The sequence below is a fragment of the bacterium SCSIO 12643 genome (assembly GCA_024398135.1).
Classification (GTDB): domain Bacteria; phylum Bacteroidota; class Bacteroidia; order Flavobacteriales_G; family Salibacteraceae; genus CAJXZP01.
In genome coordinates, this window is sequence record CP073750.1 from 2249184 (window position 1) to 3171929 (window position 922746).

Annotated in this window: 867 protein-coding genes, 22 tRNA genes, 2 other RNA genes, 3 pseudogenes and 1 riboswitch (2 of these 895 running past the window's edge); of the genes and pseudogenes, 415 read left to right on the forward strand and 479 right to left on the reverse strand. The window is 36.4% G+C overall.

The genetic code is table 11. From position 1 onward, the window contains the following. The 11 genes from KFE94_09525 to KFE94_09575 all read left to right on the forward strand — a co-directional run. Nucleotides 1-368 carry the 3' portion of a type III pantothenate kinase gene (locus KFE94_09525; protein UTW64921.1) on the forward strand. Its footprint begins 364 nt before the window's first position, so the window shows 368 of its 732 coding nt (coding positions 365-732); its start codon lies off the left edge, out of view; it ends in the stop codon at nucleotides 366-368. Nucleotides 369-399: 31 nt separating this feature from the next. Next, entirely contained in the window at nucleotides 400-1704 is a 1305-nt protein-coding gene (locus KFE94_09530) for a hypothetical protein (GenBank protein ID UTW64922.1), read from the forward strand. 35 nt (nucleotides 1705-1739) lie between these two features. Next, nucleotides 1740-3047: a hypothetical protein gene (locus KFE94_09535; protein UTW64923.1), complete on the forward strand. Its 1308-nt coding sequence runs from the start codon at nucleotides 1740-1742 to the stop codon at nucleotides 3045-3047. Continuing rightward, nucleotides 3025-3642 (forward strand): LPS export ABC transporter periplasmic protein LptC, encoded by a 618-nt coding sequence (lptC, locus tag KFE94_09540; protein UTW64924.1) that lies wholly within the window; start codon nucleotides 3025-3027, stop codon nucleotides 3640-3642. The genes KFE94_09535 and lptC overlap by 23 nt, the downstream gene beginning before the upstream one ends. Nucleotides 3643-3868: 226 nt before the next feature. Continuing rightward, on the forward strand, nucleotides 3869-5134 hold the full coding sequence (locus KFE94_09545; GenBank protein UTW64925.1) for an HlyC/CorC family transporter: 1266 nt from the start codon (nucleotides 3869-3871) through the stop codon (nucleotides 5132-5134). Between the two features lie 71 nt (nucleotides 5135-5205). After that, the gene (locus KFE94_09550; GenBank protein UTW64926.1) at nucleotides 5206-7323 is read left to right on the forward strand and encodes a SurA N-terminal domain-containing protein; all 2118 of its coding nucleotides are present in this window, start codon (nucleotides 5206-5208) and stop codon (nucleotides 7321-7323) included. Nucleotides 7324-7431: 108 nt separating this feature from the next. Further along, entirely contained in the window at nucleotides 7432-8163 is a 732-nt protein-coding gene (gene pepE / locus KFE94_09555; protein ID UTW64927.1) for a dipeptidase PepE, read from the forward strand. Between the two features lie 6 nt (nucleotides 8164-8169). After that, nucleotides 8170-8856: an isoprenoid biosynthesis glyoxalase ElbB gene (gene elbB, locus KFE94_09560; GenBank protein ID UTW64928.1), complete on the forward strand. Its 687-nt coding sequence runs from the start codon at nucleotides 8170-8172 to the stop codon at nucleotides 8854-8856. Nucleotides 8857-8951: 95 nt separating this feature from the next. After that, a complete protein-coding gene (locus KFE94_09565; protein UTW64929.1) occupies nucleotides 8952-9788 on the forward strand; it encodes a hypothetical protein in 837 nt (278 codons plus the stop codon). A 102-nt stretch (nucleotides 9789-9890) separates the two neighbouring features. Continuing rightward, on the forward strand, nucleotides 9891-11126 hold the full coding sequence (locus KFE94_09570) for a U32 family peptidase (GenBank protein UTW64930.1): 1236 nt from the start codon (nucleotides 9891-9893) through the stop codon (nucleotides 11124-11126). Beyond that, entirely contained in the window at nucleotides 11123-11350 is a 228-nt protein-coding gene (locus tag KFE94_09575; protein UTW64931.1) for a ferredoxin, read from the forward strand. The genes KFE94_09570 and KFE94_09575 overlap by 4 nt, the downstream gene beginning before the upstream one ends. A gap of 5 nt (nucleotides 11351-11355) precedes the next feature. Here KFE94_09575 and rsgA read toward each other — a convergent pair whose 3' ends face one another. Beyond that, entirely contained in the window at nucleotides 11356-12279 is a 924-nt protein-coding gene (rsgA, locus tag KFE94_09580; protein ID UTW64932.1) for a ribosome small subunit-dependent GTPase A, read from the reverse strand. Nucleotides 12280-12443: 164 nt separating this feature from the next. Here rsgA and gldA point away from each other — a divergent pair, with 164 nt between their 5' ends. Then, complete coding sequence (gldA, locus tag KFE94_09585; GenBank protein ID UTW64933.1) at nucleotides 12444-13361, forward strand: gliding motility-associated ABC transporter ATP-binding subunit GldA; 918 nt, start codon at nucleotides 12444-12446, stop codon at nucleotides 13359-13361. A gap of 132 nt (nucleotides 13362-13493) precedes the next feature. After that, nucleotides 13494-14021 carry a class I SAM-dependent methyltransferase gene (locus KFE94_09590; GenBank protein ID UTW64934.1) on the forward strand — a complete coding sequence of 176 codons (528 nt, stop codon included), beginning with the start codon at nucleotides 13494-13496 and terminating at the stop codon, nucleotides 14019-14021. Here KFE94_09590 and KFE94_09595 read toward each other — a convergent pair. Both KFE94_09595 and KFE94_09600 read right to left on the reverse strand, forming a co-directional pair. Beyond that, entirely contained in the window at nucleotides 14011-14928 is a 918-nt protein-coding gene (locus KFE94_09595; protein UTW64935.1) for a hypothetical protein, read from the reverse strand. The two genes, KFE94_09590 and KFE94_09595, sit on opposite strands and share 11 nt — an antisense overlap. A gap of 17 nt (nucleotides 14929-14945) precedes the next feature. Further along, the gene (locus tag KFE94_09600) at nucleotides 14946-15560 is read right to left on the reverse strand and encodes a hypothetical protein (GenBank protein UTW64936.1); all 615 of its coding nucleotides are present in this window, start codon (nucleotides 15558-15560) and stop codon (nucleotides 14946-14948) included. Between the two features lie 172 nt (nucleotides 15561-15732). On the opposite strand from KFE94_09600, the gene gcvP reads away from it, so the two are divergent. The 3 genes from gcvP (at nucleotide 15733) to KFE94_09615 (ending at nucleotide 22944) form a co-directional block, all read left to right on the forward strand. Then, nucleotides 15733-18576: an aminomethyl-transferring glycine dehydrogenase gene (gcvP, locus tag KFE94_09605; GenBank protein UTW64937.1), complete on the forward strand. Its 2844-nt coding sequence runs from the start codon at nucleotides 15733-15735 to the stop codon at nucleotides 18574-18576. Nucleotides 18577-18644: 68 nt separating this feature from the next. Beyond that, the gene (locus tag KFE94_09610; GenBank protein UTW64938.1) at nucleotides 18645-20687 is read left to right on the forward strand and encodes a T9SS type A sorting domain-containing protein; all 2043 of its coding nucleotides are present in this window, start codon (nucleotides 18645-18647) and stop codon (nucleotides 20685-20687) included. Between the two features lie 187 nt (nucleotides 20688-20874). Further along, entirely contained in the window at nucleotides 20875-22944 is a 2070-nt protein-coding gene (locus KFE94_09615) for a T9SS type A sorting domain-containing protein (protein UTW64939.1), read from the forward strand. Nucleotides 22945-23042: 98 nt separating this feature from the next. Here the strand turns inward: KFE94_09615 and KFE94_09620 are convergent, their stop codons facing one another. Both KFE94_09620 and KFE94_09625 read right to left on the reverse strand, forming a co-directional pair. After that, a complete protein-coding gene (locus tag KFE94_09620; protein UTW64940.1) occupies nucleotides 23043-23804 on the reverse strand; it encodes an ATP-binding cassette domain-containing protein in 762 nt (253 codons plus the stop codon). Beyond that, nucleotides 23801-24541 carry an ABC transporter permease gene (locus KFE94_09625; GenBank protein UTW64941.1) on the reverse strand — a complete coding sequence of 247 codons (741 nt, stop codon included), beginning with the start codon at nucleotides 24539-24541 and terminating at the stop codon, nucleotides 23801-23803. The genes KFE94_09620 and KFE94_09625 overlap by 4 nt, the downstream gene beginning before the upstream one ends. A 280-nt stretch (nucleotides 24542-24821) precedes the next feature. On the opposite strand from KFE94_09625, the gene KFE94_09630 reads away from it, so the two are divergent. Continuing rightward, nucleotides 24822-25442, forward strand: a complete 621-nt coding sequence (locus KFE94_09630; GenBank protein UTW64942.1) for a SprT-like domain-containing protein — start codon at nucleotides 24822-24824, stop codon at nucleotides 25440-25442. Further along, nucleotides 25439-26533: a mannose-1-phosphate guanylyltransferase gene (locus KFE94_09635; protein ID UTW64943.1), complete on the forward strand. Its 1095-nt coding sequence runs from the start codon at nucleotides 25439-25441 to the stop codon at nucleotides 26531-26533. Before KFE94_09630 ends, KFE94_09635 begins: the two co-directional genes overlap by 4 nt. Nucleotides 26534-26584: 51 nt before the next feature. On the opposite strand, the gene fumC is transcribed toward KFE94_09635, so the two are convergent. Both fumC and arsC read right to left on the reverse strand, forming a co-directional pair. Further along, on the reverse strand, nucleotides 26585-27982 hold the full coding sequence (gene fumC, locus KFE94_09640; protein ID UTW64944.1) for a class II fumarate hydratase: 1398 nt from the start codon (nucleotides 27980-27982) through the stop codon (nucleotides 26585-26587). A 290-nt stretch (nucleotides 27983-28272) separates the two neighbouring features. After that, a complete protein-coding gene (gene arsC, locus KFE94_09645; protein UTW64945.1) occupies nucleotides 28273-28617 on the reverse strand; it encodes an arsenate reductase (glutaredoxin) in 345 nt (114 codons plus the stop codon). 94 nt (nucleotides 28618-28711) lie between these two features. Here arsC and KFE94_09650 point away from each other — a divergent pair, with 94 nt between their 5' ends. Continuing rightward, nucleotides 28712-31753, forward strand: coding sequence for a gliding motility-associated C-terminal domain-containing protein (locus KFE94_09650; GenBank protein UTW64946.1), 3042 nt, complete (start codon nucleotides 28712-28714; stop codon nucleotides 31751-31753). Between the two features lie 37 nt (nucleotides 31754-31790). Here the strand turns inward: KFE94_09650 and prfB are convergent. The 4 genes from prfB to KFE94_09670 all read right to left on the reverse strand — a co-directional run bounded on the left by prfB (nucleotide 31791) and on the right by KFE94_09670 (nucleotide 35562). Next, nucleotides 31791-32898 (reverse strand): peptide chain release factor 2 gene (gene prfB, locus KFE94_09655; GenBank protein UTW64947.1). Its coding sequence is split into 2 segments (ribosomal slippage): nucleotides 31791-32834 and nucleotides 32836-32898, totalling 1107 coding nucleotides; the frame shifts between segments, so codons are not numbered across the junction. Then, nucleotides 32891-33364, reverse strand: a complete 474-nt coding sequence (locus tag KFE94_09660; GenBank protein UTW64948.1) for a RecX family transcriptional regulator — start codon at nucleotides 33362-33364, stop codon at nucleotides 32891-32893. The genes prfB and KFE94_09660 overlap by 8 nt, the downstream gene beginning before the upstream one ends. A gap of 23 nt (nucleotides 33365-33387) precedes the next feature. Further along, nucleotides 33388-34950, reverse strand: a complete 1563-nt coding sequence (locus tag KFE94_09665) for an Rne/Rng family ribonuclease (protein UTW64949.1) — start codon at nucleotides 34948-34950, stop codon at nucleotides 33388-33390. A gap of 324 nt (nucleotides 34951-35274) precedes the next feature. After that, nucleotides 35275-35562, reverse strand: coding sequence for an integration host factor subunit beta (locus KFE94_09670; GenBank protein UTW64950.1), 288 nt, complete (start codon nucleotides 35560-35562; stop codon nucleotides 35275-35277). 99 nt (nucleotides 35563-35661) lie between these two features. Between KFE94_09670 and mutY the strand changes: the two genes are divergently transcribed. From mutY to gldD, 4 genes are all read left to right on the forward strand, one after another. Continuing rightward, the gene (gene mutY / locus KFE94_09675; GenBank protein ID UTW64951.1) at nucleotides 35662-36702 is read left to right on the forward strand and encodes an A/G-specific adenine glycosylase; all 1041 of its coding nucleotides are present in this window, start codon (nucleotides 35662-35664) and stop codon (nucleotides 36700-36702) included. 30 nt (nucleotides 36703-36732) lie between these two features. Continuing rightward, the gene (ssb, locus tag KFE94_09680; protein UTW64952.1) at nucleotides 36733-37188 is read left to right on the forward strand and encodes a single-stranded DNA-binding protein; all 456 of its coding nucleotides are present in this window, start codon (nucleotides 36733-36735) and stop codon (nucleotides 37186-37188) included. Between the two features lie 92 nt (nucleotides 37189-37280). Then, entirely contained in the window at nucleotides 37281-38567 is a 1287-nt protein-coding gene (gldE, locus tag KFE94_09685; protein UTW68252.1) for a gliding motility-associated protein GldE, read from the forward strand. Further along, nucleotides 38557-39141 (forward strand): gliding motility lipoprotein GldD, encoded by a 585-nt coding sequence (gldD, locus tag KFE94_09690; GenBank protein UTW64953.1) that lies wholly within the window; start codon nucleotides 38557-38559, stop codon nucleotides 39139-39141. Before gldE ends, gldD begins: the two co-directional genes overlap by 11 nt. Here gldD and KFE94_09695 read toward each other — a convergent pair. After that, entirely contained in the window at nucleotides 39122-40147 is a 1026-nt protein-coding gene (locus tag KFE94_09695) for a COX15/CtaA family protein (protein UTW64954.1), read from the reverse strand. The two genes, gldD and KFE94_09695, sit on opposite strands and share 20 nt — an antisense overlap. A gap of 78 nt (nucleotides 40148-40225) precedes the next feature. Then, nucleotides 40226-40447, reverse strand: coding sequence for a hypothetical protein (locus KFE94_09700; protein UTW64955.1), 222 nt, complete (start codon nucleotides 40445-40447; stop codon nucleotides 40226-40228). A gap of 213 nt (nucleotides 40448-40660) precedes the next feature. On the opposite strand from KFE94_09700, the gene tatC reads away from it, so the two are divergent. The 4 genes from tatC (at nucleotide 40661) to KFE94_09720 (ending at nucleotide 45554) form a co-directional block, all read left to right on the forward strand. Continuing rightward, complete coding sequence (gene tatC / locus KFE94_09705) at nucleotides 40661-41491, forward strand: twin-arginine translocase subunit TatC (GenBank protein ID UTW64956.1); 831 nt, start codon at nucleotides 40661-40663, stop codon at nucleotides 41489-41491. A 102-nt stretch (nucleotides 41492-41593) separates the two neighbouring features. Further along, on the forward strand, nucleotides 41594-44125 hold the full coding sequence (locus KFE94_09710; protein UTW64957.1) for a carboxypeptidase-like regulatory domain-containing protein: 2532 nt from the start codon (nucleotides 41594-41596) through the stop codon (nucleotides 44123-44125). 1 nt (nucleotide 44126) lies between these two features. After that, nucleotides 44127-44882 carry an LPS export ABC transporter ATP-binding protein gene (lptB, locus tag KFE94_09715; protein ID UTW64958.1) on the forward strand — a complete coding sequence of 252 codons (756 nt, stop codon included), beginning with the start codon at nucleotides 44127-44129 and terminating at the stop codon, nucleotides 44880-44882. 6 nt (nucleotides 44883-44888) lie between these two features. Next, on the forward strand, nucleotides 44889-45554 hold the full coding sequence (locus KFE94_09720) for a ribulose-phosphate 3-epimerase (GenBank protein UTW64959.1): 666 nt from the start codon (nucleotides 44889-44891) through the stop codon (nucleotides 45552-45554). Here the strand turns inward: KFE94_09720 and KFE94_09725 are convergent, their stop codons facing one another. After that, on the reverse strand, nucleotides 45555-46274 hold the full coding sequence (locus tag KFE94_09725) for an RDD family protein (protein ID UTW64960.1): 720 nt from the start codon (nucleotides 46272-46274) through the stop codon (nucleotides 45555-45557). A 73-nt stretch (nucleotides 46275-46347) separates the two neighbouring features. On the opposite strand from KFE94_09725, the gene KFE94_09730 reads away from it, so the two are divergent. From KFE94_09730 to KFE94_09750, 5 genes are all read left to right on the forward strand, one after another. Continuing rightward, complete coding sequence (locus tag KFE94_09730) at nucleotides 46348-48261, forward strand: stage II sporulation protein M (GenBank protein ID UTW64961.1); 1914 nt, start codon at nucleotides 46348-46350, stop codon at nucleotides 48259-48261. Further along, complete coding sequence (locus KFE94_09735) at nucleotides 48236-48922, forward strand: DUF4129 domain-containing protein (protein ID UTW64962.1); 687 nt, start codon at nucleotides 48236-48238, stop codon at nucleotides 48920-48922. Before KFE94_09730 ends, KFE94_09735 begins: the two co-directional genes overlap by 26 nt. Beyond that, entirely contained in the window at nucleotides 48915-50237 is a 1323-nt protein-coding gene (locus KFE94_09740) for a hypothetical protein (GenBank protein UTW64963.1), read from the forward strand. Before KFE94_09735 ends, KFE94_09740 begins: the two co-directional genes overlap by 8 nt. 140 nt (nucleotides 50238-50377) lie before the next feature. Next, complete coding sequence (locus tag KFE94_09745) at nucleotides 50378-51346, forward strand: MoxR family ATPase (protein UTW68253.1); 969 nt, start codon at nucleotides 50378-50380, stop codon at nucleotides 51344-51346. Continuing rightward, nucleotides 51346-52668 carry a DUF58 domain-containing protein gene (locus KFE94_09750; GenBank protein UTW64964.1) on the forward strand — a complete coding sequence of 441 codons (1323 nt, stop codon included), beginning with the start codon at nucleotides 51346-51348 and terminating at the stop codon, nucleotides 52666-52668. Before KFE94_09745 ends, KFE94_09750 begins: the two co-directional genes overlap by 1 nt. A 57-nt stretch (nucleotides 52669-52725) precedes the next feature. Here the strand turns inward: KFE94_09750 and efp are convergent, their stop codons facing one another. From efp to KFE94_09780, 6 genes are all read right to left on the reverse strand, one after another. Beyond that, on the reverse strand, nucleotides 52726-53298 hold the full coding sequence (gene efp, locus KFE94_09755; GenBank protein ID UTW64965.1) for an elongation factor P: 573 nt from the start codon (nucleotides 53296-53298) through the stop codon (nucleotides 52726-52728). A 7-nt stretch (nucleotides 53299-53305) separates the two neighbouring features. Beyond that, nucleotides 53306-54085 (reverse strand): acyl-ACP--UDP-N-acetylglucosamine O-acyltransferase, encoded by a 780-nt coding sequence (lpxA, locus tag KFE94_09760; protein UTW64966.1) that lies wholly within the window; start codon nucleotides 54083-54085, stop codon nucleotides 53306-53308. Nucleotides 54086-54087: 2 nt separating this feature from the next. Beyond that, nucleotides 54088-55482 (reverse strand): bifunctional UDP-3-O-[3-hydroxymyristoyl] N-acetylglucosamine deacetylase/3-hydroxyacyl-ACP dehydratase, encoded by a 1395-nt coding sequence (locus KFE94_09765; GenBank protein ID UTW64967.1) that lies wholly within the window; start codon nucleotides 55480-55482, stop codon nucleotides 54088-54090. Nucleotides 55483-55496: 14 nt separating this feature from the next. Beyond that, entirely contained in the window at nucleotides 55497-56537 is a 1041-nt protein-coding gene (gene lpxD, locus KFE94_09770) for a UDP-3-O-(3-hydroxymyristoyl)glucosamine N-acyltransferase (protein ID UTW64968.1), read from the reverse strand. A gap of 161 nt (nucleotides 56538-56698) precedes the next feature. Next, nucleotides 56699-57154: a hypothetical protein gene (locus tag KFE94_09775; GenBank protein UTW64969.1), complete on the reverse strand. Its 456-nt coding sequence runs from the start codon at nucleotides 57152-57154 to the stop codon at nucleotides 56699-56701. A 104-nt stretch (nucleotides 57155-57258) separates the two neighbouring features. Further along, nucleotides 57259-58491 carry an HD domain-containing protein gene (locus KFE94_09780; GenBank protein UTW64970.1) on the reverse strand — a complete coding sequence of 411 codons (1233 nt, stop codon included), beginning with the start codon at nucleotides 58489-58491 and terminating at the stop codon, nucleotides 57259-57261. A gap of 72 nt (nucleotides 58492-58563) precedes the next feature. Between KFE94_09780 and KFE94_09785 the strand changes: the two genes are divergently transcribed. The 7 genes from KFE94_09785 to KFE94_09815 all read left to right on the forward strand — a co-directional run bounded on the left by KFE94_09785 (nucleotide 58564) and on the right by KFE94_09815 (nucleotide 67272). Beyond that, a complete protein-coding gene (locus KFE94_09785; GenBank protein ID UTW64971.1) occupies nucleotides 58564-60117 on the forward strand; it encodes a PglZ domain-containing protein in 1554 nt (517 codons plus the stop codon). Nucleotides 60118-60345: 228 nt separating this feature from the next. Then, nucleotides 60346-62670, forward strand: a complete 2325-nt coding sequence (locus KFE94_09790) for a hypothetical protein (GenBank protein UTW64972.1) — start codon at nucleotides 60346-60348, stop codon at nucleotides 62668-62670. Nucleotides 62671-62839: 169 nt separating this feature from the next. Next, entirely contained in the window at nucleotides 62840-64009 is a 1170-nt protein-coding gene (locus KFE94_09795; protein ID UTW64973.1) for an acyloxyacyl hydrolase, read from the forward strand. Nucleotides 64010-64021: 12 nt separating this feature from the next. Then, complete coding sequence (locus KFE94_09800; GenBank protein ID UTW64974.1) at nucleotides 64022-64933, forward strand: cation transporter; 912 nt, start codon at nucleotides 64022-64024, stop codon at nucleotides 64931-64933. Further along, a complete protein-coding gene (locus tag KFE94_09805; GenBank protein UTW64975.1) occupies nucleotides 64926-65588 on the forward strand; it encodes a DUF1211 domain-containing protein in 663 nt (220 codons plus the stop codon). The genes KFE94_09800 and KFE94_09805 overlap by 8 nt, the downstream gene beginning before the upstream one ends. Nucleotides 65589-65629: 41 nt before the next feature. Next, nucleotides 65630-66049, forward strand: coding sequence for a tRNA (adenosine(37)-N6)-threonylcarbamoyltransferase complex ATPase subunit type 1 TsaE (gene tsaE, locus KFE94_09810; GenBank protein ID UTW64976.1), 420 nt, complete (start codon nucleotides 65630-65632; stop codon nucleotides 66047-66049). Beyond that, the gene (locus KFE94_09815; GenBank protein UTW64977.1) at nucleotides 66049-67272 is read left to right on the forward strand and encodes an alanine dehydrogenase; all 1224 of its coding nucleotides are present in this window, start codon (nucleotides 66049-66051) and stop codon (nucleotides 67270-67272) included. The genes tsaE and KFE94_09815 overlap by 1 nt, the downstream gene beginning before the upstream one ends. Here KFE94_09815 and chrA read toward each other — a convergent pair. From chrA to KFE94_09875, 12 genes are all read right to left on the reverse strand, one after another. After that, complete coding sequence (chrA, locus tag KFE94_09820) at nucleotides 67269-68381, reverse strand: chromate efflux transporter (GenBank protein ID UTW64978.1); 1113 nt, start codon at nucleotides 68379-68381, stop codon at nucleotides 67269-67271. The genes KFE94_09815 and chrA overlap by 4 nt on opposite strands. A gap of 6 nt (nucleotides 68382-68387) precedes the next feature. Then, complete coding sequence (locus KFE94_09825; GenBank protein UTW64979.1) at nucleotides 68388-68864, reverse strand: hypothetical protein; 477 nt, start codon at nucleotides 68862-68864, stop codon at nucleotides 68388-68390. Between the two features lie 78 nt (nucleotides 68865-68942). After that, complete coding sequence (locus KFE94_09830; GenBank protein UTW64980.1) at nucleotides 68943-69764, reverse strand: helix-turn-helix domain-containing protein; 822 nt, start codon at nucleotides 69762-69764, stop codon at nucleotides 68943-68945. 29 nt (nucleotides 69765-69793) lie between these two features. Beyond that, on the reverse strand, nucleotides 69794-70381 hold the full coding sequence (locus tag KFE94_09835; GenBank protein UTW64981.1) for a hypothetical protein: 588 nt from the start codon (nucleotides 70379-70381) through the stop codon (nucleotides 69794-69796). 142 nt (nucleotides 70382-70523) lie between these two features. Next, nucleotides 70524-71084: a hypothetical protein gene (locus KFE94_09840; GenBank protein UTW64982.1), complete on the reverse strand. Its 561-nt coding sequence runs from the start codon at nucleotides 71082-71084 to the stop codon at nucleotides 70524-70526. Nucleotides 71085-71214: 130 nt separating this feature from the next. Beyond that, nucleotides 71215-73629, reverse strand: coding sequence for a bifunctional aspartate kinase/homoserine dehydrogenase I (gene thrA, locus KFE94_09845; GenBank protein UTW64983.1), 2415 nt, complete (start codon nucleotides 73627-73629; stop codon nucleotides 71215-71217). Then, the gene (locus KFE94_09850) at nucleotides 73626-74597 is read right to left on the reverse strand and encodes an alpha/beta fold hydrolase (GenBank protein UTW64984.1); all 972 of its coding nucleotides are present in this window, start codon (nucleotides 74595-74597) and stop codon (nucleotides 73626-73628) included. Before KFE94_09850 ends, thrA begins: the two co-directional genes overlap by 4 nt. Beyond that, on the reverse strand, nucleotides 74590-75765 hold the full coding sequence (locus KFE94_09855; protein ID UTW64985.1) for an aminotransferase class I/II-fold pyridoxal phosphate-dependent enzyme: 1176 nt from the start codon (nucleotides 75763-75765) through the stop codon (nucleotides 74590-74592). The genes KFE94_09850 and KFE94_09855 overlap by 8 nt, the downstream gene beginning before the upstream one ends. Then, on the reverse strand, nucleotides 75755-76174 hold the full coding sequence (locus tag KFE94_09860) for an OsmC family protein (protein ID UTW64986.1): 420 nt from the start codon (nucleotides 76172-76174) through the stop codon (nucleotides 75755-75757). The genes KFE94_09855 and KFE94_09860 overlap by 11 nt, the downstream gene beginning before the upstream one ends. Nucleotides 76175-76352: 178 nt before the next feature. Then, entirely contained in the window at nucleotides 76353-77306 is a 954-nt protein-coding gene (gene metF, locus KFE94_09865) for a methylenetetrahydrofolate reductase [NAD(P)H] (protein UTW64987.1), read from the reverse strand. A 1-nt stretch (nucleotide 77307) separates the two neighbouring features. Then, nucleotides 77308-79974, reverse strand: a complete 2667-nt coding sequence (metH, locus tag KFE94_09870; GenBank protein UTW64988.1) for a methionine synthase — start codon at nucleotides 79972-79974, stop codon at nucleotides 77308-77310. Continuing rightward, the gene (locus tag KFE94_09875; protein UTW64989.1) at nucleotides 79967-80971 is read right to left on the reverse strand and encodes a homocysteine S-methyltransferase family protein; all 1005 of its coding nucleotides are present in this window, start codon (nucleotides 80969-80971) and stop codon (nucleotides 79967-79969) included. Before KFE94_09875 ends, metH begins: the two co-directional genes overlap by 8 nt. A gap of 57 nt (nucleotides 80972-81028) precedes the next feature. Beyond that, nucleotides 81029-81136: riboswitch (SAM riboswitch) on the reverse strand. 421 nt (nucleotides 81137-81557) lie between these two features. Between KFE94_09875 and KFE94_09880 the strand changes: the two genes are divergently transcribed. After that, nucleotides 81558-81875 carry a rhodanese-like domain-containing protein gene (locus tag KFE94_09880; protein ID UTW68254.1) on the forward strand — a complete coding sequence of 106 codons (318 nt, stop codon included), beginning with the start codon at nucleotides 81558-81560 and terminating at the stop codon, nucleotides 81873-81875. Nucleotides 81876-81920: 45 nt separating this feature from the next. Here the strand turns inward: KFE94_09880 and KFE94_09885 are convergent, their stop codons facing one another. Further along, the gene (locus KFE94_09885) at nucleotides 81921-82844 is read right to left on the reverse strand and encodes a LysR family transcriptional regulator (GenBank protein ID UTW64990.1); all 924 of its coding nucleotides are present in this window, start codon (nucleotides 82842-82844) and stop codon (nucleotides 81921-81923) included. A gap of 90 nt (nucleotides 82845-82934) precedes the next feature. Here KFE94_09885 and KFE94_09890 point away from each other — a divergent pair, with 90 nt between their 5' ends. Both KFE94_09890 and KFE94_09895 read left to right on the forward strand, forming a co-directional pair. Next, complete coding sequence (locus KFE94_09890) at nucleotides 82935-83300, forward strand: hypothetical protein (protein UTW64991.1); 366 nt, start codon at nucleotides 82935-82937, stop codon at nucleotides 83298-83300. A gap of 2 nt (nucleotides 83301-83302) precedes the next feature. After that, nucleotides 83303-84274, forward strand: coding sequence for a sodium-dependent bicarbonate transport family permease (locus KFE94_09895; GenBank protein UTW64992.1), 972 nt, complete (start codon nucleotides 83303-83305; stop codon nucleotides 84272-84274). 78 nt (nucleotides 84275-84352) lie between these two features. Here the strand turns inward: KFE94_09895 and KFE94_09900 are convergent, their stop codons facing one another. Continuing rightward, nucleotides 84353-85696 (reverse strand): NAD(P)/FAD-dependent oxidoreductase, encoded by a 1344-nt coding sequence (locus tag KFE94_09900; GenBank protein ID UTW64993.1) that lies wholly within the window; start codon nucleotides 85694-85696, stop codon nucleotides 84353-84355. A gap of 99 nt (nucleotides 85697-85795) precedes the next feature. Between KFE94_09900 and KFE94_09905 the strand changes: the two genes are divergently transcribed. Then, the gene (locus KFE94_09905; protein ID UTW64994.1) at nucleotides 85796-87820 is read left to right on the forward strand and encodes a M3 family metallopeptidase; all 2025 of its coding nucleotides are present in this window, start codon (nucleotides 85796-85798) and stop codon (nucleotides 87818-87820) included. Nucleotides 87821-87892: 72 nt separating this feature from the next. Here KFE94_09905 and KFE94_09910 read toward each other — a convergent pair whose 3' ends face one another. The 6 genes from KFE94_09910 to KFE94_09935 all read right to left on the reverse strand — a co-directional run bounded on the left by KFE94_09910 (nucleotide 87893) and on the right by KFE94_09935 (nucleotide 91723). Beyond that, entirely contained in the window at nucleotides 87893-88201 is a 309-nt protein-coding gene (locus KFE94_09910; GenBank protein UTW64995.1) for a rhodanese-like domain-containing protein, read from the reverse strand. A 17-nt stretch (nucleotides 88202-88218) separates the two neighbouring features. Then, nucleotides 88219-89019: a sulfite exporter TauE/SafE family protein gene (locus KFE94_09915; protein ID UTW64996.1), complete on the reverse strand. Its 801-nt coding sequence runs from the start codon at nucleotides 89017-89019 to the stop codon at nucleotides 88219-88221. A 112-nt stretch (nucleotides 89020-89131) separates the two neighbouring features. Next, nucleotides 89132-89593 (reverse strand): DUF4268 domain-containing protein, encoded by a 462-nt coding sequence (locus KFE94_09920; protein UTW64997.1) that lies wholly within the window; start codon nucleotides 89591-89593, stop codon nucleotides 89132-89134. Between the two features lies 1 nt (nucleotide 89594). Beyond that, nucleotides 89595-90212 carry a methyltransferase domain-containing protein gene (locus tag KFE94_09925; GenBank protein UTW64998.1) on the reverse strand — a complete coding sequence of 206 codons (618 nt, stop codon included), beginning with the start codon at nucleotides 90210-90212 and terminating at the stop codon, nucleotides 89595-89597. Between the two features lie 44 nt (nucleotides 90213-90256). Further along, nucleotides 90257-90997, reverse strand: a complete 741-nt coding sequence (locus tag KFE94_09930) for a geranylgeranylglyceryl/heptaprenylglyceryl phosphate synthase (GenBank protein UTW64999.1) — start codon at nucleotides 90995-90997, stop codon at nucleotides 90257-90259. An 84-nt stretch (nucleotides 90998-91081) separates the two neighbouring features. Continuing rightward, nucleotides 91082-91723 (reverse strand): 4'-phosphopantetheinyl transferase superfamily protein, encoded by a 642-nt coding sequence (locus KFE94_09935; GenBank protein ID UTW65000.1) that lies wholly within the window; start codon nucleotides 91721-91723, stop codon nucleotides 91082-91084. 45 nt (nucleotides 91724-91768) lie between these two features. Between KFE94_09935 and KFE94_09940 the strand changes: the two genes are divergently transcribed. Continuing rightward, the gene (locus KFE94_09940; protein ID UTW65001.1) at nucleotides 91769-93073 is read left to right on the forward strand and encodes an adenosylhomocysteinase; all 1305 of its coding nucleotides are present in this window, start codon (nucleotides 91769-91771) and stop codon (nucleotides 93071-93073) included. Between the two features lie 52 nt (nucleotides 93074-93125). Here KFE94_09940 and KFE94_09945 read toward each other — a convergent pair whose 3' ends face one another. Beyond that, the gene (locus KFE94_09945; GenBank protein ID UTW65002.1) at nucleotides 93126-93545 is read right to left on the reverse strand and encodes a hypothetical protein; all 420 of its coding nucleotides are present in this window, start codon (nucleotides 93543-93545) and stop codon (nucleotides 93126-93128) included. Between the two features lie 54 nt (nucleotides 93546-93599). On the opposite strand from KFE94_09945, the gene KFE94_09950 reads away from it, so the two are divergent. From KFE94_09950 to KFE94_09980, 7 genes are all read left to right on the forward strand, one after another. Then, the gene (locus KFE94_09950; GenBank protein ID UTW65003.1) at nucleotides 93600-93959 is read left to right on the forward strand and encodes a hypothetical protein; all 360 of its coding nucleotides are present in this window, start codon (nucleotides 93600-93602) and stop codon (nucleotides 93957-93959) included. A 4-nt stretch (nucleotides 93960-93963) separates the two neighbouring features. Continuing rightward, on the forward strand, nucleotides 93964-94365 hold the full coding sequence (locus KFE94_09955; GenBank protein UTW65004.1) for a hypothetical protein: 402 nt from the start codon (nucleotides 93964-93966) through the stop codon (nucleotides 94363-94365). Between the two features lie 517 nt (nucleotides 94366-94882). Then, complete coding sequence (locus KFE94_09960; protein ID UTW65005.1) at nucleotides 94883-98764, forward strand: carboxypeptidase-like regulatory domain-containing protein; 3882 nt, start codon at nucleotides 94883-94885, stop codon at nucleotides 98762-98764. Between the two features lie 33 nt (nucleotides 98765-98797). Beyond that, nucleotides 98798-103150 (forward strand): T9SS type A sorting domain-containing protein, encoded by a 4353-nt coding sequence (locus KFE94_09965; protein UTW65006.1) that lies wholly within the window; start codon nucleotides 98798-98800, stop codon nucleotides 103148-103150. A 41-nt stretch (nucleotides 103151-103191) separates the two neighbouring features. Then, on the forward strand, nucleotides 103192-104271 hold the full coding sequence (locus KFE94_09970) for a PorV/PorQ family protein (protein UTW65007.1): 1080 nt from the start codon (nucleotides 103192-103194) through the stop codon (nucleotides 104269-104271). Between the two features lie 93 nt (nucleotides 104272-104364). Beyond that, complete coding sequence (gene greA / locus KFE94_09975; GenBank protein ID UTW65008.1) at nucleotides 104365-104838, forward strand: transcription elongation factor GreA; 474 nt, start codon at nucleotides 104365-104367, stop codon at nucleotides 104836-104838. A gap of 4 nt (nucleotides 104839-104842) precedes the next feature. Continuing rightward, nucleotides 104843-105235 (forward strand): HIT family protein, encoded by a 393-nt coding sequence (locus KFE94_09980; protein ID UTW65009.1) that lies wholly within the window; start codon nucleotides 104843-104845, stop codon nucleotides 105233-105235. On the opposite strand, the gene ruvC is transcribed toward KFE94_09980, so the two are convergent. Then, entirely contained in the window at nucleotides 105232-105798 is a 567-nt protein-coding gene (ruvC, locus tag KFE94_09985; GenBank protein ID UTW65010.1) for a crossover junction endodeoxyribonuclease RuvC, read from the reverse strand. The two genes, KFE94_09980 and ruvC, sit on opposite strands and share 4 nt — an antisense overlap. A 28-nt stretch (nucleotides 105799-105826) precedes the next feature. On the opposite strand from ruvC, the gene KFE94_09990 reads away from it, so the two are divergent. Together KFE94_09990 and KFE94_09995 are read left to right on the forward strand one after the other, a co-directional pair. Further along, nucleotides 105827-106816 (forward strand): flippase-like domain-containing protein, encoded by a 990-nt coding sequence (locus KFE94_09990; protein ID UTW65011.1) that lies wholly within the window; start codon nucleotides 105827-105829, stop codon nucleotides 106814-106816. Next, entirely contained in the window at nucleotides 106817-107899 is a 1083-nt protein-coding gene (locus KFE94_09995; protein ID UTW65012.1) for a glycosyltransferase, read from the forward strand. Here the strand turns inward: KFE94_09995 and KFE94_10000 are convergent. From KFE94_10000 to KFE94_10010, 3 genes are read right to left on the reverse strand one after another with little or no spacing between them, the layout of a single operon-like run. Then, the gene (locus KFE94_10000; GenBank protein ID UTW65013.1) at nucleotides 107896-109263 is read right to left on the reverse strand and encodes a short-chain fatty acid transporter; all 1368 of its coding nucleotides are present in this window, start codon (nucleotides 109261-109263) and stop codon (nucleotides 107896-107898) included. The two genes, KFE94_09995 and KFE94_10000, sit on opposite strands and share 4 nt — an antisense overlap. A 9-nt stretch (nucleotides 109264-109272) precedes the next feature. Then, the gene (locus KFE94_10005; GenBank protein UTW65014.1) at nucleotides 109273-109620 is read right to left on the reverse strand and encodes a DUF3127 domain-containing protein; all 348 of its coding nucleotides are present in this window, start codon (nucleotides 109618-109620) and stop codon (nucleotides 109273-109275) included. A 3-nt stretch (nucleotides 109621-109623) separates the two neighbouring features. Continuing rightward, a complete protein-coding gene (locus tag KFE94_10010) occupies nucleotides 109624-110529 on the reverse strand; it encodes a flavin reductase family protein (protein UTW65015.1) in 906 nt (301 codons plus the stop codon). 152 nt (nucleotides 110530-110681) lie between these two features. Between KFE94_10010 and KFE94_10015 the strand changes: the two genes are divergently transcribed. The 4 genes from KFE94_10015 to KFE94_10030 all read left to right on the forward strand — a co-directional run bounded on the left by KFE94_10015 (nucleotide 110682) and on the right by KFE94_10030 (nucleotide 113542). Continuing rightward, a tRNA-Leu gene (locus KFE94_10015) sits at nucleotides 110682-110763 on the forward strand. An 82-nt stretch (nucleotides 110764-110845) separates the two neighbouring features. Beyond that, nucleotides 110846-111247, forward strand: a complete 402-nt coding sequence (locus KFE94_10020; protein UTW65016.1) for a hypothetical protein — start codon at nucleotides 110846-110848, stop codon at nucleotides 111245-111247. After that, a complete protein-coding gene (gene aroB, locus KFE94_10025; protein ID UTW65017.1) occupies nucleotides 111247-112332 on the forward strand; it encodes a 3-dehydroquinate synthase in 1086 nt (361 codons plus the stop codon). The genes KFE94_10020 and aroB overlap by 1 nt, the downstream gene beginning before the upstream one ends. A gap of 7 nt (nucleotides 112333-112339) precedes the next feature. Then, the gene (locus KFE94_10030; GenBank protein ID UTW65018.1) at nucleotides 112340-113542 is read left to right on the forward strand and encodes a 3-phosphoshikimate 1-carboxyvinyltransferase; all 1203 of its coding nucleotides are present in this window, start codon (nucleotides 112340-112342) and stop codon (nucleotides 113540-113542) included. A 5-nt stretch (nucleotides 113543-113547) separates the two neighbouring features. Here the strand turns inward: KFE94_10030 and KFE94_10035 are convergent, their stop codons facing one another. Next, entirely contained in the window at nucleotides 113548-115632 is a 2085-nt protein-coding gene (locus KFE94_10035; protein UTW65019.1) for a helix-hairpin-helix domain-containing protein, read from the reverse strand. After that, nucleotides 115632-116465, reverse strand: coding sequence for a hypothetical protein (locus tag KFE94_10040; protein ID UTW65020.1), 834 nt, complete (start codon nucleotides 116463-116465; stop codon nucleotides 115632-115634). The genes KFE94_10035 and KFE94_10040 overlap by 1 nt, the downstream gene beginning before the upstream one ends. 306 nt (nucleotides 116466-116771) lie before the next feature. On the opposite strand from KFE94_10040, the gene KFE94_10045 reads away from it, so the two are divergent. From KFE94_10045 to KFE94_10090, 10 genes are all read left to right on the forward strand, one after another. Continuing rightward, nucleotides 116772-117254 (forward strand): cytochrome c, encoded by a 483-nt coding sequence (locus tag KFE94_10045; protein ID UTW65021.1) that lies wholly within the window; start codon nucleotides 116772-116774, stop codon nucleotides 117252-117254. 207 nt (nucleotides 117255-117461) lie between these two features. Then, nucleotides 117462-119441 carry a Sec-dependent nitrous-oxide reductase gene (gene nosZ / locus KFE94_10050; protein UTW65022.1) on the forward strand — a complete coding sequence of 660 codons (1980 nt, stop codon included), beginning with the start codon at nucleotides 117462-117464 and terminating at the stop codon, nucleotides 119439-119441. Between the two features lie 187 nt (nucleotides 119442-119628). After that, a complete protein-coding gene (locus tag KFE94_10055; protein ID UTW65023.1) occupies nucleotides 119629-120219 on the forward strand; it encodes a hypothetical protein in 591 nt (196 codons plus the stop codon). A 102-nt stretch (nucleotides 120220-120321) separates the two neighbouring features. After that, complete coding sequence (locus KFE94_10060; GenBank protein UTW65024.1) at nucleotides 120322-120765, forward strand: nitrous oxide reductase accessory protein NosL; 444 nt, start codon at nucleotides 120322-120324, stop codon at nucleotides 120763-120765. 3 nt (nucleotides 120766-120768) lie between these two features. Beyond that, nucleotides 120769-122013 (forward strand): nitrous oxide reductase family maturation protein NosD, encoded by a 1245-nt coding sequence (gene nosD, locus KFE94_10065; protein UTW65025.1) that lies wholly within the window; start codon nucleotides 120769-120771, stop codon nucleotides 122011-122013. A 19-nt stretch (nucleotides 122014-122032) separates the two neighbouring features. Further along, nucleotides 122033-122740, forward strand: a complete 708-nt coding sequence (locus KFE94_10070) for an ABC transporter ATP-binding protein (protein UTW65026.1) — start codon at nucleotides 122033-122035, stop codon at nucleotides 122738-122740. Continuing rightward, nucleotides 122733-123515 (forward strand): ABC transporter permease, encoded by a 783-nt coding sequence (locus tag KFE94_10075; protein UTW65027.1) that lies wholly within the window; start codon nucleotides 122733-122735, stop codon nucleotides 123513-123515. The genes KFE94_10070 and KFE94_10075 overlap by 8 nt, the downstream gene beginning before the upstream one ends. 1 nt (nucleotide 123516) lies before the next feature. After that, nucleotides 123517-124032 (forward strand): hypothetical protein, encoded by a 516-nt coding sequence (locus tag KFE94_10080; protein UTW65028.1) that lies wholly within the window; start codon nucleotides 123517-123519, stop codon nucleotides 124030-124032. 82 nt (nucleotides 124033-124114) lie between these two features. Beyond that, the gene (locus tag KFE94_10085; protein UTW65029.1) at nucleotides 124115-125179 is read left to right on the forward strand and encodes a VOC family protein; all 1065 of its coding nucleotides are present in this window, start codon (nucleotides 124115-124117) and stop codon (nucleotides 125177-125179) included. A 170-nt stretch (nucleotides 125180-125349) separates the two neighbouring features. Then, nucleotides 125350-125934, forward strand: a complete 585-nt coding sequence (locus tag KFE94_10090; GenBank protein ID UTW65030.1) for a fasciclin domain-containing protein — start codon at nucleotides 125350-125352, stop codon at nucleotides 125932-125934. A gap of 158 nt (nucleotides 125935-126092) precedes the next feature. Here KFE94_10090 and KFE94_10095 read toward each other — a convergent pair whose 3' ends face one another. Together KFE94_10095 and paaK are read right to left on the reverse strand one after the other, a co-directional pair. Beyond that, nucleotides 126093-126911: a hypothetical protein gene (locus KFE94_10095; protein UTW65031.1), complete on the reverse strand. Its 819-nt coding sequence runs from the start codon at nucleotides 126909-126911 to the stop codon at nucleotides 126093-126095. 59 nt (nucleotides 126912-126970) lie between these two features. Next, nucleotides 126971-128038 carry a phenylacetate-CoA oxygenase/reductase subunit PaaK gene (gene paaK / locus KFE94_10100; protein UTW65032.1) on the reverse strand — a complete coding sequence of 356 codons (1068 nt, stop codon included), beginning with the start codon at nucleotides 128036-128038 and terminating at the stop codon, nucleotides 126971-126973. Nucleotides 128039-128261: 223 nt separating this feature from the next. Here paaK and paaA point away from each other — a divergent pair, with 223 nt between their 5' ends. Genes paaA through paaJ form a run of 4 tightly spaced genes read left to right on the forward strand, consistent with a single transcriptional unit; the run spans nucleotide 128262 to nucleotide 130773 of the window. Continuing rightward, complete coding sequence (gene paaA / locus KFE94_10105) at nucleotides 128262-129197, forward strand: 1,2-phenylacetyl-CoA epoxidase subunit A (GenBank protein UTW65033.1); 936 nt, start codon at nucleotides 128262-128264, stop codon at nucleotides 129195-129197. Nucleotides 129198-129208: 11 nt separating this feature from the next. Beyond that, nucleotides 129209-129502, forward strand: coding sequence for a 1,2-phenylacetyl-CoA epoxidase subunit B (paaB, locus tag KFE94_10110; protein UTW65034.1), 294 nt, complete (start codon nucleotides 129209-129211; stop codon nucleotides 129500-129502). A gap of 3 nt (nucleotides 129503-129505) precedes the next feature. Then, entirely contained in the window at nucleotides 129506-130264 is a 759-nt protein-coding gene (paaC, locus tag KFE94_10115; GenBank protein UTW65035.1) for a phenylacetate-CoA oxygenase subunit PaaC, read from the forward strand. An 11-nt stretch (nucleotides 130265-130275) separates the two neighbouring features. Further along, nucleotides 130276-130773 (forward strand): phenylacetate-CoA oxygenase subunit PaaJ, encoded by a 498-nt coding sequence (gene paaJ, locus KFE94_10120; protein UTW65036.1) that lies wholly within the window; start codon nucleotides 130276-130278, stop codon nucleotides 130771-130773. A gap of 21 nt (nucleotides 130774-130794) precedes the next feature. Here paaJ and KFE94_10125 read toward each other — a convergent pair whose 3' ends face one another. Genes KFE94_10125 through KFE94_10135 form a run of 3 tightly spaced genes read right to left on the reverse strand, consistent with a single transcriptional unit; the run spans nucleotide 130795 to nucleotide 133266 of the window. Next, nucleotides 130795-131577, reverse strand: coding sequence for an AMP nucleosidase (locus KFE94_10125; GenBank protein ID UTW65037.1), 783 nt, complete (start codon nucleotides 131575-131577; stop codon nucleotides 130795-130797). Nucleotides 131578-131607: 30 nt separating this feature from the next. Beyond that, a complete protein-coding gene (purE, locus tag KFE94_10130) occupies nucleotides 131608-132090 on the reverse strand; it encodes a 5-(carboxyamino)imidazole ribonucleotide mutase (protein UTW65038.1) in 483 nt (160 codons plus the stop codon). A gap of 30 nt (nucleotides 132091-132120) precedes the next feature. Next, the gene (locus KFE94_10135) at nucleotides 132121-133266 is read right to left on the reverse strand and encodes a 5-(carboxyamino)imidazole ribonucleotide synthase (GenBank protein ID UTW65039.1); all 1146 of its coding nucleotides are present in this window, start codon (nucleotides 133264-133266) and stop codon (nucleotides 132121-132123) included. A 98-nt stretch (nucleotides 133267-133364) separates the two neighbouring features. Between KFE94_10135 and hpt the strand changes: the two genes are divergently transcribed. From hpt to KFE94_10160, 5 genes are all read left to right on the forward strand, one after another. Beyond that, complete coding sequence (gene hpt / locus KFE94_10140; GenBank protein UTW65040.1) at nucleotides 133365-133901, forward strand: hypoxanthine phosphoribosyltransferase; 537 nt, start codon at nucleotides 133365-133367, stop codon at nucleotides 133899-133901. Between the two features lie 9 nt (nucleotides 133902-133910). After that, nucleotides 133911-134477: an adenylate kinase gene (locus KFE94_10145; protein UTW65041.1), complete on the forward strand. Its 567-nt coding sequence runs from the start codon at nucleotides 133911-133913 to the stop codon at nucleotides 134475-134477. Nucleotides 134478-134513: 36 nt separating this feature from the next. Further along, nucleotides 134514-135527, forward strand: a complete 1014-nt coding sequence (gene obgE / locus KFE94_10150; GenBank protein UTW65042.1) for a GTPase ObgE — start codon at nucleotides 134514-134516, stop codon at nucleotides 135525-135527. Nucleotides 135528-135609: 82 nt separating this feature from the next. Then, the gene (gene mgtE / locus KFE94_10155) at nucleotides 135610-136974 is read left to right on the forward strand and encodes a magnesium transporter (protein UTW65043.1); all 1365 of its coding nucleotides are present in this window, start codon (nucleotides 135610-135612) and stop codon (nucleotides 136972-136974) included. Next, nucleotides 136974-137927 (forward strand): hypothetical protein, encoded by a 954-nt coding sequence (locus KFE94_10160; protein UTW65044.1) that lies wholly within the window; start codon nucleotides 136974-136976, stop codon nucleotides 137925-137927. Before mgtE ends, KFE94_10160 begins: the two co-directional genes overlap by 1 nt. Here the strand turns inward: KFE94_10160 and KFE94_10165 are convergent. Beyond that, nucleotides 137916-138746: a hypothetical protein gene (locus KFE94_10165; protein UTW65045.1), complete on the reverse strand. Its 831-nt coding sequence runs from the start codon at nucleotides 138744-138746 to the stop codon at nucleotides 137916-137918. The genes KFE94_10160 and KFE94_10165 overlap by 12 nt on opposite strands. Before the next feature lie 6 nt (nucleotides 138747-138752). Beyond that, nucleotides 138753-140984 (reverse strand): M48 family metalloprotease, encoded by a 2232-nt coding sequence (locus KFE94_10170; GenBank protein UTW65046.1) that lies wholly within the window; start codon nucleotides 140982-140984, stop codon nucleotides 138753-138755. A 132-nt stretch (nucleotides 140985-141116) separates the two neighbouring features. On the opposite strand from KFE94_10170, the gene KFE94_10175 reads away from it, so the two are divergent. The 8 genes from KFE94_10175 (at nucleotide 141117) to KFE94_10210 (ending at nucleotide 150586) form a co-directional block, all read left to right on the forward strand. After that, nucleotides 141117-141872: a glycosyltransferase family 2 protein gene (locus tag KFE94_10175; GenBank protein ID UTW65047.1), complete on the forward strand. Its 756-nt coding sequence runs from the start codon at nucleotides 141117-141119 to the stop codon at nucleotides 141870-141872. 41 nt (nucleotides 141873-141913) lie between these two features. Further along, a complete protein-coding gene (locus tag KFE94_10180; GenBank protein UTW65048.1) occupies nucleotides 141914-142915 on the forward strand; it encodes a nucleotidyltransferase in 1002 nt (333 codons plus the stop codon). Then, on the forward strand, nucleotides 142908-144653 hold the full coding sequence (locus KFE94_10185; GenBank protein UTW65049.1) for a tetratricopeptide repeat protein: 1746 nt from the start codon (nucleotides 142908-142910) through the stop codon (nucleotides 144651-144653). Before KFE94_10180 ends, KFE94_10185 begins: the two co-directional genes overlap by 8 nt. A gap of 1 nt (nucleotide 144654) precedes the next feature. Beyond that, nucleotides 144655-145476, forward strand: a complete 822-nt coding sequence (locus KFE94_10190) for a DUF4292 domain-containing protein (GenBank protein UTW65050.1) — start codon at nucleotides 144655-144657, stop codon at nucleotides 145474-145476. Beyond that, nucleotides 145460-146683, forward strand: coding sequence for a peptidoglycan DD-metalloendopeptidase family protein (locus tag KFE94_10195; protein ID UTW65051.1), 1224 nt, complete (start codon nucleotides 145460-145462; stop codon nucleotides 146681-146683). Before KFE94_10190 ends, KFE94_10195 begins: the two co-directional genes overlap by 17 nt. A 123-nt stretch (nucleotides 146684-146806) precedes the next feature. Continuing rightward, complete coding sequence (locus tag KFE94_10200; protein ID UTW65052.1) at nucleotides 146807-146998, forward strand: twin-arginine translocase TatA/TatE family subunit; 192 nt, start codon at nucleotides 146807-146809, stop codon at nucleotides 146996-146998. 18 nt (nucleotides 146999-147016) lie between these two features. Beyond that, a complete protein-coding gene (gene gatA, locus KFE94_10205; protein ID UTW68255.1) occupies nucleotides 147017-148435 on the forward strand; it encodes an Asp-tRNA(Asn)/Glu-tRNA(Gln) amidotransferase subunit GatA in 1419 nt (472 codons plus the stop codon). A 96-nt stretch (nucleotides 148436-148531) separates the two neighbouring features. Then, on the forward strand, nucleotides 148532-150586 hold the full coding sequence (locus tag KFE94_10210; GenBank protein UTW65053.1) for an acetate--CoA ligase family protein: 2055 nt from the start codon (nucleotides 148532-148534) through the stop codon (nucleotides 150584-150586). A gap of 1 nt (nucleotide 150587) precedes the next feature. Here the strand turns inward: KFE94_10210 and KFE94_10215 are convergent, their stop codons facing one another. Continuing rightward, on the reverse strand, nucleotides 150588-151349 hold the full coding sequence (locus tag KFE94_10215; protein ID UTW65054.1) for an alpha/beta fold hydrolase: 762 nt from the start codon (nucleotides 151347-151349) through the stop codon (nucleotides 150588-150590). Between the two features lie 10 nt (nucleotides 151350-151359). Then, nucleotides 151360-152076, reverse strand: coding sequence for a pyridoxine 5'-phosphate synthase (locus KFE94_10220; protein UTW65055.1), 717 nt, complete (start codon nucleotides 152074-152076; stop codon nucleotides 151360-151362). Nucleotides 152077-152209: 133 nt separating this feature from the next. Here KFE94_10220 and KFE94_10225 point away from each other — a divergent pair, with 133 nt between their 5' ends. The 10 genes from KFE94_10225 to murI all read left to right on the forward strand — a co-directional run bounded on the left by KFE94_10225 (nucleotide 152210) and on the right by murI (nucleotide 162538). Further along, nucleotides 152210-152872, forward strand: a complete 663-nt coding sequence (locus KFE94_10225; GenBank protein UTW65056.1) for a CBS domain-containing protein — start codon at nucleotides 152210-152212, stop codon at nucleotides 152870-152872. Nucleotides 152873-152935: 63 nt separating this feature from the next. Further along, nucleotides 152936-154279: a hypothetical protein gene (locus KFE94_10230; GenBank protein ID UTW65057.1), complete on the forward strand. Its 1344-nt coding sequence runs from the start codon at nucleotides 152936-152938 to the stop codon at nucleotides 154277-154279. A gap of 37 nt (nucleotides 154280-154316) precedes the next feature. Next, nucleotides 154317-155201, forward strand: a complete 885-nt coding sequence (locus KFE94_10235; protein ID UTW65058.1) for an NAD kinase — start codon at nucleotides 154317-154319, stop codon at nucleotides 155199-155201. A gap of 234 nt (nucleotides 155202-155435) precedes the next feature. After that, the gene (locus KFE94_10240; protein UTW65059.1) at nucleotides 155436-156338 is read left to right on the forward strand and encodes an outer membrane beta-barrel protein; all 903 of its coding nucleotides are present in this window, start codon (nucleotides 155436-155438) and stop codon (nucleotides 156336-156338) included. 34 nt (nucleotides 156339-156372) lie between these two features. Continuing rightward, the gene (locus KFE94_10245; GenBank protein UTW65060.1) at nucleotides 156373-157188 is read left to right on the forward strand and encodes a hypothetical protein; all 816 of its coding nucleotides are present in this window, start codon (nucleotides 156373-156375) and stop codon (nucleotides 157186-157188) included. Between the two features lie 48 nt (nucleotides 157189-157236). Next, nucleotides 157237-157974, forward strand: coding sequence for an isoprenyl transferase (locus KFE94_10250; protein UTW65061.1), 738 nt, complete (start codon nucleotides 157237-157239; stop codon nucleotides 157972-157974). Beyond that, a complete protein-coding gene (locus KFE94_10255; protein UTW65062.1) occupies nucleotides 157919-160609 on the forward strand; it encodes an outer membrane protein assembly factor BamA in 2691 nt (896 codons plus the stop codon). The genes KFE94_10250 and KFE94_10255 overlap by 56 nt, the downstream gene beginning before the upstream one ends. Nucleotides 160610-160620: 11 nt before the next feature. After that, entirely contained in the window at nucleotides 160621-161142 is a 522-nt protein-coding gene (locus KFE94_10260; protein ID UTW65063.1) for an OmpH family outer membrane protein, read from the forward strand. A gap of 45 nt (nucleotides 161143-161187) precedes the next feature. After that, nucleotides 161188-161697, forward strand: coding sequence for an OmpH family outer membrane protein (locus tag KFE94_10265; GenBank protein ID UTW65064.1), 510 nt, complete (start codon nucleotides 161188-161190; stop codon nucleotides 161695-161697). Between the two features lie 31 nt (nucleotides 161698-161728). Further along, nucleotides 161729-162538: a glutamate racemase gene (gene murI, locus KFE94_10270; protein UTW65065.1), complete on the forward strand. Its 810-nt coding sequence runs from the start codon at nucleotides 161729-161731 to the stop codon at nucleotides 162536-162538. Here the strand turns inward: murI and KFE94_10275 are convergent. Continuing rightward, on the reverse strand, nucleotides 162487-163029 hold the full coding sequence (locus tag KFE94_10275; protein ID UTW65066.1) for a gamma carbonic anhydrase family protein: 543 nt from the start codon (nucleotides 163027-163029) through the stop codon (nucleotides 162487-162489). The two genes, murI and KFE94_10275, sit on opposite strands and share 52 nt — an antisense overlap. 126 nt (nucleotides 163030-163155) lie before the next feature. On the opposite strand from KFE94_10275, the gene KFE94_10280 reads away from it, so the two are divergent. The 6 genes from KFE94_10280 to KFE94_10305 all read left to right on the forward strand — a co-directional run bounded on the left by KFE94_10280 (nucleotide 163156) and on the right by KFE94_10305 (nucleotide 169803). Further along, nucleotides 163156-163758, forward strand: a complete 603-nt coding sequence (locus KFE94_10280; GenBank protein ID UTW65067.1) for a NifU family protein — start codon at nucleotides 163156-163158, stop codon at nucleotides 163756-163758. 34 nt (nucleotides 163759-163792) lie between these two features. Further along, entirely contained in the window at nucleotides 163793-164209 is a 417-nt protein-coding gene (locus tag KFE94_10285) for a hypothetical protein (GenBank protein UTW65068.1), read from the forward strand. 410 nt (nucleotides 164210-164619) lie between these two features. Next, nucleotides 164620-166584 carry a DNA primase gene (dnaG, locus tag KFE94_10290; GenBank protein ID UTW65069.1) on the forward strand — a complete coding sequence of 655 codons (1965 nt, stop codon included), beginning with the start codon at nucleotides 164620-164622 and terminating at the stop codon, nucleotides 166582-166584. 146 nt (nucleotides 166585-166730) lie between these two features. Further along, the gene (locus KFE94_10295; GenBank protein ID UTW65070.1) at nucleotides 166731-167300 is read left to right on the forward strand and encodes an RNA polymerase sigma factor; all 570 of its coding nucleotides are present in this window, start codon (nucleotides 166731-166733) and stop codon (nucleotides 167298-167300) included. Further along, a complete protein-coding gene (locus KFE94_10300) occupies nucleotides 167297-168619 on the forward strand; it encodes a PorT family protein (GenBank protein ID UTW65071.1) in 1323 nt (440 codons plus the stop codon). Before KFE94_10295 ends, KFE94_10300 begins: the two co-directional genes overlap by 4 nt. 59 nt (nucleotides 168620-168678) lie before the next feature. Continuing rightward, nucleotides 168679-169803 carry a PKD domain-containing protein gene (locus KFE94_10305; protein UTW65072.1) on the forward strand — a complete coding sequence of 375 codons (1125 nt, stop codon included), beginning with the start codon at nucleotides 168679-168681 and terminating at the stop codon, nucleotides 169801-169803. Here KFE94_10305 and recJ read toward each other — a convergent pair. Further along, the gene (gene recJ, locus KFE94_10310; GenBank protein UTW65073.1) at nucleotides 169793-171532 is read right to left on the reverse strand and encodes a single-stranded-DNA-specific exonuclease RecJ; all 1740 of its coding nucleotides are present in this window, start codon (nucleotides 171530-171532) and stop codon (nucleotides 169793-169795) included. The genes KFE94_10305 and recJ overlap by 11 nt on opposite strands. Nucleotides 171533-171613: 81 nt before the next feature. Between recJ and KFE94_10315 the strand changes: the two genes are divergently transcribed. Next, nucleotides 171614-172726 carry a DUF819 family protein gene (locus tag KFE94_10315; protein ID UTW65074.1) on the forward strand — a complete coding sequence of 371 codons (1113 nt, stop codon included), beginning with the start codon at nucleotides 171614-171616 and terminating at the stop codon, nucleotides 172724-172726. A gap of 195 nt (nucleotides 172727-172921) precedes the next feature. On the opposite strand, the gene KFE94_10320 is transcribed toward KFE94_10315, so the two are convergent. Both KFE94_10320 and KFE94_10325 read right to left on the reverse strand, forming a co-directional pair. After that, the gene (locus KFE94_10320; protein ID UTW65075.1) at nucleotides 172922-174007 is read right to left on the reverse strand and encodes a bifunctional 3-deoxy-7-phosphoheptulonate synthase/chorismate mutase type II; all 1086 of its coding nucleotides are present in this window, start codon (nucleotides 174005-174007) and stop codon (nucleotides 172922-172924) included. Between the two features lie 51 nt (nucleotides 174008-174058). Next, on the reverse strand, nucleotides 174059-175084 hold the full coding sequence (locus KFE94_10325) for a zinc-binding dehydrogenase (GenBank protein ID UTW65076.1): 1026 nt from the start codon (nucleotides 175082-175084) through the stop codon (nucleotides 174059-174061). 194 nt (nucleotides 175085-175278) lie between these two features. Between KFE94_10325 and KFE94_10330 the strand changes: the two genes are divergently transcribed. The 4 genes from KFE94_10330 to secA all read left to right on the forward strand — a co-directional run bounded on the left by KFE94_10330 (nucleotide 175279) and on the right by secA (nucleotide 180622). Next, a complete protein-coding gene (locus KFE94_10330; GenBank protein ID UTW65077.1) occupies nucleotides 175279-176106 on the forward strand; it encodes a glycerophosphodiester phosphodiesterase in 828 nt (275 codons plus the stop codon). 8 nt (nucleotides 176107-176114) lie between these two features. Then, nucleotides 176115-176666, forward strand: coding sequence for a cob(I)yrinic acid a,c-diamide adenosyltransferase (locus KFE94_10335; GenBank protein ID UTW65078.1), 552 nt, complete (start codon nucleotides 176115-176117; stop codon nucleotides 176664-176666). A 107-nt stretch (nucleotides 176667-176773) separates the two neighbouring features. Next, the gene (locus KFE94_10340; protein UTW65079.1) at nucleotides 176774-176995 is read left to right on the forward strand and encodes a DUF2795 domain-containing protein; all 222 of its coding nucleotides are present in this window, start codon (nucleotides 176774-176776) and stop codon (nucleotides 176993-176995) included. A 228-nt stretch (nucleotides 176996-177223) separates the two neighbouring features. After that, a complete protein-coding gene (secA, locus tag KFE94_10345) occupies nucleotides 177224-180622 on the forward strand; it encodes a preprotein translocase subunit SecA (protein UTW65080.1) in 3399 nt (1132 codons plus the stop codon). 354 nt (nucleotides 180623-180976) lie between these two features. Here the strand turns inward: secA and KFE94_10350 are convergent, their stop codons facing one another. The 6 genes from KFE94_10350 to KFE94_10375 all read right to left on the reverse strand — a co-directional run bounded on the left by KFE94_10350 (nucleotide 180977) and on the right by KFE94_10375 (nucleotide 190322). Next, on the reverse strand, nucleotides 180977-184597 hold the full coding sequence (locus KFE94_10350) for a T9SS type A sorting domain-containing protein (protein ID UTW65081.1): 3621 nt from the start codon (nucleotides 184595-184597) through the stop codon (nucleotides 180977-180979). A gap of 123 nt (nucleotides 184598-184720) precedes the next feature. Further along, nucleotides 184721-186184 carry an alanine:cation symporter family protein gene (locus KFE94_10355; GenBank protein ID UTW68256.1) on the reverse strand — a complete coding sequence of 488 codons (1464 nt, stop codon included), beginning with the start codon at nucleotides 186182-186184 and terminating at the stop codon, nucleotides 184721-184723. A 188-nt stretch (nucleotides 186185-186372) separates the two neighbouring features. Then, the gene (locus KFE94_10360; protein ID UTW65082.1) at nucleotides 186373-187164 is read right to left on the reverse strand and encodes a hypothetical protein; all 792 of its coding nucleotides are present in this window, start codon (nucleotides 187162-187164) and stop codon (nucleotides 186373-186375) included. 195 nt (nucleotides 187165-187359) lie between these two features. After that, a complete protein-coding gene (locus KFE94_10365; GenBank protein ID UTW65083.1) occupies nucleotides 187360-187836 on the reverse strand; it encodes a GNAT family N-acetyltransferase in 477 nt (158 codons plus the stop codon). A 6-nt stretch (nucleotides 187837-187842) separates the two neighbouring features. Then, nucleotides 187843-189495 carry a glycosyltransferase family 39 protein gene (locus KFE94_10370; GenBank protein UTW65084.1) on the reverse strand — a complete coding sequence of 551 codons (1653 nt, stop codon included), beginning with the start codon at nucleotides 189493-189495 and terminating at the stop codon, nucleotides 187843-187845. Between the two features lie 8 nt (nucleotides 189496-189503). Further along, nucleotides 189504-190322, reverse strand: a complete 819-nt coding sequence (locus KFE94_10375; GenBank protein ID UTW65085.1) for a 2OG-Fe(II) oxygenase — start codon at nucleotides 190320-190322, stop codon at nucleotides 189504-189506. Between the two features lie 124 nt (nucleotides 190323-190446). Between KFE94_10375 and KFE94_10380 the strand changes: the two genes are divergently transcribed. From KFE94_10380 to KFE94_10400, 5 genes are all read left to right on the forward strand, one after another. Beyond that, on the forward strand, nucleotides 190447-191559 hold the full coding sequence (locus tag KFE94_10380) for a hypothetical protein (GenBank protein UTW65086.1): 1113 nt from the start codon (nucleotides 190447-190449) through the stop codon (nucleotides 191557-191559). Between the two features lie 16 nt (nucleotides 191560-191575). Further along, nucleotides 191576-192397, forward strand: coding sequence for a 5'-nucleotidase, lipoprotein e(P4) family (locus KFE94_10385; GenBank protein ID UTW65087.1), 822 nt, complete (start codon nucleotides 191576-191578; stop codon nucleotides 192395-192397). A 40-nt stretch (nucleotides 192398-192437) separates the two neighbouring features. After that, nucleotides 192438-194447, forward strand: coding sequence for a tetratricopeptide repeat protein (locus tag KFE94_10390; protein UTW65088.1), 2010 nt, complete (start codon nucleotides 192438-192440; stop codon nucleotides 194445-194447). Between the two features lie 4 nt (nucleotides 194448-194451). Continuing rightward, a complete protein-coding gene (locus KFE94_10395) occupies nucleotides 194452-195078 on the forward strand; it encodes a response regulator transcription factor (GenBank protein UTW65089.1) in 627 nt (208 codons plus the stop codon). 236 nt (nucleotides 195079-195314) lie between these two features. Beyond that, nucleotides 195315-195845: a hypothetical protein gene (locus KFE94_10400; protein UTW65090.1), complete on the forward strand. Its 531-nt coding sequence runs from the start codon at nucleotides 195315-195317 to the stop codon at nucleotides 195843-195845. Here the strand turns inward: KFE94_10400 and KFE94_10405 are convergent, their stop codons facing one another. From KFE94_10405 to KFE94_10425, 5 genes are all read right to left on the reverse strand, one after another. Beyond that, entirely contained in the window at nucleotides 195846-196847 is a 1002-nt protein-coding gene (locus tag KFE94_10405; GenBank protein ID UTW65091.1) for an NAD-dependent epimerase/dehydratase family protein, read from the reverse strand. It abuts the gene before it with no gap. Nucleotides 196848-196997: 150 nt separating this feature from the next. Then, on the reverse strand, nucleotides 196998-198992 hold the full coding sequence (locus KFE94_10410; protein ID UTW65092.1) for a urocanate hydratase: 1995 nt from the start codon (nucleotides 198990-198992) through the stop codon (nucleotides 196998-197000). 2 nt (nucleotides 198993-198994) lie between these two features. Continuing rightward, complete coding sequence (locus KFE94_10415; protein ID UTW65093.1) at nucleotides 198995-199165, reverse strand: hypothetical protein; 171 nt, start codon at nucleotides 199163-199165, stop codon at nucleotides 198995-198997. A 56-nt stretch (nucleotides 199166-199221) separates the two neighbouring features. Then, a complete protein-coding gene (locus tag KFE94_10420) occupies nucleotides 199222-199452 on the reverse strand; it encodes a hypothetical protein (GenBank protein UTW65094.1) in 231 nt (76 codons plus the stop codon). A 119-nt stretch (nucleotides 199453-199571) separates the two neighbouring features. After that, complete coding sequence (locus KFE94_10425; protein UTW65095.1) at nucleotides 199572-200834, reverse strand: tyrosine--tRNA ligase; 1263 nt, start codon at nucleotides 200832-200834, stop codon at nucleotides 199572-199574. Nucleotides 200835-200987: 153 nt separating this feature from the next. Here KFE94_10425 and KFE94_10430 point away from each other — a divergent pair, with 153 nt between their 5' ends. Continuing rightward, nucleotides 200988-201827, forward strand: a complete 840-nt coding sequence (locus KFE94_10430) for a peptidylprolyl isomerase (GenBank protein UTW65096.1) — start codon at nucleotides 200988-200990, stop codon at nucleotides 201825-201827. Here KFE94_10430 and KFE94_10435 read toward each other — a convergent pair. The 3 genes from KFE94_10435 to KFE94_10445 form a co-directional block, all read right to left on the reverse strand. Then, nucleotides 201817-202794 carry a GSCFA domain-containing protein gene (locus KFE94_10435; protein UTW65097.1) on the reverse strand — a complete coding sequence of 326 codons (978 nt, stop codon included), beginning with the start codon at nucleotides 202792-202794 and terminating at the stop codon, nucleotides 201817-201819. The two genes, KFE94_10430 and KFE94_10435, sit on opposite strands and share 11 nt — an antisense overlap. A gap of 1 nt (nucleotide 202795) precedes the next feature. Next, nucleotides 202796-204409 (reverse strand): apolipoprotein N-acyltransferase, encoded by a 1614-nt coding sequence (gene lnt, locus KFE94_10440; protein UTW65098.1) that lies wholly within the window; start codon nucleotides 204407-204409, stop codon nucleotides 202796-202798. A 113-nt stretch (nucleotides 204410-204522) separates the two neighbouring features. Beyond that, the gene (locus KFE94_10445; protein UTW65099.1) at nucleotides 204523-205614 is read right to left on the reverse strand and encodes a PorV/PorQ family protein; all 1092 of its coding nucleotides are present in this window, start codon (nucleotides 205612-205614) and stop codon (nucleotides 204523-204525) included. A gap of 87 nt (nucleotides 205615-205701) precedes the next feature. Here KFE94_10445 and KFE94_10450 point away from each other — a divergent pair, with 87 nt between their 5' ends. The 5 genes from KFE94_10450 (at nucleotide 205702) to KFE94_10470 (ending at nucleotide 209130) form a co-directional block, all read left to right on the forward strand. Beyond that, entirely contained in the window at nucleotides 205702-206742 is a 1041-nt protein-coding gene (locus tag KFE94_10450; protein ID UTW65100.1) for a cation transporter, read from the forward strand. A 149-nt stretch (nucleotides 206743-206891) separates the two neighbouring features. Then, complete coding sequence (locus KFE94_10455; protein ID UTW65101.1) at nucleotides 206892-207239, forward strand: hypothetical protein; 348 nt, start codon at nucleotides 206892-206894, stop codon at nucleotides 207237-207239. A gap of 18 nt (nucleotides 207240-207257) precedes the next feature. Beyond that, complete coding sequence (locus KFE94_10460) at nucleotides 207258-207671, forward strand: hypothetical protein (GenBank protein UTW65102.1); 414 nt, start codon at nucleotides 207258-207260, stop codon at nucleotides 207669-207671. A gap of 11 nt (nucleotides 207672-207682) precedes the next feature. Beyond that, the gene (locus tag KFE94_10465; GenBank protein ID UTW65103.1) at nucleotides 207683-208231 is read left to right on the forward strand and encodes a YceI family protein; all 549 of its coding nucleotides are present in this window, start codon (nucleotides 207683-207685) and stop codon (nucleotides 208229-208231) included. Between the two features lie 11 nt (nucleotides 208232-208242). Further along, nucleotides 208243-209130 (forward strand): hypothetical protein, encoded by an 888-nt coding sequence (locus tag KFE94_10470; GenBank protein ID UTW65104.1) that lies wholly within the window; start codon nucleotides 208243-208245, stop codon nucleotides 209128-209130. 56 nt (nucleotides 209131-209186) lie between these two features. Here KFE94_10470 and KFE94_10475 read toward each other — a convergent pair whose 3' ends face one another. From KFE94_10475 to miaB, 8 genes are all read right to left on the reverse strand, one after another. Continuing rightward, nucleotides 209187-211442, reverse strand: coding sequence for a T9SS type A sorting domain-containing protein (locus KFE94_10475; GenBank protein UTW65105.1), 2256 nt, complete (start codon nucleotides 211440-211442; stop codon nucleotides 209187-209189). Between the two features lie 111 nt (nucleotides 211443-211553). Continuing rightward, a complete protein-coding gene (gene groL / locus KFE94_10480; GenBank protein UTW65106.1) occupies nucleotides 211554-213188 on the reverse strand; it encodes a chaperonin GroEL in 1635 nt (544 codons plus the stop codon). Between the two features lie 36 nt (nucleotides 213189-213224). Then, on the reverse strand, nucleotides 213225-213509 hold the full coding sequence (locus KFE94_10485) for a co-chaperone GroES (protein ID UTW65107.1): 285 nt from the start codon (nucleotides 213507-213509) through the stop codon (nucleotides 213225-213227). A 158-nt stretch (nucleotides 213510-213667) separates the two neighbouring features. Beyond that, entirely contained in the window at nucleotides 213668-213991 is a 324-nt protein-coding gene (gene secG, locus KFE94_10490) for a preprotein translocase subunit SecG (protein UTW68257.1), read from the reverse strand. 3 nt (nucleotides 213992-213994) lie between these two features. Further along, nucleotides 213995-214924 (reverse strand): hypothetical protein, encoded by a 930-nt coding sequence (locus tag KFE94_10495; GenBank protein ID UTW65108.1) that lies wholly within the window; start codon nucleotides 214922-214924, stop codon nucleotides 213995-213997. A 1-nt stretch (nucleotide 214925) separates the two neighbouring features. Continuing rightward, nucleotides 214926-215423 carry an LptE family protein gene (locus KFE94_10500; GenBank protein UTW65109.1) on the reverse strand — a complete coding sequence of 166 codons (498 nt, stop codon included), beginning with the start codon at nucleotides 215421-215423 and terminating at the stop codon, nucleotides 214926-214928. Next, nucleotides 215423-216664 (reverse strand): sigma-54-dependent Fis family transcriptional regulator, encoded by a 1242-nt coding sequence (locus tag KFE94_10505; protein UTW65110.1) that lies wholly within the window; start codon nucleotides 216662-216664, stop codon nucleotides 215423-215425. The genes KFE94_10500 and KFE94_10505 overlap by 1 nt, the downstream gene beginning before the upstream one ends. A 6-nt stretch (nucleotides 216665-216670) precedes the next feature. After that, complete coding sequence (gene miaB, locus KFE94_10510; protein ID UTW65111.1) at nucleotides 216671-218110, reverse strand: tRNA (N6-isopentenyl adenosine(37)-C2)-methylthiotransferase MiaB; 1440 nt, start codon at nucleotides 218108-218110, stop codon at nucleotides 216671-216673. A 211-nt stretch (nucleotides 218111-218321) separates the two neighbouring features. Here miaB and topA point away from each other — a divergent pair, with 211 nt between their 5' ends. The 7 genes from topA to gldN all read left to right on the forward strand — a co-directional run bounded on the left by topA (nucleotide 218322) and on the right by gldN (nucleotide 227826). Then, nucleotides 218322-220691: a type I DNA topoisomerase gene (gene topA, locus KFE94_10515; protein ID UTW65112.1), complete on the forward strand. Its 2370-nt coding sequence runs from the start codon at nucleotides 218322-218324 to the stop codon at nucleotides 220689-220691. A 12-nt stretch (nucleotides 220692-220703) separates the two neighbouring features. Further along, the gene (locus tag KFE94_10520; GenBank protein UTW65113.1) at nucleotides 220704-221867 is read left to right on the forward strand and encodes a formimidoylglutamase; all 1164 of its coding nucleotides are present in this window, start codon (nucleotides 220704-220706) and stop codon (nucleotides 221865-221867) included. Nucleotides 221868-222003: 136 nt separating this feature from the next. Then, complete coding sequence (locus tag KFE94_10525) at nucleotides 222004-222996, forward strand: PorP/SprF family type IX secretion system membrane protein (GenBank protein UTW65114.1); 993 nt, start codon at nucleotides 222004-222006, stop codon at nucleotides 222994-222996. Between the two features lie 71 nt (nucleotides 222997-223067). Beyond that, a complete protein-coding gene (locus KFE94_10530; protein UTW65115.1) occupies nucleotides 223068-224381 on the forward strand; it encodes an SUMF1/EgtB/PvdO family nonheme iron enzyme in 1314 nt (437 codons plus the stop codon). Between the two features lie 46 nt (nucleotides 224382-224427). Then, a complete protein-coding gene (gene gldL, locus KFE94_10535) occupies nucleotides 224428-225246 on the forward strand; it encodes a gliding motility protein GldL (protein ID UTW65116.1) in 819 nt (272 codons plus the stop codon). Between the two features lie 44 nt (nucleotides 225247-225290). Continuing rightward, entirely contained in the window at nucleotides 225291-226952 is a 1662-nt protein-coding gene (locus tag KFE94_10540) for a hypothetical protein (protein UTW65117.1), read from the forward strand. Nucleotides 226953-226959: 7 nt separating this feature from the next. Beyond that, nucleotides 226960-227826 (forward strand): gliding motility protein GldN, encoded by an 867-nt coding sequence (gldN, locus tag KFE94_10545; GenBank protein ID UTW65118.1) that lies wholly within the window; start codon nucleotides 226960-226962, stop codon nucleotides 227824-227826. 145 nt (nucleotides 227827-227971) lie between these two features. Here the strand turns inward: gldN and KFE94_10550 are convergent, their stop codons facing one another. Next, nucleotides 227972-228958 (reverse strand): SDR family oxidoreductase, encoded by a 987-nt coding sequence (locus KFE94_10550; GenBank protein ID UTW65119.1) that lies wholly within the window; start codon nucleotides 228956-228958, stop codon nucleotides 227972-227974. 4 nt (nucleotides 228959-228962) lie between these two features. Then, a complete protein-coding gene (locus tag KFE94_10555; protein ID UTW65120.1) occupies nucleotides 228963-230306 on the reverse strand; it encodes a UDP-glucose/GDP-mannose dehydrogenase family protein in 1344 nt (447 codons plus the stop codon). Nucleotides 230307-230529: 223 nt separating this feature from the next. Here KFE94_10555 and KFE94_10560 point away from each other — a divergent pair, with 223 nt between their 5' ends. Together KFE94_10560 and KFE94_10565 are read left to right on the forward strand one after the other, a co-directional pair. Further along, complete coding sequence (locus KFE94_10560) at nucleotides 230530-231297, forward strand: hypothetical protein (protein ID UTW65121.1); 768 nt, start codon at nucleotides 230530-230532, stop codon at nucleotides 231295-231297. 3 nt (nucleotides 231298-231300) lie between these two features. Beyond that, complete coding sequence (locus KFE94_10565) at nucleotides 231301-232533, forward strand: 3-deoxy-D-manno-octulosonic acid transferase (GenBank protein ID UTW65122.1); 1233 nt, start codon at nucleotides 231301-231303, stop codon at nucleotides 232531-232533. Nucleotides 232534-233287: 754 nt separating this feature from the next. Here the strand turns inward: KFE94_10565 and KFE94_10570 are convergent. From KFE94_10570 to mutS, 5 genes are all read right to left on the reverse strand, one after another. Then, on the reverse strand, nucleotides 233288-233605 hold the full coding sequence (locus KFE94_10570) for a hypothetical protein (GenBank protein UTW65123.1): 318 nt from the start codon (nucleotides 233603-233605) through the stop codon (nucleotides 233288-233290). A 319-nt stretch (nucleotides 233606-233924) separates the two neighbouring features. Beyond that, a complete protein-coding gene (locus tag KFE94_10575) occupies nucleotides 233925-234377 on the reverse strand; it encodes a hypothetical protein (GenBank protein ID UTW65124.1) in 453 nt (150 codons plus the stop codon). 425 nt (nucleotides 234378-234802) lie between these two features. After that, nucleotides 234803-234886 (reverse strand) — tRNA-Leu (locus tag KFE94_10580). Nucleotides 234887-234913: 27 nt separating this feature from the next. After that, nucleotides 234914-234986 (reverse strand) — tRNA-Gly (locus tag KFE94_10585). 114 nt (nucleotides 234987-235100) lie between these two features. Beyond that, a complete protein-coding gene (gene mutS, locus KFE94_10590; GenBank protein ID UTW65125.1) occupies nucleotides 235101-237731 on the reverse strand; it encodes a DNA mismatch repair protein MutS in 2631 nt (876 codons plus the stop codon). A 93-nt stretch (nucleotides 237732-237824) separates the two neighbouring features. Between mutS and KFE94_10595 the strand changes: the two genes are divergently transcribed. Then, nucleotides 237825-238358 (forward strand): RNA methyltransferase, encoded by a 534-nt coding sequence (locus KFE94_10595; GenBank protein ID UTW65126.1) that lies wholly within the window; start codon nucleotides 237825-237827, stop codon nucleotides 238356-238358. Here the strand turns inward: KFE94_10595 and KFE94_10600 are convergent. From KFE94_10600 to folK, 4 genes are all read right to left on the reverse strand, one after another. After that, entirely contained in the window at nucleotides 238351-238545 is a 195-nt protein-coding gene (locus KFE94_10600; protein UTW65127.1) for a hypothetical protein, read from the reverse strand. The two genes, KFE94_10595 and KFE94_10600, sit on opposite strands and share 8 nt — an antisense overlap. A 126-nt stretch (nucleotides 238546-238671) precedes the next feature. Next, nucleotides 238672-240381, reverse strand: coding sequence for a hypothetical protein (locus tag KFE94_10605; GenBank protein ID UTW65128.1), 1710 nt, complete (start codon nucleotides 240379-240381; stop codon nucleotides 238672-238674). 80 nt (nucleotides 240382-240461) lie between these two features. Continuing rightward, nucleotides 240462-241094 carry a deoxynucleoside kinase gene (locus KFE94_10610; GenBank protein UTW65129.1) on the reverse strand — a complete coding sequence of 211 codons (633 nt, stop codon included), beginning with the start codon at nucleotides 241092-241094 and terminating at the stop codon, nucleotides 240462-240464. Further along, entirely contained in the window at nucleotides 241091-241591 is a 501-nt protein-coding gene (folK, locus tag KFE94_10615) for a 2-amino-4-hydroxy-6-hydroxymethyldihydropteridine diphosphokinase (protein ID UTW65130.1), read from the reverse strand. The genes KFE94_10610 and folK overlap by 4 nt, the downstream gene beginning before the upstream one ends. Nucleotides 241592-241775: 184 nt before the next feature. On the opposite strand from folK, the gene sppA reads away from it, so the two are divergent. Next, a complete protein-coding gene (gene sppA, locus KFE94_10620; GenBank protein ID UTW65131.1) occupies nucleotides 241776-243581 on the forward strand; it encodes a signal peptide peptidase SppA in 1806 nt (601 codons plus the stop codon). A gap of 36 nt (nucleotides 243582-243617) precedes the next feature. Here sppA and KFE94_10625 read toward each other — a convergent pair whose 3' ends face one another. From KFE94_10625 to porU, 6 genes are all read right to left on the reverse strand, one after another. Then, a complete protein-coding gene (locus KFE94_10625; protein UTW65132.1) occupies nucleotides 243618-244943 on the reverse strand; it encodes a T9SS type A sorting domain-containing protein in 1326 nt (441 codons plus the stop codon). A gap of 76 nt (nucleotides 244944-245019) precedes the next feature. Next, entirely contained in the window at nucleotides 245020-246273 is a 1254-nt protein-coding gene (locus KFE94_10630; protein UTW65133.1) for a pyruvate dehydrogenase complex dihydrolipoamide acetyltransferase, read from the reverse strand. Between the two features lie 11 nt (nucleotides 246274-246284). Further along, complete coding sequence (gene pdhA, locus KFE94_10635; GenBank protein UTW65134.1) at nucleotides 246285-247304, reverse strand: pyruvate dehydrogenase (acetyl-transferring) E1 component subunit alpha; 1020 nt, start codon at nucleotides 247302-247304, stop codon at nucleotides 246285-246287. Between the two features lie 101 nt (nucleotides 247305-247405). Then, entirely contained in the window at nucleotides 247406-247903 is a 498-nt protein-coding gene (locus KFE94_10640; protein ID UTW65135.1) for a cytidine deaminase, read from the reverse strand. A 44-nt stretch (nucleotides 247904-247947) separates the two neighbouring features. Then, nucleotides 247948-249243: a type IX secretion system outer membrane channel protein PorV gene (gene porV, locus KFE94_10645; GenBank protein UTW65136.1), complete on the reverse strand. Its 1296-nt coding sequence runs from the start codon at nucleotides 249241-249243 to the stop codon at nucleotides 247948-247950. Between the two features lie 63 nt (nucleotides 249244-249306). After that, on the reverse strand, nucleotides 249307-253080 hold the full coding sequence (porU, locus tag KFE94_10650; protein ID UTW65137.1) for a type IX secretion system sortase PorU: 3774 nt from the start codon (nucleotides 253078-253080) through the stop codon (nucleotides 249307-249309). 161 nt (nucleotides 253081-253241) lie between these two features. Here porU and KFE94_10655 point away from each other — a divergent pair, with 161 nt between their 5' ends. From KFE94_10655 to KFE94_10665, 3 genes are all read left to right on the forward strand, one after another. Further along, nucleotides 253242-254225 (forward strand): type IX secretion system membrane protein PorP/SprF, encoded by a 984-nt coding sequence (locus KFE94_10655; protein UTW65138.1) that lies wholly within the window; start codon nucleotides 253242-253244, stop codon nucleotides 254223-254225. Between the two features lie 55 nt (nucleotides 254226-254280). Continuing rightward, nucleotides 254281-255753 carry an SUMF1/EgtB/PvdO family nonheme iron enzyme gene (locus KFE94_10660; GenBank protein ID UTW65139.1) on the forward strand — a complete coding sequence of 491 codons (1473 nt, stop codon included), beginning with the start codon at nucleotides 254281-254283 and terminating at the stop codon, nucleotides 255751-255753. A gap of 82 nt (nucleotides 255754-255835) precedes the next feature. Beyond that, a complete protein-coding gene (locus tag KFE94_10665; GenBank protein UTW65140.1) occupies nucleotides 255836-257116 on the forward strand; it encodes a UDP-N-acetylmuramoyl-tripeptide--D-alanyl-D-alanine ligase in 1281 nt (426 codons plus the stop codon). A gap of 2 nt (nucleotides 257117-257118) precedes the next feature. Here the strand turns inward: KFE94_10665 and KFE94_10670 are convergent, their stop codons facing one another. Then, a complete protein-coding gene (locus tag KFE94_10670) occupies nucleotides 257119-258261 on the reverse strand; it encodes an acyl-CoA dehydrogenase (GenBank protein ID UTW65141.1) in 1143 nt (380 codons plus the stop codon). 92 nt (nucleotides 258262-258353) lie between these two features. Here KFE94_10670 and KFE94_10675 point away from each other — a divergent pair, with 92 nt between their 5' ends. The 7 genes from KFE94_10675 (at nucleotide 258354) to KFE94_10705 (ending at nucleotide 264328) form a co-directional block, all read left to right on the forward strand. Then, nucleotides 258354-259406, forward strand: a complete 1053-nt coding sequence (locus KFE94_10675; protein UTW65142.1) for an anhydro-N-acetylmuramic acid kinase — start codon at nucleotides 258354-258356, stop codon at nucleotides 259404-259406. 176 nt (nucleotides 259407-259582) lie between these two features. Then, nucleotides 259583-261019: a sodium:proton antiporter NhaD gene (gene nhaD, locus KFE94_10680; protein UTW65143.1), complete on the forward strand. Its 1437-nt coding sequence runs from the start codon at nucleotides 259583-259585 to the stop codon at nucleotides 261017-261019. Nucleotides 261020-261059: 40 nt separating this feature from the next. Continuing rightward, the gene (locus KFE94_10685) at nucleotides 261060-261752 is read left to right on the forward strand and encodes a MotA/TolQ/ExbB proton channel family protein (protein UTW65144.1); all 693 of its coding nucleotides are present in this window, start codon (nucleotides 261060-261062) and stop codon (nucleotides 261750-261752) included. Between the two features lie 3 nt (nucleotides 261753-261755). Continuing rightward, complete coding sequence (locus tag KFE94_10690) at nucleotides 261756-262148, forward strand: biopolymer transporter ExbD (protein UTW65145.1); 393 nt, start codon at nucleotides 261756-261758, stop codon at nucleotides 262146-262148. Further along, nucleotides 262148-262951: a TonB family protein gene (locus KFE94_10695; protein ID UTW65146.1), complete on the forward strand. Its 804-nt coding sequence runs from the start codon at nucleotides 262148-262150 to the stop codon at nucleotides 262949-262951. The genes KFE94_10690 and KFE94_10695 overlap by 1 nt, the downstream gene beginning before the upstream one ends. Next, a complete protein-coding gene (locus tag KFE94_10700; GenBank protein UTW65147.1) occupies nucleotides 262951-264174 on the forward strand; it encodes a bifunctional folylpolyglutamate synthase/dihydrofolate synthase in 1224 nt (407 codons plus the stop codon). The genes KFE94_10695 and KFE94_10700 overlap by 1 nt, the downstream gene beginning before the upstream one ends. Before the next feature lie 79 nt (nucleotides 264175-264253). After that, nucleotides 264254-264328: transfer RNA gene (locus KFE94_10705), tRNA-Val, on the forward strand. Nucleotides 264329-264724: 396 nt separating this feature from the next. Here KFE94_10705 and mdh read toward each other — a convergent pair. Continuing rightward, nucleotides 264725-265657: a malate dehydrogenase gene (mdh, locus tag KFE94_10710; GenBank protein UTW65148.1), complete on the reverse strand. Its 933-nt coding sequence runs from the start codon at nucleotides 265655-265657 to the stop codon at nucleotides 264725-264727. A gap of 149 nt (nucleotides 265658-265806) precedes the next feature. Continuing rightward, the gene (locus KFE94_10715) at nucleotides 265807-267108 is read right to left on the reverse strand and encodes a hypothetical protein (protein ID UTW65149.1); all 1302 of its coding nucleotides are present in this window, start codon (nucleotides 267106-267108) and stop codon (nucleotides 265807-265809) included. An 88-nt stretch (nucleotides 267109-267196) separates the two neighbouring features. Here KFE94_10715 and KFE94_10720 point away from each other — a divergent pair, with 88 nt between their 5' ends. Both KFE94_10720 and KFE94_10725 read left to right on the forward strand, forming a co-directional pair. Then, nucleotides 267197-267706 (forward strand): hypothetical protein, encoded by a 510-nt coding sequence (locus KFE94_10720; protein UTW65150.1) that lies wholly within the window; start codon nucleotides 267197-267199, stop codon nucleotides 267704-267706. A 1-nt stretch (nucleotide 267707) separates the two neighbouring features. Continuing rightward, a complete protein-coding gene (locus KFE94_10725) occupies nucleotides 267708-271334 on the forward strand; it encodes a gliding motility-associated C-terminal domain-containing protein (protein UTW65151.1) in 3627 nt (1208 codons plus the stop codon). A gap of 58 nt (nucleotides 271335-271392) precedes the next feature. Here the strand turns inward: KFE94_10725 and KFE94_10730 are convergent, their stop codons facing one another. The 5 genes from KFE94_10730 to holA all read right to left on the reverse strand — a co-directional run bounded on the left by KFE94_10730 (nucleotide 271393) and on the right by holA (nucleotide 278949). Then, the gene (locus KFE94_10730; protein ID UTW65152.1) at nucleotides 271393-271878 is read right to left on the reverse strand and encodes a hypothetical protein; all 486 of its coding nucleotides are present in this window, start codon (nucleotides 271876-271878) and stop codon (nucleotides 271393-271395) included. A 1-nt stretch (nucleotide 271879) separates the two neighbouring features. Next, entirely contained in the window at nucleotides 271880-273766 is a 1887-nt protein-coding gene (gene yidC / locus KFE94_10735) for a membrane protein insertase YidC (GenBank protein ID UTW65153.1), read from the reverse strand. 1 nt (nucleotide 273767) lies between these two features. Beyond that, nucleotides 273768-275384 carry a CTP synthase gene (locus KFE94_10740; protein UTW65154.1) on the reverse strand — a complete coding sequence of 539 codons (1617 nt, stop codon included), beginning with the start codon at nucleotides 275382-275384 and terminating at the stop codon, nucleotides 273768-273770. A 121-nt stretch (nucleotides 275385-275505) separates the two neighbouring features. Next, on the reverse strand, nucleotides 275506-277821 hold the full coding sequence (locus KFE94_10745; protein ID UTW65155.1) for a TonB-dependent receptor: 2316 nt from the start codon (nucleotides 277819-277821) through the stop codon (nucleotides 275506-275508). A 123-nt stretch (nucleotides 277822-277944) separates the two neighbouring features. Further along, on the reverse strand, nucleotides 277945-278949 hold the full coding sequence (gene holA / locus KFE94_10750) for a DNA polymerase III subunit delta (GenBank protein UTW65156.1): 1005 nt from the start codon (nucleotides 278947-278949) through the stop codon (nucleotides 277945-277947). 170 nt (nucleotides 278950-279119) lie between these two features. Here holA and KFE94_10755 point away from each other — a divergent pair, with 170 nt between their 5' ends. From KFE94_10755 to KFE94_10765, 3 genes are read left to right on the forward strand one after another with little or no spacing between them, the layout of a single operon-like run. Further along, nucleotides 279120-279575: a type I restriction enzyme HsdR N-terminal domain-containing protein gene (locus KFE94_10755; GenBank protein ID UTW65157.1), complete on the forward strand. Its 456-nt coding sequence runs from the start codon at nucleotides 279120-279122 to the stop codon at nucleotides 279573-279575. After that, nucleotides 279565-282336 carry a S8 family peptidase gene (locus KFE94_10760; protein UTW65158.1) on the forward strand — a complete coding sequence of 924 codons (2772 nt, stop codon included), beginning with the start codon at nucleotides 279565-279567 and terminating at the stop codon, nucleotides 282334-282336. Before KFE94_10755 ends, KFE94_10760 begins: the two co-directional genes overlap by 11 nt. Before the next feature lie 55 nt (nucleotides 282337-282391). After that, nucleotides 282392-282835 carry a DUF5606 domain-containing protein gene (locus tag KFE94_10765; protein ID UTW65159.1) on the forward strand — a complete coding sequence of 148 codons (444 nt, stop codon included), beginning with the start codon at nucleotides 282392-282394 and terminating at the stop codon, nucleotides 282833-282835. Nucleotides 282836-282838: 3 nt separating this feature from the next. Here KFE94_10765 and KFE94_10770 read toward each other — a convergent pair whose 3' ends face one another. Continuing rightward, entirely contained in the window at nucleotides 282839-283246 is a 408-nt protein-coding gene (locus KFE94_10770; GenBank protein UTW65160.1) for a DUF393 domain-containing protein, read from the reverse strand. Nucleotides 283247-283412: 166 nt separating this feature from the next. Here KFE94_10770 and secDF point away from each other — a divergent pair, with 166 nt between their 5' ends. The 33 genes from secDF (at nucleotide 283413) to KFE94_10935 (ending at nucleotide 318248) form a co-directional block, all read left to right on the forward strand. Then, the gene (gene secDF / locus KFE94_10775) at nucleotides 283413-286529 is read left to right on the forward strand and encodes a protein translocase subunit SecDF (protein UTW65161.1); all 3117 of its coding nucleotides are present in this window, start codon (nucleotides 283413-283415) and stop codon (nucleotides 286527-286529) included. Between the two features lie 86 nt (nucleotides 286530-286615). Next, a complete protein-coding gene (locus tag KFE94_10780) occupies nucleotides 286616-286978 on the forward strand; it encodes a twin-arginine translocase TatA/TatE family subunit (GenBank protein UTW65162.1) in 363 nt (120 codons plus the stop codon). A gap of 6 nt (nucleotides 286979-286984) precedes the next feature. Further along, on the forward strand, nucleotides 286985-287962 hold the full coding sequence (locus tag KFE94_10785; GenBank protein UTW65163.1) for a calcium/sodium antiporter: 978 nt from the start codon (nucleotides 286985-286987) through the stop codon (nucleotides 287960-287962). A 119-nt stretch (nucleotides 287963-288081) separates the two neighbouring features. After that, nucleotides 288082-290274: a glutamine synthetase III gene (locus tag KFE94_10790; GenBank protein UTW65164.1), complete on the forward strand. Its 2193-nt coding sequence runs from the start codon at nucleotides 288082-288084 to the stop codon at nucleotides 290272-290274. Between the two features lie 133 nt (nucleotides 290275-290407). Then, complete coding sequence (locus KFE94_10795; protein ID UTW65165.1) at nucleotides 290408-292462, forward strand: OmpA family protein; 2055 nt, start codon at nucleotides 290408-290410, stop codon at nucleotides 292460-292462. A gap of 164 nt (nucleotides 292463-292626) precedes the next feature. Then, the gene (locus tag KFE94_10800) at nucleotides 292627-293790 is read left to right on the forward strand and encodes a phosphoribosylformylglycinamidine cyclo-ligase (protein UTW65166.1); all 1164 of its coding nucleotides are present in this window, start codon (nucleotides 292627-292629) and stop codon (nucleotides 293788-293790) included. Nucleotides 293791-293802: 12 nt separating this feature from the next. Then, complete coding sequence (gene prfA / locus KFE94_10805) at nucleotides 293803-294870, forward strand: peptide chain release factor 1 (GenBank protein UTW65167.1); 1068 nt, start codon at nucleotides 293803-293805, stop codon at nucleotides 294868-294870. A 23-nt stretch (nucleotides 294871-294893) separates the two neighbouring features. Continuing rightward, entirely contained in the window at nucleotides 294894-295715 is an 822-nt protein-coding gene (pyrF, locus tag KFE94_10810) for an orotidine-5'-phosphate decarboxylase (GenBank protein UTW65168.1), read from the forward strand. Between the two features lie 61 nt (nucleotides 295716-295776). Continuing rightward, the gene (locus KFE94_10815) at nucleotides 295777-297054 is read left to right on the forward strand and encodes a DUF2851 family protein (protein UTW65169.1); all 1278 of its coding nucleotides are present in this window, start codon (nucleotides 295777-295779) and stop codon (nucleotides 297052-297054) included. A gap of 72 nt (nucleotides 297055-297126) precedes the next feature. Beyond that, entirely contained in the window at nucleotides 297127-297348 is a 222-nt protein-coding gene (locus tag KFE94_10820) for a PspC domain-containing protein (GenBank protein UTW65170.1), read from the forward strand. A gap of 81 nt (nucleotides 297349-297429) precedes the next feature. Next, nucleotides 297430-298365, forward strand: coding sequence for a potassium channel protein (locus tag KFE94_10825; GenBank protein UTW65171.1), 936 nt, complete (start codon nucleotides 297430-297432; stop codon nucleotides 298363-298365). A gap of 3 nt (nucleotides 298366-298368) precedes the next feature. Next, nucleotides 298369-299280, forward strand: coding sequence for an SDR family oxidoreductase (locus KFE94_10830; protein UTW65172.1), 912 nt, complete (start codon nucleotides 298369-298371; stop codon nucleotides 299278-299280). Nucleotides 299281-299354: 74 nt separating this feature from the next. After that, entirely contained in the window at nucleotides 299355-300878 is a 1524-nt protein-coding gene (locus KFE94_10835) for an alanine:cation symporter family protein (protein UTW65173.1), read from the forward strand. A 121-nt stretch (nucleotides 300879-300999) separates the two neighbouring features. Beyond that, nucleotides 301000-301932, forward strand: a complete 933-nt coding sequence (locus tag KFE94_10840; GenBank protein ID UTW65174.1) for a helix-hairpin-helix domain-containing protein — start codon at nucleotides 301000-301002, stop codon at nucleotides 301930-301932. A gap of 27 nt (nucleotides 301933-301959) precedes the next feature. Then, nucleotides 301960-303099 carry an acyl-CoA dehydrogenase family protein gene (locus KFE94_10845; GenBank protein UTW65175.1) on the forward strand — a complete coding sequence of 380 codons (1140 nt, stop codon included), beginning with the start codon at nucleotides 301960-301962 and terminating at the stop codon, nucleotides 303097-303099. Nucleotides 303100-303154: 55 nt separating this feature from the next. Beyond that, the gene (rpsU, locus tag KFE94_10850; protein ID UTW65176.1) at nucleotides 303155-303346 is read left to right on the forward strand and encodes a 30S ribosomal protein S21; all 192 of its coding nucleotides are present in this window, start codon (nucleotides 303155-303157) and stop codon (nucleotides 303344-303346) included. An 88-nt stretch (nucleotides 303347-303434) separates the two neighbouring features. Then, the gene (locus KFE94_10855; GenBank protein UTW65177.1) at nucleotides 303435-304313 is read left to right on the forward strand and encodes a tyrosine-type recombinase/integrase; all 879 of its coding nucleotides are present in this window, start codon (nucleotides 303435-303437) and stop codon (nucleotides 304311-304313) included. Nucleotides 304314-304332: 19 nt separating this feature from the next. Then, entirely contained in the window at nucleotides 304333-304632 is a 300-nt protein-coding gene (gene raiA, locus KFE94_10860; GenBank protein ID UTW65178.1) for a ribosome-associated translation inhibitor RaiA, read from the forward strand. A 144-nt stretch (nucleotides 304633-304776) separates the two neighbouring features. Beyond that, nucleotides 304777-304850, forward strand: a tRNA-Thr gene (locus tag KFE94_10865). 84 nt (nucleotides 304851-304934) lie between these two features. Next, nucleotides 304935-305017 (forward strand) — tRNA-Tyr (locus KFE94_10870). A gap of 18 nt (nucleotides 305018-305035) precedes the next feature. Then, a tRNA-Gly gene (locus tag KFE94_10875) sits at nucleotides 305036-305108 on the forward strand. A gap of 61 nt (nucleotides 305109-305169) precedes the next feature. Then, nucleotides 305170-305241, forward strand: a tRNA-Thr gene (locus KFE94_10880). A gap of 57 nt (nucleotides 305242-305298) precedes the next feature. Beyond that, nucleotides 305299-306486: an elongation factor Tu gene (gene tuf, locus KFE94_10885; GenBank protein ID UTW65179.1), complete on the forward strand. Its 1188-nt coding sequence runs from the start codon at nucleotides 305299-305301 to the stop codon at nucleotides 306484-306486. A 73-nt stretch (nucleotides 306487-306559) separates the two neighbouring features. Beyond that, a tRNA-Trp gene (locus tag KFE94_10890) sits at nucleotides 306560-306632 on the forward strand. A gap of 13 nt (nucleotides 306633-306645) precedes the next feature. Further along, nucleotides 306646-306840 carry a preprotein translocase subunit SecE gene (gene secE, locus KFE94_10895; protein ID UTW65180.1) on the forward strand — a complete coding sequence of 65 codons (195 nt, stop codon included), beginning with the start codon at nucleotides 306646-306648 and terminating at the stop codon, nucleotides 306838-306840. Between the two features lie 22 nt (nucleotides 306841-306862). Then, a complete protein-coding gene (gene nusG, locus KFE94_10900; GenBank protein UTW65181.1) occupies nucleotides 306863-307420 on the forward strand; it encodes a transcription termination/antitermination factor NusG in 558 nt (185 codons plus the stop codon). A gap of 77 nt (nucleotides 307421-307497) precedes the next feature. Next, nucleotides 307498-307920: a 50S ribosomal protein L11 gene (gene rplK, locus KFE94_10905; GenBank protein ID UTW65182.1), complete on the forward strand. Its 423-nt coding sequence runs from the start codon at nucleotides 307498-307500 to the stop codon at nucleotides 307918-307920. A 28-nt stretch (nucleotides 307921-307948) separates the two neighbouring features. Continuing rightward, nucleotides 307949-308644, forward strand: a complete 696-nt coding sequence (gene rplA / locus KFE94_10910) for a 50S ribosomal protein L1 (GenBank protein ID UTW65183.1) — start codon at nucleotides 307949-307951, stop codon at nucleotides 308642-308644. A gap of 25 nt (nucleotides 308645-308669) precedes the next feature. After that, nucleotides 308670-309194 carry a 50S ribosomal protein L10 gene (locus tag KFE94_10915; protein ID UTW65184.1) on the forward strand — a complete coding sequence of 175 codons (525 nt, stop codon included), beginning with the start codon at nucleotides 308670-308672 and terminating at the stop codon, nucleotides 309192-309194. A 28-nt stretch (nucleotides 309195-309222) separates the two neighbouring features. Further along, nucleotides 309223-309600: a 50S ribosomal protein L7/L12 gene (gene rplL / locus KFE94_10920; GenBank protein UTW65185.1), complete on the forward strand. Its 378-nt coding sequence runs from the start codon at nucleotides 309223-309225 to the stop codon at nucleotides 309598-309600. 111 nt (nucleotides 309601-309711) lie between these two features. Then, nucleotides 309712-313524: a DNA-directed RNA polymerase subunit beta gene (gene rpoB, locus KFE94_10925; protein UTW65186.1), complete on the forward strand. Its 3813-nt coding sequence runs from the start codon at nucleotides 309712-309714 to the stop codon at nucleotides 313522-313524. 34 nt (nucleotides 313525-313558) lie between these two features. Continuing rightward, nucleotides 313559-317860, forward strand: coding sequence for a DNA-directed RNA polymerase subunit beta' (gene rpoC, locus KFE94_10930; protein ID UTW65187.1), 4302 nt, complete (start codon nucleotides 313559-313561; stop codon nucleotides 317858-317860). A gap of 64 nt (nucleotides 317861-317924) precedes the next feature. Then, nucleotides 317925-318248 carry a DUF3467 domain-containing protein gene (locus KFE94_10935; protein ID UTW65188.1) on the forward strand — a complete coding sequence of 108 codons (324 nt, stop codon included), beginning with the start codon at nucleotides 317925-317927 and terminating at the stop codon, nucleotides 318246-318248. A gap of 3 nt (nucleotides 318249-318251) precedes the next feature. On the opposite strand, the gene KFE94_10940 is transcribed toward KFE94_10935, so the two are convergent. Both KFE94_10940 and KFE94_10945 read right to left on the reverse strand, forming a co-directional pair. Then, nucleotides 318252-320573: a patatin-like phospholipase family protein gene (locus KFE94_10940; protein ID UTW65189.1), complete on the reverse strand. Its 2322-nt coding sequence runs from the start codon at nucleotides 320571-320573 to the stop codon at nucleotides 318252-318254. A gap of 35 nt (nucleotides 320574-320608) precedes the next feature. After that, complete coding sequence (locus KFE94_10945) at nucleotides 320609-321358, reverse strand: ABC transporter substrate-binding protein (GenBank protein UTW65190.1); 750 nt, start codon at nucleotides 321356-321358, stop codon at nucleotides 320609-320611. Between the two features lie 88 nt (nucleotides 321359-321446). Here KFE94_10945 and KFE94_10950 point away from each other — a divergent pair, with 88 nt between their 5' ends. Beyond that, on the forward strand, nucleotides 321447-322157 hold the full coding sequence (locus tag KFE94_10950; protein ID UTW65191.1) for a PorT family protein: 711 nt from the start codon (nucleotides 321447-321449) through the stop codon (nucleotides 322155-322157). A 5-nt stretch (nucleotides 322158-322162) separates the two neighbouring features. Next, the gene (locus KFE94_10955) at nucleotides 322163-323074 is read left to right on the forward strand and encodes an exopolyphosphatase (GenBank protein ID UTW65192.1); all 912 of its coding nucleotides are present in this window, start codon (nucleotides 322163-322165) and stop codon (nucleotides 323072-323074) included. Here the strand turns inward: KFE94_10955 and KFE94_10960 are convergent. Beyond that, nucleotides 323071-323478, reverse strand: a complete 408-nt coding sequence (locus KFE94_10960; protein ID UTW65193.1) for a hypothetical protein — start codon at nucleotides 323476-323478, stop codon at nucleotides 323071-323073. The two genes, KFE94_10955 and KFE94_10960, sit on opposite strands and share 4 nt — an antisense overlap. Next, entirely contained in the window at nucleotides 323478-324821 is a 1344-nt protein-coding gene (gene purB / locus KFE94_10965; protein ID UTW65194.1) for an adenylosuccinate lyase, read from the reverse strand. The genes KFE94_10960 and purB overlap by 1 nt, the downstream gene beginning before the upstream one ends. A 214-nt stretch (nucleotides 324822-325035) precedes the next feature. On the opposite strand from purB, the gene KFE94_10970 reads away from it, so the two are divergent. The 6 genes from KFE94_10970 (at nucleotide 325036) to KFE94_10995 (ending at nucleotide 329797) form a co-directional block, all read left to right on the forward strand. Continuing rightward, complete coding sequence (locus KFE94_10970) at nucleotides 325036-325599, forward strand: RNA polymerase sigma factor (protein UTW65195.1); 564 nt, start codon at nucleotides 325036-325038, stop codon at nucleotides 325597-325599. A gap of 1 nt (nucleotide 325600) precedes the next feature. Beyond that, nucleotides 325601-326875 (forward strand): gliding motility-associated C-terminal domain-containing protein, encoded by a 1275-nt coding sequence (locus KFE94_10975; GenBank protein ID UTW65196.1) that lies wholly within the window; start codon nucleotides 325601-325603, stop codon nucleotides 326873-326875. 165 nt (nucleotides 326876-327040) lie between these two features. Next, nucleotides 327041-327610, forward strand: a complete 570-nt coding sequence (locus tag KFE94_10980) for a hypothetical protein (protein UTW65197.1) — start codon at nucleotides 327041-327043, stop codon at nucleotides 327608-327610. A gap of 128 nt (nucleotides 327611-327738) precedes the next feature. Then, entirely contained in the window at nucleotides 327739-328371 is a 633-nt protein-coding gene (locus KFE94_10985) for an OmpH family outer membrane protein (GenBank protein UTW65198.1), read from the forward strand. Between the two features lie 2 nt (nucleotides 328372-328373). Next, nucleotides 328374-328919: a DUF4924 family protein gene (locus tag KFE94_10990; GenBank protein ID UTW65199.1), complete on the forward strand. Its 546-nt coding sequence runs from the start codon at nucleotides 328374-328376 to the stop codon at nucleotides 328917-328919. A gap of 11 nt (nucleotides 328920-328930) precedes the next feature. After that, nucleotides 328931-329797, forward strand: a complete 867-nt coding sequence (locus KFE94_10995) for an MBL fold metallo-hydrolase (protein UTW65200.1) — start codon at nucleotides 328931-328933, stop codon at nucleotides 329795-329797. Here KFE94_10995 and KFE94_11000 read toward each other — a convergent pair. The 5 genes from KFE94_11000 to surE are packed head-to-tail and all read right to left on the reverse strand — an operon-like array spanning nucleotide 329768 to nucleotide 335342. After that, nucleotides 329768-331888 (reverse strand): ComEC/Rec2 family competence protein, encoded by a 2121-nt coding sequence (locus KFE94_11000; protein UTW65201.1) that lies wholly within the window; start codon nucleotides 331886-331888, stop codon nucleotides 329768-329770. The genes KFE94_10995 and KFE94_11000 overlap by 30 nt on opposite strands. 43 nt (nucleotides 331889-331931) lie before the next feature. Next, nucleotides 331932-333098: a SpoIID/LytB domain-containing protein gene (locus tag KFE94_11005; protein UTW65202.1), complete on the reverse strand. Its 1167-nt coding sequence runs from the start codon at nucleotides 333096-333098 to the stop codon at nucleotides 331932-331934. Nucleotides 333099-333152: 54 nt separating this feature from the next. Then, on the reverse strand, nucleotides 333153-334274 hold the full coding sequence (gene lpxB / locus KFE94_11010; GenBank protein UTW65203.1) for a lipid-A-disaccharide synthase: 1122 nt from the start codon (nucleotides 334272-334274) through the stop codon (nucleotides 333153-333155). Nucleotides 334275-334288: 14 nt separating this feature from the next. Then, the gene (locus tag KFE94_11015) at nucleotides 334289-334576 is read right to left on the reverse strand and encodes a hypothetical protein (protein ID UTW65204.1); all 288 of its coding nucleotides are present in this window, start codon (nucleotides 334574-334576) and stop codon (nucleotides 334289-334291) included. Continuing rightward, complete coding sequence (gene surE, locus KFE94_11020; GenBank protein ID UTW65205.1) at nucleotides 334560-335342, reverse strand: 5'/3'-nucleotidase SurE; 783 nt, start codon at nucleotides 335340-335342, stop codon at nucleotides 334560-334562. The genes KFE94_11015 and surE overlap by 17 nt, the downstream gene beginning before the upstream one ends. Before the next feature lie 211 nt (nucleotides 335343-335553). Between surE and KFE94_11025 the strand changes: the two genes are divergently transcribed. Beyond that, the gene (locus KFE94_11025; GenBank protein UTW65206.1) at nucleotides 335554-337194 is read left to right on the forward strand and encodes a DUF4139 domain-containing protein; all 1641 of its coding nucleotides are present in this window, start codon (nucleotides 335554-335556) and stop codon (nucleotides 337192-337194) included. A 177-nt stretch (nucleotides 337195-337371) separates the two neighbouring features. Then, nucleotides 337372-339105 (forward strand): DUF4139 domain-containing protein, encoded by a 1734-nt coding sequence (locus KFE94_11030; GenBank protein ID UTW65207.1) that lies wholly within the window; start codon nucleotides 337372-337374, stop codon nucleotides 339103-339105. 47 nt (nucleotides 339106-339152) lie between these two features. Here the strand turns inward: KFE94_11030 and KFE94_11035 are convergent, their stop codons facing one another. After that, nucleotides 339153-339860, reverse strand: a complete 708-nt coding sequence (locus KFE94_11035; GenBank protein ID UTW68258.1) for an RNA methyltransferase — start codon at nucleotides 339858-339860, stop codon at nucleotides 339153-339155. 134 nt (nucleotides 339861-339994) lie between these two features. On the opposite strand from KFE94_11035, the gene KFE94_11040 reads away from it, so the two are divergent. After that, nucleotides 339995-340477 (forward strand): PaaI family thioesterase, encoded by a 483-nt coding sequence (locus KFE94_11040; protein UTW65208.1) that lies wholly within the window; start codon nucleotides 339995-339997, stop codon nucleotides 340475-340477. Nucleotides 340478-340663: 186 nt separating this feature from the next. Here KFE94_11040 and KFE94_11045 read toward each other — a convergent pair whose 3' ends face one another. Beyond that, complete coding sequence (locus tag KFE94_11045; GenBank protein UTW65209.1) at nucleotides 340664-341461, reverse strand: 1-acyl-sn-glycerol-3-phosphate acyltransferase; 798 nt, start codon at nucleotides 341459-341461, stop codon at nucleotides 340664-340666. Between the two features lie 95 nt (nucleotides 341462-341556). Here KFE94_11045 and KFE94_11050 point away from each other — a divergent pair, with 95 nt between their 5' ends. The 4 genes from KFE94_11050 to KFE94_11065 all read left to right on the forward strand — a co-directional run bounded on the left by KFE94_11050 (nucleotide 341557) and on the right by KFE94_11065 (nucleotide 348243). After that, the gene (locus KFE94_11050; GenBank protein ID UTW65210.1) at nucleotides 341557-342687 is read left to right on the forward strand and encodes a beta-lactamase family protein; all 1131 of its coding nucleotides are present in this window, start codon (nucleotides 341557-341559) and stop codon (nucleotides 342685-342687) included. Between the two features lie 100 nt (nucleotides 342688-342787). Further along, a complete protein-coding gene (locus KFE94_11055; protein ID UTW65211.1) occupies nucleotides 342788-346018 on the forward strand; it encodes a glycosyl hydrolase in 3231 nt (1076 codons plus the stop codon). A gap of 358 nt (nucleotides 346019-346376) precedes the next feature. Further along, a complete protein-coding gene (locus KFE94_11060; protein UTW65212.1) occupies nucleotides 346377-347144 on the forward strand; it encodes an SDR family oxidoreductase in 768 nt (255 codons plus the stop codon). A 178-nt stretch (nucleotides 347145-347322) separates the two neighbouring features. Continuing rightward, complete coding sequence (locus tag KFE94_11065) at nucleotides 347323-348243, forward strand: AraC family transcriptional regulator (protein UTW65213.1); 921 nt, start codon at nucleotides 347323-347325, stop codon at nucleotides 348241-348243. Between the two features lie 99 nt (nucleotides 348244-348342). Here the strand turns inward: KFE94_11065 and KFE94_11070 are convergent, their stop codons facing one another. The 6 genes from KFE94_11070 to KFE94_11095 all read right to left on the reverse strand — a co-directional run bounded on the left by KFE94_11070 (nucleotide 348343) and on the right by KFE94_11095 (nucleotide 351957). Next, nucleotides 348343-349011: a DUF4386 domain-containing protein gene (locus tag KFE94_11070; GenBank protein ID UTW65214.1), complete on the reverse strand. Its 669-nt coding sequence runs from the start codon at nucleotides 349009-349011 to the stop codon at nucleotides 348343-348345. A gap of 70 nt (nucleotides 349012-349081) precedes the next feature. Further along, a complete protein-coding gene (locus tag KFE94_11075) occupies nucleotides 349082-349846 on the reverse strand; it encodes an AraC family transcriptional regulator (GenBank protein ID UTW65215.1) in 765 nt (254 codons plus the stop codon). A gap of 98 nt (nucleotides 349847-349944) precedes the next feature. Continuing rightward, the gene (locus KFE94_11080; protein ID UTW65216.1) at nucleotides 349945-350238 is read right to left on the reverse strand and encodes a DUF1330 domain-containing protein; all 294 of its coding nucleotides are present in this window, start codon (nucleotides 350236-350238) and stop codon (nucleotides 349945-349947) included. A 77-nt stretch (nucleotides 350239-350315) separates the two neighbouring features. Continuing rightward, nucleotides 350316-350789 carry a Crp/Fnr family transcriptional regulator gene (locus KFE94_11085; GenBank protein ID UTW65217.1) on the reverse strand — a complete coding sequence of 158 codons (474 nt, stop codon included), beginning with the start codon at nucleotides 350787-350789 and terminating at the stop codon, nucleotides 350316-350318. 24 nt (nucleotides 350790-350813) lie between these two features. Beyond that, the gene (locus KFE94_11090) at nucleotides 350814-351254 is read right to left on the reverse strand and encodes an SRPBCC domain-containing protein (protein ID UTW68259.1); all 441 of its coding nucleotides are present in this window, start codon (nucleotides 351252-351254) and stop codon (nucleotides 350814-350816) included. A 118-nt stretch (nucleotides 351255-351372) separates the two neighbouring features. Next, nucleotides 351373-351957, reverse strand: a complete 585-nt coding sequence (locus tag KFE94_11095; GenBank protein ID UTW65218.1) for a Crp/Fnr family transcriptional regulator — start codon at nucleotides 351955-351957, stop codon at nucleotides 351373-351375. A gap of 799 nt (nucleotides 351958-352756) precedes the next feature. Here KFE94_11095 and KFE94_11100 point away from each other — a divergent pair. Further along, nucleotides 352757-353272, forward strand: a pseudogene (locus tag KFE94_11100) (hypothetical protein). A 177-nt stretch (nucleotides 353273-353449) separates the two neighbouring features. On the opposite strand, the gene KFE94_11105 reads toward KFE94_11100, so the two are convergent. The 5 genes from KFE94_11105 to KFE94_11125 all read right to left on the reverse strand — a co-directional run bounded on the left by KFE94_11105 (nucleotide 353450) and on the right by KFE94_11125 (nucleotide 361112). Continuing rightward, nucleotides 353450-353854: a hypothetical protein gene (locus tag KFE94_11105; GenBank protein ID UTW65219.1), complete on the reverse strand. Its 405-nt coding sequence runs from the start codon at nucleotides 353852-353854 to the stop codon at nucleotides 353450-353452. Nucleotides 353855-353908: 54 nt separating this feature from the next. Then, a complete protein-coding gene (locus tag KFE94_11110; protein ID UTW65220.1) occupies nucleotides 353909-354391 on the reverse strand; it encodes a hypothetical protein in 483 nt (160 codons plus the stop codon). 90 nt (nucleotides 354392-354481) lie between these two features. Further along, complete coding sequence (locus tag KFE94_11115) at nucleotides 354482-356704, reverse strand: NADP-dependent isocitrate dehydrogenase (protein UTW65221.1); 2223 nt, start codon at nucleotides 356702-356704, stop codon at nucleotides 354482-354484. 175 nt (nucleotides 356705-356879) lie between these two features. Continuing rightward, a complete protein-coding gene (locus KFE94_11120; protein ID UTW65222.1) occupies nucleotides 356880-359039 on the reverse strand; it encodes a hypothetical protein in 2160 nt (719 codons plus the stop codon). Nucleotides 359040-359090: 51 nt separating this feature from the next. Continuing rightward, nucleotides 359091-361112 carry a DNA topoisomerase 3 gene (locus tag KFE94_11125; protein UTW65223.1) on the reverse strand — a complete coding sequence of 674 codons (2022 nt, stop codon included), beginning with the start codon at nucleotides 361110-361112 and terminating at the stop codon, nucleotides 359091-359093. 153 nt (nucleotides 361113-361265) lie between these two features. Here KFE94_11125 and KFE94_11130 point away from each other — a divergent pair, with 153 nt between their 5' ends. Beyond that, a complete protein-coding gene (locus tag KFE94_11130; protein ID UTW65224.1) occupies nucleotides 361266-362525 on the forward strand; it encodes a T9SS type A sorting domain-containing protein in 1260 nt (419 codons plus the stop codon). 59 nt (nucleotides 362526-362584) lie between these two features. Here the strand turns inward: KFE94_11130 and KFE94_11135 are convergent, their stop codons facing one another. Beyond that, complete coding sequence (locus KFE94_11135; GenBank protein UTW65225.1) at nucleotides 362585-363091, reverse strand: acetyl-CoA carboxylase biotin carboxyl carrier protein subunit; 507 nt, start codon at nucleotides 363089-363091, stop codon at nucleotides 362585-362587. 128 nt (nucleotides 363092-363219) lie between these two features. Between KFE94_11135 and KFE94_11140 the strand changes: the two genes are divergently transcribed. The 3 genes from KFE94_11140 (at nucleotide 363220) to KFE94_11150 (ending at nucleotide 366971) form a co-directional block, all read left to right on the forward strand. Further along, a complete protein-coding gene (locus KFE94_11140) occupies nucleotides 363220-365838 on the forward strand; it encodes a hypothetical protein (GenBank protein ID UTW65226.1) in 2619 nt (872 codons plus the stop codon). A 104-nt stretch (nucleotides 365839-365942) separates the two neighbouring features. Beyond that, nucleotides 365943-366320: a DUF805 domain-containing protein gene (locus tag KFE94_11145; GenBank protein UTW65227.1), complete on the forward strand. Its 378-nt coding sequence runs from the start codon at nucleotides 365943-365945 to the stop codon at nucleotides 366318-366320. A gap of 15 nt (nucleotides 366321-366335) precedes the next feature. Further along, nucleotides 366336-366971 (forward strand): phosphatase, encoded by a 636-nt coding sequence (locus KFE94_11150; protein ID UTW65228.1) that lies wholly within the window; start codon nucleotides 366336-366338, stop codon nucleotides 366969-366971. A gap of 62 nt (nucleotides 366972-367033) precedes the next feature. On the opposite strand, the gene KFE94_11155 is transcribed toward KFE94_11150, so the two are convergent. Continuing rightward, nucleotides 367034-367330: a hypothetical protein gene (locus tag KFE94_11155; GenBank protein ID UTW65229.1), complete on the reverse strand. Its 297-nt coding sequence runs from the start codon at nucleotides 367328-367330 to the stop codon at nucleotides 367034-367036. Nucleotides 367331-367421: 91 nt separating this feature from the next. Between KFE94_11155 and KFE94_11160 the strand changes: the two genes are divergently transcribed. Further along, on the forward strand, nucleotides 367422-367661 hold the full coding sequence (locus KFE94_11160) for a helix-turn-helix transcriptional regulator (GenBank protein UTW65230.1): 240 nt from the start codon (nucleotides 367422-367424) through the stop codon (nucleotides 367659-367661). On the opposite strand, the gene KFE94_11165 is transcribed toward KFE94_11160, so the two are convergent. The 9 genes from KFE94_11165 to KFE94_11205 all read right to left on the reverse strand — a co-directional run bounded on the left by KFE94_11165 (nucleotide 367658) and on the right by KFE94_11205 (nucleotide 381115). Next, nucleotides 367658-368941, reverse strand: coding sequence for a glycosyltransferase family 2 protein (locus KFE94_11165; GenBank protein ID UTW68260.1), 1284 nt, complete (start codon nucleotides 368939-368941; stop codon nucleotides 367658-367660). The genes KFE94_11160 and KFE94_11165 overlap by 4 nt on opposite strands. Before the next feature lie 41 nt (nucleotides 368942-368982). Beyond that, on the reverse strand, nucleotides 368983-370416 hold the full coding sequence (locus tag KFE94_11170) for a hypothetical protein (GenBank protein ID UTW65231.1): 1434 nt from the start codon (nucleotides 370414-370416) through the stop codon (nucleotides 368983-368985). After that, entirely contained in the window at nucleotides 370410-371495 is a 1086-nt protein-coding gene (locus KFE94_11175) for an HlyD family efflux transporter periplasmic adaptor subunit (protein UTW65232.1), read from the reverse strand. Before KFE94_11175 ends, KFE94_11170 begins: the two co-directional genes overlap by 7 nt. A gap of 20 nt (nucleotides 371496-371515) precedes the next feature. Beyond that, complete coding sequence (locus tag KFE94_11180) at nucleotides 371516-373585, reverse strand: hypothetical protein (protein UTW65233.1); 2070 nt, start codon at nucleotides 373583-373585, stop codon at nucleotides 371516-371518. Nucleotides 373586-373592: 7 nt separating this feature from the next. Beyond that, nucleotides 373593-374372 (reverse strand): response regulator, encoded by a 780-nt coding sequence (locus KFE94_11185; GenBank protein ID UTW65234.1) that lies wholly within the window; start codon nucleotides 374370-374372, stop codon nucleotides 373593-373595. Continuing rightward, on the reverse strand, nucleotides 374369-376366 hold the full coding sequence (locus tag KFE94_11190) for a sensor histidine kinase (GenBank protein UTW65235.1): 1998 nt from the start codon (nucleotides 376364-376366) through the stop codon (nucleotides 374369-374371). The genes KFE94_11185 and KFE94_11190 overlap by 4 nt, the downstream gene beginning before the upstream one ends. Before the next feature lie 344 nt (nucleotides 376367-376710). After that, nucleotides 376711-377703 carry a hypothetical protein gene (locus KFE94_11195; protein ID UTW65236.1) on the reverse strand — a complete coding sequence of 331 codons (993 nt, stop codon included), beginning with the start codon at nucleotides 377701-377703 and terminating at the stop codon, nucleotides 376711-376713. 83 nt (nucleotides 377704-377786) lie between these two features. Continuing rightward, nucleotides 377787-378431 (reverse strand): response regulator transcription factor, encoded by a 645-nt coding sequence (locus KFE94_11200; protein UTW68261.1) that lies wholly within the window; start codon nucleotides 378429-378431, stop codon nucleotides 377787-377789. Between the two features lie 41 nt (nucleotides 378432-378472). Then, nucleotides 378473-381115 (reverse strand): sensor histidine kinase, encoded by a 2643-nt coding sequence (locus KFE94_11205; GenBank protein ID UTW65237.1) that lies wholly within the window; start codon nucleotides 381113-381115, stop codon nucleotides 378473-378475. 75 nt (nucleotides 381116-381190) lie between these two features. On the opposite strand from KFE94_11205, the gene KFE94_11210 reads away from it, so the two are divergent. Further along, nucleotides 381191-382090, forward strand: a complete 900-nt coding sequence (locus tag KFE94_11210) for an RluA family pseudouridine synthase (GenBank protein UTW65238.1) — start codon at nucleotides 381191-381193, stop codon at nucleotides 382088-382090. Between the two features lie 29 nt (nucleotides 382091-382119). Next, a complete protein-coding gene (locus KFE94_11215) occupies nucleotides 382120-382353 on the forward strand; it encodes a DUF1456 family protein (GenBank protein UTW65239.1) in 234 nt (77 codons plus the stop codon). Nucleotides 382354-382355: 2 nt separating this feature from the next. On the opposite strand, the gene KFE94_11220 is transcribed toward KFE94_11215, so the two are convergent. The 16 genes from KFE94_11220 to KFE94_11295 all read right to left on the reverse strand — a co-directional run bounded on the left by KFE94_11220 (nucleotide 382356) and on the right by KFE94_11295 (nucleotide 395354). Continuing rightward, nucleotides 382356-382811 (reverse strand): hypothetical protein, encoded by a 456-nt coding sequence (locus KFE94_11220; protein ID UTW65240.1) that lies wholly within the window; start codon nucleotides 382809-382811, stop codon nucleotides 382356-382358. A gap of 50 nt (nucleotides 382812-382861) precedes the next feature. Then, entirely contained in the window at nucleotides 382862-384181 is a 1320-nt protein-coding gene (locus KFE94_11225; protein UTW65241.1) for a DEAD/DEAH box helicase, read from the reverse strand. A gap of 40 nt (nucleotides 384182-384221) precedes the next feature. Next, nucleotides 384222-385019, reverse strand: coding sequence for a tetratricopeptide repeat protein (locus tag KFE94_11230; GenBank protein UTW65242.1), 798 nt, complete (start codon nucleotides 385017-385019; stop codon nucleotides 384222-384224). A gap of 124 nt (nucleotides 385020-385143) precedes the next feature. Next, on the reverse strand, nucleotides 385144-385944 hold the full coding sequence (locus KFE94_11235; protein ID UTW65243.1) for a tetratricopeptide repeat protein: 801 nt from the start codon (nucleotides 385942-385944) through the stop codon (nucleotides 385144-385146). 135 nt (nucleotides 385945-386079) lie between these two features. Continuing rightward, complete coding sequence (locus tag KFE94_11240) at nucleotides 386080-387213, reverse strand: AAA family ATPase (protein UTW65244.1); 1134 nt, start codon at nucleotides 387211-387213, stop codon at nucleotides 386080-386082. Next, nucleotides 387210-387935 carry an RNA ligase family protein gene (locus KFE94_11245; protein UTW68262.1) on the reverse strand — a complete coding sequence of 242 codons (726 nt, stop codon included), beginning with the start codon at nucleotides 387933-387935 and terminating at the stop codon, nucleotides 387210-387212. Before KFE94_11245 ends, KFE94_11240 begins: the two co-directional genes overlap by 4 nt. A gap of 144 nt (nucleotides 387936-388079) precedes the next feature. Further along, entirely contained in the window at nucleotides 388080-388640 is a 561-nt protein-coding gene (locus KFE94_11250; GenBank protein ID UTW65245.1) for a hypothetical protein, read from the reverse strand. A 2-nt stretch (nucleotides 388641-388642) separates the two neighbouring features. Continuing rightward, on the reverse strand, nucleotides 388643-389011 hold the full coding sequence (locus KFE94_11255) for a hypothetical protein (GenBank protein UTW65246.1): 369 nt from the start codon (nucleotides 389009-389011) through the stop codon (nucleotides 388643-388645). 507 nt (nucleotides 389012-389518) lie between these two features. Beyond that, nucleotides 389519-390262 (reverse strand): isochorismatase family protein, encoded by a 744-nt coding sequence (locus KFE94_11260; protein ID UTW65247.1) that lies wholly within the window; start codon nucleotides 390260-390262, stop codon nucleotides 389519-389521. A 17-nt stretch (nucleotides 390263-390279) separates the two neighbouring features. Then, nucleotides 390280-390777 (reverse strand): damage-inducible protein DinB, encoded by a 498-nt coding sequence (locus tag KFE94_11265; GenBank protein ID UTW65248.1) that lies wholly within the window; start codon nucleotides 390775-390777, stop codon nucleotides 390280-390282. Between the two features lie 86 nt (nucleotides 390778-390863). Then, nucleotides 390864-391493: a Crp/Fnr family transcriptional regulator gene (locus KFE94_11270; GenBank protein ID UTW65249.1), complete on the reverse strand. Its 630-nt coding sequence runs from the start codon at nucleotides 391491-391493 to the stop codon at nucleotides 390864-390866. Nucleotides 391494-391565: 72 nt separating this feature from the next. Continuing rightward, entirely contained in the window at nucleotides 391566-392069 is a 504-nt protein-coding gene (locus KFE94_11275; GenBank protein UTW65250.1) for a hypothetical protein, read from the reverse strand. Nucleotides 392070-392104: 35 nt separating this feature from the next. Next, nucleotides 392105-393307: an aspartyl protease family protein gene (locus KFE94_11280; protein UTW65251.1), complete on the reverse strand. Its 1203-nt coding sequence runs from the start codon at nucleotides 393305-393307 to the stop codon at nucleotides 392105-392107. 77 nt (nucleotides 393308-393384) lie between these two features. Then, complete coding sequence (locus KFE94_11285; protein UTW65252.1) at nucleotides 393385-393882, reverse strand: ClbS/DfsB family four-helix bundle protein; 498 nt, start codon at nucleotides 393880-393882, stop codon at nucleotides 393385-393387. A 69-nt stretch (nucleotides 393883-393951) separates the two neighbouring features. Next, nucleotides 393952-394323, reverse strand: a complete 372-nt coding sequence (locus KFE94_11290) for a hypothetical protein (GenBank protein ID UTW65253.1) — start codon at nucleotides 394321-394323, stop codon at nucleotides 393952-393954. Between the two features lie 20 nt (nucleotides 394324-394343). Further along, nucleotides 394344-395354 (reverse strand): WYL domain-containing protein, encoded by a 1011-nt coding sequence (locus KFE94_11295; protein UTW65254.1) that lies wholly within the window; start codon nucleotides 395352-395354, stop codon nucleotides 394344-394346. 87 nt (nucleotides 395355-395441) lie between these two features. On the opposite strand from KFE94_11295, the gene KFE94_11300 reads away from it, so the two are divergent. From KFE94_11300 to KFE94_11355, 12 genes are all read left to right on the forward strand, one after another. After that, nucleotides 395442-396188 carry a nucleotidyltransferase domain-containing protein gene (locus KFE94_11300; GenBank protein ID UTW65255.1) on the forward strand — a complete coding sequence of 249 codons (747 nt, stop codon included), beginning with the start codon at nucleotides 395442-395444 and terminating at the stop codon, nucleotides 396186-396188. Next, on the forward strand, nucleotides 396185-397246 hold the full coding sequence (locus KFE94_11305; protein UTW65256.1) for a nucleotidyltransferase domain-containing protein: 1062 nt from the start codon (nucleotides 396185-396187) through the stop codon (nucleotides 397244-397246). The genes KFE94_11300 and KFE94_11305 overlap by 4 nt, the downstream gene beginning before the upstream one ends. Before the next feature lie 638 nt (nucleotides 397247-397884). Then, nucleotides 397885-397971 (forward strand) — tRNA-Ser (locus KFE94_11310). Nucleotides 397972-397976: 5 nt separating this feature from the next. Further along, nucleotides 397977-398063 (forward strand) — tRNA-Ser (locus tag KFE94_11315). Nucleotides 398064-398084: 21 nt separating this feature from the next. Continuing rightward, nucleotides 398085-398188 (forward strand) — tRNA-Pro (locus KFE94_11320). A 6-nt stretch (nucleotides 398189-398194) separates the two neighbouring features. Further along, nucleotides 398195-398277: transfer RNA gene (locus tag KFE94_11325), tRNA-Tyr, on the forward strand. A gap of 71 nt (nucleotides 398278-398348) precedes the next feature. Next, nucleotides 398349-398420, forward strand: a tRNA-Pro gene (locus KFE94_11330). A gap of 86 nt (nucleotides 398421-398506) precedes the next feature. Further along, a tRNA-Gln gene (locus KFE94_11335) sits at nucleotides 398507-398577 on the forward strand. 7 nt (nucleotides 398578-398584) lie between these two features. After that, nucleotides 398585-398658 (forward strand) — tRNA-Leu (locus KFE94_11340). Nucleotides 398659-398664: 6 nt separating this feature from the next. Then, nucleotides 398665-398735: transfer RNA gene (locus KFE94_11345), tRNA-His, on the forward strand. 5 nt (nucleotides 398736-398740) lie between these two features. After that, a tRNA-Phe gene (locus tag KFE94_11350) sits at nucleotides 398741-398813 on the forward strand. A gap of 10 nt (nucleotides 398814-398823) precedes the next feature. Beyond that, nucleotides 398824-398895, forward strand: a tRNA-Arg gene (locus KFE94_11355). Nucleotides 398896-399293: 398 nt separating this feature from the next. On the opposite strand, the gene KFE94_11360 is transcribed toward KFE94_11355, so the two are convergent. From KFE94_11360 to KFE94_11460, 21 genes are all read right to left on the reverse strand, one after another. Continuing rightward, nucleotides 399294-399839 (reverse strand): hypothetical protein, encoded by a 546-nt coding sequence (locus KFE94_11360; protein ID UTW65257.1) that lies wholly within the window; start codon nucleotides 399837-399839, stop codon nucleotides 399294-399296. A gap of 247 nt (nucleotides 399840-400086) precedes the next feature. Continuing rightward, complete coding sequence (locus KFE94_11365; protein ID UTW65258.1) at nucleotides 400087-400758, reverse strand: response regulator transcription factor; 672 nt, start codon at nucleotides 400756-400758, stop codon at nucleotides 400087-400089. A 20-nt stretch (nucleotides 400759-400778) separates the two neighbouring features. Beyond that, nucleotides 400779-401585 carry a hypothetical protein gene (locus tag KFE94_11370; protein ID UTW65259.1) on the reverse strand — a complete coding sequence of 269 codons (807 nt, stop codon included), beginning with the start codon at nucleotides 401583-401585 and terminating at the stop codon, nucleotides 400779-400781. After that, nucleotides 401564-402211 (reverse strand): hypothetical protein, encoded by a 648-nt coding sequence (locus KFE94_11375; protein UTW65260.1) that lies wholly within the window; start codon nucleotides 402209-402211, stop codon nucleotides 401564-401566. Before KFE94_11375 ends, KFE94_11370 begins: the two co-directional genes overlap by 22 nt. Nucleotides 402212-402225: 14 nt before the next feature. Beyond that, nucleotides 402226-402894: a hypothetical protein gene (locus KFE94_11380; GenBank protein UTW65261.1), complete on the reverse strand. Its 669-nt coding sequence runs from the start codon at nucleotides 402892-402894 to the stop codon at nucleotides 402226-402228. Nucleotides 402895-403059: 165 nt separating this feature from the next. Beyond that, nucleotides 403060-403509, reverse strand: coding sequence for a GNAT family N-acetyltransferase (locus tag KFE94_11385; GenBank protein UTW65262.1), 450 nt, complete (start codon nucleotides 403507-403509; stop codon nucleotides 403060-403062). 9 nt (nucleotides 403510-403518) lie between these two features. Continuing rightward, the gene (locus tag KFE94_11390) at nucleotides 403519-404019 is read right to left on the reverse strand and encodes a hypothetical protein (protein UTW65263.1); all 501 of its coding nucleotides are present in this window, start codon (nucleotides 404017-404019) and stop codon (nucleotides 403519-403521) included. Further along, complete coding sequence (locus KFE94_11395) at nucleotides 404019-404546, reverse strand: HEAT repeat domain-containing protein (GenBank protein ID UTW65264.1); 528 nt, start codon at nucleotides 404544-404546, stop codon at nucleotides 404019-404021. Before KFE94_11395 ends, KFE94_11390 begins: the two co-directional genes overlap by 1 nt. Nucleotides 404547-404551: 5 nt before the next feature. Beyond that, nucleotides 404552-405994: a beta-lactamase family protein gene (locus KFE94_11400; protein UTW65265.1), complete on the reverse strand. Its 1443-nt coding sequence runs from the start codon at nucleotides 405992-405994 to the stop codon at nucleotides 404552-404554. Between the two features lie 34 nt (nucleotides 405995-406028). After that, entirely contained in the window at nucleotides 406029-406733 is a 705-nt protein-coding gene (locus tag KFE94_11405; GenBank protein ID UTW65266.1) for a DUF2490 domain-containing protein, read from the reverse strand. Nucleotides 406734-406815: 82 nt separating this feature from the next. Further along, a complete protein-coding gene (locus KFE94_11410; protein UTW65267.1) occupies nucleotides 406816-408219 on the reverse strand; it encodes an aldehyde dehydrogenase family protein in 1404 nt (467 codons plus the stop codon). Between the two features lie 28 nt (nucleotides 408220-408247). Beyond that, nucleotides 408248-408724, reverse strand: a complete 477-nt coding sequence (locus KFE94_11415) for a hypothetical protein (GenBank protein UTW65268.1) — start codon at nucleotides 408722-408724, stop codon at nucleotides 408248-408250. A 5-nt stretch (nucleotides 408725-408729) separates the two neighbouring features. Further along, nucleotides 408730-409179 (reverse strand): hypothetical protein, encoded by a 450-nt coding sequence (locus tag KFE94_11420; protein ID UTW65269.1) that lies wholly within the window; start codon nucleotides 409177-409179, stop codon nucleotides 408730-408732. Nucleotides 409180-409270: 91 nt separating this feature from the next. Then, on the reverse strand, nucleotides 409271-409678 hold the full coding sequence (locus KFE94_11425; protein UTW65270.1) for a VOC family protein: 408 nt from the start codon (nucleotides 409676-409678) through the stop codon (nucleotides 409271-409273). Nucleotides 409679-409689: 11 nt separating this feature from the next. Continuing rightward, a complete protein-coding gene (locus KFE94_11430; protein UTW65271.1) occupies nucleotides 409690-410475 on the reverse strand; it encodes a hypothetical protein in 786 nt (261 codons plus the stop codon). Between the two features lie 144 nt (nucleotides 410476-410619). Then, on the reverse strand, nucleotides 410620-410958 hold the full coding sequence (locus tag KFE94_11435) for a hypothetical protein (protein ID UTW68263.1): 339 nt from the start codon (nucleotides 410956-410958) through the stop codon (nucleotides 410620-410622). Between the two features lie 164 nt (nucleotides 410959-411122). Further along, the gene (locus tag KFE94_11440) at nucleotides 411123-411647 is read right to left on the reverse strand and encodes a DinB family protein (GenBank protein UTW68264.1); all 525 of its coding nucleotides are present in this window, start codon (nucleotides 411645-411647) and stop codon (nucleotides 411123-411125) included. Between the two features lie 74 nt (nucleotides 411648-411721). Then, a complete protein-coding gene (locus tag KFE94_11445) occupies nucleotides 411722-412195 on the reverse strand; it encodes a hypothetical protein (protein ID UTW65272.1) in 474 nt (157 codons plus the stop codon). Between the two features lie 379 nt (nucleotides 412196-412574). Next, nucleotides 412575-412648 (reverse strand) — tRNA-Arg (locus KFE94_11450). A 53-nt stretch (nucleotides 412649-412701) separates the two neighbouring features. After that, nucleotides 412702-412776, reverse strand: a tRNA-Pro gene (locus KFE94_11455). A 193-nt stretch (nucleotides 412777-412969) separates the two neighbouring features. Further along, nucleotides 412970-413470: a hypothetical protein gene (locus tag KFE94_11460; protein UTW65273.1), complete on the reverse strand. Its 501-nt coding sequence runs from the start codon at nucleotides 413468-413470 to the stop codon at nucleotides 412970-412972. A gap of 126 nt (nucleotides 413471-413596) precedes the next feature. On the opposite strand from KFE94_11460, the gene KFE94_11465 reads away from it, so the two are divergent. Then, nucleotides 413597-414520: a DUF58 domain-containing protein gene (locus KFE94_11465; GenBank protein UTW65274.1), complete on the forward strand. Its 924-nt coding sequence runs from the start codon at nucleotides 413597-413599 to the stop codon at nucleotides 414518-414520. Here the strand turns inward: KFE94_11465 and KFE94_11470 are convergent, their stop codons facing one another. Genes KFE94_11470 through KFE94_11480 form a run of 3 tightly spaced genes read right to left on the reverse strand, consistent with a single transcriptional unit; the run spans nucleotide 414521 to nucleotide 417061 of the window. Next, nucleotides 414521-415225 (reverse strand): response regulator transcription factor, encoded by a 705-nt coding sequence (locus tag KFE94_11470; GenBank protein ID UTW65275.1) that lies wholly within the window; start codon nucleotides 415223-415225, stop codon nucleotides 414521-414523. Beyond that, a complete protein-coding gene (locus KFE94_11475) occupies nucleotides 415225-416493 on the reverse strand; it encodes a HAMP domain-containing histidine kinase (protein ID UTW65276.1) in 1269 nt (422 codons plus the stop codon). The genes KFE94_11470 and KFE94_11475 overlap by 1 nt, the downstream gene beginning before the upstream one ends. Before the next feature lie 46 nt (nucleotides 416494-416539). Next, complete coding sequence (locus KFE94_11480; GenBank protein UTW65277.1) at nucleotides 416540-417061, reverse strand: DUF4199 family protein; 522 nt, start codon at nucleotides 417059-417061, stop codon at nucleotides 416540-416542. A 166-nt stretch (nucleotides 417062-417227) separates the two neighbouring features. Here KFE94_11480 and KFE94_11485 point away from each other — a divergent pair, with 166 nt between their 5' ends. After that, complete coding sequence (locus tag KFE94_11485; GenBank protein UTW65278.1) at nucleotides 417228-417419, forward strand: hypothetical protein; 192 nt, start codon at nucleotides 417228-417230, stop codon at nucleotides 417417-417419. Here KFE94_11485 and KFE94_11490 read toward each other — a convergent pair. The 10 genes from KFE94_11490 to KFE94_11535 form a co-directional block, all read right to left on the reverse strand. Further along, nucleotides 417416-417916, reverse strand: a complete 501-nt coding sequence (locus KFE94_11490; protein ID UTW65279.1) for a hypothetical protein — start codon at nucleotides 417914-417916, stop codon at nucleotides 417416-417418. The genes KFE94_11485 and KFE94_11490 overlap by 4 nt on opposite strands. Nucleotides 417917-417927: 11 nt before the next feature. After that, nucleotides 417928-419955: an excinuclease ABC subunit UvrB gene (gene uvrB, locus KFE94_11495; GenBank protein ID UTW65280.1), complete on the reverse strand. Its 2028-nt coding sequence runs from the start codon at nucleotides 419953-419955 to the stop codon at nucleotides 417928-417930. A gap of 60 nt (nucleotides 419956-420015) precedes the next feature. After that, nucleotides 420016-420633, reverse strand: a complete 618-nt coding sequence (locus KFE94_11500) for a hypothetical protein (protein UTW65281.1) — start codon at nucleotides 420631-420633, stop codon at nucleotides 420016-420018. A 139-nt stretch (nucleotides 420634-420772) separates the two neighbouring features. Beyond that, the gene (locus KFE94_11505) at nucleotides 420773-421498 is read right to left on the reverse strand and encodes a YebC/PmpR family DNA-binding transcriptional regulator (protein UTW65282.1); all 726 of its coding nucleotides are present in this window, start codon (nucleotides 421496-421498) and stop codon (nucleotides 420773-420775) included. A 72-nt stretch (nucleotides 421499-421570) separates the two neighbouring features. Next, the gene (locus KFE94_11510; GenBank protein ID UTW68265.1) at nucleotides 421571-423193 is read right to left on the reverse strand and encodes an MBOAT family protein; all 1623 of its coding nucleotides are present in this window, start codon (nucleotides 423191-423193) and stop codon (nucleotides 421571-421573) included. A 50-nt stretch (nucleotides 423194-423243) separates the two neighbouring features. Beyond that, a complete protein-coding gene (locus tag KFE94_11515; protein UTW65283.1) occupies nucleotides 423244-424581 on the reverse strand; it encodes a hypothetical protein in 1338 nt (445 codons plus the stop codon). Beyond that, nucleotides 424571-426076 (reverse strand): hypothetical protein, encoded by a 1506-nt coding sequence (locus KFE94_11520; GenBank protein UTW65284.1) that lies wholly within the window; start codon nucleotides 426074-426076, stop codon nucleotides 424571-424573. The genes KFE94_11515 and KFE94_11520 overlap by 11 nt, the downstream gene beginning before the upstream one ends. Nucleotides 426077-426187: 111 nt before the next feature. After that, complete coding sequence (locus tag KFE94_11525) at nucleotides 426188-427618, reverse strand: LysM peptidoglycan-binding domain-containing protein (GenBank protein ID UTW65285.1); 1431 nt, start codon at nucleotides 427616-427618, stop codon at nucleotides 426188-426190. Nucleotides 427619-427725: 107 nt separating this feature from the next. After that, complete coding sequence (locus tag KFE94_11530) at nucleotides 427726-428607, reverse strand: DUF4249 domain-containing protein (GenBank protein ID UTW65286.1); 882 nt, start codon at nucleotides 428605-428607, stop codon at nucleotides 427726-427728. 11 nt (nucleotides 428608-428618) lie between these two features. After that, the gene (locus KFE94_11535; GenBank protein ID UTW68266.1) at nucleotides 428619-431000 is read right to left on the reverse strand and encodes a TonB-dependent receptor; all 2382 of its coding nucleotides are present in this window, start codon (nucleotides 430998-431000) and stop codon (nucleotides 428619-428621) included. Nucleotides 431001-431189: 189 nt separating this feature from the next. On the opposite strand from KFE94_11535, the gene KFE94_11540 reads away from it, so the two are divergent. Further along, a complete protein-coding gene (locus tag KFE94_11540) occupies nucleotides 431190-432650 on the forward strand; it encodes an SLC13/DASS family transporter (GenBank protein UTW65287.1) in 1461 nt (486 codons plus the stop codon). 2 nt (nucleotides 432651-432652) lie between these two features. Here the strand turns inward: KFE94_11540 and KFE94_11545 are convergent, their stop codons facing one another. From KFE94_11545 to recR, 6 genes are all read right to left on the reverse strand, one after another. After that, nucleotides 432653-433264, reverse strand: a complete 612-nt coding sequence (locus KFE94_11545) for a fumarylacetoacetate hydrolase family protein (protein ID UTW65288.1) — start codon at nucleotides 433262-433264, stop codon at nucleotides 432653-432655. A gap of 1 nt (nucleotide 433265) precedes the next feature. Further along, nucleotides 433266-434030, reverse strand: coding sequence for a 3'-5' exonuclease (locus KFE94_11550; protein UTW65289.1), 765 nt, complete (start codon nucleotides 434028-434030; stop codon nucleotides 433266-433268). A 125-nt stretch (nucleotides 434031-434155) separates the two neighbouring features. Beyond that, a complete protein-coding gene (locus KFE94_11555; protein ID UTW65290.1) occupies nucleotides 434156-436291 on the reverse strand; it encodes an OmpA family protein in 2136 nt (711 codons plus the stop codon). A 131-nt stretch (nucleotides 436292-436422) separates the two neighbouring features. Further along, entirely contained in the window at nucleotides 436423-437763 is a 1341-nt protein-coding gene (locus KFE94_11560; GenBank protein UTW65291.1) for a 2-oxo acid dehydrogenase subunit E2, read from the reverse strand. A gap of 98 nt (nucleotides 437764-437861) precedes the next feature. Beyond that, nucleotides 437862-439829, reverse strand: a complete 1968-nt coding sequence (locus tag KFE94_11565; GenBank protein UTW65292.1) for a glycosyltransferase — start codon at nucleotides 439827-439829, stop codon at nucleotides 437862-437864. A gap of 16 nt (nucleotides 439830-439845) precedes the next feature. After that, nucleotides 439846-440463 (reverse strand): recombination mediator RecR, encoded by a 618-nt coding sequence (gene recR / locus KFE94_11570; protein ID UTW65293.1) that lies wholly within the window; start codon nucleotides 440461-440463, stop codon nucleotides 439846-439848. A gap of 151 nt (nucleotides 440464-440614) precedes the next feature. On the opposite strand from recR, the gene KFE94_11575 reads away from it, so the two are divergent. Further along, on the forward strand, nucleotides 440615-442063 hold the full coding sequence (locus KFE94_11575; protein UTW65294.1) for a sodium:solute symporter: 1449 nt from the start codon (nucleotides 440615-440617) through the stop codon (nucleotides 442061-442063). Here the strand turns inward: KFE94_11575 and KFE94_11580 are convergent. After that, on the reverse strand, nucleotides 442060-442887 hold the full coding sequence (locus KFE94_11580) for a glutaminyl-peptide cyclotransferase (GenBank protein UTW65295.1): 828 nt from the start codon (nucleotides 442885-442887) through the stop codon (nucleotides 442060-442062). The genes KFE94_11575 and KFE94_11580 overlap by 4 nt on opposite strands. A gap of 169 nt (nucleotides 442888-443056) precedes the next feature. Between KFE94_11580 and KFE94_11585 the strand changes: the two genes are divergently transcribed. Both KFE94_11585 and KFE94_11590 read left to right on the forward strand, forming a co-directional pair. Then, nucleotides 443057-444358 carry a voltage-gated chloride channel family protein gene (locus KFE94_11585; protein ID UTW65296.1) on the forward strand — a complete coding sequence of 434 codons (1302 nt, stop codon included), beginning with the start codon at nucleotides 443057-443059 and terminating at the stop codon, nucleotides 444356-444358. A 9-nt stretch (nucleotides 444359-444367) separates the two neighbouring features. After that, the gene (locus KFE94_11590) at nucleotides 444368-444724 is read left to right on the forward strand and encodes an STAS/SEC14 domain-containing protein (protein ID UTW65297.1); all 357 of its coding nucleotides are present in this window, start codon (nucleotides 444368-444370) and stop codon (nucleotides 444722-444724) included. A gap of 24 nt (nucleotides 444725-444748) precedes the next feature. Here the strand turns inward: KFE94_11590 and KFE94_11595 are convergent, their stop codons facing one another. Beyond that, nucleotides 444749-445204, reverse strand: a complete 456-nt coding sequence (locus KFE94_11595) for an Lrp/AsnC ligand binding domain-containing protein (protein UTW65298.1) — start codon at nucleotides 445202-445204, stop codon at nucleotides 444749-444751. A gap of 192 nt (nucleotides 445205-445396) precedes the next feature. On the opposite strand from KFE94_11595, the gene KFE94_11600 reads away from it, so the two are divergent. Beyond that, complete coding sequence (locus KFE94_11600) at nucleotides 445397-446515, forward strand: pyridoxal phosphate-dependent aminotransferase (GenBank protein ID UTW65299.1); 1119 nt, start codon at nucleotides 445397-445399, stop codon at nucleotides 446513-446515. 120 nt (nucleotides 446516-446635) lie between these two features. Here the strand turns inward: KFE94_11600 and KFE94_11605 are convergent, their stop codons facing one another. Then, the gene (locus tag KFE94_11605; GenBank protein UTW65300.1) at nucleotides 446636-447028 is read right to left on the reverse strand and encodes a lipoyl domain-containing protein; all 393 of its coding nucleotides are present in this window, start codon (nucleotides 447026-447028) and stop codon (nucleotides 446636-446638) included. A 126-nt stretch (nucleotides 447029-447154) separates the two neighbouring features. Here KFE94_11605 and KFE94_11610 point away from each other — a divergent pair, with 126 nt between their 5' ends. From KFE94_11610 to KFE94_11620, 3 genes are all read left to right on the forward strand, one after another. Then, nucleotides 447155-448507 carry a peptide MFS transporter gene (locus tag KFE94_11610; GenBank protein ID UTW65301.1) on the forward strand — a complete coding sequence of 451 codons (1353 nt, stop codon included), beginning with the start codon at nucleotides 447155-447157 and terminating at the stop codon, nucleotides 448505-448507. A gap of 85 nt (nucleotides 448508-448592) precedes the next feature. Further along, the gene (locus tag KFE94_11615; protein ID UTW65302.1) at nucleotides 448593-448814 is read left to right on the forward strand and encodes a hypothetical protein; all 222 of its coding nucleotides are present in this window, start codon (nucleotides 448593-448595) and stop codon (nucleotides 448812-448814) included. A gap of 46 nt (nucleotides 448815-448860) precedes the next feature. Then, a complete protein-coding gene (locus tag KFE94_11620) occupies nucleotides 448861-449346 on the forward strand; it encodes a hypothetical protein (GenBank protein ID UTW65303.1) in 486 nt (161 codons plus the stop codon). A gap of 102 nt (nucleotides 449347-449448) precedes the next feature. Here the strand turns inward: KFE94_11620 and KFE94_11625 are convergent, their stop codons facing one another. The 19 genes from KFE94_11625 to KFE94_11715 form a co-directional block, all read right to left on the reverse strand. Further along, the gene (locus KFE94_11625; GenBank protein ID UTW65304.1) at nucleotides 449449-452388 is read right to left on the reverse strand and encodes a T9SS type A sorting domain-containing protein; all 2940 of its coding nucleotides are present in this window, start codon (nucleotides 452386-452388) and stop codon (nucleotides 449449-449451) included. Nucleotides 452389-452704: 316 nt separating this feature from the next. Further along, nucleotides 452705-454750, reverse strand: coding sequence for a hypothetical protein (locus KFE94_11630; protein UTW65305.1), 2046 nt, complete (start codon nucleotides 454748-454750; stop codon nucleotides 452705-452707). Between the two features lie 135 nt (nucleotides 454751-454885). Further along, nucleotides 454886-455059, reverse strand: coding sequence for a hypothetical protein (locus KFE94_11635; GenBank protein UTW65306.1), 174 nt, complete (start codon nucleotides 455057-455059; stop codon nucleotides 454886-454888). Nucleotides 455060-455133: 74 nt separating this feature from the next. Next, a complete protein-coding gene (locus KFE94_11640) occupies nucleotides 455134-455955 on the reverse strand; it encodes an AraC family transcriptional regulator (GenBank protein ID UTW65307.1) in 822 nt (273 codons plus the stop codon). Between the two features lie 59 nt (nucleotides 455956-456014). Further along, complete coding sequence (locus KFE94_11645; GenBank protein UTW65308.1) at nucleotides 456015-456395, reverse strand: hypothetical protein; 381 nt, start codon at nucleotides 456393-456395, stop codon at nucleotides 456015-456017. A gap of 6 nt (nucleotides 456396-456401) precedes the next feature. After that, nucleotides 456402-457373, reverse strand: a complete 972-nt coding sequence (locus tag KFE94_11650; GenBank protein ID UTW65309.1) for a hypothetical protein — start codon at nucleotides 457371-457373, stop codon at nucleotides 456402-456404. A 73-nt stretch (nucleotides 457374-457446) separates the two neighbouring features. Beyond that, nucleotides 457447-458088 carry an outer membrane beta-barrel protein gene (locus KFE94_11655; GenBank protein UTW65310.1) on the reverse strand — a complete coding sequence of 214 codons (642 nt, stop codon included), beginning with the start codon at nucleotides 458086-458088 and terminating at the stop codon, nucleotides 457447-457449. A gap of 103 nt (nucleotides 458089-458191) precedes the next feature. Then, the gene (locus tag KFE94_11660) at nucleotides 458192-458737 is read right to left on the reverse strand and encodes a hypothetical protein (protein ID UTW65311.1); all 546 of its coding nucleotides are present in this window, start codon (nucleotides 458735-458737) and stop codon (nucleotides 458192-458194) included. 47 nt (nucleotides 458738-458784) lie between these two features. Then, nucleotides 458785-459165, reverse strand: coding sequence for a hypothetical protein (locus KFE94_11665; GenBank protein ID UTW65312.1), 381 nt, complete (start codon nucleotides 459163-459165; stop codon nucleotides 458785-458787). Then, on the reverse strand, nucleotides 459152-459565 hold the full coding sequence (locus KFE94_11670; protein UTW65313.1) for a hypothetical protein: 414 nt from the start codon (nucleotides 459563-459565) through the stop codon (nucleotides 459152-459154). Before KFE94_11670 ends, KFE94_11665 begins: the two co-directional genes overlap by 14 nt. Next, the gene (locus KFE94_11675) at nucleotides 459562-460113 is read right to left on the reverse strand and encodes a TetR/AcrR family transcriptional regulator (protein UTW65314.1); all 552 of its coding nucleotides are present in this window, start codon (nucleotides 460111-460113) and stop codon (nucleotides 459562-459564) included. The genes KFE94_11670 and KFE94_11675 overlap by 4 nt, the downstream gene beginning before the upstream one ends. An 84-nt stretch (nucleotides 460114-460197) precedes the next feature. Further along, entirely contained in the window at nucleotides 460198-460848 is a 651-nt protein-coding gene (locus KFE94_11680; GenBank protein ID UTW68267.1) for a hypothetical protein, read from the reverse strand. A gap of 179 nt (nucleotides 460849-461027) precedes the next feature. Continuing rightward, entirely contained in the window at nucleotides 461028-461612 is a 585-nt protein-coding gene (locus KFE94_11685) for a Crp/Fnr family transcriptional regulator (protein UTW65315.1), read from the reverse strand. A gap of 27 nt (nucleotides 461613-461639) precedes the next feature. Beyond that, nucleotides 461640-462506 (reverse strand): SDR family oxidoreductase, encoded by an 867-nt coding sequence (locus tag KFE94_11690; GenBank protein UTW65316.1) that lies wholly within the window; start codon nucleotides 462504-462506, stop codon nucleotides 461640-461642. A 53-nt stretch (nucleotides 462507-462559) separates the two neighbouring features. Beyond that, nucleotides 462560-463141, reverse strand: a complete 582-nt coding sequence (locus KFE94_11695; protein ID UTW65317.1) for a Crp/Fnr family transcriptional regulator — start codon at nucleotides 463139-463141, stop codon at nucleotides 462560-462562. A 100-nt stretch (nucleotides 463142-463241) separates the two neighbouring features. Beyond that, on the reverse strand, nucleotides 463242-464036 hold the full coding sequence (locus tag KFE94_11700; GenBank protein UTW65318.1) for a hypothetical protein: 795 nt from the start codon (nucleotides 464034-464036) through the stop codon (nucleotides 463242-463244). Next, nucleotides 464033-464551 (reverse strand): hypothetical protein, encoded by a 519-nt coding sequence (locus KFE94_11705; GenBank protein UTW65319.1) that lies wholly within the window; start codon nucleotides 464549-464551, stop codon nucleotides 464033-464035. Before KFE94_11705 ends, KFE94_11700 begins: the two co-directional genes overlap by 4 nt. Before the next feature lie 160 nt (nucleotides 464552-464711). Beyond that, the gene (locus KFE94_11710; protein ID UTW65320.1) at nucleotides 464712-465722 is read right to left on the reverse strand and encodes a hypothetical protein; all 1011 of its coding nucleotides are present in this window, start codon (nucleotides 465720-465722) and stop codon (nucleotides 464712-464714) included. A 158-nt stretch (nucleotides 465723-465880) separates the two neighbouring features. Beyond that, nucleotides 465881-467449: a hypothetical protein gene (locus KFE94_11715; GenBank protein UTW65321.1), complete on the reverse strand. Its 1569-nt coding sequence runs from the start codon at nucleotides 467447-467449 to the stop codon at nucleotides 465881-465883. A 432-nt stretch (nucleotides 467450-467881) separates the two neighbouring features. Here KFE94_11715 and ung point away from each other — a divergent pair, with 432 nt between their 5' ends. After that, the gene (gene ung / locus KFE94_11720) at nucleotides 467882-468547 is read left to right on the forward strand and encodes a uracil-DNA glycosylase (GenBank protein UTW65322.1); all 666 of its coding nucleotides are present in this window, start codon (nucleotides 467882-467884) and stop codon (nucleotides 468545-468547) included. Here the strand turns inward: ung and KFE94_11725 are convergent, their stop codons facing one another. The 25 genes from KFE94_11725 to KFE94_11845 form a co-directional block, all read right to left on the reverse strand. Beyond that, on the reverse strand, nucleotides 468548-469153 hold the full coding sequence (locus KFE94_11725) for a winged helix-turn-helix transcriptional regulator (protein ID UTW65323.1): 606 nt from the start codon (nucleotides 469151-469153) through the stop codon (nucleotides 468548-468550). 90 nt (nucleotides 469154-469243) lie between these two features. Next, the gene (locus tag KFE94_11730) at nucleotides 469244-469477 is read right to left on the reverse strand and encodes a thioredoxin family protein (GenBank protein UTW65324.1); all 234 of its coding nucleotides are present in this window, start codon (nucleotides 469475-469477) and stop codon (nucleotides 469244-469246) included. 130 nt (nucleotides 469478-469607) lie between these two features. Continuing rightward, the gene (locus KFE94_11735; protein UTW65325.1) at nucleotides 469608-470012 is read right to left on the reverse strand and encodes a hypothetical protein; all 405 of its coding nucleotides are present in this window, start codon (nucleotides 470010-470012) and stop codon (nucleotides 469608-469610) included. A gap of 4 nt (nucleotides 470013-470016) precedes the next feature. Beyond that, a complete protein-coding gene (locus tag KFE94_11740; GenBank protein UTW68268.1) occupies nucleotides 470017-470661 on the reverse strand; it encodes a class I SAM-dependent methyltransferase in 645 nt (214 codons plus the stop codon). 77 nt (nucleotides 470662-470738) lie between these two features. Beyond that, nucleotides 470739-471623, reverse strand: a complete 885-nt coding sequence (locus tag KFE94_11745) for an AraC family transcriptional regulator (GenBank protein UTW65326.1) — start codon at nucleotides 471621-471623, stop codon at nucleotides 470739-470741. A 15-nt stretch (nucleotides 471624-471638) separates the two neighbouring features. Continuing rightward, nucleotides 471639-472169: a carboxymuconolactone decarboxylase family protein gene (locus KFE94_11750; protein UTW65327.1), complete on the reverse strand. Its 531-nt coding sequence runs from the start codon at nucleotides 472167-472169 to the stop codon at nucleotides 471639-471641. 101 nt (nucleotides 472170-472270) lie between these two features. Then, nucleotides 472271-472477, reverse strand: a complete 207-nt coding sequence (locus KFE94_11755; GenBank protein UTW65328.1) for a hypothetical protein — start codon at nucleotides 472475-472477, stop codon at nucleotides 472271-472273. A 4-nt stretch (nucleotides 472478-472481) separates the two neighbouring features. Then, complete coding sequence (locus KFE94_11760) at nucleotides 472482-473306, reverse strand: class I SAM-dependent methyltransferase (GenBank protein ID UTW65329.1); 825 nt, start codon at nucleotides 473304-473306, stop codon at nucleotides 472482-472484. A 282-nt stretch (nucleotides 473307-473588) separates the two neighbouring features. Beyond that, a complete protein-coding gene (locus KFE94_11765; GenBank protein UTW65330.1) occupies nucleotides 473589-474200 on the reverse strand; it encodes a hypothetical protein in 612 nt (203 codons plus the stop codon). Nucleotides 474201-474249: 49 nt separating this feature from the next. Next, entirely contained in the window at nucleotides 474250-474831 is a 582-nt protein-coding gene (locus tag KFE94_11770; GenBank protein ID UTW65331.1) for a Crp/Fnr family transcriptional regulator, read from the reverse strand. A gap of 51 nt (nucleotides 474832-474882) precedes the next feature. Then, complete coding sequence (locus KFE94_11775) at nucleotides 474883-475317, reverse strand: cupin domain-containing protein (protein ID UTW65332.1); 435 nt, start codon at nucleotides 475315-475317, stop codon at nucleotides 474883-474885. Between the two features lie 116 nt (nucleotides 475318-475433). Continuing rightward, nucleotides 475434-476306: a nuclear transport factor 2 family protein gene (locus tag KFE94_11780; protein ID UTW65333.1), complete on the reverse strand. Its 873-nt coding sequence runs from the start codon at nucleotides 476304-476306 to the stop codon at nucleotides 475434-475436. 90 nt (nucleotides 476307-476396) lie between these two features. Then, on the reverse strand, nucleotides 476397-477278 hold the full coding sequence (locus KFE94_11785) for a helix-turn-helix domain-containing protein (GenBank protein ID UTW65334.1): 882 nt from the start codon (nucleotides 477276-477278) through the stop codon (nucleotides 476397-476399). A 62-nt stretch (nucleotides 477279-477340) separates the two neighbouring features. Next, complete coding sequence (locus tag KFE94_11790) at nucleotides 477341-477640, reverse strand: hypothetical protein (protein UTW65335.1); 300 nt, start codon at nucleotides 477638-477640, stop codon at nucleotides 477341-477343. After that, a complete protein-coding gene (locus tag KFE94_11795; GenBank protein ID UTW65336.1) occupies nucleotides 477637-478257 on the reverse strand; it encodes a hypothetical protein in 621 nt (206 codons plus the stop codon). Before KFE94_11795 ends, KFE94_11790 begins: the two co-directional genes overlap by 4 nt. Next, entirely contained in the window at nucleotides 478241-479233 is a 993-nt protein-coding gene (locus tag KFE94_11800; protein ID UTW65337.1) for a c-type cytochrome, read from the reverse strand. The genes KFE94_11795 and KFE94_11800 overlap by 17 nt, the downstream gene beginning before the upstream one ends. Before the next feature lie 55 nt (nucleotides 479234-479288). Then, nucleotides 479289-479900, reverse strand: coding sequence for a hypothetical protein (locus KFE94_11805; protein UTW65338.1), 612 nt, complete (start codon nucleotides 479898-479900; stop codon nucleotides 479289-479291). 54 nt (nucleotides 479901-479954) lie between these two features. Next, complete coding sequence (locus KFE94_11810; protein UTW65339.1) at nucleotides 479955-480572, reverse strand: hypothetical protein; 618 nt, start codon at nucleotides 480570-480572, stop codon at nucleotides 479955-479957. Nucleotides 480573-480678: 106 nt separating this feature from the next. After that, on the reverse strand, nucleotides 480679-481464 hold the full coding sequence (locus tag KFE94_11815; protein ID UTW65340.1) for an alpha/beta hydrolase: 786 nt from the start codon (nucleotides 481462-481464) through the stop codon (nucleotides 480679-480681). A gap of 75 nt (nucleotides 481465-481539) precedes the next feature. Continuing rightward, the gene (locus KFE94_11820; GenBank protein UTW65341.1) at nucleotides 481540-482385 is read right to left on the reverse strand and encodes a hypothetical protein; all 846 of its coding nucleotides are present in this window, start codon (nucleotides 482383-482385) and stop codon (nucleotides 481540-481542) included. Nucleotides 482386-482449: 64 nt separating this feature from the next. Beyond that, on the reverse strand, nucleotides 482450-483133 hold the full coding sequence (locus KFE94_11825; GenBank protein ID UTW65342.1) for a redoxin domain-containing protein: 684 nt from the start codon (nucleotides 483131-483133) through the stop codon (nucleotides 482450-482452). Next, nucleotides 483123-483590 (reverse strand): hypothetical protein, encoded by a 468-nt coding sequence (locus tag KFE94_11830; GenBank protein ID UTW65343.1) that lies wholly within the window; start codon nucleotides 483588-483590, stop codon nucleotides 483123-483125. The genes KFE94_11825 and KFE94_11830 overlap by 11 nt, the downstream gene beginning before the upstream one ends. Before the next feature lies 1 nt (nucleotide 483591). After that, nucleotides 483592-484359, reverse strand: coding sequence for an alpha/beta hydrolase (locus KFE94_11835; GenBank protein ID UTW65344.1), 768 nt, complete (start codon nucleotides 484357-484359; stop codon nucleotides 483592-483594). A 49-nt stretch (nucleotides 484360-484408) separates the two neighbouring features. Next, nucleotides 484409-484882: an OsmC family protein gene (locus KFE94_11840; protein UTW65345.1), complete on the reverse strand. Its 474-nt coding sequence runs from the start codon at nucleotides 484880-484882 to the stop codon at nucleotides 484409-484411. Nucleotides 484883-484915: 33 nt separating this feature from the next. Continuing rightward, nucleotides 484916-485311 carry a hypothetical protein gene (locus tag KFE94_11845; GenBank protein UTW65346.1) on the reverse strand — a complete coding sequence of 132 codons (396 nt, stop codon included), beginning with the start codon at nucleotides 485309-485311 and terminating at the stop codon, nucleotides 484916-484918. A 253-nt stretch (nucleotides 485312-485564) separates the two neighbouring features. On the opposite strand from KFE94_11845, the gene KFE94_11850 reads away from it, so the two are divergent. Continuing rightward, complete coding sequence (locus KFE94_11850; protein ID UTW65347.1) at nucleotides 485565-486827, forward strand: phosphatidylserine decarboxylase; 1263 nt, start codon at nucleotides 485565-485567, stop codon at nucleotides 486825-486827. A 52-nt stretch (nucleotides 486828-486879) separates the two neighbouring features. Here the strand turns inward: KFE94_11850 and KFE94_11855 are convergent, their stop codons facing one another. From KFE94_11855 to KFE94_11970, 24 genes are all read right to left on the reverse strand, one after another. Then, nucleotides 486880-487848 carry a hypothetical protein gene (locus tag KFE94_11855; GenBank protein UTW65348.1) on the reverse strand — a complete coding sequence of 323 codons (969 nt, stop codon included), beginning with the start codon at nucleotides 487846-487848 and terminating at the stop codon, nucleotides 486880-486882. 12 nt (nucleotides 487849-487860) lie between these two features. Beyond that, nucleotides 487861-488610: a glycosyltransferase family 2 protein gene (locus tag KFE94_11860; protein ID UTW65349.1), complete on the reverse strand. Its 750-nt coding sequence runs from the start codon at nucleotides 488608-488610 to the stop codon at nucleotides 487861-487863. Nucleotides 488611-488614: 4 nt separating this feature from the next. Next, complete coding sequence (locus KFE94_11865) at nucleotides 488615-489790, reverse strand: hypothetical protein (protein ID UTW65350.1); 1176 nt, start codon at nucleotides 489788-489790, stop codon at nucleotides 488615-488617. A gap of 1 nt (nucleotide 489791) precedes the next feature. After that, entirely contained in the window at nucleotides 489792-490727 is a 936-nt protein-coding gene (locus tag KFE94_11870; protein ID UTW65351.1) for a glycosyltransferase family 2 protein, read from the reverse strand. Continuing rightward, a complete protein-coding gene (locus tag KFE94_11875; GenBank protein UTW65352.1) occupies nucleotides 490724-491989 on the reverse strand; it encodes a hypothetical protein in 1266 nt (421 codons plus the stop codon). Before KFE94_11875 ends, KFE94_11870 begins: the two co-directional genes overlap by 4 nt. An 18-nt stretch (nucleotides 491990-492007) precedes the next feature. Next, nucleotides 492008-492826, reverse strand: a complete 819-nt coding sequence (locus tag KFE94_11880) for a hypothetical protein (protein UTW65353.1) — start codon at nucleotides 492824-492826, stop codon at nucleotides 492008-492010. A 270-nt stretch (nucleotides 492827-493096) separates the two neighbouring features. Then, complete coding sequence (locus KFE94_11885) at nucleotides 493097-494182, reverse strand: hypothetical protein (GenBank protein UTW65354.1); 1086 nt, start codon at nucleotides 494180-494182, stop codon at nucleotides 493097-493099. A 128-nt stretch (nucleotides 494183-494310) separates the two neighbouring features. Then, nucleotides 494311-495225 carry a helix-turn-helix transcriptional regulator gene (locus tag KFE94_11890; GenBank protein ID UTW65355.1) on the reverse strand — a complete coding sequence of 305 codons (915 nt, stop codon included), beginning with the start codon at nucleotides 495223-495225 and terminating at the stop codon, nucleotides 494311-494313. A 9-nt stretch (nucleotides 495226-495234) separates the two neighbouring features. Continuing rightward, nucleotides 495235-495720 carry an SRPBCC family protein gene (locus KFE94_11895; protein UTW65356.1) on the reverse strand — a complete coding sequence of 162 codons (486 nt, stop codon included), beginning with the start codon at nucleotides 495718-495720 and terminating at the stop codon, nucleotides 495235-495237. A gap of 142 nt (nucleotides 495721-495862) precedes the next feature. Beyond that, complete coding sequence (locus KFE94_11900; GenBank protein ID UTW68269.1) at nucleotides 495863-496294, reverse strand: hypothetical protein; 432 nt, start codon at nucleotides 496292-496294, stop codon at nucleotides 495863-495865. A 125-nt stretch (nucleotides 496295-496419) separates the two neighbouring features. Continuing rightward, complete coding sequence (locus KFE94_11905) at nucleotides 496420-496911, reverse strand: hypothetical protein (GenBank protein ID UTW65357.1); 492 nt, start codon at nucleotides 496909-496911, stop codon at nucleotides 496420-496422. 12 nt (nucleotides 496912-496923) lie between these two features. After that, nucleotides 496924-497841, reverse strand: coding sequence for a M28 family peptidase (locus KFE94_11910; protein ID UTW65358.1), 918 nt, complete (start codon nucleotides 497839-497841; stop codon nucleotides 496924-496926). 77 nt (nucleotides 497842-497918) lie between these two features. Further along, nucleotides 497919-499175, reverse strand: a complete 1257-nt coding sequence (locus KFE94_11915) for an erythromycin esterase family protein (protein ID UTW65359.1) — start codon at nucleotides 499173-499175, stop codon at nucleotides 497919-497921. A gap of 149 nt (nucleotides 499176-499324) precedes the next feature. Next, the gene (locus tag KFE94_11920) at nucleotides 499325-500197 is read right to left on the reverse strand and encodes a hypothetical protein (GenBank protein UTW65360.1); all 873 of its coding nucleotides are present in this window, start codon (nucleotides 500195-500197) and stop codon (nucleotides 499325-499327) included. 628 nt (nucleotides 500198-500825) lie between these two features. Further along, complete coding sequence (locus tag KFE94_11925; GenBank protein UTW65361.1) at nucleotides 500826-501281, reverse strand: DinB family protein; 456 nt, start codon at nucleotides 501279-501281, stop codon at nucleotides 500826-500828. After that, a complete protein-coding gene (locus KFE94_11930; protein ID UTW65362.1) occupies nucleotides 501275-502000 on the reverse strand; it encodes an SDR family NAD(P)-dependent oxidoreductase in 726 nt (241 codons plus the stop codon). The genes KFE94_11925 and KFE94_11930 overlap by 7 nt, the downstream gene beginning before the upstream one ends. Then, nucleotides 501966-502289 carry an antibiotic biosynthesis monooxygenase gene (locus KFE94_11935; protein UTW65363.1) on the reverse strand — a complete coding sequence of 108 codons (324 nt, stop codon included), beginning with the start codon at nucleotides 502287-502289 and terminating at the stop codon, nucleotides 501966-501968. The genes KFE94_11930 and KFE94_11935 overlap by 35 nt, the downstream gene beginning before the upstream one ends. 17 nt (nucleotides 502290-502306) lie before the next feature. Continuing rightward, nucleotides 502307-502945, reverse strand: a complete 639-nt coding sequence (locus KFE94_11940) for a hypothetical protein (GenBank protein UTW65364.1) — start codon at nucleotides 502943-502945, stop codon at nucleotides 502307-502309. Between the two features lie 321 nt (nucleotides 502946-503266). Then, the gene (locus KFE94_11945; GenBank protein UTW65365.1) at nucleotides 503267-503704 is read right to left on the reverse strand and encodes a hypothetical protein; all 438 of its coding nucleotides are present in this window, start codon (nucleotides 503702-503704) and stop codon (nucleotides 503267-503269) included. Nucleotides 503705-503838: 134 nt separating this feature from the next. Then, a complete protein-coding gene (locus KFE94_11950; protein UTW65366.1) occupies nucleotides 503839-504480 on the reverse strand; it encodes a hypothetical protein in 642 nt (213 codons plus the stop codon). A gap of 206 nt (nucleotides 504481-504686) precedes the next feature. Next, nucleotides 504687-505079, reverse strand: a complete 393-nt coding sequence (locus KFE94_11955; GenBank protein UTW65367.1) for a hypothetical protein — start codon at nucleotides 505077-505079, stop codon at nucleotides 504687-504689. Nucleotides 505080-505176: 97 nt separating this feature from the next. Continuing rightward, the gene (locus KFE94_11960; protein ID UTW65368.1) at nucleotides 505177-505506 is read right to left on the reverse strand and encodes a hypothetical protein; all 330 of its coding nucleotides are present in this window, start codon (nucleotides 505504-505506) and stop codon (nucleotides 505177-505179) included. Nucleotides 505507-505772: 266 nt separating this feature from the next. Further along, nucleotides 505773-506169: a transfer-messenger RNA gene (gene ssrA, locus KFE94_11965) on the reverse strand. A gap of 113 nt (nucleotides 506170-506282) precedes the next feature. Then, nucleotides 506283-507437 carry a hypothetical protein gene (locus tag KFE94_11970; protein UTW65369.1) on the reverse strand — a complete coding sequence of 385 codons (1155 nt, stop codon included), beginning with the start codon at nucleotides 507435-507437 and terminating at the stop codon, nucleotides 506283-506285. A gap of 184 nt (nucleotides 507438-507621) precedes the next feature. Here KFE94_11970 and KFE94_11975 point away from each other — a divergent pair, with 184 nt between their 5' ends. Beyond that, nucleotides 507622-508836 carry an alanine dehydrogenase gene (locus tag KFE94_11975; GenBank protein UTW65370.1) on the forward strand — a complete coding sequence of 405 codons (1215 nt, stop codon included), beginning with the start codon at nucleotides 507622-507624 and terminating at the stop codon, nucleotides 508834-508836. A gap of 2 nt (nucleotides 508837-508838) precedes the next feature. On the opposite strand, the gene KFE94_11980 is transcribed toward KFE94_11975, so the two are convergent. The 7 genes from KFE94_11980 to KFE94_12010 all read right to left on the reverse strand — a co-directional run bounded on the left by KFE94_11980 (nucleotide 508839) and on the right by KFE94_12010 (nucleotide 517657). Then, the gene (locus KFE94_11980; GenBank protein UTW65371.1) at nucleotides 508839-509402 is read right to left on the reverse strand and encodes a DNA-3-methyladenine glycosylase I; all 564 of its coding nucleotides are present in this window, start codon (nucleotides 509400-509402) and stop codon (nucleotides 508839-508841) included. A 117-nt stretch (nucleotides 509403-509519) separates the two neighbouring features. Further along, on the reverse strand, nucleotides 509520-510389 hold the full coding sequence (locus KFE94_11985) for an RNA polymerase sigma factor RpoD/SigA (GenBank protein UTW65372.1): 870 nt from the start codon (nucleotides 510387-510389) through the stop codon (nucleotides 509520-509522). Between the two features lie 165 nt (nucleotides 510390-510554). After that, nucleotides 510555-512669 (reverse strand): polyribonucleotide nucleotidyltransferase, encoded by a 2115-nt coding sequence (locus KFE94_11990; GenBank protein UTW65373.1) that lies wholly within the window; start codon nucleotides 512667-512669, stop codon nucleotides 510555-510557. Nucleotides 512670-512831: 162 nt separating this feature from the next. After that, entirely contained in the window at nucleotides 512832-513101 is a 270-nt protein-coding gene (gene rpsO, locus KFE94_11995; protein UTW65374.1) for a 30S ribosomal protein S15, read from the reverse strand. An 84-nt stretch (nucleotides 513102-513185) separates the two neighbouring features. Beyond that, complete coding sequence (locus KFE94_12000; GenBank protein ID UTW65375.1) at nucleotides 513186-514028, reverse strand: acetyl-CoA carboxylase carboxyltransferase subunit beta; 843 nt, start codon at nucleotides 514026-514028, stop codon at nucleotides 513186-513188. Nucleotides 514029-514059: 31 nt separating this feature from the next. Continuing rightward, nucleotides 514060-515121: a class I fructose-bisphosphate aldolase gene (locus KFE94_12005; protein UTW65376.1), complete on the reverse strand. Its 1062-nt coding sequence runs from the start codon at nucleotides 515119-515121 to the stop codon at nucleotides 514060-514062. Nucleotides 515122-515203: 82 nt separating this feature from the next. After that, nucleotides 515204-517657, reverse strand: coding sequence for a BamA/TamA family outer membrane protein (locus tag KFE94_12010; GenBank protein ID UTW65377.1), 2454 nt, complete (start codon nucleotides 517655-517657; stop codon nucleotides 515204-515206). 60 nt (nucleotides 517658-517717) lie between these two features. On the opposite strand from KFE94_12010, the gene KFE94_12015 reads away from it, so the two are divergent. Further along, on the forward strand, nucleotides 517718-518452 hold the full coding sequence (locus tag KFE94_12015) for an RNA methyltransferase (GenBank protein UTW65378.1): 735 nt from the start codon (nucleotides 517718-517720) through the stop codon (nucleotides 518450-518452). Nucleotide 518453: 1 nt separating this feature from the next. On the opposite strand, the gene KFE94_12020 is transcribed toward KFE94_12015, so the two are convergent. Then, nucleotides 518454-519173 carry a PorT family protein gene (locus tag KFE94_12020; protein UTW65379.1) on the reverse strand — a complete coding sequence of 240 codons (720 nt, stop codon included), beginning with the start codon at nucleotides 519171-519173 and terminating at the stop codon, nucleotides 518454-518456. A 29-nt stretch (nucleotides 519174-519202) separates the two neighbouring features. Then, a complete protein-coding gene (gene ubiE / locus KFE94_12025; GenBank protein ID UTW68270.1) occupies nucleotides 519203-519868 on the reverse strand; it encodes a bifunctional demethylmenaquinone methyltransferase/2-methoxy-6-polyprenyl-1,4-benzoquinol methylase UbiE in 666 nt (221 codons plus the stop codon). Nucleotides 519869-520078: 210 nt separating this feature from the next. On the opposite strand from ubiE, the gene KFE94_12030 reads away from it, so the two are divergent. Both KFE94_12030 and KFE94_12035 read left to right on the forward strand, forming a co-directional pair. Then, complete coding sequence (locus KFE94_12030) at nucleotides 520079-520294, forward strand: hypothetical protein (GenBank protein UTW65380.1); 216 nt, start codon at nucleotides 520079-520081, stop codon at nucleotides 520292-520294. A gap of 61 nt (nucleotides 520295-520355) precedes the next feature. Next, entirely contained in the window at nucleotides 520356-520712 is a 357-nt protein-coding gene (locus KFE94_12035) for a hypothetical protein (GenBank protein ID UTW65381.1), read from the forward strand. Nucleotides 520713-520717: 5 nt separating this feature from the next. Here the strand turns inward: KFE94_12035 and yidD are convergent, their stop codons facing one another. Genes yidD through KFE94_12050 form a run of 3 tightly spaced genes read right to left on the reverse strand, consistent with a single transcriptional unit; the run spans nucleotide 520718 to nucleotide 522568 of the window. Next, entirely contained in the window at nucleotides 520718-520984 is a 267-nt protein-coding gene (gene yidD / locus KFE94_12040) for a membrane protein insertion efficiency factor YidD (GenBank protein UTW65382.1), read from the reverse strand. After that, a complete protein-coding gene (locus KFE94_12045) occupies nucleotides 520981-521499 on the reverse strand; it encodes a dCTP deaminase (protein UTW65383.1) in 519 nt (172 codons plus the stop codon). The genes yidD and KFE94_12045 overlap by 4 nt, the downstream gene beginning before the upstream one ends. A 13-nt stretch (nucleotides 521500-521512) precedes the next feature. Then, nucleotides 521513-522568 carry an endonuclease gene (locus tag KFE94_12050; GenBank protein ID UTW65384.1) on the reverse strand — a complete coding sequence of 352 codons (1056 nt, stop codon included), beginning with the start codon at nucleotides 522566-522568 and terminating at the stop codon, nucleotides 521513-521515. A gap of 107 nt (nucleotides 522569-522675) precedes the next feature. On the opposite strand from KFE94_12050, the gene KFE94_12055 reads away from it, so the two are divergent. From KFE94_12055 to KFE94_12145, 19 genes are all read left to right on the forward strand, one after another. Beyond that, nucleotides 522676-523092, forward strand: coding sequence for a hypothetical protein (locus tag KFE94_12055; GenBank protein ID UTW65385.1), 417 nt, complete (start codon nucleotides 522676-522678; stop codon nucleotides 523090-523092). A gap of 95 nt (nucleotides 523093-523187) precedes the next feature. Beyond that, entirely contained in the window at nucleotides 523188-524141 is a 954-nt protein-coding gene (locus tag KFE94_12060) for a T9SS type A sorting domain-containing protein (GenBank protein UTW65386.1), read from the forward strand. Nucleotides 524142-524148: 7 nt separating this feature from the next. Then, nucleotides 524149-525240: a cytochrome-c peroxidase gene (locus tag KFE94_12065; GenBank protein ID UTW65387.1), complete on the forward strand. Its 1092-nt coding sequence runs from the start codon at nucleotides 524149-524151 to the stop codon at nucleotides 525238-525240. 38 nt (nucleotides 525241-525278) lie between these two features. Next, entirely contained in the window at nucleotides 525279-526262 is a 984-nt protein-coding gene (locus KFE94_12070) for a cytochrome-c peroxidase (GenBank protein UTW68271.1), read from the forward strand. A 109-nt stretch (nucleotides 526263-526371) separates the two neighbouring features. Next, nucleotides 526372-527754 carry a tRNA uridine-5-carboxymethylaminomethyl(34) synthesis GTPase MnmE gene (gene mnmE / locus KFE94_12075; protein UTW65388.1) on the forward strand — a complete coding sequence of 461 codons (1383 nt, stop codon included), beginning with the start codon at nucleotides 526372-526374 and terminating at the stop codon, nucleotides 527752-527754. Between the two features lie 267 nt (nucleotides 527755-528021). After that, nucleotides 528022-528483: an RNA methyltransferase gene (locus KFE94_12080; GenBank protein ID UTW65389.1), complete on the forward strand. Its 462-nt coding sequence runs from the start codon at nucleotides 528022-528024 to the stop codon at nucleotides 528481-528483. 208 nt (nucleotides 528484-528691) lie between these two features. Then, the gene (locus KFE94_12085; protein ID UTW65390.1) at nucleotides 528692-529312 is read left to right on the forward strand and encodes a hypothetical protein; all 621 of its coding nucleotides are present in this window, start codon (nucleotides 528692-528694) and stop codon (nucleotides 529310-529312) included. A gap of 10 nt (nucleotides 529313-529322) precedes the next feature. Next, nucleotides 529323-529988 (forward strand): hypothetical protein, encoded by a 666-nt coding sequence (locus KFE94_12090; protein UTW65391.1) that lies wholly within the window; start codon nucleotides 529323-529325, stop codon nucleotides 529986-529988. After that, entirely contained in the window at nucleotides 529985-533230 is a 3246-nt protein-coding gene (hsdR, locus tag KFE94_12095; GenBank protein ID UTW65392.1) for a type I restriction-modification system endonuclease, read from the forward strand. The genes KFE94_12090 and hsdR overlap by 4 nt, the downstream gene beginning before the upstream one ends. Before the next feature lie 56 nt (nucleotides 533231-533286). Then, on the forward strand, nucleotides 533287-534747 hold the full coding sequence (locus KFE94_12100; protein UTW65393.1) for an N-6 DNA methylase: 1461 nt from the start codon (nucleotides 533287-533289) through the stop codon (nucleotides 534745-534747). After that, on the forward strand, nucleotides 534747-536210 hold the full coding sequence (locus tag KFE94_12105) for a restriction endonuclease subunit S (GenBank protein UTW65394.1): 1464 nt from the start codon (nucleotides 534747-534749) through the stop codon (nucleotides 536208-536210). The genes KFE94_12100 and KFE94_12105 overlap by 1 nt, the downstream gene beginning before the upstream one ends. Before the next feature lie 117 nt (nucleotides 536211-536327). After that, a complete protein-coding gene (locus tag KFE94_12110; protein ID UTW65395.1) occupies nucleotides 536328-536855 on the forward strand; it encodes a hypothetical protein in 528 nt (175 codons plus the stop codon). 167 nt (nucleotides 536856-537022) lie between these two features. Then, nucleotides 537023-538312 (forward strand): hypothetical protein, encoded by a 1290-nt coding sequence (locus tag KFE94_12115; GenBank protein UTW65396.1) that lies wholly within the window; start codon nucleotides 537023-537025, stop codon nucleotides 538310-538312. Between the two features lie 335 nt (nucleotides 538313-538647). Further along, on the forward strand, nucleotides 538648-540807 hold the full coding sequence (locus tag KFE94_12120) for an AAA family ATPase (protein ID UTW65397.1): 2160 nt from the start codon (nucleotides 538648-538650) through the stop codon (nucleotides 540805-540807). Then, the gene (locus tag KFE94_12125) at nucleotides 540800-542038 is read left to right on the forward strand and encodes a restriction endonuclease (GenBank protein UTW65398.1); all 1239 of its coding nucleotides are present in this window, start codon (nucleotides 540800-540802) and stop codon (nucleotides 542036-542038) included. Before KFE94_12120 ends, KFE94_12125 begins: the two co-directional genes overlap by 8 nt. 146 nt (nucleotides 542039-542184) lie before the next feature. Further along, the gene (locus KFE94_12130) at nucleotides 542185-543939 is read left to right on the forward strand and encodes an agmatine deiminase family protein (protein ID UTW65399.1); all 1755 of its coding nucleotides are present in this window, start codon (nucleotides 542185-542187) and stop codon (nucleotides 543937-543939) included. Between the two features lie 152 nt (nucleotides 543940-544091). After that, a complete protein-coding gene (locus tag KFE94_12135) occupies nucleotides 544092-544730 on the forward strand; it encodes a hypothetical protein (GenBank protein ID UTW65400.1) in 639 nt (212 codons plus the stop codon). A 335-nt stretch (nucleotides 544731-545065) separates the two neighbouring features. Continuing rightward, nucleotides 545066-546487, forward strand: coding sequence for a T9SS type A sorting domain-containing protein (locus tag KFE94_12140; protein ID UTW65401.1), 1422 nt, complete (start codon nucleotides 545066-545068; stop codon nucleotides 546485-546487). Between the two features lie 197 nt (nucleotides 546488-546684). Beyond that, a complete protein-coding gene (locus KFE94_12145; protein ID UTW65402.1) occupies nucleotides 546685-546972 on the forward strand; it encodes a GIY-YIG nuclease family protein in 288 nt (95 codons plus the stop codon). A gap of 202 nt (nucleotides 546973-547174) precedes the next feature. Here KFE94_12145 and KFE94_12150 read toward each other — a convergent pair whose 3' ends face one another. The 6 genes from KFE94_12150 to KFE94_12175 form a co-directional block, all read right to left on the reverse strand. Beyond that, nucleotides 547175-549388 carry a DUF748 domain-containing protein gene (locus tag KFE94_12150; protein ID UTW65403.1) on the reverse strand — a complete coding sequence of 738 codons (2214 nt, stop codon included), beginning with the start codon at nucleotides 549386-549388 and terminating at the stop codon, nucleotides 547175-547177. Nucleotides 549389-549460: 72 nt separating this feature from the next. After that, nucleotides 549461-550534: a cytochrome d ubiquinol oxidase subunit II gene (cydB, locus tag KFE94_12155; GenBank protein UTW65404.1), complete on the reverse strand. Its 1074-nt coding sequence runs from the start codon at nucleotides 550532-550534 to the stop codon at nucleotides 549461-549463. Nucleotides 550535-550536: 2 nt separating this feature from the next. Then, entirely contained in the window at nucleotides 550537-551868 is a 1332-nt protein-coding gene (locus tag KFE94_12160; protein ID UTW65405.1) for a cytochrome ubiquinol oxidase subunit I, read from the reverse strand. A gap of 143 nt (nucleotides 551869-552011) precedes the next feature. Continuing rightward, complete coding sequence (locus KFE94_12165) at nucleotides 552012-552314, reverse strand: type II toxin-antitoxin system RelE/ParE family toxin (protein ID UTW65406.1); 303 nt, start codon at nucleotides 552312-552314, stop codon at nucleotides 552012-552014. Continuing rightward, nucleotides 552307-552522, reverse strand: coding sequence for a hypothetical protein (locus KFE94_12170; GenBank protein ID UTW65407.1), 216 nt, complete (start codon nucleotides 552520-552522; stop codon nucleotides 552307-552309). The genes KFE94_12165 and KFE94_12170 overlap by 8 nt, the downstream gene beginning before the upstream one ends. A 31-nt stretch (nucleotides 552523-552553) precedes the next feature. Continuing rightward, the gene (locus tag KFE94_12175) at nucleotides 552554-553429 is read right to left on the reverse strand and encodes a helix-turn-helix domain-containing protein (GenBank protein ID UTW65408.1); all 876 of its coding nucleotides are present in this window, start codon (nucleotides 553427-553429) and stop codon (nucleotides 552554-552556) included. A 92-nt stretch (nucleotides 553430-553521) separates the two neighbouring features. On the opposite strand from KFE94_12175, the gene KFE94_12180 reads away from it, so the two are divergent. From KFE94_12180 to KFE94_12230, 11 genes are all read left to right on the forward strand, one after another. Further along, nucleotides 553522-553875: a DUF983 domain-containing protein gene (locus KFE94_12180; protein UTW65409.1), complete on the forward strand. Its 354-nt coding sequence runs from the start codon at nucleotides 553522-553524 to the stop codon at nucleotides 553873-553875. A 13-nt stretch (nucleotides 553876-553888) separates the two neighbouring features. Further along, complete coding sequence (locus tag KFE94_12185; GenBank protein UTW65410.1) at nucleotides 553889-556849, forward strand: T9SS type A sorting domain-containing protein; 2961 nt, start codon at nucleotides 553889-553891, stop codon at nucleotides 556847-556849. A gap of 22 nt (nucleotides 556850-556871) precedes the next feature. Next, the gene (locus tag KFE94_12190) at nucleotides 556872-558602 is read left to right on the forward strand and encodes an arylsulfatase (GenBank protein UTW65411.1); all 1731 of its coding nucleotides are present in this window, start codon (nucleotides 556872-556874) and stop codon (nucleotides 558600-558602) included. A gap of 28 nt (nucleotides 558603-558630) precedes the next feature. Next, nucleotides 558631-559602, forward strand: coding sequence for a transporter (locus KFE94_12195; GenBank protein UTW65412.1), 972 nt, complete (start codon nucleotides 558631-558633; stop codon nucleotides 559600-559602). Nucleotides 559603-559640: 38 nt separating this feature from the next. Next, a complete protein-coding gene (locus KFE94_12200; GenBank protein ID UTW65413.1) occupies nucleotides 559641-560591 on the forward strand; it encodes an energy transducer TonB in 951 nt (316 codons plus the stop codon). Between the two features lie 37 nt (nucleotides 560592-560628). Next, complete coding sequence (locus KFE94_12205) at nucleotides 560629-561357, forward strand: carboxypeptidase-like regulatory domain-containing protein (GenBank protein UTW65414.1); 729 nt, start codon at nucleotides 560629-560631, stop codon at nucleotides 561355-561357. 96 nt (nucleotides 561358-561453) lie between these two features. Further along, nucleotides 561454-562527, forward strand: a complete 1074-nt coding sequence (locus KFE94_12210) for a ketoacyl-ACP synthase III (GenBank protein ID UTW65415.1) — start codon at nucleotides 561454-561456, stop codon at nucleotides 562525-562527. Between the two features lie 63 nt (nucleotides 562528-562590). Further along, the gene (locus KFE94_12215) at nucleotides 562591-563250 is read left to right on the forward strand and encodes a hypothetical protein (protein UTW65416.1); all 660 of its coding nucleotides are present in this window, start codon (nucleotides 562591-562593) and stop codon (nucleotides 563248-563250) included. 126 nt (nucleotides 563251-563376) lie between these two features. Then, on the forward strand, nucleotides 563377-565782 hold the full coding sequence (locus tag KFE94_12220; GenBank protein UTW65417.1) for a S9 family peptidase: 2406 nt from the start codon (nucleotides 563377-563379) through the stop codon (nucleotides 565780-565782). A gap of 147 nt (nucleotides 565783-565929) precedes the next feature. Further along, a complete protein-coding gene (locus KFE94_12225) occupies nucleotides 565930-566337 on the forward strand; it encodes a hypothetical protein (GenBank protein ID UTW65418.1) in 408 nt (135 codons plus the stop codon). Between the two features lie 87 nt (nucleotides 566338-566424). Then, the gene (locus tag KFE94_12230) at nucleotides 566425-566805 is read left to right on the forward strand and encodes a hypothetical protein (GenBank protein ID UTW65419.1); all 381 of its coding nucleotides are present in this window, start codon (nucleotides 566425-566427) and stop codon (nucleotides 566803-566805) included. 77 nt (nucleotides 566806-566882) lie between these two features. On the opposite strand, the gene KFE94_12235 is transcribed toward KFE94_12230, so the two are convergent. Further along, nucleotides 566883-567431 carry a hypothetical protein gene (locus KFE94_12235; GenBank protein UTW65420.1) on the reverse strand — a complete coding sequence of 183 codons (549 nt, stop codon included), beginning with the start codon at nucleotides 567429-567431 and terminating at the stop codon, nucleotides 566883-566885. Between the two features lie 201 nt (nucleotides 567432-567632). Between KFE94_12235 and KFE94_12240 the strand changes: the two genes are divergently transcribed. Continuing rightward, on the forward strand, nucleotides 567633-568493 hold the full coding sequence (locus KFE94_12240; GenBank protein UTW65421.1) for a helix-turn-helix domain-containing protein: 861 nt from the start codon (nucleotides 567633-567635) through the stop codon (nucleotides 568491-568493). A gap of 61 nt (nucleotides 568494-568554) precedes the next feature. Next, nucleotides 568555-569790 carry a T9SS type A sorting domain-containing protein gene (locus tag KFE94_12245; GenBank protein ID UTW65422.1) on the forward strand — a complete coding sequence of 412 codons (1236 nt, stop codon included), beginning with the start codon at nucleotides 568555-568557 and terminating at the stop codon, nucleotides 569788-569790. Nucleotides 569791-569798: 8 nt separating this feature from the next. Here the strand turns inward: KFE94_12245 and ttcA are convergent, their stop codons facing one another. After that, entirely contained in the window at nucleotides 569799-570599 is an 801-nt protein-coding gene (gene ttcA, locus KFE94_12250) for a tRNA 2-thiocytidine(32) synthetase TtcA (GenBank protein UTW65423.1), read from the reverse strand. A gap of 138 nt (nucleotides 570600-570737) precedes the next feature. Here ttcA and KFE94_12255 point away from each other — a divergent pair, with 138 nt between their 5' ends. From KFE94_12255 to KFE94_12275, 5 genes are all read left to right on the forward strand, one after another. Continuing rightward, nucleotides 570738-571472, forward strand: coding sequence for a DUF2807 domain-containing protein (locus KFE94_12255; protein ID UTW65424.1), 735 nt, complete (start codon nucleotides 570738-570740; stop codon nucleotides 571470-571472). 102 nt (nucleotides 571473-571574) lie between these two features. Further along, entirely contained in the window at nucleotides 571575-573686 is a 2112-nt protein-coding gene (gene recQ, locus KFE94_12260) for a DNA helicase RecQ (GenBank protein UTW65425.1), read from the forward strand. 96 nt (nucleotides 573687-573782) lie between these two features. Beyond that, complete coding sequence (locus KFE94_12265; GenBank protein ID UTW65426.1) at nucleotides 573783-575306, forward strand: hypothetical protein; 1524 nt, start codon at nucleotides 573783-573785, stop codon at nucleotides 575304-575306. 52 nt (nucleotides 575307-575358) lie between these two features. After that, complete coding sequence (locus KFE94_12270; protein UTW65427.1) at nucleotides 575359-575934, forward strand: GNAT family N-acetyltransferase; 576 nt, start codon at nucleotides 575359-575361, stop codon at nucleotides 575932-575934. Beyond that, on the forward strand, nucleotides 575934-576350 hold the full coding sequence (locus tag KFE94_12275) for a hypothetical protein (GenBank protein ID UTW65428.1): 417 nt from the start codon (nucleotides 575934-575936) through the stop codon (nucleotides 576348-576350). The genes KFE94_12270 and KFE94_12275 overlap by 1 nt, the downstream gene beginning before the upstream one ends. Here the strand turns inward: KFE94_12275 and KFE94_12280 are convergent. Next, complete coding sequence (locus KFE94_12280; GenBank protein UTW65429.1) at nucleotides 576347-576820, reverse strand: YHS domain protein; 474 nt, start codon at nucleotides 576818-576820, stop codon at nucleotides 576347-576349. The genes KFE94_12275 and KFE94_12280 overlap by 4 nt on opposite strands. A 116-nt stretch (nucleotides 576821-576936) precedes the next feature. Between KFE94_12280 and KFE94_12285 the strand changes: the two genes are divergently transcribed. The 10 genes from KFE94_12285 (at nucleotide 576937) to KFE94_12330 (ending at nucleotide 587097) form a co-directional block, all read left to right on the forward strand. Beyond that, nucleotides 576937-577521: a Crp/Fnr family transcriptional regulator gene (locus KFE94_12285; protein ID UTW68272.1), complete on the forward strand. Its 585-nt coding sequence runs from the start codon at nucleotides 576937-576939 to the stop codon at nucleotides 577519-577521. 73 nt (nucleotides 577522-577594) lie between these two features. Beyond that, complete coding sequence (locus KFE94_12290) at nucleotides 577595-578173, forward strand: NAD(P)H-dependent oxidoreductase (protein ID UTW65430.1); 579 nt, start codon at nucleotides 577595-577597, stop codon at nucleotides 578171-578173. A 428-nt stretch (nucleotides 578174-578601) separates the two neighbouring features. Next, the gene (locus tag KFE94_12295) at nucleotides 578602-579456 is read left to right on the forward strand and encodes a YitT family protein (protein ID UTW65431.1); all 855 of its coding nucleotides are present in this window, start codon (nucleotides 578602-578604) and stop codon (nucleotides 579454-579456) included. 132 nt (nucleotides 579457-579588) lie between these two features. Next, complete coding sequence (locus KFE94_12300; GenBank protein ID UTW65432.1) at nucleotides 579589-580443, forward strand: pirin family protein; 855 nt, start codon at nucleotides 579589-579591, stop codon at nucleotides 580441-580443. A 9-nt stretch (nucleotides 580444-580452) separates the two neighbouring features. Next, complete coding sequence (locus tag KFE94_12305; protein ID UTW65433.1) at nucleotides 580453-581781, forward strand: MATE family efflux transporter; 1329 nt, start codon at nucleotides 580453-580455, stop codon at nucleotides 581779-581781. A 10-nt stretch (nucleotides 581782-581791) separates the two neighbouring features. Further along, nucleotides 581792-582619: a pirin family protein gene (locus tag KFE94_12310; GenBank protein ID UTW65434.1), complete on the forward strand. Its 828-nt coding sequence runs from the start codon at nucleotides 581792-581794 to the stop codon at nucleotides 582617-582619. A gap of 113 nt (nucleotides 582620-582732) precedes the next feature. Beyond that, nucleotides 582733-583389, forward strand: coding sequence for a YceI family protein (locus KFE94_12315; protein ID UTW65435.1), 657 nt, complete (start codon nucleotides 582733-582735; stop codon nucleotides 583387-583389). A 145-nt stretch (nucleotides 583390-583534) separates the two neighbouring features. After that, complete coding sequence (locus KFE94_12320) at nucleotides 583535-584410, forward strand: helix-turn-helix domain-containing protein (GenBank protein ID UTW65436.1); 876 nt, start codon at nucleotides 583535-583537, stop codon at nucleotides 584408-584410. 86 nt (nucleotides 584411-584496) lie between these two features. Then, nucleotides 584497-585027, forward strand: coding sequence for an NAD(P)H-dependent oxidoreductase (locus tag KFE94_12325; protein UTW65437.1), 531 nt, complete (start codon nucleotides 584497-584499; stop codon nucleotides 585025-585027). Between the two features lie 108 nt (nucleotides 585028-585135). After that, nucleotides 585136-587097, forward strand: a complete 1962-nt coding sequence (locus tag KFE94_12330) for a T9SS type A sorting domain-containing protein (GenBank protein ID UTW65438.1) — start codon at nucleotides 585136-585138, stop codon at nucleotides 587095-587097. Between the two features lie 8 nt (nucleotides 587098-587105). Here the strand turns inward: KFE94_12330 and KFE94_12335 are convergent, their stop codons facing one another. From KFE94_12335 to KFE94_12495, 33 genes and pseudogenes are all read right to left on the reverse strand, one after another. Beyond that, nucleotides 587106-587876 carry a hypothetical protein gene (locus tag KFE94_12335; protein ID UTW65439.1) on the reverse strand — a complete coding sequence of 257 codons (771 nt, stop codon included), beginning with the start codon at nucleotides 587874-587876 and terminating at the stop codon, nucleotides 587106-587108. Between the two features lie 294 nt (nucleotides 587877-588170). After that, a complete protein-coding gene (locus tag KFE94_12340; GenBank protein ID UTW65440.1) occupies nucleotides 588171-588629 on the reverse strand; it encodes a hypothetical protein in 459 nt (152 codons plus the stop codon). Nucleotides 588630-588684: 55 nt separating this feature from the next. After that, on the reverse strand, nucleotides 588685-589815 hold the full coding sequence (locus KFE94_12345; protein ID UTW65441.1) for a hypothetical protein: 1131 nt from the start codon (nucleotides 589813-589815) through the stop codon (nucleotides 588685-588687). A gap of 128 nt (nucleotides 589816-589943) precedes the next feature. Further along, nucleotides 589944-590573 (reverse strand): annotated as a pseudogene (locus tag KFE94_12350) (GyrI-like domain-containing protein). Nucleotides 590574-590648: 75 nt separating this feature from the next. Beyond that, nucleotides 590649-591098: a hypothetical protein gene (locus KFE94_12355; GenBank protein UTW65442.1), complete on the reverse strand. Its 450-nt coding sequence runs from the start codon at nucleotides 591096-591098 to the stop codon at nucleotides 590649-590651. 53 nt (nucleotides 591099-591151) lie between these two features. Further along, a complete protein-coding gene (gene ygiD, locus KFE94_12360) occupies nucleotides 591152-591982 on the reverse strand; it encodes a 4,5-DOPA dioxygenase extradiol (protein UTW65443.1) in 831 nt (276 codons plus the stop codon). A 196-nt stretch (nucleotides 591983-592178) separates the two neighbouring features. After that, nucleotides 592179-592793, reverse strand: coding sequence for a hypothetical protein (locus tag KFE94_12365; protein ID UTW65444.1), 615 nt, complete (start codon nucleotides 592791-592793; stop codon nucleotides 592179-592181). A gap of 145 nt (nucleotides 592794-592938) precedes the next feature. Further along, on the reverse strand, nucleotides 592939-593814 hold the full coding sequence (locus KFE94_12370) for an alpha/beta fold hydrolase (protein ID UTW65445.1): 876 nt from the start codon (nucleotides 593812-593814) through the stop codon (nucleotides 592939-592941). A gap of 99 nt (nucleotides 593815-593913) precedes the next feature. After that, on the reverse strand, nucleotides 593914-594477 hold the full coding sequence (locus tag KFE94_12375) for a Crp/Fnr family transcriptional regulator (GenBank protein UTW65446.1): 564 nt from the start codon (nucleotides 594475-594477) through the stop codon (nucleotides 593914-593916). A gap of 1 nt (nucleotide 594478) precedes the next feature. Further along, nucleotides 594479-595198 carry a hypothetical protein gene (locus KFE94_12380; GenBank protein ID UTW65447.1) on the reverse strand — a complete coding sequence of 240 codons (720 nt, stop codon included), beginning with the start codon at nucleotides 595196-595198 and terminating at the stop codon, nucleotides 594479-594481. Nucleotides 595199-595201: 3 nt separating this feature from the next. Then, entirely contained in the window at nucleotides 595202-595966 is a 765-nt protein-coding gene (locus tag KFE94_12385; protein UTW65448.1) for a DUF3667 domain-containing protein, read from the reverse strand. A gap of 17 nt (nucleotides 595967-595983) precedes the next feature. Continuing rightward, entirely contained in the window at nucleotides 595984-596523 is a 540-nt protein-coding gene (locus KFE94_12390; GenBank protein ID UTW65449.1) for a dihydrofolate reductase, read from the reverse strand. 39 nt (nucleotides 596524-596562) lie between these two features. Then, complete coding sequence (locus KFE94_12395; protein ID UTW68273.1) at nucleotides 596563-596898, reverse strand: n-acetylglutamate synthase; 336 nt, start codon at nucleotides 596896-596898, stop codon at nucleotides 596563-596565. A gap of 27 nt (nucleotides 596899-596925) precedes the next feature. Then, nucleotides 596926-597255: pseudogene (locus tag KFE94_12400) on the reverse strand (cupin domain-containing protein). Between the two features lie 98 nt (nucleotides 597256-597353). Then, a complete protein-coding gene (locus KFE94_12405) occupies nucleotides 597354-598283 on the reverse strand; it encodes an SDR family NAD(P)-dependent oxidoreductase (protein ID UTW65450.1) in 930 nt (309 codons plus the stop codon). Between the two features lie 11 nt (nucleotides 598284-598294). After that, a complete protein-coding gene (locus tag KFE94_12410; GenBank protein UTW65451.1) occupies nucleotides 598295-598699 on the reverse strand; it encodes a DUF4345 domain-containing protein in 405 nt (134 codons plus the stop codon). An 80-nt stretch (nucleotides 598700-598779) separates the two neighbouring features. Continuing rightward, nucleotides 598780-599577: a helix-turn-helix transcriptional regulator gene (locus KFE94_12415; GenBank protein UTW68274.1), complete on the reverse strand. Its 798-nt coding sequence runs from the start codon at nucleotides 599575-599577 to the stop codon at nucleotides 598780-598782. A gap of 89 nt (nucleotides 599578-599666) precedes the next feature. Beyond that, on the reverse strand, nucleotides 599667-600074 hold the full coding sequence (locus KFE94_12420; GenBank protein UTW65452.1) for a VOC family protein: 408 nt from the start codon (nucleotides 600072-600074) through the stop codon (nucleotides 599667-599669). Continuing rightward, nucleotides 600074-600616, reverse strand: a complete 543-nt coding sequence (locus tag KFE94_12425; protein UTW65453.1) for a YbhB/YbcL family Raf kinase inhibitor-like protein — start codon at nucleotides 600614-600616, stop codon at nucleotides 600074-600076. Before KFE94_12425 ends, KFE94_12420 begins: the two co-directional genes overlap by 1 nt. A gap of 89 nt (nucleotides 600617-600705) precedes the next feature. Continuing rightward, nucleotides 600706-601533: a helix-turn-helix transcriptional regulator gene (locus KFE94_12430; GenBank protein ID UTW65454.1), complete on the reverse strand. Its 828-nt coding sequence runs from the start codon at nucleotides 601531-601533 to the stop codon at nucleotides 600706-600708. A gap of 38 nt (nucleotides 601534-601571) precedes the next feature. Further along, entirely contained in the window at nucleotides 601572-601895 is a 324-nt protein-coding gene (locus KFE94_12435; GenBank protein UTW65455.1) for a hypothetical protein, read from the reverse strand. Between the two features lie 2 nt (nucleotides 601896-601897). Continuing rightward, nucleotides 601898-602338: an SRPBCC family protein gene (locus KFE94_12440; protein ID UTW65456.1), complete on the reverse strand. Its 441-nt coding sequence runs from the start codon at nucleotides 602336-602338 to the stop codon at nucleotides 601898-601900. Nucleotides 602339-602504: 166 nt separating this feature from the next. Then, nucleotides 602505-602882, reverse strand: a complete 378-nt coding sequence (locus KFE94_12445; protein UTW65457.1) for a nuclear transport factor 2 family protein — start codon at nucleotides 602880-602882, stop codon at nucleotides 602505-602507. A 20-nt stretch (nucleotides 602883-602902) separates the two neighbouring features. Continuing rightward, nucleotides 602903-603262, reverse strand: coding sequence for a nuclear transport factor 2 family protein (locus KFE94_12450; GenBank protein UTW65458.1), 360 nt, complete (start codon nucleotides 603260-603262; stop codon nucleotides 602903-602905). A gap of 36 nt (nucleotides 603263-603298) precedes the next feature. Continuing rightward, on the reverse strand, nucleotides 603299-603763 hold the full coding sequence (locus KFE94_12455) for a hypothetical protein (GenBank protein UTW65459.1): 465 nt from the start codon (nucleotides 603761-603763) through the stop codon (nucleotides 603299-603301). A 139-nt stretch (nucleotides 603764-603902) separates the two neighbouring features. Beyond that, nucleotides 603903-604295, reverse strand: coding sequence for a DoxX family protein (locus tag KFE94_12460; protein ID UTW65460.1), 393 nt, complete (start codon nucleotides 604293-604295; stop codon nucleotides 603903-603905). A gap of 5 nt (nucleotides 604296-604300) precedes the next feature. Continuing rightward, nucleotides 604301-604738 carry a carboxymuconolactone decarboxylase family protein gene (locus KFE94_12465; protein ID UTW65461.1) on the reverse strand — a complete coding sequence of 146 codons (438 nt, stop codon included), beginning with the start codon at nucleotides 604736-604738 and terminating at the stop codon, nucleotides 604301-604303. A 62-nt stretch (nucleotides 604739-604800) separates the two neighbouring features. Next, on the reverse strand, nucleotides 604801-605376 hold the full coding sequence (locus tag KFE94_12470; GenBank protein UTW65462.1) for a Crp/Fnr family transcriptional regulator: 576 nt from the start codon (nucleotides 605374-605376) through the stop codon (nucleotides 604801-604803). A 138-nt stretch (nucleotides 605377-605514) separates the two neighbouring features. Then, nucleotides 605515-606264, reverse strand: a complete 750-nt coding sequence (locus KFE94_12475) for a hypothetical protein (GenBank protein UTW65463.1) — start codon at nucleotides 606262-606264, stop codon at nucleotides 605515-605517. Between the two features lie 6 nt (nucleotides 606265-606270). Beyond that, the gene (locus tag KFE94_12480; protein UTW65464.1) at nucleotides 606271-607020 is read right to left on the reverse strand and encodes a class I SAM-dependent methyltransferase; all 750 of its coding nucleotides are present in this window, start codon (nucleotides 607018-607020) and stop codon (nucleotides 606271-606273) included. Beyond that, on the reverse strand, nucleotides 607017-607520 hold the full coding sequence (locus tag KFE94_12485; GenBank protein ID UTW65465.1) for a carboxypeptidase-like regulatory domain-containing protein: 504 nt from the start codon (nucleotides 607518-607520) through the stop codon (nucleotides 607017-607019). The genes KFE94_12480 and KFE94_12485 overlap by 4 nt, the downstream gene beginning before the upstream one ends. Beyond that, nucleotides 607520-608455 carry a hypothetical protein gene (locus tag KFE94_12490; protein ID UTW65466.1) on the reverse strand — a complete coding sequence of 312 codons (936 nt, stop codon included), beginning with the start codon at nucleotides 608453-608455 and terminating at the stop codon, nucleotides 607520-607522. The genes KFE94_12485 and KFE94_12490 overlap by 1 nt, the downstream gene beginning before the upstream one ends. A 114-nt stretch (nucleotides 608456-608569) precedes the next feature. Next, entirely contained in the window at nucleotides 608570-609178 is a 609-nt protein-coding gene (locus KFE94_12495; protein ID UTW65467.1) for a TetR/AcrR family transcriptional regulator, read from the reverse strand. A 48-nt stretch (nucleotides 609179-609226) separates the two neighbouring features. Between KFE94_12495 and KFE94_12500 the strand changes: the two genes are divergently transcribed. Next, nucleotides 609227-610609, forward strand: a complete 1383-nt coding sequence (locus tag KFE94_12500; protein UTW65468.1) for an amidohydrolase family protein — start codon at nucleotides 609227-609229, stop codon at nucleotides 610607-610609. Between the two features lie 32 nt (nucleotides 610610-610641). On the opposite strand, the gene KFE94_12505 is transcribed toward KFE94_12500, so the two are convergent. The 14 genes from KFE94_12505 to KFE94_12570 all read right to left on the reverse strand — a co-directional run bounded on the left by KFE94_12505 (nucleotide 610642) and on the right by KFE94_12570 (nucleotide 620973). Then, the gene (locus tag KFE94_12505) at nucleotides 610642-611439 is read right to left on the reverse strand and encodes an AraC family transcriptional regulator (protein ID UTW65469.1); all 798 of its coding nucleotides are present in this window, start codon (nucleotides 611437-611439) and stop codon (nucleotides 610642-610644) included. Nucleotides 611440-611527: 88 nt separating this feature from the next. Further along, nucleotides 611528-612040, reverse strand: a complete 513-nt coding sequence (locus tag KFE94_12510) for a hypothetical protein (GenBank protein UTW65470.1) — start codon at nucleotides 612038-612040, stop codon at nucleotides 611528-611530. Nucleotides 612041-612045: 5 nt separating this feature from the next. After that, nucleotides 612046-612906 (reverse strand): SDR family NAD(P)-dependent oxidoreductase, encoded by an 861-nt coding sequence (locus KFE94_12515; GenBank protein ID UTW65471.1) that lies wholly within the window; start codon nucleotides 612904-612906, stop codon nucleotides 612046-612048. Nucleotides 612907-613003: 97 nt separating this feature from the next. Continuing rightward, nucleotides 613004-613918, reverse strand: a complete 915-nt coding sequence (locus tag KFE94_12520) for a hypothetical protein (GenBank protein ID UTW65472.1) — start codon at nucleotides 613916-613918, stop codon at nucleotides 613004-613006. A 140-nt stretch (nucleotides 613919-614058) separates the two neighbouring features. Then, nucleotides 614059-614724, reverse strand: coding sequence for a serine/threonine protein phosphatase (locus KFE94_12525; GenBank protein UTW65473.1), 666 nt, complete (start codon nucleotides 614722-614724; stop codon nucleotides 614059-614061). A 12-nt stretch (nucleotides 614725-614736) separates the two neighbouring features. Next, nucleotides 614737-615078 (reverse strand): hypothetical protein, encoded by a 342-nt coding sequence (locus KFE94_12530; protein UTW65474.1) that lies wholly within the window; start codon nucleotides 615076-615078, stop codon nucleotides 614737-614739. A gap of 484 nt (nucleotides 615079-615562) precedes the next feature. Further along, a complete protein-coding gene (gene map / locus KFE94_12535; protein UTW65475.1) occupies nucleotides 615563-616327 on the reverse strand; it encodes a type I methionyl aminopeptidase in 765 nt (254 codons plus the stop codon). A gap of 72 nt (nucleotides 616328-616399) precedes the next feature. Beyond that, nucleotides 616400-617143, reverse strand: a complete 744-nt coding sequence (locus KFE94_12540) for a hypothetical protein (protein UTW65476.1) — start codon at nucleotides 617141-617143, stop codon at nucleotides 616400-616402. A gap of 15 nt (nucleotides 617144-617158) precedes the next feature. Next, the gene (locus tag KFE94_12545; protein UTW65477.1) at nucleotides 617159-617692 is read right to left on the reverse strand and encodes a GNAT family N-acetyltransferase; all 534 of its coding nucleotides are present in this window, start codon (nucleotides 617690-617692) and stop codon (nucleotides 617159-617161) included. Further along, the gene (locus tag KFE94_12550) at nucleotides 617670-618434 is read right to left on the reverse strand and encodes a hypothetical protein (protein ID UTW65478.1); all 765 of its coding nucleotides are present in this window, start codon (nucleotides 618432-618434) and stop codon (nucleotides 617670-617672) included. The genes KFE94_12545 and KFE94_12550 overlap by 23 nt, the downstream gene beginning before the upstream one ends. Nucleotides 618435-618453: 19 nt before the next feature. Then, nucleotides 618454-619323: an SH3 domain-containing protein gene (locus KFE94_12555; GenBank protein UTW65479.1), complete on the reverse strand. Its 870-nt coding sequence runs from the start codon at nucleotides 619321-619323 to the stop codon at nucleotides 618454-618456. Nucleotides 619324-619392: 69 nt separating this feature from the next. Then, nucleotides 619393-619770 (reverse strand): TerB family tellurite resistance protein, encoded by a 378-nt coding sequence (locus KFE94_12560; GenBank protein ID UTW65480.1) that lies wholly within the window; start codon nucleotides 619768-619770, stop codon nucleotides 619393-619395. Nucleotides 619771-619868: 98 nt separating this feature from the next. Beyond that, complete coding sequence (locus KFE94_12565; protein UTW65481.1) at nucleotides 619869-620405, reverse strand: GNAT family N-acetyltransferase; 537 nt, start codon at nucleotides 620403-620405, stop codon at nucleotides 619869-619871. A gap of 88 nt (nucleotides 620406-620493) precedes the next feature. Then, complete coding sequence (locus tag KFE94_12570) at nucleotides 620494-620973, reverse strand: nuclear transport factor 2 family protein (GenBank protein ID UTW65482.1); 480 nt, start codon at nucleotides 620971-620973, stop codon at nucleotides 620494-620496. Nucleotides 620974-621059: 86 nt separating this feature from the next. On the opposite strand from KFE94_12570, the gene KFE94_12575 reads away from it, so the two are divergent. Next, a complete protein-coding gene (locus tag KFE94_12575) occupies nucleotides 621060-621446 on the forward strand; it encodes a helix-turn-helix transcriptional regulator (GenBank protein ID UTW65483.1) in 387 nt (128 codons plus the stop codon). A gap of 2 nt (nucleotides 621447-621448) precedes the next feature. Here the strand turns inward: KFE94_12575 and KFE94_12580 are convergent, their stop codons facing one another. The 19 genes from KFE94_12580 to KFE94_12670 all read right to left on the reverse strand — a co-directional run bounded on the left by KFE94_12580 (nucleotide 621449) and on the right by KFE94_12670 (nucleotide 634037). Continuing rightward, the gene (locus KFE94_12580; GenBank protein UTW65484.1) at nucleotides 621449-621835 is read right to left on the reverse strand and encodes a hypothetical protein; all 387 of its coding nucleotides are present in this window, start codon (nucleotides 621833-621835) and stop codon (nucleotides 621449-621451) included. Nucleotides 621836-621863: 28 nt separating this feature from the next. Then, a complete protein-coding gene (locus KFE94_12585; GenBank protein UTW65485.1) occupies nucleotides 621864-622691 on the reverse strand; it encodes a DUF4349 domain-containing protein in 828 nt (275 codons plus the stop codon). Between the two features lie 91 nt (nucleotides 622692-622782). Then, nucleotides 622783-623325 carry a DUF4287 domain-containing protein gene (locus tag KFE94_12590; protein UTW65486.1) on the reverse strand — a complete coding sequence of 181 codons (543 nt, stop codon included), beginning with the start codon at nucleotides 623323-623325 and terminating at the stop codon, nucleotides 622783-622785. Between the two features lie 113 nt (nucleotides 623326-623438). Then, the gene (locus tag KFE94_12595; protein UTW65487.1) at nucleotides 623439-624071 is read right to left on the reverse strand and encodes a class I SAM-dependent methyltransferase; all 633 of its coding nucleotides are present in this window, start codon (nucleotides 624069-624071) and stop codon (nucleotides 623439-623441) included. Between the two features lie 2 nt (nucleotides 624072-624073). Next, on the reverse strand, nucleotides 624074-624322 hold the full coding sequence (locus tag KFE94_12600; GenBank protein UTW65488.1) for an FUSC family protein: 249 nt from the start codon (nucleotides 624320-624322) through the stop codon (nucleotides 624074-624076). Nucleotides 624323-624444: 122 nt separating this feature from the next. Continuing rightward, nucleotides 624445-625404 carry a polyprenyl synthetase family protein gene (locus KFE94_12605; GenBank protein UTW65489.1) on the reverse strand — a complete coding sequence of 320 codons (960 nt, stop codon included), beginning with the start codon at nucleotides 625402-625404 and terminating at the stop codon, nucleotides 624445-624447. Nucleotides 625405-625409: 5 nt separating this feature from the next. After that, nucleotides 625410-625940: a GNAT family N-acetyltransferase gene (locus KFE94_12610; protein UTW65490.1), complete on the reverse strand. Its 531-nt coding sequence runs from the start codon at nucleotides 625938-625940 to the stop codon at nucleotides 625410-625412. Between the two features lie 2 nt (nucleotides 625941-625942). Next, a complete protein-coding gene (locus tag KFE94_12615) occupies nucleotides 625943-626935 on the reverse strand; it encodes a GNAT family N-acetyltransferase (protein UTW65491.1) in 993 nt (330 codons plus the stop codon). An 82-nt stretch (nucleotides 626936-627017) separates the two neighbouring features. Beyond that, nucleotides 627018-627458 carry a hypothetical protein gene (locus KFE94_12620; GenBank protein ID UTW65492.1) on the reverse strand — a complete coding sequence of 147 codons (441 nt, stop codon included), beginning with the start codon at nucleotides 627456-627458 and terminating at the stop codon, nucleotides 627018-627020. A gap of 7 nt (nucleotides 627459-627465) precedes the next feature. Further along, entirely contained in the window at nucleotides 627466-627906 is a 441-nt protein-coding gene (locus KFE94_12625; GenBank protein UTW65493.1) for a hypothetical protein, read from the reverse strand. Nucleotides 627907-627910: 4 nt separating this feature from the next. Beyond that, on the reverse strand, nucleotides 627911-628201 hold the full coding sequence (locus KFE94_12630; GenBank protein ID UTW65494.1) for a GTP cyclohydrolase: 291 nt from the start codon (nucleotides 628199-628201) through the stop codon (nucleotides 627911-627913). A 33-nt stretch (nucleotides 628202-628234) separates the two neighbouring features. Continuing rightward, nucleotides 628235-628927 carry a hypothetical protein gene (locus tag KFE94_12635; GenBank protein ID UTW65495.1) on the reverse strand — a complete coding sequence of 231 codons (693 nt, stop codon included), beginning with the start codon at nucleotides 628925-628927 and terminating at the stop codon, nucleotides 628235-628237. 39 nt (nucleotides 628928-628966) lie between these two features. Continuing rightward, nucleotides 628967-630079, reverse strand: a complete 1113-nt coding sequence (locus KFE94_12640) for a serine hydrolase (protein UTW65496.1) — start codon at nucleotides 630077-630079, stop codon at nucleotides 628967-628969. 108 nt (nucleotides 630080-630187) lie between these two features. Further along, nucleotides 630188-630517 (reverse strand): hypothetical protein, encoded by a 330-nt coding sequence (locus tag KFE94_12645; protein UTW65497.1) that lies wholly within the window; start codon nucleotides 630515-630517, stop codon nucleotides 630188-630190. A gap of 144 nt (nucleotides 630518-630661) precedes the next feature. Then, on the reverse strand, nucleotides 630662-631189 hold the full coding sequence (locus tag KFE94_12650) for a hypothetical protein (GenBank protein ID UTW65498.1): 528 nt from the start codon (nucleotides 631187-631189) through the stop codon (nucleotides 630662-630664). 42 nt (nucleotides 631190-631231) lie between these two features. After that, a complete protein-coding gene (locus tag KFE94_12655) occupies nucleotides 631232-631759 on the reverse strand; it encodes a dihydrofolate reductase (GenBank protein ID UTW65499.1) in 528 nt (175 codons plus the stop codon). Between the two features lie 20 nt (nucleotides 631760-631779). Beyond that, entirely contained in the window at nucleotides 631780-632298 is a 519-nt protein-coding gene (locus tag KFE94_12660) for a hypothetical protein (protein ID UTW65500.1), read from the reverse strand. Between the two features lie 48 nt (nucleotides 632299-632346). Next, nucleotides 632347-633225, reverse strand: coding sequence for an ABC transporter ATP-binding protein (locus KFE94_12665; GenBank protein UTW65501.1), 879 nt, complete (start codon nucleotides 633223-633225; stop codon nucleotides 632347-632349). Between the two features lie 152 nt (nucleotides 633226-633377). Continuing rightward, entirely contained in the window at nucleotides 633378-634037 is a 660-nt protein-coding gene (locus KFE94_12670; protein ID UTW65502.1) for a hypothetical protein, read from the reverse strand. 137 nt (nucleotides 634038-634174) lie between these two features. On the opposite strand from KFE94_12670, the gene KFE94_12675 reads away from it, so the two are divergent. The 8 genes from KFE94_12675 (at nucleotide 634175) to arsB (ending at nucleotide 643626) form a co-directional block, all read left to right on the forward strand. Further along, entirely contained in the window at nucleotides 634175-634579 is a 405-nt protein-coding gene (locus KFE94_12675; GenBank protein ID UTW65503.1) for a hypothetical protein, read from the forward strand. A 96-nt stretch (nucleotides 634580-634675) separates the two neighbouring features. Continuing rightward, entirely contained in the window at nucleotides 634676-638482 is a 3807-nt protein-coding gene (locus tag KFE94_12680) for an efflux RND transporter permease subunit (GenBank protein ID UTW65504.1), read from the forward strand. A 10-nt stretch (nucleotides 638483-638492) separates the two neighbouring features. Beyond that, nucleotides 638493-639737, forward strand: coding sequence for a TolC family protein (locus tag KFE94_12685; protein ID UTW65505.1), 1245 nt, complete (start codon nucleotides 638493-638495; stop codon nucleotides 639735-639737). Nucleotides 639738-639749: 12 nt separating this feature from the next. Next, nucleotides 639750-641030 (forward strand): efflux RND transporter periplasmic adaptor subunit, encoded by a 1281-nt coding sequence (locus KFE94_12690; GenBank protein UTW65506.1) that lies wholly within the window; start codon nucleotides 639750-639752, stop codon nucleotides 641028-641030. Nucleotides 641031-641108: 78 nt separating this feature from the next. Then, complete coding sequence (locus tag KFE94_12695) at nucleotides 641109-641438, forward strand: winged helix-turn-helix transcriptional regulator (protein ID UTW65507.1); 330 nt, start codon at nucleotides 641109-641111, stop codon at nucleotides 641436-641438. A gap of 19 nt (nucleotides 641439-641457) precedes the next feature. Further along, nucleotides 641458-641928: a hypothetical protein gene (locus tag KFE94_12700; GenBank protein UTW65508.1), complete on the forward strand. Its 471-nt coding sequence runs from the start codon at nucleotides 641458-641460 to the stop codon at nucleotides 641926-641928. A 68-nt stretch (nucleotides 641929-641996) separates the two neighbouring features. Continuing rightward, nucleotides 641997-642605, forward strand: coding sequence for a protein-tyrosine-phosphatase (locus tag KFE94_12705; GenBank protein ID UTW65509.1), 609 nt, complete (start codon nucleotides 641997-641999; stop codon nucleotides 642603-642605). After that, nucleotides 642595-643626, forward strand: coding sequence for an ACR3 family arsenite efflux transporter (arsB, locus tag KFE94_12710; GenBank protein UTW65510.1), 1032 nt, complete (start codon nucleotides 642595-642597; stop codon nucleotides 643624-643626). Before KFE94_12705 ends, arsB begins: the two co-directional genes overlap by 11 nt. Here arsB and KFE94_12715 read toward each other — a convergent pair. Next, complete coding sequence (locus tag KFE94_12715) at nucleotides 643623-644534, reverse strand: hypothetical protein (protein ID UTW65511.1); 912 nt, start codon at nucleotides 644532-644534, stop codon at nucleotides 643623-643625. The genes arsB and KFE94_12715 overlap by 4 nt on opposite strands. A gap of 138 nt (nucleotides 644535-644672) precedes the next feature. On the opposite strand from KFE94_12715, the gene KFE94_12720 reads away from it, so the two are divergent. Further along, nucleotides 644673-645548: an aldose 1-epimerase family protein gene (locus tag KFE94_12720; GenBank protein UTW65512.1), complete on the forward strand. Its 876-nt coding sequence runs from the start codon at nucleotides 644673-644675 to the stop codon at nucleotides 645546-645548. Between the two features lie 9 nt (nucleotides 645549-645557). Here the strand turns inward: KFE94_12720 and KFE94_12725 are convergent, their stop codons facing one another. Together KFE94_12725 and KFE94_12730 are read right to left on the reverse strand one after the other, a co-directional pair. Continuing rightward, nucleotides 645558-646031 carry a hypothetical protein gene (locus tag KFE94_12725; GenBank protein UTW65513.1) on the reverse strand — a complete coding sequence of 158 codons (474 nt, stop codon included), beginning with the start codon at nucleotides 646029-646031 and terminating at the stop codon, nucleotides 645558-645560. Beyond that, nucleotides 646024-646206: a hypothetical protein gene (locus KFE94_12730; protein ID UTW65514.1), complete on the reverse strand. Its 183-nt coding sequence runs from the start codon at nucleotides 646204-646206 to the stop codon at nucleotides 646024-646026. The genes KFE94_12725 and KFE94_12730 overlap by 8 nt, the downstream gene beginning before the upstream one ends. A gap of 73 nt (nucleotides 646207-646279) precedes the next feature. Here KFE94_12730 and KFE94_12735 point away from each other — a divergent pair, with 73 nt between their 5' ends. Beyond that, nucleotides 646280-646489, forward strand: coding sequence for an RNA-binding S4 domain-containing protein (locus KFE94_12735; protein UTW65515.1), 210 nt, complete (start codon nucleotides 646280-646282; stop codon nucleotides 646487-646489). 2 nt (nucleotides 646490-646491) lie between these two features. Next, entirely contained in the window at nucleotides 646492-646743 is a 252-nt protein-coding gene (locus tag KFE94_12740) for a DUF3820 family protein (GenBank protein UTW65516.1), read from the forward strand. Nucleotides 646744-646747: 4 nt separating this feature from the next. Here the strand turns inward: KFE94_12740 and KFE94_12745 are convergent, their stop codons facing one another. From KFE94_12745 to KFE94_12770, 6 genes are all read right to left on the reverse strand, one after another. Continuing rightward, the gene (locus tag KFE94_12745) at nucleotides 646748-647620 is read right to left on the reverse strand and encodes a glycosyltransferase family 2 protein (protein ID UTW65517.1); all 873 of its coding nucleotides are present in this window, start codon (nucleotides 647618-647620) and stop codon (nucleotides 646748-646750) included. Nucleotides 647621-647624: 4 nt separating this feature from the next. Then, entirely contained in the window at nucleotides 647625-649319 is a 1695-nt protein-coding gene (locus KFE94_12750) for a S26 family signal peptidase (GenBank protein ID UTW65518.1), read from the reverse strand. Nucleotides 649320-649456: 137 nt separating this feature from the next. Beyond that, on the reverse strand, nucleotides 649457-650173 hold the full coding sequence (gene dapB, locus KFE94_12755; GenBank protein UTW65519.1) for a 4-hydroxy-tetrahydrodipicolinate reductase: 717 nt from the start codon (nucleotides 650171-650173) through the stop codon (nucleotides 649457-649459). Continuing rightward, a complete protein-coding gene (locus tag KFE94_12760) occupies nucleotides 650170-650778 on the reverse strand; it encodes a hypothetical protein (GenBank protein ID UTW65520.1) in 609 nt (202 codons plus the stop codon). Before KFE94_12760 ends, dapB begins: the two co-directional genes overlap by 4 nt. A 67-nt stretch (nucleotides 650779-650845) precedes the next feature. Further along, nucleotides 650846-651727: a ParB/RepB/Spo0J family partition protein gene (locus KFE94_12765; GenBank protein UTW65521.1), complete on the reverse strand. Its 882-nt coding sequence runs from the start codon at nucleotides 651725-651727 to the stop codon at nucleotides 650846-650848. Beyond that, a complete protein-coding gene (locus KFE94_12770; protein ID UTW65522.1) occupies nucleotides 651720-652529 on the reverse strand; it encodes a ParA family protein in 810 nt (269 codons plus the stop codon). The genes KFE94_12765 and KFE94_12770 overlap by 8 nt, the downstream gene beginning before the upstream one ends. A 315-nt stretch (nucleotides 652530-652844) precedes the next feature. Here KFE94_12770 and KFE94_12775 point away from each other — a divergent pair, with 315 nt between their 5' ends. Further along, a complete protein-coding gene (locus KFE94_12775) occupies nucleotides 652845-653864 on the forward strand; it encodes a T9SS type A sorting domain-containing protein (protein UTW65523.1) in 1020 nt (339 codons plus the stop codon). Between the two features lie 40 nt (nucleotides 653865-653904). Here KFE94_12775 and nth read toward each other — a convergent pair whose 3' ends face one another. Beyond that, entirely contained in the window at nucleotides 653905-654546 is a 642-nt protein-coding gene (gene nth / locus KFE94_12780; GenBank protein UTW65524.1) for an endonuclease III, read from the reverse strand. Between the two features lie 2 nt (nucleotides 654547-654548). Next, on the reverse strand, nucleotides 654549-654959 hold the full coding sequence (locus tag KFE94_12785; protein ID UTW65525.1) for a secondary thiamine-phosphate synthase enzyme YjbQ: 411 nt from the start codon (nucleotides 654957-654959) through the stop codon (nucleotides 654549-654551). Between the two features lie 104 nt (nucleotides 654960-655063). On the opposite strand from KFE94_12785, the gene KFE94_12790 reads away from it, so the two are divergent. Together KFE94_12790 and KFE94_12795 are read left to right on the forward strand one after the other, a co-directional pair. Further along, nucleotides 655064-655396: a TraR/DksA C4-type zinc finger protein gene (locus tag KFE94_12790; protein ID UTW65526.1), complete on the forward strand. Its 333-nt coding sequence runs from the start codon at nucleotides 655064-655066 to the stop codon at nucleotides 655394-655396. A 125-nt stretch (nucleotides 655397-655521) separates the two neighbouring features. Further along, nucleotides 655522-656457 (forward strand): hypothetical protein, encoded by a 936-nt coding sequence (locus tag KFE94_12795; protein UTW65527.1) that lies wholly within the window; start codon nucleotides 655522-655524, stop codon nucleotides 656455-656457. 74 nt (nucleotides 656458-656531) lie between these two features. On the opposite strand, the gene KFE94_12800 is transcribed toward KFE94_12795, so the two are convergent. Further along, on the reverse strand, nucleotides 656532-657518 hold the full coding sequence (locus KFE94_12800) for a hypothetical protein (GenBank protein ID UTW65528.1): 987 nt from the start codon (nucleotides 657516-657518) through the stop codon (nucleotides 656532-656534). A gap of 114 nt (nucleotides 657519-657632) precedes the next feature. Here KFE94_12800 and KFE94_12805 point away from each other — a divergent pair, with 114 nt between their 5' ends. Next, entirely contained in the window at nucleotides 657633-658277 is a 645-nt protein-coding gene (locus KFE94_12805) for a response regulator transcription factor (protein ID UTW65529.1), read from the forward strand. Beyond that, complete coding sequence (locus KFE94_12810) at nucleotides 658277-660106, forward strand: sensor histidine kinase (GenBank protein ID UTW65530.1); 1830 nt, start codon at nucleotides 658277-658279, stop codon at nucleotides 660104-660106. The genes KFE94_12805 and KFE94_12810 overlap by 1 nt, the downstream gene beginning before the upstream one ends. Here KFE94_12810 and KFE94_12815 read toward each other — a convergent pair whose 3' ends face one another. Then, nucleotides 660107-660826 carry an RluA family pseudouridine synthase gene (locus KFE94_12815; GenBank protein ID UTW65531.1) on the reverse strand — a complete coding sequence of 240 codons (720 nt, stop codon included), beginning with the start codon at nucleotides 660824-660826 and terminating at the stop codon, nucleotides 660107-660109. After that, nucleotides 660826-661659, reverse strand: a complete 834-nt coding sequence (panB, locus tag KFE94_12820) for a 3-methyl-2-oxobutanoate hydroxymethyltransferase (GenBank protein ID UTW65532.1) — start codon at nucleotides 661657-661659, stop codon at nucleotides 660826-660828. Before panB ends, KFE94_12815 begins: the two co-directional genes overlap by 1 nt. Before the next feature lie 153 nt (nucleotides 661660-661812). On the opposite strand from panB, the gene KFE94_12825 reads away from it, so the two are divergent. The 3 genes from KFE94_12825 to KFE94_12835 all read left to right on the forward strand — a co-directional run bounded on the left by KFE94_12825 (nucleotide 661813) and on the right by KFE94_12835 (nucleotide 667342). Then, a complete protein-coding gene (locus KFE94_12825; protein UTW65533.1) occupies nucleotides 661813-662907 on the forward strand; it encodes a hypothetical protein in 1095 nt (364 codons plus the stop codon). A 160-nt stretch (nucleotides 662908-663067) separates the two neighbouring features. Beyond that, nucleotides 663068-664969: a molecular chaperone DnaK gene (gene dnaK, locus KFE94_12830; protein UTW65534.1), complete on the forward strand. Its 1902-nt coding sequence runs from the start codon at nucleotides 663068-663070 to the stop codon at nucleotides 664967-664969. A gap of 123 nt (nucleotides 664970-665092) precedes the next feature. Beyond that, complete coding sequence (locus KFE94_12835; protein UTW65535.1) at nucleotides 665093-667342, forward strand: MMPL family transporter; 2250 nt, start codon at nucleotides 665093-665095, stop codon at nucleotides 667340-667342. Between the two features lie 9 nt (nucleotides 667343-667351). Here KFE94_12835 and KFE94_12840 read toward each other — a convergent pair whose 3' ends face one another. The 6 genes from KFE94_12840 to KFE94_12865 are packed head-to-tail and all read right to left on the reverse strand — an operon-like array spanning nucleotide 667352 to nucleotide 671577. Further along, nucleotides 667352-667798 carry a hypothetical protein gene (locus KFE94_12840; GenBank protein UTW65536.1) on the reverse strand — a complete coding sequence of 149 codons (447 nt, stop codon included), beginning with the start codon at nucleotides 667796-667798 and terminating at the stop codon, nucleotides 667352-667354. Nucleotide 667799: 1 nt separating this feature from the next. Then, a complete protein-coding gene (locus tag KFE94_12845) occupies nucleotides 667800-668468 on the reverse strand; it encodes a DUF4159 domain-containing protein (protein ID UTW65537.1) in 669 nt (222 codons plus the stop codon). A 46-nt stretch (nucleotides 668469-668514) separates the two neighbouring features. Next, nucleotides 668515-669222: a 16S rRNA (uracil(1498)-N(3))-methyltransferase gene (locus KFE94_12850; GenBank protein ID UTW65538.1), complete on the reverse strand. Its 708-nt coding sequence runs from the start codon at nucleotides 669220-669222 to the stop codon at nucleotides 668515-668517. 10 nt (nucleotides 669223-669232) lie between these two features. Continuing rightward, the gene (mltG, locus tag KFE94_12855; GenBank protein ID UTW65539.1) at nucleotides 669233-670288 is read right to left on the reverse strand and encodes an endolytic transglycosylase MltG; all 1056 of its coding nucleotides are present in this window, start codon (nucleotides 670286-670288) and stop codon (nucleotides 669233-669235) included. After that, nucleotides 670288-670788: a GNAT family N-acetyltransferase gene (locus KFE94_12860; protein UTW65540.1), complete on the reverse strand. Its 501-nt coding sequence runs from the start codon at nucleotides 670786-670788 to the stop codon at nucleotides 670288-670290. The genes mltG and KFE94_12860 overlap by 1 nt, the downstream gene beginning before the upstream one ends. 12 nt (nucleotides 670789-670800) lie before the next feature. Next, the gene (locus KFE94_12865; protein UTW65541.1) at nucleotides 670801-671577 is read right to left on the reverse strand and encodes a diaminopimelate epimerase; all 777 of its coding nucleotides are present in this window, start codon (nucleotides 671575-671577) and stop codon (nucleotides 670801-670803) included. A gap of 245 nt (nucleotides 671578-671822) precedes the next feature. Here KFE94_12865 and KFE94_12870 point away from each other — a divergent pair, with 245 nt between their 5' ends. From KFE94_12870 to KFE94_12880, 3 genes are all read left to right on the forward strand, one after another. Beyond that, nucleotides 671823-673295, forward strand: coding sequence for a Do family serine endopeptidase (locus KFE94_12870; GenBank protein ID UTW65542.1), 1473 nt, complete (start codon nucleotides 671823-671825; stop codon nucleotides 673293-673295). Between the two features lie 133 nt (nucleotides 673296-673428). Beyond that, nucleotides 673429-674892, forward strand: a complete 1464-nt coding sequence (locus KFE94_12875; GenBank protein ID UTW65543.1) for a glyceraldehyde-3-phosphate dehydrogenase — start codon at nucleotides 673429-673431, stop codon at nucleotides 674890-674892. Between the two features lie 74 nt (nucleotides 674893-674966). Continuing rightward, nucleotides 674967-675410 (forward strand): GNAT family N-acetyltransferase, encoded by a 444-nt coding sequence (locus tag KFE94_12880; protein ID UTW65544.1) that lies wholly within the window; start codon nucleotides 674967-674969, stop codon nucleotides 675408-675410. A 2-nt stretch (nucleotides 675411-675412) separates the two neighbouring features. Here the strand turns inward: KFE94_12880 and KFE94_12885 are convergent, their stop codons facing one another. From KFE94_12885 to KFE94_12910, 6 genes are all read right to left on the reverse strand, one after another. After that, the gene (locus KFE94_12885) at nucleotides 675413-675955 is read right to left on the reverse strand and encodes a DUF1697 domain-containing protein (protein ID UTW65545.1); all 543 of its coding nucleotides are present in this window, start codon (nucleotides 675953-675955) and stop codon (nucleotides 675413-675415) included. Between the two features lie 81 nt (nucleotides 675956-676036). After that, the gene (locus tag KFE94_12890; protein UTW65546.1) at nucleotides 676037-676666 is read right to left on the reverse strand and encodes a peroxiredoxin; all 630 of its coding nucleotides are present in this window, start codon (nucleotides 676664-676666) and stop codon (nucleotides 676037-676039) included. A gap of 157 nt (nucleotides 676667-676823) precedes the next feature. Next, nucleotides 676824-677528, reverse strand: coding sequence for a ZIP family metal transporter (locus KFE94_12895; protein UTW65547.1), 705 nt, complete (start codon nucleotides 677526-677528; stop codon nucleotides 676824-676826). Continuing rightward, complete coding sequence (locus KFE94_12900) at nucleotides 677529-678290, reverse strand: class I SAM-dependent methyltransferase (GenBank protein ID UTW68275.1); 762 nt, start codon at nucleotides 678288-678290, stop codon at nucleotides 677529-677531. A 57-nt stretch (nucleotides 678291-678347) separates the two neighbouring features. After that, on the reverse strand, nucleotides 678348-678719 hold the full coding sequence (locus KFE94_12905) for a hypothetical protein (protein UTW65548.1): 372 nt from the start codon (nucleotides 678717-678719) through the stop codon (nucleotides 678348-678350). A 1-nt stretch (nucleotide 678720) separates the two neighbouring features. Further along, entirely contained in the window at nucleotides 678721-680160 is a 1440-nt protein-coding gene (locus tag KFE94_12910) for a T9SS type A sorting domain-containing protein (protein ID UTW65549.1), read from the reverse strand. Nucleotides 680161-680327: 167 nt separating this feature from the next. Between KFE94_12910 and KFE94_12915 the strand changes: the two genes are divergently transcribed. Next, the gene (locus KFE94_12915) at nucleotides 680328-681743 is read left to right on the forward strand and encodes a dicarboxylate/amino acid:cation symporter (GenBank protein ID UTW65550.1); all 1416 of its coding nucleotides are present in this window, start codon (nucleotides 680328-680330) and stop codon (nucleotides 681741-681743) included. A gap of 69 nt (nucleotides 681744-681812) precedes the next feature. On the opposite strand, the gene KFE94_12920 is transcribed toward KFE94_12915, so the two are convergent. Further along, entirely contained in the window at nucleotides 681813-682415 is a 603-nt protein-coding gene (locus KFE94_12920) for an LON peptidase substrate-binding domain-containing protein (protein UTW65551.1), read from the reverse strand. Between the two features lie 258 nt (nucleotides 682416-682673). Here KFE94_12920 and KFE94_12925 point away from each other — a divergent pair, with 258 nt between their 5' ends. From KFE94_12925 to KFE94_12950, 6 genes are all read left to right on the forward strand, one after another. Continuing rightward, nucleotides 682674-684650 carry a dehydrogenase E1 component subunit alpha/beta gene (locus KFE94_12925; GenBank protein ID UTW65552.1) on the forward strand — a complete coding sequence of 659 codons (1977 nt, stop codon included), beginning with the start codon at nucleotides 682674-682676 and terminating at the stop codon, nucleotides 684648-684650. A 19-nt stretch (nucleotides 684651-684669) separates the two neighbouring features. Then, nucleotides 684670-685797 (forward strand): FAD-binding oxidoreductase, encoded by a 1128-nt coding sequence (locus tag KFE94_12930; protein ID UTW65553.1) that lies wholly within the window; start codon nucleotides 684670-684672, stop codon nucleotides 685795-685797. Between the two features lie 10 nt (nucleotides 685798-685807). Continuing rightward, nucleotides 685808-686641, forward strand: coding sequence for a sulfurtransferase (locus KFE94_12935; GenBank protein UTW65554.1), 834 nt, complete (start codon nucleotides 685808-685810; stop codon nucleotides 686639-686641). An 8-nt stretch (nucleotides 686642-686649) separates the two neighbouring features. Continuing rightward, complete coding sequence (locus KFE94_12940; protein UTW65555.1) at nucleotides 686650-687156, forward strand: lipocalin-like domain-containing protein; 507 nt, start codon at nucleotides 686650-686652, stop codon at nucleotides 687154-687156. Between the two features lie 82 nt (nucleotides 687157-687238). Continuing rightward, nucleotides 687239-688069, forward strand: coding sequence for an alpha/beta hydrolase (locus KFE94_12945; GenBank protein UTW65556.1), 831 nt, complete (start codon nucleotides 687239-687241; stop codon nucleotides 688067-688069). Continuing rightward, nucleotides 688070-688636, forward strand: coding sequence for a hypothetical protein (locus KFE94_12950; protein UTW65557.1), 567 nt, complete (start codon nucleotides 688070-688072; stop codon nucleotides 688634-688636). It begins immediately after the preceding gene. 2 nt (nucleotides 688637-688638) lie between these two features. On the opposite strand, the gene KFE94_12955 is transcribed toward KFE94_12950, so the two are convergent. From KFE94_12955 to KFE94_12965, 3 genes are read right to left on the reverse strand one after another with little or no spacing between them, the layout of a single operon-like run. Next, nucleotides 688639-689262: a response regulator transcription factor gene (locus KFE94_12955; GenBank protein UTW65558.1), complete on the reverse strand. Its 624-nt coding sequence runs from the start codon at nucleotides 689260-689262 to the stop codon at nucleotides 688639-688641. Beyond that, nucleotides 689259-691109 (reverse strand): hypothetical protein, encoded by a 1851-nt coding sequence (locus KFE94_12960; protein UTW65559.1) that lies wholly within the window; start codon nucleotides 691107-691109, stop codon nucleotides 689259-689261. The genes KFE94_12955 and KFE94_12960 overlap by 4 nt, the downstream gene beginning before the upstream one ends. 25 nt (nucleotides 691110-691134) lie before the next feature. Next, nucleotides 691135-691521 carry a hypothetical protein gene (locus KFE94_12965; GenBank protein ID UTW65560.1) on the reverse strand — a complete coding sequence of 129 codons (387 nt, stop codon included), beginning with the start codon at nucleotides 691519-691521 and terminating at the stop codon, nucleotides 691135-691137. 177 nt (nucleotides 691522-691698) lie between these two features. Between KFE94_12965 and KFE94_12970 the strand changes: the two genes are divergently transcribed. After that, nucleotides 691699-692532 carry a peptidylprolyl isomerase gene (locus tag KFE94_12970; protein UTW65561.1) on the forward strand — a complete coding sequence of 278 codons (834 nt, stop codon included), beginning with the start codon at nucleotides 691699-691701 and terminating at the stop codon, nucleotides 692530-692532. Nucleotides 692533-692538: 6 nt separating this feature from the next. Here the strand turns inward: KFE94_12970 and KFE94_12975 are convergent, their stop codons facing one another. The 3 genes from KFE94_12975 to KFE94_12985 all read right to left on the reverse strand — a co-directional run bounded on the left by KFE94_12975 (nucleotide 692539) and on the right by KFE94_12985 (nucleotide 695268). Further along, nucleotides 692539-693729: a T9SS type A sorting domain-containing protein gene (locus tag KFE94_12975; GenBank protein UTW65562.1), complete on the reverse strand. Its 1191-nt coding sequence runs from the start codon at nucleotides 693727-693729 to the stop codon at nucleotides 692539-692541. 93 nt (nucleotides 693730-693822) lie between these two features. Further along, entirely contained in the window at nucleotides 693823-694440 is a 618-nt protein-coding gene (locus tag KFE94_12980) for a hypothetical protein (GenBank protein UTW65563.1), read from the reverse strand. A gap of 144 nt (nucleotides 694441-694584) precedes the next feature. Beyond that, a complete protein-coding gene (locus tag KFE94_12985) occupies nucleotides 694585-695268 on the reverse strand; it encodes a YiiX family permuted papain-like enzyme (GenBank protein ID UTW65564.1) in 684 nt (227 codons plus the stop codon). Nucleotides 695269-695417: 149 nt separating this feature from the next. On the opposite strand from KFE94_12985, the gene KFE94_12990 reads away from it, so the two are divergent. Continuing rightward, nucleotides 695418-696341: an AraC family transcriptional regulator gene (locus KFE94_12990; protein UTW65565.1), complete on the forward strand. Its 924-nt coding sequence runs from the start codon at nucleotides 695418-695420 to the stop codon at nucleotides 696339-696341. A gap of 35 nt (nucleotides 696342-696376) precedes the next feature. Here the strand turns inward: KFE94_12990 and uvrA (KFE94_12995) are convergent, their stop codons facing one another. Beyond that, on the reverse strand, nucleotides 696377-699229 hold the full coding sequence (gene uvrA / locus KFE94_12995) for an excinuclease ABC subunit UvrA (GenBank protein ID UTW65566.1): 2853 nt from the start codon (nucleotides 699227-699229) through the stop codon (nucleotides 696377-696379). A gap of 159 nt (nucleotides 699230-699388) precedes the next feature. On the opposite strand from uvrA (KFE94_12995), the gene KFE94_13000 reads away from it, so the two are divergent. The 8 genes from KFE94_13000 (at nucleotide 699389) to KFE94_13035 (ending at nucleotide 708103) form a co-directional block, all read left to right on the forward strand. Beyond that, the gene (locus KFE94_13000) at nucleotides 699389-700096 is read left to right on the forward strand and encodes a DNA alkylation repair protein (protein ID UTW65567.1); all 708 of its coding nucleotides are present in this window, start codon (nucleotides 699389-699391) and stop codon (nucleotides 700094-700096) included. A gap of 138 nt (nucleotides 700097-700234) precedes the next feature. After that, on the forward strand, nucleotides 700235-701281 hold the full coding sequence (locus KFE94_13005) for a histidine kinase (protein UTW65568.1): 1047 nt from the start codon (nucleotides 700235-700237) through the stop codon (nucleotides 701279-701281). Then, nucleotides 701274-701972, forward strand: a complete 699-nt coding sequence (locus tag KFE94_13010; GenBank protein UTW65569.1) for a response regulator transcription factor — start codon at nucleotides 701274-701276, stop codon at nucleotides 701970-701972. The genes KFE94_13005 and KFE94_13010 overlap by 8 nt, the downstream gene beginning before the upstream one ends. Nucleotides 701973-702100: 128 nt before the next feature. Next, nucleotides 702101-704506: a TonB-dependent receptor gene (locus KFE94_13015; protein UTW65570.1), complete on the forward strand. Its 2406-nt coding sequence runs from the start codon at nucleotides 702101-702103 to the stop codon at nucleotides 704504-704506. Nucleotides 704507-704519: 13 nt separating this feature from the next. After that, nucleotides 704520-704735 (forward strand): hypothetical protein, encoded by a 216-nt coding sequence (locus tag KFE94_13020; GenBank protein ID UTW65571.1) that lies wholly within the window; start codon nucleotides 704520-704522, stop codon nucleotides 704733-704735. 9 nt (nucleotides 704736-704744) lie between these two features. Next, the gene (locus KFE94_13025; GenBank protein ID UTW65572.1) at nucleotides 704745-705719 is read left to right on the forward strand and encodes an NAD(P)-dependent alcohol dehydrogenase; all 975 of its coding nucleotides are present in this window, start codon (nucleotides 704745-704747) and stop codon (nucleotides 705717-705719) included. A gap of 79 nt (nucleotides 705720-705798) precedes the next feature. After that, nucleotides 705799-706563: a 5'-methylthioadenosine/adenosylhomocysteine nucleosidase gene (locus KFE94_13030; protein UTW65573.1), complete on the forward strand. Its 765-nt coding sequence runs from the start codon at nucleotides 705799-705801 to the stop codon at nucleotides 706561-706563. 676 nt (nucleotides 706564-707239) lie between these two features. Beyond that, complete coding sequence (locus KFE94_13035) at nucleotides 707240-708103, forward strand: class I SAM-dependent methyltransferase (protein UTW65574.1); 864 nt, start codon at nucleotides 707240-707242, stop codon at nucleotides 708101-708103. A gap of 27 nt (nucleotides 708104-708130) precedes the next feature. Here KFE94_13035 and KFE94_13040 read toward each other — a convergent pair whose 3' ends face one another. After that, nucleotides 708131-710539 (reverse strand): TonB-dependent receptor, encoded by a 2409-nt coding sequence (locus KFE94_13040; protein UTW65575.1) that lies wholly within the window; start codon nucleotides 710537-710539, stop codon nucleotides 708131-708133. Nucleotides 710540-710614: 75 nt separating this feature from the next. On the opposite strand from KFE94_13040, the gene KFE94_13045 reads away from it, so the two are divergent. The 6 genes from KFE94_13045 to KFE94_13070 all read left to right on the forward strand — a co-directional run bounded on the left by KFE94_13045 (nucleotide 710615) and on the right by KFE94_13070 (nucleotide 715558). Then, complete coding sequence (locus KFE94_13045) at nucleotides 710615-711508, forward strand: MerR family transcriptional regulator (protein UTW65576.1); 894 nt, start codon at nucleotides 710615-710617, stop codon at nucleotides 711506-711508. Nucleotides 711509-711587: 79 nt separating this feature from the next. Then, the gene (gene crtI, locus KFE94_13050; GenBank protein ID UTW65577.1) at nucleotides 711588-713057 is read left to right on the forward strand and encodes a phytoene desaturase; all 1470 of its coding nucleotides are present in this window, start codon (nucleotides 711588-711590) and stop codon (nucleotides 713055-713057) included. Continuing rightward, nucleotides 713054-713893, forward strand: coding sequence for a phytoene/squalene synthase family protein (locus KFE94_13055; GenBank protein UTW65578.1), 840 nt, complete (start codon nucleotides 713054-713056; stop codon nucleotides 713891-713893). Before crtI ends, KFE94_13055 begins: the two co-directional genes overlap by 4 nt. After that, complete coding sequence (locus KFE94_13060; protein ID UTW65579.1) at nucleotides 713890-714417, forward strand: hypothetical protein; 528 nt, start codon at nucleotides 713890-713892, stop codon at nucleotides 714415-714417. The genes KFE94_13055 and KFE94_13060 overlap by 4 nt, the downstream gene beginning before the upstream one ends. Continuing rightward, on the forward strand, nucleotides 714417-714875 hold the full coding sequence (locus KFE94_13065) for a sterol desaturase family protein (GenBank protein UTW68276.1): 459 nt from the start codon (nucleotides 714417-714419) through the stop codon (nucleotides 714873-714875). The genes KFE94_13060 and KFE94_13065 overlap by 1 nt, the downstream gene beginning before the upstream one ends. Then, nucleotides 714875-715558, forward strand: coding sequence for a lycopene cyclase domain-containing protein (locus tag KFE94_13070; GenBank protein UTW65580.1), 684 nt, complete (start codon nucleotides 714875-714877; stop codon nucleotides 715556-715558). Before KFE94_13065 ends, KFE94_13070 begins: the two co-directional genes overlap by 1 nt. Nucleotides 715559-715687: 129 nt before the next feature. Here KFE94_13070 and KFE94_13075 read toward each other — a convergent pair whose 3' ends face one another. From KFE94_13075 to KFE94_13090, 4 genes are all read right to left on the reverse strand, one after another. Beyond that, entirely contained in the window at nucleotides 715688-716548 is an 861-nt protein-coding gene (locus KFE94_13075; GenBank protein UTW65581.1) for a phosphoribosylformylglycinamidine synthase, read from the reverse strand. 66 nt (nucleotides 716549-716614) lie between these two features. Continuing rightward, nucleotides 716615-716947 (reverse strand): hypothetical protein, encoded by a 333-nt coding sequence (locus KFE94_13080; GenBank protein UTW68277.1) that lies wholly within the window; start codon nucleotides 716945-716947, stop codon nucleotides 716615-716617. A gap of 122 nt (nucleotides 716948-717069) precedes the next feature. After that, nucleotides 717070-717534 carry a hypothetical protein gene (locus tag KFE94_13085; GenBank protein ID UTW65582.1) on the reverse strand — a complete coding sequence of 155 codons (465 nt, stop codon included), beginning with the start codon at nucleotides 717532-717534 and terminating at the stop codon, nucleotides 717070-717072. 189 nt (nucleotides 717535-717723) lie between these two features. Beyond that, a complete protein-coding gene (locus KFE94_13090) occupies nucleotides 717724-718272 on the reverse strand; it encodes a Crp/Fnr family transcriptional regulator (GenBank protein UTW65583.1) in 549 nt (182 codons plus the stop codon). A gap of 265 nt (nucleotides 718273-718537) precedes the next feature. Here KFE94_13090 and KFE94_13095 point away from each other — a divergent pair, with 265 nt between their 5' ends. After that, nucleotides 718538-719107 (forward strand): T9SS type A sorting domain-containing protein, encoded by a 570-nt coding sequence (locus KFE94_13095; GenBank protein UTW65584.1) that lies wholly within the window; start codon nucleotides 718538-718540, stop codon nucleotides 719105-719107. 11 nt (nucleotides 719108-719118) lie between these two features. Here KFE94_13095 and KFE94_13100 read toward each other — a convergent pair whose 3' ends face one another. The 6 genes from KFE94_13100 to KFE94_13125 all read right to left on the reverse strand — a co-directional run bounded on the left by KFE94_13100 (nucleotide 719119) and on the right by KFE94_13125 (nucleotide 726679). Further along, nucleotides 719119-719967 carry an HNH endonuclease gene (locus KFE94_13100; GenBank protein ID UTW65585.1) on the reverse strand — a complete coding sequence of 283 codons (849 nt, stop codon included), beginning with the start codon at nucleotides 719965-719967 and terminating at the stop codon, nucleotides 719119-719121. Nucleotides 719968-720264: 297 nt separating this feature from the next. Next, nucleotides 720265-720630 carry a hypothetical protein gene (locus KFE94_13105; protein UTW65586.1) on the reverse strand — a complete coding sequence of 122 codons (366 nt, stop codon included), beginning with the start codon at nucleotides 720628-720630 and terminating at the stop codon, nucleotides 720265-720267. Between the two features lie 157 nt (nucleotides 720631-720787). Then, on the reverse strand, nucleotides 720788-722581 hold the full coding sequence (locus tag KFE94_13110; GenBank protein ID UTW65587.1) for an acyl-CoA dehydrogenase family protein: 1794 nt from the start codon (nucleotides 722579-722581) through the stop codon (nucleotides 720788-720790). Nucleotides 722582-722623: 42 nt separating this feature from the next. Beyond that, nucleotides 722624-723799 carry an acetyl-CoA C-acyltransferase gene (locus KFE94_13115; protein UTW65588.1) on the reverse strand — a complete coding sequence of 392 codons (1176 nt, stop codon included), beginning with the start codon at nucleotides 723797-723799 and terminating at the stop codon, nucleotides 722624-722626. A 10-nt stretch (nucleotides 723800-723809) separates the two neighbouring features. Next, on the reverse strand, nucleotides 723810-726191 hold the full coding sequence (locus tag KFE94_13120) for a 3-hydroxyacyl-CoA dehydrogenase/enoyl-CoA hydratase family protein (GenBank protein ID UTW65589.1): 2382 nt from the start codon (nucleotides 726189-726191) through the stop codon (nucleotides 723810-723812). Between the two features lie 38 nt (nucleotides 726192-726229). Beyond that, the gene (locus KFE94_13125) at nucleotides 726230-726679 is read right to left on the reverse strand and encodes a MarR family transcriptional regulator (protein UTW65590.1); all 450 of its coding nucleotides are present in this window, start codon (nucleotides 726677-726679) and stop codon (nucleotides 726230-726232) included. Nucleotides 726680-726983: 304 nt separating this feature from the next. Between KFE94_13125 and egtB the strand changes: the two genes are divergently transcribed. After that, a complete protein-coding gene (gene egtB, locus KFE94_13130; GenBank protein ID UTW65591.1) occupies nucleotides 726984-728147 on the forward strand; it encodes an ergothioneine biosynthesis protein EgtB in 1164 nt (387 codons plus the stop codon). Nucleotides 728148-728291: 144 nt separating this feature from the next. Next, nucleotides 728292-729647 (forward strand): peptidoglycan synthetase, encoded by a 1356-nt coding sequence (locus KFE94_13135; protein UTW65592.1) that lies wholly within the window; start codon nucleotides 728292-728294, stop codon nucleotides 729645-729647. 69 nt (nucleotides 729648-729716) lie between these two features. Here KFE94_13135 and KFE94_13140 read toward each other — a convergent pair whose 3' ends face one another. Beyond that, the gene (locus tag KFE94_13140; protein ID UTW65593.1) at nucleotides 729717-731948 is read right to left on the reverse strand and encodes a S46 family peptidase; all 2232 of its coding nucleotides are present in this window, start codon (nucleotides 731946-731948) and stop codon (nucleotides 729717-729719) included. A 180-nt stretch (nucleotides 731949-732128) separates the two neighbouring features. On the opposite strand from KFE94_13140, the gene KFE94_13145 reads away from it, so the two are divergent. Both KFE94_13145 and KFE94_13150 read left to right on the forward strand, forming a co-directional pair. After that, entirely contained in the window at nucleotides 732129-732599 is a 471-nt protein-coding gene (locus tag KFE94_13145) for a DUF4442 domain-containing protein (protein ID UTW65594.1), read from the forward strand. Between the two features lie 3 nt (nucleotides 732600-732602). Beyond that, the gene (locus tag KFE94_13150; GenBank protein ID UTW65595.1) at nucleotides 732603-734180 is read left to right on the forward strand and encodes a glycerol-3-phosphate dehydrogenase/oxidase; all 1578 of its coding nucleotides are present in this window, start codon (nucleotides 732603-732605) and stop codon (nucleotides 734178-734180) included. A 3-nt stretch (nucleotides 734181-734183) separates the two neighbouring features. On the opposite strand, the gene KFE94_13155 is transcribed toward KFE94_13150, so the two are convergent. Continuing rightward, nucleotides 734184-736073, reverse strand: a complete 1890-nt coding sequence (locus KFE94_13155) for a Na+:solute symporter (protein UTW65596.1) — start codon at nucleotides 736071-736073, stop codon at nucleotides 734184-734186. Between the two features lie 115 nt (nucleotides 736074-736188). Between KFE94_13155 and rnpB the strand changes: the two genes are divergently transcribed. After that, an RNA gene (gene rnpB / locus KFE94_13160) (RNase P RNA component class A) lies at nucleotides 736189-736547 on the forward strand. 92 nt (nucleotides 736548-736639) lie between these two features. Here the strand turns inward: rnpB and KFE94_13165 are convergent. After that, nucleotides 736640-737884 carry an aminotransferase class I/II-fold pyridoxal phosphate-dependent enzyme gene (locus KFE94_13165; protein UTW65597.1) on the reverse strand — a complete coding sequence of 415 codons (1245 nt, stop codon included), beginning with the start codon at nucleotides 737882-737884 and terminating at the stop codon, nucleotides 736640-736642. A 295-nt stretch (nucleotides 737885-738179) separates the two neighbouring features. Here KFE94_13165 and bamD point away from each other — a divergent pair, with 295 nt between their 5' ends. From bamD to KFE94_13185, 4 genes are read left to right on the forward strand one after another with little or no spacing between them, the layout of a single operon-like run. Continuing rightward, entirely contained in the window at nucleotides 738180-739028 is an 849-nt protein-coding gene (gene bamD, locus KFE94_13170) for an outer membrane protein assembly factor BamD (GenBank protein UTW65598.1), read from the forward strand. Continuing rightward, nucleotides 739018-739353, forward strand: a complete 336-nt coding sequence (locus KFE94_13175; protein UTW65599.1) for a DNA-directed RNA polymerase subunit omega — start codon at nucleotides 739018-739020, stop codon at nucleotides 739351-739353. Before bamD ends, KFE94_13175 begins: the two co-directional genes overlap by 11 nt. Nucleotides 739354-739373: 20 nt before the next feature. Then, the gene (gene coaBC, locus KFE94_13180) at nucleotides 739374-740576 is read left to right on the forward strand and encodes a bifunctional phosphopantothenoylcysteine decarboxylase/phosphopantothenate--cysteine ligase CoaBC (protein ID UTW65600.1); all 1203 of its coding nucleotides are present in this window, start codon (nucleotides 739374-739376) and stop codon (nucleotides 740574-740576) included. Then, nucleotides 740573-741478 (forward strand): DUF4835 family protein, encoded by a 906-nt coding sequence (locus tag KFE94_13185; GenBank protein ID UTW65601.1) that lies wholly within the window; start codon nucleotides 740573-740575, stop codon nucleotides 741476-741478. Before coaBC ends, KFE94_13185 begins: the two co-directional genes overlap by 4 nt. 17 nt (nucleotides 741479-741495) lie before the next feature. Here the strand turns inward: KFE94_13185 and KFE94_13190 are convergent, their stop codons facing one another. Further along, complete coding sequence (locus KFE94_13190) at nucleotides 741496-743553, reverse strand: DNA mismatch repair protein MutS (protein ID UTW68278.1); 2058 nt, start codon at nucleotides 743551-743553, stop codon at nucleotides 741496-741498. 225 nt (nucleotides 743554-743778) lie between these two features. Here KFE94_13190 and KFE94_13195 point away from each other — a divergent pair, with 225 nt between their 5' ends. Next, nucleotides 743779-744303, forward strand: coding sequence for a cytochrome P460 family protein (locus KFE94_13195; GenBank protein UTW65602.1), 525 nt, complete (start codon nucleotides 743779-743781; stop codon nucleotides 744301-744303). On the opposite strand, the gene KFE94_13200 is transcribed toward KFE94_13195, so the two are convergent. The 11 genes from KFE94_13200 to KFE94_13250 form a co-directional block, all read right to left on the reverse strand. Beyond that, on the reverse strand, nucleotides 744300-745250 hold the full coding sequence (locus KFE94_13200) for an RluA family pseudouridine synthase (protein ID UTW65603.1): 951 nt from the start codon (nucleotides 745248-745250) through the stop codon (nucleotides 744300-744302). The genes KFE94_13195 and KFE94_13200 overlap by 4 nt on opposite strands. A 3-nt stretch (nucleotides 745251-745253) precedes the next feature. Further along, entirely contained in the window at nucleotides 745254-745688 is a 435-nt protein-coding gene (locus KFE94_13205; GenBank protein ID UTW65604.1) for a phosphoheptose isomerase, read from the reverse strand. 37 nt (nucleotides 745689-745725) lie between these two features. Next, complete coding sequence (locus KFE94_13210) at nucleotides 745726-746685, reverse strand: D-2-hydroxyacid dehydrogenase (GenBank protein ID UTW65605.1); 960 nt, start codon at nucleotides 746683-746685, stop codon at nucleotides 745726-745728. A gap of 13 nt (nucleotides 746686-746698) precedes the next feature. Continuing rightward, a complete protein-coding gene (gene serC / locus KFE94_13215; GenBank protein UTW65606.1) occupies nucleotides 746699-747763 on the reverse strand; it encodes a 3-phosphoserine/phosphohydroxythreonine transaminase in 1065 nt (354 codons plus the stop codon). Between the two features lie 100 nt (nucleotides 747764-747863). Further along, nucleotides 747864-748259: an RNA-binding S4 domain-containing protein gene (locus KFE94_13220; protein UTW65607.1), complete on the reverse strand. Its 396-nt coding sequence runs from the start codon at nucleotides 748257-748259 to the stop codon at nucleotides 747864-747866. Nucleotides 748260-748325: 66 nt separating this feature from the next. Then, complete coding sequence (locus tag KFE94_13225; protein ID UTW65608.1) at nucleotides 748326-748898, reverse strand: LPP20 family lipoprotein; 573 nt, start codon at nucleotides 748896-748898, stop codon at nucleotides 748326-748328. Between the two features lie 85 nt (nucleotides 748899-748983). Next, nucleotides 748984-750153: a glycosyltransferase gene (locus KFE94_13230; protein ID UTW65609.1), complete on the reverse strand. Its 1170-nt coding sequence runs from the start codon at nucleotides 750151-750153 to the stop codon at nucleotides 748984-748986. After that, the gene (locus tag KFE94_13235) at nucleotides 750150-751343 is read right to left on the reverse strand and encodes a glycosyltransferase family 4 protein (GenBank protein ID UTW65610.1); all 1194 of its coding nucleotides are present in this window, start codon (nucleotides 751341-751343) and stop codon (nucleotides 750150-750152) included. The genes KFE94_13230 and KFE94_13235 overlap by 4 nt, the downstream gene beginning before the upstream one ends. Before the next feature lie 2 nt (nucleotides 751344-751345). After that, nucleotides 751346-752791: an LptF/LptG family permease gene (locus KFE94_13240; protein ID UTW65611.1), complete on the reverse strand. Its 1446-nt coding sequence runs from the start codon at nucleotides 752789-752791 to the stop codon at nucleotides 751346-751348. A gap of 94 nt (nucleotides 752792-752885) precedes the next feature. Continuing rightward, nucleotides 752886-753266 carry an SRPBCC domain-containing protein gene (locus tag KFE94_13245; protein ID UTW65612.1) on the reverse strand — a complete coding sequence of 127 codons (381 nt, stop codon included), beginning with the start codon at nucleotides 753264-753266 and terminating at the stop codon, nucleotides 752886-752888. A 73-nt stretch (nucleotides 753267-753339) separates the two neighbouring features. Continuing rightward, on the reverse strand, nucleotides 753340-753999 hold the full coding sequence (locus KFE94_13250; protein ID UTW65613.1) for a phosphatase PAP2 family protein: 660 nt from the start codon (nucleotides 753997-753999) through the stop codon (nucleotides 753340-753342). A gap of 100 nt (nucleotides 754000-754099) precedes the next feature. Between KFE94_13250 and KFE94_13255 the strand changes: the two genes are divergently transcribed. From KFE94_13255 to KFE94_13265, 3 genes are all read left to right on the forward strand, one after another. Beyond that, nucleotides 754100-754173, forward strand: a tRNA-Met gene (locus KFE94_13255). A 121-nt stretch (nucleotides 754174-754294) separates the two neighbouring features. Further along, nucleotides 754295-754834: an SRPBCC family protein gene (locus tag KFE94_13260; protein UTW68279.1), complete on the forward strand. Its 540-nt coding sequence runs from the start codon at nucleotides 754295-754297 to the stop codon at nucleotides 754832-754834. Between the two features lie 28 nt (nucleotides 754835-754862). After that, the gene (locus KFE94_13265) at nucleotides 754863-755330 is read left to right on the forward strand and encodes an FKBP-type peptidyl-prolyl cis-trans isomerase (GenBank protein UTW65614.1); all 468 of its coding nucleotides are present in this window, start codon (nucleotides 754863-754865) and stop codon (nucleotides 755328-755330) included. An 11-nt stretch (nucleotides 755331-755341) separates the two neighbouring features. Here KFE94_13265 and KFE94_13270 read toward each other — a convergent pair whose 3' ends face one another. Genes KFE94_13270 through KFE94_13280 form a run of 3 tightly spaced genes read right to left on the reverse strand, consistent with a single transcriptional unit; the run spans nucleotide 755342 to nucleotide 757800 of the window. Further along, a complete protein-coding gene (locus tag KFE94_13270) occupies nucleotides 755342-756145 on the reverse strand; it encodes a DUF2797 domain-containing protein (protein UTW65615.1) in 804 nt (267 codons plus the stop codon). Nucleotides 756146-756151: 6 nt separating this feature from the next. Then, nucleotides 756152-757291, reverse strand: coding sequence for an aminopeptidase (locus KFE94_13275; protein UTW68280.1), 1140 nt, complete (start codon nucleotides 757289-757291; stop codon nucleotides 756152-756154). Nucleotides 757292-757296: 5 nt separating this feature from the next. Further along, nucleotides 757297-757800: a histidine phosphatase family protein gene (locus KFE94_13280; protein ID UTW65616.1), complete on the reverse strand. Its 504-nt coding sequence runs from the start codon at nucleotides 757798-757800 to the stop codon at nucleotides 757297-757299. 162 nt (nucleotides 757801-757962) lie between these two features. Between KFE94_13280 and KFE94_13285 the strand changes: the two genes are divergently transcribed. Further along, complete coding sequence (locus tag KFE94_13285) at nucleotides 757963-758718, forward strand: rhomboid family intramembrane serine protease (protein ID UTW65617.1); 756 nt, start codon at nucleotides 757963-757965, stop codon at nucleotides 758716-758718. Here KFE94_13285 and dnaN read toward each other — a convergent pair. The 7 genes from dnaN to KFE94_13320 all read right to left on the reverse strand — a co-directional run bounded on the left by dnaN (nucleotide 758715) and on the right by KFE94_13320 (nucleotide 764998). Further along, nucleotides 758715-759833: a DNA polymerase III subunit beta gene (gene dnaN, locus KFE94_13290; GenBank protein ID UTW65618.1), complete on the reverse strand. Its 1119-nt coding sequence runs from the start codon at nucleotides 759831-759833 to the stop codon at nucleotides 758715-758717. The two genes, KFE94_13285 and dnaN, sit on opposite strands and share 4 nt — an antisense overlap. 164 nt (nucleotides 759834-759997) lie before the next feature. Then, nucleotides 759998-761005, reverse strand: coding sequence for a hypothetical protein (locus tag KFE94_13295; protein ID UTW65619.1), 1008 nt, complete (start codon nucleotides 761003-761005; stop codon nucleotides 759998-760000). Between the two features lie 19 nt (nucleotides 761006-761024). After that, on the reverse strand, nucleotides 761025-762743 hold the full coding sequence (gene gldG / locus KFE94_13300; GenBank protein UTW65620.1) for a gliding motility-associated ABC transporter substrate-binding protein GldG: 1719 nt from the start codon (nucleotides 762741-762743) through the stop codon (nucleotides 761025-761027). Further along, complete coding sequence (gene gldF, locus KFE94_13305; protein UTW65621.1) at nucleotides 762737-763465, reverse strand: gliding motility-associated ABC transporter permease subunit GldF; 729 nt, start codon at nucleotides 763463-763465, stop codon at nucleotides 762737-762739. Before gldF ends, gldG begins: the two co-directional genes overlap by 7 nt. A gap of 136 nt (nucleotides 763466-763601) precedes the next feature. After that, entirely contained in the window at nucleotides 763602-763817 is a 216-nt protein-coding gene (locus KFE94_13310; protein UTW68281.1) for a hypothetical protein, read from the reverse strand. 114 nt (nucleotides 763818-763931) lie between these two features. Then, nucleotides 763932-764225, reverse strand: coding sequence for an antibiotic biosynthesis monooxygenase (locus KFE94_13315; GenBank protein ID UTW65622.1), 294 nt, complete (start codon nucleotides 764223-764225; stop codon nucleotides 763932-763934). After that, the gene (locus tag KFE94_13320; protein UTW65623.1) at nucleotides 764222-764998 is read right to left on the reverse strand and encodes an SAM-dependent chlorinase/fluorinase; all 777 of its coding nucleotides are present in this window, start codon (nucleotides 764996-764998) and stop codon (nucleotides 764222-764224) included. Before KFE94_13320 ends, KFE94_13315 begins: the two co-directional genes overlap by 4 nt. Nucleotides 764999-765248: 250 nt before the next feature. On the opposite strand from KFE94_13320, the gene KFE94_13325 reads away from it, so the two are divergent. Next, complete coding sequence (locus KFE94_13325; protein ID UTW65624.1) at nucleotides 765249-766193, forward strand: PhoH family protein; 945 nt, start codon at nucleotides 765249-765251, stop codon at nucleotides 766191-766193. A gap of 3 nt (nucleotides 766194-766196) precedes the next feature. Then, on the forward strand, nucleotides 766197-767144 hold the full coding sequence (locus KFE94_13330) for a phosphoribosylaminoimidazolesuccinocarboxamide synthase (GenBank protein UTW65625.1): 948 nt from the start codon (nucleotides 766197-766199) through the stop codon (nucleotides 767142-767144). A 29-nt stretch (nucleotides 767145-767173) separates the two neighbouring features. Here KFE94_13330 and KFE94_13335 read toward each other — a convergent pair whose 3' ends face one another. Next, complete coding sequence (locus KFE94_13335; protein ID UTW65626.1) at nucleotides 767174-767707, reverse strand: hypothetical protein; 534 nt, start codon at nucleotides 767705-767707, stop codon at nucleotides 767174-767176. 40 nt (nucleotides 767708-767747) lie between these two features. Then, a complete protein-coding gene (locus KFE94_13340; protein ID UTW65627.1) occupies nucleotides 767748-768623 on the reverse strand; it encodes a hypothetical protein in 876 nt (291 codons plus the stop codon). A gap of 96 nt (nucleotides 768624-768719) precedes the next feature. On the opposite strand from KFE94_13340, the gene KFE94_13345 reads away from it, so the two are divergent. From KFE94_13345 to KFE94_13355, 3 genes are all read left to right on the forward strand, one after another. Further along, nucleotides 768720-769742: an acyl-CoA reductase gene (locus tag KFE94_13345; protein UTW65628.1), complete on the forward strand. Its 1023-nt coding sequence runs from the start codon at nucleotides 768720-768722 to the stop codon at nucleotides 769740-769742. A gap of 75 nt (nucleotides 769743-769817) precedes the next feature. Next, complete coding sequence (locus KFE94_13350; protein ID UTW65629.1) at nucleotides 769818-771461, forward strand: PKD domain-containing protein; 1644 nt, start codon at nucleotides 769818-769820, stop codon at nucleotides 771459-771461. A gap of 5 nt (nucleotides 771462-771466) precedes the next feature. Next, a complete protein-coding gene (locus tag KFE94_13355) occupies nucleotides 771467-772510 on the forward strand; it encodes a PorP/SprF family type IX secretion system membrane protein (protein ID UTW65630.1) in 1044 nt (347 codons plus the stop codon). Between the two features lie 111 nt (nucleotides 772511-772621). Here the strand turns inward: KFE94_13355 and lysA are convergent, their stop codons facing one another. Further along, a complete protein-coding gene (gene lysA / locus KFE94_13360) occupies nucleotides 772622-773848 on the reverse strand; it encodes a diaminopimelate decarboxylase (GenBank protein UTW65631.1) in 1227 nt (408 codons plus the stop codon). Nucleotides 773849-773916: 68 nt separating this feature from the next. Beyond that, a complete protein-coding gene (locus tag KFE94_13365) occupies nucleotides 773917-774435 on the reverse strand; it encodes a DUF2892 domain-containing protein (GenBank protein ID UTW65632.1) in 519 nt (172 codons plus the stop codon). A gap of 117 nt (nucleotides 774436-774552) precedes the next feature. On the opposite strand from KFE94_13365, the gene KFE94_13370 reads away from it, so the two are divergent. Continuing rightward, entirely contained in the window at nucleotides 774553-775281 is a 729-nt protein-coding gene (locus KFE94_13370) for a hypothetical protein (protein ID UTW65633.1), read from the forward strand. A 1-nt stretch (nucleotide 775282) separates the two neighbouring features. Here KFE94_13370 and KFE94_13375 read toward each other — a convergent pair whose 3' ends face one another. The 3 genes from KFE94_13375 to KFE94_13385 all read right to left on the reverse strand — a co-directional run bounded on the left by KFE94_13375 (nucleotide 775283) and on the right by KFE94_13385 (nucleotide 777779). Next, entirely contained in the window at nucleotides 775283-776383 is a 1101-nt protein-coding gene (locus KFE94_13375) for a 1-acyl-sn-glycerol-3-phosphate acyltransferase (GenBank protein UTW65634.1), read from the reverse strand. A 24-nt stretch (nucleotides 776384-776407) separates the two neighbouring features. After that, nucleotides 776408-777253: a bile acid:sodium symporter family protein gene (locus tag KFE94_13380; protein ID UTW68282.1), complete on the reverse strand. Its 846-nt coding sequence runs from the start codon at nucleotides 777251-777253 to the stop codon at nucleotides 776408-776410. Nucleotides 777254-777434: 181 nt separating this feature from the next. Further along, complete coding sequence (locus KFE94_13385) at nucleotides 777435-777779, reverse strand: 4Fe-4S binding protein (GenBank protein ID UTW65635.1); 345 nt, start codon at nucleotides 777777-777779, stop codon at nucleotides 777435-777437. A 375-nt stretch (nucleotides 777780-778154) separates the two neighbouring features. Between KFE94_13385 and KFE94_13390 the strand changes: the two genes are divergently transcribed. The 3 genes from KFE94_13390 to KFE94_13400 all read left to right on the forward strand — a co-directional run bounded on the left by KFE94_13390 (nucleotide 778155) and on the right by KFE94_13400 (nucleotide 781571). Further along, nucleotides 778155-780002: a 2-oxoacid:acceptor oxidoreductase subunit alpha gene (locus KFE94_13390; protein UTW65636.1), complete on the forward strand. Its 1848-nt coding sequence runs from the start codon at nucleotides 778155-778157 to the stop codon at nucleotides 780000-780002. A 2-nt stretch (nucleotides 780003-780004) separates the two neighbouring features. Continuing rightward, nucleotides 780005-781015 carry a 2-oxoacid:ferredoxin oxidoreductase subunit beta gene (locus KFE94_13395; GenBank protein ID UTW65637.1) on the forward strand — a complete coding sequence of 337 codons (1011 nt, stop codon included), beginning with the start codon at nucleotides 780005-780007 and terminating at the stop codon, nucleotides 781013-781015. 103 nt (nucleotides 781016-781118) lie between these two features. Next, entirely contained in the window at nucleotides 781119-781571 is a 453-nt protein-coding gene (locus tag KFE94_13400; GenBank protein ID UTW65638.1) for a hypothetical protein, read from the forward strand. On the opposite strand, the gene KFE94_13405 is transcribed toward KFE94_13400, so the two are convergent. Next, complete coding sequence (locus tag KFE94_13405) at nucleotides 781560-782519, reverse strand: putative sulfate exporter family transporter (protein ID UTW65639.1); 960 nt, start codon at nucleotides 782517-782519, stop codon at nucleotides 781560-781562. The two genes, KFE94_13400 and KFE94_13405, sit on opposite strands and share 12 nt — an antisense overlap. 112 nt (nucleotides 782520-782631) lie before the next feature. On the opposite strand from KFE94_13405, the gene KFE94_13410 reads away from it, so the two are divergent. Next, nucleotides 782632-782991: a phage holin family protein gene (locus tag KFE94_13410; protein ID UTW65640.1), complete on the forward strand. Its 360-nt coding sequence runs from the start codon at nucleotides 782632-782634 to the stop codon at nucleotides 782989-782991. 54 nt (nucleotides 782992-783045) lie between these two features. On the opposite strand, the gene KFE94_13415 is transcribed toward KFE94_13410, so the two are convergent. Then, nucleotides 783046-783801 (reverse strand): T9SS type A sorting domain-containing protein, encoded by a 756-nt coding sequence (locus KFE94_13415; protein ID UTW65641.1) that lies wholly within the window; start codon nucleotides 783799-783801, stop codon nucleotides 783046-783048. A gap of 172 nt (nucleotides 783802-783973) precedes the next feature. On the opposite strand from KFE94_13415, the gene KFE94_13420 reads away from it, so the two are divergent. The 5 genes from KFE94_13420 (at nucleotide 783974) to KFE94_13440 (ending at nucleotide 789038) form a co-directional block, all read left to right on the forward strand. Further along, on the forward strand, nucleotides 783974-784489 hold the full coding sequence (locus KFE94_13420; protein UTW65642.1) for a hypothetical protein: 516 nt from the start codon (nucleotides 783974-783976) through the stop codon (nucleotides 784487-784489). A gap of 71 nt (nucleotides 784490-784560) precedes the next feature. After that, nucleotides 784561-786036 carry an acetyl-CoA carboxylase biotin carboxylase subunit gene (gene accC, locus KFE94_13425; protein UTW65643.1) on the forward strand — a complete coding sequence of 492 codons (1476 nt, stop codon included), beginning with the start codon at nucleotides 784561-784563 and terminating at the stop codon, nucleotides 786034-786036. Nucleotides 786037-786062: 26 nt separating this feature from the next. Continuing rightward, entirely contained in the window at nucleotides 786063-787082 is a 1020-nt protein-coding gene (locus KFE94_13430) for a hypothetical protein (protein ID UTW65644.1), read from the forward strand. A 54-nt stretch (nucleotides 787083-787136) separates the two neighbouring features. Further along, complete coding sequence (locus KFE94_13435) at nucleotides 787137-787598, forward strand: DUF1801 domain-containing protein (GenBank protein ID UTW65645.1); 462 nt, start codon at nucleotides 787137-787139, stop codon at nucleotides 787596-787598. Between the two features lie 24 nt (nucleotides 787599-787622). Further along, the gene (locus tag KFE94_13440) at nucleotides 787623-789038 is read left to right on the forward strand and encodes a DUF819 family protein (protein UTW65646.1); all 1416 of its coding nucleotides are present in this window, start codon (nucleotides 787623-787625) and stop codon (nucleotides 789036-789038) included. Between the two features lie 68 nt (nucleotides 789039-789106). Here the strand turns inward: KFE94_13440 and KFE94_13445 are convergent, their stop codons facing one another. The 7 genes from KFE94_13445 to KFE94_13475 all read right to left on the reverse strand — a co-directional run bounded on the left by KFE94_13445 (nucleotide 789107) and on the right by KFE94_13475 (nucleotide 797246). After that, complete coding sequence (locus tag KFE94_13445; GenBank protein ID UTW65647.1) at nucleotides 789107-790300, reverse strand: pyridoxal phosphate-dependent aminotransferase; 1194 nt, start codon at nucleotides 790298-790300, stop codon at nucleotides 789107-789109. Between the two features lie 103 nt (nucleotides 790301-790403). Next, entirely contained in the window at nucleotides 790404-790787 is a 384-nt protein-coding gene (locus tag KFE94_13450) for a DUF1573 domain-containing protein (protein UTW65648.1), read from the reverse strand. A gap of 180 nt (nucleotides 790788-790967) precedes the next feature. Continuing rightward, complete coding sequence (locus KFE94_13455; GenBank protein UTW65649.1) at nucleotides 790968-791411, reverse strand: DUF1573 domain-containing protein; 444 nt, start codon at nucleotides 791409-791411, stop codon at nucleotides 790968-790970. A 550-nt stretch (nucleotides 791412-791961) separates the two neighbouring features. Then, complete coding sequence (locus tag KFE94_13460; GenBank protein ID UTW65650.1) at nucleotides 791962-792600, reverse strand: response regulator transcription factor; 639 nt, start codon at nucleotides 792598-792600, stop codon at nucleotides 791962-791964. Nucleotides 792601-792680: 80 nt separating this feature from the next. Beyond that, nucleotides 792681-793922 carry a PatB family C-S lyase gene (locus tag KFE94_13465; protein ID UTW65651.1) on the reverse strand — a complete coding sequence of 414 codons (1242 nt, stop codon included), beginning with the start codon at nucleotides 793920-793922 and terminating at the stop codon, nucleotides 792681-792683. Further along, on the reverse strand, nucleotides 793889-795262 hold the full coding sequence (locus KFE94_13470; protein ID UTW68283.1) for an aldehyde dehydrogenase: 1374 nt from the start codon (nucleotides 795260-795262) through the stop codon (nucleotides 793889-793891). The genes KFE94_13465 and KFE94_13470 overlap by 34 nt, the downstream gene beginning before the upstream one ends. 97 nt (nucleotides 795263-795359) lie before the next feature. Next, nucleotides 795360-797246, reverse strand: a complete 1887-nt coding sequence (locus tag KFE94_13475) for a DEAD/DEAH box helicase (protein UTW65652.1) — start codon at nucleotides 797244-797246, stop codon at nucleotides 795360-795362. Between the two features lie 153 nt (nucleotides 797247-797399). On the opposite strand from KFE94_13475, the gene KFE94_13480 reads away from it, so the two are divergent. Continuing rightward, nucleotides 797400-797936 (forward strand): inorganic diphosphatase, encoded by a 537-nt coding sequence (locus KFE94_13480; protein UTW65653.1) that lies wholly within the window; start codon nucleotides 797400-797402, stop codon nucleotides 797934-797936. 2 nt (nucleotides 797937-797938) lie between these two features. On the opposite strand, the gene KFE94_13485 is transcribed toward KFE94_13480, so the two are convergent. After that, a complete protein-coding gene (locus KFE94_13485) occupies nucleotides 797939-798661 on the reverse strand; it encodes a DUF2807 domain-containing protein (GenBank protein UTW65654.1) in 723 nt (240 codons plus the stop codon). A gap of 89 nt (nucleotides 798662-798750) precedes the next feature. Further along, nucleotides 798751-801564, reverse strand: coding sequence for an excinuclease ABC subunit UvrA (gene uvrA / locus KFE94_13490; protein ID UTW65655.1), 2814 nt, complete (start codon nucleotides 801562-801564; stop codon nucleotides 798751-798753). A 324-nt stretch (nucleotides 801565-801888) separates the two neighbouring features. Between uvrA (KFE94_13490) and KFE94_13495 the strand changes: the two genes are divergently transcribed. From KFE94_13495 to KFE94_13520, 6 genes are all read left to right on the forward strand, one after another. After that, nucleotides 801889-802473: a sigma-70 family RNA polymerase sigma factor gene (locus KFE94_13495; GenBank protein ID UTW65656.1), complete on the forward strand. Its 585-nt coding sequence runs from the start codon at nucleotides 801889-801891 to the stop codon at nucleotides 802471-802473. Between the two features lie 131 nt (nucleotides 802474-802604). Next, nucleotides 802605-802790, forward strand: a complete 186-nt coding sequence (locus KFE94_13500) for a hypothetical protein (GenBank protein UTW65657.1) — start codon at nucleotides 802605-802607, stop codon at nucleotides 802788-802790. A 92-nt stretch (nucleotides 802791-802882) separates the two neighbouring features. Next, complete coding sequence (locus tag KFE94_13505) at nucleotides 802883-804229, forward strand: histidine--tRNA ligase (GenBank protein UTW65658.1); 1347 nt, start codon at nucleotides 802883-802885, stop codon at nucleotides 804227-804229. 27 nt (nucleotides 804230-804256) lie between these two features. Next, nucleotides 804257-805741 carry a histidine ammonia-lyase gene (gene hutH, locus KFE94_13510; GenBank protein UTW65659.1) on the forward strand — a complete coding sequence of 495 codons (1485 nt, stop codon included), beginning with the start codon at nucleotides 804257-804259 and terminating at the stop codon, nucleotides 805739-805741. Nucleotides 805742-805883: 142 nt separating this feature from the next. Further along, entirely contained in the window at nucleotides 805884-806669 is a 786-nt protein-coding gene (locus tag KFE94_13515) for a hypothetical protein (GenBank protein UTW65660.1), read from the forward strand. 36 nt (nucleotides 806670-806705) lie between these two features. Beyond that, a complete protein-coding gene (locus KFE94_13520) occupies nucleotides 806706-807530 on the forward strand; it encodes a universal stress protein (GenBank protein UTW65661.1) in 825 nt (274 codons plus the stop codon). Nucleotides 807531-807608: 78 nt separating this feature from the next. On the opposite strand, the gene KFE94_13525 is transcribed toward KFE94_13520, so the two are convergent. The 4 genes from KFE94_13525 to KFE94_13540 all read right to left on the reverse strand — a co-directional run bounded on the left by KFE94_13525 (nucleotide 807609) and on the right by KFE94_13540 (nucleotide 816696). Then, complete coding sequence (locus tag KFE94_13525) at nucleotides 807609-809057, reverse strand: TolC family protein (protein ID UTW65662.1); 1449 nt, start codon at nucleotides 809055-809057, stop codon at nucleotides 807609-807611. Next, nucleotides 809054-812218, reverse strand: coding sequence for an efflux RND transporter permease subunit (locus tag KFE94_13530; protein ID UTW65663.1), 3165 nt, complete (start codon nucleotides 812216-812218; stop codon nucleotides 809054-809056). Before KFE94_13530 ends, KFE94_13525 begins: the two co-directional genes overlap by 4 nt. Nucleotides 812219-812226: 8 nt before the next feature. Beyond that, nucleotides 812227-813378 carry an efflux RND transporter periplasmic adaptor subunit gene (locus KFE94_13535; GenBank protein ID UTW65664.1) on the reverse strand — a complete coding sequence of 384 codons (1152 nt, stop codon included), beginning with the start codon at nucleotides 813376-813378 and terminating at the stop codon, nucleotides 812227-812229. A gap of 213 nt (nucleotides 813379-813591) precedes the next feature. Further along, nucleotides 813592-816696, reverse strand: coding sequence for a DUF2723 domain-containing protein (locus KFE94_13540; protein ID UTW65665.1), 3105 nt, complete (start codon nucleotides 816694-816696; stop codon nucleotides 813592-813594). 335 nt (nucleotides 816697-817031) lie between these two features. On the opposite strand from KFE94_13540, the gene KFE94_13545 reads away from it, so the two are divergent. Genes KFE94_13545 through truA form a run of 4 tightly spaced genes read left to right on the forward strand, consistent with a single transcriptional unit; the run spans nucleotide 817032 to nucleotide 821012 of the window. Continuing rightward, nucleotides 817032-817727 (forward strand): hypothetical protein, encoded by a 696-nt coding sequence (locus tag KFE94_13545; protein UTW65666.1) that lies wholly within the window; start codon nucleotides 817032-817034, stop codon nucleotides 817725-817727. Nucleotides 817728-817732: 5 nt separating this feature from the next. After that, nucleotides 817733-818341: a radical SAM protein gene (locus tag KFE94_13550; GenBank protein ID UTW65667.1), complete on the forward strand. Its 609-nt coding sequence runs from the start codon at nucleotides 817733-817735 to the stop codon at nucleotides 818339-818341. After that, nucleotides 818296-820269: a PD40 domain-containing protein gene (locus KFE94_13555; protein UTW65668.1), complete on the forward strand. Its 1974-nt coding sequence runs from the start codon at nucleotides 818296-818298 to the stop codon at nucleotides 820267-820269. Before KFE94_13550 ends, KFE94_13555 begins: the two co-directional genes overlap by 46 nt. Next, nucleotides 820269-821012: a tRNA pseudouridine(38-40) synthase TruA gene (gene truA, locus KFE94_13560; protein UTW65669.1), complete on the forward strand. Its 744-nt coding sequence runs from the start codon at nucleotides 820269-820271 to the stop codon at nucleotides 821010-821012. The genes KFE94_13555 and truA overlap by 1 nt, the downstream gene beginning before the upstream one ends. Nucleotides 821013-821068: 56 nt before the next feature. Here the strand turns inward: truA and KFE94_13565 are convergent, their stop codons facing one another. Both KFE94_13565 and rho read right to left on the reverse strand, forming a co-directional pair. Continuing rightward, nucleotides 821069-822361: a T9SS type A sorting domain-containing protein gene (locus KFE94_13565; GenBank protein UTW65670.1), complete on the reverse strand. Its 1293-nt coding sequence runs from the start codon at nucleotides 822359-822361 to the stop codon at nucleotides 821069-821071. 263 nt (nucleotides 822362-822624) lie between these two features. Next, complete coding sequence (rho, locus tag KFE94_13570) at nucleotides 822625-824466, reverse strand: transcription termination factor Rho (protein ID UTW65671.1); 1842 nt, start codon at nucleotides 824464-824466, stop codon at nucleotides 822625-822627. 184 nt (nucleotides 824467-824650) lie between these two features. Here rho and KFE94_13575 point away from each other — a divergent pair, with 184 nt between their 5' ends. The 3 genes from KFE94_13575 to bshA all read left to right on the forward strand — a co-directional run bounded on the left by KFE94_13575 (nucleotide 824651) and on the right by bshA (nucleotide 829681). Further along, a complete protein-coding gene (locus KFE94_13575; GenBank protein UTW65672.1) occupies nucleotides 824651-825103 on the forward strand; it encodes a DUF4293 domain-containing protein in 453 nt (150 codons plus the stop codon). Between the two features lie 394 nt (nucleotides 825104-825497). After that, complete coding sequence (locus KFE94_13580; protein ID UTW65673.1) at nucleotides 825498-828476, forward strand: serine hydrolase; 2979 nt, start codon at nucleotides 825498-825500, stop codon at nucleotides 828474-828476. A gap of 80 nt (nucleotides 828477-828556) precedes the next feature. Continuing rightward, nucleotides 828557-829681, forward strand: coding sequence for an N-acetyl-alpha-D-glucosaminyl L-malate synthase BshA (gene bshA, locus KFE94_13585; GenBank protein UTW65674.1), 1125 nt, complete (start codon nucleotides 828557-828559; stop codon nucleotides 829679-829681). Here bshA and KFE94_13590 read toward each other — a convergent pair. Next, entirely contained in the window at nucleotides 829678-829938 is a 261-nt protein-coding gene (locus tag KFE94_13590; protein ID UTW65675.1) for a hypothetical protein, read from the reverse strand. The two genes, bshA and KFE94_13590, sit on opposite strands and share 4 nt — an antisense overlap. A gap of 18 nt (nucleotides 829939-829956) precedes the next feature. Here KFE94_13590 and KFE94_13595 point away from each other — a divergent pair, with 18 nt between their 5' ends. Both KFE94_13595 and KFE94_13600 read left to right on the forward strand, forming a co-directional pair. Further along, nucleotides 829957-830610, forward strand: a complete 654-nt coding sequence (locus tag KFE94_13595; protein UTW65676.1) for a tetratricopeptide repeat protein — start codon at nucleotides 829957-829959, stop codon at nucleotides 830608-830610. Nucleotides 830611-830670: 60 nt separating this feature from the next. Continuing rightward, nucleotides 830671-833448, forward strand: a complete 2778-nt coding sequence (locus tag KFE94_13600) for a PD-(D/E)XK nuclease family protein (GenBank protein UTW65677.1) — start codon at nucleotides 830671-830673, stop codon at nucleotides 833446-833448. A gap of 184 nt (nucleotides 833449-833632) precedes the next feature. Here the strand turns inward: KFE94_13600 and KFE94_13605 are convergent, their stop codons facing one another. Next, on the reverse strand, nucleotides 833633-833827 hold the full coding sequence (locus tag KFE94_13605; GenBank protein UTW65678.1) for a hypothetical protein: 195 nt from the start codon (nucleotides 833825-833827) through the stop codon (nucleotides 833633-833635). 192 nt (nucleotides 833828-834019) lie between these two features. On the opposite strand from KFE94_13605, the gene KFE94_13610 reads away from it, so the two are divergent. From KFE94_13610 to KFE94_13630, 5 genes are all read left to right on the forward strand, one after another. Next, nucleotides 834020-836593, forward strand: coding sequence for a T9SS type A sorting domain-containing protein (locus KFE94_13610; protein UTW65679.1), 2574 nt, complete (start codon nucleotides 834020-834022; stop codon nucleotides 836591-836593). Next, nucleotides 836594-837934 (forward strand): T9SS type A sorting domain-containing protein, encoded by a 1341-nt coding sequence (locus KFE94_13615; protein ID UTW65680.1) that lies wholly within the window; start codon nucleotides 836594-836596, stop codon nucleotides 837932-837934. Beyond that, nucleotides 837935-838102 carry a hypothetical protein gene (locus tag KFE94_13620; protein UTW65681.1) on the forward strand — a complete coding sequence of 56 codons (168 nt, stop codon included), beginning with the start codon at nucleotides 837935-837937 and terminating at the stop codon, nucleotides 838100-838102. 86 nt (nucleotides 838103-838188) lie between these two features. After that, nucleotides 838189-838821 carry a hypothetical protein gene (locus KFE94_13625; protein UTW65682.1) on the forward strand — a complete coding sequence of 211 codons (633 nt, stop codon included), beginning with the start codon at nucleotides 838189-838191 and terminating at the stop codon, nucleotides 838819-838821. Between the two features lie 75 nt (nucleotides 838822-838896). Continuing rightward, nucleotides 838897-839274: a T9SS type A sorting domain-containing protein gene (locus KFE94_13630; GenBank protein UTW65683.1), complete on the forward strand. Its 378-nt coding sequence runs from the start codon at nucleotides 838897-838899 to the stop codon at nucleotides 839272-839274. Nucleotides 839275-839327: 53 nt separating this feature from the next. Here the strand turns inward: KFE94_13630 and pckA are convergent, their stop codons facing one another. Both pckA and KFE94_13640 read right to left on the reverse strand, forming a co-directional pair. Next, nucleotides 839328-840941, reverse strand: coding sequence for a phosphoenolpyruvate carboxykinase (ATP) (pckA, locus tag KFE94_13635; GenBank protein ID UTW65684.1), 1614 nt, complete (start codon nucleotides 840939-840941; stop codon nucleotides 839328-839330). 111 nt (nucleotides 840942-841052) lie between these two features. After that, nucleotides 841053-841448, reverse strand: a complete 396-nt coding sequence (locus KFE94_13640) for a DUF423 domain-containing protein (protein ID UTW65685.1) — start codon at nucleotides 841446-841448, stop codon at nucleotides 841053-841055. Nucleotides 841449-841652: 204 nt separating this feature from the next. Between KFE94_13640 and fabG the strand changes: the two genes are divergently transcribed. Together fabG and KFE94_13650 are read left to right on the forward strand one after the other, a co-directional pair. Then, the gene (gene fabG, locus KFE94_13645) at nucleotides 841653-842399 is read left to right on the forward strand and encodes a 3-oxoacyl-[acyl-carrier-protein] reductase (protein UTW65686.1); all 747 of its coding nucleotides are present in this window, start codon (nucleotides 841653-841655) and stop codon (nucleotides 842397-842399) included. Between the two features lie 16 nt (nucleotides 842400-842415). Beyond that, nucleotides 842416-844500, forward strand: coding sequence for a hypothetical protein (locus KFE94_13650; GenBank protein UTW65687.1), 2085 nt, complete (start codon nucleotides 842416-842418; stop codon nucleotides 844498-844500). 1 nt (nucleotide 844501) lies between these two features. Here the strand turns inward: KFE94_13650 and KFE94_13655 are convergent, their stop codons facing one another. Then, complete coding sequence (locus KFE94_13655; GenBank protein ID UTW65688.1) at nucleotides 844502-846322, reverse strand: S8 family serine peptidase; 1821 nt, start codon at nucleotides 846320-846322, stop codon at nucleotides 844502-844504. A 190-nt stretch (nucleotides 846323-846512) separates the two neighbouring features. On the opposite strand from KFE94_13655, the gene KFE94_13660 reads away from it, so the two are divergent. After that, a complete protein-coding gene (locus KFE94_13660) occupies nucleotides 846513-849668 on the forward strand; it encodes a UvrD-helicase domain-containing protein (protein UTW65689.1) in 3156 nt (1051 codons plus the stop codon). Between the two features lie 6 nt (nucleotides 849669-849674). Here the strand turns inward: KFE94_13660 and KFE94_13665 are convergent, their stop codons facing one another. Next, nucleotides 849675-852320 (reverse strand): tetratricopeptide repeat protein, encoded by a 2646-nt coding sequence (locus tag KFE94_13665; protein ID UTW65690.1) that lies wholly within the window; start codon nucleotides 852318-852320, stop codon nucleotides 849675-849677. A 74-nt stretch (nucleotides 852321-852394) separates the two neighbouring features. Between KFE94_13665 and KFE94_13670 the strand changes: the two genes are divergently transcribed. Further along, nucleotides 852395-852946: a DinB family protein gene (locus KFE94_13670; protein UTW65691.1), complete on the forward strand. Its 552-nt coding sequence runs from the start codon at nucleotides 852395-852397 to the stop codon at nucleotides 852944-852946. A gap of 2 nt (nucleotides 852947-852948) precedes the next feature. Here KFE94_13670 and KFE94_13675 read toward each other — a convergent pair whose 3' ends face one another. After that, complete coding sequence (locus KFE94_13675; GenBank protein UTW65692.1) at nucleotides 852949-853389, reverse strand: hypothetical protein; 441 nt, start codon at nucleotides 853387-853389, stop codon at nucleotides 852949-852951. 126 nt (nucleotides 853390-853515) lie between these two features. On the opposite strand from KFE94_13675, the gene KFE94_13680 reads away from it, so the two are divergent. Then, nucleotides 853516-857595: a T9SS type A sorting domain-containing protein gene (locus tag KFE94_13680; GenBank protein ID UTW65693.1), complete on the forward strand. Its 4080-nt coding sequence runs from the start codon at nucleotides 853516-853518 to the stop codon at nucleotides 857593-857595. A gap of 48 nt (nucleotides 857596-857643) precedes the next feature. Here KFE94_13680 and mazG read toward each other — a convergent pair whose 3' ends face one another. Further along, the gene (gene mazG, locus KFE94_13685; protein UTW65694.1) at nucleotides 857644-858414 is read right to left on the reverse strand and encodes a nucleoside triphosphate pyrophosphohydrolase; all 771 of its coding nucleotides are present in this window, start codon (nucleotides 858412-858414) and stop codon (nucleotides 857644-857646) included. 134 nt (nucleotides 858415-858548) lie between these two features. Here mazG and KFE94_13690 point away from each other — a divergent pair, with 134 nt between their 5' ends. The 4 genes from KFE94_13690 to KFE94_13705 all read left to right on the forward strand — a co-directional run bounded on the left by KFE94_13690 (nucleotide 858549) and on the right by KFE94_13705 (nucleotide 860905). Further along, nucleotides 858549-858734 carry a membrane or secreted protein gene (locus KFE94_13690; protein UTW65695.1) on the forward strand — a complete coding sequence of 62 codons (186 nt, stop codon included), beginning with the start codon at nucleotides 858549-858551 and terminating at the stop codon, nucleotides 858732-858734. Then, nucleotides 858727-859548 carry an alpha/beta fold hydrolase gene (locus KFE94_13695; protein UTW65696.1) on the forward strand — a complete coding sequence of 274 codons (822 nt, stop codon included), beginning with the start codon at nucleotides 858727-858729 and terminating at the stop codon, nucleotides 859546-859548. Before KFE94_13690 ends, KFE94_13695 begins: the two co-directional genes overlap by 8 nt. Before the next feature lie 80 nt (nucleotides 859549-859628). After that, entirely contained in the window at nucleotides 859629-860255 is a 627-nt protein-coding gene (locus tag KFE94_13700) for an MOSC domain-containing protein (protein UTW65697.1), read from the forward strand. Beyond that, nucleotides 860252-860905, forward strand: a complete 654-nt coding sequence (locus KFE94_13705) for an HD domain-containing protein (protein ID UTW65698.1) — start codon at nucleotides 860252-860254, stop codon at nucleotides 860903-860905. The genes KFE94_13700 and KFE94_13705 overlap by 4 nt, the downstream gene beginning before the upstream one ends. A 3-nt stretch (nucleotides 860906-860908) precedes the next feature. Here KFE94_13705 and KFE94_13710 read toward each other — a convergent pair whose 3' ends face one another. The 7 genes from KFE94_13710 to KFE94_13740 all read right to left on the reverse strand — a co-directional run bounded on the left by KFE94_13710 (nucleotide 860909) and on the right by KFE94_13740 (nucleotide 876299). Continuing rightward, nucleotides 860909-863248: a DUF1573 domain-containing protein gene (locus tag KFE94_13710; GenBank protein UTW65699.1), complete on the reverse strand. Its 2340-nt coding sequence runs from the start codon at nucleotides 863246-863248 to the stop codon at nucleotides 860909-860911. Then, nucleotides 863196-864203 (reverse strand): PorP/SprF family type IX secretion system membrane protein, encoded by a 1008-nt coding sequence (locus KFE94_13715; protein UTW65700.1) that lies wholly within the window; start codon nucleotides 864201-864203, stop codon nucleotides 863196-863198. Before KFE94_13715 ends, KFE94_13710 begins: the two co-directional genes overlap by 53 nt. After that, nucleotides 864204-868757 carry a gliding motility-associated C-terminal domain-containing protein gene (locus KFE94_13720; protein ID UTW65701.1) on the reverse strand — a complete coding sequence of 1518 codons (4554 nt, stop codon included), beginning with the start codon at nucleotides 868755-868757 and terminating at the stop codon, nucleotides 864204-864206. Between the two features lie 173 nt (nucleotides 868758-868930). Continuing rightward, on the reverse strand, nucleotides 868931-870940 hold the full coding sequence (locus KFE94_13725) for a gliding motility-associated C-terminal domain-containing protein (GenBank protein ID UTW68284.1): 2010 nt from the start codon (nucleotides 870938-870940) through the stop codon (nucleotides 868931-868933). A gap of 1727 nt (nucleotides 870941-872667) precedes the next feature. Continuing rightward, entirely contained in the window at nucleotides 872668-873864 is a 1197-nt protein-coding gene (locus tag KFE94_13730) for a proline dehydrogenase family protein (GenBank protein ID UTW65702.1), read from the reverse strand. A 136-nt stretch (nucleotides 873865-874000) separates the two neighbouring features. Further along, the gene (locus KFE94_13735) at nucleotides 874001-874348 is read right to left on the reverse strand and encodes a DUF3276 family protein (protein ID UTW65703.1); all 348 of its coding nucleotides are present in this window, start codon (nucleotides 874346-874348) and stop codon (nucleotides 874001-874003) included. Between the two features lie 154 nt (nucleotides 874349-874502). Then, on the reverse strand, nucleotides 874503-876299 hold the full coding sequence (locus KFE94_13740; GenBank protein UTW65704.1) for an ABC transporter ATP-binding protein: 1797 nt from the start codon (nucleotides 876297-876299) through the stop codon (nucleotides 874503-874505). A 140-nt stretch (nucleotides 876300-876439) separates the two neighbouring features. Between KFE94_13740 and nusB the strand changes: the two genes are divergently transcribed. The 8 genes from nusB (at nucleotide 876440) to KFE94_13780 (ending at nucleotide 883252) form a co-directional block, all read left to right on the forward strand. Further along, nucleotides 876440-877393, forward strand: a complete 954-nt coding sequence (gene nusB, locus KFE94_13745) for a transcription antitermination factor NusB (protein ID UTW65705.1) — start codon at nucleotides 876440-876442, stop codon at nucleotides 877391-877393. Nucleotides 877394-877405: 12 nt separating this feature from the next. Then, nucleotides 877406-877867, forward strand: a complete 462-nt coding sequence (locus tag KFE94_13750; protein ID UTW65706.1) for a DUF1573 domain-containing protein — start codon at nucleotides 877406-877408, stop codon at nucleotides 877865-877867. A 9-nt stretch (nucleotides 877868-877876) separates the two neighbouring features. Continuing rightward, nucleotides 877877-878185, forward strand: a complete 309-nt coding sequence (gene yajC / locus KFE94_13755) for a preprotein translocase subunit YajC (protein ID UTW65707.1) — start codon at nucleotides 877877-877879, stop codon at nucleotides 878183-878185. Further along, nucleotides 878185-879186: a hypothetical protein gene (locus tag KFE94_13760; GenBank protein UTW65708.1), complete on the forward strand. Its 1002-nt coding sequence runs from the start codon at nucleotides 878185-878187 to the stop codon at nucleotides 879184-879186. The genes yajC and KFE94_13760 overlap by 1 nt, the downstream gene beginning before the upstream one ends. After that, a complete protein-coding gene (gene coaE, locus KFE94_13765; GenBank protein ID UTW65709.1) occupies nucleotides 879183-879761 on the forward strand; it encodes a dephospho-CoA kinase in 579 nt (192 codons plus the stop codon). Before KFE94_13760 ends, coaE begins: the two co-directional genes overlap by 4 nt. Before the next feature lie 120 nt (nucleotides 879762-879881). Continuing rightward, the gene (locus KFE94_13770; GenBank protein UTW65710.1) at nucleotides 879882-881264 is read left to right on the forward strand and encodes a serine hydrolase; all 1383 of its coding nucleotides are present in this window, start codon (nucleotides 879882-879884) and stop codon (nucleotides 881262-881264) included. A 6-nt stretch (nucleotides 881265-881270) separates the two neighbouring features. Beyond that, nucleotides 881271-882032 carry an MBL fold metallo-hydrolase gene (locus KFE94_13775; GenBank protein UTW65711.1) on the forward strand — a complete coding sequence of 254 codons (762 nt, stop codon included), beginning with the start codon at nucleotides 881271-881273 and terminating at the stop codon, nucleotides 882030-882032. 32 nt (nucleotides 882033-882064) lie between these two features. Next, complete coding sequence (locus tag KFE94_13780; protein UTW65712.1) at nucleotides 882065-883252, forward strand: hypothetical protein; 1188 nt, start codon at nucleotides 882065-882067, stop codon at nucleotides 883250-883252. On the opposite strand, the gene KFE94_13785 is transcribed toward KFE94_13780, so the two are convergent. Beyond that, entirely contained in the window at nucleotides 883249-884379 is a 1131-nt protein-coding gene (locus tag KFE94_13785) for an AhpC/TSA family protein (protein ID UTW65713.1), read from the reverse strand. The two genes, KFE94_13780 and KFE94_13785, sit on opposite strands and share 4 nt — an antisense overlap. A 331-nt stretch (nucleotides 884380-884710) precedes the next feature. Next, on the reverse strand, nucleotides 884711-885859 hold the full coding sequence (locus KFE94_13790) for a PD40 domain-containing protein (GenBank protein ID UTW65714.1): 1149 nt from the start codon (nucleotides 885857-885859) through the stop codon (nucleotides 884711-884713). Between the two features lie 169 nt (nucleotides 885860-886028). Between KFE94_13790 and KFE94_13795 the strand changes: the two genes are divergently transcribed. Continuing rightward, nucleotides 886029-887258, forward strand: coding sequence for a M20/M25/M40 family metallo-hydrolase (locus KFE94_13795; GenBank protein UTW65715.1), 1230 nt, complete (start codon nucleotides 886029-886031; stop codon nucleotides 887256-887258). A gap of 62 nt (nucleotides 887259-887320) precedes the next feature. Here the strand turns inward: KFE94_13795 and KFE94_13800 are convergent, their stop codons facing one another. The 7 genes from KFE94_13800 to KFE94_13830 all read right to left on the reverse strand — a co-directional run bounded on the left by KFE94_13800 (nucleotide 887321) and on the right by KFE94_13830 (nucleotide 894954). Continuing rightward, nucleotides 887321-887938, reverse strand: coding sequence for an outer membrane beta-barrel protein (locus KFE94_13800; GenBank protein ID UTW65716.1), 618 nt, complete (start codon nucleotides 887936-887938; stop codon nucleotides 887321-887323). Nucleotides 887939-888025: 87 nt separating this feature from the next. Next, on the reverse strand, nucleotides 888026-889060 hold the full coding sequence (locus KFE94_13805) for a hypothetical protein (GenBank protein UTW65717.1): 1035 nt from the start codon (nucleotides 889058-889060) through the stop codon (nucleotides 888026-888028). Nucleotides 889061-889249: 189 nt separating this feature from the next. Then, complete coding sequence (locus KFE94_13810; protein ID UTW65718.1) at nucleotides 889250-890071, reverse strand: SDR family oxidoreductase; 822 nt, start codon at nucleotides 890069-890071, stop codon at nucleotides 889250-889252. Between the two features lie 6 nt (nucleotides 890072-890077). Beyond that, the gene (locus KFE94_13815) at nucleotides 890078-891145 is read right to left on the reverse strand and encodes an NAD-dependent epimerase/dehydratase family protein (protein UTW65719.1); all 1068 of its coding nucleotides are present in this window, start codon (nucleotides 891143-891145) and stop codon (nucleotides 890078-890080) included. Nucleotides 891146-891239: 94 nt separating this feature from the next. Continuing rightward, entirely contained in the window at nucleotides 891240-892148 is a 909-nt protein-coding gene (locus tag KFE94_13820; protein ID UTW65720.1) for a helix-turn-helix transcriptional regulator, read from the reverse strand. Nucleotides 892149-892259: 111 nt separating this feature from the next. Next, nucleotides 892260-893633 carry a hypothetical protein gene (locus KFE94_13825; GenBank protein UTW65721.1) on the reverse strand — a complete coding sequence of 458 codons (1374 nt, stop codon included), beginning with the start codon at nucleotides 893631-893633 and terminating at the stop codon, nucleotides 892260-892262. Nucleotides 893634-893637: 4 nt separating this feature from the next. Beyond that, nucleotides 893638-894954, reverse strand: coding sequence for a DUF5103 domain-containing protein (locus KFE94_13830; GenBank protein UTW65722.1), 1317 nt, complete (start codon nucleotides 894952-894954; stop codon nucleotides 893638-893640). Between the two features lie 227 nt (nucleotides 894955-895181). On the opposite strand from KFE94_13830, the gene KFE94_13835 reads away from it, so the two are divergent. The 9 genes from KFE94_13835 to KFE94_13875 are packed head-to-tail and all read left to right on the forward strand — an operon-like array spanning nucleotide 895182 to nucleotide 903700. Next, a complete protein-coding gene (locus tag KFE94_13835) occupies nucleotides 895182-896522 on the forward strand; it encodes a Na(+)-translocating NADH-quinone reductase subunit A (protein UTW65723.1) in 1341 nt (446 codons plus the stop codon). A gap of 30 nt (nucleotides 896523-896552) precedes the next feature. Further along, a complete protein-coding gene (locus tag KFE94_13840) occupies nucleotides 896553-897758 on the forward strand; it encodes an NADH:ubiquinone reductase (Na(+)-transporting) subunit B (protein ID UTW65724.1) in 1206 nt (401 codons plus the stop codon). Nucleotides 897759-897769: 11 nt separating this feature from the next. Then, nucleotides 897770-898573: an NADH:ubiquinone reductase (Na(+)-transporting) subunit C gene (gene nqrC, locus KFE94_13845; protein UTW65725.1), complete on the forward strand. Its 804-nt coding sequence runs from the start codon at nucleotides 897770-897772 to the stop codon at nucleotides 898571-898573. A gap of 8 nt (nucleotides 898574-898581) precedes the next feature. Then, on the forward strand, nucleotides 898582-899247 hold the full coding sequence (locus tag KFE94_13850; GenBank protein ID UTW65726.1) for an NADH:ubiquinone reductase (Na(+)-transporting) subunit D: 666 nt from the start codon (nucleotides 898582-898584) through the stop codon (nucleotides 899245-899247). A gap of 13 nt (nucleotides 899248-899260) precedes the next feature. Further along, a complete protein-coding gene (nqrE, locus tag KFE94_13855) occupies nucleotides 899261-899878 on the forward strand; it encodes an NADH:ubiquinone reductase (Na(+)-transporting) subunit E (GenBank protein ID UTW65727.1) in 618 nt (205 codons plus the stop codon). Between the two features lie 18 nt (nucleotides 899879-899896). Then, nucleotides 899897-901195 (forward strand): NADH:ubiquinone reductase (Na(+)-transporting) subunit F, encoded by a 1299-nt coding sequence (nqrF, locus tag KFE94_13860; protein UTW65728.1) that lies wholly within the window; start codon nucleotides 899897-899899, stop codon nucleotides 901193-901195. Further along, nucleotides 901143-902288, forward strand: coding sequence for an FAD:protein FMN transferase (locus tag KFE94_13865; protein ID UTW65729.1), 1146 nt, complete (start codon nucleotides 901143-901145; stop codon nucleotides 902286-902288). The genes nqrF and KFE94_13865 overlap by 53 nt, the downstream gene beginning before the upstream one ends. 9 nt (nucleotides 902289-902297) lie before the next feature. Continuing rightward, nucleotides 902298-902915 carry an ABC transporter ATP-binding protein gene (locus KFE94_13870; protein UTW65730.1) on the forward strand — a complete coding sequence of 206 codons (618 nt, stop codon included), beginning with the start codon at nucleotides 902298-902300 and terminating at the stop codon, nucleotides 902913-902915. Further along, entirely contained in the window at nucleotides 902915-903700 is a 786-nt protein-coding gene (locus tag KFE94_13875; GenBank protein ID UTW65731.1) for an ABC transporter permease, read from the forward strand. The genes KFE94_13870 and KFE94_13875 overlap by 1 nt, the downstream gene beginning before the upstream one ends. A gap of 72 nt (nucleotides 903701-903772) precedes the next feature. On the opposite strand, the gene pnuC is transcribed toward KFE94_13875, so the two are convergent. After that, the gene (gene pnuC, locus KFE94_13880; GenBank protein ID UTW65732.1) at nucleotides 903773-904396 is read right to left on the reverse strand and encodes a nicotinamide riboside transporter PnuC; all 624 of its coding nucleotides are present in this window, start codon (nucleotides 904394-904396) and stop codon (nucleotides 903773-903775) included. 120 nt (nucleotides 904397-904516) lie between these two features. Between pnuC and modA the strand changes: the two genes are divergently transcribed. From modA to KFE94_13925, 9 genes are all read left to right on the forward strand, one after another. Further along, nucleotides 904517-905278, forward strand: a complete 762-nt coding sequence (gene modA / locus KFE94_13885; protein ID UTW65733.1) for a molybdate ABC transporter substrate-binding protein — start codon at nucleotides 904517-904519, stop codon at nucleotides 905276-905278. A gap of 44 nt (nucleotides 905279-905322) precedes the next feature. Next, nucleotides 905323-905994, forward strand: a complete 672-nt coding sequence (modB, locus tag KFE94_13890; GenBank protein UTW65734.1) for a molybdate ABC transporter permease subunit — start codon at nucleotides 905323-905325, stop codon at nucleotides 905992-905994. Further along, the gene (locus KFE94_13895; protein ID UTW65735.1) at nucleotides 905991-906839 is read left to right on the forward strand and encodes an ABC transporter ATP-binding protein; all 849 of its coding nucleotides are present in this window, start codon (nucleotides 905991-905993) and stop codon (nucleotides 906837-906839) included. The genes modB and KFE94_13895 overlap by 4 nt, the downstream gene beginning before the upstream one ends. Before the next feature lie 275 nt (nucleotides 906840-907114). Further along, nucleotides 907115-907651, forward strand: coding sequence for a hypothetical protein (locus KFE94_13900; GenBank protein ID UTW65736.1), 537 nt, complete (start codon nucleotides 907115-907117; stop codon nucleotides 907649-907651). A gap of 32 nt (nucleotides 907652-907683) precedes the next feature. Further along, nucleotides 907684-908625: a hypothetical protein gene (locus tag KFE94_13905; GenBank protein ID UTW65737.1), complete on the forward strand. Its 942-nt coding sequence runs from the start codon at nucleotides 907684-907686 to the stop codon at nucleotides 908623-908625. Between the two features lie 339 nt (nucleotides 908626-908964). Then, complete coding sequence (dinD, locus tag KFE94_13910; GenBank protein UTW65738.1) at nucleotides 908965-909798, forward strand: DNA damage-inducible protein D; 834 nt, start codon at nucleotides 908965-908967, stop codon at nucleotides 909796-909798. 59 nt (nucleotides 909799-909857) lie between these two features. Then, complete coding sequence (locus tag KFE94_13915; GenBank protein ID UTW65739.1) at nucleotides 909858-910070, forward strand: T9SS type A sorting domain-containing protein; 213 nt, start codon at nucleotides 909858-909860, stop codon at nucleotides 910068-910070. 283 nt (nucleotides 910071-910353) lie between these two features. Further along, entirely contained in the window at nucleotides 910354-913008 is a 2655-nt protein-coding gene (locus KFE94_13920) for a T9SS type A sorting domain-containing protein (GenBank protein ID UTW65740.1), read from the forward strand. A 148-nt stretch (nucleotides 913009-913156) separates the two neighbouring features. After that, nucleotides 913157-914149 (forward strand): hypothetical protein, encoded by a 993-nt coding sequence (locus tag KFE94_13925; GenBank protein UTW65741.1) that lies wholly within the window; start codon nucleotides 913157-913159, stop codon nucleotides 914147-914149. 159 nt (nucleotides 914150-914308) lie between these two features. On the opposite strand, the gene KFE94_13930 is transcribed toward KFE94_13925, so the two are convergent. After that, nucleotides 914309-914596, reverse strand: a complete 288-nt coding sequence (locus tag KFE94_13930; protein ID UTW65742.1) for a hypothetical protein — start codon at nucleotides 914594-914596, stop codon at nucleotides 914309-914311. A gap of 359 nt (nucleotides 914597-914955) precedes the next feature. Here KFE94_13930 and KFE94_13935 point away from each other — a divergent pair, with 359 nt between their 5' ends. Beyond that, on the forward strand, nucleotides 914956-915585 hold the full coding sequence (locus tag KFE94_13935; protein ID UTW65743.1) for a hypothetical protein: 630 nt from the start codon (nucleotides 914956-914958) through the stop codon (nucleotides 915583-915585). A gap of 72 nt (nucleotides 915586-915657) precedes the next feature. On the opposite strand, the gene KFE94_13940 is transcribed toward KFE94_13935, so the two are convergent. The 4 genes from KFE94_13940 to KFE94_13955 are packed head-to-tail and all read right to left on the reverse strand — an operon-like array spanning nucleotide 915658 to nucleotide 917899. Beyond that, the gene (locus KFE94_13940; protein UTW65744.1) at nucleotides 915658-916569 is read right to left on the reverse strand and encodes a TIGR01777 family oxidoreductase; all 912 of its coding nucleotides are present in this window, start codon (nucleotides 916567-916569) and stop codon (nucleotides 915658-915660) included. Next, a complete protein-coding gene (locus KFE94_13945) occupies nucleotides 916569-916967 on the reverse strand; it encodes a hypothetical protein (protein ID UTW65745.1) in 399 nt (132 codons plus the stop codon). The genes KFE94_13940 and KFE94_13945 overlap by 1 nt, the downstream gene beginning before the upstream one ends. A gap of 16 nt (nucleotides 916968-916983) precedes the next feature. Beyond that, nucleotides 916984-917337: a hypothetical protein gene (locus KFE94_13950; GenBank protein UTW65746.1), complete on the reverse strand. Its 354-nt coding sequence runs from the start codon at nucleotides 917335-917337 to the stop codon at nucleotides 916984-916986. A 52-nt stretch (nucleotides 917338-917389) separates the two neighbouring features. Next, nucleotides 917390-917899 (reverse strand): transcriptional regulator, encoded by a 510-nt coding sequence (locus KFE94_13955; GenBank protein ID UTW65747.1) that lies wholly within the window; start codon nucleotides 917897-917899, stop codon nucleotides 917390-917392. A gap of 69 nt (nucleotides 917900-917968) precedes the next feature. Here KFE94_13955 and KFE94_13960 point away from each other — a divergent pair, with 69 nt between their 5' ends. From KFE94_13960 to KFE94_13990, 7 genes are all read left to right on the forward strand, one after another. Further along, nucleotides 917969-918175, forward strand: coding sequence for a hypothetical protein (locus KFE94_13960; GenBank protein ID UTW65748.1), 207 nt, complete (start codon nucleotides 917969-917971; stop codon nucleotides 918173-918175). 459 nt (nucleotides 918176-918634) lie between these two features. After that, nucleotides 918635-919351 (forward strand): GNAT family N-acetyltransferase, encoded by a 717-nt coding sequence (locus tag KFE94_13965; GenBank protein UTW65749.1) that lies wholly within the window; start codon nucleotides 918635-918637, stop codon nucleotides 919349-919351. 248 nt (nucleotides 919352-919599) lie between these two features. After that, on the forward strand, nucleotides 919600-920379 hold the full coding sequence (locus KFE94_13970) for an SDR family oxidoreductase (protein UTW65750.1): 780 nt from the start codon (nucleotides 919600-919602) through the stop codon (nucleotides 920377-920379). 103 nt (nucleotides 920380-920482) lie between these two features. Continuing rightward, nucleotides 920483-921049 (forward strand): carbonic anhydrase, encoded by a 567-nt coding sequence (locus KFE94_13975; protein UTW65751.1) that lies wholly within the window; start codon nucleotides 920483-920485, stop codon nucleotides 921047-921049. A gap of 64 nt (nucleotides 921050-921113) precedes the next feature. Continuing rightward, on the forward strand, nucleotides 921114-922022 hold the full coding sequence (locus KFE94_13980; GenBank protein UTW65752.1) for an SDR family NAD(P)-dependent oxidoreductase: 909 nt from the start codon (nucleotides 921114-921116) through the stop codon (nucleotides 922020-922022). A gap of 11 nt (nucleotides 922023-922033) precedes the next feature. Then, nucleotides 922034-922702, forward strand: a complete 669-nt coding sequence (locus tag KFE94_13985; GenBank protein ID UTW65753.1) for an NAD(P)H-binding protein — start codon at nucleotides 922034-922036, stop codon at nucleotides 922700-922702. Nucleotides 922703-922704: 2 nt separating this feature from the next. Continuing rightward, a protein-coding gene (locus KFE94_13990) for an NAD-dependent epimerase/dehydratase family protein (GenBank protein UTW65754.1) crosses the window boundary here: on the forward strand, nucleotides 922705-922746 show its 5' end (the start). 627 nt of this gene lie beyond the right edge of the window; only the first 42 of its 669 coding nucleotides appear in the window; it begins with the start codon at nucleotides 922705-922707; its stop codon lies beyond the right edge, outside the window.

The window sequence follows — 922746 nt, forward strand, 5'->3', positions numbered from 1 at the left end:
CATATGATCTTTTAACGTACGACAATAGATATTTTGGTGGAGCGATTTCACCAGGATGTGAAATGCGTTATAAATCGTTAAATAAGTTCACGAAAAAACTGCCTTTGCTACATCCAAAAGAACGACCGAATTTAATTGGACAATCTACAGAAGATTCGATTCATTCCGGTATTATTAATGGAATGAGCTTTGAAATTGACGGGGTAATAAATGCATATAAAAAGCGTTTCGGAAATCTATTTGTAGTAATGACCGGAGGGGATGCAAAGAATTTTGTCAAAGAAGTAAAAAACACCACTTTTGCAGATCAAAATTTAATCCTTCATGGTTTGAATAAAATTTTAGATTATCATTATCGAAAAGCATAAATCACAGTACATTTTAGTAGTATTTATTTTGATGTTTGTTTCGGCAAATGCGCAAAATAATATTACCAGTTCACCATACTCTTTATTTGGAATTGGGGATCCTTTGTCTATAAATAATACAATGGGCCTATCTATGGGGGATGTGAAATATGCTATGGATAGACCTTTCTATTTGAATACAGCGAATCCAGCAAGTTATGCTTCATTGAAAGCGGCTACATTTTCGGTAGGAGCTATGCTAAATAGAACCCGTACCTTTAATTCAGAAACCAGTCAGGACAATGACAATGGGAGTTTGAGATATTTCGGTTTGGGTATCCCGTTGACTAAGAAATTGGGAATCTCTTTAGGTGCGAAACCATTCACCTCTTTAGGTTATGGCATTCAAATTAACTCGACCAATGCGGTTGGCGATTATTTTACCAGATATGAAGGTCAGGGCGGGATGAATATAATCCATGGTGGAATAGGGTATAAGATTCTTAAGGACAGTGTGCAGTCTGTAAGTATTGGAACGAATGCAAACTTTTATTTTGGGAATAACCGTCAAACGACTTTAAATAATCTGGAAGAAATTCCGGGGGCTTTGAATACTTTGTTTCAGGACAATTATGTGACCAATGATTTTGGTTTTGATATTGGACTATTATACAGCTTAAGGCTTAATAAATTATTAAATAAGTCTGAAACCTATGAGAGTACTTTAACGTTAGGAGGATCATACTCACTACCAACGCATTTAAAAACCAGGTTTGAATCCTTTTCTGGAGCATTTTATTATACGAGTTCTCGATTATTCGTGATCACTGATACACTTTCATATTCTTTAGACACTACGTCTATTTATCTTCCAAAGCGATATGGAATTGGGGTGAACTATGAATTGTTTAACAGGCATACCAAAAATCTTTGGATTATTGAATTAGATTATGAATTCAACGAATGGAGTGCTTTAAAAGTGAATGGTACCAATTCGGGTCTTGAAAATTCTACGCAATATAGTTTTGGAATGCAATTCGTTCCAGATGCAAATGGTATTAGAGACTTCTTCAAGCTTTTAAGATATCGCGTTGGGTTTAATTATAAAGATACACGTATCAACGTGTTAGGGACTCAAGTGACTGATATGTCTGTCACAGCGGGGTTTGGCATACCTCTTGTAAAGTCTAAATCGATTTTTCCTTCTTCTTCCACAATTGATTTTGGGGTGACCGTTGGAAATAGAGGGTCGACTAGTAATGGACTGATCAGAGAACAATATACCAACGTTTACATTGGGTTATCGCTATCTCCGAATTATTGGGATAGATGGTTTAAGAAAAGAAAAATCAACTAATAAATAGATAAACAAAAACGAAAAATAACAGACAGATGAAAAAACAACTGTTAACAATCACAATGATGTTTTTTGCTGTGGCATCTTTTGCCCAGTCAAAATATGGGGCAACACCAGAGGATAGTGTGACTTGTGTTGAAAGCACTTCATTATATGTAGAGTTTTACAAGCAGAAGAATTATACAGATGCTAGAGGGCCGTGGTTAAAGGCAGTACAGCATTGTCCAAAATCATCTAAAAACTTATACATCAAAGGGGCAACTATGTATAAGAGCTTTATCAAAGCTGAAGAAGATGCAGATAAGAAAGCAAAATTAGTAGATACATTGATGTGGATTTACGATCAGAGAATTGAAAACTTTGGACAAAAAGGAAATGTTTTAGGTCGTAAAGGAGCTGATTTAGCGCGTTATGATAAGAGTAGATACCAGGAAGCTTACGGATATTTAAAAGAGTCTTTTGAGTTAGAAGGAAATAAATCTCAAAAAGGAGCTATTACGGCTTATTATAAGTTGACTGAGAAAATGGTTAAGAAAGGTGAATTGGAAAAAGAAGAACTTTTCACTTTATTCCCAAAATTGTCAGCTGTTGTAGTAGAAAATACTAAAAAAGCAAAAACTCCTGAGGCTAAAGATAAATGGTTACAAGTAGCAGGTGCCTTAGAGCAAATATTCTCAAAATATGCAGGATGTCCTGAGTTAGTTGAAATTTATACTCCTAAATACGAAGCAAATCCAAACGATACCAATGTATTGATTCAGATTATTGCTTTCTTTGAGAAGAGTGACTGTACTGATGAAGAGTTATTCTTGAAAGCTTCTATGTCATTGGATAAAGTAAAACCTTCTGCGATATCTAAATTTGGTATTGGTCGTTCATTATTGAAAAAAGAACGTTATTCAGAAGCGATTGAGTATTTCAAACAAGCTGCTGAAATGTCAGAAACGACTCCTGGAAAGATCAATAGCTACAAGTATATTGCGTTTACTCAGTTGAACTTAAAGCAGTATGCAAGTGCGAAGACTTATGCTTTAAAAATGTTAAAGTTAGATCCTAAAAATGCAGATGCATACATGATTATTGGTGATGCATACTTATACGGATCTAAATCTGTTGGAGAAAATGCATGTGAGCAAGCAGGAGGATATTGGGCAGCAGTGTCTAAATATCAAAAAGCGAAATCTTTAAATCCTGAACTTGCGGATAAAGCGAATAAGAAAATTGCTTCGGCTAAAGCACAGTATCCAAGTAAAGAAGATTGTTTCTTCTACAAAATCTTAGATGGTCAGTCGTATCATGTAGGTGGATGGATTAATGAAGATGTCACTGTTCGTACAAAATAAAAATATCAATATTGAATTGAAAGTCCTTAGTGCATTTGCGCTAAGGACTTTTGTGTATATCTCTGTTGCAGTTTTTATGATAAGTTGCGGAGGGAATACTTTGCAGGAAATCGATGAGCTTATTGTCGAATCCGAAGATTTACCACTATCTACAAGTAAAAATATTGTACTTAACTTTAGTGATTCGGGGGTCGTGAAAATCGTTCTGAAAGCACCTGTTTTGGAGCGTTATATTGATGAAGATGAAGTGCCATATGATTTATTACCTGAAGGAATGCGAATTGAATTCATAGATAGTTTGGGTAATGTGGAAGCAAAGGTCATGAGTAAACATGCCATTCACTATCCCAATAAAGATATTTTGGAATTATCGGATGATGTTCAGGTATATAATCTGGATGGAGATAAATTAAATAGTGAACATTTAACATGGAACTCGAGAACTAAAAAAATCCATTCTGAAGATTTTGTGAAAATCACTACTGAAGATGAAATTATATACGGTGACGGATTTGAAGCGAACCAGGACTTTACGAATTATAGAATTAACCATATTAAGGGAATTATATCTTTAGACGATGAATCTGTACAATAGAATAATGGAGCTTTTTTGGTTGATTGCAGGAATTGCAATGTTGATTTTTGCGGTATATTGTCATTTGAACGATCTGCACGAAGAAGAAATTAGATATTTCTATATGGCTGGATCTATGGCCGTAGTACTTTCTATATTCCGTTTTATTTTTCGCAAAAATGTTATCGAAAAACAAGATGACTCAAAGAACAAATAATTGCTTAATTTTGGTTAGGTAATTTGCCTTATGGAAAGTGATCCCATACTTATAATAGTTATATCTCTGATCTTATCTGCCTTTTTTTCGGGTATTGAGATTGCCTTTATTTCTGCTAATAAACTAAAGATTGAAGTTGATACCAATAATGGAGAATTGGCTTTTGGTTTCTTCTCTAAATTGATCAAAAAACCCTCTCGATTTATTACCACGATGTTATTGGGGAATAACATTTCGCTGGTAATTTATGGTTTGGCAATGGGGGATTTACTAACTCCGGTTATTGATGACTTCACCAATAACGGAGTCATTATTCTTTTGATTCAAACGTTGATTTCCACTTTGGTGATTTTGATATTGGCTGAGTTTTTACCAAAAGTATTATTTAGTCAAAATCCCAATAGAAGCCTAAAGATTTTTGCTGTCCCCGTATTTGTAACGTATTTCATATTCTATCCAATTGTGGGATTTGTAAATGCGTTAAGCAATTTCATTTTTAAATATATTCTAAGAATAGAAGTGTCAGAACAAAAACTCACTTATGAGTTAGTAGATTTGGATCATTATCTAAAAGAAATTTCAACAGGGAATATTGAAGAGGAGGAATTGGACAATGAGATTCAAATTTTGCAGAACGTATTGGAATTTAATTCGGTAAAAGCCCGTGAATGTATGGTGCCCCGAAATGAAATTATAGCGGTTGAAATTCATGATGAGATGGGGGAGTTGATTCGTAAATTTTTGGATTCAGGTCACTCTAAAATATTGGTATATCGTGGGAATATTGATCGAATAATCGGTTACGTACACTCAAGTGATTTGTATAGCAAACCAACTATGGTAAAGCATGTTTTAAGACCAATTGCCGTAGTTCCGGAAACAATGCCTGCAGATGATGTGATGAGCAGTTTTATCAAGAAACGTCAGAGCATGGCTGTGGTAGTAGATGAATTTGGAGGGACCGCAGGAATTTTGACCTTAGAAGATGTGGTGGAAGAGATTTTTGGCGAGATTGAAGATGAACACGATAAAGGAGAATTAACCGAACAAAAAATATCTGAAACCGAATATATCTTTAGTTCTAGACTAGAGGTGGACTATTTGAATGAGGAGTATCATTTAAAATTACCAAAGTCAGATAATTATGAGACTTTGGCCGGGTTGATAATTGAGCACTTTGAGTCCATACCGGAGAAAGGTGATCGAATCAAAATTGATTTTTTTGAGTTTGATATTCTTTCAGTATCAAATAATAAAATCAATGAAGTCAAACTTCATTTAATTCAAGAGAATTAACCATATAACAATTAGTCCGTTAATAAATAGAATTAGTATATTCGCAGCCCAACAAAAAATAGGAAAGAATAATGGCCGCAATTGGATCAATTAGAAAACACTCAGGACTCTTAATCGGAATTATTGGTAGTGCAATGTTACTCTTTGTCTTAGGAGGAGCATTAGAATCAAGTAGTACATTTTTTAACGGACCTAATGATGAGATCGGTGAAATCAATGGAAACAAGATTTCGTATCAGGATTTCGAGACTAAAGTAGCGGAAATTCAAGCGAATTCTCGTGGAGGTCAATCTGATGAAGAAAGAAAGCAAATTCGTGATCAGGTGTGGAACAATATGCTGAAAGATTTAATCTTAGGAAAAGAATATGAAGCATTAGGTCTGACCGTTACGGATGAAGAACTTTTAAATATCATCAAAAATGAGTCAAACAATCCTTCATTAAAACAATATTTTACTGATCCGCAAACAGGTCAGATCGTTCAGAATTATGCAAATCCTGATGGGTCATTAAATGGAAATGCGGTAATTGAATACTTGAAACAAGTGGTTTATGCGGATGGTGAGAATTCGGCTGAGGCTTTAGCTTCATGGAATAACTTTCAGGAAAACTATGTACGTAAGCCAGCTGTAGACAACAAGTATGCAATGTTAATTGCAAAGGGAGTTTACATTACTGATGTAGAGTTAGAGCGTAAAGAGTTGGATCAAAATAGTAGAATTTCTTTCAACTATGTAGGTGCTTTCTTTAACGATACTCCGGATGAGTCAATCAAGGTAACCGAAGACGAGTTAAGAGCATATTACAATGCACATAAATCAGAGCCGGAATTTGAGCAAAAAGAATTAACAAGCTCTATTGAGTTTGTGACTTTTGAGGTTGCAGCTTCAGACGAAGATAAAGCGAATTTAAAAGCGGAACTAGCTGATTTAAGAACTGCATTCGAATCAGCAGAATCAGATACATTATTTATCAACGAAAACGGAGATACTCCTTTCAATATCAAATGGCGTAAAGACGGAATGTTCCCTCCAATGTATGATACTACAATTACGGCTGCATCTGTTGGGACAGTAGTAGGTCCGTTCTTAAATCTGGATAAATTCCAAATGGTAAAAGTACTGGATAAGCAAATGAGACCTGATTCAGTAATGGCAAGCCATATTCTAATGCAGGTTGAAAACAACAATATTGCAGCTACTCGTGCAATTATTGACAGTTTAAAAACGGAAGTTGAGAATGGAGCTAAGTTTGAAGATTTGGCAACAGAGTTTTCAGTTGATCCAGGATCAGCAGCAAAAGGTGGTGACCTTGGATGGTTTGTTGAAGGTCAAATGGTACCTACATTTAATGATGCTTGCTTTGAAGGCAAAGTTGGTGATTTAGTTGTAGTAAACTCTCAATTTGGAGTACACTTAATTAAAATTACAGATCAAACTGAGGCAAAAGAAGTAGTGTTAGTAGGAATTCTGGATAATACAATTGAGCCAAGTCAGGCATCATACGAAGCAGCTTATAATGCAGCAAGTTCTTTTGCAATTACAAACAATACTCCAGAGAAATTCACAGAAGCTTCAGAGGGATTAAATAGATTGGATGCTCCAAACTTACGTCCTGATGACATGAACTTAATGGGAAGACCTAATACACGTAAAGTAATTCGTTGGGTATTTGAAGCAGAAGCAGGTACTGTATCTGATGCAATGGAAACTGGCGATGAGTTTATCGTAGCAATGGTTACTGAAGTTAAAGAGAAAGGAATTTTGCCATTTGAGTTGGTAGAAGAAGTGATCAAGCAAAAAGTAATCAATGAAAAGAAAGCTGAAATGTTAGCGGCTAAGATGCAAGGAGGAGACATCAATAAAGTGGCTCAAAGCATGAATACAACAGTTCAACCAGCTAATGATGTAGCGTTTGCTTCATTCAGTATTCCTGGATTAGGAAATGAGCAAAAGTTACTAGGAATGGCTTTTTCATTAGAAAATGGACAAACATCTAATCCAATCGTTGGAGATAGAGGTGTATATGTTTTAATGGTGAATAAGAAAGATGTTCCTGAAAACGTACAGGTAATAGATGGAACAAGACAAGGTTTGATGGCTGCATTTAAAAGTAGAGCATCATATGAACCGTTTATTGCTTTAAAAGCAAATTCTGATATACAAGATAACAGATATACTTTCTTCTAGATAGAAGAATCAAGAAATTAAAATGCCGTAGGAACTATTTCTTACGGCATTTTTTGTATAGACTAGTCACTTAGTCATTAAAAAAGAAATACATTTAAATTTGTGTGGATGAGAAGTGAAAAAGAAACAAAAAGAAATTTACTGATTGTAAGTACATCAACAGTTCATGGGAAACCATATTTAACCTATTTAACACCGGAAATTGAAAAGCATTTTGAAGAAGTTAAAGAATTAGTGTTTGTCCCTTTTGCCAGACCTTCTGGGTTAACCTGGGATGCATATACAGAGGTGGCTAGAAAATATTTTCATACCATTGGGATTCATGTGAAAGGTGTTCATGAATTTGATAATATGCAAGAGGCCATTAGAAATGCTAATGGTGTATTCATTGGCGGGGGGAATACGTTTGTGCTACTAAATGAATTGTATGAAAATGGATTGATAGAAACATTAAGAGATCAAATTCATAGTGGGATGCCGTATATGGGAACCAGTGCAGGTTCAAATATGCTAGGGATGACTGTGAATAATACCAACGATATGCCTATTGTATATCCACCATCATTCGATGCTTTGGGAGCGGTTCCTTTTAATATTAATCCGCATTACCTGGACCCGGACCCAAATTCAAAACACATGGGTGAGACAAGAGAAACCAGAATTAAGGAGTATCATATTTATAATGATAAAATTGTGGTAGGTTTACGAGAAGGAAGTTATTTGAGAGTGGTTGGCAATCAAATCTCTTTAGGAGGAGAGTTAACTGCCAGAATATTTGAAAAAGGAAAAGATCCATACGAGGTAACTACAGAAACAGATATATCATTTTTAATACAATAACGAATTATGAAAAAGATTGGATTATTACTATCAGGAAGTGGCGTTTATGATGGCTCTGAAATTCAAGAGACCGTATTCGCTTTATTGGCTATTCACGAACAAAATGCAGATGTGTTATTTATGGCTCCAAATATAGATCAGATGCATGTGGTGAATCATTTGACAGGAGAAGAAATGCAGGAAACGCGTAATGTTTTGTATGAGTCTGCCAGAATCGCGAGAGGAGATATTGAAGATGTAGCAAATGTGAATGCAAATGATATTGATGCATTGGTAATTCCAGGAGGTTTTGGTACTGCAAAAAATCATACCAATTGGGCGGTTAAGGGCCCGGATTCGGTAATTAATGATGAAGTAAAAAGATTGATTAATGAAGTTGTTGATGCAAAGAAACCGATAGCAGCACTATGTATGGGGCCGACTACAGTGGCTAAAGCATTAGAGGGAACAGGTAAAAAAGCGTTATTAACCGTAGGTACTGATCAGGAGAAATCCCCGTATGACATTTCGGCTATTTCAGAAGGAGTGAAATCAGTTGGAATGGATGTAGCGATGAAGACGATTCGCGAAGTGAGCGTAGATGCTGAAATGAATATAGTATGTGCGCCTTGTTATATGATGGAAGCATCTGTTTTGGAGGTTCGAAATAATATAAAGACTGCTATTGATGAAATGTTTAAATTAGTGAACTAAAGTTAACTAATTGTAAAGTTTTGAGCTTTTTATGGCATTTTTTTTGCTTGACGTTCACAACTATCATAGATTCGTATTTACTTAAAACATTTATTATGAAAACCGTTACAATTAAATCCATTAGCCTTTTTGTACTAGTCTTTGCTTCTGTTGTGGCATTTGCACAAGACAAAATCTATAAAAGAAATAATGAAGTAATCATTTGTGAGATCACCGAGTTAGGAGAAGATGAGGTGAAATATACCATGGAGGAAACAGATGATTTGGTTTATGTGATTGATAAAGATCGCATTGAAAAAATCGTGTTTGAAAGTGGTAAAGAAATGGTTTTCCATGGGAAAATGACTGATCCGGAGTTATATCTGGGACAAAATAAAAATGCGTTTAAAGTTGGAATGTTTTCTCCAATGACCGGAGCTTTAAGTTTGGGTTATGAGAGGTCTTTAAAGCCTGGAGCAAGTATTGAAGGGACTTTAGGTTTAATTGGTGTTGGTATTGAAGAGACCAGAGTTGACAATCCTGTAGGCGCATATATTAAAGCAGGATATAAATTTATTAATACACCTGATTTTGCGTTAAAAGGAATGAAGTATTCTCATATTCTTAAAGGGGGATATGTAAGACCAGAGTTTGCTTTTTCAACTTATCAAAGAGATATGAGTTTGTACAATAGCCAAACGGGAACGTATACGGAATCAAGAGAGAATATCGTTGCTGGAGCGTTAATGCTGAATTTTGGTAAACAATGGGTAATGGGTAATGTGTTCTTAATTGATCTTTACGGAGGTATCGGATATGGATTTGATAACATGAAATCAAAACAAAACTATTACGATTATTACGGACCAACATATCACTATGGTTTTACTGTAGGAAGTGAAATTCCATTAGCTTTTACAGCTGGATTTAAAGTGGGAATCCTTACTAAATAAACTCAAAAGACATTAAAGAAAAGCTCGGTTTTACCGGGCTTTTTTTGTTTTTATGGTTTTTCTAACATTTGGAATCATTCCAAATAGTACTTTTGCAGCGATATGGGTAAGAGAACAGTTGATATTATGGCTCCTGTGGGGAGCTTTGAGAGTTTAAGAGCAGCTTTTCAAGGAGGAGCGGATGCCGTGTATTTTGGAATCGAGCAATTAAATATGCGTGCAAGATCATCGATCAATTTTACGACCGATGATTTAGTTGAAGTGGTTAATTTATGTCATGAGCACGGGGTTAAAGCGTATTTGACCTTGAATACCATTCTATATGATCACGACATTAATTTGATGAAGAAAATTGTGAAAACTGCATACGACAGTAATGTGGATGCAATTATTGCAATGGATCAGGCGGCTATTAGCTATGCACATAGTTTGGGAATGTCGGTGCATATATCAACGCAGATTAACATTACCAATATTGAGGTGGTAAAATTCTATGCGAACTTCGCAAATGTGATGGTATTGTCACGTGAATTAACACTTCAACAAGTGAAGTCTATTTGTGATGCTGTTGTTAAAGAAGATGTGCGCGGGCCAAATGGCGAATTGGTGCAAATTGAGGTTTTTGTACACGGTGCATTATGTATGGCAGTTTCAGGTAAATGTTATTTGAGTCTGCATACTGCAAACTCTTCAGCAAATAGAGGAGCATGCAAGCAAAACTGTAGAAGAACTTACGAAGTAAAAGATAGTGAAGGTAACGAGTTGATGATAGATAATGAGTATATCATGTCTCCAAAGGATTTGTGTACTGTTACATTCCTGGATCAAATTATTGAAACCGGAGTAAGTGTACTTAAAATAGAGGGAAGAAGTAAGGGGCCTGACTATGTAAAGGAAGTTACCTCATGTTATAGAGAAGCAGCGGATGCAGTTGCAGAAGGAACCTTCACTCATGAAAAAGGAAAAGAGTGGGAAGAGCGAATGGATAATGTGTTCAATCGTGGTTTCTGGGGTGGATATTTCTTAGGAAAAGAATTGGGAGAGTGGACCGATGAAGATGGTTCTAAAGCTAAGAAAAGAAAGATTTATATTGGTGACGGTGCAAAATACTTCGGGAAGATTGGTGTAGGTGAGTTCGTGCTTAAGAATGGGGAGTTGGCATTGGGTGATGACATTATTATTACCGGCCCAACTACGGGAATCGTAGAGCATACTGTATCTAATTTGCGTTTGGATGAAGCTGATGTAGACACAGTAAAACGAGGAGATCGCTTTACCTTTAAGATCGATCAGAAAATCAGACCAGCAGACAAACTGTATAAAATTGTAGATGCGTGATACAAATCGTTCAACATCGACATAAATGCATTGGGTGTAATGCATGCGTGGAAGCTGCTCCTGAGTACTGGAAGATGAGTAAGGCCGATGGCAAGTGTTACTTGAAGAAAGCAAAACAAAAAGGGGAGTATTTTATGATTAATGCTCCTGATTTTGCCTTGGATGAGAATGTCCAGGCCGCAAAAAATTGCCCGGTTAGGATTATTACTGTTAAGCAGTTATAAAGGCCCTAGTATTTGGTCTTGAGGTCATCATCATTAAATAACATCAGGTAGTTGTTGTATCGGCTTTCAGAAATTTCACCATTTTCTAAAGCCCTTTTTACTGAACATCCCGGTTCATTTATATGGACGCAGTCATTGAATTTACAATCTCCCAGGAATTGTTTGATTTCAATAAAGTAATGGGCTAAATGTGCTTTGTCAATATCAATCATTCCAAAGCTTTTTAATCCTGGTGAATCAATTAATCTAGCACCAAAATCGGTAAAAAGCATTTCAGCAAAGGTGGTGGTGTGACGCCCTTTCTCGTTATAGTCTGAGATTTCATCTACCCATAAATCCAGACTGTTGTCCAAAGCGTTAATTAAAGAAGATTTCCCAACACCTGATTGTCCGGTAAATAAAGTGGTTTTATCTTTCATTAATTCTTTTAGCTCAGTTATTCCCTTGCCAGTTACAGCTGAGGTGGCTAACATTTGATAACCAATAGGACCATAAATTTGAATCAGGTCATCAAAGCGATATTCATCTTCTTCAGAATAAATATCCGTTTTGTTGAAAGCTAAAATTACCGGAATATCATATGCCTCCGCGGTAGCTAATACTCTATCTACAAAACCTAAAGGAGTTCTGGGCATGACCACAGTCATTACCAAAACAATCTGGTCAATATTAGAAGCGATGATATGAGATTCCTTGCTTAGATTGGTTGCTTTTCGAATCAAATAATTTGTTCTGGGCTCCAGTTCAGTAATTACAGCATGTTCGTCAGTAGTATCAACATGAACAATATCGCCTACAGTAATTGGATTAGTCGTACGAATTCCTTTAGTACGAAATTTACCTTTAAGTCGGGCCTTGATAAATTCACCATTATCTAGTTTGATTTCGTACCAACTACCTGTAGATTTTGTTACATAACCTTTTGCCATAAATCTGCTGAAAAATAGGCTTCAAAAGTACGGAATATGATAGGAGCTTGAATAATTTTTTTGAATCATAATCGTTTTTAAAAGTTAATGTTCGTTGAATTTTAGAAACACTATGTGACACAACGAGAGGTTATCTGTATTTTTGATTTTGTTAAGATGAGTATATGTCAATTTCAGTAAAAAATATCACTAAAATATATGGTGCGCAAAAAGCACTGAATAATGTTTCTTTCGAAATCCAACCTGGAGAAATTGTTGGTTTTTTAGGCCCGAATGGAGCAGGAAAATCTACGATGATGAAGATCATTACGGGATATTTGCCACAAACTTCGGGAGAAGTAAGTGTGATCGGCATGCATATAGACGATAATGCGCTGGAATTAAAAAAGCAGATTGGCTATTTACCCGAACACAATCCACTGTACCTGGAAATGTACGTTTGGGAATTTTTAGAGTTTACAGCGAATGTGACTCAAGTACAGAATAAGAAAGAAAGAATTGCGGAAGTGATCAAATTGGTAGGCCTGGAAAAAGAACAAAATAAGCTGATCGAAAGCTTATCAAAAGGATACCGTCAAAGAGTTGGATTAGCACATGCTATTTTGCATGATCCTCAGGTGCTTATATTGGATGAGCCTACTACAGGTTTAGATCCAAATCAGATTGTAGAAATTCGTAATTTGATTCGTGAGATTGGTAAAGAAAAAACAGTGATGCTTTCTACGCATATTATGCAGGAAGTTGAGGCGATTTGTAGCCGTGTGATCATTATCAACGAGGGACAAATTGTAGCAGATAAACCTATTGAAAATATCAATGAGGTGTCTGAAGGTTTCCGTATTATTAAAGTGCAATTTGAAGGTGAAGTATCAGAAGTTGTATTCCATAGCATTAAGAATATTGTAAATATTCAATTGGTAGGAGAAAGTACTTTTGAGTTAAAAACAAAGTCATCGGTTGATATCCGTCCTGATATATTTTCACTAGCGGTCAAGAAAGATTTAAAAGTTCTGGAACTCTCTTTAGTTGAGAAGCAGCTGGAGCAGGTTTTCCATGATTTGACGGAAAAAAAGAAGAAATAACATTTATGTGTGGAACTTACCAATAAAGAAATAAGTCGGAATTTTAATTGGTTAGGGCATATATATAACCCATTAAAAAAGATTTTTCTTTGGAACAGGCCAGAAAAAGTAATCTCACGAAGTATCCCGTTTATGCGTAAGGCTTCAAAGGCATTGGTCGTTGGAGGAGGAGCGGATAATACCGTGTTAGAGTTATTAAACCAAAACAAAGTAGATACGGTTACGCATGTAGATATTTCAAAAGTGCTATCAGAAAAGTCGCAAGCAAGAATTAAGAATATTGATGGATCAGATCAGGTAACTTTTTTGGTAAGGTCATATTTAGAATATAATTCAAAATCTAAATATGATGCGATCCTATTCCCATATTATTTGGATTTGTTTGATGTCGGTGATTTGAAAGATCAAATAAAGCACACCGCGACATTATTAAAGTCGAACAGTTGTGTATATGTGATTGATTTTTCATCAAGCCAAAATCAATCGATCTGGATGAAGTTAAAAGTGAGAATTTTATACTTATTCTTTTATCCTGTTATTCGCAATCGAAATTATAAAATACCTGATTTCGATACTTCGTTTAAGGAAATAGGATTTAAAAAAGAATTTGAAGAGTGCTTTTATGGAGGTTTTTACTCGTTAAAAGTATTTACAAAATAGATTTGAATATGACCATGATGGTAATAATCGCAAAGTAGAAGACCATAGTCCCCTCAACCATAAAAGCATTGAATAACGCAGCATTATATTTTTTAAATAGGAGGATAATGTAAGTCGCCCAGGCTTGAGATAAGATCATTCCAATAACGACTTCAATACCATAAATATCACTGGTAAAAAACTGTAAAAACGTGATGATTGTTGGTATGGTTAAAAGCGATATAGATAGCCAGATAGCTTTTTCGTTATTGAGTAACAACGGAATGGTTTTTAGATTCCACTTTTTGTCTAAATGTGCATCACGAATATCAAAGGGAATGGTGATGGCAAAGATGAAGAAGAATCTCTGTAACCCAAGTAACCATATGTCATTGGTAGAAACGGATTGAATCAAAATTAATGGGATGGTTGAAGTGGTTAGCGTGACTACTAAACTGATGGCATAAATCTTTATCCCAGGAATATCTCTCAGCCTTTTCCATCCGGATTGAGTTGGAATGAGGGGTAGAGAATAAGCTATTGAAATCAAGCCCAACGGAATAATGAGTTGCCAAATTTGTAATGTGAGTTGTGGTATACAGAATAGCAAACCAATAAAACCAACCGCTACAGAAATTCTGGCCATCAAAGGTTTTTTATCCACCTGACGTTGTGCAGGCGTATATTCTACCGGGATGGTTAGGTAAATCCCAATTAGCCTGTGAAGCGGATAAAGGAATAGAGTTGAAAAAAATAGGAATGAGATGTAATAGAAGTCAAAATCAAACTGACTTATTGTTATATATGTAGCTAATGTAATGGCAGTAATTGGAATAGCAACGTAGGTATTACTATGAACAAATCGAAGTAAAAAAAGTTTGAATGGTTTCCGATGGGAATGAGAATGTACATGTTGAGGAGAATCCAATGGTATAATTTTAAAAATTATTGATCCAACGATTTTCCAATTCCCACTCCAATCACAGTTCCTATTAAACTTCCAGCTAAAGCGTTAAAGGCTTTCTTGCTTCGAGCAACCTTGATGTATCCTTCTTGATAAGCCGGGTGACTTAAAATAGTTGTGCTTCTTTGATTAATATTTTTGATATCAATTTTTGATACCCCGGCACCAATGGTATAAACCAAAGGAACACCTGCAACATAAAATCCATCACGTAAAAGGTAACCCAGGCCGGCTCCAACAACCACTCCTAAAACAGCGGTCATCTTAGGGTGATAATCTGCTTTTGCATCTTGTTCTCCCAAAATGAATAAATACATTTCATCGGGAGTAAGATAATGATCCAGTTCCTCACTTTTATAGTACAGCGTATCAACAGAACCATTTTCATATTTGATGTCGAAGACCATTTCAGAAGCAACAAATTTGTCTTTTAATCCTTTTTTCTTCTGAATCGAGTAATTAACGTTGATGCTATCTACCGATGTAACTTTTGCCACTATGACATTCCCACCTAAAAGTGTTATGGTGTCCTGCCCCTTGAGATGGATGGAATATGACAATCCAAGGATGGCAAAAACGTAGAAAAACAATCGCATAAGTTTATTCTTTTTTGAGGCGCCAAAGATAGCTTAATTAGGAAATGAGGGAATAGACAAAATTTTAGATTTAATTAATGGATTTTGTATACGTAAATGGTTTTAATCAGAGGGTTAAAATGTTAGTTTTGTGGACTTGAAAAAAACGAAATAGAATTAGATAAATCGCTTTATGGAGTACAGGAATTTTACTAGACGTCATATTGGTGTTAATGACCACTTTGAACGTCAAATGTTGGATTATTTAGGGTATCAAAATATTGATGACTTAATTGAAGATACAATTCCATCAAATATTAGGTTGGATAAGTCCATTTCAATTGGTGAAGGAATGAGTGAAATGGAATATGGAAAACACATCACTGCATTAGCGAATAAGAATAAGCAGTTTAGATCTTATATTGGAATGGGGTATTACAACACGAATACACCTCCGGTAATCTTTAGGAATGTGTTCCAAAACCCAGGTTGGTATACGGCTTATACTCCTTATCAGGCGGAGATTTCTCAAGGGAGATTAGAAGCATTGTTGAATTTCCAAACAATGATTGTTGACCTTACAGGGTTGCCATTGGCAAATGCCTCTCTTTTAGATGAAGCAACTGCAGCAGCAGAAACAATGTTGATGTTCTATCACTTACGCTCTAGAAAGCAAGTAAAAGCCAATGTGAACAAATTCTTTATTGATGAGAATGTTTTCCCTCAAACTATTGATGTGATTAAATCTCATGCAAATGCTTTAGAAATAGAGTTAATATTCGGTGACTATCAAGAATTTGCTGGGGACGAGATGTTCTTTGGAGCATTGGTACAATATCCGTCTTCTACTGGAAATATCAACGATTATAAAGCTTTCGGAAAAGCTATGAATGAAGCAGGAATTAAATTAGGAGTTGTTTCTGATTTAATGGCTTTATCTATGTTGGAAGAACCAGGAAGTTGGGGTGCTGATTGTGTAGTAGGAAACTCTCAACGTATGGGTGTGCCAATGGGTTATGGTGGACCTCATGCAGCATTTTTTGCTACTCGTGAAGAATATAAGCGTAGTATTCCTGGTCGTATTATTGGAGTATCTCAAGATGCAGCAGGTAATCCGGCTTACAGAATGTCGTTACAGACACGTGAACAACATATTAAAAGAGAAAAAGCAACTTCTAACATTTGTACTGCGCAAGCATTATTGGCTGTGATGGCTGGTTTTTATGCAGTATATCATGGGCCAGATGGAATTAAATCTATTGCATCACAAATTCATGGTAAAGCAGTATTGTTACATGAGGGGATCAAAAAAGCAGGGTATCAACCTATAAATGATACTTATTTTGATACAATTTCATTTGCGGCTTCAAATGCGCAAATTGAAGAAATCAGAAACAAAGCAGTTGCATTAGAGATCAACTTAAGATATTTCGAAGGTGGATTTGGTTTGAGTACCGATGAAACTGTGACATTGAATGATATCAATGATATCCTATCCATTTTTGGTGGGGACGCAGTTTCAGGATCTTTCGATAGATCAACAATACCTGCGGATTTGGAAAGAAAATCTGAATTCCTAACAAATGGTGTTTTCAGAATGTATCATTCAGAAACTGAAATGATGCGTTATTTGAAAAAATTAGAGAATAGAGATTTATCTCTGACACATTCTATGATTTCGTTGGGCTCATGTACTATGAAATTGAATGCTGCAAGTCAGATGTTACCGATTGGTCATCCAGGGTTTATGAACATTCACCCATTTGTGCCAATGGATCAGGCGCAGGGATATAAAGAGTTAATCGATGAATTAAATAAAGATTTATCTGAAATTACCGGGTTTAAGCAAATGAGTTTTGAACCTAATTCTGGTGCGCAAGGTGAGTATACCGGATTAAAAGTAATTCAGGCATATCATCAACACCATGGAAATGCACATAGACGTGTATGTTTAATTCCAAGTTCTGCTCACGGAACAAATCCAGCTTCAGCTGTGATGGCGGGAATGGAAGTGAAGATTGTAAAGAGTTTGGAAAATGGAAATATCGATGTAGACGATTTAAGAGAAAAAGCAGAACAGTATAAAGAAAATCTATCTGCGTTGATGATCACTTATCCATCTACTCATGGAGTATTTGAAGCAAGTGTGACCGAAATTATGGATATCATCCACGAAAATGGAGGTTTAGTATATATGGACGGTGCAAATATGAATGCACAGGTAGGTTTGACTTCTCCAGGAAAAATTGGTGCAGATGTATGTCACCTAAATTTACATAAAACGTTTGCGATTCCTCATGGAGGAGGAGGTCCTGGTATGGGGCCAATCGGTGTGAACGAAAAATTAGTGCCATTCTTACCAAATCATACAATGACTGAAGTAGGAGGGGAACATGGAATTCACGCGGTAAGTTCAGCGCCATTTGGAAGTGCTTTGGTATTACCAATTTCTTATGGGTATATCAAGATGCTTGGAACAGAAGGTTTAACAAAATCTACGGAAATTGCTATCTTGAATGCGAATTATATGCATAAAAGATTGACTGAGGCAGGATTCGATATTCTTTTCTCAGGCGAGAATGGTAATGTAGCGCACGAGATGATTGTTGACTTTAGAAAATACAAAGCTGGCGGAATTGAGGTTGTTGACGTAGCGAAACGATTAATGGATTATGGATTCCATGCGCCAACAGTATCGTTCCCGGTTGGAGGAACATTAATGATCGAGCCAACAGAAAGTGAATCTAAGGCGGAGTTAGACCGTTTCCTGGATGCGTTGATTCAAATCAAATCTGAAATTGAAGCTGTTGTAGACGGAAAAGTGGATAAAGAAGATAATGTGATGAAAAATGCGCCACATACTTCTAGAATGGTAGCTTACGAAGATTGGAATCAATCTTATACACGTAAAGAAGCTGCTTATCCAATAGATTATTTATTGGATGCTAAATTCTGGCCATATGTAAGAAGAATTGACGATGCATATGGAGACCGAAACTTGGTATGTAGTTGTCTTCCGGTATCGGCTTACGAATAAAAAAGATAGAATAGGAGCAGCTTTTGTTGCTCCTATTTCGTTTATAAACTTAACTAACAGATAATAACATGAAAAAAACAAATGTTTTATTTCTATTGATTTTGATCGGTTTTTCCGCTAATGCACAAATAATGGAAAGTACCCAAAAATCATATTCTTCAAGAATACTTCCCCAGACTGAATCAAGAGACTTTAGTCGTGCCGCAGCTTCTATAGATACCATATGGAGTGATGATTTTTCAGATACTACGATGTGGACTTATGGCACAGGAAGTAGCGAATGGGATATTGATACTATTCTTACTTCAAATTTGATTTCTCAAGGGTTTGATTCTTATTTAAATTCAACTTCAAAAGGGAATTTCGCTTTAATTGATTCTGATGGAGCCGGAAGTACAGCAACTCAAGAGGCAACAATTGAATATACTGGAAGTATAAATTGTAGTAGTTATCCATCTGTTAGATTGATTTTTCAAACTTATTTAAGGCAGTATCAAGAATCCAGATATGTTTTGGTTTCAAATGATGGAGGAAATGTTTGGGATTCTATTCAGGTTTTGACTCAGTTTGGAACATCTACCAATAGTCCGAATGGATATTTGGAAATTGTAGATATCACACCGATTGCCGGAGGAGAATCAAATGTAAAAATTAAGTTTTTGTATCAGGGAGCAAATGATTGGTTTTGGTCTATTGATGATGTAAAGATTGTATCAGCTCCGAATAATGACTTAAAGTTTATTCAGGAATATTACAATACTGTTACGGATTTAACCTATTCAGCTTATTATAAAATGATGCCGATCCGTCAGGCAAATGCGGCAGAAATAAAATTAGGCGCGACATTTGAAAATGATGGTGTTGCAGCTCAATCCAACACTCAGGTCTTTGCGGATATTAAATATAATGGCTCAACCGTTTACAGCGATACGACAGATACTATTACAGCGCAACCCGGAGCTAGTTATGATATGAATTTTCCAAATAACTATTTTCCAAATAATGGTCTGGGGAAATATGAGATCACATTTGAGGTGAAATCTGACTCTGTGGATGATGTGCCTCAGAATAATGTAAAGACCAATTACTTTGAAGTATCATCATACCAATACCGTTGGGATAATGATACGGTAACCACAGATAATTGGTTTGATGTAAATACAACCTGGGAAATGCTTTTGAAATATGAGATATATGAAACTGATACTGTGGTAGCTGTATCTACATTCTTCCCATTTTCTCAGAGCTCTGGAAGAGGTGTGGCTATTGGAGATTCAATTTCATATTACATTTATAGGTCTTCTGATCTACAAGTTCCTGTTGCGAAGAATGAGTTTTACTATATTCAAGCGGCTGATGTGAATAGCTGGGTCACTCTACCGATTCCAAATGCACAATTAACTCCAGGAACTTATTTTGTGGGTTTTAAAGTGTATAACAACACGAGCTCGGTAGGAAGTAATAGTGTTCTCAATGGACAAACTCCTCCGGTTTCTGTATTAGTCAGAAGAAATACAACTTCTGCAACTGATCCATGGGAGTATACCACAGGGTTTACACCTTTTATTAGAATGTACACTAAAAGTGCGGATGCATGTAATAATGCAAATATTGTGATTACCCATGATATTCATGATACATCAACTTATGGCGCAATTGACATTCAGGTAACCGGTGGAGGTGCGCCACCATATACCTATAGTTGGACAGGACCAAATGGTTTTACAGCTAATACAAAAGACCTCACAAACCTGAGTGATCGTGGAACGTATTATTTAACCGTTACAGATGTATTTGGCTGTGAAGGGAAAGATACATGTGAAGTGGCTGGAGTTGTTTCTGTAAATGATATAGTTAGCGAAGAATCTTTTAAAATGTACCCAAACCCTAATAATGGTACATTTAATATTGAAATAGCTAGTAGCTCTTCAGAAGATGTTCGTTTAAGTATATATAGTATTTTGGGACAGGAAGTACATCGTGATAGGTTAATGATTAAGGGTAATGTTATAAAACAGTATAATCTGAATCACTTAGAGCAAGGCATTTATATTGTAAAAGTTTCGGATGCTAATGGAATGGTAAAAACCATTCGATGGGTGAAGAAGTAATAAAAATATTAATAAATGTGAAGAGCCACTTGTATGAATCATGCAAGTGGTTTTTTGTTTTTTAGGGATAAATAAGTGGTTCCCAATAAGCAAAATATAGGCATATGCATAAAAAATTGAATAAAAGGACTGGTGTGATGTTTAATATAACGTTATATTTGGTGCCTAAATATTAAAATAATAAAAAATGAGAAAAAATATTTACCTAGCGGGACTAATGCTATTTGCTACTAGTGGGTTTGCGCAAGTTAATATCCAATCTGAGTCCTTGGATATGAAAGGTGATGTTATGACTACCAATTCGCAAAGGTCGAGTAGGGTAACTAATTACACTGACACTATCTGGTTTAATAGCTTTGAAAATGCATCTGAATGGAATATAAATGGTGGTGGTGCTGCTAATGGATGGCAAATCTCTAGTAACACTCCAACTTGGTTTTTCCAAAATACAAGTATTAACTCTACTACTGGTGGACAATATGGAGTTTTAGTACCAGACAATCCTAATTCACCTGTATTGAATGCAAGTACTTTATCTGCAGCTTCTGCAATTGATATTAGTGGTTACTCAAACCAAAACTTGGTTTTAACATATGAGAAATATGGTGCTCGTTTCTACGATACATTATATGTAGAAGTAAGTAACGATAACGTTTCTTGGACAACTTTAGATGATAACGTGGATTTCCCATTGAACTCTACAAATACATCTTACATTTTACCAAACCCATCTTCTAGAGATATGTTTATCCCTGTGAATATGGTGAACCAGGATTCTCTTTACGTGAGATTCAGATGGGGCGCAACTCGTTCAGGTGTTGAAGGTATCGGATATGGATGGTTTGTTGACGATGTAATGTTATTAGATGTTTTAGATAATGATTTAGTTGTTGATCAAACAGCATTCTTTGATGATGTACGTTTACTTTATTCTTGGTATTATGGAATGATGCCAGAAAGACAAGCGGCTGCAGATTCTATTACTTTCTCTGCTACTTATTTTAACAGAGGTAAAAACGATGCTACAAATTCTGGATTAGATTTAGTTGTTTCTGGACAAGATAATACGACTATGTCTTCTGCTAAAGTAACTGCAACTGCTGGTGTTTTAGCTGATACTGCTAGAACAACTGTAAATTATTCTTTAACTAATGGTACTGGTACTTATACTTTCACTTGGAACATTGTTTCTGATTCAACTGATGAGAACCCAGGTAACAACACTAACGCTATTGACTTAGTTGTTTCTGATAACGTTTATTCAATGGCTCCACTACCAGTTAGTTCAGCTAACACTACTGGTAAAGGTGGTACTGCAACTGCAGCGTATACACTTTCTCAAGATTATTTCTTCAACGCAACTGATACTATTTACGGTGTTGGTGTTGCTTTTGATACAGAATGGAGCCGTAATGGAGCTGTATTCCAATTATCAATTTTAGATAACAATGATGTAGCTGTTGTAACTTCAGATTTCTATACTTCTGACGCTACTATGATTACTGATGATATGATTTATTTCCCAGTTCCAGAAACTGAGGTTGTAAGAGGTGGATATAGCGCTAGAATCGAGACTTTCTCAGCTGATTCATTATATGTTGTAGATTGTCAAGATCCATTATCTCCTATTGAGCCTGCTCCAAGTGGAGGTTTCTTCTCAAGAACAACTTTATCTTACGGTGGAAGTAACTTCATTTCTGATATGGCTTACTTGACTATTAAAACTAATGCTAACATTACTTGTAACACAAATACTCAAGTAAATGGTAACGTTGATGATGCTGGTGAGGTAGGTGCTGTAACTTTGACTTCTGTTATCGGTCTTGAAGGTCCTATTTATACTTATTCTTGGTCTGGTCCTAACGGATTTACTGCAACTACTCGTGATCTTTCAGGTTTAACTGATCAAGGTGACTATACAGTAACTATTACTGATGTTGAGCGTTGTACTACTGTTGAAACTTTCACTGTAGCTGGAAAAGTAGCTGTAGAAGAAGTTGAAATCAGCGGAAACGTTTCTATGTATCCAAATCCAAACAGCGGAAACTTCCAATTAAACTTAGAAGGTGTAACTGCTGGTGAGTACAATATCGTTGTAAGAAACGTAGTTGGACAAACTGTTTACCAAAACCAAATTGGTGTGAACGGAAATTATACTGGTGAAGTTGCTATTTCTGGAATCAATTCTGGTGTTTACTTCTTAGAGTTATCTAACGATAACAATGAGAGATCTGTAATCAGATTTGTTGTAGAATAATAGAATATTCGATAAAAAATAGAAAAAGCCAGTTCGAAAGAACTGGCTTTTTTGTTTTAAAAATTATGATAGAAAAAATCTAAAAGTCTTTGAAATAATTATTTGGACTGAGCCTTATCTCTAATGGTCTTCATGAAGTTAGAAGCATAGATAAAGTCCGTAAGTTCTTTGTTTTGGGTTTCAAGTATATCTTCTTTGGACCCTGACCACCATTTTTGACCTTGATGTAAGAACATAATATGATCTCCAATTTCCAGGACTGAATTCATATCATGGGTAATTACAATAGTGGTGATGTTATATTCGTAAGTAATCTCACTAATTAACTGGTCAATAAGAATTGACGTTTGTGGATCAAGTCCCGAATTAGGTTCGTCACAAAAAAGATATTTAGGATTCATAGAAATAGCACGAGCAATTCCCACTCTTTTTTTCATTCCACCGGATAACTCATCAGGATAAAGATCTTTCACTCCATGAAGGTTTACTCTATCCAGACAAAAATCTACACGGTCATTCATTTCTTTCTGCGTTTGATTCGAAAATACCCGAAGTGAAAACTTTACATTCTCTTCAACAGTCATTGAATCAAATAACGCACCTCCCTGAAATAAAAAGCCAATGTTTTGTCTCAATTTGGCTTTCTTTTTTCTACCCATATCCCAGAAGCTGTTTCCATCATATTCAACAACACCAGAATCTGGTTTTTGAAGTCCTACAATACATTTGGTGATCGTTGTTTTTCCAGAACCACTAGCTCCAATGATCAGATTGTTCTTTCCTTTTTCAAAAGTGAAACTGATATCGGATAATACTGTTCGATCTCCAAAGTTTTTTATTACATTTTTAACTTCTATCATAACAGTAATAACTGAGTTAAAACAAAGTTTACAATAAGAATGACGATACTACTCTGAACTACCGCAACCGTACTTGCTCTGGCCACTTCAACGGAACCTCCTTTGACATGATATCCAAAGTAAGCTGGAACAGAAGTAATGATAAATCCAAATACTACCGACTTGATCATGCTATACGCATAATCGAATGGTTCAAAATCATATTGAATTCCATATTCATAATCATATGGAGTAATGGCACCAGTACCCACTCCGGCAATAAACCCTCCTGCAATACATAGAAAAATACTTAGCGTAATTAGAATTGGATTTAGAAGTACAAGAGCGATAATTTTAGGTTGAACCAAAAAACTAGCCGAATTAATCCCCATGATTTCAATCGCATCAATTTGTTCTGTAACACGCATTGTACCCAACTGAGAGGATATACTTGATCCGATTTTACCAACCAGGATTAACGCCACAATTGTGGGAGAAAATTCCAATATCACAGATTCTCTTACGGCAAAACCTACAGTATATAAAGGTATAATTCCTCCCCCCGTGTTAGAAGCGGTTTGAATGGTAATAACTGCCCCCATGAAAAATGAAATAATAGCTACAATGGGAAGAGAGCTCACCCCAAGGTTAATCATTTCGTTGAGAATATTTTGGCGATACATTTTCCATTTTTCAGGCTTTGAGAAAACCTTATTCATGAAAAGGGTGTATTCACCCATCAGATGAAGAAATTTCATTTAATCTTAAATGATTTATTTACTAATAAAAATAAATTTTATTGTGACGAAAGTAAAACACAGATTAGATTTTTACGTAATGTGGAAAGGTTATTTGTATTGTGTATGCGAATATTGACTTTTTTTAGCAAATTTGAATTTGAATAAGAAGCGGATGAGAAAAGTACTAGTATTGGGGTTGTTGCTTGTTTTTCTAGGAGGAGGAATAAGTAGTTGTGCAGCAAAGAAGAAATGTCATCCTCCATGTCCTACATGGCAAAAAAAGAAACCTAAGAGATAAATGGATAGGGATTCTTTTTTGTATAATCTAAGTAAGCATATCCCTGAAGGTGCTCAATTGATGATATGGGACTTAATTAAGGATTATAATTTTGTTCTAACTATAACTCGTGATAGGGTAACCAAGAATGGTGATTATAGAATTCCGATGCGTTTAAATGAACCGCATAAGATTAGTGTAAATGGTACGCTAAATCCATATGCGTTTTTATTGACCTTATTGCATGAGATTGCGCATATGATTGCGTTTGAGAAGTACGGTAAGCGCATTAAACCACATGGAATTCAGTGGAAAAAAACTTTTTCTGGAATTGCGAAACCTTTTTTAATAAAAAAAGTTTGGCCTGAGGACGTTACTCAAATCCTTCTGGATTATTTTCGCAATCCTAAAGCAAGTAGCGCTGGACATCAACCGCTAGCTCGTGTTCTTCGAAAATATGACCCTCAAGATGATACGTACTTAGAAGATATCCCAGAAGGCTCTATATTTTCTATAAAAAGTCAGAGAGGAAGATGGTTCTTAAAAGGAAACCAAAGAAGAACCAGGTTTTTATGTAGAGAAATAGATAGTGGCAGGGAATATACGATTCACGGAATGGCTAAAGTATTGGTAAAACAATGAATAATAAAGACAAGTACCTTGTAATAATGGCTGGAGGGGTTGGAAGCAGATTCTGGCCCAAAAGTACAGAGCGTAACCCTAAACAGTTTTTGGATGTATTAGGTATAGGAAAAACGTTAATCCAGTTAACTTTTGAAAGATTTAGTTCAATTGTTCCTGCTGAAAATGTTCTGGTCGTAACAAATGAACAATATGTGAACTTGGTTTTAGAACAATTACCTCAGATAAAGGAAAGTAATGTTTTAGCTGAGCCATGTATGAGAAATACTGCGCCTTGTTTAGCATATGCGATCAAAAAAATTGAGCAAGAAAACGCTGAAGCAGTCATGATTGTTAGTCCTGCGGACCATTTGATTTCAAAGACAGATGTCTTCGAATCGGTTATAAATACTGGAGTTGAATATGTGGATCAACATAATAGAATTTTGACTATTGGTATTCAGCCAGATCGACCAAATACGGGATATGGATATATTGAATATGACACGAACAAAAAAAATAATGATCATATTCCGGTAGACGTGGTTCAATTTAAGGAAAAGCCGAATCTAGAGACCGCTAAAGAGTATATTGAAAGAGGAAACTTTAGTTGGAATTCCGGAATGTTTTTATGGAGTTTAAAAACAATCTTGAAGAGCTATAATAATAACGCCTCTGATGTAATAGACTTATTTGATACAAAAGGTGAGATAATTTATGGAACAGATAAAGAGAAAGAGTTTATCCTGTCTGTTTACTCAAATTGCCCATCTATTTCTGTGGACTATGCCATATTAGAACGAGCAGACAATGTGAGTGTAATTAATACGGATATTGGTTGGAGTGATATTGGAACCTGGGTTTCTTTGCAAGAACATATTCAGAAGAATTCAGAAGGAAACTTCGTTATTTCGGGTCAAACATTGATGGACAATTCTGAGGGAAATATTGTGAGTTTACCACATGGGCGGATTTTAGCAACGAAAGGTTTAAATGATTTTATCGTTGTGGAATCGGAAGGAGTATTAATGATTGTTTCAAAAGAATACGAACAGGATATAAAAGCTTTGCGATCGGAGGTCGGAGAAAAGTTTGGAAAAGAATTTATTTAGAAACAAAAAAGGGAGTCAACGACTCCCTTTTTTGTTTTATAGTAATTAGATTTAATTCATGCTTCCAGTCATTTCTTCAGGTTTTACCCATTCATCATACTGTTCAGCTGTTACATAACCCAAATTAATTGCTTCTTCTTTTAATGTTGTACCATTTTGGTGGGCAGTATTTGCAATCTCCGCAGCTTTATAGTACCCAATTTTGGTGTTTAATGCGGTGATCAACATTAATGAGTTGTTCAATAATTTTGTAATGTTTTTTGTGTTTGGTGTAATTCCTACAACAGCATTGTCTGTAAAAGAAACACAAGCATCACCAATTAATCTTGCACTTTCCAAAAAGTTTGCAGCTAACATTGGTTTGAATACGTTCAATTCGTAATGACCTTGAGTACCACCAATAGTTATTGCTACATCATTTCCCATAACCTGCGCACAAACCATAGTAATTGCTTCTGCCTGAGTTGGATTAACTTTTCCAGGCATAATTGATGATCCTGGCTCATTAGCTGGTAAGTTTAATTCTCCAATTCCCGATCTTGGCCCTGACGCTAACATTCTGATGTCATTCGCAATTTTATTCAACGAAACAGCAATTTGTTTTAATGCACCGTGTGATTCAACAATGGCATCATGGGCAGCTAATGCTTCGAATTTGTTTTCTGCAGTAACAAATGGAAGACCTGTAAAATCAGCAATTTTTTGAGCAACCAGAACATCGTACCCATTAGGTGTATTAAGTCCTGTTCCCACAGCAGTACCTCCCAAAGCCAATTCTGATAAATGAGCCATGGTATTTTTTAAAGCTTTTAAACCATGATCTAATTGAGAAACATAACCTGAGAATTCCTGACCTAATGTTAATGGGGTAGCATCCATAAGGTGGGTACGACCAATTTTAACTACATCTTTGAATTCTTCCGACTTTTGTTGAAGTGCATCTCTCAATTTCTCCACACCAGGAATCGTGGTTTCGACAACCATTTTGTATGCTGCAATATGCATTCCGGTAGGGAAAGTATCATTAGATGATTGAGATTTATTTACATCATCATTTGGTTGAATAGTTTTCTCTCCAACTCCAATTTGGTTTCCTGCAATTTCATGTGCACGATTTGCAATAACCTCATTCACATTCATATTACTTTGTGTTCCCGAACCGGTTTGCCAAATCACTAAAGGGAATTGGTCGTCATGTTTACCAGCGATAATTTCATCACAAACCTGAGAAATAAGATCACGTTTCTTTTCTTCTAATACACCTAGCTCACAGTTGGCATGTGCAGCAGCTTTTTTAAGATATGCGAAACCTTTAACAATTTCATTTGGCATACTTGCACTTGGACCGATTTTGAAATTATTACGAGAACGTTCAGTTTGGGCTCCCCAATATTTATCAGCAGGGACTTTAACCTCGCCCATGGTGTCTTTTTCGATACGGTAATCCATTTTATATTATTTTAATTTTTAAGTTATTCTGATTAAATGCAAAGGTAAAAAGCATGTAATAATCTACTTGAAAATCACATATGATTTTACTCATTATTCTGTTTTGGATTTTCAAATGAATGTCTACCTTTGGCGTCAAATAAAAACAGGAAACATGAAATTTTTAGGATTTGTAGTTACAATCATTATCGCTTCTTCGGCTTTTTTCACCTTATTAGCAATTAGTGTTGGTTCTATGACTTTGCTAAAGAAGTCAGAGGAAGAAGAGGAACACGTTTCCTTAGATTAATTTAGATAAGATTTAAAACATTTTCAGGTGGTCTTCCTAAGACCGCCTTTTTGTTTTTTATGACTATTGGTCTTTCGATCAATTTTGGATTTTCTACTAATATTTGAATCCATTCTTCATTTGAAAATTCTTTGCCTTTAAAGTTTTCCTTAAAGATTGCTTCTCCCTTACGAATAATTTCTTCAGCTTTCATATTAAGAGAAGATAAAACTTCTGATAATTCTTCTGTAGTTGGAGATTCTTTAAGATATTCAATAATATTAGGTTCTATTCCGTTATCTCTAAGTATTTGAAGCGTTTGACGGCTTTTGCTACATCGCGGATTGTGATATATTTTATACGACATTTTCTGTTTGTTTTAAGCAACCGAAAATAAGAAGTCGCGTTCATATAATAATTAAGAAAAAAGGTTTTCTTTGTAGATATTCGATGAAATTACAATGAGTAGATTATATACTTATTTAAAGATAAAAAACGTATACCTTGTTTTAATAATTCTAACCGGTTTACTTTCTGTAAATGAGGCGTTAGGACAAGATTGTTTTACTTTATATCCTGGAACAGGGGAGCCTTCTTTGGGGTTGGATAGAAAATTATGTTTGACTTCTCCTGGGTCGATCACTTTGGATGCGGCTTCTGCTACAGCAACAGGCTATACCTGGTCTACTTCTGCAAATACCAATAGTATTACAGTTACTGCTGGGGGAACTTATACCGTTACCGTAGCAAGTGGAGGAGTACCAAATGCTTGTATTTTAACTTATACAGTTACAGGGTATCCTAATCCCGTAATTAGTTTAGGAAATGATACTTCTTTTTGCCCTGGTGACTCTATGGTTATAAAAGCACCTTCTGGTTATAGTGGCTATACCTGGTCTAATGGGGTTTCAAGCGGTGCAGATTCGTCTATTGTGGTTTATGCACCAAACTCATACAGTGTGACAGTTACGGATACGAATCAGTGTTCAGGAATTGATACTGTAGTTGTGACGAATGATACCTTACCCACACCAAATCTGGGTGTTGGAGGATTTGCTTGTATTGGTGATACAATTACCATTGATGCCGGACCTAACTATTTCTCTTATTTATGGAATGGAGGTCAGGTAACACAAACTATTGATGCGGATACAGCGGGAATATATTCAGTTATAGTTACAGATAGTAATGGTTGTGTAGGATCCGGTCAATATCAATTCAGTAATTATCCAGATCCGGTAGTGAATATTGGAGCAGATGATTCTTTATGTGATGGAGGAGTGAAAATTTTAAATGCTGGAGGAGGTTTTGCTGCTTACTTATGGAGTGATGCAACCACCCAACAAACAGCTTCTTTTACGGTAACTTCTGATCCATGGGTGGAAGTAACAGATGGTAATGGTTGTAAAGGTAGAGATACGATGCACCTGGAGATTTTCCCATTGCCAATTGTAAACTTAGGTCCGGATGCTTCTTTCTGCATTAACGATACTCTGGTTTTAGATGCTGGGGCTGGTTTTGTGAGTTATTCATGGAATAATGGAAATCCTACACAGACGATATCGGTAACAAACCCGGGTACGTATTCTGTAACTGTTGAAGATTCTAATCAATGTTTTAATTCTGATACGAATGTTGTGACCCAAGATCCTTTACCAACGGTTAGTTTGGGTAATGATATTGAATATTGCCAGGGAACTACATTTACGCAATTACTTGATGCAGGTTCTGGATTTACTGCCTACCAGTGGATGGACGGTGTGTTTACTCAGATTAGAAGTGTGTCTGAGGTAAATGATACGGTTTGGGTTCGTGTAACCGATACAAATGGATGTTCTAATACCGATACATTGTATGTAATTGAAAATGCATTACCTGTTTTAAATTTAGGTCCGGATGATACAATATGTGCTTCACAGGCGTATAGTTTAAATGCCGGAAACCCAAATAATTCAATTGTTTCGTATTTGTGGTCCACCGGAGCAACAAATCAAACTTTAGCGATCGCTCCAAACCCAAATCAGGTTATGGATACAATAGTAGATTACTCTGTAACCATTACAGATAATAAAGGTTGTGTGAATCAGGATACAATGGAATTATATACTTATGCATTGCCAAAACCAGACTTAGGTAACGATACGGCATTCTGTACTGGTGATCCATTTTCGATGATCCTTGATCCGGGAACCTTTGTTTCATATCTATGGTCTACCGGAGCTACTACTCAAACTATTAATATTGGTGCGGTTGGAATGACTTATGTGGTTACTGTAACTGATGCGAATGGTTGTTCAAATGATGATAATATTATTATCACAGATAATCCATTACCAACACCAAGTTTAGGGCCAGATGATTCATACTGTCAGGGGAATGCGTATACGAATATTCTAAATCCGGGCATTTATGTTAGTTATTTATGGTCTGATAATTCAACAGGTCAGGTTCTTGGAGTGAGTTCTGCTGGAACTTATAGTGTAACGGTAACGGATGTTAACGGATGCGAGAATAATGATGATATTGTGATTACCGAAAACCCAACACCTGTGGTTGATTTAGGTCCTAATGTTGACTTTTGTGAAGATGCAGTAGTGAATCATATGTTAGATGCAACAACACAATTGCCTCCAGGTGGTGGATTTAATTTCTTGTGGAGTACTGGTGCGACCACCGGAACTATTGTAGCAACAAGTTTTGGATCTTATACTGTAACCGTTTCTGATCAGGTGACGAATTGCTTTAAAGAAAGTACGGTGAATATAGTTCCGATGCAAAAAGCACAACCGGATTTGGGAGCTGATGGTTTGGTTTGTGAAGGGCAGTTAATTAAACTAGATCCTGGGGTGACCATTCCTGGTTATAATTATACCTGGAGTACTGGAGCTACGACAGCAAGCATTAATGTATTTGAAACAGGTTTGTATTGGGTAAGGTTAGATGCTGCGAATGGAACTTGTATCGGTATTATGGATTCTGTATATTATTCACCTGGGGTATTGCCTGTTGTAGAATTAGGGCCTGATCAGTACGTATGTGAAGGTCAAAGAGTAAGATTATTAAATGGAAGTACACCATTCCCTGAATCAACTTACGAATGGCAGGATGGAACAAAGGGTATGAGTTATACCGTATTAACTACTGGCGAATATGAGGTGGAAGTTACCAATCAATGTGGTTCAGTAGTAGATCAGGTATATATCGAATTCCAGGATTGTTCAAATATTTATTTCCCGAATTCATTCACACCAAATGGAGATAATAGAAATGATACTTTTTATCCTAAAACAGATCAGGAGTTTTCTGAGTATGGCTTTTGGATTTATGACCGTTGGGGAGGTTTAGTCTTTAAAACCAATCAACCTAATTTCGGATGGGATGGAAAGATCAATGGAGAAGATGCTCAGGTGGGAGTATATGTGTGGAGAATTAGTTATGTTTCTTCTTTCCAGGAGTTTGGAGAAAGAGTGGAGAAAACGGGAGAGTTTTCTTTGATTAGATAAAAACTCCCTCTGCGATGCAGAAGGAGTTAAAGTCATCTTATTCCTCTTTTTGAATAGCTCCTTTACCAAACTTCATAAGATAATCTTTGATAAAGTCATCCAAATCACCATCAAGTACATTTTGGACATTGGAGCTTTCGAAATTAGTTCGAAGGTCTTTAATAAGCTTATAAGGATGTAGAACGTAGTTCCTGATCTGAGAACCCCATTCAATTTTCATTTTGTTACCTTCTACAAGGTCTTTTTCTTCCTGACGTTTACGCAACTCCATTTCATATAGTTTGGATTTAAGGAGTTTCATTGCGTTTTCTTTATTCTGAAGTTGAGATCTGCTTTCGGTATTTCGAATAATAATTCCGGAAGGCTTGTGTTCCAATCGGACCCCGGTTTCAACCTTGTTTACATTTTGCCCACCGGCACCACCAGAGCGGAAGGTTTCCCAATTGATGTCACTTGAATTGACTTCAATTTCAATAGAATCATCAATTACCGGATAGACAAATACAGAAGAAAAACTGGTATGCCTTCTCGCATTAGAATCAAAGGGAGAAATTCTAACCAATCTATGTACGCCATTTTCGCCTTTCAAATATCCATATGCGAAATCACCCTGAACTTCCAGGGAAACGGATTTAATTCCTGCTTCGTCCCCTTTTTGATAGTCTATTTCAAGTACTTTAAAACCTTTCTTTTCAGCCCACATTAAATACATTCTCATGAGCATTGAGGCCCAATCCTGACTCTCGGTTCCACCGGCACCTGGATTGATCTCTATAACCGCATTTAAAGTGTCTTCCTCTCCCGAAAGCATATTCTTAAACTCCAGTTCTTCTAAAGAAGTAATCAGATCGGTATGTTGTTGGTTAATATCACTTTCAACATCTTCTCCCATTTGAGAAAATTCAAATAAAACTTCTAAATCGTTGTATTGATTTTGAAGGTTGTTGAATGAATCTACCCAGAACTTTATTCGTTTAATTTCTTTTAGAATTTGTTCAGCTTTTTTAGGGTTATCCCAAAAATTAGGATCTTGAGTCTTTTTTTCTTCTTCGTTAATCCGAATTACTTTTTCGTCTACGTCAAAGATACCCCCTCAACGACACCAGTCGTTCCTGCAAACTTTTTAATTGATCTGCATTAATCATTTATAATTGTATTTAAGTTGTCCCATACTAATTCCGCTTCATATCCTTTACCTATTATGCTTTGAGCAGATTTGGCTTTTCGTTGATATGGTTGCAGACTTTTGTATTTTTCCATAGATTTTTCAATGAGTTTACCTAGAACCTTTTCGTATTCCTCATCCTCGATTTCAGTTAAACCAAGTTGAATACAGTTTTCTGAAACTTGTTTTTGACGGAGTGCCAGAACAATCTTTTTTCGTCCCCAGTGTTTGATGCGAAACTTGCCACGAACGAAGGCACGACTATATCTTTCTTCGTTTAAAAAACCTTCTTGAATGAGCTCATAAATAACCTGCTCACGTTCGTCAGAAGTCAGATTAAAAGAGCTTAGCTTTTGTTGTACCTCAGAATGACAACGCTCTTGATAAGCGCAATATTTCATTGCTTTATCAAGAGCTTGTGAAACTGTGTAAACTTGTTTTGACATGAAAAATGAGGTTTCAAACAAATCTAAGAAATGTTCAATTCTTCATTATCCGAATTCATTATTTTATACTGCATTAATGGATATGAAGTTCTTGGTAATACTTTAATCCATCGCTTGTACTTCATGAACCATTTAAACTGAAACTTCATTTTATTAGTCGTAAAATAAGCTTCAACAAATGGATGTGCTTTGATTGCAACGACTTTTTCATTGTCATTTTGAATCGCACGTTCTAATTTGTTTTCGATTTCATCAATAATCAGAATTGTAGCCTGAACTTCCATGCTCCCACCTTCCTTATTAGGAATAGTCTCGGTGGTTTTAATTTCCATTTCAGGTCTTACCCTTTGGCGTGTGATTTGAACTAAACCAAATTTACTTGGAGGTAATATGTAATGTTTAGAACGATCGTTAGCCATGGCTTCGGACATATGTTTGAAAAGCAGCTTTCGATTATCTGCTTTTACCATATCAATGAAATCCACAACAATAATTCCACCTAAATCTCTTAAGCGTAATTGTCTGGCAATTTCTTCTGCAGCTTCCAGATTAACACGTAAAGCGTTTTCTTCTTGAGAAACCTCTTTCTTGGCAGTATTCCCGCTATTGACATCAATAACGTGTAATGCTTCAGTATGTTCAATAATCAAGTACGCACCACTTTTCATAGTTACGTTTCTTCCAAAGGAAGACTTGATTGCTTTTTCGACACCGTAATAATCCATGATGTTTACTTTGGTGCCCTTATACTGCTTAAGAATATTAACTTTTTCAGGAGCAATAGTCTCTAGAAAGCTTTGAAGTTCTTTAAAATATTCTGCATCATCCACATAAATATTATTGAAAGAAGAATTCAAAAGATCGCGTAATAGAGAAGAAGTTTTATCCAACTCTCCTAAAACTCGTTGGGGTAATGTAGTCACTTTCTGAAGGGCGCCATGTGCACGGTCCCATTTTTCCAGAAGATTTTTTAAATCACGATCTAATTCTGCTACCTTTTTACCTTTAGCAACAGTTCTAACAATAACACCAAAGTTTTTTGGCTTAATGCTTTTAATTAGCCTTCTAAGTCTATCTTTCTCCTTCTTATCTCTAAGTTTTGAAGATACAGAAATTCGGTCTGTAAAAGGAACCAATACCAGATATCTACCGGCAAGGCTTAGCTCTAAAGAGAGTCTGGGACCTTTTGTTGAAATAGGTTCTTTTGCAATTTGAACCAATATTTCCTGGCCTTGTTTTAATACATCCTTAACGTTTCCGCCCTTATCAATATCGGGATCGAGCTTAAAGTCTGTTAAGCTTGAATTTGATGCTCCACCATTTCTGACTATACGAGTATATTTTTGAACATTAGCCGCTAATGGACCTAGATCAAAATAATGTAAAAAACCATCTTTCTCGTATCCTACATCAATAAATGCAGCATTGAGCCCTGGGACTAATTTTTTTAACCTGCCTATATACAGATCGCCCACAGCATACTCACTATCGTTTTTTTCCTGGTGTAGTTCAACAAGGCGCTTATCTTCAAGTAATGCAACTTTGACCTGGCCAGAAGTCACATTAATAATAAGCTCTTTGTTCACCTGTTCTTTATTTTGTATGGTTGATACCAGACAATAATGAAGTGATAGAAATACAAAATAATGCCACCTCTACTGAGGCAGCATTATCAAATAAATTTTAAGATGTTAGAAGAAAAAATTATTTCTTCTTTTTATGTCTGTTTTTTCTTAGACGTTTTTTACGCTTGTGCGTAGACATCTTATGTCTTTTTCTTTTCTTTCCGCAAGGCATACTTACTGAATTTTTGAAGTTGTTTATAAATTCTATCTCTTCAACTGTCGTGAAACAACCAAAGATTATTTGTTCGTTTTTTGTCTAAATATTAGACGTGTAAAGAAAATAAATTAAACGTTAACGTTGTCTTTTACTTTGTTTACAAATGTTTTAGCTGGTTTAAAAGCTGGAATATTGTGAGCAGGAATAATAATCGTAGTGTTTTTTGAAATATTTCTACCAGTTTTTTCAGCACGTTTTTTAACGATGAAACTTCCGAAACCTCTGAAATAAACGTTTTCTCCCTCACTTAAAGCGTCTTTTACCGCTTCCATATAAGCTTCTACAGTGGCTAACACCTGAGCTTTTTCAATACCTGTTTTATCTGAAACTTGTGATACTATATCTGCTTTAGTCATTTCTAAGTCTTTAAAAATTACTTATTTATCTTTTTAAGGGCGGCAAAGATACTCCTTTATTTTACTTACAAAAATGAAATTAAGTATATTTTAGCATATATGAATTTTTCTACAGTTTTATTGGATTGGTATGATCAGAATAAAAGGGATTTGCCCTGGCGACATACTGATAATCCGTATGTTATATGGATAGCAGAGGTGGTGTTTCAACAGACCAGAATTGATCAGGGATTAGGATATTTTAACAGAATTATAGAAAAATTTCCGTCCGTAAATGATTTGGCTGCGTGTCCGGAGGAAGAAATTTTGAAATTGTGGCAGGGATTGGGCTATTATTCCAGAGCAAGGAACCTCCATTTTTCTGCAAAGCTCATTACGAATGAATATAAAGGTGTGTTTCCGGATACTTATAAAGAGATTATAAAGTTAAAAGGTGTGGGGCCTTATATTGCTGCAGAGGTTGCGTCAGTGTGTTTTGGAGAAGTCGTTGCGGCAGTGGATGGTAATGTGCAAAGAGTCATCTCCAGATATTTTGGAGTTGAAGAGCCAGTTAATGTGCCGGTAGGAGCCAAGTCTATATCTGCTTTAGCAAATACCTACATAGATAAAGATAGACCTGGAGATTTTAATCAGGCTATGATGGATTTTGGAGCTATGATGTGTACGCCAAAAAATCCGCAATGTCATAGATGTATGTTTCAGGAAAGCTGTTTTGCTTTTAGGAATGAAAAGCAAGGAGAACTCCCTAAAAAGGAAAAGAAACTTAAAGTGAAGAATAGATATCTAAATTTCTTGATTCAATTAGAGGGTGATAAGGTTTTTATGGAGAAAAGAGGGTCGGGAGATATTTGGCAAGGGTTATATCAACCAATTTTGAAAGAAAGTAAACAGGTTGTAGATGCTATTGAACATTTAGAAGAAGGCATTAAAGGATATAAATTATATTCAGGAAGTAGAAAGTTGACACATCAGAATTTAAACCTGAATTTTTGGGTAGTTGAAGAGAGGAATAGTCAATGGAAAATGGAAGATTATGATTTAGTGACATTCGAAGAACTGAAAGATTTACCGGTACCGAAATCAATTGAACAGTTATTTTTACGTCAAGAATTTAAAAGCCTCTTTAGGGCAATTGAATAAATGATATTTTTGTAGGAAATATTTAAAGCTATGGCTGGATCTGTAAATAAGGTGATTTTAGTAGGGCATTTAGGAAATGACCCTGAAGTGCGTGCATTGGAAGGCGGTGTGAATTTGGCAAGAATTTCGGTTGCGACCACAGAAACGTATACAGATCGAAATACGGGAGACAAAGTGTCAAATACAGAATGGCATCGTGTAGTGATGTGGAGAGGATTAGCTACTGTAGCCGAAAAATATTTGCGAAAGGGCTCGTTAGTGTACATCGAAGGAAAATTAAGAACCCGATCGTGGGAAGACGAGAATAAACAAATGCGTTATACGACAGAGATTGTTGCTGATAATATGACCATGCTGGGCGGAAGAGGTGATCAACGTGGAGATATGGGAGTGGATAATATGCAACAACCTTCGTCACCAGGTAATACGGCTCCTTCTAAAGGTGTTGACTTGTCGGCAGACGATGATGATGATCTCCCATTTTAACCTGTTTGATCTAAACCGAAAAATTGGAACTGATACTTAGTCATATTTTCTTGCTGATCAATACGGAAGCATTTTCATTGGGTGTGTTTTCAATGTTACTAGGGCTTATTTTATTATTGTTTATGTCGGCCATGGTGTCGGGTTCTGAAGTTGCATTTTTTTCATTATCCCCGAGATTGGTAAAAACTTTGGAGACTGATGGGGGAAAGATTTCTTCAGCTGTTCTTGAGTTATTACAGGAGCCCAGAGAATTGCTGGCTACAATTTTGATCTTTAACAATTTTATTAATGTAGCCATTGTATTACTATCCTCATTAATATCGTTAAGTGTATTTATTCCGGCAGATATGGTGATTTTAACCATTAAAGTTAGTGGGAGTATTCAGGTCTTTTTAATTAATGTGGTGCTTATTACATTCCTATTGTTAATGATGGGAGAGGTATTACCGAAGGTATATGCTGCAAAATACCCGATTAAGCTTTTAAGAATTACCGTAATTCCTTTGACGTATATAAATGCGTTTCTAATTAAAACCGGGATTACACCTTTATTAGTAAAATCCACACGTTTATTTATTAATGAAGAGGCAAAGGGGAATTCTCATAAAGTTACTGTTAATGATTTACAACATGCTTTGGATTTGACCAGTAAGACCAATATCGAAGCGGAAGATCAAAAGATTTTAGAAGGGGTGGTAAAGTTTGGAAATACTGATGTCAAGCAAATTATGACTCCGAGGGTGAAATCTGTTTTGATTGAGATCAGCACCCCTTTCCAAGAAGTGTTGAAAATCATTAAAGAAACTCATTTTTCCAGAATACCTGTATATGAAGATAGTATTGATGCGGTTAAAGGAGTTTTGTATGCAAAGGATTTATTGCCTTATTTGGATCGGGAATCCATGAACTGGGAAACTTTGATGCGCGAACCATTTTTTGTCCCGGAGAATAAAAAGATTGATGACCTGTTGACAGAGTTCCAAACAAGGAAGACTCATATTGCTATTGTGGTAGATGAATATGGTGGAGTTTCCGGTATGGTAACTTTAGAAGACGTCATTGAAGAAATTGTTGGGGATATATCAGACGAATTTGATGATGATGAATTGTATTATTCTAAGTTATCTAAGGATTGTTATGTTTTTGAAGGGCAGACCTCTTTGATTAATATGTATAGAGCGCTTGGAGTAAAAGGGGAGAAGTTTGAGAATGAAAAAGGGGAAGCGGATAGTATTGCAGGGTTTGTGTTGGAGATAGCTGGAAGGATTCCGTTGAAAGGAGAGTCGATTCAGTTTAAGAACTATACGTTTACAATTGAATCGGCAGATAGAAGGAGAATAAAAAGTGTAAAGGTGAAAATTGATTCGGATGAAGATTAAAGGGGTATTTGCGATTTTATTGGTGTTTGTTTTAATTGGATGTGCGGAAGAAAATTATGTGCCTAAACCTTTAGGATATGCTCGAATAGATTTTCCTGAACATGAATATCAAAAGTTAAATTCAGAATCTTGCCCGTTTGATTTTGAGTATAGTCAACACGCACAAATCATACCTGTTAAAGCGAAAAATGGTCAGAAATGTTGGTTTAATATCAAGTATCCCAATCAAAAGGCGACTATTCATTTTAGTTATCTGGATGTAGAATCAAAGAAACTAAATGATGTGATTGAGGATTCCAGAAGGCTGGCAATGGAACATCTCAGAAAGGCAGATGATTATGAGGAAAGTGTGGTTTTTGACTCTGCTTCTAAAGTATATGGCGTGATATATGATTTCAGAGGGAGCACCGCTTCAAACTATCAGTTTTATTTAACGGATAGTGCAAGTCATTTTGTGCGTGGAGCGCTTTATTTTGAAGTGACACCTAAAGCGGATTCTTTATACCCAGCTGAACAATACATCGAAACCGATGTGTTCCACATGATCCAATCTTTTACCTGGAAAGAAGACTAAACCGTCTTAAAGTGTATATAAAAGATAGCAGGAGCAATAATGCACCTAGCTGATGGATTAACCCTAACGATAGAGGAACTTGCATTAATAAAGTGAGAACTCCAATAATGAATTGGAAAACTACAATACCCAAAATGATGTTATATCTTTTTTTCGTCTCGGTATCGATAATAGTGTTTCTGGACTTATACCAAATGGCTAATACCATTATTACAACAATATAGGCGATATATCTATGTGCAAACTGAATACCTGAAGGGTTGTTGATTATTGTATCTAAAAACGACCCTGAAAAGACTTCTGGTGAAATGAATTCCCCCGGATTCATATTGGGCCAAAAGTTATGAATGACTCCAGCATCTTTTCCCGCTACAAAAGCACCAAAAATGATTTGAACTGCAAGGGTCACTAAAGAAATCCAGGTAAGCTTTTGAAGTTGAGGTGTTATTGTAGGCTTAGAATCTTCTTTTTGCATAAGGCCTAAAGCCAACCAAACAGAATAACTAATTGTGAAAAAGGCGGTACTTAGATGTGCAGCAAGTCTAAAATGACTTACTCTAGGTTCATGTACCAGTCCACTTGAAACCATATACCATCCAAGAAAACCTTGAAACGCACCCATTCCAAGAAGAAAAGTCAATTGCTTGAGTAGTTTACCTTTTATCAGGCCTTTCCTAATGAAAATGATAAATGGGATTATAAAAACAAGACCAATAAGCCTTCCAAATAGTCGATGTAAGTATTCCCAAAAGAAGATGCTTTTAAAGTCATCTAATTCAAAATGACTATGTGTGGTTTTATATTCTGGAAATTGCTGGTATTGTTCAAAAGTTTCCTGCCAGGCTTCTTCAGATAAAGGAGGGACAGCTCCCATGATTAAATTCCAGTCTACCATAGAAAGACCGGACTCCGTAAGACGGGTAATACCGCCAATTGCTGTCATAATAAATACTAGAATTGCTCCAGTGAAAAGCCAAATAATGACTGGTTTATATTTCGTGGACATGAAATCTTCGATTGATTCCGCGAAATTAATGAAGAATTAAAATATAGTAGTAAGGTAAAAGAATGATTTTGACGACTATTATCTTATTTTAAATAGTGCATCAAAAATTGTCGGCAAATTAATTTTTGAAAGGTCGATAGACTTATCGTCTTCTTCAACTTCAGGTGTTAATTTGGTATTGTCGATGCTTGTTTGAATAGTGGATGAAATAGGATTCGTTGCGGTGTCAGATTCGCTATAATTCAACACTAGTAGTACAAGACCAACCGCGATGAGGATAAATGTTGCAATCTTTTTCATAATACAATGTATCTAAAATAATACGCTGCCGTATCATTCTGGATTATACAATGGAGTGTTAGGACGCACAAAAATAAGTAATTACGTCTGAATAGTAAAAAATGATTTGTAATAAATAGTTGAAGACTAAAATTTTAATAGGTAATTTAAATGGTTAAATGAGCGCCTGATCATCGGTGAAATCAATGTATATTTGTCGTCTTTTTTAGGATTATGAGTAGCGAGTCTCAAGGCGAAATGACGTTTATTCAACACCTCGAAGTGTTGAGATTTCATTTGATGCGTAGTGCCATTGCCATATTGGTATTTACCGTATTGGCATTTATCAATAAGAGATTTCTTTTCGATACAGTCATATTTGGTCCAAAGCAAGCGGATTTTTTCACATTTCGCATGCTCTGTGAATTCTCAGAATACGTATCAACTAAATTTCCAGGACTAATATCGAACCCAGATTTACTTTGCATTGGTGGTGATTTTCCTCCGCTGCAAAATATAGATATGGCAGGTCAGTTTACTTCACATATTATGGTGTCAATGATCGCTGGATTTGTAGTTGCATTTCCTTATATCCTTTGGGAAATGTGGAGATTTATTAAACCTGGGTTGGAAGCAAATGAATCCAGATATGCAAGAGGAATTGTTTTCTGGGCTTCTTTATTATTCATCACAGGAGTTTTATTTGGGTATTATTTAATTGCGCCTTTATCTGTTAATTTTTTCTTTACCTATTCTATTAGTTCGGAAGTGCAAACTTTGCCAACTTTATCTACATATGTATCTACCGTTACAGGAGTAGTGCTTGCGGCAGGTGTGGTTTTTGAGCTGCCATTGATTGTATATTTTTTAAGTAAAGTTGGAATATTGTCTCCGGATTTATTGAAGAGTTACAGAAGACATTTTGTGGTAGCCGCTTTGTTTTTATCGGCAATCATCACACCTCCGGATTTGTTTTCTCAAGTGTTGGTAACGATCCCTTTAATCTTCTTATATGAAGTGAGTATTAAGATTTCAGCACGTGTAGTTGCTTTTAATCCAAAGTAAAAAATACTATTTCTATAACCATCTGAAAACACTATTTTCGCAATGCATGATGAATCCAGAGGGTATGGATTTATCCAGTATTTTAAGGTTAATTCCCGTTTTTTGAGAATAATTTTTGCTAGAAAATTCAGTGTTCTTTTGATCCTCTTCCTGGTTTGTTTAGGTGGAGTACAAGCGCAATACGTCAAAATTCGAGGAGTGGTAAGTGATTCTTTAACCGGAGAACCTCTACCGTTTGTCAATGTAGTTTTTAAGGGGAAAAATATTGGCACAACAACCGACATTGATGGTAAATATATACTAGAATCTGAATGGGGATCCGATCATATTGTGTTCTCTAGCCTAGGTTATAAGCTAAAAGAAGTTAAATTATCGAAGAGCACAAATCAGGAAATCAATGTGCAATTGGTTTCTGTGTCTCAAGAACTAAAGGCTTTTGAAGTAAAGTCTAAAAAGCAACGGTATAAGAATAAGGAAAACCCTGCGGTGATATTGATTCGTAATGTTTTAGAGCATAGAGATGAAAATAGAGGGAAGACTTTTGACTATTTTGAATACGAGAAGTACGTGAAACGTCAATATGATCTAAATAATTTCACTGATAAATTATTTAACGCAAGAGGAATGGAAGGGTTTCAAGTCCTTCGCGATTATGTGGATACTTCAGACTTAAATGGAAAACCGTTTTTACCTATTTTGATTCAGGAAAAAATTTCCAATGTATATCAAAGAAATCATGGCAAGGATATCAAAGAAGTGGTTTCCGCGACAAAACTATCAGGATTTGATAATGGAAATATTAGTTCGGGTGTAGATCAGTTTATGAGTAAGATTGGAGGGGATGTGGATGTATACGAAAGTAAAATTCTACTTTTTGATAAATCTTTTACTTCGCCAATCTCAATGATTGGACCTACTATTTATCGCTATTATATCACAGATTCCACAGTTATAGATAGTGTGATGTATAAGAAACTGGCATTTATGCCAAGAAATCATACGATGATAGCATTCACAGGGCATATGTGGGTAGGTGATTCCACCATGAATTATGCGGTAAAAAGTATAGAGTTAAATCTGGATAAGCGTATGAATATCAATTTTGTGGATGACATGCGTATTACTCAGGATTTCAAGTATAGCAAGGGTGTAGGATGGCATAAAGTCAAAGATATTATGATTGTAGATTTTCAATTGGTAGGAAAAACTACGGGAGTGTATAGTACGAAGACCACAAGTTATTCGAATTTTAAGGTGAATTATGAAAGACCTGATGAGTTTTACAAAAGCCTGAATACGCTTACATATGATGTGGAAGAGGAGCAATTACCGGATGAATATTGGGATGAGCACAGACATGAAGAATTGACAAAAGGGGAAGCCGGAGTTTATGAATTGGCAGATACCATTCAAAACATTCGTCAGTTTAAGACATTTAATATCATCGTCCGATTGTTGGGATCAGCATATTTAGGGGTAAAGAAAGTGGATATTGGGCCAATGACCAGTTTGGTAAGTTACAATACTGTGGAGGGAATTCGTGTTCGTGCAGGTTTTAGAACAAACTTGAAGTTTAGCAAGAAATGGCGTCTGTCCGGATGGGGGGCATATGGATTTGAAGATAAGAGATTCAAATATCGTGGAGAGGTCGAATATTTCTTTAGTAAGAATCCATTTAGGCGATTATCGGTGAGTTATGTCAATAATACGTTCCAACCGGGGTTTGCTTTAAAGAGTATTCCTCCCGATCATTATATGTTATCATTTAGAAGGACTCCGGCTACCAATATGTTTTATGTTCAGAACTTAGGCGTAAAGTATACCCATGAATGGTTTAATGGGTTGCAAAATACATTTGAAGTGAATCTTAGAGATATCAGTGCGACCCGATTCAATACATTGGTTCACGCAGTAACAGGAGAGATTCAGGATGTGGTCGTTGATAATTCGTTTTCTATTGGAACACGTTTTTCGTTAAACGAAAGATTTCTTCAAGGAGAGTATATGCGTAAGCCAATTAAAACAACGGCTCCGGTATTCAAAATGAAATATACTTATTCGAGCCCATCATTTGGAAGTGACTATGAATATCACAAATTGTTTTTGAGAATCGAAAAAAGATTTATGCCGGGTATTCTAGGTTTTACAGATATTGAAATAGAAGGAACTAAAATCTGGGGTAAGGTACCATACCCATTATTAATTATTCATCGAGGTAATGAGACCATCTCCTATGAAAAGAATTCATTCAATATGATGAATTTTATGGAGTTTGCGAGTGATCAGAGTTTAGGCATTTTTATGGAGCATCATTTTAATGGTCTACTTTTTGGTTTTGTGCCATTAGTGAAACATAGTAAAATGAGAGTCGTAGTTTCTGGGAAAATGTTAGCTGGAAGTGTTTCTGAAAAAAATAAGAATATTGAAGATCCTGAGTTAATTTTGAAGCCTGAAAGATTAGGCGGGCTAGCTGGTAAACCATATGTAGAAGGAAGTGTGGGGATTGAAAATATATTCAACATTTTTAGGATTGATATGGTACAGCGTTTTACGTATCTGGATGCTCCAAATATTGGATATTTATTTGGTGTAAAAGGGTTAGGTCCAAGGATTGCATTTAAATTGAAGTTTTAATATGAAGTTGTTTGCAGATAATATAGTTAAGAAATATAAAAGCCGAACTGTAGTGAAGGGTGTTTCTGTTGAAGTATCTCAAGGAGAAATTGTAGGGCTTTTAGGACCGAATGGGGCAGGAAAAACGACTTCATTTTATATGATGGTGGGTTTGATTAAACCCAATGGTGGTAAGGTATTTTTAGATTCGAAAGAAATCACCAAAATGCCAATGTATCAACGTGCGCAATTGGGAATTGGTTATTTGCCACAGGAAGCTTCAGTTTTTAGAAAACTAAGTATAGAGGACAATATCATGTCTATTTTGGAGATGACCAAGTTGTCGAAGGCGGAACAAAAAGCTAAGTTGGAAGAGCTTATCGAAGAGTTTAGTTTAGGTCATGTGCGGAAAAATCGAGGAGACTTATTATCTGGTGGGGAGCGTAGAAGATGTGAGATTGCAAGAGCGTTGGCCGTTGATCCAAAATTCATATTGTTGGATGAACCGTTTGCAGGAGTTGATCCAATTGCTGTAGAAGATATCCAGGCTATCGTACATAAATTGAAATATAGAAATATTGGAATCCTGATCACGGATCATAATGTTCAGGAAACGCTGTCTATTACCGATAGAGCCTACCTGTTGTTTGAAGGAAGTATTCTAAAAGCAGGTACTGCTGAGGAGCTTGCTGCTGATGAACAGGTGAGACGTGTTTATTTAGGACAGAACTTCGAATTAAGAAGAAAGAAATTTGACGCAAATAAAAAATTAGATTAAGCGAATATGGCAAATCAAAAAAAAATAGCACCATCTTTATTATCAGCGGATTTTAGTAGGTTGCAAGAAGATATCACTTTGGTAGAAGAAGGTGGCGCAGATGTACTGCATGTGGATGTGATGGATGGCCATTTTGTTCCAAATATCACTTTTGGACCTTTTATCGTAAAGGCAATTAAAAAATGTGCGTCAATTCCATTGGATGTACATTTGATGATTGAGAATCCGGAACGTTATATTGAAGATTTCGCTAAAGCAGGCTCTGACTATATTACTGTTCATGTAGAAGCATGTACGCATATTCATAGAGTATTGCAACAAATCAAAGCTACAGGTGCAAAAGTAGGAGTGTCGTTAAATCCGGGGACGCCATTAAGTAGTATTGAAGAGGTATTGGGAGATGTAGATTTGATTTTGATTATGTCGGTAAACCCTGGATTTGGAGGACAATCATTTATCCAGGGAGCATTGGATAAGATTAGACGTTTACGCCAAATGTTGAGTGAAAGAGGTTTGGATCATGTGGAGATTGAAATTGATGGAGGTGTCAAATTGGATAATATTGCTGAAGTAGCAGAAGCCGGAGTGGATATCTTTGTGTCAGGATCAGGAATATATAAAGCTGAAGACCCAAAGGATATGATTGCTCAGATGAAGAAGGTGATTGCTTAATTATCGGGTAAGAATAACATAATCACGTAGAAGGTCCTTTAAAAACAGTAAAGGATCTTTGACTTTTTCGTTGATATCTAATTCGAATTTTAGTTTATCCACCATTTCCCATAAGGCAGTCTTGTGAGCCTGGTTAACATTGCGCTGTGCTCTAAAAATCGTTGATTTTACCAATAACATGTCCTTGTCGTTTAATTTCTCTACCTGCGGATATTTAGGAGAGTAATTCTCTTTTGTTTTCATTTCCAAAAGATCATTCAGGGATACGGTCTCCTTTTTATCAAATTTAATCACTGTGGTTCCAGCCATGACATCACCTAATCTTTGACCATACGCAGATGAAATGGAAAATGTAGTAGCCACCATAAAAAGTGATCCATATAAATCTATAATTCGAAAAACCCAACGAATCACATAATCCAATACAGAGGGAGGAGCCCCGGTGAATTTTAGCACCTGAAGTCCAATAGCTTTTTTTCCAGGTGTGCTACCACGCGTAAAGATTTCAAAGAGTAGAGAGTAGAACAATATGATCAAAAAAATCAAATAAATGAGCCAATCACCTGCAAGACCCAAAAAGTTAAAAAGAAGAAGTAGTAGCAAGATTCCACCTCCTAAGATGAGAAAATCAATCAAAAATGCTCCGGCTCTTTGTCCAAGTGTCGCCACCTGAAAATTGATGGAGACCAATGAAGCTGTTTTGGATGTGATTTGTTTCAAAGCTGTGGGTTTTGAGCATGTAAAGGAAAGGTCTTTTTTGATCTTTACCTAATAATTGGAAAATAAATTCATTTTGGAGTTTATAAAGCCCAATACTATTCGTTTGATTTGGTTGTTTCCTTGGTTGAATTTTTTACTTTTATCGACTGAAGAGATGAAAGAAACCAGTTTCATTAGCCAGAATAAGGATAAATGGTCTGAAGGAGAAAAACTTTTTAAAAAAGAAACTTCTAACCCTGAGGAAATTTCGGAGATGTTTGTTGAGGTATCCGAAGACTTATCCTATAGCCGAACTTTTTACCCCCATCGCGGTGTACGTATTTATTTGAATCGGTTTGCACAGGCATTGTTTTTCAAAATAGATATTAGGAAAGTGACGCTGAAGGGGATTAAAAAATTTTGGAAGGAAGAAATACCTTATTCAATGCATCAGTCACGAAAAGATATGCGTCTGGCGTTATTTATCTTTTTTATAGGTGCGTTGATCGGGACCACATCCAATCTATATGATCCTGAATTTGTAAGAGGTATCCTCGGGGATCACTATGTGAATATGACGCTGGAAAACATAGATAAAGGTGATCCGGTAGCGGTGTATAAAAGTCATGGAGCTACAGATATGTTTTTCTATATCACGTTGAATAATCTGATGGTCGCATACCGAACATTCGTCATGGGGATTATGTTTTCAGTAGGATCTGTGCTTATTCTATTTTATAATGCTGTGATGGTAGGCTCATTCCAGACATTCTTTTTTCAACATGGAGTGGGTTTTGAAAGTATGTTGGCCATTTGGTTGCACGGAACTCTCGAAATATCATCAATAATCCTCGCGGGTGGAGCTGGATTAACCCTGGGGAGAGGGCTGCTGTTTCCAGACACATATACCCGATTTGAAGCTTTTCAAATGTCTGCCCAGCGCGGAATCAAAGTCATGATTGGAATTACTCCTGTATTTATTCTTGCAGGGTTTATTGAAAGTTTTGCGACAAGATTTACGGATGCTCCAACAATTATTCGATTGATCATTATTTTGGGCTCTTTGTTTTTCATTTTAGGCTATTACGTTTGGCTACCCTGGCAAAAGAGTAAGAAGGGGTTTTCAAAAGATTTGGGTCTTTATAGAATTCCACCTACCGATACCGAAAAGATTGAGCTTTTAAAAATCAAGGAAATGTCGGAAATGCTTTCTTCTGCGATTAAGTTGATCAAAGAAATGGGAAGTTTTCCATTGAAGATGTCACTAGGTGCAGCGTTAGCTTTTTCCTTTTATTTTATTTATGATCATAGTGATGGTAACCTTTTGGATATTATTAATGGCAGCGGAATCATTACCAATATTTATCGATACTTTACCTACTATCAATTGAATCTGGGATTCTTAATCAATACGGTTTTATTCTTTTTGGTTTTTGGAAGTGTAATTCTGGCTGCGAAGAGGTATTTAAAACCAGAGAAAAAGTTTAGTACGCGTCAATGGGGAGTTTTATTGGTGTTGGTGGTGTTATGGAACTTTATTTTCTTACTTCCTGAATCTGTTTCCTGGTGGGTGTCAATGTTGCTGACACCATTTGTTTTTTTAATGATGGTGGGCGCTTTCTATTGGGAAGAACAAAAGTTAAACGTAAATCAAATTATTTCTGTAGGATGGATTCAATATTATAAAAGCATCGCGCTGTTGGTTGTGATGTCCATTCTGGCTTTTGTCATGATGATGATTTTGTATTCGCCATTTATCTGGACCTATTTTGAAGTGATTCAAATGAATATAGATATGGAGGCGGAAACAGCAGTACAATTGATCGCTTTCATTATTACGTTCGTTTTATCGTTTGTATACTTCTTCATTTATCAAATGATTCTGGTGGGAATGGTGATGGCTTTCTATTCTAATTTGGAAGTCAAGTTTGCATGGGAGTTAAAATCAAGAATATCTAAAATAAAAACCAAAAAGTTTGCTTATGGATTGGAGCGTGAGGTGGATTAGGTTTTTATGGATATTTGGTCTGATGGGTATTATGTTAAGTATAAATGCTCAATCACAAGATTCGGTTCGAATTCATAAAACAGATACAGCCTGGTGGAATGAAGAGACTAAGGGTGTTGAATACTTTTACGAAAGACCGGAAATGAGAGAGGTGAAGCATTCCACATCATCTCCCAAATTTGATTGGGGAAGTGTTGAGTTTTTAAAATACTTCGTGTTGATTTTGATTGCCGGGGTGTTGGTTTTTGTGTTGTACCGGTTGTATGGTCAATCGATGTTTGAGTTTACCTCTTCCAGGAAAGCCAAACAACTTTTAAATATTACTGAGGAAGAATTAGATGAACGATTCTTAGAATTGGATTTGGTTAAAATGCTTAAGATTGCTGAATCTCAGAAAAACTGGAAAATGGCCTTGCGTTTGCGCTTCCTTCAAGTGCTTAAGGCCCTGGTAGATTCTGAGAGTATTCAGTGGCATCCTGATTTAACCAATAGACAAATCTCATATAAACTTCAATTAGGAGAACAACGAACTCAATTTAATGAACTGGTGCGAATTTATGAGTTCGCCTGGTACAGTAATGCGGAGGTGGATGCGCCATATTATTCGCGTGTAAAAGAAAAATTCACATTGTACAGAAAGGGATTTATTACCAATGTTTAAGAACAGTAAAATATGGATTTTTATTGCTGCTGCCATTGGCTTGCTGACCATTTATTTTGTGTTTTTTGGAAAGCCAAGAGTAGATTGGAGCGAAACATATATTCTGGATAAGAAAAAGGCAAAGGGGACTTATTTTATTACTGAAATTCTAAAAAGATATAATTCCGAAAGTGATTTTGAGATTTTAGATGCACCAATTCATATCTCATTAAATAATGTTGAAGAAAGATCAAATTATGTATTTATCGGAGAGGATATTTATCTGGTAGAGAATGATGCTGAAGCATTGATAGATTTTGTAAATAAAGGAAATAATGCATTCATATTTACAGAGAATCTTTCATACGAATTAATCGAAAAGTTAGCATCAAAAGAGGTGGATTTTTACTATGAATCTAGAAATGCCAATGGAGCTGTTTTTAGTTTAAAAGATCCGAGATTAGAAATGGAAGTAGATTCTTCTTTCCATTATGGGGTGTTTGGAAAAGTGAAGAGTCAATGGAGTTTTATTTCGTCTGATAGTTTGGAAACCGTGAATGGAGAAGTATTAGGTCGGGTTCGACTTAAGGGCGTCACTCAGAATTATCATTACATAGATAGTACTGATAGTTATGATTTAGAAATCATAGACACTTTGTGTAATGGTGCGAATTATTTCAGGATAAAACAAGGTCAGGGGTATTTCTATTTTCATACGCAGCCGAATGTTTTTGTGAATGCCTACCTTATGGAAAATAATGATTTGGATTATGTGGATGGTGTATTTGCATATCTAAATGAAGGAGATATTCTATGGGAAGAACATAATTGGATATTCAATAGACCTTATTTAAAACTATATGTACCTAGAACTACCTTTTATCGGGATGATGAGAGTATTTTAAGTATGATTTTAGAAAATCAGGAATTAAAATGGGGCTGGTATGGATTATTGATTATGGCTATTCTTTTTGTCATATTTAATGGAAAAAGAAAACAGGCGACCATACCAATTATTGAAGATAGATCGAATAGAACGCTGATTCAGATTAAAAAATTAGGATATCTGTATAAAGATTCTACAGAGTATTTTGAGATTACTCAGAATATGTTTGAAAACTTCCTGTGGTATTTACATGTCAAACTGAATATTGATACGCATCAGGGAACAGAAAAGATTATTCGAGAAATCGTAAAAGTGACGAAATATGATGAAGAAGAAATCAGAAGCATTTTTACGAGATATCAAAAAATTGAAAATTGGAAATCTGTGACTCATGGAGTTTTTATTAAACTTCATGATGATATAGAAAAGTTTTATCGTAACCTTAAATAGTGATTATGGAAGATAATAAGCAGTTAAATGAAGAACAGAATGGAACCGATAAGGTTCTTGGCAATGTATCTGGTTCTGTTGAAACCAAAGAAGAAATCAAGAAAGAGGTAGCAGAAGATACGACTGTTAGTGAAACAAAAATGTACACCAATATTCCGGTCGAAGATTTACAAAAGTTACATAGTGATGCGGAACGTGTACGTGTAGAGATTTCTAAAATGTTGATCGGTCAAAGTGAGTTGATTGACTTATTGCTGGTTTCTTTATTTACAGGTGGTCACGTGCTATTAGAAGGTGTACCGGGAATTGCAAAAACTTTGGCTGCAAAACTGTTAGCAAAAAGTATTGATACTGGATTTTCAAGAGTGCAATTTACTCCGGATTTGATGCCTGCGGATGTGATTGGTTCAGCTGTATTTAATATGAAAACTTCCACATTTGATTTTCAGAAAGGTCCCGTGTTTTCAAATATCGTGTTGATTGATGAAATCAATAGAGCTCCGGCCAAGACTCAAGCGGCATTAATTGAGGTGATGGAAGAGAAGCAGGTAACCATTGATGGAACTACGCATAAGATGGATCAGCCATTTTTTATTGTGGCAACACAAAACCCAATTGAACAGGAAGGAACTTATCAGCTCCCGGAAGCGCAGTTGGATAGATTCACGTTTAGAATACGTTTAGAATTGCCTGAATTAAATGAAGAAAAAATGATTTTGGAACGTTATCAAAGTGATTTTGCGCAATCATTTGAGAATATCCAAAAGGTACTAAAGCCATCAGATATTGATCGAATTTACAATATGGTGGAGAAGGTATATATCAAAAAAGAAGTGCTAGATTACATTGCAGAAATTGTTGTGAGTACACGAAACTCTTATCAGATTTATATGGGAGCATCCCCCAGAGCTTCACTTTGGTTACTAAAAACCTCAAAAGCTTTTGCTGCACTTCAGGGACGTGATTTTGTGACTCCTGATGATGTGAAGTTTTTAGCGCCATACGTTTTAAATCACCGAATTGTTTTATCGCACGAAAAAGAGTTGGAAGGTGCACCTTCTGAAATGGTCATCAAAGAGTTAATTGAATCAATTGAAGTACCTCGTTAATGCGTGGAATTTATTTAAGTAATCGATTTTATTGGGCATTGTCCGGAATCATTGTCCTTTTTTTTATAGGATACGGGTTGCGTATATCTTTTGATTTAGGGCAATTGCTTTTAGTGGTTTTAATCATTCTGATTTTAATCGATATCGCATTATTGTATTGGCCTAAACACAGTTTGACTGGCTCAAGAGAGATTCCGGAGTTGATGACTTTGGGAGACCAGAATAAAATTACCATCCGAATATATAACCAATATCCATTTAACCTAAATCTTAATGTCGTAGATGAATTGCCGTATCAGCTTCAGGAGCGAAATTTAATGTTGCATGCGAAGGTGAATGGCAATGAATTGTCTCGATTTGATTATGAAATTCTACCAAAAGAAAGAGGGGAGTATAGATTTGGTGTGATTAATATCTTTTTAAATAGTCCGATTGGGTTGGTGCAAAGAAGAATTAAATGCGGAGAGGAACAGGTGGGTAAAGTTTTCCCTTCTGTAAACCAAATGAAAAAATACGAGATTTTGGCGTTAGCGAGAATCTCTACTTTGGATGGAATTAAAAAGATTCGAAAGATTGGTCATAATTATGAGTTTGATCAAATTAAAAATTACGTGATTGGAGATGATATCCGTGCGATTAATTGGCGTGCGACAGGAAAGCGAAATCAATTAATGGTAAATCAATATCAGGATGAAAGGTCTCAGGCTGTTTATGTTTTTATTGATAAAAGCCGAAGCATGGAGATGCGCTTTGAAAAGATGCGTTATTTGGATTATGCGGTGAATTCTGCTTTGGTGATGCTGAATGTTGCGCTTAAGAAATACGATAAAGCGGGTCTCGTGACGTTTTCAGATAAAGTTGGAGCATCTATTAAAGCAGATCGGAGTTCGTTGCAGTTAAAGCGAATTTTAGAGCAATTGTATCGGGAAAAGCCATCCGAAAAGGAAGCCAATTATGACCTGATGATGCGTATCACGCGTAAGATGCTAAATGGAAGATCTTTAATCTTATTGTATACCAATTTTGAAAGTATTCATGCATTGGAACGTCAACTGCCTTATTTAAGAAGGCTAAACAAAATGCATTTATTGGTGGTCGTTTTCTTTGAAGATAAGGAGATTGAAGAATTTTCACATAGTGAGATTGAAGAAGAAGTCAACGTGTATCAAAGAATCCTGGCAGGGAAGTATGTTTCGGAAAAACGCAAGATGCAGAATTTATTGATGAAACATCGCATTCAAACCATCTTAACCACTCCAGAGAATCTATCTATTGATTCATTAAATAAATATCTGGAGTTAAAAGCGCGTGGATTGATATAAAATAAAAAAGCCATCCTCATTTGGGATGGCTTTAAAATCCTATTGAAAAAGAATAAACTATTCTTTTAAACGCTCAACGTAAGCACGTTTTCTGGTATCAACTCTAATTTTATCGCCTTCGTTAATGAATAAAGGGACTCTAATTTCTGCACCGGTTTCTGTTGTTGCAGGTTTTGTTGCATTTGTGGCAGTGTCACCTTTAACACCAGGCTCCGTATAAGTGATCTCCAAATTAACAAAAGCAGGTAGCTCTGCTGTTAAAGGACGTTCTTCTTCTGCGTGGAATACGATAGTTACGATATCACTTTCTTTCATCAAATCCGCATTCTCTAATGCATTCTTTGGTAAGTAAATTTGTTCGTAATCTTCCGTGTTCATAAAGTTAAACCCTTCATCATCTCCGTATAAATATTGATAGTTACGAGTTTCCACACGTACTACATCAATTTTTGCACTGGAAGGGAAAGTGTTATCTACCACCTTTCCACTTGTTAAACTCTTCAATTTAGTACGGATAAAAGCAGGACCTTTACCAGGCTTAACGTGAAGGAATTCAACAATTTTATAGATGTCGTTATTGTGCATGATACACAATCCGTTTTTAATCTCTGAAGTATTTGCTAAAGCCATATCTTGTTTAGTTTATTGGACTTTTAATAATACCATTTTTAGAATTAGCGATAAACTCTAAAATTTGGGTCTTTATTTTTGAATCCTTAACAGTGAAAGTAATATCATCAACTCCTTTCGCTATCGTTGTATTGTGAATATATAGTTTTTTATAAATCTCTTCTGCTGCACGGATATCTTCTTCTGGCACACCTCTACGTTTCATACCAATCGAGTTTACACCTACAAATGCTAAAGGTGTTCTTGCTGCTTTTACAAATGGAGGTACATTTTGACGAATGCCTGACATTCCACCTACAAAAGCAAAAGATCCGATACGCACAAATTGTGCGATACCCACCTGACCTTCAATAGTTGCGTAATCCTCAATAGTCACGTGTCCGGAAACGCCAGCTGAATTCGCTAAAATACAGTGGTTTCCAATAATACAATCATGACCAATGTGCGTATACGCCATTAGTAAGGTGTGATCCCCAACACGTGTTTCCCATCTGTCATTTGTACCTCGGTTGATGGTTACACATTCTCTAATTACAGTATGATTTCCTACGATCGCTTTTGTAGGTTCTCCTTTATATTTAAGATCTTGTGGGTCTGCACCAATCACCGCACCTGGGAAAATATGACAGTCATGTCCTATTTCAGTACCATTCATAATGGTCACATTGGATTCAATTTTTGTGTTGTCTCCAATTTTTACGTCCGCTTCTATTGTTGAGAAAGGGCCAACATGTACGTTTTCCCCAAGTTGTGCATCTGGATGCACATATGCTAAGTTACTAATCATTATTAGTTTTTGTTTCTTGAAATTTGCGCTAAGAGTTCACCTTCAGCAACGACTTTGTTTCTAACGTAAGCAGTCGCTTTCATATTGGCTAGACCTCTTCTAATAGGCGCGATGAGTTCCAAAGATAATACCAAAGAATCTCCAGGGACAACTTTCTGTTTGAATTTGACCCCATCTATCTTTAAGAAGTATGTTGAGTAGTTCTCCGGATCTTCCACTGTAGATAAAACAAGGAACCCTCCTGCTTGCGCTAAAGCTTCTACGATAAGTACTCCAGGGAATACCGCTTCTTCCGGAAAGTGCCCATCAAATACAGCTTCGTTTCTGGTAATATTTTTTAATCCAACTACATGCGTTTCTGAAAGCTCCAGAATTTTGTCAACCAAAAGCATTGGGTAACGATGTGGAAGTTTATTCTCTATATCCTTGATGTGGTAAAGTGCCTCTTTGTTTAAATCGAAATTGATTTGTTTCTTTTGTTTTAGCACCTGTTTCTTGAGCTCTTTTGCAAAATCTTTGTTTCCTGTATGTCCAGGACGAGCAGTTAAAATGTGCGCGCGGATATGCTTTCCAACTAAAGCAAAATCACCAATTAAATCCAGTAATTTGTGTCTTGCCGGTTCATTTTGGAAACGTAATTCAACGTTATTTAGAATTCCACGATTTGTAGATTCCAACATAGAAGCAGGCTTGTCAAATGCTTTTGAAAGCTTTTGTTTGTCCTCTTCTGAAATTTCACGATCAATCATCACAATCGCGTTATCCACATCTCCACCTTTAACCAGACCAGCATCTACCAATTGAACCAATTCACGTAGGAAAACGAAAGTTCTACATGGAGCGATTTCTTTTTCAAATTCGCTGATGTGGTACATACTTGAATGTTGTGTGCCTAATAATGGAGAATGGTAATCTACCATTACAGTTACTCTATAGTGATCGTCAGGAACAGCTAAATATTCAGCTCCACTCGCTTCACTTTCGAACTTCATTACCTCGTTCAGGTAAAAATATTCTCTCTCTGCATCTTGTTCTTCAAGTCCTACTTCAAGAATTGCATCTACCCATTGTTTGGAGCTACCATCCAGAATTGGAACTTCAGCACCATCAATTTCAATAATAGCATTATCTACATCCATTCCGTATAGTGCAGCTAATAAATGCTCGGTAGTATGTACTTCTGAACCATTTTGCTCTAGTGTAGTACTTCTGGTAGTAGTGGTTACATTGCTAACATCTGCTTTGATTGTAGGTTGTCCATCAACATCCATTCGTTGAAATACAAACCAGGTATCCACTGGGGCAGGTTTTACAGTTACAGTTGCGAGTTGTCCAGTATGTAGCCCGACTCCTTTAATTGTAAACGGAGCTTTTAGCGTTTTTTGATTTACAATCATCTATATAGTTTCAATTACGACTTAAGATTTTTTATCTCCTTTTTTAGATCATTTATATCCGAAGCAAGTTTAGGAAGCTTACGGAAATAAACATATGATTTCTTATAATCCATTACCGGGAATGCTGGGGCACCTTGTTGAATACTGTTTTCTTCAACAATATTACCCTGAACACCACTCTTAGCAGCAAGCTTAACACCATCTGCAATTTTTTGGTGTCCGGCAAATCCTACTTGCCCGCCAAACATACAGTTCTTACCGATAATCGTAGAACCAGCGATACCTGTTTGTGCCGCAGCAACAGTGTTTTCACCAATTTCAACATTGTGACCTACCTGAATAAGGTTGTCTAGCTTTACACCTTTGCGGATAATAGTAGAACCAATGGTACCACGATCTACAGTAGTATTGGCACCAATTTCAACATGGTCTTCTAAAACCACATTTCCAATATGATATAATTTTTGATAATTATTCTCCTGATTCGGTTGGAATCCAAATCCTTCACTTCCGATTACAGCTCCAGGCTGAATCGTACAATGATTACCGATTATAGAATCATCTTCAATGGTTACATTGAAGTGAAAATGACAATCCGATCCAATTTTCACACCATTACCTATGCTTACACCAGCTTTAAATCTACAGTTGTCACCTACTACAGTATGATGACCGATGTATACATTGGCGCCAATGTATACATTTTCACCAACGGTGGCAGATTCTTCAATTACTGCAGTTGGATGAATTCCCGTTTGACTGTTTTTGTACTGGTGATAAACTTCAAGGATTTTACCAACAGATAACCTTGGATCCTCTACACGAATTAATGTCAAAGTAGATGGAAGTTCTTTTTCTGCTTTGAAATCATTACTTACAATGGCAGCACTTGCTTGAGTCGTATATAAGAACTTAGCATATTTTAAATCAGAGAGAAAGCAAACCGAACCTTCTTTACCTTTTTCAATTTGAGCGAGATCATTTAACAATACTTCTGAATTTCCTTCCAGATTCCCTTCTAATAATCCGGCCAATTGCGCTGCGGTAAATTCCATGATGTGATTTGAATATACTTTGTTTTGTACGCGCCAAAAATAATGCTAAAATGCTGTTTTGCCTTGATATCAAGGCAATTTTATTAACATCCCATATCGGTAAAAAGGATAGATGGTTTTTTAAGGTTTTAATGGGTGTATTTACATGACTTTTGGTGCGTCTAAATTTGAGGATATTCACTAGCGTATTGATGATTATTTCCAGCCATAAATGGAAAGAACAGAAAGAACCCTACAGTTCCTCCATCCATGTGAAGTAAAATTAAATTGTGATCTTTGGTTAGCCCAATATAATTGAAATGATCTTGTAACGTCCAGAGTAAAGGTCCGGCAGTATAATGTGTTTCCCAGTTTCTTTTGGTTTTAAAGTATCCGTTTTTGAACTTTCCCTTAATTTGAATGGTGTCAATACAAACGCCATGCGCATATTTTTCTATCAAAATAAGCTTGCGGGAAATTGCTTGTAAATGAACAGAATCATAAGGAGATTTAGTATGTTCTTCGCGGGTAGAGATTAAAGGGAGATTCTTATGCGAACAATCAAAAGCCCCGGAAAGAAAAGTGTAATTTTTAGATGTTAGTTTTTGATCTAAACCCTTACGTTGAGCAGTTTTCATTGTGGAACATGCCCCCAATAGGAAAAGAGAAAAGAATGCTATTAAAAAGTACGTTTTCAAATCTTTAGAATGAGAATAAAAACGTGAAATTCATTGACCTATTGTTATCTTACATAACAAAGGAAGTGTTTGACAACCGGTTCCGATAAAACGGAAATATTGAGTAGTGCAGCATCTTCTCCAATATTGTGAACAGATCCGTCTTTGTGTAAAATCTGGATATGTTCTGACTTTGATTTAAATGCCCGGTTCTCTACTTTTCCATTAAATACGAAATATTCAGTTTCTTCTGCTGTTAATCCGATTTTTTGAGAAGCTTCTTGAATTTGATTGTCAATTTCTTCTTTGGTAAATGGATTATCACTAAACTTCACTTTAAGTAAAGACCTTTGAATGAGTCTTTGTGAAAGCTGACTTAAGATTTTATCCTCGCAATTTTGCCACACTTTAATGGCACTGATCACATCAAAATCATCAAGTTGTGAAAAGAGATTTAACAAATCGGGTTGTGTTTCAAAATCTTCTTTTGACACACTGTTTTGTAAGAAAAACTTTAGCGCAGGGCTGGCAAATAATTCTGTTCCCGATCTGCTGATTTCTGCAGCTCGTTTCATAATGTTAACCAAAAGATTTTCAGCACTCAATACTGTTTTGTGTAAATATACCTGCCAGTACATTAATCTTCTTGCGATGATGAATTTTTCAATGCTATAAATTCCTTTTGCTTCAATAACCAGGTTGTCATTTGCTACATCAAGCATCTGGATGATTCTATCCGAACCAATCACACCTTCACTTACTCCGGTAAAGAAACTATCGCGCATCAGATAGTCCAATCGATCCATGTCCAATTGGCTGGATACCAATTGATGTAAGAAAGCTTTGTGATAGGTGTTGGTGAAAATTTTAATCGCTAAATCCAACTTGCCATCAAACTCTTTGGATAGCGCTTTCATGAATTGAATGGAAATGTCTTCATGACTTACTCCTTCAATAATGCTATGTTCCAATGTGTGAGAAAATGGTCCATGCCCGATATCATGCAATAGAATGGCCAAATAAACGCCCTCTGATTCTTCGGGTGTGATTTCATGTCCTTTTTGACGAATAACCGCAATCGCACGGTTCATCAAGTGATATGCCCCTAAGGTGTGTTGAAATCTGGTATGATTCGCTCCGGTATAAACCACATTGGTGAGTCCCAGCTGGTTGATTCTTCTAAGTCTTTGGAACCAAGGGTGTTCAATCATATCGTAAATAATTCCACGATGGATAGAAATAAAACCGTACAAAGGATCGTTAAAGATTTTCTTTTTAATAATCGTTAAATCGGACATAAATAATACATTAGTTAAATAGTAAAACCGTTCCTTTGTTGGGAATCAATTGTTAAGACAAAAATACAAACTATGAGCGTTAAAATTCTTTGGGCAGACGATGAAATAGACTTATTAAAACCACATATTTTTTTCTTGAAAGAAAAAGGTTTTGAAGTTCTAGAAGCTAAAAGTGGAGATGATGCACTTGAAATTTTGGAAGAAGAAGAACATATGGATATTGTGTTTTTGGATGAGAATATGCCGGGTTTAACCGGATTGGAAACTTTGAGAAAAATAAAATCTAAAAACTCCACTTTGCCTATCATTATGATCACGAAGAGTGAGGAGGAAGAGATTATGGAAAGTGCGATTGGTGGTCAGATTTCTGATTATTTGATTAAACCTGTGAATCCAAGTCAGATTTTACTTTCTATTAAAAAGAATCTGGATAAGAATAAACTGGTAAGCGAGAAAACTACGGCAAATTATCAGCAGGAGTTTAGAAATATCGGAATGCGCTTAGGTGATCGTTTGGATAGTTCAGAATGGATTGAGTTGTATCAGGATATTGTGTATTGGGAAATCGAATTAGAGAAATCGGGTGATGACAGCATGAAAGAGGTTTTTGCGATGCAAAAGTCGGAGGCGAATGCACAGTTCTCTAAATATGTGGCGCAAAATTATCTGGATTGGATTAATGATGAAGAAGAATCTCCAATGATGTCACATAGACTGTTGGCGCAAAAAGTTTTTCCGATGCTTAAAGAGCAGGAGTCATTATTTCTTGTGGTGATTGACAATTTAAGATACGACCATTGGAAAATCATGCGCCCTATGTTGGAGGAGTATTTTAGAGTAGATAGTGAGGAAGCCTATTATGGGATTTTACCAACGGCAACGCAGTATGCAAGAAATGCGATGTTTGCAGGGATGATGCCTTCGGAAATTGAGCGTATGTTTCCGAAAATGTGGTTGAATGAGAATGATGAGGGAGGAAAAAATCAGTATGAAAAAGAGTTTTTAGAAAATAATCTGAAGAGAGAAGGGAAAAACGTGAAGTTTAGCTACAATAAGATTACAAATCTGGCTAATGGGAAGAAACTGTTACAAAATCTTCCGAACTTAATGAAAAATGATTTGAATGTGATTGTGTACAACTTCGTTGATATGCTTTCGCATGCGAGAACTGAGATGGAGGTAATTCGTGAATTAGCGGATGATGAAGCGGCATACAGGTCCATTGCTAAAAGTTGGTTTGAACATTCGGCATTATTTGAAATGATGAAAATCATGTCGGACAAAGGCTGCAGAGTTGCGGTAACGACAGATCATGGAAGTATCAAAGTGGGAGAGCCCACAAAGGTGGTTGGAGATAAGAATACGAATACCAATTTGCGTTATAAAGTGGGTAAATCGCTTCAGTATAACGAAAAAGATGTGTTGGCTGTAACCAATCCAACAGAAGCAGGGTTACCAAAAGTAAATGTGTCTTCGGCTTTTGTTTTTGCCAAGGAAGATAAATTCTTCGCTTATCCGAATAACTACAACTATTATGTAGGTTATTACAGAGATACATTCCAACATGGTGGGATTTCTTTAGAAGAATGTTTGATCCCGTTTGTGACATTGAATCCGAAGAATTAGAAAGATTAAATATCATGATAAAAGCCTTTAGAATTTTCTAAAGGCTTTTTTGTTTTTTTAATATTTGATGAAATAATTAACCATTTAATAATCATAATTGAGAAAAGTATGGTTTAAATTAGTCAGCGAATTTTAACCCTTATGTAATGATGTAGATTATGACCCATGATAAGTTTAAATCGAATCAAAGTATAAGGCGCAATATTAACTTTTTAAAACCTATAAATTATGAGTGGAAACGCTGTAACCTGCAAACAGGTGTGTTATTTAAATTCTATAGCAGAATTAAGACAAAAACAAAACTCTTCAGTTGGAGATATTGTTATTACTAAATCGTATTATGGAGATAATAACGGAGGAGGTAATGAATTTGAGTGTATTTCTGTCACTTCAACCGGATATACAGATAATGCTGGAACAACGATTATTGGCAATGATAATAGAGTTTGGAGGGCTGTTGTTAAAGACTATATATATGTTGAACAGTTTGGCGTACGTGATGAATCAGTCTCACAAGATTCTACCATCCAAATGCAAGCTTGCTTTGACTATTTTAAAACATCTCTGGAATCTTCGTGTTATTCGGAAACAAAGAATGTTTACATGATTGAATCCTTGACTTTGGATGATATGAAAGATAATTGCCGAATTGACTTACAATGTACATTAAAGAAAACCGTTGCCGCAGTTGATGCTATGGTTAGATTTTCTGCACAAACTAAACCTATGAAGGGGATTTATCTGAAATTAAATTTAGATGGTAACGGAGATAATCAGACAACTTATCAACCTAATACATCATATGACTATTATCCGGTCAAAGAGTATTTTGGACACAATCCTCCTGTTGGTTTTGCATATCCAATTGGAACAGGTTTATATATTACAGAAGCAGATTATGACTTATCGTATATTGAAGATTGTGTAGTTAATGTAAATGGATGGAATTGGGGAAAAAGCTTGATCTACGGGAATGCTGTGAAAAGCATTCGTTATGAGAGTATTATAGCTGATACTGTATTGTTACACCCTTTAGGAATAGCAGCACCTTATAATCCTGATCGTAAAAAATATACTATGCAAGTGGATTATATTAAAGCGTATAGATGTGGAACTATTTTCGATATTTCAGCCCCAGTAAAAAATGATTATGATTATAGTGCAGAGTGTAATATAGTAAGAGCAGAAGGGGAAGAAGTATGGTTAAATTCTAAATTGTCTGGGGCCTGGAGCTTAACGGTCCAGTCGATATTATTTTATAATTGTGGGACTAACCCAACACATAAACTAGCTGTAGGAGATGAAAATAAATACTTTGCATATTGGAAAACTGAACAAAGCGAACATTATGGGATACATTTTGATAGTATCACAGCAATAAAATGTGTTCGAGCAGGAACCTTTTCAAATGGGTATATTGGAGAGATCAATTTGATTGATCAGCAATCTACTGCGGTAAGCTTACATAATATGACTGTAGAAAAAATGTCAATTACTGGAACTGATAAAGATGTGCCTGCAAATGTTTTACCAGGGGTAATTGACTATAATTCAAAGATTGGAACTTTGTGTTTTGAGAACGTGATTTCAGATATTGCAACAACCTTATTTCCATTATCTGGTTATTTTCAAGGATATAGTATTTATACGAGCAGTGGGAATTGCATTATAGATAATATAATTTTTAATGGTTATAGGAATACTCAAGCATGGTGGTTGATATTGCCGAATGTTACTCAGTTTGTAATTAACAACATCTTATTTTTGAAGAATCAATACTTTGAGACGCATCATGGATTGAATAATTATGCCACTAATGGGGCTGCATTTTTAACCTTATCTCAGGTTGATGGAGCGAAAGTAAGTTTGAAGAATACCGATTTCACCAGAAATGTCGAAATTACCGATCCAAAGGGAGTCTATTTTAGATCAGTTACAACCTTAAGAAAACCTACATTTATTTTAAAAGATGTTATAGGAATGATTTATTCTTCAGGTTGTGTTTTACCAATGAATTCTACAACGTTGGTTTCTAGTGCGGAACGTTCTGGTAATATGTATCAATGGAATAAAGATGGGATAGACTATTATTCAGATCAAGAACCAGATACAGAATTACCGAATGGTCAGATAAAGAATGTAACAGTAAAATCGGTGTCTTCTCTACCCTTGATCCTTCAAGAAGGATATTACGTTTATATATCTGAATTAAAGAAAATAGCCACCCTCTCAGGCTCTATATGGTTAGATGCAACTGGAATACAGTGTGTTGGTCCTTCATCTGTTTGGAATTCATTGGATAAACCATTTGGATTTAAATATTATGATACAGATACATCTTCGGTTAGAGTTTATGATACTCAGATTGTGTCTTTAACCTGGGCAGAGTTAGTGACTAGAAAAGCTAATAATCAAGTTTTTGTAGGAGATGTTTATATAGTAACCGACCAGTCGAATAAACAAATCCTTATACAGGCGATTGACTCTAATAATGATTATTGGTTTAATAAAGTGGATACATCAGGTAATTATACATCCTATAAGATTGTATAGTTTATTTTATGAAATATAGTGAATTAAAAAGCCTTTAGAATTGTCTAAAGGCTTTTTTTGTGACTGATTTTAAAGTAAAAGCGCTTTGAAATTTTAAATTTGTCGTGGTTCCACACAAAATCAAAGCTTTTCGAACCGACTTATTATACTAATTTTCTTAATCAAAAGAATGAGGTCAATTTGGATGTCCGTTTGGATAATTGTGCTAGGTCTGAATTCGTTATGTGCGCAGGAAACGATTGCGCCAGAAGTAAAGAAACTACCATTTATCCGATTAAATTATCAGTCTGGAGGAGTGCTTCCCACAAACAATTTTTTGAAAGGAGATAATGCCACAGGTCAACCTATAAATGCCTATCAAGCAGGAGCTTTAGAGTACGGGTTACAAACCAATGGAGAAAAAGAATGGCATCATATCTGGGGGATGCCATCCGTAGGAGTTGGGCTCTATACCGTAGATTTTTTTAATGATGAAGAATTGGGACATCCTGCAGCATTATATGGATTTTTCAACAATACTTTGATGAAATGGAAGAAGTTTGAATTGCATTTTGAAGGAGCCGCTGGAATGACTTTTAATTGGAAGCCTTATGATCCTGAAATTAATCCTTTTAATGTAGCCATTGGATCGTATAACACGGTGTATCTGGATTTTGGTTTTCGTGGACAATGGAAGCTTGGAAAAAAATGGCAGTTGGATTTGGCGTATACTTTTACGCATTTCTCAAACGGTGCAACTACGCTACCCAATATGGGTATAAATATGACAGGTCCGAAAGTAGGTTTGGCATATCATATCCATGGAAATGATCCGGTTTTTTACCCGTTGGAAAGAAAAGAGTTTGAGCCTAAAAATGAATTTTTTGGAGATGTGAAGTTGAGCACGAAGCAGGTTAAATTTGATACATCCATCACACAGTTGTCCACAGAATATTTAGGAATCAACTACAATGTTTTTGGTTTGAGTTTGGGATATCTGAGACACTTTCACAGTAAGTGGAAATATGGTGGAGGTATAGATGTGGCATACGATGAAAGTACAACCGCACAGTTGGATGTGGTGAACGGAATTTATGATCCTCAAGAAACAGAATCACAGTGGCATTGGAATATGAGCGTATTTGCTACCGGACAGATGGTGGTAGGGAAAACCTCATTTTTTGCTGATTTGGGGTATTACCTGTTTAGAAAAGAAATTCCTGGACAGACACCAGATTTATATCAAAGATTTGGAGTAAGATGGAATGTTTACAAAGGAGTACAGCTGGGAGCTGCATTGAGGGCATACAACTTTGGAATTGCGGATTATATTGAATGGAGTATTGGATATAAATTCTAGAACCATTGTCAAATGAATATCGATCAAGTTGAAAATAGAGCTCTTTGGGTGACGGTGGCTGTCAGCGTGGTGATGGCCATAGCCGGATGGGTGACCTATCATTTAACCGGGTCGCAAGCAATGCTACTTGATGGCAATTTTTCTTTTGTATTGGCTGGTGCGACTGTGATTGCTATCATTATCTCAAAGAATAAACATAAAAAATCATCTACGTTTCCTTTTGGGAATTATGTATACGAAGCTGCATTTATACTTTCAAAGGGGTTATTGATTCTTGGAATTATTGTCGCTGCCTTTTTTCAGAATATGGCTAAGATTCTGAATTATTTTAATGGCGAGAAACCCGAGATGGTCATAATGGAACCCATTTATTATTATGTAGGGTTGATACTTCTTTTGACCGGAGCATTACTACTGTATTTCCGGTGGGAAAATCAAAAGATTAATAATGGAAGCAGTATGCTTATGGTAGAAAGTGAATCGGCAAAGATTGATGGCGCTTTGACCTTGGCTACCGGGATAGCTTTTGCCATGATGTCTTTGATAAAGGAAGGGTCATCATTGGAATTTCTGTTATACATTGGGGATTCGTTGTTGGTGCTAATTTTAGGTTTGATGATGATTGGTAGTCCGATTCAGATTATAAAAAATGCCTTTATTGAATTAGGTGGAGGTTCCATTCAGAATCAAAATGAAAAAGAGAAAATAGAATCCTCAGTAGATTCTGTGATTCAGAATAGGTTTCCGTTTGATTCTTTTATCACAAAATTAGGCTCCAGTTATTGGATTGTAATCTATGTAGACTTTGATTTGGGAATTGAAACCAAAGAATACCATCGTTTGAGTTCAGAGATAAAACGTGTCCTGAAGAAGGATTTTGAAACCATATTTGTTGATATTGCATTAAAAGATAATCATGAGTGATAATTTAGATGAATTAGAAGTAAAAGAATGGCGGATACGCCTAAGGTTTTTATCGGATATTGTTTTTGCTACCGCGATGACTATAATGATTCTGAATTTGGAGATTCCGGATATTGGGCATATTAACAGTACAGCTGAGTTGACCAAGTTTTTACTAAAACAACTAACTAATATGGGAGGTTTCTTTATTGCCTTTGTTACCATCGCCATTTACTGGATGAAACATCTGGAACATTTTGGAGTAACGCTGAAGGTGAATCAAACATTTATTTGGTTTCAGATTTTATTTCTGGCTATGATTATGCTGGTGCCATTTTGGAATGCCTATGTGACTAACTTCCCTGATAATGTAGCAATAAAAGTATTTTTTAGTGCAAACCTTTTACTGATCGGTTTATTTTCATATCTCAGTTTCAACTATGCGACTCACCCGGATCACCGATTGGTCATTGATACGGTATCAGATGAAACAATTTTAACAACTAAAAAGCAAATTTTGGCAGAGCCAGCTATTGCATTGGTAGCGGCAGGATTGGTGTTTATCAATCCGATATTATGGGATATTTCATTTATTATGATCCCAGTATTGTTTACTTTGAGAAAGAAACTGGTGAAAGTCAAGTACTTTAAGTTTTTAAAGAAACCGGCAGTATAAATAGAGCTAAATATTATCCTCATAAGAATACATTTGCGGTAATGGAAAAAGTATTTGAGAACGTTACATTATCAGAGTTAGGAGATATAGCGCAAGAATTGATCTCTCATTTTGATCAGTCTAAAGTGATTTTGTTTTACGGTCACATGGGAGCAGGGAAAACAACCTTTATACATCGCTTGTGTCAGGAGATGTCAGTTATTGATGATGTCAGTAGTCCTACTTTTTCAATTGTGAATGAATATGTAACGAAATCGGATGAAATCATATACCATTTCGACTTTTATAGGTTAAAATCAGAGATGGAGGCTTATGATTTGGGATATGAAGATTATCTTTATAGCGGTAATGTATGTTTAATCGAATGGCCGGACAAGATCGCATCATTATTGCCGGATGAGGTAATAGAATTTCATATCAACGGAATAGGAGATAGTCGTGAGATAAAATTGATTTGGTAATGACAGAAGAAGAAAATCCATTAAAGAGTTTAAGTCAGCAAGCATCATTAATGCCTAAAGAGCAATTATTTGCTATTCGCAATGCGGATCGAAGATTGTTTATAGGGTTGCCCAAAGAAACTTCATTTCAAGAGAATAGGGTGGGATTAACACCTTCCGGAGTGAAAGTGTTGGTCAATAATGGCCACGAAGTTTGGGTTGAGATGGGTGCAGGAGTACCTGCTGGATTTTCTGATATGGAGTACAGCGATGCCGGAGCGCGTATTGTAGAATCTTCCAAAGAAGTTTTTCAGGCACAAGTGGTTTTAAAAGTAGAGCCACCTTCGCTGGAAGAAATCAAAATGATGACACGCAGACAATTGTTGATTTCAGCATTACAATTGTCTATTCAACCTGAAGATTTTCTAAAACAATTAATTACTAAAAAAATCACAGCAATTGCCTGGGATTATCTGAGAGGAGCTGATGGTAGTTTCCCATTAGTGACAGCAATGGGTGAAATTGCAGGAAATACAGCAGTGCTAATTGCCGCGGAATATCTAAGCAAGGTGAACAATGGTTTAGGTTCAATGCTGGGAGGAATCCCTGGAGTGAAACCAAGTGAAGTGGTGATCATTGGAGCAGGAAGTGTGGGAGAATATGCCGCACGTGCAGCCATTGGTTTAGGTGCTATTGTTAAGGTATTTGATGAGGATACGTATAAGTTGAGAAGACTCCAAAATCAAATTGGTCAAAAACTGTTTACTTCGGTGATTCAACCTGATGTATTAGGTGAAGCATTGTCTACAGCAGATGTGGCGATCGGAGCGGTAAGAGCTGCGCATGGACGTACACCTAATATGGTTTCGGATGAGATGGTAGAAGGAATGAAGATGGGTTCTGTGATTGTGGATGTAAGTATTGATCAGGGAGGATGTTTCGAAACTTCGGAAGTGACTAATCATGAATATCCGGTATTTGAAAAACATGGAGTAATCCATTACTGTGTACCAAATATTGCATCCAGAGTATCGCAAACAGCATCTATGGCTTTGAATAACATCTTTGTGCCGCTAATGTTGAATATTGGTAGAGAAGCTGGTGTGGACAGTCTCATTAAACAGGATACTGGTTTGCGAAATGGAGTGTATTTATTCAAAGGAATGCTCACCAATAAGTTCTTGAGTGATACCTACGGAATTCCATATAAAGATTTGGACTTGTTGATTTCTGCGATTGGTTAGATCATCATTAAACCATATCCAATTACTGCTCCACCAATGATTACCCAAACAGAGCTGACTTTTGGAAATTTAAATGCGATTAGAATACTTAGTCCCATTAGCAACCATGCTTTCCAATCTGTACCTACATCCATTCCGATTTTAAAAGTCACCGCGGCCATAATGCCAACAGCAGCTACATTTACCGCGTCCAGAAAAGAAGACAGTATTTTTGATTTTCTCAATAATGGGATCAGTTTAACCAAAAGTCCCACAAGGATAAAAGAAGGGAGAAACATTCCTGCAGAAGCATACAATGCGCCTGTAATTCCATTCAATTGATATCCTACAAATGTGGCGGTCGTTAATACTGGCCCGGGAGTAAATTGTCCCATTGCGATGGCATCCAATAATTGTGCTTTGGTTAACCATCCTAGTTTTTCTACCATTTCAGCATCTATATATGCAATCAATACATAACCACTTCCGAATAGAACCATAGCAATTTTTAAGAAGACCATGAAAATGGAGGTGTTAGATAGAACTAGCGGCTTAAAGGCTAGTAGAGGGATTACGCTTTGAATGGTAGTCTTGTTTTGTAAAATATACATCACAAAGGCTCCAATAATTCCCAGACTAATAATGATGAGAAATTCATCCATCCCGGCTAAGGAAGCGATTAAGGACAGAACCCCTAAAACCGCTAGTTGCCATCCTTTGACAGCTTTTTTGCCGAGCTTGTAAGTGGCATTTAAAATAATTCCAATTACAGCCGGTTTGATGCCGTAAAACAATGGCGCAATAGCTGGAACTTCTCCATATTTACCGTATAGAATTGCCAATAGTAAAGTAAATACGACTGCGGGAAATATAAATGCAAGCCCTCCAACAATAAGCCCGGCCCATCCGGCTCTTACATGTCCACAATGCATGGTCATCTGCGTAGAATTGGGCCCGGGTACCAGATTAGTAGCACCAACCATATCCAGAAAATACTGCTGCGATATCCATTTTCTTTTATGGACGATTTCATCTTCCATCATGGCAATGTGCGCTGCTGGTCCACCAAATGCAATAAAGCCGAGTTTAAAGAATACGAGGAAAACCTCTTTAATTTTTGTTAGGTTCATGATATTTTATTTTCGAATAGGTGATGGCCTATCAAGCGGTTGCTTTACGGTGAAGTAAGCTACATTTTCCATGGCATGACAAGCATTACAGTTTCGCGTAAGAACTTCAAAGTTTTTGTTGAAAATAGTAGAATCCTGAAGTTCAATGCTTTTTTTCATTTCGGGTAGAATTTGAGCGAGAAAAAACTCTGCAGATTTTGCACGCTTTGGTCTTCGTTCTAAACCATTTTTAATTGTTTTTTCAATCTTTTCAACTTGATATTGGGCATATTCCCAGTTTTGATCTTGACCGGCCCAAAACAGCTCCTTGTAACGGTAACCCGTTTCGACCATCGCCAGGTCAAAACCTCTAAACTGTCGTTCAATACTTTCAATTTTGTCTTGTTCTGATCCTTTGATCCATTTTCCGTCAACGGATTTTGGGGTGCTTTTTGAACATGCTCCTAGAAAGAGTATCAGAAAACTATATGTGATAAATCTCATTTTGATCATTTTAAATTACATGACAAAAATCGATTTCACATGTAGTAAAAAATGGTCTATATGAAAAAACAATGGTGGTTATGAACTTTGATTCTTGTATTGGGAAGGAAGTAATTCAGTGTGACGTTTAAAATACTTGGTAAAATGAGAATTGTCTTTAAACCCAAGGTTGTAAGCGATTTCAGTGATGCTGAGGTCAGTATATAAAAGCATTCTTTTTGCTTCATTCAGGATTTCATCTGCAATAACCGATGAGGCGGATTTTTGTGTTTCTTTTTTACAAATCGCATTTAGATTTTGTGGAGTGGTATGTAGTTCCTGAGCATAGAAAGCCACCTGATGCGAATTCCGTAATTCTGTAAGTAGTAAGTCTTTGAATTTTTGAAAAGTACTTTTCTTAGAGGCGGTTGTAACGGAGGTGTTCTTGGCGGATTGTAAAATCAAAGCCATGAGCGATTTGATCAGACTTTCCAAGACCAGATGTGAATTGTTTTGTTTTTGGTGCTCTCTATCTAAAATTTGACAAATCTGAACGATAGATTTTGAATCAAAAAGGGAGATATAGGGGTACAGACTTAATTGAGAGAAAAGATTTTTGAATTCACTATCGTGACTTTGATCTACGAGTGGTTTTTTGATGATTAATACGTAACCATCCGGTTCAGATTGAATATCCCAGTGATGGACCTGGTCCTGACGAACAATAAAAATACAAGGAGTGTCAATCTCAAATGCATTGGTATCTATAGCGTGTGTGCCCTGACCGCTGGATAAGAAAACGATCTCGAAATAACTATGATGCTTATGTGGAGGTGTTTGTCTGATATTCTTGCGGAAAGGGGAAATTTTGAAATTGATTCCATGCTGAATTTTGTTTTTAATTTCTATTCCCGATTCCATCAAGAACAAATATAATGGGTTCTAAGAGGTTAACATTGTTTTTTTGCTACGGTTATTTTTCCGGATTTATTGGTAATGGTATAACTGATTTCTTCAAAAGTGCATCGTGGTTCGATGGTAAAATGGATGTGTCCATCAACCTTAAAATCTTCCTCAGGATTGAATGTGAATTTCTGTTTATAGAGTGTGTTATCATAGACAAAGTTGACCATGAAATCTCCCCAGGGATTTTTGGTTTCTTTGGATTGGGGTAACTCTTTCATTTTTCCAATTGGTTTTAGATGTACGTTTTTATTAAGACAAGTGCCGAATTTGCCCGTGAAATTTCCATCTGAATAAGGCGAAATGTAATAAGAGTTCTTCTCAAGTTCCATAGAAATAATGAAGGTGAATTCATTCGGTGTAGTTTGTTCAATTTGAAGGTTAAGATGATAAGGTTCTGCTTTTTTGTTTTCATTGTGCTGATTCCAATTAGAAATAAAGAAGTCTACAGGAAGTGTATAAGATGAACTTGAAATTTCCGAAGAATATGAAGCAGATGATAAAGTGAATTGTTGAGGAGTAAGACTACACCCTGTGAAGATGAGCAGTAAAAAAAAGGATGATAAATAGTTCATAACAAATTGGTATTTAAAGTGAAACAATGGATTGCTTTTTGCAATTTGAATCAAATCTACCGGACTCCATATCAAGAGCGTGTTACGAAACGTAAATTAGTGTAAATGGGTTGTAATCATTTGTGAGTCGGGAGATGTAGCACTATTTATCTAAATATTCCAAATCACTTTGAGCATCAACTAAGGGTCGTGTACGATAACAAATATTTGTTCGAAAGATGCCTTGAAGTTCTTTTTGACTTCTTCCGAGTTTTTCAGAACTGTAGTTTACATTTTTCTCATACTTCCCATAGCTAAGGTAGCTTTCTCCAATACGAAACGGAAATCCACAGTCTCCATTTCCGAATCCTGTGCGAATGGTAATGGTATCTGATTGAATTTTCCCTTTGTAAACTGTTTCTACTAAGAGAGCGTAATCTATCAGCTGGATATTGAAGTTGATGTTACTGTTTTTCCACTCCTCATAATTGGTTAATGTACCTTGTTTTTGAGCTGTTTCATATTGACTTTTGGTATATGATGTATCCGACCAAATCCGCACAATTTGAGAATCCAGAATTTTACCTGTAACAATATAATCAGCTTCTTTGATGGAGGTTTTAATGTTTGATGTTCCCATACAGGAACAACTCCAGACTGATCTGGAATGGATGAGGAAAATCAGACCAAGGATGAGTTTTAATATTTGAAGTTGTTTTGTCATCTTGATGATCACAATTTGAACCAGCTAATATATCAAATGATTATCCCGGGTCAAATTCATTTTCTGAATAGATGAAATAGGCTCCATTTATGGTATAAAAAGGAGCACATTTCTGTGCTCCTTAATCAGTCTATTTCTTATCTGCGATGCGCATCAGGTCGCCAAAGACTCCTCGGGCAGTAACTTCTGCGCCTGCTCCGGCTCCTTGAATTACAATAGGGCGGTCACCGTAGGATTCGGTATAGATTTCAATGATAGAATCAGAACCACTGACTTGTCCCAAAGCGCTAAATTTAGATGCTGAAACCAATTCCACTTTTAACTTTCCGGTACTTTGTTGAAGGTCTCCATAGAGATCACCCACATAACGCAAAACATGATTTTCGGATTGTTGACTTTTGATCTTTTCATATTCCGTATCAAATTGATCCAGGTGATCCAAAAAGTCTGTTTGATTTAAGTCTTGTAGGATTTCCGGAACCAGGTTTTGAATTTCGATATCTTCAAACTCGTTTTCCAAATCCAATTCGCGGGCAAGAATCAATAGTTTTCGAGCCACGTCATTTCCACATAAATCTTCTCGTGGATCAGGTTCGGTATATCCTAAGTTTATCGCTTCCTGAAGAATGGTACTAAATGATTCATCACGCTCAGAAAATTGATTAAACAAAAAGCTTAATGATCCCGAGAATATTCCTTTGATTCGGGTGATGTTTTCCCCGGAATCATGCAAAAGTTTGATAGTATCAATCAACGGTAATCCCGCACCGACATTGGTCTCATAAAGATAGTTTTTAGAATATTGCTGTAGTGTAGAACGTAGATCGTTATAAAACTCAAAACTCTTTGTGTTTGCGAGTTTATTGGAAGAAATCAGATCAAAACCATTTTCAATGAGAGTAGTATATTTTTCAGTGAAACCATCGCTGGCTGTATTGTCAATGGCGACCAGATTTTCCAGATGATTCTGCTGTGCAAACTGAATAACCGCATCAACATTTGAAAAGTTTTCCGGTGCTTTTTTGAAAGCTGTACGCCATTCGGATGGCGCCCCGTTTTTATCCAGTAATAACTGAGATGAGCCTGCAATTGCAAATATGTTCAGTAGAATTCCTTTTCGTTTTTCAATCTTTTTTTGAGAACGAACGATTTGATCGATTAATGAACCTCCTACGGTACCTTTTCCGAAAATAGCCACGTTGATTTTCTTAGAAATTCCAAATATCTGTGCATGGATAAGGTGTACAGCTTTATCAATATCCTTACTTTGTACCACCAGACTGATATTGTTACCATTAGAAGTGTTGTTGATGAGCAAGATCTCGATGTTGTTTTGCGCTAGCGATTTTAAAGGATTATGAAACTCATTTAGATTTTGACCAATGATGGTAATCACACCAATATGCTCATCTGCACTAATTTGATCAATATCGTGGTGAGCGAGTTCGTATTTGAATGTATCTTCTAATGCTACAATGGATTTGGAAGCGTCTTCTTTGGCAACAATAAAACTTACGCCACGCTCAGAAGAACCTTGAGAAATAATACCGATACTTACATTCAGATTTTGCAGTGTATTAAAGATGCGTGCATCAATTCCAACTTTACCCAATAGACCAGCTCCGGTAATATGAATCAAACTCACCTGATTTTGGACAGATATGGATTTCACACCGTTTTGATGGGCTCTTGAGCTTACGGTAGTGCCATTAAATTCAGGGTTGAAAGTATTCAAAATTCGCAAAGGAATAGCGGCTTGAGCTAAAGGTGCAATGGTCTTTTCATGAAGAATTGAAGCGCCAAAATTGGCCAATTCATGTGCTTCCTGATAGGAGAGATTTGGGATACTGGTAGCATCGTCTACTTGTGCAGGGTTTGCGGTAAAAATACCATTGACATTGGTGTAACTTAATACTTCTTCAGCGCCAATAAATTGTGCAATTAGTGAAGCAGAATAATTGCTGCCGTTTCGCCCTAAAGTTGTGATTTGTCCTGAACGATCGGCTGCAATAAATCCGGTGATGATTGTAATCGTATTTGGAGCAATTTTTTTGAAATACGATTGTGTCTTTGCTAATGATTGCTGTTCATCAACGGTGTGAATCCCATCCTTATTTTCGGTCACCAATAATTCTTTGGCATGTACTTCAATCGCATGAATCCCTCTTTTTTTCAATAAAGCGGTCACCATCTTTACCGATAAAATTTCCCCTTGCGCCAGAACCAAATCTTTTACGGATGGGCTGTAATCTTTTAAAGTACGTACTGCTTCCAAAGTATTTTTCAGTAATTCAAATTCATGAAATAAATCCAGACTGATTTCAGGGGCCAGTTGGTAACGTTTGAATACGCTTAAATCATGGCTGTAATTCTGGCCTCGACTCGCTTTGGTAAGCATGTTTTCTAAAGTATCTGTAGAGTTTCCTCTTGCAGAAACAACCACAGCGATAGATTCGTTTTTTGATTTGTTTTCAATGATTTCAATGGCATTTTTTAATCCATTGTCATTGGAGAGGGAAGACCCTCCGAATTTTAAGATTTTCATGATATGGAGAAATATGGTTTTAGTATTTGTGATAGCTGATCGTATTCGATGAGAAAAGCATCATGTCCATGAACTGATTGAATTTCATGGTATGAATTGGTCACATCGAATTGATCTAAAATTTTTTTGGTATTCAAATTCGTATCCTTGTGGAAGTAGATGTCTGTGTCAATTGCAATTTGAATCACATGAGATTGTAGTGGTTTTAAAGCTGCTTCTATCGAATCTTTTTGTTTCGAGATATCGATCGTAGATAAAATGTAATTCATCGTACGATAAGCCTGAACCTGAAAACGTTTCGCTAAAGATTTTCCATGAAATTGGAGCCAATCACTGACTACAGGAATATTCTGATTAGTTTTTTTGTGGTTGAATTTGGAATCAAACGAAACAGGAGTACGATAGAATAGCATGGCCATCATTCTGGCATCTTCCAGCGGTTTAGAGGAATGTTGTAGAATAGACTCCTGAACGGAAGTTTGTCCTACGATCCAATCCGAACTTTTCCAGGCGGATGCAATAGGAATTAGATGCTGAATAAACTCTGGGTGTGCAACGGCCATTTCCCATGCAATGCCCCCGCCAATGGAACCACCAATTGCGGCATACAATTGTGTGATTTCCATTTGAGTCATGGCGAGGAACTGTAATGCTGCAATGTCAAAGGCATTAAATGAAGTATGATCAGTTTGGAGTGCATGGTCATACCCATTTCCATAAATATTAAAGGCAATCACCGTATAGTGATCTGTATTTATAACCTTGTTTTTACCGATCAAATCTTTCCACCATCCATCGTCCGGGTTTGCTACGTTTGAGTTTCCGGTGAGGGCATGATGTACCAGTATTATTGGTGCAGAGTGGAGCTGCGCACCAAACACCTGGTATGAAAGTTTGATGTTTTCAAAAGTTTGTTGTCTGTGATTTTCAAACTTTTGAATGGTAATGAATTGCAGTGTGTTATTCATGTTCTAAAGCTTGTTGAATGTCGTCTAAGATGTCGTGAATATGCTCGAGTCCAACAGATATCCGAATAAGACCATTGGTGATGCCTACCTCCAATCGTTCAGCTTCGGTAAGTTTGCTATGCGTGGTTGAAGCCGGATGTGAAGCAATTGTTCTGGTGTCTCCCAGATTTGCGGTAAGTGAACACAGTTGTAATTTGTTTAGGAATTTTTTGCCCCCCTCAAGACCACCTTTGACCTCAAAAGCGACAATGTTTCCGCCAAATCGCATTTGTTTTTTAGCGAGTTGGTAATTGGGATGCGATGGTAAAAATGGATATCGTACTTCTTCCAGTTGTGGATGCTTTTCCAAAGCAAAAGCCAACTCTTGGGCATTGGCAGAATGTTTTTCCACGCGTAATGCTAAGGTTTCAATACTCTTGGATAAAACCCATGCGTTGAATGGAGAAATGGATGGCCCGGTATTTCGGGCGAATAAATAGATTTCTCGAATCAGATTCTTTTTTCCGGCTACAACACCACCTAGTACACGTCCTTGTCCGTCCAATAATTTGGTGGCGGAGTGAATGACCAAATCCGCACCATATTCAATAGGCTTTTGAATGATCGGAGTTGCAAAGCAGTTGTCAATAACCAACAGTAAATTATTCTTTTTCGCAATGCGAGCCAATTCTTCTAAATCCAGAATATCCAATCCGGGATTGGAAGGTGTTTCTGCATAAAGAATTTTGGTATTTGGACGAATCATGGATTCAATTTTAGAAAGGTTTCCGGATGAAAAATAACTGGATGAAATTCCCCATTTAGGGAGAAACTTTGTAAGCAAAGTATGGGTAGATCCAAAAACTGACCGAGCAGAAATGATGTGGTCTCCACTTTTTAATAAGCTGGCGAATGTGTTGAATATGGCAGCCATCCCTGTCGCAAAAGCATAACCATCTTCAGCTCCTTCCAGCGCTACAATTTTTTGAATAAATTCTGTTGCATTTGGATTGGTAAATCGACTGTAAATGTTCTTTTCCTTTTCTTCTGCAAATGATGCGCGCATGTCTTCCGCATCATCAAATATGAAGCTGGAAGTCAGGAATAAGGGAACACTATGTTCGGCATATTGAGTCGCTTCTAGTTGATTGCGAATGGCTTGTGTTTCCGGATGATATTTAGTTTTCATATTTTTTGTTGTTGAGATATAGTTGTGTTGTGATATTTGTAGCTTGTTCTAACATTTTGCTCACCGAACAGTATTTGTCGATAGATAAATGAATAGCTCGTTGTGCTTTTTCCGGTTGGATATCCCCTAACAGGTGGAATTCTACGTGAATAGATTTGAATATGGCCGGAATGGCTTTTACACGTTCACCGTGAACCACGACTTTGTAGTCATCAATTTTCTGACGTTGTTTATTTAGAATTCCTATGACATCAACGCTACTACAGCCTGCAACTCCCATTAAGAGTAGTTCCATTGGGCGAATGGGGTGTGCATCTGAGTTGTCAGAAACTCCAACCTGAATAGTATTTTGAAGTTCATTTTGAGCCTCAAACAGTAAGCCGTCTTTTTGATTTAGTTCTATTTTCATTTGCGTAGTTTTTGGAATAAAAAAAGTCCCTCTGGCGATGCTTTGCCGGAGGGACTTTCAGAATTTACCTGGTGTGAATTCGTTCAGTTTTGACAAAGCTTGCGCCTATGAAGCATCATTCGATACATCATGAAGTACATTGAATTGATATGTAAAATGTTTATTTCTATAGCTTTAATTAAAATAGTGCTTGAGCAATGCGGTATACTGGATCAGCTTTGCCCATAGAATAATAATGAAGAGATGGAACTCCATAATCCATCAATTCTTTTGATTGTTGAATAGCCCATTCTACCCCCACTTCTTTGACTTGTTTGTTACTCGTACATTTTTCAATTTCATCAGATAATGCTTCGGGTAAATCAATATGGAAAATACTTGGAAGCAAAGTGCCTTGTTTTTTAGTGGTGATTGGCTTGAGCCCCGGAATGATTGGAACGTGGATGTCGTTTTTGCGGCATAAATCCACAAAATCAAAGTATTTTTGATTATCATAGAACATCTGCGTAACAATATAATCTGCTCCGGCATCTACTTTGGTTTTCAAATATTTGAGATCTGTTTTAAGATTAGGTGCTTCAAAGTGCTTTTCGGGATAACCCGCCACACCAATACAAAAATCAGTAGGATGTGCATTTTCCAGTTCATCATCTAAATACAATCCACGATTCATGTCTTTAACCTGATGCAAAAGATCAATAGCATATTGGTTTCCCTCTGGTTCCCCAACAAATCGTTGTTCCGATTTAATAGCATCACCTCGAATGAGTAACACATTGTCAATTCCCAAAAAGTTTAAATCAATCAATGCGTTTTCTGTATCTTCCTTCGTAAATCCACCACAGATAATATGGGGTACTGTGGTGACATTGTATTTATTGGAGATCGCTGCACAAATGCCTACGGTTCCCGGACGCTTGCGTGTGGATTTTCTTTGAAGTAAACCATTTGGCATAGTCTTGTATACGTACTCTTCACGATGATAGGTGACATCTACAAAGGGTGGATTGAATTCCATCAACGGATCTAAATGATCGTATAAATCCTGAATATTTTCCCCCTTTTTAGGAGGTAAAATTTCGAGACTAAATAAAGTGCTTTTAGCGTTTTTAATATGTTCAGTGATTTTCATTTTAGTATCCTAAATTTGGTTTAAGCCATTTTTCAGCTTCTTCTATGTCGAACCCTTTACGTTGTGCATAGGATTCTACTTGATCTTTTCCGATTTTTCCTACTCCGAAATAGGAAGCATCAGGATGAGCGAAATAGAATCCGCTAACTGATGCAGCCGGGTACATAGCATAATTTTCTGTGAGTTGAATTCCCGTGTGTTTTTGAACTTCCAGGAGATTAAATAATGTTTCTTTTTCGGTATGATCCGGGCAAGCAGGGTATCCAGGTGCAGGTCGAATCCCTTGAAAAGATTCTTTAATCAAAGCTTCATTGGATAATGATTCTTCAGGAGCATATCCCCAATATTCTTTTCTGACTTTTTCGTGCATAAGTTCAGCAAATGCCTCTGCCAATCTATCGGCCAAAGCTTTGACCATAATCACGTGGTAGTCATCATGATCTTGTTCGAATTTAGAAATCAACTTTTCAATTCCAATGCCTGCGGTAACCGCAAAAAGCCCTAAATGATTGCCGTGGTTAGAATTTTTTGGAGCGACATAATCAGCTAAACTATGATTGGGTTTGCCTGTGGCTTTTTTGCTTTGCTGACGTAAAAAATGAAACTGAGTCAATTCACTTTGAGACTGTTCAGGATCAAAAACATGAATAGATTCATTTTGGCTATATGCCGGAAAGATTCCAATAACAGCTTTAGCCTGGAGACTTCTGTTGGTAATGATGTGATCTAGCAATATTTGAGCATCGTTAAATAGTTTTTGTGCTTCTTCACCGACTACTTCGTGATCCAGAATTTTAGGATAACTTCCTTTAAGCATCCAGGTGCTAAAGAAAGGCGTCCAGTCGATGTAATTGCGAATTTCCTGAAGATCAAAATCTTCAAATACTTTAACTCCAGTAAACTCAGGATCGAGATTTTTTTGGTCATCCCAAACCAGTTGTTTTTTATTTAGAACCGCATCTGAAAAAGGGAGTAACTTTTTGACTTTCTGTTTGTTCAAATACCCTTCTCGAAGAGATTGGTATTCAGCCTTGATTTCTTTGAAATAATCCTGATTTTTAACCAAAGCCCCGGCCAAAGGAACGCTTCTGGAAGCATCATGAACGTGAATCACTGGTCCACTATATTCCGGATCAATCTTAACAGCGGTGTGAATTCTGCTGGTTGTAGCCCCTCCAATCAGTAAAGGAATAGAGAAGTTTTGTTTTTCCATTTCTTTGGCTACATGAACCATTTCATCCAGAGATGGAGTGATCAATCCGCTCAACCCAATCATGTCAACACCGAGTTCTCTGGCGGTTTTTAAAATCTTTTCAGCGGGAACCATTACGCCTAAATCTTCTATTTCATAGTTGTTGCAGGCGAGTACAACTCCGACAATATTTTTTCCAATATCATGGACATCCCCTTTCACTGTAGCCAACAAAATTTTAGCTTGTGATTTAGATGATGCAGTTTTTGCAGCTTCTAAATAGGGCAGGAGGTAGGCTACGGATTTTTTCATTACCCGTGCACTTTTGACCACTTGTGGTAAAAACATTTTTCCAGAACCAAATAGGTCTCCCACGATATTCATCCCATCCATTAATGGGCCTTCGATAACTTCTAGCGGAAATTCATAGTTATTACGTGCTTCTTCTGTGTCTTGATCGATATATTCTGTAATTCCTTTGACCAAAGCATGGCTGAGGCGATTTTCCACCTTTTCTTCTCTCCAGGAATCATCCTGAGTTTTTTGTTTAGAAGTACTTTTTACTGATTGTGCAAAATCTAGTAAACGTTCAGTAGCATCAACTCTGCGGTTGAGTAATACATCTTCAACATGTTCCAATAAATCGGCTGGGACTTCATCATATACTTCCAGAAGAGAAGGGTTGACAATTCCCATATCCATCCCGTTTTGAATGGCGTGGTATAAGAAAGAAGCGTGCATTGCTTCTCGAACGGTATTGTTACCACGAAATGAAAATGATACGTTGCTAACACCACCACTTACCTTTGCATGCGGGAGGTTCTCTTTGATCCATTTCGTTGCCAAAAAGAAATCCAAAGCATTGGTTCGGAGTTCTTCCATTCCCGTACCAACCGGAAATATATTCGGGTCGAATATAATATCTTCCGGTGGAAATTGAATTTTTTCAGTTAGTAGTTGATAGGCACGAGCACAAATTTCAATTCTTCTGGCCAGATTATCTGCTTGTCCTTTTTCATCAAACGCCATGACGATGACTGCGGCCCCGTATCGCTTAATTTTAATAGCCTGTTCCAGGAATTCTTCTTCTCCTGATTTTAGGCTGATAGAATTTACCACACCCTTGCCCTGAATGCACTGTAATCCGGCTTCAATGATTTCCCATTTCGAAGAATCAATCATGACGGGAACTCTGGCAATATCCGGTTCGGAAGCGATGAGATTTAGAAAGTGAACCATGCTTTTCACTCCATCAATCATCCCCTCATCCATGTTTACATCAATGATTTGGGCGCCATTTTCTACTTGTTCCTTAGCTATGGATAAAGCCTCTTCATATTCCTCAGATTTAATGAGACGCAAGAACTTTTTGGAACCGGTTACATTAGTACGTTCACCTACATTCACAAAGTTGCTCGCAGATGAAATGACCAGAGGTTCCAGTCCGCTTAAAATCAAAGGTTTGATATTATTCATTGTTGTTAGCATTTGCTTTTCTAGGTGAATATTGCGCTGCTAATTCAGCAATGACTTTAATGTGCTTTGGTGTGGTTCCGCAACATCCGCCCACGATATTGAGCAAACCTTCTTGTAAAAAAGATTCGATTTGTTTTCCCATGATCTCTGGAGTTTCATCATAGGCACCAAACTCATTCGGTAGGCCGGCATTGGGATGTGCACTCACTAAGAAGTTAGATTCTTTGTTAAGAACTTGAAGGTATGGATGCATGTCTTTGGCTCCCAAAGCACAATTCAATCCGATACTAAGTAACGGGGCATGTGCCAATGAAATATGAAATGCTTCGGTAGTTTGACCTGATAGTGTACGTCCGCTTGCATCGGTAATTGTTCCCGAAACCATGATAGGAACTTGTTTTCCTGATTGATCAAAATATTCTTGAATTCCAAAAAGCGCAGCCTTAGCATTAAGAGTGTCAAAGACAGTTTCAACCAATAAAATATCAACTCCACCTTCTACTAAGGCTTGCGCCTGCTCTATGTATGAGATTTTAAGTTCTTCGAATGTAATTCCTCTAAATCCGGGATTGTTTACATCCGGAGAGATAGAAGCAGTACGATTTGTTGGACCTATGGACCCTGCAACAAATCGGGGTTTTTCGGGATTTTTTCGGGTAAACTTTTCAGCAACTTCTTTGGCGATTCGAGCAGATTCAAAGTTCAGATCATAAACTGATTCTTCTAAACCGTAATCGGCTTGAGCGATACGTGTGGAGCTGAATGTATTGGTTTCAGCAATATCAGCTCCGGCTTCAAAATATTCTGAATGGATAGCTTTGAGAATATCAGGTTGTGTAAGTGCCAATAAATCATTGTTTCCTTTGAGAGGTAAATGATGATCAGCAAATCGAGCACCTCGAAAATCTTCTTCAGAAAGCTGGTATTTCTGAATCATTGTGCCCATTGCACCATCCAGTACCAGTATTCGTGATTTTAAAACTTCGGTAATTGTCATCTTTCTTGTTTCAGTTTTTAAACTTTTCAAGAAAGAAGGAGCGAGAGATCGCTACTTAACTCATCTTTACTCAACGGAGAATTGTTGAGATGGGAATTAGCACCATGCTCGTCATGGTTGCTAAGACTTCATAGGGCCCAATCCCTCCGTCTTTCTTGATAAGTGCTGCAAATGTAAAGGAATAAAAGTTGGACAAAAAAACTTTTTCTGAAATAAAATTTTTTTAAGCAAGAAATTTGAAGTCTGAATCAGAGGGAGTTGTTTGTCTGAAACCTTAGATATATCAAGGGGAAGGAACGTAAATACCATCTGATAAAACTAGCCCGATTTTGGATTAAAAAATATTTTTTAAATAGTGTTTTGAGAAAAAATATTTTGAAAAATGAATCAAACGGTCTTACAATTGTATCCGGAAAAATGAAGAAAATGACACGAAATATGATGCAAATGAAGGAGTGTTCAATGCACGTTTCAGGCATTTATATGGAGTAGTTTTTAGATAAAAGAGTTATAACTTTAACAGGCTTCTCCAATCAAGAGAAGCCTTTTTTGTAGGTTAAAATTGAAAAAAAAGAAATAGAAGATGATACCGGAAATTGATGTATTTGAATTGAAAGAATTAATTGAGAATAAATCTGATTTTCAGTTAGTTGATGTGCGTGAGCCATATGAATTTGAGATTGCTAATTTGGGTGACGATTTAATTCCAATAAGTTCATTTGTAGAACGTTTGGATGAGGTAGATCTAGACAAGAAGGTTGTGGTGATTTGTAGAAGTGGGGTGCGTAGCGCGAATGTGGTAGATTACTTAATGCGTGTAACCGGAAAAGACAATTTTTATAATTTGAAAGGGGGGATATTGGCCTGGGCGGATCATATTGATCCAACTATAACCAAATACTAGATGGGATGCATGAAACTCACTGTATTTTATGATTTGTAAACTTATTTAGACCAAAGGATTCAAAGCCCAGTTAAAGTGTTCTTCCACCAATTGTTTTTTATTGTCGTTAATGAATTGAATGAGCGCTTTTTGGGCAGGGCTTAATGATTTGCCCTTTGGATGAACTAGATGCCATTGCGTTGTGATAGGTAACCCTGCTAATGGATAAATACTCATTTTTTCGCTGTTTAATGCGGTTCTTAATCCGATAAGAGGCATAATAGAAAAGCCAATACCTGCATTGATGGTTTGTTTAATGGCTTCATTAGAGACCAATTGCATACTGGTGCCTATATTGACATTTTTACTTTTTAAATATTTTTCCATAGCATTTCGAGTAGCTGAGCCCTTTTCACGAAATAGAAGAGTCACTTTCTCTAAATCCTTTGGTTTTTTCATTTTCCCTTTAAACTCCTGCGGTCCTGTGAGATATAGCCTGTTCTCCATCAGCTCTATGGCTTCCAATTGAATGTCTTCAGGTAAGACAGAGATGAGGGAAAAGTCGGTTTTATTCTTAGATAATCCTTCCAGAACCCTGGTCTTATTAGATACGTCAATGGAAATTTTTATTCCGGGATGTAGATCCATAAAAGGTTTTAAAAAATAAGGGATAATATATTTTGCAGTGGATACAACAGAAATATTAATCGACCCTGTAAGTAGCCCTTTATGTTGGTTTACTGTATGTGTAATTTCGTCCATTTCATGTTTGATTCTACGACACTTTTGGGCAATATCGTTACCGAAATCGGTAACATATAATTGTCGACCAATAACTTCAATTAATGGAATTTCAAATTGTTCCTGCAATTTTTTGAGTTGAATTGATATGGCTGGTTGAGTTAAATGGAGTTCTTCTGCTGCCTTTGTAATGCTTTGTAAATCAACAACTGTTAAGAATATTTCTAATTGATGTAAAGTGTAATGCATTTACTTTTATTTATGTCTTGTATAAAATATTTAAATAAAAATTTATGATTGTAAAGATGTAGGTTTGCTTCGAATTAAACAAATGGTATTATGACATATTTAGCACAACAAGCATCAAGGTTGGGGGAGTTTGCACCAGATAGTATGACAAACGAATCCTTTGGAAATGAGGAGTTATGTATAAAAATGATTGACAAGGTGGTTCAAAACAGTTTTTCAGAATCTCAATTAAAAAAAGAGCCTATAGAGGGACAATTATCTGCTAAAGCGTTGTTTGACGAAACGGTAAAAAACAAGGGAGAGCAAAATAGAGTGAAAACTCGATTTGTTAATGATTCAACGATGGAAGTGGAGGGACTATCAAAAATGGCTCTTCATTCGTACTTACTCGAAGCTGAGAAGTTAGGAAAGAAGATAGAATTTGTGAAAACGACTACAATTAAAATTTGTAATTAGAAATGAACCTTCATAATCTATTGGAGAATCTTACGAATCCTGCTTTAATGTTCTTTTTGCTTGGGGTGTTAGCGGTTCAAATCAAAAGTGATTTAAATATTCCGGAGAATAGTTCGAAATTCATTTCGATGTATTTGTTATTATCCATTGGGTTTAAAGGAGGACAAGAACTTTCACATAGTGGAATGAGCGAGGAATTAGTAAATAGTATGGGGCTTGGACTTCTTTTAGCTTCCTTGATTCCAATAGCTTCGTTTTTTATTTTGAGGTCTAAATTCGGGGTAGAAAATGCAGGAGCAATAGCAGCTTCATATGGTTCGGTCAGCGCAGTGACTTTCGTGACATCTACATCGTTTTTAGATTTTGAAGGGATTGAATTTAATGGGCATATGATTGCTGTAATGGCACTCATGGAAGCTCCGGCAATTATTGTTGGAGTTATGCTTATTCAATATTTCAAAAAGGGAGGAAGTCAGAGTAATACAGGATTGTCTGGTATTTTATGGCATTCTTTAACCAATGGTAGTGTGCTGTTGATATTAGGAAGTTTGATCATTGGCTTTTTAGCCACAGCAGAACAAGCTGAAGGTATAAAACCATTTACCACGGATATTTTTAAGGGATTTCTGGCAGTATTTCTTTTGGATATGGGATTAACGAGCGGGAAACATCTTTCGGCAATTTTAAAGAAAGGAATTTATCCTTTTCTCTTCTCTAGTGTGATGCCTTTTTTTAATGGATTATTGGCATTGTGGATCAGTATGCAAATAACAGATGCAATTGGAAATCAGTTGTTGTTTGCTATTCTGGGAGCAAGTGCCTCATATATTGCAGTTCCCGCAGCGATGAAGCAAGCTGTACCCAAAGCCAATTCGGGATTGTATTTGCCAATGGCATTGGGTATTACTTTCCCAATAAACGTGATGCTGGGAATCCCTTTTTATTATTCGATTATTTTGATGTGTAATAGTTGATTTAGTAGTTCGAAAATTTTATTTCATAGTTAGAAATATTGTTTGAGAAAAAAAGCTCCGGAAACGGAGCTTTTGTTATTAAAAATCATATCCTTTCATCATCATGTTCCAATACATGAATGGAAGACCGTGTCGTTTTAAAATCCACATAGGATAACTGGCTTTTCCGGTGTCAAAGAATTTACTCAAAATTGGGTCGGACATTCTTACTCCATTGTATCCAAATTCGGCTAATAACATCTTGTTTGGAGAGACAACAAGTGGACATGAAGAATAACCTGTATAGTTTTTATTATCAGCAGTTTTTCCTGCCATTAAATTTAAGATGTTTTTTACAATTACAGGAGCTTGTTTTCTGATTGCAGCTCCGGTACGTGCTGTTGGCAAATCAGTGATATCACCAACTCCAAAAGCATTCGTATAAAATTTTGATTGCAGAGAATTTTTATCCACTGCCATCCAACCTTTATTCGGCCCTTCCTGATTGGCCAATTTTGTCTTTTGAAACCAACTTGGAGCAGATTGTGGAGGTGCTAAATGAAGCATGTCATATTTAATAGCATATCGGGTGCCTTTTTTCTCCATTTGGAATGTAGAATTTACTTCCTGAACTTCTCTTTTTACTCCGTCTTCCCAAATGTAACCCATACATCCTGCCACATTACGTTCGTCATTCACAACATATTGATCACTACCATTAGGTAATTCTAAACGTTCGTAATAAGCTTCTTTTTTCTCGCCATCAATTTCTACCAGTTTATAACCGTAACGTTGCTTGATGTTATATTTTTTCAAGTAGCGTTCCAGTTCATCTTTAAATGGTTGAACACCGAAAATCATTGTTCCAGGGGTGGCAAAAATGATGTTTGTTTCATTTTGAATTTGATGCTGATCTACATAATCTCCCATCAAATACATGATTTTTTGAGGAGCTCCAGGACATTTAATTGGAGTTACAGGCTGTGTGAATAAAGCATTACCCCCTTTGAATTTCTTCATGACTTCCCAGGTATATTCCGGATCAATATAATTAGAACATACGCCATTTTTTCCGTAAGCTTCTTTAAGACCCTTAATGCCATCCAGATTGATTTGAATTCCGGCTGCCACGATGATATAATCGTATGTCACAGTATCTTTATTTTCAAGAAGTACTGTGTTGTTTTCAGGTTGTATATCTGCAACTTTTTCTTTGATCCATTTTACCCCGGATGGGATCAGCTTTTTTTCTGGTTTTAGTGTGTCTTTATAGTCCATTAAACCTGCTCCAACTAATGTGTAGGCCGGTTGATATGTATGCGTATCTGTTGGGTCAATAATAGCGATGTCTAAGCTGTTTTTAGCTCTTTTAAGTTGTGCGGCTACCATAACACCTCCGGTGCCCCCGCCAACGATAACGATTTGATGCTTTTTATTTCCCATGATTCTTGATTTAGTATTAAAACTTTATTTTCATTTGCATTCTGTCTTTACGACTGTATAAAAGTAGGTTGTTTGGATAGTCGAAAAAATGATATTTATATGAGTCTACCTGTAACTAAAGTCACGCAACAAGAATTAATTAAATTTAGTGAGCTGAATATCAGTTCTTTTGTTGGGGAGTTGGAAAAACTGATTGAAAATGCGAAGGCAGAGTTAGATGCTTTGTTGAAGCAAAATGATACACCGAACTTTAAAAACACAATTGAAAAGTTAGAGTTTATTGGGCAGGGTGTTCAAGAATTATCCTCAATATTTTTTAATCTAAATTCTGCAGAAACTACAGATGAAATTCAAGCCTTAGCTCCTGAGTTTTCAGCGAAGTTAACCGCATATGGAAATGATGTGGCTTTAAATGAAGAATTGTTTTTGAGGGTAAAGTCCGTTTGGGATCGAAAAGATGATTTTGAATTGAATGTAGAACAACAAACGGTTTTAGAAAAAGCTTATCTGGGGTTTGTGCGAAATGGCGCTTTGTTAAATGAAGAACAAAAGCAGGAATTAAGACAGATTGATGAGCAGTTATCCAAAGCATCGTTGAAGTTTGGAGAAAATGTGTTGGCTGAAACCAATAGTTATAAATTGGTTTTAGAAAATGAAGAGGATCTGGATGGATTACCAGAAAGTGTAGTGGAATATGCGGCTCAAACGGCCAAAGAAACAGGTGATGAAGGAAAATGGGTGATTAATTTACAGTATCCTAGTTTTATCCCTTTCATGAAGTATTCTTCACGCAGGGATTTACGTGAAACCTTATACATGGCTTCGGCAACAAAAGCTTGTAAGGGTAATGATTTTGACAATCAGAACATTGTTAAAGAGATTGCAGGTTTGCGTATTAAAAGAGCCCATTTACTGGGGTATGATTCTCATGCAGACTATGTGCTAGAGCGTAGAATGGCAAAATCGGCACAGGTTGTGGAAGATTTTATGGGAGATCTTTTAGCGAAATCAAAACCAGAAGCAGAAGCGGATGTAAAACGTGTTGGTGAGTTGGCATTGAAAGATGGAATTGATCAAATTCAACCCTGGGATTTTAGTTATTATGCTGAAAAGCTGAAGCAACTGGAGTTGAATCTGGATGAAGAAAAAATTAAACCATATTTTGAATTGAATAATGTCATAAATGGAGTGTTCAATGTGGCGCGTATTTTATATGGTTATGATTTTATCCTACGCGATGATATTGATGTGTATCATGATGATGTATTGACCTATGAGGTTTTAGATCGTGATGGAGAACATAAGGCATATTTTTATGCAGATTTCTTTCCAAGAAAAGGGAAACGTCAGGGTGCCTGGATGACGTCATTCAAAGGTCAGTATAAGAAAGAAGGGAAAAATTACCGCCCGCATATTTCTATCGTGTGTAACTTTTCTAAACCAACGGCATTAAAGCCGGCACTATTGACATTTAATGAAGTGACCACTTTGTTTCATGAATTTGGACATGCATTGCATGGAATGTCTTCAGAATGCACATATCCTAGTGTAAGTGGTACAAGTGTATTTTGGGATTTTGTAGAGCTACCATCTCAAATCTTAGAGAATTGGTGTTACGAAAAAGAAGCGCTTGATTTCTTTGCACGTCATTATCGCACGCAGGAAATGATTCCGGATGAAGAGATTGAAAAGATTGTAAAATCACAGCAGTTTTTAGAAGGGTATAATACCATGCGTCAATTAAGTTTTGGTTATCTGGATATGGGGTGGCATACGCTTTCAGAAGAAAGAGAAGTAGATGTTTTCGAATTTGAGAAAGAGGTTCTGGAAAAAACAGCTTTGATGCCTAGGGTTGATGGAGCAAGTACAAGTTGTCAATTCTCGCATATTTTCAAAGGAGGTTATTCCTCGGGGTATTATAGTTATAAGTGGGCTGAAGTTTTAGATGCCGATGCGTTTGAAAAGTTTAAGGAAGAAGGTGTGTTCAATCAGGAGGTTGCGCAATCTTTTTATGACAATGTATTAAGTAAAGGGGGGAGTGAGCATCCGTCAACGTTATACGAGCGTTTTAGAGGTAGAGCACCAAAAGTAGATGCGCTTTTAAAGCGTGCGGGATTAATGTAGATCAGGTATTAGAATCATAAAAAAAGGGCATTGAATTTTCAATGCCCTTTTCTTTTCTCTAAATATCAATTATTACACAATTTCGCCATGCCATGAGATGATTCCGCCCATGAGGTTGGCTACCTTTACAAATCCATTACTAGACATGATACTACATGCAGAATAACTTCTTGCGCCACTTCTACAGTAAATCAAATAATATTTGCTTTTATCTAGTTTATTTAGTTCTGCTTCCAGATTTGATGAGAAAAAATCCAGTAAAACTGCATTTTTCAGATGTCCCTGTTCAAATTCGTAATCAGTTCTCACATCTAAAATAATTGCGTCTGGATTGTTATCAATCTCTCTTTGAAAATCTTCAGCATTTATATTATCAAACATATCAAGTTACTTTTTTACTAATTGATTAATGATTTTGTTAGAATAAAAATCCCCATTAAGAGGACAAACCATCCGAATGCAGGCTTTAGTTTAGCTCCGGAAATTTTGTTGGATAACGCACTTCCGATAAATATTCCGATAATGGAAATAGAAGTGAATATGAGTAGAAATGTCCAGTCAATTTCTCGATTTGAAATATCTCCCAAAAATCCAATTAATGATTTCGCTGCAATGATCAGGAGTGAAGTTCCAATGGCTTGTTTCATAGGGAGTTTTGAAAGTACTACCAATGCTGGAATAATCAAGAATCCGCCTCCCGCACCTACCAGACCTGTTAGAACTCCAACCAGAACTCCTTCTAAAAGAATGAGTGCATAGTTGAATTCTTGTTTGGTTTCTTCTTGATGGGCTTCTTTTCGACCTCTGATCATAGAAATAGAAGCAGCGATCATTAAGACCGCAAACAATACCATGACTCCCATTTCTTTAGTGAAAATAAAAGAGTCAATAGTGAACAACTGTTCAGGAATTAAAGGAACTAAAAACTTTCTGGTAGAGTATACAGATAGGATTGCAGGAAGTCCGAAAATACCCGCTGTTTTAAGATTGACCAGCCCTTTTTTGAAATAGTTTATAGACCCTACAGAGCTTGAAGCGCCTACAACAAATAGGGAATATGCAGTAGCAGTAACAGGATCAACTCCAATCAAGTAGACCAAAACGGGAACGGTTAAAATACTACCACCACCCCCAATAAGGCCTAAAGAGATGCCAATTAAAACTGAAGAAATATATCCTATAATGACCAGTAAATCCACTCGAATGTATTTGGTTTATCCGGCAAATGTACTCTTGCAAAATACAGTGTATTGTGATATTCAGCACAAACCGAATAAGAATTAAAAAATAGTTCCGGAGATGGAGTAGATATTATTTAAGCGATGTGTATAAATCACCAAAATCAACCCAGTATTCATCTATTTTTCTAAGATGAGTAATGATGAAATTATGCATCGTGATCCAGTCCTCCTGAACAAATAAATTAGTCTCAGTATTTTCTACAGAAACTCTGGCAACTTCGGTCCCGTACGAATGTGTATAACTGGGATACCATTTAACCTCAGTTTCCATTAAATTTTCAAAAACAGTCTTGGTTTCTAAAAATTGCTCGTAAAAAAGTTCGCGAATTCCAGGATTTCTAAATTGAAGATCAATACACACACGACAACCAAATCGATCTGCTTCAACACGGATGTAAATATCGTTTAAGTGTGTGGGGTATTTAAACCAGTTGATTCTCCTCCCTGAAGCGGAACGGTATTTCTGAATTTTTTGAGTTAGAGTTCCCCAAAAGGCAGAACGTAGTGCTTTTTCCTCTTCTTTAGAATACATCTTATTTTCTTTGGAATAAGGTGTAAATATATTCCCGGGTATCTCCCGAAGGCATGGTGTAGGTGTAATCGAAATTTTTAATAAGTTCAAATTCTGAACCAAGACCTTGGGCAATCATTTGTGTATCATATCTACAAACGTCCAGACCAGAGCATTTCAATGCGCCTTCCAGATTAAATTCCGCAATGATGACAAATCCTTTTGGAGAAATAAGCTTTTTCAATAAATCGAAATATGTCTTTTGATCTTTTTCCTCAGTAAAAAAATGAAGAACTGCCCGATCTATCCAAAGGTCCACCGCGGCAATGTGATTTAGCTTATTGGGATGAGTTAAGTCATCAACAATATATTCCACATGTTTTGACCCAGCTCTTGATTCTAATTTTTGCAGACTGACTTCGCTAATATCAGTAGCAATCAAGTTTTCATAGCCTTGTTCTAGTAGATAGTCTATCAACACAGTACTTCCGGCTCCAACATTAAGAATTCGTGAGGAAGGTTTTAAATCCGCAAGATTTAGCAGCTCAATTGAAGGGGATAAATCCTTTTCATACCATCCGAGCTTTTCATGAGGTTTGTTGGTGTATACGTTATCCCAATGTTCTTTTGATGAGCTCATAGATGTGTATGTGTTTTATGTGTCAATACTTGAGAATCCCAGGTTTAAATGTAATCTGCGTATCTGGTTTTAGAAATTTCATTGAGTAGTTCCGGTTGATCTTCAAAAGCATTTCCGATAACGGCAATATCTGCTCCGGCTTGAAATGCATTTTTTACATCGTTTGCAGATTTCATTCCTCCCCCCACAATCAACGGAATATCAATAGAGGATTTTATCGCTTTAATCATTTCACCGCTTACAGGGAAATCAGCTCCGCTTCCAGCATCTGCATAAATGAGTTTTAAACCCAGCATTTCACCAGTCATGGCTGTTACCGCTGCTATCTCAGGTTTGTTGGCTGGAATAGGTTGGCTGTTGCTGATGTAAGAAGCTGTTGTTGGGCGACCTCCATCAATTAGCATATATCCGGTGGGTAAAACCTCAATATTCGACTTTTTAATAGCGGGAGCAGCAATGACTTGTTGCCCGATTAAAAGGTCTGCATTTCTTCCTGAAATCAAAGACAGAAAAAGTAATGCATCTGCTTGATTAGACAGTTGAGACGGACTTCCGGGAAATAGAACAATTGGAATATTGGTAAGGCTTTTTAAAGCGGATATAGTTTCTTCCATTTCATCACCTACCATAAGGCTTCCACCAACAAAAAAAAGATCTACCTTAGTCTCGTTGGCAATAGCAGCGATCTTTGAGAGATGTTCCTTTCTTCCTTTGTCAGGATCGATTAAAACCGCCAATTGCTTTTTCTTTTTACGCGAAATATGTTCTATATCCGTAAGAATCATATTGCAAGTATAACCATTTTTAGGTGTTGAATTTGGTCTGGTTGAAGCCGTGTTTCCACAACTTTTTAATAAACTAAGCTGTAGCTAACTTGAAGTTGGTTTTTCCATGGTGTAAACGATCATTGTATTTCCAATTAATTCATAATTCATAGGAATTGAGGTGTCCATATCCGGCATATGAATTTGTCCGCAAAGCTCTCCCGAAGAATCCATATTGAATGGCTCAATGAAAAGATTGCTTTTAAATTCTACATTTCCTTTGGAATAGTATTTGAAAAGGGCTTCTTTGGCACACCAGTAAACGATCATTTGATTTTCTAGTTCTTTACTTGAAATCAGTTCTGCTTCAGACATGAACTTGTGTTTAATTCGAGCAATTTTGGGTGTGATGACCTGAAGGTCTATTCCTACTTCAACACCAGGGTGAATGAGTATTCCAAGTAAACCATCAGAGTGGGATATGGAAATTTTATGCCCGGAAATAGCCAGGTTAGGTTTGCCGTTTTTTGAATATGAAATGTATTCTTCTTCGTTGTATATAGTTTGAATGACTTTACGAATACTTAAAAACTCGCATTTACGCTTATCATGTGAGATCGTACGATACTTGTGTAATTCTTCAGGAGATAATTTGATATCCCAAACATGGTCAATAATATCTAAATCTAATTGCACTATAATCAATCGCGAACCATTCGATAGGATATTATTTTTAATAAACTTCATATATCGATTATCTTTGCACCCGTTTTTAATAAAAGCAATTGTAGTATGGTAAAGACAGATAATTACAAAGTAAAGGATATTTCTCTTGCGGATTGGGGAAGAAAGGAAATAAAATTGGCGGAAGCTGAGATGCCTGGATTGATGGCGCTTCGTGAGGAGTATAAGGATGAACAACCGCTTAAAGGAGCTAGAATTGCGGGATGTTTACATATGACCATTCAAACTGCGGTTTTAATTGAAACTTTAACTGCATTAGGTGCTGAGGTGACCTGGTCATCATGTAATATTTTTTCTACTCAAGATCAGGCTGCCGCGGCTATTGCTGCAACAGGAGTCCCTGTTTTTGCATGGAAAGGAATGAATGAAGAAGAATTTGATTGGTGTATTGAGCAAACATTACATGCGTTCGAAGATGGGAAACCTTTAAATATGATTTTGGATGATGGTGGTGATTTGACCAATATGGTTTTTGATCGTTTTCCAGAATTAACAGCTGGTATCAATGGTCTTTCGGAAGAGACGACTACTGGGGTCCACAGATTGATTGAAAGAGAAAAGAATGGTACTTTGGTGATGCCTGCAATTAATGTTAATGATTCTGTAACAAAATCTAAATTCGATAACAAATATGGTTGTAGAGAATCTGCGGTAGATGCTATTCGTAGAGCAACAGATATTATGTTGGCAGGAAAAGTGGTTGTAGTTGCAGGTTATGGAGATGTAGGTAAAGGTACAGCAGCTTCATTCAGTGGGGCAGGAGCGAGAGTTATTGTAACTGAAATTGATCCAATTTGTGCATTACAAGCAGCAATGGAAGGGTATGAAGTGAAGAAAATGGATAACGCCATTTTGGAAGCAGATATCGTGATCACGACTACTGGTAATAAAGATATTATTGTAGGTAGACACTTTGAATCTATGAAAGACAAATGTATCGTTTGTAATATCGGTCATTTTGATAATGAGATTGATGTAGCATGGTTAAATAAAAATCATGGTGATACTAAGGATGTGATCAAGCCTCAAGTGGATAAGTATACTATCAATGGGAAGGATGTAATTTTATTGGCTGAAGGAAGATTGGTAAATCTTGGTTTAGCAACTGGACATCCGTCTTTTGTGATGTCAAACTCATTCACGAACCAAACATTGGCGCAGATTGAGTTATGGAATACTCCTGAAAAATATGAGAATAAAGTTTATACGCTTCCAAAGCACTTAGATGAAAAAGTGGCTAAATTACATCTGGCTAAAATTGGTGTGGAATTGGATGTGTTGAATGAGGAACAAGCGGCTTACATTGGGGTGTCTGTTGAGGGGCCTTATAAGAGCGATGAATACAGATATTAATCTGGATAAATATTAAAATGAAAAAGCCTTCTGGAATTCCAGAAGGCTTTTTTTATTGATTTCTTATTGTAATGAATGTCCCGTCAAAAGTTGTGGGATATTGTTTTAATCCGATCGTTGCAGGCGCCTTGATGACCGAGCCATCCAGAACAGAAAATTCTGAACCACTACATGGATCCACTAATTTAAATCCTGTTGAATCTACATTAACTTTACACCACGCGTCTACATTATATGTAGAGTGGCGGTCAAAGCATTTGAATTCATCAACGTTAGAATGATAGATGACTAATCCATTTGATCCTCCGTTAATATATAACCAACCTCCTACCGGCTGAAGATCGAACGAGCTGGGCTCATTAATATTTATAGTGACATCAACAAAAACGTTTGGAATAACCGTATTGGGATTGTTCTTTGAGCATTCTGAAAAGAATGGTAGGAAAGAAAGAATTATCAATAATTTAAACATCTTGATATTCATTTGTCTAATTTTCGTTTTCTTTGAAGAGAAAAAAGATAACCTTTGTTAGCTTTAATTATTGCAAAGATAGTTGAACTTTTTGTAGAAGATTTGTTAAAATCCGGTATGCGTGTTAAAGAGAGTTTTGGAAAAGTAGTTTTGATTTTTATTATGAGTATGCTTCCGGTTTTTGTTTCTGCGCAAACGAAAGCTCCTAAACCTCCAACCAAAAAAGAGCAGGAAAAGAAAGCTGCTCAGAAGGAGAAGGATGCACAAAAAGCGGACGAGAAGGCCAAAAAGGAGTATCGAAAAATGCAATCCAAAAAAACTCGGAAATCGATGAAGCAAAACAAAAAGAGATCCGATAGAAATCGAAAATCCAAGGGAGCTCCTTTTTGGGAAAAATGGTTTAAACGAAGATAGTATTATGGAAACTGCGGAAACTAAAATCTGGGTTATTGCTTTAATCATGTTGATCTCTTTTGTCTTTAATTGGCTAAAGAAGAAAAGACAGGGTAGTGAAGAAATAGAAGAGGTAGAGGCAGATGGTTCGTGGGGAATTAATGATATTATTCAGCAATTTGAAGATGAATTTTGCGTGCAAAAAACAGAGCAGTATACAGAGGAGCCTCAGGTTGTTTTTGAAGAGGAATCAGTTAAAAATGTAGCCCCTAAGAGAGATTATGAAAATGAGTCTCATAGTGCGTTTGAACATGTTAAGAAACCACCTGTGGTTAAAGATGAAGTTTTAGAAGAGCAAATCGATGTTGAATATGATCTGAGGCAGATGATTATTCATGATACTATTCTGAACAGACCCAAATATTAGTTACCGTTCATATAAAAAAAACAACTTTGATTATTGATTTGTAGTCTGTAATGAGTTGATTTATTTAACCTGTTGATTTTGTTGTGTTTATGTGGTTGTTTCGGGTGTGTAAACAGAATGTAAACCAGCTTTTAAAAAATGTTAACCCAACCATTCAATTGAAATTTCGTGAAATTAACTGAAGAGCGTTCTTTATCTGCTGATACGATTTGAGTTTGAAAAGAGGATGATATAGAAGGTTAATTTGTTAGTGTACATGGACGAATTACCTCTTGAATTTCGCCTCGATGCTGTTAAATTTTATTAACGTTATGTTTACTTTAAATTGATGAATCGATGCTTGAGGATTCAATAATTCAAATTTCAGATAAAAAATCTATCGGTAAATTGGCGCAAAGTCCTGAAAATAAAGGTTGTTTGGAGGGTTAAAATATATTTGCTAAAGTTTGTGAAATATATATCTTTACGCCCTTTAATTTTTGGGAAAATACATTTTCGAGATACTAAATATTAAACTATGTTAAAAAAATTACTATCATTATTTATTCTGGCTGTGGTGATTTCTGTTGGAGCGATGGCTCAAGCAGGGCAAAGTGAGGTCAAAGGTAAGATTATCGATAAGCAGACGGGTGAACCGTTAGCTTTCGTAAACATTATTCTGGAAAAGAATGGTGTGCGTGTGACAGGGGGACAAACTGACTTTGACGGGAATTTTTCTATTAAGCCAATTCCACCAGGAACGTATACCTTAAAGTCTTCTTATGTTGGTTATCAACCAATCGCCCTTGAGGGTATTGTAGTAACTTCTGAGGAAACCAAGTTCGTTGATGTGAAAATGCAAAGTACTTCTATTGAGATGAAGGACTTCGTAAAAGTAGCATATAAGAACAAGCTTATAGATAAAGGTAATACGACAGTTAAGCAAACAGTATCTGAAGAGGATTTTAAAAACATGGCGGTTCGTTCTGCTACTGATGTAGCAAAAAATACTGCGGGTGTTTATTCTGCGGATGATGGTTCGGGTAACTTGAATATTCGTGGTGCACGTTCTGATGCGAACGTTTATTTCATTGATGGTATGAAGGTAGTGGGTTCATCGAATTTACCTAAAAATGGTATCGGTGAAATCTCTGTAATTTCAGGTGGTTTGCCAGCACAGTATGGTGATGTTACCGGTGGTGTAATTAGTATCACAACAAAAGGACCTTCTGCTGAGTATCACGGAGCTGTAGAGTACTTAACTTCTGGTTGGAAGTTTGGAGATAATATGGTAGGGTTGGATCCTTACGGATATAACGTAGTGGAAGGATCTTTATCAGGACCTTTATTAATGAAAAAAGATTCTACTGGTAAAAAGACTGAACCAATTATTGGTTTCTTCGTGTCAGGTAACTATACACATGTGGTTGATAATGCACCTTCAGCAATTGGAATGTGGAAAGTGAAAGATGATGTTTTAGAAGAAATTAAAGCAAACCCAGTAACTGTTGTGCCAGGTTCTGGTCAGGTAATTCAAAATGCTGAGTTGTTAAGAATGGATTCGTTTGAAAAAGTGAAAACCAGACAAAACGTGGCAAGTGGAACTTATGTGTTAAATGGTAAGTTAGACTTCAATACAGGTAAAACAACAAACTTAACTTTTGGTGGTTCATACAACTCTTCTAAGTTTAGAGGAAGTACAAGATTAAGTTCAGGTTCTAGTTCGGGTGATTATTATGACAACTCGTTATTTAACTATGATCATAATGCTCAAATCAATAATAATGACTGGAGGGTGTTTGGTCGATTTGTACAAAGATTCGGTAACAATAATACTGATGAGAATAAAAAATCAAGCATCAATAACGCATTCTATAGTATTCAGTTCGGTTATAACGAAAGAAATGAAAAAAGTGGTGATGCAGTTCACGGTGATAAATATTGGGACTATGGTTATGTTGGAGAGTTTAAAAGATTCCAACAAAGACAGTATGAGTTAACTAATTTAGCTGGAGATTCATTGTATTTAGGAAACGGACAATGGGTAACTCAAGGTACTTACAATATTCAACAAACATTTGAGGATACATTAATTGGTTTTACTCCTGGAGCTGCAAATCCTGAGATGGCATCTTATACATCTAATTATTATAAATTATTTGGATGGGAAGGATATGATGAAAATGGCAACCCAGTTTATGATAGAGACCTGGCTTCAAGAGATGAAGATGGTGATGGACAAATTACTGGAAATGAAGCAAACTATTTCTTAAGAAATCAAGAAAATATTTTGAACAGTGGAGGTTACTTAAATGGAACTGCTGCTAGAACAGTATATGGTGTATGGTATAGTCCAGCACAAGTTTCAAATAACTCAAGAAAAGCAAAAACCCAACAATATCGTGTGAGTTTAATGGGATCTGCTGATATTAAGAAACACGCTGTTTCTGTAGGTTTCGAATATGAGCAAAGGGTAATCCGTGCATATTCAATTGCTCCACGTGGTTTATGGACAATTGGTAACTTGAGAGCAAACTCTCACTTGCAAAACTTGGATGAAATGAATCCGATTTTAACAAATGAGCAAACGGCAACTACAGTTTCTTATGATAGATTGAATGCTGCTCCTGGTGCTTATAGAGGTGAAATCAACGAAGATGCGCAGTCTTTCTTTGATTACAACTTAAGAAGAACTTTAGGTTTAAATACTGATGGAAATGACTTTATCGATTTTAATAGCTTAAAACCAGAGCAATTAAGCATCGATTACTTTAGTGCATCTGAGTTATTAAATAACGGTAACAACCTTGTAACTTATTATGGTTATGATGCATATGGTAACCAAACAACAGGAAGTACTACATTAAATGACTTCTTTGAGCAAACAGATGAGTTTGGAAATTATACCAGACCAGTTGATGCATTTAGACCAAACTACGTTTCAGGATGGATTCAAGATAAATATGCTTTTGATGACCTGGTATTTAACGTAGGTATCCGTGTAGATAGATTGGATTTAAATCAAAGTGTATTGAAAGATGAGTACGTGTTATTCCCAACAGTAAAAGCAGGGGAGGATGAAGCTCAACAATTAGCAGCAAATATGGAAGGAAGCTATAGCATTCCTGGAAATATTGGTTCTGATTATGTTGTTTATGTAGACAATGTGAAAAACCCAACTGAGATTACTGGTTACCGTGATGGATCAACCTGGTATAACAGTGAAGGTGTGGAAATTGAAAATTCAGAAGCTTTAGTAGGTGCGTCTGGTATTGCTCCATTATTAGTGGATAAAGAGAATACACGTTCTTCTGATATTAATGTAAATTCATTTGAGGATTATACACCACAAGTGAATGTAATGCCAAGAATCGCATTCTCTTTCCCAATTAATGATGACGCATTGTTCTTCGCTCACTACGATGTGTTAACTAGAAGACCAACAGCAAGAGGAAACGGATCTATCGCGAGATTGAATATTATAGATTATTACTACATGGATGCTGCAAACAATTCAACTGTAGTTAGTAATCCAAATTTGAAGCCTTCTCAAACTATTGATTATGCAGTAGGTTTCAAACAAAGAGTAACGAATAGTTCATCTATTACATTAGAAGCATTCTACCGTGAATTGCGTGATATGGTTCAAGTTGTAGGTTTACAAAATGCTTACCCAAGAACATATTTAACTTATGGAAATATTGATTTCGGTACGATTAAAGGATTAATCTTATCATATGATTTAAGAAGAACTAAAAATATTCGTCTTACTGCTTCATATACTTTACAGTTTGCTGCAGGTACAGGGTCAGATGCATTTAGTGCTTCTAACTTGGTGAGATCAGGAAGACAAAGTTTAAGAAGTACCACTCCTTTAAATTATGACCAAAGACATAATATCGTTGCAAACTTCGATTATAGATTTGGTATGGGTAAAAACTGGGGTGGACCAGCTAATGCTAAATGGTTACAAGGAATGGGTGCGAACTTCATCTTTAATGTAGGTTCAGGAACACCATATTCTCGTCAAAATGTTGTGACAGGTGAAGGTTATATTACTCGCGTTGGATCAGCAACATTAGATGGAACTGTAAATGGATCAAGATTACCTTGGCAGTTTAAAATGGACTTAAGAATTGATAAAGATTTCGTTTTAGCAGAAGGTAGCAAACACCCAATGAGAATGAACGTATATCTTCAAATGTTTAATGTATTCAACAACTTGAATGTACGTAGAGTATATAGATATACTGGATCAGCGTCTGATGATGGTTATTTAACTGATGCGAGATACCAGACAGATATTCAATCTCAAATTGATGAGCAATCATTTAGAGAGCAGTACTCAATGAAAATTAATGACCCAGCAAATTACAACCTTCCAAGAAGAACAAGAATCGGTGTATTATTGACTTTCTAAGAAGGAAGTAGTTTAGAAAAAATTGTAAGAGTTATGGTTAAAGTTAGAGATATTATGAAGTTTAGAGTTACCATATTGGCAACTATGGCAATATTGATTTCCTCTACATCTTTCGGAAGAGAGTATCAAGGGAATTATAAAAGATCAGGCGGAGGAAGTGGAGATGCAACAGCGGCAAACTGTGCACCTCCGGTGAATTCAAATGAGTTATCAATCAATAATGTTAGAGCATTGATCCAAACCGGTGGAGATATGTGGTGGGATCTTGTTGGTGTACCTAGATATGAGGTGCCAAAGGGGTCTGGTAGAACTGCATTATTTGCTGGGTCTTTATGGCTTGGTGGTCGTGATGCTTCTGGACAGTTAAAAGTAGCTGCTTTGAGATTCCGTCAAAGAGGTATGGATTTCTGGACAGGTCCTTTGAATACAGTTACTGCGGAGATTGATCCGACAACCTGTGATCAATGGGATGTACATTTTAGATCTACGCGTCAAGAGGTGGATGCATTCGTTCAAAGAGATGCTATTCCAAACTATGTGACTCCTGAGTTTATTAAAACCTGGCCTGCGCATGGTGATCCTTCAAAAGGTGAGGATACTTATTTAGCACCATTTATTGATGTGGATGGAGACGGATTTTATAACTATGAAAATGGTGACTATCCTGGTTATGACTTATCTGGTAATGTAGATTGTCAAGGTCAGTTATTGAATGTGTATGGTGATGAGAACTTATGGTGGATTTTTAACGATAAGGGAAATATTCATACTGAAACTGGAGGTCAGGCGATCGGTATGGAAATTCGTGCTCAGGCTTTCTCATTCGCAACGAATGATGAAGTAAATAACATGACTTTCTATAACTATGAGTTGGTTAACCGTTCTTCTTTTGATTTAAGAGATACATATTTTGGATTCTGGGTAGATGCAGATTTAGGTAATGCGCAGGATGATTATGTAGGTTGTGATGTTGAAAGAGGTTTAGGATTTGCATATAACGGTGACGAGTTTGATGATGATAATTCAGGTCGTCCAGGTTATGGAGAGAATCCTCCGGCAATTGGTGTGGATTTCTTCCAGGGACCTTTCCAGGATAGCGATGGTAAAGACAACTGTTTATGTGATAACTATGTGGATGCAATAGCTGATGATGGTATTGTATACGATGGTAGTGGAGTTGGTTACGGTGATGGAATTCCTGATAATGAAAGATTGGGTATGAGAGCTTTCTTATACCACATTAATAACCAAGATCCAAGAGTTGGTGATCCTGATGTAGCTTCAGATTACTATAACTTCTTGAGAAGTGTATGGAAAGATAATTCAGACATGGTTTATGGTGGTACTGGACATAGAAATAGTGCTGGAGCCGTACAACCATTGGTTCAAGCGAATTATATGTTCCCTGGAGATTCTGATCCAAAAGGATGGGGTACTGGAGGTAATGTTCAAGCTCCTTGGACTGAGGTTACAGCAGGTAACGTACCAGCTGATAGACGTTTCGTTCAATCTGCAGGTCCTTTCGCTTTAGCACCTGGAGCTGTGAATAATATTACTGTAGGTGTTGTATGGGCGAGAGCTTCAACAGGTGGTGCTGCTGCGTCAGTTCAAGCTATGAAGCAAGCGGATACTAAAACACAAGCATTGTTTGATAACTGTTTCCAATTATTGGATGGTCCTGATGCTCCGGTAGTAAATATTACTGAAATGGATGAGCAATTGGTGTTCCAATTAGACAATTTCGCTGGAAACAATGTAAATGAAAGTTATTTTGAAGTGGATCCATTTATTGTTCCACCTACAGATTCTATTCAAGATGAAAATGGAGATTGGATCTCTAAGGATGATGACCCAATTTTATTTGATTCTTTAGTTACTGAATACAAAAGTTACAGATTCCAGGGATATCAAGTTTATCAATTGAAAGATGGAACTGTATCAGCAGCTGATTTATACGATGAAGATTTAGCAAAGTTGGTATTCCAATGTGATATTAAAGATGGAGTAACAAGATTAATCAATTATAGATTTGATTTAGATCTTCAAGCTGTAGTTCCGGAATTGAGAGTAGATAATGCTGCAAATGATGGAGTATACAAAACATTCACTCTAACCGAAGATTTATTCGCATTAGGTGATAGAAAAATGGTTAATTATAGAACGTATTACTATATGGCTATTGCTTATGCTCACAATAATTATAAAGAGTATAGTCAGACTGTGGATGGGTTAGATGGACAAAGAACTCCATACTTACCAAGTAGAAAGGCTCCTACTGGACCAATTATTAGATATTCTGCAATTCCGCACAAAACTGATATGCAAAATGGCGGTCAGGTATTAAATTCTTCATACGGAGACCATGTACCGGTTGTAAGAATTGAAGGTCTTGGAAACAATGGACATTTCTTAGAAATGGATCAGGCAAGTATTGATGAAGCAATGAGTGGTGCGCCATATAGAGTAGCAAATCCAAAATATAATGTTGGAAATGTTACAGGAGCGACAAGTACTCCTATTGCTGTAAAAGTTGTAGATCCGTTACAAGTAAAAGCAGGTGATTATACTATTATGTATAAAGACTCTAATAATGCTGGTTTACAGGAAGCATACTGGATTTTATTTGGAGGTGCTTTAGGAACTGATACCATCGTATCAAAATCGAAGATTTCTGGTCAAAAAGAAGAATTGATTCCTGAATTAGGTATTTCTGTTACGATTAAAGATGTAGAGAATGCGTGGTATGATAAATTCAATAATGGTTATATCGGAGCACGTGTGATCTATGATGATTATAATAAGCAATGGTTATCTGGAGTTCCAAGTTTAGATGGTAATACTTACCAAAACTGGATTCGTTCAGGATTGAATGCTGAACAAGGACAAGAGGCTTATTTTGATTATGATGTGACTGTAAACAGTAATGGTAACCGTGAGACTGATAGAGCAATTGATCCGGAGGAAGTTTATGAAGCGGTAATCGATGGAACCTGGGCTCCATTTAGATTAGCATCGTGGAACATTCATGCTCCTGGTGCGACTCGCGGAGGAACCTCTGATGCGCAAAAACTGTCATTGTTTAAAGAAATGTTTAGAGGATTACCATCATCTGGACAAGCGGTTAACGCTGGGTATCAATTGGCGTACTTAAATGGTGTGGATATCGTATTCACAAGTGATAAGTCAAAATGGACGCGTTGTGTGGTTGTAGAAATGCAAGATGATCCAACACTAGCTGAAGGAAATGCTGCTAAACTTGATCCAAGGGCTGCTCCTTCGGTTGATAAAGCTGGTTTATCTGCTGGTGAGGCTGGATATAATCCAGCAGAAGGAGATTTAATTTCGCCAACTGGAATGGGATGGTTCCCAGGATATGCCATCGATATTGAAACTGGAGAGCGTTTAAATATGGCATTCGGTGAAGATTCTTATATAGTGTCTGAAAACGGAAATGACATGATTTGGAATCCAACTGATAAGATTACAGAAGGACAAACAAGTAACAATATCCGTTTTGGTGGTAAGCATTATGTATTTGTATTCCGTAACAATGATGTGGAAGAGCAATTACATCAGGTGCCATTAGATTATAATGACCCTGCAAATAGAATGCCTTCTTACGATCAAGGTGAGTTTATGCATGCGAAGTTGGCTTTAGGTGATAAAAACAATTTCTACCATGTATATCGTGCAGCAATGTGGGTTGGTTTACCATTGTTAGAATTCAACCAGGAATTATTATCTAACAAAGCAGTAGTGCAACTACGTGTGAACAAACAACATTCGTTATACTCTCCAGGAGAAAAATTAAGTATTGGAGCTCCATTAGAAAAAGGTGTAGAATACTTGGTAGAAAAAGGGCCAGTTAGATATAACAATGTTGAGTATGTACGTGGTCAAAATATCATCGGAGTAGATAATACAACAGTATTACAAGGTACATCTAGTACTGGTGATGATATCGTTGATAACGTGACTAAGACAATCAATGGAGGTCGTCCAACTTATAACTTCTCATTAACAGGGTTAGAAGCGAAGACTAACGTATCTGAAGTAGTTTCAAATGCATTGGGTAAAATTAGAGTGGTTCCAAATCCATACTATGCTTACTCTGAGTACGAGCAAGACAAAAACGACTTTAAAGTTCGCGTAACTAATCTTCCTCAAAAATGTAAGGTAAGAATCTATACATTAAATGGTGTGTTAGTACGTGAGTTTACGAAAGATGACGACTCGATCACTTATATAGAGTGGGACTTGAAAAACCACGCTAGAATTCCGGTTGCAAGTGGTATGTACATTGTTCATGTAGAGGTTCCTGGAGTTGGGGAGACAATCCTTAAATGGTTCGGAGCGATGAGACCTGTTGATTTAGATTCATTTTAAGAAAAGGACTATTTGATTAAAGAATTGATAATAAAACTATTATGAGTATAAAATATAATAAAGTTAGATTATTCACAGTGGCCTTGGCTCTGATGTTTGTAACACCAGGCCTTCAGGCAGGTAATAAGGATCGAATAGGTTCAAGTGGTGGGGAGCAAGTGAAGATTAATCCTTGGGCGAGAAGTGGAAGTTATTCAAATGCCAATTCAGCGAGTGTTGTTGGCGTTGAAGCTACGTTCTTAAATGTATCAGGTTTAGCAATGACCAAGAAAATGGATTTGAATTTCAACTATTCTTCTTGGTTAGGAGGATCTGGGATTGGTATCAGTTCATTTGGATATGGTCAAAGACTTGGTGATTATAGTGTTGTAGCGGCTGGATTCCAATCAATGGATTTTGGAGATATTCATAGAACCACAACAGATTTACCTGATGGAGCTGGAACCTTTAACGCGCAGTACAGTACATTTTACTTATCATATGCGAGAGAGTTTTCAAATAGTATTTATGCTGGTGTAACTACTAAAGTAATTTCTGAAGGAATCTCTAATGCTAATGCTTCTGCTGTAGCGTTCGATTTTGGTATTCGTTATGTGACTGGTAAAAATGAAAATATCAAATTCGGTATAGCATTAAAGAACATTGGTTCTCAAATGAAGTTCGAAGGAGATGGATTCTCAACTTTAACTACAATTGATAGTAAGGTGTTCACTGTTTCTCAAAGAACACAAGGTGTGGAGTTACCATCTATTTTGAACATTGGTTTGACATACGATTATCTAATTGGAGAATTATCTAATTCAGATTCAACTGGAGTTCGTGCAATGCATAGAATTTCACCAGCAATTAACTTCATGTCAAACTCGTTTGGGAAAGACCAAATCAGTTTCGGTATTGAGTATGCATTTAAAGAATTTGTGATGGCTCGTTTAGGTTATTTATACGAAGATCAAGTTACCGATGCGAGTTTATCTACTTTGGCTTATTCAGGTCCTTCAGGAGGTATTACAGTAGCATTACCGGTAAATAAAACGGGTAGTACTTTGGATATCGATTATGGATATCGAGCAACCAGAAACTTCTCTGGAACGCATACGATTGGTCTTAGATTGAACCTGTAGACAGGTAGAGAAGATTTAGATTAAAATATTATATTTGTAGGACAGTCCCGCTTGATTCAAGCGGGACTGTCTTGTTATAAAAAAGAGGATAATATGTCGGAGATTTCATATTTTACAGCGGAAGGACTAGCTGCAGCAAAAGCTGAGTTGGAGAAAATGGAAAAGGTAGAAAGGCCTTTTATTACACGTCAAATTGCAGAAGCTAGAGATAAGGGAGATTTATCTGAGAATGCAGAATACCATGCTGCGAAAGAATCTCAGGGATTGTTAGAAGCTAAGATAGCGCGCTTAAAAAATGAGTTAAGTAATGCAAGAATATTGGATGATTCAAATTTGGACACATCGAAGGTTTTGATACTTTCAAAAGTGAAAATTAAGAATCTGACCAATAACATGGAAATGACTTACACGCTAGTAGCTCCTCAAGAGGCAAATTTAGCTGCAGGAAAGATATCTGTAAAGTCACCAATTGGAAAAGGTTTGTTAGGTTGTTCGGTAGGAGATATCGCTGAAGTAAAAGTCCCAACTGGTTTAATGAAATTTGAAATTCTGGAGATTTCGAGATAACATTATGGCGAGTATTTTTACAAAGATCATTAATGGAGAAATTCCTTCGTATAGAATTGCGGAGGATGAAAAGTTTTATGCTTTCTTAGATATTTCACCATTAGTTAAGGGACATACACTAGTTGTGCCAAAACTTGAAGAGGATTATATTTTCGATTTAGACGATGATATTTTGAGAGATATGATGATCTTTTGTAAAAAAGTATCAGAGGCGATTAAGACTGCTTACCCTTGTGATCGAGTTGGTGTTAGTGTGATTGGTCTGGAAGTGCCACATGCTCACGTTCATTTGATTCCAATTAATGAAATGAATGATATGAACTTTGCACAACCAAAATTGAAATTGAGTCCAGAAGAGTTTGAAGAAATCGCAGAACGAATTAGACAAAAGTTTTAACGTCCTTTTGAGACTTTCTGGGGGTTGTTTTTGACAAATGACTCCCATCCTGAATAAGATTTTCCTTTAACAACAGAATTACCCTGAAAGAAATGACATAGCGCAGCTGCTAATCCATCTGTAGCATCCAGATGTTTTGGTAGGTCTTCCTTTTTAAGTTTTAAAATGCTTTGGAGCATTGAAGCTACCTGTTCCTTAGATGCTGTTCCGTTTCCGGTTATAGATTGTTTGATTTTTCTAGGGGCGTATTCAAATATGGGTAAATCTCTATAAACTGCTGCGGCCATAGCCACGCCCTGAGCACGTCCAAGTTTCAGCATGGATTGAACATTCTTACCGAAAAATGGGGCTTCCAGAGCGACTTCATCTGGATGGAATTCATCAATTAGCCCTAGAGTTCTTTCAAAAATTCGTCTCAACTTGGCACCATGACTCGGCAGCTTTTGAAGATGAATAACTCCTAAAGTTAATAGTTCGGCCTTTTTCCCCTTTATTATAATGATACCATAACCCATGATAGTCGTTCCGGGATCAATTCCTAATATTATCTTTTCCGTAGTCAAAATGAATAAATTTGTTGAATTCTAAAGCATGAAGTCCACAAATAAAAACAATCTCTATCGATTTCTGGGTATAACCCTTAAGGTGTTGATGCTGGGCTTGACTATATGGTTTATTTACGAAAGGATATTTACCACTAAAAACCTGGTTGAGATTAGAGATTATTTTAAGTCTCATTTATTTAATACCAGTCGACTTTGGATGTTTATTCTCAGTTTGATCTTGATGTTGTTTAATTGGGGTGTTGAAGCCATTAAATGGAGACTGTTGATTTTAAAAATTGAAAATATTTCTATTATTCAATCTTTTAAAGCCATATTATCTGGGGTTACGGTGAGTGTATTTACTCCAAATAGGATTGGAGAATATGCGGGTAGAGTGGTTTATATTCAAAATGCGGATAGAATTAAGGTGGCACTGATTACAGTAATTACCAGTTTAAGCCAGTTAACCATTACACTTTTATTAGGCGCCTTGGCTCTGTTATTTTACCTAAGCGATTACCACGGAGATATTATTGGTGATTTATCCATTTATATTGGAGTACAGTTATACATCGTTTTTCTCGTTTTGAGTCTGTTGGTATTCTTAAATACATCGGTAATTAGTTTGATACTATCTAAAATCAAATTTTTGGCCGATAGATTTAAAAAGTACATTGATGTGTTTGCATATTATTCTCAGGTGGAATTGGCCCAAACTTTACTGTTAAGTTTAATCAGGTATATCATATTTTCCATACAATATTACCTTCTTTTATGCTTTTTCGATGTAGATATAACCATTGCTCAGGCCTTAATTCTAATTCCTGTATACTTTATTACCTTAACTGCTATTCCATCAATTACTCTGGCAGAGTTGGGGATTAGAGAAGTGGTTGCCATTACCGTCTTTTCAGTAGTGGCGGAAAATGAGCTGGGGATGGTTTCTACATCCTTTGTCATTTGGTTAATTAACCTGGCATTACCTGCACTTATTGGAATGATTTTCGTTTTACGCGCTAAATTGTTTAAAGATTAAATGAACATTTATCTGATCATATCGATAGTTGTTCTTTTGAGCTATGGCTCATTATTATGGTGGTTTCGAAGAGGCATTGGGAATCTGAATGAGAAAACGAGTAATACAGATAAACCATCTATAAGTGTAATTGTAGCTCTTAAAAATGAAGAGAAAAATGTTCGGAGCATGGTGCGATCCTTGAATGAAATAGATTACCCAGATGAATTGTTGGAAATTATTTTAGTAAATGATCATTCTACTGATGGAACCCAAGAAAGGTTAAATGCATTCCAATCAAATGCAATTCAGGTATACTTAAATGAAGGTAAGGGTAAAAAATCCGCAATACTCACCGGGGTAAAAAAAGCAAAAGGTGACTGGATCGCGGTGACTGATGCAGATTGTAAAGTGCCACAGCTTTGGTTGAAATCATTGACCAAATCAATAACGAGACAAATCAAAATGGTTTTAGGTCCGGTATTTATTCAAAATGAAAGTAAGGGATTTCTGGAAATATTCCAGCAAATAGAGTTTTTAGGCCTTCAGGGAGCAACAGCTGGTTCAGCTGGGGTAGAACATCCAATATCTGCAAATGGCGCAAATATGTTGTTTCATAAAGTGACCTTTAATGAAATTCAGCCATATGAAGATAATATCGATTTGAACACAGGAGATGATCAATTCCTAATGATGAAGATGGTGTCCGAAAAAGGTGCAGAAGCCGTAACTTATTGTTGGGAACAAAATGCAAGTGTTTTAACGAAAGCAGTTCCAACCTGGAGTAAGTATTTTACACAAAGAATTAGATGGGCATCCAAAGGAACCGCATATAAAGATTTAACCATAGTCTCTATTGGGGCTTTGGTGATATTATCTTCTTTGTGGGTGGGAATCAGTATTGTTTTTGGTTTGAGTAGTAGAGATTATTTATTAAGTCTTGGTGTTCTGGGGGGGAAGCTCCTTATAGATTTAATAATCATAAAACCCACTTTGAAGTTAGCACAGGGCAAAGTCAGTTTCTTCCAGTATCTATTCTCAGGGATATTTTACCCTTTCGTAGTGGTTGTTTCAGCTTTAGCTGGAATTTTTAGAAGAATTTAAAAAATTAAAAGCCCGACCGCGAAAATGATAAGACCGATAATGAAAAGGAATAAAGAATAAGGTAGAATCTGTTTCGCTTTGAGATTCGTAATTCCCAATAGCGGCAATGCCCAAAAAGGTTGTAACATATTGGTGAGTTGATCCCCATAAGCAAAAGCTAAAATGTTTTTAGCATATGGAGCGCCAATATCATGTGCAGTTTGAATCAATAAAGGTCCTTGAATAGCCCATTGCCCTCCACCACTTGGGACTAAAATATTAACAACACCGGCACTGAAAAAAGTAAAGAAGGTAAACGATGTAGGACCTGAGATAGATGAAATGTAATTGGAAAACATAGAAATAAGCTCAGAATCTCTCATGATTCCCATGATTCCAAAATACAAAGGGAATTGAATAAGTATTCCGGAAGCCCCAGAAATAGCTTCATCTACGGCTTTTAAGAATCTATAGAAGTCGCCATGAAAAAGTATACCCAGGCTCAATAACAAAAGATTGATATTGTTAGGAGTGAAGAAGTGGTCAAATCCCGTAACCCAAAATATTTTGTATAAAACATAAATAAGTAGAATTGAGCCAAATGAGAAGCTGAGGATTTTAGAATGATCCAATTTTTCAGCACCAGAAATCATTGGAACGGAGTCCACTTCAAAATGTGAATTGAGCTGAATTGGTGTTGAAGGGCTTTTTTTACCTAAAAAGAATAGTGCTATAGGAACAATCAACAAGAGCAGAACCGAAATAAATATATTTAAAGATGAAAATACAGTTTCACTATATATAATCGCTTGAGGAAGTTCGTTGGTAAATGATGCTGTTGGAAATAAGGAAGCCAAATGTCCAGATTCAGCAACTTTTGCCAATGAAGATCCAGAAAAACCCCCATGCCATACCATCAGTCCCGAATAACCAGCGGCACCAATTAATGGGTAGTTAATCTTCCAATTATTTTTTAAAGCTTGTTCTGCAACCTTCCGAGCTAATATGGCCCCAAAGATGAGTCCTAGGCCCCAGTTAAAGAAAGCTACGGACATAGTCAAAAATGCAACAACAGAAGCAGCTATGGAAGTATTGTTTAAGTGGACAACTACCGAATTGATGAAATGGTTAATAGGTTTGCTTAATGCTAAAACATGCCCAAGTACAAGCATCAACATCATTTGCATTGCAAAAACGATCAGATTGTTGTTCCAAAGACCGTTTTCCCAGTATTTTAAAACGGTTAAGGGTTTGAATTCTCCAGGGGTTCCTTTACCAAAAAGAAGTGCTAAAATAAATGCCAAAAAAGAAAGCACTATTGCTATCGTAAAAGGTGACGGCAATAGTGCTTTATATACTTTAACGAACTTATTGGTAAAGCTCATGAAATTTATTTAGAACGGTAAATCATCATCATCTCCACCTGCAGCAATTGGAGGAGGAGTTGGAAGAGGTTCAGGGCTTGCTGGTGCAGCAGTTCCGGCTTTCTCCATTTTCCATGCTTGTAAATTTACATAATATCTACCGTTGTACTCATTACCTCTAATGTTAAAATGAACTGTAACATCATCATTAACATTGTAAGTATCTAAAACCGTTGTTTTGTCTTTAAAGAACTCAAATTTCACATCTTGAGGATATTGCTCCTGAGTTGTGATAACGAATTCTCTTTTAGAAAAACCACTATCGAAAGTTTGCGTATCGTTAATTACTTTAATTCGTCCCTGTAATTGTAAATCCATGTGTTATTGATCATTAAAAGCCAGAAGTGTCTTCCAGGCCAGTTCTATTTGATTATTATTAATATGTTCTTTTGCTATTTTATGTAATTCTTCTTCTAATTGAGCCGCGTTATCTTCATGTTCAATAAAAATTTCGCTTAGTTCATATAGTTTGTAGTCATTTACATCTAATTCAGAAGGAAGTTGTTCAACATTTCCCAGACGTCCTAAATCATTTCCGGTTAGAATTTTAGAATTTCTAATATCCTCAGGAATTTGATCTACTCCAATGCCTAAAGTACGAAGTGGTTTCTCGATTTCAAATAAAGCATCTCCATTGGCACGACAATACCAATCACCACCCATTCTACCAACAAGGTCAATCTTGGTCTGATCAATGACTCCATTTTCATCCAAAACATTTGGATCAATATGAAACATCACAACCTCGCAAATAACCAGATTTCCAGCACCACCTTCAGTACCTAGTTCAACAATATCTACCACTTTACACTCCATAGAAACCGGAGACTCTTTTACTCTAAGTGGTTTAACCAGTTGACTTTCTAAGGGTGTCAATCCGGACTTAATAAATTCATTAACTCCGAGACCATATTCGGTACTTGAAAGAGACATTTGTTCTACAATAGCATGATTCACCACGCTAATCACAACTTCTCCGGTAGCTTTTACATTCTCAAGAGTATGTTTGGTCGTATTGTCACGTACTCTCCTTGATGGAGAGAAAACGACTATCGGAGGATTCGCTCCAAAACCATTGAAAAAGGAAAAAGGACTCAAGTTAGGATTGCCGTCTTTATCTACGGTACTTGCAAATGCGATAGGACGTGGTCCAATTGCACCCAACATGGTTCCAAAAATTTTAGGCGTATTCTCCGCCTTTGGATCTATTTGAACAAAATTTTCCATAGAAAAGCAAAGGTAAAATGCCCATTGAGACATTCAAATAATCATATAGGTATTTGTACGCCAAGCTGTAGATTTTATCAACAAAAAAAATATTCAAAAAGATGAATTTTCGTTTGCAATAAATAAAAGATGACTATCTTTGCCGGCCGATTGCGGATGTGGTGAAATTGGTAGACACGCTAGACTTAGGATCTAGTGCCGCGAGGCGTGAAGGTTCGAGTCCTTTCATCCGCACACTAAGAGAAAGAGCTGTATTTAGTAAATGCAGCTCTTTTTTTGTGGCTTGCATTTAGGTTGAAGTGCTACCTTTGCGAAGATGAAAAGACGTTTGAGAATTTACGGATTTGGATTGGCTTTAGGAACCATATTAGCCTGGGCACTGTTTCTGAGAGGAAGAAACACAAAGAATTACACTGCCTGGACTCCCAACAATAGAATACTGGAAGAAATTAGATTATCAGATTTAGAAAAGACAGATGCATTTTGGTGTCAAATGAAATGCTATGGGTTTTCAAGTATTGAATACGATGCGTTAGTTAACGATGGGAATGTCAATTTTAGGAAGAGTCAGGTGGAAAACTGGCCACGAATGTATCAGGTGGAGTTGGAAACAGAGGATAAAGGAACGCTCATCATTGAATATTCTAAAACGGAGGGCAAGCATTTTGAGATTATTCGAGTGGTGAAAGAAGGTTCACAAATCAATTGCGATTGCTAATGAAAAAGATTAACGCAGGATCGTATCAGGTATACTTTGATCAGGCTTTGGAGCAAATGGTAGAATTTGTCAATTCAAATTATCCAAATGCAAGACGCTATATTATTGCTGATCATAACACATTAACGAATTGTTTGCCAGTTATCGATAAATATCTGGGCCAGATTCAAGTAGAACAGCAGGTATTTAATATTGAGCCGGGAGAGGATAGCAAATCCATTGATTTGGCACATCAACTTTGGGAGAATTTTACGGATTTGAATATCGGTAGAAATGATTTGATCATCAATATCGGAGGAGGAGTGGTCAGTGATTTAGGTGGGTTTGTTGCAGCTACCTATAAACGCGGAGTAGATGTGATTAATATTCCAACTTCGTTATTGGCAATGGCCGATGCTTCGATTGGAGGGAAAGTCGGGATCAATTTTCATCAGCTAAAGAATCAGTTAGGCTATTTTTCTAATCCCAGAGGAGTATTTGTTCATCCTGAGTTTTTAAACACATTACCGGATAGGGAGCTGATTTCCGGGTATGCAGAAATGATCAAGCATGCTTTAATTGCAGATTCTGATGCCTGGACAAAGATTTTGAATCAGGGAGCTCCAACTATTGAAATGATCTCAGATTTATTACCCGGATCAATTGAAATAAAAAATGGGTTTGTAAAACAAGATCCTTTAGATCAGGGAGTGCGAAAGGTGTTGAATTTTGGTCATACGATTGGTCATGCGATCGAAACACTTTTTATGGATTCCGATACGGAAGTATTACACGGTGAAGCGGTAGCTGCGGGCATGATTGCAGCAGCATATATATCGAATAAACGATCTGGCTTGAGTGATAGTGATTTGAATAATATCACAAAGCTTTTGATCAAAGTGTTTGACCTGGAATTTGTTTTATGGTTGATGTCTGAGAATTTGGCTTTGCCATTAAAACATGACAAAAAGAACGAGAAGTCGGAATTGAAATTTGTTTTACTGGAGTCCATTGGAAAACCAATCTATGGTCAAAATGTGTCTATGGAAATGGCATTAGAGGCTTTTGAATATGTTCAGGCTGAAGTTGAAAAGAAACAGGCTTAAATGATCCATGAAGGTAATCGCTCCAAAACATATTTCGGAAGCAGCTATAGAACTTCCTGCTTCTAAAAGTATTTCGAATAGATTGCTAATTATCCAGGCTATTTCTGGCGAGGGTAAAATCAGTGGACTTTCCGATGCTGATGATACGCGTATTCTTTACGATGTGTTGCAATCAGATGGAGATGTAATCGATGTTGGGCATGCCGGAACGGCCTATAGATTTTTAACTGCATTTTACGCCATATCTACGAAAGAAGTGATATTAACTGGTTCTGATCGGATGAAAAAGAGACCGATTGGACCATTGGTAGAAGCTCTGAAAGCTTTAGGTGCGAATATTTATTACCTGGAAGAGGAGGGATTTCCTCCATTAAAGATTAATGGAAAAGAGCTTGAGGGCGGAACAGTTAAATTACCCGGGTTTATTAGTAGTCAATTTATATCAGCTTTAATGCTGATAGCCCCCCAAATGTCCAAAGGATTATGGATTGAAGTAGAGGGGGATATGGTATCCAGACCTTATATCGAGATGACCGCTGCTTTAATGAGAGAATGTTGTATTGACGTAAGGGTGGATTCTCAGAAGATTTATGTTTCAAACGGAAATTATTCTGTAGGTGAGAAGATCGTAGAAAAGGATTGGTCTGCAGCTTCGTTTTGGTATCAGATGGTCTTACTTGGAAAGCTAAGTAAGCTAGAATTGATGGGGCTAACTTCCGAAAGTATTCAGGGAGATGCGTATGTGAAGAATCTCTTTGAGGAATTCGGAGTGAAAAGTGTTTTTTCCGCTGAAGGAGTGACTCTGGAATTTGAAGAAGCTAAATATTCTCTTGAGAAAGATTTTGATTTTACGCATATTCCGGATTTAACACAACCTTTTGTAGTTTCGATGGCTGGAATTAATAATTCTGTAAAAGTGATTGGAATAGATCATTTAAAGATCAAAGAAACAGATCGTCTGAACGCTTTAAAGTGTGAACTGGAAAAACTGGGTGCCAAAGTTGAAGTTTTTGAAAATGGATTGTCTTTGAAGTACGGAACAACCAGAGGAGGAGATATTGATACCTATGAGGATCATAGAATGGCCATGTCATTTGCGCCTTTGGCACTAGTTCATGGCGAAATGGAAATTGAAAACCCGGACGTAGTGAGTAAATCTTACCCTAACTATTGGCAACAATTGGCCAAATTGGGCTTTACATTTAAATAAGCTGATTAGAATTTAAATCGGACCTGTGCGCGAATATCAGTTCTGCGCGGTTCTTGAATAAGTTCTGTTCCCGATCCAAAAGTCGTTTCATGACTTAAGAATGTTCTTGACGCCTTGATCCAGAACTCAAAATTTCTGGATAGTTTGTAGTGGTAGACTAAAAATGCTCGTGTACCTCTTCTATAAAATGCGGGTACACTGAAATAATACAGAACATCATTTTCATATGCATAAATTCGTGCGTTATAGTCATCGACATCAAACAATGCAATTCTTCCGGTTAAGGTAGATTTAAAATCCATAAACTTAAACTGGAAATCCTGATAGATCACAAAACCTTTTCCGTTTGGAACCCCAGGATAATCTGAGGTACTGGTTTCAATTCTACTGTTTAATTTTAATTTATCGGATGCCTTATAAGTCATGTGGAATCTAAGATAGCTTCTGGATACATCTCTTAAACTATGAATGGCTTCATCCATGTTGGCATTGTTTTTTTGAGTCTCTTTTCTGTAACGTGTATACACGTTTAGTGATCTGGAAACTTGCCATTGTAGTCGCAACATATAGTCTAAACCTTCAGAAGGTCCATCCGCTCTGTAAGATAGCCAGTCAAATTGGTATTTGTCTACATATCCGGTAAGAACCACACCTTTTAATACGTCCGCTTTAAACCCAACATATGTCCCTTTTTCATTATTGTTATCTGACCTTTCGCCAAATGAATTGGAATAGATACTCTGAAAATTTGGTTGGAAGTTTCTATTGATGATAGAAACACTTACGCGGTCATCCAACTGAATTAAAGCGCCTGCCAGATATGCCCAGCCACCGTTATTACTCATGGAAACTTCGCCAAAGAAGTTGATGTTTTTTAGTAGAATATTCGCATCTAAGCCCGCATTATACCATTGATTGGTATCCAAAAGAAATTTCTGATAGAGCTGTGGAGAACGGTCGAAATCTGCACCATATTTGGAATGAATCACTCGAGTTCCCAGTTTAACTGATTTTTTACTCCAACTTAAATTGGCGCCCATAATTTCTTCAGAAATCGCTTTTTTGTCTGCAATTTCTCCCGGAGTTCTGTGAAGGCCGGATTCTTGCAGCGAGGTAAAAGCTCTATCCTGCGCATTTAATGTATCCTGGTCTGCAAGGTTGGCATCAATATTTTTTTTGGAATAGAATCCAGTAAGTTCAAAATCCTTAATCTGAATGGTAGTACCTGCTCCACGTAAAAAGTTGTTTTCGTTTCTTGAAGTATATGGGGATAGCTTACGCGCATAGCGGATGACATTCAAAGCATCTGCGGTTTTACGATAGCTAAAGCCAGACCAGAACGTTAATCCTTGTCCAAATTGCCCGTGAAAGTCACCAATAGCCAGTTGTTTTACAATACCAATTTTTGATGCAAATAAGTGCGCGGAGTAGAAATCAAACCCATTGGGATTACTCCCTTTAAAAAACTCTTCACCGGGGTCTTTTTCTGCGGTAAAACCAAACGAAAGTTGGTCACTATGTTTAAATCTGTATCTTAAATACAAGCGATTGGGATCCCCCATATAACGACTGTTTTCACTTGTGGTACTGTCTCTTGGCGCATACCCTTCCTGCTCCTCTAATACACGGCCCCATAGAGACATCACCTCATGTGTTCCAAATTTGAAAGAACGTTTGAGATTAAACTGATCCGGTTTTTGACTGGAGGCAACTTTAACAAATGGAATTAGATTCTGTATGGTAACAAAATCAAATCCCTCTAAATTTCTTAATTCATAAATCGTTAACAAATCTCCGTTTTTTATACGATAAGTGATTAGTGTTCTTACTTGAAAAGGTGTCAGGAGATTTAGTGATTCCAGTTCATCCTGTGATGCAGTATTGATGTTTAATGGGTGATCAAAATAATAAGTGAGAATTTCAATCAAATTGGAGAAGTCAATTGTAGATGATTCATACTGCTGTGCAATAAATTCTATTCGCTGTTGAATCACATCATTTTTAAGCTCTTTTTGCTGCCCAAATCCCAAAGCTGGGAATGTGAGTAAAAAGCCTAGAGCCAGATATATGTATAGATTACGAAATGACATTATTTTTTTCGTAAAGTATATTGAAGGGAAATTTGCGAAACGTATCCAATATAGGTTTGATGGCTAAAACCTAAATCGAGATTGAAATTCTTAAGCTCAACACCTAAGCCACCATTAAAATGGAAATCATACGTATTTAATCCACCTCTAAAGAACAATGCGTCTATCGGGTGATATTCGATTCCAACTTTAAGATTTGGGTCTAAATCAATATTTTTTTCTACATCTACAACCGCAAATAGTTTTTTAGAAAATTCATAATTTAATCCCAGACGAATGATCATCGGGATTTTTTCTTCAATATCTCCGGAAAGAGAGCTGTTAGGTAAATTATAAACATGAGCTCCAAGGGTCAATTTTTCCGAGACATTAGCCAGAAGGCCAATTTCAGCTGTCAATCCATCTTTATTTGGCGTTTGTGCCTCGGCAATTGAAACCAATAAATAATCCAGTTGAACCCCGAGAGACACATTTTTGGAAATGTTGAGTCCGTAGGCCAATCCAAATTTGTTTTCATTGTAATCTGAAAAGCCAAATTGTTGTACCGTTAGTCCAAAGGTTCCTAATTTAATCGGAATGGCCATGTTAAAGTTTTTCAAGCCCAATTCGGATAGTCCAAATCTGTTTTCATATGCAAAACCAAATCCGAATTCTTTTACATGTGCCAGAGCAGCCTGATTGTTGTTTGAAGACCATATGTCGGTTAAAGTTACATTGGCATGTCCTAAACCTAGAGATCTTGCTCCAACACCGGAGTTACCTATTGCTAAAATTGAGTTGCTGCTGATCAGCAAAATTGAAATCAGAATAGGAGAGAGAAACCTGTATAACATGGTCACAAATTAAATTAAAAAATCCATTCATTGATGATGTGATTCGATTATCAAAGGGTTAATCTTTTTCATCTATATCAAAATAAAAGATATTTAAGTCCTTTATTTAAGCGTTGAAATTCAATAACTGATAAAAATCATAAAAATAAATGAGTAAAAAACAAAAGGTTTTTGGTTTTAATATGTTGTATTTGAGCTGTTTAAATGTTTGTTTTGAGCTGGTTTATTTTTTGTGAAATAATTGTTATTTACTCGAAATGTCGGTTTATTTTTGTCATGAAATTGTAATACGCAAAACTTATTGATATGAAATTGAAAGCATTTTTATTTGTAGGATTAATTGGAGTAATGGCTTCATGTGGTGGAGAATCAAATGCTCCTGCTACTGAATCTAAGCCTGCGGCTGCACCTGCTCAAGAGGAAGCAGTAGTTGAAACTTCTGCGGATGTTGATCCTATGGAAAACGTTGGAATAGGACCAATTGATGAATTAGAATTTGATGAAGAAATTGACGAAGCGTTAGCTGCAAGTGGAAAAGAAGTTTTTGAAGCAAAATGTACAGCTTGTCATAAAACCAATAAAAGATATATTGGGCCATCTCCACAAGGAATTTATGAGAGACGTAATCCGGCTTGGGTAATGAATATGATTCTAAACCCAGATGAGATGGTTGCGGAAGATCCGATCGCAAAAGCTTTATTGGCTGAATATGCTTCGCCAATGGCAAACCAAAATTTAACTGAAGATGAAGCTCGTGCAGTAGTGGAGTATTTCAGAACGATTGAGTAGTATAAACTACCTAAAGTATTGAAGCCTCTGTCTTTAAAGACAGAGGCTTTTTTTTTGGATTCTTTTTTATGATAAAAATCATCGATCCTTCTAAGATAAATCATGAACAAAACTTTTATAATAGAAGACCTTTGTGTCTCTTAAGGTGAAGTAATGCACTAAGAGAATTAAAACATGTCCAAATTTAGTTTTAATAAAAATCAAGTTATGTTAAAAAAAGCACTGTATGGATTGGCAATAGCCAGTGTCGCCTTCTCTAGTTGTGGCGGACCTTCAGCAGATGGAGGTAAAAAAGCAACTACAGGAGCTCTAGGTAGCTCGGTGGCCGAAAAAGCTTATGTAGCACCAGGTGAGTATGATGAATTTTATGCTTTCATCTCAGGTGGATTTAGTGGTCAGTTGGCCGTTTATGGATTACCATCTGGACGTTTGTTCAGAGTGATTCCGGTATTCTCTCAAGATCCGGAAAAAGGTTATGGTTATAACGAAGAAACCAAGCCATTATTGAATACTTCTCATGGTATGGTTCCTTGGGGAGACGCGCACCATCCGGATATCTCACAAACAGGAGGTAAAGTAGATGGTAGATGGGTGTTTATTAATGAAAACAACACTCCGCGTATTGCACGTATTAGTTTGAAAACTTTTGAAACTGAAGAAATTATTGAAATTCCAAATTCAGCAGGTAATCACAGTTCTTCATTTGTTACTGAAAACTCTGAATATGTGGTAGCAGGTACACGTTTTTCTGTGCCAATTCCACAAAGAGATATTCCAATTTCAGAATATAAAGGGAATTTCCAGGGGTCTTTATCATTCTTAAGTATTGATAAAGAAGATGGAGATATGGATTTGGCTTTCCAAATTAGAATGCCAGGTTTTGATTATGATCTTTCTCACCCAGGTCGTGGAAAATCTCATGGATGGTTTTTCTTTACTACATATAATACTGAGGAAGCGCACTCTCTTTTAGAAGTGAATGCATCTCAAAACGATAAAGATTTTATCGCGGCTGTAAACTGGAAATATGCTGAGCAATTAATTGCTGAAGGTAAATTCACTGAAGAAGCTGTAAAATATGCAGAGAATGAGTGGGATGAAAGCACTCATATGGCTACTAGTACTATTAAGAAATCAGTAAAAGTATTAGACGCTTCAAAATTACCAGGATTGGTATATTTCTTACCTACACCAAAATCACCGCATGGTTGTGATGTTTCTCCGGATGGTGAATACATTATTGGTTCAGGTAAATTAGCAGCAGAATTAACTGCACACTCTTTCACCAAAATTGAAAAAGCAATTGCTGAAAAGAATTTTGACGGGGAAGCTTACGGTATTCCAATCTTAAACTATGAAGCTATTAACGCTGGAGCTGTGAAGAATCCAGGTTTAGGTCCATTACATACTGAATTTGATGGTAAAGGAAATGCATATACTACTTTCTTTATCTCATCTGAAGTTGTAAAATGGAAATTAGGAACCTGGGAAGTGATTGACCGTCACCCGGTATATTATTCAGTAGGTCACTTGATGATTCCTGGTGGTAACTCAAGAGAGCCATTTGGTAAATACTTAGTGGCAATGAATAAAATTACTAAAGATAGATATCTATCTACAGGTCCTGAGGTTTGTCAATCAGCTCAGTTATTCAATATTGAGGGAGATAAAATGGAATTGTTGTTAGATTTCCCAACAGTGGGAGAACCGCACTATGCAGCAGGTTGTCCGGCTGATTTGGTTCATCCAAATACAACTAAAATTTTCAAACTGGAAGAAAACAATCACCCTTACGTAACTAAGTCTGAGAAAGAAGCAAGAGTGGTTCGTGATGGTAATGATGTTCATATCTATATGACCATGATTCGTTCTCACTTTGCACCTGATAATATCGAAGGTGTAAGAGTAGGTGATAGAGTATTCTTCCACATTACTAACCTGGAGCAAGATTATGATGTGCCTCATGGATTCTCAATGATCGGAGCAAACACTTCTGAGTTATTGATTATGCCAGGTAGAACTGAAACGTCAATGTGGTATCCAAAAGAAGTTGGAGTATGGCCATTCTATTGTACAGATTTCTGTTCAGCACTTCACCAGGAAATGCAGGGGTACGTAAGAGTATCTCCAAAAGGGTCAAATACACCATTGACTTATACATTGGATGATGATCCATTAGACATGTAATGATGTAAATTAAGAGGATAGAAAAGGCGAGTGTTTTTATCTCGCCTTTTTTGTGCCTTTTGTCACTTATAAAACTGTAAAGAATCATGTTTTAAAATAGTATAACATGATGAAATTCATAGTTTTATATTGGGTGTTGAGATAATTTTGAATCATGTGATCCAATAAAATTTTTAAGTCACTGATTATGAAAAAGTCTAGAATTTTGATGATAATAGGTCCTTTGTTTTTACTAGGTCTATTTGTTTATCCGTTGTGGAATATCCGATTAGAAGCTCCACAATATCCAATTCCTTTGGGAATGTACATTCACATCAATAAAATTACGGATGAACTGCCGCACGATGTGAAAAATATTAACCTCATGAATCATTACGTGGGAATGAAAGAAATTCCGGAACATATGCTGGAGTTTGATTTATTTCCTCCAATTATAATTGCGATGGTGATCATCGGAGTTTTAATTGGATTTAAAGCAAATTATAAATGGTTTCTGGGGTGGTTTATCTTAATGTCTTTGTTAGGAATAGCAGGAGTTTACGATTTTTATCTTTGGGAATATGATTATGGACATGATCTGGATCCTAAAGCGATTATGAAGTTTACGAATCCGGATGGAACTCCAATGGGCTTCCAACCCCCACTGTTTGGTTCCAAAGTAATCTTAAATTTCGTAGCACATTCTTACCCTGCAACAGGAGCATATTTAATGTTTGTGGGGATGATGATGACATTAGCTGCTTTCTTTGTGGGAAAAGCCGAAGAAGCTAAAAAATAAATGAAGATGAGTGATTAAAAGATTTGAGCCTTTTTGAGGCAATCGGGAGGGCTCAATCTTTACTTTTACATACTAAATTATCAATCAATAAAACAATTTAAAATGCGCAATATATTTTCGTGGGTATCGATATTTCTATTCATGTTTTTAACCTCTTGTTCTGTTGAACCTGAACAGATTAATTATGGAAATGATCAATGTGATTTCTGTAAAATGGGAGTAGTGGATAAATCACATTCGGCCCAATATGTGACTCAAAAAGGTAAACAATTCAAGTTTGATGCAGTAGAATGTATGATTCGTAAGATTTCTGATCCGGCAGTCAAAGAATCTGAATTGGCATATATTCTGGTGGCTGATTATAGCAACCCGGGAAATATGGCTGATGCAAAAACTGCAACATTTTTGGTGAGTAAGGCAATAAAGAGCCCAATGGGTGCATATTTATCTGCTTTTTCTGATAATGCGGTTGCAGTTAAAACCCAGGAAGAAGTAGGTGGAAAGGTTTACAACTGGGAAGAAATCAAAAAATATATAGCAAAATAAACCATGAAAAGGGCTTTTATATTTCTGGTGTTTACATGTTTCTATTTTGGGAGTTATGCCAAACAAATAGAAGTATGCCCGACATGTGAGGTAACAACCATTGCAGCTGGAATTGCAATGGCACAAAAAGGAGACGAAGTTCTCATTAAAGAAGGAACATATAAAGAACATGACCTGGAAGTCATGACTTCAATAAAATTAGTGGGGGAGGGCAACCCGGTAATTGATGGAGAACAACTCGGAACCATTTTAAGAGTTCAAACAGATAGTTTTTCCGTGGAGGGAATAAGCTTTATCAACGTAGGACATAGTTACACTAAAGATTATGCGGCTATTCTTGTAGTGAGGTCTAATCATTTTAGAATCGCACATAATTACCTTGAAAATGTGTTTTTTGGAATCCTCGTGGAGAAATCACATTATGGTGTGATCGAACATAATGAGGTAGTAGGAACCAAAAAGAGCGAAGCTAATTCAGGAAACGGAATTCATATCTGGCATTCATCAGATTTAAAAATCAGGGAGAATAAGTTGCATGGAATGCGTGATGGATTGTACTTCGAATTTGTTGACAATGCTGAGATTTATAATAATCTGAGCTTTGAAAATATCAGATATGGATTGCATTTTATGTTTTCCAACAATGATGAATATTACAATAATAGATTTACCAGAAATGGTGCAGGAGTGGCGGTTATGTTTTCCAAGTTTATTGTAATGCATCATAACCGATTTGAATACAATTGGGGGACTGCATCTTATGGGTTATTGCTGAAAGAAATTTATGATGCGGAGATTTACGAGAACATTTTTGAACAGAATACCATTGGAATCAATGGAGAAGGTTCAACAAGAATTAATTACACGAATAATCAGTTTTTAAGAAATGGTTGGGCTGTAAAGATTACAGGGGCATGTTATGATAATATTTTTCTGGAAAATGATTTCTCACACAATGCATTTGATTTAGCATTTGATGGGCATTTGAATGGAAGTAAGTTTGATCATAATTATTGGAGTGATTATACCGGGTACGATTTAGACAAAAATGGGATTGGAGATGTGCCTTACAGACCTGTAAAACTATTTTCGTATATCGTGAATCGCACACCGGAAACCATTATATTATTAAGAAGTCTGTTTGTTGATATGATCAACTTCTCAGAAAAAGTTTCACCGGTATTTACACCAGACAATCTATTAGATAATCACCCATTGATGGTACGTCCTGAGGTGATTTTAGAATAAACGAATTAAAATATAAACCATGATAGAAGTTCAACAGTTGCACAAAACATTTGGGAAACTTACCGTGCTCGATGGTTTGGATTTGAAGATTAAAGAAGGAGGCGTTTTTGCTGTGCTCGGGCCAAATGGTTCTGGGAAAACCACTTTAATTAAATGTATTTTGGGGATGGTCATTCCTCAAAAAGGAGATATCATTTTTGATCATGAAAATATCATAGGTAAATCTGATTATCGAAACAAGATTAACTATATGCCTCAGATTGCGAATTTTCCCGCAAACCTGACGGTGATTGAGCTTATTCAAATGGTCAAGAACTTAAGACCTAAAGAAGCGAATGAGCAGAATCTGATTTCATTGTTTGGAATTGAACCTTTCCTAAACAAGAAGCTTGGAAATTTATCCGGAGGTACAAAACAAAAAGTGAATATCATTTTGGCTTTTATGTTTGAAAGTGACCTGATTATTCTGGATGAGCCCACAACAGGTTTAGATCCGATCGCTCTGATTCATTTGAAAGAGTTGATCGAGAAAGCTAAAAATCAGGGGAAGACGATTTTGATTACCACGCATATAATGAGCTTGGTGGATGAAATTGCAGACGAGATTGTATTCTTACTTGATGGTAAAATTTATTTTAAAGGTAGTGTGCAGGAATTGAAGACCGAAACTGATGAGAAGGATCTGGAGCACGCTATTGCTAACTTATTAACGAAGAAAAATGTTTAAGATATTAAAATATAGTTTTTACGACCTGATGCGTAGTAGATGGAGCTATGTGTATTTCGCTTTTTATCTGGCATTGGGATTTGTTTTATTGTTTTTGAATAACGATGTTTCAAAAGCCGTGATTACTTTGATGAATATTATCATCGTACTTACGCCTTTAATTGGAACTATTTTTGGCGTGATGTATTTCTATAACTCGAAGGAGTTTACGGAGTTGTTATTGGCCCAGCCCATTAAACGAAGTAAAATCTTTATGGGGCAGTTTGTTGGAGTAGCATTATCACTCGCTTTGAGCTTGTCTCTTGGATTAGGGATTCCATTTTTATTGTACGGAATATTTCAATCCAATGCCATATTTGACTTTGGACTTCTATTGGTTGTTGGGTGTTTTTTAAACTTCATTTTCGTGGCTTTAGCTTTTAATATTGCTTTGTCAAATGAGAATAAGATTAAAGGTTTCGGATATGCTATTCTGATGTGGTTGTTTTTAGCGGTCATTTATGATGGGATGTTTTTGATCTCTCTAGTGGTATTTGATGACTATCCTTTGGATAAATTCTCGCTTATTGCTACAATGTTTAATCCAATAGATTTATCTCGAATTTTGATTTTGTTGAAGTTGGATATATCTGCATTACTAGGGTATACAGGAGCGGTATTTAAACAATTCTTTGGGACAGGATTAGGTTTATTTGTCTCATTAGGAGTATTGTCTTTATGGGTAATATTTCCAATTTGGAGAATCAATGTGAAATTAAAGAAAAAGGATTTTTAGTATGAAAGTGTCAAAAGTGATATATGGATTAATGATGGTTTTAGCTTTGGTAGCTTGTAATCAAAATCCATCTCAATCAAATACGAATGCCGAAGTTGCGAATGAAGAGCCTACACAGGCAGAAATGGCGGCAAAAACCGAGCGCTTAATTTCTCAGTTGATTAAGCCTGAAGATTTAGGGTTACAGGGGAACGAAAACAAGAAATGGGTCATCAATCCTGAGAGTTATAAAAAGTTGATGCAGGTAAAACAGCAGATTTATGCGATCTCAGGATATATGGATTCATATGAGATTGCCAGATTCAATGAAATCGGTAATGAAATCTTAAATTTTGTCGAAACAATTCCAGAATTAGAAGATGCTCAGGCAAATGCTGAGATGCAAAAAGTCCTGAAAATCACTAAAAATCAGTGCTTGAAGCTTATAGAGAGTGATTTGCAAAATGCTCAGGTAGCGGTAGTTAACTTGAGTATTCTCTATGATGAAGTGCCCAAATATTTCGTATCTAAAAAATAAAAGAAACAATATTTTTTTGCATTACTGTTTGTATTACATTTATCGGTTATAAAAAAAGGGAAGTTTTTTAGTACAAACTAGTATGTATAAAACTATTAATGGAATTCAGCACATCGGAGTTGGGGTGCCAGATCATGCTGAGTCCTGGAAGTGGTATCGTCAGAATTTCGGGATGGATATCTGCTTTTTTAATGGCGCTGCGGAAGCGCCTCTAATGCAGATATATACCAGAGGGGATGTGATTAACAAACAGGCTGCGATGATATCCAATTTGCATGGTGGATGCGCCATGGAGATTGTTACACCAATTTCTTTTAAATCATCAGACGCAAAGTTCAAATATGAATTGGGTGATTTAGGTATTTTCAGTGGCATTATTAAGGCTCCTGATTTGCAATTTGCGCATAAAAAGTTTACGGAAAACAGTGTAAACATCTTAGGAGATATTAAGAAATCTCCAATCGGAAAAGAATCATTTTTTATCACCGATCCCAATGGATTATTTTTTCAAATAACCGTTGGAAATAACTGGTTTATTCAACCTAAAAAGGGAGTCACTGGAGGACCTGTAGGTGTGATGATTGGAGTTTCGGATATTGATGAGTCGTTAAAATTATATGCCGATATTCTAGGGTACGATAAAGTATTAATGGATGAAATAGGTGTATTTGAAGATTGGAAAGATATACCTGGCGGACATAAGAAGTTTAGACGGGTATTACTCACACAGTCAAATAAACCTGGAGGTGGATTTGCGAATCTAACCGGTGAGACTTTTATTGAGTTGGTACAAGCTTTCGATTATACGCCTAGAAAGATTTTTAAAGATCGAATTTGGGGAGATAAGGGATTTGTACATCTAGGGTTTGATGTGAGAGGGATGAAAGATCTGGGAAAGGACCTTGCTGCTAAAGGTTTTGGTTTTACCTGTGATACAGATGATGCATTAACGATGGGAGGTTCAACTCAGGTGCATTGTACATATATCGAAGATCCCGATGGTATTCTGATCGAGCTGATTGAAGTGTTTAAAATTCCGATTATTGAGAAGCTAGGGATTTATTTGAATGTAGAAAAAAGAAATCCTCAAAAGCCTCTACCAAGCTTTATGTTAAAAGCAATGCGTTTTTCCAGAGTTCGAGATTAGCTAGTTAAGTATTTAAATACATTGTAGTTAACCCTAGATTTAGAATAAAAGACCTTTTGGTGTTTAATAGGTGACTAAAATCACCGTTTAGGCTATCATTTGTCATGATGCAATGAATAGGCAGTGCCTAATTTTGGTAAGCAGAAAAAAAATCATTAAAAACTGTTATCATGAAAAAGTCTTTTTTAATTGTTGCAATTGCAGCAACATCAATAGCTTTTACCTCGTGTGGGGGCGGGGAACAGGCAGCGGCTCCTGAAGCTGCACCGGCTCAAGAAGCCAAAACTGAAGTGAAAACACATGGACAATCTGGAGTGGTTGATGATGTGAGTCAGGCAAATATTCTAAACATTGCAATAGGGTCACCAGATCATTCAACATTGGTTGCTGCGGTTCAAGCTGCACAAATCGAAGATGTATTGGTAAATGCAGGACCATTAACCGTGTTTGCACCAACAAACGCTGCATTTGATAAATTACCAGCGGGAACAGTAGAAGAGTTGGTTAAACCTGAAAACAAAGCCAAATTGGCGGGTATTTTAACAGCGCATGCTGCACCAGGTAAATTTGATGATAAAGGGTTGAGAAAAGAAGCAAGAAAAGGACGTAAGTTATATATGGCTTCCGGAGACTATATCGAAGTTACTGTTGAGAACGATGAGGTGTTTGTAGGAGGTGCTAAAGTACTTGGGTATGCACCAGCAAGTAATGGAATGGTTGTTGTTGTAGACGGTGTCATACTACCGGCTAAATAAAATTTATTCGAAATACCCGAATCAAGATATAAATTAGTTGGATTAGATTTAATTAAGATTCGAGATTGAGAGAGAACTCCGGGATTCCCGGAGTTTTTTTATGCATAAAAAAAGCCAATGATTTCTCATCGGCTTTTTCATTTAAATGTCTTTTGGAATTACTTTCCTTTCTTTCTCAACGCTACGCTAGTACAATTATCAATGTTCAATGTTTTTAAAGCCAATTGAATTGCTGTGCTGTGCGTTTTTGCTGTACCTACCACTTTGTCTTCATAAGTGATTTGAGAATTCGTTAAATCCCAGTAAAAAATGTATTGATCATTTACTCTAATGAACCTTTTACCATTATACTTACCAATGTAGATATTGTTAGTTGTAAGGTTGTATTCAGTACCTTTTGGCTCGTATAATTGAGCTAAGAATTCATTCTCATCTTTTGAATAAATATCGCAGTAACATCTGCCTTTAAAAACTTCCTCTTCGATTTGAGTAATAGATAAATAGGTTACTTTCCATCCTTTAGCAGTTTTGATACTTACCAATTCCATTAAACTGGTTTCTTCAGATAAAGTTTCGCCATCTTTAGTAGTAGCTACTTTTACTTCAAAACTTGAAATACCGGTTTTACTACGAACATTTAAGTAATTGATGTTTGCAATAGTCCATGTTCTTGAAATAGAACCTTGCCCGATTAATTTTAACGTAGCATCACGCAATTGTTTGTAATCAAAATTGTTTACGTCACCACGGCCATCAATTCCTACGTGGATGATAGACCCTTTAAAAGCCTGGCTGAAATTCTGGATAAAATGATCCGGAGTTCCTGACTCAGACATGGTGTTAAACGTATTTTGAAAAGTTGTTTCAATAAACGATTTATATTCTGCTTTTAAATCACCACCCTCATTTTGGGCAAAAGTGAATTGTCCAAGACCTAAGAAGATGGTTAAGAGCACTAAAAGACGAGCGTTTTTCATTGGTATAAAATTTTATATGCTACGAAAGTATATTATTATCAGTATTATCCTAAAAAAAATTAATCATCGAAGCTTACAACAACTTTTTCGGATGTTGGATGTGCCTGACACGTTAAAACATATCCGGCTTCCACTTCTTCATCAAGTAAAGAATAGTTCATGGTCATATTCGCAGTCCCCTCAAGCAATTTAGCTTTACATGTACAACAAACCCCGCCTTTACATGAAAATGGTAAATCGATTCCGGCTTCTACTCCGGCTTGAAGAATATCCATTCCTTCAGTTTTTAACTCAAAATCGTATTCTTCATCATCTACGATAATTTTCACCTGAGCGTTCACTTTTTCAGATTCAGGAATCTCTTCAGCTTGTACTTCTTGCTTGTTTCCTGATGCATGGAATAGCTCAAAATGTACTTTGTGCTCATCTACATTATTTGAATCCAGGAAGCTCCTAATGTCTTCGGTCATTTTTTCAGGACCACACATGAAAAATTCATCCACCTGTTGAACATTAAATAACAGATTGTGCCAGATATTTAATTTTTCAGAATCAATACGTCCGTAAAAAGCATCAATTCCTCTGTTTTCCTGACTAAAAACCAATTGTAAATTGAAACGTGATGGATATTTGTTTTTGATTTTGTCTAGCTCTTTTCCAAAGATGATAGAGTCCACATCCTTATTCCCGTAAATCAAAGTAAACGAACTGTTTTTTTCAGTTTGAAGTACATGTTTGATAATGCTTAGTAATGGAGTGATACCACTACCTGCGCCAAATGCCAAATATCTTTTTTGGTTGTCAGCTTTATATTCACTGTGGAAATGACCAGTAGGTTGCATCACATCCAAATGATCACCAATATTCAATTCGTTATTCGCATACGTAGAGAAAATCCCGGAAGGAACCTGCTTGATCGCTACACGAAGTTCATTCTCATGCGGAGCAGAACAAATAGAGTAGGCACGTCTTACATCTTCATTATTAATCGTAGTCTTCAAAGTGATGTATTGTCCAGGAATAAACTGGTAATCATCCTTTAAATTATTTGGAATTTCAAATGCTACAGATACGGTATCTGCAGTTTCCTTTCTAACGTCTTTTACTAGTAATGAATTAAAGTGCATATTTCCATAAAATTTCCCGCAAAAGTATCATTTATGCGCAAAGAGGATTTCTCTTCAACCGTTTCTTTTTATATGTATCAATAATTGAGAATCTTACCATAAATATCAAGGATTAAAATTATCTCCTCGCGCGTATGTATTTTTGTGAAATATTTTATGGGTTTTTGTCATAAAGTTTGCGTATAATATTTTATAAAATTGTGACATAATAAATTTATTAGCAATGACTGAAGAAAAATTAGAACAGAATTTTCAGGATCGGATCGATGCAGAAATGAAAATTGAGCCGAGAGAATGGATGCCGGAAGGGTATCGTAAGCATTTGATCCGTCAGATATCTCAGCATGCACATAGTGAGGTGATTGGAATGCAACCGGAAGGGAACTGGATCACCCGCGCTCCTTCTTTGAGAGCGAAAATGGTGTTGATGGCTAAGATTCAGGATGAAGCCGGTCATGGGTTGTATTTATATAGTGCGTGTGAAACATTGGGTATAAGTAGAGATGAACTTATAGAACAATTGCATTCAGGTAAAGCAAAGTATGCGAGTATATTTAATTATCCAACTTTGAACTGGGCCGATATGGGCGCTGTAGGGTGGTTAGTTGATGGTGCGGCAATCGTAAATCAGGTTTCACTGCAAAGAACATCTTATGGACCTTATTCCAGAGGGATGATCAAAATTTGTAAAGAGGAAAGTTTTCACCAACGTCAGGGATATGAGATTATCGCTAATATGGCTAAGGGAACACCAGAACAAAAGCAAATGGCGCAAGATGCGTTAAATAGATTCTGGTGGCCGTCATTGATGATGTTTGGTCCACATGATTCGGATTCTCCAAATAGCGGAAATGCGATGAAATGGAAAATTAAAAGAGAAAGTAATGACGTATTACGTCAAAGATTCATTGATAAAACAGTTCAGCAAGCTGAAGTAATTGGTTTGACTGTGCCGGATTCGGAATTAAAATGGAATGAAGAAAAAGGAAGTTATGATTCTGGAGAAATAGACTGGGAAGAGTTTTATCAGGTAATTAATGGTAATGGTTTGGCAAATCGTCAACGTGTGGCACAACATAAAAAAGCGCACGATGAAGGTGCCTGGGTGAGAGCTGCAGCCAAAGCCTATTCAGAAAAGCATAAAGAAGTTTTAGTTTAAATACAGGAGATATGTCAGTAGATAATAATCAAGGTCAACTTTGGGAAGTTTTTATTCAATCTAAAAATAACTTGCCATACAAACATGTAGGAAGTATTCATGCTTCAGATAAAAACATGGCATTGCAAAATGCACGTGATTTATACACAAGAAGAGGTGAAGGAAGAGGAATATGGGTTGTGCCATCAAATTGTATCGTTGCTTCTGATCCTGTAGATGAAGCTTCATTTTTTGATCCATCAGAAGATAAGGTGTATCGTCACCCTACTTTTTATGTAATGCCTGAAGGTGCTAAAAATATTTAAGCTATGACGGATAAAGAGATGTTATTCCAATATTGCCTAAGAATGGGAGATACACATAATGTGCTGGCGCATAGAATGGGTGAATGGTGTACCAATGGGCATATTTTGGAAGAAGATATTGCGATGACCAATATTGCTTTAGATCATATTGGAGCAGCACGTGCCTGGTTGACTTACGCAGGTGAGGTTGAAGGTAAAGGACGTACAGAAGACGATTTAGCTTATTTCCGTGATGAGCGAGCATATTTCAATATGTTAATAGCTGAGTTACCAAATGGAAATTTTGCAGATACCATTGCACGTAATTTTATGTTTGATGTATTTTCCGTTTTATATTATTCAGAACTTCAAAATAGTTCTGATGAAACGATTGCCGGGATTGCAGCTAAAGTTTTAAAAGAGGTGAAGTATCATTATAAACATTCTGCCGATTGGGTTTTACGTTTAGGTGATGGAACCGAAGAAAGTCATCAAAAAATGCAAGATGCCATTGATGAAGTTTGGAGATTTACCGGAAACATGTTTGAAATGGATGTGGTTGATCAAACTTTAGCCGATGCAGGTGTTGGAGTAGATGCGTCTGAGTTACAGGCCACGTGGTTAAATCTGGTTCAAAAAACAATCGAAGAAGCTACATTAAAGTTACCGGAAAACAATTACATGATATCAGGAAGTAAAGAAGGAATGCATACAGAAGCATTAGGTCATATGTTGGCGGAAATGCAATCCTTAGCACGTGCCTATCCTGATGCTAAATGGTAAAAAGAAAAAAGATGACAGTAGAAAAAATATCATTAGATACCGTTTGGGAAGTCTTGAATAAGATTCCTGATCCGGAAATTCCTGTCATTTCAATTGTTGAGTTAGGGGTAGTTCGTGATGTGAGCCTTGAGAATGATCAGGTTTTGATCACGATTACCCCAACTTATACAGGCTGTCCGGCCACAAATATTTTTGAAGCTGATATTTTAACTTCTATGAAGGAATTGGGGATAGAGAATGCCCAAATAAAATATCAGTACCAACCCGCCTGGACTACAGATTGGTTATCTGAAGAGTCCAGAGAAAAATTAAGAGTTTACGGAATTGCACCACCAGATGGTAAAACCAGTGATAAAAGATATTTACTTGGCGAAACACCAACGGTTAAATGTGTACAATGTAACTCTGAAAACACCAGAATGATCAGTCCATTCGGTTCAACCGCATGTAAATCCCTATATCAATGCAATGAATGCTTAGAGACATTTGATTATTTCAAGTGTATTTAATCTATAAATAAGTATACCTGATTAAGGTCTATGATCAAATCTCATATGTTTCACACTATCACCAGAATCTCGTAACTCTTCTAGGGCACGAATTCCAATATTGATATGTAAATCCACAAACTTAGAAGTAACGGATTTGTCGCTGGCATCTGTTTTAACCCCGCTTGGAATCATAGGGTTGTCACTGACTAACAATAAGGCTCCTCTAGGAATTTCATTCGCAAAACCAGCAGTGAATAAAGTCGCTGTTTCCATGTCTATTCCGATGGCACGTGCTTCAGTAAGTCGTTTTTTAAATACTTCATCGTGTTCCCAAACTCTACGATTAGTAGTAAAAATAACTCCGGTCCAATAATCTGTTTTGAATTCTTTCATTGCAGAAGAAACGGTTCTTTGGAGCCTGAAAGATGGAAGTGCAGGTACTTCTTGAGGAAGATATTCATTACTGGTGCCTTCTCCACGAATCGCAGCCATAGGAATGATGAAATCACCCAGTGCTGTTTTCTTCTTTAAGCCACCACATTTTCCCAAAAACAGAACGGCCTTGGGCATAATTGCAGATAATAAATCCATGACCGTTGCAGCCATTGCGCTACCCATACCAAAATTGATTATGGTAATATTATCATGGGTTGCGGTTTGCATGGCTTTGTCTTTGCCAATAATTTCTACATTGTATTTATCGGCAAAGATGTTTACATATCCGATGAAGTTGGTCAGTAAAATGTACTCCCCAAAATCTTCGAGGGGAGTACCAGTATATCTAGGTAACCAATTGGCTACGATTTCTTCTTTTGTTTTCATAAAGGGGTTTTAAAAGGGTAGAAAGATATATTATAAATCTTTAGCAGACTCCAGAACTTTGTGCTTTAGACTTTCCATATAATCTTGCAATCTTTTTAAAAGTTTAGGATCATGACTGCCAATCATTTTTGCAGCTAGAATACCAGCGTTTTTGGCGCCATCTAAAGCTACAGTAGCTACAGGAATCCCGCCAGGCATTTGTAAAATTGATAAAACAGAATCCCATCCATCAATAGAATTTCTGGATTTCACAGGAACTCCAATAACTGGAAGTGGAGTTAATGAAGCGGTCATTCCCGGAAGATGTGCCGCACCTCCAGCTCCAGCAATAATCACTTTAAGGCCTCTGTCTACAGCTGTCTTTGCATATTCAAACATAAGCTCTGGGGTTCTATGTGCAGAAACGATATTGATTTCGAAAGGAACTTCAAGTTCGTTTAAGATATCTGCAGCTTCCTGCATAATTGGCAAATCAGATTTGCTGCCCATGATGATTCCAACCTGTGGTTTCATAAATGAATGTTTTTAATTTTTTATAAATAGTTACGCAATTACCTTCAGCGTATTTTTAACTTTTAATGCGATTTCTTTTGCCGTTTCTAACGTTTCCGCCCCAATGGTTACATGTCCCATTTTTCTATATGGTCTGGTAAACTTTTTTCCATACAGGTGAATATGTACTCCCGGCATTTCAAGAACTTCTTTTAATCCTTCGTATTTTGCTTCACCATCATAACCTTGCTCCCCCAATAAATTGACCATAACAGATGGTTCTACCATTCTCGTGTCCCCAAGTGGAAGATTTAAAACACTTCTCATGTGCTGTTCAAATTGAGAAGTTACATTTCCTTCAATACTTTGATGTCCACTGTTGTGCGTACGTGGTGCAATTTCATTTACAAGTACCTGTCCATCTTTTGTTACAAACATTTCTACAGCAAGCAGGCCAACAATTTGCGTTTTCTCAACAAGATTTTCTGCGATTTCACGGGCTTTGGCTTCTATTTCTTTAGCTACATTAGCCGGAGCAAATAAGAAATCAACCAAATTGGCCACAGGATCGAATTCTAATTCAACGACTGGATAAGATTTTACTTCTCCATTCTCGTTTCTGGCTACAATTACACTGATTTCTTTATCAAAGTCTACAAACTTTTCTAAAACAGAAGGTGCATCAAAAGCATTGTCCAACTGTGCAGGATCTTTTAGCGGAGTAACCCCTTTGCCATCATAACCACCCTTTCTCATTTTTTGCATGAATGGAAATTCATCGACATATTGTTGAATTCCAGCTTTGTCTTCTACCAAATAATAATCAGATGTAGGTATTTGGTGCTTGGCATAAAATTCTTTTTGAAGTCCTTTATCCTGGATCATCTTCAGAATCGATGGCTGCGGAAAAACTTTAATTCCTTCATCCTCCAACTTTTGAAGCGCATCGGTATTCACATGTTCAATTTCTATGGTAATCAAATCCTTGTCTTTACCAAAATTGTAAACTGCATCAAAATCCTTTAAATCACCATTTTGGAAAGTTGTTGCAATGTTTTTGCACGGTGCATTTGGATCAGGATCTAAAATATGGACATCCAGATTGTAATTAACAGATTCTTGAATGAACATTCTGCCAAGTTGCCCTCCTCCGAGGATACCTAGTTTAAACTTACTTGAAGTAAATGAATTTTGCATGTGAATTTGGAAATCTAAAAGCCGCAAAGATACGTATTCATGAATTTATTACCCTCAAGATTAGGTAAAGTTGTACTTTTGCTCTCCGAATTTTGAAAATGGGTACAATTAAGATCCACGATAAGAGTTTTACAGCTTCCATTTCTGAAGCTGATATTTTACAAAGAGTAAAAGAAATCGCTGCGGAGATCAGCGAAAATTGCAAGTATAAAAATCCTCTTTTTTTAGCGGTATTAAACGGTAGCTTCATGTTTGCTGCTGACTTGATGAAAGAAATCGCAATTGATTGCGAAATTCAATTTATCAAGATGAAATCATACGCTGGAATGGAGTCTACCAATAAGGTGGAAATGTTGATCGGACCAACGCTTGAAGTAAGCGGTCGTACCGTGATCATTTTGGAGGATATTGTGGATACAGGAAATACTATTAGAGAATTGGTCAAACAATTACATCTAGTAACTCCTAATGAGATTAGAATTTGTTCTCTACTCCTTAAGCCGGATAAATATGATGGTGAAATTCCAATTGATTATGTTGGATTTGAAATACCAGATGATTTTGTGGTAGGCTATGGATTAGATTATGATGGTTTGGGAAGAAATCTCAGACAGATATATACAGTAACCGATTAAAGTATCGTTATGATTAATTTAGTATTATTCGGCCCTCCTGGAGCTGGAAAAGGAACACAAGCGGTAAGCTTGGTTGAAAAATATAACTTGTATCATTTATCTACAGGCGATGTGTTTCGCTACAATATTGGCCAAAAGACTGAGCTGGGAATGTTGGCTAAAAGCTATATGGATAAAGGAGATTTAGTTCCGGATGAGGTGACCATAAAAATGCTGAAATCAGAAGTAGAAAAACAACCTGGTGCTGCTGGATTTATTTTTGATGGATTTCCTAGAACTGTAGCGCAAGCAGAGGCTTTAGATGCTTATTTGTCTGAAAATGATATGAAAATTGATCATGTTTTAGCATTGGAAGTTCCGGATGAAGAGTTGGTAAAACGTCTATTGAATAGAGGAAAAACCAGTGGTAGAGCAGACGATCAAAACGAGGAGATCGTTTGGAACAGAATTAAAGAGTACAACGATAAAACAGCGCCTTTAAAAAACTTCTATGCAGATCAAAGTAAATTAAGATCTATTGACGGAGTTGGCGGATTAGAGGAAATCTTTGATAGATTGGTTGTTGCTGTAGGATAATGCAGCGGTAATTAAGTGTAATTTTTTTGATGCCAAATGAGCTATTCCAGAAATCGTAAAAAACAGTCGACAAATTTTGTGGATTATGTGAAGATTTATGGATCTTCTGGTAAAGGTGGTGGAGGCTCTTCTCATTTGAGAAGAGATAAATTGACTGCTAAAGGTGGCCCTGATGGTGGAGATGGTGGTCGAGGAGGTCATATTATCCTTATTGGAGATAAACAGATTTGGACCCTGATACACTTAAGATTTAAAATTCATAATAGAGCAGAAGCTGGTGGGCATGGCGGACAACAAACCAGTACAGGGAAAGATGGAGAAGATATTTATTTAAGAGTGCCTCTGGGAACGGTGGTTCGTGATCCTGAAACTATGGAAATTCTTACTGAGATTACTCAGGATGGAGAAGAATACATTATGTTTAAGGGTGGCCGTGGAGGACTCGGTAATAATAATTTCAAATCCGCAACATTTCAAACCCCGCGATTTGCGCAGCCAGGAGAGGATGGGGAAGATGGGTGGCGGGTGCTGGAGCTAAAACTTTTGGCAGATGTAGGACTTGTAGGATTTCCAAATGCGGGGAAATCTACTTTACTTTCGGTGATATCTGCGGCAAAGCCTGAGATTGCGAATTACGCTTTCACCACACTAGAACCTAATTTGGGTGTGGTGAAATATCGAGGCGATCGCTCTTTTGTGATGGCAGATATTCCAGGGATCATTGAAGGGGCTGCGGAAGGAAAAGGATTAGGAATTCGATTCTTGAGACATATTGAAAGGAATTCTGTTTTGCTTTTTATGGTTCCGGCAGATGCTGATGATATTAATAAAGAATACGAGATTCTGGTAAACGAATTGCGGAAGTATAATCCGGAGCTGTTAGATAAAAAGCGTGTATTAGCAATCACAAAGGCTGATATGTTGGATGAAGAATTGCAACAGGCTATTGAGGAGGAGATTAAAGTAGATATCCCGTATCAATTTATTTCTTCGGTAGCGCATATGGGGTTAGACCCATTGAAAGATAAGTTGTGGCAGGCAATAGAATAGTAGCATAGAGTTACAGGATACTTAACCTTAGATTTAAATTTACTAGTTTAAAACAATTACTTTTGGTTCCGATTTAAAAATCATGGAACGCTTCGAAGTAAATAGTGATTTGGGAGAACGCCTTCAAGCTGTTTTAGCTCAAGGAAATCAGGAAAAACTAAAGGAGTTTTTAGAAGAACTCCATGTGGCGGATATTGCCGAGATTTTAGATGATTTATCTATCGAAGAGGCTGAAATCATTCTGAGCCAATTAGATGGTGAAGATAGTTCCAATGTCCTGATGGAAATGGACGAAGACCAACGTAGAAAGTTGGTGGAGCGTTTGAGTCCTAAGGAAATTGCAGAGAAGATTGTAGAAAATCTGGAATCGGATGATGCTGCAGATTTACTGGGGGAGCTGGATGATGATATCAAGGAAGAGGTTATCTCGGAGATCGAGGATGTGGATCAGGCGAGTGATATTATTGATCTCTTAAATTATGATGAGGGAACGGCCGGAGCGTTGATGGGGAAAGAGATGGTTGTTGTTCAGGAATCCTGGGATATTACACGAAGTGTTCGTGAAATGAGAAAACAGGCTGGGGAGATTGAGCAGATTTATACCATTTACGTTGTAGATGATAAAGACGTTTTAAAGGGGAGACTTCCATTAAAAAAATTGTTGACCGCAAATGTGCATTCCAAAATGGAAGATATCCTAATTGAGGATATTCAGGGAGTTCGTACAGAAACATCGCAAGAAGAGGTAGCGCAAATCATGGATAAATATGATTTGGTGGCGTTGCCCGTGGTAGATGCTTTAAATCGTTTAGTAGGTAGAATTACGATTGATGATGTGGTAGATGTAATTCGTGAAGAAGCGGATAAGGATTATCAGATGGCGTCTGGTATTGTGGAGGATATTGAGTATTCCGATTCGATTTGGCAATTAATGCGTGCGCGATTACCCTGGTTGATTATTGGAGTTGGAGGCAGTATGATGAGTGCGATTGTTATCGGTGGCTATGAAAAAGCCATTGCAACCATTCCTGCTTTGGCATTTTTTATACCCATGATCACAGCAACCGGAGGTAATGTAGGTGTACAATCTTCAGCAATTATTGTACAGGGTTTGGCCAATAATACCTTAAAAACGGATGATCTTTTAGGTAAACTCTGGAAAGAACTTCAGCAAGGACTTCTTAATGGTCTCATTATTTCGGTGTTGGCACTCGTTTTTAGTTTAATCATTTTCAGTGATTTTAATTTAGGAGTTACCATTAGTCTGGCGTTGTTTTTGGTCATTCTATTTGCATCTATTACAGGGACTTTGATTCCACTGTCACTTGAAAAACTTAATGTAGATCCTGCTTTGGCGACCGGTCCTTTTATTACTACAATGAATGATATTACTGGATTGTTTATCTATTTTCTGGTAGGTCAATACATCTATACTTTGATTCTATAATGCGCGTATTATTTATTGATTCAGTCCATCCCGAGTTGGAGAAGAGATTGACACGGTCAGGTTATTCATGTGTGGATGGAACTCATTGGGATAGACAAGAAATTTTATCAAAACTCCACGATTATCAAGGCGTAGTGATTCGGAGTAAGTTTACGATCGATTTGGAGTTTTTGAATGCCGCCAAAGAATTGAAATTTATTGCCAGATCGGGTTCGGGGTTAGAAAACATAGATTTGATTGGAGCAGAAAAGCATCAAGTTAAAGTTTTTAATTCTCCGGAAGGAAATCGAAATGCGGTTGGAGAACATGCATTGGCAATGCTTCTGATGTTATTTAATAAGTTGCGACAAGGAGATTTTGAAGTTAGAGCAGCTCAGTGGAATAGGGAAAAAAACAGAGGCTTAGAGTTAGATGGTAAAACGATCGGTTTGATTGGTTATGGAAATACCGCACAAATGTTTGCCAAAAAACTCAGAGGTTTTGATGTTCAGGTTTTAGCATACGATAAATATGTGCCTGAGTTTCCAAATCAATGGGCAGAAAGTGTTGAACTCAAAACAATCCAGGAATCATGTGATGTTATAAGTTTTCATGTTCCTGAAACAGATGAAACTAGATTTATGTTTAATGAAGAATTCGTGAATAGCTGTGTAAAGCATTTCTATCTCATTAATACATCTCGTGGAAAGGTTGTTGAGACTGCAGCGTTGGTGCAAGGTCTTAAATCTGGTAAAGTCCAGGGAGCATGCTTAGATGTTTTGGAATATGAAACCAAAGCTTTCCAGAATTTTGTGGCAGATCAGTTGCCAGAAGACTTTACTTATTTAGCACAATCCAATCAAACGGTACTTTCACCACATGTGGCAGGTTGGACGCAAGAATCCTATATAAAACTAGCAACGGTTTTATATGATAAAATAATTGCCGAGTTTGGAGAACAGTTAAGGAATTAATGATAATCCTATATTGATGTTCAAGATGTAAGCTCCCAATATATCGTTTGCTGTAGTTCGATCTGGATATGCCTTTGGATCCTGACTATTTTTATCAATTGACCAGTAATTGGTTAATGGGACACCCAGTTCGAGTCCTAAATTCATTAATAGTTTGTGAGAAACAGCGTATTGCTTTCCAAATCCTGTAGTAAAAATCAAGTTTGACGATTTCGAAGCATAAGGATTTCGACTAAAAACTCCACCTTTAGAAGATGCGTATGCCTGAAAATTTTGATCAGAATAAGCGAGTGTTTGTAGTACGTATTCCATACCAACGGACCAGTAACTACCTACAGGATTGATATGGTCTCTTCCAAAAAACTTGAATTTCCCACCAAATGAAATAGCGTTCATTTTGATTCTTTCCGTAGGATAAAAATCTACAAATACTGCTTCACCATACTCATGAATGGTATCTCTGTAAATTTCAGCATCTACCGCTTTACTATAGTACTTAACGAAAGCTTGAATTGAGGTCTTTCTATTGAGTACATATTCAATATTTAATGAAGGCTTAATTCTAAAATTGAAAGTGCTGTATTTATCATAGTCGGTTTGTATGTTTCCACTGGATGATATCGTATAGTACGGTTCTTTTTCCTGAAAAAGCCCCGGGTTGGCAAATGTGGAAGCTTCTAGTCCAATCATAAACCTCTTTCCCAGGAATCCTGGTGCTTGTGCATTGACATGTAATGTAATTGAAAATAAGCCAATCGTAAAAGCAACGAATAACCACTTGTTCCATTCTCTATTTAAAGTGTGTCGTAAAAAACTCATGGCGTCCTATTTTTTGATTTGATTAAAAATGTCGTAGTAATGTGTGTCCAATAATCCATCTGAATCACTCATATTGATGCTTCGACTTTCATACATTACCAATTCTCCAGACTCAATATTGAATAAAGAGAAATAGATATAAGTTTCGGTTTTTGGTGTTGCCAAATAATAGATCCCATATGGTATTCCCACAATGGAGTAGAAGCTAAGTAAAGCAACATATAGTTTGCCGCTTCTAGGGTACGTGGCATTTACGACTCCGGTCCATGCGAAGTATTTGGTTCCATAACGATCAATAAGGTCTTGAACTTCCTCTGCCGATGAGGTGAGGTCTGTGCGATTTTTCATCATAAACCTTTCGTTAGCCCATTCATTTATGAGAGAAAAATCATTGTAACGTTGAACATCATTAGAATTGAATTTGTAGTTGGTCAAAATCTCCAAATCCAAATTGGCCATTTTAGCAATGTCTTCGTAGCTGGTAAGCTGTTCCACTTCTTCTTTTTCAGATTTAATTCTTTTTAGTGCATCCCTCTTATTTAGATTAAGAATGGCATAATACGGATCTACTAAAATGATTTTATCAATTCCTAAAGACCTTCCATATTTTCTTTTCTCTTTGGCATAAGCTTTTTGTTCATCCAATGATTTTTGGTTGAGCTCATCATCATCAGTTTCTGCTAACTGATATTTTCTTTCATCTGATAGTTTTTTGCCTTTTTCAAAAAGTTCTTCTATTTCTGATTCACAATTACAATCTATGAACAAATCGTAAGCCCACTTTTTATTGTATGTGCTTTCAGATGATGATTCATTAGATTTTTTAGATTTAATACGGTCGTATTTACTCGAAACTTTTTTGACAGTGGTTTTTTTAGCTGTTGAAGTGGTATCTTTTTTATTTTCAATTTTTACAAAATTGAGATCTCCGTCATCCACTTCATAGTAATAAACCAAATCTCTGCTTAACGTTTCCAGTCGGTTTTTAATGATTTTATTATCAGGATACTTTTCTTGTAGATAGTAGTTATATCTCAAAGCCAAAAGGGTCATATCCTTTGCTTTTATTTTATTGAGTACATAATACACCTGTTGTACGTTCCCTTGTTTCTTTTTGTAATAACCTGTTACCTTTTTTCTATTTTTTGTATTCGCAAAAAGAGCCGTTCCATATAGGATTTCTCCAATAGCAAGTTCGGGTAATGGATTGTCAGGATATTCTTTTTTTAGAATATAAGCACTGTATAATGCTTCACTATAGTTGCCATTGATCAATTGAAGCCTTAAAACTTCATATCGGGCAGCGGCTCGAACAGCATAAAAATCTTCTTCTGAAACGATAAAATCTTTTCCGGTTTGTTTTTCGGAGATTAATATGTTGTCAGCTTTTTTTCTTCTTTTCGCAATATTGGGATGGGTCTGACGAGAATCGTCAATATCCTCTTCTACCTCAATTTCGTTTAACTCTTCCAAAAAGTACTTGTCTGGGATTTGGTAATTCCCCACTTCCAGAATACTACTATCGAATGGAATTTCATCGAAAGGAAGGTACGAGTATAATAAAACATCAAAAACGCCATCTACTTCAGCTGGATTGTAATCTGTATTTAAAAATAGTTCTAACCCTTTTTTATCTGCTTCGGTTTCCATTTTTCTGGAAAACCGTGTTGAAGCTAACTCTTTATCTACATTTTTGATTCTTCGATAATCATCTTTTGCATTTTCAATTTTAGTGTCTTCAATGAAACCTTCCATTACGTGACCTTCCGTGTAGTGGATTAATTCATGACACAAGACGAAAGCCAATTGCGCTTCATTCTCCAATTGTGCTAATAATCCGGTATTGATGAAAATAATCCCCTGGTCTGTGGTGAAAGCATTAACTACAGGAGATTTGATAGTATAAATTCTAATGTCTAATGGCACAGATTTGTTTTTTGAACGAATTTCTTCCAACACATTTTCGACATAACTGCTAATAGTGTCATTAAAACAAACGCTACCACTCTGTAACAATTCATCAACACCAAAATTTGAAATCTCGTAAAACTTGGATTTCGTTTTATCTTTTCTACCTGTGTTTGCAGCGGCTTGTGCTTCTTCAATTTTTTTAAGCGTTAGTTTGGTGAAATCATCTGGTATTTCACCTTTAGATTTTAAGCCTGTATAGTTATTGTCTTGAGCATTTAGGGTGGTTAGGATGGCACAACATATGAATAGCGATAATATATATCTCATAAGATTTGAATTTGACGCCAAAATAGGTGAATGAAACAAAATTAACAAGCGACAAACTATTGATTTTTATGATAAAAATTGAATTGGTTAATTCGAGTTGCTTCAATTACTTTTGCGTCACATTTTTAACAGATGATCAAAGATAAAAAAGTCGTAGTAGTGATGCCGGCATACAATGCTGAGTTGACCCTGGAGAAAACTTACAATGAAATTCCACGTGATATTGTAGACGAAGTTATTTTAGTAGATGATAAGAGTAGTGATAACACTTCCTCATTGGCTAAGAAACTAGGCGTAGAACATGTGATCACACATGAAGTAAATAAAGGGTATGGTGGAAACCAAAAAAGCTGCTACAATAAAGCGAAAGAAATTAATGCGGATATTGTAATTATGTTACATCCGGATTATCAATATACACCACAACTTATTGAACCAATGAGTTACATTATTGCAAATGATGTGTATCAGGTGGTTTTAGGTTCGCGAATTCTTGGGAAAGGAGCTTTGAAAGGTGGGATGCCGATTTATAAGTATATTGCCAATAGGATGTTAACATTATTCCAAAATATTATGATGGGACAGAAGTTATCTGAATATCATACGGGATATCGCGCATTCTCAAGAGAGGTATTGGAAAGTGTAGATTATAATATTAATTCTGATGATTTTGTATTCGATAATCAAATGCTAGCGCAAATAGCATACGCAGGTTACGAAATGGCGGAGGTCACATGTCCAACAAAATATTTTGAAGAAGCTTCCTCCATTAACTTTAAAAGAAGCTCCATTTATGGATTTGGTGTTTTAGGAACATCCATTAGTTATTTTTTACAAAAAATCGGATTAGGGAGTTTCAAGATATTTAAAGGAATTCAATCAAAATAGTAGTTTCAGTTATTGAAATAAAACTCTAAAAAAACACTCAAATGAATATTATCGTACCAATGGCTGGAATGGGGAAGAGAATGAGACCTCATACTCTTACAACGCCTAAGCCATTATTGCCAATAGCAGGAAAGTCTATCGTACAAAGGTTGGTTGAGAATCTTGCTGAAATCAGTGATGAACCTATTGAAAGAATTGGTTTTGTTACTGGTAGATTTGGAAAAGAGACAGAAGAGTCATTGTTGGAGATAGCTAAAGCAGCCGGAGCAGAAGGCAGTATTCATTATCAGGATGAAGCTTTAGGTACCGCACATGCGATTATGTGTGCGCAAGAAGTTTTAGAAGGGAAAACCATTGTTGCATTTGCAGATACTTTGTTCAAAGCAGACTTTCAAATTGATCATGATGCGGACGGAGTATTATGGGTACAACAAATTGATGACCCTTCGGCATTCGGTGTAGTGAAATTGAATGATGAAGGAGTGATTACGGATTATGTAGAAAAACCAATAGAGTTTGTTTCTGATTTGGCAATGATTGGAATTTATTATTTCAAAGATGGAAATGCGTTAAAAACAGAACTTCAATATTTGTTGGATAACAATATCATTAAAGGGGGAGAATACCAACTCCCTGATGCGTTGAGAAACATGACCGAAAAGGGTGTGAAATTCGTTCCTGGTAAAGTAGATGAGTGGTTAGATTGTGGGAATAAGAATGCTACGGTATACACCAATACTAGAATTTTAGCTTTTGATCATGAAAAAGGCGAGAATTTAGTACATGCATCTGCAAAAGTTACAGATTCTGTAATTATTGAACCGTGCTATATTGGAGAAGGAGTAGAGATATCGAATTCTGTTATAGGACCTGGAGTTTCAATTAGTGACAACACCAAAATATCTGGTTCGGTAATTGATAACTCCATTGTGTATAGTAATACAGTGATTAGAAATAAGACCATTGGGAACTCCATGATTGGTCATTTCGTAAAATTAGAGGATCAGGTAGAAGATTTGAATATTGGGGATTATAGTGCATAGGCTAAATACATACATTTTGGGGCTTGGGGTTTTGATGACCTTAAGTTTTACATCCTGTTCTTTAGGAAAGAAAGCTTTAGACGTTTCGGGAGATGCTGAATCGACCATGAACAGTAGACAAAAAATCATGTATGATGAAGCCTTCTTTAACGCGATGTCGTCAAAATATGCCGGGGACAATGATGTAGCTCTGGAATATTTTAAGAAATGTCTGACTATTCAACCAAATAGCGATGCGGTAAAATATGAAATGTCGCAGCTTTTTGTGAAGCTTAATGCTTTGCAAAATGCAGAAACGATGGCTTATGATATTGTGGTTTCTCATCCTAAGAATAGATGGTATTTAGAAAATCTGGCACATATTTATCAATTGTCTAAAAAGTATGTGGAAAGTGCAGAAATTTATGAGCAATTGGTTGCAGAGTATCCAAATGAAATTAATTATTATTATGAGTTGGGAGCTGTTTATTTGTATTCAAATAACGCTTCAGGAGCGATTAGAACATATGAGAATTTAGAATCTATCATAGGATTTGAAAATTCTCTGGCTGAACAGCTATATAAACTATATGCGCATCAGGGGATGGATACCAAAGCTGAAGAAAAGCTTTTGGAAATAATCAAAATGAATCCAACGGATGTGAAATATGTAGGAATGCTAGCTTCATATTACAAAGGGAAGGGAGAAACGCAGAAAGCCGTAGATTTATATGAGAATTTAAAAAGAGATTATCCAAACGATCCATATGTAAAACTTGCACTATACGAGTATTACAGTGAGTTAGGACAGAAAGAAACTGCATATGAGAATCTGGAAGCTGCATTTAAATCTAAAGAAGTAAATATTGATTCCAAAGTAGGAATTATGTTGGCCTTAATGGATTTGTCAGAAAGAGATCCATCTGTGAAAACGGAGATTTTTGAACTTCTGGATATTATGTCAGAAGTACACGCTGAAGAGGCTAAGACCTGGGCATTATATGGTGATTTTTTATATAACAATAAGCGGAAAGCGGAGGCAAGAGAAAAGTTTTTAAAATCAATTGATATTGACGATAGTAAATACCAGGTTTGGAATCAGGTGTTATTTATTGATTCAGAATTAAATGATGTAGACGCCATTGTAAAACATAGTGAAGCATGTTTGGAACTTTTTCCAAATCAGGTTTTACCCCATTACTTTAGAGGAGTTGGAAAACTTCAAAAGGAAGAATACAATGAAGCGATAGAATCGTTAGAAATGGCTAAAGAACTGGCAGTTGGAATGACCGAATTGGAAATTCAGATTTTGGCGAATTTAGGTGATGCCTACTATCAGGTGAATAACTATCAGAAATCATGGTTGTCATATGATCATTCATTGAGAATGAATCCAAACAATGATTATGTGTTGAATAATTATGCCTATTTCTTGAGTGTTCAGGGAGAGCAATTGGAAAAAGCTTTGGAAATGTCAAAGCAGACCGTAGATAGAAACCCTGATAATGCTATATATTTAGATACTTATGGGTGGATTTTCTATAAGATGGGTAATTACGCAGAAGCAGAAAAAAATCTGTCTAAAGCGGTGAAATCAGATAAAGGTAGATCTGGTGAAATACTAGAACATCTGGGTGATGCCCAATTCAAGTTAGGTAAAACCGATCAGGCGGTAGATAGTTGGAAGTCTGCGAAGCAAGTTGGAGGAGGATCTGATGGGTTAGAGAATAAGATTAAGAATAGAAAAATTGCGGAGTAACATGAGACAGTTTTTGGGGCTGATGTTAATGGCGGTAGTACTGGTTTCCGGATGTAAGTCTTCCCAAAATGCGGGTGATGGTACAAGAAGAGTGGGCAATAGGAAAGTAAGTTACATCATTCAGGAAGTAAAGAAAAGAGAGGAGCACGCACCAAGAACGCTAAGCTTTAAAGCAAGTACTGAGGTTAAGACAGCTGAAAAAAATACATCTTTTAAAACGTCTGTTAGAATGGTTAGAGATAGCGTGATTTGGATGTCTATTACTGCCTATAGTTATGAAGTAGCTCGAATCATAGCCACTCCGGACTCTTTAAAGTATGTGAGTCGTACCGAGAAGAAATACTATGTAGGAGATTATAGTTTTATCAATCAAAAACTAGGGGTGAAGTTTGGTTTTGAAGACTTGCAATCATTGCTATTGGCCAGAAGTTTTGGTTTGGATAAACCGGAAACTGTTACCAAGAGAAATACCAGAAAGAATTATGTTTTGAGTACTTTGAAACAACAACAGATTGAGCGCATTCAAAGAGGTAAAGAAGTGGAAATTGAGGATGGTGTGGAAGTGCTGTACACCAATTGGATAAATCCAGAGAATTTTCAAGTGGAGAAAGTGTCTCTATTGGATGTGAATACTCAAAATAACGCAAGTATTCAATATTTGACTTTTGAAAACATCAGTGGGTTCGATATTTTATCTGCATTCAATATGCATATTATTGCAAAAGGAGATGTTGAAATACATTCAGAATTGAGCCGTTTTCATGTAAATGAAACATTAAAATTTCCGTTTAAGATTTCCTCAAAGTATGCGCAGATTAAGTAGTTTCTTATTGGTTTTATTCTTGTGGATTGGATTTGGAAATATTCCAGATATCCAGGCCCAAAATAAACGTGCGGTTTTAGAGCGTAAGAAAAGCCGTTTGAAAAGTGATATTGCTTATAAGAATACCCTACTAAAGAAAAACGAGAAGGAGCAAAGTAATACCCTAAATCAGCTGATTTTATTACAGGATAAAATTTCCAAACGTTTGGAGTTAATTGCGACCATCAATAGTGAAGTCAAATTCTTGAATTCTGAAATCGATAAGAATGAGGAATTAATTATGTCAATGGAGCGTGACATAGACAAGCTTAAAGCGGAATATGCAAGAATGATTCAGTTCGCTTATCGAAATAGAAGTAGCTACGACAAGATTATGTATGTATTTGCTTCTGAAGATTTCAATCAGGCATATAAGAGATTGAGATACCTTCAACAATATTCTGAGTTTAGAAAAAAGCAAACCGAGGATATTAAAAGACTAGAGAATATCTTGATGAAGAAAAATGCGGAGCTTTTAGCAGAGAAGGCAGATAAAGAAGCTTTGCTTTTAACCGAGAATAAGGAAAAATCTATTCTGGCTGGAGAGAAAGAGCAACAACAACAGGTATATGCAAGTTTGCAAAGTCGCGAAGAAGAATTGAAAAAGGAGATCCGTGAGAAGCAAAAAGAGCGTCAACAAATGCAATTGGCGATTGAAAGAATTATTGCTGAAGAAGTAAGATTAGCGCAGAAAAAGAATACTTCAAAATCGGGAGAATGGAGTTTAACACCGGAGTCAAAAGCGCTAGCGAATAGCTTCACAGCGAATAAAGGACAATTGCCATGGCCGGTTGAAAAAGGAACGATCACGGATAAATATGGGGTGCATGCACATCCGGTTTTAAAATCAATTAAAATAAATAATCATGGTGTTGGGATTAGTACAAATCCTGGAGCGACAGCAAGAGCAGTCTTTGATGGAGAAGTTTCCAGAATTATAGTGATTCCTGGAGCAGGTAAAGCAATTATTGTAAGACATGGTGATTATTTGACCGTTTATGGGAATCTGAAAGAAGTTTATGTTGCAGCCGGGGATAAAGTGAAAGTGAAACAAATTTTAGGAGAAATCATTACGATTGATGGAAAAACGGAGTTGCAGTTTGAGATTCATAAAGGAGTAAATGCAACGACATTAGATCCTGCGTTGTGGCTGTATAAGGGAAGATAGGACGCTTTTTGAGGAGTCTTATGGATAGAAATTAACCCTTAACTTGGAGATAGATCGTATTTACTGATCTGAATAGGTACTTAACCACTAAAGATTCACTAAATTTGCGGGAAATTAAGTAACATGACAAATTCAATTTTTCTTATGGGAATGCCAGGTGGATATGAGTGGATTATTATTGGAGTTATTATCCTATTACTCTTTGGTGGGCGTAAACTACCTGAATTGATGAAAGGTATGGGAAAAGGAATCAAAGAATTCAAGGATGCATCAAAAAGTGACGATGCAGCAAAAGAATTAGAAGAGAAAAAATAAGATTCTGTTTTTTATATGATGACCAATTACACGAATTATTCGTCTTATCGTGGTGCGCTTAACAATGGCGAAATCACCTGTGTGGATCAAGTAAAGAGTTTTCTAAAAGAAATTGACACGCAGAAACATTTAAACGCATTTTTAGAAACTTTTGATGAAACTGCTTTGGCAGCGGCTGAAAAAGTGGATCAAAAGATAAAAGCAGGAAGTGCGGGTAAATTAGCCGGAATGGTAATTGGGATTAAAGATAACTTATGTTATAAGGATCATAAATTATCTGTATCATCAAAAATATTGACTGGTTTCACATCGTTGTTTTCGGGAACAGCGGTTGAGCGATTAGTTGCAGAAGATGCCATTATTATCGGGCGTTTAAATTGCGATGAGTTTGCTATGGGCTCTTCCAATGAAAAGTCGGCATTCGGACCAGTATTAAATCCTTATGATACTACAAAAGTTTCCGGAGGTTCCTCCGGAGGTTCAGCTGTTGCGGTTGCAGCAAATCTGTGTCATGCATCTTTGGGTTCAGATACAGGAGGTTCTGTGCGTCAACCAGCCTCATTCACAGGTACAGTTGGATTAAAACCGACATACGGAAGAATTTCTCGTTGGGGTTTAGTGGCGTATGGCTCTTCTTTGGATCAAATTGGTCCATTTACTAAATCTGTAGAAGATTCGGCATTGTTGTTAGAAGTCATGGCTGGGCCCGATGAATATGATACTACGGCAGCGCAAAATGAAGTGGATGCATATGCAGATTTTAAATTTGAAGGTCAAAAGAAAATAGCAGTTTTAAGAGATGCTATTGAAAGTGAAGGACTAAGTGATTCTGTCAAAACTAGATTTAATGAAATCATTGAGAAATTAAAGGCTGAGGGTCATGCGATTGAAATAGTTGACTTTCCACTATTAAATCAAATGGTACCAACCTATTATGTCGTGAGTAATGCGGAGGCTTCATCCAATCTATCAAGATATGATGGTATTCATTATGGTTATAGAAGCGAAGGTGCAAAGGACATCCAGTCGACTTACGTGAAATCAAGAACTGAAGGATTTGGAACTGAGGTAAAGCGAAGAATCATGATGGGAACTTTTGTATTGAGCGCTGGATATTATGATGCGTATTTTGCAAAAGCACAAAAAGTAAGACGTTTGATTCAAGATCGAACAAAAGAAATCTTTGAACGATGCGATTTTATTATGACCCCAACAACCCCACATGTGGCATTTGAGTTGGGACATAATTCGGATAATCCGGTGGCGATGTACCTGGAAGATATTTTCACAGTACATGCAAATCTAGCTGGAAATCCGGCAATTTCGTTGCCTTTAGGGAAAGATGCATCAGGAATGCCATTCGGAATTCAGGTAATGGCCCCATTCTTTGAAGAGAAGAAGATGTTTGCAATGGCGGACAATATGATGGGAATGTAATTCAATGTGATATTTCTTAACCCTGACCTTTGAGTAGATGAATTATGTCATGTTTCTACGGAAATTTACGACTTACATTTGCTTAAAATTTAACGTATGCTACATTCTGCAATTATCAATCCCAAGAGCATAGTTGTTATTGGAGGGTCGAATAGTGAATCTAAGCCCGGAGGTAAAATTGTAACCAATTTATTGGCTGGAACTTTTTCAGGAGATTTATATGTGGTCAACCCCAAAGAGCATGAAGTTCAGGGAATAAAATGTTATAAGAGTGTAGCGGATTTACCAGAAGTTGATTTGGCCATTCTGGCTATACCTGCTAAGTTTTGTTTGGATACTGTAGTTCATTTATCTGAACAAAAGAATACAAGAGGTTTTATCATTATATCCGCTGGATTTGGAGAATCGGATGAAGTAGGAAAAGAGCTGGAAGAGGCGATTTCCAATCAAGTGAATAAAGTAGGAGGAAGTCTAATTGGTCCCAATTGTATTGGAGTGATCAATACCTATTATCAGGGGGTGTTTACTTTGCCGGTACCACCTTTATCAAGCGATGGAGTGGATTTGATTAGTGGCTCAGGAGCTACAGCAGTTTTTATTATGGAAGCCGGAATGCAAAATGGTTTGCGATTTAATCAGGTGTTTTCTGTGGGGAATAGCGCGCAAACAGGGGTAGAAGAGGTGTTGGAGCATTTGGATGAAACCTATGTTGAAGGAGAGAGTTCAGCGATTAAGCTGTTATATATTGAAAACTTTAGTAATCCAAGAAAGTTTTTAAAACATGCTTCTTCTCTTATTCAGAAAGGTTGTAAAATCGCTGCAATTAAATCAGGTTATTCTGCGGCAGGAAGTCGTGCAGCATCCTCACATACGGGTGCAGTGGCTACAAGCGATTTTATTACACGAGCATTGTTTAGAAAAGCAGGAATTGTCTATTGTAGTAGTCGTTCTGAATTAATTACAGTAGCAGGAATCTTTAATTATAAAAAACTTCTGGGTAAGAACATTGCGGTGATTACTCATGCGGGAGGTTCGGCTGTAATGTTGACAGATGCATTGGAAAAAGGAGGTTTATCCGTTCCATCAATTGAAGGAGACGATGCGGATGAATTATTGACGTATTTGTATCCAGGGTCATCAGTGTCTAATCCCATCGATTTTTTAGCTACCGGAACTGCGGATCAATTGGGAATTATTATTGACTACTGTGAACATAATTTCAATGAAATTGATGGAATGGCGGTAGTTTTTGGTAGTGCAGGTTTGTTTGATGTGGAGAATGTATACAAGGTTCTGAATGTTAAAATGAAATTTAGTAAAAAACCGATTTATCCTGTTTTACCATCTGTCGTAAATGCACAAAAAGAGATTGGGTATTTTCTATCAAAGGGGAGAGTAAATTTCCCTGATGAGGTAGAATTGGGTTCTGCATTGTCCGAAGTAAGTGCAACTCCTGAACCAATGAGTTTAGAAATTGATTTGCCAGAAATCAATGGAGAATTAATTAGAAAAATTGTTTCAAATTCAGGAACTGGTTTATTGTCTCCGGATGATACCCATAAGATTTTACAAGAAGCAGGAATTCCGACAACAGTTGAGACGGTAGTTGACACGGTGGAATCAGCTATAGAGGTGTCACGTAAAATAAATGGCCCGGTAGTTATGAAAGTTGTAGGGCCAATTCATAAAACTGATGTGGGTGGAGTCACTTTAAATGTTACCACCGAAGAGATGGTAAGAAGTGAGTTTGAAAGAATGATGCAGATTGATGATGTTACCGGAGTTTTAATTCAACCACAGTTAGAAGGAATAGAAGTTTTTATTGGGGCACGGAAGGAAGGAAGTTTTGGACACGTTGTGATGTGTGGTTTAGGAGGAATCTACATAGAAGTATTTAAAGATATTAGAGCAGGTCTGTCTCCAGTCGGAATAGATGAAGCTCATACGATGATTGATCGACTAAAAATCAATCCAATATTAAAAGGTTATCGAGGTAAACAGGGGATTAACTTAGACAAGTTTGCAGAGATAATCACGCGTGTATCTGCTTTGGTAGAAGCTGCTCCTGATATTGAAGAAATGGATCTAAACCCACTAATGGCGTCAGGAGATGAGATATTTACGGTGGATGCCAGAATTATTAAAGGATAAATTAATCCATTAAGAACTTGTGAACTTCGTCAAAGAACATCTGGGGATTCTCAGCATGAAGCCAATGACCGGCATTTGGTATTGTAGCCATTTCAGAATTAGGAAAAACAGTCTGAATTTCTGGAATATCAGTATCTAATACATAAGATGAATTTCCACCACGGATAAATAAGGTGGGGCCATTAAATTCGTTTTGTAATAGTTCTTCACCTACGTAATTGATGTTGTCGGCTATAGCACTCAAATTAAAACGCCAATCTAGTTTGCCTTTTTCTCTCCAGTATAGATTTTTGAGAAAGAACTGTATGGTTTGTTCTTCATGGATATAAGGTTTCAAATATTCTTTTACCTCTTGTCTGGATTTAACCCGGTCCATAGGAACAGATTTTAATCCATTAATGATTTGTTGGTGGTGAACAGGGTATTTTTTAGGTCCAATATCCGCCACTATCAGTTTATTGATCAATTCGGGATAAGTTTGGGCAAACTTCATACTGAGCTTGCCTCCCATAGAATGCCCGATAATATTAATGTCGTCCAATAACAAATCATCTGCAAGCTCTTCAAGATCATCCAGCATCAATTGGTAATTGAAATCAGGAGCATGGGGAGAGTGACCGTGATTTCGTAGATCAACTAATATCACTTGATAATGTTCTGCCCATTTTTTAGCTAAGGTTTGCCAGTTATCCAGCATACCAAATAAACCATGAAGAATAACAAGTGGTTCACCTTCTCCCAGAATCTTATGATGAAGTTTCATAAATGAAAAATTAGAATCGTAATTCTCTTAAATATAGTGCGATGGTGTTTTCTAAACCATAATACAATGCGTCAGAAATTAAAGCGTGACCGATAGATACTTCCAACAAATTAGGAATGTTTGAAGCAAAATATTTAAGATTATCCAGATTTAAATCATGTCCAGCATTAATCCCCAGACTATGTTTTAATGCTGTTTCAGCAGCAGAAATATATGGTGCGATTGCCTCTTCTTTGTTTGACGCAAACCCTTGAGCGTAATCCTCAGTGTAAAGTTCAATACGATCTGTGTTGGTTAAAGAAGCATGTTCAATCATCTCATTGTCGGCATCAATAAAGATAGATGTACGTATTCCAGCATCTTTAAATTCGTCAATGATTGTTTTCAGATAAGAATGATGTTTGACCGTATTCCAACCTGCGTTTGATGTCAGAACATCTGGTCCATCAGGTACTAATGTCACTTGCGCAGGTTTATGCTTAAGTACCATTTGAATGAAATCTGAACTTGGATATCCTTCAATATTAAATTCGGTCGTAACAGAATTTGCGAGATCCTCAACATCTGTAAAACGAATATGTCTTTGATCCGGACGCGGGTGAACTGTAATTCCCTGAGCTCCGTATTTTTCACAATCTAAGGCAACTTGTAATACATTTGGAATATTACCTCCACGTGCATTTCTGATTGTTGCAACTTTATTGACATTGACACTTAGTTGAGTCATATTTTTCTATTTTTGAATCGAAATACAAAAGTAATTGGTTGAAGTAAGTTCAGGCAGTATTATTGGAAATAATGTACTTGATATTTCGTTAGATTAACTATAAAAGAATTATTAATTAGATCAAAGAAAAATAATGACTGCATCTGAAGTGGCTGATATAGAACTTCCTTATTTGGAAACCGTAGACACTTGTGACAAGGCGATGGGATTTATGGACGAGTTTAAATTGTCTCATTACCCTGTAGTTAATGGATCAGTATTTGTTGGTCTGGTCTATGAAGAAGATATTTTTGAGTTGAGTGATTGGGGTCAAACATTAGCCCAAAGTAAGTTGAGGTTACCTTCTGTATCTATTCAGGAATCGGAACATTTTTTATCTGTGGTTAGGAAAGTGCAAACCTCTAAGTTGAGTTGTATTCCGGTTATTGATGAAAAAAATCAATACAAGGGATTGATCACACGTGAACGAATTGTGAATGTGTTTGGAAGTGCATCAATTGTGCAAGATGTAGGGAGTGTAATTGAAATAGAATTAGCTCCAAATGATTATTACCTTACTGAGATCACTCGAATTGTCGAAAGCACCGGAGTAAAAATATTAGGAACCTATATTAGAACCTTGGAAGACAATAATAAGATTGTCTTAACCATCAAGCTTAATAAGCAAGAGGTGGAGGGAGTTCTGAGTGCATTAGATAGATATGGGTATACTGTATTTGCAAGTTATCAGTTAAAGTCCGAAAGAAAACATATTCAAGATAGATACGATCATTTAATGTATCTTTTGAATTTGTAGTAAAACTCAATGGTTCGGTTCGGCTATTTACTTCTTTTTTGTTTAGGTATAAATAGTGCTCTATTGGCGCAAGCCGAGAATTCTGCGTATGTAATTATAGGGAGCACGCATTTTGTTGGTAATGAGAAAACCAAAATCTTTGTTTTAGAGAGAGAGTTGACCTATAAAAATGGAGATACTATTGCTTTAAAAGATTTAACTCCCAGACTTATTAGAAGTCGTGAAAACCTATTTAATACCAGTTTGTTTAATAAAGTGGAATACACTTTTAAAAAGACCGATTCGGTACATGTTCAAGTGGAGTTTGTTTTGGAGGAACGCTGGTATATCTGGCCATTTCCAATTCTGGAAAATGGAGATCGAAACTTCAATACCTGGTGGGAAACAAAAGACTTTCAAAGGCTGACTTATGGGATTTTTCTGAACTGGTACAATTTCAGAGGTCGGAATGAAACATTTCAGGTAATGACCAAAGTAGGGTTTGAAAATCAGTTTTCTATTGGATATAATATCCCCAACTTAAATAAGAAGAAAACTCTTGAGTTATATATGGCTACGGGGTATGCAGGTTATCGAGAAGTAAACTATATATCGGAAAATAATAAACGCGTTTTTTATAAAAGTGAGGATGGGCCTGGTAGGCAGGTGTTGTTTGGAAGAGTAAACTTAACCTATCGAAAAAGTTTGAACAGTCGACATCGTTTTGGATTGTCTTATCACAGGATGGAAGTGGATTCGATAATTACTGATTTAACCACTAACTATTTAAGCGGAAACGATCAAAAATCAGAATATTTTACCCTAAGTTATTACGGTAAATATGATACTAGAGACTATATCGAATATCCGTTAAAAGGGTATAAGGTAGAAGCGTATGTCAATAAATATGGATTAGGACTTTTGGATAATAGTGGTTTAAATGTTTTGACTTGTTCAGGTGGTGTTTTTTGGCATGTGCCATTAGGAGGAAGATGGTATTTTGCGAATAGCGTAGTCGGTAAAGTATCCTTGTTTGATGATACACCATACTCTATTCAACAAGGATTGGGATATAAAGATTATGTAAGAGGATATGAACTTTATGTTATGGATGCAGAATCATATGGTGTGATGAAAACTAATTTAAAGTTCAATTTACTCAAAAGGAAAGATATGCATTTAAAATGGTTGCCTTTTGAAAAGTTTAATAAGCCTTATTTTGCTTTATATCTGAATGCATATTTTGATATTGGATATGCTGATGATCAGTTATATAAAGATTTAAATCCACTCTCTAATAAATGGTTGTTTGGATCTGGAGTTGGGTTAGATGTAACGGCATTTTATGATTTTGTAATGCGTCTGGAATACTCATTGAATAGAGAAAATGAAAGTGGGTTCTTTTTACATTTTAAAAAGTCAATTTAATTGGACAACTTTGTCACTGTTGTTAATGCAATAGATAATGAAAACTGTAGCGATTTTTGGGAAAGAACTTAATCATAAGTACAAAGAGGATATTATTTTTCTTTTGGACTACCTTAAAGAAAAAGGTATTGAAATACAGATTCATAAGAAGTATTTGAAAAAACTAAAAGAAGAGTTTCTTCTGGATTTATCTCATGCAGTTCCCTTTTCTTCAGCCCGAAATAAAAACCATAGGCCCGATTTATTTATTAGTATTGGGGGAGATGGTACTTTTCTGGATTCTACTGTGATGCTTAGAGATACTCGGATTCCAATTTTAGGGATTAATACTGGTAGATTGGGCTTTTTGGCCCGTGTCAGTTCAGAGGATATTAAAGAGTCAATTGATAATTTTTTGATCAATAATTATGAGATTGAGGAGCGGACGTTGATTGAAGTATGTACGGAGAATGACCTTTTTGGAAAAAAGAACTTTGCGCTAAATGAGTTAACAATTCACAAGAATGATAATGCTTCAATGATTATTATTCACACTTATGTTAATGGAGAGTTTTTAAATTCATACTGGGCGGATGGATTGATTATTTCTACTCCAACGGGGTCTACGGCATATTCATTAAGTGTTGGAGGTCCTATTGTGGCTCCTGGTTCTAATAACTTTATTGTGTCTCCAATTGCACCACATAACTTGAATGTGAGACCGATGGTAATTTCAGATAGTTCAGAAATTACTTTGAAAATAGAAGGGAGAACGGATAAGTCTTTGGTTAGTATTGATTCGAGAATGCAACGAATAGACACCTCTGTAGAGATTAAAGTGAGAAAAGCACCATACCAAATTCACTTATTGCAAATGCCCAATCAAACCTTTTTTAAGACACTTCGTCACAAATTGAACTGGGGACTTGACAAAAGAAACTAAATCAGTACCTTTGCATTCTAATAGGGCGAATTGACAAAATAGTTATGATTTTTGACTATTGTCTTAAAATGAATAAGTAACACACAAATAAAAATTGAAATAGACTAAACATCTACAACAAGATTTTGTTTCAATATTGAATCGTGGTTTTGAACAAATTTCTGTTGAAAAGTGCGAGTTATTAACAATATTGAAGAAATCTTAAGCTTTAGTTTTGTTTCAAAATAGCGAATTATGAAACAATTTATCACCCTTTTTACAGTTTTGGTTTTTACTTCGATGGTCTCGATGCAAGACGCATATGGCCAACGATGGAATCGTTATAAAAAAGAAATTGGTTTTTCTGTAGGAGCAACGAATATGCTAAGTGACTTGGGCGGAGGACCTGGTCCGGGTTCTCGATTTGGTGACTTCCAAATGCAAAACTCTAGGTTTGCGATTGGTGGATTTTTCAAATACAGATTTCATGATCGTTTTGCTGTGAAATTAAATTTGGTTTACGGTCAGTTATATGCGGATGATAAAACGACTGAAAATCTTGGTCGAAGATTAAGAAACTTAGATGCTAGAACTAATATTTTTGAATTGTCTGGACAGTTGGAATATTATATTCTAAAAGAAAAAATAGGCTCTAGATATAAAGTAAAAGGAGTGAGAGGTTATGGATCATCTAATTTTGCATTGTATTTATTCGCTGGTATTGGAGGTGCATATTACAACCCACAAGGAACAGATGAAGCTGGTAATTGGGTGAAATTGGCTCCTCTGAATACCGAAGGACAAGGTTTAGCAGGTGCTCCAAAGGATTATAATCAATTGGCTTTAGTTTTCCCATTAGGTGTGGGTATAAAATATAACATTACCAAGTATTGGGGAATTCAGTTTGAATCTGGTATGAGGTTTACGACAACTGATTATCTGGATGATGCAAGTGGAACGTATTATGACGGAGCAGCGTTAGAGGCTGCATATGGCGTGCAATCAAAAGAGATGGCTGATAAAAGATATAATAATCCAGAAAGACATGAAGCTGGAGGGATTAGAGGTCATAATGATAAAAAAGATACTTACATGTTTGGTTTACTAACGTTGACATATAGAATTAAGTCAAGAGCTAGATCAAGGGTAAGATTATAGACAATATTTATTTGAACATATCGTTCATGCGGGTATGAGGAAAGTTTTAATATTTACTTTCATTACAATATTCAGTGGCCCGGCCTTTTCTCAGAAATATGGAGAGGTCGGGTTATTTGTTGGTAGCTCTTATTACTGGGGTGACGTGTATTCTAGTGTGACTAAAAATTCGCATTTGGCTGTTGGGTTGAACTATCGTCAAAATTTTAATTCAAGGTGGGCCTGGAATTTTTTGTTTAGATCGGCATCTATTTCCGGAGATGATCAAAATTCTGATATGGCTTTTGAACAGCAAAGAAACTTGAGTTTTGAATCTAATATTCTGGAGTTTGGATCAACAGTAGAATTCAACTTTTTAGATTTTAAACCTTATAAACCGCAGAGTTATTTTCAAGAAGTAGACGTGTTTACCCCTTATGTTTTTGCAGGACTTTCTATTTTTTACCACAATCCAAAAGCTGAGTTGGCGGGGAATTTATATGAATTGAAGCCGTTTGAAACTGAAGGTGTTTCTTATTCCAGAGTTGTTATGGCCATGCCATTTGGTTTTGGAATGAAATTTCGGTTATCTGATAGGTTTTTATTAGGAGTTTCAAGTGAATTTAGATTGACGTTCACCGACTATTTAGATGATGTGAGTACCAGATATCCAAATAACCCGGATGATCTGTCAAAGACAGCACGTGATTTATCAAATAGAACTTTAGAAGCGCAAGGTGGTAATGGTTCTAGTTGGGGAACACAAAGAGGAAATGAATACAATAATGATTGGTTTTCTTATTTGGGTATCACCATCTCTTACAATTTGAAGAAGAACCCTGGTACATGCCATTTTAATCCAAGCAAATAGAATATATTTGCCGACCAAAAATTGCAAATTTGCAATCTATTCTGATTTATGGGAGAAAAACGTCATAAGAAGATATCTGAAGTACCATCACATATAGCTGTAATTATGGATGGTAATGGGCGTTGGGCTAAGGAAAAAGGTAAAGCCAGAATTTTTGGTCATAAAAATGCACTTACTGCTGTTCGAGAAACTATTGAAGGGGCAGCGGAAGCAGGTGTGGATTACTTGACCTTATACGCTTTTTCTTCAGAAAATTGGAATAGACCAAAACTAGAAGTAGCAGCTTTAATGGAGCTGTTGGTGTCCTCGATAAGAAAAGAGTTAGTTACCTTAAATGAGAATGATATTAGGTTATTGGCTATTGGGGATATTAGCGCTTTACCTAAAAAGGGGCAGAAGGAGTTGAAAGGTGCAATGGAAAGCACCAAGAATAATAAAAGAATGACATTGATTCTGGCTTTGAGTTATGGAGCTAGAGCAGAGATATTAGAAGCTGCGAAAAGAATCGCTACCGATGTTAAAAATGGTGAAATAAGTGTAGCTGATATTGATGAGAATAGATTTGAACAATATCTTGCCACCGATTCTATACCAGATCCCGATTTGTTAATACGAACAAGTGGTGAAACCAGAATTAGTAATTTCTTACTTTGGCAGATTGCATATTCTGAATTATTATTTGTCCAAAAGTATTGGCCGGATTTTAGGAAAGAGGATTTAAACAAAGCGATTGAAGTATATCAAAAAAGAGAACGTAGATTTGGGAAAACGAGTGAACAGATATAGTTTATTAGGTAGTTTGTTTTTTCTTATCTTATGGGTTTCACCTTATATTCTTAAGGGGCAAATCAGCAATGCAAATAATTCCAGTATTGAAATTGATTACTCGACCCCTAAAAAATACGTGTTAGGAGGTATCGCTATTACCGGAACAAAAGTATTAGATCCTAATGCATTGGTGCTATTAACGGGTTTGACTGTAGGTTCCGAAATTAATATTCCGGGAGATAAGGTTTCTGGTGCAATCAAAAATTTATGGAAGCAAGGACTTTTCTCAGATATTTCTATTTCTGTTCAACGTGTAGTTGGGAATAAAATCTATTTGGAGTTCGCGATCACTGAGCAACCGAGACTTTCACGGTTCAAACTGAATGGCGTTTCAAAAGGTGAAGCGGATGATATTCGTGAGGATATTAACTTATATAGAGAAAGAATTGTTACTAATAATCTAATTGTATCTACTAAGGCTAAGATTAGAAGGTTTTACGTAGATAAAGGTTTTTATCATGCTAAAGTAGATATAGTCCAAAAGAACGATACTTTATTCCCGAATCATCAGATGATGATTATCAACGTGGAAAAGAATAGTAAGGTGAAAATTGAGGACATTGTATTTCATGGAAATACGCAGTTTTCGGATGTGAAATTGGAACGTTCATTTAAAGAAACGAAAGAAAAAAATAGATTGCGTCCTCTTGAAGATTTTGATGTTTTACTTGGGGATTTGGCAAAAGCAGTTTGGAAACAGAAAAGTGATACCATTATGCCGATGTTGGTCGGACACTTTTCGAATAAAATTAAGCCAAGAGTATTCAAGAAATCTAAGTTTATAAGATCGCAATACGATAGTGACAAGCTGTTGTTAATTCAAAAATATAAGGAAGCAGGTTATAGAGATATTAAGGTTGTTACGGATACAATTACGTCACTTGGTGATGAAGATTTACAAATTGATGTATATATAGAAGAAGGGAATCAATATTTCTTTAGAGATATTAAGTGGTTAGGGAATGAAAAATATACGTCAGAACAACTTACAAAGATTCTGGGGATAAAGAAGGGTGACATATACAACACCGCATTATTGGAGCAAAGGTTGTTTATGAATCCATCAGGATTGGATGTGAGTTCACAATATATGGATGATGGATATTTATTCTTCCAGGTGACTCCGACTGAAATAAGTGTGGTAGATGATTCAATTGACATTGAAATAAAAATCTATGAAGGTGCACAGGCAAGAATTAATAAAATATTTATTACTGGAAACACAAAGACCAGTGAGCATGTAATTCGTAGAGAAATCAGAACAAAACCCGGAGATTTATTTAGTCGTTCTGACATCATGAGAACACAGCGTGAACTATCTATTTTAGGGTTTCTGGATCCGGAAAAGATGAATGTGATTCCAAAGCCTAACCCGGTAGATGGAACGGTTGATATTGAATATGTCGTAGGAGAAAAACCCTCAGATCAAATCGAGCTATCTGGTGGTTACGGTGGTTTTTCTTTAATTGGTACATTAGGGCTGACTTTTAATAATTTTTCTACAAAGAATTTCTTTAATAAAAAAGCATGGACACCGTTACCTTCAGGAGATGGGCAAAGGTTGAGTTTAAGAGGGCAAACAAGTGGGCCGATTTATAACTCCATTAACTTTTCTTTTACAGAACCATGGTTAGGAGGTAAGAAGCCAAATTCATTTACATTTTCAACTTATTACACACATCAGGCGCAAGGTTCTCGAACAGCAATCGATAGTGAAACCGGGGCAGTTGTGGATAACCCATTATACAGATCTATGGGGACCTATGGAATTACGATTGGGTTAGGAAAAAGATTAAAATGGCCTGATGATCATTTTCAATATTATCAAGCGATTTCATACCAGTATTATGATGTGAATAATTGGCCAGCGTTTCAGGGGTTTTCTAAGGGATATGCAAACAATATTTTTTATAGAGGAGTTTTAACACGAAGCTCATTGGACGATTTGAATTTCCCAAAATCTGGATCTAAGATTACATTATCAGGACAGTTTACCCCACCATATTCGTGGTTTAACAATAAGGATTATGCAAACTTAAGTACGGAGGAAAAATTCAAATTTGTAGAATACAACAAATGGAAGTTTACAGCGGCCTGGTATAATAATTTCGTAGATAAGTTTGTAATCTATGCTAAAGTTGGATTTGGAGGTTTATTTACATACACCCCGGAAGTAGGAACAGCGCCATTTGAAAGGTTTTATTTAGGAGGATCAGGATTGTCAGGTTTCCAGTTGGACGCCAGAGAGGTAATTGCGCTACGTGGATATGATGATTTATCGTTGTCTCCAACAACGGGGGCGCCATTTGTAACCAAGTATACTGCTGAAGTGAGATACCCTTTTTCTACGAATCCGAGTGCTATGGTTTACGGGTTAGTTTTTGCTGAAATGGGAAATACTTTTAATAATCTAGAAACGTTTAACCCTTTTAATAATTATAGATCCGCTGGTGTCGGAGTTAAAGTGTTTTTACCTATGTTTGGTCTGTTAGGGCTTGACTGGGGATATCGTTTAGATGATGTTCCTGGAAGAGCGAATATGCAACGATCTCAAGTTCACTTTTCCATCGGTGCGAATCTTGGAGAACTTTAAAATTTAAGATTATGTTAAAAAACTTCCTAATTATCGTAATGCTATTTGCGGCACCTTCTTTGTTTGCTCAGCGTTATGCTTATGTTGACTCAAAATATATTCTTGAGAATATGGATGAGTACAAAGAAGCACAGTTAGAGATAGATGCTATGAGTAAAAGGTGGCAGGAAACCATTGAAGCTAAAATGGCTGAATTGGATAGAATGCGAAGAGCTTATGAGGCAGAAAAGATTTTATTGACAGATGAATTAAAAAAGCAAAGAGAACAAGAGATAAAAGATAAGGAACAGGAAATTAGAGATTATCAGAGGGCAAAGTTTGGCGTGAATGGAGAGTTGTTTAAAAAGCGTCAGGAATTAATTCAGCCTTTGCAAGATGATATTTTTAATGCCATTAAGGAATTAGCAAAAGAAAGGAGTTACGCATTGATTTTTGATAAAGGGACAAATACGAATATACTATTTGCAGATCCCAAGTATGATAAAAGTGATGTGATACTCAAAAAATTAGGATATTCGGCTGGCGATAAATAATATTGCAGCCCTTAGGTTTAAAAGAGATAACAAATAACTAGAATAATGAGAAAGATTTTATTAGCCGTAGCAATTGTTTTAAGTGTTGTAAGCGTTTCATTTGCGCAGTCCACTAATAAATTTGGACATATTAACTCGCAAGAATTGATGAGTTTAATGCCGGAAAGCCAAACGATTCGTACGGAGTTGGAAGCTTATGCTAAACAATTGGAAACACAAATGCAGGCGATGGCCACAGAATATCAGTCTAAAATGACAGAATATCAAACCAATGAGGCAACTTGGTCTGCATTAATAAAAGATTCTAAGGCAAAAGAAATCGCTGATTTGGAACGTAGAATTACTGAGTTCCAACAAAATGCGCAACAAGATCTTTCAGCTAAAGAGCAAAGCTTAATTGAGCCGGTAATTAAAAAAGCGCAGGATGCTATTGATGCTGTAGCTAAAGCTAATGGGTATACTTATGTGTTTGATACAAGTGTTGGCTCAGTAATTGTTTACCCTGAAGGAGACGATATAATGGCCTTGGTCAAAAAGCATTTAGGAATTCAATAAAAAACTAAGCATCCTTTTGGATGCTTTTTTTATGTCTAATAAACAAGCAATAGGTTTTTTTGATAGTGGTGTTGGAGGTTTAACCATCTGGAATGAGGTGGTGAAGATTTTACCTTACGAAAACACCATTTATATTGCGGATAGCAGAAATGCCCCGTATGGGACTAAGTCTCAAAAAGAGATACAGGATTTAAGTATTTCCAATGCCGAAAAACTTATTGATTTAGGTGCAAAATTAATTGTTGTCGCATGTAATACAGCAACAACGCAATCCATTGATGTGTTACGTAATAGGTTTGATATTCCGTTTATTGGGATTGAACCAGCCATTAAGCCAGCAGCCCAGTTGTCTAAAACAAGAACAATAGGGGTCTTAGCCACTCATGGAACATTGGAAAGCGAACATTTCCACAGGACAAAAGATAGGTTCACATCAGATGTTAATGTGTATACACAAGTTGGAGAGGGACTAGTTGATGCGATTGAAAGAGGGTATTTAAATACGGATTATTTAGACGTTATTTTAAGAAGGCATTTAGATGTGTTAAATGAAAAACCAATGGATTATTTGGTTTTGGGATGTACTCATTACCCTTTGTTAATTCCAAGCATAAAAAGAATTTTGGGAGATGGCATAAAGATCATCGACTCAGGTGAGGCGGTCGCTAAACAAACCGAAAAGGTATTACGTGAACAAAACTTAATTAGTGAAGTAGAAAGTTTAGGAAAGCATCAATTATATACCACCGGAGAGATTCCTATTTTGAAAACCATAACATCAGAACTGGGTTATGATGACAATCCGGAGATTTGTTTCTCTTCTTTATACCAGTCGGAATAGAACAGATAGTTATTTGCAATTCGTTCAATTTCTCCTTGCAAAAGCGCTTCACTTAGGTCTTTAACTTTTTTAGCAGGAACCCCTGCCCATACTGTTCCAGAAGGGATATGAGTTCCTTGCAATACAACCGCTCCAGCAGCTATAATTACATTGCTTTCGATAACAACATCGTCCATCACAATTGCGCCCATTCCCACTAATACATTTGATTTGATATGGCAACCATGAATTAACGTATTGTGCCCCACTGAAACATTGTCTTCAAGAACGGTAGGTGATTTTTGATAAGTGCAATGTAGAACAGCTCCATCTTGAATATTAACCTTATTACCTATTTCGATGGAGTTGACATCCCCTCGAATGACGGCATTAAACCAAATGCTACAATCATCACCTGTTTTAACATCACCAATTATTGTTGCGTTTTCAGAGAGATAAACATTTTTTCCAAATTGAGGGGTTTTGTTTCGTACCGTCTTGATAAGTGCCATGCTTCGTTTTTTTAAAGGAAGGCAAAGGTATATTATACTTAATTATGAATGAATTAATATCTCAAATAAGGAATCACTAAAAGTAACATGGATAAATAAGCTAATTTTGCGGCTTAAAATTAGAACATGAAAACACCAATATCGATATATGCAGAGATGACACCAAATCCAAAAGCAATGAAGTTTGTTGCGAATATGCCTTTGTTGGAGGATGGTGTGTTTGAATATGAATCGGCAAATGATGCGACAAACTCACCGTTGGCAAAGGTGTTGTTTACATTTCCTTTTGTACAATCAGTAATGATCTCTTTTAATTTTGTAACCATAACAATTGTTCCGAGTCTGGAGTGGGATGATGTTGTGATGGAGGTCAGAGAATATCTTACAAATTATTTGCAAGCGGGTCAACCAATAATGGATGAAAATGTAGTGGTAGAGGTTGAGGAAAAAGTAGTGGAAAAAGAAGCGGAATTTACACCCTTACCTAAGCCAGGGGAAGTACGTGATATTGATAAGAAGATTAAGCATATTTTGAGAGAGTATGTGAGTCCGGCTGTTGAAAATGATGGAGGAGCAATTAGTTTTGAATCATTTGAAGATGGTGAATTAAAAGTGAAATTAAGTGGAGCCTGTAATGGGTGTCCTTCTTCAAATCAAACATTACAATATGGAATACAGAATATTTTCGAAAAACTATTACCTCAGGTTAAGAAAGTTTCTTCAGTATAATTCAGGGAATCTTGCCTTGATAATTATTCTACTTTTGGTAGGAAGCTGCACCGAAAAAAAGAAAGAAAGTGCGGTTGTAGTTCCAAAAAATGTCTCACGAAAAGTTTTAGAATTCCATAAAAATGGGAAGCCCAAAGTGGTAGAATTGTATTCTTCAGAAAATGGGAAAAAGGTGATTGTGGGATTGGAAGAATTATATGAAGAAGGACAGATCAAAATAAAGGGTGATTATAATGAGAAATACCAAAGACAAGGTGTTTGGAAGTCCTATTATATGGATGGTACCGAATGGAGTATCGGAGTTTATGAGAATGGGGTAGAAAATGGAGAGAAGAAAGTTTGGTATCCAAATGGGAAATTAAGATATCAGGGAGAAATCAAAAATGGGAAACCGGTAGGTACCTGGACATTTTGGGATGATCAAGGAGTAAAAACAGAAAAAGAGTATTAGAAATAAAAAAAGGTTCGCTCCCCAGCGAACCTTTTATATGAGTAGTTATTTTGTAACTACTGCACTACCACCACTCTACGTGTTTCGTTTGTTGGTGCGAGACCAACCAGTTTGTTTACGGTAGTGCATGTACTACATTTTTTTGCAGTTAAGACTAAAATTATTTTTTCAAATAATCCTAAACCGTAAAGTGGTTAGTGTAAATTTTAGTAAGTGTGTTTTGTTTACGGAACAATATTAAGGCAAAATCTTCTTGTGAGAAAACTTTAAAACTGATATTGGGATTAAAAATAGCCAAAAATATTGTTTTCTAAACAGGTTGACAAAATAGTTAAAATTTAGCGATTGAATTATATATCAATTGTGATTTGAAATAAGGAATACAACAATTCAATTGTATTTTTGAGCTTGTGATAAAGAAAGAAACCATAGATAGGATTTTTGAAGCAGCCAGGATTGAAGAAGTGATTGGCGAATTCGTCAATCTAAAACGATCTGGAGCTAGTTACAAAGGGTTGAGTCCGTTTGCAGAAGAACGTACCCCTTCGTTTATGGTTTCTCCTTCGAAGCAAATATTTAAAGATTTTAGTTCTGGTAAAGGGGGGAGTGTGGTTACCTTCCTGATGGAGCATGAACAAATGTCTTATCCGGAGGCGCTTCGATATTTAGCTGAAAAATATAATATCGAGATTGAAGAGACGGAATCTTCTCCGGAACAGGAAGAAGCTAAAAGTCACAGAGAAAGCCTGTATATTGTTTCTGACTGGGCTCAGAAGTATTTCCAAAATAATTTGCATGAAACCGATGAAGGAAAGGCCATCGGGTTAAGCTATTTTACGGAACGTGGATTTACCAAAGAGACCATAGAAACTTTTCAGTTAGGGTATGCTATAGATCAATTTGATGCAATGGTTAAAGCATCAAAAGAGCAAGGGTTTAATTCTGACTATTTATTAGAATTAGGATTACTTAAGGATAAAGGGAAAGGTCTTTATGATGGATTCAAAGGACGTGTGCTTTTTCCTATCCAAAACCTTTCCGGTAGGACTTTAGGTTTTGGAGGTAGGACTTTAAAGACAGATAAAAAAATCCCAAAATACTTAAACTCACCTGAGTGTGATATTTACCATAAGAGTAAAATAGTTTATGGGATATATCAGGCCAAGAAATACATGGTTAAAGAAGATGTTTGTTTTTTGGTTGAAGGATATACGGATGTTATATCCATGCATCAGGCTGGAGTAAAGAATGTAGTAGCTTCTTCGGGAACTGCATTAACCAGTGAACAAGTACGTTTGATTGGGCGTTATACAAAGAATATTACGATCTTATATGATGCAGACCCTGCAGGAATAAAGGCGTCCTTTAGAGGAATTGATATTATTTTGGCTGAAGGGTTAAATGTTAAAGCTGCATTACTACCGGAAGGTGAGGATCCTGACTCTTTTGCCAAGGCAAGAAAATTAGACGAAATCCAGACGTACTTTGATTCAAATGTCAGAGATTTCATTCTTTTTAAAACACAGTTGTTAAGTGATGAAACGGCTGGAGACCCTTTAAAAAAAGCAGGGCTCATACGAAATATCATTGAGTCAATTTCAATGATACCTGATAGTATTACCAGATCAGTATACACCAAAGAATGTAGTTCTTTACTTGATGTGCCAGAAAAAGCTTTGATTTCTGAATTAAATAAAATTCGGGTTAAAAAGCATAAAGATCAGATAAGAAAAGAAGCGGTAAAAAATGAGCCTCAATTTGATGAGCCACCACCAGAGTTTTTTGACCCGACTTTTAAAAAGGAGGAGAAAGTTGAAAGTACGACCTATCATCAGGAGAAGGATATTGTGAGATTGATGCTCAATTATGGACGAGTGGAGATTGATGTGGATTCTATAGATGAGGAGGATAATGATATTATCATTAAGATGAAGTTGGCTGATTTTGTGGCAGAAGAAATACAAGCTGATGAATTGACCTTTGAAGACGTTGTGCTCCAAAATATTTTTGATACATATTTAGCGCAATTAAGTAATGACGAAAACAAAGACCCTATATTACATTTAACCTCATTGGAAGATGTGGCCGTAAGAGAATTGGTTTCGGACTTAGTATCCGAAAAATATGTACTACATAATTGGCAAAGTCAAAATATTGAAGTGCAAACTGAAGAAAGTAAAATCTTCAGGGCAGTTACGGATGCATTATATGCATTTAAAGCACGGAAGATTAATGTAATTATCCATCAAAAAAGATTGGAACTAAAAGAAATACAAGAAAAAAATGGAGATATTTTAGATGTATTGATGGAGTTGCAAAACCTGGGGGAAATCAAGCGTCAATTGCTTTCACAGCAAGGAATCACGATTTTTTAAATGCCTTTGGAGGGTAGGGCCTCTTTCACTATATTTATCAAAATTTAACGAATCTTTGGATTTACACCAACCTTTTGGTTTCTATATGCGTTTAATTGAGTGTATTATTGTTAATACGGTTATGTTATTTGTATAGTTTAATTTAAATGTTGGTAGATAAGTCCTTATTAGTAGATTGCCAGAACAATGTGAGAAGAGCTCAGTTTGAGTTGTATCGCAAGTGTTACGGTGTTTTAATGGGGATTTGTTTGCGTTACCAAAGGAACAGTGCAGATGCAGAGGAGTTATTAAACATGGGCTTTCTTAAAATCGTAACAAAATTGGATAAATATCATGAAGATATTCCATTTGAAGCGTGGATAAGAAGGATCATGATTAACACAATAATAGACGAATTTAGAAAGAATAAAAAAGCAAAAGCGGCTATTGAGTATACTGACTTTAATGGTGTTCATGAATCAAAATCTGTTTCTTTAAATGAGGCAGATATGTCTTTTGATGCTGAGGAGTTGGAGTTAATGATTCAGAGTTTGCCACCGGTTTCACAGAAAGTGTTTAATATGCACGTGATCGATGGATATAGTCATAAAGAGATAGCTGAGCAAATGGATATTAGTGTTGGGACATCCAAATGGCATGTTTCAAACGCAAGAAAAATACTTAGAGGAATGCTTGAAGAAGCAAAATCTAAAACAAAATATTACACGACCGCATGAATGACGAAAGTTTAGATAAGTTATTTAAAGATGGGCTTTCGGGAAGAGATGTTAATTTTAACATGGATTCTTGGCGAAAGATGGAGGAAATGCTTCCACCTGAGACGAAAGGTGGGTATTTTACTAAGAGCACTGCAGCTATGGTTGTGGGGTTCTTATTTGTTGTAAGCGCATCAGTTTTTGTATGGAGTTGGAATACGTCTGGAGATGATGTTCTGGCTGAGAATATTGTTGAAGTAAACGAGAATACTCCAACAATTTTGGATTCTATTGTGAATGTACCTGGAAAAGAGCATTCGGCAAGTATTGCAAGCGAAGGGGATTTGAGTTCGAGATCTGAAAATGGTCGTGAAGAATCTTTAACTCAAGAAGATGAATTGACGCAAAACGATGCTTTGTTTGGAGAATCAGAAGTAAATGGTCAGAATGTAGTTGCTTCGAATTCTCATAGAAATACGGAGCGTGCTGGAAATTCTGTATCAAATAGAAGTAAAACTAAAACAAATAAAAGAAGTAATAGAAATCTTACGAATTTCAGTGCAACAAGTGCTGAGAATGATGTGAGATTAAGCGAAGAAAAGATTGCTTTTTCTGGCAATGCATTCACTAAAATATCTGGAATAGGAGAATTATCAACGATGTCTCTGGTTCAGGAGGAGGAAGATCAAACATTATTTGTGGATGTTAGTAATGGTAAACTTCCTGTGGCAGATAGAAACGCCATTGGAATCATAGGTGGGGTGTCAGTTAATGAAAGCTTGACTGGAACGTCTAATGGAATATCAGGTAGTGAGTTCTTTGGAGTATCGTATGAGCGATATTTAAATGGCGGATTTAGTTTAAAATCCAATCTGCTGTATGCTTCAAGAAATCAAGTGAATACTGTGAAAACATTTGATGTGAAATCATATGATTTTGGAAGTCGTACTGAGCAAACAACAGTTACTGCCCAAAGATTAATGTACATTGAGTTACCAGTTATGGTGAATTATGGATTCAGAAATCATAATATCATGGCTGGTGGAAGTTTCTCATACTTACTTGGAGGTTTGAATAAAGAATCGACAACATATACTTCATTGACGGAAGATCCTAGATATGAGGATGCTAAGAAATGGGGATATGCTGATGGTTTCAAACCATATGATATTGCATTAGTTGCTGGATATGAATATAACTTTAATTCAAGATTAAACATGGGACTTAGATTAAACTATGGTTTACTTGATATTACAGATGATCAATATTTCGGAACTAAATCATTTGACAATAACGTTCAATTTAGAGTATATCTAACCTATTCACCGTTCCATTTTTAATACGGTAAAACAACATTTCGGGCTCTAAAACGTATATTTGTTAAGTAAAATTTTACTTGATGAGAAGAAGCGCTTTATATATTCTAGGAGTGCTACTCTTTTTCGCGGCATGTAAAAAACCAGGCCCACCGGAAGAGAGCGGTGTACCCTTGTTTTATATTGATGCGACTATAGGAGGGGAAAAAGTAGAATTGAAAGCTGGGGATGACGGTTATTACATGCGCCCGACTTATTTTGATGATACCATAGGAATCAGATCATTTGTTGGAAAATTAGGCAAGTTTAGCTGTGTTAATTCCCAAGTTTGTCCAGAGTCATTTGAGATATTGATTAGAGAAAAAGATGGCGGAAGTAATGGCGGTCATCTAAGTATTGATGAGAATATTAAAGTCGAATCCTACGGATATAGAGGTCCTGCAACACATTTATTTAAAAGTTATAAAGCAACATTTTTTTCAAAAGCAACTCCGCTTGGTATTTCCCACCATTGGGATTTTGGAGATGGGAATTCCAGTACGGATGTAAACCCGGTACATTATTATCTAAATGAATCAGATTCTTTGGTAGAACCGGTTTTAACGGTTCAATCCGGTGCTGGATGTTCGAATTCTATTTCGTATCCGGTTCATTTTAGAAAAGACTGTTTAGTTGACTTTTATCCTTCAAAGGTTGGAGTGACGTTAAATTGGAATGCAGCACCAAAGCAAAATAGAACAGAGTTATGGGATTTAGGTAATGGTTATCTACCTCTAGGTTCCGGAAACCCTATTCCCGGAGATTCGATTTTTAAAGCTTGTGTGCAATCGACTGATGTACTTACAGGTTGTGTCACCTATAAGTGTAAGAATATTGTTATTGATACGCATCTGGTGGGTTGTGTTGCCAATTATGACATGATCAAAGAAACTGTGACTATGGAGGATGTGAGAGATTATCTTGAAGTCACTGTGCGTTGGCGAAATGCTTCCGGTAAATTGTATTCAAGTGATCGATTTGATCAACCCAATGAGAGTGTATTTGATATCGTAGGAGTTGAAGATTATAATTTAAATGATCCTGATGGAAATCCTACTAAAAGAGTGACGTTAACCTTTAAGGTAAGGTTATATGGTGATGATGAAAATGATTATTTAGATTTCGATACGGAAGAAAGTGTTGTTGCGATTTCGTATCCTAAAATTTAATATCCTTTACCATAAGTTGTAAAGTTTCCATGTTATTCCAGTAATTGATATCAATAGAAAATGCGATGTCAAATGATTGTCCGGTAAGTATATGATCTGTGAGATGTCCTAGCCCAAATGCGATCCCCGGAATTTTGATATCCTTGTTTTCGTTAGTAAGTTCCAGTTTTAAATGTGATTTATCTTGACCAACAGCTCTACAATTAGATGTTCCAAATATGCCTTTGGAAACAAATGTAGGAGTCATGTTCATAGGTCCGAAAGGTTCTAACTTATCAATAAATTTCTTTAGTAATTGAGATACTTCTGAAAGCTGAATTTCTACATCGTAATTAATTTCAGGAGTGAATTGTTTTTCGGTCATTTGTTGAGTTACGGTTTCCTCAAACTTGTTTTTAAATCCTGATAATTGAGATTCTTTTAAGGTTAACCCAGCAGCATACTGATGCCCGCCAAATTGTAAAATTTCATTTTGACATTGTTCTAATGCATTATAAACATTAAACCCTTTTACACTTCTGACGGATCCACTTAAAACACCATCTTTGGACTTTGTGATAATCACAGTCGGACGATAATGATGCTCAATAACTCTGGAAGCTACGATACCTATGACACCTTTATGCCAATCTGGATTGTATAAAACAGTAGTGTTTTTTTCGTTGGTAGAACCTTCTTCATGAATGATTTGTAAAGCTTCTTCAGTAGTACGTTGATCTTCTTTTTTTCTTTCGGAATTATAATTAGAGATCTGACTGGAAAAAGAAGAGATTTCCTCAGATGAGTTAGCAAGTAGTAAATCAACCGCAGTCTTCCCAGATGAAATTCTTCCAGCAGCATTGATCCGAGGACCTGCTTGAAAAACCAAATCTGAAATGGTAATTTGCTTACTCTTGCTTTCCAAAATTGAAGCAATATTAGGCTTTGGATGAGTATTAATTAGTTGAAGACCTAAAGAAGCTAAAATTCTATTTTCCCCGGTAATTGGAACGATATCACAAGCAATACTGATCGCAACAAGATCAAGCAGATTTAAAGCTTTTTCAGCATCTATATTTAGTTTTAAAGATAATGCCTGACATAATTTAAATCCAATTCCACAACCGGGAAGCTCTTTATATGGATAAGTACATTCTTTTTGTTTAGGATTTAAAATGGCACATGCATTTGGAGATTCGTCACCAGGAGTATGATGGTCACAAATAATGAAATCGATGTTTTTACTATTTGCGAATGCTACCTGATCAATTGCTTTAATACCACAGTCTAAAGCAATAATCAGACTTATACCTTGTGATTCTGCAGTTTCTATACCCTTAAATGAAATTCCATAACCTTCATTATATCGATCCGGAATGTAATAAGTCAAATGGGGTGTGAAATCTCTTAGAAAAGACATCATTAAAGCAACGGAAGTAGTGCCATCTACATCGTAATCCCCATAAACCATGATTTTTTCTTCAGTATGAATCGCTTTGATGATTCTTGCTACTGCGATATCCATATGGAGCATTGCAAACGGGTCGTGAAGTCGTGAAGTAGAAATATTGTTGAATTCAATGGCTTCTTCAATAGTAGAAATCCCACGTTGCAATAAAAGCTGCGCAAAAATGGAATATGCAGATTCACTTTCTGATGACTTGTTTTTAGCAAAACTGTAGAGTGAATCGAATAGTGCTTGATGTTGGGTTGGAGTGTATTTGGGTTGGTGTTTCCAGATTTTATTCATATCACAAAAGTAAAAAATCAATGTGTATTTCTTTATTTCTGATGAAGCATATGAGAAATTAAAAAATTGTAAAATTACCGCATGATTATATTACAGATAGCTTTAATTCTAGTATTACCAGTACTATTATTCCGTTTGGAAAGACAAATGAGGTGGTTGAAGTCAATTGTGATGGCTTATGTGTTGGGTGTCATCATTGGGAATGTTGATCCTGATTTTTTCGATCATGGTATGCTGAAAGAACTTACAGGGATAAGTATAATTTTAGCAATACCATTGATGTTGTTTTCCAGTAATATTAAGATGTGGATTCAACAGCCTCGAAAATTATTGTTAGCCTACGTGCTTGCGGTAGTTGCGACAAGTACTTCTGTTGCTATTGGGTGGTTTATTTTTCAAGATGGTTTGGAAAACTTACCATTAATTTCCGGAATGATTGAAGGGGTATATACCGGAGGGACAGTGAATCTAAATGCGGTAGGGTATGCTTTTGAGGCACCTGAAGAAATGATGGTATTGTTAAATGGATATGATATGGCATTTAGTGGGGTATACCTGTTATTTATATTTACTTTTTTGCCTGCGGTATTGAAATTCATATTGAAAAGTGATTCAGATATTAAAAATGAAGTGAGGCAAGAAGACGAGGTGGATTTCTTCCAATTGGCATTCAAAGAACAATTGTTGAGTATAGGAAAAGGAGTAGGCCTGTCAGCGTTGATATTAGGAGGTGTTGTAGGAATAGCGATTCTATTGACCGGGAAAATGCATGAGTTGATCATTATTTTTGGAGTAACGGGATTGGCTTTAATTGGTTCTAACTTTAAAAATATTCAGGGGATTAATGGGAATATGGTTATGGCCGATTATTTTATGATCATTTTTGGTTTTACGCTTGGTGCACAAGCCAATGTGGCAGAGTTGTTATCCGGACATTTGGATATCTTCAAATACTTTGCGGTGATATACAGTACGATGTTGACCATTCATTTAATTCTTGCTAAAATTTTTAAAATTGATGTGAATGCATTTTTGATCAGTTCCACTGCGGCCATATTTGGTCCTCCTTTTATTGGGCCAGTCGCGGAATCACTAAATAGACGAAATTTAATTGCGCCAGGAATTATTATAGCTTTAATGGGCAATGCAATTGGAACTTATTTGGGAATACTGGTAGTTCAGATATTGAGTTAAAGTCTTGAAAATAAAAAAGGGAGTCATCGCCTAAGCTAAATGACTCCCCCCACTAACCACCTACTGATGCAAATGTAAATAAATTTTTAGTTAAACAAAGAGAATTCATAGTTAAAAACTTTAATGAAAATTTTGCGTACAGCACCATGTTCCAAACGAAGTTTGGAGTTAGTAAAAGGGAAGTAATAAGAAATATTACTTTTTCTGATTTAGAATCTCAGTTTGAACGCGAATTGATTCGTCATGAACCAATTGAAGAAATTTATCTGTAAATGATTCAGATAAACCGTTTGAGATCGCAAAAGGTTGGCGTGTATCTAAAATTTCTTTCCAACGATCAATCTGGAAAATGGTAACCTCATTAGATTTTTTATAATGACCAATTTCGCCTGTCACGGACATTCGTTTCCCCAAAGCCTCAAGAATCTCATTATCGATCTGGTCAATTTGACTTCTGAGTTCTTCTAGTTTAATGTTGTATGATTTTGAATCAGAAGATGAAGACCTGTATTGAAGTTCATCCAACATGAGACTGAGAGCACTTGGAGTTAATTGTTGTTTAGCATCACTAAGTGCATGATCAGGGTCAATATGAGATTCGATCATCAGACCATCCATATCCAAATCCATTGCTTTTTGAGCGACTTGTTGTAAGTGGTTTCGGCTTCCGGAAATATGACTCGGATCGTTAATCAAAGGCATGTCTGGAAAAAGCATCTTCAACTTTAGAGGAATATCCCAAAGAGGGGCATTTCTATACTGTTGATGGAATGTCGAAAACCCGCGGTGAATAGCAGATAACTTTGTGATTCCTGCTCTGTTAATTCTTTCCAGGGCGCCCACCCATAAATTAATATCCGGATTGATTGGATTTTTTACCATTATAGGAATATCCACACCTCTTAACGAATCTGCAATAGCCTGAACAGAGAATGGGTTTGTAGTTGTTCTCGCGCCAATCCATAAAATGTCAATACCAGCTTTTAATGCTGATTCAACATGTTCTGCCGTGGCCACCTCGGTACTGGTAGGAAGCTCAGTTTCTTTGCCTGCATCAGCTAACCAGCGTAAGGCTTCTTCACCAATTCCTTCAAATGCATTTGGACGTGTTCTGGGTTTCCAAACACCAGCACGTAAAACATTTGTCTTGCCTGAATTTGCAAGTTCTTTTGCCGTTGACATCAATTGTTCCGGGCTTTCTGCACTACATGGTCCACTAATTATAATTGGTTTATTATTCGGTAAACCATTCGAACGATCTATATCTAGTTTTGATGTCATGATGTAAAAGTATGAGGAATCTATCCGATTTAAATGATAATTGTAATAGAATTATGACCAACTGACGGCTAGTTTACCAATCGTTGATCTTTTTTCCAGTAGCTCATGCGCATGTGGTAAGTCTGATATTTTACCATGGAAAGCCATGTGCGGTTTGTAAATTCCATCCAGATACCCTTGTACCGCATCTTCCAAAAGTTCTGTAAGAATAGAAGGCTTTTCACTTGCTACATGAAGCATGTTGACGCCTATGATTCCATTACTATGAATCAAGAAGTGTAAAGGGCTTAGAAAACCAAATTGAAGCATGAGCTGCAATTTGTCATACCAGGTTCCTTTTTTATTGCTGAAGGATGAAATACCATACATAATCATTCGACCACCAATAGCTAATAAATCCCTATTGAGTTTATGATTTTTACCTCCAATAGGGTCGAATATAACATCCACACTTTTTTCTCCGAAAGTAGATTTAATGGATTCATTAAATGAATATTCAGTATAATTAATGATATGAGAAAGTCCCATATTTTGAAGGTGTTCCTTTTTCTCATCATTACCTACTGTGGCAATAATCTCGCAACCTTTATGTTGAGCAAGTTGAATTAAAGCGTGCCCAACTCCACCCGCTGCTGCATGAATAAGTACCCGTTCAGATTTCTGAATATTAGCCATTCTTTTGGCTGCATATATGGCGGTGCAGTATTGCGTTGCAAGAGCTGTAGCTGCATCATTCGGAATTTCTGAAGGGAGTAGAACTACCGCTTCGATTGGTGCGACACAATACTCTGCATAAGCTCCGAATCTTGTAAAGGCTAACACGCGATCTCCTACTTTGAATTGGGTGACATTGTTGCCTACTTTTGAGATATGCCCTACGGCTTCGTATCCTAGAATACTTGGTAAGGGAGGAGCAGCCGCATAAAGTCCTTTTCTGGCCATAACATCTGCATAATTAAGTCCAAACGTTTCGACTTTGATTAATACCTCGTTTTCTTTGAATTGCGGTGTTTCAGTTTCGCGAACTTGAAAAACGCTTGGTGCAGCGCCATTTTGGACTAGAAAAGCAGCCTTCATATTAAACCATTTTGAACAAAACTATATTATTAACAAGTATTAAGGTTTACGAAGGTTTCAGTAAGTTGTTATTCAAGAATAATTATTATTCTTGTTGATAGATTGCCTAGCCGAATTTAGGTGTTAAATAGATTTTGATTAAAAAATACTTTGGAGCTTGTACTTAACTCCAAATCAAAGAATATAAGTAAGATATGGAATTTGATGCACAGGGACACAGAGGGTTTACCGGGAGATATCCAGAAAATACATTGCCAGGTTTTATGGCAGCTATTGATACTGGGGTAAAAACTTTGGAAATGGATGTGGTCATGTCGAAAGACGGAAACGTAGTGGTTTCACATGATCTCGTGATGTTAAAAAGCCTATGCTTAGCTCCAACTGGAAAGCCTTTAAAGGATGATTCTAAGAAATTATTCAATCTGAGGTATGCCAATATCATGGAATATGACTGTGGTTCATTAGGAAATGAGAGGTTCCCGGAGCAAAAGAAAATGAAAACCTATAAGCCGTTATTGTCTGAGGTGATCAATGAATCGGATGAGTATACGGCAAAGAATAACCTGCCGGAAATGAGATTTAACATTGAGATTAAATCTTCTTCTGCTGGTGATGGGGTTTTACACCCAAAACCCTCTGTTTATGCCGAGGCGGTTTATGATATTATTAAGTTGTATGATGCCGTAGATAGATGTACGATTCAATCTTTTGATTTGAGAATTTTGCAATATTTAGAGCGTACTGAATGTGAAGTGCCATTGGCATTATTAGTAGATAATAAATTAGGCGTTGAAAAGAATGTAGATTTATTGGGTTTTGAACCAGATGTATATGGTTGCGATTATAAACTGCTGACTGAGGAAGAAATTGAAGTAGCGAATAACATTGGTATGGATGTGATTCCGTGGACGGTTAATGAACGTGCTGATATGGAGAGATTAATTGATTGGGGAGTAGATGGGTTGATCTCTGATTATCCGGATTTATTGATGCAGGTGGTTAGAGAAAAAGGTTTGGAATAGTTTATACGATGAAAGTTTATACCAAAACCGGAGATAAAGGAAAGACCTCGCTTTTTGGAGGGAAAAGAGTCCTGAAAAGTGATATTCGAATTGAGTCTTATGGGACCATTGATGAGTTGAATTCCTGGATGGGAATGTTGAGAGATTTATCGCTGTTTGAAGAAGAGAAAAAAGTAATTATCCATATTCAGGATATTCTTTTTACCATAGGTTCGTATCTGGCAACTGACCCTGAACGTAAGGAAAAAATGGTTCTGCCTAAACTTGAGGAATCGTTTATAACAGAGTTGGAAGAAGAAATGGATAAAATGGATCAGAATCTGCCTGAAATGAAGTCTTTTATACTTCCAGGAGGACATCCAGCAGTATCTCATTGTCATATTGCCAGAACGGTTTGTAGAAGAGGGGAAAGAAGCATTGTAGCGCTTATGTCGGATGATCCTGATATTGATTTTGCAAAGCGATATGTAAATCGGTTAAGCGACTATTTGTTCGTTTTGGGAAGGAAGTGGACCATAGATTTTAAGGCAGAAGAAATCCCTTGGTTACCAAAAAAATAAAAGGAGTTCGAACTCCTTGTGAAGTGTTAAAAAAATATATTGTATATGTACGATAAAAATATATTTTTGCCGTTCCTAAAAAGTACGGGAAATAAAAAAGATAAACGATGTATTGGACACTAGAATTAGCTTCGAATTTGGAAGATGCCCCATGGCCGGCAACCAAGGATGAGCTTATTGATTATGCGTTGCGTACTGGAGCTCCCCTAGAGGTTGTAGAGAACTTACAAGAGATTGAGGATGAGGGAGAGATTTACGAGACTATTGAAGATATTTGGCCAGATTATCCTACCAAGGAAGATTTCTTCTTTAATGAAGATGAATATTAAATAAATTGCGCCTCTCGTTGAGAGGCTTTTTTTTGCCTTAAAAGTTTGATTTTAACCTTGTTGTTAGCAAGTTGTAGACTTGTTAAATCAATTTAAAAAATGCTAATAGAATTGGTAAAATCCACTATTTTTGAGCGCCTTATTCTGGCCTGCTATATCAAGTCAGAAAATTTAAAATTTTAAAGAGACTAGGCATTTTATAAAATGCTATAAATAATATTATTACGGATGTTTGGATCATTAGTAAACACGATAAAGAAAATAATTGGGAATAAGTCTGAGAAAGATATTAAAGCCATTAAACATCTTGTTGACCAGATCAATAAAGAATATGGAAGTCTAAAAAGTATTTCCAATGATGATTTACGCCAAAAGACAGTTGAATTTCAAAATAAAATTCAAGAGCGGATAGCATCTCAAAAGAAACAAATTGAAGATTTAAAGCAACAAGCAGAAGGCTCTGATATTGATGTTTTAGCTAAAGAGAAGTTATACAACCAGATCGATAGCATTGAAAAGGAGATCACAACAGAGGTAGAGAAAGTTTTAAACGAAATTTTACCGCAAGCTTTTGCGGTGTTCAAAGAAACAGCTAGAAGATTTACAGAGAATACACATGTGGAGGTAACGGCTACAGAAAATGACCGATTAGTTGCGTCTCAAAAAGATTCTGTAGAAATTCAAGGTGAAAAATCTGTTTGGTCCAATACCTGGATTGCTGCGGGTAATGAAGTGACCTGGGATATGATTCACTACGATGTACAGTTGATTGGTGGTATCGTATTGCATCAAGGTAAAATTGCAGAGATGATGACAGGTGAGGGTAAAACTTTAGTGGGTACCTTGCCAATGTACTTGAATGCACTTCCTGGTAGAGGTGTTCACGTAGTAACCGTAAATGATTATCTGGCGAAACGTGACAGTGAGTGGATGGCGCCATTATTTGAATTCCACGGGTTATCTGTATCATGTATTGATAAAACCAAGCCAAATTCTCCTGAGCGTAAAAAAGCATATGGTTCGGATATTACGTATGGAACCAATAATGAATTTGGTTTCGATTACTTGCGAGACAATATGGCGAGTACTCCGGGAGAACTTGTGCAATTGCCACATAATTATGCGATTGTGGATGAGGTGGATTCAGTTTTGATTGATGAGGCAAGAACGCCATTAATTATATCTGGTCCTACACCTAAAGGAGATGTACATCACTTTGATGAGTTGAAACCAAAGATTGAACAATTGGTTGTTGCTCAAAAGAAATTGGTGAATACTTTGTTTACCGAAGCAAAAAAGAAGTTAGCGGTAAATGAAACCACCCATCCGGATAAGAAAGAGAGACTAAAATTATTAGATGAAGGTAAACTCGCGTTGTTTAGATGTTACAGAGGTTTACCAAAAAGTAAGTCTTTAATTAAATTCTTAAGTGAGCCTGGAGTTAAATTAATGATGCAGGAAACTGAGAATTTCTATCTTCAGGAACAAGGTAAACATATGCATATTGTAGATGACGAATTGTATTTCGTGATCGAAGAGAAAAACAATAGTGTAGACCTAACTGAAAAAGGATTAGAGCTGATCTCAAAATCGGTAGAAAACAAAGAATTTTTCTTAATGCCTGATCTATCTAGTTTATTATCAGAAATTGATAATTCGGATCAGGATGAGAGTGAGAAACTTAAAGCAAAAGAGGTCGTTTTAGACGATTATACGGTTAAGACGGAAAGACTTCATACTGTAGATAAGTTGCTGAAAGCATATTGTATGTTTGAAAAGGATGTGGAATATGTGGTGATGGATAATCAGGTGAAAATTGTTGATGAGCAGACAGGTCGTATTATGGATGGCCGTAGGTACTCTGATGGGTTGCACCAGGCGATTGAGGCGAAAGAGAGTGTGAAGATTGAAGCTTCTACACAGACTTATGCAACTGTAACGTTACAGAACTATTTCAGAATGTATAATAAGCTTTCCGGAATGACGGGTACTGCGGAAACAGAAGCAGGGGAGTTCTGGGAAATTTATAAGTTGGACGTTGTTGTGATTCCAACAAATAGACCATTGTTACGCGATGACCGTGAAGATTTGGTTTATAAAACGGCTAGAGAAAAGTACAATGCAGTAATTGACGAGGTCGTAAAACTTCGTGATTCAGGTAGACCGGTATTGGTAGGTACTACATCAGTGGAGGTTTCTGAATTATTAGGAAGAATGTTGACGATGAGAAAAGTTCAACATCAGGTACTGAATGCGAAGTTGCACCAGAAAGAGGCAGAAGTTGTGCAACATGCAGGTGAGCCTGGAACGGTTACGATTGCAACGAATATGGCAGGTCGTGGTACTGATATTAAGTTAACAGATGAGACCAAAGCTGCAGGTGGTTTGGCTATTATCGGTACAGAAAGACATGAGTCCAGACGTATTGATAGACAGTTGCGAGGTAGAGCTGGTCGTCAGGGAGACCCGGGATCGTCTCAGTTCTTCGTATCTCTTGAAGATAATCTAATGCGTCTATTTGGTTCTGAGCGTATTGCAAAAATGATGGATAGAATGGGACACGAAGAAGGTGAGTCTATTCAGCATTCCATGATCTCAAAATCAATTGAGCGTGCGCAGAAAAAAGTAGAGGAAAATAACTTCGGAATTCGTAAGAACTTATTGGAGTACGATGATGTAATGAACAAACAGCGTGAGGTAATTTACAAGCGTAGAAGAAATGCATTACATGGTACCCGATTAAAAATTGATGTGGCGAATTCAATCTTCGATAATATCGAAAATATGGTTGAAGATTATTCTGCAACTAAAGATTACAATGGGTTTAAGTTGGATACATTAGCTTCTTTACACGTAGATGCACCAGTTACGGAGCAAGAATTCTACGATATGAAGAAGAATGATCTTGTAGAGAAAGTATATGAAGCGACTTTAAATAGCTATTTCACGCGTCAAAAAGAAATGGCACAAGCTGCATTCCCAGTAATCAAAAATGTATACGAAGATCCAAATGCACATTACGAAAACATTGTGGTTCCATTTACTGATGGAAAGAAATCAATGCAGGTGATTGCTAATTTGGAGAAATCGTACAATACTGAAGGAATGGAGTTGATTGATTCGTTAGAAAAAGGTGTTTCTTTAGCGATGATTGATCAATATTGGAAAGAGCATTTAAGAGCTATGGATGACTTACGTCAATCAGTTAGAAATGCGGTTTATGAGCAAAAAGACCCGTTATTGATCTACAAGTTTGAATCATTCAAGTTATTCAAAGAAATGGTAGGTCAAATTGGGCGTGAAGGTGTATCATTCCTGGTAAAAGCAAATTTACCACAACAGGAAAATACCCAGGTTCAGGCAGCGCCAGCTCCTAGAATTAAGGTGAAAAACTTACAAGAGCGTAAAGATGAATTGCCATCAGCTGCAACAGGAGGTCAGCAATATCACGATCCATCTGAAAATAAAGCTCAGGAAAAGAAAACACCGATTGTGAATGAAGGAGTATCTTATAGTAGAAATGATAAAGTGACTGTTCGAAATGTAAGAACAGGAGAAACTAAATCAATGAAGTACAAACAGGCGGAACCAAAACTAAAAACGGGTGAATGGATTTTAGAAGCCTAGTTTGATTTTTATATCATAAGTTTATAGAAAAAGCCGTTTTCAATTCAATTGGGAATGGCTTTTTTGTTTAGATCCAATGACCTTCTGTATTAATAATTTAAAGAATGGAATAAAGTAATAACACTTTATGAGGAGGCAATTCAAAATTATGAAGCGTGTAGATAGGCATATTACTATATGGGATTAGCTCAAATAGAACTTCAAGAAAATGATAAGGCCTGCTATAATCTCAATAAAACAGATAGTTTAATCCAGAAGGGTCACAAAAGTTCAGATACTTATGTAGAATACTTTTACGAAATATATCCGCAGCAAATACAAATTGCGTAGCAAAAGAATTGTGACACTATCAAATTACAATAAGATGATTTTTTTGAGAAGTCTTTTATCTGCAATTTGAATCATAATATAATAGGTGCCTTTTTGTACATCTGTCAGATGGATGGTATTCAGCTTACCGGAGAATGAATCATCTTGTTTATAGATTGACTGACCATTAAGATCATAAATCTGTAGCGATTCAATTTGGCGATATACTTTGGTGAGATCAATTTGAAAGATTCCAGTACTTGGATTTGGATAAACACGTATAGATTGAGCTGTAATTTCTGAAATACCGATAACACTATTTACAATTAAAGGAAAGGAGCATGAATTCGTATTTCCACATTCATCCATAGCAGTTAAAGTTACGGATGAAGTTCCAATAGGGATGATTGTTCCGGCAGAAGGATTTTGAGTAATAATAATATCATTAATATTTGAACAATTATCCGAAACATTTGCAGAGTCAATATAATTTGGAACTGAAACTGAGCTTCCATTTGTAGCTAGAATGGTTTGTGGAGAAGGACAAGTAATTGTTGGAGCTATCGAATCTTTAATGGTAATATGCTGAACCAATGTATCCATAGTTCCACATGAGTCAAAGGCAGTCCATGTTCTGGTAATGGAGTAGTTATGATTACAAACCCCATTTGTTAAACTATCTACATATGAAATCTGAACACCACTACTATCGCAAGTTGTAATAGCTGCAGGAGTCCCTGTAATTGTAGGAAGTGGAGAAATATCACAGGTGATTTGTGTATCCTGAACCGTTGTGTTCCATGTGATAACAGGGGCGTCTTTTATGATCAAAGAATAATCCTCAACTTCCCCCCAAAGAGAGGTGCCACATGGAACTATTGGACCAAAGGTTTGATATCTGCTCATCCTAACTCGCATTCTGACTGTATCATTATTGAGGTTTGCGGGTACATTTAGATTAAAAGATATTGGAGCGGTAGTGCCGGGAGTATAAGTGATTTGATAAACTTGTTCTCCCGCATCCGTAAAGCTTTTATTGTTGTTCCAGTCTATCCATACAGCAAGTTGATTTCCATTAGTACCTGCTGCTCCGGAATTATTAAGTGTGGAGATTGAAATGGGTAAAATTTCTCCTTTATAAGCCGTAGTATATTGATTTGAAAAATCAGAATAATTGTCACAATTGGTGCTATTATTAATAGCTCCAATGGTAACATTACTGATGAATTCATCACAAGGAGAATTTGCTGAAGAGCTTAGGCAATATGTAGGTGTGTTAATAGAAGGAGAAAAAGCATTTGAAGAAAATAATCCGCGTCCATGTGTAGCGGCTATGACTTCATTGTCGGATGATCTCAGTTTAAACATATCTACTCTTACATTGGCCATTCCATTGATGGAAGGTGTCCATGTAGGTGAAGTTGAATTAAAGTCTGTGGTGCTCCAAACACCAACCTCGGTTCCAACAATCACCTCATTATAATTTAATGGGTTAAACAAAGCCCATCGAATGGGCATGTCAGGAAGGTTCCCTTCTTTCGAAGTCCAGGAAATACCTCCATTGTTGGTATACCAAAGAGAGTTAATTCCATAGTTTGTAAAAGTCGCTAGAATTTCATTTTCATTTTGACCTAGTTCAATGCAAGATATTGAACCTACCGGGAATGATGACCCGGTGATTTCTGTTGAAGTCGGAGTTGTATGGGCATTGGTGATTTTGAAAATTCTACCGGCATCTGTTCCGATAAATAAATTAGTCGCATATGTGGTATGTGGAGACACTTTAACACTTGCAGCCGTAGCCTGAATATCCGGAATATTAACCGAGCCGATGACCGGACTTGTACTTTCAAAGTTGGTCACTCGATACAATGATGTATGGGTTTTGTAGGTATAAAGAATGTTGAGATGATCATCATAGTCACTAGGATTAATGAATTTACCTGTGGTATAATCCATATTAATGGAATCGAATGTGACCCCGCCATCAAATGAATGGAAAAAGTAATTGAAAACATAACTGGAAGATTGATAATCCGGATTAGTTTGGTCGATATGGCAATAACAGCCATCACCACCGGATACCGTATGTGTAGAATTAACTCCAGGAATAGTAAATTGTTGGGTGCCGTTATCTTGCGTTCCTCCAAGAAAGTAATTTGATCCTGCATTGGGATGAATATCGCAAGAATAGAATTGAGTTACATTGTAACCGTAATTTCTAGAACCAATAGTAGGCATGTTTTGTGTCGCATTTGAGGAATAAAATACCCCACCATCATTTCCGAAAAGGACATATGATGAAGAATCGGGTTTGTATACAATGGCATGTTGATCCGCATGCACATATTGAAAACCGTATTTAGATTCCCAATGTGAAATTTGATTCCATGTGATGCCTTCATTTTGAGTTTTAAAGAGATCAATTCCACCAATGATTACAGCGTCCTTATCATTAGGATCAACAGCAATTGTTAAGTCAAACCAGGCTTGCCATCGTGTAAAATCATCTGCCGGAATATCTATGTCTGCATCATTGGGTTTTGAACGTGTAACCCAGGTATTGCCATAATCTGTAGTTTGTTTAATAGCGCCAAGTTTTAGGTTGGTTTCAAAAGCAGCATAAACATAATTGGAATCTGATTGAGCGCAGGATAAGACAACTCTTTTTGGTGATGAATGTTGATGTTTAAGTGTGAAGTTAATTCCGTCCGAAGAGGAATATACTCGGCCTCCACCACCTCCGGCTGAGTTTTGTCCGGTGCCAATCCATAAATCATTGTTGGCCGCTAAATCCATATCAGAAACCTTAATAGGGGACCCGCTTGCATTGGGAAGTACCTGTGTCCATGTGAGACCACCGTCAGTTGATCTTTGTAGACCTTCAGTATTGGTGCCAAACCAGGTCCCAAGTACGTGATTTGCAGAAATAGCAGCATAGATTACAGACGCACCATTTTCATTCCTTACAATCATATCGTTTGCAGCATAAAAGGATGTTGTGGAACTTAATCTGGTAAAAGAGTTACCCGCGTCAGTTGATTTCCAGATTCCGGCACCATTATTTGTAGCCAGATAATACTCTCCTGTGGCAACATACATAATACTGGTATTATTAGGGTCAAAAGCAATTGCTCCAATGGCCAGATTTTCCCAAAAGTCATTTACGGAAACCCAGGATGATGTGGAATCTGTAATATTAGGATTGTACCAAAGCCCTCCAGAGACACCTCCAGCCCAAACTTTATTATTGACATTTGGATCCCATGCGACAGCCCGTGTTCTACCTCCAATGTTGTTCGGACCTCTGGAGGTCCAGGGAGATGTATTTGAACCAGGTGCTCTGTGCGATTGAGCAGAAGATTTAAGTGAATGAATCATTTCACGAATAGGAATTAACTTTTCTGCTTCTGGTCTTCCGGTTTGCGGATTCATGGTAGCCAAAAAGTCCTGGCGATAGGCAAGGTCAGGTCGATCATGTTTGGGTGTTTTTGAAACTTTTAAATAGTCAACTGGTGCACTGTATGGGTGGTCTTTTAAAAAAGCCTCATAAGCGATTCGTTTGGATGCATTGGTCTCAGTTTTATTTGTCCAATAAATTGTTATACTAAGTCCTAAGATGGTTGAGGTAAGTAAGGTTGTTAAGACCAATTTCCTGGAATTCATGAGGTTTGGTTTTGCGAATTGGTGTGTTATTATGTTCGGTATATTAATCAATCATATGACGCCAAATCGTAATTTGAAGTTGCCGGATTAGGGTTGAAAAACTCAAAATAAATAGAATGAAAATTAGACTGATTTTTCTTTAAATCTTGAAGAAATTCGTTTCCAGATATCTACATCTTCAATATCCAAATCACTATTATTTGGATCATACAAAGGTTCTTCAATACCTTGTTTTTTCTGCTTCTCGTAATCTTTCAATAATGCCAATGCTGGTTTTCTAAGCATGAATATCGCAATGAAGTTTAACCAAGCCATAATACCCACACCAATATCACCCATGGTCCATGCTAAATCAGCGGTATTACTTGCGCCATAAAGTGTTGCTCCTAAGATTAAAATTCTTAATGCCCATACCATCCATTTTTTCTTATTGTCACGATCCAAATAACTCACATTTGTTTCTGCGATATAGTAGTAAGCCATGATGGTAGTGAAAGCAAAAAATGATAAAGCTATTGCTACGAAAACTTTCCCAAATCCAGGGAACTGCGATTCAATGGCAAGTTGTGTGTATTCCGGACCATAATTAACTCCCGGGAGATGTTCAAAAAGAAATCCTCCAGCCGGATTCTCAACATTGTATTGGAATGTAAAAAGAATCATAAAAGCGGTGGCCGTGCAAACAAATAGCGTGTCTACATATACAGAAAAGGCCTGTACTAAACCTTGTTTGGCAGGATGACTTACTTCAGCCGCAGCTGCAGCATGAGGAGCGGTTCCCTGACCCGCTTCGTTGGAATATATTCCGCGTTTAACGCCCCACATAATAGCCATTCCTATGATACCTCCAAAAGCTTGATTAGCACCAAATGCAGAAGAAATGATTAAGCTAATGACATTAGGAATCTCTCTAAAGTTCATGCCAATAATGATTACTGCAATGAGTACATATGCAATAGCCATAAAAGGAACAACAACCTCAGAAAATTTTCCAATTCGTTTGACCCCGCCAAAAACGATCAAAGCCAAAAAAGCAACAATAAATAAGCCGGTATATAACGGGTCAATACTAAATGCAGTTTTAATTCCTGCAGCAATACTATTAGATTGTACTCCTGGAAGAAATAAGGCAGTACTTAGAATGGTAGCAATTGCAAATACGATGGCAAACCATTTGATTTTTAGGCCTTTTTCAATATAAAAGGCTGGTCCCCCACGATATTCACCCCCTTTATTTTCCTTATAAAGTTGTCCCAATGTTGCTTCTACGAAGGCAGATGCAGAACCTAAGAATGCAATGACCCACATCCAGAAAATAGCACCTGGTCCACCTAAAGCAATAGCGGTAGCCACCCCGGCAATATTACCAGTTCCCACTCGTCCCGAAATAGCAATTGCAAATGCTTGAAATGAAGATACACCACGTTCAGATGCTTTACTGCCAAATAGCAGTCGCAACATTTCTTTGAGCATACGAAGTTGAACGAATCGAGTTTTAAAAGAGTAAAAAATACCAGAAGCTAAAGCAACAAATATGAGTGCGTTACTCCAAACTATATTATTTAGTCCATTTACCAGATTTTCGATCGTTTCTTGCATAAAGTCTTCGTTAAAGATATTCCCCGAAAATAAGGTAAAAATAGAGATGAAAATATTATTTAAAGTAAAAGTGGTTAGATTCTAATGGACATAAAAAAAGCGCAAATTAATTTGCGCTTTTCTACTAACTATCCACTAACTACTCTCACCTACTTTGAAAGTATATCTTAAATATTTTATTGGTCTTCTAATAATATGTATTCTACGTACATAGTATAAACTCCGGGTTGTGCATATGCACCATCTCCATTTACCGTTACCAAATCTTCAAAATTTGATCCATCTGCATCTGCAGCCATTGGGAAAATAGCTGGAAGCCCAGGTAAAATTCTGTAATCAATTACGTAATAGTAATCTGAGTTAATTCCATTTTGATTTAAATAGCTACCTCCAGGTAAAAAATCTTGTCCCACGATACCTGAAGTGCCAGCATGTCCCCCAATGTATTTGTCATTGGTAGAAGGTGCAATGTTTGACCCTCCATTTACGTAAATGCTATTTGCTCCGGTCCTAGAAGAACTTGGTGCAAAAGGACTACTGTAATCAGCAAAGGGACCACTTGCCGCATTGGCACCAGCGTTTGGTCTGGATTGGTGTAGTTCTAAACAACTTAAAGGAATGTTTGGAACTGCATTTGGATTATTACCAGTTCCATAACTGATTTGTTGATCCCAATACTCAGCTCCGTTTGTCCCCGTTGAACGACCTACAGCATATAAATCCCAGTTAACTGTTGCGCTCACTTTTAAAATGGTTGCTCCGTATTGCGTAATACCAGCATAGTACTCATCTATATTATCAAATACAAACTCGATTTGATTTTTAGTTGAAATGTCTAATTGAAGTACCGGTCTCAAGTCCATTGTGGCAGTCACAGTTTGCTGACCAATAAGTTGTGCTTTAAGGGGAAAGGAGATTCCAGAAATAAGAATCGCCATAAAAAGCATGATGTAGTAACGTAGTTTCATAGTGGTAATCTAAAATTGAATTTTAAATTCTGGGTCAAAAATACAAACTATTTGGTCAAAAAAACAAGAAAAAGATAAAATATTGAAAATGGAGATTAATACTGATGTTTGTATATCAGTGTTTTAGGGTTTTTGTTTGTGATGAATACCCCCAAAAAGGTGACGACCGTTTAGTTAAAATGAATGACTTTTTAGCTAAGACTTTAACTTTTGAAGTTGATCATAAACCAGTCTGCCATTTAACCATTCTGCATCAAGTTGTGCGTCAAATTTATTCTTGTAAAATTCAATAGCCGGAGTATTCCACTTTAAAACTTGCCACTCCATTCTCTTGCAATGATGTTCAGCAGCTACATTTACTACCTGATCAAAAAGTACTTTTCCAATACCTTTTCCTCTAAATTTTTCATTGACGACAATATCTTCCAGGAATAAACATTTTCCTTTCCAGGTAGAATATTTAAAATAATATAAAGCGATCCCCTGGATCACACCATCGATTTCAGCAACAAAAAAATCAAAGATGGAATTTTCACCGAAACCATCCTTTTCTAATTCATCGATAGTAACTTCAACCGCATTAGGTTCTTTTTCATATACAGCCAATTCAACAATTAATTCTAAAAGTCTTGGAAGATCTGCAGGAGTCCCTTTACGTACGATTTGATTCATGATAGTTTATTTTATTGCTTTTCTATGCCAGAAAGTGAAGCCGTTTTTCTCATATAATAGTTCTACATCTGGCAACTTTTCCAAATATTGAGTTCCGGTGATTTTTGCAACAAAGAAAACGTCTTTATCAATGTCACCCGTTTTGAGCCATTCTTTACTAAGCCTATTTGGGTTTGTATGTGGAGGTATTTTCGTATAAAACAGCTGCGCGTAGCTCTTATATTCTTCTGATACCACATAGCAATCACAATCTACTTTGGTTTTATAAAATTCTATGGCTGCATTTTGAGTAATTGCTTCGATCTTAGTAATAACCAATGTCAATGTTAGAAATACAAAAACTCCTGTTCCCCCAAATAGCCAGATAATTCCTTTATAGGTTTTGTTTTGGGAGATTAATACCATACCTGCTATTGTAATAACGATTAACCATATTCCCGGGAGCGCTTCTAACCCGGTCCAGTTAATTTCAGCATCCATATTGGCTACAGCAAAAGGGTCAGCTGCGGCCAGTTCTTTTAAAATCTCAATATGCATTCCTAACCATGGAAGTGCGATTACAGCGATTCCGAAAACAAATGCGATGAACCCAATCAGAATTTTCATCCAAAGGGAGAAGTTGATAAGGCCTTTGTCCATTTGATAAATAACCAATGCAGCCAAATAAGCCATTGGATAATAAGCCAAAGAAGAATAGTGAACGATTTTAGTGCTTACGATTGAAAAAAGGATCAGGACCACCCAAAATAAAATAGTCATCCATTTCTTCATATCCGTTTGATGTGGATAACCCTCAACGGTTTTGCCCATACTTCTGATCATAAAAATACTTGCAGGGAAAACTCCAATCAGTAATACCACAAAATGATACCCTATAAAGCCTCCGTGTCCGGCATCTTGTTGGGAAAAAAGTTCCCATTGTCTAATAGTAAATTCTATTGCGAATTGAGGGCCGTGAAGGAGCGAAACCACTCCAAACCAAATGGATGCCGTTAAAATGGTAACGATGGTAAAAACACCATAATCAATGATGTTCAAATAGAATCTGAATTTTTTTGTAACCCAATATACACCTAGCGCTAATGAAATGATTAGAAACGCTACAGGGCCTTTAACTAAAACACCCAGACCGGTAAATATCCCCGCAAGAATAAGGTAAGACCATTTCGATCTGGAAAACCCGAAATTAGGATCATTTTCCTTTTTCCAGTAATACAGAATAATGTGATAAAGTCCTAAAAAGATGAATAGGTTAAACCATGGATCTATAATACCGGATCGGAAATATAGATGAGGTAGAATACTTCCGAAATAAGCTCCTGCCCATAAAAGTCCGAATTGTTTATTGTAAAGCTTTTTTCCTGCGGTGTAGAGTAGAAGTAGCGTAATTAATCCAGCAATTGTATTGGGAAAGCGAGCAGCATATTCATTCATTCCAAAAATGTTCATGGATAAAGCTTGCATCCACATAAACATAGGTGGCTTTTCCGTAAACATTTGGTAGTTGATTTGTGGTCTTAGATAATCACCAGTAATGATCATTTCTCTGGCGATTTCAGCAAAATTGATTTCGTCCCAATCAAACAAATGAACCGCCCCTAAAAAAGGCATGAAAAAAAAGATGGAAACACCGATTATGATGAGTTTATTTCTATCCATTTGATAGTTTATTTTTTATTGAAGAATTGGAGGATTCGACTTATGATAGCGTCATCCAAACCAAAAATGTTTTTTAATTGACTATATGAAGATATCAGAAAGTTATCGAACCAAAAGAACACTTTTTTTTGATGCTCATTCGGTCTGGGCTTGTAAATGGTAGATTTTTTGTCAAACACCGTTGAATGTGTGTAATAATACATGGCGATAGACTTCCTGGATTCATGATCAGGACATTTTAATGGAGTGGGAGAACCGTGGTAGGTTTCTCTACCAGTGCTGAAAATAGCTGCTCGATTAAAATCAGGTGAAATTTTCTTGACACAGCTTTCCATTTGTTGATCCCATAGTTCTAAAGCTCCTTCCCATTCAGGTTTCCAATCTTTGTTGAAATAGATCAGCACATTGACTCTGCGTTGCCAGTCGCTACGTTTTGGATGTGCTGTAAAATCGGCATGAATATTTAGAAAACCGTTTTTAAGTGTTTGATGTAACCCGCTACCTTCCAAATCAGGATCAGGAATCAAATTTTCGATCCCGGTTAATGCTTCCAACCATTTTATAAATTGGGGTTGAGACATTTCATCAATTAGTTGTTGAACCGATTTTGGAAGGAACTCTTTTTTGGTCAAACCATGTTTTTTTTCATTAAAATGAACATAATGCGTCCAAACATTATCCGTTACCAGAGGGAAATTCTCGTGAATAGTTTGGGCTGATTTTTGAGTGAGAAAATGATCTATGGCAATATGAGGATATGGGTGACAATTATGATAACTCTGTTTGAGAGACCTAAGTTGTTCATCCAGATATTGTTGATTGATCATCATATGATTACTGAAGCCGCTTTTGTGACCGTGTAAAAATAGTTGTAAATAGCAAAGTTTGGCATGCAAAACTGACTATTTTTGAAGTTCATATTTGGGGTGTTGAAATTTTCGTAACAGAAAAATGGAAAATAAAAAAGTAGAGATTTTTAAAAGAGGAAGCTTTGAGTTGGGCGTAAGTACCATACTAGAAGATCGAGTTCTTGAAATGCTCCGAAATATGACTGTTGGCTCCACAGGTGCGCAATATCTACATAAGGATATTGATGAGCGAATGAACCAATTACAGAACAAATACTTTATGTATTTAAATCAAAGTGATCACATTAAGGCTACTGTGACAACTGCTTTACGTGTGATCGAAGAAGACTTTGGTAAAGCGAATGCATATTACATCCGGTATTTCATGTTTAATGAAAAACTTCAAGCTTCAAAAGAGAAAAGAGGTAGACATGGAAAGCCCGGATTGATTAAGGGCTTATTGCAGAAGTATTTCTCCGATTCTCCGGCTGTTCATGGGTTGAGTTTTGATGAAGATATAAAACTGCCATCCTTTTATTATGCATTTTTTGATGCTGAGAACTACAGGTCCACTGAGTTGAGTCAAATTTTAGGATTAAGTCCGGTAGGGGAGTTTGATACATTTACATTTACCAGATTACATCCACAGAGAAGTTCTAAAGTAGAGCGTTTGGAAAAAGTACATTATGAAAGCATGCGTTCTAAATTAAGAGCGCAGTATAAAAGCTTTTCGGTGTATACGGATCAGTTTCTTTTCATGAAAGAGAATTATTTCGTTTGGAGAGAGAATGGAGAAATTGTGGCAGGAGTTCAGGCAAATCCTTGTGAGTGGGAATTGAAACATATGAGTGGGCTAACAGGCGTTTTTATGTTGCATATATTACCGCACACTCCAGGATTAAAACAGTATATAAATCCGAAAAAGTTTAAGTTCATTACACTGGATTATATCTATGTGAAGCCAGGGCATGAGGAGAAGCTACAAAGGTTGTTTACTACAGTGCTTAATGAGTTTAACGTAACATTCTCGTTATTTTGGCAAGATGTAAAAAGTCCATTGCACAGTTTGATGAAGAGTATGGATATGGGACTCTTGAGTAATTTCTCAAAGGTTCCAACCGGAAAAATTATGATGACCTTGAGTGGGGTATCTGAAGAGCAAAAAGAAGCAATTATTCAAAAGCCGGTGTTTACATGCGGTTTTGATATGTCGTAGTTGAAATAAAAATAATATGAGTTTTAGAGGAGGCTTTTTATGGGCTGTTGTGGTTTTGGCAATGGTTTCATGTCAATCCAATGAAAAAAATGTAGAGGTTGAAATCATTGAAGATTCAAATGTTCAAACCCAGGCTATAAACGCAGTTTTATGGCATCAAACTGCAGCAGAGTATAAAGCATTGTGTTATCAGACCTATAATTTGGCCGAAATGCAATTGAAGAAGAAATTACAAAATCACGCTTTTCCGTATGAAAAACCACCTGCTGTGGTCATGGATTTGGATGAAACTGTAGTAGATAATAGTTTTTTTAATGCCCAATTAATTTTGGATAATACCAATTTTTCAAAAGAGCAATGGAAGGCATGGAGTGATTTGCAAAATGCAGGTGAAGTTCCTGGAGCAATTCAATTTATTAAATTTGCTAGAGCTGAGGGTGTCAAGGTGATCTTTGTTTCCAATAGAAGAGTGGCGGAGTTAGAAAATACGATGAAGAATCTTGAGAAATTAGGTTTGAATGAGTTGGATTCTAATGATTTCTTTTTGAGAAGCGAGGAAGGGAGCAAAGCCAATAGAAGAAAAAAAGTATCTGAGAACTATGAAATCTTGATGCTTTTTGGAGATAATCTGGCTGATTTTACAGAGTTGTTTGATAAGCAGCCATTGAATAAAAGAACTGTCTTAGTGGATAGTTTAAGAACCGAGTTTGGTTCTCATTTTATGGTCTTGCCAAATGTTCTATATGGTGAATGGGAAGGGGCCTTATTTGATTATCAACGTGACTGGACTCCGGTGCAAAAAGATTCGATTAGAAAAAGCCTGCTGAAAGGCTTTTAGTTATATGATTCAGATTAAAAATATATCGTTTAAATTAAGCATGAAGAAGCCAATAGTTGTATTGGCTTTTTTGTTGACACTTTTTTCTTTTTCGAGCTATTCAAGTGATGCGGTAAGAAAGATTGATAGTTTGATTCAGTTAGCCGAAACGGATATTTCGGATAGTGCCAGATTGTATTGTTATCTGGATATCTCCTATTATTATCAACCGATTGATACGGTGAAGATGTGGGAATATTATAACAAAACTGTGGATCTGGCGGTTCAGGTAAATCGATTGAGAATGATCCCTTCTGCTCAAATGGATATTGGGAATTGGTATTATTACAATGGCAATATTGATCGAGCGGAGGAATGGTATTTAATGGCTGTAGAGCATTGTAAACCCGTTAATGATTTGCAACTGGAGCTTTTGATCTGGTTAAACATAGCAGAACTGGAAGTGACCCGAAACAATTATGAAAAACATATTCGTATTGTGGATTCCTGTTTGAATCTCGCTATTCAAAATAATATCCCGGATGTAGAGATGCCTTGTTATGGTTTATACGGACTGAATTACTGGAGAATTGGAGAGTATGATAAAGCAATGGAATATTCTTTTATGTCTTTGAAAATGGCTGAAGACTTAGGCTGGTCCAGTAAGATTTTACAGTTGCACAACAATATTGGACTTATTTATAGAGATCAGGAAGAATACGATAAAGCCCTGGAGCATCTAAAAATTTCATTGGAGACCAATTACTTTATTGATCCCGAAACCTATCACCATATCGGTAGGATTTATATGAAAAAGGGAGAGGAAGATTTGGCTGTGATGTATTTTGATAGTGCGTTGGATTTATCCATTGAACGAGATGATTTTGATTTACAATCCGGAATACACAATTCCTCTGCTGAGTTGGATTTGGAATATAAGCGATATGAAGAGGCGATTGCACATTTAAATACTGCAGTTGAAATCATTGATAGTTCCGATCAAAAGGAATATTTGGGTCGGGTATATTTGAGTCTGGCAAATACGTATTATGAATTGGAAGATCAGGATTCGGCAATCTATTATGCTGATTTAGCAATTCAGCAATCTTCTGAATTTGATGAGAAAGAGACCTTATCAAAAGCATATTTTAAAATGTCTAAGTCCTACGAAGCCAAGGGAGATTTTGAGAACGCTTTGATCTATATTGAGAAATACAATTCAGTCAAAAATGTGATCTTAAATGAAAAGCGTTTAAAGAATATCAGTTTAGCTGAAATTAAGTACGAAACCGCAAACAAGGATCTGGAAATTGAGAGGAGTAGGCAGAATTTGAAATTACTTCAGATCGAAAAGCAAGATCTAAGAATTAAGATGATTTTAGGGCTTGTGTTGATCTGTTTCGTGTTTGTTATTGCCTTTGCCAATATTTCAATTCGTACGGAAAAGAAAAAGAAACTGATGCATGAGAATTTTACCCAACAATTAATTCAGTCTCAAGAGGAAGAACGTAAGAGAATTTCAAGTGATTTGCATGATAGTATTGGCCAAAATTTATTGTTGATCAAGAGTACAGATGCAGTTTCCCAAAATAAAAAACTTTCTGATCTGGTGAGTGAAACACTTCAGGAGGTACGAATTATATCTAAAGATCTTCACCCGGTGCAGTTGGAAAGACTAGGGTTTACCAAGGCAATTGAGTTGATGATTGATAAATGCGATATGGCTAGTGATATTGTATTTAGTGATGAGTTAGAGCCGATAGATGGGTTACTTACTGCAGAAAACGAGATTAATTTGTATCGAATTATTCAGGAAGGGTTAAATAATATCTTGAAGCATTCGAAGGCGAAGTCAGCTAAGCTGAAGTCAACAATTAATAGTAAATCGATCATTATTGAAATTCAGGATAATGGAGTCGGCTTTGATTTTGACCAAAAAATGAAGGCGTCCAATAGTTTGGGGCTAATTACGTTACGTGAGCGTATAAAGTTAATGAAGGGAAAAATGGAAGTAAATAGTGAGGTCAATGTCGGAACAAACTTTACTTTTATAATTCCAAGAAAATCATAGAGTTGTGTTTAAAGTAGTTATAGCTGATGATCATCCGGTATTGTTAACCGGGTTAAAAGGAATTATTAATGCGATAGAAGGGTTTAGTGTGATTGATGCAGTTAATGATGGAATATCAGCGTATAATTCTATTGTGAAACTTCAACCTAATATTGCGATTTTAGACCTGGATATGCCAAAGTTAAGTGGGTTGGAAGTCGCGCAAAAAGTAAAGAGGGAATATCCGGAAATTGCAATTTCAATTTTGACTTTGCATAAAGAAGAATCTTTTCTTTCTCGGGCCATTGATATGGGCGTAGAAGGATTTATGCTTAAGGATTTCGCAAATGAAGAAATAGAAAAGTGTTTGCAGGCATTATCTAATGGCAAGAAGTTTTATTCTGAAGATTTGCATGAGTTTATAAAACCCGATTCTGAGCTGCCTTCAAGCTATGATTTACTCAGTAGAACAGAAAAGAAGGTTATTCGATTAATATCCCAAAATAAGACAAGTAAGGAAATTGCAGAATTACTTTTTGTGAGTCCTAAAACTATTCAAAACCATCGATATAATATTTCGAAAAAGCTGGCTTTAGAGCCTAAAAACAATAGTTTACTAACCTGGGCGTCTAAATATGCGAATTACTTATAATTGAAAAATAGGGTGTAGCCCCTATTGCACAAAACGTAAGATCAAACTACTATTGTAGTGTAGAGGTAAAGGAATGTGTACGTGACATTCTCTCTTCAGTTTAAAATATTTGTGTGGAATCTCTCGCTTGGTTAATTACTTGTGAAAGCGGTTAACTGAGCGGAGATTTATTAAACAAATAGTTAGCTTTTGAATTAACCTGAAAGCAAATTTTCATAAAATAAACATGGTAAAAAATGTCTAAATCATTTCAGTCATCACTGAAGTCAAAAGCTTATTTTGAAATTTTTCAGGTCGATTACGTCTGCGAGATAAAATTATCGCTGACCTATGACTTGTATAAAAATACTTTGTTAAAGCATAATATTGACCCTGAGATAGCAGACAGAGAGATTTACAGAGGAGTGATATCAGACTACTTATATAACAATATCAAATTGTTCGATGTCAAAGGGTATAAGTTGAATTTGATTTCATATGAGCTGTTAACCAAAGACATTTTGAATAATAAGGTGGAAATCAAGCTGAATTATTCGAAGCAAGTTGCAGAAATCTATTGGGTGATTAATACCATGTTTTTTGATTATGACCCGGAGCATAGCAATTATCACAGTTTCAATGATAATGATGATAATTACGAAATTACATCTACGAAAGCACCAAATTTCTCTGTATCCAGAGTAAAAAAGCCCTTTAAATTATGGATACTTCTTATCCTGTCACTTTTGGTTTTTGCAGGATATTTGATATATAAAATGAGTATTTAATTACTCTGCATGTTTGCTACGTATCCATGTAGCAGTTTCTTCCACAGCCTGTATAAAAGGTGTTACCTGATATCCCAATTCGTTTTTTGCTTTACTAATATCAGTGGCCCAACTATGCATGTATTTTCTAATGAATGGAGGTGTTACGGCTGGTTTTACACCGAATGTATCTCCCATAAATTGCATCACTTTTGAGGCTGATAACATGATCCATAGAGGTACAGCAACAGGCTTTCTTTTAATTTGAGTGACATCGCCAAAAACACGAAGAAGCTCTTTATAAGTTAAGTTCTCGCCACCTAAAATATAATTCTCGCCACTTTTGCCTTTTACAGCGGCTAAATAATGGCCGTTAATCATGTCTTTGATATACGCGTAGTTTCCAGAAGTTGATCCATCACCCGGCAAGAATCTAAAACCATTGTACATGTATCTTTCCAGAAGTTTAGTTACCGCATTACTTGCGCTTAACTCTCCCGGTCCGAAAATCCTTGTTGGACTCACAGTGACAATATCCAATCCTTGATCAATAAATTCCTGAACTTTTTCGTTTGCGATTTGCTTTGTTCGTTCATACTCTGTGAAAGGAGGTAGAACTTGTTGAATCTCTTCCGTGATCAATGAATCATCTACCTGAGGTCCAAATGTACCTGCGGTAGCTGTAATAATGACACGTTTAACATTGTTGGATTTTGCTGCTTTTAAAACATTAACCGTACCACCAACATTAACATCATAATACATATGCATATCTTTCGCCCAAGGCTGCGCATATGCTGCCAGATGAAAAATATGATCACAATCTTTGCTTGCGGTAATCAGGCTTTCTAAATCAACTAAATCAGCGGGTGCCGAATTAATTTGTGGATGGTTGATGAGGTTGACATTTAGTTTAGATCCCGGTCTATGCATTGCATTTACCTCTATTCCTTTTTCTGCAAGGAATAAAGCTAATTGTCCACCAACGAAACCACCTGCTCCTGTTATGAGTACTTTGTTCATTTTAGAAATCCTTTTTTGCGTTGCAATAATACATGTAATCGATAAGACTTTTCAAATTATCTTTTTGTAAGATGCGTTAAAAAGTAATAATCATAAAAAAGCCGATACGTAATTATGTATCGGCTTAAGAATTTGATTGCTTAGACGTTATTAGAACAACTCCGTCAAAATATCTTCATTCACCTGATTAGGTAAAGTAACTTTAAGATTTGGTGTACGTTCCATTTCACGTTTGATTGCAAAATTAGCTTCTTCATTTCTGGCCCAGGCTCTTCTGCTAATACCGTTGTTTACATCCCAGAAAAGCATATTTTCAGCTCTTCTTGATGCATCATCAGACCCATCTAATAGCATTCCGAAACCACCATTCATAACTTCTCCCCAGCCTACGCCACCACCGTTGTGGATAGATACCCAGGTAGCACCTCTGAATGAATCGCCAATAACATTCTGAATGGCCATATCGGCAGTAAAACTTGACCCGTCATAAATATTAGAAGTTTCTCTAAATGGAGAATCAGTTCCCGAAACATCATGATGATCTCTACCTAAAACTACCGGTCCGATGTCACCATTGGCAATGGCTTTGTTGAAAGCTAAGGCAATCTTAGAACGACCTTCAGCATCTGCATATAAAATACGAGCCTGAGAACCTACTACTAATTTATTTGCTCTTGCGCCTTCGATCCAGGTGATATTGTCTTGCATTTGTTGTTGAATCTCTTTAGGAGAGTTTTCCATGATTTCATTCATCACTTGCAATGCAATTTGATCTGTTTTTTCTAAATCTTCAGGTTTACCAGAAGTACATACCCATCTGAATGGTCCAAATCCGTAATCAAAACACATAGGTCCCATAATGTCTTCTACGTAAGAAGGGTATTTAAATCTTAACCCATCCGTAGCCATAATATCTGCTCCTGCTCTGGAAGACTCTAGTAAGAAGGCATTTCCATAGTCGAAGAAATAAGTGCCTTTGGCCGTATGTTTATTGATCGCATTAACTTGTCTACGCAGCGAGTCCTGAACTTTTTCTTTAAATAACTCAGGGTTAGCAGCCATCATTTCGTTTGCTTCTTCAAAAGATAATCCTGCAGGATAATATCCACCGGCCCATGGATTATGAAGCGAAGTTTGGTCTGAACCTAAATCTATATATACCTCTTCCTGATCGAATTTTTCCCAAACATCCACAATGTTTCCATCATAAGCAATAGATACCGTTTCCTGAGCCTCTTTTGCATTTTTGACACGTGTAACAAGTTCATCCAGGTCAGAAATAACTTCATCTACCCAGCCTTGTTCGTGACGTTTGTAGGTCGCAGCTTTATTTACTTCAGCAGTAACAGAAACCACACCCGCAATATTTCCGGCTTTGGGTTGCGCACCACTCATGCCCCCAAGTCCTGAAGTTACGAAAAGTTTACCTTTTGCACCCTTATCGTCAATTTTTCTACATCCATTTAAAACGGTAATGGTTGTACCATGAACAATTCCTTGAGGACCTATATACATATAAGAACCGGCAGTCATTTGTCCGTATTGAGATACTCCTAAAGCATTGAATTTTTCCCAATCGTCCGGTTTGGAATAATTCGGGATCATCATACCATTGGTAACAACTACACGTGGCGCATCTTTATGAGACGGATATAATCCCATAGGATGACCTGAATACATAGCTAATGTTTGCTCTTCGGTCATTTCGCTTAAATACTTCATGGTAAGTAGGTACTGTGCCCAGTTTTGAAAAACTGCACCATTACCTCCATAGGTAATTAATTCATGAGGATGTTGCGCTACACGATTATCCAGATTATTTTGAATCATTAACATGATTGCTGCGGCCTGCTCACATTTTGCAGGGTATTCAGAAATTGGACGTGCGTAGAATTCATAATCCGGACGAAATCTATACATGTAGATTCTTCCGTAATCATTGAGCTCTTGAGCAAATTCTTTTGCTAAAACCTCATGATGTTTTTTAGGAAAGTATCTCAATGCATTTCTAACCGCTAATTGTTTTTCATTCGCTGTCAGAATATCCTTTCTTTTTGGTGCATGACTTACACTATGATCATAAGGTTTTGATGCTGGAAGTTCATCTGGAATACCAGCTTTGATGAGGTCCTGGAAATTACTCATAATTACTTTTTTCTCTTTTTATTGAAACCGTATGGGCAGTGACGGCAGCCACTTTGACAACAATGACCGCGTTTTAAATGATAGGATTCAGTAAAGACAATATACCCTTCTTCGGAGGTATAAAAATCTTCCGGATCTAATTTTTTTCTTTCAAATAATCCACCTAAGCCCATAGACCGCAAATTTAATACTATAGGTCAAATGATATATGAGTTGGAAGAAAGTATGTTTAATGTAAATCGGTCTTAATGGCGGTTTGAATAATTTGAGAAGCTTTGTCGCGATGTTGGTTGTCGATATACAATTCGAAAATATGAGACGAGTCGTCAGAAAACCCGGTATTATTATAAGTCTGAAAGCTTTTTTTAGTAATAGAAGATATCCCATTTAGATATAGTCTGATTTTAAGCTGGGAAATAATTTCCTCGCGATCAGAATGAATTTTGACAAGTTGCGACATTGGATTAAAATGTTGTTTTAAGGTTAGTGACTACGAAATCATCACTGCAAATATAGGGTAAAAAGCGAGATAAAAAGAAATGAATATTTAATAAATATCCATTTCTTTTAAATATACGTTTAAATTTTAATTAAAAAGTAGTTTTTCTTACCTCTCTGAAGTAATATATATTTCCCTTGTATTAAGTTTTCATCTGATAAAGTAAAGCTCTCGTTTATCTTTTCTTTATTCACTGAAATAGAATTTTCTTTAAGTGCTCTTCTGGCTTCACCTCTGGATTTTAAGAATCCGGACTCGACTAAAACATCCAGAATTCCTTTAACGTTATATGCACTTAATGTTCCTTGAGGTACACCATCGAATACGGATAAGAAATCATCTTCTGATAGCTTTTTTAAACTGTCAGAAGTTGCTTTACCAAAAAGGATATTAGAAGCCTCGATAGCGGTATGAAGTGCTTCTTCGGAATGTACCATTTTGGTAATTTCTTCTCCAAGCTTTTTCTGAAGTTGACGTGCATGCGGAGCTTTATCGTGTTCAGCAATTAATTCATTAATCTCTCCTTCGCTTAAAAGGGTAAATACTTTGATATAGTTTTTGGCATCTTCATCACTTGAATTTAACCAGTATTGGTAGAATTTATAAGGAGATGTCTTTTTTGCATCCAACCAAACGTTTCCACCTTCTGATTTTCCAAACTTAGATCCATCAGCCTTTTTGATTAATGGTGCTGTTAAAGCGAAACCTTCACCTTTGGCTTTTCTACGAATAAGTTCTGTACCAGTAACAATGTTTCCCCATTGATCTGAACCACCAATTTGCAGTTTACAGTTTTGATTGGTATATAAATGGTAAAAATCGTATCCCTGAATAAGTTGATAAGTGAATTCGGTGAAAGACATTCCTTCACCAGCTAATCTGTTTTTTACAGAATCTTTACTCATCATGTAGTTTACGGTAATATGCTTCCCGGTATCTCTAATGAAAGAAAGGAAGTTCATATCCTTAAACCAGTCGTAGTTATTGACTACAGAAGCAGAGTTTTCACCACAATCAAAATCAAGAAATTGTTGTAGTTGTTTTTTTTGTGCTTCCAGATTTTGATTCATCACGTCCAGATCCAAAAGGTTTCTTTCAGAACTTTTTCCGGATGGATCACCAATCATTCCTGTAGCACCTCCAACCAAAGCGATCGGTTTATGTCCAGCACGTTGAAGGTGTACCAATAACATTATTGGGACTAAATTTCCAATGTGTAAAGAATCTGCAGTTGGATCAAAACCAGCATATCCGGTAACCATTTCCTTTTGTAATAATTCTTCGGTTCCAGGCATAATGTCATGGATTAATCCACGCCACGTGAGTTCTTTTACTAAGTCCATTTTGTATATGTTTTTAAGGGGCGCAAAGATAATTTTCCCACTTGAATAAGAAATATTAGAGTTTGAATTTTGAAATGTTAAAATGTGACTGAAAATGGAAATGAAATTACGATTACTTAAGGTCATTTCTTTTCTTTGGAAAAATTAATAATCATGAATAAGTATTTAAAGTATACCACTCTTTCTGTTGTTGCTATTTTAGCTGTGGGCCTGATTTCTTTTAAGATGAAAAAGAAATTACCAAAAGAGCCGATTGTGAAAATCACAACGAAGTTTGGCGATATGAAATTGAAGTTATACAATGAGACCCCTCTACATAGAGATAACTTCATTAAGCTCACCAAAGAGAAGTACTTTGAAGATTTATTATTTCACAGGGTGATCAATCAATTTATGATTCAGGGTGGAGATCCTAATTCGAAAGGAGCTCCAGAAGGAAAAATGTTGGGTGAAGGTGGACCGGGGTATACAATCCCTGCAGAATTTGTTCCTGGGATTTATCATAAAAAAGGAGCGTTAGCTGCTGCACGTGAAGGAGATGAAGCGAATCCTGAAAAGAAGAGTTCAGGAAGTCAATTTTATATTGTTCAGGGACGTGTATTTGATAGTTTACAGCTGGCTACTTTCGAGGAGAGAAGAATGAATAGATATCGTTCGGTGGAATTTAAGAATTGCTTAAGTGAACCGGAGAATAAAGAGTTGTTAGATAAATACATGCAAGCGATGAAAACCGGAGATCGTTTAACCAGTGCAGATATCTTGAATAAAACAAAACCGATGGTGGATGAGCGTATGAAGAAGTATGAGTTCACCGAAAAGCAATGGGAGATTTATACAACTATTGGCGGAACACCTCATTTAGATAATTCCTATACAGTATTTGGAGAACTGATAGAAGGTTTTGATGTATTGGACTCTATCGCTCAGGTAAAAACGGATAGAAACAATAGACCATTAGAAGATGTGGTGATGTCCGTAAAGGTTATTCGTTAGATCTTAATTGATCAATTTCCTTTTGAAAATTGCCATACACTCCTGGTGCAAGTTTTTCTATTTGCTGAATCGTGTTGGCAATAAACTTTTGATGCGCTTCAGATTTAGAGTTAAAAGGTCTGTGATTAGATGCTGAGATAATTTTTTCTACTTGAGATATGGTATTTAGCGATGAAGCATTAATAAAATTAAATTTGAATTTTTCCCAGATATATTCGATGGCTTCATTTGATGGATGAATCAAATCCGTATTATAGAAACGATAATCTCTCAGGTCGTCCATCATAAGCTCATATGCTTGAAAATAGTGAACATTTTCGAATTGATTTTTGAGCTGATATACAGTATCAAATAACCTGCCTTTACTCAATTGGTTCTCAAAATGTCCGTCACTAAGATGACGCACTGGTGAAATGCTCAAGATGACCTGAACTTCGGAATTCACTGCTTTAATACGTTCAATGACATTGGATAATTCCTGAACCATATCCGAAGTCCCTGCAAGTTTTTTTGTGAATTCTTTGGCGGGGATTTTATGACAGTTGCTTACGGTTTTTCCATTAGCATCACGTGTATAAATCCAGGCAGTACCTAAAGTGATAAATAAGAATTTAGCAGTTTTAAGTTGTTTTACGCCTTGTTCTAATCGTGCGTTTATTTGGTTTAAACACTCTTCTGAATCGGAGGAAGAAAATTCTCCGTGGTGATCAAAACTGAGCCATTTTTCATTGAAAAAATAAAGATCAGACTCTGTATAGAGTAGTGAGTCTAAAATGCGATTCAACTGAATTGAAAGTGAAATAGGATTGTATACGATTCCAAAAGGATTGGAAACAGTATTGAATTTTAGTTGATGTAGTTTGTTGTGAATATTTACTGAAAAGCAAGATCCTATAAATAAAATAGCATCTTTATAATCTATTAAATGAGCTGACTCTTTTGGAAATATTTCAGTTCTGAACTTCATTTTAGTCGTCCTTTTTCATTAGACCTCTTGAGATCGCCATGATCAATAATAAAGCGCCAAACCCTAAGGAAATTCTCCCCAGTAAATCACCATATTTAGAATAAAAAGTGATGGTATCATTTGCATTAATCTGACCTAAAATAGCATCTTCAACCCACCATTTAGTATTTTGTGAAGTTTGTCCTTTTTGATTGATAAAGCAAGAAGTTCCCGTATTGGCTGATCGCGCAATACTTCTTCGATGTTCAATAGCTCTTAGTTGTGCATACAAGGCATGTTGTTTATAGCCAGGAGTATCTTGCCACCAACCATCATTGGTGATGATAAATAAAATTTCAGCTCCTTGTTGGACATATTCTCCAACAAAAGCGCCATAAACCGACTCATAACAAATGATAGGTCCGGCTTTATGATGCTGTGAGGAGGTGAATACAGATCTTTCTTTCTGGCTCCCTAAAGTTCCAGTGGTACCCCCCAGGTCAAACACCGCATCTTGAAGTGGTTTTAACAATTTAGGGAAAGGCATTTTTTCCGGACCTGGAACCATTTTAGATTTATGATAAAACTCAGGTTCTGAATCTGCACCAACTGAGATGGCCGTATTACAATAGTCATACATGATACCACTATTTGCTTGCCTGGCAGTATAAGGGATTTGATCACCCGGTCCGTAAACTACAAATGTGGATGCACCAATTACAATACGTGCATTTGGATGTTTTTGGTAAAAGCTTTCGATGATTTGAAATTCTCTCGTATCTTCAAATAAATCTTCGTCAAATGCTTTCGGAATAGCGGTTTCCGGGAAGATTACAAATTCTGTCTGTGGGGTGATTTTTTGTTCGGCCAGATTAAACATTTTTTGGACCTGATCTGCAGAAGAGAGACTTCCGAATTTTTCATTATAAGGATCAATGTTAGGTTGAATTGAAAGAACTTCTACCGGATTAGATTTCTCTTCATAAGTATAAAATCGATACAGCGAAGAAATCACAGGAATGAGTAGCACCAATGCCCATTTAAAAAGAACCGGAATATTAGGTATTGAGAATATTGGAATTTGTCTATGTTGTGATTTGTAAATCCATTGCGTAAGGATCACATTACTTAGCAGAATCCATAACGAACCACCAAAAACACCAGAATATTCATACCATTGAACAAGATATGGGGCATTGGCGAAACCATTTCCGAGAGTCAACCAGGTCCAGGATAAGTCCCAATCTAAGTGGAAGTATTCCCATGCAATCCAAAAGAAAATAAGTGCCAGATCTCCACGGAAATGGCCCAGTTTTTTTCTGGTGAAATGAGCGAGTTGAATAGTTATTGCAATAAATAAGCTGTTTAAAACAATAGCAACAACACTACCTGGAGCAGAGGCATGCCAGACCCACCATGTGGTTAAGACGTTGAATACAATCAAACTCAGATATACATATGGAAATAGTTTACTGGGTTTATTATTTACATGATCATCATAAACCTGACGTTCCAGTAAGAAAAGAGGGATTAATGCAACAAATAACAAAGGATAGAAAGATCCTATTGAGGGCCATCCAAGTGCTAGAGCTACTCCGGAGACAATGGCATAAAGAAGTTTTTTCGATACATTCATTTCCAATAAATATTTGTCAAAGATAGCTTTGGGATTTAAAATGTATCACTTGATGGTATTAGAATTTGGTAACCAAAATGCTATCAAATGTGGATATGTTATCCAGTAGATGATTACTTCTTTTTGTTGACATTCGAAATATCAATTCGTAATGAAAACACATTGGAATATAGTGAGCTATTGGTTTGATCAATGGCAGTTAGCGCATAATCTAGAATGACATTGCCTAATCCGAATAAATCATCCAGTCTCAATCCAACTCCGAAATTGGGTTGAAATAACCAGTTTTCGCCACCGGCTTTTGTAGGTTCTTTTTGAATGTTGCCGATTCCACCTCTAACATAAAGAAAGTCGTTATAGCCGAATTCAATCCCTAAATGTGGATCAATACTAACGCTACTACTGCTGATCAAAACTGGTCTTTGTCCATCAAAATAAGTATCGAAATTAATTTCAGGTTGAATGGAAAATTGATCTTTAATGTTGAATTCTTTTGATGCTCCAAAAATCAATTTTGGGAGTGTGATTTCTGTTCCGTTTTGTGGAATTTCATTGTCGGTTTCGTTGAAGACATCAATAGTAGCCTGATCTAGAGTATAGCTCCATGCATTTACTGTTGTAGTAATATCACGAGCCATCACGCCAAATTTCCATGAGTTTTTAGTGTAACTGGCAGATGCATCTAACCCAAAACCATATGCATTGGCAAAATCACCAATTTGGCGGTAAATAATTTTAAAATTCCCCCCAATGTTTAGCCCTTCAATATTTGTTTTTCGGGCATATGAAATCAAAAATCCATAATCCGCAGTTGAGAACTTTGTGATCCGATCATAATTAAAATTTCCATTAGGGTCTTTAAAGTTGATGGTGTTCAATATATTATCTACACCAAAACGAATCATAGAAATTCCAACGACACCATTTTCTATTGGGATAGCCACAGCACCATAATCATAGTTTGAAATACCCGCAAAATAGCTGGCATGCATTATTCCTATTTGAGCTTTGTCTTCGATGTTGGCTAAATTGGATGGATTCCAATAACCGGCAGTAACATCATCTGTAGAAGCAGTAACACTATTTGACATGCCTAAACCTCTTGCACCCACGCCAATATTTAAAAATTCATTGGAGTATTTCACCTGACTGTGTACAGATTGTACAGTAAAAAAGAATAAAGACACGAGAAGGCCAAGCCTCATAATAATGTTAGTTTTTTTATAAATAACAATGGTCATTGTCGCAAATGTAGCCTATTAACCATATTTAAATTAAAAAATTGTATTTACTTGAAAAAAAAGATAGGAGCAAAGCTGTATATTTACTACTTGATGTCAGATTCCAGACAAAATATTGATCAGGTGAACATTCAGGTTCAACGTAAAGCCCTCATTTTAGGAGTTGTTTTGTTTGGATTGAAACTCACCGCTTATTTGATTACAAATTCCAATGCTATTCTTACAGATGCCTTGGAAGGTTTGGTAAATATTCTGGGAGCGGGTTTGGGACTATTCAGCTTGTATTATGCTACCCTTCCTCGGGATGATAATCATCCTTATGGTCACGGTAAAATAGAATTTATATCATCTGGTTTTGAAGGGGCATTAATTGGTATTGCCGGGGCAGGTATGATTTTTAAGGCTATTTATGCTTTTTTCTATCCTGAAGAAGTTCATATCAATACGTTGAGTTTGGGACTTATTATTTTTGCGGGGATTGTAAACTATGCTATGGGCTATTCGATGGTACAGCAAGGTAAAAAAGTGAATTCGGTGCAATTAGAAGCTGGCGGGAAACATTTGATTTCTGACGGATATACAACAGCAGGTTTAATTATAGGGTTAGGTGTGGTTTGGATGACTGGAATTGATGCTTTAGATAATGTATTGGCCATTATTTTAGGAGTGATTATTTCGGTTACCGGATATAAAATTATTCGAAAATCTATTGCGGGTGTGATGGATGAAGCAGATCAAGAATATTTGGAAAAGATGGCTGAAGTACTGGAAAGTCAACGTAGAGATGCCTGGGTGGATATTCACAATGTTCGAATGGTACGCTATGGAGCCAAGATTCATTTGGATGCCCATCTGACTTTACCATGGTATTACCTTTTGAAAGATTCTCATGATGAGGTAAATCATTTGGATAGTGTACTAGAAGGTGTTTTTGATGGGAGTATTGAAACCTCAGTGCATATGGAGCCATGTAGAAAAGATTTATGTGGTCGTTGTGCTTTATCTAATTGTACAGAGCGTAAGGAAGATTTTAGAGATCGAGAAGTTTGGACAGTCCAACACCTTTTGAACTATAAACATGAAGAAATTTAGTTCAACGGGATTTTGGTCATTTTTATGACACAATGTGGTATTGGAAATTACTTTCTACTGACATTTGTCAGTTAAGATTATATTTGGAAGTGTATTTGGATAGAAGAAGTCCAAAGAGATTTTGAGAAGATTATTAAATAGAAAGATATATGAATAGAATTTGGGTACTGGGTTTTTTGATGTTTGCAGTTTCTTCTTGTTACTATGACAATGGAGAGGATTTATATCCAACGAATCCGGATGATTGTAAAACAGATAGTTTGACCTATAATGATGACACCAAAGCAATTTTTACAAATAGTTGTGCCGTTTCAGGATGTCATGTGGCAGGTGCACAGCCTCCGGTATTAGAAACGTATTCTGAGGTAAAAGCGAATTTATCGAGAATCGAACAGCGTGCATTAATTCAAAAAGATATGCCTCCTGCGGGGCCGCTGAGTTCATGTGATCAAAAGAAGTTGGAGCAATGGATTGCGGATGGAGCTCCGGAAAATTAATACATCAAATTAGTAGATATGATTAAGAAGGTACTTATAGGGCTGGTAGCTCTGGGAATAATAGGTGGAGGTGTCGCTTATTGGCAACTCAATAAGTCGCATAGAGATATTGGAGCAGAAGAGGCTTCAATCAAAATTTCAGCTGTTGATTTATTTCAGGCTTATGTAGACAATGAAGAAGAATCGAATAAGAAATATTTGGATCAGGTGATTGAAGTCAATGGGGTTGTTATGGAAATTTCCAACGAAGGTGAATCAGGAAATCTGATTGTGTTGCAATCTAATGATGATTTCTTTGGGGTGAATTCGTATTTTGATCAGGGTGTTTCCATAGAAGGAATTCAGGTAGGAGATGAAATTAAAGTTAAAGGGCACTGTACCGGAGGAGACGACCTGGGTGTAGTTGTAGCTCATTGTTCAATTGTTAAATAATTAGAGAAATTATGAAGAAGTTATTTTTACTCGTTGCACTTGTTGGTTTATTTTCAGGTGTTCATGCGCAAAAGTATTTTACCAGAACAGGCAATATTTCGTTTTTTTCTTCAACGTCAATTGAAGATATAGAAGCGCATAATAAAACGGTAACGGCCATATTTGATTCGCAGTCTGGAGCGATTCAGTTTGCAGTGACTATGAAGTCTTTTCATTTTGAAAAAGCTCTAATGCAAGAGCATTTTAATGAAAATTATGTAGAAAGTGATCAGTTCCCAAAGTCTACTTTCAAAGGTACGATTGAGAATGTTAAAGACATTGATTTCAAAAAAGATGGGACATATACCGCAAATGTGAAAGGGAAGTTGACGATTCATGGTGTGACAAAAGAAATATCCACACAAGCTACATTCACTGTTAAAGGCGGTTCCATCTTGGGAGAAGCTAAGATTAAGGTAAACCCTGAAGATTATGATATCGAAATTCCTGGTGTAGTGCGTGAAAAGATTGCTAAGGAATTGGAGGTGACCATTTCTATGGATTTTAAAGAAAAGAAATAAAAGAGAACTAGATGATAAGAAAGATACTGTTTTTAAGTGTGCTTTGTGGCTTGAGTTATTCTACCTGGGCGCAGGATGATTTGGATTTATTAGATGAGTTGGGAGAAGATTCAACAGAAGTTAATTATGCTACTGCGAGCTATAAAGCCTCTCGAATTATCAATTCGATTTCGTTGGAAAACACAGCCGAAGGCGTTTTAGATTTAAGAATCTCACATCGATTTGGTGCACTGAATACTGGGGTGGATGAGTTTTTTGGTTTGGATAATGCGGTGACCAGAATAGGTTTTGATTATGGATTAACTCCGTGGTTGATGATTGGAGTAGGGCGAAGCACCTATGAAAAAGCGTATGATGGATTCTTTAAAGCTAAGATTTTAAGACAAAGCACCGGGGCTAAGAATATGCCTGTATCATTACAGTTTTTCTCTTCTATGATGATTAACTCATTGAAAGCAGCTAACCCAGATCAGGATTTATTTACTTCAAGAATGGGGTATACATTTCAGGCAATTGTGGGACGGAAAATCAATAAAGGAACTACGATTCAATTGATGCCTACCTTAGTACATAGAAACTTTGTTGAAACACGCGCGGAGAGTAATGACGTTTTTGTTTTAGGAATTGGAGGTCGCCAGAAGTTTAGCAGAAGAGCGGCATTAACTTATGAGTTTCATTATGTGTTACCTGATCAGTTAGCACCTCAATATGTAGATTATTCTTTTTCTGTTGGCGTAGATATTGAAACCGGAGGACATGTGTTTCAATTATTCCTGACAAATTCTGCAGGTATGAACGAGCAACAATTTCTGACACAGAATACTGGAGATTGGGCAGATGGAGATATTCGAATAGGATTTAATATTAGCAGGGTGTTTACGGTTAAAAAGCCGAAATAATCTATAATATAATTTAAATAAAAAGGGGGCTGAATTTCAGCCCCCTTTTTGTTGCTTTACTTTTTGATGAATTTTTGAATAGTTTGTTGGTGATCAGATTTTAGTTTGATGAAATATACCCCACTTTGAAGCTCTTTCACCGAGATGGAATTTTCATTTGGAGATGCTATGCCTGATTTTAATACCTGGCCATTTAGATTAATGATCACGAATTCCACCGCTTGATTAGAAACGATATGGATGTACTGTGTTGTCGGATTTGGGTAAATGTCTAAAACCTTATTGTTAGAAATAGTTGTTGTAGAATTAGGCATATCACGAACCAGTTTATCACTAAATAGCTTAAAATTATAAGAGATGTCTTTAGAAGATTCGTTAACATCAATTTCAGGAGCCAGGTCATTATCTACGCCTACACGGTCAACAAATACTTTATATGTGCCATAAGGTAAATTAGAGAATTGTAAATACCCTTGTGTATTCGTTTTCCAGTACTGTACAAATTCATTTTGATCGTTAACTAATAAAAGTTCAACGCCTTCCATTGGGTCGGAAGCTGCTTTCCCCGCACCCTGATATACATTTCCAGAGATAAAACCACTTCCTCCAGGGTTCGTTCCAGATATAGTGGAGAAGTTTACTTCTGCAGTATCACATGGATACAAGAAAATTGAATCCGCTGCTAAAAACGTTAATGCACTATCAAAATACGTTGGTAATTCGTTTGGATATAAAGCGGAGTCAGGTGCAATTTTTAACCAAACCATTGAAGCAGTGGTTTGAAATAAATAAAAACCATTTGAATCTGTTAATACGGAATCAATAGCCGTAACAGTACTATCCAAAGGGTTGTAATCAATCAAATAAACTTTTGTATTGATATATGGTGTCCCATTTGATTGTGAGACTACACCATAGTAATTCTTTAAAGAGTCTACAGTAATTGTTATTGTATCGGTGTTGTTACAACCATTATTTGTAGTTCCGGTTACTACATATGTTGTGGTGGTATTAGGTGTAGCTGTTGGATTCGGACAGTTTGTACATGAAAGGCCTGTACCAGGACTCCAGGTGTAAGCCGTATTACCTGTTGCCTGTAAGTTGACAGAATCTCCCAGACAGATCGTTAAATCCTGATTGGTTTCAACATTTCCATTGATTTCAATAGTGAAAGTGTCATAACTCATAGTGGCAAAGCTGCAATTGTCTCCTATTGATTGTACGTAAAACCTATAGATTCCTTGAGGCATGGTTGATGGAATATTTACATTCATCGCACTTGTATTTCCTACTGATGTTACAGAATAAGTGACCCCCGGATAATCTTTGTCTACCGGACTCCAAAGTGTAACGGAATTGTTTGGATGGGTAAATGATAAATCAAAATTCGCATTTGATCCTAGACACATGCTAAAGGTATTTCCAGAGATGTTGGTGCCTCCTGTTGTTGCTATGATACCATTAGAAACAGGTGGAACGTTAGAGATGCTAAGGCCAGCTTGAGTAATAGAAATAAATGTGACCTCTTTCATGTGTTCGCTTAACAAGGTTCCAGTTGTTCTATCGTATTCCTCACATTTAATATTAATAATGAAATTACCAATTATCGGCTGTGCCGGAGCTGTATAAGAAATCTCTCCTGTTTGACTATTAATGGATAATCCATTCATCGGGTTTGTCCCACTAAGCCCGGCATTGTATATAGCGGTTGTTGACGCTGTATTATAAGCATCGGTAAATGAATATACCAGACTGTCATTTTCCAGATCAAATGCAGAGTAATCAATGTTGAAGTTACTTGTTCCATCAATAATTATTGTTGGTGTAAGTGGGAATTTAGGCATTGAGTTAGACGGAGCATTGTTTTGATATAGCTTAGAAGAGATATAAAAATTAGTTCCTGGCCCCAATAGATTGTAAGCGGTTGATCTACAGCAGGAGGAATAATAAAACTCCCAGGAATTATTCAATGGTAAAGAAGCGACAGTAGAATAGGAATAGTATTCATATCCTGGAAAAGTCCCTCCATTACATGTAGAACCGCTAATCATCGTTGGGCAAGAAGTATTGACTCCGATTGAGTTAATGGAATAATCCATTGGTAATATGAATGATGTTCCGTTATTAGAGTTTATGGTTACTGAGGCGGGCATGTTTACACCTGCACAATCTCGTAAAATAGTAAAAGTGAGTTTGTAAGTGTTGCCATATAAATGAGTAGTAGTAATTTCTCCTGAAGACCAATGCGAGGCAAAAGTGAATAAGGAGAATAGAGTGGCTACAGTTGATAGTAATAGTGTTTTGAATTGCATAGGTATAGAGTTTATGTTTAAGGGTTGACGTTTAAGAAGTTATAAAAGTTGTCTGCAACAAAAAAGGCCGCTTCATAGAAGCGGCCTTTTTTGAATTTATGTTATTGGGAATTACATCATTCCTGGCATTCCACCACCCATTGGAGGCATTGCCGGAGCTGGATTTTCTTCCTCTTCATCTGCTAAAACACACTCAGTAGTTAACAACATACCTGCAATAGAAGCTGCGTTTTCTAAAGCAATTCTGGTCACTTTAGTCGGATCAATTACACCTGCAGTCATCATGTTTTCATATACATCAGTACGTGCATTGTAACCGAAATCATCTTTACCTTCCATTACTTTTTGTACTACTACAGCGCCTTCGCCACCTGCGTTAGTTACGATTTGACGTAATGGCTCTTCTAAAGAACGTCTTACGATGGCAATACCTGTGTTTTGATCTTCGTTTTCTCCAGATAATTCTGAGATAGCTTCAGTAGCTCTTACTAAAGCAACTCCACCACCAGCTACGATTCCTTCTTCAACAGCAGCACGAGTAGCAGCTAAAGCATCATCTACACGGTCTTTCTTTTCTTTCATTTCTACTTCAGTAGCAGCACCAATGTAAAGAACTGCAACACCCCCGGCTAATTTAGCCAAACGCTCTTGAAGTTTTTCTCTGTCATAATCAGAAGTAGTAGACTCGATTTGCGCTTTGATTTGTCCTACTCTAGCAGCAATTGCTTCCTCAGAACCAGAACCGTTAACGATAGTCGTATTGTCCTTATCAATAGTTACAGTAGCAGCAGTTCCTAAATCTTCGATAGTTGCGTCTTCTAATTTACGGCCTTGCTCTTCTGAGATTAAAGTACCACCTGTTAAGATAGCAATATCTTCTAACATTGCCTTACGTCTGTCTCCAAATCCAGGCGCTTTAACTGCAGCAATTTTAAGAGAACCTCTTAATCTGTTTACAACTAAAGTAGCTAATGCTTCTCCGTCTACATCTTCAGCAATTATTAATAAACCACGACCAGTTTGAGCTGTTTTTTCTAAAACAGGTAGTAAGTCCTTCATCGTAGAAATTTTCTTATCGAAAATTAAGATGTAAGGATTCTCCATTTCAGTTAACATTTTCTCTGTGTTAGTCACAAAGTATGGAGAAAGATATCCACGATCGAATTGCATTCCTTCTACTACATCAACAGTAGTATCCGTACCTTTAGCTTCTTCAACGGTAATAACACCTTCTTTCTTTACCTTAGCCATTGCTTCAGCAATTAACTTACCAATTTCGGTGTCGTTGTTTGCAGAAACAGTAGCCACTTGCTCGATCTTAGAGTTGTCATCCCCCACTTCAATAGACTGAGATTTTAAGTTCTCGATTACAGTTTTTACTGCGCTATCGATACCTCTCTTTAAATCCATTGGGTTAGCACCAGCGGCAACGTTTTTAAGTCCAGTAGTTACCATGCTTTGTGCTAGAACCGTAGCAGTTGTTGTTCCGTCACCTGCCAGGTCAGCAGTTTTAGAAGCAACCTCTTTTACCATTTGAGCACCCATGTTTTCGATTGGGTCTTTAAGCTCAACTTCTTTGGCTACTGAAACACCATCTTTAGTAACGTGTGGAGAACCAAATTTACGGTCGATAATAACGTTTCTCCCTTTTGGTCCTAGAGTTACTTTTACTGCATTCGCTAATTGATCTACTCCGTTTTTAAGTAGGTCTCTAGCTTCTATATCAAACAAAATTTGCTTTGCCATTTTTTCTAATTTTTAGTCTTGTTTTTGGTGATTAAATTATCCGTTTACAATTGCGTAGATATCCGCTTCTTTCATGATCAAGTAATCATTTCCTTCGATGTTGATTTCTGTTCCGGAATATTTTCCATAAAGAACAGTGTCACCAACTTTTACAGTCATTGGTTCATCTTTTAACCCGTTACCAGCTGCTACAACAGTTCCTTGTTGTGGTTTTTCTTTAGCCGTGTCTGGAATAATGATTCCACTAGCGGTTTTTTCTTCCGCTGGAGCAGCTTCTACGATAACTCTATCTGCAAGAGGTTGAATATTTAACTTAGACATTATTATATGTTTTTTATTGTTATTAGAATTTGAGTTTGGGCTTGTCATTATTTATGCCAATTTGAATGTTGATTCAATTTGGCAGTATTTTAAAATTTAGGGCAAAAAAAATGTCAGCCTGAATGACAAGCTGACATTTAATGTAAATATCTTTCGAATTATTCAGTAGGAATAGTTGGCGCAGCTGGAGCTTGTTGTCCTGGCTCTTCCTCTACCATTTCCTGAAATTGAGAACTTCCTTCTTCTGAACCAGCATCAATAGGATTGGTTAATGAAGATGAGATAATGCTCAAGGCAAATAAAGCAATTACCAAAGTCCAGGTCGCTTTATCCAAAAAGTCATTGGTTCTTTGAACTCCACCGAATTGATTTGCTCCACTAAATCCTGAAGCTAAACCACCACCTTTAGGGTTTTGGATTAAAACAACTAAACCTAATAAAACTCCTACGATAATTATTAATACTGTTATAAAACTCATTATAATCTATTTTAAATCTTTTTCTACTTTCTCAATTTGGGCGGCAAAGTAAGTCTTTTTTTCCGGATATTTCAATAACAATTTTTTATAAGCTTTGAGAGCCTTTTCCAGATTGCCTTGTTTAGCATAAATATTGGCCAATGTCTCGGTTACAAATTCTTCATCATCTACGACACTTAATCTGGCCAGGTTAGATGGCGAAAACTCAGAATCTTCATTGGTAGGAGTGATGATGTTAATGTCTTTTTGAAGGAAGGAGTCAATAATAGATTTCTCTGAGAATTCTTCCTCTTTCTTTGTCTGATCCAACCTTGAGTCTTTGAATCTGTCGTGATCCAAAATGTTTAACCAATCTGAAAATTTTTGAGAACCTCCAATATTGGTTGGTTGGTCTTCTTTAGGTGATTCGGATTTAATGACCTCATTTTTTTCTTTGATTTCCTGCGAAAGGACGTGTTCAATGGTATGCCCAATGATTTGTCGTTCTAAGAAATCGATTTCTTCCGATTTTTTTTGTCCTAAGCTTTTTAGATCAATTGGTTTTTCAAAAGTCTTTTTAGGTTTTGGTTGTATTTCTACAGGTTTAGCAAAAGAGGATACTTCTTCTGGATTTTCAGTTGTTTTTGGCTCTTCTATAGAAACATTAGGAGTTTCAATTTTTTCTTCTAATGATTCTTCCGAATCGATAATGGTTTTTTGAATATCCTTTTGATACAGGAATTGATATAAAAGCTTTCTGTTTGGTATGGCAACAGCAGTCTTCTTGATTTCTTTTTTTAATTGAAGATGTTGTGTTTGTTGCATTTTTTTTGTGAGCAAAACACGACCTAAAGCGAAATAGGGATATTCTTTTACAATTCCCTCAAGTTCTTGAAGAGAAACATCTTCTAATTTCGAAGGTGTTTGATTAATTGATATGAGTTGCTCAATATTCACTCTACCAGTTTCCGATTGATGCCTGAATAATATCTTGTGCCAATTGATCTGTAATGGATGCAAACAATTCATCCTGAACGTTGCTCAAACTCTCTGAAGATGAATAATCCTCAAATCTGGTAAAAGTCTTATCAAAGTTTTGAGTGGGATCAAGTTGATTTACAAACTTAATAGAAACAGTAACTGTCAACCTGTTTTGTGATGTGGTTTCATCACCCGTAGTCGCAATAGGAGCAGAGGTATATCTTTGGATAAAACCTGATAGTTGTAAATCACCATTCGATTTTACCAGATCTAAGCTTGTTTGTCTTAAATACTGTTCTTTTAACCCCTCAGTAAAGGTCTGTGTGTATTCAGGAGGTGTTAAAGGAGCTCTATTGGTAAGTGTCTCAATAGAAATCGTTTTAGCATTTCCGGTTGAGGTTCCGGTAAAACTGTAACTGGCTGTACACGCTGTAACCAAAATGGATACTACATATATATATAATAGCTTTTTCATTAATTTAAATCGTATTCTTTAATTTTTCGGTACAATGTTCTTTCTGAGATTCCCAGATCTTTTGCTGCGTATTTACGTTTACCTCGATGTTTGCTTAATGCTTTTTCAATAAGCTCTTTTTCTTTTTCCTCCAGAGATAGTGACTCTTCAACTTCTTCATGATTCTGTATTTGAGGAGCTGGAAAATTAGAAAATTGACTTTTGGAGATGGAAATGTCAGGTGAGGAAACGGTAAGTTCCTGCGTGGTTGGAGCAACAGGAGTTACTAAATCCTGATTGTCTGATGAAGTAAAGTTATTTGGATTAAGTCCTTGCCCCTGTGCCAATGATTTTACTGCGTTTTTAAGCATGTCTACTTCAGCACGCATATCAATTAAAGCCTTGAATAGAACTTCTCTTTCCTTGAGACTTTCCTGGGAATCCGTGTTTGCATTTACCAGAACAGGCAATTTATTATCTGTGTAGTTTGGTAAATAATTTAATAATGTTTCGGTCTCTATGTTTCTGGTGGTTTCTAAAATAGAAAGCTGCTCTGTAATATTTTTAAGCTGTCTGACATTTCCTGGCCAATAATAACGTTCGATCATTTGTTTGGCTTCCGGAGAAAGTCTTACAACCGGCATTCTATATTTTTCAGCAAAATCAGTTGCAAATTTTCTGAACAGTAAACTAATATCATCTCCACGATCTCTTAATGGAGGCATCAAGATCGGAACGGTATTTAGTCTATAATAAAGGTCTTCTCTGAACTTTCCTTTTTTGATTGCTTCCTGAATGTTGACATTTGTTGCAGCAACTACACGTACTTCTGTTTTCAAAACTTTCGATGAACCGACTTTGATGAATTCGCCAGATTCCAAAACTCTAAGCAGTTTGGCTTGCGTGGCTTTTGGCAATTCACCGATTTCATCTAAAAATATAGTGCCGCCATCAGCTTCCTCAAAATAACCTTTACGTTCTGCATGAGCTCCTGTGAAAGAACCTTTGACGTGACCAAATAGTTCGGAATCAATCGTTCCTTCCGGAATAGCTCCGCAGTTTACAGCTACATATTTATTATGCTTGTTCTGACCATAAGCATGAATGATTTGAGGAATATTCTCTTTCCCCACACCACTTTCACCGGTAACTAAAACACTTAATGAAGTAGGTGCTACACGAATAGCGGTTTCAATAGCACGATTTAATTGTTCATTATTTCCAATGATTCCAAAACGTTGTTTTGCAGAAATAATATCCATATCGAATTATTTTTTGACGATGTGTCCTTTAAGGGTCGCAGAAGAACATTCAGTAATCATGACGTTAACGTAGTCACCAGGCTGATGCGCATCTTTATCAATAATCACTACAGCATTTTGGGTACTTCTACCAAATACATGTTGATCAGATCTTTTCGAAAGCCCTTCAATTAATACTTCTACCTCTTGCCCTACGTATTGTTGATTACGCATTAAAGAGCTTTTTTGCTGAATTTCAATCACCTCTTGTAATCTACGAGATTTATCTTCCTCTGGTACATCATCCTCAAATTTACGCTCAGCCAAAGTACGTGGTCTTTCAGAGTATTTAAACATAAAAGCAAAATCGTAATCGATCTCATTCATTAAAGATACGGTGTCTTTATGTTGCTCTTCTGTTTCTCCACAGAACCCGGTAATAATATCAGTTGAAATGGCACAATCCGGCATATAACGTCTGATCGCATTAATTCTATCCAAATACCATTCTCTTGTATATCCACGATTCATTTTTTTCAATACATCAGTATTTCCCGATTGAACGGGAAGGTGGATGTATTTACAAATGTTTTTATGTTTTGCCATGACCTCAAGCACTTCATCGGTCATATCTTTTGGATGAGAGGTAGAGAAACGAATACGTAAATCAGGAGATACTTGCGCCACCATATCCATTAGCCCGGCAAAATTCACTGTCGGTTGATCAGGATCTTTAATTACCCCTTTACTGGTCATATTCCATCTGTAAGAGTCTACATTTTGACCTAGTAAGGTTACTTCTCTAAAACCTTTATCGAATAATTCTTTTGCTTCTTGTACAATAGTTTCGGGTTTACGGCTTCTTTCACGCCCGCGTGTAAATGGAACGACACAGAAAGAACACATATTATCACACCCACGCATGATAGAGATAAAAGCAGTTACACCATTAGAGCTTAATCTAATTGGACTGATTTCAGCATAGGTTTCTTCTCTGGATAAAAGTACATTTACCGCCTTTCTCCCTTCAGAAGCTTCCTCAATCAAATTAGGTAAATCACGGTAAGCGTCTGGCCCGGCAACGATATCTACCAGTTTTTCTTTTTCAAGAAGCTTTTCGCGCATACGTTCAGCCATACATCCAAGAACTCCAATGATGAGCCCAGGTTTTTCTCTTTTAGTCTTTTTGAAGTGACCTAAACGATTTAAAACTCTGGTTTCTGCATTTTCCCGAATTGAACACGTATTAACAAGGACTAAATCTGCATCAGATTCTTCCGATGTTGTTTCATAACCTTCTTTTGTTAAAATAGAGGCAACAATCTCACTATCCGAAAAGTTCATTTGACAACCGTAGTTTTCAATGTACATTTTCTTTTTCCCCTTTGAACCATTGTTTTCAATCATGGTTGCTTCACCTTGACGTGTCTCGTCAATTACCTTGTTCTGCCCCAATATATCTTCCATATTTTATATGCTCTAAAATTGAACTGCAAAATTAACCAAAACGCATAATGTGCCATAGTGGCAGACTAAATATAATAGCGTAAAATAAATTGTTGATTTTAAGGGCTTAAGAAGTGGTTTGTGATTTTTGAGTTTGTTTATCTCGATTTTTATTCTTTTTATTTGCACCCTATCCAATAAAGGAATAGAGCAAATTTAAAGCACCGAAAGTATGGATTTGGTAATTGTGGAGTCGCCTGCAAAGGCAAAAACAATCGAGGGTTTTTTAGGGAAAGGATTTACCGTAAAATCGAGTTACGGACATGTAAGAGATTTAGCTAAGAAGGGCGTTGCTATTGATATAGAGAATGATTTTGAGCCAAATTATGATGTGCTGCCTGATAAGAAAAAGGTAGTTACAGAATTAAAAAGTTTAGCAAAGAAATCAGGAATGGTTTGGTTGGCAACGGATGAGGATCGTGAGGGAGAAGCTATATCCTGGCACCTAAGTGAGGTTTTAGGATTAAAACCAGAAAATACGAAGCGAATTGTTTTCCATGAGATTACCAAATCTGCAATTCAAAAGGCGATTGATAATCCACGTAACATTGATTTGGATCTTGTAAAGGCACAACAAGCAAGAAGAGTTTTGGATCGTTTAGTAGGTTTTGAGTTGTCTCCGGTGTTATGGAGAAAAGTAAAACCTTCATTATCTGCTGGACGTGTACAATCGGTAACAGTGAGGTTGATTGTAGAGAGAGAACGTGAGATCATTAATTACACTTCTGAAGTATTTTATCGCGTTTCAGCAATATTTAAACTCAAGAATGGAAATGCGGTAAAAGCGAATATTCCGGAGAAGTTTAAAACAGAAGAAGAAGCATATCAGTTTTTAGAGAAATGTAAAGATGCGAGTTTTAAGGTAGAGAGTGTGGTCAGTAAACCATCAAAGAAATCTCCTCCACCACCATTTACAACATCTTCTTTACAACAGGAAGCTTCAAGAAAGCTTGGTTTTTCGGTAAATCAAACGATGGTCATCGCACAGCGATTGTATGAAGCGGGTAAGATTACTTATATGAGAACAGATTCTTTGAATCTTTCTGATTTAGCTATGAGTGCTTCTCAAACGACCATTGAATCTAAGTATGGTAACGAGTATTCTAATCCTCGAAAATTTGCAACTAAATCGAAAGGGGCTCAAGAAGCGCACGAGGCCATTCGTCCTACATACATGGAGAACGCTACTGTTGAAGGAGACCGAAATGAAGAGCGTTTATATTCATTGATTTGGAAGAGAACAATTGCCTCTCAAATGTCTGATGCAAGACTTGAGAAGACCACGGTAAAGATTGGAATTAGTCTTGAAGATAGAAAATTCACAGCACAAGGTGAGGTGATCACATTTGATGGGTTTTTAAAGGTATATCAAGTAGCTGTAGATGAGGATGCAGAGAGCTCTGTAGACTCAGGAGTACTACCCGTAATGAAAGAAGGAGATGAGCTTGATTTGGATTCTGCACAGGGAGTTCAGAGATTTACTTTACATCCACCAAGATATTCAGAGGCAAGTTTGGTAAAGAAACTCGAAGAGTTAGGTATCGGACGACCATCTACGTATGCACCAACCATTTCTACTATTCAGAAAAGAGGTTATGTTGAAAAGAAATCTACTGATGGAAATGTCAGAGACTATAAAGTTATTGAAGTAAATCCTTCAGGTATAGAAGTGATTACTAAACAGGAAACCACAGGTAAGGAAAAGAATAAGCTTTTTCCAACGGATATAGGTAGTGTGGTAAATGACTTTTTGATTGAGCATTTTGAGAATATTCTTGATTTTAATTTTACTGCTGACGTAGAGCGTGAATTTGATGAAATTGCGGATGGACGTGTTTCATGGAATAAAATGATTGAAGACTTTTATTCGGATTTTCATAGTAAGGTAGAAGATACGATTGAAAATAGTGAGCGAGCTACAGGAGAGAGGTTGTTAGGAGAAGATCCTGCAACAGGAAAGCCAGTATATGCACGTATTGGACGTTTTGGTCCAATGATTCAAATTGGAGATGTTGATGATGAAGAGAAACCGAAATTCACTTCATTGTTGCCAGGAATGAGTATCTCAAGTGTCACATTTGAAGAAGCGATGGATCTATTCAAGCTTCCAAGATTGTTAGGTGAGTATGAAGGCAAGAAGTTATATGCTTCTATTGGTCGTTTTGGACCATACTTAAGATTAGGAAGTCTTTTTGTAAGTATAAAAGAAGCTAATGGAGATGATCCATACACTATTACTTATGATAGAGGAGCAGAATTGATCAAAGAAAAGATAGAGGCGGATAAGAAAGCATTGCTTAAGACATTTGATGAGGATGAGGAGTTGCGTATTATAGAAGGTCGATATGGACCATATATAAAACAAGCAAAAAGCAATTATAAAATTCCAAAAGGAACAGATCCGATGAGCTTGACTTATGAAGATTGTTTGGAGCTAATTGCTAAACAGCCTAAGAAAACAAAAGCTAAAAAAACTACAACGAAGAAAAAGGCGACTACAAAAAAGAAGACTACAAAAGCAAAAGCAGCAAGTAAAAAGTAGAAAGCATTTGTGATGGACATATCTATATATTTTACACCCATTTCTCATTCACAAGAAGACTACTATAAAGAGCAGTTAGGAGGGAACATTGATGCATACTTTTCAGAGGATGATTTCCCAGATTGGAAAGAGTCTGAAATAATTTTAATCGGAGTTAAAGAAGAAAGAGGTTCGATTCGCAATTCCGGTTGTGGATTGGGAGCGGATAACATTCGAAAGAAATTGTTTAAGCTCTTTTTTGATATGCCTCCACAAATGACAGATTTAGGTAATATTCTTCCTGGAGAGACTCTAGAGGATACTTATTTTGCCGTACAATCCTGTATAGACACATTAATCAAGGCAGGAAAGACTATTGTGTTATTAGGTGGGAGTCAGGATTTAACGATCCCTTTATATAAAGGATATGAAAATACGGAGCAATTAGTTAATCTAACAACAATTGATCACGCATTTGATATAGGAGAGGCTACGGACGGACCTGTTAATTCAGAGACTTATCTGAGCCAAATATTATTACACCAACCTAGTTTTCTGTTTAATTATGCAAACCTGGGGTATCAAACGTATTTTGGGTCACCTAATATTATAGATCTGATTGATAAGTTGTTTTTTGATAAAATGCGTTTAGGAGCTATTCGGGGTAATATTCGAGATTCTGAGCCGATCATCAGAAACTCTGATATAATTAGTATTGATGTGGCTTCAATTCAAGCTGCAGATATGCAAGGGTGCGAAAGATCAACTCCCAATGGATTATTGCCTGATGAGGCTTGTCAGTTGACCAGATATGCAGGGTTAAGCGAAAAGGTTTCGTGTTTTGGTGTGTTTGAGTACAATCCTAGGTTAGATAATAATGGGAACTCAGCTCTATTAGTCGCACAAATGATATGGTATTTTATCGAAGGTTATACCAATAGAAGAAACGAAGTGCCGAAACCTAGCGATGAAAATTATTTGAAATATCGTGTTCCGGTTACAGGAGCTGATGATGATCTTATTTTTTATAAAAGCCTAAGAACGGATCGTTGGTGGATGCTGGTGCCTTATCCGGATGCCAAGTCAAATAGATATCGAAGATTAAATATGGTGCCTTGTTCTTATCAGGATTACCTGGTAGCGGGGCAGGATGAATTGCCGGAATTATGGGTGAAGACCTATCGGAAATTTTTATAAAATGACTGTTTATTAGAAGAGTTTGAGGCAATAAAAATGCAGGTTAGAATAAAAAATTTTTGATAAGAAGAATATTTATATACTTTAGCGACTGTATTTTGAGCAATAACCAGAATAAAAATATATACTAGGGATGATGAAAAAGTTACTTGTGTTTATAGGGTTTGTAGGCAGTTTAGGCTTACTACAGGCTCAGCAATACCCCCAATTTACTGTGGGTCAGTATCAAGGTTTAGCATACCAAAACCCTGCTGTTGTGGGTAGCCATGACGCAATTTGTGCCACTCTTTTGGGTAGATTACAATGGGTCGGATTTGGTGGCGAGCCGTCAACATTCCTTTTTTCGGCACAGTCTCCTTTTGAATTTCATGGATCACATGGTGTAGGGCTGACGGTAATGTCTGACCAATTAGGACAAGAAACTACCATGGTAGCAAAGTTGAGTTATGCTTATAGATATTCTGGTTTAGGCCCTGGGACTTTAAGTGCAGGGATTGGTATAGGTTATATCTCAAAATCTATTGGTTCGGATTGGGTAGCAAGTCAAGGAGTAATTGATGATCCTTCTATTCCTGTAAACGGAGCTTCAGAAGGAGGTTTGGATATGGATTTCGGTTTGTATTATAAGATTCCAAAGAAATTATCTATTGGATTATCTTCAACACATCTAACCGCTTCTAAGTTTAATCAAACATTGGACGATAAAATTGGTTCTGGTGATTCTAGACAGTTTAACTATCAAATTGACAGAACATATTATTTATCTGCTCAATATGAAACTCAAATAGGCCAAAGCGGTGATTGGGTATTGAAACCAGGTTTGTTTGTGAAGTCTGACGTGGCTTCAACAACGTTCTCTTTAGGAGGTTTTATGGAGTATCAGGAACAATTTTGGGGAGGGATCCATTATAGACTTCAGGATGCAGTGTCTCTGATGTTAGGGGCTAACTTCCAAATGAACGGTGAGAATGCTGCAGGAGGACTTCTAAAAGTAGGTTACTCATACGACTTTACAACTTCAAACATTAGAAACTTTAGTTCAGGTTCACATGAACTTTTCGTAAGATATTGCTTTAATATTTCTAAACAACCAAAGCAACAACAACACCATACAGTGCGATTTTTATAGTATAATTTATAATAATACTGTTTAATACACGTTTATCCACTTAGATTTTGACGATCAAAAAACATAATAACATGAGACGATTATTATTATTTTTAACAATAGCAACTTTTGTGGCTTCATGCGCATCGGGAGATGGGGGGCAGCTGACGGGAGTGCAGAACCGACCGGCATGGTTTGATATAGACCCTTATGGTATGGCATATATTCCGATGGGAAGTTTTGTCATGGGGGAAAATGATCAGGATGTGCCTTATGCGAATGTGGCTTTATCAAGAACTGTTTCTTTGGCTGCTTTCTACATAGATGATTCTGAGATTACAAATAATGAGTATCGTCAGTTTGTATATTGGGTGAGAGATTCTATCGCTAGAACTTACTTATTAGAAGTTGATGAGGTAGAGTATGGAATTACTTTAGATGCATTTGGAAACGATTTAGATGAACCACGTATTTCTTGGGATTATGAAATTCCTTGGAATGATGAAAACGAAGATTTAAGAGATGCACTGGAACCAATGTTCTATTCTGAAAGTGACCGTTACTATGGAAAGAAACATATTGATATCACTAAATTGAGATTTCAATATAGCTGGATTGATTATAAGATGGCTGCACGTAAAGGGCGTCAACGTCACTATATTCAGGATGACTATCAATATAGTCGTGCTGATTTCATTAGAGAAGATGAAGTAGATGTTTACCCAGATACATTGGTATGGATAGCGGATTTCTCTTATTCGTATAATGAGCCAATGGCACAAATGTATTTCTGGCACCCGGCTTATGACTACTATCCAGTTGTTGGTGTAACATGGAAACAAGCTAAAGCATTTAGTCACTGGAGAACCAGATACTTTAATGATGCATTAGATATGGCAGGATTGCCATTAGTGCAAGATTTTAGATTACCAACTGAAGCAGAATGGGAGTATGCTGCACGTGGTGGACTGGCTGTTTCTCAATATCCTTGGGGTGGGCCATATATCAGAAACGATGCCGGTTGTTTTCTGGCTAACTTTAAGCCTTTAAGAGGGAATTATGTTGATGATGGCGGTTTCCAAACGGTAAACGTTTATTCATATTCGCCAAATGACTATGGTTTATACTGTATGTCTGGTAATGTGGCAGAGTGGACAAACAATGCGTATAGTGAGTCAGCGTACGAGTTTAATCATGATATGAATTCAGATTATCAATATGAAGCCGAAGATGATGAGCAACCTGTATATAAAAGAAAGGTTATTCGTGGAGGTTCATGGAAAGATGTAAGTTATTATTTAGGAGTAGGTGTTAGATCATATGAATACCAGGATACAGCGAAATGCTACATTGGATTTAGAAATGTGATGTCTTACTTGGGTCGCGCGAAAGGTGACGAATTATAGAAAAATTATCCATTAAAAATAAATATTAAAACACAATTTAGAGATTATGAGCAAGGAAATTACAGGGTTTAGACCGGGGAGTAAGAGTTGGAAAAACTTCATGAAGTACGTTTATGGATGGGGTGCAGCAATTGTTATTGTTGGAGCTCTTTTTAAACTACAACACTATCCTGGATCTGGTCCAATGTTGATTATTGGTTTGGGTACTGAGGCAATTATTTTCTTTTTATCTGCGTTTGACCCAATGCACGAAGATCCAGATTGGTCTTTGGTATATCCAGAATTAGCTGAGGATTATAATGGTGACCCTCGTGGTATTGTTACCGGTGGTGGTTCGGGATCTTCTTCTACACAAGAATTGGACTCGATGTTAGAAGAAGCTAAAATCGGAAGTGAACTGATTGAAAGTCTAGGTGCTGGAATGAGAAATTTAGCTGAAACAGCAAACAATATGAATAATTTAGGAGACGCTTCTGCTGCAACAAATAGCTTTGTTGAAAGTGTAGAAGGTGCTGCTAAAAATGTGGGTGAGTTATCGGATTCGTATCACCATGCTGCTGAAGCTTTGACCGGTTTATCTGTTTCTAACGAAGATGGAGCTACATACGCTGAGAACTTAAAAAGAGTAAGTGAGAACCTATCTGCGTTAAACAGTGTATATGAAATGCAATTAGAAAACTCAACAAATCAAGTGAATGTAAGTAGCCAAATGTTTGAGAACATGCAAACTTTGGTAAATAACTTGAATGATTCAGTTGAGGATACAAAACGTTATAAAGAAAATATTGCTGAATTATCAACTAACTTAGAGTCATTGAATACAGTATATGGAAATATGCTATCTGCAATGAACGTTAACCGCTAGTAGTTAAAATTTAATTAAAGTAAAGTTTAAAAGTATAATAGACTATGGCTGGTGGTAAGGAAACGCCAAGGCAGAAGATGATTGGTATGATGTACCTGGTTCTTCTTGCATTATTGGCAATGAATGTTACAAAATCTGTTTTGAACTCTTTTGTGATTATCAATGGGGCGATGACAGAAACAAATGAGGCTTTTGCACAAAAGAATGAGGCTACTATGGCTGAGTTCGCTTCGCAAAATTCTCAAAATGAAGCTAAAGTTTTGCCTTTCTATAATAAGGCAAAAGCAGTTCATAAAGCTTCTCAAGAGTTAGATAAGTACTTTGAGGATTTGAAAAAGCATATCATTTCCAAAGTTGAAGGTTATGATCCAGCTTTGTTGGAAGGGAATACGGATTGGATCACGTTAGATACTGTTCAGGCACTTGGAGACATCGATATGGCACAGACCATTATGATTGGACCGGATTTAGGAACTCCTAAAAGCGGTGAATGGACGATGCTTGAGATGAAAGACAAGATCAAAGAGTGGGAAGATATCGTTATTAGCCAATTTCCAAAAAGTCAACAAGCAAGTTTGGAAGATATTCGTTTTGAGTATAAGGATGGTGTAGATAAGGATGGAAATCCTGAGCCTTGGCATCAAGCGCACTTTTATCATGCGCCAATTGCAGCGGTTATTACAGATATTACTATGTTCCAGAATCAAGTAAAAAACTCTGAATCAAGAGCTTTAGGTTTGTTAATGGACAATATTGATGCAGGAGACTTTAAATTCTCAAACATTGAAGTTAAGGTTATTCCTAAATCAAATTATGTAGTATTGGGTGATTCTTTTAAAGCACAATTAATTGTTGCGGCATACGATACGACTCAACCTCCCGTTGTTATAACTGGATCTGAATTGGATACAGCAGGTAAAGCAATGGCTGATTGGGGTGTGAAGAATGCATTTGATTCAAATAGAGTATCCATTGTAGATGGTGTTGCGCAATACGGTTTTAAGCCAACCTCTGAAGGAGAGCAAAAATGGGGCGGTATTGTAAAACTGAAAAAGCCTGGGACAAACGAGTATAATTTCTATCCGTTCGAAAGTACATTTATCGCAGCGAAAGCTTCAGCGGTTGTTTCTCCTGTAAAGATGAATGTATTCTATCGTGGCGCAAAGAACGATGTTGAAGTATCGGTAGCAGGTTTTTCTGCTAGTAAAGTGGATATTCAGGTTACCAATGCGACAAAGACAGGGTCTAATGGTAAATATATTGTAAAGCCAGGTCAGGGACGTGAGTGTTCTGTTACGGTTTATGTAACGAAGGACGATGGTTCTAAAATTAAGGTTGGAGAAGCAAGAAAGTTTAGAGTTGAGCCAATTCCACCAGCAACACCTAAGTTTGCTACTGTTGCAGGTTCTGGTAAAGTAACTAAAGCTCAGGTTTTAGCTTCAGGTAAAGTAACTGCTAAATTAGAAAACTTCTTATTGAATGATGAATCTTTAAAAGTAAAAGTAACAGCTTTTACAATGAAGGTTCCGGTAAAAGGAAAGTATATCCCTTATAGATCGAAAAATGATAAGGTAACACCACAGATGAAGACTGCATTGAAAAACTTACGTAAGGGATCTGTAATCATCATTGATGGTATTAAAACCAGTACTGGAGGCCAACCGGAAAAAGGTATTAAAGGGAATATAATTGTAGAAATTAAATAACAGTATTATGAAGACGCTAAGATTTATCTTTTTGGCTGGATTAATGAGCTTAGGACTAAATGTGTCCGCTCAGGTATTAGATCCAGGAGCAGAATCTCCGCTTGATGGTGTTTACTCAAAATCTGTAGATACACCACATAAGAGACCGGTTCCATATGTACAATTAAGAGAGGCTGATATTATGTGGTTGACACGTATTTGGCGAGTTGTAGATATGAGAGAAAAGGTAAATCTGCCTTTCTATTTCCCTCTAAAGCCAACGCAGGGAAGAAAGAACTTTATGACTGTTATCATGGAAGCGATTGAGCAAGAAAGAATAACAGCATATTCACCTTATGATTCGTCCACGGCTCAGTTTGATGATGGGTTTAAGATTGCCATGACTACTATGGAGGCAAAGAAGACCTTGACTTATATTACACAAATTGCGGTTGAGAATGAATATGGTGAAGAGGAGTTTAAAGACACGGCAAACGAAATCGGATTAGACGAGATTACCAGATTTAAGATTAAAGAAGAAGTTTTCTTTGATAAACAACGTTCTTTAATGGAAACTAGAATTCTGGGTATTGCGCCTATGATTCCAGATAAAATTGCTGATGATGGTTCGGTAAGGGAAGCATTTTGGATTTATTTCCCAGAAGCGAGATTCGTTTTTGCTGAGGCTGAGGTTTATAATGTGCACAATGATGTGGACAGAATGACTTACGAAGACTTATTCTGGAAAAGAAAATTCTCTAGTAGAATCGTAAAGAAGTCTAATGTATTTGATAGAGCGATTAGTGCATATAAAGGTCCTTTAGATGCTTTGTTAGAGGCTGAAAAGATAGAAGAAGAGATCTTTAATAGAGAGCATGATATTTGGAGTTTTTAATACTCGTACGATACAAAGAAAAAGCGATACATTTAATGTATCGCTTTTTTTATGTTTTTATCTTTAGTAGTAGGTTTAAGGGGCCCAACAAAAAAGCCGTTAATGTGAATTAACGGCTTTTTAAGTGCTTTAGGCTTCCTGAAATTTATTTTCTAATATAATCTTCGAAAGTATTATGATCAGTCTTATAAAGCTCTTCTTTTGGTAATGATTTAAAATATTCATATGTAATTTTTAAACCATCTTTTCTATCCACTTTTGGAGTCCAGTTTAAAAGCTCTTTTGCTTTTGTAATATCCGGTTGACGTTGCATTGGATCATCCTTTGGTAAGTCTTTATAAATAACTTTTTGAGAAGTACCAGTTAGCTTAATGATTTCTTCAGCAAATTCTCCAATCGTTATTTCCGATGGATTTCCAATATTAACCGGGTAATGATAATCGCTTAACAATAACCTATAAATGCCATCGATGAGATCATCTACATAACAGAAAGAACGCGTTTGACTTCCGTCTCCAAATACTGTAAGATCTTCTCCTCTCAGTGCCTGTCCAATAAAAGCAGGTAATACACGCCCATCATTCAGACGCATACGTGGACCATACGTATTGAATATTCGTACAATTCTGGTATCCACATTATGGAATGTGTGATAAGCCATAGTTGCTGCTTCCATATATCGCTTAGCCTCATCATATACACCTCTGGGCCCAATTGGATTCACATGACCATAATAGCTTTCTACTTGCGGATGTACTTTGGGATCCCCATATACCTCTGAAGTTGACGCAATCAAAATTCTGGCATTTTTAGCCTTGGCTAATCCTAATAGATTATGTGTGCCATAAGAGCCAACTTTAAGCGTTTGAATTGGAATTTTTAAATAATCAATTGGAGACGCAGGTGAAGCAAAATGTAAAATGTAATCTAAATCACCAGGAATGTGAACGAATTTGGAAACATCATGATGAACAAATTCGAAATGTTGTTCATTATATAAATGTTCAATATTTTTTAGATCACCGGTAATGAGATTGTCCATCCCAATAACCCTGCAACCTTCTTTTAGGAATCGATCACATAGATGTGATCCCAGGAAGCCCGCGGCCCCAGTAATTAATACCGTTTTCATATGATTAATTAGATATTTTTTCTCTACCTATAGAATTGTAATAGAATCCTAATTCTTGCATATTAGAAAGGTCGTATAGATTTCTACCATCAAAAATTACTTTTTCTTTCAGTAATGATTCAATTTTCTTGAAATCAGGATTTCTAAATATTTGCCATTCCGTAAAAATTAGTAAGGCATCAGCATCTTGTAAAGTATCATATTCGTTTTCACAAAATTCAATAGAATCTCCTAAAAGTTCTTTTACATTTTCCATTGCCTCTGGATCATAGGCACTAATGGATGCTCCGGAATTTAGTAATTCCTTGATATTATATAATGACGGAGCCTCTCTAATATCATCAGTATCTGGTTTGAATGCTAATCCCCAAACAGCGAATTTTTTACCTTTTAAATCATTGTTATAGAACGCATTGATTTTAGGCATTAAAACGGTTTTTTGAATTAGGTTAACATCCATTACAGCCTTTAAGATTTTAAAATCATAATCTACTTCGGTAGATGATTTGGCTAATGCCTGTACGTCTTTTGGGAAACAACTTCCTCCATACCCAATACCTGGGAACAAGAAACGATTACCAATTCTAGTATCTGTGCCAATTCCTTTTCTAACATCATCCACATTAGCACCAACTTGTTCACAAAGATTAGCGATCTCATTCATAAAAGAGATTTTAGTAGCCAAGAATGAATTAGCCGCATATTTGGTTAATTCTGCAGATTTTTCATCCATAAAGATTACTGGATTTCCCTGACGAACAAAAGGAGCGTAGATTTTGTCCATGATTTCATTGGCTTTTTCAGAAGATGAGCCAACTACAACACGATCAGGCTTCATGAAATCATCAACCGCAAAACCTTCTCTAAGGAATTCAGGATTTGAAACTACATCAAAAGATGGCTTTTCATTTGGATTATTCTCGTATCTTTTATCTAGTGCTATTTGAATAGCAGAAGTAACCTTTTCCGCTGTACCTACTGGTACTGTACTTTTATCCACGATTACTTTGTAGTCAGTGATAAGATCACCCAGGTCTTTTGCAACTCCTAGAATATAAGACAAATCAGCGCTACCATCTTCTCCAGGAGGAGTAGGTAAGGCTAAAAATATTACAGTGCTATCTTTAATGGCAGAGGCTAAGTCTGTTGTAAAACGTAAACGATCTTGTTTTATGTTTCTTTCGAATAAAACATCTAAGTGTGGCTCATAAATCGGAACAATTCCAGATTTCATTTTTTCCACCTTTTTTTTATCAATATCAACGCATGTAACATCTGCACCGCTTTCTGCTAAACAAGTACCCGTAACTAGTCCTACGTAACCTGTTCCTACAACTGCTATTTTCATATAATGTTTTTGTTTATTCTGTGTTTAGTTAAGGTATAATGTAATGTATTAAGCCTCAAAATTTACCTGACAAATTTATACTAGAGGAGCATCCTAAAAAAGTAAAAAGACCGAAAAAAAGATCAATTATAAAGTCTTTACATTTTGGTTGAGATATGTTAAAATATTAGGTTATGGAATAGAAAGGTTTGATGAGCTATTACAGAAGTAATATCTTTGTGAAATGAGAAAAAATATATTCCAATTTTTAGTTTTTGGCATTTTTTTTAGTTCTGCTTTTCAGCTTTCAGCGCAGGTAAGTGTTAAAGATTCAGCGGTTTTTGCTCCAATTATAGATTTTTCATATGCTTATAAAATTCCAGGTGGGGATTTGGATCAACGTTTTGGTGATCACTCTGAAATAGGGGTTTCTTTTTTAATTAAGAGCAAGAAAAACTTTTTGTACGGAGTAGACTGGAATTACATTTTTGGTAACAAGGTTAAGGATTTAAGTTTTACCAATGGGTTTCGTGATGCGAATGGAGGAATTTTAGGTACAAATGGGTTGTATTCTGAAATTTATTTTGTGGAAAGAGGCTTTACGATGTCAGCTAAATTTGGCCAAATATTTAATGTGTTTTCAGCAAATCCAAATTCTGGTATTATGTTATTAGGTGGTGTTGGTCTCATGCAGCATCGTATCAAATTCGAAGATAAATTTAATGAAGTGCCTCTACTTAGCGGTAAAGATTATTACCCTGGATATGATCGATTATCAAATGGCGTGATGTTTACAGAGTTTTTAGGTTACAGATTGTTGAGTGATAAACGTTTGATAAATGTATTTATGGGGGTTGAGTTTACTCAGGCAATCACTCAGAATAGAAGAGAAATAAACTATGATACCGGACTTAAAGACGATACTCAACGTTTGGATTTAACCATGGGATTAAAAATAGGCTTGTCATTACCATTATATAAGCCGACACCTCAGGAATTTTATTATAGATAAATTATGAGGTTAATATACCAATTGGGAATAAACTCATATGCGATTTTAGTTCGTTTGTTATCCCCGTTTGTGCGTAAGGCTAAAAAATGGTCAGAGGGGAGACAAGAACAATTATCAAAATGGAGGGCTATTCAGAATAACGAACCTTTAGTTTGGTTTCATTGTGCGTCTTTAGGGGAGTTCGAACAAGGAAAACCTGTTATTGAAGCCTTTAAAGAATCACATAAAAACTGGAAAATTCTGATAACATTTTTTTCTCCTTCTGGATATGATTTAAGGTCTGATTATGAATGGGCAGATTATGTCTTCTATTTACCGGTAGAAAGAAAAACTAATGTGAGGCAATTTATTGATGCTTTTAACCCTCAAATTGCGGTGTTCGTAAAGTATGAATTCTGGTATGGGTATATGACAGAGTTAAAAAAACGATCCATTCCATTGGTTTTTATTTCATCTACATTTAGACCTTACCATATATTCTTTAAGTCGTATGGAACCTGGTTTTTAAAACAATTGGTTTCGGTCAAAATGTTTTTTGTTCAGGATAAAGAATCAGAAAGTCTTTTGAAATCAAAATCAATCTTTAATGTCCAAATAAGTGGGGATACAAGATTTGACCGGGTCATTCGTACGGTTAAGGATAATGATGATTTGTCATTCATGCAAAGTTTTAGAGATCAAAACAAAGTTTTAATATTTGGAAGTGCATGGGAGCGGGAAACAGATTATTTTTTGAGAATAGTGGACCGTATTCCGGAAGAATGGAAAGTGATTTATGCACCTCATGAAATTAATGAGAATAAATTCTCGAACATAGAGAATAGACTGAATATTGACTCTATAAGGTATTCTGGGTTAAATGAGAATAACGCGCTCGAATCTAAAGTTCTATTGGTAGATACTGTGGGGCACCTGGCAAGGATGTATAAATATGCAGATGTTGCTTTTGTTGGAGGAGGATATCGTGATGGGATACACAACATCTTGGAGCCATTGTCTTTTGGAAACCCAGTATTTTTTGGTAGTAATCATAAAGGCTTTGGAGAGGGAAAGGAATCTATTGAAGCGGGAATAGGTACAGAGGTTACGCGATATGAGGATTTTGAAAATCAACTACTAAAATGGATAAACAATCCGGATCAATTGTTAGAAACTCAATTAAAGAGCAAAACCTATATTCAAGAACGTGTTGGGGCTACAGAAATGATTGTCGATTACTTAAGTAAGCTCACTTAAGCTATTTTTTTCCGGATTTATTGGAAGAACTTCCTTTATGCTTTCTTTTTCTAAAGTTATTCTTTTGACTCCAACGTTTAGATTTTCTATTGGATTTTTTGTACTGTTGGTTGGAATATCCACGCTTTTTTAATCTTTTGTTTTGTTCAGCACGAGCATTGTAAACTCTTGTAGAAGAATAGTATACAGGTCGTTTGCACGAGCTTGCAGCTACAGATAAAACTATTGTAGCTAGTAATAAGTATAATTTTATATGCCTGATTTGGCTGAACATTTCTTAAGTATAAATAGTAAAATTATATTAATATAACGCGTTTTTCCAAGTTCTAGTTTGGAACGTTAAAAGTATTATTTTTTAATACGTCCCACTATTATTTTTTTGGAAGTTTTAAAATATCGATGTTAATATAAAAACTAAAATATTTATTGGGTAAACGTACATTTTTAATGCCAAACTGATATGAAAGAATGGTTAAATATGTTTAAAGAAAAATTCATTTGTTTAAAGCGTTTCCAGGAGGGGCAGAGAAAAATATAGCTCTGCTTCGTAAAAATGATTTTAAAATAAAACCCTCAATTGTAATGTAGTTGAGATTTGGTATCCAAGATGGGATTAAAATCTATTTTTTTATTACAAGATTCAAGCTTAATTATTCATTCTTAAAAGCTAAATCAATGATTGGGTGGATTAAGTAGAGGAGAAAGAGCAAGAAGATATACTCCTTAGTAGCCTGACGTATACAGTATGTTAGCTTTATTCTTTTATTTGCCGAATCCACATATTTCCTTCACAGTCCACGTATTCAGTTATACCGATTTTTTGATTGAAAGTAAAAGAACAAATCTTTTCATTAATATTTATTCCGTTTTCAAAAGTTGACTCAGGTCCAATGGTAATTGATTCATTATTAGAGAGGTTTTTTAATGATTCTTTCTGAGAGGATAATCCAAGAAACATTAATTGAGTCATCGTAAAATCAGCACCACTCATTCTACTAAGAATTACAAGCTTGTTTCTTTTTCCTGACAATTGGTGATAACTCCCTTTAGTAGTTTTGTAATCAACTGTCAATGTTTTTTTGTTATAAAACCCTCTACTGAAATTCCTAACTGTATCTAATCTAGTTTTTACATTTTCAAAGATGATCGTGTCGTTTTCGAATTTGCTAGATATGTATACCACAGTGTCCCTATTATCATATGGTTTTATCAGTTTTAATAAGTGAGGTTCAATTGGGGCAATCTCCTTGTTAATGATACTTTGACACCCTAGGGTTAACAGAGCCAGTACAATCAAAAAGTGTATAAATATTCGTTTTAAAAAATCATGTGTCATTATAACCAAGGTTCCAGCTAAACTGCGTTTTAATGCAGTTTAGATTTTTTTATTCTTATTGCCACAGTCTAAAGCTAAGCACTTTATTAGTTGATCTATCAATTTCCAAGTTACCATCCTTTCCACTGGCATTACCATTGAAGTTAATGACTGTTATAAGTTCTCTTTCTTTTCTGTCCTTATTAGCTTCAATGTTTTTTTCTTCCAAATCTTTCTTAAACACAAAACCATCATAATGGCAGATTGGGATATAAATTGAACTGGAATCTTCTTGAACGTATGAAGTCCAAAACCAATAATCATTTAAATCCATTTTATTATTAGCCATATAATCTTTTATTGTAGTTAGATAAGGCTTGATTGATTCAGGTAATTCGTCCAAATTATTGAATCCAACGAATTCTTTTTGGTCATTTATGTAGTTTATAATTGTAGAGTCTTTTTCTATCTGTCCATATGCATTATGAATCAAAATGAGAAAAGTCAAACCTGTAAAAAAGTGCTTCATAGTGTTTATGATCAATTGGTGCTAACTCAGATATATACGTATTTGTACATATATATCCGCTATATGTTTCACTTCAAATATAGAGTATCTAAAGGATTTTTTATTTTTTAATGATCTTAATGCAAAATGTGTGAATTTTGGTTGTCCTGCTAGTCGGGATTAAGAGTAATCGCATGTTGGGGTTTGTGTTTCATGGTTATTCAAAAGTAGAATAACGGTTCAGTAAAAAATGGAAGTAAATGATAATCATCTTTTATATGTGGCTACAAACGACCATAAATTTTTATAGAAGAAACAGAAACAGGTTAATTTTATTGAACATCTAATTTACTGATTAAGTTGGTGGCGACAATAAGTTTTTGATTCTTCAATCAATCGGTAGAAAACAAAAAAGCCTCAACTACAATTGTAATTGAGGCTTTCAGTACCCGGGGCGGGACTTGAACCCGCACGGACCAAGGTCCATTGGATTTTAAGTCCAACGTGTCTACCAATTCCACCACCCGGGCAGATATATACCGAAGTATATTGTCCTGAGCGAAAGACGGGATTCGAACCCGCGACCCCGACCTTGGCAAGGTCGTGCTCTACCAGCTGAGCTACTTTCGCAATATTTCAAAATTCATTTCCGATTTTAAAGTGCTTTTTACCACCCTTTGCAATCGGGCAACAAAAGTACATTTTTTGGATCAACGACCAAGTGTTATTCGTGTTTTTTTGAAGTTAATTTAGTTTGTTTTTTATTTCATTTAATTTCATCAATGCTTCAATTGGAGTTAAAGTGTTGATATCCGTATCCATAATGATTTTTTTGAGGTCTAACAGCGTTGGATCATCTAATTGAAAAAAACTGAGTTGAACATTTTCTTGTTCTTGTTGAACGACCTCTTTTATGGTTGTTGAGTCACTTTGATTACGCTGACTATTCTCCAAACGTGTCATAATCTCTGTAGCTTTATTGACTACCTTTTTGGGCATTCCGGCCATCTTAGCTACATGAATTCCGAAACTATGATTACTTCCTCCTGGTTCTAGTTTACGAATAAAAATGATTTTTTTATTGATTTCTTTAATGGAAACATTGTAATTGTAAACCCGGTCAAATGCATTGGCCATATCATTTAGTTCGTGATAATGTGTGGCAAAAAGCGTCTTAGGTTTAAACGGAGAATTATGAATATATTCAGCAATAGCCCAGGCTATGGATATTCCATCATAAGTGCTCGTACCTCTTCCAATTTCATCCAGGAGAATAAGACTTCTTTCAGATAGGTTGTTTAGAATACTTGCAGTTTCGTTCATTTCTACCATAAAAGTAGATTCCCCTTTTGAAATATTATCTGATGCGCCCACTCTGGTGAAAATCTTATCTACAAGCCCAATTTTAGCTGATTTGGCAGGGACAAAAGATCCCATTTGAGCGAGTAATGTAATCAACGCAGTTTGTCTTAATAGCGCGGATTTTCCAGACATATTAGGACCGGTAATCATGATGAGTTGTTGTTCATCGTTATTGAGGCAAATGTTATTCGGCACATATGTCTCTTCAACTGGTAAAAGTTGTTCAATAACTGGGTGTCTACCTTCTTCAATTTTAATTTCTAATGAATCATTGATTTCAGGTTGACAGTAATTATGATTGATCGCCAGTTTAGCAAATGAAATCAAACAATCCAATTTAGCAATAGCGCGCGCATTGGTTTGAATAGGTTCGATGAAGTTGGTTAATTCTTGTAATAGATCAGAGAAAATTCGAACTTCAATGGCATGAATCTTATCCTCAGCTCCCAGGATTTTTGCTTCGTATTCTTTTAGCTCTTCTGTGATATAGCGTTCGGCATTCACCAGGGTTTGTTTTCTAATCCATTCAGAGGGAACTTTATCCTTATATGTATTTCTAACTTCAAAATAATAGCCGAATACATTATTAAACCCGATTTTTAAAGAGGCAATCCCAGATTGTTCGCATTCTCTTTCTTGTAAATTCTTAAGATACTCTTTCGAATTATTTAATAATAATCTTAATTCGTCCAGTTCATCAGAAACGCCATCTTTTATGGTGTTTCCTTTGATCAACTGAATAGGAGCTTCATCATTCAGTTCTGACTCAATTTTATTTCGAATAAAATCACAAGGATTTAATTGATTACCTAACGAGTCGAGTTGTTTGTTTTTTGATGTGGTAGTGTTTTTTATAACAGGTAGAATAGACTCCAGATTTTTCTTTAGCGTAACAACTTCCTTTGGATTGATTCTTTGTAAAGCTACCTTAGAGATAAGACGTTCTAAATCTCCCATTTGCTTTACGTGAAATTGAATTTCGTCTGTGAGTTCCGGATTTTCTATGAAATGCTTTACAATCGCTTGACGTTCTTCAATTGGTGCTTGATGTTTTAACGGTAAAGCCAACCATCTTTTCATTAGTCTGGAGCCCATTGGGCTGCAGTTACGATCCAATATGTTAATGAGTGTTTGCGCATTCTCATTAGAAGAATAGAAAAGCTCCAGATTTCTAATAGTAAACCGATCTAACCAAACATGATCGTCTCTTTCAATTCTAGAAATTCTATTAATATGAGAAATTTGATGGTGTTGCGTATCTCTTAAATAATGGAGGCATGCCCCAGCTGAAATAATTCCCAGTGGTAACTCATGAATACCGTACCCTTTTAGCGTTTTTGAATTGAAATGTTTGAGTAAAGTCTCTGTGGCATATTCCTCGGTGAATACCCATTCATCTAGAAAATAGGTGTAATAACCAGTTCCAAAATGATCATTAAAGACCATTTTATTTTGTCGTTCTACAAGAATTTCATTTGGAGCAAAACTTTGGAGAAGTTTGTCGATATAATCGAAAGTACCCTGAGTGGTTAAAAACTCTCCGGTTGATATGTCAAGAAACGCTACCCCAGCTTCCTTTTTAGAGATATATACAGAAGCGAGATAATTATTTTTATTATGGTCAAAAGTATTTTCATGGGTAGATACACCAGGAGTAACTAATTCGGTAATTCCTCTTTTTACAATGTTTTTTGTATTCTTGGAAATACTAGAATCTTCTAATTGATCACATAATGCGACACGCTCCCCGGCACGAACAAGTTTTGGTAAGTATGTATCTAATGAATGGTGGGGAAAACCTGCCAGCTCAATAGATGCTGCTGCACCATTTTTTCTTTTAGTTAATACAATGCCTAATATTTTAGAAGCTTTGATTGCATCGCTTCCAAATGTTTCATAAAAATCACCTACACGAAAAAGCAAAATAGCATCTGGATACTTGGCTTTGAAGCCATTGTATTGACGCATCAAAGGGGTTTCTTTATCGGTTTGTTTCTTTTTTTTTGTAGCCATTATATTTTGCGTTCTTTTGTCGACATTAATCTTCAAATTAAGAAATATGAATGCTATTGATTCATTGCAATTTGTTGGGATTTTGGAATAGTTATGAACAGAAAGTTAAAAACTACGGATTTAAATAGATTAGATGTTGACACGTATAAAACTACGGAAAAACATCCAATTATTGTTGTTCTGGATAGTATCAGAAGTTTACATAATGTAGGGTCTGTATTTAGAACAGCAGATGCTTTTAGAATCGAAAAAGTAATCTTATGTGGTTTAACTGCACAACCTCCACATAAAGAGATTCATAAAACAGCATTAGGAGCAACAGAAACTGTAGATTGGGAGTATTATGAAGATATTCAAACGGCAGTTGCTCAATTAAAAGAGGAAGAGTACGAAATTGTTGCAGTTGAGCAAGCAGAAGAAACGGTCAAGCTGCAAGACCTAAACAAAAAAAGCAGTCTAAAAACTGCTTTTATTTTCGGTAATGAAGTGTTCGGTGTAAATCAAGAAATCGTTTCTCAAGCCGATTATGTACTTGAAATTCCACAATTCGGAACTAAACACTCATTTAATATTTCTGTTAGTGCCGGTATCGTATTATGGGAGGCTATGCGTAAGTATATTACTTAGCCGCACAAGACCAGCCATTGTCCTCATGCACCTCAATGGCAGTTTTATATGCATTACCTGAACTACAAACTTCACTTGTAAGTGTACCTTTCTCTGCGTCATTATACGTACATGTCGCACATTTCTGACAGCTAGAAGTTACACTTGCAATTGCAATAACACCAAGGAATAGTATAGTCTTTTTCATTTTATAAAATTTAGCTAACAAATATAGCGATTTGATAGAATAAGAAAAGTTTAAGCTCAACAGATATTTATGAAATAAAAAAGCCGGAGAAACTTCTCCGGCTTTCAATATCTTCAAGACTAAATATTATAAGCTTGATAAATCTGCTTTGATAAATTCAACATCTTTTAAAGCTTTTTCTTTAAGAGAATTGTCTTTGTTGATAGCTAACTTAAGGTTTTTCATCATTAAGTCGTTGTTATCAGTTCTTGCGCCAACAATTGCTTTTAAGTAATATGCTTCAGCAGAAGTAGCATCTTCACTTGCATCAATGGTAGCTAAAGCAGCTTCAGCATTTCCATTTAAAATTTGAGCCAATGCCAGGTTTAATGTTTTGAATGAACCCATGTTGTTCACAGCAGAAGAATAATCTCCGTCCATGATGTTTAAGATACCCATGTTGTAGTTCACTTCATTTCCAGCACCATTTGCTTTTTGGTAAGCTTCTAAAGCAGCAGCTCTATCACCTTTTAATCTAGCGATAACACCTAAGTTGTTCATTACAACAGGAGTTGCCTGGATTGCTTTAGCTTTATTGAAGTTAGACTCAGCTTCACCTAATTTATTTTGTAATAAATAGATATACCCCATATTGTTAGTTGGTCTCCAATCAGAAGCATAAAGCTCAGCAGCTTTTGTATAAATGTTTAATTTCTCATTTAAATCATTTGTTAAAGTAGCCGCATAAAGGATTTCTTCAACGCTAAGTACAGAAGCATCAGATTTGAATGCGGCCATAATTTGCTCATCAGAACGTCCTACTTTTTCCATGTTTAAAACGATTTGAGAACGTCTTAATGGAGGAAGTACTTTTTCTTTAACCTCAACATAAGTTTCAGATAAGTTTTTGATTTCAGCCTCACGTTTAGCTGGATCAGAGTACATTTCTAAAACACGGATGATTAATTGCTTGTCTTCAATGTCAGAAGCTTGCATTTTTTGTTTGAAACCAGCCCAGTCTTCACCTTTACCTTCTAAGTTAAAGAAGTCTTCAGATTTCGCTGCTTCAACTTTATTTCTCTTTAATTGACGAGATACGGCAGAACTTGCAGTTTTTGCTCTGTTATCAGCTAAGCTTTCGTTTTTAGTTAATTCACCATCTGGAGAAGCGTATGCCTGAACAGTCATTCCTTTAAATACGATAGTCGTGTCTTTCGCATTTGTTTTAATGTTTGCCAATAGTGCTTTTACTTCCTCTTTGTTTAATTCAGAACTTCTTACGGTAGTAGATTGAATAGTATAAATGATTTCAGCGTTTTCAGAGAAAGGAACAATTCTTTGGAAAGCATCTTTTCCTAAAATTGGTTTATCATCACTTTGAACTAATTTTGGAGTGATGTTTGTTCCTTCAGCGATATCAAACATGCCAATCTCTTTAGTTTTAGTTTTGAATAAACCTTCAAGTTTAGCTTTTAAGACACCTCTTTCCATACCGTCTTCATAAGCGTACTTATAATCGAATGAAAATGAACCACCTTCTTCAAATTTAATTTTCTTTCCTTCAAAGTCAGCACCTTCACCAACCAATACGAAAGGATCAAGAGATTTTACTACTGTTCCGTTTGCTTCAAAAACAGGAGTAACGCGAATAGCCGCTTTTTTAGCTAGATATTTCGTTGGGATTTTTCCTGAAATAACTACAGCCACCGAATCTCCGTGCATTTCCAATGGGTTAGGGGCTGCCTTATAAGTTGCAGTCTCAGCATTCTTCTCCATTTTATTCAATGGGTTACAGGCTACAATCGCCATAACGGCAATAACTGCAATTGAAATGTTTCTTAAAATTGATAGTTTCATTTTATATAATTATTTGTGATTGAATTTATCGTGTGCAAAACTATTGTATTATAGCTCAAAACCAAATGGAATATGGAGTATTAAAGTGTTAATTTGGATTGAGTTTTAGCCAACAATAAACGTTCTTTAACTAAAAAGTCAATTATTTTATGAATAGAGCCATTGAAATCGAGTCGTAAATCCTTGGCTTGTACCCTGAACATAGGGATTTTAAAGCTCGAATGATTAATGAGTTTAAGGTACTGTTGGTCAATAAATTTTAAATAGTCTAAAGAAACGTTAGTTTCAAGTTTTCGACCTCTGGATTGTACATGTTCCAGTGCTTCTTCAGGGGTTTGATCAATATAGATCAAAGCATCCGGTCGCGGGATCTGTTTTTTTACTGTTTCAAAAATTCTTTGAAACAAAATGAGTTCTTTATCTTCCAGATTGGTTTTAGCGAATAAACTTGTTTTATCGATCAGGTAATCGGAAATGATTAACTCGTTTTTCTCAAAAAGTTCAGGAGCTAACTGCTCGTACCTTTCCATTAAGAAAAAAACTTCGGCTGGAAACTTATTGTCCTTTTTATTTTCATACAATCCTTTTAGAAAAGGGTTGTTTAAAAAGGTTTCAAGAATCAGCTTTACTTCTAAAGTTGATGCTAACTTTTTAGCCAGAGTGGTTTTTCCAGCACCCAAATTTCCTTCTATGCAGATAAACTTCGTATTCATTTCTTTGTTACTGTACTGTGATCATTACATATTTCTAATAACTCATTATTAGATTTTTGAAATATGGGATGCATAAAGCCTGAGCTAATTTCAACCAAAGGTAAAAGTGTAAATCTTCTATTTTGAATCTGAGGATGTGGGATCTTTAAATGATTTAATTCAAGAGTTATATCGTCATAATATAGAATGTCTATATCGATATTCCGTGATGTATATCCTTTGGATTCTATATCTCGAGTTCTTCCAAGTTTATTCTCGATTATTTGTGTGGTTTTTAGTAATTCCTGAGGTGATAGAGAAGTGGAGATCAGAAGTACCTGATTCAAAAATGATTGTTCAGCTTCAAATCCCCAGGGAGGACTTTCATATAATCCACTGGACTTGATAATTTTACATTCTAATGCCTCTAGCTCATGGATTACTTTCTGAAAAGTCGTTTCAACTGCTCCCAGATTTCCTCCTAATAGAAGGTGTACATTATGATGCTGATTATCCATTTGGCAAATGTAGATTTTGAATTGATGAAATTAGAATCCTATGGGGTTCGGTTTGGATAAGTTATGCACATCACACCATATGAATCTTTGTTAAATTATCCGTTAATCTAATTGGGGCACCTTTGATGTAATTCTCGTAATAGGAATGATTAAGCAATCTATTTTTGTAGAAAATAAATGTCCTATGAGAAAATTTTTTAAATATGTGTTTGCCTCTATGGTTGGTTTTGTACTAGCCGGAGGTGTTTTATTGGCATTATTCTTTGGAGGAATATTTGCCATTATTAATACGGCTAAGAATGAGTTGAAACCTAATGATAAAGAAGTAGTCGTAAAAAGCAATTCAGTATATCATTTGAAGTTTAACCAGCAAATTGGCGAAAGAGCGGGAAATAATCCTTTTGAAAATATGGATTTAGGTCCTTTCTCCACTGAGTCTAAGATGAGTTTGAGAAATATTGTTCAGTCCATAGAGTATGCTGCAACAGATGATAACATCAAAGGGATATTTATTGAATTGGATGGTTTCCCTGGAGGATTGTCAAAATTAGAAGAAGTAAGAAATGCCTTATTGGATTTTAAGGAATCTGGAAAGTGGGTTGTGACTTTTGGAGAGAGTTTTTCCCAAGGAGGTTATTATATCGCATCTGTATCGGATAAAGTGTATTTGTATCCTGAAGGAAATATTTGGTTTAAAGGTTTGGCTACGAATATTATGTATATGAAAGGTCTTTTTGAGAAAATGGATATCGAAATGCAAGCAATCAAGGGCCCAAATAATATTTACAAGAGTGCTGTGGAGCCTTTTACTGCAGATAAGATGAGCGATGCAAATAGAGAGCAAATTCAAGCATATTTAAGTTCTATTTGGGGACATTGGCTAAAAGGTATTTCTAAGCAAAGAGGTATTTCAGTTGAAAAATTAGATATGTATGCAGATTCTTTAACAATTAGAAACCCAGAGGCGGCAGAGGAACTTGGTTTGGTAGATGGATTGAAGTACAGAGATGAAGTAATTGCTGAAATTTTGGATTTGGTAGAAGTGGAAAAAGAAAAGGATATGCATTTCGTTACCTATTCAAAGTATAAGAAAAAGAAGGCAAAGACCAGAAAAGAAGGTGTGTCAAGAAAGGATACAAAAAAAGTTGCGGTGATTTATGCTGAGGGAGAGATTAGATCTGGGAAGAATAGTGATGGGGTTATGGGCTCTGAGTCTATTGCAAAAGCGATTAAGAAAGCCAGATTGGACACAAATGTAAAAGCGATCGTATTACGCGTGAATTCACCTGGCGGAAGTGCTTTGGCATCGGATGTGATGTGGAGAGAAACTGAATTAGCTAAAAAAGAGAAGCCATTTATTGTTTCTATGGGTGATTTAGCAGCTTCTGGAGGTTATTTTATATCATGTGGTGCGGATAAGATTTATGCGAGTGAAACGTCTATCACAGGATCAATTGGAGTATTTGGAATGATGCCGGTTACTGAGAAATTCTTTAAGAATAAATTGGGAATCATATTTGAAACAGAACAGACCAATACGCATTCGAAATATCCTAACGGGGTATCAAAATTAGATCAGGAAGCGTATGATGTAATTAATGAGTCTATTATAGATATTTACGATGATTTCATATCTAAGGTGGCAGCCGGAAGAGGGATGACCAAAGAGCAGGTAAATGAAGTTGCCAGAGGTAGAGTTTGGACTGGTGCAGATGCAGTGGAAATTGGTTTGGTAGATGAAATCGGAGGATTGGATGATGCAATCGCATATGCGGTTGAGCAGGCGAATTTGGATGGTTATAAATTGAAAGAATTACCAGAGTTGAAAGATCCGATTGATGAGTTTATTAAAAACTTACAAAGTGAAATGTCAGTGAAATACCTAAAGAGTACGTTTGGCGATAGTTATAAGTACTTTAATATAATTGACAATGTTCAGAATATGAAAGGGATTCAAGCCAGAATGCCTTACGTGATTGAGTTTTATTAAAACTGAATATATAGTAATGGAAAAGCGATTAGGTAACTAATCGCTTTTTTTATGCTGTATAATTAGCTTTTCAATGTGTGTGTTTTCTTCGGATGTGATAGCCACGATATATAATCCGGAAGGTAAGTGTGATACACGAATGTTTTCGTTTGGAGAAATGACTCCATTAAATTGAATCTGCCCATCCATATTATAAATGGATATTTGAAGATGAGGAGATAAGTCTCTTAATTTGAAATATTGATCAGAAGGATTTGGGTATAATGAACCTTGAGTTTTAGAAGCATCGGTTTTGGGTATCGAGTTGGATAAACATTCTAAATGTAGTGTTCGTGTACTAACTGTTTGAGAACTATCTATACCGCCTACCAAAATCATATCACATCCAAAAGTGGCGATTCCTCGAAAATCCATGTTAATAGAATGAAATGATGTGGTGTCCCATGAGTCCGAATGCGGGTAGTAGGTAAGGATACGTCTATTGGGTTCCACCGGAATATTACCTGCATAGCCTATACCATTGTAATTATATGTATGGTTGGAGCCACCAATCCAACGGATGGAATTATTGTAAGAAGATACAGCCATTCTGTAGCCTTCTAAATCTTGATCGATAGTATCAAGCGACCAGGTGATTTGAGTAACGTTATTAGGGTTGATATAACCTTTTCGCACTTGAATTTGAATAGGGAAATTGTTTCCCATTTTGGCTCCACCAAAATAGTATATGGTATCACCTATAATTTCTCCTGAGGCACCAAAGGATTTATATAAATGGTTGTTGGGAACAGGTGTGCCAATAAGCCATGTGTCTAGTTGAGGATTATAAATTTGGACATTGGCAATATTTGCTGTGTTACTCCAGCCTGTGACTACAAATATCAGACTGTCTTTGTATACGGCCTGTACGTGATCATCAGTTGATTTAGGAAGTGGAGCTCCATTCGTTAAAAAAGTATCCGCTTTTGTATCGAATCGATGAACCAATGGGTGGGACTCTTCATGCCCATTTGGGAAAACATGATAACCACCAATAATGTAGATAATGTCGTTTATGGTACTTGCTGCGGATGCAATGCGTGTAGGTGAACTGGGTAAGTCTGGAAGGGTAGACCAACTATCATTTTGAACATCGTATTTGTAACATCTATTGTGAATTCCAGAGTGTACTTTAGATGTATCTATTCCTCCGAAAGTATAAACGTATTTCTGGTTGTTGACGATAGCTCCGCATACTGCATTATTACTAATTGCTTCCGGAAGTGGTGCTAATTCATAGAAATTATATTGTCCTGTGACATCTGCTGAAAAAATGGACAAGGTGAAAATGAATAGATATGTTTTGATTAAATAATGACCCATGATGCTAAAATAGGATAAAAAAAAGAGGCTAACCATCATGTGATAGTTAGCCTCTTGTAATGTTGTTATTGTTGTATTAAGCCATCATTAGAACTGGTTGTTCTAACATTGCTTTGAAAGTATTCAAGAATTCGGAACCCATTGCTCCGTCAACCACCCTGTGATCACAAGAAAGAGTTACGGTCATTCTATGTCCCGGTACGATTTGACCATTCTTTACAACTGGTTTTTCAATAATCCCTCCAATGGCCATAATTGCAGCATCAGGTGGATTGATAATCGCAGTGAAGGATTCAATTCCGTACATTCCCAGATTAGAAATAGAGAAAGTGTTTCCTTCCCATTCCTGAGGTTGAAGTTTTTTGTCTCTTGCTTTTCCTGCAAGTTCTTTTACTTCAGTTGAAATTTGCGGTAATGATTTAGTATCAGCAAATCTTACAACAGGAACTAAAAGTCCATCTTCTACAGCAACTGCTACACCAATATTCACATGCTCATTATAACGAATACTATCGCCTAACCACGAAGAATTAACTCCCGGGTGTTTTTTCAACGCTACAGCTGCAGCTTTAACCACAAAGTCGTTGAAAGAAACTTTTGTATCCTGAGCAGCATTTACAGCTTTTCTTGCCGCAATCACATTATCCATATCTACTTCAATTGTTAGATAGAAATGAGGCGCAGAGAATTTACTTTCTGATAATCTACGTGCAATGGTCTTACGCATTTGAGAAGTAGGAACTTCATTATAGGATTCTTGTCCGACAACTGTTGCAACAGACCCTTTATATGAGTTTGCACCAGGTGCACGATAATTATCAATATCTGCTTTTACGATACGTCCATTATCTCCAGAACCAGATACGGTATTTAAATCAATACCTCTTTCGTTTGCTAATTTTCTAGCTAAAGGAGAAGCTTTAAATTCACCATCATTCACGATAGGTTGAACGTTGTTTTTAGGAGCTTCGGCAGCTGGAGTAGCAATTGGAGCAGTAGCAGTTTCAGTTTTACTGTCAGCAACTACTTCTGTTTTTTCTTCTGCAGCACTAGGAAGAGTATCATTGTCAATTAATGATTGATATTCTTCTCCTTCTTCACCAAGAATTGCTAAGATGGAATCAACAGGTGCGGTTTTTCCTTTTTCAATACCGATATAAAGTAAAACACCGTCCTGGAAAGATTCGAATTCCATGGTTGCTTTATCTGTCTCGATATCTGCGATAAGGTCACCAGATTCTATTTTATCTCCTACTTTTTTATGCCATTCTGCAACAACACCCTCAGTCATGGTGTCACTTAACTTCGGCATTCTAATAATTTCCGCCATAGTAAAATAATTTAAAACTTATTATCCATCATATATGGATAATTGTCTTCAACATAAACATCTTCGTACAATTCAGAAGCTACCGGGTCCGGAGACTCCTCAGCAAATTTAACTGACTCTTCAACTGTAGCTTTTACACGGTCAGTAATTTCAGAAAGTTGTTCTTCTGTTATAAGTTTATTAGAAGTAAGTATGTCTTTAACAAACAAGATTGGATCTTGTTCTTTATACTGGTTTACCTCTTCTTTGGTTCTATATTTTTGTGGATCACTCATAGAGTGTCCTTTATAACGATAAGTTTTGATATCCAACAATACAGGCCCTTTTCCTGATCTGGCATGTTCAGCTGCCCATGCCATTGCATCATGAACTTCTGTTACTTTCATTCCATCAACAGACTTTGAAGGCATTTCGTAAGACGCTCCAATAACCGATAAATCTTTAACATTTGTGGTACGATCTACAGAAGTACCCATAGCGTAATTGTTATTTTCAATTACGAATACCACAGGAAGTTTCCAGTTCATCGCCATGTTGAAAGTCTCATGTAAGATTCCCTGACGAACTGCACCATCTCCCATAGATGTGATACAGATTTTTCCTGTGTTTTTGTATTGCTCTGCAAAAGCAATGCCTGCACCCATAGCGATTTGTGCGCCAACGATTCCATGACCTCCCATTAATCCGGTATCTTTATGGAACATGTGCATTGAACCACCTTTACCTTTAGACATTCCGGTTGTTTTACCATAAAGCTCGGCCATCATATATTTTGGGTGAACTCCAAGAGCAATTGGATGTGCGTGATCTCTATATGCTGTGATATGTTTATCTCCTTCTTGAGTTGCAGATACGGTTCCAGCTACAACAGCTTCCTGACCAATATAAAGGTGACAAAAACCGCCAAACTTTTGTTGAATATAAAGTTGTCCGGTTTTTTCTTCAATTTTACGCATAAGAAGCATGTCCTCGTACCACTTAAGATACTGCTCTTTCGTAAAAGGTAATTTAGTTGATTTACGTTTAGCCATCTGTATTCAAATTATCAGGGCGCAAATTTAATACAAAAGAAGTATTTAAAACTCTTCTTGAACAGATGGAATGCGATTAAAATAAAGAAATGAAAAAGACCTTATTTTATGCGGCCTACGTGAGGGGAAGAAAAGTAAAAAGGAATCAGGTTATTTACAGATTCGCTGACCCATATTTTTCCTTCATTTCCCATCATAATAACAGAAATAGGATTCGACTGTTTGCTTTCAAATTCTATCATAACCTGGCGGCAGGCACCACATGGAGTTACAGGATCTGTTACATTACCATGAATACTTTTAGCAACAATAGCGATTGATTTGATTTCCTGATCGGGGAAATTGGTGCCGGCAGAGAATAGCGCAACTCGTTCAGCACATAAGCCAGATGGGTACGCAATATTTTCCTGATTACTTCCAATAACAATGGTGCCATCGGATAACTCAACAGCAGCACCCACGCTAAATCCGGAATATGGTGAATAGGAAGAGACTAATGCTGCAGATGCTTTGGAAACAAGCAATTGCTGCTTATTAGATAATTCGTCCAAATGGTCAAATTCTTCAATCTCACTTATATGCTTGATTTTATTTCGCATTTAGGAATGTAGGTGCGTCTAATTTTTTCAGATTCTCCTTATAATTAAAAGGAGTCTGTAGAGCTTGAGGAGTCGCTATTACCTGATGATTTATTTTTGTTGAAGGCAAACGACATGGTGAATTGTAGCGTATTAGCCAATGGAGATTGTCCATAAGATACTTGACTACCAATATAGAAAGGAACCAAATAGGCAATGTCCATAGCGAATACATTGTATTTTAATCCAACTCCGAAGGATAAGTATTTTCTGTTCCCTTTTGTGTCATGTTCCGCAAAATATCCCATTCGGGCAGCAAATACTTTATTGTACCAATATTCCATACCGAAACCAAAGTACAACTCTCGAAGTTCTTCATTTAGTACACTTCCTGACTCGATTTCAGCCATTCCATCAGCATTTAAGATATAATTCCCGCTATTGTCTTTTAACGGTTCTCCCGGTGCATCAGACCAACTTGAGAATATAGCGTTTGCAGGAGATCTATTCGGGTCTTTTCCCGCAACAATTTGATTGGTAGAACCCACCTTTCCATAAATAGGAGGGGTAGGAACTAATAATTTATTCATATCGAAAACGATCGCAAAATCATTATAATCATCCAAGTGAATAGTTAAGCCACTACCAAACTTAAAGTTTTGAGGTAAAAAATCTTGTTGATTGATATCTGAATAGGCCATTTTATTTCCAATGTTGGAAATTCCCATTCCAAAAGTTAATGTAGCATCTTTATCTCCAACACTGATATCATCGTTTTGATAATAAGAGAAAATGTCTGAAGCGACAGCTAGCCCAGCTTTAGTATCTGCTCCACCAACGCTTTGACCACCTGTAAGGTTCGAATAAATAAATCGTAATGAAATACTCATGGAAAATCTTTCAGATAGTTTTCTAGAATAAGCACCATCTAATGCAAATTCATTAGGTTGATGCGAAATGGTTGGGTTTCCAAACTCATCCGTAAATTGAATTTCTCCCAAAGTAAAGTATCTTAATGACCCACCAATGGCAGACATTTTATCGATTTTTTTAACACCCGTTAAATAGGATAAACTAATTCCAGGAACCAGAGTGGATAACCATGGGGTATATGAAAGACCTAAAACGGCATCTTCTTCTATGAAAGAAAGTTTCGCTGGATTGTGGTAATTGTCGTATACATCAGGACTTGTTGCTGCTCCGGCCGAACCTAAAGCTCCATGTCTAGCATCAGGGTTGATGGTTAAAAATGGTACAGCTGTAGTAATTGGATTTTGTCTTTGATCTTGCCCAAATGTTTCAACTGAATAGCAACTGATTAGTACAGCTGATAGAATAAAAACTATTTTTTTCGAATTCATTATATAGATAATATATAGTCTGGCAAATATAGAGAGATAAACGACACTTTTTAAAGGATGTTATTATAGAATGACAATTTTTTCGAATTTTTCGACTGTTTGGCCAAAACTATTGGTAACCTTTACCTTATAAACATAGGTGCCTTTACCTATTCTGTCTCCGTATTCATCTCTACCATCCCAGTTAATAGGACCAACTCTATAGCTGTCACCTTGCTCAATGTGGTCAATGGTCTTAACCAGCTTTCCACTAATTGTGAAAATCTGAATACGTACATCCAGTTGTTGACCTAATGCATTGTGATCAAAATAAAAGTCAGTATTGGTAGTAAATGGATTTGGATAATTTAGAACGTGATCAATATTAAAGGTTGCCGATTTACTTACATAAAATTCAATTTCGGCTTCACTGGAATTATTATAAACGTCCCAAACTTTTAATCTTAGTGTATGTTTACCTTCTGATAAGTTATTTAGATTATAAGATATGGTGCCTCTTTGATAGGAGTTGAGATCGGACTCATAATAATCATTTAAGATTAGAGAGTTAGCCGTATTGTTATCAATAATCGCAACGATATCGTGTCCAATTCCATTCCCTACAGTATTAATTCCGTTTTCATCGAATACTTTGGCATAAATCATTGGATTTTCATCTGTCATACCTCCCATAACAAAAGACTCATCATTCATCCACAAGTTGATAGTCGGTCCCACTTTATCTGCGTCAGGATTTCCATCTCTACCACCAATTTGGAAAGTCTCATCACTCCCAGTGGCATCAGTAATGCCATTTTCAGCATAATAACTAATTTTTCCGGCACCATATTTAAAATCTATGTCTTTTGGTACGATGAAAGAGAACTCGAAGTTTCCGTTTTTTACAGATGCTTTTCCATTAAACAGCGCATTGTTTTGCGTTTCGAATACCATAACCCCATGTCCATCATTGTTTAATGTGGACTGTTTTTTTCTTTGGCTGTAAATAGTTGGATAAACCACACCATTAAAATTTTCCAGTTTTTGCCCGAACTGGTCTGTAACAATACCTGAAATGGTCACTTTTTGGAGTGATTTAATGGTGTCAGGAACCGAAGTGGATTGAACCACATGTTCAGGATATGACATTTGAGCCGCAGGATCTCCCAGTAAAGAGAAGTTTCTGTAATTAATATTTGATCCTCCAACTTTTGAAATTCTTAGAAGATCTCCTAACCGTGGCCATTCCCCATCTACTTTTTCAAAAGCCACCGCAAAGAATTTTTGCGTTAATTCAAAATTTGGAGAAGAATAAACCAGTCTGGTGGTGGTTAATAAGCCCATAGCTGCACCTTCTGGGTTTAATAACGTGAACTCTCCGGCTGATGTTCTCTCCGGGTCATCGAATCGACTAAACTCACACGTAGCGGTAACATATAATGCTAAGGCGTCTAGATTTTGATAACCTTTGATTTGAGTTAGTCCCAGAATTCGCTCGTGTGCGAGACCCAATTCTCCACCATGTCCCACATAATTGATGATTTTACTACCTTTCTCGGTAGCTTTATCAATGGCAATATTGACATCCGGGTAAGTACTTCCTCCGGCATTACTGACTTGTTGATATGCATCCAGATAGATTTTATTAATGTTATAATTAGGATATGTGGTATCAATCTTTGTGGCCAGAAAGTCGGATTGTTTCATATGAACGTTTCCATCTTCATCATCTCCTATAAAAGTGAGACGATTTCTCCAGGGACGCATGCAAGATGGACTAGACATATAATGGATGGTCTTATTGATTACATCCTGCGCCTGGGTAGTATTGTTAACCATGATACGACCAATACCAATATCCAAAGTAGAGGAGAGCTGATCACTTTCATTATCATCTAAAAAACCGACATAGTCATCACTTACATAGGATCCTAATGGGGAATGAGAGTTCCAGGATTGATATGCAGGTACAAAGTTGGTATTACCCGGAAGGCGATTTTTATAGTCATAAGAAGCATCTCCCAGAAGCAAAACATACTTCAACATTTTTGATGGATCATTTCCTGCTCGGTCATAAAGCATTTTATTAAACGATTTGATAGCAGTAATGTCCTGACTTCCAGAAGAAAACTCATTGTAAAGTTGCTGTGTAGTCACTACCACCGTGTTTAGATTACTATTGTTTCTATGAAAATTTGCAAGTTGGTTCGCCTGACTAATAAAATCTGGGTGTGTTACAATAACATAATCTGCAGATTGGATACTGTGAAGGTCTTGGTTGGCCACTTTACCAAAGTTCTTAACTTTCAAAAAGTTTGAATTACTAAAGGCTACAAATTCATTGATTTGTCCACCAGAGGCCTTAAAGCTATTTGCGGTAACAGTCACCTCATTGACTTCCGTTGGTTTTGTTACATTCCAAATGCGATGGCCATTCAATCCGGTCATATTATACTGGATAATATTCGCGCTTTGGGATTGAATATTTCTAAAAGGCATTTGATTTCCGACCATAGTTAACTGACGGTCACAGATGATTTCAATATAATCCAGCCACCCATTTGCAGAGGTACTTTGATCGCTAAATTGAATTCGAACATCAAAATTGTCAGATGGAACATTAAAATTATTTCTACCAGCTACAATAGCAGCATAGTCCGCATAATAACCACCAGATACTCCCGGATGAGAAATATTCAGAATATTTGTCCCGCCTACACTAAAAGCGAAAGTAGATGCACGTCCAATAACACGAAAGGCCATATTAGATTTGATTTCAGCAGTAGATCCGATAGCGTTTGGAAATGAAAAACTAAAAGATTGATCCTTATTAAATGCGAAAGCTTCACCATACCAGTTACGTCCAGATTTAACAAAGTTGAGTAAGTCAACCTCATGATATTGAAAATCTGTAAATGAATTTACAGTTAAATCAGGAGAAGCAGTAACATTTTGCTTTGCGATTCTTTTCGGTTGTCCAATTTCATAATCTCGAGTGATAAAATAATATGTGGTATCAGAGAATAAATGAACTACGTGATTGAAACGATTATTTACATATTTCCAACGGTGTGGATCTTGTCCGTAAAAAAGGATGTAATCGCCTGAATTGATAATACCATCGCCACCATCAACCACTTCGATGGCGTTTTCTTCTAAATCATCTAATCTGGGTTTTGAATTATTAAAAGGTAAGTGTCCTCCACCATTTCCAAAAACTCGTATTTGATCAGATTTTAAATCAGTAACATTAATCCCCAGAGATTGTAACTCACTATACGTGATTTGATATATACCATCTTGAGTAACACCAACTTTCACCCAATCACCGTACCTCAACACAGAATTAACTTTAAAGTTCATTTGAGCCGCTGTGCTGCTTCTTTCATTTGTTGGAGTAATATCATAAGAAAATGAAGTGACTTTATAAATTTCACCAGTAGCCGGATTCTTATAAAGCGGATTGAATGAAATGGTTACAATAGGTTTCTTACGATACCACGTTACCTGAGATTTAGATTCTACTTTATAAGGAATATTTTTATTTAGTAGTGCAGATTGTTCTTCAAAAGAAAGAGGTTCGGATGATTCTATATTAATATTTACTTGAGCATTATTCGCAGAAGAAGGTAAAAAAATGGTTTTAGAAAATAGAGGTAATGAATCGTAGGGGAAGTTGAAAGTTGCATGGTCAAATTGTAATAAAGTGATATCAGATTCATCAAAATCTTTAAAAGTTATTGGGTTTAACCAATTGATATCTACTCGTTTATTTAAAGATCTATCGATGGTGGACAACTGTCCAAATGCACTTGCAGCCACGAAAAGAATAAGGAAATTGAGCAATATTTTTCTCATCTTATAGTTTATTTTGTCTTTAAATTAATTATCACAATTTAATATGTGGTCTGAAAACGAAAGTATAGTTTAAATATTGCCAAAGATCAATTTGAGCTGAAATTCTGGTTTCACAAGTAAAAATAATTCGCTATACTTGCCACGTGCAACACAAAATAGATATGCTTAAAAATAAAACACTCCACATCACTTTGGCGTTATTGCTGGTGTTTGGACTTGTGTCGAGGTCTTTCGCGCAGGATCCTCAGTTTTCGCAATTTTATGCTAATCCGTTGTACACAAACCCTGCTTTTGCAGGTTCTGAGATTTGTCCACGTGTTGTCTTAAACTATCGTAATCAGTGGCCAAAGTTACCAGGTGGATTTACAACTTATAGTCTTTCAGCCGACCAATATGTTGATTTTTTAAAGGGTGGATTAGGTTTGCAGATTTATCAGGATAATGCAGGAAATAATACAATCAAGACATTCAATGTTTCGTTATCCTATGCTTATACTTTAGAAATCAATAGAGATTTATCTTTGAAATTTGGAGCCCAGGGAGCGTATTGGCAAAAATCTTTGGAATGGGATCAATTGACTTTTGGAGATATGATTGATCCAAGATATGGCTTTGTATATTCTACAAATGAACCTTTTGGAGATGAAAGTGTGAATGCTCCTGATTTTTCTGCGGGAATGTTATTATATAGCCATGATTGGTTTATTGGTGGTTCTGTACATCACCTGGCACAGCCGGTAGAGAGTTTCTTTGGATTGAATGATGCAGTATTATATAGAAAGTACACTTTTCAAGCTGGAGCAACTTTTGCTATAGACAAAAGACACCCGGATGAAGGGTCTATTTCTCCTAATGTAATTTATATGCAGCAAGGAGAATCTCAGCAATTCAATATGGGTATGTATGGACGAATGAGTGTCTTTACAGTTGGATTCTGGTATCGATTTAATACATTGAATAGTGATGCAATGATTATATTGGTAGGATTACAAAATGACGATTTTAAATTTGGATATAGTTACGATATAACAGTTTCGAAATTAAATAATTCTACAGGTGGCGCACATGAGTTGTCGCTAGGATTAAAACTTAAATGTCACAAGAAAAAACGTAGACTTCGTAAGCTGCCATGTCCAACTTGGTAGTGAAAATTAAAATATTAATTTTACAACTGCGTTATAGCGTACTAAAACAAGCATGATGAAAAAGACAATATTAGCTTTAACTGCTGTTTCTTTGATAATGGCTTCTTGTAATTATGAGCAATCTGCGGTTACAGGATGGGATTATGATAACAAAGAAAATGGTGATTTTCAGAAGGCTCCGTTTGTAGAGCAAGAAACCGGTCCTAATTTAGTGTTAATCGAAGGTGGTACCTTTACTATGGGTAGGGTAACCGATGATGTAATGCGCAATTGGGAAAATACACCAAGACGTGTTTCTGTTTCTTCTTTTTATATTGACGAAACCGAGGTTCGTAATCTGGACTGGTTAGAATATATGTACTGGGTAAAGAGAATTTATCAGGATGATTATCCGGAAGTTTACGAAGCGTCTTTACCAGATACTTTAGTATGGCGTGATAAGTTGGCTTATAACGAGCCTTACGTAGATTATTATTTACGTCACCCGGCTACCAGAGATTATCCGGTTGTTGGTGTAAGTTGGAAACAAGCAACTGAATTTTGTGCATGGAGAACTGATCGTGTGAATGAGCAAATCATGATTCGCGAAGGTTTTTACAATCACAATCCAAATCAAGTTTCTGATGATAACTTTAATACTGATGCGTATTTATATGGACAGTATGAAGGAGATAAGAATACTGATGGGGTAGATTGGGATGGTCCGAATAGTCCGGGATACAGAAATGTAAAAATGGAAGATGGTATTTTATTACCAAAATACAGACTTCCTACCGAAGCTGAATGGGAATTTGCGGCATATGGATTGATTGGAAATTCATTCGGTGAAAATGTGTTAGAAGGAAGACAATGGCCTTGGAATGGTCATGCAATGCGTAATCCTGAAGATGCGTATATGGGGGCTATGTTAGCAAACTACAAAAGAGGTAGAGGTGATAACATGGGACTTGCAGGTGCTTTAAATGATAATGCAGATATTACAGCTCCAGTATATCAATATTGGCCAAATGATTATGGACTTTATAACATGGCTGGTAACGTAAATGAGTGGGTGATGGACGTATATCGTGCGGCTACTTCAGAAGATGAGTCTGATTTTAGATCTTTTAGAGGTAATGTTTATAAGAAGATTGCAAGAGATGAAGATGGTTATGTTGCGGAAAAAGATTCTTTAGGTAGAATGATCTATGTGGATGTTGAAGCTGCAGATGCAAAAGATCGTAGAAACTATAGAAGAGCTGATAATATTAATTATCTGGATGGTGATTTTGAATCTCAATATAACGAGTCTGTTTGGAAAGATGCTGAGGTTGAGGGGACAGAAACAAACGGTATGTATGAGTATGGTGTGACATCTTTGGTGACTGACCATTCAAGAGTGTATAAAGGAGGTTCCTGGAAAGACAGAGCGTACTGGTTACACCCAGGTACAAGAAGATTCTTAAATGAGGAATTATCTACTGATCATATTGGATTTAGATGTGCAATGGATCGTTTAGGTTCTCCAACAGGATTAGGATCTAGATAAGAATTAGAAACAAACTTATAAGCCTCGCATTTGCGGGGCTTTTTTTATGGTATAAATTTGGACTTTGATAAATAATAACGCAATGATAGAGGCACTTTATTCAGTTTATTTGGAATGTAAAGTTGTTAATACGGATACAAGAAGTATTGAACAGGGAAGTATGTTTTTTGCTCTTAAAGGGGCAAACTTTGATGGGAATAAATTTGCTGACCAGGCGATTCAATCCGGAGCGAGATATGCAGTTATTGACAATTCAGATTATCACATTGAAGGAAAAACGATTCTGGTTGATGACGTATTAAATGCGCTTCAGGAATTAGCTAAGTATCATAGAAAACAGTTAAATATCCCAGTTATTGCAGTGACCGGTTCTAATGGTAAGACAACTACTAAAGAATTGCTAAATGCGGTTTTATCTAAGAAGTATAATGTTGCTTTTACAAAGGGAAATCTAAACAATCATATTGGAGTTCCTTTAACCTTATTGAGTATTGACTCTAAGCATGAAATGGCTTTGATTGAGATGGGAGATAATCATCCTAAGGAAGTGGAGTTTTTATGTGAAATTGCGTCTCCGGATTATGGCTTCGTAACGAACGTAGGAAAGGATCACTTGGAAGGGTTTGGTTCATTTGAAAGGAATATTGAAGCAAAAAAAGAAGTATTTGATTATTTAAATCAAAATGCCGGAACCATATTTTTAGATTTATCAGATGAACTGGTGGTCAGTATGGTTGAACAAGAAGAGCGGGTAATTACTTATGGGGTGTCTCAGGCATATTCTTCGGTTGATTTTTTAGGTTCTGATCCATTATTAAGATTTAAGGATGAGTTGGGGCAGGAGATTGAAACCAATCTATTCGGTGCGTTTAATTTCAATAATATTAAACTAGCCTATTGTATAGGTAAGTATTTTGAGGTGAAATTAGAAAATATTTCAGAAGCCTTAAAAGATTACCAGCCTGATAATAATCGCTCTCAAGTTCTAAAAACAGACAAAAACACCTTGATCATGGATGCTTACAATGCGAATCCTTCTTCGGTAGAACAAGCGGTAAACAGTTTTTCAGAGATGCAAACTCAACAAGCTAAATGGGTTATTCTGGGTGATATGTATGAGTTAGGTAGTTTTAGTGAAGAGGAGCATGAAAATATGTCTAAACTGGTCGCGGAGAAAAGTTTTGAAGAGGCTTTGTTAGTTGGGGAAAACTACGCGAAAACTCGAGTGAATTCTGATGTGAAGAAATTTGAGAATAAAGAGGATGCTGAAGTGTACATAAAAAAAATCGCCCCCGAAGGAGCGATAATTTTATTAAAAGGTTCCAGAGGTATGCGTCTGGAAACCTTTAAAGAAGTTTTGTAATACTATTCTTTAAGAACAGAACGACTGATTACTATTTTCTGAATTTCAGAAGTCCCCTCATAGATTTGAGTGATTTTTGCATCACGCATCATACGCTCTACATGGTATTCTTTTACGTATCCATAACCACCATGTACCTGAACGGCTTCAACTGTTACTTGCATCGCTACTCTAGAAGCAAATTCTTTGGCCATAGCACCTGCTTTAGTAATCGGTAAATGTTGGTCTTTCAACCATGCAGCCTGAAGACACAATAATCTTGCTGCTTCAATTTCTGTAGCCATATCAGCTAATTTAAAACCTATTGCCTGGTGATCCGCAATTGGTTTACCGAAAGCTGTTCTTGTTTTAGCATATTCAACAGATAACTCGTATGCACCTGATGCAATTCCTAAAGCTTGAGAGGCAATACCAATTCTACCACCTTCCAAAATCATCATGGCGAATTTGAATCCAAATCCTTCATCACCGATTCTATTTTCAACCGGAACTTTACAATCGTTGAATAACAAAGTGTGGGTATCAGAACTACGGATTCCCATTTTGTTTTCTTTAGCACCAACAACGAAACCTTCCATATCTTTTTCAACGATAAAAGCACTAATTCCTTTGTGACCTAACTCTGGATTTGTTTGTGCAATTACGATATAAGTAGAAGCGCTACCGCCATTTGTAATCCAGTTTTTAGTTCCGTTTAAGATGTAGTGATCACCATCTCTAACAGCCATTGTTCTTTGAGACGTTGCGTCAGAACCTGCTTCCGGCTCAGATAAACAGAAAGCTCCAATTTTCTGACCTGAAGCTAAAGGAACCAAATACTTCATTTTTTGTTCCTCTGTTCCGTATTTTTCAAGGCCCCAACAAACCAATGAATTGTTCACAGACATCGCAACTGAGATCGAAGCATCTACTTTTGAGATTTCTTCCATAGCCAAAACATAGGAAACAGTATCCATACCACTACCTCCGTATTTTGGGTCTACCATCATCCCCATAAAACCTAGTTCACCTAACTGACGGATCTCTTCAGCTCCAAATTTTTGGCTTTCATCTCTTTCTAATACTGTTTTAGCCACCACATTCTGTGCGAAATCACGTGCGGCATCTCTTACTGCAATTTGCTCTTCTGTTAATTGAAAATCCATTATTTTGTAATTATAATTTCGTATTTCTGTTTGCTGCGAAAATAAGATTTCTCAATGGATATTTCCTATGAGCTAAATCAACAAATTATTCTATGAAATATAGTGTTATAGGTTTAATGTCAGGAACATCTATGGATGGACTGGATCTGGCGTGGTGTGAGTTTGAATATCAAAATGGAAAATGGGGTTTTGACTTGAAAAAAGCAATAACTCTGGGATATGATGAATATTGGGAGAATAAACTGAGAAATGCACGTGAATTAACTGATGTAGAATTAAATAATCTTGATCTGGAATACGGAGAATGGCTGGCTCATGTGGTTCAAACTTTTATTAGAAAAAATGATATTAAGCAAGTTGATTTTATTGCGAGCCATGGGCATACCATTCATCATCGACCGGAAGAAGGTATTACTGTTCAGATTGGAAACGGGGAAATAATGTCTGAAGAGTTGAATGCTAAGGTGGTCTATGATTTTAGAATTCAGGATGTATTATTAGGAGGTCAGGGAGCTCCGTTAGTCCCGATCGGGGATCAAATGATTTTTTACGAATACGAAAGTTGCTTGAATTTAGGCGGTTTTGCCAATATTTCCTTTGAATGGGAAGGTCAACGAGTTGCGTTTGATATCTGCCCAGTGAATATTGTCATGAATCACTTCGCAAGGAAGCTAGGAAAGAAATATGACAAAGGAGGTGAACTTGCACAAAAAGGGAAATTATTACCTGAAGTATTGTCTCAATTAAATGATCTTGAGTATTATGATACAGGTATACCAAAATCTCTTGGTATTGAATGGGTAGAGAAATTTGTATCACCGATTTTGACTTCACATTATAGAGTTGAAGATGTTTTAAGAACATTTGTGGAGCATATTGTAATTCAAATTGATAAGGTATTAAGACGTTATAATGTAAAGAACCTAATGATCACCGGAGGAGGCGCATTTAACTCCTATTTAATCCAAAAGCTAAAAGAGAAATCGTCAGCTAAAATTACCGTGCCCGAAGATCAAATTGTTGACTTTAAAGAAGCTTTGATTTTTGCCTTTTTGGGCGTCTTAAAAGTAAGGGGAGAGGTGAATGTTTTAAAATCTGTTACCGGAGCAAGTCAAGATCATAGCTCAGGTAAAATTGCAGGATAGGAAAGCTTAAAATTCTGGATTTTTATGGGGGAATATTTTAATATTCCAATGTTAACAAGTATTGTTAAAAATCATTGTTAAATATGGTCGAAAGTTATCTTTGGATTTGTTTAATTAATGTTTTTTTGAAGCTTCATAAAAAATAGATTATAAATAGATAAAAATTTAGTGCTGATATGTATACGTTAATGATTGTAGTATTTGTAATAGGCTATTTACTGATAGCTTTAGAACACAATATTCACATTGATAAAGGCGCTTCTGCTCTGTTAACCGGAGTTTTGGTGTGGACGATATTAATTTTTGGAGCGGATAGTATTTGGGGAATTGATTATGGCTGGAGTGTAGCGGAGTTGTATTCCCATTCTGAAGGCTTTCTAAAAGGATTTACAGAGTATTTGATTGCGGATAAAGATGCGATAATGGCATCGGGAGAAGATGTACACATGATCACTAATCATTTTATTGGTCATGAACTTTCGCATCACGTAATTGATATTGCGGAAATCTTATTTTTCTTATTAGGTGCCATGACTATCGTGGAGGTAATTGATGCACATGATGGTTTTGCCGTAATTACTGATCGTATTAAAACAGCGAATAAGGTAAAGTTGATCTGGGTTCTAAGTATGATCACATTCTTTTTCTCAGCAGCGTTGGATAACTTAACCACAGCGATTGTAATGTCAGCATTGTTAAAGAAATTGATCAAAGACAAAAATGATTTATGGTTGTTTGCTGGAATGATCATTGTGGCTGCAAACGCGGGTGGAGCATGGTCTCCAATTGGTGATGTAACTACGATTATGTTGTGGATTGGTGGAAATATTACCGCAGGACATATTGTGACTGGTATTTTTATTCCATCGATGATTGCGTTAATTGTCCCATTAGTGATTTTAACATTCACATTAAAAGGTGAGGTAGCAAGACCAGAACGATTAGATGGTGATGATGTAAGAATTACAACAGATGGAGAAAGAAATCTGGTATTCACTTTAGGTGTGGGTAGTTTATTATTTGTTCCGGTATATAAAACCATTACACATATGCCTCCATTCATGGGTGTTTTACTTGGGTTAGGCTTGATGTGGACCGTGACAGAAATTATCCATAAACGTAAAAATATTCAAGCGAAATCGAAATTATCAGTAAGTGGTGTAATTAGAAAAGTAGATACACCTTCAGTAATGTTCTTTCTGGGGATTTTATTGGCAGTAGGTGCTTTATCTAGTGCGGGTCAGTTATTGGATTTAGCATCTTGGTTAGAGGTTTCTATGGAAGGAAATATCTATGCCATTAATGTCATTATTGGTTTATTATCTTCAATTGTGGATAATGTGCCATTGGTAGCTGGTGCTATGGGAATGTATGAAGTAGGTCCATTCGAACCTGGGTTGGCATATCCGGTAAATCACCCATTCTGGGAGTTCTTGGCTTATTGTGCTGGAACCGGAGGTAGTGCATTAATCATTGGATCTGCAGCAGGTGTTGCTGTAATGGGAATCTTGAAAATAGATTTTATGTGGTATCTAAAACGTATCAGTTTATTGGCGCTGTCAGGATACCTGGCTGGAGCTTTATTTTATTACCTGGAAAACACATTTTTATAATAGATTGTATTAAAAAACGTTATCAACTCAATTTAATCAAATGATGAATCAAGGATTGTTTTTACAAATTACTACAGCAGCAGAAGGAGCTGATGTAATGCCTCACGAAGAGACTTTATCAATCATGAGTCTACTTTTAGGAGGAGGATGGTATATCATGATTCCTTTAGGGTTTTTATCCATTGTTGCAGTATATATCTTCATTGAAAGATATTTATCTGTGGCAAGAGTAGTTAAAGGGGATACCAGTTTTATGGATCGTGTAAAAGAATCTGTTCTCAAAGGTGAAATTGAAAATGCACGTAGAATTTGCAAAGACGTAGATAATCCATATTCAAGAATGATCGAGAAAGGATTAATGCGTGTAGGTAAACCCATGCCGGATATTAGTTTAGCTATAGAAAATGAAGGTAAGCTCGAAATTACCAAGTTAGAACAATCATTGTCTATGGAAGCAACGATTGCTGGTGCTGCACCAATGATTGGATTCCTGGGAACTGTAATCGGTATGATGGCTGCTTTTCATGAGATGAACACGTCTGGAAATAGTGTGGAGTTGAATCAATTGGCTGGAGGTATTATGCAGGCAATGGTAACCACTGCAGCAGGTTTGGTTATTGGTATTGTGGCATACCTTGGCTACAATATTTTAGTAGGTAGAATTGATAAGGTAGCATATAAAATGGATGAATTATCCGTTCGTTTTATTGATATGTTACAAGAACCAGCATAAGACATGGCAGTAAAAGGAAGAAATAAAGTAAGTCCGGAATTCAATATGTCGTCCATGACGGATATTGTATTCTTACTACTCGTATTCTTTATTATTGCGTCTACAATGATTAGCCCTAATGGAGTAGATGTATTGCTCCCTAAAGGAAGTACGAGAACAACTAAAAAAAATCAGGTTTCGGTTTCGATTACCAAAGATTTAAAATATTACGTTGGACAACGTGAAGTAAAGTTTGAACAATTGGAACGTACTTTGCAATCGATGTTAGAAGGCGAAGAAAAACCAGGTTTTTTATTACGTCCTGAGGAAACTGTGGATGTACAATACGTAGTTTCTGTAATGGAAATTGCGAATCGAAATAAATATCAAATGGTACTGGCTACCAGAGGAAAATAATGATTGCATTACCAAAAGAAAGAGAAAAAAGAGAAGGGCTGATTGGGACAATACTGTTCCACGCTATTCTTATTGGTTTTTTTCTTTTCTATGGTTTGACTCATACTGTTCCAATCCCCGAACAGGGGTTAACAGTAAATTTTGGTACTTCGGAAGTAGGAAGTGGAGATAACCAGCCAGAAGTGGCACAAACAGAATCTGATCCACAACCGGATCCTGTGGAAGAAGTGGTCCCGCCAGTTGATGCACAACCTGCTGAAAGTACTCCTGACGTGGCAACGCAAGATGTTCAGGATGCAATAGAAGTTCCAAAGACAAAGACTCCGGAGGAAATTGAAGCAGAAAAGGCTGCTGAGGCTGAAGCCAAAAAGAAAGCAGAGCAAGAAGCTCAAAGGAAAAGAATGGAGGCCATTGCCAATAAACTAAACAATCCAAGTTCAAATGGAGGTGGTGATGGTCCGGATGATCAACCCGGGGATAAAGGACAAACTGATGGTGGTCCGGATGGAGCATATTCCGGAGGTGGTCAGGGAGATGGAAATTATTCATTAGGAGGTCGTGCCGCATTGACAAAGCCTAAACCTGTGTATAACTGTCAGGAAGAAGGTAAGGTAGTCGTAGATATCAAAGTTGATCGTAATGGCAAGGTAGTATATGCTTCAATTGGTAAGGGTACTACGAATACTGCAGAATGTTTAACGCAGAAAGCATTACAAGCAGCGTATAAAACAAAATGGCAACCAAAGGATGGGGCGCCAATCGAACAAAGAGGTAAGATTACTTACGACTTCCAAATTCACTAATGGATTATCAAGAGACAATTGCGTTTTTATTTTCGCAGCTGCCTATGTACCAACGCAAGGGAAAGGCTGCCTATAAAGCTGATCTTTCTAATACTATTGAACTATGTAAGCGCCTTGGAAACCCTGAAAGAGGGTTTAAATCCATCCATATAGCAGGAACAAATGGCAAGGGTTCAACATCGCATTTTGTAGCTTCTATGTTACAAGAGGCAGGGTATAAGGTTGGATTATATACGTCACCTCATCTATTAGACTTTAGAGAGCGAATTCGATTGAATGGGAAAATGATCCCGGAAGAATATGTTGTAGAGTTTGTTGAGAAAAGACAGGAATTACTAGAAGATATTCATCCCTCATTTTTTGAATGGACAGTTGCTTTGGCTTTTACTTATTTTTCTGATCAGGATGTAGATATTGCGGTGATTGAAACAGGATTGGGAGGGAGATTAGATTCTACGAATGTGATTCAACCTTTGGTATCGGTAATTACAAATATTGGATATGATCACATGCAATTCCTGGGAGATACGTTACCAAAAATTGCATGGGAAAAGGCTGGTATTATCAAACCAGAGGTTCCTGTGGTGATTGGAGAGACGCAAGAGGAAGTGAAAGATATTTTTGTTCAGAAGGCAAAGGAAGAAAATGCGCCAATACAGTTTGCAGATGAACAGTCCGAATTGATAGCTTCAACCCAATTGGTCAATTATCAAAAAAAGAATGCGCAAACAGCAGTTGTAGCAGTAAAAGAGTTGCGGGCATTTGGATTTGATGTAAGTAATAACCATATGGTAAAAGGTGTGGAACAAATGGCTCGAAATACTGGGTTAAGAGGTCGCTGGGAAATATTAGGACAGAATCCTTTAATTGTAGCCGATACAGCGCATAATAAAGAAGGGTTGATATATACCATGGAACAAGTCTCAAAAGAGGATTATCATCAATTGAGAATTGTATTTGGAATGGTGAATGACAAGAATGCGGAATCCATATTGGATCTATTGCCTAATGATGCCATATATTACTTATGTCAACCGGGTATTGAAAGAGCGATGCCGGTGGATGAGTTGAAAGATTTATTTTTAATTCAGAAAAAAAATATAAAAATTTTCGATTCGGTTTTAGATGCAAAAAACGCGGCTATTGCTGATTCTCAAGAAGATGACTTTGTGTACATCGGAGGGAGTACATTTGTAGTTGCGGATTCATTAAAAATAATTTGAAAAAAGTCTTGGTAGGTTAGAAACATGGAGTATATTTGCACTCCCAATCGGGAAACGAGTTGAGAAACTCACAAAGATTGGGCGATTAGCTCAGCTGGTTCAGAGCACCTCGTTTACACCGAGGGGGTCGGGGGTTCGAATCCCTCATCGCCCACAGAAGGAAAGCCTATCACGAAAGTGATAGGCTTTTTTTGTATCCAAATGTCCAAACGAAGTTTGAGAATTTGGATACAAAAAAAGGTGTAATTCTGCGTTAGCGGAATTGGCATTCCTTCTACAAATAAACTTGGCGAACAGAGGGAATGCGTAGCAATCCTATAGGTTGTTAAGGTGTTTTGTAAGAAATAGAGTTGGGCAAAGTAATAATGCGCGTTAGGGATAGAAGTGGTACCCCACAGTAAACCGAAGTGGTGCGAGGAGTAAAGCGGAAAGCCCGGCCGAAATGATTGAAAAGAATTGAGGTAACGCCCAAAACAAAAAAATATAAAGTCACAAAAAAGCCGCTAGAAACTCTAGCGGCTTTTTTATTTAATAAGCTTAAATGGGATGATTAGATGTCCATTCCATCTAAAATATCTTTAACACCACGAACAGCTACAGAAGACTCTTCTAAAAGCGCTTTTTCATCACTGTTTAGGTCTAATTCGATAATTTTCTCAATACCGTTTTTACCTAAAATTACAGGTACACCCAAGTAAATATCATTTTGATCATACTCACCGGTTAACCATGCACACACAGGGAAAACTCTTTTTTGATCTCTAACGATAGCTTCTACCATTTGTGCAGCAGCAGCACCAGGCGCATACCATGCAGAAGTTCCTAGTAATTTAACGATTTCACCACCACCAGTTTTTGTGCGATCAACAATAGCTTGTAGTTTATCATCATCAATTAATTCAGTTACAGGAATACCCCCTACAGTTGTATATCTTGGAAGTGGTACCATAGTATCACCATGACCACCCATTAATACAGCTTGAATATCTTTTGGAGAAACGTTTAATTCTAAAGCAAGGAAAGAGCGGTAACGTGCTGTATCTAAGATACCAGCCATACCAAATACTCTACTTGAATCAATACCAGCAGTTTTAAATGCTTGATAAGTCATTACATCTAATGGGTTAGACACAATGATGATAATTGCATCAGGAGAATGTTTAATCACTTGTTCAGTTACTGATTTTACAATTCCTGCGTTAGTTGCGATTAAGTCGTCACGACTCATCCCAGGTTTACGTGGCAGCCCTGAAGTAATAACAACAACTTCAGAACCTGCTGTAGCTTCGTAATCATTGGTTACACCAATGGTTCTTGAATCATACATGTTAATTGGAGAAGTCTCCCACATGTCTAAAGCTTTACCTTCGGCAACGCCATCTTTAATATCAAGAAGAATAATTTCATTAGCCACTTCATTGTGAGCTAATACATTGGCACAAGTAGCGCCTACGTTTCCGGCACCTACAACGGTTACTTTCATCTTAGTTTATTTGTATAAATGTATTATTAATTCGCTATTTTTAGCAGCTCCAAATGTAGCATTTTTGATAAATGCACGAAATGATGTGTGTTAACTTTTTAACATGTTATAAGTATATTTTTTTTATATACTATATTAAAAATTAGAGTTTAAAAAGCAGGAGCAGTAATAGGATTAAATCTATAATAATAATTTGCTGTGGTGACGTGGAAGTATCCGTAGATTAGTGAATTGGTTTTACCGTAAAATCGTCCATTAGTTTTGGCTCTTTGATAAACACCAGGATATTTTGTTAATACTGAAACTGGTCCCATAAGGTTTCCAAAATAGTCAAGACTCTGAGATACAATTGCAATATCAGCATTTCCATATGTCCAACTGCTGTTATTGTTTTGAGCCCATAAAATTTCAATTTGATTGTTACTTGAATAAGATACATCTTCTAGTTTACAAGCTCCACTTGTTATTGTTTGAGTTAAGGAAGAACCAGTGTTATCGGATGTTATTGAGATTATTTGATTTCCAGAAGATCCGGCTACATCAAATACAACTGTGCGATCAGTTCCTATAACATATAAAGGATTCCAAGTTGATGGAGAATTTGGAGTTAGAACTCCTAGATTCCCGGGACTACAGATTCTAACTTTTGGAATTGAAAAATTTGAAGAATATACCTGATTAAGACTTTGCGTAGTCAATGAACTACTATTAAAGCCGATAGAGTTTTCCCAAACTTGTGCTTGACCACTTGCAGTAGCTACAGAAAAAGCCAAAATGATTTGACCATTGCTTGTTTGAGAGTGTGTGCAAGTATGATCAAAAGAGTTAATAGCATCTCCAGGGTTTAAAGATGTAAGTTGCGAAATTGGAGGATTAGCCTGCTGGTTTATGGGTGTATTCCAGTTAATTAAAAAACCATAGATATTATTATTCGAGACATATGTTAAGACAGCATATAAATCTCCAAATGTTTCAAGGCTTATTTTTTCCGGAACCATATTTAGATTAATACCGGCTATGGTGACAGCCGCTTGTGTACTAGAATATGAAAATCCACTGGGAACTCTGTGTTCTAAAATCAATTGCCCATTCTCTACAATAGCAATCAAAGCATTACCTGTTTTTGGGTTAATCACTATATCCGAGCTAGAAGCATTATAATTAAGCACTTCAGAGGAGTTTAGTAATGGTGAGGAAGAAAGATTTGTTGTGCTGCCCCAATAGTATTCTAATGGACCAGAAGCTAAATTTTTCAGAATATTGGCTACATAATGAGCGGTTCCTGAGTTGTAAATTTCAGCACAATAGACATTTGAATGGCTAATATCTTGTGAGCCAGCTACACTTGGGTTTGTAGAAGGAAGAGTTATTTGAGAAATACTTTTAACGGAAAGAATCACCAGAAGAAAAAAAATAGATGTAAGGTGTTTTAAGTAATATTGATTTTTCATATTGGTTATATTTAAATATATTAGAATTAGACTCAAAGGTAGATGTTTTTTTTCAATATTATTGTGATACTAAATCAAAATGGTTACTTTGCTGAAAAGCATAGACATCTATTTTAAACTTATTACGTCTGGCATAGGAGAAACAGTTTTGGAACGGAAAATGAATTTTAAAGGAAAAGAATATTACATCTTATTATTTGCTCTTTGCAGCTCGTTTATTGTATTTGCACAATCTAATGGAATAGATAAGAGAATTGTAGATATGTATGGGCCTACAATGGTAGCACAGATGGAAACTGAACAACCTCAAACATTAGCATACTTAAATTATTATATTCAGTATGGATATAAGATTATAACAGATTTACCTCAAGAAAAAGTATCTAATTTTCCTGATATAAGTTCTTTGAAATTTAAGCAATCTCAAAAAACTGTTACTATAGAAGACATTGAAAACTTGAACATACTAATGCTGGATATTATTCGTGAGCATGACCAGTTTTTAACCTATCGAATTGGAGATACAGGTAAAGTAATAGTGTTTATTGCACCAGACCAAGTGTTGAGTGGATATTTGCTAACTCAAGAAAACAAATAAGATGAAGAAGTATTTGGTTGTTATATTGAGTTTGATTGTTTCGCTTGCTGGTTATTCGCAAACTATTCTAATGAATACTGGAACGTATAATACATGTTCTACCCAATTTGAATCGAGCACCGGATTTGGTTCTGGTGGTCCAGGAACTCCCGGGTATACAAATAATGAAAACTATACATTGACCTTTTGTCCGTCAATAGCGGGAAATATCATTTCAGTAAACTTTGCCTCATTTGTAATGGGACCGGGTGATGTTCTTACCGTGTATAATGGAAGCTCAACAGCAGCGCCTCTATTAGGCGTGTATGATGCTACAAATCCTGTTTTTGGAACGATTTCGGCAATATCAAGTACAAACCCAGGAGGATGTTTGACCTTTCATTTTATTTCTGATACAGCGGGTATTGGAAATGGGTGGACTGCTTCGGTTTCGTGTAGTATTCCATGTCAACAATATACAATAGAAACTGTTTCAATTGATCCTGATACTTCTATTGGTGGATTTATTGATATATGTGATCTAGATACTGCGGAGATTACTGTTGCTGGAATTTATCCAAATAACAATTTGAATTACAATCAAAATGATTCAAATGTGAATTTCTATTGGTATTATGATTCGACTTTAATTGATTCAGGAACTACCTTGAACTTCCCTCCAGATAGTGCAGGTGCTTTTAGGGTCTCCGTTTTTGCAATCGATAGTTTAGGATGTGAAGCGGAGTATAATTTGAACTATTGGTTAAGAGTTTCTACAGAACCAGATTTTACGCCTACATTTTTTGAGTCAGACACAATCTGTTTAGGAGATTCTAATATTTTGACATACGGTGCAATTTCGCAAACCTGGAGTAATGCGGATTCAGGAACATCTCAGCCAACCACGTTTTTACCTGATGTTCCGTTTGGTAGTTCTTCTGCAGTTTATTCTAATACGATTACATTTAGTAAATTTAATTCTGGTGATACGGTTAGTTCACTAGCTGATATCAGTAAGTTTTGGGCTGTGATGGAACATACTTTTATTGGAGATTTATCGATTACTATGACTTGCCCAAATGGAAGTAGTGTAATATTAAAGTCATTTCCAGGAGGCGGAGGAACTAACATGGGGGAGCCGTGTACTGGGACTGGAATAGGAAACGGCTATCTATATGAATGGAAACCAACAGGTAATAACCAAACCAATATGATCAACTATGCTTGTGGGTGTCCTCCGGTAATTTCACCATGTACTGGATTTAATATTGGGGCGTCTTTACCTGCAAATAGCTATGCACCATTCCAAACAATGAATAATATGATTGGATGTCCATTGAATGGAACCTGGACTTTAACCATTGTGGATCAATGGGCTGGTGATGATGGTTATCTGTTTTCCTGGGGAATAGACTTAGATTCAAGTTTGTATCCTTCGACCGTTGTAACATATAACCCGGGGATTGATTCTATTTGGGTAGATACGGCTGCAAATGCACCTGTAACAATGGTGGGGAATGATTCTTTAATATCATATCCTCAAGTGGATAGTGCATCATATTGTTATACGGTAAATATATTGGATGGCTTTGGTTGTACGCATGATACCACTATTTGCTTCTTTGTAAGAGATATGTGTGATCCTGCATGTTATACACCTGTGAGCCCCGCATGGACAACGAGTAAGGTGAGTTGTCCTGGTGGATCTGATGGAAGTATTATTGCCACACCAAATCCGCTGGACATTCCTTATCCATGGACGTTTATATGGACAGACAATTCAGGTAACGTAGTTCAAACTACAGTAGGTTCTACTGTTCCGGATTCTGTTGGAGGATTAACGCAAGGTTTATATCATTTAGAAATTATTGATGGTAATGGGTGTTCAAGTAACTGGAGTCGAAACGTAGGCACAAAACTTCCATTACAAGTTTCAGTACCGGTTGTCGGACAAACCAGCTGTGCGGGATCTACCTGTGATGCGAATGCAACCGCAGTTGTATTTTATGGAACACCTCCATATTCATTTTTATGGAGTAGTGGAGATACATTATCTAACGCAACTACTTTATGTGTGGGAAGTAATATGGTAACAGTTACAGATGCTAAAGGATGTCAGGAAACATTTGCGTTTAATGTGACCGAACCTGCTCCAATTGACGCGAGTGCTTCAGGATCTACTTTAATATGTGTGGGTAATTCAACGAATATTACAGGATCTGCAACGGGCGGAACCCCACCGTATTCTTATACCTGGAGTACCGGAGCAATTACAGCTACTACAGGGGTATCTCCAACGTTGGATCAGTCATTTACCGTTGTGGTTACAGATGCAAATAACTGTCCTCCGGATAGTGCTGATGTAACAGTATATGTTAGACCTCCATTGAGTATATCATTTGATAGTCCGGATACATTATGTCCGGGAGATACTGTTGGTCTTTTGGCATTTGGACATGGTGGAGATAGTTTATATAATTATCAATGGGAACAAGGCTTAGGAAATACAGCTGCAGTTCAGACTTTGGTAACGACTTCTCAATTTTACACTGTAACTGTAACAGATGCTTGTGGAACTGTTCCGGCTGTAGATTCAGTATGGGTTCAAATTGGTGGTTATGCACCATTAAAAGTGTCAACAACACCTAGTGATACGATTTGTATTGGAGAGCAATTCTATATGTATGCAAAAGCTTCAGGTGGAGATGGGAAGTTCACTTATACTTGGGATAATGGTTTAGGAAATGGTCAGGCACATTTGGTAGTACCGACTCAAGCAACCAGTTATACGGTAACAGTTGTGGATGAGTGTTTGACACCAGCAGGTATTGCAACCATAAATGTGGATGTTGGCAATTTTGAGGATTTTGAAGCGTGGGTGGATACTGCGGTTAATTGTGATCCTGGAACCTTTGAATTTGGATTTGATACGGTGAACTCGGCATTTAATTATGAATTGAATTTCGGTAAGGGATATGAAACTGTAGATCCAAGACAAAAGATTGAGCGTTTGTTTACTGCGGATGGATGTCATGATGTAACAGTGAGATTAACCTCTCAATATGGATGTATTACTAAAAAGCAATATCCATGTATGTTTAAAGTATTACCAACTCCAATTGCTGATTTTGATTTTAAATCGCATCAACCGGATATTCTAGAGCATTATGTAGATTTCTGGGATAAGAGTAAAGGTGCAACCACCTGGTCATGGTATTCCAATGGATCGGATTCTGCAATTAGTACGGAAGATCAGTTCAGTTATCCATTCCCGGTTGAAGGTGTATATAACATTAAACTTGTTGTAAGTAATGAGTTTGGTTGTGCCGATTCAACGAACACGGATTTACCGGTGGCTTATGTAACGACATATTATTATCCAACAGCATTTACTCCAGATGGTAATGGCCATAATGAAGAGTTTAAAATTGTTGGAGAAGGTGTTATGGATGAAGATTATGACTTGCAAATCTTTGATAGATGGGGAGGCCTGGTATTTAAAACTTCATCGAAAGATCAAGGGTGGAATGGTAGAATGAACAATACTGGTGATATGATGATGACGGGAGTGTATATGTATACTTATACGTTAAGGCTACATGATGGTAGAAAAATCACGGATTACGGACAAGTACATCTATTGAAATAAGAAAAAGTTAAGTAAAAGAAAAGGCGATGAAATTTTCATCGCCTTTTTTGTTTTTTTGTTATTGGTTTTTCTGCCAATCTATTTTTTGAGAAACCTCGTAAAGGTATTTAATATAGTCCGCCAGTTCTTTTGGATATTCGGCATAAGCTTTAACCTGATGCTTTTTATTCCCATCTTTAATATAAATGATAGAAGTAGGTAAATCCGTTACAGGAGCAGTATATTCAGCCTCTAATTCAAAGAAATTGATGGCATTTGCTTTGTCAATGATTTCAGCAAGCTGTTTTGGCGAAACATTCGCTATAAAATCGCCTTTAAACTTTACGTTTCGGTCTCCGTGATATTTGGCATTACCTCTACCATAGATTTCCATTTTATGAACCGGACAGGTGCCAAAACAAGCGGTTTGCTCAAATGATACAACAACTTCATTTACATCATAGGTATTCTTTGATTTAGAATCCGTAGAATAGGCTGCTTCGTTTTGGTTGGAGCAACCTATAAAAATTAGTAATACAAAGAGTAATGAAGGTAAATGTCTCATTTTATTTGTTTTTTCTTCTTACCTGACGATTTTGAGCAATGTTTTGTGCTTCATTCATTTTGTCAAGTTGCTTCGCAAACATGCCTTTCTTTTTAGGCTTGGCTTTATTTGCCTGTAATTTAGCATGAATTTTATCCTCGTCAATAAAAAACTTCTTGATGATGAATTGTTGAGCCATTGTAGTCATGTTAGCGGTGAAATAGTACAACGTAAGACCCGCTGCGAAGCTATTTAAGAATACCGCCATCATGATTGGCATCATCCACATCATAATCTTCATTTGCGACTCTTGAGCAGCTCCCATACCACCGCCCATACTCATTTGAGAGTTGTTACGTGTGTAGAAAATCATGGAAATCGCCATTAACAAAGTAAAACCACTTACATGATCGCCATACATAGGAATATTAAAACCTAGACTCAAAATAGAATCGTATGCAGATAAATCATCCGCCCATAAGAAGCTTTTCTGACGGAGTTCCAATGCTGCAGGGAAGAATCGGAACATCGCATAAAGAATCGGCATTTGGATCAACATTGGAACACAACCGGCCATAGGATTTACTCCGGTCTGTTTATAGAGTTCCATGATCGCTTGTTGTTTCTTCATGTTATCTCCATCCTTAAACTTGTTATTGATTTCTTCAATTTCAGGTTTAAGAACTTTCATCTTCGCACTACTTAAATAAGTCTTATAGGTAATTGGAGAAAGAATCAGTTTAATGAAGATCGTAAGAATTAGAATAATAATTCCGTATGACAATCCTGAGCCATCTAATACGTTAAATACAGGGATTACCAGGAATCTATTTACCCATCCGAAGATTCCCCATCCTAAATCGATTTGCTTATCTAATTTAATTCCATATTCTGCCAACATAGAATACCCGTTTGGACCTAAATACATGTCCATATCAATACCACCATTGGTTAATTCTGCATCAATCTTAGCGGTAAGATCAGCGATATAATCTGTTGATTCAAGGGTTTTGGTAGTTAATACTGTTGAATTCGCCTTGAATTTGTTGTCAGAGATTAAAGCAACTGAAAAGAATTGTTGTTTGAATGAAATCCATTGCGCAGGAAGTTCTAAAGCTTCTTCATCATCACGACCCTCAGAAAGATAATCTGTATCTCCATCATTTGTACGATAGAAGAATGTCGTTTTTTGCTTTTGAAGTGATAATCCTTTTTCCTTGTTTAATGGCTTCATTTGCCAGTTCAACATGATACTGTTATTGTTCTCAGCAATCACATCATTCATTCCAACAAAGTTGATTGCATATTTAGACATGTAATCATCCGGGAAAAAGGTGTAACGTTGCTCAATATATCTAGAGTTATTTCCTGCGTAAGCGCGATAAATAACCACCGTAGAATCATTTTGCGAAGTCGGCTCAATTATCTCAGATTTGAAATAGAAATCCGAAGCTTTAAGCGTTCTATTTTCAAAGTTGAACGCAAAATCCAGTTTAGTTGAATCTTCAGTAAACAGTAAAAGTGGAAGACTATCATATGTTTGATAATCGTTTAATTCTACAGAAACCATTCGACCACCGACATTGCTAAATGTAGCTGTAATCAGTGGGGTTTTTATGGTAGTAAATTCTTCCTTACCAATGGCATTTGCAGCCAGTGTACCATATTTAGATTGTAACTCTACATTCTGAATAGAATCAGCATTAACACTCTGATTCGTATCTGCTGGAATAATCTGTTTTGCAGTTTCTACCTTAGGTTGGCTATTTTGAGCAGCAAGATGTATAGAGTCCTGTTTTGCTTGCGCTTTCATTTGCGCAATTTCTTCAGGGCTTGGCTGATTCAAATATTGCCAAAACATGAATATACCTGCGATAAGCAGTAAACCTGTTAGTCCTTTTTTGTCCATTTTAGTTTTTTGAGTGCTGCATTGCAGCTTTAACAAAATCAATAAATAGTGGGTGAGGATTTGCTACAGTACTTTTGTATTCCGGGTGGAATTGTACTCCAACAAACCATGGGTGATCTGGTATTTCAACTATTTCAACCAAATCAGAGGAAGGATTTTTACCTGTAGCGATCATTCCAGAGTTTTGATAAGTATCTAAATACTGAGAGTTGAATTCAAAACGATGGCGGTGACGCTCACTAATGTTGCTTGTGTTATATGCTTTTTCAGCAATTGAATTAGATTGAAGTTCACAATCGTAAGCTCCTAAACGCATCGTTCCACCTTTATCGCTTACATTCTTTTGACCTTCCATTAAGTCAATTACTTTGTTTGTTGCGTTAAGTTTAAACTCTGCGGAATCACAATTTTCTAATTGAAGTACATTTCTGCCGTATTCAATTACAGCACATTGCATACCCAAACAAATTCCCATAAAAGGAATCTTATTTTCTCTCACATATGTGATTGCGGCAATTTTCCCTTCGATACCTCTTTCACCAAATCCTGGAGCTACAAGAACTCCATGAACGCCTTTTAGTAATTTGTCTGCAGTATCTTTTATTACTTCTTCTGCATGAACCCAACGGATATTTACTTTACAGGAATTACTAGCACCCGCATGGTTGAATGCTTCAAGAATAGATTTATAAGAATCTTTAAGTTCAATATACTTTCCTACTAACGCAATTTCAACGGAAGACTTCGGATGTTTTATGTGTTCCAGGAATGCTCTCCAGGTTTTCATTTCCGGATTCTCTCCTACCGGTAAGTCTAACTGTCTAAGAACAACCTGATCCAGTTTTTGATCTTGCATCAATAAAGGAACATCATAAATTGTATCTGCATCAATAGATTCAATTACCGAGTCAAATTTGATATTACAGAAAAGTGCAATTTTTCTTTTCAAATCATCGTTCAAACGATGTTCAGTTCTACAAACTAAAATATCGGGCTGCACTCCTAAAGATAAAAGTTCTTTAACAGAGTGTTGCGTTGGTTTTGTTTTTAGCTCTCCGGTGGTTTGTAAGAATGGAACTAGAGTGAGGTGAATTACCAAACTTCTTTGTTCTCCAAGTTCCCATCTGAATTGACGTAAAGCCTCTACGTAAGGTTGAGACTCGATATCTCCAATAGTCCCTCCAATCTCAGTGATTACAAAATCATAATTTCCGGACTCACCTAAAGTTTTGAATCCATTTTTGATTTCGTTGGTAATATGCGGTACGACTTGAACCGTCTTTCCTAAATAATCTCCTCTACGCTCTTTTTGAATAACGTTTTGATAGATTCTACCGGTAGTGATGTTGTTCGCCTGAGAAGTAGGTGTACTGATAAATCTTTCGTAATGTCCAAGATCTAAATCTGTTTCAGCACCATCATCTGTTACATAACACTCTCCATGTTCATATGGATTTAATGTACCAGGATCCACGTTAATGTATGGATCGAATTTTTGGATTGTAACAGAGTATCCCCGGGATTGTAATAATTTCCCTAACGAAGCTGAGATGATACCTTTACCTAATGATGATGTTACGCCTCCGGTAACAAAGATGTATTTTGACTTCCCCGACATGAATTTTGGTATTAAAACCTTAATTTATTTACGGGGCACAAAATTAATATTAAAAGTGTACTTGCTCAGTAATGATAGAAATTATTTGAAGATTTTAACTGATTATAGAAGCTTCAATTTTCTAGAATTTCAGACTAGCTCCAACACTTGGTAAAAACGGAAGTTGATTTACTCTGGTGTACGTGTTTCTGTCGAAATAGAAGATATTTTCTCTATCCAGGATATTGGTTACACCTACATTCACTTCCAGGATGGTGTATTGCGAAATAGAGAATGTCTTAGCAATATCAACATCAAAACGCGCATAATCAGGTAGACGACCCTGGTTGATAGGAGCGAACTCTGTACCTAATGTTCCGTTACCCGTAATAAAGTCAGTTCCTAAACCTCCAGTGAAATCAAATTTCTCAAAATAACCATCCACTTGTGTGAACGGGAATCCGGAACCAAAGTTGAAACGAGAGTTAATAGTCCAGTCTTTGTTTTCACCAAACTCATAACTACCTACAAGGTTTACATTATGTCTTCTGTCAAATACAGGTGCATATTCCTGGATACCGTCCCATCTTCTGGTATACCCATAAGAGTAAACTGCCCATAGGCTTAATCCTTTGTGTTTATAGCTTAAAGTGAAATCAGCACCGTAAGCATATCCATCCTCTACGATAAAGTCTTTTCTTAAGATTTCAGGTTGTGATCTGTTGTCTGCGTTATCCTCAAATATTTTGTAACGATTAATTCCAATCAATTGGATGTAATCTTTATAATATCCTTCAATGTTAACAGAGAACCTTTTGTTGATGTCCCATTCCGCACCAAAAATGTAATGAATTGATTTCTGTAATCCAGAATTTACATCCTTAACCTCGCCATCTTTTGTAGTAAATGTGGAAGGTAAGTTTTCTGGACTGGATAAATAACCATTGAATAAGTTTACTACATCCTTATCCGAATTAGAACTAATTAGGTTTTGAGAATATAAACCCGTAGCTGCTTTTAAACGCACTTTTTTAGAAACGTTATATTTTGTTCCTAAACGTGGTTCAATTGAGAATTCATTTAACGAAGAATAATAGATTGCACGAACGGAAGGCTCAATTACCCATTTACCCGCTACAATTTTGTAATCAAAATAACCAGAGAATTGAGTGGTATTTTGTACATCTTCAATTCTACGACCTAAGGTGTTGACATAATTGAAATCGGTTTTCATTCCAAGAATGTCGATACCGTATTTGATTGCATTTTCTCCCTGGAAGTTTGTGAAATCTAAACCAACTTCGAAACCACCCACTTCAGATGCTCTATTACGATCTGCTTCTTGTTGTTCCACTTTATAGTTGGAGAATGAGAAGTTACCTTCTAATAAAAGCGGAGAACCGGAAGGAACCAATACGAAATTACTACCTGCTCCATAAGATTTCCAATCTAGTTTAGATGAATTGTAATCTACATTATCATTAAAAGAGAATCCAAAAACGTTGAATTTACTACCATTAGATCCATGGAAGGCGATTTTACCATAACCATCAACAAATGAATATGGCAGGCCTTCACCATCATTTACATATGAGTAAATGTTTTGACTGGTTTGATCCAAGTAAGAAGTTTTTGCTGCAAGTACATATGTAATAGCTGAACCACCAATTTCAGTTGGTTTCTTTAAAGGACCGTTTAACATCAATTTCGCACCGAAAGTACTCGCACCTACTTTTCCTTCCATACGGCTTTTGTTTCCGTCAATGGTGCTAATGTTAATTGCCGAAGAAATTGCATTTCCGTGTTCTGCATTAAAACCACCAGTGCTTACATCAGCATTTTTGATGATATCAGTTTCAAATACAGAATACAAACCGATAGAGTGGAAAGGATTGTAGACATTCATTCCGTCCAACTGAACTCTATTTTGAACCGGGGAACCACCACGAATATATAATTGTCCACCTTGATCACCAGTGAAAACCACCCCTGGTAAAACTTGCAGGTATTGCGCAATATCAGCTTCACCACCAACAGATGGAAGCTTTTGGATATCCTTAACAGTGACTTTGATTTCAGAAACCTTTACCTCAGTTCTTTGTTCTTGTTGTTTTGCAGAAACCTCAAAAGCATCTAACTGCATAGTGGTTTCTTTGATTACCAATTTGATATTAACGATTTTACCCTTCTGAACATTCACCTGAACACGAGCAGTATCATATCCCAGAGCAGTACATATCACAGTGTGATTCCCTACAGGAGCTTTAGAAATCTGGAAATATCCATTGTCATCTGTTGTGGCACCAGTCGTTGTTCCTTCTAAGAAAACATTGGTGAAAATAATTGCTTCACCGGAAGCACCATCATATACGAAACCACGAATGACTCCTGTGTTTTGGGCTAATGCGAATGAAGAAAATAAAATGGATAAAATGAATAAAGTAAATTTTGATTTCATATTGTATTCTAGCTCGATTGTGGCAAATATACCCAAATAAGGATATCACGCAACATATATAGTATGATCGGAATTGTACGGGTATAAACGACTATTATTTAAGGAAGTTGGGCAATGGACGATTTAATTTTTTAAAATTTTAAATATTAATTCTTTGAGCAGCTCTCCAGCGGGGGTGCTCCCAGTATTTACGCCTTTTGATTTGAGATCATATTCTCGAATAAGTTCGATGGCTTTAACTGCTGCCTGGGCTGTAAAATTGGATTTTGCACTGAAATATTCATCAACAAAATACGGATTCACGCCAATCATTCGTGCAATGTCTTGTTTGCTGGACTTAGGCGAAAAATACATTAAAACCAGATTGGTAAAATACTTCCCTAAAATACCCAAAGTCATAACCAGTGGGTGCTCTTTTTGATGACTGGCAAAATAGGTGGCAATTTGCATTGCTTTTGGGAAATTCCGCGCTCCAAGCGCACGTTGCAATTCAAAGTTATTGTAGTCTTTGTTGATTCCAATGACTTCGTCAACCGTGGTATCTTCAATGAGTTCCCCTTTTGGAATGGAGATGAAAAGCTTTTCGATTTCGTTTGCTGCAAGCGATAGATTTGTACCTATTGATTCACTAATCAATAAAGTGGCTTTTGGCGAAATTTTCCTTTGATGTTGGTGGACGTAATCGGAGATCCATTTTTGCATTTGATTCTCATAGATCATTTTGCTTTCAAATGAAATCCCGTTTTTTTTGATGTGTTTAAATACCTTCTTACGACCATCTGGTTTTTTGTATTTATACGCAAGAACCAATAGAGTAGAAGCTACGGGTTGACTCATATAATCTTCAAGACCTTCTACCTTTTTTAGATCCTGAGCTTCTTTAACGATGACTACCTGTTTCTCAGCCATCATGGGGTAACGTTTGGCTGTTTCTATGATGGAACCTACATCTGCATCTCTACCGTAAAAAACAGTTTGGTTAAATCCCTTTTCCGCTTCGGTAAGTACATTGTTGGCAATATAATCGGTGATTTTATCAATAAAAAAAGGTTCGTCACCGTATAATAAGTATACCGGTTTGTATTGACCTTGTTGGAGTTGTGTGATAATTTCAGGATATGTTGCCATTCTCTAATTCTTGCGGTCAAAAATAGAATAGCAAATGATTTGTTGATGGGTTTTTGAGGAAATTATTTAGAACAAAAACGATTGAGAAAATTCTAGGTTTCTCAAGTCATTAAATTATTAATATAAAACATAAATTGCCCGAATCTAAAAATGAAATTACATTTGTGAGAATGGCAGAAATAAGAGAACACGGAGGGTTTAAATTTAAAACCGATGCTGAGGGGAGAATCAGAATTTTTGATGAAATTCGAAATCAATTTGTAGTTAATACACCAGAGGAGTGGGTCCGTCAAAATACGGTGAAGTATTTTCATGAAGATTTGGGATATCCCAAAAGTTTGATGGTTCTGGAAAAACAATTCCAACTTCATAGAAGAATCAAACGTACTGATATAGTAGTATATGATAATTCGGGTGCGCCACAAATTTTGGTAGAATGTAAACGTCCGAGTATCAAAATTACACAGTCCACTTTTGATCAGGCTTTTCGATACAATATCGTATTGAAAATACCGTACCTGGTGATTACCAATGGAGAAGAGTTGTATTGCTGCTATGTGGATGGTGAACAAGTAACATTTATTAAAGACATTCCTTCGTATGCAGATTTTAAATATGAGAAATAAAATATGGAGTCTTGCGCTTCTGAGTATGTTGTCTTCATTGATGTTACTTGGACAAGGACGAGTGAAAACGGATTTTGTCGCACAGAAGCTGGTGGTAAAGCTAAAGCCATCTCAAGCTGATTATTTTGAATCTCAAAGACGCGAAAGTGTGTTTAAGTTTTTGGTTGATCATCAGGAACGAATGTTTTCGAAATCACAACCATTGGCTTTTAAGACTGCAACAGAAAATCAGGTGGATTTAAGTCTTATTTATACTTTAAGTGTATTTCAAAATGTAGACCTGATGGATGTTAAACGAGAGTTGGAAAGTTTAAATGTCTTTGAATATGTAGAAAGAATACCGGTTAGATATACCACCGCAACACCAAATGATCCGAATCTGAATCTTCAAAACTATCTTGCTCAAATTAATGCCTTCACGGCTTGGGATGTAACTACCGGTAGTGCAACTGTAAAAGTGGGGATTGTGGATACCGGAACGGATATGGACCATCCCGACCTACAGTCTAAAATGTCAGAAAACGCAAATGATCCGATCAATGGAATTGATGATGATGGTGATGGGTATATTGACAATTTTAATGGATGGGATTTTGTAGATCAGGATGGAGAACCTCAAATTGTCGGAGGTTCACACGGGGTGCATGTAGCCGGTATCGCTGCGGCAGCAACAAATAATGGAGAAGGTGTGGCATCTATTGGGTATGAAACCGTATTTATGCCGATTCGAGCGGGAGATGGAAATATCATTACACATGGTTACGAGGGAATTGTATATGCGGCAGATATGGGTTGTGATATTATTAATTGCTCATGGGGCGGTTTTGATGCGTCTTCGTTAGAGCAGGATGTAATTAATTATGCGACATACAATAAAGGTGCTTTGGTAGTTTGTGCTGCAGGAAATCAAAATAGGGATCAAGCTTATTACCCGGCAGCATACGAAAATGCATTTGCCGTTGCCGCAGTAAGTGGTGTGGATAAAAAGTCTACCATTTCTAATTATGGTTACTGGGTGGATATGACTGCTCCGGGAGAAAGTATTTACTCTACAGTGAATGATGGTGGCTATAATAGCAATACGGGAACGTCAATGGCCGCACCAATGGTAGCTGGAGCTGCGGCTTTGGTGAAAGCGGTGTATCCGCAATTATCCGGAAAACAAATTGCTGAAAAGCTGAAATTGGCTGGGAATGATATTTATGGAAGCAATCCAGCATATGCGAATAAACTGGGTAAAAGCAGATTGAATGTAGGAAATGCCGTAAGTGGAAGTATTCAGCAAGCATCTGTGATTTTTGAGAATATGAAAATCACCAACAAAACAGATGATGTATTCAAAGGAAATGATAGTCTTTTTGTTTCTGGAACTTTTACCAACTATTTGTCGCAATCGGGTAATGTCATCGCAACTATACAAACGAGTTCTCCTTATGTAACGGTTAATCATGATCAGGAAGATTTAGGAGTGATGAACGCTTTATTGCAGTTGGATAATTACGATACCCCTTTTTCGTTTAAAATTTCGGATACAGCTCCAATCAATTCTATAGTGACTTTTGAGGTGGTGATTTCTGATGGAGTGTTTACAAACTCTCATTTTTTTGATGTGGTTGTAAATGTGGATTATCTCAACATTGCAATAAACAATATTGCAATGAGTTTGGGATCAAAAGGTCAAGTTGGATACAACGGAAGAAATCAGAATCAGGGATTAGGAGTTCAGTATAAAGGTGGAATATCTCAACTTTTTGAAGGCGGATTAATGATCGGTACCAATCAGAATGGATTTGTTCGGGTAGTGGATCGCGTTCGAAATGGAAATAATTCCTGGGATGATGATTTTAAGTCAGAAGGGATTATTCAACGAAAAATACCGGCACCTATCGGAGCGTATTATTTGGAAGGCGTTTTTAATGATTCAAATGCACAAGCAGATACGATTGGGCTTCAGGTGTTGTATAATGGATATGCATATACCGATGAGAAACATCAAAACTATGTGGTGTTAGAATATGAAGTGGTTAATACAAATAATACCGCATTAAACGATTTGCATGTAGGGTTATTTGCTGATTTTGATGTGTCAGATTATACGCATAATAAATCTCATACAGATTTAAAACGATATATGACCTATACCAAAGATACTCAACTAAACACACCTTGTTTTGGCGTGCAATTATTGACTCCGGGAGAATTCCATAGTTATTGTATGGATAATGTGGATGGAGGTGCCGGAGGAGTAGATATTTATAATGGATATAATAATTCTAAAAAATACACCACGTTAAGTTCAAATAGATACTCTTCCGGAATCGGGAGTACAGATGGTAATGATGTGATTCAGGTAACTTCTATGGGAAATATTTCAATTGCCTCTGGAGATACGTTTAAAGTTGCATTTGCAATTTTGGCTGCGGATGCAGTGGTAATGCTGGAAGAAACTGCAGATTCTGCTTATTATAGATATAATGGAAGTTTGCCAACCTCAATTATAGAAAATGATCAGCCTGAAGTTTCCGTGAAAATGTATCCAAATCCAACTGATGAGGTAGTGTTTATTGAAGTGCCGGAAACCGAGGGGAGAATTCAACAGGTTCGAATTTGGGATGTTACCGGAAAACAGGTTTATAGATTAGAAGGCGTAAATAATAGACACCAGATAAATATGTCTAATTTTATTGAGGGTGTGTATTTGGTTGAGGTACAGGTTGAAAGTGGGGTGTGGCGAAGTAAGTTGGTGAAAAATTCCAATTGAAATGCTTTTTAATTGGTTTGAATAATAATCTTTGCAGGCAAATTCAAAAAATACAATGGGATTACAAGATATTTTATCTATTTCAGGAAAGGGAGGCCTATTTAAGTTAGTTGGGTCAATGAAAAATGGAGTAATAGTAGAGTCTTTATTAGATGGTAAGAAATCTCCGGCTCATGCGCACAACAGAATTAGTGCATTGTCAGATATCAGCATTTATGGTGAGGATGAAGAAAAGCCATTAGCTGAGATTATTAAGGCTATTGTAATTAAATTTAACGGAGAGCCGGTTCCATATAAAAAATGGAATGGAGCTGAGTTAAAAGCTGAATTTGCTGAAATATTTCCAGAGTTTGATGAGGATCGTGTGTATACTTCTGATTTAAAGAAGATCTATCAGTGGTCTAATCTTTTGATGGAAAAAGGTTTTGTGGATCTGGAGTGGGCAAATGCCTCTGAGGAAACTGAAGAGCCGAAAGAAGAGGTCAAAGAAGAAGAGTAGATTTTAGTCTAAAAAGAATTCTTTTTCATGCGGTTGAGGAATTCTACAGGTACTAAGCTGCCCAAACCATCGATAACGGTTTTTGGATATAAACCGATATATTGAATCTCTGATTATCGTTGGAATAAAAATAAAATAGGAAAGGAGCTTCCATGGAAATGGGAGCTTTTTTGTTATGTGAAGTATGGCTGTGGAGTGAGAATATGTTTGCCCATGATCAAAATAAATGATGGTTTCGTAATTACTTTGATCTGGTGATGAGATGTTTAGAGATTTTGCGGTTGGACCTTGAATCGGAGCGTATTTAAATATTTGTTTATTGTCTTTTTGAATAATCCAATCCACAGATTTATTACACAAGCCGCAATATCCGTCAAAGAATATTATGTTTTGGTTCTCGTTTGAAGCCATTTTACAAAAGTATAGTTTGTGGAAGTCAGGCTACGTTATTCAAATAGTGAAATACGTAAAAATATTTAGATAACCTGAATTACATTGGTTTAATTCGATTGAAATTTTATATTTGCGCTCCTAAATTTTAAGGGGATATAATGCCCTAAAAATAAGTTAAATATAGATGCAAAATAAAACGTTTATCTGGGGATTCGCTATACTGTTAGTCCTCGCAAGTTTGTACCAGTTGTCATTTACATGGGTAGCTGATAGTGTTGAAAGCCAAGCTGTTGAAGTGGCTCAGCAAAAAGCGGATTCATTAAATCAAAATGGTGAGTTAACCTTATTCGAGTTGGATTCAGCCAAACAAAGTTTTGAGACTGAATATTTGTTGTTACAAGGCCCTGTTAGTGTGTATCCAGTATTGGAGCATACTTATTCTTATGTGAAAAAACGTGAGATCAACCTAGGGTTGGACCTTCAAGGAGGTATGCACGTAACATTGGAAGTTTCAGAAGCTGATTTGGTAAGAGAAATGGCGGGAAGTAACCGTACGAACCCAACATTCGTAAAAATTATTAATCAAGCAATTGCTGATCAAAGAAACAGTTCTGAAAACTTTGTGACGCTTTTCGCGAATGCACATCAAGAGGTAGCTCCTGATTTTAAATTAGCAGCAGTTTTCCATAACCTGGAGAATAAAGACAAGATTAAGCCGGATGCTACAGATGAAGAAATCATTAGTATCATCGCTACAGAGTCTGAAGATGCAATTACAAGAACTGAGCAAGTATTGAGAAAAAGGGTAGATAACTTAGGAGTTGTTCAACCTAAAATCCAACGTTTGTCAGGTTCTGGTAGAATCATCGTAGAGCTTCCTGGGATCAAGGATAAAAAGAGAGCAAGAAAATTCTTACAAGGTACTGCACGTTTAGAGTTCTGGGAGTGTTATGACAATACTCAAATCATTGGAGCTTTAGATCAGGCAAACACTGTTTTAAGAGCGACTTTCAAAAGTGATAAAGGAGAAGCTTCAGATGTGGAGGCTCCGATTACTGCAGAAGAAGTTCCGGATAATGATATTGCTGACTTACAAAATTCTACAGAAATAGAAGGTGATACTGCCGTAGCTGATTCAACTGAGAAATCAATTGATGATTTGATGGCAGAGGTGGAAGAGCAAAGTCCGGATTCATTGGATTATGCTTCAATGTCTGATGCAGAGAAAGAAGCGCAAAATCCATTATTCTACCACCTGTCCCCAATGGTGACTCAAGAAGGTGGCGCTGCATTTGGACCTCGTGTAGGTTATGCACGTGTAGCAGATACGGCTATTGTAAACAAGTATTTAAAGAGAAAAGATGTGAAGCAATTGTTTCCTCCAAGAACCAGATTCTTATGGGAAGCAAAAGCAATTGAAGGAACAGAAGACTTATTCTATTTATACGCGATCAAAGTTCCTAAAGGTGGTACCGCTGAGTTAGAAGGTGATGTAGTTACTGACGCACGTGTGGGTGCTGATCCACTTGGTAATGCAGTAGTAAATATGAACATGAACTCTACTGGTGCAAACATCTGGAAAAAGATGACTGCGCGTTTATCTAAACCGGATGCAAACGGAACAAAGAGAGCCGTAGCAGTAGTTTTAGATGGTTTGGTATATTCTGCACCAACTGTACAAGGTGAGATTCCCGGTGGTCAAACTGAGATTACCGGAAACTTTACACAACAAGAAGCAAGTGATTTGGCAGGTGTGTTAAAAGCAGGTAAATTACCAGCTCCATTACATATCATTGAAGAAGCAATTGTTGGTCCTTCATTAGGTCAGGAAGCAATTGATTCGGGATGGAGTTCATTCATGATTGCATTGATGGTGATTCTAGTTTATATGATATTCTATTATTCATCAGCAGGTGTGGTAGCGGATATTGCTTTAGCAGCTAACTTATTCTTCATATTAGGTTTCTTAGCGTCTTTAAGAGCTACTTTGACATTACCAGGTATCGCGGGTATCGTGTTAACAATCGGTATGTCTGTTGATGCGAACGTACTGATTTATGAGCGTATTAGAGAAGAGTTGAGAGGAGGAAAAGGATTCAAACAAGCCATCAACGATGGTTACAAAGCAGCGTATAGTTCAATTTTGGATTCGAACATTACCACAATGCTTACCGGTATTATTCTTTTCGTATTCGGAACAGGACCAATTCAAGGTTTCGCAACTACTTTGATCATTGGTATTATTACTTCTTTATTCTCTGCGATTTTTGTTACTCGTTTGATTTTTGAATGGGCAATGGGAATGGATAAGAAAATAAGCTTCTCCACCAAGTTAACAGAAAATGCATTCCAGAATCTAAGCATTAACTTCTTAGGAAAACGTAAAATGTTCTATTTGGTTTCATTGATTATTGTAATCATTGGTGCAGGTTCATTATTGACAAGAGGATTGAATTATGGTGTTGACTTTACTGGAGGTCGTTCTTATATCGTAAGGTTCGATAAGCCGGTAAATGTATCTGAAGTGTCTGCGGCATTAGCTGATCAGTTTGTGAACGAAGATGGATTGAAAAATGCACCGGAAGTGAAGACATTTGGTTCTACAAACCAGGTGAAAATCACTACGAAATATATGATTGAGAACACAGATAACGATGTAGATGATATTCTGGAAGATAAATTATACGCTGGGTTATCAGTTTTCTATGATGAAGCTATTTCTGCGGGTGATTTTAAAGATGAGTTAACATCACAAAAAGTAGAGCCAACAATTGCGGATGATATTAAAGAGTCTGCTTTGATTGCGGTGATCTTCTCATTGATTGTGATTTTTGCTTACATTTTGATCAGATTCTCAAAATGGCAATTCTCAGCAGGTGCAATTGCTGCACTGGCGCATGATGTGATCATTGTATTGTCTATTTTCTCTATCCTTTACGGGATGTTGCCATTCTCATTAGAAATTGATCAGGCATTTATTGCAGCAATTCTAACTGTGGTGGGTTATTCGATTAACGATACCGTGGTGGTATTTGATAGATTGAGAGAGTATTTAGGATTACATCCAAATAAAGATTCTAAGGATGTAATCAATAGTGCATTGAACAGCACAATTAGTAGAACGGTAAATACATCGTTAAGTACATTTGTGGTGTTGTTGATCATTTTCTTCTTCGGAGGAGAGATGATTAGAGGATTCATCTTTGCGATGATCGTTGGTGTGGTAGTTGGAACATATTCTTCATTGTTCATTGCAACTCCAATTTCTTACGATTTGAGTAAAGGAGAAATGAAGCACTAGAAACAAAGAGTTCAGTAAAAGGAAGCCCTTTTAGGTATATACCTGAAAGGGCTTTTGTATATTTGGCTGTTCTAAATCGATAGGATATGATTTTTGCGTTTTTTAATTTAGGATTTGGAGAGTTGTTCGTCATATTTGTCGTGGTATTGTTGCTTTTTGGTGCAGATAAAATTCCGGAATTTGCCAGAAGTTTGGGAAAAGGAATTCGCTATGTTAAAGATGCAACAGATAGTGTGAAAAGGGATATCCAATCTTCAGTAGATGAGGTGAAGAGTGATGTGGATACCAATGTTCAGGAATTTAGAAGGAATTTAGAAGTGACTAATACAGTTGGTCGTCAAGCAAATCAGGGGATGAAATCTGTCTATAAAGATATTGTGGACGCAGTAGATGATGTGGCAGATGAGGTTTCTGATACGGAAAAAAATAATAACCCGAAAAAAAGCTAGAATACTGTGAATGTACTTTTGATTGTTGCAGGTATTTTGGCTCTGGTAGCTGGTGGTGAGCTATTAGTGAGAGGCGCGGTGAATGTAGCGCTTAGATTTCATATATCTACATTGGTAGTAGGGATGACGGTGGTGTCGTTTGGTACATCTGCTCCTGAATTGTTGGTGAGTTTGGAAGCTATGTTTGAAGGGCATCCAGGTATTGCCATGGGAAATGTAGTTGGATCAAACATTGCAAATATTGCTTTAGTATTAGGGATTACAGCTTTGATATTTCCAATCGAAGTAAGTCGAAATTCATATAGAATAGATTGGCCGGTACTCATGTTGAGTAGTCTAATGGTTTTTGGCTTTCTATGGATGAATTATGATGGGACCATGACAGGTGATTATGTGACATCTATTAACTGGATCAATGGAATCATTATGGTCACCGTTTTATTAAGCTTTAGTTACTTCCTGATTTGGATGTCAAGAAAGAAAACAAAGGCAGCTCACGCAGAAAATGGAGAGGTACCAGAATTACCAGAATCATCTGTATTTAAAGATGTACTTTTTATTATAGTAGGTTCAGTAGGTCTGAGCTATGGGGCACATTTATTAGTGGAAGGTACTGTTGGGTTAGCAACTGTTTTAGGAATTAGTGATTATGTGATTAGTGTAACTGTCGTTGCGTTCGGTACATCATTACCTGAGTTGATGACTTCAGTGGTGGCAGCCTTTAAACGTCATTCTGATTTATCTGTTGGAAACCTGATCGGTTCTAATATTTTTAATATTCTTGGGATTTTGGGAATAACTTCACTTTTTAAAACCATTCCGGTATCAGAATTGGTATTAAGAGTAGATATGTGGTGGGTGTTAGGAATCACCTTGATTGTTTTACCAATGATGATTACCCGGAAACGAATTTCTAAAGTGGAAGGATTTATACTTTTTGCCATGTATTGTGCATATGTTTACTTCACTGTGATGAGAAATTGATAAAAAACCGACACCCCCCCCCTGTAAAAATCATGCCCTCTTAATAAAAATCATGTTTTTTTAATTTGCACCCTTGTTTTTTAGGGTATATTTGCGAAAATTATTAAAAAATTGATTTTATGGCTTCATTAAGATTAAAGGCGCTAGAGCAAACTATGAATCGTGCGCCTAAAGATGTTGAGACACCTTCACATCGTATATCAGATTATTTCGGGCAAAATTCGTTCAATCAAAAAGCTATGCGTCAGTTCCTGTCAGAAGGGGCGTATAAAAGTGTAAATGAGGCAATAAATCATGGGTCTACTTTAGATCGTAAAGTAGCAGATTTGGTAGCTTCAGGAATGAAATCCTGGGCGATGTCCAAAGGGGCAACGCATTACACGCACTGGTTTCAACCATTAACAGGAAGAACTGCTGAAAAGCATGATTCTTTTAATACACCAGCTGGAGATGGAACTTCATTTGAAACATTTGATGGTGCACAGTTAATTCAACAAGAGCCGGATGCATCTTCATTTCCGAATGGAGGAATTCGTAATACGTTTGAAGCAAGAGGGTATACTGCCTGGGATCCAACATCACCGGCATTCATTATTGGTGAAACTTTATGTATTCCAACGGTATTTATTTCTTATACAGGTGAAGCATTAGATTATAAAACACCATTATTACGAGCATTACATGCTGTAGATAAAGCGGCAACAGATGTATGTCAGTATTTTGATAAGAGTATTACTAAAGTATCTGCAACTTTAGGATGGGAGCAAGAATACTTTTTGGTAGATTCTGCTTTGGCTGCAGCACGTCCGGATTTACTTTTAACCGGAAGAACTCTATTTGGACATTCCTCTTCAAAAGGACAGCAGCTAGATGATCACTATTTTGGTGCAATTCCATCAAGAGCGAATGCATTTATTCGTGATTTTGAATATGAAGTTCATAGATTAGGTATTCCGGTGATGACGCGTCACAATGAGGTAGCACCAAACCAGTTTGAATGTGCCCCTTTATTTGAAGAATGTAACCTGGCCGTGGATCACAATTCATTATTAATGGATGTGATGGAAAGAGTTGCGGAACGTCATAACTTTAAAGTGTTGCTACATGAAAAACCATTTGCAGGGATTAATGGTTCAGGTAAGCATAATAACTGGTCTTTAAGTACGAATTCTCCAAAGCATAGAAATCTTTTAAATCCAGGAAATACTCCTAAAACCAATTTAAGATTCCTGACTTTCTTTATTAATACGATTCGTGCAGTATGTGAGCATGATGATTTATTAAGAGCGTCAATTGCAAGCGCGGGAAACGATCATAGACTGGGAGCGAACGAAGCTCCTCCAGCGATTATTTCTATTTTCATTGGTTCTCAATTAAGTAAAATCTTGAATGAGGTTGAGAGTAAAGTGTCGAATAAGGAATTGTCGTCTGATGAGAAAACAGAATTGAAACTAAACATTGGTAAGATTCCGGAATTGTTGTTAGATAACACAGACAGAAACAGAACTTCACCATTTGCATTCACAGGTAATAAATTTGAGTTTAGAGCGGTAGGTTCTACTGCAAACTGTGCAAATCCAATGACTGTATTGAATACAGCAATGGCACAGCAACTAAAGAGATTTAAATCTGAAGTTGATGCTTTAGTAGATCAAGGTAAGAAAAAGGATGATGCGATCATTGCTATCTTGAGAGAGTATATTATTGAGTCTAAAAAAATCATTTTCGATGGGAATGGTTATGGTGACGAATGGGTGAAAATTGCTGAAGAAAGAGGTTTAAATAATAAAAAGACCACTCCTGAAGCATTGGATTTCTTTGTAACCGATAAAGCAAAGAAGCTGTTTTCTGAGCAAGATGTTTTAACTGAAGTAGAATTAGAGGCGAGACATGAAATCGATTTAGAGAAATACAAATTGAGTATTCAAATAGAGTCTCGTGTAATGGCTGATATGGGATTAAACCATATTATTCCTACAGTATTGGAATATCAGAATGTATTGATTCAAAACGTAAAAGGACTGAAGGATATTTTTGGAGATTCTTACGAAGAACATGCAACGGAGCAAATCGGGATGCTAAAAGAAGTGTCTCTACGTGTGCAACAAATCAAGAAGAATATTACAGAGATGACGCAAGCACGAAAAGATGCAAATGCTTTAACTGAGGTTAAAGATCAGGCGGCAGCTTATTGTAATAATGTGATCCCTTATTTCGAAAAAATAAGATACGATGTAGATAAGTTAGAGCTGATAGTAGATAATAAATATTGGCCATTACCTAAATACAGGGAACTGTTATTTACCAAGTAGATATTTAGCAAAGCCTCTTTTACTCCAAAAAGAGGCTTTTTATTTTTTTGAGATTTAAAATAATTACTTACTTTGGAGGCCTTATAAATCTCATGTAAAATTGGATTTATTTCAAAAACTTAAAGAAAAATATATGAAACTTAATGTACTTCGTTTGCCGCTCTTTTTGATTTTTATCTTCTTGGGTAATAGTCTTTTAGCCCAGAAAAAGGCGACTGCAGCTGCTGATGCTCAGTATGAATCTCAATCCTATTTTGAAGCTATTTCATTATATAAATCTTCTTACACAAAAGAGAAATCTGCTGCTGGAAAGAAGAAAATTCTGTATAGAATAGGTCATTCATACTTCATGATTCAGGATTATGATAATGCAAAAAGTTGGTTAAGTAAAGCAATAAAAGCGGGATACAAAGACCCAATTGCACAGTATTATTATGCAGAAACATTAAAAAGACAAGGACTTTATGATGAGGCAATTGTGGAGTTTAAAAAGTATCAGGAGCTAGATTCTTCAGACAAAAGAGCAGAACAAAGTATTAAGGAGTGTGAGAAAGCACAGGAGTGGTTAGATAACCCAACGAGATATATCGTTGAAAAGGACCCGGTATTAAATTCAAAAAAATCTGATTTCTCACCAATTTGGGGAGATAAGAGACACCAGTCTTTAATGTTTACTTCAACTAGAGAAGGTAGTGTAGGAGATAACGTTGACCCAATTACCGGGCAAAGTTTTTCTTCAATTTGGTCTACTACTCAAGATAAGAAAAGTAAAAAATGGATGGTGCCAAACATTATTGATGAAGGTGTCATTAATAATGGTGAAGCAAACGAAGGTAGTGCTTGTTTCGATTCTCGTTTCAAGACGGTATACTTTACAAGATGTATGACTAAGAAGAAAACACGTTTAGGTTGTGCAATCTATACTTCTAAAAAGGTGGGCTCTCAATGGGGAGAAACAGAAATGTTGCCATTAGTGAAAAATGACACTTCAATTGCAGGTCACCCATCAATTGGTTTAAAAGACCAGTATTTATTCTTTGCTTCTGATATGCCAGGTGGTTTTGGAGGTAAAGATATTTGGTATGTGAAATACAATAAAAAAGGAAAGACATGGAGTGATCCTGTGAACTTAGGTTCTGAGATTAATACTTCTGGAAATGAAATGTTCCCTTACATCCATGAAGATGGAAGATTATTCTTTGCATCTGATGGTCACCCAGGAATGGGTAGTTTAGACATCTTTGTTTCTGATCGTGTGGGAACAACTGATAAGTGGAACAATGTACAAAATATGAGATCTCCTATTAACTCATCTTACAATGATTTTGGAATCGTGTTTGATGGATTAAAAGACAGAGGATATATTACTACTGACCGTCCTGGTGGTAGAGGTTCAGATGATATTTGGTCATTCAGAATTCCACCATTGAAATTTATCTTGGCAGGTACAATTACAGATGTAGGTGATGGTAGTGCAATTCCAGGTGTAAATGTAAAATTGATTGGAACTGACGGTTCAACTGTTGAAGTGAAAACAGACGAATTAGGTTACTATGAGTTTGATCAAATTCCAGGTGGAACACAACGTTATATTAACAACGAAACGTCTTATACAATTGAAGTTTCTAAAGAAAGTTACTTGAATGGTAAAGGACAGGAAACAACTGTTGGTTTAACAGAGTCTACAAAATTGGTGCACGACTTTAAGTTACAAGGTTTCTCTCCAGATGTGGCAATTGTATTCCCTGAGGTAAGATATGATTTAGCAAAAGCGGAGTTACAGGTAAACGATGAAGTGAATTCAAAAGATTCATTAGACTTCCTTTATAATACTTTGATTGATAACCCAACAATTGTAATTGAGTTGATGGCACATACCGATTCACGTGGTAAAGATGCTGCCAATATGAAGTTATCACAAAGACGTGCGCAAAGTTGTGTGGATTACTTGATTTCAAAAGGGATTCCTGCAGATAGAATGGTGGCAAAAGGATATGGTGAGTCTAAGCCAAAAATTGATGACGCTACGATTAAAGCACTTCCAACTAGGGAAGAGCAAGAAGCAGCACACCAGAAAAACAGACGTACAGAATTTAGAGTATTACGAGATGATTACGTCCCAGCTCCAACACCAGAACAAGCTCCTGGAGAAGGAACCGAATCTGAGGGAGACGGAACAGGTAATTAGATCCTAAATAGATATTGAGAAAGCATTCCTAAATTTTTAGGAATGCTTTTTTTTATGTGTATAATTTAAGTATAACGCTTTGGGGAGAATTATCCCGTATATCAAATATTGTACGGATATTTGCACGAGATTAAGAATTGCATCAAAAAGTAAAAAGAAAGGATATGGCATCTAAGTATGAGAAGAGAGGAGTATCGGCAGAAAAAACCGATGTTCATAAAGCCATTGCGAATATTGATAAAGGATTATATCCAAAAGCATTTTGTAAAATCGTTCCGGATTATTTGACGGGAGATGATAATCATTGTGTGGTGATGCATGCAGATGGGGCTGGTACAAAGTCTTCATTGGCATATGCATACTGGAAAGAAACGGGAGATATTTCTGTATGGAAAGGTATTGCGCAGGATGCTCTAATTATGAATATAGATGACCTACTTTGTGTTGGTGCTACCGGACCAATAATGTTATCTTCAACTATTGGTCGTAATAAAGGTTTGATTCCGGGAGAGGTGATCAAAGCGATCATTGAGGGAACGGAAGAGCTGATTGAAGATTTACGTCAGTATGGGGTAGATATTATATCAACTGGTGGAGAAACAGCGGATGTCGGAGATTTGGTAAGAACCATTATTGTGGATTCTACTGTGGTGGCTAGAATGAAGAAGTCTGATGTTGTGGATAATGCCAATATTAAACCTGGGAATGTCATCGTTGGTTTGGCTTCTTTTGGTCAGGCGACATATGAAAAAGAATACAATGGTGGTATGGGAAGTAATGGATTGACTTCTGCTCGCCATGATGTATTTAATAAAGAAACGGCTGAGAAATACCCGGAAACTTATGATGCATCCATCGATAATGATTTGGTTTATTCAGGATCAATGGGTTTGACGTCAGAGGTAGAAGATGCACCATTAGATGCGGGTAAGTTGGTGTTGTCACCAACAAGAACATATGCACCAGTAATAGCGGCTATTTTAGAAAAGTATAGAGACCAGTTAGATGGTATGGTACATTGTTCAGGAGGAGCACAGACAAAAATTTTACACTTTGTTGGTGAACATCGTGTAATCAAAGACAATTTGTTTGAGGTACCTCCACTATTTAAATTGATCAAAGAGCAGTCAGAGACAGAGTGGAAAGAAATGTATCAGGTGTTTAATATGGGACACCGTATGGAAATCTACACGGATGAAGATACGGCCCAGAAAATAATTGAAATATCAAATTCATTTAATATCCCAGCTCAAATAGTGGGTAGAGTAGAAGAAGCTGAAAAAAGAGAGCTCATTATTAAATCTGAATTTGGTGAATTTACCTATTAAAAAGGCTAAGATATGATTGAGAAATTAGAGTTGATTAAAGAGCGGTTTGGAGAAGTTTCTAAAATGATCGTTGATCCGGAAGTTATAGCGGACATGAAGCGTTATGTGAAACTGAACAAGGAATATAAAAGCTTAGGTAAGATTGTTGAAGAATATGACAAGTACCAGGAGGTCATTGAAAATATTAGTAACAATAAAGAGATCATTGCTACAGAGGATGATCCGGAATTTAAGCAAATGGCCGAAGAGGATCTAAAAGAATTAGAACCTCGTAAAGTGGAGTTGGAAGAAAACTTGAAGCAGTTGTTAATTCCTAAAGATCCAGAAGATGAAAAGAACTGTGTAATGGAATTCCGTGCGGGAACAGGTGGCGATGAAGCATCTATTTTTGCGGGTGATCTGTTTAGAATGTATACCAAGTACTGTGAAAGTCGTGGTTGGACGGTATCTGTGATGGATGTGAATTACGGGACACAAGGAGGGTACAAAGAGGTAATCATGGAAGTGTCCGGAGAGGATGTGTATGGTGATTTGAAGTTTGAAGCCGGAGTACACCGTGTGCAACGTGTGCCGCAAACAGAAACCCAGGGTCGGGTGCATACCTCTGCTGCAACGGTAATGGTATTACCTGAAGCAGATGAGTTCGATGTAGAGATAAAAACCTCAGATATTAGAAAAGATTTATACTGTGCATCAGGACCTGGTGGGCAATCAGTAAATACAACATATTCAGCGGTTAGATTGACGCATATTCCAACAGGAATTGTCGCGCAATGTCAGGATCAAAAATCACAACCTAGAAACTATGAAAAAGCACTACAGGTTTTGAGATCAAGAATCTATGACATGGAGCTTCAAAAGAAATTGGAAGCGGATTCTGAGAAAAGAAAAGGAATGGTTTCCAGTGGTGATAGGTCTGCAAAGATTAGAACCTATAACTATCCGCAAGGACGTGTAACTGATCATAGAATTGGTCTAACGCTTTATAACTTGTCATCGGTTATGGATGGAGACATTCAGAAATTGGTTGATGAGCTGAAAATAGCAGAGAATGCTGCCAAATTACAAGAAGGAGAATAAACAGAAAAAACCATTCCACTGAGATGACCAGATCAGAATTAGTTGCAGAGATCAGGAGAAAAAGATCTTTTCTGTGTGTTGGACTAGATACAGATATTAATAGAATTCCGAAACATTTATTAGATTCAGAAGATCCAATATTTGAATTTAATAAAATGATCATAGATGCTACCAAAGATTATTGTGTCGCATATAAACCAAATATTGCTTTTTACGAAAGTTTGGGTGAAGTTGGTTGGAAGAGTTTGAAGAAAACCTTGGACTATATTCCGGATAATATCTTCACTATAGCAGATGCTAAAAGAGGAGATATTGGGAATACTTCAAAACTATATGCCAGAGCATTTTTTGAAACCCAAGATTTTGATTCGATCACGGTAGCTCCATATATGGGAGAAGATTCAGTAACACCATTTTTGTCATATGAGAATAAATGGGTGATTTTACTAGCACTAACTTCAAATAAAGGCGCATTAGATTTTCAGCAACAAGAATTGCAAAGTGGAGGTAAAGTATTTGAGAAAGTATTGACTGTTTCTGCGCAGTGGGGATCAGATGAAAATATGATGTATGTGGTTGGTGCGACTCGTGGAGAAGATATTGGTGAAGTGAGAAAGCATGTACCCAATCATTTTTTCTTAGTGCCGGGAGTTGGTGCGCAAGGAGGAAGCCTGGAAGAGGTTGTCAAGTTTGGAATGAATAAGGATTGTGGTTTATTGGTGAATTCTTCACGAGGAATTATTTATGCATCCGATAAGGAAGATTTTGCAGTACAAGCCGGAAAAGAAGCTGAGAAAATTCAAATTCAAATGGCTTCATATCTAAAAGAATACGGGATGATATAAGTTAAAGATTTTTGGGAGCGTCATAAATTATATACTTTTATGACGCCCAAAAACTTAACTTATGACAGAAGAATTCTTATACCATATTTGGAAGTATAAACTATTTAACCTTAATAATCTTAAAACAACATTTGGAGAATCTATTCGGATTCAATCTGTAGGTAGAAGAAACAATGAATCTGGCCCGGATTTTATTGATGCCCAAATTCAAATTGACAATGTCCTATGGATTGGACTGGTAGAGATACATGTAAATGCATCTGATTGGTGGAAACATAAACATCAATTAGATCCTATATATCAAAAAGTGATTTTACATGTCGTATGGAATTACGACAAAGATGTATTTGATTGTAACGAGAATAAAATTCCTGTTTTAGAATTAAAAGGTAGGGTGTCAAAATCCCTAGTATCGACTTTTTACAAGAAAGGAAATCCAGTTGATAGTTTCGTGTGTAGTGGATTAACACATTACTTAAATGACTTTGAAACACAAAATTGGTTGAGCAGACTATTGGTTGATCGATTGGAGAAGAAAGTCAAAATTATTGAGCAGGTATATCAACATTTTAAAGGAGATTGGTCTCAAACCTTTTATAATATGTTATTGAAGAATCTGGGCTTTAAAGTAAATGCATTACCCATGCAATTAATGGGGCAAAATGTGCCGTTTCGAATTTTACTGAAATCTAGTGATCATTTAGAAAGGTTAGAAGCAATTCTTCTTGGGTGCGGAGGTTTTCTAGAAGGAAAAATGGAGGACGAATATGCGTATCAACTCCAAAAAGAATTTAAACATCAACAACATAAATATGAATTGGTGATTTTAGATAAAAGCTTGTGGAAATTGGGTAAAGTGCGGCCTGGTAACTTTCCGCAGATTCGCTTATCTCAATTGGCACGAATCATTCATGATTATGGTGATTTGTTTCAAAAGTTCATCCGAGATTTTAAAATAGATATGGACTTAAATGAACTTAATGTAAAAGCTACTGATTATTGGGATACACATTATACATTCGGAGAAGTGTCTTCAAGAAAAGAAAAAAGGTTAGGACGTAATTCTGTACAGAATATTTTGATCAATACTGTGGCGCCAATGCTCTTCTTTTATGGTAAAGAAATGGGTGCGCATTTTTATCAGGAACTGTCTATAGATTTATTAGAAAGATTACCAGGAGAAAACAATTCGATAATAAAAGCCTGGGAGGAAAACAATATTTTTGCAAAGCAAGCGTCAATTGGTCAGGCGCTCATTGAGTTAACTCATACTTATTGTGACAGAAAAAAGTGTTTAGAGTGTGGGATCGGTATTCAGATTTTAAGACGAGGAGTTTAAAAATTGTAAAGTCTTATAATTATGTTTTAAAATTTCCTGAATAATCTTTATTTTGAAACGAGATTTATAGCCATGGTAAAACGGATGATAAAAGAAATAGAACTTCGCGCATTTGGAGTATGCGATTGGTGGGGTGAAAAGCTAAATATTGATACCAATAGTATTCGCGTGTATTTTATTTACTTGTCATTTTTAACTCTGGGTTCCCCATTGGTTATATATTTGATGATGGCCTTTATATTGAAAAACAAAAACTGGTTTAAATATAAGCGCACAACAATCTGGGAGTTTTAATAAGTGACAATCGCATTTAAATATTTTAAGGAGCTATACTTCTCGCTCTTCCTATTGTCTATGGTTATTATAACCGGGGTAATGGGATATATGGTTATTGAAGACTACAATTTAGTAGATGCATTTTATATGACTATTATAACCGTTTCTACGGTGGGATTTAAAGAAGTGCAACCTTTATCTGTAGAAGGTAGAATTTTTACATCATTTTTGATTATTTTCAGCTTTGGTATTTTTGCCTATACAGTTAGTTATATTACCAGATATATTGTTAACGGAGATTTACAGAATTACTTTAAAAACTACAAAGTGGACGCATACATCGATAGAATTTCAGACCATGTAATTGTATGTGGTTATGGCCGTAATGGAGCTCAGGCAGTAAAAACCCTTTTGGCTTACGGCAAAGAATGTGTTATTATCGAAAATAACGATGATATTCTGGCGCGTTTAAAGGAGGCAAATTTGCTTTATATTAAAGGAGATGCAACTGCCGAGAAGACTTTGATTCGTGCAGGAATCAAGCGTGCAAAGTCAATTATTTCGACTTTACCAAATGATGCTGCTAATGTTTTTGTGGTATTAACAGCAAGAGAATTAGCCACGAATATTCATATTATTAGTCGCGCATCTGAAGATAGTTCTGAAAAGAAACTCAGAATTGCGGGTAGTGATAATGTAATTATGCCGGATAAAGTGGGTGGTGCACATATGGGATCGTTGGTAGTTACTCCGGATGTATATGAGTTCTTAGATCATATTTCGGTCATGGGGTCTAATGAGGTAAACCTGGAAGAAATCGCATATAAGAATATTCCTACCCAGTTTCATGGAAAGACCCTTGAGGAATTAGATAAAAGTTATGATTCAGGTTGTTTGATTATTGGATTTAGAACCCCTGAAGGCGACTATAAAGTAAACCCAAGTAGAGAATTAGTACTTGTTCCGGGATGTAAAATATTTGTACTGGGAACACAAAGTCAGATTCGTCAAATCAATACCCTCTTTCAGATATAAAAGATGAGAGTAGTTTGGGTAACTGGAACCAATGGGTTTATAGGTTCCCATGTGGTTGAAAGACTAATCTCTGAAAAATCGTATCATGTGGTTGGACTTTCTAAAGGAGAAAATAGATTAAGTTCTATCCCGGAATTGGAATATTTTGAAATTGATTTATCAACTGATTTTGACTCGAAAGTTACAGAGTTGCTCCCTCAGCCTGATATTATTGTTCACTGTGCAGCAATATCTCAGGTAGATCTTTGTGAACGCGATCCTGGATTATGTGAAAGTATAAATGTAGTTGCGACTGAGAAGCTAGTAAAGATTGCTAAAGAGTATCAGGCACAGTTTATATTTTTCTCTTCTGATTTTGTTTTTGATGGAAGCAAAAAAGAAATTCATGAACATGATCAAACAACCCCGATAAGTGTATACGGTAGGAGTAAAGAAAAAGCAGAATATCTGGTTCAGAGTTCTGGATTAAAATGGAGTATCATACGTCCGGTTTTGGTGTACGGATATTCGCGTGCTGCATCCCGAAATAATATCTTTTCATGGGTATATACAGCGTTACGAAACGAGGAGAAGCTGCAAATTGTAAATGATCAATTTCGTACGCCTACTTTTGTTATGGATGTGGTGGAATTGGTAAGTGGGATTTTAAATAAAAAGAGTACAGGGATTTATCATATAGGAGGAAATGATGTGGTGTCTGTATGTGATTTTGCTCAGTACATTGCTGTTGCTTCTGGTGTAGACGAAGAATTAATACAACCGAAGTCAAGTGATTTAGTAAGTGGTGGAAAATTAAGACCTCAATATTCCTGTGTAAATAACTCTAAGATTAATAAAGAGTTTCAAATGACTCCATTAGGATTCAAAGAAGGAATTTTAAAGGCGATTCAGCAGATTGAAAATCGTGGTAGATAAGTTATTCCGAATTAGATTGGGGTAATTGAAGATTTCTCAGATAGATATTTATATTTGACGATATAATTTTTTTTATGAAAAACACTATAAGTTTATTATTGGTTACCCTTGGTAGTATCACTACTGTATTTGCTCAAGAAGCTTCTGATGAAAAAAATATTGGACAGATAATTGACTCCTGGTTTGCACCAATTGTAGATGTTTTAGCGGTAGTGTTTTTCGCAGACCCTTTGAAATTATTGGGTATTGATATAGGCGCAGATGTGCCATTCATTGTGGTATGGCTGGTTTTCGGAGCGGTGTTCTTTACCTTTAAAATGAGGTTCATCAATTTTAGAGGATTTAAACATTCAATCCAGTTGGTTCAGGGGAAATTTGATGACCCAAATGACAAAGGAGAGGTGTCGCATTTTCAAGCATTAACTACAGCGCTTTCAGCTACTGTAGGGTTGGGAAATATAGCGAGTGTAGCAGTAGCCATAACAATAGGAGGTCCCGGAGCAACTTTTTGGATGATTCTGGCTGGATTATTAGGGATGTCTACAAAATTCACGGAATGTACCCTGGGAGTAAAATACAGAGAAATTCACGAAGATGGAAGTATTTCAGGTGGTCCAATGTATTATCTAACCAAAGGACTCAATAGACGTAATATGGAAATGCTAGGTAAAGCTTTGGCTTTATTATTTGCGGTATTAGCTGTACTAGCTTCTTTCGGGGGTGGAAATATGTTTCAATCTAATCAGGCTTTTTCACAGATGGCCGGACAGCTACCTGCTATTGCGGAGTATGGATTTTGGTTCGGATTAGGAATGGCCATTTTAGTAGGAGTTGTGATCATTGGTGGAATTCAATCCATCGCTAAAGTAACAGAGAAGATTGTTCCATTTATGGCTTTCCTTTATGTAATCTCTGCAATTATCATTTTGGGAATGAATTACGATAGAATATTTGACGCATTTGGGTTAATCATTCAAGGTGCTTTTGCTCCTGATTCTATTGCTGGTGGTTTTGTAGGTGTGTTAATGACCGGTTTTAAAAGAGCATCATTTTCCAATGAAGCTGGAGTAGGTTCAGCTGCAATTGCTCACTCTGCGGTGAAAACACACGAGCCTGTAAGTGAAGGTTTCGTGGCATTATTGGAGCCGTTTATTGATACAGTGATTATTTGTACCATGACGGCATTGGTGATTATCATAACCGGACAATATCAAAATGTAGGTCTAGAAGGTGCGCAATTAACATCTGCTGCATTCGAAAGTGCTTTTAATTGGTTCCCGATGGTACTGGCAGTGGCCGTGTTCTTGTTTGCATTTTCTACGATGATTTCTTGGTCCTATTACGGATTAAAAGCATGGACGTACTTATTTGGAGAGTCAAAACTTTCAGAAAATACGTATAAAATGATTTTCTTGGTGTTTGTTGTGGTTGGAGCTTCTACCTCTATGAGTGCGGTGATTACATTTTCAGATATGATGATTCTGGCTATGGCTTTCCCTAATATTATAGGTTTGTTGATTATGTCGTCTGAAGTTCGAGAAGACTTAAGAGTTTATGTGTATAAGGTGAAAACCGGTGTAATAAAACAATTTAAATAGGCATTGTTTAGAATACATTCTTATTGTTAACCCTAACATTTGATCATATTCTATAAAGTGTTATTTTAGAGCTTGCTTAGTTCAAGGTTGAAAAGCCACTTAATTCTTAAAATAACTCTGTATGGAAGGAAATTGGAAAGACCTCTTCTATTTTCATAGAAGGGAGCGAAATGGGATTTTCGTATTATCAACTATTATTCTTTTGTTATTACTATTTCAATGCTTTATGCCATTACTGGTAGATAAAAGGTTGGAGAAGGATACGCAATATCTGGAAGCATATTGGGCGCAATTGAAAAAAGACTCTCTGGCTTATCGTCAAAAGTTAGAAGCTAAAAAGGCAGTGAGGTATCAGGAAAGAATAAAACAGTCTGTTGTTTCAAATAGCATGAAGGAGGAATTTAACCCCAACACATCAACTGTCGAAAATTGGATGCAATTTGATTTAACCCAAAAGCAAGCAGAATCTATACTGAGGTACATTGATAAGGGAGGTGTATTTAAAGAGAAAAAAGATATACTTAAGCTATATGTGATTGATCAGGAGAAATATGTGCAAATAGAACCATTTCTTAAAATAGTTCACGCTGAAAAAAAAGAAAAGCCATCTTTCAACTTAAAACAAGATTCAGATAAGGTGGTACAAAAAAGAATAGAGATTTTGGTAGAATTAAATAGTGCGGATACTACAGCGCTTAAAAAGTTAAAGGGTATAGGTAGTTATTATGCAACAAGAATTGTAAAGTATAGAGATCAATTGGGCGGTTTTTATGGAGTGCATCAATTGTTTGAAATTGAACGAATGAGAGAAGAAACGGTGGTGAGTATTCTGGATCAGGTTACCGTTGATACTAATTTGATTAGGAAACTGCATTTAAACTCTGATTCAGCTGTTAGGATGGTAAAACATCCGTACATCACGTGGAATATGGCAATTCGGATTCAGGATTTTCGCGATTTTCATAAGAAGTATAAATCAGCACATGACCTCGTCAAAAATGGGTTGCTCAATGAAGAATTATATAGTAAACTTGTACCATACTTAGAATTATAGCAAGGATAATTTCAATTACGAATAAACATGAATTTCGAACAAACTGAGAATCAGCAGATGATCGCACAAATGGTGCGTGATTTTGCAGAAAAAGAGATAAAACCTAATATGATGAAATGGGATGAGGAACAAATTTTTCCGGTTTCTTTATTTAAAAAATTAGGTGAGTTAGGTTTAATGGGTGTATTAGTGCCCACTGAATATGGAGGCTCAGGATTTGGATATCAAGAATACGTGACTGCAATTGAAGAATTATCAAAAGTAGATGGTTCTATAGGTTTGTCAATGGCTGCACATAACTCATTATGTACAGGGCATATTCTACAATTTGGTAATGAAGAACAAAAGAAAAAGTATTTACCCAAGTTAGCTACGGCTGAGCATATTGGTGCCTGGGGATTGACTGAGCAAGGGACAGGTTCAGATGCTGGAGGTATGGCCACTGTAGCTGTTCAAGATGGTGATTATTGGGTGATTAATGGTGCTAAGAACTTTATTACACATGGGATCACCGGAGATGTAGCTGTGGTTATCGTAAGAACTGGAGAGAAAGGAGCGTCAAATAGTACTACTGCTTTTATTATCGAAAAAGGAACCAAAGGATTCGAAGGTGGTAAAAAAGAGAATAAGCTGGGAATGCGTGCATCTGAGACAACAGCATTATTCTTTGATAACTGTCGCGTACATAAAGATCAAATTTTGGGAGAAGTTGGAGATGGATTTAAGCAAGCATTAAAAGTTTTAGATGGAGGTAGAATTTCTATTGCTTCTCTTGGAGTAGGTATCGCAATGGGTGCTTATGAAGCGGCATTACAATATTCAAAAGAAAGAGAGCAGTTTGGTAAGCCAATTTCAGCATTTCAGGCGATTTCTTTTAAGTTAGCAGATATGGCTACGCAAATTGAAGCAGCACATTTATTAACGATGAATGCCGCGGATAAAAAGAATAGAGGAGAAGTAATTACAAAAGAAGGCGCAATGGCAAAGTTATATTCTTCTGAAATTGCAGTAAAAGTTTCAAATGAAGCGGTGCAAATTTTCGGTGGATATGGCTATACCAAAGACTATCCGGTGGAGAAGTTTTATAGAGATAGTAAGTTATGTACAATCGGAGAAGGAACCTCTGAAATTCAAAAACTTGTAATTTCTCGACAAATAATTAAATAATATTTGGTTTAAAGGATAATCGCATTACCTTTGCCGCCCTTAAAAAAGATTAAGAATGTTAATTGTACCTGTAAAAGACGGAGAGCCAATAGAAAGAGCTCTAAAAAAATTCAAGAAAAAATTCGAGCGCACTGGTGTGATGAAAGAGATGCGTGCGAGAAAAAAATATATTAAGCCTACGGTAAGAAGAAGAGAAGAGAAACTTCGCGCGATCTACCGCGAGCAATATTTGAACAATCTAGATTAATTAGATTATTCGATAATATTAGTTAAAAAATCCTGCGATTTGTCGCGGGATTTTTTAATTTTATACTCTAGCATTGCGTTTTCTTTTTATGCATATAAGCGAATTCCAAAATTATTTAGAGTCAGAAAAGCGGTTCTCAAATCATACCGTGTTAGCCTATACTAATGATTTGAATCAATTTTTTAATTTTCTTGAATCCTACTACGAAATAAGTTCTATTCAGGAGATCTCTCATAGAATGATTCGGAATTGGTTGGTGCATTTGCTAGAGAGTGGAGTAAGTAATAATTCTGTTAACCGTAAACTTTCCACATTAAAAACCTATTACAGGTTTATTCTTTTGTCTGAAATCTCAGATGTCGATCCAACAGTCAAAGTGATCGCTCCTAAAATGAAGAAAAGGCTCCCTGAATTTGTAGATCAAGTATCTATGGATAAATTGATGAATCAGGAAATGTTCTCAGATGATTTTGAAGGAGTGCGAGATCAAACTATAATGGAGTTTTTGTATCAAACTGGAGTTCGTGTATCTGAAATGCTATCTTTAAAAGTATCGGATGTGCAGAATAGGAATACCTTTGTGAAGGTATTGGGGAAAAGGAATAAGGAGAGGTTTGTTCCTATAACAACAGAATTAGATCAATTACTCACCAAATACATAGATATTAGAAATAAGCAGGTATCAACCTCAGATAGTTTATTCATTACTGCACGTGGTAAATCGGCTTATCCTAAACTAATTTATGGAGTGGTAAATAAGTATTTGGGAATTATATCTACAATTAATAAAAAAAGTCCTCACGTCTTGAGGCATACGTTTGCAACTCATATGTTAAATAATGGGGCAGACTTAAATACAATAAAAGAATTATTAGGTCATGCGAATTTATCCGCTACACAGGTCTATACACATAATTCTTTTGAGAAACTAAAAACAATTTATAACCAAGCTCATCCCAGAGCGTAAAATTTCGGAGGATTAATTTATGAAATTAAACATTCAGTCTATTCATTTCGATGCAGATCAAAAATTATTAGATATTATTCAAAATAAAGCAGATAAATTGGACACTTATTTTGATAGAATTGTTTCAGGAGATGTTTTCTTGAGATTAGAAAAGTCGGAAAACAGAGAGAATAAACTTGTTGAAATAAAATTAACGGTTCCTGGAAACGATCTTTTTGCTAGTAAAAAATCTTCAAGCTTTGAAGAAGCGGCTGATGAGGCAGTAGAGGCTCTAAGAAGACAAGTTAAAAAATTAAAAGAGAAATTAGCTGAGCGTTAAACGCTGGTTTTTAAGGGATAAAAAAACTTTCAAAAAAAAGTATCAAATTGTGTTTGGAGAAACGTATTTCTTTTCTACATTTGCATTCCTTTTTCAAGGAGGGTTTTAAGAAAAGAAAATCTGAACTGAATTTGGAGAAAGTTTGCCGATGTAGCTCAGCTGGCTAGAGCAGCTGATTTGTAATCAGCAGGTCGGGGGTTCGAGTCCCTTCATCGGCTCATTTTTTTAGATGTTTCAAGGTTGAAAATCTAAACAAAATTCACCAGTATCTGGTGTGGGTTCTTTTAAGTATTGAAAGATTTGGGGGGATACTCAAGCGGCCAACGAGGACAGACTGTAAATCTGTTGGTTTTTACCTTCGCAGGTTCGAATCCTGCTCCCCCCACATTAATTTTATTTTAACGCGGAAGTAGCTCAGTTGGTAGAGCATCAGCCTTCCAAGCTGAGGGTCGCGAGTTCGAATCTCGTCTTCCGCTCGAAATAAAATAAATGAAAAAGCCCCGTACGGGAGTTGCTTTTGTGAAAGATGAATCTATTGCCGATGTAGCTCAGGGGTAGAGCACTTCCTTGGTAAGGAAGAGGTCCGGGGTTCAAATCCCCGCATAGGCTCTAATTGAAAGTGAAAATATTGTAAATAAATAGAAACGTAAATTAAAACTTATAGCTATGGCTAAAGAAATGTTTGACCGGTCGAAACCACACGTAAACATCGGTACTATCGGGCACGTGGATCATGGAAAAACTACCTTGACCGCAGCAATCGCGAAAGTGTTATCTGATCAAGGATTGGCGGAAAAAAGAGATTTCGACACGATCGATAATGCTCCAGAAGAAAAAGAAAGAGGTATTACAATTAATACTTCGCACATTGAGTATGAGACTGCAAATCGTCACTACGCTCACGTTGATTGTCCTGGTCACGCGGATTACGTAAAAAATATGATTACTGGTGCCGCTCAAATGGACGGTGCAATCTTAGTTGTAGCTTCTACAGACGGACCAATGCCACAAACTCGTGAGCATATCCTATTAGCTCGTCAGGTAAACGTACCTGCAATTGTTGTTTTCATGAACAAGGTTGACTTAGTTGATGATGAGGAGTTGTTAGAGTTAGTAGAAATGGAAGTTCGTGAGTTGTTATCTTTCTATGAGTATGATGGAGACGACTTACCAGTTATCCAAGGTTCTGCTTTAGGTGGATTAGAAGGAGATGATAAATGGGTTGGTAAAATCAACGAATTGATGGAAGCTGTGGATAACCACATTCCACTACCTCCTCGTGATGTAGATAAAGAATTCTTGATGCCTGTTGAGGATGTATTCTCAATTACTGGTCGTGGTACTGTTGCAACTGGTAGAATCGAGTCTGGTGTAATTAACACTGGTGATGAGGTTGAGTTGTTAGGTATGGGAGCAGACAAAATGAAATCTGTAATTACAGGTGTTGAGATGTTCCGTAAGATTCTTGATAGAGGTGAGGCTGGTGATAACGTTGGTCTACTTTTAAGAGGTGTCGATAAAGATAAAATCAAAAGAGGAATGGTGATCGCTAGAACTGGTACAATCACTCCTCATACAAAATTCAAAGCTGAGGTTTATATCTTGAAGAAAGAAGAAGGTGGTCGTCACACTCCTTTCCATAACAAGTACCGTCCTCAGTTCTACATCCGTACTACTGACGTAACTGGAGAGATCCAATTAGAAGAAGGTCGTGAGATGGTAATGCCTGGTGATAACTTAACTATTACAGTTGAGTTGATCAACCCAGTAGCAATCAACTTAGGTCTTAAATTCGCTATCCGTGAAGGAGGTCGTACAGTAGGTGCTGGTCAAATTACTGAGATCATAGAGTAATTCTAGGTCTTTAAATAAAGAAAAACAGCAAAAAGGTGTCCGTCAAATGACGGATACCTTTCTGTTTAAATAAACGGGTGTAGCTCAATTGGCAGAGTAGTGGTCTCCAAAACCATTGGTTGGGAGTTCGAGTCTCTCCACCCGTGCAAAATTTTGTCCATGAATAAATTGAAAAGTTATATCGCGGACTCTTATAACGAACTTCGTTATAAAGTGAGTTGGCCAACATTAAAAGAGCTTCAAGGAAGTTCTGTATTGGTGTTAGTGGCATCATTTATTATGGCTGGTATTGTGTATCTTTTAGATGCTAGTTTTGGTCAGGTAATGAAGCTTATTTACGATACGGTTTATTAATAACCTGCAAAAACAAGTTGCTGTGGCTGAAAGCAAAGAGATAAAAAAACGCTGGTATGTGGTTCGCGCTGTCAGTGGTAAAGAAAGCAAGGTAAGAGATTACATTGAAATGGAAATCAATCGTCTTAAGATGGGTGATTACGTTTCTCAGGTTTTAATCCCGAAAGAAAAGGTTTACCAAATCAGAAATGGTAAGAAGATCCTAAAAGAAAGAAACTTTTTTCCTGGATACATTATGGTAGAAGCAGCTCTTGTTGGAGAGGTGCCTCACGTTTTAACTAGTGTTCCAAATGTGATTGGCTTTTTAAGTGGAACTAAAGGTGGTGAGCCTTTAGCAATGCGTGAAGCTGAAGTGAATAGAATTTTAGGAAAAGTAGATGAATTAGCAGACGCAGATGAAGGAGTAGAAATTCCTTATATCGTTGGTGAGACTGTTAAGGTTATTGATGGACCTTTCAATAGCTTCTCTGGAATTATCGAAGAAGTAAATGAAGAGAAGAAGAAGTTGAAAGTAATGGTGAAGATTTTCGGTAGAAAAACACCATTAGAGTTGGGGTATCTACAAGTAGAAAAAGAATAAGTAAGTAATTAATAAAAATATTGGGTGAAAGAGACTATAATGCTTCCCTCGGAAACCCATGTATAACTTGAGTAAAAATGGCAAAGGAAATAAGTGCGCTTATTAAGCTACAAGTGAAAGGTGGTGCGGCAAATCCGTCACCTCCGGTAGGTCCTGCTTTAGGTGCTAAAGGTGTGAACATTATGGAATTCTGTAAGCAGTTCAACGCCCGTACACAAGATAAAGCTGGTAAAGTTTTACCGGTAGTAATTACGGTTTTTGCTGACAAATCGTTTGAGTTTGTTGTAAAAACTCCACCTGTTGCTGTTCAACTCAAAGAGGCTGCTAAATTGAAGTCTGGTTCTCCGGAGCCTAACAGACGTAAGGTAGCTACCGTTTCTCAAGATCAAATCAGAGCCATTGCAACTGATAAAATGCCTGATCTAAATTGTTTCACAGTTGAATCGGCTATGTCTATGGTAGCGGGTACAGCTAGAAGTATGGGAATTGTTGTAAAATAATTCCTGGTAATTTTTAAATGGTATAAAAATGGCTAAAATTTCTAAAAAAAGAAAAGAAGTTCTATCAAAGTATGATGCTCAAAATCAATATTCTTTGAATGATGCTTCAGGTTTAGTAAAAGAATTAAGTACTGCGAAATTCGATGAGTCTGTTGACTTGGCTGTTCGTTTGAATGTAGATCCTCGTAAAGCTAACCAAATGGTTAGAGGTACGGTTTCTCTTCCTCACGGAACAGGAAAGGATGTAAAAGTACTTGTTTTATGTACTCCTGATAAAGAGCAAGAAGCAAAGGATAACGGTGCTGATTACGTAGGACTTGATGAGTATATCAATAAGATAAAAGGCGGATGGACTGACGTGGATGTGATCATCACAATGCCATCGGTTATGGGTAAAGTTGGTGCTTTAGGTCGTATTTTAGGACCAAGAGGATTAATGCCGAACCCTAAGACTGGAACAGTTACTATGGAAATTGGTAAAGCTGTGAAGGACGTAAAAGCTGGTAAGATTGATTTCCGTGTAGATAAATACGGAATTATTCATGCGGCTATCGGTAAAGTATCTTTTGATAAGGAAAAGATCGTTGAGAACGCTCAAGAGTTGTTACAGACGTTGATCAAACTAAAACCAGCTGCGGCAAAAGGAGCTTATATGAAAAGCATCACTATGTCCAGTACAATGAGCCCAGGCATTAAGGTAGAACTTAAAGCTGCTACGGTTTAATGTTTAATGTGAAAAACCTGAGTAAATGAATAAAGTAGAAAAAAATCAGGTCATTGATGACTTAGTAACTTTGTTGCAAGACAATTCGAACATTTATGTGGCGAATACAGCGGAGTTAGATGCTGAGTTAACTTCAGATTTGAGAAGAGCTTGTTTCAATAAAAACATTGAATTACGAGTTGTAAAAAATACACTTTTAGCTAAGGCAATCGAAAAAGTTTCTGATAAGGACTTTGGAGATATTCCTTCAGTGTTAAAAGGGTATACCTCATTAATGACTGCTGAAGTATCAAATGCACCAGCTAAGTTAATCAAAGAGTTTAGGAAGAAAAGTGATCGACCTATTCTCAAAGCTGCTTATGTTGAGGAGTCTGTGTTTATCGGTGATGAAAACCTTGAAGCACTTGTAAGCTTGAAATCTAAAGACGAGCTTATTGGAGATGTTATCATGTTGTTACAATCACCTGCGAAAACAGTTATTTCTCAATTAGAGTCTGGTAAGTCAACACTTGCGGGACTTGTGAAAACACTTTCAGAAAAAGAATCTTAATTAAGAACAATTATTAAAATTAAATAAAATGGCAGATTTAAAATCATTTGCTGAGCAACTAGTAAACCTAACAGTAAAAGAAGTTAGTGAATTAGCTGACATCCTAAAAGACGAGTACGGAATTGAGCCTGCTGCTGCTGCTGCAGTTGCTGTTGCTGGTCCTGCTGGTGGAGCTGGAGAGGCTGCTGAAGAGAAAACTGAATTTGACGTAATCTTGAAAGCTGCTGGTGGTCAAAAACTTAAAGTTGTAAAAGCGGTTAAAGAATTAACTGGTTTAGGACTTAAAGAAGCTAAAGAAATCGTTGACGGTGCTCCTAAAGCAATCAAAGAAGGCGTAGCTAAAGACGAAGCAGAAGCACTTAAAACTCAACTAGAAGAAGCAGGAGCTGAAGTTGAGCTTAAGTAATATTATCATTCACATTTGTGACATTTAGAGGTTTAGACCCATTTTGGGTCTAAACCCTTACGTGTTTATACACGTTTTATTTTTTTAGTTCTTCAATAAGATCATACTTACATGGCAGAATTGGCAAAACAGGAAAGGGTAAATTTTGGAACAGCGAAGAATTTATTGGAGTATCCGGATTTCTTGGATATTCAATTAAAGTCGTTTCAAGATTTTTTCCAGCTGGAGACTACAGCTGATAGCAGGGAGACAGAAGGCTTATTTAAAGTTTTTAACGAGAACTTCCCAATTACAGATTCAAGAAACAACTTCGTTTTAGAATTTTTGGATTATTTCATTGATCCTCCTCGTTACGATATAAAGGAAACTATTGAAAGAGGTTTAACTTATAGTGTACCACTAAAGGCGAAACTTAAGTTGTATTGTACGGATCCAGAGCACGAAGATTTTGAAACTATTATTCAAGATGTTTATCTAGGAACCATTCCTTACATGACCCCAAGTGGTTCATTTATTATTAATGGTGCCGAGCGTGTAATTGTATCTCAGTTACACAGATCTCCAGGGGTATTCTTTGGACAGAGCTACCACGCAAATGGTACAAAATTATATTCAGCGAGAATCATTCCTTTCAAAGGTTCTTGGATTGAATTTGCTACCGACATCAACAATGTGATGTTTGCGTATATTGATAGAAAGAAAAAGCTTCCAGTAACTACATTGTTGAGAGCAATTGGTTATGAAAGCGATAAAGACATTTTAGAGATTTTCGGATTAGCTGATGAAGTTAAGGTTTCTAAAGCAGGTTTAAAACGTATCATTGGAAGACGTTTAGCTGCAAGAGTTTTAAAAACCTGGTTCGAGGATTTCGTAGATGAAGATACTGGTGAAGTAGTATCTATTGAGCGTAATGAGGTCATTATTGATCGTGAGACTATCGTGGAAAACGAGCATGTTGATTTGATTTTAGATTCTGGTGCTAAGACCATTCTTTTACATAAAGAAGATGTAAATAGTACAGACTATACGCTTATCTACAATACATTACAAAAAGACCCGTCTAATACTGAAATCGAGGCGGTTGAACATATTTACCGTGTATTACGTAACTCTGAGCCGCCAGATGAAGAGACAGCTCGTGGAGTAATCGATAAATTGTTCTTCTCTGATAAGAGATATGACCTTGGTGAAGTAGGACGTTTTAGAATTAATAAGAAATTAAAGATTGAAACTGGTGAGGACAGTAGAGTTCTTACTAAGGAAGATATCATTTTAATTATAAAATATTTGATCGAGTTGGTAAACTCTAAAACAGATGTTGACGATATCGATCACTTGAGTAATAGACGTGTACGTACAGTAGGTGAGCAATTACACAACCAATTTGGTGTGGGATTGGCACGTATGGCGCGTACAATTCGTGAGCGTATGAACGTACGTGATAACGAAGTATTTACTCCTATTGATTTGATTAATGCAAAAACTTTATCTGCAGTAATCAATTCATTCTTTGGAACCAACCAGTTATCTCAATTTATGGATCAAACGAATCCATTATCTGAGATTACACACAAGCGTAGATTATCTGCCCTTGGACCAGGTGGTTTATCTAGAGAAAGAGCAGGTTTCGAGGTACGTGACGTTCACTATACACACTACGGACGTTTATGTACAATTGAAACACCTGAGGGACCAAACATTGGTTTGATTTCTTCTCTTTGTTCATATGCGAAAGTGAATAAACTTGGATTTATCGAAACTCCATACCGTAAGGTAAGAGATGCTAAAGTAAGCTACGCTTCTGAAGATCTGGTTTACTTATCAGCAGAGGAGGAAGATGGAATTAACATTGCGCAGGCAACTGCTCAGGTTAAGGATGATGGTGAATTCGCAAATGATGCGGTAATTGCACGTTACGAAGGTGACTTCCCAATTATCTCTAAAGAGGAAATCGGATTGATTGATGTCGCTCCAAACCAGATTACTTCAATTGGAGCATCGTTGATTCCATTCCTGGAGCATGATGATGCGAACCGTGCATTGATGGGATCGAACATGCAGCGTCAGGCAGTTCCACTTTTACGTCCGGAAGCTCCGATTGTAGGAACAGGATTAGAAGGTGATGTAGCGCGTGACTCTCGTGTATTGATCAACGCAGAAGGACCAGGTGTGGTGACTTATGTGGATGCATTAGAAGTAACAATTAAGTACGATCAGAATGATGATGACCGTTCAGTAAGCTTTAGAGGACCTTCTAAAACTTACCAATTGGTGAAGTATGCGAAAACCAACCAAAATACGATGGTGAACTTGAAGCCAATCGTGAGAGTTGGAGATCGTGTAGAGAAAGATCAGGTATTGTGTGAAGGTTATGCAACCCAACAAGGTGAGTTAGCACTGGGACGTAATCTGAACGTAGCATTCATGCCTTGGAAAGGGTACAACTTTGAGGATGCGATCGTTATTTCAGAGAAAGTAGTAAGAGATGATTATTTTACTTCTTTACACGTAGAAGAATTCAGCTTAGAGGTGCGTGATACTAAACGTGGTTTAGAGGAGTTGACTGCTGATATTCCTAACGTAAGTGAAGAAGCAACAAAAAATCTTGATGAAAACGGATTAGTTCGTATTGGTTCAAGAATTAAAGCAGGTGATATTTTAATTGGTAAGATTACTCCAAAAGGTGAGAGTGATCCAACTCCGGAAGAAAAATTATTACGTGCGATCTTTGGTGATAAAGCAGGTGATGTAAAAGACTCTTCTTTAAAAGCAGGTCCATCAATGGATGGAGTTGTGATTGGAAAGAAACTTTTCTCAAGAGCAATCAAAGACAGAAGACAAAGAAACAGCGAGAAGGAAATCATTGCGGAAATCGATTATAAATACGGAAAACAAGTAGAAGAAATCAAAGGAATTCACGCAGAGAAATTATTTGCTTTGGTGAATGGAAAAACTTCTCAAGGTGTATTTAATAACTTCCGTGAAGAAATCATTCCTAAAGGAACGAAGTTTACTTTAAAACTTCTAATGACTCTTAATTATGATGAGTTGAATCCTGCAGGATGGACGACAAGTGATCATACCAACGTATTAATTAAACGTTTATTCGTAAACTTTAATTCTCGTGTGAACGATGTTCTTGGAGTTTGGAAAAGAGAGAAATTCCAAATTTCAATTGGTGATGAGTTACCAGCAGGTATTGTTCAGTTAGCGAAGATTTACGTAGCTAAGAAACGTAAGTTGAAAGTAGGTGATAAGATGGCAGGTCGTCACGGTAACAAAGGTATCGTAGCACGTATCGTCCGTCAGGAAGATATGCCTTACCTGGAAGACGGTTCACCGGTAGATATTGTATTGAATCCGCTAGGGGTACCATCTCGTATGAACTTGGGTCAGATTTATGAAACAGTACTTGGATGGGCCGGTAGAAAATTAGGTGTCAAATTTGCGACTCCAATTTTCGATGGTGCTTCAGTTGCTGAGATTGAATCTTGGACTAAGAAAGCTGGTATTAATGATTTCGGTAGAACATATTTATATGATGGTGGTACCGGTGAGCGCTTTGACCAACCGGTAACTGTAGGAATTATCTATATGTTGAAACTTCACCACTTGGTTGATGATAAGATGCATGCGAGATCTATTGGACCATACTCATTGATTACACAACAACCATTGGGTGGTAAAGCTCAAATGGGTGGTCAAAGATTTGGTGAGATGGAGGTATGGGCACTTGAAGCATTCGGTGCGTCACATATCTTACAGGAGATCTTAACGATCAAGTCGGATGATGTTATTGGCCGTGCAAAAGCTTATGAAGCTATTGTAAAAGGTGAGTCTATGCCTAAACCTGGAATTCCAGAGTCATTTAATGTATTGTTACATGAAATGAGAGGATTAGGATTGAACATCACCATGAATTAATTGTTGAACTAAAGGACTTAAATTAGCATAAGCTATGGCTTTTAAGAAAGATACAAAACAACAAAGCAGTTTTAGTAAAATCACCATTTCGTTGGCGAGTCCGGAGATGATCCGTAACGCATCTAGTGGTGAGGTATTAAAACCAGAAACTATAAATTATCGTACTTACAAACCGGAACGTGACGGACTATTCTGTGAGCGTATTTTCGGACCGGTAAAAGATTACGAATGTCACTGTGGTAAATACAAAAGAATCCGTTATAAAGGAATCGTTTGTGACCGTTGTGGGGTTGAAGTTACTGAGAAAAAAGTAAGACGTGAGCGCATGGGGCACATCGCTTTAGTGGTGCCTGTCGCGCATATTTGGTACTTTAAATCATTACCAAACAAAATCGGTTATCTTTTAGGTCTACCTTCTAAGAAATTGGATACTATCATTTATTATGAAAAATATGTGGTAATCCAGGCAGGTATGGCAACTAATGATGATGGAGAACCTTTAAACTATCTTGATTTCTTAAGTGAAGAAGAATATCTTGATGCTTTAGACAGACTTCCTCAGGATAACCAGTATTTAGAAGATACAGATCCAAACAAATTCATCGCTAAGATGGGGGCTGAGGCTCTGGAAGATTTGTTACGTAATTTGGATTTGGATTCTCTATCTTACGAGTTACGTCATAAAGCAAATATTGAAACATCTCAACAACGTAAAGCGGAAGCGTTAAAACGTCTTCAGGTGGTTGAAGGTTTCAGAGATGCAAATCAAAGATTAGAAAACCGTCCGGAATGGATGATCATTAAAGTGGTTCCTGTAACTCCACCGGAATTACGTCCATTGGTACCTCTTGATGGTGGTCGTTTTGCAACATCTGATTTGAACGATTTATATCGTAGAGTGATTATTCGTAACAACCGTTTGAAACGTTTGATCGAAATTAAAGCTCCTGAGGTAATCCTTCGTAATGAGAAACGTATGCTTCAAGAAGCTGTGGATTCGTTATTGGATAACTCAAGAAAATCAAGTGCTGTTAAAACAGATTCTAACCGTGCTTTAAAATCACTTTCAGATTCATTGAAAGGTAAGCAAGGTCGTTTCCGTCAGAACTTATTGGGTAAACGTGTGGATTATTCAGCACGTTCGGTAATTGTTGTTGGACCAAACTTGGAAATGCACGAGTGTGGTATTCCTAAGAACATGGCAGCAGAGCTTTACAAGCCGTTTATTATTCGTAAGTTGATTGAGCGTGGAATTGTTAAGACGGTTAAATCAGCGAAGAAAATTGTAGATAAAAAAGAACCTGTTGTTTGGGATATCCTGGAAAATGTACTGAAAGGTCATCCGGTATTACTGAACAGGGCTCCTACACTTCACCGTTTAGGTATTCAAGCATTCCAACCTAAGTTAGTAGAAGGAAAAGCAATCCAACTACACCCATTAGCATGTTCGGCATTCAACGCGGATTTTGATGGGGACCAGATGGCAGTTCACTTACCATTAGGTAACGCTGCAATTTTGGAAGCTCAGGTATTGATGTTAGGATCTCACAACATTTTGAACCCTGCGAATGGTGCGCCAATTACGGTACCATCTCAGGATATGGTTTTAGGTCTGTATTACATTACTAAAGCTAGAAGATCAGAAGGAGATCATAAGATTATCGGTGAGGATATGACTTTCTACTCTCCAGAAGAAGTGGAAATTGCATTCAACGAGAAGAAATTAGAGCTTCATGCAAATATCAAGTGTAGAGTTCCTGTACTTGAGAATGGTGAGCGAGTAGAAAAAATCATTGAGACTACTTGTGGTAGAGTAATGTTCAATGAATTCGTTCCTGAAGAAGTTGGATTCATTAATGAGGTATTAACGAAAAAATCTCTTCGAGATATTATCGGTAAGATCATTAAGATTTCAGGGGTTACCAGAACCGCAAGATTCCTGGATGATATTAAGAGCTTAGGTTTCTACTGGGCATTCAAAGGTGGATTATCTTTTAACATCAATGATGTGATGATTCCAGCTGAAAAAGAAACTTTAGTAGATTCTGCGAAAGCGAAGGTAGCGGAGATTATGGGTAACTATAACATGGGTTTAATTACCAATAATGAGCGTTACAACCAGATTATTGATATCTGGACGCATACCAACTCAAAATTGACAAACATTTTGATGAATGCGTTAGAGAACGATAATCAAGGTTTCAACTCGATCTATATGATGTTCCACTCAGGTGCAAGGGGATCGAAAGAGCAAATTCGTCAGTTAGCAGGTATGAGGGGATTGATGGCGAAACCGAAAAAATCGGGAGCGCAGGGAGGATCGATTATTGAGAATCCAATTCTTTCTAACTTTAAGGAAGGTCTATCCATTTTAGAGTACTTCATTTCAACGCACGGTGCACGTAAAGGTCTTGCGGATACGGCATTGAAAACGGCAGATGCGGGTTACTTGACAAGAAGACTTGTTGATGTATCTCAAGATGTTATTATCTCTGCTGAAGATTGTGGTACTTTAAGAGGATTGAATGTATCAGCGTTAAAGAAAAATGATGACATCGTTGAAAGTTTGGTAGATAGAATTGTTGGTCGTACAGCAGTTCACGATGTATACCATCCGGAAAGTGATGAAATGCTTCTTGCAACTGGTGATGAAATAACAGAAGAAGTAGCAAAACAAATCGAAGATAGCGGTATTGAGTCAGTTGAAGTACGTTCAGTATTGACTTGTGAGACTGTTAGAGGAGTTTGTGCGAAATGTTATGGAACAAACCTGGCAACAAATAAGAGAGTTCAGAAAGGTGAAGCAGTCGGGGTTGTGGCAGCACAATCAATTGGTGAGCCGGGTACACAGTTGACACTTCGTACATTCCACGTTGGGGGTACAGCGAGTAACATTGCGGCTGAATCTAGTCACATTGCTAAATTCGATGGTAAACTTGTTTTAGAAGATGTTAAAACAGTTGAACATGTAAATGCTGAAGGAGAAACTGAGCATGTTGTTGTTGGTCGTGCAGGAGAGATGAGAATCATCGATCCAACTACGAATATGACATTGATGTCAAACAACATTCCTTACGGATCTATTCTTTTGATTACTAAATCTAAGAAGATCAAGAAAGGTGAGGTAGTTTGTTCCTGGGATCCATATAACGCAGTAATCGTTTCTGAATTTGATGGTGTGATCGGATTCCAAAATATTGAGGAAGGTCGTACATACCGAGAAGAATCAGATGAGCAAACTGGTTTCTCTGAAAAAGTAATTATTGAGAGAAAGGATCGTAAAATGGTTCCATTAATCAAAGTATCAGATGGTGATGGAAATCAATTACGTTCATACAACTTACCGGTTGGAGCGCATATTATCACTGATGAAGGAGATAAAGTAAAAGCTGGACAAATCTTAGTTAAGATTCCTCGTTCTGCGGGTGGTTCTAGTGATATTACAGGTGGTCTGCCTCGTGTAACTGAGTTATTTGAGGCTAGAAATCCATCAAACCCAGCAGTTGTTTCAGAGATTGATGGTTACATTTCTTTTGGTAAAATTAAAAGAGGTAATCAGGAAATTATAGTAACATCTAAGTCAGGTGAAGTGAAGAAGTACTTGGTTTCATTATCTAAGCACATCTTAGCTCAAGAAAATGACTGGGTAAAAGCTGGACAGCCATTATCTGATGGTGCGATTACACCAAGCGATATCTTATCGATTAAAGGACCTACAGCGGTTCAGGAATACATTGTAAATGAAATTCAGGAGGTATATCGTCTACAAGGTGTGAAAATTAATGATAAGCACTTCGAGGTGATCGTTAGACAAATGATGCGTAAAGTAGATGTTGTTGATGCTGGAGATACTAAATTCTTAGAGAAGCAAATCATTAACAAAAGTGATTTCCAGGCTGAGAATGATTGGATCTACGGAAGAATGGTTATTACAAACGCTGGAGATTCTAACGAATTAAAAGAAGGTCAAATTGTTTCTGCTAGAAAACTGCGTGATGTAAACTCTAGACTGAAAAGAAATGATCAGAAATTGGTTGAATATAGAGAAGCGTTACCTGCTACTTCTAAACCAGTACTTCAAGGTATTACCAGAGCATCACTTCAAACCGGAAGTTTCATTTCTGCGGCTTCGTTCCAGGAAACTACTAAAGTGTTGAATGAAGCAGCAGTAAAAGGTAAAGAAGATCACTTGTTAGGATTGAAAGAAAACGTTATCGTTGGACACTTGATCCCAGCAGGAACAGGATTAAATGAGTATGAAAAACTAGTTGTAGGTTCTAAACAAGAATTCAATCAATTGGTAGAATCAGATAGTCCGGATATTATTGATTTATAATAATTATTGAACACAAGAAAAGCCCCGTTTATCGGGGCTTTTTTGTAAACTAAAAAATTTAAAGATGGAAGAAAAAGACGCAAAACCAGGACAATTAAACATTGAACTAAGTGAAGAGATGGCTGAAGGAACATATTCTAATTTAGCTATTTTGACCCATTCACTTTCTGAGTTTATTGTGGATTTCGTACAAATTATGCCGGGTGCACCTAAAGCAAAAGTGAAGTCCAGAGTTATTTTAACTCCGCAACACGCAAAGAGATTGTTAATTGCATTGCAGGATAATATCCAGAAATATGAGCAGATTCATGGTCATATTAAAGAAGGTGAACCACAAGGTGGAGGTTCTATTCCAATGAATTTTGGAGGCCCAACAACACAGGCTTAATCACTATTTGTAAGCCGATTTGTTGAAAATGATATAACCGAAATTAACCAGTAACGTAAGAGGGAATTCATCTTCGGGACTTACGGTTTGTTCATTATAGTAATAGTTCGCAGAAAAACTTAGCGGTCCAAAAGGTGTTTGGTAAGATGCCACAGCAGAGAGAATAGAGAATCGATCTGCGAATGGAGTCCCAAACGCCACCTGGCCATCCTGATCCCGTTTAAAAGCCCGATAAGGTTGGAAAATATAAGCTTCGGCCCGAATCTGAAAATTCTTTACTGGTAATAAAACCAATTGCCCTCCAGCGCCAATAAACTTATTGGCATGGAAACTTTCCAAAAATAAAGTTTTACTATCCGGTGTTGGTTTAAATGATGGAGATTGAATTACGGTTGAAGTGTAGTTCTTAAAAAATGTCATTCCCGAATAAGCTCCAGAAAGAGTCATTCCCGCACGAAGTTTCGAGTTGATTCTAAAGTATTGTTGGTAATCCAGTTTTAGTTGTAAAAACGAGTGAGAAGTTCTGGCTTCTTCATTACCGGGTGTTATTGAACCCGGATGATAGAATTCGTTTCCACTGGTGTAAGTGGCTTGTGCAACCAAACTACGACCACTGTATGGGTATTGCTTTAAATTAAGTGAGTTGGATGATATGGTAACCTTATTATTTATAGAATTAAATAAGGTATAGTCAGTCGTATCTGTTGGTGAGAAGTTTCTGGTTTGATAATAATCCGATTGCATTTGAAGATAAGCAACTTCTCCGGTTAGTTTCAGATGATTTCCTATTGCGGTACCAAATTCGGCTCCGGCATACGTTTCACCTTCAATAATATAATTGGGCTTTTCAGATACAAAAAGATTGGATTGTCTACTTTCAAACCAGTTCCATTTATGTGTCACGAATTTTGGCATGATATAAAACGGAAGTTTTGAAGGAATATCAAATCTCGTAAAAATATTTAAAGCCTGATACATTTTTCCAAAATGCGTGTTCAATCCAAATTTAAAACCATAAGTAGAAAGGTTATTGTAGCTAAAACCTGCATAGCCGGTAGTAATAGGACGTGAAGCAATGTTTCCGCCCAGATCAAGTGTTAAAGATTTAATTGGTTCTATCTCTACGTGTGCATCATACTTTTGAGTGGTAGGATTGTAATGCATTGTCGTCCGTATATCTTCGATGTAAGACTCCTGAAACAAACGATAATAGTTTCGTTCAAAAGTCTTTAAATCCAGCTCTTTTTGCTTCTTTTTTTTGTGTTGGAGTGCAGACCCTGCGTAGGTAGCTTGTTTTTGATTGATGCCCTTAAAGGTGATGTCACCAATATTAATATCATTCTTTTTATGATAGAACTTGTTGGATAAATCAATATTACTGGTGGTTGTATCTACATTTAATGTTGCCACGTGAAATTTGATATGTTCTATATGTCTTAGAGCTGCAACATAACCCGAATCAATAGCTTCCTGAGCATGGGAAAAATTAAAGACACCAAAATTGGTTTCAGGTTCAATAAGCTCTCCTTCGCTACAATAGATGCTATAATCAGTGGGTTTAATTAAAATATTTTGTAGTTGGCTAAACAAGTCATCATCATCTGGTGCGTCCACGTTTTGTGAAACATTACTACCAATGATGTAATCCGGTTTAAAGTCCGAACACATGATATCCACAGGGAAATTATTATAGATTCCTCCATCGTACATCAAGTGTCCATTAATTTTTATAGGTCTTACAAAAAACGGATAAGACATAGAAGCTCTTAATGCTTCTGTTAGACTTCCGTTTTTGAACACAACAAGTTCCTTGGTCACCAAATCTGCTGCAACACATCTAAACGGAATCATCAAACTATCGAAGTTATAATTGGCAAGTTTTTCAGCTTCAGCTAAGAACTTAACCGCTTCAAAATCCATGGCCTCAGAGGAGATTACTTGCGAAGGCAGTAGAATGCTATAGCCTTTTTGAGACTTCTTGAAACGCAAAGAAATCATACTGGGCGAAGGATCCGGATGCGGATAGAAGTAATGAAACTGTTTGGGGATATCTCCGGTACTGATGTCTAAAAAATATCTGGATACAAAATACTTTTCAATATGATCAATAGGTACTCCCGTAGCATATAAGGCTCCGATCATAGCCCCCATGGAAGTTCCAGTGATGTAGTCGATGGGGATATGATGCTCTTCCAATGCTTTAATCACTCCGATATGCGCCAAAGCATCTGTCCCTCCACCGCTTAGAACCAGACCTACTTTTTGAGCAGGAAGCCAAAAGTTAATGAACATGGCTAGAATGGATAGGAGAATTATTTTACGCATATATGCAAATCTACATATTGAAAAGCAAAGAAGGCTTATGATACAGATGAAGCTTCTGTCAATAAATCAATAAAATAAGAGGGAGCGAGTTTCATTCGAGAACCATACCATGAAAACATTTCACCATCGACTAAAATAATCTTAGAATTGGGAAATTCACTTTTGAATTTGGGAAGGTGCTTTTCTTTAAATGGATACGGTTCGGAAGAAAGCAGAATATAATCGGGTTGGAGTTCTTTTAGTTGTTTTGATTCCATCATGGGATACCTGGAATCCGGCTCTTTGATCATATTTGTCCAACCCAATTCTTCTATCATGTGATGGATGAAAGTATTTCTTCCGGCAAGCATTATGGGTTCGTCCCAGATGAGATATGCTACTTTTTTTTGCGAAGGAGTGACCTGTGCAGATAATTTCTTGAATTCTGCTTTAATTTGAGTAATTAGCGCTTGTGCCTGATCCGTTGTATGCGTTTTAATTCCAAGCTCGGAGACCATATCCAATGCATCAGATAAAGTGAAAATATCTGTCACCCAGACATTACAATGTTTCTGTAGTTCTTCAATATCTGCTTGAGCATTCTCTTCTTTATTCGCAATGATCAGATCAGGTTTAAGATCAATTATTCGGTCAATCTTAAGAGATTTTGTCCCGCCTACTTTAGTAACTTTTCTGGTCTTTTCTGCGGGATGAATACAGAATCGGGTAACCCCAATAATATGAGCATCTAAACCAAGATCAAATAATAATTCTGTTAACGAAGGAACTACGGATATAATTTTCATATGTAAAAGATGATAAAGACAAACGTATAAATGTTAAATGAAAGTACATGTAATTTGTTAGATTTGTGAACACAGCAAGTAACGGAGTATGGCCAAAAAACTGATATTCATTTTAACTTTATTATTATCCGGTTATTCTGCTCAATCACAAATTTTGATTTCCATAATCTTTGGGGATAAATTAAACTCTGAAGGGTTAGAGTTTGGTTTGGATGGAGGTGTGAACTTTTCTCAAATGACCGGAATGGAATCAAAGAACTATGCGAGCAATTTCCATCTGGGATTTTATTTTGATATCAAATTAAAAAATCAATTTTGGTTGAACACCGGAGTTCTGGTTAAATCCAGCCAGGGGGCTGCTGAGCTAACCAAAAACGATGTGCTGGGCTTATATCCTGATATCAAAGCCTATCTTGATTCTGGGAGCTATAGTCAATCATTTGGGTATTTCAATGTTCCATTGATGTTAAAGTATAGATTAAAAAATCATTTTTTTATTGAAGGAGGGACACAGATGGCTATTATGATTAATGCCAGATTAAATTACGAATACAGTTTCGATGGAGTAGATGTTACGAGTTCTGCCGATAATATGGGCTCTTTTAATCGATTTGATATGGGGCTTATTGGAGGAATTGGATACAAATTGAGAAAAGGAACTGGGATGAATATCGGGTTGAAATATTATCAAGGTATGATTGATATTACCAAATCCGAGAATTTAAACAATAAGAATAGGGTAATATACTTAAAAGTAGATATCCCGATTGGAAAAGAAAAAAGTGAGTCAGGTAAATAGAGATAATGAGTAAAGGTTCGCAGATTGGAATTCGAAAGTTCGCGGCAATTGATATTGGTTCAAATGCGATGCGATTATTAATTGTGATGGTAGTGGAGAGTGGAGATCAGACCGACTTTAAAAAGGTTTCTTTAGTCCGCTTACCTATCCGTTTAGGACAAGAGGCATTTACCGGGCATAAGCTAAAAAAGTCTACTGTATCTAAGTTTTTGGAAGGTATGAAAGCCTTTAAAATCATCATGGATATTCACGAGGTGGAGGATTATATGGCCGTAGCGACTTCTGCTATGAGAGAAACTCAGAATGGAGATGGTATCATTCGATTTATCAAGAATAATACCGGGTTAGATATTAATATCATTGATGGAAAAGTAGAAGCTGAGATTATATTCAAAGCACATTTCAGGAAAAGTGTTTATAAGGATATCAATTATGTCTACGTGGATGTGGGTGGAGGTAGTACTGAAATTACAGTGCTTTCCGGACAAAAAATTTTGGATTCCAAGTCGTTTAAGATTGGAACAATTCGTTTAATGAACGATATGGTTTCGAAAGACAAATGGAAGGAGATGAAGGAATGGGTGAAGAAAAAAACTGAAGGTTTGGAACATGTAGAAATGATAGGTTCAGGAGGAAATATCAATAAGATATATAAACTCATGAATGCGACATATCCGCAGCCGGTATTGTATCATGAATTCAAAGCCATTAAACAGACATTGTCTAAAATGAGCTATGAACAAAGAATTAAAAGTTTCCAATTAAATCCGGATCGAGCGGATGTGATTGTTCCAGCGTCAGAAATTTATTATTCGGTAATGAAATGGGCCGATAGTAGTATTTTACATGTGCCTAAGATTGGGTTATCGGATGGTATGGTACAGTTGCTTTATGAAAAAAGTGAAGAGACGGTTTAAGAATCCGTCTTTTTCAATTCACCTGTAAAAGTCTCGCTTCCTTTTACTGCGGTAAAGGAATAACTGGTGCGTGAGACTTCATTGATCTTTACCCACATCGTATCACCTTTGGTGAAATTCAAATCATGTGCGTGATCCGTACTATCTAAAGTGAGGTAATATTCGCAATCTCCCACCCATTCTATATGATAGTAATCTGTGTAGATATACCCACCGTCTCCATGTAGATTATATTCTATTTGACGGTCTTTGGTACGTTCTACACGGACATCCTCACTGCCGGCATATTTGAAAGTACCTACTTTGAAGTATCCACAGGTGTTTTTATTGGGCTGTTGGCCTTCACCTTGACATCCGGTGAAGACCACAGCAAAAAATATGATAAACGAAAACCAGTATCTCATTAAATACCTGTATAGTTAGAAGGTGTGATTTGAGATAGTTCAGTTTTAAGTTCAGAACTGATTTCCAAACTTTCAATAAATTCTTGCATTACCTGACCATCAATTTTCTTATTGGTACGTGTTAAACCTTTTAACATTTCGTAAGGATTTGGAACACCCTCTCTACGTAATACGGTTTGAATCGCTTCTGCTACAACCGCCCAGTTATTTTCCAAATCAGCTGCAATTTTTTCTTCATTTAATAAAAGTTTACCTAAACCTTTATTCAAAGAACTTAAAGCAATCAGAGTATGTCCAAAAGGAACGCCTACGTTTCTAAGAACTGTAGAGTCGGTTAAATCACGTTGTAATCTTGAAATCGGTAACTTGGCACTTAAGTGTTCGAAAATGGCGTTGGCAATTCCGAGGTTTCCTTCGGCATTTTCAAAATCAATTGGATTTACTTTATGCGGCATCGCAGAAGAACCTACTTCTCCGGCTTTAATCTTTTGTTTGAAATAATCCATGGAGATATAAGTCCAGATATCTCTACTGAAATCGATTAAAATGGTATTGATTCTTTTACATGTATCGAATAGGTGTGCCATGTGGTCATAATGCTCGATTTGTGTAGTAGGATGCGAACGATATAACCCTAAATGTTTATCTAAAAACGAATCTCCAAATACTTTCCAGTCCTGACCAGGATAAGCCACATGGTGTGCGTTAAAGTTTCCTGTTGCACCACCAAATTTTGCAGCCCATTTGATTTGATTTAAAATATCCAATTGCTCATCGATTCTAGAAACAAATACTTCAATTTCTTTTCCTAAACGCGTAGGAGAAGCTGGTTGACCATGCGTTCTGGCCAACATAGATATTTGAGACCATTCCTGAGAGAAATGAACCAATTTGCTTTTTACTTCCTGAATAGCTGGAACGATATTGTCAATGACACTATCCTTCATTGAAAGTGGAATAGCTGTATTATTGATGTCTTGAGAAGTTAATCCGAAGTGAATAAACTCTTTCCATTGACTAATTCCTAATTCATCGAATCTTTCTTTAATGAAATACTCTACAGCTTTAACATCGTGATTAGTCACTTTCTCGATGTCTTTCATAGCCTGCGCATCATCTGGAGAAAAGTTGCGATAAATATCTCTAAGCGCTTCAAATTTTTGCGAATCAAAATCCGCTAATTGTGGTAATGGAATTTCACACAATGCAATAAAATATTCAATCTCCACAAGTGTTCTGTATTTGAATAAAGCCCACTCCGAGAAATATTTCGAAAGAGATTCAGTTTTAGATTGATAACGCCCGTCAATTGGGGTGATGGCTGTCAAAGCTGTAAGTTCCATTACTTTAAAATTTTAGAGCTGCAAAAGTACATTTTTCATATACAAGAAAAGTATTATTTGACTGATAAATTGGAGGTGAAAACGGTCTTTTTTTGTTACTAAAAATCAAAAAAAGAAGAAATATATATCGGGTGTCGAAAAAAAAATGTTTGTTCGCAATAATTAAGAAGCAACCATCATACAACTTTACGTTTAAGATAACAGTAATACGTTAATGAAGAATAAATCTCAGGATTTACATGAGATTATTGCTCGATGCAAAAAGGGTGATAGAAGGGCTCAGAATCTAATTTTTGAAAGATTTTTTGGGAAGATGAGTAGTGTGTGCAGACGTTATATCTCTGATATGGATGAAGCGCAGGATGTTTTGCAGGCAGGTTTTATTAAAGTATTTTCGAATATCGGAAGATATAATGGAGAAGGTTCTTTTGAAGGTTGGATTAGACGAATCATATCGAATACAGCGATAGATCATATACGTAAACAAAAAAAGATTTTCGTTTCTATTGATGCATCAGATTATGATTGGTTGGCTGAACAGGAAAATGAAGAGTTGGCATGGAATAAAACGCTGGTAAATGAAACTGAGCGTGTCATGAACGAAATTCAAAACCTGTCACCAGCTTATAGACTGGTTTTTAATATGTATGTCATTGAGGATTATTCGCACAATGAAATTGCAGATATATTGGGAATTAGCGTAGGGACATCAAAATCAAATTTGTCCAAAGCCAAGAGAAACCTTTTAAAGAACTTAGTGAAATTAGAAGAACAATAGAATGTCAAATAAATTAAATCCATTCGAGGAGCAATTACGAAAAGCTGCGGAGAACCACGAGGTACCGTATGACGCAAGTCAATGGGACAAATTGGAGCGCCAGTTAAATCAAAGTGGTGGAGCCCAAAGTTCTTCTGTGAAATGGGGATTATCAGCTGTAGCAGTAATGGTTATTGGTTTGGGTGTATATTTTTATCAAGATACAACACCTGAGGCAGCTCAACAATCTGAAGTATTAGTTGAAAGTAAATCAGTCTCTACCGAACAAGTAGTGAAAGATGAAAAAGAAACTATTGATATTTCAAATGAAATAGAAGCACCTAAAACAGAAGAAGAAATTCAGAATGATGAGGTAAAAGGTTCTGATGACAGTTCATCAAAACAAAAAACATTGGCGTCTACGACTGTAAAAGAAGTGGAACCAATTGAAGAAAAAGAAAGCGTAACTGAAACTGCTGAAGAAACAGAAAATAGTATTGCGGTTGAAGAATCCACTGAGGATCAAAAATCAACTGTAGATGTTCCTCAAGTTCTTTTAGCTAAAGAAACCATATGTGCAGGTGTAGAGTTAACAGGAACATTAGATGGTTTAGAAAGCGAAGATATCATATGGCATCTTGGAAATGGAGAGACGTTTGAAGGCTCTGAATTGAAGTATACATATTTAACAGATGGTGATTATGAAATCAAAGCTTATATCCCTTCTTTAAATCAATATGCAAAATCTGCTCATGTGACGGTACACCCGAAACCTGATGCGCAATTCTCTTATATTGAAAACATAGAGCGTGGTGCGATTCCGGTGGTTTATTTTTCGGCCAATACAGGTGGCGAGAAATATTATTCATGGGATCTGGGAGATGGACATAAAGTACGCGCAGAAGGTGTCGCACATACTTTCCGCAAACAAAAAGATTATGAAGTATCGTTGAGGGTAATGAATAAGTACGGATGTTTCTGGACAAGTTACCAACGATATACCAATGAGAAAGAATACAATTTATTAGCTCCAAATAGCTTCAGCCCCAACAGTGATGGCACCAATGATCAGTGGTTCCCTAAGTCTTTGACCACAGGGTACTACAACTTTGAATTAGTGGTGTATGATAGAAATCACAAAGAAGTATTTAGAACATCAGATCCTAACGTTCAATTTGATGGAAGAGTGAATGGTACCATTGCACCTTCCGGTGAGATGTTTATTTGGAAAGCCGATGTGGTAGATCCGGGTGGTATTCGACAAGAGTTTGGCGGAACAATAATTTCTATTTATTAAAAATAAACCATAGTAATTGCACGAAGGATATCTAAACATAGATATCCTTTTTTTATGGAATTGAATTTTTATTTAATTCCGGATGTAATAATGCAATTATGGTTAAACACATTGACTTTGCTCTTTTGTCGATTCACTTTTTATTTGTGGTAAACCTACTACAAAATGATCGCACAAATAGAAAACTTTTTTACAACCATATTCTCGAGTCGAGATGATGAGCGATTAAATCGCTTTGGTGAAGAGTCTGTTTTGAGACTCCCATTAGAAAGAACTGCTTTAGAACAAATTAGTTATACCAATTGGTTATATGGTGGTGGTATCACAAAAACTTTAGAAGAAATCAGACATACTCAGCTTCTGGAAGAGGAAGAACAAAGTATGCGTTTTGATTATGAAGATAATAGTTTTTGTATTCGACAAACGATCGATACTAAATTGGATGAATTTTATTTCTTATTTGATTATGTTAAAGAGATTTATTTGGGAGAAGGGTATCGGGTAACCGATGCGATCAAAGAATCAAAATCAGATCTGGATAGGTATATTGAAACAGAACGTTATGTGTTGATTGATTCAAGTACCCATCATTTAGTGAAGTTAGAGATCATCTCAGAGCATGGTCAACCGCTGAAAATTGTAGGATGGGGATATCCTACAGATGATGACGTTTCACACGTGAATCAACCAAGGTTTTTTAAGATCGTAAGTGAGATTTTTGATAAGGTATACTAGAAAGTATGCCAGTGTAGTAGAACATTAAAAAAGTATAAAATCCCCTAAAGCTCTCATCGAAAGGTGAGGGCTTTTTTATTTTGATCATTTACATTTGCTCGCAAGAAACTTTAAGGTCAAGAATTATTATGAGAATTAGAGGATATAGAGCATTAGTAGGGATTGGATTACTGTCTGTTGTGATGGTGGCTTGTGAGACAAATAAAGAAGAGGCGAAGCCAAATGAAGTAGCTCCTGTTGTTGAAGAAAAAAAGCCGGTTGTTGAAGAAGGACAAAAGATGAGAGTGGTTGCAATGATCAATTCTGATACGATTATGGGGCAGTATGAGTATGCAATATTCTTAAGAGATGAACTTACAGCCCAAAAATTAAAATATGAAGGTTTATTGCGTCAAAAGGAATCTAAACTTCGTGCAGATATGGAAAAGTTCCAAAGAGAAGCGAGTACTTTAACGCAGTTCGAAGGACAGGTTAGACAAAAAGCTTTGTATGAAGCCCAAGATAAGTTTCAAATGAAGCAAGAGGAATATGCGCGTAAATTATATGAGTTAGAAGAAAGTTATAATCGTGACATTGACCGCGCCATTAATGAGTTTTTAGATAGGTATTGTGAAGACAAACCTTATGAAATGGTTTTGAGTAATTCTAATTTGGGAATTATACGTTGGGCGCATGAAAGTTTAGATATTACCAATGCGGTATTGGAAGGTTTAAACGCGGAATACGCTGAGCAAAATACAACTGAAAAATCAGCGGAATAAATATGTTAGAAGCAGATAAAAAGCGTTCTGAGAATATCATTGAATATTTGCTGTATATGTACCACACCGAAGATGTGATACGTTCATGTCAATTAAATCTGGACTTAATAAAGTCTGCGATTATTGACCCTTCCGGGTTGAAGGATGAAGAGAAGAAAGAACTAATGTCCTGGTACAAAGAGATTGTACATAAAATGGAACAGGATAATATCGAGGATAGAGGTCACCTTCAGGAGTTGATTGATATTATAGGCGAGCTGTCATATTTGCATAGCAGACTGATTAGTGATCAAACCAACGACAAGTACAAATCCAAGTATGATGCCGCAAATTCACATTTAGTAGAGATTTCTCAGAAATCTTCTGGAGCCACTTTGAATCCAATTGAGTTGGCTTTGAATGGAATTTACGGAGTGATGACTTTGAAAATGAAAAAGCAGGATGTATATCCGGAAACGATAGAAGCAGTAAAGACTTTTACGGAGTTCTTAGCCTATTTAGGAAAAGTATATCACCTGGTAAAAAGAGGTGAGTACAGATTAAATTAAAAGATGATCATATGAGAATTTATCCATTAAATACCGGGAATTTTAAACTAGACGGAGGCGCTATGTTTGGGGTAGTTCCAAAGAAACTGTGGGAGCGAACCAATCCGGCAGATGAGAATAATCTATGCAACTGGGCGATGCGTTCCATGTTGATTGAAGATGGTGATCGTTTGATATTAATTGATAATGGTATTGGGGATAAACAAGACGATAAATTCTTTAGCCATTATTACTTAAATGGAGATGATTCTTTAGATGGAAATCTGGCGAGGTTAGGATATCATAAAGATGATATTACAGATGTATTTCTTACGCATTTACATTTTGATCATTGTGGAGGAAGTGTCGTTTGGAATAAGGATAGGACCATGCTTCTACCTGCATTTAAAAATGCAAAGTTCTGGAGCAATGAGAGGCATTGGAAATGGGCTACTGAACCTAATGCCAGAGAGAAAGCATCATTCTTAAAAGAAAACATTTTACCGATTCAGGAAAGTGGACAATTAAATTTTATTCAAAGATCTGAAGGTGATTTTTTAAAAGACTCAGAATTGGGATTTGATATTTTATTTGCGGATGGCCATACGGATGCGCAGATGATTCCGCATATTAAATACAAAGACCAAACGATTGTATTTGCTGCTGATTTGTTACCATCAACAGGACATATTCCATTGCCATATGTCATGGGATATGATACACGTCCGTTACTGACTCTGACTGAAAAAGAGAAGTTCTTAAAATCTGTTGCAGATAATAAGTACATGATCTTCTTTGAACATGATTCTGTAAATGAATTATGTACTCTAAAACATACTGAAAAAGGTGTGCGTTTGGATGAAACTTTTTCATTTAGCGAGGTTTTTGGTGGTAAATAATTCTGGTTCTTGTTGCTCATTTAATTTGATCTTGATTGCTCCGACATCACTTAAAGAAAAGAGTTTCCATTTATTCTTCTTACAGACCTTTTGTAGCTGAATCCTCGTGTATTTTTTTACGAATGGGCCAGCAATGATGCTAGGTGTAGTTTCTAGACCAGTTGTTGGGAATTCTACTTCCTTATTGGTGTTTACATAAATGAGATGAGGTTGAAAAGCTTTGATTTGTTGGGGTGAGTACAACTGATTTTTATCAATATAGAGAATTCTGGTGTTTCCAAATTCATACACTGGAGATTGATGTGTTTTAATGTTTGAATTAAAAATATTTAGCCCCTTAGACCACCAATGATGGAAAACAAAAAATTGCATTTGTTCTGTATTTTTAGTGAGCCTCCTCGAACCGTAAAATGTGTTTTGATAACCCGAGTTAAACTCCATTGAAAATTGTTTGCCTGTATGATAGAAGGTGATTTCATTTTGATGTAGTTGCTCCCATTTTTCTATGGTTTGGGTTATTGTAATACAGCATAGAAAAATCAAAGTATAAATCACGAATTTAGGTTTAAACTGAGTGAACCATATAATAACTGAAATGGTGAGTAAATAAATGATCCAGGTTTCTAAAACAGAGATATCTAACCCTTGAATGAGCGCCTTCGGAAGATCATGAATGAAGGCTACAAATTGATTTAGTATAGAAATACTATGATAAAGTATTTCAGATAGAACAGATGAAATAAAAGGGATCCCGTGAAATAACTGAAAACAGATCGCAATTGAGATTAAAAGAAAACCAGCAGGAATGATGACCAGATTCGAAAGCAAAAAGTAAGAAGGGAATTGATGGAAGTATAGAATTCCTAAAGGTGCTGTCGCGATTTGGGCACAAATTGAGACGCAGGTAATGCTCCATGCTTTATCCAATAAAGTGTATCTAAAAGTAAGTAGTTGATATAAGAAAGGATATAAATATAGTATCCCGATTACAGCTAAATATGAAAGTTGAAAGCCTACTTCCAAAAGCATATAAGGTCGAATGCATAAAATGGCAAAGGCGGATAGCGCAAGCGTGTTATAGACATTGCTCTTTTTATCTAGTAGTCGTGCTAGAATTAGAAAAGAAAACATGGTCGCAGCTCTAAGTACTGAAGGAGATAATCCGGAAATGAATGTGTAGCCCCAAACACTAAGTATTAATAACATAGATAGAATATGAGAACCATGTTGGAGTTTTTTTAGCCAGGAAAAACAGAACTGTATTATCATAAGAATAATGCCTACATGAAGTCCGGAAACAGCTAGAATATGCATCGCTCCTGCACTGGAATATGCTTGCTTAATGTCGGTGCTGAGAGTATCCTTTTTACCTAAAGTTAAAGCACTGATTAAAGCCAGTTCATCGTTTTGTAAACCAAAATCTATATAATTCTGAAGTAATTGATTTCTTATCAGAATTGATAGATCTCTTATGGAGAAATCATTGTTGGGTGAAGTTGTAAATTGATCCGATTGGAGATAAATTCGATGATAAATGTAGTGATGTGCGAGATATCTTTTATAGTCAAACTCATTAAAGTTTTGAGGAGGATCAATCTCTTGAGGGTGGGATTTAAAGGAGAGTACGTCTCCAAATGAAATATGTACTGAGCTATCTTTTTGAATGTAAACCAAACATTTACCAGAAGCCGGAATCCAATTATAATCATCTTTTATTTGGATGATTTCTAAAGTGGTTTTGATCGATTTGCCCTTGATTTCAGGTTCGGAAATGACGCGGCCTATATAGGATTGAATTTGGGCAGAAGGTTGATGAGAGAAATGATCTGAATTGAATTTTTCAATTTTACTGTTGGCTAGAAAATAGCCTATTCCAAAAAACAAGGAAATGCAAAATATGCCGAAATGCCATCTACTTTTATATTGGGTCCCAAGTTTCGAAAAGTATAGATAAACGATTTGAAATCCCCAAAGACCAACGATGGTATACAAAAATGGAAATACCTGATTAGGGTAATAAAACGATACTATAATTCCTATGCAAAAAGGAATGAGTAGCCGGATTAAGGGTACTTTATTGAGCCAAGACATGACTCTAAATTAATGAAAATAAATAGAATATGAAATTAGATGTCTATTGCCCGGATTCTAAAAGGTCCATTGTGCTTAGATTAACAAGATGGACGTCTTTGTAATAGAACATTAAAATGTCTTCAAATGGAATCCCCATCAAAGCCATTTTCATAGCTCCCTCTTGAGATAAGCCGACCCCATGACCAAAACCTTTTCCTTCGATGATTACATTGTCTCCTTCTGTTTTAACACAGAAGTCGGTAGAACGTAGTCCAAATCTGGAACGTACGGTAGTCAACTTGATGGTGTCTTTAGGTAGAAAATAGTTCTGACGTTTCACTGGACAGTAGCTTAAAAGATATTCTCTAATTTTTGGGTCTTTTACGTTTACATGATACTTTGTTTCAAATGTCCCCAGCCATTTTTCAATACTAATTTTTTTCTCCCATAGATAATGGGGTTGACCGATACTGAAGGTATCCTCAACTGATCTTAAGTATGGCATTTTACGTGTCCAAACCTCTTCAGAATTATGCGTTTGCCCACCTGAATTAGAATGAAAAACTGCTGAGATTAAGTTCATATGATCATCCACTAAAACCAGATCTTTGGTTTCTTTTACTGCACGCAGAATATCCTTGTTTTTTGTGCGGCCTTTATATACCTGAGAATCTACTCGGTCACAAAGATTGAATCCTTCCGATTCATACTTGTTGATATTTCTTAGCGCATAAGTTCTGGTGATGATGGCCTGTACTTTATAGTATTCCAGATCATTTCCATTACCGGATTCCCATTGAACCACTCCTGCAACATAGTTTGCTAGTTTGGCATCGTTTAGAATTTTAAGTCTGTTTTCTGACGCATAGATTCTAAAATTATCTTCATACACCCGATTAGGTAGTTTGGGTTTACTGGACTTGATATTTAAGCTACTGGTATCATTAACTTCAATGATCTCTACTTTGTTAAACGAACCAAAAGTTGTACTTAAGTTTTTGACTTTGACTTTTTTACCATCTGTACTGATATGGAACATATCACTGGTTCCAAATGGAATTTCAAGTTTGCCATCTGCAATTAACTTGTATTCACCTCCACGTACAGAAACAATAATGGTTTGCGGGCGTTCATTCCAAAACAGCCCTAAAACGAGATGTTCTCTTTGCTGACCAATTGCAAAGAATGAACTCAGGAAGAGAAAAAGTAAGATGAAACGTTGTGTCATATGGGACTAAAAACCTGAAAATGATGCCAAAAATAATATTTTCAAAAATCCATTCTAAGATTGCAAATATTTTAACATCATTTTTGCGGTTCTTTCCGAAGCACCAGGATTTCCAAGTGCTTTTCGAAGCGCCACATATTCGTTCATCATTTTGGTATGATAATCAGGATTCTTTAAGATTAACTTTAGTTCTGCAGATGTTTTTTGAACGGTAAGATCCCCTTGTATAAGCTCCTTAACCACCTCGGCATCTAAAACCAGGTTTACCAATGAAATGTATTTGACTTTTACGAGTCTTTTTGCGATTTCATATGAAATAGAATTTCCCTTATAACAAACCACTTGAGGTACATTGAACAATGCTGCTTCTAACGTGGCGGTACCAGAGGTGATTAACCCGGCTGTACTATGATGCAAAAGATCATACGTCTTACCAAAAAGAATAGGTAAATCAGTTGTTCCAGCTACATGATGATAAAATTCTGTTTTTTGAGAAGGAGCTCCGGCAATGACAAATTGATATTCCGGGAATTGTTTAGCAGTTTCTAACATTACGGGTAGCATATGACGAATTTCATCATTACGACTTCCAGGTAACATAGCTACAATCGGTTTATCTCCAAGTTGATTTTCTTTTGTGAAATCTTTAAATGATTGACTCTCATTTTGGAATTGATCAATCGCATCCATAAGAGGATGACCTATGAACTCCACATCATAATCGTAGTTTTTATAGAATGGAACCTCAAATGGAAAAATGACAAACATTTTGTCAATCGTCTTTTTGATTTTCCATGCGCGACTTTGTTTCCATGCCCACACTTTAGGAGAGATATAGTAAAGTGTTTTAAAATTGTTTTTCTTGGCCCATTTCGCGATGCGTAAATTGAACCCCGGGTAATCTATGAAGATCACAGCATCGGGTTGAAACTCCGCAATCTGAGATTTACAAAGTTTTTCATTATTCAAAATTGTTCTGATGTTTTGAAGAACAACTAAAAAACCCATGAATGCCAAATCTTTATAATGCTTCAAGATTTTAGCTCCGGATTGCTCCATTAAGTCACCACCCCAGGCCATAAACTCAGCATTCGGATCTTCTTTTTTTAGAGTTTTGATGAGGTTACTTCCATGTAAATCTCCGGAAGCTTCCCCTGCTATTAAAAAGTATTTCATGGGTATTAAATCAATTATAAATATTTAAACATATCCGTATAATAATACAGCATATGTAACATGACGCCCAGGAAGGTCACAATCAAAATTCCTTTTCCAATATTATCCTGATTACGTTTAATCATAAATTGTCTCATTACAATAGCGTTGACAGCAATAAGCACCAATTGGAATTTTTCACTGATTTCACTAGAAACATATCGATCGGCCATATCCATTCCCAAAATAAAGATGGTATAAATTGCCAATGGAAGCAATGTACCAATGACTAAGCCGACCCAAATTTTATCTTTCTCCAACATGATTAAAAAGTTTTGTCATATTCTTAATTGAACTGTGGGCAGTCATATCAAATTGCGTAGGAACTATTGACACATATCCATGATCTAAGGCCCATAAATCCGTGTCATCTCCAACTTCATAGTTTACAAAATCTCCAGTCAACCAGTAATATACATGTCCACTAGGATTGGTTCTTTTATCAAACTTTTCCTCCCAGTTGGCATTGGCCTGATGACATACCTTGATACCTTTCACTTCGCTTAAAGGTAGCTTCGGAATATTTACATTTAAACAGATTCCGGAAGGAAGTCCATTTTTTAAAACATGAGGAATAATAAGTTCAGCAAAATGTTTTGAAGCGGTGAAATCGGCATCTGCGCTATAATCTAACAAAGAGAACCCTATCGCAGGAATGCCCTCAATACACGCTTCAACTGCAGCAGACATGGTCCCTGAGTAAATGACATTGATAGATGCATTTGAACCGTGATTAATTCCGCTAACTACTAAATCCGGTTTTCTATCCAGAATCTCATTTACCGCTAATTTTACACAATCCACTGGAGTACCACTGGTACTTAAAGTTTTGACATTTCCATTTTCCGAAACTTCATTTACATGTAAAATTGAATTGATGGTGATTGCATGACCCATAGCCGATTGAGGCTTGTCTGGAGCAACTACAATAACATCTCCAAATTTCTTTGCAACTTCTACAAGTGAGTTGATTCCTTTGGCTGTAACACCATCATCGTTGGTAACCAGAATTAGTGGTTTTTTTGACATAGTTTTTTCAATTTGGTACGAAAGTAAAGCTTTTGATTAGGGTGTATCCATTTTTTGTGATGAAGGTGTTTTTTTTCGTTAAAAGCTGGATAAATCTCGTTTTATTTGAAGTGTCAAATGCTATTTTTATAGTTTGATATAAGAGCTGAAAATCGCGCTTTTTCGAAACGGCATGTTTTTTGGCTAACCGAACTTAAAATATAATCTGAGTATGAAAAAGGCATTGATTTTTGGTTTTTTATTCTTTTTGTTTACCCATGCATTTGCTGAAAAAAAGATAGTAGAAAGTAAGATTTCTAATGTAACCGTTTATCCGGTGGGAGCTATGGTGAACAGAACAGTAAACGTTAAGATTCCTACAGGAACACATACCATTGTATTGGATGCGTTAACTGCATCCATTGATCCAAATACCATACAAGTTGAAGGCAAAGGAAACTTCGATATTCTATCCGTGAAGTTTGAACACTTCTATCCGTACCAAACAACGAAACCAAAAGGAATCGAATTGATTGAAGACTCTTTAAAAATGTATAGAGATCAACGCTATCTTTTAGAAGCTGAAGACAAAGCTTTTGATCAGGAAAGACAGATGATTTTAGCCAATCAAAAAATTTCAGGGGCAAACTCTAGTGTATCTGTAGAACAGTTAAATGCAATGGCAAAATATTACAGATCGAGATTGAATGAGATCAGTAAAGAAAAGTTGAGAAATAAAAATGAACGAACCAAAGTAATCGCAGAAGAGAATAGACTCTCAGGTACTTTAGCTGGTATGAATAATTATAAGTATGAAAAAGTAGGACGCATTCTGGTAGAGACTTCTAGTAAGACTTTAACATCTGCTACATTTAACTTTTCGTATTTTACACATTTAGCTGGATGGCAACCGAAGTATAATATTAAAGCTAAATCAGATCAGGAGAATATTGATGTAGATTATCACGCATTGGTATATCAGAATACCGGATTGGATTGGAACAAAGTGGACTTGGTTCTATCGACTTCAAGACCTACTTACAATAATCAGAAACCAGAATTACATCCATGGTATTTGAGCTTTTATCAGAAAGGAGCCAAAGCGCAGGGAACCTATGCCTGGTCTTACGGGACAGCTCAGGTTGAAGTAGAGGAGGATATGGAGGCTACACCAGAAGCTGGAAATGTATATTATAATGATGGACAATATAAAAAACTAGAGAAAAGGAAGGATGCCAATTTTGTGGGAGCAGGTGTTTTGATGAATGCATTGAATACTTCTTACAAGATTGATCAGAAGTATACTGTGGTGAGTAATAATACGCAGAAACAGGTATTTATTAAGAACATAAAGATTCCAGCAATGTTTAATCATTATTCTGTGCCAAGTATGGAAAAAGAAGCCTTCTTAACGGCATCTATTGAGAATTGGGATTCTTATGATTTAGTACCAGGGAATGCAACACTGTTTTATAACAATACTTACGTAGGTAGATCGTATATATATTCGAATACAACTGATGATACCTTACAGATTTCTTTGGGAAGAGATCAGGGAGTAAAATTAACCAGAGATAAGGTGCAGGATTTGTGTTCGCATAAAAAGATTGGAAGCAATATTAAAAAGACATTTACTTATGAATTAGCTGTAAAAAACACGAATAGAGAAGAGATCACTATAGTGATCTATGATCGTGTACCTGTCTCTAAAATCGATAAGATTGAAGTTACGATTGGAGACATTGCAGGGGCGGAGTTAGATAAAGAAACCGGTATTTTAAAATGGACGAAAACCATTCCTGCGGGTGAACGAATGAGTTGGAGATTCAATTATGAGGTCAAGTATCCAAAAGGCGCTAGCATCAATCTGTAAGGATTGTTAGTTATAATCAAAAAAAGGGACTGATTTCAGTCCCTTTTTTATGGCATAAAATCGATAACCCAATTTTTCTATGGAATCCTACGTGTATATAAGTGCCCATTGAAATACCCTGTAATTATTAATCTTAATCGTGTTGCTATGAAAAAAATGTTGTTAACTCTAATCTGTATGACCTCACTAATACTCTATGCCAAAGAAGGTCAAAACATTGTAGAAAGTGAAATCTCAAAAATTACAGTTTATCCCAAAGGAGCGGTGATTCACAGAAACGCTCAGGTGGATTTAAGAAAAGGACTGAATACTTTGATCATTGATAATTTAACCACGACCGTGGATGTGCAAACATTGCAAATAGGTGGTTTGGGAGATTTTGAAATTCTATCGATGAAGTTTGAATTATTCTTTCCCTACCAAAAAACAAAACCTAAAGCACAGGAATTGATAGAAGATTCTTTAGAAATTGTTAGTGATGCGTTATTTATCTTAAAACAAGAAAAAGAAGCGCTTTATGAAGAGTATGCAATGATTTTACTCAATAATAGTTTGTCGAATGATCATGGATTTAGTGTTACAGAAATAAACGAAATGGCTAATTATTATCGTGAAAGGTTTCGAGATATTGGTGTTTTGAAATTAAGAAATCAGAAAAGAATAGACTCTACTATGATTCAGGAACGTAGACTGAAGTCTGAATTGGATAAAATTGAGCAATCCAAATTCGAACAGGTGGGGAGGGTTATTGTTGAGATCAATTCGGAGTTCAAGAGCAAAGCATTATTGAAGTGTAGATTCTATACACCAATGGCGGGTTGGACTCCTATTTATAATATTAAAGCAACAACCGGGAAGGATGAAATTGAAGTAGATTATAATGCTTTGGTGAGTCAGGAAACCGGAGTGAAATGGGATGAGGTCAGGTTGGAATTATCAACCACTAAAGCAAATTTGACCAGTCAAAAACCGGAAGTGCGCCCATGGTATTTGGATTATTATTCCTCTTATTCTTTGACGGAATATCATAATAAGTTAATTGATAAAGGAAATACATCGGTAAATGGAACTTATGTAGAAGAGGATTTTCAAAACATGGCGGTTAGATCAGCTACTGACGTAGCGAAAAATACAGCGGGTGTATATTCTGCTGATGGAGGTTCCGGGTATCTAGCTATTGGAGCAAGAACAGATGCAAACTATTATTATATTGATGGAATGAGGGTTTCTTCAATTCCACCTAATTATTATAGAACATATACACCTTCACAACCTAAGTATGCTACTGGTGAATTGGTGTTCAATGCCTTGAATACGACCTATGATATTGAGAATAATTACACCATTTTTAGTCATCAAAACCCAAAACAGGTTTTTATAAAGCAAATCTCAATTCCAGCGAGTTTTAATCATTATTCTGTACCGGGAAAAGAACGAGAGTCATTCCTGACTGCTTCCATCTATGATTGGGGTTCATATGATTTAATTCCTGGAAATGCGACTTTGTTTTATAACAATACTTATGTGGGAAAAACCTTTGTTTTGACTCACACGCTGGATGATACATTACAAGTTTCTTTAGGGAGAGATCAAAGTGTGGTAGTGGAGCAGAAAAAGATTTCAGGATTATCAACTACGAAAAAGACGGTGAAGAGCGTTAAGAAGAAACAGGTGTATGAAATCACAGCTCGAAATAATGGAAAGAGTGAAGTGGAGATAGAAATTTATGATCGAATTCCGGTTTCAAAAAGAAAAGAAATTGTAGTAACGGTTGAAGAACTGGCAGGCGCAGATTACAATGAAGAAACAGGAATATTAAAGTGGAAAAAAGTACTTAAACCGGGTGAACATTTGACCTGGAGAATAGAATATGATGTAAAGTATCCTAAAGGAAAAATCGTAAACATATAGTAGGGGTGTGAAAGTCGTGATCTATCGGTTTAGATTGCGGCTTTTTTCTAATCGTTTAATTCCCAACCCTGATCTGCTATAAATTTTTCAGCGATCATATCAGAACTTACGATGGACTTCATTGTCCAATCTAATAATAAATCTTGTCTTTCGGATTCTGATAATTTCCAATTGATATCACTTTTACGTAATCGGTTGATTAATTCATGAAGTAAGATAGCATTGGCGACTGATACGTTATAACTTTCAGTGAACCCATAAATAGGCATACTGATATAAGTATCTGCTTCTTCCATCACAAAATCCGAAATTCCTGTTTTTTCAGCGCCTAAAAAGAATGCGGATTTCTTAGAAATATCGAAATCGTGAATGGTATGTCCATCTTTATGTGGAGATGTTGCAACAATTTGATAGCCTTGACTACGCAAATGATCAATGCACATTTTGGCACCATTATCTACATCATCATGTTGCGTTTTAGTGACCCATTTTTCAGCTCCTTTGGAAATGATATTGGTGACCTTAGATTTGAAAGAGTCGCGTGGTTCGATCACATGGATATTTTGAATTCCATAGCCATCTGCGGTTCTAATAATGGCACCTGAGTTTCTTTCATAAAACAAATCTTCAATCGCCACACAAAAGTGATTTGTTCGATTGTCTAGTACAGAATGTAATCGTTCTCTACGTTGATCTTTCAAAAAAGTATCCATGTATGCAAAGAGTTCAGCTCTTTGCTTCGGATTCAATCGCATTAATATATGCGAAATATCTTTTCTTTTTTTGGGTGCGCTCATAGCGCGAATGTAGTCAAAGCCTTGTGATTCGGAATAATAAGTCGAACAAAAAATACCGAAGGAATTACAGCTAAAATTCTAATTTTGGCGGCATGCATAAGATTTTACGACTATACAACAGCATTAATAAGTATGGAACCCTGAATGAATTGGATCTGGAAGTAATAGGTCCTGGGCATATTAGATACATTATGCCCGTTCAGGAAAAGCATTTGGCTACTCCAATTGCGATTCATGGAGGTGTACTCTCTGCTATGATGGATGCTATTTTAGGAGTAGCTTCTTTATCGATGTCCTGTGAAGATGGGAAGCTGGTTTCCACGGTCGAGTTTAAGATCAACTATTTGGCTCCTGCCAGACTTGGAGATATTTTAGTTGGTGAGGGGAAGGTGATACAAAAAGGGAATCGTCTGATTATTGCAGAAGGAGATATCAAATTACAGGGCGCAGATAAATTTATCGCAAAGGGATTTGGAACTTTTTCGGCTTACCCGATTGAGAAAAGTGGAATTCTAGAACATTTAAATCAGGAGCAAAAAGAAATTTTGGGGAAAGAATATTTCCCGGATTTATAAGCAAACGACCTCCTTTTGTCATAGAAATATCAGCTTTTAGGCTTTAAAACCGTCTATACCGAAAAATGTCGTGCATCCAACATTTCGCATTCCAAAGATGCGGCATATTTGTATCATATATTTTTCTTGGATAATAATCTAAGGGTTATTACCTGAGGGTTCGGGTTAATGTGAAAGCCTCTTGTTTCAGACTTGAGGCTTTTTTTCTGCCGTACCGTTTCTGAGTTTCCTTTTTAATTTTTCAGGATAGAATTCCTCACTTTGCTCAATTGAATACATTACCTGATGTAAAATCGTATCAACATCATCTTCATAATTGATATTCAATGCGGGTTTAAATGTCATGCTGATTGTAGAACCTTTTTTCTTTACTAAAAGCCCTTTCTTGTCAAATGATCGTCTAAAACCATCAATGACAACAGGAATAACTACAGGTTTATGTTTTTTGATGATGTGTGCAGTCCCTTTTCGACCTCTTACATACGGTGTTGTCGTTCCTTGAGGAAAAGTAATTACCCATCCATCTGTTAACGCATCACCGATGGTATCAGAATCTGTGGTGTCTACTTTTAGGTTGGTCGCTTTTCCTTCTTTTTTCCAGGTACGTTGGACCAAAATACCACCAGCTCTGGTCATTACTTTGGTTAAAGCACTTTTCTTCATGGTTTCTTTAGCCGCTACGAAATACACTCTGAAGTTGGCGTTTAATAGGTGATAAAGCGGACCTAATTTATCTTTAAAACCGTTTTTAGCGCTAGAAATCGCGATGAGCATCATTGTCACATCTGCGAAATACGTTTGATGATTTGAAACAAATAAAACGTTCCGCATCGGTAGTTGACGGATGATTTCAGTTCCGTGTAACTTGACTGTAAACAGGTGTTTAAATCTGGTGTTGGCTACCGCGCCAAAAGCGATAAAGAGAATCCTCTTAAATAGGATGAGGTTTCCTAAAACGTCCCGTTTAAAAAGTTTATTTGACACAAATGGTGACTTAAAAAATTGGCTGTAAAGGTAAGAAGTCTGGTATTTTTAACCTCAAATTTTGTGGGCTTATTAATGATTTTACTTTTGCCGCCATGAAATTTTGGACAGGGATATTCTTGGTTTTATTTGTTTTTATTAGTGCTTGCTCTGGTGAATCAACTCAAAAACAAATGCAAGATACGGATGAAGAGAAAATTTTCATTGAGCCGGTATTTAAAAGTTTTGACACAATAATTAAAAAACAGATTGATCAGTATTTTCAATCTAAGCTCAGAGCCGGAGTTTTTAATGGGAATGTTTTGTTTTATAAAGAAGGCAAAATGTTCCAATCGAGTTATGGGGTGAGTAACTATATAGAGGAAACACCTTTGAATGATTCTTGTGTTTTTCAATTGGCGTCAGGATCGAAACCCATAACAGCAATTGCCATTATGCAATTGGTAGAAGAAGGTAAATTAAACTTAACCGATACCGTATCGCACATTTTGGAGCGTTTCCCTTATGATGGAATTACAGTTGAAATGCTTCTAAGCCATAGATCGGGATTGAGCAATTATATGTATATCACTGATTCGTTATGGCTAGACCAGGATATTCCAATTTGTAATGATAACCTGCTGGATAGTTTTATTGTAAAACAACCATTGCCATATTATCCGGTTAACAAGAAGTTTAATTACTGTAATACCAATTATTTTCTTTTGGCAGCAATTGCGGAAAAGGTTACCGGACGTGAGTTCGGTAGTTTGTTAGATGAAAAAATATTTGCCCCATTAAGGATGACAAAAACTCAGGTGTATAGTGATATGGATATGCGTAGTATTCCAAATCTGGCTATAGGAAGTGAGAATAAACGTTGGCACATTCCCGATTATTATTTGAATGGAGTTACCGGAGATAAGGGGGTGTATTCATGTACCGAAGATTTACTCAAATTACATTTGGCTTTACAATCCGGAGAAATATTGGATTCTGCGAGTATTCAAAATATGTATGCTCCGAGGTCTGATTTTAATTATAAAAATGGAAGTTATGGTTTGGGGTGGCGTATTGTGAAAGAACGAGAAAATTATCCTAGAATCATTTACCATTTAGGTTGGTGGCGAGGTTACAGATCCTATTTTATTCGAATTCCGGAGCAGGATATTGCTATTATTCTCTTGTCGAATCTATCCAGAGGGAAGTTTTTACCTAAAGATGATTTATTGGATTTAATCTTATAAACCCATAAAACTGTTTATTATTTAATCCGAACATCCGTAACAAATATCATTTGTAAATGCTTTGATCTCCATTATTTTTGATGACTTTCAAAATTAAATTATGAGAACAAGATATATGATACAAATGGCGCTGGCCATTTTATGTATCCCTCAAATGTTGTTAGCTCAGGTGGCTAAAGAAGATTTAGGGATTTTTAAGTTTAGAGAGATTGGCCCGGCTTTAACTTCCGGTCGATTAATTGATATGGCCGTAAATCCGGAAAATGTATCGGAGTTTTATGTGGCTTCTGCTTCTGGAGGTGTATGGAAAACCCAAAATGCCGGAGTGACCTTTAATCCGATTTTTGATGGAGAAGGTTCATATTCTATTGGTTGTGTAACATTAGATCCTAACAATCCACATACGGTTTGGGTAGGAACCGGGGAAAATAACAATCAGCGTTCCGTAGCTTATGGTGATGGTGTATATCGTTCTCGTGATGGTGGAAAATCCTGGAAAAAAATGGGATTAGAAAATTCAGAGCATATCGGAATGATTAAAGTGGACCCAAGAAATTCAAATGTGGTTTATGTAGCTGCATATGGACCACTTTGGAGTGAAGGTGGAGATAGAGGTCTATACAAGACTGAAGATGGTGGAGAAACCTGGAATAAGATCCTGGAAATCGATCCATACACAGGAGTAAATGAGGTGCATTTTGATCCTAGAAACCCAGATGTGATTTATGCAACTGCGCACCAAAGAATGCGTAAAGTATGGACTTATGTAGGTGGTGGACCTGGTTCTGCGATGTACAAAAGTACTGATGGTGGGAAGTCATTTCGTAAATTGACCAGTGGATTACCAAATGGAAAAATGGGTAGAATCGGAATGGTTGTGTCTCCAGTAAATCCGGATATTTTATACGCGATTGTAGAAGCGGAAAATGAAGCAGGTGGATTTTTCAAATCAACGGATAGAGGAGAGAGCTGGAATAAAGTAAATAAATACAAGACCAGTGGAAACTATTATCAGGAATTATATGCTGACCCGGTAGATGTAAACAAAGTGTTTATGATGGATACCTGGGCACATGTAACGTATGATGGAGGTAAGACGATTAAAAAATTAGGAGAGACAAACAAGCACGTGGATAATCATTGCATGTGGATTGATCCAACAAACACAGATCATTACTATATGGGGTGTGATGGTGGAATGTATGAGACATTTGATAATGCAAAGAACTGGCAATATTTCCCGAATTTACCGGTAACGCAGTTCTATAAAGTGGTTACAGATAACAATGTACCATTTTATGGTGTATATGGAGGAACACAAGATAACTTTAGTTTAGGAGGTCCTTCAAGTACAAGAAAGAAATCAGGAATTGATAACTACGATTGGTATGTGACCAATGAAGGTGATGGATTTGAATCTGCTTCTGATCCTGAAAATCCAAACATTGTATATGCGCAGGCACAATACGGATGGTTGGTGAGATATGATAAAGCCTCAGGACAAAAAGTACCAATCCAACCACAACCTGGAAAAGATGAACCAGCATATCGTTGGAACTGGGATGCTCCATTAATTGTGAGTCCACATAAAGCAACCAGATTATACTTCGCAGCGAACAAACTATTTAAAAGTGATGATCGCGGAAATACCTGGCAAACCATTAGTCCGGATTTAACCAGACAATTAGATCGTAATACCATGAAAATCATGGGAAGCGTACCAAGTGTGGATGTGGTAATGAAAAACCGCTCAACAACTATTTACGGAAACATCGTGGCGCTTTCAGAGTCACCTAAAAAAGCAGGATTGATTTACATCGGAACAGATGACGGATTAATTCAGGTGACTGAAAATGATGGTGGAGAATGGCGAAAAATTGAAGGGATCAAAGAAGTACCGGAACGGACTTATGTGAATGATGTAAAGGCGTCATTACATGATGAAAATGTGGTGTATGCGGTATTTAATAATCACAAAAGTGGAGATTTCAAACCATACATTTATAAGTCTGAAAATAAAGGAAAGTCATGGGTAAAAATGACCAATGGATTACCTGAGAGAGGTTCTGTATATAGTCTTGCGGAAGATCATAAAGATCCAAAATTACTTTTTGCTGGAACTGAATTTGGTGTATTTGTGACTGTAGATGGTGGCGCTAACTGGTTGCCGTTAAAAGGTGGTTTACCAACAGTAGCGGTACGTGATATCGATATTCAAAGACAACAAAATGATTTGGTGTTGGCCACATTTGGACGTGGTTTCTGGGTGTTGGATGATTACTCTGCATTGAGAGAAATCAACGCAGAAGCGAAAGGTAAAGACGCGGTATTCTTTAACAATAGACCTGGTTTGACATTCATTTATGATAGTAAATATGGATATCAGGGAACGGGATTTCAAGGCGCTTCTTTCTGGGTAGGTAAAAACCCGGCAATGGGGGCACGTTTTACTTATTTTGTAAAAGATGTTCCTAAAACGTCAAAAGCAGCCAGACAAAGTGCAGAATCAGAAGCACGTAAAAATGGTTCCGATGTAGTGTACCCAACTAAAGAGGCGTTAAGAAAAGAAGATGTGGAAGAAGCTCCATATTTCATCTTTGTGATTAAAGATGCAACTGGTCAGGAAGTAAAAAGATTCACAAAAGTAGCGCAAGCTGGAGTTCAAGCAGCGATGTGGGATGGTAAATGGAGTGAGTTTAATGTGAATAACTCTGCTTCACCATTAAGTAAAACCGGTTCGGCATATTTAGCTATTCCAGGAAACTATTCTGTAAGCTTGATTTTAAATGTAAATGATGAGGTGACAACTCTTGTAGAAAATCATCCATTTGAATTAACGGTTTTAAACTTAAATACTTTACAAACAGATCCAGCTAAACTAATTGCTTTCCAACGTGATTTAAATGCGTTGGATAGAGCTGCAAATGGGGTAAATCAGTATTATAAAAACGTAAGCGAACGAGTAAAAGCTGCTAAAGGCGCAGCAAGAGTTTCTACCAATGGTGATATGAGCGCGCTAAAATCATTACATGATTTAGAAGTAGAATTGCAAGCCATGAGTATCAAACTATATGGCGACAAAACCCTGGGGAAACATCAATTTGAGATTGAGCCAAGTACTATGGATAGAGTAGGGCTTGCAGCCTGGAGTAGTTATTCAAATCAAAATGAAAGCACGCAGATTCAAAGAAACGACTATGCGATTGCGAAGGAAGAGTTGAAAGCTATGATCGCGCAATTGCAAACAATCAATGAAAAGCTGGTAGCTATTGAGCGTGTATTAAATATGAAGGGAGCACCATATTTAAATAAAGAGCTTCCAAAATTGTAAATGCATTTAAATACTATTAAAAAAAGCCCTCCCTCCCCAATCATTGGGGAGGGAGGGCTTTTTTATGTCTTAACTTAAAACAGAATTATTTCATATTGTATAAATGTTTTAAAATCAAAAAATATGAGTGTAGAAGGATCTATAGCCAAATAATGGACTCCAGTCTGGTTAAAACCGCAGGTTGTTCAAATGACATTCAATTTTTAATTGTAATCTGTAATATGACTTCCCAATTCCGTAAAATGGCTTCGTGCCCCAATATCTCCCAATCTACTTTTGTCACAGTGAGTTAAAGAGGATCGAATGGTAGTGAAAGATCAACTATTTGACTTAAATGTTTAATAACAAAACGAAAATTATGACTGAAATTAAGAAATCAGCAATTATTACAGGTGGAGGTACAGGAATGGGGGCTGCCACAGCTAAAAGACTCGTAGAAGATGGTTGGGCTGTAACCATTTTTGGTCGTAGAAAAGCCAAACTTCAAGAAGTTATTTCGGACATCTCAAAACCCAATCAAACTCTTGCGGTACAAGGAGACGTGACCAATCGTGATGACGTCAATAGATTAATCAACGCCCACCTTGAAAAGTTTGGTCGTTTGGATGGCCTTATTAATAATGCGGCAGTAGTTGCAGGTGGTCCTATCGGTAATGTATCAATTGAAGACTGGAAACAGGTAATGGCAATAAACGTAGAAGGGGTCTTTAATACCATTAACATGTCTATCGAATATTTAAAGAAGGTAAAGGGATCAATTGTGAATGTATCCTCAGTGTCTGGAGTTCGTGGAGATTGGAATTTTAGTCCATACTGTGCATCTAAAGGGGCGGTGACGAACTTCACACATTCTTTAGCCCTTGAATTAGGAGCGCAAGGTATACGTATTAACGCTGTTGCCCCTAGTTTGACAGATACGGATATGGCTTCATTTGTAACAGAGAGTGACGAAATGATGGCTAAAATCAAGAATCGTATGCCATTAGGTAGAGCTGCTAAACCAGAGGAAATTGCTGCTCCAATCGCATTCCTTTTAAGTGAAGACGCAAGCTTTATCAATGGAGCAATTTTACCTGTAGATGGAGGAGTAATGGCTTCAAATGGTCAACCAAATTTTGCAGGGTAAAAAACGTAGTTCATTAAAAAGTCTCACTGCCCTAATCCAAAAATTAAGGTGGTGAGATTTTAAAGTTGTTACCTATTAAGAAATTAAGGAGGATCGTATAACTGAATATATCTAATTGGAGATGTAAACTAAGTGTTGAAGAAAACATCGTAATTTAGATATTCTAAAGACAAAGTGTATGAGCGAAACGGTTAAAATAAATTCTGTCGGTAAACTTCATGAGTTTTATGGGTATTCTGATAAACCGACACATCCTTTAATAACGTTGATCGATTTTTCAAAAATTGATTTGAACGCTATTAAAAGTGGTACACGCAAAATTTTTGGTTTTTATTCTATTGCCCTAAAGAAAGTCAAGGGAGCTGGGGTTATTTATGGACGAAAAGATTATGATTTTTCAGAGGCATCTCTTTTATGTATGGCTCCCGAACAGATGAGTATTGTAACCGATATTGAAAAAGAAGCTTTTATGGAGGGCTGGGGATTGTATTTTCACCCGGAATTAATTCGCTCAAGTCCGTTAAACGCTAAAATGAAGGAGTACACTTTCTTTTCATACAATATGAATGAGGCGCTTCATTTATCCGACAATGAAAAAAATACCATTTATTCTGTGGTTCAAACAATTTATGAGGAGTTTAGTGGTAAACTCGATCATTACAGTCACGATTTAATTGCTTCAAATATTGAAGTTTTACTTAATTATTGTAATCGTTACTATGGTCGACAATTTATAACTCGTAGTCACCATAGTAAAGGTATTGTGGTCCAGTTTGAAGAGATACTAATCGATTATTTTGAGTCAGATCAGGCAAAACAGAATGGATTGCCATCGGTTAAATATTGTGCGGATCAATTACACTTGTCATCAAATTATCTTGGAGACTTATTAAAGCAGGAAACGGGTAAAAGTGCAATTGATCATATTCACTATTACCTGATTGAAAGAGCAAAAAACTTACTATTAAATTCATCGGGTTCAATAAGTGAGATCGCTTATGATTTAGGATTTGAACAGCGTCAGAGTTTTAGTAAACTCTTTAAAAAGAAAACAGGAATGAGCCCGAAGTCTTATATAAATTCAGTGTCATCAAACTGATGATATCCAATATTTAAATAAAGAGCTGCCAAAATTGTAAAGGCATTTAAATACTATTTTGGAAAGCCTACTCTCCTCAATTATTAAGGAGGGTGTTTTTTATTTTGAATAATTGAGTCCTTTGAAAATTAACCAGAATGCGAGAGTGAGTTCTTGAATTCCGGTAGGTGCATTTAGCAATAAATACTCTGGAGTTATAATATCCATTCTCCCAAATAAGACGAGCAAACTGGCTAAAACGGATAAACTGCAACTGATGATTCCGAAAATAGAGAGCCAACGGGGAATTAGTTTGGATTTAATAAATGTGAGGTATAAAAATATGTTTCCAAGACATAAAACAACGACCATAAAAACATGATTAATATAGTCTCTCATAGATTTTAGTAAATGACCGATGATTTCATAGCGAGCTATGTTTGTTGATGGTAATTGAGCTGTGAAATCTTGACTCAAAATAAGTGTGGATAATAAAAGAAGCGTCCCCACAATGGATAAGGTTACGGCAATGATTCTAAAACTTAAGAATCCAAGAGACAGATGGGTATTAAAACCTCGAATGATAGGGTATAGTAGGATGGCGATCCCCATATATGTTAATGACATGAGTAATTGAAAAATAGCAGCAAGGATCACCTGGTTGAAATTTGCTGCTCCGAGAGTGAGATAATCGGTTGAATCAATAGCCGGTGCTACACTAAAAATACCGGCTATCATGCCCAAAAGGATAAGGCTCCCTGTGGCCTTTGAAATTTGTTTTGCGTTCATCTTTTATATATTCATCTGAGGATACAAGATTAGAATGTATCCGATTAGATGAATTGTAAAAAATGGACATCTATTGATTTAGTTTCCAAAAGTCTTGGGGACTGAATCCCGTAAACGATTTAAAATCATGAATAAAATGGGACTGATCGAAATACCCATTTTCATAAGCGACTTCGGTGAGGGTTTTATGACCAGGGAAACTCTTCAACATAGATTCAAAGCGCAAAATCCTGGAATATAGTTTAGGATTGAATCCAGAGAACTCTTTAAATCGCCTATTGAATTGTTTATGCGAAAGGTGATGTTGATCTGCTAATAATTCAATTTTTATCGCTCCATTCTGCTTTTTTATTTCACTAATAGCATTGGCGATTAATGGATCTTTTAATTTCTGATGATTGATTCGGTTTTCAAAGTAATTAGATAAGATTTGAATTCGCTTCGCTGTACTTTCAGCTGTAGCTAATTGATCATTTAGGTAATCTCCTTCCGAACCTAAAAATGTATTCAGAGAGATAAACTCTTGATTTAGGTCTGACGAAGGAATATTAAATAGCAGAGGAATAGCATATGAATAAAAGGCTACACCAATGAGATGATAAAACCCCGTTACATGATACTGAGCAGGTAGATGGGTATGACCTTGTATCACCGAAAATAGAAGCTCCGCATTTTGATTTGAACTTTCAAAAGCAAAAGTGATCTCGGTTAAACTACTGGCGATGGAATAGTGGGTGGTGTTTGGCTTTTGAACAGTATTATCCCAGGAAGCTACCCAAAAATGACTGATGTAGTTTTGGAGTTTTTGATTGGGAGGAATAACCTGATAATTCACTTGGTTGAATTTGCGTCTAAAGATATGTAACAGTAGGGTTATGTAAAACAAAAAGCCACTTCTAATAAGAAATGGCTTTTCATGAAATTGATTTCAGATTAAAATCCTTTTTCGAAAATGACAGAATCACTTTCACTCACCTGTTGGCGCCATTTTTTGATAGGTTGATAATCAGGATCATTATAAAAATCCTCAGCAGCTTGTTTAGAATCAAACTCTACAATCACCACACGACCACCAGGAACTTCCCCTTCAATCGTGCTTGGGTTTTCATCTACGGCCACAGTAACTCCTCCATGACGTTCTACAATTGGAACTGCTTTTTCGATATACTCTCTATTAAAAGTGTCCAAATCGTTTACTCTTACAAATGCTAGCATATATGCTTTCATGACTTCTTAATTTGTTGATTATTAATAAGCCAAAAGTATTTTGGGGTTAAAAGCTGTGCATTAATAAATATTAAGGATTAAGACGAAGAGCGGATTTTATCACCCTTGGCTTTACTGAGTGCTTCGGGAGTGACACCCAGATAAGATGCAATCATTCTTTGGGATACACGTTGCGTTAAACTGGGGTATGTTTTTATGAAATGTTCATAGCGTTGTAGCCCTGAATAACTCATCAACATGATGATACGTTTTTGAAGGACTAACATGCGATTCGCGATAGCTTCAATATTTCCACTTGCGGTATTTAATTCTTTATCTCTCACATTTATGGTAGAATCTTCTAACGCTTCAATAAAGAATTCACAGGGTTGACTGACCGGAACAGAGTCTGCAATAATCCATCCCTCAGGTGCAAACATGAAAATATGCTCTTTCCCTTTTTCATCAATGGTATAGCTTCTTAATAATCCTGAAATCACTTCATATACTTTGTCATTTACTTCTCCTTCATGTTGAAGAATCGTTCCTTTTTTAACGTTGATGGTTTTCATCTTTTGTCTGGTAAATGAAGTTTATTAAGACTCTGCTTTTTTCTTTAAGTCTTGTGTGAACTGCTCAAAAGATGCATCAAAAGAAGGAATTTTATTGGCAAACAATGGAAACATAAATCCTCCAATTTTTTCAGTCATGGTAAATAGAACCTGTCCATCCTTTTGTTCCAAAGTGTAGGTTCTTTGCCCCATTGCATCTCCCCAAACAAGTTTTTGATTTGGAACAAATTCTTTGACTTTAAGTTTAAAAGTACGTGTGGAGTCTAATGTGCTTTTAAGTCTGATTTTCTCTCCATCCTGAATTTCACCTTCAATAGAAATAACTGTAGAATTCCATTTCGGATAATCTGAAGCATTGGTCAATAAAGCCCAAATAATAGCTGGTTCCGCATTAATGGTTTGGCTAATGGTAGTCGTGCGGTTAAAAGTTTTTTTAATAGTGGTCGCTTTTCCGTTTTGAGCCATAACTGAAATACTTGTGATGAATGTGAAAAATAAGATGAGTCTTTTCATTTTTTGTTCAATAATTAAAATTCAAAAGTAGGTGTCTCGTTAAAAATCGCACTTTACATATGTTAAGAAATTACTTCTTCAGTTGTTTTCCTGCGCGAATTCTGGAAAGACTCACCGGAGAAATTTGAAGCATGGATGCAATGTCTTTTAAAGGCGCTACCTGAATAAATCTGGGGAACATATATTCAATGTATTGATAATTACGTGTAGCATCATTTGCAAGTAGATTTACAAAAACGTCAATTAATGTAATGTGGACATGTTCCATCAACGCGTTACCAAACAAACTCCAATTTTGAGATTCCCGGTACAAACGTTTTAGGTTCTTTCTGGAAATCATCATCACTTTGGTTTTCTCATAAAATTGGAGCGAAAACATAGAGGCTTCCTCATGGACAAAACTTTTGTATTCAGATATAAAAGTTTGCTCCGGTTTCATCCATAAAGTATGTTCCTGACCATCCTCTCCGGAATAATAACAACGGGTAATAGAACGATCCGCATAGAATAAATATTCTGTGATTTCACCAGCCTTTGAAATGAGTTCGTTGGCCTCAAATTCTTTTTCCTCAAAAAGTGAAAGTCCGAGTTCTATTTCTTCTGTGGTAAATGCGTCATTATACTTTAACAGTTCTTTGGTGATTTGTTGCTTCATAATTGTCGGTTTACGTGAGACTAAAACTAATGTTTTTCATAGGAACATTAAATAATATCGAATGCTAATGTTTAAATCATGTGAGCTTGAATAAAGAGGTCATAAAGGTGTATTTTTAGGGATTAATTGTGATCCGTTAAAAATTGAAATAACAATTCTTACAAGAACATAAACCAGGTGTATAAAGAAATTAAATTTAAAAAGAATCGAGTTATATTAGGTATACTTTTTTTTAGTTTGATGCTTTGTGTTTCAGTTTTTTTTGTCGTTAATCCTGAAATTTTTGTTAGAAATGTATTTATTAAAATCTGGTATATTCAGTTTATCGGACTAGCAGGAATAGTGTATTATTTGACTCTTCTGTATTCCTTTTTTAGAATTCTTCCAAGAAAATATGCGATTATAATTACTGATGATTATCTGATAGATAATTCGAAATATGAGTCATTAGGGAAAATTAGGTGGACTGATATTTCCAAAATTCAGAGACTAAAGAAAAGAAGCATTGAGATGTTTTTGAGAATGGACGGATACAAAACAGAAAAAAAAAGTTTTCTCAAAAGATTTCTGTCTATGCTGCATAACTGGAACTATAAAAAAAGTATTTTAATATCGAGTGCGTTAATGGAATGTAGTGTTGAGGAACTTTTTGACTTAATAGTAAGAACTTATAGATTGAATAAAAAGTTACAGGATGCCTGATTGGCTCAAAGAGATTAAGGAATACAGAAAAAAGCTTTTGGGTAGAACTCAAGTAGTTTAAATAATAATCAAAATAGAATTAGATAAATTAAAAGACATGGAAATATTAAAAATAGCTACAGAATAGGCCAAAGACGAAGTTTTTTCGTCAAAATTCTTTATTCTCTTCGGGATTATGTTTGTATTAGCCACTATAGGATTTTGGCAATTGGGAAAAACGGAAGTCGCAAAGGCATTTGTTTACCCAACTTTAGTTGCAGGTATCTTGCTATTGATGGTAGGCGTTGGAATTTTATATGCCAACTCATCCAGAGTACCCTGTTTTGAAGTCGCTTACAATGAGGATGCCTCTGATTTTGTGAAATCGGAGATCATACGTACCGAAAAAAGTATGGGAGAGTATAGGAACATTGTTTTTAAAATCATTCCTTTCATTATTGTGGCGGCAGCGTTGTTAATCGTTTTTGTGGATAAACCAATTTGGCGAGCAGCTGCAATTACCACCATTGCGATGATGGTGTGTATTTTGTTTGTGGACAGCAATGCCGATGCCAGAATCAAAGCTTACAAAAAACAATTGGAGTTAGTGAATGAAAGTGATGGTTCAAATTGATGTTGAGAGAGATAAGTTGTGATAAAACTTGATAGTTTAGTTGCTCAAAGACATGTTGCTGGCTCCAAACTGGTATTTATCATGGAAGTTTTGTTTGAATGGAATTTTTAGTCTAAGTAATTGAGCGACCTACTATGAAATGGTATACAAAGACAGTTTTTATGAAAGAATTCGTGATCAATTGATTATTTGTATATGTATGGAAGAGTTAGAAAAACATCCAGTATATTCTAGTTTATAGGTCTTATAATCATTTTTTAATAAAGTGAATCGTAAAAAATCTGAGAAGTCACCTTCCTGTTTTTGTATCAATACACTTTTGTTATTGGTAACTTCATATAAGTTGACGAAACCATATGTAGTAAGGATAGGAATAAATACAATTACTGAGTCATTTCCTGATAATCTGACTAGAATAGAATCTTGGTAATCATAAGCATTTGAGTCAGTTTGTATAAAAAGATAATTCGGCATTTGTTTGTAATACTCAATGGTCGTTTCCAATTTTTTTAAAGGATCATTTTGAGCTTTTGCGACTATAAAAATGAATAGGGATAAAGAAAGAATAAAAATAGATTTCATTGATTATATAGGATTTAATCTAAGGTATAACAGGCATTAAAGATAAAACATTCGTTAGTCATATAACCATTCAACGTCTAGTACATCTCGTAATCTATTTAAACTTTGTTTGGAGAGTACTTTAAAAGAAACCCCAACATAGAAATATCTAGTAAAAAAGACTAGCAAAAGCAGGAGCCCAATATTAGGCATTTGAGACTCTTCCCATCCTAAAAGTGGCGAAATCAGGGACAGAATAATAAGTACTAAAACGGGAATACCAATAAGAAGTTTAAATGCAATATGGACTTTAACCTGAACGAATCCTTCGTTATTATTTATTTCTCCAGTTAGAACGCAAAAAGCTCCAGTTCCAATTACAGAAGATATTATTCTAAATCGATTGTTATGTATATCTCCTATAAAAGATTTGTCTGTTCGTTTAGAGGCTAGAATATAAGATTCTTCAGTTCTTCTCCTTAATCTGTCAATCGTGTCTTCTTGAGAATCATGAAGAACGAATTTTCTTTTGGTTGTAGGGAAAAGTTCGAATTTCATTTAAATGATTTTAAAGGTCAAACATAATGTTTTATATAAAAAAAGCCACCCTCAAACGAGAATGGCTTTTCTTTTCAAAGAAATTTAAACTTAAACAGTTTCTAAAATGCTATTTAAAGTAGCACTTGGACGCATAGCTTTTGAAATTAAAGCATCATCACCAAAGTAGTATCCATCGATGTCTACCGGACTACCTTGTGCTCCGTTTAGTTCATTCATTATGGTCGTTTCCTGAGCAGTCATTTGCTCAGCGATTGGAGCAAATTGTGCTTTAAGTTCAGCATCTTTATCTTGATTCGCTAATGCTTGTGCCCAGTGCATAGCCAAATAGAAATGGCTACCACGGTTGTCAATTTCGTTCACTTTACGAGAAGGAGATTGATCCAGATTTAACAAAACACCGGTTGCAGCGTCTAAGGTTTCACCTAATACGGCCGCTTTTGCATTTCCGTGAACTTCACTAAAGTGTTCTAAAGAAACAGAAAGTGCCAGGAACTCTCCCAGAGAATCCCAACGTAGGTGACCTTCTTCAACAAATTGATCTACGTGTTTAGGTGCAGAACCACCCGCTCCGGTTTCAAATAATCCTCCGCCATTCATTAATGGTACGATAGATAACATTTTTGCACTGGTTCCCACCTCTAAAATAGGGAATAGATCAGTTAAATAATCTCTTAATACATTACCCGTAACTGAAACGGTATCTTCCCCTTTAATGATACGCTCCATTGAGAATCGGATCGCGTCTTTTGGCGCCATGATACGAATGTCTAATCCTTCAGTATCGTGTTGAGGTAAATATGTATTTACTTTTTGAATCAAATTAGAATCGTGAGCTCTGTTTTCATCTAACCAGAAGATAGCCGGAGTTCCTGTTGCTTTGGCACGTTTTACAGCCAGTTTTACCCAGTCTTGAATAGGCGCATCTTTGGTTTGACACATTCTCCAGATATCTCCGGTTTCCACTTCATGAGAAATTAAAACGTTTCCATTTCCATCTACTACTTCAACAGTTCCGTTGGCAGCAATTTCAAAAGTCTTATCATGAGATCCGTATTCTTCAGCTTTTTTGGCCATCAAACCTACGTTGGAAACGCTTCCCATTGTTTGTGGATCGAAAGTTCCATTTTCTTTACAGAAATCGATTGTTTCCTGGTAAATTCCAGCGTAACATCTATCCGGGATGATGAATTTAGTGTCCTTAGATTTTCCATCCGGTCCCCACATTTGGCCAGCGTTACGAATTGCTGCAGGCATAGATGCATCAATAATTACATCACTCGGAACGTGTAGGTTGGTAATCCCTTTATCAGAGTTTACCATTGCCATAGCTGGGCCGTTTGCAAATGCATTTTGCATATCTGCTTCGATCTCTGCTTTTTGAGTCTCAGGTAAAGTGCTTACTTTTTGGAATAAATCACCCAATCCATTGTTTGGGTTTACACCTAATTGCGCAAATGTATCCGCATGTTTTTCGAATACATCTTTGAAGAAAACGGATACCGTATGACCAAATAAAATTGGATCAGAAACCTTCATCATAGTTGCTTTCAGGTGAACTGAAAACAGTACATCTTCATTTTTAGCATCTACTACTTCCTGCGCTAAGAAAGATCTTAGTTTATTTCTGTTCATTACAGAAGCATCAATAATTTCACCTTCAATAAGTGTCGTGCTTTCTTTTAAAATGGTTGTGTTGCCATGCGCATCCGTATGTTGAATTTTAACAGCTGTAGGCGCTTCAATTACAACAGATTTTTCGCTTCCATAAAAATCACCTTCTGCCATATGAGCTACATGAGACTTAGAATCTTTTGTCCACTGCCCCATAGAGTGCGGGTGATTACGAACATAATCTTTAACCGCTTTAGGTGCACGTCTGTCGGAATTACCTTCACGTAAAACCGGATTTACCGCACTACCTTTTACTTTGTTATATCTCGCTTGAATTTCTTTTTCTTCCTCAGTATTTGCTTCAGCCGGGTAATCCGGAACTGCGTAACCTTTAGCTTGCAATTCTTTAATCGCAGCTTCTAATTGTGGAACAGAAGCAGATATGTTTGGAAGTTTAATGATGTTCGCATCCGGTTGAAGTACCATTTCACCTAATTCAGCTAATGCATCCGGAATTTTTTGATCATCGTTTAAATGGTCGGGAAAAACACCTAGAATTCTTGCCGCTAATGAAATATCTTTTGTCTCAAATTCAATTCCCGATTTTTGAGTAAAAGCTTTAACAATAGGTAGAAAAGATTGTGTGGCTAAAGCAGGAGCCTCGTCTGTTTTGGTATAAACAATTTTTGCTTTTTGCATGATGCGATATTTTTGAAGTTAGTCCTCTAAATATGAGTGAGAAATAACCAGTTTATGAACTCTGAAAATTTGCAGGCGAAGGTAACTTTTTCCGTACTAAAATGAATGCGATTATTTAGGTTTTTTAACGGTGAATAGAGTGGAGGGCTTCTGCCGATAAATCAGAAGAATCAACTTATTTTGACCAGGTATTAATTTGCTGAAAAGCATCATCAGCAGATTTAAATAGAGACTTTAAAAGGGGCTTTCCTTCTGAACTCAGGATATTCCATTGATCATCTTCCTGAACCACAAAATAGTTGTTGTAATAATAAATGGAGTTAAACTTTTTAAAACTGATAGGCTTAGTCATATAATAACTCGCTACAAGCTCGGAAGACTCTACATCAAATTGCGAATTAGAAATCGGTTGCTGCTTTTGTGTATTGTAAAGTAGTAACATGTCAGATATGGCTACGGTACTGTCGTAAGTAGGTAGTTCAATAGGTTTGAGTTTGTGATTATACAATGCCATTTTGGAGTTCGAAATCGAATTAAAATATCCAGGGTATGCATCTATGTTTTGCGCAGAAAGTAATGTTTCCGAATGAATTGTTTTTTGAATCCATGCTTTGTTGGATTCGGGAGTCTGGGCATTAAAAACAAAGTGTTTATTGATGTATTGTGCGCTATATTCGGTATCGGGAAATCCATTGCACGAACCTTTTTCGGGAGAGTTTCCAGCGTATAAATGTACGGAAGATGTATTTGCTGGAATCCATTCTGCTTTGGTCGAAGATTTACGATAATTCATACCATACCACCCTATTTGATTTTCTTTAAAAAGAAGTAGTGATTTTTGATATCCAAATGGCATGACCCTATCATGTTCTGCAGGAACCAAAATGGAAAAGTTTTGGTCTTGGATTCGCATCACCCCCCATTGATCAATATTTCTGAATTTATAAGTGTAATTGTCATATGTTTTTATGGATTCAATAGAATCAATAGGTGTATCGGTAACTAAAGATGCCAGATAAAAGAAACTTTGCGTGGTAAGGTCTGTTTGGTCTTTTACACGAGGATCACCATTTGATGAATATGCTGAATATGATAGTGGTTTGGAAGTGCCAATATTTTTTGTTTGCAATATGGCGGTTGGATATGGTGTAAGTAAATGATTTTCGGGTTTCATGTACCACTTGTTTTGGCTAATGCGATAGAGTCCACTATGAAAAATATTCTTTTCTTCAGAATATTCGTTGTAGAGCAGCATATCGGAATGTACAATTTCCAGACGATAGTTGATTTCAGATTTGAAATCCGCACTTTCATATTGGTGATTGTTTTTGGTGACAGTAAATGCTTTTTGATCTGATAATATTTCCGAAGCTCTGTTTTGGATACCGATAGTACCTAGCTCCTTTTGAGCGGAAGTATAAAAGGATTTAAACTCAGGGATTTCATCTTCTTTTTCGACCGGTAGGAAAAAAAGAATTCCTAGTTTTTGATCATTGTAGATCAGATGAAAATCATTTTGTAATGATGGAGAAATGAAATCAAACAACGGAGGAATATTGATAACTACCTGGAAATAATCTTTTGTAAGTGAAGCAATCCCCATTTTGTTTTGGTGATTGATTACCTGAAACTGATACATTTCATCTTTGATTCCAATAGGAATGATGGCTTTAAAATCTTCTTTTTTGAAAATATGAAACATCATATCTTCCTTGGGAGGTTCTGAAGACCAGGCTGTAAGTGTTCTGTTCTTCAAGATAAAACGCCAGATTTTTCTTTGGTGATCAATTTCAAAAATGTTGCCTTGCGGAGAAATCATATAAATGGTGTTCTTGCTGGTCATTTTCGATTTCTTGTTCTGATTCAGATACAAGTGGTTGGCAACATAGTTATTATAATAAGTTTTTTCTGAAGTTCCGGTACGCGGATACTGCATCTTTTCACGATACTTAAAAATCCGGATGTGTCCACCTGAAGAGGATACCCAGAATGATGAAAAAGCATCAAAACGAGCTGAATTGGTATCAATTTGAAATGATTCGTATGGAATATGAATCATATCCATAAATCTAGATGCTGGATGTGTGTTCCAAAGACCCTGAGACATATGATACACTCTTAGCTCATTATGTAGAACCTGGACATAGGAATTCTCTTCTGTAAAAGAACAATATGTTTTTGTCCCGGCAGAATTGGTGAGTTTCCATCCGGATTCAGGAGTATAATACATGGTTAGGTTCGTTTTCTTAGGATGATACGAAAATTGACCTTGTACAGAAACAGATCCCGTTAGAAATAAGATGGTGGTCAGCAACACGAATACAAATCGAGTCATGGCTTGGAGTGTGAGTGCAGAACGAAGAAACAATAAAATTAAATATGAAGCCTATACGGTCAGGGAAAGTTTTGAACTAAGCTTAAATTTAACTTTATCATCATGTCCTTTAACCTTATAGCTATATCGGGTTTCTTTGGTGTAAACCAGACTTTCAATATCCTTTTCACTTAAGATAATTCCTTTGTACTCGAAAGGGATTTTGAATTTACATCCTTGTTTCCAATCCGAACATCCCCAGGCAGAATTCCCTTTGATCAGATGGCCGATATTACATTTGGGGCAAGGAATGTGTTTCTTTTTAGGATGCTGATGTTTGACTTGATGGATCAGATTATTCACCATTTCAAAAAGTTCCTTTTTGAATTCGTCAACAGAAAACTCACCTTTTTCAATGTCACGAAGTTTCTTTTCCCACTTGCCAGTAAGTTCTGCAGATTTTAGAATATCGTCTTCGATAAGGGATATTAAATGAATTCCCGTTGAAGTGGCCAGAATTCTCTTTTTCTTTCTTACGATATAATTACGTCTGAATAATGTCTCGATGATATTCGCACGTGTAGAGGGGCGACCAATTCCATTTTCTTTCATCAGCTCCCGAAGTTCTTCATCATCAACCTGCTTCCCGGCAGTTTCCATGGCTCGGAGTAAGCTTGCTTCAGTATAATAACTAGGTGCTTTTGTTTTTTTCTCTTGTAGCTCAGGAATATGAGGACCGGATTCTCCTTTTTCAAAAACAGGCATGACTTGTTCCTTGTTTTCTTCTTTTGTAGCTTGCTCTTTATCCGTTTTACTATACAGCTCACGCCAGCCCGGAGATAGAATTTGTTTTCCAGTCGCTTTAAACTCCGTTTGATCTACTTTACCGATAACTGTGGTGTTACTTACTTTACAATCCGGATGAAATACAGCAATAAATCTACGCGTGATGGTATCGTAAACCTTATGGAAATCATCAGGAAGTCCGGATGCTGAAACACCCGTTGGAATGATCGCGTGGTGATCGGTTACCTTTTTATTATTGAAAACCTTTTTGGACTTACGAATAGGTTTACCCAATAAAGGTGTAGTAAACTCCGCATAATTCGTAAGGTTCCGTAAAGTGCCTTCGATTTTAGGATAGATATCATCACTTAAATAAGTGGTATCCACCCTTGGATAAGTAACCAGCTTTTGTTCGTATAATTTCTGAACTACGTTCAGTGTTTGTTCAGCAGTAAAGCCAAATTTCTTATTACATTCAACTTGCAAAGAGGTTAAATCAAATAAAGACGGAGGAAGTTCTTTACCTTCTTTCTGTGTGTATGAAACAACTTCAAAGTCATGTTCTTTAAGTGTTTCGGTGAGCGAAGTGCCTTTTTCTTTCTCTTTTATTTTTCCTAAAGTGGAAGAAAACAAAACATCTCGATACTTGGTTTTTACTTCGTAATACGTTTCCGATTTGAAGTTGTTGATTTCATCTTGCCTTTGTACAATAAGCGCCAGCGTAGGCGTCTGAACCCGACCTACGGATAAAATTTGTTTAAAGTCCGCAAATCGCAAAGTAAAGATACGGGTAGCATTCATTCCCAAAACCCAGTCTCCAATCGCCCGGGCCAATCCGGCCGCGTAAAGATTATTGTATTTACTACCTTCTTCCAGCTGTTTGAATCCTTCTTGAATTGCTTCTTCCGTCAAAGAAGAAATCCAAAGTCTTTTTAACGGTTTATCGAATTTGGCTTTGGCCAAAACCCACCTTTGAATCAATTCTCCTTCCTGGCCCGCATCACCACAGTTAATGACTTCTTCACATTCATGTGAGAGTTTTTCGATAATAGAAAACTGTTTGCGAATCCCGCTATCATCTTTGAGTTTAATCCCAAAGTTGGCAGGTAGCATAGGTAAGGTATCGATGTTCCACTTTTGCCAGGCGTCAATATAATCACCAGGTTCTTTTAGTGTACATAAATGTCCAAAAGTCCATGAAACACAATAGCCGTTACCTTCATAGTAACCATCTCTTCTTGAGTTGGCTCCGAGCACTTTTGCAAGATCTTTTGCAACACTTGGTTTTTCGGCAAGACATAGTTTCATAAATCTAAGGAGATGTGGACAGAAATTAAATTGTTAAATTACTACCAGTTTATATCGCGTCAAAAGTAAAATTTCGGCAACAAAAAAGTATTTAAAAAGACAACCATTATTTACAATGGGCGTATGTCTGATGATTAAACAAAATAGAGATCAATGAAGTTAGTGAAAAGAGTATTTGGATTGAGTTTTTTAATCTGTATGTCGGTATGGGGCTTTGGACAAACAACCAAAGTTTTATTTATTGGGAATAGTTATACGGCATATAATAATTTACCGCAATTAACATATGATATGGCTTTGTCGGCTGGGGATACATTATTTGTGGATTCACATACTCCGGGCGGACAAAGATTGATGCATCATGCTGCGAATGCGACTGCAATCAATAAAATATTTTCAAATTCATGGAATTATGTCGTGCTTCAAGCACAAAGTCAGGAGCCATCATGGCCAATTGGACAAGTACAAACAGAAGTATTCCCATACGCAAAGAGTTTATGTGATACCATTCGTGCGAATGACTCTTGTACCGTTCCGGTATTTTATATGACCTGGGGACGTAAAAACGGAGATGCGTTCAACTGTCCCAACTGGCCTCCGGTATGTACCTACATGGGAATGGATAGTCTTTTAAGAGAACGTTACTTAACAATGGGGAATGACAATGATGCTTTGGTTTCTCCTGTAGGAGCCGTATGGAGATATATTCGTGCAAATCACCCTCAAATAGAACTATATACTGCAGATGAATCTCATCCATCTTTGGCGGGTTCTTATGCTGCAGGATGTGCTTTTTATGCGGTTTTTTTACGTAAGAATCCTGAGCTGATCACCTATCATTCTTCGTTAGATCCTGGAATGGCTGATGCAATTCAAACAGCTGCGAAAATAGTGGTGTATGATAGCTTATCTAAATGGAACGTAGGCAAGTTTGATCCAATCGCTGATTTTACAAGTGTGGATACAGCAAATGTACCAACGGTTCATTTTACGAATCAATCACAAAATGCGGACAGTTATTATTGGGATTTTGGAGATGGGAATACATCTACTTTAGAAAATCCATCACATGGATATGCACATGGAGTTTATCAGGTAACATTGGTTGCGACAAAGTGTGGTCAATCTGATACATTAACTAAAACGGTTAATGTGATTATTGGCAGTATAGATCAAATTAGTGTGGATCAATTAAATATATACCCGAACCCGGTGAAAGATGTATTGCGAATAGAAGGGGATTTACAGTCCACGCTTACCCAAATGATTTTAATGAATGATGTGGGTGAAGTGATTCAAACAAGTATTTTTAGAAATACCTTGGATGTATCTCATATTCCAAACGGGATATACTTATTGAAGTTGATACAAAAGGACGGGAATGAAATTACGCGAAAGATTATCGTAGAATAATAACCAAATAAAAAGGCCTCAATTTGAGGCCTTTTTTAATACTTTATTTTAAAATGAGTTTATTCAAATTCAACTAAAATCTGACTTTTTTCTACAGCAACGCCCTTTTCAATTCGTACACTTTTTACAGTAGCATCACTTTGGGATTTGATGACATTTTCCATTTTCATCGCTTCCAGAATCAAAACTTGATCTCCCTTTTTGATTTGATCTCCCGGCTCAACCAAAACATCTAATACCAATCCTGGCATTGGAGATTTAATTTCGCTTACCTTCTTAACAGCCATGTTCTCTAAGCCTAAATCTTTCAATAACTGATCGAATTGGTCTTTGAGTTGTACATTATATTTACGACCATTAATTCTTAAGATCGCAGTTTTTTCATCGGTATTTAAATCAGCAACTTCAACACGGTATTCTTTACCATCTTTATTCACGATCCAGTTTGAAGCGTCTTTTTGAGCCATATCCATAGCGTAGTCTACGCCATTAATGGTCCCTTGAGGTGATGCTCCATTTTGTGGAGAAACTTCGTAAGTCTTGTTGTTGATTGAAATAGTGTACATGATAAATTTTTTGCGCCTCCAAAAGTAATATAGTTGAGGGTTACAAAACAATACTTCTGTTGTTTTTACTCAAGTGGTCTGTGATACTTTTTTATCTTGCGAATTGTAACGGAAAAGGTTTTTAAAGAATGGATATTAAAGGAAAACTCTGGTCGAACAAGTTTTGGTATGGAATGATATTCTTAATGATTTTACAAGGATGTAAAGTTTCCAATAAGAGTAATGAATATTTAGAGGAAGCGGTTCAGTTAAGTGCGTTAGAGATTTTCTCAGATCAACCCTATAGAGCTGCAAGAACCCGAAAGATTGACATTATTCATACCGATTTAAAGGTGAGTTTTGATTGGGATAAGCAATATATGCACGGGAATGCGGTGATCACATTTAAACCTTATTTCTATAAAATAAACGGACTGGAATTAGATGCTAAAGGTCAGGAAATTAAAGTTGTAAGTTTGATGGATGGAGCGGAGAAACTCCCTTTAAAGTATACCTATGAAAACGATGTGATTAAAATAGAATTAGATCGTTACTATACACGTTCGGAGCAAATCAAAATCTTTATCGATTATGTGGCTAAGCCTGAAGAGAGAAAAACAACTTCAGGAGTTGCAGTGGCAGATGATAAAGGACTATATTTTATTGACCCTTTAGATGAAGATCCCAATAAACCCAGACAACTTTGGACACAAGGAGAAACGGAAGCCAATTCGGTATGGTTCCCAACAATTGATTCTCCAAATGAAAGATGTACACATCAAATCTCCATGACTGTTGATTCCAATTTTGTAACATTATCTAATGGGGACTTAATTTCTTCGGAAAAGAATTCAGATGGTACGCGAACAGATGTGTGGGTACAAAACAAACCCATTGCGCCATATCTGTTTATGATGGCTGTAGGTGATTTTAGTGTGATTAATGATTCGTTAAATGGGATGAAAGTCGATTATTATGTGGATCCGAAGTATTCGCCATATGCCAGAGAAATATTTAAGAATACACCTGAAATGATTACATATTATTCCGATTTATTGGGATATGATTATCCATGGAGTAAGTATTCTCAGGTGGTGGTACATGATTACGTATCTGGTGCGATGGAAAATGTGGGCGCAGTAATCTTTGGTGATTTTGTTCAGCAAACACATCGTGAGATGATTGATGGAGACCATGAAGAAACTGTGGCGCATGAGTTATTCCATCATTGGTTTGGAGATGTAGTGACGTGTGAATCCTGGTCCAATTTGCCATTAAACGAATCATTTGCCACTTATGGAGAGTATTTATGGTTTGAGTATAAATATGGCAAGACCAAAGCGGATGAACACATTTATTTTGATTTAGAAAGCTATTTGGAAGAAGCGCAAAGTGGAGGCGTATATGATTTGATTCGTTTTCATTACCGTAAACCGGATGATATGTTTGACAGTCATTCGTACGCTAAAGGTGGTCGTGTCTTGCATATGTTGAGAAACTATGTAGGTGATGAAGCCTTTTTTGAAGCCCTTAAATTATATCTCCACGACAATGAATTTTCTGCAGTTGAAATACATCAATTAAGACTGGCTTTTGAAGAAGTTACAGGTGAGGATTTGAACTGGTTCTTTAATCAGTGGTTTTTAGCGAAAGGACATCCTGAACTTGAAATTACATATACATATGATTCTACAACTGCTGAACAAACGGTAACGGTAGAGCAATTACAAGATATCTATGAGTTCCCGTTATACAGACTTCCTGTAGATATAGACATCTATTCTGAAGGATCGAAACAGACCTATTCAATAGTTATTGATAAAGCAAAACAGTCATTTACGTTTAATGTGGCACAGCAACCGGATTTGGTAAATTTTGATGCGAAGAAAATTCTGATTTGTACCAAAAAAGATCATCATACTTTGGAGGAAATGATTTTCATGTATCATCAGGCACCTTTATACATGGACAAAAGAGAAGCTATTGAATTTGCTTTTAATGAGGAAAATAATGTTGAAGGAGCTAAAAAATTGTTGTTGGATGCAATGCTGGATGATTATGCAGGCATTAGACAACTCGCTGTTTCTAAATATGAGAAGTTTGATGAAATTGAGGATTTGAGATTAAAAGATGTTTTGGTCTCCACTATGAATAATGATCCGGAGTCTTCAGTTAGAGCAGAAGCCGTGGTAGGGTTGTATGATTATTTCTCATGGTCTAAAGGAATGGGAGGAGAGTTTGTTGATCAAATAGATAAAGATAGTTCATATCTGGTGATCAGTGAATTGTTAAGAGGAATTGCCATTACAGATTCTACACTGGGTGTGTTCTATGCAGATCAGTTTAAAGACTCAGAAAGCATGGATGTGTTGTTTTCCGTAGCCGAAGTGTATTCTGTTTTTGGAGATGAAAACAAGAACTCATTTTTTGAAGGTTTATATCCAAAAGTAGGCGGATATGAAGTTTTAAGTTATATCGACTATTATAAGGACTATTTGCTAAGAATTGATGATCCTGTTGTACATGAAGAGGCGTTAAAAGTATTTGAAACCGAAGCTGAAAATCAGCTGGGATGGTTTGTCCGTTATTATGCCATAAGTAGTATGACAGACTTGAGAGCCTATTATGTGGCAAAGGCCAAATCATATCGTAAAACGGACCGTTTAGATATTGCTGAGAAATATGATAAACTGGTGGAAACAGTAGACCAGAAGTTGATTGAGTTAAAACAATCTGAATCAGATCAGCGGGTTTTTATGCGAGGATAAATATTTGAATATGATGTTTTAAGAGGAAATAATTGATTATTTTGCGGGTACTTTGATTTTACTATGCGGTCAAAGCAATCAATATTAACTTTAAACAAATTATTATGAATTGGTATGTTACTGTACTAAAAAAGTATGCTGAATTTAATGGAAGAGCCAGAAGAAGTGAGTACTGGTATTTTGTATTATTCAATGTGATTATCTCTATAATTTTAACTTTAATCGATTATTCGATTTGGGGTGAAGGAGGAGCTGCAATTAGTTCTATTTATTCATTGGCAGTATTGGTGCCTTCATTAGCAGTATTGGTTCGAAGATTACATGATACCGGAAGAAGTGGTTGGGCAATACTTTGGGGATTAATCCCATTGGTTGGTGCTATTTTACTGATTGTTTGGGCAGCTACTGATGGTCAACCGGGATCAAATGAGTACGGTCAAAACCCAAAAGAAGAAGGCGAAGAAGTTCCTTTATACGAATAAGAAAACAACATTATTATGAACACGAAACTATCGAAGATAAAAGCAGTATTATTTGATTGGGATGGGGTATTTCATTCTGGCCATAAAAACGAACATAAGTCCAGCACTTTTAGCGAAGCAGATTCCATGGGTGTGAATATGTTGCGTTTCGGATTTTGGTTACAAAATGGAGAGATGCCAATTACTGCAATAGTTTCGGGTGAAAATAATATAACGGCAAAATACTGGGCGGGTAGAGAACATTTAGATGCGATCTTTTCCGGTGTGAAAAATAAAGTGGAGATACTGGAATTTCTAAAAGAACATCATGATCTGGAACCAGATGAGGTCATGTTTGTTTATGACGATATCTTAGACTTGTCTCTAGCAAGTAAAGTTGGATTTAGAGTTTTAATAAATCGCAGAGCAAACCCGCTATTTGTAGAATATTGCCGAGATAAAGAATATTACGAGTTCGTGACACATTGTGATGGAGGAAATCACGGTGTGCGCGAAGCTTGTGAATTAACCCTGGATGCTATGGGTAAATTCGAGGAAACCATAGAAAAAAGAATGGCGTTTTCCGGAGATTACAGTAAATACAATAGCGAAAGATTATCCATTGAGATGAAACGCTTTAAGTCAGAAAACGGAAAGTTTATTACTGACTAGTCTGTCACATATATGGCTTACTGGTAGGTAGGTGAGTGGGGGGAGTGGTGCGTGTGGAACTCTCATAAATGTCCGTGGATGTGTTTAAAAATGTCTTGAAATACGCCAATTTGAAAATGGCACATTAAATCTTCAAGGGATTTGAATTTTTCATCACTGAGATAGGTAGCGCAGATATATTCAATAAATAGGTAATACGGATCAAGCCTTTTGATAATGTAGCCGTTTTTAAAAATGATCAGTAGTTCGTTTTGTAGGATTACTGTAACCCCGTAAAGCGCTGAATTTTTGGGAATAGGCTGCATATATACTTTAACCAGTGACCCGGTTTTCAGAATTTGTGTGGATAGTTTATGCATGGAAAAGTATTGATACACAAAGGTAGTATATTTAAAAAAAAGATACTAATTAGTAGTAACCGAATGTTAATGTACGCTATTCTTTTACGGAATGGAGAAGTCTGAACAGATTCTACGGCTTGCTAAACGAATTAGAAGCCTCCGAATTCAAAAAGGATATACTAGTTATGAGAGTTTTGCCCTTGAAAAAGGGATACATCGTGCTCAGTATGGCCGTTATGAAACTGGAACCGATATTCAGTTTACGAGCCTGGTTAAAATCGCACAATCATTTGGAATGACCCTTGAAGAATTCTTTAGCGAAGGATTCGAAGATTTGAATGAAAATTAGATTCCTATTTCTAAAGCTTTAATCGAAGTTTTTTCTGGATTCCATGGGTCTTTATAAGACTCTTTAAAGAAGAACTCTTTCACATATGCAATACTTCTTACGATCCTTAGGAAGTAACCATGATAGAAAACCATTAGCGGTACATATATCAGAAAATAAGAGAATGGAGCATTGGTTCGTTCTCTAAATAGGTTGAATACTAGTAGTTTAAATAAATTAGCTCCGGTGTATAAGAAAATGTTCATTACAATAATAAATGGCAACAGGCTGGCGAAGTTGAATATCATGTCCGCAGCATAGATGTACCATTTAATATTCAGAATTAAAGTATAGGTGATGTTCTCCAAAAACGAAATGAAGTTTGAAAGACTGAAATTTTGATGCGGGAAGAAAACATCAGAGTGTTTTCTAAGTCTAAATCTTACCAATGATTTATCCCATCTCAGTCTTTGTTTTGTAAGCTTTTGGAAAGTGTTAGGTACACTTGTTTGGCACACTGCACGGTCTTCAAATCTAATTTTATATCCCAGTTTTCTAAACTTTACGGTAATATCGCCATCCAGCCCCGGACCTATATCCCATCCCTGAACACGCTGGAGCAGATCCATTCTAAAAGCTCCGAAAGCCCCAGATACCACACGATAAATTCCTAAATAACTTGAAACCATACGGCCAATACTAATGGCATCTGTATATTCAAAACCTTGAAGCGCGGTGACTACAGACTCTCTATAATTTCTAACCATCACATTGCCTCCAACCGCACCAATTTTACGATCCTCGTAGAACGGAATAATAATGTTTTCAATGGCATCGAAATCATAAGAACAGTCAGCGTCCAAGTGAACCACGTATTTCCCTTTAGCAATACGTAGAGCCGTATTCGCTCCGGATGCTTTGCCTCCACGAACCTCGTTTCTTACGAAGTAATCGATATAACCGTTTTTTTTGAGACTCTTACAAATGATTTCAGTATCATCATCTGATCCATCATCGACAATGATCAATTCAAAATTGGTATAGGTTTGCTCCTGGAGGGATGTCGTTAATTTAAAGATATGTTTCCCTTCGTTTTTTCCCGGGACAATAATGGATACCAAGGGGAGCTCTAACCAGAGTCTTCGTTTTGCATCTAAATAATCATAGCGATTTCGATAACGATCCCATTTAATGAAAATGAGCGATACCAGATCAACTACGACATATCTAAAAAACTCAAAGAAGAAGAAAAACCAGAATACACGAAGCATTTTACTAAACCCAACGGTTTGTAAATACATTATGAATTCATGTATTTCGGCTCCAATAAAATCCAATGATTCTACATTTTAGTCAATGGGGTGACGATACTATTTATGCTTTGATCAACTTCAGATCCCAGTTTTAAACTCACAATATCCATACGCAACCCAATATGTACCTTTTCGTAAGATTTAGTCAATAATCTGGACGCCAGAGACTGCATTTCTGTAATGGTGGATTTCGCTTTTTCAAAATCGGTACCCACAAACGAGAATAAGATGGTAGAAGAATTATAAAAGCTTACAAAGTCAGATGGATTCAGGTTACTTTTAAGCACCTGAACCAAATCATTCATCAATTCCTTTTGTTTTTCAAGACCTAAAACCCCACCGACTTGTGCCGCTTTTTCCACATGTAAGTAACCGATATTGGTTTGATACCCTACATTATGTAAACGTTGTAATTCATATTGAAGTAATACCCTGAAAATCTCCATTGTAACAGTTCCTGATAAGGTTTCCAGCTGTTTTTCAATATTGATATATCCATTGATGGCTACACTTTCACCTTTTTTGGTCATGATGTAGCGCTTAATGGATTTCGAAACCAAATGTTCCACATCATTTTCGGTGCCACATGTGGTACATTTCGCTTTGGTATAGTAATCCTGAAATCTATGATGACAGCTGTTACAAGTATATAGAACCGAGGGCTTATCGTAATCTACGCCAATATGGCGTAATGTTTTATTACATTTTGGACAGTCTAACTGATCATCAATACTATTCTGAAAATCTTCAATTGGCCCTACATAAGCACAAGGGAAGTGGTGTACCAAATCCTGAGCGGTGGCATCTGACGAATTACATTTTGGACATACTTCACGGTAGTTTAAGTATCCACTATGACAGCTATTGCATAAATATACACGCTCGTGAAATTCGGATTGAAACAGCCCTTCATCTTCCGCAGTGTTTAAAATTTTTAATACGGTAATCTCATCTCGGTGATTAAAATTCACAGAGAGTTCAGGATAATAGTAGCCAATTCCGGAATGAAAATATGGAATAGGATCCAATTTCTTTTTGCCTCTGGTATACATCAAATTCAACGTACGGTTGATCATTTGAGATTCGAAACTCAAAACCTTTGGATGATTGATACGTGAAATTCGAGCTCTGATGTCGAGTAATTTCGGATCAATTTGATCCAAATGATTAATTGAAGGTATCGTACCATCAGAGAGTGAATTAATTACCGTCTCATCATATGCTGTTGTATTTAAGATGAAAATCGGAATCAGATAAACTCTCGGATTTAAATGCGAACGTACCTGCGAAATAATGTATTGTAATAAACTCTCTTCTCTGACATCTAATAATAGTACATCATATTGAGTGAACGTATCCGGACGGAATTTATCATTAATCTCAACAATAAAGTATTTAAGATTGTGGTAGGTCACAACATTCCCATCCACTATGATTTGATCTTTTTCGAAATCTTCTACCATGAGAATCTGCTTTTTTTGATTTGAACCGAGATTTTATAAAACTTTTGCCATTCGTTCAGCTCAATCTCGTCCTTTGGAAAAATATCAGCCGCAATTGCACGTGTGCGAGACTCGTATTTTTTCTGAAATTCCGGAGGTAGACTATACGTTGCCGAGTAAAACCTGCGTATGGTTCCATGACTTTTTTGCCCGTTAGGGAATGTCAGGATAACTTCATCACCCACCTGAATAGCGCTTAAGTCTTCCTGAAGAAAAAACGTTTTGATGTATACACTTTCTTGTTGGTGGACATTCATAATTTCTTCAGTTTTTAAAGCGACCTCATTAGGTCTTTTATAGATTCGTGTAATTACACCACTCATTGGACTAATGTAAACACGTTTCATAGACATATATCCCGCACCTCCACCTGAATAAGGAATCGGAGAGGGAGCAAGATCATCTTCAATCGTATCTTCAGCCTGACCACCTAATTCGACAATCATAGATTTAAATACTGCAATTTCATTATTGTATTTTCTATTCTCAATGGTGAGTTTTTCCAACTGACTTTGGTAAGATTCCAATTTGTTTTTGGAGCTTACTTCCAGAATTACCTGATTTTCGAGTTTTTGGATTTCAGATTGATACCATGCGATGAGGTTGATATTCTCTCCAATCCGTAAACGATTCAATCTGATGTTTTTATTCAGCTGGTAGACTTCACGTTGTTGCCATGAGGAAGTGTTATCCTCATCGTCATCAATTTTAAAAGCGAATGCTCCACGACTTTGTTCATCTCGAGCTGAAGTATATGCAAATAAAGTGTCTCCGTATAAAACTGTATCTCCTTCTTTGACTTTAAAATAGTGAATAGTGATATCGTCAGGAACACGAACCTTAACACTATTGAACATGACCTGTCCTTCGGCATGTACATAAAATACACGGTTGATGAAATATCTAAAGATGAAAAAACTAATGATTGCCAATACCACATAGTAAACAATCTTATCCCAGTTCTTATTCTTCTTTGAGATTTTTTCTTCCTCCATGTTTCTCAGCATGGAAGCCTTCCTATTGAAATTTAAAGATTTCACAGTGTCTTACTTTATTGGAATTATTTGTTGATTGAGTTTTTGTCAAAGTCAATCAGTGATCCAAAATCATGGATAACAAAACCAGCGGAATTCATTTGAGCTTGAATCTCTGCAAATTTTTCTTCCATTTCTAATCTATTACTAAAGTCATTTGTACGCAATGCGATATAGGTCTTATCCGTTGGATAAGAATTGGTTTTACGTACAATGAAGTCTGTTTTCACATTTTCGTAGCACATGAAATACACACGGTTTACGTTGTCAAATATCTTTTGGATATCCTCCACAGGATAGTGGGTTGGAATACTCACGCCCAATTTGATCGATTTGTCATCACAATAAGTTTTGGCTTCCTGTACCAGTTCATGATACTTTCTTAAATATTCCGGTTTGTTTTGGTGCCAATCTTTACTTACATGTGGCTCCACATCTAAATGAATCGCAGAAATATTTTTCCAGTTGACATCTTGTCCAAGTGTTTGCATGTACTCTGTAAACCCACCATTGATCAGACTATTTTTGCCAATCATGATTTCTACTTCGATTTCGTCTTTGACCAATAAATCGATTAACTCAAACGTCTTTCTTCTGGCAACCGGATCATTGTTTAAACTCACAGTAACTCTATTGATACGATTTAAGTTTAAATAATGGGTGATTACTGCGGGGTCATATTTTTTAACACTGCTACTCCAAATGTATATTCCACTAGAGTGCTTGCTTTTATTGAGTTCTGAGTCGTCCAAACTGATAGGTTGAATAAGTTTCTCAGCCTTAGAATATGGTAAGTCTGTGTAGATATTCAGGATTTTGAGATACATCTGTTGTTTGGTATCCAATAGTTCGATATCAATTTGCATCAAATTATCCAGAAGTTCCAGAGCTTCAATTGGATTAAACGTAAGTGGTGCAATGCTATGTTTGACCCGTTCACGTCTTACCAGTTCTTCATACATTTTCTTTTTATGGTATAGCGCAGAAAATTGTTTGAGTTTGTATCTGAACTCGTAGAACTGTGTTAAAACATCCTGTTGAATTTCCGGCTGATCATCTGTTGGTGCTAAAGCCAATTCTGACTTAGCTTCTTTAAGTTCATTTTTGTTTCTGGTGTTGAAGTTCAATGGAGCTGTTAAACTAACTCCTACGGAAAAATAACTTCTGTAATCCGGATCAGAACTTACTAAATCAAAAAAGTTATAAGCAACATATGGTTTTAATCTGAAATCATGAATAGCCTTATCATCTAACTTGATGTTTTCAAGCATCAGCATGGTGATAGAGTCAGGTTCTTCTAATGTGAGAAGTTGATATGAATAGGAATAATCAATGTCCAACAGTGGAAAGTCTGTAGCACTTTCATCTGCAACATTTAATTCAGCAGAAAGCTGAGCGTTATAACTTTCGTAAATATTAAGCATACTTTGAATCTCCGCATGACTTGAAATTGTCGCAATCAGTTCTTTTTGAGTCACGTGTTTTAACAGGTTCAATTTGGTTGCCATGTCTACACGTTGTTCCGCCAGTTGTTCTCTGGTTTTTAGAACTTCAATTTTTTTGAGATTGAATTGATAGATGATATTATGCCATTTAAGATAGCGATCTAGTTGCTTTTGATCTTCAGGCGCACGCATACGCATTATCTCAACCTCATTGAATTTAATCCTGGCTTTATTGTGATTAGAGAAATATCCGCTTTTAAGAAGATCCATTCCCAGTCCGACTCTAAACTTTTGATTGTAAAAGAGGTTATCTTCAAAACCAAATCCGGGATCTAAATTGTAGGCATATGAAGCACTGGCTTCGAGTCCAATATCACCATCTAACACATGGGCCTCACGAAGTTTAACTTGTTGTTCTAAATCATAAATACTTAGCGATTGGGACGTGTCGTTAATTCGTGTAGGAACATTTTTAATGAGTTGAACCCCATCTGTAGAATCACCGGAAACATGGGAGATATTGTAATGAGAATATGTAGAATCCCACGTTTGATACAATTGATCAATATACTCCGAAATCTTTTGGTTCTGGCCCATTAGAGATGTACCAAAAGACATGATAAAGGTGAAAATGAGATAGGAGTATTTCATATGGCGATTATTTTCGAACTACGGTTTCTATAACCGCATCCTTATAGTTTGCCGATAATGGAGTGTTTTTGTTATAGTTCAAACGAACTTCTCCGTCACCGATACTTTCTATACGATTGATATTTACGATGTAAGATCTATGCACCTGAATGAACATATTCTTAGGTAATAAATCAGAGAAGTTTTTTAAAGTACTACGCACCAGATGTTTTTTGTTTTCTAAAAATACTTCCACGTAATTACTATCCGATTTCACATAACAGATGTCAGCTAGTTTAATCTTATAGAAAATTTTATCAATTTTCAGATAAATCGTTTGATCGTTACCCACAGAAACATCGCCAGATTGTTTTGGTTCAGGTGTAGATTCTTCCTCTTTTTGAGGTGCAGGTTCCTGTACTTTTTTCGAATGATTGTAATTGTTCAATGCCACTTCAATAGCGGTATAAATATCTACTTCGTTAAATGGTTTTAGTAAATAACCATTTGGTTGTGTTTTTACGGCAGTGTTGATCGTTGCGCGATCACCATATGCTGTCAGGAAAATAAAAGGGATATCTAATGTTGCTCTGATTTTTTTAGCCAACCAGATTCCATCTTTCTCACCAGCCAAATTGATATCTAAAAGCGCCAGATCCACATCGGTTTTTTGTAAATCTTCCCATGCTTGTTCTGCGGAGTCGGCCATCCCAACAACAGAGTAACCAATTTCTTCGACATTATTTTTTAAGACAGCCTGGGTAATGTACTCATCCTCTACAATATAGATTTTTATTTTGTAACTCATTTTTCCTGGTTTTGACGACTAAATTTAATAGAAAATTCTGCACCACCATTGTTGCGGTAAGTTAATTTACTATTCATTTGTTTTGAAAGCATTCTAACTAATTGTAATCCTAAGGTATTCGTTGAATCTAAATTAAAATCATTTGGTAAACCCACACCATCATCAGCAACAATTAATGTATAATCCTCGCTGGAATCTTGCTTTAACCAAACATCGATCATGCCTTCTTGATTATTCGGGTATGCATATTTTATAGCATTAGAAACAAGTTCGTTCACAATCAAACCTAAAGGAATAGCGGTCTCTACATCCAATTTGATTTCTTCGGTAATAATGTTGATTTTGATCTTATTGAAGTCAATCATTAAAGCACTCATAATTTGAGTACTTAATTTTTCCAGGTAAGATTTAAAAGGAATGTATCTGATATCATCATTTTGATAGAGCATTTGGTGAATCAAAGCCATAGATTGAATACGGTTTTGACTTTGTTTCATGATATCTTTAAATTCTTTGTTTTTGCTATGAACCGCTTGTAGTTGTAGAATTCCAGAAACAATCTGTAGGTTGTTTTTTACACGATGGTGAATTTCCTTGAGTAAGTATTCTTTTTCGTGAAGTGATTTTTCCACCAACTGTGTTTTTTGCTCATAATTCACGATAAGCTCTTGCAGACGTGTTTTTTGAGAACTTCTTTTACGCAGTAGATATAGTGCAATAACGAATAAGATTGCCAGGATTACCGCAGCAATCAAAATCCATTTTAGGTATTGCTGATCTTTAATGGAACGTTGTTTTTCTTGGTGAATTTGCAACAACGCTTTTTGCATGATTTCTTCTTTATGACGAAGTTCTACCGAAACGGCTAGCTGTGCAGATTTTTCAATATTTCTGCTGGAAGCAATAGAATCTGTGAGTTGAATGAATCTTTTTGCATACAGGTAAGCAGAATCGTATTGTGACAAGGCACCAAATGTTTTACTAAGATATAATGTATTGGTGTAGTGAATATCCGGAGCAGTTTTTCTGTTGATCAATTCTCTTACGCCCTGTAGGTGTCTTAATGCATTATCCAATTCATTAACCTTTAATTCGCAGTAAGCCAGGATGTTTAAGTTTCTTGCAGAGTTTTGATAGTCCTTTGCCCGCAAACTTGCGACATAATCTTCTTTAAGTAAGGGGATTGCTTCTTGATATTTATCTTGTTGAATGAAAGCTTCGGCAGTACTTCCTTTGATCAATCCAAGAAAATATTCTTTATTTTCAAAGTTGGAACTTTCGACCATGTTCCGTGCAATTTGGTAGTAGTGAAGCGCACTATCAGGTTGTTGGTTTGCGCTGAAATATCTGGCGAAGTCGTATAAGTCAACTGCATATTGCTTCGGTTTTGCTTTGTTTAGATTTTCACCACGTGATTTTTTCAATCTGAAAATTCGAATGGCATCCTCATACATCCCAAGATTGTAGTATAATCCATCAAGTGAGGTTACATTATTTTTGATTTTGCTATAAGCCTCGGTGTCTTTGTATATTAAGTGTTCAAGCGTACTGACATATTGTACCGCGGAATTGTAAGCTCTGATTTCGGTAAAGGCAATGGTGATGTTGTTATATAAGATTAGACTATCGAGATAGTTTAAATCTGAAATATTATCCAGAGCACTTTGAAGTGGAGGAATCGCTTTGATGTAGTTTTCCTGATTGAAATATAATAAGCCTAAATTGTAACTTACCTGTGCCAGTAAGCCTGGGTTTTCTTCCTGAATCGCTTTGATTTTGGTATCCTGTAGATAAGTCTCAATTTGATCCAATGAGTCTGATTTAGACTCAATCATCATCATTCTTAATTCCTTAAGTTTCTCTATATCGTCAGAACCGGAAGCAACAATAATACTTCCACTATCTGCTGGCTGAGCAGTAAGATAATGGACGCCAAAAATGAAAAGGCAGAAAAGTAAATGAGCCTTTACTAGTTGTAGTGGTTTTATGCGCATAAACAGTAATAGTGTTCAATTGTAATTTTCACAATTGAATCAGAAAAACTCCAAATTAATGAATTGAATATAATTCGTGTTTAAACTTGTGATAGGATCCGCATAAATAGTGACGAAAACGCCCATAAATGGGATAAATAATCAGAAGCCAATTCACATAAATTGGGATAGATCTAGTTACAAGAATAGGGTGTTACGATGCGTTACCAAAATGAATGACTTTTGATTGAAACAATCTGATTTTAATTCTAGAATGTGTAGATGGTTTTGAAATAAAAACAGGAGATGTCTGTAATAAAACACCTCCTGTGATTTGCACAAATGCAAACGGTTTAGGGGCTCGTCTACATTCTATACGAACGGTAAATCATAAAGACTTCGTCCAGGTATTGTTGTAATACATCCAGAACTGCTTTTTTAAATAATTCAGGATCAGCTTTAATAACCACAGTGCCGTTGGTATGTTCCATTAACTTTATTTTGCCTTGGGCAAATTCTGGCGTACAACCTTCGCACATGTCTGTGCTAATCGCATATTGCGTTGAGGATTCAATATCACTGCTGTTCAAATTCAGAATCAGATTGTTTTGCTTGCCTGATGAAGCCAGACTAAAATTGAAAGTGTTATCCTCTAGCATATCTGTTCCTTTAGAATTATATGTGTATCCGGTAATATGAATAGCCGGAACTACTGAAGCTTTTCCTTCTGTATAAATGACACGTTTGTTTGACCCGTAATAATTGGTTCCGGATTGAGTGATATCAATGCCTATATGACAAAAATCTATGGTTACCTGTGAATTGAATAACATGGCTTTCATTTCTTTTGCAATTTTTTGTTGAGGACCAAAAGGAGCTGCGTTGTTCCAAACAATATAATCGTGTTGATCGTAATTAAATGTTTTAGTCACCCCCCAGGATTTCTTTACCTTGAAATTTTCTTTAGTAGACTTATCTTTCAATTTGGGAAAGTCTTTTGTGTTTTCAATAGCTTTATAAGGAACCACGTTAATTTGGAGCTCTTTAAATTTAACCACCAACATATCGTAATATGCATTTGTGATTTCTTGAAAAACCTGGTCGTCAATGCCTTCTAAAATCGCGTAAGCACCAAATTTGTAGGTTTGTTCATCTTTCCAGGAATTGGTTTCAGATTGGTGACTTGCAACTTTAAATCGAAGATTCGTTCCAAGAATGGCAACACTTTCAGCCTTTTTATAGGGCCCTTGATCATACTCATTATATTTCTTGCTGAGTTCTTTTAATTGTTTTTTGTCTTGTCCGAATGAAGTGAAGACACATGACAAAATTGTAATGAAGAGTAGTGATTTTTTCATGATTCTAGTTTTATGGTATTGTATACCACAAATATTGAATTTAGATGAAGGAGCATCAATAGGGCGTTTGTACCATTTTGGACCTATACCAACCCATTGAGATAGGCGATGTGCATAGCCTCAACTTTATTTTTGACCTCTAATTTTTTGTAAATATTTTCGGTGTGTCTTCTCGCAGTATTCGGGCTAATAATGAGGTTAGATGCGATCTGGTTATAGTTAAGGCCTTTGCACAACTGTTGAAGTACCTGTTTTTCACGTTGTGAAAGATTAAAGTCTTTCTTTTCTGAAGTTACAATTGCTGGATTTTGTATGATTTGCATGGCTTTTCGAGCAATGGAAGAGGACATAGGTGCCCCTCCATTCAAAATATCGTGAATGCTATCGTGAATTTTTTGAGGCGAACTTTCTTTTACTAAATACCCGATAGCTCCAGCCTGAATGGCTTCATAAATGGCCTGTTCAGTATCAATTACCGTAAGCATAATGGTTTTGATGTGTGGATATAGTTTTGAGATTTTAGAAGTTGCGAGAATGCCATCCATTACGGGCATTTGGATATCCATTAAGATGACATCAATTTGTGCATCTTTTTCTAAATAATGAAGTAATTCTTCTCCATTCAGCGCATGGAATTTAACCTTAAACTCATCAAATAATCCCAGTTTGTTGATGATAGAATTGGCAAGAAAATTATTGTCTTCGGCTAATGCTATTTTGATCATAATGCAAATTTGAGATGATTTGTAATGAAATGCTATAGGGCATTTTACCTATTTAGAACGATGGTAATGATGGTGCCTTCATTGGATGAATGGATTGTAAATTTAGCGTTTACTTCTTGAGCTCTCGACTTCATGTTATGTAATCCATTACCGCCTTTTAATCGGGATGCATCAAATCCAATACCATCATCTGAGATGGTAATTTTAGTTTCGGAGCTCTTTGAATTGATATCTACTGAAATCGTGGAGGCTTGTGCGTATTTCAAAGTATTGTGAATAGCCTCTTGAATAATTCTATAAAGATTAATGGTTTCAACCGGATGCAATTCAAAGTCTGCCTGAATATGTTCAACTAATGAAATATGCGTTTCAGTCATCGGGTCAATTTGATGGATATACTGACCTACACGTAGAACAAATTCGGAGAAAAAGATGGTTTGATCACTCACCGCCCAAATGGTTTCGCGCAATTGGGTCATGGTTTCTCGAGCAAATGCATTAATCGTTTCGATTGAGGAGGAAGTTTCGGTTTTATACATTTCAATATCTAGTGACGAAATGATATGTGTGATTCGCGCACCAATATTGTCGTGAAGTTCTTTAGAAATTCTCAACCGTTCCTGCATCAATTTATGATTCTCTTTTTCTTCGCGAAGGAGTTTTTTAGTTTTTAAGTAATTGATGAAACTATAACTTCCCAGAATCAAAAGAACTGTGATAATAAGACAGGTAAATATAAACCAGGTTTCCTGCCAGAAAGGGAATGCCCGAAATACGGGATATGAAATTGTAGTGGTGGTTTGGTGTACCTTGTCAATAACTAAAACCTGAATTTCAGAGTCTCCGTATGGAGCGGAAAGTGTTATGGGGTTGGGTTGTTGAATTGGGATTTTTTGATTCCTAAATTGAACGAGAATCTCAAAGTAGTTTTGATCCGAGAGCATGATAGGTTCGACTTGCAGAACCAATTCCGATTGATCAAATGCCAATTCTACTTTTTGTGTTGGGGATAATACTTTGGAGTCTTTTTTTAGAATGACGTTTGGGTTTTGAGGAAAGAATTTTAAACTATCCGGGTGAAATTTCACAACCCCGCCAACTCCTGCGAAATAAACATTTTGATTTTTATCTTGAAAGCACGCAGTTTGATTGTATTCTTTAATAGGAAATCCATTGATGTAATCGAAAGGACGAATGAACTGATCTGTATATTGATAAATACTGGTTACGGAACTAATCCATAAAGTGTTTTGTTGAGGTGAAAGCGTCAAAAGTTGACGGTCTGGGAATGGGATAATTTGTAAACTATCGGATTCTACACGTAAAAGCCCGGCATCCATTGAAGTTGCCCACGTACTTCCTTTAAACGCAGCGGTCATGGAAATAACTTTAGCATGATCCTTTTTAACGGCATTTTGAATGTTTAAGTCAAAATCCAATTCGTAAATTCCTGATGTGGTGGAAACCAAATAACCCGAATCACTTTTTGTGAAATACATACTGTATGTTCGGGGAGGATCAAATTCATAGGGATGCGTTGATAGAAAATGTCCTTGATGATCTAATTGAATGAAGGATTTTTTAGAACAGGCGAGAAAGCCGTTTTCATTAGATATGATTTTTATTATGGTGTTATCCAGAGCTTGTTGTGCATTGAAATAAACATGTTGGATTTTTCCAGACTCCAATTTGTAGATTCCATTTTTACTTGTCCCGATAAGCATAAAATGAGCATTGGAATTTCCGGAGAAGCAGTGGATTTCTTTGGTTATGTGTAGAATATCATCAGAATTGGTGTGAACGTCAATAGCGTGAACGCCTTCAGCAGTAACGGTATAAAGGTTATTTTTTTGAGTGAGAAATCCCCAGCATGAAAGTGGAAGATGTAAAGCATTTTCTTTTTTGAAGAATTCCGTGTGTAACGCGTTCCGATGGATCATAAATATGCCGTTTTCAGCGGTTCCAACCCATAAGTTTTGATTTTGGTCTTTGTAGATATCTTCGACACGATATTGGGTAAAGTGCTTTTGAACAGAGATTGAATGGTCTTTTTGCAACTGGAGTTCCATAAGGCCTCCATGAGAAGCGATAAAAGCTCGATGTGTATTGTATTTTAAGTATTTGATGCAATAATTCTGAGTAATATAATTTGTATCCGGGTTTAAATAAAACGTGCCATTTTCAGACCCACGAATGGTTACTGATCCGAGTTGAAATGTGAATGAATTAGTGGCTGGGTAAGAGGTGTGTACATCTAAGATTTCTTTTAAATCATAACTCAGGTGAATAGGGTTTTGATTGATTCGGTCGGTAATGACAATTTGGGAATCTAAAAAATGAGATTGATAATAATCATTGGTTTTAAAACTGTATTTGGAATATTGAAGAGAACGTTCATCAATCTTATAAAGCCCATTGGTAGTGAGAACAAACATGGAGGAATCACGATGATGTAGTTTGGTTACCGTTTCAGAAATGGCCTGGTAAGTTTGAATGTCATAACCATTATATAATTGTATCCCTGACGGTGACCCAAGCCAGATCCGTTGAGCATAATCCTGTTCAATCGCCCATACTGTATTTTGAAGTAAGCCATCATCCATACCCAAATGTTGAGTCGAATAAAGTGATTGACTTTTAGTGGCGATGGATAAGAAAATGAAGAATATAAAGGCAATTATTCTCATGATTACACAAATGTATTTATTAAATATAAATCACTTTAAGGTTGTATAATCTCTACATTTGCTGCAAATAGGCTTTTGAAAGTAATACGAAGACATATTGTTGGAGAGCTGGTTGAAGAAGTTCGATTGAGCGATTTTGTAGTCGAACAATTTGAAGAAATTCCATCCAGAAGTGCTGCAAAAAAGAAAATTAAAAAAGGTGTGATTCGCGTGGATGGAGAACCCAAATCTTCAGCTGATTGGGTGGATACGGGACAAGTCATAGAACTGTTAGAAGAAGAACTAAAATTACTCAAGGCATATCATCTGGATTTTGAAATTATTTATGAAGATGTGTATTTAGCTATTGTCAATAAACCTGCAGGAATTCCTGTAAGTGGGAATCAGTTTAAGACGATGCAAAATGCTATTATCGGTAAACTCGAGGTATCCAAAGAATCGGATCGTTTAAATTGGCCCAAACCTGTACATCGTTTAGACGCACCTACTAGTGGATTGTTAGTTTTTGCCAAGACTTCCAATGCCATCATGAAGTTGGGACAATTGTTTGAAAATAAACAGATCAAGAAGGTGTATCATGCGATTGTGATGGGAGATATTGATGAATCTGGTAAGATGGATGATAAATTGGAAGGGAAAGCAGCTCTAACCTATTTTAAGCGATTGAGTCAGGTGTCTTCCTTAAGAAATCAGTTATTGAGTTGGGTAGAAGTGTATCCTCAAACGGGTCGCACACATCAAATTAGAAAGCATCTTTCAAAACAAGGATTTCCAATTATGGGGGACCAACTTTACGGTGATGACGGAAATGTGTATAAAGGAAAAGGTTTGTTTTTATGTGCCGTTGGATTGGAATTTCAGCACCCGATGACTGATCAACCATTGAATATAAAGATAAAAGCACCAAATAAATTTGACTTATTGATGACCCGAGAAAAAAGGAGATGGGATAAGTATCACAACCCGGAAGAATAGTTTAACCTTGCAAGAGAAAACAGGCCGGTATGGGATTAACAAATAATGATATTATAAAAAAATTGAGAGTTGCCCTTAAACTAAGAGATGATGATATTATTGAAATCTTAAAGCTGGTAGATTATAATATTGGTAAAAGTGAATTAGGTGCTTTTTTTAGAGCAGAGGATCATCCTAAGTTCATGCCGCTACAAGATCAAATACTAAGAAACTTTTTAAACGGACTCATTATTTATAAAAGAGGTCCTAGAGAAAAGAAATAGACTTAGAAAAGAGAGCCAGTTGCCGCAAAAGCAAATATCCCAACGTACATCACAATTATAACAATAGCGGATATCCCCATAAATTTGTAATGGGATTTTAAGTTCATTAAGGAATCTTGCAAAGCATAGCTGTTTTTTTGATTGATTGCCGTTTTTGTGTGGTTGGAGAATTTGTAGAGATATAAAACGGGAAAGAAGTAGAGTATAGATAACCCCAAATAAATTGCTACTATGATCATTGAGTTTCCTGCAAAAGGCATTTGACTATCAGTGGATGAGAGAAATACGCTCATAGAAAAAGCTCCCAAAACCATTAAGCCGATTCCAATAAAGCCTAGAATGGATAAGAATTTGGCCCATTTAGCGGTTTCCGAAAGAAATCCCATCATTGTGGAATTTAATTGTAAAGCATGGTTTTCACTGATATTGTCGTCCAGAATGTCTGCTTGATTTTCCATTAGAGTATAGTTTTTTGATTAAATGAGTGTAAAGGTAAAACAAAGAGACCCTAGATTTCGGTTATTTTCACCTTCTTTTTCTTGAGTCTCGTTTGATTCAATGCTGTCATAATCTGAGGTACTTTATTTTTATGGATGGAGACAAATGCACAATCGCTCTTTAACTCGATTACTCCCAATTCATCAGGCTTTAATTGACCTTTTTTGAAGAAAGCTCCGGCAATATCTCCTTTTGAAATTTTATCTTTTCTTCCACCGGAAATAAATAAAGTGGTCCATGGATTTTTTATAGTCATTTTAGACTTCTCGGAAATATCTACCGTATCTAAATCTAATTGCTCAATAAAGTCGGGAAGACGTTCATCTTTCCATGCCAAAACATAAGCAGTTCCATCGCTATTCATTCTTGCTGTACGACCATTTCTGTGAGTAAATTCCTGACTTTTAATAGGTAGATGATAATGGATGATATATTTGATCTCAGGAATGTCCAGACCCCTTGCTGCTAAATCCGTAGCGATCAAAATTTGATGGGTACCATTTCTAAATTTAATCAACGCTCGTTCTCGATCACGTTGTTCCAGTCCTCCATAAAAACATCCATGTGGAATTTTATTCTGCTTAAGAAAAGAGGAAACACGATCAATGCTATCCTTGAAGTTACAGAATATAATTCCCGGTTGATTTCCTAAAAAATGAATGGACGCTAATAGTGTTTCAAGTTTATCTTTTTCGGGAGAAATGATCTTTTTGATTTGAAGTTGACCATTTTCTGAGTCCAGATAATTAATGGTTATTGGAGCTTTAATATTTACAAAGCTCGGGATTTGCAATTTTTGAGTAGCAGACGTTAAAATTCTCTTACGAACCTGTGGGAGTAGCGAAATAATTTCTTGCATCTCATTTTCAAATCCGATTTCTAATGCTTTGTCGAATTCATCCAGAACCAAATATTGAATATGTTCAGTAGGAAACGTATCTCTTCGTAAATGATCTGCAATTCTACCCGGAGTTCCAATCAATAAAGCCGGACGATGTTTTAACTCGATTTTGTCCTTACTAAATAGTCGCCCACCGTAGGCTGCATTGGTCTTAAAACCAGAGCCTAATTCTCTGGCTACCTGTTCGATTTGGATGGCCAATTCACGTGATGGAGCTAGAACAAGCGCTTGAACTTCCTCAATTTCCGGGTCAAGCATTTGAATGATTGGCAACAAAAATGCTAATGTTTTACCTGTTCCGGTAGGTGAAAGTATCACCGTTTCATTTTGTTCTGAAATGGTTTTAAAAGATTCCTGTTGCATGGGATTGAGTTGCTCAATTCCCAGTTTTTGTAGCATTTCAGCTTGATTCCTAAAATTTGAAGACATGGAGGCAAAGGTAGCTCCATATTTTGAAAGGGAATCTGAACTATTGTCCGTATTTTTCAATAGCCAATCCAGCCAAAGGATGTCCTAGTTTTTTAGCAACTTCCCAGTCCAAACATGCTTTTTTGCGACTTCCGCCATCAAAGAAAGCTACACCTCTTTGATAAAAGGCTTCGGCATTTTGAGGATCGAGTTCAATGACAACATTTAAATCTTTTTTAGCTCCAATGTAATTTCCCATGCCCATCTTAGCTAAAGCCATTTGATGATATGCTGTGATATTTTCAGGGTCTTGATCAATTACGGTTTTAAAATCGCGAATGGCATCTTCAAATTTATAGGCTTGTGCTTTGGCTTTCCCTCTAAACAATATAGCATCGGTGTATTGCTGATCTAATTCCAAAGCGAGGTTGAAGTCTTTAATAGCTTTTTTACTTTGCCCCATTTCCAACTTGGTTAAACCGCGGTGTAAAAAGGCTACCTTATCACTTGGCTCCAGTTCAATCACTTGATTGTAATCGGCAATGGCTCCTTTGAAATCTTGAAGAGCTCTTTTGGCATTGGCACGGTTGAATAGGGCTACTGTATTTTGTGGGTCTAACCGTAATGCCAGATCATAATCTTCGATAGCTCCTTGATAATTAGATGTAGTGAATTTTTTGACCCCGCGATTACAAATCATATTAGGTGATGTCATCTCTGGAGATGATTCATTATTTCCAGAAGAGTTGGAAATGATAAAATTGGGGGATTGATCTGAATAGGCTATTTCTTGGTTTTGCGCTGTTGAGGAGAGGTGGAGTGCGACTAATAAAAGCAAATAAATAGTACGTGTATTCATAATTAGTAGGTTGTGTGGTTGAAAATTAAATTATTACGAGAAAATATCGAAGCGTTTCAGATGAATTGAAAAATAATTGAAAGCATTTGGGAAGTAAATTAAAATGGGAGAATTCCTGAAGAGGTCATCGAGAAGAGTTACAGTATTTTTCAATTGTTGGGGCGGCTAATTCATGTCCCAATTCTTTAGCTTTCGCCCAATCTTTACATGCTTTAGACTCACTTCCGCTGTCATAATAAGCTACACCTCTTTTGTAATATGCGTTTTGATTTTGAGGATCGATTTGGATCACTTTTGTAAATTCCTTTCGAGCTCCACCATAGTTTCCCATGCCTAATTTAGCCAGTCCTTTTTGATAATAAGCTTCTGTGTTTAAAGAATCATATTTAATGACTTTATTTAAATCGCGAACGGCATTTTCAAAATCCTTACTTAGATTTTTGGCAATCCCCCGATATAAAATGGCGGTAACATAATATTTATCTAACGCCAATGCGAGATCAAAGTCTTTGATTGCTTTTTTATAAGCTTCCATTTTGACTTTAACTTTTCCTCGTTGAACGAGAGCCACTTTATCTGTAGGGTCGATAGAAAGTACCTGTGTATAATCTTTGATGGCTTCTTTAAATTGGTTGTTGTGTAGATATGCCCCACCACGATTAAAATATCCGGTCACATCCGTTGGATCTAGTTGGATAGAGGTGCCAAAATCAGAAATGGCGAGATTAAACTTCAAAAGTTTTAAATATGCGTTCCCTCGATTATTGTACAGGAATGGAAGGTTTTGTTCTAATTCTATGGCTTTGGTATATGCTTTTATCGCACCTATATAGTCTTCGTGATTGTATTTATGAATCCCGATTTTGTTCCATTCGCTTGCCGTTTTCTGTGCAATACCACTGTATTGACATAAAATGAATCCCAAAAGAAATATAAATCTAACCACGGAAAATGATGAATTGTGGAGAAACTTAAAACAAAATCATTTGATTATCAAAAGATTGAAAATCAATATTAGGTTAAGAATAAATATTTAAAATTAATGCCGCTATATTTATAATCAGTTGCTAATTTCAAAGTGTATTTCGTGAGCTTCATTGAAAGATGGTATTTCTAATTTCGAAATCATAGCTTCAACAACTTTTTCTGGTACCTTATAATTTCTATGGTGATTTTGTGATAATAGTTGTTTAAAAGGAACTTCGATATAAAATATTTTTACGCGAGCACCATAATCGACAAAGAGCGAAATCCATTTACTCCGCATATCAGAGGTGATATTTGTTGCATTAAAAACAAAAGACTTTTTAGCTCTCAAGTATATTTTAGCTTGTTCTTTACCCATTTGAATCACTTGTCCGTTTTTCTTCTTATCAGTTGGTTCAATTTTATGAGAGCGTCTGATTTCGTCAAGCGATAAAACTGGGAAATCAAAGTTGTTTTTGATATATGTGTCCTTACCACTTCCTGGTAAAGCACACATTACAATAACTTCAAACTTAAGATCATTGAAAGGAACGTAATCCGGTGAAATTTCCGGTTTGTTTAAGTATAAGTACCGACCATATTCGGACTCAAAAACTCTGGGAGTTCCAAAACATTTATTCTCCTTACACAATTCATTGAAAAGCTCAATTCGAAGTAAAATATCATCTTTATCCAAACAGATTCGACCCAAAACATCGGCTTTTGCGAGCATAGATAAATGTTGAGTGTTTAGTTGTAAACTCACCGAAATGACTTCTTTATTAGGGTCTTCTTTTTGTAAAGCCCAAAGAGGTAGACCATGATATCGAACTAACCTTGCGATTTGTTCACGAATTTCAAAAGGAGTTTTTATTTCAGTATAAAGTATCGCTCTTGTCGTTAATTCTCCTTTTTTAGCATGTCTGGGGGATACAATTCTTGTTTTCCCATCAATTTCTTCAGTGGTGGTAGTAGATCTTTTTTCAATATCATGAAACAATGCACTTGCAAAAAGAATATGCTTTTCCTGTTCAGGAAGAAGTTCATATTCTGGTAATGCAATTAATGCTTCAACTACCATCTTAGTATGAGTTAGAACGTCACCTTCGGCATGCCATTCTTTATCTTGAGGAACGCCTCTCATGTCTCGAATCCAATCAAAAGACATCTCCAACTCATCCCAGTTGATGGGTTGGTCAATTTCATATTTGGGAAATTTCCAAATCATAGTTGTTCTAAGAATTCATAGCCATACCATTTGTATTTATGGTAATCTATAAGTTTAGTTGGCTTCCAGGTTTTAGTCCAATGTACATTGGTTTGAACATGCGATGCTCTAACTAATTTAAACAGGTTGTCGAATTCGTTATGTTCCACCGTTAGATCTCCATTGTTTGTATAGAACGAATCTTTGTTCCGGATTACAAAGCCTTCGGAACATGCTACTCCGGTTTCTGGGTCATAACCTCCAAGTTGACCTGCTGTATTTACGCTTTCTTCCCAGGACATGTTCAGGTTTGAAGTTAACCAGGAAGTGAGAATTTGATTTTCATTCTTTTGTTCATTAAAAATAGTTTTTAACTCGTTTTTGATTTGAATTTCTGGGACAACAGGGAAATCTAGCATTTCAGCGTAAAACTTGACTTCTTCCCAGCTGAGCCAGAGATCTTTATCACGCACTGCAAATACATAAAAAAATGATTCAAGTTTGTTGTAAGCTATAGAGTGAATACCATACATATTCTCTCCAAAGATTTCTAGATTGTTCAGATCATTTTTAATCAATTTCCATCTTTCCCTTAATGGTTTGTCCCAAGGATGTTCCGTTGGAGCAGTATGTGATCTGGCAAAAACACCGTGTTTATTGAAACAATTGTTTTGACCATCCAGTTTCTCAGTGAGAATTAGTCCATCTTTTTGTGCAAATGATTTCACATACCCGGCAGGCATAAAGCGATCATCAGATGTTGTTCCTAAACTAATATGCGCATGAAGACTACGATTATATTTTCTGGATTCATTCACGGTTGAGGTATTAAAGGGAGAGGCGAAAGTAAGGTTATTTCTGATTTTAAAAAGAATAGGGCTGAATATTTATCTAAATCCCAATCGGGTTATTAGCCCAACAATAGGTCCACCGGCTAGAAGTGCAAGCAGATTTATAAAAAATAGGGTGAGATTATGATCGCTAATATGATGTGTATAGTCCACACTAAATATGGAAAGTCCTGCCAGAGTCCACCCTAAAAATGAGAAGAGTATCCAGGATATATTTGATTTGATATAAGGTTTAATAAGTCTGATTTGCAATATTCCTGAGATAATACTGCCAAGAGAAATACATAATGCAATGAGTAAGGCGTTGGGTTGAAAGTAAATAAATTGTTTGATGAGGTCTAAAATCAAAAAAGGAATGGTAAGTCCTATGGTGAGATAGAAAATCCACTGTTTGGAAATTTTAATATGAGCATCTAAAAAGCGCCATTGCATATAACCCATACCAAGTCCCATTCCTATGGCCATGAAGAACTGCAAACCTTCAATTCCGAATGCATCAAATGAGACTGAGAAGATCAAAGTTAAGAGTACACCAAAAAGCCATCCCAAGCTGGAGAAAATGATCCATTTATTATGAGACTTCCGATCCAGGTTCATGATTAGCCTCCAATTTTTAGGCTTGCGGTAGAGAGCCAAATCCACAATAAAATAGGGATGATGATTAAAGGTAAAACCTGTATGAGATCAATCAGAATTTCGGTGTTGTTATTCTGTTTTCTGTGAAAACGAATTAATGCAATTGTAACCCAAAGCCAGTATAAAATGATTGAAATTCCAGCGAAAATGACCAGGTAGATGCCATCTAAATATCCATTTTGGATCATCATTCCCAGGGCGAATGAAGCAACGGTGGAAACGAGATACAACAAAACCATGCCGATCAACGGAAAAGGATCGCTTTTTTTTAGATTGTTTTGAAACCAGTTGATGAAAACTACAATCACTATTAAATTCAGAATAATACCCATGGATCAGTTGTTTTTACTGATCAACTAAGGTAAAGAAATATGAAACGCTCTTCATTTAAATAAGATTAAATTAGGTTAAAATATGGCGTTCTGGGTTTAGTCCCTGTGCGTTTTAAATTGTGTTTTTAAAATGGAAATAAGTGCAATAGTTGAGGAAACAGACATAACAGTAAAAATGATTTTTTTTCGCAATGGCTGCCAGTCTTGAAACAAAAATGTCCAGTTCATTTTAAGGACTAGAATTCCAAATGCAAATAAGATCAAAAGCGAAAGGTATGTTTTAAATGTTCTGTATTTGTTTTTCATATATTGAATCGACAGGAGTAAGATCCCGATAAAAGCTGGAATCCACGGAGTAATTCTTAGAATCCCGAATTGGAGATAATGTCCAGTAAAACCAACACAACTACAAAGCAAGAGTATCAGACTATAATAGGTGATAATTTTTCGCATAATCATAAAAAAGGGAAGTTTGTCAAACTTCCCTTTTGCATTAAAATCCACCAATTATTTGATGTGTTCTGGTTTATATAATAGAAATGCTTTTTGGATTTCAGCAGTTGTGAAAACATGACTTGCAATGAGCGCGTAATTCACCAGTGCAGTTTCGTATCCATCCATATCAGGAAGAATTGCGGCTGCTGTAGCGTCTTTGACAATACCTACCTCAAATCCCTGTTCCATAAGTTCACGTAAATGCGCTTCGGTACATAGATTAGATAACATTCCACCTAAAATAACTTTATTGATTTTTCTTTTTCGGAGTTGTAGAACCAGATCATTGGATTCAGGACCAAATACTTTGTGCGGGGAAGTGATGATTACATTATCACTCTCGATGTATTTCTTATAACGTTGTAAAAAGTCCGCACCTGAATTTTTAAATCCCTGATCGTTGATGGGATCACCTTTGGTAAATAGATTAGCGTTATGCGCAAATGCTATCATTGCGCCTTTAGAGTCCCATTTATGATCGTGTTTATAGATAAAATGTGGTGAAATAAATACCGGAATATTGTATTTTTCCCCTAGTTGAAATAGAATTTCAATATTTTCAATGGTATTATTTTTTTGAACACTTGGTCCAACTAAACCCCAGGCAACACCATCTTCGCTAAGAAAATCGTTTTGTGGATCGGTAATAACGATGGCGGTGTTCTTATCGATTTCAAATCCGGGATCAGGTAATTGCGCGAATGAAAAAAGTGAAATGAATAGCGCGCTGACTAAAGTTATATTTTTCTTGTTCATGACGAATGATTTAATGTTTATGCAAATGGATTTATGTCTGCGGTAGGTCCATAAATAGACGGTAAGGCAACATCTAAAGTGCGTAGGTATGTGGCCAATTCACCGCGATGGTGGTAGAGGTGATTTAGAACAAAAGTTCTGATAAAACTCGAGCGAGGCATGGTTGCTATTGGAGTTTGAGAACGGAGTAAATTCCATTCTTTAGTGAGCCATTCTTGTTTTTCGGTTTCCAGGATGGACCGTGATACATTTTGACTTTTTTCAAATGCCAATAGAATCTCTTGTTTGTTTTCTGGGATCGGATGCTGAACGATAACTGTAGTTTCTACCTGTCCATCATGAGCAAATTGTAAATTTCTACCGGGCAGACTGGCTACATGCAGTGCCAATTGTCCTAAAGACATTGCTTTTTCGTGTGGTTTGTAGGTCAGATGATCTTCTGGTAAGATTTCTAGTAAATGACCTGTTGAAACAAATTCTTGTTCCAATTCTGATAAATAATCTAGTGCATTCATAGTGTTTTATTTTAATAAATGAATGCCCCAAAAGTCGGAGGGTTAAGAAAGAAGCAACGGTATCAAAAGATACACGAGTGAAAAAATTATAGAAGTTCTATTTCCCCACGATGTAGAACCAATTGATTGTTGAGTTCGAACTGCTTAAGAATTCTGGAAATAACCACACGAGTAGTTCCAAGTTCATTGGCTAGTTGTTGGTGTGAAATTTGAATTTTGGATGAGTTTTGTTTCTCTTTTCGAAGATGTAAATATTCTAAGACACGTGTATCAATATGATCAAATGCCACACTTTCAAAAGTGTCTAATAATTCATCATAACGATTTCTGAAAGTTCGAATCACGAACTGATTCCAGGAGGTATAATCCTTTTGCCATTTGGTGATAAACGGAGTGGGGATCGCTAAAATTTCGGTAGGTTCTACGGCAATGGCAATGGAAGGGCTTTCATGATTAAAAAAGCTGGCGGAAAGAGACATCATACAAGTTTGACTGGGTTCTACATAATAGAGCAGAATTTCCCGATCTTCTTTGGCCTGGAAAACTCGAATTTGCCCGGAAATTACAATGGGCAGTACTTTTACATATTGTCCTTCTCGGACAATAACGTCTCCTTTTTTAAAAGATAGGATCTCACCCTGATCAAGAATTTCTTCTCGAAGTTCTTTTTCGGTGATAAAATTTAAGCTCTTAAATATATCAGAATCAGCAATCATTGGACAGGTTTTATGATGTCAAATGTATTGAATGTTGGGTAGTTATTTTATGAGATAATTCAGTATAAAAAGTTAATAAGGGGTTTGTTTGATCTTTTTGGTATTGATTAAAAAGTTAATGCCGAAGTTATGATCATTAATTCCAACCATGTTACTATTGGTGAAATTGAAATTATAACCATATACTAGCCTAAAGAAATCGACACCAATACCAATTTCAGGTCTGAATACCCAGGCTGTTTGATCAAAATCGGTATAATGAATGATGTTGCCTCCGAGATTTAATCCGCCATTTCCACCGCCAATCCAGGCAAAAACTTTGAGCCCCCAAATAAAATCCTGATGTAATTTAAATTCGTTTGAAACTCCATATATGAATGTACTGGGATGAATGGTACCCACCAGGTTTTTCTTAATTCCTAAACCTAATTCAGCAAAGTGATTGTGCTGAAACTGATATCCAGCGACCATAGCTAAATGTGTTTCCCAATATGGAGATAATCTTGTGTAGGTTGAATCCTGACCAAATCCTGAGGAGCTAAATAAAATGATGATTATAGTATAGAAGTATTTCATCCACCTCAAAACGCAAATTGATGGAAATTATTGGATTAAGGTTTTAGAGCCTGCAAATGATCGAGTTTTGATAGTTCAAATTCTAAGACCTGATTTGCATGTAGTACGGTCAGACTGATTTTTACATGTTTGTTTTTAAGTTCTTCTAGTACATCACAAAGTTTGGTCGCGCCATTTTGTTGAAGGTTAATTCCATTAAATTTTAAGATTTGATCTCCAAGTCGTACGCCTTTTTTGAATAACTCTGAGGAATCATAAATAGAACCGATGACAATTTTATCCTGTTTTGAGGTTGGGTAAAATCCATAATTTGAAAGTGATACGGAGTCATCTTTAATTTTGTCAAGAACTATAAAATGGTTTTCCCAATTTAATGTTGTGCGATAATCTCTAAGAAATCGATTGCCAATGAGCACTTTGGTGTTTTGATCACTGAAGTTTATGATATTGGAATCTATAGTAATACCGTTAAGCTGAATAGGGTAGGAGATTATTTTTTGTTCAGCTGCTGTTTGTCCATGAAGCGCATAAGCGTAATTGAATTGGGTCACAAATGGAATATGATCCGGTTGGTGTTGTTGAGAGAGAACGATGGAGCCGTTAAACCCCGTGTCAAGTAATCCCTGATCGATAAACGAACTATCCATATGAATAGATAAAGTAGGATATCCCTGGATATCGGATTGAAAAGGAATGGTATCCGCCTCTGATGAAGATGGTAATAGATTGGGTTGATCTGTAAATATGATGGCACTTTTTGAATAATCTATTTGCCAAATCCCTTTGTTCATTATGTTGATACCAATAATACCTGAGATATCTATACAACTTAATTTACTGAGGAGTTGAAGGTCTGTAGTAGTGGCGACAACGTCATAAAATGGAATTTGTCCAATATGTAATTGGTCGATTTGGATGGTCTGTAAAAACCTCCTTTGACCATTGGAGTCAAATGTTTTGGTCTTGCCCAACTTTTGATAAGAAATTTGGGACAAAAGGTTTTGATCCAGTATGGTATGTGCACCAGTATCAAAAATAAAGTTCTTTTCAGTACCGGAGATATTTACGGGAATGACGATCAGCCCATTGACGATTTTGAATGGGAGCTCTTGATAATATTGAGATTTTCCCATGTGTTCATTTTGTTTGGCTTTTTGGATTTTAAATGCAGATAAAACGCCACATGAGGAGAATGAGAGTAAGCTAAGGGTATATGCAATTGTTATGTATAGTCTCATTAATATCAAATAATATGGCATATTAACTCTCTACTTTGAAAGTTATTGGCTAAGTAAGGTATTTAGTCTTTCTAAAGCTATTTCTTAGCCTTTTTGATGAGTTTAAAAGCCCAATCGTAATGACTGGACGTAGCAGATACTAAATAAGAACCCAATGATGTACTTCCAGTCCATTTATATCTTTTCTTTTCAAAAAGTTCTTCATCCGAGTGTTTCTTAATAATCTTTTGGATGATTTCAAATGATTCTTGTAAGAGTGATTTGACCTCATTAAGCTCTGTAGAATTATACATTTCCCAAATTTTTTTATTTAATGCAGGAACCGTCTTCCATGTATAACCTTCAGCTGGCATAGCAGGTTTTTTATCTAACATACCTACCTGATACCAATCAGACATCATTAAATGCCAATGATGTAGATGTGCCAGAACATCACGAATATTACGATTCATAGTACCTTCTGGAAAATCTGCTTTTTGTTCTTCTGCTGAAAACTGGTCAATGAAATGAAGTAGTTTTTGATAATTGGCATTACTTAAATCAATCAGTTCGGTTTTGTTTTTAGGTCTAGGCATAGCAATATAATTTAATGGGTTAAAGGTAGCGATAATGACCTAAGTATGAGATGTGATTTGTTGAGGTTTTTAACTGATTTTGATCAGATGGAAAATGTAGAAGATCAATGCCATTAGGCCGATAAGCAATAAATTCATTAAGAGAGTCATCCACCATTTTCCGCCTATGCCATAGCTAGTAGCCAAATGAAGATCAATACCTCTAACTGGTGTTAGGATTTTAACATTCATAGAGGTTAATTCATCGAGTTCAACGTGAATAGCTTCTGAAAACTCAAGAGTTACGCTTTGATCGTTTACATGGACATCTCTAATTCGAAATCGTTTTTCACCAGAGATCGTGGGAAGAAAAATATAATCACTAACTGAAATAGGTCGAGAACCAGTAACGGTACCGATGATGATGTTATCATAGATAGTATGTATTTCTAATTGGGGCAATGTAAATAAGTTTGTTTTGGTTAGGTATATAGTTCTAAAGCATCTTTAAGTTTGTTTTGAATGCGTCTTCTAAATGTTCCAGGTTTTAATACCTGTATTGTATTTCCAAAACCAAGTATGAGCCGTTCAAATTCAAAGTTTAGATGGACTTTAACACGAATGATAGCACTCCCATCATCGTTGATTTGTAAAGTTTTTTGTGATGAGTGAAAAGGTTTAGTAATCACATAAGGAGCATTTCTAGCATCTAGTTTTAAATCTACTTCTTGTAGTTGCTCATCATTTAGAACCGTAACCCCATAGGTGTTCTTAAAGTATTCATCCCCATCAAAATGTTCTTTTAAATAATCTACATCCAGATTGTAATCAATTTGAATAATTCTATCTAAAGCTAAGTTCATAATTGGCCCTTTTCGTTTGCTTTTACCGATAATAAACCATCTGTTATTGAACTGTTTTAATATAAAAGGATGAAATACTATTTCTGAGGCTTTTTTAGCTTTAAAAGAACGATAGGTTAATGTTAAACAGACTTCTTTTAAAATAGCCTGATATAGAATGTCTAAATATTCAAGTCCCTTAAGGTTTTCATTTTTATCAAGATGTATAATTGATGCTTGATTATTTTTTTCAGTATAGATTTTATCTTCTAGTTTATGAATGATACCATTTAATTCAGAGAACAATGAGAAGTCTTTAAACTGTTTAAGCATCTCCACAGTTTCCGACAAAACATTCATATCATTTTCAGTTAAAGGGATATCGGTTATTGAGTAGGAGTCATCTTCATATTTGTAATATTTTTTATCGTAGACAATGATTGGTGCATTGTATCCTAGTTTATCACTTCGCATCAATTGAATGTCCAGTTGTACACTTCTTTTACTCACATTAATATCTCTTCCTTCATAGTCGTATAAAGCTTCTGAACAAGCATGGATTAGGTCGTCAAGTGTCCATTTTTTATATCGATTTTGGAGGCATTTATCGATTGTTTTGTAACGGATTAAAGCGTTTTTATTTTGAGCCATATGCAACAAATTTAATAAGGAAAATTAACTACGTAAAATAATTGCGTAGATATGGTTGAGGTTTGCAATACAATTAAATATTTAGCTATGGAAAATCAAATATTGAAAGAGTTAAAACGTGTGGAAGAGGTAAATAATGTTGAATTACTATTTGCCGTGGAATCAGGAAGTAGAGCTTGGGGATTTGAATCTCCGGATTCTGATTATGATGTGAGGTTTGTCTATAGACGTGGTTGTGAAGCGTATTTAAGTTTATGGGATTCTAAGGATACAATCGAATTTATGACCGAGGATAATTTAGACGGTTCAGGGTGGGATTTTAAAAAAGCAACATTGTTACTTTCAAAGTCAAATGCATCGTTTTTGGGGTGGTTGTTTTCTCCAATAGTATATATAGAAAGAGGAGATGTTTTAAGAAATATGAAAAAATTAGCCATAGAAAATTTCAATCCAGTTTCAGGATTTTACCATTATCAGAGTATGAATAAAGGATTTTATCAAGGGCTAAAAGAAAATGATATGGATATAAAATCTTTCTTTTATACTGCTAGAACAGCGCTTTGCGCAAATTGGATTCTCAAATTTGGCTCAATTCCCCCAGTAAGATTTAAAGAGCTGTATGCGTTAATTGATCAGGAAAGTATGCAATTGTTCGATACTTTAATGGATAAGAAAGCTACCATTAAGGAAAAAGATAAGTGTGAAATTGATTTAAGACTAGTTGAAGTGATACACCAAATAGTAACTGAGAATAATAATTTAAAGGATGTTGTAGAAACTCGAAAAGCTAATTATAAAGAATTTGATAGATTTTTTTTAAATGAGTTATTATGAAATTGGAAGAATTAAAAGATTCAAACTATATAATATTTGAATGTATAAGTGGAAGCAGAGCATATGGGCTTGATACTGCTACATCTGATACGGATATTAGAGGTGTATTTATATTACCTCAGGACATATTTTATTCCCTCGATTATATTGGTCAAATCAGTAACGAATCAAATGACATTGTCTATTACGAATTGAGGAGATTTATTGAATTGTGTACAAATAACAATCCCAATATTTTGGAATTGTTAAATGTTCCGGATCATTGTGTGTTGTATAAACATCCCATATTTGACTCTATAAAATCATCTATGTTTCTGAGTAGAAAGTGTGAAATGTCATTTGGGAATTATGCTTATTCACAAATTAAAAAAGCCAGGGGGTTAAATAAGAAGATCGTTAATCCAGTTGAAAAAATACAGAAATCAGTTTTGGATTTTTGTTCGGTTTATGAAGATGGGAGCTCTATTGGGCTGAGGCGGTATTTAGAGATAAGGAGACTAAAACAAGAGGGTTGTGGACTAAGTAAAATACCCCACATGAAAGATTGTTTTAACCTTTACCATGACCAACGTGTTAAATACAATGGTATTATCAAAAGTGATAATTCGAATGAAGTTGCTCTAAGTAGTATTCCAAAGGATCAAACTCCTTTGACAATTTTATTTTTTAATCGAGATGGGTATTCAACTTATTGTAAAAAGTATAGGGAATATTGGGATTGGGTAGATAAACGAAATGAGAATAGATATTTAACTACGATTGCCCATGGAAAGAATTTTGATTCAAAAAACATGATGCATACAATACGATTACTTTATATGGCTAAGGAGATAGCAACTAAAAAAAAAGTTGTCGTAGCACGAGCCGATAGGGAGCATTTGTTGAGCATTAAAGAGGGAAAATATGATTATGATGAATTGTTATTAAAGGCTGAAAGTTTAAAAGCTGAGCTAAAAAGTATTTATCAGAAATCAGATTTACAAGAGCAGCCGGACATTATTGCGATCAACAAGTTACTTATCAGAATGAGAAAAGAGTTTTATTCATTTTCTAATTAATTATTAAATTCTATCATTAAGTTTGCACCTATTATTTGAAGAAATAGTGAAAAAACGACAAAATATACATGAACAATCGGGACTAATGCTATTTAGTTTTTATCCGCAATACGAACGGAATAAGGGATGTTATGTGTATTAGATATTGAATTTAAATAAAAGAATTCTTGATATTTCAAAAGCGTCCAATCATTTGGGCGCTTTTTTTTTGATTTTTTTTATGGTGAAAAAATAAATTAAAGACATAGCAGCAAATTGAATTAGAAACATGAACCAATTGGGAGACAGACAATTGTAAAAATGTGAAAAATCTACATAAAGTGGACAGGGATTATATTATCTTGTTTTTGGTTTAATCTGTTGATAATCAATGAAATAAATTTAATTTTTATTTGGTGGTTTTAGAATTTCATTTCATATTTGCACCGTCAAAATAATTAAACGATTTAGAAATGTTGGAAATACACTTACATATAGAAATAAAACAAAGCCTTCAGGTGAGTTGCCCAAAACAACGATTCTATTCGCTGCAATACCCGGAATATTTAAAAGAAGATGTCTTAAAGAGTTAAGGTTATTAATTTAATCATAGGTCTGAAAGCATCTCAAATGAGGTGCTTTTTTTTTGACCCTAATTTGGAAGAACAAGCCAATTGGTGGTGGCCACGGTTTTGAAAACCGTTCGGAGCTAACGACTCGTGTGGGTTCGATTCCCACTTCTTCCTCTTCTGGAGAGTAGGTAAATATTGGTTTGTTACGCTCACCTGCTAAGTGAGTTCACATTTTGGTGATGAAGGTTCGATTCCTTTACTCTCCGCAAAAGAAATAAAGATAAAATCGAGTAGTAGAGGAGTCAGGTTTATCTCTCCTCATTTGGGATGAGGAGTGCGTAGGTTCAAACTCTGAACGAAGTGATCACCGCAGGTAATCCTACCTATTCGACAATTTGAAAGTGTTGAGCAATTGGTTGGCTCACCAGACTGTAAATCTGGTCTCTTCGGAGCATGTAGGTTCGAACCCTACCACTTTCACTAAGACATTGAAAATTTGAATTTTGTTTTAACTGTCTCTTAAATGTTATTCAGGTTGCAATGTCTTTAAACTGGGAAGATAACGATGGATGTTTACCCGCATTGGAAGCGGGAGGTTGTAGGTTCGAGTCCTACTTCTCAGACGAAATAATCAAATCAAGATTTCTTGAATTTGGTTCAAGCTAAGTGTGGTAGGAAAGACGAAGTCAATCCTATTTCTTAGGCAGAGTGCCCTGTAGTGTAATGGCAACACCCGAGAGTTTGGTTCTTGAACTATAGGTTCGAATCCTATTGGGGCAACATATATGCGGAGATGGCGGAATAGGCATACGCGTCTGATTTAGAATCAGGATTTTGAGAGTTCGAATCTCTCTCTCCGTACAAATGGTGTTTTTAGTTTATGCGGTAAAACGTCTCACTGTGGATGAGGAGAACAGGGTTCGAGTCCCGAAAACACCCAAAAGGAACAGTAGCAAAGCAGGTCAATGCGGTGGACTAAAAATCCAAATATACAGGTTCGAGCCCTGTCTGTTTCACGTATTTTTTAGGAGTATAGTTTAAAGGATAAAACCTTGGTTTACGAATCCAAAGATGCGAGTTCGAGTCTTGCTATTCCTACAAATAAAATTTTATTTCAACTACGCTAAAAGATTGCGTATACGCTATGGACTTTTGTTTCATCAAAAGAAAAAGTTCTTTAAAATAGATGAGGTAACTCTATGGTAAGAGTAGATATTCCAATTTGATCAGGATATTTATGAAACACGACATAATTATTTTAAGGTGTTTCACTCACAAATAATAATTCATTAATAACCGGAATGATCATTAATCCTTATTTAAAGAATATTTCAGGGTCTTAGGATTCTGTTGGTGGGTTCGAATCCCACCTACCTCACATGTAATTTAGTGTTTATAAAGAGAGTAGAGGATATAAAAGCGGCCTCTACTCTCACATGTGGTGATCCAATATTATTTGTGAAATAATTATGGATATTAGTCGTAGAGATCAATGTTTAATCTGCTGAAGAAGCTACATTAATGAAAGGATCCCACATAAAGTAACCCACTGCAGCACCTGTTGCGTTATCAATTAATGCAAAAGACAAAGTATATTGCACATTTACATCTGTTGAAGTAATAACAGCTGCAGATGCTTTATATACCACTTGATTTTTATAAGGTGATGGAGTCACTAATGGGTTTGATCCAGCTGGAAGGTATTGAGTAGTGTTGATTAAGTCGTAAGACACATCCTCTAATGCTGTAGATGGGTTGAAACCACTAGCATAGATATATGCTGTATGATTTACATTACGTCCAAATGTGGTCATACTCCATTTAATGGTGTCACCTTGTTGAGCAGTGATTTTTAACTCCGATCCACCTTTGTCATCGGTTGTGAATTTATTTTCAGAGATCATTGCAATGAATACATCTGAACTTCCCCAGGACCCCAGATTGGTTGGTGCACTTTGTGTACCTGCTTTTAAGCTGCCTGAATTTACTTGTTTTACTAATTCTCCTGCGTTTACCGCTACGATTACGTCAATTGTTGCCATAATTTTAATTTTTGTTTCTTACTCATAAGGCTTTTCAGATTCCGCCTCCTGTAATTACTTACAGGAAAGACCGTTTATTAGAGTGGGTTCTGCTCCACATTTTTCAAAAGCTTTTGATAAGACAAATATGAGTAGTCAAGCCACCAGATATAAGAGCAGAAATATCTGTTTAGAGAAACGGTTAAAAATATCCGGGTACAAAAAAAGCAGGGGTTAACCTGCTTTTAATAAGGGGGTGATCTTTGTTTTAGATAGCTTCTACGATATGGTGTTTGATGGCGTACATCACCAACCCACTCATATTTTTAGAATCTGTTTTTTGAAGTAGGTTATTGCGATGGCCGTTTACAGTTTTGGTACTAATAAACAATTCATCCGCGATTTCGGAAGTGGTTTTTTGTTGGCAGATTAATCGTAATACTTCCAGTTCTCTATTGGTTAATTGAGTTTGGTTTTTGGGTTGTTTGACTTCCCCAGCAAGTTTGCCCCGCAAAGCAGATAAAGTTCTTTCGTTAATATAAGAGCCTCTTTCATGGACTGCTTTAATGGCATCGTAAACTTCGTCAGGATCACTATCTTTTACTAGATAACCATGCGCTCCTTCTTCAATAAGTTTAGATATCAAATAAGGATCTTCATGGACAGAAAGAATCAAAATTTTCATTTCCGGAAAGTCTTCTTTTAATACCTGAACCACTTTCCACCCATTAAATTCTTCATGTCCATCAGGTGGTAATGTTAAGTCTACCAACATGACATCTGGAATATCTGGACTTTCGTCTAAACGTTTTTTCATGGAAAAACCATCTGGAGATTCAAATATCATTTCGATATCTTCCCAATAAGTGATTAATGCTTTTAGTCCTTGTCTGAAGAGATGTTGGTCTTCTACCATTCCGATCTTAATAGTGTGACTCATTTTATATAGATTTAATATGGTTATGATGCATCTTGATTTGTGGATAGTGGTTGAATAGGAATCGTGATTTTGGCATAGAATCCACCATTTTCATGGTTGCCAAAATGGATTTCTCCTTCAAAAAGATCGACACGACTTTTTAAGCTGGTTAGCCCTAAACCCTGATTGAGTATTTTTTTGGGCAACCCTTTTCCATTGTCTGTATATCTACAAAATAATTGTTGCTTATCCTGATAAATGCTGATTTCTATGACGGTAGCCTGGGCGTGTTTTAGTGTATTGTTTATAAGCTCTGAATAGATTCTGTATAATCCAATTTCTAATAACCAGGGGAGTTTATTTAAGTTTTTAGCAATTGCAATATGCGTTTGCAATTCACCGGTTTGGTTCACTTTGTTAAGTAAGCTCAATAACGATTTTTCCAAACCCATTTGGGCAAGTTGTAATGGCATTAATTGATGACTGATATGGCGCGTAGATGCCATGGTCGTTTCCATTAATTCGCGAATGGGTTTTATATTTTCAGGGGAAATGATGTCTTGATTTTCCAATTGTACTAATTGCATTCGGCCGATAGAAAGCGCAGCTCCCAGTTCATCATGTAAATCTCTGGCAATACGTTTCCGTTCTTCCTCCTGAGTTTTTACAATGGTATGCAGTAGTTCCTTTTGATGCGTTCCCTTTAATGCTTCTTTTGCCAACTGTTGTCGAATAACACCTTTTTGAAATTGTAGGTACATAAGGATGACTCCTAAGGCAATAAGCAGTAGAACAATGACCAATGGCAACAGGATCATTAATAAGTCTATTTCTTGGGATATTTCCATAGTCCAATAATGATACAGATGTAAAATATGAGGTAAATCAAAGAATGAAATAACCAGCTGATTTGGAATTCGGTAATACTATATTTAGTAAGTATTTCTGCGAAGAAGAATAACAATAATCCTGAAGTGTGGTATATAAATAGACCTGAATTCACCCAAATCAAACTAGAAACAAACCCCTTCTTTTCTTCTCTAACCGTTTCATTAAGAAGGAAGATAAAAAGTGATAATGAGAAAATGATAATCAATAAACTTTCTATAGATAGCGCATAGGTATTGAATGAATCAATGTCCTGCCAAAAAATGGTATTTACAATGCTGAATAAAATAAACAGCCATAAGGACAGCAACATTATCGTTTTATTGATAAAGCCTTTGAATACTTCTTTATAGAAGAGCACGAATAGAATGTAACTGATCGGAACATATATATGCAAGAAGAACAAATTACTGATACCATATCTTCCCATTATAGAAGAGGGTAATTGGATCACTAGTGAGAACAGGATAAACCAACTGATATACTTAAAGGCCCCCTTAAACTTTGAGTAATAATAAATCACATAAATTACAGCCAGTATTAATATGAGAAGAGGTAGTGTAAAGGTGATATTTTGTAAATTCATTACACTGACATTAGTTACTCTATTGGCATTAAAAGATGATTTAATGCACTATTCTGTGCACACATTTTTGGACATGGATAGGTCAGGTCTAAAGCATATTGTTGTTCATAATAGTAATCTACTAAAGTGGTACAATTCTTTTTTTCGGTAGGTAGAACATATAAATGAGTTTCAATACCTGGGAGTTCCAGTCCATCCAATTCTCTTACAGCCATATACACATTTATTCCAGTGGCATTGGGGTGGGCGCTTAGAGCTTCATCAATATCGTGTTTGCTGATATAATAGGATTTGTCCTTTGCCGGGACAAAAGGAATATTGGAGTAAACACCTTCTCTACGATGATTCGCAATGAGAAATGAGTCAACGAATGCTTTGATATAGGTAGAGTCAGATGGGTTGAATGATATTGGATTGTATTCAATTTGATGTTTTTCAAAATCTATATTCACAGATTGTGGTAGGAGATATGTCCAGGTTTGATAGGCCGCGACATGCCTTTTAGCAGCTGTTGTATCAACCTGACGTGGAGCAAGAAGACAAGGCTCTTCAATTGGTACTTTGGTAGATGTATTATTGTTTTCAGCTTCAATGTCGATTGGAGGGAAGATAAATGTAATTAATTGGGAGATGATAATACCTATAATAATTAGCCCGATGGATTTCAAATGATTGATTTTCATAGTTGTTGTTTTTGTGGTTTAACTGAATTTGAAACCAATGTAAGAATACTTTGGTGATAAAGTATTTAATCTACGTAAAAACGGATAATTGAAACTACTTAATTTCATAAAACAGGTATTTATACCCGTTTTTAGATAACGCACATTTTTACATAGACATCAGAATTAAATTTCTAAAGCCATCACAGGTAAAAAACGCCCCGGAATTGATGTAGGAATTTGATCTATGGTTTTAAATCCGAAATGAGAATAAAAGGATTCTGCATGTGGGTCCGCATCAAGTTCAATGGATTGATATCCTTGTTGACGCGCATTTTTAATACAATGATCTAATAATGTTTTTCCTAGCCCTTTTCCAATATGTGAAGGAAGGATAAACAGGTTGTCCAATTTGATTTGATCAGGAGATGATTCGTAAGTAGAATAGTAACCTAAAATCGTATGATCATTTTCAAGTTTAAATACCTGATGTATCTGGATATATTCCTCTGTTATGGTTAAATCATCTGTCCAGGATTTCATTTGCTCCGGAGTGTAACCCCAATAGCTTTTAGATGCTAAAGTGAGCGTAGTCAGTTGTTGTGCATCTGAAATAGTGGCCGATTTGATTTCCATATCCATGGATTATTTAATGAGTTCTTTGAGTTGGTTAAAACTGGTTTTAGACAATTTACCCCATTTCATCAAAGAACGATATGGATAATTTTCGACTTCACCCATCGGGTCAATTTGAGTATATCCAATAGGTGTAGAATTGGAGCTATAAAATACAATGGTTTGTGTATGCTCTGGAGTACCAAATTCGCCCCATTCATAAGCAGAAGAATCGTTTAAGAGCAAGATAATTTGCATGGTGTTTTGTGAGGTTAATGTTGATTTAGTATAAGGGAAAGTATTGTCAAATACCACTGCATAATGTGCACCATTTTTAAGGAAAGAATAACCGTTAATGAGGTCTTGTTCTACTAACTTCTTATAATTCTTGCGATATGAGATTTCTGATTCAGGATACATATCCTGAAATGAATTTAGTTTGGGCTTAGAAAGAAATACCCAGAGTCCCCATAATCCAATAAGAACCAAAATGGTTATAGTGATTAATCGTATGAAGGAGACGACTTTCATTAAGAATGTAGAAATTTGGCTTGATAGTTTTCCATGACCGCATCAATTATGAATTGATAGTTGTATGCTCTTCCAGCTTTCGTGCGTTGCAATTTAAGAAGAGTCTCGTAAATACGATCATCCTGAATATCTTTTAATGCCCAGATCGCCTGTCTTTTATCAAACCAATCAAACTTGTGCTTATGAATGATATGCAACAGATGAGGAATGGCCTCTTTACGGTTAAATTGAGCAATATGTTCCAACCCGATATGCCTTTTTAAGCTATTTCTGCTTTGAATAAGTTGAAGTAACGTTTCATAGGTCTCATCATCTTCTCTTTGAGCAAAAGCCCGATCAATCAATTGACGAATATTGGGCTCGATGGACACATCATTGAAATCGATAAATGAAATAACATGCACCAGTGTATGTATGGGCATTTGAGTAGGATAGTTGTTCAGTAGAATACAAGCCGCGCGAATCTTATTCCTTTTGTTTTTGGAATGATCAATAATCCGAGTCAGTTGATGAATTCTGTCTTTCAAATGGTTTATTTAGAAACTGGATGAAATTCTCTATTATAGTTCGATGTTAATGTTTTTTTAGAGGAATCAAAAGTGAGAATATATTCAAAGTTTAATCCAAGTACCAACCAACTTCCGTCTGATAAAAGAGCCATTTCGTTTTTCATATCTTGTTCTGCGCAGACAAAAATCGGAATATCATTTTTAACTTGAATTTCAGCCTCAACATTTCCTATTGTGATATATTTTCCTGTAATCTTCTTGACCTCTGATTTTTTGGTTTTAATCACTTTGGCCCCGGTTGTAGTCACATGGTTTTTATTCGTTTGCATATCAATACCGATTGCTGAAACAATTTCCGGAGTGATGTTTAAAGATTCAACTATGTCATTCCCATTATAGCCCAAATTGGTTAAAGTAACGACACTAATTTCTTGGGATGGGATTTTTATATAATTCACTCCTGTAATTCCACCATGTTGAATTATGCGCATTCCATTGATATCATTGATTTGCCAACCACAACCATAGTCTATGGTACTTCCATTATTGAGAATTCCTTTTGAGAATAGAAGTTGCGTACTTTCTTTATTTAAAATAGAATGGTTATTCAATGCTTTGTCCCATAAATACAGGTCGTTAATGTTGGAGAATGCGCCAAAGAATGAAGGGATTTCATAATCCCAATAACGCATGATGTTAATCCAATCCCCATTTTTAAGAGAATAACCTCTTGCCTGATAATTGATCACCGCTTCTTGTTGTAAGAAGTAAGTGTTGTTCATCTCCAAAGGTTGAAAAAGCTCTTCGGTTAAGAAGTCATTGTAACTCCCGGTGATGTTGTCAATGATCAAACCTAAAACCAGATAACCTACATCACTGTAGTTATAGTATTCTCCAGGTTCAAAGTCTAAGGTATCCGTAATGATCGATTGGATCGAATTTTTTTTAGAGATGGTATTGGTCTGCATCATAAGGTCCAGCTCTTCCGAAGTCATTTTCTTATAGCCGGAGAATCCGGGACTCATAAACTTATCACGAGGAAACATACCAGGTAATCCGGATGTATGCCATAACAGATGTTTGATTTTAATGGCATTCCAATTTTGAGGAGCTTCCGGGAAATGTTTGGAGATTGGATCATCGAGATTTAATCGTCCACGTTGTTGCAGTAGAAGAATGGCTGTTGCAGTAAATTGTTTGCTAATAGAGGCCAATTCAAAAGAAGTTTGCCCCATAATCGGAGCTTTGTTTTGAATATCTGCCAAACCATACGCACTTACTTTGATTAGTTCGTCCTTATGGAAAATTCCTATAGTAGCGCCTGGGATTCGATACTTTTTCATACCCGCTTCCATTACAGAGTCAACTTTGGTCGTATCAATAGATGACTGTGCGTTTAAAGATAGGTTTAAAGGGGTAGTTAGAAGAATAAGAACAATGAGTCTAAAGAAATTAAATGATCTCATAACGCGGGTAATTGGAAGAAAAACGTTCTAAAATTTACATATTAAAATTATGATGGAAGCTAAATTGCAATTGATTTTTACTCCAGGCATCTGTGGTTTGATTCATAATACCAAATTGAACTTTCATTCCTTTTTTAATCACGTATCCTAATGCACTGTAGAAACGATTTCGATCAAAGAACTCCACACTTTTACCATCACCGATATTGCGTTGTCCGTTAATGAAAAGTTCATTGTAAAGTGCCAGATATACCGTTTTTGCATCCATATTGGCTTTATTTAGAGGAACATTTAAAAATAAGTTGTAACGATATCTGGTTCTAAAATCCTGATCTTCTACAAACCTTTGTTCGTATCTAAATCTATGATTGGTGTAAAATCTTTTTCCAAATTGTTTTGGAAAAAGAGCTTCCTGATAAATTCGACTTTCTTGAGTGGTAGAATTATCATCTCCAAAAGCACCTGTAGTGATATTACCATAACCTAATGTAAACAAGATATCTGTATTGCTAGGTTTGTAGGTAACCCCACCACGAATTAAGAGTTGTTCTAAATCTCCTCCCAGATCCCAATTACGATACTGGATATCACCTTGAACGCCCCAATTGCTTTCTTTAAATGATCCTTTAAAGAAATACATATACCACGCACCGGTTTGACTCTGATCGAATTGTGCGGTTGCAAATTGAGAAATACTTAATTGGAAGAAAACGAAAGCTAATACGAATTTTAGTTTCATATAATAATTTGTGTTGTTAAAGAAATTGATGTTCAAATGTATAAAATCGAAATCAGGTTTTAGGGAGGGTTTTACCTCTTCTTTATAAAGAATCGCTTTTAAAAACCATTAATTTTTCACGGGTCATTTCGTGAATAGAATAAGGTATTCCGCCCATACCAATTCCAGATGAGTCACGCCCGCCAAATGGCATCCAATCTACTCTAAATGCGGTGTGATCGTTTACCATTACGGCTGTGGCATTGAGTTTTTTCACGGTATCCAATGCGGTGTCAATATTTTGGGTATACACGGCTGCCTGAAAATGAACGTCCAGACTATTGGCTTGTTGAATAGCTATTTCGCGATCATGATAACTATAAATACAGATCACCGGACCAAAAACTTCGAATTGAGAAACTCTGGCATCTTCAGGTGGATTTAATAAAATGGTAGGTTCATAACAGGTATCAGAAATTCGCTTACCACCACATTTTAATATTGCTCCTGACTCCACAGCTTCGTTGACCCATTCTTCCACACGGTTTACTTCTTTAGGCAGAATTAAAGGGCCTACTTCAGTATCATGATCTAATGGATTACCTACCTTGAGTTTTAATGCCATTTGAGTCAATTCTTCAGCTACGTGATCAAAGATTTCTTCATGGACAAATACACGTTGAACGGAAACACAAACCTGACCGGCATGATAAAAACCACCTTTAACCAATGCGGGAAGCATGTCTTTTAATGAAGCATCTTTTTCAACGATGACTGGTGCTGATCCGCCATGTTCCAAAGCACATCTTGTACCCGGATGAATTTTTGAACGTAAATACCACCCTACTTTTGCGGAACCGATGAATGAAAAATAATTGACACGTGGATCCGTAACCAATTGTTCTGCAATTTCGTTTTCGCATATTACACATTGGCACCAACCTTCTGGTAATCCTGCTTCTTCGAGAATGTTCACAAAAGCTAAACAGGAGAGAGGGGTGGTTAAAGCTGGTTTGATAATCACTGGACATCCCGCAGCAATAGCGGTAACAGTTTGATGAATAATGAGATTGAGAGGATGATTAAACGCACTAATGGCCGCAACGACTCCAATAGGTTCTCTAGTGGTAAAAGCCAGTCTTTTTTCTGAAGCTTCGGTTAAGCCCATTGGAATTTGCTCTCCTTTAATTTGGCTAATATGAGCAGCCGCAAGTTTAACACCATTGATGGCGCGTAAAACTTCAACCCTGGTATCCGCATGGGGTTTTCCACCTTCTTGAGTAGCTATATGTACGAGTTCATTCATTTTAGTTTTCATAAGTTCTGCAACTCTTTCTAAAATGGCTATTCTGCGGTGTGGCGGAATATGTTTTTCCGGGTTTTGAAATAATTGATATGCTGTGGTCAAAGCATGTTCAATAACATCTTTTCCCACAAGTGGTAATTCTTGAATCAACTTTTGATCGAAAGGTGATAGTACTTTTAAAGTTGTTTGATTTTCTGTCATTGTAGTTGCTTTGTCAATTTTGATATGTCTATGCCTGGACTACTTTGGTATATCCTGTCCCAATTCGTTTATTTAAATCATTTAAAGATGTGAAAATCCAAACACCAGTATGCCCGGTTCCTTTTGGGGACATGATAACTTCACTAAATAAAAAGCCGGTTTCTAATTCAATAATGCATTTTTCCCATTCTCTGTTTTTACTGGAAAAACTGTTGGTATATTGATAAACAGCTGTGATTTGTTTGCCTATAATATTGCTGGCATTTCTATGAATACGTGACTCGGAAGAAGATTTTACTGGAAAAATTGATCTTTGATTTGGATTAGGAGATTCATGTAGAATCAGTTTCTCATCTCCATTATAAGGGATGTCAAAAATCTCCCCAGACTCTAAAATCACTTCACTAAAACTTTCTTCTAACGAAATACTCCCTTCATAATCGACTGATTTGATTTCAAATCTGATGTCATGAATCTTTTTTCCTACAAGCTCTTTTAGTTCCATCTTACTTATTGTTTTTCACCAGTTACCTGATGATTCTCGTATACTTCAACCGCTGTTTTGAGTAGGCTGATAAAACCAATTCCAAGCACAATCAAACCGAATGAAAGTTCTTCCAATTTCTCATTTGGAGCAGCAAAATATCCGAAAAGGCCAACGCTCAAAGCAAAAAGTGACATCATAGCAATAATAAGAATGCTGATTTTCCCCCATTGGGGGTTCTCCCAAATTTTCTTTTCAAAAGCCATAGAAGTTTTATTGGAATCTTGAAGTGTGGAAAAACTAATTCCAATTCCCAAGAATACGAGCATTTTATTAATGCTTGATAATAAAAATTCAGGAGCGTTTGTGAGATTGTCCAGACCAATAATGTATGGCTGAGTCATATAATAAACCGCAGCAAAAAGTACAGGGTATTGAAGGTAGCTGATATAGTGAAAAATGAGTTTGAAGTTCATTTCTTCGTGTGAAATTTTGAATGTTGTTAAGAAATACCAAATGTAACAAGTTGATCTCTGAAGACCATAGAGATTGTAGAGTTTAGTATGCCTAGGCGCGATATTCGCTGATTTCAAACAAATGCCCATCAGGATCCTTGAAAAAACATCTTGTTTCTGCTCCTCTTGCAATTGGAGGCGTGATGAATTGGATGCCTTTGTTTTTCAGGATTTCATATGATTGAATACAATCTTTGACACGAATCGTAAAAGCATGACTTACCAGGTTAGGTTGCACAGGAGGAATAAAGTGAGTGTCGGGTTTATCTTCGGTAGGACCTCCTGAAGTGACCAGCAATAACCAGTTGTTTAAGAATTTAAGAACCAAAGAATCGCCTCCATACTCTCTGAAAATTTCGGCACCCAGTTGATCTACATAAAATGTTTTGGATTTGGACATATCCGAAACCACAAGTATTGTGGTGAGTGCTGAATCTTCGAAAGGATTTTGTATCGCCATTGTTTTAGAGATTAATAATATTCATAATCATATCGTTTGGAGGCTCCGGAAGCCAATGTTTTTATCGCAAATTTTGGATAGCTTTTGGAGTCATATTCATACGAAATGGATTGGCTGTAATCATTCACATTATTTTGATCCCAACTTTTTATTTGTGTAGAACTACGGTGACAACAGTTTCCATCTGAATGCGTGTTATATTCCGCGATTTTGTTGTTCTTGGTGACTTCAATTCTATAAAATAAACTGTTGTCATTTAGAAATTTGCGTTGCGTGTAGCTATCGTTATCATCGGTATATTCTATGGTTTCATAACTCGTAAGCGTATTGTTGTCCCAGGTATAGTTCTCCATTCGGGTTAATTTCGAACAACTATTTTTCATTCGAAGCTGGTATCCTAAATACGTAATAGAGTCTGGATCGACATTTGGTTTTAATCTGGTTTTGCCATATAGATCTTTCCTTGAAGTTAAGTTTTGAAGTGTAGGGTATTCTACGGAGTAAGATTCTAATACCGAATGGAGGTAGTTGAACTCTTTTATAGTATCCTGAATGTATTGGAATACGGATTCACTTTTCAGGTAATTGTTTTGATCGTATGATTGAATCGATGTGATTCTGTTTTGAGGATCATAAGTATAGTGTTTTTCATAGGAGTTAGCCGGAAATTGAGCATCTATATGTATTACCTTTTTTAAAAGTTGAACATCAATGACCTGGGGAGGAGTGATGACTTCGTCTTTCTTTGAACAACCAGGTAAAATGAATATAAACAGGAAGAGATAAAAAGACTTCATAACACATGTTTAGCAAAGTAATCCGGTGCTAAAGATATGAAAATTATTTCTCAATAGGCTGTAAGCCTTGAGGTTGAAGTGTTGTTTAGATCATGGGTATGACTTGCCTTTATAAGTGGCATTTGAAACAAATGCAAGAGCGGGTTATTGCAAATCAATGTTGAGTTGTCGGCCTTCTTGTTCAGCTTTTTTATCCATTTGGGTTCCAACGGCAATCCCAATTCCCAATCCGATGGGTAAGCCAATTCCTAGAAAAGCCATATTGCCCATACTGGTTCCGAAAGCCACTCCAATTGGAATTCCAAAAGCAGCCATTCCAATTGCTAACCAAATCATTTTGTAATGGTTTTTGGGAACTAGTTTCAATTCCTTTTCCAGAAGTTTTACAATCTGGGATTGTTTTTTTTGAATCGTCATTTTAAGACTTTTTCCTGAATCAGAGGAGTTGTTTATAATCTCTACCTCAGAATTAATGGCTGTAATCACATGCTCGGGTAACTCTTTTGTGTGGAGTATTTGTAGTAGGTTTTGGAGTTTGGTATAAGCTTCAAATGAAGAGTCTTCTGAATTGAGGTTTTCTTTACGGAGTTCTGCTAGTTTCATTTTATTGGTTTACGGATGAGATCAAAAATAAGCTTTGGGGTACGCTATTTATTAAGAATACCCATATATTCTATCCACGGGCCTACCTCAGATTTATATTGTTTGGCCATGACACGAGATATCTGGGCAATGTGTCCTAAATCGTGAACCACCCATGAAGATATGAGTTGAGCTAATGTGACTTGACCAAAAGCCGGATGAATCCCAACTCTGGAATAATCACTCCGCTGAATATTTAATGATTTTAATTCTTGAAGATTCTGATTCCGAATCGATCGGAACTCATCGATTAAAATTGAAATGGGCCGATTTTGATCTTCATTTTGTTGTGCAAAACGGTCAAAAGGTTCGAATAATTTGTCTTCGGAATCTCTTAATATGATTTTGATTCGCGTCATCCAATCGGTTTTTTCACCGTAGACTAAATGGCCTGCAATGTCATACGGACTCCAGGTATTTTCTCCTTCGTTGTGTCTTAACCAATCTTCCGAAATTTGGTTGAGATAAGCATCCAGAATATCCGGTGTTCGTTCTAAAACTTCTATGGATTGCCCCAGTGAAAACTTCATCATTTGTACGTGTTTTTATGAATTGTAGTACAAGGTACATCTTTTGGGATTTTTGGGAAAAACATTTGTGATGATCAGTTCCAATCGGTGTATAAATGGATCGACAACCAATCACTGTTTTTTTCTGTAGCTTGAAACATTAGAAAATCCCCGCGTGGTGATTTTAACTCCAGTGTTATTGGGAGAGGTCCGTATATTATACTATCCGGTACTGGTCTATAACCGCTCATATGATAAGTCCAACTCAATCCATTTTCGGCCGAATCAATATGGGTGATAAATTGATATTCTCTGTTTTCAAGTAGTTGAGGTAATTCACTTTTAGGAATCTCGAATTGTGTTTTTGCCCAGTCATCTAAATGAATCAAATGCGCTGCAAATCCGGGATAGGTGTAAAAGTCAATGTTTTGAGTAGATGAGGGAAGCCAGATACCATGATGGAGCCAGATGGAGACGCGATTATCACCTTTATAGATAGTAAAATAAAATATGGTAAATAAGACGAGTAGGAGAGAAGTGACTTTTAATAAAGCTCTGGTTTTTAGCATAAGAAGTTGATTAATAGCTGTATTAACTTGAAGTAGGGAAATCTATTGTTTTAGTGGATATGGATTATTTCATGATCCTGGGTCGCTCCGAGTTCCGAATAAAAAGCTGGCAATTTTCAATTGCGGTGCTTTTTTGTGGTTTTATGCCTCATTCAACTAAAGTTGGTTTGGTATAAAGGTCAAATAGAGGTTTTTAATTTTATATGTGTTGATTGAGAATAGGATTATTTCATGATCCTGGGTTGCCCCGAATTCCGAATAAAAAGCTGGCAATTTTCAATTGCTGTGCCTTTTGTGATTTTATGCCTCATTCAACTAAAGTTGATTCGGTATAAAACACAAAAAGCCTACTGCTATGCAGTAAGCTTTTTATTCTTAGTGATCGCGCCAGGATTCGAACCTGGGACCGTCTGCTTAGAAGGCAGATGCTCTATCCAGCTGAGCTACGCGACCATACCGACCTGTTATGCGGTCAAAAAAAAAGTCAACAAACGTTGACCTTTTTGTCGGGGTGGCAGGATTCGAACCTGCGACCTCCTCGTCCCAAACGAGGCGCGATAACCGGGCTACGCTACACCCCGAAGTAAAGTCACAATTGACGTTGATTCTAACATGCTAACCCGTATTAGCACTCATCAATTTGTCATGTGAAGAACTTTGTTCCCTTAAGGGAGCGCAAATGTATGCTTTTGGTTTAATATGACAAGCGTTTAAATAAAAAAAGTTGATTTTTTTATTCGATTTTTTATCTGGTTAAAGTCGCTGATCAAAAGACTATTCTATGGTATAAGCTGTGCATGCATTTCCAACAATTTGAACTGGTGTAGGTTGGCTCGTGAAAAGTGTGTCAAAAATAACAGAAGACAATTGTCTGATTTCCCAAAATTGTAAAGTGTAAAAACCTGCAGATTGATCGGTGAATTTAAGATGCGCACATGCTGTATTACAATCCGGAAATTTCTGTTGACATTGTTGGTTGAGATTTCCGATGAACTGACCGTTGATTTCCAGAGTCAAATAAGTACTTCCTCCAACTAAGCTTCTGGTGGTAATAAAATGAAGTCCACCATTATAAATACAACTACCATCATCCGTTAATGCTTCAGGATCGTAGTTGAGTGCATCAGGGTCAGTGCAACCCTTATATTCACAAGAACCATCATCCTTTTCGGCTTCATAGCTGAAATTTGAAGCCTTGGGATCTGTGCATCCTTTTGGCTTACATGATGAAAAAGTGATTACTAAACTTAGAATAATATATAATGTAACTTTCATTCCGATAGATAAAATGAAGTGTTTAAACACTGTTAACGAATTTAACGGATTATTTATGGAATCTCAAATAATCTTTGGGAATGGAGTCCGTTCAAATATTATCTTCGCATACGAACATCGTATCCCATGTCAGATTTAATCAGTAAACAAAATATTCGTGAATTTTCAAAACTAGAGTGGTTTGCACGTCAAGCTGTGGAAGGATTTATCACTGGATTACATAAAAGTCCGTTTCACGGTTTTTCGGTGGAGTTTGCTGAGCACCGACATTATAATCCGGGTGATTCTACACGACACATTGATTGGAAATTGTACGCCCGAACGGATAAGCATTTTGTGAAACGTTATGAGGAAGAAACCAATCTGAGATGTCAGATTATCATTGACCATTCTACCTCAATGTATTTTCCGGAGAATAAAGTCAATGGGGAGAATAAAATGAGTTTTTCTGTACACGCAGCCGCAGCATTGATGCATTTGTTTAGTAGTCAGAGAGATGCCGTTGGGTTAAGTTTGTTTTCTGACCAGGTGGATACACATATTCCTCCTAAACTGAGTATGTCTCATATGAGTAGAGTATACCATCAGTTGGAATTGTTATTGGATGAAAAACCGAATCAAACCAAAACCAACGTTGCCAGTGCTTTACATGAAATCGCAGATCGTATTCACCAGCGTTCGCTGATTATATTGTTTAGTGATATGTTGGATGGGGTAGGGACGGACTTACAGCCATTATTTAATGCGTTGCAACATCTGAAGTATAATAAGCATGAAGTCGTGGTATTCCACGTAACAGATCGCTCTAAAGAGATTGATTTCAATTACGAAAACCGCCCTTATTCATTTATAGATATGGAAACAGGTGATGAGGTAAAATTAAATCCTTCTCAGATTCGTGAGCATTATCAAAACAGTGCGAAAGCACATGAGCAAGAAGTGAAACTCAAGTGTACGCAATATGGAATTGACTTTGTAAAATCAGATATTGCAGATGGGTATGATCAAATACTTCGTGCGTATTTAGCTAAACGAAATAGAATCAAATAACTACTCGTTTACTTCCAGTTTAAATCCAACCCCGTGAACATTACTAATGTTAATTTGAGGGTCTTCAGTTAAGTATTTTCTCAGTTTGGTGATAAACACGTCCATACTACGCCCCAGGAAGTAATCATCGCTCCCCCAAATGATTCTTAAAATAGAGTTACGTTGTAAAACTTCTCCTTTGTGAATACATAGCAAACGGAGCAATGCAGCCTCTTTTTTAGTTAACTTCCGTTCGTTGTTTTGGAAACTTAAAATTTGATCCGGATAATTGAATGTGTACTGACCTAAGGTGTAAACATCTTTTTGATGAGTTTCATTTTGAACTTTATTGATCCGATTCAATAAGTTCTTAATTCTTAAGTCTAGCTCATCAATAGAGAAGGGTTTGGTGATATAATCATCTACACCAATAGTCAAACCTTCAATTTTATCTTCTTCTTGCGAACGTGCGGTTAAGAAGAAAATGGGCACTTCTTCATTGATTGTTTTAATTTCTTTAGCCAAAGTGAAACCATCCTTTTTAGGCATCATCACATCAATTAAACAGATATTGAATTTTGATGCATGAAATAATTCATATCCTTCAACTCCATCCTTGGCCCAGACGACATGATAGCCTTTGTCTTCAAGTCCTTCTTGAGTTACAAAACCTAAATTTTCATCGTCTTCTACAAGTAATATGGATATATCTGCATTAAAATTCATTATTGAACAAGTTTAAATGTGAGTACAAAAGTAGAGCCTTCCCCAGGTTGGCTTTTGAGTTTTATTTTACCGTGATGTTTGTGGACCAAAAGGTACACGTAATTTAAGCCAATACCAAATCCTTTCACATCATGAAGGTTACCGGTTGGCACCCGATAAAATTTTTCGAATATATATGGTTGATATTCAGAATCAATCCCCAGCCCCTTATCAGAAATGGAAATAGATATTTCTTCTGCCGTACTTTGAGTAGCTATTGAAATGTTTAACTCATCCGGGGAGTATTTAATTGCGTTATCGATCAAATTACTGAAAATATTCTTCAAATGTTCCTCATCTCCCAAAATCATATCGTTCGCAGCATCAAATTGCGTCTGAATAATTCCGGATTTAGATTCGATGTTCACTTTAAATACCTCAATGATACGTTGCAAAACTTCATGAATATGAAGAGGCTGGTTCTTGATATTGACCTTTTCTTTTTCAATAGTAGCGGCTTGGAGAATGCGTTCTACCTGTTCTTTCAAACGTTGATTCTCAGATTGAATGATGCTAACATACTTGGCCAGTTTATCTGGTTTTTCACAAATGTTGTCTTTGGCCAGAGCATTTACTGAAATAGAAATCGTAGAGATAGGTGTTTTAAATTCATGGGTCATATTATTAATGAAATCGGTTTTCATATCACTCACCCTACGCTGCTTGAGCATTTGTGAAATAATAAACCCAAAAAACAAAATGACCACAATCAGAATAATGGATGAGTAAATCCAGAATTCCATATGATAGAAGATTCCACTTGAATGCCCAGGGAAATAGACACTAAAATAGTGTCCCTGATCTTTATTCCATTTGAGATTTGGAATGGGGTCTTTTTTCTTTTTGGAATCAAACTTTACGTTTTGACAATAGACCACGGAATCTGAGAAACAATCATAGATGTTGAAAATAAAATCCTCGTTAATCGAAGCTTGTTTAAATTCAATTTCTAATAAGGACTCAATCAAATATGGATCTGAAATGTAGTGAATCTTCACTACGTAAAAGTTCGGTTTTTTCTGATCAATAGGATTGAGCGTAATAGAGCTATCCCCAGAAGCTTTTTTAAGATTGTCCAAGGTACGTAGCAATGATTGCGTGACATTGTAAGAGAATTGCTTTTCCTCTAATTCATAGGCTTTTTTGACCCAGGAAACCTGAGTAATCACCAAAGCAATGAGCAGCAGAGTTGCTAAAACAATGATATTTCGAATGAAATTCCTTTTCATTAAATAAAAATGGAATCTCGAAAATAGGGAAACGAAAGACTTTACCCTACTTATTTACAAATTTTGGGAAAAATTTAGTAATTCCGGCAAAGATTAATGCGTAAAAAAGAGATAGGAATGTCAAAAATGCGGTAGTTATGATCGACCAGTTTCCCGGAACATAGATCAATTCAGCCATAGCACCGAAGTTCTCAATGGCAGCATCAATGGTTTCTTGCGATTCGTTATTTGCTGTAAGGGATTCCATAATTTCATAGCGTCTTTCTTCTACGAAGACTTCTAAAAAGTGAGGATGAATCAACTTGTAGAAAACATAAGTCAAGATGCCCGTTCCGAAAGCAAAATAAGCACCACCTTGAGCGGCTCCTTTAAAGTCCATGACAAAATCAAAAGTCTCATCTGAATTATGTCTTTGGGAATACATGTTGTAGTATACCGAAACTATTGTTAATAGAGACAAATAAGACCAGGTATAACTCCAGTCAATTCCAAGAGATTCCAGTGATAATCTACAGATAAAGGCGATAAGAATAAACCCTAAAAGTGTATAATGATTACTTTTTGTCATGGCGCAATATTAGCGAATTTTGAAAGATTGAGAGTCTTTTTTCTGGTGATATTAGACTTGCTGTTTTATTGAATCAGATTGACGTATTACCTTTAAAATTAGGGGTATTCCCCTATTGTAATCTTTGACCAAACACTGTTTATTTGTTTTGTAATTCAATCAATGAATGAAACCTGTTATACGAAATATCACATCTAAACAACTTTTTAGCTTTTTGATCCTGGTCATGTTAGCCGGATTTGTGATTCAATACATCAGTTCTGTTATTGAAATCAACAATCAAACTTTGTTTATGGATATCACTCTTGGAGTATTGGCTTTTTTTGCTGGAGTGAAATTTGTGAGTGAACAGTTTTAGTACTTATAAACTAATTGTTCTTCCCACCCTGATAGATTTATACGAAGTTCTTTAGTATCCGGAGTTTGCAATGATTTTAAATCAAAACGTAGGTTCTGTGTCACAATTGAACGACAACGGTCGTCATTACCATTGTGATGTAATGTCAATTGAATTTGTTTTCCTATTTCTCCTTCGGAATACGCATTGTTAAATAGCATTTCAAATTGATGCTCGCGACATCCACCTCCATAGGTCAAAGTCAGCCAAAGTTGCCCATCTTCAATAGTGGCCTTTTGAACCTGATAAGGATCACCAATATTTTTCATGTCATTGCTTTCGTCAATTTTGATGGGTAACAATGAGGTGATTTTTCTAGGTTCGTCCACGGTGAGTTCCTGATCTTCCTTTGGAGTACTTTGTGGACCGTCCGCTGTAGTATTATCTATTGTAGACTGCTTTGCTTTGCATCCAACGAAAACTAAAAGGAGCAGAGCGATATATATAGTTTTTTGCATGGTTTCAGATTTTAAGAATTCATATCATTAAGAAGTTCCTGATATTGCTTCATCTCATCACGAAGTCTGGCTGCTTCGATAAAATCAAGTGCTTTAGAAGCTTTAAGCATTTTACTTTTTGTGGTAGCAATCGCTTTCTCTAACTGGGAATGTGTCATGTATTTTACCACCGGATCAGCCGCCACGGAAACATTTTCATTTTCTACATAAGCATCTGATGTTCCCGGGTTGAAACTAGCTACGGCTGTTTGCCCCATAATAGTTTCTGTAGAACGTTTGATTTGTTTAGGGGTGATGCCGTGTTTCTCATTATACGCCAATTGTTTTGCACGTCTGTGATTCGTAGTATCAATGGTACGTTGCATAGAACCAGTTATCTTATCTGCGTACATGATTACTTTACCATTCACATTACGTGCAGCACGTCCTGCGGTTTGCGTCATAGAGGTTTCGGATCTTAAGAAACCTTCTTTATCTGCATCCAGAATAGCGACTAATCCAACCTCTGGCAAATCGAGACCTTCTCTAAGAAGGTTAATTCCAACCAAAACATCAAACTTACCCAATCTTAGATCTCTAAGTATTTCAACACGTTCCAACGTATCTACTTCAGAATGAATGTAACGGCACTTCACGCCATTTTTGATCAAATATTTAGAGAGTTCCTCACTCATTCTTTTGGTCAATGTAGTCACCAGTACACGTTCATCAATTTCGGCTCTTTGACGAATTTCCTCCAACAGATCATCCACCTGAGTGGCGACCGGACGGATTTCAATGATCGGATCGACTAATCCCGTTGGGCGAATGACCTGTTCTACAAATACCCCACCTGTTTTTTGTAATTCATAATCCGCGGGTGTCGCACTGACATAGATAGTTTGTCTTTGTATTCCCTCGAATTCTTCGAATTTCAATGGACGATTATCCATTGCCGAAGGAAGTCTGAAACCAAATTCTACCAGATTCATTTTCCTGGATCGATCCCCACCATACATGGCACGAACTTGAGATACGGTTACATGACTTTCATCAATCATCATTAAATAATCATCCGGAAAGTAATCCAGTAAGCAGAAAGGTCTGGTACCTGGATCACGTCCGTCAAAATATCTGGAATAATTTTCAATACCGGAACAATAGCCTAGTTCACGAATCATTTCTAAATCATAACTCACACGTTCTTCCAGTCTTTTGGCTTCCATCGGCATACCATTTTCATTAAAATAGTCCACCTGTTTTTGCATATCCTCCGCAATGGTTACTTGTGCTTTTTGGATGGTATCTTTGGATGTGACAAAAATGTTGGCCGGGAAGATTCGTACTTCATCAAGAGCTTCAATTTTATCTCCACTAATTGGATTGATGAGATGAATTTCCTCAATTTCATCACCCCAGAAAATAATTTTATATCCATAATCGGCATAAGCCGGGAAAATATCCACAGCATCACCAATAACTCTAAAATTACCACGTTCGAAATCGGCAGTTGTTCTGGAATACAAAGCATCCACAAAACGATGCAGGACTTTATTTCGGTTGATCGTTTGACCCACTTTGAGCTCAATAATATTGGCATTAAAATCCTGCGGATTTCCAATACCATAAATACACGAAACAGAAGAGACAATAATGACATCTCTTCGTCCGGAGAGTAGGGCAGACGTGGCCGAAAGTCTTAACTTTTCGATTTCATCATTGATCGTCAAATCCTTTTCGATATACGTTCCGGATGTTGGGATATACGCTTCAGGCTGATAGTAATCATAATAAGAAACGAAATACTCCACAGCATTTTCCGGGAAGAATTGTTTAAACTCTCCATAGAGTTGTGCCGCCAATGTTTTATTGTGACAAAGAACCAATGTAGGGCGTCCTGTTTCCTGAATTACATTGGCCATAGTAAATGTTTTACCTGAACCTGTAACTCCTAATAAAACCTGACTTTCTTCGCCATTTTCAATCCCTTCAACCAACTGTGCAATCGCTTCCGGCTGATCTCCGGTTGGCTTAAAATCCGATGTGAGTTTAAATTCCAATTGATGTGTTTTTGCGCAGGTAAATGTATGGATTTTTACTTGGTTAAACACCTGGTTAATTCAACCTCTCTGAATTAATTTTAATGCTTTGGTTTTATTGATTAGGGTTCCGTTTCGTTTCCCTGCAAAGTCTTTTGCTGATGAGAATTCCCATTTTTCATCATGATTAACTAATCCTGCTTTGGTAGGGTTCGCATGGATATAGTCAAAACAAATTTGAGGGTATTCTGTTTTAACATGAGGGATGTGAATTAAAGTAGATCCATTTTCAATATAATATGGTGGAGAGGTAATTATTGAACAATCTAAACAAGAAGCTTTGGTTTTTGCACGAAACAGGGAGCCACTCCAATCATTCTGTTTATTAATTGCTCTGGTATAAGATCGAAGTAAGATAGCAATAGATTGATTTAAAGTTCTGGTTTTACCCATCAGATGACTGTCAGTCACCTGATGGGTAAAACCATTTTCATCAACGACAAGTTCGACATTATTTATGTATACCATTACGTGAAAGTGATTTGACATTAAGCACCAGGCTAAGATATCTGTATATGGTAAAATATATGTTTTCAATTTACCTAAGAAGAAATGATAATTTTCTTTTTTGAAAAATATTTTCTGACGATTATTACCATGGTTATAGATATGATACATATGTCCTTTTTCGAAATGCATAGGATTAAGATTAGGTATTAGCTATTAGGATTATAGAAGTATAAAAGTACGATTTTTAATTTGACTTTGATTCGGAAGAAAAGGACACAAAAAAAGCGAGGTAGAACCTCGCTTTAAAATATTGTAAATAAGAAATGGTTTAACCCATCGTATGATAGACATTCATTACGTCATCATCTTCTTCCAAACGTTCTAAAAGTTTATCCACTTCTTGTTCTTCTTCTTCACTTAATTTTTTGGTTGTCGTTGGGATGCGCTCATATCCAGATTCAATGATTTCTAGAGATTTATTTTCCAATTCTCTCTGGATAGAACCAAAGCTTTCGAATGGGCCGTAAATCATGATGGTAGGTTCTTTACCTTCTTCCGCGTCTTCGGCAAATAACTCTTCGATTCCGGCATCTATCAATTCAAATTCCAATTCTTCTACATCATGATCAGCTAAAGGAATTTTGAAATGACATTTACGCTCAAACATAAACTCTACAGAACCTGTAGTCCCTAAATTTCCATTGAATTTGGTGAATGCGGCACGTACATTCGCTACGGTACGGTTGTTATTATCAGTTGCTGCTTCAATCATGATGGCGATTCCATGAGGAGCATAACCTTCAAACGTAACCTCCTTATAGTTACTGGTATCTTTATCTTTTGCTTTTTTGATGGCGCGATCTACAATATCCTTAGGCATATTCGCTGCCTTTGCATTTTGCATGACCGCACGAAGTCTTGCATTTGATTCTGGTTCAGGTCCGCCTTCTTTAATTGCAATTACAATGTCTTTTCCAATTCGAGAAAACGTTTTCGCCATTTTGGACCAACGTTTCAATTTTCTTGCTTTCCTAAATTCAAATGCTCTTCCCATTCTTTACAAATTTTGTGGGGCGAATTTAGTGAAAAATATGTTTTGATCTTAGAAGATGTATTCCCAATTTTTCTAGAATTGGAAGTATATAAAAGGTTGCATATCGCTGGATACAACTTGATACAAGATGATTACGACTACAAATGAAATAACTACCTGAACCGGGGTTGAAGCATTTACAAATGCGTTTTTATACCAGGTTTTAAACGATGAGGGTAACCAGTGCACGATATAACCAAAAATCATCACCGCAAAGACTTTCCAAAATGCAATCGCTGCATCAGGAATAATCTCAGGAGTGAAATTGTGTTGAATTTGATGAATCAACTGTGATGCTTTTTCGAAGGATTCAGAACGGAACCAAATTCGCGTAAATGTGATGAAGTTGAATGTCAGGAAAATGGCCCAGGCACGTTTGTACCAGGTGTTTTTACTTTCCCACGGACTGATTTTTCTCCATAGTTTGTACACGACTATCCCGACCCCATTTAGCCCTCCCCAAACCACAAAGTTCCAGCTGGCACCATGCCACAGACCTCCAATCAACATGGTCAACATGACATTGATATTGGTAATCAACCAGTTCTTAAATACCGGGATAAATCGAGCAAGAAGAATAGCGATACCCACAGTTAAAATGAGTCCAATAAGTACAAAGATGGAGCCTGAAATCAAACTGATAAAACCAAAGGAAATTCCTAACATAATAAAGGTAAACAGGGATCCTCCACGATTTCCTCCCATTGGAATATAGAGATAATCTTTTAACCATGTAGATAATGAAATGTGCCAACGTCTCCAGAAGTTTCCTGCACTATCCGCTTTGTATGGAGAGTTGAAATTGACAGGAAGTCTAAAACCCATTAAGAGTGCAACTCCAATGGCGATATCCGTATAACCTGAAAAATCGGCATATACTTGAAGCGAATAACCATACAGAGCCATTAATCCTTCAAATCCGGTGTAGCCTAGAGGATTACTGAAAATTCGATCATTGAAGTTTGTAGCAATATAATCTGCTAAAAATATTTTTTTGATGAGTCCATTTAGAATCCAGAAAACGGCAATTCCAAATTGTTCTCTGGTGAGTTTATATTCTTGATAAAGTTGCGGAATAAAGTCTGCCGCACGAACAATGGGACCAGCTACCAGCTGCGGGAAGAATGAAACATAAAATCCAAAGTCCAGAATATTTTTAACCGGTTTAACTTCTCCACGATAGATATCAATGGAGTAACTCATGGTTTGGAACGTAAAGAATGAGATTCCTACCGGAAGTAAAATGGAATCTGCTCTGAAGTTGCTACCAAAGATCTGATTGGTCATGTACGCAAAATGATTGGTCACTTCAAAGTTGGTCCCGAATGCATTATTGATAGAATCTGTAAAGAAATAGGCATATTTGAAATACACCAACATGAATAAATTGAGGAATATACTCAGTGCCAACCAACTTTTCTTACGCCAGCCGGAATTATTTTCATGGATTTTAAAACCAATGAAATAATCGGAAATAGTAGAGAAGAGAAGTATGGAAATAAATGCTTGAGAAGTTGTCCAGTAGAAAAATAAACTCACTGCAAAAAGCCAGGCATTACGAATAGATTTATTTTGATAAATCAATGAGAAAACGCCCATCACAATGGCGAAGAATACCCAAAATTCCAAACGCATAAAAACCAGAGGTTGAAGCATGAAAGTGGAGAATTGCTCCCACAACTCTGAGATATTCATATTTTCAAGCATTAATTTTTTGTTGAGATTGTTGGTGTGTAATATTTATGTGCCAGATGATCTCCATATGCATCTCTAAAAGCGATGAAAAGAAGGTCTGCATTCAGATGGTATCCTTTTTTGGTGAAATGGACTTTATCTCTCTGAGCTAAACCTGCGCGTTCCCACAAACGAATTGAATTCAAACCACCCATAATCTCAAAAAGATCCCAATAAGCACCATTTGATTCCTTCGCCAGGTTCCACATGGCTTTTTGTACTTTAAAAATATTTTGATTTGGATATCTTCTCTTGTAGTAACTGTCGTTATTGGTCATGAATAGGAACTGTACATTTGGATTTACTGCGCGGAACATTGCCATTAAGTCTCGGTAGTTTTGTTCGTATTCATCTTGATGGAATTGATCTGTAGGCACGTAGGAATCATTGATCCCAATTCCAAAAATCACCAGATCAGGAACGTTACTTTCCAATTGTGGTTGGAAATACTGACATCTTAAGTAAGCCGGAACTGATGCCCCATTGACTCCAATAGCATTGTAAGTAAGTCCGTTGTCATTGTTTTCCAGACGAATGCCTTGCAGAACAAAGTATTCTTGCAAACTGTCTGTTTTATGTGTTTCAAATAGTAACGTATCATAAGATTGTGCCAATTCGAAAGTGGTCATCCCAGTAATAGAGTCAGTATAACTGGTGTCCACCAATATTGAGCTATCCAATCGAATGCTATAAGATTCAGGAGTTGCCAGATGATAGATACGAACTTTGTTGAACCAATAAGTGTCATGGTTGTCGTCTACGGTATACAATTTTGTGAAAGTCAACGTATCATGCGTAGTAGCAGTGATCCCTGAAAGTCCCCAGGGACAATGATTCTTTTTTAAAGCATTTCGACAACCATCCCAATCACCAGTAAAGGTAGCTTTATAGTTCCCTGGGTTATTTGTATGTGCCATACGATATGGAAAGATGAAACCGCGTTCGCCTTTGATACCATCAGCCATAGAGAATAAATTCTCACGCATTCTTCCGGAAAGCATTCCTGCCTGAACATGCGAACCTCCAATGTGAATGATGTTCAGTTTACCTTTTCCGTAGGTGATTAAGGTGTCCAGTTTGTCAAAGAAATCATGAAATCCATTGGTGTCTCCCGGGAATTGAAGTTGATTGATTTCGTCATTGATGAAGCTATAGCTTTCAATTTCTTCACTTGGGTTTAATCTGGGAGATGGAACAAATGTGGGGTCACGATGTACTTTCCCGGATTGCGTAAATAACACGATCGTGAAAAGCATTACCGGAACCAGTAATTTAAAAGGGATGTATGGTCTCTTTGATTTACTGTGCATTTGTTGTATCTGTTGTAATAATTGTGTCGTTTGTTGCTTCGTTTGGCGTAGCTGGAGTTTTGGAAAGCGCCCATTGTTCTTTTTCGTACCAGAAAGCTTTCATAAAGAGTTCCGAAACTTTTCTTGTTCCCAAATTATTAAAATGGGTATAGTCTTTACCTGCCAGAGGTTTTTCCGCTTCTACCCAACTAATCATAGAATTCTTGCCTCCCATTACTTCGTATAAATCCCAGTATCCTGCACCCACTTCAAATGAAACCTTTTGAAGTGCATCACGTACCGATTCCAGATATGGGTATGTTGTGAACTCACCATCAATTTTGGTAGACATATCTGATGGCCCGATCACGATGAATGGTATGTTTGGATTCAATGTCATAAGATACTTGATCTGTGACCTAAACCAATTTGCGTACCGAACTGCTTTTTCTTCGGATTCAATATATGGAACGGAATTCCCTCCAAACTGAAGAATCATCAATTGAATTGGCTGTGCTGCCATGTATTGACTCAGTTGCGTATGATCCAATCGTTTAAATAGTGTTCCCGAGCTACCACGTAGGCCGATATTATCTACGGTTACTCCGTAATTACCTTCAAAAGAGAAAGCATAAAATTCAGGGCTGGTCTTGGCCAAAAACTCAAACTTTAGTTTTTCCGGAGCCTGATCAAAATGCCACTTCATGGTACCAAAACCTTCATTAGCGGCAATAATTTCTGATTTGGTAACGCTGTCGTTAATAATTGTTTTAGTAATAAATGCCTGTGGATTATGTCCATAAAACAATGTAACATTCGTATACTTTCTGGTATTAAAATAGGTCATTCGAGATGGTTCGAATTGTACCCAGGCAGTTTGTGTTTCCGTAAGATTAGTATCAGTAGGATAAGTGAACATTCCGAATCCACATAATGGACCATATCTTTTGTGATGAATATTGGTGTCAACTTTTCCAAATAAAGTAAAGCGATTCCAGTTTTCAGAATTGGTTTGTTTAATGGATGCGTTTGGTACACCTTCAACGGCCGGGATCAGCCCGGCTCCAATACCTCCATATGCTTTTTGAAGTTCATTACGAATGATTCCGGTAATACGATCTCCTTCAATTTGGGAATCACCGTAATGCATGATTCGTACTTTTCCTTTTTTAGTGTTTTTGGTTTTTTCTAAAGCTTCAAAAAGCGGGAACATGCTTCTTCTATCATTTTCGCTCCATTGAATTCTGGATAGTTCTTGTCTTCGAATCAAACGGGCACGTTCAATAGAATCTTTAATCGCAGTAGAATCGATTTCGACTTCCAGTTCTTCCAAAAAAGCCTCAACATCTTCGATTTTTTCTATTGGTTCTACGTTAGCAGTATCCGTTTCGAATGAAGCAAATTTGAGCTTGTAATCATCGTAGATTGCGATTCCGTCTTTAGGGAAAAACCAGGCTGTGATCAGCGATAACAGACCAACACTTAACAGAAAAAGTAATGTTTGATATGGTTTCATACGCAATTAAAACGTTACGGACAAATATGAAAAAAAACTGAAATGACTGTGCATGTTTGCGAATAAGTTGCTCACACTTATCTATTAATGAAATATCAATCCGGATATTGTTTACGGTTTGTAAATTTTGAGTTTCATTCCCGGACTAATTTTATCCGTACACCCATTCCATTCCATGATGTTTTGTGCGGATACACCCGGGAATTTTTTTGCGATTAACCACAGGGACTCACCATTTTTAACGGTATAGATTTGAGGTGTTCCTTTTCCCGGTTTTGCGGGTTTCGGCTTGACATTTATTTTATTATCTGCAGTTTCTTTAGGAAGGTCCGTAGTTTGATTTTTTGGAACATATAAAACTAGTTTCTGGCCGATATTGATTCGATCAGATTTTAAATGATTCCATTGTTTGATTTGACTCACTTTTACATGATTCCGTTGCGCAATTTTACCTAATACGTCACCAGATTTTACGGTATATGTCACTGCCTTATATTTGGTTAAATCTGGAATCCCACTTTCCATTCTTTTACGTAATTCTTCAAGTTCTTTTTTCTTCCGAATTTCTTCTTCTTTTTGAAAAGCAAGGAAAGCATCATATTTCTGATGAAATAAATCTGCTTTTTCTTTTGGAAGATATAACGGATATTGATTTCCCGGTAAAGCTTTTTTACCAATCAAAACCGGATTCATCATTTCTATTTGAGCCATTGGAATATCCATAAATTGACTAATCGTAGAAAAATCCAAAGTATCTGTTGGAATAACTTCCATCCAGTAAGATTCAGGAACAGACATAAGATGATCAGGTGTTTTGAAATGCGTAAGCCAATTGCTCCATGCTTTTAGGTAGGAAAAATAACCTTGAATTTCCGGTGATAACTGTTCGAAAAATAAAGATGGATTGACTGTGTCCAGTTGGGCAATATGTTTATTGACAAATGGCACTGAAGTGTAAAATGCGGTAATTACTAAAAAGTCATTATTCAGGTAATATTCGTTTAGAAATTGAATGTGCTTTGCAGCAGCGTCACTGGATTTTTCAATGTCATTACGTTCATCAATGAATTGATCAATTCGAAGTCCATACCTACGTGCAGTTACATAAGAGATTTGCCAAGGACCGGATTTGTCTTTTAAATATTTAAGTGATGGATTGTCTCCACTTATGGTGAGTGGCAGTAAAGTGTACTCATCGCCAAGTTTATAAGTTCTAAGTGCTTTTTGATAATGTGGGAGTGCATGATGATATGTTTCTAAGAAACTATAAAGCTTGTCACATTCCTGAGCCAGGAATAAAGCCAGAAATTCTTCTTCATATTGTGGATTGAGCGGTAATGAATCCAGAAATGCAAAGGATGGAATTTGAGTATTGGAAAGTAGAGGAGGGCAGTTATTTTTTTGATCAATGGATTTATGCGGAATTGCAGAGGTATATTCTTTGTGTGCTTTAATTATGGGTTGCACACGACTGACTGCAAAATCTTGCGTCCAGCCAGAAATAAGAATAAAAAGAAATCCTAAAAGAAATGTGTATTTCATGAATTATAGTTGCCTTACAAAAGTATGCAGGGAAGTAATTCAGAAAAGGGATGTTGAAAACTGGGGAAAAGTCTTTTCTTCTCCCCAGTTGGTTTTAAATGAATGTATTATTCAACGATTTCAATAGTTTTTGAATCGATTCCTGCGGTGTAGAAAAAGCCTAATGCCAATACTTCATCTTCACCCTGTTTGTATACGTTACCTCTGATCTCCGCAGGTGGAGAAGCAAATGGACTTCCGGCTCCAAACAACTGTTGCTGAATAAGAGTTAGGTACTTTAAGTATCGTGCAGATATTTTAAGTTGTTCAATTGTAACAAATACCTGATTTGTTGGACTAGAAGCTTTGTAATTAACATATTGATCTTCTGACATTCCAAAAACATCCAAATCTGTAACATCCTGTCCGTCTACAAAACGATCGTCAGCAAAGAATAGATCATCAGATTCGAATTGATAATAGTCATTTACATAAGACTTCCATTGATAGTTGTCACCAGCTCCTGCAGGCTCTTGTGTGTTTATTTTAACAAGTATTTCACCTCCTTGTGGACCGGGGCCACCTGGACTTTCGTTATATTCATACCATATGGTGTCAATTGGCACAGGAGTTTCCATAATTTCTGAGGCAGATATATACCTTGAACCATCACTTAATGTGATATCGATTTGATAGTCTTTTCCTTCAATACCCTTATATTGAAGTTCAAAACGTTTGTCTACCTGATTGAAACTATAAGTGCCAGCTTCAGTTCCATCTTCTAATAAAATAACCTTGGCATTTTGGTGTACGCTATAATCAGGAACCTGATTTGAGAAATAGTTTTCCAGGTTACTTAATCTGACGTATTGCATGGTGTTGAGATTGGATAGGTAGCCATCTACAACTAAAACTGGTTTCGGATCATCCAATTTAAGATCAATGGTCTCATTACATGAAGTAATGGTCACGATCGCAAACAATAAAATGATATATAATTTGAGTTTCATGATTTCAATAATTAAAATTTGAAGTTATAGGTGACAAATGGAACCGGAATTCCGATGATAGATAGTTGCTTCGCTTCCGTTTGTGTTGGATTGTTTTCACTTTGTGTGAAGTAGATCGAATATGGGTTTTTGCGACCATAAACGTTATACAATCCGAATGCTATCGATGAGCGCCACGACTTTTTACCCGTTTTGAATGCATAAGTTGCAGAGAGATCTAAACGGTGTGTATTTGGAATTCTAGAAGCATTTCTTGTACGGTAATCCGGAAGGATTTTACCATCCCATACATAACCACCATTTGGATACGTAGCAGGTCTTCCCGTCATGAAAATAAAGTTACCTGAAAGCTTCCATCTGTCTGTAAGCTCATACATTCCCACAATCGTTAAATCATGTGTTTTATCCCAATTGGTAGGATATGGATTTCCTTCGTTAATTCCGTTGGCCACTTCTGTATAGTCTCCTGCTACAAAACCATCCACTTCCATTGTGGTTCTGGATAACGTGTAAGCAATCCATCCGGTTAATAAACCTTTTTTCTTGCTTAACATTAATTCTAAACCATAAGATGTACCATCGCCAGAAAGTAATTCGGTTTCGATATTATCGTTGAGGAGTAATTCCGCACCATTTCTATAATCAACTAAGTCTCTCATACTCTTGTAGTACACTTCAGCAGAAAGCTCATAAGTATTCGATTTGAAGTTTCTGAAATAACCTACTACGTATTGATCTGCTGTAGCAGGGTCTACATAGTATCCGGCAGGCTTCCAAATATCAATAGGGGTTGCTGCGGTCGTATTACTAATCAAGTGCATGTACTGACGTGTACGTTGATAGCTGGCTTTAAGAGATTGTTTTTCATTAAGAATGTAATTCACTCCCAATCTAGGTTCAAGTCCACCATATTGGGCAACGACATCTCCTTTTTCGTAACGTTTAGTGTCAATAATATCATCTTTTGTGGTTGGAACACCGTGCTCATAGATGTTAAGATCATACGGTCCCATATTGAAGTAATGGGTATAACGCAGTCCATATTGGAGTTTTAGTTTCTTCGTTACCTCATGTTCGGAACCTGCATAAATACTTGGCATACGCGCGGTTTCTTTTTGAACCGTAATGGTGTTGAAGTTTGAATTGTCACTTAATCCTTTTACTGTACCAGGGTAGAACTCGTAGTTTTGATACTCTGCACCAAAATCTAAAGTGATTTTTGGCGAAGCGAAATAAGTAAAAGCCAATTTACCTTCAGCAGTTACAATCCGAGAATTCCATTCGAAAGCTGACGCTCCAGAAGGTACCCCTAATGCGTATCCGTAATCAGAATAAACTCCGGTGACATTCATAAACAATTTGTCATTTACGATATGATTCCATCTGACACTACCTGTGGAATTACCCCATTTCATGTTGAAGTCATCACCAAATCCAAAAACATCCTTACCGAAGTATCCCGAAGCAAAAACACGGTTTTTATCGTTGATCTTCCAACTGATTTTGGCATTTAAATCATAGAAAAATGCTTTGTTGTCTTTAAAGTCGTTGGTGAGTTTTAAGAACAAATCCGCATAAGAACGTCTTCCCGAAACCAGGAAAGACACTTTGTCCTTTACTAAAGGTCCCTCTAACGTCAAACGACTAAATAGTAGTCCGATACCGCCAGTTCCTGAAAACTTTTTATCGTTTCCGTCTCTTTGACGTACATCCATTACAGAGGAAAGACGCCCGCCATATTTAGAAGGGATCCCCCCTTTATATAGCGTCACATCTTTAATCGCATCAGGATTGAAAACGGAGAAGAAACCAAATAAATGTGAAGAGTTGTAAACCGGAGCTTCATCCAGTAAGATGAGGTTCTGATCAATATTTCCTCCACGAACGTTAAATCCGGAAGCTCCTTCACCCACGCTGGTTACACCAGGACGAAGTTGAATAGATTTGATGACATCAGCTTCTCCCAAAAGTTGTGGGATGTCTTTAATAGTGGAAATGCTCAATTTCTCGACACTCATCTGAACGTCTGTTACATTTTGATCTTCCTTGGTAGCTGAGATAACAAATTCTTCTAATACCTGATCGGATGAGGTTAATGTGAAATTAAGTGTTTTAGATTGGTCCATTTGAAAAGAATCCACGAAGGTTTGATACCCCACAAATGAGACTTCAAATGTGTAAAAACCCGGGTCAACAGTTAAGGAATAAAACCCATAAACATTGGTGACAGCACCAGTACCGAGTTGTTTGACTTTGATCGTAGCTCCAATAAGATCTTCACCGGTAGAAGCGTCTCTTACATAGCCGCTTAAGGTTGGTTTACCGGGATTTTTTTGAGCAATTAGTAAATGAGATGTCCCTATTAACAGGAGAGTTAAAAAGGCTCGAAATATGTTTTTCATTTTAGTGTGAAAAATGTTGATTGAATGATGCGCAAATTTGCGGAATAATCATCATATAAAATTGTGAAATGTGTTAAACGGTTGATACCATAATTTAATTGTTTGGGATGTCAATAAAAGGTTGATTTTTTATTCTAATGGCTTCTGAGGAGTGGTAGGTTTTTGTATTAGTTTAGTGGCATGTGGAAATGGCTAAAGATATTCTTAGGACCTCTTTTGGGTGGAGTTGTTTTTTATTTGTTGCAGCAAAGCACTCAGGATCAGAATATGTCGATCACGGGAGGGGTGGCAGTGTGGATGGCTGTCTGGTGGATTACGGAAGCTATTCATATCTATTTTACTGCTTTGATACCGATTACTATTTTACCATTTGCAGGAGTGATTAGTATGAAAGAACTAGCTCCGGCTTACATGCCTGAAATCATATTCTTTTTTGTTGGAGGTTTCTTATTGGCGTTTGCGCTGGAAAAATGGAATTTGCATCGAAAAATAGCATTGAAATTACTATTGATTTTTGGGCATACGCCAAAGCGTATTTTATTGGGTTTTATGTTTACCAGTTATGTGCTCAGCATGTGGATTTTGAATACAGCAGTGGTCATGATGTTGTTACCTGCCGCTTTGGCGGTACTCACTCAGATTTCAAAGTCGGTAAAACAGGGATTCGAAAACTTGAAAACACCTATATTATTAGGAATGGCATATGCAGCTTCTATTGGAGGAACTGCGACATTAATTGGTACTGCTCCCAATTTATATTTTATGGATTTTTACAATAGCCATTATCCGGATTTGGAGCCGATTACATTTAGTGGGTGGTTTATGGTAGGGCTTCCAGCGAGTTTGATTTTTTTTATGGCGGCATATCTGTTTTTGGTTTGGAAATACTTTAAACAACAACCAGAATTAAATTTAAATGTGGATTACATCAAAGAAGAATATCGTAGGTTGGGGAAAATGACTTTTGAGCAGATTGGTGTGGCTATTGTTTTTTCGATAGCAGTTCTTTTATGGTTTACAGCAAAAGATGTTTCTGTAGGAGCGTTTCATTTTAAAGGGTGGACGCATATTTTCCCTGAACCAAAGTATATCAAGGAAAGTACGATCGCGATGTTAGCAGCATTTGTACTGTTCATATTGCCGGCCAAGAATGCTCAGGGACATTTGTTAGATTGGGAGGCAGCTAAGAAAATACCCCTGGGAATGATTTTTTTATTTGGAGGTGGTTTTGCCATTGCCAAAGTAATTGGGATTACCGGACTCTCAAATTGGCTTGGGGAAAGTTTGGCATTTGTTTCTGCATATCCTCCGGTTTTGGTGGTGATATGTTTGGCCTTGTTTATGACTTTTTTCACAGAGCTTACGTCCAATACTGCTTCAACGGTTTTGATGTTACCTATATTGTTGGCATTGGCTTCAAATGTTAATGCACATCCAATGCTCATAATGATGCCTGTGATCATGTCGGCATCATTTGCATTTATGTTACCCGTAGCAACACCTCCGAATACGATTGTCTATGCTACCGAGCAAATTGATAGTAAAGAAATGGCATCTACCGGATTTGCTTTGAATTTAATTGGCGTAGGCGTGAGTGTGTTTTTCGTTCTGGTGTGGGCAGCCTGGGTATACGGAATATAAAATTACTTCACCGAAGTTTTCAGAAGTTCTTGCCCTTCAATTGAAGCGACTAATTGATCTCCGATTTGCACAGATCCAACACCTGCTGGAGTTCCGGTATAAATTAAGTCTCCTATTTTAAGTGTAAAATATTTTGAGATGTGTTCAATCAAAGTGTCGATATCGAAAAGCATGTCTTTAGTATTCCCAATTTGAACGGGAGTTCCATTTTTTTCTAGTTTGAAATTTAAATTTTGAAGATCTTCAAATTGATCCACTGGAATAAATTTTCCGATAGGAGCGGAACCATCAAATGCTTTGGCAATTTCCCATGGTAAGCCTTTAGACTTAAGATCCTTTTGTACATCTCTTGCTGTAAAGTCTATTCCAACAGTGATTGAGTTGTAGTATTTATGCGCGAATTTCTTTTTGATGTGTTTTCCCAATCGATTGATTTTAACTACAATCTCAAGTTCGTGATGAACATCTTTGGTGAAATCTGGAATAAAAAATGGTTTTTGACTTTGAAGTAGCGCTGAATCGGGTTTCATAAACATAACCGGTTCTTTAGGAACAGGGTTGTTTAGTTCTTTTGCATGCATGGCATAATTACGCCCAATACAGATAATCTTCATGTTATTTTTTATTCTGATTTCTAATTTGTTGTAATACTTTTTTGGTGTTTTGAGAAAAATCACCTTTCATCATCCAGCCGTAATATGCCGGTTCTGTTTTGAGTACTTCAGCTACAGGTTTTCCTTTGTGTTTTCCAAAGTTGAATACCGTAATATGATCATCGTTTTTTACAAAACGTCCTGCAAGATCCACCGCATTATGCATAGTAGTGAATTCACTTAAAAATTTAGTATCGCGTTTTAAGTCAGTGTATTTTGCGAGTTGTGCTTCTAAAATTTCATAAGTAGCTAAAGTATCGGCCTCTGCACTATGCGCGTTACTTAGGTCTTTTCCACAATAGAATTTATATGCCGCTACCAAAGTACGTTGTTCTTTTTTGTGAAATATGTTTTGTACATCAATCAGGTCTCGGTCTGTCACATCAAAATCGTAACCTACCCGGTGAAATTCTTCAATCAAAAGTGGGACATCGAAGCGATTAGAATTATAACCAGCCAAATCACAATCATTTAAAAATAGATAGAGGTTTGGAGCAAGTTCAGAAAACGTTGGCGCATCTTTAACATCCTCATTTGTGATGCCATGAATCGCGGTTGATTTTTCAGGAATTGGAATTTCAGGATTGACTTTGTAGGTCCTCGTTTCAGCTTTGCCGTTCGGCATTACCTTATGAATAGAAATTTCAAGAATTCGATCTGTAGCGATATTAACCCCAGTTGTTTCAAGATCAAAAACAGCAATTGGTCTGGTTAGTTTTAAATTCATTTCGATGTTTGAATGATAGCAAAATGCTTTTTGTTTTGATGAAGCAAACTTAAGAGATTTAAGTTTTACCCATAAAAAAACTCCCCGGAAATGAGGAGTTTTTTCAATTTGTATGTTTGCTAGGTTTATTGCCCAGTAACGATCTCTACTTCACATCTTCTGTTTTGAGCAGTGTATCTTAAGATGTAACCTCCGTTAGCGTCAGTGTCTTTGATTTTCAATTGAGACTCACCGTAACCTTCGATGATCATTTGATCAGGATTTACGCCATGTTTCTTGAAGTAATCAGCAACTGTTTTTGCTCTACGTTTTGATAAACCAACGTTATAAGAAGCTGGACCCTGAGAATCTGTATGTCCAGCAATCACGATCTTTTTATTTGGATCTTGATTTAAGATTTTCGCTACTTTTTCTATATAAGCTCTATCTTCATCATTGATATTTGATTTATCAAAGTCAAAGTAAATTTCGTGAACGAATTTACCATCTGCATTCTTAACAGGAGCTGGTAGCTCTGCCATCAATTCGTCTTTCTCCCATGGAGTTACACGAGACTCAGGATCAGTATATGCAGGACTCTCTGGAGATAAACCTGTCACAAATGCTTCTTTACTTTGATCTCCTCTTGCAGCATTGATATCATAGAATGCGTTTGTCAATGTAGATTTTTGCTCGTAAACAAATTTGTCTCCATCTTCTTTCAACTCACAAGATAACATTTGGAAAATATCGTACTCACTACATTGTTCAGGAATACTGATGTTATAAGTATGTGTAGCGTAACCTTTTACATTTAATGATAAGATGTAATCAGTTTCAGTATTTACTTTATAGCTATAGTGTCCACCTTCTAATAAAGGATTAACTGTAGCAACAACTGAAGAATCTACATTCATCAATGTTAAGCTTGCACTGTCAATCGGATGTCCGTTTAAAGCGATGAATTTACCAGTTAAGTTGGTAGTAGGAACATCATGACAAGTCCATACTCTCCAAATATCATAGTCTCCTTCACCTCCCATACGGTCAGAAGCCAGGTAACCAAACTCTTCGTTGTCTCCTGTTAAACGGAAGTGGATATCATTTGCCGGTGAGTTTACAGGTACGCCCATATTTTGAACATTTCCCCAACCCGAATCAGTTTTGGTTGCTACAAAGATGTCAAAATCACCAATTGAGTTGTAGCCTTTAGACGCGAAATATAGTTTCTGACCATCGTTGCTGATAAATGGAGACCCTTCATCGTATTCCGTATTAATGCCTTTTAAGAATTTAAAGCTACTCCAGTTTCCATCAGCATCTTTAACAGACTCATAGATATCAGTACTGTTCCAACCACCACCACGATCACTGGTAATAAAGATGTGATCTTCAGCTCTGTTTATTGCGATAGAAACGATTTGATTGTCAGTGAAGAAAGTGGTGTTAATCCCATATTTTTTAGGATCTTGTAAGTTTTCAGAAACATACAATGTACCTGTTCTATAAAAGAAAAACTTAGAAAGGTCTTTACTGAAAGAAATAGATGATTCGTTATCTTCAGATTCAATGTTTTTATTTAATACAACACCATCTGCTTTAGCTCTGGGAAGCCATTTTTTGTATACCGGATCATAATTGGTATAAAAAATCTCTTCCTGACCTTTAGCTTGAAAGGTCATGTATTTAATGTTAAAAAGGTTGGCATTGGTAGATGTGAAAACCAATGTTTTTAAATCTTCATATACCACAGGTGCATAATCCAAAAACATAGTGTTGACATCGCCCCCAAGATTTTCAACGAACATGCCTTCGGTAGGTGAATTGGTCAAAGCTTTACCAGTGTTACACTGATCCATTCTTTGATCCATCAATTTACTTAGACCTTTTTCAATACGTACACCATCAGTGGCTTTGTATTTGTCGTAATATACTTTTGCAGAATCAAATTGACCCATGTAGTGAAAAGACTCACCTTTTAAAAGTAATACACCAGGTGTTTGGTCAGGATCCACTTTATTAAAGTAGTCCATGGATTTGTCTGCGTTAATTCTACTATTTAGAAAAGCAACTCCACAGTAGAGATTTAGTTCCTGGTCATCAGGTTTATCCTTGAGCAATTCCAAATAGATTTGCTTGGCTTTCTCCCAGTTACCATCTTCCAAATAGAACATAGCTCTCTTCGGAGTGATTTTCTCAGGCTTTGTGCTCTGCGCAAAAGTTGAGATGCCAGACAATAGCAAAACTGCCAGCATGATTGTCGTAGAAGTAAATTTGTGCATTCCTTTTAACATTTGGGGTTTGTTATGCTTCAAAAATAAACATAGGTGATAGTGGACACAAATATAGCAATCAGTTTTATTCACATGAGATTATTGATAACCGCATGCGAATAAAACTTTGATTAAGTGGGCTATAGTTCCCTGTTTGGATCGAAAGATTCCAGATAATCTGCTACGCGTCTTACGAACATTCCGCCAAGCGCTCCATCGATTACACGGTGGTCATAAGCGTGTGATAAGAACATTTTGTGACGGATGCCAATAAAGTCACCATCAGGAGTTTCAATCACAGAAGGCATCTTACGAATGGCTCCAACTGCCATAATGGCAACCTGTGGTTGGTTGATTACAGGAGTCCCCATAACATTACCGAAAGTACCCACATTGGTTACGGTATATGTTCCTCCTGCGATGTCGTCTGGAGATAATTTGTTGTCTCTGGCCTTTGTGGCTAAACCATTAACTTGTTTAGCAAGACCTGTAAGATTGTAATTGTCAGCATTGTGAATTACAGGAACGATTAGGTTTCCACTTGGTAAGGCAGTTGCCATTCCCAGGTTAATATCGTTCTTTTTAATGATGTAATCACCTTGAACTTCAACATTTACTAATGGGAAGTCTTTGATTGCTTTTACAATAGCTTCCATAATGATAGGAGTGAATGTTAGTTTCTCTCCTTCACGTTCGAAGAATTTATTCTTCACTTTGTTTCTCCAGTTCACGATATTGGTCACATCTGCTTCAACGTATGAAGTAACGTGTGGAGAAGTATGTTTGGAATTAACCATATGCTTCGCGATAAGCTTACGCATACGATCCATTTCAATAATTTCTACATTTCCACCAAAATCATTTGGATTCGGAGCGCCTTGTGGTACCGGAGCCGCTTTTGGTTGAGAAACAGGAGCAGTTGCAGCCGCTGGAGCTGCTGCTGGTGCAGTTGAAGCTGCCGTTTGACGTCCGTTGTTGATGTAGTTTAAAATATCTTTTTTAGTTACTCTGTTGTTAGAACCAGTTCCTTGAATAGATTCCAATTCTTGAAGAGAAACACCTTCTTCTTTAGCAATGTTTTTAACTAAAGGAGAGTAGAAGTTGTCACTTGATGAAAAATCAACATTTGCAGTTGGAGCTGCCGCAGGAGCTGCATTAGTAACTGCTACCGGTGCTGGAGCTGAAGTTTCTGCGACCGCTGGTGCAGCTGCTGTTTCTTCTGCAGGAACATCTGAATCACCTTCTCCGGAAATAATTGCAATAACATCCCCAACTTGAGGTACCGCACCTTCTTCGAATAATATTTTGGTAATCACCCCGTCTGCAGGTGAAGGAACTTCAGAATCTACTTTATCTGTTGCGATTTCTACAATTGACTCTTCTGCTTCAACTGTATCCCCAACAGCTTTTAACCATGTTGTAATTGTTGCCTCTGCAACACTTTCTCCCATTTTAGGAAGTTTGACTTCTATTTGTCCCATAGTTGTTGATTTTTAAGGACTGCAAAAATACACTAAAAATTGATTGTATTAATTGGAATGAGCCAAATTATCCATTGTTATTTTACTGAAATGTAGAGCTAATTATCTAGATTGTGTCTTTGTTGCCAAATTATTGAGAGGTCAAGGAGTGGGTCGTATTTTTTAGCATAGCTCAAATTAAGATTCTCAAAAAAGTCTTTTGGTTTGTTTTGACCTTTGTATGCCATCCCTAAATGAAGCACTGTAGGTTTTATGGATTGAGACAGTGACTGATGGTCGTCTATAGGTGAAAAGCCTACCCAGGTTTTTTGTCCAATCAAAACCTGAAATAAATTTCGTAAAAAGTCTTTTACAGATTTTTGAATGAAAATCAGAATAGGTGAACCTACAAGAAGAATAAGCGAAATGAAAATATCAAAGAAACGTTTGTTGTTTTTGCTTTCTTCTTTCAAAAATGTATTGGTGGTATGAATGGATAAAATCTCGCCAGAAGTATTTATGGATTGACTTCCAATAATAAAAGTGCTTTCGGGTGGTGCGATTTTTAATTCAATTTGTGGATTTTCCTGAATCATCATTTCATTTATAATGGAGCCGGAATCCATATCTTCTCCGCAATAAATGATTTGATTGATATTAAATATTTTTAGAGCATCTGGTAATTGGCCCAGATTTGCTATAAAATGATCGGAAGTGTTTTTGAAGTTATAACTTGGATAAACTTCAAGAATCATTTCGGGAACGTTAGTTGTTTTTTGCAGAAGCTTTTTAACGCGTTCAATCCCTCCTGATTTGCCTACAATGGCCATTCTGATATCTTGCTGGGTTTTAAATAAAATGGCTTTGAAATTAAGTTGATTCAGAACGGTACGGTAAAGTACGATGTTGATTGCAGAGAACAATGCACCCATAAAAATAACCACTCTGGAAAACCGGTATGCTTCGTCTAAAAGACCATAAAGTAATAACCCGGTAATACCACCCCATAAAACCCCCTTTAGAATTCGGTTGATGAATGGACTGGAATTGTAGCCATTATTCACATAAATTGAAATTAGGAAAATGACTCCATAACTTGGAAATAGCCATTTTAAAATTTGTTCGGGATAAATGATATCAGTAAAACTACTGTACACATTTGAGGTGAGAAACAACGTTGATACGATAATTAAGAAGTCCAGAATGGGTAGGATCGACTTTTCTAAAAACCTTCTGGTTAAAGCAATTCCAGCTCTAAAATAAATCGCCATTCGAATTAAAATCTCGAATACATTGGCGTTGGATTTTGAAAAATGCTTTTTCGCAAAAATGATCATGGCATTGTAAAACACCAATACATAATTGACACTACTTTTCTTCGTGCTTTCTCCTTTATAATGGATAATTCTGGTTTCCGGGAAATAATAATTGTCATAACCACCTAATCGGATACGCCAGGAAAGATCAATGTCTTCACCATACATAAAGAAGTCTTCGTCCAAAAGTCCAACCTTATCAAGAACGGAGTTACGCATCATCATAAATGCACCAGCCAGAATATCTACTTTGTGTGTTTCGTTTTTATCTAAATGTCCCAGGTGATACTGTCCAAAGGTTTTTGATTTCGGGAATAGGGCAGAAAGTCCAAAGATCTTATAAAAGGCAACCATCGGAGTGGGTAAACCGCGTTTGCTTTCTGCTAAGAACTGGCCTTTGCCATCCACCATTTTTACACCCAGTCCACCTGCATTTGGATGTTGATCCATAAAATCTATACACTTTTTAAAAGTGTCTTCTTCGACCAGAGTATCCGGATTGAGCAATAGCACATAATCCGCTTTCGAAATTCGAATGGCTTGATTATTTGCAGATGAGAAACCTTTATTGTCTTTATTGGCAATGATCTGAACTTCAGGGAACAATCTTTTGGTCATTTCTACAGAACCATCGGATGAGTTGTTGTCTACAACGATGGTTTCAATTGGAGCTAATTGAGCCGCCTTTCTCACTGAGTGAAGACACTGCGCTAAAAAATACTCTACATTGTAGTTGACAATTATGACTGTTAACCTTGGTTTCTCCTGCATCCTAAATCAATCTAAACTATAAGGAATTGTCATATGGCGTTCTGTGCAATAAAGAACGACCCAATGTGATTTCATCCGTGTACTCCAATTCATCTCCAATTGGAATACCTCGTGCGATTACGGTAGTTTTTACATCCAGGTTCATTAATCTCCTATAAATGAAAAAACTGGTGGTATCACCTTCCATAGTTGAATTTAAAGCGAAAATAACTTCTTTGATACCTTCCTGTTCCACACGTTGAACTAAAGAATCAATATTTAAGTCACTGGGGCCAATACCGTCTACCGGAGATATATGACCACCTAAAACGTGATAAGTGCCGAAGTATTGCTGCGTGTTTTCAATAGCAATGATGTCCCTCAAATCCTCAACCACACAAATAGTTTTGTGCTCTTCTCGTTTTAGATTTCCACAGATATCACATATGGGTGTTTCAGAAATATTATGGCATTTTTTACAAAAGCCAATGTCATTTCGCATGCTTACAATGGAGTTAGCGAAATGATGAACATTATCTTTAGGTTGTCTAAGCATATGTAATGCTAGACGTAGTGCGGTTTTTCGTCCAATCCCTGGAAGTGAAGCAAACGCTTCAACACCTTGTTGTAATAATTTCGAGGGGATATTGTTCATGCGCCAAATTTAATATTTATACCTGCTATTTACATGTTTATTTCGAATATCCTGTATGATGCTTCTCGCAAGTGAATTATTGAGTGTGAAATGTGAATATCTCTTCCCAAAATGAGAACAAAACCTTTTGAAAATACACTTCATTTGTGGGATGTCGCCAGAATTAATCATTTCAGTAATAGTCATATACTTTTTGGTATTAATGGCTGTAGCTCATTATACCAGTGAAAATAGTAATTCAGGATTCTTTATGGGGAATCGCCAGTCACCCTGGTATGTGGTCGCTTTTGGCATGATTGGAGCTTCTCTTTCTGGAGTGACATTTCTTTCTGTTCCTGGATGGGTGGCAGGAATTAAGTTTACCTATATGCAGATGGTGTTGGGCTATTTGTTAGGATATGCTGTGATTATTACGGTCTTGTTACCCTTATATTATAGGTTGAATCTAACGTCTATATATTCATTTTTAGGTGATCGGTTTGGAGTCAATTCGTATAAAGTTGGCGCATGGTTTTTTATGATATCCAGAGTGATTGGAGCCGCATTTAGATTGTATTTGGTTGCTATGGTTTTTGATTTAACCATATTTCAAAAGTTGGAAATGGACGTCCCATTTGCAGTTATTGTATTGATTACAATTGGATTGATTTGGTTGTATACTTCCAAAGGTGGAATGAAAACTATTATTTGGACAGATACATTGCAAACGGCTTTTATGTTGATTGCGGTTGTGGTCACATTGTGGGTAATCGCAGATCGAATGGATTTAGGTTTAGCAGGTATGGTGCAGACGATTCACGATAGTCCGTATTCTCAAATGTTCGAATTTTCAGATTGGAAAAGTTCCCATTTCTTTTTGAAAGATTTTCTGGCTGGAGCATTCATTGCGGTAGTAATGACCGGACTGGATCAGGATATGATGCAAAAGAATTTAACTTGTAAGACGTTAGGAGAATCACAAAAAAATATGGCGTGGTTTAGCTCCACCCTGGTCTTTGTGAACTTGATGTTCCTATCTCTAGGGGCATTGTTATACATTTTTACCGCTCATGAAGGAATCGCGATTCCTGAGAAAGGAGATGCATTATTTGCAACCATAGCCACGGATGGGCATTTGGGAATTGTAGTGGCATTATTTTTTGTTTTGGGGTTAATTGCAGCGGCTTATTCCAGTGCGGATTCCGCATTAACTGCTTTAACGACTTCTTTTAGTGTGGATATTTTAGAGGTGCAAAAGATGAGTGAGGAACGACAGATTCAGGTGCGTAAAAATGTTCATGTTGCGATTTCGGTAGTTTTGGCGATTGTTATTATCGTATTCAAACAGTTTAATGACGATAGTGTCATTAGTGAATTGTTTAAACTAGCAGGTTTTACCTACGGACCAATTTTAGGATTGTTTGCATATGGAATTTTTACCAAAAAAGCGATTCATGATAAGCTGGTTGTTTGGGTGGCCGTTATTGCGCCACTAGTGACTTATGTGCTGTATAAAAACTCAGCAGAATGGTTCAACGGATATAAAATCGGATTTGAACTCTTACTGATCAACGGGCTATTCACTGTTATTGGATTAATCCTGATTTCGAAAAAGAATTAAGGATTAAATAGATTGATCACATAGATGTTTTTCCACATTTTTCCAGTGACATAAAACTTTTTGCTTTCGGGGTGATATGCAATTCCATTAGTTTCTAACGCCTGATCTCCAATTCGATCTTCTTCTAATTTAAGATCAGTCAAATCAATTTTAGCCATTACTTTTCCGTTATCCATATCGATTTTAATGACCCAATCGGTTGTGTAAACATTGGCATAAATAAAACCATCCACGTATTCTAATTCATTCAGATAATTTACCGGACGACCATTATCAAATACTCTTAAAGTGGCAGTTTTCTCCAATGTGTTCGGGTCTATGAAATGCAAATCAGGGGAGCCGTCACTCATGATCAGAGATTCCCCATCTGTAGTAAGTCCCCAGCCTTCACGTGTCGGGATTTGGAACGTACGTAATTGTTTACGGGAATTAAAATCATAAACAAATCCTTCACGACTTTTGTAGGTGAGCTGATATACTTTATCGTTTAATATGGTAATACCTTCACCAAAGTACTTTTTAGGAAGTTGATTGTGAACGTCAATTTCTCCGGTACTAAAATCGACTGATCCGTATACCGAAACTGTTGAAGGTAAATTTTGAGGTGAACCCGTGCTTTCAAATAGTTGATCATTATAAAACAGAAAGCCCTCTGTAAATGAATTGGTAGAATGCGGTATTTTCTGATCCACAGAATACTTTAAGGTTGGAGTAGGTAGCTTTTTGGGGCGTTTTACCTTTTTACTTTTAGGAGGTGTAGACTCTCCGCAAGCAGAAAAAACGAATATGGAGCAAACCAAAATTATGGCTGGTAATGATCTCATGGTTTTGAATATTTCGAGCGCAAAATAATGATAAAATAGGTCAGAATTAAGATTCTTGAAATGGGATATAAATTTTTCATACATTTGCGTCCAGTTTGTGGTAATGATATCTGCCCTAAAGTGCCGAATTGGCTGATGATGTCTACAGGAAAGTTAAAAACTTAAGTAGATGGCTATGTCAAAAAATACAATTGCTACACCACAGTTCTCCATTCAAAATTTTCAGCATTATTCTCTGTTCCTACTCAAGTGGATTCTCATTGCTATTGTAATTGGTTTGCTAACAGGGAGTGGCTCAGCCTGGTTGTTAATGGCTTTGGAATGGGTAGGTTCATACCGTGATGCGCATATTTGGATTGTTGCGCTATTGCCAATTGGAGGCCTTATCGTTGGACTTTTATATCATTATTACGGAACGGATGTCGTAAAAGGAAATAACCAAATTATTGAGGAATTTAATAGTCCCAGACAGATTATTCCATTTAAGATGGCGCCATTGGTTTTTATAGGGACGGTGATTACACATTTATTTGGTGGTTCTGCAGGTCGAGAGGGGACTGCCGTTCAAGTTGGAGGCGCTATTGCAGATCAATTTACCAAATGGTTTCATCTTCGTGATGATGATAGAAAGTTGCTGTTGGCAATGGGAGTAAGTGGTGGATTTGCATCTGTATTTGGAACGCCCCTGGCTGGAGCCGTTTTTGCTCTGGAGGTTTTGATTGTAGGAAGGATGCGCTATGAGGCTTTGATTCCTAGTTTTCTTACCGCCATAGTTGCGGATTACGCATGTGAGTTATGGCCAGTTCATCATACACATTATCAAATCAGTGAGGTGCCGGAGATGATTCCTCAAACATTTTTATATGCGATTATAGCAGGAGTGTTTTTTGGACTTACTTCGATTTTGTTTTCCAAGTCGATTCACTTTTTTAGCGATAATTTTAAACGATTTGTGGTATATCCTCCTTTAAGACCGTTAATTGGAGGAGTGGTACTCGCAGTAATATTTTTAACTTTGGATACTTCAAGGTTCATGGGGTTGGGAGTTCCCACAATCTCAGCAGCATTTGTAGAACCTCTTCATTCATATGATTTTATTCTAAAATTATTATTTACTGCGTTTACAATAGGAGCAGGATTTAAAGGAGGAGAGGTAACGCCCTTATTTTTTGTTGGAGCAACGTTAGGAAATGCTTTAATGTGGGTTTTGCCATTGCCTATGTCTTTGTTGGCGGGAATGGGATTTGTTGCGGTCTTTGCCGGTGCAACAAATACTCCTTTAGCATGTATCTTAATGGGGATTGAGTTATTTGGAATTGAGAGTGGGGTATTTGTAGCTATTGCTTGTGTGGTAGCTTATTTGTTTTCCGGACATACCGGAATTTATACTTCACAAATAATAGGAAGTCCAAAGCACAAGAATTTTGAAGGACAGAAGAAAAAGACAATTAGCGAACTAAATCATAAATAACAAACTAACATGAAAGTATATAACGTAATTGGAAATATCCTGGATATAGAAATTGTATCGGATACCGTAATGCCAGATGATATTAAGAAAATAGAGTCTGTGATGGAGAAGATGTTGAATCAGTATGATAAGATTTCTATCCGAATCACTTTGGGAAGACATTTGGAAATGACGCTTAAAACGCAATTAGAGGTTTTAAAAGCAGGAATCCAAATGCATCAATATATTCATCGTTTAGCAGTAATTGGAGATCGAAATGTGCTGAAGTTACTTACAGCCGTTGATAACCTGGTGGTACCATGGCAAGAAAAGTATTTCCATATTGATGATTTGGAGCAAGCTGAAATATGGCTGAAGGAAGATTAGTCTCTGCTTACGATTAGCTTCATTCTAGATTGAAATATTTCTTCGGATAGGTTCGTCTAATGAAATAAAAGTTTCAGTATGGGTGATGCCTTTTATTTGTTGAATTTGAAAGTCCAATACTTTCATGAGGTGTTGATTATCTAAAGCGTATAGTTTGATAAATAGCCCGTAACGACCTGTGGTGTAATTGACTTCCACCACTTCCTTAATGCGTTCCAATTTTTCTATCACTTCTTCGTACAGATAGTTCCGATCAATAAATACTCCTACGAAGGCGCATGTATTGTATCCCAGTTTTTTTTCATCTAATCTTAGGGTGAATTCTTTAATTACTCCTTTACGTTTAATTTTTCCGATACGCTGATGGATTGCAGCACTCGTTACATCAAGAAAATTGGCTATATCCACAACTTTCATTCTGGCATCTTTAATCAGGAATTTTAAGATTTTTTTATCGGTACTATCTAAATTAAAGTTCATGATGAATATTTTGTGGGATTTGCTTTCAAAAATATGCTTAAAAAAGCATTTTAAAATAAAAAATGATAGCAAAATAGTTGTTTGTGTAATGAAAATTTAAAAATCCAACGTTGAAGATTTAATCTATTTATAGTATTGCCCAGATTTCGTTAAAAAACAAAATAGAGGATAATCAGATTTTTTAAAAAGGGTATGAAAACAAAAAGAAGTGGAGCAAAATATTCGGCAATTGTTGGAATTGGAGAAGAGTTAAATCGATTGTCAGTCCAGACCGGTAAAGAATATTTACCGTTAAATCGTGGGGTGAATTCGGTGACCTTATTAGATTTAAATCCCATCATTGATGAAATTGATTTTAATTCGAAAGAGATTCAGTTGTACCCTGCAAATTCAGGAATGCAGGAATTAAAGGATGCGATTAATTTGGAGTATTTTGCAGGTGCTGCGAATTCGGATCATATTTATATCACCAATGGGGGGATGAGCGCGTTAGATTTAATTATTAGTTCATTGGATTGTGATACTATTTACGCGCATAATTTCCATTGGGGAGCATATCGAAATATTTCCATTTCGAATCAAGTAACACTGGACGTATATCCGGATTTTGATTGGTTATCTTCCAACATAGACCTGTTGAGAGGGAATGCAATTATTATTTGTGATCCTAATAATCCATTAGGCACAAAGTATGACGATGAAAAGTTATTAGAAGTAGTTCAGTTGCTTACGGTAAACGATGTTACTGTAATTTGGGATGGACCTTATAGACGGTTATTTATAGATCATTCGGATACGTTGTATCAAGACTTGGCTCAAAATGAGAATCTGATTATTACCGAGAGTTTTTCAAAGTCTATTGGTTTACCGGGACAACGTTTAGGTTTTATTTATGTGAAGGATGCTGAATTTGGCGAAGAACTTAATATTAAAATTCTATACACCACCAATGGGATAAATACTTTCGCACAGTTGTTAGTGACAAAGCTTTTTTCTACAACTCAGGGACAAGAGATCATTAATGACTTTAAGAAAACCACTGTGGAAGGAATTCAAAAAAATATCCAGTATTTAAAGGACAATGATCTATTGGTTGAGCGATACTATCAAGATGCAACACCAGTAGGAATTTTTGTTGTAATTAAGAAAACATATCAGGAATTATTAGATCACAGAATCGGATCAGTTCCTTTAGATTTCTTTACTCCAAATAAAGATGAAGTGGATAATGTATCACGAATCTGTGTGTCGGTGGAACATGAAAAGTTTGTGCGTTTCTTTAAAGTTTTTGAAAGAGAAATGGTCATGTAATGAAACCTGTTTCATTGAGTTCAAGTAGAAGTTGAAGAAGACTTTTAACAATCTATCTAGTTATAAAGAATAACGTGGACTAAAGTCAAAAATCTAAAAGTACTTTACAATGAATCTGGGTTAATTAATCGGGACATTTGGAGTGGTTTTTTGATGGATGATGATACAAATCGTTTTTCCTGGAGCAAGTAGCACTCCTGGTTTCTGACGGAAGTATATAAATCCTTCAATACTAGATTCAAATTCTAAGGAAAATGTATCAGATTCGATATCACAAAGAATATCTCCTTTTTGGATTCGATCTCCGTCAGATTTTAACCATTTGGATATTTTGAAGTGTTCTCCCAGATTGAGGGGTGGGATTTCAATTTCAGAAAATTCAATATGTGGATTTTCCTTCTTGTAATGTTTAATAGTTTCGGGACTATATTCGATATAGTGATTGGAAACCTTAGCTGGCGATTTGACGAGTTTTGAAAAGAAGCGATTAAAAAGGTTGTTGTTAGAAGCCATGTAGAGTTGATACTAAATAATAATCACGTAATGTCTCAAATGTAGACATTTTAAGCAGAGAATCGAAAATTCTAAAATTGATTAAAAAAAGAAAGCTATCTTTAGCCCTTTTTGAAAAATAACGACATGCAAGAAGGAACAATCTTTGGACATCCAAAAGGACTATTTATTTTATTCTTTACCGAGCTTTGGGAGCGTTTTTCATACTATGGAATGCGAGCCATTTTGGTACTTTATCTCACGGCAGAAACTACAGATAAGTTAAACCCGGGTTTAGGCTGGACAAGTAAAGAAGCTTTGGCGCTTTATGGATGGTACGGCATGTTTGTCTATTTTATGGGGATTTTTGGAGGTGCTATTGCCGATAATTGGTTAGGTCAAAAGAAGTCTGTTCTGATTGGAGGTGTTTTGATTATTCTCGGGCAATTTGCTTTAGCCATTGATAGTATTAATGCTTTTATGGGAGGATTGGTGTTACTGGTCTGTGGAGTTGGATTATTAAAACCGAATATTAGCACCATGGTAGGTAGTTTATATGCTGCCGGAGATGAACGGAGGGATGCCGGGTTTACCATATTCTATATCGGAATTAATATTGGAGCGGTATTGGCTCCATTGATTATTGGTTATTATGGAGAAACAGTCAATTGGCATTTAGGATTTTCACTCGCTGGTTTTGGGATGATTTTAGGACAAATTGTTTACGTTTTTGGAGGTAAATATTTGAAGGGAGTAGGAGATTTATTGAAGCATTCTGAGGAACATGCACATTTGGTTAATAAACCATTGACCAAAATTGAAAAGGATAGAATTCTTGTGATGTTCATTTCATTCTTGATTGTTATGGTGTTTTGGGCAGCATACGAACAGGCTGGTGGTCTAATGAATTTGTATGCCAGAGATAAAATCAACCGTGTGGTAATGGGGTATGAAATTCCAACAAGTTTCTTCCAGTCATTACATGCGTTATACGTGGTGATATTGGGTGCGCCAATGGCTTATTTCTGGACGCAGTGGCGTAAAAAAGGCAAAGAATCATCTTCGGTTTTTAAGATGGGAGTGGGTTCTATTATTATGAGTTTAGGTTTTGTGGCTTTGATGGGAGCAGCATATGATGTTTCTGAAAGTGCTTTAGGTAAAGCTCCTGTTTATTGGCTATTCCTTTCATACTTTTTGCATGTAGTAGCAGAGTTAAGTTTATCGCCAGTGGCATTGTCTTTTATCACGAAATTGGCTCCTGCAAAATATGCGAGTTTAATGATGGGCACTTATTTTGCAATTACCGGATTGGGTAACAAAGTAGCTGGTTTGCTGGGAGAAGCGGCTCAGGACTCTGGAGAAATGGCCATTTTTACCGGGATTACGGTATTCACTTTCTTGCTGGGTGTTTTGATTTTAATATTCGTGAAGAAACTTAAAGCGTTGGCTCATGGCGCTGAAGACGTAGGTCATACTGAGACTTTTGTAGAGCCGGAATAAATAGATTGGTATTAGATTTTTTGATTTAAGTCAAATATAAAACTTGATATAATCAGGACTTTTGTAGGGAAGTTAAATCCTAACAATGAAAAAGTTCATTTTCGTAAATCTGATTTTTATTATCGGGATGATCATTTTGACATTAAATCATATTCATGCCTGGTGGGTATGGGCGATCTATATTGCTATTTGGTCAATTTCTGATTCTTATTTTGCTAAAGATTTCCATTTAACATGGGTACAATGGGTTTGGATTATTTTGGGGCTATCCGTGTTAGATATAGGGATATTAACAGTTTTATCCTGAGTTAGAAAGATTTTATTTTTCCGGATTATAGATTAGCTTTATCCTTATGAAATGGTATCTGCTGTTCATAGGGTTAGCTTTTTGGGGATGTAAAACATCCGAACCTGTTTCTGAGAGATTACCGGTATGTGGAGGATCATATCACGACATCGTTATTAAGGAAAAAGATTACTATGTAGTTTGTAACATAGATGATACAGCCCAAAGTAATCCCGTTAGAAATAGTCAGGAACCCTTTTTATTAATAGATATAGAGACCCAAAGTGATACGCAGAACTTGTTTATCATGCTTATTGAAGAAGAAATTCCAGAGATTATCAGAGAAATGGGAATTATAGGAAAATCATATTGTTCTATTCAAATATCATCTGGGGGGCATATCAATGAAGTGAAAACTTTAAGGACAGTTTTGCCTTATAAATACAATTACATAGAAAACCGACTTGTAAAGATATCTCAAGAATATCAGGTAATGGATCAGACATATTATGATCGGGTGTTTTACGTGATGGTGAATTTGAGAATAAGATAATCAACGCGATTTAAATAGAAAGGGGAGCAATTTGCCCCCCTTTTTTGCTATGAGAAAAAATCCGATTTCCGATACTACAACTACCTTGAAATCGATAGAAAACTATTTGACAATAAATGTTGAGGTATTGATTCCTCCATGCGTATTAATTCTGATCATGTAAATACCAGAGGTCAGTTGAAGATCAATGGTTACTTTCTGACTATTAGGTTTCTGATTTAATACCAGATTACCGGAAATATCCAGTATTTCAACTTTTTCAATGGTTTGTGTTGTTTCAATATGAAGCTGGTCACTTACCGGGTTAGGGTAAATGCTGAAAAGGTTGTGGTTCAACTCATTGATTGAAGTACCGATCACATTGTATTTTTCAGACTCTTTTGCGCAACCATTGTTTAGAGCTACATACACCACGTAATCACCATTGGCTGTAGCCTGATGTGTCATTTGATCAGCTCCGGTGATATTGGAGCCGTCTAGTTTCCATTGGTAAATGTCGGCAGAAACGGTTGTTGACAACATAAATCCGTTTGCGGTAATAACCGGTTGTTGTGGAGCTCCTTTCTTAGTAACGGTAATTGTATCTGAATGGTCAGACCAACAGTTGGCATCAGCAATTTTAACGAAGATTTGAGCAGCATCCTTTACAGTAATCTGCGGATCTATACTTCCATTTGACCACTCATATTGAATTGCACTAGGTGCATTTAATATGATAGAATCTCCGTCACAGAATGAGAAATCTGCACTATTCGTTGTAATGGTTGGAGTTGTAGGCTTTGTCAATTGGTTAATGCTGGTGAAAACGGTATCATTTGTATAACAACCATTATCTACCCCAATAGCCCAAATATTTTGTGCTTGAAGTATTTGTAAGCTATTACCGATTGAACCATCACTCCATAAAGTAGAATCTGTAGAAGACGTGATGTTTAATGTATCTCCCTGACACAGGTCTACATTTGCACCGGTAGAAAGAATCGGTAGCGTAGGATTTCCTTTTAATGAAACGTTCAAAGTATCATATTCGGTACACCCCTGTTTAGTCACAGCAACCCAGTAGGTATCTGCGCTATCAATTTGAAGAGAAGCTATGTTTGTTCCTCCTTTCCATAGGATTGAATCGTAGTTCAATACATTATTTTGAATAGATAAAGGAATATTACTACAGATACTCGTGTCGTTGCCCAGATCTAATCCAAGTGGAGCCGTTGAGTTGAATACGGTATTTAAAGTATCATTTGATGTATTGAAATCGTTCATTTTGCGTAACCATACTTTGATGTTATACACATCCGGAGTGCTTAAATCTTCGGTTCCGATAGTAAATAATGTATCCTGTCCCACTAGTAGCCGGTCATAATAAGCTCCGGTAACTACCGGGTTATTATTGATTTGATATGAGAACTCAATAGGATACAAATCAGTTTCACCCACATTTTTAAGTTTTACCTGAATGTCTTCATTGGCAGAAAGCGAACAAGAACCATTCATACCAGGTAATGCAGAAATGGATTGTAGTGCAATATCTGTTCTTTGATTAGAAACGATGATATCATCAATGGCCCACCAGAATTTAAATGTGCTATTATTGGTAGAGTAGTAGGTAAATCGAATCTTCGCATTTGAAACCCCTGCGAGCTCAGTAATGTCAATGGTTCTTGGTGCTAGAATGCCAATGTTGGGTTGCGTATATACTGCAGAGAAAGAGTTGTTGATCTCAACCCCATTACTTTTATAGACTTCTATCCAACTTGACCCGTTATATACATCGATTTGGGTATAAACCTCTCCCAAATAATTACATAAATAAGCCTCATGCCATGAAAGACTTAATGTGTCAAAATCACTGGCATCAAATGAAGGCGTTTCTAAATAAGATGAATCGGGATCAGTGAATCCAACATTGTATTGATAATGTTGTCCGTCAAATACAGCGAAAGGGCTATTCATGACGTATGAGACACCATTGGTATTCGGATTGTCAAACCTGAATTTTTCGTTGGCATTTGCGATTCCATTGTTGGTCCATCCATAGTATGAAACCGAATCCGAAGGTGCACAAAAATGTTCTTCGAGAAGTATATGATGATCCTTTTGGTAGTCGAATTCATAGATTAATCCTGAAGACCCGACTATAACTCCGGCATGTTCATTTTCCCAGGAAATGTCTCTAATTGTGGAAGAATAAGGTACATTTTGAGGATTCCATGTTTGACCGGAATCAATGGTCAATAATAATTTACCGGAAGAACCCATTGCGACTCCCACCGAGTCATTGGCAAATCGGATACCCCATAAAAAGCTGGTTGTTCCACTGTTTAATGTTTGCCATGTTTGTCCGTAATCTGTGGTTTTAATAATGGTTCCGGACGCACCTGCACCGTATATGGTACTATCGTTTACCAAACATCCAGCATAAATACTGGAGATTCCACTTGATGCGGGGTGAATAGTAGTCCAGTTATCCCCACCATTTGTAGATTTTAGAATTTCGCCATTGGTGCATAAAGCGTATCCGGTATCCGCATTGGCAAACAAAAGTTCATATGGAGTAGAAGCTAAACCTGTTGGAGTTACATCCTGCCAGGTATCACCATAATTCGTTGTTTTGTAAATGATTTTACCACCAGAGCCACCTCCTGAGATAAATCCGGTAGAATCATTTATGAAAAAAGTAGATACTAAAGCAGCAGTTGTTGTGGTATTTACAGTCGCCCAGGTGGTTCCTCCATCAACAGTTTTCATTAAACGACCACTGACTCCTGAAATGTATCCGGTTTGAGCAGAAGGAAATGAAATATCTCTAAAACTTTGAGTCACGGTACTTGGAATAGTTACTTTTTCCCAATCATTACATCCAGCAACCTGTTTGAAAAGGTTTCCTGAATTACCAAGAGCAAATCTAGATCCACCCGGGGTTTTTAAAGTTTTCCAGAAAGAGCTACTGAAGCTGTCCAGAATGTTGTGTTTAGTGGTTTGCGAATGCAACGTAGGTAAAAGGACGAGCATTAAAACCGCAAAAAGTATGTTGTTTTTCATGATATGATATTGTTTATTTAGATTCATTTTAAATAAGCCGCGCAAAAGTATTTTGCCGCTTAGTAAGGGGACAATACCTAGTATATGGTAGTTTTTTTAGAGGTTATAGAAAGAGTATGGATAGCCAACTGTGAATCAGATTTTTTGATAAAACCATGATTTTTCTAAAAAACGAAAATTACCTAGTTATAGGGATGGGGTTGGTGTAATAAGGTTAAAAATAAAAACATAAAAAAGAGGTAGATAAAATAACTACCTCTTTTACATGAGTGAATAGATGTTAGTGAGTTAAAGGGTTAATGTGAGTTAGAAATGATTAGTATGGGGCTCCGTAAAGAAATGAGCTGAGCGGATAGTTCCCAGTATTTAGATATTTCCAGGTTTGTGTTCCGTCAATTGAAACACTGTATCCTCCATTTACATTAGACATGACATCTGTATTTCCATCGTGATTCATATCTCCAAACCATAATTCATGTCTCATCTTGGAGGAAGTTGTTAAGTTTTGCCAATTTGCAGTTCCACCATTTGGGTTGCCATATGAAACCTGCCAATAAGTTCCTTGAGTGAAGAGGATGTCTGAAAAATTATCGTTGTTAAACTCACCTATGTATAACAATGATTGTGGTGCATTTGAAGTGGTGAGTACCGACCAATTGGTTTGTCCATCGTACGATACGTCAAAGTTTCCTGAGTTGACATGAAAAACATCTAAGATCTGATCATCTTTCACATTTTGAGGATCATGCCACTTTCCAAATAGCAAGTCTGGTAAAGTATAACCTGATGTATTAATGGTAGCCCAGGGACTTGAAGCTCCAGAAGATACTTCCCATACACTTCCCGTGGTATAAAATGCATCTGTTTGATCATCCGAATCAAAATGTCCAAATTGTAAATCAGATACCGTAGCTTGTGAGGTCGCTAAATGCGTCCAATCGTTGTTGTAATGTGGAGTATAGGAGATCGAACTCCAGGTTCCATTTTCGGATTTAAAAATCTCAGTTTCCATGTCATTATCAAAATTTCCAAAAGTGATAATTGATGTACCCATAGTACTACCACCCAAGGATAATATCATGTCATTGGTAGACGGTATTTTCCACCAGTTATAGAGATGATCTTTGTCCCAATTTTGATGAACATAATATCCCAGATAACTATTTTGGCCATAGATGTTGTTAAAAGCGATCATATTTCCAAGATGGTTTGAGTGCATATTACCGTTATAATCCTGGCCAATAGATCCTCTCCATTGTGTTCCATATTCGAAGTAAACTTGCCGATTGTAGAAAATGTTATTTGTGATTCGACATTCGGTTTGAGGTCTCCCTTGAATGCCAATATTGGCAACATCAGCTGTGTTTCTTTGGCAACCATTTGTCGCTTTACGATAGTCTCCTTTGTCTCTAAACTCATTGTGATGAATGTATATATATCGAGAAGAAAAAGGCATTTGATCAGGGTTTCTATGCATATCCATATTAACACCAAATTGCTCTTCCAAAATAATATTGCAGCTCGCTTCATAACCTGAATGAGTTGAACCTCGACCCGCAATACAGTGTCTGTTACGATTAAATAGATTTTTTAAAATATGAACAAATCCATATGAAATTTGAACCCCATAACCTAATCCTCCAAAGGCATTATCATGGAAGTAGTTGTGATCAACCTTAATATCCAATGGCATATCCGAATCTGTAAAACCGTTGTTGTTTATGGTAACTCCGGAATGAGGAAAACAAGAGATTTCACAGTTATCAATTCGAGCGTTAGAGGCGTTGTAAACTTCAATTCCTCTCAAATGTGCGCCTCCCCATTCAGACTCACATTCGCAGGTTGACCCTTTCATCTGGATACCGGTAATTCGACAATTGTTACCGCGGATTCTAAAAACAGGATCACCAACGGTAATGTATGGACCAACTGTGATTAATGGTCCGTTTGAACCATTTTGACCACGATCTCCGGATATGGTGACATTGTTCACTCCAATTGGAATAGTAAAAGGTAGTGTAAGATTGGAGTTATTTAGGATGCTTTGAACATCAAGGTCTGTTTTTATATGAATGGTCATATTAGAACTCAAACCGGTTTGAAACAAATCAATAAAATCAAGTTCGCTATAAATGTAATGATCATTGGGTTGTTCTATGACGATATCATCGTACCCTTCGCCTCCTCCAACTGGGTTTGCGGAGTTATCTTCATTATAGCAAGATGTGAGACTTATGGTATTATCCAGTTGATGTTCGCTTTTTTGAGGTAATGGGGCATGTAATTGTGAGTCATCAAGAATGCGTTCTTTTTTACATGAAATAGTAAGAAATAATAAGGTAAGAATGAGTAAGTTTTTCATCTTTTCAGGGAATTTAAAATAAGTAATTTAATTAAATGATTCCCGAAATTATGGAAGGTAGATATTCCTGTCAATACGTAGTTACCACATTTTTTTATACGTATTTACCGCAAAATAAGAAATGGTTTTTTTAAGTTAGTTTTTCTTTTTCAACTCTATGGAAGCTGTTCCAATTAAAATAATTCCACAAAACCCTCCCCAGAAGTAGTTGTTAAAAGGTTCTCCTTGAGTAAGCATAAATATGGATGAAAATACAGCGAGTGTGCCGATAATGATGATGATCCAAAATGAGATTGTTGACTTTTTCATAACTACGTTTTATATAATGAATACTCTTGCAATGTTATGATGTCAGTGTATCTTAAACTTGTACAAAAACGACACTAAAGAAAAATGTAAGGATAGCTTTGAGAGCCAACGGGGGTAACTTGTTTAAAAAAATGACGAGGACTGATATGTGTTAACTTTTTGAATTCTTTGGTAAAGTGTGGAGAGTCATAGAATTCGCTCAATAAGCAGAGTTGGGTAAGGTTGTGTTGTTGATTTGGTTTGAATCTATTTTGAATTGCAGATCTGAATCGGATCACTCTTTTGTATTGAGCTGGAGTACACCCAAGGTACTTTTCGAAATTTCGGGTGATTGTTCGAGTTGAAACACCTAAGGAATTTGCAATTTCAGAAACTTTGAGTTGGATATTTTTTTGAAATAATGCAATAGATTGTTCAACAATAGATAAGTCTTTGTTTTTTATCCGTTGCAACAAAAAGTTCTCTAGTACTTGAATTTGTTGCTCATTTGAGGATGGTTTAAATAGTTCCTTAACCATATTGATCCATTCGGGATCTAAAAGTTGTTGCACATTTTTAGGTGCTATTTCCTGAAATGATTTATCGAAGAAATAATTTAAACCGGCAGGTGTGAAGTTTATAGATACTTCCGGAACCAGATTCTTATAATTGAGGTGCAATGGGATAAGATATTTGCCCAATATGATTGCAGAATACTGATTTGATTTGGCTTTGGAAATATGAAGATTTCTTTCTTGAAATTCTAATGCAGCGTTTTGATAAAAAGCCATTGAAGATCCTCTTTGGGGAAAAGCAAAATAGTTTACCTCTTGAAGAGTACTATTTGTATCAAGAATAGCAAAATTGTAAATGTGTTTTTGAAGTTTTTCAGATTTAGGTTGAAATACCTGATACATGACTTAATTGTAATATTTCATTTCAATATTAACTAATTCAATATAATGGGGATAATGATCTACTTAATTTTTAGTGTCGATAACCTTTTTCGGTATTTCCAAGTTTCAGATGAACAATCTAGTGGAATTATGGTGTCATTTTCAATAAGTTCCAAACCACAGATTCCTGGATGTTTTCTATAAATAGTTTTTGTCGCCCAGGGAAAGTCGATGTCGGTCATGGATGAACCAATCCACATGGATTCATTGGGTTGGATTTCAATAATGGTATCTACCTTTGAGCTGAAAGGGCTGTGTTTTTTTCCTGTAGGGTATTTGGGGACATGTAATTTGATGCTTTCGGTACTTTTATTTTTTACTGTGTAATGTAATTGAATCACTGCATCGCATGAAGTCAGAATAAGAACGGTAAATACTAGTGTAAAACTATTTTTGATCATTTTAGATTACAATTTATAATAACACGTATACCATGAGCCATCATTTTGCAAGGTGGATTTAGAACCTATTTTTCCATTTTTATTATAAGTAAAAGTATAAGTGGAAATGTTATAATCTTTAACAAGCTCCTCTTCTAATTCATTGATTAAACCACTGTAATAACAAGTTGCTTTTATCACTTGCCCCTGGGTATTGTATTCAAATAAAAATTGATCTCTCATACTTCCAATACTTTCACGTGAAAAGTAAATAAGGTTTTTCTGGTCATCATATGCCAGACTATCAAACTCTACACCTAAATTCCAATGATAACCGGTGATACTTGTCAATAAGTTATTCTCATAACTGTAAAATATAGCCAGATCAACCAGATAGTCGTAAACTGCTTTTTTATCAATAACCGTGTCATACATTGAGAGATCTAAGTACAGTTTATTTCTGTCTTGATAGGTCTCTTTTTTACCCCAATGCTGATGGACATAATCCATTAGTTTAAGCTGAATAGAGTGAATGGTTGAATCGTTTAATCCAGCACCACGAATTTCATTTTCAAATCTGAAAGGAGCAGTAGTGGGAAGTGTATCCTGAATCCTACCCACACTGTCATTGTAAAACTGAATATAATAACTATACCATGTCGGAAGAGCTGTTGAGGATCTATAAATGGAATCATAGTTAATTACTTGTAAGGTGTCATTTACTTTGCTGGGGTCTGCATCACTTGTTTGGGTGGAAATACTTCGAGGCGCTTCCAAAAAAGTTAGATGATCATATTTCAAATTTCCAAGATCATCCGTTTGAGTTTGAGAATTACATGTGATGATAACGGTGTCTTTTATGTATCCGATACGATTTGCTTCCATTTCCCAAAACTTGATTTGACCATCAATGTCCAGATAAATTCCAATTGGATTTTGAGCAATAGCAGAGATACCTGTGCATATGTATGCTAAAAGTATGAGTAGAAAAGTTTTCAATTAATTTTATATTGATCATTAATCTATTGCATAAATCGTACCTAAACGAAGTTAAATTATTGGGCCGAAATAGTTAAAAACTGACCCCAAGATTTAACCTGAAATAATGATTGCAAAATGTGTATCTATCTATATGGGGGGCAAACCCAAGTTTGAAATCAGGTTTTATCAATAATTCAAATTTTGAGATTGGAATTTTCACTCCCGCAGCGAAATAAATTCCGGTATTACTTTCTATGGGGATAGATTCATCAATTTCCTTTGAGTTGATATAGCCCCCATATTTGGATGGAATAAAAATATGAGTAGTTCCCTGCACATTAGAATTTAGTATAAAGTCCATATAAACACCAGTTTCTACAAATACAGTGGGGTTGTCTTGTAAGTTGATCCTTATACCCAATGGAACGGATAAATAATGAAGTTTGTAGTTTAAATCAGCAGTACCGTAATAGAGTCCTTGATAATAAAAGCTACTATGAAAACGAATACAATTGTATTCGACTCCAAGCAAAATATTCGCTATTTTATTGGCCATGAAAATGTGTTTTGCGCCAAAACCAAAACTATATCTGGGTTCAATTCCTTTATTAAGTTGGACGGTCCGATTGAGCGAAACGGTTAATTCATCTCGAAAAGATTTTTTTGAACCTTGACCATGGGATAAGAGATTTGTGATACATATGAATGCGATGAGTAAGCCATATTGTTTCATCTTTCTGTAGTTTAAGTAATAGTATAACGTGTATTAAGGTTTTCATCGAATATAGTGAGAAATCAGATTGTTGCAAAACAAAAGTTTTTTGATTATCAATTGATTATAATGGGGCGAATCTTTTTTGGATTAGAATACCAATTACAAATGGAATAATAAGCGTAGTGAAGTACAACTTATAGATAAAATAGAATGATATAGGAATAGTAATGACAAACTCGAATAAAAACAATTTAATAGAAGGATCGATATACGGATTGGAGGATATAAGGTTAGAAAGTAGTTTATAATAGGTCAAAATCAGATATGACAAATAATGGATGAGTGGAACAAAAATGAGAACTAATGCGACAAGGTATTTTAGAGAATAATCGTTACTTGTTTTAAAAGTTTCTTTCCATGCGTAACCCAAAATCAAATAGGTGAGAGGTGGAGCGATAACGTAAAAGTGATAATGTATTAGTCCGAATGAAACATTATCTCCAAATATTCCGAAGAAGAAGAAGAAGAAGAAGAAGAAGAAGAAGAAGAAGAAGAAGAAGAAGAAGAAGAAGAAGAAGAAGAAGGCGACAATGGCATTAGATAACCCAAAGATTTTCCAATCTGAATTCAACACATCATAAAGTTGTTCTTTTTGAAAAAGGTCCATCCTTAGAACTATAAGCAAATTGATGGATAAAATTAGTTTTTTAGGTGTTAAGATGTTTTTCTAAGTCCCATAAATCCGAGTAAACCGATAGGTAGTAAAAGTATCCATTGAGGCGTAAAAACCTGATGAATCAAGCTGGAAATAATAAATGCAATAGAAAAAGTAATGTAGAGAAAGTTGATGCTTGAAATGGTATTGGAGAGATTTACTTTCGAAGTGTTCCAACCCGCTTGTAATAAAATGTATGATGAACCAAAAAGCATAACCGTTACCATATGCCAGGCGCCCCATAGTTGGGATTTAACATCAAGAAGTAAGTCTGTTTCCATTAGCGGGTCAACCAGTGTGACTTGTCCACCGAGAAGATGAAGGAATGCGGTAAATAAATTGAGTATACCAGCTGCAATCCAGTAATTATTTCGTTTCATTTGAGATGAGTTTTTTGTTGATGCGTAACATGTAAATAGCATGAGGGAGCATTAAAAAGGTCATTCCTGAAAAAGGGATCATGTATATCCCTATAAGAACGATGATTAGATAAGTCCATAAAAAGTTCTTTGGTAATAAACCCGTGGTTTTTTCAATATGAGAAATGAGCATCCCAAATGGGATGAGTAATAATCCAAAATAGAAAAACCAAAAAGCGGCAAAGTTCTCATAATTCATTCGTCCATTAAGCAATGGAAATTCTGAAATACCGGTGCTTATTTGAAAGAAAGACTGATTCGAAAATCCCAGAAATTGTTTCCCAAATGCAAAGGGTGATATTCCTAGCAGTGTATGCATTATTCCTAAAAGAATCATGCTGTTTCCTTGTGTGATTTTCATAGATCTAAAAAGTGTTTTAATTCCGATTTCACCGACTTCAAATAATTTTTTGGCTGTTTTTTGTTTTTGATCATTTCATGATAGCCAATGAGATACTTATAAAAAATATCAGCTTTAATTGAAGCTTCTTTTTGAGGATATCCCAGTTCTTGAAAAAGTTGTGATGTAAAGCTCAATCTCCGTTGATCGACTTCATCAATGATTTTCTGGATTTCAGGTTTATTGGAAGCATAGCGTTTTAAGAAATAGATAAACTCCAGATAGGGATCATTCTTAAAGGCTATGGTTAAAAATTGTTCTAGTTTCTCTTGAGGAGTAGAAGCGTTTTCTGTTCGCTGGATCACTTGTTCGGTTTCTATTCTGATCCAGAATTGTATAAGTTCATGAATAAATTCCTTTTTTGATTTAAAGTGCCAGTAAAAGCTCGATTTATTACAAACGAGTTGTTTGGCCATTTTTTCAATAACAATTCCCGAGATTCCTTGATTGGAAAAGAGCTCATAGCCCAGCTGAATCCAATCCTCTTTTTGTGCAACTATTTTTGGCATTATTAAACGGTTTCGTTTAGAAAAACAAATGTATGTTTTTTCTTTATTAGACGAAACCGTTTAATAGTTTTTTGTTTTAAATGATTATTGGCTAAGCTGCGTCTTAAGAGCCTCCGCTCTTTGTCGACCACCTTCGTAATTGGGGTCTAATGCAATGGCTTTATCCAGATATTTGAGACTAAGTTCGCGATGTTTTTTTCCCTGATTTTGATTTGCCCACGACCAGTAAGTAAAACTCATGATTTTAGAAGATGCATATTCAGGGTTGTCATTGTATTTGGTTATAATGGATTGCATATCTCTTTTCGCATGACGTCTTTTACAAAAGAATACCCCAGGTAGGTTTTCAGAAATACTTCCGCGTAAAAACTCCGGTAGATAGCATACTTCGGCATATTCCTTAACTGCCTGGTCCAATAAGTTAAATGCCTGATTTAAATATTTTATTTTTTGTGTTTCGGCACTGATCAATGATAATGCAGAAGCTCTGTATGACACTATAAATGGTTTTATTTCCGGAGTTAGATTTGGAGTGTTTAATGCGTCAGAAAGTTGATCAAAGCTTTTTTGTGCGTATCCACTGTATTGATATGAGTTTAAAAATGAGAGGTTTAAGGCCACTTCATGATAAATAATTCCCAATCGAACCTGATGGATTAAAGAAGAATCTTTTAGATATTGACTTTCAACATCACTCAGTTTTTGCAGGAGTAGTTGCGAATCTATAATCTCCATGACATCTTCCAGTTGATGATGTATAGTTTTATATTTAGTTAGATCAAATGGTGTTGCAGCAGTGTTTTTAAAGAACAAACTACTTAGGATCGTTAATATTAAAATTGGATGTCTCATTTTACATGTTTTTGTTTGAGACAAATGTGTAGAGTAGATGGAGGTTAAGTCGTTGACTTAAGTTAAGATTTTTGTTTTTGATGTACCCTTTTTTGAATACGACTTAAACTTTCAGGACTAATTCCGATAAAGTTAGCGATGTATTTTTGTGGAATACGTTGGAACATATCCGGTCGATTTTCAATTAAATCCAGATAACGCTGTTCAGGTTTATTGGCGGAAAGTGACATAGCTATTTCTGTTGCTCTATGGGCGACTTGTTCCGTCATGATCCTACCAAATGTTTCAAAAGCCTGGCTTTCTTGATAGAGGGACTCTAAATGATCTCTGGAAATGCAAAATACGACAGTGTCTTCCATGGCCTGAAGATTCATGGAGCCAGAAATTCTATTGGTAAAGCTTTTAAAATCGGTGACCCATTGGTTTTCAAATGAAATATCACATGTCTTTTCATTCCCATCCAAAATGTGATAGTGTCGTATGGAACCTTTGGAAATAAATGCCAGAAATTGGCAGACTTTTCCTTCTTCAATAAGTAACTCACGTTTCTTAAGTGTTTTGGAGGTAAAGTATTTGTCTATAAGGTCCAAATCCTGTTTTTCAAAAGGAACAACACTAGCGCAGAATTTCTGTAGTTGGTGAAACATAAATTACGAAGTTATACGTATTTGTTTCTAATTCAATTTTTTATGTTGAACTTCAGATTTAAAAAAGTCTTTCAGGTGCTGTGTGCCATACTGTGGAGCTACATTGTCAAAAGCCATCAAAGTGAGAAAGAACTCTATCGGACCATAGGTTTTAGAACTGGTGAATGTTCTCATAACCCAAATGATAAATTTTCTTACCCAATCCGGAATATGGATAATATTGATCTTCTTCTGCCATGATTTTAAAGCCAGTTCTGCCAATTCACTTTGAGAAAAGATATCCGGACCACCAACGGTTACTTCATTTTCTTCGGAAAGTATTTTATCTACACAAACCTTTGCAAGATCAGCACCGTGAATGGGATTTAATCGGTAGTTACCATTTCCAAAAAGGTATACTTTCCCATTTTTTCCCATCTCTAAAAAGTCTTTCATATCGGAGAAAAATCCATTCGGGCGCATGATGGTATATTTTAATCCCGAAGCTTTTAAAGCATCCACAAATCTTTCTTTGGCTTCGAAAATTTTTAAATGTCTTAAATGGTCGCCACCAATTGCAGAGACGTATAGAAAAGACTGAACATTGGATTTTTGCGCCTCTTTTAGAAGGTTCAGGTTTCCCTGATAATCTACATCCATATAGGTCAAACCCTCTTTTTGTCGGGTGATTCCGATGGTACTAAAGACACCATTTATTTGATCACAAATGCCGTTTAAGGTGGCGGGTTGTGTAATTTCTCCAATAAAGAAATCATCTACACCATCAAATAATTGTTTTTGATTTTCTTTTCGAATCAGTACACGTACCTGATAGTTTCTGTTTATTAATTCTTTAACGAGGTACTGCCCTAGATAACCTGTAGCTCCTGCCACTAATACTTTTTTTAATTCCATCGTTTCTTTTTGACAAAAGAAGAGTGGGCTGATCTATTTACACTTGACGATCGTCAAGAAAGCCGTTTTTTAAAAACACGGGACTTAATTCTGCTTAATGTTTCGGGAGAAACACCGAGAAAAGAAGCAATATATTGTTGTGGAACTCTTAAGAATAAATCGCCCTGATTATTTAATAAATCGATGTAACGTTGTTCTGCAGATTTGGTAACAAATGAAGCAATCATTTTTTGACTTGTGATGAGTTCGTTCTCAGTTGCTATTCTCGCTATAACTTCAAATTTGGGAACTTCTTGCAGCAATAATTCGGTTTTAGATTTTGTAAATACCAGAAGTTCGGTAGGCTCTATCGCCTGATAGTTTTCCACTGCCGGGACATTGTAGGTATAACTTTCACCTGCACAAATGAACTGGCCTTCCGTATAAAAAAATGCTGTTTTTTCGATCCCATCCACGTTATAGAACAATCTGACACATCCTTTGGAAACGAAATATATTTCATCAGACACATTTCCTTCAGTGAAAATATAAGCACCTTTAGCGTATGTTCTTTTTTCTAACGAATTTTCTAAAAATATTAGTTCTTCGTTATTAAGTGAAATATATGTTTCTATGTGTGAGCGTAGATTTTTCATTGATGAGGATTGTGGATTTGTAATGATATGTACAAAAGTAATGTTTGTTGGAGTTTAGTTGTTTGCGTTTTAATGAAATAAAAATTTCATTATTATGTGGTTAATTTATTAGCCTCCAAATCGGTGAACCTTTAATCATATACCTCTTTAATTTCGAATAGGGAACGGAAAAATGACAACCTAAATAATTCCCCCCGTATCCGAAGATTGTGCCATACATACCACATTCAAATTGAATGGAATCCGGGGAGAAGATATAAAAAGAGGGAATGTCCTCAATATCGGTTTCAGATTTGTCAATTTTCATTTCTTTTATAAACTCACGATAGATGAGGTCCCAGGCTTTGGGCTCGAAAACATCATCAAATTCAAATTCCTTATTGGTATAGTAATCATAATATTTGTAATATTCTTCCCCATAACCGTGCGCTCCACCGGTATAAGAAGAATTGCTATAACTAATTATGAAGATACCGTCCTGAATAAGATTTACACGTGTATGCCCCCAGTATTGATATCTGGTACTGTCAATATCATACCAACCATACTTACCATATTTAATCTCTGATATAACATCTGATAGATCAAATTTCTGGATGTTTACAAAATCAGGATGGAGTTGAAAATCTTCAATCTTAGGAATAGCAGCTAATAAAGTATCTATTTGATCTCCTTTTTCCTGAAGTAGAAATGTGGCCTGGATTTCAGATTCATAGAATTCAGCACGAATCGATTTGGTCATAGTGACTTTGATCAGTGTATCCTGATCTAGAATAATATTTTCAGTATAATAACTGCTTTTAAGATGTTCCTCTACCTGAGCCGATGCAACAGATATCAATAACACAATAAATATAGTTGTTACGATTATGTTTTTGAATTGAGATTTAATCATTGTATGATACGTTTGTAATAGGTGTATTTTTCAACTAAGTATGGCGGGCGAGTAATTAGAGAGTTTGTAGTTGAGGTCAGATAACGTCTTCGGATGATAAGATAATCGTGGTTAAATCCAACAATATGATTTACCGGTATTTCAAATAATTGATGAGACATTAAATTGTTAAATGACTCGTCTTTGGATCGAATAATATGATCAGGGATTATCTTGTACACATTAGTGATGTCTTGAATACGAACGGTGTCTGATGATGATCTGGAAAATTGCATTTGAGCTTTGCGACTACTTTTACCACTGGGTTTAACTTTAGCCATTTTTGTGGATTCAAAAATGGAGACGTAAGCTGCATGGGTATCCAGAACGGAATCAACGGGTAGTTGGATGAGTCGTTTTTCTAGTGCTACAATTTCTTTTTTTATGGAATCTTCCTCCTGGTGATTTTGTGAGTGTGATTCACCGAAACCTGACCAAATGGTCAAAATCACAAAAAAAGAGTAAATGAATTTCATTGTTGTACGTCAGTTTATTTGGGCTTTAACCTTAGTCAAAATACAGGTAAATCACCATGCATATAGTCTAAACCATCCGCATGCTTAAAGCCTCAACCCTCATACATACTCCATGCCATTTTGAGGTGTCTCGCTAAATTAATTCTCTGTTTGTAAAAACTTAAATATGTTTTGCTTTTATGGCAATTTCAAAGGCTTCAGGTTCATCTATATGCAGGCATAGGGTAGAGAATCTTTTTTTGATTCCATAGAGGCTTTTAAGTTCATATTCTTTGGAGAGATAGATGACCGTATTATGATCTTCCATTTCACCAATAGGTGAAAGTGATTGGGTGAGTGGATCTTCCGGTAAAGACCTTTTTGATAATTCAATTCGATCAATATCCTGAATTGAAATTTCTACTTCGCTCATAATTCCATATCTAAACTGGATACTACGATCTAAAATTGAAATGGGTCTTTGAGATAAAGATTTGGCAAATCCAAAAACCTGTATGGCGGTATAGATACTTAAACCTGTGAGAATCCAGGCGAAGATAACACTCCATTTAGTGACTAAGATATGTACCGTATAAGATTCGATTCCGATGATGAGAATGAAAGCAATCATTAATGTAACAGAACCGGTTTTTTTATGATAGCTAAATTGATTTTCTGATAAAGTAGCTTTTTTCCAATGAATGAAACCATAATAGATCACTGCGATTTCAGTAGACAGAACGGGCGCAAGTTTTTGCGGAAATATTTCCCGGCAGGCGCTTTTTAAAGTGTCATAAAAATCCGGAGAGTATCCTTCCAGTGATTTATATGCAGTGATGATGCTTCGTACTTTAAAAATGATAAAACCGATCACGAAAAATTCGATAAACGGAAGAATCCAGTTTTTAAAGAAGGTGAGATAAGTTTGTCCATCTTGAGGTAGAAAGTAAGAACCAATTGCCAGTCCTGCCACCATCACCGGAACAACCGTTGTTTTGGGGATTTCTGTTTTTCGAATGAGTAAAAAATAAATTAGGGGTACTGTAAGTAATAAATCTATGCTAATGGCCAGATGAAGAGTTTGGTTTCCCTGAATGAATGAAGAGTTCATCAAAAAAACAAGTATAGACAAAAGACTTAAGGGAATTCCAAATATGAGGAGGTTCCGATTGAGGGCAAAATTCTTATCCATAAAATCTATTTTAAATTGCTTGTGAATTTGGTGTTTGTCAATGATTTAATTGGTTGGTAAAATTACGATTTTGTAAGTTTAAAAGCCATTTAAAAATGAGACTCTATGAAATAAAAAAAAGGCCCTTTCGGGCCTTTCTAAGAGGATGTTTTTACGGATTAATTCGGCTCTGAGAATGTAACGACAGGAGGAGTGTCATATCCACTTCCCTGATTGGTGACTTCCACACTGGTGACTGAACCATTGGTGATAATTGCAGTTGCTTCTGCTGTCATTCCACTTGGTGAAGCTTCTACTGTAACAGTTGGAGCAGAAGTGTATCCACTTCCAGGTTCAACAACATTAATTGCGGCTATAATTCCATCAACCATAGTTGCAGAACCGTAAGCTTCAGAAAATGGATATTGGGTCATCACATATGGCTTTACATCACCTCCGGATTCATTTGAAGGCGTTCTGGTCGCGTCAGATCCTAAAGAGTATTTTTTGCCATCTGCCGGAGGTACCAGACACGTTACTGCGGTTAAAAATGTGTCATTGTAATTCCCATCGGCTAAGAAACAGCGTGATTTGGTTGTGCTTAAAGTGGTTGTCCCAAAATTGTAACACTCTTGTACGATGTCCCCTCCGGTCGAAGATTGATGTTGAAGTGTGGTACCATAAATAAATGCTTTATCAATTTGAGAAGCAACAGGCCCGAACGGAATACTGGAGGTAAGACTTTTATAAGCCAAATAAGTAGAGGCTACCATTCCTGTACGGTCATGTCCACTGGCGCAGTGGATGTAATAAATATGATACACTTCATCAGAGGTTTCCATCCATGATTTAAGGTGGGTTGCTAACGTAGTTAAAATCATAGGTTCTACGGTACCAATGGAAGTATCTATGGGTTCTACATTCCATCTACACATTTGACCGGTTGGTGATCCAGTGGTAATTCCTCTAAGTGGAGTTGGTGTAGCCGGGAACCATGTACATTGCGCATTATTTGGTTCATCAATATTTCCGGAAAAAGAAAAATATTCATTCCCCCATATATATTCCTCTGCAGATGATAGTAGAGCAATGTCATGTAAAACATAGTCTCCAAGGTCTGCTAAAGTTGGTCCGTTAGCTGCAGCGCAGGCATCCACAATGGCGGTTTGCAGATTTTTAAAATCAATTGTTTGCCCGCCATTACTTTCCTGACCTAGTGGAGAGTTTCCTCTCACTAAAATTGTTTTGTTTTTAATGTCCCAGTCTACCAAAAATACTTGAGAAGGTCTTAAGACCTGTGCAGAACTTGGGGGTACGCTTGGGTTGGCCTGGGTGATCTTTTGTACGGTTACGGTTGTGGTATCATGTTCGGTAGCGTTTCTTCCTGGTCCGGGAGGAAACATAGAAGGATTATCTCCCTGGCCTCTTGTCCCTGTGGCTTGCCATATAAATGGACTACCAGGTTCAAGTATAAAGCAAATGTTACATTGCGATTTGGTTTCTGTACTTTGGTTGGTACCCGGAGCTTCAAACATGCAGACCGAATTGGTCACAGCATTTATGTAATCGGCACCTTCAACTGTAAAAACGACATTGTTATTTGCAGGCGTTGCGGTGATTGAAGATACTACTTTTTCGGACGCATCTTTCATGGTCGCGGTAGAGTAGGCCTGAAGATTAATTTCTGCTGAGATCACATCAGCGTTAACGGTAAGCGTGTATTGCTTAGATGGATTTGAGTTTGACATTTCTTACTTTTTAATGTTATTAATAATTAAGGCTACAGCATAAACGGAGCGTTCCGATCTGTTTTTGTTTGCCCCAATTTTAGATCGGAATTGCCATAACATTTGATTTCTAGAGTATTCAACTTCGCAAAGAAGATGTCTATAATGTTGATATTACAGACGTTTGTAAACCATGGTCGTATTGTTGTTTTGAATACGCTGAAACCAAATTGGAGTGTAAAAGTAAAGCTGCGTGTTTTGAGTTAAAATGGGGTAAATACCTGTTTTAAGAAATACAGAAAATTACCTATTTGTTAGCAAAAAAATATGGGGAAGGTTGGCATGCTTTGATCTGCATTAAGTTTAAATAGATTTTACAATGGTAATGAAGCTGCCTCAATTCAAAATTGTACTTTCGAACCATATTCATAACAAATACTTCTTACTGGGTTTATGGACGTAAAAATTGCCGAAGACTGGAAAAACATCTTGCAGGATGAATTTGATAAACCGTATTTTGAATCTCTTTCAGCGTTTGTAAAAAATGAGTATCGAACACAACAATGTTTTCCAAAAGGGAACCAGATTTTTGCAGCGTTTGATCTTTGCGCGTTAAATGATTTAAAGGTGGTGATTATTGGTCAGGATCCATATCACGGCATTGGTCAGGCGCATGGGTTATGCTTTTCTGTAAACGATGGGATTGCTCATCCACCTTCGTTGGTCAATATCTTTAAAGAATTGCATACGGATCTAAATCTTGACGTTCCAAAAAGTGGGAATTTAGAACGTTGGTCTAAACAAGGCGTATTATTACTCAACGCTACATTAACAGTTAGAGCACATCAGGCGGGTTCGCATCAAAACAAAGGTTGGGAGCAATTTACGGATGCAGTAATTTCTAAAATTTCTGCTGAAAAAGAAGATGTAGTATTCCTACTTTGGGGAGGGTTTGCTAAAAAGAAAGGGGCAAAAATTGATCGTACAAAACATCATGTTTTAACTTCCGGACATCCGTCACCATTGAGTGCCAATAGAGGACTGTGGTTTGGTAACCAACATTTTTCAAAAACAAACGACTTTTTATCCGGTAAGGGATTATCACAAATTGACTGGTAATTATGGATGCATTTCGTGTTCCGCGCAGTCCAAACGAAGGTCATTGGCCATGAGTTCTTTTTTTAGAAAATCGCAGTAGTGAGAGTCGTTATGGGGTCGGTAAAAAGAACAGGTTTGACACATTCGTTGGATGGTTATGATTCCTGACTTGTTTAAGTCATAAATGAGCCGTTGTAGTCCTTCCAGCATTTGAGTTTTTTGTTCCTGACTTAATTTTTCGATTGGTTTTTCAATGGTAGAGGCGAATAAAGAAGCTTTTTTTGCCACTTTTTGACCTTCAGAAGTTAGAAGCAATACAAAACTTCGGGTGTCTCGGGGATCTTTTTCTTTACGTACCATTTTTTTTGAGAGTAAAACTTTTACACTATCGCTAATAGTAGCTTTAGTCATGTTAAACTCATCGGCCAGGTAACTAACTTTACATCGATCTTCTGAATGGAATAGTAGGAAGATCAAAATTTGAATCTGAATGGGACTAAGAGAATTTTCTTTGCTCTCATTCCAAAGGAGTACTCGAAAACTTTCAGATATTCTTTCTAAAGCTACTACGATTTGACTTTCAATGTGTTGGTTTTGTTTGTTTAAACTAAAAGAAGACTGTTCCATATTTTATCGATGGCGTTATACCTCAATTACCATCGCGAAAATGGAATTGCCTCACAAAGGTAGGAATCCTAACTTTGTGAGGCAAAATTTTTAACCTTTTACGTCTTCCATTGAAGCACCAAAGTTAATGTGAAGTACATGACCATTAGGAGTGAGTAAGGCCGGAACGGATTTAACCCCTACTTTTTCTGCTTCTTCAATTCGAGAACGGTCTTCTCCGATATGGACCATTTCAACATTGTCTGCACCAATAAGATTTACGATGTCTTGTTCGGCACTTACACATACCGGACATCCAGCGTGATAGAAAATTGATTTTGTCATCTTTTTATGATTTTAAGTTAAAGCAATATTGCTAATACAATTATAGTAAGGAATCCTAACTAAATAGAATTTGAGTAAATTAATTTTTATAATAGGGGTTAAGGTTATTTTTATGAAGCTGATTAAAGCACTAATCTAAATGCAGATCGTATTGATAAAAACCAACATTGTTTTTACCAGCAGAAATTATGAGTTGCGTGCCATTCATAGTATAATTATAAGAACCATTTAAAATGAGGTTCCAATCAAAGTTTGCTGTCCAAATATTGGTGTCGGAAAATACAATTTTGGAGTTTTCAATTTTATAATTTCCACTTCCACCAGCCGGATAATAGTTATTTGAATTACCACTACAATTAAAGTTTTCATTTCCCGAGAAGTTTATCGTAACGGGATTTGAAAATGTTGATCCGTTTGGATATTTTACGGTGAATGTGCCGGAATATTTACCGTTGGGTTGTGCAATCACATTTTCACTTTTTTGACAAGAAGTAAAAATCCATAGAAGACTAAAAATGAATAATAAATGACGCATAATTCTATATGTTAATGTTTTTCTGAGCAATTAAAATAACATGTGTTTCAAGTGTTCCATCTGATTTCGGGTAGATCTTTTCTATCTGATGGGATACTGTCATGTAATTCGACTCTAATGTTTGTTTTAAAATGTTGGTATCGTGGTAGTAAAAGTAAGTTCTTTCTCCGGTGCTACCAGAAATAAACCCCGATTTTGTATAATCTCCGGGTACAAAACTCAAGTACAAAATACCGTTTTCACGAAGCAGTTGATGACAGTTATAGATGAGATGTTTACAATCACTTTTAGAAAGATACGGAATAGTAAAACCACACATAATTCCGTCAAATTTTTGATGAATTGACTCTAAGTTTCTGCAATCTAAAATCCGTGCGTTTATACCTGGATTATTCTTTGAGGCGCGTATAATCATTTGTTCAGAAACATCCGTAGCCAAAATTTGAAGGTCGGGTTTTAATCGGAGTAGGTGTTTGGTGATGTTACCCGGGCCACACCCTAATTCTAGTACGGAGGCATTCTCAATAGCAAGTGAATCGCAAAAGGTTTGATAGGTATCATCATATAAATCCAGATACATGAATTTATCCTCATATAGTTGAGCTATATGATCCCAGGTTTGATGCGTTTCTGTATATCGGTCTTCCATAGGAGAATGAACCAATAAAACTAACACATTCTGAAAACTTTACAGAATAATATTCAAAGTGATAGAGCCGATGGGTTTTACATTTCTGCGGCTCGGTTATAACCCACCGTTTTTCGATAAATGCTAGGAGAGACTTTTGTGTGTTTTTTGAAAAATCGACTAAAATAGAATTGATCATCATATCCCAATTCTGAAGCTATTTCTTCAACGGATTTATTGGTAAGATATAATTCGCGTTTAGCTTCAATGATGATGCGCTCCGTGATGAGGTTAGAGGGTGTTTTGTTGTAAGTAGTTTTTACCAGTTTGGTTAATGCATTGGGGGTGATATGTAATAAGTCTGCATATTCCTTTGGGGAATGTAAAGTTCTGAAATGGGTCTCGATGTAATTTTTCAGTTGTTGTACCATAAATTTTTCCTCATTCTGTTCTTTGCTCGTTTCCACTTCGGGATACTGACTCTTTTTGATTCTGGAACAGTTGATCAGGAATAATTTGAGATAGGATAAGATGGCGTCATTGGTAGCCAAATTATTTTGTTGGATGTCTTTTTCCATTTCAGAAATAATCCATGAAAGGGTAGTGGTATCTGATGGTGAAATATCAATAAAAGGAAATTGATATGCATTATTAAAAAGAACTCCATCGCAAGCCACTTCAGAATGATGTTTATGAATACAAAAGAAATTCGGATGGAAATTGATCACTACTCCTTTAGTTACCGAATCGGGTTGAAACATAAACGGTTGATATGGGGTACAAGAGAATATTTGATTTTCTGAATAGGTGAACTTTTCAGTTTCAATCAATGCACACCCGGAACCTTCCTGAATCCATATAACGGAATAATAATTCAAACGTTGAATGTGATCAAAATGGCGAATGCTTTCAAACCGATATAGTTTGAAAGCCAATTCACCACTTTGTTGATCTACTAAAGTATATGTTTGATTGTCAATCATATGTTTGGATTCCAATTACAGCTCTTCAGCTATTGGAAAATCGATTTCAATTTGCGTTAAATTATGTAGATAATTCATTGCAATCTTATCACTTATTTGTAAAATAACATCTACCAAATTTCCTTTAGTATAACCTTGTGTATAGAAGTTTTGTAGAGCTGCTTCGCTCGCACGACCTTTATTTTCTGTAAGTTCTTTGGTTAATTGAACCAGCGCATTGATTTTATCATTGCTGCTAGAACCTTTTCTGATCGCTAAAACTTCAGCGTCATCAAAACCATTCATTTTACCTAAAACGGTATGTGCACTTTGACAGTATCTACATTCGTTCACCTGACTCACGATCAAGTTAACGGCTTCTTTTTCTTTATTGTTTAAAGAAGTTTTTGCGCCTTGAAAATCTAAGTAACGACCTAATCCATTTTCTGAATATGCCATAGTCGCATATAAGTTTGGAACGAACCCTAAACCTTTGTTTAACTGATCGAAAATTTGTTGATTATTCGCTGTTACTTCATCTCTTGTTGGTACACTAAAATTTGCCATTTGTATATTGTTTTAAATTCTATGTCATTATTGACAAGGCAAATTTGTAGCGCGCAAGAGGACTACAGAATAGACAAATTATGCATAAGTATGGACAATTTTTATGAACTCTTCCGTATGGACTTTTTTGAGATGGTATACGCGCAAATTTTATTTTCTACATAATCAATTCTGTATTCGGATAATAACATCGCAATAATTACTTCGGTCTCATTTTCGTTTAAGCCTAGCTTTGAGCCCAGTTCTATTTCATCGAATTGATCATTATTTTCTTTTAAAGCTTTATAGTATGTTTCTTTTTGATCCATAAGTCTATTGTTTTTGTGTGGCAATCATCATATGAGGACTAAACGACATGAGGCTGGGGTCGTTCTCTGTAATATGCAAAAGCTCCATTAATGTATTTTTCGTTTTTTCATTTTCCATGTGAGAGAAGAAGTTTTTATCGAACCAAGCAATTCCTTCTACCGCGTATAGGTTTAGATATTTGAGTCCCTGACCCATAAATTCATCTTTTAATTGTTGTGGCTGGTGGTAAAATCCTTCTGCTAAAAGCCACGGGAAATCATGTGGTGGATGATGTTTTCCCGTGGTCAATTCCATTTTGCACATTTCGAAAAATGATGGTTTATGGACTAAACCATTAAGTAGCCCGACTAAAGTGGATGCGGTATAGTTAATAGCGAATCCCAGAATAATTCCGTCTTTCTTTAATACTCTTTTCGCTTCACATATAGCTTTATCCCGATCTGTTCTTTTCTGAAGGTGATAGAGCGGACCATGCAGAATAATCAGATCAACGGAATTGTTTGGAAACTCAAGTTTTCTGGATTCACCATGATGAATAGAAAATGGATTCTTTAGACTTGAAGAACGTTTTTGAGCGATTTGAACATGTTTGAAAACAGGCTCGACCATATGAACCTGATGTCCCTTTTTTGCGAGCCATTCCGAATATTTTCCGGTGCCGCCACCTACATCAATAATGCTTAGTGGTGAAGAGGTAAGATGTTTTTCAATGAGGTATTTGATTCTTTCAAATTCAAATACTCCCATTCCTTTATTGAGTCTGGTCTCCTCTGAAGCCTTATTGTAAAATGCTTCTATATTTCTATTAATTAACTGTTTATATTTCATTCTTAAAGGGTATTATTCATCACATTTGAAGCGTAAAACGATAACCAGAAATTGCCGTAATTGATTCTAAATCAATTATTCTTCAAAGGGTGGATGAAATAAATATGATATTAGGTACACCGAAAGAGAAAACCTTCAATGTATGAATTGGTGTGTCTAAGTAGCACAAACCTATCTGCTAGTGTAACAGATTTTATGTCGATTGAAATATAACAGGCTTCAAAAGTAGTACAATAAACTTTTTGTCCGGGTATAATTTAGGTAAGGGTTTCTGATATCAATCTATTTTCCAGATACCATATGGTATTCCGGGGGAACTTCAATTCCTTTAAATCCATTTGTAGAACCGAATAAGATGATAATGGAAACGATTATTCCTGTAAGAATGATGATCCAGGTTTGATTTTTTACAGATAATCCGAATATTTCCGAAGTCATTTTTGAATAATGTATAGCAGCGATGTGACCGAAAAGAGCCATTACCGCCAGACTATAATAGGGCATAAAAAATAAATTTAGTGGAAATGTATTTAGACCCGCAACACCAAAATAAAAATTAGTATCCAATTCTAAAATATACCGGCCGGTGAGTACGGCACTTACATGAATGAGAAAGAAAATAGCCAAATATAATCCAGACCAAACTTGTAATTTCTCAAAGCGATTTTGAGCCGCCTTAAATTTAGATCGGAACAGATTTAGTCCGGTTATTATCTGCATCGCGACAGAAATCAACAAAATGGCTTCAAAGATAGGCTGGCGATAAATCCATCTGATTTTGTTCATGAATGCAATATGTTGATCTGCTCCAAAAACACTAAACAAATGATTAATGATGTGAAAAATAACGAATAATGTTATCGTTAAACCGGAAATGTAATGTGCTCGTTTCATCTTTTTTTGCAAAGGTGAGATGAAACATTGAGTTGTCATTTGATCTATATCAAATCGATCTCCTTGGGTTTCTTATACGGCTTAGAGTTTCAAGAGTAATTCCCAAATAAGAAGAAATATGGGTAAGCGGAACCCTCTGCGTGATTTTAGGATACATGGCCAAAATGTTTTCGTATCTCTGCTCAGCTCTTTGAAATTGGATCGATGCAATTCTTTCTTGTTGGCGTAACATTGTTTTAGTAACAATTACACGAATTAAACGTTCAAAATCATGGTATTTATGAGATAAATAATTTACGTGATCTCTATTGATTTCAAGTAAAACAGAATCCTCCAGGAGCTCAATATAGTGGGGACTAGGCGCACCGGTAAAGAAGCTTACAATTGAACTGATAAATTCATTTTCAAAAGCAAACCAATCAGAGATATCTTTTCCATCTTGTAAATAATACGCTCTGGCACATCCATTAATGATGTAATAGGTTTTATTGGAATATTGTCCTTCACGAACTAAAGTGGATTCCTTTTTCAGTGTTGAAATTTTGGCAGAGGTTAAAAGTTCCTGAATGCATTCTTCCGTTAATGGAGAATAGGTTTCGTTTATCGATTGAATAATTTTTTGTTCGATCATTATTACAATGGTAATAATAAACGTTGGGATTTATGTTTCCGATAGCATTAATTACCCTTCATAGATATCATATTCGGCTGAAATGGATTTCATTAATTCAGTGTTGGCAAAATCATCATCCGATAGTTGAGATAGTTTTTCTAAAAACAAATCGAATTGACCGTTTTTAAAAATAGTAAGCATCTTTCCGCCCTTTTCACATTTAGCCGCATGCCACACATTTGGAGGAGCAGTCACGGTATCTCCTGGTTGAGCAATAACAGTTTCATCATCAAAAATAAATTCAATTTCTCCTTCCAAAATGTAGAATACTTCTGTCATTATTTTATGGTGGTGTCGGCCCAAATAGAAACCTGGTTTAAGTGTGTCCTCAACCATGCAGAGCTCACCGTTGGTATCATGCGAAGAAAGTTTAATAAAACAGTGATCCTGGGAGTAGTTATAGTTTTCACCACATCCCTGACGTATAATTTGTTGTGTTTTCATGATTAATCTATGTTGTATGAATAAGTAAAACCTCGATTTTGAGAAGATAAGATAAATTAAAAGTGGTTTGTACCATCTCAAACCACTTTTAAAATTGGAATGACGGTTAGCTATATTTACTTAAAATTAAACTTACCGTTGTTGTTTTTGTGTTCAGAAGTGGGAGGTATCGTTTCAATTACATCCCAATGTTCAGCAATCTTTCCATTTTCTATTCTAAACAGATCATAGAATGACGTATGCTTTCCTGCAAATTGCCCTTCACTGACCGCTAAAACAAAGTTACCTTCTCCTAATATGATATGGTTTTTTTCAAAGACCATGGTCACTCCATTTTTAGCCATTTCTTCAAGAGCTGTATTTAATCCGGAAAGACCATCTCCGATCATGGAATTATGTTGAATGTAGTGATCTCCATCAAAATAGTTGCCCATTTGGTCAAATTCTCCATCGATCAGAATAGTTTGAATAAAGTCTTTAACCAAAGCTTTATTGGCTTCTGTTTTATCCAAGTCGGTTAAAGTTGTATTTCCATCTGTTTGAGTATGCTGACTTGGATTAGGAGGTGTGATTTCTGCAAGATTATCCCAGTGCTCAACTATTTTTCCATCTTCAAACCTGAAAATATCAAACCCTATTTTGGGACCAAAGAAATCGTAAACAGTGTGCGAAAATGTATAATTCCCATCCTGGAATGAGCGTACCACGTTTGCTTTAAATCCACCTTCAGGGGCATGTTGAAGTACTGCGCCAAATCCTTCTAATCCATCAGCCACAGCCAGGTTGTGCTGGGTATAATGAGTAGGATTAATATAACCAACAGGTGTTTTATCACCTGTTTCTAAACTAGTAAGAAGTGCGGTGGCTTTTTCTTTGTTTGATAATTCGGTTTTCATTTCCTTTTTATTTTCCTGGATGTTTTCGTTACGACTTGTGGAGCAAGATCCAAATAAGAAAGCGACTGCCACAGTCATTATTAATTGTTTCATTTTTTAGGTTTTTAATTTGACACAAAAGTGAAACAAGACCTGTCCTTAGGAAAGATGAAAATTGGAGTTAAAATGGTTAAAGTTGAACCTCTATTCGTTTAAGATAGATTTAATGAATGATTTTGGGGTTAAACTGGTATTCTTCTTGAAATATTTAGTGAAGTTAGTTGGGTCTTCAAAACCCAATTTGTAAGCGAGTTCAGTACTTTTAATATCCGAGTTGATTAGAATTCTTTTGGCTTTAAGGATTACCAAATCATCGATGACGTTTTTAGCTGTTTTATTCATCAATTCCTTACAGATTGAATTGAGATGTTTATAGGTGATCCCTAATTCGTTTGCATAAAAATTAGCACTTCGACTAATCATTAGATTTTCTTCTATAAGTGAGTTGAATTTTTGAAAGACAACGATTTTTGAGTTGTCTTTGATATGGAAAGGTTGTTTTTGTTTTATCTGCTCAGCTTTTGAAATGAGGATAGTGAATAGGGCGTTTATTACTGTTTGTTTATTAAATATATTGGAATTGTGATATTCTTCTTTTAAAAGTTTGAAGTAGCTATTAAATGCAGACTCCAGAGGTATTTGTAGGATGGGAGAAAACAATTGTGGGTTAAATAGTCTGAAAACAAGATCCTCAGGTAAATTGGGAAAGCACTGAACAAAGTGTTTTTCTGTAAATATGATACAATAACCATCTAAATCATTGGAGAAATCGAATGCATTCACTTGTTCTTTTGCGAGGTACACCAAAGTGTTTTCTTGGACTGGATACCAGTTGAAATCAATAAAGTGACGTCCGGTTCCTGAAGTAAAAAATATGAGATTGTAAAACTTCACCTGATGTGGAAGCTCCGGACTATGGGTATATTGATTTTTGTTTTTGGAAATTTTTTGAATCGGAACTATTTCAAATTCAAATTGGACATCGTCCTTTTTGTCGAATTTAATATGCGGAATATCTTTTTTCATACGACCAACGCGTGCAAGATACGCTGTTTATGTTTGTCGCAAATGTAAAATGAGGAGGTTATTTACTTCTTTTTAAGTTCATCAATAACAATTTCATCTCCCATACAGCCTTTGCTGTTAGAATTCCAATTGAGTTCTACATCGATGGGAAAAGAAGCTGTTGTTAAATCCAAATTACTCCCGCCAGGTAATTCATAAAAACGATACGTTTCATTTTCAATGTTGATAAACCATCCACCACAACAAGCACACATTCGCGCATCTGCTCCGGTGATCTGACCGGTACTCATTAAGCTTTTTTCTTTTTTACAAGCGGTTATTAGAAATAACGACATGCAAAATGGGATAATCAATTTTTTCATTTCCTTTTAATTAATTCATAATTTAAACCAACAATCCAAATTAGAATAATTACGAAAGTGATTTTTTGAATGAGTGGGAGCAATCGAATAAGATGTTGTGTGTAATAGATATAATTATTCACTCCCAATAACAGTATACATAATACACCACTTATTTTGTAAAACGATAACTCACTTTGGTAAATTTCTTTAATTATTCCAATAATGACAATGAGTCCGAAAACACTCGAAATTATGGTCATAACATTATGGTACTGTGTGGAAATTAAAACACCAAATGTCATAGATAGGACTCCATTCAATTTGATGAGTTGCCTCCACAATTTATTTTTTGAAAAGGCATTCGCAAACTGAATGAAAAATATCATAAGACTTAAGCAAAGGATCACCATTCCCATAACGGAATAAGGACGTGCGGGGTTCAATAGCCCGTTCATAGCCTTTTCGTTCATCAGGTTACACCAGTAATTATGAATCCAACTAAAGCCTTCAGAGTTTAAATCGGCTTGAGAACCGCCCGGATAAAGAGTAGAAGAAAAAACGTATAAACCAATAAAAGAAATGATCCCTAAAATAGGAGCAATATCAAAGAAGCCTAATTTATTTTGATGAATCACTTTTTTCTAAATATCGGGAGTCGGTAAGCGTATTCAAGAAAGCAATAAGAGCTTCTTTTTCTTCCTTACTGATGTTAAATCCTTGAATGAGGTTAGATTTAGAAATATGTTTTTTACCACCAGCAGCGTAATGGTCAACAACTTCATTCAAAGAATTCATTGAACCATCATGCATATAAGGATAGGTGATTGCTATATTCCGTAGGGTAGGGACTTTAAATAATGCCAGATCCTGAGGTTGCTTGGTGATTAAAGCGCGTCCTGAATCCTGATAGTTTTGATACAGCCCATTGTTTTGAAAAGAGTAGTTGGTGAAATTAAAACCGCCATGACATTGAATACAGTTGAGTTTGGGTGCATTAAATAAATCCCAGCCTTGTTTTTCTTGAGCTGTTAATGTTGCCAGACCTCGCATATATTGATCAAATTTGGTGCTATCTGAACGAAGAATCCGTTGAAAATTGGCCAATGCTTTTTGAACGACTTCAATGGTGATTTCCTGATTGTAAGCCTTAAGACTATATTCATTATAGAACGGTACTGTTTTTAATCGTTCTATCACTTCTTTTGCATTTAAGTCAAATTCGCGGTGTTCGTTGATCGGACCTAGGACCTGATCTTCCAAAGTCTCGAATTTACCATCGGCCATGAAGTACGGATGATTTCCAATGTTTGAAAGCGTTGGAGTATTTCTGGTCACATGACGTCCTTTGATGCCTTCTCCAAGCGGTAAGTGATCGGCAAAAGCTTCTGTGATCAAATGACAGGACTGGCAACTTAGCGTAGAATCCTGGGATAATAAAGTCTCAAAAAATAAGGAACTCCCAAACTCAATACTGGCTTCAGATAATGGATTGTCTTCAGGAAAGATGACCTCTGGTCGTTCCCATTTGACTTGAGTTCCGGTTGTATCCCATAAGGAAGATCTCCATAGAATAGAGATAGCCGTTAATAGTATAGCAAAGGATTTGATCATTAATGTTTAGTTAATCATGAGATGTTAAAGATATACCAGATTTAAATGTTATGTATTATTTGATTCTTCTTCTTTTAAAACGGTAATGTCTGGCTTCAGAACCTGAAATGTCTAGAAGAATCAATTCTTTTTCATTTAAGGCAATTATTTTAAAAGCTCTCGTTTTTGGCGCTTCATAAAGCTGAAAACCATGATGTCTAAATTTTTTGAAGCTAACTATATGATTTAACGTATCTAAATGAAATACAGCAACACAATGACTAAAGAAGATTTTTTCCTGATTTTCAAAATCCCATTCGCATGGGCATGTTGTATCTCCACTATTTAAGTTTTCTTTAAAATTTGTATTCCACCATTCAGCCCTGTTTTGATCAATCACGTAGTAATTGAATTTTAGAATATCGTAATCTCTGGAAATTTTTGGTTTTTGTCGGATAGAATAATGATAGCCCCATTTATTAAGTTTGCCTTTTAATTCATTTTTAAAACCAACTTGAACCAATTGAAAGTCACAAGAATCTAGATTTAAATATTTGTAATCTATTTGTTTTTGACCTAAGGATTGTTCGCTGATAATCAACAAGAAAATAATGACAAGCTTTTGTAGGTATGGGTTGGATTTAGTAATCGTAAAAGACGTCATAAATGCCATATTCAAATTAACCATTTGCATCCTTTTTTTTAATGATTCTAAAGTTCCAACTCATCTGTGTTACGACCTTTACTTTAGTTTATACGTATACCCGAGCTGAATCAAAGCGCTAATATCTTCACCTCCACGATACCAATGATCTGGTCGGAATGTGTTTACCGGGTCAGTCCATAATAGCGAAGGAGTTAGATTTAAACTGGAATTTTCAGAAAGAGAATAAGAAAGAATTCCGCCTATAGAAATACTCATGAAATTGCGTGTATCAGATCTGCTATTCCATAATTGCAGAGTGGAGTAGTCTTCCCGGGTTATACCCATTCCCCAATTATATCCAAAGTTTAATTTTTTAGTTTGATTTAGATGTTCTAATAATATGGAGGTGGTCAACGTAGAGACTTCTCCACTATAGGTGTAATTACGTGTGCCATAACCTGTAAATCGGGTGCTTACGTAGAGTACATTAAATCTAATTCCGAAATAAGCATCGGTAGGAGTGTATTTTAAATTTAACCCTGTTGTGATGGAAGCATTGTAGTCAATTTGATTTCCTGAATCAAAGTTTTCTCCCATATAAGAGGAACCTGTTCCAAATTCAAATCCTGCAGATAGAGATTGTGCTGTCATATGGGATGTAAATGCAAGGAGTCCAAAAAGAGTAATGGTTAGATGCGTGAGGATATTTTTCATTTTTTAAGATTTAAGTAATTCGATTTTATATAACGAAAAGTATTGATAAGTGTTGTATTCAAATAATGGCCTAAAATACATCAATTGAATGAGATGAATATTTGAATTAAGATACACTATATATGAAATTTTCAAGTGTTTGGTTAAATAGAACCGGAGCATCCAGATTGGCAAAATGACCTGCTTCTTGTAATTTGGATAGTTTAAAATGACCTCTTTTATTGAACTCGGAAATAGTACTATCAATGGACTTATTGATGTCGTGATCTTGTGCTCCTTTAATAATCATGGTAGGTGCGGATGAGTTCTGAATGACAGTCAAATAATTGAAATTAGCTAAATTGGGAAGTATAGCTCGAATCACTGATTTATCGGATTGACGGATCATTTCCTGAATCTGTTCTTTGGATGATTTGGTTTGACCAGCGACTTTTGACATATGGGCAATGAAATTTAGACTTAGGAATTTATAAGTGAATTTCATAAGTCCTAAAGTGAGATTTGAGGTGTTTAATTGGGCAGTGGTTCCAAACGTAGTAAATGATGAAATAATTTGCGGTTTGGATTTAAGAATTTCGTACCCTACATTACCTCCCATTGAGTTTCCTACATAGTGAATTTTATTGATGTCTAGTTTGTTTAGTAACTCAATAATATCATGAGCCATCTTAGAAAGTTTAAAGTCAGAACTGTCGAAATTTCCGGCTAATTTTGAATTCCCATGGCCTCGAAGATTCACAGACAAAACCTTAAGTTTTTCACTAAAAAAATCATGTTGAAGTTTAAATTGAGAAAGGTTGGCACCTAAACCATGCACGAATACTATCGTTTCTGTATTTTGTTCCCCGGATAAGTGGTATTCTATATCTAAATCCTTGAGTTGTTTTTTCATGAAAACTTTAAATTCTGTAAGCTGTAAAAGGAAGGCAAATCTGGGATTTAAATGAATATGTATTGTAGCAGGAATTTAGCTTTGTTGCTCCTTATTATTTAGTTTTCTAATAACTTTTTTCTTTCTTGAAGTTTGGATGTCGCATTGATTTAATGACGCTTTCATTTTGCTTAAATCGGCTTCTTCATGGAAATAACCTAGCTTAAGGGTGAAAGTAAAAAAATCTAGTTCATCCAGCTTTTCAACTTCCTGCAAAAACAATGTAGGTTTATTTAGGATGATAACTTCCAGACTATTAAGGTCATCGCTGCATTCATCAAAGGTAGATAAGAATTCAGAAATGGTTTCAGCATTGATAGATTCACTTGCGTTTTTTAATTGATGAAATCGATTTTGTTTGGCTTTTTTGATAGATAATATTTTGGTTGACAATTTTGTTTCTAGAATAGTTTCATTGATCAAATAAGCATCAAAGCATAAATTGGATAAATCACTTATCCCATGATAGTCAAGACCATGTTTGTAGGTGTCGAATTCGACATTGTCAGATCCAATTTCATTTCTGGCCATTTGATCTATATCGGACATCATTTTCCAATATGAGGCACTGTTTCGAATCAGATTTATGGTAGTATCACAGATTTCATATTTCTGATAGAACTGTGGTTTTCTTCTTTTATTTTCCTGAAGCCCATTTTCGGTAACATTAAATATCTCTAAGGATAGTGTATCCGTATCAACTAACCAGTATCGGTTTTTAAAAAAGGAATAGTTTTCTCGAATTCCTAGATCTCCATCCGGATAAATGATATGAAACTCTGAGAACAATCCTGATTTTGTATTCATGAATACGCTATCTGCTTGGGCAAACAGAGCTTGTGAAAGGAATAACGCAATGATGATTGGAAATAGTTTTTTCATTTTATTAAATGAGGTTAACACGGTGATAAAGATAGATTTTTGAATTAACGAAGAAGGGTGCAATTTATTTTTTTGCATCCGCTTCCTGATGTTGTTTGAGAAGTTGTGGCAATCCTTTTAAAAATTCAAATAGTGCTCTAAATCCACCGATTAAAAGAGTCCGTATTGCAACATATATGGGAGGCTTGACGACACTGTAGTAATCGTTGGTTTCGATTTGATTGGGGTGTTTCAAAACTTTTTTTAGCGCTTCTATATTGGTCCAGTTTGCTCTGAATTTAATGATACCATCTGTTCCTATCACATAGGTCATATTGGGCATCGCACCGTATAGTTTATGAGCTGTACCATCTAATGAATCCACTAAAACCACGCGTTTCTCATGATATAAACGCCACATGGATTTGGCATTTTTCATTTTGTCTTCGAATTGGGAAATTTCTTTGGTTCTGCCTCCGGGGTGTGCTTCACGTACATACAAGAGCAAAAAGTGCATGTCAGGATATTGTTCTTGTAATTGATTCATAGGACTTTTTGTATTGGCATACATGGGGCAAGTGATGCTCCCCGTATCCAGAACAATAGTTTGATCCAGGAAATCTGATAATCTAACGGTATTCCCATCTAAAGTTGTGGTCTCAAAATCAATGAATGATTCTCCCGGTTTGGGACCTTTAAAATCATTAAAGTTATAGTCTGTAGGGTTAAAGTGCTTGTAGTTATAGTTGGAGGTGTTTTTATCTTTCATAAGTTGGTCTATTATAATATTCTAATATAACGCCTTCATGATGAATAATGGAAATTAAGTTTTCGTTTGGTTGGATAAATATGAAATCCAAAGGTTGAACAAAATCCGTTTGGTGAAGATTTGGGTATGTGCTTTCCGCAAATTCGATGAGTTTTTTCCCTTGAACTTTATAACTCATTTGTTCTTTAAAACACGTATCCGAAATGATAAAAACCGAATCTGTAGTCTCTAAATTAATTGGGGTTAAAGCTATAAATTGTTGAACTGAAAAATCACGTATGCCGACTTCAAAATCAGACCAGTTCGGGATTGATTTTCTTTGAAGAAAACAATTTGATTCCTGAGCTAGTTTGAAAATACCGTTAGGTGTTAAATCAAAATCACTGGATGATGAATGATTCAAAATATTTTGAATGATTGATTTGGTTTCCTCAAAGGTGATACGCTCAAAGTTCATCTCAAGAGTTTAACTGCTGTACAAATACTCCGGCTTTTTCTAAAATCAAATCGGGAACCTCTTTATGAGGTGTATGTTTTACTTCAGGAATGATTAATGGGGTGGCATCTTTAGATTGCGAAACAATATCTTCAACCTGTTTTAAAGTCCCATATTCATCTTTTTCTCCCTGAATGATTAATGCCGGACATTGAATGTTCGGAAGAAACTTCTCGATATTCCAATGTTTAAATTCATCAGTGGTCCAGGTAGCAGCCCAGGCCCAAAACAGATCTTCTGTTTTAGGCCCGTGATATTTATCCAGTTTCGTTTTTAAGTCTGTGTTTTTGTATAATTCCTGAGCTTCTTCGATTCCTTTAATAGTCACATCTTCCACAAATATGTGCGCACCTTCGGTAATGACTCCTTTTATTTTGGAAGGATATTTTCCTGCGGCAATTAAAGCTATGGAACCTCCATCGCTATGACCGAAAAGGATGGCTTCTTTAATATTCCAGTGATCCAATAATTCGGATAAAATATCAGCTTCCAATTCCATATAATACAAGTCTCTTTGTGCATAGGAAAAACCACAGGATTGACCATAACCTTGTCTATCGTAGATCAGAACGTTACACGATGTAAGTTCTCCGAGTTTCTCAGGAAAATCTCTCCAGAGTTTAATACAACCCAAAGAGTCATGTAAAAAAATGATGGTACGCTTTCCAGGATAACGGTTTATTCGCTTTACAGCGATTTCACTTAGATTTAAATTAGTCTTTGTATGCAAATTGCTCGTTTTTGTTTTGAGACTTGAAAGGGGCTAAAGTATCTATTATTTATTTCCCAATGGTTGTATTTGGAAGATGTTCAATTTTAAAATTACACGAATTGGCGATGAAACACATTTTATTGGCCTCTTCATGCAGTTCATTGGCTTTAGTGATCATATTACCGTCTGTGATTTTTACTATTGGATGAAGAGTTACCTCTGTAAATCTACCACTTCCGCTTTGACTTTCTTCCATTACTCCTGTGGCATTATCAGAATATTCAGTAACCACGATTTTATGCACTGAACATAAATGTAAATACCAGAGCATATGACATGCAGACAAGGAAGATAAAAACAAATCCTCTGGGTTGAATTTGGTTGGATCACCTAAGAATGATGGATCGGAAGAACCTAAAATACTATTATATTTTCCCTTGCTGGTAATGGTATGGTTGCGGTTATAGGATGTATAATTCTGTGTGCCATTTCCCTCGTTTCCCGTCCACTCAATTTTGACTTCGTAATTATGTTTTTTCATATAGAGCTATCACCTTTTTAAGATGATGTGGTTTTAGTTGAACGCATTCCAAATTTGCTCAGTCGGTTGTAAATTCTCATAAAGTTGTCGGCCATTTGGGAGCTCATTTATTCTATATTTTCTGAATTCGGAATCATACCAGGAACCAAATTCTTTTTTGAATTCTAATGAAGCACCAGTGACATAGTACCATTTTTTCTCAGCATCTCCAGGCCTGGCTCCAAAAAATAAAAAGCCATAATAATCTTGGGCAATGGATAGAGAATCAACATTTTTATATGTCCGTTTTTCTTCTGTTTCCCGGTCAAAAATCAACTCAAATTTTTTAGGGTTGTTTTTCTTTAAATAAACTCCATCCTTCAACTCAATGGAATCAGAACAGCTTATTATTAAAGTCGAAAGCAATATCCAAACAAAATTTGTTTTCACCATTTATAATTAAATACAATAAATGGCTAAAGATAAATCACCCCGTTAAATTGTCAATCTACTCAGGTATAAATACCCGATTTTTAAAACGGGTATTTATACTATTAAAATTATTCAGCATTAATCAGAGATTTGGAATGCAATCAAGAGCAAGAATTTATAAGAGTAGCTACGATCACTTTTGGATTGCGGGGGCAAAACCTGAAAACCCTGTTAAAAACAGAGTAGGGAATAACAATTTAATTAAAACATCATGAGTGAAATTACACCCATTCAACTTCCAACACCTATAGATTGGAATACAAAAAAAGAAGCTGCAGAACAACATATTGCTGCGCTTGATCTGATCTTTGCGAATTCAAGAAACCTTTTGTTATATCTGGATGCATTGTCGCAAGTATGTTCAGAGCAAAACATCCAAAGTAGAGGTAAGACGGCTTCTTACTGGTTACCGTACCTGCATCGTGAAAAAAACTTGAAGGACTTTTTTACAGAGTGGTTGACATTTACGCCACCACCATCAACTCCAGAGACACCGGAAGGTCCTGGGAAGTATATTGTATACTGGGATTACTTCGTAAATACAGACTCAGGTTTAATATTGGTGAATGATACAGATTTCAAACCCTGGTTCCGTTCGTTCTTAAATTTCCATGGAGACTGGATCAACAGTACATCTTCTACAGGGACTTTAAGCCAATGGATGACCTATTCAGGTACAAATGCACATCCTTTTAATATCAATGATTATGAAGTTCCTGAAGGAGGATTTGCATCTTTTAACCAGTTTTTCTTACGTAATTTAAAAGAGGGTCAAAGACCATTGTGTACTGCTGGACCGGATGCTGATGTAATTGCAGCGCCATGTGACGGTGGAATCTTTTACTTAACGCGTGGCAATATCATAGAGAATGTTGCGGATGCTGCTCAGGTAGCGAGCAAAACATATGATTTACCGGGTAAGTCAGATCGTTTTGATTTATTACAGGCGATCCCTGGATATGGACGAAATTTCCTGGGTGGACCATTGTTAGATATTCTACTTTGGTTTACGGATTATCACCATTTCCATGCACCGATTTCAGGTAGAGTTATCGAGCAGGGCTTATATGAAGGTTCGTATAATTATGATTTTGGAGATTATGATCCAAAAGATCATTATGCACCAAATTTACCGCCTGATAGCGATCGTGTAGGTTGGTACGAAAAATTAGGGAAACATCAGCGTTATGTTTGGGTGATTCAAACTGAAAATCTGGGGCTCGTAGCTATGATAGCGATTGGCTTCTGGGGTGTTGGAAGTATTGAAAATGCAATCGAAACTAATGCGGTCATTGAAAAAGGACAATACATGGGACACTTCGGTTATGGAGGTTCATCTATTGTATTAGCCTTTGAACCAGGAATGGATTTACAGTTTAAAGTAGGTGAAAAACCTGTTGAAGACCCTGACCATCCGGTACTCATGAAGGTGAGACAATGTCTGGGAAAACGCACAGATGTAATTAACTGGTAGTTAAAAACTAAAAGTCCTGAAGAATGCTTCAGGACTTTTTTTATGTTTTGTTTTACTCCTGAGCTACCAGGTATCGATCTGCTATGATTTTCTGCTGGAGGAGTTCAATGTCCAGATTCCCATGATCATCTGTCGCGATATAGTTGGGCTCCGGTAAATATCTCAATTGAAGATGTGGATGATATACCGTTTTTCTACCTTTTCGGAAATACGCGCACATCACCGAGAAACTACTGTTGGAGCATACCAGAATATCAGCTTCCACAAAGGCCTTAAAAATGGAATGAATCTGGTCGTAATTCTTTTCTTCTCGATTTGAACCAATATGTACGGAGGTATGATTTCTTGTACTAAATCGATCTACGATATCTTCTGAGTTTTCTTTTTCTGTGTAGATGTTGAAATACACATTCCCGATTCCATATGCCTTTTCGATATGTAGAAGGATATTTTCATAGTAATCCATGTCAAACATGTATCTCACTGCAAACGGTGTGGTAAAATGATGGGGAAATTTTTCTTTATCGTAATCGGTTCCCCGGTTAATATGCATGGCCACTTCGATGGGCGATTTGAAATCTGTAACACTTAAAGAATGCAAATCATTGAATTTGCTGGATGCTTCTTCTTGAATTTCAGAAAAGATATTCCGATCTGTTTTTCCTTCCAGATACCAGGGAATCGTTTGGAAAGGGTGGATTCTTAGCGCATTTTCAAATACGACTAAAGTATCATCATTCCTTTCTGGGAGAGCTTTGTCAAAATATTCTAAGAGTTCATCATAGTCATCTATACCACACCAAAGTGGGCCTTCTACGCGTACCACGCGTTTATATTTTGATAATCGTTCGGATTTCTCTACAATCGGACATTGGTACCCAAATCCGAAATAATCCAGATATTCATATGGGGTATGGACAAAGTTTAGGTTCATTAATTTGCCAATGGTTAAGCCTCCCAATGCATCTTTAAGTTGATGTCCGTGATTTCCTCCTGATGTAAATTCTATTGTAAAATCCATAGTATTGATGGGTTAATTAATGATTTGGGTGAGATGATTGGATGAATCGAAAACCTGATCCACATGATCATTTCCGTCCAGGTATTCGTATCCATGTCTTTTTTCTCTACTGATGTCACTCATACGATGCACATACCCTTTATGTTTTTGGTATAAATAATCTCGTCCGAGATATTTAAAATGCAATAGTTTTAGTTCTATTAACGGTTCTACAATAATGCCTTCGTAAAACTCTGGATAGCAGATATGGGCTCCCGGACGGTAGTTTATTTCTTTAATTCTTTTAGGATCAAATATGATGTTCTTGTCAAAGCGACATGATTTAACTCCTCGCTTCACTTGTTCGGTAATGAGTTGATCATAGTCTACAGGAAATTCCGGATGCATCATATTGTAACCCGTAATCATAGGCATTGCTATATGTTTTTCTTTTGCGAGCTGAAGTTTTTCTATGAGATGGTCATCATATAAAAACTCATCCATATCACAAACAATGACGTAATCAGCTGTACTTCCTTTCCAACAATTGTTTCTGGATTCGGTTAAAACATCTTCAATAAATTCATTACCCGAGTCCAGTGTTTTAATCTCTACCTTTTTGAATCTACGCGCGAATTGGATAGATTGATCAGTGCTTTGATTATCTATAACGGTGATTTTAGAACAGAATTTAGAGTAATAGTTCAATGTATGCCGTATCATTTTGGCTTCATTAAAACAAAGCACATAAAGTTCAATATGGAGATCTGTATTTGAAGTCATATGTTTACTCTCTGGAATCAACAATCAGAGGTGTTTTTGAAGTAGTTGGATTGGCGTATAGCTCGGATTCGGAAACCAGTTCTACCTCTAGTTTTAGAAATGCAGGATTCATATCTAAGGTTTGATGCAAAGCATCAGTGACTTGTTGGACGATTTGATGTGATTCTTCTTTTTTGCAATCTGATTTAATGACTAAGAATTTTAATTGGGTCAATACACTAGAAATCATAGAAAGCTGAATTTGAAAACGATCTACAATATCTAAAAGCTCATCAAAGTCATTTAGAAAATAGGAGTTGGCTTCAATGGAAAATGATTTGGGTGCTCTGGATTTCAATACCAGAAATCGTTTGTCATTTTTATATTCCAATTTACCGACATCGCCCATGGCATATCTAAAAACAGGAAAACGCTTTCGTAATAAGTTGGTAACTATTATAGTGCCGTTACCTTCCAGGTCAGGATTTTCTATTTCTACAATGATGTCGTCAAGAATTTCAAAAGAGGTGGTATTACCCGTATATGTGGACCATCCCCAAATTCCGGTTTCAGCAGAGCCGTATAGTGAGTAGATACATTTTGTATTGAATACCTTTTGAAAAAGTTCTACCTGGGACTCCAGAACATATTCTCCTGCAAACATCAAATTATCGACAGAAACACTTAGGTCATTGTCAGATAGATATTTGGCAAATAAGGTTAGAACGGATGGGGTCCCAATCAACATATTGGGTTTGAACTTGATGCAGGTGGTGTGCATAAAATCAAATGAAGATTTAGACCCAAGAGGAATCGTAGTTGCCTGACAGCGTTCCAAAATATCATCCAAAATTCCGGCTGAACGATACATATCACAATAGCTAAATAAATTTAAGGCAATGGTTTTGGAATTAAACATTCCATATCGGATCAGTTCTTTTGCTAGTAATTCTCTCTGGTATAGATTCTCTTTGATGTCAACCGGAAAGATTAAGGGTTTGTCTGTGGAGCCCCCGGAACGTACTAAATAGACCCCTTTAGTTTCGGATTGGAGATCAAATTGATCCTCCAATACATCTCGAAGTATATGTTTCTCCATCACTGGTGGAGTTGAAGTATAACCCACGTGTTGGTAATAGTTCTTGAATAAAGGAGATTCCCTGACGATGGAAAAATGATCATGTAATCGTTTATCTATCATGTTATGAAGTTATTTGGAGAAAATTTCTGAGTAGGAAGTATCTGAATTGATTCCAAAACAGGTATTTGTATTTATAGATGAAAATAAGCTTCTGTTGCATGGTATTGAGATTGCGAATGCAGTAGCGTAACCACCGTTTACCAACGACCCCCATCATCAGTTTATCGTAAGTGTCATTGCTTCCTTTAAATGTGATCAGTAGAGGAGGGTAGTAGGCTTCCTTCCAATGCTGGAACCTCTTACGAGATGCGCTACCTGGAACTTCACGAACTTTAAGTCGGTCGCCCATTAAAAGTCCGATACTGTCGCTTTTGTGTTTGAGAATATGTTTTAAAACACGATACCAATAATCAATACCTTCGTAGAAATTAGGCTTTTCATAGAATTTGAACGCCTCCATCCATTTTCTTTTGACGATCAGATTACTCCCTACGCCCATTAAAAATTCCATTGATGTGACCACTTTTAAAGGTTCTTCCATGCGATATGCATCCGGAATAATGGTGGCTAATTTTTGATTGAGTTTTCTTAGGTCTGGAGAGACTTCATTACTTGGAAATAAATGAATCCCTACGACTAAAAAATCAATCCCTTGAGATGACATGAGTTCATCTGTTGTTTCTAATAAATCCGGAGCGTAAATATCATCAGCGTCTAAAAAACTGACGGCATCTCCTGTGGTTTTTTCAAAACCTATATTTCGGGCACGACCAACCCCTCCGTTTTTTTCAAGTTCAATGATTTCAATTCGTACTTCATTAAACTTTGAAGGGAGACGATCTAAAAAAGCTTTTGCTTTTTGGAGACTACCATCGGTACTTTGATCATCTACAATAATCAGTTCATGAGGCAGTTTCGTTTGGTCAAATACGGATTGCAATGTTTCTTCAACATAATTCACTTTATTGTATAACGGAACGACTATAGAAAACTTCATGATGGATCTGATGTTGCGCTGGGTAAAATATAGCCTCCACTGTGTACATTGATTACACTTTTGGACGAACCTCTGAAGATTCCCGTCCCAAAGAATCGATCGTTATGGCATAATAACATTCCAACGATATTTATGGATTCGTTTTGATCATGGTTATTGAGTTCAAATTCCTGTTGATCCACATATTCCTGAACCATGTATTGAGACCATTCGTTGGTAATGACGTCAGTCCATTCTTGAGATGTACAATCATCTTTAACATAAATATCGATCCCACGACCACCACTGTTTTTTTTGAGGGCCCAATTGGATGAAGAATGTATAAGTCGGTGTCTTATTTGTTCCGAATCGAGGGTATATGAAGGAATCAGAAAACGTCTTAAAAAAGCATAGTCTTCTGGCCTTAGATAATCAGACATAATGGATTGATTATACAGCACCGAAAGGATTCGTTTATCATGAACGAGAATAAGCGTACGTACATCGTTTAAACATTTTTTTGATTGAACGAGTGCTTTGATCACTTCCGGTTTGATACGTTTCAATTCTTCCCGATCCAGTTCAAGAATGAGCTGTTCAGCGATTTCTCCATTTACTGTAAGTTCTCCATGAGTAACTTCTAGTTTTTGAGTTGAAATATCTGCAATTGAAAAACCATGTTTATTGATTTCATCAAAAAATTGATAAGCTTCCGTTCCTTTTTCATCTTCATGTACATAGTACAATGGGGCATTAGAATCTAAACTGCCGGCAAGTACAGATACGAATTCAGTCTGTTTGGGAATAGCATGCCAATCGTGGTTTATGGTTGGAGAGAGTTCGTCCAGAATTAAATTCATATAATAGCTCAACATCCATCCATTCAAAGGATATCTACAACCGATCTCGCAAATTTTGGATTGTCCATTTTTATCGATGACAAAATCCGGACGATAAAGCCCCACTTCATATGGAGTAGGGGCTGCGATTTTTAATATGGATTCCAATTCGGAATCTAATTGATAGATGTTACGTATTCTCTCATCTTCAAAATAATGCGTTACGACCTGATGAAGCGCACGTTCCAATATGCTGCATAATTTGCTATACGCATTTAGTTGAGTGGATTCTACCTCCACGGGAACATTCATAAACGTATTCTTACCATTGAAAGGAATATCTTTAAAGTATTTCCTAAGCTCTGGTAATAAATCTGAATAATCTAGATGCGTTTTGGAAAGCGAAATGGCATATGTGTCTTCAATTTGTTTTGGGGTATTCATGTGTGGTTTATTTGAAGATTATACGAAACTTTCCTCAGCAATTTGAGCGTTTAAAGTCGCCATCACTTTAGACTTTAAATCCAGATAATCGGTAATAATTTCTTTTAAATCATAATCCTGAATGTTGATGTCAAATGCTTTGGAGAATGAATTCACTGCATCTACTGCATGGAAGAAATGGTTTTTCTCTGTTGGTCCGCAGTGTACACTGATCCATGCTAATGACTTTTTGATTTCAGAATCAGAGAAATCCGTTTCAGCTTTTAACCAGTTTTCAAATAATGGAATAATAAATTCCACTTCACCATGTGTATAGATTTCGTGTACGAGTGTGGTCAACAGTCCAATCATGATGTCTTTATTTCTTAAAGAGTTTTTATCCTTCCAGGCTTTGAAGTTGATCGCTTCTGTATTTAAATATTTATTTGATAGCCAGGAATCATCACCGGAGATATTGGTCGCCATCGTGTAAAATAATTTTGAGTGTAGCACGTGTCCCACTACAGCCAAATCTTCATCTACAATTCGATTCAAGCTCGCCACGGATTTAAACAGGTCGTGTTCGCTTCCTACGGGTTGATCTTTATGTACGATCATAGTCATTCGGTTACTTAAGCCGGCAACGGTTACCGCACTGTTGTTGGTTTGGCTCCAGCTTTTAAAGAATGATCTAAGCGTGTCAGGGTCTTGCTTTCCTGATGTAAGTGCTCTAAATGCATTTTCGATGGTTTCAAACTGGACCTTTTGTAAAGGGAAATAGGTTAATAATTGTGATTTGATATGTGAATCCTCCATTTGATCAATCACAGGTGTGATAATTGAAATTAAGTTGTTCATAGTGTTTGTTTATAATTGTTTTAGTTCGATTCAGTGTTATGAATGCTTGCTTGTGGAGAGTCGCAAACAAGAGCATATTTGACAGCTATAAACGTAACGGGGTTATACAAGAAATAAAACGAGGTAATTACCTGTTTTAAGAAACTGGTGGAAATTACTTGATTAAGGGGAATGAGTTGTTTCCTTTTTAGTTTAAGGTTAGATTACCTGAATTGAATAAAAAAAGCCAATCATTTTGATTGGCTTTTTTTAGATTTTAAATAATAAATGTTATTTGGTTTTATTGTTATTCGAATGATTATTTATCACCCAATTCACTCTAAAACTATAAGAAGTGAAGTTATCCCAATCTGTGTTGATTTTCGAATAACTGGGTTGAGGTAAAGAGGTATAATCAAAAGCAATGTTCAGTGGGATTTTAGTGAGTTTACTCAATGGAATCTGAATTCCAAATCCGTAAGTGATTTCGCTAAGATGATCCACATTGCTATCCGGGAAACCATAATCATTATGATTTTCATAATAGTATCCCATACGTAGAAATAGCATTTCTAAGAATCCTACTTCTAATCCGGAATGGAAACCTGTTTGGTATTTAGAGTTTAATAAGAATTTATATTCAGCCTGAGCTAGAAAGCTAAAAGTATGAAGCGTGTCAAATAAATAGTTTCGGTCTAGAAATACATTGTAATTTGCACCAATACGTGAAATTACTGGCAGGGTATCTATATGGGTATTGTTATTATAATTCAATTCAATTTTTGCGAAGTTTAAGTTGGTGATACTTGTTCCAATATTGAGTGATTGGTTCTCAGAGTCTCCAATTTCAAATTTCTTAATTATCCCAAAATCCAGAAACAGAGTATTAAAGGACTGGTCGATAGGCTCCCAAATCATGTAGTTGGTGTTTAATCCAATAAACCAATTTTTTATAGGTTCTGATGAAAGATTTAGCGTGTAAAATGTGTTTTGGGGCCTTGATGTTTTTGAATTGCCGTTTTCATCTGTAAAGAGAATATCTGTCTCCAGTGAAAGATGATTTCTACTGAATCCAACGGTAAGGTATTTATTGAAGTTATACCCTGCACTAATGAAGTTGAAATATGCATCTTCGGCAGTGTATAATGGACTCGCAAATGAAGAATATAACTCAAGCCCTTTTAAGGTAGCGGTACCCGCAGGATTGTAGAATATAGAGGATAGGTCACCCTCAATGGAAGCATAGGCTTTACCCAATGCTTCTGATCTGGTACTGGGTTGTCGGACAAAAAAAGATTCTTTTAAAAATCCATCATCGTATTGCGCAAGAGTTATGAATGGGAGAATAAAGATTAAAATTACAATTGATTTTTTCATAGAAATATTGTGTTAAAGTTATACCTCAAATGTAACGGCATACTTGTTCAATATTTTCACTTAGTTTATGAACATCCGTGATCACTTCATAAATGATAGCCCTGATTTCATAAACGATATTTGGCCATTTAATTTAAGCTCAGTCTAAATGCTTTTGGACTCATAGAGGTTTTCTTTTTGAATATTTTGCTGAAATACTGTGAATATTCAAACCCCAAAGAATGGGCTATTTCACTAGCGCTTTTATTTGAGTTAAGTAGAAGCGTTTTTGCTTTTTCAATGATGTATTGATGAATATGGTCTTGTGCTCCACTTCCGGTTTCTTTACGAAGAAGATCACTAAGATATTGGGGGGATATATGCATAAAATCCGCGCAGTATTGAACCGTTGGGATTCCTAGCTCTAGTTGTTTTTCTTCCTCGTAATACTGTTTCAATAACTGTTCAAATTGAATAACGATATCCTTGTTCAGGTTTGTGCGGGTATAAAATTGTCTATCATAAAAACGAATGCAATAATTGAGCAGCAATTCTAAATTGGAAATGATGAGTGTCTGACTATGCGAATCTATATTATTACTGTATTCCCTTTCAATTTTATAAGTGATATCGGTAATTGTTTTTCGCTCCTCGTCTGATAAATGGAGTGCTTCGTTTGAAGCATAAGAAAAGAAAGAGTAGTGGTCAATGTTTTTTCCAAGTGCCGATTTGCGAATAAGGTCAGGATGAAAAACAAGTGTCCAACAATTCGTATCATCAGTTTTGTAATCTGCATGAAATTCCAAAACCTGATTTGGAGCAGTAAAGATCATGGAACATTCCTGAAAGTCGTAAGAGTTCCTTCCATATTTGGTGATCATAAGTGGACAGTTTCCCTTTAAACTTATTTGAAATAAATCCATCGAATATTTAAAGTTCCCCGTTACCTGACCTTGCTGGTTGCTATTATATGGAAATACTGAAATTAAAGGGTGTTTGGGTTTTCCAAGATCTAAAAACTGATGTAGCTCCGAGATGCTTTTTACACGAATAATGTCTTTCATCCTGTAATATTACTTATTTAATTCAAACCTAAATTCAGCTTCCTTTTTTAATTGACGATTGAAAGCCTGATAGCCTTTAACATACACTTTGGATAAGTATCCGCCTAAAAGCCAGGTGGCCCCTTTTGTAAGCTCATCATTCTGAATAAATCTTGAGGTTTTATTATCGATAGCTTCCACCTTGAAGTGGTGATTGTCACAAATCCCCATAGGTCCCTTTTCTGCCCAATAAAACTCTTCACCATCTCTTACCTGAATGGTATGTTTAATCGTGTTGAATTTTTCCTTTTTAGGATCTAATTGGAATCTGGCAGTGATTTCCCGGCCGTTGATTAATTCGCCTTCGATATCAACTAAGAAGGCTGCCCATTTTTGATAGGATTTTGTGTCTTTAAGTACTTCCCATACTTGTGCTGCGGGTGCATCGATAACAATATCTGTGTAGATTTTTCGGTGTGAGGATTTTAGTTTTTTTACCTGAATTTGTTCTTGCATATGACTATTCGTTATTTGATTTATACGAATAGCAAAATTTGAAAAAGTCTAACCGGGAGATGTATACTAATTGCGGATTGTTGTATGCTTTTTTCGAGAAATTAAATGTAGTAATTTATACTTTGGAAGGTATACACTCTAATTAAAAACTAATGGTAGTTTGAAAACTAAATGATTCTTTATTAGCTGTCATTTCATGCTCGAAGTCAATAGATATAAGTCCTTTTATTTTATAGGATTTTTCGTCAGTTTTTTGAAAGGATAGCTGTAAAATGTCAAAAGGGTTATGCACGTTTCCGACATATATTGAACCTTCAACGCTTGGATATTTATTACTTGTGATTATCATTCCATGCAAATCAGAAGGATTCGTTAGATTTAAGTCCAACCAGTCTATTAATAGACAAGTTTCTAAAGGTTGAGATTCGTATTCAAAGCCAGAGTTAAATGGATTTAAAGGAATTGTAATTTTATGGAATAGTGTTTTCTTTAGGCCCAGATGTTCATTTTCGAACCAGTATGTTTCAATTGTCCCGTTTTTAGTTTGTGTTTTCTTCTGTAAATCAATAGTTATTTTTTTATAGAGAGGAAGGTCTTGTTTTGAAGATTTCTTCTTGTTTTTAAAAAAGTCAAATATGCCCATTTTTAGTCTTTAGGAGGATAAAGGGAATTGTAATAAATTTTGCAAAGGGTAGCTATTTACAGCATATCATTTTTCGCTTTCTTTTTTCGTTTTTTCTCTTTTTTACCTCGAATAAAGAAGTACCCAGAAGTATTTCCACATGGACCTATTCTGAGTCTATGGCTTTTAAATTCTTGTTCTGAGATTTGTTCTCCTTTTGAGTCGAAATAGCTGGTCGAGAGCAATGTGCCATACTCATATTTTTCTACCTTGAATTCTCCAGTGTTAAGGTATGAAGTTCTGGTTCCGTGAAAGACAATACTGTCGACTTCAATTTCTGTAGTAAATACATTTCTTAGAATTCTATACTTTGGAAATTCTAGTATGGTAGGGTAGAGATAAGCCTGTGCTTCTTCTGTTAATACCGAGTCAGAAAAGGTTTTATATTCAACAAAGGCCTTGTTTGGAAATCGTTCGATAGTATCTATTTCGGTTCTTGTAGTTTGTTTTTGGGCCAGTAAAATCTGTCCAACTAAAGTCAAGATAATTATAGTAAGGATTCTTTTCATTTTAAAGGGGCTTTATTTCATTGACAATAACGTATGATAAACAGATTCAATTACTTTACTCATTCTTATTAAATCTAGAGTTTCTATGGTATCTGTAGTTTCATGATAGTTCTTATTGCGATAAAATGCAGTATCCGTAATCATCAGTGCACTATAATCAAACGCCCAATAATTTAAATGGTCAGAAAAATCAATGCCCGGGAGTTTAGCCGGAGCAGTAAACTTTTTGGTTTTGACTAATCGCTGATTTTTAAATCGAGCATTAAACTTTCTGGAGAATTTACCTTTAGAAAGTTTGTTGACTAAAGTAATATAATTACCTCTGTTTCCATATATCAATGAAAGCGGTTTGATCGGATAATCCTGAGATTTTTTTGAGTCATCAAAATAGCCAATCATTTCTAAACAAAACATCCCATAAACATCGGTTTGATTCTCATACAAGGATTTTGCATGAATATAACTTCCCATATTTTCTGTCCTGAAATATGGAGGCTCTTCCAGCGTATAAGCGACTAATTCTATCCGGTATTTTAACTTTTTACCTTGTAACAATTTTGCTAGTTCTAGTAGCCCAACAACACCGCTCGCATTATCATCGGCTCCATCCTGATCTCCACAAACGTCATAGTGCGCTCCAACAACAATGGTTTGTGCATTCTGGCTACCAAATACACAGACTACATTTTTGTATTCTGTTTGGCCAATTACATAAGGTTGATAATACACACTATCGGCATATTTATTAAAATCATTAAAGATGTAATCTGCCACGTAATTGAGTGTTTCAATGTTTTGATGATTTCGAGGGTGTTCTGTGTTTATGATTTGATTGAGGTGTTTTCTGATGCTAAGTGTATCTATCGGATTGGCATGCACACTATTTGCGAACAAAGCGATGATGGTAAGAATTAAGGTATACGTTTTCATAGTAAATATTGGTAATCACTAAGAGGTAACGGTTAAAGGTACATTTTTATTTTTCTGAATGACGAAGTTGAAGGGGACTATTTTTCCCAGTTTATTTTACTGGTGTTGTTTAGATAAATTAACCCATCAAAAGCTTTACCAATATCATTAGTCACCGTCTTATGAGTTCTCACCTGAGCACCTGCACCACTCATTGTTGTTAATTCGCTGTTGAGATATGTAATTAGCGTTTTATCTTTTCTGGCCTTTCTCAAATTTAAAAATGTATTGGGCTTTCCCATTGTTTGTAAGCAGTATGAAAATGTGCCTTTTAAAACTTCTTGATGACTAAAAGTTTCAAATCGCCAATTCCCGGTCTGCCCCGCATCAGCTGGATATGCAATAAACTCTCCAGTTCCGAAATCCGTTGCAATGTTAAAATAGGAGTCTCCGTATATTTTACGTAATTGGTGTCCTGTAACATCGACATTCCCATTATTTACCCAATCTCCAACATGTGCATTGTGTGCCCAATAAAGCGCTTTGGCTTGATTTTCATGAAAGTTCATAATCCACTCAATATTTTCGCCCATGTAGATATCTCGAAAATCTCCTTTTCTTCGTTGATTCGTTTGGTTAATTGTAGTTGCAAACTGTCCTAATACTTCTACCTGGTGATAAGCAATTTGAAAATCTTTTTCAGACGTTTTGTTTATGAAAAACTCTTGATTATCGATAAAATACTTTTTTAGATTGGCATATGAATTAAAACAATCTGTTTTTTCATTCTCTTCGAAACCTTGCCATAAATTGTGTTTTTGGAATCCGCTTATTTCATACTCCGATCCTACCTGATTCAAATAACCCTGAATTCTGTTTAAGTCGGAAACTATATACTGCATTTCACAACCATAGATGTATATTTTATCAGAGTGATTTTGATTGTATTCTTTGAGACGATTCATCATATGGTAGAACTCTTTGGTTCGATATCTCCATGTTTGATTACGTTCATTCATAATGAATTTTAAGTCATCATTTTTACCTTGAATAAAATCATTTAAATATTGACCTTCACCAAATCCTGTTTCCAAAATGAGAACCTTGAATCCATGCTTTCGCGATAGATACATCATTAATTCTTCTGCCAGGATGGTGAATTCAGCTGTTCCGTGGGTATCTTCTCCATATCCGACAATTTGAATATCATCTAATTCATTATCCAGGAAAGAGAATGAACCGGCCTTTATACCTTCAAATCCGGTAGCATATTTTTCTAATTCGGAGTTACATGGTTCAACCGATGTACTACTTAACAAAAACAGGGATAGAAAAAGTGTCCATATTATTTTCATAGGTTCTTAAATGCATTACGATTAGCGGCTAAAAATAAGTCTTTGTGTTTTCAAATTCGAGTATTAAGAGGTTAGATTGTATGGTTCACTTTTGGTATTAGAGATCAGTCTATTTTCTTAATTGTAAAAGCCAATACTAGACATGGAGTTTATTCGATTCCATATTTTGTTTTAACTTCTTTTCGCGTTTTATCATCAGTTATTTTTGTGTTTCCTTGACTTCCAAATATCTGATAATTATATTTTTCAGAATAAATTCTATCAATCAGATATTTCAAAGCTTCCTGACCCAATTCCTCATTTTCTACAGCAGTAACTACTACCGGCAGATATTTTTCCATGTAAGTCAAATTAGAATGTTGAATTACCTGCCACATTACGCTATTAAATTGATTCCCAACCAGTGTTCTGCCTATATAGGTTTGATACTTGTTGTAAAGGGAATCTATTTTTTGTTGGTTTATTAGGTCAAGTTTGTTTTGTACTTCATCATTGTATCTGTCTTTTTGGTCGGCTATACCAATCTGATTGATTACAGCTATCAGAGATTTATCTAATCCATTTTTATTCGCATATTCCTGAATGTTAAAGGCTTCTTTTTTTACACTCTGAGGATCATTATTACAAACTTCAAGTTGTTTTCTGAATTTAGACTCTATGTAATCATTGTATTTTTCGAATAAAGCTTCACAAGAGATTAAATATGCACAACTTCCTTCGGTTTGTATAAATTTATTGAAAGCAATATCTATGTACTTGTTAGATTCATTCACATTGTTGAATACCGTAAGAATATTCCAATAATCAGCTCTATCGGCCTTTTTGTTTTTTCTTATTCGATTTTGGGTTTCGTTCAAAAACAGCAATGCATCTTTATATAAACTTTCGGAAGCACCATTTTGCTCGGGTTCATAGTTTAGAATCTGCTGATCAAAGTTTTCATATGTCAATTCACTTTGTTTTTCCTGGGCTTTACAAGAAGTGATTAAAAGAATTGATCCTATTAAAAATAGATTTTTCATGTTGCATTGAATATTGTGCTTAGTAATTGGTTAAAACTTAGTTTTATGCTATTTTAGGTATTGTTATATATTGTTTATTCTTGATCAATCAAGATATGTGTTCTGTTTGATGACTAGTATTTTTTGGTCATTGATATAATAAATATGAGCTATAATCATTCTTAGTCCGATTCTAATTCTTATCCGGGTAACGTTTTCTTCGGTTTGTTCTTTGAAGTAGAATAATTCACCAGGATTATTTTGCTCAATATTCGAACTACAAATAAGTTTTCGTGATTTATCGGAATCTGAATCGAATTTCTTAAAGTAGAAAAAATTCTGGTTAGGTTTAATACAAGAATAAATGGTATCATTCAACTGAAGTTCAGAGACCTCTTTCTCAAAACACCAATTTAGATTGTTAGACTGGCCAAGCCCATCAAAATAGAATAGGGCTAGAAAACAACAAAGTACTAATATGAATCTAGATCTTCCCAAAGTCCATTAAATATAACAACTGGCTAAAGTTACATCTTTATTGGTTTAATTATGCCTGTGAAACATAGAATTAAAATATTGAAGAACTAGTCCTTAATTCCCGATGTTTGTAGATAAAACGGACTTTTATAATTTCTGAAGCAGGAGGGATTTATGTCTGGTCAATTATTTGCTTTGTATGATGTTCGAAATGTTTAACATAATCCTCAATCAAGTATTTCAAGTCCAACTTTTTATTGTTAGAAGTTATAATTTCATAATTAAGAGTTTCATCGGTTTGAAGTCTTACCACATCAATTATTCTTTTGTTAATCGCGATTAATAAATCCAGGATATCTTTTGTCTCAGCACCTTGATAATTATTTGCTTGTACTAATTCGTCTTGTCTATAAGATTTTAACTGGTAGGGTTTTTCTTCAAATTGAATTTCAGTGAATCTTTGAAGGTTATTAATACCTGAATCTACCAGGTGACCAAGTATTTCCTTTTTAGACCATTTTTTAGGATTCAATTTTAAGGAAAGTTCATCTTCCGAATACTTATTGATGTAATCCGCAGATTGATTAATTAATCGCTCAATTTTTCTGATGACTTTGATTTTTACCATTCGATTATTTCTTTATCTAATTCAATAATCCCGTTTTCTTCGTTTAATCTTCCATTTTCATAAAACTCAAGGATTCTATTCGCAACTACACTTGGCACCGTATCGGCATCAACCTGGGCAATTTTTGTTTTCATTTTTCCTGGATGAACACTTAAGAACTTAATTTCATCTTTAAATTCGTTTCTCAGACAGACGGTTAGCATATTTTGAGCAGCTTTTGCAATTCTATATGAGTAGCTAACCGTTATGTTTTCATATGTACCATTATTTTGTCTTGTAATAGAACCTAATCTGCTATTAAGATTCAATACAATTGGTGCTTTAGCTTTTAAAAGGTTTTCTTTTACAGCTTTGGTTGTTCTGAAAACACCAAGACAATGAATATTAAAGAGAGTTGAAATCTCTTCTGATGTTACGTGGTCTATTAAATGTGATTTACCACCAATACCTGCATTATTGATCAGTAAGTCAATCGGATTCTGTCCTATAGTTTTCTGAATGGAGTGAATAGATTGGTCAGACGATAAATCCGTAAGGATAATTCTTCCGTTTTTTGGTAGTTTAGGTTTTAACTTTTCGGCTTCTGATTTATTTCTTAGAATGCCATAAACAGTATATCCTTTTGAAATTAAAAGCTCAAATAACTCTTTGCCAAGTCCTCGATTAATCCCTGTAATCAGAACATTATTTTGCTTTTTCAAAGCCATAGTCTCTTTCAACTTTTGCAATTCTTGTTTTGTAGGATTGATACCACTTTTTTCTACCTTGTTCCCGAGCAAAGGAATGTTCCGCATTTTCCTTCCAGTTTTTAATAGCGGTCAAATCCTTCCAATAGGAGACCGTAATACCGACTTCGTTTCTTGCACTTTCTACTCCAAGAAACCCCTCTTGTTTACTTGCCAATTCAACCATTCGTTCCGCCATTTCTGAGTAATCCTCTACGTCTTCGGTATTGGTTGAAGTAAAAATAACAGCGTAGTATGGTGCTTCAGGTGTATTTGCTATCATAATGTTGTTTTTTTCTTTTATAATTCTTGAGTTGATATCCATTTTCTTGTGGGTTCAATCCAATCATTTAATGGTTTGTATAGAAAACCATGTCCTAAATGCGTTTTTAATTCTATTTGCTCAAATTTTGTAGTATAATTATCTTTATTTTTCCAATAATCGTAATTGCTTCCTGCAATGCTATCCGAGAGGTCATAGAAACACAAGACTTGCCCATGAAATTTCCAATTGTTATTCTTTTCTTGATATTCGTTATTTCCTGCAAGAAGGACATAATTAATTGGGTTCAGGTTAATATTTGAAATATGACTTGCGATTATTGCTCCTTTAGAAGCGCCAATTATGGTTATGTCTATTGGCTTAACACCCATGTTGATTAAACTATCAATTTCTGTAGAAACTTTATTGGAATAGGTTAGATAGTCTACATTTTCAGTCCTTACTTCAGCAATTACTATATGCTCCCTGGCTCTTAAAGCCATTACGATGCTGTCAAATTCGTACTTCCCATATTCAGGGCTGACGGCATCTTTTCCTTGAATTTCAATTATTCTACCGTGGAGATAATAAACGTACTTTTTTTTGTTTTGGACACTTGTACTACAAGCAATTAATAGTGTAAAAAGTATCCCAGAGATTAAGTATAATTTTTTCACTTTCAAAACATTATTTTCGGTTGTGTTTGCAATTATTTATGCAGTTTTTCTATTTACTGCCAACAAGTGTATAAAGGTAATAGTTCCATTTAGATAATTGCAAATGGCGGCAAACATTGTGGTTGGATATAAGTGTTGATGATGTTTTAAAGATTTGTAAACTAATATGATAAGATGCTCTCTGATTTGTATGTTCCATTTTGTGGGGTAGGGGGAGACTTATGTCGAACCAATTAGGTGAGGTTGGTTTGTTGAAAGAGTGTTTTCAGGAGTAGGCGAGAACAAGCAATTACTTATAGCCATTATAGTAAATCGTTTTAATTATTGGTTTGCAAAAAATGCTATTTGTATTGGCGGATTTCCGTTTTGATAAATTAGTATTAACTCGGTCTCATTCAATTTTTTTATAAGATAAGTTTTTGTAAGATCAATTTCACCGTTTTCAGGGTTGTTAATGTATCCTTCAGTATTCTTAAATAAAAAAGTGATTATATTATTTTGTTGGTCAAGAGTCCAAGTACCTATTCTTTTGGAACCAAAACCACAAGTAAAAGCACTAGCATAAATCACGGTGCTGTCCTTATTAATAGTCAAAAAATTCCAACCTCCTCTTCGTGTACCTCCATCACTTACATTTTCATTTATATCAATTTCACCTTCTTTCCATTCGTTAAAAATATGATCGTAATTGTAAGTTTGTCCTTGTGCTAAATTGACGGTGAATATTACGATTGATATGAAAATTAATGTTCTAAGCATGGAGTTTATTTTAAATGTTTGCCAACGATTTAAATAAAAATTGTACCGATTAGATAACTTAAACCGTGTCATTTTCAAATACAGCAGTCTGTTTGAAATCATACCATGCCCGTATTTTTTATTTTTTGTTAGCCTTAGTTTTTTACCAATTCATTTAATTCTATTAAATACTTTAATAGAATATCTTCATTCTGTTTATCGACCTCTTTATCAAATCTATTTTTAAGTTCTGTATGGTTTTCCAGAAGTTTTGATAAATTATGATCTGTCAATAGCATTTTATTACCTGTTTCCAATTCATATATAAGAGGGATCCTTAACATAGCTAACGTAGCCCCTTGTATAGCTCCTCCAACTGCTCCAAACATATAACCCAGTTCCTTATTATTCAATCCTAGTTCTTCCTTTATCTTTGGATTAGAAGGGTAAGCTGGCCTTAAAAAACAATATTTTCCATAATGTTCTACTTTTGCATACCACATTAATCCAGTTATTGGAATTCCGTTTAAATACAAAACATTATCACTGACAACTCCCCAAATCTCTTTTTTAATTATTTTCTTTGAAACTTGTTCGGATTCAATATAATAATCATTACCTCCAATAGCTTTGATTTGCCCAGTTGTTCTTTCAATAATTTTAAAGCTAGAATCATATGTAGGTTTGGATAGGTTAATTTCATTGAAATTCATATATCCTCCATTCTTTAGTTCTTGTGCATTACCGGATACAATTACAAAAAGAAATAATGTTATAAATAGAATTCTATTCCCCATAATTCTTGATTTAATTTTGTTTGATTTCATAGTTTACAAATGGTATAATTTAATTCATGGCTTAATCTAGCAAATTAAGGCTAACGTTTAGTATATGGCAAGTAGGGCATTAGAAAGTAATATACTATCAATTTTGCGCTGAGTCAAAGCGTTGTATTTTGTTTTTAATATCACGAATTTTTGTAAACCACCGAACGCCCTATATACTATATGCAGTTTTGTGTGTAGCTATTTTTTTCCAATTTCTGTTCTGATTCTGCTACTACATTCAATATATGGTTTTCACTTAGGAAGACATAATGCCTAAAATCTCCTGGAGAATCTATGAAGGTAAAAGTATCTGCTTTTATGTAGTCTAAGAAATTTGAGCTAGAGTAAATTCTCAGGTTATTTCCAGTAAAATTATCTCCTAGTTTGTCAGTGTAACTTTCGTCCAATACTGAATAACCGATATAACTATCAAACTTAATTTTATACCTATAATCCTTATTCATTAGAATCGGATGGGTAGGATCGAGATTTTGATTTCCAACATATACGTCTTCCTCTTTTTCAGAAACGACTCCACAAATCAGTTCAAATTCTAAAGAATTATCCACAGGTTTGTTAATTCAAGTTATAAAATAGTATTTAATAAGATAATTATTCTGATTTACATATTCCTATTTGTGGAGTCGGAGGGATCCCATTCGTTGGTTATTTACAAGCATAATATGAACCTTGGTTGAATAACCTTACTAAATTAGAATCAGATACCCATGGATACTTATTTTTAAAATTATTACAAAACTCATTTTCAATTTTTTTCCCATCCACTTTCCACGTATTTTTTGAATATAGATCGTAAATTAAGTTTAATCCATAATCTCTAGCACAAGAGCATTCACTATTGTACATTTCTAGTTGCGAGTTTGAAAGATTTGGAAATAACTTGATCAATCTATTATTTATAGGCTGACGTAGATTTTTTCCAAATTCCATAGAAAGATTCAGACCACTGTTTAGGATTTCATCAAGGAGTGCCATTTTCTTTTACATTTTAGTTAAGAATCAGATTCTAAAAATACTTTGAAACAATTATTTGAAGAAATAAAAGGACGTTAAGATTTTAGTGCTTTATAGGATTATTCCCTCCGGTCGTGATCCCATTCGTTGGTTATAATTCACAGATTTTGAAAGCCAAAATGCGATGCATTTTAGTGCTTTTTTATTCCCACTCCTCATTGGAGCACGCTTCATTCGGATGGAAATAAAAAAGCCGATTCATCAATTGATGAATCGGCTTTCAAAATCTGTGGAGTCGGAGGGATTCGAACCCTCGTCCAAACAAGCAAACATTGAGCTTTCTACAAGTTTAGTCAGTGCTTAATTTTCGAAAATAAGCTGGCCACTAACAGCCCACTTAAAACTTAGCTTCGTTAATCTCGAATTTGAACAGAAGCCGAACAAATCCTAACCCAACTTTAATGGTACCCTGGGTGAAATAAACCGCTAGGCAGGGTCTATCTCAGGGCATCTCGTCCCCCTACCTTGTAGAGTGGATGAAGCGTAATTCACTTGGTGAATTAGGCAGCAAGAGCGTAATTATTTTCGCCTGTTAAAATTTGCAGTATTGAATTAAAGAGCCATACCACAAGGCTCCACTTGCTTACAAAACGGTTGACCTCGCTGTCAAAACCAGTCGACCCCGATATTGCTGCAAATTAAATTGAATTGCAGTGACAAATACAATGAATAGATTAAAAAAAACTTAAAAAATGCATATATACCGCCTAATACAGCTAAAATGTGCTCATTTTGATCTATTTCCTCAAACCAAATCGATACGCAAGACCTGCGAGAATTAGTGTTTGTTCTTTGGAAGCTCCAATCTCTGACCTGATCGCCCAGTGGTCACTTAAGTTATAAGAGGCACCAAATTCAAACGTCCAGTTTTGCAACATCGTTTTTTTGATTTCATATTTGATTTCCGTATCAAATACTCCCGATTCGCTGAGACCTTCAGAAACTTCGGTTAATGCCGCATTTTTAATAGTAAGTACGCGATTTTCTGCGCGTAAGTCTGCAATTTGTTCTCTATCGTCAATTGGGTGTAAACTATTGATTAAATCCGTGTTGTCAGAAATGGTTTGTTGATTCGTTTCAATTCTGTTGTTAATCCCATTATTCACATTGGTTTCTAAATCTGGAAAAACTTCCGATAAATTGATTTGTCCACGGGTTCCTTTTGAATTGGTGAAATTTCGGTACATAAATCCTACATAGACCGCTAACTTTTTGTCTTTTCTTTTTCCCAGATTCCAATGTTCTCCCACGCGACCTGAAGCCGTTACCACTCCCACATTGTCTTCCAATAAGTCTGAAACAGTCCAACTGTAATTTGCATCAGCACTCACAAAATAGTTTCTGCCAAAACCATATACGAAAGTTCCACCTAGTCCATAGGCATTGGCTTTGAAGTTCACTTTAGATCCAAACGAAGGTAGTTGAAGTATATCGTTTCCGTCTCCATATGGTATTCTGGGAGCCAGTTCAACTTCAGTGGCTCCGGCACCGGTGGTGATGATTCCGTAAACGTTTAAAAAAGGAAATATCCAGGCATCCGGTCTAAAATTAAATCCGTTAAAGTATGCACGTACTTTTGTGAAGTTAAGCGTATTCACATTTATTTTCTCATCTATAAAATCTTGATGTGAACCATCTCCAACTGTGAGTTTGAATTGACTGATATCCAATCCGACAATAGTATTTACATACATTGCATTGATTCCGTATGGGAGTTGTAACTTATATCCACGTTCAGCGGCTTTTTGACCCCAGATGGGTAATTTATATTTCCATACCAGAGAATCTTGAGTTGGTTCTTGCTGCGCATAGGAAAAAGTACTTCCTGATATCAGAAGGCCTAAAACAAATAGTATGCGAATGGATTGTGGATAGTATAGTTGATTTCTCATGTTGGTCAATTAATTGTAAACTAAAAGTAATTAGACTTCGGACGAAAAACAAACAACCCATGGAATTTTATATTTCGGAGATATCGCATATGATGGTAATTTAAAGATGTTTAACACGATTTTTTACTGGATTTAAATTGATTTTCTCATTGAAAAATAAAGGATTGGTTGTAAAATTGCAATTATGAATAAGGACCTAAAACTTGCTATAATAAAGGAAGGGAAAACACCACCGGATATGCGTGTTCCATTGACACCTAAACAATGTGTTGAGGTGCAAGAAAAATTTCCACATATTGATTTATCGGTACAATCTTCCCAGGTACGTATATTTAAAGATGCTGAATATGCTGATCTGGGTTTACCTGTTAAAGAAGAGGTAAATGATGCGGATGTATTGATTGGGGTAAAAGAAGTTCCTATTGATATGTTGGTAGCGAATAAAACATATTTTTTCTTCTCGCATACCACTAAAGAACAACCTTATAACCGTGATCTTTTGAGAGCGATACTGGATAAAAATATTCGTATGATTGATTACGAAGGATTAACCAATGCGGCTGGAACACGATTAATTGGTTTTGGATATTATGCAGGTATCGTAGGGGCTTATAACGGAATTATGGCCTGGGGAAAAAGACATAAAAGTTTTGATTTATGTCCAGCTTTAGAATTGACCTCATTGGAGGATATGGCTAATGAATTAAAGAAAGCAAAATTACCTGCCATAAAAATTGCTTTAACCGGAGGAGGTCGTGTAGCGAAAGGTGTTTTGGACGTGATGGGTATGATGGGTTTAAAGAAAGTTTCAGCTGACGATTATTTAACTGAAACTTATGATGAGCCTGTGTATACGCAGCTGTTTGTTGATGATTACAATAAACGTAAGGATGGAGCTGTGAAACCTCGTTCTGATTTCTATACGAATTACAAGGAATACGATTCAGATTTTTTCAGATTTGCACGTGTAACAGATTTATACATTGCAGGGCATTTTTATGCAGAAGAATCTCCATTTATTTTCACCAGAGAAGAGGCCAAGCATCCGGAGTTTAAAATTCAGGTGGTGGCAGATATTAGTTGTGATATTGATGGACCAGTAGCATCTACGTTGAGACCCTCAACTATTGCAGATCCGTTATATGGATATATGGCATCTTCTGAGTCTGAAACGAATTATGATAATATGGACGCCATCACAGTAATGGCTGTGGACAATTTACCTTGCGAACTTCCATCAGCAGCTTCCGAAGGTTTTGGAAACGAAATGATTCAGCATATTTTGCCTCAATTATTGAATAATGATGCGGAAGGAATATTAGAGCGAGCGACTATTGCTAAAGATGGTCAGTTGACTGAGCATCATCAATATTTACAGAATTACGTAGACGGAAAGTAAATTTATACTTCCTGATATCGGAAACAATCTACAGTATGGTCATTGATAAGCCCGCATGCTTGCATGTGGGCATACATAATTGTGCTACCACAAAACTTAAACCCTCTATTTTTCATGTCTTTGCTTAGTGCATCGCTTTCCGGTGAAGTTGCAGGTACTTCATTCATAGTTTTCCATTGATTAACAATAGGGGAGTGGTGGACAAAGCTCCATATATACTGGTCAAATGATCCAAATTCTTTTTGGACTTCAATAAATTTTTGAGCGTTAGTAACAGCTCCTCTGACTTTGAGTTTATTTCTGATGACTCCAGGATCCTGGAGAATGCTTTGGATTTTTTCCTCAGTAAATTGAGCTACTTTATGGACGTCAAATTCAGCAAAGGCTTTTCGGTAACCTGATCTGCGTTTTAGAATTGTGGCCCAGCTGAGTCCGGCTTGCGCACCTTCTAATATGAGAAATTCAAAATGGGTACGATCATTATGAACGGGAACGCCCCATTCTTCATCGTGATATTTTTCGTAAGCTTCAAATTGATTTAGACACCAGTCACATTTTTTCTTCATTTCCGAAAATTATTAAAATGAACTGAAGTATAGATAGGAGGGGCTAAAAAAAGAATAGCCGTCTTTCACAAATCAAAAAAGTAAAGGACGGCTACTCGTTAAAATATGCGTAAGGTGTTAACCCAAATAAGGACGTAGTTGATGGCATCTTGAAGATGTTTTTAATCTTCTTAATGCTTTTTCTTTAATCTGACGTACACGCTCGCGCGTTAATCCGTACATCATTCCAATTTCTTCTAGAGTGTGGGGTGGTTTGGTTTCTAATCCAAAGTATAATCTTAATACATCCGATTCACGTTTAGCCAGCGTAGATAATGATCTTCTGATTTCTTGTTTAAGTGATTCTGAGATTAGATTTTGATCAGGATGTGCTTCATCATTTTCTTTATACATGTCATACATGCTACGCTCATCACCATTATCACTGGATACAGGAGCATCCATGGAAACATGCCTTTGACTTTGACGCAATGAATTTTTAACGTCCGCAATTGGTAAGTCCATAATATCAGCAATTTCATCTGCTGTTGGTGGACGTTCCATATCTTGTTCTAATTTGGAAAAGACCTGATTGATTTTGGTGATTGCACCGATTTTATTCAATGGAAGTCTAACAATTCTGGATTGTTCTGCCAATGCTTGTAAAATGGATTGACGAATCCACCATACTGCGTAAGAAATAAATTTAAATCCTCTGGTCTCATCAAACTTCTTTGCAGCTTTAATCAATCCTAAATTACCTTCATTGATTAAATCAGGAAGCGTGAGTCCTTGATTCTGATATTGTTTAGCCACAGAAACCACAAATCTTAGGTTGGCTCTGGTCATCTTGTCTAAAGCTTCTTTGTTTCCAGCCCTGATTTGTTGTGCCAATTCGACTTCTTCCTCAGCAGTAATCAAACTTAAACGTCCAATTTCTTGAAGATACTTCTCTAACGATGCCGTTTCACGGTTCGTGATCTGTTTTGTTATTCGTAATTGTCGCATACCTAGGTAATTTAGTTTTTCTCTATTATCAGGGTATAAGAAGTTGATTGAAAAGAGAGGCAAACTGACGTAAACCCAGTTCATTACCTGTATCTAATAGAGGTATACGAAAAAAGCCACCAAAAGGTTTGGTGGCTTTTCAAAAAAAATATATAAAAATGCTAATTAATCATTTTTAGGCTTGTCTAACAGGACTTTACGAGATAATCTTAATTTTCCGGTTTTAGGATCCATACCAATTAATTTCACTTCAACTTCCTGTCCAACTTCTAAATGGTCTTCTGTTTTTTCAACTCTTTCCCATGCAATTTCAGAGATATGCAATAATCCATCTTTACCTGGGATGATTTCAACAAAAGCACCATAAGGAGCTACCGCTTTTACTTTTCCTTTATAAGTTTCTCCAACTTCAGGAACCGCAACGATACCTTTAATTCTAGCCATTGCTTGATTTAATGACTCCGCATTATTTGCAAATACTTCAACTACACCTTTGTTATCTACTTCTTCGATTACAATAGTAGTTTCAGTCTCAGCTTGAATCTCCTGAATGATTTTTCCACCAGGACCGATTACCGCACCGATCATGTCTTTTGGAATATCAATTGACTCGATACGTGGCGCATTTGGTTTTAAGTCGGTGTTGTAAGTCGTCATTGTTTTTGCCATTTCACCAGCAATATGTAAACGACCTTCTTTTGCTTGCATCAATGCCTGACGCAATACTTCCATTTTTAAACCATCTACTTTGATATCCATCTGACAAGCAGTGATACCTTTATCTGTACCGGTTACTTTAAAGTCCATATCTCCAAGAGCATCTTCATCACCTAAGATATCGGTCAAAACAGCAAACTTGTCATCTGATTCGTGAATCAATCCCATCGCAATACCAGAAACTGGTTTTTTCATAGGAACTCCGGCATCCATTAATGCCAATGATCCGGCACATACAGTAGCCATTGAAGAACTACCATTTGATTCTAAGATATCAGATACGACTCTGATGGTATAAGGGAAATCTTCAGGAACCATTGGAGTCAATGCTCTTAAAGCTAAATTTCCGTGACCAATTTCTCTACGGCTTACACTTCTGATAGGACGTGCCTCACCAGTTGAGAAAGGAGGGAAGTTATAGTGTAACATGAACTTCTGAGAACCTTTCATAAAAGCACCATCCACGTTTTGTGCATCTAATTTAGTTCCTAAAGTAACTGTAGTTAAAGATTGTGTTTCCCCACGAGTGAAGATAGAAGAACCATGAGTTCCTGGTAAGTAACCGACTTCAGTCCAAATTGGTCTTACTTCATTTGTTGCACGACCATCTAAACGGGTACCGTTTTGTAAAACAACATCTCTAACCGCTTTTTTCATTACTTTTTTGAAGTACTGATCGATTAGGAAATCATACTCTTCTAAAATTTCTTCGCTTAAACCTTCTTTAAGTTCTGCTTTAATCGCGCTGAATTTTTCACTTCTTTCAGATTTTGCAGTAGCTGCAGACGCGATTTCAAATATCTTAGAATAACACTTATCTTGAATTTCTTTTAAAAGATCTTCGTTTGATTTTTCGTGACAGTATTCACGTTTTTCAGCAGCGCCAGGAACCTGAGCAGCTAAATCAACCTGAGCCTGACATTGAACTTTGATTGCTTCATGTCCGAATGAAATAGCCTCGATCATTTCATCTTCAGAAATTTCACTCATTTCACCTTCCACCATCATGATGTTATCTGAAGTACCAGCTACCATCAAGTCGATATCAGCAAGTTCTAATTCTTCGTTGGTTGGATTGATGACCAATTTACCATCGATACGTGCCACTCTACATTCAGAAACAGGAGCCACAAATGGAATATCAGATACAGCAATTGCTGTCGAAGCTGCCAAACATGCTAATGCATCTGGCATTGTTTTTAAATCAGAAGATATTAATTGAACAAATACTTGAGTATTTGCATGAAAATCATCAGGGAATAATGGACGTAAAGCACGGTCAATTAATCTTGCAGTTAAGATTTCACTTTCAGACGGACGAGTTTCTCTTTTGATAAATCCTCCTGGAAATCCTCCTACAGCAGGGTATTTTTCACGGTATTCAACGGTCAATGGTAAGAAGTCCATATCTTCTTTGACTTCTTTATCGCTTACTACTGTTGCTAAGATCATAGTATCGCCTTGACGAACTACCACAGATCCATCAGCTTGTTTGGCTAATTTGCCAGTTTCTAAAACGATTTCTTTTCCGGCCGTTTCAAACCTTTGTTCAATAGCTTTCATATTTATTTAATTGCGGGCACTAACCCAGTGTTTATAATAGCACGCCCAACTCGGACGATTTGTTTTTTGCGTAAAATACGGAATCTCAGAAGGAGTCGCAGTTTTTGCGAAAGGAAGGATAATAAAAAAGGCAATTGAATTTTCAACTGCCTTTCCTAATTTTTACTTTCTTAATCCAAGTTCTTTTACAATTGCTCTGTAACGAAGGATGTCTACTTTAATTAAGTAGTCTAGAAGTCTTCTTCTTTTACCTACTAAATTGATCAACGCTCTTTGCGTGTTAAAATCTTTACGATTCTTTTTCAAGTGCTCAGTTAAATGTGCAATTCTAAAAGTGAACATTGCAATTTGAGCTTCTGTAGATCCTGTGTTTGCTTCAGAACCACCGTGTTTTTTAAAAAACTCTTTTTTCTTTTCTGATGATAAATACATGCCAATATTGTTTTAATGATTTTTATGTACTCAAAAATTTTGAGGCTGCAAATATAGGTATAATACCTATTCGATTGACCTCTTTTAGTTTTTAAATAATTTTAATACCTGAGTCAGTTTAGATTTAAGCTCTCTACGGTCAACGATAAAGTCGATAAAGCCTTTTTCTAACAGGAACTCAGAGGTTTGGAACCCTTCCGGTAATTCTTTACCGATAGTTTCTTTAATCACACGAGGACCTGCAAAACCGATCAATGCATTTGGCTCTGCAATATTAATGTCTCCTAACATCGCATATGATGCGGTAATACCACCCGTTGTTGGGTCAGTAAGTAAAGAGATGTATGGTAATTTTGCTTTAGCCAATAACGATAACTTCGCAGAAGTTTTTGCCATTTGCATTAAAGAGAAAGCCGCTTCCATCATACGCGCACCACCTGATTTTGAAATAATCATAAATGGATGCTTGTGCTCTAAGGCATAATCAATTGCTCTGGAAATTTTTTCCCCAACAACTGATCCCATAGACCCACCAATAAAAGAGAAGTCCATTGAAGCAACAACAAGATCTTCACCATTTACTTTTCCGTGAGCAGTACGGATAGCGTCAACCAATCCGGTTTTCTTTTGAGCCGCTTTATAACGGTCTTTATATTCTTTTGTATCCTTGAATTTTAAAGGATCGGCAGATGCCAAATCTTTATCTAATTCAGTGAATTCATCGTTATCAAAAAGAATAGTGAAATACTCTTGTGACCCGATTCTTTTATGATAATCATCCGCAGGAACAACGTAGTGGTTTTCTTTTAACTCAGAAGTCTCAATTACGTTTCCGGCAGGAGATTTAAACCAAAGTCCATCAGGAGTTTCCTTTTTTTCTTTGGTTGGAGTTGTAATACCTTTTTTGATTCGTTTAAACCAACTCATAAATTTTCATTTTAGTGAAACATCAGACGATTTATGCGATCGTTACATCATCACACAAATATACATCTTGAACTGATTGGATGATTTGGATACCTTCATCCATTGGTTTTTGGAATGCTTTACGCCCTAAGATCAAACCAGAACCACCTGCACGTTTGTTGATTACAGCAGTTTCAACAGCATCTGCTAAATCACTATCACCACCTGAAGCTCCACCTGAATTGATTAATCCACGTAACCCCATGTAAGTGTTTGCAATTTGATATCTTGTTAAATCAATTGGGTGATCTGTTGTCAATTCAGAATAAACTTTAGGACTTGTTTTTCCAAAGTTTACTGCGTTATAACCACCGTTATTTGTTGGTAATTTTTGTTTGATAATATCCGCACCAATTGTAACTCCAATGTGGTTTGCTTGTCCAGTTAAATCTGCTGAAGCATGGTAATCCACACCATCCACTTTGAAATCAGAGTTACGTAAATAACACCATAAGATCGTAGCCATTCCTAATTCGTGAGCTCTTTCAAAAGCTGCTGCTACTTCTTGAATTTGACGCTCAGACTCAGGAGAACCGAAATAAATAGTTGCACCTACTGCGGTCGCTCCCATTTCCCACGCTCTTTCAACTGAACCAAACATGATTTGATTGAAAGTACTTGGGTAGGTCATTAATTCGTTGTGATTGATTTTAACCACAAATGGAATTTTATGCGCGTATTTTCTCGCTTGAGAAGCTAAAACATCATATGTTGACGCTACTGCGTTACATCCAGCGTTGATTGCTAACTCTACAATGTTTTTTGGATCAAAATACATTGGGTTAGGCGCAAATGAAGCAGCTCCTGAATGTTCAATGCCCTGGTCAACAGGTAAAATTGACAAATAACCTGTTCCAGCAAGTCTTCCAGTTCCATATAATGCTTGAAGACTTTTTAAAACTTGAGGACTACGATCTGAGTCACCAAAAGATGTTGTTACAAAGTCAGCATGTGGTAAATGCAGCTTCTCTTTTGGAATAGCTGTTGCAACGTGATTTAACAAAGAATCGGCTTTGTCGCCTAGTAGTTTTTCAATTTTATTAATGTCTGACATATTGAAATGTTTAGAATTTCTGCTTTTTTAATGCGCGCAAATTTAATGAATAATTGTACTGAAAGCGCTAATTTTTTGAATTTTAGAAAGGATAGCCGATTCCGAGATTAAATACGGAATACTGATAGGATTTTCCACCCGTGTAATTCTGATAGTTATTGAGATAATCGCCTCTGTCGATTACCCATCTTTGTCCTATTGGGAGCGCAGGATCATAGAGTTTTATTCCCCAATCCAAACGCACCAGTAAGAAACCAAAGTTAAAACGGGCTCCGGTTCCGACTGATAGTGCAATTTCTTTGTAGAAGCGATCAAGATCAAAATCTGCATTTGGACGGGCCTCATCTTTTCGTAATAACCAAATATTTCCTGCATCGGCAAAGAGCGCTCCTTCTAGAGCTTTGAAGATATTGAATCGATATTCTACACTCACCTGAAGTTTAATATCGGCAACCTGATCAACCCCTACTTTTAAACTGTCAATCATAGATCCCGGACCTAAACTCCGCGCCTGCCAGCCACGCATATCATTCGCTCCCCCCCCATAAAAACTTCGGTCATATGGAAGAGACTTGGCATTTCCGTAAGGGACACCGACCCCTCCAAGAAAACGGTAAGCTACTGTTTGTGATTGGTTGATTCTGGTATTGTAGTGGAAGTCGTTTTGAATTTTTACAAATTGCGCATAACGAACTTCTCCCAAAGTATAATACGTATCACCTGAAGCGGTATCCATTACCGGGGTGCTATTTAAAGCTTTGTCTGCAAGATAGAGAAGGTTACCCGCCATTTCAAATTGGGCACGGTTCCATGAAAACGATCTTTGCGCTGTAGTTTCTTTATTGGTCCAGGTTTCAATAATCTTGGAACCGGCAATAAACTGATTGTCATAAGTTGCATCCAGTAATGGGTTGTTCAGTTCTTCCAAACGCTGGGCAAAATCTGCCGATTTGTTGATGCGGATAAAACTCAGATCAATTGGATAAATGAAAAACTGGTTGGTATTGACATTCTTATTGGTAAAGATGTAGGCCATAGAAGAGTTGACTAAAAAACGTTCAAAATCGGGACGATTCTGGTAGTTCATGATATAGTTAACACTGGTCTTTGGACGGTTGAATTTTCTTAAGATTTTTTCACTCAAACCGGAAGGAAGGATTAAATCCTGGAAAGTCAGAGAAGACTCGATACCATATTCAACAGTATTGAAAATGTTCAATCCATCCGGATTGTTTTCATCACTTACTGAGTTGGTTTGTTGCGCTTCCAGACCACCTTTAATTCTAATTTTAAGTTGCTCTGCATTGCTGAAAATGTTTCGATGGAGATAACTTAAGTAACCTGAAATTCCCAGGTTGCCAGAAGTATTAGTGCCTTCAACTTCTACACCCACAGATTGTGATGGGAATGGAGTCATTAGAATATTGCAGTTAAGCAAATTGGTATCCTGGTCGTCCTTTGAAAAACCGATGTTGATATATTTAAAGTTATTTAAACCCGATAAACGTGTATAGGTTCTGGCTTCAGCTTCCTGGCTATAGTATTCTCCCGAACTATAAAAGAGTTTATTTACAAAAGTGTGCGGATCATATTTTAATCTGGACAGATTTACGTAAATCAAATTTTCAAAATGGATAGAATCGGTGGGATCATCATTGAATTTTGGATTAAAACTGGTATTCAGCGTTATCGTCCCAACTCTATATTTTTCGTGTTTGGTAACGGTCAAAGAGTCGTTACTGGTATTGATTTCTGAAGGGTTTTTAAGGATAACTTTAATATTTACTACATTATCTGCCAACCCACTATCAATTTCATAAACCAGATATTCTTTAGAGAAATAGTAATACCCCTGATTTCGCATTTCGCCTGTGAATCTCATTCGTTCATTGTCAATCTTATCCGTGTTATATGGGTCTCCCTTATGTAGTAAAGAATATTTATTGGCGACTTTGACGGCCTCTTTTAGAGCTGTATCATTGATGACCAATGCGATTTTATTGATTTTAAATTGCGGACCTTCATCGGCTGTATAGACCACCTGAACTTTATTGCCTTTTTTATTGTATTGAAATTCAGGAGTTACTTTGTTGTGAAAATATCCCCGGTTAAATAAAGCTTTCTCAAATTGTTCTGCGGTTTCATACGCCAGAGTAGAATCAAAAATCACTGGTTTTTCACCACCTTTTTTGAGTTTATAGGCCATAGAGGGTTTAAACTCTAAAGTATCTTTCCCGGCCACTATACGTTTCTGGTTTTTGGTCTGGATTTTTTGACGCTTTTTCTCGTTTTTGATTTTGACTTTTTCTTCATCAAACATCAAATACTGCTGAAGTTTGACTTTGAAGAACCACAATGCACGTTTGTTATCACGCTGTTTAAGATAAGGGTACAGGACATCTTGTTCGATAATTTTACCCGAAATATCTATTTTATTGTTTTGTAAATAGACTTGATTCGGACCTAGATTTTTGGTCGGTTTACAGCTGATGGCGAGTAATCCAATAACAAGACACACATATATATTTTGAATCATCGACTTCAATCCTGCAGAATGGTATTTTTGCAAATCTATAAATATACTAGTCAGTAAGAAATGTTATCAAAGAATCAAATAAAATATATCAAGGATTTATCTCGTAAACAGGTGAGAATGCAAGAACGTAAGTTTGTTGTGGAAGGGGAGAAGTTGATTGCAGAGTTGTTACAAGGTGATGTGTTTATTGAGGAATTGTATGCTTTGGAGCGTTGGGCGGAACAGCATGCCGAATTGGATGTGACCGTGATTTCTGAGAAGGAACTAAGTCGGATTTCACAGTTGAAAACCCCCAATAAGGTGCTAGCTGTAGTCCCAATGTTTGACGACCAGTTGGAAATAGAATCATGTTCAGGGTTGACACTGTTTTTGGATCGGATTAATGACCCTGGAAATTTGGGGACCATTATTCGTATGGCGGATTGGTTTGGAATTGGTCAGATTGTATGCAGTGAAAATTCTGTCGATGTCTACAATTCAAAGGTGATTCAGAGTAGTATGGGATCTGCATTTAGAATTCCGGTATATTATAGGGAAGGTGTTTCGTTTTTAAAGGAATATGCGGAAGTTCATTCTGAGTATTCTATTGTAGGTGCAGCAATGTCGGGGAAATTATTAAATGAATATCCTGTTCCTCAAAATGGGGTATTGGTTATGGGAAGTGAATCACACGGAATTCATCCGGAGATTGAAAAGTGTCTTCGCGAAACGGTTACCATTCCGAGATTTGGAGAAGCGGAGTCGTTAAACGTGGCGATGGCGACAGGAATTATATTGTGGGAATGGAATAGGTAGACTATCCTTCGAAGTGTAAACTGATCGTAAACATTCTGGGTTCAATACGTTGGATTGGAGTTGCCCAAAAAGAACCATCATTTACAAAGACATTGTTGATTCCATGACTGTATTTCAGTTCTACCGAAAATTTGAAATACTCCATAAAGAAATCAGCTCCGAAACCAATTTCAGCAAACCAGTTTTGACGTTGCACTTTTAAAACCTGTTCTGGGATGATCACTTCATTATTGACATCAAATTGCGAGGATAAATCGTAAGCCAGATTTCCACCGCCTACAATGTATGCCGCAAAGTTGTTGTAACGCGCAGATCGGTATTTAAACAATACCGGAAATAAAATATAGGTCGATTCTACAATTTTGGTAGTGGTGATATTCCGTGGGGTATTTTCAAAAACGTAGTTAAAATTCCTTTGTGCAAAGGCCAACGTAGGTAAAAAACGTAATGTGAAATATCGATTCAAACGCATGGAAGAAACAATACCGATATTGAATCCCGTTTGTGAACCAACTTGTAGAGATATAAGGGAATCTATAGCTGTTAAATCATAGTCAACTTTAAATCCAGCTGAATTTCCACCCAGAGTAAAACCAAAATGAAATTTACTTCTTTCGAAATATGGCAAATTGCTATTTCGTTGCTTATGCACTCTCGATTGTCCGAAAGCAGGTGCAAAAGCAGTCAGAAGTAAAACGAATATGATGGTCTTTTTTATCATTTGAATCGTCCAACGTGATAAATCGAACTTTATTTTGAAGCAATGTATAAAGATGCAGTGCCTAAAGTTAATGGTTCGCAGGTGGCATCTTTGTATCCTACTTTGTGTAAAATGTCAACAAATTCTTGCCCTTGTGCAAAGTGTGTCACAGATTCCGGTAGATAGGTATATGCTCTGGCATCTTTAGAAACCATCTTTCCAACTGTAGGTAAAATATGTTTGAAATAGATATTGTAAACTTGTTTTACCGGGAAGCTTTGAGGTTGCGAAATTTCAATGATCGCTACTTGCCCTCCTGGTTTTAGGACCCTCAGCATTTCTCCCAATCCGACTTCTAAATGCGCAAAATTACGCACACCAAATCCAACTGTAATTGCATCAAATGTGTTGTCTTTAAATGGAAGCGCCTCACTATCGGCTTTGATCATTTCGATCAGTTCATCAAAACCCTTGTTGTGAATTTTTTTACGTCCCACATTGAGCATTTCTTCAGAAATATCAATTCCCACAATACGCTCAGGATTTAAACTTTTCGCTTCTAAAGCAAAATCTCCGGTTCCGGTAGCGACATCCAAAATAGCCTTAGGATTCCTTTTACCGATAATACGAATGGCTTTTTTACGCCAGGTAATATCGATTCCCATAGACAATAAATGATTTAGGAAATCATACTTAGGAGCAATGTTATCGAACATTTCTTCTACCTGATCCTTTTTGGCTTCAGAGGTATTGTATGGAGTGATTTTATCGTGCTTCACGCTCAAAAATTTGGGTGCAAAAGTAAAGTATTGTTCTTATAGGAGGTATAATTTATTATTCCATTGTTTAACCAGAGAAGAATCTAGATACACGTATAATAGATTTTAAGAATAGTCGTTTATGATCAAACTTTAATTCCTTAAAAAATGAAAACTATAAATGTATTGATTCTAATTCTGAGTATATCAGTTTTTGCAAATGCGCAAGACCCCATTGACAAAATGTCCAGAAGATTTATTTGGGGAGGTGGATTTGGCTTTAATTATTCGAACTTAAAAATGAATAATCCATCTGAAGATTTAAAATATGATAGTGGTATTCGACTGACTGCAGGGGGCGTTTGCAAATTGGAAACTAAATGATCGATTCACATTATCACCAAAGATTGAAATAGCTGCAAATAGAAACAAAATAGAGTATTCGATGTATTCAGCGAATAATGAGCAGTGGCAGCAGGGATATTATGTAATGCCTATTACTTTAAATTTTATGACACATCTTCAGATTAACCCTTTTTCGAAGTCCAAAAAAATAGCGCCATATTTTTTGATTGGTCCGAATGTTAAGAAGCCACTTGATGTTGGATTTGGTAATAATCAGAGTTCAAATGTGGTGGATGTTGCAATTGATGTTGGCGTAGGTTTTCATAAATCATTCACCCAATTAAACTTGATGCCTGAAATCCGTTATTCCTATGGTTTACGAAATGTAAATGATAACCCCAGATATGGAACAATGTATTTACATAATATTGTATTGATATTTCAATTTTCAGGGTAGACCGTTTACAGGTTTTTAATCCCCGTAATCTTATGTTTCTTAGGATTCTTTGGAACTTCCTGCATTCCGTGTCCTCCCCAGGGATGGCAGGTGCTGAGCCTTTTGAGTCCCAGCCAGGTGCCTTTGATCGGTCCCCATTCCTGAATGGCTTCGATCATATAATGTGAACAGGTGGGATGATATCTACAATTTGATCCTAAGATGGGTGAAATGGCTAACTGGTAGAATTTCACCAATCCGATAAGGATCATATTGAAGAATTTGCTGATCATTTAAAGTCTTTATACAATAAACTTGGTTGGATGCCTTGATTATTTTGGTATTTACCTGATTTGTATAATTCGTACTCTCCTTCAATGGTATGATAGAAGATTTGGCAAATCTCTACATTAGGATAAATACGAATAGGTTGTACACAGAAAATCTCTAACGTCCAGAATCCATTAAAACCAACATCACCAAAACCCGCAGTAACATGGATAAATAAACCTAAACGACCAATCGAAGATCGACCTTCCAGCATGGGAACAAATTTGTCCGTTGCAGTTCTTTCATTGGTACGTCCCAAATAGAGTTTGTTGGGTTCTAACAAAAGACCTTCTTCAGGGATGGTAATTCTTGAAGTTGGATTAGGGCTTTTCATATCCAATACATCGTTATCATATACCAACAGTTCATCAAATAAACTCAAGTTGTAGCTATTTGGATTGAGCTGACTTTCGTTATATGGTTCGATGTGAATCCCTTTGCCCAGTTGATTTTTTATTTCTTTCCCTGATAAAATCATAGTTAAATTCCGTTTACTTAAGAAGCTGCAAATCTACAAAAATGGGTAAATGGTCGCTATACCCTCCATTGTATTTGAATCCGATGTAAGTTCTAAATGGTTTCTCACCCGGATATTTAGTCTCTTTGGTGATTAAAAATGGTGCTCTAAATATAAGCGGACCATCGATTACTTTAAGATTATTTTTCCCCTGATATAACCATTTGCTCACCATAAACTGATCCAGCACTCCCCAGGTGCCTCTGTATTTATGGGTGCCATTGTTTCCATGGATATGGCTCATCAAATTATAAAGTTGTGTAAAGTCTTGAAAGGTGCTATCGCTTTGCGCATTCAGAACATCATGGATGCTTTCATTTTCCGGCTCATCGTTAAAGTCGCCCATTAACAAAATGTTGGCATGAGGTTCTACTTTTAAGATAGAATCTACATAACTTCTAACCACACGTGCAGCTGCTTTCCTTTTAGGGTCAGATTGCATTTGTCCACCATATCTGGATGGCCAGTGATTCACAAATACATGAAGTCTGGCATCGTTTGGAGTGTGTACTGTTGCATATAAAATATCGCGAGTAGGACGTTGATCTTTACCTAAAAATACCTGAATATACTGAACTGTGTCTATGGTGATTTTATCACTTCGATATAACAAGGCGACATCAATTCCCCTTTTATCAGGAGATTCCTGATGAAGTATTTTGTAATCCGTTCCTTTTAAAACTGTTTTTTGCGTAAGGTCTTTAAGAACTTTTAAATTCTCTACCTCACATAAACCAACAATTTCGACCCCTTCCCAGCCGCCAACAGCCAGAATGGTACGCCCAAGGTTATTTGACTTTTCGTAGTATTTGTAATTATTCCAATGATGATCTCCGTTTGGTAGGAAGGACTCATCATTTTTTAATGTGTCATCATAGGTGTCAAAAAGATTTTCCAGGTTGTAGAACATGACCCGAACTGCTGTATTACCTCGGTAGGAGTCGTTGAACCCCTTAAATAAAATACTATCAGATTGAGCTTGAACTGAACCAAATTGAATGGCCAGGAGACAGAAAATGAAAAATCTCATGATGCAAATTGTTGGTAGCAAAAGTAGTATTAACCAAGAAATTAACTGTTGATAGAATTGCATAAAAAGAATGGAAATTTATTTGGATTTTTTTCTATATTCGCTCGGTGAAGAGGTTGTTTTCCAAAATATTAGGTCTGTTTTTGATTGTGTTGATTACCGTTGGAACTCTAGGTTTAACGGTTTCCAAGCACAATTGTGGGGGGAAAGTGGTAAAAAGAGCCATAGCTTTTTCCAAGTCAGATGTAGACTGTGGAATGGCGAAAAAAGCAACCAAATGCCCACGTCATAAAGGAATCACAAAAGGGTGTTGTAGTAATAGCTATCAACTTATCAAGGTATCAGAAGTATTTGAAGAAATAAGTTCATTTGAATTAGTTCAGATATCCAAAGTTGTAGTGAGTCCTGTTTTATTGGAGGTCAAGAAAGATGTTGCATTTAACGTCTTTATCGTATTTGATAATCATGACTTTAGGCGGGTCCGGCATAGGATCTTCGTTTTGATTTGTTCTTTTTTGGTGTGATACCCTGATGATGTGGTGGTTGAATCACTATTGAAACTTCGAATTGAAGTTGATTAACCCTTTAACTGTATTACACTAAATTAAAAATCAAGAAAATGAAAAGAATTTTATTACTCATATTAATGTGCATATCTATCCAGATTCATGCACAAACAGATGTTTATTTAAACATCAACCATTTATTGGGAACCCAGCCTTTTATGCTAAATACACAAGCATCTTCATCATCAGGAGAGGCTTTTAAAGTCAATCGTCTGGAGTACTATATATCTGAGATTACATTGGTACATGATGGAGGACAGGAAACAATGGTACCTGACTATTGGATACTGGTAAATGCGTCCAATACGGAAAGTTATTTATTGGGGAGTTTTTCCATTACTACATTGGAAGGAATTAAATTAGGAATTGGAGTGAATGTGGATGTAAATCATTTAGATCCTGCAAGCTATCCTATGGCACATCCTTTGGCACCGAAATCTCCATCTATGCACTGGGGATGGTCTTCGGGTTATAGATTTATAGCACTTGAGGGGAAAAGTGGAAATAATTTTACTCAGACATTTGAAATCCATGGGTTAGGCGATGCCAATTATGCGTATTCATCTACAACATTAGCAGGTGAAATGGTTAATGGTGATTTACATATAAATCTGGATGCAGATTATACTAAACTATTGGATAATATTTCAGTTGCCTCGGGGCCAATTAGTCATGGCGAAACAGGGATTGCAAGTACAGCGATTATGAATTTAAATACTATCGTGTTTGCAGAAGCAGCTGCGCCAAATGGGATTAATGATCCGATAGTTAATAATTTGCATTGTTTCCCAGTTCCGTCAAATGGATCTGTATTCCTAACACCAAGCTGGGATGAAGCTATTGTAACTATTGAAGTGCTGAATGTAAACGGGCAAAAAATAAAATCTTTTACAACTGGGAATTCCGGTTTGATTGAAATTGAAGATTTACCTAATGGCGTTTATTTAATTCAGGCTAAATCTGATAATATCGTTCTTGGACAGGCTAAGGCTTTAGTGGTAAATTAAAGAAATCATGAAAGCCTTTTATGTTTGGGGATTAGCATGTATCATGCTATCTCTAGGTTCGTGTAAAAAAGACGTGGAACCAGCAATATCATCCGTAGTGTATGACAATACGCCTTATGCGCTTCAAATTGGTAACTTGTCAACACCGACTATTGCTCCTGATAATCCGTTAACCATTCAGGGTGTAAAACTTGGGAGAATGTTATTCTATGAAGATAAACTTTCTGCTGATGGGTCTTTGAACTGTGCTTCTTGTCACAGGCAACAACATGCATTTTCCGATTCTAACAGATTCTCTATTGGAGTAAAAGGATTACCGGGAGGCCGTCAGGCTATGGCAGTTTTTAATTTAGCCTGGAATCAAAATCAGTTTTTTTGGGATGGACGGGCAAATTTGTTGAGAGATCAATCGCTAATGCCTATTCAAGATCATTTGGAAATGAATGAGACATTGGAAAATGTTGTGACTAAACTTAGTGCAGATCAAACTTATAAAGATCAATTTATAAGAGCATTTGGAACGAATGAAATCACTTCTCATAGAATTTCTCTGGCATTGGAGCAATTTATGAATAGCATCGTTTCTTATAATAGCAAATATGATCAGTATTTGAGAGGAGATGCAACGTTATCACCAAGCGAAGAAAGAGGTCGCAAATTGTATTTTGCTGAATACAATCCATTTTTTCCGGATCAATCTGGAGCAGATTGTGCGCATTGTCATTCTCCTTCAAATTTTGAGAATAATATGTATATGAATAATGGTTTGTATGCAGAAGCTCAAATTACAGATATTGGTAGGCAAAAAGTAACCAATGATGCTATGGATAAAGGTAAGATGAGAGTACCTTCATTGCGTAATATTGAAGTGACCGGGCCATATATGCATGATGGGGTGTTTAATACTTTAGAAGAAGTGGTAGAGCACTATAATAGCGGAATCCAATCGTCTTCAACATTAGATCCAACACTTCAAAATACGCAAGGTACCGGGTTGATGTTGGATGCTCAGGACAAGGCGGATTTGGTGGCTTTTTTGAAAACGTTAACGGATCAGGATTTATTAAATAATCCGGCATATTCGGATCCGTTTAAGTAAGAACTATGAAAAGAGGGACATATATATGGTTATTGCTCATGATAATAAGTTCTTTTATTTCATGCGATAAGACTAATTCCTCTTTGTCAAAAAAACAATTCCCGGAAATTCCACTTGGATTTCCGGGAATTAAATATCCTCAGGATAATATTTACACTCCGGAAAGATGGGCTTTGGGTAAGATGTTGTTTTATGATCCGGTGATGTCTGTAGATTCTTCTATTAGTTGTGCCACCTGTCATCAGGTCAATATTGCATTTGCAACCAATTCTCCAACAAATGAAGGTGTTGAAAATCGTCCTGGAGTGCGGAATGCACCATCATTAGCTAACGTAGCATATTATCCCTATTTTTTGTCTGAAGGGAGTGTGCCCACGTTGGAAATGCAGGTATTGGTGCCTATACAAGAACATAATGAGTTTGATTACAATATCGTGGATTTAGCAAATAAACTTCAAACCATTCCTCGTTATCAAGGTCTGGCGGAGGCAGCGTATAACAGGCCGATGGATGCGTTTGTGATTACGCGATCCATTGCCAATTTTGAGCGATCGATTATTAGTGGGAATAGTGCGTATGATCAATACAAAAACGGGGCTTCATTTATGTTAACAGAAGAGCAAAAAAAAGGAATGGATTTATTCTTTAGTTCCCGAACAGAATGTTCCAGTTGTCATTCCGGCCAGTTGTTTACCAATTTTGAATTTAAGAATAATGGTCTGGCCACTTTGTATGCAGATAGTGGCCGAATTCGATTTACAGGAGATCCTAAAGATAGAGGACTTTTTAAAACCCCATCATTACGAAATGTAGCAGTAACGTATCCTTATATGCATGATGGAAGTTTGCCAACTCTTGAATCTGTGGTGGCGCATTATAATTCAGGAGGTGCTGTACACCCCAATAAATCTCCGAAAGTGAAACCCTTACATTTAACCGAAGAAGAGCAGAGTCAGTTGGTGCGCTTTCTGGAATCACTCACCGATCATAGGTTTTTAAATAATGCAGCTATAGGAGAATAGAATCTTCAAACTGTAAAGTTTTCCGATGGATGAAATTGAATATGTCAATAGACAATTCTTATAGATTCAAACATTTAACTTCACAGGAACCATATTACTTTTGCAGCCTATGAATTATACATCAGATACCATTTGTGCTTTGTCTACGCCTAACGGTGTGGGAGCAATTGCGATGATCAGATTGTCAGGAAGCGATTCGTTTGCTATAATGCAAAAGCTGTTTAGAAAAGATTTAAGTACAAAAGAATCTCATACAGCGCATTTTGGTTTAATCAAAGATGGCGATAAGCTTATTGATGAGGTGGTAGCGGTGATTTATAAAAATCCCAAGTCATTCACTGGAGAAGATATGGTGGAAATTTCGTGTCATGCATCTCCATACATCATTCAGGAAATTCTAAGATTGCTCTTGCAAAATGGAGCCAGAATGGCGCGTGAGGGAGAGTTCTCATTACGTGCGTATTTGAACGGAAAAGTAGATTTATCTCAAGCGGAAGCTATTGCGGATTTGATTGCTTCTGAGAATAAAGCTTCCCACGATATGGCCATGAATCAGATGCGTGGTGGATTTGCCAAGGTGATCAATGGATTGCGAGAGCAGTTGATTCACTTTGCATCTATGATAGAATTGGAACTGGATTTTGGAGAAGAGGATGTGGAATTTGCGAATCGCGGAGAGCTGGTGGAACTGGTAGCTAAGATTTTAGCAGAAGTCAGAAGGTTATCTAGTTCTTTTGCTCTGGGAAATGTGTTGAAAAATGGAGTGCCGGTAGCGATTGTAGGAGAACCGAATGTGGGAAAATCCACACTATTAAATCTGTTTTTAAACGAAGATCGTGCGATCGTCTCTAATATTGCGGGTACCACCAGAGATGTGATTGAGGATTCGGTAACGTATGATGGAGTAGAATTTCGTTTTATTGATACGGCAGGAATTCGTGAAACAGCTGATGAAATTGAAAGCATCGGAATTGAAAAGGCTTTTGAAAAAGTACAGCAAGCTTCGATTATTCTGTATATGGTGGATGCCAGTCATCCGGATTTAGAGAATGCCAATTCTGAATTACAAAAGGTGCGTGATGTGATGTCCGATGATAAGGAATTAATCGTGGTCATCAATAAAGTGGATAAGGTATCTGCAATTGATTTAGAAAAATTCAAAACGACATTGGCGCATGATCAGGTGGTTCAATTATCCGCCAAGCAGGCAGAGGGTTTAGATACACTAAAGGAGATTTTGGTAAACTATGTTCAAAGTCAGGGAAATGTAACTGGTCAGGTAATTGTCAGTAATGCGCGTCATTTCAATGCGCTAAAAGAAGCTGAAGAGTCTTTGGATCGCGTGAATTATTCATTGAGTAATGACATCCCAACCGATTTAGTGGCTATGGATATTCGTCAGTGCCTGCATCATCTTGGAGAAATCACAGGAAACATTAATACGGAAGACCTGCTGGATTCCATTTTTAGTAATTTCTGTATCGGGAAGTAAAGGTCGGTATTTTATGTTTGTGCAGTGGGTGAAACAAATATTAAAAGGTTTGTGATCTTATAATATTTAGATATTTTTTTGGGGCAGTGTTAGTGTTCTGATGCTTGGAATTGCATTCCCAAAGGGAATATAGCATGGAAAGCTAAAAGAACCACGGTCGCTTGCGAAACACCTTCCCAAAAATCCCCTTTTTTTGCTTCGTTTTTTGGGGAAGCAAAAAATGAAGAAAAGAAAATTATCAGAGAACAAACGAGAGAAGGTCAAAATATGAGTTTAGACAATTTTCAAAACGAATACTTCGGGATAGGAATCCAAAACGGTAAAACACCTGAAAACCTGGGAGTATTGTGGCGTACTGCGCAGAATCTGGGAGCGAGCTTTATTTTTACCATTGGAAACCGATATGAGAGTCAGGCTTGTGATACCCACAATGCGGTCAAAGCGATGCCTTATTTCCATTATCAAACATTTGACGACTTTTTTGAAAATCTGCCCAAAGGTGCGCGAATTGTTGGGGTGGAATTAACCGATGATTCTGAGAATTTAGAAACATTTCACCATCCACGGAGATGTGTGTATTTGCTCGGGGCAGAAGATCACGGATTAAGTAAAAGAGCCATGGAGAAATCACATTTTTTGGTCAAGTTTAAATCCGAGAAAAGTTTGAATGTCGCTGTGGCCGGAAGTATTGTGATGTATGACCGTCAATTGGCGAAACCTAGGTCTTAGTTCGTATTCGGTGCCTTCGAGATATTCAGCCCAAGGCTGAACCCTCAGGGACCTCCATTTATAGGAAAAGCGTCTCGAAGGCCCGATTAAAAATCATCATAAATACCAACTTATACCCATAGTTTGGTTTTAGATTAAATATTACTTTTAAAATCTAAGAATCAATTGTTCTCCCCAATGGTTGATTAACCGAAATAGTAAATTATTTATGGCAGAATGTATTGACTGTGGAGCCTACACCAAGTTTAATGGTGGAAGGTGTTTACCCTGTTACAAAAAGGAGAATGCGAAGCCTATAGAGGAAAAAGCTTTAGCTGAAAAAGAAGAATCTAACGGGTTATCTAAACGCGAACATAATTACCGTTACAATATGATCAAAGGGCGGATAGCTGAAACTTTGATTCAAGAGTTGTTTTTGTCTTTAGGCTATAATGTATTTCGGTACGGAATGGAAAATACTATCCCCGGGATTATGGAATTATTGAAAGGTGTAAAAAGTGAAGTAGCTACCGAAATTCGTAGAATGCCTGATTTTGTAATTCAAAATCCTAATACCAATGAGGTGTTTTTTATAGAAGTAAAATTTAGAAAAAATGGCACGTATACGCTAAAAGACTTACCCAAAGATTACCCTTATGGTAATGCATATATGATTGTGGTAAGCAAGAAACATATCAAGTGTATTTCAGTACAAGAACTGGAGGAAGGAAAAGAAATTTTGCCCACCTCCAGAAACTATTTGGGGAACCGAAAAGAATTTGAATTAGATAAGCAAGTGATCATTGATTTTTGCGATTTTGCCGTACAATTTTTTGATGGGGTGGAATAAATATTGAGTTATGGAAGACTGGAAGGATTATTTAGTATTGGTGACAGCAGCATCCTCAATTGGATTTGGGTTTTGGTCAAATTTGCAAAATCGAGCGGCACACAAAGCGAATAGGAAGGATAGAGAGGCTCGTCAAAAACTACTAGAAACAGAAAAGAAAAGAGCCAATCAAAATGAATTGGCGCTTAAAATAGTGGAGCGGATTGTATCCATTTTTGCGGCTATTAGAAATATCCGAGACCCACGTTACGATATTGGACCGACATATTGGAGAATAACGCAAGAAGACTATCCAATCAAACACTTTTTAGAAGAATATAAAGAAGCCTTTGATAGTCTGAAATCGGAGCAATTAAATCTAGAGTTAGATAGTCTAAGAGTTCAAGTTTTGTTGGGTGAAAAAGCCCATAAAGCAATTGATTGGTTCCAATTCTATATCCATGATTTCATTAATGATTTACAAGCGTTGGAATATGAAGAAACCGATGAGGTTCGTAAAAGAGAGCAGGTAAGTAAATTTAGAAGAACCTTTAATAAAGATCCGGCCTCTGAATTCAATCAAGAGTTAATGAAGCGGATAAAGGGAGTTTTCACCGAATTATCTCCATTTTTAGATGAAAATCTGGGGAATTTTGAGCATTTTCGTGGATACGGGGTTAAAAAAGAAACAAAATGAGCCAATCTAACTTTAAATACTTAGAAAAAGAGTTTTCCCTATTGTACAATATTGGACTCACTGCCGAATACAATTTGTATCAAGATCCGGTGACTACTTTGTTTAAACTACGCTTGTTTGGTGAGAAGCTAACCGATAAAATTTATGAAGAGCATTACCTAGAGTTTCCCTACGATAGTTCGTTTCATAATAAATTGAAAACACTTCAGTACGAAAACTTACTTCCTGATAGAGTAAGAGATTTACTGTTTACCATCAAGAATAAAGGTAATGTAGCCGTACACGATTCAAAGGGAAGTGTGGATGATGCTAAAACCGCCTTGTTTTCTGCCTTTAAAGTAGCTAAATGGTTTTATAGTACCTATGCCAAAGAGCTTACAGATATTTCAACGATACGATTCTCTTTACCAGAAAACCTAGATGCACGACACGCATTGGCTATGGTAGAAAAGGAATACAAAATTCTGGAAGAAAAGTTTACGGAGTTATTGCAACAGCGTGAAATTAAAGAAGAACCTGCTGCCCAGCGTAAAGCGGTTATTACACGTTCTGAATCGGCTGCGCGAAATATTGATATGAGCGAGGCCGAAACGCGCGTACTTATTGATGAACAATTAATAAATGCAGGGTGGGAGGCGAATACCGCTGAATTAAATTATAAAACGAACAAAACTCGTCCGCAAAAAGGCAAAATGATGGCTATTGCCGAATGGCCAATGCAAAACAAATGGGCCGATTATGCTTTATTTATTGGGAAGGAACTATACGGTATTGTTGAGGCAAAAAAATATGCCAACGACATTTCTACCGACTTGACTCAAGCCAAGGTGTATGCCTCTTTAGCAGAAGCCAAGAACGATGCGCAATTAATTGGCGAATGGGATAAGTACAAAGTACCATTTTTATTTGCTACCAACGGGCGACCGTATTTAGAACAAATCAAAACCAAAAGCGGTATTTGGTTTTTAGATATCCGTAATAACCGCAATAGAGCAAGGCCTTTAAGAGGCTGGTTTTCGCCCGAAGGGCTCAAAGAATTATTAGAACAAGATTTGGCGGCTTCTAACAAGCAATTAGAAGATTCGGATATTAGTTATTTAAAAAATAAAAATGGTCTTGGGTTACGCGATTATCAAATTCAAGCCATTCAGGCAGTAGAGCAAAAAATTGCCACTCAACCCGATGACCGAAAAGCCTTACTGGCTATGGCTACGGGTACGGGTAAAACTCGAACCATTATGGGGTTGTGTTACCGCTTAATTAAAGCCAATAGGTTTCGTAGAATTCTATTTTTAGTAGATCGTACGCTGTTAGCCACTCAGGCCATTGGTTCGTTTAAAGATAATAAGATAGAAGACCTCAACACCTTCTCTGAAACGTACAAGGTAGAAGGACTTAAAGAAATTATTCCTGATTTAGAAACACGCTTGCATTTTGCTACAGTTCAGGGTATGGTTAAGCGCTTGTTTTACTCCGAAGAAGGAGAAAGCAAATTGTCTATTGATACCTACGATTGCATTATTGTAGACGAGGCCCATCGTGGGTACTTGCAAGATAAGGAAATGGATGATGAAGAACTCAACTTCAAAAACCAAAAAGACTATGTAAGCAAATACCGTATGGTATTAGATTACTTTGATGCGTATGCCGTGGGTTTAACGGCTACTCCGGCACTGCATACATCTCAAATTTTTGGGCATCCGGTGTTTACCTATTCGTATAGAGAAGCGGTGATTGATGGTTTTTTAATTGACCACGATCCTCCATACATTATTAAAACCAAACTCAGTGAAGAAGGTATTGTATGGGAAAAAGGAGCAAAGCCTAAGGTATACGATCAAGAAACCAATTCTATTGTAGAGATGGATGCTATTGAAGATGAATTAAGCATTGATATTTCTGGGTTTAATAAAATGGTGATTACCGAACCGTTTAACCGAACGGTGGTAAAGCAACTTGTGCAGGAGCTAGACCCAGAGGGCGAAGAAAAATCGTTGATTTTTGCGGCACGCGATGAACATGCCGATTTAATTGTAGAATACCTCAAAGAGGAATTTGAAAATATTGGCGTAGATGTACCTGATGAAGCCATTGTGAAAATTACTGGTAAATCTTACGATCCGCAGGGGTTGTTAACGCAATTCAAAAACGAAAAATACCCCAACATTGCTGTTACGGTTGATTTATTGACCACTGGTGTAGATGTGCCAGCCATTAGTAATTTGGTGTTTTTGCGCAGAATAAAATCACGGATTTTGTATGAGCAAATGCTGGGTAGAGCTACCCGTAGATGCGATGACATAGGCAAAGAAGTATTTAGAATTTTTGATGCGGTTAGAGTATATGAAACCTTAGAAGATTACACCTCTATGAAACCGGTTTCTCCCAACCCGTCTACCACGTTTACCCAGTTGGCCGAAGAAATGGAGTTGATTGAATCTAACGAACGTGCGCGTAAGCAATTGGAGCAAATTATTGCCAAGTTGCAACGTAAACGTAAAAAGCTAAGTACCGAAGATGAAGAGCGCTTTAGATATAATGCCGAAGGAAAAGATCCAGATAGTTTCATTGATATGCTTAAGGACCATGTAGCCAATGAATCGCCTGCGCAGGTTATGCAATATGCGCAGTTATGGAAATTTTTAGACGAATATAAATCAGCTCCTGCGTTGCTGTATTGGGCGGAACAAAAGGATGAATACCTCACCACCGAACGAGGGTATGGGAAAGGGGAAAAACCAGAAGATTACCTAGATAGTTTTAGTGTGTTCATAAAACAAAACCTCAATAAAATTGCTGCGTTACAAATTATTTGTAGGCGCCCCAAAGAGTTGGATAGACAGAGTTTGAAAGAACTCAAAATGCTGTTGGATGAAAATGGATTTAATGCCCGTACGTTAAACACCGCTTGGAAGGCTTCTAAAAACGAGGATATTGCGGCTGATATTATTTCGTATATCCGTACCCTGGCTATGGGTAATGCCTTGGTAAATCATGAAGATAGAATTTCAAATGCGGTGTCCCAGGTGCGTAGTATGCGTTCTTGGAACAAAATTCAACTGAAATGGATAGACCGTTTTGAAAAGCAATTACTCCAAGAAAACATTATTCAACCCGGTGATTTAGATACCAATCCTTTTCAAGAGGCGGGCGGGTTTAAACGCCTAAATAAAATATTTGATAACCAATTAGATGAGGTGTTAAACACCATTAACGATAATTTATATCCACAAATAGCTTAAAAAAAGCGGCTATTTTCTAACCTATTGGCTATTATTACAGAAATAAAATAAGAAGAATGAGCGCGGAAGAAATATCAAATAAACTGTGGAACTTGTGTAACGTTTTGCGTGATGATGGCGTAACCTATCACCAGTATTTAAATGAGTTAACTTACATTTTATTTTTAAAACTATCTGATGTAAAAAACTTTACGGATCAAATACCGCAAGAGTACCAATGGGAAACCTTAAAGGCCATTAAAGATAATAAGCAGCTTTTTGATACGTACCGCGATATGTTGGCAAATATTAGTGCTAAATCTAACAATGCTACCATTAAAGAAATTTACACCAATGCGTCTACTACATTACGTAAGCCAGTAAATCTTCGCACATTGGTTACCCAAATAGATTTAATTGATTGGTACGAAGAGCAAGAGCGCGATACCATGGGGCAGATTTATGAAGATCTGTTAGAAAAAAATGCCAACGAAAAGAAAAGTGGTGCTGGGCAGTACTTTACACCACGCCCGCTTATTGAGGTAATGATTGAACTAATGGCGCCTAAATTGGGGCAAACATGGAACGATCCTGCGTGCGGAACTTTTGGGTTTATGATATCGTTAGATCAGTATTTAAAAGACCGTTACGATTACGTGTTTGATACCAATGAAAAAGAACGCGATTTCCAAATTAATAAAGCCCTAAGCGGTGTGGAGTTGGTGCAAGATGCCCACCGTTTGGCATTAATGAATGCCAAACTGCACGGGTTAGATAGCCAAATATATTTGAACGATACGCTTACCGAGTATGGAAAAACCTTAAAAGGATTTGATGGCGTATTGGCCAACCCACCTTTTGGAACCAAAAAAGGAGGCGAAAAACCTACGCGCGATGATTTAACATTTTTGAGCAGCAATAAACAGCTCAATTTTTTACAACACATTTACCGTTCGTTGCATAAAAAAGGTACGGCACAAGCCGCTGTGGTATTACCCGATAACGTATTGTTTGAAGATGGCGATGGGCAGCGTATCCGTAAAGATTTACTAGATAAATGTAACCTCCATACCATATTACGTTTACCTACAGGTATTTTTTATGCGGCTGGTGTAAAAACCAATGTGTTGTTTTTTACCCGTGGCAAAACCGAAACGGGTAACACCAAAAACATTTGGTATTACGATATGCGCACCAACGCCCCTAGTTATGGTAAGCGTACCCCATTTACGCGTAAAGCCTTTGCCGATTTTATTACCGCTTATACAGGTGGCCTAACGGCCGATGCCGTAAAAATGGCATACGATGGCACCATTGACGAACAAAAACGGGCAGCCATTAAAGACGAACGTTGGCAGAGCATTAGCCGAGAAGAAATTGCTAAAAAGAATGATTCTTTAGATTTAGGCTTAATAGCCGATGACAGCATTACCAAAGTAGAAGACATTGGCGAACCAATGGATATTGCCAAAGAAGCTTTAACAGCATTGGATGCTATTACCCAAGAGTTGAACGCAATTATTAAAGAGTTGGCCTAATGGAGAAGTTACCGAAGAATTGGATTGAGACCTCATTGGGTTATATTTCAGAATGGTCATCTGGAGGAACACCAAAAAGGAATAATGCAGCTTACTATAATGGACACATTCCATGGATTAAAACTGGAGATTTAAATAATGGACTTATAGAAACTGTTTCAGAGTATATAACTGAAGAAGGGTTGAATAATTCAAGCGCAAAGGTTTTCCCAAAGGGTTCAGTTGCCATAGCTATGTATGGAGCAACCATTGGTAAAACAGGGTTGTTTGGTATGGATGCTGCGACAAATCAAGCTTGTGGAGTGGCGCAGCCATATTTAGGAATGAATAAGTTTCTACATTACTACCTAAAGTCTGAAAAACAAGCATTTATTGATAAGGGGAAAGGAGGGGCCCAACCGAACATATCTCAAACTGTTTTGAAGGCCCATAAAATTGGGTTACCCCCGCTTGCAGAGCAACAACGCATTGTAGCCAAGTTAGATGGTTTATTTGGGCATTTGGAGCAGGTGAAAACCCGTTTGGATAAAGTGCCTCAATTGCTTAAAAACTTCCGCCAAGCCATCCTTACCCAAGCAGTAACCGGTAAGTTAACGGAGGAGTGGCGTAAAGGGAAGGAGTTGGATGAAGCGTATTTTTACGATATTGAAAAATCACATCTGAGTAAAACGAAGCCAGTTAAGGTAAGAGGGAAAAAAGGTTTTAATGAAGAGTTAGGCCTATTTGAGATACCAAAAAATTGGAGGTGGATATCAAATTATAAATTGACTGTTGATGGAGGAAACTCTATTTGTGCGGGACCTTTTGGGACAATTTTTAAAGCTAAAGATTTTAGAACCGAAGGTATTCCAATAATTTTTTTAAGACACGTAAAGCCTGAAGGGTTTAACCAAAGGAAACCAAACTATATGGATCCGACAGTATGGAAAGAATATCATCAGGAATATTCAATATATGGTGGAGAGTTATTGATAACTAAGCTTGGGGATCCACCTGGAGATGCAACCATTTTTCCATCTGATTTTGGTGTTGCAATGTTAACACCGGATGTAATGAAGGCTGATTACAATCCCGAATTATTTAATGTAAAATATGCGTCATACTACTTTAATTCAAATGTATGTAAGGACATCATTTCAGATGTCTCTTTTGGTATGACTCGATTAAGAATTGATTTAACCATGTTTAAATCTTTTCCTATACCAGTTCCTTCGATTCAAGAACAAACCGAAATCGTTCGCAGGGTAGAGCAGTTATTTGCCAAGGCAGATAAAATAGAAGCGGCTTATACTCATTTAAAACAAAAAGTAGATAATTTACCCCAAGCCATACTAGCTAAGGCCTTTAAAGGAGAGTTGGTAGAGCAGTTACCTACAGACGGTGATGCTAAGGAGTTATTATCGAAGATTGCGGCTTTGAAAGCAGAGGCTGTTAAGGGTAAAAAGAAGGGGAGGAAGAAATAACTTGATTCGATTGATTAAAACAAAGATTAGCGGAATTATCAAAACTGTCTTTGATCTTCCACTGTGGTTTTTAATGACCGTATCTTTTATATTAAGCGTCAACTTAACTTATTTACTATGGATTTTACTAGGTTAATAAAGGAGATTGAAATAAAAATTAAACGGAATGCAATATTCTTTTCCATTTTATTAGGTATTACGGTTGTTTCGGCCGCATATTTTGGAGGGTACGAGCCATACCAGGATTGGTGGCAACAATATATTGGGAATAAAACAGGGCAAGGAATAATTACCAATCTGATCGTAATTACTACTACTATTTATGCTTTCTCTGTTCCCATCTCTATTACTTTAATAGCTAAAAAATTTGCTCCGTATGATGAAGGTATTTTACGAGAGTTTTTGTTTGGCACCTGGAATGTTCAGTATCAAGTTATTGGTTTACCTATAATAATTGGACTCTTAGTAATCTTGAATTTTGTCGAAGCATTTAGAGGTTTTAATACATTGGTTTTAGGAATTTCAGTTTTATATGCAATTTGGAATACCTATATCTTTTTTAGGTATATAATTGATATTACTATCAACGGAGAGAAGTATATAATTAAGTGGAGCCTTAAAAGGGCGAAGAAAAATTTACTATGAAATTGAAGGTAGAGCATAAGCAGGTTCACCCTTTTTTTAAAGACGTTAATACCCTTATCATGGCAGGTAAATTGTCTATAGAACAAAGAGAGGATATTTTGTTTTTTGAAGCTTACAATGGCGTTTTCGAATTAATGGATTTATCTATTGGGTTATTGAATAGGAATGTGGACAAATTCAATAAAGTTTTTAATACTTCGAAATCGGAATCTATAGATTTGCCCATTGATTGGGAGAATGTTGAAATTGTTAGTGTTTCTGGTTTTACTCAAACTGATCGGGAATTAAAAGAACAAAAACCTAAGTTCAGTGTTAACAAGCAAATGGATTATGGTTTTTTTACTTACATAAATGGTTTTGAAACATGGCGTAATACCGCATACAGTAATCAAAATGAAAAGCTAGTTTCTTTAATAAATGAAGGTATAATTGATTGGATTACTTGGGCTATTGAGGAAATGGAGACTAAACCTTTAGATATCATTGAGGAAGTAAGGATTTGCATTAGTGGGTTGCTGAACCAATTAGTGCCGGAATCATTGCCAAGTTCATCTTATATTTATTGGGAAAAACATTTGCAATGGTACTTTGAGATTCTTATTCACAATGGTATTAATGTGATTGCCTATCAAAACCTTTTTGACGAGTGGTTATTGCGTAGCATTGATTTAGCCATCAGAAATAAAAAATTCGCAGTAGTTGAGCGGTTTACAAGAAGAGTTATTGATGGCATAGGTTTGGTGCAATTGGACTCATATGGATTGGGAAACTTGATAATTGAAAATTCAGAAATAGAAAAGAGATATTTCGATTTATCTTCAAAAGTTCAGTATATATATTCAATCCATGAATATGAAAAATTAGCTAATGAGATTGATTTGTTGGTGAACAAAATTTCTGAGCTTGAAATAACAAATGCCAAGGAAATTGGCGAGGGCTATAAAAGTGTTCTTAGGAAAAACTTCCAACGTTTAAATTTGGAAAAATTGGCACTTCATTTTGGAGCTAGATTATTATTTGAAAAAGAATTCACCACTTTAAAAAATGTGCTAAATTATAATCAACCCTATGGAAACCATTCGTTTCAAGGAAATCGTGATGTTTTTCCAAAGACGGTACCTGAAATTTTAGAACATGGTCTTAATTATGAAATTGAAGGACAACATTTTTATCAGTTTTGGCCAGGACATATGGATAGTAAATACTGGGTATACCAACTTTTGTATATCTTATTAGCACGATCATTTCTTTTGCCTACTATAGGTCGAAATAATTTCACAGACGCAATTAGAGATCCAGATCAACTATACTTGTTAAAGGATTTAAAGAAGTATTCATTCCAAAATGAAGACTTATTGTCAGAGAAAATTTATCCCGGATTTAAGGACTTTAAATTTGAATTTTTTGATGGGCAATTTGATTTATTGATTTCAAATTCTGAAAAAGTACAGAAATAGCCATCTAATACATAATTGAATATGCAATCAAAACCCCAAACCACTGGTGCTGAGCGGTAGTCGAAGGGTATAATTGTTCCTCTAAGATGGAGAACTTTCTCAAAGAAGTGATAGAACAAACCGAAGGTCAGAATAAAGAATGGCCATTGGTAGGGTAGAAAAATTATAAAATAGAAAAAAGAATGACCCCAGAAGAATTTATTTTAGAATTACGAAAGTTTTTAGATAAACTTTCAAATGGTAGTAAGGTTGGGAAATGGAAGTATAAGGAACAAACAACACTAACTCATACCACACTTAAAGAAAAATGGGATAGAGAAGAATTCTATGGGTATTTGTTTGAGTTCGAAGAATATCAATTGGTGTTCCGGCCATTGCTTTTAGAAAAGCACAGGTATTTATTGGTTGATTCCCTTTCCTCCAAATCTGATTTAGTTAATTTCTTATTAGATAGGAACCAGTACTTTGTTAAAGGTGAGGTTTTTTCATTACGTGATAACTATGTGTTAAATACTGGTGGAAAAAGGAGAAAAAGGGAAACTAAATTAGCCATGTCAAAGGTAATGGCACCGCAAGACGGCTTAATATTTTCTTGTCCAATTGAGACCATAGACTTTGAAGATTTAATTGTGAATTTTTTAGATTGGGTTGTGTTAAGAGAGAATGCTAAATCCATAATAAAAGCAGGTGAAGAAAGGTTTAAACAAATAGCTGCTGATTTTCAAAATGCTGTTTCAGTGCAGTTAGAAGAGAGTGCTTTCAAATTTGGAAGAATTAATTCAAATTACATGTTTATTAAAGATAAGCATGGACTAATTGGAGATATAAAAGCACATTACGAACTGGTAATAAATGCTGGTGAATTGGGTATAGAATTACATTTTGAACAAGGGAATAAAAAGGAAAAGGATCAGTTTCAGAAATTAATTGGGCCTGTACCTGATAGGTTAAAGTGGTTTCCATGGTTTTCTTCGAAAAGCATTTGTTTTAATGAAACCATAAGCTTTGACAGACCCAATGTTATACCTTTCTTGTTAGACCAATTAAGCTTTTTGGAAAAAGAATTAGGAGATAAAGTGAGAGAAGTATTAAAAAATGGAGGTAAAGAGATGAATGACGGAGCAAAAAATACTTCCAATAAGAAAGATACCATGAAAAAAGAACCAATAAACCAAATCCTATACGGCCCACCAGGAACAGGGAAGACCTATCATACTAAAAATTGCGCTTTATCTATTATTGAGAATAAAACAATTGATCAAATTGATTCAGAAAGCCGTGAATTAGTAAATAAAAAGTATAATGATTTATTAATTACGGATTGGGAAGAAGGTAATGGTCAAATAGGTTTTGTGACATTTCATCAAAGTATGAGCTATGAGGATTTTATTGAAGGAATAAAGCCAGATTTGAGTTCAAAAGGTGAAATTTCTTACGATATTATCCCTGGGATTTTTAAAGGCATTAATTCTCTTGCATTAGATAACTGGAAAGCCTTTAACAATAGTTCTGATAATCAATTACCGTTCGAGGAAGCTTTTAATTTAATGAAAGAAGAGTGGGAGGAATACCCAGAAATGGAATTTCCATTGAAAACCAAAGGAAAGGAATTTACTATTGTAAGTTTTTCTAAAACTTCGATTCGGTTTAAGAAGGCCAGTGGTGGTACGGGGCATACTTTGAGTATAGCCACGTTAAGTGATTATTACTATAATAAACGAAGTTTGAAGCTTACTGGAGTTGGCATTTATTATCCGGGCATTTTAGATAAATTGAATTCTTATAAGTCGGTTGAAAAAATTACCAAGCAGCTAAAGCAATATGTGTTAATTATCGATGAAATTAATCGGGGTAATGTTTCTCAAATATTCGGAGAGTTAATTACTTTGATTGAACATGATAAACGACTTGGGGGAACCGAGAGACTAGAGTTGACACTTCCTTATAGTAAAGAACCATTTATTGTGGCACCAAATCTACACATTATTGGCACCATGAACACCGCAGACCGCAGTGTAGAGGCATTAGATACCGCATTACGTAGACGATTTTCTTTTAAAGAGATGATGCCTGATTCGGATCTAATAAAACAAGAATTAGGAGATAAAAATGAGTGGAATGGAATTCAAATTTCAGAAGTATTAAAAACTATAAATAAACGAATTCAAGTATTAGTAGATAGAGATCATACTATTGGACATTCATACTTTTTAGGTCTTAAAGAATCCGAAAAATTTGAAGAAGATTTAAAGGCGGTATTCACCGACAAAATAATTCCGTTATTGCAAGAGTATTTCTTTAATGACTATGTAAAGATTGGGATGGTACTTGGAAAAGGATTTATAAAGAGTTATTCTAACAGGGGTATCAAATTTGCGGAAATTGAAAATTCAGTTGGTTCAGATTATGAAGATGGAAATGGATATGAAATAATTCCCTCTACAGATATCAAACTGAAAGAAGCTATAGATCAATTAATGCTTAGAAGTGAGTAAAATACCACCCATACAGGTTTTTGAGTATGAGTCTATAGCATTCAAAGGTCGGCATCATAAAGAAGGGTTTTCTGAAGAGGTCTTCAACGCTTTTGAAAAATACTTTCAAGCCAATGAGCGTACGCCTTTTTTTGAAATGATTCCTTATGGAGTACGTTTTAAACAGTATGTCGGAGCTATTCAAATAGGAAAACACACCATTGAGGTTTTACCCAAAGCAGGTAAAGAAGGCAATGAAAAAGTTTGGCAATCCGTTTTACTGGATATGCTAAAAGCCTGTCATCTATTAACTGCGAAAGAAACGGGTGTTGCTTCTTTAAAACTTCGTGCCAACTCTATTTTAGATTTATATTTTGAACTGTATGTACAAGAACTAGAGTCTTTATTACATCAAGGGTTAATTAAAAAATATAGACAAAAAAGCGGACAGCAAAAAGCGCTAAAAGGAGCTTTGATTTTTTCAAAGCAAATCTCTCAAAATATAGTGCATAAAGAACGGTTTTATACGCGCCATACAGTATATGATAAGAACCACTTATTACATCAAATTTTAGCAGAAGCGCTGACCGTAGTTGCACGTTTGTCCAGTTCAGCTAGATTAAAAGACCGTATTGGACGTGTTCAACTAGATTTTCCTGAAGTTAGTAAATTGGATGTTTCCGCAAGTCATTTTGTCAAACTAAGAACAGATAGAAAAACAGCCCCCTACCAGAAAGCCATAGGAATTGCTAAACTGATTATTTTGAATTATCGCCCAGATATATCTGCAGGTAAAAATGATTTATTGGCTTTAATGTTTGATATGAATGTGCTTTGGGAGGAGTATGTATATCGTATTTTAAAAAAACATGCGCATACCGATTATGAGGTTTTATCGCAAAGGAGATATAAGTTTTGGGAACATAAAATAGTTCAACCCGACTTGGTTCTTAGAGAAAGAAATACGGATAGAACTTATGTAATTGATACCAAATGGAAGGTGATTGACTCCAAACATCCTGCGGATGATGATTTAAAACAGATGTATGTCTATAATCATTACAGCAAAAGTTTTAATAGTATGTTGCTATATCCACGTACCCATGAACAAGATGATGTACAGGGGAAGTTTAGGCTTTTACAAAATGGAAAAGAACATCACTGTAGTTTGGGTTTTGTGGATGTTATTGATGGAGATGGTTTAAATAAAAAAATGGCATCTGATATTATTAAGAAACTGGAAGTTGTATAAGGAAGCTCTACTTAAATTATAAGGGAAGTAATAAGAAGGGAATAGGTTGCTGTAGAACTTCGGCTCAGTACAATTATTCCACCCTCAGAAAACCAGTAGTTTATACTCAGTATTCGTATTATATTTACGCTATCAAAAAAATGGGTATGAAAATAAAACTACTTTTTGCAGCATTATTAATTGCCCATTTGGGTTTTACCCAGGAACAGGTGTTACCCAATCAAATGACACCTGATGAAGTTCAAAATATTGAAAGCTATAATCAATCACGTCAGGTAACTGGAATTACAACTCCACCAGGTTCATCGGTGCGTACGATGGCGGAGTGGGAAGAAATTCAATCTTTGGTGATCGCATGGGAAGGGTATCCGACCATTTTAAGTCAAATCACAGATATAGCTCAGGACGAATGTGAGGTCATAATAGTGTGTGACGATTCTAACAATGTAAAAACTGAGTTAACGAATAACGGTGTGCCTTTACACAATGTGAGTTATATCCAGCAAGCTACAAACTCTATTTGGATGCGCGACTATGGTGGAAATACGGTGTATAAGAATGAAGTAGATTCATTGTATTTGGTTGATTGGATTTATAATCGACCAAGACCTGCCGATGATAATGTACCAGATGCCGTGGCAGCTTTTAAAAATATCCCATTGTATCAAACGACTGCAGCGCCTTATTCTTTGGTACATACCGGAGGTAATTTTATGACGGATGGTTTTGGAACTGGATTTTCTTCTAAACTGGTATTAGATGAAAATGCTGCGGGGGGATTATTTAATCCCGAAAATTTAACCGAAGCACAGATAGATCAACGCATGAATCTTTTTATGGGAATTGATAAGTACATTAAAATGGAGGTACTTCCTTACGATGGAATTCATCATATAGATATGCATATGAAGTTGCTGGATGAAGAAACTCTGTTGGTGAGTGAATATCCCATGGGTGTGGCAGATGGTCCTCAAATTGAATTGAACTTAGATGATGTGTTGAATAATTATCATTCAACTTTCGGCACACCCTATGAAGTGGTTAGAATACCAGTTCCGCCAAGTACATCTGGAGCCTATCCGGATAATGGAGGATATTATCGAACGTATACCAATCAGGTATTTGTCAATAAAACAATCATCGTCCCGACTTATAGAACTGAGTATGATACAATAGCATTAAGAATTCTAAGAGATGCGATGCCTGGGTATAAGGTGATAGGTATTGATTGTGATACCCATCCTAACAATATTATCCAGTTGAGTGGGGCCATTCATTGTATTACTCGAGCTGTAGGAGTTGCAGAGCCATTACTCATTTCTCATCAGCGGTTAAGAGATACGGATAATACCACAACTCCATATACTGTAAGCGCCTATATGAATCATATTTCCGGTATTGTCAGTGCAACATTGTATTGGACTACGGATACTACTTCAGGTTATACAGCTGTGTCTATGAGTAATGTTGGAAACGGGAATTGGGAAGCACAAATTCCAGCACAACCTATAAACACTCAAGTGTATTATTATGTAAAAGGACAAGCGAATTCAGGGAAACAGCAAGTGCGACCAATTGTAGCTCCAGCAGGATACTGGAAGTTTAATGTTATCAGCCCAAATAGTATTGAAGAAGCGGATGTACAAGTGGGTATAGATGCCATATTTCCAAATCCATCCAGTACGATTGCTTGTATCTCGGTATCTGTAGATCATCCTACTCAAGCGAAAATGGAGGTGTTTAATATGGTAGGTCGGTCTGTTCAATTAGTTCACCAGGGAGTAGTGCCAATGGGAAAAAGTAAATATTTCATCAAGACCGAAGTTTTGCCTATAGGAGTATACATGGTAGTTTTAAAAGTTGCTGGTCAAACTCAGGTTCAGAAGTTGGTCGTGAAGTAATAGAAGTATTAGCGTCCATTTATGAACTTACCTTGATTATTCATGAAGCGAAAAGATTCATTCATGAAACTAAAGTTGTGATTTATGTGTTATTATCTTAAATTCGAGAGTGTTAGTTTTTTAATGATGACTCAATAAAACAACCGGTTATTATGAAAAGAATACTATTCCCCTTAATTTGTTTACTGATCTTAGCAAGCTGTAATAAAGATGAAATAAATAATGTTTTAATTCCTCCAAAAAAATACCCTAAAAGATATCCAAAAGAATACTTACCTACTTATCCCGGGTCTTATTGGGTGTATGATAATGGAGATACCAATCGAACCGGAGTATCATATGTTGTAGCCGAAATATTTAGTGCGAATAGAAACTTTGGAACAGGTAAGGTAAGTTGCTATTCTATTGAAAAGGCTATGTATACAACTTATTTGGGAAAATATGTTAAAGATTATACATTATATGGACAAGATTCTAAGGGAACGTGTACTAATTATACGCTACTGAGTGAAGAGTTAGGAGCGTATATAACTGTATATGCGAATAAATATTATAGAACAGAACTCATAGTGAAGTCTAAGGATGTTCAAATTGAATTACCTAATGGAAAGGTATATGATAATGTCATTGTGATGAATAAAGTGAATCTTGGTGGGCCGGAATTAGATGTAGAGATTTATTATGCAAAGGGAATAGGGTTGATTGGTCAAAAAACGATTGAAAACTATTTTACACAAGATACCATTCCGGTTTGGGATAAGTACTTGGTAGATTATCATATTAATTATTAGTTCCCGCCTTTTAATGAACTTCAAACTCTTTCTTATTGGAGAGGTTTTGAATCTAATCAATACAATTGTCTAACTGATATAGACTTATATGGAGGTGCTTTCGAAACACTTCTGCTATGACTTAGCCCTTGGTTACTCCTTATACTATATAACCTAACAATTCTAATGGAATGTGAGGTGACTGAGGATTTTGTTGGAAACAAAATGTCTCGAAGTCACCGTTTATAAACCCACCCTGAACATTTATGAAGTGAGATCGATCATTCATGAATTACATATGGAGGGCATTTGAATGACCGGGTAGATTTGGGGAATAACTTTATAAATTTTTAACTATGAAAAGTTTACTTAAAAACTCTCAATTAGGTAGCCAGGTCTTGATAGGCGCCTTACTTTTTTCCTCCACAATACTAGCTCAGGTTGACCCAGATCCAGGTGGAGGATTTCCACCAGCCGACCCTTGTGATGGTAGCATTTGGTATGATCGCGTGTTAAATGAAAATGCACCTACCGCTAGAAGTGGTTTTACCGGAGTCAAATATGGATTCCAAAAAGTATTTTATGTGAATGGGGATCATACACATTCAGATTTTGGAAGACTAATGAATATTTATGGGGCTACCTATCAAAACTATGGAGCTTTAAATGGTAATTCCACAAAGGTTAGTAGGTATAGCTCTCCATCTGATGTTATCATGGTAAATGGCTCGGTTTATTTTATATCTGAATCAGGTTATAGGTTACATTCATTAACCTGGGGACCATCCGGATGGGTAGAATCTGTGGTAAATAATTCGTCAAATGCTTCGCCAAATGCTACTACTACAGGTTTTGGAGGTTGTTTTGATGTGAATGATGCTAACGGTAGAATTTATTACAACCACACTTGGAGTGGTTCTACTGAGGTTTCAGCAATAGATGGACCATATGCATGGCAGGTGAGCGCTTTGGATGCATCGGGATCAAACTCCACCGGTGAAATCGTAAAAGGTGGTTGGGGAATTTATTATCGTGGAGATGATTTTAAATTAAAATTAAAAGCATGGGATTCTGGTTCTGGATGGTATACAGCATCTCTAGGTAATGGTCCTGAATTGGCCTATTGGTCTCCATTAACATATGCGAGTGGGCGTGTGTTTTATATTGATGTAAATGATAAAATAAGATACATTGATGAAAATACCGGAACAACGCATGCTGTACTGAATGCATCTGCACCATCACCTTATACTACAGGACGTAGTGATATGGTAGCAAGCAATAATAAATTGGTATATGTTGGTACAGATCATAGAATACATATGATGACTTATAATGCCGGAGTATGGACGCATAAATTATTACACCCTACAGCACAAGTTAGAGACGATACCAAGATGGACTTTATTGATGGGAGAGGAATTGTATATGTAGGACGATACGATAGTAAAATTCATGAGTTGTTTACCTGTGAGGATGCAATAAGCTTTAAAAAGGCACCTGAAAGCACGTTGCAAGAAGAAACAATAGAGTTGGTTTCCTTTACAATGTATCCAAACCCGGCAATGGACAATGTGAAAATTGCTATTGAGTCTGATGAGCCAGGTACCATTTTGATTCAAAATATGACAGGGCAAACAATATATCAAACCAATTTTGGTGAAGGTAATTATACAGAGACTTTAGATATTAACGATTATGTAAAAGGAATTTACATTGTGAAATTAGTATCTCAATCAGGTGAGCAAATCGCCATAAAAAAACTAGTGAAAAACTAGTGATTAGTCAGTGGTTTACTAAAACGCCAGCTATTTAGTTGGCGTTTTTTTTGCTCAATATTTGGAAAGATATAATCTGTTTAAAATCAGGAGTCAAATTAATAGATTTTAGAAGAGGAAGTATTATTTTGTATTTTATTAAATCAATCTTTCTTCAAACGTTGATTAATCCAATTTTTAAGACATGATTTTAACCCATGAAAGGATATACTTACATACTCAAATGTATTGATAATAGTTATTACACAGGAAGCACAAAATTCCTAGCTAAGCGGATTCAACAACATCAGAATGGAAAAGGGGCAAAGCATACAAAAAAACGGTTACCTGTAGAGTTAGTTTATGTAGAGGTTTTTGATCGGATTGATCATGCTTTTTACCGCGAAAAACAAATTCAAGGTTGGAGCCGTAAAAAGAAAGAAGCGTTAATTACTGGTAAATATAATCAGTTACCTGAATTATCTGAATCTTATAGATTTAAATAGAGGAGCTTTGGCATTCGGGCCTTCGAGACAATGAAGCATAGCTTCATTCCTCAGGCGCCTCCGCCAATCTACTTCATAATGTTATATTATTCTTATTAGACTAGAAGCGACTTAGGTAGTGTATTTACGAAATGGTTTTGTTGAAAGTAAAACTAAAGGTGCCTGAGGATTCAGCTAAAGGCTGAACGTCTCGAAGGCCCGATTACTCTCCCTTCACCTGATACTCCATTTCAAAACGAGGTCTGTTTCTATTCACATCATCGTTGATTTCTTCTTTAAAAGTAAATCTCTCAGTAAGTCCTTTGGAGGCAATATAGGCTTGCATGTTTCGTATGCGTGCATCAATCACTTTTTGATGCGTAGCTTTTAAATTATCTTCAGAAACATATAAATCCGCCAATTCATTAAAAGAAAGTTCACCCGGAACAGATTGTGTTTTCGTTTCCAGGAACGTGATCAACTCTGGTGTTTCATCCATATGTAATACCTTGGCAATATCTACGGCATCTAGTTCGACCTGTGCACTGTCGCTCCCATAATTTTGCTGGAGAAATAAACCTTTCTTAGCCAGATATTCTTTTACCAGTTTCTTTTCTTTTTCAATGTCCAGCGTTTGTTGTGCGACCACAGAAATCCCCGGTTTTTGTTCAAGTACATTTGCGATTAAATCCAGTTGTGCTGTTTGTTCCGGTCCGAGTTCATATTGAAGTAATTCGAATCGAATAAATTTGATATCATCCTCGCTAGCACCTACGGCATCTGCCAATAAGTTATAAGGAGAAGTAGCCGCTTTAATCAATACGTTTAACACGACTTTCCAAATCAGCTTACTATAACGAAATTCCGGATCATCAATATCACCTTCGGCAGGCACATCAATATGGATCAATCGTTTAGGATCTTCCAAAACCATCACTCCTAATTTCATTGGAACTTTATATTCCGGTTTGACACTTTTTACCTTATCACCAAACTCAGTCTTGTATAATTTCATTACCAAATGACTATTGAGGTGATTGCCCACAATTTTGTTTTTGGTTTGGAAAGAAAGCCTTCCACCTTCAATAGGATAAGCTGTAGAATTTAACGAGAACACAGAGAAATCTTTAATTGGGATTTTTCTTAAATCCATATTGAAAGTTCCGCCTTTATCAGGATTTCCTGGATCAGTGACCATAAACCCTTTAAACGTTCCTACGCCATTCATGATCGCATCCAGATTAAAAGTAACATCACGACCTTCAGTCAATGAATCTGCTTTAAGGTTGATTGCGGTAATAGCATAATCAAACGGTCCATTCGCAATGGATTTATCCGTGTAGTTGACCACACCGGAGTTCAATCTGAATTCTTCCAATAGGTAGGTTAAAGGTTCTTCCTCTACATTAGTTTCTACATTGATCTCAGCCGTACGTGTGGTATCCGGATCTTCTTTCATTAAGGTGCTCAGATTATCAAAATCTTCGGTGTATTGAATTGCATTGATTTCTGGTTGCGTTACTGTAAGTGAACCAAAATGGTACGTATTGGTTAATAGGTTCAATTCTTTAGCATCCATATACAAAGCACCCAATTTAAATGCTTCAACGCCTTCGTTATCCGCGATCATGAAATTGTTCAGATTCATGCTGCCTTTTACAACTGGTGTGGTTGGGGTATCCAAATCTCCCACAATATGGACCTGCCCGCTAAATACTCCTTCCAGTTTAGTGATGTTCATACTGGATTGGGTATAGATCAAAAATGGGTTAAGATCTAAGTCCTGTACCCCCATATTACATTCATAACTGCTTTCTTCCAGGTCGTAGTCAATATCCATATTGAATCTACCACCTTTGGCAAGTGCAAATTCTAATCCAGCTTTAGTGTTCTTATCCCCAAAAGAAACCCCGGGAATTTTAACATTGATATCCTTTAAGTTATGGTATGCCCCCAAATCCCGGTCATCATATGCCACTTCACTATGTAAAATCTGAATATCATTCAACGTGAATACTTTGATAAAAGATTCCTCTTCCTCAATAGTGGTATCTACTGCTGTAGTGTCTGAGGGAGGGATTAAATCATCAAAATTGAACCCCTCATGTTCCATCCAAACACTCACATTAAGTCCTTTGATATGAAGCGCTTCAGAAAGGAAAGTGCCCCCAAATAATTTGTATAATACCAAATCCATATACAGAGAGTCAAACTGAACAAATTCAGTAGAATCGTGTTGTTCCAGAATTTTAAAATCGGTGATTACAAAATGTCCATTGAAAGCATTAAAATCTAATTCCGACATTTTTATTTGACGGCCAACGAGTTCGACACTATTGTCTTCAATATAGGTTTTCGCGTAGTCGGGGCCTGCCCATAAAATTATGGTTACAACCAGTAGCAGGATGCTGGTGATAATAAATAGAATTTTTTTCATACGTTTTAGAGTGGTGCAAAAGTAGGATTAAATGTGAAGTCTAAGTTTTATAAAATTTAGAATAATATCAATTTAATGCCCATAATCCACATCATCCATTTTACCATGAAATACTTTGTATTGGATAAAGAAATAGATCGCCACTAAAACAATGGCGATGGCAAACCAGTAAACACCCACCGATAATCCATATTCATCTGCAGCTACATTGTAAATTGTCAAAGATGGATTGATCGCATTGGTAGATGGTAAAACCTTTGGAAATATTGACATCGCTGTAGAAATAAATCCGCCTAATAAAAACAAAGAAGAGAAGATAAACCCGGTACCATCTTTTTGAAATTTTTGGATTCTATACAGTCCTAAATGTCCAATCAAACAGATCAAAGGAAATAGTATTAGAAGTGGAGATTCTTTAAAATTATGAAATGGATCTTCCTCAATCACATGCCACGAGAAAATGGAGATGAGGATGAGAATGGATAACCCAATATTCAGTTTGAAAATGACCGCTCTCAATTTTGTATTAATACTAGAGTTTGTTTTGAAGATAATCCAGTTGGCTCCGTGAATCGTTAACGAAACAACTCCGATAATGCCTAATAAAAGCGTAAACCAATCAATGATTCCTAATTGTTCGGAGACCGGGTGAAATGAAGCGTCCCAAAGTGGTAGAAAGAAATAGTGCGCTTCTTGCGTAGATACTCCATTGACAACGTTTCCTAAATTGACCCCACGAACAATATTTCCTAAGGCTACGCCAAAAAATAAGGCTAAAAGAAAACTGGCAATGCCAAAGGCTTTGTCCCAAATAGCCTCCCAAATGGGATGATGAATTTGATGTCTCAATTCCAATCCAATTGCCCGGAAAATGAGTAACCAAAGAATAATAATAAGCGGTAAATAGAATCCACTAAAAGAAGAAGCGTATAAAGTTGGGAAAGCGAAAAACAAAACTCCTCCAGCAGCAATCAACCAAACTTCATTGGCATCCCAGAATGGGCCAATGGCTTGTGTGATCGCTTTTTTATCCGCTTCCTTTTTCGCAAAAAATAAATGGATAATTCCAGCTCCGAAATCGTAGCCGTCTAATATGATATAGATTGCCAACATGAGCATCAATACGATATACCAAAATAATTCCATAATCAGTTTTTTACAGGTTGAGGTCCATTGTGAATCGCCTTGCCGACAAGTAATAAGAAGAGTAGACCGAGGAGCATATATAATCCGATAAAACCCAGAAGCGTAAATAATGTGTTTCCAGAGGAAACGGTAGGAGACGCGCCTTCAGCAGTTCGCAATAAATTGTAAACTAACCAGGGCTGACGTCCCAGTTCAGCCGTATACCAGCCCGCAATATTGGCGATATAAGGAAACGGAACCGCAAACATAATCGCCCATAGGACCCATTTGTTTTCGGTAAGTTTTTTACGAATTAATAAAACCAGAGCGATAAACATCAAACCAATAAAAATGGTTCCCAATCCGACCATGATATGATAGGCGTAATAGAGCCCTGGAATATTAGTAGGATAGAGGCTTTCATCAAATTGATCAAGACCCAAAATTTGTTGATCCCAATTTTGGTAAGTTAAAAAGCTGAGGACATTAGGAACCGCAATTTTATTGTCTAGTTTTTTCTCCTGGATATTAGGTTGGCCGATGAGCACAATTTCAGAACCACCTTCTTCGGTTTCAAAAATACCTTCCATGGCAGCAAAAGTGACCGGTTGATATTTTACCAGATTTTTAGCAGCTAAATCACCGGAAGGGAATGCCATAAATACACTGGATATAAATCCCAGAATCACTCCTGTTTTTAAGAAAATCTGTCCATATTTTTCATGTTTGCTGGTCAATTGATAAAATGCACCAATCGCAGCGACTACAAAAGAAGATGTTACTAAAGATGCTGCTTGATTGTGTAGGTATGAAGGCCATAACCACGGATTTGAAAACAGCGCAGAGAAGTTTTTAAGCACAAACTTCCCATTTTCTAAAATCTCATATCCAACCGGATATTGCATCCAGGAATGTGTGGCAATAATTAAGAAGCCACTAGCCCAGGAACCTAGAAATACCAGAAAACCTGTAAGGAAATGAAGTTTATGTCCGAGGAGTTTCTCACCAAATAAAAAGAGACCTAAAAAAGAAGATTCCAGAAAGAATGAAAACATGCCTTCCATTGCTAAGGTCTGACCAATAATACCACCTGTAAGTTCAGAAAATTTGGCCCAATTGGTACCAAACTGAAATTCCATGGGGATTCCGGTGACCACCCCCATGGCAAAATTTAGTGCAAAAATCTTCATCCAAAATTTAGAAGCATTATTGTAAATGATGTTTTCAGTTTTTAGAAATTTCCATTTAAAATATACTATGATAAAGGATAGCCCCATGGTCAATTGGGGAAATAAGTAGTGGAATGTGATCGTAAATGCGAACTGCATGCGATCATAAAATAACATATCTTCCATGATCGGAAATATTTAAGGATGACACAAAATTAAGGGTTAAACAGATCGAAATGAGATCGGAAGTTTAATTCGAGTTATATTGCTATAGCTTAAAAAAATAGCTGGGAAATTAGAGTGCGGTTTGATGTTTGTTAGGTAGGGAATCAATCTATTCTTAGATTCGAGTTTAGTTTTTTTGGTAATATTCGAATCACTTCAATGACACCATTTTCATTCACCAGATAATAAATAGTGAATTCCTGATAGGTGATCAAACGATATGCTTCACGAATGGATTCAATGGAGTGTCCCAGAGTAAAATCAAGCTGAACTCTTTTAATCAGATGAATCAGATTCTGGTAATGATGATCAGCCTCTTCCAATGAAGATTTCCGCTTCCAGAAAGTCCAAATCTTTTCAAGATCCTGGATCGCCATCGTACTCATTAAAAGAGGAGATTTATCCATTTGTTTTTTTATGTAAATCAGCTAGATGATTTCGAGGATTAAAATGCGCAATACGATCGCTACTTTCACCAATTCGTAGTGCGCGAATAAGTTCTTTTTCCTGATCTCTTTCTTGCTCAATAAAGTCGAATAGCTCTAAAAGAACGCTGGAAGCTGATCTTTCAGTGCGCTTTTGGTTTTCTGAATGTTCTGAATCTTTTTTCGACATACAATGTGCTCAAAGATAAAAGAATTCAAGACTATCCTTGATGGTATCTCTTTTGGAAATCGGAAGGATTTTCTCCGGTTTTGGATTTGAATACCCTTGAGAAATACGCATAGTCGCTAAACCCTAAATGATCGGCAATATCTGTCAATTGGTTTTCGGAATGAACAAGCATGCGTTTGGCTTCCAATAATACCCGTTCTATAATCAATTCTGAAGTTGTTTTTCCCAAGGTGGTTTTAGTGATACGATTGAGATGCTTTGGAGTCATATGCATCCATTCCGCATAAGTGCTGGCGAGTTTGTCGGTCAGGTAATGCTGTTCGATTAAATTCTCCAGTTGATGTGTCTTTAAGACATATGAACTGGATTGGGAAACATCTTGTAAACGGTTTCCCACACACCATCGTGCAATATCTATATAGAGAATATCGATCAGACTTTTGATTTTTTGATGCTGCATTAAATTGTCCTGCTGAAATTCCTGAAGAATAGATTGAAACAAGATTTCAATTTTAGAGCTTTGATCTATGTTAAGTAGTAGATAAGGAGAGTTTTGAGAAGAATAGAAAAATGGAAAATCTACTACACTTTTACTGGAGTAATGCAGATCGTAATAGGATTTAGAATGAAAGAAGATATAACCTTCAATATCTTCCGAAAGATACCAGTTATGGGTTTGTCCGGGTTTTAAAAAAAATAAAGCGCCCTTTTCAATCAGGTAAGAATTAAAATCAATTTCATGTGTACCGCTCCCATGCGTAAACAAAACAGATAAGTAAAAATCATGTTTATGAGGCGTGGTAATGGAATGATGATTTTCAACCAAATGTTTAGAAAAGATATTGGCGTAAAAATGATCTTCCGAAGAATTTTGGAATTGTTTGATATTTAGGATTGGGAGCCTCAACAGAAGTGTCTTAATTATACAAATATATGCGTAAAATATTCAATTTTAAAAACTTTGTTTGTCAGTACGTTTGCAGAGATTATTAAAGTTCTGTGAATATGATACGGAAAATATCAAAAGGTAAATGTCCGATTTGTGATACGGGAGATGTTTTTGAAAGTGATGGGAATATACTGTTGTTGAAATCCCCCAAAATGAATACAACGTGTGACCATTGCGGACATAAATATGAGACGGAGCCTGGTTTTTTCTTTGGTGCAATGTTCGTAAGCTATGCTTTGATCGTTGCGGAACTGATAGTGGTTTTTTTTCTGATTAACCCTTTTTCTCCCTCTACTGAAATGATTCTGGTGGCCATGTTTGTGGTCATTCTGGTCACCAGTTTTACCAATTTCAAATATTCCCGTTTGATTTGGATGTATATGCTGACCGACAAAAAGAAGTAAAATGAGAAATAAAATGAAGTGGATTTTAGCTTTAATAATTTTGCCTATTTCTTTGTGTTCACAAGATGGACCAGGAGGAATTGATAAATCCAAATTATATCAATGGCTAGATGCAAATAAAGGTTTGGTGACGACAGCTATGGCTAGTACTGTCTCACAATGGGAGGATCAATCTGGTCAAAATAATGATGTTTTTCAGAATATAGTGTATCGGCAACCTCCTGCTCTGTTCAATGTAGCTAATTCATATCCATTGGTTTTATTTGATGGTTTGAATGATTATCTATCTACAAATACATTATCAAGTAACGTTTATAGAGCTAATTACAATATTTTTCTTGTTTGGAAAGCGTCTGGAAGTCAATCTCTTAATGAATCGGTATTTTCAACTTCTTCAAATGTTAGTAGTTCTACAATGCAATTTTCTGCCTATACGAATTCATCACCTTTTCATTATAGGTTTGGAAACATCTTTGCGGGTAACCTTTCGGCATATACTTCATTAAGGATTACAAATATAATTCGAACCCCTACTGATTTGTCTATTGGGTTTAACGGATTCATCTTCACAAACACAAACTCTATTGCAAATACAGATGCAAGATATTTTGATTTATTGAGATATGGGGCTAATAGAGCATTAGACAGATTCTTGAGTTGTCAAATTTCTGAGTCAATTATTGCTTTGACAACGCTAACAACAATTGAACGAATTTTAGTAAGCAACTATCTTGCAGCTAAATATGATATAGTATTATCTGCAAACGATTTCTACGTTCAAGATAATATGAGTGCAGGAGATTTTGATCATAATGTTGCCGGAATTGGTAAAGCTATAGATGGTTCAGATCATACGGACTCGAAGGGGACGGGGATAATAGAGATTAGTAACCCTTCTGATTTACAGAATGATGAATTTTTGTTTTGGGGTGAAGGTATTAAAAATTCAAATTATACTTTTTCAGGAACTACTGATTACACCGAAAGGTTAAGTAGTATATGGCGAGTGAGTAAAAGAAATGATGTAGGATCGGTTACTCTTTCTGTTGATGCAGCAGATTTGGATTTATCTGGCAAACAAAGTTGCGCAACTTTATTTGTGATTGTAAGTAGCTCTTCTTCTTTTTCTTCTAAAACAAGATACCCTATGACTTTGAATTCTGGCACCTACACTGCAACTGGTGTTTCCTTCAATGACGATGATTATTTTACGTTCGAATATTTTGATCAAATTGTTGTAGATAACTCACAGTTCTATAATGGGGCTGGAAATTCAAATGTTCCAAATACAACAGATGCTTGTTACAAATTTTTGGTTAAAAACTCAGCTACCGGAGCTCTACCACTTACGGAAAATGCTATTGTCAAAGAAATTGAAGTAGAATCTGGCGGGGTATTAACTATAAATTCAGATATCTATGTTTCATTGGCTGGAGATATTGTAAATAATGGAACCATTAACATTGAAGAAAACACTTCTTTAATTCAAACCAGTTCAGGAGCAGATAACAACTCAGGTTCTGGAATCTATAATGTTAAACGTGCGGGGAATAATTCATCATATATTTATAACATATGGGCTTCACCTATTCAATCAGCTACTCTAACATCTGTATTCAATAGTGCCAATCCGTGCGATATTTGGACATTTGATAAAGATAATCAAGCATGGAAGTATGATTTTGCTGCAGGGTATTCTACAACTTGTAATGGAAATAGTGTAACATTTTCTGCAACAGATGTAATCACAGGTGGCGATGGTATCATGGATATCGGGGGGGGGTATTTCGTACCTGGAGATCCTACCGCTTTAAAAACTTACAACGGAGATATTAATAATGGAGATATTCAAAAAGCCATTACTACCACTTCATTAGGTAACCCTGGAGGAACTGGCTGGGCAGGTGATGATTGGAATCTAATAGGAAACCCATATCCAAGTGGGTTAAATGCTACTGCCTTTTGGAACGAAAATGCAGTTAATAATTCAAGAATAAGTGATGGATTATACTTCTGGGATGAAGCAGATACTACAGGAGGGTATAATCAATATTCAGATTATGCATCATGGAATTTATTAGGAGGGGTTAACTCCGGAAATTCTAGTAAAATCCCTAATGGTCATATTGCAAGTGGTCAGGGTTTTTGGGTAGTTGCTAATTTAACCACAAATGTAGTTTTTAATAACGGTATGCGGTCTGGTAATAATAATCAGTTTTTTAAAAATAATAATGATGTTAATGAAAATAGTTTGGCTTGGATTAATTTAACCTCTCCATCGGGTTATCAGAATAATATATTGTTAGGGTATAATTCAAAAACTACCGATTCCATTGATTTGGGTTATGATGCACATAAGTTAATAGGAAATTCACATGTTGAATTATCATCACTAATTAATAATGAGAAATTTTCTATTCAAGCATTTGCCCCACTTGAAATTGGCAAAGTAAAAGAGATACCGATAAATATTGTAACAAGTGAAACCGGCACTCATTCTATTGGAATGTATAAATCTGAAAATATAGCCGATGATATAGGAATTTATTTATGGGATACTGAAACAAATATTAAGCATGATTTGAAATTAGAGAATTATCTAGTAAATCTAGACCAAAACCAAAATTATTTAACCCGATTCAATATACTTTTTGAGAAAATGATAGATGAAAATAAAGATAATAATTCATCAAAAGATGTATTAGGAATAAAAAATGCTTCCCATAAAGAATTGCATAATGGGGGGTATGCTATTATAAATAATAATGGGGATGTTCTTGTTAAGAATAATGATGGAATAAACGCGGATTTAAAGTTGTTTGATGTGACAGGAAGAATGGTTTGGTTTAAATCCGGAACAAGTGATATTCAGCACCTTCTAATAGGTGGGGAGAACGTGAAGCCAGGGATATACTTATTGTTGATTAGTGAATATGATCATTCAGGATTATATCAATTTGTTATAAAGTTATAGTGAGTTTTAAATGAAGAAAATTATGAATAAAGTGGTTATATTAACTTTATTTTTGATAACTGGAGTGTCGTTTTTAAGGGCTCAATCTGGATCGAAAAATAAACCTAATTTTATTGTAATTGTTGCTGATGATATGGGCTTTTCCGATTTAGGTGCTTTTGGAGGTGAGATGCTAACTCCAAACCTAGATAAGCTCTCGGCAGAAGGTGTACGCTTTACCAACTTTTATGTTGCTCCTACATGTTCTCCTACAAGGTCAATGTTGCTTACTGGTATTGATAATCATTTAGTTGGTTTAGGAAATATGTATGAATATCCAGCTCCAAATCAATTAAATATGCCTGGTTACGAGGGTATTTTAAATAGGTCAGTGCCAACACTTCCTGAAATTTTGAAAGATAATGGTTATCATACTTATATGGCAGGTAAGTGGCATTTAGGAAAAGGTAAAGAGAATATTCCGTATTCTAGAGGGTTTGAAAGATCATTTAGTATGCTTTCAGGTTCGGGTAGTTATTTTTCTTTAGACGGGCCAGACGAGGAAACAACACCAAATCATTATGTTGAAGATTCCGTCTATTTGTCAGAACTACCTAAAAAGTATTACGCAACAAAAACTTTTACTGACAAAATAATAGAATATATAGATATAAATAAGGGAGATGGAAAGCCATTTTTTGCCTATTTAGCACATCAAGCACCACATGATCCTCTAATGGTGCCAAATGATTTTTTAAGAAAATATCAAGGTGTGTTTGATGAAGGATGGGATGTGTTAAGAGATAAACGGTTGGAAAGAATGGTGAAAATGGGAGTGATATCAGAAAAGACTGTACTAGGAGAAAGGTTATGGTATATTCCGGGTTTTGATAAGTTGAAGCCATTGAATCAGATTATTGTAGCAAGGAAGATGGAGGTGTATGCAGCAGTACTTGATTATATGGATATGGAGATTGGCAGGTTAATGACGTATTTAAAGGAAAACAATCTGAAGGAGAATACATACGTGATCTTTTTCTCAGATAATGGACCAGATATAAACGATAAGTCAGCAACCTATAAAAAATATCCAGGTACAGCATCAGCGAATTGGATGGCGAAAACCTATACACATGGGTATCAGAATTGGGGAAGGGAAGGGTCTTTTACAGCCTATGGTGCTCCTTGGGCTCAGGTTTCTTCAACACCTTTTTATGGATTTAAATATACCACATATGAAGGTGGAATTCGTTCTCCACTAATTGTATCTGGTCCATTAGTGAAAGATGGAGGGTTATTGAATAAAAAGGGAGTACTGCATGTGAAAGATATTTTACCAACAATTATTGATTTAGCGGGTATAGATTATAATAGGAACATAAATACCCATCAAGTTCAAGGTTTGTCATGGTATGGTATGCTTAGAGGTGATGTTGATTCCCCTAGAAATGAGACAGATTATATTGGTACAGAATTATGGAATTGTAAATCTATTCGTAAGGCAGACTGGAAAATTGTTTGGGTGCCTAAGCCAATTGGTACGGGAGAATGGCAATTATTTAATGTTGTTAATGATCCAGGCGAAAGTAATGATCTTGCGGAAGCATATCCTGAAAAACTGAGAGAATTAAAGAATGACTGGGAAACTTATAAGAAAGATAATAACGTAATTCTACCTAACAGAACAATTTATGACGGTATGGTAGAAAAATTACCTCCTAGACCCATGGTTTATGATCCCGATTTTGGAAGAGGAAGTGAAAAGGTTAAATAATATGGATAAGATAATAATTACGTTCTGTATGCTTCAATTATCAATGTTCAACGTATTTGGACAATTTGATGGAGCGAGAGTGTATTGGGCTTTGCCGAAAAACACAAATATAATAGGTGTTCATCGTATTGATGCAAAGGCGAATACGATATTAAACAATCTTAATTTCGTGTATAAAAGTAGTGTGATTGATAATAGTCAAAACATACTTACGTATACGAGAAGTCAACCAATATTTAAGAGAACTTTTTACGCGACATTAGTTATACCAACGGCTAGCTTAAATACCAATATTGTTGTACCCAATAAAATTGGAGGAAATTCAACTACAAAATCCATTTTTAAACATGGGTTAGGTGATATCAGACTGATAGGCACGATTAATATAGTTGGTGCTAAGGGTTTAATGATAAAAGATTATATAAGACATGAACCCAAATCATTGCTGTATTTTCAATTAAATTTAAGTGTTCCAACTGGACAATATGATGGGAATAGTGCAGTAAATATTGGAAGTAATCAGATCAAATTAAAGTTAGGTTTACCATTTGTACAGAGAATAGGTAAATGGGTTGATGGAAACAAAATGACTCTTGAATTATTTCCATCTTATCAGTTTGTATCAGATAATAAAAGCTTTTTAGGGAATGAAATAAAACAAGATGGAATATTTATTTTAGAGGGTCATTTAACAAGAGATATTACAAAAAAGGGGTTCTTGTCTTTGGATTATTCGTATTTAAATGGTGCTGACTTGAGTCTGATTGCATCAAATACTAACGAAACCATTTATGAACAAGGAAGTATTGTGAGTAGTATTATTGGGATGACTCTAGGGCTCAAAATAAATGATAATATAAATCTATTTTTAAGTCATAGTGAAACAATTTTATTTGATGAGCAGTCTCTTTCGATAGATGGTTATTTAACTAAATTGACTGTTGCTTGGAGTTTTCATGATTTTCAAGAGAGATTTAAAAACTATATAGAGGGTAATTGATGCTTTCAATTTGGCGAGGTTTTTGATATTTTTCAAGGATGAAAAAATCATTACTGCTCGTATTTTTTTCCATGTTTCTCAGTGTGTTAAATGCGGAGGAAATCTATTCACCCGATATCAATGGTTTATACGAAGCTCCACTCATTATTACTTGTAGCGCAATCACAGGAGAAGATAAAAAAGTCTCCTTTACAGTTCGTGATGTACTCAAAAACACATCAGGGAAAGACATTGTGCCCAATTCAGCTATTAAATTTCACAGACCCAGATATGGACCATTGGGAGGATATGTTCAGTATCCCATTGAAGGAGAGTTTGTGGTATATCTACGATTATATAATGGAGAATGGGCTTGTTATGGTGGCTCTCAACAAGTGCATAAATTAAAAGATGGAAAGATTCCGTTCGTACTTAATGGGAAAGAATTTCTATATACGGCAGATGAATTTAAACATATGCGGAGTGAATTTACCAAGACTTTTCGGAAAGAGGGGTATAGAGGTTATGGTGCATTAATGACTAAAGAACGATATTGGCAATCACCCTATGTGAATGCAGCAGTTTTTCACTTATATCAAAGTCGATATGCAGATGGTTTGTATTATGCACATCAGGGAATCCCTCAACCACCAGATGTAGAAGAACCCAAAGAATCTCAGGAGGCTGAAGATAATATGATCTATACTGTTGTGGAAGAATATCCTAAGTTTCCAGGAGGAGAGAAAGAGCTTTATGAGTATTTGAGACGTAGTGTTGATGCGATGCTATTGGACCATCAGCAAGATATTACTGGGAAGATTTATGTTCAGTTTGTTATCGAGAAAGATGGTTCAGTTAGCCAGACAGAAGTAATTCGAGGAATCAATAAAGAGATCGATCAAGAGGCATTAAGAATAATTCAGAATATGCCTAATTGGACTCCAGGAAAGTATCGTGGGAAAGTGGTAAGAATGTATTACGCTTTACCTATTCGAATTGAAACATACTAAACTCACCTGTCTTGATTTAAAAACGTATAAACTATAAATGTCAAAGCTAAAATTAACCATACCAAAACCGTGTCATGAAGATTGGAGTCAGATGACACCTGTTGAACAAGGGCGAGCCTGTGAAATATGCCAGAAGAACGTATTGGATTTTACCCGAAAATCAGATGCGGAGATCCACAACACTTTTAAATCAAAACCTCAAAACGTATGTGCCAGATTCAAACCTGAACAGCTTGATAGATGGGTGGAGGTTAAAAGAATTCCGCAAAATTCCATTTGGAAATCAATCGCTGCGGCAGGGGTATTTGCTTTTTTAGGACATCAGGAAGTAAAAGGAAATTCCCCTCAAATACCGATTTCGACTTATCAAGAACCTACTAGGTCTGTAAGAAATCAAACTGAAATTCCAAATACCGATTCGATACCACAAGAAGGAATCGTGATTTCAGGAACGATTACTGATTCAACTACACATGAATCGCTTCCGTTTGCGAATGTCTACATTGCAGATGGAAAGTGGGGGACTCAAACCGGTTTTGAAGGGGAGTTCAGCTTTACTGTACCGGATAGTTTATTGGGACAAAAGTTAATTTTAAAAGTAAGTTTTCTGGGATACCCGCAAGAAAATATGGAGATCATGATTCAGGAAAACATGAAACCTTTGAAAATTAATATGACAGCGGATTCTAATTTTATTGGAGAAGTGGTTATCGTAAAACCTACATTATGGCAGCGTGTAAAGGGAGTGTTTAGAAAGAAACATTAATCCAAAAATGAGCTGTAAAACAACAGGTTAAAAAAATCTGTTTTAAATGTGGTCAATTGTGATAAAATCCTACTTTGGTGCGTCAAAATTTTTGAGATGCATAAAAACATTATTATTACCGGAACCGGAAGTTATATTCCATCAGTAGTAAAACCGAATCAACAGTTTTGCAACAATACGTTTTATACCGCTGAAGGCCAGTTGATCAAAGAACCCGTAGAACGTACCATATCAAAATTTAATAAGATTACAGATATTGAAGAAAGACGCTACGCTTCGGAAGATATGACCTGTAGCACACTCGGAACTTATGCAGCTGAAAAAGCTATTGAAGATGCAGGTGTGGATCGGGAAGATTTAGATTATGTGATCGTAGCTCACAATTTTGGGGACGTGGTAAAACATACAATCCAATCAGATATTGTGCCTTCTTTGGCGTCAAGAGTGAAACATCATTTGAGGATTAAAAATCCAAATTGTGTGGCTTATGATGTTTTGTATGGGTGTCCTGGGTGGATAGAAGCCACTATTCAGGCACAGGCATTTATAAAAGCCGGAATGGCTAAAAAGTGTTTGGTAGTAGGAGCGGAGGCTTTGTCAAGAGTGTTGGATCCATTTGATCGTGATTCTATGATTTTTGCTGATGGAGCAGGAGCAGCAATCGTTGAACTGAAGGAAGAGGCGCAACCTCGGGGAATTTTAGCACACGCTTCACAATCGTTTACATACGATGAAATGGAGTATTTGTATTTGGGTAAATCAAATTACCCGGGATCGGATGATCGAATCCGTTATATTAAAATGCAAGGTCGTAAAATTTATGAATTTGCGTTGTCTAAGGTTCCGACTGCAATGAAGCAATGTATTGATCTGGCTGAGGTAGGGATTTCAAAAATCAAAAAAGTGTTGATTCATCAAGCCAATCATAAAATGGATGAAGCAATTATTCAAAGGTTTTATAAACTGGCAGGAAGTATAAATATTCCAAAGGATATCATGCCTATGACCATAGATAAATTGGGAAATAGCAGTGTGGCTACGATTCCAACATTATTGGATTTGATTCTAAAAGACAATATGGAAGGGCATAAAATCAGCAAGGGAGATCATTTGTTATTTGCGTCTGTGGGTGCGGGAATGAACATTAATGCATTTGTATATCAGTGGTAGTTGAATAAATCCAAACTCAATGTGAGTTTGGTATTTGATTTGCTTAGACAGTGTTTTTGCACCATGAAAAAAATCTGTCTCATCATATTAAGTATGATTTTTGGGAATGTGGGTTTGCAGGCACAGTTTTACGAACCTGAACCTCCCAAAGATTCTGTCCCATTAATCAAACCGAACTGGGATTATGAGGAACCTTTTAGTGTTCCTCAACTCAGTCTTTATGGTACGTTTGGCTATCATTATTATAACAATTTCGACCAGCAATATTTTGTTGGATTAGGAGCTGAATATGGACTCTCCGATCATTGGAGTGTGAATTATCGAATTCAAGCAGGACCCAATTATGTACATATGCCTTTGAGTTTACCTACCGGACTATTGATTTGGTTGTGGACGCAGGGGAATGATGGAACAGCCGATTTAGGGCAATTGACCAAATTTCTAATGTTTATCCCCGAAGGTGCGACATACTCATTTGAATTATTTAATGGGATGATGGTGAAACCATATGTGAATCCATTAGGTCTGACCTATGTGGGATTTAATTCTGGTTATGTGACTACCAATGCGAATCTGTATGTAATGCTAAGTTCAGGTGCACAAGTACAACTAAGTGCTATGGATAACTGGGCGCTCAGTGCCTATGGAGAATACCGAATATCCTGGGGTGGATTGAGAAGAGGAGTCCAATCCGGAATTCGTGTGAGTTACAATATTAATTAGTTAAAGCACTTGGAACCCTGATCTTACAACCCTTTATCCGTGATCCTAACCATTCAAAAAAAAGAGTGCGAATCGCATGATAAAACCGCTATTTTAGGCTTCAATATGTATTAAATAACAAGTAAAATGAAGAACTTTTTATACCTGGTTTTATGTGTATTTGGCCTACAACTTCAAGCACAGGATAATTTAACCTATCAGCAACCACCAGCTGAAATCATGGAATTGGTGGATGTACAAATGGCCCCTTGGGTGTATATGGATCACCAGCAAGAGTATATGGTGATGCTTTCGCGAAACATGTATAAATCGATTGAAGAATTATCACAAGAAGAACTACGTCTGGCTGGTTTACGTATCGATCCGAAATTGAATATTGGGAGCCGTGTGACCTATTTTAACAATATTCAGATTAAGCAAGTTAAAAATGGAAGTATTAAAAATGTTACGGGACTACCGGAAAAACCCAGACTAACGAATTTCAGCTGGTCACCTGATCAAACCAGGATGGCTTTTACGAATACGACAGAGAAGGGAGTGGAGCTTTGGGTAGCAGATATTGCAAAAGGTGCAGCAAGCAGATTAACAGAACCGAATTTGAATGCGAATTTGGGAAAACCATTTCAGTGGAATAAAGATGGACAAAGTTTATTGGTTAAAGTAGTTTCATCTAAACGTCAACCCTTAATTGATACGAAAAACGTTGTACCTACCGGACCAACCATATCCGTAAATGATGGTAAAAAAGCACAAAACCGTACGTATCAGGATTTATTGAAGAATCCTAACGATGAATTCAATTTTGAGCAATTGGCTACATCAGAAATCTATAAAGTGACTCTATTAGGAGAAAACAAATTATGGATGGAAAGTGGTATGTACAATCAAATCAGTATTTCTCCCGATGGGAAGTATATCATGATGACCAAAATCGATAAACCATTTTCATATTTGGTACCTTATAGAAGATTCCCGTTCACCCAAACAGTGTATGATCAAAATGGACAATCTGTACAAGAAGTTTTAAAAGTGCCATTGATCGAAGATTTACCGAAAGGGTTTATGGCGTGTAGAACTGGTAAACGCTATATCTCATGGAGAAATGATAAGCCTGCGAGTTTGTATTATGCACAAGCCTTAGATGGTGGTGATCCGGAGACCAAAGTAGAATATAGAGATGAGGTTTTTGAATTAGATGCACCATTTAATGGAACGCCAAAGAGTTTATTGAAAACAAAAAATCGTTTTTATACCATTGACTGGGGTACAGATCATTTTGCGATTGCACATGATTACTGGTGGAATACCAGAAATACAAAATCTTACATTTTTGATCCGGGAAATGCCTCAAAAGCACCAATTGTGCTTTACGATAGAAACTATCAGGATAGATACAGTGACCCGGGTGAATTCGTAACCGAAAGAAACGAATGGGGAAAAGAAGTCATTGCGCTGGACGGAAAAAACATCTATTTATTGGGAGACGGATTTAGTAAAGAAGGTCAATTTCCTTTTCTGGATCAAATGAATATTGATACGCGTAAGACGACCCGATTATACACTTCAAAAATTGAAGGTAAACTGGAAGAATTGAGAGATTATACCCCTAAAAACAAAAAGCTTTTGGTCAGAATTGAATCTCCAAGTGAATATCCAAATTATTATTTCAGAGATGTGAAAAAGCGAAAATTAACGCAGTTGACACATTTCGAGAATCCGTTTAAGAGTATTGAGAATGTTCATAAAGAAGTAATTACATATAAAAGAGAAGATGGGCTGGAGTTGTCCGGAACATTGTATTTGCCGGTAGGTTATGATATGGAAAAGAAAGAGAAAATGCCGATGATTTTATGGGCCTACCCTACTGAGTACAAAGATAAATCCAGTGCAGGTCAAAATACTTCAAATCCAAATGCCTTTACCTATCCTTATTATGGATCTCCTATTTACTGGGTGACCAGAGGTTATGTGGTGCTGGATGATGCATCATTCCCAATTGTGGGAGAGGGAGATGAAGAACCAAATGATTCATTTAGAACGCAATTGGTAGCCAATGCAAAAGCAGCTATAGATGCGGTTGATGCTTTAGGTTATATTGATAGAAAAAAAGTGGCCGTTGGAGGACATAGTTATGGTGCATTTATGGTGGCCAACCTGTTAACGCATAGTGATCTATTTGCTGCTGGAATTGCTAGAAGTGGGGCTTATAACAGAACACTTACACCATTTGGTTTCCAAAGCGAAGAACGAAATTATTGGGAAGCACCGGAGGTATATTATACCATGTCTCCATTTATGCATGCGGAAAAGATGAAACATCCTTTACTTTTGATTCATGGAGAAGCGGATAACAATTCAGGAACATATCCAATGCAAAGTGAGCGTTATTTTAATGCGCTTAAAGGGCTTGGAGCCACTGTACGATTGGTTATGTTGCCAAAAGAAAGTCATGGTTACAGAGCCAAAGAAAGTGTGTTACATGTTCTATGGGAACAAGATCAATGGTTAGAAAAATATTTGAAAAACCAATAAGGAATTCCTAAACAAAAAATCTATTAAGATTTTGTAGCCCATCCAAACGGATGGGCTTTTTTGTTGTCCATTATTGCGAAATAAAAATCTGACAAAAAATGAATTGCATTCTGAGGAGAGTCACTTTCTTTGCAGCAAAGAATCAGTATGAAGAAAGATATCCAAATCCCGGAGGTGAAGAATGTATACGTTGCAGCAGTGAATGAAGTCAACGAATATGATGAGCAGGTATGGAATGTTTACATTATCAATGATCAAAATGAGATGATTGAAGGGGTAATGGTGACTTCAAAAGGATATCTGGTTCAGCCGGGGAAACAGAATACAAATACATCTGTGTTAAGACATGTGATTGGGAATATTCCAGCAAAAACAGCTGCGAAAATTGAACCGATTACTCCCGAAGTTTTTCATTTAAACAATGAGTACTGGGTGACCTTTTTTAGTGGCAATCAGTTAATGGAAAAGAAGTATGTCTTCGGTGCTTATACCATTACTGAAGAGTTGATGGAGTATGTACCAGTGTTGGAGAAAAAAGCGGTCGTGATTTGGTAGTGTAGAGTATTGATTTTTAAGAGATTTGTAGTGTGATATGTTTTTTGGCACGGTACATGCAAAAGTGGATGTACCAAAACATAAATTATGAAAGCAAGACTACTATTACAGAAATCCCCCCTCGCCATCTTTTTATTTTTACTCGTATTTGCAAGTTCATGTACACGTGAGTGTGACGGAACCAATCCTGAAATTACAATTAGTAACCAGTGGGATCATCCTATATTTATGGAGGTGATCAGAAATGGTTATGTGACGCATAATGCAACTTTGGGAGAAGGAGAACAAATTACTGTGATGGTTAATTCTGAGCGAATTGAGATCAGGACCAGAGAATATGGCGTGATTTTTCCAGATAGAAGTTCAACAACATTTAATGCAAGAGATTGTTGGGAATATCGTGTTACTGCGGTCCCAGCAGATGATGACGATGAGCATATTTTAGAATTAAGTCAATCGTTTAGGTAGAGAATATCTCGGTTTACCATAAACAAAAAGGGTTAGATGATATCATCTAACCCTTTTCTTTTGGAAAATGTATAGGGCTATTTCAAGATACATTTAATGTCATTCTGCACTTTAAGTGCTTTCTTTTCTTTTAATTCTTTTTGGATCACTTTATCCGCAATATTCATTCTCACATGTGTAATCACAGATTCAGAAAGCATTTCCAATTGTTCTTTAGTAATCGCATAGTTACATCTATACGTACTCAATATAACAGGTTTTGTCGATGCGGTAGATACATTTGTTACCGGAGTGCTTTGTTCTTTGGCGTATACGGTAACCATATTTCCGTTCGCCAGTTTGAACATTAATGAATCCCCCTGATTAATTGAAGTGTTGAATTCACCTTGCATGGTAACCAACATGCCCATATAAAAAGAATCTCCTTCACGGTTCCAGCCCACGTACCAGGTAGAATATCCCATTCCTGCAACAAGTGTAGAAGTGTTTCCTTTTTTGACTTTACCCGAGAATGGATCGGTTTCTTCAAAATCGAATTTGCATTTTTTTTGTGCTTGTACTTCAGAATTTCCAAAGAATAAAATCAATGCCAATCCTGCGATCATGTAATGGTGTAAATTTTTCATGTGTAATGTAATAGTTTGAGATATTAATTTAATTGTATCCGTATTCGGTTTATACTTTAAAATTATGGAGTGTGGACGTGAAAAAACGATCTGAGGTTGTACCAAAACCCTTTATTTAACAAGGTTTTTGTTGAAATGGTTGATTTATAGAAAACTAGATTGAAATTAAAATAACACTATATTTGAGAGCGTTTTAGATCAATGAGCTCTGTTCCTATATATAAAATTAGTGAGGAAAATTATTCCGATTATATTGAAGTGGTTGAACTTCAGGAACGAAATAGTTATGATGCGACACAACCCCATAAGCATGACTATGTAGAATTGTTTTTGTTTACCAAAGGAGGTGGAGTTCATGATATAGATTTTAAAACACATGAGATCAGCAGTAATTCAGTCCACTTTGTATTCCCGAATCAAATTCATAAAGTATCCCGGGAGTTGGATACTTATGGACATGTGATTTTAGTTTCTAAAGAATATTTTACCCATTTGGATTATGATCTGTATGTGCAATTCTTTCATGCGTTTTATTTACAACCCACCTTAGAGTTGGATGTAGATAGTTTTACTAAAGTTCAGAGCTTGATTGGACAGATCAAAGAGGAATTGGTAGAGCAAACGCCCTATTTCGAAGCGGTGGTTAAAGATTATGTTCATATTTTATTGAAGTTGTTTTTACGCCATCGAAGTGTTTCCGGAGAAGGAGAGTTGATCGCACATCCTGATTTTAAAACGTATATGAATTTATTGATGTTGGTGGAAGAACATTATAAAGAACATCAACCCGTTTCATATTACAGTGAAGCTTTACAGATTTCCAGCAGGAAATTAAATGCGATTTGTAAAACATACCATTCACATCCATGTTTGACAGTGATCAATGATCGCATCATTTTGGAAGCCAGGAAGATTTTACTCTATTCCAATATGTCGGTCAAAGATGTAATGTACGCGCTTAACTTTAAAGATCCGGCTTATTTCAACAGGTTTTTTAAAGCCAAAACAGGCTATACACCATCAGGTTACAAAGCACTTGATGCAAAAAAGTACCACAAATAGACCAATTTATCCATTGATTGAGGTCTGATATTCGGTGATTTTTGTGTCAAAATAAGTAGCCATGAAAAATATTATCCTCATTATAAGTCTTGTATTTGTAGTAATTCAAGTTGAAGCACAGTCCTGGGTAGAAGTAAATTCCGGAACACAATTGAAATTAAACTCTATCTCATTTGGGTCAGATATGGTGGGATATATTGGCGCTAATGACAGCACTTTGCTAAAAACTACGGATGGTGGGCAAACATGGAATATCCAACCTACGAATGGAATTCACTTTACACAGAACTTACCCCATATTATTCAGGTAAATTTTATTGATGAACTAAATGGGTACATGATGGTAGGACGTGCGCATTATGATGGGCAAATGTTTAAGACAACAGATGGAGGTGCAAACTGGACAGCGGTTACGATTGCTATGTGTGCTCCAATTTTCAATTTCAATTTTGACGCGGATAATGCCCTGGTAATTGGCTCCTCTTGTTTTGGAGGAAAAACAATTGATAGAAAAGTGAATGGAGTATGGCAAAACAATTCTACTTATTTATCCTGGGCTAATGATTATCTTAGAACAGCTTCATTTTACAATCATCAATTTGGAATGGTGGCTGGAGATAGTGGTCAGGTACATAGAACATTCGATGGAGGAATGAACTGGGATACTGTTCAGACCCTCTCAAAAGAGATTATTTGGGATTTGCAATTCGTCAATGATTCTACCATTTATGGTGTGGTAGATTCTTTATCTAATTCATTTATGATCAGTACGGATTCCGGTAAGACCTGGTTGCCACATGACCAATCCCTAACGTTCTTTTATCCGCAATTAAAAGCACTTACACCAACTCCGAATGAGGGTGTGATTGCCGGAGGTAGAGCAGCCTGGGGTGTTCAGGGTGTTTTGTTATGGGGAAGAGAACAAGGTGCTTTTTGGAATGCAGAAGCGGTGGCTCAACCTATACATGATGTAACCATGTCAAACGATTCGACTGCATTTGCAGTTGGAGATAGTGGATTAATAGTCGTTCACCAAAGCTTAATTTTAGGGGTGAAACAGGTGAAAACTTCAACCAAATTTAAATTGTATCCGAATCCAACTTCGGAGTATTTTACAATTGAAAATGCGGATCAAACTGTTTCTGAAGTATGGATCTATGATATGTCAGGGCGATGGGTCAAAATCATTCGTTCAGGATATGATCAAATCAATATTTCTAATTTGGAAAAGGGGGCGTATCATGTGGTTGTATTTTCTGATGACAATCGAGAAGTACATCAACTGATCGTGCAATAACGACTTATTCACACCAATTTTTCCGGGGCGTTTTTCAAAGCAAAAAAATCAAATAGATCTGTATCTAAAAGATGTGAGGGTTTGATGTTTTGCAGTGCGTTAAATATTGAAGAAGAGCGTCCCGGAAATTCGGTATCCCATTCATGAATCATCTTTTTAACTTTTTTACGCATCATGTTTTCCTGTGAACCACATAGATTACATGGGATAATTGGGAATTGTTTTCCATGAGCATACACTTCAATTTCCGACTCTTTGCAAAATGCTAATGGACGAATAACAATATGTCTCTGATCATCGGTAACGTATTTTGCGGGCATGGCTTCTAATCTGGATCCATTGAATAAATTCATAAAAAAGGTTTCTATAATATCGTCCCTATGGTGACCTAAAGCAATTTTAGTTGCTCCAATTTCATCCGCCAGGGTATATAAATTCCCCCTTCTTAATCTGGAACATAAACTACACATGGTTTTACCAGCTTCAATTTTTGCGGTAACAATGCTATAGGTATCCTTTTCAATAATTCTAAAATCTACGCCCAGTTTTGATAAATAATCAGGCAAAATATGAGCAGGGAAATCTGGTTGTTTTTGATCTAAATTAACCGCGACAATATCAAAGTGAATATCAGATTCTTTTTGATAATGTAACAAAATGTCCAGAAGTGTATAACTATCTTTTCCACCCGACAGACATACCATCACTTTGTCATTTTCCTCAATTAAGGAATACGTTTGCCAGGCTTTCCATACATCACGTCTTAGGTGCTTTTGGGCACGATTGAATTCAGCTCGATCTATTGTCATGCGACAAATGTAACAGATCAAATATTCCAAAATAGATTTTTTTCTAACGACTAGGGGAAATAAATTTACAAATTGTTATCTCTAAAACAGATTATGGTATTTAAATTGTATACCGAACCGAAACCAAAAAACATAATTATGAAATTTTTACAATCTATTAGCTTCGTTATTATTCTAAGCTTTTTATTCCTGGCCTCTTGCTCCAAGGATAATGTTTGTATTTCCGGAGAAGGAGATGTGACCACGCAAGTATTAACCATACCCAATTTTACTGCCATTAGTCTGGAAGAGTCTGCCACAGTAATTGTACAGCAGGGCATCATTCAGGAAGTTAGAGTTGTTGGGCATCCTAATATAGTCGCAAAATTAAAAGGTGATGTGTCCGGAGGACTTTGGGCGATCGAGTTTGAAGATGGGTGTTACGATGATTATCAGTTGACTATTTATATTACGGTTCCGTATTTACATAAAGCGATATTAAGTGGTTCCGGAGACATTAGCATTTACGACTTTGATAATGTGTCTTACCTGGATTTGGAATTACCGGGTTCCGGAAATATTGAAGTGCGTGGTTTTGATGATGCTTCCAGATTAAATGCGACCATCAGTGGGAGTGGGAATATCAGTGGATTCGGATATTGGAGAAAACTGAAAGATTTGAATGTGATTTTAAGCGGCTCCGGAAATTTTGTAGGATTCCCTTTGATTACTGAAGATTGTAACGTGTTGCTTTCCGGCTCCGGAAATATTCAGGTTCAGGCAACATCCAGGTTAGATGCGAAAATTAGCGGTTCTGGAAATGTATATTACAAAGGATATCCGACTATTAATTCTTCAATTACAGGTTCAGGAAAAATCATTAATTGGAACTAGGAATAATTGCTTTGAATGAAATAACCTGATGATATTTTGTTCATATTTATAGCAACTTTTAGATAAAAGAAACCAATAAACCATTCTACTATTGCATCGCTTATGACAGGAGATGTGATAGACATACATCGGCCTTTAAAAGAGTATTTTGGATATGATCAGTTTCGTGGTCAGCAAGCTGAGATTATTCAAAATGTTCTGGAAGGCAAAGATACTTTGGTGATAATGCCCACCGGAGGTGGGAAATCCATTTGTTTCCAGATTCCAGCATTGGTATTCAAAGGCGTCACCATAGTGATTTCTCCATTGATCGCATTAATGAAAGATCAGGTAGATGGATTGAAAGCCAATGGAATTGCTGCCAATTACTTTAACAGCAGTCAGGAAACTCAGGTTCAGGATACGATTTTAGATCAGGTATTTAAAGGAGAACTCAAATTATTATACGTGGCTCCGGAGAGTTTGTCTTATTTAACCAATGCCTTATCCGAAAAGTATGTTTCTTGTATTGCGATTGACGAGGCTCATTGTATTTCTTCCTGGGGACACGATTTTAGACCTTCGTATCAACAATTAGGTTTTTTAAAACGAAGTCTGCCCAATACACCTATCATTGCGTTAACCGCAACCGCTGACAAAGCGACCCGAGAGGATATTGTAAATCAATTGGCTATTCCACATGCCAAACAATTCATTTCATCATTTGACCGGGAAAACATCAGTCTGGAAGTACGTCCCGGGTTAGATCGAATTCAGCAAATCATGCGATTTATCCGTAATAATCCGGATGAGTCGGGAATCATTTATTGTTTGAGTCGAAAGGCTACAGAGCAGGTGGCAGATCGTTTAAAGCAGGTTGGAATTCATGCAGCTTCGTATCATGCCGGATTAAGTTTTGAAGAGCGTTCATCCATTCAGGAAGGGTTTGTATATGATCGAATCAAGATAGTTTGTGCCACCATTGCATTTGGAATGGGAATCGATAAATCCAATGTACGTTGGGTGATCCATTACAACATGCCTAAAAATATTGAAGGATATTATCAGGAAATTGGCCGGGCCGGGCGAGATGGGCTGGAATCCAGAGCTATCATGTTTCATAGCTATGCAGATGTCATTCAGTTGCGTAAGTTTATTGATGGAACTTCTAACGAACAGGTACAACTGGCTAAAATGGAGCGAATGAAACAATTTGCTGAGGCTACATCTTGTCGTAGAAAAATCTTGTTGAGTTATTTTGGAGAAGTTCGCGCAGAAAATTGTGGTAATTGCGATATCTGTAATAATCCGCCCCAATTTATTGATGGGACGATATCTACGCAAAAAGTGCTTTCGACCATTGCCAGAGTCGATCAAAAAGAAGCTATTGGAACGATCATCGATATTTTAAGGGGAGCCAGAAATAGTCATATTGTGGATAAAGAATTGGATCAGGTAAAGACCTATGGAATAGGTCGGGATATTTCCTGGGCGCATTGGCAGCAATACATTATTCAAATGATGAATCAGGGACTGGCTGAACTGGCATTTCATAAGAACAATGCGTTAAAGTTGACGGAACTTTCCAGAGAAGTCTTGTTTTCGGGAAGAAAAGTAGAACTTACTTTACCGGTAGATAAATCCGCTCCAATTCAGAAACCCAAAGCAACACCCACGCCATCTAAGAGCGCTGGGAAGTCTGGATTGTTTGAATATTTACGTGGAGTTAGGTCTAAAATTGCAAAAGAGCAAGGAATCCCGGCTTACCTTGTGTTTAGCGATGCTTCCCTAAAAGAAATGGAAAAATACGTACCACGTACCGAATCTCAGTTTTTAGAGATTAGTGGTGTGGGAACCCGTAAAATGGAAGTGTACGGTGACACCTTTATTCAGGAGATTATCAATTACATGAATCAAAATGTATCTGGTAAAAAAGATACAGCCATTAAAACATATGAATTGTATCAAAAAGGTTTGAGTATTGAGGGAATTTGCGAACAGCGGAACCTTAAACCACCTACAGTATTTTCACATTTGTCCAAATTGTATTTAGAAGGAAAAGATATCGATTTGCATCAGTTCGTTACTCCTGAAGAAATTCTACAGGTAAGAGTTGCACAGTTGGAATTGGATGACCCCAAAGCTTTGAAAACGTATTATACCCATTTAAAGGAAGAGCTATCTTATTCCAAAATCCGGGTTGCATTGACTATTTTAGAGAAAACCTCAAAGTAACCAGGTATTAAATTTCACGGTTTTCCGTGAAGAATTAAACTTTTGACTCCCAGTAGTTTTGATTTTAAACAAAACGCATACTTAAAACTGGGAACCATGAAGACAAAACAAATTTTACGCATAGGCATATTGATGCTGATAAGCATTATAGGTGCCATTTATTCCGCGCAAGCACAAACGGCTACTACAGAATTGAAGATAAGTGATCAGGCAATTTATTCTATTAAAGTAGTGAAGGATGATGAAGGCTATACCATAACTGCTGATACATTAAATGGCAAGAGTGAAAGGTCAATATCAGTTACAAATTTTACCAGTGCAGTTCTGGAGCAATTTATATGGAGTATTCATAAAGAAAAAATTGGAATTGAAACACTTCAAATTCAGGAGTCAGATAAAGCATTGATAAGTTTAAAGTTTATAGAATTAACTGCGGCTTTATTCAATATTCCTCAAAAGGGACAGAAAATCGCAAACATAAGTTTGAATAAAATGGTAAGGGTAAAAGGTACAAAATCTAGAGAGTTTTTTTATGTTAAAGACGCTCAAATAGTGTTTGAAGATGGTTTTATTAAGTCCATTATAGTTTATGTAAATATTGATGATACTAATTATATATTTTCTAATCAATATGGTATAGGCGTAACCACTAGAAGAAATATAACCAGTTTAAATGATATTTATTTATATAATGAAAATCATACGAGAAATAATTACTCAATCAATTTGGGGGAGGTGATTGAATACAATAGAATAAATGATATAGCAACAAATGATTTTAGTCCTAAAAACCAGAAAATATTTCTAACACCATATGAAACAGAGAGTTCAGATGATAAGAAGTTGGAGTTAAGAAAAACCTCATCACCAGAAATATTTACCTATAACATATTTTCTGATGTGGTTGGATTAAATCAAAATAATCCTAATGGGTTGATTCAGATGGAATTTAGTAAAAGAATTAATATATGGACTCAAAGGTGTAAGTTGCTTAGATTAGGAGGTATAGGAGGGTTTACTCATATAATGCCAACATTTGATTTTACCAAGATTGAACAAAATAATAGAGAAATGCCATTGATATCTTATCCTGTTAATGATACAACTGTAACGTATTACGCAAATCCGCTACAAATTTTAAGATATAGCACTGGAAATGTTAAGACGGAATTAAACGTATTGGATTTTGAAGGTGCGGCAATGGACATTCATATAAATGGATTTGCCGGAATTGCATTAACTCAGGTGAATGACACAATATTGAAAGAAGGAGTAAAGAAAGAAGTGGATGAATCCATTAATTCTTTTCTGACCGGAGGAAATTTGAAGTTTATTTTCAATCCAGAAAATAAATGGAGTTATACCATGATTGGAACACTAACTTATATAAAAAACTTAAATGATCAGTTTGATTATTATACTTTGAAAAATAGTGAGCTAAATAAAGTGAATAATTTACTGTTAGGTGCAGAACTTTTGATCACCTGGAATACCAATGAGGACAATAAATTGTTTGGTCGATTCAGATACAATTGGGAAAGTAATAATGTGTACAATAACTACTCTCAGTTTCAAATTGGATACTCCATTAAATTTAAAGCATCAAAGCCCAATGAGTAAGGGTTAATCCATCAAAAAAGTGTAATTTCCATTTTCGTAAACCTTTATGAAAATGGAAATTAATTCTGATTGTTTTGAAACGTTTCCCATATTGCGTACTCCTAGATTGGAGTTGCGTGAAATCCTATTGGAAGATGCACAAGCTATTTATGAAATGCGTGCCAATGGGCGTGTCAATCAGTTTATCCCCAGGCCGCAAATGACCGAATATAAAGCCGCTAAAGAATTAGTGGAGAAAACACGAGCTGCTTATCAAAACAAACAAGTCATTGGATGGGCAGGAGTATTGCGAGATCAAAAGAAAATTATCGGCACCTGTGGGTTTAATTCTATCGATCGGTATAACCTGAGAGCGGAGATTGGAGGGGAGATGGACGTGAAATACTGGGGAAAGCATATTGCACAGGAAGCGGTTGAAGCTATTTTGAATTACGGATTAAACACCATGAATTTACAGACCATTGAGGCTAAAGTCTCCCCGGATAATCGAGGGGCGATATACGTCATGGAGCAATTGGGTTTTGTAAAAGAAGCACATTTCAAAAATCGGGTTTATTTTAATGATAGATTTGATGATATGGCGGTGTATACCCTACATAAAGGTGCTGAAAAATTTACCAGAATCTGATGGAACAGGAAAGAGATCCATTAGACGATGTAATCGACAACTTTAAAGCGCGATTAAAACGGGCATTTCCCAGGCCGGTAATAGAGCGCCTGGCGCTCATTGTCATTGGATGGGTCTGTTTTATGTATGGCGCCAGTCAATATGGAAATGGAGGTTGTGATGGTGGGACTTGTACTGTAATGTTTGCAGTTCACGGACTCCCATATGTATTATCCTGGCTTTTGTTTTGGATTGCGTTTTCGGTGTATTCCAAAAACAAAATAGGTGCATATGTCATTGGAGGAATCTCTATTGTAATTAATGGAATTCTTTTAAGTGCCATAGAATCCATGGATGTATCAGAATTATATTATCCCGGGTTTATTTTGTTAGGGTTTCAATTTGGGGCTATCATTTATAAGCGCTATTTCAATTAATCTTCCCAGTTTTTGTGGCAGGTATTCATGTTAGTTTCCGGATCTTTCATCCATTCTTTTCTCACATCATCAGCCGCGAATAGGATGAGTTGTCCATCGATAATTTCAAAAACACTTGGATCTGTATCAGCTGTAAATCCTTTACTTCCAGCGAAGGCACAATATCCTCCAAATAGTGGGGCGTATTTCTCAGGACTGGCTTCAAATTGAGAACGATTGTGCTCTGTAGCAAATTGCCATACAGCACCATGCCATTCTAAGGTGATATCTGATCTTCCTTCTACGGCTTTGTTTTCAGTGTGGTAACTCACCGGATCATAACCATGGATGGCAATGTCTGAAAAAACACCGTGATTGATTTCATTATGGTCTACAAAGTTTAAAGGAGTAATACGTTCCAAACGGGTGTATCCGAAGATAAAGACAAACAGGAAAAGTATGGTGATGCTAATAATTTTTAAAATTTTCATAATCAATTTTTTGCACGCTTAAAATTAAGAATTTATTTAAAATGGAATTCGCATTTCAATATGTTAATATTGTAGGGTATTAACGTGAAATCATGAACCGAATAGCAAACGCCTTAATGTTAGAAGAAGGAAGAGTTTTACTTCAACAATATTTTCAGGAAATAGGAATTTTAAGTAGTCAGGAAATAGAAGAAGTTGTAGCACTAACCCGATATGGAAGCTTGTCCAAAGGTGACTATTTTATTAGCGAAGATAGAACTTGTCACAGTCTGGTTTTTGTGATTCGGGGGATGTTACGTTCCTATTTTACAAAAGACGATGGAGAAGAGGTGACTTATTGCTTTACATTTCCTCAAAACTTGATGACCGCTTATAGTTCATTTATTACCGGAGAACCTACAGCAGAGAATATTCAAGCACTAACCGAAACACATTTATTGGTGATTCGAAAAGAGGATTTAGTCAAACTTACAGCGTCTGGTTCAAATTGGATTCGGTTACAAAAGTTTTTTGCCGAACAACAATACATTGCATTAGAACAACGCATTTTTGCATATCAGAAAGAAAAAGCGAAAAAACGTTATCGCGATTTGATCAAAAAACAACCTAAATTATTACAAGAAGTATCGCTTCAACATTTGGCTTCATATTTAAATATTACCCCAAGACATTTAAGCCGAATTCGAAAAGAAATAGATTAATTTGAAATGGACATATGTCCTGTTTATTGGCTGATGAGCGCTCTAATTTTGTGTGAAATCATAAATATTAGAGATGAAAAATATATTGATCATCAATGGACATCCCCATAAAGAAAGTTTGAATTTTGGCTTGGCTGAAGCCTATAAAAAGGGAGCATTGGCTTCTGGCTATCAGTTAGAAGAAATCGTTATCGCAGATTTAAATTTTAATCCCAACTTGCAGTATGGCTATCAAAAGAGAATGGAATTGGAGCCGGATTTATTAGATGCCTGGGAAAAGATAAAACGGGCAGATCATATGGTCTGGGTGCACCCGGTATGGTGGGGAGGATTACCGGCTATAACCAAGGGATTTATTGATCGACTGTTTTTACCCGGGTTTACTTTTAAACCCAGAGAGAATTCCGTTTGGTGGGATAAATTATTAACTGGAAAGACAGCTAGAATCATTGCGACCATGGATCAACCGGGATGGTATTACCGATGGATAAATCACCAACCCAGTGTATATCAATTAAAAAAAGGAACCTTAGAATTTTGCGGAGTGAAACCTGTAAAAGTGTGTTATATCGGAATTGTTAAAACCGCGACCGAAAAACAAAGAGCGAAATGGTTAACGCAAGTCAAACAGTTGGGAATGAAAGGAAAATAAAAGTCCTAAATAAAACGCAACTTTAAGAAATTGTTTTCTTTTTTAGAAAAATTGAAAATAATTTGAAAACTAAATATAGTTTTGCGCCAGAATTATGAAACGGATGTCTCAATATAATCATATGTGTAAGTCGAATTGGAAACAATATCGAGGGTAGAGACGTATAGATAAAAATATGAAAAAGCGTTCTTCTACCAGGTTGAACGCTTTTTTTTGGTCAAATAAATAGGAATGGAAGTCATGACAAAACGGTTAAATAAACAGTATAAACAGGTGAATAATATGTGTAAACATCAGAGGAATATGATGTGGATGCATTTGTCATGTGGGTCCGAATATCAAAGAGAATGAATCAATAAACGAAATATAAATTGAGGAATCCCTTTGGTTAAGTATAATCAAAGGGATTTTTTTTGAACTAGAGTAAAATGAAAAACATAATTGCGCTATATAATAATCCATATAACCTTTTGCTTTTGCTTAAGAGTTATGGTTTGGTGTTTTTAGGATCATTGGTATTGGCCATTGGTTACGTGGTTTTTATTGTACCCCATCATATTGTTCCCGGTGGGATTTTTGGTTTAAGTATCGTCATCAATCATTTGGGTGGTTTATCAGTAGGTACCATTGCATTGTTGATTAATATCCCCTTGTTATTGTGGGGAGCAAAGGTTTTGGGAAAGGAAACCGGAATAAAAACGGCCTTTTCCATGGTGATGGTGAGCGTTTTGATCGATGGTATATCGGTTTTAACAGGAGGACGAATCTATGTAAATGATGTTTTGGTATCATCTATATTTGGTGGGATTCTGATTGGATTGGCCGTGTTTATTGTCATGGGAGCAGGCGCCACCACCGGAGGAAATGATATTTTGGTAAGAATTATTTCCAGATGGGTGAAACTACCATATAGTTCTCTGATTTTGATTGTAGATGGTGTTGTGGTTTTATTGGGAACCTATGTGTTTGAAGATTTTACAATGGCTGCATATTGTATCATCGCTATTGTCTCTATTAGTAAAACCATTGATCACTTTTTGAAAAAGAGTAATCAGAATCAAACAGTTTTGGTTTTCTCAAAAAAGAATAATTCTATTAAGAAAGAATTGGAGTCTCATGAAAGTATGAATAAAAGAATCTTGAAGTTGATTCACCATGATAGTAATGAAAAAATGATTCTGGTAACGAATGCCAATAAGCCAATTCATACGATTGAAGAGTTGATTTATAAAGTAGACTCTGATGCTTATATCTCGGTACTGGATTCCAATTATCGCGTATAAAGAGATAAAGCCTCATCAACAAATTTGGTGAGGCTTTTTCATGGTTTGTCCATTTATTACCATTTTATCCCTTTTTCTAACCTTTCTGGGGCTGTATGGGCACGGTAGTTTTGTCCTATCAATACAAGTCCAATGAAAAGAACAATAAAATCAATATCCGGACCATCCACCATTGATGGTGTAGTACCGGGAGTGCGCGGACAGAGTGCATTTCCAAATAGAGAATTAAAATCTATGAACCCATTTGTGATGTTAGATCATATTGGGGAACAACATGTGGGAGCTGATTATTTTGTAGATGGTTCAGATTCTGCACATCCGCATCGCGGTTTCGAAACCGTAACATTTCTTTTTGAGGGAATTATGGATCATAAAGATTCGTTAGGAAATCAAGTAAGATTACGCTCAGGAGATGTGCAAAGAATGAATGCAGGAAGTGGAATTCAGCATGGTGGAGATTTCAGAAGTGATCCACATTCTCAGTTATTTCACGAAGTACAATTGTGGGTAAATCTTCCAGCAAAAGAAAAAATGTCAATTCCGGGAATCTTCAATGCGAAGGTTCATGATATTCCGGTTTATGATCTGGAACATGGAAAAATCAGAGTAATAGGAGGCGCATTTGAAGGTCTGGAAGGTCCAATTCGTACCATTCAGCCAACACGATTGTTACATGCCATTTCAAAGCAAAATCAAAAAATGACTATTTCGGAAATTGCTTCGGATCATAATATGTTGATCTATGTTTTAAAAGGAAATATTCGAATCGAAGACCAGGAAATTTCACAGCATCAAGCCATATCACTAAATAATGAAGGAGACCATCTGGACCTGGAATTATTAGACAAATCTCAGGTGTTAATCGTGTCCGGGAAACCCATAGATGAACCGGTGGTTATGGGTGGTCCGTTTGTGATGAATACCGCACAGGAAATTGATCAGGCATTTGAAGATTTTCAGGCAGGAAAATTTGGAGCGGTTAAATAAAAGGAAATTATGAGTGCAACTTCAAATTTTGGAACTGAACGAATCAGTAAATTATTGTTACAGCAAGCTATTCCCGCAGGAATAGGAATTTTGGTGTTATCAATTTATAGCCTGGTCGATACCATTTTTATTGGGAGATATATCGGAGGGATTGGTATTGCAGCAATTACAATTGTTTCACCTATTACATTTTTAGTCTCGTCCATTGGTTTGGGGATAGGAATGGGCGGAGGCTCACTAATTTCTTTGAATCTGGGAGAAGGAAATGTAAATCGGGCAAAACAAATTCTTGGAAATCAGAGTTTATTAGTGCTCTTGTTGAGTGCAGTAATTATGGGCCTTGGGTTTCTGTTTTATGATGGAATCTTACAAATGTTTGGTGCCCGGGGAGCATCTTTATTAGCGTCTCAGGAGTATTTCTTTTTTACACTTTGGGGACTCCCATTTTTTATGGGACAGATGATGCTCAACAATGTTTTACGTGCAGAAGGGAATGCGCAAGCGGCCATGATTGTTTTGGGTTTACCGTCAATTATTAATATTCTCCTGGACGCTGTTTTTATCATCGTTTTAGATATGGGATTAAATGGAGTAGCTTTGGCTACCGCGTTATCACAAGCTATTGGAGTGATAATAGGTGTGATTTTTCTACTGCGTAAAAGTCAGATAATTCCTTCACTTTCTGATTTTAAATGGAGCACCAAATTGGTGAAATCAATTGCGGGATTAGGATCTGTTCAGTTTTTGAGTCAGGCGACCATGAGCATTGTAGTTGTATTTGCCAATAACCTATTGATGAAATACGGTGGAGACCTGGCTATTTCTGCATATGGATTGGTGATCAGAATTACCATGTTTGCGTTTTTTCCGGTGATGGGAATCGTACAGGGTTTCATGCCCATCGCGGGATTTAACTATGGCGCTGGGAAGCAAAACCGGGTAAAAGAAGCGATTCATAAATCATTTTTGAGTTCTACAATCATTGCATTTTCAATCATGATTTTGGCCATGTTGGGTGCTGAAAGTATTGTAGGTGTTTTTACAGACGAATCTGATCTGATACTAATGGCTTCTGTGGTGATGTATTGGGTTTTCTCAGCATATCCGTTATTGGGAATTCAGCAAGTCAGTACAGCATATTTTCAGGCTATAGGAAAGGCACGACCTGCACTTTGGTTGACATTGGTAAAGCAAATCATATTGATTCCAACTTTATTTATTCTGCCATTGTTTTTTCAGTTAGATGGCATCTGGTACGGCTTTCCGATTTCTGAAGTGAGTACGACTCTTATTGCGTACTCTTCTTTTAGAAGAGAATTAAAATTAAATCAAGCATAATTAGATCAAAATGGAAAAGAGAGGATTATTAAAATTTCAAGAACCTAGAAATGGGATACAATATATTGTGAACACTGACATCAGAACAGAATTAAAACCATTGGTGTTTTTTGATGCGGGTAAATTTACCAGATCAGATGATGGTTTTACCATTGGGTATCATCCACATTCCGGGATCGGAATTATTACCTATTTTCATGGAACAGATTTACACCATAAGGACAGTGCAGATCATCCTGGAGTTATTCATGATGGTGGCATGCAATGGATTCGTGCCGGAAAAGGAGTGTGGCATGAAGAAGGTTATCATCGAAAACATAATGCGCAAACTACCGGAGAATGGACGGGGTCAATTCACCAACTTTGGATTCAGTTACCTCCAGAGCTAGAAGAGAGTGAGGTAGTGTACGAGAATTTACCATCGGACGAAATTGCTGTTCATGATCATGTGAAAGTACTTGCAGGAACTTATCAGGGGGTGAAGGGAAAAATTGACTTACCGATAGAAATGACCTATTTGGATGTCTCTCTTAAAGCCGGAGAGACCTGGAAATTTGAAACACCAAAAGGTCAAACTACAGGATTCGTTTTTACACGTGACGGGGCCATAAAATTGAATGAAGAATTAATTGAGAATAATAAAATGGCCATCCTGGAACATAAAGAAGGAGTGTTACAGGTAGAAGCACACAATGAAAACTCAAATTTTATAGTGGTTTTAGCTAAGCCGGAATCATATCCATCGGTAACACATGGAGGTCAGATTCATACCAATGAAGAATCACTTTTAAGAAGTCTGGAACACATCAAAAAAATAGGGGGAGACCTTAAATCATAGAAACTTAAAATTTCACAAAAAAGTAACAAAAATATCATCGAATGACCATTTTTTACCTTTTTGAAAATGGACGATTCGATTACGTTTGTCGGATTAAATTAATTAATATAAACATGAAAAGAATAATATTATCTGCTTTTGTATTAGGGGCAGTTTTAACATCTTGTTCTGATGGCGGAACAAAAGTAGAAAGTAAAGAAGCAGAGGTAGTTGAAGTAAAAGCAACTGAAACCACTCAAACTTATTCTGTGGTAGCAGAAGGAAGTTACGTAGACTGGAAAGCTGCACATTTAGGTGGAGTGCAACCTCGTTTTGGAAAAATCATGATTGGTAAAGCTGAAGTTTCAACAAATGATAACAAGTTGGCTAATGCGATGATTGAAATGGACATGGCTTCATTTACGGTAGAGAATTTTGAAGATGAAGAGTCTAAAATGAAATTGACTGGTCACTTACAAAGTGATGATTTCTTCAAGATTGAAGCATTTCCTACATCTACTTTTGAATTAACCGGAGTGGAAGCTCAAACAGGAGAGTACAATTCTAAATTAACAGGTAACTTAACGATTTTAGGTGTAGCTAAGAGTATTTCTTTTCTTGCAAACGTTAACGTTTCTGACGAAGCAGTAGCTGTAAAATCAGAAAACTTTGCGATTGACAGAACAGAGTGGGGATTAACTTACAACGTAGAAGGAACTGAAGGTGTACCAGCTGATTATTTGATCGCAAATGACATCAACTTTACGGTAGATGTTAAGATTACAAAATAATCGATTTCAATTTATAAAAGTTGGGGCTTAGGATTTAAACCCAATTTTAGAAAAGGGGACTATGACGATGGATCCCCTTTTTTGTTTTAACTCGTCAACAAGAATAACCGATATAAGTAGATTGAAAATATTACATTAGTACATCATGTCAAGAAAAGATCAGGTTACATTTTACGAAGCCAATAAACTGGGAAAGGGGTTGCCTTTTGCCATTGTGAGTCATGCCGAATTAATCAGTTCGAATGATTTGTTTACCCCATCATTGAGAGATTTTCACGTGATCTTTTGGTTTAAAAAGGGTACCGGAAAATATTACATTGATTTTGAAGAATACGAGATCAAGCCCAATACCATTCTTTTGACATCCAAAGACAATCTACATTATTTCGAGCATTTCAAAGATTTTTGCGAACTGCAATCCATTGCGTTTCAACCCAATTTTGTGTACCGAAATAATAAAGATTTAAGGCATCTGTTCAATTTTGATGCAGCTTGTCATTTCACCGGACGTCAAACACTTTCTCCAAACGAAAGTGACACCCAATTTTTAGAAAATATCAGTAATCAGATGTTTGAGATTTTTGGGAATTGGGATGGTGTAGCAAGAGAAGAAGGGTTTTATCATGCGCTGTCATTGTTTCTAATTAGATGCGAACAGATTCAGCAAGAAACCAAAGGAGGCGATACCCGAAACATGGTGTATTCTGAGATGTTATTAAAATTCAACGAATTGTTATCTCATAATTTTAAAACGGAGACGAAAGTCGAGTTTTATGTAGAGCAGTTGGGCACAACGGTAAAAACATTATCCCGATTGGTCAAAGAACAATACAATGTATCCACAAAGGCGGTGATTGATGAAAGAAGAACATTGGAAATTAAACGGATGTTACGTGGTACGAATAAACCCGTAAAAGAAATCGCCTACGAATTGGGTTTTGATGAACCCACCAATATGATCAAGTATTTTAAGAAACATGTGGGGATGACTCCGAATGGATTCCGAAAATCGTTTGTCTAAAAGTTACCATTAATGTCAATAATTTACCTTTTCGAAAGAGAGGGGATGAAATACCTTTGAACTCTAAGATTAAATAAGACCAAATCATGAAAAAAATTATAGCATTTGCAGGAAGTAATAGTTCGAAATCCATTAATCAACAATTAATCAAATCAATCTCCGGAATGGTAGAAGGCGCAGAGGTGGAAGTGATCAGTTTAAGAGATTATCCGGCACCCATGTTTGGTGTGGATTTAGAAGAAGCTGAAGGGTACCCTGATACCATGAAACAATTGTTTGAATTGATGGGAACCGCTGATGGATTTATTGTATCAACTCCGGAGCACAATGGGTTTATGCCAGCAGTAATGAAGAATACACACGATTGGTTATCTCGAATGGGACGTAAAGTGTATAATGGAAAACCAGTGGTATTTTTAAGTACTTCTCCCGGAGGAAGAGGTGGCGCATCAGCATTAGGACAAATGTTGAACATTATGCCACATCAGGGCGCGCAGGTTATTGGTGGACATTCTGTAGCTAGTTTTTTCGATAAGTTTAAGGAAGGAACTTTAATTGAAGGATCGGATAAACAAGCCATCGAAAAATTAGTAAAAGAACTGGTAGCATCCCTATAAGCGCTAAAAGAATATTATTTAAAAACCGATAATTTGATTATCGGTTTTTTTATGCACTTTAGTTTTATGCCATCCTTTAAGTATATTTAATCGTCTAAGAAGGTAATTATGAAATATATAATTCACTTTCTGTTTATCCTGATGTTTGTGGGTGCACAAGCGCAAACCCATAGATGTAATCCGCATGAAGAACTTTTGAATTCAGTAGATTCACGAGAAAGAAGTGCCAGAATGATTTCCAATGATTCCTCATTTGATGTCAATTTTTACCATTTAGACCTGGAAATTGCTATGGATTCCAGTTTTATTGAGGGACGAGTAGATTATAAACTGATTGCCACAAAGAATGGCGTGTCTTCCATAAAATTGGATTTGGATCAAACTTTTGCTGTGGATCAGGTTGGAGGAGTCGCCAATTTGTTTACGTTTACCAATAATGTGTTGGAGATTCAATGTAATCAGACATTTAATCAGGGGGATACCATGGAATTGTGGGTGGAATATCATGGAGTGCCTGCTTTAGCAGGAGGAATTAAAGGTTTGAGATATGAAATGCATGACGGGAATGAGCCGATTATTGCTTCGCTATCCACTCCCTATTTGGCGCATACCTGGTGGCCATGTAAAGATGGTACGGAAGACAAAGCAGATTCTGTTTATGTAGATATTACGATTAAGGATACGACAGTAAATACTATACCAGTAATTGCAGTTTCCAATGGGATGTTGTCTCATGTTTCCACAGCAAATGGAAAGAAAACGTTTCACTGGCAGCATCGATCTCCTATCGTACCATATTATGTCATGGTAGCGATTTCTAATTACCGAAAAATTCAGGATACATATTCGGGAGTAGGATATGCAATGCCTTTGGAATATTATGTTTTTGATTCTCATATGACGGATGCCCAATTAGGTACCAGTCAAATGAAGGATGTGATGGATTATTTCTCCACCATTTTTGGACCATATCCATTTAAAGATGAAAAATACGGGATGACTCAATTGGGATTTTATGGTGGAATAGAAAATCAAACAAATTCCATTGTGAATAATATGGGGCAGCAGTCGTTTGATGATTTATTGGTGCATGAACTGGCACATCAATGGTTTGCAGATTACATCACCTGTCAAACCTGGAGTGACGGTTGGTTAAATGAAGGATTTGCGTCCTATTCGGAAGCGCTGTATCAGGAACATGATAAGGGTTTTCAAAGTTATCAGATTTACATGTTGCAATTTGCGGATAAGTCGGGTGGGACCATATACAATTACAATGCTGACGACCCTTTTGCAGTGTTTAATACCTTGATTTACTACAAAGGCGCTTATGTTTTACATATGCTCCGAGGCGTAATGGGAGATGATGATTTTTTTGCAGCAATTTACGATTATGCCACAAGTTCGAATTTTGCTTTCGGACATACAACTACACAGGATTTTCAAGCGGTTTGTGAAAATGTTTCGGGTCAGAGTTTGGATTACTTTTTTGAGCAATGGATTTATGATGAATTCTATCCGGAATACGATTATAATTTCAAAAATGATCCAAATGGTGTATTTAAACTATCGGTTCTTCAAACGCAGGATTTGAAAGGAAGAAGAGAAATCTTTAAGATGCCTATGGAAATCAAACTTATATTTTCAGATGGATCGGATAGTACGGTTAAAGTGATGAATAACCACAAACTGGAAGAGTATGAGTTTACAAATATGAAACCGGTGCTGATGATTTTTATGGATCCCAATAACTGGATTTTAAAGGAAACACGATTAAATCAGAATCTGGTCGTAGGTGTTCCAGAATTAGAGACTACTGATTTACAAGTTTATCCGAATCCCGGAAATGGACATTTTAAGGTGCATTTAAATGGCGATTTTCAGCAGCAAAATCTGGAATTCAAAGTGTATGATGTGTCTGGAAAATTACTCTTTAAGATTGATGAGATGAGAAATGCAGATGTAATGATTCATTTGGACTTAAGTCATCTGAATTCTGGGGTTTATATTTTGAGTTTAGAAAGTTCAAAGGGCATACAGCGGAAGGTGATTACTATCTCAGATTTATAGGAATTGGGTTAGTTTTTAAACCCTGTAGTGAACAAATTTCGGGCTCCATTAATCCCGCACTTTTGATACTTGTTATAAGCTTGAGCAGCTCTTTCATCAATTTGATTTCCGGTTTCGTTATTGATCCATCCATCTAAAGCAGCTTTCAAGGTGTATGCTTCGGGCGCCATAAGGTGCGTGGTCCATAAAATAGGGCGAGCTTGTGCTTGTTTAATTTCAGGAGAGAAAAAAGCTCTGCTATAACATGCCAGGATAATCACATCTTTCTTTTTAGAAGTCACTTCATTGTAAGTGACGTTTATATCAAAATCCATGAGTCCATCATGCCCCACGTAGGTGATGAGGTCAGCACCACCACCAAATGATAAGTTGGTTCCATTTTCTTGTATGGTAATTGGATTTTGTGCATTGGAGGCTTTCAGGAAGTTTTCAATGCAGAGTTTGATTTGTTCCCCATCATAGGCATCCGCCAATAGGTAGACATCCTGTGTGGCATGTTTAAAAAGCAATCGATCTAAAATGTAAGGATTGGAAGACGCTACCTTGCGGATAAGCTTCCAATCCTGAGTCTTTAAATGAAAGAAAGATTTTACTCCGTAACCAGCCCCCCAGTATAAATTCAATCGTGGGTCTTTGCCATTTCCAATTTTAGCAGGTACCGGAACAATTCCCTGATGCTCATTGTCACATAAAGCCACAAAAACATGAACAGTTCTGGTCTGTGCATAGCTATTGAAAACAAAAAATAAAGCAGCGGTTATGGAGATTAACTTTATCATTTAGTTTCGAGACATTTTATGATTATCCTGTTATTACAAGGATCTTTTACCAGTACATATCCAATTTTAACCTGAATCGGTGGTTCTATTTTAGTTCACTATTAACTTCAAGATCCAATTGAGGTATTTCATCGGTTAAGTAGATTTTATCATCTATTTTGATTTGTCATCCCCAACAACATCTACATTTATTTATATCTCGACCAATTATAGTCGCATTAGTGTCACATTTATCACCCTCACTTAGTGAGTATAAAACACTAGAGAGTATTATTTGAAGAGCAAGAATTACTTTCATAAGGGACTTTCAATGTTACTGTTATTGGTGCGGTGCATTTTCCAGAATAAAAGAACCAACGCTAATATTTGAAATATAGTGTTTAAAGTCTGATTTAAAGCGAAATGCTCTAGTGCTAGAATGCGTTCTGTTTCTGACTCAACGATAAGTAAACCATAAAGTTTTCCGGTCGCTAAATTTGCCGCATACAATAGAAGAAATAAAAAAAGTAGATAATACACCGTCCTTATATTTGGAGTATTGTTCCCTAAAAATTTGCGATATAAAATCGTTAGTATTCCAAGAGACATGATACCCATTAAGCTAATAACCCCGATTAAAATATTTTCATTTTCAATTTTTGAGATCATCATATTTGCACATAATAAAAGCTTTGTCGATACTTGTAGTATCAGTTTGAAGATGAAATAAATAAAGATACCGGATAATGCGGTGCGTATATTCTTGCTTTCCATTAGAGATAGTAGTTAAGGATCACTAATGTACAAATAATATTATGTGCCTTTAAGGTTACGCCTCAATCAATCTTAAAATAGTTTTATGAAAATCAGATTCATCTATCCCCATAACCTTATGGAGGTTTTCAAAGAAAAGTTCTCCATTATCACCAGAGTAAACTAAAGTCATCACATCATCAAACCCTTTTTTACGCATGACTTCTTCGCATAAAAATGCGCTCATGACATAATAGGAGTAGTGACGATTTACAGCAGATTTTCTGCCTTTTTTAAATTCCTCTAAAAAGTCGATATCCGGATTTTGTTTGAGTGCATCACGGAATTGTTTTTTAAGATCATCCATAGAATCATAGCTTAAACCATATCCGCCATAATAAGTGGAAACTCCTTGCATGAACGGCCAGTACATATCGTCAGGATTGGGAAGATTATAGTAAATGTAATCTGCTACATATCCGAATGAGTAATTTTCGTTTGCGGTACCTGTAACATAAACCTGTGCATTTTGATCCATAAAACCCAAATCGTGACATAAGAAGTTGCATTGTCTGGCACTGTAAAGAAATCCATGAGATTTTAATAATTCATCAAGACTCTCGAAACAGTAGTAGTCCAAATGAGATTTAGGAGTTCCGGTAAGTTTAGTCAATTCATCTTTAAACTCAGTGAATTCTTGTGCTTTGGAATCATTGATGGCTCCACTGTAATGATACGTTACGTCATTGAATTTTCTGGTTTTAAAGTTTCTGGTGTTTTCATCAAAGAGGCAATAGAATTGATAATGATCTTCAACAGGTACTGCTAAAATCTCAGTAACCTGATACACAAATGGAACATCATCTTTTATTCCGGTAAATGAAATGGTTACTTTATAATTTCCATTTCCCATGTCATAAGATTTTAAAACACTGGGTTGGTGAAATGTCCAGCTGGAGTTCTTTCCGATTCTGGAAAATTTAGCAAAAAAGAATCCATGACGTTCCAGATGATTTGAATCTACATATGTATCTGAAAAGGAATCATTTTGAGCTTCGGTTAAGAATGCATTTAAAGAGTTTTCCAGTTGAATGGCAGTAAGGCTATCTTCTGATAGTTCAATGTTGAGGTTACGATTAATTGTGATTTGTCCAAGTGAGATGTTAGTAATGATCAGGCCTAGAAATAAAATAAGTTTTGTGTGCATTGTGATATATTTTTCGAGTTTACCGCCTAAAAGTAGCTGCTATTTAAACTCAAAAAATAAAATTAACAGGTCGTTAACCTAAAAACGAATGAGACGTCCGTTAGTGGATATTTTTATGGATAAACGGATCAGTCATCTAGCTGAAAACGCAGAACAGTTTTTAATTTCTCTACCGGAACTTTTCTAAAGTCGGATAGATAAATTTCTCTATGTTTTTTCTATTTTCGAATCACGTTATTCTGCGCTGCAAACTCTTCCATGATTTTAAAACTTGCTGGTTCATCATCATAACTTCCCATATGCATCATTTGAATACAGTGGCCATCCGTGATTTTCTCTAAACGAACCTGATCCAATAGTCTATGTGGTTTCTTTTGTTTGACAGATTCCAGGATTTGATCAAAGTATGTCTGATCTATGAAATCCGGTTGTCTGATCATTAAGTCAAAAACCAGATCATCCTTGTTGATTTTGCCATTGAAGTTTTGTTTGGCTTCATCCGTAATATCCCAAATACCTTCTAGTGGATAAACCGTCCAGTCCATATAGTTTTTAGGTTTTGAAACTTCTTTTTTGAGGTTCATTTTTAATCCGTATGAGATACTGTAGAGGACCTGAATGCACTCTGCAAAGAAGTCTCCATTGGGATTACCTGCTCCGCTAATAACGACAAACTGATATTCCGGGATTTTTACAATTTCAGGTTTGGTTTTAGGCAAGTAAACAGATTTTTCTTTTTTTCTCCATTCGTGCTTCATGATGAAATGTTATTGGCTAAATGAAATAAATAAGTAATTAAATATTTAATTGTGGAATTTTTGTTTCTCTTTGAGCTATTGTTTGTAATAAAATGTTCCTGAAGTTAATTCCAGTGTATCGGAATTAAAATAGGATGCCAGAGTCATCTCAAAAGAACCTTCCACATGTTCATCTGAATTAGCGGTAATTGTCACTTGCCCGGCAACGTTATTGCTCCAGGTGGTGGTGCCATCATTATAAGATATGGTAATTATATTATCTGAGGCATTAAAAGTTCCGGTCGTATCCTCAGGCATAAAAATCTGAATGCTTGTGGGATTTGAGGTAGCATTTAATTGTCGCGTGCCGCCAGACACTGCCCAACTTAAAATAGCTCCTGACCAGGCTTGTCCATCTATATGTGTGTTGATTTCATTGGCTTTAGGTGTTGTGGGTGGTGGAGAAGGCGCACTTGGAGTATCTTTTTTGCACGATGCAAAGAAGAGCATTACAGCACCAACAATAGTAAAAACGATAGGCTTCATAATAATTGGATTGGGTGATAAAGATAGTGTTTTATCACCTGGTAGGTTCGGAATTATCCAATTTTAACTGAGGTCATACTCAAACTTCCTGCAAGCATTTTATCATTAAATAATTGCACAGATTCGTTTTTATTCTGAAGCCCCAGCGAATAAATCAAAGGCAGATAATGATCTGGGGTAGGAATGGCCAATTGCCAGGCTTTTCCGGCTTTGTGGTAATTAATCAAGGATTGATGGTCTCCATCAATCATAAACTGATTAACCTGAGCACGTACTTCTCTGGCCCAGTCAAATCCGTAATTATCTACATGTGCATTTCTAAAATCAACCATTCTCAGGTTATGAACGATATTTCCACTTCCGATGATTAGGACACCTTTGTCTCTTAAAGAGCGTAGTTGTTGCGCCAATTCATAGTGATATGAAGCAGGTTGTGTTCGATCGATACTCATTTGAATTACCGGAATGTTGGCATCCGGATATAGATGTTTGATCACCGTCCATGCCCCATGATCTAATCCCCATTCATGATCCAGATCTACATGGGTAGATGTAATAAGTTTTTGTGTATCCGAAGCCAATTCAGGAGATCCTTTAGCCGGATATTTAACTTGATACAATTCATCAGGAAAACCACCGAAATCATAAATGGTACGTGGCATTTCCATAGCGGTCAATTTTGTGCCTCTGATGTACCAGTGCGCTGAGATGCATAAAATGGCATTTGGTGTGGGAAGTGTTTTTGAGATGTTTTGAAAACCCTGAACAAATTCATTTTCCTCAATCGCATTCATAGGACTTCCGTGACCTAAAAACAAAACCGGCATTTGGGGAGTTGCCGCAAAATTTTGAGATAGTTTTTCTAGTTCGCTGAGCTTGTTCATGCCAAATAATGTTGATGATGCAGATATACCTGCTATTTTTAGAAATGATCTTCGTTTCACTGGAATCAAATTAACGATACAAAAGTGAATGATTTCAGAACCATCTGCATTAATGTAGATTAAGAAATGAAGTGCAAAAGAAAAAGCTAACCTACAGATGTAAGTTAGCTTTTCACAATTCTTTATAGGAATAGATTTATTCTATAACATTCAGATTTTGAATGATCTTAAAGTTGCGATATTCTCCCAATTTAGTGTCAAAGAATTCCTGTGTTGTGAAAGTGATAAACACTTTTTTATCCGTTAGTGTTTTATAGATGTTAGATAGTTCAACATTGGATTCAATGAATGTAAACCAGTAAAACTTTGAAATCTTACCCTTTTCATCTTTTACAGAAAAAATCACAAATGAATCATCAGAGATTTGGGTGATTTGGCCTGTGACTACATTTTCAGAAGTTTCTTCTTCCGAATCACTAATTTCTCCTGTTTTGCCCATTAGTTTTAATAGCGCATCCGGGCAGGTCGTAGCCATTTTAAGTCCAATAATACGTCCGAGTTCTTCACCCTGAGTCTCTATCTTATCAAAGTTAATCTTGTAATCTTTTTTCAATTGTTTTTGGTAAGGAGAAGCCGCTTCTAAAAGACAAAGTCCTAGTTTCATTTTATACTGTTCGATACTTAGTGTATCAGGTAGTTTGTCAAAACATTCACAGGTCGTTTCTGCGATTTTATCCATGTAGTTTTGCGCAAATGAAAAGTTTGAAATTGTTAGGAGTAGCGTAAATAAAAGTGCGTGTTTAATTTTCATCAATCTGAATTTAAAATATTAGAATTATAGTAGAATCTGTTTAAGCTAGGGATATTGGAATTATCATTTTATTCACTCACTGCATAAACGATCATCATCAGATGACGAAAGTACATTTTTATTGTTCTTAGAGGTTATCGGATCATTACGGATTCATAAAATTTTCAATTTCATGAATAGATTGAGATGTAGCTTCTTCCTGAACAAAGTGTCCACATTCAAATAATACGACTCGTGCTTTTGGTAATCGATGGGTCCATTTTTTCAAATACTCGGGAGTGATGAATGAATCTTGCATGCCCCATATGATGAGCCACGGTTTATCTTCCAAAACATGTAACTGTTCCCATTGCTGCTGGTACCAATCAGAAGCACCTATTAATGACTGTCCGATTCGTAGGAGTGACCATCGGGATGATTTATTGGGAAAAGGGGAGATGTATTGTTGGTGTACTTCTTTAGACAAATTCCCTTGATCATAGAATCCTTTTTTGAGGAGGACCTTTGGAGAGAAATTCAATCGGAGGTAAAGAAACTTGCCCAATCCGGATTGAAGAATGTTATTGACCTTTTGAGCAGCAGGGTTTGTTTGGGTTTCCCATAACCAGGTATTCAATAGCACAACTCTTTTAATCCGATCGTTATTTTGAATTGCAGCTGATAGACCAATGGGACCACCAAAATCATGTACGACCAGAGTCATGTTTTTAAGGTTTAGTTTATGGATAAATTCATCAAGGTTTTTTGAATGAGCCTGAGGTGTACTTTCAAAATTTTCTGGTTTTTCTGATAGACCAAAACCAATATGGTCCGGAGCGATACATCGATATTTTGTAGAAAGTGAGGTAATAAAATCTCGATATAAAAATGACCAGGTTGGAGTGCCATGAATAAAAAGAATCACCTCTCCGGAACCTTGATCCACGTAATGCATTTTTCCGGTTTCCAGTTGGATGAAATGATGTTCAAAAGGGTATAAGGTAGTGTCTAACCAGTCTTGTGATTTGATAGATGAATTCATGATGAAAAGTATGGAGATGATAAACAAATGTTTCATGGAATGATTTTGAAACAAATGTCCTTGAATACGATTCACCAAATCTTGGTTTATATCAAGATTTTAGATTTTAATTGTCTTAAGCAGTTTGCTAAAATTACTCGGGTCGATTCTTAAATAAGAAGCTAAATCTTTTTGAGAAATCATTTGTAACAGATGAGGACTTCTGGAAGTAAAAACTTTAAAGCGACTTTCAATATCCAAAGCCATGAGTTCGTAGTAGCGATTCAATGTATCAATCAATAATATTTCGGTGGCTTTTCTAAATAGGGTTTCTATCGGTCTATGCTTTTGCATCAGCTCCTGATGTTTTTCAAATGAAATACGGATGAATTTACTTTCTGTAATTGTGGTTAAAAAATACCTGGATGGACTCTGATTTAGAAATGATTCTGGAATTCCTGTGAATGATGGGGGATAGGTAAATGCGATAATATGTTCTTTATCTCCATTGATATAATATGATTTTTGAATCCCTTCCAGTACAAAATACATGTAGCGTTCGGTATCACCTTCCCAGGTCATGATGGTGCGTTTGGGAACACTGTATGGGGTCCAGTGCGAAATATATTCGTCCAAGATAGCATCATCTACCGAATGGACTTGAGAAAGGAATTCTTTAAGCATATTACGAATTTGAGTCTTTTAATTCCATTTCAATCGTTTGCAGTACAACTGAGATTTGTTGTGCGTATTCCGGATCGTTTTCAGAAACCTTAAAAAACTCCGTTTCTAATATTAGAAGTAAATCCTGCTTCGAAAGAAGTTGGTCTATGATATCGTTACGTTGAACACCATTTATTTTAAGCCCTTTTTGGAATAGCTGGAATCCATTAGAGTAAAAGAATTGGACAAAGTTTTTAAGCGCATTTTGTTTTTGAGAAAGATCCCAAACATGGATTAAATCTTCCAGATCGAAAAAGAAGGAATAGTATTCAAAACTGTTATAATCTACATAGGATTCATTTTTATTGATAAATACGAGCCAATCGGCATAAATAAAATCTTTAATGGCATTTACTTCAGCTGCATCCCAGGTTTCCCATTCTGCATATTTAAGCTTACTGATAAGATAAAATATCCCCATTACCACAGAATCTCCTTTTTGATGATGTAATTCCAGAATTCTTGGCAGATAGTGTTTGTAATGGTTTAAATCTCCCCAGGTATACATAGCGCTTCCGTGATAGGAACTAAAATCATCTTCTTCTAATTCACGAAGCTTTTTAGAAGCCAATTTTTTGACATCTTCTGGATCAATACAACCACAATCACAATAATGCATATTGTCAGGGGTGTACTTTGAAAATGTACGGTACAAGTTTTCTATAGCTTCCTGAGCGGTCATAATTTACATGGCGTTTAATCCGGCTATTGTGAGCATTCCAAAAATAAACAGAAGCGCCAGGATAAATATGGCAGTCAAAATATATATGGATGCCACCCTAAGAATATTGCCTATAACTCCTCGATTCTGGAAGAATTGAATATATACCCAAAAGCAATAGAATACAGAACCCAATAGGGTAATGAATTGCATGACATAGTTTTCAGGGTTCAGGATAAGATAGAAGAAATGGAGTAATAAGAATATGATGGTTTGCTGTCCTGTGATATACAAGTTGAGGACAATATGTTCAAAATAATTATAGCCGTCTTTTTTGAAGACGAGATATGATGCGAATGAAAAAAATATTAAAGTAAACAGTGTAGAGTAAGCATAATGATTTTCAAACCAAATCAAAGTATCGTGAAAAATGGCTGTAGTTTGATCATTTGATTCTGATGCACCTGCCATTCCGGAGATGAAATCTGCCAAAACCGTTTTTACTTCAGTCAAATAGGAGGCGATTACGTATATGGTTGAGGTCACCAGAACAAATGCCAAAGGTTTAAAATGACGGACTCTTTTCCCTTCTAAAAACTCTCGAATAGAATGACCCGGACGTGTAAAAAGCTCTTTTACAGTATAGAGTAATCCATTATTTATTTGTAGAATACTCGAAGAGAATTCACTTGAGATATATTTAAAATTTATTCTTTGAACCTGAGCGTTTTGTCCACAATGATGACAAAATTCACCCTCAATACTTTGGTTACAGTTTTTACAAACCATTAAAACAGGATTTGGTTTTATCGGATTCTCTTATAATGACTTTGAACGATTTGTCCCAGGCAGACCGTTGATTTAACACATTCAAAATTTAAGCGAGATGAGATATCAGCAAAAAGAGAACTACCTCCACCTAAAAGAACCGGGATTGTGGAAATGATCATTTCATCAATCAGGTCTTCCCGTAGAAAACTTTGAATGACTTTGCCGCCATCAATGTATAAACGATGATAACCTTGATCATGAATTTGTTTGAGGACCTCGGTTAATGAACCTTGTACCAGAAAAACTTTGTCTGCATATTTTTCCGGGATTTCTCTTAGGGTTTTACTGAGAACGAAAACAGGTTTTTGATAAGGCCATTCAATATCAAATCCACAAACGGTTTCGAAAGTGGTTCGCCCCATAACCAGAGCATCAATTTGAGAGGTGAACTCTATATAACCCATATCTTCCTGATTGGGATTTGGAATGCTGTCTAACCAATCAATATCACCATTTTGATCTGCAATATAACCGTCTAAACTGGTAGCGATAAATACACTGTTTTTTGTTTCCATGGAATTTTGTTTGAGTAGACTAATGTACGGTTTTATGTGCTACGATAGGATTTCTTTGAGCATAGATTCTCCTTTGGAAAAGTCGTCACACGTCCATTCCCATTTTTCTTTGAGAAATAATATGTCATTTATGATTTCTGGGGTGGATTCGCATTTTCCGGTTTTAAAGTCACCCGCTAAATTCTGATGTTGATAAGTGAAGATGAGTTTTCCTTCTTCAATTCTTCCGGAAAGTGTACCGAACAAAATTTCTCCGCCTCCATAAGTCGCCCAGATGATGTTTTGTTTCTGATGGTAATGAAATATAGTTTTTGAACTGACTTCTCCGTTTTCGGTATTTGAAACAGACTTGAATTTCTTACCGTTATAGTTAATTTCAGCGCCAGTGGTAAAAGGAGCTTCGATTCGATCTCCGACAGTAGAAGGGGTAGAAATTACCAGAAACTCTAAATCGGAATCGTGAATGTTTTTAACCTGATGTGTGATTTGGGGTAGAATCCGAATTCCTTCTCGTTCGTGGACGTCAATGGTTTGATCTTCAAATTCAAAAGTAGCGATCCCATCAATAACGTAGAAAAACTGCTCTGCAAAATGATGGTAATGTTTAACTTCCTCGGTATGTGGAGGCATGCGTTCTTCAATGATACTAAGGTGGTCACTTTTGACCAGATGCCATCCGCTGCATTTTTCGCCCCAGGTATAGTGGTTATTTTTAGTTTTAGAAGTTTTCATTTATAAAATGAACATGGTTTTATCGGTTATAGAATAGGGTCAAATTTAAAATAAATAAAGCACCAGTACTGGTACTTTATTTATAAGCGTAAAGCGAATTACGCTGCGGGGATAAAAGAATAAATCGCTTGTGCCGCATTGTCTTGATAAGACTCAATTTTTAGATCGCTAAAAATGTCACTCTGATCCACCACTGGTCCCGTTAGGACGTTTTCTTTACTGGCGTAGAAAGTGCCACTTTTTAATGCTTCATTTTCTATTCCATCGACAAATCTTTTAGCCCCTTTGCTTAAACTATGAGATAAGCCTAACAAAGGCATGAAAATAGGCATCCCCACATATTTAAACATAAAGCGTTGTAAGAATGGGAGGTCATCAAATCCTTGTGTACCACGTGTACCTCCCGGACTCATACTGATGAATCTGATGTTTTTGTTTTTTCTCGCCATAGATGACATCCACATGGTACCTCCATATTTAACTACACCATACACTTGCATCGGATCGAATGAACTTCCAAATGCAGTTCCGTCAAACACCGACTTAAATTCCTGTACTGAAGAAGTTTTTAAATCCGGGCGTTTCATTCCCATTTTTTTGATGCCACGAGCCGCTTCAGTACTGGCAAAAAGCGCTACTTTTTTAAGTTTATCTGCTTTAAGTAATTCATCTAAAAGAACCACATGACCTAGTAGGTTTACCGCAGTAATATTGGTAACGCCATCTTTAGTGATTTTTTCAGGAGTTCTGCCACCTGTGCCTCCGGCATTCATAATTAAAGCATCAACCGGTTGGTTTAGTTTTTTAACCGCTGCGCGAACTGACTCCGGTTTGGAAACATCCATGATCAAAATCTCAAAAATGGATCGGTTGGTGATTTGTTCCAGTTCCCTTTTGGCGGCTTCCGCTTTGGTTGGATTACGACAAGCGAGAACTATTCTTTCTGTTGATTTTTTTAATGCTAATTGTTTAGCTGTTTCTTTACCAATACCAGCATTGGCACCGGTAATCATTATTGACTTATTCATGATTTAATGGTTTATTGATTACTAACTTTATTTTGTTGTGTGATGAATAGGATGGCTCCGGTAATTCCCAGGACGAATTCCAGAATGGTTGCTTTGATCAATCCGTCTACAGGATCTCCATCGCTGAAAATGCTGATGGCTCTACCGATCCCTAGTGTCAAAAATGTAAGGGTAGACATGAGCGCAGCGGTATAAGAAAGCTTTTTTGAGAAAGCGCCAGTTAACGAAATCAGTGCGATTCCAAGTAATAGGGCACTCATGGCTCGGATATCATTTAATACGCTAATATTTCCGGAAATATCAATTCCGGCACTGGCTTTCATTTCAACAGGCATCAACAATGTTGCACCACCAATAAATGTGAGCAACAATCCTGAAATAACTAAATAGATTTTTAATGTTTTTGAATTCTTCATGACTTTGATTTTTTGTTCGATACAAAAGTCGATGAAGATTAAGGGTTAGATTTCTCGTTTCAGTTCAAAGACTGCTCATTTTAGCTCAAACGATAATCCGAAGGGGATTTCCCGTATTCTGCAGTGAAATTTCGATTAAAAGTAGCCAGAGAATCAAAACCAACATCGTAAGCGATATCCGAGATTCTAAGGTTTTCAGATTTTAACAACTCTGCGGCTTTTTCTACTTTCTTCCGATTGATGTATTTCTTTGGGCTTTCATTAAAAACTTCCTTAAACTTTCGTTTAAAGGAGGAGATACTTAAATGACTAAGCGCAGATAATTCTTCTAACGATAGATTGGCATAGAGGTTATGTTGAATGACTGTTTTAAATGCCGTATCAGTCGGTTTAAAAAGTGCTGCCAGAAAATCCATTTGAGAAGGCGCCTGTTGAGACTTGGTCATTAACAGGATAAATTCTCTGAGTTTGGTCTTAATAATATTTTCATCCGCCAGTTCAGGGTTGTCCAGAAGAATGTCAATACTTTGTCTATAATTTTCTAACAGCCGATCAACCTGCACCTGTTTTAAATTATAATCCACGGTATAATTCGAACTGGAAAGATCAAATTCAAACAGGTCTTTCACTAAAGAAGGATATAAGAAAATACCCACAGACTCAATTCCATCTTTACAGAGTTCATCATTATCAGAAGGCTCAAAGAAGTAATTCAGACATTTAGCCAGCATGGCCGTATCCCGGTTGAGTTTTAGATAATCTTCGGGAGCACGTACATTGACTTCACCTTTATTTACGAACATAAAGCAAGCTTCTTCTTCAACGTAATGCTTCAAGGTACGATTGAAGAAAGGCATAGACAGTCGAATAAAAACGATTCGATCTTTATACGTAATGACTTGCTCTTTGAATTCCATGATGATTGATTGGCAATGCGCTAAAATACATCACAATTTTTGTGATTGTGCTACATTCTACGAATACAATTTGAGCGATTGATATAATTTGAAATTTCAATTAAGTTACCGTCAGGGTCACGAATGTAAATGGATTTAATTGGTCCGGCAGCCCCTGTTCTATTTAAGATTCCTCCGATTGTTGGTATTTGTTTACGGTCTAATTCTTTTTTGATTTCTTCAATCGGATTTGTTGAAATCAAGCATAAATCAGAAGAACCGCATATGGGATGCATCGCTTTTGGTTCGAGTTCATTTCCTTTTTGATGGAGATTGATTTTTTGTGAACCAAAGAGAAGGGCTTTTCGCCCTTCTCCAAATGTGATTTCTTTCATGCCCAGTACTTGTGTATAAAACTGACATGTTTTATTTACATCATGAACGGTTAGTACAATATGGTCTATACTATTAATTCGCATTAACGTTGAAAATATGAAATGATAGATGCTTTAGCAATTGCTGTAGAGTTCAGATAATAGCCTACCAATGCAGGGCTCGCATTGGCATCTAAGTCCAGATGATCAGTGTTTAAAGCGTATACGGTGATGATATATCTATGCGCTTGATCTCCTTCGGGTGGACATGGACCACCGTATCCAACTGTACCAAAATCGGTAATGCTTTGTATACAACCATCAGGTAATAGTCCATTGAGTGTATTGCTAGCACCTCTTTTGAATTGGTGAATATCAGCTGGGATATTAAATACAACCCAGTGCCACCATCCACTTCCTGTTGGGGCATCAGGATCATAAATTGTAATAGCAAAACTTTTAGTCCCTTTTGGAGCATTTTTCCAGGATAACTGGGGTGAAATATTTTCACCTGTACAGCCAAAGCCATTAAAAACTTGTTCGTTGGTCATTTGACCACCAAGATCCTTACTTTTTAAAGTAAAAGTTTGCGCATGAATGTAGGTTGCGGAAAATCCGACCATCAATAAAATCATTAAATTTTTCATAGTAAATCGTGTTTGAATTCGGAGGCAAATTTATACCTGCCAGATCATGATGAAGGGTTATAAAGTATTCCTAAAAGTCCATATTGAACTTATATGCCAGGAGTTTTATTAAAATGAGCTTTATATGCTTTAATGAAATTAGATAGTGTCTTGTAGCCTGCCTGCTGAAAAACTTCCTTTGGGCGCTCTCCATTTTTCAATAAATATTCTGCCATTTCCATTCTTTTCTGAATGAAATATTTTCGAGGAGACATTTGATAATATGACTTGAAATGTCTTTTGAAAGTGGATAAACTCATGTTACAGAGAAAAGCAAGTTCTTCCAGGTCTAGGTGAGAATATAAATTATTTTCAATAGTAGTTTTAAATACAAATTCCCTGTCGTGTTGCTGGTTCTGAAGTAACATTCCCATTTTAAGAGGTTCGTACTTTAATAAATAGAGCATGATCTCAGTAAACTTAGCTTTTAACATTTCCGGACTTAAAGTTTCCCGATTCGCTAACAAAAGTTGCAGTGAAGATCTAAAATAATGGCTATAGTCATCATAGGTAAAAGTGAGTACTTCTTGTGTATTTGAAGAAGCTAGTTTTTGGATTAAATGTTGATGCGTGAACTTAAATTCATTAAGAATACTGTGGCTGAAAAAAAGGAGAATACTTTTATAAAGTCTCGAAGGTGCAGACTTTTTTTCAGTCATTAAGCAATTTGGAGTGGTAATCAAAGCAAATTCATTTCCCGAGAGATAGTTAGGGTTTTGAGCATTATAAATCTCTTTTTGTCCACTAATTAGGAAACTAAATACATTTTGAGTAAAGTTGATTTTACTTTTTATAGTATCCATGTCCGCTTCATAGAATACCAATGATATTTCTGAATCGGTAGCGTTTGGTAGAACGATGCTTTTTCGATTTGTCATAAATTAGATTTGACTTACCAATGAGACGATATAATACTTTATTTCGGCTCTAAACTCATCACGTAATCATAGCTCTCGTTCAGGTATTCTGCTAACAAGTCTAAGTTTTCAAGCATTTGATCCGGAATCAGAACATAGCCTTGCATCACAGAGTTGTAGGACTTAAAAATATCGGAATTGAATTCTTCAATGTATTTCTTCTGTACCTCTTTCGAAAATCGAATCCCTAATTCTCCTGCTTTGTTGAGAATGGAAAACATATATCCATTAGCAGCAGTATGCGGAACTGTTTTGCCTTTGCGTTCGAATCTTGGGCATTTGGTAACGAGTTCATCATAGATTTTGAGTTTCTCTTCCCACATAACTATTGCTTTTCAACGAATTCCTTAAACTGGCGCATCCATTTTTCGCCTTGTTTACGATACATACTCGGAAATAAAATAGCGATGAGTTTAGGCATAAACCAATTGATACGGGTGTATTCGAATTCATATTCGTACCGTGTATTTTGGTCATCGATTTCAACGAAAGTACATTTCATGGTATTGTCCATATGGATGTGATGGTAATGCGCTTCAAATGTATCAGGTAGTCGATTGGCCGTAATCGTTTCGGTCAATTCCAGTTTTCGATTTCCTTGTTGGTAATACATTTTTGAAATGGCTCCATCTTGTCCCTCATTTCCGCTCTCAAATTCTTTTTTGACAAAACCATCTTGATATTTACCCAAATAAGCCGGATCAGAAAAATACTTGACTACTTCAGCTCTGGGTTTAGCGATTTCTACAGCCCCATTAAATTTCATAAGAATTCATTTAGAGGCTAAAGATATATTTTTCTTCTTTTAGCACATCAGTTCCAAATTTGGATTTAAATACCTTTTGTTACTGTCTTATCCTGAAATCAACAGATGGCGTAAGATTAAACTTATTAGAATATTGGGTGATCGAAAACGATATTAAATGCTAGAATTAATTATTTATCTGAACTCCGGCTCCTCCAATTACTTTCCATTGGTTTTGAACCAATTTCCAGTTTCTGAAATATTTGAATTGGCCCGCGATAGGTTGACCCAGGTATTGACCTTTTAATTCAACATATACGGAAACTAAAGCACAGTCTTCGACTAAACTCACTTCATGTTCGGAGGCTTGTAATTCCTGAATTTTTAAATTACCCGATTTCAAATTAGCTAAATCCATTTCTTTAGTCACCGTTTGACCTGTGGGAATAATAAATAACAGATCATCATGTAACAAATGTTCTAACTTTTCGAGATCGCTATTTCGCATAGCGTCAAGAAGTATTTCTTCTTGTTTGAGGATGAGTTCTTTGCTGATAGTGTCCATTTGAAATTATTTTAGGATGATTATTCTGATGGAATTGGTAAATTATTTAATCTCAAAAACGAAAGTTTATCCCAATAGCCACGCTGGAAAATGATTTTACTGTCATGTATTTGGAAGAATCCACAACCCCTTAGTCCGTTCGGATCTTTCCATTCTAAAATGGTCCAGTCTCCATCTTCGAAGATATTTTCAGGAATACATACCATATCCGCAGCCGAGAATTCCTGTTGAAACATATCTCGAATGGCCATACGTCCGGAAACAGGATCGTTAGCGACTTGATGATTGATTGCATTCTCGCTATATAATTCAGAAATGGCTTCCGCATCTCCAGCATTAAATAAATCAATCCATTTTTCAAGTACTTTCCTGGGAGTCATACGTGTTAAACTTTTCGTGTGATAATTCTGTTGCTTTTATTCTCTTGAATAGTTTTTTAACTCTTTCTTGATCGCTTTGTTTCTTTTTAAGCTGCTAAACTTATAACAGTAGTCCAGAAAAAGTATTGAGGTTTGTTTGTTTATCTGGTCAGTAGTTGCACTTTCTGTATCGGCAAGAGCAGCCGTGGTCATCGCGGCCAGGTATACTGCAGTTCTATCCGTGTCTTTACCTGCGTATTTTAAGAAATCTTCACCCAGTTCAAATGTAATCTCTGTCCCTTCCATCCATCGAAGAATAAATTGGATAGCTAATAACCTGTTTCTTTGCTGATATTCCGGTGCATGCGATAAAATGAATTGCGCACATTCCAAAGCCACAGATTCATTTTCTTTAAAGTCTTCTTTGGTTTCCATCGAAATGGTTGGAAGTTCTTTGAAATCCTGAGCGTTAATAGTTAGAGTTACCAAGGAAAATAGGAGTGAAAAGATTATTTTATTCATGTCGTGTATTTAATACGTTATTAATTGGTTATACTCCAAAAATAGGGATTTATTTAATGTGAAATATGATCGCAAAAATGGAGCACTCAAACCAATATGATCCCAATGGCTAAGATTGATTTGAGTGCTTTGAATATTATTATCCCCTAATGATATTCAGAGCAAAAGCAGCTGCAGCAGCAGTAAATACCGAATAGTCGAAAGCACCTTTAATTCCTGTAGAGAATGTCATAGCGATAGCGAATAAAAGTAATAACAAACCACTCAGTTTTGCGAAGAGTTCTGTTTTATATCCGATAAGTAATCCAATTGCTAAAAAGACTTCAGCTACGGTTGCTAATATGGCGATAATAGGTATAATCGAGTTAGGGAACCAGGGGTTGATAACTTCGGTATATGCTACAAAAGAATCCCAGTTGCCCCAGACTGAAATTTCTGATTTCCATAATCCAAGTCTATCTGCTACAGCAGATAAGAAACTAAAAGCGATAGATATTCTCAGAAACAGTTTTATAATAAGCTGTGTTGACATTTATTCTAAACAAAAGGTTTAAGCGTACTAATCGCAATTCTATTCCAGGCATTAATGGTGGTAATGGCCATAATGATTTGAGAAAAATAATGGGCGTCAAACTTCTCGATGGCTTTGTTATAAGTGTTGGTTGTGAGGCCGTTTAAATGAATGAGTGTTACTTCTTCGGTCATTTGTAAAATGATTTTTTCAGTATCACTAAATAGATCGAGTTCTTTCCAGGCATTGAGTAAAAAGATGCGTTCTGATTTTTCTCCATTTTTAAGTGCTTCTTTGGTATGCATATCAATACAAAAAGCACATCCATTAATTTGTGATGCTCTGATTTTAATAAGGTTTAAATGATTTGGTGTGAGTTGACTTTGCTGTAAAAAAGCTTCTAAAGCAAACATTCCTTTATAGGCTTCCGGTTCGGTTTGATCAATTTGAATTCTGTTTTCCATTTGTAATAGTTTTGATTTTGGACAAAGCTATTGGCTGGAATATCAGGAATTCTTAAACTGGTTTAAGAACGGTTTTTGCTTCTGATTTCGCTTACATACTCCGGAGTCAAACCCAAAAAAGAGGCGATTAAATATTGTGGGACTCTTTGCTCAAATTCAGGAAATTGTTCAATAAAGTTGAAGTACATTTCTTCTTTTGAAAAATTATATAGATGTTTCATTTTAATCAATGCAGCGCCATATGAAATTTGATAGATGTGTCGAAAGTATTTTTCCAGTTGTGGAAACTTTTGGAGGAGTATTTCCTGATTTTGATAACTGATGGAGAGTACCTGTGTTGGCTCAACTGCTTGAATAGAAAATTCAGTAGTGGAACCATGATGGAAAGCTAAGAAATCGGTTAACCACCAATTTTCAATGGCAAATTGTACTGTACGCTCAATTCCTTTGTCGTTTACAAAAAATAGATGCAAACAGCCCTTTAGAACAAAATGGTTCTTATAACATCTTTGTCCGGAGCGCATGAGGAGTTCTTTCTTTTTTAATTCGATTTGATCAAAAAAGAGCAACATTTGTTCAAAGTCTGGTTCGTTGATTTTGACATATTTATTAAAATGATTAAAAAGCTCTTTAGACATATTGAGTTGGGAATGGCAGTTTGACAATAGTATATTCAATAGATCCTTCTGGTTGTTTCAGGTTGATTTAATGATATTCTTTTTTCTTCCAAATATACATGTGAAATTAAAACTTGTTGATTTGGTGAGGAGATGTTTTTATTGTTGATATAGACAATAAACCTGACCTTGAGATTCCAGGCAATCAATGCCCGGCCCATCATCTATTCTCGTAGAACTAGTTGTCACCAGAAAAAAAATCGTAGTACTTAAATCACTCTTTTTTTGATCAGGTTTTAACCTAACCCTATTGTTTTTAATTACATACTTTCCGGTTTCTAAGACGGTACCATTCGTATCTCCCCAGCCATTCCAATGGATATATTCATAGGAGGAATCCGCATTTAATTTCAGAAACCATCCGTTGTCCGGTAAACTACGCAGTAGAAATTTTAAATCAAAAGTGACATGGTCAATTCTATCAGAGTTTTTAAGTGCCGTCTTCAATGGAATAGATATGTCTTTTGAAGGTGTAAGTAAAGCAAAGGTTCCCGTAGATGTTACACCAACTGAATATAAGATTGGAGCATTTTTATTAAATGAGATGATTAGGTGATTCCCTTCTATTTGATAGGCAAAGGTACCTATTAAACGTTCTTGTTTTAAATCGGTATTGTAAAGTTTGATCCGTAGACTATCTCTAAAATACCAGATGGTACGATTAGTAGTCAGGGAGTCTATAGGTTTACTAAGTTTTTCCAGTCCAAATTCATTTCTTTTGGCATGTGTGATGTCAGCAATTGAACTATCTGATGACCATAAGGTGTTTTTCAGGTCATTAAAAAATAAGGATTGACCCCAACAAGATGTTGAAATGAAAACTACAATATAGAATATCAAATGTTTCATGACCTGTTAATTCTTTTTGGCGATATAAAATCCATAGCTGTAATAGTCTTTGTATTGAAGGTATAAGTCCAACTCGGCTTTATGATCATTAACAACTTTTTGGGCAAGTTCTTGTTGGTGATGACGTTTAAGAAATGATTCGAATCGATTTGACAAAGGTGTGTAGTAGTTATCTATCCAGCTGTTTTGAGATAGATAAAAATACCCCACTATGGTAAAACCATTGTTTTCTAAAATGCTGATTTTATTAGAGGCCAAATCAATTTCAGGATATTCATTCATCCAGAAGCTTTCAATTTCTTTTGGACGTGACGGGGTGATCCATGTGATTTCGCTTACTGCTAAATATCCTCCCTTTTTTAAATAATCATACCACTTTTGGATTCCTTTTGTGAATCCCATATTATAGATGGCTCCTTCAGACCAAATGAGATCTAGTTCTTCGTTTTTGAATGGTAAATCGTCCATAGATTTTTCCAGAGGTATAATGCGATCTATTAATCCAAGTTTTTGCGATTTTTCTTGAAGTTCATCTAAAAAATCCGGAAATAGGTCTACAGCGCTTATTTTACCATTCAGATGTTGTGCCAATGTGATTGTTTGTCCACCTGATCCGCAACCTATATCGGCAATTTTAAGATTTGTACGACCGGACAAATTCGTAAGTTCAAGGGCACGGAGGGTTTCTTGAGGACTTCCAGGCCCCTGACGGTCTGAGTTTTTATGTAGGTCTATGATGAGCTCTAATTCAGTCATTGCGCCAGTTTTAATATTTCTCCTGTCGGTGATATTTGATATAAAGTGCTGTCTAATGAAGCGTTACTTTGACCCAATACGACATCCATTTGAATAATCTTTCCGGGTTTAGGTTGGATCTCTTTGACGATTAAATAGTTATAGGCAATATATTGAACAGTTAAATCGTAGGAGGATTCCGGAACATAAAGTTTGAAATGCCCCTGGATATCCGCAACTGCTCCAAATGTAGCCCCCGATTTTTTATCTACAAGATATACAGCTGCAAATTCTAATGTATCCATATGGTGCTGATTTTCATTGATAGTTTCCCCAAGAATTACACCAGAAATGATAGCTGCAGAGGTATCGGTTTGTTCAGTACTTTCCAGTGAGATGATCCTACTATCTATAGAAGGCCGATTAGCCAGATACATTACTCCACAGGTGGTAATTGGTTTTGGCGCACAGCCAGATAACCCGAATAAAGTCAGTAATACAGATGTGTAGATGAATCGCATCATAGGTGCGTAGAAAGGTATTTCGTTGGAATATTTCTTTTGATGATTCGTGTGGATTGAATTAAGCTTTCCTTTTCTTTTAGATCAGGGAGGTAGTCCTTTAAAGGGTGCGCCCCAGATGAATTGATTTCGCTGTATAAACTCAGGTAAATTTCAGATTCTCCAATTTGAGTACTTAATTCGGCTGGAATAAAAGTGCTTACTGCCAGTTTTTTACCCATAGGAGATAACAATGATTCGAATATCTTAATGGCGCAGTATCCTACTCCGTAAATGGTGGCACCTTGTGTTTCTTTAATCTTTTCAGCAGATGATTTGACCAAATCCATAAGTTGATTTGTAGCATGTTCATCCATCATAGTATGGAAGGGTAGTCCATTCACGTAGGAAAATTGTTGGCTCAGGAACGCAGAGTTACCATGTTCACCCAAAACAATGGTGTTTACGGAATCTAAATCAGGCCAGACCTTTTTTGTAAAGTAATCCATTCGTATAGAATCCAGAAAAGTTCCGGTACCTATGACTTTGGTTTTAGGTAAGCCGGTGATTTTTTGCGTGATGAAAGTGATAATTTCGACCGGATTGGTGACCACAATAATGAAGGGATTTTTGGTGGATTTAAAGTCCTTGAAAATGGCTTTGGTGATTTCAATACTTGCCTGACAGGTAGTGAGTCGGGATTCACCAACCGGTACGGATGCTCCGGCACAATGAAATATAAAGTCGGATGCGTTTAAAAGTTGAGGATCATTAAAAACAATTTCATGGTTTGGATATAATTGCGCGCCTTGTCGAAGATCTAATAAAGCCCCGGAAACATGGTCATCCGTATCCATAATGTGGATGGTAGATTTGAAGCTTTTATAGGGCAATAATAAAGCACCAATAGTCTTGCCTACATTTCCGAAACCAAGTATTGTTATAATCAACTCCAAGATAATAACATGTGTTTTAGTGCAATTTGTGATGAGGTGCTAAAGGTACATCTTTATTTACGTTAAAAGACGATCATTCATATTGAGATCAGTGCTTTAGCTGGTTTTTTATTTTTATAAAATTTTCTCCCACGTTTTCATGGTTTCATTATTTAGATATGGTAACCACGATCTAAATAGAAATTTGGCATAATGTTCTACTGAATGTTCTTGTGGGTGATAATTTTTGACCATTAACCAGGATTGGATAGTAAATATAAACTGCTCAGTCAGAAACTCGATTTGCGATGCACTGATATCCTGTCTGAATTTCCCTTCAGATTTATAGATATGGATCAGATCTAAAATTTCATTTTTTTTTGATTGAAATAATTGAATCATACCATTTTTGATTTCCGGGATTCTTCGCCAGATGACTTCATTTTGTTGAAAAAATAATCGGTAATTATCCATGATTCTAAAATTCTCAAGCATGGATTCATACATTTCAATGGTGTCAAATTCTGTTCCATTAAATCTTTCGGCAGATTTTATTTGATGTATAAAATTATGGAATAGGGTGGAGAGAATTTCATTTTTGTTGGGGTAGTGATAATGTAAGTTTCCCTGGCTTATCCCAAGCTCTTTGGCGATATGCCGGGTGGTTATATTTTCTACGCCATATTCATTAAACATAGCCAATGATTTCGCGATGATTTTTTCTTTTGTTGATAATTGGTTCATTTGAACTAATCTGTATATTTGCACAAGTATAGCTCAAATGAACTAAATATGAAAACGTATTATTTCCTGATTATGATGATATTTTTGGGTGCATGCTCAAAAAATGCGAATGATCCTCTTGTGGAGAAATTATCACATTCAGAATCTATTCTGATAAAAAAGGTCCATATTTTCAATGGTAGAGATCGTGAAATAATGAGTCCAAAAGACGTTTTAATTCAAGATGGAATAATAAAATCGATCTCAGATGAAATTGAGGAAACCCCAAATCAAATTGTTATAAATGGTGCCGGTCAAACCTTAATGCCTGGAATGGTCGATGCCCATGTCCATTTATCAGGTAGTGGAGCGGTGCCCTGGGAAAATCAAAAGGCAGATGTAATCTATAATCTACAAGCGTATTTATATGCAGGAGTAACTACGGTTTATGATTTGGGAGGTTTGGCTGGAGATATAAGCGAGTTTTCAGATCAAATTGAAACAGGTGAAATATTAGGCCCCCGTGTATTTAACACCCATATACCGATTACGGTGAAGAATGCCCATCCGATTCCATTAACTGAGATTATGTTGCCATGGCCATTAAAAAGTATGGTGAATACGATATCTCCTACGATAGATCATGTTTCAGAAGCGCCAAAACTCATAGAAAAATACACCTCAAAAGAAATTGATTATGTGAAGATTATTTGTGATCAAATACCACCTGGATCACCTGAAATGAACTTTGAACAATTGCAGGCTTTGGTTTCAGCATCTCATAAGGCAGGTAAAAAGGTTTTTGTTCATATCGGAAGTCCGGAAAACGCGATTACTGCCATAAAAGCAGGAGCTGATGTTTTGGCGCATGGTGTTTGGAGAGGGAAGTTATCAGAAGATCAAGCCAGTTTTATTGCACGTTCCAATGTGCCTATTATTTATACGATATCAGGGTTTAAAAATGTAGCACACATTCATAATGGTGTATTTAAACCAAATGAACTAGATCAAAAACTAGTGCCGCAAGAAGTATTGGTACCGGTTACTCTGGAAAAAGGTAAAGATGTTCATCAGCAAAAGGTGATGAATAATTTTTTTAAAGATGTATCTGCGCATAGTGGTTATTGGGAACAAAATTTCACACTTTTATATCAGAAAGGAGCCAGGATTCTGGTTGGAACAGATAGTAATTTACCTGGTACATATGCGGGTTCAACTTATTATCAGGAACTGGATGAATTAAAGAATTTTGGAATGACAAATTTTGAAATATTAACCGGTGCTACTTATTTGAATGCACAATTGTTTTTGGAGCATCCGGATTTTGGATTTGTAGGTGTTGACATGCAAGCAGATTTATTATTAATAGATGGAAATCCGCTAGAAGATTTACAATTGGTAAAGAAACCAAATTTGATCATTAAAAGAGGAGAAATTATCAAGCGTATATAGACGTGATCACTGATATGAGGGGAGAATGAAGTCTAGTTTAAGTTTCTATATTCGGTAGGCGTCATTCCAGTCTTATTTTTGAAAAAACGGCTGAAATATTGAGGGTATTCAAACCCAAGTTCATAAGCTAATGACTTAACGGAAATATCGGAACTCAACAATTGATGCTTCGCTTTTTGAATGAGTTTTAAATGAATGTGTTCTTTGGCTGTTTTTCCGGTTTCAATTTTAAGTAAGTCGCTCAAATAATGTCCCGACATATTTAACGCATTTCCACATTGAGTAATTGATGGGATACCTTTAGTGACAATTTCATCGGAATTAAAATACCGGATAAGATATTGTTCAAAAAGACTAACAAAATCTTTGTTGGTATTGGAACGCGTTAAAAATTGACGATCATAAAATCGCTGGCTGTATTTTAGAATGGATTCCAGATTATGAATAATCAGATCGTGACTATGACGATCTAAATTTTGAGAGATTTCGTTTTCGATGTTTGATACAAATTTTTCTAAAATCAGTTTTTCCTTTTCCGAAGTATGAAGTGCTTCATTGATGTCATATGAGAAGAAATTATATTGTTGAATGGTTTGATGAAGATCAGACCTGGTGAATAGTTTTGGATGAATAAAAAGACTCCATCCGTTGATGTCAATTACTGGATCAGATGTAATACTAAATACCTGACCAGGAGAGGAAAACAGGATGCTACCTTCTTCAAAATCATATGTATTACGGCCATAATTGATACTGCCATGAATATCGGACTTGAATGAGATGATGTAAAAGTCAAAATATACATTTACATTTTGAATTTTTAAATTCATCTCAGGGATGTGTCTACATATCGATATTAATGGATGTAATGGCTTTCCAATATTCAGCAACCGATGAATTTCACCGATGGTTTTTATCCTATTGACCTGATGGCTCATTTAAATGCTTTAAGATTTCAATATAATAGATTTTGGACCTTTCTTTCGAAAAATGATCAATTATTATGAGGGTAAATGAGATCAACAAGAGCGCGATACAAATGGATTGAAATATTCGATTATTTAAGAATCCAAAGCCCACAATGGTAAGAACAAAACTAAAAGTCGCAAAAATCAATGAGTAGGTATATAGTATTTGAAAACCTTCCACACGTTCTTTTTCTTGTAACATGAATTCTGCGGGGTTTTCTTTAAAGGCACGTTCTGATTGTGCCATTCTTTGAGGATAGTCTCTCATAATCCAGCCAATCCCTATAGAAAAGAATAGACCTACGGATAAAATGGGGATCACCAGAGCTTTCGCGTTGGGTGTTGTACCATATCTCCAAATGAATATCGAAATTATCATCATGAGAATACCGGCTATGAGAACCATTTTACCTTCAAAAAGTTCTCCATTAAACCAGTTTTGCGTATGATTATAAAAACTCATGACAATTATTTTAATTCTGATTTAATCTTTTTTCCTTCCTTCACTAACCAGTTGAGATACATCTTGTCCCATGTACGGTAGGGCAACCAGAGTCTTAAATAGATTAGGGCCTTGGCGACAATTCCGGGTCTATATCTCGCTTTTGGTTTCTTTTGTGTACTGGCCTTAAAACTCACTTTTGCAACTTGTTCAGGGGTCCAGGTTCCGGGAGCTCCGTCTTTAACTGCCGCACTGGTAATTTTGTTAATACCTAACATGAGTTCTTGATATGGACCTACTTCTGTTCCTAAAACAGATCCGTTTAAAGCAAATTTTGAAGCAATTGCCCCAGGCTGAATCATGATAACATCGATTCCAAAGAGACTGAGTTCTGCACGCAAAGCATCGTTCATTGAAGTCAAGGCATATTTAGTAGCCTGATAAACTCCTCCGCCTGGGGTCGTAAATTCGCCACCGCTGGAGCCAATATTCACAATTCTACCTTTTTGAGCTTTTCGCATACCGGGTAATACGGCCTGAGTTAAAGCAAGTAAACCAAAGACATTCGTTTCATATTGTCTTTTAACCTCTGTAATAGGAATGGTTTCTAAAGGTGTCATGATACCAATGGCCGCATTATTGACCAGAATACCCACAGCTCCATGTTGACTTTCAATTTCTTGTACCGCAGTATGGATAGAGGAATGATCTGTCACATCAAGTTTTAAGGTTTCACAACCCAATTTCTTTAATTGGATAAGAGATTCTGGTTTTCTAGCAGATGCATAGGTGGGATATCCCTCTTTTACAAAGAGTTTGGCGAGAGCTTCACCATGCCCTGAAGAACACCCTGTAATCAATACTACGGGAAGGTTATTTTGTGCCATAAAGTGTTTGTTTTATTGTATGCACAAATGTCAATACCCCATAAGATTTTCAGGTATACGAATCGCAGAAGGGTGAATACTTTTCGCAGAGAGTGAATTAGAACTTGATCTTATATTCTAATGTGGCAATAGAGCTACGGGTTAAACCATCTGGCCTGGATTCTCTGACGATAAATGGAAACCCTACATTAAATTGTAATATGTTGGTGGCGTTGATCTCGTAGTCCAGGTATAGATTAGCGTTTAAGGTTAATCCGTCAGAACCCATAATTTCTCTTTCGATATTTAATTCATCGGTATATTTATCATTGGCCAGATGATAGATGGGTAATAGGCTTGGTGTAAAAATAAATTTGTCTTTAATGGTGATCGGATAAGAAACACGTAAAAGTACATCACCACTTCGTTTGAATTGATTTGTAGACTGGAATTTTCGGAGTTCTGAACCAATTGGATATAATGAGGAGAAGAATTGATTATCGTTTTGCGTTAAGGGTTGTTGAATAGCGGCTATGAATTGAAAACCCGCTAATTCATAACCCATTCCGAATATTAAATCAAAGGTTCCTAAACTCGATTGATAATCCATAGGTAGCGGAAGTCCATCAAGTGATTTGCTGGCCTGAGAAAATGGAATTTTTCCACCCAGAATTAATTTAAACTCCTTGTTTACGGAGTATTTTGTGGTGAGAAATAAATCGGATACGCCAAATACGGAAATATCATTTCCGGTTTGCCCAATAGTGGTCAATTTTACTTCAATTCCAAATTTATCATTAAGGACCCGGCCATACTCGAAATACGCTCCATAGGCAGAAATCATGTGATCGGCATTTCCTAGAAATACACCCGTTTTTACTTGATTCAAAACCGTTTCAGTACTGTCATCACTATTGGGTTTAATGCTCCCGATGGTACAAAACCCTGCATCACTACATCCTTGCGCAATAGAGGTTTTAGCAGAAAAAAGAATAAGAGAAATCAACGCTATTTTGAAAACTAATCTAGTCATGTTATTGTTTTTTGATATCCACATATCTGATGGTAAATGCAGAATAATCCAAAAATAGAAAAACAAGAGAGTGGGGCGGGCAAGTCCTTTGTCGTGTGCTGGACATACCTCCAGATTTTTATTTAATTATTAGATGGGATTTATAGAGAACCTTTAACAATATGTCCCTTATCATTAGCCTTTATATATTCTTTGGTCTTGACGTTAAGGCACGTCAACCACATTCCACCATAGGCATATGTATCGATGCAAATGGTATGTCCAAAGTCGGCAATTTCACCATTTTTCCTGGAGGTATGTCCACATATGACTGTTTTTCCATCACAATATTGTTCTGGTATTTCATATTTTTTCCAAAACAAATGGTGTCTGTTTTGATCTTGCAGGTCTATGTGGGTTTCGAGTCCTGCGTGAACGAATATGTAGTCCTGTAGTTCGAAATAGGGGAGACAAGCATCTATAAATTCCCAATGTGTCGAATCTATTTTATTCATCCATTTAGGGTCGTCACCGATGCCGTAAGAATCTAGAGTTGCTGCCCCTCCAAAATATAGCCATTCCATTAGCCTGTCAGGAGATGTTTTTGCGACTTGCATCATGATTTCGTGATTCCCAAGAATAAATTTAAAATTGAAATCCTGTTGGTGTTGAATGAGCCAATCAATGACTCCGGCACTATTGGGACCACGGTCTATATAATCTCCAAGAAAAACCACCGTATCTCCTTTATCTATTGGACCTTTTTTGAAAATAGTTTTGAGCGCAGTTAAGCATCCATGGATGTCACCAATTGCGTATATAGCCATTATAATTTGAGTTTATGGATTATTTTTTTTCTTTTTTGACGATTGGTTAAAGTCACCTGTAGCCCATTTTTCTTGTAATTTTAGATATTTATCTCTGGGTTCACAAGTCAACCAATTAATATGATGTTGATGACAAATCTTGGTATGAAATATAAGCCCCAACAAAGGATGCCCAACAGTAAAACTGAGTCCCCAATGTCCAAACCAATGGATCAGAGCAAATGAAACGCTTACATAAAAAATGAATTTTCCTGGTATTTTCCATTTGGGGCGAACAAACCTTCCTGTATGTAAATATCCGACAAACCAGATCAATATGGATAAAAAGAAGTATATAAGTTGCAAGCTGATCATGTACTTAATGTCTTTAAGTGAGTATGATAGATAATTTTTGAATTAGTCAGAATTTCGTTTTCACCAGAAGTATAGGAGACCATTTCTGTATGAGGTTTTTCGAATGCACTCGGGTGTTCTAATATGGATAATTTCGACTGGGATTTAGTTCTTAGTTTTTTGGCTTTAATAATAAAAAACAGACCAACTGAGATACAGATTATTATGATGAGTAATTCCTTCATATGTAGTTATGTAGGAGCAGTCAAACATTATTCCATGATGTCGAATTATGCCAATGTGTCAGCAATTTTAGTTAGTCGAAATACGCTTTGTCCATTCAGATAGAATGGTTCTTTGAGGGTTTTGGTCCCGATATAAAATAGTCATTGTTTGATCCTCCTTTAGAGTTTAATTTTTCAAGAACTTTAATGACGAATAAATAGAATACATTGCCTGTAAAGAAGAAAAATATAAATGCCTATAAGATGTTTTTCATGTAATCTTAGTTCCAAATTCCATTCGAATCGGTTAAGATAATTGGCGCTTGATCTGTAATTAAAATAGTATGTTCATGTTGAGTGACGAACCCACCTTTGTTTCCAACAAGTGTCCAGCCATCATTTAATTCCATGGCGATTGTAGAGTGGGTAGCTATAAAAGTTTCAATAGCCACTGTGGTGTTCTTTCTAAATCGTTCTCGATTGGTACGTACACGATAGTTTAGAATATTCTCCGGTTTTTCGTGTAAGCTTCTTCCTACTCCATGACCCGCCAAATTCTTGATGACTTTAAAACCTGATTTTTTAGCTTCAGTTTCTATTAAATGTCCAATATCTGAGATTTTAACTCCACCTTTAATTTGGCTTATGGCTTTTTGCAAAATATTCTTTGAAGCATCTACTAGTGGTTGATGGTTGTGCAGATCTTTTCCTAAAACGAATGAACCTCCGTTGTCTGACCAAAAGCCATTTAACTCGGCCGATACATCAATATTGATCAAATCACCTTCTCCAAGGATTTTATTTCTGGATGGGATCCCATGAGCGGCTTCGCGATTTATACTGATACAAGTATATCCGGGGAATCCATAGGTTTCATATGGAGCAGATTTGGCACCATAGCTCTTTAAAATTTCCCCTCCAAATTCATCCAGCTCCTTAGTAGACATTCCCACTCTGGCATATTCCCGCATACGTTTAAGCGTGATTCCCACCACCTCACTTACGCGTTTCATTCCGTTTAGTTCTGCTTCGTTTGTTATTGACATATCTTGTTTTAATAGACTTTAACTTAGGGCTAAAAGTACATTAATAGTTGGGATCATTTTGATTTTAGAAGTTTAAAAAGACCACCAATTGTTACTCGATTTCTCTTTTTTATTTTTCCATTTGTTGTACTGGGTTTCTAAATATTGTTGTTTCTGGTTTCCGGAATAAGCTCCTTGTAGAAGCTTAGCATTGATTAGGCTCAAAATCAAATCTTGGATCTTGAAGTTTTTTAATTCCCATTCACTATCTATAATTTCTTGTAAGGTCATTTCACTTAATTTGGTTTGGACCCTTCTTAAAATAGAAATGTTTTCATCCAGCCAGGTTTCATAGAGATTGAAAATGGTTTCACCTCTTAGTTTTTCAAACCTGCCATCGCAATCAAAAAATATTAAATCACCCTGTTCTTGACCATTAACGATTAAACAGGTGTCCATACCACATCCATAATCAAATAGTTTAATATATCCGGAAATCTCATCCAGATCAAACATATCTAGGTCAATTTCTTCAGGGGAATCACAATTTCTCAATAGTTGTGGTGTGCCCATATATGGTGGATGAACATGATCCAGACGAAGTGGTTCGAAACCATATCCGCAACCTGCTCCTCCATTCCCTAATTGTGTGAGAATACATTTAAATTCATCGGTTAGGGTGATATGGTGGTCTCTTTCTATTTGTTGAACTTTTTTATTCGAAAGTGTTGCGTTGAGCCGATATTTATGTTTATCCGCCCCGAAAATAGCATACTGTTTATCCAGGTTTTTTAATTCGGTTAGTTTTTCTTTTATGGTATGGATTTGATTCATCATTAGTGAATGAACATTTTAAAGTTGTTTGACAAACAAATGGCTTTGCGGATATTCATTTTGTGCCATTTTACTAAACCCAGCATTTTCGAAGATTCTTATGGAGGCCAGATTTTCTTTGATGCACCACGCTTTGAGTTCTTTCATTTGCTTTAGTGTTTGAAGTTGAGAAATAACCATTTGAAGTGTTTCCGTTCCATAGCCCTGATTCCAAAATTTTTTACCAAAAGAAAACCCAATTTCCAGTTGATTTTCCAGATCGTAATTATAAGAAAGGAGAAGCGTTCCAATCAAAATATTTGAAGACTGGGTTCTGATTCCTAATCGCAGTTTTGATATAGAGCCTTTTTCTGAAATTGGGTTCGCAACCATTGTATGAGCTTCTGAAATACTAGTCATCGGTTGACTTCCTCGATATTTCATAGCTTCATGATCTGAATACATTTGAAAGAGCGCTTCAATATCATCTTCGTATAAGATCGAAGTCTTTAGTCTTTCAGATTCAAAAGATACTGATGTGTGTATATGTTTAATGAGATTCAAATTTTTCAAAGTCACTACTATCTATTTCAACTGTATGGAAGCCGTTTGTAATGATTGCTTTTTCCAAACTAAACTGTTCTTTTAGCATTTTAAAATATTGAGCATCCGCCAGACTCGGAGCTAGAATACCAACATAATCTCCATCCTCTTTACAATAGTGATTGTGCAGGTGATAGATTAATTTCCAGTTATGATCGAGTTCGGTTAATTCCTTTAAAATGATTCGGGGTTGTGGAGGCCATTCAGTATCACTTGCTCCAAAATAGACGCGGATGATTCCGGTTTTTTTATGACTCAAAATAAAGCCGTGAAACTCGGTTGGAGTACTAAACAATGGAAATCTGCTCACTTGATAATTGAGCAAGCAAGATTCTAAAAAGTTCATGTCTCGTATGGAGCCAATTTTCCCTGTATGCACCAGAAGCGCATTGATACTATCTCCGTTTACTGCATTTTTGAGGCGGTCGGAGTCTAAGTCTTGCACGGATTCTTTGTGTACCGTTTGCGCATATTTTGAGCTTCCTAATTGGTGTTGAACAGAATCTCGATAACTCTGTATGGCTGCAATATTATCTGGATTGGATGCCCAAATTTCAGGTCTGTCTTTTAGTTCAAAATAGAAGAATTCCGTTGGACCTTCTTTTGAAAGCATGACCTTTTCTACATCTTTCATCAATAAATCTTCCATCGATGTATCTGCATCACACCCAATAAATAGAATAGTAAGAACAATGAAAATTAAATGTTTCATTTTTTAAAATCCCAATGATTTAACAGCCGTAAGATAAGCCAATTTCGATGTACTCCGTTGAAGTGTTTTTGTCAAGATCAGTAGTTACAATTTTTAAGATGATAGATTGTATTTCATATGGAACGATTTGGCCCTTATAAATATACCTTGGAAACCAACCGCCTTCTCCTGATTCTTCCCAATCAGGAGAGCGTTTCAGATGCATTATCTGTGCACGTTTTTCTCTAACGTTGTCATAGTCGGTAGGAGGGATGCGATAGAAAAACTGGTTAAAGGGCTCTAGTTTAACAAAAGGATCATGACCTTTCCATTTTGGGATAATCCCGTTGGAATCCTTCGCAGTTTCCCATGCATTTAGTGTTTCTACTCTGGTATAATACACTTCAATATTTTGGAATTCTTTTCGAGGTTTGACTTTTAAAAGTTTATCTCCGACTTCGTTGAAGACTGCTTCGTACAAAGCAAAAGTATCTGGCTTATGATCTTGTCCTTCGATTTCAAAGTTGAATATTTCTAATGCACAATTGGGGGTCGAAAGCTTGGTACTGCATGGAATGTATTCGTCTTCGCAAGTGACTCCATTTTGCCAACTCTCCAGTTTTGGAAGAAGATATCCACTAAAAAGATATCCCTGATACCCGGATGGAGACGACATTAAATACCAATGGCCTTTGATGGTTCCGTTCTGGTCTTGTACTTCAACAGAAATATCAGTTTTTTGGATGAGTTTTAAATCCTGACCGCAGAGGAATTTGCCAATTCTAGGAGAGGTCATATCAGCTTTTTGTCTAATAATCAACCCATGTTCAGCTGCGACCGAATAAAATTCTTGTGCGTTAACGTTTAAATGGAGAGATATTAATATGATGAGTAAGTAATGTACTTTCATTTAGTATTAAAATATTTTGATTTTATTCATCATATATAGTGCCAACCAGGAAGGTATGGTCATTTGATTTTATGAATTTAACCGATCCACATCTCTATGAAATCGTTCAATCAGATCTGTAGAAAAAGAGCTGATAATGTTTGATTCATTTTGATCAATACCATTTGAAGATTTTGCAATAAAAGTCATGGCATCGATAAATTCATTATACACCGGAGAAGGCCCGTGTTTGTGACAGAAGTTGATCACCTTGTTGTAAGTCTCTTCAACGGAAGACTCTTTAGATTCTTCATAATTGAAGGACCATTTAATTTCAGATGCCCATGGATGATTTTTTAACAATCGATTTAATGAAGTTCTTTCTTCATCCTGTATAATTCCATCGGCTTTGGCAATAACGAATAACAATTCTCCCAGGGTTTCATATAGTTTTTCTGTTTCGGTCATAAGTTTAAAATTTTAAGAATTAGAATTATCGTTGATTAATTGGGGCTAAGATAAATATTGTAGTGGTGTGGAGGGTAGAGTTTAGGTATTGATTATTCTTAAATCATACTATTTTCAAATCGACTTTTAGTGAACTCATAACTGTTTACGGTTTGAAGGTAATTGATCCACCCGGGAATTGTTTCATAGGTTCTAACCAATTCGAAACCAAGTTTTTTTAAGGTCTTATTTGGTGCAATGTTTTTTGAGTATGGTTCACAGATGAGTTTTTTAAGTTCAAAGTGTTTGAAGTAATAGGGTAGTGTTAACTTGAGGAATTCTGAACCGAGACCTTTTTTTCGAGTTGGGTTATCCCATAGGTGTAAATGCATGGTTGCGGAATTCCCATATTGGATATTGTTGATATTTGAATGACCAATGGCCTGATGATCTAGTTCCCAAATGATGTAATAAAAGTCTTTTTTATGATATGGTAGTACAAATTCTGATTCCAGTTTTTTGATCCAATCCTGTTTTTGAGGAAGTTTACTTTTATCAGCACCCATACCTTTTAAAAACTCAGAATCTGCAAGAACAAAATAGTCTATTATTTTTTCAAGATCTTCTAAAGTACACTCTCTTACGGTTAGTTCCATTTATCTTTAATAGTTAACCGATAAAAGTAGTAAAGTTTATACTTAAGAAATAGATAAGGAAAAATGGGGAGATATTTGATGAATGTAATTAATATACCCCATTTGAGTTAGCGACTTTCCCACCAATCAACCAAAAGAAAAATCTTAAGAATCCATTCATAGGTTGAAGGGCATCCCAGTGCTCTACAATTTGATCATTTTCTATTTTCCAGGTATCTATAGCATTAAACCCTTTGTGATCATTCCCACGATCTTTTTTGCTGGTGGTAATGTGCGAATGAAAAATAATCATGTCCCCATCTGCGTAAATATGTTTGACATCGTATGTATAATCCGGATACCTTTTGGTGAAGTCCTTCACATATTTGATTAAAGATTTCATACCATCAGGGATACCTCGATTATGTTGCTTGTAGTGTGGGTTGCCAAACTTTTGGAATACCAGTTCAAAATCATGGTTGTTCATGAGTTGTTGTACAAAGTCAACCAGTAATTGCGCATTTTTTGTTTCCTGATCTGACCAATGTGATTTTTTAAGCTGATCAAAATTGATTTGTATTGTGTCCATGTTTAAAGATTTTAATTAACTTGCAAAAAACAAGTAAGCAAATGTAAATATTAACTTGCAAAATGCAAGTGATTAAATGTAAGAATATGAGATCAGACTGTCCGGTGAGCTATGCGCTTGATTTTTTTGGAGATAAATGGACGTTTTTAATCATTCGAGATTTAGTAGATGGGAAGAAATTTTATAAAGACTTTTTAAGTTCCAAAGAGGGGATTGCCACGAATATTCTATCAGATCGTTTAAAAAAGTTAGAAGCCAATGGAATTGTGGAATGGAAGGTGTACGAAAAGCTTAAAACTAAAAAGGAGTATTCTTTAACGGAAAAAGGAAAAGATTTGATTCCAATTCTATTGGAGATCATTGTATGGTCTGATAAACATCAAACTGGATTAGACGTGCGCCCCAATTTGATAGGCAACTTTAAACGTGATCGAGAAGGACTGATCACTGAAATCAGATCAGCATTGGATTAATGTTATCTCTGTTTGATTATAATTTTTTTGTTTCCCTTGTTTCTAATCCAGTACTCGTATTTATACCAGCTTATTGAAGTACAAAGTTCTTCTTTTTGTTCTTTGGTAGTCAAAATTAAGGTATCTCCATTTAAGTTTACAGCTCCTACGGCATCACCACAAGCATTGACACTTTGAATGGCTTGAGCGTAGATCGTGTCATTCAGATATTCGATTTTAAAATATTGCTTTTTAAATTCCGAAATGGATCCGTATTTATGATCTATATGTGGTCCGTCTTCAGTGATAAACTCTCTTGAATATTTTACATTTAAATCAGACTTTGAGTTATCCTCCAGACAAGAGATCAACACAATGCTCAAGAGTATGAAGAAGAACTTGTTTATCATATCAAAAGTGTACGGAATATAGACGTTATTATTTGTTTCGTCTCCTAAACATTTTCAAACCATAAATAAACATAACTACCAAAATCCAAACAGGCCATATTCTAACTATAAGGACGATAAAATCAATGAATCCCGACCAACCGCCAGATAATGCCTGACCTAGTCTTTCAGATAGTGAAATACTTTTTTGAGATTGTTCTTTGTGTTTTATGATATTTAAATCCAGCGTACTAAACGCTACTTGATCATTTAAGTATTTGAGTCGTCCGGTAGTACTTTCTATTTCTTCTTCGATTACACGGATATGATTTTCTATTTCCAGAATATCTTTAACACTTTTTGCTTGCTTTAATAAGTCATTGTATTTTTTTAAATAATTTCTTTTATTGGCAAGTCTGGTTTCCAAATCGATAAATTGAGCAGTCACATCACGTGCATCAATTTCTTTGTATGTGATTTCTCCACCTCCTGATTCGATGCCGGAAATTAAGTTTTCGAAATGTATGCCGGGCACTCTTATTTTTAGGGTATAAGAGATTTCCCAATTTGAATTATTTAATTTTTCGTTGGCGTAGTAACCTTTGTATTTTTTGATGAGCACATCAACATTTGATTTAGCGCTTTCTAAATCATTAACATTGATCTCCATGCGCCCATCTTTTATGATTTTCTTTTTGACAACCGTTTGATTTTTAACCTCTGATAAAGGAGCTGTTCTTTTAGCCATATTCATAGCCACTGGAGCATCTTGTTCAATCATGAATTCCTCAGCTTGTTCAAAAGTGTTATTTGATTTCTTCTGATCACATGAAATTATTAGAACGGAAATCAGAAGAAGAGAAACTAGATATTTCATAAGTTTTAGTTTTAAGTATTAGATTAATGGAATATGAGATGCAGTATCCGCAAATACCATTCCCATTTTATAGTCAAGAGATATGTCAATCTTATACCGATTTATCATAAGCCTCTTTGATCCATTCTTTCAATTCGGAATCCACTTCATTGACATCGAAAAGTTGGACTCTGTGTGTACACATCGTACCAAATGGACCGGAATTTCCTAATCTCTCAGAAGTAGGTGTGTCTTTTAACTTAAATCCTAAATCAATTCTGGTTTTTGTTGCGGGTTTGATGAGAATAAATTGTCTCTTACGAATGATACTCACACTTCCTTTTTTAGGCGTGATGGTCACATCTTCACCTAAGGTTTTAACATGGGCAATAAGCTCATGGTAGATCGGTAAAAGGATCTCTTTTCCTTTGTATTGCGATGTAACTAAATCTTCAGATGTAGAAGAATCTTCTTTGGAGAGCGTCACAATGGTATTGGCAAAACCATGCGTTACATTGTGTTCCGTTTTTAGGAATTTAACTCCTTCCGAATGTTTTGTAAATGATTTTTCTTGTAGGATTTGCTTCCATTCTTCCAACGATTTACCAGTCTTTTCAGGCATGTTTGAGATCATTGTTTGTAATGCTTTGTCCATAGTTCAGATTTAATTGAAGAGAATGTGGAGTTAAAAATACATTTTTAAATAAAAATGATTTGAATTTCATTCGGGTAGGTTTGGGATTATAAATGTGGTGTATATCTCTGGTCTTAATGATCAGTCTTTCTGAATACGAATGTAATGAGTCTTGGAATTTCTCCTGTAGATTCTTTATCAAACCATTCTTTCAATTCCACTAAAACAAATCCATTGTTTTGGGCATTTTCCATGTAATTGGAGATATGGTGTATATAGGTTTCCAAATACACAGTTTCACCGTTAGATTGGAATTTAGCTTTACTTCCCAGATATTGCTTAAAAGGATGTAATTCACTGATGAAGAAAACTCTATGATCTTGAAGTTTTTGATACGCCTGATCAAAAATATGATTTAAGTCTTCAATATGCTCAAGCGTGAGATTTGAGGTGATCAAATCTGCAAATTGAGGAGTTACTTCCCAGTTTTTAGTGATATCCATTTTTTTAAACATCACTTTAGAATCGGAAATTTTTTCTTTGGCGATTTGGAGCATTTCTTCTGAGAAATCAAGACCAATGATTTGTTTAGAACGTTGTAGTAACCAAACAGTGTTTTTTCCTGTTCCACAACCTATTTCCAAAACATTTTTAAAAGCGTATTTAGAAAGTGTTTCAATTGTTACTTTCTGATCTAAATCTCTGGTAACATTTAGGTTTGAATCGTATTGTTCTGCCCAGGATTTATATGCGGATTCGATGTTCATCTCTAGATTAGGTTTCTTTCTTTTAAAAGGTCATTAATTTCCTTGACTTTTAGTTTGTTTTTTGTAGCAATTGGAATATAAACTAAAGGAAGAAGTGTCAGTAACCCTAAACCATTTTTGTAGATACTATAAAGAGAAACTCCAATTAAAAGACCAATAATCAAAGCATCATAAATACCTGTAGGTTTCATTTTTTGTGCTTCTTGTAATAATTCTTCGTCCGATAATTCGGTTAATTTTTTTTGACTCATGTTTGGTTATAGATGATCAATCGTAAATTTTAATCGCGAAATTAAATTACATTTTAATTTCTGAAGAAATATAATCCGAAATATAAAGTTGGATGTATTGATATGAAAGGTTAAAATGTACTTTAATGATTTCGTCTAGTGGTGAAGTGAATAATCTGTTCTATTTCGAAACGTGCATTGGATGGAGGAAAGTCCTTTAATAAAGTGAGAGCATTATTGGCAAATTGGATCATTTTTTTTTGCGCATACTGTATTCCATTGTGTTTTTTTACCTCATCGATAATAGAGGCAATTTTGCGTTCGTTAAGGTGATTACTTTTTATAGACCTTTTTAGTTTCCATTTTTTCCAGATATTAACATTATTCATTGTATATATGAGAGGTAGAGTAGCCTTTTTTTCCTGAAAATCATTATGATTTGGTTTTCCTGTTTCGGTCGTAAAATATCCAAACAAATCATCTCTAATTTGAAAAGCCATACCTATGTATTCTCCAATTTGTCTTAATTTTTCTATTTGGTTGGAATTTGTGAAATTTGAAACTGCACCGGCTTCACAAGAGGCACTGAAGAGTAAGGCTGTTTTTGCACGAATGATTTTAAAATAATCTTCTTCGCTAGTATTTATTTTACTACTTTTCTTAAGTTGAAGTAACTCAGCTTCTACCAATGGGTTAATGATTTTTCCGAAGGGTACAAAAATATCAATATCCGATTCGTTTAGGTTTAACAATACAGCTTGCATACTGATAATCTGTCCCGAGAATAGCGCTTTTTTGTTGCTCCATTTTGCATTGACAGAAGGTGCATTTCTTCTTTGATCTGAATTATCTACTATATCATCATGTAAGAGTGAGGAAATATGTATAAGCTCTGCAGACATTGCAGCTTTATAGCTTTTTGAATTTAATTCCCCACCTAATAGTGCGCATAATAGAGCTAGTTTTGCACGTAATTGTTTCCCCCTGTGTATAGCTAGGTGATGAATTATGTCTTTGTGGAAAGGGACTTTAGAATCTAAATAATCAAATAGATGTTGATTGAATAGTTCCATATCCACACTATGGGTCTGAACCTTTTCCAAGTTTGTTATCTTTTCCAATGCTTTTTTAGATATGCATAAATTATATCATCTACCCATTTACCATCTATATATAGACTTTCCAGAAAATGAGCTTCTTTACGGAATCCTAAACGCTCCATTAATTTAGCAGAATTTGTGTTTTGTGGATCAATTGATCCTGTAATTCTATGCTTATCTAATTCTATAAATAAATACTCCATTATTGAGGTTAAAGACTCAGAAGCATATCCTTTATTTTGATATTCCTTGTCCAGAGTACATCCAATTTCGACTTGTTTGTTCTCATTACCGTAAAAGTGAAGACCGATATCGCCAATTATTCTTTGTGAATCGATTTCTATGATAACCATTTGGAACCAGGTTTCAGGTTCGTTGATATGTTCAGGAATTTTAGATATGAAATTTTGAACTTCTTCAACGGTCTCAGGAATAAAGCCCTGATATTTATTTGTTGTTTTATCTGATCTGTATCGGAATACTGATTCGGCATCATTTGGAATCATTTTTCTTAATACAGTCCTTTTGGTAGTAATCATGATTATTTATTTAATTCTAATCGAAATCCAAAGACAGGAAGTTTTCCCTGCATAAAGTCTAAATCACCGGCTCTTTTAAAACCAATTCGTTCATACATTCCCCATGCCAATTTCATTGATTTTGTGGTATGAATGATCATGGTTTTACTATTACTTTTTTTACCTTTTTCGATACAGCTTAAAGTAAGTAATTTACCTAATCCTAAGCCCCTGGCATGATCGGCTACACCCAAAAGTCTAAAACCACAAGCGTTTTTCTCTAATGTTGCTGTGCCTCCAGACCCATAGTCTTTCATATTGCTAAAGTAAACCACAGCTCCACCTATGTTTCCTTGATTGGTAACCGCAACTAATAGTTCAATATTGGGGTTTTGTGTCAAACTACCCACATTCCTGAGCATATTGTAATATTCCGGCTGTTCTTCGATTTTGGGAAATCCTTTTAATTTTGAATAGACATCAACTAAGATATTCCCAATGATGGTAAATTCTTCGGGATGGGCATTTCTTACAGTATAGTTGTAATAATTTTTTAGGATATTTTTTCGAAATGAGTTTTGAAGTAATTTATCATTAATGGTTTTAAGTTGTTTCAGAAACATATCATTTTCAGAGTTGAAAAGATGTTCAAGCTCCTTCTGGATTACTTGCCAAACGTCTTGTAGTTTTTCTGCAACCACATGTCCCTTGGGGGTTAAACTAACCAGTTTTGAACGATTGTCTAGAGGATTGGTATCAATCATTACATATTCCAATTTCTCCATTTCTTGAATCACGTTCTTTACGGTAATTCTAGAGTAGGAGATTGCATCTGTAATTTCCATTATGCTTAATGCTCTATTGGATTGCATTAAGGTGTAATATATAGGAAACCAACTGGATCTAAATTCCACATTAATATCTTTATACAATCGATCAGCTTCAATTTGAAGCTTCTCATAAATACGTCTCATTTGAGAACCTACAGATAAATATCCTAGTTTTTCTAAATCCATGTTTATTTATATGTCGCAAATATATGAAAGTTATTTCTTATTTTAATGTAGGTTAATTTATTGTTGTTGGTCAGGTATATAATTAATTGTGGATTTTGTTTAGTTCTTTGTAGTTGTCAAAGTTGATTTCATTTGTTTTGAAGTATAACCATTTTGCTTGATCTACTAAATCTTGATTTTGATTCACCAGGTCTCTGGGGATTTCCATATACTTCCCATGTGTAGCGGTTGAAATATAGAAGTCTTGATTATTGATTTTAAGTTTAATTTGAATGGCTCCTACTTTTGCTGACATGTGAGGTGCATAGATCATTTGATTCAATTCTGTTTTGAGTTTTTTGATTTGAGCATCTGTCAGGTTAAAGGTTCCCGAATTGTTACGCATTTCAACAGATGTCAATTTTTCAAGGTGGACTAAATCGCTGAAAACGATTTGATGATTTACTTTCTCATTTGAATCCTGACAGGAACAACTCACCATAAGCAGGACAAAACAAAACGATATGATCTTAAGTTTAAGCATATAACCTTTAAGCACAGTTACTTTTTATTTTTTCTAAAGCTTGAGGAAAAGTATTTTTCATAAACTCCAGATGCTCATCCATAACATCGATTTCAATATGAAGTGTATTTGAGCCATCACCTTCAATAAGTTTGTAAATTTCAGTTGCACCGGACCATTTTTTTGTTTCCTCATCAATAGGTTGTTCCTCACCATTTACTACATTTCCCAGATGTCTAAATTGGATGATATCATTAGGATGATGCGTTTCAATTTTACTATAAATTCCATTTTGATCCGGTCCGAGGAACTGAATGATATTGCCTTCTTGCCAATCACTACATACGATATAGGACCCTTTAAAGAAAACACCTGCCCACTGGCGATAAGCGTGGTCATCCCACAATGCTTTCCAAATTGTGCTTTTGTTGGCCTGGATATCGATGGAGAACTCTAGTCTGTGAATCATAACACTATTTTGGGATTAAAAAACTTAATTCGTCTGAGGTCTTACTAGGAACAAATTCAGTCAGTTCGTAATCTGCTAAATCGTGATGTTTAAACGGATCTTTTTCGATTATTTCTTCCAGTTGAGTTTTGGATTCAACGTTGGACAAGATGATGCCTCCTGTTCTGGGTATTTTTCTTCCCGAAGCCAGAAAATAACCCAGTTCATATTGTTTATTTAGATATTCAATATGCTCTTCTAAATATTGATCCACTGTATCTAATTCAGTTTTATAAGTGAGGTTTATTATAAACATTTCGTTTGCCATTTTATTTTTTATAGCGAATGATCACGAATCACAGTCGCAATTACATTTTTTAGGTTTTCCTTTTTTAAACCAACAATAGCCTTTCAATTCTCCATATTCATAAAAGAATAATTTCCCCTCTCCATGGGAAAACGCATTGTTTTCAAACATGATACCTTCAACATTAAAGTATTTGGCGGCTATAAGTCGGTCTTGTTCATAGATTAATTCTGATGCGATTTTCCCGTTGGAGTAATATGTGGTTTGATTGCCATCACGTAAATCATTTACGTATGTACTGCTGTTCTTGGGTTTCCCATTAGCATAATAGACCATATGTTCACCATTCATTTTGTTGTTTTGATACATTATGGATTGAAGTAAATTCCCTTGTTCGTCATATGCTGAGTACATACCATCTAAACTTGATTTTCCAAAGAATGTTTTATTAATCATATACCAGAAATAACGGGCTTTCATTTGTCCATTTTCATGATATTCAGTGATTCGTTCATATTGAATGTTATTTTTCCATGTTACAAAAGTTTCTTTTTGCAACATGCCAGAATTAAAGTACTCAAAATAAAGAGCTCTATGATCAACACCTTTTTCTTCGATAGATAATATTCTTAGTGAATCATCTAGTAACGTATCTGGTGTAATCCAGGTACTCACATTTTGAGCGAATCCTCCTAAATAAAGGAGACTAAGCAATATGAAGAGTAGCTGTTTCATTTATTCAGAATGCAATTTACATAGCGTGTTAAATTCATTCTATTTTTCAATAAAATAAGGAAGAATATATCTGTACATCATATCAAATGGTTGCTTGTTTAAAATAGGTTTACCATAATTGCTTCCGGTGAATACCACAACCAAATCATTTAATTCAGGAATAAGAATGATATAATTTCCCCCATTTCCGAACGTGAATTTAAGCGTGATTTCCTTCTCGTTAATTTTTACCTTTTCGGTGTACCAGTAATAACCATATGAAGCGGATTCTTGTCCTTCCCAGGAATTTCCGGCTGTTTTGAAAAAAGAATAATCATTTGGTAATTTGACTTTTTCATCTAAAATTTCATGGATCATTTTTTCCGAAATCACCTGCTGTCCGTTGTACTTCCCATTATGGATGACCATATGACCAATTTTAGCCATATTCCTGGGGGATATTCTCAGATTACCAGCTGTAAAATATCTTCCAGTAGCTTCATTTTTTGCCCATTGGTAATTGTTCGTAATGTTTAAAGGAGCGAATAAATTTTTGGCAGCAAAATCGGCAATGCTGGTTTGAGACGATTCGCTAATTACCGCACCCATAATCATTGGCGCAGTTCCCGTATAGAGCCATTTTTCTTTTGGAGCAAAAGCCATTTCTTGATCAAGACCATATTTTACCCAATCTTTTTGGTCGAACATTTTTTCTTCACAATCAGGAAACCCCAGATCTCCAAAAAACTGTTCGCAGCCAATTCCGGTACGCATGGTTAACAAGTCTTCAACCGTAATCAAAGATTTTCTATCGTCCCAATGGTCAAGATTACTTTTATTGTACTGCGTGAGATAACTTAAGATAGGAGCGTCTACTTTTAGAATTCCTTGATCCATAGCTATTCCGGCCAACAAGGCGGTAATAGATTTTGTAGTGGATCGAACATCTTGTAAACTGTCTTTCCCGTAACCATTGAAGTATTTTTCAAAAAGCAGACTGTCATTTTGAGAAATAAGGATAGCATTAGTTGCGGGGTATTTTCCAAGCTCAATTTCTGAAAATAATGTTTCAATATGGTTTTTTTCTAGAGTAACTTGTTGAGGTTTTTGATCCTCCGAACTACAGGAATAGCATAATACGGGGAACAAAAGGAGATAGAGTATTTGTTTCATTGATATTTGATTGCAGGTTTGTGTTTTTCAGTCATTATTGAGTCACTAATGTATAAAATATTTTAACCTGTTCAATTTCAGTTGTAAACCTATCGGTATCAACGCGACTTAATCTGTATAAGCATCTTCTAATCGATCAAAAGCAGAGCAGTATAATGTGCCTTCATAATTATATAAATCGATTTGAACTCCCGTAAATTTTGAATCCAGGGTTAATTCAAATCCTTGATTCCAGGTATGAGGAAAAGGGTCATTTGAGCCATTAAATACCGTATGTATGGTAATTAGATGATACCAATCCCCATTTGCATTTTGAATTTTAGATTGCGTCACCGGACCGATGCCAATTCCGCCTTCAAGGTTTACCCAAATATTCTCTGTATAGGTGGTTGTTCCGGTTTTGATTAAAAAATGTCCAGGTTGATAAAATGGTGTCATAAGTTTTTAGTTGAAGATTATTTGACCAAGATACGTTAATTAGGCTTAGAAAATAAAATGTCAATCATAAGCGCTTAATTCTAATATTCGTATTAAGATATTTACTGTCAATTATATAAGGGTTATTGGATGGGTGGTGAGATCTCAATTCTTCAGAACCATGTTCTGTTTGATACGCGATTTTTCTAATTCAATCTTAAATTCTTCGGGTTTAATTTTAGCAAAACTTAAATCAAATAGAAGCCAGCGATAATTACCTGTTGGTAGTTTGAGACGTTTACGCTCAGTCTCTGTTAAATTTCCTTGAAGATTAGTTTTTGAATTTAAGCCAATTCCAATAAATGTATCTCTTCTCCACTTAATTATTTCTACTTGTTCTATATCCGAGAGTTTAACAGTCGAATAGTTTGAATTATCGTATATGATTAATTGAGTATTAGAGATTTCAAATTCAGGATCATTCGATAACAGTTTTCTCAATTTCATTTTAATGTTTGACGTTAATATTAAAAATGAGATTAAGGCAAAAAAACTTATAATGAGTTTGCTTTTAAGATCAATTTCTTCAGATTGAATCCAAGCAAATAGTGCCAAAGAATTAAAGATCAAAAACAACAAAATGGCCAGACCTAAATGAACTCCGTTTTTGATTTTATTTTTTTCTATAATCACTGACCTTACTTTTAATTTGACTTTTTTAGTATGTTTTTATTCCTATTTGTTATATGTCAATATTTGCAGCCCATCCGAAAACGATTCCTGGTCCGTGAGTTTCCATTTTACGGCTGTTGTAGAAGAACCAAATAGAGGCGTCCCATTTCCTAGAACAACAGGGTTTAATTTGATTTTCAATTGGTCAATCAAGTCGTTGTCCAATAACCAGCCGGCAAATTCACCTCCACCACATAAGTAAATATCGGTTTGCGCATTTTGACGAATTTCATTGATGGTATCAATATGTAGTTTTTCAATTTTTACCGATGGAGCAAGATGGTCAATCTTTAATGTATCGGAGAAGATGAAATGCGCCATATTGGGATATGCAGGTTGTCCCGGTTCCAGTCCAAATTGAAAACCAAATTCATAGGTCTTTCGCCCCATAATGACCGTTTCGAAATTAGCCAGATCAGATTGATATTTCTCAACACCTTTTCCTTGTAAAATAAATTGACTGATATCGCCATTTGGGCCAGCAATGTACCCATCTAAGGAACTTGCTACGTAATAGATTATTTTTTTCATTTATGCAGTTTTGGGAGTAGTTATTCTAATTTTTTAATCAATTTCTGATCAATCTGATTTGAAATTTTGAGTTTGTGATACATCTTCTCATTTTCACAAGCTCTCTTTCTTTGGTATTCAATGTTCATTATGGTTAAACTAGACATCGTACTGTCACCGGCTATAATTGCCAATAACTGAATTTGCTTTCTACTATGATGTTTACCTATTAAAAGGTTTAAAGTGTCAGATGTATTGTTTCTAATTTCTGATTTTACATCATCCCAATCTCCCTTGTCCAACCAAACTTCAACACTTTTTCTGTATTCTGAATTAACCGTTTCCTCTTCAATTAATGTAAGACCAAAATTCTTTAAAAGTAGACTTTTATCATAGGTATAAGCTTCCACAATTCGGTTTTTCAATTCAGTCTTTGAAAAGTTGAAATCGTAGGTCTTCTTGTAATCGGAAAACTTTAAATAGCATACCAATACAGATGGGGTACAACTACTAATGGAAGCTGATAGAATTAGTATTATGAATAAGTATCTGATTTTCATTTTCAATGGTTTGAGAATTACCACAAACTGCCAAAATCGCTATGAAATTCACACGGTGTTAGAGACTTTAATTCTTTTCTTATGCCTTAATTGATAAATTTTTATCGTTTCATCTAAGTCTGGCATTGAGATGTTTAAGGTACGGATGTTAAATTTTAACGTTTTCATTTCCCCTCCATGCTTAAATGAAAATTCGAGGCTTTTCTCCCGAGTTGAACGTTTCGAACCTCGATGGTGGATTCTGGAAAAAACTTGTAGGTTTTCAATCTTATCCCAACTTAACACCCCATACTTTCTTAACTCGATACCCTGATGACTTAATTTTAAGATAAAGTCTCTATCCATTAAACGTCTAATTGACCATTGGATAAATAATAACGCGCTAATTCCGCAAACTACCTTGCCAAATATTGCATCTCCTGTATTTGTTGGGATTAGAAAGAATACATACCCAATAGAGATTCCAATTAGTAAGAAAAATAAATAGTAAATAATAGAATATTTTATTTCTGTCTTTGCTGGAAGAAATGTGTCTTCTATTTCCAGTGCAAACGTTTTATTCCGTTTTCTTTCGAATGCAATTTTTTTTATGCGTTCTTTATCTTTTTTATAAGACAAAATGGTCTTTTCTTCAAGCGGATTGTTTCCTGATAAAAGTAAGGAACTTGTCTCTTTGGTTAGTAGATCAGATAAATCTCTAACATTTTCAAAGGCCCAAAGCTTCCATTTTATTTTTTGGTGTTGATACAAGAAAATTGGTAAAATAAAACTTAAAGCCATTAAACTCACCACATAAAAAATGGAATCAGTATTTAGAGCAACAAATACGCCTAAAGACATCATTACTAACATGAAGAGAATAAAAGGCAGTGTAACTGTCAACTCTCCACGATTAAGCACCTTATAGGTTGATAAATATCTTCTCATTTAAGTTTGTATTTTGAGCTTTGGCTTTATGGTCTCTAGTAAATCTGTTAAGATTAAGATACTTCGTTTTTGGAATTGATTACTCAATGAACCGATCTTAAGCATTGTTTAGAAGGGAAGGTGTTTTAGATATTTTGACTTATAGTTTTTGATCACTCCAAATGATACCTTTTTAAATCCCAGGTAATGACTCCCTGTTTGTGATCATGTATGACGATACGAACGATTCCAATGGAAGGCACAAAATAAAAATCACGATCATAATCAAATTTTTTCTGAAATTGTTGATCTGCCTGCACGGTCATTTTTTCTACATTATAATACATTGTATTGGATACCTGAAGACTATCGAAGACTTCTCCAACGACCAATCCGTTAAACTGATATCCTTGATCTCTGTTCAAAATATGGATAGGTTGTCCGTGTTGTCCAAAGGTGCCTCCACCATTATATCGAATAAAGTTTGACATGAGATATTGGTTGAAAGAAACACCACGGCTCATACTTTTAAAAGTTAGAGTGATAAATTCATTTCTGGCACAATCATTTTGGGGACAGACCGAAGTGAACCCCGTTTCTTGATTTACTAAAACCACACTATCAATATTTGAATTTTGATTTTCATACACCCAATAAGAGTTTGGATTGAAGGAATAGTCCGTCTTTAAGTTTTGATTAAGATAATTGTATTTAACCTGGCTTACAGGTTCTTCTTTTTTGCAGGAGGAAATGAACAGAATGAATAATAAGAATAATAGGTTTTGCATCTTGGAATGGACTAAAAATTGTCCAGTTAGATTATGTAGCGTCATTATTTTTCTTTTTGAGGATTACAGCTACTAATGTACGGTATATATCAAAGCAAGAAAAGAAAAAATGCATGTTAAACACCCGTTAATGAATATCCGACCAATTAAAAAATCTGTACTTTTGTGACGTTCAGGAAATCATGAAGAAAGTTTTAGCCATATTTTTTGCGTTACTGTTAATGACTTCTCATTCAGGGGTGGTTTTTGCTACGCACTATTGTATGGGTGAAATTGCGGACATCAGCGTAGGTTTTGCCACAGAAGCAGAACCTTGTGAAATGGCTACAAAGCCAAAATCATGTGAGGGGGATGCGCTAAAGAAAATGAATTGTTGTCACGATGATTACGTACAGATTCAATTGAATGAGTCATATCAAACTACTGCATCTGATGTGCAGATTCATGTGCCTTTTTGGGTAGCTTTTACTTGTGTTTATTTTAATCTTTGTGATAATGATATCGCACAGAAATCTGAGTTTTGTGCGTATAGCCCACCCTTGATACAACAGGATCGACCGATCTTGTTTCAGTCATTTTTAATATGAGAATTTCATTTATTGGGTGAAGAATCCTTCACACCATACTTTACGTCATGATGTAAAGTGTTTTAAATGAGTTATTCATATTAAATTACATGATTTGTGTTAAATAAAATTATAAGATATTTTCTTGAAAATAAACTGGTGACTATTCTCGTGGCACTGGTATTTATATTGGGTGGATGGATTACAGCTCCCTTTGGATGGGATACTGGAGTTTTACCATCTGATCCGGTTGCAGTGGATGCGATTCCGGATATTGGAGAGAACCAACAGATTGTTTTTACCCAATGGCAAGGACGATCTCCTCAGGATATAGAAGATCAAATTACATATCCTTTAACAACTTCTCTATTGGGAATTCCGGGAGTAAAATCTATTCGGAGTTCTTCGGTATTTGGCTTTAGCAGTATCTATATCATTTTTAATGATGATGTAGAATTTTACTGGTCCAGATCACGGATTTTGGAGAAATTAAATTCATTACCCGCTGGAGTGTTACCTGATGGTGTCCAGCCAGCTTTGGGCCCGGATGCTACGGCTCTGGGACAGGTGTTTTGGTATACTTTGGAAGGACGGGATGCGCAAGGAAATCCAACGGGTGGTTGGGATTTACATGAAATCCGATCGGTACAGGATTTCTATGTGAAATATGCGTTGAATGCAGTGGACGGTGTTTCAGAGGTAGCCAGTATTGGTGGTTATGTTCAGGAGTATCAGGTAGATGTCAATCCGGATGCATTAAAAGCGTATGACATTTCATTGGAAAAGGTGTTAAATGCCGTGAAGAACTCCAATAAAGATGTGGGTGCAAAAACCATAGAAATCAATCGCGCAGAATATTTAGTACGTGGATTGGGATATATCAAATCTGTAGAAGATTTGGAATTGGCTGTAGTGGCGGTTGCGGATAATGTACCAATTCGAATTAAAGATATTGGAAAAGTGAATCTGGGTCCGGCTACACGTAGAGGTCTGTTGGATAAAGATGGCGCAGAAGTCGTTGGAGGAGTTGTCGTGGCGCGTTATGGAGCCAATCCGTTACAGGTAATCAATCAGGTAAAAGGCAAGATGGATGAGATTGCTTCCGGGTTACCCAAAAAAGTGTTGGCTGATGGAACCGAAAGTCAATTAACCATTGTCCCATTTTATGATCGTACTCAATTGATCCAGGAGACGTTGGGAACCTTGGAAGAAGCGTTGACTTTGGAATTGATGATTACCATTTTGGTAGTGATTGTGATGGTGCTGAACCTCAGAGCATCTATTCTGATTTCCAGTTTATTGCCGATCGCAGTTTTGATGGTTTTTATCGCTATGCGAATATTTCATGTAGATGCCAATATTGTGGCCTTATCCGGAATTGCGATTGCGATTGGAACTATGGTGGATTTGGGGATTGTGTTATCAGAAAATGTGATTAAACATGTCAAAGAAGCTCCGGCTACTCAGAAATTGATTGATACTATTTATAATGCCGCAGCTGAAGTGAGTTCAGCCATATTGGCGGCAGTGTCCACAACCATTGTGAGTTTTATTCCGGTATTTACGATGGAAGCGGCTGAAGGGAAATTGTTTAAGCCATTGGCGTTTACCAAAACCTTTGCGCTGTTGGCTTCATTGATCGTAGCGTTATTGATTTTACCAGCTCTGGCGCATGCAGTATTCGGATTTAAAATTAAGAAGGATGTCAAGGGAATGGTTTTTCATGTTGCATTAACTGTTTTGGGTATAGGTCTATTGATTTTTGGATTCCATTGGGCTGGAATTACAGTGGCCGCTTTTGGAATCATTGGCGGGGTAGTTTCCAGAATATCAGTGCCTAACTTCTTTACTGAAAATTATGCAGTGATCATCACATTAGTTTCGGTAACCTGGTTATTGGCTAAATCATGGATGCCATTAGGAGCAGGAGAATCTTTGATGTTGAATTACATGTTCGTGGTTCTAATCGTGGCATTGATCTTAGGTGTTTTCTACGCATTGGAACATTATTATGAGCGGATTTTAAATATGGTCCTAATTCATAAAAAAAGATTTCTAATGGTTCCAGCTGTTTTGATGCTTATTGGACTCATGAGTTGGATCGGTTATAATTCCACATTTGGTTTTGCCGCGAAAGGCTTGGATCGCGTAGGGTGGAATATTCGTACAACAGCGGTCTGGTCATCTTTGGCACATACGTTTCCAGGAATTGGCAAAGAGTTTATGCCAGCTTTGGACGAAGGGAGTTTTTTATTGATGCCATCTTCAATGCCGCATGCAGGAGTTGAACAGAATAAAGAAGTTGTCCAGCAATTGGATATGTTATTGGCAAATATTCCAGAGGTGGATTTGGCTGTAGGAAAGATGGGACGTGCGGAAACGGCCTTGGATCCTGCGCCTATTTCTATGTATGAAAATGTAATTAATTATAAATCCGAATATGTAGTTGATGAGAAAGGATATAAAGTGCCATTTAAAGTAAATGAAAAAGGATGGTTTATTTTAAAAAATGGAAATGCCGTATCTAGAAAAAGATTGCTCATCAAAAGGATTTCTACGGATCAATTAGTACCAGATTCGGATGGCGAATATTTTAGAAATTGGCGTGATGACATTCAATCTCCGGATGATATTTGGAAAGAAATTGTGAAGTATACCAAGTTACCGGGGGTCACATCTGCACCAAAGCTTCAACCTATTGAAACACGTTTAGTTATGTTACAAACTGGAATGCGTGCACCAATGGGAATTAAAGTATACGGACCGGATTTGGCAACGATTGAACAATTTGGAATTGAATTGGAGTCCGTGCTTAAAGAAGTGCCTTCAGTAAAAACAGAAGCCGTATTTGCAGATCGAATAGTGGGGAAACCTTACATTCATCTAAAAATCAATCGCTCCAAAATTGCACGTTATGGATTATTGGTGAACGATGTACAGAGAATCATAGAAACCGCGATTGGTGGAATGACGCTAACTTCAACCGTTGAAGGCCGTGAACGTTTTCCGGTTCGCGTAAGATACCCTCGGGAGTTGCGTGATGACCCGGAAGCGATTCGAAGCATTTTGATTCCAACACCAACGGGGACGCAAGTTCCTTTGGGTGATCTGGTGGATGTGGAATATGTACGTGGACCACAAATGATCAAAAGTGAAGATACATTCCTGGTGGGCTATGTGTTGTTTGATAAGCGTGATGGATTTGCGGAGGTCGATGTGGTTGAAGCCGCTCAGGATTATATTCAAATGCAAATTAATTCGGGAGCTTTGGAAATTCCTCCCGGAGTGAGTTACAAGTTTTCGGGGAATTATGAAAATCAGGTGCGAGCAGAGAAAAGATTGTCTTTTATTGTGCCTGCGGTGCTATTGATTATTTTCTTGATTCTGTATTTCCAGTTTAGATCAATCACCACATCACTGATGGTGTTTACAGGAATTGCAATGGCATTTAGTGGCGCTTTTCTGATGTTGTGGTTGTATGGGGAATCCTGGTTTATGAATTTTAGCTTTTTCGGAGAAAATATGCGTGAATTATTTCAAATGCATACCGTTAATCTGAGTGTCGCTGTATGGGTAGGATTTATTGCCTTATTTGGAATTGCCACTGATGACGGAGTTTTGATCGGTACCTATTTGGATCAAAGCTTTGCGCAGTTTAAACCACAATCTAAGGCTGAAATCAGAAAAGCGGTAATACATGCAGGGTTACGTAGAATTAAACCAGCCGTGATGACATCTGCTACAACGATTATCGCATTGCTCCCGGTGTTGACATCTTCCGGACGCGGTGCAGATATTATGATTCCAATGGCTATTCCGGCATTTGGTGGAATGGTAGTCGCATCAATAACCTTCTTCATTGTACCAGTGTTGTATAGCTGGCGGGCAGAGTACCAGTTGAATAGAAAAAAGTTAGAACCTTAAAATTCTAAAAATGAAAAGAGTATTAAAAATATATCTGATGGTTTGCGTAGTCCTGAGTATTCAAATAGTTGCACAGGGACAGAGTATGCCACCAGAATTGCATGAATATTTAAAGATGGCTGCATCAGGTAATCCCGGTTTAAAAGCGAAGTATACCCGATTTGAAATGGCCGTAGAAAAGGTTGCACAATCAAATGGTCTTCCGGATCCAACATTGTCATTTGGCTATTTCGTTCAGCCTATTGAAACCAGAGTAGGGCCCCAACAAGCGAAATTAAGTTTGACACAAATGTTTCCCTGGTTTGGCACCTTGAAAGCGAATTCTCAAAGAGATAGTTTAATGGCACAGTCGAGATATCAGGAGTTTCTGGAAGCCAGGTATCAATTGTATTATGAGGTGAAATCCGCATATTATCCGATATATGAGTTACACCAAACGATTCGGTTACATGAGGAAAACATTAAAATCTTGGAAAACTTCAAGCAAATCTCTACAGTAAAGTATAAAAATGGGATTGGAAGTATGGTGGATGTCATTCGAGTAGATATTCTATTGGAAAATGCGCAGACAGAAATTGAAGTGCTCCGTTCTCAAAAATATCCATTGGAAGTTAGATTTAATCGCTTGCTGAACCGTGAAGATTCAATGGTGGTCTATATCCCAAGGGAGTTAAAGATTTCAAAGGATGAAATCATAGGAGATAGTATCCTGGGAAATCCGGTTTTACGCGCCTATGATTTGCAAATCGAATCCTCAAAGGCAGAGCAGATAGTCGCAAAGAAGCAGGGACATCCTATGATCGGTGTAGGGGTAGATTATGTATTTGTAGGGAATAGTGAAAGCGTTGTTCAAAATAGTGGGAGAGATGCATGGATGCCTATGGTTTCTATGACGCTCCCCATTTATCGAAAGAAATACAAAAGTGCAGTTCGTACAGCTGAGTTAAAGGAGAAAGCGCTGCAACTGGAACAACATGATTACGAGAATACATTAATGACGGATTATGAACTGGCTAGATACACCCTGGAGATATCCGTAGAGAAATTGGATTCTTATCAAAGACAGATTAAAAACTCTGAAATGGCAATTAAAATCTTGATGGCATCGTATAGCAATTCGGGAAAAGACTTTGAAGAAGTTTTGAGAATGCAACAGGAGTTATTACAGTATCAAAAAGCGCAAGTGGTGGCTATGAAAGAGTATCACATTGCTTTAGCCAGATTAAAATATTTAACAGGAGATCCATTTCCTTAAAAAAGAAATCAAATGAAAAATTTAAATTATAAAAAACTGATTGGATACCTGGTGCTTATTGCATTAGGGTTTGGTATCGCAAAGATTACGTCCAATTCAGATAAAAGTCAGAAAGAAACTCATGAATTGCATCAGCATGCAGATCAAAATGAAACGTATACTTGTGCCATGCATCCCCAGATTCGTAAGAATGAACCTGGGGATTGTCCTATTTGTGGGATGGAATTGATTCCGGTAAAAAACGAAACGAATCAAGACAATCCTGCAGCAATCAAGATGTCGTCATCTGCGATGAAGTTGGCTGAAATTCAAACACAAAAGATTGCTACAAAGAAGCCCACAAAGGAGTTGCGATTAAATGGAAAGGTTCAACCGGATGAACGCTATGTTTTTTCACAAACTTCGCATATTGGTGGACGAATCGAGAAATTATTGATCAGTTATACTGGTGAGTTTGTACGTAAAGGTCAGGTGATTGCCTATGTCTATTCTCCGGAATTGGTAACGGCTCAGGAAGAATTGATTGAAGCGCATAAAATCAGATCTCATCAACCGGAATTATACGAAGCGTCACGGGTAAAACTGAAAAACTGGAAACTGAGTGATGCACAAATCGATGGAATTTTAAAATCGGGTAATGTGACCGAAGAATTCCCGATTCATTCGGATATTTCCGGGGTAGTGGTCTTAAAGCGTGTGAATGTTGGAGATCATATTATGCAGGGTCATTCGCTATATGAAGTAGCAGATTTATCTAAGGTGTGGGTCATGATAGATGTGTATGAAAAAGACTTACCCTGGGTAAAAGTGGGAGATTGGGTACAATTTACGATTCAGTCTCTACCAGGCGAACAGTTTTCCGGGAAGATTAGTTTTATTGATCCGGTAATTCATCCTAAAACAAGAGTGGCACGTGCGAGAATTGAAATGCCGAATACGGATGAAAGATTAAAACCGGAAATGTTTGTGAGTGGGATCATAGAAAGTAAATTGAATGATGAACCGGAAGCGATTGTCGTACCGAAATCCGCAGTGATGTGGACCGGGAAACGATCAGTGGTTTATGTGAAAATGAAAAACGCATCTGAAATTCAATTTGTGCTACGCCAAGTTGTTGTAGGGCCGGAATTGGGTGATGGATATGTGATTTTAAGTGGATTGGAATCCGGTGAAGAAATCGCTATACATGGCACATTTGCAATTGATGCTGCTGCACAACTAGCAGGGAAACCTAGCATGATGAGTCCTGAAATGGGAAGTAAATCTCACAAAGAACATCATATGGAAATGTAAATTTTTTCAAAAAAAATCAGAAAAAGAGTTGTAGTTAAGATATTCATCGTAATATTGCAATGAAACAATAGAAGGGTTATGGGAGTCACAAAATCAGATTTGTTTACAGACGAACAAAATGAAATTGCCAGAATTGCGAAGGCCATGGCACATCCTGCGCGCGTAGCTATAATTGATTATTTATTAAAGGCAAATGCGTGTATTAATGGCGATTTAGTAGAAGAGTTGGGTTTGGCTCAAGCTACAATTAGTCAGCATTTAAGAGAATTAAAGAATATAGGAATCATACAGGGCACCATTGAAGGAGTATCGGTGAGTTATTGTATCAACTCCGCAAAATGGAACGAAATCAAGACCCTGTTTAATGCGTTGTTTGATCAATATAACGATCCGACAACCTGTTGTTAAATCAGTTAAAATTAGAACGATGAAACTATCAGAAGTAAAAAGCGTTTTATCAAACTTAGAGAGTTTGAAATTCCAATTACCAAACGGAACATATGTTCCTCAAAATTTTCATATCACGGAAGTAGGGGTAATCACTAAGAATTTTATCGATTGTGGTGGAACCATTCGTACGGAGCATAAAGTGAATTTCCAGTTATGGGAAGACGAAAAGGATATTGATCATTTATTAAAACCAAAGAAACTATTGGATATCATTCAACTTTCCGAAAGAGTTTTGGGAATCGAAGATCATGAAATTGAAGTGGAGTACCAGGATACCACCATTGGAAAATATGGGTTGGAATTTGACGGAACACAATTTCTGCTCACCACATTGGTGACCGATTGTTTGGCAAAAGATAAATGTGGAATTCCTGAAGAGAAACCAAAAGTAGCATTGGCTGACGTTGGAGAAAGTTCATGCTGTACTCCAGGCGGAGGTTGTTGTTAAATCATTAAAGATGAATTTTAAAGGTCACTGAGCGGAGTCGAAGTGACCTTTAATCAAATGCCATAAAAATGAACTTAGATTCAAGTATTGAACAAATTTTACAGCAACCGATTCCAGAAGAAAGAAAGGCATTGCTGCAAGTATTGATTGATTATGTTCAAGCCAAAGTCGATGAAAAAGAGGACATTGTTTTAAATTTCATTTGTACCCATAATTCCAGAAGAAGTCAGTTTGCACAAATCTGGGCCACTGTAGCGTCACATGCATTTGAGATCCCAACCACATGTTTATCTGGAGGTGTTGAAGTCACCGAATTTAATTCTCGAGCAGTAGCCTCGTTAAAACGTATGGGATTTGGGATTACTTCTGAAGGGCTAGAAAACCCAAAGTATTCTGTGGAATACGCATTGAAAGCGGATAAGCAGGTGATGTTTTCTAAATTATTTGATGATCCGGTAAATCAATTTCCAAAATTTGCTGCCGTAATGACGTGTGATCATGCAGATGAAAATTGTCCGTTTATACCCGGAACTGAAAAACGTATTTCGGTAAACTACGAGGACCCAAAAGCATTTGACGGGACAGCGCAGGAAGTGGAAATGTATGATCAAAGGTCTATGCAAATCGCTTCTGAAATGTTTTATGTATTCTCAAAAATCAACAAGAATGTCAACTAAAAAATTAAGCTTTCTAGATTCGTATTTAACCCTGTGGATTTTTCTCGCTATGGCCGTTGGTGTTGGGTTAGGTTATTTTGTGCCGTCTATTGCGTCAAGTATTGATGGAATGACTAGTGGTTCTACAAACATTCCTTTGGCAATAGGATTGATATTGATGATGTATCCACCATTGGCTAAAGTGGATTATAAACTACTACCAAAGGTTTTAAAAGATGTGAAGCTGCTATCCGTGTCTTTAATTTTGAATTGGATCATTGGTCCAATACTCATGTTTGTATTGGCATTGGTGTTTTTGCAAGATTATCCGGAGTATATGGTCGGGGTGATTTTAATCGGATTGGCACGTTGTATCGCTATGGTTTTGGTTTGGAATGATTTGGCTGATGGCAGTAGAGAGTATGGGGCTGCTTTGGTGGCTTTGAACAGTATTTTTCAGGTATTTGGATATAGTTTTTACGCATGGATTTTTATCACTGTATTGCCACCGTATTTTGGGTTTGAAGGAGCGATCGTAGATATCTCCATTGGTACTATTGCAGAAAGTGTGGCTATTTATCTCGGGATTCCATTTTTGATGGGAATTTTAAGTAGAACCATTTTGGTGAATATGAAAGGTGAAGAATGGTATAAAACGAAGTTTATTCCTACTATCTCTCCAATTACGCTAATCGCATTGTTGTTCACCATTGTATTGATGTTCTCTTTAAAAGGTGAGTTGATCGTAGAGATTCCAATGGATGTAATAAGGGTGTCTATTCCACTTCTGATTTACTTTTTGGTGATGTTTATTGTAGGTTTCTTTATGAGCCGTGCTTTAGGTGCGGATTATCAAAAGAATGCTTCGATTTCATTTACAGCCACAGGGAATAATTTTGAATTGGCCATTGCAGTAGCGATTGCGGTATTCGGACTAAACTCCGGACAGGCATTCGCTGGAGTGATTGGTCCATTGGTAGAAGTGCCTGCGTTAATCTTGTTGGTTCGTGTCGCTTTTTGGTTAAAGAAGAAGTATTACTAATATTCTAAAACATTGTATTTGTGATAGAGTAGTCGCGTATTGTCGTGGTCTAGATCATCGATCCAACCGATGTAATACTCTGTAATTGGAGAAATCATCAATTTGTCCAATGACTTATGCTGGATACGCATAATTTCATTGGGATAACTTTCCTCAATTTCTTCATAGTTGAAATTATGCGTGACCGTTGGGTACAAATCAACAGCACCAAATAGATGAAGGAATTCGTGTACGATGACCGCAGGGTTTTTATTTGTAATAATAGAGTATTCTACATCTGGTCCATTTGAATACGTGTGGTATGATGCTGAAGGAGTGTTTTCATAGTATCCATTTACAAAAAACATCACTGCAACATTATCTGTGCGATATTCGTTGCGTAAACGAGCGATTAGACGTTCCAAGTTCATAACCTTGTTTTTGGTCTTCATTTTACGTTCCTCAGTTTTTTTGACTCCTCGTGATGCGTAAATGGCGATTTTGTTAGCCCAGGCATCAACAGTTCGAAGTTTCTTGTGGTTAGAAGAATGAAGTAATCCTAAATCAAGACTTAAATCATAAGGCTTGATTTTATTTTCAGAAAGAGACAGTTTGGATTGTTGTGAGTGAATAACTGGTGAAATAATAAGGTTTTTATTGTGTTTGATTGCCAATTGTTCTATCCAGGTCGTTGCTTTCTTCAGGGAGTCTAATGTGGAATCAACATCATATTGTGTCCACGGGTGATATGCATTAACATCTACGAAAATGGCATAAATAATTACGCTGTCTTTTAATGTTTTACATACGTTTAAATTTCGACTTGGCGCTATGTATTCACTATGATGGTAAATGATTTGTGTTTGGTTGAATCCACCGCAACTGGATAAAAGAAATATTGGAATGGTAAGGAGCAAGAAGTATTTCATAGGTCTTTGGGTATTTAGATTCATAACGTGATTAAGAGTAAATTGTTATGTAAGACGACAATATTAGTGCCAAAGAATTATGAATTAGTTTCAAGAAAAGATGAGAATCCATTTAAATTTGGGGCTTAATCTTAAGCAATGAAACACCAAATAGAAAACGAACGGTATACGGTTCAAATCAATGAGGTAGGTGCAGAGTTATGTAGTTTTAAATCCAAACAAAGTGGACTGGAATATATATGGCAGGGAGATGCTCAATATTGGGGCAGTACGGCTCCTGTATTGTTTCCTATCATCGGTGCGTTAAAGAATGGAGTGTATTCTTATAAAGGACAGGAATATTCCGTACCTAAACATGGATTTATTCGCCATAATGAGAATCTGACGATCGATAGAAAAGCCACTAATGAAGTTACTTATTCATATGATTCTGATGCGGAAGTGAAGAAGCATTATCCTTTTGATTTTCATTTTGAAATCACGTTTTTGTTGGAGGACAATAAATTAACGGTATCTCATATAGTTGAGAATAAGGGAACTAATGAAATGCTGTTTTCATTGGGCGGACATCCGGCATTTAATTGTCCGTTACTACCGAACGAATCTTATGATGATTACTATCTGGAATTTGATCAGGAACAAACTTTACCCACTACTGTATTATCCGGTAATGGTTTACAAACTGATGAAACATTTGATGTGATTCAAAACAGTTCAAGAATTGATCTAACGGAAGACTTATTTGCCAATGATGCTTTGATTTTTAAAGATATTGCATCCAAAAAGGTAGCCTTAAAAAATCATCAAAACCCGCACTCAATTGAAGTGACTTATTTTGACTTTAAGAATCTAGGTGTTTGGGCGAAACATAAAGCTCCATTTATATGTGTTGAACCGTGGTTAGGGGTCACCGATCATGAAAATACAACAGGCGATTTTGAAAAGAAGGAGGGAGTTTTGAGTTTGTCTTCAAATGAAGTATATCATGCTAAATTTGAGATAAAAGTGAGTTAGTATAAAATACTATTTCCGTAATTTTTCTAGTTGTTGGATATCCAGTAAGTCTTTTGGACGTTGCGCTTTTAATTTGCTTGAGATGAGATCGTCATAAGATAGAACTCTCCATTTAAGTATTTTGTTTTTGTTTACTTCAACGAGTTCACTATTCTTATAAGCTTCTTCAAAAGTCTTTGATGAAGTAAATTTAGTTATGAGTTCAAGATTTAAATCTGTAGGGGAGAATTTAATAGAGATATTTTGAAGTTGTTTTTTTACTTGATCAGGGAAATCGGTTATTTCATATCCCAAATCGTTCAATACCAGAATAAGATTTTCGAAATTTTTAGCACTTGTTTCAATCCAGAAGTCGACATCTGCAGAATGACGTTGATAACCGTGGAAATTAACAGCACCACCTCCAACTAACAGCATTTTAACTTTATATTTATTGGCTAAATCAATGAATTGATCAATATTTTCTCCCCAGACGTTATCCACGATTAATAACGATTTCAAAGTTGTTTTTAGATTTCCTCTTATTCTTTACAGGCAGATTTCTAAGGCGATAAGAAAGATTTAAAAAGGCATAAAAACGTTCTATACCAGTTAATTTCAAGAATTCTTGTTCTTGCGATGTATTACTTTCCTCTTTGGTCTGAAATCTAATTTCCATGGTCTAACAAATTTAGAAGTATTGAACGGAGTAGCAAAATGGAAGTTTTACATTTGTCCAAAACAAAGAATCCATGGAATTTAGTTTAAATGGGAATGAGTTTATTCCGTTGAATGCACTGTTGAAGATGATGAATATTGCGGAATCAGGAGGACAAGCCAATCTATTTATTACAGATGGAGAAGTTCAGGTGAATGGAGCAGTGGAGACCGCAAAAAGAAAGAAAATGCGTGCAGGGGATATGGTTGAAATATTTGGTGAACGTATTGAAGTGAAGGCTTAGTTATGGCAGAAGCACTTCCATTATTTGATCCGAAAATTCTCAAAGAGCTGGTCACTACAAAAATGTATTTTGGCAAGTATGAAGGACAACTAATTTGTGATGTTCCTGTGCATTATTTAGAATGGTTAGAACGTAAGGGAATGCCATCTGGAAAAACCGGAATGTTACTATCTACAGCATTGGTGATCAAAAGCAATGGCCTGGAAGATATTTTAAGAGAGTTGAAACGGAAGTTTGGTACAACTACCAGATAATAAATTACCTAACAACTTTATAATTCTGATATTCCCCAAGTGGTTTCCCTGTAATTTTTTGCGCCCACTTTTTAAATCGTTCTTTAAATGAGAATGAGTTCCTGGAAATATCGTGATCGAATTTCCATCCTTTTTCATCAATACGTTTTTGCATCACTTTAGGGTGTTGCCCTTCAAATTTCCACAACGTATTGATTTCTGAATAATCAAACTCTTCCGCTTTGGCGATGTTTTTCTCCATCCATTGATCATCATGCCATAGGCGGTGGAAACTTTCTTGTTTTCTTTGCATCGCATCTGGACTTTTGACCCAGCCATAATGATGAATATAGGCATCAATTTCAGCCACATTTAGTTTTTCTCCCTGGCCTTTTTTAAACCCTTGCGCATCTCCAAAAGAGTAAATCTCAGGATTGTTCTTAATAATCCGGATTTCTTTAGGATACCACTGAATGGCGTCTCCAATATAATCGTATGAACCATAAAAATGACGGTAGTTGAATAAGAGTCCATCCACTTCATCATCGTTGGCGTATTTATGCATGGCTTCACGAATGTGCTCGTAATAATCTTCATGCATCACTTCATCACCTTGAATATAGATGGCCCAATCACTGTCTTTCGAAATGGCTTCAAAAGCTTTGTTGGTTTCAATAGCGAGTACCTGACCACCTTCACGTAAAGAATCATCCCAAATGGTTTCGATAATTCGAATCTTAGGATCGATACTTTTAACTAGTTCTAAAGTTCGATCTTCGGAATTACCTACGGCAACTACGATTTCATCACAAAGTGGTAAAATAGATCGAATGGCTTCCTCAATGGGATAGTCCAGTTTGATCGCATTTCGAATGAAGGTAAACCCACTTACTTTCATAGGTTTATTTTACAACTCTAAACATTTTGTCCCAACGGAATTTACCATCAGAAGAACTTAATTCTGGGTCGATAGATAACCAAACAAATGCAGCTTTACCCACTACGTGATCTTCAGGAACAAATCCCCAGAATCTGGAATCGGCAGAATTATGACGATTATCACCCATCAACCAGTAATAGTTCATTTTGAATGTATAGGTAGTTGTTTCTTCTCCGTTGATGAATATCTTACCATTTTTCACTTCCAATTTGTTGTGCTCATACACCGAAATTGGACGACTAAATAGTGGTAAATTTTCTAAAGTCAAATCAATGGTCATTCCTTCTTTAGGAATGACAAGAGGTCCAAAATTGTCTTCCGTCCAGTTGTATTCTTTTACGTTAGGATAGTATGGGTATTTGGGACTGGTAATTCCCTCTTGTTCCAGATAATTCGCAAAATCAGCTCCAAATTCGTTACGAACAATCAACTTATCAATAAAGCTATATTCTCCTTTGGGATTTACCGCTTTTTGAATGGATGCTACATTTGGATCCTTACTCAATTTATCCTTCATTTCCTGTGATAAAGGAAAACGGAATAAAGTCCCGCCATTCAACTGAAGGATATCCTGAAGGTTGACATTATATTTCTTTTTTAGGCGCATTTTAGCTTTATCAGAAACACGTCCCTGATTGTCTAACGCCAATGACTTTTTGAACTGCACGTAATAAGCATACTGCATATCTTCAGCCATAAACGCTTTCTCGCCATTTACGTATAAGATACTTTCCTTGATTTCGATTTCATCACCCGGAATTGCTACACATCTTTTGATGTAGTTTTCTCTTTTATCGATTGGGCGAATAGTAAGCGGTCTATTTTTTACAATTCTATCATGCGCTACTTTGTTGTATTGCGCATCAGGTTTAATTGCACGTTTATTTCTGAAATCATCATATTTCAGATTGAGAGCTTCCTCACGAATCATCGCATTGAAACTTTTGTTGGCTTGCCATTCTACGTCTACAGTATCACCTTCAGGATAGTTAAATACAACTACATCGTTTCTTTCGATATGAGAGTATCCCGGAAGACGATAAAATGGAAGTTTCAACCATTTTAAATAGGCTGGAATAGTGTTGTTTGTTGCAGGAAGCGAATGGTGCGCAAATGGGAATGCCAATGGAGTTACCGGAGTTTTTGGTCCATAAGCTAATTTGTCTACGAATAGATAATCACCTATCAACAATGATTTCTCCATGGATCCGGTTGGAATCGTAAATGCTTCGAAAGTGTAAGTACGAATGATACTTGCTGCAACGACTGCAAATAGAATCGCATCACGCCACTCCATCGCAGAAGTCTTAGGATATCTTTCACGATCAATCGGACCGATATGTGTCGGGTCTTCTTTAAATGCTAAATAAGGTAGGTAGATAAATGGTAAGAGTCCTCCAAATGCAACATCTTTAGGTTCACGATATCCAAAAACGGTTCCCGTATTTACAGACATAATCATCAACATCAATACGTTAGGACCAGGAAATAGTAATAGAAAAATCCACCACCACGGTTTTTCAATTACCTTCAACCAAATAACAAAATTGTAAATTGGAATAAACGCATACCAGCCTTTATAACCTGCCTTAGGAAAGAGCTTATATAAAGCTACAAACATGGCAATTAAAAGTAGGAGTGTAATTATTAGAGACATGAATTTTGTGTTTAAATCGTTGCTAAAGTAGTGTAATTATTGAATTGGCATTGAATTCACTAGATGGTTTGTTATTTAACGTTTGTTAAAACTATTATGCACGGAAATGTGCGTGTATAAACGGAAAAAATGGGCAATTAATTTTGAGCCAATAAATCATTCATAGTATAGATTCCATTCTTACCCGCCATAAATTCAGCAGCTAAAACAGCACCTGATGCAAATCCTTCGCGACCTTTAGCTTCATGCAGAATTTCAATCTTGTCAATGTGATTTTCATAAGTTACGCTATGGGTACCTGGAGTATCTGCAATTCTCTTGGCATGAATGGCAATTTGATCTGGATTCGCATTTTCAGCTTCCACCCATGATGATTTACGATCCATTTCATCTAAAATCTGATTGGCAATGGAAAGCGCTGTTCCACTAGGTGAATCCAGTTTTTGCGTATGATGGATTTCTTCCATACTGATTTCATAATCTTTGTGCGGATTCATCAGTTTGGCCAACTGTTGGTTGATTTTAAAGAAGATGTTCACTCCAATACTAAAGTTTGAAGCATAAAATAATCCACCATTTTGTTGGGCACATTTTTCAGAAACCTCTTCCAAATGATCCATCCAGCCAGTAGTTCCAACTACCACCGGAACTTGTGCTTCAAAACATTTTTGGATATTGTTAATTGCTGCAGAAGGAATGGAGAACTCAATAGCCACATCAACATCTTTTAAATCTTCAGGGCTGAAATCGGCATTTTGAGAGGTGATCTTAACTGTGATATGATGTCCACGTTCTGTAGCAATTCGTTCAATTACTTTTCCCATTTTCCCATATCCAATAATCGCTATATTCATCGTATGCCGTATTTATTTTTAAAGTTTAATCGTAATGTTAGTCCCATTACCGCTTGATTCCCTCTATATGGATGTGCATAAGGTTCCATTTGCAGACTCAAATCATCCGAAACATCAAATGTCATAAGTTGCGCGTCTACATTTGCATCCAGAATTTGAAGAATATAGATGGCACCGGCAACAATATATGCTGTTTCCATCCTAACACGGTAAGTGTCTTTGATATCTTGTAAACTGGCATCTGAAGCGCCTGGATATTCATCAACCGTAGTGGAATCACCATCAATTCGTTTCACATACTGATCTCTCCAAAAGTGATACTGGTTTCTATAATCCTGACTTAAGTAAAGAGCAGTTCCAATACCAGCCCAAACAATAGGTGCTTTCCAATATTTTTTATTGTAAATCTGACCTGCACCAGGAACAAATACAGATAACCAGGTCGCCTTTTTAGGGGAATGTACTAAATACAAATCCTCATGTGATAAAGTAGCCTTTTTAACTTCGCCCTCGACAATTTGACTTGAGGTAGTATCCTGACCGTTCACATGAACAATATTCCCTAAAAATAGGATGAAAAAGATGATATAGTACCTTCTAAACATTGCGGCAAAAGTAAGAAAGAAAATCGCTTAAAATACAATGAATTAACCGATGTTAACTTTTGGGAAATTAAGGAAGTAATAAGTCTAAAACCCGGCTTAAATCAGCATCATTTTTAAAGTTGATGGTGATTTTACCTTTGCCTTTTACATCTTTTTTAATGTCAATTTTGTTGCGGACAATACGTTGTAATTCAAGGTAATTGCTTTGTTGCTCAAATGAAAGCTCAGCCTTTTTTAAAGAGTCTGTTGTTTTCTTGGCTACTTTTTCTGCCTTTACCAATTGCTCCACCTGTCTCACATTTAGTCCGGCACTCAAAATACGTTTGAAGATACCTAATTGTAATTCCTGTGTTTTTGCAGAAAGCAATGCACGCGCATGTCCCATACTTAATTGACCTTCACGTAAAGCCAATTGAATTTCAGGAGGAAGATTTAACAAACGTAAAAAGTTGGTTACAGTAGATCTGTTTTTGCTCACTTTTTGGGCCAATTCTTCTTGCGTGATTTCCAACTCATCTAACATTCTTTGGTAGGAGATGGCAATTTCCATCGCATCCAAATCTTCTCTTTGAATGTTCTCAATCAAAGCCAATTCAAGAACATTCTCATCATCTACCTGACGGATGTATGCCGGAACAGTTTTTAATCCTGCTTTTTGACTGGCTCTCCAACGTCTCTCACCTGAAATGATTTGATACTCACTTGGATTGATTTTTCTCAACGTAATGGGTTGAACCAATCCGTGTTGAGCAATCGATTTTGATAATTCTTCAAGTGCTTCCTCATCAAACGCAGTTCTGGGTTGATTTGGATTGGGCTTAATTTGAGAAAGCGCAATTTCCGAAATTCCAGTACCGGGTGTATCTACACTTAAGCTACTTGGAGCTTCTATATCCGCATCACTTAATAAAGCACTTAAACCTCTTCCTAAAGCCTTTTTCTTAGCCATTGACCTGAATTATTTTATCTTCTTGATTGATTTGAGTTAGATTGTTCTTTTGTAAAATCTCACGTGCCAGATTCAGGTAATTAATCGCACCTTTTGAGCTGGCATCATGTGTAATAATACTTTCACCATGACTTGGTGCTTCACCTAATCTCGTATTTCTGTGAATCATCGTATCGAAAACCAATTGATGGAAATGTGTTTTTAATTCATCTGCAACCTGATTTGCCAAACGTAAACGTTGATCATACATGGTGAGCAACATACCCTCAATGGATAACTCGGGGTTCAATCTGGTTTGAACAATTTTAATGGTATTCAACAATTTTCCTAAACCTTCTAAAGCGAAGTATTCACATTGAATTGGGACAATCACACTATCTGCAGCTGTGAGTGCATTCACAGTGATTAACCCCAAAGAAGGAGAACAATCAATGATGATAAAATCATACGAATCACGAACCGTTTCAATTGCTTTTTTCATCATTTGTTCACGATCAGTTTGACTGATTAATTCGATTTCCGCACCAACTAAATCGATATGTGCCGGAATGATATCCAAATTCGGACTTTCCGTTTTGATAACGATATCTTTCGCACTGACATTATTTACAATACACTCATAAATGCTGGTCTTAACCTCCTTAGGGTCAAAGCCTAACCCGGAAGTGGTATTCGCTTGCGGATCCGCATCTACAATTAAAGTTTTTTTATCCAACGCCCCTAAACTAGCGCCAAGGTTGATAGCTGTTGTTGTTTTTCCAACTCCACCTTTTTGATTTGCTATAGCTATTATCTTTCCCATTAATATTCAGTTCTAATTCACTCGCTAAATAAGTTAATCTATTGAGTGGGTGTATTTTTATTTGTGCGCGATCGATTAAACGTATCGGTTGTAAAAGTAGTGTGAATTTTCACAACTTTTTCATGACCCGGTGATCAAATTTTGAACAATTTTTTGAAGCGTTATGAATAAGCGTTTTAGGTTTCAGCACATTGTCATAAAATTACCATAAAGAACCAGCTTGAACTTTCATTTTACGGTTTTGTCTTAGGGCTTACATTTTTGAATTTATGAAGCATGGTATTTTCGCAAAAACAATAACGCAAATTATATTTTATGAGATCAAAACTTACACTAATAGGTTCACTGCTGTTGCTTACATTTAGTGGATTTTCGCAAGAGGTACCAAGAAAAGTTATCGTAGAGCATTTCACAAATACCAGATGTTCTATCTGTGGAAGTAGAAATCCTGGCTTTTTCAATAATTTTAATTCAGCAAACACCGGGAATATGTTGCATTTGGCAATTCATCCTAGTTCTCCTTATAGCAATTGTTTGTTGAACAACCATGATAAAGCAGCCAATGATGATCGCACAAAATATTATGGCGTTTTTGGAGGAACTCCAAGATTAGTGATCAATGGAAATCCTTTGTCAGCAAGTACGAATTATAATTCGTCTAGCATTTTTACGCCTTATGCAGGGTTGACTTCTCCGGTAAATTTAAAGTTATATCAACAAAAATTCGGATCGGACTCTATTCGTGTAAGAGTTGTATTGGAAACCGTAGCAGCACATTCTTTAGGGGCTCAAAACTTATATGTGGTTTTGGCTGAGGATGTCGTGTTTTATAATGCGCCAAATGGAGAAAATCAACACTATAATGTGATGCGTAGACCTTTGTTTGGGACAACTGGAATGCAGGTGAATGTTCCTGCTACGGTAGGAGATTCAGTGGTATATACTACAACCGTTACAGCTCATCAAGATTGGGATTTTAGCCGCATTTTTGCTTTGGCTATTTTACAAAATGAAGGGGATAAAGTTGTGACGCAAAGTGAGGCTTTAGATCCTTCATCAAATTCGAATGTAACTGTTGGGATTAGAAAATTGCAGACATCAAATGAATACAAAGTGTATCCAAGTCCTGCAATAAATAATGTGCGTATTCAAGCAAATACTTCGGGTCAAACGCGTTATAGTTTGATGTCTATTTCAGGTAATAGAGTATTGACCGGCACATTCAATACTGAGACCGTATTAGATGTAACATCATTATCTAATGGCGTTTATTTTATCACGTTAGAAAATGATACCGAAACGTATACACAGAAAATTATTAAAGTATCTTATTAAGAGGTAAGAGGGTTATAGTAAAGTAGAAGGTGAAATCGGGTTAAAGAGAATTTAAAAAACTCTTTCTCCCGATTTTTTTTGTGATAATATCTTTCTCAATATCCAGACCTCTGGCTGGAGAATACTCTCTCCCGTAATAAATGATTTGAAGATGCAATTTATTCCACAATTCTTCAGCAAATAGTTTTTTCGCATCTTTCTCAGTTTGCTCCACCGACTTCCCATTGGTTAATCCCCAACGCCACATCAATCTATGAATATGTGTGTCTACCGGAAAAGCAGGATGGCCAAACGCCTGAGACATTACTACACTTGCAGTTTTGTGTCCCACACCTGCCAATGCTTCTAAATCCTTAAAATTACTTGGGACAATGCCTTTGTGTTGCTCCACTAAAGAATCGGCTAATTTTTTGATGTTCTTAGCTTTTGATTTATATAACCCACAAGTTTTAATAAGTCCTTCAACTTCTTCTAAAGCAAGTTGCTGCATATCATAGGCATTATCTGCTTTGGCAAATAATGCAGGAGTGATCATATTGACCCTTTTATCGGTACATTGGGCGGAGAGTAACACCGCAATAAGAAGTTCAAAATCATTGGTATGATCTAAAGGAATAGGAACTGTTGGATAAATTTCCTCAAGTGTTTTAACTACAAAATCTGCTTTTTCTGCTTTAGTCATGATTAGCTCATTATGGTCATTACTAGTTTTCTTGGTGCCGGGTTGTTTCTGAATTCGTGAAAATAGAATCCTTGCCAGGTACCCAAATTCAATTGATTATTGGTAATCGGAACAGTAAGTTCATTACCAATTAGAGCTAACTTGATATGACTGGGCATATCATCTGGACCTTCGTCTAAATGCGTGAAATGTGGTTGGTTCTCCGGAATCATATTTTCAATACTGATATGCATATCTGCTCTTACTGATGGGTCGGCATTTTCATTAATGCTAATTGCGGCAGAAGTATGTTTTAAGAAGATATGTAAGAGCCCACTTTCAGGTAGTGCCGGAAGTTGTCTCATAATTTCGTTAGAAACTAAATGAATTCCTCTTTTAAGTGGAGGTAAAGAAAATTCGATCTGTTGAACCATTCTGAATAAAATTAGGCTCCAAAAATAGATTTTTTATGATGTGGCGAAAATAAAGCCAGAGGGTTCTGTCGAAATAATTATGTTTTATAGATTTACCGATTATTATGACAAAAGAGGAATTAAAATCCATAGCGAATCTGCTATCTACAGAGATTGAAAAGACCCGTCAGTTGATTCAAGAGTATAAGGAAGAAACACAACCTATTTCTCCCGATGATTCCATTGGACGTGTTTCACGGATGGATGCGATCAACAATAGAAGCGTGGTTGAGGCAGCTTTACGTACGCAAGAGAACAAACTCCGTGGACTCATTCATGTAGAATCTCAATTGGGAGAAGATGACTTTGGATTATGTCATAGATGTAAGCAACAGATTCCGATTCAAAGAATTTTACTTGTACCTCACAATAAATTTTGTGTGCGCTGCGCGAGGTAATCGTTTTAATGAATTCATATTTGCCTGGTCTGAATTGAGCATATCAATATACGTTGTATGTCGTATTGTGATGTGAAGTTTGACCCTTGAGTTTTGTAGGATTAAAAAAACATAAAATTTAGACTATGAAACTTAAACTACTTGTAGCAGGTTGTATTTTGATGAGCAGCTCATTGGTAATGGGCCAGACGGTATCTTACGAAATTGAAAAAAATGACCCGAATGATTTTGATAAACTCCATGTTTACTTAGATCCGATTTATGCAGATATTATGGGGTATAAAGTAAATAATGATGGAATGTTTGCGATGTCTTTAGGTTTAGGCGCTTCCGGACATTATTTTATAGGAAGTAAGTTAAACTTATCCGCAAGATTTAATTACAAGTATTATTCGATTGGAGCAGAAGAAAATGGTCCGGGATTTTTTACTGAAATTGGAGGCCAATATAATTTTACATCAGGTTCAAAAACAGGGAAGGCAAGAATTAAAGTTGGAAAAAACTCAACCATTAAGGACGGCTATGAGACGACTACAACAAAATCAATAGATGTGTCTGGAATTGAAACAAGCACCTTTTTAGCTGGCCGTGCGGGAATTACTATTGAAAAAACACATGCAAATGGTTTTAAAGATGGAGTTTCCGAACAAAATAATTATGATGCCAATTTATTGAATAGTGGAGGCTATTTGGGAGTGTCTTTTCAATCCATAAGAAATGTATTGGTAAATGTAGAAGGCTATGGGAAAAGAAGCGGTTCTTACATTAGAGATTTTTATGCGGATGTATTGTTTCAAAGCTACAAAGCTGAACAGGTTTTAGAAACGGGTAAAAGAATAGATTTCTCCGATTCAAAATACCAGAAAGAATCTCAGTTTGGTTTAGGTTTTAGAGTTGGATATACCAATCATGCCAATCCTAAAGGTCATGCAACGAATTACAAAATAAATGGAGGAAAGGGTCTTTTTGGCGGTACGTATCAAAAAATTGAATTGGGTTCATTACCTGGAGGTACGTTTTATTTCCGATTCTCTTATGGCGTAAAAATTGTCAGCAAATAGAAAATAATAGGCTTAAAAGTAAAAGCCAACGAGAAATTTCTCGTTGGCTTTTTGTTTAGGGGAATGAAGATTTTTTATTTCTTACCGTTAGCTCTTTTGATAAAATTGGAGTAGCAAATTGAATAATAGCTTAGAATGGCTTCAAGGACTTTCTTCTCGTAAACAGCTTGCTCACAATCAATGGTGTTTGTAATAGATACCGTAGTATTTTCAACGATAAATATATTCGCATATTCAGGAGTGGTTACCCTTGATTTATTAGCGGTAGACTTAAACTTTGCGTCTGTAAAAACGCCTTCAATGGGAACATCATTTTTAAGTATTGTGATACTTGATGTAGCTGGTCCAGGAGCAATTTTATCTTTACCTGATTGGTATGTTATTGTAGAAAACTTTGAAAGTTTTAAATCGGCACCACCTTTTACTGCTGCTCCTGCTAGATTTACTCCATCTTTTAACCATATTGAGGGAATAACAATTTTTACATCAATAACTATTATATCATCTAGTTCTCTGGATATTTTATATCCGGTATCCACGAGTTTAACTCCCTTTTTTTCTTTTCCGGATTTTGAAATACCTTTTACATAATAACTAAATCCAGTTGGACTAACCATTGCATATCCTTCCAATTGTGCATTGTTGATTTTTGGGCCTGATACCATAGTATAATCCTTAAAATACTCAATACTTTGAATCTCATCGGCCTCCATAATCGTAAAACCATCTTTGGTCAAATCATTTTTAAAACGGGTGAAGAACTGATCCGTAATATTTTGTAGGGCGGAGGTTTCTACTCCATTAATGCCCACAGCAAGTCTGGCAGTAGCATCACCTTTATACGCATCTCCACCTACTTCACGTCCGCCTTTTTTGGTGTCGCTGGCTTCATCAATCATTTGATAGAGTACTCTAAAGGAATTGATGTAAACCTTTCGCGGTGCTTTTGCCATTCCCTTTGGGTTTAATGACGTTTCTTTGACATCCTTTTTAGGATCAATGGATTGGCTAAAAACCAATTGGCTAATGGCCATAGCTAAAATTGTAACTGAAATTCTCATAGTTTTTGTTTTTTTCAAAGCTGTTGGTTTCCAGAAGTATTTTCTATACGCTGTTTGTCGTATTTTTTATGTCGTAAAAGCATCTCAATTTTGACGGTAAATTAATTTAGTAGAATGATTACAATTGGTGTTGTAGATGATATAGTTAAGTTAGGACTGGCCTTAAAGGAGAAAATTGAGGCAGGTTCTGAATTTGAGGTGAAATTTGTTGCTTTGGATGGATATGAAGCCATTTCATATTTAGAACATGAAATGGTAGATTGTATACTGATGGACATTAACATGCCTAATTTAGATGGAATAAAGGCCACACAACAGATTCTGAGTAAATGGCCTAAAGCTAAAGTGATTATGTGTACGGTTTTTTCAGATGAACAAAACTTGTTTGATGCGATTATGGCGGGTGCAATAGGATATTTGTTAAAAGATGAACCACCTCAAAAAATTCATAGATCGATATATGAGGCACTCGAAGGTGGCGCTCCAATGAGTCCGATAATGGCTAGAAAATCGTTGAGTCTTATTCATTCCATACCTGCAACAACCAAAAAGACTGTGAGAGAGGAATATAAACTTACCGGTAGAGAGACAGAAGTATTAGAGTGGGTGAGTAAAGGTTATAGTTATGAACAGGTGGCGGGTAAACTATATGTGAGTTATGGGACTGTAAGAAAACATGTCGAAAATTGTTTTAAGAAGTTAAGAGTTCATAATAAATTAGAAGCGGTAAATAAGTTGAATAAAGAAGGATTTATTTAATGAGGTATTTTATCTTATTCCTGTTGCTACAAGTTAACTTGTATTGTTTTTCATCGGATACATTAGTTCTACAAGCCTGGCAAGAGCAGGCCAAAGCATACATAAATGTAGATATAGACAGTTCTCGATATTTTGGTCAGCAAATCTTAGAGAATTCTAAAACTCCTGAGTTAAAGAAATATCAGGCTTTTGCGTTGAATTGGATCGGTATTGCGTATATGCAAACCGGAATTCCGGATTCAGCGAATTATTATTTTAACCGAGCTATAGAATTTGCATCTAATAACGATGAGAATAGAATAGTTAGAATGGCCACATTCAACCTTAGCGTAAATGCGTTGAATCAGGGAAAGTTTGAGTTGGCGGCTGAAACGGGATTAAAAGCGCTTGATGTATTTAAGAAAGATGGAGATTCTATAGGTATTGGGAAAGCATTATATCATATAGGTAGTTGTTATTTTAGTTTAAGTCAGTGGGGAGAATCCAAAAGGTATATGCAATTGGCGTTACCAGTTGCCAAAAAGCATGGGACTACATGGAGTCAGGCGAATATTTATGGTGCTTTGGGTTCTATAGCTTTTCAAGAAAAAGATACTCTTGAAGGGATATTAAATACGCAAAGGTCCATTAAGTTAAAAGAGGGAGCTGGAGGCGCATATTACTGTGGGCCACAGTATGTGAATATTTCAGATGTACATATGGCCCGACAAAATTGGGACAGTGCTTCATGGTATTTAGGTAAGGCGCAATGGGCTAGTCAAACTCTTGGTGATCAGCAATTGTTGGGAATTATTTTTACCCAAAAGGCTGCATATTTTAATCAGATTGATGAGATTGATTCTTCATTGTATTATGGCTATCAAGCAGTAAACGTATATGATATAACTAAGGATGATTACACCAGAGAATTGGCTTATTATAGATTATTCGAAGCATATCATTCTCAAAATAATTTAGATAGTGCGATTTACTATCAAACACAGTATTACGATTTAAAAGATAGTATTCAAGGAGTAGATGTAAAAGAAAGGATTGCCAATTTGGATGCCAATTATCAATTGGCAGAAAAGGATAAAGAGTTGCTTCAAAGCGAACTGGAAATCCAAAAAAAGAACGAAGAAAGAGGGCTGTTAATCTTTGTTTTAGTGATTCTCGTATTGGGGTTTCTTGGATTCTTTTTCCTATGGAATGTTCGAAAGAGAAAACAAATTATAGAGTCTGAATTAAGATTAGCGAATGAGAAAAACAGGATTGCTATGGATTTACATGATCATGTTGGTGCGGAATTAACACTTGCAAGTTCGACATTGTTTTCTCAAAGTTATGAAGATGGAATCAGTTCAAACAGAAAGAAAGAATTGCAGACCATAGGACATCAATTGCGCGATATCACAGAGTTATTACGTGAGACCGTATGGTCCATTCAGGATACGCATATATCAATAGAAGATTTGTTTGCTAAATTGGATATATTTCAATCTAAATTGTTCTCGAATCAAGCAGTAAAATGGAGTTCTTCGTTGTGCGAAGAGTACAATGAATTACCCTCAGAAATAGCGATTGAAGTGTATAGAATTTTTCAGGAAGGATTGCATAATGCGTTTAAATACGCTCAGGCAAGTGAGTTGAAGATTAAATGCTCCTCAACTAAAAAGGAAATGATCATTGAGCTTGAAGATAATGGTATTGGTTTTGACGTAAAGAATTTATCAAAATTTGGATTTGGGTTAAAAAACATGAAAAAAAGAGCTCAGAAAATTAAAGCCCAAATTAGTATTGATACAAAAGAGGATAAAGGAACTAAAATTAAATTGACTCTGGACAGATAACTAACCTACTTCCTTTTCAAAATACTTCCACAATTCATCTTCAACTACAGGTGCAGTAAAAGAAACAGGTTCTTTTTTAACTGGATGTACGAATGAAATGTGGCGTGAATGAAGAGATATGGACCCATCACGATTGGTACGTTTTGCCCCATATTTAATATCTCCTTTAATAGGAGCTCCTATGGCTGATAGTTGACACCTGATTTGATGATGTCTACCTGTAATTAGTTTGACCTCAATTAAGCAGAAATTATCTGACGCAGATCTCATTTCAAAGTCCAAAATAGCTTCTTTATAACCACGAGTCGGTTTCTTCTTTGCAACCGATTTATTTTTCTCTTCGTTCTTACGCAGGTAATGTGTTAAGCGCCCCACACCATCTAATGGGCGTTCTTTAGTAATAGCCCAATACGTTTTTTTGATATCTTTTTTTCTGAACATTTCAGAAAGACGAGAAGCTGCTTTACTGGTTTTCGCAAACACTACAATTCCGCTTGTAGGACGGTCAAGGCGGTGAACTAAGCCCAGATATACAGCTCCGGGCTTATTGTATTTTTTCTTGATGTAGTCTTTCACCAGATCCATTAAGGAGACATCTCCGGTTTTATCACCCTGAACAATTTGTCCTGGTAATTTATTGATTACAATCAGATGATTGTCTTCGTAGATAACCTGAACTTTTCTTAAATCCGGTCTTTCTTTTTGATCTGGTTTACGCACTAGTAAGATTCTTTTTCGTTCGGGAAATCTTTTGTTTTTACATCTTTTATGTAGTTAGACACAGAGTCGTGCATTTGCTCATAAAAATTATTGTAACGTCTCAAAAACCTTGGTGAGAAATCGACATTTAATCCCAACATATCATGTAAAACAAGAACTTGTCCATCAACATCTGGTCCCGCACCAATACCAATTACAGGAATAGAAACAGATTCGGCAACTTGTTTTGCCAAATGCGCAGGTACTTTTTCTAATACCATAGCAAAGCAGCCAATTTCTTCCAACATTTTGGCATCTTTCATAAGTTGTTCCGCTTCTTCAGTCTCTTTTGCTCTAACCGAGTAAGTCCCAAATTTATAGATCGATTGTGGTGTTAATCCAAGATGTCCCATTACCGGAATACCGGCAGATAAAATACGCTCAATAGATTCTTTGATTTCAATACCACCTTCTAGTTTAATGGCATGTCCCCCAGCTTCTTTCATAATGCGAATAGAAGAATCTAATGCATTCTTAGAGTTTCCCTGGTATGTTCCGAAAGGGAGGTCAACTACCACTAAACAGTTTTTTATTCCGCGAATCACCGATGCTGCATGATAAATCATATGATCTAAAGTGATGGGTAAAGTAGTTTCGAATCCGGCCATAACATTGGAAGCAGAATCTCCTACTAAAATTAAATCAATATCAGCATCGTCCAATACTCTAGCCATTGTATAATCATAGGCTGTAAGCATGGCAATTTTTTCACCCTTACGTTTCATTTCGTGTAAAACGTGGGTGGTTATCTTTTTTGCGTGACCACTAACTGGTTTAAATAATTGTGTGCTCATGGTTTATAATTTATTCTGGTTTACACCCCACCTTATATATATTCGTTTCGTTTCTACTTTAATAGTATATTCGTGGCGTAAACCGAATCGCCAAAATTATAAAATCCTTTCATGCAATAACGCATTAAAGGCAGAGGACATAACAAATTATATATGAGATTAAATTTCACTTCATCTTTAGTAATTGTATCAGCATTCACATTATTGTTTTCTGCATCATGTAAAAATGATGTAGAGATTTTCGCTCCGCAGTCGGATGTAACATTGGTTTACGGACTGTTAAATGCGGATGACTCTATTCACCAGATTAAGATTAATAGAGTGTTTCAAGGTGAGCAAGCTGTAGATCAATTAGCTAAAGATCCATCATTATCAGAATACGAAAACCTGAAAGCAATGTTGTATGAGTTGAATAATGATGGCTTTGGTAATTATGATACGACAAACCAATGGACGCTTACGGAGAAGACCATTACAAATAAAGATTCAGGTTTCTTCTATTATCCAAATCAAAAAATATATGAATTACAGGCTAAATTGGATGATACTAAAGATTATGCGATTTGGATTGATAAATTAGATGGATCTAAGATCGTAGAGGGGAAAACAGAATTAATCAGACCTGATGGAGATATTTTGATTAAACCATTTGGATTAAGTTTTTTGGGATTAAGTCTGGCGGATGATAATGGTCCATTAGATAAAGTGTTATTGGAAATGAAAATGCCAATTAATGGTAAGGTGATGGAAGTATTCTTAGATTTCTCTTGGAAAGATGAATACCATGATGGTACGACTTCAGGTTTGAATACGATTCAATATAAGGTAGGAACGTATGTGGTAAGTAAAATTCCAATTGATGCGAATGATAATATTCAAATCACAGCAGAATTAAATCCAACCTCTTTTTATGAGTTTATTGCGGCTAAAGTACCTGTTGTTCCGGATGGAAGTAATATCAAACAAAGAGTTCCGGAAGATGAGCCTTTAAATTTTAGATTTGTGATTGGTGGTAATGAATTCAATACCTATTTAGAAGTAGCTTCTCCATCTACAAGTATTTTGGAAACTAAACCTGAGTACACAAATGTTGAAAATGGAGTAGGTATCTTCTCTTGTAGAACATTCCAAAACAAGATTTCAAAAATGAGTAAAAAGTCGATTGTGTATTTAGTAGATGGAGAAATTACGGCAGGAAGAAAGTTCTGTAATTACTCTAACAGTACTGATCCGAATTATTGCTTTTAATGTAATTATGTCGATATGTCATATGGAAATGCCAATTCTTAAAAGAGTTGGCATTTTTTTATGTCAAAATTGCGCGTGAATAAATAAATTTTCTGTTGGCACAGCAATTGACTAGCGGCAATCAAACAAATTAAAATTTAGAAAGTAAAAACTTAAAGATATGGGTAAAATAATCGGAATCGATTTGGGAACTACTAACTCTTGCGTTGCAGTGATGGAAGGTAGTGAGCCAGTTGTTATACCAAACAACGAGGGTAAGAGAACAACTCCATCTATTGTTGCTTTTATCGATGGCAACGAGCGTAAGGTTGGAGATCCTGCAAAACGTCAGGCAATTACAAATCCTACTAAAACTATCTCTTCTATCAAGAGATTCATGGGAAACTCTTTCGATGAGGTAGCTAGTGAAATTGCACGTTCACCATATAAAGTAGTGAAAGGAGATAACAATACTCCACGTGTGGATATTGATGGTAAATTGTATACTCCACAAGAAATTTCTGCAATGACTCTTCAAAAAATGAAGAAAACGGCAGAGGATTACTTGGGAACTGATGTAACAGAGGCAGTAATTACTGTACCAGCATATTTTAACGATGCACAACGTCAAGCAACTAAAGAAGCCGGACAAATTGCAGGTTTAGAAGTAAAGCGTATTATCAATGAGCCTACAGCAGCTTCATTGGCATATGGTTTAGATAAGAAAGGAGAAGATATTAAAGTTGTTGTATTTGACCTGGGTGGAGGTACACATGATGTTTCGATCTTAGAATTAGGAGATGGAGTATTTGAAGTATTATCTACTGATGGTGATACACACTTAGGTGGTGATGATTTTGACCAAAAAATTATTGATTGGTTAGTTGAAGAATTCAAAAGTGAAAATGGTGGTTTGGATTTATCTAAAGATCCAATGGCTTTACAACGTTTGAAAGAAGCTGCTGAAAAAGCGAAAATTGAGTTGTCTTCTGGAAATTCAACAGAAATCAACCTTCCTTACATCATGCCAGTTGACGGTGTGCCAAAACACTTGGTGCGTTCATTAACGAGAGCAAAATTTGAGCAATTAGCTGATGATTTAATCAAAAGAAGTATCAATCCTTGTGTGTCTGCGTTAAAAGCGGCTGATTTAGATAAGAGTGATATTGATCAAATTATCTTAGTTGGTGGTTCTACACGTATTCCGGCTGTAGTTGAAGCAGTAAAAAGTTTCTTTGGTAAAGATCCTTCTAAAGGAGTAAATCCGGATGAGGTTGTTGCTGTAGGTGCTGCAATTCAGGGAGGTGTATTATCAGGAGATGTAAAAGATGTATTGCTTTTAGATGTGACTCCACTTTCATTAGGTATTGAAACTATGGGAGGTGTGATGACTAAATTGATCGAAGCAAACACGACAATCCCAACGAAGAAGTCTGAAGTATTCTCAACAGCTGCAGATAATCAACCATCTGTTGATATCCACGTGCTTCAAGGAGAGCGTCCAATGGCGAATCAAAACCGTAAGATTGGAAACTTTATCTTAGATAGTATTCCACCAGCACCAAGAGGAGTTCCTCAAATTGAAGTAACTTTTGATATTGATGCGAATGGAATCTTACATGTAACAGCAAAAGATAAAGCTACAGGTAAAGAGCAATCTATTAGAATTGAAGCTTCTTCAGGGTTAAGTGATGCTGAAATTGAAAAGATGAAGCAAGAAGCTGAAGCAAACGCAGAAGCGGATAAAAAAGAAAAAGAGAAGATTGATAAATTGAATTCTGCTGATTCAATGATTTTCCAAACGGAAAAAATGATCAAAGAAGCAGGTGATAATCTTCCTGAAGACAAGAAGAAGCCAATCGAAGATGCTTTAACTGAATTAAAAGCGGCACATGCATCTCAAGATTTAGATGCTGTTGATAAAGCAATGGAAAAAGTACAGGCAGCTTCTCAAGAGTTATACGCAGCAGCTCAAGCAGCACAAGGTGGAGCAGGAGCACCGCAAGATGGTCCTCAATCGGGAAACAACGCTGGAGCAGATGACGCTGAAGTAACAGATGTAGATTTCGAAGAAGTAAAATAAGCTTCGAAGAAGTAAATAACTAAATGGTAAAAAACCGTTCTCTAATTTAGAGAACGGTTTTTTTGTTTTTATAGCTATCGGTCAAAAGCTTTTCTGTTATTTTGAATCTGCAAAAATGCAAGCTTGAAAAAGTATCAATCAATAGCTAAATGGGTGCTCACTTTTGTGGCCATTTTGACCGTTTTTGGAGTGTGGAAACTTCAGGAATTGAGGTTTGATTATGAGTTTGAAGATTACTTCCCTAAAAGTGATACTGAGTACGCGTATTATAATGAGTTTCGGGAGCAATATGGCTCTGACAATGATTTTGTTCTGATTTGTTTGGAAAATGAAGAAGGTGTATTTCAGCAACCGTTTCTAAAGAAAGTAGATTCACTGGCTCAAACATTAAAAGAATTGGAGTATGTGGAATCTGTTGTGGCTCCAACGCAGTTGAGTTATCCTGTGAAAGGCCCTTTTGGGATGATTCCGGTGAAGTGGATTCACTTAGATGAACCCGATCGGTTAACACAGGATTCGTTAAGAGTATTTGAAAGTGGTGAGTTGATCGGCACTGTGTTCTCAAGAGATGGGAAGTCTCTGATATTAGCGTTGAACACAAAATATGGCTTATCGAAAATAAAAAGTGATGCGGCCGTGACACAGATTAATGAAGTCATGGATCAATTTGTTTTTGATCGGGTACGAATTGCCGGGAGGATTTTTGGACAGCGTTATTTTGTGGAGAAAATGGTGAGCGAACTGTTCTTGTTTACGCTCATTTCTTTTGTGATTATAATTGTCTTTTTAATTCTGGCATTTAGATCATTTTGGGGAGTAGTATTCCCATTGTTGATTGTGGCTGTATCGGTCATTTGGTTGATGGCATTCATGATTTTTGTAGGTAAGTCATTTGATTTAATGTCAACGTTATTGCCCACGATTATGTTTGTGGTAGGAATGAGTGATGCCGTTCATTTTATTTCCAGATATCTTGAAGAACTGCGGAAATCACCAGACCAGTTAAAAGCATTAAAAATAGCATTTCATCATATTGGTAAGGCGACACTTTTAACTTCACTGACTACAGCCATAGGATTTTTAACATTGTATACTTCGGGGATTAATCCGGTAAGAGATTTTGGACTATATACGGCCATAGGAGTGTTGTTTGCTTTGTTGATTACGTATCTGATCCTACCTGCAGTTTTGATTTTACTTCCGGTACCTAAAAGAGCTTTGGTGGATTCGAAAGAGTTGTTTTGGGATAGAATTATGCGGAACGTTTTTAGGTTCAATATTACCAGACCTAAACAAGTCATTTTCTGGAGTATTTTGGTTTTGATCATATCATTTTGGGCAGGAAGTAGAGTGGAAGTAAATAACTATCTACTAGAAGATTTGGCTAAAGGAGATCCTTTAAGAGATAATTTTGAGTTTTTCGAAAAGGAATATTCAGGAGCACGTCCTTTTGATGTGGTGATCTCAACCAGGGATTCATCAAGTATTTTGGAGTATGAGAAAGTCAAAGCTCTGAATGTATTAGAATCTCATCTTAAAAGCGAGTTTGGAATTCAAGGCTTTGTTTCTTTAAACACTGTGGTCAAAGCTATAAACAGAGCAAACGATGGAGGTAGTTTGGAGTCTTATCAATTTCCTGATTCACCTCAAAAATGGAAAAAGGTAAAATCTCAGATTTTGAAAGTGCAGAAAACCGGTAAATTGGATATGATTTTACCCAGAGAAAATTATGAGACGAGGATTTCGGCACAGGTAAAAGACTTTGGTGGGAAGGTTTTTAAATCTAAATATCAAAACATTCAGGATTCATTAAACCCAATATTAGAGAACGCTGGGCTAAACCTGAGGTTTACTGGAATGGGGTATTTAATTGATAAAAATAATGAAACTCTGGCCTCAGGTTTAATGTGGGGATTGGTGATAGCATTTGGGGCAGTGGCATTGATTATGGGGATGATTTTTAAATCTTTAAAGATGGTGATTATTACCTTAATTCCGAATGTTGTCCCATTACTTATGATAGGTGGAGTAATGGGAATTAGTGGAATAGATTTAAAAGTGTCTACATCCATTATTTTTACGATTGCGTTTGGAATTGCGGTAGATGATACTATTCATTATGTGAGTAAATTGAAAATGGAGTTGGATAAAGGTCGCTCCGTGATTTATGCATTAAAACGTGCGAGTATTTCTACCGGCAAAGCAATTGTATTGACTAGTTTGATTTTAATCAGTGGATTCTTTGCTCTGGTATTCTCTGATTTTGCCAGCACATTTTATATTGGATTACTGGTAAGTTTAACTTTGGTTTTTGCAGTAATATCCGATCTATTTTTATTACCGGTATTGATCTTTCTGTTTTATAAGAAGTAAATCAGAATTTTATTTCTTAACGAAAACCCAAACTTCTTTATCACTTCCAGGAAAAGGAATTCCTCCTGCAGGTTTAGATAATGAGGATAGCGTCATACTATCGGAGCCAAATAATTCCATTTTATAAGTGACCTTAAAACTACCTGACCAGATGTGCATTCGTGATGTTGCGGTGTCATAGGAATGCAAAGAAGGGTCAGAACCATCCCGGTAATACTTGGTAAGTTGATCAATCCCTGTGATATCCAAATCCATCATGATAAATTGATTGGTATCACTAAACAAGGTGTCTAAAACGCTCTGGTAAGTGAAATGATCGTAATTATGCCAATAGCCCAAAAGTTTATTTTGTTGACCATTATTACCTGGAGCAGGCTCCGGAATGGATTTTTTACAACTATTTAAACTTAAGCCCCAAAAAGCAAAGACTATAAAATAGATAGACTTTAATTTCATATTATTTGATTTGGCCTTCACCTAAAAGAACATATTGAATAATATTTGCTCCCATTTTCAAAGCTTTGAGTCTGGATTCTTCAGAGTCGTTATGAACACTGGTAGATTCCCAGCCATCACCCAGATCACTTTCATAGCTATAAAAACAAACCAGTCGCCCTTCATAGATAAGTCCAAAACCTCGAGGCCTTTGTTCATCATGCATATGCACTTTAGGGAGGCCATTTAAAAAATTAAACTTTTGATGATAAATTGGATGTGTTGTTGGAAGTTCAACCCATTGTAATTCCGGAAAAACCTTGAGCATTTCTGTGCGAATAAATTTATCTAAGCCGTAGTTATCATCAATATGCAAAAAGCCTCCACTCAATAAATATTTACGAAGATTGGCTACTTCTTGTTGCGAAAAGACCACATTTCCATGTCCGGTCATATGTATGAATGGGTATCTATAAATTTCATTACTTCCGACTTCTACAATGGCCTGTTCGGGATTTATTTGAGTCCCCAAAGTTTGATTAGAGAATTGGATTAAATTAGGAAGTGAAGTTTCTAAATTGGCATACCAATCCCCACCACCGTTATATTTTAATAATGCAATTTGATAAGTTTGGGCTTGTATCGGTGAGTTTACCGAATACAATAAAAATATGATCAAAAGCTTTTTCATTGATCTGGCGAATTTCAACTATTTAATTGAAAATTAAAAATGTGGATTAACCTTCATTAATAAGGTTTAATGTTAAACATGATACCAGGCCTGCTGTTTCAGTTCTTAATCGGGCGCTTCCTAATCCGGTTTTGATCCAATTCTTTAGAGTCGCAAGTTCAACCTCCGATTCTGAAAAATCTCCTTCGGGTCCAATTAAAACACATACACTTTTGTTGGGGGAAGCTAGTTTTTGAAGGTGGGTATCCTGTCCACAGCCTCCATTACAATGCGCAATAAATTGTTGTTCGAAAGAGTTGTTTTTAATGAAGTCAGAATACTTTATAGGTTCATTCAATATAGGCTTATTTGCTTTCCAGGATTGTTTTACCGCAGATATAATGATACGGTTCATGCGCTCCAGTTTCAAAACTTTCCGTTCTGACCTCTGGGTAATGATTGGTGTAATTTCATCCACACCGATTTCAGTCATCTTTTCCAGCATCCACTCAAATCGATCATTGAGTTTGGTAGGGGCAATAGCGATATGAATCCGAAATGATTTTGTGGCAGCGATTTCCGTTTTAAAAATCTCTATTTCGCACATTTTCTGATTCGGTGACACAATTTTAGCGGTGTAGATAGAACCGACTCCATTAGAAATTGCGATTAAATCTCCCGTTTGAAGACGTAATACTCTAATGGCATGCTTAGATTCTTCCTTAGGAAGAAATTGTAAAGTTTTATCACAGTCCTGAATATAAAAAAGCGTCATTTAAATCGATTTATCTAATACCCTCGCGTTTGAGAAAAGCTCTGTATTTCGCTGCATTTTTTTGATGTTGCGAATAGCTTTTAGCAAAATTATGATAACCAGAATAATCCGGTTTGGCGCACATATAAATGTAATTGTTCTGGTCTCTGTTTAATACGGCATTCAAAGCTTTTGTACTTGGAAATCCAATTGGTCCAGGTGGAAGGCCTGCGTGAATGTAAGTATTGTATGGAGAATTAACTTTTAAATCTTCGTAATAAACGCGGTGAACGTTAGGTTTATTGATAGCGAAAACTACTGTAGGATCAGATTGGAGTTTCATGCCCACTTTTAGTCTGTTGAGATAAAGTCCGGCTACTTTTGGCATCTCATCACTCTTCTTGGTTTCTGCTTCTACAATTGATGCTAACGTAGAAACCTGAACCGGAGTTAGTCCAATGGCCTTTGCTTTTGTTTTGTTTTCTTTTGACCAGAAATGAAGAAATTCCTGATGCATTCTCTTTACAAATTGTTCCCCGTTGGTATTCCAATACAATTCATAAGTATTCGGGATAAAAATAGATTGCACGGTTTCCTTTTTTAGTTGATTTGCAGACATCCACTCCGGATTTAAAAAGGCACTTATTAACTCGGAAGAGTCTGCTTCAATTTGTTTGGAAACCACGGAAGCCAATTGTGTTAGTCTGGAAATATTGTGAAAGGTGATTTTTATCGGTGATTGATTTCCTGAACGTAAATGGTTTACTAATTCCTCGTTACTCCATCCATTTAAAATGATGTAACGTCCGGGTTTCACTTTATTGAGATAATTTTTCTTTTCGGCTACCCAATTAAATGATTCGGGATTATGAATGATTTTATGTTTTTGTAATTCTGTAAAGACCGCTTCGTAATCTGATCCTGTAGGGATAAAAAAGACCACCTGATCATCTTCAAGTTTTACATTCTTAGAGTAGATATAACTATAATAATGATAGCCAAATAATAAAACGGCTAACATCCCAATTCCTAAAATGGTCAGTAAAACCAATTTGAAAGATGAAGACTTAGATTTCTTTTTAGCCATTATTTTGAATTATTAAAGCATTGAAAAATGAATTGGTCATACCAGTTTTTACCTTCCTTGACCCATTCTTTTCGCGTAGCGGTATGCATAAAACCGGAGCGATTAAATAGGTGTATGCTACGTTCATTGTTCTGACTGACGTTACAATACAACTGATGTAAACCTAATTGGTTGAACGCATAGTTTTGAAGTTCTTTTAAAGCTTCATGTGCCAAACTTTTTCCCTCGTGATTTTCGTCAATCATAATTCCAACTCCAGCACGCTGATGTAATGGTTCAAAGTCAAATAAATCTACACATCCAACAGGGGTGTTTTCATGCTCTATTACGAGTCGAACTTGCTTGTCGGTATAGATGTCATTGATAGAATCAATGAAAAATTGTAACGTTTGTTTAGAGACCGGACGTGTGTTACTACTGGAAAACCAAACGCGATCATCATTTTCCCAGGAATATAAGATATCTAAATCTGAAGGTTCTAACGCTCTTAATTTGACCATGATTAAATGCTTTTAGATTTCAATTTTCCCTTCAAAAACAGATTCTGCAGGACCCGTTAACCAGATGTTCTCATATTGATTGTCACGCGTATCAAAACTTACATTAAGGAGACCTCCTTTTACCTGAATCGGAATAGATTTATTTGGAATCAATCCATTATGGTAAGCCGCAATAGCAACGGCTGTCGCACCCGTGCCGCAGGCTAAAGTTTCATCTTCTACACCACGTTCGTAGGTGCGCATAATAATTTGATCATTATTGGTTTGCGCAAAATTCACGTTAATTCCCTGTTCTGTATACGGAGCACTTCTACGAATATTTCTTGCAATAGTGACAAAATCATCTTCGGGAAGATGGTCCATAAATGAGACATAATGTGGAGACCCCGTATCTAATTCAGTATGTTCATCTGTCTTCAATACAGATGATACGTCTTGCATTTGCAATGAGATTACATTATTTTTTACAATTCCTTTATGGGGACCATCAATAGCAATGAAGCTTGTTTCATTTTGAATGATTTTAAGATCATGCGCAAATCGGATGATACAACGGCCACCATTACCGCACATAGTACTTTCATTTCCATCGCTATTGAAATAGACCATTCTAAAATCATAATCAGGATGATTTTCCAATAGAATAAGTCCATCTGCACCGATCCCGAAATGTCTGGTACACATCTTTCGAATTAATTCCGTATTAGAAGCATCAAAAAGACCTGAACGATTATCAATCATGATAAAATCGTTGCCTGTACCGTTGTATTTGTAAAATGGTAAAATCACAAGAAAATTTTAAATCTCAAAAGTAAATCAATATCGGAGGTGATAGAAATAATCTTCAATTAGAATCTCCTCTCAAAATGCAATTATAAGATATTGTATTGAGAACTTTTTTTATGAGCAATTGTTAAATAAATCTAATGAGAATAAGCCTTAACACTTTTTAATAATGTGGAGAACAAACAAAAAAAGAGTCTTTTTAAATTCGTAGGACACGAATCAAATTACGTTTATTTAATTAAAAAATCATGAAAAATTATATAGGTATATTCAGTTCAGCATTCTTAGGCGGGGTCATTTCTTTGTCAGTAGTTTATTTGATGCCAGATAAAAATTTATCAATCCATCCAGAATCAAATGGAGGAGGTTTAATTTCTGAAAATGTACATTCCACTTTATTCAATGCTGATGCAACAACAAGTTCATATGTAGATTTGAGCATGGCGGCAGAGGAGACTGTTCAGGAAGTTGTTCACATTAAAGTAGTTCAGGAAGGACAGGAATATGTTCAACATGATCCGTTTGAATATTTCTTTAGAGGAAATACACAGGGAAGAAAGTTTAAAGCACCGGATAAACAAGGTTCTGGTTCGGGAGTGATCATTACAAAAGATGGATATATCGTGACCAATAATCACGTGATTCAGGGGGCAGATCGAATTGAAGTGGTATTAAACAATAACAAAAGCTATCCAGCTGAGGTGATTGGAACCGATCCATCTACAGATTTGGCTTTGGTAAAAGTAGAAGCAGAAGATTTAAAGGCTATTGCTATTGGTAATTCAGATGATTTAAAGTTGGGAGAATGGGTACTGGCAGTTGGTAATCCTTATAACTTAAACTCAACGGTAACCGCAGGGATTGTTTCGGCCAAAGCAAGAAGTATTAATATTTTACAGAATACAAACGGAACCCCACCTTTGGAAGCATTTATTCAAACAGATGCGGCTGTAAATCCAGGAAATAGTGGAGGTGCTTTAGTTAATGCCAGAGGTGAATTGATTGGAATTAATTCAGCGATTAAATCTCCAACCGGATCTTATTCGGGGTATTCATTTGCGGTTCCAGTAAACATTATGAAAAAAGTGGTGAACGACATCATGGAATATGGTTCTGTGCAACGTGCTTTTATCGGAGTAGCTATCCAGAATATTTCTACTGATTTGATGGAGAAAGAAGATTTGGAAACGATGTCGGGAGTATTTGTTGGAAACGTTGCCGAGAATGGTGCAGCTAATGATGCGGGAATTGAAGCGGGTGATGTGATTACAGCTGTAAATGGAGTTAAAGTGAAATCCGTGGCGGAATTACAGTCGCAGATTGGATTATATAAGCCTGGTGATCAGGTAGAAGTAAATGTAAATCGTGCGGGTCATGAGAAGCAGTTTACTATGAAATTGAGAAATCATAAAGGAAATACAGAGTTGGTTAAAGCTGAGGATAAAACACTAGCATCATTAGCCGCGGATTTTTCAGATATTGATAAAGAAACGAAAGAAGAACTTGGCCTGAAGCGTGGAGTAGAGGTCTCGAATATTAGAAGTGGTAAGATCATGAAATCCGGAATTAAGGAAGGTTTTATCATTACACATGTGGATCATCAGGAGATTGATGACCTGGAAGATTTTAATACAGTGATTAAATCCAAAAAAGGAGGTGGAGTTTTGATAGGTGGAGTTTACCCGAATGGTATGAAAAAGTACTATGGGTTAGGACTCTGATCTAAGCAGTTTGATACAGATTATTCTGCAAATAGAAAGGTACTCGAAATGAGTGCCTTTTTTTATACCCCAAGTGGTTTATAAATAGTACTTTTGCAGTCTCAAATTTTATAAAACTTCAAATTAAAAAATCATGGTTGAAGAAGCATATAAAGAGTCTTACAATAAAGAGATGGACTCTTTTGTTGAGCAAAAACGTCAGGCTGTTAGTTTGGCAAATTCAGTAGGTAACCTTTTGTTGAATCATTCTGTAGAGTTGGTTCTTTTCAGAAACGATTTAGCTGATACTTCAGTTTCCGAGAAGATTCAATTGATCGATTACGCTAAGAATGTAGTAAACCGCCCAATCAATATTTGTGATGTTGCTGAAATGGCTGCAGAAATGGAGCAAATGAATTTAGCACCAGCAAAAATTGATATAGGTAAGTTAACTGCTGAGTGGATGGAAAAGAATGAAGCTGAAACAACTTCTAAAAAAGAATTTTTAGATACTGTTTTAGGAGGATTCATTTTAGATAAAGACAACAGCTTAGAGCCACGTGATGTAGTTTTATATGGATTTGGACGTATTGGACGTTTAGTTGCACGTGAATTGATCAAACAATTCGGTAAAGGACAACAATTACGTTTAAGAGCGATTGTTACGCGTAGTGATGATGACAAAACAATCATTAAAAGAGCTGCGTTATTAAGAAATGACTCTGTTCACGGGAAATTTGCAGGTACAATTGTTGAAGATTTAGAAAACAAACAATTGATCATCAATGGTCAAAGAGTATTGATGTTGGGTACAAAAGATGCAGGTACAATGGATTATACTGCATATGGAATCAACAACGCTTTGGTGATTGATAACACAGGTGTTTATACAAGTAAAGAAGCTTTAAGCATCCACATGCGTGCAGAAGGGGTAGCTAAAGTTTTATTAACTGCTCCGGGTTCTGAAATTCCAAATATCGTTTATGGAATCAACCATTTTGATTTAGACCTAGACGGAACAGATATTTATTCTGCAGCATCTTGTACAACAAATGCAATTTCTCCGGTATTAAAAGTAATCAACGATAATTTAGTCGTAGAGCAAGGACACGTTGAAACAGTTCACGCTTATACCAACGATCAAAACTTATTGGATAACATGCACAAAAAACCTCGTAGAGGAAGAAGTGCTGCGATCAACATGGTAATTACTTCAACTGGTGCGGGTAAAGCAGTAGCAAAAGTAATTCCTGAGTTAGCTGGTAAATTAACTGCAAACGCAGTACGTGTACCAACTCCAAATGGTTCTTTAGCTATTTTGAAATTAAAGGTAGGTAAGAAAACATCTGTTGAGGAAGTAAACGGATTATTACGCGATGCTGCATTACAAGGAAATTTGGTGAATCAAATTAACTACCAAATGGATCCTGAATTGGTATCAAATGATATTATTGGAAACACTTGTTGTTCTGTATATGACTCTAATGCGACATTAGTTCACTCAGATGGTCAAAACATCGTATTATACGCTTGGTATGACAATGAGTTTGGATATACAAAACAAGTTATTCGTTTAGCGAAGTATATCGCAAAAGTGAGAAGATTACACTATTACTAGAATGTAATTAAAAAATAAAGGAAGGCTGTTCTGAAAAGAACAGCCTTTTTTGTGAAAGGATATATTTTTACATCATGAATTGGTCCATCCACAAATTTTCAGAATTAGATACGCAATTGTTATATGACATTTTACAGATACGCGCGGAGGTTTTTGTGGTGGAGCAGGATTGTCCATACCAGGATTTAGACGGAAAAGACATGCAATCATTTCATGTGTGTGGATATGATGAAAACGGCCTGGCAGCTTACGCGAGAATTGTAAAGAAAGGAGTATCTTATTTGGATGAAATCTCTATTGGTAGAGTAGTTGTATCCCCAAATCATCGTGGGAAGCGCTTAGGAGAACAATTGATGCAGGAAAGTATTCGTTTCATTGAGATTAGTTTAGGAAAGCAACCTATCCGTATCTCAGCACAATCCCACTTAAACAAGTTTTATAGCGACCTGGGATTTGAATTTACAGGGAAAGAATACCTGGAAGATGGAATCCCCCATATTGAAATGTTGCGCAAATAGACTTAAGATGCGCTCATATCAATAAGTTTTTTTGTGGTTCTATAATTTCTACTCGTAGCCTGAACCTTAAGCTTTCGTTCAATAAAAGTATGCGTAAATTTTGCTGTTCCATACCCTGTGGAACAGTAGAAATAAATGACCTGGTCACCGAAAATGATTGTTTCATTTGGAAACGAAACCTTTTTTAATTCATCTAGTTTTTCAGAATCAGGTTCAGTTTTTAAGAATGTAAATACACTTTTGGTTTCATCAATAGAATCATCATTGATGAATGGATTCTGATTAAAAATGGTATCTAAGTAGGTTCTGGTTAATACCAAAGTTTGAACTTCAAATTGATAGTGGTTTTTAATCACGTCTTCAAGTTGAGAAGTGATTAAATCAATGTGAACATCAGGATGTTTGAATACAATATTTCCACTTTGGATATAGGTCTGTACATCATGAAATCCATTTTTTTCAAGTAAATCCCTAAACTCGGCCATGATTATTTTTTTATGTCCACCAACATTGATCCCACGTAAAAGCCCTATATAAGTATGCATAGTATTCCTGTTAAGAACGCAAATTTAGAACATAAAAAAAGCCGAAACTTCAGTTTCGGCTTTTGAATGAGATAAAATCTCTTAGTTATTTGTTAGGTACTCAGCAACACCATCATGAGTTGCTGTCATTCCTGATTTTCCTTTCGTCCAGTTTGCAGGACAAACCTCACCGTTTTCTTCAAAGAACTGTAAAGCATCAACCATACGTAAAGCTTCTTCAACGTTACGTCCTAGTGGAAGATCATTTACCAACTGGTGACGTACAACCCCTTCTTTGTCGATTAAGAATAAACCACGGTAAGCTATTAATTCACCTTCTGCAGCTAAGTTATCGTTTTCATCGTAGAAGAACTCTCCAGCTAAAACATCGTAGTTATAAGAAATAGTTTTGTTAGTATCTGCAACGATTGGATAAGTTACACCCTGGATACCGCCTTTGTTTTTCTCCATTTGTAACCATCCCCAGTGTGATTGCTCTGTATCAGTTGATACTGCAACAACCTCAACACCACGAGATTTAAACTCTTCTAAATTCGCCTGGAAAGCGTGTAATTCAGATGGACATACGAATGTAAAATCCTTTGGGTAAAAGAATAATACTACGTATTTTCCTTCGAATTGAGATAATGTAAAATCGTTAACGATTTCGTTTCCGTTTACAACTGCTGCTGCTGAAAAATCAGGAGCTTGTTTGCCAACTAATACTGCCATTTTTTATTTTTCTTTTAATGTTAATTCAAATTTGAGCAGCAAATGTAGGGTAATCAATAGTTTTCTCTAAAGATGTCGCTTTTTTGTTTTCTTAAATTGTTATAATTTTTTTTTATAAAAATCAGGGAACACAAAAAAGAAAACTATAGTTGTGGTCTTATGCGGTGAAGAAAGCGATAATAAAACCAGCTAGAATACTGATGACCTTTTTTAAATTAAACTTATGGTTTTCATCACTTTCATAGAGAATAGTAGTGGAAACGTGAAGCATAATACCAATAACAATTGCTAACGTAATATGTTCGTACATGTCATTGTTACCCAGTAGAGGAGATATTGAAACGCTTACAAGGCTGCCTAACGGTAAGGTGATTGCAAATACAGTTAGTAATAACATCGCCTTTGCATTAGAAAGTTTGTCTTTGAGTAAACCTGCTAAAACAATCGCGATAGGAATTTTATGAATCATAATACCCCATATCAAAGCAAAGTTCATTTCTAATTCCTGCTGATCTGAATATTGCATGATTGGAATACCTTCAAAAAAGGAATGTAAGCATAGTCCAATAAAGATCGCCAAAGGGAACTTTTTACCATGATAATGCGCGTGACCATGTTCAATACCTTTAGAAAAATAATCTAGCCCAAGCTGAAGTAGGAAACCAAACAATATGTAAAGTCCTATACTTCCTGAAATATCAGAATAAATTTCAGGTAACAGATGTAAAAAGATAAGCGCAAATAAATAGGCTCCACTAAATGATAAAAGGAGTTTGCCAAATGTCAGGTTCTTTGGTTGATACCATAGAACCACACCGCCTGAGGCAACAACGACTAAAATAAATAATAAGAAATATTCCATTTAGCCTTGTTTTTGTGCGATTAGAATGAGACGATCTGATGATTCCGGATGAAAAGGATTTAATTCATAATCTCCGAAATGATTTAAAAGATTCAATCCTGCTTCATGAAGCATTTCTTTGAAGTCTTTTAATTCAAACATACTGACACGTTCTTCAAAATTTAGTTTTTTGTCCTGATCCGTAACTTCAATCGTTTTTACCACAGTATCGTTTTCAACAAATCGGTTGATCACAAACTGAATTCCATCAACATTCTGGATTTCTTCAGGAACTAAATCACGAATCACTTTTGTAGCATTCAAAAAGTCAATCACTAAAATACCCTTTGGATTTAGAATTCGAGAAACACCATGAAGTACATCCATATTTTCTGAACGGTGTTTGAAGTATCCAAAACTGGTAAAGAAGTTTACCACCATATTAAAGGGTTGATCACAACTTAATTGTCGCATATCCATTTGATGAAAATGTAATCGCTCATTGGCAGATTGATTAGCAATATCAATGGAGTTTTGAGATAAATCCACACCCACTACATCAAAACCTTTGGAGTTAAGATAAATGGAATGTCTCCCTTTACCACATGCCAAATCCAGTATTCTGCTTTCCCGAGAAGGCTGAATATAATCTATAATATTGTCAATAAACTTTTTAGCCTCTTCCGTATTCCGATGACGATAAAGTTTGTGATAATAAAAGGAATCAAACCAGTTTTTAAACCAATCCAAAATGTAAACTTTTTTATAGGCGCCAAAAGTAATGCTTCAAACCAAATTGAAATGTATATAATAGCACCGATTGCGATTTATGGCATTTGGCTAATAAACAACAAGCGTATCGGCTACCTGATTGTCTTGTGTACTGATAAAGAAATAAGGCCCTGGAAGATCTGCAAAAAAAGTGTAATTCAATTTAAATTCGGGTAGAATATACATGCATGTTTGATTTGTGGGTTGTAAATAATAAGCACGAAGCATAATGGTCTGACCCACTTTCTCAGCTTTGATGTCATAAGCCTCAGAGCATCCATTTCCACCGTGGAATGTAACTTCGATCTCCACATTGTCACCTACAATAGCTTTTTCAGGAGCTTTTATAGATGCAATATTTGACTCCACCACTTGCTTGGATGATGAGGATTGACAAGAGACAAAAAAGATGGAAAGAATGATAAATAGATGCTTATACATTTTAGCGCGTTATTGTGAATTTTTTAGTTTCAAAGTACGAATCAGATGAAAAGATAATGGTGTACATTCCAGTACTCCAATTTGTAGTTGAGATTTTTGTGTTAGAATCTACACGGCCTGAATAAATCAGTTTCCCATTTATATTATAGATTTCCATATGAACAGTATGAGAAACCCAAGAGTCTACATTTAATACATCTCTGGTAGGTATCGGATAGATGTTGATCCCTTCTGGCATACAAATACATTCTGGTACCAGAGTGATTGTAGAATCACAATCCGTTCTTAAAGTTTCAAAGTAATCTATAGCACCTAACATTGCAGGAATGATACAATCTCCATGATCGAAATCTCCAATATCTTCTTTAAAAACTGCCGTGGCACCGTTGGCGATCATAGCATCATAAGCATCTAATGTATTCTCGGGTTTTACTGTTTGATCTCCTCTACAGTATAACATTTTGATCGGGAATTGTGGTGTCCAGTCATGGTTGTCATTGTCGAGAAGAGCTTGCCACATAGGTGTGTTTTTTGTTGCAGAATCTGCAATAAAACCATTTAAAAATGTCGGATTTAAATATTGACTTACCTGATTTGGTAATACTGCGTGAATATTTGAAATAATTTGATTCCCATCATACATTGGAGGAATGCTCGTATCGTATGGAGATTGTAGAATATCACTATAGTTGGTGAATATATTTCCATAAACTTCCTGAAAAGACAATAACAAGTAAACAATATATCCCGGACTATCATAAGGGATATCCAGCAACAATTCATCAGTTTGTCTTTTGGAAATATGGTACGCACCTGAAAGTGGTGCAGCACCTGCTACCGGAAGTTCTGATTCTAATTGATTATCCTGAATATATTTCGCTGTTGCCATAGCTGCATGTCCGCCTTGAGAGTATCCGGTTAAAAACATCTCATTACTAAAGTCGATGGGCAATGAATCCTGCATAAATTCTTTGGCGGCTCTAAGAATATCTACCGAAGTTGTGGCTTCACTCATTCCATGTTGGTAGGGGTGCAAACCTGGTAAATCACCTAGGCCAAGATAATCAGGCATTGCGACAATATATCCCATTGAAGCAATAGCCTTACCTAATGCAGATTCAGGATTGTTAGCAGATGGTACATTATCTCTTTTTAAAACGGTTCCATGCGCATAAAGAGCAATTGGTAGACTGTCACAGGTTGGATTGATTGGAACAGCAAACATCCCTGACGCGACAACAGGGTTGCCATTTAAGTCAGTAGTATGATATCTAACTTTGTACATGTCCACATCATATTTGGCATCTTGAAGTCCAAATAATGTGATAATGGATTTAGAAAAAACGCCTAGATACTCAGTACTTTGCAAGTATTGACTGAACGATAGAGTTGGGGAAATAAGTAAAAGGAAAAAAATGATTCTAGATAATATTTGCCCCATGATTCATGATTTTGATTGACAATAATTATGCTAATTTAATACTAAAGTCGCATTAAACCCACCAGCAATAATCAGAATGGCGACAAATTGGGATAAAAACGCAAAATTTACTTTTGGGACATACCTATTATTATACTTTTGAGAGCATTGTATTAAGACAGTATCCCATGGCAAAAAAGAAAAAAATTGCATTACATTTTCAGATTTTAATAGGACTTATTTTAGGAACGGGCTGGGCTTTACTCTCTGCCTATATGGGATGGAGTTCGTTTACTGCAGATTGGATTGCTCCATGGGGTGATATGTTTATCAATGCATTAAAGTTGGTTGCGGTGCCGCTCGTATTGTTCTCCATAATGCAAGGGATCACCAGTTTGTCTGATACCAATAGTTTGGGGCGATTGGGATTGAAAACTATCGCCATTTACATTGGTACCACAATGACAGCAATAACAATTGGTTTGGTGGTTGTCAACGTATTGAAGCCTGGAGAAAGTGTATCTGAAGAGCAACGAATTATCAATCGAATTTCTTATGAGCTTTGGGTGGAATCTACGCCTGGAGTAGAAAAACTAGATCAACTGGATTATAGTCACAATCCTAAGTATAGCCAATATGTATCTGATGCAATGCGTCAAACACAGGAAATGGAAAGTGAGGGTGCTATTGGGAAAAAAGCAGTGGACAAACGCGCTCAAATGGATCATGGCCCATTACAAATGGTGGTGGATATGGTGCCGAATAACATCTTCAGTTCATTAACCAACAATAGTATGTTACAGATAATCTTCTTTGCGATTTTCTTTGGAATTGTAATCGTTGGTTTACCATATGAACGTGTAGAAACGGTAATTAAATTAATACATGGGGCCAATGATATTTTTATCAAAATGGTGGATGTGATTATGTGGGTGGCACCTTATTTTGTTTTTGCATTAATGGCAGGTAAGGTGAGTGAACTTGCGGGTGATGATCCTGATGCTGTGATTGAAATCTTTAAAGGATTGGCGTCATATTCTGGTACCGTTATTTTAGGGTTGGGGTTATTGATATTTGCGTTGTATCCGTTGGTTGTGAAATTGGTTACAGGTCAGATTGGGTACTCTGATTTTTTCAAAGCGATGAGCCCAGCACAGTTATTGGCATTTTCTACCAGTTCCAGTGCGGCAACATTACCTGTAACTATGGAATGTGTATCAGATAATCTGGGGGTAAAAGAAGAGGTTTCCAGTTTTGTATTACCTATTGGTGCTACAGTAAATATGGATGGTACCAGTTTATATCAAGGTGTAGCAGTTGTGTTTTTAGCGCAATTCCATATGATTGATTTAACACTTGCACAGCAATTAACTATTATTCTAACCGCAACGTTAGCTTCCATAGGTTCCGCAGCCATTCCAAGTGCGGGGTTGATTATGATGGTTGTGGTATTACAGTCTGTAGGATTAAATCCGGCATGGATTGCGATAATTTTCCCGGTAGATAGATTTTTAGATATGTGCCGTACTGTGGTGAATGTTACCGGTGATGCATCTGTGGCCTCAATTATTGCCAAGACTGAAGGTAAGTTAGATCCGAAATAGAAAAGGTATTAAACAAAAAAAGCGACCTGATATCAGGTCGCTTTTTCGTCATGCTATATTATCACGTCACTAGTTCATATAATACCTAAACCCCGCGGCATTCTGTAACTCGTGAGTTAGAACTAATAAACGTAATTCATTTAAAATTATTTTCGATTGGATCACGGTATTCGAAGCATTTCTAAGAAGCTTCACTTTCGTGTCTTTATCCAATTTCATATTTCTAGCCATTTCATAAATAGAACAATCCAGATTTTCAGGATTACATGTTGTACCGTTGTTATTTAAGTACTTTGTGTATAAATGTTCTAATTCTTGAGAGTGAATTTTAGGCAGGCTACTTTCAATAGGCGTGATTTCTCCAATTCTGTAAGAAACACTTCTATGATCGGTAACATTAGAAATTTTCACAATGTAAGAACCTTCGACTTTGATGTCCATTTTTCCATCCGGATAAAAACGTTCAACATCAACCAATTTCACACAAGTTCCGTATGAAGTAGGGGTTCCATTATGTACAAAAGGAACAACAAAATCTTTACCAGATGCGAAACAGTCATTTACCAAAGCTTTGAATTGCGCCTGATAAATATGCAAGCGGACACTTTCATTTGGTAGAATTACCATAGAAAGTGGGTACAACCCAACACTCCTAGTTTTTATGTTTCTCATCTTCATATAAGGTACAGTTATTCCCTAACATACCCATACACGAGTATTTTAATAAAAGAGTTGGGTAGAATTAGAAAAAATATTTTGGATAAAACTTTTTGGTGAAAACAGTCTAATGAAAAAGTGAAATATCTACTAAATTTTAGTTGAGTTTCAATATCTAAATGTGGCAAAAAAGTCTACATTCGTGGTCTTAAAAATTCTAAGAAATGAAGTTTTAGTAGCTCGGAATAGCTACCATTTCTGAAACAGCTGATTATGAAATTCGATAGAAAAAAATTATCAAACGAGGAGTTGGTAAACGTGTATAAAACTTTAATGTTACCACGTTTAATTGAGCAAAAAATGCTGATTTTGTTACGTCAGGGTAAAATCTCAAAATGGTTTTCCGGATGGGGGCAAGAAGCTATTTCAGTTGGTGTGGGGATGGCTATGGATGAAGATGAATATATCCTGCCAATGCATAGAAACCTTGGGATTTTTACAACAAGAAATGTGCCTCTGGAAAGATTATTTTCTCAGTTTCAGGGAAAGATGAACGGATTTACCAAAGGTAGAGATCGCTCTTTTCACTTTGGAACTAACGAGCATCATATTGTAGGGATGATTTCTCACCTGGCACAACAATTAGGTGTAGCGGATGGAATTGCTTTAGACAATTTGTTAGACAAGAATGGAAAAGCAACTGTTGTATTTACAGGTGATGGAGGAGCAAGTCAGGGCGATTTTCACGAAGCAGTAAATACCGCATCAGTTTGGGGACTTCCGGTGATTTTCGTGATTGAGAATAATCAATGGGGATTGTCTACTCCAAGTTCAGAGCAATTTAACTTTGATACGTTCACATTGAAAGGTCCAGGATATGGTATGGAAGCTATTCAGGTGGATGGAAACAATATTTTAGAAGTGTATCATACTATGAAAGAATTGGCGGAAAGCATGGAGAAAAATCCACGTCCGGTGCTTGTAGAGATGATGACTTTTAGAATGCATGGACATGAGGAAGCTTCAGGAACCAAGTATTATCCGAAGGGATTACAGGATGAGTGGAAGCCAAAAGATCCAATAGATAATTTTGAATCATATATGGTATCTGAAAAAATCTTGACACAGGATGAGGCAGATACGATTAAAAAAGAAATAAAAGATCAAATTAATGTAGCGTGGAAAACAGCGGAAGCTGAACCCGCATTAGAATTTGATAGAGAAAGAGAATTAGGTGATGTATATGCACCTTTTAATAAAGAATTAACTGCGGCAGGATCAGAAAAGAAAGAACAGAGATTGATTGATGCAGTACAGGACGCTATGGATTTGGCGATGTCTACACATGACAATCTGGTATTGATGGGGCAAGACATTTCTGAGTATGGAGGTGTGTTTAAAGTAACCGAAGGATTTAAAGCTAAATATGGTGCGGAACGTGTACGTAACACTCCGTTATGTGAATCTGCGATTTTAGGGTCAGCTATCGGGCTTTCTGTGAAAGGTCGAAAAGCCATGGTAGAAATGCAGTTTGCCGATTTCGTGAGTGAGGGAATAACCCAGATCACAAATAATATGGCTAAAATGCACTGGCGATGGGGACAAAATGTGGATGCTGTAGTAAGAATGCCTACGGGAGCTGGAGTCGGTGCAGGACCATTCCACTCTCAAAGTAACGAAGCATGGTTTACGCATATTCCAGGATTAAAAGTGGTTTATCCTGCTTTTCCTGTGGATGCAAAAGGTTTATTACTGAGATCTTTTGAAGATCCAAATCCAGTCCTATTCTTCGAGCATAAAGCATTATACAGAAGTTTACGCCAGGAAGTTCCGGAAGGATATTACACTTTACCAATTGGGAAAGCGGCTGCCGTTAAAGAAGGAACAGATTTGACCATTGTTTCTTACGGAATGGGTGTGCACTGGGCATTGGAAGCATTAGAGAAACATCCTGAAATCAGTGCGGACTTAATTGATTTAAGAACGTTGTTGCCATTAGATGAACAAGCAATTATTGACTCTGTAAATAAAACCGGAAAGGTCATTATTTTGCATGAGGATACCTTGTTTAATGGAATCGGAGGAGAACTGTCCGCTATCATTTCTGAAAAATGTTTTGAGAAATTAGATGCTCCTGTGATGCGTGTTGGAGGAATGGATACTGCAGTACCATTTGCGGCAGATTTAGAGAAGCATTTCTTGGCAAATAACAGATTTGAAGATAAATTAGTCGAACTTTTTAAGTATTAAACTATAAGGTTAAAGTCGGTTGCTTAGTTATTGGGAATTAGATTCATTCGTAGACTATGATGTGATCATAGTTGGAGCTGGGATTACAGGATTATCTTCAGCAATTTCAATTCTTGAAAAACAACCGGATTTAAATGTTTTAATATTAGAAAGAAATCTTTTTCCAACAGGTGCCAGTACCAAAAATGCAGGTTTTGCGTGTTTTGGTAGTTTGACAGAGTTACTATCTGATATCGAGCAGATGGGAACTATCGGTTGTTTGACTTTAGTAGAACAGCGATGGAAAGGTCTTCAAAAATTACGTTCGCGATTTGCAGATAAAGAATTAGGGTTTGAGCCGTTAGGAGGTTACGAATTGATGGATCAAAGTCGGGAAGATGTAATGACCAAAATGGATCAAATCAATGAATTATTGTATCCTTTATTTGGTGCTGATGTTTATAGGGATGTATCTGAGAAACTAAATGATTTTGGATTTAATACCGATAAGTTTTCCAGACTTATCTTTAATGCATTTGAGGGCCAAATTCATACTGGGAAAACCATTGCTGCTTTATGGCGATTGGCTTCTAAATTGGGAGTTAAAATCTTAACAGGAGCCGGAGTAGAAATAGTTGAAGGAAATACTGTGATTGTAAATCAAAATGGAGCTGATATTTGTTTTAAAGGAAACAAAATTGTGTTGTGTACCAATGCCTTTACTTCCAGATTTTTTCCAGATTTAGAGATGTTACCGGGAAGGGGGCAAGTGATGATAACTGAACCGATAGGCGATTTAAAATTCAAGGGAACTTTCCATATTGAAGAAGGTTATTATTATTTCCGAAATGTGGGGGAGCGTGTGTTGCTAGGAGGAGGAAGACATTTAGATTTTAAAGGAGAAGAAACCTTAGAAAACGGAATCCATCCTGAAATAGAAAAAGAACTGATCCGTAAACTAAAAGAAGAAATTCTGCCAAATCAGAAGTTTGAAATTGCTCAGAAGTGGAGTGGAATTATGGCTTTTGGGGAAGTGAAAAAACCGATATTAGAATGGGTGACACCAGAAATCTTATTGGCGGTAAGACTAGGTGGAATGGGAATGGCTATAGGTAGTGAGTTGGGAGAGTTGGTCAGTATCGAAATACAAAATCAAATAACCAAATAAGATTGAGAATATGAATCCGATAATAACTGTAGAGCAATTGATTGAATTACAAAGTAACGAAGATGTGATTTTGATTGATTCCAGATATGGAGGGCCAATAAACGACCAGTATTTGGAGGGGCATTTGGAGGGTGCATTGTTTGTGGATTTAGATCGGGATTTAGCGGATATCAAGGAAAATCCGGCCGATGGAGGTAGACACCCATTACCAACGGTAGAAGATTTTGTAGCAGTATTAAATCGATTAGGGATTAATAATAGTTCCCGAGTGGTGATTTATGATAATAATACCGGGGCATTTGCCGCAAGGATGTGGTGGATGTTGAGGTCTATTGGTCATGAAACGGTACAAGTATTGGAAGGCGGTTTTGATTATGCAAAAGTTCATTATTCGGTTTCATCAGGAGACGAAAAAACACCGCAAAGCTCAAGTTATAAAGCTGAAAACTGGAATTGGCCTATAGCTTCGATGGAGGAAGTAGAAAGTAGTGCGAAATCAAATAATCATGTCGTCATTGATGTTCGTGGAGAAGAACGTTTTAATGGTAAAAATGAACCTATCGATTTAATTGCAGGGCATATTCCGGGAGCGATTAATGTTCCTTTTGTGAGTAATTTCAAAACGGGACATCAGTTTCTGTCTTCAGATGAATTGAAAAAGAAATATCAGGAGATTTTAAGTGATGTTGACGCCAAGCAGGTGATTGTTCACTGCGGTTCAGGAGTTACAGCGTGTCACACGATTTTAGCAATGGTGCAAGCCCAAATGGAGATTCCTAAATTGTATGTGGGCTCATGGAGTGAGTGGTCCAGAAATGATAAGTCAATGGTAACCGCTAAATAGTATTTGAAATGATAAAGAATATTTGGTTTGGACTGCTGTTCATAGTTTTTTACGGATGTAGTGTTTCTTCTGAAACCTCAAAGCAAAGTCCAATTGAAGGTCTATGGCAATTGCATTCTATGCAAGTTAGAAATCCTGAAAATGGAGTATGGAGCCATTATCGTGGAGGAATGCAGGGTTATTTATTATACGATGGAAAAAAGAATATGACCATTCATTTAACCGATAAAGGATACCAGGATACGGATTTGGTATTTCCAAACTTTACCGATACGATTTCAGATGAGGCCTTAAAGTACTTGACAAAGTCGTATTACTATATCGGGGAATACCAGGTACTGAATGATTCTTTAGTACAACATGAAAGAATCTCACATTCTAATCCGGGAGATTGGGGCAAAAAGGTGGTGCGGCATTATCAATTCAGTGGAGATACTTTGGTAATCACCCCTACGGAAGCAAGGAATGCGAATTTAAAATTGAAATGGTTACGTGATGCGCAAACCACTATGTAAATAACTGTTTTGACTTCGTATAACTTTTATTGGTTTTAATCCTGATTCATACTAGATTAGCGATATAATTAAATGCCCCGAAATGAAAAATATATACCTGGTTGTTGTCAGCTTTTGGATTTACAGTATTTCACTTCATGCGCAAGAAGGTGAGTCTCCAAAGGTTTTTCCGTTTGGAGTGATTGAAACTATAGAATCAAAGTCATTAAATGAAACCCGTACAATAAATATTTATTTGCCAGAAGGCTTTAATCCTGATTCTACGGTTACATATCCGGTTATCTATGTTTTGGATGGTTCAGCAAACGAAGACTTTCCGCATATTGCTGGTCTATGCCAATTCATGAATATGTATCAATTGCTGCCTAAATCTATTGTTGTAGGGATTGCCAACGTGGATCGTTATCGAGATTTTACGTATCCAAGCTCCAGCAAAAGAGATAAAAAAGATATTCCAACGAGTGGTGGTGCCGAAGCGTTTTTATCATTTTTAGAAAACGAGTTGCAACCTATGATTGAAAATGAATATCCCACCAATGGACATCGAACCATTATTGGACAATCATTAGGTGGATTATTGGCTACCCAGATTTTATTGCAAAAACCAAATATGTTTGAGGATTATATCATTGTAAGTCCCTCACTATGGTGGGATAATCAGAAAATGATCAAAGGAGCTAAATCATATTTTCAGATGAATCCGGAACTCGAAAAGAGGATTTTTCTTTCCATTGGTAAGGAACATCCGGAGATGCATCAAGTAGCGGACATGTTGGCCGAAGCCATTCGTAGGTCAACGAATAGTAAAATGGAATTGTATTATCAACCTATTTTGGATGAAGATCATGCGACCATTTTGCATATTGCAGTTTACAATGCGTTTAAAAAGTTATATCCTAAAGAAATCAAATAAATGCGTTATATTTTCTACATAATATGGGGGGCGTTATTGGCGCTAAGCAGTTGTTGTAAGACCAAAGAATGCAAATGTGATCTGGAAGAACCTTTTTTGAATGCAGAAGCGCAAAAATGGGTGGAGCCTTTGGCTTTTAGAGAACATGTTTTTGTTGATTCCACGAATCAGGAAATGTTGTACAATCGAAACTTTAAACAATATATTTATTGTGTGGGAGAAGGAGAGTGTTGTACAGATTTCCCTTATTTAACGGTGGATTATAAAGATTTCAATTCGGAATTGGAGGTGTTACATGTAAATGCAATCAAGAATGATGTGACATTTACATCGCCAGATGGTGGGCAACTTGGGTTTTTGAATGCAGCTACAGATGTTTGGTCGGTACAAAATGATATAGAGATCACAGAGTTCGATACAAATTATTCAGGTCAAAACAGAGAAGCGATTCGTATTAAAAGTCTAAAGAATAGGCAAGGGGTTGCGTTTCAGGAGTTGGTGTACATAAAGCAATTTGGAATGATATCCTATATCGATTTAAGTGCTAAAAAGTGGGTGCTCAAATAATTTTATAAGCCGTTGGTAAGGGCAAATTTGACCAGACCAATTCCATTTTTTACTCCTGTTTTACTGATGAGGTTTTTACGGTGTGTTTCAACCGTATTTACTGAGATAAACAATTTATCTGCAATTTCCTGAGTAGTGAGTTCTTCACAAATAAGTTTAAGAACATCTTTTTCCCGTGGAGTTAAACGAATCACTTTTTTTTCAAAAGGAATACGATAAGAATCCTTTAATGAGTCTTTGACATCATTTACAAAATAAGATTCACCTGCCTGAACTTCAGTAATGGCATCAATGAGTTCCTGACGACTACTGTCTTTCAGTAAATAACCATCCGCACCGGCTGTAAGAACATCACGAATGATCTCACGCTTATTGTGCATAGTAAGCATGATAATTTTTACATCGATTTTTTGTTTTCGAATCTCAATGATCGATTCTAACCCGGTCAGGTCAGGCATGTTATAATCCAGGAGAACAATGTCCGCCTGGTTTTCCTTCAGGAAATCAATGGTTTCAAATCCGGAAGCAGCTTCACCTACGACTTCCATTTGATCAATACTATTGATGAGTGAACGCATTCCAGCGCGAAACATTTGATGGTCGTCTGCTATTAATATTTTAATCATGCTACTGGAATTTCAATGACGGTCGTGGAACCATGATTTTCTTTACTATCGACATACCATTTACCCAATAACGCGTTCACACGTTGAGCGATGGTCCGCATGCCCAGGCCTTTTTGAACTTTTTCTGGATTGAATCCAATGCCATTATCCTCAAAGGTAATGTGCAAAGTATCATCAATGACATTCAATTGAAGTACAATGTGATCCGCATGTGCATGTTTTAAGGTGTTACTAAGCAGTTCCAGAATAATCTTAAAAATCTCTCTTTCACCATTCGGGCTACAAGAGTTATTGTAATTCTCCAGAAACAAATCAAAAGTCATTTTACCGGAATCAATCAAAGATGTTTTCAGGTTTTCAATGGAACGAACCAACCCCATTTCTGCAATACGTCCGTCCGAAAGGTTATGTGAAATACTTCGGACTGATCGGATAGATTCATTAACCAGACTTTTCACATGATTCAATGATTTTTCGTTTAGTGAATCCTGACTTTCAAATTGAAGTTTAATCGTGGCTAATATGCCTCCAATTTGATCATGTAAATCTTGCGCGACACGTTTACGTTCTTTTTCAATACCTTCAATTTGTGCAGAATAAGTTTTAATCTCCTGATCTTTAATCAAACCTTCAATTTCCTGATTCTTGGAAACAACTTCCATTTCTGTTAGTTTCTGTTTCTCTCGATACAGATTATAGAACACGAGAACAATTAAGGCAATAATGACAATTATGGAAAGTAGAATGTAAATGGTTTTTTGTTTTAAAGAATTAGAAAGTTCTATTTTCTCATTTTCTTGTTGGGCCAGTTTCAAATCCTGTTCTTTTTTCTCCACATCATATTTAATGGCTATTTCATGAATAGCTTTGTCGGTTTTGGCTTGTTGGAGTTCATGTCCATAATCTTCACTAAGGTAGAAATAATGATACATGCTATCTACGTTTCCAATGGCACCATAGGTAAGCATTATGTTTTTAGTGAAGTTATATTGTTGCGTTAAATCTTTAGAGTTTTTAAAATATTGAAATCCTTCCTGGTATGCCCTTATGGCTTGTTGGAATTGGTTGGAGGCTTCATAGTAATAACCTTCATTTAAATAACAATCTGCAACTCCTGATTTATGATCAAGATTTATGTAGGATTGTCTTGCCTGGTTATTATAATAAAATGCTGAATCTCTATTCCCAGAATAAAATTGAGCAGCTCCCATATTGATTAAAAGATTGGTGTAATTCTCAGGGAATTCTGAAGGGTTTGAATATGAAAGCCCTCTATGATAATATGAAACTGCCTTTTGAGGTTTATTTTGAATTTCCAGGTTAATCCCAATATTGTTACAGGTAATCGAATAATAATTGGAGTCTTTTAAATCATAAGCCATTTGATTGGCTAGCATATAATAGCTAAGTGCTTTTTCATGGTTATCAATATCGGTATATAAATTCCCCAACCCCGTGTTTATCCTCATGAGTTGAACCGGGGAGTTTAAATTCTCAATAATTTTTAATGCTTCATGAAGATGATATTGAGCAGAATCAAAATTGTGTTGTCTTCTATATATGGAGGATAGTTTTCTGTGAGAGAATACAATGCCATTGAGGTAATTTATTTGTTGAGATTCTTGTAAGGCTGATTCGGCCATGATTTTGGATTTAGATAAATCCTTGTCAATGTAATACCAGCAAAGTTCATTTAACGTATTGATTCTAACCGTATCTTTTTGATATTCCAATGCCTGGAGTAAACTATCTTCAGTATTCGCAAAGCCATTTGGAATACTATTAAAGAAAACAAAAACTAAACAAATCCATAGTATGGTTAAACTAATGAAATCTCTTTTAAGCATATTGAAGGATTTGTTTAGAGTTTAGTTAAGACTTTGTGTTACCTCCAATAAGAGGTTGAGCATCGGATACCTGGCGAGTAGTTCTTTTTACATGTAGTTCCGAACCGGAATCATCTATGAGCACTAGCCACATATGTTTTCCTGTTGGAGAATTAACGTCTTCTGAATTAACCGGTATATTGGAAACAGTATTCGTATTTCCTCCGATACGGACTGCTACACAAATAAATATTAGTTGACCATCCTGATGTGTTTGCCCATTATGGGTTAAATCTCCACGGTTTACATCAAAATTATTAATAAGAGTTTCTAAACTTAATTTTTTCGCATAAACCAGCTGATATCCATTATCGATTTCTGTGCGTACAACTAATTGATCTCGATGATAATCGTCATTAATATCCCAACTCATAATAAAAGGTTTTAATTGTTAATAATAGATTCAAAACTAGAGGAGTTATTTTGATAGATTGCTCACGGTTTTCCGTGAGATTTTATGATTTGATTTAGTATAGTGTATACAAATATAACGAAATGAAGATGTTATGTTTTAGGAAATCAGTATCATTGTTGGGTTAATAAAAAGCAAATGAAAAAACTATTCTTCCTTTTGATCTTTATTTGGGGTGTTGGGCAAAGCACTTCGGCACAAACCATCGTTACATTTTATACCACTCTTGGGAGTTTTGAAGTGGAGTTATATGATACTTTACAACCCATTACCGCAGGGAATTTTAAAACATTAGTGAATGATAAGTTTTATGATGGGATCATATTTCATCGTATCATTTCAAACTTTGTGATTCAGGGAGGAGATCCGAATGGAAATGGAACTGGTGGCCCCGGATATACAATTCCGGATGAGTTTGACAGTTCGCTATCTAATATTGAAAAAACTTTATCCATGGCTAATGCAGGCCCAAATACCGGGGGGAGCCAGTTTTTTATTAATACCAAGAACAATACTTTTTTAGATTTCGATAAACCACCTTATACCTCAGCGCATCCTGTGTTTGGAATTGTGATTAGCGGATGGGATACGGTAGAAATGATTGAAAATGTACAGGTCAATTCAAATGATAAACCGTTGGTGGATGTGGTCATGGATAGTATTCGCGTAACTCAATTTCCTTTAGCCATCAGGTTACCATATAATACATTAGATGGAGTTACGGTTTATCCTAATCCTGCCAACGAAGGCAGCGTGATTGAAATATTAAGTGATCAAAAACAAGAGGTAACGATTTCATTGTATGATGTGAACGGTATTGAAGTAATGAATCGCGTGAGACAATTACATAAAGGTGAAAACCAAATCAATCTATCCGATCTTGGAGTCATTGGATTGGCGCAGGGAGTTTATGTTTTCCGTGTGCAATATGGAGCCCAAATGCAAACCACGAGAATCATTTTATCAGAATAGTAGAAATTAATTTTTGATAATTTTTTTAGTGGTGCTTTGACCTTCAGAAATGATTTTTATAAAATACACCCCATTGCTAAGTTGGGAAATATCAATATCCTGATCTACACCGATAGCAGTTTGTGATTTGATAAGTTTTCCCACCTGATCATATAGTAATACATCCATTGAAGATTGTCGATTCGCGGATCTAATTTTAAATGAATTTACCGTGGGATTAGGATAGATGACATAGTCACCATTTTCAGGAATGACAGGAGGAACCGTAGTCAGGTCATTGGCTATAATATGTTGGAAAACATAAAATTCACGATTATTAATCTTACTATGTCGGAGTCCATTGGCATATGTAAGTGCTCCGTATGTAGTATAGGTTTGGTTATTTACAATCTTTATAAGCGAACTGCCACTCTCACCAGGGATTCCGCTTGTACCATTAATTCCTATAAATAGAGAATCTACAATGTCGATTTTACCATAATTGTAATATAGACTATCACCATTATAGTGATTTGAGTCAATATGCAGTAAGGTAGTACCCGGATATGAAAATTTATAAAAAGTACCATTGGATAATACAGAATCCACCTTATTAAAACCAATACTTAGCCAACCGGTTGATGCTCCAATATTCTGATTTAGTTCCAATATAGCCAGGTCTTCACCCGAAATTCTCCAGTCTTTAAAGACAAATATTTTGTTTACATAACTGGAGTTAAAGTTGGAGTTAAAAGTGCCATTATCATATACAGGTGCAACCATTAATGAATCTACAAATAAAATGTTGGTGTTGACTCTAGATACACAGTGAGCTGCAGTAAGTACATGTTTACGACTGATTAAACTTCCGGAACAAAGTCCACCAACAGTATCGTTATGGATATTAAAAATCTTAACGCTCGTTCGAATTGGGTATTTGTTTAGATCATAATCTAATGAAGCCTGTCTTTTAAAGGCAAAGTTGGTATTGGGATATACATTGGTTACGGGTAGGTTTTGGTTTAAGTTTTCAATATTCGAATTAAATGTACCTGTAAAATAGCGTGTGGTGTCACTTACAATGCTCGTATCAAAAGCAATGCTTGTAATAGAATCCGTAGTGCCATTTACCAGATCAAAAGCATAAATGGTCTTGGTTTGAGCGTTAGCAATAAAATGAAATAGGTAGATGCATAGTAGTACGCACAGTTTTTTCATGAGGAGTATAATTCGGTTTTAGACAATTCATGTCTTTAACGAAGAATTATTGGGTTTATGTTTTTAGAATGAAAATTTGGTTTATTAATCAAATCAAGATTTGTAGTTTTTGGATTCTTTTAGAATAGTTTTAAGTTTTAACTGTCCTTTGCTCAAAGCACTTTTGTTACTATATAGATCAAGTAGATGAATTACTTCCGAAGGAGTTCCTTTGTTTGTAAATGGTCTAGAACTTAATTTGCCAAAACAGAATTTTTCCAAAGTGTGGACTTCTTCAAGTTCGCTATATAATGCAAGGTTGTTATGCAAAGAGATTCCAACTTTAAGAATATTACCATTATTTGCTATTGTGTAATACACATTTTTAGCCGATTCAATTTCATTAAATTTATTGAAAAGCCATTGAAAAGTAGTGCGATAAGGTGTCTTTTTTCCTAGCTTTTTAAGAATGTCATTTCCAATATCTATTTTTAGGTAATTTGATTTAAGAGTTTTCCTCTCTTGAAAAATATCATAATCACTTTTGGTTATTAAATCTTGATTAGGATTAATCAAAAAAGCTTTAATACAACCTGTCAATATAGATTTCTCCAAAGGCTTTAGTTCTATTAATGGCGCTTCAATTTTTTGATATATATTGTTTAATTGTTGATCATGCTTTGGGAAATCAGCAGTGAATTTTTTTCTAAAATCCAGAGCGTTTTTGATCATTATGATTTCTTGATTGTTAAACCGCAGAGTACTCATCTTAAAACTTAAATAATTGACCTATAAATTTATGGATTATATTAAGATACAAAGTCATTTATAAAAGATTATTGGGTTTATGTTTTGAATAAATAAGTTTTTAGAAGTTCATCTCTCTTCAATGGTAATAAGTTTATCCGAATTAAACATGGCCGCAGGTGAAATAACTTTTTCATTTAATGGAATATTAGTTCCGTAGCGCTCATGCATTTTTTGTTTTACCAAAGTGTGAGATAAATCAAATTCGGATAGTTTTTGAAGTTGTCCGATTTCTATATTGAAAGCCTCTTTATAAATTTTCCAAACCAGCTCAGAGCAGTACATACGCTCATCTGACCATTCAAAATAAATATCGTAATCAGAACCTTTATACTGTTCGCCTATGATTTTCATATGTGCTACCGATTTTGGGGTAATGAGACTTTCAGAATTACGAAGCCTTTTGATCACATAATGATCATCTTGCCCTCGCTCAATCCATTTATCTAATGGAGTATAAGTCACGGGTTGTATAGCTTCATAGACATAATAACGATCATTGTTTTCAAAAATAATTCCCATATGACTGTATTTAGAGTGTGTGGCCAGCTGAATAGCTTTACTTTGACTCGAATTGGATGTTTGAAAAATGAGGTCCCCATTTTGGATGCTATGATGCTTTATATTTAATGAATGATGAATAGGTACGGCATGAGTCTGTTGCCCAAGGATAAAATCATACCCAATTAAGACCAGATAAATAAACCCGGTAATGAGAATGGTTCTCAGTAGAAATTTTCGTAGTTGAAGCATAATTGGAGGAGTTACATGGAGAAATTAACGCGAAGTGAATGGTTTTAAGTGTTTTGTTTAACATTTAAAAACATATGAAAATATGGTGAGTATAAGAGGCTTTAAAATCGCTTGTTGTTTTTTACTGAAAAAAGTTTCATCTTGGATGTATGAATACAACTGAACGCGTTCGAATAGATTATAAAAATCGCATTTATAAGGTGGTTGTTTACATTGAAAACAATATTCACTCTGACTTGAGATTGGAAGTTCTGGCAGAGATCGCAAACTTTTCACCTTTTCATTTTCATCGTTTATTCTCAGCTATTTACAAGGAGTCTTTAGGCGCGTATGTAATGCGAAAAAGGATAGAAAGATCAGCACTACATTTGCTAAGAAGAACTTCAGAAACTATTGCTGAAATCGGGACACAATACGGATTTGAAAATCCGTCATCATTTACCCGGGCGTTCAAAAAAAGGTTTAAAATGAGCCCTTCTGAGTTCCTTTCTTTGAACCAAATCGAAATGAGCAAGATTTGTATAGTGGATCGCAAGAATGGTCAAGATGACCCCAATAGTGAAAAATACATTTGTGTCATTAATAACTTAAAAAACTGGTTAAAAATGAACGCAGATGTGCAGGTAAAAGAGTTGCCGAAAAGAAAGGTAGCGTGTATTCGTAAAAGTGGACCCTATACTCAATTGGGAGGGACTTTTGAAAAATTAATGGGCTGGGCCAGAACCCAAATGGATATCACCGATGAATTGAGGCTAACCTGGTATCACGACAATCCTAAACTTACCGATATTGAGGTGGTAGAATGGAGTGCATGTGTAACGGTTTCAGATGAGGTAGAGACCAATTCAGATATCCGATTGGCTGAAATCCCAGGAGGTAAATATGCGACTGGAAGATTCCAGATAACTTCAAAAGACTTTAGCAATGCCTGGGAGAGTATGAGTTTATGGATGGTGGAGAATGGGTATCACAATTGTGATGCAGCTCCATTTGAAATTTACTATAGCAGTAAAGAAGATCATCACAATGATCGATTTGACGTGGAAATTTGTATGCCCATTGAACTGAATTAACTGTAAATGAGAAAGGCTCCGTAAGGAGCCTTTTCTTATGATTCTAATTCTAGTTTTAAAAACTTTCCTGTATGTGAAGTTTTGTGCTGTGCGAGTTTTTCAGGAGTTCCTTCAAAAACTACCTGACCCCCACCTTTTCCGCCTTCCGGACCTATGTCAATGACATAATCCGCCACCTTTATGATATCCAGATTGTGTTCAATAATCAAAACAGTATTTCCTTTTTCTACCAAAGTCTGAAGCACCTCTAATAAAATGCGAATATCTTCAAAATGTAGGCCTGTAGTCGGCTCATCTAAGATGTAGAACGTTTTGCCGGTATTCCGTTTCGATAATTCCGAAGCCAGCTTTACCCTTTGGGCTTCACCACCGGATAGTGTAGTGGAAGCCTGACCTAACGTGATATAACCCAGTCCCACATCCAACATCGTTTTAATTTTTTGAACGATAGATGGAATATGCTCAAAGAACACCACTGCATCGGCAATGGTTAAATTCAGTACATCAGAAATAGACTTTCCTTTGTAACGTACCTCTAAAGTCTCTCTATTGTAACGTTTACCCTGACATTCCTCACATTCCACGTAAACATCAGGTAAGAAGTTCATCTCGATGGTACGTACACCGCCACCCTGACAAGTTTCACATCTGCCGCCTTTAACATTAAATGAAAAACGCCCCGGTTTATAACCTCTGATTTTCGCTTCGGGGATATTGGCAAACAATTGACGAATGTCTGTAAATACACCGGTATATGTAGCTGGGTTTGACCTTGGGGTTCGTCCAATTGGACTTTGATCAATATCGATGACTTTATCAATATGTTCCAGCCCTTCGATCTTCTTAAATGGAAGCGGTTTTTTATTTGATTTATAAATATGCTGATTTAAAGCCGGATAAAGTGTTTCGTTAATCAATGTAGATTTTCCACTTCCGGAAACGCCCGTTACGCAAATCAATGTACCTAATGGAAACTTGGCTTTAACGTTTTTAAGATTATGTCCGGTAGCTCCGGATAATTTTAGAAAATCGCCATTTCCTTTTCTACGTTTCTTTGGAATTTCAATTTGCTTGACACCAGATAAATAATCTGTAGTGGGAGTATGTGCTTTTAATAAATCTTTCCAATGTCCTTGTGCTACAATTTCTCCACCATGAACCCCAGCACCCGGACCAATATCAATTACGTGATCCGCTTGTTCCATCATATCCTTATCGTGCTCCACAACCAGAATACTATTTCCAATATCACGCAGGTCCTTGAGCGCATTAATCAAGCGTTGATTATCACGTTGATGTAACCCAATACTTGGCTCGTCCAGAATGTAGAGAACATCAACCAGTTTAGATCCAATTTGTGTGGCCAAACGAATCCGCTGTGCTTCACCACCGGACAGGGTTTTAGAGCCCCTGTTCAGACTCAAATAATCTAAACCTACATCTAATAAGAAACCCAATCTGGCTCGGATTTCTTTTAAGATATCCTTGGCAATCGTATTTTGGCGTTCAGATAATCTGTCTTCAATATTCGTAAACCAATCTGAAAGTTCATTGATATCCATTTCAGAAAGTTCCGCGATATTTTTATCAGCTATTCTGAAATACAATGATTCTTTCTTTAATCGCGTGCCATCACATGAAGAACAATTGGTTTTATTCATAAAACTCTCTGCCCATCGCGCAAAAGCTTTGGTTGGATTCTCGCTGTATTGTGAGGAAATCCAATTGATGATTCCTTCGAAACTCATTTCTTCAGAATCACGAATACCAAGCGTCTTGTTTTCTATCGTAAATGAGCCTTTTGTACCATGCAAAATAGTATCAATGGCTTCTTCACTAATATCTTTAATAGGAGTGGTCAGTTTGAAGTTGAACTTTTTACCAATGTTTTCAATTTGTTTGAAAATCCAGTTGTTTTGATATTTTCCCAAAGGAGCCAAACCACCTTTTTTGATCGATAGTTTATTGTCAGGGATGATCTTGTCAATATCAATTTCAGAAACCAGTCCTAAACCATTACAACTTGGACAAGCCCCATATGGTGAGTTGAATGAAAACATATTTGGTGCAGGATCGTCATAGGCGATTCCTGAAGTGGGACACATCAATTTACTACTGAAATGTCTTGGGTTTTCACCATTTTGATCCACAATCATAAATGTACCACCACCTTGTTTCATCGCGGTTTTCATGGATTCTGAAATTCGTGCGCGTGCATCTTTGGAAACTTTCACACGATCAATCACAATCTCGATATCATGGATTTTATAACGGTCCAGTTTCATGCCTTTGGTGATGTTTAAAATCTCGCCATCCACACGAACTCTGACATATCCTTTTTTCTGAATGTTTTCGAAAAGTTCACGATAATGTCCTTTACGTCCTTTAACGACAGGAGCCAGAAGCATTAATCCCTGACCTTCGTATTTTTCAAAAATCAACTCTAAGATTTGATCCGAAGAAAACTTGACCATTTTCTCTCCGGTTTTGTACGAATAGGCATCTCCGGCACGCGCATATAGAAGTCGTAAGAAATCGTAGATCTCAGTAATCGTACCTACTGTAGAACGTGGGCTCTTACTTACCGTTTTTTGTTCGATTGAAATTACCGGGCTTAAACCTGTAATCTTATCCACATCCGGACGTTCCATATTACCTAAAAAAGCACGTGCATATGCAGAAAAACTCTCAATATATCGTCTTTGACCTTCGGCATAAATAGTGTCAAAAGCCAGCGAAGATTTTCCACTACCGCTTAATCCGGTAATCACCACCAACTGGTGAGAGGGAATGGTGATGTCAATATTTTTTAAGTTGTGAGATCGCGCTCCAAATACTTCAATTTGATGCGATTCAGATATGCTGTTTTGTTCGGTTTTAGCGCCCATAATTTTCGAATGCCAAATGTAATGAAAGAATAAGGAGTAATAGATCGGTTTAGCGCTTGAAGCTGTACGATTTGGTAAAATATTTAGCAAATATTTTAAAATGTTGGAAATATCATGAGTCTTAAAAATTTACATTTGATATGCTAAAAGAACTGAGTTATGACCGTACAAGAAATCATGCAACAACTCCAGGATTTCGGAGATGAAAATACCAAGAATACTTTAATGAAACATGGCGCACAGGAACCATTTTACGGGGTGAAAGTGGCCGATTTAAAGAAGATTCTGAAAAAGACTAAAAAGAATCATGAGTTGTCTTTGGAGTTGTATGCCACCGGGAATTCAGATGCGATGTATTTAGCGGGCTTGATGGCAGATGAAAAGCAAATCACCAAGATAGATTTAGAGCGGTGGATCGATGAAGCGTATTGGTATTACTTAAGTGAATATGCAGTGGCCTGGGTAGCTGCTGAAACCGATTTTGGATTCGAATTGGGACTGGAATGGATTGATTCAAAAGAAGAAAGAAAAGCTGCTGCGGGCTGGTCAGTATTGGCATATTATGCAGGTGTTAATGCAGATGAGAATTTAGATATTGATCAGTATATGGAACTATTGGAGCGCGTAGGTAATGAAGTGCACCAAGCACAAAATAGAGTGCGATACACTATGAATGGTTTTGTCATTGCCATTGGTTCTTATATCACTGAGTTGACCGCAAAATCAAAAGAAATTGCGGCTAAAATCGGTAAGGTAGCAGTAGAGATGGGGGGAACCGCTTGTAAAGTTCCATTGGCTACAGATTATATCAAAAAAGTGGAGGATAAAGGACGTGTAGGAAAGAAACGTAAGACTGCCAGGTGTTAAGTACACTTGATGCAGAGTGAAACACAATATTTTGACCCGGAATTTGATTTTGCAGACAAATATTGCCGTTTGGCATAATAGATTTTTATTCCCTGGTAAAAAGACACATTTTTGGATGTGTTTTCTTGAAATGGAATTATGAAAAAGTCGGTTAAAGCTTTATTACATGCTGGATTTTGGTTTAGCTATTTGGTGCTGGGAATCGTTATTATTGGAGTGATATATGGTAGTAGACAAGAAATTCAGGAAGCCAAGTTTATTAATGCTTTTTTGACCATAGTTTTCTTTGTGTATTTTCCATCGGCATTATCATTTTATTCCTACTACTTTGTAGTATTTCCCAGATATCTTCAGAAAAACAAAATCTGGCAAGCTGTAATACTAGGGATTCTAACTGCATTTGTGTCTTCGCTGATTGGGAATGTGATATTTTCAATGACCGAGATTGGTTTTCAATGTGCGGCTGATGGTACATGGGAAACATTTTGGGGGGCGGTAGCATTTATTTCGTTTATCGCATTGATCAATGGGGTTGTGGCCATCGTTATTCGAGGGTTTATGACCTGGTATGATCAACTGAAATTGACAGAGCAATTGAGACAAAAGAATCATGAGATGGAATTGTCATTGGTAAAAGCGCAGTTGGATCCACATTTCCTATTCAATACCATTAATAATATTGATGTACTTATCGTTAAAAATGCCGAAGATGCATCTGCATATTTAAACCGACTTTCGGATATCATGCGTTTTATGTTGTTTGAAACTAAAACGGATAATGTTCCTTTATCAAAAGAGATCGTTTATATTGAGAAGTATATTGAATTACAGAAAATTAGAACATCTAATTCGAATTATATTCGTTATCAGGTGACCGGTAGTCCAGAAGGTAAAACCATTGCCCCAATGGTTTTTATCCCTTTTATTGAAAATGCGTTTAAGCACACCACAAATAAGAAGATTGATGATGCCATTAACGTTGAAATTCATATATCTGAGAATGCGGTAGAGTTGATTTGCGTGAACAAATATGATTCGACCAGAAAATTGAAAAAAGATAGCAATGGTTTGGGAAATGAACTGATTCAAAAAAGACTGAATCTAATCTATCCCGATCAACATACTTTGGAAATTATCAATGAAAACGAAATATATCAGGTACGATTAATCATTCACCATGGATAAATATTCTTGCATCATAATTGAAGATGAGCCATTGGCTTTGGAGCGTACAAAAGACTTTGTGGAGAAGATTCCTTTCTTGAAATTAAGTGCATCCTTTGATAACGCTTTGAGTGGACTGTCGTATTTGAAAAAGAACCGAGTAGATCTGTTGTTTTTGGATTTGAATATGGATGAACTTTCGGGAATAGAATTATTGGAGAGTTCAAAGATTGATAGCCAGGTAATCATTACAACAGCCTATCCTGAATATGCCTTAAAAGGGTATGAACTCAATGTTACAGACTATTTATTGAAACCTTTCACATTTGACCGTTTTCTTCAGGCGGTAAATAAAGCGCAGGAAAACATTTCGATTATATCATCAAACCCCACACTTGATTTCATTTTTGTAAAGACCGAAAACAGATTAGAAAAAGTCACTTTAGATGATGTGATTTACATTGAAGGAATGCGCGATTATCGTAGAATTCATACCGTGAATAAACGTATTATGACCCTTCAGAATTTCAAAGAATTAGAACGGATTATTCCATCTAACCTGGTGTGTAGAGTACATAAATCGTATATGGTAGCTCCAAGTAAAATAGACTCTATCGAACGTAGTCGTATTCGCATTGCGGATCAAATTATTCCTATCTCAGACACCTATAGAGAATCATTTTTTCAAATGATCAATAATCAGCCTCAATAGCTAAAATGGTTTGCCGAACGAAATGAGCGTTTGGCAGACACATTTATCGGGTTTGCATATCAAAATTGTAAGGCTAAACCGCTTCATAGACATTTGTTTAAGTATTAAAAACCTATTTAAACATAAACATGAAAAAGTTAATTGCAATTCTGGTATTAATGTATGGTTTGACCACATTAGGACAAGGCCAAAAACTGACGCAAACGGTTAGAGGAACCGTTCTGGATATAGATAGCAGATTACCCTTAATCGGAGCTCAGGTACGACTGGTAGATTCAAATCCTTTGGTTGGAACGGTGACCGATGTGGATGGAAAATTTAGATTAGAAAATGTGCCCTTGGGCAGAATTACTTTGGAGTTTTCTTATGTAGGTTATGAATCTATGAGAGTCCCCAATATTGTGGTGAATTCAGGTAAAGAAGTGATACTGAATATCAATATGCAAGAGGCGGTGGTTAAAATGAACGAGTTCGTGGTTCGGGCAAATGACAACAAAGGAGAAGCTTTAAACGATATGGTAATTACCAGTGGGCGTTCTGTATCTATTGAAGAGACTGAGCGGTATGCAGGAAGTTTTAATGATCCATCAAGAATTCTGGCCAATTTTGCTGGAGTTGGGAATTCACAGGATGGAGGGAATGATATTATCGTAAGAGGAAATTCTCCTAAATACGTACAATGGCGTTTGGAAGGAATTCAAATTACTAACCCGAATCACTTTGCAGATCAAAACTCTGTGGGAGGTGGAATTAGTGCTTTAAACAATAATTTATTGGCCACATCTGATTTTTATACCGGAGCATTTTCCCCGGAGTATGGTGATGTTTTATCCGGAGTATATGATGTGAAGTTGCGATCAGGAAATAATGAAAAATTCGAATCCATTTTTGGCTTGGGGTTACTTGGTACGGATTTGACTATGGAAGGCCCTTTGAAGAAAGGATATGGAGGTTCTTTTTTAGTCAACTACAGATATTCTACAGTTTCATTAATTAACGACTTAGGTTTGGTAGATATTAACGGAACGCCAAGGTTTCAGGATGCCACTTTTAAAATGGTGTTGCCTACCAAAAAAGCAGGAACGTTTTCTGTGTTTGGATTAGGGGGATTGAGTAATTTATCACTAGATGATGTTAAGCAAAATATTTGGGATTTACCGGGAGAGAACGGTTCACGTGAAGAGATTACAGAAGACTTCAGTAAAGATTCATATCTAATGAATTTAGGATTGAATCACACGTTACCCTTGAGTAAGAATAGTTATCTTAAAACTACACTGGCGTATGCTTCAAATGGAGTGAAAGATGACGTGACAGAGAATAGATGGGCCAACGATTCTATTATCAGCAGCGATTATGGCTATAGATCAAAAATTGAAGCTGCAACTTATCGCGGAGCGGTGACCTACAGCAATAAATTGAATGCTAAAAACAAGATTCAAATAGGAACCAGATTCACTTTAGCGGATTATTCTAATAATCAATCTATGGTGCTGGATTCAACTTCAGGTCGTGTAACGTTGGTTGATTTTCATGAGAACATCAGTAATATGAATAATTTCATCAGTTGGAAGCACCGATTGAATGAAAACATCACATTAGTTGGTGGGATTCAAAATATGAATGTACTGTATAATCAGAAAAGTACCATTGAACCAAGATTGGCCGGAAGTATAAAACTAAATACTAAAAACACCCTTACGGCAGGGTATGGATTACACAGTACGATGGAAAGTTTGCATCATTATTTTGCCAAGGTGCAACAACCTGATGGTTCCATTATAGAACCCAATAAAGATTTAGGGTTGCTAAAAGCACATCATTTTGTGGTAGGATTTGAAAGGAGAATTACACCTTCTTTAAGAGCCAAGGTAGAGGTGTATTACCAACATTTGTATGATTTACCAGTAGAGAACAATGACACTAGTTATTACGCTACCATTAATGAAGGGTTGGAGTTTGGTTTTATGGATTTAGTGAACGAAGGAACCGGTAAAAATTATGGTGTTGAATTGACATTGGAGCGTTTCTTCAATAACAATTATTACTTTCTGATAACAGGATCATTTTTCAATTCGAAGTATCAATCACTGGAAGGAGTAGAGAGAAATACTACATACAATAGCAATTATTTGATGAATTTTTTAGCTGGAAAGCAGTTTGATCATCTGGGTAAGAAGAAAAATCAAATTCTATCTCTAAATGCCAAAGTATACTTTGGAGGTGGTCGTAAAATTATACCACTGTTACGTGATGATCAGGGAAATTTAGCGGTAGACCCGGATAATAATCAATACTGGGATTACAAAAAAGCGTACAATAATGATTTGGAGGATGTCTACTCTGTAACGATATCAGCGAGTTATAAGTTTAATAGAGAGAAAACAACCCACGAAATCTTTTTAAACCTGGATAACATTACCAATGCACAAGCTAAGCTTTCTGAGTATTATGATGAAAGCCAGCCGAATAATATTGGATATGTATCGCAGTTCGGTACGTTTCCTAATTTGATGTATCGTATTTATTTTTAAATGATCCGGATGTATGAAAGTACTTGTTTTTAAAACCAATATCATGTCATATCGAAGTGTTGAAAAAGTAAAGCGAGTGATCGATAAACACTTTAAATCCAGGTTTACTGTTGACCTAGAAGATGAGGATCATGTGATGAGAATAGAAACAGAAAATGAGGTGCCGGAGAATATGATTATTCATTTAACCAGGAGAGTAGGGTATCAATGTGAAATTCTAACCGATTAAAAAAGAGTGATGAAAGCAGTAGTAAACGATAATTATGGAACACCGGATGAATTTTACATTCAGGAAATACCCAAACCCAAATGTGGAGATGATGAGGTTTTGATCAAAATAAAAGCAACATCCGTGAATCCATTAGATCGTCATATTCTCAAAGGAGTTCTTCCAGCCAGACCTGTAACTGGATTGTTTAAACCCAAAAACAAAGTGTTGGGAGCGGATTTTTCAGGAGTTATTGTAGCCGTGGGTAAGAATGTGATCAGGTTTAACCCTGGTGATGAGGTTTTTGGAGCCAATGGGAGCAGAACGGGGTTAGGTGCATTTGCAGAATATATTGCGGTTCATGTGAATCATATTGCGTTAAAGCCATCGAATGTTTCTTTTGAAGAGGCAGCAGCAGTGCCTATCGCAGCACTTACGGCATTGCAAGGAATTCGGGCCGGAAAAGTATCACAAGGACATAAGGTTTTAGTAAATGGATCATCCGGAGGGGTAGGTACTTATACCGTACAACTTTTAAAGGTATTGGGAGCTGAGGTAACAGCTGTTTGCAGTCAGAAGAACGTAAACATGGTACGTTCCATTGGGGCAGATCGAGTGATCAATTACAATAACGAAGATTATACAAATACTGGGGAGTTCTATCATGTAATCATTGATAACGTTGGGAATAGAATTGTGGAAGAGAATAGGAAAGTATTGAATATGAAAGGACGTTATATTCTCATTGGGTTTACCTCCTTAAAACTCTTGTTTCGATTTATGTTTCAGTCTCTTTGGTTAAATCGGGGAAGTAAGCGACATTACCAGATGTTGGATATGAAAATCAATACCAAAGATTTAGAATATCTGGCAAAACTAATGGAACAGGGTAAAGTCGTTTCGGTTATCGATCGATATTATGCTTTAGGGCAAATGAAGGAAGCTATGAATTATATGATTCAGGGACATGCCAGAGGAAAAGTGGTGATTAAAGTAAGTGAATAGACCTTGTAGATATGAATGTGCAGGAGTTATTTTATATAATTTCGTCTTCCGGGAGATGTAATAACAGGAATTGAATTAAATGAATAGAGTAGTTGGAATAATGGGTGCGATGCCCGAAGAAATTAATGGTGTAGTTGAATTATTAGAGAATACGGTAGAATTTGAGTTTGGAAAAAGAACTTACTACAAAGGAAGCTATAATGATATTGAAATGGTGGTGGTATTTTCCAGATGGGGAAAAGTAGCTGCGTCCACAACGGTATCTACATTGATTCATGAATTTAAAATTACCGAACTGATTTTTACGGGTGTGGCAGGAGCCTTGCAAAGTGATTTAAACATTGGAGATATCGTTATTGGAAAAAGGTTGATTCAACACGATATGGATGCCCGACCATTGATGCCACAATATGAGATACCTTTATTGGACCAAATGTTTTTTGAGGCCGGATCAGTGCAATTAAAAGTGGCTGAAGATGCGGTGAAAAACCTGTTGGAAGATAAAAAGTTGCATTCAGTGATTGACGATAAAGATTTAGAAGAATTTGAGATTACCGCACCAAAATTGGTAGTTGGAGATATTGCAAGTGGAGATCAATTTTTTTCCTGTAATCATCAAAAAAAGAATCTATTGTCTCAAATTCCCAGTATCCAATGTGTGGAGATGGAAGGTGCAGCGGTGGCTCAGGTATGTTATGAGTATGCGATCCCTTTCATAATTATTCGAACCATTTCCGATGTAGCGGATGAAAAGGCTCCTATTGGTTTTCCCGCATTTATCAAATCTGTGGCAAGCAAATATTCAGTAGAAATTATTAAGTCTTATTGTTCGAGTTATCAATAAGATGCAAATAGGGTGATCTTCCCTGTACGCTTTCGTTTTGTTAAGGTCTGATCCCGGATGTTTTATTTTGAATGAGAATAAATGAAGTGATTAGAGAAATCAAAAAGGCAACTCTTTTTAATATTCTCGTATTATATGTAATCAATATTTAATTCAATTCGAAATGCTTACGATACTATAATAGCTGATTTGTCATATTCAAAAATACTTTAATCTGTATCTGACTAAAACGTTATAAAAATCATTACAAATAATCTTTTTGATAGGTAATTCTTGAATTCGATATCCATAAAAAGATAGGTGATGAATAAAGTGAGGTTCGTTTAAGTTGATCTATTGTTTTCCTGCTCTATTGACCGAATGCTAGAGGGGAAAATATTCGGAAATAGATTGATTCTGAAAATTTAGTTTTTGAATCCTTTAATTAAAGGATTTGTAGGTAATGACCAGAGAAAAATAATCTGGACACATGGGATTTTATTGCCAATAAAGTACACATCTACTGATGAGCGCTTCATGCAATTGTAATTGAAAGAATACCTCTATTCGCAAAAGAATAAGGTGTTTTTAATAGGAATGCTATGTGTGGTTAATATGCCGTTGATTGAGCAATGAATTGTTTGTATCTGTTTGATTGTTTGCTAAATGAAATATAAACCTGAATAAATATACCTGTATGAAAAGAGCGATTTTAAAAACAATGAAAGGAGCGATAATTATCATCCATGTTCCACTTACTTACGTTTGGAAGAATTTAGATATGAAACTGAGCTGGCCGGATTTTTGGCCGGTGTTTAGAAATGTGCCTCATAAAATTTTCGGTGGAGTTGGAGGGGATAGCTATACCGGGTGGGTCTATCAAAGCGGTTATTTTGCTGCGTTACTTAAAGCGTATTCCAAAAAGAAAAGCGCTAATCGGATTTTGGATTTTGGGTGTGGTTACGGAAAAATGGCTTTTCCTGCCTCATCTTTAATAAATAATGGGGGTAAATACGTTGGTGTGGACATTATTGATGAAGTCATTGATTATGGAAATAAAGTATATGCTAAAAATGGAAATTACATTTTCCATTTATCCAAAGACTTTAATCTGAGATACAATAAAAATAACATTGAAACGACCTATGGACTGGATTGGCCGATTGAGGATAAAGAAATAGATATTGTAACTGCTATTTCGGTATTCACGCATTTAAGAGAAGAAGATGCCATGGGGTATATCAATAAAATACATAACGTTCTGAAAAAAGAAGGGATTGCGATTTTGACGTTTCATATTTTAAATGATGAAACAAATCAACCGCGATATAAAACCAGGATGATGCCTTTTCTTTTGGATTTGTTCAGTTTCAGGTATAAGCTTTCTGACCATTGGTATACAAGTGATAAAAAAGTGCCGGAAACCGCAATAGGCATCACCTATGATGGTATCCGAAGACTGATTCATGGAAAGTTTGAAATTAAAAAACGCATAAATGGTTCCACTACCGGAGGGCAGGATTTGTTTCCGCAAGACATTCTAATACTTGAAAAGCTTTGATCTTAGTTTGTGGAGAATGGTGCGGGTTTAGAAATCAATCATCAATCCAATAGAAGGTAAAACTGTTCCGGAGGTATTTTGAATCTCTCTGGTTAAATATGCATTTGGATTTATTGGGTTTTCAATTGGATTCCCATTGGCATCTCTATATACATCCAGGTATGGCTGACTTTCTGCCTGGAAGTTATAGATGTTTTGGATGTCCAGATATGCATTTAAAGACCACTTTTTGAAATACCACTTTTTGTCCAGACGTACATCTAAACCGTGAGATAACGGTAAACGCTCCGTATTTAAACGATCGTAATCCGGAATCCCCTGATTGGTTACATCCCAATTGGCTTTTAGAGAAGAGGTCGCAATATCATATGGTGTATATGGTGCGCCACCCAGAAGTCTGAATTTAACACCAAGTTCCCAGTCTTTTTTGAATTTTTTACCTGCCGTTAGGTTTAAGATGTGGCGGTTGTCCCATGAAGAAGGAATATATACTCCATTTTTATCCTCAAATTCACTACGAACGAATGTATAAGAAATCAATCCATAGATACTTGAGGTCAGTTTTTGTTGTACAAAAAACTCAACACCATACGCCTTCCCCTGGGAGATAGATGCTACAGGCTCATTTCCAACCACACCAAAATCGCTACCCAGATTGGCCAATGAAATACTATCATTCAATGAGAATGGATAATCACTATACCATTTATGGAAACCTTCAATGGTCACTTTGGTAGAGTTGTTTGGAAAGTATTCGAATCCAGCAACGATGTGGTCTGATTTAATGTACTTTACATTATTGTCTTTATTGACCAGATTATCGTTTTGATCTCGATACCCTAAAACGGTGTAAGCCGGTAATTGATAATATCTACCTGTATTGAAATTGAAATTCACCTTTGGAGTAATCACATAAGACGCGGAAAATCGAGGAGACAATTGATCCAATGGATTGCTCATGCTGGATGAATAATCATTGAAATCTGTTCTTAACCCAACGGATAAAGACAATCGGTTTTCAAAAACTGCTTTGCTGACCTGAGTGAATAAAGCGAATTTGTTAAACGTTAAATCAGATTCGAAATCAATAAGTTGTACGGCTCCATTAATTACCGTTTTATTGTAGGTAGAGTTGTAATAAGATACATTTTGGAAGCCTCCACCAATGTTCCACTTCCAACCTTTTTTGCGGTAGGTGTTTTCAACTCGAACTTTGTTTTCCGTTTCTTTTGATTTGTAGTTCAGAATCAGATTGTCCGGATTTTCAATATTGTTTTTGTATTTGTAAGACTCATTAAAAAGTTCATTTCTACTCACCACAAAAGTCTGATAACTGTGTTTCGAAAAGTGTTTCCAGTTGGCTCCAATAGTATAGTTCCATTGGGTATTCACCGGAAGATTATTGAGAATGTATTCATTTCTCTCAATCACCTCCCGATCAGTTTCGCCATCATTTACGCTTTGATTCAGTTCAAAATCATCAATAGCCGCTAAACCAATAATGTTAAGTGTGTTTTTAGAATTGATTTTAAAAGTGTGTTTGTATTGAAAATCGTTATAAGTCGGTAAGAAAGGAAGTTTTAATGCTTTGAATAAAAACTGAAGATATGATCTACGTGCAGAAAAGATAAAGGAAGATTTCTTACCCATTGGGCCATTTAATGTCAACCCAAGATCACTAGAGCCTAATAAAAATGTTCCGGTAAGCTTTTCATCATTTCCTTCAATCTGTTTGAAGTCCATTACCGAACTCAATGCATTTCCTCTATTGGTAGGAAATGCACCCGCATAGAAATCGACTTCCTGAATAAAGTTCACATTTAACATCCCCACAGGACCACCGGAAGAACCTTGCGTGGCAAAGTGGTTGATATTGGGAACTTCAATTCCATCAAGAAAGAATCTATTCTCGCTTGGGGCCCCACCGCGTACAATAATATCATTTCTAAAAGAAGTTGAAGAAGCCACACCTGGTAAGATTTGAATCACTTTAGAGATATCTCTGTTCCCACCCGGATTGCGGTAAATCTCAGCAGAATTAATGGTGCGCATACTAATTGGGCTTTCCTCTTTTTTAACGAATGGATTTGCTGTAATCTCAAATTCTTTTAATTCTGATGAGGTTTCGGTTAAAGGAATATTTAGAATGGTGGGTTTGGCTGTGGAAACCTGAATTTCGTAAAATACGGCTTTTTTAAAACCGATTGTACTACATACTACTGAGTAAATACCGGGTTTTAAATTCTCTATTCTATAGTTCCCATCAATATCAGAGGTGGCTCCAATTTGCGTGCTGTCAATAATGACATTGGCAAATGGAATAGGCTCATTATTAATACTATTGAAAATTCGGCCTTTAATTACTCCGGTTTGTGCATAAGTTGAACCGGAGATTATTAGTAAACAGATAGTGTAAAAATAAAATCGAAGTTTCATTTCATTTAATTTTGTAATGCAAAAGTAATTTTATTTGTTTAATATTGTTTTAAAATCTTTAAACAAAAATCATAAGTGAGTGTTAAAACAGATTTTTCGATCAAGGATCTAGAGAATTTAAGTGGGGTAAAAGCGCATACCATTAGAATATGGGAAAAGCGCTACGATTTACTAGAACCGCAGCGTACAGATACCAATATCCGTAGTTATGATGGGCATAATCTTCAACGATTGCTTAATGTGGCTATGTTGGTAGAGCGGGGATACAAGATCTCTAAGTTATCCAAATTAGGAGATGAGCAACTTTTCGCTACAGTTAGGGAAGAGCTGTTAAACAAAGGAAATCATAGATTCTATTTGAATGAGTTCAAAATGTCTATGCTGAACTTTGATCAGGAATTATTTGATAGTACCTACAATAAGTTGTTAGCGGATTTTTCGTTCCGGGAAATTTTCAAAAAGATATTTGTTGATCTATTAGAAGAGATAGGTGTATTGTGGATGACGGATACGATAACCCCTGCACATGAGCATTTTATATCTACATTGATTCAACAAAAAATCCTGATAAACATAGAAAGAGTTCAGGGGAATGTATCTCAAAAGGACAAGACATTTGTTTTGTTCTTACCTCTAAATGAAATCCATGAACTCGGATTGTTATACACGCATTTTGAGTTGCTTTTAAAAGGATACCGTTCTATTTATTTGGGCGCAAGTGTTCCCGTGGATAACCTTATAGAACTGCGTAATATGTTTAGCAATATTGTTTATGTGAGTTACTTTACCATATACCCTGAAAAAGAAAAAGTAGCAGAGTATGTGAATCATATTGGAACGGAAGTTTTGGATAAGAATAATGAAGAATTGTGGATTTTGGGAAGGAATACCCGAGACCTGGATTCTCAATTATTGCATAAATCTGTGAAGGTATTTGAAAAAATTGATGATGTGGTCGCCCTGGTTTAACTGGGGTTTCGAGTGATTTTTACATTTTGTTTAATGATTTTTCAAAAAGATTAAACAAAATAAATATCTTTGTTGCGTTATGCGAACAAAGATTGTTATCATAGGAGCCGGATTTTCATCCATTTCAGCAGCATGCTACCTGGCCAATCAAGGTTACGAGGTACATGTACATGAAAAGAATTCTCAATTAGGTGGACGCGCGCAACAATATCAGAAAGATGGATTCCTTTTTGATATGGGGCCGACCTGGTATTGGATGCCAGATGTGTTTGATCGTTTTTTTGCGGATTTTGGCAAAAAGACCAGCGACTACTACACTATTGAAAAACTGTCACCTGCCTACCGCGTATTTTTTGGACAGAATGACTTTATAGATATTCCGGATAATTTACCCGATATCATTAATGTATTTGAGCGCATTGAAAAAGGAGCAGGTCAAAAATTAGCAAACTTTATAGATAAGTCCAGATCGAATTATGACATTGCCATAAAAAAACTGGTATATCAACCGGGATTAAGCCCTTTGGAATTGGTAACCCCGGAAACAGTATTAGAATTACCACAGTTTATAAGAACTATACGAAACGCAGTTTATGCGGAATTTAAAAATCCGAAACTCCGACAAATTTTAGAATTCCCGGTCTTGTTTCTGGGTGCGAAACCATCTGATACCCCATTATTTTACAACTTTATGAACTATGCAGATTTTGGTCTGGGTACCTGGTACCCTAAAGGCGGAATGAAATCTGTGGTAGATGGGATGGTACAATTGGCTGAGGAATTGGGCGTGAGATTCCACACGAATTCTCAAGTAGAAGGTCTTTTATTAGACGATGACAATCAAGTTTACGGAGTGAGTGTCGATAAATTTGATATCCCAGCCGATTTAGTACTATCCGGTGCCGATTATCAATTTACGGAAACATTATTAGAACCAGACTTAAGGTCGTATTCAGATAAGTACTGGGACAAGAGAGTGATGGCACCATCTGCATTATTGTTTTATGTGGGTTTTGATCAGCCGCTGTCTAATGTGTTACATCATACATTGTTTTTTGATGTGCCATTTGATACGCATGCACAGGACATTTATGATGAACCCATGTGGCCTAAAGAGCCATTGTTCTATGCCAGTTTCTCTTCAAAAACGGATGCTATTGTAGCCCCGGAAGGTCAGGAAGCTGCAACATTTTTGATTCCATTGGCTCCGGATTTGGAAGATACTCCAGAGTTAAGAGAGAAATACTTTAACATTATAATAGATCGTATGACTCAATTAACTGAGCAAGATTTGAAACCACATGTGTTATTCAAAAAATCATATTGTGTAAAAGACTTCAAAGAAGATTACAATTCATTTAAAGGCAATGCTTATGGTATGGCCAATACTTTATTTCAAACAGCCTTCTTAAGACCCAAACTAAAAAGTAAAAAAGTTCCGAATCTATATTATACCGGGCAACTCACTGTTCCCGGTCCTGGAGTGCCGCCTGCACTCATATCCGGAAAAATTGTTTCAGAATTAATCAATAAAAGCCAGAAATCATGAAAACTTTATTTGACGAAGTCTCGTATGAGTGTAGCAAAGAGATCACCAAGAAGTATAGCACATCATTCTCTTTGGCCGTAAAAATGTTGTCTCCGAAAATTCAGGATGCGATTTATGCCATCTATGGATTTGTCCGTGTGGCAGATGAAATTGTAGACTCTTTTCACGCCTATGATAAGGAAGAATTGCTGGATGAGTTTGAAGCCAATCTAAAACTTTCGCTTGAGCGAAAAATTAGTTTGAATCCTGTGCTGAATTCATTTCAGGAAGTGGTTCACCGTTACCATATTGATTATGATCTGATTGATGCGTTTTTGAAAAGTATGCGTGCAGATTTACATAAAAATACATATACGAGTTTCGAAGGTTATCAAGAGTATATCTACGGTTCGGCAGATGTGGTAGGATTGATGTGCTTAAAAGTTTTTGTAAGTGGAGATGCTGAGAAATATGAAGAGTTGAAAGGTGCAGCGATGAAATTGGGAAGTGCTTTCCAAAAAGTGAATTTCTTACGTGATTTTAAAGAGGATTCTGATGTTCTTGACCGTACTTACTTTCCACATTTGTATAACAAACCATTTGGGGTAGATACGAAAAAGTTGATTATTGAAGAAATCAAAGATGATTTTGAGCAAGCGTATATCGGAATCAAAAAGCTGCCATTGGAAGCCAGGTTTGGAGTATATACAGCTTATATCTACTATAAGAAACTCTTGAAGAAACTAATTCAGGCGGATGTGGAAGAAATCAAAATGAGTAGAATTCGTGTGAGTAATCCAACAAAAATGGCTTTACTGGCCAAATCATTCGTAAACCATAAGTTGAACTTACTGTGAGAATAATCCTGTCTATATTTCTGATCATTATTTCTACATGGAGTTTTGCCGGGAATGATGTGGCGCATTTCAGAACCCTGTTTCAAAATGCTTCTTCGGAATCTGACTTTGAAAGAATACTGGAAACGGAAATCGAGGGAGCTTCAGCAACAGAAATCAATATCATTGAAGCATATAAGGCGGTAGCGCATGCTACCATGGCAAAATATGCTTTCAATCCGTATTCTAAAATGAAATACTTCAATGAAGGTCGGGATCAATTGGAAGCATTAATTGCGAAAGATAAATCGATAGATAATGTATTTTTAAGATTGATTTTACAATTGAATACACCTGATTTTTTGAACTACAATAATGAGATTGAACAGGACTTAAAATTCTTTATTGCGCAGGTGAATACCGCGGGATTAACTCCAGATCATAAAGCATTTATGATTGAGACTATTTTGGAAGGAAAAAAAGACGACCTGGAGTTTCGAGATTTGTTCGATATTTTGGAAAGAATGAATGACATAAAAATTTAATAGAGATGATTTTTGCAATAACATTATTCATCACATTTATAGCAATGGAAGGTGTGGCCTGGTGGATGCATAAGTACATCATGCATGGCATGTTTTGGAACTTGCATGAAGACCACCACACCAAATCCAGTCACCATTCTGTATTTGAAATGAATGATACTTTTTTCATTTTTTTCTCAGTTCTGGCCATTGGTAGTTTTCTGGGGTGGCAGTATTGGGACTCTGTGGTTTTATTGGCCATCGGTAGTGGAATTTCGTTATACGGTCTGGTGTATTTTATCATTCATGATTTGTTTATTCACCAAAGAATAAAGATTTGGAGAAATACGAAGAATCCTTATTTATTGGCGATCCGAAGAGCTCACAAAGTTCACCATAAACATTTGGGTAAACACGATGGAGAGTGTTTTGGGATGCTTTGGGTGCCGATTAAATATTATAAAAAGTACGCGAAGTAATGTCTCTGTATCTCTGGATAAATATTCTGGCGATTTCCGTTCCTTTAATAGCGAGTTTTGATCATCGAATTCAGCTGCATAAGAAATGGAAGTTTGTGATTCCTGCCATTTTTATATCTATGGTGCCTTACATTATTTGGGATGTGATTTTTACGCATCATGGATTTTGGGGATTTAATCCGGAATATCTTCAAGGTATTGATTTGATCAATTTACCGCTCGAAGAATGGTTGTTTTTTATAGCGATTCCTTATGCCTGCATTTTCACACATTATACGTTGACAAAACTTAATCCCGGACTTAAATTGGGAATGGAAGCCGTAAAAGCGATTACGGTTGTGCTCCTGGTTGAGTTTGTGGTGCTCGCTATTATATACTATGATAATTGGTATACACTCATTGATGTCATTTTTGCTTTTATCATTTTAGGGGCGACCTATAAATGGGCAGCACCGCTATTACAATCGTATTATCTGACATTCCTCGTGATTTTAATTCCCTTCTTTATTGTGAATGGAGTCCTGACAGGTACTGGAATTACGGATGAAGTGGTGTGGTATAATGAAGCTGAGTTTATTGGAATCCGTCTGGGAACGATCCCCGCAGAAGATACTATTTACGCATTCTCCATGATTTTGTTGAATTTGTTGTTGGTGGAGGTGATGGGCTGGAGAAAGAGCTAGAGTGGACTCAATCTTAAGTATTTCTAAACTCCAATAAGGGTTTGGAAGAGGTAAGTATACATGATGTTTTTTGTTTGTGTAATATGAAGATGCACTTGTTGTGAAAAAACAACAAGTGCATCATTCAAATTATTTATGCGATGGTTCAGGTTCCCAAATCAATCGCAAAAAAGAACTAAGCCTTTCATTTTCTTTAGAAACAGGAACTCCGGCAACAATACCAATCATCAGGTTGTCTGTAATTTCCAGACGCATTTGAGGTCTGATGGTCATATCGAAATTTTGACGATCCATACTTTTATTCAGTTCAATACCAATAAAGTTACGTGTTCCAGGGATCATGTAGTGAAAACTCGTATTGATATCGTACGCTACATGGATATCTCGAGACTTATAGTGTTGTTCTATAATCGGTCCAGTATAGACCAATGAATGAAAATTATTCCCCCAACGTTTAGCTACAACAAAGAAAGGATTGTAAATATTTCCTGTAATTGAAGGAGGGGAGAAATGATCAAAATCTGAGATTTCAAATTCATTGATATATCCAATGGCCATGGAAGTCGCTAGATCCTCATTGACAAAGAAAGACCACTGCGTGGCCAGTTTTAAACTATTAATTTGATTTGAAGGTATAGAATCGTTAGCGAAACTTTGACTCGGAGAATAGAACGTAAATGGTACTTCTACTTCAAATCCCAATCGGTCAATTGGGGCCCACTCATATTCAATTAAAGCTTCGTAAGAATCGAATTTTAAATTATCCGTGAGTCCTAAGCCAATGTTCCATTCTTTTTCACCTTTTCGAGCGCCTAAATCTCTGATAAGATCAATATATAAAGGTTCTGCATGTAAAACCTTTGCGGGTTCTTTGGCATCTTCTATTTCATGAATATAGATACTGTCTTTTTCTACATCCGTATTTTGTGCGAAGCATGGGTATGACAAGCCCAATACCGCACCGGTAACAATAATTTTTATGTTATTCATTTGATTTACTGTATTAATTTAACGACCATCACATTTGGATGGATTAAGAAAACTATATGCGGTAAATCAATTTTCCGGAGGTGGTGAGTCGATAGGAATTACACGTTGTGCAAGAAAAAAGAGATATTCCGGGAAAACGTGTTGTTGTGCGAATGAAAATTTGAATAAATAATTGCTGGTCGCTTTGAATAATGAAAAGTCAGGTTTAACAATTTTTATGTTATTCAGGTCTTCATTATCGTTGTCATCGAATTCGATAAACAGGTTTTCGAACTCCAAAAGCTGCTCAAATACCACTTCCAGAATACTTTCCTGATCATTGATCGAAAGGTCTTCAGGTATATGTTGAGGATTCGGGTCTGCCGCGTCAATACTGATGTTTAGCAAGTGTAACCCCATAAATCCCCACAGGAATTGTACAAATATTTTATCTCGGAATACCTTGAGCATCACCCAAAGTTAAGTGTTTTTGTCAGAATTTTTAGCCGGATATTTTAAAGTACGTCTTCTTATCTTTATGGTCATTCTTCTTTTAAAGAAAAACCTAGTCTACCAGAAATATGGTGTTCTTCATAAGAGATTTCGATAATAAATGGATTGTTGTTTATCTCAATTTCGAATGACCTTGGGTTTATCCATTTTACGAAATTTATTTTGTGTGATTTGATATCTGGGAACAGAGTTGAAAAATCTAGCTCACCAACCCATAAGACAGGCTCTTTCTTACCATTAAATGAATCTAATTTTTCCACTAATAAGATGTTATTGTCAGGATTATTATTGGTGTCATTAAGAATCAATACCCGTAAGGAAATTAGGTAATATTCTTCAAAATCATCCATGGTTTCTACCCTGGGGTAATTAGGGTATTTAGATAAATAAATGATTCGGCTATAGTAATCATATTTAACATGTTTGGCGTCTATGTGCTTTTGTCCATAAGCCTGGAACGCTAGGATTGATAGAAAAGTGAATATCCATTTCATGGTTTAAAATTTAATCAGAGATTTATGCTCAATAGGTAACGTAAAAAAATCTATTTCATGATTAAATAGAATTTTATTCTTCCAACAACTCCAAAATCCATTGCAAGATTTTATCGGTATCCATGATCGACTAGGAAAGCGGATGTTTGGTGCCATCCAGTCTTACACATATAGACATCTGTGAACCGATTAGTTTTTTATTCGGCTTAAACTTTGAGGAGCCACACCGAGATAAGATGCGATGTGCTTTTGAGGAACAAGTTGAAATAATTCAGGGTTTCTATTGATGAGTTCCAGATAACGTTCTTTGAGTTCCATGGTTTGAAAATTCTGTAATCTTCTTACCATTTGGAGATACGCATCTTCCGCCTGAATGTATCTGATTTTTTCAAATTTCTCATGGGTTTTAAAGAAATCATGTAAGGTGGTTTTGTGAAACTCATACACCACGGTATCAGTTACCGCCTGAATATATAATTCACCGGAATTACCGGAGAGATAACTTTCATAATCGGTAGCAAACCACTGGTCTAAATAAAAATGATGGGTAATATCTATACCTTCCTGAACCCGATAACCACGCATAAAACCCGATTGCACAAAAAACAGTTTTTGTACCGGTCGGTCTGCGCGGAGTAAATATTCATTCCTTTTGAATTCTTTGACTTTAGCCATAGCTATAAAGGATTCATATTCCGCGTCTGTAAAATCTATATAGTTAGCCAGAAATTTTTTCATAAATACATTCTATCTATTGGAGAGATTTGATGGTGGGTCTCAAATGTAGCTATTCAAAATAATTGGCGATTACCCTGGTCATACAGCTTTAAAATAAATTAACTTTTTTATTTTAAATTAAATATTTGTTTCCTTTTAAATTTTTATTTCTTTTTGAAACGTTTGTGTATATTTGAAACAATAATCAGACTTATATAATAGAATCCTGTAGTATAAAATGCACCTACTTACTATAAAACAAAATTTAAAACTGCTTATTTGTGTATTGCTCTTATCAGGGGTGAGCATATCCGGGAAAAGTCAAAGTGTAGATAGCATTTTGGTACAACCCAATCCTGTTAAGGATACTTTGTCAATTTATTTGGAATTAAATATGAATGATTCTGTATCTATTAGCAGTTATAGTTTGGCAACTCCTTTGAAAGATACGCTGTGTGCGGATTCAGTATTATATGCAGGTAATCATACGATTAAATATGATGTGACCAATTTCCTGAACGGTAGTTATATTCTAACCTTAGAGTTTAAGTACAATCAAAAAGCAAATTTTAGATTCGCTAAAACGGATACGCTTCTCTCGGTTAAGGAAAACTCTCTAAATGATGAGGCTGTATTTTATCCTAACCCTACAACCGGAAGAGTCTATTTTGAAGACATAAAAGAAAATACAACGATTCAGGTATTAGATTTAAGGGGACAACTAATTCAAGAAGTAAATAGTTCTCAAGGATATTTTGATTTTGAGAATGTCCCGAGTGGGGTTTATGTGGTGAGGTATTATGATTTCGAAAGGGAAGAGTTTAAAATTAATGTTTTGGAAATGATTGGTAATTGAGAATCTGAGTTTTAAATATTATTACTTTTCTTACGATTGCAAGATTCACATAGTAACTGGAGGTTTCTATATGTTGAAGTTCCACCTTTAGAAATGGGTATTATATGATCATATTCGAGTCTTAGTCTGCTTGAACATTGAGTACATTTTCCATCATCACGTCTCCAGACAGAATCTTTTGTTTTCTGGGGGATATGATCTCTTTTTGTTTTTAAGCTATTAATATCAAAGTAGAAGCTATAAACAAAATTTTTCCTTTGGTCAAATGTGGTGAAAACATGTTTCCACTTAATCCATAAATCATCAAGGCTCTCAGCGCGATTCATATCATCTTTACTCTTGCCATTTATTATTCGCTTCCAATCACTTTCACTGAGGTAGGCTTCAATAAAATCAAAGCCGTAATTTGTGTTAGTTCCCCAATCTTTTTTGAGCTCATAATCGAACGGAGAGTTTAAAAAAACTGGAGGGATATCATCATAAAAGTCCTTGCAAACTTGAATATATTTTTTCTCACACGCCTTAATTTCTTCAATTGTATAAGAGTTATAATTATTATAATGTTGGTTGAAATTTGGTAGAGGGAAATCGTTGAAATGTATATTAATAATGTGCGTAACTTCTTCAAATAGTGGTTTGTATAATTGATTCTTTAATATTTCTCTTTTGTCAAAATTAAAATAATAGAGAGCCGATAACCAGCAACTAATTTGCTTTTGGATTTTTAGCAGTTCATTTGTTTTAAACCAGTTATACAATTTGGGTTGAATTGATACGGCAAACACATGTCGATGTTCAAATTCAAATTTTCCTTGATTAACTAGATTGTGAAATCTGATTAAATTATTATACTCATCCAACGAGGTTATATAAAAGGATATATATCTAGAGTTGTAAGTGGTCCTTAGGTATTTGACATGTTTAATCTGTTCCAAAAAATTAGGCTTACTTAGCTTCGTTTTTTTATGGATATACGGATCAATAAGAACTATTTGCCCCTTTAAATCATCGATGGTTTTTACGTACATATATCATTTTTATAAATCATGATTAACAAATAATGAATATTGATAGTAAGGTTTTGTTTATGGTGCTGGTGATTTTTGAGATTAAATTCTTATGATTTTAAGAATATATTTTAAAGGGTTTAACGATTCTTAGTTTTTCAAATGATTGATTGTTTCATCAATAGCTTTAATTAAGTATTTGTTTCTATCATCTGTATTAAATTCTTGATTCTTTGTATTTTCAAACTTCATTAATTCTAAAACTGGAATAGCAGCAAAAGAGTATTGCTTAAATCTTTGTAGTTGATAAATGGAAGCAACTTGTTGAAGCATTGTAATTATTCTACCTTCTTCATCTTTTCCTGAAGCTCTACAGATCGTTTGATGAAAAGCTTGATATAATCGGTTTTCAATTTCACGATTTCTTTGATCTATCCATTTAAATAGTCCAATTAAAAATACTATTACTGGACCTATTATTGAAACATATTTTAAGTATTGGTGATATTCTTCCATGTTTAATAAGTTAAATAAGAATCAAAATAAGATGAGTTTAAGTTATTGAAACTTTTTGTTCTATTGATAAAACTAAAATATTTTATCTCGATAAACTACCTTAAACAAAAAAAGCACAACCGGAGTTGTGCTTTTACATCGTAACAGGGATAATTTTCTATAAGAAATACTTGTTCTCTGCAATCATTTTCTCTGCGATAGATCTTCTTAAATCTTTAACGTTTACCGGATCTTGTTTGGTGAAACGTTTGAGTCCCATCAACATGATACGGAGTTCATCACCTTCGGCAAAACTCAATAAAGCTTCTTTACCCAGTACATTGATTTTATCTGCTGCTTCGTAGATATACGCTTTGGCTACATTGAGTTTCAATGTATTCATTTCCGACTCCCCATTCATACGGTGGAGTTTTTCTACACGTAGTAATACCGATTCTGAAACATATGTTTCAATCAACATATCTGAAATGGCCATTAGGATTTCTTGTTCTTTGGCCAATGACATCATCAATGTTTGTGCGGCAGAACCCGCTACCATCAATACGGCTTTTTTGAAGTTCTTTACATACTTATGTAGTTTTTCAAAATCTGTTTCGTCACCTGAACCAAAATCAGGAATAGACATCAATTCACCCGCTACTTTTTGCGCAGGTCCCATGAGGTCTAAAGTTCCTTTCATGGCTTTTTTCAACATCATATCCACGGTCAACATACGGTTGATCTCGTTGGTGCCCTCAAAGATTCTGTTGATTCGTGCATCTCTAAAAGCACGTTCCACAGGAGATTCCGCAGAATAACCCATTCCACCATAAATCTGAACTGCTTCATCGACCACATAATCCAATACTTCAGAACCATGTACTTTCATGATGGCACACTCAATGGCATAAGCCTCAATTCCTTTTAAAGTCGCTTGAGATTTTTCCATGCCTTCATCTGCTAAATAAGCGATACGGTCATCAATGTTTTGTGATGCACGATATACTGCAGCTTCAGAAGCGTAAGATTTAATCGCCATTTTAGCCAGTTTGTATTTAATCGCACCGTACTTTGAAATAGGGCGACCAAACTGGTTCCGTTCATTGGCATAATTCACGGCCTGATTGATGGTTTCTTTCGCGCCTCCTAATACCGCACCAGCCAATTTCATACGACCAATATTCAGGATGTTCAATGCAATTTTAAATCCGATTTGTCTTTCGCCCAGCATATTTTCTACCGGAACTTTCACATCATTAAAGAATACCTGACGGGTAGAGGACCCTTTGATTCCCATTTTCTTTTCTTCCGGATTTAAGCTCACGCCTTCAGCATGTGCATCTACGATAAAAGCACTCAGGTTTTCATCGTCATCTACTTTGGCAAATACGGTAAAAATATCCGCGAATCCACCATTGGTGATCCACATCTTTTGACCATTTAAGATCCAGTGTTTACCATCTTCGCTTAAAACCGCTTTGGTTTTTCCGGAGTTGGCATCCGATCCGGATCCCGGTTCCGTTAAACAATAAGCCGCTTTCCATTCGCCACTTACCATTTTAGGAATGTATGTGTTTTTTTGTTCCTCTGTTCCGTAATAGAGGATAGGTAAAGTGCCAATTCCCGTATGTGCAGAGAGCGCCACGGAGAATGAATATCCGGCACCCAGTTTTTCAGTAGAAAGCATGGACGTCACAAAGTTTTTGTTGAATCCACCCAATTCTTCCGGTACTGAAATACCTAACATGCCCATTTCTCCGGCTTTCTCCAATAATGAAGGCATCAAACCTTCTTCCGCATTGTCAATTCTTTCAATCACCGGAATCACTTCCTGATCTAAAAAATCGGAACACATTTGTCCAATCATGATTTGTTCTTCCCCAAACTCTTCCGGAATGAAGATGTCCATGGCATCTGTATCTTTAATCAGGAATTCGCCTCCTTTTAACGCTTCTTTTTTCTCTTCTGACATTTCTAAGTTTCTTTAATGATTAATAATGCATGTTGTTTGGGTTTACAACATTTCAATAACTCCGGCCGCACCTTGACCAGTTCCCACGCACATGGTGACCATACCATATTTCTGCTGGCGTAATTTCATTTCTTCAATGATTTGAACCGTCAATTTTGCACCGGTACATCCCAGCGGGTGACCCAATGCAATGGCGCCTCCATTTACATTTACGATATCCGGGTTGATTCCGGTTTCACGAATCACAGCTAAAGATTGTGAAGCAAATGCTTCGTTGAGCTCAAATTGCTCTATATCATTGACTTGAAGTCCGGACATTTTTGCAGCTTTTGGAATCGCATCTACCGGACCAATTCCCATGATTCTAGGTTCGACACCTACCACACCATAAGAAGCCAATCTCGCAATTGGAGTCACATCCAATTCTTTGACCATTTTTTCAGACATCAGGATCACAAATGCAGCACCATCTGAGGTTTGACTCGCATTACCTGCAGTTACCGTTCCTTTGGCGTCAAATACCGGACGGAGTTTGGATAAGCCCTCAATGGTTGTAGAGGCACGAACGCCTTCATCGGTGTCTGCGACATAATTGCGAACTTGTCTTTTACCCGCTTCGTCCAAATACACCTGCTCCACATCAATCGGAATAATGCCCGATTTAAAACGACCGGTTTCGATGGCTTTAGCCGCTTTCATTTGTGAATGGTAGGCAAATTCATCCTGTGCTTCACGCGTCACTTTAAATTGTTGCGCTACTGCCTCAGCCGTTAATCCCATTCCCCAATACCAGGTCGGATTCTCTTTAGAAATTTTGGCGTTAGGAGTCAATCTCCAGCCCCCAAATGGAATAGGGGACATGGTTTCCACACCACCGGCAATGATACAATCGGCCATACCCGCGTGGATTTGTTGCGCACCTAAAGCAATGGTTTGTAATCCTGACGAACAATAACGATTTACGGTCATGCCCGGAACTTTTTCGGTGTCTAAACTCAATAATGAGATCATCCTACCGATGTTTAATCCTTGTTCTGCCTCAGGAGTGGCATTTCCTACGATGACATCATCAATACGGTTGACATCGAGGTTCGGCACTTCTTTTAGAAGTCCTTTTATCACTTGAGCGGAAAGATCATCCGGACGGGTAAATCTAAACATGCCTTTACCGGACTTTCCAACTGCTGATCTTTTTGCTGCTACTATATATGCGTCCATGATAATCTTTTTAGTTTCTTAGAATTTTTCCTTTTGTCACAATGCTTTGAATTCGCTCTAACGTCTTGCGTTCGGTACAAAGCTCTAAAAAGGCTCTTCTTTCTAAGTCGAGTAAATATTGTTCGGAAACTTCTGTGGTTTCAGATAAATCACCACCAGCGAGTACGGTTCCCAGTTTGATGGAAATTAGTTCGTCATGTTCTGACATGTAATTTCCGCTGAGCATAGAGTTGGCTCCGGAGTATACCAGTCCCAAAGCTTCTTGCCCGTAGACTTTGATATCGGTTCTTTGGGTAGGTTGTGTGTATCCTTTTTCAGCCATTAACTTAGCCGCTTGTTTCGCGTAAGCTAAATGGTAATCGCGACTCACAATTACTTCGTCAATACCTTCTCTGAGGTAACCCAATTCAAAACCTTCGTATGCTGAAGTCGCCACTTTGGCCTGGCCAATGGTTAAGAAACGATTTCTGAATTGGTTGGTACGGATGTCACCTTCTTTAAGTTCATCGCTCATACGAAGTACGAATTCCTTAGAACCGCCACCTCCAGGGATGAGACCTACTCCAAATTCTACCAACCCAATATAGGTTTCGGCATGTGCAATGACTTTATCGGCATGCATGCTGATTTCGCAACCACCACCCAGCGCCATTCCATGCGGAGCAACCACGACAGGAATAGAGGAGTAGCGAATTCGCATCACCGTATTTTGGAAACTTCTGATGGCAAAATCCAATTCATCATATTCTTGCTCTACCGCCATCATAAAGATCATTCCTACATTGGCTCCGGCTGAGAAGTTTTCTCCTTCGTTAGAGATCACCAATGCATCATAATCTGCTTCGGCCATATCAATGGCTTTATTGATCCCGGCAATAACTTCGCCACCAATGGTATTCATTTTAGAATGGAACTCTAAATTGATCACACCATCTCCCAAATCAATAATGGAAGCTTCTCTGTTTTTCCAAAGTGTATTTTCTTCTCGGAGCAATGCCAGACTTAAAGTGTCTTCCTGACCCGGAACGAGTACGTAAGATTTGCTTGGAATATCATAATAGAATCGTTTACCGTTTTCCACTTTATAAAAAGCAGTGAATCCGGCTTCTTTCATTTCGTAAATCCAATCGGCTGGTTTTTTATCGGCTTTTTCCAAAGCACGTAACCCGGCTTCAAACCCAATGGCGTCCCATGCTTCAAATGGACCTTGTTGCCATCCGAATCCTGCACGTAATGCATCATCCATTCGGAATACTTCATCACTGATTTCAGGAATTCTATGCGTTACGTATGCAAACAAACTTGTGAAAATGCTTCTATAAAATTCTCCGGCCTTGTCTTTCCCATTAAACAACACCGGCATTCTTTCTGCTAAATCGGTGATGGTTTTGGTCATTTCCAATGTCGGAAATTTCACACGTTGTTTGGGTTCATATTCTAATGTTTTCAGATTCAATGACAAGATCTGACTTTTGCCATTTTCATCTTTTACTTTTTTATAGAAACCTTGTTTGGTTTTACTTCCCAGCCATTTGTTATCGATCATTTTACCTACATAATCCGGTAAAGTGAACAATGCGTTGGCTTCATCATTAGGAGTATTCTCTTTCAGGCCATTGGCCACTAGTACCAGAGTATCCAGACCCACAACATCCGCAGTTCTAAATGTTGCAGATTTTGGACGACCCAATACCGGACCGGTCAATTTATCTACTTCATCCACAGATAAGTCTAAATCTTTAACCGAGTGGAACAGTGCCATGATAGCAAATACTCCAATTCTATTGGCAATAAATGCAGGGGTATCCTTACAAAGTACGGTGGTTTTACCTAATATTTTTTTACCATATCCCATTAAGAAGTCTACTACCTCTGGTTGGGTATGTGGTGTCGGGATAATTTCCAGTAGTTTTAGATATCTAGGAGGATTGAAAAAGTGTGTGCCACAGAAATGTGCTTTAAAGTCATCACTGCGTCCATCTAACATTAAATGAATTGGAATACCAGAAGTATTTGAAGTGATCAATGTTCCCGGAGTACGATATTTCTCAACTTGTTCAAAAATGATTTTCTTGATGTCTAGTCTTTCGATGACCACCTCAATAACCCAATCATAATCTTTGATTTTAGGCATATCATCATCAAAATTCCCGGTCTCAATTCTACTTGCAAATTTTTTGCTGTACAAAGGAGCAGGCTTTGATTTGATCGAAGCTTTTAAATGGGCATCAACAATCGCGTTTCTTTCCGATTTGTTTTTTGAGTCTTTGGCTTCATCGGGTACAATGTCTAATAGTAAGACTTTGCAACCAATGTTGGCAAAATGGGCCGCAATGGCAGAACCCATCACTCCGGATCCCAGGACCGCAACTTTTCTAATGGCTCTTTTCATTTAGTTCAATTAATAGATGAACCCCGAGGGGCTCTTAGTTAGTTTTTCTTTCTTTTCTTAAAAAGTTCGCTTTCGAGAACTTCATTGATCTTACCGATAGATGAGAAGAAGTTTTCCTTTTCATCTTCCGTCAGTTTATTGTAGATAATGGTATTGAAATCAATCACCACTTTCTTTGCAATATCTCTTTGTGTAATTCCGTAATCTGTCAAAACAATACGAATCACACGTTTGTCTTTTTGGTCCGGTACACGCTTAATTAAATTGTCCTCTTCCATAGCTTTAAGCGTACGTGTTAAACTACGTGATTCCATGCCCATAAGCGGTCCCAATTTCGTGGAGGGAGTTCCATGTTCCGGATCAATTTTGATTAGTGCATACCCTACAGACATATTCACTCCATGTTCCTGGGCAATTGAATTGTAAAGTCTGGATATTTTGTACCATGCCCATCGGATGTGAAAGTCAAAAGTTTCGCTTGATTTCATTTGTTTATTATTTGTTGCTCAATAAATTAAATAAGGAAAAAAATCCTGTGTTTTTCTTAAGCTCATAAAGAAAAAACATTTTTTTATTCCGCATCTGCCTCATCATTAATAATTCATTAAATTTGGATGTCAAGCAACTGAAATAATAATAAAGAGGAGTTTTATAGTATGCTTGCATAACAAAAATAGTGATTTATCTACTTATACCAAGTTTATTATCAGAAATTTCACATAATGGTCATATTTCTACCAATTTGGGCAAGAAGAGGAAATTATTTTTGACAATAACATTTAAACCACGAATATGAAAAATGCACTCATAGAAAGATTTATGAATATACGTCTCCATACGGTGGAGATTTGTCAGCCGCTACAGGTAGAGGATTATGTGGCACAACCTATTGAAGATGTGAGTCCGCCCAAATGGCATTTGGCACATACCACATGGTTTTTTGAAACATTCGTTTTGAACACGGTGGAAGAATATGACCTTTTTGACGAACAGTATAGCTTTCTATTCAATTCCTATTATAACAATATAGGTAAACGTGTGTCTCGAAATAAAAGGGGAGATATTACACGTCCGGGTGTGGATGAGATCATGGAATACCGTTCGCATGTCAATGATCAGATGGTGTTGTTTATTGATAATATGACCCCGGATAAGTTTGAGTATTGGCGCCCGATCATTGAATTGGGTTTGCAACATGAGCAGCAACATCAGGAATTACTTTGGACCGATTTAAAATACATCCTAGGCGTGAGTCCGATTTTTCCGGTATATGCTTCGGTGAATCCAATCGACAATGAAATAGAGAAAGACGATATGGAGTTTATTTCTATATCTGAGGGCGTCTATGAAATTGGGCATAAATCGGATGATTTTTGTTTTGATAATGAGTTGGGGGTACATAAGGTATTCCTGCATGACTTTGAAATTTCAGATCGTTTGGTAACCAATGCAGAATATTTAGAATTTATTGAAGCAGGAGGTTATGAAGATTTTAATCTATGGCATGATGAAGGCTGGAAATGGCTACAGGAAAACGAAATTGATAGCCCGTTGTATTGGCGACATATCAATGGAGGTTGGTTCGAGTTTACCTTAACCGGTTTAGAGGAAATTGATCCCAAACGTGCAGTAACCCACATCAGTTATTATGAAGCCTGGGCATATGCACATTGGAAAGGAATGCGTTTGCCAACGGAGTTTGAATGGGAAATTGCCAGTCAAAAAATGGAGTGGGGTCATCGTTGGGAATGGACGAATAGTGCTTATTTAGCCTATCCAAATTATAAAAAAGCAGAAGGGGCTATTGGAGAGTATAACGGGAAGTTTATGATCAACCAAATGGTTTTAAGAGGTGCATCTGTAGCAACGAGCCCGAATCATAGTCGCTATACATACCGTAATTTCTGGCATGCGGAAGGACAATCTCAATTTACAGGAATTCGCCTTGCGAAATAGCCTGAACTGGAACTTTAGACAATAACATAGATCTGTTTAAAAGAAATTGTTTTTTCTTCTAATTAGATCGTGATCTCGTATTAAGTTGGACTTTGAAATGGTAATCAAATTTACCGTTAAGTGAACTTAATATAAGAGATCAATATGAGGATTCATTTTATTGCGATTGGCGGAAGTGCTATGCATAATTTGGCTTTGGCCATGCATGATAAAGGTTATCATGTAACCGGGAGTGATGATGAGGTTTTTGAACCATCAAAAGGTAGGTTAAAACAAGCTGGAATTTTACCGGAGGCTTTTGGATGGTATCCTGAAAAAATAACCGAAGACATCGATGCAGTGATTTTGGGAATGCATGCGCGAGCGGATAATCCTGAATTGTTAAAAGCACAAGAATTAGGACTTTCGGTATACTCTTATCCGGAATTTATATACAATCAATCGGTAGATAAAAAGCGCGTAGTGATTGCCGGAAGTCATGGAAAGACTACGATTACTTCTATGATCTTACATGTGCTGAATTATTATAATCTGGATTTTGATTACATGGTAGGGGCGCAACTGGAAGGCTTTGACCGAATGGTGAAGTTGACTAAACAAGCTCCGATTATCATTTTAGAAGGGGATGAGTATTTATCATCACCTATAGACCGCAGACCTAAATTTATTTGGTACAAACCGCAGATTGCTTTGATTTCAGGAATTGCCTGGGATCATATCAATGTATTTCCAACTTTTGAAAATTATGTGTCTCAATTCTCGGATTTTGTAAAAACCATTGAACCGAATGGCGCATTGGTCTATTTTGAAGGAGATTCTGAGATTAAAAATATTGTTGGAGGAATCTCAGGAGGAGTTCAAACTTTTGGATATGACACTCCTGAACATGAAGTGGCAGGAGGGAAGACCTCATTACTGGTTGACGGGAACAAAGTGGATTTAAATGTATTTGGAATTCACAATCTACAAAACATGAATGGGGCACGATTGGTTTTAAATCAATTGGATATTACGGATGAAATGTTCTATGAGGCCATCGCGAATTTTGGTGGTGCGGCTAAAAGATTAGAGACGATTGCCGAAAATGAAAATACGGTAATCTATAAAGATTTTGCACATTCACCTTCCAAATTAAAAGCGACTTCATCTGCGGTAAAAGCGCAATGGCCGGAAAGAGAATTGGTGGCCGTAATGGAATTACATACATTCAGTAGTTTTAATCCGGAGTTCCTAAAAGAATATAGAGGCTCGTTTGATACCCCAGATTATGCCGTGTTGTTTTATTTACCGGAAACGGCAAAACATAAAAAGCTGCCGGAATTAACCATTCCTCAGGTTAAGGAAGCTTTTGGTAAGGAGGATCTGATTATTATTAATACCACGGAAAAGCTTAAAGAATATTTAGAGGCCACGAACTGGAAGAATAAAAACCTACTATTTATGAGTTCTGGCAATTATGGAGGAATTCATGTTGATTCTTATGCTCAGGAATTGATTTAGAAAAAGTTTAAAGCAATAAAAAAGGCCTCGAATTTTCGAGGCCTTTTTTATTGCTTAATTTTTTAGTTCTTAGTGAACTACATTTTGATCTACGTTTAATGAAGCTGGTTGTTGTTCTGCTTTAAGCTTTGCCTCTTCAGGAAGAACTAAATCCATTTCTTCAATTAAGTTTTTCGCACCGGCATATTTATCCATGATGAATAATACGTAACGGATATCCACAACAATCGTTCTTTGAATGTTTGGTTCGAAATAAATGTCACCACTCATTGCTTCCCAGTTACCATCAAATGCGCAACCAATTAATTGCCCTTTTGCGTTGATTACCGGAGAACCGGAGTTACCACCTGTAATATCATTGTTAGTCAAGAAACACACTGGCATAGTACCATCCGGATTGGCATACTGACCATAGTTTTTGTCGTTGTATAAATCTACTAATTTTTGAGGAACAACAAACTCAGGATTTGAATTATCCTTTTTCTCCATCACACCTTTTAAAGTAGATTTAAAATCATAAGACACCGCATCATATGGCGCGTATGGTAATACTTGTCCATAAGTCAACCTCATAGTAGAGTTGGCGTTCGGAGCGTATTTTTTATTTGGATTCATTTCTCTCAATCCTTTTACAAATAGACGATTTCCTTTGTCTAAAAGATCGAAACTTTCTTTATACTCTCCACCCATGATTTCACGGTATTTTGCATATAAAGAACCCATTAATTTTCTTGCAGGATCTTTCTCTAAAGTTTTCAATTGCTTAGAGCTTACAAAGAACTCATTCATTTTTTCTTCAGAAGCGAAGATTGAATTTTCGAATAAACCTTCGGTCAATTTAGTAAAGTCTCCTTTGTTTTTCTTAACTAAGTCTAAGAAGTATTGAGGTTGTTGATCTTTTGGAAGATCGTTGTAGTACATTTCTAACATGGCAGCAGTAACTTCTTTATCTGTAGCCATATCGTAATCTTTAAAATGCTTAGCACTTCTACCTTTCAATCCTTGAATGAGTTTATCCACTTTCTTTGGATCAGGTTCGCCCATAGCTAAAGCTTTCTGAAGCCCATTTGCACGGTAAGAGAATAATAGAATCTCAGAACCTACAACAGCTTCGTAGAAATAAGTTGCTGATAAAACATAAGGTTTTTGTTTTTCGTAACCTTTTTCGATTAAAGATAAAGCTTCACCGTATTCTGCTTTTCTGCTATCCGAAGCATTTACCCAATCAGAATAAGACTTTTCAATTTCTTGTTTTTTCTCGAAAACATGGTTTTTCTTCAATTGTTTGGTTTGTCCAATGAAGTATTTCCAGTAGTTAGATACACGTGCATATTTAGAAGCATATTTAATTCTGGTTGCATCGCTTTGATCCATATGTTTTTTGTAGATATCTAATTTCTTATCACGAATTTTTACACGCGCAGGTTGATCTGTATCTACCGCTTGTTTTACTCCCCATGAAGTTAAGTATCTATCCGTACTTCCAGGATATCCCATGATCATAGCATAATCATTTGCTTTTACACCTTGTAATGAAATAGGTAAGCTATGCTTAGGCTTTAATGGAATATTGTTTTTAGAATAACCTGCAGGTTTTCCATCTTGACCAGTGTAAATTCTCAATACAGAGAAATCACCTGTGTGACGAGGCCACATCCAGTTATCTGTATCACCACCATATTTACCTACTGATGATGGAGGTGCACCTACCAAACGAACATCTTTATAAGTAGTGTAAACAAAAAGGTAGAATTCATTTCCTTCGTAGAAAGACTTTACATTAGCATCAAATTTACCTTCTTCTTTCGCTACATTTTCGATTGAATCTGCTAAGTGAGAAATTATTCCCTGACGCTCTTCTTCAGTCATTTTTTCGTTTAATTGACTGTTGATGATTTCAGAAACATCTTCCATTCTTTCTAAGAAAGAAGCAGTCATTCCTTGTGCTTGTAGCTCCTGATCTTTGCTATACGCCCAAAATCCATCAGTTAAGTAATCGTGCTCAGGAGAAGAGTTACTTTGAATCGCTCCAAATGCACAGTGGTGATTGGTTAACGTTAAACCTTCTTTAGAAATGATCTCAGCAGTACAACTTCCACCACTTAACATTACAATCGCATCTTTCAAACTACTGTGATTGATACTGTAAATTTCCTCAGCTGTTAACTTTAATCCTTCTTTTTGCATATCAGCATAATTCAATCTGCCGATAAACATAGGTAACCACATTCCTTCATCAGCTTTTACACCAAATGGCATGGCCATCAAGAATGCGAATACTATAATAATTCCTTTTTTCATTTTAATAGTTTTTATTCTGATTGCAAGGGTAACTAAAAAATGTCGATTATTTGATGATTTTTATGTGTATGGAAGAGAGATTTGATGAAGGGCAATAAATAAAAATGTATTGCACTGGGTGTTCTGCACAATATTATTCATCTTTACCCTTGATATAATTTTATTTAAGAAAATTAGTCTATGAAAGATTTGAGAAGAGCCAGGTGGATGTTGTGGCTGTTTAGCATTTTCAAGATTCCGTTAATAGGTTTTGTAAGACCCAGATTAATTGAGTTGTCTGATGAAAGTATGGTGATCAAAATCCCTTTAAGAAGGAGAACCCGAAATCACCTGGACTCGATGTATTTTGGGGCTTTAGCTATCGGTGCGGATTTGGCTGGTGCATTTCAGGCATTTTATGTAGCGGATAAGCGGAAAACGAAAATGTCAATTGTGTTTAAAAACTTCCATGCTGAATTCTTAAAGAGACCTGAAAGTGATGTCTATTTTGTATCTGAAGCAGGAAAGCAAATTGAACAAATGATTAATGAAACCCTAAAAAATAAAGAACGTGTAACGGAACCCATCAAGATTCAGGCGATCATCAACTACGGAAAGAATCAGGAGGTAGTGGCGGAATTTGATTTAGGATTATCGGTTAAGGCCAAATAGCATATGAATAGAGCAACTGGGATTTCAAAATTGGCCGATGCTGATCACATTTGGGATGTGGTGATTATTGGCGGAGGTGCTTCGGGTTTAGGTGCTGCTGTAGACGCAGCTTGTAGAGGTTATTCTACACTTTTATTAGAACAATACGATTTTGCCAAAGGGACTTCTTCGCGAAGTACCAAGTTGGTACATGGAGGAGTAAGGTATTTGGCGCAGGGAGATATTTCATTGGTGTTGGAAGCATTACGTGAAAGAGGATTGCTGAAAAACAATGCGCCTCATTTATTTGAAAACAGAGAGTTCATTATCCCGAATTACAGATGGTGGGGAGGTACATTTTATACATTGGGTCTGAAGATGTATGATAAAATGGCTGGTGATCTTGGATTAGGGCCGTCTACGCATATTTCTAAAGAGGAGGTGATGGATTACATTCCCAATTTGATTGAAGAGGATTTATATGGTGGGGTGATCTATCATGACGGACAATTTGATGATTCCAGATTAGCTGTAAATCTGGCACAGACCGTTCATGATTTAGGCGGAACGGTTATTAATTATTGTCGGGTGTCCGGTTTAATAAAGTCTGATGAAGGACTCATGGAAGGAGTGACGGCAATAGATGGAGAAACTGGAAAAGAGTATCAGATTAAGGCCAAATCAGTAGTCAATGCCACTGGTGTTTTTGTCGATGAAATCTTAACAATGGATGATGAAGATCATCAACCAATGGTCATGCCCAGTCAGGGAGTACATTTAGTGATCGAGCGTGATTTTTTACTTAATGATTATGCGATAATGATTCCTAAAACATCAGATGGACGTGTTTTGTTTGCGGTACCCTGGCATGATAAAGTGATTCTGGGAACCACGGATATTCCAAAGTCTGAGCCTCAAATTGAACCGATGGCTACGGAAGAAGAGGTGGATTTTATTTTAGGGATGGCCAAACACTTTTTGGTACGTCATCCCAAAAGAGAAGATGTGTTGAGCGTTTTTGCCGGACTTAGACCATTGGCGGCAGTACCTTCAAATGATGGAGAAGAAACCGAAACCAAGGAGATTTCAAGAAACCATAAAGTGCTGGTTTCATTATCAGGACTGATTACAGTTATTGGAGGAAAGTGGACCACTTACCGTCAAATGGGAGAAGATGTGATCAATAAAGTGGGATTAATATTAGGAGGTACCAAACGAATGAGTACGACTGAGAATTTAACGATTCATGGTGCTGCATACGGTTTGGATTTTGATGTCCATTGGCATATTTACGGTTCGGATTTACCCTATATTCAGGAATTGATCCAAAAGCAACCTGAACTATCAGAACCCATTCATTCAGATTTACCTTATACCAAAGCCGAGGTCATTTGGTCTGTGAGAAATGAAATGGCACGTACGGTGGAAGATATTTTAGCAAGAAGAACCCGCGCATTGTTTTTAAATGCTAAAGCCAGTATTCATATGGCTCCAATTGTGGCCAAATTAATGGCTGACGAGTTGAATTATGATGAACAATGGGAATTAGAACAAGTCAAGGAGTTTACCCAATTGGCTCAGAATTACATTTTAGAAAAGTAAGTTTTACCACTTCATCTTTTTCATCAAATACGAGAGGCTAAATAATCCTGCGAAGCCAATTAAAGTCCAGATACCTGCAGAAGTGTATTGACCGAAAATCCATTTTCCTACCGCAAACAAAAAGGAATAGGTCATCGTGACAGCGCTGAACCATAATCCGAATAGCATTTTCAAATTGGAGGGAGGAGCCTCTTGTCCAGCTTGTTGATATACGGGAGTCCACCAACCATCTGGTTGAATTTGATCAATAAATTGGATCAGTTTTTCAGATGCAACAGGAGGTGTACTCATCGTGGCAATAATCCATGAAATCGTGGTAAACAATACCGTAAAGTAAAAAGTACCTTTATGCGTTACAAATTCAGGTCCCATGGCTGGCGTCAATATCCAATGTCCAATAGCAAATCCAATGAATGGGGCAATCATACCCACAATTTCACTCCAGGCATTAATTCGCCACCAATACCATCGGATAATGAGTACAGCTCCTAAACCTGCACCAGCTTCCATAATAAATTCCCATACCCCGGATATACTATTGATTTGAGTAGTGACAATAATTCCTATGATCATTAAGAACACCGTAGCCAAACGGGATATGGTGATAATCTGTTTGTTGTCTATTTCCTTTTTAGAAAAGAAAGGAAGGTATAAATCGTTTACAATAAAACTGGCTCCCATGTTCAGTTGTGTGGAGATGGTGCTTAAATAAGCGGCAAGGAAAGCCACCAATAAAAGTCCTTTTAATCCATTTGGTAAGAAGTCCTGCATGGCATACACATAACCCAGTCTCTGATTATATGCATAGTTGATGGCCCGTTCGATTTCCGGAGTGGTATTTTGAAATGTTTGTAATACTTCTTGAAGAGTTGCTCCCGATTCTTTCATTTTGTAAATCTGTGCCGAGATTTCCTGATCTGAAATAGCATATTCCGGAGCATAAAGTGATATGGCCGCCAACGCTACAATAATCCATGGCCAGGGACGTAAAACATAATGCGCTACTTGAAAGAAGAGCGTAGCTTTCAATGAATCTTTTTCGGTTTTAACGGCCATCATTCTTTGGGCGATGTATCCACCCCCACCAGGTTCTGATCCCGGATACCAACTAGCCCACCATTGTACACCTACAAATGCCAGAAAAGCGCCAATACTTAAGGAAAATACATGCACATTATTGGAGACACTTTCATTTAAAGAAGGGAAAAAATCAAAGTAAAATTCAGGCAATTTTTCTGTGAGTGTTTGCATTCCGCCAACTTCAGAGGCGTTTAATACTAGAACACTTAATATTAAGGTTCCGGTCATGGCGATAATAAACTGGACAGTATCCGTAATGGCAACTCCTAATAATCCTGAAAGCGAAGAATAAGTGACTGCAATAGCCATTGCACCAAAGGTGTAATAAAACACCTGACCTTCCGGAATATTAAAGAATGTAACCAGTAAGGTGTTTAAAGCGAGATTTACCCACGCAATCACCATACTATTCATAAATATACCCAGATATACGGATTTAAAACCACGTAGTATTTTGGCTTCCTTACCGCTATATCTGATATCAATAAGTTCTAATTCGGTTAGGATATTGGCACGTCTCCAATAACGTGCAAAGAAGAATGTGGTTAACATTCCTCCAGCCAAAAAACTCCACCAAAGCCAGTTTTTGGAAATCCCGCCTTGCGCTACCAGTTCAGAAACAGCCAATGGCGTATCGGCAGCAAATGTGGTGGCCACCATACTGATCCCTGCAATATACCAGGGTAGATTTCGGCCGCCCAAAAAGAAATTGGCCAAACTCCCTTCGGCTTTACCTTTTAGCCGAATACCAATGACAAGTGAAAGGATTAAAAATCCTACAATGATGATCCAGTCTAAAGAAGATAATTCCATAAAAAATAGCTTTATACAAGAATAGTTTATTTCAAATGGAGAATAGAGTGGTGTGGATCAATTTATATTCAGCCTGAATTGTTAATTCAAGATGGACTTAAAAAACTAACTTTGCGGTGCAAATCGGCTTATCGCGGTTTCATTTAATGAAAGTGAGGAAAGTCCGGACATCACAGAGTAGCCTGCTTCCTAACTGGAAGGCGTCAATTCAATTGATGACAGCAAGTGCAGCAGAGAGTAAACTACCTCATTGGAAACAAAGGGGAAAAGGTGAAAGGGTGGGGTAAGAGCCCACCAGTACATTTGGCGACAAGTGTAGCTGGGTAAACCTCAGGCGATGAAAGGTCAAATAAACTTCGGTTTGAGGGCGACTCGTCCGAACGGAGAGGGTGGACTGCTTGATCCCGTGAGTGATTGCGGGGCTAGATAAATGATAAGCTATTACAGAATCCGGCTTATAGATTTGCATTACATAAAGGAGTTGTCTACGGATGACTCCTTTTCCATTTTAGGGTACAAAAAAGGGGAAGCAAACTGCTTCCCCTTTTTTCAAAATAATATTCTAACTATTGCGCTACGAAATCATCACCAGCATATTCTCCTTGCGCTAGTTTTTGTTTGATGATTTTGAATGTATCAATAGTATATTGAACGTCTTCTAATGTGTGCATTGCTGTTGGAATTAATCTCAACATCAATGTTCCTTTTGGAACAACCGGATATACTACGATTGAACAGAAGATACCGTAGTTTTCTCTTAAGTCTACAACTAATTTAGTTGCCATTGGTACTCCACCATCCATAAATACTGGAGTTACCGGAGAGTTCGTTACCCCTAAGTCAAATCCTTCAGCACGTAGTCCTTCTTGAAGTGCCGTTGCAATTTCCCAAAGTTTTGCTTTGTGCTCAGGTTGCGTTTTCATCATTTCCAATCTCTTCATCGCACCAGCAACGATTGGGTAAGGCAATGATTTTGCATAAATCTGAGAACGCATAGTGTAGTTTAAGTATCTGATTACATCTTCATCAGCACCAATAAATCCACCAATCAAAGCGAAAGATTTTGCGAAGGTTCCGAAATACACATCGATTCCATCCTGGACACCTTGCTCATATCCGGTACCACGTCCTTCAGGACCCATTGTACCGATACCATGTGCGTCATCCACAAATAAACGGAAGCTATGTTTTTCTTTAAGCGCAACGATTTCTTTTAATTTACCTTGATCACCTGCCATACCGAAAACACCTTCAGTAAGTACAAGAATACCACCACCAGTTTTTGCAGTAATTTTAGAAGCACGAGCCAACATAGTGTCTAATTGCTCAATGTTGTTGTGTGCGAAAACAAAACGTTTTCCCATATGCATACGCATACCGTCCATAATACAAGCGTGAGACTCAGAGTCATAAACGATAACATCGTTACGATCTACTAAAGCATCAATAGCGGAAGCCATTCCCTGGTATCCATAGTTCAATAGAATCGCAGATTCTTTTCCTACATAATCCGCAAGTTGCTCTTCTAATTCTTCGTGCATTGCAGTGTTACCAGACATCATTCTTGAACCCATTGGGTTTCCTAGTCCATATTGTACACCCGCTTCAGCATCTACTTTTCTAATCTCAGGATGATTCGCCAAGCCTAAATAGTTATTTAAACTCCAAACCAACACCTCTTTTCCCCTAAAGGTCATTTTGTTTGAAATCTCACCTTCTAACTTTGGGAAGAAGAAATATCCATGACCAAATTTCGAGTATTGACCTAACGGTCCATTATTACCCCTTACTTTATCAAATATATCGACCATATCGAAAATTAATTTTCTTTTATAGATGGTTATTATAATAACCGCGGCAAAACTATAATATATTGAAGAACTAGCAACTTCACATATAGATGATATATATTAGTTTATTAGGCATTGACTGTTAATTTATTATGATTAAACCTCCGAATTAAGTTAAATTACCTTAAAAGCAAATCGTTTAATAAAATGGAATTGCTATTTAATTGTTTGATTTGTATGTGCTTATAGTAGCTGTTTGTGATGTGTGAAGGTACTACTATAAATAGAAATCCACATTGTGAAGAATTAAGTAGGAATGGTTAAAAAAATTACTTTTGCACGCATGATTAAAAAAGGGATAAGCTTTTGGGTGGTATTAGTTGTGGCCATTATTGTGAGTTCGTGTTCTGAATACAATAAGGTTTTAAAATCTACCGATTTGGAATACAAATATTCTAAAGCCAACGAGTACTATGAAAAAGGTGACTATTACAAGGCTTACCCTTTAATTGAAGAATTAACTGCGATATACAGGGGGCAGAAAAGATCAGAGAAACTGTATTATATGTTTGCTTACAGTGATTTTTATTTAGAGGATTATCTGTTGGCTTCACATCGTTTTTCTGAATTCACGAAAACCTTTCCTACGAGTCAGTATGCTGAGGAATGTGCTTTTATGAGTGCTTTTTCATTGTACAAATTATCTCCTCCACCGAAATTAGATCAATCGAATACCTATTCAGCGATATCAAATTTGCAACTTTTTGTGGATCGCTATCCAAGAAGTACAAGAGTGGATAGTTGTAATGTCTTGATTGTTGAACTAGAAAGAAAGATTGAGCAGAAGGCATTTGATGGTGCAAATCAGTATAAGAAGATGGAAAATTATACTTCTGCTGTATTGACGTATGAGAATATTTTGAAGGATTTTCCGGATACGAAATACAGAGAAGACATCTATTTTAACATATTTGAATCCTATTATTTGCTTGCAATTAAGAGTGTTCAAGAAAAAAAGAGCGAAAGAATTGCCAAAGCTTTCAAAGCTTATGTTAATTTTGCAGACCGTTTTCCCAGTAGCGAACGTATGAGCATGGCTCAGGAAATGTATGCGCGATTGGAAAAAATGAATGAAAAATTGAAAAAAGATAACGATGACGTATAAAAGATCTGATGCACCATTGACTACAATCACTCGTGATTCTAGTGACTTAGGAGATAAAGTAGGTAACTTGTATGAGAGTTTAGCAATTATTTCTAAACGTGCTGACCAAATTGGTAGAGATATCAAAGAAGAATTGAATGCAAAATTGAGCGAGTTTGCGTCTTCATCTGATAATTTGGAAGAGATTTTTGAGAATAGAGAGCAAATTGAAATCTCAAAATACTACGAAAAATTGCCAAAGCCTTTAGCTTTAGCAATGGTTGAATTTGAAAATGATCAAATTTATTACCGTAATCCTGCAAAGGAAGAAGGTAAGACTGAATAATTAATTAAATTTACGCCTTTATGGATTTAAAAGGCAAAAAGATTTTACTCGGTGTAACCGGGAGCATAGCGGCCTACAAGGCCGCTTTTGTTATACGCAATTTTGTAAAATCCGGAGCGGAAGTCAGAGTAATCATGACTCCTTCAGCCAAAGAGTTTATTAGCCCGATTACGTTAGCCACGTTATCAAAGAACGAAGTTTATAGCACATATATCGGAAACCCGGAGCAGGGAACATGGAATAATCATGTAGCGCTTGGGCTATGGGCAGATGTGTTTTTAATAGCACCAGCTACGGCCAATACCCTTGCTAAAATGAATCATGGGATTGCGGATAATTTATTGCTGGCTGTTTATCTTTCAGCAAGATGTCCGGTGATCATTGCTCCTGCAATGGATCTGGATATGTACCAACATCCGGCTACAACGGGTAATATCCAGAGTTTAAAGGATAGGAAGCATTTGTTTATAGACTCTGAATATGGAGAATTGGCCAGTGGGTTGGTCGGTCCAGGAAGAATGGCTGAACCAGATTCTATTTTGGAATATGTATCAAATTATTTTGCTGGTGATTCGGTTTTTGCAGGACAAAATTGGTTGATTACTGCAGGACCAACTTATGAGGCCATTGATCCGGTAAGATTTATTGGAAATCATTCATCTGGTAAAATGGGTGTGGAGATAGCTAAAGCTGCAGCTCGAAAGGGAGCGAACGTCACAGTGGTTTCTGGACCTGGAACACCAAAAATTGAAATGAGCGGCATAACTCAGGTTTTTGTGCGTAATGCACAATCTATGTATGATGAAACGACTACTCGGTTTGGACAGACCGATGTGGCCATCCTTGCGGCTGCCGTAGCGGATTATACTCCGGAAGAGGTCGCTGACCAGAAGATTAAAAAGAAATCGGATGAAATGGTGATTCGGTTGAAGCCAACAAAAGATATTTTAAAGCATTTAGGAAGTGTCAAAAAAGAGAATCAAAAACTGATTGGTTTTGCTTTGGAAACAGAGAATGAGGTAGAGAACGCGAAGCGAAAGATTGAAAGTAAAAATCTGGATTTGATTGTTTTAAATTCTTTACAAGATAAAGGTGCAGGATTTGGATATGATACCAATAAAATAACTTTAATTGATCGGAAAAATAATTTGGAGCAATTTGAGTTAAAGTCCAAGTCTGAAGTGGCATTAGATATTTTAAAAGCGATTGAAGAATTATCATGAATAAAATTATCCTAGTTTTTATTGCTCTTTTTGTTGGTTTACAGCTGAAAGCACAGGAAGTAAGATGTAATTTAACCGTGAACACCCAACAGGTAACTGGCGGGTCAATTCAGTTGGACGTGATTGAGTCATTTGAACGTCAGGTACGTGAGTTTATCAATGAAAGAAGATGGACGAATGATGTGATCAAGGAAAACGAAAAGATTGAGTTTTCGATGTTGATCAATATTACAGAAGCAAGTGGTTCGGGGAGTTATAAAGCACAAACACAGATTCAAACAGTAAGACCGGTATATAATTCAGGTTATAATACAGCTGTCTTCAGTTATAAGGATGATAATTTCGAATTTGTTTTCTCGCAAATGGACGTTTTGAATTTTAACATTCAGAATTCCAGTGAAAACAATTTAACAGCTATGTTGGCCTATTATGTGTATTTAGTGATAGGTTATGATTACGAAACATTTAGTCCATTTGGAGGTAAAAAGTACTTTGATCAGGCATTAAATATTGCCAATCAAAATGCCAATTCACCATTTTCCGGGTGGAAACCGTTGGAAAGTGATAAAAACAGATATTGGATTGTGCAGAATATGGTGCAGCCGAGATATGAGAATATCAACAAATGTTTGTACATGTATCACCGTCAGGGTCTGGACCAAATGTATGAGAATCCTGCAAATGGTAGAAAAAAGATTACCGAGGCGTTACAATTGTTAGAAACAGTTTACGAGGATGTACCGGATGCGGTAAACATCCAGATTTTCTTTAATGCGAAATCTAGTGAGATTATAGGTATTTACAAGGAGGCAACACCTGATGAAAAGAAAAAGATCATCACTTTGTTAGATCGGATTTATCCTAGTAATACGCAGAACTGGTCTAAGATTAACGACCGTTAGCTCAGTTAAGTAAAGGTTTAAATAGCTTCAAGTTTAGCTACTTTGGTTTTTGTTTGGAAATTCCCGAATAAGACAGTCGCATTTGTTCCTGAGATTTCCAGTACTTCCCCGGTTTCTGTTCCTGTAATGAGTCGAACTTTTGATCCTACTTCGATAGGTTTTACGACTTTTTTCTTAACTGGTAGTGGTTTCTTTTTGATTTTAGGTTTGAAAGTGCTTTTTGTTTGCTTTTTAAGTTTAGCCTTTTTCGTAGCTTCAGTCAGCTTGGTTTTCTCCATAATGAAGTACTTCCGTACATCTTCCATAAAAGGTTTACTGGCTTTGTTGCCTTTCATTTTGTTGAGGAAAAACTCAAGCTTCTTTCCCCAATTGATAAACTTATTGTTTTGCTCAATTTGGGTCTGTTGCTTTTGAATTTGTTGCGTAATATGATGCTGGAGATCTTCGTAATATGAAACAGATTCTTCCGCCTTCTTAGTAGCTTTTTTATGTGTATCTGTGATTTGTTGGATAGATGCCTTCTCTTTTTGAAGTTCAGCAATCAAACGATCCATTTCTACACGTTTAACATCCAAAAGCTTTTTAGCATCATCGATCAGTTCAATTGGAATTCCATTGGTTTGTGCGACCTCGAACGTGAATGATGATCCGGGTTGTCCTACGGATAGTTCAAACAACGGAGCCAGTGATTCGCGATCAAACAGCATACTGGCGTTCACCGCATTTCTTAATCTTGAAGCTTTTAACTTGATATTCGCATAATGCGTGGTGATCACCCCGAAACACTTTTTATTATACAGGTTTTCAAAGAACACTTCCGCTAGCGCTCCTCCCAGTTCAGGATCTGATCCTGTTCCAAATTCATCCAGAAGTAGAAGTGTTTTTCGATTGGCAACATCCAAAAAATACTTCATTCTTTGTAGGCGATAGCTGTATGTACTTAATTCGTTTTCAATAGACTGATTATCGCCAATATCCGTTAGTACCTTATGAAACCATCCAAGTTTGGATCTGTGATCTACCGGAATTAATAGTCCCGATTGAAACATGAGTTGTAAAAGACCTACGGTTTTCAGTGTAATGGATTTACCTCCGGCATTTGGTCCGGAAATCACCATCATACGACTGAATTTGTCCATTTTCACAGATTGCGGAAAGGTTGGTTTTTCTAATTCATTATTAGCTAACAATAGCAGTGGATGCTGTGCTTCAATTAAATCGATAAGAACTTCTTTAAATTCGATATGGGGTTTTAATGCACCCATTTTTTGTGCGAGACGACCTTTTGCCTGAACAAAATCTAACTCCGTTAGAAGAAACTGATATGTCTTAATGAGTTCTAAATGAACACGCAACGTTTTTGTTAGTTCTTTGAAAATTCTATTGATTTCCAAACGTTCTTCGTCTATGAGCTGATTCAGTTCATGGTGAAGCGGCTCGTTAGATTTTGGTTCAATATAGGCCACATGTCCGTTATTTGAAGAGCCAATAATGCTTCCAGGAATACTTCTTTTATGACTTGCAGATACAGCTAATACCCGTTTACCGTTCACGAATGATTCACTATTGTCTGCAAGCATTCCTGAACCATGAAGTCTTTTTAAAATGCGATCAAAATTGACATTGATTTGTTTACGAATAGATCGGATATCCATTCGGATTTCGAACAACTTTGGTGAGGCATCATCTCTGACCTGATATTTACGGTCCAGAACTTTTTCTATTGGAGTGATGATCTCCTTAGAATAATAAGTGGTTTGAATTAACCCAAATAAGTGCGGATATTCTTCTTCAAACGGTTTTATAAATTTCACCAATTGATTTGCAATCCGGCTTGCGTGAAGAAGTGCGATAAAGCCTTCTAGCGTGAGCTGACTTCCTTTTTTATTAAGGAAAACGATTTCTTTGGTGAGTTCTGTGAATTCGAGTCTTGGAAATACGACTTCTTCTTTTTGAATATCAACATATTCCTGAACTAAAGAAAGTGCCAGATCAGCTTCTGAAAGACTCGGAAGCGAATCTAAATTATGAATTCGTTCACTAGCCGTAGGTCCAAAACACAGTTTCGAAAGCATTTTTTTAATGGCTTCGAACTCTAAATCCTCTATCGTTTGTTGATCTGCAAATTTCACGTCAGCAAATGTATTCAGACCAAATCCGTATACCAACAATTAATTAAGGATATATGAAAATGGTACTTTGAGGTAGGTGAAATAGTATTTTTATCGGAAATGTTGATGGCTGACAATAAAAAGAAATTGTAAATTTTAGTTTAGTTTTCAAATTAAAACGATTGTGATATGAGAAGAGTATTCGAAAAAACACTGTTTTTGGGTTTGGTTTTTATAGTTGGTGCTTTGGTATCATGTAAACATGATCCAGTGGTGAGTGAATCAAATATTGATAGAGAATTGTATGAAATGGCTTTGAAAACGGACGGTTATACCTGGTTTAAGAATTCGAGTATTCCATTGGGCAGAAGTTCCGGAAGTGGACACTCAGCACCACTATTAAGAACTCGTTTTAATAATATTGCTTCTGCAAAATTAGATTCCGCTGGTAGAATCATTGATGGATCGGTATTTCCAACCGGGTCCGTGATTGTTAAGGAACTTTTGAATGCAGATCAAAGTCTGGAGCGTTATGCTATGTTATTTAAAGACCCTACCAACCAATATGCGGATGCTAATGGATGGGTTTGGGGATATATATTTCCGGGGGGGGATGTATCGATATCAGCAACCGAAAAAGGCGGAGTATGTATAGGATGTCATTCGCAAAGTGGGAATATTGACTATATGCTAATGAATAAGTTTTACCCTTAAATATAAGGTGTCCACTTTGTATTTATAGGAGCTTCAAATTCAAACTCTATTTCAGAGAATGGAGATTTAAACTTTAACTTCCAGGAATGGAGAAAAAGTGTATCCTGATCATAGGTTAAAGGTTTTTGATCAAAATACGCGGGGTTTTTATAACCGAGGTCTCCAACGATAGGTAACCCAATATCGGCTAAATGGAGTCTGATTTGATTGGTACGTCCACTATGAGGAGTAACTTCCAGAAGAGTTTTATCGTTAAACTTATTTTGAATTTTAAACTCGGTAAATGAGTCTTTTCCAGCTTCAATTTTTCGACCACCAGCGGGTGTTTTTTCTTTTCCAATGGATTTGGTGCTGGAGAATTGATTCTTTTCAGGAGTTCCTTCCACAAGAGCTAGATACGTTTTTGTGACTTGCTGCTTCTGAAATTGTTCATTTAGGTTTTGTGCTATCTGTTTGTTCAATGCAACAAGTACCAATCCTGTAGTATTGGCATCCAGTCTATTGATGAGATGAAATTGTTGTTTGGGAAAACTGGTTTCCAATAATTTCTTTAATGTGTGATTGAGATATCTGCCTCCTGCATGTACTGGCAGAGGAGATGGTTTATTGATGACCCAAAATTCGTTATTCGCATGAATTAGATTCAAGTCATAACTTATTAGAGGTTCAGGTTTATAAGGAGATGTGTGTTGTGTGATTTGTCCTGCGCGTACAGTATGATTAGGAGAAACCTTTTTCCCATCTAGAGTAAGATTTCCTGTATTGATTTTATTTTCCCAAAAGGTTTTATCTACATGAGAAAATGATTGACAATAAACATCAATCAATTGAAATCCATCAAATTTCTTTTTTACGGATAGGGTGAAAACTCGAGGAGTAGGGGGAATGGAATTTATTTTCTGATAGCCGCTTAAGATCGCAGATTTAAAATCAGTATTTGAAATCATATATTATCTCTCAAAAACTTCAATTTTTTTAGTCTTTGTCACTAAATCGGTAAACTTACCATTAAATTTTGTGGCGCGTACCATGTGATTATCGATCCAATGATAGTTACCTCCTCTTGGTTTTCCAAATAGAATCCCATGATAGCGAAATCCGTTGGCTTTAAGCCATTTTTCAGTAACTTCTCTGTGTTCTTCTGTTCTGGACGTAAAGAATGTAATCATATGTCCTTCATCATACCATTTGTTACAGATTTCCAAAGCATCCGGGTAGGGTGCACAAGTGGCCATTCTTTCAGGCTCCTCGTTAGGAATATCATCTGTAATTGTACCATCTATATCAATGAGATAGTTTTTGATATCTTCTGGCAGTGCAGGAGAAAGGTTTTCACCTTTCTCGTTCACCACTTTATGTAAGTTTTTTGATGTTTTCTCTGACATATTACCTATGGTTTTGTAAATACTTACGTTAAACCAGTTAGTTTATTGGGAAGTTGGTAATAATATAATTAGCCAATTCCTCACCAATTCTATCTTGAGCCTCAACAGTTGCAGCACCGGTATGAGGTGTTAAACTCAAGCTTTCATGTTTTAAGATATCCCCATTTGGATTCGGTTCGTTATCGTATACATCAATTGCAGCACCTCTTACTTTTCCATTATCCAAAGCCTCTAAAAGATCAGATTCACCAATGATACCGCCTCTAGCTAAATTGATTAGGATAACACCTTCTTTCATTTTTTCAATTTCAGCTTTGCCAATTACCGGTTTACCATCAGCCTGTGCTGGTACGTGTAAACTTATGAAATCAGATTGTGCCAGTAAGTCGTCAAATGGAATACTTGAAATTTTTACAGGGGTATTACATCCTTCAATACCTAAATCAATATGAACTTCTTTTGCAAAAGAATCTGTACCAATTACTTTCATACCCATTCCTAGTGCATACTTGGCAGTTTGTTGGCCAATTCTTCCCAAACCAATTACGCCAAGTGTTTTGCCACGTAGTTCAATACCTTTAGCGTATTTTTTCTTTAATGACTTAAACTCTGTTTCCCCGTTGATTGGCATTTGTCTGTTAGAATCATGTAATCCTCTGGCCAAACTTAACATGTGTCCTATAGCCAATTCTGCTACCGCTTGAGATGATGCTCCTGGTGTATTAAATACATCTACATTATTGTCTTTAGCATAATCCACATCAATGTTATCTAATCCAACCCCACCTCGTCCAACGGCTTTTAGACCTGAACAAGCGTCAATCATAGGTTGACGTACTTTGGTTGCACTTCTTACTAATAAAATGGAAACATCATTGCTATTGATATAGTCTGTCAGTTGATCTTGTGCAACAGTTTTTGTTTCAACGGTATACCCCGCATCTTTAAGCATTTGTTCTCCAACCGGAGAAATACCATCATTTGCTAAAACTTTCATAATTCAATAGAATTTAAGAGTTTAATTTTTTCATTACGTTTACTAATACTTCTACACTTTCCAATGGAAGGGCATTATACATAGAAGCACGGTATCCACCTACTGATCTATGTCCCTTTATACCTGAAATGTTGGCTCCATTCCAAAGTTGATCAAATTGATCTTTGTAAGATTCATCTGTAAGTACGAAAGTCGCATTCATATTTGAACGATCTTCTTTGGCTGCTGTACCTTCAAATAGAGGATTGCTATCAATTTCATGATAAAGCATATCCGCACGGTCTTGAGCTAGTTTTTCATAATAGGATAGACCTCCATTTTTTAACATATGCTGAAGATTTAACATCGCCACATATACAGAGTATACAGGAGGTGTGTTGAACATAGAATCTTTAGAGGCGTGTGTTTTGAAATCCATCATTGCAGGAATATTTCTTCCTGAATGATTGAAGATATCATCTTTTACGATATACAAGGTAGCTCCTGCAGGTCCCAAATTCTTTTGTGCTCCGGCATAGATTAAGTCAAAATCGGCTACATTGATTTGACGACTGAAAATGTCACTACTCATATCACATACTTTTATTCCGTCAAATTGAGGGAATTCTTTGTATTGTGTACCGTAAATTGTGTTATTTGAAGTAAAGTGGAAATAATCCGCATTGGATGGGATTTCAAATCCCTTAGGAATGTAATTATAGTTTTTGTCTTTTGAGGAAGCTACGATATGGATGTCTCCAAACCTTTGAGCTTCTTTAATCGCTTTAGATGACCATGTTCCAGTATCTGCATATGCAGCAGAACCACCTTCTTTAAGTAAATTATAGATAGTCATTAAAAAGCCGGTACTTGCACCACCTTGAAGAAACAATATCGAATAATTATCCGGTACATTCAACATCTCCTTTACCATGGCAATGGCGTTATCCATTACTTTTACGTAAGAAGGACTTCTATGTGAGATTTCAAGAATGGATAGGTTTAAATTGTCAAAATTGGTAACTGCTTCGGAAGCCTGTTTTAACACCTCTTGTGGTAAAATACATGGCCCGGCACTATAATTATGAACTTTACTCATATGATTTGTTTTTGAAGCGACTAAATTAGATTGAATTATTGTAACGGTATTACCAAAGTATTAATTATTCGAAAAAAAATCACTACCCCTAAAATCGTGATTAGGATTCATCTTCACCGTAATAATTTCTTTGTTCCAATGTCTTCATAATGTTTCTACGATCTCTTTTTGTGGGACGACCTTTAATACCAAAATAGGAATTGACTTTTTTCTGTTGGTTGATTTCATTTAATAAGTCCAAATTTTCTTGAGGGGTAATTTCTTTCATATAATCAGGAACCAATTTGGCACCGACACGACTTTTAGGAAAGCCCAATACTTTGAATACCCGAACAGTTGGAGTATATTTTATAGAGATGGAATCGTTGGTTTCTAGCTCTTTACTCGCTTTGACGACTTTCTCATTGACCATGATCTTTCCATCTTTAACTGCTTTTGTAGCTAGACTTCTGGTTTTAAATAGTCGAATGCACCATAGATATTTATCGATTCTCATAAGGTGAAGGTATAAAAAAAGCCCTCGAAAATTCGAGAGCTTTCAGAATATTATTGATTCAAAAAATTATTTTCCAATTTTTGCCATTTCAGCGTCAAAAGTTTCTTTGAATTTTTCGTAGTTATAATCTGCTTTTAAAGATTCTTCTTTAGATAAACGCTCGTTATATTTTGATAAGATTTCGTCAGCAGAAAGCTCAATCGCGATATAAGTTTTGTATTTACCTTCAGCAGTTCTGGTTTGTTTTTCACAAATTACTCTGATTCCGTTTAAAGACTGGTCCACAACTGTACGTGCGTTTTGTTGGAATGTTTCAGTAACTTCTTCTTTGTTGTTGAATTCAGATGATTTCACATAGTTATCACCAACAATTTTCATTGTTGAACTCATATCTGTAGCCAATTGAGCTCTTGCGTTAGCCATAGCTTTTTTCTTAGCCACCATTTGGTCTAAAGATTCTCCGATTGCATTTGCTCTGAAAAACTTTTTATCGGTGAAGTACTCAGGACCTGAGCAGTAAACGTCAACTAATACTTCTCCTTTTGCAGGTCCTGCATCTTTTTTTCCTTTACATCCTACTACACCTGCAGATAGAATTCCGGCTGCAAAAATGATCGATAATGTTTTTAATGTCTTCATGGTAATGTTTGTTTAATGAATTTCAAATTTAGATAATAAATCTTTTTTTTCAACTCCTTTAGCAAGTGATGTGCCAAAAATATTTTTAATTCTTTTCAATGAGGTTTAAAATAGGAGTGCTATTGGTTTCCCAGTTGTAATTATAACGCACAAAATTAAGAGCATTAGAAGTGATTTTTTTTGCTAAATCCTGATTCTCCATTAATTGGGTAATGTATCCTACATAATCATTTGGAGCGTCCCCAATTAAAATGTTTTGCTCATGGGTGGCTTTAATGGCATTTCCCGCCAGTTGAGATGTGATACATGGAACTTCCATGGCCATCGCTTCTAGAATTTTGTTTTGCATTCCGGTACCAATTTGCATTGGCGCGATAAAAATGCGGGCTTTATTATAAGCATCTGTAATTCTATCCATCCATCCGGTAACTATAACGTTTTTTGAAGCTAGTCTTTTCACCGATGCATGGGGATTAGTTCCAGCAATAGCCAATTTGATATTTGGATATTTTTCAATCAATAATGGAATAATCTCGTTGGCTAAAAAATGAGCAGCTTTGATATTAGGAGGATAGCTCATATTTCCGGTAAAGACCAGATCGTATTCTTTATCGATTTGAGAATCTTTTTTAAATCTATCGAAATCTACTCCGTTTGGAAGAATTACGATTTCATTATTATCCGGATGTTCGATGAGATTTCTGTCCGTTTCAGAAATTATTGTAGTATTTGTAAATTGATTAAAGACATAGTTTTCATATTTCTTTAGTCTAGTTGCTTCGATAACCAACAATGTCTTGATTCCAGGAATTGCTTTTTTGATCCTTCTTTCAGCTCCCATAGAGAAAGCATCCATATAATCAAAGGTAGAGTCAATGACATGGTATTTTTTGACATATTCGGCTGTTCGCACCAATTGCACAAACAAATGTCTAGGCATGTGTTTTTCAATAATTTGATCGACTTTTTTCTGTGCCTTTTTTTGATAGAAATAGTTTACCTGAAAAGGTTTGTCATTGAATACCGAAGTAGCTAGATTCCAAAAAATTCCCAGCTTGGAAAGCTTAATGAAATGAATTTCTTCACAATATGGAGAAAGATTATCTATGGCGTCCGGGTGTGGAGTAGAGTCAGTAAGACATACCAGGATCACCTCATGTTTTTGTGAAATCACTTTGATATGGTGAAAGGCACGTAATTTATCACCTTTTTCCAATGGCCATGGGATTCTGGATAATAGTACTAAAACTTTCATTTCTTAAAAGTTTGAACCATTTCCAATAATTTCTTTTGCGTACGGCTAATATCAAATTCTTGTTCCGCAAGAATCCTGGCATGCTTTGAAATGCTTTCGGATTTATTTGAGGATTTCAAAGTATCCAAGATTTCACGTGCCATTTGTTTTGGTGTATCCGCAATGAGAATATCTTTTTCATTTTGAGCAGGAATCCCCTGCGCACCTTTTGAGGTAGTTGCAATGACTTGCCCCAACGCCAGTCCTTCAATGATTTTGATTCGAATACCACTGGCTTCAAACAGAGGAACGACCATGAGTTGGCCACTTAAAATAAAACTATGGGCATCGGCCACTTCACCGTGAAAAATAACGCCTTCAGGAAGCTGTTCTCCAAAATCTTTTGGTGCATTTCGACCACCGATATAAAATTGAATATTTGGATTTTTAGCTCTGATGATTGGCCATACTTCGTTTAAGAACCATTTTAATCCATTGACATTGGGTTCCCAGTCCAGAGCTCCCAGAAAAACAATTTTATTTTCAGTATCATCGTCTACCACCATCTCATCAGGCAGGGAAATACCAAATGGAACGTAAATGGTTTTTGACAACCCAAAGTATGAATTAAAATAGGCCTTGTCACTCATGCTAATGGTGGCTACAACATCGAATTTTTTTAATTCGTTTAATTCAAATTGCTTGAGTTGTTTTACCGGAGATTGAAGTAGAAAACGTTTTAGCGCGTGTGTTTCATTTAATATTCGATCTTCCCATAATTGAAATTCCACATTATGAGAACGCATCATTAAGATAGCATCACTATTTTTCTTAACCAGATCAATATACGGAGCAGTAAAAGTTCCTTCAAAAACGACTAAATCATAAGTGTTTTCTCCAAGTGTTTTTTGAATCAGATTCGCAAAATCAGGATGATCAAATCTATTGACAATATAGTTGTCTTTTTTCCAAACGCTTTTGAGTAGTGCACTCACTTTGGGAGTGGTGTCCACTTCAATATATTCAGGAACTGTTTTCTTAAATACCGGATCCAGGGGCATCTCTGTGTATGGATGTTTGGAGGTAGCAATACTTAATATTTTAACTTCCCATCCCATATCAATCATGGCTTTAGCCAATTGATAGGTAGCCAAAGTTCCACCGTCATTTGGAGGAAACGGTATTTTATGACATAATTGAAGCACTTTCATAATTAGGCTTCTTTATTTTTTTTGAAAATTTTTAAAATCGGTGCAAAAATTTTCTTGAGCTTATTGGTCAAAGAAGAATAAAATGAAGAATCCAATAAAACCGAATCGGTTGTGGCTTTATAGGTGAGGAAGATTCCCAAAGGTACCAGAGTTGCAGTGGCCATCCACATTCCGATAATCGCTGGCAATTCTCCCTGTTTAACCAACTTCATTCCCGACATCGATATAATGTGGTAGATGATGAATATAAGAATAGAAAATACTACAGGCATTCCTAAACCACCTTTACGAATAATAGCTCCTAATGGGGCTCCGATAAAGAATAATACTAAACAAGCAATTGAAAGCGTGAATTTTTTATGCCATTCAATTTCATGTAAGTGAATTCTTTTTAATCTCATTTCTGTTTCATCATCAATACTCTCCGAGTATGTTTTAGACGAACGCGCAATATTGATTGCGGTAGAATAGATCCCAATTTTTTCTCTGTCATTCATTCCTTCAAAAACGTCTAATGTTGAAGTTGTATCCTCAGGGAGTCCATTAACGGCCACATTTGAGTCTGAATAAATTTGTAATCTATTATGCATAGATTTTCTATAATCTGATAATCTTTCGTCTAGCTTAAAGTTGAGGGTATCCATTGAAGCGACTAACTGATCCAGATTAAGCATTTCATAGTGATCTTTAAACAGATCATCGTCAGTACGGTTAAACTGGAAAGAAGAAAGGTCAAACCTTACCGTATGTTGATCAATTTCTGAATACGTAAATGGATGTGTTTTCCCTTTATTTTCCTTGTATTGTTTTACATTATACATGTCGAAGATCAGATATCTTTGATCCGGAGATAATGCCATTTTACCCCTTTCAGCTAAGGTAACCTGTTTATTCCCGTTGTGCTCAGAATGATCATAAATCTGAATACTACGCATGTTCTGTCCATCATCATCTTTTTCCTTGATGCGAATGACATAGCCATCGATCCCCTTATAAAAAACTCCCGGTTTAAACTCTAATGCCGGTCTTTGATGCATCACATCATAAAGCAATGTTTTAAACTTAAGATTGGCAACAGGCATTACATAATTAGAATGGTAAAATGCCATACTACTGATGATGAGGTTGAATATCAGAAGTGGTCGCATGATACGGTTGAGTGAAATCCCGGAAGATTTCATCGCTACTAATTCGTAATTCTCACCAAGATTACCAAACGTCATAATAGAGCTTAGCAAAACGGCTAAAGGCAGCGCCATGGTAACAAGGTTCGCAGACGCAAAAGCAAATAGTTCAATTAGGACAATAGCTTCCAGACCTTTTCCAACCATGTCTTCTAAATAATTCCAAAGGAACTGCATTTCAAAAATGAAAAGCGTAATAAAGAAGGTCATAATAAATGGCCCCAGATATGTCTTAATGATGAAAATGTCGAGCTTCTTCAACACGAGAAAGATTTATGCAAATGCAAAGATATCCCATCATTCATTGAGAACAGATGAGATATCTATAAAAAATGTTAGAAGAATTGTAACTTAAGTATTAAGATCCAATTACGTGTTTTAAAGCGTCAATTTGACGATCCCACAATTGTTTGGATTCTTCAATTTCGTCAGGCTCAGCAAAGTCAGTAACCAATAGAGCAACGTCTTTGGTTAACGAATCAATTTTAATGGCCATCTCCCAGTAATAATCAGTATCAGCATCATCTTCCCATTGGAAACGAATAGAAACTTCTTTAGTTTTAGATACCAGTTGTGCGTATTCTTCAGCACCATCCCAGGTAAATGTAAAGTTACCGTCTTTGTTTACAACGTTATCCGCAAACCACTCTGCTAATGCACTAGGAGCACTTATATAATTGTATAATACATGCGGAGAAGAACGCATGTAATATTCTTTAGTATATTTTTCTTTTACCATTATGTTTAGTTTTTCTTGTCAAATTGTTGCCGCACAATATATGCAAATTGTGAGAACAAAAGAATTATTCTGGCTATTTAGTATGAAAATTAATTAACGGTTGGTCCAAATTCACCTTTAATTTCATTTTGCTGGAATATAATATGTTATAAGCCAACAAAGCGATTAAGATACCTAAAATGGAACCTGCAAAGACATCAATCAAAAAATGTTGAGAGAGATACATCCTGGAATATCCAACCAGAACCGCAATTAGGATTAGTAAGAAATCAAATTTGGTGTTTTTTTGAGCTAAAAGAAGTGCTGTAGTCAGTCCAAAAATAGCGGTGGTATGGCCCGAAGGAAAGCTAAAAGCGGTATGCATATCAACTCCATCAATGAAGTACAAAGGAATATCTAATTGTTCAAAATACGCAGAAGGTCTTGGGACTGGTCCAAAAACAACTTTCTTAAAAAATTGAGAAATTATTCCAACTAAAACTCCTGTTAAAATAATTTGAAGAGAAAGCCTTTTACTGATGAATAAGCATGCCAAAGCAACAGCCACAAAAGCAAATCCATCTCCTACATAAGTGAAATATTTGAAGAAAAAATCAAATAAACCACCATGTATATTGTTGATAAAAAGATGAATATCTTTTTTCTCGAAAAGCAGCAATATCAAACCGGAAAGGGAAAATAAAAGCGCATAGACGCCAAAAAAAAGCTTGTGTTTTTGAATATTTTGGATCATAAAAATCAAAAGTAGTTTTTTAGGATTGTTTGAAACCTAAATAAATTTAAAAAAGCATGTTTTATGTGACAATTATTATTATATATTTGCACCCCAATTTGGCGAGGTAGCTCAGACGGTTAGAGCGCAGGATTCATAACCCTGAGGTCGGCAGTTCAATTCTGCCTCTCGCTACGGTAAAAAGCTCGAATGAAAATTCGGGCTTTTTTTATGTGTTTTAAATGGATATTCGTCCTAAAATGCCAAGTATTCAGCAGAGAAAAGTTTACTTTAGCGTATATAAACCAAATAAATCATTGTCATGTTAAAAAAAATAATCTTAGCAATTGTGGCTATCGTAGCGTTAGTTCTAATAGTCGCAGCTATTGTTCCTTCGGAATATAGCGTGAAAAGAGAAGTTGTTATTCAAAGATCGAATCAAGAGGTTTTCGATTACATCAAATATTTAAAGAATCAGGATAATTTTAGTACCTGGGCACAGAAAGATCCTAATATGGAGAAAACTTTTACCGGAGAAGATGGTAAGGTAGGTTTTACTTCACATTGGAACAGTGAAGTAGAAGATGTTGGAGAAGGAGAGCAAGAGATAATGAAAATTGAAGATGGAAAAAGAATTGATTTCCAATTGAGATTTATTAAACCTTTTGAAGCTACTGATATGGCGTATATGACTACAGAAGATATGGGTGGTCAAACTAAAGTGGTTTGGGGATTTGATGGGAACATGCCTTACCCTTCCAATTTGATGCTTTTATTTATGGATTTTGAGCAGATGTTAGGTCCGGAATTACAAACCGGATTAAATAATTTGAAATCTATCATGGAAAATCAGTAAATTGCGTCTTTAACGGAAATACTTAGTTATGAAATTTAGACTGTCTTTTGCTTTAGCCGCGTTACTATCTCTATTTGTTTTCTTTTCTTCCTGTAAGAAACAAGAAGATGAAATAAATTATGATACGATCGATAGAGCAAAAATTCAGGAATACATTAAAGATCATAATCTGGATGCTGATTCTACTTCCAGCGGGTTATACTACGTGATTAAAAAGCCTGGAATTGGGCAAACGCCAAGTTTGTATTCAAATGTAAAAATTAAGTACAAGGGGTATTTGTTATCAGGTAAAATATTTGATGAAGCAAAGTCTCCGGTGGTTTTGAATCTTTCGCAGGTCATCAAGGGATGGCAAGAAGGAATTCCTAAGTTTAAGGAAGGGGGAGAGGGCATCTTATTGATTCCTTCTAAACTAGGCTACGGAGGACAAGCCAATGGCTCAATTCCTGCAAATTCAGTTTTGATTTTTGATATAGAATTAGAAGAGGTGCTTTAATAGCACCTTTTTTATTCGATAGCTGCAAAGTCTACGTAATATCCTGAAAACTTACGGATATTAAGAACTTCGCCATCTTCAAATATGAGATATTGACCTCTGATTCCTGCAAGAGTTCCACTAATCTCAGGTGTTTTATCAAAGTTTAAACTTTTAATTTTTTCAGGATACTCATCAACAGGAAACACGAGTTCAGTAACCTCTTCATCTTTTAAAGCATATTTCTGTAAATCTTCCGGTATTAGTGTAATTGCTTTATCTCGTAATTCTAAAAGATTAATTGAGGTATCACGAACATCTTTTAACATATCTCGCCAGGGCGTTTTATCACCCATATGTTTTTTTAAACTCACTTCGATTAATCCTGCTTCCTGACGTTGTGAAGTTTTTGCAATAGCAATAGCTTTCCATGCACCCTGATCAATCCATCTGGTAGGAATCTGATCCATTCTGGTGACACCAACTTTAACTTTACTGGTTAATGCCAGATAGACGTAATGCGGTTGTAGATGATTTTTTTTCTCCCACTTAACATCTCGACCCTTACCCAAATGAGCTTCGCATAATTCCGGTCGGATAATACATTCGGCATTCATAGGAGAATTCATAAAACAACTGTAACAGAAACCCTGTCCAAAAGCTTTTTTAGTGATTTTACCACAGGAAACACAGTTAATGCGTCCATTGAAAGTGAGTGAAATCTCTGAGCCAATATAATCGTTCATTTCTATGATGTCATCACCTAGATATAAAGCATATTCTACCTCACTTCCCAGCTCGGCTTTCATTTTGGATAAATTCCCTGAAGCTTCCATGTTGATTTAGTTGAGTTTCTTGGCAATAGATTTTGGCACCGCATCCTGATGAATCATGATCCCGATGGTTTTCATTGCCATATATGCTTTTGAAACGTATACATATCCGTCATTTGCACGTTCTGACCCCCAGGAGTTTTTCACGATATAATATTCGTTACCATTTTGATCAATGGCCGTACCGATGATATGCATCAAATGATCATCAGTGGTTTGAAAGTTTAAAAACAACTCTTGTCTGGCTTCTTGCGTAGGAGTCATTTCCTCAATTACTGTTTTAAATAGTTCTTTTTGCTCTTCAGCTGATAACTCTTTGAAAGGTTTATATGGCATAATCGCGATTCCCTTTTTACGGGACCATGTTTTTTCACTGATATCAGCATCCCAGGCAATAGTGTATCCATTTCCCAACGCATGATCAATAATGGTCATGAGTTCACTTAAAGGAACATTGTTAAAAGAACCATTCGCCCAGTTATCAGGAACCTGAAGGATATATTTTTCGTAAAACGGAGCGTTAGTAAATGAAGTAAAGGTTACGTATTCCGAAGGTTTAAGCCCTAGGTAATCCACAAATGATTTCGGGGTATAAGTTTTACCTTCATAAGTGAACTCTTTTGGTGCTTCTCCCATATAATTGTTCAATGTACCTTCTACATTTCCCATCCAAATGGGAGAGATGTTTTTGGCGTTTTTCACCACCGTTTTTACCGTGGATTCTAAAATTGCGGCCATTTCACTATGGTCATGTTTTGAAGAATCGTATGTATTGCCTGAATAGGCACTTTCAGGAACCAATCCATATTTTTTGATGGAATTCATGACATCATGACTGAGTCCTCCTTCACCAAATTGAGCTCTACCTTGCCTAAGGACATAGTTCTGTGCCTTTTCAACGTAATTCATTCTTACATTGAACATTTCAGAAAGATCAATGGCAGGTTTCCCCATACGAATAAGTTCACTTTCAATAAAAGAAGTGGTGCAATAGCTCCAACATGTTCCCGTATTTTGTTGGTTTTTTACTGCAGTAGCATCGATAAATATTTTGTGCGTAAATAAATAGTTTTCAGGTTGTTTTTTTTCTTGTGCAATGAGATTTAGAGTTAAGAAACAACTCAAAAAAATACTGATATAAGCCTTCATATTTATCATATTGAAATTTTTTGTTTAAACATTTTAGGGTAAATAAAGAAACCTAGTTTTCCATTGTTTTTGATCTCCGACCAGGAATCAATATCAAATAGAATACAGGCAATACCCGCAGTAGGAATGTTTTCAAAGTGCTCCTTCGCTAAAAAGTTAACTACTTGTGTAACTCCCGGATTATGGGCGACTACCATAAGTTCATTAACAGATGAATCAGTATTTTGAATTTGATTAATGATGGTTTTGGGAGATGCTAAATACAATTCTTTTTTGTAAGAAATGGATGCAGTATCTAATCCCAGAACTTCGTTCATTAATGATGTGGTTTTTTTTGTTCGTTTAGCAGAACTACTGAGGATATGATCAATTTTTGCTCCTCTGGAAATTAATTTGCCCGCCATGAATGGGCTGTTTAATTTTCCTCTTTTCTTGAGTCCTCGGTCATAATCATCCACTTCTTCTTTCCAGGATGATTTGGCATGACGAACGATGTAAAGTTTCTTCATTAGTATATACCTGATACCACAAAGAAATATTTTTCTAGTCAATAGAAAAAGAAAAAACAGGAGAACAACAAGGTTATATTATGGTAAACAACATTTAGTTTTGAGAATCTGCCGTTTAGGCAGTAAATTAAAAATGGATTGATTTTCGATAGATCGATATTCATGATAGAAGCGTACCAAAGGAAAAATGAACAGCAGCAATATCAACTTTTAAGAAGTATGATTTTTCCAGTTTTTATGTTGTTGATCATGTGGGGCGTTTTTATTTGGGAAACCGTATTTCTGGTAAGTTTTAATACGTATGGTATTTATCCACGAGATCTAATTGGGTTACGTGGAATCTTATTTTCTCCATTTATTCATAGTGATTTTCAGCACATCATTAATAATTCATATCCGGTACTCATATTGGGAACTGCTATTTTTTATTTCTATAGACGTTCTGCGAAGTATGTCCTTTTGTACAGTTTTTTAATGACAGGAATTTGGGTATGGGCTATGGGGAGGTCTTCGTTTCATATCGGAGCAAGCGGCTTGATATATGCCTGGGGTGCCTTTTTGTTTACGAGCGGAGTTTTAAATCGAAATAAGCGAATGATGGGGTTATCATTGCTCGTGGTGTTTTTATATGGGTCGATGATTTGGGGGGTGCTGCCATTGATGCCAGAAATTTCCTGGGAGTCTCATTTATTTGGAGCAATTGCAGGAACAGTTTTAGCCTTTGTATTTAAAAAGGAAGGACCGAAAAGAAGAAAGTATGATTGGGAAACCAATGAAGAGGAATACGAGATTGAGTTTTGGAATATGACACAGGAAGAAATCAATCAGTATTATATTAAAAAATCGCAAGAAAAAACCTCAGGCGGTAGGCCTGAGGTTTCCATAAAATATGATTTTAAACCGAAGAAAGACGATTAATGATTTAGCATTACCGGCATTACCAACATTAATACTTCTTCGTTTTCATCTCCACCTTCAGGAACTAATAATCCTGCACGATTCGGTTCAGATAATAAAAGTCTTACTTGTTCACTGTTTAAGTTATTAAGCATCTCCACAAGGAATCTTGAGTTGAATCCAATTTCGATATCCTCTCCTTCGTACTGACAAGTTAATCTTTCTTTCGCTTCGTTTGCGTAATCTAAATCTTCTGCAGATATGTTTAATTCACTTCCAGAGATTTTTAATCTTACCTGATGTGTAGTTTTATTTGAGAAAATAGATACACGCTTTACTGAAGCCAGGAAGCTTTTTCTATCAATGGTTAGAACGTTGTTGTTTTCTTTAGGAATAACAGCTTCGTAATTCGGATAAGTTCCATCAATTAATCTACAAATCAATTGAACATTGTTGAACTCAAAATACGCGTTCATATTATTGTATTGAATCTTCACATCTGTATCCGCATCTAAAATTCCTTTTAAAAGAGTTAAAGGTTTTTTAGGCATAATGAAAGATGCCGCTTTGTCAGCTTTTGCATCTAATCTTCTATAGCGAACTAATTTGTGTGCATCTGTAGAAACGAATGTAAGATTGTCTTCGTTTAATTCGAACATTACACCAGACATCACCGGTCTTAATTCATCATTTCCAGTAGCAAATAATGTTTTTGATACGGCATTGCTCAATGCATTTGAAGATACAGTTAGCTCAGATGCTTTTTCAATGCTTGGAATTCTAGGGAATTCTTCTCCGTTAAATCCGGTTAATTTAAATTTACCATTGCTTGAAGCCATTTCAATACCGAACGAATTGTCATCAACAGTAAATGTCAAAGGTTCATCAGCAAAAGTCTTAAGCGTATCCAGAATAAATCTAGCAGGAACAGCCACAGCACCATCTTTGTCTGCATTATTAAGCTCAATCTCTGTGGTCATCGTGGTTTCCAGGTCACTAGCTGATACAATCAATTTGTGATCAGAGATTTTAAATAAGAAATTATCTAAGATCGGAAGTGTATTATTGGTATTTAATACTCCACTTATACTTTGCAACTGTTTTAATAATACCGTACTGGATACAATAAATTTCATAATGTTCTAATTAATTTGTGTCACTTATACCATGGGGTTCTTAGAAGAATATTCATAGAAAACCTTGAATATAAAGAGGTACAAGCAAAATTAATTTTTGAGGTTAATTTCCTACATGTAAAATGCCAATTTTACTGAAATTTTATTAACAATAAAACCTTGACCTATTTCTTATAAAAATATGAGATATCGTGATTTAAAGGATCGAAAACAAAGTACTGAATAATCATGAATTCTTTGTCGTTTAGAAGTCCATACATTCGGTCCTGATCGTGATCAATTGGATTCCCATCGATATCCATTCCGCTTTTAAGTGGTTTTAGTAAAGTCTTAATCGTTGTTGTTTCTCCGGCCATATTGGTAACAGTATATACCTCAAGAGGTACAGAGTTACTTACGGAGTCGATAAAGATTGGCGTTTTGGTTTCTTCCCACATTTCAAAATTTACGGATCTGAATCGCTCCATATAATCAAAAATGTAACCGGTATCCCATCCATCTACAGGAACCAAAGCGTTGTTGTATAATGATACCTGGCCGTCAATGGTTTGTTTGATCACAAACCCTTTTTCAGGTCTTCCAGGGAAACTTAACCTGATTTCGGCAATATCTTTTGGATTGTAGTTAAATACAACTTTTGTTCTCCAGTCATTTTCAAATGGTGAAAAACGAGGGGATAAAAAACCTTTAAAACCTTCGATATGTACCAGGTATGGAAGGTTTGTGCCTTCAATCATCATATATGAACCTGTGTGATTTTGGTTTGGTGTCCCAATATAAATTACTTTTTCGGGTGTTGAGCCACTGTTATAAAACTCTACCTTGGTACCACTTGCAGATAAATCACGAATGGTTTTATCATATCGTGCGGTTGCTACAGGTGCTTTAACCGTCATAAGGTTTACGGTTTCAAGAATATTGTTGATATTACTTTGTTTAGCTACATATTCACCATTTACCATCCATTTAGATGGTTCAGTTCTTTCCAATAAGACTTGATTGCCATTTCTATCCGCAATGAATATTTTATTGATTGAACCAGTATCAGAAATACTAAAATCACTTACAGATGCTTTAATAGTAGACTTAGATTCGTTAAAGTACTGACTGATAACTAACGCAGTAAGACCAACTAAAACAACTATGATAATTATATTCTTGTATTTACCCATTTGATGATTTTAAAAACAATTAAAAACGACTATATCTACGTTTACGTAAAAAACTAATGATAGAGCCAATAATAACGATAAAAATTATTGGTAAAGCCGTGTTAAATATTTGCCATTGTCTTTTTTCCTTAGCGATTTTTTGCCGGTTAAGTAGGCGTAATTTGAATTCTTTTACTCTTGAAAAAATGAGACCATCTTCTTCGAGCATGTAATTCATACTGTTAAGAATAAAATCTTTATTACCATAAACACGATTGGTATACTTGTAATATCCCAGGTCATAAAACTGCTTGCCATCCGGAGAAACGTCATTCTTGATCACATCTGCATCCGATACCACAATCATTTTATTCTCCTCACTTTTTGATTTGAATTTGAACTCTGGGTTTTCAGAAATCTTTTCGCTGATTCGATTTTTAAATACAGACTCAAATTTACCTTCTAATAAAACGGCAACCATTTGCTGACCTTTATTGAATCTTCTTTCATCTGGCGGATCTCTTAGAATATTTAAGGCAACTCTGGTAGGTGCATTGGTAACTTTAGAATATTTAGAACTATAGAGGAGAGGTGTCTTCTTGATGTTTTTTCCTCCAACCGTATCAATACTCCCCACATATTTTGTAGCAATCGCATCCAGATTATTGGTGATCGGATGTTTAACCATGCTAAAAATTAGAGGGAAATAATACCATGGGAATAACTCCTGTTTAGGTTGATCTCCAACCATTCCGGTAACAACGGGAATAGGTAAAGATTGCATGTCCATAACAAAGTCTGAGTTTACCCGCGCCCCATATTTAAAAAGTTGATCTGAAAGATTGTTTTCTACGGCAAGCCCTAAACTAATTCCATTTTTTCTTAAGCTATCAGAATTTACCTGTGCGTTTTCGATAAACCACATCATTTTTCCACCATTCATGACAAATTGGTCTAAGACGTATTTATCTTTTTCTGAAAAAGCAGAATCCGGTCCAACAACAATGGCGGCTGAGAAACCTCTTAAGGCTTGAATTTGTCCATCAATTTTTACATGCTGATATCTGTAGAATTCACCTAAAGATCTGGCGATGGACTGCACCTCCATTTTACTGGCTTCACCATGGCCTTGAATAAATGCGATTCGTTTAGGATTATGTTGTGAAGCCTTTTTTATGGCACTGGAAATTTCATATTCTAATTGTTGAATAGAGTTATTTAACATCACCTCAGGATTGGTTCCCATGGTGTTTTTTAACAATTGAATTGGAAATTCCTTTTCGCGATAAACCATTACTGCTCCAGGGAAAACAATCTGTTCGGATTTTTTATCTCCATCACGGCTGGTGATATTTGTATATTTTAATCCTTTTTCAGAGAGTTCTCTGTAAATGTTTTGACGAATTTTTTCGTCAGGATTTTCAGATGGGTCAATGAATTCATACTGAAGATTATCTCCGGCATAAACACGCATCTCATCCAGAATCTCTTTGGTAGCGTTTTGTAGTTGTTTGAAACTAGCTGGTAAATCACCATCTAAATAGACTCTAAGAAAAACGATGTCTTCCAGATTCTCTAATTGATTTTTGCTAAAATCATTTAATGAATACCTGTGATCCGTTGTGAGATCAAAACGTTTAAAGAAAACCTGTCCAGCTAAATTAGCGAGGATAATAATAACCAGAAAAATGCCTAATGAGACAAATGAACTTAATTTGGTGATCGGCTTTCTGTTTTTTGAAGAAGACTTGTTTACCATTTGAAACTATCCAATTTTATTTTCGTTAAATACAGAAAAACAGAGCTTAAGCTAAGGAAGTACAGCAAGTCACGTGTGTCAATTACCCCACGACTCATTGAAACATAATGTTCATTAATTCCCAATTGAATGATGATAGAATCTAATCCAGGGATAGAGAAGAAATCACTGATTTGCTCAAAGCCAACATAGAAAAAGAAAGACAAGAACACTGCAGATATAAAAGCCACGATTTGGTTTTTGGATAACGCGGAAGCAAAAATGCCTATAGCCACAAAACCACTGGCAAGGAATAATAATCCAAAATAAGAACCCCAGGTTGCGCCTTCATCAATACCAGGAGCAAGGCTTAATCCTTTTACCGACCAATAATACGTAAGTGTGGGTAACAAAGAAAAAATGACAATAAATAAGCCTGCAAAAAACTTTGCAGTAATGATTTGCCAATCGGTTAAAGGCTTGGTAAGTAGTAGTTCAATAGTTCCATTACGCCATTCTTCTGAAAAAGAACGCATGGTAACAGCAGGAATCAAAAACATAAAAACCCAGGGAGCGATAATAAAAAGTGTATCAATATTGGCATATCCATTATCAATAACATTGAAGTTTCCAGGGAATACCCACATAAAGAGACTTATAGCTGCGAGAAAGACTATTATTGCTAAATAGCCGGTGAGAGAACTAAAAAAAACTGAAATTTCCTTCCGGAGAAGTGCGATCATTTACAACCGATTTTAAAAAGAGTACAAAATTAATTCAATTTTATCTGGTGGCAATATATGTGATAAAACCCGAAAAATTGAGCAAAAAAAAACAAGAACGCAAATGTTCTTGTTTTAGTTCAATGTTTTTTGTGTTTTAAGCGATTTCTGCCTTTCTGAAGTCTATAAGCTTCTTAATACCGAACGCCAAACCGGCAACTAATAAAAAGACAACGCCACCATCAATAGGAGTCACAGGAGTTGAACTTCCTGGATTTGGTGGGATAGGTGGTGCAAACATGATACTTGGGATCAAAATAAAGACTACCAATTGTACCGTGTTAACCACTTTTAGCACTAATTTATTCGTCATCATACTAAGGCAATTTTTGTGTGTTTTGGGCAAATATATGGGTAATACGTTACCTGAAAAAGAAAAAAAAGAAAAAAAAGAAGTTATTAACACTGAGTTTTTAGTTAAATCAAATCAGTTTTTAGTTAAAACATTGTAAGAAATTGCCTTTGGAGTATCAGAAAATAACTTTTTAGTTAAAGGCCAAATTTCGCCAAAAAGTGCCGATTTTCTGTAGGTTTCGAGGTGTTTTTCATCTTCCCAAAAACTCAATGTTGAGATCAAATTAGGCTGATTTTGATCTTGGATTAAATCCAATTTTAAACAGCCTTCTGAGGCCTTAATTTGATGTTGATATTTTTTGAAAATGTTCATAAAAACGTCAACATTCTCCTTTTCGAATGTCATGTGGACCAATCTGACGATCATATAAAATTGATTGAAATAGTATCATTTATGCGAATTCCAAGTAAGCCTGCTGCTTTTCCGGAATTAATTGCGATTTCCAGTAATCCGGCTGAATTAAACAAAGCCACAATGTCTCCGCCATCTACATCGCTATACTTATTGCTAATCTTGGTTACTCTGGCATGAGGAATTCTAAATCTGATATCCACATTTCTGCCCATTGCATATTTAGAGAAAATGTCCCTACTTAAGTTCGTAATGACGTTTCCATAACCATCAATATGTTGAACTGAGGCGCGAATGGTGTCGTTTTGAATGACCGGAGCGTAGCTAATCATTGAGGCTAAACTCTGTATTTGTTCGCCAATTACTTCAGGAACTCCTCCACGAGAAAGATGGGAAGCAGCCTGCACCAAAATTGATTTTTCCGGAAAACTGGCTAGTTCGGGTGGTGCACTCAAATTGAGTTGATAAGCTAGAATAGGTTCATTTTCAAATACTAAAGAAAATAAGCCGTTATCCTGCCCCACGAAATATTGATCTTTATGTTTGATGATAATATAATCAATATCTGGACTGCTAATTCCGACTAAAACAATGTGTACTGTTGAAGGAGGAAAATTCGTATAGCTATTTTTTAAGATAAATGCAGCCTGAGGGATATTGAATTTTTCAATATCGTTACTGATATCAATAATATTTACGGCTCCCAATTGAGATAGAAGCTGACCTTTCATAGCGGCTAAGTAATGGTCGGAACTCCCTAAATCACTGGTAATTGTAATTGTTGACATACAGTATTAATCCTTTCTTAAATCGCAATACTTATTGAACCACGCGAAAGTAGGAATGTTTAAGCGTTCTAAGAAACGAAAGCTTTTGTTTTTAAATAAAATGGTGCGTTAAAAAACGTTGATAAAGAGTGAGAATAGTGTTTAAAAAAAGAATCCGAATATTTAGGTAGGTTTTAATTTAAATTAAATTTGCCGCACTGCCTTGAAAGGGTATGATTTATAAAAGTATTACTTAATTAGAAAGAAGAATTTGCAAGAGACGGTCATTAGTTTTTATTCCAAAAACCCGGTAGAATTATTTGGGATAAATAATGTTAACATAGCTACAATATCCAAGCATTTTCCCAGACTGAAAATTACAGCTCAGGGTACAGATATTATTGCGCGTGGAGAAAAGTCAGAATTAGAGAACTTTACCATCCGAATGAATTTTCTGATTGAGTTTTTTAATAATCATAATCGGCTAACACCAGCGAATATTGAATCGTTACTTACCGAGAAGGTCGAAGCTGTTATTAAGGCGAAAATTGGTAAAGAAGATGTCCTGGTGTATGGAACCGGTGGAGTTTTAATCAAAGCCAAAACAAAGAATCAGCAGGATTTGGTACGGTCCATTGATAAAACAGATATGGTTTTTGCAGTAGGACCTGCCGGAACAGGAAAATCTTATACAGCAGTAGCATTGGCAGTAAGAGCTTTAAAGGCCAAAGAAGTGAGGCGTATAATTTTAACCAGACCTGCGGTTGAAGCAGGTGAGAAGTTGGGTTTCCTTCCAGGAGATTTAAAAGAGAAATTAGATCCGTATTTGATGCCTTTATATGATGCATTATTTGATATGATCCCTGGTGAAAAACTAGAAGATTATATAGATAAAGGTACTGTTCAAATTGCACCTTTGGCATTTATGAGAGGCCGTACTTTGGATAATGCATTTGTAATTTTGGATGAGGCACAAAATGCAACTGTGAGTCAGATGAAGATGTTCTTAACACGTATGGGAGCAAGTGCAAAGTTTATCATTACCGGAGATAAATCCCAGGTGGACCTACCTAAAAACCAAAAGAGTGGTTTGATTCATGCCATGCAGGTATTAGATGGTGTGGAAGGAATCTCATTTGTGAAGTTTGATGAGTCAGATGTGATTAGACATCGTTTAGTGAAGAAAATTATTAAAGCATATAAACAGGAGGAGTAAGGTATGGAGAATACTTTGTTAAAAACAGATTTCAATTTTAAAGGGCAAAAGTCAGTGTATCATGGAAAGGTACGTGATGTATATCAAATTGAAAATGATGTTTTGGTGATGGTCGCATCAGATCGTATTTCGGCATTTGATCATGTATTGCCTAAAGGAATTCCTTTTAAAGGTCAGGTGTTGAATCAAATTGCAGAGAGATTTTTGGATGCAACCCGTGATATCGTACCAAATTGGAAAATGGCTTCTCCAGATCCAAATGTTACAGTAGGTAAAAGCTGTGAGCCATTTAAGGTAGAAATGGTGATTCGAGGGTATTGTACAGGACATGCATGGAGAGAATATAATTCGGGAAAACGTACTTTATGTGGAGTGGCTTTACCTGAAGGGTTAAAGGAAAATGATAAATTTCCACAACCTATTATCACACCATCAACGAAGGCAGATGAAGGACATGATGAAGATATTTCCAGAGAAGAAATTATTGCGCAGGGAATCGTTTCAGAAGCGGATTATGTGGAATTAGAAAAGTATACTCAGGCCTTATTTTCCAGAGGAACCGAAATTGCAGCTGAGAAGGGGTTGATCCTGGTAGATACTAAATACGAGTTTGGAAAAGATGCAAATGGTGTCATTACACTTATTGACGAAATTCATACTCCTGATTCATCCAGATATTTCTATAAAGAAGGTTACGAGGAGCGTCAGGAAAATGGAGAGAAACAAAAGCAATTGTCTAAAGAATTTGTAAGAGAGTGGTTGATCGAAAACGGGTTTCAAGGATTAGAAGGGCAAACAATTCCGCATATGTCTGAAGAACTGGTTTCCAGTATCACGGACAGATACGTAGAGTTGTATGAAATTATTACCGGTGAGAAATTTGTAAAGTCGGATGCGACTCAAATTCTAAGTAGAGTAGAAAAAAACGTTTCTGATTATTTGTCAGAATAATCAATACAGACTAAAATAAAAATAGAGGGCTAGCCCTCTATTTTTTTGTCTATTAGTATGGATTTGATCTCGAGTAAAACACCTTGACTTTCCGATTTATTTTTGAGAATAAAATCGTTAAGTTTTCTCAGGTTCATGTCAACTTTGTCTTCTGTTGTCTCATCAAATTCACTATTATCGATAATGGTCATGATATCTATAGCATTGGTGTAAGAGTTCGTTAATGCAAAATCGATAAGTTCTGTAAGGTATTCAGAGGCATCATAACCTGATTGCCAAATGGCATTTAAAGCCAACCATTTTTTTTCGTCCGAAACATCGGCTTGAATATATTGAATCAAAGACTCTAAAGCACTTTTATCTTTTAGTCCAAACATCAATGACTCAACTTTGTTTTTGATCTTTTGAGAATCGGACTCTGCCCAAAGAGAAATCAATGTTGGAATGAGAGACACGTCTCCTTTAGACTCCATTTTGTCTAAAGCTTTTTGAACTAATACCTCTTCAGACGATAACAATCCACTTTTAATATCAGCAATTTCTTTAGCTCTTTTTGTGCTCATAAATTTTTTTTGCAAAAGTATAGGGAAACCTGAAATAGAACTACCTTTTTGGAGGTTTTAAGTCTTTTGGGTTGTGGTAGACCTTTCCATCTTTTTCATTTCTAGGACTGATGTCTTCAACACGTGCCCAATTCCCCTTTTTATATTGGAATCCATCATATTGTAAGGTGGGCTGATAAAAACTATAAACCCCTTCTAATTCTGGCTTGGATGGTTCTAAACGGTTGTAAATAATCTGTTTTAATTTTTCGTTGTATCTCAACATGAAGTAGGCTTCCTTACTATATTCGAAAATGACTCTTCTTTTATTCATTCGACTAGACTCGAAAACGGCTTTCCCAAACATAGGTTCACCTTTATTATTGAAATACAAACATTCCATTACTTTTTTGTTTGAGAACTTGTTATGTCCTTCCCAACCCAAAAGCACATACATAGTTTTTTTGTCCTTTTTAAAAGGAATGATACTATAATAAAGTGCCCCATACCAGTTGTCCTTTTTTAAACTCCGGTATTCCGGTCTGGAAATATCTTTGTGATGATCCGAAAGTTCAAACCATTTGGAAGACCCGTTTTCTGAAGATTTCATTTGAATGAAACAGAAATAATCATAGGTCCCATCACTTAGTGTAAGATTCCAGGTAATCATTCTAAAAGCGCCATCTGGTGAAAAAATATCACCCAGATAAGGGATGTTAGTTAGATGTTGATCAAAACTATTTTCCTGATCCAGAAAGAGCGCTATTTGTTTTCTTAGAGAATCGGAATAGGTATGTTTTAACCTATCGGTCTCAGATGAAACAGCCAGTTTACGATAAGCGATTACCAATGAATCATTATACTCTTGGGATACTCCTGGAAAATGAGACCCTAAAAATATAATGAGGTATAAAAATGTGTGTTTGATTTTGAACATTCTGTCTTAAAACGTTTCGATTCGAAATATGTTATCAGATGAATAAATCATGAACTATGAATATTAGATTTGCAAAGATATTGCCAAAGCTAGAACATGGAATTAAAAGATAGGATAAAAGCATTTTCGAATTTAGGACAGCAATTAAGATTGTGGTTAAGTGAAAGGTCAGAGGGAGTAGATAATCCATTAGATTCAGTATTGCGAAGAACATTTCATGCCAATGGTTGGTTTGATGAATCTCAGGTTTTAAGCTCTTTAAATGAAATTGTTGAGTGGTTGCAAGAAGATAAGCTTCAAGAGTGGACTGCAGATTATGACTTTGGTGCCGTAAAAAACGCAAAGAGGGTAGGTGTGATTATGGCCGGGAATATTCCTCTGGTTGGATATCATGATTATCTATCTGTGATCATAAGCGGGCATTTTCTTAAGGCTAAATTATCTAGTAAAGATACTGTGCTTATTCAGTTTTTACATGATGAATTGCTTAAGATAGCACCTGAATTATCTGAGATGGTAGATCTGGGGGGGGAGCGATTTACAGATATTGATGCGGTGATTGCTACGGGGAGCAATAATAGTTCGAGATACTTCGATTATTATTTTTCTAAAATTCCGCATATTATTAGAAAGAATAGAACATCGGTAGCTGTTTTATCAGGCAACGAAAGTGAAGTTGAACTAAAGCAGTTGGGAAATGATATCTTTAGATATTATGGGTTAGGCTGTAGAAACGTGACCAAAGTATATTTTCCAAAAGATTTTGATATCAATTGGTTTTATCAGGGTATTGTATCACATGGTAAAGTCATGGACAATCATAAGTATCAAAACAACTATGATTACCATAAAAGTTTGTTCTTGCTGAACCAGGAGAAAATGTGGGATAATAACTTTTTAATTTTAAAGAATGACTCAGGATTGACATCTCCTGTCGGTACATTGTTTTATGAAGAGTATGACGATTTAGGCCATGTAGAGGCTGATTTAAGTATGCTTGAAGAGCAAATTCAGTGTCGTGTTGGACTGGGAGGATTGGAATTGGGAAAAGCGCAAAAGCCCAAACTGACTGATTATTCGGACAATATTGATGTTTTAGAGTTTTTATTGGAGCTCTAATTGATAAATGATATTAGATATTTGGTTTTTTTAGGTATTGGCGTTAATTTGGCGCTCAAATTTGAAAAGACATCTATGCGAAAGATATCTAAGGGTTTATTGCTGTTTTTAGGGTTTTTGTTAGGGGTAACTTTAAACAGTAATGCACAAACTGCCATAATAGCAAGCCCTAATCCCGTACCTTTAAGTATATGTAATGGAGATACTATTTTCTTTGTTGCGGACAATTCTACAGGAACGTTAACTTCATTCCAATGGAATTTTAATGGAGCCGCTGCCGGACCGCAAACGGTTTTTGGACAGAATGTCACTTTTGTAGCGGGAAATGTTGGTTCTTACACCATGCAATTAGTTGTTAGTGACGGAATAGCTCTGGATACGTTAGATTTCAATATGGTGGTGAACGCATGTACACCTCCAACTATCAATATTAGTGGTACTCCGACCACCATTTGTGAAGGAACGCAAGTACAGTTTACAGATGCAACCACGCCAGGATCTCAACCTATTATTTCCAGACTGTGGTCATTCCCAGGTGGAACCCCAGCGACATCTAATGTGACTAATCCATCGGTGACTTATGCTGCGGCAGGCACCTATAATGTATTTTATGAGGTAACAGATGCGAATGGAACTTATAAAGATACTTTAGTGGCATATATTAATGTGGTAAGTTGTCCTCCACCTGTAGCAGATTTCATTGCCAATAAGGTGCAGATTTGCCCGGGAGATTGTATTAATTTCTTAGATCAAAGTCAAAATGTGGTTGTGGGACAGTCTACATGGAGTTGGTCTTTCCCTGGATCTGATTCTGCGGTTTCGGTTCAACAAAACCCAACTAATATTTGTTATCAAATCCCTGGAAAGTATACAGTTACACTTTCTGTGACCAATGCTTTTTCTGGCGATACTGAAGAAAAGATTAATTACATTACAGTAGATTCATGTTTGCCTCCGGAGTCTAAATATTCTGCAGAAAAATTGAAAATTTGCCAGGGAACATGTGTACAATTCTTTAATCAATCATTAAGAGCTGATACCGTGACATGGCATTTCTTTAATGCGGATCCATTGTATGAATGGAGTACTGAGGATGATCCTATTGTTTGTTATTCAGATACAGGGAAATTTGATATTCAAATGGTAACCAATAATCAATATGGTCCTCCAAGTATTTTATTGCATACTGAGGTTGTTGATGTAGAGGCTTTTCCTGAAGTTCAGGCACCAAATGATGAATCTGTTTTAATTGGGCAGTCTGTTCGCTTACAGGCGTATGGTACTGCACCTAGATTTAGATGGACTCCTAGTGATGGAACTATAGATTGCGAAACGTGTTCTCGTGTGAATGTATCTCCTTTGGAAAATACAAAATATTACGTCACAAATATTTCTGATAATGGTTGTGAAAGAACAGATTCAGTGAATGTAATTGTGGTGAAGAATTACTACCGAGGTGTACCGGATGCGTTTACTCCAAATGCAGATGAAGAGAATGATGTGTTATTGGTATACGGTAATGGAATCACGAAAATGGAATTTTATGTTTATGATCGTCATGGTAGACTTGTATTTGAGTCGAGAGATCAAAACGTTGGCTGGGATGGTACATACAAAGGCGAGCCTTTGCAAGCTGGTGTATATGCATACTTCGTAAAACTGACTTATGAAAGTGGGTTCCAGGAAATTTTAAAAGGTGATGTAACGTTGGTTAGATAGGGTCTATGAATAAATTAATATCGTTTTTAGCAATAATTATTTTTTCTGGGGTAGCACTGGGTCAATCTACGGAGCCTATAATGACTCAGTTCTACAATACACCGTTACAGGTTAATCCTGCCAATGCAGGATTGTTTGCCGGAAGAGCCAGAATCATATCAAATTTTAAGCGTCAATGGGAATCCATTGGACAACCTTTTCAGACTATTGCAGCCTCTGGTGATTTTCAATTGGCAAGAGATGTGACCGGTGGTGATTTCTTTGGAATGGGAATTGACATCAATCAGGATAAAGCGGGTATTTCTGAGTTGTCTAATCTTTCTGCAAACGTTTCTTTGAGTTTTACCAAAGCAATGGATGGCAGAAAAAGTCACTTTGCGTCTGTTGGATTTCAAGGTGGATATGGACAAAGAAGTATTTCTACATCAAATATTAACTGGGGAAGTCAATGGACAAATACAGGATTTGATCCAACAATTAAAACTCCGGATCAGGCACTGGATGAGTCTTCAAGTTATTTTGATTTGGCAGCAGGTGTGAATTATTTTTACTCAAGACCAGATGATGCTGTAAAAATGTATTTAGGTGTTGCGGCTTATCACTTAACACAACCAAAAATTTCATTTTTAGGAAATGATGATGAGGTAATAGAGCGAAAGTTCAACGTGAGTGGTGGGTTACGTTACCAATTTGGACGATCTGAGAACTTCTCCGTTTATCCTAATTTCTTATATGCTTGGCAAGGTCCGGTAAATGTGTTGATCTATGGTTCTGATTTGGAATATAGAATTAGTGATGGATCAAGATCTACGGGAACACGTAAGTATACCAGTTTTGCGGTTGGGGTATATCATAAATGGAAGCAAACTATTGCTCCAGTGGTTAAGCTTCATAAAGCCGGATTCTCATTGTATGTAACGTATGAGTTTGAAATTGGAAATATTACTCGTGTAACCAATGGTCAGGGTGGAATGGAAGTGGCTTTGAAATATCGTGTAGATTTTAGAAGTGGAAAGAATAAGAAGAACATTAATAACGCCTTCTTATAAATATATTTAGAAAAGTATTTTTTTTACCTCGTCAAATTTTTTGGCGGGGTTTTTTTATGCTTTGAAAATACCCCAATAGAGACTGTTTTACAGTTCTATTGGGAGTAAATATTATAAGTCTATATCGACAACGTTTTTAAAAAGGTCATCTAACGTTTCTCGTTTACGGATCAATTGTGCCTTGCCCTTATGAATAAGGACTTCGGCCGGTCTGTATCTCGAATTGTAGTTTGAAGCCATACTATAGCAATAAGCCCCAGCATTTTTAAACCCTAAAATATCACCTTCTTTAATCTCATTAATTCGTCTATTATATCCGAATGTGTCTGATTCACATATATAACCAACAACCGTGTAAATTCTAGGTTTCCCATTTGGATTTGAAACGTTGTAAATCTCATGATGTGCATTATAAAACATCGGACGAATCAAGTGATTAAAACCAGAGTCAACAGACGCAAAAATGGTGCTTGTCGTTTGTTTAATCAAATTGGTCTTTACGAAGAAATAACCCGATTCACTTACCATAAATTTTCCTGGTTCAAACATCAATGTAAGAGGTTTGCCATAGTTCTTTTCAAAAGCGTTAAAGCGTTCGCTCATGACTTGTCCAAACTCCGCTATATCCGTTTCATGATCATCCTCTTTATAGCGGATTTTAAACCCTGATCCAAAGTCAATGTATTTCAGATGATCGAATTTTTCTGCAACGTCAAATAAAATATCAGCGGCCTGTAGGAAGACATCTACATCTAAAATATCTGATCCTGTGTGCATATGGACACCTTCCACATTTATGTTTAGCGTATCTACAATTCTTTGTACTAAAGGGATTTGATGAATGGATATCCCAAACTTAGAATCAATATGTCCTACGGAGATATTGGCATTTCCGCCCGCCATCACATGAGGATTAAAGCGAATACAAATAGGAACATTAGGATGCTCGTGTCCAATATATTCCAGAGTATGAATATTATCTACATTGATTTTTGCCCCAAGTTCAATGGCTTTTTCCAGTTCTTTATGAGACACTCCACTTGGTGTAAATACGATATTTTTTGGTTTGAATCCCGCAGCTAATCCAAGCTGGAGTTCTTGAATAGATACCGTATCAAGATTAGAACCTAACTTTTTGAATAACTTGAGAATGTTTGGATTAGATAAAGCCTTTACCGCATAGTTGATGGTTAAGGATTTAACCGAAAAACTATCTTTAAAAAAATTGAACTTGTTTATGATCGTATCTGCATCATAAACATATAATGGAGTACCATACTCTTCGCAAAGAGATTCTACCGAAACGCCTTGGATTTCGGTCGCATTTTTTTGTAACATAATCCTATTAATCTAAAAGTTGATAATGATAGGATCAGTAGAGGCTGAATCCAAATAAGCGTATTCGTCTAGATCTTGCCCATTTGTTGTTTAATCATCTTAATTTGGTCTGTAAGCATCTTTTTGGTATCATCTTTCTTAGCTTGTGCTAACCAATTAAGAGCTTCCCGTTTTCGTCTTTTTGCTCCGGCAATAGCAGCTAGGTTAAGCTTGGCCATAGCCTTATCATGATCCATATATAATCCTGTGTTAAGTGCCTTTTTGAAAAATCCTTCTGATTTACTCATTTGGTTTCGTTGAATAAGAATCATGCCTCTCATCAAGTAGTAATAAGCTTCTTGTCCACTTACCATTAATTCTGGTTTTTTAATCAGGTCAAGTCTTTTTTCCGCTTTATCGAAGTTTCCTCTTCTTACAGCTAAAAACACCATAAGCATTACTTCGTTAAACCAGATGGTAATAATGGAAAGAATCATCAGAAGTAATACGAATATTCCATTACCTATTTCTCCATCCCAAAACTGATAAATGGATAAACCAAGTAATGCTACTGATAAAATAATTCTTGTTATATACGAAAACCACATAATCTAACGACTCATTTTTACGGACGCCAAAATTATAATTCTGTTGAAACTGTAAACTATGTTAATCTCTTTTTATTTTTATGAATAGCAGAGCTTTGATAATTATATTTGGCCAATATGAGGTTAGGAGTTCTCGGTCTACTATTGATATTATTCCATTTTACGCAAGCTCAGGAAAGCAAAGTGGTTGTAAAAGGGCAGGTGTATGGTGTAAATCAGACTACTGATCTTTTAACACTTTTTGTAGTTAGCCAGGAATATCAAACAGGAAATTTCGGTAATCCGGATGGAACTTACGAGATTAAAATAAATCGAAACGATACGATATTAATTGGATCGATAGGGTATTTTACTTCTAAGGTTTGTGTGAAGGATAGTACGCTAAAGGACACTATTTATGTGGATGTGCAGTTAAAACAGTTACAGTATTATTTGCAAGAGGTAACCGTTTTGGCCCCAAGAGAGATGCGCAGGATATATGAGGATATTGAAAAACTAGGTTACGATCCTAAAGATGATCGTTTAAGTGGTTTTGTGGACCCTTTATCTAGCCCGATTACCGCGTTGTACGAAATGTATAGTCGTCATGCGCGTCAGGAACGATTAGCTAAAAAGTTGATTAATGATGCCAAACGAAGAGACCTCTTAAAAGAGTTGTTGGCTAAATATGTGGATTATAACATTATTGATTTAGATGATGATCAGTTTGATGATTTCATCGAATATTTAGATGTAACGGATGAGTTTTTAAAGAGTTCTTCACAATATGATTTTATCATCTTCGTAAAAAAGAAGTACCAATATTATATGCGTCAGCATAAATACGATGGTTGGGAATCCTACTAGGTTACTCTACAACGAAAGAGTTTTTGTAAATCTTAAAGTAAATGAAATTTAAGATAGGAATGCTTAAGAAGTAAATCAACCCGATATTAAATGAAGTAAATAACCCTACAATTATTGCTTGAAGAAGATAAACGATAAACGATAGGAAAATACCAAATACCAAATCCAAAGAAGATTCAAAAGCCGGATCTGCAGCCAGTTTTGTCGTAAGTGTTCTAACCAACTTAAATGCAAGGAAATTATTGATATACATGAACAATCCGAAAGGGAAAAACAAGACTTTAACCCATTTAGGTGTATCTGAAACCTGACGAGGTGGAAGTTCGGTTTCATTAACGATGGCGTCTAATAATTTTTGATTGCTATCAAAACTAGCTTCTAAATCATGTGTGCCACTGGCATTACTAACCCATTCTTTAGATACCTGATGATATTTTAGACCTCTTGGCATATCAATTGTCAGCGGGCGCATTCTTTTATCCAGCTCAGCCAATAATTCAATATATCCTTTATTGTTATTTTCCAAATATGATTTGTAAAAAGGTTTTACCCTAAATGGTTCTCCATATTTGACAAACAAATCTGATCTGAACCTTCTATGTGCGCTATAATTAATTCCTATGGGAACAATCTTAAGATCGGTATCCGGATTTTTATCTAATACACTAAATGCAATTCTGGCAATTCCTTTCTGAACTGGACGGATAGCTCTTCTGAGGTTATGATTTCCTTCTGGAAATATCGTTAACGGATGTTCGCCTTCAATAATTACATCGACACATTTATCAATAATCTTTTTGTTTCTTTTTACCGTATGCATGCCATCACGCTCTCTGTAAATAGGCATCATATAGATAAAGCCGAAGAATTTGGCTCCAATTTTAGACTGAAATACTTTGGCTTGAGTCAAAAAATAAGAGAAGCGATTTTGGGTCATCACTACAGCAAGAGCATCCATAAATGCGTTTTGATGCGTAGGGGCAAAGATGATAGAACCCGACTCTTCAAATTTCGGATGTTTAACGCTTTTAAAGTTTCTATAAAAAAATGAAAGACCGAGTCTCACATAGATTCTCAAAATAATATAAAAGGCTTTCTGCATAATTGGCGGCAAATTTAGGTAGATTTAGTGGTTAAATCGGTTAAAGAAATAAGAAATTGTACTTCCGGATAAAATATGCCAAATCCCCCACCAGGCAGCTAATAGAGCCATGCCTCCGTTACCATTAAAGATGGAAAAAATTAAAACTAAAGACAATCCTGAATTTTGAATTCCCGTCTCAATAGTAATGGTTCGGGTATCTTTATTTGGCACTCCGGCTATTTTCCCAGAGGAATAGCCTACGAGGAATGATAGACCATTATGAATAAAAACCAACACCAGAATATGTTGGTAATATGCGGTAAAAACATCTACGTTTTTAGAAAAAGCTACAACCATAAAAACAATTAGAATCAGGAAAGATACCTGTCTGACCGGCTTTGAAATTTTTTGTGTTAAATCTGGCCATCTCGCTGCAAAAAATAATCCGGCAGCTAATGGCAGAATAAGAATCGAAACAACTGTTTTAACCATTGACCAGAATTCTACGGTAATTACTTTACCTGGACCATCTCCTAAATACAAACCACTGTAAAATTCAAAATTTAGTGGGGTCATAAAAACAGAAGCTACAGTAGCGATTGCAGTTAAACTCACAGATAGCGCCACGTTACCTTTAGATTGTTGCGAAAAGAAGTTAGATACATTACCTCCGGGTGACGCTGCAACCAGAATCATACCCATGGCAAGTTCAGGAAGTGGTTTGACTACTAAAATAAGTAGATACGTGAATAAAGGGAGAAGTACAAATTGACTGGTTGCACCCACCAGAACAGATTTAGGATTTCGTGTAATCTCTACAAATTCATTTCGGTTAATACCTAAAGCTACGCCAAACATGATAAATGAAATGGCCAGATTTAGGATCATTAAACTGTCCTGACTGAAATCAATATGTAGGTCCGAAAATTCCTTACTCATTAATTAAAATGTTTGTGTGCATAGATAATAAAAGTAATTGTGATTAATGGGTGTAAGTTGATACTTATGGGGATAAAAAAAATCCTGAACTGTTAGCCAATTCAGGATTCTAAGATTTTTTGCAAAAGGATTATTTATGCATACAACCTTTTTTATTCAATAACAATTCGTTTGATTCCGGATTCATTTCATCCACATGAATAGCATCTACCGGACAAACTGTAGCACATTGAGGCTCATCATGGAAACCTTTACACTCGGTACATTTATCGGCAACGATGTAAAAGAACTCATCGCTTTCAGCTTCTCTCTTTTTATCTGCGTCTACTTCTCTTCCGTCCCATAAATTTACAGTACCGGTAAGATCCGTACCGTCAGCATAAGACCATTCTTCGTCTGGTTCGTAAATAGCGTGATTTGGGCATTCTGAGACACAAGCGTCACAGTTGATACAGTCATCATTTATTACTAGCATAAAGTATAAATTTTATTCCCTGCGGGATGTTTTTTCTTAATTCTCTCACATGCAAATTTAATGACATAAATGAAATGATCAGAGAAATTCAGAATTTGTATTCAATCTAAATGCAAATTAAGGAGAAATTAGGGGTGTTAATTTAGGTCTAAAATGAGTGTTAGAAGCGCTAAGATACCGTGACGATTTACAGAATTTTTCTGAGAAAAAAAATGAAAGAAATTTTTATAGTGTATTAAATTAAAATATGACCAATATTTGACTCTATATTGACGAAGAGAACTAATATTGTGTCGCAGTGTTTGAAATGTCAAAGATTTATTGAAAACACAGTGAAAATGCATTCTTATTCAAGTGCAATTCAAGACAGAATTAATGGAAAAAACCAAAATAAAAGAATTAGAAAAAGTTGTCGTAAAATTCGTTGGAGATTCAGGGGATGGTATGCAATTGACTGGGACTCAGTTTGCAGGTACGTCAGCTTTTTTAGGTAACGACATTGCAACTTTTCCGGATTACCCGGCTGAGATTCGTGCACCTCAGGGAACTGTGGCAGGAGTTTCGGGATTCCAGGTACATATTGGTAAATCTCATATTCATACGCCAGGAGATAAGTCAGATGTTTTGGTAGCGATGAACGCGGCTGCTCTAAGGGCTAATTTGTATTCGGTACCTTCAGGTAATACCATCATTATTGATACCGATAATTTCAAAAGAAAGGATTGGGAAAAAGCAGGGTATGATTCAGATCCGTTAGAGAGTGAAGAATTAAAGAAATTCAATGTTGTAAAAGCGCCAATTACTTCTTTAACAAGAAAAGCTTTAGAAGGAATCGGTCTGGATAATAAAAGTATCACACGAAGCAAAAACATGTTTGCTTTAGGGGTCGTATACTGGTTATTTAGCCGCCCAATGGATTATACCGAACGTTTTCTTAAAGGAAAATTCGGTAAAAAAGAAATGATTTTAGAAGGGAATATGAAGGCTTTAAAAGCTGGATATTACTTTGCTGAAACGATTGAGGCTTTACCATCAGCGTACACGGTTTTACCTTCCGATATGGAAAAAGGAAGGTATAAGAGTGTGATGGGGAATGAAGCTACGGCCTGGGGTTTTCTTGCGGCTGCAGAGAAATCTGATAAGAATTTATTTTTAGGATCGTATCCGATTACCCCGGCTACAGATATTTTACAAGAAGTAGCAAAACATAAGCACTTTGGTGCAAAGGCATTTCAGGCGGAAGATGAGATTGCAGGAATTGCAGCAGCAATAGGTGCTGCTTTTGCTGGAGATTTTGCCATAACAACTACATCAGGTCCAGGATTGGCACTAAAAGGTGAGGCTATTGGTTTAGCTGTAATGACAGAGTTACCAATTGTGATTGTTGATGTTCAACGAGGAGGTCCTTCAACTGGTTTGCCAACAAAAACCGAGCAGTCTGATTTGTTACAGGCTCTATATGGAAGAAATGGAGAAAGCCCGGTCGTGGTGGTGGCTGCCAAGTCACCAAGTGATTGTTTTGATATGGCTTATAATGCATCTAAGATTGCGATGGAACACGTAACTCCGGTAATCTTATTAACTGATGGATATGTAGCGAATGGTTCGCAACCGTGGAAAATCAAGAAAATGGCTGATTTGGATGATATCGTTCCATATACCATTAACAGTTCAGATAATGCTGAAACATGGGAGCCATATATCAGAGATGAAAATACATTAGCCAGAAAATGGGTGGTTCCCGGAACTGAAGGTTTTGAACATAGAATCGGAGGTTTGGAAAAAGATGAAACCACGGGAAATGTTTCTTATGCTCCTGAAAACCATGAGAAAATGGTAAAAGTAAGAGAGGAGAAAGTCGCACGTGTGGCTAATTATATTCCGGATCTTAAAGTGGAAGGAAATCAAGAAGGTGATTTACTTATCGTAGGTTGGGGAGGTACATTTGGTGCTTTACTTACTGCAGGTGAAGAAGTGGAAGCGAATGGAAGAATAGGATTGGCGCACTTCAATTATATCAAACCATTACCCAAAAACACAGCTGAAGTTTTTTCCAGATTCAAGAAGATTGTGGTATGTGAGTTGAATAATGGCCAGTTTGTTAAATATTTGAGAGCGGAATTACCGCAATTCGATTATTTGCAATACAACAAGATTCAGGGATTACCATTTAGCACCTCTGAATTGATTGATAGATTTACTGAAATTTTAAAGGAAGACTAATCATGAGCGAAAATCCTAAAGTAGAATATAGAGCAAAAGATTTTGCGAGTGATCAGGAAGTAAGATGGTGTCCTGGATGTGGTGATTATGCTATTTTGAAATCCGTTCAAAAAGCGATGCCGGAACTTGGTATTGACAAAAAGGATATCGTTTTTGTTTCTGGAATTGGATGTTCTTCCAGATTCCCATATTATATGGATACTTATGGTTTCCATTCTATTCATGGTCGTGCACCGGCTATTGCGAGTGGTGTGAAAATGGCTAATCCAAATTTAAGTGTTTGGCAAATCACTGGTGATGGAGATGCTTTAGCGATTGGTGGAAATCATTTTATTCATGCACTGAGAAGAAACATCGATATTAATATTTTGTTGTTTAACAACAGAATATATGGATTAACAAAAGGGCAGTTTTCTCCAACAACGAGTTTGGGACATAAAACCAAAACATCGCCACAGGGAAGTATTGATAATCCGTTTAATCCTGGTGAATTGGCTTTGGGTGCGGGCGCACAGTTTTTTGCAAGAATTGAAGATATTAATCCTAAAGGAATGGTAGATATTTTTATTGAAGCTGAAAAGCACAAGGGGACGTCTTTGATTGAAATCTTACAGAATTGTGTGATTTTCAATGATAAAGTCTTCAAAGAATGGACTGCAAAAGAAGTAAAGACCGAAGCATTCCTGAGAGTAGAACATGGAAAGCCAATGATTTTTGGAAAAGAACGAAACAAAGGAATTATCCAAAATGGCTTTAAATTGGAAGTTGTTGAGATTGGCAAGGATGGAATTACTGAAGATGATTTGGTAGTTCATGATGCACATGAGGAGGATATTACATTACACATGATGTTGGTCAACTTAAGAATGCCTATGGTAACTGGAGTGATTCGTTCCGTAAAAAGAGATACCTTTAATGAAAGATTGTCTCAACAATTGGAAGAAATTAAAGCAACCACGAAGTTCAAGACCGTTGATGATTTATTAGAAAGCGGTGAGACTTGGGAGATTTAAATATCTAAACAATATAAAATGAATTAAAACCACTGGAGGAAACTTCGGTGGTTTTTTGTTTGGAAAGGATTCTGTTATCTTCGTTACGCTTAAAACGGGAAAAATGAAAATACTTAGAAATATTTTGGCGCTTATTGGAGGAGCTATTGTTGGAATGATTGTTAACATGGGACTGATCTTAATGAGTAGTTCTATTATTGCGCCACCTCCAGGAGCGGATATGACCACAGCAGAAGGAATTACAGCTGCTATGCCTATACTAGAGTATAAACATTTTATTATGCCGTTTTTAGCACATGCACTGGGAACTTTAGTGGGAGCATTAGTTGCAGGATTAGTTGCCGCTTCCCATCAAACCAAATTTGCTTTAGGGATTGGGGCCTTTTTTCTATTAGGAGGAATAGCGAATATGTACCAAATTCCGCATCCAACATGGTTTGCCATAATTGATATGACTTTAGCATATATTCCAATGGGTATACTTGGAGGTATGTGGGCGATGAAAATTATGGCACCCAAAGATTCTAATGAGGAAGTACTGGATCTAAGTGATTAAATAGGTCATCATTCCCAATATTAAAATCTGGAAGGCAAAAATTAAAGCGCCAAACCCAAGCGCATTTTTACCCTGAGTATACAGTTGTTTAAAATGAATACTTAATCCTATAGCGGCCATAGAGATGGTCAATAGTGCTTTGCCAACGATTCTGAAAATTTCGATCAACTCCACAGGTAGCTGAAAAAATGTGATCATGCTTGAAGCAAGAATAAAGCCTACGATATAATAAGGAAGTTTCAGATTTTCTTTAATCGAAGCATTTCTATTGATCAAAAAGTTAAAGAAAATCAAAGCAGGAGCGAGTAAAGCCACGCGTCCGAGTTTTATTGTTAATGACAAGTCCCCTATAGTTTCTCCCATTGCGTATCCGGCTCCGGCTACATTTGAAACTCCATGTAAAGTACCGCCAATCATTAATGCTGCTGCATCCATGATGATATCGGAGCTAAATACAATTGGAAAAGCTAGCATACCAATAAGTCCGTAAAGATTAATTACAGCGATAGAAATCCCAATTTCACTTTTACCGGAGTTGAGTTTTGGAGCAAGTGCGGCAATAGCACTAGAACCACAAATAGCAGTTCCAAAACCAATTAAATGACCACAAGAATCCTGGATGTTAAATCGTTTTACAATAAAATAGGTGAAACCTAAAACGACCAAAATACTTAATGATAATACAATAATGATTTGCCATCCCAAACTGGCAATATCATAAAAACTGATTCCGAACCCGAGGAAAATAATTGCGATTTCGAGTAGATTTTTAGATGAAAAATGAATCCCTGAAGACCACTTTTCTGGAGTAGGAGCTATATTGGCATACAGCATTCCCATGATTAGAGCCAGCACAATGGAATTAATCATGGGGATATATAGTGCACCGAGATAGGCTACCATTCCAATAAAAAAGCTGAAAACAATTCCCGGAATTCTGGATTTCATAATTGAATTTGAATTGCAATGATACGATCTGGCCGATATATCATGTGTAATTAGTGTTACGGTTTTTTAGAATTACTTTTTAGGTACTTTTGTTAAAGCAAAACAATATACAATGAATTTTCTAACTAAAGTTTTGATCTCCTCATTAGCGGTAATGGTTTCCCAATATATTTTACCTGGTGTTCATGTGGATAGTTTTTTTACAGGGATTATGGTCGCATTGCTGTTAGGGTTGTTTAATTCAACAATAAAACCGGTTCTGGTGATTTTAACATTGCCAATTACTGTGGTTACATTAGGATTCTTTTTGTTGGTAATCAATGTATTTGTGATTCAATTGACGGCCGGGTTTTTAGATGGATTTACGGTTGACGGATTTTGGTGGGCTTTGATATTTAGTTTGGTATTGTCTTTTGTGACTTCGATTTTCAATGGAATTGATAAATCCGATGACCGAAGAGATAGATATTAAAAAATGCGTCAGGGATTCCTAACGCATTTCCAAAACAACACTACTAACCAAGATCTAGTTTTTTATAATTCGATGTATCTGAACCCCGTCCTCATCTTTTAATCTGAGTATATAGATTCCATTTTGAAAAGTTGAGATATCAATGGAAACGGTAGTGAGTGAGGGTTCGTCTATTTGATATACAATCTTTCCACTCAAATCATATAGAGTTAAGGCTTGGGTAATAAGCGGATTAGTAATATTTACTAATCCGCTGCTAGGGTTCGGGTAAATGGTTATTGATGATTTCACAGGGTTATGAATGAGTTGATAGCCGGGTAAAAGGGTATCTAAAGAGTCACTATTTAATTTTTCTTCTTCGAATAAGTCTACGATTTTGTCATTATGATTAATGGTTTTTAAAGTATATCCACAGGCAATAATTTTGGGAGCATCAGGATTATGGCTGAGTTCAAAATTTACTGTTTTTGAAGTTTTCCCATTTAGTTGAATGATGTATTCTGAGTTTGAGTACATTGATGAATAATATTTTGTTTTTAAAGTATATGTACCTGAATTTGGAAGATTAATAAGGTAAAATCCATCAAAATCGGTTTGACCACCGGTAATAGTTTTCCTATCTTGTTCAAGAATCAGGGTTACAAATGCCAAAGGTTCTTTGGTAGATTTAGATATGATTTGGCCACGTATTTCATAGCTTTTTGATGGTTTGATTTCAATTTGATTTGAGAGTGCAGATCTTTTGATTTCAATCTGAGCGTTGCATAAAACATGAGCTAATAGAAGCCCAATTAGTATAGATATTCTCATAGCGTTGTTTTATTTGGTTAATAATATTCTGTGGTGGTTTTCATTTATTATCACGTTCAAAATATGTGGGTGGTTAGGTAAGAGTTTGTAAAATTTTGTTTTGATGGTTGTATTTAGAATCATTATAGATAAGCTAAAATAGGTTTGAGCGAATAATCGCTACTTTTGAACGATGAGCAAGAGGGATCTAAAGAAGTATTTGGAAACACTGACCAAATCTCAAATGGAAGAGCAAATTCTGGATTTGTATTCCAGATTTAAGGATGTAAAAGTGTATTATGATTTTGCTTTCAATCCTAAAGAAGACCAGTTATTAGAAAATGCCAAGCTAAAGATCTCAAAAGAATACAATTTAAATGTTCGGAAGCCGAAAGCCAGAAGGTCGGTAGCACAGAAGCTGATCAAACATTTTAAAACGCTGGAAGTACAGCCTGAAATTATTGTTGATCTTATGCTGTATAACATTGAAATTGCTCAGGTTTTTTCAAGTGAACGTAGAATCAGACAAGACGCATTTTATGTGAGTATGTTGAATTCATTTCGTGATACTTTGGGTTTTGTAAAGTTGCATGGTTTGGAATCACAATTTCAAAAACGACTTGAGCAAATTGTAGATGAAACGGATCTGCAAAACTGGATCAATTCTCCAGCTTTTGAGACGGAAATTCAAAATACATTTCGTGCATAAATTTCAGGTGAAGCATCCCTGAAATATGGGATGAAAAATTAAATTTGTCATTCGATCTTTAATCAAAAATTATGAAGAAAATACTTGTTGCCAATAGAGGGGAAATCGCATTGAGAATAATGCGCACATGTAAAGAAATGGGAATTTCAACAGTTGCAATTTATTCTGAGGTAGATGCAGATTCACTATTTGTGAAATTTGCAGATGAAGCAGTTTGTGTGGGACCGGCACCATCTTCTGAATCATATTTGAGAGGAGATTATATTATTGAAAAAGCTTTAGAATTAGGTGTGGATGGAATCCATCCTGGATATGGTTTTTTATCTGAAAATGGTGATTTTGCGCAGAAAGTAACAGATGCGGGCATTAAGTTTATTGGTCCATTACCGAAATCTATGGCTATGATGGGTGATAAACTGGCAGCAAAAGCAGCTGTAAAGAATTATAACATTCCTATGGTTCCGGGTACCGATCAGGCGATTGAAGATCCTGCCGAGGTAATTGAAATTGCGAAGGAAATCGGTTTCCCAATTTTGATTAAAGCAGCTGCCGGTGGTGGTGGTAAAGGAATGCGTATTGTTAACGAAGAAGCTGATTTAGAAGAACAAATCAGAATGGCAACCAATGAAGCAAAATCTGCTTTTGGCGATGGATCAGTTTTTATTGAAAAATATGTAGAATCACCAAGACATATTGAAATCCAGGTTTTGGCCGATGAACATGGGAATATTGTTCATTTGTTTGAAAGAGATTGCTCAATTCAAAGAAGACATCAAAAGGTAATTGAAGAAGCGCCTTCTGCTGTTTTAACTCCTGAATTACGTGCGGAAATGGGTGCATGCGCTTGTGATGTGGCCAGAGCATGTGATTATTGGGGTGCAGGAACGGTAGAATTCTTATATGATAATGGGAAGTATTATTTCCTTGAAATGAATACCCGTTTACAGGTGGAGCATCCGGTATCTGAATTAATAGCAGGATTAGATTTAGTAGAAGAGCAGATTAAAGTAGCCAGAGGAGAGAAACTTTCATTTACGCAAGCAGATTTAAAAATTCATGGACACTCTATAGAAGTACGCGTATACGCTGAAGATCCTGAGAATAATTTCTTGCCGGATATAGGTAAGTTAAGTACCTACCGTTTACCGCAAGGAGAGGGAGTACGTGTGGATGATTCTATGGAAGAAGGAAAGCAAATTCCAATCTATTACGATCCAATGATTTCTAAGTTAATTGTATGGGGAGAGAATAGAGAAGAGGCGATTGAAAGAATGATCAAGGCAATTGATGAATATCAAATTAATGGTGTGGAAACCACATTAAGTTTTTGCCGATACGCAATAGATCATGAAGCTTTTAGAACCGGAGAATTTGATACGCACTTTGTAAAGAAATATTTTGATCCGAAGAACTTCAGATACATAAAACCTGAAGAAGAAGAATTAGCAGCCTTAATTGGAGCTCATTTGACCGCAGAACGTAAAGGAAGATTGACAGTTGGCGCGAAATATGAGGTACAATCCGCATGGAAGCTAAATCGTTTGTAGGAATTAAAAAATCAATTATTGGTTGGATGAGCATCGTTTTACTAAGCGGTTGTGCTTCATCCAAGATTTCAATTGATATACTTAAGTTACCCGATTCGCCACTCTCACAACCTGTGAGGAATGTGGTATTGATGAATCGTGTAGATATCAATAGTTCCAAAACGAAACAATTTGTTCAGGGACGAGTTGTTGCACAATATAATTCCATTACAGATATTATGGTCAATGAAACCATATCGGAAATGGAGTCGATATTTAATAGCAACCAGTATTTCAATGTTTTTGATACCAGCTTTACATTTATTCCTAAAAATGGGAGTTATGGCAGTAGTCCATTACCTATTCGGTTTGTAAGTCAAATGTGTCAAAGTGTAAATGCCGATGCACTTGTGGTGATAGAAGGCTATAACGCTGAGGTGGATACAGATAGTGATGTGCTTTTTTCAACTCCGGTAGAAAGAACGTATGGAACAGTTAGAGTTCCCTACTTCAACGGAGAGCAAAGTGTCTATATGCAGATGCTATTTAGAGCTTACACTTGTAAAAATGGAGAAGGTAAAGTGGATCTGGAGTCAGATGTGAGTACACAGGTCTCGGTTTCCGCATCAGGAAGTACACCATATGAAGTAAATAACAGGATTGCAGATGCCAATAATGTATTAATTCAGGCAGCTAGAAAGTTGGCGAGTGACTATACCGAACAAATTGCCCCAAAGTGGGAAACTAAATCTCGAAAAATTTATAGTACCGGAACTGAGCAAATGAAGCAGGCTTATATCTATGCTAAAGGAGGAAACTGGTCGGGAGCGTCAGATATCTGGTATTTATTAGCAACTTCGAATAATACGAAACTGGCGAGTCGGGCAACTTTTAATTTGATAGTTGCCAGTGAAATATCGGGTGATATTGATTTGGCTTTAGAGTGGGCGAATCTATGCGTAGATAAATACAAAATGGATCAGGTGAAGTCATATATCGCAGAACTTGAAGAACGAAAAAAGGAGATTACTAAGATGGAGTTTTTGTTTCCCGAGTTAAAGATGTAGTCGATCGAGATAGAAATGAATTTTTTGTATTCTTGTGAACAATAAAAGTGAACTATGAAAATTGAGGCAAATTCTCCAGATGAGTATGTATCCAAACTTCCCGAGGATCGCGCGGAAGCGATTCAAAGATTAAGGGATATATTCAATAGTAATTTGCCGGAAGGATTTGAAGAGGTTATGAGTTATGGGATGATTGGATATGTTGTGCCTCATTCACTTTACCCCAAGGGATATCATGTAACTCCGGATTTGCCATTGCCATTTATCAATATCGCATCACAAAAGAATTTTGTGGCTTTGTATCATTCCGGAATTTATGCTTTCCCGGAACTATTGGAATGGTTTAAAGCTGAATACCCGTCTTATGTGAGGACAAAGTTAGACATGGGAAAAAGCTGTATCCGTTTCAAGAATGTAAAGACGATCCCATATGAACTGATTACAGAGTTGGCCACAAAAATGACCCCAGAGCGTTGGATAGAAATCTACGAGTCCAATTTAAAATTAAAGAAATAAGCGTTTAAAATAAGAAAACAGAATATGGAAGAAGTTGTATCGGACATTCCCTTAATTACCAATGACGCGGTTGTTTTTGGTATACTCATCGGTTTATTAACACTGATTTTTAAAGCTACTGAAACACCTCAGTTTAGCAAATTTTTTAAGGTGATTCCCGCATTGTTATTGTGTTATTTCTTACCGTCACTATTTAGCACATTTGGAATCATCTCTCCAAAATGGATTGATGTGGCTCAAGCTACAGCGTTCTTAGCAGATAATGGTTTTGATATGTCCGGGATCAGTAATTTCAAAGATTTAAAGCATTTTGTTTTAACCAATGAAGTAGATGCTTCTTTGTTAAATCCATTCATTGGAAAATCGCAATTGTATTATGTGGCTTCTAGATATTTGCTTCCGGCTAGTTTGATCTTGTTGACTTTAAGTATCAATCTAAAAGAAGTTTTTCAACTGGGACCGAAGGCGCTTATAATGTTTTTCACTGGAACGATCGGTGTTGTTATTGGTGGGCCGTTAGCGATCTTATTGTTTTCTTTTATTTCGCCTGACGTAGTTGGTGGAGTACCACCAAATGAAGTATGGAGAGGGATGACCACAGTAGCAGGAAGCTGGATTGGTGGAGGAGCCAATCAAGCTGCTATGTTTGAAATTTTTAAAGAAGGAGATCAAAACTTAATTACGGGAAGCATGTATTCTATGATGATTACTGTAGATATTGTAGTAGCTGAGATTTGGATGTTCTTTTTGTTGTTGGGCGTTGGAAAAGCTGCGAAAATTGATGCTTTCTTTAAGGCAGATGCGAGCTCTGTGGAGACTTTAAAGAACCATATGCATGAGTTTAGTCAAAAGATTGCGCGTATTCCATCATTTAATGATTTGGTGGTGATTTTAGGACTGGGACTTGGATTCACTGGATTAGCTCATTTATTGTCCGGACATATTGCTCCGTTTATTAAGGAAAACGCGCCATACCTGGCAGAAACGTTTAGTCTGGGATCAGGCTTCTTTTGGTTGATTGTATTAGCGACTACTTTTGGAATCTTATTGAGCTTTACAAGCGCACGAAATTATGAAGGTGCAGGGGCGTCTAAAGTAGGAGGTGTATTCATTTATATTTTGGTTGCAACTATTGGGATGAAGATGGATATTCTGGCTGTATTTGATAATCCGGCTATATTCCTTGTAGGATTGGTCTGGATGGCAGTTCACGTGGGGTTATTGTTTATTGTAGCTAAATTAATCCGTGCGCCATTCTTCTTCCTGGCTGTAGGAAGTAAAGCGAATATTGGAGGGGCAGCATCAGCTCCGGTGGTAGCTGCAGCATTCCACCCATCGTTGGCTCCTGTAGGTGTATTATTAGCGGTTTTAGGTTACGCGTTTGGAACCTATGGTGCTTTAATTTGTGGATACCTGATGCAAGGTGTGGCACCGATGTAGCGCGAAAAAGAACAACAAAAAAGCCAGTATTGATTCAATACTGGCTTTTTTGTTTCTAATAGGTTTGACTATCTATTATTGTATGCTGTAATCGCTTTATCTAAAATTTCTACTGCTTCCAGTAGCAATTCGGTCTTTAATACATAAGCAATACGTACTTCGTCCTGACCATTTCCTGGGGTGGAGTAAAAACCTGAAGCAGGTGCCATCATCACCGTTTTACCATTATGGCTAAAGTCTGATAAGATCCATTGACAGAAATCATCCGCATTGTCTACAGGTAATTTAGCAACGCAATAGAACGCCCCAGATGGATTCGGGCACGTAACCCCTTCAATTTTATTTAAAGCACTGACCAATGTATCTCTGCGTTCTACATACTCCGCTTTTACTTCGTCAAAATATGACGGTGGCGTTTTTAAAGCTGCTTCGGATGCAATTTGTGCATATGTTGGAGGACTTAATCTGGCTTGAGCGAATTTCATTGCTGTAGCCATCACTTCTTTGTTTTTAGAAATAATAGCTCCAATACGTGCACCACACATGCTGTATCTTTTAGAAACCGAATCCACCAAAATGGTGTTTTGTTCAATTCCTTTTAAGTTCATTACAGAGTAGTGGGTTTTGTTATCATACACAAATTCACGATATACTTCATCCGCAAATAAGAAAAGATCGTGTTTCGCTACGATATCACGAATGATCTCCAGTTCTTCTTTAGTATATAAATAACCCGTTGGATTACTTGGATTACAGATTAAGATTCCTTTGGTTTTATCTGTAATTAGACTTTCAATTTCATTTACCGGAGGTAGTGCAAAACCATTTTCAATTTTAGCAGTAACCGGAACAACTTTTACTCCACTTGCTGTGGCAAAACCATTGTAGTTTGCGTAAAATGGTTCGGGAATGATGACTTCATCGCCCGGATTAAAACAGCTTAAGAATCCAAATAAAAGAGCTTCAGAGCCTCCTGTGGTCACAATGATTTCTGAAGCATCTACATCGATATTCACCGATTTATAATACTCCGATAATCCATTTCTATAAGATTCAAAACCTGCAGAATGGCTATATTCTAAAACATCAATAGAACAATTTTTAATCGCATCTAATGCCACTTGTGGCGTTACAATATCCGGTTGTCCAATGTTTAAATGGATCACTTCATGACCGTTTTTTTTCGCAGCTTCTGCAAAAGGAACCAATTTTCTAATTGGTGACTCTGGCATTGCCAGTCCGTTATTTGAAATTGTTGGCATCTTATAAAATTTTGAGATGCAATAATAATAGGATTGTCAAAAATTGATGAATGATTTAATCTAAAATCAGAAAAATGTGAATAAATATCTACCCGTTGAAATTCTATTGCGCTATAATAGTTCCCTGAATTCTAAGCTCTATGTTGGGACTTGAACTTGCATTAGAAGTGATTTTGACTGACTTTTTAAATGGGCCAACTCTTTTAGAATCGTATTTGACAACAATGACCGCTGATGCTCCTGGAGCAATGGGGTGTTGTGGCCAGGTAGGGATCGTACAGCCACATGTACCTTCAGCATTGGAAATAATCAGAGGTGCATTTCCGGTATTTGTAAATTTGAATTCATATGTGGTTGGTGTATGTTGTTTCATGCTTCCAAAATCATGAATGGTTTTTTCAAAAGTAATTTCAGGACCTGATAATTGTCCTAAGACTGAGAAACTAAGAGAGAATATAAAGCCTAATAATAATGTAAATGTTTTCATCTTGAATGTATTTAATTTGAATGTAAATGTACAGACAAAAACTATTGAATTATAAGCGTGTGTTAGGTGTAAGTGTTTGTTTTTGTGAAAAATAAGTTAAGTATAACAAAATAGTTAAGCGCATAAAAAAACCGTCTTCAATACATTGAAGACGGCTTTCAATATTATATTAAATAAATTTTAAAGCGATGTCGGAGCAGCTTCTTCCTTTTTCACAGGACTTGTAGTTTCCTTAGGTGCAGCTGAAATATTTCCAGTGATACGAATTACTTTGGTCGGTGCGTTTGTAGCATTTGAAGTAATAGTAACCGATTTATTGATAGGTCCAACTCTTTTAGAATCATATTTTACTTTGATTACTGCTGTAGCACCTGGAGCGATAGGCTCTCTTGGCCATGTTGGAACAGTACATCCACAAGAACCTTTAGCATTAGAAATGATTAATGGTGCATTACCAGTGTTTGTGAAAACAAACTCAGTAGTTGCATTACCATATTGTTTGATTTTACCGAAATCATGTACATCTTTTTCAAATGTAATTTCAGGACCACCTACTTGTTGTTGTGCAAATGTCCCAAGTGCAAATGCTAAAATGAATCCTAGTGCTAATGTTACTTTTTTCATATCTTTTAAAATTTGGGTTGGTTTAACTTAAAGCAAATGTATTCAAATCTTTGAGAGTTAAAAACCAAATAACATATCATTAACACGGAAATAAAGTGAAGAAAATTTGTGGCTTTTAAAAAGCAAAAGGTCATTTGTGTGGACAAATAACCTCTTCTTCTTGGAATCAATGGGTTTGTACATGATTGACTAAGACAACCTACAATTGAGCCATCTGCTCAAACAATTGATTTTAATCACCAAGTAGTTAGCTTTTTCCATAGTGAATAACAATCGAGGGCGAATCTAGCCTCAAAACAAATACAAAGCAATAGGGGATATCCCCTAATTTCTGGAAAATAATCGGAACAAAAAGGAGGAATAAAAAAAGGAGTTGAACATCAACTCCTTTTAATGGATTTAGTAGATCATGCTCTAGTTTAGGTTTGATAGGTTCATTAATTTGCTCTCCACTTCAAATTAATAATACAAATGTAAGGCGCGCATACCATGCCTACAATAGGGGATAACCCCTAATTTTATACCGGGGAGGTAGGGTATTTAGAAATATCTACAGGTATGCCTTGTTTTTAGAAGCCCACGAGAATAGACTGTGCTTCTTAGAAGTGAGATCTAATTTCTTGATGATATTCGATCTATGATTGTCCACAGTCTTAGGACTAATGAAAAGTATTTCACCAATTTCCTTTGACGTTTTTTCCTGACCAATTAATCTCAAAACCTTCCGTTCTGTACGACTCAATTTATCAATATTCGGATCTTTATCCTGATCGGGATTGATATACGTTTTAAGTTGTTCTGAATAATATGGTTCGTTATTTTCAAAATGCGTCAAACAACGATTAATTTCAATATTCGCAAAATCTTTAAGTAAGTATCCGTCCGCCCCAGCGTCTATGGCTTCCAACATATAGCGTTCTTCTTTATGAGAAGTCAGAATAGCGACCTTAGTGTCAGGCGTATGCTTTTTAATTTCTTTTAAAACTTCAATGCCATTGATTCCAGGAAGTTCTAAGTCAATGATAGAAATATCCGGTACATGTTGCTTGGCTAAAAGAACGGCATCTGTACCATTCGTTGCCTCACCTACCAGTCGGTAACCTTTGATATTGTCAATAATTCCTCTCAGACCAATGATGAGGAGAGGATGGTCATCTGCGATGAGAATATTTTTCGTAGTGTTGTTCAAGAGGAGCTACTTTAAATACTTGTGTGCTAACAAATATATAATGCTTTTACATGATGAAGAGTGCTTTATACAATGGTTTTTTAACAATTTTGTTCCGAATTCTGAACAAAAAGTAATTCTACAGCGCTTTTAAAGTTTTTCATTGCTTCTTCAAGGATGCTTTTAGGACAAGCAATATTCATTCGGATAAATTTCGCTCCGGATTTACCAAATCGATCACCATTATTTACGCCTATTTTGGCATGTTTGGCCAGAAATTGAATCAGCTCAACTCCATGAATGGGTAATGCAGATACATCCAGCCAAATTAGGTAAGTTCCTTCCTGGCGTACCAAATGGACTTGAGGAATATTTTGATGTAGGTATTCATCAATATACGCAATGTTGGATTTTATATAATTATTTAGTTGATCAATCCATTCATCAGCGGTTTGAAAACCTGTTTGTATGGCAGTGTTAGTTAGCGCATTTGATCTTCCCAGATTGTATCGGAGTTTAAGTCGTTCAAATTCTGTTTTTAAATTCGGATTCGGAATGATCGCTATAGAATCAGATATTCCAGCCAAATTCAATATTTTAGAAGGAGAGTAGCAAACAATGAGTTGATGATGTATTTCTTTAAAATCCAATAAAGAAGTAAATGTATAGGGTTTAAATACCACATCAGCATGAATTTCATCGGAGATAAGTATGATGTTATTCTTAATACAGAGATCTACAATTTTTTGAAGTTCTACTTTGGTCCATACACGACCCCCTGGATTGTGTGGATTTGAAATCAGTAAGGCCTTAGTGTTTTCATTTTGACATAAAACCTCTAAATGATCAAAGTCAATTTCATAATGGTAATCCTTAAGAACCAAATTATTTCGAAATACTGTTCTATTTGTTTTGAGAATGACACTTTCGAATTCCTGATATACCGGTGGTTGAATAATGACTCCGTTCTGATCGTTAGTGAATAGATCGATAGCCATGGCTACGCTGGTAATAATTGTTGGAGTAAATTGGATCCAGGAAGGCTGAATCACACAATTAAATCGTCTCCTATACCATTCTACGATTCCCGACATAAAATCAACTGATCGACATTCATACCCAAATACACCATTTTGGGATCTTAATACAAGCGCGTTTATGATTTCAGGAGATGTCTGTAAATCCTGGTCAGCGATCCAAAATGGATATAAATCCTCCGTTTGGAATATTTCCAATAAGTATTCACGTTTGAATTTGGCCGCATTACTATTAAAGCGATCAATAGGTGTGTCAAAGTTGTAGTTCATGTTTAGAATAGCTTTTTGAGAATATTGAATTTCCATTTAGAAAATGGAGGGTATTTAAATGATGGCTCAAACCAGGCAGGTTTATCAATAATAGATTTGAAATGAGAAAAGTTGTCAAATCCAAATTTCCCATGGTAATTGCCCATGCCGGATGCGCCAACACCACCAAATGGTAAATGATGATTGGCTAGATGAACAAGAGTTTCATTAAAAATACCTCCTCCAAATGAAAGTTCTTCAAGTAAACGGTTCTTATTTTTATTGCTATTGGTAAAGGCATATAAAGAAAGAGGTTTAGGACGTTTTTTAATTTTTGAAATGACATCTTCAATCCGATCAAAAGCGATGATTGGGAGTATGGGACCAAAGATTTCTTCTTCCATAATAGGATGATCAAATTCTATTTGATCCATGACGGTAGGAGAGATGAGGTGTTTGTCTGAGTCCAATTCTCCACCAAAAATGATTTTATCTTGATCCAATAACTGACTTAAACGTTGAAAGTGATTCTCATTAATGATCTTAGATAGAAGAGGAGAGCTTACAGGTGAATCTCCATAAATCTTTTGGATATGTTTTTGAATAGCTGCAATCAGTTTTGTTTTGATTTTTTGATCTATAACTAAATAATCCGGAGCTACACAAGTTTGTCCTGCATTGATAAATTTCCCCCATACGATACGCTGAGCGGTAACATCAATTGGTGCATCGTCAAAAACAAAGCAAGGGCTTTTACCTCCAAGTTCTAAGGTAACAGGCACCAGGTTTTTAGCCGCAGCCTCGTAAATAATTTTACCAACCGCTGTACTTCCGGTAAAGAAGATTTTATCAAATTGAAGTTGGAGTAATTTCGTACTTTCTGAAACCCCGCCTTCCTGAACATATATATAGTTGGATTCAAAATTTGAATTAATTAGATCAGCGATCACTTTTGAACTATGAGGCGCAATTTCACTGGGTTTAACAATTGCTGTATTTCCTGAAGCAATTGCAGATATGAGTGGGTGTATGGAGAGTAGGAAAGGATAATTCCATGCTCCGATGATGAAAATTGTTCCTAGCGGTTCCGGAATAATATAACTAGAGGCTGGAAAATTAACCAGATTGGTTGGAACCCTTTTTTTGGATGCCCACTGTTTGAGATGATCTATAGTGTATTTTAATTCAGAATAGATCAGTCCTAGTTCTGTTTCAAGAAATTCAAACTCAGATTTCCTTAAATCTTTATAGATAGCTTCATTCATAAGTTCTTCGTTTTGCTGAAGTACATGAAGCAGTTTTCTAAGTTGTTTCTTCCTGAATACAATACTTTTAGTCGAATTGGAGTCGAAAAAAGTCTTTTGAGATTGGAAGGTTTCTGAAATACGTAAATTCATCATATCTGTGTGCACTCGAATTTAGGGTATTCAAAAAACATAAAAAAACGGATAATGAGCATTCATTATCCGTTTCTCCATTTTTGATTTTAGAAGGTTACCATTTGCGATTCTTTTTTCGGTCTGCTTTGCTATCCGAATTATTAAAATCACTGGATTTTTTTCTGTAGTCTTTTTTGCTCTTAGCTCTTGAACGTTCACGATCAGAACCTCTTCTTGATGATCGATCTCGATCCCCACGATTAGAGAAGTCAGAAGACCTTCTTCCTTTTGATTTTTTATCACGTTTTCCCTCTCCTGAGCTGTTTTTCATACTCACGCTAGGCTCAACAGAAAGTTTAAATCCGTCCAGGTCTTTGTTTCTAAATGCTGGCACAACTTCATCCGCTAAAGCTTTATCTACTTCAAAAAAGGCAAAGTTGTTCTGGATATCAATCTGACCAATTTCTACTCCATCTAAAGGTGCATGTTCGTTGATCATCCCCATCAACCTTTGCGGATTTAGACGATTCGATTTTCCGGCATTAATGAAAAACCTTGCAAACTCACCGCTACCTCTGCTGCGTCTTTGCTTACCCAAACGATCTCCACGTTCTTTACGATCCCTACGATCACGTCTGCTTTTTCGTCCTTCATCTCGATCTGATTTTGAACTTTTAATATCATTCAAATCACGGGCATCTTTATAGTAATCTAAAAAGCGATTAAATTCAGCAGAAACGAAATGTTTGATGATATCTTCTTTTTCCATATGTCCCAACTTCTCCATAACTGCAGGCATAAATGGATTGATTTGTTCCTGATTTACCTCAATTTCCTTGACGTTATCAATTAACTTCATCAATTGGATCTCGCAAATTGCCTCTCCGGTAGGAACCTTTTGTTGCGCAAATTTAAACCCAATCATTTTTTCCAGTTCTCTCACACGTCTCATTTCGCGTGTGTGGATAATGGTAATGGATTTCCCTTTGTTTCCAGCTCTACCAGTACGTCCACTTCGGTGAACGTATACTTCAGGATCGTCTGGAAGGTTGTAGTTAATAACATGTGTAAGTTCATTAACATCCAAACCACGAGCCGCAACATCTGTAGCTACCAATATTTGAAGCATACCATTTCTGAAACGATTCATCACATAATCACGTTGTGCTTGCGATAAGTCACCGTGTAGCGAATCCGCGTTATATCCGTCTTGCATCAATTTATCCGCAACTTCCTTGGTCTCGCGTCTGGTACGACAAAAAACGATTCCATAAATATCCGGATTAATATCAGCCAATCTTTTTAATGCTAAATATCTATCTCTTGCAGAAACCATGTAATATTCATGTTCCACATCGGTATTACCTGTATTCCTTTTAGCTACTTCAATGGTATTTGGATGATCCATATAGGCCTTGGTAATCTTTTGAATCCCAGAAGGCATAGTAGCCGAGAATAATAAAGTTTGTTTGTCCTGAGGTGTTTCAGCTAAGATGGTATCCAAATCCTCTTTGAATCCCATTGACAACATTTCATCAGCTTCATCTAAAACCAACCATTGTACATTTTGAAGCTTAAGTTTCTTACGCATGATTAAGTCAATCACACGACCTGGTGTACCAACAACAACTTGTGTTCCCTTTGTAAGTGCTCTCATTTGGGGATCGATACTGGTCCCTCCATAAACTGCGGTTATCTTTAACCCTTTAATTTTTTTACTGTAGCTCTCTAAATCTTTTGAAATTTGAAGACATAGTTCGCGCGTTGGACATAAAATAATAGATTGTGTTTGCGTTGAGGTTACATCAATCTGATTAATAATTGGAAGACCAAAAGCAGCTGTTTTCCCGGTTCCTGTTTGCGCCAATGCAATTAAATCCGTTTTGGAAGTAAGAACTTGAGGAATAGCTTCTTTTTGAATCGGAGTAGGCGCCTGATAGCCTAACTCGGTAATGGCTTCTATGATTTCATCACGAAGGCCTAATTCTTGAAATGTTGACATTAATTGTTTGTTCTAATAAGCTGCAAAGAAACAACATTTTACTGCTTAAATAACGTGGTTTTAAAATACTATTAAATATTCAGGTTAAGAGTTGTAAATATTGTCAGATTTGAAATGATATTTGTTAGTTTTGGCGCCTAAAATTTAAAGATTATGATGAATCCTTGGCATGATATAAGTGCAGGAAAAGATGCTCCGGAAATGGTAACCGGAATTATAGAAATTCCTAAAAATTCAAGAGCGAAATACGAGTTAGATAAAGATTCAGGGATGTTGATTTTGGATCGTGTATTGTATTCAGCGGTATACTATCCAGCGAATTATGGTTTTATTCCTAAAACCTATTGTGATGATGGAGACCCGTTGGATATTTTGGTTTTATCTCAAATTGAAATCGTACCAATGTGTTTAGTAAACGCTAAGGTAATTGGTGTGATGAGAATGTTGGATCACGGTGAAGCAGATGATAAAATTATTGCAGTTGCAGCAAATGATATGAGTGTGAATCACTTTAACGATATATCAGATTTACCTAGACACTTTAAACGTGAATTACGTGCGTTTTTTGAAGATTACAAAAAACTAGAAGAAAAAGAGGTAAAGATTGAGCACTTCTTAGGAAAAGAAGATGCAATGAAAATTATCGAAAAAAGTTTCGAAGACTATGACGAATTAATGTCTAAAAAATAAGACTAATTATCATTGATAAGCTTCCCCGAACCAGTTATGTTGGAATTGATGTAGGGGAAGCCTTTATAATACAGGTCACCCTTTCCACTTAAATCCAACGTTAAATGTCTCTGAATTCTTAAGTAGGCATTTCCACTTCCGGTTATATTTGCAACCACACTGTCTGTCATTGCCTGATAGGTATTGATGTTCCCAGAATTTTGATGTATGATGTTATGGTACTCAATTTGTCCATTAATTCGTACTTCACCAGTTCCGTTAATATTGGTAGTTAGATTTTTGATATCGGTAGTAAGATCTATATCACCGCTCGATCGAATATTAAGTGTTAAATCATCCTGAACCATTTTTCCTTTAGAAATAATGTCTCCCGGACCACTTACGGTTAAAGTGTTTAATGTATCATAATGTACGCGAACAATGATTTCGGAGTGATTGCTAAAGCAAAAACCAAGTGAAATATCCAATGTGTCATTGATAACTTCTGTGGCCAAATGTGTTTGCAGGTTTTCTTCCACAATTAGTTCTACAAAAGGAGTCTCTTTAGCGGTATCTTTTACCAGTTCTACAATACCGGAAAAGTGAACGTTCACTGCTGTAAATGGAGGAAGTGTACGCATCACACCACGAGGGTATTGATCTCCATCAATACATTGTTTTTTTTTGCATGATGAGAATCCTAAGCTAACAAACGATAATAGTATGAAGAAATAAATCCTTTTCATTCTGAAATATCAATCGGCAAAAGTATACGTTTTATTGTGGCAGTAGTCATTTTTATCTACGGATATAAACGACAAAATGTTTGCCAGTACTAGAATTTATCTGTGATAAATTTAGCGGTATAACTTTCGGTACAATGGATCAAATCTTCAGGAACACCGCTAAATACCAATTGTCCACCTTCTTCGCCACCTTCAGGTCCCAGATCAATAATCCAATCTGCAGATTTAATGATATCCGTATTATGTTCTACAATTACCAGTGAATGTCCATTATCCAGTAAGGCATTAAAAGCTTTCAAAAGTTTGTGAATATCATGAAAATGCAGACCGGTGGTAGGTTCATCGAATATGAAAAGTGTCTTTTTAGCATTTTTGCCTTTAGTTAAAAAGGAGGCTAACTTTATTCTTTGTGCTTCACCGCCACTTAATGTATTGGACGATTGTCCGAGTTGAACATAACCTAAACCAACTTCTTGTAACGGTTTTATTTTAGAAACGATTTTCTTTGCAGGTCCGGTTTTATCTTGTTCAAAGAAAGTCATGGCATCATCAATCGTCATTCTAAGAATATCCGAAATATTGTGATCCTTGTATTTGACTTCTAAAACTTCTCCGGTATAACGATGTCCATTACATTCGCTACAAACCAAATGGACATCTGCCATAAATTGCATTTCAACGACAATATTCCCATCTCCTTTACAGTTTTCACATCTACCACCTTCTACATTGAATGAAAAGTATGAGGGTTTATAACCTCTAACTTTTGCCAGTTTTTGACTGGAAAATAAAGCGCGGATATCATCAAATGCCTTAACATAGGTAACTGGATTAGAGCGAGAAGATTTGCCAATTGGATTTTGATCCACAAACTCAACAGATTCTATTTTTTGAATATCACCTCCAAAAGATCCGAAATTCCCGGAAACATATTCGTGACCTGATAACAGTTTATTTAAAGAAGGGTAAAAGACATCTCTTACTAAAGATGATTTACCTGATCCGGAAACTCCGGTAATTACGGTCATAACTTCCAATGGAATCTGAATATCAATGTTTTTCAGATTGTTTTGGTGAATGGAAGTAATGTCAATATGATATTTCCATTTTCTTCTGGAAGTTGGCATCGGAATATTCATATGTCCTTTGAGATACTGAGCGGTCAGACTTTCTGTCTTTTCATTCATATCATCAAGCGTGCCTTGAAAAACCAATTGTCCTCCATGAGTTCCGGCTTCAGGACCTAAATCGATAATCTCATCAGATTCCTGCATGATCTCTTCATCATGCTCTACGACAATTACCGTATTACCTACATCTCTTAAAGATTTAAGAACCTTGATCAGTCGTTGCGTATCTCTTGGATGTAATCCAATACTTGGTTCATCCAGTATATACATAGAACCAACTAAACTACTTCCTAACATTGTGGAGAGGTTAATTCTTTGAGACTCCCCACCGGATAACGTATTTGATAGTCGATTTAAATCCAAATAATCCAGTCCTACATCGCTTAAATAACTTAAACGATTATTGATTTCAGTTAAGATCCTTTTGGAAATCACACGGTCATGTTCAGATAGCTGCGAAGCTAAATTTTGAGTCCATGGGAGAAGGTGCTTCACCGGAGTAAGCATCAATTCCTGGATATTTTTATCTAATACTTTTACGTACGAAGCATCTTTTCTTAATCGGGTGCCTTTACAATCCGGACAAGTGGTTTTACCTCTATATCTGGAAAGCATTACACGATATTGGATTTTATAACTCTGAGCTTCTACTTCTTTGAAGAACGCATGAATTCCATCAAAGTATTTATTTCCATTCCAGAGTAAATCGTATTCTTTCTTTGTGAGTTCACCAATTGGACGATGAATCGGAAAGTTGAATTTAGGTGAAGCCATCACCAGTTGGTTTTTCCAGGCACTCATCTTTTCCCCACGCCAACACACTATGGCTTCATCATAAACGGATAAACTTTTATTTGGAATCACTAAATCAGGGTCAATTCCAATAACACTACCAAAGCCCTCGCATGTTTTACATGCACCAACAGGATTGTTGAAAGAGAAGAAATTTACCGATGGAGTTTCGAATGTCATTCCGTCTAATTCAAATGCATGATTGAAATTCACAGTATCCCAATCATCACCATTTTTAATCATTAGATCACATGAACCGTGACCTTCGTAAAATGATGTTTGTACAGAATCCGCCAAACGATTTCTTAAATCTTCGTCATCCGGATTTACGCTAATACGATCTACCAGTATCGAAAGTTGATCCGTTTGATCATGTGGTGATTTTAACCACTCCGTAATGTCATGGATTTGATACTGGTCCACCAATCGATCAAAACCCTGTTGTTTTAATACAGTCAGTTGCTCCTCTATTTTACGGTTCTTTACAATTAAAGGAGCCGTAATCATCAATCTGGTTTTCGTTGGTAAGTTTAAGATGTAGTCAACCACATCACTAACGTTGTGTCTTTTAACCTCGTTCCCGGAAATAGGGGAGTAGGTTCTTCCGATCCTTGCAAAAAGCAATTTTAAATAGTCATAAATCTCAGTAGTTGTCCCAACAGTAGATCTTGGATTTCTGGTATTTACCTTTTGTTGAATTGCAATGGCCGGAGAAATTCCTTCAATGTCATCCACTTCAGGTTTATCGATTTTTCCAAGAAATTGTCTGGCATAAGAAGACAGACTTTCTACATATCTACGTTGCCCTTCTGCATACAGCGTATCAAATGCAAGAGAAGATTTTCCTGAACCGGATAAACCCGTAACCACCACAAATTTATTTCTAGGAATACGTACATCAATATTTTTAAGATTATGCATTCGTGCACCTTTAATAGAGATGTGACTATTACGTAGATTGGAGATCTTTTTCTTGGCCATAAATCAATAATTGAGGCCAAAAATACTTTCTTAAATACAATAATTGGTTTGAAAATTGCTAAGAGTTTTTACAATTATTTAAATAAAAATGTAGATTTTTTATTTTGTTTTATTTGCTTGTAAATGTGTGGTTTACGATCTGTTTTCACATTGTTGTATTTGGAATGGATTGAAAATTAAAATGTTAAAAATTTGGTATAGCCCATTTTATTTTACATTTTAGCAATCTCGAAAGTCACATATTTTAATAAATTTTAAGTAAAAATTTGCCTATAGAATAATATCTACATTTCAACATTTTAGAACCAACTAAACGTAGATATTATGGTATGTGAAAAAATCTCCGATCAGGAATTAGTTAAGAAGTATTTAAAGGGTCATGAATTAGCCCTGCAAATCTTAATTGAACGTCACCAGGAAAAAGTATTAGGATATATCATATCCAAAGTAAAGGATAGACAATTAGCCGAAGATTTATTTCAGGATGTTTTTATCAAAGTCATTAATACTTTAAGAAAAGGAAAGTATAATGAAGAAGGTAAGTTCTTACCATGGGTGATGCGAATTTCACATAATTTGACGATCGATTATTTCCGGAATGCGAAGAAGATGAAAACGACTGCAGGAAATAAAGATTTTGACATATTTGATATCATTCCGGATGATGAGGTGAATGCTGAAGATAAGATGGCATATGCGAATTCATTGAGTAAAGTAAAAGAGTTGATTCACCATTTACCGGCTGATCAATTGCAAGTACTCAAAATGCGGATGTACTACGAAATGAGTTTTAAGGAGATTGCAGACGAAACGAATGTTAGTATTAATACAGCATTGGGTAGAATGCGTTATGCCTTGATGAACTTAAGAAAGTTGGTAGACGAAAACAATATAAGTTTACACGTTTAATTTTTTTAAATGCGTTAGTTAGGTGGTGGTTTTCTCGAAAGAGAAAACCATTTTTTTTGCCTTTTTATTTTTTTTTACAATAAACCATTTAATTACCCGTTTGAGGGGTATGTTTAACATTAAACCGATATATGGATATAACTTTACACGAAGAACTTTATGGTCAAACATTTTTAAATCCGAAGACAGAGAAATCTAACGGAGAGCCTAAAATTAGAGCCAGAAAAGAAACCATTAAAAATTTAATGGCGTATTCCAGAGCGTTATCTGTGAAAAGCTACGAGTCTTTAGGACAGCAAGAAATAATATTAAATTAAAGAATATCCTCGAAAATTTTCGAGGATTTTTTGTTTATAGACATTCTGTACATCCCTACAATTTAGCGATATTTGCAGCCAAATTTTCAGATATGGCTAAAGCAGCAATACCTAAGGGAACACGTGATTTTGGTCCAGCGCAAATGTTGGGGCGAAATTTCATTTTCAATACTTTAAAAGGTGTATTTCAAACTTATGGATTTCAACCCATTGAAACTCCTGCAATGGAGCGTTTGGAGACCTTAACCGGAAAGTATGGAGAAGAGGGAGATCGTTTGATTTTTAAGATCCTGGCACGTGGAGAAAAGCTAAATAAGGGAATTAATGCATTAACCTCGAATTCAGAAACTCCACTATCAGTTTTAAGCGAGGATGCATTGCGTTATGATTTAACAGTTCCATTTGCTCGTTTTGTTGTGCAGCATCGTAACGATTTGGTGTTTCCATTTAAGCGCTATCAAATTCAACCGGTTTGGCGTGCCGATCGTCCACAAAAAGGAAGGTATAGAGAGTTTTATCAATGTGATGTAGATATGATTGGCAGTACTTCGTTGTTGAACGAGGTGGAGCTAATTCAATTGGTAAATTCTGGATTTGCGAAACTGGGATTAGCTGATGTCACCATTCGAGTGAACAATAGAAAGATTTTAGCCGGTCTGGCTGAAGTTGCGAATCAAGCTGGAAATTTTGGAACCATCACTGTAGCCATCGATAAGTTAGATAAAATTGGAATTGAAGGTGTTGAAAAGGAATTGGTAGAAAAAGGAATTCCAACAGCAGCGATTGCTAAAATAAAGTCAGTTCTGGAATTGCAAGGTGTAGCTGATTTGGCACAAATGAGAGCTATTTTAGAAGGCTCCGAAATTGGTCAGAAAGGCTTGGATGAACTGGATTTTATGCTGAAAGCTGCAAAAGATTTAGGTGTAGATAATGCGGTTCCGGATTTTACATTAGCCAGAGGATTAGATTACTATACCGGAGCGATATTCGAGGTCACCCATAATGAATTTAATTCCAGTATTTGCGGAGGAGGGCGTTACGATGACCTTACTGGTGTTTTCGGATTAAAAGACATGTCGGGAGTTGGAATTTCCTTTGGAGCAGATCGTATTTATGATTTAATGTTAGCCAAAGGTTTATTCCCAAAACATACGCAAGATTCTACGCAATTGTTGTTTGTCAATTTTGGAGATCAGGAAGCTGCATATGTAATGAAGTTGTTAAAGGAAATCAGATCTCAAAACATCAATGCAGAATTGTACCCTGATAAATCGAAGATGAAAAAACAAATGAAATACGCCAATGATAAGGGGATTCCATTTGTGGCAATGGTCGGGGAGAATGAAATGAATTCAGGAATGATTCAATTAAAGAATATGGAAACGGGTGATCAGGTGTCATTGAGTTTAGAGGAGTTAGTAAAAGAGATTAAGAAATAAGGTTATAGATTTAGAAATAGGATTAACATGGAATATCATCATATATCAAGTAACGAGATTTCAGTAGCAGATGTAATCGCGATTGTAAAGAGTGGAAAGAAGTTAAAATTGTCAGATGATGCTGCACAAAAGATCGAAAAGTGTAGAAACTTTCTGAATGAGTATTTAGAAAAATCTGATGCTCCGGTTTACGGAATTAATACTGGATTTGGCTCTTTATGTGATACTACGGTTTCGAAAGATGAATTGTCTCAGTTACAATCTAATTTGGTGATGTCACACGCTTGTGGAACTGGAAGCGAAGTCCCTCAGGAAGTGGTGAAAATCATGTTGTTGCTTAAAATTCAGGGATTGTCTTATGGCCATTCCGGAGTTCAATTGAATACGGTAAATCGTTTAATTGATTTCTATAACAATGATGCTTTACCTGTAATTTATACACAGGGTTCTTTAGGTGCTTCAGGTGATTTAGCACCATTGGCACATTTATCCTTGCCTTTGTTAGGATTGGGAGAGTTCAACTATAAAGGGAAGAGAGTAGAGGCTCAAACGGTAATGGATACTTATGGCTGGGAAGTCATTAAACTAAAATCCAAAGAAGGTTTAGCCTTATTGAATGGTACTCAGTTTATGAGTGCCTATGGTGTGTATTCGTTATATTGGGCTAAAGAACTGTGGAACAAAGCTAACAAGATTATGGCTGTTTCTATGGAAGGGTTTGATGGAAGAATAGAACCGTTTAGTGATTTGCCACATTTGGTAAGAAAACAACCGGGACAGTTAAAGGTTGCTAGAATAATCCGTGAGTTGACGGATGGAAGTGAATTGATTTCCAGAACTAAAAAGCATGTTCAGGATCCTTATTCGTTTAGATGTGTGCCACAAGTGCATGGAGCAACTAATGATGTGTTAGAATACGTGGAAAAAGTAGTAACGAATGAGATAAACTCTGTTACGGATAACCCAACGATATTTCCGGATGAAAATCAAATTATTTCGGCAGGAAATTTCCATGGACAACCATTGGCGCTGGCATACGATCAATTGGCTATTGCAATGGCAGAAATGGGTAGTATCTCAGAACGAAGAGTATATAAATTGATTTCAGGTACCAGAGAATTGCCTGCATTTTTAGTGGCTAACCCAGGGTTGAATTCTGGTTTTATGATTCCACAATACACAGCAGCATCTATAGTAAGTCGTAATAAATCTTTATGTACACCATCATCGGTAGATACAATTGATTCATCTAATGGGCAAGAGGATCACGTAAGTATGGGAGCTAATGCAGCGGTAAAAATGTATGATGTGGTTCAAAATACGGAGCGTGTATTAGGAATAGAACTATTTGCCGGAACTCAGGCTTTAGAGTTTAGAAGACCTGCAAAATCAAGTGATACGATAGAAAAACTTGTGGCTGATTTCAGAGAAAACGTTGCATTTGTGGATGATGATAAAGTCATGTATTCTGAAATTGAAAAAGCAATTCAATTCGTAAAGATGATGGAATAGGGCAAAAAAAAGTGTCTTTATATCATTTGCCCGACTGATCTCAATCAGTTAGTACAAGTCATATTAGGCTTAAATTTGAGAAGCGTGTAAAGCTATTGATAACCAGTGGTTGATGTGCGTTTTGATTTTTTAAACTTTTCTCATGGCTTTAAAACAAATTGTAGTTCCCCTTGATGATACTGTAGGTGGTTTAAGTGCATTTCGATTTGTACTAAATAATTTTGGTAGTGAAAGAAATGTCCTAAACATACTATGGTTAGGTAAAAGATGTGTCCATCCTGAAAAGGCAATTGATGTCAAATTGCCAAATTCAATGGCAAAGTTGGGGGTTTTAAACAGTGATTATCGTTTGAAGATCAAGAAGATTCTGGAAACGGAGTTTGCAGATATTCGAACGAATATCAATGTGATTACTATTGATCATTTTACGCGCAAACAAGTAACTTCCTATTGTAGTTTTTCAGATATATTGATTAGTACATATAATGTTTATAAAAAGCATTTGTTTCCATTATTTGAGAATTATTCAGGAGGGAAGAAATATGCAAAAGTTTGTTGTCCCAAAGTGATCGTTTCTGAAAAGTTCGATCATTTGGAGAATATTATTTTGATCAAGACAGATCAGATTAATACCATTGCTACGGTAAAACAGTTTTGTCATGTGTATAGTGATAAGTGTTATGATGCGAATCTAAACTTACTGGATTTACAGGAGTTTAGTGAGCGTGGAGGTGTGTTTAATTCTCAAAAATTACTGGTGGAATACCTGAAACAACACACACCAAGCCCTGCTATTTATCCGTATTCGGGAGAAGCACCAGAGCAATTGGCCAACATTTTAAATTTAAGTAATAATACTCTTTGGGTGAGTCCTCTTGAGAGTGTAGAAGAATTACAATTCATGACGCAAAACGTTATGGTGAACTAATCAGAATTAGTATTTTTATCATAAAATATTTTAAGTATGAAAGTCCTCGTTCCAACCGATTTTTCAAGCAGTGCAAGACTTGCGTTTGATTATGGTTATCAGCTCGTTAAAGGAGAAGAGAATTTAGAATTTGTTTTGTTGAACTCATACGAAATGCCTTCAGGAGCATCAGCCGGAGGAGTGATGATGAGTTTGGAAGAAGCTATGGCGAAAGAATCTGAAAGGGATTTAGCCTTGGAATTGAAGAAAATGAACGAGAAGTATCCGGATTTAAAGATTACAACTGTATCCAGATATGGAACTTTGGAAAATTCTATTGCCAGAACCAATAATGAGGAACATATTGATTTAATCGTGATGGGTACGCATGGTGCGAGCGGATTGAAGAAGGCTTTGATAGGAAGTAACACTCAAGCAGTTATTGAAAATGTAGTGCGTCCGGTAATTTCTGTACCATCAGAGTGGGAGGTTAAGGATGTTAAGAACATTGTGTATGCTACCGATCTAAAAGAACTACAAAATCTGGAAACATTAGAGCCAATTAATGTGATCGCGGATTTAGCTGATGCGACTATTCATATTGTATATGTGACTGAAAATGCTTCTGATTTTGATTTGGAAAATGAAGTTACCAAGTTGCCTTTGCATTCATTTTTTAAAGATAAAACAGTAAAGTACAAGGTGATTGAGTGTGATGACGTTGCGGAGGGAATTGATTCTTATGTAAGCGAAATCTCTGCTGATATGGTGGTGACTATTCCCAAAGAAGTTTCATTTTGGCAGAAGTTATTTAAAAGATCTGTAACGGAGCATATGGCATTTCAAAGTAAAGTGCCTTTATTATCGCTAAAGGATCAATAATCAAATAGAGAAATTATTAGACAAAAAAATATCCGCTAAAAGCGGATATTTTTTTGTCTAATTTATTTTAAACCGGAACTATTGTTGTCCCGGAATTTCATTTGGATCTAAATTGTTTTCTTCCGCTGATTTCTTTTCAGCTTCTGAAATCCAACCACCACCTAAGGCTTTGTATAAATCTATGTACGATTGAAATAAAGCTTTTCTGGTAGAGGATAAAGAAAGTTCTGCTTCAAAAGCATAACCTTGCAATGTAATTACTTCCAGATAACTGGTCACACCTTTATCGTATCTGTATTGCGCTAAAGTTTGTGCGTTTAATGCAGATGCGGTTTGATATTCTCTAGCTTTGAGCTCAGTCGTATATGTGGTAATTGAAATCAAAGCATCTTCTACTTCTTTAAAAGCAGTGATAACTGTTTTTTCATAGTCATATTTGGCTTGCTCTGTTCTTGCTTTTTCAATTTCCACACGTCTTTTGTTTTTACCCCATTGGAAGATTGGCCCAGTCAAAGTAGCTCCTGCATTCCAGGCAAAACCAACACCATTAATAGTGGATAGCTGACTGGATGCACCACCCAATAAACTGGTTAAACCAATAGAAGGGAATCGCATAGCCTGAGCGACTCCAATTTGAGCCATTTGCGCATGATACTTAGCGGCACTAAATCCAATATCCGGTCTTCTTTTCAATAGTTCAGATGGAATTCCTGCTGGAATCGTTGGTGGAATATTTTGATCCTGGAGCTCAATACCGGTTAAAATATGCTGTGGATTAGCACCTAGCAAAACACTCATTTTGGTTTCTTCAAAAGCTATAAGTCTTTGGTATTGCGGAATAGCCGCTAATGCAATGGCATATTGTAATTCTGCATTGTTTAGATCGATTTCAGGAACAAGTCCGGCTTCAAATTTTTCTTTAATGATGTTGACATTGTCCTCACGCAATAACACGGTATTCTGTGCAATTTTCAAGCGCCATTTGTAATCCAATATAGAATAATAAGAAGACGAAACATCCGAAATTAAAGAGATTTGAACCGTTCTTCTTGCAAACTCATTTGCCAAAAGATCCGCTTTAGCTCCTTCAGTTGCTCTTCTGTATTTTCCCCAGAAATCAATTTCCCAACTTAATCCCATTCCTCCAAATACATTGGAAGTAGGGTCAAGAGTTACGAACCCATTGTAAGTCCCGTAAGTTCCTTGTCCTTGATATTTAAACTCGGGCCAGGTTTCTCCTTTTTTGAAACCTACAATAGCACGAGACTCTTCAATTCTCGCAGCCGCAATCAACACATCTTTATTAGAATCTAAAGCAGTGCGAATTAAAACGTTTAGCGTGGTATCACTAAACATCTCCCACCAGGAAACATTTACAGTGCTATCGGTTTGTAAGGAATCAAAAACATAGTGTGCATTTGTTTTTGGAGTGGGTTGTGAAAAATCTGGCCCAAACTTACAGCTTGATAAATTAGCGATTAACAGCGATAACAAAATCGGATAGAGAATGTATTTTAAGTTTTTCATGATTGTGCCTCCTCTTCTAATTTAGCTTGAGCGTCTCTTTTTTCAGTGTATTTAAATAGTTTTCCAATGGCAATAAACAGCATTGGATAAAAGAATACTCCCAGGAATGTAGCAACTGACATACCTCCAAGCAGTGCCATTCCCATTACTTTTCTGGACTCTGCTCCGGAACCGGAAGCAATTACCAATGGGAATACCCCAAGAATAAATGAAAATGCAGTCATCAAGATAGGTCTGAACCTGGATTTGGCTGCAGATAATGCCGCTTCGGTTAGGCTCAAACCTTTCTGGAATTCTTCATTGGCAAATTCCACAATCAGAATCGCATTCTTGGCGGCCATACCAATTAACATCACAAATGAGACCTGAGCGAAAATGTTATTCTCAAAAGTTGGACTGATTAAACGTCCGAGGTACAAGAATAAAAATGCGCCAAAAATCGCAAATGGAGTTCCCAATAGAATACTTAAAGGTAATGACCAACTTTCGTATTGCGCTGCCAAAATCAGGAATACGAAAACTAAAGAGAAGGTAAGGATAGCTCCTAATGAACCAGAGGCTTTGTTTTCCTGATATGACATGGCATTCCATGATGTAGTCATATCTGCTGGAAGAACTTCAGCAGCAACTTCTTTCAAAGCATTCATCGCTTGTGCAGATGTAAATCCCGGAGCTGGACCTCCCGTAACTTCTACAGATCTAAACAGGTTAAATCTGTTGGTGTAATCGGGGCCAGAAACCGGTCTTACGGTTGCCAGAGTAGACAGAGGAACCATATCACCCTGATTATTTTTAATAAAGAAGTTATCGATTTGTTTTTCGTCTACACGATATTCAGGTTCCGCCTGGATATACGTTTTATAAAGTCTACCAAAACGCGTAAAGTCATTAACATAAGAACCTCCCATAAATGCACCAACGGTTTCGTATAAGTCATTTAGGTTGATTCCAAGTTTTAATGCTTTTTCTTTATCAATGTCCATATAACGTTGCGGTACATTCGCCTGGAAAGTGGTGAATGCTTTTCCAATCTCAGGACGTGCATTGGCGGCAGCTACAAATTTCATGGTTTGTTCGGCCAGATAATCCGGAGTATTACCACCTTTATCCTGAATCATAATACTGAAACCGGATCCATTACCGAGTCCTGGAATTGCCGGTGGACCGAAGGCGAATACTTGCCCGGCATTAATCTGGGTGACCAGTAACATATTGACTTTGTCAATGACTTGTTGTGCCGTAAGATCTCTTTTGTCCCATGGTTTTAACGAAACGAATAAGAATCCGTTATTGGATGCCATGGAAGAAGAAAGTAAACTGTATCCTGTGGCGTTGGTTACGAATTCAATTTCCGGAAGTTCCATAAGGATTTTTTCAGCTTTCTTAGAAACTTCAAGTGTACGTTGAATCGATGCAGCATTTGGAAGCTGTACGTTTACCATGAAGTAACCCATATCTTCTTCAGGAATAAATCCTCCCGGAACCAGGTTTCCAAAAAATCCGGAGCCTGCAGTTAAGATTACGATAAATATCACCCCACGTTTGATTTTACGGGTTACGATATTTGTAAAAGACATATAGGATGTCGTTGTTTTCCCAATCCATTTATTAAATACTTCGAAGAACTTACCTAACGGACCTCCATAAGGTTTTGGTTCTTGAAGTAATAAAGAACATAACGCTGGACTCAATGTCAATGCATTTACAGAAGATACAATCACAGATACCACAATGGTAATCGCAAATTGTTGATAGAGGAGTCCGGTTATACCCGCCATCCCAGCAACCGGGATAAATACGGCAACCAGTACTAATGTTGTAGCGATTACCGGAGCAGTTACTTTGGCCATCGCATCCAGTGTGGCTTCTTTGGCAGTCATCCCCGCAGCAATATTTACCTGAACCGCTTCAACCACTACAATCGCATCATCTACTACAATACCAATAGCCAATACCAGACCGAGTAAGGATAATACATTAACGGTAAAACCTAAACCAGGGAAGAATATGAATGCACCAATTAGGGAAACCGGAATAGCTAAAGTTGGAATTAAAGTAGCTCTCCAATCCTGAATGAATATAAATACCACCAGTACTACTAAAATAAGTGCAACAATCAATGTAACGATAATATCTTTAATACCAGCTGTAATTGGGGCTGTTGAATCCAATGAAACATCATATTTGATGCTGTCTGGAAATTCTTTCGCAATATCAACCATTTCAGCACGGATGTTCTCGGCAAGTTCCACCGCATTAGATCCAGGTGCTTGATATGTTGCGATAATCGCTGCTGTTTCACCATTAAGACGAGGAATCATGTTATACATTTCCACACCGAGCTTAACAGTTGCGATATCTTTAATTTTTACCTGTGCGCCATCCGGATTGGTACGTACTACAATGTTTCCGAATTCCTCTTCAGAATTAAAACGCTCTGGTAAACGTACGGTATAGGTATACTCCGTTCCAGGTGGAGCAGGTTCCGCACCAAATTTACCACCGGGTACAATTAAGTTTTGCGAGTTAATTGCTGCTTTAATTTCCGGAACGGTAATTCCCAATTGAGATAATCTATCCGGCTTCACCCAAATACGCATAGAATAGTCGGATGCTCCAAGTACATCTACACGCCCGATACCTTTAATTCTGGCTAAGCGGTCTTTAATGTTAATTAAAGCATAGTTCCCTAAGAAATCCTGATCATATCGACCATCAGAGGTCAAAGTAACCAGCAATAGAATATTCGGTAATGATTTTTTAGTAGTGACCCCGAATTTAGTTACATCGGCCGGTAGTTTGGCTGTTGCAGCCGATACACGGTTTTGCGCCAGTACCGTATTCATATCCGGATCGGTACCTACATCAAATGAAACCTGAATGGTCATTGTACCATCATTCGAGTTGGTTGATTTCATGTAAATCATATTATCCACACCATTCATCTCCTGTTCCAGAGGTGTAGCAACAGATTCTTCAACGTTTAACGCATTGGCCCCAACATATGTTCCACGAACTTCAACAATTGGTGGGGTAAGGTTAGGATACTGTTCAATCGGTAGATCAACTACAGAAACAGCACCCACAATCACAATCACGATTGCAATTACAATTGCAACGATTGGTCGGTGTACAAAAAAGTTTCCTTTATTCTCTGCCATAGCTCCGATTATTTAAGATCAAGATTGAACGGCACTATATTCGGAACGACTTTAGAACCTCCCTGAACTTTTTGAAGGCCTTCGAAAACGACTTTTTCTCCATCTTTAAGGCCTTCTACAATTTGCCACGCACTGTTGGTTTTTTCTCCAACTTTAACCTGTCTTGGTTCTATGGTATTGCTATCGGAAATAACCATAACCGAGTATTGTCCCTGAGTTTCAATCACACATCTCTGTGGAACCATAATTGACCCTTTGTCATAAGCAAATAGGATTTGAACTTTTGCATATAAACCTGGTCTTAAGATTTTGTTTGTATTTGGGAAACTCGCCTGAACCAAAATCGCACCTGTTGATGTATTGATATTTCGATCTACGAAATCAATTCTTCCAGTATCCGGATAAGTGCTCCCGTCAGATAATTTTAATGTGACTTCAGCTCTTTCGCTTTCCTGTGTATTATCCAGAGATTCTTTTCTGTTTACAAATGCTTTAACCAATGTCAGATATTGGGCTTCTGATAAGAAGAACTGTACACGCACTGTATCTAATCTTGATACAGTATTTAGAATAACTGGATTTGGATCTCGACCAACATATTCGCCAACTCTGGCAGCAGTTCTACCAATGATTCCATGAATTGGTGAACGCATTGTTGCATAACTCAGATTGATTTCGGCCATATCCAGGTTAGCTTTTGCCGCATCTAGATTTGCCTCAGCGGCATCTCTGGTCGCCTGAGCAGCGTCAACATCAATCTGTGAAACAGCTTTGGTATGTGCAAGTGGTTTATAACGAGCCAACTCGTTCTCTGCATTTACCAGTTTAGTTTCTGCTTCAGCCACTTTACTTTGTGCTGCTGCAACGTCTGCCATAAAAGGTTGCGAGTCAATAGTGTATAGTAATTGTCCCTTTTGAACCATTTCCCCTTCGTTAAAATCTATTGTTTCTAAGAAACCTTCCACACGCGCTCGAATTGGAATATCCTTATATCCATAAATGGAACCCACGAACTCGCGATAAATAGGTAAGTCTAATTTGAGCGCTTTGATTCCATCAACGGGTTGTGGAGGCATGGCCTGAGGCGCTTTTTCTTTACAAGAATTTAAAAAAAGTAAAGAAGCAAATACTAAACTAGAAACAGAGTAGATTTTTTTCATCGGTATATATTTTTATTCTCTAGAATTAATTCATTTGATGCTATGTAAAAACTTGTTTGTAAGTGTATTAATTTTTGTGTGTATAGCGTCATAACATCAAAACTAATCAATACAAATATAATTGAGCATTTATTATATCTAATAGAAATTAAATGGAAATAAAAAAAGCGATCACCGTAGCGATCGCTTTTTGAATAAGATATGGTTATGATTTTAAATCAAACCCTGGAACATTGTCGCATATTCCTGATATAGTTGGTTGAACTCATCTTGTACTTCCTGACTTTGCGGGAAGGTTTGCGTCACCATCATAGTTCCCTGACCAATCATACCTAAAGATTGACGAACTTTTTGTCCAAACTTCTTGATATCCTTATTGGTTTGATCAGCGTAATAGTCTAAGTATTGACGCTCATTTTCCACTAATAATCTTAAAATTTCCAGACCTTTTTCGTTGTTCCCTGCACGGAAGTAGTTCTCTGAGATAGGCAGGATACTACCGTTATAAGAGAAGTTGTCATGAACTGCAATCTCAACTACACGATCTAATACTTCTAGTGCTTTTTCTTTTTTACCTTCCTGAATTAATGCTTCAGCTAAACGTACAAAAGTGAAACGGATATTGGTAATGAATCTTTGGTTGTTTTCGTCCATCCATAACTCAGGATTTTCGTAACCACCCCACTCAAACTGGTTCATTAAACGATCATACATTTTATTCGTATTTACGATACCGAAATCTCTATAACCGGTAGACTTAGTTTTGATTGGAACGAATCTGTAAGCAAAACCTTCTTGTTGGAAATAGTCTGATAAACCATAGAAAGAATCTTTACCCATTGTAATAGAGAAATAGATTGGTCTATCCCAATTGAAATTCGCTAACATATCTAAAACTACGAGATGATTTTTAAGAATGTAGTTACTATTGATATCCCATTTAATTTCATCAACGATTTTATGCGCTTGATCTGCTGGAATATCACCGTTAGCTAAGATTTTTTCTTTATCCACTTTGATTTTGAACTTTCTTACCGGAATAACGTTTACCGGTTTTCTTTGTCCTACATTAACCTTTTTAGAATCATCGGTAATGTATTTTACAATGTCTCTTACATTGTAGTATGCATTTTGATCCAATCTTTTGTCTGGGTAAACGTGCATAAAATCACGCGTTCCCTGACGGTATTTATCCGTAGTCATTGAAATTGGAATTGGCTCTCCATCGTACGCTTTTCTAGCCATTTGTTCGATGTACCAATCTGTATTTAATAACATCAGGTTGACAACTCTCACATCCGTACGAACACCTTCAACTTCCTGAAGATACCATAACGGGAATGTGTCATTATCCCCATTGGTGAATAGGATGGCATTTTGATCACAAGACTCCAGATAATTACGTGCAATTTCTCTGGCAGTATATCTGTTGCTTCTATCGTGATCATCCCAGTTTTGAGAAGCCATTAAGAAAGGTGCTGCTAATAAAGTAACTACTGTCAATCCACCAGCTAATGCCGGACCGGTCACTTTATCTTTTAAAGCAGTATAAATACCAATGACTGCGAGTCCTATCCATATGGCAAATGCATAAAAGGAACCCACAAAAGCGTAATCACGCTCACGTGGTTGGTACGGATACATATTCAGGAATACTGCAATAGCGATTCCGGTAAACATGAATAGTAAGAATACGACTAAAGCATTGTTTTGATCGAATTTAGCCTGGAAGAATAAACCTATCAAACCAAGAATGAATGGTAGGTAATAATAGAAGTTCATGGCTTTATTCTTACTTAAATCTTCGGGATAATTATCCAGATTACCTAAGTACATTTGATCGATAGCCTTGATTCCAGACATCACGTTACCATGTGTTAAACTTCCGGCATCAATATGGTGACCTTGTAAATCATTTTGACGACCGATGTAGTTCCAGGCGAAATATCTACCCCACATCCACCATAATTGGTAGTTCACAAAATATGACATGTTCTCACCAAAAGTTGGTTTCTTGATGATTTCCGTTTTATTGTTTTGCGGATTTCTATATTTAATCGGTTTCCCTTTAAAGTTGCTCCATGTTTTGTATGCTGATTTGTGAGTTCCTTTGCTACTCCACATTCTTGGGAAAATCATATTGAACTCACTAGCATAATTAGGTAAGTCATCTTTACGGTCATCAGCAATTTCGTAACGACCAGTCTTTTTACTTGGATAGTATAATGGACTTCCATCTTTGTACATGTCTTTACCATTGTTTTTGTTGCTCAATGGAGAGTCAAAGAAATGTCCATATAATAACGGACTTGATCCATATTGTTCACGATTCAAATACGATAGAAGGTTTACCATATTTTCAGGGTTGTTCTCATCAATCGGAGGATTGGCATTCGAACGAATAATGATGACTCCAAAAGTCATATAACCCAATAAAAGAACGGCAAAACTTAAAGTCAATGTGTTTGCTAAAACTTTATTGTTTTTCTGCGTGTAGTATAATGCATATGAAATACCTGCTGTGATTAATAAACCCAATACTGTTGCCCCGGTATTGAAAGGCATTCCTAATCCATTGGTAAATAAAAGCTCAAATTTTGCAGCGATGTTGATCACCTGAGGAATCAAAACCATCTGTACAAAACCAAGGATACCAACTGAAGAAACCAACGCAATTAACATTCCCTTAGGAGTAGGAGAATACTTTTTGAAATAGTAAACAAAGATGATTGCCGGAATTGCCAATAAGTTCAGTAAGTGAACCCCTATAGAAATACCAACAATAAACCAAATGAAAATGATCCAACGATTTGAATGCGGCTCATCCGCAACGCTTTCCCATTTTAGGATAGCCCAGAATACCAATGCGGTCATAAACGAAGACATGGCATATACTTCACCCTCAACTGCTGAGAACCAGAATGTATCGGAAAAAGTAAAGGCTAAACTTCCCAATAAAGAACTTCCTAATACTGCAATTTGACTTCCGGTACTTAATTTATCTTCTTTCACAAATTTCAATGCCAGATAAGTAATGGTCCAGAACAAGAACAAGATGGTTAATGCACTGGTTAAAGCTGACATCATGTTCACCATGTAAGCTACATTTTCAGGAGCAACGAACATGGAAAAAACTCTTGCCACCAATAAAAATGTTGGGGCACCAGGTGGGTGACCTACCTCAAGTTTATATGAAGTAGCAATATATTCACCGCAATCCCAAAAACTGGTAGTTGGTTCGATAGTAGAACCGTAAGTAAAGAAGGCTATAGCGAAAACAAGAAATCCGCCAATGTTGTTGAGTTTTTTAAAATCCATGTAGCTTTTAATTGATATTTTTTGATTTGTGAACGAAACACAAATATGTCGCAATCTCGTTCAAAAAGCGGCTCAAAGTAAATCAAATTTTAATATTATTAGCAAATTTTAACGACCTAATGGTTAATTTTTATTTACAATTTATTTTGAATTTAAATAGTTGTTATTTAGGGTTTTGTGAGTGTTTTGAGTGTGAGGTAGTGTTCGTTTTTATAGAATATTTAAATTGAGAAAAGAATATTGAATCAAGATCAACATATATGTTGTCTTAAAACTATTTTTGTTGCACGAGCTTAAATGCCCGTTTTTATGATCAAAATGATAATAGAGAGTTTATGTTCAGATTAGGTTTTATACTATTATTTCTTACCGCGAATAGTGGTGTTATAGGGCAAACGTTAAGGTTTTCTCTACAAATGGGAGCTGCTGTGCCAGTTGGTGAGTTTGCAAAAAGTGATTACCATCCTGAAGACGGAGGTTTTGCTCAAACCGGAATAGATATTCGGTTTGTTGGGGAAAGTGTGAGAGAAAATAATTGGTTGTTAGGTGTTAACATGGGATATTCCATATTTGGACTGGATAAAGAAGCGGTTAAAAAATTAGTTTATCCATCAGATCCATCGAAAATTCAAGTGGAAACGCAGTCATTTCAACATTTGAATTTGCAGGTGAGAGGAGGGTATAATTTTGATCTAAATGATGATCAAATTGATATTGTACCCTTTGTAGATGCAGGTTTAGGTGTTTTTAATTCAGCCTACTATTTGATTCAGGATCCTTTTGGAAATCAGTATGCCAGAACCGGAGACACCGGATTAGGATTTTTAATTTCACCGGGAGTAGATGTATTGGTAAAAGTGAATTCTTTTGTAAGTGTAAAAGCTTATGGAACCTATCAATTTGCGAATTATACAGTTACAGATGAATTTCGAACGATAACTCCTCCAACATCACAACAGTTATCGTCCAGAGATGTGGAATATGAATATAGAAATGTATCTATGGGTTTAGGTGCTGTTTTTGTCTTTTAAAACGTATGGGAGAAGGATATAAATTACCAGTGATGGAGGAATTTCTCTCTGTACAGGGAGAAGGTGCGAATGCAGGGTCAGTGGCCTGGTTTATCCGTTTGGCGGGATGTGATGTCGGTTGTTCGTGGTGTGATGTAAAAGAGAGTTGGAATGAAGAAGATCATCCTGTTTATGAGGTTGACATGCTCGTGGATCATGCAGTAGAATCTGGGGCTAAAAATGTTGTGGTTACAGGAGGAGAACCTACCTTACATAATCTATTCCCATTAACAAAAGCATTAAAAGAAAAAGGTCTGACCACCTGGATTGAAACTTCAGGAACCAATGTGATATCAGGAGATTGGGATTGGATCTGTTTATCACCGAAAAAGTTTAAAGCCCCATTGGATGAAGCTTTGAAAATGGCACATGAATTGAAAGTAATTGTGCTGAACAAGACAGATTTGACATGGGCTGAAGGAATGACACCCAGGTTAAATTCTGATTGTTTGTTATATCTACAACCAGAATGGGAAAAAAGAAATAAATCATCAGAATTAATAATTGAATACGTAAAAAAACATCCAGAATGGCGCGTTTCTATTCAAACACACAAGTATTTAGATATTCCTTAAATTGGTTGATTTTTGTTGTCGCCCTCTTTAGTTCTTCAACAGTTTGGGCACAAACTCCTGAATTACATACAAAGAGTAAAAAGGCGGAAAAGGCATATGAAGAAGCCAAGAGGAATTATAACTTACTCTATTTTAATGAGGCATTGAGTCTTTTGGATGAAGCCATTCAAGCAGATGAAAATTTCATTGAAGCACATTTGCTTAAAGGACAGATTTATTTTGATGATAGAGCGTATGCGGATGCGGTGATGCATTTTGGCAAAGCTTTAGAGTTGGATGTCAACATAGATATCCCGTCCATATTTATGATGCTTGCTGAGGCAGAAATGAAAGAGGGGATGATTATGGAAGCGATTAATCATCTGGAAACGTATAAAGATTTACCTGAGGTATCAGATTATTCTAAAAAGAAAGCGGAGGAATTGATTGAACTCGGTTTTTTTAGAAAACGCATGATGGAAAATCCGGTTCCTTATAATCCAATTAACTTGGGACCAAACATCAATACCGAGTGGGTAGAGCACTCTCCAACTTTAACTGTAGATGAGCAAACATTGTACTTCACCAGAAAGATGTCGATGGGCAATGTGGGAGGAAGAGAAATCTGGAATGAAGATTTATTTGTGAGTCATAAAGACGCAGAAGGAAACTGGCAGAAAGCAAAGGCTTTAGGTCCGGAGATTAATACTTCGTCAAACGAAGGTGCCTCGGCCATTTCACCTGATGGGAATTATTTGTTTTTTACTTCATGTGAGCGCAGAAATGGACAAGGAGGATGTGATCTATATATTGCGAGAAAGAGTGGAGAAAAATGGGTGAAAGCGCGTAATCTTGGAGCAGTTATAAATACCCGGAGTTGGGAATCTCAGCCGTCATTTGCACCGGATGGACGAACTTTATATTTCGTAAAGAAAGTAGGTCCAAGAGGACGCTCACATAAAGATATTTATGTGTCCAAAATTCAGGATAATGGACAATGGACAAAACCGGTGAAACTATCTATCAATACTCCGGGAAATGAAGAATCTCCATTTGCACACCCGGATGGTGAAACATTTTATTTTACTTCAGATGGATACCCTGGATTAGGAGGAAGAGACCTCTTTATGGTAAAGATTGATTCAACAGGAGAATTTGGTGAACCTGTGAATTTAGGCTATCCGATTAATTCTCCTAAAGATGAGGTGAGTTTGATTGTATCCGCAAATGGACGTCACGCGTATTTTGCATCAGGAATGAAAGGTGGTTATGGTAGCTGGGATTTGTACAAGTTTGATTTACCCGAGCAGATTAGGCCTGTTCCGGTGAATTATACTAAGGGTATGGTTTATAATTCACAAACGAAAGAACCAGTAGGAGCTAAGTTTGAAATCATTGATTTGGAGACTGGAAATATTGTAGTAGAAAGTTTTTCGGATAAAAAGACCGGGCAATTTTTGGTGACTATTCCAACAGGAAGAGAATATGCTGTGAATGTTTCAGCAACAGGATTTTTGTTTTATTCTGGAAATTATAATTTGAAAGCAGGAGACGATACATCAAAAGTGTCTTTTGATGTGCCTTTAAGCCCAATTCAGGAAGGAGTAGCTGTAGTATTAAACAATGTGTTTTATGAATTCAATAGCTATGAGTTAAAAGATATATCTAAATTGGAATTGGATAAATTGGTAGCGTTATTGAATAAGAACACTGAGATTCAAATTGAGATTGGAGGACATACGGACAACAAAGGAACTAAAGAATACAATCAGAAATTATCTGAAAATAGAGCTAAATCAGTTTACGATTATTTGATTGAAAAAGGGATTTCTGCTTCCCGTTTGAGTTACAAGGGATATAATTTCTCTGAGCCTATCGCAAGTAATGATACAGAAGAGGGTAGAGCGAAGAACAGACGCACGGAGTTTAAAATTACCAAAGTAGAATAATGTTGCGGTATTTTATAAAGCTTTCTTATAAAGGGACCCCATTTAATGGGTGGCAAATCCAGCCGAATGCTTCTACTGTTCAGGGAGAAATTGAAGATGCTCTAAGTAAAATTCTAAGAACTCAAGTTGGAATTACCGGATGTGGTAGAACAGATTCCGGGGTACATGCCAGTGAGTTTTTCGCGCATTTTGATGCTGAGAATCCCATTGATAAAGCTCAGGTGCAATTTAAATTAAATTGTATTCTGCCAAGAGAAATAGCTATTCATGATATTTATGAAGTACCTTTAGAATTACATGCACGATTTTCTGCGGTTTCAAGAACGTATCATTATTACATCAATCAGGAGAAAAGTGCATTCAGGTTTCAAGAATCCTGGTTTATGCATTCCCGATTGAATATTGAAGAAATGAATAAAGCTTGTGAGGTTTTGTTGGGGAGACATGATTTTACAAGTTTTTCAAAATTGCATACCCAGACGAAGACAAACTTCTGTACTATAACTGAAGCTTTTTGGGAAAAAGAAGGAAACGGGTTGAAATTTACGGTGACCGCAGATCGATTTTTACATAATATGGTTCGTGCGATTGTCGGAACCACAGTTGAAGTAGGGAAAGGCAAACTAAATGTAGAAGGATTTAAAAATGTAATCGAAGCACAAAACCGTCAAAAAGCTGGTGCTTCCGTTCCTGCTGAAGGACTGTTTTTAGCGCGTATTATTTATCCGGAAATAAAAGCATAAAAAAAGACTCCGTTTACCAGTAGTAAAACGAAGTCTTCGCTCTCAAACGTATATCTTTATTCTTTTACAATTTTTCTGTAAAAAGTTCTATTTTCAGTTTCTATGTGAATGACGTATACTCCACTAGAAAGGTGGCTTAGGTCAATAGATTTGATGTTGTTCGGAATTAGAATTAATTGTTCCCCGGTTAATGTATACACCCTGATTTTATGGGCTTTAAGTTGATTTGTTTCCAAGTATAAAGTCTGGGCTACTGGATTTGGGTATAGTTTAATGTCCGGATTTTCAGAGGTCTCATTGACCCCATTAATAATGATATTGATGCAATTTGTAGTGTCCGTAGCACAATCGCTGGTCAAAGCACAAGCATAGCTTCCGGTTTGAGTAACAGTATATACTTGTGATGTAGCTCCGTTTATTGGAATATTTCCATTGGAACAATCAATCCATTGATAGGATGCCACGGTGTCCATTGCATGAAGGTCATTATTGCTTACGGCAATTCCGTTGTTAATGTTATTTAAGCAATTAATTTGTTGGCAAGATGAGGTGTCTATGGCACAACCATTTGTAATAATACAAGCATACGAACCATTGACTGTAGCCGTGTAACTTTGAAAAGTAGCTCCATCTATAATACTGTTGTTACTACAATCTATCCATTGGTAATTCGCGTTCGACTGATTTGAGGTTAAAGTAGCATCTACAACTTGTATCGAGGTATCGTTGACCACATTACATGGTCCGCTTTTAAGCATAAACATTAAATCAAATACCGTAGAACCTTGAGAAGTGGCGCTATGCCAGGTAGTAATTCCCGTTCCAAATAAGTCACAGGGATCACGGATATACCATTCGTTGCCAATTGGAGTAGAACCAAATGCACCTTGAAACCATTGACCTCCTGGAGGAAGTCCATTATTAAAAGGCATAATCGCATCTACTGTAAGCCAATAGGTGCCAGCTGTTAGATGGACGGTATTGTCCAAAGCTACTTCCAAATAATTATCCGTATTGGATGAATCCAATACCACGGTGTCTGCGTGAATGGAGTTCCCTGGTACTCCTGAATTATCATTGAAAAATGTAACAATTACCGTATCAAAATAACTACCAATACCTGTACTAAAGGTACCGTATGTAAAAACTGAATCAATATCCCAGGTACTTCCAGCAGGAACCGTAAAATCATCAGCAGTTTCAATGGTGCAATAGCCAAAGTCAGGAAAGTACTGAGCAGGTCTTCCGCCCTGGTCAACATAACCCGTAATCTGATCTACGTATACCTGAGATTTGGTTGAGGTAAGCAAAAGAAAAAGGGAAATAAATAAGAGCGTATAGTTTTTCATGGTGTAGATTTATTAGTGAAATTTAGTTGTCAGCTAAGTTAAAAGAAAAAACTTATATTTCTAAATTTCTGTGAATCAAATGAATGACGTGATTGAGGTCAAAAAGGTTGCATCAGGTATTTTGATTTGGTTTGTTTAACGGGGTATAATTCAGCGACATTAAAGCGTTTATAAAAGGTATTTTCAAAATGATAAAATCAAATGCTAGTAAACAAAAAAAGCGCTTCAAACTGAAGCGCTTTTTTTAAATTTTTAGGCTAGAATTAACCGTTCATAGAAATCAAGAATTCTTCGTTGTTTCTGGTATTGGCAATTCTATCACGTAGGAATTCCATAGCTTCAACAGGAGTCATATCCGCCAAATGTTTACGTAATATCCATAGACGTTGTAAGTGTTCTTTTGGCAATAAAAGATCATCTTTTCTGGTACTGGATGATACAATGTCAATGGCAGGGAATATTCTTCTATTCGAAATCTTACGATCCAATTGAAGTTCCATATTACCTGTACCTTTAAATTCTTCAAAGATGACTTCATCCATTTTAGACCCTGTTTCAGTTAAAGCAGTGGCTAAAATGGTTAAAGAACCTCCATTTTCAATGTTTCTTGCTGCTCCAAAGAATGCTTTTGGTTTTTGGAGTGCGTTAGCATCCACACCACCAGAAAGAACTTTTCCAGAAGAAGGAGCTGTTGTATTATAAGCTCTTGCCAAACGTGTAATAGAATCTAAAAGTATAACAACATCATGGCCACTTTCTACCATACGCTTTGCTTTCTCTAATACGATTCCGGCAATTTTCACATGTTTGTCTGCTGACTCATCAAAGGTAGACGCAATTACTTCGGCTTTTACATTTCGCTTCATATCAGTTACCTCTTCAGGTCTTTCATCAATTAGCAAAATGATCATATATGATTCAGGGTGATTTTCTGCAATCGCATTGGCCACCTCTTTAAGCAATTGTGTTTTACCCGTTTTTGGTTGTGCCACAATCAATCCACGTTGTCCTTTACCAATTGGACTCACCAAATCAATAATTCTTGTTGAAATTGATTTCGCAGATTTTCCACCAGTAATATTGAATTTTTCCTCTGGGAAAAGTGGGGTCATATAATTAAAAGGAACTCTGTCTCTAACTTGTTCAGGAGTTCTTCCATTGATATAGTTCACTTTAACTAACGGGAAATATTTTTCACCTTCTTTTGGAGGGCGTACAGCACCTTCGATCGTATCTCCGGTTTTTAAACCAAATAATCTTACTTGTGCGGTAGAAACATAAACATCATCTGGAGAAGGTAGGTAGTTGTAGTCTGATGAACGCATAAACCCATATCCATCAGGCATCACTTCGATCACACCTTCGGTAAGAATACGGTCTCCAAAATCGTAAGAATACTCAGGAGCTTGATTTTGTTGCTGATTACGATTACGGTTTTGATTGTTTTGTTGGTTTCTTTGTTTATCACGCTGACTCTGTTGTTGTCTTCGGTCTTGGTTTTTAGCGTGTTGGTTTTTGTGCTGTTGGTTGTTCTGAGGCTTTTGACGTTCAGTTTGAACTGCTTCAGGTGTTTTCTTCATATCTTCTTTAGGAGCGGTGGTTTCAGTAGCAGGAGTGCTTTCCTTTTTCTCTTCGGGTTTTGTCGATTTTGGTTCTTCGGTAGGTTTAGTGGTAGGAGCCTTTTTATAGACGCTTGATAATTTGTTGCTCTTTGGAGGATTCTTTTTGTTGGCCATCCTTTCTTTTACTTTAGCCAGTAAATCCATTTCTATTTGACCTCCTGAAGACTCTTGTGGTTTATCCTCTTTCTTTTCAGTTTCCTCTTTTGGTTTAACTTCTTTTTTCGGAGTGTCTTTCTTGGCTTTTGCAGGAGCTTTTTCTTTTGCCGATTTTTCTTTTGCCGGTGCTTTTTCAGCTTTTGGCTTAGTTTTTTTCGGGGCTGGTGCTTTGTCTTTTAAAGCATTAGGTTGTTCTGCTTGTGCGTCTAGGATTTTGTAAATTAAGTCTTCCTTTTTTAATCGATTAAAACTCGGAACAGACAGCTCTTTAGCCATCGCCTTTAATTCGTCAACTTTCTTAGCGTTGAGTTCTATAATGTCGTACATATAATTAATGTAAAAATTGGTCTTTTAAATTTTTGTGCTAAAAACCGAATGATTTTAATTTGAAAGAATGAAGCAAATTAGAAAGGGGAGTATTGCTTCGCGTTCGTGATGCAATATTACAATTTTTTTTGACTTACGTCAATTCAAGGAGTGAAAACCACTAATTTTGCGAAAAATTTTTAAAATGATTCAAAGAATTCAATCACTCTACCTATTAGCGGCAATTGTATTAAATATAGCGATCCTTATTTCAGGGATGTTTTACATAAGTAATGGAACACAATTTATGATTGTTGGCGCTTTTGGAATTAAAGAAGGCGATTTGGTTATTGACCAGATTACTATGATTCCGGTGGTGGCGTTAGCCATTGTCAATATTTTGATTGGTGGATATGCGATTTCTCAATTTAAAAATAGAAAGATGCAAGCCAATTTGGCGAAGCTGGGGATGTTGATTACAGTTATCATTATGGGATGGATTGGATATGCATATTTTGCTTACACGCAGATGGACTTAACCATAAGACCTTTTATTGGAATCTTACATTCTCCCGTAATTCTTTTTGCTTTTATGTTGGCTTTAAGAGGGATCAATAAAGATGAAGCTCTAGTGAAGTCAGTAGACCGCTTGAGATAAAATCAAATTTCAAAATATTTATAAAAAAACAGCCTCAGGAAAGAGGCTGTTTGATCGATTATTGAGCAATAATCTAAAATTCTGAAACGTTAAAATTATCCGTAAACCCGTTTCAAAAAGACAACTTATACATCCCTTGGAAGATGTTAACATTAAGTTGCTTACGAATATAGTTAAATTATTGTAAAATAAGTAGTAAAAATTTTTTTATTACAATAATTTGATTCTTAACCGGTACATGTTTTAATCTAAATGTGTTTGTATTGTGCGCTGAATGGTATGGTTTTAGAGTGATTAACACCCATTCATGTGTTAATAAAAATTGAGAGTGTTTTACAAAAGAAATAGGCGAACCTCTATATTTACCGCTTTACAAAAAAATCTGTTCAATAGTATGATTAAACGTTTCGGATATATCTTGACTTTAGCGGTTATCGCTATCCTGTTTTCTTCATTTTATTTGATGAAACCATTTATGTCTACTCCTGTTTTTATGACGGAAGAAGAAACCTGGTCAGATTCTATTTTGAATAGTTTGACTTTGGAAGAAAAAATTGGTCAGTTGTTTATGGTTGCCGCCTATTCGAATAAAACACAGGAACATGTCAATGAAATAGATCAGCTAATCGAAAAAAATCATATTGGAGGATTGATATTCTTTCAGGGAGGCCCTGTAAGGCAAGCCCGATTAACCAATAGATTTCAGGCTAAAAGTAAAGTACCTTTATTAATTGCTATGGATGCAGAATGGGGATTAGGAATGCGATTGGATTCCACTATTTCTTATCCAAGACAGATGATGTTAGGAGCAATTCAGGATAATGAGATCATTTACCGAATGGGAGAAGATATTGCAAAGCAGTGTAACCGATTGGGTGTGCATATCAACTTTGCTCCGGTGGTAGATGTAAATGTAAACCCTAAAAATCCTGTGATCAATAGTCGATCATTTGGAGAGCAAAAACAGAATGTTGGAGATAAGGGATTGGCATATATGAATGGAATGCAAAAACACCATGTTTTGGCAGTTGCAAAGCATTTTCCTGGTCATGGAGATACCGATAAAGATTCCCACAAGGCATTACCATTGGTGAATCATGATATTAATCGTTTGAATGATATTGAATTATATCCTTTTAAAACATTGTTTGATTCAGGTTGTGGTGGAGTAATGGTTGCCCATTTATTGATTCCAGCAATTGATTCAACACCAAACAGAGCTACAACGTTATCGCCTAAAGTTGTTACTGGTTTGTTACGCAATAAAATGGGATTTAACGGATTGGTGTTTACTGATGCTTTAAATATGAAAGGTGTGAGTAATTATTATAAGCCTGGTGAAGCTGATTTATTAGCACTTTTGGCAGGGAATGATGTATTGCTTTTCCCAAAAGATGTTCCTTTAGCTGTGAATATGATTAAGTCAGCAATTAAAGAAGGACGCTTGTCAGAATCTGATTTAAATGCGCATGTAATTAAAATATTGAAAGCAAAGTATTGGGCTGGATTGAATAATTACGCTCCAATTGATGAAATGCATTTATATGAAGATTTAAACAAGGTGAAATATCAACGTCTCTATAGACAATTGATTGCAAAATCTGTAACGCTGTTAAAGAATACAGATCATCTGATTCCATATAAAGATTTGGAAAACAAAAAATTTGCGAGTGTAGCTATTGGGGGGAAGGTGAACAACTACTTCCAAAAGAAATTAAAAAGCTATGCGGATGTTACTATGTTTCATTTACCTAAAGATGCTACGGAAGAACAAGTAAAGAAACTATTGGTCCAATTAGAGTCATATTCAGAGGTGATTGTATCATTTCATAAACCAAGTAGAAGTCCTTCCATACATTTTGGTGTGAGCCAGAAATCGCAAAGTGTATTGGGTAAAATTGCGCAAAATAAAAGTGTATCACTTGTGAGTTTTACCAATCCATATGTGTTTAACTGGGTCAAAGAAACCTCAAAATGCAATGCGGTTGTAGTCGCATACAATGAGAAAGTCACTACTCAGGAAATCACCGCGCAATTATTATTTGGTGGTGTTGGGGCAGCTGGAAAAGTTCCGGTGAGTGCAGGTGAATTTGAGTCTGGAACAGGATTTATCACAGATGCTATTCGTTTTTCATATAGTGTACCGGCCAACGTTGGGATGAATCCGATTAAATTGGCAGAAATTGATTCAATTGCGAATTACGCAATTGAGAATGGTGCGACTCCAGGGTGTCAAATTTTGATTGCAAAAGACAATCAAATCGTATGGAATAAAGCATACGGATATCATACTTACGAAAAAAAAACACCAGTCCTGGCCGATGATATTTATGATTTAGCGTCCTTAACCAAGGTGGTGGCTACATTACCTGCGGTAATGCAGTTGGTGGATGCCGGAAATATTGAATTAGACGGTACTTTAGGGATGTATTTACCTGACTTGGTTTCAGGTACTGAGTATGCTAAAATTACACTTCGTGAAATGCTGGCACATCAGGCTGGATTGCGTTCATGGATTCCATTTTATTTAAATACAATGGAAAATGGAGTACCGCGATATGATATTTATTCTTTGGAATCATCACCCACTTATCCAATTAAAGTGGCGGATCAACTTTATATCAATAAATCCTATCCGGATTCTATGATGAAAATAATCGTCAGCAAATCGTTAAAGGAGCCGGGGGAATATAAATACAGTGATTTGGGATATTACTTTTTAAAAGAAATTATTGAACGTCAAACTTCTACGACTCTAGATGCGTATGCGATGACACATTTTTATCAACCAATGGGAATGACGACTACAGGATACCATCCAGCAGATAGATTTCCACTCAGCCAGATTGTGCCAACTGAAAATGACAATTATTTCAGAAAGCAATTGGTTCATGGTTATGTGCATGACCCGGGGGCAGCGATGCAGGGTGGAGTTGGGGGGCATGCTGGAGTGTTTTCCAATGCTGAAGATTTGGCTAAAATCTGGCAAATGTATTTGAACAAAGGAAGCTATGGGGGAGTTCAATATATTGATTCTGCAACCGTAGTTGAATTCTCAAAGTGTCAATTCTGTGAACCAAATGATAAGGGAAATAGAAGAGCAGTGGGATTTGACAAACCTGTTCGAGGAGATGATGGCGGGCCTACCTGTAGTTGTGTTTCGTATGCCAGTTTTGGACATACCGGATTTACCGGAACAATTTCATGGGCTGATCCGGAAGAGAACTTGATTTATATCTTTTTATCCAATAGAATTTATCCTACCGCAGAAAACAGAAAATTGATTAGTATGAACGTTCGTACTGATATTATGGAAGTTATATATGCATCTTTAAATGATTCGACATTAGACGATATGGCGGTGTTACAATAAGCTATATTTGTCTTGTGAGAGACTATTTTATAAACCATAAAATATTGACTTTGTCGGTAGCGAATCAATTAAGATAATCAATGAAAATAGGAATAGTTTGTTATCCAACTTTTGGTGGTAGTGGTATAGTAGCCACGGAGTTAGGACACGTATTAGCCCAAAAAGGACACGAGGTACATTTTATCACTTATGACCAGCCGGTTAGACTGGATATCATGGATAAAAATATCTATTACCATGAAGTAAATGTACATGTTTATCCTTTGTTTGATTATCAGCCTTATGAATTGGCTTTATCTAGTCAGATGGTGGATACCGTGATGAGTAGAAAACTAGATGTCTTACATGTACATTATGCGATACCTCATGCTTATGCGGCTTTTATGGCGAAGCAAATTTTGAAAGATAGAGGTATTGATATCGCTGTAGTTACCACATTACATGGAACGGATATTACATTGGTTGGAAAACAACCTTCATATCTGCCTGCAGTTAAGTTTAGTATAGAACATTCTGATTATGTGACCGCAGTTTCGGATAGTTTAAAAGAGGACACAATAACCAATTTCACCACAAATAAAGAAATACATGTAGTTCCTAACTTTATCGATATTTCTCTGTATTCAGGAGATCGAAAATGTTCAGGACAAATTGCAGAACCAGGTGAAATGGTGATTTCTCATATTTCGAATTTTAGACCATTAAAACGTACTAAGGATGTGATCAAAGTTTTTGCAGGAATTAGAGAAAAACTACCTGCAAAACTGGTTTTAATGGGTGATGGACCGGAGAGGGATATTACGATGCAAATGGCCAGAGAATTGGGAATTTTAGATGATGTGAAGTATTTGGGAAAAACTAACGATGTAGAGCGCGTTTTATGTATGACGGATTTGTTTTTACTTCCATCATCATCAGAGAGTTTTGGTTTGGCAGCGTTAGAAGCTATGGCGGCTAAAGTTCCAGTTATCTCCACCAATACCGGAGGTATTCCGGAAGTCAATATTCAAGGTGTAACAGGATTCTTGAGTAATGTCGGAGATGTGGATGAAATGATTGAAAACAGCTTAAAAATATTGACCAATCCAGAGCTTAAAGCCAAAATGAGTCGTAATGCGTATGCACGCGCAGAGGAGTTTGATATTCATAAGATCGTTCCGATGTACGAGGAGATCTATGAAGAAGTAACAAAAGGTAATGGTTAAATAATCTGCATTTGATAACGTTTATTGGCGTTATCAAATTCTTCTTTTGAAGCTTCCACCCAATGGTCATTTTCTTTTTGAATCATGTCATTAATTAAATGGAAGTCAGGTAGTGTTTTTGCTAAAACCTGATATTTAAAAAGTTTGGAACCCATAATTTGAATTTCCTCAAAACTTTTTGGAGAATCTATTCTGAAAAATGATCGGTCACCGACATACTTGCGGTAGATAGGATATTCTAGTGTCTCATTAACCATAGCGCAAAATTATGCGTTATGTGTATAAGTATTGGTAATTTTGCGACAAAGAACGAGATAATGATCAATAAAGCATTTGAAAACGGAGAGGAGAAGTATAAAGAAAAGGATTATGAAGGTGCTATAATTGATTTTACCCTGGCTTTAGAAAAAGATCCGGGAAATCCCGAAATCCTGTATCAACGTGCTATGTCGTATTTTCACTTAAAGAAAAAAAGTCTGGCCTTGTTGGATATGGATATGGCTGTTGAAATGCAACCCAATTACGCATTTAGATATTCCAGTAGAGCATATATGCGAGATGCTTTTGGTGATGTCATTGGCGCGATTCAAGATTATAAAGAAGCTATTGCTTTGGACCCTGAAGATGCGATTTCGTATAATAACTTGGGGATTCTTGAAGACAAGATGGGGCGAAGAAATATTTCACAGGGATATTATAATAAAGCAGATAGTTTATTGGGAGTTTCATCCAATACACAGATGAGTAAAATGGATTTTGAAGGAACATCCATTAATTATGATCGTAAAGAGGAAACACAACCTGAAGAGGAACTGAAAGAGGAAACCACTATTTGGAAAGAGTTTATAAAAGTATTTACTACCAGGGAATCTTTTTTAGAGTTCATCCAATTCATAAAATCAGGGTTCAAAATAAAACAGGATTCCTAAAATTCTGATGAAGGAAATGTAACCCGAAATCTGTACTTTTCCATTTCAATTATTGAAGAAGTGGAGATTACCTTTTTACAGAAATTTGCCAAAGAAATACATGAGAAGTATCCTGAGAAAGTGGATGATGTATGTTTTGTATTTCCGAGTAAACGTTCGGGCTTGTTTTTTAAAAAGGAACTGGCTAAACTTAAAAATGGAGCTTTTTGGGCTCCACAAATTCTGACTATAGAGTCGTTTATTGAAGAATTATCCGGATTAAAGATTATTGATCCTTTAGAACAGATTTTTCAGTTGTATCAAGTTCACAGAAATGCGAAGATTCAACCTCAGTTAGAATTCGATAAGTTTATAGATGCAGCAAAAATCATTCTGGCTGATTTTAATGATATTGATATGGCTCTGGCCAATGCACATGATTTGTTTTCAAACGTTAAGGATTATGTGGAGTTAGAACATTGGGACCCGTCTGAAGCGGATCAGGAGAGTCTAACAAAAAAATATTTGGAAGCATTTCAAAATTTACCAAAGTATTATGACGCCTATCAATCTCAATTGTTGGAAGCCCATAAGGCTTATCAGGGATTGGTATATCGATATTTAAAGAAGCAAATTGAGTCAAATAAGCTGGATAGAATAAACAGGGTGACTCAGCAATGGAATTCGATTTATGTAGCTGGATTGAATGCCTTGACTCCTGCGGAAAAGTGGTTGATGGATTGGTTTGCACTTGAAGGGAAACTGCAAGTGTACTTTGAGGTGGAGAAACAAATGCTGGAGGATTCAGATCAGGAATCAGGTAAGTTTATTCGCCAGTTTATCAAAGAAAAAAAAGAACCCGTAAAATGGTCTTTGGATTGGTTGTCTGATGCGGATAAAGATATTCATACCTATGCGGTGAATGGCAATTTAGCTTTGGCGAGAACAGTCGGCAAATTGTTCAGAGATAATGCTGAATTGTCAAAGGGAAACGAAACAGCAATCATTTTAGCAGATGAAAATTTGTTAATGCCGGTTTTAGAATCCTTACCTCCTCAGATTGGTGAAGTCAATGTCACGTTGGGGTTTCCTCTGGGGCTAACCTCATTTATGAGTTTGGCTGAGCAGCTTTTTAGTATGCATAAGTTGGGGAGAAATCAATGGGGAACCTATCAGTTTTATTTTAAGGATGTATTGAAAGTAATTTCACATCCGGTTTTGGTTTCCATTTATGGAAATCAAAGTGAGTTTGAAAAACTTCATCGAGCACTGGTGGATGAGAATAAAGTCTGGATAGATACCGATTTTATTGTGCAATGGATTTCAGAAAATGGGTCATTTATCGGATTAAAGGAAGCTTTTACGCATTGGAAAAAAGAACCATTAAAGGCTATAACATATTTAAATAAGATTATTGACCAATTTCAATATAGAGTAGAAAAAAAGCAGGTTAAAGATGATGTTTTGTTAGAGCAGATGTACTTCTTTAAAACATCTATTCAGAAGTTTGAAAAGTATATTTCTCAGTTTGGTACCCAAATGAATCTGGATGGGATTCAAAGAGTATTTAAACAGGTTGTAGCGCCATTACAAGTACCATTTTCTGGTGAACCTTTGGCCGGGATTCAAATTATGGGGCTTTTGGAAACCAGATTGCTGAGTTTTAAAAACATTGTATTTGTATCGGTAAATGAAGGAATTATCCCTTCTAAAGGAGGGTTCCAAAGTTTTTTACCGTTTGCTTTAAGAAATGGTTTTGGAATTCAAACACATCAGGATCGGGAGTCATTATTTGCATATCATTTTTATCGTGTAACCTCGCAAGCTCAAAACATTCATTTATTATACGATACGACCACCGAAGGGGTAGGGAGTAGTGAAAAAAGTAGATTTATTCGACAAATTGAACAGGAGTGGCCGGAACGCAGTGAAAAAATTCAGTTTAGTAATCATATCGGGATATTTGAAAATGAACCTACTCATATAAATTCTACCATTGAGAAGTCCGAGCAGGTAATTCAGAATATTCGGTATTATTTAACTAGAAAAGGGCTTTCACCATCGGCATTGAATAATTATATGGAATCTCCTTTGGACTTTTATTATAAGAATGTTTTAGGAATACAGGAGCCTAACGTGATTGCCGAGGATGTAGAGCATAATGTATTTGGTACGATTGTACATGCTTGTTTAGAAGAGTTTTATACTCCATTTGAAAAGTATGTGTTAAAGCCTGAGGAGCTACGCGAAGCATTTAAGAATCTGGATCAAATCATCCATGATGAATTTATAAAGGAAATCCCGGTATATAAAAGTGGGAAACATTATTTATCATTTCATGCGGTTCGTAATTATGTAAAACGATTTATCCAATTGGATATTGATTTTTTAGAAAAGCATGAGTTTCCAGTGACGCTGGATAAAAACGAATTAGAATTAAATGTGGTTGAACGAATCGATGGCATGGATATTCGTTTTAAAGGGTTTGCGGATAGGGTAGAAAGACGAAATGGAATTGTTCATATTATTGATTATAAAACCGGTAGTGTAGAACAAAGAGATTTAAACGTATCGGATATTGAAGATTTGGAAGTGGGATATAAACCCAAATTTGTACAGTTGATGATGTATGCATGGTTAACTTCGAAACAGTTAAATACAGATACGATTATTTCCGGCATCTATACTTTACGTGCTACAGAACTAAAATTGCTAAAAGCAACTGTCAATAAAGTCTCTGAGATTCGGACAGAGCAATTTGAACTATTTGATCAGTTTTTAAAATCAAAAATTTCAGAAATGCTAGATCCGAATGTGCCTTTAGAAAGGAATAAGGATTATACTTTTAATGTGTTCTAGAGAATTGGGCAAATAAAAAAACCAAAAGGAAACATCCGAGATTTTTGGGAGCAAGGAATAAAAAATAAAGATGTTTACTAATGGTTTGCTTATATAGACGTAAAAGAGCCGCTTATGGTTGTCGGCAAGCATAATATTTTTTTTGTCTAAGCTCAAATAAGAAAGAAATACTCTGCGTAAACCCTTATTCCGTGGGCTTTTTGAGTTTTTCAATAACAAATAGAGAAATAAAAGTTATTGTAGAAAAAATAACAATTAAAGACCCTAAATCAAATAAATTCTCATTGGTTTCAACAGTTTGTGATGTGTCAGGAAGAGTGAACATGATCAATAATCCGATCACGAAAAAAACGATAGCAATAGCTCTAAAAAACTTCATAGGTTATTTTGAGGGAAGTAACGAATCATTTAGGTGATTTATTATAAAAAATAGAGAAGTCCACTTGAAACTTTAATGTTTAAAGATTAAGATATGTACGGTACTTTATTATTATTTTAAATCATTCTGATTGTGTTGCATAAAACCTTAATAATTAATAGCTTTGGAAAAAACCAATTATACTTAATTATTATGAAAAAGCAAATTTTAACCATTTTCGGAGCATTTATATGTTTAATATCCTCAACTTACGGCCAAGTTAATTTCCCTGATTATTTTAACGAATCTCCTTCAGAAACGTTTGTGTATACGCAAAATAAAGGACAACTTACTGATATGAATAAACAATTGGTAAATCATATTAAGTTTTATCATTGGTCTAATGCGCTTTCCGTATATCTCCATGATGGCGGAGAGGTAAGTTATACCACAGTAAGAATGGATAATGACAGTATAACACCCGATACTGTAACTAAAATAAATATGAATTGGGGTGGAGAGCTCGCATTGTGGAGTTCGCCAGTAAAATATGATGAAGTACCCGGGTATCAGAACTATTTTTTTAGCCATTGTCCGAATGGAGTTACAAATGTGAAGAGTTACGAGCGTATTGTATATCCGTCTATATATTCAAATATCGATTTTCATTTTTATAGTAATGGACGTGGACTAAAGAATTATTTTGTCATCAAACCCGGGGGAAATCCGAATAATATTGAAATGGATTTTGACGGACATGATGATTTGGATGTGACCAACGGCTATTTAAAGATGATTATAGGAGGTGAAAAACTAATTTTTCCTACCGCTGTAGCGTATCAATTAGATCCGGGAAATAATATTGTTCCTGTAAATTGGCAACCTGTATTTGTAAAAGCATCTCCCAATACGGCAAAAATTCAAACAGGAAGTTATAACCCTAATTTACCTTTAATTATTCAAATAGGAGCCCCGGTAACCACTCAAAGTTATCCACAGATTGATAATTTGGAATGGAGTAGTTATTATGGAGGGAATATCAATGCACAGATGTATAATTCAGATATAGACAGCAAAGGAAATTATTACCAGGCCGGAACTTCCTGGGCAGTCAACAATTTTCCGGTATCAGCTGGTGCTTATAGTTTTTATGGATACGATTATAAAGATGGGGTATTGGCAAAATTTGATGTTAATGGAGAGCGTAAATGGGCTACGTATTTTGGATCTCATGAAGCGGAACCTATTTTTATGGTAGGGATCAATAATGATGACCAGGTTTTTATGGCTGGGGAGACTTTTGGTGGATCACAAAGCACCAATAGTTTACCATGGGGAAGTAGTCCTCCGGCCGGTGCATATGTAGATCAGATTGGTGGAGGTACCAGTAATACGGATTGGTTTGCGGCACAAATAACAACAGATGGAACTGATGTTTTATGGAGTACCTATTTTGGTGGTCCGGAATTTGAATATTTCCATAATATAGATATTGACAACAGTAATAATATTTATTTGGTGGGTACCGGTAAAAACTCGTCTCCATTAAAATTTAAAACTGGAGCTTTTAATGACAATACCAGTGGATCTTCTCAAAGTGGAGAAACCGGAATGATTGTAAAATTTGATGCCCATCTGGCTTTAAACTGGGCATCACTGTTTCCCTTAACGACCAGTTTGTTTGATTGTTGTACTTCGATCAATGGTATAACTCATGATGCTACAGGTAATGTATATATTGCGGGTAGAGCAATGGGAGGACTTAACACGGTGGACCCGGGAAATAATGCTTATTTTATTTCCAGCTTATCCAATAATACCAGCCAGGCTTTTATAGCCCAATTTGATCCCAATAATGCGCTGACATGGAGTACATATTTTGCAGACCCCAATAGTGTGAAGTCATCGGAAATTGTGGATATAGCTATCTATAATAATTTGCTGTATCTAGGAGGCCGTACCGGTGATAGTGGATTTCCAACATTAGCGGGAGGAACGGCCTATTCGGAGTCGTTTCATGGTGTAGGAGCGAATCCTAAACCAGATGGTTTTATTGCACGTTTTAACACAAGCTCACATCAATTGGATTGGAGTACTTTTATAGGAGGAACCGAAAATGATGACATTACCAGTGTTACATTGGATGATAGAGGGTATCTGTTTGTTTCAGGTAGAACTGAGAGCAATAATGTAAGTTATTTTAATGCCCCCAATTATTATTTTGAAAACAGTAATCAGGGAAATTCAGATGCGTATATCATGGCTTTTAAGCCGAATTTAACTCGAGTATGGTCTACTTATTATGGCGGAAACAGATGGGATGCGTCTTTACAATTAAAAACGTATAATAATGATAAATTGTATTTTGGGAGTTTGATTAATTCGGTCAGTCCTACCTATCCGTTGGTAGATTTAGGAGGGCAGGCATGGTTTGACAGCATTAAGGTAGATACATTAGGAGATGCGTGGATGTTGGGTCGATTTGATATTAGCCAGGTAGACCTGTTAACATCGGTAAAAGAAGATAAAAACTCACACGGTAATGACTTAACTGTGTATCCAAATCCTGTCATGGATTTGTTACAAGTTGATCTTTCTGGCATCAAACAAAACACCGACCTGTTAATTTCCATATTTGGTATTGATGGTAAATTGATTCAAATATTTTATCCTCAAAATATAGGAACTACCTATCAAATCAATGTAGAGGATTTTGCCAAAGGAAGTTATTTATTAAAAGTGGTTTCGGATGAAAATATACAAGTACTTAAGTTTGAAAAATTATAAATGAGGAGACTATTATTAGTAGGCATTATATTACTTCTTGTACATAGGAGTTATGGACAGAACTGGCCGGATATTCAGCATTCTGATCATGCGGATGTACGTGGTTTATTTGCCGATACGTTAACGGGAGATTTATATGTTTTACAGGGGGGGGGGGCTAATGCTTTAGTTATCCGACATCCTGATGGCAGTTATACGACACATCAAAATATTGGCCCAAAACCGGTTTTTGCAGGAATTCGGTACAAAGGGGAATTGTTTTTAGGTGGCACCGGAGGGTTAGTAAAATATGATTCTACGCTTCATGATTTTCAGTGGTTTGGGAATATTAATGGACAAATCTTAGATATGCTGGTAAAAGACGACAAGCTCTATGTTTTTGGGAATTTTAGTAAGGCGGATACGGTAAATTGTGAAAGTATGGCCATGTGGGATGGCGTCAAATGGAGTAGAGTCGATAATTATCCGGCAAGTATTCCTGAATTTGATTTATTGACTATAGCATGTGCAACATTTTATAAAGGAGAATTGTATGTAGGAGGTATTTTGTTTGATCAAATAAATGGGGGAAATGTGAGTGTAGTCCGTGGAAATGGAAGTACGTTTAAACTCGTCACAGATAGTTTACGTGGACCCTTTGATGCCGTAAATACGATGTTGATGCATAACGATACGTTGTATATGGGAGGTTTGTTTTATGAGGTATATGGCGCTCCCGGTAATTGTATTTTGGCCTGGGATGGCAATCATTTCCATCAGCTAGGTCAAGGGGTAACCAACCTGGATTTAGCACAGGTAATGGATTTGGAGATCTGGGAAAACCAATTGGTCATGAGTGGGAATTTTAATTCGGTAGATAATATTTCAGCATCTAGAATAGCCATTTGGGATGGGCATAAATGGTGTGGTTTTGGAGGCGATTTTCAATCAGGTGTGGGAGCTTTAACCATACTTCGAGATACTTTGTTTGTTGGGGGAGGATTTAATGATATAGATGGAAATCCTCCGCATAATTTAACAAAATGGAATGGGGGGAGTTATCGAGATACCTGTTCCTGGCCGGTAGGGATCTCAGAAAATGAGGTGCCGGAATTTAGGAGCGTGCAGATTTATCCAAATCCTGTCATGGATTTGTTACAAGTTGATCTTTCTGGCATTAAACAAAACACTGACCTATTAATTTCTATATTTAGTATTGATGGTAAATTGATTCAAACATTTTATCCTCAAAATATTGGAACTACTTATCAAATCAATGTAGAGGATTTTGCCAAAGGGAGTTATTTATTAAAAGTGGTTTCGGGTAAAAATGTACAAGTACTGAAGTTTGAAAAATTATAAATGAATAGAGCATTATTGGTATATGTTATTTTATTGCTGGCGCAAGTTAGCTATGGTCAGAATTGGCCCGATATTCAGCATCCGGATTATGCGGATGTACGTGGTTTATTTGCCGATACGTTAACGGGAGATTTATATGTTTTACAGGGGGGGGGGCTAATGCTTTAGTTATCCGACATCCTGATGGCAGTTATACGACACATCAAAATATTGGCCCAAAACCGGTTTTTGCAGGAATTCGGTACAAAGGGGAATTGTTTTTAGGTGGCACCGGAGGGTTAGTAAAATATGATTCTACGCTTCATGATTTTCAGTGGTTTGGGAATATTAATGGACAAATCTTAGATATGCTGGTAAAAGATGATAAACTCTATGTTTTTGGGAATTTTAGTAATGCAGATACGGTAAATTGTGAAAGTATGGCGATGTGGGATGGCGTCAAATGGAGTAGAGTGGATAATTATCCGGCAAGTATTCCTGAATTTGATTTATTGACTATAGTTTCAGCATTATTTTATAAAGGAGAACTGTATGTAGGAGGTATTTTGTTTGATCAAATAAATGGGGGAAATGTGAGTGTGGTCCGAGGAAACGGGAGTACATTTGAATTGGTCACAGATAGTTTACGTGGACCTTATGATGCGGTAAACACGATGTTGGTACATAATGACACCTTGTATATGGGAGGTTTGTTTTATGAGGTATATGGTGCTCCCGGTAATTGTATTTTGGCCTGGGATGGTAATCATTTCCATCAGTTAGGGAAAGGTGTAACCAATCTAGACTTAGCACAAGTAACGGATTTGGAGATTTGGGAAGACCAATTGGTCATGAGTGGAAATTTCAACTCTGTGGATGGTATTTCTGCATCAAGAATAGCCATTTGAGATAAGAATAAGTGGTGTGGTTTTGGGGGAAATATACAAAGTGCATTAGAAGCTCTAACTATACTTCGAGATACTTTGTTTGTTGGGGGAGGATTTAATGATATAGATGGAAATCCTCCGCATAATTTAACAAAATGGAATGGGGGGAGTTATCGAGATACCTGTTCCTGGCCGGTAGGGATTTCAGAAAATGAGGTGCCGGAATTTAGGAGCGTGCAGATCTATCCAAACCCGGCAAAGGATTTGTTACAAGTAGATCTTTCTGGCATTAAACAAAACACTGACCTATTAATTTCTATATTTAGTATTGATGGTAAATTGAGACAAACATTTTATCCCCAAAATATAGGAACTACTTATCAAATCAATGTAGAGGATTTTGCCAAAGGGAGTTATTTATTAAAAGTAGTTTCGGGTAAAAATGTACAAGTACTTAAGTTTGAAAAATTATAGTATAAAAAAAGGGAGGCTTTTGGACCTCCCTTTTAAATATCTGATATTGAATCTTAGATTTTAGCAAACCCTTTAGGTGCGCCATCTAAAATTTCCTGACTTGCATTGTCTGCGAATTGCTCGAAGTTCTCGTTGAATTTCTTCGCTAATAAGTTCGCTTTTTGATCGTATGCATCTTTATCTTCCCAAGTGTTACGTGGATTTAAAACCTCGTCAGGTACATTTGGACAAGTTGTTGGCATAGATAATTGGAATACTGGATCAGTTTCGAAAGTAACGTTATCTAACTCACCATCTAACACAGCTGTAATCATTGCTCTTGTGTACTTCAATTTCATACGCTCACCAACTCCGTAAGGACCACCAGTCCATCCAGTGTTAACCAACCATACGTTTACACCAGCATCTTGCATTTTCTTGCTCAACATTTCAGCGTATTTGGTTGGGTGTAATGGCATAAATGGTGCACCATAACATGCAGAGAATGCAGTTTGTGGCTCAGTTACTCCAGCTTCTGTACCTGCAACTTTAGCAGTATAACCTGAAATGAATTGGAATGCTGCCTGACCAGGAGTTAGTTTAGATAACGGAGGTAATACACCAAAAGCATCTGCTGTTAAGAAGAAGATGTTTTTTGGGTTATGTCCGATTGATCCTGGTTGGATGTTATCGATATGGTGAATTGGGTAAGATACACGAGTGTTCTCAGTTATTGACCCATCTTCGTAATCCACTTCGTTTGTACCCGCTTTGTAAGTTACGTTTTCTAATAACGCACCTGGTTTAACTGCAGCAAAAATGTCTGGCTCTTTTTCAGCAGAAAGATCGATACATTTTGCATAACATCCACCTTCAAAGTTGAATACAGTGTTATCAGCTGACCATCCGTGTTCATCATCACCGATTAATTTACGTTTTGGATCCGCAGATAAAGTTGTTTTTCCGGTACCAGAAAGACCAAAGAAAATTGCAGTATCACCATCTTCACCAACGTTAGCAGAGCAGTGCATTGATAAAGTATCTTTTTGGTGAGGTAAGATGAAGTTAAGCGCAGAGAAAATTCCCTTCTTAATTTCACCAGTATAACCGGTACCACCAACGATAGCAATCTTTCTTGTGAAGTTTAAGATTGCGAAATTTTCTTGACGTGTTCCATGAACTTCAGGATCAGCTAAGAAACCTGGAGCATCGATTACGTTCCATTCTGGATCAAAAGTTTCAATTTCTTGTTCAGTTGGACGTAAGAACATGTTGTAAGCAAACATGTTTAACCAAGGATACTCAGTGGTTACACGTAAGTTCATTCTGAATTTCGGATCCGCACATGCGTATGCATCTCTTGTCCAAACTTCTTTACCAGAAAGATATTCTACAACATCGTTATAAAGTTTATCGAAAGCTTCTGGGCTAAAAGGGATATTGATATCTCCCCACCATACAGCATCTTCGGTAATTGAATCTTTTACTATGAAACGGTCTTTTGGCGAACGACCAGTGAATTTTCCTGTTCTTACGTTAATAGCACCTGTGCTATTTTCAGTAGCCATGTTAAGTTCGATGGATTTCTTTGCTAAGTCAGCTGGAGAAATGTTCCAATTTACAGTCGCATTTTTGATTCCCAAGTCTTCCAAAGAAGCATTTGGGTTTTTTATACCATTTTGCGTCATTTTTTGTGTTTTAAGTTTCTAATAATTAGATAAAAATAAAGCGGCAAACTTGGGCTTTTTTTTGGACATAGCACATGATTTGTGATTGGTTTTTTAACATGGTTACCAACACTACTTATTATTCCTAATCGCGCCAATTCCTAAAAATAGCCAGCCCAGGATCAATAATACTCCTCCAATTGGGGTAATTGGCCCAAGGAAAGAAAGTTGATCTAATCCGGTAATTTCTCTGGTAGAAAGTAGATATATAGACCCTGAAAACATCGCTGTACCTATCAAAATGAACTTAACGGCCAGGCTTTGCCACTTCTTTGAGATATATTTTTTGTTTCCGGCAATAGCCAGTAAAACAATAGCATGAAACATGTTATAACGTGCACCGGTCAAATAACTTTCTAATGCATTTTCAGATAATACAGCTTTTAAAGCATGAGCTCCCATAGCTCCCATAATCACTGCAATTGCTCCTAAAATAGATGCGGATAGAATAATTGATTTAGTACGCATTTTTTTTGGACAAATATAATGGGACGTTTTCAAAAAATATTATCGTTTTAAAGTCATTAATGTCAGTTTAGTTTCAGAATTGAAGAGATAATTTACGGATTTTTGATTTTTAGCCATTACAAAACTGCTTTCTTGCTTTTGTTGTTATTTTTGGCCACTATAAAAATGAACAAGGTTTAAGATCATCATAAAAATTAGAAGATTATGAAATTATTGGACGGAAAAACGGCAATTGTTACGGGAGCTACCAGAGGTATTGGTAAAGCTATAGCAGAAACATTTGCTTCTCATGGTGCAAACGTGGCATTTACATTTGCTTCAAGCGAAGAAAAAGCAAAAGCCATTGAAGCTGATTTATTAGCAATGGGTGTAAGAGCCAAAGCATATAAAAGTGATGCTGCCGATATGGATGCTGCGCAAGAGTTGGTAAAAGATGTTTTAAAAGAATTTGGAACAATTGATGTTTTGGTTAACAATGCGGGGATTACTAAAGACGGACTGTTAATGAGAATGAGTGAAGAAGATTGGGATGCGGTAATGGATACCAACCTGAAGTCTGTGTTTAATATGACCAAATCTGTGATGCGTACAATGATGAAAAACAGAGGAGGATCAATTATCAATATGAGTTCTGTTGTAGGAGTAAAAGGAAATGCAGGGCAGGCAAATTATGCAGCTTCTAAGGCGGGTATCATTGGTTTTACCAAATCGGTAGCATTGGAGTTGGGTTCTAGAAATATCAGATGTAATGCAATTGCACCTGGATTTATTGAAACTGAAATGACTGCTAAATTGGACGCTGATACTGTTCAGGGATGGAGAGATGCCATTCCAATGAAGCGAGGTGGAACTCCTGAAGATGTAGCGAATTTAACCTTATTTTTAGCATCGGATATGTCTGCTTATGTGAGTGGACAAACGATCAATGTTGACGGAGCGATGTTAACATAGACCCTCTAAAATGTAAATGGAAATAACTACAGAATACAATTCGTGGTATATCATATTGTGTGCAGTCCTGGCCGGACTGTACACTTTTTTTCTATACGGTAGAAATAAGCAAAATGCGGAGCTGTCAACTTTAATTGTTCGATTGCTCAGTGTACTTAGATTTGTTACCGTATTTGCTCTGGCCATTTTATTACTTAATCCCTTATTCCAGAAATGGATTACAAGAACTGAAGCCCCTAAAATAATTTTTGCGCAGGATATTTCTGCTTCGATCAGAAATAATCTGGATTCCACCTACTACGACCAACAATATCTGAGTGATATTTCAGCACTTAAAGAACAAGTCTCGGCCAATTATGACGTGGTAGAAATGTTTTTTGGAGATGATGTGTATGTGCAAGATACTGGATTTTCCTTTGAAGATAAACGTACCAATTTTGCCAAAGTATTTGATGAAATTGAAGCTCGATATGCGGGCGAAAATATTGGCGCATTAATTTTTGCCAGTGATGGACTATTCAATGTAGGTGCCCATCCTGATTATTATAACTTTAAACAACGCTATCCCATTTATACGATTGGATTGGGAGATTCAACGATTAGAAGCGATATCGCTATTGTAGAATCTCGTGTGAATGATATCGTATATCTTGGAAATAGTTTTCCGGTGGAAGTTTCTATTACTTCAGATTTGCTAGAAGGGAAAGAGGCAAAATTGGAAGTCGTACATCAGGGTAAGGTCATAGAAACGCGTACACTCCAAATTGAGAAAGCACAGCAATTATTTACAGAAAACTTTGTTTTTGAAGCTGTTTCTGAAGGAACGCAACGCTACGTATTTCGAGTGACTGAATTTGAAAATGAATTTAATGTATTAAACAATACAACCCAGGTACTCATTGATGTTTTAGACAATAGAGATAAGATTTTAATCCTGGCAAATGCTCCACATCCGGACGTGGCTGCCATTAGAAATGTATTGGCAGAAAAGGAAAATTTTGAAGTTGAAGTTGGTCTTGCAAATGAATTCACGAAGTCTCTTGAAGGATATCATTTAATTATCAATCATGGATTTGCAACTTCTTCAAATAGTGCTTTATGGAGAAAAGTATGGGATTCGAAAGTGCCTATTTGGAATATTACATATAGTAAATTAGATGTACGTCAGGTAGCTACATTAACTCCCGGTTTTAATATCACGGGAGGTGGAGGAAGGACTAATAGAATTTCTCCGTCTTTAAATAAAGAATTTAATGCATTCAAATGGTCAGAGGATATGGAACAATACTTTGATGATGTTCCACCATTACATAGCCCATATGCGGAGATTACCGGATTTGATGCAACTCAAACGTATTTGTATCAAAAGCTAGGAGATGTGACCACAAATTTCCCATTGGTATATTTTTCGAAGAGAGAAGAAATCAAAACGGCATGGCAATTTGGTGAAGGTTTGTGGAGATGGAAAATGTTTGATTATCAGGAGAACGAATCAACCACGCATTTTAACGAGTATATCTGGAAAATGGTTCAATTCCTTTCGGTAAAGGAAGACAAAAGCAGGTTTAGAGTGAAAGTTGAAAAACATTTTTCTGAGAATCAGAATGTGAAACTGGAAGCCGAATATTACAATAAGTCATATGAGTTGATTAATGAAGCTGAGGTAAAGCTTATTGTAAAAAATCAGGCAGATAAGCAGTTTGAATATGTATTTACGCCATACAAAAACAGTTATCAACTGGATATCGGAAAATTGTCTCCCGGAGTATATACTTATGAGGCTTTTATAGCCGGAACAAAAAATCAGGAGTTCATCAAAAAAGGATCATTTGTGGTTAAACCGGTAAATGTGGAATGGGCGAGAGTAAGTGCAGATTTCGATGTCTTAAAAAGACTATCCCAAAATACCGATGGACAATTCTTCCTCCCGACACAATTAGAGCAATTAGGTGTTGTTTTTCAAGACAAATCCCAATTCCCTTCAATTTCTTATCAAAGTGAAAAGAAGCAGTCTGTCTTACATGAGAAATGGATCTTTTTTATCCTATTACTTTTACTCACCACCGAATGGTTAGTGAGAAAGTATAAAGGACGATACTAATTTATTCAATGACCATTTTTTGAGGAGCACTTTCATTTATTCGAATAAAGTAAACTCCGGAACTTAAATCAGTCTTAATGTAAGGTGTTTGATTGGTATTTATATTTTGGTGATGTACCAATCGGCCACTGATATCATAAATCGAAATTTGAGTAGATTCTGCGGAGTAATTTCCCCAATTGATTTGAAATGACCCTTGATTTGGATTAGGATAAATTTTGATTTGTGCTGCCGGATCTAAATCGTTTACACTTACAATCCAAACGTGGATTGAATCCGTTGCGATACAACCATTTTGTTCTGTTACAGTCAATCCATAATTACCCTGACTGATTTGTGTTAAATCGGCTGTGGTTGCACCCGTATTCCATTCATACGTATATGGTGCAGTTCCGCCAGAGATATTGGTTATAATAGCGCCATCGTTAGAACTCACAGAAGAGGCCGGAGTGATATTATACGTGATATTAACCGGAGTATAGATCATAGATTGTAATGCCTTGTACATGTTCAATCTCCCATTGGTTGCATTTTTTCCTATTAAATTTGGAACAGAATCCACAGATTGTAATAAGGATTGTCTTACCCATAATGCCAAACTATCCTGACGATGATCCAGGGCATCCTGTACATCGAATCCGCACATGGTAGAATACATAGCTCCAACTACTCCTGCTACATGCGGAGTAGCCATGGAAGTACCCGTTTTAAAACCGTAATTATGTCCAGGTGTAGTAGAACGAATGTCTGTTCCTGGCGCAGCTAAATCAATTTGTGTGGCCCCGAATCCTCCAATAACATTACCAAAAGAATTGATATTAGATACGGCCACCATGTAATCGCTAGGGCAGGTTGTTGGTACATCTCCATCTACGTCAACGTCTACTCCCGCATTGGATGTTGCGGCCATATTCAATATTCCTGCTGCTCCTAAGGTATCATAAAACGCGCACCATATAGGATAATCTGCAGGATCCGCTAAATTCACACCAAAAGAAGAGTTTGAAGCCACAATAAAAGCGCCTGAATCTCCCTGACTCTCATTATATTTTTCTCTTAACTCTAATACGTATCCATAAGCTTCAATAACGATGCTCTCAATACTGGAAGAACCACGTACAGGTAAGATTTGGCCTCCCCAAACAATTCCAGCAACACCTTCTGAGTTATTGGTTTTTGCACCCATAATCCCAGCAATGTGTGTTCCATGCGAATCTGGAGGAAGATTATCTGATTGATTAAAAGCATTCCATCCATGATAATCGTCTATATATCCGTTTTGATCATCATCAATTCCATTGTTTGGGATTTCATGTTTGTTTTTAAAAAGATTGAGATCAATATGATTGGTATCCATTCCTCCATCAATTACGGCCATGACAATGGTATCTCCGGTTATGGTCACATCATCCGTACTAATGTCCCATGCTTGAGGAGCATAAATTCTGGCTACATCATCATTACCCAAAGACCATTGTACGGGATATTCCAGATCGTTTGGAGTGATATCACGTTGTTCGATATTGGTATGATTTACCTGAACAATGGCCACACGTTCATCGGTTTTTACTCGCGAAATGACTCTTTGCACATCGTTTTTTTGATCATCAAATTCAAGTAAATAGACATGGGCTCTTTTTGAAAGTGTACGTAGTGGGTAAATCCCCAAATCTGACCAGTTTCGATTTAAGTCTATACAAATTTGTTCTACATTTTGATTTCCATTCATCATGACGATGACCTGGTTAGAAACATATTGTTCTTGAGCTGTAACAAAAACGTGAGAAATAATCAGTGCACACAGGATAAAAAATTGCTTCATTCTTTTTGTTTGATTGGGGCGAATATACCGTTTAAAACGTAATGAAAGAAGAGTGAATTGCTTATCCATCTGAAAAATAGTGTCATAATTATTTAAAAAATGGTTAATTAAGTAGTTCAAAAATGTATGGATTTGAAGTGAGCGGTATGTATAAAGAATTATCTTTCGCTTATCATTTTCAGCTGAAGATATGGGATTTTTGGTATATAAATCATCTGCAGGTTCAGGGAAGACATTTACACTGGTAAAGGAATACCTGAAAATTGCTTTAGGTTCAGATGATCCCAAAGTATTTGCGAGAATATTGGCCATCACTTTTACCAATAAAGCTGCCAATGAAATGACAGATCGGATTTTAGAAACGCTGGAAGAAATGGGTGGGGTAAGCCAGCAGGTTCAAAAGAGAACTTTGGATTTGATGCAAATCTTGATTCGGGAGTTAGATGTTTCTGAAGAGGTGCTAAAGAAACGGGCACGTAATACCTTAAAAAAGATCGTTCATAATTACAGTGATTTCTCGGTAGGAACTATTGACAGTTTTGTACATAAGATCATTCGCAGTTTTGCGCAGGAGATGGGATTGAATCAGCAATTTGATGTAGAACTCAATACGGATAGTGTTTTACATCGTGCGGTTGATATGATGTTGGAAAGAGTGGGAATAGATAAGGTGTTAACAACTTTTATTGAGCAGTATGCCAATCAAAAATTTGAAAAAGGAAGTAGTTGGAAAATTGATGAGGACTTATTTGGCTTTTCAAAACAATTACTAAATACGCATGAATGGTATTATTTAAATCAAGCTAAGGAGATTGATTTAGAGACTTATTTAGAGCGTTATAATGAATTGAAGAAATCGGTTCATATCTATGAACAATATTTACGAAAACGTGCAAAAGAGGCGGTTGGAATAGCACTCAATAACATTGAGAAGAACAAATATGCCTATGCGGGACAATTTGTTGGTTTTTTCCAAAAGATTCTTCAAAAGGATTATGGTCCATCGGTAGGTAAAAATATGCAGACATTGTTGGATAACCCGGATAAGAAGTGGTACGCCACAAAAGCAAGTGTAGATGAACAAGGTATAATAGAGGAAAGGAAAGGTGATCTGATTCGATTATATCTGGAGATTGAGGCATATAGAAGTGAAAATGAATCGGAGTATGAATTGAATAAACTGTTACACTCCAATTTGTATCAGGTGGCTCTATTAGCCGAGATTGATAAAGAAGTACAAAAGATCAAACAAGAGAATGATCTGGTTTTGATTTCTGATTTTACAGAATTGGTAGGACAGGTTACCCGTACTGAACCCGTACCTTTTATTTATGAAAAGTTGGGTGAGAAGTATGCTCATTTTCTTTTTGATGAATTTCAGGATACCTCATTAATGCAATGGCACAACATGTTGCCTTTGGTGGAGAATAGTTTATCGCAGGGAGGAACGAGTCTGGTGGTGGGAGATGCCAAGCAATCTATTTACCGTTGGAGAGGAGGAGTTGTAGAACAATTTACCGAGCTTCCTAAAGCATATAATCCATATGATGATAAATATGTAAAAGAGCGGGAGTTGTCTTTGATTCATAATTATGAGGACCGCGCACCACTAAACCGAAATTTTCGATCTAATGCGGATATTGTAAGGTTTAATAATCAGTTTTTTGATAAAGCGATTACTCAATTAAATTCTGGAATTGCAGAATACTATGCGGATGTTGCTCAGGAGGTAAAAGATGAAAATAGTCAGGGCTATGTGGAGTTCAACTTCTATCATGATCTTAAGAAAGAGGAGGCTTCGGCATTGGTGTTTGAAGACATTACGAATTTAATTCGCGATCTACAAAAGGATGGTTATGCTTTAAAGGATATGGCCATCTTGACCAAAAAGAAAAATGATACTCCGGCTTTGGTAGAGCATTTGAATCATAAAGAGATAAATGTGATCTCTTCAGAGAGTTTATTGGTCAATAACGCGCAATCAGTGAAACTGGTTTCGGCTGTCCTGAAGCACCTAAATCAGCCAGGAGAAAAGTTTTATATGTATGAAATTTTGATCCGATTTAATGAGATCAAACTCAGACCAGATTTCCATCAGGTGATTGGTGAACGAAGTGAAATGAATATGTTAAAACTCACTTCGGTGTTGTTGGGGTGGGGAATAGAATTTAATCGGATGTCGATTCTGTCATTTCCTTTATATGAAATGGTTTCAGAAGTGTTACAGGTTTTTGGTTTAGACCAAACTAAGGACAATAGATTAGCAACCTGGATGGATTATGTTTATAAAATCTCTTTGAAATCGGGAAAAGGATTATACGATTTGTTGGATGATTGGGAAGAAGTTCAAACCAAGTTAAGCATTCAAATTCCAGAAGATATTGATGCAGTGAATGTACTGACCATTCATAAATCAAAAGGATTGGATTGGCCGGTGGTTATTATTGCAGAAGGGAATTGGAACTCAAAACACAATAAACACTCATTTTGGGTAGAATTTCCAAAGGCCGACCCGATTCCCGTAGCAATTTTACCACATACAGTAAAACTAGAAAAGACGATTTTTTCCAAAGACTATGAATGCGAAAATGAAAAGATTGAACTGGATAATTTAAATGCGATGTATGTGGCGTTTACAAGACCATCAGAGCGTTTGTACGTGATGAGTGTAAAGCCTAATGCTGATTTTTTCAAACCTATGTATTCGATTATCGAAGACTGGGAAGATGATCTGTTTCAGAAAGAATATAATGAAACCGGGAAGAAGGTTCTATCCAAATTTTCATATGGAACGAAAGCATTGAAAACATCTGAACATAAGGCTAAAAATGCGGAGGTATTAAAAATAGAGAACTATAAAAATTCGGCTTATCGAGATAAACTGAAGGTGAAGAAGAATTACGTGAAGTGGATGAATGATACCGGAGAACGTGCGTATGGAAATTTAATTCATAAGGCATTTTCTTACATTGATTCGGTTGAGGATTTGACGGAAGCGGTGTTGAAATTGGAAATGGAAGGGGATATCAAACCAGATGAAAAAGAGGTGATAGAAGGGAAGTTATCAGAGGTGATTCAACATCCTCAGGTGAGCGAATTCTTTAAGTGGGGAGTGCAGGTCAAAAAGGAAGCGGAAATTATTTTGAGTAATGGAGATTTACTTCGTCCGGATCGTGTAGTGATTGAAGATGAACAGGCTATTGTCATAGATTTTAAAACTGGTATGAAAAAGACGGATCACCATGCGCAGATTACCTCATATAAAAATCAATTGATAGGAATGGGATATCAGGATGTCCGTGCCGTTTTGATTTATGTGGACCCGGTTGAGGTGGTAGAATTATAGCACGGTCTATTCCTGACTATTGATATGCACGTACCAATTGCGTAAACAAGACTCGATTTCAGATGTGGTAAATGGTTTGGATATATAATCGTCCATACCCGCCTGAATATATGATTGTTTATCCGTACCCATTGCATTTGCTGTCACCGCGATAATGATCGGTTTATTTTTACCATACATTCTCACAATTTCTTTGGTTGCAGAAACACCATCCAGTACAGGCATTTGTACATCCATAAAGATGATGTCAAACTGTTGGATTTTAATCTGATCTAATGCTTCCTGACCATTTGAAACAATCATAGGATTATAGCCCATTTTGTTTAGGTTGATCTGCAATAGCTTTTGATTAATTTCATTATCCTCTGCAATCAGTATTTTCAGCGGACAAGTTACACCTAGCTCTTTGTCAAATTTAACTTTAGTTGTACCACTTGAAGGAATTGGCATCTTATTATCTTTTTCAGCTTTAATTTTTAAATCAAACCAGAAAGTACTGCCTCGTGCAAATTCACTTTCCAGCTGAATAGATGACCCCATCATTCCCAAAATACCTTGAGAGATGGAAAGGCCTAACCCTACTCCTGAGTATTGACGGCTAACTTTAGAGTCGAGTTGATTAAAAGATGAAAAAATTTCGTTTTGTTTGTTTTTGGGCACCCCAATTCCGGAATCCTGAACTTCGAATCTTAAAGTGACCATAGAACCATTTAAGGTCGGTTCTGTTTTAATCACTTTTACGGTGAGTTTCACAAAACCTTCATGGGTAAACTTAATGGCATTGCTCAATAAATTCACAACCACCTGGCGCAGTCTTGGAGCATCAATGAAAGCAACACTTGGAATGTCTTTGTCTAGTGTTACCTCAAAATCCAGATCTTTTTCCTGGGCCAAAGGTTCAAACATATTGACCACATGTTTGAGTTCTTTATTAAGATCAGCAGGTTGTAGTTTGATACTTACTTTACCTGCCTCAACACGTGAAAAGTCCAGAATATCGTTCAACAGAATCAGCAAATTGTTACTACTAATGCTGATATTGTTCAAATAGTTTCTTTGATAATCATCTAAATTCGTATCAGCCAATAAAGAACTCATACCAATAATGGCGTTCATTGGGGTTCTGATCTCATGAGAAACCATCGCAATGAATTCAGATTTTACTTTTAATCCTTCTTCTGCGAGTTTGTGGGCTTCAATTAAATCCTTGGTCTTTTTTAAGTTTTCGTCAATTTGGTTGGAAAGTTCGTTGGATTGTTTTCTTCTAAAGCTGGCCTGTCTGGCTAAGGTAATGGCTACGGCTAAGGTGATGATAAAAAGACTGAATGTAATGATGAAATAGAATTTACTTTTCTCTTTTTCTTTCTCTTTTAGTTCAGCAATTTCAATCAGGTTTTCAATGGTTTCAGAATCATTGTAGGAATTGTATTTCACCCGTAGTTCTCGTAAACGATCCGTATTAACAGTTTTAGAAATGGAGTCATCCATAATATTGCTAATTCGCAAATGGTGATATGCCAATTCGTAATCTTCATTTAAATAAGATATCAATGAGAGCAGATTGTATGCCTTAGCCAATGTTTCTCCTTTTGGATTGTCTGAGGAACTCACCGCTTTATTCAGGTATTTTTCAGCCTTTTTGATGTCTTTGGTTTCATAGGCAATCTTTCCCAGGTCGTAGTAAATCTCAGTAATAATTGCAGAATTGTCTTTGAACTGATCAACAATGGATTCCAAATTGGTTTCAGCCTCACCCCATTTTTCCAGGTTCATAAGATGCTCTGCGTAAAGCTTGGTGGTTAAAGCCAACTGTACCTGATCATTCAATTTGGTTGAAATTGCGATAGAAGATTGAAAAGCATCATCTGCACGATCATAATCCTTCATGGTAATGAAAGTATTGGCCAGGTGATTCCAAATCTCCGCTAGTTTTTTCTGCTCGTTATATTCAATGGCAATATCCTTTGCACGATTTAAATAATCCTCAGCTTTATCCAAACTACCCAAATGCGTATAGTTAATTCCAATATTGATTAGCGTTGAAATTTGTTCTGGTTTGGGTGCAAATGCGATTTTAAGATCCAATGCACGTTTGAGATAATTTAATGCATTCTCATATTCTTGTGCCTGACTGCTTAGAATACTCAAATTATTTAACGCCTTAGCCATAGAAACGCTATCAGAAATATCTTTAGCTAATTCCAGAGATTCATTAAAATAATTAATTGCTAATTCCCCTTTTTTAGTCGAGAGATAAACTGCTCCTAAAGACCTTTTAATATTGACCAGTGCTAATGTATCTTGCTGTTCAATCGCTAAGTTTTTAGCTTGATTCAGGCAAATCAAAGCTGAATCATATTGGGTATCATGGAAATAGATTAATCCCAGTTGATGACAAGATGTTTTCTTTAACGTAGGATCATTTTTGTCTATAGAGTAATCTACAAAAGCCTGTGCGATTAGTTTCGCTTTTTCGTGTGCCTTATTGGTATTCGCCTGAATTGCCTTTACAAATTCTTTTTCTGCTTCTTCCGTGGAAAAGTCTGAATTAAAAAAAGATAGGGTATCGTAAGACTTTTGCCCAATCAATATGGTAGAGAAGGCGATGAGAATAAATAACGAGACGAATGTGGCAAGATGTAGACGTTTCACACGCCCAAAATAAAATTAAAAGGAGTATTTGAAATCAAATTTTTTCTTTTTTTTTGTCATCCAAAATTTAGCGATTGAAAGACACACAAATAGCACATCTTGAATCTCAAAGAATTAGTTTAGTGAATAAACTGAATAATTTGGACCCTGTAAAACTTGAGTTTAGCGAAGGAGCGCAACGATGGTCTATTTTAAACGTGGTGGAACATTTGGTGTTAAGTGAAGAGTCATCGGTAAATTATGCGCTCAAAAAAATCCAGGAGATTGAAAGTTTAAAGGGAGTTTCGTTTAAATCCAGAGTATATAGTCTGATATTAAGTACAGTTTTAAAATTTAATCTAAAGTTTAAAGCTCCGGAGGTAGCTAAACCAGGGGTAAACCCTGTAACCTTGGATGAATTAAATGCACGTTGGGAAGCGACTCGGGTTCAATTGTATAATTTGAGTGCTGAATCACCAGATGTTTTAAACAAAGGAATTCTAAAACATCCATTTGTGGGGAAGATGAATTTTAACCAGATGTTACAATTTTTTGAAGCCCATTTTGAGCATCATATTGTTCAAATCAATAGACTGGTAGAAATGCAGATAATGCAGAAAGCTTTAGTTGTTGAGGTAGCTAAATAACCTTATTCCCATTTCGTTGGATCCTGAACCATTTCCATTTTCTTTATTAGCATAGATGCATTGGTGTTTTCATAGTGGTAAAACAGAGTACATGAGTTTGCCGTAAACTGTATAGGTTCAGAATTTTTAGAGATGGTCATTTTTTGATTCGGATAGAAATAACTTTCAATCCACAGCGTATCATGTGTCTTTTTGATCTCCGTTACCGGTTGAGAAAATCCCTCATAAATAATAGAATCGGTAGTTAACGGTTTTTGCGTAACCAATTGAAGCCCGATTCGCATTCCTCTCGATTTGTTGGCCCCACCCACAAGAGGTGTTTGCACTGCAGAAATGATTTCAAAAGGATGAGAGTCGGTTTGATTGATATCCTTATTGAAACTACAGGAGGAGATCATGAAATAGATACTGATAAAGTACAGAGGTAAATGCGCTTTTTTCATATTCATAGTTAGGTAACGGTACAAAAATAGAGCTGATTTAAATCCAATCCTCACATTTTGTGATATCCAATATTGAAATACTAGTTTTGTTACAAATTTATTTCCTTACCTAACAAAATAACTACTATGAGAAAAAAATTACGGGTTTCTATTTTCTTAATCGCGTTAGCTACAGTTTTTTCAGGGTATCTGTTTACTGATATGTTTGATTTTGTGAAAAAATCTGCTCTTTCGGAAAGAGAACAATACGAAGAGAGGTTGCGTAACCATAAATATAAAATGCGTTATACAACGGAAGAATTATCTGAAATACCTAAAGCAGATCGACCAGACTTAGCTTATTTACAAGACTATTTAGAGACGATGAATCCTGCATTGGGAAGGCCTGAACCTGAAAAGTTGATTCCGATTTGGGAAATGACCAAGAACATGCAACAGTCGACTGCTAGAACTCCCGGAGCCTCAGGTTCGCCATGGGTAGAAAGAGGGCCAAATAACGTTGGAGGAAGAACAAGAGCTTTAGCCTGGGACCCGACTTCAACCAATAAAGTATGGGGTGGAGGTGTTACCGGAGGATTATGGTATAATAACAATATCACAAGTTCCACATCCAGTTGGCAAGCTGTAAATGATTTTTGGGATAATATTACAGTAACTGCCATAGCGTTTGATCCGAATAATAGTAACATCATTTATGTAGGTACCGGAGAAAGTTATACCGGAGCAAGTAGAGGTGCCGGAATCTGGAAATCGACTAACGGGGGAACTACATTCTCACAAATATCATCGACTAGTTCTTTCTATTATATCAATGATTTAGTCGTGAGAAACGAAAGCAACACTTCAGTGGTGTATGCTGCTGTGGCTGGACGTTATTATCAGGGACAATGGCATGGAACAGCAAATGAAGGATTACAAAGATCAGTGAATGGAGGAACTTCCTGGACACAAGTTTTACCAAATGTAAGTGGTGCTCCGGAAAAACCAACGGATTTGGATATTGCTTCTGACAATGAACTTTGGGTTGGTGTAGATGCCAATTCATATGGTGATGGAGGAGGTAAGGTGTATGCATCAACTTCCGGAACAAGTTTTACGCTAAAACATACTCATTCAAATCCGGGTAGAGTGAGTTTGGCTTGTGCACCTTCGAATTCCAATTATGTGTATGTGGCGTTTGAATATAATCAACAATTGGATGCGTTTAAAAGAACAACCAATGATGGAAGTAGTTGGGCCCTTAGATCAGAACCAAATGATGCAGACAATGGAATTCCTGCGACTGATTTTACCAGAGGTCAGGCGTGGTACAATCTGGTATTGGATGTAGATCCAAATAACATGAACACTGTAATGATAGGTGGAATTGACTTATTTAAAACCACGAATGGTGGGACTTCCTGGCAGCAAATTTCACATTGGTACGGAGGTTTTGGATATACAGATGTGCATGCGGATCAACACGCGATTGTATATAAACCAGGATCTTCTTCCATTGCGATCTTTGGTAATGATGGTGGAATCTACTATTCAAGTAATGTAAACGCATCTTCACCAAGTATCCCGCATCGGGTTAAAGATTATAATGTGACACAATATTATGCATGTGCGATTCATCCAACTGCCAATAGCAACTATTTCTTAGCGGGTTCACAGGATAATGGAACACAACAATACGCTTCAGCAGGGATGAATTCTACCACTGAGGCGACAGGTGGTGATGGGGCTTATTGCCATATTGATCAAACGAATGGAGATTATCAGACTACGAGTTATGTGTATAATGATTTTTACCATTCTTCTGACGGTGGAGCAAATTTCTCTAATATTAGTACAGATCAGAATACAGGTAAATTTATCAATCCAAGTGATCTGGACGATAACCAAAACATCTTGTATACATTTAGAACACCAACTTCCTTATATCGGGTAACTGGATTTCAAAGTTCCAATCCAGTGGTTTCGAGCATGACGATATCTAGTTTGTTATCTGATGCGACAAATCTAAAAGTGTCTCCGTATACAACCACATCAACAACATTATTTATCGGTACAGAAGCTGGACGTTTATTCAAGATTACAAATGCGAATTCCAATCCGGTTTCATCTGATATTACCGGAAGTTCATTTCCAACCGGGTCGATTTCTTGTATTGAGTTTGGACAAACTGAAAATCAAATTATTGTGACTTTCTCAAATTATGGGGTGACATCTGTTTGGTATACTGCAAATGGTGGTACTACCTGGACAGCTAAAGAAGGTAACTTGCCGGATATGCCGGTAAGATGGGCGTTATTTAACCCTTCAAATATTGCGGAGGTGATTTTGGCTACCGAAGTAGGTGTATGGTCTACATCTAACTTTAATTCTTCATCACCAACCTGGACGGCTTCTAACTCAGGATTGGCAAATGTGCGTGTAGATATGTTACAAATGAGATCTTCAGATAAAGAAGTAATTGCGGCTACACATGGACGAGGATTGTTCTCTTCAAATGGTTTTGCGGGAACTACAAATCCGAGTTACTGTGCGGCAACATCTACGACCATTCCATGTGATGAATACATTAGTAATGTAACCATAGGTACGATTAACAATACTACAACTTGTGGGAATTATAGTGATTACACTTCTCAATCCACCACCGTATCTGCGGGCTCTTCTGTAGCGATGACCATTTCTACTTTAAATGCTGGTGGAAATGCAGGATACAATGATGATCAGGTAGCGGTCTGGGTAGATTGGAATAATGATCAGGACTTTACAGATCCTGGAGAACAAGAGTATATCGTAACGTATAGTTCTTCGGTGACATTTCCATTGAGTTTTAATATTACAGTTCCGTCTAATGCAACTTCAGGTTCAGTAAGAATGCGTGTGAGAATGGTATATGAACCAGATGATGGACAAATTACGCCATGTGGAAGTTCACAATGGGGTGAAGTAGAAGATTATACTTTGGTTGTACAAGGTGGAACACCTGCTTATTGTACAGCGACTTCAACAACTACTCCTTGTGATGAGTATATCAGCAATGTCACAATTGGAAATATTAATAATACCACTACATGTGGAAATTATAGTGATTTTACATCTCAAACAGCAACGGTTTCTGCTGGAGCTTCAGTACCTATGAGTATAACGACTTTGAACAATGGTGGAAATGCAGGATATAATGATGATCAGGTAGCTGTTTGGGTGGATTGGAATAATGACCTGGATTTTAATGATCCGGGAGAGCAGGAATACATTGTGACCTACAGTGCTTCGGTGACGTTCCCATTGAGTTTTAATATCACTGTTCCTTCAAATGTATCTCCGGGTAGTGTAAGAATGCGCGTGAGAATGGTGTATGAGCCGGACGATGGCCAGATTACTCCTTGTGGAAGTTCGCAATGGGGAGAGGTGGAAGATTATACTTTAAATGTGGTTGCAGCATCAAGTATTAATTGGACCAGTCAACCGAATAACACAGTTATTGAATGTGATGAATCGGCCAATCCTTCAAATACAGGAACACCAACAGCAACAAGTACATGTTTGGTAGGAGTGCTTAATATAGCTTCAACTGATAGTATTATTGGAGGTTCATGTGCCAATTCAAGTTGGATATATAGAAAATGGACAGCATCTGATGCTTGTGGAAATGTGGAAACCTATATTCAGGTCATTACGATTGAAGATCAAACTGATCCAACCATTACGTGTCCAGCGGACCAAAATGTAGTGTCATCAAATGGTGTAAATGCTGAATTACCGGATTATAGAAATATGGCAACAGTAAGTGATAATTGTTCTTTACCGAATAATATTACCATTACCCAAAGTCCGGTTCAGGGAAGTACAGTTGTGATTGGTACCACCGTAGTGACTTTAACTGCTACTGATGAATGTGGAAATACTGCAGATTGTTCATTTAATGCAGATATTCAAATTGCGAGTAGTGTGGAGAATCTGACGGTAGATGAAATGGAGATTTACCCAAATCCAAGTTCTGGAGTATTCTATATAAATCTGGGGCTTCTTCAACAACATACTACTGGATTAAAAGTATTAGATATGTTAGGCAAGGAAGTATATCGTAATGATAATTATGATGGAAAAATGATCCAGAATATTGATCTGAATGGAGTAGAGTCCGGAGTTTATTATCTGGAAGTTAAAACAGAAACCAGATCATTTGTTAAGCGAATTCTCAAGTTCTAAGACGAACGGATATGAAATAAAAAAGGCCGCAATTTGCGGCCTTTTTTATTATAATTTTTTAGCTTCTTCCCAGTAGATATCCATTTCAGCTAGCGTCATTTGATCTAAAGGTTTCCCTGCTTCTTTGCTCTTTTGCTCCAAATAGTTAAAGCGTTTAATGAACTTTTTATTGGTTCTTTCCAATGCATCTTCCGGATTCACGTTGATATGACGCGCATAATTGATTAACGAAAACAATACATCTCCGAATTCATCCTCAATTTTTTCAGTAGAGGCACCTGCGCTTACTTCAGCTTCCAGTTCATTCAGTTCTTCTTTGACTTTATCCCAAACCTGGTGGTCATGTTCCCAGTCAAATCCAACACCGCGTACTTTGTCCTGAATTCTATTGGCTTTAACCATAGCCGGTAAAGATTTAGGAACTCCTTGAAGAACCGTTTTACGTCCTTTTTCTTTGAGTTTAATTTGCTCCCAGTTACGTTTTACTTCTTCTTCGTCTTCCACTTTGGTATCCCCATAAATATGTGGATGACGTCTCACCAGTTTATCGCAAATTCCGTTTAAAACATCCGTGATGTCAAATTCATGGGTTTCAGAAGCAATTTTACTGTAAAAGACCATGTGCAACATAAGATCTCCGATTTCGCCTTTAAGTTCGTTAAAATCTTTTTCCAGAATGGCATCTGATAATTCATAAGTTTCCTCAATAGTGAGATATCTCAAGCTCTCTAAAGTTTGCTTTTTATCCCATGGACACTGACTTCTTAAGTCATCCATAATATTGAGAAGGCGCTCAAATGCCTGTAATCTTTGATCCATGTTTTAAATTTTTTCAAAAGTAAGATAATGCCTTCGGAGTAGGGATTTCTGACACGAATTTTAGTCTTCATATACGGATGTTAATTTGTAACAAAACTTACATTTCCATGTGAGGAAAGGGTTATCTTTGCGTCATGGTTTTAAAAGTAATTTTATTGTCGATTGCGCTAATGGCGCTGGCATTTGCAGGTTTGGGGATTAAAATTTTAGCCAAAAAAGATGGCGAATTTGCAGGTACATGTGCGAGCAAAAATCCACACCTTAAAAAACAAGGTGTAGATTGTGGTTGCGGTGGAGCCGGAAGCTGCGAAAATGGATAATTATATTGTTCCGGGTCAATCCGGATTACCTATATCTGTTGATATAGATTTCCCTGAAGATTCGGGGAAGGCTCCTGTTATTATCTTTTTACACGGTTTTAAAGGGTTTAAAGATTGGGGACAGTGGCCATTAATGGCAAAGTCATTAGCCGATAAAGGTTATGTAGTAGTTCGAATGAATTTTTCGCATAATGGAACTACTCCGGATACACCTTTTGATTTTGCAGATCTTGAAGCCTTTGGGCGAAATACCTTTTCAAAAGAATTACAAGATGTCCAGGATGTGATCCAGTGGTTATATGATGCTTCTGAGTTACATACTAAAATGGATTTGGATGCGCTGAATATAGTGGCGCATAGTCGAGGCGGAGCTATTGCCATGATCACTGCAGCAGAAGATTCCAGAATTCAAAAGATTGTCACGTTATCCGGTGTGGGTACTTTGGTAAGATTCTCCAAAGAAGAACAGGAGTATTGGAAACAAAATGGAGTGATTTACATGTTAAATGGCAGAACACAGCAAAACATGCCGCTCTATTATTCTCTGGCTGAAGATTATCTCGCAAATGAAGATCGTTTTGACTTGCACCAGGTAGTTAGAAAAATAGAACAACCCTTTATGATTATCCATGCAGAAATGGATGAAACAGTTCCTTTGGAAGAAGGCAAAAAATTAGCGTCAGAAGGAATAAATACAAGATTGGAAGTTCTAACGCGTGCCAATCATTCATTTGGCGGAATGCACCCTTTTGATGGAAATGTATTACCTGAAGACACTGAAAAGAGTGTCAACCTGATACAGGATTTTTTATAATAGGATAAAGATTTCTACTTCATTTAGTATCATCAGACCAAACTATTTGGCGTACTTTGCTCATCAAATCTATAGGCTTTATGAAAGTTCTGTCAACCAATCGATCTGATAAAAGAATTATTACAATTAATAATGCAGAAGTAGAAACCGGGATGTTTAAAGTGCCGGTTCCGGAAGGAATTACAATAACCGAAAATGGCGTGCTGTCTGATACCGTGTGTGATTTAAGATATCATGGCGGTAGAGATAAAGCATGTTACATCTTTGGGAGGAACAACTATCCCTATTTCCAGAAATTATACCCGGATGCAAAATGGGAAACCGGATTTTTTGGAGAGAATATTGAGTTGGATGTTTTAAATGAATCTCAATTGTTTATTGGTGATAAGTACCAAATTGGAGAAGCTGTTATTCAAATTGCACAGCCAAGAACTCCGTGTTCTAAATTGGGTTACCGATTTGGAAATATGGCGAGTTTAAAAGACTTTATCAACTCGCCACATCCGGGAGCATATGTACGTGTTTTAAAAGATGGATTGGTGCGTGAGGGAGATGAAATGACATTGATTGAAAAAGCAAGTCAGAGATTATCTCTAACCGACTTATATCAAATCAAGCATAATAAATCAAAACATGCCGAAAGAATTCAGGAAGTATTGGACCACCCGGATGTAACGGATAATGTAAAATCAGGTTTGTCAAAATGAGTAATGAGATTGTAGAGAAAGCGGCACAGTATGTTAGAAGTGTGTTAGAGGGAGAGGGCTCCGGGCATGATTGGTGGCACATCAAAAGGGTGTATGATTTATCTAATAAAATAGCAATGCATTATCCCGAAGTAAATCTGGAAATTGTCCAACTTGGGGCATTATTACATGATATTGGAGACCATAAATTTTATAATGGTGACCATACTATGGGACCTAAACTGGTAACGGAATGGTTGGATCAGAATGGTGCAGATCAGGCGAAGATAGAGCATGTGGTACGCATTGTTAAAGAAATATCCTACAAGGGCGCGGGTGTTGCTACCCCGATGAGTTCGTTAGAAGGAGAGATCGTTCAGGATGCAGATCGCCTGGATGCTATTGGTGCCATCGGAATTGCGCGAACTTTTGCATACGGAGGGAACAAAAACCGAGAGATGCACAATCCGGAAGTCCAATCGGAAATGCATGATGATTTTGAATCCTATAAAAAAACAACTGGTCCAACGATAAACCATTTTTACGAAAAGTTGCTGCTACTTAAAGATCGCATGAATACGGAATGGGGGAAGAAAATGGCCGCACATCGTCATGCATACATGGAAACTTTTCTGGAAGAGTTTTATGCGGAATGGGATGGAGAGCGTTAAAATTTATGGAGGAGTAATGGACTCCATAATTCCTCGAATAAATAGTTTTTTCTCCGGTATTTTGGCATTGGTTTGAATAACGATTCCATGGAATTGTAAGCCTTTACGACCTGATGTATTGAATTTGATAATGATTTCTTCACTATCTCCGGGAGCAATTGGGGTAGTAGGATAATCTACCTGAATACAATCACAGTCTGTTGCTATGGAATTAATAGTTAATGGTCGTTCTCCGGTATTGGTAAATTTAAATCGGTGTTCAACGATTTTATTTTGTGGTAGCGTTTGGAAATTGTGCGTGGTTTTTTCAAATATCACAATAGCATTAGAATCTCCAGGAAGTGTTTGTTCTACCCATATAATCTCAACTTTACGCGCTTCTGAAGCTCCGGAACTATACACGGATTGTCTTTGACTGTTATAATCATCACTTACTTTCCCCAGCGAAAAGAACTCCCCGAATGGAATTTGTCTAAACTTAAGAAGCCCGCTATCGATAGAAGGTTTTAAAGCGCCTTCATTGCAGGTGTATAAGAAGTTTTCAATAGAACTGATTCTACGTAAAGCAAGATTGTCATTATAATCAGCATCACCAAGCGGACTGGTAAAACCTTTAATACCCAGTTGTAGTTTATATCCTTTCTCCAGATACTTTTCCAGAGAATCGGCTAACATTTGGAGTTTGGTAAAACCCACTTCTACATTTTGAACAAAGAAGGAGTCAATGGCAGTTGATTTGGGGGCTTTTTTCAAAAACATAGGTTTCCTTTTCAGATACGCATTGAAAGTTTCTTCATATGTTTTTTCGGTAGTGATCTGTCTGGAATTCGAATTCGGTTTATCATTATCGAAATACAGCGCCAATGGCAAGAATTGAACGGAAGCTAATTTAACCACTAAGTCTTCTTCAATAGGAATTTCTTCTACCGGAATACTATCAACTTTGTTGGTATCAGGAGGACCGAAGAGGTAAATGTCATTGCAACAAGTTTCTCCTTTAAGCGCGTAACCGTCTTTTCGGTTGGACACAAAACTGCCGCTCTTTAGTGTGTCAGAATACGTGAAGTACATATCATTTGCTGCAGAATTTAACGGCTTTCCAATGTTGGATGGTTCTTCAAATCTACCAGGCATTCCTGTGGACTTGAAAACGTCAAATCCCCCATAACCAGGATGGTAGAGACTACTGAAATACAATTGATAATTTGCCGTATCATAAAATGGAGTGATTTCATCATCCTTAGTGTTGACATATCTTCCCGCATTTTTAGGACGGCCGTATTTGGTTCCATTGTTTTTAATTTCCACCGACCAGATATCCATTTTCCCTCTGGTTCTCGGTCTATTAGATGAGAAGAATAAATAGGTTTTGCCGTTTTTTAATGTAGTTACATAAGGATGCGTACTCGTTGCATTTTCAGCGTTGATATTCGGTCCTAATTTTACGGCATTTTCCCAGTGATCTTCATACCAGTTGGAAACATATATGGCACATCCATTTTCATCACATCGGGTAAAATACATTTGGCTACTATCCGGAGTAATGACCGGATTGGCATTATCGGTTAAACTATCATTGATGAGGTCGCTAAGTGGTTGAATACTCCATAGACTGTCGATTAAAATTCCTTCGTAAATCAGAAAACGATATTGATCGGCACTATGTTCCAGACTCTTCGTTTCATTGGAGTCAAATCGTAAAGCAGAAAACAGGATATGTGTGTCATTTAGAATACGTGGACTAAACTCTGCATCAAAACTATTAATACCGTACGGAGCATGTTGAATTTCCCAAGGTTCAATTTGATCCTTATTGGTAATTGCCATTTCACAGGCTTTGATCTCAACTTTTGCTCTACGATATAAAGCGCTTCTTTTATCTTCACAAACCTCTCTGTAAAAGCTAAAATAGTTGGCCGCCTCTTCATATTCTTCTTGTCGTTTAAGCATATCGCCCAAATAGAAGATGGCATCCGCATATTCAATTTTTTCATCCAATTCCATTAAGGATTTATATCCTTCAGCAGCTTTGGAGTATTGATTGCTTAAACGATTGGCTTCTGCATAAAACCATAATATATCCAGATCAATAGAATCACTTTGAGATGCGAGGTCAAAATAATAGGCTGCTCCGTAATAATCTTTTTCTTTAAAAGATTTATGCCCATATCTGGACCAATCCTGCGCAATGGATGAATTCCATATTCCAATAAAGAAGAGTATTCCAATACATTTTAAAAATGACCGATAATGCAGTGATATTTTGTTTGAAGACTTAATACGAAAAATTTTAAATGTAATCAGGACAAGTTTTAAAATGTTTTCTTGGAGGCAATGGCTCACTGAAAATATAGATCAAACTAATTTCAAATCCACCACGATATCTGGAAGCAGCACTCAAAGAAGAGTAGTTGAAGTCATAAGAAACTCCAATATTCATATTGTTGATATCCATTCCAACTACAGCAAATCCGGCATCATTGATTCTGGACCAAACTCCAAAACAAAATGCTCTGTAATTGTTGGTACGTGCATCTAAAATATACTTGGCATTTAATCCGGGTGTAATTTGTTGATGCGGGCCCTGAAACATGGTCAGGAATCCTGGAATTAAATCCATTTTATCAGAAATCTTAAACTGATAGCTTCCATGAATTGAGATTCTAAGGTCTAAGGTAGCGTCATCGGAATTATAGAAATTAATGTTTGGACGATTGAGATGATGTGTAGCGAGTCCTAATTGTACTTTTTTCCGTTTTGCAAATTTTGTTTCCCAAAGGATTCCTGCATTTAAATCCAGATAGGATGAACCGGTTTCAAAAGTCTCCAGTGAACCGCCTCCACCATATTGGTTATCAAAAACAAGTTTATTCGGATCGATTTGCCTTTTAGCCCAGCCAATTTGAGAACCCACGGTAAGATGATGCATTCCGGTATTTCCAATTGGAATAGAATATGATCCTGACAAATTGAAATTTACCGTTCCTAAATTACCGTCTCCTGCTTTATCGTAGAACAAATCCAGACCAACGCCCAACCCTTTTTGTTTCATGAAATTGTGAGCATCTCCGGATAAAGAAAAGGTAGTATATGGTACCGTCACGGAACTCCACTGAGATCTATAAATTCCGGCAATTCGATAGCCTCCTTTAAATTGCCCGGTAAGTGCTGGATTTAGTCTGGCCGGAGCTTGATAGAATTGAGAAAAATGAATGTCTTGTGCAGTTAAATCAATAGAAAATCCGGTAATAATAAATACCACAAAACCCCAAATGATATGTTTGTACGCACCATTCATTTATCTGATTACTGTAATATTTCCTTTCTTTTTGAATGAGCGTCCATCAATACAGATGGCATCCAATTGATAAACAAAAACGGCTTGATCCACTTTCTTACCATCAAATTGGCCATCCCATCCTTTATTGAGATCATTTGTTTCAAAGACCATTTCACCCCAACGATTATAAATTTTTAATTCAAGACTTTCCAAGACTTTTCCTCGAATTAAGAATTCATCGTTTTCATTATCGTCATTAGGAGAAAATGCATTAGGGATAAAAATGTCCGGCTCACCACAGTTGATTTCATATGTGGTTACTGTAACACTGTTTTTATAAGAGCAGTTGGTGTTCTGCGGATCCGAAACCTGAACAGTATATGTAGTGGTTTGCGGAGGCATTACAGAGGTAACCGGTTGATTCGGTTGGTCAACTCCACTTGTTGGAGACCATGAATAGAGATATCCCGTTGGCGGAACTGCACGTAGAATGGTGTTAAATCCGAGGATCACCGAGTCGTCATCAGAAGTAGCAATCACATTTTGATCGTTCAATTTCGACACAGAAACTAAAACGGTATCTGTAAAAGAACACCCACTATCGTTTACAGCAGTAAGATAATAATATGTATCCACTAATGGAGCAACAGTAATAGTGCTGGTGTCAGTAGGTCCAATTATTTCCGAAGCCGGAGACCAAAAGAAGTCTAATGGATTGTAAGGAAAATTGTTATTGGCCTGTAGTTGAATAGTATCTAATTGACAAATAAAACTATCAGGATTCACGCTAATGGTTTGGTCACTAACAACAACCAAAGTACTGTCAATTTCTATACATCCGGCTCCTGAGGTGACTTTAAAGTAATAGTATTTATAGGTGTCCGTCTGGGTAGTTTGCATTGTACTATCGGTTAAGCTGGAATTTAAGGTGTCTGAAACTTCGGATTGAGAGGACCAGATAAATTGAACTCCGGTGCCGTTAGAGTTTCCTTTCAAATTAACCGTAGGTTGATCACTACAAATAATATGAACGGAATCACTTTGCGCGTAAATCGGTTCAACCGTAACAATATCAGTAATAGAATCGGTACATACGCTCTGTACGACCAGTAGATATGTTGTGCTTTGGGTGATGTTGGCTGTTGGATTGTGAATGGTTGGATCATTTAATCCTGTTGTTGGAATCCACGTATATGTAGCACCTGAAGGATATGCCGGAACTCCAATTTCAGTATCTTGTCCTAAACATGCCAGGTGATTTATGGTATAATTACTATCTCCTTTAACCTCTAAAACCAATGAGAAGGTATCTGATTGCGGACAAATGCTGGAATCGAAAGCAATCAAGGTGACGGTGTAAAAACCTTTATTTGCGTAGTTTGTGGTGGGATTACTTAGAGTAGATGAATTACCATTTCCTAAATCCCATAAATATGTTGTGGTCGCTAAGCTATCTGTAGTATTGTTAAAAGTAGTATTAAATGGTGCGCATCCCGGGCCCGGATTGTCAAATGAAGCTACAATAGGATCTTGTAAATCTTTAATGACCATTTGAAACTCATCTGATGCAGTACATCCCAGAGGAGAGGTGATCTGAAGATAGAATATATTTAATGAATCCGGTGGTGTTACCAGAATAGAAGTATCATTTGGATTGGAGTTAATGGTATCGGAGAAATCAGAAAAATTAGACCAGTGATAAGATTGAGCCGGGCTATTGGTTAATGAACCGAGCCAAAAAGGAGCATCAATAGAGCAGACCGCAGAATCTCCCAAAATTTCTACCTGGATAGAATCAAAAAGAACGGTTTGATTAATGGTGTCCATACAAACTCCATTATCCAGAATAAGTGTATAAGATGTGGTTTGAGTCGGGGTACAAATTGGATTGGAAACACTGGTATCACTTAAAAATATAGTTGGTGACCAGGTAATCGTAATATTTGGATCGTTGTTTTGCGGAATCCCAATTTGTACGCCATCGCCATTACAAGATACTGCATCGGGAAGAGTAGTATTGTTATTGTCCAGAACTGTGATTTCACGAGTCAATGTATCTCCCAGATTACACGTGGCCGCATCTGTAACGATCAATTTAACGGTGTAAGTCCCAGATGAAGTATAGGTATGTGTCGGTTCAAATTGTGTAGAAGTATTTCCATCACCAAAGTCCCATAGGAAGTTTGTTGCAGATTGTTGGACACTCAGATTATCAAATGTAACTGTAAACGGAGAACATCCGGTCGTAGGCATATCAAAATCTGCAATTACGATTGGGAGTAGAAAATCCATTTTGAATACCGCGAGATTACATCCACTGGTTGAAGAAGCCCCATTTGTATTGGAATGTGCTCCTGGATTTGGGTGTGTAGGGAAGTCACTGGACCCACCACATCCGGCACATACGGCTTGATATACTTTACCTTTTCGGTCAAATCTACTCGTTCCTCCATCTACATGTTCATTGGCAGAACCCCCAAAATATGTAGCGTATAATAGCGAATTGGCATCATCACTCATTACCATGACATAAAAATCCTGGCCATCGGTAGTCCCCTGAATCGGCCCGCCAGCTGTATCCAAACCAGTTGTAGATAAATTACCTCCTAAGATCGGAGCGCCCCAACCACTTAAATAAATTGCACTACACACATCCACCAGAAAAGCAGTTGGTGAAATATCCGGAGTACCATCTCCGGTTCCGAATCTCGTGCTCCAAATGATAGAGTCTAATTCGGGAGTAAATTTGGAAATGAATTGGCCACCTAATGGATCATTATAATTGGCATTTTGAATTAAGGCTCCACTAGGTCCGGATGTCTGACCAAAAATGTGTGCATTTCCAAATAAATCAAGCTCTATAAAGTAGCTTTGATCATAAGCGTTAGTTCCAAAGAAAGTACTTTCAATAATACTAGTTCCGTCACTTGTGATATGTGTTATAAAAGCATCGGTATTTTGATTATAACTCGTATCGTAAGCATTAACAGTTGTTGGGAAATTTGAAGATCTTACTCCACCTGAAATATAGATATTATTACTATCATCTATAGCTATAGAATAAGCTGCATCATCTGCGATACCGCCTAAATAATTTGTCCATTCCAAAGCGGTCAAATTATGGTTCATTTTATAAATAATACCGTCTAGATGGTTGGTACCGGGTAAGTGTTTTGTTGTTTGAAAACCAACACTTCCAATGGGGTTATCATCACTTCTGGTGCAAGTAACAATATAGACTTTACCATCTTTATCTAAATCAATTTCACCTCGAACTTCATCTGCATAATTGAATTTTGTGACCCCATTATTTAATCCATCTGTGTGAGTTCCTCCAAGAAAAGTGGAAGTCTCCAGGTTGTTCCCTGAACTATCAAATTTGACGACTACAATGTCAGATCCATTTTCATAAAAAACACCTAATCCTGATACCATGTTTACAGGTAACAAAGGATTATGCACATTAAATGAAGTGTCAAATGCATTTGCGGTTGTTGGAAAATCTGTAGAACCAGTGGTTCCCATCATATACAATTCATGAAAATCGGTCACTACCAAACTATGTGGAAGTTCATCTGATGTACCTCCTAAATAAGTAGAGTAAATCAGGAAGGTACCTGTAGTATCCCACTTGGTAATCGCAATATCAGTACCTGGAACTTGCGGATTACCGGCTCCAGTACCTCCCGCCCATGTTGTTTGATAGGCGCCCGGAGTTGTTGGATAGCCAGGATTAAAAGAAGAACTCCCAGAATATAGAAAACCAAATTTGTCGTAGGTTGCTGTATATCCAAAGTTGTTAGATGATGCCCCGGAGTATGATGAAAACACCAGAACGGGGTCAATGATCAGAGAATAATTGGAATCATATCCATCTGGGAAAACATATGATAGAGTGTTTCCTGATAATTGATATTTACAGTTGATCTTTTTCTTTTTACCATCTATAATTTGCCACGCTTCGGGTTTTTCCTCCCAGTTTTCGTGTAAAGAAGTGATCACGTATAACTTACCATTTTTAATATAAAGTTGGTCAACACCTTCGTATTCTAATTCGATTTGTGAAGCATCGGCTCCAGGTGCAATATGTAAATCATATTTTAAACCATCTTGGAGATGATTGTACATGACCAAATCAATGTTCGGATATAGATTCTGGTATGAGATTCTTTCATACGCAGGAACCTTTTTAGCCCATTTACTTTTGTCATTACCAATGTAGAAGTTGTAATGATTGGGAAGTTTTTCATCGCTTACCAGAGTGGGGGTAGAATTAGCATTCAGAAAATGCACCTTATACGCATGAAGCTTTAATTGTAGATCGGAGGTATCTCCTTTATAAGCACCATGATGAAGTTGCTCTAACATTTCTCCATCATAAAAGTTATAAGTAAAGGAGTTGTTTTCCAAAAAGAGTAAACCATTTGGAATTTCGGTTCGATAAAGAACGTTAGAATGAAACTGACCTTGATTAGGAACGAATTGATATTGAGTTGTATGAACCTCTTTTTTTCTGGAAAAACCGGAAAAAGCAATTAAGAATACACTCAAAAAAACTAAAACTTTCCTCATAAGTGAGCAAGATATAATGGCACTTGCAATTTAGAAAATATATTTTTCAACTAATACACTAAATATCACTGATGACGCATGAATTGGATGATAGGTTGTTTAGAAATCCGTATTATTCAAAGAAAAATACGGATTCTTGCAATGCGTAAAACCTATACTTTAATGATTGATGTTTACCTCATCAAAGTAAGTGAGCCTTTATATTCTTCACCGTTAATGGTATAGATGTAGAAATATACACCATCCGGGAATTGTTGTCCGGTAGAGGAGCGTCCATCCCATGTATGAATTCCTCCGGAAGATTGGTAAACAATTTGTCCATCACGATTGAATATCGTCATTTCAATACAACTACTCAAATCACCATTATAATTGATTTCAAAGTAATCGTTTTCACCATCCTCGTTTGGTGTAAATACATTTGGAACTGTAATGTCTACCAATTCAGTGAATTTTGGTCCAGTAATATTGACTTCAGAAGTATCGACACAACCATCAGAAGAAGTGGTAATTAAAGTTACTGTGGCACTTTTGTTATAATCAAATACCAATGTCGGATTTTCATCAGTACTTGACAATTGGTTATCAATGTACCATTCATAAGAGGAAGCTCCGGAACTCGTATTGGTTAGCTTGACCCCCACACCCGTACAGGTAGGGATGATGTCATAAGCAAAGTTTGAATTTGTAAGCCCTAATAAATTGATGATAAAATCAACGGTGTCTCTACAACCGGTAGCATCTGTTACAGTAACTGTAAAATTATTTTGATTTCCTGTAGTAATGGTAGGAGAGCCGGAAGTAGAATCCGATAAAGCACTACCATTAGTCCATTGATATGTGTAAGGTGCAGTGCCGTTAACCGTATTGGTGTTAAGTGTAAGCGTAATGTTGTTACACACAGTAGTATCCATGCCACCTGCTAAACGGAATACTTGTACTTCAACAGTATCGTATGCGACACAGCCCAAACTATCTGTGACCTGAACAATATAAGTTCGATCGACATCAGAAGTAACTAATGGATTGGCTAAGCCATTAAAATTCAATCCAGTGCTCGGTGTCCATAAATAGGTCGAATTTGGAGGTCCTGTTGGGCTACCTCCAATCGGAGTAGGTAAGAATTTACAAGCATCCACCACACCTCCGGCAGAGGCTATAGGAAGGCTTTGAATGTCAACAAATATAGAATCTATAGCTTCACAATTGTTTACATCGGTAAGAGTCACTGTGTAGTACGTTGGAACCGATGGAAATGCTAAAGGATCCGCAATAGTTGTATCTGACAATGTTGTTCCGTTATTCCAACGGAAAGTTCCTGTTCCTGTTGCATTAATTTGAACAGAATCACCTTCACATACATATGTATCAGGGGAAACCGATAGTGATGGAGCAGGTAAAATAGAAACCACAACAGTGTCTACCCCGGTACAGGTATCATTACTTGTTTGAACAATGTATGTCGTTGTACTTGTAGGTAAAACAGACGGATTGCTCAAAGTATTGTCATTCATATTGGTACTCGGAGACCATAAGTATGTTGTGCCAAATGGACCTGTTGGATTTCCTCCAAGTGTGAAAGAATCTCCTAAACAAACTTGTGCGTCTGGTCCGGCATCGGTTGGCACCGTTGCGTTTACAGTGATATCTGTTGTATCATTTCCTTCACAACCATTTACATCAAAATAATTAAGTGTATATGTGATATTAGAAGGAGGGTATACTTGCGGGTTTCCAATATTAGTTGCTGAAATAAATTGATTAGGTCCCCATGTGAATGTGGCACCAGTTGCATTCATTTGCAAGGTATCACCAGGACAAACGAAATAATCGCTTAAAATTCCTGATGGGATTAGATTATTTACACTTACTACTACAGTATCCGTTCCCACGCAACCTAGGGCATTTGTTAAGCTCACAACGTAAGTCGTTGTTGACGTAGGTGTTGCCATTGGATTAGGATCATTTGGATTACTTAATCCTGTTGCCGGACTCCAAATAATAGAATTGTTTGGATCTTGAGATGTTGGTGAACCTCCAATGGTAACAGCGATACCATTACAAGTGGTTTGGTCAAGACCTGCGTCTCCAATAACGTTGGATAGCACAACATTTTTTGTAATAGGCCCTACTACACATCCAAGTTGGTTCGTTGCAGTGACTGAAATCGAACCGGTAGTCATCCCTGGATTCCATTGGACATTGACAGTCGGACTACCATTTCCCGAAGAAATAGACCCTCCGGTTACTGACCAGCTATAACTCACACCGCTAAGCGTATCTGTTGTAAATAATGTGGTATTGTTATCAATACAAACTACAGAATCACCATAAATCTCCTGAGGGCCTTCAAAAGGACGAACATAAATATGTACCAATTGAGGTAGCGGTAATGGCGGACAATTACTGTCAGTTACCACCACATCTACCACATATGGCGCAGTACGTCCTTGCGCACAAGATGTATTCCAGCAAATAGTTCCGGTAACACTACCAATTCCCGTTACGGGAGAGGTAACTGTTGCGGGAGGATTGGTGATTGCACCATTGAAAATATCACTGGTAGCCACGAATTCTAAAGGATCATTATCCAAATCATCATAATCCAAATTGAAACAGATCGTATCTCCTGCATCTACTTCGTATGTTAGTGGGTTAATAGCATCCGGGTCCAAATTTGAAGTATTTTGATTTGGCATATTATTATTCGGACAATCGTCAGAAATCAATTGCATATTTCTTCGGGTAACCCCAACAATTTGGCCATTTCGATATTCCGTAATTTCCACTGAAGCCACAAATATCCCTGTGAAGTTAGTAATAAATCTGGTTAAACCGGTTGCTGGATCAATGGCAGAGAAACTACCTGTTCCCAATAAATTAGGAAGGTTATATCCAGTAGCGTAATTGACAAATGGTGGTGGAAAGTTGTATGGATTTAGGAGCGGATCATTATATGGAACAGATGGGGGAGGAGCAGCACCTCCTGCTCCGGTTAACCCTCTAAAAGGCGTAACCAGCGTGTATGCAATAGAATCACCGTCCGGATCAATCGCAGAATTTGAAATGTACGCAGTATCGGTTCTACAGATATACGATAAAAGAGTATCTGTAAATTGCGCAGAGGAGTTCGTAATTAATGAGCCGTTTTGCGCAGGAATCCATGTGGTATATGCAAAAGATTGCGCACCTGAATTATTTAAATTTAAAATACCACCCGGTCTACAGCAACGATCATATAAAACCCAATAACCTGTATTTGATGCGGGCAATGACACAATAGCTTCATATCTGACCAAATACACACAAACATTTGAAAGTAAGTTGAAAGGATCGCAGATTGCGGGTAAGTTTGGATCCACAGCATTCGAATCTACCAATTGCAGATTGACATCATCCGTATATGGTAAAGATGTTGTAGGATTTAGAACTCCTTCATATATCCCAACATTAATCGAAGGTTCAGGAAAGCTACCTCCACCACCTCCAGGTTGTACCCAGTTCACTGAGTTACAATCCATATAGGCGTCTAACGTAATTCTATATCTGGTAAAACCAGGATTTAGAGGATCTGGTCCAATAAATTCATATCCCATGTTTCCACCGATAAGGTGCGTTGCATGAGCTCCAAAACTTAAAATAACAAATAATAGGGTTGCTATAAGTTTCATTTGCGAACTTGATTTAGAAAGCAGTGTAAAATTCTTCAAAGTCAGTTTGTTAATGATTTTTAATGTGTGTTTAAGTGAGGAGAACCCAAAGATATAAATTGTTTAGAATATCTCTAATTACCCGCTTATTATCTAGACGCAAGTTACTTCAAAAGAGTTTGTTAAACAAGATTGTTTTTTTAGGGTTTGGAGTGAAAAGAGTCCCCTTTAAATTAAGGGAACCCGAATATTTAAATGATTTATTTAATCGCTTTTCTGCGTGCTTTTTCTTCCAGTAAATCTGTAAGTTCTTTACCCATTTGACCTGCAATTGAAGTGTTTTCCTCCGCTCTTCTGGTCAAATAAGGAATAGCTGCTTTAACAGGACCATATGGTAAATACTTGGAGACATTGTATCCCGCATTAGCTAAATTAAAACTAATGGTATCACTCATCCCTTTTAATTGAGAAAAGTATATTCTACGGTCGTTATTAGCTAGTTTATGTTTTTTCATAAGCTCAACCAACTTCATAGAACTTAAAGCATTATGGGTGCCATTACAGATTTCACAATGCGCAATATTGTCTATCATCATTTCAATGGCCAAATCAAAATCTCTATCCGTAGACTCTTTGTCAGGTTGGATGAACGTTTTATAGCCCATGTCTTTGGCACGTTGATTCTCTTTTTCCAGATATGCTCCTCTTACGAACTTAATACCTAAGAACCAGCCTTCTTTTTTAGACTCAGCGATTAGTTTCTTAAGATGATCAATTTTATCCCAACGATACATCTGTAAGGTATGGAAAACGATAGCTTTCTTCTTATTGTACACACGCATTCTGGATTCTACCAGGCGATCAATAGCTGGCTGAATCCAGGTTTCTTCCGCATCCACATAAATCGGAACACCTGTTTCATGCGCTACTTTACAGATTTGCTCGAATCGGTCAACTGCACGTTTGTATTCTTGTTTTTCCGCATCCGAGAGCGGAGTTTCAGCGGTCATTTTTTCCAATAATTCAAATCTGAATACACCAGTCATTTTCATACATGCTACTGGTATTCCATCAGTGGTTTCAGCTTTTCGAATTACATTAATAATTTGATTTTTTGTGCTTTCAAAAGTTTCCTCATCTTGCGCCCCTTCAACCGCATAATCTAAAATAGATCCTACGTTGTATTTATAAAGTTCTTCAACCTTGTCTAAACTTTCCGTTAGATTCGTGCCCCCACAGAATTGGCGGAAAACTGTAGCTTTAACAATTCCCGTAATGGGTAAATGTGTAGCTAAAGCAAACTGAGACAAAGCAGTACCCACTTTTACCAAAGTAGGGTTTTGCATAAGTTGAAACATTTTAATGGAAAAATCCAAATCTTTATCGGAGAGGTGAGAAAAAGCCGTTTTAGTATCGTTAAAAGACACCTTCAAATTCTCGTTGTTTTGATTTGTCATTACTTCATAAAATTAGACCTCAAAACTATAAAAAAAAACAGCTCTAAGATCCCTATTATTTACTGATCTTACCTCATAAAAATATATGAGAAATAATGGTTTTGTTTAGGGTTAGAATGAGCTGATTAAGATTGATTTATTCGTTTGAACCCAAAGATTCAAAGTCTACATCCATGTAATCGGACTCCATTTGGTTTCCGGACTCAATACCATTTCCATTTTGAAGTTGTTCAATCATTTCAATGGCTTGATTAAATGCATTACCGAATTTTTCAAAATCTTCTTTATACAAGAAAATCTTATGTTTCTCATAACGGAAATTTCCCTGATCATCGTATTTCTTTTTACTTTCAGTAATGGTTAAGTAATGATCATTTCCCCTTGTCTCTCTCACATCAAAAAAGTAGGTTCGCTTTCCTGCTCTTACCGCATTTGAATAAATCTCATCGTTCCCCTTATTTGAAGCTTTTTTATAACCGTCCATCCTTTTTTGTTTTCGTAATAGGGTCAAAGCTATTCAAAATTTCAACTTTAACAAACATTAAAATGTAATGTATTTTAACAAGAACACTAAAATAATGGTGTTTAGGGAATTATAATTTGGGAAAAACAGTATTTTGAAAAACGTTGAAAGCCCTTTAGACACTGGCCTCAGAATTTTCTAAAAGTTGCTGATCATGGAGTAATCGGTATAATCCGTTTTGATTCAGGATTTCTTCATGCGTTCCTTTTTCTACAATTTCTCCCTGATCCAATACAATAATTTGATCGCAATGTTTAATAGAAGAGATTCTATGCGAAATAATAATTGTGGTTCGATTTTGCATAAAGGTGTTAAGGTGTTCCAAAATTTGATCTTCAGTTTTGGTGTCTACCGCGGATAGACTATCGTCCAGTATCAAAATTTGTGGATCAGTGATTAATGCCCGAGCAATTGAAATTCGTTGTTTTTGGCCACCGGATAATGTGACCCCTCGTTCTCCGATTTTGGTTTCAAATCCATCTTTCAATTTGATGATATTGTCATAAATCGCTGCCTTTTTTGCGGCATCTTCAACCGTATTTGAATCAATGTCCTGAACTTGAGAACCAAATGCGATATTGTTTGAAATTGTATCGGAAAAGAGGAAAACATCCTGATGTACAAAGCCAATTCGTTTACGTAAATCATGTAGATTAACTTCTTGAATAGATTGACCATCAACGCGTATTACTCCGGAATCGGCATCATATAATCTTGCGATAAGTTGCGCAATGGTACTTTTTCCTGCTCCGGTTCTTCCGGTAATGGCTAATGATTGTCCCTGTTTAACTTTAAAACTTACATTTTTTAAAGCTTCTGTACCTGAATCCGGATAAGTGAAATTCACATTTTTAAATTCAATGTCTCCGTTAATTTCTGTAGGAGTTTGTGTGGGCGAAACAATTTGAGGTTGAATGCTTAAAAACTCATTAATTCTTTTTTGTGATGCGGCAGCTCTTTGGACCATAGAAGTAACCCATCCCACAACAGCTACCGGCCAGGTAAGCATGTTGACATATATGACAAATTCCGCAATATTTCCGGAAGTGATTTCCCCGGCAATGGTGAGCTGACCACCAATATAAATAGTCATAATCGTACTTAGACCAATGAGAAGAACCATCAACGGCATAAACATCGCATTGACTTTAACCAATTCCAGATTTACTTTTTTATAATCTTCGGTTTCCTGATTGAACTGCTCAAATCTTTGCGCACCAATATTGTAAGCTTTAAAAACACGGATCCCGGAAAAGGCTTCCTGAACGAAAGTGGAAATATTAGATAATTGTCTTTGAACCTTTTCACTTTTAATATTGATGATGTGACTCACGTAATAAATAGATATAGAAAGAAAAGGGAGTGGTAGAAGTACGTATAAAGTCAGTTTTACATTTACCGATAACATCGCCCAAACCACCAGAATAAAAACCACGATCATATTTGTGGAATACATAATCGCAGGGCCAATGTACATTCTTACCCGACTTACGTCTTCACTAATTCGATTCATCAAATCACCGGTACTATTTTTCTTATAAAATGATAGATCAAGTTTTTGATAGTGGTTGAAAATGTCATTTTTAAGATCGTATTCAATCAATCTGGACATAACAATGATGGTCTGGCGATTAAGAAATGTGAAAAAACCTTTGATCAAAGCCATAGCAAAAACGATCAAACCAAATACGATAATGGCTTGAGTCATAAATCCATAATAATCTTCCTGAATTTGCAGTCCATTAAATAAACGATATCGGGTTACCGTATCTCCCACAACATCAAATGCGATACGGATAATTTGAGCAGGTAAAATGGCAAATAGATTCGATGCGGTTATAAAAATTAAGCCTAGAAACAACCGTAATTTATATTTTAAAAAGTACTTATTTAAATAAAATAACGGCCGCATTAATTCGAAATAATTGGTTTATAAAATTGATAAAAACACTAATTTTGCAGCTTCAAAAAACAAATCTTGAAGACGGTTCAAAAGTAGGGCTTTTTTAGGCTGTGATGTGAGAAAATAATTCAAGAATAAAAAGATCTTTGATGGAAGGGTTATTTAACAGAAGGTACCTTAGGGTGAAAGTAATGCAAGCGGTTTATGCTTACGATTCGGCAAACCATAATTTAGAGCTTGGCGAAAAATCACTGGTTAAGAGTTTGGATGATGTATACACGTTGTACATCAATATGTTGAGTTTGTTGTTGGAAGTTGTGGATATGAGCCGCAAAAGCATTGAACTGAAGAAGGAAAAAAGGTTAGTAACCGAAGAAGATTTAAACCCTAATTTAAGATTTGCACAAAACGGAGCCGCACTTACCATAGAAAATAATCGTAAGTATAAGTTGTATGCAGAGAAGCTCGATTGGAGTGTAGAATCTGATAACATCAAAAAAATATGGAAAGAGGTTGAGGCAGATAAAAAGTATAAAGCTTTTATGTCTAATCCACGTCATAATTTTCAGCACGATATTGAAATTATGATCTATATTTTCAAAAACTACATTGCAGTAAATGAAGTGTTTCTGGATTTGTTTGAAGAGCGTAACATTTACTGGTATGATGATGTGCAGATGGTAAGCATTAATGTGGTAAAAACATTAAGTGGCTTGAGACCGGAAATGGATGAGTTTGATTCTATTTTGATGCAATTGTTTAAAAATCAAAAAGAAGACTTGAAATTTGTAAAAGAGTTGTATCACAAAACTGTGTTGCAAAGTGATGCTTCCATGAAGTTGATTGAAAAGTATACAAAGAACTGGGATGTAGACCGGATTGCAAGACTGGATACTGTTTTGATGAAAATATCTATTACAGAATTTACAAGTTTTCCAAATATTCCGGTGAAGGTGACAATGAACGAATATCTTGAAATATCAAAGAATTACAGTACTGAAAAAAGTCGTGTATTTATCAATGGTGTTTTGGATAAAGTCTTGGTAGATTTGAAGAATGAAAATAAATTGAATAAATCCGGTATGGGTTTAATTAATCGATAAGTAATAAAGTTTATGATAAAATCAGTTTTAAAATGTGGGATGTTGGCTTTAGTAGTTGGAGTAACATCTTGTGGAGATAGTCAAAAAGCAGATGCTTTATCTCCTGATTTAGTAAGTAATCCGGCAACAGCTTCATCTGAAAAAGGGGAGCAAAAACAAGCTAAAATGGTTTTCTCTGATGCAGAGCAGAGTTTTGGTTCAATCGTGCAGGGAGAAAGTGTAACTAAAATCTATCATTTTAAAAATGAAGGTGAAGTGGATTTAATCATTTCATCTGCAAATGGTTCATGTGGATGTACCATTCCAAAATGGCCTAAGACACCAATTAAACCAGGTCAGTCTGGCGAGATTGAAGTGGTGTTTAATAGTCAGGGTAAAAAAGGAAAACAAACCAAAAAAGTATATATAACCGCAAATACACATCCGGCAAATAATGTGATTGTATTAAAAGGAGATGTAGTTGCACCAGAATAAACAAATCAAATGGATATTAACGGAATATTGACACAATTTGGACCACTGATTTTAATTGGAGTGGTTTTTTATTTTTTCATCATCAGACCTCAGTTAAAGAGAGCGAAAGATGCAAAGAAGTTTAGAGAGGCGATGAGAAAAGGCGACAAAGTCGTAACCATTGGTGGAATACATGGAAAGATTTTAGAGATTAGAGAAACAACAATCGTTCTGGAGGCAGAAAGTAAAACCAGATTTGTGGTGGAGCGTTCAGCAATTTCTCCAGAATTTACATCAGGATCAGGCGAAAGCGATTTGGCCTTGTCCGCGCGTAAATAATGCAAAGCTCCGACCCGGCAGATACAAAGAGTTTGTTTATCCGGTATAAGCCGGGTCGGAGGTTTTATGTTTTTGTAATTAGCTTGTTCTTAGCATCCGGGTTTTGGTTGCTGAATGCGTTAAACAAAACATATAATGAAGAAATTGAAATTACCCTAAAGTACATTAACCTTCCTGAAGACCGGGCTTTTTCTCCGGTTCCTTATCGCAATATTAAAATCGAATTATCGGGTGATGGTTATGGTCTCATTCAGTTTAGAGACGTGGCCGAAGAAGATACGGTAGTGATTGACATCGCGAAACTGCATTTCGAATCTTACGGAAGAAAAGAACGTGCGAGTATTCCAACTTCGGTGATTGTGAATGATTTGAAAAGTGGATTGAGTAACAATATGAATGTCACGCGAATTAATCGAGATACCATTGAAATTGTCACGGAACGTGGAACATCAAAAGAATTAAAAATTAAACCCGATTATAGTGTGACACTGGCCAAAGGAATGGTGCTTAAGAAACCCATTTATGCGGTACCTGAATGGGTGAATACCAATGGACCAATCTCAGTGTTGGATGAATTGGAAGAATTAAAAACCGATCATGTATATTTAGATGACTTATCTGAATATCAGGAAGTGGAAGTAGAGCTAAGTTATAATGCTAAGCTATTACAACCTGAGGTCTCCACAGTGAGGTTGATTGCCGAAGTTGAAGCCTTGACCGAAGGTGAGATTGAAATACCAATTCATGTAGAGAATATCCCTGAAGGTAAGCGAGTTCGATTGCTACCGCAGATCATTACTTTAAAATACAGTACGGGATTATCTCATTATGATTTTATTACTCCTGAGTTATTTGATGTGGTGGTGAATTACGAAAATGTTTTAAAGAATCCATCAAAGTTGCCGGTTACCATTAGAACCTATCCGAGCTATGTGAATGTTATTCAATATGTACCTGAGCGCGTGGATTATTTAATCATGGATTTGGAGGATAAAAAATGAAGGTTGTAGGCTTGACAGGTGGAATTGGTAGTGGAAAAACAACCGTAGGTAATATCTTTAAAAGATTGAAGATACCTGTATACGATTCGGATTCCAGAGCCAAGGCGTTATATACAGAGAGTCCGGAATTAAGAAAACAAGTAGAGAAGGAGTTCGGAACTGATATATATTCCGAAGATCAAATCGATCGAGCAAAACTGGCTGCAATTGTTTTTCAAGATAAAAGCAAACTGGAGGTTTTAAATGGATTGGTACATCCTGTATTGAATCTGGATTTTGAGCAATGGGCAAATTCGCAAGAAGCGCCTTATGTGATTCGAGAAGCAGCCATATTGTTAGAGTCGGGTGGTTACAAAGCATGTGACGCTATTATTGTGGTGACGGCTGATGAATCTATTCGAATAGCGAGAGTACAGACGCGAGATGAGGCTACTGCGGAACAAGTGAAAGCCAGAATTCAAAACCAGTGGTCGGATCAAAAAAGGTTAGAATATGCCGATTATGAGATCAGGAATAATGGACAGGAGCCATTGATTGATCAGGTGATGCAAATCCATGAGGAATTGAAATCCTGAAAGTAAGCTCATGATTTAAAGCTTTTTCTAACTTTAAATTAACCCGATTAATTTTAGGCATTGTTAACCTTTATGTTTTCTTTGTCTGAGAAGAACATTAAATTTTAATTTCTACAAAATATGAAGGTTTTCTCTAAGGTTCTTGCTGTACTGATAATCGTACTTCTAGCAGGTTTTATCTATTTTATTTCAAATTTTGGTCCTATCATTTCCGGTTTCGGAGCTAAAGGTGTTTGTTCGTGTGTATTTGTTGGGAATCGAACTGCGGAGAGTGCGATAGCGAATGAGTTGGGTGCATTTCCATTGTCGCTTGGACACTTTGAAGTGAATATGGAAGATTCCTCCGCTACGGGAACTGTTTTTGGGTTGGCCAGATCAAAAGCAATTTATCGTAAAGGTTTGGGATGTACTTTGATTCGTGAGAGAAGTGAAGAAGAAATCAGAACCGAATTGCCCGGAGTTGATTTAAAGAAACCGGAATTAAGTGATACTTTGGACTGGCCTTTGGGAACCAGATTACCGGATTCTATTAGTAGTCATGTGGATTTGAATGCACTTAAAAAAGTGATTGCGCAATCTTTTGAAAATACAAATCCAGAAGTTCCTGCAAAAACCAGAGGGGTATTGGTGGTGTATGATGGGCAATTGGTTTTAGAAGAATATGCAGATGAGTTTGATAAAAACTCAGCGCAATTGGGATGGTCTATGACTAAAAGTGTCACCAACGGTTTGTACGGGATTATGGTTAAGAAGGGTATGTTGGATATTTATCAACCTGCTCCGGTTTCTGAGTGGCAAAATGCGGATGACCCCAGAAGTGAAATCACTACAGATGAGTTATTGCGAATGAGCTCAGGGTTGTATTGGGAAGAAGTTTATTCGAATGTAAGCACGGCTACAAATATGTTGTATAAATATGCCAGAATGGGAGACTTTGCCGTATCGCAAGATCTACAATATGAAATTGGATCGAAATGGTATTATTCTAGTGGAACAACCAATATCTTGTCTAAAATCTTAAGAGAGCAGGTTGGAGAAGAAAAATATTATCAGTTTGCACAAAATGAATTGTTTAGCAAGTTAGGAGTTACTACTGCAGTTATTGAACCCGATGCGGGAGGTACTCATGTAGGATCATCTTACATGTGGGCATCCGCGAGAGATTGGGCGCGTTTAGGATTGTTATATTTAAACAACGGAAACTGGTATGGAGAACAAATCTTACCGGAAAATTGGGTGAATTATACGGTACAACCAACTGCACATACGGATAAAGGACAGTATGGTGCGCAATGGTGGTTAAATGCGGGAGAAGAAGGGAATGAGCAAAATCGATTATTACCGGATGTTTCCACCGATATGTATATGATGGATGGCTATGAGGGGCAACGTGTTTTTGTAGTTCCGTCTAAAAAGCTGGTTGTGGTTAGATTAGGACAAAATAAAAGAGGTGGTTTTGATCATAACTGGTTTTTGAGTAGTGTGATGAACTGTATTAAATAGATGCAAATGAAGGTTACTTTTCTGGGAACAGGGACCTCGCAGGGCGTTCCCATGATCGCATGTGATTGTGAAGTATGTACTTCAACAAACTCAAAAGACAAACGATTAAGATCTTCCATTTTAGTAGAAGTCAACGACCAAACAATCATTGTGGATACTGGCCCGGATTTTAGATATCAAATGTTGCGTGCACAGGTCAAAAAACTGGATGCTGTGGTTTTTACGCATGAACATAAAGATCATGTAGCCGGTTTGGATGATGTGAGAGGATTTAACTACATCATGAAAAAATCCATGCAGATCTACGCAACTGAAAATGTGCAAACTGCATTAAAAAGAGATTTTCATTATGCGTTTGGAGCAAATAAATATCCCGGGGTACCACAATTAGAATTGAATACGATTACCAGTGAACCGTTTCATATTGAAGACCTGGAAATGATTCCTATTCAATTAAAACATTACAAAATGGATGTTTTTGGATACAGAATAGGAAAATTTGCCTACATCACGGATGCCAATTATATTGCTGAAAGTGAAATGAAAAAGCTAGAGGGTCTGGAGGTTTTGGTCATTAATGCACTCCAAAAAACAAATCATATTTCTCATTTTACATTGGAAGAAGCATTAGATGTCATCGGCCGGTTAAAACCTAAAAAAGCATATTTAACGCACATTAGTCATCGGATGGGAAAACATGAAGATGTGAGTAAAGAATTACCGGAGAACGTTGAATTGGCTTATGATGGGTTAGTAGTGGAAGTATAGTACATTTGTATACAATCTTTTAATAATTCGACATGTGTAGAAGAATACTCTTTGTTTTAACGTTTGTATTGATAGGATTTTCTGTACAAGCTCAATTATTAAAATTGAGTTCTCCGGATTCGTTAAATGGCAAACCCAAAAAAGAGTTTTATACTACAGCCTGGATAAAGTATAGTGGATTTTATGATCTAAGAGGAATTCCCAATGTATCGTCTATGCATTTGCCATCCATTCCTACCGAACGTCAAAATGTACCGGATGATCCACAATATCATGCAGATTTAAATCAAACCAGAATCATATTTGCATCTGCTTTTCAGACCAAATCTTTGGGGGAGATCAAGTCGTATATCGAAACAGATTTTTATGGCAATGGAGGCGGAGGTTTGCGCATGCGTCATGCTTATGTACGATTTTTAAATTTTAGAATTGGGCAAGCATGGTCCGGATTTACAGATGAGGAGGCATGGCCGAATATCACGGATTTTGATGGCCCTTCAACGGGTGTTTGGGTAAGAACAGCACAGATTACCTATTTCATTCGACCGAATAAGGATTCGGATATTTCTATTGGTATTGAGACACCAGTACCGGATTACAATCGTTATTTAGAGTTTGATACTTTGGTATCGCCTACCAATCAAACCATACCTGATTTTGTATCACACTATGAAATCAGGTGGCCTAAGGGGCACTTTCAATTGGGTGGTGTGGCAAGAGCGATTGAGTATAAAAATGCGCAGTCGAAAACCATTTATAAACTGGGAGGTGGTTTTAGTGGTTCGGGAAGTCAGGTTCTTTTTGGAAGAGATAAATTCATTTACCAAATTGCAGCGGGTTATGGAATTTCCAGATATTTAGTATCGTTTGGTGGAGGTGGATGGGATGCCGTACCAAATTCTCAAGGTGAATTGGAATTAGTCCCTATTTATGGCGGTTATGTTGGATATCAACTTTTCTGGGGAAAGAAAACCTATGACCAAAGAGATCATAATCATTTTAGCTCCACATTTGTTTACGGATATGTGCAACTCAATAACCCGTTGAATCAACCGAAAGCAACATTGCTTACCGGATCATATGCAAGTGCCAATGTATATTGGAATGTGGTTGGACCACTCAATATCGGTTTAGAAGGAATTTATGGTTTTCGTACGGATGAATTGGAAAGCTCGGGTGATAACTTAAGAATCCAGTTAGTTGTTGAATACAATTTCTAAGAGTTTGAATTTAATATCTCGTTAAGCTTTTCATCCAGTTCTTCTACAGTTAACCCTCTGGCAATAATTTGTCCATTGGGATCAATGAGTACAGTATGTGGAATGGCACTTACTCCATATAAGTTAGACGCAGCATTGTCCCAAAGTTTTAGATCAGAGACATGGTCCCATTCCAGACTATCTTCTTGAATAGCTTGGAGCCAATTTTCTTTTTTAGAATCTAACGAAACACCCAAAACGTTATAGCCGTTATCATGATATTTATGATAGATAGCCACCATTTTTTCACTATCTGCACGACAGGGTCCACACCAGGAAGCCCAGAAATCAATTAATAGATAGGAGCCAAAATGTGAAGACAAGGATTCCGGAATGCCTTCGGTATTGTTCATAGTGAAATCGGGAGCAGGTTTACCTACAGCACTATTTTCCAGTTTTAGAAGCTTTCCTTCAATCATGCTATATAAGGCTGTTTTCTCGATTTCCGGAGAGATATTATCAAAAAGAATGCGAAGTTCTTCTGTAGTTACATCATACATTAATTTGTTTGCAATATAAAACTCTGCGACATAGCTTTTTGGATGTGATTTAACCCAATCTAATAACCATTTGTCTTTGATTCCCGAAAAAGCAAAATACTGTTGCTCCAATTGTTTCATTAAAACAGAATCGCCTTGTTCCTCTGCCATATTGTATTGTTGGTAGATAGAATTCATTTGATTGTCAAAAATGAGCATGCTATCCTGAATGCTTAAATACTCATTATGTACAGCCGATCCTGAGATTTTTTCCTGACCCGGTTTTTCAAAATTTCCGGTGATTTGAATTGGACTATTTTCTGCAAAGAAGTTGACAATGTAATTTCTCTTTCGGTCTCCAAATGAGAAAAAATCTGCACCGTCTACATGTCCAGTGAAATGGAATTTTCCGCTATCTCCGCTTACAGAATCGATGAGCACCCAATTAAAGTCTTTGAAGACATACAAAAACGCAGAATCCATGCTGGTTTTGCCAATCTCTATCTGGATCTCATAACCCGGAACTGAAGGTTCTTTTGGGGCTTCTGAACTGGAATTGCATGAAGAGAAATATCCGATCATCAGAATGGAAATAACAAACTTGAACATAGAATGAACCATAGTAGAAAATAAAGATTGATAAAATGAAGGGTAAATAAAAAGGATTTGAGTGACTTTACCAATTAAAGTAGTGAGATAATCCTAACCATACAGCGATCCAGGCCAAACCTTTAAGCAAAAAGAAAGCGAACCCCACCCAGCCAATACGCTTGAGCCACAGCATGATTTTTTGATTGATTTTTTTCAAATTTAGATTTCTTTAAAGAGGGCAAAATTAAGGGTTCTGGTGAATTGGGATAGAATAAAAAAAGCTTAATATGTAATGAATTGTCATTTTAATCCATCACATATTAAGCTTTTACTTTTTGTTGACAGTGGTTTATTCCACCCAGTCTGCTACAAATAAATTCGTTTCGTGTGTTCCACCATTGTTACGGTTAGAAGACCAAACCAGGTGTTTACCGTTGTTTGAAAATACAGGAAATGCATCAAATACACCATCGTAAGTGATTTTAGTTAAACCAGTACCATCGGTATTGATCATGAACAAGTTGAAAGGAAAACCTTTTTCGTTTTCATGGTTAGAAGAGAACAATACTTTTTTACCACCAGGGTGGAAGAAAGGTGCCCAGTTTGCTCCGCCTAATTTTGTAAGTTGTCTTAAGTTACTGCCATCTACGTTACAGATATAAAGCTCCATTTCAGTTGGCATTACTTGTCCTTGTGCCAATAACTCTTTATACACTTTGATCTCTTCTTCTGTTTTAGGACGAGAAGAACGGAAGATTAATTGGGTTCCATCCGGAGAAAAGAAAGCACCACCATCATATCCTAATTCATGTGTAACTTGCTTCACATCGCTACCATCAATATTCATAGTGAAAAGTTCTAAATCTCCAGTTCTTAAAGATGTAAATACGATTTTATCACCTTTTGGGGAAACTGTAGCTTCAGCATCATATCCTTCCCAATCCGTAAGTTGTTTAACGATGTTTCCTTCTAAATCCGCAACAAAAATGTCGAAGTCAGGATAAATTGGCCAGATGTATTTTCCATCTGCTCTTTTTTCAGGAACTGGAGGACAAGCTGAATCTCCTAAATGTGTAGAAGCATATACAATAGTACTGTCACCTGGTAAGAAATAAGAACATGTGGTTCTACCCAAACCTGTACTTACTAATTGTGGTTTGTTATTTACCATATCATCTTTTTGCCAATCTGCCACAAATATCTGGTCGCATTCCGCGCCCCATTTGTCATACTTCGCCTGGAAAACCAATTTTGAATCGTCAAAACTCCAGTATGCTTCAGCAATATCACCACCTTGAGTCAATTGACGCACATTCGTTAAATGTGTTTCTTCTTTATAGTGAACTTCACTCTTCTTAGTAGCTCCGGTATGTCCATCCGCATCACCGTGTTCGTGATGTTCTCCATCTTTATGCGCATGTTTGTTTTGATCTTGAGATGCGCCACAAGATGCTAGAATAAATGTAGGTACAAGTAGCGAAAGAAATAACTTTTTCATGTTTGGTATATTTTGAGGTCGCGAAAATAATATTTCATAACATCCCAGAATATGGCATTTATCATGTTTACTTTTCATGACATTTCTCTGACAATAGACATGATTTTGCTCAATCAGTGTAGATAGGGGATGTTTAATTTCGCATCTTTAAAACAATAATCCGAATCAAATGAAGAATTACATACTGTTAGCAATCTTCGGATTCAGCGTAATCACAAGCTTTGCGCAAGATCCGAAATCTGATATGATCGAAGTAGTGAATTATCTGGCTAGCGATAAACTAGAAGGAAGAGAAACCGGAACTAAAGCAGAACGTAAAGCGGCAAAGTATCTGGTAAAACAGTTTAAAACGATTGGGTTGGCACCAAAAGGTGAAGATGGGTTCTATCAGGATTTTACTTATACTCCAAAACCTAATCCACATATGGCTCCATCTGAGCAAAACAAAAATTATGATCCCGTAACCGGTAGAAATGTAATTGGATATATTGATAATGGCGCAGAATACACTGTGGTTTTAGGAGCTCATTACGATCATTTAGGTATGGGTGGTGAAGGTTCCAGATATAAAGGTGAACCAGCTGTACATAATGGTGCGGATGACAATGCCAGTGGAGTAGCGATGATTCTGGAGTTAGCGAAGTACTTAAAAGAAAACAATAAGAACCACAATTATTTGATTTTAGCTTTTTCGGGAGAAGAGAAAGGACTTTGGGGTTCAAATTATTTCATGAAAAATCCGACTATCGATACCAATAAGATTTCTTACATGATCAATTTTGACATGGTAGGAAGGCTTTCTGCTTCGTATAAATTGGCAGTGTATGGAACGGGAACTTCACCGAGTTTTGATCCGGTATTGGATCAGGCAAATGATCCTGTGAAATTTCATTTAATGAAAAAGGAATCAGGTGTTGGACCATCAGATCATACTTCGTTTTATTTAAAAGGGTATCCGGTATTACATTTCTTTACCGGACAACATGAGGATTACCATAAACCAAGTGATGATGCAGATAAAATCAATTATGATGGAATGGTATTGATCTTGAATTATGTGGAGGAAGTAATTGGTAAGTTAGATGGAGAAGGGAAGTTGGAATACCGTAAAACTAAGGATGAAGACTCTCGTAAAGCACCAAAGTATTCTGTGACACTAGGTGTTGTTCCTGATTATTTATATGATGGCAAAGGAATGCGTATTGATGGAACCAGCCCGGGAAAACCTGCGGAGAAAGCCGGAATGAAAGCTGGTGATGTGGTGATCAAAATGGGCGATATTGATGTGCCTGATATGATGGGGTATATGAAAGCATTGAGTCAGTTTAAAAAAGGGCAAGAAACAGATGTTGTCGTTTTAAGAGAAGGGAAAGAGGTGACATTACATGTAACTTTTTAATCATAATATAATTTAAAAGAAAAGCCCCGTCAGAAACTTCTGACGGGGCTTTTTTATGCGGATTATTTAGATCTCCTTTGGGGAACTCTATACTTCAAGCCCAGTGTAAATATACCGTCACTTAAGGTGAAGTTGTTCTGGTTTACAGACTTTTCAGGATTAAGAAGAGGTGATGAATCATAGTTTATTTGATATCTAAGACTAAAATAGTGATGGTCAGAAACCCGTAGACTTATTCCTAAGTTTAGGTAGCTTCCTAAAACAAATCGATTGATCTGATTTTTAAATTCAAAGGTTTTAGGTAAACCATTGTAATGAAACAATACGGCCCCATATAAACCACCACCAAATATGAATTGATGGTTTTTACCAAAATTTAGATCAAAACCTATTGGTATTTTAAAATAGTTTAATGCGGTATCATTCTGTTTTCTATTTGCATACCATAACCCGGTACGTAAAGAGATGAATGCCTTCCAGGGAGAATAATCATATGAAACTCCTGCACTTAGATGTTGAGGCTGATTTCTTAAGAAAGGATTGATAACTGTTTTGGAGCCAGGTGAAAAATTAGATATGCCATATCCAATGTTTAAACCCCAATCATTTTTTTGACCGGAAGCCAGTATTGGATAGAATAAAACGGAATTGAATAAAAGAAAAAAGAGGTAAGGGCGCATTCGAAATATTTAAAGTTGTAAAAGCGAATTCCGAAGTATAACGTTTCAGAATTCGTTTTATTGGAACTTTTTCGAATGCGTTAAAACCTACATCAATACCCCTGCTTTAGATTTAATAGCTGGAGGTAAATCTTTTTCATTGAGCATTTCTCTTAAATCAATTTCTATTGTACGGCATAAGGACAACATAGGAATATCATTGGCCATACCTTGAAATGGATTTTCAGAATAGTCACCGATAATTTCCATCATCACATATACCAGTCCAATTAAAGCTGTTAGAGGAATTGAAATCCATAAACCCCATGTGCTGATATTCATTAATTCCGGAATTACACTAAACGGAAGTAACATGATGAAAATTCCGATAAAGTAACGACTCATATTGGCGTATTGCCTTGGAAGCGGGAATTTTTTGATTCTTTCATTTTTACCTTGCAGGGTGTAAAATGTTCTGAGTACACGTTCCATTTCCATATGACGGAAGTCGTCAATCACATTATTGGCTCTTAATTCAGTCAGGTCTCTTGACTGTTCGTTTACGATTTGGGTCGCAGTGTTTTTAGCCTGCGTGAGTCTTTCGTATTCATTATTGGATAAATAGTGTTTAAGCTCTGTTCTGGAAATATCATCTTCGATAAGACCGACACCAAAACTATCCTGATATCTTTTGGCAATTCTCCCTGTTGGACCGCCCTGGCTGATATGTTCCCATTCCGTAGGAACTAACAATTGATTTCTATGTGCATATAACCATGCAATATGTCTGTAGATGAGTCTCTTTTTGATGGCATAAATCTCTTGTGGAGTGCTTTTTTCATTTTGAAATAAATCGGTAATAAAACCATCCACAAACATTCCCCAGGAACGGCTTTCATTTACAATTCCGCCCCAAATTTTACGGGCTTCCCACATTCTATCATAGGCCTGATTGTTTTTGAAACCTACATAAAAGGCAACAGCAGTACCCACTACGGAAACCGGTAACCACGGAATTTTTACCACCAGAATACCATTATGATATAATGCAGCTGCAGCTCCCATTAAAGCGGTAAGCCAAATCATATGGTGCGCAGTCCAACCAATGAGATTCTTGAATTTTATTCCTTTAGTTACAATCATTTAATAGATGTTTTATGTTGTTTTAAAAATGTTTGAAGGTAGGTGTTTCGTAAAATCAAAGAGGCAAAAATAGTGAAAGCAAATACTATGATCGTTCAATATGATTCCAGACCTGGAAAGAGAATCAAAAAATAATCCGGGACAGTGCATATTTGACTATCCCGGATTACATATGAAAAAATGATTTTTTTAGATGCTTAATTGTTGTTTCATCATTCCGAAAAACTCATGATCAGACATTGCTTTTCTGGCATCCAATAATTGTTCTGCATCCGCTCCGGCTCTATATCTCAATATGTTGGTTTTATCGGTTGCGGCAGAGTAAATCACATCTGCGACTAATTCAGGAGTGCTCATCGCTTCAGGTTGCATCATGTTTTGGAAAGTATTCATGACCGTACCTACGAATTCATTGTACTCGGTTAAAGATTCTTTGTGTTGGAAGTCTAATGAGCGTCCGCCAAAATCTGTAGCCACGCCTCCCGGTTCGACCAGTTTAACCTGAATACCTAATGGAGCCAATTCGTAATGTAAGGATTCACTTAATCCTTCTACGGCAAATTTAGTAGCGTGATACAATGACATCAATGGAAAGGTCATTTTACCTCCAATAGAAGAGATATTGATAAACATTCCCGATTTGTTTGATCTAAAATGTGGAAGTACGGCTCTGGTAACATCAAAGAGTCCCATCACATTTACATCAAACTGTCTTTTTACTGTTTCTTTCGAAGCAGACTCAAATGTGCCCATAAGTCCATATCCCGCATTGTTTAACACGACATCGATTTGGCCGAATTTGTCAATACCTTCCTGAATAGCTTTGGCAATGGTATCTTCTTTTTGAACATCCAGTTGCGTTACCAAAACGTTCTCCATTTGATTGAGTTCATTCTCTTTTTCAGGTGTACGCATGGTAGCGATGACATTCCATCCTTCAGTTTGGAATTTTTTTGCGGTAGCCCGGCCAATGCCTGAGCTGGCTCCTGTGATTAAAATTGTTTTATTCATGATATTTTATTTAGCTGTTAAAATGCCCGCATCAATGAGTACCTGGAAAGCGTCTTCCATGGTTTCTTTCATTGGACGGAAATGAATTTGAAGTTCTTTTTGGATTTTAGAATTGTCGGCATTCCATGGAATGTTGACATTGTTACGAATGAACTTTCTTGTAAATAATTTATTGGTCATCGGTCCAATCAACATCAGTAACCATTTAGGTAGAGCTTTTTTAGGTAATGGAAATTTGTCGCCATACTTTGGAAGCAAAACTTTGCTCATTTCTAAAAAACTCGTATTGTGTGCTGAAGTGATATAGCGTCCCTTTGCCGTAGGAGTGAAGCCTGCCTTGAAATGCGCATCTGCTACATCTCTGACATCTACCAGCCCAACACCAATATTTGGCACCCCGGCTTTCATTTCACCATTTCCAAACATTTTCAAAACATTAGCGCTCTCTGAAGTATTATGATGAGGATTTAAAGCAGGCCCCATCACAAAACTCATATTAACGGTGATTAAGTCCCACTGATTCTGACTTTTTTGAATTTCCCAGGCTTTTTTCTCGGCCATGGTTTTTGAATATGGATAAGGCTGATAATCCAATGAAGCTGTGTTATTCCATACTTTTTCGGTTATCCTTCCACCCGGAGCATTTACCGTATCAATAGCATCGGTATAAATAGCAACACAACTGCTGGTCACCACGACACGTTTAACGGATGGTGTTTTGCTTGCAGATTCGAGTACATTAGTTGTCCCTTTCACAGCGGGATCAACAAGTTCTTTTTGTGGATCTTTAACGTCTGTAATAAATGGCGATGCAGTGTGATAAACGAGTTCACAACCTTCCATGGCTTTAGCATAAGAGCCTGGAGTTAGTAAATCTCCCTGGAAAAACTTGATGTTTCCTTTGAGTTCCGCAGCAGCCTTTTTAAGGTGTCCAATTTTCTTTTCATTATTCGGGTTTCTTACTGCAGCATGTACCGTGATTCCTTCCTGAAGTAGTTTATATACCAGCCAACTTGCTACATATCCGTTGGCACCTGTTACCATTACTGGTTTTGATTTATCTATTTGAGTCATAACAATTATGAATTATAATTACTGTACAAATATCCTTTGATATCCAGTAGCTTACTAACACATAATTGGGAATGACTTACACAAAATGCAGATGCTAATTCAAATTGCGGAATTCTACAGGGGTCTGTCCGGTTTTGTTTTTAAATAATCTGGTAAAATAGTGCGGATAGTTGAATCCCAGATCATAAGCAATTTCACTCACTGATTGATCCGATTTTAACAACAAATTTTTAGCAGTTTCAATCACGTAATTATTGATATGATCTTTAGGACTTCTTCCGGTTTCCTTTTTTAAGAGATCACTAAAATAATGTTGTGAAAGATGAGACTTCTCAGAAAAGTACTGAATACTCGGAATCCCGTGTTCCAGATGTTGATTGTCTTTAAAATATCTTTTTAAAGAACGTTCAAACTCAGTTACAATATCTTTACTCTGATTGGTACGTGTATTAAATTGACGTTCGTAATAACGTAACGAATAGTTGAGCAAGAGTTCCAGATTAGAAATGATTACACGTTGACTATGATTGTCAATTCTTTGTTCGTATTCGTTTTTGATGGTTAGTACACAATTGCTAATGGTTTGCTCTTCTTCTTCCGATAAGTGTAAGGCTTCATACACATCATAGTTGAAGAATGAATAATCATCCATCATGTCATGTAAATGTGTGTTGCGGATGAGGTCGGGGTGAAAGAATAACATCCATCCGGTAATTTCACCTTTTTCGATTTGTCGGGTAGGCGTGTATACCTGACCGGGTGCGGAAAAGATTAAAACACCTTCTTCAAAGTCAAAAGAATTACGTCCATATTCAATACCACAACTTTTATCCTTTAAGGAGATCATATAGTAGTCATTGACAAACTTGGTGTTGAGCTCAGTGTCCGGAATAAACATTTCGGAGGCGTCAACCCATGAGATGAGTGGATGCTTAGGTTTGTCAATACCTAGTAGGTTGTGCATCTCACTAATCGACTTGATTTTAAATAGTTCCTTAGACATCTTTCAAAAATAATGTATTACCATGCAAAGATGTAGGAATTACATAGGAGTATCCTTACACAAAATGCGGATTAAATAACACAAAACGAGTGCTCTGGATGTTGTTTACTCTTAAAGTGGGAATTTGGCAATCCACATGGTGTATTCTCTTTTATGGATACTTTTAGATTGGAATTGTGTTTTGCCACCTAAAATATGTCCCAGTAAGAATATGTTTTGATCATGAATGCATGCTGCATCACCATAATCGGTCATAAGTCCTCCGCCTGAGTGAAGTGAAATAAGCTGCCCTTTGAGATTGTATTTGGCAATGTGAAAATCAGTAGCACCTTTAGATTGGATTGAAATATTATTGGTATCGGTAGAAGGAAATGTCAGACGTGTGGTTTTGCCCACAATAAAAAAATCACGGTCGTTTATCAGAATATTACTGGTTGAAGTAGATACACCATTATTGGTTTGTAATAACCATTTGACTTTACCTCTGGTGTTCAGCTGGGAAATAAAGAGGTTGGAGTGGATACTACCTGAAATTAAGATCTTATTTTTTTGTAAAGCGACTGCTTGTCCTACCCCGGGATAAAACTGAGATTTTGGAAGGTTGAGTCTGCTGTTGATCCATTTCAATTTTCCATTCGGATCGAATTTTGAAACAAAGAAAGTTTGAGCATGACTTTTAGAAATAAGCACCTGATCATCAATTTTAATCCTTTCAAAAAAACCGCCAGTGGTATAGATATTTCCTTTTTTATCCGTAGTCAATGCGATCACATGTGATCGTCCATTGTTTTCTCCATTCTTTTGCCAAATAGGTTGGAAATCAGAGTCTAATTTTAAAATGAAATACTTCCTTTTGGATTCATTTTCTACAGTGTAAAAGCTATTTCCAACAATTATAAGTTGGTCGTTATGATCAATTTTGAAATCCTGAGGCGCTTCTCTTTCATTGTTTGAAATAAAACGGGTGGCTAAGATATTTCCCAAAGAGTCGTGCTTACAAATGAATAGACCATGAGAAGCGGGATCAGCAGGTTTATCCACGTATATTGTTTCCTGACGGGATGAGATGAAATTTAACACAGGACTAAAGGATTCTCCTACGGTATAAATATTCCCCTCTGAGTCTATTTCAACGCCTCTCGATCGACATTTACCCATACCATAACTGATCCACAGCAATTTGCCGGAACTGTCATGTTTCATTAAAAAATAGGTGTTGGCAATCCCATCGTATCGTCCTCCGGTACTCCAAATGTGAATACTATCAGCCAATACGATGCCCATATTAAATGATCCGGTAGTGTAGATATTCCCGGAATTATCGGTAACTATATCCTCAGGAATAAAACCTCCGGATTGGAAATCGATTACCCATAAGGGGTCTATTCTGGTAGATTGATCTGCAATAGATTGTGCACTTAAGGAAGAGTGGACTCCCAAGCTTACAAAAACCAGGAAAAAAGTGAGTGAAATATATGTACGCATAAACCTATTTATCCAAATTGTATACCGGATAGATCGTGGTGTTGTACCCAATCAAACGGTCATATACCTGACCAGGTTCTTTGTAGTATACGAAAAAGCTATACTCATTGTCTGTTTGTGAGTGACTTCCCTCAATAATGGCTACATCAGGTTTGTCACTATTATGGCTTTTGTACATGTACAAATAGTTGTAGTAACCTTGCTTGATAAAAGTTGAAATTTCATATGCTTTTTTCTCCGCATTCCATTTCATTTTATAACGATCATCAAGGGCCCAGCCTGTAAATTCGCCATAGAGATAGATGTCTGCTTTATACAATTTAGCCGGGTAGAGCAGTGCCAGATTTACTTTCATGTACTCGCTTTCCAGGTCACTATCAAAACGGATGTCGTCATTTTTGATGTAAAAATGTCCGTTGATATCCGGAGTGGTTAAATACACCTTAGAACTTCTAGGTTTATCCGGGAAAATAAATGCATTTAGCGTATCATTTATCGTTGCAATATGTGAGGTGGTGATTGAATTGTAATTGATATTTCGAATATCAATGGTACGGAATTCATTACCTGCAGGGAAAATATTTTCTTCATCATAATCGTAAATCAACGAACGACCATTAATGAATTTCGGTTTTAAGTCCGTGATGGCATTGTCCCAGTTTTGATTTTGAGTCACAACCACTTTTAACGATGAAAATGGTTGAACCAATTCAATTTGTCCCTGGTTGATGGTGAAATCAACTTCGTGACTATTTTGTCTGTAGCGTCCTTGTGTGGGACGGTGTACATTCGGGATGATTGTAGCATAATGTTCTACCACAAAAAACCTTCGGGTCAGTACGATTTGTTCATCGTTATCCTGGTCATAAACGACCAACAGGTAATTTCCTGATTTTGTGAATCTAATGTCTTCATTCGGGAAGGTTAAATCATACTTCACAAAAGGCTGATACATCGTACTGGAAAAACCATAGGTCATGATGGTATTATCTTCAATGCCATCCAGATATTCAATTTTCAGTAAATCAGAAGGTTCCCAATTCGCATCACAATGAATAAACGTATACCCCAGGTTCCTTAAATTATCGTTTAAATCATCAAAGGTCAAATGCAAAATATCCGCACGTTCATTGAGATCAATCACCGGAAAAGTCTCGTTCCATCCCTTACGGAACAACTGTACGGTTTTAATCTTTGAATCATAAACCTTGTTTTTATACTGCAAATAATTCGGATCATAGAACTCATCGTCTTGGGAAAAAGCGATGGAAGATTGAAGTAAAAGCAAGATTATCAGACTTTTTAGCTGGAAAATTTTCATTAGAGATTCGTGTGATGTGAGCGGCTTATAAAGACCTTTTATAAATTATTAACAAAAACGGGATTTTTGATGGTTCAAATAAACAATTATTTACATTTGCGCGGTCATAAAATAGTCAAATTTATTCTGTGAATATATTTACAAATATGATCTTTTTAAACGGTTCTTCCAGACATGAGGCTTCTGGGAGTACTTTCGTGTATTACAAATCTCAAACCAATTAGTTTATGTCAAAGCATGTAAACATTAAAAGGGGGCTTGATATCAAGCTAGATGGAGTAGCTGAAAAAGTAACTTCTGAATCCTCGTCAAATGTTTTTGCTTTAAAGCCAACTGATTTTCAAGGGGTAACTCCAAAACTTGTATTAAAAGAAGGTGCTAAGGTGGAAGCTGGTTCACCTATCTTTTTTGATAAGGACAAACCAGAGGTTCAGTTCTGTTCGCCTGTAAGTGGAGAAATAAAGGAAATTAGACGTGGTGAAAAGCGAAGAATTCTAGAAATTTTGATTTCTAGTGATAATGCTTCTTCTTACAAGAAGTTTAGTCCAAAATCTGGTTCTCGTGAAGAGGTAATCGCATCACTTTGTGAAAGTGGTATGTGGCCATTTATTAAACAACGTCCATTCGATATCATGGCGAATCCTAAGGATAAACCAAAATCGATTTTTGTGACTGGTTTTAATACAGAGCCATTGACTGCAGATTTTGATTATGCTTTGTATGGACAAGATGCAGATTTCCAAAAAGGTCTGGACATATTAGCGAAGTTAACTGACGGTGGTGTTCATTTGAATATCCACAAAGAAAGAACGGCTTCTAATATGTTTAAGAGTGCAAAGGGAGTAACTACAAATACTTTCTCTGGACCACACCCTTCTGGAAACGTTGGTGTTCAAATCAACAATATTGATCCTATTAATAAAGGAGAAACTGTTTGGACATTAAATGCATTAGGTGTTACCACCATTGGAAAGTTTTTTAATACAGGAAAATTTGATCTTTCCAGACTAGTGGCTTTAGCTGGTGGAAAGGTGACAAAACCTAAATACGTAAAAACGATTGCCGGTGCACAGGTATCAAGTATTACCAATGGTAATATTGATAACGATAACGCACGTGTGATCAGTGGAGGAGTACTTACAGGAACACAAGTAGGAGAAGAAGGTTTCTTAGGCTTTTATGATTCTACGGTGACTGTAATTAAAGAAGGTAACTATTATGAAATGTTTGGATGGTTAACACCAGGAACAAATAAGTTCTCTATGTCCAGAACATTCTTAAGTTTCTTAATGCCGGGTAAATCGTATGATTTGGATACGAATTTACATGGTGAGCACCGTTCATTTGTGATGACCAATCAGTATGAGCAGGTATTCCCAATGGATATCTATCCGGTACAATTAATCAAATCATGTTTAGCTTATGATCTTGAAAAAATGGAAGCACTTGGTATTTACGAAGTAGCTCCGGAAGATTTTGCTTTATGTGAATTTGTATGTACTTCTAAAACTGAGGTTCAAGATATTATTAGAACGACCTTGGATAAGGCAATAATTGATTTAGGTTAATAAAAAATTGAAAGAACAATGAGCGATTTCATGTCAAAATTCAGGCCGTTGTTTCATAAAGGCGGAAAGTACGAGAAGTACAATCCAATTTTTGAATCATTCGATACATTATTTTTTGTTCCGGCTGCAACTACCTCAAAAGGATCTCATATTCGTGATGGGATCGATTTGAAGCGTACCATGATTACAGTGGTACTTGCGATGGTTCCTGCTTTAATCTTTGGAATCTGGAATACCGGTCACCAACACTTTTTGGCTTTAGGTCAATTTACTGAAGTAGGTGAAGGTTTAGTAGATAAATTATTATTCGGTGCTTTAAAAGTACTTCCTATTGTTATTGTATCCTATGGAGTAGGGCTTACCGTTGAGTTCATTTTTGGAATGAAAAACGGTCACTCACTTCAAGAAGGATTCCTGGTATCGGGGATGTTAATTCCTTTGATTGTGCCAGTTGGAACTCCTTTATGGATGATCGCAATCGCTACTATTTTTGCGGTAGTAATTGGTAAAGAGGTTTTCGGTGGAACAGGGATGAATATTGTCAACGTAGCTTTAACAGCACGTGCATTCTTATTCTTCGCATATCCTACTAAAATGTCAGGTGACAAAGTATGGGTAGACACCGATGGAGAGCAAGTCGTAGATTCATTTACAGGAGCAACTGCGTTAGGAGATTTAGCAAGTACAGTTCCTTTAGATAAAGCGAGTGACGCAGCTCAAAAAACAATGAGCATGTTTGACGATGGAGCAGTTTACAGTTTATCAAATTCTATCATTGGAACTATTCCGGGTAGTATTGGTGAAACATCTGTAATTGCGATCGGTTTAGGTGCATTATTACTATTAATTACCGGAATTGCGAGCTGGAGAATTATGTTGTCTTCAGTTGTGGGCGGTTACTTAATGGCTATGCTTTTCAATTTATGGGGCGCGAATGCATTTATGGATTTACCTGCGATTCACCAATTAATGATCGGTGGATTTATGTTCGGTATGGTATTCATGGCTACCGATCCTGTTACTGCTGCACAAACTGCAAAAGGACAATGGATTTATGGATTCCTGGTTGGATTCATCGCTATTCTGGTGAGAGTCTTTAACCCTGCATATCCTGAAGGAGTGATGATGGCGATTTTATTCATGAACGTAATGGCTCCATTGGTAGATCACTACGTGATTGAGGCGAATATTTCGAAACGTTTAAAAAGAAATAAATTGGCGACTAGCCAATCTTAAAGAGATTTATTATGGCGTTAGATAAAAATAGTAACGGATTCACCTTTGGCTTTGCAGCTATTATGGTGATTGTGGTAGGAACTATTCTTGCAACGTTAGCAGTAGTTTTAAAAGAACCACAGCAAGCGAACTTAAAGCAAGAAAAAATGAAAGCCATTTTAATGGCTACCGGAGTAATGACTGCTGATGATGACATGGCAGATGCTCCTGCTTTATTTGATAAAGTAATTACAAAACGTTTAGTCGTAAGTAGTACTGACGGATCGATTAAATCTGAGGAATCAGGTGCGATTGATGGTACAAATAAAATGGATGCTTTTAATATAGCATTGCAAAAGGTATATGCTGCTAAAGTAAAGCCGATTAAAGCGAAGTATAAAAAGGATCCTGAAACCATGATTAAAAAAATCAAGGAGTTGGATTTGGATTGGCCACTTTATATTGCCAACGTAGAGGGTGAGACAATGTACATTATTCCTATGGAAGGTACCGGACTTTGGGGACCAATTTGGGGATATGTAACATTGGCTGGTGACATGAATACCATTAAAGGGGTATCATTAGCACACAAAGGAGAAACTCCGGGATTGGGTGCTGAGATCGCTACACCAAAATTCCAGAACCAATATTTAGGTAAAACCATTTATGATGGAGATAACTATGTTTCTATTGCCGTATTGAAAGGCGGTGGTGGAAAAGGAAATCCACATGCGGTTGACGGTATTACAGGAGGTACAATTACTTCTGTAGCAGTAGGCGAAATGTTCTACAGATCGTTGGATTTATATGTACCATATTTTAATACAGTTAAATAAATATTGATATGAGTGAGACTGCAAAAAAAGAAGGATTGTTCTCTAAGAAGAACATGAAGTTGATCACAAATCCATTAAACGATGAGAATCCGATCACGATTCAGGTATTGGGGATTTGTTCAGCATTAGCGATTACCGTACAGGTAAAACAAGCGATCGTAATGTCATTATCAGTATTATTTGTATTGATATTCTCTAACTTGATTATTTCTTTAATTAGAAATATCATTCCAGGTCGTATTAGAATTATTGTTCAATTAGTTGTTGTTGCGGCATTGGTAATTATTGTGGATCAGGTATTGAAAGCATATGTATTTGAAATTTCAAAAGCACTTTCTGTATTCGTAGGTTTGATTATTACCAACTGTATCATCATGGGACGTTTGGAAGCATTTGCTTTAGGTAACAAACCTTGGCCATCTATTTTAGATGCGGTAGGTAATGCTTTAGGATACGGTATGATTTTGATTATTATTTCTGTTTTCCGTGAGTTATTAGGTTCAGGTTCTTTAATGGGAATCCAATTATTCGGTGATGCTACTGAAGGAACAGGTTTATATGGAATGGGATACATGAATAACAACATGTTCATTTTGCCTCCAATGGCATTGATCATTACCGGAATTATTATCTGGGTTCAGCGTTCTCGTAATCCTAAATTAATTGAAAATTAAATAGAAAGAAGTCATGCAAGAATTGTTTAGCATATTTGTAAAGGGCATTTTCATGGAGAACATGATTTTTGCCTATTTCTTGGGCATGTGTTCATACCTGGCTGTATCTAAAACAGTAAAAACAGGTGTGGGACTTGGTGCTGCGGTTATTTTCGTATTGGGGATTACTGTTCCGGTAAACTACCTTTTAGAAAATTATGTATTGAAAGAAGGCGCTTTGGAATGGTTAGATCCGGAGTTTGCGAGTTTAGATTTAAGTTTCCTTGGTTTTATTTTATTCATTGCAGTAATTGCATCTATGGTGCAGTTGGTTGAAATGATCGTTGAGAAATTTGCTCCTGCACTTTACGGTGCGTTGGGTATCTTCTTACCATTGATTGCAGTAAACTGTGCGATCCTTGGGGGATCATTATTCATGCAGGAAAGAGCGTATTCTACAATTGGTCAGGCTACAGCTTTCGGTATCGGTTCAGGTATCGGTTGGTTTTTAGCTATTGTTGCCATTGCAGCAATCCGTGAGAAAATTACATACTCTGACGTTCCGGCTCCATTACGTGGATTGGGAATTACCTTCATCATTACTGGATTGATGGGGATCGCGTTTATGAGTTTTATGGGAATCGAATTATAATATTGAAAAACGATAATTATGGGATTAACTACAGTAATTAGTGTAACCTTAGCAGTTTTCTTGCTGTTATTGTTTCTCTTAGTAACAGTGTTACTTTTCGCAAAAGCGAAGTTGTTGCCTTCTGGGGCGATGAAGATTGATGTCAATGGAGAAAAAGAATTAGAAGTTGCTGCCGGAGGTACTCTTTTAGGAACTTTAGGTGACAATGGAATTTTCTTACCATCAGCATGTGGTGGTGGTGGTACCTGTGTACAATGTAGATGTCAGGTATTAGAAGGTGGCGGTGAAATGTTGCCTACTGAAAAACCACACTTCTCAAGAAAAGAAGCTGCAGAAGGATGGCGTTTAGGATGTCAGGTAAAAGTGAAAAACGATATGAAAGTTCAGGTACCTGAAGAGGTATTTGGAATTAAGAAATGGGAAGCAGAAGTAGTTTCTAACTACAGTGTGGCTTCATTCATTAAAGAGTTTATCGTTGAGATTCCTGAAGATATGGATTACAAAGCAGGTGGATATATTCAAATTGAGATTCCACCATGTACCATTAACTATAAGGACATTGACATTACAGCACATCCACAAGAGCATCCAGGTGAGCCACAAAAATTCCAAAAAGAATGGGATAACTTTAACTTGTGGCCATTAACAATGGTGAATGATGAGTCTGTTGAACGTGCATATTCAATGGCTTCTTACCCAGCTGAGGGAAGAAGAATTATGTTGAATGTACGTATTGCTACGCCACCATGGGATAGAGCGAAAAACGGTTGGATGGATGTAAATCCAGGTGTGGCTTCATCTTATATCTTCTCAAGAAAACCAGGAGATAAAGTGGTAGTTTCAGGACCTTATGGAGAATTCTTTATTAAAGAAACAGAAGCTGAGATGTTATACATTGGTGGTGGTGCAGGTATGGCGCCAATGCGTTCGCACTTATACCACTTATTCAGAACATTGAAGACCGGACGTAAAGTTTCTTACTGGTATGGTGGACGTTCTAAACGTGAGCTATTCTATACAGAGCACTTTACTGCATTAGAAAAAGATTTCCCGAATTTCAAATTCCATTTGGTATTGTCTGAACCATTAGAAGAAGACAACTGGAAAGTGAAAAAGGATATCCATGATGAAGGAGATGGATTCGTAGGATTCGTTCACCAGGCGGTGATCGATAACTACCTAACGAAGCACGATGCTCCGGAAGATATTGAATTCTATTTCTGTGGACCACCAATGATGAATAACGCAGTCGTAAAAATGTGTGATGATTGGGGAATACCTGAAGAAAATGTATCGTTCGATGATTTCGGAGGATAAGACATATAAAACACAAAAAAGAAAGCTCCACCATTGGAGCTTTTCTTTTTTTATGGCTGTAGGAGTGGCATTGCTTCTGGGGTCATGTGAAGAAGAACCTCAAAAAGGTTTTGTCAATCATAACCTGCGTTATGAAATCAAGGGAGAAGCGCAAGGAACGACTTATAGTATGCTGTACTATTCTGACAGTGTCCAGATTTCTAAAGAAGCAGTAGATTCCATTTTGGATGAGATCGATTTAGCGGCCTCTATTTGGGTGGACAGCTCACTGATTTCAAACATGAATCGCTCCCAGGATACTTTGATTCAAATCAATGATGTTACGGGTTTCTTTACCGATAATTTTCAATTGAGTAAAGAGGTCTATAACAATACCGATGGCGCATATAATCCCACGGTAGGTAAGTTGGTCAATGCCTGGGGATTTGGATTTAAAAACAAAGAAAAAATGGATTCTACTAAGGTAGATTCGCTATTGCAATCTGTTGGGTTTGATGACAACCAGATGTGGATGTCACAAGAAAACAATCAATGGTGGATGCATAAAACCAATCCGCAAACCCATTTGGATTTTAATGGCATCGCACAAGGATATTCTGTAGATGTACTGGCTCATTATTTTTCTGAAAAAGGAATTTCAGATTATATGATTGAAGTGGGTGGAGAACTCATTGCACATGGTTCTAAGCCCGATGAAAAACTGTGGAATGTGGGGATTGATTTGCCATCAGATCAAAACATGACGCGTAATCTGGCGGCTACTTTAAAACTAGATAATGTGGCGGTAGCGACTTCAGGGAATTATAGAAAATTCTATGAGGTAGATGGCGTACGTTATGCACATACCTTAAATCCTAAAACAGGATTTCCGGTACAACATTCTTTATTGAGTGCTACGGTGGTGATGGATAATTGTGCTTTGGCTGATGCTTATGCCACTGCATTTATGGTGATGGGATATGAAGCCGCGAAAGAACTGGTAGAATCACGTCCTGAATTGGGGATTAATGCCTATTTCATTTACAGTACTGCTGATGGCCAAATGCAGACATATTTTTCTTCCGGGTTAGAAAATATGATCAAAGAGTTGTAACTATGTACAATGGTTGCCGAGCTTAAAAATATTGAAATCGCGTATGACGATAAAATCGTGATACGCGATTTAAGTTTTGAGATTGAACCCGGACAAAAAGTAGCGATCACCGGAGCATCGGGTACCGGGAAATCTACCATCTTAAATGTATTGGCGGGTTTTACACCATATACCGGGGGAACGGTAAATGTTTTGGGTAAAACCTTAAATGCAGAATATATCCAATGGATCAGGCAGCAATTGGCCTGGGTACCGCAAGAAACCGCATTACATTTTGATACCGTAAGAGAAATCATTGATGCACCATTTGAATTTGCTTCCAATCAGGAATTAAAACCCAATGCTACTCAAATTCAGGAATTGTTTGATGTGTTAAATCTTCCCATCGATATTTTAGAAAAAACTCCTGCAACCATTTCCGGAGGGCAAAGACAGCGGGTGTTATTGGCCAGTAGTCTGTTTTTGCAAAAGCCGATTTTAATCACCGATGAACCCACATCGGCATTAGATGAAAGTAATCGGAAACAAATCACCGATTACGTTTTAGGTCAAAAGGATTTAACCGTGATTGCCTCTACGCATGATGCGTATTGGATGGAACAATCAGATAAAGTCATTGCGCTATAATGGATGGAGCTACCGACATAGGATACTGGGATCTGTTGACTGGCTATGGGCTCTTGATTGTACCACTCTATATTTTATGGTATTATAAAACCGGACTGGTTAAAGACGGAATAATCTCCATTGGTCGGATGACCGTTCAATTGCTTTTGGTGGGGGTGTATCTGGAATTCATTTTCGAGTTAAACAGTGCATTGGTAAATGTATTATGGGTGATTGCGATGATCGTCATTGCCGCCTATACCGCAGCCAAAAGAAGCGGGTTGAAATTGAAAGTGATGTTCCTGCCCATTTTTATCGCTGGATTAATCAGTTTAACCGTTACAGATGCGTATTTCCTGGGGTATGTGATTAAACTAGAAAAGATTTTTGATGCGCGTTATTTTATTCCCATCACCGGAATGCTCATTGGAAATAGCCTGAAAACGATCATCATTGCGCTGAGCTATTACTTTAGTCAATTAGATAAAGAACGCGATGTCTACAAATGGTATTTGGCCAATGGGGCGACCCGGAAAGAAGCTTTATTCAGATTTAAAAAGGAAACTTTAAAAATCGCGTTTAATCCAGTAATTGCGGCTACTGCGATTGTGGGATTGATTTCTTTACCTGGAATGATGACCGGACAAATTTTAGGCGGAAGTAGTCCCAACGTAGCCATCAAGTATCAAATTATGTTGATGATTACGGTATTTAGTTCTTCTATATTTAGTGTGATGATTACCATTTTGATTTCCGATCGATTCGTATTCGATGGAATGGATAATTTAAAGAAGATATTTAGCTAGAATACGGAGAGCTTTACCCTTCGACTCCGCTCAGGGTGCTATTCTGTTAAGTTGAAAAAGGATATTCTTAGTTCACACTTTTTGCTCTTGATAAGAACGATACCACTCCACATAACCCCAAACAGCCATAAAAACATATACGCCATATAAAAAGGCATAAAAGTGAATGCCTTTGTAGATATAAATTCCGCACGCCAATACATCTACGGCAAACCAATAATACCAGTTCTCTAGTTTTTTACGGGTAGTTAACCACATCCCGGTGACACTCAAAATAGAAGTAGTCGCATCCCAATAAGGTAAAGATGCTGGAGTCATTCCTTCAATCATGTTGGGAAGGCTTTCCAGAAAGAATCCAAAAGCAAATACTCCGATTCCGGTAATGAATAAAACCAATAGGTTTTGCGTGATGCTATAGGTAGACACGGGTAATTCCGTTTTAGTAGTCTCCTTGCCTCGAACCCAATAATACCAGCCATAAATATTCAGAACCAGAAAGAAGATATGCAACAAGAAATCCCCGTAAAGTTGGATATTCCAGAAAATCACAAAAGAGATCAGGACATAAATAATCCCGGTGGGCCACGTCCAGATATTTTGTTTGATCAGAAACCACACCGCAAGTAATCCAAAGATCAGCCCGCTTAATTCGAGGTGATCAATATGAATGGCGTACTGAACAATTTCTTCCCACATAGTTTAAAATTGATGCCAAAAATAGGCGAAGGACCATGCATTTTGATGCGCAATAAGAAATAAATATCATAAGTGGGGGCGTGTGGTTTTGTTACTTTTGGATTCTATAAGCAGGAGAGGATGAATTATCGCTGGGTGGCATATTTGTATTTGGTTTTGATGGGCAGTGTTTTTCTGGGCTGTCAGGAAGATCGCAGTGATAAACTAACCATTGCCGCTGCGGCCAATACGCAATTTGCCATTTCCGAAATCATTGAAGATTTTAGCCAAAAAACCGGAGTAGAATGTGATCTGGTGTTGAGTTCATCGGGGAAGCTGAATGCGCAAATCAAAGAAGGCGCTCCCTACGACATTTTTGTATCTGCCGATATGTATTACCCTCAGGATCTTTACGATGCCGGATTAGCCATTGCACCCCCGGTGAAATATGCCAAAGGTGCGTTGGTGTTATGGTCTGCAGATCAGGAATTACAACCCTCGGTTGAAGTTTTAAAAGCCGAAAGCGTTCAACATATTGCGTTGGCCAATCCGAAAACTGCACCATATGGCAAAGCATCTATGCAGTTTTTGAAATCTGTGGAAGTGTTGGAGGACATCCAATCTAAGTTGGTGTATGGCGAAGGGGTCAATCAAACCAATCAATATATCATCTCGGAATCCGTACAGTTTGGAATTACCTCAAAATCGGTGGTATTATCCGATAAAATGCGTGATCGGGGACATTGGATTGAGTTGGATCAGCAACAATATGATCCGATTGAGCAGGGGATGGTGATTTTAAAAAGTGGGAAGGAGAATTTATCCCATAAGTTTGGAGAATACCTGCTATCCAAACAAGCGCAATCTATCCTGTCAAAATATGGTTACAAAGCGCCCATATAATCTGTAATTTATTTTACCTTGCAAAGTAAATAACCGGCATTACTATGGATTGGGCACCACTGATATTGACGTTTAAACTGGCGTTGGTGACGACTATCATTTTAGTCATCATTTCAGTTCCTTTGGCGTATAAATTGGCCTATTCCAAATCTACCGCAAAACCGTTTGTAGAAGCTTTAGTGAGTATGCCTTTGGTTTTGCCGCCAACGGTACTCGGATTTTATTTATTGCTGTTGCTCAGCCCGTCTAGTGGAATTGGTGCGTGGTTAAATGATACTTTAGGATTACAATTGATTTTCTCTTTTCCCGGACTCGTATTGGCTTCGGTGATTTATAGTTTGCCGTTTATGGTACATCCCATCCAATCCGGATTTACGCAAGTGCCCACTTCCATTGTAGAAGCAGCTTATGTATTGGGAAAGGATAAATGGGAAACGCTGATTCATGTGATTCTGCCCAATATGAAACCTTCGATCATTACCGGGGTGGTATTGTCATTTGCGCATACGATTGGTGAGTTTGGTGTGGTATTAATGATTGGTGGAAATATTCCGGGCGAGACCAAAGTGGCTTCCATAGCCATTTATGATGAAGTAGAAGCATTGAATTATGGGGTGGCCAATACGTATTCCATGATTTTGTTTGCGATCTCGTTTTCGATTCTGTTGTTTGTGTATTGGTTTAATGGTAAAAGATTTATGTCGTTTTGGAAATGATTGCGATAGATGTACATAAAACCTTTACGGAGAATGGAGTCACACAGGAACTCCATTTTGAACTGGAAATCCGGAAAGGAGAATTGGTGACCATATTTGGTGATTCCGGGGTTGGGAAGACTTCTCTTTTAAGAATGATTTCCGGATTATTGGAGCCGGATTCGGGACACATACAGTTTTTTGACAAGGAGCAATATGATTCCGTTCAAAAGATCAACATCTCCCCACAAGAGCGATCTGTGGGATTGGTGTTTCAGGATTACGCATTGTTTCCGCATATGACCGTTTTGGAGAATATGCAGTTTGCAGCCACCTCCGATGTAGAAACCCGAGAGATTCAACCATTGTTGGAGATTATGGAGTTGGAAGCTTTCAAAGATCGCAAACCCGAAGCTTTATCCGGTGGACAACAGCAGCGTGTGGCTTTGGCCAGAGCCTTGGTACAAAAGCCACAAATCTTACTATTAGATGAACCCTTATCTGCGTTGAATCAGGAGATGCGTATCAAACTCCAGGATTATTTATTGGAGGTACATTGTAAATATGATTTAACCACTATCCTGGTGAGCCACGATAAAGAGGAAGTAATCAAAATGTCTGACCGGGTTTTTGTACTGGAGGCGGGCGAAGTATCCCAATTTGGTTCTCCCATTGAAGTATTTGGTAAAGCCAATAGAAAAGAATGGAACTACCTCGAAGGCAGAGTGATTCGTGTAGAACCGGCCAAAGCCATTGACAATGTCCTGGTCCTGGTAGGAAACCAAATGGTGTATGCGACTTATTCCGAACAAAACCTGCAAGGCCTAAAAGAAGGGGATTTGGTGAAAGTAGAGGTGAAGGGGTAGGGTTATAGTCATATGAAGTAAATAATCGTAAAGTTGAAGTTATTTAAAATTATATTTGGAGTCTTAATCTCAATAGGACTTGTTACACTTGGTTTTGTAATAACGAATTATTCTGAACATGGATTTTGGGTATCTATTTTCAGTATATCCATTCCATTAATTGCCTGGTACCTATCAAAAAATGGACAAAAACACATTGGACAAGGAATGTTACTATCCTCAGTGCTAATATTTTTACTTGCCATGATATTCATATTTTTAAGCATGTTACATTGATGAAAGAACAGAATATAGATATTGAATTCTTGATTTCCGCTTTTGCTTATCCATTTAGTTTAATGAACGAATCCTTTTATTTAAGAAAAAGAGATTTAAAAGTAATTGGAGTACATATTTTTGATTATGAGTTGGTTGATGAATCTAATTCAGAATATGATTCTGGTTTAACCCAGAGGGAAGAAAGAGATATCAAAGAAGCCATTATTGCAAAAGAAAAAAATTACGATAGCCATATTGATATTCCCCGTTTGACTATAGAAGAACGGTTTGAGATTATGACCGATTTCATTGAATCGACTTCTGAATTTAAAGAGGAATTGAGGAATAATAAGAAGACATTAATAGAATCAACAGAAAACTATGGAATAGAGTTTTATAAAAAAGGAATAAAGAAAGGAATAGAAATGGAATATCTGACGAAGGGAATTGAGGATAAAGACTTCAATTCCAAATGGTCTGAATTTTATAGAAATAGAATTAAGACCATTGCTTTGGAGTGGTTAGAAAATAAGAAGAGCTCATTACATAGATAGTATGTTTAACCCCTTGATTAGTTTGTGTTTATATGAAAGGAATACTCACCATAGTTTTATCATTTTGCTTTTCTATTATATTCGGACAAAACTATCTGCGCTATTATCTGCAGGTAAACGAAGCCAAATTACTGGCGGTGGATTCCAACTATTTGCAATCAGCTTTATTGTATCAAAAAACGTTTGAGGAATATGATTTCGAATTTGCCAGAGATTGTATTCATGCGGTGGAAGTAGCCGCAGTTTTAAAACAAGATTCATTAACCGCATATTTTTTGAAATGTGATTTAAAAAGAGGAGTTCCTATATCGTACTTTGATAGAGAACCAGAATTGGAAGAATTTAGATCAAGCACATATTATAGTGCGATCAATGATAGTGCTTTGAGATACCGACAAGAGTTTGAATCTGGGATCAACAAGGATCTTCGGAATGAGATCAATGCGATGTTTGCAGAAGATCAACGGATAAGAGAACGGTACTATAAATGGTGGAATTTTCCTTTTAAACCAATCATTGGAAACAAATGGGAGAAGTTGAATCAAGAGCAGGTAATTCGAATTATAGAAATAACCAAAGTTTATGGTTTTCCAGGAGAGAAACTTATAGGGATTGATTTTCCGGAATATCACGACAAGATAGATTCAACCCAGTTTTCTGCTGGAATGCCAATCATCATATTTATTCATCATTATAGTCAGCCCAATCCTTCATATGATTCTATTTTGCTGGGGCAGGTATTTAAAGGAAATCTGTATAATGAACATTTTGCTACGATATGTGATTTTGAAGCTGCGTTTGGAAAAGGTAAATATGAATGCTTTGGATATTATGGACTCCGACAAAAGCCTAAGAATTATACGTCAAACCAATTCATTGAAAAGAGAAATGAAATTGGAGCACTGTCTGATAATGATATCCAAAAACTGAATAGAAGTAAACTATTGACAAGGTTTTGGAATAGGTTGAAATAGAAGCAGCCGTATACTCTAAAACCCAAAGCCACTAGAGGTAAATCGTGAACCAAATTAAAAATTAAAGCCGCCTGAGAAAATAATAGGCTCGGGGAGTTTATGATTTTGATTCAAAGGTATATTTTACGATCACCCCATAACAGAAATAGCTTTACTTCATACTGATATATTTCAGGCAAGATTCTTAAAATCTTTTTAAGTACTATTTGGTTAGTAGTATTTTGCTTCATCGTTATGAAAAAATTACTTTTGAAAAGGAGTATGTAGTTAATCATTAATGTTGATTTTTCTATAGTTTTAATTATTAACCTTATTATTAATTTAATAACCTAAGTGGGTATGATAAAAAATAGTTTATTCGAGAATATAAAACAATACAATGAAATTGGCCAGGAGTATTGGAGTGCCAGAGAGTTATATTCAGCATTAGACTACCTAAAATGGGATAAGTTTCTTAATGTTTTAAAGAGAGCAGAAACGGCTTGTGAGAATTCAGGTCAAGAGCCGGAAGACCATTTTCTCCGAGTGGGGAAATTGGTTAAAATCGGATCAGGTGCGACAAGGGATATTGGTGATATTCAGCTTAGCCGTTACGCCTGTTACTTAATCGTACAAAATGCAGACCCATCAAAAGAAGTGATTGCAGTTGGTCAAACGTATTTTACTGTTCAAACCAGGAAACAAGAATTATATGAAAATGAATTTGAACAGTTAAAAACAGAAGATGATAAACGACTTTTTCTTAGAAAAGAAATGGCGGAGCACAACAAACAACTGGCGGATGCTGCTAAAAAAGCTGGAGTTATAAAACCTTGGGAATATGCCGTTTTTCAGAATCATGGTTACATGGGGTTATATAACGGATTAGGGGCAAAAGAAATTCATAAGAAAAAAGGATTAGAGAAAAATCAAAGTATCCTTGACCATATGGGTAGTACGGAGTTAGCGGCTAATCTTTTCCGGGCAACCCAAACGGAGGAAAAACTAAGAAGAGAAAACATTAAAGGGAAAGCAAAGGCGAACAAAACGCATTATGAGGTTGGTAAAAAAGTAAGACAAACTATCCAGGAGCTTGGGGGAGAAATGCCTGAAAATTTACCAACAGAAAAGAGCATTAAACAGATCAAAAAAGAACAAAAACCTATGAATATAGAAAGGAAAAAGAAAGAATAAATTTCTGAATAAAAAACCGTTACTTATCATACCCTGTACTAAGAAATTCATTTACCACATTGAAGTATGAATTAAGTCAAACCGGAAACGTAATGATCCAACTTTATGATGTCTCAGGCAGATGGATTCATACGATAAAGGATCAAAAGCAAACACAGGGCAATCATCAAATTGAAATTCGTTTAGCAGATCTACCTGAAGGAGTGTATTTCATCCAACTGCAAACTCCACAAGGCCAGCAAACCCTAAAACTTATTCGAACGAATCCATAACAAAATTGTCTACCGGCATACTTTTTAGACGGCCAATCTGTCGTTTTAGAAATGCATGACCAAAATCACATAAATATACCTCGCTTTATTTAAGTGGTTTATGTGTTTTGTACACGTATAAACCACATCATTAAAATACGTATTTACCACATTTTTTTTGTGAAGTGGAAGAGGTACATTTATGTGATTAAAGGTGGTGCTATTTGATTGGAAACGTTTGTAGTCGTTTGTAATTAATTATGATCGGATAGCATATTCTGTATAGTTATTAAAATTACTGTGTATGCAAAATATTATCCTCACAAGCATAATCGTTTTCTTTTCGTCTACTGCTAGTTACGCACAAAAACTTATTTGGTCTTCAGAGTTTGGTGGAACCAATTCAAATGGCGCTATAGTTAGCTATGAACTTTCCAATGGGCAAATAGAAACTCCGATTTCATTAAATGGAAGTCCAATGTATGGGATTAATATTCTATACGATTACGGTTCTAACGGGCTCGACAACACTGCTGGGATGATTGTAGGAAATGACAGCAACTACTATGGTATAAATTGCTTTGGTACCGGAACCAGATTGGAAGGCTCTTTAAATAAAGAAAGTGGAGGCCGAGGTTTCTTTTACCGTTATGAAAAAGCTACAGGAAAAGTTAAAGTCTTGCACTCATTTGTTGGGAATCAAGAATGGGATTCTGATTTAATCATACCTAGTGATGGTTTTGGTAACGACTTATCCGTTCCTGTATACAATGTTTTGGAAACATCCCCTGGCATTTTTTATGGCCTAGCGACTGGAGGAGGGACAAGTGGTAATGGAGGAGTTTGGAAATACGATATGAATACGCAAACCTATTCCGTAATTGGAAGCTTTAACGACACAGCAAACGATGTAGGATTTAACCCTGTTACAGCATTAATACAAGGTGATGGAAACAACATTTATGGTCTGAACCAATCTAAACACGGCCTCAGTAACCAAGGGTTCCTTTTTAAAATAGATACCAGCACTGATCAGTTATCTTTTGTAGCAGCACTCAATGCAGCTGGATGGGTAATGGCGCACCCCCATGGTCAAATGCTTTATAATTCGCCAACCAATACCATTTATGGCACAAAAGATCAGTTTGATGGCTCCTCTAACTGGGGAGGTGGCGTATGGAGCTATAACCTCACCACATCAACTCAAATCAACGAATGGACGATACTTTTCTCTCAAATTTCAACCTTAGGGAGTTTAGCTACGGGAATCATACAAGCGAATGATGGGTTTATGTATGTTACTACACGTGATGGTGGTGCTCATGGCGCAGGAACTATTATCAAATACACACCATCTGGCGGCACCTATGTAAAAGTATACGACTTTCCGGCTGGATTCAGTCTTGCATCCGGTTACGGAATGATTGCTGTTGGATCCAAAATATATGGAACTTGCTCTTGGAACTTAACTGATGAGCAAATTTGGTCGTACGATACGTTTACTGGAATATATCAAGCTGTATTGCAAGGCAACGAAACTGATCCCTTACATCCAGGAACATTATTAGATTATGGTATTGCCGCGGATGATGGAAAAATAATTGGAAGAACAAAGTACGCCTCTGCCCATGGAGCAGGTGCTATTTTCTCTCATGATGTTTCAACAGGTACGAACACAATTTTACATGACTGTGGTTCCAGAAATGGGCGCCATATTATTGGGGAAATGACACAAATTTCTGATTCTACATTCGTAGGTTACATTGCAAAAGGAGGCCCAATAAATAAATTTAATCCGGCTGATTCAACCATTCAATATGAGAGCGGAGCATTGGCCTTGTTTAACATCCTCTCTGGAGAGATTAAATACCTTGACAATCCTTTTGTCGTCTTCCCTGAAGACGAATTTGTTCAAAGACAAACTATGAATAGACCAATGCTCGGAAGCAATGGAAAACTTTATTACTCTGTGTACTCCTGGACTGGCTTTAATGCAGACAACAGAGTCTTGGAGCATGATTTGAACACTGCGGCCACAACAGCTTTTGCATTGCCCATAGCAACTGAATTGGACATTACTCCAGGGCTGCTTGACCTGCCAGGTGGTAGATTGTTGGCTGCATATCAGAATACTCTTCATTTATACGACTATATCAATGGAAACATGATTTCTACCGATACTTCTACGCATGACTGGAAGAAATATGGTCATATGAATCATAACTTGGTATTGGGGTCAAATGGTAAGATTTACGGAATGACCCAGCCCAGTACTTTGGGTTCCTCTCCTGGAGATAATGTAGGGGTCATCTATTCATTGGACACAACAACTTTCACATTTACAGTTGAACACCAATTTGACAGTTTGGTAAGAAATGTAAATGCCGGATTGGTAGAATACAACGGCAAACTTTATGGGTCCACCAATTTTTTAGGAACAAACAATCAGGGCTATCTATTTTCATTTGATATGGCTTCTGGCACTTTTGCTACTGAACATAGCTTTAACAAAGCTACAGATGGAGGTGGATTTAATGCACGATGGACTTTATTCAACAACAAATTGTATTCAACAGCAAGAACAGGTGGACAAAATGGATATGGAACTTTGGTCGAGTTTGATCCTTCAAGTTCTAGTTTCACAACCCTTAGTCATTTAACGATGGATAATGGTCGTTCTTTCAGGGGTACCCCTTTCCTATGGGATGATACATTCCTTTCTATAGTGGAAAACGGAAAGTTAGAGCCACTAAAAATATATCCAAATCCTGCTAAAACTGTGCTTTATATTGAGGGTGATAAAATGGAAACGATTGAAATCTATGATGCAACGGGTAAATTGATATTATCTCCATTAAATAGCAACACTATTGATATCCATTCTTTGCCAAAAGGTATTTACATCATTGTAGCTCAACAAGCTAAAAAATCTTTTTCGGCTAAATTTATTAAAGAATAGCATTGTTTTCAATATTAATCAACAACAGAACCAAATTCGCTAAAAAATAACGCACCACAACAAGATGTATAGTGCATAGCATCCTTCGGGATGCTACAGCACCATATATGGAACGTTGATTACCATATGACCAACTGACACTAATTGAATGATAGAAACTCAAATCTCAATTCGGATAAACAGAAAATCAGACTTAGACGTGATTAAGAATAGCATTATTAAAAATAGAATTCAGTTTCCGATTTATTTTTTCGAGTATGAAGAAAACTATAGCGTTAACCTTACCAGCGACTATGAAGAATGGGAATTGGATACAGAAATACTAAAGTGCTTTCCAGAATATGAGTTTACTGAAAATCCTGAGAAAGGTAGGAAGGAAATAAGATTACAAATATCTCGATATCAATCTGAATTATGTACTGACGGTTGGGGACGTCCAATAGAAAATCCATTAAACGAAACTAAATACTTAATAAGAAAATCAAAGAATAACATGCCAAAATTCAATCCAAGGATAACAGTACTGTTTGAGGACAAAGAACAAAGCTACTTTGTTAATATCGTTAATGGAATCAATAAAAGTACTAATGAAAAAGGCTACTTACTTCTTAATGAATTTAGGACCAAAAATGAAAATGATGAAACTAAAGTTTTAAAAGATAGACTTTATAAAACACCTTTAGAAGCTTTTCATTCTGCTTATTACAGAATGGGAAATTTAGTGAATGATGATTTTAAGGAATACATAAGAAACAAGAAAAAGGAAATTAGGAAAGAGCAAAGGATTCCAAGAAAAAAAGTCCGAGACTTTATAAATTCCTGCAATAAAAATGACTTGGATGGTATTTTTAAAGATCTTGACGAAAACATTCTTTTTAAGAAGAATAATAAATGGAAAACCGAATTTGAATTTAACGGCATCACGGAACTTAAAAAATACATAAAGTCTAAGAACCAAGACCTTTGTAATATGGAATTCAAGATAAGGTCTTCTTGGAATATAAATTTACCTTTTAATATAACTATTGGCGTTAAATATTTTCTTGACCCAAATAAAAAAGACAATATGACCCTTAAATACAGACAGTATATGTTTGAATTTAAAAATGAAAAAATAATAAGAATAACAGAAGAAAAATAAATAAGGTACACAACAATGGCTATAAGTAATTGCTTGTTCCCTTAGCAGATTGACATATCATAGCTTTCCAATCCATAAAACAATTAGGAAATCTCTCTAATAGTAACAAACAAGGTAAAAGCAGACGATCGCAATTAACCGTCTGCTTTAATTTTTGATTTAAACTTTTCCCATCCGCTCAAAGCCTTCCCACAAAATTTTTAAATTAAAAAGGGCATTTTTCTCTTGAGTATCCAGAGATAAATCGGTGTGATACAAGGCAAAATCATGAACCATTTTTAATGATTTGATGAGTTCATCAATTCCATGAAATTTGACAAAGTCAATAAATTCCGCTTCTGAAGCGTTTAAGGGAATTGGGGTTTTTGATTCGATGAAGACTGAACCATTGAGTGTTTTCCAGTGATTACCATTCGGGTAACCGTTTTGACCATTCTGTGTTGTCATGAGTAAAATGGATTAAATGAATAAAAAGAGGGAGAGTCACTGACAACACATTCCAAGCAATGCTTAGATAGGTCTCGGGACTTTCACCCGTATGCTCTCCCAAGATTTTCTGTTTAAACCGATTTTGAAATTTTCGCATTGCGATTTATTTATTAAAATGTGTTGTCGCTACAAAGGTATAACTAATAATGAGACGAAAGAAGGTTAACATTCACTCTAGATAGAGTTATCCGATTAGAAACGTTTGTAGTCGTTTGTTATTGATTAAGATCGGATAGAACCTGCTATGGTTATAAGAGAAATCGTTAAACTTGTAGGGGAGATATACAACGGTATATATGTTCGTACAATAAAGAAAAATGAAATTCAGTAAAACAGCATATCCAACAGTTTATTTTAGTGAAGAGATTTGGGTTAAGTGTCCAAAGTGCTCAGAACCTGCTTTAGTTAAAACCGAATTACCAAAATATACAATACCATTTCCAACAGGACATAAATCGGTATGTAACTGTAGATTTTGTGGATTTCAAGACTCTGAGAATGATAAATGGTCCGGATATGTACAGGGCTTTATAAACCGAGCATGTGGATATTGTGGAAGTGGAATATCCCATACTACAGAACCTACAAGAAGACCTTATGAATCATATGAATTAGCTTGTGGAGTTTGTAAGACAAAAAGAGAATATGAAATTCAATGGTATCGGTATCGTAATGACAAGGCCACTGATCCGTACTTTGGATTTGATTTATGGCTTCAAACCAGCATAAAAGACAATGTACTTTGGTTGTATAATACTAACCATTTAGACTATTTAAGAGAATATGTTGAAGCTAAGTTGAGAGAAGATGATGGCAGACACAAATACTCTATGATCACAAATCTACCTCAGTGGGTTAAATCTAGTAAGAACCGAGATGTGATAGTCAAAAAGCTCAATAAATTAAAGAACGAATTTGAAAAGAAAACTGTACCTCTAGCAGATTAACATATTACAGATATTCAATCCGTAAAGTGGATTAGAAAATCTTTATGGCCATCTGCTGAAAGTTCGTAAGACTCAATGACTCAAACTCGTTAAAGCCCGCTTCAAATCCCCAAACTGAAACTCAAAACCATATTGCAAAAGTTTCTCCGGATACACATACCGGCTTTTTAAAATAAGTTCCGGTTCGGTTCTGAGAAAAAAGGCCCCAATATTCAATAGTGGAGTCGGTGTTGGAATCCCAAGAGGAATATGTAAAGAAGATCTTAAGGCAGCCATAAATTCCCGGTTGGTAATGGTATGCGGACTGGTACAGTTGATCGGTCCGGTAACGGTATCGTTTTGCACGATAAAATCAAAAATGTGCAGCAAATCCTGAATATGAATCCATGCAAATTTTTGTTGTCCGGTGCCATGATAACCACCCAATCCAAATTGAGCAAGTCTTTTCAATACCGGATATACACCATCATTCGGGCCCAATACCAACGATACGCGTGTAGCTACCTTTCTGGTTTTGGGTGTATAGAGTGTAAAGAATTCTTTTTCCCAGGCTTGGGCCACACCCATCGAAAAATCATTTCCAATATCTCCGTTGGATTCGGTCATGGCTTTATGCAGAGAATGTTTGTAGATGGTAGCCGTACTCGCATTGATCCACAATTGCGGAGGGTGTTTTAAGGTGGCTATAGCTTGACTCAATACCCGCGTAGGCAGAACTCTGGAATTAAGAATGGCGGCTTTATTCTTTTTGGTATATCGGCAATCCACAGATTTCCCACTCAGATTAATGAGGGTTTCTGCACCTTCCAGTGCAGAAACCCATTCACCGAGATGTTGCCCATCCCAATTCTTAAAAGTGATACCGTTGTCGTGGTGTTCGGGTTGACGGGTTAAAATAATTACCTGATATCCCTTTGCGGTAAAGAATTGAGCCAGGTGCATCCCTATAAACCCACTGCCGCCTGCAATGACCATCTTTTTCATTACTCGGCATTAGGTGTTACGATCTTTAAAGTGTTTTGTGCAGAGAGTTTAGATTTTCTACGTCCTCTAAAGAACAAGAACAGATTTAAGAATAGAATCACACCCAGATAGATAGAGAAGCCGCCAATTTTATAAGACAGTACTTCAATCAAAACCTGGTAGTTGTTAAAAGCACGGTAAGAATTGATCTCTAAGATGAGTAAGGCAAAGCCAATGTTCATGAGGTAGAATCCGATTTCAAAAAGACGGTTGGTTGCAAAAGCGATTTCTTCCTTGCCATGAAAGATGTCCAACATAAAAACCCTGGCATTTTTGAATAGAGACTTGGCTACAAAATAGGTGAGTCCTAACGCAATAGGTAAATAGATACTGTATGCGACTGTAATTAAATTTTCCATGATGACTGATTTTAAGTTATTGTATAATTGATTTATTAAATGTTCTGAAAAGTGAGAGTCCACTGATGTTGATGTAGTGGAGTAGGGCCAACAACATGATGATTTGCCCAACGTGTGTACTGATGGAGCTGTACAGCTCCGTAAACGAGGAAATGTATTCCCAGTTTTGAATGCGGATGACCGCGTAACCGATATTCACCAGGTAATACCCCACGAGCAACATATTGTTGACTGCAATTGCGATTTCCTCGTTGGCAAATGAAGGTTTGACATAATGAATGCCATGCGTGTGGCACTGCTTTCCCACGTATACCGTAATAAATATGGTGATGGGGATGTAAATGAGATAACCGATGGTATTGAATGACATTTTTGTAGTTTTTGTACTTTCAAAAAATATTGAAAGTTTGTTTCAAAAAAAATTATTTAAATAGCTTCATGAAGGTTCTGAGGAACCAACTTTCATTGGAGTTACTGATTTTGGTGAGAGAGGTATCTGCCAGCTCCGCCAATGATTTGATATTATTGATTTGCTCTAAGAAGTGATCTACTTCCTCTTTATTTTTTTCAGTTGATTTTACAGCTTGTAATTCTGTAAGCGATTGTACTATCGGATCTAACTCCTGTCTTTGACGAATTTTAATCACGCGCTGTGCGACTTTCCAAATGTCTTTTTCGCCTTTAAAGAATTCCTTACGTTCCCCAATTTTAGATTCCTTGTATACCAATCCCCAATCGATCAGGGTACGGATATTCATATTGGCATTGCCTCTGGAGATTTTTAAAGCCTCCATCACTTCCTCCGCACTTAATTCTTTTTCGGTAATTAAAAATAGGGCATGAATCTGAGCCATAGTTCTATTAATTCCCCATTTGGAACCGAGACTGCCCCATTGTTGAATAAATTTTTCCTTGGCTTCGTTTAATTTCATGACACAAATGTAGTAAACTTTTCGAACTTTCAAATATTATTGAAAGTTTTATTTGTTAAATTGTATTTTATGAAGTACCTGAGCGTCTTTTCTATCATGTTAAATACAACGGTTCATTATGTTCTTTTTTTGCTTGCCTCAAAAAAAGAACGAAAAAAAGGGCACTTTTTGGAAGGTGGTTCGCAAGCGACCATGGTTCCATTTGCTCTTCATGCTATGGTCTCTACGAGACCGCAATTCCAAGCATGGAACATTACCACTGACCAAAAAGACTAAGAAATAATACATTATTGGGGGATTTGATGTATTACAATAAAACAATATTGTATAAGAATCGGCCTTAGGAAGTTTTGGTAGAAAGCTCGATGAATGTAGTGTAATCGAACCCATGTTTGAGCTCAGACATCGACTTGGAAAGTCGTTCATGTCGTTTGCGAGTTTGGGTGAGATAATGAAATGAAGAATTAGCTTTCAACAAAGCTTTCTTCAGCCTTGAACTTTTTAAGCACATTTTTTAAATTTTGATTTGTGTGCTTTTCCTTCATTCCATTCCGGTTGATTCTTTTGGCCGCACGCTGAGCGTGGTGCCCTGAGCGGAGTCGAAGGGGAGCGAAGTGTCAAGCAAAAAAAGAACATAAAGCTTCCAAAGTTTATTTCTTGTTAATTTAACCCCAGACAACACCATACAAAAACAAATTACCCACTTTTGAAACACAATCAAACCAATACGAACTCATGAACCAACATATCGTAGAAAATCTATTCGAACTGTGGGATTTTGTAGGACAACAAAATCAAACATTAGTTCAAACCGAGCATTGGAACTACATTGACCTTAAAGATTCTGATTGGCCCAAACGTGTATATCGTGTTCAAAACGAAACTGAAGTTTACGTACAAATCAAATCGGAGTACATTGCCCGGAAAATTCCAGGATTGGTTACTGTTCCGGAAAAACTACCTGTAGGTGTAGAGTTGGGAACAGTTGCGGTTCGTCAAAAAAATATGGCATTGCGGTTATCTGTTAATCAGGATTATACTCAAGATATCCATATTCAAAAGGTTGAATCGAATGCACAAGCTGTGTTATTTGCAAAAACAGCTTCACAATCATTCGGCTATTATGTAGATCATGAGATCATTCAAAACCTAATAGATTCAACCGATACGATTAGACTCTATGGTTATGTCAAAGATGAAGTGTGGTTGGGCTGCGGGATTTTATTTATCGATTCAAAAGGATATGCCGGATTACATATGATAGGAACCATACCCGAAGGAAGAGGTCAGGGCATAGGTCATAAAATGACTACATATTTACTAGCCGAAGCCCAATCCGCTCTATGTCCGTATGTGGTATTACACGCATCCCAAATGGGGGAAAGAATCTATAGCCGTTTAGGATTTGAAACTTATGGTGTTTTGGAAACTTATAAGATCATGTTTGATTGATGAGATTAAGAACCCTGAGCGTCTTTTAAAACACTTAAATGAGTACTTTTTCTTTATTCTATACGGTTGATCCTTTTGGATTGGACGCTGAGCGCGGTGCCCTGAGCGGAGTCGAAGGGGAGCGAAGTGTCAAGCCAAAATAGGACAAATGTTAAAATCCAAATTCTGCAAAAAGTGTTTTTAATCCGTATTTTGTGTTGAAATAAAACCGACAAAGTCCCGGACCTTTGTCTCATAAATCAAAAGTCATGAAAAAAGTAGCATTAATTACAGGAGCATCAAGTGGAATCGGTCGTGAATTTGCAAAAATACATGCGACCAAAGGCGGTGATATGGTAATCGTAGCGAGGAGTCAGGGCAAATTAGAGGAATTAAAAAAGGAGTTGGAAACCCAATATCAGTCTAAAGTCATGATAGTCGTAAAAGACTTATCACAACCCCATGCGGCTCAAGAAATCTATGATGAATTGAAACAAGCACAAGTTCAAGTAGACTATCTGATTAATAATGCAGGATTTGGCGGACATGGTAAGTTTCATGAACGTCCATGGGAATCTGATTTAACCATGATCAATTTGAACATTATTGCATTGACGGCTTTAACCCGTTTGTTTTTACCTGATATGGTCAAAAGAAATCAAGGTAAGATTTTGAATGTATCGTCAACAGCCAGTTTAATGGCCGGGCCATTGCAAGCGGTATATTTCGCAACTAAAGCTTATGTAACTTCATTTAGTAACGCATTGGCCGAAGAACTTCACGATACCAATATCACTGTGACGGCATTACTTCCGGGTGCTACAGCTACCGGGTTTGCCGAAACTTCAGGAATGGATAAAACCGATTTATTTAAAAATACATTTACAGCTGATCTGGTAGCCGGAGAAGGATATCAGGCGATGTTGGATGGGAAACTGGATATTATTTCAGGAGTGACCTTTGGCCAAAAAATGATGATGAATTTCATTCCGTTTACTCCCAAAAAAATGATCTTAAAACAGATTAGAGAAATGCAGGAAATTAAGTGATCACGCCTTTAAATCTAAGGGACAGAGAATTTAATGACATTTTAATTTGGAAATGTATTTTTCAGAGATGAAATCATTTATTTTCGGTAAAAAATAAAAGAAGATGAATATTCAAGAAATCGAAAACAGATTACAAGAAGGTAATGCGCGTTTTGTGCAAGACCGATTAGAAGGTAAATTACTTGATTCTGAACGTAGAACAGATCTAACCTCAGGACAAAGCCCATTTGCCATTGTATTAAGTTGTGCAGATAGCCGTGTAGTTCCTGAAATGGCGTTCGATACTGGATTGGGAGAAATCTTTACCGTGCGTGTAGCAGGTAACGTAGCAAATACTTCTTCTATCGCGAGTATTGAATATGCTGTAGCTCATTTAGGATCAAAAGTGATCGTAGTGATGGGGCACCAAAGTTGTGGAGCCGTAACCGCGGCAGCTGCCGGAGGAGACAACGGATACAACTTAAACCATTTATTATCTCATATTGCTCCGGCTTTAGCAGCAAGTCCTGAAGGTGCTGAGATTAATGATATTGTAAAGAAAAATGCGGAATTAACTGCAACTGATTTAATGACCAGATCAGCGATCATTAAAGGCGCAGTAGATGAAGGTAAAGTGAAAATTGTTCCGGCCTATTATAATTTAGATTCCGGAAAAGTAGATTTCCTATAAAGATTTGAAAAAAGAGACTTAATTTTAAGTCTCTTTTTTGTTTCATAAAGAATTGATTTTAGATATGCGCTTTCAATTTAAAGATATCGCTTCTCAAAAAGGAAAAGTGGCCATTGTAACCGGAGCCAATATTGGGTTGGGTTATGAAACAACTCTAGGTTTGGTTTCAAAGGATGTACAGGTGATCATGGCTTGTCGGAATTTTGATAAAGCCCATAAAGCAAAATCTAAAATTGAAGCACAATTTCCGGAAGCGCAGTTGGAAGTGATTCAATTGGATTTAGGAAGTTTCCAATCCGTTCGGGCGTTTGTAAAGAATTTTACAACCAAATACGATCGATTGGACCTCCTGATTGAAAATGCGGGAATCATGATGCCGCCCTTTATGCAAACCGAAGATGGTTTTGAAAGTCAATTCGGAGTGAATCATTTGGGGCATTTTTTACTAGCGCATTTATTGTATCCAACCATTCAGAAAACACCGCAGGCGAGGATTATTACCTTAAGTAGCATAGCGCATCGAAACGGACGGATTGATTTTGAAAATCTCAATGCGGAAGTCAAATATTCCAAAATGGGGGCATACGGACAAAGTAAGTTAGCTTGTTTGATGTTTGCCCTGGAATTAGATCGTAAGTTAAGGAAATCGGGGAGCGAAACAATAGCGGTATCCGCACATCCCGGAGCATCCAATACCAATTTAGGGCAACATCTCAACAAAACATTGTATAAGTTGTTGCTGCCTTTAATGTCCTTTTTTATTCATGCCCCTAAAGAAGCGGCATTGCCAACATTATATGCCGCTTTGGGAACAGATATTCAGGGTGGAGATTATGTGGGACCCACCGGGTTTAATGAAATGAAAGGTAAACCCGGAAAAGTAAAAGCGCTTCCACATGCATATGATGCCGAAGTGGCCAAACGACTATGGGAAGTATCAGAAGAATTTATCGGACAAAAGTTTGAGGTTTAATATTTAGAGTCGTGCAACAAAATCTAACAGCCATAGTCATAGGTGCGACCGGATTGGTCGGCAGACATTTGATTCAGGAATTGGTCAATGATCAGAGATTTAATAAAATCAAAATCTTTTCCAGAAGATCACCCGAAATTTCGAGCCCCAAGATCGAGGAACATTTAATTGATTTTGATCAATTAGCGGAATACAAGTCACACATTCAAGGTGATGTTTTGTTTTCTTGTATGGGAACGACCATAAAGACCGCAGGAAGTAAAGAAGTTCAATACAAGGTAGATTATACCTATCAATTCCACATGGCGCAATTTGCCCGTGAAAATGGAGTGCCGGATTATGTATTGGTTTCATCAACTGGTGCCAATCCAAAATCCAGTGTGTTTTATTCCCGAATGAAAGGGGAGCTGGAAAGGGATGTTAAGGAATTGGGTTTCCAACGTTGTATTTTCATCCGTCCAAGCGTGCTGATGGGGGAGCGTCCGGAGTTCAGGTTGGGCGAAGTCATTGGAGGTAAAGTCATTAATACCTTATCTGCGATCCTGCCATTTTTGAAAAAGTATAAAGGCATTTTAGGACAGGATGTAGCAAAATCCATGTTAGAGATTTACCATGTGGAACAAGATCATGGAACACAAATTTTTGCATTAGATCAATTAAGGAAATATTTAAAGAATTAGCGATGAAAGTAATTGTAACAGGGGCTACAGGAATGGTAGGTAAA

Bases quoted from the DNA above. Each gene is read 5' to 3' on its own strand.
- KFE94_09530 (UTW64922.1), top strand. From the start codon at position 400: ATGTTTGTTTCGGCAAATGCGCAAAATAATATTACCAGTTCACCATAC.
- KFE94_09535 (UTW64923.1), top strand. From the start codon at position 1,740: ATGAAAAAACAACTGTTAACAATCACAATGATGTTTTTTGCTGTGGCA.
- lptC (UTW64924.1), top strand. From the start codon at position 3,025: ATGTCACTGTTCGTACAAAATAAAAATATCAATATTGAATTGAAAGTC.
- KFE94_09545 (UTW64925.1), top strand. From the start codon at position 3,869: ATGGAAAGTGATCCCATACTTATAATAGTTATATCTCTGATCTTATCT.
- KFE94_09550 (UTW64926.1), top strand. From the start codon at position 5,206: ATGGCCGCAATTGGATCAATTAGAAAACACTCAGGACTCTTAATCGGA.
- pepE (UTW64927.1), top strand. From the start codon at position 7,432: ATGAGAAGTGAAAAAGAAACAAAAAGAAATTTACTGATTGTAAGTACA.
- elbB (UTW64928.1), top strand. From the start codon at position 8,170: ATGAAAAAGATTGGATTATTACTATCAGGAAGTGGCGTTTATGATGGC.
- KFE94_09565 (UTW64929.1), top strand. From the start codon at position 8,952: ATGAAAACCGTTACAATTAAATCCATTAGCCTTTTTGTACTAGTCTTT.
- KFE94_09570 (UTW64930.1), top strand. From the start codon at position 9,891: ATGGGTAAGAGAACAGTTGATATTATGGCTCCTGTGGGGAGCTTTGAG.
- rsgA (UTW64932.1), bottom strand. From the start codon at position 12,279: ATGGCAAAAGGTTATGTAACAAAATCTACAGGTAGTTGGTACGAAATC.
- gldA (UTW64933.1), top strand. From the start codon at position 12,444: ATGTCAATTTCAGTAAAAAATATCACTAAAATATATGGTGCGCAAAAA.
- KFE94_09590 (UTW64934.1), top strand. From the start codon at position 13,494: ATGCGTAAGGCTTCAAAGGCATTGGTCGTTGGAGGAGGAGCGGATAAT.
- KFE94_09600 (UTW64936.1), bottom strand. From the start codon at position 15,560: ATGCGATTGTTTTTCTACGTTTTTGCCATCCTTGGATTGTCATATTCC.
- gcvP (UTW64937.1), top strand. From the start codon at position 15,733: ATGGAGTACAGGAATTTTACTAGACGTCATATTGGTGTTAATGACCAC.
- KFE94_09610 (UTW64938.1), top strand. From the start codon at position 18,645: ATGAAAAAAACAAATGTTTTATTTCTATTGATTTTGATCGGTTTTTCC.
- KFE94_09615 (UTW64939.1), top strand. From the start codon at position 20,875: ATGAGAAAAAATATTTACCTAGCGGGACTAATGCTATTTGCTACTAGT.
- KFE94_09620 (UTW64940.1), bottom strand. From the start codon at position 23,804: ATGATAGAAGTTAAAAATGTAATAAAAAACTTTGGAGATCGAACAGTA.
- KFE94_09625 (UTW64941.1), bottom strand. From the start codon at position 24,541: ATGAAATTTCTTCATCTGATGGGTGAATACACCCTTTTCATGAATAAG.
- KFE94_09630 (UTW64942.1), top strand. From the start codon at position 24,822: ATGGATAGGGATTCTTTTTTGTATAATCTAAGTAAGCATATCCCTGAA.
- KFE94_09635 (UTW64943.1), top strand. From the start codon at position 25,439: ATGAATAATAAAGACAAGTACCTTGTAATAATGGCTGGAGGGGTTGGA.
- fumC (UTW64944.1), bottom strand. From the start codon at position 27,982: ATGGATTACCGTATCGAAAAAGACACCATGGGCGAGGTTAAAGTCCCT.
- arsC (UTW64945.1), bottom strand. From the start codon at position 28,617: ATGTCGTATAAAATATATCACAATCCGCGATGTAGCAAAAGCCGTCAA.
- KFE94_09650 (UTW64946.1), top strand. From the start codon at position 28,712: ATGAGTAGATTATATACTTATTTAAAGATAAAAAACGTATACCTTGTT.
- KFE94_09660 (UTW64948.1), bottom strand. From the start codon at position 33,364: ATGTCAAAACAAGTTTACACAGTTTCACAAGCTCTTGATAAAGCAATG.
- KFE94_09670 (UTW64950.1), bottom strand. From the start codon at position 35,562: ATGACTAAAGCAGATATAGTATCACAAGTTTCAGATAAAACAGGTATT.
- mutY (UTW64951.1), top strand. From the start codon at position 35,662: ATGAATTTTTCTACAGTTTTATTGGATTGGTATGATCAGAATAAAAGG.
- ssb (UTW64952.1), top strand. From the start codon at position 36,733: ATGGCTGGATCTGTAAATAAGGTGATTTTAGTAGGGCATTTAGGAAAT.
- gldE (UTW68252.1), top strand. From the start codon at position 37,281: ATGTTACTAGGGCTTATTTTATTATTGTTTATGTCGGCCATGGTGTCG.
- gldD (UTW64953.1), top strand. From the start codon at position 38,557: ATGAAGATTAAAGGGGTATTTGCGATTTTATTGGTGTTTGTTTTAATT.
- KFE94_09695 (UTW64954.1), bottom strand. From the start codon at position 40,147: ATGTCCACGAAATATAAACCAGTCATTATTTGGCTTTTCACTGGAGCA.
- KFE94_09700 (UTW64955.1), bottom strand. From the start codon at position 40,447: ATGAAAAAGATTGCAACATTTATCCTCATCGCGGTTGGTCTTGTACTA.
- tatC (UTW64956.1), top strand. From the start codon at position 40,661: ATGAGTAGCGAGTCTCAAGGCGAAATGACGTTTATTCAACACCTCGAA.
- lptB (UTW64958.1), top strand. From the start codon at position 44,127: ATGAAGTTGTTTGCAGATAATATAGTTAAGAAATATAAAAGCCGAACT.
- KFE94_09720 (UTW64959.1), top strand. From the start codon at position 44,889: ATGGCAAATCAAAAAAAAATAGCACCATCTTTATTATCAGCGGATTTT.
- KFE94_09735 (UTW64962.1), top strand. From the start codon at position 48,236: ATGGATTGGAGCGTGAGGTGGATTAGGTTTTTATGGATATTTGGTCTG.
- KFE94_09740 (UTW64963.1), top strand. From the start codon at position 48,915: ATGTTTAAGAACAGTAAAATATGGATTTTTATTGCTGCTGCCATTGGC.
- KFE94_09745 (UTW68253.1), top strand. From the start codon at position 50,378: ATGTACACCAATATTCCGGTCGAAGATTTACAAAAGTTACATAGTGAT.
- KFE94_09750 (UTW64964.1), top strand. From the start codon at position 51,346: ATGCGTGGAATTTATTTAAGTAATCGATTTTATTGGGCATTGTCCGGA.
- efp (UTW64965.1), bottom strand. From the start codon at position 53,298: ATGGCTTTAGCAAATACTTCAGAGATTAAAAACGGATTGTGTATCATG.
- lpxA (UTW64966.1), bottom strand. From the start codon at position 54,085: ATGATTAGTAACTTAGCATATGTGCATCCAGATGCACAACTTGGGGAA.
- KFE94_09765 (UTW64967.1), bottom strand. From the start codon at position 55,482: ATGATTGTAAATCAAAAAACGCTAAAAGCTCCGTTTACAATTAAAGGA.
- lpxD (UTW64968.1), bottom strand. From the start codon at position 56,537: ATGGAATTTACCGCAGCGCAATTGGCCGGATTATTAGAAGGGAATCTG.
- KFE94_09775 (UTW64969.1), bottom strand. From the start codon at position 57,154: ATGAAAACTGCTCAACGTAAGGGTTTAGATCAAAAACTAACATCTAAA.
- KFE94_09780 (UTW64970.1), bottom strand. From the start codon at position 58,491: ATGTCCGATTTAACGATTATTAAAAAGAAAATCTTTAACGATCCTTTG.
- KFE94_09785 (UTW64971.1), top strand. From the start codon at position 58,564: ATGAGCGTTAAAATTCTTTGGGCAGACGATGAAATAGACTTATTAAAA.
- KFE94_09790 (UTW64972.1), top strand. From the start codon at position 60,346: ATGAGTGGAAACGCTGTAACCTGCAAACAGGTGTGTTATTTAAATTCT.
- KFE94_09795 (UTW64973.1), top strand. From the start codon at position 62,840: ATGAGGTCAATTTGGATGTCCGTTTGGATAATTGTGCTAGGTCTGAAT.
- KFE94_09800 (UTW64974.1), top strand. From the start codon at position 64,022: ATGAATATCGATCAAGTTGAAAATAGAGCTCTTTGGGTGACGGTGGCT.
- KFE94_09805 (UTW64975.1), top strand. From the start codon at position 64,926: ATGAGTGATAATTTAGATGAATTAGAAGTAAAAGAATGGCGGATACGC.
- tsaE (UTW64976.1), top strand. From the start codon at position 65,630: ATGGAAAAAGTATTTGAGAACGTTACATTATCAGAGTTAGGAGATATA.
- KFE94_09815 (UTW64977.1), top strand. From the start codon at position 66,049: ATGACAGAAGAAGAAAATCCATTAAAGAGTTTAAGTCAGCAAGCATCA.
- chrA (UTW64978.1), bottom strand. From the start codon at position 68,381: ATGAACCTAACAAAAATTAAAGAGGTTTTCCTCGTATTCTTTAAACTC.
- KFE94_09825 (UTW64979.1), bottom strand. From the start codon at position 68,864: ATGAGATTTATCACATATAGTTTTCTGATACTCTTTCTAGGAGCATGT.
- KFE94_09830 (UTW64980.1), bottom strand. From the start codon at position 69,764: ATGGAATCGGGAATAGAAATTAAAAACAAAATTCAGCATGGAATCAAT.
- KFE94_09835 (UTW64981.1), bottom strand. From the start codon at position 70,381: ATGAACTATTTATCATCCTTTTTTTTACTGCTCATCTTCACAGGGTGT.
- KFE94_09840 (UTW64982.1), bottom strand. From the start codon at position 71,084: ATGACAAAACAACTTCAAATATTAAAACTCATCCTTGGTCTGATTTTC.
- thrA (UTW64983.1), bottom strand. From the start codon at position 73,629: ATGAAAATCTTAAAATTCGGAGGGTCTTCCCTCTCCAATGACAATGGA.
- KFE94_09850 (UTW64984.1), bottom strand. From the start codon at position 74,597: ATGAATAACACACTGCAATTCATTACCATTCAAAAGTTTGAAAATCAC.
- KFE94_09855 (UTW64985.1), bottom strand. From the start codon at position 75,765: ATGAAAACTAAATATCATCCGGAAACACAAGCCATTCGCAATCAACTA.
- KFE94_09860 (UTW64986.1), bottom strand. From the start codon at position 76,174: ATGAAAATAGAACTAAATCAAAAAGACGGCTTACTGTTTGAGGCTCAA.
- metF (UTW64987.1), bottom strand. From the start codon at position 77,306: ATGAAAATCACTGAACATATTAAAAACGCTAAAAGCACTTTATTTAGT.
- metH (UTW64988.1), bottom strand. From the start codon at position 79,974: ATGAATAATATCAAACCTTTGATTTTAAGCGGACTGGAACCTCTGGTC.
- KFE94_09875 (UTW64989.1), bottom strand. From the start codon at position 80,971: ATGACAATTACCGAAGTTTTAAAATCACGAATACTGGTACTGGATGGT.
- KFE94_09885 (UTW64990.1), bottom strand. From the start codon at position 82,844: ATGCATTACACTTTACATCAATTAGAAATATTCTTAACAGTTGTTGAT.
- KFE94_09890 (UTW64991.1), top strand. From the start codon at position 82,935: ATGACATATTTAGCACAACAAGCATCAAGGTTGGGGGAGTTTGCACCA.
- KFE94_09895 (UTW64992.1), top strand. From the start codon at position 83,303: ATGAACCTTCATAATCTATTGGAGAATCTTACGAATCCTGCTTTAATG.
- KFE94_09900 (UTW64993.1), bottom strand. From the start codon at position 85,696: ATGGGAAATAAAAAGCATCAAATCGTTATCGTTGGCGGGGGCACCGGA.
- KFE94_09905 (UTW64994.1), top strand. From the start codon at position 85,796: ATGAGTCTACCTGTAACTAAAGTCACGCAACAAGAATTAATTAAATTT.
- KFE94_09910 (UTW64995.1), bottom strand. From the start codon at position 88,201: ATGTTTGATAATATAAATGCTGAAGATTTTCAAAGAGAGATTGATAAC.
- KFE94_09920 (UTW64997.1), bottom strand. From the start codon at position 89,593: ATGTATTCTAAAGAAGAGGAAAAAGCACTACGTTCTGCCTTTTGGGGA.
- KFE94_09925 (UTW64998.1), bottom strand. From the start codon at position 90,212: ATGAGCTCATCAAAAGAACATTGGGATAACGTATACACCAACAAACCT.
- KFE94_09930 (UTW64999.1), bottom strand. From the start codon at position 90,997: ATGATTCTTACGGATATAGAACATATTTCGCGTAAAAAGAAAAAGCAA.
- KFE94_09935 (UTW65000.1), bottom strand. From the start codon at position 91,723: ATGAAGTTTATTAAAAATAATATCCTATCGAATGGTTCGCGATTGATT.
- KFE94_09940 (UTW65001.1), top strand. From the start codon at position 91,769: ATGGTAAAGACAGATAATTACAAAGTAAAGGATATTTCTCTTGCGGAT.
- KFE94_09945 (UTW65002.1), bottom strand. From the start codon at position 93,545: ATGTTTAAATTATTGATAATTCTTTCTTTCCTACCATTCTTTTCAGAA.
- KFE94_09955 (UTW65004.1), top strand. From the start codon at position 93,964: ATGGAAACTGCGGAAACTAAAATCTGGGTTATTGCTTTAATCATGTTG.
- KFE94_09960 (UTW65005.1), top strand. From the start codon at position 94,883: ATGTTAAAAAAATTACTATCATTATTTATTCTGGCTGTGGTGATTTCT.
- KFE94_09965 (UTW65006.1), top strand. From the start codon at position 98,798: ATGGTTAAAGTTAGAGATATTATGAAGTTTAGAGTTACCATATTGGCA.
- KFE94_09970 (UTW65007.1), top strand. From the start codon at position 103,192: ATGAGTATAAAATATAATAAAGTTAGATTATTCACAGTGGCCTTGGCT.
- greA (UTW65008.1), top strand. From the start codon at position 104,365: ATGTCGGAGATTTCATATTTTACAGCGGAAGGACTAGCTGCAGCAAAA.
- KFE94_09980 (UTW65009.1), top strand. From the start codon at position 104,843: ATGGCGAGTATTTTTACAAAGATCATTAATGGAGAAATTCCTTCGTAT.
- KFE94_09990 (UTW65011.1), top strand. From the start codon at position 105,827: ATGAAGTCCACAAATAAAAACAATCTCTATCGATTTCTGGGTATAACC.
- KFE94_09995 (UTW65012.1), top strand. From the start codon at position 106,817: ATGAACATTTATCTGATCATATCGATAGTTGTTCTTTTGAGCTATGGC.
- KFE94_10000 (UTW65013.1), bottom strand. From the start codon at position 109,263: ATGAGCTTTACCAATAAGTTCGTTAAAGTATATAAAGCACTATTGCCG.
- KFE94_10005 (UTW65014.1), bottom strand. From the start codon at position 109,620: ATGGATTTACAATTACAGGGACGAATTAAAGTAATTAACGATACGCAA.
- KFE94_10010 (UTW65015.1), bottom strand. From the start codon at position 110,529: ATGGAAAATTTTGTTCAAATAGATCCAAAGGCGGAGAATACGCCTAAA.
- KFE94_10020 (UTW65016.1), top strand. From the start codon at position 110,846: ATGAAAAGACGTTTGAGAATTTACGGATTTGGATTGGCTTTAGGAACC.
- aroB (UTW65017.1), top strand. From the start codon at position 111,247: ATGAAAAAGATTAACGCAGGATCGTATCAGGTATACTTTGATCAGGCT.
- KFE94_10030 (UTW65018.1), top strand. From the start codon at position 112,340: ATGAAGGTAATCGCTCCAAAACATATTTCGGAAGCAGCTATAGAACTT.
- KFE94_10035 (UTW65019.1), bottom strand. From the start codon at position 115,632: ATGTCATTTCGTAATCTATACATATATCTGGCTCTAGGCTTTTTACTC.
- KFE94_10040 (UTW65020.1), bottom strand. From the start codon at position 116,465: ATGTTATACAGGTTTCTCTCTCCTATTCTGATTTCAATTTTGCTGATC.
- KFE94_10045 (UTW65021.1), top strand. From the start codon at position 116,772: ATGAAATTGAAAGCATTTTTATTTGTAGGATTAATTGGAGTAATGGCT.
- nosZ (UTW65022.1), top strand. From the start codon at position 117,462: ATGTTAAAAAAAGCACTGTATGGATTGGCAATAGCCAGTGTCGCCTTC.
- KFE94_10055 (UTW65023.1), top strand. From the start codon at position 119,629: ATGAAAAAGTCTAGAATTTTGATGATAATAGGTCCTTTGTTTTTACTA.
- KFE94_10060 (UTW65024.1), top strand. From the start codon at position 120,322: ATGCGCAATATATTTTCGTGGGTATCGATATTTCTATTCATGTTTTTA.
- nosD (UTW65025.1), top strand. From the start codon at position 120,769: ATGAAAAGGGCTTTTATATTTCTGGTGTTTACATGTTTCTATTTTGGG.
- KFE94_10070 (UTW65026.1), top strand. From the start codon at position 122,033: ATGATAGAAGTTCAACAGTTGCACAAAACATTTGGGAAACTTACCGTG.
- KFE94_10075 (UTW65027.1), top strand. From the start codon at position 122,733: ATGTTTAAGATATTAAAATATAGTTTTTACGACCTGATGCGTAGTAGA.
- KFE94_10080 (UTW65028.1), top strand. From the start codon at position 123,517: ATGAAAGTGTCAAAAGTGATATATGGATTAATGATGGTTTTAGCTTTG.
- KFE94_10085 (UTW65029.1), top strand. From the start codon at position 124,115: ATGTATAAAACTATTAATGGAATTCAGCACATCGGAGTTGGGGTGCCA.
- KFE94_10090 (UTW65030.1), top strand. From the start codon at position 125,350: ATGAAAAAGTCTTTTTTAATTGTTGCAATTGCAGCAACATCAATAGCT.
- KFE94_10095 (UTW65031.1), bottom strand. From the start codon at position 126,911: ATGAAAAACGCTCGTCTTTTAGTGCTCTTAACCATCTTCTTAGGTCTT.
- paaK (UTW65032.1), bottom strand. From the start codon at position 128,038: ATGCACTTTAATTCATTACTAGTAAAAGACGTTAGAAAGGAAACTGCA.
- paaA (UTW65033.1), top strand. From the start codon at position 128,262: ATGACTGAAGAAAAATTAGAACAGAATTTTCAGGATCGGATCGATGCA.
- paaB (UTW65034.1), top strand. From the start codon at position 129,209: ATGTCAGTAGATAATAATCAAGGTCAACTTTGGGAAGTTTTTATTCAA.
- paaC (UTW65035.1), top strand. From the start codon at position 129,506: ATGACGGATAAAGAGATGTTATTCCAATATTGCCTAAGAATGGGAGAT.
- paaJ (UTW65036.1), top strand. From the start codon at position 130,276: ATGACAGTAGAAAAAATATCATTAGATACCGTTTGGGAAGTCTTGAAT.
- KFE94_10125 (UTW65037.1), bottom strand. From the start codon at position 131,577: ATGAAAACAAAAGAAGAAATCGTAGCCAATTGGTTACCTAGATATACT.
- purE (UTW65038.1), bottom strand. From the start codon at position 132,090: ATGAAACCACAGGTTGGAATCATCATGGGCAGCAAATCTGATTTGCCA.
- KFE94_10135 (UTW65039.1), bottom strand. From the start codon at position 133,266: ATGCAAAATTCATTTACTTCAAGTAAGTTTAAACTAGGTATCCTCGGA.
- hpt (UTW65040.1), top strand. From the start codon at position 133,365: ATGGGTACAATTAAGATCCACGATAAGAGTTTTACAGCTTCCATTTCT.
- KFE94_10145 (UTW65041.1), top strand. From the start codon at position 133,911: ATGATTAATTTAGTATTATTCGGCCCTCCTGGAGCTGGAAAAGGAACA.
- obgE (UTW65042.1), top strand. From the start codon at position 134,514: ATGAGCTATTCCAGAAATCGTAAAAAACAGTCGACAAATTTTGTGGAT.
- mgtE (UTW65043.1), top strand. From the start codon at position 135,610: ATGGAACGCTTCGAAGTAAATAGTGATTTGGGAGAACGCCTTCAAGCT.
- KFE94_10160 (UTW65044.1), top strand. From the start codon at position 136,974: ATGCGCGTATTATTTATTGATTCAGTCCATCCCGAGTTGGAGAAGAGA.
- KFE94_10165 (UTW65045.1), bottom strand. From the start codon at position 138,746: ATGAGTTTTTTACGACACACTTTAAATAGAGAATGGAACAAGTGGTTA.
- KFE94_10170 (UTW65046.1), bottom strand. From the start codon at position 140,984: ATGAGATATATATTATCGCTATTCATATGTTGTGCCATCCTAACCACC.
- KFE94_10175 (UTW65047.1), top strand. From the start codon at position 141,117: ATGATCAAAGATAAAAAAGTCGTAGTAGTGATGCCGGCATACAATGCT.
- KFE94_10180 (UTW65048.1), top strand. From the start codon at position 141,914: ATGAATATTATCGTACCAATGGCTGGAATGGGGAAGAGAATGAGACCT.
- KFE94_10190 (UTW65050.1), top strand. From the start codon at position 144,655: ATGAGACAGTTTTTGGGGCTGATGTTAATGGCGGTAGTACTGGTTTCC.
- KFE94_10195 (UTW65051.1), top strand. From the start codon at position 145,460: ATGCGCAGATTAAGTAGTTTCTTATTGGTTTTATTCTTGTGGATTGGA.
- KFE94_10200 (UTW65052.1), top strand. From the start codon at position 146,807: ATGACAAATTCAATTTTTCTTATGGGAATGCCAGGTGGATATGAGTGG.
- gatA (UTW68255.1), top strand. From the start codon at position 147,017: ATGACCAATTACACGAATTATTCGTCTTATCGTGGTGCGCTTAACAAT.
- KFE94_10210 (UTW65053.1), top strand. From the start codon at position 148,532: ATGCTACATTCTGCAATTATCAATCCCAAGAGCATAGTTGTTATTGGA.
- KFE94_10215 (UTW65054.1), bottom strand. From the start codon at position 151,349: ATGAAACTTCATCATAAGATTCTGGGAGAAGGTGAACCACTTGTTATT.
- KFE94_10220 (UTW65055.1), bottom strand. From the start codon at position 152,076: ATGACTCAACTAAGTGTCAATGTCAATAAAGTTGCAACAATCAGAAAT.
- KFE94_10225 (UTW65056.1), top strand. From the start codon at position 152,210: ATGACTGCATCTGAAGTGGCTGATATAGAACTTCCTTATTTGGAAACC.
- KFE94_10235 (UTW65058.1), top strand. From the start codon at position 154,317: ATGAAAACTGTAGCGATTTTTGGGAAAGAACTTAATCATAAGTACAAA.
- KFE94_10240 (UTW65059.1), top strand. From the start codon at position 155,436: ATGAAACAATTTATCACCCTTTTTACAGTTTTGGTTTTTACTTCGATG.
- KFE94_10245 (UTW65060.1), top strand. From the start codon at position 156,373: ATGAGGAAAGTTTTAATATTTACTTTCATTACAATATTCAGTGGCCCG.
- KFE94_10250 (UTW65061.1), top strand. From the start codon at position 157,237: ATGGGAGAAAAACGTCATAAGAAGATATCTGAAGTACCATCACATATA.
- KFE94_10260 (UTW65063.1), top strand. From the start codon at position 160,621: ATGTTAAAAAACTTCCTAATTATCGTAATGCTATTTGCGGCACCTTCT.
- KFE94_10265 (UTW65064.1), top strand. From the start codon at position 161,188: ATGAGAAAGATTTTATTAGCCGTAGCAATTGTTTTAAGTGTTGTAAGC.
- murI (UTW65065.1), top strand. From the start codon at position 161,729: ATGTCTAATAAACAAGCAATAGGTTTTTTTGATAGTGGTGTTGGAGGT.
- KFE94_10275 (UTW65066.1), bottom strand. From the start codon at position 163,029: ATGGCACTTATCAAGACGGTACGAAACAAAACCCCTCAATTTGGAAAA.
- KFE94_10280 (UTW65067.1), top strand. From the start codon at position 163,156: ATGAAAACACCAATATCGATATATGCAGAGATGACACCAAATCCAAAA.
- KFE94_10295 (UTW65070.1), top strand. From the start codon at position 166,731: ATGTTGGTAGATAAGTCCTTATTAGTAGATTGCCAGAACAATGTGAGA.
- KFE94_10300 (UTW65071.1), top strand. From the start codon at position 167,297: ATGAATGACGAAAGTTTAGATAAGTTATTTAAAGATGGGCTTTCGGGA.
- KFE94_10305 (UTW65072.1), top strand. From the start codon at position 168,679: ATGAGAAGAAGCGCTTTATATATTCTAGGAGTGCTACTCTTTTTCGCG.
- recJ (UTW65073.1), bottom strand. From the start codon at position 171,532: ATGAATAAAATCTGGAAACACCAACCCAAATACACTCCAACCCAACAT.
- KFE94_10315 (UTW65074.1), top strand. From the start codon at position 171,614: ATGATTATATTACAGATAGCTTTAATTCTAGTATTACCAGTACTATTA.
- KFE94_10320 (UTW65075.1), bottom strand. From the start codon at position 174,007: ATGACATCAAAACTAGATATAGATCGTTCGAATGGTTTACCGAATAAT.
- KFE94_10325 (UTW65076.1), bottom strand. From the start codon at position 175,084: ATGAAGGCTGCTTTTCTAGTCCAAAATGGCGCTGCACCAAGCGTTTTT.
- KFE94_10330 (UTW65077.1), top strand. From the start codon at position 175,279: ATGGAATTTGATGCACAGGGACACAGAGGGTTTACCGGGAGATATCCA.
- KFE94_10335 (UTW65078.1), top strand. From the start codon at position 176,115: ATGAAAGTTTATACCAAAACCGGAGATAAAGGAAAGACCTCGCTTTTT.
- KFE94_10340 (UTW65079.1), top strand. From the start codon at position 176,774: ATGTATTGGACACTAGAATTAGCTTCGAATTTGGAAGATGCCCCATGG.
- secA (UTW65080.1), top strand. From the start codon at position 177,224: ATGTTTGGATCATTAGTAAACACGATAAAGAAAATAATTGGGAATAAG.
- KFE94_10350 (UTW65081.1), bottom strand. From the start codon at position 184,597: ATGAATTCCAGGAAATTGGTCTTAACAACCTTACTTACCTCAACCATC.
- KFE94_10360 (UTW65082.1), bottom strand. From the start codon at position 187,164: ATGAAACTACGTTACTACATCATGCTTTTTATGGCGATTCTTATTTCT.
- KFE94_10365 (UTW65083.1), bottom strand. From the start codon at position 187,836: ATGAATCAAATCGTACGTAAAGGGACTCCTGCAGATCTTCCAAGACTT.
- KFE94_10370 (UTW65084.1), bottom strand. From the start codon at position 189,495: ATGGATAGAAATAAACTCATCATAATCGGTGTTTCCATCTTTTTTTTC.
- KFE94_10375 (UTW65085.1), bottom strand. From the start codon at position 190,322: ATGATCAATCAACAATATCTGGATGAACAACTTAGGTCTCTCAAACAG.
- KFE94_10380 (UTW65086.1), top strand. From the start codon at position 190,447: ATGGAAAATAAAAAAGTAGAGATTTTTAAAAGAGGAAGCTTTGAGTTG.
- KFE94_10385 (UTW65087.1), top strand. From the start codon at position 191,576: ATGAGTTTTAGAGGAGGCTTTTTATGGGCTGTTGTGGTTTTGGCAATG.
- KFE94_10390 (UTW65088.1), top strand. From the start codon at position 192,438: ATGAAGAAGCCAATAGTTGTATTGGCTTTTTTGTTGACACTTTTTTCT.
- KFE94_10400 (UTW65090.1), top strand. From the start codon at position 195,315: ATGTCTAAATCATTTCAGTCATCACTGAAGTCAAAAGCTTATTTTGAA.
- KFE94_10405 (UTW65091.1), bottom strand. From the start codon at position 196,847: ATGAACAAAGTACTCATAACAGGAGCAGGTGGTTTCGTTGGTGGACAA.
- KFE94_10410 (UTW65092.1), bottom strand. From the start codon at position 198,992: ATGAGTAATTTCCAGGACCTCATCAAAGCTGGTATTCCAGATGAACTT.
- KFE94_10415 (UTW65093.1), bottom strand. From the start codon at position 199,165: ATGGGCTTAGGTGGATTATTTGAAAGAAAAAAATTAGATCCGGAAGAT.
- KFE94_10420 (UTW65094.1), bottom strand. From the start codon at position 199,452: ATGTCGCAACTTGTCAAAATTCATTCTGATCGCGAGGAAATTATTTCC.
- KFE94_10425 (UTW65095.1), bottom strand. From the start codon at position 200,834: ATGGACTTAGTAAAAGAACTCACGTGGCGTGGATTAATCCATGACATT.
- KFE94_10430 (UTW65096.1), top strand. From the start codon at position 200,988: ATGAATAAGTATTTAAAGTATACCACTCTTTCTGTTGTTGCTATTTTA.
- KFE94_10435 (UTW65097.1), bottom strand. From the start codon at position 202,794: ATGAAGTTCAGAACTGAAATATTTCCAAAAGAGTCAGCTCATTTAATA.
- lnt (UTW65098.1), bottom strand. From the start codon at position 204,409: ATGAATGTATCGAAAAAACTTCTTTATGCCATTGTCTCCGGAGTAGCT.
- KFE94_10445 (UTW65099.1), bottom strand. From the start codon at position 205,614: ATGAGGCTTGGCCTTCTCGTGTCTTTATTCTTTTTTACTGTACAATCT.
- KFE94_10455 (UTW65101.1), top strand. From the start codon at position 206,892: ATGAATAGAATTTGGGTACTGGGTTTTTTGATGTTTGCAGTTTCTTCT.
- KFE94_10460 (UTW65102.1), top strand. From the start codon at position 207,258: ATGATTAAGAAGGTACTTATAGGGCTGGTAGCTCTGGGAATAATAGGT.
- KFE94_10465 (UTW65103.1), top strand. From the start codon at position 207,683: ATGAAGAAGTTATTTTTACTCGTTGCACTTGTTGGTTTATTTTCAGGT.
- KFE94_10470 (UTW65104.1), top strand. From the start codon at position 208,243: ATGATAAGAAAGATACTGTTTTTAAGTGTGCTTTGTGGCTTGAGTTAT.
- KFE94_10475 (UTW65105.1), bottom strand. From the start codon at position 211,442: ATGCAATTCAAAACACTATTACTATCAACTGTAGCCACTCTATTCTCC.
- groL (UTW65106.1), bottom strand. From the start codon at position 213,188: ATGGCAAAGCAAATTTTGTTTGATATAGAAGCTAGAGACCTACTTAAA.
- KFE94_10485 (UTW65107.1), bottom strand. From the start codon at position 213,509: ATGTCTAAGTTAAATATTCAACCTCTTGCAGATAGAGTTATCGTAGAA.
- KFE94_10500 (UTW65109.1), bottom strand. From the start codon at position 215,423: ATGAAAAAGCTATTATATATATATGTAGTATCCATTTTGGTTACAGCG.
- KFE94_10505 (UTW65110.1), bottom strand. From the start codon at position 216,664: ATGGATATTATTTCTGCAAAACAACGTTTTGGAATCATTGGAAATAAT.
- miaB (UTW65111.1), bottom strand. From the start codon at position 218,110: ATGGAAGATATATTGGGGCAGAACAAGGTAATTGACGAGACACGTCAA.
- topA (UTW65112.1), top strand. From the start codon at position 218,322: ATGGATTTGGTAATTGTGGAGTCGCCTGCAAAGGCAAAAACAATCGAG.
- KFE94_10520 (UTW65113.1), top strand. From the start codon at position 220,704: ATGGACATATCTATATATTTTACACCCATTTCTCATTCACAAGAAGAC.
- KFE94_10525 (UTW65114.1), top strand. From the start codon at position 222,004: ATGAAAAAGTTACTTGTGTTTATAGGGTTTGTAGGCAGTTTAGGCTTA.
- KFE94_10530 (UTW65115.1), top strand. From the start codon at position 223,068: ATGAGACGATTATTATTATTTTTAACAATAGCAACTTTTGTGGCTTCA.
- gldL (UTW65116.1), top strand. From the start codon at position 224,428: ATGAGCAAGGAAATTACAGGGTTTAGACCGGGGAGTAAGAGTTGGAAA.
- KFE94_10540 (UTW65117.1), top strand. From the start codon at position 225,291: ATGGCTGGTGGTAAGGAAACGCCAAGGCAGAAGATGATTGGTATGATG.
- gldN (UTW65118.1), top strand. From the start codon at position 226,960: ATGAAGACGCTAAGATTTATCTTTTTGGCTGGATTAATGAGCTTAGGA.
- KFE94_10550 (UTW65119.1), bottom strand. From the start codon at position 228,958: ATGAAAACGGTATTAATTACTGGGGCCGCGGGCTTCCTGGGATCACAT.
- KFE94_10555 (UTW65120.1), bottom strand. From the start codon at position 230,306: ATGAAAATAGCAGTTGTAGGAACAGGTTACGTAGGACTAGTTACGGGT.
- KFE94_10560 (UTW65121.1), top strand. From the start codon at position 230,530: ATGAGAAAAAATATATTCCAATTTTTAGTTTTTGGCATTTTTTTTAGT.
- KFE94_10565 (UTW65122.1), top strand. From the start codon at position 231,301: ATGAGGTTAATATACCAATTGGGAATAAACTCATATGCGATTTTAGTT.
- KFE94_10575 (UTW65124.1), bottom strand. From the start codon at position 234,377: ATGAAGCACTTTTTTACAGGTTTGACTTTTCTCATTTTGATTCATAAT.
- mutS (UTW65125.1), bottom strand. From the start codon at position 237,731: ATGGCTACAAAAAAAAAGAAACAAACCGATAAAGAAACCCCTTTGATG.
- KFE94_10595 (UTW65126.1), top strand. From the start codon at position 237,825: ATGAACAGAAAGTTAAAAACTACGGATTTAAATAGATTAGATGTTGAC.
- KFE94_10600 (UTW65127.1), bottom strand. From the start codon at position 238,545: ATGAAAAAGACTATACTATTCCTTGGTGTTATTGCAATTGCAAGTGTA.
- KFE94_10605 (UTW65128.1), bottom strand. From the start codon at position 240,381: ATGAAACTATCAATTTTAAGAAACATTTCAATTGCAGTTATTGCCGTT.
- KFE94_10610 (UTW65129.1), bottom strand. From the start codon at position 241,094: ATGAATACGAAGTTTATCTGCATAGAAGGAAATTTGGGTGCTGGAAAA.
- folK (UTW65130.1), bottom strand. From the start codon at position 241,591: ATGGATAATCAGCATCATAATGTACACCTTCTATTAGGAGGAAATCTG.
- sppA (UTW65131.1), top strand. From the start codon at position 241,776: ATGAGAAAATTTTTTAAATATGTGTTTGCCTCTATGGTTGGTTTTGTA.
- KFE94_10625 (UTW65132.1), bottom strand. From the start codon at position 244,943: ATGGGTCATTATTTAATCAAAACATATCTATTCATTTTCACCTTGTCC.
- KFE94_10630 (UTW65133.1), bottom strand. From the start codon at position 246,273: ATGGCGGAAATTATTAGAATGCCGAAGTTAAGTGACACCATGACTGAG.
- pdhA (UTW65134.1), bottom strand. From the start codon at position 247,304: ATGGCTAAACGTAAATCAACTAAATTACCTTTTACGAAAGAGCAGTAT.
- KFE94_10640 (UTW65135.1), bottom strand. From the start codon at position 247,903: ATGCGAAATAAAATCAAGCATATAAGTGAGATTGAAGAATTTGACCAT.
- porV (UTW65136.1), bottom strand. From the start codon at position 249,243: ATGAATTCGAAAAAAATAGTTTTTATTCTATCAGCTGTACTAATCAGT.
- porU (UTW65137.1), bottom strand. From the start codon at position 253,080: ATGAGAAAAATATTGCTCAATTTCCTTATTCTTTTCGTGGCTGCAAGT.
- KFE94_10655 (UTW65138.1), top strand. From the start codon at position 253,242: ATGCTTAAAAATAAAACACTCCACATCACTTTGGCGTTATTGCTGGTG.
- KFE94_10660 (UTW65139.1), top strand. From the start codon at position 254,281: ATGAAAAAGACAATATTAGCTTTAACTGCTGTTTCTTTGATAATGGCT.
- KFE94_10665 (UTW65140.1), top strand. From the start codon at position 255,836: ATGATAGAGGCACTTTATTCAGTTTATTTGGAATGTAAAGTTGTTAAT.
- KFE94_10670 (UTW65141.1), bottom strand. From the start codon at position 258,261: ATGGATTTTCAATTAACAGAAGAGCAAATTGCAGTAAGAGATGCCGCA.
- KFE94_10675 (UTW65142.1), top strand. From the start codon at position 258,354: ATGAAATATAGTGTTATAGGTTTAATGTCAGGAACATCTATGGATGGA.
- nhaD (UTW65143.1), top strand. From the start codon at position 259,583: ATGTATACGTTAATGATTGTAGTATTTGTAATAGGCTATTTACTGATA.
- KFE94_10685 (UTW65144.1), top strand. From the start codon at position 261,060: ATGATGAATCAAGGATTGTTTTTACAAATTACTACAGCAGCAGAAGGA.
- KFE94_10690 (UTW65145.1), top strand. From the start codon at position 261,756: ATGGCAGTAAAAGGAAGAAATAAAGTAAGTCCGGAATTCAATATGTCG.
- KFE94_10695 (UTW65146.1), top strand. From the start codon at position 262,148: ATGATTGCATTACCAAAAGAAAGAGAAAAAAGAGAAGGGCTGATTGGG.
- KFE94_10700 (UTW65147.1), top strand. From the start codon at position 262,951: ATGGATTATCAAGAGACAATTGCGTTTTTATTTTCGCAGCTGCCTATG.
- mdh (UTW65148.1), bottom strand. From the start codon at position 265,657: ATGAAAGTAACCGTTGTAGGTGCCGGAAACGTAGGCGCTACTTGTGCC.
- KFE94_10715 (UTW65149.1), bottom strand. From the start codon at position 267,108: ATGAAAAATCAATATTACTTAAAACACCTTACATCTATTTTTTTTCTT.
- KFE94_10725 (UTW65151.1), top strand. From the start codon at position 267,708: ATGAAGAAGTATTTGGTTGTTATATTGAGTTTGATTGTTTCGCTTGCT.
- KFE94_10730 (UTW65152.1), bottom strand. From the start codon at position 271,878: ATGAGACATTTACCTTCATTACTCTTTGTATTACTAATTTTTATAGGT.
- yidC (UTW65153.1), bottom strand. From the start codon at position 273,766: ATGGACAAAAAAGGACTAACAGGTTTACTGCTTATCGCAGGTATATTC.
- KFE94_10740 (UTW65154.1), bottom strand. From the start codon at position 275,384: ATGTCGGGGAAGTCAAAATACATCTTTGTTACCGGAGGCGTAACATCA.
- KFE94_10745 (UTW65155.1), bottom strand. From the start codon at position 277,821: ATGAAATCAAAATTTACTTTATTCATTTTATCCATTTTATTTTCTTCA.
- holA (UTW65156.1), bottom strand. From the start codon at position 278,949: ATGGCAACATATCCTGAAATTATCACACAACTCCAACAAGGTCAATAC.
- KFE94_10755 (UTW65157.1), top strand. From the start codon at position 279,120: ATGGCAGAAATAAGAGAACACGGAGGGTTTAAATTTAAAACCGATGCT.
- KFE94_10760 (UTW65158.1), top strand. From the start codon at position 279,565: ATGAGAAATAAAATATGGAGTCTTGCGCTTCTGAGTATGTTGTCTTCA.
- KFE94_10765 (UTW65159.1), top strand. From the start codon at position 282,392: ATGGGATTACAAGATATTTTATCTATTTCAGGAAAGGGAGGCCTATTT.
- KFE94_10770 (UTW65160.1), bottom strand. From the start codon at position 283,246: ATGGCTTCAAACGAGAACCAAAACATAATATTCTTTGACGGATATTGC.
- secDF (UTW65161.1), top strand. From the start codon at position 283,413: ATGCAAAATAAAACGTTTATCTGGGGATTCGCTATACTGTTAGTCCTC.
- KFE94_10780 (UTW65162.1), top strand. From the start codon at position 286,616: ATGATTTTTGCGTTTTTTAATTTAGGATTTGGAGAGTTGTTCGTCATA.
- KFE94_10790 (UTW65164.1), top strand. From the start codon at position 288,082: ATGGCTTCATTAAGATTAAAGGCGCTAGAGCAAACTATGAATCGTGCG.
- KFE94_10795 (UTW65165.1), top strand. From the start codon at position 290,408: ATGAAACTTAATGTACTTCGTTTGCCGCTCTTTTTGATTTTTATCTTC.
- KFE94_10800 (UTW65166.1), top strand. From the start codon at position 292,627: ATGGCATCTAAGTATGAGAAGAGAGGAGTATCGGCAGAAAAAACCGAT.
- prfA (UTW65167.1), top strand. From the start codon at position 293,803: ATGATTGAGAAATTAGAGTTGATTAAAGAGCGGTTTGGAGAAGTTTCT.
- pyrF (UTW65168.1), top strand. From the start codon at position 294,894: ATGACCAGATCAGAATTAGTTGCAGAGATCAGGAGAAAAAGATCTTTT.
- KFE94_10815 (UTW65169.1), top strand. From the start codon at position 295,777: ATGACAGAAGAATTCTTATACCATATTTGGAAGTATAAACTATTTAAC.
- KFE94_10820 (UTW65170.1), top strand. From the start codon at position 297,127: ATGGTAAAACGGATGATAAAAGAAATAGAACTTCGCGCATTTGGAGTA.
- KFE94_10825 (UTW65171.1), top strand. From the start codon at position 297,430: ATGGGATATATGGTTATTGAAGACTACAATTTAGTAGATGCATTTTAT.
- KFE94_10830 (UTW65172.1), top strand. From the start codon at position 298,369: ATGAGAGTAGTTTGGGTAACTGGAACCAATGGGTTTATAGGTTCCCAT.
- KFE94_10835 (UTW65173.1), top strand. From the start codon at position 299,355: ATGAAAAACACTATAAGTTTATTATTGGTTACCCTTGGTAGTATCACT.
- KFE94_10840 (UTW65174.1), top strand. From the start codon at position 301,000: ATGGAAGGAAATTGGAAAGACCTCTTCTATTTTCATAGAAGGGAGCGA.
- KFE94_10845 (UTW65175.1), top strand. From the start codon at position 301,960: ATGAATTTCGAACAAACTGAGAATCAGCAGATGATCGCACAAATGGTG.
- rpsU (UTW65176.1), top strand. From the start codon at position 303,155: ATGTTAATTGTACCTGTAAAAGACGGAGAGCCAATAGAAAGAGCTCTA.
- KFE94_10855 (UTW65177.1), top strand. From the start codon at position 303,435: ATGCATATAAGCGAATTCCAAAATTATTTAGAGTCAGAAAAGCGGTTC.
- raiA (UTW65178.1), top strand. From the start codon at position 304,333: ATGAAATTAAACATTCAGTCTATTCATTTCGATGCAGATCAAAAATTA.
- tuf (UTW65179.1), top strand. From the start codon at position 305,299: ATGGCTAAAGAAATGTTTGACCGGTCGAAACCACACGTAAACATCGGT.
- secE (UTW65180.1), top strand. From the start codon at position 306,646: ATGAATAAATTGAAAAGTTATATCGCGGACTCTTATAACGAACTTCGT.
- rplK (UTW65182.1), top strand. From the start codon at position 307,498: ATGGCAAAGGAAATAAGTGCGCTTATTAAGCTACAAGTGAAAGGTGGT.
- rplA (UTW65183.1), top strand. From the start codon at position 307,949: ATGGCTAAAATTTCTAAAAAAAGAAAAGAAGTTCTATCAAAGTATGAT.
- KFE94_10915 (UTW65184.1), top strand. From the start codon at position 308,670: ATGAATAAAGTAGAAAAAAATCAGGTCATTGATGACTTAGTAACTTTG.
- rplL (UTW65185.1), top strand. From the start codon at position 309,223: ATGGCAGATTTAAAATCATTTGCTGAGCAACTAGTAAACCTAACAGTA.
- rpoB (UTW65186.1), top strand. From the start codon at position 309,712: ATGGCAGAATTGGCAAAACAGGAAAGGGTAAATTTTGGAACAGCGAAG.
- rpoC (UTW65187.1), top strand. From the start codon at position 313,559: ATGGCTTTTAAGAAAGATACAAAACAACAAAGCAGTTTTAGTAAAATC.
- KFE94_10935 (UTW65188.1), top strand. From the start codon at position 317,925: ATGGAAGAAAAAGACGCAAAACCAGGACAATTAAACATTGAACTAAGT.
- KFE94_10940 (UTW65189.1), bottom strand. From the start codon at position 320,573: ATGCGTAAAATAATTCTCCTATCCATTCTAGCCATGTTCATTAACTTT.
- KFE94_10945 (UTW65190.1), bottom strand. From the start codon at position 321,358: ATGAAAATTATATCCGTAGTTCCTTCGTTAACAGAATTATTATTTGAT.
- KFE94_10950 (UTW65191.1), top strand. From the start codon at position 321,447: ATGGCCAAAAAACTGATATTCATTTTAACTTTATTATTATCCGGTTAT.
- KFE94_10955 (UTW65192.1), top strand. From the start codon at position 322,163: ATGAGTAAAGGTTCGCAGATTGGAATTCGAAAGTTCGCGGCAATTGAT.
- KFE94_10960 (UTW65193.1), bottom strand. From the start codon at position 323,478: ATGAGATACTGGTTTTCGTTTATCATATTTTTTGCTGTGGTCTTCACC.
- purB (UTW65194.1), bottom strand. From the start codon at position 324,821: ATGGAACTTACAGCTTTGACAGCCATCACCCCAATTGACGGGCGTTAT.
- KFE94_10970 (UTW65195.1), top strand. From the start codon at position 325,036: ATGAAGAATAAATCTCAGGATTTACATGAGATTATTGCTCGATGCAAA.
- KFE94_10975 (UTW65196.1), top strand. From the start codon at position 325,601: ATGTCAAATAAATTAAATCCATTCGAGGAGCAATTACGAAAAGCTGCG.
- KFE94_10980 (UTW65197.1), top strand. From the start codon at position 327,041: ATGATCGCACAAATAGAAAACTTTTTTACAACCATATTCTCGAGTCGA.
- KFE94_10985 (UTW65198.1), top strand. From the start codon at position 327,739: ATGAGAATTAGAGGATATAGAGCATTAGTAGGGATTGGATTACTGTCT.
- KFE94_10990 (UTW65199.1), top strand. From the start codon at position 328,374: ATGTTAGAAGCAGATAAAAAGCGTTCTGAGAATATCATTGAATATTTG.
- KFE94_10995 (UTW65200.1), top strand. From the start codon at position 328,931: ATGAGAATTTATCCATTAAATACCGGGAATTTTAAACTAGACGGAGGC.
- KFE94_11000 (UTW65201.1), bottom strand. From the start codon at position 331,888: ATGTCTTGGCTCAATAAAGTACCCTTAATCCGGCTACTCATTCCTTTT.
- KFE94_11005 (UTW65202.1), bottom strand. From the start codon at position 333,098: ATGACACAACGTTTCATCTTACTTTTTCTCTTCCTGAGTTCATTCTTT.
- lpxB (UTW65203.1), bottom strand. From the start codon at position 334,274: ATGAAATACTTTTTAATAGCAGGGGAAGCTTCCGGAGATTTACATGGA.
- KFE94_11015 (UTW65204.1), bottom strand. From the start codon at position 334,576: ATGTTGGAGAAAGATAAAATTTGGGTCGGCTTAGTCATTGGTACATTG.
- surE (UTW65205.1), bottom strand. From the start codon at position 335,342: ATGTCAAAAAAACCACTAATTCTGGTTACCAACGATGATGGTGTTACA.
- KFE94_11025 (UTW65206.1), top strand. From the start codon at position 335,554: ATGAAAAAGGCATTGATTTTTGGTTTTTTATTCTTTTTGTTTACCCAT.
- KFE94_11030 (UTW65207.1), top strand. From the start codon at position 337,372: ATGACCTCACTAATACTCTATGCCAAAGAAGGTCAAAACATTGTAGAA.
- KFE94_11035 (UTW68258.1), bottom strand. From the start codon at position 339,860: ATGCGATTGAATCCGAAGCAAAGAGCTGAACTCTTTGCATACATGGAT.
- KFE94_11040 (UTW65208.1), top strand. From the start codon at position 339,995: ATGCATAAGATTTTACGACTATACAACAGCATTAATAAGTATGGAACC.
- KFE94_11050 (UTW65210.1), top strand. From the start codon at position 341,557: ATGAAATTTTGGACAGGGATATTCTTGGTTTTATTTGTTTTTATTAGT.
- KFE94_11055 (UTW65211.1), top strand. From the start codon at position 342,788: ATGAGAACAAGATATATGATACAAATGGCGCTGGCCATTTTATGTATC.
- KFE94_11060 (UTW65212.1), top strand. From the start codon at position 346,377: ATGACTGAAATTAAGAAATCAGCAATTATTACAGGTGGAGGTACAGGA.
- KFE94_11065 (UTW65213.1), top strand. From the start codon at position 347,323: ATGAGCGAAACGGTTAAAATAAATTCTGTCGGTAAACTTCATGAGTTT.
- KFE94_11070 (UTW65214.1), bottom strand. From the start codon at position 349,011: ATGAACGCAAAACAAATTTCAAAGGCCACAGGGAGCCTTATCCTTTTG.
- KFE94_11080 (UTW65216.1), bottom strand. From the start codon at position 350,238: ATGAAAGCATATATGCTAGCATTTGTAAGAGTAAACGATTTGGACACT.
- KFE94_11085 (UTW65217.1), bottom strand. From the start codon at position 350,789: ATGAAAACCATCAACGTTAAAAAAGGAACGATTCTTCAACATGAAGGA.
- KFE94_11090 (UTW68259.1), bottom strand. From the start codon at position 351,254: ATGGCTCAAAACGGAAAAGCGACCACTATTAAAAAAACTTTTAACCGC.
- KFE94_11095 (UTW65218.1), bottom strand. From the start codon at position 351,957: ATGAAGCAACAAATCACCAAAGAACTGTTAAAGTATAATGACGCATTT.
- KFE94_11105 (UTW65219.1), bottom strand. From the start codon at position 353,854: ATGAAATCTATTTTTATTCTTTCTTTATCCCTATTCATTTTTATAGTC.
- KFE94_11110 (UTW65220.1), bottom strand. From the start codon at position 354,391: ATGAAATTCGAACTTTTCCCTACAACCAAAAGAAAATTCGTTCTTCAT.
- KFE94_11115 (UTW65221.1), bottom strand. From the start codon at position 356,704: ATGCAAAAAGCAAAAATTGTTTATACCAAAACAGACGAGGCTCCTGCT.
- KFE94_11120 (UTW65222.1), bottom strand. From the start codon at position 359,039: ATGACTCGATTTGTATTCGTGTTGCTGACCACCATCTTATTTCTAACG.
- KFE94_11125 (UTW65223.1), bottom strand. From the start codon at position 361,112: ATGAAACTATGTCTTGCCGAAAAACCAAGTGTTGCAAAAGATCTTGCA.
- KFE94_11130 (UTW65224.1), top strand. From the start codon at position 361,266: ATGAAGTTAGTGAAAAGAGTATTTGGATTGAGTTTTTTAATCTGTATG.
- KFE94_11135 (UTW65225.1), bottom strand. From the start codon at position 363,091: ATGTACACTATTTCAATCAACAACAAGACTTACGAAGTTTCTCCACAA.
- KFE94_11140 (UTW65226.1), top strand. From the start codon at position 363,220: ATGGATATTAAAGGAAAACTCTGGTCGAACAAGTTTTGGTATGGAATG.
- KFE94_11145 (UTW65227.1), top strand. From the start codon at position 365,943: ATGAATTGGTATGTTACTGTACTAAAAAAGTATGCTGAATTTAATGGA.
- KFE94_11150 (UTW65228.1), top strand. From the start codon at position 366,336: ATGAACACGAAACTATCGAAGATAAAAGCAGTATTATTTGATTGGGAT.
- KFE94_11155 (UTW65229.1), bottom strand. From the start codon at position 367,330: ATGCATAAACTATCCACACAAATTCTGAAAACCGGGTCACTGGTTAAA.
- KFE94_11160 (UTW65230.1), top strand. From the start codon at position 367,422: ATGGAGAAGTCTGAACAGATTCTACGGCTTGCTAAACGAATTAGAAGC.
- KFE94_11165 (UTW68260.1), bottom strand. From the start codon at position 368,941: ATGTATTTACAAACCGTTGGGTTTAGTAAAATGCTTCGTGTATTCTGG.
- KFE94_11170 (UTW65231.1), bottom strand. From the start codon at position 370,416: ATGGTAGAAGATTTCGAAAAAGATCAAATCATAGTGGATGGGAATGTT.
- KFE94_11180 (UTW65233.1), bottom strand. From the start codon at position 373,585: ATGAAATACTCCTATCTCATTTTCACCTTTATCATGTCTTTTGGTACA.
- KFE94_11185 (UTW65234.1), bottom strand. From the start codon at position 374,372: ATGAGTTACAAAATAAAAATCTATATTGTAGAGGATGAGTACATTACC.
- KFE94_11190 (UTW65235.1), bottom strand. From the start codon at position 376,366: ATGCGCATAAAACCACTACAACTAGTAAAGGCTCATTTACTTTTCTGC.
- KFE94_11195 (UTW65236.1), bottom strand. From the start codon at position 377,703: ATGAAAAAATCACTACTCTTCATTACAATTTTGTCATGTGTCTTCACT.
- KFE94_11205 (UTW65237.1), bottom strand. From the start codon at position 381,115: ATGAGAATAATTGCCTTTATATTCTTCATTTTCTTATCCATCGCCACT.
- KFE94_11215 (UTW65239.1), top strand. From the start codon at position 382,120: ATGGGATTAACAAATAATGATATTATAAAAAAATTGAGAGTTGCCCTT.
- KFE94_11220 (UTW65240.1), bottom strand. From the start codon at position 382,811: ATGGAAAATCAAGCAGACATTCTGGACGACAATATCAGTGAAAACCAT.
- KFE94_11225 (UTW65241.1), bottom strand. From the start codon at position 384,181: ATGTCTTCAAATTTTAGGAATCAAGCTGAAATGCTACAAAAACTGGGA.
- KFE94_11230 (UTW65242.1), bottom strand. From the start codon at position 385,019: ATGAATACACGTACTATTTATTTGCTTTTATTAGTCGCACTCCACCTC.
- KFE94_11240 (UTW65244.1), bottom strand. From the start codon at position 387,213: ATGATTTGGAAATTTCCCAAATATGAAATTGACCAACCCATCAACTGG.
- KFE94_11245 (UTW68262.1), bottom strand. From the start codon at position 387,935: ATGCCTGCCGGGTATGTGAAATCATTTGCACAAAAAGATGGACTAATT.
- KFE94_11250 (UTW65245.1), bottom strand. From the start codon at position 388,640: ATGAACCTGGATCGGAAGTCTCATAATAAATGGATCATTTTCTCCAGC.
- KFE94_11255 (UTW65246.1), bottom strand. From the start codon at position 389,011: ATGGGTATTATTCTGAATTTAATAGTGATTGTAGTTTTCATCAACTGG.
- KFE94_11260 (UTW65247.1), bottom strand. From the start codon at position 390,262: ATGAACAAGAAAAATATAACTTTAGTCAGCGCGCTATTCATTTCACTT.
- KFE94_11265 (UTW65248.1), bottom strand. From the start codon at position 390,777: ATGAATGCACTAGATTATTTATCAGAATTGGAACAAGAATTTGTTTCA.
- KFE94_11270 (UTW65249.1), bottom strand. From the start codon at position 391,493: ATGATTGCTGATTCTGATATATTTAAGAGCTTAAATTTTATCACCGAA.
- KFE94_11275 (UTW65250.1), bottom strand. From the start codon at position 392,069: ATGAAATACTTCTATACTATAATCATCATTTTATTTAGCTCCTCAGGA.
- KFE94_11280 (UTW65251.1), bottom strand. From the start codon at position 393,307: ATGAGACTATACATAACAATTGCATATACCCTTAGCTTACTCTCATTC.
- KFE94_11285 (UTW65252.1), bottom strand. From the start codon at position 393,882: ATGCCTAGACCTAAAAACAAAACCGAACTGATTGATTTAAGTAATGCC.
- KFE94_11295 (UTW65254.1), bottom strand. From the start codon at position 395,354: ATGGCTCAAAATAAAAACGCTTTAATCCGTTACAAAACAATCGATAAA.
- KFE94_11300 (UTW65255.1), top strand. From the start codon at position 395,442: ATGGAAAATCAAATATTGAAAGAGTTAAAACGTGTGGAAGAGGTAAAT.
- KFE94_11305 (UTW65256.1), top strand. From the start codon at position 396,185: ATGAAATTGGAAGAATTAAAAGATTCAAACTATATAATATTTGAATGT.
- KFE94_11360 (UTW65257.1), bottom strand. From the start codon at position 399,839: ATGGCAACAATTGACGTAATCGTAGCGGTAAACGCAGGAGAATTAGTA.
- KFE94_11365 (UTW65258.1), bottom strand. From the start codon at position 400,758: ATGAGTCACACTATTAAGATCGGAATGGTAGAAGACCAACATCTCTTC.
- KFE94_11370 (UTW65259.1), bottom strand. From the start codon at position 401,585: ATGGAAATATCCCAAGAAATAGACTTATTAATGATCCTGTTGCCATTG.
- KFE94_11375 (UTW65260.1), bottom strand. From the start codon at position 402,211: ATGAATTTACAAAATATCACCTTTACACTACCTCTTCTCATATTAATA.
- KFE94_11380 (UTW65261.1), bottom strand. From the start codon at position 402,894: ATGAAAATCAATCATTTGAAATCCATCGGGCTAATTATTATAGGTATT.
- KFE94_11385 (UTW65262.1), bottom strand. From the start codon at position 403,509: ATGGAAATCAAATCGGCCACTATTTCAGATGCACAACAACTGACTACG.
- KFE94_11390 (UTW65263.1), bottom strand. From the start codon at position 404,019: ATGAAAGTCGTCTCCTTCATACGATTAATCACTATAACCATTTTGGTT.
- KFE94_11400 (UTW65265.1), bottom strand. From the start codon at position 405,994: ATGAGATCATTTAATTTCTTTAGACTCATTGTTCTTATTCTTCTAACT.
- KFE94_11405 (UTW65266.1), bottom strand. From the start codon at position 406,733: ATGAAACTAAAATTCGTATTAGCTTTCGTTTTCTTCCAATTAAGTATT.
- KFE94_11410 (UTW65267.1), bottom strand. From the start codon at position 408,219: ATGACAGAAAATCAAACAACTTTAAAAGTACTATCACCTTTCGATCAA.
- KFE94_11415 (UTW65268.1), bottom strand. From the start codon at position 408,724: ATGGAACTAAAAGAGCTTGTAGGAAAAAAGATTCATGACATCAGATTT.
- KFE94_11420 (UTW65269.1), bottom strand. From the start codon at position 409,179: ATGAACTTCAAACTCATTTTTCACTATATCAGCTACCTTCAATACCCT.
- KFE94_11425 (UTW65270.1), bottom strand. From the start codon at position 409,678: ATGGCGATACAAAATCCTTTCGAAGATTCAGCACTCACCACAATACTT.
- KFE94_11430 (UTW65271.1), bottom strand. From the start codon at position 410,475: ATGAAGTCTTTTTATCTCTTCCTGTTTATATTCATTTTACCTGGTTGT.
- KFE94_11440 (UTW68264.1), bottom strand. From the start codon at position 411,647: ATGAAGTTTTCACTGGGGCAATCCATAGAAGTTTTAGAACGAACACCG.
- KFE94_11445 (UTW65272.1), bottom strand. From the start codon at position 412,195: ATGCTAAAAACCAGAGCTTTATTAAAAGTCACTTCTCTCCTACTCGTC.
- KFE94_11460 (UTW65273.1), bottom strand. From the start codon at position 413,470: ATGAAAGTTACATTATATATTATTCTAAGTTTAGTAATCACTTTTTCA.
- KFE94_11465 (UTW65274.1), top strand. From the start codon at position 413,597: ATGTCAGATTTAATCAGTAAACAAAATATTCGTGAATTTTCAAAACTA.
- KFE94_11470 (UTW65275.1), bottom strand. From the start codon at position 415,225: ATGAATTTTAATGCAGATATATCCATATTACTTGTAGAAGACGATGAA.
- KFE94_11475 (UTW65276.1), bottom strand. From the start codon at position 416,493: ATGAAAAGGAATTTCATTCGAAATATCATTGTTTTAGCAACTCTGCTG.
- KFE94_11480 (UTW65277.1), bottom strand. From the start codon at position 417,061: ATGACAAAAAGTAATCATTATACACTTTTAGGGTTTATTCTTATCGCC.
- KFE94_11485 (UTW65278.1), top strand. From the start codon at position 417,228: ATGAAACCTGTTATACGAAATATCACATCTAAACAACTTTTTAGCTTT.
- KFE94_11490 (UTW65279.1), bottom strand. From the start codon at position 417,916: ATGCAAAAAACTATATATATCGCTCTGCTCCTTTTAGTTTTCGTTGGA.
- KFE94_11500 (UTW65281.1), bottom strand. From the start codon at position 420,633: ATGCATTTCGAAAAAGGACATATGTATCATATCTATAACCATGGTAAT.
- KFE94_11505 (UTW65282.1), bottom strand. From the start codon at position 421,498: ATGGGAAGAGCATTTGAATTTAGGAAAGCAAGAAAATTGAAACGTTGG.
- KFE94_11510 (UTW68265.1), bottom strand. From the start codon at position 423,193: ATGCTTCAACCTCTGGTTTTTATGCGTTTGGAATTTTGGGTATTCTTC.
- KFE94_11515 (UTW65283.1), bottom strand. From the start codon at position 424,581: ATGCACAGTAAATCAAAGAGACCATACATCCCTTTTAAATTACTGGTT.
- KFE94_11520 (UTW65284.1), bottom strand. From the start codon at position 426,076: ATGAAACCATATCAAACATTACTTTTTCTGTTAAGTGTTGGTCTGTTA.
- KFE94_11525 (UTW65285.1), bottom strand. From the start codon at position 427,618: ATGAAATACACATTTCTTTTAGGATTTCTTTTTATTCTTATTTCTGGC.
- KFE94_11530 (UTW65286.1), bottom strand. From the start codon at position 428,607: ATGAAACTCAAATTATATATCATTTTATTGTTTGCGATCGTGACCATT.
- KFE94_11540 (UTW65287.1), top strand. From the start codon at position 431,190: ATGTGGAAATGGCTAAAGATATTCTTAGGACCTCTTTTGGGTGGAGTT.
- KFE94_11545 (UTW65288.1), bottom strand. From the start codon at position 433,264: ATGAAGATTATCTGTATTGGGCGTAATTATGCCATGCATGCAAAAGAA.
- KFE94_11550 (UTW65289.1), bottom strand. From the start codon at position 434,030: ATGAATTTAAAACTAACCAGACCAATTGCTGTTTTTGATCTTGAAACA.
- KFE94_11555 (UTW65290.1), bottom strand. From the start codon at position 436,291: ATGCACAAATTTACTTCTACGACAATCATGCTGGCAGTTTTGCTATTG.
- KFE94_11560 (UTW65291.1), bottom strand. From the start codon at position 437,763: ATGGGACAAATAGAAGTCAAACTTCCTAAAATGGGAGAAAGTGTTGCA.
- KFE94_11565 (UTW65292.1), bottom strand. From the start codon at position 439,829: ATGCAGGAGAAACCAAGGTTAACAGTCATAATTGTCAACTACAATGTA.
- recR (UTW65293.1), bottom strand. From the start codon at position 440,463: ATGAACAATATCCCCTCGAAATTATTACAACAAGGTGTTGAAGCGTTT.
- KFE94_11575 (UTW65294.1), top strand. From the start codon at position 440,615: ATGTCGCCAGAATTAATCATTTCAGTAATAGTCATATACTTTTTGGTA.
- KFE94_11580 (UTW65295.1), bottom strand. From the start codon at position 442,887: ATGAGATCATTACCAGCCATAATTTTGGTTTGCTCCATATTCGTTTTT.
- KFE94_11585 (UTW65296.1), top strand. From the start codon at position 443,057: ATGGCTATGTCAAAAAATACAATTGCTACACCACAGTTCTCCATTCAA.
- KFE94_11590 (UTW65297.1), top strand. From the start codon at position 444,368: ATGAAAGTATATAACGTAATTGGAAATATCCTGGATATAGAAATTGTA.
- KFE94_11595 (UTW65298.1), bottom strand. From the start codon at position 445,204: ATGAACTTTAATTTAGATAGTACCGATAAAAAAATCTTAAAATTCCTG.
- KFE94_11600 (UTW65299.1), top strand. From the start codon at position 445,397: ATGAAAACAAAAAGAAGTGGAGCAAAATATTCGGCAATTGTTGGAATT.
- KFE94_11605 (UTW65300.1), bottom strand. From the start codon at position 447,028: ATGGCTTCTAACAACAACCTTTTTAATCGCTTCTTTTCAAAACTCGTC.
- KFE94_11610 (UTW65301.1), top strand. From the start codon at position 447,155: ATGCAAGAAGGAACAATCTTTGGACATCCAAAAGGACTATTTATTTTA.
- KFE94_11615 (UTW65302.1), top strand. From the start codon at position 448,593: ATGAAAAAGTTCATTTTCGTAAATCTGATTTTTATTATCGGGATGATC.
- KFE94_11620 (UTW65303.1), top strand. From the start codon at position 448,861: ATGAAATGGTATCTGCTGTTCATAGGGTTAGCTTTTTGGGGATGTAAA.
- KFE94_11625 (UTW65304.1), bottom strand. From the start codon at position 452,388: ATGAAAAACAACATACTTTTTGCGGTTTTAATGCTCGTCCTTTTACCT.
- KFE94_11630 (UTW65305.1), bottom strand. From the start codon at position 454,750: ATGAAAAACTTACTCATTCTTACCTTATTATTTCTTACTATTTCATGT.
- KFE94_11635 (UTW65306.1), bottom strand. From the start codon at position 455,059: ATGAAAAAGTCAACAATCTCATTTTGGATCATCATCATTATCGGCACA.
- KFE94_11640 (UTW65307.1), bottom strand. From the start codon at position 455,955: ATGTATCAGGTATTTCAACCTAAATCTGAAAAACTTCAAAAACACATT.
- KFE94_11645 (UTW65308.1), bottom strand. From the start codon at position 456,395: ATGATCAAAAATAGTTTTACACTAGTATTTACCGTTCTTATTCTGACT.
- KFE94_11655 (UTW65310.1), bottom strand. From the start codon at position 458,088: ATGAAACAATATGGCTTACTCATCGCATTCATATGTATCACAAATCTC.
- KFE94_11660 (UTW65311.1), bottom strand. From the start codon at position 458,737: ATGGACCTTTTTCAAAAAGAACAACTTTATGATGTGTTGAATTCAGAT.
- KFE94_11665 (UTW65312.1), bottom strand. From the start codon at position 459,165: ATGAAACGAAATAATTACTGGATTGCAGCTGGTATACTCAATTTATTT.
- KFE94_11670 (UTW65313.1), bottom strand. From the start codon at position 459,565: ATGAAAATCACACAAGGAAACAGCATGATTCTTTTAGGAATAATGCAT.
- KFE94_11675 (UTW65314.1), bottom strand. From the start codon at position 460,113: ATGCCAAAAATAGTTGCACAAAAAGAGGATTGGATTCAGCTGGGCTAT.
- KFE94_11680 (UTW68267.1), bottom strand. From the start codon at position 460,848: ATGGAGATTATAGATTCGCAACTACTCCTGCAAAAACTGAGTGATGTT.
- KFE94_11685 (UTW65315.1), bottom strand. From the start codon at position 461,612: ATGTTTCACCAACTACAGAAATTCTGCGCTAGTGTTGTTCCTTTTGAA.
- KFE94_11690 (UTW65316.1), bottom strand. From the start codon at position 462,506: ATGGAATTAAAAAAAGTATTAGTGGCAGGAGCTACAGGTTATCTAGGG.
- KFE94_11695 (UTW65317.1), bottom strand. From the start codon at position 463,141: ATGAAAAATCTACGCTCACACATAGAAACATATATTTCACTTAATAAC.
- KFE94_11700 (UTW65318.1), bottom strand. From the start codon at position 464,036: ATGATTAAATCTCAATTCAAAAACATAATCGTAACAACTATATTTATT.
- KFE94_11705 (UTW65319.1), bottom strand. From the start codon at position 464,551: ATGAAATTCATTTACTCTTTTTTTGTGATTTTGACCATTTGGTCAGGT.
- KFE94_11710 (UTW65320.1), bottom strand. From the start codon at position 465,722: ATGGATAAGAATTTTGCCCTCAATCGGAACCTCCTCATATTTGGAATT.
- KFE94_11715 (UTW65321.1), bottom strand. From the start codon at position 467,449: ATGTCAAACTCAAATCCATCTAAGCAATACACGCTTACCGTTAACGCT.
- ung (UTW65322.1), top strand. From the start codon at position 467,882: ATGGACGTAAAAATTGCCGAAGACTGGAAAAACATCTTGCAGGATGAA.
- KFE94_11725 (UTW65323.1), bottom strand. From the start codon at position 469,153: ATGGAACAGTCTTCTTTTAGTTTAAACAAACAAAACCAACACATTGAA.
- KFE94_11730 (UTW65324.1), bottom strand. From the start codon at position 469,477: ATGACAAAATCAATTTTCTATCACGCTGGATGTCCGGTATGTGTAAGT.
- KFE94_11735 (UTW65325.1), bottom strand. From the start codon at position 470,012: ATGCGTCATTTATTATTCATTTTTAGTCTTCTATGGATTTTTACTTCT.
- KFE94_11740 (UTW68268.1), bottom strand. From the start codon at position 470,661: ATGGAAGACCGATATACAGAAACGCATCAAACCTGGGATCATATAGCT.
- KFE94_11745 (UTW65326.1), bottom strand. From the start codon at position 471,623: ATGATTGACAATCAAACATATACTTTAGTAGATCAACAAAGTGGTGAA.
- KFE94_11750 (UTW65327.1), bottom strand. From the start codon at position 472,169: ATGGCAAATTTTAGTGTACCAACAAGAGATGAAGTAACAGCGAATAAT.
- KFE94_11755 (UTW65328.1), bottom strand. From the start codon at position 472,477: ATGGATCAAAAAGAAACATACTATAAAGCTTTAAAAGAAAATAATGAT.
- KFE94_11760 (UTW65329.1), bottom strand. From the start codon at position 473,306: ATGAAATATAAACAGTTAATTAATAGAAATATAGAAGCATTTTACAAT.
- KFE94_11765 (UTW65330.1), bottom strand. From the start codon at position 474,200: ATGAAACGAGCACATTACATTTCCGGTTTAACGATAACATTATTCGTT.
- KFE94_11770 (UTW65331.1), bottom strand. From the start codon at position 474,831: ATGATCGAACAAAAAATTATTCAATCGATAAACGAAACCTATTCTCCA.
- KFE94_11775 (UTW65332.1), bottom strand. From the start codon at position 475,317: ATGAAAACACAACAAATTATACGTCAGGGATGTGGTGAAAACTATAAC.
- KFE94_11780 (UTW65333.1), bottom strand. From the start codon at position 476,306: ATGAAACAATTAATAATGACTGTGGCAGTCGCTTTCTTATTTGGATCT.
- KFE94_11785 (UTW65334.1), bottom strand. From the start codon at position 477,278: ATGAAAAAAGATATTCCGCATATTAAATTCGACAAAAAGGACGATGTC.
- KFE94_11790 (UTW65335.1), bottom strand. From the start codon at position 477,640: ATGAAAAAATTGATTATCCCATTTTGCATGTCGTTATTTCTAATAACC.
- KFE94_11800 (UTW65337.1), bottom strand. From the start codon at position 479,233: ATGATCAAATCCTTTGCTATACTATTAACGGCTATCTCTATTCTATGG.
- KFE94_11805 (UTW65338.1), bottom strand. From the start codon at position 479,900: ATGGTTAATTTGAATATGGCATTTATGACGTCTTTTACGATTACTAAA.
- KFE94_11810 (UTW65339.1), bottom strand. From the start codon at position 480,572: ATGAAAAATATCCTCACGCATCTAACCATTACTCTTTTTGGACTCCTT.
- KFE94_11815 (UTW65340.1), bottom strand. From the start codon at position 481,464: ATGAAAAAACAACTCAAGGATTTAGATATAGAATACCACTTATCCGGG.
- KFE94_11820 (UTW65341.1), bottom strand. From the start codon at position 482,385: ATGAAAAAACTATTTCCAATCATCATTGCGTTATTCCTTTCACAAGCT.
- KFE94_11825 (UTW65342.1), bottom strand. From the start codon at position 483,133: ATGAAAGATAAAAACACCTCCAACTATAACTACAAGCACTTTAACCCT.
- KFE94_11830 (UTW65343.1), bottom strand. From the start codon at position 483,590: ATGAACTTTGAGCGTATCACCTTTGAGGAAACCAAATCAATCATTCAA.
- KFE94_11840 (UTW65345.1), bottom strand. From the start codon at position 484,882: ATGAAAAAACATAATTACGAAGTCAAAATTGAGTGGACGGGAAACGAG.
- KFE94_11850 (UTW65347.1), top strand. From the start codon at position 485,565: ATGAGTGAAATTACACCCATTCAACTTCCAACACCTATAGATTGGAAT.
- KFE94_11855 (UTW65348.1), bottom strand. From the start codon at position 487,848: ATGGATTTTACAATAGAATTTACATCAGGAGGAAATCACGGACATCAA.
- KFE94_11860 (UTW65349.1), bottom strand. From the start codon at position 488,610: ATGACTTCAAATACAGATCTCCATATTGAACTTTATGTGCTTTGTTTT.
- KFE94_11865 (UTW65350.1), bottom strand. From the start codon at position 489,790: ATGATAGATAAACGATTACATGATCATTTTTCCATCGTCAGGGAATCT.
- KFE94_11870 (UTW65351.1), bottom strand. From the start codon at position 490,727: ATGAAGTTTTCTATAGTCGTTCCGTTATACAATAAAGTGAATTATGTT.
- KFE94_11875 (UTW65352.1), bottom strand. From the start codon at position 491,989: ATGAATACCCCAAAACAAATTGAAGACACATATGCCATTTCGCTTTCC.
- KFE94_11880 (UTW65353.1), bottom strand. From the start codon at position 492,826: ATGAACAACTTAATTTCAATTATCACACCTGTGATTGATCAAATGGAG.
- KFE94_11885 (UTW65354.1), bottom strand. From the start codon at position 494,182: ATGAAAAAATCAATTGTAATTTTAATCTTTATTCTCCCATTCATAACT.
- KFE94_11890 (UTW65355.1), bottom strand. From the start codon at position 495,225: ATGAAAGACATTATTCGTGTAAAAAGCATCTCGGAGCTACATCAGTTT.
- KFE94_11895 (UTW65356.1), bottom strand. From the start codon at position 495,720: ATGCAAGAACAAATTCAGGTAAAAAAACTAAAATCCTCACACCGAAAA.
- KFE94_11905 (UTW65357.1), bottom strand. From the start codon at position 496,911: ATGAAAAGAATCCTTACTATAATTATCTTGACTTTAGTTGGACAGATT.
- KFE94_11910 (UTW65358.1), bottom strand. From the start codon at position 497,841: ATGAAAACGTATACCTTAATTCTTACCATCATCGCTTTGTTCGCAAAT.
- KFE94_11915 (UTW65359.1), bottom strand. From the start codon at position 499,175: ATGAAAATAATATGGACACTTTTTCTATCCCTGTTTTTGTTAAGTAGT.
- KFE94_11920 (UTW65360.1), bottom strand. From the start codon at position 500,197: ATGAAAAATCTATTTTTAATAGGATCAATTCTTTTAATCACTTCTTGT.
- KFE94_11925 (UTW65361.1), bottom strand. From the start codon at position 501,281: ATGGTAAAAATCAAAGTCATCAGAAAAATTGAGCGATTAATTAATCAA.
- KFE94_11935 (UTW65363.1), bottom strand. From the start codon at position 502,289: ATGATAGCAAATACACCTGAAGCACCATACTACGCTGTTATTTTTACT.
- KFE94_11945 (UTW65365.1), bottom strand. From the start codon at position 503,704: ATGCTTAGAACATTAATTTTCATATCAATCGTAATATTCACCGTCAAT.
- KFE94_11950 (UTW65366.1), bottom strand. From the start codon at position 504,480: ATGGGGAATAGAATTCTATTTATAACATTATTTCTTTTTGTAATTGTA.
- KFE94_11960 (UTW65368.1), bottom strand. From the start codon at position 505,506: ATGGCACTCCTTGATGAAATCCTAAACAGTGGTCTGAATCTTTCTATG.
- KFE94_11970 (UTW65369.1), bottom strand. From the start codon at position 507,437: ATGAGAAATCAACTATACTATCCACAATCCATTCGCATACTATTTGTT.
- KFE94_11975 (UTW65370.1), top strand. From the start codon at position 507,622: ATGAATAAGGACCTAAAACTTGCTATAATAAAGGAAGGGAAAACACCA.
- KFE94_11980 (UTW65371.1), bottom strand. From the start codon at position 509,402: ATGAAGAAAAAATGTGACTGGTGTCTAAATCAATTTGAAGCTTACGAA.
- KFE94_11985 (UTW65372.1), bottom strand. From the start codon at position 510,389: ATGCGACAATTACGAATAACAAAACAGATCACGAACCGTGAAACGGCA.
- KFE94_11990 (UTW65373.1), bottom strand. From the start codon at position 512,669: ATGAAAGCTATTGAACAAAGGTTTGAAACGGCCGGAAAAGAAATCGTT.
- rpsO (UTW65374.1), bottom strand. From the start codon at position 513,101: ATGTATTTATCATCAGAAAAGAAAAAAGAGTTTTTTAAAAAACACGGT.
- KFE94_12000 (UTW65375.1), bottom strand. From the start codon at position 514,028: ATGAGTTGGTTTAAACGAATCAAAAAAGGTATTACAACTCCAACCAAA.
- KFE94_12005 (UTW65376.1), bottom strand. From the start codon at position 515,121: ATGTCAGACATTAATAAAATTGAAAAACTACTAGGCGACAAAGCCGAT.
- KFE94_12010 (UTW65377.1), bottom strand. From the start codon at position 517,657: ATGATTCAAAATATATATGTGTGTCTTGTTATTGGATTACTCGCCATC.
- KFE94_12015 (UTW65378.1), top strand. From the start codon at position 517,718: ATGTTATCAAAGAATCAAATAAAATATATCAAGGATTTATCTCGTAAA.
- KFE94_12020 (UTW65379.1), bottom strand. From the start codon at position 519,173: ATGATAAAAAAGACCATCATATTCGTTTTACTTCTGACTGCTTTTGCA.
- ubiE (UTW68270.1), bottom strand. From the start codon at position 519,868: ATGTTCGATAACATTGCTCCTAAGTATGATTTCCTAAATCATTTATTG.
- KFE94_12030 (UTW65380.1), top strand. From the start codon at position 520,079: ATGAAAACTATAAATGTATTGATTCTAATTCTGAGTATATCAGTTTTT.
- KFE94_12035 (UTW65381.1), top strand. From the start codon at position 520,356: ATGTATTCAGCGAATAATGAGCAGTGGCAGCAGGGATATTATGTAATG.
- yidD (UTW65382.1), bottom strand. From the start codon at position 520,984: ATGATCAGCAAATTCTTCAATATGATCCTTATCGGATTGGTGAAATTC.
- KFE94_12045 (UTW65383.1), bottom strand. From the start codon at position 521,499: ATGATTTTATCAGGGAAAGAAATAAAAAATCAACTGGGCAAAGGGATT.
- KFE94_12050 (UTW65384.1), bottom strand. From the start codon at position 522,568: ATGAGATTTTTCATTTTCTGTCTCCTGGCCATTCAATTTGGTTCAGTT.
- KFE94_12060 (UTW65386.1), top strand. From the start codon at position 523,188: ATGAAAAGAATTTTATTACTCATATTAATGTGCATATCTATCCAGATT.
- KFE94_12065 (UTW65387.1), top strand. From the start codon at position 524,149: ATGAAAGCCTTTTATGTTTGGGGATTAGCATGTATCATGCTATCTCTA.
- KFE94_12070 (UTW68271.1), top strand. From the start codon at position 525,279: ATGATAATAAGTTCTTTTATTTCATGCGATAAGACTAATTCCTCTTTG.
- mnmE (UTW65388.1), top strand. From the start codon at position 526,372: ATGAATTATACATCAGATACCATTTGTGCTTTGTCTACGCCTAACGGT.
- KFE94_12080 (UTW65389.1), top strand. From the start codon at position 528,022: ATGAGTTTAGACAATTTTCAAAACGAATACTTCGGGATAGGAATCCAA.
- KFE94_12085 (UTW65390.1), top strand. From the start codon at position 528,692: ATGGCAGAATGTATTGACTGTGGAGCCTACACCAAGTTTAATGGTGGA.
- KFE94_12090 (UTW65391.1), top strand. From the start codon at position 529,323: ATGGAAGACTGGAAGGATTATTTAGTATTGGTGACAGCAGCATCCTCA.
- hsdR (UTW65392.1), top strand. From the start codon at position 529,985: ATGAGCCAATCTAACTTTAAATACTTAGAAAAAGAGTTTTCCCTATTG.
- KFE94_12100 (UTW65393.1), top strand. From the start codon at position 533,287: ATGAGCGCGGAAGAAATATCAAATAAACTGTGGAACTTGTGTAACGTT.
- KFE94_12105 (UTW65394.1), top strand. From the start codon at position 534,747: ATGGAGAAGTTACCGAAGAATTGGATTGAGACCTCATTGGGTTATATT.
- KFE94_12110 (UTW65395.1), top strand. From the start codon at position 536,328: ATGGATTTTACTAGGTTAATAAAGGAGATTGAAATAAAAATTAAACGG.
- KFE94_12130 (UTW65399.1), top strand. From the start codon at position 542,185: ATGAAAATAAAACTACTTTTTGCAGCATTATTAATTGCCCATTTGGGT.
- KFE94_12135 (UTW65400.1), top strand. From the start codon at position 544,092: ATGAAAAGAATACTATTCCCCTTAATTTGTTTACTGATCTTAGCAAGC.
- KFE94_12140 (UTW65401.1), top strand. From the start codon at position 545,066: ATGAAAAGTTTACTTAAAAACTCTCAATTAGGTAGCCAGGTCTTGATA.
- KFE94_12145 (UTW65402.1), top strand. From the start codon at position 546,685: ATGAAAGGATATACTTACATACTCAAATGTATTGATAATAGTTATTAC.
- KFE94_12150 (UTW65403.1), bottom strand. From the start codon at position 549,388: ATGAAAAAAATTCTATTTATTATCACCAGCATCCTGCTACTGGTTGTA.
- cydB (UTW65404.1), bottom strand. From the start codon at position 550,534: ATGGAATTATTTTGGTATATCGTATTGATGCTCATGTTGGCAATCTAT.
- KFE94_12160 (UTW65405.1), bottom strand. From the start codon at position 551,868: ATGGAAGATATGTTATTTTATGATCGCATGCAGTTCGCATTTACGATC.
- KFE94_12165 (UTW65406.1), bottom strand. From the start codon at position 552,314: ATGGATAAATCTCCTCTTTTAATGAGTACGATGGCGATCCAGGATCTT.
- KFE94_12170 (UTW65407.1), bottom strand. From the start codon at position 552,522: ATGTCGAAAAAAGATTCAGAACATTCAGAAAACCAAAAGCGCACTGAA.
- KFE94_12185 (UTW65410.1), top strand. From the start codon at position 553,889: ATGAAGTGGATTTTAGCTTTAATAATTTTGCCTATTTCTTTGTGTTCA.
- KFE94_12190 (UTW65411.1), top strand. From the start codon at position 556,872: ATGAATAAAGTGGTTATATTAACTTTATTTTTGATAACTGGAGTGTCG.
- KFE94_12195 (UTW65412.1), top strand. From the start codon at position 558,631: ATGCTTCAATTATCAATGTTCAACGTATTTGGACAATTTGATGGAGCG.
- KFE94_12200 (UTW65413.1), top strand. From the start codon at position 559,641: ATGAAAAAATCATTACTGCTCGTATTTTTTTCCATGTTTCTCAGTGTG.
- KFE94_12205 (UTW65414.1), top strand. From the start codon at position 560,629: ATGTCAAAGCTAAAATTAACCATACCAAAACCGTGTCATGAAGATTGG.
- KFE94_12210 (UTW65415.1), top strand. From the start codon at position 561,454: ATGCATAAAAACATTATTATTACCGGAACCGGAAGTTATATTCCATCA.
- KFE94_12215 (UTW65416.1), top strand. From the start codon at position 562,591: ATGAAAAAAATCTGTCTCATCATATTAAGTATGATTTTTGGGAATGTG.
- KFE94_12220 (UTW65417.1), top strand. From the start codon at position 563,377: ATGAAGAACTTTTTATACCTGGTTTTATGTGTATTTGGCCTACAACTT.
- KFE94_12225 (UTW65418.1), top strand. From the start codon at position 565,930: ATGAAGAAAGATATCCAAATCCCGGAGGTGAAGAATGTATACGTTGCA.
- KFE94_12230 (UTW65419.1), top strand. From the start codon at position 566,425: ATGAAAGCAAGACTACTATTACAGAAATCCCCCCTCGCCATCTTTTTA.
- KFE94_12235 (UTW65420.1), bottom strand. From the start codon at position 567,431: ATGAAAAATTTACACCATTACATGATCGCAGGATTGGCATTGATTTTA.
- KFE94_12240 (UTW65421.1), top strand. From the start codon at position 567,633: ATGAGCTCTGTTCCTATATATAAAATTAGTGAGGAAAATTATTCCGAT.
- KFE94_12245 (UTW65422.1), top strand. From the start codon at position 568,555: ATGAAAAATATTATCCTCATTATAAGTCTTGTATTTGTAGTAATTCAA.
- ttcA (UTW65423.1), bottom strand. From the start codon at position 570,599: ATGACAATAGATCGAGCTGAATTCAATCGTGCCCAAAAGCACCTAAGA.
- KFE94_12255 (UTW65424.1), top strand. From the start codon at position 570,738: ATGAAATTTTTACAATCTATTAGCTTCGTTATTATTCTAAGCTTTTTA.
- recQ (UTW65425.1), top strand. From the start codon at position 571,575: ATGACAGGAGATGTGATAGACATACATCGGCCTTTAAAAGAGTATTTT.
- KFE94_12265 (UTW65426.1), top strand. From the start codon at position 573,783: ATGAAGACAAAACAAATTTTACGCATAGGCATATTGATGCTGATAAGC.
- KFE94_12270 (UTW65427.1), top strand. From the start codon at position 575,359: ATGGAAATTAATTCTGATTGTTTTGAAACGTTTCCCATATTGCGTACT.
- KFE94_12275 (UTW65428.1), top strand. From the start codon at position 575,934: ATGGAACAGGAAAGAGATCCATTAGACGATGTAATCGACAACTTTAAA.
- KFE94_12280 (UTW65429.1), bottom strand. From the start codon at position 576,820: ATGAAAATTTTAAAAATTATTAGCATCACCATACTTTTCCTGTTTGTC.
- KFE94_12285 (UTW68272.1), top strand. From the start codon at position 576,937: ATGTTAGAAGAAGGAAGAGTTTTACTTCAACAATATTTTCAGGAAATA.
- KFE94_12290 (UTW65430.1), top strand. From the start codon at position 577,595: ATGAAAAATATATTGATCATCAATGGACATCCCCATAAAGAAAGTTTG.
- KFE94_12295 (UTW65431.1), top strand. From the start codon at position 578,602: ATGAAAAACATAATTGCGCTATATAATAATCCATATAACCTTTTGCTT.
- KFE94_12300 (UTW65432.1), top strand. From the start codon at position 579,589: ATGAAAAGAACAATAAAATCAATATCCGGACCATCCACCATTGATGGT.
- KFE94_12305 (UTW65433.1), top strand. From the start codon at position 580,453: ATGAGTGCAACTTCAAATTTTGGAACTGAACGAATCAGTAAATTATTG.
- KFE94_12310 (UTW65434.1), top strand. From the start codon at position 581,792: ATGGAAAAGAGAGGATTATTAAAATTTCAAGAACCTAGAAATGGGATA.
- KFE94_12315 (UTW65435.1), top strand. From the start codon at position 582,733: ATGAAAAGAATAATATTATCTGCTTTTGTATTAGGGGCAGTTTTAACA.
- KFE94_12320 (UTW65436.1), top strand. From the start codon at position 583,535: ATGTCAAGAAAAGATCAGGTTACATTTTACGAAGCCAATAAACTGGGA.
- KFE94_12325 (UTW65437.1), top strand. From the start codon at position 584,497: ATGAAAAAAATTATAGCATTTGCAGGAAGTAATAGTTCGAAATCCATT.
- KFE94_12330 (UTW65438.1), top strand. From the start codon at position 585,136: ATGAAATATATAATTCACTTTCTGTTTATCCTGATGTTTGTGGGTGCA.
- KFE94_12335 (UTW65439.1), bottom strand. From the start codon at position 587,876: ATGATAAAGTTAATCTCCATAACCGCTGCTTTATTTTTTGTTTTCAAT.
- KFE94_12340 (UTW65440.1), bottom strand. From the start codon at position 588,629: ATGGAAAGCAAGAATATACGCACCGCATTATCCGGTATCTTTATTTAT.
- KFE94_12345 (UTW65441.1), bottom strand. From the start codon at position 589,815: ATGCACACAAAACTTATTTTATTTCTAGGCCTGATCATTACTAACATC.
- KFE94_12355 (UTW65442.1), bottom strand. From the start codon at position 591,098: ATGAAGCCTATCGTTTTTACTATTGTTGGTGCTGTAATGCTCTTCTTT.
- ygiD (UTW65443.1), bottom strand. From the start codon at position 591,982: ATGAACAAGCTCAGCGAACTAGAAAAACTATCTCAAAATTTTGCGGCA.
- KFE94_12365 (UTW65444.1), bottom strand. From the start codon at position 592,793: ATGAAAATTAAACACGCACTTTTATTTACGCTACTCCTAACAATTTCA.
- KFE94_12370 (UTW65445.1), bottom strand. From the start codon at position 593,814: ATGAATTCATCTATCAAATCACAAGACTGGTTAGACACTACCTTATAC.
- KFE94_12375 (UTW65446.1), bottom strand. From the start codon at position 594,477: ATGCTTAAAGAATTCCTTTCTCAAGTCCATTCGGTAGATGATGCTATC.
- KFE94_12380 (UTW65447.1), bottom strand. From the start codon at position 595,198: ATGACCGCTCAGGAAGCTATAGAAAACTTGTACCGTACATTTTCAAAG.
- KFE94_12385 (UTW65448.1), bottom strand. From the start codon at position 595,966: ATGGTTTGTAAAAACTGTAACCAAAGTATTGAGGGTGAATTTTGTCAT.
- KFE94_12390 (UTW65449.1), bottom strand. From the start codon at position 596,523: ATGGAAACAAAAAACAGTGTATTTATCGCTACCAGTTTAGACGGTTAT.
- KFE94_12405 (UTW65450.1), bottom strand. From the start codon at position 598,283: ATGAATAAGTCAATAATGATTACCGGTGCCAATGCTGGTATTGGTAAA.
- KFE94_12410 (UTW65451.1), bottom strand. From the start codon at position 598,699: ATGAAGAATTCAAAAACATTAAAAATCTATTTAGTTATTTCAGGATTG.
- KFE94_12420 (UTW65452.1), bottom strand. From the start codon at position 600,074: ATGCGAATTAATAGTATAGACCATATTGTACTAACCGTTCATGATGTA.
- KFE94_12425 (UTW65453.1), bottom strand. From the start codon at position 600,616: ATGAAAAATTTAATGATTTTATTGATGGTCGGATTTTCCGCAACCTAC.
- KFE94_12430 (UTW65454.1), bottom strand. From the start codon at position 601,533: ATGACAAATCGAAAAAGCATCGTTCTACCAAACGCTACCGATTCAGAA.
- KFE94_12435 (UTW65455.1), bottom strand. From the start codon at position 601,895: ATGTGGGAAGAGAAACTCAAAATCTATGATGAACTCGTTACCAAATGC.
- KFE94_12440 (UTW65456.1), bottom strand. From the start codon at position 602,338: ATGAAATTTAATGGGGCTGTAGAAATCGCTAAACCCAGAGCTGAAGTA.
- KFE94_12445 (UTW65457.1), bottom strand. From the start codon at position 602,882: ATGGACACTATCAGCAAAGAACTCATCCTCAAACAAGAAGAAATACTT.
- KFE94_12450 (UTW65458.1), bottom strand. From the start codon at position 603,262: ATGACTCCCAGGAAAGTACTTGAAAAATGGATTGATTTATTTAATGCT.
- KFE94_12455 (UTW65459.1), bottom strand. From the start codon at position 603,763: ATGAATAAAATAATCTTTTCACTCCTATTTTCCTTGGTAACTCTAACT.
- KFE94_12460 (UTW65460.1), bottom strand. From the start codon at position 604,295: ATGTCAACACAGCTTATTATAAAACTGTTTCTGAGAATATCTATCGCT.
- KFE94_12465 (UTW65461.1), bottom strand. From the start codon at position 604,738: ATGGAAAACAGAATTCAAATTGATCAAACCGAACCGGAAGCCTATAAA.
- KFE94_12470 (UTW65462.1), bottom strand. From the start codon at position 605,376: ATGTCTAAAGAGCTTTTTAATCATTTTAATAAATATGTCAAAATCAAC.
- KFE94_12475 (UTW65463.1), bottom strand. From the start codon at position 606,264: ATGAAACATTTGATATTCTATATTGTAGTTTTCATTTCAACATCTTGT.
- KFE94_12480 (UTW65464.1), bottom strand. From the start codon at position 607,020: ATGACTGAATTAGAGCTCATCATAGACCTACATAAAAACTCAGACCGT.
- KFE94_12485 (UTW65465.1), bottom strand. From the start codon at position 607,520: ATGCGATTCATCTACACATCTGTATTACTGACTTTATTCGGGTTATCT.
- KFE94_12495 (UTW65467.1), bottom strand. From the start codon at position 609,178: ATGAACCAATTATCAACAAAAGAAAAAATCATCGCGAAATCATTGGCT.
- KFE94_12500 (UTW65468.1), top strand. From the start codon at position 609,227: ATGAAAACGTATTATTTCCTGATTATGATGATATTTTTGGGTGCATGC.
- KFE94_12505 (UTW65469.1), bottom strand. From the start codon at position 611,439: ATGAATTTAAAAATTCAAAATGTAAATGTATATTTTGACTTTTACATC.
- KFE94_12510 (UTW65470.1), bottom strand. From the start codon at position 612,040: ATGAGTTTTTATAATCATACGCAAAACTGGTTTAATGGAGAACTTTTT.
- KFE94_12515 (UTW65471.1), bottom strand. From the start codon at position 612,906: ATGGCACAAAATAACCTTCCCGTAGTATTGATTACAGGGTGTTCTTCA.
- KFE94_12520 (UTW65472.1), bottom strand. From the start codon at position 613,918: ATGACTAGATTAGTTTTCAAAATAGCGTTGATTTCTCTTATTCTTTTT.
- KFE94_12525 (UTW65473.1), bottom strand. From the start codon at position 614,724: ATGGCTATATACGCAATTGGTGACATCCATGGATGCTTAACTGCGCTC.
- KFE94_12530 (UTW65474.1), bottom strand. From the start codon at position 615,078: ATGATCAGCTTGCAACTTATATACTTCTTTTTATCCATATTGATCTGG.
- map (UTW65475.1), bottom strand. From the start codon at position 616,327: ATGTCAATAACAAACGAAGCAGAACTAAACGGAATGAAACGCGTAAGT.
- KFE94_12540 (UTW65476.1), bottom strand. From the start codon at position 617,143: ATGATGAATCAAATCCATACCATAAAAGAAAAACTAACCGAATTAAAA.
- KFE94_12550 (UTW65478.1), bottom strand. From the start codon at position 618,434: ATGAAACATTTAATTTTCATTGTTCTTACTATTCTATTTATTGGGTGT.
- KFE94_12555 (UTW65479.1), bottom strand. From the start codon at position 619,323: ATGAAAGTACATTACTTACTCATCATATTAATATCTCTCCATTTAAAC.
- KFE94_12560 (UTW65480.1), bottom strand. From the start codon at position 619,770: ATGACCGAAACAGAAAAACTATATGAAACCCTGGGAGAATTGTTATTC.
- KFE94_12565 (UTW65481.1), bottom strand. From the start codon at position 620,405: ATGGAACTAACCGTAAGAGAGTGTACTTTAGAAGATCTTGAAAAAATA.
- KFE94_12570 (UTW65482.1), bottom strand. From the start codon at position 620,973: ATGGACACAATACAAATCAATTTTGATCAGCTTAAAAAATCACATTGG.
- KFE94_12575 (UTW65483.1), top strand. From the start codon at position 621,060: ATGAGATCAGACTGTCCGGTGAGCTATGCGCTTGATTTTTTTGGAGAT.
- KFE94_12580 (UTW65484.1), bottom strand. From the start codon at position 621,835: ATGATAAACAAGTTCTTCTTCATACTCTTGAGCATTGTGTTGATCTCT.
- KFE94_12585 (UTW65485.1), bottom strand. From the start codon at position 622,691: ATGAAATATCTAGTTTCTCTTCTTCTGATTTCCGTTCTAATAATTTCA.
- KFE94_12590 (UTW65486.1), bottom strand. From the start codon at position 623,325: ATGGACAAAGCATTACAAACAATGATCTCAAACATGCCTGAAAAGACT.
- KFE94_12595 (UTW65487.1), bottom strand. From the start codon at position 624,071: ATGAACATCGAATCCGCATATAAATCCTGGGCAGAACAATACGATTCA.
- KFE94_12600 (UTW65488.1), bottom strand. From the start codon at position 624,322: ATGAGTCAAAAAAAATTAACCGAATTATCGGACGAAGAATTATTACAA.
- KFE94_12610 (UTW65490.1), bottom strand. From the start codon at position 625,940: ATGATTACTACCAAAAGGACTGTATTAAGAAAAATGATTCCAAATGAT.
- KFE94_12615 (UTW65491.1), bottom strand. From the start codon at position 626,935: ATGGATTTAGAAAAACTAGGATATTTATCTGTAGGTTCTCAAATGAGA.
- KFE94_12620 (UTW65492.1), bottom strand. From the start codon at position 627,458: ATGCTTAAACTTAAGATCATATCGTTTTGTTTTGTCCTGCTTATGGTG.
- KFE94_12625 (UTW65493.1), bottom strand. From the start codon at position 627,906: ATGATTCACAGACTAGAGTTCTCCATCGATATCCAGGCCAACAAAAGC.
- KFE94_12630 (UTW65494.1), bottom strand. From the start codon at position 628,201: ATGTTTATAATAAACCTCACTTATAAAACTGAATTAGATACAGTGGAT.
- KFE94_12635 (UTW65495.1), bottom strand. From the start codon at position 628,927: ATGAAACAGCTACTCTTCATATTGCTTAGTCTCCTTTATTTAGGAGGA.
- KFE94_12640 (UTW65496.1), bottom strand. From the start codon at position 630,079: ATGAAACAAATACTCTATCTCCTTTTGTTCCCCGTATTATGCTATTCC.
- KFE94_12645 (UTW65497.1), bottom strand. From the start codon at position 630,517: ATGACACCATTTTATCAACCTGGACATTTTTTAATCAAAACCGGAACA.
- KFE94_12655 (UTW65499.1), bottom strand. From the start codon at position 631,759: ATGAAAAAAATAATCTATTACGTAGCAAGTTCCTTAGATGGGTACATT.
- KFE94_12660 (UTW65500.1), bottom strand. From the start codon at position 632,298: ATGAAAATCAGATACTTATTCATAATACTAATTCTATCAGCTTCCATT.
- KFE94_12665 (UTW65501.1), bottom strand. From the start codon at position 633,225: ATGAGAAGATATTTATCAACCTATAAGGTGCTTAATCGTGGAGAGTTG.
- KFE94_12670 (UTW65502.1), bottom strand. From the start codon at position 634,037: ATGACGCTACATAATCTAACTGGACAATTTTTAGTCCATTCCAAGATG.
- KFE94_12675 (UTW65503.1), top strand. From the start codon at position 634,175: ATGAAGAAAGTTTTAGCCATATTTTTTGCGTTACTGTTAATGACTTCT.
- KFE94_12685 (UTW65505.1), top strand. From the start codon at position 638,493: ATGAAAAGAGTATTAAAAATATATCTGATGGTTTGCGTAGTCCTGAGT.
- KFE94_12690 (UTW65506.1), top strand. From the start codon at position 639,750: ATGAAAAATTTAAATTATAAAAAACTGATTGGATACCTGGTGCTTATT.
- KFE94_12695 (UTW65507.1), top strand. From the start codon at position 641,109: ATGGGAGTCACAAAATCAGATTTGTTTACAGACGAACAAAATGAAATT.
- KFE94_12700 (UTW65508.1), top strand. From the start codon at position 641,458: ATGAAACTATCAGAAGTAAAAAGCGTTTTATCAAACTTAGAGAGTTTG.
- KFE94_12705 (UTW65509.1), top strand. From the start codon at position 641,997: ATGAACTTAGATTCAAGTATTGAACAAATTTTACAGCAACCGATTCCA.
- arsB (UTW65510.1), top strand. From the start codon at position 642,595: ATGTCAACTAAAAAATTAAGCTTTCTAGATTCGTATTTAACCCTGTGG.
- KFE94_12715 (UTW65511.1), bottom strand. From the start codon at position 644,534: ATGAAATACTTCTTGCTCCTTACCATTCCAATATTTCTTTTATCCAGT.
- KFE94_12720 (UTW65512.1), top strand. From the start codon at position 644,673: ATGAAACACCAAATAGAAAACGAACGGTATACGGTTCAAATCAATGAG.
- KFE94_12730 (UTW65514.1), bottom strand. From the start codon at position 646,206: ATGGAAATTAGATTTCAGACCAAAGAGGAAAGTAATACATCGCAAGAA.
- KFE94_12735 (UTW65515.1), top strand. From the start codon at position 646,280: ATGGAATTTAGTTTAAATGGGAATGAGTTTATTCCGTTGAATGCACTG.
- KFE94_12740 (UTW65516.1), top strand. From the start codon at position 646,492: ATGGCAGAAGCACTTCCATTATTTGATCCGAAAATTCTCAAAGAGCTG.
- KFE94_12745 (UTW65517.1), bottom strand. From the start codon at position 647,620: ATGAAAGTAAGTGGGTTTACCTTCATTCGAAATGCGATCAAACTGGAC.
- KFE94_12750 (UTW65518.1), bottom strand. From the start codon at position 649,319: ATGTCTCTAATAATTACACTCCTACTTTTAATTGCCATGTTTGTAGCT.
- dapB (UTW65519.1), bottom strand. From the start codon at position 650,173: ATGAATATAGCGATTATTGGATATGGGAAAATGGGAAAAGTAATTGAA.
- KFE94_12760 (UTW65520.1), bottom strand. From the start codon at position 650,778: ATGTTTAGAAGGTACTATATCATCTTTTTCATCCTATTTTTAGGGAAT.
- KFE94_12765 (UTW65521.1), bottom strand. From the start codon at position 651,727: ATGGCTAAGAAAAAGGCTTTAGGAAGAGGTTTAAGTGCTTTATTAAGT.
- KFE94_12770 (UTW65522.1), bottom strand. From the start codon at position 652,529: ATGGGAAAGATAATAGCTATAGCAAATCAAAAAGGTGGAGTTGGAAAA.
- KFE94_12775 (UTW65523.1), top strand. From the start codon at position 652,845: ATGAGATCAAAACTTACACTAATAGGTTCACTGCTGTTGCTTACATTT.
- nth (UTW65524.1), bottom strand. From the start codon at position 654,546: ATGACTAAAGCAGAAAAAGCAGATTTTGTAGTTAAAACACTTGAGGAA.
- KFE94_12785 (UTW65525.1), bottom strand. From the start codon at position 654,959: ATGGTTCAACAGATCGAATTTTCTTTACCTCCACTTAAAAGAGGAATT.
- KFE94_12790 (UTW65526.1), top strand. From the start codon at position 655,064: ATGACAAAAGAGGAATTAAAATCCATAGCGAATCTGCTATCTACAGAG.
- KFE94_12795 (UTW65527.1), top strand. From the start codon at position 655,522: ATGAAACTTAAACTACTTGTAGCAGGTTGTATTTTGATGAGCAGCTCA.
- KFE94_12800 (UTW65528.1), bottom strand. From the start codon at position 657,518: ATGAGAATTTCAGTTACAATTTTAGCTATGGCCATTAGCCAATTGGTT.
- KFE94_12805 (UTW65529.1), top strand. From the start codon at position 657,633: ATGATTACAATTGGTGTTGTAGATGATATAGTTAAGTTAGGACTGGCC.
- KFE94_12810 (UTW65530.1), top strand. From the start codon at position 658,277: ATGAGGTATTTTATCTTATTCCTGTTGCTACAAGTTAACTTGTATTGT.
- panB (UTW65532.1), bottom strand. From the start codon at position 661,659: ATGAGCACACAATTATTTAAACCAGTTAGTGGTCACGCAAAAAAGATA.
- KFE94_12825 (UTW65533.1), top strand. From the start codon at position 661,813: ATGAGATTAAATTTCACTTCATCTTTAGTAATTGTATCAGCATTCACA.
- dnaK (UTW65534.1), top strand. From the start codon at position 663,068: ATGGGTAAAATAATCGGAATCGATTTGGGAACTACTAACTCTTGCGTT.
- KFE94_12840 (UTW65536.1), bottom strand. From the start codon at position 667,798: ATGAAATTAAAGTCTATCTATTTTATAGTCTTTGCTTTTTGGGGCTTA.
- KFE94_12845 (UTW65537.1), bottom strand. From the start codon at position 668,468: ATGAAAAAGCTTTTGATCATATTTTTATTGTATTCGGTAAACTCACCG.
- KFE94_12850 (UTW65538.1), bottom strand. From the start codon at position 669,222: ATGACGCTTTTTTATATTCAGGACTGTGATAAAACTTTACAATTTCTT.
- mltG (UTW65539.1), bottom strand. From the start codon at position 670,288: ATGGCTAAAAAGAAATCTAAGTCTTCATCTTTCAAATTGGTTTTACTG.
- KFE94_12860 (UTW65540.1), bottom strand. From the start codon at position 670,788: ATGGTCAAATTAAGAGCGTTAGAACCTTCAGATTTAGATATCTTATAT.
- KFE94_12870 (UTW65542.1), top strand. From the start codon at position 671,823: ATGAAAAATTATATAGGTATATTCAGTTCAGCATTCTTAGGCGGGGTC.
- KFE94_12875 (UTW65543.1), top strand. From the start codon at position 673,429: ATGGTTGAAGAAGCATATAAAGAGTCTTACAATAAAGAGATGGACTCT.
- KFE94_12880 (UTW65544.1), top strand. From the start codon at position 674,967: ATGAATTGGTCCATCCACAAATTTTCAGAATTAGATACGCAATTGTTA.
- KFE94_12885 (UTW65545.1), bottom strand. From the start codon at position 675,955: ATGCATACTTATATAGGGCTTTTACGTGGGATCAATGTTGGTGGACAT.
- KFE94_12890 (UTW65546.1), bottom strand. From the start codon at position 676,666: ATGGCAGTATTAGTTGGCAAACAAGCTCCTGATTTTTCAGCAGCAGCA.
- KFE94_12895 (UTW65547.1), bottom strand. From the start codon at position 677,528: ATGGAATATTTCTTATTATTTATTTTAGTCGTTGTTGCCTCAGGCGGT.
- KFE94_12905 (UTW65548.1), bottom strand. From the start codon at position 678,719: ATGTATAAGCATCTATTTATCATTCTTTCCATCTTTTTTGTCTCTTGT.
- KFE94_12910 (UTW65549.1), bottom strand. From the start codon at position 680,160: ATGGGGCAAATATTATCTAGAATCATTTTTTTCCTTTTACTTATTTCC.
- KFE94_12915 (UTW65550.1), top strand. From the start codon at position 680,328: ATGGCAAAAAAGAAAAAAATTGCATTACATTTTCAGATTTTAATAGGA.
- KFE94_12920 (UTW65551.1), bottom strand. From the start codon at position 682,415: ATGAGAAACATAAAAACTAGGAGTGTTGGGTTGTACCCACTTTCTATG.
- KFE94_12925 (UTW65552.1), top strand. From the start codon at position 682,674: ATGAAATTCGATAGAAAAAAATTATCAAACGAGGAGTTGGTAAACGTG.
- KFE94_12935 (UTW65554.1), top strand. From the start codon at position 685,808: ATGAATCCGATAATAACTGTAGAGCAATTGATTGAATTACAAAGTAAC.
- KFE94_12940 (UTW65555.1), top strand. From the start codon at position 686,650: ATGATAAAGAATATTTGGTTTGGACTGCTGTTCATAGTTTTTTACGGA.
- KFE94_12945 (UTW65556.1), top strand. From the start codon at position 687,239: ATGAAAAATATATACCTGGTTGTTGTCAGCTTTTGGATTTACAGTATT.
- KFE94_12950 (UTW65557.1), top strand. From the start codon at position 688,070: ATGCGTTATATTTTCTACATAATATGGGGGGCGTTATTGGCGCTAAGC.
- KFE94_12955 (UTW65558.1), bottom strand. From the start codon at position 689,262: ATGATTAAAATATTAATAGCAGACGACCATCAAATGTTTCGCGCTGGA.
- KFE94_12960 (UTW65559.1), bottom strand. From the start codon at position 691,109: ATGCTTAAAAGAGATTTCATTAGTTTAACCATACTATGGATTTGTTTA.
- KFE94_12965 (UTW65560.1), bottom strand. From the start codon at position 691,521: ATGAGTTGGGATATTAATGACGATTATCATCGAGATCAATTAGTTGTA.
- KFE94_12970 (UTW65561.1), top strand. From the start codon at position 691,699: ATGAAAAAACTATTCTTCCTTTTGATCTTTATTTGGGGTGTTGGGCAA.
- KFE94_12975 (UTW65562.1), bottom strand. From the start codon at position 693,729: ATGAAAAAACTGTGCGTACTACTATGCATCTACCTATTTCATTTTATT.
- KFE94_12980 (UTW65563.1), bottom strand. From the start codon at position 694,440: ATGATCAAAAACGCTCTGGATTTTAGAAAAAAATTCACTGCTGATTTC.
- KFE94_12985 (UTW65564.1), bottom strand. From the start codon at position 695,268: ATGCTTCAACTACGAAAATTTCTACTGAGAACCATTCTCATTACCGGG.
- KFE94_12990 (UTW65565.1), top strand. From the start codon at position 695,418: ATGAATACAACTGAACGCGTTCGAATAGATTATAAAAATCGCATTTAT.
- uvrA (UTW65566.1), bottom strand. From the start codon at position 699,229: ATGGGCGCTAAAACCGAACAAAACAGCATATCTGAATCGCATCAAATT.
- KFE94_13000 (UTW65567.1), top strand. From the start codon at position 699,389: ATGACCGTACAAGAAATCATGCAACAACTCCAGGATTTCGGAGATGAA.
- KFE94_13005 (UTW65568.1), top strand. From the start codon at position 700,235: ATGAAAAAGTCGGTTAAAGCTTTATTACATGCTGGATTTTGGTTTAGC.
- KFE94_13010 (UTW65569.1), top strand. From the start codon at position 701,274: ATGGATAAATATTCTTGCATCATAATTGAAGATGAGCCATTGGCTTTG.
- KFE94_13015 (UTW65570.1), top strand. From the start codon at position 702,101: ATGAAAAAGTTAATTGCAATTCTGGTATTAATGTATGGTTTGACCACA.
- KFE94_13020 (UTW65571.1), top strand. From the start codon at position 704,520: ATGAAAGTACTTGTTTTTAAAACCAATATCATGTCATATCGAAGTGTT.
- KFE94_13025 (UTW65572.1), top strand. From the start codon at position 704,745: ATGAAAGCAGTAGTAAACGATAATTATGGAACACCGGATGAATTTTAC.
- KFE94_13030 (UTW65573.1), top strand. From the start codon at position 705,799: ATGAATAGAGTAGTTGGAATAATGGGTGCGATGCCCGAAGAAATTAAT.
- KFE94_13035 (UTW65574.1), top strand. From the start codon at position 707,240: ATGAAAAGAGCGATTTTAAAAACAATGAAAGGAGCGATAATTATCATC.
- KFE94_13040 (UTW65575.1), bottom strand. From the start codon at position 710,539: ATGAAACTTCGATTTTATTTTTACACTATCTGTTTACTAATAATCTCC.
- crtI (UTW65577.1), top strand. From the start codon at position 711,588: ATGCGAACAAAGATTGTTATCATAGGAGCCGGATTTTCATCCATTTCA.
- KFE94_13055 (UTW65578.1), top strand. From the start codon at position 713,054: ATGAAAACTTTATTTGACGAAGTCTCGTATGAGTGTAGCAAAGAGATC.
- KFE94_13070 (UTW65580.1), top strand. From the start codon at position 714,875: ATGTCTCTGTATCTCTGGATAAATATTCTGGCGATTTCCGTTCCTTTA.
- KFE94_13075 (UTW65581.1), bottom strand. From the start codon at position 716,548: ATGAATAACATAAAAATTATTGTTACCGGTGCGGTATTGGGCTTGTCA.
- KFE94_13080 (UTW68277.1), bottom strand. From the start codon at position 716,947: ATGGGGTTACACTTGCTAAACATCAGTATTGACGCGGCAGACCCGAAT.
- KFE94_13085 (UTW65582.1), bottom strand. From the start codon at position 717,534: ATGAAATGGATATTCACTTTTCTATCAATCCTAGCGTTCCAGGCTTAT.
- KFE94_13090 (UTW65583.1), bottom strand. From the start codon at position 718,272: ATGAAAAAATTTCTGGCTAACTATATAGATTTTACAGACGCGGAATAT.
- KFE94_13105 (UTW65586.1), bottom strand. From the start codon at position 720,630: ATGGAAGAATATCACCAATACTTAAAATATGTTTCAATAATAGGTCCA.
- KFE94_13110 (UTW65587.1), bottom strand. From the start codon at position 722,581: ATGTCAGAAGAGAAAAAAGAAGCGTTAAAAGGAGGCGAATTCCTGATT.
- KFE94_13115 (UTW65588.1), bottom strand. From the start codon at position 723,799: ATGGACGCATATATAGTAGCAGCAAAAAGATCAGCAGTTGGAAAGTCC.
- KFE94_13120 (UTW65589.1), bottom strand. From the start codon at position 726,191: ATGAAAAGAGCCATTAGAAAAGTTGCGGTCCTGGGATCCGGAGTGATG.
- KFE94_13125 (UTW65590.1), bottom strand. From the start codon at position 726,679: ATGAAATCAAGCGAAACTTTTGACTTTCACATCCGATGGGCATGGTAC.
- egtB (UTW65591.1), top strand. From the start codon at position 726,984: ATGAAAAATGCACTCATAGAAAGATTTATGAATATACGTCTCCATACG.
- KFE94_13135 (UTW65592.1), top strand. From the start codon at position 728,292: ATGAGGATTCATTTTATTGCGATTGGCGGAAGTGCTATGCATAATTTG.
- KFE94_13140 (UTW65593.1), bottom strand. From the start codon at position 731,948: ATGAAAAAAGGAATTATTATAGTATTCGCATTCTTGATGGCCATGCCA.
- KFE94_13145 (UTW65594.1), top strand. From the start codon at position 732,129: ATGAAAGATTTGAGAAGAGCCAGGTGGATGTTGTGGCTGTTTAGCATT.
- KFE94_13150 (UTW65595.1), top strand. From the start codon at position 732,603: ATGAATAGAGCAACTGGGATTTCAAAATTGGCCGATGCTGATCACATT.
- KFE94_13155 (UTW65596.1), bottom strand. From the start codon at position 736,073: ATGGAATTATCTTCTTTAGACTGGATCATCATTGTAGGATTTTTAATC.
- KFE94_13165 (UTW65597.1), bottom strand. From the start codon at position 737,884: ATGGTCGATATATTTGATAAAGTAAGGGGTAATAATGGACCGTTAGGT.
- bamD (UTW65598.1), top strand. From the start codon at position 738,180: ATGGTTAAAAAAATTACTTTTGCACGCATGATTAAAAAAGGGATAAGC.
- KFE94_13175 (UTW65599.1), top strand. From the start codon at position 739,018: ATGACGTATAAAAGATCTGATGCACCATTGACTACAATCACTCGTGAT.
- coaBC (UTW65600.1), top strand. From the start codon at position 739,374: ATGGATTTAAAAGGCAAAAAGATTTTACTCGGTGTAACCGGGAGCATA.
- KFE94_13185 (UTW65601.1), top strand. From the start codon at position 740,573: ATGAATAAAATTATCCTAGTTTTTATTGCTCTTTTTGTTGGTTTACAG.
- KFE94_13190 (UTW68278.1), bottom strand. From the start codon at position 743,553: ATGCTTTCGAAACTGTGTTTTGGACCTACGGCTAGTGAACGAATTCAT.
- KFE94_13195 (UTW65602.1), top strand. From the start codon at position 743,779: ATGAGAAGAGTATTCGAAAAAACACTGTTTTTGGGTTTGGTTTTTATA.
- KFE94_13200 (UTW65603.1), bottom strand. From the start codon at position 745,250: ATGATTTCAAATACTGATTTTAAATCTGCGATCTTAAGCGGCTATCAG.
- KFE94_13205 (UTW65604.1), bottom strand. From the start codon at position 745,688: ATGTCAGAGAAAACATCAAAAAACTTACATAAAGTGGTGAACGAGAAA.
- KFE94_13210 (UTW65605.1), bottom strand. From the start codon at position 746,685: ATGAAAGTTTTAGCAAATGATGGTATTTCTCCGGTTGGAGAACAAATG.
- serC (UTW65606.1), bottom strand. From the start codon at position 747,763: ATGAGTAAAGTTCATAATTATAGTGCCGGGCCATGTATTTTACCACAA.
- KFE94_13220 (UTW65607.1), bottom strand. From the start codon at position 748,259: ATGAGAATCGATAAATATCTATGGTGCATTCGACTATTTAAAACCAGA.
- KFE94_13225 (UTW65608.1), bottom strand. From the start codon at position 748,898: ATGAAGACATTAAAAACATTATCGATCATTTTTGCAGCCGGAATTCTA.
- KFE94_13230 (UTW65609.1), bottom strand. From the start codon at position 750,153: ATGAAAGTTTTAGTACTATTATCCAGAATCCCATGGCCATTGGAAAAA.
- KFE94_13235 (UTW65610.1), bottom strand. From the start codon at position 751,343: ATGAAAGTGCTTCAATTATGTCATAAAATACCGTTTCCTCCAAATGAC.
- KFE94_13245 (UTW65612.1), bottom strand. From the start codon at position 753,266: ATGGTAAAAGAAAAATATACTAAAGAATATTACATGCGTTCTTCTCCG.
- KFE94_13250 (UTW65613.1), bottom strand. From the start codon at position 753,999: ATGATCCAAAATATTCAAAAACACAAGCTTTTTTTTGGCGTCTATGCG.
- KFE94_13265 (UTW65614.1), top strand. From the start codon at position 754,863: ATGAAATTTAGACTGTCTTTTGCTTTAGCCGCGTTACTATCTCTATTT.
- KFE94_13270 (UTW65615.1), bottom strand. From the start codon at position 756,145: ATGGAAGCTTCAGGGAATTTATCCAAAATGAAAGCCGAGCTGGGAAGT.
- KFE94_13275 (UTW68280.1), bottom strand. From the start codon at position 757,291: ATGAAGGCTTATATCAGTATTTTTTTGAGTTGTTTCTTAACTCTAAAT.
- KFE94_13280 (UTW65616.1), bottom strand. From the start codon at position 757,800: ATGAAGAAACTTTACATCGTTCGTCATGCCAAATCATCCTGGAAAGAA.
- KFE94_13285 (UTW65617.1), top strand. From the start codon at position 757,963: ATGATAGAAGCGTACCAAAGGAAAAATGAACAGCAGCAATATCAACTT.
- dnaN (UTW65618.1), bottom strand. From the start codon at position 759,833: ATGAAATTTATTGTATCCAGTACGGTATTATTAAAACAGTTGCAAAGT.
- KFE94_13295 (UTW65619.1), bottom strand. From the start codon at position 761,005: ATGGGTAAATACAAGAATATAATTATCATAGTTGTTTTAGTTGGTCTT.
- gldG (UTW65620.1), bottom strand. From the start codon at position 762,743: ATGGTAAACAAGTCTTCTTCAAAAAACAGAAAGCCGATCACCAAATTA.
- gldF (UTW65621.1), bottom strand. From the start codon at position 763,465: ATGATCGCACTTCTCCGGAAGGAAATTTCAGTTTTTTTTAGTTCTCTC.
- KFE94_13310 (UTW68281.1), bottom strand. From the start codon at position 763,817: ATGACGAATAAATTAGTGCTAAAAGTGGTTAACACGGTACAATTGGTA.
- KFE94_13315 (UTW65622.1), bottom strand. From the start codon at position 764,225: ATGATCGTCAGATTGGTCCACATGACATTCGAAAAGGAGAATGTTGAC.
- KFE94_13320 (UTW65623.1), bottom strand. From the start codon at position 764,998: ATGTCAACAATTACAATTACCAGTGATTTAGGGAGTTCCGACCATTAC.
- KFE94_13330 (UTW65625.1), top strand. From the start codon at position 766,197: ATGGAGAATACTTTGTTAAAAACAGATTTCAATTTTAAAGGGCAAAAG.
- KFE94_13335 (UTW65626.1), bottom strand. From the start codon at position 767,707: ATGAGCACAAAAAGAGCTAAAGAAATTGCTGATATTAAAAGTGGATTG.
- KFE94_13340 (UTW65627.1), bottom strand. From the start codon at position 768,623: ATGTTCAAAATCAAACACACATTTTTATACCTCATTATATTTTTAGGG.
- KFE94_13345 (UTW65628.1), top strand. From the start codon at position 768,720: ATGGAATTAAAAGATAGGATAAAAGCATTTTCGAATTTAGGACAGCAA.
- KFE94_13350 (UTW65629.1), top strand. From the start codon at position 769,818: ATGCGAAAGATATCTAAGGGTTTATTGCTGTTTTTAGGGTTTTTGTTA.
- KFE94_13355 (UTW65630.1), top strand. From the start codon at position 771,467: ATGAATAAATTAATATCGTTTTTAGCAATAATTATTTTTTCTGGGGTA.
- lysA (UTW65631.1), bottom strand. From the start codon at position 773,848: ATGTTACAAAAAAATGCGACCGAAATCCAAGGCGTTTCGGTAGAATCT.
- KFE94_13365 (UTW65632.1), bottom strand. From the start codon at position 774,435: ATGTGGTTTTCGTATATAACAAGAATTATTTTATCAGTAGCATTACTT.
- KFE94_13370 (UTW65633.1), top strand. From the start codon at position 774,553: ATGAGGTTAGGAGTTCTCGGTCTACTATTGATATTATTCCATTTTACG.
- KFE94_13375 (UTW65634.1), bottom strand. From the start codon at position 776,383: ATGCAGAAAGCCTTTTATATTATTTTGAGAATCTATGTGAGACTCGGT.
- KFE94_13380 (UTW68282.1), bottom strand. From the start codon at position 777,253: ATGATCCTAAATCTGGCCATTTCATTTATCATGTTTGGCGTAGCTTTA.
- KFE94_13385 (UTW65635.1), bottom strand. From the start codon at position 777,779: ATGCTAGTAATAAATGATGACTGTATCAACTGTGACGCTTGTGTCTCA.
- KFE94_13390 (UTW65636.1), top strand. From the start codon at position 778,155: ATGGAAAAAACCAAAATAAAAGAATTAGAAAAAGTTGTCGTAAAATTC.
- KFE94_13395 (UTW65637.1), top strand. From the start codon at position 780,005: ATGAGCGAAAATCCTAAAGTAGAATATAGAGCAAAAGATTTTGCGAGT.
- KFE94_13400 (UTW65638.1), top strand. From the start codon at position 781,119: ATGAAAATACTTAGAAATATTTTGGCGCTTATTGGAGGAGCTATTGTT.
- KFE94_13405 (UTW65639.1), bottom strand. From the start codon at position 782,519: ATGAAATCCAGAATTCCGGGAATTGTTTTCAGCTTTTTTATTGGAATG.
- KFE94_13410 (UTW65640.1), top strand. From the start codon at position 782,632: ATGAATTTTCTAACTAAAGTTTTGATCTCCTCATTAGCGGTAATGGTT.
- KFE94_13415 (UTW65641.1), bottom strand. From the start codon at position 783,801: ATGAGAATATCTATACTAATTGGGCTTCTATTAGCTCATGTTTTATGC.
- KFE94_13420 (UTW65642.1), top strand. From the start codon at position 783,974: ATGAGCAAGAGGGATCTAAAGAAGTATTTGGAAACACTGACCAAATCT.
- accC (UTW65643.1), top strand. From the start codon at position 784,561: ATGAAGAAAATACTTGTTGCCAATAGAGGGGAAATCGCATTGAGAATA.
- KFE94_13430 (UTW65644.1), top strand. From the start codon at position 786,063: ATGAGCATCGTTTTACTAAGCGGTTGTGCTTCATCCAAGATTTCAATT.
- KFE94_13435 (UTW65645.1), top strand. From the start codon at position 787,137: ATGAAAATTGAGGCAAATTCTCCAGATGAGTATGTATCCAAACTTCCC.
- KFE94_13440 (UTW65646.1), top strand. From the start codon at position 787,623: ATGGAAGAAGTTGTATCGGACATTCCCTTAATTACCAATGACGCGGTT.
- KFE94_13445 (UTW65647.1), bottom strand. From the start codon at position 790,300: ATGCCAACAATTTCAAATAACGGACTGGCAATGCCAGAGTCACCAATT.
- KFE94_13450 (UTW65648.1), bottom strand. From the start codon at position 790,787: ATGAAAACATTTACATTATTATTAGGCTTTATATTCTCTCTTAGTTTC.
- KFE94_13455 (UTW65649.1), bottom strand. From the start codon at position 791,411: ATGAAAAAAGTAACATTAGCACTAGGATTCATTTTAGCATTTGCACTT.
- KFE94_13465 (UTW65651.1), bottom strand. From the start codon at position 793,922: ATGGAAATTCAATATTCTCAAAAAGCTATTCTAAACATGAACTACAAC.
- KFE94_13470 (UTW68283.1), bottom strand. From the start codon at position 795,262: ATGAATTTACGTATTTCAGAAACCTTCCAATCTCAAAAGACTTTTTTC.
- KFE94_13475 (UTW65652.1), bottom strand. From the start codon at position 797,246: ATGTCAACATTTCAAGAATTAGGCCTTCGTGATGAAATCATAGAAGCC.
- KFE94_13480 (UTW65653.1), top strand. From the start codon at position 797,400: ATGATGAATCCTTGGCATGATATAAGTGCAGGAAAAGATGCTCCGGAA.
- KFE94_13485 (UTW65654.1), bottom strand. From the start codon at position 798,661: ATGAAAAGGATTTATTTCTTCATACTATTATCGTTTGTTAGCTTAGGA.
- uvrA (UTW65655.1), bottom strand. From the start codon at position 801,564: ATGGCCAAGAAAAAGATCTCCAATCTACGTAATAGTCACATCTCTATT.
- KFE94_13495 (UTW65656.1), top strand. From the start codon at position 801,889: ATGGTATGTGAAAAAATCTCCGATCAGGAATTAGTTAAGAAGTATTTA.
- KFE94_13500 (UTW65657.1), top strand. From the start codon at position 802,605: ATGGATATAACTTTACACGAAGAACTTTATGGTCAAACATTTTTAAAT.
- KFE94_13505 (UTW65658.1), top strand. From the start codon at position 802,883: ATGGCTAAAGCAGCAATACCTAAGGGAACACGTGATTTTGGTCCAGCG.
- hutH (UTW65659.1), top strand. From the start codon at position 804,257: ATGGAATATCATCATATATCAAGTAACGAGATTTCAGTAGCAGATGTA.
- KFE94_13515 (UTW65660.1), top strand. From the start codon at position 805,884: ATGGCTTTAAAACAAATTGTAGTTCCCCTTGATGATACTGTAGGTGGT.
- KFE94_13520 (UTW65661.1), top strand. From the start codon at position 806,706: ATGAAAGTCCTCGTTCCAACCGATTTTTCAAGCAGTGCAAGACTTGCG.
- KFE94_13525 (UTW65662.1), bottom strand. From the start codon at position 809,057: ATGAAAAACTTAAAATACATTCTCTATCCGATTTTGTTATCGCTGTTA.
- KFE94_13530 (UTW65663.1), bottom strand. From the start codon at position 812,218: ATGGCAGAGAATAAAGGAAACTTTTTTGTACACCGACCAATCGTTGCA.
- KFE94_13535 (UTW65664.1), bottom strand. From the start codon at position 813,378: ATGAAAAAAATCTACTCTGTTTCTAGTTTAGTATTTGCTTCTTTACTT.
- KFE94_13540 (UTW65665.1), bottom strand. From the start codon at position 816,696: ATGGATTTTAAAAAACTCAACAACATTGGCGGATTTCTTGTTTTCGCT.
- KFE94_13545 (UTW65666.1), top strand. From the start codon at position 817,032: ATGTTCAGATTAGGTTTTATACTATTATTTCTTACCGCGAATAGTGGT.
- KFE94_13550 (UTW65667.1), top strand. From the start codon at position 817,733: ATGGGAGAAGGATATAAATTACCAGTGATGGAGGAATTTCTCTCTGTA.
- KFE94_13555 (UTW65668.1), top strand. From the start codon at position 818,296: ATGGCGCGTTTCTATTCAAACACACAAGTATTTAGATATTCCTTAAAT.
- truA (UTW65669.1), top strand. From the start codon at position 820,269: ATGTTGCGGTATTTTATAAAGCTTTCTTATAAAGGGACCCCATTTAAT.
- KFE94_13565 (UTW65670.1), bottom strand. From the start codon at position 822,361: ATGAAAAACTATACGCTCTTATTTATTTCCCTTTTTCTTTTGCTTACC.
- rho (UTW65671.1), bottom strand. From the start codon at position 824,466: ATGTACGACATTATAGAACTCAACGCTAAGAAAGTTGACGAATTAAAG.
- KFE94_13575 (UTW65672.1), top strand. From the start codon at position 824,651: ATGATTCAAAGAATTCAATCACTCTACCTATTAGCGGCAATTGTATTA.
- KFE94_13580 (UTW65673.1), top strand. From the start codon at position 825,498: ATGATTAAACGTTTCGGATATATCTTGACTTTAGCGGTTATCGCTATC.
- bshA (UTW65674.1), top strand. From the start codon at position 828,557: ATGAAAATAGGAATAGTTTGTTATCCAACTTTTGGTGGTAGTGGTATA.
- KFE94_13590 (UTW65675.1), bottom strand. From the start codon at position 829,938: ATGGTTAATGAGACACTAGAATATCCTATCTACCGCAAGTATGTCGGT.
- KFE94_13595 (UTW65676.1), top strand. From the start codon at position 829,957: ATGTGTATAAGTATTGGTAATTTTGCGACAAAGAACGAGATAATGATC.
- KFE94_13605 (UTW65678.1), bottom strand. From the start codon at position 833,827: ATGAAGTTTTTTAGAGCTATTGCTATCGTTTTTTTCGTGATCGGATTA.
- KFE94_13610 (UTW65679.1), top strand. From the start codon at position 834,020: ATGAAAAAGCAAATTTTAACCATTTTCGGAGCATTTATATGTTTAATA.
- KFE94_13615 (UTW65680.1), top strand. From the start codon at position 836,594: ATGAGGAGACTATTATTAGTAGGCATTATATTACTTCTTGTACATAGG.
- KFE94_13620 (UTW65681.1), top strand. From the start codon at position 837,935: ATGAATAGAGCATTATTGGTATATGTTATTTTATTGCTGGCGCAAGTT.
- pckA (UTW65684.1), bottom strand. From the start codon at position 840,941: ATGACGCAAAATGGTATAAAAAACCCAAATGCTTCTTTGGAAGACTTG.
- KFE94_13640 (UTW65685.1), bottom strand. From the start codon at position 841,448: ATGCGTACTAAATCAATTATTCTATCCGCATCTATTTTAGGAGCAATT.
- fabG (UTW65686.1), top strand. From the start codon at position 841,653: ATGAAATTATTGGACGGAAAAACGGCAATTGTTACGGGAGCTACCAGA.
- KFE94_13650 (UTW65687.1), top strand. From the start codon at position 842,416: ATGGAAATAACTACAGAATACAATTCGTGGTATATCATATTGTGTGCA.
- KFE94_13655 (UTW65688.1), bottom strand. From the start codon at position 846,322: ATGAAGCAATTTTTTATCCTGTGTGCACTGATTATTTCTCACGTTTTT.
- KFE94_13660 (UTW65689.1), top strand. From the start codon at position 846,513: ATGGGATTTTTGGTATATAAATCATCTGCAGGTTCAGGGAAGACATTT.
- KFE94_13675 (UTW65692.1), bottom strand. From the start codon at position 853,389: ATGAAAAAAGCGCATTTACCTCTGTACTTTATCAGTATCTATTTCATG.
- KFE94_13680 (UTW65693.1), top strand. From the start codon at position 853,516: ATGAGAAAAAAATTACGGGTTTCTATTTTCTTAATCGCGTTAGCTACA.
- mazG (UTW65694.1), bottom strand. From the start codon at position 858,414: ATGGATCAAAGATTACAGGCATTTGAGCGCCTTCTCAATATTATGGAT.
- KFE94_13690 (UTW65695.1), top strand. From the start codon at position 858,549: ATGGTTTTAAAAGTAATTTTATTGTCGATTGCGCTAATGGCGCTGGCA.
- KFE94_13695 (UTW65696.1), top strand. From the start codon at position 858,727: ATGGATAATTATATTGTTCCGGGTCAATCCGGATTACCTATATCTGTT.
- KFE94_13700 (UTW65697.1), top strand. From the start codon at position 859,629: ATGAAAGTTCTGTCAACCAATCGATCTGATAAAAGAATTATTACAATT.
- KFE94_13705 (UTW65698.1), top strand. From the start codon at position 860,252: ATGAGTAATGAGATTGTAGAGAAAGCGGCACAGTATGTTAGAAGTGTG.
- KFE94_13715 (UTW65700.1), bottom strand. From the start codon at position 864,203: ATGAATGGTGCGTACAAACATATCATTTGGGGTTTTGTGGTATTTATT.
- KFE94_13720 (UTW65701.1), bottom strand. From the start codon at position 868,757: ATGAGGAAAGTTTTAGTTTTTTTGAGTGTATTCTTAATTGCTTTTTCC.
- KFE94_13725 (UTW68284.1), bottom strand. From the start codon at position 870,940: ATGACTACCGGTTCGATTTCAGTCACTGCAACGAACCAACTTGGATGT.
- KFE94_13730 (UTW65702.1), bottom strand. From the start codon at position 873,864: ATGACAAATCAAAACAACGAGAATTTGAAGGTGTCTTTTAACGATACT.
- KFE94_13735 (UTW65703.1), bottom strand. From the start codon at position 874,348: ATGGACGGTTATAAAAAAGCTTCAAATAAGGGGAACGATGAGATTTAT.
- KFE94_13740 (UTW65704.1), bottom strand. From the start codon at position 876,299: ATGCGGCCGTTATTTTATTTAAATAAGTACTTTTTAAAATATAAATTA.
- nusB (UTW65705.1), top strand. From the start codon at position 876,440: ATGGAAGGGTTATTTAACAGAAGGTACCTTAGGGTGAAAGTAATGCAA.
- KFE94_13750 (UTW65706.1), top strand. From the start codon at position 877,406: ATGATAAAATCAGTTTTAAAATGTGGGATGTTGGCTTTAGTAGTTGGA.
- yajC (UTW65707.1), top strand. From the start codon at position 877,877: ATGGATATTAACGGAATATTGACACAATTTGGACCACTGATTTTAATT.
- KFE94_13760 (UTW65708.1), top strand. From the start codon at position 878,185: ATGCAAAGCTCCGACCCGGCAGATACAAAGAGTTTGTTTATCCGGTAT.
- coaE (UTW65709.1), top strand. From the start codon at position 879,183: ATGAAGGTTGTAGGCTTGACAGGTGGAATTGGTAGTGGAAAAACAACC.
- KFE94_13770 (UTW65710.1), top strand. From the start codon at position 879,882: ATGAAGGTTTTCTCTAAGGTTCTTGCTGTACTGATAATCGTACTTCTA.
- KFE94_13775 (UTW65711.1), top strand. From the start codon at position 881,271: ATGAAGGTTACTTTTCTGGGAACAGGGACCTCGCAGGGCGTTCCCATG.
- KFE94_13780 (UTW65712.1), top strand. From the start codon at position 882,065: ATGTGTAGAAGAATACTCTTTGTTTTAACGTTTGTATTGATAGGATTT.
- KFE94_13785 (UTW65713.1), bottom strand. From the start codon at position 884,379: ATGTTCAAGTTTGTTATTTCCATTCTGATGATCGGATATTTCTCTTCA.
- KFE94_13790 (UTW65714.1), bottom strand. From the start codon at position 885,859: ATGAAAAAGTTATTTCTTTCGCTACTTGTACCTACATTTATTCTAGCA.
- KFE94_13795 (UTW65715.1), top strand. From the start codon at position 886,029: ATGAAGAATTACATACTGTTAGCAATCTTCGGATTCAGCGTAATCACA.
- KFE94_13800 (UTW65716.1), bottom strand. From the start codon at position 887,938: ATGCGCCCTTACCTCTTTTTTCTTTTATTCAATTCCGTTTTATTCTAT.
- KFE94_13805 (UTW65717.1), bottom strand. From the start codon at position 889,060: ATGATTGTAACTAAAGGAATAAAATTCAAGAATCTCATTGGTTGGACT.
- KFE94_13810 (UTW65718.1), bottom strand. From the start codon at position 890,071: ATGAATAAAACAATTTTAATCACAGGAGCCAGCTCAGGCATTGGCCGG.
- KFE94_13815 (UTW65719.1), bottom strand. From the start codon at position 891,145: ATGACTCAAATAGATAAATCAAAACCAGTAATGGTAACAGGTGCCAAC.
- KFE94_13820 (UTW65720.1), bottom strand. From the start codon at position 892,148: ATGTCTAAGGAACTATTTAAAATCAAGTCGATTAGTGAGATGCACAAC.
- KFE94_13825 (UTW65721.1), bottom strand. From the start codon at position 893,633: ATGCGTACATATATTTCACTCACTTTTTTCCTGGTTTTTGTAAGCTTG.
- KFE94_13830 (UTW65722.1), bottom strand. From the start codon at position 894,954: ATGAAAATTTTCCAGCTAAAAAGTCTGATAATCTTGCTTTTACTTCAA.
- KFE94_13835 (UTW65723.1), top strand. From the start codon at position 895,182: ATGTCAAAGCATGTAAACATTAAAAGGGGGCTTGATATCAAGCTAGAT.
- KFE94_13840 (UTW65724.1), top strand. From the start codon at position 896,553: ATGTCAAAATTCAGGCCGTTGTTTCATAAAGGCGGAAAGTACGAGAAG.
- nqrC (UTW65725.1), top strand. From the start codon at position 897,770: ATGGCGTTAGATAAAAATAGTAACGGATTCACCTTTGGCTTTGCAGCT.
- KFE94_13850 (UTW65726.1), top strand. From the start codon at position 898,582: ATGAGTGAGACTGCAAAAAAAGAAGGATTGTTCTCTAAGAAGAACATG.
- nqrE (UTW65727.1), top strand. From the start codon at position 899,261: ATGCAAGAATTGTTTAGCATATTTGTAAAGGGCATTTTCATGGAGAAC.
- nqrF (UTW65728.1), top strand. From the start codon at position 899,897: ATGGGATTAACTACAGTAATTAGTGTAACCTTAGCAGTTTTCTTGCTG.
- KFE94_13865 (UTW65729.1), top strand. From the start codon at position 901,143: ATGATTGGGGAATACCTGAAGAAAATGTATCGTTCGATGATTTCGGAG.
- KFE94_13870 (UTW65730.1), top strand. From the start codon at position 902,298: ATGGTTGCCGAGCTTAAAAATATTGAAATCGCGTATGACGATAAAATC.
- KFE94_13875 (UTW65731.1), top strand. From the start codon at position 902,915: ATGGATGGAGCTACCGACATAGGATACTGGGATCTGTTGACTGGCTAT.
- pnuC (UTW65732.1), bottom strand. From the start codon at position 904,396: ATGTGGGAAGAAATTGTTCAGTACGCCATTCATATTGATCACCTCGAA.
- modA (UTW65733.1), top strand. From the start codon at position 904,517: ATGAATTATCGCTGGGTGGCATATTTGTATTTGGTTTTGATGGGCAGT.
- modB (UTW65734.1), top strand. From the start codon at position 905,323: ATGGATTGGGCACCACTGATATTGACGTTTAAACTGGCGTTGGTGACG.
- KFE94_13895 (UTW65735.1), top strand. From the start codon at position 905,991: ATGATTGCGATAGATGTACATAAAACCTTTACGGAGAATGGAGTCACA.
- KFE94_13900 (UTW65736.1), top strand. From the start codon at position 907,115: ATGAAAGAACAGAATATAGATATTGAATTCTTGATTTCCGCTTTTGCT.
- KFE94_13905 (UTW65737.1), top strand. From the start codon at position 907,684: ATGAAAGGAATACTCACCATAGTTTTATCATTTTGCTTTTCTATTATA.
- dinD (UTW65738.1), top strand. From the start codon at position 908,965: ATGATAAAAAATAGTTTATTCGAGAATATAAAACAATACAATGAAATT.
- KFE94_13920 (UTW65740.1), top strand. From the start codon at position 910,354: ATGCAAAATATTATCCTCACAAGCATAATCGTTTTCTTTTCGTCTACT.
- KFE94_13925 (UTW65741.1), top strand. From the start codon at position 913,157: ATGATAGAAACTCAAATCTCAATTCGGATAAACAGAAAATCAGACTTA.
- KFE94_13930 (UTW65742.1), bottom strand. From the start codon at position 914,596: ATGACAACACAGAATGGTCAAAACGGTTACCCGAATGGTAATCACTGG.
- KFE94_13935 (UTW65743.1), top strand. From the start codon at position 914,956: ATGAAATTCAGTAAAACAGCATATCCAACAGTTTATTTTAGTGAAGAG.
- KFE94_13940 (UTW65744.1), bottom strand. From the start codon at position 916,569: ATGAAAAAGATGGTCATTGCAGGCGGCAGTGGGTTTATAGGGATGCAC.
- KFE94_13945 (UTW65745.1), bottom strand. From the start codon at position 916,967: ATGGAAAATTTAATTACAGTCGCATACAGTATCTATTTACCTATTGCG.
- KFE94_13950 (UTW65746.1), bottom strand. From the start codon at position 917,337: ATGTCATTCAATACCATCGGTTATCTCATTTACATCCCCATCACCATA.
- KFE94_13955 (UTW65747.1), bottom strand. From the start codon at position 917,899: ATGAAATTAAACGAAGCCAAGGAAAAATTTATTCAACAATGGGGCAGT.
- KFE94_13960 (UTW65748.1), top strand. From the start codon at position 917,969: ATGAAGTACCTGAGCGTCTTTTCTATCATGTTAAATACAACGGTTCAT.
- KFE94_13965 (UTW65749.1), top strand. From the start codon at position 918,635: ATGAACCAACATATCGTAGAAAATCTATTCGAACTGTGGGATTTTGTA.
- KFE94_13970 (UTW65750.1), top strand. From the start codon at position 919,600: ATGAAAAAAGTAGCATTAATTACAGGAGCATCAAGTGGAATCGGTCGT.
- KFE94_13975 (UTW65751.1), top strand. From the start codon at position 920,483: ATGAATATTCAAGAAATCGAAAACAGATTACAAGAAGGTAATGCGCGT.
- KFE94_13980 (UTW65752.1), top strand. From the start codon at position 921,114: ATGCGCTTTCAATTTAAAGATATCGCTTCTCAAAAAGGAAAAGTGGCC.